This is a genomic window from Salirhabdus salicampi, assembly GCF_024259515.1.
In the GTDB taxonomy this organism is placed as follows: domain Bacteria; phylum Bacillota; class Bacilli; order Bacillales; family Alkalibacillaceae; genus Salirhabdus_A; species Salirhabdus_A salicampi.
In genome coordinates, this window is record NZ_JANBWE010000002.1 from 1 (window position 1) to 763,525 (window position 763,525).

General features: G+C 38.0%; 792 protein-coding genes, 9 tRNA genes, 2 rRNA genes, 2 other RNA genes, 2 pseudogenes, 2 riboswitches and 8 other annotated features. Of the genes and pseudogenes, 110 read left to right on the forward strand and 697 right to left on the reverse strand.

Translation table 11 applies throughout. The features are described from left to right. A pseudogene (locus tag NLW78_RS15710) lies at positions 1-91 on the forward strand (ATP-binding protein); the annotation flags it as partial. 1,249 nt (positions 92-1,340) lie between these two features. After that, positions 1,341-3,287, forward strand: coding sequence for an AMP-binding protein (locus NLW78_RS05995; protein ID WP_254496110.1), 1,947 nt, complete (start codon positions 1,341-1,343; stop codon positions 3,285-3,287). A 26-nt stretch (positions 3,288-3,313) separates the two neighbouring features. On the opposite strand, the gene NLW78_RS06000 is transcribed toward NLW78_RS05995, so the two are convergent. The 8 genes from NLW78_RS06000 to NLW78_RS06035 form a co-directional block, all read right to left on the reverse strand. Beyond that, a complete protein-coding gene (locus NLW78_RS06000) occupies positions 3,314-4,078 on the reverse strand; it encodes a class I SAM-dependent methyltransferase (protein ID WP_254496111.1) in 765 nt (254 codons plus the stop codon). A 19-nt stretch (positions 4,079-4,097) separates the two neighbouring features. Continuing rightward, positions 4,098-5,588 (reverse strand): acyl-CoA carboxylase subunit beta, encoded by a 1,491-nt coding sequence (locus NLW78_RS06005; protein WP_254496940.1) that lies wholly within the window; start codon positions 5,586-5,588, stop codon positions 4,098-4,100. Positions 5,589-5,640: 52 nt separating this feature from the next. Then, positions 5,641-6,417 (reverse strand): enoyl-CoA hydratase, encoded by a 777-nt coding sequence (locus NLW78_RS06010; RefSeq protein WP_254496112.1) that lies wholly within the window; start codon positions 6,415-6,417, stop codon positions 5,641-5,643. Then, the gene (locus NLW78_RS06015) at positions 6,401-7,324 is read right to left on the reverse strand and encodes a hydroxymethylglutaryl-CoA lyase (protein ID WP_254496113.1); all 924 of its coding nucleotides are present in this window, start codon (positions 7,322-7,324) and stop codon (positions 6,401-6,403) included. Before NLW78_RS06015 ends, NLW78_RS06010 begins: the two co-directional genes overlap by 17 nt. Positions 7,325-7,344: 20 nt before the next feature. Continuing rightward, positions 7,345-7,563 (reverse strand): acetyl-CoA carboxylase biotin carboxyl carrier protein subunit, encoded by a 219-nt coding sequence (locus tag NLW78_RS06020; RefSeq protein ID WP_254496114.1) that lies wholly within the window; start codon positions 7,561-7,563, stop codon positions 7,345-7,347. Then, complete coding sequence (locus tag NLW78_RS06025; RefSeq protein ID WP_254496115.1) at positions 7,564-8,916, reverse strand: acetyl-CoA carboxylase biotin carboxylase subunit; 1,353 nt, start codon at positions 8,914-8,916, stop codon at positions 7,564-7,566. Positions 8,917-8,937: 21 nt separating this feature from the next. Then, a complete protein-coding gene (locus tag NLW78_RS06030; protein ID WP_254496116.1) occupies positions 8,938-10,080 on the reverse strand; it encodes an acyl-CoA dehydrogenase in 1,143 nt (380 codons plus the stop codon). A 75-nt stretch (positions 10,081-10,155) separates the two neighbouring features. Beyond that, entirely contained in the window at positions 10,156-10,773 is a 618-nt protein-coding gene (locus NLW78_RS06035) for a TetR/AcrR family transcriptional regulator (protein WP_254496117.1), read from the reverse strand. Between the two features lie 173 nt (positions 10,774-10,946). Here NLW78_RS06035 and NLW78_RS06040 point away from each other — a divergent pair, with 173 nt between their 5' ends. Next, positions 10,947-11,633, forward strand: a complete 687-nt coding sequence (locus tag NLW78_RS06040) for a hypothetical protein (protein ID WP_254496118.1) — start codon at positions 10,947-10,949, stop codon at positions 11,631-11,633. Positions 11,634-11,870: 237 nt separating this feature from the next. On the opposite strand, the gene NLW78_RS06045 is transcribed toward NLW78_RS06040, so the two are convergent. From NLW78_RS06045 to NLW78_RS06060, 4 genes are all read right to left on the reverse strand, one after another. Beyond that, entirely contained in the window at positions 11,871-12,389 is a 519-nt protein-coding gene (locus NLW78_RS06045; protein WP_254496119.1) for a hypothetical protein, read from the reverse strand. A 182-nt stretch (positions 12,390-12,571) separates the two neighbouring features. Continuing rightward, on the reverse strand, positions 12,572-13,087 hold the full coding sequence (locus NLW78_RS06050) for an RNA polymerase sigma factor (RefSeq protein ID WP_254496120.1): 516 nt from the start codon (positions 13,085-13,087) through the stop codon (positions 12,572-12,574). A 21-nt stretch (positions 13,088-13,108) separates the two neighbouring features. Then, on the reverse strand, positions 13,109-15,340 hold the full coding sequence (locus NLW78_RS06055) for a HAMP domain-containing sensor histidine kinase (RefSeq protein ID WP_254496121.1): 2,232 nt from the start codon (positions 15,338-15,340) through the stop codon (positions 13,109-13,111). Continuing rightward, entirely contained in the window at positions 15,318-16,010 is a 693-nt protein-coding gene (locus NLW78_RS06060; protein ID WP_254496122.1) for a response regulator transcription factor, read from the reverse strand. Before NLW78_RS06060 ends, NLW78_RS06055 begins: the two co-directional genes overlap by 23 nt. Before the next feature lie 403 nt (positions 16,011-16,413). On the opposite strand from NLW78_RS06060, the gene NLW78_RS06065 reads away from it, so the two are divergent. Further along, the gene (locus tag NLW78_RS06065; RefSeq protein WP_254496123.1) at positions 16,414-16,608 is read left to right on the forward strand and encodes a hypothetical protein; all 195 of its coding nucleotides are present in this window, start codon (positions 16,414-16,416) and stop codon (positions 16,606-16,608) included. 41 nt (positions 16,609-16,649) lie between these two features. On the opposite strand, the gene parC is transcribed toward NLW78_RS06065, so the two are convergent. From parC to NLW78_RS06085, 4 genes are all read right to left on the reverse strand, one after another. After that, positions 16,650-19,097 carry a DNA topoisomerase IV subunit A gene (gene parC / locus NLW78_RS06070; protein WP_254496124.1) on the reverse strand — a complete coding sequence of 816 codons (2,448 nt, stop codon included), beginning with the start codon at positions 19,095-19,097 and terminating at the stop codon, positions 16,650-16,652. A 14-nt stretch (positions 19,098-19,111) separates the two neighbouring features. Beyond that, positions 19,112-21,067, reverse strand: a complete 1,956-nt coding sequence (gene parE / locus NLW78_RS06075; protein WP_254496125.1) for a DNA topoisomerase IV subunit B — start codon at positions 21,065-21,067, stop codon at positions 19,112-19,114. A gap of 163 nt (positions 21,068-21,230) precedes the next feature. Then, positions 21,231-21,644, reverse strand: a complete 414-nt coding sequence (locus NLW78_RS06080) for a CoA-binding protein (protein WP_254496126.1) — start codon at positions 21,642-21,644, stop codon at positions 21,231-21,233. Positions 21,645-21,732: 88 nt separating this feature from the next. After that, entirely contained in the window at positions 21,733-23,469 is a 1,737-nt protein-coding gene (locus NLW78_RS06085; RefSeq protein WP_254496127.1) for a glycosyl hydrolase family 18 protein, read from the reverse strand. Between the two features lie 143 nt (positions 23,470-23,612). Between NLW78_RS06085 and plsY the strand changes: the two genes are divergently transcribed. The 5 genes from plsY to NLW78_RS06110 all read left to right on the forward strand — a co-directional run bounded on the left by plsY (position 23,613) and on the right by NLW78_RS06110 (position 27,137). Next, positions 23,613-24,194 carry a glycerol-3-phosphate 1-O-acyltransferase PlsY gene (gene plsY, locus NLW78_RS06090; RefSeq protein ID WP_254496128.1) on the forward strand — a complete coding sequence of 194 codons (582 nt, stop codon included), beginning with the start codon at positions 23,613-23,615 and terminating at the stop codon, positions 24,192-24,194. 202 nt (positions 24,195-24,396) lie between these two features. Continuing rightward, on the forward strand, positions 24,397-25,575 hold the full coding sequence (locus tag NLW78_RS06095) for a CapA family protein (RefSeq protein WP_254496129.1): 1,179 nt from the start codon (positions 24,397-24,399) through the stop codon (positions 25,573-25,575). 81 nt (positions 25,576-25,656) lie between these two features. After that, positions 25,657-26,583, forward strand: coding sequence for a GTP cyclohydrolase FolE2 (gene folE2, locus NLW78_RS06100; RefSeq protein ID WP_254496130.1), 927 nt, complete (start codon positions 25,657-25,659; stop codon positions 26,581-26,583). A gap of 14 nt (positions 26,584-26,597) precedes the next feature. Beyond that, positions 26,598-26,819, forward strand: coding sequence for a membrane protein insertion efficiency factor YidD (gene yidD / locus NLW78_RS06105; RefSeq protein WP_254496131.1), 222 nt, complete (start codon positions 26,598-26,600; stop codon positions 26,817-26,819). A gap of 30 nt (positions 26,820-26,849) precedes the next feature. Then, positions 26,850-27,137, forward strand: coding sequence for a HesB/YadR/YfhF family protein (locus tag NLW78_RS06110; protein ID WP_254496132.1), 288 nt, complete (start codon positions 26,850-26,852; stop codon positions 27,135-27,137). 34 nt (positions 27,138-27,171) lie between these two features. On the opposite strand, the gene NLW78_RS06115 is transcribed toward NLW78_RS06110, so the two are convergent. The 8 genes from NLW78_RS06115 to acnA form a co-directional block, all read right to left on the reverse strand. Next, positions 27,172-27,474: a hypothetical protein gene (locus NLW78_RS06115; protein ID WP_254496133.1), complete on the reverse strand. Its 303-nt coding sequence runs from the start codon at positions 27,472-27,474 to the stop codon at positions 27,172-27,174. A 1-nt stretch (position 27,475) separates the two neighbouring features. Then, on the reverse strand, positions 27,476-27,898 hold the full coding sequence (locus NLW78_RS06120; RefSeq protein ID WP_254496134.1) for an acyl-CoA thioesterase: 423 nt from the start codon (positions 27,896-27,898) through the stop codon (positions 27,476-27,478). Positions 27,899-27,981: 83 nt separating this feature from the next. Next, positions 27,982-28,209 (reverse strand): small acid-soluble spore protein Tlp, encoded by a 228-nt coding sequence (gene tlp / locus NLW78_RS06125; RefSeq protein WP_254496135.1) that lies wholly within the window; start codon positions 28,207-28,209, stop codon positions 27,982-27,984. Between the two features lie 12 nt (positions 28,210-28,221). After that, on the reverse strand, positions 28,222-28,371 hold the full coding sequence (gene sspN / locus NLW78_RS06130; protein WP_254496136.1) for a small acid-soluble spore protein N: 150 nt from the start codon (positions 28,369-28,371) through the stop codon (positions 28,222-28,224). Positions 28,372-28,465: 94 nt separating this feature from the next. Then, on the reverse strand, positions 28,466-28,612 hold the full coding sequence (locus tag NLW78_RS06135) for an FbpB family small basic protein (protein ID WP_254496137.1): 147 nt from the start codon (positions 28,610-28,612) through the stop codon (positions 28,466-28,468). Positions 28,613-28,671: 59 nt separating this feature from the next. Continuing rightward, positions 28,672-29,265, reverse strand: coding sequence for a TlpA family protein disulfide reductase (locus tag NLW78_RS06140; protein ID WP_302328468.1), 594 nt, complete (start codon positions 29,263-29,265; stop codon positions 28,672-28,674). After that, positions 29,262-29,924 carry a hypothetical protein gene (locus NLW78_RS06145; protein WP_254496138.1) on the reverse strand — a complete coding sequence of 221 codons (663 nt, stop codon included), beginning with the start codon at positions 29,922-29,924 and terminating at the stop codon, positions 29,262-29,264. The genes NLW78_RS06140 and NLW78_RS06145 overlap by 4 nt, the downstream gene beginning before the upstream one ends. Positions 29,925-30,009: 85 nt before the next feature. Continuing rightward, complete coding sequence (gene acnA, locus NLW78_RS06150) at positions 30,010-32,715, reverse strand: aconitate hydratase AcnA (RefSeq protein ID WP_254496139.1); 2,706 nt, start codon at positions 32,713-32,715, stop codon at positions 30,010-30,012. 210 nt (positions 32,716-32,925) lie between these two features. Between acnA and NLW78_RS06155 the strand changes: the two genes are divergently transcribed. Beyond that, positions 32,926-33,081, forward strand: a complete 156-nt coding sequence (locus tag NLW78_RS06155) for a small acid-soluble spore protein P (protein WP_254496140.1) — start codon at positions 32,926-32,928, stop codon at positions 33,079-33,081. On the opposite strand, the gene selA is transcribed toward NLW78_RS06155, so the two are convergent. The 4 genes and pseudogenes from selA to NLW78_RS06170 all read right to left on the reverse strand — a co-directional run bounded on the left by selA (position 33,076) and on the right by NLW78_RS06170 (position 37,934). Further along, entirely contained in the window at positions 33,076-34,485 is a 1,410-nt protein-coding gene (selA, locus tag NLW78_RS06160; RefSeq protein WP_254496141.1) for an L-seryl-tRNA(Sec) selenium transferase, read from the reverse strand. The genes NLW78_RS06155 and selA overlap by 6 nt on opposite strands. Positions 34,486-34,583: 98 nt before the next feature. Beyond that, positions 34,584-34,763, reverse strand: a pseudogene (locus tag NLW78_RS15655) (Rdx family protein); the annotation flags it as partial. A gap of 147 nt (positions 34,764-34,910) precedes the next feature. Then, entirely contained in the window at positions 34,911-36,800 is a 1,890-nt protein-coding gene (gene selB, locus NLW78_RS06165; protein WP_254496142.1) for a selenocysteine-specific translation elongation factor, read from the reverse strand. Positions 36,801-36,818: 18 nt separating this feature from the next. After that, entirely contained in the window at positions 36,819-37,934 is a 1,116-nt protein-coding gene (locus NLW78_RS06170) for an ATP-binding protein (RefSeq protein ID WP_254496143.1), read from the reverse strand. 321 nt (positions 37,935-38,255) lie between these two features. Between NLW78_RS06170 and NLW78_RS06175 the strand changes: the two genes are divergently transcribed. Beyond that, positions 38,256-38,687 (forward strand): DUF2621 family protein, encoded by a 432-nt coding sequence (locus tag NLW78_RS06175; protein ID WP_437181963.1) that lies wholly within the window; start codon positions 38,256-38,258, stop codon positions 38,685-38,687. 32 nt (positions 38,688-38,719) lie between these two features. Here NLW78_RS06175 and NLW78_RS06180 read toward each other — a convergent pair whose 3' ends face one another. The 9 genes from NLW78_RS06180 to NLW78_RS06220 all read right to left on the reverse strand — a co-directional run bounded on the left by NLW78_RS06180 (position 38,720) and on the right by NLW78_RS06220 (position 45,055). Then, positions 38,720-39,223: a CcdC family protein gene (locus NLW78_RS06180; RefSeq protein ID WP_254496145.1), complete on the reverse strand. Its 504-nt coding sequence runs from the start codon at positions 39,221-39,223 to the stop codon at positions 38,720-38,722. Between the two features lie 36 nt (positions 39,224-39,259). Next, on the reverse strand, positions 39,260-39,622 hold the full coding sequence (locus NLW78_RS06185) for a response regulator (RefSeq protein ID WP_302328469.1): 363 nt from the start codon (positions 39,620-39,622) through the stop codon (positions 39,260-39,262). A 20-nt stretch (positions 39,623-39,642) separates the two neighbouring features. Next, complete coding sequence (locus NLW78_RS06190) at positions 39,643-40,074, reverse strand: Na(+)/H(+) antiporter subunit B (protein WP_254496146.1); 432 nt, start codon at positions 40,072-40,074, stop codon at positions 39,643-39,645. Between the two features lie 76 nt (positions 40,075-40,150). Then, positions 40,151-40,855 carry a cytochrome c biogenesis CcdA family protein gene (locus NLW78_RS06195; RefSeq protein ID WP_254496147.1) on the reverse strand — a complete coding sequence of 235 codons (705 nt, stop codon included), beginning with the start codon at positions 40,853-40,855 and terminating at the stop codon, positions 40,151-40,153. Between the two features lie 149 nt (positions 40,856-41,004). After that, entirely contained in the window at positions 41,005-41,229 is a 225-nt protein-coding gene (locus tag NLW78_RS06200) for a YneF family protein (RefSeq protein WP_254496148.1), read from the reverse strand. 74 nt (positions 41,230-41,303) lie between these two features. Then, positions 41,304-41,732, reverse strand: coding sequence for a sporulation inhibitor of replication protein SirA (gene sirA, locus NLW78_RS06205; RefSeq protein WP_254496149.1), 429 nt, complete (start codon positions 41,730-41,732; stop codon positions 41,304-41,306). A gap of 141 nt (positions 41,733-41,873) precedes the next feature. Beyond that, positions 41,874-43,877 carry a transketolase gene (gene tkt / locus NLW78_RS06210; RefSeq protein WP_254496150.1) on the reverse strand — a complete coding sequence of 668 codons (2,004 nt, stop codon included), beginning with the start codon at positions 43,875-43,877 and terminating at the stop codon, positions 41,874-41,876. Positions 43,878-44,084: 207 nt separating this feature from the next. Beyond that, positions 44,085-44,318, reverse strand: coding sequence for a DUF896 domain-containing protein (locus tag NLW78_RS06215; protein ID WP_254496151.1), 234 nt, complete (start codon positions 44,316-44,318; stop codon positions 44,085-44,087). Between the two features lie 77 nt (positions 44,319-44,395). Then, on the reverse strand, positions 44,396-45,055 hold the full coding sequence (locus NLW78_RS06220; RefSeq protein WP_254496152.1) for a YneB family resolvase-like protein: 660 nt from the start codon (positions 45,053-45,055) through the stop codon (positions 44,396-44,398). A gap of 274 nt (positions 45,056-45,329) precedes the next feature. On the opposite strand from NLW78_RS06220, the gene lexA reads away from it, so the two are divergent. Then, positions 45,330-45,953 carry a transcriptional repressor LexA gene (lexA, locus tag NLW78_RS06225; RefSeq protein WP_254496153.1) on the forward strand — a complete coding sequence of 208 codons (624 nt, stop codon included), beginning with the start codon at positions 45,330-45,332 and terminating at the stop codon, positions 45,951-45,953. Between the two features lie 32 nt (positions 45,954-45,985). Here the strand turns inward: lexA and NLW78_RS06230 are convergent, their stop codons facing one another. From NLW78_RS06230 to smc, 123 genes are all read right to left on the reverse strand, one after another. Next, a complete protein-coding gene (locus NLW78_RS06230; protein ID WP_254496154.1) occupies positions 45,986-46,243 on the reverse strand; it encodes a hypothetical protein in 258 nt (85 codons plus the stop codon). Between the two features lie 161 nt (positions 46,244-46,404). Continuing rightward, the gene (locus NLW78_RS06235; protein WP_254496155.1) at positions 46,405-47,229 is read right to left on the reverse strand and encodes an alpha/beta fold hydrolase; all 825 of its coding nucleotides are present in this window, start codon (positions 47,227-47,229) and stop codon (positions 46,405-46,407) included. Between the two features lie 26 nt (positions 47,230-47,255). Continuing rightward, positions 47,256-48,311 (reverse strand): SDR family oxidoreductase, encoded by a 1,056-nt coding sequence (locus NLW78_RS06240; RefSeq protein WP_254496156.1) that lies wholly within the window; start codon positions 48,309-48,311, stop codon positions 47,256-47,258. A gap of 277 nt (positions 48,312-48,588) precedes the next feature. Next, complete coding sequence (gene glnA, locus NLW78_RS06245) at positions 48,589-49,926, reverse strand: type I glutamate--ammonia ligase (protein WP_254496157.1); 1,338 nt, start codon at positions 49,924-49,926, stop codon at positions 48,589-48,591. Positions 49,927-49,947: 21 nt separating this feature from the next. Further along, positions 49,948-50,355: a MerR family transcriptional regulator gene (locus NLW78_RS06250; RefSeq protein ID WP_254496158.1), complete on the reverse strand. Its 408-nt coding sequence runs from the start codon at positions 50,353-50,355 to the stop codon at positions 49,948-49,950. Between the two features lie 138 nt (positions 50,356-50,493). Continuing rightward, a complete protein-coding gene (locus NLW78_RS06255; protein WP_254496159.1) occupies positions 50,494-51,738 on the reverse strand; it encodes a methionine gamma-lyase family protein in 1,245 nt (414 codons plus the stop codon). Positions 51,739-51,745: 7 nt separating this feature from the next. Continuing rightward, positions 51,746-52,990: a GTPase HflX gene (gene hflX, locus NLW78_RS06260; RefSeq protein ID WP_254496160.1), complete on the reverse strand. Its 1,245-nt coding sequence runs from the start codon at positions 52,988-52,990 to the stop codon at positions 51,746-51,748. Between the two features lie 16 nt (positions 52,991-53,006). Further along, positions 53,007-53,933, reverse strand: coding sequence for an AAA family ATPase (locus NLW78_RS06265; protein WP_254496161.1), 927 nt, complete (start codon positions 53,931-53,933; stop codon positions 53,007-53,009). A gap of 121 nt (positions 53,934-54,054) precedes the next feature. Then, positions 54,055-54,279, reverse strand: a complete 225-nt coding sequence (gene hfq, locus NLW78_RS06270) for an RNA chaperone Hfq (protein WP_254496162.1) — start codon at positions 54,277-54,279, stop codon at positions 54,055-54,057. A 29-nt stretch (positions 54,280-54,308) separates the two neighbouring features. Beyond that, complete coding sequence (gene miaA / locus NLW78_RS06275) at positions 54,309-55,253, reverse strand: tRNA (adenosine(37)-N6)-dimethylallyltransferase MiaA (RefSeq protein ID WP_254496163.1); 945 nt, start codon at positions 55,251-55,253, stop codon at positions 54,309-54,311. A gap of 76 nt (positions 55,254-55,329) precedes the next feature. Then, complete coding sequence (locus tag NLW78_RS06280; protein WP_254496164.1) at positions 55,330-56,490, reverse strand: MFS transporter; 1,161 nt, start codon at positions 56,488-56,490, stop codon at positions 55,330-55,332. A 161-nt stretch (positions 56,491-56,651) separates the two neighbouring features. Then, the gene (gene mutL, locus NLW78_RS06285; protein WP_254496165.1) at positions 56,652-58,517 is read right to left on the reverse strand and encodes a DNA mismatch repair endonuclease MutL; all 1,866 of its coding nucleotides are present in this window, start codon (positions 58,515-58,517) and stop codon (positions 56,652-56,654) included. Between the two features lie 17 nt (positions 58,518-58,534). Then, on the reverse strand, positions 58,535-61,105 hold the full coding sequence (gene mutS, locus NLW78_RS06290; RefSeq protein WP_254496166.1) for a DNA mismatch repair protein MutS: 2,571 nt from the start codon (positions 61,103-61,105) through the stop codon (positions 58,535-58,537). A gap of 111 nt (positions 61,106-61,216) precedes the next feature. Further along, positions 61,217-61,774: an outer spore coat protein CotE gene (gene cotE, locus NLW78_RS06295; RefSeq protein ID WP_254496167.1), complete on the reverse strand. Its 558-nt coding sequence runs from the start codon at positions 61,772-61,774 to the stop codon at positions 61,217-61,219. A 218-nt stretch (positions 61,775-61,992) separates the two neighbouring features. Then, complete coding sequence (locus NLW78_RS06300) at positions 61,993-62,418, reverse strand: YlbF/YmcA family competence regulator (protein ID WP_254496168.1); 426 nt, start codon at positions 62,416-62,418, stop codon at positions 61,993-61,995. Between the two features lies 1 nt (position 62,419). Then, positions 62,420-63,991, reverse strand: coding sequence for a tRNA (N6-isopentenyl adenosine(37)-C2)-methylthiotransferase MiaB (gene miaB / locus NLW78_RS06305; RefSeq protein ID WP_254496169.1), 1,572 nt, complete (start codon positions 63,989-63,991; stop codon positions 62,420-62,422). A gap of 122 nt (positions 63,992-64,113) precedes the next feature. Then, on the reverse strand, positions 64,114-64,509 hold the full coding sequence (locus NLW78_RS06310; protein ID WP_254496170.1) for a thiol-disulfide oxidoreductase DCC family protein: 396 nt from the start codon (positions 64,507-64,509) through the stop codon (positions 64,114-64,116). 204 nt (positions 64,510-64,713) lie between these two features. Beyond that, entirely contained in the window at positions 64,714-65,580 is an 867-nt protein-coding gene (locus NLW78_RS06315; RefSeq protein WP_254496171.1) for a 2-oxoacid:ferredoxin oxidoreductase subunit beta, read from the reverse strand. Then, positions 65,567-67,330, reverse strand: a complete 1,764-nt coding sequence (locus NLW78_RS06320) for a 2-oxoacid:acceptor oxidoreductase subunit alpha (RefSeq protein WP_254496172.1) — start codon at positions 67,328-67,330, stop codon at positions 65,567-65,569. The genes NLW78_RS06315 and NLW78_RS06320 overlap by 14 nt, the downstream gene beginning before the upstream one ends. Before the next feature lie 86 nt (positions 67,331-67,416). After that, positions 67,417-68,334: a dipeptidase gene (locus NLW78_RS06325; protein WP_254496173.1), complete on the reverse strand. Its 918-nt coding sequence runs from the start codon at positions 68,332-68,334 to the stop codon at positions 67,417-67,419. A gap of 71 nt (positions 68,335-68,405) precedes the next feature. Further along, complete coding sequence (gene spoVS / locus NLW78_RS06330) at positions 68,406-68,666, reverse strand: stage V sporulation protein SpoVS (protein ID WP_044157499.1); 261 nt, start codon at positions 68,664-68,666, stop codon at positions 68,406-68,408. 107 nt (positions 68,667-68,773) lie between these two features. Further along, positions 68,774-69,571, reverse strand: coding sequence for a TIGR00282 family metallophosphoesterase (locus tag NLW78_RS06335; RefSeq protein ID WP_254496174.1), 798 nt, complete (start codon positions 69,569-69,571; stop codon positions 68,774-68,776). Positions 69,572-69,715: 144 nt separating this feature from the next. Continuing rightward, positions 69,716-71,281: a ribonuclease Y gene (gene rny, locus NLW78_RS06340; RefSeq protein ID WP_254496175.1), complete on the reverse strand. Its 1,566-nt coding sequence runs from the start codon at positions 71,279-71,281 to the stop codon at positions 69,716-69,718. 211 nt (positions 71,282-71,492) lie between these two features. After that, the gene (gene recA / locus NLW78_RS06345) at positions 71,493-72,521 is read right to left on the reverse strand and encodes a recombinase RecA (RefSeq protein ID WP_302328470.1); all 1,029 of its coding nucleotides are present in this window, start codon (positions 72,519-72,521) and stop codon (positions 71,493-71,495) included. Between the two features lie 161 nt (positions 72,522-72,682). After that, positions 72,683-73,930: a competence/damage-inducible protein A gene (locus tag NLW78_RS06350; RefSeq protein ID WP_254496177.1), complete on the reverse strand. Its 1,248-nt coding sequence runs from the start codon at positions 73,928-73,930 to the stop codon at positions 72,683-72,685. Further along, positions 73,930-74,508, reverse strand: a complete 579-nt coding sequence (gene pgsA / locus NLW78_RS06355) for a CDP-diacylglycerol--glycerol-3-phosphate 3-phosphatidyltransferase (protein ID WP_254496178.1) — start codon at positions 74,506-74,508, stop codon at positions 73,930-73,932. The genes NLW78_RS06350 and pgsA overlap by 1 nt, the downstream gene beginning before the upstream one ends. Positions 74,509-74,577: 69 nt before the next feature. Continuing rightward, positions 74,578-75,501: a helix-turn-helix domain-containing protein gene (locus NLW78_RS06360; protein ID WP_254496179.1), complete on the reverse strand. Its 924-nt coding sequence runs from the start codon at positions 75,499-75,501 to the stop codon at positions 74,578-74,580. A 17-nt stretch (positions 75,502-75,518) separates the two neighbouring features. Then, a complete protein-coding gene (locus NLW78_RS06365; protein ID WP_254496180.1) occupies positions 75,519-76,313 on the reverse strand; it encodes a DUF3388 domain-containing protein in 795 nt (264 codons plus the stop codon). Between the two features lie 138 nt (positions 76,314-76,451). After that, positions 76,452-76,712, reverse strand: a complete 261-nt coding sequence (locus NLW78_RS06370) for a DUF3243 domain-containing protein (protein WP_254496181.1) — start codon at positions 76,710-76,712, stop codon at positions 76,452-76,454. 75 nt (positions 76,713-76,787) lie between these two features. After that, positions 76,788-77,510 (reverse strand): elongation factor P 5-aminopentanone reductase, encoded by a 723-nt coding sequence (gene ymfI, locus NLW78_RS06375; RefSeq protein ID WP_254496182.1) that lies wholly within the window; start codon positions 77,508-77,510, stop codon positions 76,788-76,790. A 15-nt stretch (positions 77,511-77,525) separates the two neighbouring features. Then, on the reverse strand, positions 77,526-78,809 hold the full coding sequence (yfmH, locus tag NLW78_RS06380) for an EF-P 5-aminopentanol modification-associated protein YfmH (RefSeq protein WP_254496183.1): 1,284 nt from the start codon (positions 78,807-78,809) through the stop codon (positions 77,526-77,528). Then, on the reverse strand, positions 78,806-80,092 hold the full coding sequence (gene yfmF / locus NLW78_RS06385) for an EF-P 5-aminopentanol modification-associated protein YfmF (RefSeq protein WP_254496184.1): 1,287 nt from the start codon (positions 80,090-80,092) through the stop codon (positions 78,806-78,808). The genes yfmH and yfmF overlap by 4 nt, the downstream gene beginning before the upstream one ends. 113 nt (positions 80,093-80,205) lie before the next feature. Next, positions 80,206-81,168 (reverse strand): ABC transporter permease, encoded by a 963-nt coding sequence (locus NLW78_RS06390; RefSeq protein WP_254496185.1) that lies wholly within the window; start codon positions 81,166-81,168, stop codon positions 80,206-80,208. Further along, positions 81,169-82,215: an ABC transporter permease gene (locus tag NLW78_RS06395; RefSeq protein WP_254496186.1), complete on the reverse strand. Its 1,047-nt coding sequence runs from the start codon at positions 82,213-82,215 to the stop codon at positions 81,169-81,171. Continuing rightward, a complete protein-coding gene (locus NLW78_RS06400) occupies positions 82,205-83,740 on the reverse strand; it encodes an ABC transporter ATP-binding protein (RefSeq protein WP_254496187.1) in 1,536 nt (511 codons plus the stop codon). The genes NLW78_RS06395 and NLW78_RS06400 overlap by 11 nt, the downstream gene beginning before the upstream one ends. Before the next feature lie 129 nt (positions 83,741-83,869). Beyond that, positions 83,870-84,958: a BMP family lipoprotein gene (locus NLW78_RS06405; protein ID WP_302328494.1), complete on the reverse strand. Its 1,089-nt coding sequence runs from the start codon at positions 84,956-84,958 to the stop codon at positions 83,870-83,872. A 300-nt stretch (positions 84,959-85,258) separates the two neighbouring features. Continuing rightward, positions 85,259-87,574, reverse strand: coding sequence for a DNA translocase FtsK (locus NLW78_RS06410; RefSeq protein ID WP_254496189.1), 2,316 nt, complete (start codon positions 87,572-87,574; stop codon positions 85,259-85,261). A gap of 99 nt (positions 87,575-87,673) precedes the next feature. Next, positions 87,674-87,886 (reverse strand): YlzJ-like family protein, encoded by a 213-nt coding sequence (locus NLW78_RS06415; RefSeq protein WP_254496190.1) that lies wholly within the window; start codon positions 87,884-87,886, stop codon positions 87,674-87,676. Continuing rightward, on the reverse strand, positions 87,883-88,620 hold the full coding sequence (locus tag NLW78_RS06420; protein WP_254496191.1) for a ClpP family protease: 738 nt from the start codon (positions 88,618-88,620) through the stop codon (positions 87,883-87,885). The genes NLW78_RS06415 and NLW78_RS06420 overlap by 4 nt, the downstream gene beginning before the upstream one ends. A 129-nt stretch (positions 88,621-88,749) precedes the next feature. Beyond that, positions 88,750-89,613, reverse strand: a complete 864-nt coding sequence (dapA, locus tag NLW78_RS06425; protein WP_437181950.1) for a 4-hydroxy-tetrahydrodipicolinate synthase — start codon at positions 89,611-89,613, stop codon at positions 88,750-88,752. Between the two features lie 32 nt (positions 89,614-89,645). After that, positions 89,646-90,860: an aspartate kinase gene (dapG, locus tag NLW78_RS06430; protein WP_254496193.1), complete on the reverse strand. Its 1,215-nt coding sequence runs from the start codon at positions 90,858-90,860 to the stop codon at positions 89,646-89,648. A 15-nt stretch (positions 90,861-90,875) separates the two neighbouring features. Further along, a complete protein-coding gene (locus NLW78_RS06435) occupies positions 90,876-91,928 on the reverse strand; it encodes an aspartate-semialdehyde dehydrogenase (RefSeq protein ID WP_254496196.1) in 1,053 nt (350 codons plus the stop codon). A gap of 97 nt (positions 91,929-92,025) precedes the next feature. Continuing rightward, positions 92,026-92,622 carry a dipicolinate synthase subunit B gene (locus NLW78_RS06440; RefSeq protein WP_254496198.1) on the reverse strand — a complete coding sequence of 199 codons (597 nt, stop codon included), beginning with the start codon at positions 92,620-92,622 and terminating at the stop codon, positions 92,026-92,028. A gap of 15 nt (positions 92,623-92,637) precedes the next feature. Beyond that, positions 92,638-93,516 (reverse strand): dipicolinic acid synthetase subunit A, encoded by an 879-nt coding sequence (gene dpaA, locus NLW78_RS06445; RefSeq protein WP_254496200.1) that lies wholly within the window; start codon positions 93,514-93,516, stop codon positions 92,638-92,640. A gap of 112 nt (positions 93,517-93,628) precedes the next feature. After that, on the reverse strand, positions 93,629-93,865 hold the full coding sequence (locus NLW78_RS06450) for a YlmC/YmxH family sporulation protein (protein ID WP_254496201.1): 237 nt from the start codon (positions 93,863-93,865) through the stop codon (positions 93,629-93,631). A 45-nt stretch (positions 93,866-93,910) separates the two neighbouring features. Then, positions 93,911-95,131, reverse strand: coding sequence for a M16 family metallopeptidase (locus NLW78_RS06455; protein WP_254496202.1), 1,221 nt, complete (start codon positions 95,129-95,131; stop codon positions 93,911-93,913). Between the two features lie 27 nt (positions 95,132-95,158). Next, entirely contained in the window at positions 95,159-96,109 is a 951-nt protein-coding gene (locus NLW78_RS06460; protein WP_254496204.1) for a polysaccharide deacetylase family protein, read from the reverse strand. Positions 96,110-96,213: 104 nt separating this feature from the next. After that, positions 96,214-98,331 (reverse strand): polyribonucleotide nucleotidyltransferase, encoded by a 2,118-nt coding sequence (gene pnp, locus NLW78_RS06465; protein ID WP_254496205.1) that lies wholly within the window; start codon positions 98,329-98,331, stop codon positions 96,214-96,216. Positions 98,332-98,459: 128 nt separating this feature from the next. Further along, on the reverse strand, positions 98,460-98,729 hold the full coding sequence (rpsO, locus tag NLW78_RS06470) for a 30S ribosomal protein S15 (RefSeq protein ID WP_254496206.1): 270 nt from the start codon (positions 98,727-98,729) through the stop codon (positions 98,460-98,462). Positions 98,730-98,857: 128 nt separating this feature from the next. Then, positions 98,858-99,808 carry a bifunctional riboflavin kinase/FAD synthetase gene (locus NLW78_RS06475; protein WP_254496208.1) on the reverse strand — a complete coding sequence of 317 codons (951 nt, stop codon included), beginning with the start codon at positions 99,806-99,808 and terminating at the stop codon, positions 98,858-98,860. Positions 99,809-99,816: 8 nt separating this feature from the next. Beyond that, entirely contained in the window at positions 99,817-100,752 is a 936-nt protein-coding gene (truB, locus tag NLW78_RS06480) for a tRNA pseudouridine(55) synthase TruB (protein WP_437181951.1), read from the reverse strand. A gap of 51 nt (positions 100,753-100,803) precedes the next feature. After that, the gene (gene rbfA / locus NLW78_RS06485) at positions 100,804-101,160 is read right to left on the reverse strand and encodes a 30S ribosome-binding factor RbfA (RefSeq protein WP_254496210.1); all 357 of its coding nucleotides are present in this window, start codon (positions 101,158-101,160) and stop codon (positions 100,804-100,806) included. A 31-nt stretch (positions 101,161-101,191) separates the two neighbouring features. Beyond that, on the reverse strand, positions 101,192-101,470 hold the full coding sequence (locus tag NLW78_RS06490; protein ID WP_254496212.1) for a DUF503 domain-containing protein: 279 nt from the start codon (positions 101,468-101,470) through the stop codon (positions 101,192-101,194). Then, entirely contained in the window at positions 101,467-103,626 is a 2,160-nt protein-coding gene (gene infB / locus NLW78_RS06495; RefSeq protein ID WP_254496214.1) for a translation initiation factor IF-2, read from the reverse strand. Before infB ends, NLW78_RS06490 begins: the two co-directional genes overlap by 4 nt. A gap of 19 nt (positions 103,627-103,645) precedes the next feature. Continuing rightward, complete coding sequence (locus NLW78_RS06500) at positions 103,646-103,945, reverse strand: L7Ae/L30e/S12e/Gadd45 family ribosomal protein (protein WP_254496215.1); 300 nt, start codon at positions 103,943-103,945, stop codon at positions 103,646-103,648. Continuing rightward, a complete protein-coding gene (gene rnpM, locus NLW78_RS06505) occupies positions 103,945-104,214 on the reverse strand; it encodes an RNase P modulator RnpM (RefSeq protein WP_254496216.1) in 270 nt (89 codons plus the stop codon). Before rnpM ends, NLW78_RS06500 begins: the two co-directional genes overlap by 1 nt. A gap of 12 nt (positions 104,215-104,226) precedes the next feature. Beyond that, positions 104,227-105,333: a transcription termination factor NusA gene (nusA, locus tag NLW78_RS06510; RefSeq protein ID WP_254496217.1), complete on the reverse strand. Its 1,107-nt coding sequence runs from the start codon at positions 105,331-105,333 to the stop codon at positions 104,227-104,229. A 14-nt stretch (positions 105,334-105,347) separates the two neighbouring features. Further along, complete coding sequence (rimP, locus tag NLW78_RS06515; RefSeq protein WP_254496219.1) at positions 105,348-105,821, reverse strand: ribosome maturation factor RimP; 474 nt, start codon at positions 105,819-105,821, stop codon at positions 105,348-105,350. A gap of 194 nt (positions 105,822-106,015) precedes the next feature. After that, complete coding sequence (locus NLW78_RS06520; protein ID WP_254496220.1) at positions 106,016-110,320, reverse strand: PolC-type DNA polymerase III; 4,305 nt, start codon at positions 110,318-110,320, stop codon at positions 106,016-106,018. 136 nt (positions 110,321-110,456) lie between these two features. Beyond that, positions 110,457-112,160 (reverse strand): proline--tRNA ligase, encoded by a 1,704-nt coding sequence (locus NLW78_RS06525; protein WP_254496222.1) that lies wholly within the window; start codon positions 112,158-112,160, stop codon positions 110,457-110,459. Between the two features lie 59 nt (positions 112,161-112,219). Next, positions 112,220-113,485, reverse strand: coding sequence for an RIP metalloprotease RseP (gene rseP / locus NLW78_RS06530; RefSeq protein WP_254496232.1), 1,266 nt, complete (start codon positions 113,483-113,485; stop codon positions 112,220-112,222). A 15-nt stretch (positions 113,486-113,500) separates the two neighbouring features. Next, positions 113,501-114,649, reverse strand: a complete 1,149-nt coding sequence (locus NLW78_RS06535) for a 1-deoxy-D-xylulose-5-phosphate reductoisomerase (protein WP_254496235.1) — start codon at positions 114,647-114,649, stop codon at positions 113,501-113,503. An 11-nt stretch (positions 114,650-114,660) separates the two neighbouring features. Next, entirely contained in the window at positions 114,661-115,449 is a 789-nt protein-coding gene (locus NLW78_RS06540) for a phosphatidate cytidylyltransferase (RefSeq protein ID WP_254496237.1), read from the reverse strand. 15 nt (positions 115,450-115,464) lie between these two features. After that, the gene (gene uppS / locus NLW78_RS06545) at positions 115,465-116,226 is read right to left on the reverse strand and encodes an undecaprenyl pyrophosphate synthase (RefSeq protein ID WP_254496239.1); all 762 of its coding nucleotides are present in this window, start codon (positions 116,224-116,226) and stop codon (positions 115,465-115,467) included. Between the two features lie 115 nt (positions 116,227-116,341). Next, the gene (frr, locus tag NLW78_RS06550) at positions 116,342-116,899 is read right to left on the reverse strand and encodes a ribosome recycling factor (protein ID WP_254496241.1); all 558 of its coding nucleotides are present in this window, start codon (positions 116,897-116,899) and stop codon (positions 116,342-116,344) included. Between the two features lie 2 nt (positions 116,900-116,901). Then, positions 116,902-117,624 (reverse strand): UMP kinase, encoded by a 723-nt coding sequence (gene pyrH / locus NLW78_RS06555; protein WP_254496243.1) that lies wholly within the window; start codon positions 117,622-117,624, stop codon positions 116,902-116,904. A gap of 84 nt (positions 117,625-117,708) precedes the next feature. Then, on the reverse strand, positions 117,709-118,593 hold the full coding sequence (gene tsf, locus NLW78_RS06560; protein ID WP_254496249.1) for a translation elongation factor Ts: 885 nt from the start codon (positions 118,591-118,593) through the stop codon (positions 117,709-117,711). Between the two features lie 89 nt (positions 118,594-118,682). Then, entirely contained in the window at positions 118,683-119,405 is a 723-nt protein-coding gene (gene rpsB / locus NLW78_RS06565; protein WP_254496250.1) for a 30S ribosomal protein S2, read from the reverse strand. Positions 119,406-119,555: 150 nt separating this feature from the next. Beyond that, complete coding sequence (locus NLW78_RS06570) at positions 119,556-120,101, reverse strand: helix-turn-helix domain-containing protein (protein ID WP_254496251.1); 546 nt, start codon at positions 120,099-120,101, stop codon at positions 119,556-119,558. 24 nt (positions 120,102-120,125) lie between these two features. Continuing rightward, a complete protein-coding gene (locus NLW78_RS06575) occupies positions 120,126-120,896 on the reverse strand; it encodes a FliA/WhiG family RNA polymerase sigma factor (RefSeq protein WP_254496252.1) in 771 nt (256 codons plus the stop codon). A gap of 25 nt (positions 120,897-120,921) precedes the next feature. Then, positions 120,922-121,422, reverse strand: a complete 501-nt coding sequence (locus NLW78_RS06580) for a chemotaxis protein CheD (protein WP_254496253.1) — start codon at positions 121,420-121,422, stop codon at positions 120,922-120,924. A 101-nt stretch (positions 121,423-121,523) separates the two neighbouring features. After that, positions 121,524-121,979 carry a chemotaxis protein CheW gene (locus tag NLW78_RS06585; protein WP_254496254.1) on the reverse strand — a complete coding sequence of 152 codons (456 nt, stop codon included), beginning with the start codon at positions 121,977-121,979 and terminating at the stop codon, positions 121,524-121,526. Between the two features lie 16 nt (positions 121,980-121,995). Further along, a complete protein-coding gene (locus NLW78_RS06590) occupies positions 121,996-123,987 on the reverse strand; it encodes a chemotaxis protein CheA (RefSeq protein WP_254496255.1) in 1,992 nt (663 codons plus the stop codon). Positions 123,988-123,999: 12 nt separating this feature from the next. Continuing rightward, a complete protein-coding gene (locus tag NLW78_RS06595) occupies positions 124,000-125,052 on the reverse strand; it encodes a protein-glutamate methylesterase/protein-glutamine glutaminase (RefSeq protein WP_254496257.1) in 1,053 nt (350 codons plus the stop codon). Positions 125,053-125,058: 6 nt separating this feature from the next. Beyond that, complete coding sequence (locus NLW78_RS06600) at positions 125,059-125,916, reverse strand: MinD/ParA family protein (protein ID WP_254496258.1); 858 nt, start codon at positions 125,914-125,916, stop codon at positions 125,059-125,061. Continuing rightward, on the reverse strand, positions 125,913-127,031 hold the full coding sequence (gene flhF, locus NLW78_RS06605; RefSeq protein ID WP_254496259.1) for a flagellar biosynthesis GTPase FlhF: 1,119 nt from the start codon (positions 127,029-127,031) through the stop codon (positions 125,913-125,915). Before flhF ends, NLW78_RS06600 begins: the two co-directional genes overlap by 4 nt. Beyond that, positions 127,028-129,061 (reverse strand): flagellar biosynthesis protein FlhA, encoded by a 2,034-nt coding sequence (flhA, locus tag NLW78_RS06610; RefSeq protein WP_254496261.1) that lies wholly within the window; start codon positions 129,059-129,061, stop codon positions 127,028-127,030. The genes flhF and flhA overlap by 4 nt, the downstream gene beginning before the upstream one ends. 21 nt (positions 129,062-129,082) lie before the next feature. Beyond that, positions 129,083-130,165, reverse strand: coding sequence for a flagellar biosynthesis protein FlhB (flhB, locus tag NLW78_RS06615; RefSeq protein ID WP_254496262.1), 1,083 nt, complete (start codon positions 130,163-130,165; stop codon positions 129,083-129,085). Between the two features lies 1 nt (position 130,166). Further along, positions 130,167-130,943, reverse strand: coding sequence for a flagellar biosynthetic protein FliR (fliR, locus tag NLW78_RS06620; protein WP_254496264.1), 777 nt, complete (start codon positions 130,941-130,943; stop codon positions 130,167-130,169). A 6-nt stretch (positions 130,944-130,949) separates the two neighbouring features. Beyond that, a complete protein-coding gene (fliQ, locus tag NLW78_RS06625; RefSeq protein ID WP_254496266.1) occupies positions 130,950-131,219 on the reverse strand; it encodes a flagellar biosynthesis protein FliQ in 270 nt (89 codons plus the stop codon). 18 nt (positions 131,220-131,237) lie between these two features. Next, on the reverse strand, positions 131,238-131,903 hold the full coding sequence (fliP, locus tag NLW78_RS06630) for a flagellar type III secretion system pore protein FliP (protein ID WP_254496267.1): 666 nt from the start codon (positions 131,901-131,903) through the stop codon (positions 131,238-131,240). Further along, positions 131,900-132,571 (reverse strand): flagellar biosynthetic protein FliO, encoded by a 672-nt coding sequence (fliO, locus tag NLW78_RS06635; RefSeq protein ID WP_254496268.1) that lies wholly within the window; start codon positions 132,569-132,571, stop codon positions 131,900-131,902. Before fliO ends, fliP begins: the two co-directional genes overlap by 4 nt. A 38-nt stretch (positions 132,572-132,609) precedes the next feature. Then, a complete protein-coding gene (locus tag NLW78_RS06640) occupies positions 132,610-132,972 on the reverse strand; it encodes a response regulator (protein ID WP_254496269.1) in 363 nt (120 codons plus the stop codon). A gap of 22 nt (positions 132,973-132,994) precedes the next feature. Continuing rightward, the gene (gene fliY / locus NLW78_RS06645; RefSeq protein ID WP_254496271.1) at positions 132,995-134,128 is read right to left on the reverse strand and encodes a flagellar motor switch phosphatase FliY; all 1,134 of its coding nucleotides are present in this window, start codon (positions 134,126-134,128) and stop codon (positions 132,995-132,997) included. Further along, the gene (gene fliM / locus NLW78_RS06650; RefSeq protein WP_254496272.1) at positions 134,121-135,122 is read right to left on the reverse strand and encodes a flagellar motor switch protein FliM; all 1,002 of its coding nucleotides are present in this window, start codon (positions 135,120-135,122) and stop codon (positions 134,121-134,123) included. Before fliM ends, fliY begins: the two co-directional genes overlap by 8 nt. Before the next feature lie 29 nt (positions 135,123-135,151). Continuing rightward, positions 135,152-135,568 carry a flagellar basal body-associated FliL family protein gene (locus NLW78_RS06655; protein WP_254496273.1) on the reverse strand — a complete coding sequence of 139 codons (417 nt, stop codon included), beginning with the start codon at positions 135,566-135,568 and terminating at the stop codon, positions 135,152-135,154. Further along, on the reverse strand, positions 135,565-135,804 hold the full coding sequence (locus tag NLW78_RS06660; protein WP_437181952.1) for a flagellar FlbD family protein: 240 nt from the start codon (positions 135,802-135,804) through the stop codon (positions 135,565-135,567). The genes NLW78_RS06655 and NLW78_RS06660 overlap by 4 nt, the downstream gene beginning before the upstream one ends. Positions 135,805-135,832: 28 nt before the next feature. Next, positions 135,833-136,777, reverse strand: a complete 945-nt coding sequence (gene flgG / locus NLW78_RS06665; protein ID WP_254496274.1) for a flagellar basal body rod protein FlgG — start codon at positions 136,775-136,777, stop codon at positions 135,833-135,835. A 101-nt stretch (positions 136,778-136,878) separates the two neighbouring features. Beyond that, positions 136,879-137,256, reverse strand: a complete 378-nt coding sequence (locus NLW78_RS06670) for a TIGR02530 family flagellar biosynthesis protein (RefSeq protein ID WP_254496275.1) — start codon at positions 137,254-137,256, stop codon at positions 136,879-136,881. Positions 137,257-137,282: 26 nt separating this feature from the next. After that, positions 137,283-137,717, reverse strand: a complete 435-nt coding sequence (flgD, locus tag NLW78_RS06675; protein ID WP_254496276.1) for a flagellar hook assembly protein FlgD — start codon at positions 137,715-137,717, stop codon at positions 137,283-137,285. Positions 137,718-137,726: 9 nt separating this feature from the next. Then, the gene (locus tag NLW78_RS06680; protein WP_254496277.1) at positions 137,727-138,887 is read right to left on the reverse strand and encodes a flagellar hook-length control protein FliK; all 1,161 of its coding nucleotides are present in this window, start codon (positions 138,885-138,887) and stop codon (positions 137,727-137,729) included. A gap of 35 nt (positions 138,888-138,922) precedes the next feature. Next, complete coding sequence (locus NLW78_RS06685) at positions 138,923-139,486, reverse strand: MotE family protein (RefSeq protein WP_254496278.1); 564 nt, start codon at positions 139,484-139,486, stop codon at positions 138,923-138,925. A gap of 14 nt (positions 139,487-139,500) precedes the next feature. Beyond that, positions 139,501-139,947 carry a flagellar export protein FliJ gene (gene fliJ, locus NLW78_RS06690; protein ID WP_254496279.1) on the reverse strand — a complete coding sequence of 149 codons (447 nt, stop codon included), beginning with the start codon at positions 139,945-139,947 and terminating at the stop codon, positions 139,501-139,503. Continuing rightward, positions 139,947-141,269: a flagellar protein export ATPase FliI gene (gene fliI, locus NLW78_RS06695; RefSeq protein ID WP_367617659.1), complete on the reverse strand. Its 1,323-nt coding sequence runs from the start codon at positions 141,267-141,269 to the stop codon at positions 139,947-139,949. The genes fliJ and fliI overlap by 1 nt, the downstream gene beginning before the upstream one ends. Further along, on the reverse strand, positions 141,266-142,027 hold the full coding sequence (gene fliH, locus NLW78_RS06700; protein WP_254496280.1) for a flagellar assembly protein FliH: 762 nt from the start codon (positions 142,025-142,027) through the stop codon (positions 141,266-141,268). Before fliH ends, fliI begins: the two co-directional genes overlap by 4 nt. Further along, positions 142,020-143,033, reverse strand: coding sequence for a flagellar motor switch protein FliG (gene fliG / locus NLW78_RS06705; protein WP_254496282.1), 1,014 nt, complete (start codon positions 143,031-143,033; stop codon positions 142,020-142,022). The genes fliH and fliG overlap by 8 nt, the downstream gene beginning before the upstream one ends. 12 nt (positions 143,034-143,045) lie before the next feature. Beyond that, entirely contained in the window at positions 143,046-144,647 is a 1,602-nt protein-coding gene (fliF, locus tag NLW78_RS06710) for a flagellar basal-body MS-ring/collar protein FliF (RefSeq protein ID WP_254496283.1), read from the reverse strand. Positions 144,648-144,707: 60 nt separating this feature from the next. Next, positions 144,708-145,010 carry a flagellar hook-basal body complex protein FliE gene (fliE, locus tag NLW78_RS06715; protein WP_254496284.1) on the reverse strand — a complete coding sequence of 101 codons (303 nt, stop codon included), beginning with the start codon at positions 145,008-145,010 and terminating at the stop codon, positions 144,708-144,710. Between the two features lie 12 nt (positions 145,011-145,022). Next, positions 145,023-145,487 carry a flagellar basal body rod protein FlgC gene (flgC, locus tag NLW78_RS06720; RefSeq protein WP_254496285.1) on the reverse strand — a complete coding sequence of 155 codons (465 nt, stop codon included), beginning with the start codon at positions 145,485-145,487 and terminating at the stop codon, positions 145,023-145,025. Between the two features lie 2 nt (positions 145,488-145,489). Further along, positions 145,490-145,888: a flagellar basal body rod protein FlgB gene (flgB, locus tag NLW78_RS06725; protein ID WP_254496286.1), complete on the reverse strand. Its 399-nt coding sequence runs from the start codon at positions 145,886-145,888 to the stop codon at positions 145,490-145,492. 233 nt (positions 145,889-146,121) lie between these two features. Next, positions 146,122-146,901, reverse strand: coding sequence for a GTP-sensing pleiotropic transcriptional regulator CodY (gene codY / locus NLW78_RS06730; RefSeq protein ID WP_254496287.1), 780 nt, complete (start codon positions 146,899-146,901; stop codon positions 146,122-146,124). A gap of 20 nt (positions 146,902-146,921) precedes the next feature. Continuing rightward, the gene (hslU, locus tag NLW78_RS06735; RefSeq protein ID WP_254496288.1) at positions 146,922-148,313 is read right to left on the reverse strand and encodes an ATP-dependent protease ATPase subunit HslU; all 1,392 of its coding nucleotides are present in this window, start codon (positions 148,311-148,313) and stop codon (positions 146,922-146,924) included. Positions 148,314-148,335: 22 nt separating this feature from the next. Then, positions 148,336-148,878 (reverse strand): ATP-dependent protease subunit HslV, encoded by a 543-nt coding sequence (gene hslV / locus NLW78_RS06740; protein WP_254496289.1) that lies wholly within the window; start codon positions 148,876-148,878, stop codon positions 148,336-148,338. Between the two features lie 26 nt (positions 148,879-148,904). Beyond that, on the reverse strand, positions 148,905-149,807 hold the full coding sequence (gene xerC / locus NLW78_RS06745; RefSeq protein ID WP_254496291.1) for a tyrosine recombinase XerC: 903 nt from the start codon (positions 149,805-149,807) through the stop codon (positions 148,905-148,907). Between the two features lie 244 nt (positions 149,808-150,051). Next, entirely contained in the window at positions 150,052-152,130 is a 2,079-nt protein-coding gene (gene topA / locus NLW78_RS06750) for a type I DNA topoisomerase (protein ID WP_254496292.1), read from the reverse strand. 112 nt (positions 152,131-152,242) lie between these two features. Further along, positions 152,243-153,181, reverse strand: a complete 939-nt coding sequence (gene dprA, locus NLW78_RS06755; RefSeq protein WP_254496293.1) for a DNA-processing protein DprA — start codon at positions 153,179-153,181, stop codon at positions 152,243-152,245. Between the two features lie 67 nt (positions 153,182-153,248). Then, positions 153,249-154,151 (reverse strand): succinate--CoA ligase subunit alpha, encoded by a 903-nt coding sequence (gene sucD, locus NLW78_RS06760; protein WP_254496294.1) that lies wholly within the window; start codon positions 154,149-154,151, stop codon positions 153,249-153,251. Positions 154,152-154,173: 22 nt separating this feature from the next. Continuing rightward, entirely contained in the window at positions 154,174-155,334 is a 1,161-nt protein-coding gene (gene sucC / locus NLW78_RS06765) for an ADP-forming succinate--CoA ligase subunit beta (RefSeq protein WP_254496295.1), read from the reverse strand. Positions 155,335-155,454: 120 nt separating this feature from the next. Next, a complete protein-coding gene (locus NLW78_RS06770; protein WP_254496297.1) occupies positions 155,455-155,733 on the reverse strand; it encodes an EscU/YscU/HrcU family type III secretion system export apparatus switch protein in 279 nt (92 codons plus the stop codon). After that, complete coding sequence (locus tag NLW78_RS06775) at positions 155,730-157,265, reverse strand: TP0910 N-terminal domain-containing protein (protein ID WP_254496298.1); 1,536 nt, start codon at positions 157,263-157,265, stop codon at positions 155,730-155,732. The genes NLW78_RS06770 and NLW78_RS06775 overlap by 4 nt, the downstream gene beginning before the upstream one ends. Positions 157,266-157,277: 12 nt before the next feature. After that, a complete protein-coding gene (gene rnhB / locus NLW78_RS06780; protein ID WP_254496300.1) occupies positions 157,278-158,057 on the reverse strand; it encodes a ribonuclease HII in 780 nt (259 codons plus the stop codon). A 78-nt stretch (positions 158,058-158,135) separates the two neighbouring features. Further along, positions 158,136-158,987 (reverse strand): ribosome biogenesis GTPase YlqF, encoded by an 852-nt coding sequence (gene ylqF / locus NLW78_RS06785; RefSeq protein ID WP_254496301.1) that lies wholly within the window; start codon positions 158,985-158,987, stop codon positions 158,136-158,138. A gap of 15 nt (positions 158,988-159,002) precedes the next feature. Then, positions 159,003-159,560 (reverse strand): signal peptidase I, encoded by a 558-nt coding sequence (lepB, locus tag NLW78_RS06790; RefSeq protein ID WP_254496303.1) that lies wholly within the window; start codon positions 159,558-159,560, stop codon positions 159,003-159,005. 106 nt (positions 159,561-159,666) lie between these two features. Next, a complete protein-coding gene (gene rplS, locus NLW78_RS06795) occupies positions 159,667-160,011 on the reverse strand; it encodes a 50S ribosomal protein L19 (protein WP_254496305.1) in 345 nt (114 codons plus the stop codon). 133 nt (positions 160,012-160,144) lie between these two features. Beyond that, complete coding sequence (gene trmD, locus NLW78_RS06800) at positions 160,145-160,873, reverse strand: tRNA (guanosine(37)-N1)-methyltransferase TrmD (protein ID WP_254496306.1); 729 nt, start codon at positions 160,871-160,873, stop codon at positions 160,145-160,147. Next, on the reverse strand, positions 160,873-161,391 hold the full coding sequence (gene rimM / locus NLW78_RS06805; protein WP_254496307.1) for a ribosome maturation factor RimM: 519 nt from the start codon (positions 161,389-161,391) through the stop codon (positions 160,873-160,875). Before rimM ends, trmD begins: the two co-directional genes overlap by 1 nt. Next, on the reverse strand, positions 161,388-161,792 hold the full coding sequence (locus tag NLW78_RS06810) for a YlqD family protein (protein ID WP_254496308.1): 405 nt from the start codon (positions 161,790-161,792) through the stop codon (positions 161,388-161,390). The genes rimM and NLW78_RS06810 overlap by 4 nt, the downstream gene beginning before the upstream one ends. A 77-nt stretch (positions 161,793-161,869) precedes the next feature. Beyond that, positions 161,870-162,097 carry a KH domain-containing protein gene (locus tag NLW78_RS06815; RefSeq protein WP_254496309.1) on the reverse strand — a complete coding sequence of 76 codons (228 nt, stop codon included), beginning with the start codon at positions 162,095-162,097 and terminating at the stop codon, positions 161,870-161,872. 16 nt (positions 162,098-162,113) lie between these two features. Then, on the reverse strand, positions 162,114-162,386 hold the full coding sequence (gene rpsP, locus NLW78_RS06820) for a 30S ribosomal protein S16 (protein ID WP_254496310.1): 273 nt from the start codon (positions 162,384-162,386) through the stop codon (positions 162,114-162,116). Between the two features lie 79 nt (positions 162,387-162,465). Continuing rightward, entirely contained in the window at positions 162,466-163,806 is a 1,341-nt protein-coding gene (gene ffh, locus NLW78_RS06825; RefSeq protein WP_254496311.1) for a signal recognition particle protein, read from the reverse strand. A gap of 14 nt (positions 163,807-163,820) precedes the next feature. Continuing rightward, positions 163,821-164,153 (reverse strand): putative DNA-binding protein, encoded by a 333-nt coding sequence (locus tag NLW78_RS06830; protein WP_254496312.1) that lies wholly within the window; start codon positions 164,151-164,153, stop codon positions 163,821-163,823. Positions 164,154-164,235: 82 nt separating this feature from the next. After that, positions 164,236-165,222: a signal recognition particle-docking protein FtsY gene (ftsY, locus tag NLW78_RS06835; RefSeq protein ID WP_254496313.1), complete on the reverse strand. Its 987-nt coding sequence runs from the start codon at positions 165,220-165,222 to the stop codon at positions 164,236-164,238. Positions 165,223-165,236: 14 nt separating this feature from the next. Then, positions 165,237-168,803, reverse strand: a complete 3,567-nt coding sequence (gene smc / locus NLW78_RS06840; RefSeq protein ID WP_254496314.1) for a chromosome segregation protein SMC — start codon at positions 168,801-168,803, stop codon at positions 165,237-165,239. Positions 168,804-168,916: 113 nt separating this feature from the next. On the opposite strand from smc, the gene NLW78_RS06845 reads away from it, so the two are divergent. Next, on the forward strand, positions 168,917-169,141 hold the full coding sequence (locus NLW78_RS06845) for a DUF1128 domain-containing protein (protein WP_254496315.1): 225 nt from the start codon (positions 168,917-168,919) through the stop codon (positions 169,139-169,141). Positions 169,142-169,149: 8 nt separating this feature from the next. On the opposite strand, the gene rnc is transcribed toward NLW78_RS06845, so the two are convergent. From rnc to NLW78_RS06900, 11 genes are all read right to left on the reverse strand, one after another. Further along, a complete protein-coding gene (rnc, locus tag NLW78_RS06850; protein ID WP_367617660.1) occupies positions 169,150-169,848 on the reverse strand; it encodes a ribonuclease III in 699 nt (232 codons plus the stop codon). A gap of 59 nt (positions 169,849-169,907) precedes the next feature. Next, positions 169,908-170,141, reverse strand: a complete 234-nt coding sequence (locus NLW78_RS06855) for an acyl carrier protein (RefSeq protein ID WP_254496316.1) — start codon at positions 170,139-170,141, stop codon at positions 169,908-169,910. Between the two features lie 58 nt (positions 170,142-170,199). Next, the gene (gene fabG, locus NLW78_RS06860) at positions 170,200-170,940 is read right to left on the reverse strand and encodes a 3-oxoacyl-[acyl-carrier-protein] reductase (RefSeq protein ID WP_254496317.1); all 741 of its coding nucleotides are present in this window, start codon (positions 170,938-170,940) and stop codon (positions 170,200-170,202) included. Beyond that, positions 170,940-171,884, reverse strand: coding sequence for an ACP S-malonyltransferase (fabD, locus tag NLW78_RS06865; protein WP_254496318.1), 945 nt, complete (start codon positions 171,882-171,884; stop codon positions 170,940-170,942). Before fabD ends, fabG begins: the two co-directional genes overlap by 1 nt. Then, positions 171,881-172,888 (reverse strand): phosphate acyltransferase PlsX, encoded by a 1,008-nt coding sequence (gene plsX, locus NLW78_RS06870; protein ID WP_254496319.1) that lies wholly within the window; start codon positions 172,886-172,888, stop codon positions 171,881-171,883. The genes fabD and plsX overlap by 4 nt, the downstream gene beginning before the upstream one ends. A 4-nt stretch (positions 172,889-172,892) precedes the next feature. After that, a complete protein-coding gene (fapR, locus tag NLW78_RS06875; protein WP_254496320.1) occupies positions 172,893-173,468 on the reverse strand; it encodes a transcription factor FapR in 576 nt (191 codons plus the stop codon). Between the two features lie 76 nt (positions 173,469-173,544). After that, positions 173,545-175,581: an ATP-dependent DNA helicase RecG gene (gene recG, locus NLW78_RS06880; protein WP_254496321.1), complete on the reverse strand. Its 2,037-nt coding sequence runs from the start codon at positions 175,579-175,581 to the stop codon at positions 173,545-173,547. A gap of 5 nt (positions 175,582-175,586) precedes the next feature. Beyond that, positions 175,587-176,471, reverse strand: coding sequence for an L-serine ammonia-lyase, iron-sulfur-dependent, subunit alpha (gene sdaAA, locus NLW78_RS06885; RefSeq protein WP_254496322.1), 885 nt, complete (start codon positions 176,469-176,471; stop codon positions 175,587-175,589). 42 nt (positions 176,472-176,513) lie between these two features. Then, a complete protein-coding gene (sdaAB, locus tag NLW78_RS06890; RefSeq protein WP_254496323.1) occupies positions 176,514-177,176 on the reverse strand; it encodes an L-serine ammonia-lyase, iron-sulfur-dependent subunit beta in 663 nt (220 codons plus the stop codon). A gap of 153 nt (positions 177,177-177,329) precedes the next feature. Next, positions 177,330-178,985, reverse strand: coding sequence for a DAK2 domain-containing protein (locus NLW78_RS06895; protein ID WP_254496324.1), 1,656 nt, complete (start codon positions 178,983-178,985; stop codon positions 177,330-177,332). Positions 178,986-179,015: 30 nt separating this feature from the next. Then, positions 179,016-179,381: an Asp23/Gls24 family envelope stress response protein gene (locus tag NLW78_RS06900; protein ID WP_254496325.1), complete on the reverse strand. Its 366-nt coding sequence runs from the start codon at positions 179,379-179,381 to the stop codon at positions 179,016-179,018. A 226-nt stretch (positions 179,382-179,607) separates the two neighbouring features. Here NLW78_RS06900 and rpmB point away from each other — a divergent pair, with 226 nt between their 5' ends. Further along, complete coding sequence (gene rpmB, locus NLW78_RS06905; RefSeq protein WP_254496326.1) at positions 179,608-179,796, forward strand: 50S ribosomal protein L28; 189 nt, start codon at positions 179,608-179,610, stop codon at positions 179,794-179,796. Positions 179,797-179,887: 91 nt separating this feature from the next. Here the strand turns inward: rpmB and spoVM are convergent, their stop codons facing one another. From spoVM to NLW78_RS06980, 15 genes are all read right to left on the reverse strand, one after another. Further along, positions 179,888-179,968 (reverse strand): stage V sporulation protein SpoVM, encoded by an 81-nt coding sequence (spoVM, locus tag NLW78_RS06910; RefSeq protein WP_254496949.1) that lies wholly within the window; start codon positions 179,966-179,968, stop codon positions 179,888-179,890. 78 nt (positions 179,969-180,046) lie between these two features. Continuing rightward, on the reverse strand, positions 180,047-180,691 hold the full coding sequence (locus NLW78_RS06915; protein WP_254496327.1) for a thiamine diphosphokinase: 645 nt from the start codon (positions 180,689-180,691) through the stop codon (positions 180,047-180,049). Between the two features lie 48 nt (positions 180,692-180,739). Then, a complete protein-coding gene (gene rpe, locus NLW78_RS06920; protein WP_254496328.1) occupies positions 180,740-181,393 on the reverse strand; it encodes a ribulose-phosphate 3-epimerase in 654 nt (217 codons plus the stop codon). A gap of 1 nt (position 181,394) precedes the next feature. Next, a complete protein-coding gene (gene rsgA / locus NLW78_RS06925) occupies positions 181,395-182,276 on the reverse strand; it encodes a ribosome small subunit-dependent GTPase A (RefSeq protein WP_254496329.1) in 882 nt (293 codons plus the stop codon). 10 nt (positions 182,277-182,286) lie between these two features. Then, entirely contained in the window at positions 182,287-184,284 is a 1,998-nt protein-coding gene (gene pknB / locus NLW78_RS06930) for a Stk1 family PASTA domain-containing Ser/Thr kinase (RefSeq protein WP_254496330.1), read from the reverse strand. Further along, a complete protein-coding gene (locus NLW78_RS06935) occupies positions 184,284-185,033 on the reverse strand; it encodes a Stp1/IreP family PP2C-type Ser/Thr phosphatase (RefSeq protein WP_254496950.1) in 750 nt (249 codons plus the stop codon). The genes pknB and NLW78_RS06935 overlap by 1 nt, the downstream gene beginning before the upstream one ends. 341 nt (positions 185,034-185,374) lie before the next feature. Next, positions 185,375-186,724, reverse strand: coding sequence for a 16S rRNA (cytosine(967)-C(5))-methyltransferase RsmB (gene rsmB, locus NLW78_RS06940; RefSeq protein WP_254496331.1), 1,350 nt, complete (start codon positions 186,722-186,724; stop codon positions 185,375-185,377). After that, the gene (gene fmt, locus NLW78_RS06945) at positions 186,717-187,661 is read right to left on the reverse strand and encodes a methionyl-tRNA formyltransferase (RefSeq protein WP_254496332.1); all 945 of its coding nucleotides are present in this window, start codon (positions 187,659-187,661) and stop codon (positions 186,717-186,719) included. The genes rsmB and fmt overlap by 8 nt, the downstream gene beginning before the upstream one ends. Before the next feature lie 14 nt (positions 187,662-187,675). Beyond that, complete coding sequence (gene priA, locus NLW78_RS06950) at positions 187,676-190,087, reverse strand: primosomal protein N' (protein WP_254496333.1); 2,412 nt, start codon at positions 190,085-190,087, stop codon at positions 187,676-187,678. Beyond that, entirely contained in the window at positions 190,087-191,289 is a 1,203-nt protein-coding gene (gene coaBC / locus NLW78_RS06955) for a bifunctional phosphopantothenoylcysteine decarboxylase/phosphopantothenate--cysteine ligase CoaBC (RefSeq protein WP_254496334.1), read from the reverse strand. The genes priA and coaBC overlap by 1 nt, the downstream gene beginning before the upstream one ends. A gap of 70 nt (positions 191,290-191,359) precedes the next feature. Beyond that, complete coding sequence (rpoZ, locus tag NLW78_RS06960; protein WP_254496335.1) at positions 191,360-191,563, reverse strand: DNA-directed RNA polymerase subunit omega; 204 nt, start codon at positions 191,561-191,563, stop codon at positions 191,360-191,362. Between the two features lie 4 nt (positions 191,564-191,567). Next, a complete protein-coding gene (gene gmk / locus NLW78_RS06965) occupies positions 191,568-192,179 on the reverse strand; it encodes a guanylate kinase (RefSeq protein WP_254496336.1) in 612 nt (203 codons plus the stop codon). A 12-nt stretch (positions 192,180-192,191) separates the two neighbouring features. After that, positions 192,192-192,455 carry an extracellular matrix/biofilm regulator RemA gene (gene remA, locus NLW78_RS06970; protein WP_254496337.1) on the reverse strand — a complete coding sequence of 88 codons (264 nt, stop codon included), beginning with the start codon at positions 192,453-192,455 and terminating at the stop codon, positions 192,192-192,194. Positions 192,456-192,539: 84 nt separating this feature from the next. After that, complete coding sequence (locus NLW78_RS06975; protein WP_254496338.1) at positions 192,540-193,421, reverse strand: YicC/YloC family endoribonuclease; 882 nt, start codon at positions 193,419-193,421, stop codon at positions 192,540-192,542. Positions 193,422-193,506: 85 nt separating this feature from the next. Further along, complete coding sequence (locus tag NLW78_RS06980; RefSeq protein ID WP_254496339.1) at positions 193,507-196,167, reverse strand: calcium-translocating P-type ATPase, SERCA-type; 2,661 nt, start codon at positions 196,165-196,167, stop codon at positions 193,507-193,509. Between the two features lie 91 nt (positions 196,168-196,258). On the opposite strand from NLW78_RS06980, the gene NLW78_RS06985 reads away from it, so the two are divergent. Continuing rightward, positions 196,259-197,965, forward strand: coding sequence for an Rqc2 family fibronectin-binding protein (locus NLW78_RS06985; RefSeq protein WP_254496340.1), 1,707 nt, complete (start codon positions 196,259-196,261; stop codon positions 197,963-197,965). A 528-nt stretch (positions 197,966-198,493) separates the two neighbouring features. Here the strand turns inward: NLW78_RS06985 and NLW78_RS06990 are convergent. The 35 genes from NLW78_RS06990 to NLW78_RS07160 form a co-directional block, all read right to left on the reverse strand. Further along, on the reverse strand, positions 198,494-199,867 hold the full coding sequence (locus tag NLW78_RS06990) for a solute carrier family 23 protein (protein ID WP_254496341.1): 1,374 nt from the start codon (positions 199,865-199,867) through the stop codon (positions 198,494-198,496). A 141-nt stretch (positions 199,868-200,008) separates the two neighbouring features. Further along, entirely contained in the window at positions 200,009-200,554 is a 546-nt protein-coding gene (pyrR, locus tag NLW78_RS06995; RefSeq protein WP_254496342.1) for a bifunctional pyr operon transcriptional regulator/uracil phosphoribosyltransferase PyrR, read from the reverse strand. A gap of 163 nt (positions 200,555-200,717) precedes the next feature. Then, positions 200,718-201,629, reverse strand: coding sequence for an RluA family pseudouridine synthase (locus NLW78_RS07000; protein ID WP_254496343.1), 912 nt, complete (start codon positions 201,627-201,629; stop codon positions 200,718-200,720). Position 201,630: 1 nt separating this feature from the next. Then, positions 201,631-202,095, reverse strand: coding sequence for a signal peptidase II (lspA, locus tag NLW78_RS07005; protein WP_254496344.1), 465 nt, complete (start codon positions 202,093-202,095; stop codon positions 201,631-201,633). 102 nt (positions 202,096-202,197) lie between these two features. Further along, positions 202,198-204,945 carry an isoleucine--tRNA ligase gene (ileS, locus tag NLW78_RS07010; protein ID WP_254496345.1) on the reverse strand — a complete coding sequence of 916 codons (2,748 nt, stop codon included), beginning with the start codon at positions 204,943-204,945 and terminating at the stop codon, positions 202,198-202,200. Positions 204,946-204,996: 51 nt separating this feature from the next. Next, positions 204,997-205,220 (reverse strand) — a binding site (T-box leader). A gap of 66 nt (positions 205,221-205,286) precedes the next feature. Further along, the gene (locus NLW78_RS07015) at positions 205,287-205,787 is read right to left on the reverse strand and encodes a DivIVA domain-containing protein (protein WP_254496346.1); all 501 of its coding nucleotides are present in this window, start codon (positions 205,785-205,787) and stop codon (positions 205,287-205,289) included. A gap of 81 nt (positions 205,788-205,868) precedes the next feature. After that, entirely contained in the window at positions 205,869-206,642 is a 774-nt protein-coding gene (locus NLW78_RS07020; RefSeq protein ID WP_254496347.1) for a YlmH family RNA-binding protein, read from the reverse strand. A 20-nt stretch (positions 206,643-206,662) separates the two neighbouring features. Beyond that, positions 206,663-206,926, reverse strand: a complete 264-nt coding sequence (locus NLW78_RS07025; protein WP_254496951.1) for a YggT family protein — start codon at positions 206,924-206,926, stop codon at positions 206,663-206,665. A gap of 8 nt (positions 206,927-206,934) precedes the next feature. Next, on the reverse strand, positions 206,935-207,360 hold the full coding sequence (locus NLW78_RS07030) for a cell division protein SepF (RefSeq protein ID WP_254496348.1): 426 nt from the start codon (positions 207,358-207,360) through the stop codon (positions 206,935-206,937). Next, positions 207,357-208,055 (reverse strand): YggS family pyridoxal phosphate-dependent enzyme, encoded by a 699-nt coding sequence (locus tag NLW78_RS07035; protein ID WP_254496349.1) that lies wholly within the window; start codon positions 208,053-208,055, stop codon positions 207,357-207,359. Before NLW78_RS07035 ends, NLW78_RS07030 begins: the two co-directional genes overlap by 4 nt. Before the next feature lie 15 nt (positions 208,056-208,070). Continuing rightward, positions 208,071-208,856, reverse strand: a complete 786-nt coding sequence (gene pgeF, locus NLW78_RS07040; RefSeq protein WP_254496350.1) for a peptidoglycan editing factor PgeF — start codon at positions 208,854-208,856, stop codon at positions 208,071-208,073. A 59-nt stretch (positions 208,857-208,915) separates the two neighbouring features. Beyond that, complete coding sequence (locus NLW78_RS07045) at positions 208,916-209,176, reverse strand: YlmC/YmxH family sporulation protein (protein ID WP_254496351.1); 261 nt, start codon at positions 209,174-209,176, stop codon at positions 208,916-208,918. A gap of 85 nt (positions 209,177-209,261) precedes the next feature. After that, positions 209,262-210,041, reverse strand: a complete 780-nt coding sequence (sigG, locus tag NLW78_RS07050) for an RNA polymerase sporulation sigma factor SigG (protein WP_254496352.1) — start codon at positions 210,039-210,041, stop codon at positions 209,262-209,264. Between the two features lie 107 nt (positions 210,042-210,148). Continuing rightward, on the reverse strand, positions 210,149-210,868 hold the full coding sequence (gene sigE / locus NLW78_RS07055) for an RNA polymerase sporulation sigma factor SigE (RefSeq protein WP_254496353.1): 720 nt from the start codon (positions 210,866-210,868) through the stop codon (positions 210,149-210,151). Between the two features lie 21 nt (positions 210,869-210,889). After that, positions 210,890-211,810, reverse strand: coding sequence for a sigma-E processing peptidase SpoIIGA (gene spoIIGA / locus NLW78_RS07060; protein ID WP_254496354.1), 921 nt, complete (start codon positions 211,808-211,810; stop codon positions 210,890-210,892). Between the two features lie 162 nt (positions 211,811-211,972). Further along, entirely contained in the window at positions 211,973-213,079 is a 1,107-nt protein-coding gene (ftsZ, locus tag NLW78_RS07065) for a cell division protein FtsZ (RefSeq protein WP_254496355.1), read from the reverse strand. Positions 213,080-213,147: 68 nt separating this feature from the next. Beyond that, complete coding sequence (gene ftsA, locus NLW78_RS07070; RefSeq protein ID WP_254496356.1) at positions 213,148-214,425, reverse strand: cell division protein FtsA; 1,278 nt, start codon at positions 214,423-214,425, stop codon at positions 213,148-213,150. A gap of 163 nt (positions 214,426-214,588) precedes the next feature. After that, a complete protein-coding gene (locus tag NLW78_RS07075) occupies positions 214,589-214,948 on the reverse strand; it encodes a small basic family protein (protein WP_254496357.1) in 360 nt (119 codons plus the stop codon). Then, complete coding sequence (locus tag NLW78_RS07080) at positions 214,948-215,658, reverse strand: DUF881 domain-containing protein (protein ID WP_254496358.1); 711 nt, start codon at positions 215,656-215,658, stop codon at positions 214,948-214,950. The genes NLW78_RS07075 and NLW78_RS07080 overlap by 1 nt, the downstream gene beginning before the upstream one ends. 5 nt (positions 215,659-215,663) lie before the next feature. Next, on the reverse strand, positions 215,664-216,368 hold the full coding sequence (locus tag NLW78_RS07085; RefSeq protein ID WP_254496359.1) for a DUF881 domain-containing protein: 705 nt from the start codon (positions 216,366-216,368) through the stop codon (positions 215,664-215,666). Next, positions 216,352-217,158, reverse strand: a complete 807-nt coding sequence (locus NLW78_RS07090; protein ID WP_254496360.1) for a cell division protein FtsQ/DivIB — start codon at positions 217,156-217,158, stop codon at positions 216,352-216,354. The genes NLW78_RS07085 and NLW78_RS07090 overlap by 17 nt, the downstream gene beginning before the upstream one ends. Positions 217,159-217,238: 80 nt before the next feature. Then, positions 217,239-218,156: a UDP-N-acetylmuramate dehydrogenase gene (gene murB, locus NLW78_RS07095; RefSeq protein ID WP_254496361.1), complete on the reverse strand. Its 918-nt coding sequence runs from the start codon at positions 218,154-218,156 to the stop codon at positions 217,239-217,241. A 125-nt stretch (positions 218,157-218,281) separates the two neighbouring features. Then, positions 218,282-219,391, reverse strand: coding sequence for a stage V sporulation protein E (gene spoVE / locus NLW78_RS07100; protein WP_254496362.1), 1,110 nt, complete (start codon positions 219,389-219,391; stop codon positions 218,282-218,284). A 48-nt stretch (positions 219,392-219,439) separates the two neighbouring features. Further along, on the reverse strand, positions 219,440-220,786 hold the full coding sequence (gene murD / locus NLW78_RS07105) for a UDP-N-acetylmuramoyl-L-alanine--D-glutamate ligase (protein WP_254496363.1): 1,347 nt from the start codon (positions 220,784-220,786) through the stop codon (positions 219,440-219,442). Further along, entirely contained in the window at positions 220,783-221,769 is a 987-nt protein-coding gene (gene mraY, locus NLW78_RS07110) for a phospho-N-acetylmuramoyl-pentapeptide-transferase (RefSeq protein WP_254496364.1), read from the reverse strand. Before mraY ends, murD begins: the two co-directional genes overlap by 4 nt. Positions 221,770-221,797: 28 nt before the next feature. Continuing rightward, the gene (locus NLW78_RS07115; RefSeq protein ID WP_367617661.1) at positions 221,798-223,159 is read right to left on the reverse strand and encodes a UDP-N-acetylmuramoyl-tripeptide--D-alanyl-D-alanine ligase; all 1,362 of its coding nucleotides are present in this window, start codon (positions 223,157-223,159) and stop codon (positions 221,798-221,800) included. Continuing rightward, complete coding sequence (locus tag NLW78_RS07120) at positions 223,156-224,634, reverse strand: UDP-N-acetylmuramoyl-L-alanyl-D-glutamate--2,6-diaminopimelate ligase (protein ID WP_254496365.1); 1,479 nt, start codon at positions 224,632-224,634, stop codon at positions 223,156-223,158. Before NLW78_RS07120 ends, NLW78_RS07115 begins: the two co-directional genes overlap by 4 nt. A gap of 67 nt (positions 224,635-224,701) precedes the next feature. Further along, on the reverse strand, positions 224,702-226,633 hold the full coding sequence (locus NLW78_RS07125; RefSeq protein ID WP_254496366.1) for a stage V sporulation protein D: 1,932 nt from the start codon (positions 226,631-226,633) through the stop codon (positions 224,702-224,704). Positions 226,634-226,715: 82 nt separating this feature from the next. Further along, positions 226,716-228,902, reverse strand: a complete 2,187-nt coding sequence (locus tag NLW78_RS07130) for a penicillin-binding protein (RefSeq protein ID WP_254496367.1) — start codon at positions 228,900-228,902, stop codon at positions 226,716-226,718. Between the two features lie 10 nt (positions 228,903-228,912). After that, on the reverse strand, positions 228,913-229,290 hold the full coding sequence (gene ftsL / locus NLW78_RS07135; RefSeq protein ID WP_254496368.1) for a cell division protein FtsL: 378 nt from the start codon (positions 229,288-229,290) through the stop codon (positions 228,913-228,915). 2 nt (positions 229,291-229,292) lie between these two features. Further along, on the reverse strand, positions 229,293-230,267 hold the full coding sequence (gene rsmH / locus NLW78_RS07140) for a 16S rRNA (cytosine(1402)-N(4))-methyltransferase RsmH (protein ID WP_254496369.1): 975 nt from the start codon (positions 230,265-230,267) through the stop codon (positions 229,293-229,295). Between the two features lie 21 nt (positions 230,268-230,288). Further along, positions 230,289-230,720 carry a division/cell wall cluster transcriptional repressor MraZ gene (gene mraZ / locus NLW78_RS07145; protein WP_254496370.1) on the reverse strand — a complete coding sequence of 144 codons (432 nt, stop codon included), beginning with the start codon at positions 230,718-230,720 and terminating at the stop codon, positions 230,289-230,291. Positions 230,721-230,903: 183 nt separating this feature from the next. Next, a complete protein-coding gene (gene bshC, locus NLW78_RS07150) occupies positions 230,904-232,526 on the reverse strand; it encodes a bacillithiol biosynthesis cysteine-adding enzyme BshC (RefSeq protein ID WP_254496371.1) in 1,623 nt (540 codons plus the stop codon). A gap of 85 nt (positions 232,527-232,611) precedes the next feature. Next, on the reverse strand, positions 232,612-232,992 hold the full coding sequence (locus NLW78_RS07155) for a DUF3397 domain-containing protein (RefSeq protein WP_254496372.1): 381 nt from the start codon (positions 232,990-232,992) through the stop codon (positions 232,612-232,614). Next, positions 232,989-233,870, reverse strand: a complete 882-nt coding sequence (locus tag NLW78_RS07160; protein WP_254496373.1) for a ketopantoate reductase family protein — start codon at positions 233,868-233,870, stop codon at positions 232,989-232,991. Before NLW78_RS07160 ends, NLW78_RS07155 begins: the two co-directional genes overlap by 4 nt. 160 nt (positions 233,871-234,030) lie before the next feature. Here NLW78_RS07160 and NLW78_RS07165 point away from each other — a divergent pair, with 160 nt between their 5' ends. Then, on the forward strand, positions 234,031-234,525 hold the full coding sequence (locus NLW78_RS07165) for an N-acetyltransferase (RefSeq protein ID WP_254496374.1): 495 nt from the start codon (positions 234,031-234,033) through the stop codon (positions 234,523-234,525). 5 nt (positions 234,526-234,530) lie between these two features. Here NLW78_RS07165 and NLW78_RS07170 read toward each other — a convergent pair whose 3' ends face one another. From NLW78_RS07170 to NLW78_RS07185, 4 genes are all read right to left on the reverse strand, one after another. Further along, entirely contained in the window at positions 234,531-235,022 is a 492-nt protein-coding gene (locus NLW78_RS07170) for an RsfA family transcriptional regulator (protein ID WP_254496375.1), read from the reverse strand. Between the two features lie 55 nt (positions 235,023-235,077). After that, the gene (locus NLW78_RS07175; protein ID WP_254496376.1) at positions 235,078-235,848 is read right to left on the reverse strand and encodes an enoyl-CoA hydratase/isomerase family protein; all 771 of its coding nucleotides are present in this window, start codon (positions 235,846-235,848) and stop codon (positions 235,078-235,080) included. Positions 235,849-235,921: 73 nt separating this feature from the next. Beyond that, positions 235,922-236,095: a 50S ribosomal protein L32 gene (rpmF, locus tag NLW78_RS07180; protein ID WP_254496377.1), complete on the reverse strand. Its 174-nt coding sequence runs from the start codon at positions 236,093-236,095 to the stop codon at positions 235,922-235,924. Positions 236,096-236,143: 48 nt separating this feature from the next. Beyond that, complete coding sequence (locus tag NLW78_RS07185) at positions 236,144-236,653, reverse strand: YceD family protein (RefSeq protein WP_254496378.1); 510 nt, start codon at positions 236,651-236,653, stop codon at positions 236,144-236,146. Between the two features lie 199 nt (positions 236,654-236,852). On the opposite strand from NLW78_RS07185, the gene NLW78_RS07190 reads away from it, so the two are divergent. Continuing rightward, positions 236,853-238,085, forward strand: a complete 1,233-nt coding sequence (locus NLW78_RS07190; protein WP_254496379.1) for a nucleotidyltransferase — start codon at positions 236,853-236,855, stop codon at positions 238,083-238,085. Between the two features lie 22 nt (positions 238,086-238,107). Here NLW78_RS07190 and NLW78_RS07195 read toward each other — a convergent pair whose 3' ends face one another. Together NLW78_RS07195 and NLW78_RS07200 are read right to left on the reverse strand one after the other, a co-directional pair. Further along, positions 238,108-239,124, reverse strand: coding sequence for a SepM family pheromone-processing serine protease (locus tag NLW78_RS07195; protein ID WP_254496380.1), 1,017 nt, complete (start codon positions 239,122-239,124; stop codon positions 238,108-238,110). Position 239,125: 1 nt separating this feature from the next. Beyond that, a complete protein-coding gene (locus tag NLW78_RS07200) occupies positions 239,126-239,908 on the reverse strand; it encodes a patatin-like phospholipase family protein (RefSeq protein WP_254496381.1) in 783 nt (260 codons plus the stop codon). Positions 239,909-240,072: 164 nt separating this feature from the next. Here NLW78_RS07200 and ylbJ point away from each other — a divergent pair, with 164 nt between their 5' ends. After that, positions 240,073-241,281 (forward strand): sporulation integral membrane protein YlbJ, encoded by a 1,209-nt coding sequence (gene ylbJ, locus NLW78_RS07205; protein WP_254496382.1) that lies wholly within the window; start codon positions 240,073-240,075, stop codon positions 241,279-241,281. Between the two features lie 51 nt (positions 241,282-241,332). Here the strand turns inward: ylbJ and NLW78_RS07210 are convergent, their stop codons facing one another. The 3 genes from NLW78_RS07210 to rsmD all read right to left on the reverse strand — a co-directional run bounded on the left by NLW78_RS07210 (position 241,333) and on the right by rsmD (position 242,793). After that, entirely contained in the window at positions 241,333-241,653 is a 321-nt protein-coding gene (locus NLW78_RS07210) for a DUF4870 domain-containing protein (protein WP_302328476.1), read from the reverse strand. A gap of 81 nt (positions 241,654-241,734) precedes the next feature. After that, positions 241,735-242,220: a pantetheine-phosphate adenylyltransferase gene (gene coaD, locus NLW78_RS07215; protein WP_254496383.1), complete on the reverse strand. Its 486-nt coding sequence runs from the start codon at positions 242,218-242,220 to the stop codon at positions 241,735-241,737. A 15-nt stretch (positions 242,221-242,235) separates the two neighbouring features. Further along, positions 242,236-242,793: a 16S rRNA (guanine(966)-N(2))-methyltransferase RsmD gene (gene rsmD / locus NLW78_RS07220; protein WP_254496384.1), complete on the reverse strand. Its 558-nt coding sequence runs from the start codon at positions 242,791-242,793 to the stop codon at positions 242,236-242,238. A 358-nt stretch (positions 242,794-243,151) separates the two neighbouring features. On the opposite strand from rsmD, the gene NLW78_RS07225 reads away from it, so the two are divergent. Next, on the forward strand, positions 243,152-243,541 hold the full coding sequence (locus tag NLW78_RS07225; protein WP_254496385.1) for a DUF7147 family protein: 390 nt from the start codon (positions 243,152-243,154) through the stop codon (positions 243,539-243,541). A gap of 35 nt (positions 243,542-243,576) precedes the next feature. On the opposite strand, the gene NLW78_RS07230 is transcribed toward NLW78_RS07225, so the two are convergent. After that, the gene (locus NLW78_RS07230) at positions 243,577-243,852 is read right to left on the reverse strand and encodes a YlbG family protein (protein WP_254496386.1); all 276 of its coding nucleotides are present in this window, start codon (positions 243,850-243,852) and stop codon (positions 243,577-243,579) included. 85 nt (positions 243,853-243,937) lie between these two features. Between NLW78_RS07230 and NLW78_RS07235 the strand changes: the two genes are divergently transcribed. After that, the gene (locus tag NLW78_RS07235) at positions 243,938-244,264 is read left to right on the forward strand and encodes a hypothetical protein (protein ID WP_254496387.1); all 327 of its coding nucleotides are present in this window, start codon (positions 243,938-243,940) and stop codon (positions 244,262-244,264) included. Here NLW78_RS07235 and NLW78_RS07240 read toward each other — a convergent pair. From NLW78_RS07240 to NLW78_RS07255, 4 genes are all read right to left on the reverse strand, one after another. Further along, on the reverse strand, positions 244,261-244,698 hold the full coding sequence (locus NLW78_RS07240) for a YlbF/YmcA family competence regulator (protein WP_254496388.1): 438 nt from the start codon (positions 244,696-244,698) through the stop codon (positions 244,261-244,263). The genes NLW78_RS07235 and NLW78_RS07240 overlap by 4 nt on opposite strands. Positions 244,699-244,755: 57 nt before the next feature. Then, positions 244,756-244,998, reverse strand: a complete 243-nt coding sequence (locus NLW78_RS07245; protein ID WP_254496389.1) for a YlbE-like family protein — start codon at positions 244,996-244,998, stop codon at positions 244,756-244,758. A gap of 17 nt (positions 244,999-245,015) precedes the next feature. After that, the gene (gene ylbD, locus NLW78_RS07250) at positions 245,016-245,417 is read right to left on the reverse strand and encodes a spore coat protein YlbD (RefSeq protein WP_254496390.1); all 402 of its coding nucleotides are present in this window, start codon (positions 245,415-245,417) and stop codon (positions 245,016-245,018) included. A 177-nt stretch (positions 245,418-245,594) separates the two neighbouring features. After that, positions 245,595-246,026 (reverse strand): CBS domain-containing protein, encoded by a 432-nt coding sequence (locus tag NLW78_RS07255; protein ID WP_254496391.1) that lies wholly within the window; start codon positions 246,024-246,026, stop codon positions 245,595-245,597. A 172-nt stretch (positions 246,027-246,198) separates the two neighbouring features. On the opposite strand from NLW78_RS07255, the gene NLW78_RS07260 reads away from it, so the two are divergent. Both NLW78_RS07260 and ytvI (NLW78_RS07265) read left to right on the forward strand, forming a co-directional pair. After that, on the forward strand, positions 246,199-246,570 hold the full coding sequence (locus NLW78_RS07260) for a YugN family protein (protein WP_254496392.1): 372 nt from the start codon (positions 246,199-246,201) through the stop codon (positions 246,568-246,570). Positions 246,571-246,694: 124 nt separating this feature from the next. Then, positions 246,695-247,750: a sporulation integral membrane protein YtvI gene (gene ytvI, locus NLW78_RS07265; protein ID WP_254496393.1), complete on the forward strand. Its 1,056-nt coding sequence runs from the start codon at positions 246,695-246,697 to the stop codon at positions 247,748-247,750. Between the two features lie 16 nt (positions 247,751-247,766). Here the strand turns inward: ytvI (NLW78_RS07265) and NLW78_RS07270 are convergent, their stop codons facing one another. The 8 genes from NLW78_RS07270 to cyoE all read right to left on the reverse strand — a co-directional run bounded on the left by NLW78_RS07270 (position 247,767) and on the right by cyoE (position 254,927). After that, positions 247,767-248,285, reverse strand: coding sequence for a GNAT family N-acetyltransferase (locus NLW78_RS07270; RefSeq protein ID WP_254496394.1), 519 nt, complete (start codon positions 248,283-248,285; stop codon positions 247,767-247,769). 13 nt (positions 248,286-248,298) lie between these two features. Then, positions 248,299-248,754 carry a DUF420 domain-containing protein gene (locus tag NLW78_RS07275; protein ID WP_254496395.1) on the reverse strand — a complete coding sequence of 152 codons (456 nt, stop codon included), beginning with the start codon at positions 248,752-248,754 and terminating at the stop codon, positions 248,299-248,301. A 25-nt stretch (positions 248,755-248,779) separates the two neighbouring features. Next, the gene (gene ctaG / locus NLW78_RS07280) at positions 248,780-249,667 is read right to left on the reverse strand and encodes a cytochrome c oxidase assembly factor CtaG (protein ID WP_254496396.1); all 888 of its coding nucleotides are present in this window, start codon (positions 249,665-249,667) and stop codon (positions 248,780-248,782) included. Positions 249,668-249,805: 138 nt separating this feature from the next. Continuing rightward, positions 249,806-250,126 carry a cytochrome c oxidase subunit IVB gene (ctaF, locus tag NLW78_RS07285; RefSeq protein ID WP_254496397.1) on the reverse strand — a complete coding sequence of 107 codons (321 nt, stop codon included), beginning with the start codon at positions 250,124-250,126 and terminating at the stop codon, positions 249,806-249,808. A 3-nt stretch (positions 250,127-250,129) separates the two neighbouring features. Next, complete coding sequence (locus NLW78_RS07290) at positions 250,130-250,762, reverse strand: cytochrome (ubi)quinol oxidase subunit III (protein WP_254496398.1); 633 nt, start codon at positions 250,760-250,762, stop codon at positions 250,130-250,132. Then, positions 250,762-252,627 (reverse strand): cytochrome c oxidase subunit I, encoded by a 1,866-nt coding sequence (gene ctaD, locus NLW78_RS07295; RefSeq protein WP_254496399.1) that lies wholly within the window; start codon positions 252,625-252,627, stop codon positions 250,762-250,764. Before ctaD ends, NLW78_RS07290 begins: the two co-directional genes overlap by 1 nt. A 53-nt stretch (positions 252,628-252,680) precedes the next feature. After that, positions 252,681-253,886: a cytochrome c oxidase subunit II gene (gene coxB / locus NLW78_RS07300; RefSeq protein WP_254496400.1), complete on the reverse strand. Its 1,206-nt coding sequence runs from the start codon at positions 253,884-253,886 to the stop codon at positions 252,681-252,683. Positions 253,887-253,991: 105 nt separating this feature from the next. Then, positions 253,992-254,927: a heme o synthase gene (cyoE, locus tag NLW78_RS07305; RefSeq protein ID WP_254496401.1), complete on the reverse strand. Its 936-nt coding sequence runs from the start codon at positions 254,925-254,927 to the stop codon at positions 253,992-253,994. A 474-nt stretch (positions 254,928-255,401) separates the two neighbouring features. On the opposite strand from cyoE, the gene NLW78_RS07310 reads away from it, so the two are divergent. Then, entirely contained in the window at positions 255,402-256,322 is a 921-nt protein-coding gene (locus NLW78_RS07310; protein ID WP_254496402.1) for a COX15/CtaA family protein, read from the forward strand. Positions 256,323-256,355: 33 nt separating this feature from the next. Here NLW78_RS07310 and pyc read toward each other — a convergent pair whose 3' ends face one another. The 4 genes from pyc to glsA all read right to left on the reverse strand — a co-directional run bounded on the left by pyc (position 256,356) and on the right by glsA (position 262,456). Continuing rightward, positions 256,356-259,799, reverse strand: a complete 3,444-nt coding sequence (gene pyc, locus NLW78_RS07315; protein WP_254496403.1) for a pyruvate carboxylase — start codon at positions 259,797-259,799, stop codon at positions 256,356-256,358. Continuing rightward, on the reverse strand, positions 259,787-260,992 hold the full coding sequence (gene ftsW, locus NLW78_RS07320) for a putative lipid II flippase FtsW (RefSeq protein WP_254496404.1): 1,206 nt from the start codon (positions 260,990-260,992) through the stop codon (positions 259,787-259,789). Before ftsW ends, pyc begins: the two co-directional genes overlap by 13 nt. 142 nt (positions 260,993-261,134) lie before the next feature. Further along, complete coding sequence (locus NLW78_RS07325; protein ID WP_254496405.1) at positions 261,135-261,428, reverse strand: Fpa/YlaN family protein; 294 nt, start codon at positions 261,426-261,428, stop codon at positions 261,135-261,137. 98 nt (positions 261,429-261,526) lie between these two features. Beyond that, the gene (glsA, locus tag NLW78_RS07330; RefSeq protein ID WP_254496406.1) at positions 261,527-262,456 is read right to left on the reverse strand and encodes a glutaminase A; all 930 of its coding nucleotides are present in this window, start codon (positions 262,454-262,456) and stop codon (positions 261,527-261,529) included. A gap of 83 nt (positions 262,457-262,539) precedes the next feature. Here glsA and NLW78_RS07335 point away from each other — a divergent pair, with 83 nt between their 5' ends. Continuing rightward, positions 262,540-263,025 carry a hypothetical protein gene (locus tag NLW78_RS07335; RefSeq protein WP_254496407.1) on the forward strand — a complete coding sequence of 162 codons (486 nt, stop codon included), beginning with the start codon at positions 262,540-262,542 and terminating at the stop codon, positions 263,023-263,025. Between the two features lie 35 nt (positions 263,026-263,060). Here NLW78_RS07335 and NLW78_RS07340 read toward each other — a convergent pair whose 3' ends face one another. Next, entirely contained in the window at positions 263,061-264,389 is a 1,329-nt protein-coding gene (locus tag NLW78_RS07340) for a PhoH family protein (protein WP_254496408.1), read from the reverse strand. A gap of 119 nt (positions 264,390-264,508) precedes the next feature. Between NLW78_RS07340 and NLW78_RS07345 the strand changes: the two genes are divergently transcribed. Next, complete coding sequence (locus NLW78_RS07345; protein WP_254496409.1) at positions 264,509-265,114, forward strand: YhcN/YlaJ family sporulation lipoprotein; 606 nt, start codon at positions 264,509-264,511, stop codon at positions 265,112-265,114. 92 nt (positions 265,115-265,206) lie between these two features. Here the strand turns inward: NLW78_RS07345 and NLW78_RS07350 are convergent, their stop codons facing one another. From NLW78_RS07350 to NLW78_RS07405, 12 genes are all read right to left on the reverse strand, one after another. Beyond that, positions 265,207-265,314 carry a YjcZ family sporulation protein gene (locus NLW78_RS07350; protein ID WP_254496410.1) on the reverse strand — a complete coding sequence of 36 codons (108 nt, stop codon included), beginning with the start codon at positions 265,312-265,314 and terminating at the stop codon, positions 265,207-265,209. A gap of 172 nt (positions 265,315-265,486) precedes the next feature. Next, a complete protein-coding gene (gene rlmN / locus NLW78_RS07355; RefSeq protein ID WP_254496411.1) occupies positions 265,487-266,545 on the reverse strand; it encodes a dual-specificity RNA methyltransferase RlmN in 1,059 nt (352 codons plus the stop codon). Positions 266,546-267,019: 474 nt separating this feature from the next. Continuing rightward, positions 267,020-267,664 carry a DsbA family oxidoreductase gene (locus tag NLW78_RS07360; RefSeq protein ID WP_254496412.1) on the reverse strand — a complete coding sequence of 215 codons (645 nt, stop codon included), beginning with the start codon at positions 267,662-267,664 and terminating at the stop codon, positions 267,020-267,022. 178 nt (positions 267,665-267,842) lie between these two features. Then, a complete protein-coding gene (locus tag NLW78_RS07365) occupies positions 267,843-268,982 on the reverse strand; it encodes a THUMP domain-containing class I SAM-dependent RNA methyltransferase (RefSeq protein WP_254496413.1) in 1,140 nt (379 codons plus the stop codon). A 100-nt stretch (positions 268,983-269,082) separates the two neighbouring features. Next, positions 269,083-269,465: RNase P RNA component class B (gene rnpB, locus NLW78_RS07370), an RNA gene on the reverse strand. A gap of 90 nt (positions 269,466-269,555) precedes the next feature. After that, positions 269,556-269,849 (reverse strand): cell division regulator GpsB, encoded by a 294-nt coding sequence (gene gpsB / locus NLW78_RS07375; protein ID WP_437181953.1) that lies wholly within the window; start codon positions 269,847-269,849, stop codon positions 269,556-269,558. A 62-nt stretch (positions 269,850-269,911) separates the two neighbouring features. Then, a complete protein-coding gene (locus NLW78_RS07380; RefSeq protein WP_254496414.1) occupies positions 269,912-270,469 on the reverse strand; it encodes an SLOG family protein in 558 nt (185 codons plus the stop codon). Between the two features lie 92 nt (positions 270,470-270,561). Then, entirely contained in the window at positions 270,562-270,969 is a 408-nt protein-coding gene (locus tag NLW78_RS07385; RefSeq protein WP_302328477.1) for a CotD family spore coat protein, read from the reverse strand. A gap of 117 nt (positions 270,970-271,086) precedes the next feature. Then, a complete protein-coding gene (cdd, locus tag NLW78_RS07390) occupies positions 271,087-271,506 on the reverse strand; it encodes a cytidine deaminase (protein WP_254496415.1) in 420 nt (139 codons plus the stop codon). 88 nt (positions 271,507-271,594) lie between these two features. Beyond that, positions 271,595-271,948, reverse strand: a complete 354-nt coding sequence (locus tag NLW78_RS07395; protein WP_254496416.1) for a DUF1798 family protein — start codon at positions 271,946-271,948, stop codon at positions 271,595-271,597. 5 nt (positions 271,949-271,953) lie between these two features. Next, on the reverse strand, positions 271,954-272,250 hold the full coding sequence (locus NLW78_RS07400) for a hypothetical protein (RefSeq protein ID WP_254496417.1): 297 nt from the start codon (positions 272,248-272,250) through the stop codon (positions 271,954-271,956). Positions 272,251-272,545: 295 nt separating this feature from the next. Beyond that, a complete protein-coding gene (locus NLW78_RS07405; RefSeq protein ID WP_254496418.1) occupies positions 272,546-273,496 on the reverse strand; it encodes a DUF2515 family protein in 951 nt (316 codons plus the stop codon). A gap of 112 nt (positions 273,497-273,608) precedes the next feature. Between NLW78_RS07405 and recU the strand changes: the two genes are divergently transcribed. Both recU and NLW78_RS07415 read left to right on the forward strand, forming a co-directional pair. Continuing rightward, positions 273,609-274,199 carry a Holliday junction resolvase RecU gene (gene recU, locus NLW78_RS07410; RefSeq protein ID WP_254496419.1) on the forward strand — a complete coding sequence of 197 codons (591 nt, stop codon included), beginning with the start codon at positions 273,609-273,611 and terminating at the stop codon, positions 274,197-274,199. A gap of 16 nt (positions 274,200-274,215) precedes the next feature. Continuing rightward, positions 274,216-276,747, forward strand: coding sequence for a transglycosylase domain-containing protein (locus tag NLW78_RS07415; RefSeq protein WP_254496420.1), 2,532 nt, complete (start codon positions 274,216-274,218; stop codon positions 276,745-276,747). A gap of 9 nt (positions 276,748-276,756) precedes the next feature. Here NLW78_RS07415 and NLW78_RS07420 read toward each other — a convergent pair whose 3' ends face one another. The 18 genes from NLW78_RS07420 to NLW78_RS07505 form a co-directional block, all read right to left on the reverse strand. Further along, a complete protein-coding gene (locus NLW78_RS07420) occupies positions 276,757-277,122 on the reverse strand; it encodes a YpoC family protein (protein ID WP_254496421.1) in 366 nt (121 codons plus the stop codon). Beyond that, positions 277,119-277,778, reverse strand: coding sequence for an endonuclease III (gene nth, locus NLW78_RS07425; RefSeq protein WP_254496422.1), 660 nt, complete (start codon positions 277,776-277,778; stop codon positions 277,119-277,121). The genes NLW78_RS07420 and nth overlap by 4 nt, the downstream gene beginning before the upstream one ends. Before the next feature lie 12 nt (positions 277,779-277,790). Next, positions 277,791-278,483 carry a DnaD domain-containing protein gene (locus NLW78_RS07430; RefSeq protein WP_254496423.1) on the reverse strand — a complete coding sequence of 231 codons (693 nt, stop codon included), beginning with the start codon at positions 278,481-278,483 and terminating at the stop codon, positions 277,791-277,793. A gap of 72 nt (positions 278,484-278,555) precedes the next feature. Further along, positions 278,556-279,851 (reverse strand): asparagine--tRNA ligase, encoded by a 1,296-nt coding sequence (asnS, locus tag NLW78_RS07435; RefSeq protein WP_254496424.1) that lies wholly within the window; start codon positions 279,849-279,851, stop codon positions 278,556-278,558. A gap of 21 nt (positions 279,852-279,872) precedes the next feature. Further along, complete coding sequence (locus NLW78_RS07440) at positions 279,873-281,054, reverse strand: pyridoxal phosphate-dependent aminotransferase (protein ID WP_254496425.1); 1,182 nt, start codon at positions 281,052-281,054, stop codon at positions 279,873-279,875. A gap of 12 nt (positions 281,055-281,066) precedes the next feature. After that, the gene (locus NLW78_RS07445) at positions 281,067-281,594 is read right to left on the reverse strand and encodes a cell wall elongation regulator TseB-like domain-containing protein (protein WP_254496426.1); all 528 of its coding nucleotides are present in this window, start codon (positions 281,592-281,594) and stop codon (positions 281,067-281,069) included. Next, the gene (locus NLW78_RS07450; RefSeq protein ID WP_254496427.1) at positions 281,554-281,727 is read right to left on the reverse strand and encodes a YpmA family protein; all 174 of its coding nucleotides are present in this window, start codon (positions 281,725-281,727) and stop codon (positions 281,554-281,556) included. Before NLW78_RS07450 ends, NLW78_RS07445 begins: the two co-directional genes overlap by 41 nt. A 198-nt stretch (positions 281,728-281,925) precedes the next feature. Further along, the gene (locus NLW78_RS07455) at positions 281,926-282,720 is read right to left on the reverse strand and encodes a ComEC/Rec2 family competence protein (protein ID WP_254496428.1); all 795 of its coding nucleotides are present in this window, start codon (positions 282,718-282,720) and stop codon (positions 281,926-281,928) included. 64 nt (positions 282,721-282,784) lie between these two features. Next, positions 282,785-285,553 (reverse strand): ATP-dependent DNA helicase DinG, encoded by a 2,769-nt coding sequence (dinG, locus tag NLW78_RS07460; RefSeq protein WP_254496429.1) that lies wholly within the window; start codon positions 285,551-285,553, stop codon positions 282,785-282,787. Between the two features lie 139 nt (positions 285,554-285,692). Then, a complete protein-coding gene (panD, locus tag NLW78_RS07465; protein ID WP_254496430.1) occupies positions 285,693-286,076 on the reverse strand; it encodes an aspartate 1-decarboxylase in 384 nt (127 codons plus the stop codon). A gap of 19 nt (positions 286,077-286,095) precedes the next feature. Next, a complete protein-coding gene (panC, locus tag NLW78_RS07470; RefSeq protein WP_254496431.1) occupies positions 286,096-286,962 on the reverse strand; it encodes a pantoate--beta-alanine ligase in 867 nt (288 codons plus the stop codon). Next, positions 286,949-287,797 carry a 3-methyl-2-oxobutanoate hydroxymethyltransferase gene (gene panB / locus NLW78_RS07475; protein WP_254496432.1) on the reverse strand — a complete coding sequence of 283 codons (849 nt, stop codon included), beginning with the start codon at positions 287,795-287,797 and terminating at the stop codon, positions 286,949-286,951. Before panB ends, panC begins: the two co-directional genes overlap by 14 nt. Beyond that, complete coding sequence (locus NLW78_RS07480) at positions 287,794-288,792, reverse strand: biotin--[acetyl-CoA-carboxylase] ligase (protein WP_254496433.1); 999 nt, start codon at positions 288,790-288,792, stop codon at positions 287,794-287,796. The genes panB and NLW78_RS07480 overlap by 4 nt, the downstream gene beginning before the upstream one ends. After that, positions 288,768-289,973 (reverse strand): CCA tRNA nucleotidyltransferase, encoded by a 1,206-nt coding sequence (locus NLW78_RS07485; protein ID WP_254496434.1) that lies wholly within the window; start codon positions 289,971-289,973, stop codon positions 288,768-288,770. The genes NLW78_RS07480 and NLW78_RS07485 overlap by 25 nt, the downstream gene beginning before the upstream one ends. A 6-nt stretch (positions 289,974-289,979) precedes the next feature. Beyond that, a complete protein-coding gene (gene bshA / locus NLW78_RS07490) occupies positions 289,980-291,107 on the reverse strand; it encodes an N-acetyl-alpha-D-glucosaminyl L-malate synthase BshA (protein WP_254496435.1) in 1,128 nt (375 codons plus the stop codon). 23 nt (positions 291,108-291,130) lie between these two features. Further along, a complete protein-coding gene (mgsA, locus tag NLW78_RS07495; RefSeq protein ID WP_254496436.1) occupies positions 291,131-291,529 on the reverse strand; it encodes a methylglyoxal synthase in 399 nt (132 codons plus the stop codon). 10 nt (positions 291,530-291,539) lie between these two features. Next, entirely contained in the window at positions 291,540-292,340 is an 801-nt protein-coding gene (gene dapB, locus NLW78_RS07500) for a 4-hydroxy-tetrahydrodipicolinate reductase (protein WP_254496437.1), read from the reverse strand. Continuing rightward, positions 292,327-292,653 carry a nucleotide pyrophosphohydrolase gene (locus tag NLW78_RS07505; RefSeq protein ID WP_254496955.1) on the reverse strand — a complete coding sequence of 109 codons (327 nt, stop codon included), beginning with the start codon at positions 292,651-292,653 and terminating at the stop codon, positions 292,327-292,329. The genes dapB and NLW78_RS07505 overlap by 14 nt, the downstream gene beginning before the upstream one ends. Positions 292,654-292,828: 175 nt before the next feature. On the opposite strand from NLW78_RS07505, the gene NLW78_RS07510 reads away from it, so the two are divergent. After that, the gene (locus tag NLW78_RS07510) at positions 292,829-293,704 is read left to right on the forward strand and encodes a YitT family protein (protein ID WP_254496438.1); all 876 of its coding nucleotides are present in this window, start codon (positions 292,829-292,831) and stop codon (positions 293,702-293,704) included. Positions 293,705-293,752: 48 nt separating this feature from the next. On the opposite strand, the gene NLW78_RS07515 is transcribed toward NLW78_RS07510, so the two are convergent. The 49 genes from NLW78_RS07515 to NLW78_RS15665 all read right to left on the reverse strand — a co-directional run bounded on the left by NLW78_RS07515 (position 293,753) and on the right by NLW78_RS15665 (position 336,671). Beyond that, the gene (locus tag NLW78_RS07515; protein ID WP_254496439.1) at positions 293,753-294,442 is read right to left on the reverse strand and encodes a zinc metallopeptidase; all 690 of its coding nucleotides are present in this window, start codon (positions 294,440-294,442) and stop codon (positions 293,753-293,755) included. Positions 294,443-294,504: 62 nt separating this feature from the next. After that, complete coding sequence (locus tag NLW78_RS07520) at positions 294,505-295,284, reverse strand: sporulation protein YpjB (protein ID WP_254496440.1); 780 nt, start codon at positions 295,282-295,284, stop codon at positions 294,505-294,507. Positions 295,285-295,347: 63 nt separating this feature from the next. Next, positions 295,348-295,920: a lipoprotein heptaprenylglyceryl N-acetyltransferase LhaT gene (lhaT, locus tag NLW78_RS07525; protein WP_254496441.1), complete on the reverse strand. Its 573-nt coding sequence runs from the start codon at positions 295,918-295,920 to the stop codon at positions 295,348-295,350. A gap of 61 nt (positions 295,921-295,981) precedes the next feature. Then, positions 295,982-296,770: a menaquinol-cytochrome c reductase cytochrome b/c subunit gene (locus tag NLW78_RS07530; RefSeq protein ID WP_254496442.1), complete on the reverse strand. Its 789-nt coding sequence runs from the start codon at positions 296,768-296,770 to the stop codon at positions 295,982-295,984. 33 nt (positions 296,771-296,803) lie between these two features. Further along, positions 296,804-297,478: a menaquinol-cytochrome c reductase cytochrome b subunit gene (gene qcrB / locus NLW78_RS07535; RefSeq protein WP_254496443.1), complete on the reverse strand. Its 675-nt coding sequence runs from the start codon at positions 297,476-297,478 to the stop codon at positions 296,804-296,806. Between the two features lie 3 nt (positions 297,479-297,481). After that, positions 297,482-297,997, reverse strand: a complete 516-nt coding sequence (locus NLW78_RS07540; RefSeq protein WP_254496444.1) for a Rieske (2Fe-2S) protein — start codon at positions 297,995-297,997, stop codon at positions 297,482-297,484. Positions 297,998-298,127: 130 nt separating this feature from the next. After that, entirely contained in the window at positions 298,128-298,595 is a 468-nt protein-coding gene (locus NLW78_RS07545) for a DUF2487 family protein (RefSeq protein ID WP_254496445.1), read from the reverse strand. 90 nt (positions 298,596-298,685) lie between these two features. Continuing rightward, entirely contained in the window at positions 298,686-299,243 is a 558-nt protein-coding gene (locus tag NLW78_RS07550; protein ID WP_302328478.1) for a ReoY family proteolytic degradation factor, read from the reverse strand. Positions 299,244-299,288: 45 nt separating this feature from the next. Beyond that, positions 299,289-300,539 carry a tetratricopeptide repeat protein gene (locus NLW78_RS07555; RefSeq protein WP_254496446.1) on the reverse strand — a complete coding sequence of 417 codons (1,251 nt, stop codon included), beginning with the start codon at positions 300,537-300,539 and terminating at the stop codon, positions 299,289-299,291. 21 nt (positions 300,540-300,560) lie between these two features. Beyond that, entirely contained in the window at positions 300,561-301,412 is an 852-nt protein-coding gene (locus NLW78_RS07560) for a hypothetical protein (RefSeq protein WP_254496447.1), read from the reverse strand. 63 nt (positions 301,413-301,475) lie between these two features. Further along, positions 301,476-302,762 carry a 3-phosphoshikimate 1-carboxyvinyltransferase gene (aroA, locus tag NLW78_RS07565; protein ID WP_254496448.1) on the reverse strand — a complete coding sequence of 429 codons (1,287 nt, stop codon included), beginning with the start codon at positions 302,760-302,762 and terminating at the stop codon, positions 301,476-301,478. A gap of 14 nt (positions 302,763-302,776) precedes the next feature. After that, the gene (locus tag NLW78_RS07570) at positions 302,777-303,883 is read right to left on the reverse strand and encodes a prephenate dehydrogenase (RefSeq protein WP_254496449.1); all 1,107 of its coding nucleotides are present in this window, start codon (positions 303,881-303,883) and stop codon (positions 302,777-302,779) included. Positions 303,884-303,909: 26 nt separating this feature from the next. After that, complete coding sequence (gene hisC / locus NLW78_RS07575) at positions 303,910-304,989, reverse strand: histidinol-phosphate transaminase (RefSeq protein WP_254496450.1); 1,080 nt, start codon at positions 304,987-304,989, stop codon at positions 303,910-303,912. 12 nt (positions 304,990-305,001) lie between these two features. Further along, the gene (aroH, locus tag NLW78_RS07580) at positions 305,002-305,364 is read right to left on the reverse strand and encodes a chorismate mutase (protein ID WP_254496451.1); all 363 of its coding nucleotides are present in this window, start codon (positions 305,362-305,364) and stop codon (positions 305,002-305,004) included. Further along, positions 305,358-306,434: a 3-dehydroquinate synthase gene (gene aroB, locus NLW78_RS07585; protein ID WP_254496957.1), complete on the reverse strand. Its 1,077-nt coding sequence runs from the start codon at positions 306,432-306,434 to the stop codon at positions 305,358-305,360. The genes aroH and aroB overlap by 7 nt, the downstream gene beginning before the upstream one ends. Next, positions 306,434-307,600 carry a chorismate synthase gene (gene aroC, locus NLW78_RS07590; RefSeq protein WP_254496452.1) on the reverse strand — a complete coding sequence of 389 codons (1,167 nt, stop codon included), beginning with the start codon at positions 307,598-307,600 and terminating at the stop codon, positions 306,434-306,436. The genes aroB and aroC overlap by 1 nt, the downstream gene beginning before the upstream one ends. Before the next feature lie 180 nt (positions 307,601-307,780). Continuing rightward, positions 307,781-308,554, reverse strand: a complete 774-nt coding sequence (locus NLW78_RS07595; protein ID WP_254496453.1) for a CheR family methyltransferase — start codon at positions 308,552-308,554, stop codon at positions 307,781-307,783. Between the two features lie 79 nt (positions 308,555-308,633). Further along, entirely contained in the window at positions 308,634-309,080 is a 447-nt protein-coding gene (gene ndk, locus NLW78_RS07600; RefSeq protein WP_254496454.1) for a nucleoside-diphosphate kinase, read from the reverse strand. 97 nt (positions 309,081-309,177) lie between these two features. Then, positions 309,178-310,149 (reverse strand): heptaprenyl diphosphate synthase component II, encoded by a 972-nt coding sequence (gene hepT / locus NLW78_RS07605; protein WP_254496455.1) that lies wholly within the window; start codon positions 310,147-310,149, stop codon positions 309,178-309,180. Positions 310,150-310,173: 24 nt separating this feature from the next. Further along, entirely contained in the window at positions 310,174-310,884 is a 711-nt protein-coding gene (locus tag NLW78_RS07610; RefSeq protein ID WP_254496456.1) for a demethylmenaquinone methyltransferase, read from the reverse strand. 3 nt (positions 310,885-310,887) lie between these two features. Next, on the reverse strand, positions 310,888-311,661 hold the full coding sequence (locus tag NLW78_RS07615) for a heptaprenyl diphosphate synthase component 1 (RefSeq protein ID WP_254496457.1): 774 nt from the start codon (positions 311,659-311,661) through the stop codon (positions 310,888-310,890). 92 nt (positions 311,662-311,753) lie between these two features. Then, positions 311,754-311,987, reverse strand: coding sequence for a trp RNA-binding attenuation protein MtrB (gene mtrB, locus NLW78_RS07620; RefSeq protein ID WP_254496458.1), 234 nt, complete (start codon positions 311,985-311,987; stop codon positions 311,754-311,756). 152 nt (positions 311,988-312,139) lie between these two features. Further along, positions 312,140-312,412 (reverse strand): HU family DNA-binding protein, encoded by a 273-nt coding sequence (locus tag NLW78_RS07625; RefSeq protein WP_254496459.1) that lies wholly within the window; start codon positions 312,410-312,412, stop codon positions 312,140-312,142. 354 nt (positions 312,413-312,766) lie between these two features. Beyond that, positions 312,767-314,245, reverse strand: coding sequence for a stage IV sporulation protein A (gene spoIVA / locus NLW78_RS07630; protein ID WP_254496460.1), 1,479 nt, complete (start codon positions 314,243-314,245; stop codon positions 312,767-312,769). 145 nt (positions 314,246-314,390) lie between these two features. Beyond that, positions 314,391-315,122 carry a YphF family lipoprotein gene (locus NLW78_RS07635; protein ID WP_254496461.1) on the reverse strand — a complete coding sequence of 244 codons (732 nt, stop codon included), beginning with the start codon at positions 315,120-315,122 and terminating at the stop codon, positions 314,391-314,393. 16 nt (positions 315,123-315,138) lie between these two features. Then, the gene (locus NLW78_RS07640; protein ID WP_254496462.1) at positions 315,139-315,336 is read right to left on the reverse strand and encodes a DUF2768 domain-containing protein; all 198 of its coding nucleotides are present in this window, start codon (positions 315,334-315,336) and stop codon (positions 315,139-315,141) included. Positions 315,337-315,543: 207 nt separating this feature from the next. Then, positions 315,544-315,807 carry a stage VI sporulation protein F gene (locus NLW78_RS07645; RefSeq protein WP_367617662.1) on the reverse strand — a complete coding sequence of 88 codons (264 nt, stop codon included), beginning with the start codon at positions 315,805-315,807 and terminating at the stop codon, positions 315,544-315,546. Between the two features lie 63 nt (positions 315,808-315,870). Further along, positions 315,871-316,908, reverse strand: coding sequence for an NAD(P)H-dependent glycerol-3-phosphate dehydrogenase (locus tag NLW78_RS07650; protein ID WP_254496463.1), 1,038 nt, complete (start codon positions 316,906-316,908; stop codon positions 315,871-315,873). A gap of 17 nt (positions 316,909-316,925) precedes the next feature. Next, positions 316,926-318,236, reverse strand: a complete 1,311-nt coding sequence (gene der / locus NLW78_RS07655) for a ribosome biogenesis GTPase Der (protein ID WP_254496464.1) — start codon at positions 318,234-318,236, stop codon at positions 316,926-316,928. Between the two features lie 106 nt (positions 318,237-318,342). Next, positions 318,343-318,939, reverse strand: a complete 597-nt coding sequence (locus NLW78_RS07660; protein ID WP_254496465.1) for a YphA family membrane protein — start codon at positions 318,937-318,939, stop codon at positions 318,343-318,345. Positions 318,940-319,021: 82 nt separating this feature from the next. Further along, positions 319,022-320,044, reverse strand: coding sequence for a type 2 isopentenyl-diphosphate Delta-isomerase (fni, locus tag NLW78_RS07665; RefSeq protein ID WP_254496466.1), 1,023 nt, complete (start codon positions 320,042-320,044; stop codon positions 319,022-319,024). Positions 320,045-320,059: 15 nt separating this feature from the next. Next, positions 320,060-321,196, reverse strand: a complete 1,137-nt coding sequence (gene rpsA, locus NLW78_RS07670; protein WP_254496467.1) for a 30S ribosomal protein S1 — start codon at positions 321,194-321,196, stop codon at positions 320,060-320,062. 86 nt (positions 321,197-321,282) lie between these two features. Beyond that, a complete protein-coding gene (locus NLW78_RS07675; protein ID WP_254496959.1) occupies positions 321,283-321,867 on the reverse strand; it encodes a lysophospholipid acyltransferase family protein in 585 nt (194 codons plus the stop codon). Continuing rightward, positions 321,867-322,556 carry a (d)CMP kinase gene (gene cmk, locus NLW78_RS07680; protein WP_254496468.1) on the reverse strand — a complete coding sequence of 230 codons (690 nt, stop codon included), beginning with the start codon at positions 322,554-322,556 and terminating at the stop codon, positions 321,867-321,869. Before cmk ends, NLW78_RS07675 begins: the two co-directional genes overlap by 1 nt. Positions 322,557-322,653: 97 nt before the next feature. Then, positions 322,654-322,809, reverse strand: coding sequence for a DUF5359 family protein (locus NLW78_RS15660; protein WP_367617663.1), 156 nt, complete (start codon positions 322,807-322,809; stop codon positions 322,654-322,656). Positions 322,810-322,842: 33 nt separating this feature from the next. After that, on the reverse strand, positions 322,843-323,526 hold the full coding sequence (locus NLW78_RS07685; RefSeq protein WP_254496469.1) for a flagellar brake protein: 684 nt from the start codon (positions 323,524-323,526) through the stop codon (positions 322,843-322,845). 107 nt (positions 323,527-323,633) lie between these two features. Continuing rightward, positions 323,634-324,980 carry a germination protein YpeB gene (ypeB, locus tag NLW78_RS07690; protein ID WP_254496470.1) on the reverse strand — a complete coding sequence of 449 codons (1,347 nt, stop codon included), beginning with the start codon at positions 324,978-324,980 and terminating at the stop codon, positions 323,634-323,636. Between the two features lie 18 nt (positions 324,981-324,998). Continuing rightward, entirely contained in the window at positions 324,999-326,102 is a 1,104-nt protein-coding gene (gene sleB / locus NLW78_RS07695) for a spore cortex-lytic enzyme (RefSeq protein ID WP_254496471.1), read from the reverse strand. Positions 326,103-326,251: 149 nt separating this feature from the next. Continuing rightward, the gene (locus NLW78_RS07700) at positions 326,252-327,208 is read right to left on the reverse strand and encodes an asparaginase (RefSeq protein WP_254496472.1); all 957 of its coding nucleotides are present in this window, start codon (positions 327,206-327,208) and stop codon (positions 326,252-326,254) included. 9 nt (positions 327,209-327,217) lie between these two features. After that, complete coding sequence (locus NLW78_RS07705) at positions 327,218-328,198, reverse strand: YpdA family putative bacillithiol disulfide reductase (protein ID WP_254496473.1); 981 nt, start codon at positions 328,196-328,198, stop codon at positions 327,218-327,220. A gap of 119 nt (positions 328,199-328,317) precedes the next feature. Further along, complete coding sequence (locus NLW78_RS07710) at positions 328,318-329,598, reverse strand: Glu/Leu/Phe/Val family dehydrogenase (protein WP_254496474.1); 1,281 nt, start codon at positions 329,596-329,598, stop codon at positions 328,318-328,320. Positions 329,599-329,753: 155 nt separating this feature from the next. Further along, positions 329,754-330,677, reverse strand: coding sequence for a D-alanine--D-alanine ligase family protein (locus NLW78_RS07715; protein WP_254496475.1), 924 nt, complete (start codon positions 330,675-330,677; stop codon positions 329,754-329,756). A gap of 85 nt (positions 330,678-330,762) precedes the next feature. Further along, positions 330,763-331,338, reverse strand: a complete 576-nt coding sequence (locus tag NLW78_RS07720) for a genetic competence negative regulator (RefSeq protein ID WP_254496476.1) — start codon at positions 331,336-331,338, stop codon at positions 330,763-330,765. 83 nt (positions 331,339-331,421) lie between these two features. Then, positions 331,422-332,192: a metallophosphoesterase gene (locus NLW78_RS07725; RefSeq protein ID WP_254496477.1), complete on the reverse strand. Its 771-nt coding sequence runs from the start codon at positions 332,190-332,192 to the stop codon at positions 331,422-331,424. A gap of 92 nt (positions 332,193-332,284) precedes the next feature. Beyond that, entirely contained in the window at positions 332,285-332,920 is a 636-nt protein-coding gene (locus NLW78_RS07730; RefSeq protein WP_254496478.1) for a CBS domain-containing protein, read from the reverse strand. A gap of 86 nt (positions 332,921-333,006) precedes the next feature. Then, positions 333,007-333,510 carry a LysM peptidoglycan-binding domain-containing protein gene (locus NLW78_RS07735; protein ID WP_254496479.1) on the reverse strand — a complete coding sequence of 168 codons (504 nt, stop codon included), beginning with the start codon at positions 333,508-333,510 and terminating at the stop codon, positions 333,007-333,009. Continuing rightward, positions 333,503-334,099, reverse strand: coding sequence for a CPBP family intramembrane glutamic endopeptidase (locus NLW78_RS07740; RefSeq protein WP_254496480.1), 597 nt, complete (start codon positions 334,097-334,099; stop codon positions 333,503-333,505). Before NLW78_RS07740 ends, NLW78_RS07735 begins: the two co-directional genes overlap by 8 nt. Beyond that, entirely contained in the window at positions 334,074-335,618 is a 1,545-nt protein-coding gene (locus NLW78_RS07745) for a RecQ family ATP-dependent DNA helicase (protein ID WP_254496481.1), read from the reverse strand. Before NLW78_RS07745 ends, NLW78_RS07740 begins: the two co-directional genes overlap by 26 nt. A 3-nt stretch (positions 335,619-335,621) precedes the next feature. Then, a complete protein-coding gene (locus NLW78_RS15665; protein WP_254496482.1) occupies positions 335,622-336,671 on the reverse strand; it encodes a YpbB family protein in 1,050 nt (349 codons plus the stop codon). A gap of 202 nt (positions 336,672-336,873) precedes the next feature. Between NLW78_RS15665 and NLW78_RS07755 the strand changes: the two genes are divergently transcribed. Beyond that, a complete protein-coding gene (locus NLW78_RS07755) occupies positions 336,874-337,122 on the forward strand; it encodes a ferredoxin (RefSeq protein WP_254496483.1) in 249 nt (82 codons plus the stop codon). A gap of 43 nt (positions 337,123-337,165) precedes the next feature. Here the strand turns inward: NLW78_RS07755 and NLW78_RS07760 are convergent, their stop codons facing one another. From NLW78_RS07760 to NLW78_RS07835, 16 genes are all read right to left on the reverse strand, one after another. Further along, positions 337,166-338,359: an RsiX family anti-sigma factor gene (locus NLW78_RS07760; RefSeq protein ID WP_254496484.1), complete on the reverse strand. Its 1,194-nt coding sequence runs from the start codon at positions 338,357-338,359 to the stop codon at positions 337,166-337,168. Continuing rightward, the gene (gene sigX / locus NLW78_RS07765) at positions 338,346-338,885 is read right to left on the reverse strand and encodes an RNA polymerase sigma factor SigX (protein WP_254496485.1); all 540 of its coding nucleotides are present in this window, start codon (positions 338,883-338,885) and stop codon (positions 338,346-338,348) included. The genes NLW78_RS07760 and sigX overlap by 14 nt, the downstream gene beginning before the upstream one ends. A 171-nt stretch (positions 338,886-339,056) precedes the next feature. Beyond that, the gene (locus NLW78_RS07770; protein WP_254496486.1) at positions 339,057-340,826 is read right to left on the reverse strand and encodes an ATP-binding protein; all 1,770 of its coding nucleotides are present in this window, start codon (positions 340,824-340,826) and stop codon (positions 339,057-339,059) included. Then, positions 340,826-341,542, reverse strand: coding sequence for a response regulator transcription factor (locus NLW78_RS07775; RefSeq protein WP_254496487.1), 717 nt, complete (start codon positions 341,540-341,542; stop codon positions 340,826-340,828). The genes NLW78_RS07770 and NLW78_RS07775 overlap by 1 nt, the downstream gene beginning before the upstream one ends. 16 nt (positions 341,543-341,558) lie before the next feature. Beyond that, complete coding sequence (gene ccsB / locus NLW78_RS07780; RefSeq protein ID WP_254496488.1) at positions 341,559-342,749, reverse strand: c-type cytochrome biogenesis protein CcsB; 1,191 nt, start codon at positions 342,747-342,749, stop codon at positions 341,559-341,561. A gap of 27 nt (positions 342,750-342,776) precedes the next feature. Next, positions 342,777-344,405 (reverse strand): cytochrome c biogenesis protein ResB, encoded by a 1,629-nt coding sequence (gene resB, locus NLW78_RS07785; protein ID WP_254496489.1) that lies wholly within the window; start codon positions 344,403-344,405, stop codon positions 342,777-342,779. 31 nt (positions 344,406-344,436) lie between these two features. Continuing rightward, positions 344,437-344,982 (reverse strand): thiol-disulfide oxidoreductase ResA, encoded by a 546-nt coding sequence (gene resA, locus NLW78_RS07790; RefSeq protein ID WP_367617664.1) that lies wholly within the window; start codon positions 344,980-344,982, stop codon positions 344,437-344,439. Between the two features lie 54 nt (positions 344,983-345,036). Next, positions 345,037-345,777 (reverse strand): pseudouridine synthase, encoded by a 741-nt coding sequence (locus NLW78_RS07795; RefSeq protein ID WP_254496491.1) that lies wholly within the window; start codon positions 345,775-345,777, stop codon positions 345,037-345,039. A 57-nt stretch (positions 345,778-345,834) separates the two neighbouring features. After that, positions 345,835-346,368: a spore maturation protein gene (locus tag NLW78_RS07800; RefSeq protein WP_254496492.1), complete on the reverse strand. Its 534-nt coding sequence runs from the start codon at positions 346,366-346,368 to the stop codon at positions 345,835-345,837. Continuing rightward, on the reverse strand, positions 346,365-346,955 hold the full coding sequence (locus NLW78_RS07805) for a nucleoside recognition domain-containing protein (RefSeq protein WP_254496493.1): 591 nt from the start codon (positions 346,953-346,955) through the stop codon (positions 346,365-346,367). The genes NLW78_RS07800 and NLW78_RS07805 overlap by 4 nt, the downstream gene beginning before the upstream one ends. Next, entirely contained in the window at positions 346,956-348,065 is a 1,110-nt protein-coding gene (locus NLW78_RS07810) for a D-alanyl-D-alanine carboxypeptidase family protein (protein WP_367617665.1), read from the reverse strand. It abuts the gene before it with no gap. Between the two features lie 142 nt (positions 348,066-348,207). Further along, positions 348,208-349,083 (reverse strand): superoxide dismutase, encoded by an 876-nt coding sequence (locus NLW78_RS07815; protein WP_254496494.1) that lies wholly within the window; start codon positions 349,081-349,083, stop codon positions 348,208-348,210. A 376-nt stretch (positions 349,084-349,459) separates the two neighbouring features. After that, positions 349,460-349,969, reverse strand: a complete 510-nt coding sequence (locus NLW78_RS07820) for a DUF3907 family protein (RefSeq protein ID WP_254496495.1) — start codon at positions 349,967-349,969, stop codon at positions 349,460-349,462. Between the two features lie 16 nt (positions 349,970-349,985). Further along, positions 349,986-350,390, reverse strand: a complete 405-nt coding sequence (locus tag NLW78_RS07825) for a hypothetical protein (protein ID WP_254496496.1) — start codon at positions 350,388-350,390, stop codon at positions 349,986-349,988. Between the two features lie 69 nt (positions 350,391-350,459). After that, positions 350,460-351,041: an SMC-Scp complex subunit ScpB gene (gene scpB, locus NLW78_RS07830; RefSeq protein WP_254496497.1), complete on the reverse strand. Its 582-nt coding sequence runs from the start codon at positions 351,039-351,041 to the stop codon at positions 350,460-350,462. Beyond that, positions 351,041-351,787: a segregation/condensation protein A gene (locus NLW78_RS07835; protein WP_254496498.1), complete on the reverse strand. Its 747-nt coding sequence runs from the start codon at positions 351,785-351,787 to the stop codon at positions 351,041-351,043. The genes scpB and NLW78_RS07835 overlap by 1 nt, the downstream gene beginning before the upstream one ends. A gap of 150 nt (positions 351,788-351,937) precedes the next feature. On the opposite strand from NLW78_RS07835, the gene NLW78_RS07840 reads away from it, so the two are divergent. Together NLW78_RS07840 and NLW78_RS07845 are read left to right on the forward strand one after the other, a co-directional pair. Continuing rightward, the gene (locus tag NLW78_RS07840) at positions 351,938-352,036 is read left to right on the forward strand and encodes a YjcZ family sporulation protein (protein WP_254496499.1); all 99 of its coding nucleotides are present in this window, start codon (positions 351,938-351,940) and stop codon (positions 352,034-352,036) included. A 97-nt stretch (positions 352,037-352,133) separates the two neighbouring features. Then, entirely contained in the window at positions 352,134-352,601 is a 468-nt protein-coding gene (locus tag NLW78_RS07845; protein WP_254496500.1) for a DUF309 domain-containing protein, read from the forward strand. 36 nt (positions 352,602-352,637) lie between these two features. Here the strand turns inward: NLW78_RS07845 and NLW78_RS07850 are convergent, their stop codons facing one another. From NLW78_RS07850 to NLW78_RS07975, 26 genes are all read right to left on the reverse strand, one after another. Further along, positions 352,638-352,988: a GNAT family N-acetyltransferase gene (locus NLW78_RS07850; RefSeq protein WP_254496501.1), complete on the reverse strand. Its 351-nt coding sequence runs from the start codon at positions 352,986-352,988 to the stop codon at positions 352,638-352,640. 493 nt (positions 352,989-353,481) lie between these two features. Beyond that, positions 353,482-353,919 carry a peptidylprolyl isomerase gene (locus NLW78_RS07855; RefSeq protein WP_254496502.1) on the reverse strand — a complete coding sequence of 146 codons (438 nt, stop codon included), beginning with the start codon at positions 353,917-353,919 and terminating at the stop codon, positions 353,482-353,484. Positions 353,920-353,992: 73 nt separating this feature from the next. Further along, positions 353,993-355,477, reverse strand: coding sequence for a glycoside hydrolase family 32 protein (locus tag NLW78_RS07860; RefSeq protein ID WP_254496503.1), 1,485 nt, complete (start codon positions 355,475-355,477; stop codon positions 353,993-353,995). 4 nt (positions 355,478-355,481) lie between these two features. Then, positions 355,482-356,438 (reverse strand): carbohydrate kinase family protein, encoded by a 957-nt coding sequence (locus tag NLW78_RS07865; protein ID WP_254496504.1) that lies wholly within the window; start codon positions 356,436-356,438, stop codon positions 355,482-355,484. Between the two features lie 79 nt (positions 356,439-356,517). Next, complete coding sequence (locus tag NLW78_RS07870; RefSeq protein WP_254496505.1) at positions 356,518-357,879, reverse strand: sucrose-specific PTS transporter subunit IIBC; 1,362 nt, start codon at positions 357,877-357,879, stop codon at positions 356,518-356,520. A 210-nt stretch (positions 357,880-358,089) separates the two neighbouring features. After that, positions 358,090-358,917 (reverse strand): PRD domain-containing protein, encoded by an 828-nt coding sequence (locus NLW78_RS07875; RefSeq protein ID WP_254496506.1) that lies wholly within the window; start codon positions 358,915-358,917, stop codon positions 358,090-358,092. A gap of 152 nt (positions 358,918-359,069) precedes the next feature. Beyond that, positions 359,070-360,371 carry a diaminopimelate decarboxylase gene (gene lysA / locus NLW78_RS07880; RefSeq protein ID WP_254496507.1) on the reverse strand — a complete coding sequence of 434 codons (1,302 nt, stop codon included), beginning with the start codon at positions 360,369-360,371 and terminating at the stop codon, positions 359,070-359,072. Positions 360,372-360,485: 114 nt separating this feature from the next. Then, complete coding sequence (locus tag NLW78_RS07885; protein ID WP_254496508.1) at positions 360,486-361,955, reverse strand: spore germination protein; 1,470 nt, start codon at positions 361,953-361,955, stop codon at positions 360,486-360,488. Positions 361,956-361,985: 30 nt separating this feature from the next. Further along, positions 361,986-362,336, reverse strand: a complete 351-nt coding sequence (gene spoVAE / locus NLW78_RS07890; RefSeq protein ID WP_254496509.1) for a stage V sporulation protein AE — start codon at positions 362,334-362,336, stop codon at positions 361,986-361,988. Next, positions 362,336-363,352: a stage V sporulation protein AD gene (spoVAD, locus tag NLW78_RS07895; RefSeq protein WP_254496510.1), complete on the reverse strand. Its 1,017-nt coding sequence runs from the start codon at positions 363,350-363,352 to the stop codon at positions 362,336-362,338. Before spoVAD ends, spoVAE begins: the two co-directional genes overlap by 1 nt. A gap of 12 nt (positions 363,353-363,364) precedes the next feature. Beyond that, on the reverse strand, positions 363,365-363,820 hold the full coding sequence (gene spoVAC, locus NLW78_RS07900; RefSeq protein ID WP_254496511.1) for a stage V sporulation protein AC: 456 nt from the start codon (positions 363,818-363,820) through the stop codon (positions 363,365-363,367). 14 nt (positions 363,821-363,834) lie between these two features. Further along, complete coding sequence (locus NLW78_RS07905; RefSeq protein ID WP_367617666.1) at positions 363,835-364,254, reverse strand: stage V sporulation protein AB; 420 nt, start codon at positions 364,252-364,254, stop codon at positions 363,835-363,837. Next, positions 364,241-364,861 carry a stage V sporulation protein AA gene (locus NLW78_RS07910; protein WP_254496512.1) on the reverse strand — a complete coding sequence of 207 codons (621 nt, stop codon included), beginning with the start codon at positions 364,859-364,861 and terminating at the stop codon, positions 364,241-364,243. Before NLW78_RS07910 ends, NLW78_RS07905 begins: the two co-directional genes overlap by 14 nt. A 126-nt stretch (positions 364,862-364,987) precedes the next feature. Beyond that, positions 364,988-365,740, reverse strand: coding sequence for an RNA polymerase sporulation sigma factor SigF (gene sigF / locus NLW78_RS07915; protein ID WP_254496513.1), 753 nt, complete (start codon positions 365,738-365,740; stop codon positions 364,988-364,990). Between the two features lie 12 nt (positions 365,741-365,752). Next, the gene (gene spoIIAB / locus NLW78_RS07920; protein WP_254496514.1) at positions 365,753-366,193 is read right to left on the reverse strand and encodes an anti-sigma F factor; all 441 of its coding nucleotides are present in this window, start codon (positions 366,191-366,193) and stop codon (positions 365,753-365,755) included. Further along, entirely contained in the window at positions 366,190-366,543 is a 354-nt protein-coding gene (gene spoIIAA / locus NLW78_RS07925; RefSeq protein ID WP_254496515.1) for an anti-sigma F factor antagonist, read from the reverse strand. Before spoIIAA ends, spoIIAB begins: the two co-directional genes overlap by 4 nt. Positions 366,544-366,654: 111 nt before the next feature. Beyond that, a complete protein-coding gene (locus NLW78_RS07930) occupies positions 366,655-367,818 on the reverse strand; it encodes a D-alanyl-D-alanine carboxypeptidase family protein (protein ID WP_254496516.1) in 1,164 nt (387 codons plus the stop codon). Between the two features lie 110 nt (positions 367,819-367,928). Beyond that, complete coding sequence (locus NLW78_RS07935; RefSeq protein WP_254496517.1) at positions 367,929-369,233, reverse strand: pyrimidine-nucleoside phosphorylase; 1,305 nt, start codon at positions 369,231-369,233, stop codon at positions 367,929-367,931. Between the two features lie 22 nt (positions 369,234-369,255). Further along, complete coding sequence (locus NLW78_RS07940; RefSeq protein ID WP_254496518.1) at positions 369,256-370,077, reverse strand: purine-nucleoside phosphorylase; 822 nt, start codon at positions 370,075-370,077, stop codon at positions 369,256-369,258. 12 nt (positions 370,078-370,089) lie between these two features. After that, positions 370,090-371,271 carry a phosphopentomutase gene (deoB, locus tag NLW78_RS07945; RefSeq protein WP_254496519.1) on the reverse strand — a complete coding sequence of 394 codons (1,182 nt, stop codon included), beginning with the start codon at positions 371,269-371,271 and terminating at the stop codon, positions 370,090-370,092. A 49-nt stretch (positions 371,272-371,320) separates the two neighbouring features. Then, positions 371,321-372,205, reverse strand: coding sequence for a site-specific tyrosine recombinase XerD (gene xerD / locus NLW78_RS07950; RefSeq protein WP_254496520.1), 885 nt, complete (start codon positions 372,203-372,205; stop codon positions 371,321-371,323). 3 nt (positions 372,206-372,208) lie between these two features. Further along, positions 372,209-372,427 (reverse strand): DUF4227 family protein, encoded by a 219-nt coding sequence (locus NLW78_RS07955; RefSeq protein WP_254496521.1) that lies wholly within the window; start codon positions 372,425-372,427, stop codon positions 372,209-372,211. A 183-nt stretch (positions 372,428-372,610) separates the two neighbouring features. Further along, positions 372,611-373,045: a ferric iron uptake transcriptional regulator gene (gene fur / locus NLW78_RS07960; RefSeq protein WP_254496522.1), complete on the reverse strand. Its 435-nt coding sequence runs from the start codon at positions 373,043-373,045 to the stop codon at positions 372,611-372,613. 111 nt (positions 373,046-373,156) lie between these two features. Then, on the reverse strand, positions 373,157-373,798 hold the full coding sequence (spoIIM, locus tag NLW78_RS07965; RefSeq protein ID WP_254496523.1) for a stage II sporulation protein M: 642 nt from the start codon (positions 373,796-373,798) through the stop codon (positions 373,157-373,159). Between the two features lie 98 nt (positions 373,799-373,896). Next, positions 373,897-375,069, reverse strand: coding sequence for an endonuclease Q family protein (locus NLW78_RS07970; protein ID WP_254496961.1), 1,173 nt, complete (start codon positions 375,067-375,069; stop codon positions 373,897-373,899). Positions 375,070-375,078: 9 nt separating this feature from the next. Continuing rightward, positions 375,079-375,621, reverse strand: a complete 543-nt coding sequence (locus tag NLW78_RS07975) for an NUDIX hydrolase (RefSeq protein WP_254496962.1) — start codon at positions 375,619-375,621, stop codon at positions 375,079-375,081. A 117-nt stretch (positions 375,622-375,738) separates the two neighbouring features. Between NLW78_RS07975 and NLW78_RS07980 the strand changes: the two genes are divergently transcribed. Beyond that, complete coding sequence (locus tag NLW78_RS07980) at positions 375,739-376,662, forward strand: aldo/keto reductase (protein WP_254496524.1); 924 nt, start codon at positions 375,739-375,741, stop codon at positions 376,660-376,662. A 438-nt stretch (positions 376,663-377,100) separates the two neighbouring features. Here the strand turns inward: NLW78_RS07980 and NLW78_RS07985 are convergent, their stop codons facing one another. Together NLW78_RS07985 and NLW78_RS07990 are read right to left on the reverse strand one after the other, a co-directional pair. Continuing rightward, a complete protein-coding gene (locus NLW78_RS07985) occupies positions 377,101-377,847 on the reverse strand; it encodes an MOSC domain-containing protein (protein ID WP_254496525.1) in 747 nt (248 codons plus the stop codon). A 157-nt stretch (positions 377,848-378,004) separates the two neighbouring features. Further along, on the reverse strand, positions 378,005-379,276 hold the full coding sequence (locus tag NLW78_RS07990; RefSeq protein WP_254496526.1) for a Y-family DNA polymerase: 1,272 nt from the start codon (positions 379,274-379,276) through the stop codon (positions 378,005-378,007). Positions 379,277-379,398: 122 nt separating this feature from the next. Between NLW78_RS07990 and NLW78_RS07995 the strand changes: the two genes are divergently transcribed. Beyond that, positions 379,399-379,836: a hypothetical protein gene (locus NLW78_RS07995; protein WP_254496527.1), complete on the forward strand. Its 438-nt coding sequence runs from the start codon at positions 379,399-379,401 to the stop codon at positions 379,834-379,836. A 22-nt stretch (positions 379,837-379,858) separates the two neighbouring features. Here NLW78_RS07995 and NLW78_RS08000 read toward each other — a convergent pair whose 3' ends face one another. Genes NLW78_RS08000 through NLW78_RS08010 form a run of 3 tightly spaced genes read right to left on the reverse strand, consistent with a single transcriptional unit; the run spans position 379,859 to position 383,308 of the window. Next, a complete protein-coding gene (locus NLW78_RS08000; RefSeq protein ID WP_254496528.1) occupies positions 379,859-380,647 on the reverse strand; it encodes an SDR family NAD(P)-dependent oxidoreductase in 789 nt (262 codons plus the stop codon). 12 nt (positions 380,648-380,659) lie between these two features. Continuing rightward, on the reverse strand, positions 380,660-381,619 hold the full coding sequence (locus NLW78_RS08005) for an MBL fold metallo-hydrolase (RefSeq protein WP_254496529.1): 960 nt from the start codon (positions 381,617-381,619) through the stop codon (positions 380,660-380,662). A 54-nt stretch (positions 381,620-381,673) separates the two neighbouring features. Continuing rightward, positions 381,674-383,308, reverse strand: coding sequence for a M20/M25/M40 family metallo-hydrolase (locus tag NLW78_RS08010; RefSeq protein ID WP_254496530.1), 1,635 nt, complete (start codon positions 383,306-383,308; stop codon positions 381,674-381,676). An 87-nt stretch (positions 383,309-383,395) separates the two neighbouring features. Here NLW78_RS08010 and NLW78_RS08015 point away from each other — a divergent pair, with 87 nt between their 5' ends. The 4 genes from NLW78_RS08015 (at position 383,396) to NLW78_RS08030 (ending at position 387,583) form a co-directional block, all read left to right on the forward strand. Then, the gene (locus NLW78_RS08015; protein WP_254496531.1) at positions 383,396-384,136 is read left to right on the forward strand and encodes a glycerophosphodiester phosphodiesterase; all 741 of its coding nucleotides are present in this window, start codon (positions 383,396-383,398) and stop codon (positions 384,134-384,136) included. 80 nt (positions 384,137-384,216) lie between these two features. Then, the gene (namA, locus tag NLW78_RS08020; RefSeq protein ID WP_302328481.1) at positions 384,217-385,242 is read left to right on the forward strand and encodes an NADPH dehydrogenase NamA; all 1,026 of its coding nucleotides are present in this window, start codon (positions 384,217-384,219) and stop codon (positions 385,240-385,242) included. A 35-nt stretch (positions 385,243-385,277) separates the two neighbouring features. Continuing rightward, positions 385,278-386,192 (forward strand): ribonuclease Z, encoded by a 915-nt coding sequence (gene rnz / locus NLW78_RS08025; protein ID WP_254496532.1) that lies wholly within the window; start codon positions 385,278-385,280, stop codon positions 386,190-386,192. 20 nt (positions 386,193-386,212) lie between these two features. After that, positions 386,213-387,583 (forward strand): aldehyde dehydrogenase, encoded by a 1,371-nt coding sequence (locus tag NLW78_RS08030; protein ID WP_254496533.1) that lies wholly within the window; start codon positions 386,213-386,215, stop codon positions 387,581-387,583. 33 nt (positions 387,584-387,616) lie between these two features. Here the strand turns inward: NLW78_RS08030 and NLW78_RS08035 are convergent, their stop codons facing one another. The 5 genes from NLW78_RS08035 to NLW78_RS08055 form a co-directional block, all read right to left on the reverse strand. Beyond that, entirely contained in the window at positions 387,617-388,867 is a 1,251-nt protein-coding gene (locus NLW78_RS08035; RefSeq protein WP_254496534.1) for a DNA polymerase IV, read from the reverse strand. A gap of 97 nt (positions 388,868-388,964) precedes the next feature. Next, positions 388,965-390,089, reverse strand: coding sequence for a M20/M25/M40 family metallo-hydrolase (locus NLW78_RS08040; protein ID WP_254496535.1), 1,125 nt, complete (start codon positions 390,087-390,089; stop codon positions 388,965-388,967). Positions 390,090-390,162: 73 nt separating this feature from the next. Next, a complete protein-coding gene (locus tag NLW78_RS08045; protein WP_254496536.1) occupies positions 390,163-391,710 on the reverse strand; it encodes an acyl-CoA carboxylase subunit beta in 1,548 nt (515 codons plus the stop codon). Then, positions 391,710-392,534: a methylmalonyl-CoA epimerase gene (gene mce / locus NLW78_RS08050; RefSeq protein WP_254496537.1), complete on the reverse strand. Its 825-nt coding sequence runs from the start codon at positions 392,532-392,534 to the stop codon at positions 391,710-391,712. Before mce ends, NLW78_RS08045 begins: the two co-directional genes overlap by 1 nt. Positions 392,535-392,559: 25 nt before the next feature. After that, complete coding sequence (locus NLW78_RS08055; RefSeq protein WP_254496538.1) at positions 392,560-394,212, reverse strand: acyl-CoA mutase large subunit family protein; 1,653 nt, start codon at positions 394,210-394,212, stop codon at positions 392,560-392,562. A 172-nt stretch (positions 394,213-394,384) separates the two neighbouring features. Here NLW78_RS08055 and prli42 point away from each other — a divergent pair, with 172 nt between their 5' ends. Continuing rightward, entirely contained in the window at positions 394,385-394,534 is a 150-nt protein-coding gene (gene prli42 / locus NLW78_RS08060; protein WP_254496539.1) for a stressosome-associated protein Prli42, read from the forward strand. A gap of 34 nt (positions 394,535-394,568) precedes the next feature. Here the strand turns inward: prli42 and NLW78_RS08065 are convergent, their stop codons facing one another. The 10 genes from NLW78_RS08065 to NLW78_RS08110 form a co-directional block, all read right to left on the reverse strand. Next, the gene (locus NLW78_RS08065) at positions 394,569-395,519 is read right to left on the reverse strand and encodes an aromatic acid exporter family protein (protein WP_254496540.1); all 951 of its coding nucleotides are present in this window, start codon (positions 395,517-395,519) and stop codon (positions 394,569-394,571) included. Positions 395,520-395,704: 185 nt separating this feature from the next. Beyond that, positions 395,705-396,136, reverse strand: coding sequence for a BrxA/BrxB family bacilliredoxin (locus NLW78_RS08070; protein WP_254496541.1), 432 nt, complete (start codon positions 396,134-396,136; stop codon positions 395,705-395,707). 127 nt (positions 396,137-396,263) lie between these two features. Beyond that, positions 396,264-397,517: a dihydrolipoamide acetyltransferase family protein gene (locus tag NLW78_RS08075; RefSeq protein WP_254496542.1), complete on the reverse strand. Its 1,254-nt coding sequence runs from the start codon at positions 397,515-397,517 to the stop codon at positions 396,264-396,266. A 21-nt stretch (positions 397,518-397,538) separates the two neighbouring features. After that, positions 397,539-398,522 (reverse strand): alpha-ketoacid dehydrogenase subunit beta, encoded by a 984-nt coding sequence (locus NLW78_RS08080; protein ID WP_254496543.1) that lies wholly within the window; start codon positions 398,520-398,522, stop codon positions 397,539-397,541. 15 nt (positions 398,523-398,537) lie between these two features. Further along, positions 398,538-399,530 (reverse strand): thiamine pyrophosphate-dependent dehydrogenase E1 component subunit alpha, encoded by a 993-nt coding sequence (locus NLW78_RS08085; RefSeq protein WP_254496544.1) that lies wholly within the window; start codon positions 399,528-399,530, stop codon positions 398,538-398,540. Between the two features lie 16 nt (positions 399,531-399,546). Beyond that, positions 399,547-400,968, reverse strand: a complete 1,422-nt coding sequence (gene lpdA / locus NLW78_RS08090; protein WP_254496545.1) for a dihydrolipoyl dehydrogenase — start codon at positions 400,966-400,968, stop codon at positions 399,547-399,549. A gap of 18 nt (positions 400,969-400,986) precedes the next feature. Further along, complete coding sequence (gene buk / locus NLW78_RS08095) at positions 400,987-402,078, reverse strand: butyrate kinase (RefSeq protein ID WP_254496546.1); 1,092 nt, start codon at positions 402,076-402,078, stop codon at positions 400,987-400,989. Between the two features lie 20 nt (positions 402,079-402,098). Continuing rightward, complete coding sequence (gene bcd / locus NLW78_RS08100) at positions 402,099-403,196, reverse strand: branched-chain amino acid dehydrogenase (protein WP_254496547.1); 1,098 nt, start codon at positions 403,194-403,196, stop codon at positions 402,099-402,101. Between the two features lie 15 nt (positions 403,197-403,211). Continuing rightward, positions 403,212-404,123 carry a bifunctional enoyl-CoA hydratase/phosphate acetyltransferase gene (locus NLW78_RS08105; protein ID WP_254496548.1) on the reverse strand — a complete coding sequence of 304 codons (912 nt, stop codon included), beginning with the start codon at positions 404,121-404,123 and terminating at the stop codon, positions 403,212-403,214. Positions 404,124-404,246: 123 nt separating this feature from the next. Continuing rightward, positions 404,247-406,322: a sigma 54-interacting transcriptional regulator gene (locus tag NLW78_RS08110; protein WP_254496549.1), complete on the reverse strand. Its 2,076-nt coding sequence runs from the start codon at positions 406,320-406,322 to the stop codon at positions 404,247-404,249. A 141-nt stretch (positions 406,323-406,463) separates the two neighbouring features. Here NLW78_RS08110 and NLW78_RS08115 point away from each other — a divergent pair, with 141 nt between their 5' ends. After that, complete coding sequence (locus tag NLW78_RS08115) at positions 406,464-406,703, forward strand: DUF2627 domain-containing protein (protein WP_254496550.1); 240 nt, start codon at positions 406,464-406,466, stop codon at positions 406,701-406,703. 37 nt (positions 406,704-406,740) lie between these two features. Here NLW78_RS08115 and NLW78_RS08120 read toward each other — a convergent pair whose 3' ends face one another. Further along, entirely contained in the window at positions 406,741-408,087 is a 1,347-nt protein-coding gene (locus NLW78_RS08120) for an aspartate kinase (RefSeq protein ID WP_254496551.1), read from the reverse strand. A gap of 274 nt (positions 408,088-408,361) precedes the next feature. Here NLW78_RS08120 and NLW78_RS08125 point away from each other — a divergent pair, with 274 nt between their 5' ends. Further along, a complete protein-coding gene (locus NLW78_RS08125; RefSeq protein ID WP_254496552.1) occupies positions 408,362-408,505 on the forward strand; it encodes a hypothetical protein in 144 nt (47 codons plus the stop codon). Positions 408,506-408,610: 105 nt separating this feature from the next. Here the strand turns inward: NLW78_RS08125 and spo0A are convergent, their stop codons facing one another. The 26 genes from spo0A to NLW78_RS08255 all read right to left on the reverse strand — a co-directional run bounded on the left by spo0A (position 408,611) and on the right by NLW78_RS08255 (position 430,884). After that, positions 408,611-409,396 carry a sporulation transcription factor Spo0A gene (spo0A, locus tag NLW78_RS08130; protein ID WP_254496553.1) on the reverse strand — a complete coding sequence of 262 codons (786 nt, stop codon included), beginning with the start codon at positions 409,394-409,396 and terminating at the stop codon, positions 408,611-408,613. A gap of 225 nt (positions 409,397-409,621) precedes the next feature. Continuing rightward, a complete protein-coding gene (gene spoIVB / locus NLW78_RS08135) occupies positions 409,622-410,905 on the reverse strand; it encodes a SpoIVB peptidase (RefSeq protein WP_254496554.1) in 1,284 nt (427 codons plus the stop codon). A 154-nt stretch (positions 410,906-411,059) separates the two neighbouring features. Further along, on the reverse strand, positions 411,060-412,784 hold the full coding sequence (gene recN, locus NLW78_RS08140) for a DNA repair protein RecN (protein ID WP_254496555.1): 1,725 nt from the start codon (positions 412,782-412,784) through the stop codon (positions 411,060-411,062). Positions 412,785-412,800: 16 nt separating this feature from the next. Further along, positions 412,801-413,250 (reverse strand): transcriptional regulator AhrC/ArgR, encoded by a 450-nt coding sequence (ahrC, locus tag NLW78_RS08145; RefSeq protein WP_254496556.1) that lies wholly within the window; start codon positions 413,248-413,250, stop codon positions 412,801-412,803. Between the two features lie 66 nt (positions 413,251-413,316). Further along, positions 413,317-414,147, reverse strand: a complete 831-nt coding sequence (locus NLW78_RS08150) for a TlyA family RNA methyltransferase (RefSeq protein WP_254496557.1) — start codon at positions 414,145-414,147, stop codon at positions 413,317-413,319. Between the two features lie 5 nt (positions 414,148-414,152). Beyond that, positions 414,153-416,048 carry a 1-deoxy-D-xylulose-5-phosphate synthase gene (dxs, locus tag NLW78_RS08155; protein ID WP_254496558.1) on the reverse strand — a complete coding sequence of 632 codons (1,896 nt, stop codon included), beginning with the start codon at positions 416,046-416,048 and terminating at the stop codon, positions 414,153-414,155. A gap of 10 nt (positions 416,049-416,058) precedes the next feature. Continuing rightward, a complete protein-coding gene (locus tag NLW78_RS08160) occupies positions 416,059-416,667 on the reverse strand; it encodes a hypothetical protein (protein WP_254496559.1) in 609 nt (202 codons plus the stop codon). Positions 416,668-417,377: 710 nt separating this feature from the next. Beyond that, a complete protein-coding gene (locus NLW78_RS08165; protein ID WP_254496560.1) occupies positions 417,378-418,259 on the reverse strand; it encodes a polyprenyl synthetase family protein in 882 nt (293 codons plus the stop codon). Next, complete coding sequence (locus NLW78_RS08170) at positions 418,256-418,501, reverse strand: exodeoxyribonuclease VII small subunit (protein ID WP_254496561.1); 246 nt, start codon at positions 418,499-418,501, stop codon at positions 418,256-418,258. The genes NLW78_RS08165 and NLW78_RS08170 overlap by 4 nt, the downstream gene beginning before the upstream one ends. Further along, a complete protein-coding gene (gene xseA / locus NLW78_RS08175) occupies positions 418,494-419,846 on the reverse strand; it encodes an exodeoxyribonuclease VII large subunit (RefSeq protein ID WP_254496562.1) in 1,353 nt (450 codons plus the stop codon). The genes NLW78_RS08170 and xseA overlap by 8 nt, the downstream gene beginning before the upstream one ends. 191 nt (positions 419,847-420,037) lie before the next feature. Next, positions 420,038-420,427, reverse strand: coding sequence for a transcription antitermination factor NusB (gene nusB, locus NLW78_RS08180; protein WP_254496563.1), 390 nt, complete (start codon positions 420,425-420,427; stop codon positions 420,038-420,040). A gap of 127 nt (positions 420,428-420,554) precedes the next feature. Further along, the gene (locus tag NLW78_RS08185) at positions 420,555-420,935 is read right to left on the reverse strand and encodes an Asp23/Gls24 family envelope stress response protein (RefSeq protein ID WP_254496964.1); all 381 of its coding nucleotides are present in this window, start codon (positions 420,933-420,935) and stop codon (positions 420,555-420,557) included. Positions 420,936-420,976: 41 nt separating this feature from the next. Continuing rightward, a complete protein-coding gene (gene accC, locus NLW78_RS08190) occupies positions 420,977-422,326 on the reverse strand; it encodes an acetyl-CoA carboxylase biotin carboxylase subunit (RefSeq protein WP_254496564.1) in 1,350 nt (449 codons plus the stop codon). Positions 422,327-422,339: 13 nt separating this feature from the next. Next, entirely contained in the window at positions 422,340-422,855 is a 516-nt protein-coding gene (accB, locus tag NLW78_RS08195; protein WP_254496565.1) for an acetyl-CoA carboxylase biotin carboxyl carrier protein, read from the reverse strand. 153 nt (positions 422,856-423,008) lie between these two features. Continuing rightward, positions 423,009-423,572, reverse strand: coding sequence for a SpoIIIAH-like family protein (locus NLW78_RS08200; RefSeq protein WP_367617667.1), 564 nt, complete (start codon positions 423,570-423,572; stop codon positions 423,009-423,011). A gap of 17 nt (positions 423,573-423,589) precedes the next feature. Then, a complete protein-coding gene (spoIIIAG, locus tag NLW78_RS08205) occupies positions 423,590-424,204 on the reverse strand; it encodes a stage III sporulation protein AG (RefSeq protein WP_254496566.1) in 615 nt (204 codons plus the stop codon). After that, complete coding sequence (gene spoIIIAF, locus NLW78_RS08210; protein ID WP_254496567.1) at positions 424,201-424,809, reverse strand: stage III sporulation protein AF; 609 nt, start codon at positions 424,807-424,809, stop codon at positions 424,201-424,203. The genes spoIIIAG and spoIIIAF overlap by 4 nt, the downstream gene beginning before the upstream one ends. Positions 424,810-424,820: 11 nt before the next feature. After that, a complete protein-coding gene (gene spoIIIAE / locus NLW78_RS08215; RefSeq protein ID WP_254496568.1) occupies positions 424,821-425,999 on the reverse strand; it encodes a stage III sporulation protein AE in 1,179 nt (392 codons plus the stop codon). A gap of 19 nt (positions 426,000-426,018) precedes the next feature. After that, positions 426,019-426,408 carry a stage III sporulation protein AD gene (spoIIIAD, locus tag NLW78_RS08220; protein WP_254496569.1) on the reverse strand — a complete coding sequence of 130 codons (390 nt, stop codon included), beginning with the start codon at positions 426,406-426,408 and terminating at the stop codon, positions 426,019-426,021. A 3-nt stretch (positions 426,409-426,411) separates the two neighbouring features. Beyond that, positions 426,412-426,633 carry a stage III sporulation protein AC gene (gene spoIIIAC, locus NLW78_RS08225; RefSeq protein ID WP_254496570.1) on the reverse strand — a complete coding sequence of 74 codons (222 nt, stop codon included), beginning with the start codon at positions 426,631-426,633 and terminating at the stop codon, positions 426,412-426,414. A gap of 22 nt (positions 426,634-426,655) precedes the next feature. Beyond that, the gene (gene spoIIIAB, locus NLW78_RS08230; protein ID WP_254496571.1) at positions 426,656-427,168 is read right to left on the reverse strand and encodes a stage III sporulation protein SpoIIIAB; all 513 of its coding nucleotides are present in this window, start codon (positions 427,166-427,168) and stop codon (positions 426,656-426,658) included. Next, positions 427,113-428,081, reverse strand: coding sequence for a stage III sporulation protein AA (gene spoIIIAA, locus NLW78_RS08235; protein WP_254496572.1), 969 nt, complete (start codon positions 428,079-428,081; stop codon positions 427,113-427,115). The genes spoIIIAB and spoIIIAA overlap by 56 nt, the downstream gene beginning before the upstream one ends. A gap of 140 nt (positions 428,082-428,221) precedes the next feature. Further along, positions 428,222-428,779 carry an elongation factor P gene (gene efp, locus NLW78_RS08240; protein WP_254496573.1) on the reverse strand — a complete coding sequence of 186 codons (558 nt, stop codon included), beginning with the start codon at positions 428,777-428,779 and terminating at the stop codon, positions 428,222-428,224. A 20-nt stretch (positions 428,780-428,799) separates the two neighbouring features. Next, entirely contained in the window at positions 428,800-429,861 is a 1,062-nt protein-coding gene (locus NLW78_RS08245; RefSeq protein ID WP_254496574.1) for a M24 family metallopeptidase, read from the reverse strand. Position 429,862: 1 nt separating this feature from the next. After that, entirely contained in the window at positions 429,863-430,309 is a 447-nt protein-coding gene (aroQ, locus tag NLW78_RS08250; RefSeq protein ID WP_254496575.1) for a type II 3-dehydroquinate dehydratase, read from the reverse strand. An 83-nt stretch (positions 430,310-430,392) separates the two neighbouring features. Beyond that, a complete protein-coding gene (locus NLW78_RS08255; protein WP_254496576.1) occupies positions 430,393-430,884 on the reverse strand; it encodes a YqhR family membrane protein in 492 nt (163 codons plus the stop codon). 143 nt (positions 430,885-431,027) lie between these two features. Between NLW78_RS08255 and NLW78_RS08260 the strand changes: the two genes are divergently transcribed. Together NLW78_RS08260 and NLW78_RS08265 are read left to right on the forward strand one after the other, a co-directional pair. Then, a complete protein-coding gene (locus tag NLW78_RS08260; RefSeq protein WP_254496577.1) occupies positions 431,028-431,975 on the forward strand; it encodes a DUF1385 domain-containing protein in 948 nt (315 codons plus the stop codon). A gap of 24 nt (positions 431,976-431,999) precedes the next feature. Further along, positions 432,000-432,371, forward strand: coding sequence for an SA1362 family protein (locus NLW78_RS08265; RefSeq protein WP_254496578.1), 372 nt, complete (start codon positions 432,000-432,002; stop codon positions 432,369-432,371). A 16-nt stretch (positions 432,372-432,387) separates the two neighbouring features. Here NLW78_RS08265 and NLW78_RS08270 read toward each other — a convergent pair whose 3' ends face one another. The 3 genes from NLW78_RS08270 to NLW78_RS08280 all read right to left on the reverse strand — a co-directional run bounded on the left by NLW78_RS08270 (position 432,388) and on the right by NLW78_RS08280 (position 436,762). Continuing rightward, positions 432,388-433,287 carry a patatin-like phospholipase family protein gene (locus NLW78_RS08270; protein ID WP_254496579.1) on the reverse strand — a complete coding sequence of 300 codons (900 nt, stop codon included), beginning with the start codon at positions 433,285-433,287 and terminating at the stop codon, positions 432,388-432,390. A gap of 75 nt (positions 433,288-433,362) precedes the next feature. Beyond that, positions 433,363-433,776: a transcriptional regulator MntR gene (gene mntR, locus NLW78_RS08275; protein WP_254496580.1), complete on the reverse strand. Its 414-nt coding sequence runs from the start codon at positions 433,774-433,776 to the stop codon at positions 433,363-433,365. A 427-nt stretch (positions 433,777-434,203) separates the two neighbouring features. After that, entirely contained in the window at positions 434,204-436,762 is a 2,559-nt protein-coding gene (locus tag NLW78_RS08280) for a vitamin B12-dependent ribonucleotide reductase (protein ID WP_254496581.1), read from the reverse strand. Between the two features lie 447 nt (positions 436,763-437,209). Here NLW78_RS08280 and NLW78_RS08285 point away from each other — a divergent pair, with 447 nt between their 5' ends. Continuing rightward, positions 437,210-437,581, forward strand: coding sequence for a rhodanese-like domain-containing protein (locus NLW78_RS08285; protein WP_254496582.1), 372 nt, complete (start codon positions 437,210-437,212; stop codon positions 437,579-437,581). A gap of 35 nt (positions 437,582-437,616) precedes the next feature. Here the strand turns inward: NLW78_RS08285 and NLW78_RS08290 are convergent, their stop codons facing one another. The 4 genes from NLW78_RS08290 to gcvT all read right to left on the reverse strand — a co-directional run bounded on the left by NLW78_RS08290 (position 437,617) and on the right by gcvT (position 442,195). Beyond that, positions 437,617-438,198, reverse strand: coding sequence for a hypothetical protein (locus NLW78_RS08290; protein WP_254496583.1), 582 nt, complete (start codon positions 438,196-438,198; stop codon positions 437,617-437,619). A gap of 65 nt (positions 438,199-438,263) precedes the next feature. Continuing rightward, the gene (gene gcvPB, locus NLW78_RS08295; RefSeq protein ID WP_254496584.1) at positions 438,264-439,730 is read right to left on the reverse strand and encodes an aminomethyl-transferring glycine dehydrogenase subunit GcvPB; all 1,467 of its coding nucleotides are present in this window, start codon (positions 439,728-439,730) and stop codon (positions 438,264-438,266) included. After that, positions 439,723-441,072 carry an aminomethyl-transferring glycine dehydrogenase subunit GcvPA gene (gcvPA, locus tag NLW78_RS08300; protein ID WP_254496585.1) on the reverse strand — a complete coding sequence of 450 codons (1,350 nt, stop codon included), beginning with the start codon at positions 441,070-441,072 and terminating at the stop codon, positions 439,723-439,725. Before gcvPA ends, gcvPB begins: the two co-directional genes overlap by 8 nt. A gap of 19 nt (positions 441,073-441,091) precedes the next feature. After that, positions 441,092-442,195, reverse strand: a complete 1,104-nt coding sequence (gene gcvT, locus NLW78_RS08305) for a glycine cleavage system aminomethyltransferase GcvT (protein WP_254496586.1) — start codon at positions 442,193-442,195, stop codon at positions 441,092-441,094. 69 nt (positions 442,196-442,264) lie between these two features. Further along, a riboswitch (glycine riboswitch) is annotated at positions 442,265-442,346 on the reverse strand. Between the two features lie 3 nt (positions 442,347-442,349). Continuing rightward, positions 442,350-442,443: riboswitch (glycine riboswitch) on the reverse strand. A 130-nt stretch (positions 442,444-442,573) separates the two neighbouring features. Here gcvT and NLW78_RS08310 point away from each other — a divergent pair. Beyond that, on the forward strand, positions 442,574-444,202 hold the full coding sequence (locus tag NLW78_RS08310) for a DEAD/DEAH box helicase (RefSeq protein ID WP_437181954.1): 1,629 nt from the start codon (positions 442,574-442,576) through the stop codon (positions 444,200-444,202). 14 nt (positions 444,203-444,216) lie between these two features. Then, the gene (locus tag NLW78_RS08315) at positions 444,217-445,044 is read left to right on the forward strand and encodes a YqhG family protein (protein WP_254496587.1); all 828 of its coding nucleotides are present in this window, start codon (positions 444,217-444,219) and stop codon (positions 445,042-445,044) included. Between the two features lie 11 nt (positions 445,045-445,055). Here the strand turns inward: NLW78_RS08315 and NLW78_RS08320 are convergent, their stop codons facing one another. Beyond that, positions 445,056-445,247: a YqzE family protein gene (locus NLW78_RS08320; RefSeq protein ID WP_254496588.1), complete on the reverse strand. Its 192-nt coding sequence runs from the start codon at positions 445,245-445,247 to the stop codon at positions 445,056-445,058. Between the two features lie 49 nt (positions 445,248-445,296). After that, complete coding sequence (locus NLW78_RS08325) at positions 445,297-445,788, reverse strand: shikimate kinase (protein ID WP_254496589.1); 492 nt, start codon at positions 445,786-445,788, stop codon at positions 445,297-445,299. 95 nt (positions 445,789-445,883) lie between these two features. Between NLW78_RS08325 and comGA the strand changes: the two genes are divergently transcribed. The 9 genes from comGA to NLW78_RS08370 all read left to right on the forward strand — a co-directional run bounded on the left by comGA (position 445,884) and on the right by NLW78_RS08370 (position 450,222). Beyond that, positions 445,884-446,876: a competence type IV pilus ATPase ComGA gene (gene comGA / locus NLW78_RS08330; protein WP_254496590.1), complete on the forward strand. Its 993-nt coding sequence runs from the start codon at positions 445,884-445,886 to the stop codon at positions 446,874-446,876. Further along, entirely contained in the window at positions 446,842-447,906 is a 1,065-nt protein-coding gene (locus NLW78_RS08335; protein ID WP_254496591.1) for a type II secretion system F family protein, read from the forward strand. Before comGA ends, NLW78_RS08335 begins: the two co-directional genes overlap by 35 nt. Positions 447,907-447,924: 18 nt before the next feature. Then, positions 447,925-448,230: a competence type IV pilus major pilin ComGC gene (gene comGC / locus NLW78_RS15560; RefSeq protein WP_302328486.1), complete on the forward strand. Its 306-nt coding sequence runs from the start codon at positions 447,925-447,927 to the stop codon at positions 448,228-448,230. Next, on the forward strand, positions 448,214-448,660 hold the full coding sequence (comGD, locus tag NLW78_RS08345) for a competence type IV pilus minor pilin ComGD (protein ID WP_254496592.1): 447 nt from the start codon (positions 448,214-448,216) through the stop codon (positions 448,658-448,660). Before comGC ends, comGD begins: the two co-directional genes overlap by 17 nt. After that, entirely contained in the window at positions 448,641-448,979 is a 339-nt protein-coding gene (locus NLW78_RS08350; protein WP_254496593.1) for a hypothetical protein, read from the forward strand. Before comGD ends, NLW78_RS08350 begins: the two co-directional genes overlap by 20 nt. Beyond that, the gene (locus NLW78_RS08355) at positions 448,963-449,382 is read left to right on the forward strand and encodes a ComGF family competence protein (protein ID WP_254496594.1); all 420 of its coding nucleotides are present in this window, start codon (positions 448,963-448,965) and stop codon (positions 449,380-449,382) included. Before NLW78_RS08350 ends, NLW78_RS08355 begins: the two co-directional genes overlap by 17 nt. Further along, entirely contained in the window at positions 449,357-449,737 is a 381-nt protein-coding gene (locus NLW78_RS08360) for a hypothetical protein (RefSeq protein ID WP_254496595.1), read from the forward strand. The genes NLW78_RS08355 and NLW78_RS08360 overlap by 26 nt, the downstream gene beginning before the upstream one ends. 49 nt (positions 449,738-449,786) lie before the next feature. Then, positions 449,787-449,858 (forward strand) — tRNA-Gln (locus NLW78_RS08365). Positions 449,859-449,979: 121 nt separating this feature from the next. Then, positions 449,980-450,222, forward strand: a complete 243-nt coding sequence (locus NLW78_RS08370) for a DUF2626 domain-containing protein (protein WP_254496596.1) — start codon at positions 449,980-449,982, stop codon at positions 450,220-450,222. A 40-nt stretch (positions 450,223-450,262) separates the two neighbouring features. Here the strand turns inward: NLW78_RS08370 and NLW78_RS08375 are convergent, their stop codons facing one another. Together NLW78_RS08375 and NLW78_RS08380 are read right to left on the reverse strand one after the other, a co-directional pair. Beyond that, a complete protein-coding gene (locus NLW78_RS08375) occupies positions 450,263-451,330 on the reverse strand; it encodes an SAM-dependent methyltransferase (protein ID WP_254496597.1) in 1,068 nt (355 codons plus the stop codon). A gap of 14 nt (positions 451,331-451,344) precedes the next feature. Beyond that, positions 451,345-451,962: an MBL fold metallo-hydrolase gene (locus tag NLW78_RS08380; RefSeq protein WP_254496598.1), complete on the reverse strand. Its 618-nt coding sequence runs from the start codon at positions 451,960-451,962 to the stop codon at positions 451,345-451,347. Between the two features lie 155 nt (positions 451,963-452,117). Here NLW78_RS08380 and NLW78_RS08385 point away from each other — a divergent pair, with 155 nt between their 5' ends. Continuing rightward, positions 452,118-452,279, forward strand: coding sequence for a DUF2759 domain-containing protein (locus NLW78_RS08385; protein ID WP_254496599.1), 162 nt, complete (start codon positions 452,118-452,120; stop codon positions 452,277-452,279). 54 nt (positions 452,280-452,333) lie between these two features. Here NLW78_RS08385 and NLW78_RS08390 read toward each other — a convergent pair whose 3' ends face one another. The 5 genes from NLW78_RS08390 to NLW78_RS08410 form a co-directional block, all read right to left on the reverse strand. Beyond that, positions 452,334-453,491 carry a YqgU-like beta propeller domain-containing protein gene (locus NLW78_RS08390; protein WP_254496600.1) on the reverse strand — a complete coding sequence of 386 codons (1,158 nt, stop codon included), beginning with the start codon at positions 453,489-453,491 and terminating at the stop codon, positions 452,334-452,336. 89 nt (positions 453,492-453,580) lie between these two features. Then, positions 453,581-455,458: an LTA synthase family protein gene (locus NLW78_RS08395; protein WP_254496601.1), complete on the reverse strand. Its 1,878-nt coding sequence runs from the start codon at positions 455,456-455,458 to the stop codon at positions 453,581-453,583. Positions 455,459-455,812: 354 nt separating this feature from the next. Continuing rightward, positions 455,813-456,775 (reverse strand): ROK family glucokinase, encoded by a 963-nt coding sequence (locus NLW78_RS08400; RefSeq protein WP_254496602.1) that lies wholly within the window; start codon positions 456,773-456,775, stop codon positions 455,813-455,815. 18 nt (positions 456,776-456,793) lie between these two features. Continuing rightward, on the reverse strand, positions 456,794-456,994 hold the full coding sequence (locus NLW78_RS08405; protein ID WP_254496603.1) for a YqgQ family protein: 201 nt from the start codon (positions 456,992-456,994) through the stop codon (positions 456,794-456,796). 66 nt (positions 456,995-457,060) lie between these two features. Next, complete coding sequence (locus tag NLW78_RS08410; protein ID WP_254496604.1) at positions 457,061-458,524, reverse strand: spore germination protein; 1,464 nt, start codon at positions 458,522-458,524, stop codon at positions 457,061-457,063. 127 nt (positions 458,525-458,651) lie between these two features. Here NLW78_RS08410 and NLW78_RS08415 point away from each other — a divergent pair, with 127 nt between their 5' ends. Next, entirely contained in the window at positions 458,652-459,518 is an 867-nt protein-coding gene (locus tag NLW78_RS08415) for a hypothetical protein (RefSeq protein WP_254496605.1), read from the forward strand. Here the strand turns inward: NLW78_RS08415 and NLW78_RS08420 are convergent. From NLW78_RS08420 to rpmG, 4 genes are all read right to left on the reverse strand, one after another. Next, a complete protein-coding gene (locus tag NLW78_RS08420; protein ID WP_254496606.1) occupies positions 459,492-461,057 on the reverse strand; it encodes a rhomboid family intramembrane serine protease in 1,566 nt (521 codons plus the stop codon). The two genes, NLW78_RS08415 and NLW78_RS08420, sit on opposite strands and share 27 nt — an antisense overlap. Before the next feature lie 65 nt (positions 461,058-461,122). Continuing rightward, entirely contained in the window at positions 461,123-461,317 is a 195-nt protein-coding gene (gene yqgO / locus NLW78_RS08425; RefSeq protein ID WP_254496607.1) for a protein YqgO, read from the reverse strand. A gap of 65 nt (positions 461,318-461,382) precedes the next feature. Then, positions 461,383-461,946 (reverse strand): 5-formyltetrahydrofolate cyclo-ligase, encoded by a 564-nt coding sequence (locus NLW78_RS08430; protein WP_254496608.1) that lies wholly within the window; start codon positions 461,944-461,946, stop codon positions 461,383-461,385. Between the two features lie 317 nt (positions 461,947-462,263). Then, positions 462,264-462,413 carry a 50S ribosomal protein L33 gene (rpmG, locus tag NLW78_RS08435; protein WP_254496609.1) on the reverse strand — a complete coding sequence of 50 codons (150 nt, stop codon included), beginning with the start codon at positions 462,411-462,413 and terminating at the stop codon, positions 462,264-462,266. A gap of 174 nt (positions 462,414-462,587) precedes the next feature. Here rpmG and NLW78_RS08440 point away from each other — a divergent pair, with 174 nt between their 5' ends. Both NLW78_RS08440 and NLW78_RS08445 read left to right on the forward strand, forming a co-directional pair. Beyond that, positions 462,588-462,938, forward strand: a complete 351-nt coding sequence (locus NLW78_RS08440; protein WP_254496610.1) for a helix-turn-helix domain-containing protein — start codon at positions 462,588-462,590, stop codon at positions 462,936-462,938. Between the two features lie 14 nt (positions 462,939-462,952). After that, positions 462,953-463,420 (forward strand): hypothetical protein, encoded by a 468-nt coding sequence (locus tag NLW78_RS08445; RefSeq protein WP_254496611.1) that lies wholly within the window; start codon positions 462,953-462,955, stop codon positions 463,418-463,420. 115 nt (positions 463,421-463,535) lie between these two features. Here the strand turns inward: NLW78_RS08445 and phoU are convergent, their stop codons facing one another. From phoU to NLW78_RS08520, 15 genes are all read right to left on the reverse strand, one after another. Next, a complete protein-coding gene (phoU, locus tag NLW78_RS08450; protein WP_254496612.1) occupies positions 463,536-464,195 on the reverse strand; it encodes a phosphate signaling complex protein PhoU in 660 nt (219 codons plus the stop codon). A 24-nt stretch (positions 464,196-464,219) separates the two neighbouring features. Beyond that, a complete protein-coding gene (gene pstB / locus NLW78_RS08455) occupies positions 464,220-465,032 on the reverse strand; it encodes a phosphate ABC transporter ATP-binding protein PstB (RefSeq protein WP_254496613.1) in 813 nt (270 codons plus the stop codon). Between the two features lie 29 nt (positions 465,033-465,061). Then, on the reverse strand, positions 465,062-465,940 hold the full coding sequence (gene pstA / locus NLW78_RS08460; RefSeq protein WP_254496614.1) for a phosphate ABC transporter permease PstA: 879 nt from the start codon (positions 465,938-465,940) through the stop codon (positions 465,062-465,064). Then, positions 465,940-466,884, reverse strand: a complete 945-nt coding sequence (pstC, locus tag NLW78_RS08465) for a phosphate ABC transporter permease subunit PstC (protein WP_254496615.1) — start codon at positions 466,882-466,884, stop codon at positions 465,940-465,942. Before pstC ends, pstA begins: the two co-directional genes overlap by 1 nt. Before the next feature lie 62 nt (positions 466,885-466,946). Then, positions 466,947-467,909, reverse strand: coding sequence for a PstS family phosphate ABC transporter substrate-binding protein (locus NLW78_RS08470; RefSeq protein ID WP_254496616.1), 963 nt, complete (start codon positions 467,907-467,909; stop codon positions 466,947-466,949). A 141-nt stretch (positions 467,910-468,050) separates the two neighbouring features. Beyond that, entirely contained in the window at positions 468,051-470,120 is a 2,070-nt protein-coding gene (locus tag NLW78_RS08475) for a peptidoglycan D,D-transpeptidase FtsI family protein (RefSeq protein ID WP_254496617.1), read from the reverse strand. An 80-nt stretch (positions 470,121-470,200) separates the two neighbouring features. Then, entirely contained in the window at positions 470,201-471,478 is a 1,278-nt protein-coding gene (locus NLW78_RS08480; protein WP_254496618.1) for an MFS transporter, read from the reverse strand. Between the two features lie 117 nt (positions 471,479-471,595). Further along, positions 471,596-472,207, reverse strand: coding sequence for a superoxide dismutase SodA (gene sodA, locus NLW78_RS08485; protein WP_254496619.1), 612 nt, complete (start codon positions 472,205-472,207; stop codon positions 471,596-471,598). A gap of 246 nt (positions 472,208-472,453) precedes the next feature. Continuing rightward, positions 472,454-472,529, reverse strand: a tRNA-Phe gene (locus NLW78_RS08490). Between the two features lie 64 nt (positions 472,530-472,593). After that, positions 472,594-472,686, reverse strand: a tRNA-Ser gene (locus NLW78_RS08495). Positions 472,687-472,689: 3 nt separating this feature from the next. Beyond that, positions 472,690-472,766 (reverse strand) — tRNA-Ile (locus NLW78_RS08500). Between the two features lie 28 nt (positions 472,767-472,794). Continuing rightward, positions 472,795-472,870, reverse strand: a tRNA-His gene (locus NLW78_RS08505). Positions 472,871-472,874: 4 nt separating this feature from the next. Beyond that, a tRNA-Met gene (locus tag NLW78_RS08510) sits at positions 472,875-472,951 on the reverse strand. A 2-nt stretch (positions 472,952-472,953) separates the two neighbouring features. Beyond that, a tRNA-Asn gene (locus NLW78_RS08515) sits at positions 472,954-473,028 on the reverse strand. 205 nt (positions 473,029-473,233) lie between these two features. After that, positions 473,234-474,871 (reverse strand): Na/Pi cotransporter family protein, encoded by a 1,638-nt coding sequence (locus NLW78_RS08520; protein WP_254496620.1) that lies wholly within the window; start codon positions 474,869-474,871, stop codon positions 473,234-473,236. A 211-nt stretch (positions 474,872-475,082) separates the two neighbouring features. Between NLW78_RS08520 and NLW78_RS08525 the strand changes: the two genes are divergently transcribed. Further along, positions 475,083-475,850 carry a DUF1189 domain-containing protein gene (locus tag NLW78_RS08525; RefSeq protein WP_254496621.1) on the forward strand — a complete coding sequence of 256 codons (768 nt, stop codon included), beginning with the start codon at positions 475,083-475,085 and terminating at the stop codon, positions 475,848-475,850. Positions 475,851-475,853: 3 nt separating this feature from the next. Here the strand turns inward: NLW78_RS08525 and NLW78_RS08530 are convergent, their stop codons facing one another. Further along, positions 475,854-476,504: an NfeD family protein gene (locus NLW78_RS08530; RefSeq protein WP_254496622.1), complete on the reverse strand. Its 651-nt coding sequence runs from the start codon at positions 476,502-476,504 to the stop codon at positions 475,854-475,856. A gap of 87 nt (positions 476,505-476,591) precedes the next feature. On the opposite strand from NLW78_RS08530, the gene yqfZ reads away from it, so the two are divergent. Next, positions 476,592-476,978, forward strand: coding sequence for a protein YqfZ (yqfZ, locus tag NLW78_RS08535; protein ID WP_254496623.1), 387 nt, complete (start codon positions 476,592-476,594; stop codon positions 476,976-476,978). Between the two features lie 109 nt (positions 476,979-477,087). Further along, the gene (gene ispG / locus NLW78_RS08540; protein WP_254496624.1) at positions 477,088-478,191 is read left to right on the forward strand and encodes a flavodoxin-dependent (E)-4-hydroxy-3-methylbut-2-enyl-diphosphate synthase; all 1,104 of its coding nucleotides are present in this window, start codon (positions 477,088-477,090) and stop codon (positions 478,189-478,191) included. 39 nt (positions 478,192-478,230) lie between these two features. Here the strand turns inward: ispG and NLW78_RS08545 are convergent, their stop codons facing one another. Beyond that, positions 478,231-478,650 carry a DUF4190 domain-containing protein gene (locus NLW78_RS08545; protein WP_254496625.1) on the reverse strand — a complete coding sequence of 140 codons (420 nt, stop codon included), beginning with the start codon at positions 478,648-478,650 and terminating at the stop codon, positions 478,231-478,233. An 82-nt stretch (positions 478,651-478,732) separates the two neighbouring features. Continuing rightward, on the reverse strand, positions 478,733-479,440 hold the full coding sequence (locus tag NLW78_RS08550) for a lytic transglycosylase domain-containing protein (RefSeq protein ID WP_254496626.1): 708 nt from the start codon (positions 479,438-479,440) through the stop codon (positions 478,733-478,735). A gap of 218 nt (positions 479,441-479,658) precedes the next feature. On the opposite strand from NLW78_RS08550, the gene NLW78_RS08555 reads away from it, so the two are divergent. Next, positions 479,659-479,940 carry a DUF2624 domain-containing protein gene (locus NLW78_RS08555; protein ID WP_254496627.1) on the forward strand — a complete coding sequence of 94 codons (282 nt, stop codon included), beginning with the start codon at positions 479,659-479,661 and terminating at the stop codon, positions 479,938-479,940. A gap of 42 nt (positions 479,941-479,982) precedes the next feature. Here NLW78_RS08555 and NLW78_RS08560 read toward each other — a convergent pair whose 3' ends face one another. Both NLW78_RS08560 and NLW78_RS08565 read right to left on the reverse strand, forming a co-directional pair. Further along, positions 479,983-480,882: a deoxyribonuclease IV gene (locus NLW78_RS08560; RefSeq protein WP_254496628.1), complete on the reverse strand. Its 900-nt coding sequence runs from the start codon at positions 480,880-480,882 to the stop codon at positions 479,983-479,985. Positions 480,883-480,899: 17 nt separating this feature from the next. Then, positions 480,900-482,231 (reverse strand): DEAD/DEAH box helicase, encoded by a 1,332-nt coding sequence (locus tag NLW78_RS08565; RefSeq protein ID WP_254496629.1) that lies wholly within the window; start codon positions 482,229-482,231, stop codon positions 480,900-480,902. Positions 482,232-482,410: 179 nt separating this feature from the next. On the opposite strand from NLW78_RS08565, the gene NLW78_RS08570 reads away from it, so the two are divergent. Then, complete coding sequence (locus NLW78_RS08570; RefSeq protein WP_254496630.1) at positions 482,411-483,358, forward strand: 4-hydroxy-3-methylbut-2-enyl diphosphate reductase; 948 nt, start codon at positions 482,411-482,413, stop codon at positions 483,356-483,358. A gap of 240 nt (positions 483,359-483,598) precedes the next feature. Here NLW78_RS08570 and NLW78_RS08575 read toward each other — a convergent pair whose 3' ends face one another. From NLW78_RS08575 to rpsU, 21 genes are all read right to left on the reverse strand, one after another. After that, positions 483,599-484,726 (reverse strand): Nif3-like dinuclear metal center hexameric protein, encoded by a 1,128-nt coding sequence (locus NLW78_RS08575; RefSeq protein WP_254496631.1) that lies wholly within the window; start codon positions 484,724-484,726, stop codon positions 483,599-483,601. Next, entirely contained in the window at positions 484,716-485,420 is a 705-nt protein-coding gene (locus NLW78_RS08580) for a tRNA (adenine(22)-N(1))-methyltransferase (protein WP_254496632.1), read from the reverse strand. The genes NLW78_RS08575 and NLW78_RS08580 overlap by 11 nt, the downstream gene beginning before the upstream one ends. Positions 485,421-485,482: 62 nt before the next feature. Next, positions 485,483-485,854, reverse strand: coding sequence for a cytochrome c550 (cccA, locus tag NLW78_RS08585; protein WP_254496633.1), 372 nt, complete (start codon positions 485,852-485,854; stop codon positions 485,483-485,485). Positions 485,855-486,208: 354 nt separating this feature from the next. Then, positions 486,209-487,330, reverse strand: a complete 1,122-nt coding sequence (rpoD, locus tag NLW78_RS08590; protein WP_254496634.1) for an RNA polymerase sigma factor RpoD — start codon at positions 487,328-487,330, stop codon at positions 486,209-486,211. Between the two features lie 26 nt (positions 487,331-487,356). After that, entirely contained in the window at positions 487,357-489,183 is a 1,827-nt protein-coding gene (gene dnaG / locus NLW78_RS08595; protein WP_254496635.1) for a DNA primase, read from the reverse strand. A gap of 486 nt (positions 489,184-489,669) precedes the next feature. After that, complete coding sequence (locus NLW78_RS08600) at positions 489,670-490,485, reverse strand: pyruvate, water dikinase regulatory protein (protein WP_254496636.1); 816 nt, start codon at positions 490,483-490,485, stop codon at positions 489,670-489,672. 23 nt (positions 490,486-490,508) lie between these two features. Further along, the gene (gene ccpN / locus NLW78_RS08605) at positions 490,509-491,135 is read right to left on the reverse strand and encodes a transcriptional regulator CcpN (protein WP_254496637.1); all 627 of its coding nucleotides are present in this window, start codon (positions 491,133-491,135) and stop codon (positions 490,509-490,511) included. Positions 491,136-491,244: 109 nt separating this feature from the next. Beyond that, on the reverse strand, positions 491,245-491,991 hold the full coding sequence (recO, locus tag NLW78_RS08610; RefSeq protein ID WP_254496638.1) for a DNA repair protein RecO: 747 nt from the start codon (positions 491,989-491,991) through the stop codon (positions 491,245-491,247). A 32-nt stretch (positions 491,992-492,023) separates the two neighbouring features. Continuing rightward, a complete protein-coding gene (locus tag NLW78_RS08615) occupies positions 492,024-492,167 on the reverse strand; it encodes a YqzL family protein (protein ID WP_254496639.1) in 144 nt (47 codons plus the stop codon). A 106-nt stretch (positions 492,168-492,273) separates the two neighbouring features. After that, positions 492,274-493,182 (reverse strand): GTPase Era, encoded by a 909-nt coding sequence (gene era / locus NLW78_RS08620; RefSeq protein ID WP_254496640.1) that lies wholly within the window; start codon positions 493,180-493,182, stop codon positions 492,274-492,276. Between the two features lie 153 nt (positions 493,183-493,335). Beyond that, a complete protein-coding gene (locus NLW78_RS08625; RefSeq protein ID WP_254496641.1) occupies positions 493,336-493,698 on the reverse strand; it encodes a diacylglycerol kinase family protein in 363 nt (120 codons plus the stop codon). Beyond that, positions 493,685-494,161, reverse strand: coding sequence for an rRNA maturation RNase YbeY (ybeY, locus tag NLW78_RS08630; protein ID WP_254496642.1), 477 nt, complete (start codon positions 494,159-494,161; stop codon positions 493,685-493,687). Before ybeY ends, NLW78_RS08625 begins: the two co-directional genes overlap by 14 nt. Next, on the reverse strand, positions 494,162-496,264 hold the full coding sequence (locus NLW78_RS08635) for an HD family phosphohydrolase (RefSeq protein WP_254496643.1): 2,103 nt from the start codon (positions 496,262-496,264) through the stop codon (positions 494,162-494,164). It lies immediately after the preceding gene. Between the two features lie 73 nt (positions 496,265-496,337). After that, positions 496,338-497,288, reverse strand: a complete 951-nt coding sequence (locus tag NLW78_RS08640; RefSeq protein WP_254496644.1) for a PhoH family protein — start codon at positions 497,286-497,288, stop codon at positions 496,338-496,340. Between the two features lie 12 nt (positions 497,289-497,300). Continuing rightward, entirely contained in the window at positions 497,301-498,533 is a 1,233-nt protein-coding gene (gene yqfD, locus NLW78_RS08645) for a sporulation protein YqfD (protein WP_254496645.1), read from the reverse strand. Between the two features lie 23 nt (positions 498,534-498,556). Then, positions 498,557-498,838, reverse strand: a complete 282-nt coding sequence (yqfC, locus tag NLW78_RS08650) for a sporulation protein YqfC (RefSeq protein ID WP_254496646.1) — start codon at positions 498,836-498,838, stop codon at positions 498,557-498,559. A gap of 77 nt (positions 498,839-498,915) precedes the next feature. Continuing rightward, entirely contained in the window at positions 498,916-499,386 is a 471-nt protein-coding gene (locus NLW78_RS08655; RefSeq protein WP_254496647.1) for a YqfB family membrane protein, read from the reverse strand. A gap of 30 nt (positions 499,387-499,416) precedes the next feature. Then, entirely contained in the window at positions 499,417-500,418 is a 1,002-nt protein-coding gene (gene floA, locus NLW78_RS08660; RefSeq protein ID WP_254496648.1) for a flotillin-like protein FloA, read from the reverse strand. 24 nt (positions 500,419-500,442) lie between these two features. Further along, the gene (locus NLW78_RS08665; RefSeq protein ID WP_254496649.1) at positions 500,443-501,756 is read right to left on the reverse strand and encodes an NfeD family protein; all 1,314 of its coding nucleotides are present in this window, start codon (positions 501,754-501,756) and stop codon (positions 500,443-500,445) included. Between the two features lie 142 nt (positions 501,757-501,898). Next, entirely contained in the window at positions 501,899-502,342 is a 444-nt protein-coding gene (locus NLW78_RS08670) for a GatB/YqeY domain-containing protein (protein WP_254496650.1), read from the reverse strand. 18 nt (positions 502,343-502,360) lie between these two features. Beyond that, complete coding sequence (rpsU, locus tag NLW78_RS08675) at positions 502,361-502,537, reverse strand: 30S ribosomal protein S21 (protein WP_254496651.1); 177 nt, start codon at positions 502,535-502,537, stop codon at positions 502,361-502,363. A gap of 177 nt (positions 502,538-502,714) precedes the next feature. Between rpsU and NLW78_RS08680 the strand changes: the two genes are divergently transcribed. Then, the gene (locus tag NLW78_RS08680; RefSeq protein ID WP_254496652.1) at positions 502,715-503,638 is read left to right on the forward strand and encodes a Na/Pi symporter; all 924 of its coding nucleotides are present in this window, start codon (positions 502,715-502,717) and stop codon (positions 503,636-503,638) included. A 36-nt stretch (positions 503,639-503,674) separates the two neighbouring features. On the opposite strand, the gene deoC is transcribed toward NLW78_RS08680, so the two are convergent. From deoC to gpr, 13 genes are all read right to left on the reverse strand, one after another. Further along, a complete protein-coding gene (gene deoC, locus NLW78_RS08685; RefSeq protein ID WP_254496653.1) occupies positions 503,675-504,346 on the reverse strand; it encodes a deoxyribose-phosphate aldolase in 672 nt (223 codons plus the stop codon). Between the two features lie 97 nt (positions 504,347-504,443). Then, positions 504,444-505,793, reverse strand: a complete 1,350-nt coding sequence (gene mtaB / locus NLW78_RS08690; protein ID WP_254496654.1) for a tRNA (N(6)-L-threonylcarbamoyladenosine(37)-C(2))-methylthiotransferase MtaB — start codon at positions 505,791-505,793, stop codon at positions 504,444-504,446. A 4-nt stretch (positions 505,794-505,797) separates the two neighbouring features. Further along, a complete protein-coding gene (locus tag NLW78_RS08695; RefSeq protein ID WP_254496655.1) occupies positions 505,798-506,547 on the reverse strand; it encodes a 16S rRNA (uracil(1498)-N(3))-methyltransferase in 750 nt (249 codons plus the stop codon). A gap of 17 nt (positions 506,548-506,564) precedes the next feature. Next, positions 506,565-507,509 (reverse strand): 50S ribosomal protein L11 methyltransferase, encoded by a 945-nt coding sequence (gene prmA / locus NLW78_RS08700; protein ID WP_254496656.1) that lies wholly within the window; start codon positions 507,507-507,509, stop codon positions 506,565-506,567. Between the two features lie 24 nt (positions 507,510-507,533). Next, positions 507,534-508,667 (reverse strand): molecular chaperone DnaJ, encoded by a 1,134-nt coding sequence (dnaJ, locus tag NLW78_RS08705; RefSeq protein ID WP_254496657.1) that lies wholly within the window; start codon positions 508,665-508,667, stop codon positions 507,534-507,536. A gap of 157 nt (positions 508,668-508,824) precedes the next feature. After that, a complete protein-coding gene (dnaK, locus tag NLW78_RS08710; RefSeq protein WP_254496658.1) occupies positions 508,825-510,657 on the reverse strand; it encodes a molecular chaperone DnaK in 1,833 nt (610 codons plus the stop codon). A 34-nt stretch (positions 510,658-510,691) separates the two neighbouring features. Continuing rightward, positions 510,692-511,249, reverse strand: coding sequence for a nucleotide exchange factor GrpE (grpE, locus tag NLW78_RS08715; RefSeq protein WP_254496659.1), 558 nt, complete (start codon positions 511,247-511,249; stop codon positions 510,692-510,694). A gap of 139 nt (positions 511,250-511,388) precedes the next feature. Continuing rightward, positions 511,389-512,420, reverse strand: coding sequence for a heat-inducible transcriptional repressor HrcA (gene hrcA / locus NLW78_RS08720; protein ID WP_254496660.1), 1,032 nt, complete (start codon positions 512,418-512,420; stop codon positions 511,389-511,391). Between the two features lie 89 nt (positions 512,421-512,509). After that, a complete protein-coding gene (hemW, locus tag NLW78_RS08725; RefSeq protein ID WP_254496661.1) occupies positions 512,510-513,667 on the reverse strand; it encodes a radical SAM family heme chaperone HemW in 1,158 nt (385 codons plus the stop codon). A gap of 60 nt (positions 513,668-513,727) precedes the next feature. After that, entirely contained in the window at positions 513,728-515,545 is a 1,818-nt protein-coding gene (gene lepA / locus NLW78_RS08730; RefSeq protein WP_254496662.1) for a translation elongation factor 4, read from the reverse strand. A gap of 123 nt (positions 515,546-515,668) precedes the next feature. Next, complete coding sequence (locus NLW78_RS08735; RefSeq protein WP_254496663.1) at positions 515,669-516,019, reverse strand: DUF3679 domain-containing protein; 351 nt, start codon at positions 516,017-516,019, stop codon at positions 515,669-515,671. Positions 516,020-516,033: 14 nt separating this feature from the next. After that, entirely contained in the window at positions 516,034-517,206 is a 1,173-nt protein-coding gene (gene spoIIP, locus NLW78_RS08740) for a stage II sporulation protein P (RefSeq protein WP_254496664.1), read from the reverse strand. Between the two features lie 76 nt (positions 517,207-517,282). Further along, the gene (gene gpr, locus NLW78_RS08745) at positions 517,283-518,389 is read right to left on the reverse strand and encodes a GPR endopeptidase (protein ID WP_254496665.1); all 1,107 of its coding nucleotides are present in this window, start codon (positions 518,387-518,389) and stop codon (positions 517,283-517,285) included. Between the two features lie 161 nt (positions 518,390-518,550). On the opposite strand from gpr, the gene rpsT reads away from it, so the two are divergent. Next, positions 518,551-518,817 carry a 30S ribosomal protein S20 gene (gene rpsT / locus NLW78_RS08750; RefSeq protein WP_254496666.1) on the forward strand — a complete coding sequence of 89 codons (267 nt, stop codon included), beginning with the start codon at positions 518,551-518,553 and terminating at the stop codon, positions 518,815-518,817. A 42-nt stretch (positions 518,818-518,859) separates the two neighbouring features. Here the strand turns inward: rpsT and holA are convergent, their stop codons facing one another. Continuing rightward, positions 518,860-519,894, reverse strand: coding sequence for a DNA polymerase III subunit delta (gene holA / locus NLW78_RS08755; protein ID WP_254496667.1), 1,035 nt, complete (start codon positions 519,892-519,894; stop codon positions 518,860-518,862). Positions 519,895-520,207: 313 nt separating this feature from the next. Between holA and NLW78_RS08760 the strand changes: the two genes are divergently transcribed. Continuing rightward, the gene (locus NLW78_RS08760) at positions 520,208-520,342 is read left to right on the forward strand and encodes a YqzM family protein (RefSeq protein ID WP_254496668.1); all 135 of its coding nucleotides are present in this window, start codon (positions 520,208-520,210) and stop codon (positions 520,340-520,342) included. A gap of 60 nt (positions 520,343-520,402) precedes the next feature. Here NLW78_RS08760 and NLW78_RS08765 read toward each other — a convergent pair whose 3' ends face one another. The 3 genes from NLW78_RS08765 to NLW78_RS08775 all read right to left on the reverse strand — a co-directional run bounded on the left by NLW78_RS08765 (position 520,403) and on the right by NLW78_RS08775 (position 523,883). Further along, entirely contained in the window at positions 520,403-522,634 is a 2,232-nt protein-coding gene (locus tag NLW78_RS08765; protein ID WP_254496669.1) for a DNA internalization-related competence protein ComEC/Rec2, read from the reverse strand. A 14-nt stretch (positions 522,635-522,648) separates the two neighbouring features. Continuing rightward, positions 522,649-523,221: a ComE operon protein 2 gene (locus tag NLW78_RS08770; RefSeq protein WP_254496670.1), complete on the reverse strand. Its 573-nt coding sequence runs from the start codon at positions 523,219-523,221 to the stop codon at positions 522,649-522,651. Positions 523,222-523,286: 65 nt separating this feature from the next. Beyond that, positions 523,287-523,883 (reverse strand): helix-hairpin-helix domain-containing protein, encoded by a 597-nt coding sequence (locus NLW78_RS08775; protein WP_254496671.1) that lies wholly within the window; start codon positions 523,881-523,883, stop codon positions 523,287-523,289. A gap of 79 nt (positions 523,884-523,962) precedes the next feature. Here NLW78_RS08775 and comER point away from each other — a divergent pair, with 79 nt between their 5' ends. Beyond that, positions 523,963-524,778, forward strand: a complete 816-nt coding sequence (comER, locus tag NLW78_RS08780) for a late competence protein ComER (RefSeq protein WP_254496672.1) — start codon at positions 523,963-523,965, stop codon at positions 524,776-524,778. 51 nt (positions 524,779-524,829) lie between these two features. On the opposite strand, the gene NLW78_RS08785 is transcribed toward comER, so the two are convergent. The 8 genes from NLW78_RS08785 to NLW78_RS08820 are packed head-to-tail and all read right to left on the reverse strand — an operon-like array spanning position 524,830 to position 529,887. Further along, positions 524,830-525,585, reverse strand: a complete 756-nt coding sequence (locus NLW78_RS08785) for a class I SAM-dependent DNA methyltransferase (RefSeq protein WP_254496673.1) — start codon at positions 525,583-525,585, stop codon at positions 524,830-524,832. Positions 525,586-525,588: 3 nt separating this feature from the next. Next, on the reverse strand, positions 525,589-525,957 hold the full coding sequence (gene rsfS, locus NLW78_RS08790) for a ribosome silencing factor (RefSeq protein WP_254496674.1): 369 nt from the start codon (positions 525,955-525,957) through the stop codon (positions 525,589-525,591). A 16-nt stretch (positions 525,958-525,973) separates the two neighbouring features. Beyond that, the gene (gene yqeK, locus NLW78_RS08795; protein WP_254496675.1) at positions 525,974-526,543 is read right to left on the reverse strand and encodes a bis(5'-nucleosyl)-tetraphosphatase (symmetrical) YqeK; all 570 of its coding nucleotides are present in this window, start codon (positions 526,541-526,543) and stop codon (positions 525,974-525,976) included. Further along, positions 526,530-527,099 (reverse strand): nicotinate-nucleotide adenylyltransferase, encoded by a 570-nt coding sequence (locus NLW78_RS08800; RefSeq protein WP_254496676.1) that lies wholly within the window; start codon positions 527,097-527,099, stop codon positions 526,530-526,532. Before NLW78_RS08800 ends, yqeK begins: the two co-directional genes overlap by 14 nt. A gap of 15 nt (positions 527,100-527,114) precedes the next feature. Next, positions 527,115-527,405, reverse strand: a complete 291-nt coding sequence (gene yhbY / locus NLW78_RS08805) for a ribosome assembly RNA-binding protein YhbY (RefSeq protein ID WP_254496677.1) — start codon at positions 527,403-527,405, stop codon at positions 527,115-527,117. After that, the gene (gene aroE, locus NLW78_RS08810; RefSeq protein ID WP_254496678.1) at positions 527,406-528,254 is read right to left on the reverse strand and encodes a shikimate dehydrogenase; all 849 of its coding nucleotides are present in this window, start codon (positions 528,252-528,254) and stop codon (positions 527,406-527,408) included. Positions 528,255-528,268: 14 nt separating this feature from the next. Then, positions 528,269-529,369: a ribosome biogenesis GTPase YqeH gene (gene yqeH, locus NLW78_RS08815; RefSeq protein WP_254496679.1), complete on the reverse strand. Its 1,101-nt coding sequence runs from the start codon at positions 529,367-529,369 to the stop codon at positions 528,269-528,271. Further along, positions 529,366-529,887, reverse strand: coding sequence for a YqeG family HAD IIIA-type phosphatase (locus tag NLW78_RS08820; protein ID WP_254496680.1), 522 nt, complete (start codon positions 529,885-529,887; stop codon positions 529,366-529,368). The genes yqeH and NLW78_RS08820 overlap by 4 nt, the downstream gene beginning before the upstream one ends. Before the next feature lie 380 nt (positions 529,888-530,267). Here NLW78_RS08820 and NLW78_RS08825 point away from each other — a divergent pair, with 380 nt between their 5' ends. The 9 genes from NLW78_RS08825 to NLW78_RS08865 all read left to right on the forward strand — a co-directional run bounded on the left by NLW78_RS08825 (position 530,268) and on the right by NLW78_RS08865 (position 536,935). Next, a complete protein-coding gene (locus tag NLW78_RS08825) occupies positions 530,268-530,408 on the forward strand; it encodes a sporulation histidine kinase inhibitor Sda (protein ID WP_254496681.1) in 141 nt (46 codons plus the stop codon). 153 nt (positions 530,409-530,561) lie between these two features. Beyond that, a complete protein-coding gene (locus NLW78_RS08830; protein ID WP_254496682.1) occupies positions 530,562-532,895 on the forward strand; it encodes a Na+/H+ antiporter subunit A in 2,334 nt (777 codons plus the stop codon). Then, the gene (locus tag NLW78_RS08835; protein WP_254496683.1) at positions 532,895-533,233 is read left to right on the forward strand and encodes a Na(+)/H(+) antiporter subunit C; all 339 of its coding nucleotides are present in this window, start codon (positions 532,895-532,897) and stop codon (positions 533,231-533,233) included. The genes NLW78_RS08830 and NLW78_RS08835 overlap by 1 nt, the downstream gene beginning before the upstream one ends. Continuing rightward, positions 533,226-534,707 carry a Na+/H+ antiporter subunit D gene (locus NLW78_RS08840; RefSeq protein ID WP_254496684.1) on the forward strand — a complete coding sequence of 494 codons (1,482 nt, stop codon included), beginning with the start codon at positions 533,226-533,228 and terminating at the stop codon, positions 534,705-534,707. The genes NLW78_RS08835 and NLW78_RS08840 overlap by 8 nt, the downstream gene beginning before the upstream one ends. A gap of 7 nt (positions 534,708-534,714) precedes the next feature. Beyond that, positions 534,715-535,191 (forward strand): Na+/H+ antiporter subunit E, encoded by a 477-nt coding sequence (locus NLW78_RS08845; protein WP_254496685.1) that lies wholly within the window; start codon positions 534,715-534,717, stop codon positions 535,189-535,191. Between the two features lies 1 nt (position 535,192). After that, the gene (locus NLW78_RS08850) at positions 535,193-535,492 is read left to right on the forward strand and encodes a Na(+)/H(+) antiporter subunit F1 (protein ID WP_254496686.1); all 300 of its coding nucleotides are present in this window, start codon (positions 535,193-535,195) and stop codon (positions 535,490-535,492) included. Beyond that, positions 535,473-535,838, forward strand: a complete 366-nt coding sequence (mnhG, locus tag NLW78_RS08855) for a monovalent cation/H(+) antiporter subunit G (protein WP_254496687.1) — start codon at positions 535,473-535,475, stop codon at positions 535,836-535,838. The genes NLW78_RS08850 and mnhG overlap by 20 nt, the downstream gene beginning before the upstream one ends. Before the next feature lie 158 nt (positions 535,839-535,996). Then, positions 535,997-536,686: an RNA polymerase sporulation sigma factor SigK gene (sigK, locus tag NLW78_RS08860; protein ID WP_254496967.1), complete on the forward strand. Its 690-nt coding sequence runs from the start codon at positions 535,997-535,999 to the stop codon at positions 536,684-536,686. A gap of 90 nt (positions 536,687-536,776) precedes the next feature. Then, positions 536,777-536,935, forward strand: a complete 159-nt coding sequence (locus tag NLW78_RS08865) for a hypothetical protein (protein WP_302328488.1) — start codon at positions 536,777-536,779, stop codon at positions 536,933-536,935. 44 nt (positions 536,936-536,979) lie between these two features. Here the strand turns inward: NLW78_RS08865 and NLW78_RS08870 are convergent, their stop codons facing one another. Next, on the reverse strand, positions 536,980-539,382 hold the full coding sequence (locus NLW78_RS08870) for a cell wall-binding repeat-containing protein (RefSeq protein WP_254496688.1): 2,403 nt from the start codon (positions 539,380-539,382) through the stop codon (positions 536,980-536,982). A gap of 527 nt (positions 539,383-539,909) precedes the next feature. On the opposite strand from NLW78_RS08870, the gene NLW78_RS08875 reads away from it, so the two are divergent. Beyond that, positions 539,910-540,596 carry a class I SAM-dependent methyltransferase gene (locus NLW78_RS08875; protein ID WP_254496689.1) on the forward strand — a complete coding sequence of 229 codons (687 nt, stop codon included), beginning with the start codon at positions 539,910-539,912 and terminating at the stop codon, positions 540,594-540,596. 217 nt (positions 540,597-540,813) lie between these two features. Here the strand turns inward: NLW78_RS08875 and mtnN are convergent, their stop codons facing one another. Then, positions 540,814-541,506, reverse strand: a complete 693-nt coding sequence (mtnN, locus tag NLW78_RS08880) for a 5'-methylthioadenosine/S-adenosylhomocysteine nucleosidase (protein ID WP_254496690.1) — start codon at positions 541,504-541,506, stop codon at positions 540,814-540,816. A gap of 25 nt (positions 541,507-541,531) precedes the next feature. Then, positions 541,532-542,182 carry a YrrS family protein gene (locus NLW78_RS08885; protein ID WP_254496691.1) on the reverse strand — a complete coding sequence of 217 codons (651 nt, stop codon included), beginning with the start codon at positions 542,180-542,182 and terminating at the stop codon, positions 541,532-541,534. Positions 542,183-542,364: 182 nt separating this feature from the next. On the opposite strand from NLW78_RS08885, the gene NLW78_RS08890 reads away from it, so the two are divergent. Beyond that, positions 542,365-542,610, forward strand: coding sequence for a hypothetical protein (locus NLW78_RS08890; protein WP_254496692.1), 246 nt, complete (start codon positions 542,365-542,367; stop codon positions 542,608-542,610). Here the strand turns inward: NLW78_RS08890 and NLW78_RS15670 are convergent. The 19 genes from NLW78_RS15670 to NLW78_RS08985 form a co-directional block, all read right to left on the reverse strand. Further along, positions 542,602-544,362 (reverse strand): peptidoglycan D,D-transpeptidase FtsI family protein, encoded by a 1,761-nt coding sequence (locus NLW78_RS15670; RefSeq protein ID WP_254496693.1) that lies wholly within the window; start codon positions 544,360-544,362, stop codon positions 542,602-542,604. The genes NLW78_RS08890 and NLW78_RS15670 overlap by 9 nt on opposite strands. Positions 544,363-544,447: 85 nt before the next feature. Then, entirely contained in the window at positions 544,448-544,924 is a 477-nt protein-coding gene (gene greA, locus NLW78_RS08900; RefSeq protein WP_254496694.1) for a transcription elongation factor GreA, read from the reverse strand. Positions 544,925-545,087: 163 nt separating this feature from the next. Further along, positions 545,088-545,723: a uridine kinase gene (udk, locus tag NLW78_RS08905; protein WP_254496695.1), complete on the reverse strand. Its 636-nt coding sequence runs from the start codon at positions 545,721-545,723 to the stop codon at positions 545,088-545,090. A gap of 2 nt (positions 545,724-545,725) precedes the next feature. Beyond that, the gene (locus tag NLW78_RS08910) at positions 545,726-546,997 is read right to left on the reverse strand and encodes a peptidase U32 family protein (protein ID WP_254496696.1); all 1,272 of its coding nucleotides are present in this window, start codon (positions 546,995-546,997) and stop codon (positions 545,726-545,728) included. Positions 546,998-547,015: 18 nt separating this feature from the next. After that, positions 547,016-547,945, reverse strand: a complete 930-nt coding sequence (locus tag NLW78_RS08915; protein ID WP_254496697.1) for a peptidase U32 family protein — start codon at positions 547,943-547,945, stop codon at positions 547,016-547,018. Between the two features lie 5 nt (positions 547,946-547,950). Further along, entirely contained in the window at positions 547,951-548,586 is a 636-nt protein-coding gene (locus NLW78_RS08920; protein ID WP_254496698.1) for an O-methyltransferase, read from the reverse strand. 111 nt (positions 548,587-548,697) lie between these two features. Continuing rightward, positions 548,698-549,816, reverse strand: coding sequence for an endolytic transglycosylase MltG (mltG, locus tag NLW78_RS08925; protein WP_254496699.1), 1,119 nt, complete (start codon positions 549,814-549,816; stop codon positions 548,698-548,700). Positions 549,817-549,992: 176 nt separating this feature from the next. Next, entirely contained in the window at positions 549,993-550,271 is a 279-nt protein-coding gene (locus NLW78_RS08930) for a DUF1292 domain-containing protein (RefSeq protein WP_254496700.1), read from the reverse strand. 11 nt (positions 550,272-550,282) lie between these two features. After that, positions 550,283-550,702, reverse strand: a complete 420-nt coding sequence (gene ruvX, locus NLW78_RS08935; protein WP_254496701.1) for a Holliday junction resolvase RuvX — start codon at positions 550,700-550,702, stop codon at positions 550,283-550,285. Beyond that, a complete protein-coding gene (locus NLW78_RS08940; RefSeq protein ID WP_254496702.1) occupies positions 550,699-550,971 on the reverse strand; it encodes an IreB family regulatory phosphoprotein in 273 nt (90 codons plus the stop codon). Before NLW78_RS08940 ends, ruvX begins: the two co-directional genes overlap by 4 nt. 62 nt (positions 550,972-551,033) lie before the next feature. Continuing rightward, entirely contained in the window at positions 551,034-553,676 is a 2,643-nt protein-coding gene (gene alaS / locus NLW78_RS08945; protein WP_254496703.1) for an alanine--tRNA ligase, read from the reverse strand. 339 nt (positions 553,677-554,015) lie between these two features. Further along, positions 554,016-555,101 carry an AI-2E family transporter gene (locus NLW78_RS08950; protein WP_254496704.1) on the reverse strand — a complete coding sequence of 362 codons (1,086 nt, stop codon included), beginning with the start codon at positions 555,099-555,101 and terminating at the stop codon, positions 554,016-554,018. 85 nt (positions 555,102-555,186) lie between these two features. After that, positions 555,187-555,375, reverse strand: coding sequence for a YrzR-like zinc ribbon domain (locus NLW78_RS08955; RefSeq protein ID WP_254496705.1), 189 nt, complete (start codon positions 555,373-555,375; stop codon positions 555,187-555,189). A gap of 81 nt (positions 555,376-555,456) precedes the next feature. Then, positions 555,457-557,760 carry an SF1B family DNA helicase RecD2 gene (recD2, locus tag NLW78_RS08960; RefSeq protein WP_254496706.1) on the reverse strand — a complete coding sequence of 768 codons (2,304 nt, stop codon included), beginning with the start codon at positions 557,758-557,760 and terminating at the stop codon, positions 555,457-555,459. Positions 557,761-557,775: 15 nt separating this feature from the next. Continuing rightward, on the reverse strand, positions 557,776-558,435 hold the full coding sequence (locus NLW78_RS08965; RefSeq protein ID WP_254496707.1) for a tetratricopeptide repeat protein: 660 nt from the start codon (positions 558,433-558,435) through the stop codon (positions 557,776-557,778). Positions 558,436-558,490: 55 nt separating this feature from the next. Continuing rightward, positions 558,491-559,603, reverse strand: a complete 1,113-nt coding sequence (mnmA, locus tag NLW78_RS08970; protein WP_254496708.1) for a tRNA 2-thiouridine(34) synthase MnmA — start codon at positions 559,601-559,603, stop codon at positions 558,491-558,493. 12 nt (positions 559,604-559,615) lie between these two features. Beyond that, positions 559,616-560,758, reverse strand: coding sequence for a cysteine desulfurase family protein (locus NLW78_RS08975; protein WP_254496709.1), 1,143 nt, complete (start codon positions 560,756-560,758; stop codon positions 559,616-559,618). A gap of 19 nt (positions 560,759-560,777) precedes the next feature. Next, entirely contained in the window at positions 560,778-561,200 is a 423-nt protein-coding gene (cymR, locus tag NLW78_RS08980; protein WP_254496710.1) for a cysteine metabolism transcriptional regulator CymR, read from the reverse strand. After that, positions 561,178-561,816 carry a YczE/YyaS/YitT family protein gene (locus NLW78_RS08985; protein ID WP_254496711.1) on the reverse strand — a complete coding sequence of 213 codons (639 nt, stop codon included), beginning with the start codon at positions 561,814-561,816 and terminating at the stop codon, positions 561,178-561,180. The genes cymR and NLW78_RS08985 overlap by 23 nt, the downstream gene beginning before the upstream one ends. A gap of 121 nt (positions 561,817-561,937) precedes the next feature. On the opposite strand from NLW78_RS08985, the gene NLW78_RS08990 reads away from it, so the two are divergent. Together NLW78_RS08990 and NLW78_RS08995 are read left to right on the forward strand one after the other, a co-directional pair. After that, positions 561,938-563,215 carry a replication-associated recombination protein A gene (locus NLW78_RS08990; protein ID WP_254496712.1) on the forward strand — a complete coding sequence of 426 codons (1,278 nt, stop codon included), beginning with the start codon at positions 561,938-561,940 and terminating at the stop codon, positions 563,213-563,215. An 87-nt stretch (positions 563,216-563,302) separates the two neighbouring features. Then, on the forward strand, positions 563,303-563,980 hold the full coding sequence (locus NLW78_RS08995; RefSeq protein ID WP_254496713.1) for an RsfA family transcriptional regulator: 678 nt from the start codon (positions 563,303-563,305) through the stop codon (positions 563,978-563,980). Positions 563,981-564,061: 81 nt separating this feature from the next. Here NLW78_RS08995 and ssrS read toward each other — a convergent pair. From ssrS to NLW78_RS09015, 4 genes are all read right to left on the reverse strand, one after another. Continuing rightward, positions 564,062-564,245: non-coding RNA, 6S RNA (gene ssrS / locus NLW78_RS09000), on the reverse strand. Between the two features lie 78 nt (positions 564,246-564,323). Further along, positions 564,324-566,093, reverse strand: a complete 1,770-nt coding sequence (gene aspS, locus NLW78_RS09005; RefSeq protein ID WP_254496714.1) for an aspartate--tRNA ligase — start codon at positions 566,091-566,093, stop codon at positions 564,324-564,326. Further along, positions 566,086-567,375, reverse strand: coding sequence for a histidine--tRNA ligase (gene hisS / locus NLW78_RS09010; protein WP_254496715.1), 1,290 nt, complete (start codon positions 567,373-567,375; stop codon positions 566,086-566,088). The genes aspS and hisS overlap by 8 nt, the downstream gene beginning before the upstream one ends. A 69-nt stretch (positions 567,376-567,444) precedes the next feature. Further along, positions 567,445-567,669 (reverse strand) — a binding site (T-box leader). Between the two features lie 49 nt (positions 567,670-567,718). After that, positions 567,719-567,895, reverse strand: coding sequence for a hypothetical protein (locus NLW78_RS09015; protein WP_254496973.1), 177 nt, complete (start codon positions 567,893-567,895; stop codon positions 567,719-567,721). A 92-nt stretch (positions 567,896-567,987) separates the two neighbouring features. Here NLW78_RS09015 and NLW78_RS09020 point away from each other — a divergent pair, with 92 nt between their 5' ends. Next, complete coding sequence (locus NLW78_RS09020) at positions 567,988-569,202, forward strand: N-acetylmuramoyl-L-alanine amidase family protein (protein ID WP_254496716.1); 1,215 nt, start codon at positions 567,988-567,990, stop codon at positions 569,200-569,202. A gap of 41 nt (positions 569,203-569,243) precedes the next feature. Here NLW78_RS09020 and dtd read toward each other — a convergent pair whose 3' ends face one another. The 7 genes from dtd to NLW78_RS09055 form a co-directional block, all read right to left on the reverse strand. After that, positions 569,244-569,690 (reverse strand): D-aminoacyl-tRNA deacylase, encoded by a 447-nt coding sequence (gene dtd / locus NLW78_RS09025; RefSeq protein ID WP_254496717.1) that lies wholly within the window; start codon positions 569,688-569,690, stop codon positions 569,244-569,246. A 13-nt stretch (positions 569,691-569,703) separates the two neighbouring features. Beyond that, positions 569,704-571,905: a RelA/SpoT family protein gene (locus NLW78_RS09030; RefSeq protein WP_254496718.1), complete on the reverse strand. Its 2,202-nt coding sequence runs from the start codon at positions 571,903-571,905 to the stop codon at positions 569,704-569,706. A 162-nt stretch (positions 571,906-572,067) separates the two neighbouring features. Then, positions 572,068-572,580 carry an adenine phosphoribosyltransferase gene (locus NLW78_RS09035; protein ID WP_254496719.1) on the reverse strand — a complete coding sequence of 171 codons (513 nt, stop codon included), beginning with the start codon at positions 572,578-572,580 and terminating at the stop codon, positions 572,068-572,070. Next, positions 572,570-574,900: a single-stranded-DNA-specific exonuclease RecJ gene (recJ, locus tag NLW78_RS09040; protein WP_254496720.1), complete on the reverse strand. Its 2,331-nt coding sequence runs from the start codon at positions 574,898-574,900 to the stop codon at positions 572,570-572,572. The genes NLW78_RS09035 and recJ overlap by 11 nt, the downstream gene beginning before the upstream one ends. Before the next feature lie 54 nt (positions 574,901-574,954). Then, entirely contained in the window at positions 574,955-575,335 is a 381-nt protein-coding gene (locus NLW78_RS09045) for a LapA family protein (RefSeq protein WP_254496721.1), read from the reverse strand. Between the two features lie 106 nt (positions 575,336-575,441). Further along, positions 575,442-577,697 (reverse strand): protein translocase subunit SecDF, encoded by a 2,256-nt coding sequence (gene secDF, locus NLW78_RS09050; protein WP_254496722.1) that lies wholly within the window; start codon positions 577,695-577,697, stop codon positions 575,442-575,444. 63 nt (positions 577,698-577,760) lie between these two features. Beyond that, a complete protein-coding gene (locus NLW78_RS09055; RefSeq protein ID WP_254496723.1) occupies positions 577,761-578,066 on the reverse strand; it encodes a post-transcriptional regulator in 306 nt (101 codons plus the stop codon). Positions 578,067-578,183: 117 nt separating this feature from the next. Between NLW78_RS09055 and spoVB the strand changes: the two genes are divergently transcribed. Further along, positions 578,184-579,728: a stage V sporulation protein B gene (gene spoVB / locus NLW78_RS09060; RefSeq protein ID WP_254496724.1), complete on the forward strand. Its 1,545-nt coding sequence runs from the start codon at positions 578,184-578,186 to the stop codon at positions 579,726-579,728. A gap of 205 nt (positions 579,729-579,933) precedes the next feature. Here spoVB and NLW78_RS09065 read toward each other — a convergent pair whose 3' ends face one another. Further along, positions 579,934-580,581, reverse strand: a complete 648-nt coding sequence (locus NLW78_RS09065; RefSeq protein WP_254496969.1) for a DUF421 domain-containing protein — start codon at positions 580,579-580,581, stop codon at positions 579,934-579,936. A 78-nt stretch (positions 580,582-580,659) separates the two neighbouring features. Then, positions 580,660-581,961 (reverse strand): ArsB/NhaD family transporter, encoded by a 1,302-nt coding sequence (locus NLW78_RS09070; protein ID WP_254496725.1) that lies wholly within the window; start codon positions 581,959-581,961, stop codon positions 580,660-580,662. 127 nt (positions 581,962-582,088) lie between these two features. On the opposite strand from NLW78_RS09070, the gene NLW78_RS09075 reads away from it, so the two are divergent. Further along, positions 582,089-582,466, forward strand: coding sequence for a TIGR04086 family membrane protein (locus NLW78_RS09075; protein WP_254496726.1), 378 nt, complete (start codon positions 582,089-582,091; stop codon positions 582,464-582,466). Positions 582,467-582,529: 63 nt separating this feature from the next. On the opposite strand, the gene yajC is transcribed toward NLW78_RS09075, so the two are convergent. The 33 genes from yajC to NLW78_RS09240 form a co-directional block, all read right to left on the reverse strand. After that, positions 582,530-582,790: a preprotein translocase subunit YajC gene (yajC, locus tag NLW78_RS09080; protein ID WP_254496727.1), complete on the reverse strand. Its 261-nt coding sequence runs from the start codon at positions 582,788-582,790 to the stop codon at positions 582,530-582,532. A gap of 23 nt (positions 582,791-582,813) precedes the next feature. Further along, positions 582,814-583,950, reverse strand: a complete 1,137-nt coding sequence (tgt, locus tag NLW78_RS09085) for a tRNA guanosine(34) transglycosylase Tgt (protein WP_254496728.1) — start codon at positions 583,948-583,950, stop codon at positions 582,814-582,816. An 18-nt stretch (positions 583,951-583,968) separates the two neighbouring features. Next, the gene (gene queA / locus NLW78_RS09090; RefSeq protein ID WP_254496729.1) at positions 583,969-584,994 is read right to left on the reverse strand and encodes a tRNA preQ1(34) S-adenosylmethionine ribosyltransferase-isomerase QueA; all 1,026 of its coding nucleotides are present in this window, start codon (positions 584,992-584,994) and stop codon (positions 583,969-583,971) included. A gap of 20 nt (positions 584,995-585,014) precedes the next feature. After that, complete coding sequence (locus tag NLW78_RS09095; protein WP_254496730.1) at positions 585,015-585,212, reverse strand: DUF2905 domain-containing protein; 198 nt, start codon at positions 585,210-585,212, stop codon at positions 585,015-585,017. Next, complete coding sequence (gene ruvB, locus NLW78_RS09100; protein WP_254496731.1) at positions 585,212-586,213, reverse strand: Holliday junction branch migration DNA helicase RuvB; 1,002 nt, start codon at positions 586,211-586,213, stop codon at positions 585,212-585,214. The genes NLW78_RS09095 and ruvB overlap by 1 nt, the downstream gene beginning before the upstream one ends. Positions 586,214-586,228: 15 nt before the next feature. Continuing rightward, positions 586,229-586,834 carry a Holliday junction branch migration protein RuvA gene (ruvA, locus tag NLW78_RS09105; RefSeq protein ID WP_254496732.1) on the reverse strand — a complete coding sequence of 202 codons (606 nt, stop codon included), beginning with the start codon at positions 586,832-586,834 and terminating at the stop codon, positions 586,229-586,231. A 97-nt stretch (positions 586,835-586,931) separates the two neighbouring features. Continuing rightward, entirely contained in the window at positions 586,932-587,489 is a 558-nt protein-coding gene (locus NLW78_RS09110; RefSeq protein ID WP_254496733.1) for an intercompartmental signaling factor BofC, read from the reverse strand. Positions 587,490-587,630: 141 nt separating this feature from the next. Next, the gene (locus NLW78_RS09115) at positions 587,631-588,377 is read right to left on the reverse strand and encodes a YebC/PmpR family DNA-binding transcriptional regulator (protein ID WP_254496734.1); all 747 of its coding nucleotides are present in this window, start codon (positions 588,375-588,377) and stop codon (positions 587,631-587,633) included. 97 nt (positions 588,378-588,474) lie between these two features. Next, positions 588,475-588,990, reverse strand: a complete 516-nt coding sequence (locus NLW78_RS09120) for a YhcN/YlaJ family sporulation lipoprotein (protein ID WP_254496735.1) — start codon at positions 588,988-588,990, stop codon at positions 588,475-588,477. A 70-nt stretch (positions 588,991-589,060) separates the two neighbouring features. Next, positions 589,061-589,804 (reverse strand): NAD(+) synthase, encoded by a 744-nt coding sequence (gene nadE / locus NLW78_RS09125; protein ID WP_254496736.1) that lies wholly within the window; start codon positions 589,802-589,804, stop codon positions 589,061-589,063. Between the two features lie 34 nt (positions 589,805-589,838). Then, positions 589,839-590,801 carry a phosphotransferase gene (locus tag NLW78_RS09130; RefSeq protein WP_254496737.1) on the reverse strand — a complete coding sequence of 321 codons (963 nt, stop codon included), beginning with the start codon at positions 590,799-590,801 and terminating at the stop codon, positions 589,839-589,841. After that, positions 590,798-591,820: a LysM peptidoglycan-binding domain-containing protein gene (locus tag NLW78_RS09135; protein WP_254496738.1), complete on the reverse strand. Its 1,023-nt coding sequence runs from the start codon at positions 591,818-591,820 to the stop codon at positions 590,798-590,800. Before NLW78_RS09135 ends, NLW78_RS09130 begins: the two co-directional genes overlap by 4 nt. Positions 591,821-591,946: 126 nt before the next feature. After that, the gene (gene pheA / locus NLW78_RS09140) at positions 591,947-592,834 is read right to left on the reverse strand and encodes a prephenate dehydratase (RefSeq protein ID WP_254496739.1); all 888 of its coding nucleotides are present in this window, start codon (positions 592,832-592,834) and stop codon (positions 591,947-591,949) included. Positions 592,835-592,853: 19 nt separating this feature from the next. Beyond that, positions 592,854-593,303 (reverse strand): ACT domain-containing protein, encoded by a 450-nt coding sequence (locus NLW78_RS09145; RefSeq protein ID WP_254496740.1) that lies wholly within the window; start codon positions 593,301-593,303, stop codon positions 592,854-592,856. Positions 593,304-593,323: 20 nt separating this feature from the next. Then, positions 593,324-594,604: a GTPase ObgE gene (gene obgE / locus NLW78_RS09150; RefSeq protein ID WP_254496741.1), complete on the reverse strand. Its 1,281-nt coding sequence runs from the start codon at positions 594,602-594,604 to the stop codon at positions 593,324-593,326. A 63-nt stretch (positions 594,605-594,667) separates the two neighbouring features. Next, positions 594,668-595,195, reverse strand: coding sequence for a Spo0B domain-containing protein (locus tag NLW78_RS09155; RefSeq protein WP_254496742.1), 528 nt, complete (start codon positions 595,193-595,195; stop codon positions 594,668-594,670). A gap of 150 nt (positions 595,196-595,345) precedes the next feature. Continuing rightward, positions 595,346-595,636, reverse strand: a complete 291-nt coding sequence (gene rpmA, locus NLW78_RS09160) for a 50S ribosomal protein L27 (protein ID WP_254496743.1) — start codon at positions 595,634-595,636, stop codon at positions 595,346-595,348. A gap of 27 nt (positions 595,637-595,663) precedes the next feature. Then, the gene (locus tag NLW78_RS09165; RefSeq protein WP_254496744.1) at positions 595,664-595,990 is read right to left on the reverse strand and encodes a ribosomal-processing cysteine protease Prp; all 327 of its coding nucleotides are present in this window, start codon (positions 595,988-595,990) and stop codon (positions 595,664-595,666) included. An 11-nt stretch (positions 595,991-596,001) separates the two neighbouring features. Beyond that, positions 596,002-596,310, reverse strand: coding sequence for a 50S ribosomal protein L21 (gene rplU, locus NLW78_RS09170; RefSeq protein ID WP_254496745.1), 309 nt, complete (start codon positions 596,308-596,310; stop codon positions 596,002-596,004). Positions 596,311-596,324: 14 nt separating this feature from the next. Further along, positions 596,325-596,398: a sequence feature (ribosomal protein L21 leader region), on the reverse strand. A 35-nt stretch (positions 596,399-596,433) separates the two neighbouring features. Beyond that, entirely contained in the window at positions 596,434-597,870 is a 1,437-nt protein-coding gene (locus NLW78_RS09175; protein WP_254496746.1) for a ribonuclease E/G, read from the reverse strand. 3 nt (positions 597,871-597,873) lie between these two features. Continuing rightward, positions 597,874-598,749 (reverse strand): M50 family metallopeptidase, encoded by an 876-nt coding sequence (locus tag NLW78_RS09180; RefSeq protein WP_254496747.1) that lies wholly within the window; start codon positions 598,747-598,749, stop codon positions 597,874-597,876. Then, positions 598,736-599,518, reverse strand: a complete 783-nt coding sequence (locus NLW78_RS09185; RefSeq protein WP_254496748.1) for a M23 family metallopeptidase — start codon at positions 599,516-599,518, stop codon at positions 598,736-598,738. The genes NLW78_RS09180 and NLW78_RS09185 overlap by 14 nt, the downstream gene beginning before the upstream one ends. A gap of 117 nt (positions 599,519-599,635) precedes the next feature. Further along, entirely contained in the window at positions 599,636-600,433 is a 798-nt protein-coding gene (gene minD, locus NLW78_RS09190; RefSeq protein ID WP_254496749.1) for a septum site-determining protein MinD, read from the reverse strand. After that, on the reverse strand, positions 600,426-601,106 hold the full coding sequence (gene minC / locus NLW78_RS09195; protein WP_254496750.1) for a septum site-determining protein MinC: 681 nt from the start codon (positions 601,104-601,106) through the stop codon (positions 600,426-600,428). The genes minD and minC overlap by 8 nt, the downstream gene beginning before the upstream one ends. Before the next feature lie 54 nt (positions 601,107-601,160). After that, on the reverse strand, positions 601,161-601,694 hold the full coding sequence (gene mreD / locus NLW78_RS09200; RefSeq protein WP_254496751.1) for a rod shape-determining protein MreD: 534 nt from the start codon (positions 601,692-601,694) through the stop codon (positions 601,161-601,163). Continuing rightward, on the reverse strand, positions 601,694-602,563 hold the full coding sequence (mreC, locus tag NLW78_RS09205; RefSeq protein WP_254496752.1) for a rod shape-determining protein MreC: 870 nt from the start codon (positions 602,561-602,563) through the stop codon (positions 601,694-601,696). The genes mreD and mreC overlap by 1 nt, the downstream gene beginning before the upstream one ends. Positions 602,564-602,582: 19 nt before the next feature. Further along, positions 602,583-603,617 (reverse strand): rod shape-determining protein, encoded by a 1,035-nt coding sequence (locus NLW78_RS09210; RefSeq protein WP_302328490.1) that lies wholly within the window; start codon positions 603,615-603,617, stop codon positions 602,583-602,585. A gap of 158 nt (positions 603,618-603,775) precedes the next feature. Beyond that, a complete protein-coding gene (gene radC / locus NLW78_RS09215) occupies positions 603,776-604,471 on the reverse strand; it encodes a RadC family protein (protein ID WP_437181956.1) in 696 nt (231 codons plus the stop codon). Positions 604,472-604,499: 28 nt separating this feature from the next. Continuing rightward, positions 604,500-605,072 carry a Maf family protein gene (locus NLW78_RS09220; protein WP_254496754.1) on the reverse strand — a complete coding sequence of 191 codons (573 nt, stop codon included), beginning with the start codon at positions 605,070-605,072 and terminating at the stop codon, positions 604,500-604,502. A 130-nt stretch (positions 605,073-605,202) separates the two neighbouring features. Then, positions 605,203-606,126 (reverse strand): hypothetical protein, encoded by a 924-nt coding sequence (locus NLW78_RS09225; RefSeq protein WP_254496755.1) that lies wholly within the window; start codon positions 606,124-606,126, stop codon positions 605,203-605,205. A gap of 145 nt (positions 606,127-606,271) precedes the next feature. Continuing rightward, on the reverse strand, positions 606,272-608,008 hold the full coding sequence (locus NLW78_RS09230; RefSeq protein ID WP_254496756.1) for a sensor domain-containing diguanylate cyclase: 1,737 nt from the start codon (positions 608,006-608,008) through the stop codon (positions 606,272-606,274). Positions 608,009-608,109: 101 nt separating this feature from the next. Further along, on the reverse strand, positions 608,110-609,408 hold the full coding sequence (locus NLW78_RS09235) for a bifunctional folylpolyglutamate synthase/dihydrofolate synthase (protein WP_254496757.1): 1,299 nt from the start codon (positions 609,406-609,408) through the stop codon (positions 608,110-608,112). A gap of 56 nt (positions 609,409-609,464) precedes the next feature. After that, a complete protein-coding gene (locus tag NLW78_RS09240; protein ID WP_254496758.1) occupies positions 609,465-612,107 on the reverse strand; it encodes a valine--tRNA ligase in 2,643 nt (880 codons plus the stop codon). A gap of 54 nt (positions 612,108-612,161) precedes the next feature. Beyond that, positions 612,162-612,398 (reverse strand) — a binding site (T-box leader). Between the two features lie 120 nt (positions 612,399-612,518). Here NLW78_RS09240 and NLW78_RS09245 point away from each other — a divergent pair. Beyond that, entirely contained in the window at positions 612,519-612,707 is a 189-nt protein-coding gene (locus tag NLW78_RS09245) for a YszA family small membrane protein (protein ID WP_254496759.1), read from the forward strand. On the opposite strand, the gene NLW78_RS15675 is transcribed toward NLW78_RS09245, so the two are convergent. The 8 genes from NLW78_RS15675 to hemA form a co-directional block, all read right to left on the reverse strand. Next, on the reverse strand, positions 612,704-613,714 hold the full coding sequence (locus NLW78_RS15675; protein ID WP_254496760.1) for a phosphotransferase: 1,011 nt from the start codon (positions 613,712-613,714) through the stop codon (positions 612,704-612,706). The genes NLW78_RS09245 and NLW78_RS15675 overlap by 4 nt on opposite strands. 25 nt (positions 613,715-613,739) lie before the next feature. Beyond that, complete coding sequence (spoVID, locus tag NLW78_RS09255; RefSeq protein WP_254496761.1) at positions 613,740-614,873, reverse strand: stage VI sporulation protein D; 1,134 nt, start codon at positions 614,871-614,873, stop codon at positions 613,740-613,742. A 133-nt stretch (positions 614,874-615,006) separates the two neighbouring features. Beyond that, a complete protein-coding gene (gene hemL, locus NLW78_RS09260) occupies positions 615,007-616,296 on the reverse strand; it encodes a glutamate-1-semialdehyde 2,1-aminomutase (RefSeq protein ID WP_254496762.1) in 1,290 nt (429 codons plus the stop codon). A 10-nt stretch (positions 616,297-616,306) separates the two neighbouring features. Then, positions 616,307-617,290: a porphobilinogen synthase gene (gene hemB, locus NLW78_RS09265; protein WP_254496763.1), complete on the reverse strand. Its 984-nt coding sequence runs from the start codon at positions 617,288-617,290 to the stop codon at positions 616,307-616,309. After that, entirely contained in the window at positions 617,271-618,068 is a 798-nt protein-coding gene (locus NLW78_RS09270) for a uroporphyrinogen-III synthase (RefSeq protein WP_254496764.1), read from the reverse strand. Before NLW78_RS09270 ends, hemB begins: the two co-directional genes overlap by 20 nt. Next, on the reverse strand, positions 618,065-618,997 hold the full coding sequence (gene hemC, locus NLW78_RS09275) for a hydroxymethylbilane synthase (protein ID WP_254496765.1): 933 nt from the start codon (positions 618,995-618,997) through the stop codon (positions 618,065-618,067). Before hemC ends, NLW78_RS09270 begins: the two co-directional genes overlap by 4 nt. Positions 618,998-619,011: 14 nt before the next feature. Next, on the reverse strand, positions 619,012-619,827 hold the full coding sequence (locus NLW78_RS09280; RefSeq protein ID WP_254496766.1) for a cytochrome C assembly family protein: 816 nt from the start codon (positions 619,825-619,827) through the stop codon (positions 619,012-619,014). An 18-nt stretch (positions 619,828-619,845) separates the two neighbouring features. Then, the gene (gene hemA, locus NLW78_RS09285) at positions 619,846-621,216 is read right to left on the reverse strand and encodes a glutamyl-tRNA reductase (protein ID WP_254496767.1); all 1,371 of its coding nucleotides are present in this window, start codon (positions 621,214-621,216) and stop codon (positions 619,846-619,848) included. 217 nt (positions 621,217-621,433) lie between these two features. Here hemA and NLW78_RS09290 point away from each other — a divergent pair, with 217 nt between their 5' ends. Next, positions 621,434-621,919, forward strand: coding sequence for a LiaI-LiaF-like domain-containing protein (locus NLW78_RS09290; RefSeq protein ID WP_254496768.1), 486 nt, complete (start codon positions 621,434-621,436; stop codon positions 621,917-621,919). Between the two features lie 263 nt (positions 621,920-622,182). On the opposite strand, the gene yihA is transcribed toward NLW78_RS09290, so the two are convergent. The 7 genes from yihA to NLW78_RS09325 form a co-directional block, all read right to left on the reverse strand. Then, positions 622,183-622,764, reverse strand: a complete 582-nt coding sequence (gene yihA, locus NLW78_RS09295) for a ribosome biogenesis GTP-binding protein YihA/YsxC (protein ID WP_254496769.1) — start codon at positions 622,762-622,764, stop codon at positions 622,183-622,185. Then, positions 622,745-625,087, reverse strand: a complete 2,343-nt coding sequence (gene lon / locus NLW78_RS09300) for an endopeptidase La (protein ID WP_254496770.1) — start codon at positions 625,085-625,087, stop codon at positions 622,745-622,747. The genes yihA and lon overlap by 20 nt, the downstream gene beginning before the upstream one ends. An 84-nt stretch (positions 625,088-625,171) precedes the next feature. Further along, positions 625,172-626,839: an ATP-dependent protease LonB gene (lonB, locus tag NLW78_RS09305; protein ID WP_254496771.1), complete on the reverse strand. Its 1,668-nt coding sequence runs from the start codon at positions 626,837-626,839 to the stop codon at positions 625,172-625,174. A gap of 128 nt (positions 626,840-626,967) precedes the next feature. Continuing rightward, positions 626,968-628,248 carry an ATP-dependent protease ATP-binding subunit ClpX gene (clpX, locus tag NLW78_RS09310; protein ID WP_254496772.1) on the reverse strand — a complete coding sequence of 427 codons (1,281 nt, stop codon included), beginning with the start codon at positions 628,246-628,248 and terminating at the stop codon, positions 626,968-626,970. A 310-nt stretch (positions 628,249-628,558) separates the two neighbouring features. Beyond that, a complete protein-coding gene (gene tig / locus NLW78_RS09315) occupies positions 628,559-629,845 on the reverse strand; it encodes a trigger factor (protein WP_254496773.1) in 1,287 nt (428 codons plus the stop codon). 142 nt (positions 629,846-629,987) lie between these two features. Beyond that, a complete protein-coding gene (locus tag NLW78_RS09320) occupies positions 629,988-630,974 on the reverse strand; it encodes a tetratricopeptide repeat protein (RefSeq protein ID WP_254496774.1) in 987 nt (328 codons plus the stop codon). Positions 630,975-631,254: 280 nt separating this feature from the next. Beyond that, positions 631,255-632,022, reverse strand: coding sequence for a WxL domain-containing protein (locus NLW78_RS09325; protein ID WP_254496775.1), 768 nt, complete (start codon positions 632,020-632,022; stop codon positions 631,255-631,257). A gap of 101 nt (positions 632,023-632,123) precedes the next feature. Between NLW78_RS09325 and NLW78_RS09330 the strand changes: the two genes are divergently transcribed. Beyond that, entirely contained in the window at positions 632,124-633,158 is a 1,035-nt protein-coding gene (locus tag NLW78_RS09330; protein ID WP_254496776.1) for a DUF916 domain-containing protein, read from the forward strand. Positions 633,159-633,203: 45 nt separating this feature from the next. On the opposite strand, the gene NLW78_RS09335 is transcribed toward NLW78_RS09330, so the two are convergent. The 15 genes from NLW78_RS09335 to NLW78_RS09405 all read right to left on the reverse strand — a co-directional run bounded on the left by NLW78_RS09335 (position 633,204) and on the right by NLW78_RS09405 (position 643,010). After that, a complete protein-coding gene (locus NLW78_RS09335) occupies positions 633,204-633,413 on the reverse strand; it encodes a heavy-metal-associated domain-containing protein (RefSeq protein ID WP_254496777.1) in 210 nt (69 codons plus the stop codon). 151 nt (positions 633,414-633,564) lie between these two features. Continuing rightward, positions 633,565-633,789, reverse strand: coding sequence for a hypothetical protein (locus tag NLW78_RS09340; RefSeq protein ID WP_254496778.1), 225 nt, complete (start codon positions 633,787-633,789; stop codon positions 633,565-633,567). A 155-nt stretch (positions 633,790-633,944) separates the two neighbouring features. Continuing rightward, positions 633,945-634,021 (reverse strand) — tRNA-Arg (locus NLW78_RS09345). Positions 634,022-634,024: 3 nt separating this feature from the next. Next, positions 634,025-634,098 (reverse strand) — tRNA-Gly (locus tag NLW78_RS09350). Positions 634,099-634,164: 66 nt separating this feature from the next. Further along, positions 634,165-634,677 (reverse strand): YfcE family phosphodiesterase, encoded by a 513-nt coding sequence (locus NLW78_RS09355; RefSeq protein WP_254496779.1) that lies wholly within the window; start codon positions 634,675-634,677, stop codon positions 634,165-634,167. Positions 634,678-634,682: 5 nt separating this feature from the next. Further along, positions 634,683-635,282: an XTP/dITP diphosphatase gene (locus NLW78_RS09360; protein ID WP_254496780.1), complete on the reverse strand. Its 600-nt coding sequence runs from the start codon at positions 635,280-635,282 to the stop codon at positions 634,683-634,685. 1 nt (position 635,283) lies between these two features. Further along, positions 635,284-636,054: a ribonuclease PH gene (gene rph / locus NLW78_RS09365; protein WP_254496781.1), complete on the reverse strand. Its 771-nt coding sequence runs from the start codon at positions 636,052-636,054 to the stop codon at positions 635,284-635,286. Positions 636,055-636,225: 171 nt separating this feature from the next. Beyond that, the gene (locus NLW78_RS09370; RefSeq protein WP_254496782.1) at positions 636,226-637,311 is read right to left on the reverse strand and encodes a GerMN domain-containing protein; all 1,086 of its coding nucleotides are present in this window, start codon (positions 637,309-637,311) and stop codon (positions 636,226-636,228) included. A gap of 95 nt (positions 637,312-637,406) precedes the next feature. Further along, positions 637,407-638,198 (reverse strand): glutamate racemase, encoded by a 792-nt coding sequence (gene racE, locus NLW78_RS09375; RefSeq protein ID WP_254496783.1) that lies wholly within the window; start codon positions 638,196-638,198, stop codon positions 637,407-637,409. A 2-nt stretch (positions 638,199-638,200) separates the two neighbouring features. Then, positions 638,201-638,683, reverse strand: coding sequence for a MarR family winged helix-turn-helix transcriptional regulator (locus tag NLW78_RS09380; protein ID WP_254496784.1), 483 nt, complete (start codon positions 638,681-638,683; stop codon positions 638,201-638,203). Between the two features lie 162 nt (positions 638,684-638,845). Further along, positions 638,846-639,070 (reverse strand): helix-turn-helix domain-containing protein, encoded by a 225-nt coding sequence (locus NLW78_RS09385; protein ID WP_254496785.1) that lies wholly within the window; start codon positions 639,068-639,070, stop codon positions 638,846-638,848. A gap of 242 nt (positions 639,071-639,312) precedes the next feature. Beyond that, positions 639,313-639,756 (reverse strand): acyl-CoA thioesterase, encoded by a 444-nt coding sequence (locus tag NLW78_RS09390; RefSeq protein ID WP_254496786.1) that lies wholly within the window; start codon positions 639,754-639,756, stop codon positions 639,313-639,315. A 61-nt stretch (positions 639,757-639,817) separates the two neighbouring features. Next, positions 639,818-640,582 (reverse strand): succinate dehydrogenase iron-sulfur subunit, encoded by a 765-nt coding sequence (gene sdhB / locus NLW78_RS09395; protein ID WP_254496787.1) that lies wholly within the window; start codon positions 640,580-640,582, stop codon positions 639,818-639,820. 2 nt (positions 640,583-640,584) lie between these two features. Beyond that, positions 640,585-642,345, reverse strand: a complete 1,761-nt coding sequence (gene sdhA, locus NLW78_RS09400) for a succinate dehydrogenase flavoprotein subunit (RefSeq protein WP_254496788.1) — start codon at positions 642,343-642,345, stop codon at positions 640,585-640,587. Positions 642,346-642,398: 53 nt separating this feature from the next. Next, positions 642,399-643,010 carry a succinate dehydrogenase cytochrome b558 subunit gene (locus NLW78_RS09405; protein ID WP_254496789.1) on the reverse strand — a complete coding sequence of 204 codons (612 nt, stop codon included), beginning with the start codon at positions 643,008-643,010 and terminating at the stop codon, positions 642,399-642,401. A 308-nt stretch (positions 643,011-643,318) separates the two neighbouring features. On the opposite strand from NLW78_RS09405, the gene NLW78_RS09410 reads away from it, so the two are divergent. Further along, on the forward strand, positions 643,319-643,756 hold the full coding sequence (locus NLW78_RS09410; RefSeq protein WP_254496790.1) for a YslB family protein: 438 nt from the start codon (positions 643,319-643,321) through the stop codon (positions 643,754-643,756). A gap of 22 nt (positions 643,757-643,778) precedes the next feature. Here NLW78_RS09410 and uvrC read toward each other — a convergent pair whose 3' ends face one another. From uvrC to zapA, 11 genes are all read right to left on the reverse strand, one after another. Then, positions 643,779-645,566, reverse strand: coding sequence for an excinuclease ABC subunit UvrC (uvrC, locus tag NLW78_RS09415; RefSeq protein WP_254496791.1), 1,788 nt, complete (start codon positions 645,564-645,566; stop codon positions 643,779-643,781). Between the two features lie 74 nt (positions 645,567-645,640). Then, positions 645,641-645,955 (reverse strand): thioredoxin, encoded by a 315-nt coding sequence (gene trxA / locus NLW78_RS09420; protein ID WP_254496792.1) that lies wholly within the window; start codon positions 645,953-645,955, stop codon positions 645,641-645,643. A 148-nt stretch (positions 645,956-646,103) separates the two neighbouring features. Beyond that, positions 646,104-647,084, reverse strand: a complete 981-nt coding sequence (locus NLW78_RS09425; protein WP_254496793.1) for an electron transfer flavoprotein subunit alpha/FixB family protein — start codon at positions 647,082-647,084, stop codon at positions 646,104-646,106. A gap of 30 nt (positions 647,085-647,114) precedes the next feature. Then, complete coding sequence (locus NLW78_RS09430) at positions 647,115-647,888, reverse strand: electron transfer flavoprotein subunit beta/FixA family protein (protein WP_254496794.1); 774 nt, start codon at positions 647,886-647,888, stop codon at positions 647,115-647,117. A 17-nt stretch (positions 647,889-647,905) separates the two neighbouring features. Then, complete coding sequence (locus NLW78_RS09435) at positions 647,906-648,676, reverse strand: enoyl-CoA hydratase (protein WP_254496795.1); 771 nt, start codon at positions 648,674-648,676, stop codon at positions 647,906-647,908. 16 nt (positions 648,677-648,692) lie between these two features. Further along, positions 648,693-649,283 (reverse strand): fatty acid metabolism transcriptional regulator FadR, encoded by a 591-nt coding sequence (gene fadR / locus NLW78_RS09440; RefSeq protein ID WP_254496796.1) that lies wholly within the window; start codon positions 649,281-649,283, stop codon positions 648,693-648,695. A 133-nt stretch (positions 649,284-649,416) separates the two neighbouring features. Next, complete coding sequence (locus tag NLW78_RS09445) at positions 649,417-651,114, reverse strand: long-chain-fatty-acid--CoA ligase (RefSeq protein ID WP_254496797.1); 1,698 nt, start codon at positions 651,112-651,114, stop codon at positions 649,417-649,419. Positions 651,115-651,336: 222 nt separating this feature from the next. Further along, positions 651,337-653,685 (reverse strand): endonuclease MutS2, encoded by a 2,349-nt coding sequence (locus NLW78_RS09450; RefSeq protein ID WP_254496798.1) that lies wholly within the window; start codon positions 653,683-653,685, stop codon positions 651,337-651,339. Positions 653,686-653,707: 22 nt separating this feature from the next. Next, the gene (polX, locus tag NLW78_RS09455) at positions 653,708-655,420 is read right to left on the reverse strand and encodes a DNA polymerase/3'-5' exonuclease PolX (RefSeq protein WP_254496799.1); all 1,713 of its coding nucleotides are present in this window, start codon (positions 655,418-655,420) and stop codon (positions 653,708-653,710) included. An 82-nt stretch (positions 655,421-655,502) separates the two neighbouring features. Then, a complete protein-coding gene (locus NLW78_RS09460) occupies positions 655,503-656,063 on the reverse strand; it encodes a CvpA family protein (RefSeq protein WP_254496800.1) in 561 nt (186 codons plus the stop codon). Continuing rightward, positions 656,056-656,328, reverse strand: a complete 273-nt coding sequence (zapA, locus tag NLW78_RS09465; RefSeq protein WP_254496801.1) for a cell division protein ZapA — start codon at positions 656,326-656,328, stop codon at positions 656,056-656,058. The genes NLW78_RS09460 and zapA overlap by 8 nt, the downstream gene beginning before the upstream one ends. A 126-nt stretch (positions 656,329-656,454) precedes the next feature. Between zapA and rnhC the strand changes: the two genes are divergently transcribed. Then, positions 656,455-657,375: a ribonuclease HIII gene (rnhC, locus tag NLW78_RS09470; RefSeq protein ID WP_254496802.1), complete on the forward strand. Its 921-nt coding sequence runs from the start codon at positions 656,455-656,457 to the stop codon at positions 657,373-657,375. 38 nt (positions 657,376-657,413) lie between these two features. Here rnhC and pheT read toward each other — a convergent pair whose 3' ends face one another. From pheT to NLW78_RS09485, 3 genes are all read right to left on the reverse strand, one after another. Next, positions 657,414-659,843 carry a phenylalanine--tRNA ligase subunit beta gene (gene pheT / locus NLW78_RS09475; RefSeq protein ID WP_254496803.1) on the reverse strand — a complete coding sequence of 810 codons (2,430 nt, stop codon included), beginning with the start codon at positions 659,841-659,843 and terminating at the stop codon, positions 657,414-657,416. A 14-nt stretch (positions 659,844-659,857) separates the two neighbouring features. After that, positions 659,858-660,892 (reverse strand): phenylalanine--tRNA ligase subunit alpha, encoded by a 1,035-nt coding sequence (gene pheS / locus NLW78_RS09480; RefSeq protein ID WP_254496804.1) that lies wholly within the window; start codon positions 660,890-660,892, stop codon positions 659,858-659,860. Between the two features lie 85 nt (positions 660,893-660,977). After that, positions 660,978-661,224, reverse strand: a binding site (T-box leader). Between the two features lie 51 nt (positions 661,225-661,275). Beyond that, the gene (locus NLW78_RS09485) at positions 661,276-662,016 is read right to left on the reverse strand and encodes a TrmH family RNA methyltransferase (protein ID WP_254496971.1); all 741 of its coding nucleotides are present in this window, start codon (positions 662,014-662,016) and stop codon (positions 661,276-661,278) included. Positions 662,017-662,127: 111 nt separating this feature from the next. Here NLW78_RS09485 and sspI point away from each other — a divergent pair, with 111 nt between their 5' ends. Next, on the forward strand, positions 662,128-662,337 hold the full coding sequence (gene sspI / locus NLW78_RS09490; protein ID WP_254496805.1) for a small acid-soluble spore protein SspI: 210 nt from the start codon (positions 662,128-662,130) through the stop codon (positions 662,335-662,337). 24 nt (positions 662,338-662,361) lie between these two features. Here the strand turns inward: sspI and NLW78_RS09495 are convergent, their stop codons facing one another. Together NLW78_RS09495 and dut are read right to left on the reverse strand one after the other, a co-directional pair. Then, a complete protein-coding gene (locus tag NLW78_RS09495; RefSeq protein ID WP_254496806.1) occupies positions 662,362-663,447 on the reverse strand; it encodes a M42 family metallopeptidase in 1,086 nt (361 codons plus the stop codon). 88 nt (positions 663,448-663,535) lie between these two features. After that, entirely contained in the window at positions 663,536-663,973 is a 438-nt protein-coding gene (gene dut / locus NLW78_RS09500) for a dUTP diphosphatase (protein ID WP_254496807.1), read from the reverse strand. A 144-nt stretch (positions 663,974-664,117) separates the two neighbouring features. On the opposite strand from dut, the gene NLW78_RS09505 reads away from it, so the two are divergent. Then, positions 664,118-664,507, forward strand: coding sequence for a sigma-w pathway protein ysdB (locus NLW78_RS09505; protein ID WP_254496808.1), 390 nt, complete (start codon positions 664,118-664,120; stop codon positions 664,505-664,507). Between the two features lie 13 nt (positions 664,508-664,520). Here NLW78_RS09505 and NLW78_RS09510 read toward each other — a convergent pair whose 3' ends face one another. The 26 genes from NLW78_RS09510 to NLW78_RS09635 form a co-directional block, all read right to left on the reverse strand. After that, entirely contained in the window at positions 664,521-665,132 is a 612-nt protein-coding gene (locus NLW78_RS09510) for a TVP38/TMEM64 family protein (protein WP_254496809.1), read from the reverse strand. 70 nt (positions 665,133-665,202) lie between these two features. Next, the gene (locus NLW78_RS09515) at positions 665,203-665,460 is read right to left on the reverse strand and encodes a DUF1294 domain-containing protein (protein ID WP_254496810.1); all 258 of its coding nucleotides are present in this window, start codon (positions 665,458-665,460) and stop codon (positions 665,203-665,205) included. A 60-nt stretch (positions 665,461-665,520) separates the two neighbouring features. Further along, positions 665,521-665,877, reverse strand: coding sequence for a 50S ribosomal protein L20 (rplT, locus tag NLW78_RS09520; RefSeq protein WP_254496811.1), 357 nt, complete (start codon positions 665,875-665,877; stop codon positions 665,521-665,523). A gap of 43 nt (positions 665,878-665,920) precedes the next feature. Further along, positions 665,921-666,115 (reverse strand): 50S ribosomal protein L35, encoded by a 195-nt coding sequence (gene rpmI / locus NLW78_RS09525; protein WP_254496812.1) that lies wholly within the window; start codon positions 666,113-666,115, stop codon positions 665,921-665,923. 35 nt (positions 666,116-666,150) lie between these two features. Next, a complete protein-coding gene (gene infC / locus NLW78_RS09530) occupies positions 666,151-666,729 on the reverse strand; it encodes a translation initiation factor IF-3 (RefSeq protein ID WP_254496813.1) in 579 nt (192 codons plus the stop codon). A gap of 5 nt (positions 666,730-666,734) precedes the next feature. Then, positions 666,735-666,878, reverse strand: a sequence feature (ribosomal protein L20 leader region). A gap of 349 nt (positions 666,879-667,227) precedes the next feature. Continuing rightward, positions 667,228-667,458, reverse strand: coding sequence for a hypothetical protein (locus NLW78_RS09535; protein ID WP_254496814.1), 231 nt, complete (start codon positions 667,456-667,458; stop codon positions 667,228-667,230). Positions 667,459-667,600: 142 nt separating this feature from the next. After that, positions 667,601-669,550, reverse strand: a complete 1,950-nt coding sequence (thrS, locus tag NLW78_RS09540; RefSeq protein ID WP_254496815.1) for a threonine--tRNA ligase — start codon at positions 669,548-669,550, stop codon at positions 667,601-667,603. 56 nt (positions 669,551-669,606) lie between these two features. Next, positions 669,607-669,821 (reverse strand) — a binding site (T-box leader). Between the two features lie 53 nt (positions 669,822-669,874). Continuing rightward, positions 669,875-670,720, reverse strand: a complete 846-nt coding sequence (gene ytxC / locus NLW78_RS09545) for a sporulation protein YtxC (protein ID WP_254496816.1) — start codon at positions 670,718-670,720, stop codon at positions 669,875-669,877. Positions 670,721-670,826: 106 nt separating this feature from the next. Continuing rightward, on the reverse strand, positions 670,827-671,762 hold the full coding sequence (gene dnaI, locus NLW78_RS09550) for a primosomal protein DnaI (protein ID WP_254496817.1): 936 nt from the start codon (positions 671,760-671,762) through the stop codon (positions 670,827-670,829). A gap of 11 nt (positions 671,763-671,773) precedes the next feature. Then, positions 671,774-673,132 (reverse strand): replication initiation and membrane attachment family protein, encoded by a 1,359-nt coding sequence (locus NLW78_RS09555; protein ID WP_254496818.1) that lies wholly within the window; start codon positions 673,130-673,132, stop codon positions 671,774-671,776. An 18-nt stretch (positions 673,133-673,150) separates the two neighbouring features. Beyond that, entirely contained in the window at positions 673,151-673,606 is a 456-nt protein-coding gene (gene nrdR, locus NLW78_RS09560) for a transcriptional regulator NrdR (RefSeq protein WP_254496819.1), read from the reverse strand. A 174-nt stretch (positions 673,607-673,780) separates the two neighbouring features. Further along, positions 673,781-674,158: an adenosylmethionine decarboxylase gene (gene speD, locus NLW78_RS09565; RefSeq protein WP_254496820.1), complete on the reverse strand. Its 378-nt coding sequence runs from the start codon at positions 674,156-674,158 to the stop codon at positions 673,781-673,783. A gap of 222 nt (positions 674,159-674,380) precedes the next feature. After that, on the reverse strand, positions 674,381-675,415 hold the full coding sequence (locus tag NLW78_RS09570; protein WP_254496821.1) for a glyceraldehyde-3-phosphate dehydrogenase: 1,035 nt from the start codon (positions 675,413-675,415) through the stop codon (positions 674,381-674,383). Positions 675,416-675,527: 112 nt separating this feature from the next. Beyond that, a complete protein-coding gene (gene coaE, locus NLW78_RS09575) occupies positions 675,528-676,127 on the reverse strand; it encodes a dephospho-CoA kinase (protein ID WP_254496822.1) in 600 nt (199 codons plus the stop codon). A 16-nt stretch (positions 676,128-676,143) separates the two neighbouring features. After that, entirely contained in the window at positions 676,144-676,776 is a 633-nt protein-coding gene (gene ytaF / locus NLW78_RS09580; RefSeq protein ID WP_254496823.1) for a sporulation membrane protein YtaF, read from the reverse strand. 74 nt (positions 676,777-676,850) lie between these two features. Then, positions 676,851-677,681 (reverse strand): DNA-formamidopyrimidine glycosylase, encoded by an 831-nt coding sequence (gene mutM, locus NLW78_RS09585; RefSeq protein ID WP_254496824.1) that lies wholly within the window; start codon positions 677,679-677,681, stop codon positions 676,851-676,853. Between the two features lie 12 nt (positions 677,682-677,693). Beyond that, positions 677,694-680,327 carry a DNA polymerase I gene (gene polA, locus NLW78_RS09590; protein ID WP_254496825.1) on the reverse strand — a complete coding sequence of 878 codons (2,634 nt, stop codon included), beginning with the start codon at positions 680,325-680,327 and terminating at the stop codon, positions 677,694-677,696. Positions 680,328-680,421: 94 nt separating this feature from the next. Next, positions 680,422-681,348 carry a protease modulator HflC gene (gene hflC / locus NLW78_RS09595; RefSeq protein WP_254496826.1) on the reverse strand — a complete coding sequence of 309 codons (927 nt, stop codon included), beginning with the start codon at positions 681,346-681,348 and terminating at the stop codon, positions 680,422-680,424. A gap of 2 nt (positions 681,349-681,350) precedes the next feature. After that, positions 681,351-682,280, reverse strand: a complete 930-nt coding sequence (hflK, locus tag NLW78_RS09600; RefSeq protein ID WP_254496827.1) for an FtsH protease activity modulator HflK — start codon at positions 682,278-682,280, stop codon at positions 681,351-681,353. A gap of 188 nt (positions 682,281-682,468) precedes the next feature. Then, positions 682,469-684,226, reverse strand: a complete 1,758-nt coding sequence (gene pnpS / locus NLW78_RS09605) for a two-component system histidine kinase PnpS (protein ID WP_254496828.1) — start codon at positions 684,224-684,226, stop codon at positions 682,469-682,471. Next, entirely contained in the window at positions 684,226-684,930 is a 705-nt protein-coding gene (locus NLW78_RS09610) for a response regulator transcription factor (protein ID WP_254496829.1), read from the reverse strand. The genes pnpS and NLW78_RS09610 overlap by 1 nt, the downstream gene beginning before the upstream one ends. Before the next feature lie 148 nt (positions 684,931-685,078). Further along, on the reverse strand, positions 685,079-685,555 hold the full coding sequence (locus NLW78_RS09615) for a MaoC/PaaZ C-terminal domain-containing protein (RefSeq protein ID WP_254496830.1): 477 nt from the start codon (positions 685,553-685,555) through the stop codon (positions 685,079-685,081). Between the two features lie 79 nt (positions 685,556-685,634). Then, positions 685,635-686,573, reverse strand: coding sequence for a malate dehydrogenase (gene mdh, locus NLW78_RS09620; RefSeq protein WP_254496831.1), 939 nt, complete (start codon positions 686,571-686,573; stop codon positions 685,635-685,637). A 15-nt stretch (positions 686,574-686,588) separates the two neighbouring features. Next, complete coding sequence (gene icd / locus NLW78_RS09625) at positions 686,589-687,860, reverse strand: NADP-dependent isocitrate dehydrogenase (RefSeq protein ID WP_254496832.1); 1,272 nt, start codon at positions 687,858-687,860, stop codon at positions 686,589-686,591. 108 nt (positions 687,861-687,968) lie between these two features. Continuing rightward, entirely contained in the window at positions 687,969-689,084 is a 1,116-nt protein-coding gene (citZ, locus tag NLW78_RS09630) for a citrate synthase (RefSeq protein ID WP_254496833.1), read from the reverse strand. Between the two features lie 289 nt (positions 689,085-689,373). Beyond that, positions 689,374-689,844, reverse strand: a complete 471-nt coding sequence (locus NLW78_RS09635) for a DUF441 domain-containing protein (RefSeq protein WP_254496834.1) — start codon at positions 689,842-689,844, stop codon at positions 689,374-689,376. Between the two features lie 131 nt (positions 689,845-689,975). Here NLW78_RS09635 and ytvI (NLW78_RS09640) point away from each other — a divergent pair, with 131 nt between their 5' ends. After that, complete coding sequence (gene ytvI, locus NLW78_RS09640) at positions 689,976-691,094, forward strand: sporulation integral membrane protein YtvI (protein WP_254496835.1); 1,119 nt, start codon at positions 689,976-689,978, stop codon at positions 691,092-691,094. Between the two features lie 28 nt (positions 691,095-691,122). On the opposite strand, the gene NLW78_RS09645 is transcribed toward ytvI (NLW78_RS09640), so the two are convergent. The 8 genes from NLW78_RS09645 to dnaE all read right to left on the reverse strand — a co-directional run bounded on the left by NLW78_RS09645 (position 691,123) and on the right by dnaE (position 701,830). After that, the gene (locus NLW78_RS09645; RefSeq protein WP_254496836.1) at positions 691,123-691,521 is read right to left on the reverse strand and encodes an FxsA family protein; all 399 of its coding nucleotides are present in this window, start codon (positions 691,519-691,521) and stop codon (positions 691,123-691,125) included. A 70-nt stretch (positions 691,522-691,591) separates the two neighbouring features. Further along, entirely contained in the window at positions 691,592-693,352 is a 1,761-nt protein-coding gene (gene pyk, locus NLW78_RS09650) for a pyruvate kinase (protein WP_254496837.1), read from the reverse strand. A gap of 18 nt (positions 693,353-693,370) precedes the next feature. Continuing rightward, positions 693,371-694,330: a 6-phosphofructokinase gene (pfkA, locus tag NLW78_RS09655; protein ID WP_254496838.1), complete on the reverse strand. Its 960-nt coding sequence runs from the start codon at positions 694,328-694,330 to the stop codon at positions 693,371-693,373. Between the two features lie 184 nt (positions 694,331-694,514). Then, the gene (gene accA, locus NLW78_RS09660; protein WP_254496839.1) at positions 694,515-695,480 is read right to left on the reverse strand and encodes an acetyl-CoA carboxylase carboxyl transferase subunit alpha; all 966 of its coding nucleotides are present in this window, start codon (positions 695,478-695,480) and stop codon (positions 694,515-694,517) included. Further along, positions 695,480-696,337, reverse strand: a complete 858-nt coding sequence (gene accD / locus NLW78_RS09665; protein ID WP_254496840.1) for an acetyl-CoA carboxylase, carboxyltransferase subunit beta — start codon at positions 696,335-696,337, stop codon at positions 695,480-695,482. The genes accA and accD overlap by 1 nt, the downstream gene beginning before the upstream one ends. 99 nt (positions 696,338-696,436) lie before the next feature. Further along, a complete protein-coding gene (locus NLW78_RS09670; protein ID WP_254496841.1) occupies positions 696,437-697,057 on the reverse strand; it encodes a FadR/GntR family transcriptional regulator in 621 nt (206 codons plus the stop codon). A gap of 46 nt (positions 697,058-697,103) precedes the next feature. Continuing rightward, positions 697,104-698,342 (reverse strand): NADP-dependent malic enzyme, encoded by a 1,239-nt coding sequence (ystJ, locus tag NLW78_RS09675; RefSeq protein ID WP_254496842.1) that lies wholly within the window; start codon positions 698,340-698,342, stop codon positions 697,104-697,106. Between the two features lie 125 nt (positions 698,343-698,467). Then, positions 698,468-701,830: a DNA polymerase III subunit alpha gene (dnaE, locus tag NLW78_RS09680; RefSeq protein ID WP_254496843.1), complete on the reverse strand. Its 3,363-nt coding sequence runs from the start codon at positions 701,828-701,830 to the stop codon at positions 698,468-698,470. 124 nt (positions 701,831-701,954) lie between these two features. Here dnaE and ytrH point away from each other — a divergent pair, with 124 nt between their 5' ends. From ytrH to NLW78_RS09695, 3 genes are all read left to right on the forward strand, one after another. Continuing rightward, on the forward strand, positions 701,955-702,287 hold the full coding sequence (gene ytrH, locus NLW78_RS09685; RefSeq protein WP_254496844.1) for a sporulation membrane protein YtrH: 333 nt from the start codon (positions 701,955-701,957) through the stop codon (positions 702,285-702,287). Beyond that, positions 702,287-702,784: a sporulation membrane protein YtrI gene (gene ytrI, locus NLW78_RS09690; protein ID WP_254496845.1), complete on the forward strand. Its 498-nt coding sequence runs from the start codon at positions 702,287-702,289 to the stop codon at positions 702,782-702,784. The genes ytrH and ytrI overlap by 1 nt, the downstream gene beginning before the upstream one ends. A 65-nt stretch (positions 702,785-702,849) precedes the next feature. Continuing rightward, positions 702,850-703,032, forward strand: a complete 183-nt coding sequence (locus NLW78_RS09695; RefSeq protein WP_254496846.1) for a YtzJ family protein — start codon at positions 702,850-702,852, stop codon at positions 703,030-703,032. Between the two features lie 30 nt (positions 703,033-703,062). On the opposite strand, the gene NLW78_RS09700 is transcribed toward NLW78_RS09695, so the two are convergent. Beyond that, positions 703,063-704,022, reverse strand: a complete 960-nt coding sequence (locus NLW78_RS09700) for a DHH family phosphoesterase (protein WP_254496847.1) — start codon at positions 704,020-704,022, stop codon at positions 703,063-703,065. Between the two features lie 122 nt (positions 704,023-704,144). Here NLW78_RS09700 and NLW78_RS09705 point away from each other — a divergent pair, with 122 nt between their 5' ends. Continuing rightward, the gene (locus tag NLW78_RS09705; RefSeq protein WP_254496848.1) at positions 704,145-704,444 is read left to right on the forward strand and encodes a YtpI family protein; all 300 of its coding nucleotides are present in this window, start codon (positions 704,145-704,147) and stop codon (positions 704,442-704,444) included. 46 nt (positions 704,445-704,490) lie between these two features. Here the strand turns inward: NLW78_RS09705 and NLW78_RS09710 are convergent, their stop codons facing one another. From NLW78_RS09710 to NLW78_RS09720, 3 genes are all read right to left on the reverse strand, one after another. Beyond that, positions 704,491-705,801 carry a DRTGG domain-containing protein gene (locus NLW78_RS09710; protein WP_254496849.1) on the reverse strand — a complete coding sequence of 437 codons (1,311 nt, stop codon included), beginning with the start codon at positions 705,799-705,801 and terminating at the stop codon, positions 704,491-704,493. A 62-nt stretch (positions 705,802-705,863) separates the two neighbouring features. After that, the gene (locus NLW78_RS09715; RefSeq protein WP_254496850.1) at positions 705,864-706,091 is read right to left on the reverse strand and encodes a hypothetical protein; all 228 of its coding nucleotides are present in this window, start codon (positions 706,089-706,091) and stop codon (positions 705,864-705,866) included. A gap of 116 nt (positions 706,092-706,207) precedes the next feature. Further along, a complete protein-coding gene (locus tag NLW78_RS09720; RefSeq protein ID WP_254496851.1) occupies positions 706,208-706,888 on the reverse strand; it encodes a metal-dependent hydrolase in 681 nt (226 codons plus the stop codon). A gap of 153 nt (positions 706,889-707,041) precedes the next feature. Here NLW78_RS09720 and NLW78_RS09725 point away from each other — a divergent pair, with 153 nt between their 5' ends. Next, complete coding sequence (locus NLW78_RS09725; protein WP_254496852.1) at positions 707,042-708,136, forward strand: M24 family metallopeptidase; 1,095 nt, start codon at positions 707,042-707,044, stop codon at positions 708,134-708,136. A 49-nt stretch (positions 708,137-708,185) separates the two neighbouring features. Here NLW78_RS09725 and ald read toward each other — a convergent pair whose 3' ends face one another. Both ald and NLW78_RS09735 read right to left on the reverse strand, forming a co-directional pair. Further along, entirely contained in the window at positions 708,186-709,298 is a 1,113-nt protein-coding gene (gene ald, locus NLW78_RS09730) for an alanine dehydrogenase (protein WP_254496853.1), read from the reverse strand. Positions 709,299-709,469: 171 nt separating this feature from the next. After that, on the reverse strand, positions 709,470-710,228 hold the full coding sequence (locus NLW78_RS09735) for an SDR family oxidoreductase (protein ID WP_254496854.1): 759 nt from the start codon (positions 710,226-710,228) through the stop codon (positions 709,470-709,472). 335 nt (positions 710,229-710,563) lie between these two features. On the opposite strand from NLW78_RS09735, the gene NLW78_RS09740 reads away from it, so the two are divergent. Next, positions 710,564-711,004, forward strand: coding sequence for a universal stress protein (locus tag NLW78_RS09740; protein ID WP_254496856.1), 441 nt, complete (start codon positions 710,564-710,566; stop codon positions 711,002-711,004). Between the two features lie 16 nt (positions 711,005-711,020). Further along, on the forward strand, positions 711,021-711,335 hold the full coding sequence (locus NLW78_RS09745) for a hypothetical protein (protein ID WP_254496857.1): 315 nt from the start codon (positions 711,021-711,023) through the stop codon (positions 711,333-711,335). On the opposite strand, the gene NLW78_RS09750 is transcribed toward NLW78_RS09745, so the two are convergent. From NLW78_RS09750 to NLW78_RS09775, 6 genes are all read right to left on the reverse strand, one after another. After that, entirely contained in the window at positions 711,325-712,158 is an 834-nt protein-coding gene (locus NLW78_RS09750) for an EcsC family protein (RefSeq protein WP_254496859.1), read from the reverse strand. The two genes, NLW78_RS09745 and NLW78_RS09750, sit on opposite strands and share 11 nt — an antisense overlap. Before the next feature lie 108 nt (positions 712,159-712,266). Continuing rightward, positions 712,267-713,451 carry an acetate kinase gene (locus tag NLW78_RS09755; RefSeq protein ID WP_254496860.1) on the reverse strand — a complete coding sequence of 395 codons (1,185 nt, stop codon included), beginning with the start codon at positions 713,449-713,451 and terminating at the stop codon, positions 712,267-712,269. 111 nt (positions 713,452-713,562) lie between these two features. Then, positions 713,563-714,549 carry a class I SAM-dependent methyltransferase gene (locus NLW78_RS09760; protein ID WP_254496861.1) on the reverse strand — a complete coding sequence of 329 codons (987 nt, stop codon included), beginning with the start codon at positions 714,547-714,549 and terminating at the stop codon, positions 713,563-713,565. A gap of 117 nt (positions 714,550-714,666) precedes the next feature. Continuing rightward, on the reverse strand, positions 714,667-715,167 hold the full coding sequence (tpx, locus tag NLW78_RS09765) for a thiol peroxidase (RefSeq protein WP_254496863.1): 501 nt from the start codon (positions 715,165-715,167) through the stop codon (positions 714,667-714,669). Positions 715,168-715,235: 68 nt separating this feature from the next. Continuing rightward, entirely contained in the window at positions 715,236-715,703 is a 468-nt protein-coding gene (gene ytfJ / locus NLW78_RS09770; protein ID WP_254496865.1) for a GerW family sporulation protein, read from the reverse strand. 24 nt (positions 715,704-715,727) lie between these two features. Continuing rightward, positions 715,728-716,345, reverse strand: a complete 618-nt coding sequence (locus NLW78_RS09775; RefSeq protein ID WP_254496866.1) for a DUF2953 domain-containing protein — start codon at positions 716,343-716,345, stop codon at positions 715,728-715,730. 148 nt (positions 716,346-716,493) lie between these two features. Between NLW78_RS09775 and NLW78_RS09780 the strand changes: the two genes are divergently transcribed. Together NLW78_RS09780 and NLW78_RS09785 are read left to right on the forward strand one after the other, a co-directional pair. After that, a complete protein-coding gene (locus tag NLW78_RS09780) occupies positions 716,494-717,294 on the forward strand; it encodes an NAD kinase (RefSeq protein ID WP_254496868.1) in 801 nt (266 codons plus the stop codon). Positions 717,295-717,383: 89 nt separating this feature from the next. After that, positions 717,384-718,163, forward strand: coding sequence for a C39 family peptidase (locus NLW78_RS09785; protein ID WP_254496870.1), 780 nt, complete (start codon positions 717,384-717,386; stop codon positions 718,161-718,163). Positions 718,164-718,184: 21 nt separating this feature from the next. Here NLW78_RS09785 and NLW78_RS09790 read toward each other — a convergent pair whose 3' ends face one another. The 6 genes from NLW78_RS09790 to refZ form a co-directional block, all read right to left on the reverse strand. After that, positions 718,185-719,786: an amidohydrolase gene (locus NLW78_RS09790; RefSeq protein WP_254496872.1), complete on the reverse strand. Its 1,602-nt coding sequence runs from the start codon at positions 719,784-719,786 to the stop codon at positions 718,185-718,187. A 102-nt stretch (positions 719,787-719,888) separates the two neighbouring features. Further along, entirely contained in the window at positions 719,889-720,104 is a 216-nt protein-coding gene (locus NLW78_RS09795) for an alpha/beta-type small acid-soluble spore protein (RefSeq protein ID WP_254496874.1), read from the reverse strand. A gap of 83 nt (positions 720,105-720,187) precedes the next feature. Beyond that, complete coding sequence (thiI, locus tag NLW78_RS09800; protein WP_254496876.1) at positions 720,188-721,393, reverse strand: tRNA uracil 4-sulfurtransferase ThiI; 1,206 nt, start codon at positions 721,391-721,393, stop codon at positions 720,188-720,190. Between the two features lie 7 nt (positions 721,394-721,400). Further along, positions 721,401-722,540, reverse strand: a complete 1,140-nt coding sequence (locus NLW78_RS09805; protein WP_254496877.1) for a cysteine desulfurase family protein — start codon at positions 722,538-722,540, stop codon at positions 721,401-721,403. Between the two features lie 141 nt (positions 722,541-722,681). Next, positions 722,682-724,367 (reverse strand): septation ring formation regulator EzrA, encoded by a 1,686-nt coding sequence (gene ezrA / locus NLW78_RS09810; protein ID WP_254496879.1) that lies wholly within the window; start codon positions 724,365-724,367, stop codon positions 722,682-722,684. Positions 724,368-724,515: 148 nt separating this feature from the next. Further along, entirely contained in the window at positions 724,516-725,130 is a 615-nt protein-coding gene (gene refZ / locus NLW78_RS09815) for a forespore capture DNA-binding protein RefZ (RefSeq protein WP_254496880.1), read from the reverse strand. 118 nt (positions 725,131-725,248) lie between these two features. Here refZ and NLW78_RS09820 point away from each other — a divergent pair, with 118 nt between their 5' ends. Continuing rightward, positions 725,249-725,728, forward strand: coding sequence for a GAF domain-containing protein (locus NLW78_RS09820; RefSeq protein WP_254496882.1), 480 nt, complete (start codon positions 725,249-725,251; stop codon positions 725,726-725,728). A gap of 23 nt (positions 725,729-725,751) precedes the next feature. Here NLW78_RS09820 and NLW78_RS09825 read toward each other — a convergent pair whose 3' ends face one another. Next, positions 725,752-727,605, reverse strand: a complete 1,854-nt coding sequence (locus NLW78_RS09825; protein WP_254496883.1) for a sensor domain-containing diguanylate cyclase — start codon at positions 727,603-727,605, stop codon at positions 725,752-725,754. A gap of 359 nt (positions 727,606-727,964) precedes the next feature. Here NLW78_RS09825 and rpsD point away from each other — a divergent pair, with 359 nt between their 5' ends. Continuing rightward, positions 727,965-728,567 carry a 30S ribosomal protein S4 gene (gene rpsD / locus NLW78_RS09830; RefSeq protein WP_254496885.1) on the forward strand — a complete coding sequence of 201 codons (603 nt, stop codon included), beginning with the start codon at positions 727,965-727,967 and terminating at the stop codon, positions 728,565-728,567. A gap of 57 nt (positions 728,568-728,624) precedes the next feature. On the opposite strand, the gene NLW78_RS09835 is transcribed toward rpsD, so the two are convergent. Both NLW78_RS09835 and tyrS read right to left on the reverse strand, forming a co-directional pair. Further along, positions 728,625-729,617, reverse strand: coding sequence for an acrylyl-CoA reductase family protein (locus NLW78_RS09835; protein WP_254496886.1), 993 nt, complete (start codon positions 729,615-729,617; stop codon positions 728,625-728,627). A 157-nt stretch (positions 729,618-729,774) separates the two neighbouring features. Continuing rightward, positions 729,775-731,040, reverse strand: a complete 1,266-nt coding sequence (tyrS, locus tag NLW78_RS09840; RefSeq protein WP_254496888.1) for a tyrosine--tRNA ligase — start codon at positions 731,038-731,040, stop codon at positions 729,775-729,777. A gap of 59 nt (positions 731,041-731,099) precedes the next feature. Next, positions 731,100-731,306, reverse strand: a binding site (T-box leader). 130 nt (positions 731,307-731,436) lie between these two features. Between tyrS and NLW78_RS09845 the strand changes: the two genes are divergently transcribed. From NLW78_RS09845 to NLW78_RS09860, 4 genes are all read left to right on the forward strand, one after another. Continuing rightward, positions 731,437-734,469, forward strand: coding sequence for a transglycosylase domain-containing protein (locus NLW78_RS09845; protein WP_254496890.1), 3,033 nt, complete (start codon positions 731,437-731,439; stop codon positions 734,467-734,469). A gap of 128 nt (positions 734,470-734,597) precedes the next feature. Beyond that, a complete protein-coding gene (locus NLW78_RS09850) occupies positions 734,598-735,239 on the forward strand; it encodes a GNAT family N-acetyltransferase (RefSeq protein ID WP_254496891.1) in 642 nt (213 codons plus the stop codon). A 12-nt stretch (positions 735,240-735,251) separates the two neighbouring features. Continuing rightward, positions 735,252-735,896, forward strand: a complete 645-nt coding sequence (locus tag NLW78_RS09855; RefSeq protein WP_254496892.1) for an acetoin utilization AcuB family protein — start codon at positions 735,252-735,254, stop codon at positions 735,894-735,896. Then, entirely contained in the window at positions 735,893-737,074 is a 1,182-nt protein-coding gene (locus NLW78_RS09860; protein ID WP_254496893.1) for an acetoin utilization protein AcuC, read from the forward strand. The genes NLW78_RS09855 and NLW78_RS09860 overlap by 4 nt, the downstream gene beginning before the upstream one ends. Positions 737,075-737,107: 33 nt before the next feature. Here the strand turns inward: NLW78_RS09860 and motS are convergent, their stop codons facing one another. From motS to NLW78_RS09930, 14 genes are all read right to left on the reverse strand, one after another. Then, complete coding sequence (gene motS / locus NLW78_RS09865) at positions 737,108-737,884, reverse strand: flagellar motor protein MotS (protein WP_254496895.1); 777 nt, start codon at positions 737,882-737,884, stop codon at positions 737,108-737,110. Further along, complete coding sequence (motP, locus tag NLW78_RS09870; protein WP_254496896.1) at positions 737,874-738,701, reverse strand: flagellar motor protein MotP; 828 nt, start codon at positions 738,699-738,701, stop codon at positions 737,874-737,876. The genes motS and motP overlap by 11 nt, the downstream gene beginning before the upstream one ends. A gap of 52 nt (positions 738,702-738,753) precedes the next feature. Then, the gene (gene ccpA / locus NLW78_RS09875; RefSeq protein ID WP_254496897.1) at positions 738,754-739,749 is read right to left on the reverse strand and encodes a catabolite control protein A; all 996 of its coding nucleotides are present in this window, start codon (positions 739,747-739,749) and stop codon (positions 738,754-738,756) included. Between the two features lie 150 nt (positions 739,750-739,899). Continuing rightward, positions 739,900-740,970 carry a bifunctional 3-deoxy-7-phosphoheptulonate synthase/chorismate mutase gene (locus tag NLW78_RS09880; RefSeq protein ID WP_254496899.1) on the reverse strand — a complete coding sequence of 357 codons (1,071 nt, stop codon included), beginning with the start codon at positions 740,968-740,970 and terminating at the stop codon, positions 739,900-739,902. Between the two features lie 218 nt (positions 740,971-741,188). After that, complete coding sequence (ytxJ, locus tag NLW78_RS09885) at positions 741,189-741,536, reverse strand: bacillithiol system redox-active protein YtxJ (RefSeq protein ID WP_254496901.1); 348 nt, start codon at positions 741,534-741,536, stop codon at positions 741,189-741,191. A 94-nt stretch (positions 741,537-741,630) separates the two neighbouring features. After that, positions 741,631-742,050 carry a YtxH domain-containing protein gene (locus NLW78_RS09890; RefSeq protein WP_254496903.1) on the reverse strand — a complete coding sequence of 140 codons (420 nt, stop codon included), beginning with the start codon at positions 742,048-742,050 and terminating at the stop codon, positions 741,631-741,633. Further along, positions 742,047-742,481: a DUF948 domain-containing protein gene (locus NLW78_RS09895; RefSeq protein ID WP_254496905.1), complete on the reverse strand. Its 435-nt coding sequence runs from the start codon at positions 742,479-742,481 to the stop codon at positions 742,047-742,049. Before NLW78_RS09895 ends, NLW78_RS09890 begins: the two co-directional genes overlap by 4 nt. A 245-nt stretch (positions 742,482-742,726) precedes the next feature. Beyond that, positions 742,727-744,019, reverse strand: coding sequence for a UDP-N-acetylmuramate--L-alanine ligase (murC, locus tag NLW78_RS09900; protein WP_254496906.1), 1,293 nt, complete (start codon positions 744,017-744,019; stop codon positions 742,727-742,729). A gap of 141 nt (positions 744,020-744,160) precedes the next feature. After that, a complete protein-coding gene (locus tag NLW78_RS09905) occupies positions 744,161-745,276 on the reverse strand; it encodes a nicotinate phosphoribosyltransferase (protein WP_254496908.1) in 1,116 nt (371 codons plus the stop codon). A 139-nt stretch (positions 745,277-745,415) separates the two neighbouring features. Next, positions 745,416-747,518: a DNA translocase FtsK gene (locus tag NLW78_RS09910; RefSeq protein WP_254496910.1), complete on the reverse strand. Its 2,103-nt coding sequence runs from the start codon at positions 747,516-747,518 to the stop codon at positions 745,416-745,418. Positions 747,519-747,582: 64 nt separating this feature from the next. After that, entirely contained in the window at positions 747,583-748,185 is a 603-nt protein-coding gene (ytpR, locus tag NLW78_RS09915; RefSeq protein WP_254496911.1) for a YtpR family tRNA-binding protein, read from the reverse strand. Between the two features lie 17 nt (positions 748,186-748,202). After that, positions 748,203-749,015: a DUF1444 domain-containing protein gene (locus NLW78_RS09920; RefSeq protein WP_254496913.1), complete on the reverse strand. Its 813-nt coding sequence runs from the start codon at positions 749,013-749,015 to the stop codon at positions 748,203-748,205. Between the two features lie 99 nt (positions 749,016-749,114). Continuing rightward, positions 749,115-750,134, reverse strand: coding sequence for a PTS sugar transporter subunit IIC (locus tag NLW78_RS09925; RefSeq protein ID WP_254496914.1), 1,020 nt, complete (start codon positions 750,132-750,134; stop codon positions 749,115-749,117). Between the two features lie 105 nt (positions 750,135-750,239). Continuing rightward, a complete protein-coding gene (locus NLW78_RS09930; RefSeq protein ID WP_254496916.1) occupies positions 750,240-750,755 on the reverse strand; it encodes a hypothetical protein in 516 nt (171 codons plus the stop codon). A gap of 141 nt (positions 750,756-750,896) precedes the next feature. Here NLW78_RS09930 and NLW78_RS09935 point away from each other — a divergent pair, with 141 nt between their 5' ends. Further along, positions 750,897-751,337, forward strand: coding sequence for a YtoQ family protein (locus tag NLW78_RS09935; protein ID WP_254496918.1), 441 nt, complete (start codon positions 750,897-750,899; stop codon positions 751,335-751,337). Positions 751,338-751,375: 38 nt separating this feature from the next. Here the strand turns inward: NLW78_RS09935 and NLW78_RS09940 are convergent, their stop codons facing one another. Further along, on the reverse strand, positions 751,376-751,879 hold the full coding sequence (locus NLW78_RS09940; RefSeq protein WP_254496919.1) for a DUF84 family protein: 504 nt from the start codon (positions 751,877-751,879) through the stop codon (positions 751,376-751,378). Between the two features lie 43 nt (positions 751,880-751,922). Then, on the reverse strand, positions 751,923-752,990 hold the full coding sequence (locus NLW78_RS09945; protein WP_254496921.1) for a M42 family metallopeptidase: 1,068 nt from the start codon (positions 752,988-752,990) through the stop codon (positions 751,923-751,925). A 92-nt stretch (positions 752,991-753,082) separates the two neighbouring features. Here NLW78_RS09945 and NLW78_RS09950 point away from each other — a divergent pair, with 92 nt between their 5' ends. Beyond that, positions 753,083-753,397 carry a hypothetical protein gene (locus NLW78_RS09950; RefSeq protein ID WP_254496922.1) on the forward strand — a complete coding sequence of 105 codons (315 nt, stop codon included), beginning with the start codon at positions 753,083-753,085 and terminating at the stop codon, positions 753,395-753,397. Here the strand turns inward: NLW78_RS09950 and NLW78_RS09955 are convergent. From NLW78_RS09955 to NLW78_RS09980, 6 genes are all read right to left on the reverse strand, one after another. Then, positions 753,394-754,236, reverse strand: coding sequence for a YtnP family quorum-quenching lactonase (locus tag NLW78_RS09955; RefSeq protein WP_254496924.1), 843 nt, complete (start codon positions 754,234-754,236; stop codon positions 753,394-753,396). The genes NLW78_RS09950 and NLW78_RS09955 overlap by 4 nt on opposite strands. 66 nt (positions 754,237-754,302) lie before the next feature. Then, complete coding sequence (gene trmB, locus NLW78_RS09960; RefSeq protein WP_254496926.1) at positions 754,303-754,944, reverse strand: tRNA (guanosine(46)-N7)-methyltransferase TrmB; 642 nt, start codon at positions 754,942-754,944, stop codon at positions 754,303-754,305. A 91-nt stretch (positions 754,945-755,035) separates the two neighbouring features. Beyond that, on the reverse strand, positions 755,036-755,854 hold the full coding sequence (locus NLW78_RS09965) for a phosphotransferase family protein (RefSeq protein ID WP_254496927.1): 819 nt from the start codon (positions 755,852-755,854) through the stop codon (positions 755,036-755,038). Between the two features lie 171 nt (positions 755,855-756,025). Beyond that, entirely contained in the window at positions 756,026-756,961 is a 936-nt protein-coding gene (locus NLW78_RS09970; RefSeq protein ID WP_254496929.1) for an NERD domain-containing protein, read from the reverse strand. A 12-nt stretch (positions 756,962-756,973) separates the two neighbouring features. Continuing rightward, the gene (gene thpR, locus NLW78_RS09975) at positions 756,974-757,537 is read right to left on the reverse strand and encodes an RNA 2',3'-cyclic phosphodiesterase (protein WP_254496931.1); all 564 of its coding nucleotides are present in this window, start codon (positions 757,535-757,537) and stop codon (positions 756,974-756,976) included. A gap of 455 nt (positions 757,538-757,992) precedes the next feature. Continuing rightward, positions 757,993-759,006, reverse strand: coding sequence for a potassium channel family protein (locus NLW78_RS09980; RefSeq protein WP_254496933.1), 1,014 nt, complete (start codon positions 759,004-759,006; stop codon positions 757,993-757,995). Positions 759,007-759,165: 159 nt separating this feature from the next. Here NLW78_RS09980 and NLW78_RS09985 point away from each other — a divergent pair, with 159 nt between their 5' ends. After that, a complete protein-coding gene (locus NLW78_RS09985) occupies positions 759,166-759,384 on the forward strand; it encodes a DeoR family transcriptional regulator (protein ID WP_254496934.1) in 219 nt (72 codons plus the stop codon). A 42-nt stretch (positions 759,385-759,426) separates the two neighbouring features. Here the strand turns inward: NLW78_RS09985 and NLW78_RS09990 are convergent, their stop codons facing one another. Together NLW78_RS09990 and NLW78_RS09995 are read right to left on the reverse strand one after the other, a co-directional pair. Then, entirely contained in the window at positions 759,427-760,140 is a 714-nt protein-coding gene (locus NLW78_RS09990; RefSeq protein ID WP_254496936.1) for a pseudouridine synthase, read from the reverse strand. A gap of 12 nt (positions 760,141-760,152) precedes the next feature. Next, positions 760,153-761,775 carry a putative polysaccharide biosynthesis protein gene (locus NLW78_RS09995; RefSeq protein WP_254496938.1) on the reverse strand — a complete coding sequence of 541 codons (1,623 nt, stop codon included), beginning with the start codon at positions 761,773-761,775 and terminating at the stop codon, positions 760,153-760,155. Positions 761,776-761,873: 98 nt separating this feature from the next. Between NLW78_RS09995 and NLW78_RS10000 the strand changes: the two genes are divergently transcribed. After that, positions 761,874-763,136, forward strand: a complete 1,263-nt coding sequence (locus NLW78_RS10000; RefSeq protein ID WP_254496972.1) for a BaiN/RdsA family NAD(P)/FAD-dependent oxidoreductase — start codon at positions 761,874-761,876, stop codon at positions 763,134-763,136. A gap of 43 nt (positions 763,137-763,179) precedes the next feature. Here NLW78_RS10000 and rrf read toward each other — a convergent pair. Both rrf and NLW78_RS10010 read right to left on the reverse strand, forming a co-directional pair. After that, positions 763,180-763,295 (reverse strand): 5S ribosomal RNA (rrf, locus tag NLW78_RS10005). A 110-nt stretch (positions 763,296-763,405) separates the two neighbouring features. Beyond that, positions 763,406-763,525: ribosomal RNA gene (locus NLW78_RS10010) — 23S ribosomal RNA — on the reverse strand; the annotation flags it as partial.

The following is a 763,525-nucleotide window of genomic DNA, read 5'->3' on the forward strand; positions in this document are numbered from 1 at the left end:
ACACCGTGTTGAAATTATCCATTTAAACGGTGACAGTTATCGAATGAAGCATCGAAAGAACATCTTCGGGCAGGAAAGTGTAACAAATTAATCAGCAAAAACTGTAACATTTTACTTGACGGTCACAATTGTTATAATCTTATTGGACAGAGATTTTATAGGAGATTCTACATGGCAATAATCAGGTTATAAAAAGAAAGAGATTGAATTCGGACATCTTTGTAGATGGTTCACTATCGGTATCTACAAACACAGATAATATTTTGGCATAAGACCAATGTACCGTTATTTTCCTATCAGGAGCTTTAGTTCTATAAATTAAAACATTGAACTGTTATAAAATAATTTTTACTCAACATAATCAACGTTATAAGAATTCATTCAGCGGAAGTCATTAATGACTTCCGCTTTTCTTATTAAAGAGATATCATTTCCCAGGGAAGCGCAGGTTCTGACATATTAGCCAAAGCGCTTTATAGGAACATATATAAATATGTTAAATATTGGAGGGGTTTAGCAACGTTTGTCGAATCACTATATTAAGAAAAAATAATTGGTTCATATAACATGGATTATGTAACATTAACATAATAGGCCATGTCAGCAGGATAACGAAACGATAATAAATTATATGTCACAACAAAATGAACAATAACAAAAGGGGACGCAACCATAAGTAACGGTTGCGCCCTTATAACTTTAATTTTAGTTTACATAATATATATTATAGGAAGTAGTAGCAAAATCAATTTATCGCATCTCATAAGTTAAGTATACTTAGGATAGTGAGACAGAATAAAAAATAAGATCATACAAAATTAAGTGTTTAGCGATATTCTAACTAACCAATGGCTTTTTAATCATTGGATCCTCAGCTAGATTGAATTTATTGTTCTTTGGAGTTCTGATCATCTTTGAATATGTGTGTTTACATAAATTATTCCGTTACTATCTAACTTGTTAAGTTACAGCACTGTCCTCATTTATCCTTCATAAGAGAATATTCATCTCAATATATTTCGATTGCACTGTGTTTTGATCAATCGTGCTTCTTTTACTATAATAATTTATCTTTTGTATGAATTGATAGGTTCTTACTTTTACCTACTCAATCTAATTCCAGATTATTATCGCTACACTTGCTAATTCATTCCGTCTCCCCTACCCTATTTGGTAAATTTCACCTATCTGTAGTTTACATAATAATATTACTGATTTCCTGGTGAGTTTTAATATTAATATTTGTAGTAGTTTCATACCTATAAAAATAAACGGAATTATACTATAATGGTGTTAGATGAATATTCTGAATATTCCATATTGCACAAGGAGGTTTTTCTATGACGAAAGCCGTATGGCACCCATCCGAATCATTCAAACAATCAACACGACTATATTCATGGATGCAACAGCTTGGTTATGATGATTATGACTCTTTTTACGAAAAATCAGTTGAAGACATTGCCTGGTTCTGGGAGAAAGCTGTAGATGAACTAGATATTAAGTGGTTTCAAAAGTATAGTGAAGTTCTAGATTTATCAGAAGGGATCCCCTTCCCCAAATGGTTTGTCAATGGGAGAATGAATGTTACATATAACTGTGTAGACAAATGGGCAGACAATGCGACAACGGCTAGTAAACATGCTCTTGTCTGGGAGGGTGACAACGGTGAAGTCACTCAATATACATTTGCCGAATTAAATAAAGAAATTAATAAAGTAGCAAACGGATTGGTCAAGTTGGGAATCCAGCGAGGAGATGTTGTAACTATCTACATGCCTATGATCCCAGAAACGGTCATTGCCATGTTAGCCGTTTCCAAAATAGGTGCAATATTCTCACCTGCGTTTTCCGGTTATAAAGCCGATGCGGTTGCCAAACGATTAAATGCAGCACAAGCAAAGTGGTTAATTACAGCAGATGGATATTATCGTCGCGGAAAAGAAATTCCATTGAAATCGGAGGCGGATAAAGCTGTAAAACAAGCCCCATCTGTCAAAAATGTCATTGTCGTAAATAGGACAAAAAGCGATATTCCGTGGAACCACAATCGTGATATTGAATGGAAAACGATTCGACAAAATGAAAGCGATTTCAACAATGTCGTAACAAACGGCGACGATCCATTTATGATCATTTATACATCTGGAACCACCGGGAAGCCGAAAGGTGCCCTTCACACACATCATGGCTTTCCTATTAAAGCAGCCTTTGATGCAGGTATTTGTATGGATGTTCAACAAGAAGATACACTTTTCTGGTATACCGATATGGGATGGATGATGGGTCCGTTTCTCGTATTTGGTGGTCTCATAAATGGTGCAAGAATTATGCTTTTTGAAGGAACTCCAGATTACCCAAAACCTAATCGTATTTGGGAACTAGTTGAAAATCATCGCGTTACACATCTAGGCATCTCCCCTACTTTAATCCGATCAATTATGAATTTAGGCGACCAATACTTCAAAAAACATGATTTAAATACCTTAAAAATGATTGGTTCCACCGGTGAACCTTGGAATCCTGAACCATGGATGTGGTTATTCAATAATATTTGTAAAAGAAAGGTACCTATTTTCAACTATTCAGGTGGTACGGAAATATCCGGGGGAATATTTGGTAATGTATTTGTAAAGCCAATCTCTCCTGTTACCTTTAACGCTGCTTTACCTGGAATGGATGTGGATGTTTATGATGCAAATGGTCGTCCCGTTCAAAATGAGGTCGGTGAACTCGTGTTAAAACAACCATGGGTCGGCATGACAAACGGTTTTTACCAAGATAATGAACGATATAAAAATACGTACTGGAACCGTTGGGAAGATATTTGGGTTCATGGAGATTGGGTTATAAAAGATGAAGAAGGTTTTTACACGATTACAGGTCGCTCTGATGACACGTTAAATGTGGCTGGTAAACGCATAGGTCCTGCTGAAATTGAATCTATTCTTATTGAACATGATCATGTGTTGGAGGCTGGCGTGATTGGGGCTCCCCATGATTTAAAAGGTGAAGTTCCTATCGCCTTTGTCGTACCTACAAATCAAACGATTAATCCTGAACTATTGCAAGAGGAAGTACAACAATTAGCAGTAGCAAAACTAGGTAAAGCCATTGCTCCGAAGGTTTATCATATCGTTCAGGATCTACCGAAAACCCGTAATGCGAAAGTGATGCGAAGAGCAATTAAATCAGCTTACATGAACGAAGACGGTGGGGATTTATCAGCATTGGAAAATCCCGATTGTCTAGATGAGATTAAACAACTTAAAAGTTCCATTACATAACAAAGTCCCCCAAACGGGGGACTTTGTTATGTTTTTGTGCACAACATCATCGCTTCATCAATTGTTAACGATTTAATTTGATGATCATTATATCGAACTTGAAAATAATCTTGATATTTCTTTTCACTACTTCGTATAAAATCTATAACCGCCCTCCTTTCTTCTTCTGTCTCTGTAGTTCGATTCAACCATACAGGAAAATCAAACGTTTTTTTTCGGTTTTGGATTTTCTCAATACGGAAACCAACTTGAGACAACAATTGTTCCCACCCTGTCACTGATAAGCACTCGTTATGACTATGATCACGCAGTTTTTCAAAAGTGTTCATAAACGTTCCTAAATCTTCGTCTTCAGGAACTACATTATCAATTAATATAAATGTACCTTCCTTTTTCAGAACTCTAGCCACCTCTTTCACAAACTGTAAAGGGTTAGGAAAGTGGTGGGGAGCAATCCGACATGTAACAATATCAAACTGTTGTTGAACAAAAGGTAAATCTTCGGCGTCCGCCCTTACATAAAAGATATTTTCATAGTCTTGTAAATGTATAGCTGTGTTTTGTAACATTGCCTGTGTTAGATCCGTAGCGACCACTTGTTTCACATGGGGAGCTAACGCCTTCGCAACATGCCCTCCACCTGTTGCAATATCTAAAATGACTTGCTCTTTATTTAAACCTAACCATTTCACCATTAATGGCAAATCATCACCTTTGGCATGTGTTTCACTCGTAACATATTCATTTGCATTTTTCGAAAACTGGTTAATTACATCATCTTTATGATTCAAGTGTATCCCTTCTTTCACGCTATACTGGGTAAACCCCATGCTTTCGCTTCGTAAACGTTAGCTCCTTTGTCTCGTATGCTTCAAGACGTTGAATGAGTTCCGTTCGTAATTTGTCAGGTTGGACAATATCGTCAATGACCATCTCCGAAGCTAAACGGTAGATATCTATGTTTTCCTTATACTCCTTCTGTTTCTCTGTAATAAATTCTCTTCTTTCTTCTTCTGGTAGTTCTGCAATCTTATTTGCATAAACTGCATTTACTGCCGCTTCTGGCCCCATTACTGCAATCTGTGCTGATGGTAATGCAATACAACAATCCGGCTCAAATGCAGGCCCTGCCATTGCATATAATCCAGCACCATATGCTTTACGAACAATAACAGAAATCTTCGGCACGGTAGCTTCACTCATAGCGGAGATCATCTTAGCTCCATGACGGATAATACCGGCCCGTTCGACTTTTGTCCCAATCATAAACCCTGGTATGTCAGCCAGGAATAAAAGAGGGATATGATAAGCATCACATAATTGGATAAATTTTGCCGCTTTATCCGCGGAATCGTGGAATAAAACACCACCTTTTACACGAGGCTGGTTGGCAATAATCCCTACAACCTTTCCATCAATTCTTGCAAGACCAGTAATGAGTTCCTTTGCAAACTCCCGTTTTATTTCACAGAAGCTATTCTCGTCTATTACGCGATCTATTAAATCATACATATTAAAAGGTGCGTTTTGGTTCTCGGGAATCAAGTCGGAAATAGACGTTTCAAATTGTTTAGGTTCTTTGGGTTCGACTACCCTTGGCTTCAACGAATAGTTCGCCGGAAAATACGTCAAATATTTTCGTGCAAAGGAAATAGCTTCTTGTTCTGTTTGTACAAGAACATCACCACAGCCAGATATTGAGCAGTGCATTTTTGCTCCGCCCATTTCTTCTAAGGTAACTTTTTCACCAATCACCTTTTCAGCCATCCGTGGAGAGCCTAAATACATAGATGCGTTCCCTTCTACCATAATGACAATATCGCAAAAGGCGGGGATGTATGCACCACCTGCTGCAGAAGGACCGAAAAGCAAACAAACTTGCGGTACTCTGCCAGATAGTTTCACTTGGTTATAAAAGATTCTCCCTGCCCCTCTACGATTAGGGAACATATCTATTTGATCAGTAATCCTTGCCCCTGCGGAATCCACTAAATAAAGCATTGGAACTTCCAACTTTTCTGCTGTTTCTTGAATTCTTAAGATCTTTTCAACAGTACGAGCACCCCAGGACCCTGCTTTTACAGTAGAATCGTTTGCCATAATGCACACTGTCTGCCCATTAATTTTGCCAATTCCGGTTACGACTCCATCAGCTGGTAACGATTCATCCATACAATTCGCAAAAAATGCGTCCTCTATATTCAAATCATGATCAAGTAAGCGTTTCAGACGTTCACGAACAAACAATTTCCCTTTTTCTTCATTCTTTTGGTGGTATTTATGAGCACCACCTTTCTCCATTCGTTCTATTGTTCCCTTTAGTTTTTCGTCCAACGGCACAAAAATTCCTCCCTTACTCCCCTTTATATTGCGGTTTCCGTTTCTCCTTAAATGCCCGTAAACCTTCCATTCGGTCGGCGGTTGGAATGGTAGCCATATAACAGGATTCTTCAATTTTTAATCCTGTTGCTAAATCGGCTTGGATACCATCCTGGATGGCTTTTTTTGCTTGCTTTACTCCTATTGGCCCGTTGCTTGCGATATCTCGTGCAACTTGTAAGGTGAGGTCTTCTAATTTCTCTTGTGTTGTTACTTCTTCAACAATGCCTATATCCTTCGCTTCTCGACCGGTTAAGCGCTTCGCGGTAAAGATTAAATATTTTGCTTTACCAATTCCGATTAATCGGGCTAAGCGTTGGGTTCCTCCAGCACCTGGTATAATTCCTAAAGACGTTTCTGTAAGTCCCATTTGAATTTCTTCACTTGAAATTCGAATGTCACATGCTAATGCCAGCTCTAAGCCACCCCCGAAAGCAACTCCATTCATCGAAGCGATTGTCGGCATCGATAGTTGTTCAATTCGTGTAATCGTTTCTTTTATCTTACGGACCGTTGCAACCGCTTCTTCATCTGTCATTTTTTCTCTTTCCTTCAAATCTGCCCCTGCACAAAATACTTTTTGCCCACTGCCTCTAAATATAACAACTCTGCAGTCGGATTGTTCTACATCAAACAAGACTTGGTTTAAGTCGTCTAATAAACGCAAGGAGAATGCATTGGCTGGTTGATTATCTAATGTAATCATAACAATATGAGAATCATGGATATCCACTTTAACGGTTTTTCTCATAAACATCTCCCTTTGCATTGAATATTTGCATTTGATGGCTTAATAAAGGCTTCTGCAGTTTACTTTGGATAAAGAGTGCCGCCGACTGAAGTTTTTCAGAATCTATGTTAGTGTGAATTTCCATGCCATGTAGCATGTATAGCAAATCATCAGTTGCTAAGTTACCTGTTGCTCCATTAGCATATGGACACCCTCCGAGACCTCCAATGGAACTGTCGAACGTCGTATATCCATGTTGTAACGCTACCAGACAATTCGCTAATGCTGTACCTCGAGTGTTATGAAAATGTAAAGCAATCCTCTCTTTCGGTACGTGTCTTTGGATATACTTCAACACATCTTCTACTTGACTGGGGTGGGCCACACCGATTGTATCTCCCAACGATATTTCATCTACACCTGCTTCTAACAGTCGATCCATCACTAATATGACTTTATCCGTGGAAACAGCACCTTCAATTGGACAACCAAAAACGGTTGAAATATAGCCCCTAACCGGTTTATGTTCTTGTTTGGCTATTTGTATGACTTCTTCTAAGACAGGAAATGTTTCTTCAATTGACTTATTTATGTTTTTTTGGTTGTGAGATTCACTAGCAGACATAAAAATGGAAACTTCGTCGATACTAGCTTCCAAAGCTCGTTCTAAACCTTTTGCGTTAGGCACTAACGCGGCATAGGTGATACCTTCTTTACGGTTAATCCCTTTCACCACTTCCGCTGCATCACTTAATTGCGGAATCCATTTCGGATGGACGAAGGATGAAACTTCAATGTATGAAAGTCCTGTTTCTGATAATCTATTAATCCATTCAATCTTGTCTTCAGTAGATAGCATTTGTTTCTCATTTTGTAATCCGTCCCGAGGACCTACTTCTTTAATGGTTACTTTGTCCGGAAGTTTCATATGTTGCAATCACTCCCTTTCTACTTATATTCAAGAACAGCAATAACATCGCCCTCATCAACAAAATCTCCTTCCTGAACCTTTAACTCCTTTAGAACACCATTGGCTTCTGCTGATATTGGAATTTCCATTTTCATAGACTCTAAAATGACGAGATCTTGAGTAGCGGAAACTTGTTCTCCTTCGTTCACTAACACCTTCCATACACTTCCTGCCATATTTGCAACGATTTCTTTCATTTACGTTTCCTCCTTTAGGAATTGTTTTTCAATGAATGATGTTCTCGTAACCCCTTTTTGAAACAGAGGATGATCAATGACCTTTAACAAAAACGGAAGATTGGTTTTGATTCCTTCAATCTCATATTGGGCGAGAGCATTCTTTAATATTTGAATGGCATCTGTTCGTGTTTTTCCTTTAGTAATTAACTTGGCTATCATTGGATCATAGAATGGTGATACCATGTAAGAAGATTGAACCCCTATCTCATTACGAATGTTAGAACCTGTTGGAGGAGAGAAGGCTTGAATTCTACCTGGTGATGGAAAAAAAGTAGTTGGGTCTTCCGCGTATATACGTACTTCAATTGCATGGCCATTGATCTGTAGGTCTTCTTGGTTCCATTTAAGAGGTTTATGAGCTGCAATATGAATTTGTTGTTCAACAATATCAATCCCGGTAACTTCTTCTGTTACGGGATGTTCTACTTGTAATCTAGTATTCATTTCTAAGAAATAATAATTTTGTTTCTCATCTACTAAAAACTCAATGGTTCCAGCGTTTGTATAATCGATCGCCCTTGCGGCTTTGATAGCAGCGTCCCCCATCTTCTGTCTCGTGTCATCATTCAACAAAGGAGATGGCGCTTCTTCAATAATTTTTTGATGCCTTCTTTGAACCGAACATTCACGTTCAAATACATGTAACACATTCCCATAATGGTCCGCTAATAACTGGATTTCAACATGGTGTGCATCTTCAATAACTTTTTCAATAAACATCGTACCGTCCCCAAAGAAATTTTCAGCTTTTCTTGCATTGCTTTCGAAAGCTTTCACGAGTTCATCCTCTGTATGAACAATTTGCATCCCGATTCCACCACCGCCAGCGGAAGCTTTCAACATAACAGGATAGCCGATATTCCTTGCAAACGATACTGCCGTGTCTACATCTTCAATAGCATCCTCAGATCCGGGAATTACCGGAACACCTGCATCTCTCATGGTTTGTCTTGCTTTAATTTTACTCCCCATCATTTCTATACATCTTGAACTTGGGCCAATAAACGTAATTCCTGCTTCATTACAACGTTTTGCAAAAGTAGGGTTTTCACTTAATAATCCGTATCCCGGATGGATTGCATCAGCACCGGCTTTTTTCGCACAATCAATTATTTTCCCCATGTTTAAGTAACTTTCATGAACTCGTTTACCCCCGATTGGGTAGCTTTCGTTCGCCAATTTAACAAACGGGGCATCTTCGTCTGCTTCCGAATACACCGCTACAGTCGGAATGTTTAACTTTTGACATGTTTTCATAATGCGTACTGCAATTTCTCCACGATTAGCGATTAATATTTTTTGAAAAGGCATAGTAACCCTCCTTTACTGAAACTAGCAACCTAGCTGCCTCGCAATGACGAGCCTTTGTATCTCCGATGTACCTTCACCAATTTCTAATAGTTTTGCATCTCGTAAGTATCGTTCTACCTCATATTCTCGCATATACCCGTAGCCACCATGGATTTGAATCGCTTCATTTGAAGCACGAAAAGCTGTTTCCGTTGCAAATAATTTAGCGTATGCCGCTTCTTTCGTAAACGGTTTTTCCTGATCCTTTAGCCACGCAGCTTTATAAACCATGTTCCGGGCTAACTCTACTTCCATTGCCATATCCGCTAGTTTAAATTGTATTGCCTGGAATTTCGATATTGATTGGCCGAATTGTTTCCTCTCTTTCGCATAGGAAAGCGCTTTGTCTAAAGCACCTTGAGCTATTCCTAAACCTAGTGCAGCTATCGAAATCCGCCCACCATCTAACGTATAGAGAAATTGTTTAAATCCTTTATGGGGATCACCGAGTAAATTTTCTTTTGGCACTTTTACATTGTCTAAAACAATTTCCGCTGTATCTGAACCTCTTACGCCCATTTTGTCGTAATTACTTGAAATGGTCAGGCCATCTGTTTTTGTTGGTACAATGATAGCAGAAATGATGTTTTTACCACGTTCATCTTTTCCTGTTACTGCTGTGACAATCAAAGTATCTGCAAAACTCGCATTCGTAATGAAACATTTTTCCCCATTGATTACATATTCGTCACCTTCTAACATTGCAGTTGTTTTCGTACCACCAGCATCAGAGCCAGCATTTGGTTCTGTTAGCCCAAATGACCCAAGTGCTTGCCCGCTAGCTAACGGGGTCAAATATCGTTTTTTCTGCTCTTCCGTCCCAAAATAGTAAATAGGAGAGGCCCCCAATGAGACAGCTGCTGCATAGCTTAATCCTGTACTTCCACAAACACGACCAATCTCTTCGACTGCGAGAATGTACGTTAATGAATCGCCTCCTGACCCACCATACTGTTCTGGAAAAGGGATCCCCATCAAACCGAGTCTTCCCATTTCTACAAAAATATCACTAGGAAATTCCGCATTACGATCAATCTCAATTGCCCTAGGCTTTATGACACCTTCCGCAAAATTCCGCACCATCTCCCTCGTCATTTCTTGTTCTTTCGTGAGCTCAAAATTCATATATTTCCTCCTTAAAAATTGATGAATTCCAATACCGACTGGTTGGTCGGTTTTAGCCAAATGAAATGTAAACGCTTACGTTTTTGTACATTCATTAGAATGATGCGATGATGATGGTTTGAGTTCTGCTGTTTCCTTTGCTTCGTCAGTCAATATACCTTGCATAATAATATCAGTATAAACAGCCGAAATGTCTTCAATGGACTTTGGGCCATCTTGTCGGTACCATTTGTACGTCCAGTTCACCATTCCTAAAATAGACATACCTGTAATTTCGACCGGCAGTTCGTTACGAAAATGTTGTTGTCGCTGTCCTTCTTGAATGACATCAAAAATAATTTGCTTAAATTCGTCCCTTTTTTTCTTTATTTGTGATTCAAAATGAGGCTTTAAATAGTTACTTTCTTGATAAAAAACAGCAATGTGAGATTTGTAGAGATCAAATACTTTTACGAAGGAATGAATAATTGCTTTCAGTTGTTCGGTGGGGTTTTGGTAGGTTGTAATGGCATGATTTGCTTTCCTTAAAACATATGTGATAAAAGTGTCATGAATTACAAAAAGCAACTCATCTTTCGAATGAAAGTAATGGTAAAAACCACCTTTCGAAGCACCACAGTACTCCACAATGTCCTTTACCGTTACACCGTGAAATCCATGTTTTTCAAATAAATGTAATGATGAGTGTATCATTTTCTCTTTTAAATCAATTTTTCATCATCTCCTTTCTTTCGTACACATTTTACCATAATATTCTGAAAAGAAAAAATGAGTTATAAGGACTATCTTAATCAAGCAAGGTTGGTATAGAGTGTACGACCTTTCACATAATAAAAAAAAACAACCACATAAAGGATGATATACATATGGATCAAGAAGAGAAGGTAAAAACGGCTTCGACTGCTATGGCGAGTGACATAAAAGTTCAAATGTTTGGTAACGCTGAAAAAATAACAAAGACAACTGAAAATAGCGAAAAAATTCATAGCATTATTGAAAAATGGAATGCAATGTCTAAGAAAGCTGCGAAAGCGACTATAAAACAGTACGGCCCTCCTAATGAAGCGTCGGACAGTAGGCTTATTTGGTACTGTAATGGGGATTGGAAAAGAACTATAGTTTATCGGGATGAAATCCCTCATGATTTTCCCCAACCACATACAGATGTAATTGAAAATGTAATAAATTATACTGTCCCCATCGAAAAATATACGGATATCGCTAAATTCGACGGAAGCATTATTGTCGAAAGGACTAGAGGAGAAGTTTCATCCCGTTGTGACATGGAAGCGGCTAATATTCTTGCTTTGAATCTCATGCATGAAATCGTCACTGGAAGATTAGGACCGGAAAGGGCCCGAGAGAAATATTGTGAAATCACTTCAGCCTTTATGATGAATCGTTCTACACCTACTATGGAAAAGTTACAATTTAAAGTAGCCACTAAACCGGTATACGATACAGATACTGTTTTAATTGCTGACGAAATGCTACAGGAAGCGAGAAAAAAACTACACGAATTAGTAGACGAGAACGAGGATAAAATTCACTAACCAGAATACCATTGAGCAAGCAACCGGAAATGGGTCATGTTGCCTGCTCCCTTTCGATATCACCGTTAGCATAATTAAATTACGGTCTTAATATCTTTGGAAGTGGAATAAAAACCATACATTCATATAAACGAATCAACGTTGCCGAAAAAGTAGTGTAAAGTATAAATAGTTTAACAAGTTAACGGAATAATGACAGCTAGGCTAGAGGGCATAACAAAAAAGCATTTCATGCCTTTACTTATCTAAGAGATTTCCACTCTCATTATAAAACTTAATATCTTGAAAAGTATACTCGTTATCATTACTGTATGGTATTTCAATCCAAGTAACACTTGCTTTTTTTTGGGAAAACTCTTGTGCTAACAATTGATCATTGATTGTGACTTCCAATTTGGCTATATCATTTTTGTCATTGGTAACGATAAAAAATATAGGTGAGTTTGGCATAAAAAAGCTCAATGTTTCATAATTACGAACTTCAATATGATTCCATTTATAAGTCCCATTTGTATGTTTAACAAATTGAATGTAACCTGGTTTTTGATCCGCTAAAAAGGCCACAATTTTAATGTCTGGAAAATCCTTTATGTCTAAAACTTCTATTGACATATCTTCATAACTATCAATTGATTGGATAATTTTCACAATAGCATCTTTGTCATTTCCGTGTAGCCGATTATTATCGTAAAAAACAAATACCAAAAGAAAAACGAGAGCGAGAGAAATCGTTATGGTTAACCTGTTGTTGAACAACAATATTCCCCCCTTATAAACTCTACCATGATTATCATATGTATGTTTGATCAACAGAATTGAACCACTCGATTCATTTTACTATAGGTGACTATATTATTAAAATTATTTTTAATGAATGTATAAAAAATAGCCTATATCACGATGGAGATAGGCTAAATTATCAATAACAAGATGCAGCATCAAAATTTTATTTGATCGCTAAACATAGTCTTCAGTTGTTTTCTTGCCCGAAAAATTCTCGTTCTTACTGAAGATAAATTTACATCTAATCGTTTTGCGATTTCTTGTTCTTTTAAATTATGTTTTACTTTTAGTACCATGACATCCCGATAAATGTCAGCTAAATTTGTCATTCCTTCTTTCACTTGCTCTACTAAAATCGAAAAAGCAACCTCTGCTTCTACATTTTGAACTGAAGCTTTTCCTACTGTCACAAGCATTTCTTGTTCCATAGGTATTCCACTCTTTTTTTGTTCATTTCGAATAAAATCTATCGCTGTTCTTCTAGTAATAACAGATAGCCACGCATTTAGTTTATCGGTAGATTGAACTGTGTCAATTTTATGGATTGCTTTAATAAAAGTTTCTTGTACTACATCTTCTGCCAATTGTCGATCTTTCGTTATAGAATAACTTATTTTCAACAATCGTTTAAAGTGAACACTGTATAATTCGGAAATATCAAGTGAAGCCACTATTCTCCCTCTTCCTTATGTTCATATTTTTAACATGATGGTTACCTTAAACAAATCACCATCGGTTTCTATTTCAAATTTACCACTGTGTAGTTCAACAATAGTTTGTGCGATAGCTAAACCGAGCCCGCTTCCTTCAGTATGCCTTGATGTATCACCACGTTTAAACCGTTCAATTAATTCCTCACTATTTTCATTTAACTCATACTTTGACACATTTTTGAATGAAATGATTGCATAACCATTGCTAGTTGTTAAATTAAGATACACACGCGAGTAGTCTAAAGAATACTTTAAAATGTTTCGAATTAAGTTATCAAATACACGCCAAAGCTTTTGGCCATCCACAACAGCATATATAGGCGGATCATCATTTGTTACTCGGAACTGTAGATTCGATTGACTAATCATATCATCGTATTCTGCCAAGGCTTGGTGTAATAACTGAACAAGATCTACGCTCTCTTTTTTCAGTTCGATATTCCCGCTCGCCATCTTGGATACTTCAAATAAGTCATCGATTAATACTTTTAAACGCTTTGATTTTCGTTCAATAATTTCTATATATGCATCACTATCCTTACTCGTATCCTCCTGCTGTTTAAGTAATTCGGTGTAAGTGATAATCGATGTGAGCGGTGTTCGCAAATCATGACTTACATTTGTAATTAATTCGGCTTTCAGGCGCTCACTTTTTGCCTGTTCATTTTGTGAGGTTTTAACCCCTTGTTTTAAAACATTAATATTTTGAGCAAGCTTATCTAATGCCGTTTTACCAGTTATGTGTAAATCTTGACTCATATTACCACTCACTAGCGCATTGGTCTTTTCTACAATTCGATTAAAGTACCCGATCTTTTTTATGATAAGGACACTTAATGGTACACCAACACTAGCTAGTAAAATAAGATAAAAAAGAACAAAAATTGGATGTACAAATGAAACTACAGCGGCTAACCCTAAGCCAAATACGACTCCAAACACAATTATGATTTGTGCTCCGGTTGTTTGATCTAAAAATGCCTCTCTTAAGAGATGAACGAGTTTCAGAAATGGATTCTTTAATATGGAATATGTACGATACACTAGACTTTTCTTCCACTCTGAATGAAACGGTTTCCGCCCCTTAATAGATTCCGATAAAGAAATAGTTTGAAGTAAGGTAAGTGCTAAACTAAGAGTTAAAATAAGAACTGCTACAAAGAAAAAGATTCCCTCTTTTACATCTGATAAATTTACGCTCATGCGGGTGGCTTCAATTATCGTTCCAGTTAGTAAAGCTACAAGACTCGTTAATCCAAGAAGTGCAATCCGTACATCAATTGGTAGTTTGCGGAAACGAACGTTAAATTGGCTCATTTCAGCCGACGATCTTTTAGCCTTTTTGAAAAGGATCAAGGATAATATAAGTGAAACCATGCTTAAAAAGACTGTACCCCAATAATATTTTTGTTCCTTACTATAATTTTCATATTGTATCATTAATGGATCTGATGAAGATAATGAATGAGGTACGGAAATTTCACCTTCTAGTCTCCTATCAGACTGATGTAAAATATTTAGCAACTCTTCAGATCCACTGATTTCATGTCTAACCATGTAGTCAGGGTAGATTGTAAGACTCATTTCAAAGATTTTAGCAGAGCCTTTTGTATCAGCAATATTTGTATACATTTTCCCACTTGTAGTATCCTCAAAGTAATAATGGAAAGAGTCTTTATATTTACCAAAAATATATAAGCCAAAATTTTGAGGATGAACATTTGGTAATTGATGATAATATTCTTCTAACTTCTGTTCCTTCTCTTTTATAATCTTAGCTTCAACATGTTGATCACTTTCAAAGTTTTTCGTAATATCCTCAATTTTTTCATCTCTATCTGCCTTAAGTCCATCTACAACCTGTTGATTATCTTGTTCTATAGCTTGTTGAATTTTTTCTTCATATTGGCTTTCTATACTATGAATTTGTTCTGTTAAATTCCCGTAACGATAACGATGCTCTAGAATCTCCTCGTCTGTTACAGTGATTGCCTCTTTCGCTTCCCGTAAAGTTAAGTTGGTTTCAGCTATACCTATATATCTTCTAAATTCATCTACAATACCATATCGAAATTCGGATGTATGGAAATAATCTTTTTGAGCGTAATAGTATCCATGAGTAAACAAGATTAGCAACCCACTAAGTCCGAATGAGAACAACATTGCACATGCGAGCATAGTACGTAAACTATTTTTCCATTTTGTAGCCAATACCCCATACCACCTTTAAATATCTTGGATTCTTCGGATCAAATTCAATCTTTTCCCGAATTTTTCGAATGTGAACAGCGACCGTATTTTCGGCGTTATAATTTGGCTCTTTCCACACCCGTTCATATATTTCACTTATGGAAAAGACTCTTCCAGCGTTTGACATTAAAAGTTCAACAATTTTATATTCAATTGGTGTAAGCTTCACAACTTCACCGTGTACTGCAACTTCTTTAGAAGATTGATCTAACGTAATTCCGTTTAAATCAATGACTTTTTGTGTCCCTTCAAATGTTCCGAACGTAATATATCGTCTCAACTGAGACTTTACACGTGCCACAAGTTCCATTGGGTTGAATGGTTTTGTAATATAATCATCCGCTCCCACTTGAAGTCCTAAAATTTTATCGGTATCCTCACTTTTTGCACTTAAAATAATGATGGGAATGTTCTTTTCCTCCCGGATTTTATATGTAGTGGAAATTCCGTCTAACCTAGGCATCATAACATCCAACAGAATGAGATGTACTTCATGCTCATGCAGGATGTCTATAGCTTCTATTCCATCCTTTGCTTTTAAGACAGTTACACCTTCATTCTTCAAATAAATTTCAATAGCATCTCTAATCTCTTTCTCATCATCTACAACTAATACATTGTAATGGTCCAACGTTTCAGCTCCTTTCCTTTTTCGAATTTGTCTATATCATATCCATTAATTCTTAAAATTCGGTTGCAACATTTCTTAAGATTTCCTTAAGTTTATTTATCTATTTATAAAACTTTATTTTATAATAGATTTCTAGTTAAAGGAAATTGAATTGGCTACTTAAACGGGTTGCGTGTTGTAAAAAATGACCCTTCCCACACATTGAGAAGAGTCATTTTAATAAATTTTATCTCCTTATAAAATTGTCCTACTAAAAATAGGTTATCATATATGACTGTTCTAGATGTTTCACAGGATGTAACACTTCTACACCAAAACGAAATACAGCAGTATTTTGGTGTCTTGATTTTTCTTCACCCGAACCAACTTGCTCTGTTCTATCATGAAATAGCTGGAGGTTGAAATGAAAACAAACTCCGGGAAGTTGTTCACACCTAACGGTCTTGATGCCAATGAGCATAACATTGTCCACTTTCATTTATCATGTGCTGAAATTTCGTGTTGCTGGCATCGAAAAATGAGCATAACATTGTCCACTTTCATTTATCATGTGCTGAAATTTCGTGTTGCTGGCATCGAAAAAAACAAAGAAAAATAAGAGATACAAACCAAAATGATTTGTATCTCTTTGCAAAGTCATCACTCTTCATCCTCAAACACTTTTGTATAGACAGCTTTTTTCCAAACGGAAGTAACTGCCCCGGTAATATCTGTATCTGTAATAAAGGAACCATTACTAACACGATCATGCAACTTTAGTTGTAATGGGAAGATCTCGTGAATATCACCATTCTCCGTTTTATACTGAATAAGATCTTCTTCGCCAACAATTTTTACACCTACAAGGCGGTGTGGTTTCGCTTTTAATTCTCTTAACATCGTTAAACCCCGCTTTGCCCTTGAGGAAGGTTCAAACTGGGAAATATCCATCCGCTTACATGCCCCTCTTTGCGTGACAACGACAATAGACGGGTTAGATAAATCGTCAAACACTTCGCCACTTACCACATATTCATTATCCTTTAATTGCATTGCTTTTACACCAGCTGCTCTTTGGCCAACGATATTTATTTCAGACTCATGGTATCGTAATCCATACCCGCGATTTGTAGAAACAAACACCTCTTGATTTCCATCCGTAACATGTACACTGACCACTTTATCGTCATTTTTCAAATTAATCGCTACAAGTGGTTTTGAGTACCGCTGTGGCTGATATTCCTTCAATTCAGTTTTCTTCACCATACCGTCACGGGTAAAGAAAGTTAAATAGAGACCTTCTTTGAACTCACGAATTGGTATAGCCCTTACTATAGTTTCTTCTCTGTCGATTGGTATGATATTAGTAATATGCTGACCTAAATCTTTCCATTTAATATCTGGAATTTCATGTACAGGAATATATAAATAATTGCCTTTGTTTGTGAACAGGAGTAACTTATCTGTCGTATTAATTTCAATAAGGGTCTGAAGATAGTCTCCCTCTTTCATCGATATGTCATTATCATTGGAAGCAGCATATGAACGTAAACTTGTCCGTTTAATGTATCCATCATTTGTCACGGAAACTAAAACATCTTCACTTGCGACCATTACTTCCAAGTTAATCTTTAATTCTTCGATTTCTTCTTCAATTTCTGTTTTACGGTTATCAGCATATTTCTTTTTCATTTGACGTAAATCTTTTTTAATGACTAGCATTAATTTCTTTTCATCGGCTAGGATCGTTTCCAGCTCTTCAATTTGTTTTCTCAACTCACTCGCTTCTTGTTCGAGAGATGTAATGTCGGTATTGGTTAAACGGTATAGTTGCAATGTTACGATTGCTTCCGACTGAGATTCTGTAAAGTCATATTCTGAGATTAAACGATTTTTTGCATCCTGCTTATCCTTAGATGAGCGAATGGTTGCAATGACATCGTCTAAAATGGATATAGCTTTTATTAACCCTTCAACAATGTGTGCCCGGTCTTTCGCTTTCCGCAAGTCATATTGTGACTGTCGTGTCACAACTTCCCGCTGGTGAGAGATATAAGCATCAAGCATCGTTAATAAATTCATTTGTTGGGGCGTCTTGTTATGGATTGCAACCATATTAAAGTTATAGGAGATTTGCAAATCCGTATTTTTATATAAATAATTGAGAACACCTTCACTGTCTGCGTCCTTCTTCAATTCGATGACAATTCGTAATCCAGTACGGTCCGTTTCATCTCGAACTTCTGCAATCCCTTCTACTTTTCGGTCAATCCGATATTCATCAAACTTCTTTACTAAGTTTGCTTTATTCACGTCGTACGGTAGTTCTGTGATAATAATTTGCTCACGATTTCCTCTAACCTTTTCAATCGTTGCACGACCACGCAATACGACTTTCCCTTTTCCGGTTTTATAAGCTTTTTTAATTCCATCAATCCCTTGAATAATACCACCCGTAGGAAAATCCGGTCCTTTCAAAACAGTCATAACATCGTCCACATCTGCCTGTGGTTTATCAATTTTCATAATAACAGCATCTATGACCTCACCGAGATTGTGAGGGGGAATGTCGGTTGCATAACCTGCAGAGATTCCAGTCGAGCCGTTTACTAGTAGGTTTGGAAACTTTGCCGGCAATACAACAGGCTCATTCGCTGTATCATCAAAGTTTGGGATAAACTCTACTGTTTCTCTTTCTATGTCACGTAATAATTCTGAAGCAATACTGGATAAGCGTGCCTCCGTATAACGCATTGCAGCTGGAGGATCCCCATCAATGCTTCCATTATTTCCGTGCATTTCAACTAATAGATTTCGAACTTTCCAAGTTTGACTCATTCGCACGAGGGCTTCATATACAGATGAATCACCATGTGGATGATAATTCCCGATTACAGTACCGACCGTTTTCGCAGACTTCCGAAACGGTTTATCATGTGTATTCCGTTCTTGATGCATTGCATATAAAATTCTTCGTTGTACTGGCTTTAAGCCATCCCTAGCATCAGGAAGCGCACGATCTTGAATGATATATTTACTATATCGTCCAAAACGATCCCCGATAACTTCCTCTAAAGGAAGGTCTAAGTATTTTGCGTGTTCAGCCAATGTAATGTCCTCCTCTAAGTATGAAGCTTATCATTTTCTAGTATATTTTCATCATCTTCCATGCTGAAGGCTACATTTGATTCGATCCACTTTCTACGTGGTTCAACTTTATCTCCCATTAAAGTCGTTACGCGTCGCTCTGCACGTGCTAAATCTTCAATTGTTACACGGATTAGTGTTCTCGTTTCGGGATTCATCGTCGTATCCCAAAGCTGATCGGCATTCATTTCACCGAGACCTTTGTAGCGTTGAATTGTATACCCATTTTTAAAACGGTTTAAAATGCTTTTCATTTCTTTTTCGTCCCAAGCATACTCTATTTTCTCTTTCTTTCCTTTACCTTTTGACACTTTGTATAGTGGGGGTAATGCAATATAGACTTTACCAGATTCAATCAACGGTCTCATATAGCGATAAAAGAATGTGAGTAATAGCACTTGAATATGAGCACCATCTGTATCAGCATCAGTCATAATAATAATTTTATCGTAATTGACATCTTCTAAATCGAAGTCAGCCCCTACACCTGCACCAATTGTATGGATAATCGTGGAGATTTCTTCGTTTTTTAAAATATCGTTAATTTTCGCCTTTTCAGTGTTAATCACTTTTCCTCGTAAAGGTAATACAGCTTGAAATCGTCTATCACGACCTTGTTTAGCCGACCCTCCTGCTGAATCTCCCTCTACCAAATATAGTTCATTTTTCTTCGGGTTCTTAGACTGGGCCGGGGTTAATTTTCCACTTAAAATTGAATCTTTTCGCTTACGCTTTTTCCCATTCCTAGCATCTTCACGGGCCTTCCGAGCCGCTTCTCGAGCATCTCTTGCTTTAATAGCTTTCTTAATTAAGCTACTCGCTATATCGGGATTTTCTTCTAAAAAGTAAGTAAGCTTTTCAGACACAACACTATCTACAACAGAACGCGCTTCTGACGTTCCTAATTTACTTTTCGTTTGTCCTTCAAATTGCAAAAATTCTTCTGGAATTCGAACAGACACAATACCAGTAAATCCTTCACGTATATCATTACCATCGAGGTTCTTTTCTTTTTCTTTTAATAAATTCGTTTTTCGGGCTTGCTCGTTAAATACACGTGTCACTGCTGACTTTGCACCTGATTCATGAGTTCCGCCGTCTCTCGTACGCACATTATTTACAAAAGAAAGGATATTTTCTGCGTATCCGTCGTTAAATTGAAAGGCGAATTCTACTTCAAGCCCATCTTGTTGGCCTTCAAATGCTACGACAGGATGAAGGGTATCCTTTTCTTCGTTTAAATATTCGACAAAGGACTCAATCCCTTCCGGGTATTCATACACATCAGATACATCGTTACGTTCATCAATGATTTCAATACGTAGACCTTTAAGTAAAAAGGCTGACTCCCGTAATCGTTCTGCTAATGTTTCATACTGAAACGTTGTAACAGAAAACATTTTCGGATCTGGTTTAAATCGAATGGTTGTACCTGATTTTTTTGTAGACCCTTTTTTGTCTAATCCAGTCACTGGTATACCGCCATTTTCGAAGCGTTGTGAATAGATAGTACCATCACGGTGAATGGTTACTTCCAACCATTCAGATAAAGCGTTCACAACTGATGCCCCTACACCGTGTAAGCCTCCACTTGTTTTATAGCCACCTTGACCAAATTTTCCGCCTGCATGCAGGACGGTAAAAATCACTTCAGGTGTAGGTTTACCTGTTTTGTGCGTTCCGGTTGGCATCCCACGTCCCTTATCGGTAATGGACACACTACCGTCTTTATGTAATTTAACAATTATCTCATTACCGTAGCCAGCTAATGCCTCATCTACGGCATTATCAACAATTTCATATACAAGATGGTGAAGTCCTCGATGATCTGTGCTTCCAATGTACATTCCAGGTCGCTTACGTACAGCTTCTAACCCTTCTAGTACTTGAATGGAATCATCGTTATATAATGTTTCGTTCGTTTTAGCCAAGTTGATGTTCCCCTTTCGTTCGAGCAATTCTTTCTGCGTAGAACAAACGTTCCTAGTTTATGTTCGTAGTATACTTATTGTAGCGATTTTTTTCAAGTACCCAAATACTTTATTCAAGAAGAATGGAAAAATCCCTGCAAAAACAGGGATTTTCGTCTAATACTTATTTCCCTAATGTCATCGCGTGGGCTACTTTAATACATAGATCCATAATCACAACAAAGTCTCGTTCTTTTAAATACTCATATGCTTCTTCGTTCGTGACACCTTGTTGTGCCCAAAATACCTTTGCCTGTGTCTCTACCGCTTCTTTTGCAATGCCTGGTAAAAACAGAGATCGACGGAATACATTTATAATGTCAATGTTTTCTTCAACCTCAAGAAGAGAGGGAACTGCTTTTTCCCCCAGTACTTCATCGACATTTGGATTTACAGGGATAATTTTATAGCCGGCATTTTGCATCGCTTTTGAAACTTGAAAGGACGTTCTCATTGGATTGTCAGAGAGCCCAACTACTGCAATCGTTTGCGCCCCTTCTAATATTTCCTTCACGACTTTATTAGGTGGATTGTGCATCATATCCCTCCGGCAACTAAATATTTATACTATAAGCATAATGCTATTTGTTATCATTACGCAAATTGATTTTTCAACATTAAGATGATTACTGAGAAACAACACGTTTTATATTTAAGAAATTGTCAACTTCTTCCCATATACGTTCATTAGCAAAATAACGACTCCAACTGGCAATACCTGCTAATTTATATTTGTGAACGAGTTCAACTCGTTTCTGTAATGATCTATCATTTTCGAGCCAAAGCTTATAAACAGTTTGTTTATCTGAAACTTCATACTCAACGTAGTCTTGTCCAGTATTCTCATCATATACAGGTGTCACGTTATATTCATCAATCCACTCTTTTGCTTGAGTCATTGTTAAAGCCTGCGAACTGACTTCAATTGAACCGTCATCTTGTTTTTCTTCAGTCCACAACCTTGTGTAAAACGGTACACCTAACAGTAGTCGATCATGCGGAATGACCTTTAACAATGCTTCTAAGTGAGTTTCTACCCAAGGTAAACTTGCAACACTACCAGATGTGTTGGAGCTAGCGGGATGTTCGTCATAAGCCATCACCATAAAGTAGTCAATTGACTCTACCAATTTTTCACGCTCATAAAACTTCGACCAAGTTGGACTGTTGGATATAAACGTAATATCCATTGACACAATTAATCCAGCTTCATGGGCAAGAGGAGTAAATTCCCGTACAAATTGTGTAACTAACGGTCCATCCTCTTCATAAACGTTTTCAAAATCAATATTAATCCCATCTAAGCCATAAATATCTGCATAATGTAGTAACTGACGTATTATTCGCTGTCGAGTTTCAAAATCTTGTAGAACCGCACTCGTTTGTTCTAAATTAAAGTCATTAGAAAAAAGTGCCCATACGTGATAACCATTTCCCTTGGCAGAATCGACATAGGAATGAGAAGCATAACTCCGTATATTTCCATCTGTATCATCGATGTGGAACCAGGTTGGTGACAACACTTGTACACTGTTATACGACTCAACCTCATTCGGAGTAGCGTCCGGATGGTAGATCGCATCCCATGTGACGTGAATTGGCCATTTTAAGTTAGGTAATGTATGCTCCTCTACTGGTTTATGAGATTGATAGACTTCAGTACCTAGAATTTCTATCATTTCTTTCTTCATGAAACCGGCAATTCCATTTCCTTTCCGGACTTTCAAAAAATCTCCGGTATCATCTTCGATAGTGACGGTCTCCCCTTCTTCCACTCGATCAACATATGGTGCGGTTAAATCTGGGTTTATTCTTAAAGATCTCCTGTTTTCATTACCAGTTAAAACATTGCCCTTTAACACTACATCTCCATCTGCATGAACAATCATTGCGCTCGTCTCGTCATTGTAACTGATGTCAATCGAATAAACTTCTTGTAACCAATCTAACTCCAAGTAGACCTGTTGTTGTTCTGTAGTGATTACAGGAAACGAAAGATTATGCTCTTTATCATTAACGAATTTTGTTAAACGTTCCGTAGGCATTTGATACACTTTGTTTTTTGTCGTAACGATAACAGACGATGACTCTTCATCATAATGAATCATTGGGTCAATATATTCTGCAATAAAATCATAGGGTATATATACCTCTTCTTGTTCAGATAACCCGTTATACTTTGTTTTTTCTTCTTCAAAAACAATCGAATATGAATTCGTAAAATAATCCACTTTTTCCTTCGACGGAAATGGATAAGCATTCCAAAACATTGTAACAGATATAATAAATAAGCCTAATATAGAGAAAGCTATCCATTGTTCTTTATGTTTTTTTGATCTTTGGTGTGTGACAATACGTGACAAAATTCTCCCCTCCTATGTATATATCGTAATAAAAAACTCCATCTTTTAAAATAGAAAGATAAAAATGGTTGAAAAACATTCTGCTTTTCTATTGTTCGTGATAAAATAGTAATGAATTTGTACGAGATTAAAGGGGTTAAACTATGGATTATGTAATTTTTGGCATCATTTCTTACTTATTAGGTTCTATTCCGTCAGCACTTATTGTCGGCAAGTCTGGTTACGGTATTGACATTCGAGAGCATGGTAGTGGTAATTTAGGTGGAACAAACACTTTCCGTGTATTAGGAGTAACAGCAGGCCTCATTGTGACCATTTCAGATATTTTGAAGGGAACGTTAGCAGCTTTGCTTCCCATCTTGTTTCATGCAAGTGCAGAGCCGTTATTTATTGGACTTTTTGCTGTAATCGGACATACATACCCACTATTTGCGAAGTTTAAGGGTGGTAAAGCAGTAGCAACTAGTGGCGGTGTTATCTTAGCCGTTAGTCCAATATTGTTTGTCATTATGGTTGCAACATTTATGATCACACTTAAAATATCAAAGTTTGTGTCCCTATCCTCTATGATAACTGGAGTTGTAGGTGTAACAGCTTCCATCATTATGCAAGAGAAGTGGTTAATTCTCATTACAGCTTTGTTGACATTATTCGTTATCTATAGACATCGGGCAAACATAAAGCGGATTATCAATAAGACAGAACCAAAAATTAAATGGATGTAAAAAAGCACAACACCGAAACGTGTTGTGTTTTTTTATTTCTACACATGGTAAAATAGTACCAATTTAACACCATTAACCAAACAGATATGTAAAACGTAAAACTTAAAGAATGTCATAAGAGAAAAATGTTTTCAAAAGATGTTTTGAAAACATAACATTAGCGAAACTTAAAAGAAACAATTTTTTTGGGGGAAATCAAAAAATGAAAAAACAAATGGTAGCAATTATAGTTGTAATTTTTATATCTTTTATCACTACAGGCTTTTTCTATTTCAATCAACACGATAACGAGAAATCATTTGAAGCGAAGTTGTTAAATGACAGGACCACAATAAGCACCGTGAATCATCGCACATTTGAGTCAGAAATATCGCTCGGTGCTGTTGGCGATTTATTAATACATAGTTCTGTATATGAGGATGCAAAAACTTCGAGTGGTGGTTATGACTTTACGCCTATGCTTGAGGATGTAAAACCATATATGGAAAAGCAGGATATTATGTTTGCTAACCAAGAAACGATATTAGGTGGATCAGAGATCGGATTATCTAGTTATCCACGATTCAACTCTCCATATGAGGTGGGGGATGCATTGAAAGATACGGGTGTTGATATAGTTTCGATTGCTAATAACCATACTTTAGATCGAGGCGAGCAAGCAATCTTAAACGCTACTTCTTACCTAGATAAAATTGGGATTCAGTATGTTGGAGGATATCGTAGCTTTGAGGATCAAAAAAGGCAAAGAATTATAAATAAAAACGGAATTGCAGTTGGGTTTCTGGCTTATACATACGGTACCAACGGTTTAGTCCGTCCTAATGATAAGCCATATTTAGTACAATATTTAGACCAGGAAAAAATGGTAAAAGACATAAAAGCTTTGAAGCCTAACGTTGATTTTGTTGTCGTAAGCTTACATTTCGGCATGGAATATCAACGTTTTGCCAATGATGCTCAAGTACTTCTGGCAGATGAAATTAGCAAGGCTGGAGCAGATGTAATTATTGGACACCACCCTCACGTATTACAACCGGTAGACTGGTTAGAACAGGAAGATGGTCATAAAACGTTTATTATTTATTCATTAGGTAACTTTTTGTCAGGACAAGCGAAGTTATATCAACGAATAGGGGCCATTTTAGAACTGAAATTACAGAAAAAGATAGGACCTGATGGCACAGCAACTTATAATATGAAAGATGCAAAAGTACTCCCTACATGGAATCACCGTACTGAACGGTATCGTGATTATAAAATTGTACCGTTAATCAATGCTGATGAGTACGGCCTTTCGAATGCCAAGGAGTTGTATAACGAAATCACCTCCCATATGCAATCATATAGTGACAACGTTGAAGTCGTCCCTGAACTTGATTAAAAGTATTTCATTGATGTTCTATGAATAAATCATGTATACTTTTCATAGTGGCACTATATGGGGCTGAAAGGAGTCTTAAATATGTTGAAAACAACAAATCAGAAGCAACTTCCTAGTAAAGAAGAACGTCATAAATTATTTGGATCAGTTCCGCCTGGACCACGTCTTAAGCCGGTAGAAAAAGATAAAATGGCGGACTTACAAAATACAAAAAAAGATTTCTTATTTAAGTTAGATGAAGTCGGGATTGCAAACGTAAAACACCCAATCATTATAAATAGTAGTGTGAAGCCATATAACCAAACAACGGTTGGTACATTTCAATTTTCTTCAAGCATCGCACAAGAAAGTAAAGGGACGAATATGAGTCGCTTCACAGAACAATTAAATGAATACCATGAAAAAGGGTTCGTAGCCGATATCGCAACCCTTAAACAATTTACGAAAGAACTGGCTAATCGTTTAAAACAAAATGATGCCCGGATTAGCATTGCTTTTCCGTGGTTTTACGAAAGACAAGCACCATCGTCTGGCTTGTCCGGCTTAAATCATGCCAATGTTACGATTTCCGTTGAATATCATAAAGAAGCAGGATATGACATTAACGTTTCATTGAGTGCACTTATTACTACACTTTGTCCATGTTCAAAGGAAATCAGTGAATACAGCGCACACAACCAAAGGGGAAATGTCACATTAGAAGCAAGATTAACTGCCGATTTCAATGAAGCAGAAACAGATTGGAAGGAAGCTCTATTAGAAGCAGCTGAGTCAAACGCTAGTGCACGCATTCATCCGGTTCTAAAACGCCCAGACGAAAAAGTAGTTACAGAACAAGCTTATGAAAATCCACGATTTGTAGAAGATATGGTTAGACTGATTGCAGCAGACTTATATGAAATGTCGTTTGTGGAAAGATTTAAAGTAAGTTGCCGTAATGAAGAGTCCATTCATTTACACGATGCTATTGCTTCTGTTACATTCGATAAACAAAATGACGTTGAATAGGTCGTGAATATGACGTGAAATACGTATTTATTTTCCTAATTAAATTTTATCAAAAATGGATTTCTCCCATGAAATTGCCGGCATGTAGGTTTCAACCTACATGCTCCCAATACGGCCTGGAAGCCTTTCAACGTTTCGGTATGTTCAAGGGACTTTTTTTAACATTACAGAGAATTTTAAAATGCAATCCCTTTCATCCCGGAGGATTTGATCCAGTTCCACAAAAGAAAAAATAAAAATTAACACATATTATAGGAGATGACAATATGAACCTCCAAGTAGAACTAAAAGCAGCTGAGTGGTTTCAAGAGGAACTACAATTAGCAAATGACGATTATGTACGATTTTTTGTACGTTATGGTGGTGTTGGAGGCATTGTACCAGGCTTTTCCTTAGGGTTTCGAATTGAGCCTCCTTACCAAGCTGTGGTGGAACAAAAGGTGAATGGCTTAACCTTTTATATTGAGGAAAAAGACGGTTGGTATTTCGGCGAAAAAACACTAATTGTTTCATACGATGAAACATTGGATGAACCGAAATACGAATACCAATAAAATAAGAGAACTGGATGTTAAGCACCCAGTTCTCTTATTTTATTTGGAAGCGTTCAATTTGGTCAGTGATTTTTTCCTGTTCCAGGATATCCTTCTGAAATTCACCAAATAAATCAAAGTGGGGATATTGGTCATCTCGATGTATCCATTCCCGTTTCAATCCATATTTTCTTCCCCATCGTTCAAGCTTTGCAATATCACTACAGCCAACTTTCGTTACGGAATTTGAATTTGGAAACCGATCATCTAACCAATAATGCGTTAAAAAAGCGATTTCACCTTTTTTAACTTTTTGTTTCCACCTTTTTAATTCTTCCCGTTTAATTCCGAATGCCACTTTATTCTTCACCCTTTGCTGCTAAGTATGCTTTATGCCATGCCGGAAACGCTTTTCGAATAGATACAGGGCGAAATGATTCCTTTTTCACACACACATGTTGTGTTGACCCCGTTACAGCGACTGCACCATTCCCATCCAATATTTTATAGCCATAAGTAACTTTTAGGCCATCATATTCCTTTAACCATGTTATAACCTTTGCAATTTGCCCATAGCGCACCGGATGTTTAAACTGCATTTGAGCATCCACTACTGGTGACACAATACCTTCTGCTTCCATGTCATGATATTGAAAGCCTAATTCTTCAATGAAAGCTGTCCGCCCAATTTCAAACCAAACTAAATAATTTGCATGGTATACGACACCCATTTGGTCTGTTTCTTGGTATCGTACCTTAATGTCTGTTTCAACCAATTTCATAAATCTTATTTCTCCTCTTTTATCAATCTTACACACTATATTACCATAAATGAAAAAGCCTGCCCTATAGGCAGGCTTTAAAGTTATTGTTGGTCGTGGTACTCATCGCGAATTTCATCACGCATCGCTTGAATGGATTCTCTTCTTCGTTCATTTTTCGCTTCAATCTGCCTTCTCTCTTCGGGACGAGAATGTGCTGCTGTTTCTTCGGCAAGTTCCATATTTTCAATCGTATTTTGTACCATGTGTTGTAATTTCTCTACATTATCAGCACGGTTATCAGGTTTTGGTTTGTTCGTACGATGTGTCATGAAACCGCCTCCTTAGTGACCTTTTGGCTGTATCCAAATTGTATCTTGCCCATGGCGACCTTTTACTTGATATTTTCTACCTTTGTTCCCATCATAACCGACGTTAATCTTGCCATGCTTATCAGGCCGGAAGTGTTTTGTATCCTTTTTCGGATTGCCCATTGCAAAACTCCTTTTGTGTGTAGAAGTTTTTACAGGACTATTTTTTGTTGTTTTCTGAAAGGCATGCGTGGAAAAAAATGAAGGCAGCGTTGCATTACTCTTCTGCTGCCCTCATGACCCCTGAGGATAGTCTTTCCTCAAGTTTTCGTTCTATTTCATCCATAAGTTCCGGATTTTGCCGTATTTGTTCCCTTTCAGCATTCAATAATTCAGTAAAACTTTTTCTTCTTTTGTTTGCCATTGGATAACCCACCCTTTTTTTAATACCATTATTTCCAAAAGGGGGAAAAATATACAACGTTAATCAAGCTTCTTCATTTGCTCTACCATCATATCGTAATCCATTGGGCCTATATGTCGGTTAAATTGTAAAATACCTTCACGATTTATAAAATACGTTGTTGGGTAAGCAACTACATCATACTGATATACAACTTTTAATTCATGATCAAGTGGAATGGGAAAAGTTAATTCATTCTTTTCAATAAAATCTTTAGCGTTATTCAACGAAAACTCATCACCTGTCGCATTAACAGCCAGAACAACAACTTCATCCCCATACTGTTCATGAAACTCCTGCATCTCTGGCATTTCCACTTTACACGGACCACACCATGATGCCCAGAAGTTTAAGAACACTTTCTTTCCTCTTAAATCAGAGAGGCTTATCGTCTCTCCCGCTAAAGTTGTTAACGTAAAATCTGGTGCTGTTTTACCTATTGTGTAGCCCTTCTCCATATCAGCCAGTTCATCAGGGACGGCATAAACGGTTCCATTAAATTCCTCTTCATCCTTTGTAACCTCTGTATCAGAGTGTTTTTCTTGGACAAAATTATATATAGCAATACTTAATAATGCTAATATGACGAAAAGACCTGACCACTTCTTTATCATGTCGGTCCACCATCCTTTATATCTTTTATGGTAATGACAAGGGCAATACCAAATGCACCCCAAACAAAAAGGCTTTGATTCTTAATGTCGTGTAACCAAAGTTGAAAACAAATATAACCAACTAAATACCAAAATGATATTCGTAATTGGCTTCCCAAATTTGAACTCCACTGTTTATTGTACAACAAAGTAGCAAAGATGAGAAAATAAACTCCCTGAGTGAAGAGAATTCGCCATTGGCTCATATCATAAAAAAAGGCATATTGGAAAGAATATAATGCCGAATAAAAAAAGGCAGAACTTAGTAAAACTGATAGCACGAATTCCATTTGGATACCTTTTCGCTTCGTATAGATAAAAAAATATAATAATCCAACAATAAGACCAAGTATAAGGCCAATTGTCCCACCTGAAAAATATAAAATGGTAAGGGGATTCTCAATAGCTTTTACTGGGTGTATAAGTATATAACTAAATTTCCAAATAGCATACACGATTAGCCAAGCTTCAAACCACTTTCCAGGAAGTGTAGAACTATGTTCATCATTATATCTGTTACAAAACAGATAGGTCCAAAAATATGTAAGTATTGGCAGACAAAATGTCAATGCTGATGGGATAAAAATGGTTATAGGACCAAGCTGAATAAGGTCATTCATTACACAACTCCCTTTCAAAAATATCTTACCATGATAACTCTACATAAAAAAAGCATTCCCTTCCGCAGGGAATGCTTTCGTTATTTTATTGAAGTTTATTTCGTAATACCATTTGTAAAATACCACCGTGGCGGTAGTAGTCAATTTCAACTTCACTGTCGAATCTTGCAATAACTTCAAACTCGGTTTTCTTACCTTCATCGTCCGTTGCAGTTACTTTTACAAGATCATGCGGCTTAACAGTTTCATCAATCTCGATATTAAATGTTTCTTTTCCTGTTAAACCTAATGATTCAGCGCTATCACCTTTTTGGAACTGAAGTGGTAGTACACCCATCATAACAAGGTTTGAACGGTGAATACGTTCAAAACTTTCAGCAATAACTGTTTTAATACCTAATAAGTTGGTACCTTTTGCAGCCCAGTCACGGGAACTTCCCATACCGTAATCTTTACCTGCTACAATAAGAAGACCAGTATTATTTTCTTGATATTTCATTGCTGCATCATAAATTGGCATTACTTCCTCTGTTGGCCAGTAAGTTGTATAACCACCTTCTGTACCAGGCGCAATTTGGTTACGGATACGAATGTTTCCGAATGTTCCACGCATCATAACTTCATGATTTCCACGTCTAGATCCAAATGAGTTAAAGTTCCGTGGAGATACACCTTTTTCAATTAAATATTTTCCTGCAGGCATATCTTTCGGAATCGCACCCGCCGGTGAAATGTGGTCTGTTGTAACAGAATCACCGAATTTACCAATCACTTTTAAGCCGTTAAGTGGTTGCACCTGTTCGGCATCTTTTGAAAGACCTTCGAAGAATGGTGGGTTTTGAATATATGTGGAATCTTCGTTCCACTTGTATAACGGCTCATCAGTTGTATCAATTTCGTTCCATTTTTCATTTGAATCAAATACTTGCTCGTATTCTTTACGGAAAATTTCAGGAGTGACAACTCTCGCAATCTCCTCTTTAACTTCCTCACTTGAAGGCCAAATATCTTTAAAGTATACAGGCTCTCCATCTTTATCTGTTCCCAATGGGTCGTTTTTCAAGTCAATGTCTACTGTACCAGCTAACGCATAAGCAACAACTAGTGGTGGTGAAGCAAGGTAGTTAGCTTTCACCAATGGGTGAATACGACCTTCAAAGTTACGGTTCCCTGATAATACAGATGTAACTGTTAAATCGCTATTACCAATTGCTTCTTCAATTTCAGGCAACAACGGACCGGAGTTACCAATACACGTCGTACATCCATAACCTACTAAATTAAAGCCTAAATTTTCAAGGTAGTTTAATAATCCAGAATCTTCTAAATAACGAGTAACAACTTTTGATCCTGGTGCTAAAGATGTTTTCACATACTCTGGTACTTCGAGTCCTTTTTCTACTGCTTTCTTTGCCAATAAACCGGCACCTAACATAACATGTGGGTTCGAAGTATTTGTACAAGATGTAATGGCCGCAATGGCTACTGCACCAGTTTTCATTGTAACTTTTTTGCCATCTTTAAAGTTAACGGTAACTTCTTTATCTTTCTCATTTTCATCTAGACCAAAGCCAGCGTTTCCTGCTGGAGCTGTTAGCGCTTTATTAAAAGACTGCTGCATTTCTGACAATGGAATCAAATCTTGAGGACGCTTAGGACCAGAAAGGTTCGGTTCAAGGTCTGATAATTCAATTTCCACTAATTCAGTAAATTCCGGATCTTCTTGATCAGGTGTGTAGAACAGTCCGTTTTGTTTACAATACGTTTCTACTAATTTGATTTGCTCTTCGCTACGACCTGTTAAGCGTAGATATTCTAATGATTCTTTATCAACTGGGAAAAAGCCACAGGTTGCTCCATATTCAGGTGCCATATTTGAAATGGTCGCACGATCAGCAAGCGGCATTTCAGATAATCCAGGTCCAAAGAATTCCACGAATTTTCCAACTACGTTTTTCTCACGTAACACTTGTGTTACTTTTAACGCCAGGTCTGTAGCCGTTGTTCCATTAGGAAATGACCCCTTTAGTTTAACACCAATAACTTCCGGAGCAGGGAAGTATGAAGGTTGTCCCAGCATTCCTGCTTCCGCCTCAATTCCGCCAACTCCCCAACCTAGAATACCTAGACCGTTAATCATTGTCGTATGAGAGTCTGTTCCAACTAATGTATCCGGGAATGCAACATACTCTCCATTCTCTTCAACGGAATGAACAACGTTCGCTAAATACTCCAAGTTTACTTGGTGGACAATACCTGTTGCTGGTGGTACTGCACGGTAGTTATCAAAGGCTTTTTGTGCCCAATGTAAAAATTCATAACGCTCAGTATTTCGTTTGAATTCTAATTCCATGTTCGCATTTAACGAGTCTTTTGTACCGTATTGGTCCACCTGTACAGAGTGGTCAATAACAAGATCTACTGGTACTTCCGGATTAATACTATCTGGGCTTCCTCCCATATCAACCATTGCTTTTCTTAATGAAGCAAGGTCAACGACCGCAGGGACACCTGTAAAGTCCTGTAAAATGACACGGGACGGTTTAAATGGGACATCAACATTTTCTCCGTCTTTTGTACCCCATTTTACCAGCTTTTCGACATGCTCATCTTTGATTACGCGACCATCGTGTTGTCGTAAAACAGATTCAAGTAGTACACGTATGGAATAAGGTAAGCGAGAAATACTACCTATACCCGCTTCTTCCAATGCTTTTAACTCATAATAGTTATACGTTTTCCCATTAAGTTCGAATTGCTTACGCGCATTAAAAACATCATTGGCTGCCATATTCTTTTACCCCCTCAATAAAGTTATGTATGGAAACCATTTTGGCTTCTCCTGTCCCCTATGTCTTTCATTTTATGCAATGCAATCTTCATTCTTTATTTTAAATGAAAACGCTCTATAAGTAAAACAATTCAAATAATTTTTTTAATTTTTAAAGGCCTTTATAATTTTCGCCACTTTACAAAAGCTAATTTGAAGGAGGTGTCATTTATGAGTGACCATAGCAGCAATCATCCGTTTAAGGGAAAAAACTCGAAATTTAGTCATCAAGCAAAACAGCCCTATGGTGTCCCGATGAAAGGTTCAAAAAAAGTAAAAAACAAAAACCATTCGAGACAAAATAAGGCTGGTACTCCTGATTTATAATGTTTGATCAATAATTGTTAAAACCTCTATTAACAGTTCCCGCTCTTCATCGTTAATGGTTCGAAAATCGAGGTATAATGTCTCATCCAAGAAGCGACCGATTACCGGTGTTTCATTAGACCTGAGTTTTCGCTCCAATTGCTTGCTACTAATGGTTTCACTCGTTAGGAAAACACCGAATGTGTCTAATTGCTCATCTGGCATTGTCCCCCCACCAATATACGAAACACTTCGTTGTGGTGTAGCTTTAATGTTGTTCAGCTCACCACAACGTTCCATAAATTCATTAACTTCTTCTTGCAGTTGGGATGAAGATTTTAAAATATCATTCGCAGTAGGAACATTATGTTTCTCTGGATTTCTACTTTTGATATATTCTTTTAATGTGATTTCTAACGCTGCCAAAGTCATTTTATCGACACGAAGAACTCTTGCAAGTTGATGTTTTTTCAAATGGTCAATATACTTCTTCTTTCCTGCAATAATCCCCGCCTGTGGTCCTCCAAGCAACTTATCTCCACTGAATGAAACAATATCTGCCCCTTGCTTAATAATGTCACTAACGTGGGGTTCATCCCCAATACTATGCTGTTTAAAATCAAGCAACGCTCCGCTACCTAAGTCCTCATAAAAAATTAAATTATGTTGATTACATGCTTTAATTAAATCGTCTCTTTCGACAGAAGCTGTAAATCCGACAATCTTAAAATTACTCGTATGTACTTTCATGATCATGTTTGTTTCTTCCGTAATCGCTTGTTCGTAATCACGCAAATGGGTCTTATTTGTAGTCCCTACTTCTACTAAATTGGCATCACTTTCTTCCATAATGGATGAAACTCGAAAGCTCCCGCCAATCTCCACTAACTCTCCACGGGAGACAATCACTTCCTTATCTTTCGATAGGCTACGTAAAATAAGGTAGGCGGCAGCAGCATTGTTATTCACGACCATCGCCGCTTCTGCACCTGTAACTTCTTGAATAATATGCTCTATATGACTATGTCTTGAACCCCTCTTTCCTTCCGCTAGATCATATTCCAAATTAGAATAATGACCGGCAATTCGCTGTACATGCTCAATCGCTTCCTTGGAAAGTCTTGCACGGCCTAAGTTTGTATGTAAAACGGTTCCAGTTCCATTTATCACTCTTTTGAGCTGGGGTTCGAACAAACGTTTCGCTTGTCGTTTTACACGATTATATATGTATTGAGGAAACGCTGAAACGTCCGGTACATCCTTTTCAGCTAATATCTTCTGTCTCAATTGACTTGTGGCAGTTTGAAGCCATAAAGTCATTCTTTCCTTAGGAATACGGTATTTTTGTTCTATTTCAAGTAACTCTTCCATATTTTGCAGCTCATGTACAGGGGGAATGCTGCGTAACAGTTCCTGCTTCTCCATATTGCTTTCCTCCATCTTCTTAACTATATTGTTGGTCAATTAATAACAATGTGGACAATAATATAGAAAAGCATGCGTTCTGCATGCTTTTCTATGAATTATTCCATTCGATGTATAACTTCGTCCAACGTAGGATACTCACCTGTTTCAAGCTTCGAATACACCTTTTCATTATTTACTGTAACCTCAAAGGCTCCGTTCGCACTAGGGATAAGCTTCAGTTCTGTAATATTACTTCGAAAATGATTAAATAGTTGTTCTGCGAAACTCGCAGCTTTTGGAGCATAGTTTCACATCATACAAAATTCAATCGATACTTTATAAGACATTTATTGTTACCCCCTTTTAGCTATGTTTCTTAGTTTATAAAAAGTTGTCCAATTTTTCAAAGATGATGCTAAGAGAGTTCATGTGTAATGATTTTCTTATGTTATCCACTTTCTTTCTTGCTCAACTCGTTTTGTCCATTTTTGTTCATCTAATAATTCTAATAACGGAATTAAATATTTTCGTGTAACATGTAAAGATTCCTTCGCTTCTTTCAGGGTAAATGATTCACCGGTTTTTTCTTTTAGTTGTGTTACGACATCTTGTAAAGTCGAAGCATGGATAACTAATTTGTCAGTTAATGGCATAATAACCTTGCGATCAATTAACAGTTGTTTTAAATCATCTGCTAAGTCACTTGGAATCTTTTCACTTAATACGTAATGAGACCATTCTTCAACTTGCAAATGGTCATCTTCAATTTTGTTTATTACGTTTTCCATTCGTTTATCCCACTGTTTCGGGAAGTGTGGATTAAAATCCCCCAACGCAATAAAATGACCATCCCCCCGGAGTGTACCTTCATCAATCCATCGATCAAGCAGTGCTTGTACAACTTTTTTTGGATGTGGTGATCGTTGAATATATTCTGCTTTATTAATTCCTTGTTTCATAGGGTGCTCTTCATGCCAACTGCGAAGGTCCTCATGCAAGGACTCTTTTATATCATTTACTGTTTGCTGCAATCCGATAAACGAAGAAACGCCTACCACTATACCTTTTTCCTTCAGACGATCAATCTCTTCCTGTAACGTATTTGGTTGAAGAGATAAAAGTTTACTCATTTCTTGTTGGGGAACCCACTTTTGTTCTTTCAACAAACGAATAATATGTTCTTCAGGAGTACCTTCTTTGTTCGCTTTTAATTTTTTAATTGTATCCTCATGAAACTTATACTTTTCACCTATTGGATTAATTACCATCCCACCACCGATTGTTTCTACCGGGGTAGCCCTTCTGATAATAAAACGATCTCCCCGACTGATGACAATTGGCTCTGATAGGCGTACTTGACAATAAATTTCCTCTTTCGTATTTTCAACCTCGTTGCGGTCAAAAAAGACAATTTGTCCGAAGATTTCCGAAGCCCCACTATGAAATTTTATTGGCGTACGCTGTTTAATTGAATAGTTAATTTCCTTTGGTAATGTTAGCGCAATATCAACAACACTGCTCTTCACATACTCGTCCGACTTCACAAGGACATGTCCTCGTTTAAGCTCATTCTTGTGAATTCCCGCTAAATTGACAGCTGCTCTTTGCCCAGCCAACGCTTTATCCACGTCCTCGTGATGTACTTGAAGATGTCGTACCTTCCCTTTTTTATGAGTAGGTAAAACAAACACAGTATCCTCTTTTTTTACAATGCCATTGTAAATGGTCCCTCTAACAATAGTACCAATTCCTTTTAGTGAAAAAATATTATCAATGGGCATTCTGAACGGTGAATCGCCACTCTTCGTCGGTATTTGCTCTAAACGTTGTTGGATAGCATCCTTTAATGCATCAATCCCTTTTTTCGATAAACTGTCCACTTCATAAACGGGAGAATGTTTAAACGCAGTATCTTCTACATATTGCTGCAAATCTTCTCTTACTATCTCTACAAGATCTTCTTCCACAGCATCTACTTTTGTAATAACAAAAATCGCATTATGTATTTCCAGCAAGTTCAAAATATCCATATGTTCTTTTGTCTGGGGCATAATCCCCTCATCCGCCGCAATAATAATGAGGACTAAATCAATACCGGCTACTCCCGCAATCATTTGCCTAATAAACCGTTCATGCCCTGGCACATCAATTACAGAAACGCTGATATTTGATCCATCAAGTTTTAACGGTGCATAGCCAAGTTCAATTGATATATTCCGTTCTTTTTCTTCTTTTAATCGATCTGTATCCATGTTGGTTAAAGCTTTTGTTAAGGCTGTTTTTCCGTGATCAATATGGCCAGCCATACCAATGGTATAATGCAAATCGCTCATGTTAATTCACCATACTTTTTATTTTTTCGGTAATGTTACACGACATATTGTACCTTGTTTCGGCCTTCTATGAAAAGATAATTGACCGCGATGTTTTTCAATTATTTGGTTTGTAATCATAAGTCCAAGTCCTGTACCATTTTGCTTTGTTGTAAAGAAAGGGTCGTATATTTTGTCCATGATCTCTTCAGGGATACCTACACCTTCATCTTCTACATAAATGACAACATGATCCCGCTCGTTCTTAATGGAAACATAAACGTTTCCTTCCTGTTCAATCCCTTCAATCGCATTTTTTATTAGGTTAATAAACACCTGTTTCATTTGTGATTTATCACAACGAACAAATACCTCTTCTCCTTCTGTATAAGAAATCTGTACATTAGAAAGCCTCGCTTGTGATTGCATTAGTTTACAGACGTCCGATAATAATGACGTAATACTCGTACTTTCCATTTGGTTTGTCATAGGCTTCGAGATAAATAACAATTCAGATGTAATGTTTTCTATTTTCTCAATTTCTTCCTCCATTATTTTATAATATTCGCCCTTCAAATCAATACCTGTACGCATTAATTGAAGGAATCCTTTTAACGATGTGATAGGATTTCTAATTTCATGGACTATTCCTGCTGCTAACTGACCAGCAACTGACATTTTTTCTGATTGAATATAAAATTGTTCCGTCTCTTTCAATATGGTCACATCTCGTGTAATCATAACAAAATACCATTCATTTTTTGTTCTATCATAAACTTTGCAAACTATTGATTCTACCCAAACGTAAGCGGCATCTTTATGAAGTATGCGATAAGTAAACGTCTTTTTTGTACCTGTTCCGTAAATGCTTTGCTTAATATAATCTTGATCGTCAGGGTGAATAAAGTGAAATATATTCGTTCCAATTAACTCTTCCCAACTATAATTAGTTAATTTCTTTATATTTTTTGAAATATAGTCAAGGGTACCATCAAACGAATACACAGATAATACACTAAAACCCTCTTCCTCAATCCATTCTAGTATACTTGGAGGCAGTTCACTTACGTTTTTAAACATATTTCCCCTTCTTTCTCCCGAATCAAAGGAAGATACCAATGAACGTATTGAACTAGGATATCTTCTCTTTTCCAATCTAACTCCCCCTTAATCAATAAGTACTAGTGTAGATACATCATATTATTTGTAGGGAAAGTCCCTACTCTATTTATGTATAATAAATTTTACGAAATATGACAAAATTGTTCCCATTTCGGTATGTTATTTATATATAATGGTTCATTATATTTTCCAATCCATTCTAAAATCGATATATTCAGTATAGTATAAATCGCTCAAAAAAAATGTCGAAATTTCACATATTAATAATAAAATATTCAAAATTTTCTAACATATGATGAAACGAATCATTCATGCTATGATTTTACTTATACTGAAAGTGCTAAAGTAGGTGATATTATGTCAGATTTATTTATGTTTTTTATCATTATTTGGTCATTTATTATGTTAGGCTTACTAACCATTGGCGGCTATTTTATGTTTCGAAAATTTTTAAAAAGGTTACCAAAGGAAGATGGAAAATCCATCATTGACTGGGAAGAGTACTATGTTAACGAAACGATTCACTTATGGGGAGAACCTGAAAAACAGCTTTTAAACGAGCTTGTTGAACCTGTTCCTCAATTATTTCGTGATGTAGCGAAACAAAAAATTGCAAGTAAAATTGGTGAACTGGCTTTAAAGCGAAATGTGGACTATATTTCACAGGACATTATTATTGAAGGTTATATCAAAGCTACACCAAAACGTGACCATAAATTTTTAATTCAAACGTTACTTGAAAAAAATATCGATATCCAACCTTATGAGGCTCTCTTGGATAAATAAATAACCCTTATACCGCACGAACGGTATAAGGGTTATTTTTGTTGAGCAAATTCACTAATAGATTGTTGCTCATCAAGAAGTGCTTTTTTTAATTTAAGAAATTTAATAAGCATCGCTATGCGCCAACTAATAATCATGCCAAAAGCTAATAAAAAAAACATACTACTTGTTTCTGTAAGAGAAATACTTTGCCCGATGATTAACTTTAGTACTATACGTAAAATTAACAATCCAAATAGAATAAAAATAAAAGCCTTGGAAGGTTTTAAATATATATCTTTTCCCTTAATTTCAAACGTTGAAGTAATAATGAGTAATGTAGAAAAGAGGACACCAACTAACAGCGCTTCAATAACTTTTGACCAGCTTATTTGAAACATAGGAAAGAAAAACATACATGCACCAGTGCTCATAAATAACGGTGGTAACACAATTTTCTTTACTGTTGCTGGCCTTTTCGCAGCCCGAAGTCGAATCATAATCATTAATGTTGCCATCATAAATGCTGCAGCAGTACTGGCTATTGCCCAAAACATTTTGTTCACTCTTTTCTGTTATATATTTTAGCTGATTTATGTATGTAATACTTGATTAATCGTATCCATAACTCGATCTTCATCAAACGGTTTCACAATAAAATCCTTTGCACCTAGTTGGATAGCCTCAATAACCGTTTTCTGTTGTCCCACAGCAGAGCACATTAAAACTTTTGCGTTCGGGTCATGCTTTAAAATCGCTTTCGTTGCTTCAATACCGTTTAACTCTGGCATCGTAATATCCATCGTTACTAAATCCGGTTGTAAGTGGATATATTTTTCTATTGCATCGTTTCCATTTACAGCTTGTCCGACGACCTCATGCCCAGCTCCTTGGAGCATGTTGGATAAGGTAACCCTCATAAATTTTGCGTCATCAACGATTAATACTCTCCCCAACTGGCTGCCCCCTAACTCCACTAATCTGAACGGTCATTTGCAATCGTTAATATAATGGTAAGCGTTACTCCAACAACCGTAAAATAAACTCCTAAATCAAAAATCAATGCAGTTGCTAATTCTACCTTTCCAAAGAAAGGGAAATCAAAGTAGTCAAACCCTTGAGTTAAAAACGGTTTGTCAAAGAAAAATGCACCTACTCCAGATAACGTTGCAATTAATAGTCCAACCGGTACTAAAAGACGGAAGTTAAGCGGAATAATTTTTCGAATTGTGGCGTAGCCGTATGTCATGTACATTAAGACAATGGCAGCTGCTGTCATAAGACCACCTATGAACCCACCACCAGGAGCATTGTGTCCAGCTAGAAACAAGTATACTGAAAAACCTAATAAAATAAAGGCGATTAATGCTGTCGTTGTACGTAAGATTAAGTCATTCGGTTTCAACATGAGCCGATCTCCCTTTCCATATTTATATTAATCATAATATAACGTAACTACCTTAACAACTAACGGTAATTTATTTTTAAAACCCCGTAAATCCAAATAAGTTTGCTAAATAATTCGTAAGAATGCGCATCCAATCAAAAAATAACATAATTCCGAGGAAAATCATAATGTAACCACCGACTGTCACTAACTTAACACTGTTTCGTTTAATCCAGTCCATTTTCCCAATAAAGAACGATAAGAGAAGAAATGGTATAGAAAAACCAAGAGAATAAGCGATCATCAGCGTCAAACCTAACTCTGGATTCGTGTAAGCCATGGCGATAACTGCTCCAAGTATTGGACCTGTGCATGGCGTCCAACTCATAGAGAAGGCCATACCAATGAATGCAGATCCAAGATACCCGGAAGGGCGATGTTTAAAAGATACTCGTCTTTCTTTCAATAAGAATTGAAAGTTGAAGAAACCAATCATGACAAAACCAAAAAACACCATTAAAATGGCACCAAGTTGCCGTATATATGTTTTATACTCAATTAAGAACTCTCCTATAGTATACGTTGCAAAACCAATCATAACAAAAATGGAGGAAAATCCTAATAAAAAGAAAATTGTATGAAGCATGCTTCTCTTTTTCAACAATGCGTTTTCTGATTTTAATTCGTCAACACTCATTCCTGTAATATAAGATAGAAATACAGGGTAAAGTGGTAGCACACATGGGGATATAAATGATAGGAAGCCAGCCCCAAATGCTAAAAATATATTAACTTCTGTCATAAATGTTCTCTCCTTATAAGTCCGTATCGATATACCAACATTTTATCAAATGATGCTTAAGATTCACATTCATGACATTTGACATATTTGTGAACGAGAAGTTAACAAGCAATAATAAATCCTTCTCCAATTGAAGAAGGATTTAATCACTATTTATTATCCATTTGGTTGCTCATGGCACGCATCATTTGTTTGATTTTCTTTTGTGACGGCTTCTGTCCCATTTGCATCATCATCGTGCGAAGCATTTGTTCATTAATTGGAGGGTTTTTCTTCAAGTAGTTCATCATATATTTTCTAGCAATAAAAAACCCTAAGGCAATACCGGCCAATAAAGTAATAATAGCGATTAATACTACCCATAACGTACTCATAATTAAATATTTCCTCCTTCATGTTGTCTCTCATACAGTATAGATGAAGCAACAAGTTATGACAATAGTCGATTTTATAGGATAATCTCCTTTTTTATAGGGGCTAACCAACCATACTGATGGTTATGAACATCCATAACGAAAAAAGACGTATGAAAACCCCGCATATATTCAAAGAGCATTAATTCTGCCTCTTCCATAGAAGAACACAGAATTGTCCATTCTTTTCTATCACATTGAATGGCCATTTGCAAGTTTTGGTGCTCAATACTTATATGATTTATGCCTATATGGACCTTTGCACTTCCCTTCAATTTATCATGTAAATAGCGGGAGATCTTTGCAAATGGAATATCCTTTGTTATAAAGTCAAACTGCCGATTATATGTTTGATCAGCATGCTCCTTTTTATATTCACGTAAAAAAGCATAAAGCAAATCACTTTTATGGAAGTAATGTTTAGCGAACTCTTCCCTTATCCAAAACAACGATAATTGCAACATATGCTCGTCCCTCCTATAAGGGACATTTTAGCAAAGTTTTTTGAAAAGTTTGTCAAAATAGGTCGTTCTAACATTATAAATTTATGACAAAATATTGGCGCTCTACTGAATTACTCAGAAAGCGCCAATATTTCTTTTACTTTATTTTAATAAAGCTTCAACTTTTGACACAACATTTTCCACCGTAAAACCATACTCTGACATAATTTTTTCGCCAGGAGCTGAAGCACCAAAGGTATGAATACCTAAAATATCACCTTCGTCACCTACATACTTTTCCCAGCCTAAAGGAATTGCCATTTCGACAGCTAAACGTTTTTTCACATTTGGTGGTAATACGCTTGCTTTATATGATTCATCTTGTTGTTCAAATCGATCCCAAGACGGCATACTCACAACCGCAGCGTCAATTCCCTTTTCCTTTAGTTGCTCTTTTGCTTGCATAACGAGTTGTACTTCGGAGCCAGTAGCTAATAAAAGAACATCAGCTTCGTCCTTATCACTAGCTGACAGAACGTAAGCACCTTTCTTCACACCGTCCATAGCCTTTTCGCTTGAACCAGGAAGTGTTGGTAAGCCTTGTCTAGTTAATACAAGGGCTGTAGGTTGATCTTCAGATTCGACCGCCAATTTCCATGCCGCAGTTGTTTCATTTCCGTCGGCTGGACGAATAACAGATAGGTTAGGTACTACTCTTAATGACGGTAATTGTTCTACGGGTTCGTGAGTTGGACCGTCTTCTCCTACTGCTATAGAATCATGAGTTAATACGTAAGTAACAGGTACATTCATTAATGCAGAAAGCCTGATTGCCGGACGGAGGTAATCACTAAACACAAAGAACGTACCGCCAAATGTTTTAACGCCACCGTGTAATGCCATTCCATTCATAGCAGCCGCCATTGCAAATTCACGGACACCGTACCATATGTTACGACCAGCGTAATTTGCAGGAGTAAAGTCATCTTCGTCCTTAATCGTTGTCTTGTTTGAACCAGCTAAATCAGCACTTCCACCAATAAAGTTTGGTACATTTTTCGCAATCGCATTTAATGCCTCACCAGAAGATGCACGTGTAGCTAACTTATCTTTTCCTTCAACATATGTTGGTAAATCCTTATCCCAACCTTCTGGAAGTCCACCTTCAATTGCTGTTTCAAACTCTTTTGCTAATTCTGGATATGCTTCACGGTATTTTTCAAGAAGCTCGTTCCATTCACTTTCCTTTTGAACACCATTATTTTGTACCTTTTCTTTAAAATCTTCATACACTTCTTCCGGTACGTGGAATGGTTCATGCTCCCAGCCATAAGCTTCTTTTACGAGTTGTAACTCTTCTTCTCCTAATGGGGCACCATGAGCATCTGATTTCCCACCTTTATTTGGTGAACCATGGCCAATTACCGTTTTCACTTCAATCAATGTAGGCTGTTCAACATTTTCTTTTGCTGCAGCTATTGCGTTGCGTAGTTCATTCACATCTGTTCCATCATCAACGCGTAGTACTTGCCATCCATAAGAATTAAAGCGGCTCTCAACTTTCTCTGAAAAGGAGCGGTCTAAGTCTCCATCAAGAGAAATATCATTAGAGTCATAAAGTACTACTAGTTTTCCTAGTTTTAAGTGACCAGCTAGAGATGCAGCTTCATGGGAAATACCTTCCATTAAGTCTCCATCACCACAAATTGCATATGTAAAATGATCAACTACATTGTACGATTCCTTGTTATATTTAGCAGCTAAAAATTGCTCTGCCATTGCCATCCCTACGGACATAGCAACACCTTGTCCTAATGGACCAGTCGTTGCTTCTACCCCATCAGTATGTCCAAATTCAGGGTGCCCCGGAGTATTTGATCCCCACTGACGAAAGTTTTTCAAGTCTTCGATAGAAACTTGGTACCCAGACAAGTGTAATAGTGAGTATAAAAGCATGGAGCCGTGCCCAGCTGATAAAACGAAACGGTCACGGTTGAACCAGCCAGAATTTTTCGGATTGTGATTCATAAACTCAGTCCATAATGTATAAGCCATCGGTGCTGCACCCATAGGCATACCTGGATGTCCGGAATTTGCTTTTTCAACTGCATCAATGGATAAAGTACGAATCGCATTGATGGACTTTTCTTCAATTTGTTTAGCCATAAACGTAAAACTCCTTTCTTCTTCCATAACAATCATAACAATATAATCCTATACCGAAAATGTACACGAAACAAGTGATTTCACTTTATTTCAATGGCTTTTTTCGATGAAAGCGTTTTAAAAAAACTTATTGAAAGTCTTGTTTATTGTGATATAAATTACCGTTTTTTATTCGAAAAGAAAAACATGCACAATTTGATGTGCATGTTAATGTTTTTTACTATTTGCTTTTTCATTTTTTAATTTTTCCGGTGTAACGTCTGCACCTGTTTCATCTACGACTTTGATCGACTTCAGTTGGTTTTTAAATGATTTTCTCACATTTTGTAAATATTCTTGTCGCAACGTTTGTTGTTCTTCTTTTTCAGTTTGTGTTAAACCTTCGTTTTTTGCTTTATTTGCCAGTGCATTAATTCGCTCTAATTTGTCTTTGGAAAGCATGTATAATTCTCCTTTTATATAGCGTAAAAAAGCAAGTGTCTATTTGAAAGACCCTTGCATCTTAATATGAGTATATATTATCTTTCATTTTGATCGATTTCAAGTAATTGGTGTTCCTTATACCTACGGTGAACGGTCGCCTTTGAAATATTATACCCCATCCCCCTTAATGTTGTTGCAACTTCGGCAAAGGTTAATCCTTTTTGTTTCAACCGAATGACTTCATCAATTGGAAACTGTTTACGCTCCCGACCGTTTGCCCTATTTACGTTCTCTAAATTATGTTGTGGTTGATAACCATTGTTAACCGCTCTCTTCATTCCGCGTTTTATTTTAACATTATGTATTTTTCTTTGATATTCTTCTACAATCGAGACAATTTGTAAGACCATCGAATCGGAATCAGAGATTTGTAACTGTCCATTGTGTGTACCAGTAAAAATTTGAATACCCAATTTCTGCAGTTGGTGAAGCAAAGCAATTTTGGCGTTTCCTCTACCTAACCTTGTTTCATCTTGAATTAATAATGTATCTGCTTGTCCATCAGCAAACCGTTGCAACATTTGAAAAATGCCTTCTCGTTCAACCTGATAACCGCTCTCTCTTTCTTCTATTACATCTATAACCGTAAATCCATATTCCTCAGCTAAATACGTTAATTCTTCTTTTTGTCTCTTCAATGACGTAGTTTGCTCTTCCTTCTCCGTACTAACGCGACAATATATTAGTGCATTCATGGTGACACCTCTTTTTCATGCTTATGCTGTAATCATTGTAAAGTATAGCATGACGATACTTACACCAAATAGAATTAAAAAAGATAAGTCTGTTTTTGAAAGTTTATTAAACATTTTCCATTCCTCCCACAAATAGAACTTTTGTTCGCATCTACATACCATTATATACGAACACTCGTTCTTGTCAATAGAAATTTACGAACGGATGTTTGTATATTTTATACGTACATGCTATAATGCAAGTAATTTAATATATGCACGAGGTGAAAATAATATGACTAAGCTATCAACTAGGCAACAAGCAATTTTAGATTACATACGAGAGCAAGTACTCGAGAAAGGCTATCCACCTTCAGTACGTGAAATTGCCCAGGCAGTTGGACTAGCATCAAGTTCAACAGTTCATGGCCATCTATCTAGACTTGAACAAAAAGGCTATATCCGAAGAGATCCGACAAAACCCCGTGCTATTGAACTATTACTTGAAGATGTAGAACAAACTGCACCGAAGCAGGAAGCAGCTTTCATTCCTGTCATCGGGAAAGTGACAGCAGGTGCGCCAATTACAGCGATTGAAAACATTGAAGAATATATACCAGTACCAAATCATTTATCCCATGATGAAGATGATTTATTCGTTTTAAACATACAAGGTGATAGTATGATAGAGGCAGGAATCCTGGATGGTGATAGAGTTATCGTACGAAAGCAACAAACTGCCCTAAACGGCGAAATCGTGGTTGCAATGACAGAAGAAGATGAAGCAACGGTAAAACGTTTTTTCCGGGAAGAAAACTACATTCGTCTTCAGCCGGAAAACGCTTCTCTTGAACCGATCATCGTTCAAAACGTTGTTATTTTAGGAAAAGTTATCGGTCTATATCGGGAAATTTATTAAAAAACCAAGAAGTCATATGACTTCTTGGTTTTTTACATATCACCATGTCCCTTTTCTACGAATACAATCACATTGTTATTCAAATCAATGGACCTACTTAATATTTTATAACGATTAATTGGCTCGTTTGTTCGATTTAAAAAGTTAGGCTGAATGTTATACTCAATGATTTCATCACATTGCAATACTGAGTCGCGGTCAACATTATCTAACTTTTGAACAAATGTTTCAGTGACCATCAAAACAGAATTCGTATACTTCTTATGGATTTGCTGCCAATTTATACTCATGCTGACTCCTCCCCTCACCACATTATATGGTGCATCCGGGAATTGCTACATTGATACACCGCTACAAAAAACAAAAAATCCTTTCCGCCATTTGCGGGAAGGATTATAGAGAATCTTTGGATTAAAGGGGGAATGGGATTTTTCCAACATAAATATGCCGATTATAGTGCTGAAATATCTTTTGTAAATATAGTGTTTTCCTTCAAAAAATTTAGGCTGACCTCATTAAACTCTTCATACTTTTCAATATTACAAACATGGCCACATTGATTAATCGTATATAACTTCGAAAAATCCTCATTTGCTACATGACGTTTAATCCCTTTTAAGAACATGTAGTCTTCCGCTCCAGAAATATATAATTTAGGTATACGATTTTTTTGTTCATTAAGGCGGCTATATATATAAACAGAGTCCCTAGCAACTTTAGCCCATCGAATATATGAGGCAGCACCTAATTTTTGCGCTTCACGGATAAAAATATCTCTAGACTTCTTATGATTGTTTTTCGGCATGACAATATGAGCAAATAAAACATAGGGAACCATATAAGGTAGTAGTTTTCGAATAGGTGTGGACAATGACAGCCTTCCTACCATCTCTCCCCACTTCAGCCATTTTCCCACACTTCCTGCTAATACCATTGATTTAAACCTGTCGGGACATTGCATTGCCATATACTGCAGAATAATCGTCCCTAATGATACCCCTATAAAATGTGCTCTTTTAATATTTAATGTATTTAAAAGTTCCACAATTAACTGGCATGTTAAAGAGAGGGTATCATCGTCATGGTGAAAGTCAGCAGATACACCATGACCCGGTAAATCAAGGAGCACTAAGTTATAGTGCTCCTTCATTTCATCGATTTGTTTATAAAAGATTTTATGGTTGCCCCCAATACCATGAACGAAGACAATCCAATCTGAATGTACACTTTTCCTGTAAATGTGATAGTTTAATAGATTTTGTTTTTCTTTTTCCATTGTAACCCCATAATTCTTAGCTGTTTTTAGGCATAAGAAAACTGATTTCCCTTTGCAATAATACGCTTGAGCATCGGTTGATCCATATATAATTCACTCTGGTTACTGCTCTTCAATAATTCTTTTGTATTTGCATTGACGAATGTAATGTTTCTTTGCATATAATTATGAAAGATTTTGAGCGGTTCATTAAAAAGCATTTCTTCTTTGGTCATCTCTCTATTCAAATCGGTTGAAAGCTCTACGTTATTAAAACCTAAATATGCTTGAACTAGATCAGAAATTAACTGGTTAGTCGGTGGGTTCGGGTTCGTAATATGGTATATCTTGTCCCTTTTCGCATGGACTATTGCTGAACTTAATATATCGACTACATAATTGACCGGAACCAGGTTTTGAGTAGTGTCAGGGTCACATAAAAAATGAAACTTATTATGTTGCAATCTTTCTCTTTTTTCGATTCTACGTTTTAGTAACTCAAAACTTTTTATAATGCCATAAAGTCCAAAACTTGTATCCGCCTCACCCGTATTCGAATCACCAATGATAATAGCTGGTCTAAAGATACTGACAGAAAAAGCATTCCGATATTCAAAAGCAAGATGTTCAGCATGGCATTTACTTTCCTCATAATAGTTTACAAATGTTTTATGAAGCGGGTGTAATTCCTCTAATGCAAATTCATCTTCTCCTAATGTGTAAGCCGTACTTACATAAAAGAATTTTTTTATGTTAATTTTTTTACTAAATTCCAATAATCTTCGTGTACCATTGACATTAATATTAAAGGTTTTTTCTCTATCATTTTGATCAAATGATAAATACGCAGCACTATGGTAAACGGTATCAATTTTGTCTCTTAATAAGCTTGTAAGTTCTTCAGAAATACCTAGATTATCGTCTGATATATCACCTTGTAAAATGAATAAATTGTTACGTAATTTTGGCGATATAGATGAGATTAACTTTTCTCCTTTTTTCTCGTTCCGAATAACAGCAAAGACATGATGTCCATTTTCAAGTAATCTTTTCGTTAGTATTTTGCCAACAAATCCTGTAGCTCCAGTTAGTAAAATATTCATTGGTGATCTCCTTAGTAGAATTCATAGTTGAGATAGTCCATCCTCTTATAACATCAATACTATCAGTGTGCATACCGTTTGTCTAACTAAAATTAATGGAAACAAATAGTTTGGAATCATTGCTGCCGTATTCGAATATCTTCATGAGAGGCTCGAAGAAAGGTGACTTTTAAAACGTTCGTAATTTCGGGAGAGAGTTGACATAGTAAACTTCTAAATTGACACAACTTCCAATAAAAAAATCCTTGGCGCAATGTACGCCAAGGATTTTTTTTACTTAATACTGTTGAATATATTGTTCACGTTCCCAAGGGTGTACTTGTGTACGGAACATATCCCACTCAATTTCTTTTGCTTCTATAAAGTGTTCAAATAAGTGTTCACCAAGTGCATTAACAAGAACTGGATCTTGTTTTAGCAATTGAAGTGCATCATATAATGTCGCTGGTAAATCTTGAATTCCATTTCTTTCTCTCTCTGCTTTATCCATTACATAAATGTTACGATCAACAGGAGTTGGTGCATCAAGATTATTTTCAATTCCATCTAGTCCTGCTGCTAGCATAACGGATATTGCTAAATAAGGATTAGCTGCAGGGTCTACACTACGAACTTCAATTCGTGTACCTACTCCTCTAGATGAAGGAATACGAATTAATGGACTTCTGTTACGACCAGACCAAGCAACATAACATGGTGCTTCGTAACCTGGTACTAAACGTTTGTATGAGTTAACAGTTGGGTTTGTCACAGCTGTAAAGCTTGTTGCGTGTTTAATAATACCAGCAATAAACTTATATGCAGAGTTACTTAATTGCTCTTCTCCATTTGGATCAAAAAAGGCATTTTCACCATTTTTAAATAATGACATGTTAGCGTGCATTCCAGAACCGTTTACGCCAAATAGTGGCTTCGGCATAAATGTTGCATGAAGACCATGCTTACGAGCAATTGTTTTAACAACTAATTTGAACGTTTGAATGTCATCACAATGTTTAAGTGCATCAGCGTATTTAAAGTCAATTTCATGTTGACCAGGTGCAACTTCGTGGTGAGAAGCTTCAATTTCAAAACCCATTTCCTCTAATTCAAGCACGATGTCACGGCGGCAGTTTTCCCCAAGGTCAGTAGGAGCTAAGTCAAAGTATCCACCTTTATCGTTTAATTCCATCGTTGGTTCGCCACGCTCATCTAATGTGAAGAGGAAAAATTCAGGTTCTGTTCCAATGTTGAATTTGCTAAAGCCAAGCTCTTCCATTTTCTTCAAGTTTTTCTTTAAGTTATAACGTGGGCAACCTTCAAATGGAGTACCATCTGGATTATAAATGTCACAAATGAATCGTGCTACTTTCCCTTTCTCAGATGTCCAAGGAAAAATAACAAATGTATCAAGATCCGGATATAAGTACATATCTGATTCTTCAATACGTACAAATCCTTCGATAGAAGAACCATCAAACATCATTTGATTGTCTAGTGCTTTGTCTAACTGACTTAATGGAATTTCCACGTTTTTAATGGTTCCTAATAAATCAGTGAATTGTAGACGAATAAACTTTACATTCTCCTCCTGAATTCGGTTTTTTACTTCCTCTTTAGTAAATTTTGTCCCCATTTTATAATCCTCCTATGTGTTTTAATGGAAGAATCGTGATAACTCTCCCTGGATTAACGAAGTTTTATTATGTTTGCCAGCTTGCATTAAGTCTTTCCGCAACATTTCTCTTAACTCTTTGTCGGATAGATCTCTTCGTTCTTCTACAATCACTTCTTCTTTTTGTTGTGCCACACTGTTTTGCTTCTCTTTCATTTCAAACATCGCTTTAATACCAGCTAAGTTTACCCCTTTGTCGATTAAATCTTTGATCTCAAGTAATCGATCGACATCATTGAAAGAAAAAAGCCTGCGATTACCTTTCGTTCTTGCTGGTTTAATAAGCTCGTGTTCTTCATAATACCGTATCTGTCTTGCTGTGAGCTCAGTTAATGAAATCACGATGCTAATTGGAAAGAGAGGCATTGAGCGACGACCTTCATCACTCATTTGTAACACCCCCAAATCTTTACTATATTCACATTATATATAATGTCTCACTTTCTGTCAACACATGTTAGGAAAGTTAACATTAATTGATAAAAAAGAAAGAACAGTTTGATTTTACTGTTCCTTCTGAGTGAATTTTTAAACATGTTTGATTGGCCTAATGGATTTCAGCGCCGAAATAACTGCAATTTTTACATGTTCGTACGTTAATCCCCCTTGAACATATGCGGTATACGGTGGACGAATCGGACCATCGGCAGTAAGTTCTAGACTTGCACCTTGGATAAATGTACCTGCAGCCATAATAACTTCATGGTCATATCCCGGCATATCACTAGGATATGGACAAACGTGTGAGTTAACCGGCGAAGCTTTTTGAATAGCCTGACAAAATTGGATCATTGATTCAGGATCATGAAAGGTTACAGACTGAATTAAATCCGTTCTCTTATCGCTATAGGACGGGTTCGTATGATAACCTAATCGTTCTAGCATACATGCAGTAAAGATTGCACCTTTTAATGCTTCTCCTACTACATGGGGAGCTAAAAATAATCCTTGATACATATCCTGAAGTTGATTTAATGAAGCACCTACCTCTTTCCCTAAACCTGGGGACGTTAACCGGTTCGCACATAGTTCGATTAAGTCTTTACGACCAACAATGTAACCACCTATTTTCGCTATTCCTCCACCGGGGTTCTTGATTAAAGAACCTGCCATTAAATCTGCACCAACATCTGTTGGCTCTAATTTTTCGGTAAATTCTCCATAACAGTTATCAACAAAAATTATGCAATGGGGGGAGATTTCTTTTACAAAACGTATCATTTCTTTTATTTCGTCTACTGAATAAGATGGCCTGTTATCATATCCTTTCGAACGTTGAATGCCAATTACCTTCGTCCGATTGGATATCAGTTTTTGTACCGATTCAAAATCAACGGAGCCATTTTCTTTCAAGGTAGCTTCTTTATATGAGATATTATAATCATATAATGAACCAGTATCGGTACTATCATTACCTACAATTTTTTGTAAAGTATCATATGGCTTTCCCGTCATATACAACAACTCATCGCCAGGACGCAAAACTCCATAAAGTGATGTGGAAATGGCATGGGTTCCAGATACAATTTGCGGTCGTACGAGTGCATCTTCAGTCCGAAATATATCCGCGTATACTTTCTCCAAGACATCTCTACCCAAATCATCGTAACCATAACCAGTGGATTGTTGAAAATGGGTGTCGCTCACCTTATTTTGTTGAAATGCCTGCAACACTTTATGTTGGTTATATTCTACAATTCTTTTTACATATTGATGCTGTTCTGCAACCATTGTTTCGATTTGTTCTGCTAATTGTTCATAGGTATAGTCCATGCTTAATTTATTGCTCCTTTTCGTGAATGAATTGATAAACAGGGTGGTTTGGGTTCACATACCCTTCCAATACAAACGTGTTTTCATGTTCATCAAAAGTTTGACCAATAACAATTGTTTCGTTTTGTAGTTGGTTTAATAATCTTCCCTCATCCGGATTTACCTTTTTCTGATAATATTTCCATTGTGTTTGAATGACTTTTTCAATTTCTGTTTGTAATCGATCAATGTCATGCTCATTTAATGCACTAATTTTAATAAACGGATAAGAATTCGGGACAAAATCAATCATTTTATCCTCTTTATTGTACACCGTTAAAGTCGGAATTTGATCTGCGTTAAGTTCTCTTAATAATTGATTCACCGTCTTCTCATGTTGATGATAATTTGGATTCGAACCATCTACAACATGTAAAATAAAATCCGCCTCTGACACTTCCTCTAATGTCGAACGAAAGGCCGCTACGAGTGTAGTAGGAAGATCTTGGATGAAACCAACTGTATCAGAAATAATTGCTGAAAAACCACCCGGAAGTTGTATTTGTCTTGTTAATGGATCTAATGTAGCAAATAGCTGATCTTCCTCTAATGTCTCACTGCTCGTTAAACGATTAAAAATCGTAGATTTTCCTGAATTGGTATACCCTACAAGCGCAATTTGAAATACTTGATTATCTTTTCTTCGTTTACGATAGTGTCCTCGTTGATTCACTACATTCGCAAGGTGACGTTTGATTTCTGTAATACGCCTTTGAATATGTCGACGATCTGTTTCCAACTTCGTTTCACCAGGACCTCTTGTACCAATTCCCCCACCTAAACGGGAAAGTTCCGCTCCTTTCCCGTGTAAACGTGTTAATAAATATTGCATTTGCGCTAACTCAACTTGCAACTTCCCTTCTCTTGTATTCGCTCGTTGAGCAAAAATATCTAATATTAATTGCGTTCTATCAATAACGCGTACTTGTAAATGATCTGTTAAATTCTTTAATTGACCAGGTGAAAGTTCATCATTGAATACAACAACGTCAATATTTAAGGCATCAACATCCGCCTTAATCTCCTCAATTTTTCCTTCGCCAAAATAAATAGCTGGGTGAATTCTTGACCGTTTTTGAGTGACGGTTTTCACAACATGGCCTTTGGCTGTATTCGTAAGTTCATGCAATTCTTGAACTGATGTTTCAAATTGATCTTCGTTTTTACCTTTAATAAGGCAGGCTGCTAAAAGTACACGTTCCTTGTTCTCCATACTTCTACTCCTTCAATTACGTTTTCGTTTCTGAAAAGATTAAATCGTCTCTTGTAATATAAGTTAAATCAGATACTGAGTATTTCTTCATCGCTACTACACGTAATGCTTGACGTCGAATTGATTGCTCAATTACATTTCGGACGTACCTACCATTTGAGAAGTCAGAAACATAACTAGTTTTCATTTCCCATAAATGGTTACGCAATTTTGCTTTAGCTTCATTAGATAGCCGATATTGTTTTTGTTCAGTAATAATGTGTGCAATTTTCATTAACTCATCAACAGTATAATCACGGAAATCTACAATAATTGGGAAACGTGATTTTAATCCTGGATTCAAATATAAGAACCGTTCCATTTCCTCCGGATAACCAGCAAGGATCAGCACGAAATCTTGATGGTGATCTTCCATATGTTTGACAAGTGTATCAATGGCTTCTTTTCCGAAATCTTTATCTCCGCCTCGAGCTAAAGAGTATGCTTCGTCTATAAATAATACTCCACCTAAAGCCTTTTGGATTAAGTCACGTGTTTTTTGAGCGGTATGACCTATATATTCACCAACGAGATCGGCACGCTCCGCCTCAATGAAGTGTCCTTTAGATAACAAATTCATCTGGTGAAATAAGCTCGCAATTTTGCGAGCAATGGTCGTTTTACCTGTTCCAGGATTTCCTTTAAATAACATGTGAAGCATTTGATGTTCAGTCTTTAAACCAGCTTCCTTACGTTTTCGATTTATCATTACATTTGCGTAAATTTCTTTTATTGTATGTTTTAACGGGTCAAGGCCAATGAACGAAGCAAACGCTTCATCAATAAAAGCAAAGTCTTTTTCCCGATTCAGGTCAGTGGAAACAGATTTCTCTTCATGATGTTGCCGATCCTGTTCCTGCAATATGATGTTGATCTGCCCTTTTTTTCGCGTTTGTAAATCCATGTTTTTCACCCCTTATCTCTACCCATACTATACGTAGTAAATAGGGAGAACGTGACAAACGCCTATAGCAGACAGCTGATTCATTAAAAAACGGATGCTAAGGCATCCGCAGTTTAACTCATTATTCTTTATCAAGTGTAATGTTTTGGGATGGTGCAAACGTTGAAATTGCATGTTTAAAAATAAGCTGTTGCTTACCATCTGTCTCAAGCAATACAGTAAAATTATCGAATGATTTCACAAGACCGCGCAGTTGAAATCCATTCGTTAAGAAAACCGTTACTTGTACCTTATTCTTTCGTATTTGATTTAAAAATTGGTCTTGAATATTTACAGACTGTCCCATGTCATTTCCTCCTCTATTCTATCTATTATTCAGTATTTCGTGATTTTTCCTAGCAATCCTTCTAAATCTTGCAAAATTGTTGAAAAAGTTTTATGAGCCGTTTGTTCTGAAATAGGGTACCAATGGATGTTCATTTTATTACGAAAATATGTATATTGCCGCTTTGCATAGCGACGGGAATTTCTTTTTAACGTATCGACAGCTTCCTGTAATGGAATCTTTCCTTCGAAATAAGGGATAAACTCTTTATACCCGATACCTTGCATTGATTGTACATTATGTAACCCTTGATCATAAAGCCTCTCCACTTCTTGTAGAAGCCCCTCTTCCATCATACTATCTACCCGACGATTAATCCGATTATACAACTCTTCACGCTCCATTTGTAAACCAATTAAAATAGGGGTGTATGGAGAATTTTGTTTTTGATGCTCATGTAATTCTGACATTGTCATTCCGGTTTTTTCGTATATTTCAAGGGCCCGAATAACACGACGTACATTGTTAGGGTGGATTTTTCTTGCTTGTTCAGGATCCACTTTAGCTAAACGTCTATGTATATGGTCAATTCCCTTTTCTTCTAACTCTTCTTCCAGTTTTTCGGTGAAACTTTCATCTCTTTTCTCTTCTGAAAATTGAAAGTCGTATAATACTGATTGAATGTATAGTCCAGTTCCACCTGCAATTATCGGAAGCTTATCCCGCTCATTAATGTCCTTAATATAATTTTGGACCATGAGTTGAAAAGAAGCGACCGAAAATGACTCACTCGGTTCAAGGATATCAATCATGTAGTGTGGAATTCCTTCCATTTCTTCGGGCTTCACTTTCGCCGTTCCAATGTCAAGACCTTTGTAAATTTGCATGGAATCCCCACTAATGACCTCACCATGAAACCTTTTTGCTATTTCAATACTTAATTTCGTTTTACCAACAGCTGTAGGACCTACAACTGCTACAACTGGAATCTTCATTATGTTAATCTCCTACACACACTACATTATGTTTACTATGGTCAATTTGAATTTTTATTATACATGATTTTCTATATTATGCAAAATTTCTATGTTTCATTTCAAGTTTCGGTAAAAACAATACACAAATAACCCCAATTGTTGTTAATAATCCATAAAACAAATACGTTATATAAATGTTATAAACATCCATAATGATTCCACCTAAAATCGAACAAAACCAACAACCAAGTCCGTTTCCTGCTGCTGAGTAAAATGAAACAGCGGTAACTTGGACACTTTTCGGTGATATCATTTTTACATATTGAAGTGCCGCTGGAATAAATAAACCTATTGAAAATCCTTGCATTACTGCTGTCGCAAACACAACCCATTGTGGTGGTTCAATAAAGTATAAATACCACCTTAGCCCAGATACTATGGCAGCTAAAAGAATGATTTTAATAATACCAGCCTTGTGAATGAATGCATCCGCATATCGCATAAATGGCACTTCACTTCCCGCCATTAATAAAAATGCAATTCCAATACCAGCCATTGTTGCACCGAGAGATTCAAAAAATAAACTAAAATAGAAATTGTTAGCATAGATTGGTCCGAACACAAAAAACGTCACAAATAAAAATAAAATGTAATGAGGGACAGTAATTAATTTTTTCAATCCTGTACTTAACTTAGCCCCAATGTACGATTCTTTTTGCTGAGGTATTTGATAAGCGAAATACGTCGCTATCGTTAGTGCCAGCGCAAAAATCAAGAAAATATAAACGGAACCGAAAAGTTCGGAAATTTTCCCAACGACTAATACAGAGACAGAGAATCCTACTGCCCCCCACAATCGTAGAGTTCCATAACTTGTAGATTGATGTTGATGCACAAAACTCGTAACTAAACTATCGGATATAGGCACAATCGCACTCTGGAAAAAAGCCACTGAAATGGCCACAATGAATATCCAAATATAACTCGTATTAATCAGGTAGGCCAAACCACATATGCCAGTTAAAAAAACAGTAATCGTTAAAACGAGTTTGGGTTTCCGAGTATAGTCACAGATGATCCCCCAAAACGGTTGAGAAATAATCATAATAATCGGCCCAACAGACATAATTGTGCCAATTTGCCCTCCTGTTAGGAGTGCCTCATTTTTTAAATATAATGTTAATAAGGAAAATAGACCGCCGAAACTAAAAAATACAAAAAAATAAAAGATGCTAATTGCCCATGTTGTTTTCAAGATGTCTCCTCCATCCGTAAAAGAAAGAACCGATTTCACCTCATAATGAGTAATAAAATCGGCTCAAGCACTATTGAAATTAAAGTTTCGTTTTGCCTTAACTATGATTTTACGTTCTATATTATAGCATGTTTTAACCGTATATATATGAAATATTCCTACTACATGACACGTTTAAACATTTTTTCTAACTCATATTGAGAAAACGATACAATAATTGGGCGTCCATGGGGACATGTAAACGGATCGAAACACGTTCTTAAATCGTCCAACAATTGCACCATATCCTCATGTTTCAAATAATGGTTAGCTTTAATCGAACGTTTACACGCCATTAAAATGGCAGCCTCTTCCCGCAACTTTTTTAGATCGATCTTTTGGTATTCGAGAACTTGTTCAACCATGTCGCGGATAAGTCCTTCTTCTTCCCCCTTCGGTAACCATTGAGGGTGTGAACGAATGATAAATGTGTTATCTCCAAACGGTTCAAAGAACAATCCGACTTTCCGTAATTCATCCATATATTGCTCAACAAGTATTGCTTCTTGTTTAGAAAATTCAAACGTTAACGGAACGAGCAGCTCTTGCAGTTCCTCCTCAACATAGCCTACCTTTTCCCGAAAAAATTCATATTTTATACGTTCTTGTGCTGCGTGTTGGTCAATAATGTACAACCCATCTTCGTTTTGGGCTAAAATGTAGGTCCCGTGTAGTTGTCCAATCGGATAAAGGTCAGGAATACGGGGTTGTTTATTTTGAGTAAAACCGTTTTCTTCCTCCACGAATTGTTCGGACATAGGTTCATCAGTTAGTGCGGGCACATTCGGTTGTTCTTCTATGTTGCGGGAGTGGCCGTGATGTTGTTTTTCAACATCATCGAGAACAAAAGATTGTTTCTCTTTTACGTCTGGAACATCCCTCGTTTGCACCTCATAAAAGCTTCGGTCTGGTTGATGCCTTACTGTTGAATTCGAAAATGTCATCGATGACTGATATGCCTCTTCTTTTTGTTTCCTTGTTGCTGTACCTGCAGGGATGAGAATTTCCTTTTTCAAAGTTTGTTTCACACCCTGTTCAATAGCATCGAACAGTTCCTTTTCCTTACTAAAACGGACTTCTAATTTAGCAGGATGTACATTCACATCAACTAACACCGGGTCCATTTCAATATTCACAACAGTTACCGGGTACCGCCCAATTGGCAACAGCGTATGGAAGGCTTGTAATATTGCTTTATTAATAATGTGACTTTTAATAAATCTACCATTAATAATCGTAGACATATAGTTGCGATTTGATCTGGTCACTTCCGGTTTGGCAACAAATCCTTGAATTGTAAAGTCAAGAGTTTCATTATGAACAGGTAACATTTGACGCGCTGTATTTACCCCGTATATTTGGGCAATCACTTGTTGTAAGTTACCATTTCCATTTGTTTGAAACAGTTTTCTATCATTATGAATACACTCGAACCGAATATTCGGGTGGGAAAGTGCCATTCGATATAATACATCTGTAATGTGACCTAGTTCGGTGTGTATCGTTTTCATATACTTTAAGCGTGCTGGTGTATTATAAAACAAATCTTCTACGACTATTTCTGTCCCTTTTCTAGCGTCACTTTTATCCTTTTTCTGTACTTCTCCACCATGCAATGTAATCATTGTTCCAGCCGATTGACCTGTTGACGTTCTTAACTTTAGCCGACTTACGGATGCTATACTCGCTAGCGCCTCTCCTCGAAAACCTAGTGAACGAACACGGAATAAATCTTCTTCCGTTTTTATTTTACTTGTTGCATGCCTAAAGAAGGCACGCTCACAGTCATCCGCCGACATGCCATCACCATCGTCTGTAATTTTAATGACTGATAAGCCTGCTTCTTGTAATTCCACTTTGATCCACTTACTGTTCGCATCAATACTATTTTCTACTAATTCTTTCACGACGGAAGCAGGTCGCTCTACCACTTCACCTGCAGCAATTTTATTGGCTAAATGTTCATCCATTAATTGAATTTTTCCCATTGTGCTTCCTCCTTCCATCATGATTTAACAGACTTTTGCAATGTATATAAAAGATTCATAGCTTCCATTGGTGTCATTTCTAGTAAATTTAATTCCTTTAACGTCTTAATCACTTCATGATGCTCTGTAGCTGGCTCATTTCCTCTATCCCTGTCAAGGAACAAGTCGAGTTGAAATTGCTCACTTTGACTTGGTTGACCTTGTTCGGGCGTATCCTTTTGTTCAAACTGTTGTAATACCTCATACGCACGGTTAATTAATTCCGGAGGCATATTCGCCAATTTTGCAACATGTATGCCGTAACTTTCATCTGCTGCACCTTTTTCAATTTTGTGAAGGAACACGACTTTGCCTTCATACTCTTCAGCTTTTACATGGACATTTTGTAATTTTTCTAATGTATCTTCTAATGATGTTAACTCATGATAATGGGTAGAAAACAGCGTTTTTGCATGAACTCGATCATGTAAATATTCTACAATCGCTTGTGCTAGGGACATCCCATCATATGTGCTTGTACCTCTCCCAATTTCATCAAGTAAGATTAGACTTCGCTCTGTCGCTTTGGCAATTGCATTATTCGCTTCCAACATTTCCACCATAAACGTACTTTGGCCGGCTACAAGATCATCGGCTGCACCAATTCGCGTAAAAATTTGGTCAAAGATTGGAAGAGTAGCTCGTTGGCATGGTACAAAACAACCCACTTGCGCCATCACCACTGTTAAAGCTAATTGTCGCATGTACGTACTTTTCCCGGCCATATTAGGCCCCGTTATGAGCATAATATCTACGTGCTCATTCATCACAATATCGTTCGGAACAAAAGTGTCATCCTGCATCACTTGTTCAACAACTGGATGACGCCCTTCTACAATGTTTAAATTTCGTGAGTTAGTAAATTCCGGCTTCGTATACCGGTTTTGCTCACTTACTTCAGCAAAGCTTTGCAGCACATCTATTTCACTAATAATTTGCGCAAGTTGCTGTAATTGTGGAATAAACTCTTTCACTTGATCCCTAATTTCAACAAATAATTCGTACTCCAACTCCACACTTTTCTCTTCAGCCTCCATAATAAGAGCTTCTTTCTCTTTTAGTTCAGGTGTAATGAATCGTTCTGCATTACTTAATGTTTGCTTCCGTTCATATCGACCTTCAGGTAGTGAGTGGAGGTTTGCTTTTGTTACTTCAATGTAATAGCCAAACACTTTATTATAGCCAATTTTTAATGACTTGATACCTGTCGCATGTTTTTCTTGCTGTTCTAACTGTGCAATCCACTGTTTTCCATTTTTTGAAGCATAGCGGTAATCATCTAGGCGACCATTATAACCAGATTTTATAAGGCCTCCTTCTTTAATAGAAATTGGTGGATCCTCATGAATGCTATCTTCAAGAAGCTTCTTTAATTCAGGTAAAGAATCAATGTTTACACCGAGTTCCTGTAGTTCCTCCTGCTGGAACTTTTGCAGGGTCTCTTTAATGATAGGCACATTCGCTAACGACTTCTTCAATTGGATTAAATCTCGTGCATTTACGTTCCCGAAAGATACTCGACCTGATAGTCTTTCAAGATCATAGACTTGCTGTAGTGCCTCACGTAATGCTTCTCGTTCAAAGAAACCATTCATTAATCCTTCAACTTGGTTGAGACGTTTTTCAATTGCACTTTTAGAAAGCAATGGGCGATCTAACCATTTTTTTAACATACGAGAACCCATAGCTGTAACCGTTCTATCTAAAACCCAAAGTAACGATCCCTTTTTCCCTTGTTTCCGAATCGTTTCCATTAACTCTAAATTTCGCTTCGAATACATATCTAGTTTCATATATTGTTTCAATTCAATATACGAAACAGGTTGAAGATGGCTTAAGGAACGTTTCTGTGTACGCCAAATATATTGAAACAAACGACCAAACCCATTAATCAATTCCTGCTGTTGAATCGAATTAACTAAATGTAAGTACTGTGAAGGGATGTCCACTTCATCCTCATAAGAAATGGTAACATCAAGTCTCGTCTGTAATGTTTCTACCTCTTGATCATTCATATTAGCAGGTACGACAATCTCCTTTACGGGGCGATTGTATAACTCACTAATAACCGCATGAATACCATCGTCTATTTTGGCTACACTATTTTCTCCAGTTGATAAATCATTATAGGCAATAACAAAAAGACCTTCCGCGACTGGCGATAACGAGGCGATATAATTATTTTCCCGTTCATCGAGCATGCTCCCTTCCATTACCGTACCAGGAGTTATCAATTGTACAACTTCTCGCTTTACGACACCTTTCGCTTGTTTTGGGTCTTCCACTTGTTCACAAATAGCTACTTTATAACCTTTATTTACCAATGTCTTAATATAATTTTCGGCTGAGTGATAAGGTATACCGCACATCGGAATGCGTTCATCTCCACCATCTCGGCTTGTTAATGTTATTTCTAATTCTTGGGATGCTTTTAAAGCATCATCAAAAAACATTTCATAAAAGTCTCCTAAACGGAAAAATAAAAATGCTTCTTTATATTGAGATTTTATTTTTAAATATTGCTCCATCATAGGTGTGCGCTTTGCCATTATAAATTTCACCTAGCCCTTAACGGTTATTATTTCGTCTATTATTATATCACAGTCATCTTTCTGCTGAAAAAACAGAAAAAAACCTGGCAATTACGCCAGGCTTTGTCATTAGTGGTCACTACTACTTTCTTCGCTGGATGAAACATCAGGGTTTAAATCTGCTAATTCAGCTTCTAAACGATCGTAATCATAGTCATCATGATCTTTTCCGTGTGGGTCTAATTTAACATACATTTTTGTTTCTCCAATTACTTCTACAACGAATTCCCTTTCGATTTCACAAACAATTCGGTTTCCATTGCTGGAAATTTCACACTCAATACAGTTTGGTTGTTGAACCACTTTTGCTATAACATCTAATTCATCAGAAATACAATGCTCATCTTTCATCAAGAGAGGAATTTTATCTGTGTACGTAACTTTATCGGATACAACTTCTGTTTTGGTATTATCACTGTAAGAATACCATACATTAATATCGTAACTTCCTGATACTTCTACGAAGTCCCCTCTTTTTTTCGCGCTGTATTTATGATTGATAACCCAACACCCCAAAATTGATGTTGGACGATGTAAAGGAGTTACGGTATGAGAAGCTTCCGTAAACTTTTTGCCTTTCCCGCAAACGGCTTTTGTAATGATTTGACGAGAATTTTTATCAAACAATGTTGCTACCTCCTCCAAATGAATTCCATGATATATTATTCAAGGCATACGCCCGAAGTGCATCATGTAGTAAAGTTTAATAACTATTTAGTAGAGATATCCGTCTAATAAATATTATGCTTTGGCCTATAGATGTGTGTATCATCAAAGCTAGGAAAAAACAAAAAACCTACATCCATTTTTAAAAATGGCATGTAGGCTTTTAACATTTGTATGATTTAATGACAGGAAGGTGAATGCTGCTTAGCCGAACCCGTTTCTCCACCAAGAACGTCTCCACCAGTTGAGCGGATTACTTCATTTGTCACTTCTCTAGCAATCGTATTTGTAATCATTTGTAAAATGTCGTTAATGATTACCTGACTGTCTTTAAATTCCGCTACTACTGGTATATTATCTAACTCATCCTGAAGCCGGTTTAACTCTGCTTCCACCTTTTTTAACGCTTCATGCTTCCCATAATGCTGGAAGTTAACCGCCTGCTTTTGTAAAGCTTTAATACGTTTAATTAACCCTTGAACTTTTTCATTTTCATTAAGCTTTTCTTCCAATTGTTTAAAACGATCAATTTCTTCAATGTTGGCCAGCATTTTTGCAAGCTTTTCCGCTTCTTCGACCACTTGTTTTCTTGTATATTGTCCCATATTAATTCACCTCTACTGCTTCTTCGACCATTTCACCATCAAGTGTCCACGTTTTTGTGTTTGTCACTTTCACTTTTACAATTTTTCCGATGGCAGATTTTGGTCCTTTAAAGTTTACAAGCTTTTGTTTTTTTGTATAACCTGCTAACACGTCTGGATTATTCTTGCTTTCTCCTTCAACAAGAACTTCAACAATTTCCCCTTTAAACTTCTCCAAAGCTTCACGAGATTGCTTATTCACTAATTCATTTAAGCGATATAGACGTTGCTTCTTCACATCCATTGGTACGTTATCCTGCATTTTAGCAGCTGGTGTACCTTCACGTGGAGAATAAATAAATGTGTATGCTCCTTCAAATCCAACTTCCTCCACAAGTGTCATTGTGTCTTCGAACTGTTCGTCCGTTTCATTTGGAAATCCCACAATGATGTCAGTAGTTAAAGCAACTCCAGGGATAGCTTCTTTAATTTTGCGAACAAGCTCTAAGAAACGCTCACGTGTATATTTCCGTGCCATTAATTTTAGTACTTGTGAGTTACCAGATTGTACCGGCAGGTGAATATATGGCATTAAGTTTCCACCTTTAGCCAGGACCTCAATTAGGCGATCATCGAAGTCTCTCGGATGAGATGTTGTAAAACGGACACGTGGAATGTCAATTTTACGAATTTCATCCATTAAGTCTCCAAGCCCATATTCCATATCGTCAAAATCTTTTCCATACGCATTTACGTTTTGTCCAAGCAGGGTAACTTCTTGGTATCCTTGTGCAGCTAGGTGACGAACCTCCTGAATAATATCTTCCGGTCGTCTACTTCTTTCTTTACCACGTGTGTACGGAACAATACAGTACGTACAGAATTTGTCGCATCCATACATAATGTTGACCCATGCTTTTATCTTTCCTTCACGTTTTTTCGGAAGGTTTTCAATAATGTCACCTTCCTTAGACCATACTTCTACAACCATTTCTTTTCCGAACATCGCTTCTTTCACGAGTTGTGGTAAACGGTGTATATTGTGTGTACCGAAAATTAAGTCAACGTGTTGGTGCTTTTGTAAAATTCGATTTACTACCGATTCCTCTTGGGACATACATCCACATACACCAATAATTAAATTAGGATTCTCTAATTTTAACGGCTTCAAGTGACCAATTTCTCCAAACACTTTATTCTCCGCATTTTCACGAATTGCACAAGTGTTTAACAGAATAATATCAGCCTCTTTTGCCTCGGTTGTAGATTCATAACCTAGTTCCGTTAGCATTCCAGACATAACTTCTGTATCATGTTCATTCATTTGACAGCCGTAAGTACGAATCAAAAATTTCTTCCCTTTACCAATTCCTTTAACATCGTCAGGAATTTGGTAACCTTCATATTTTACTTCTTCTTTTCCACGCTTCTTTGCTTGCTTTAAATCCGGTGGTTGGTATGTCGTTTGAAAGTATTGCATAAAATCTTCAGATGATTTTTGTTTTAATCGGTCAAGGTTTTCCTTTTCGGATTTTACGTCCGCTGGATTTCCTTGTTTTATTTGCGTCATTTCTTTCCGTTGTTGTTCATTCATCGCGAAGGCTCCTTTCTTCTCGTATCATATCTAACTGTAATATTATAGCAAGGATAAACCAAAAAAGAAAATCGTTTCATAATATCGTCACTATTTTTCATATTACTCTTGAGAAGCAATAACTACTTCTCTTTATGGTGAACCGGACAACCCTTATCATCACATTTTCCAACAGGTACGACGTTTCGGTTTTTCGCAATCCATCTATAAACGATATGACCCACCCGTAATTTAATAAAAAGATGAAGAATGGGTGCCAGCATGCGGTAACGGGGAACTCTTCTAGCAATCTGTAAAATGGTCTCAATTCCTGCATAGACCTTACTAGTTTTCGGTTCCATGCTATAAATTTGTTCGACTACATCTTTCCCGCCTAGACCATATCGCTCTATAACCCCATCGTCTCGAAAACTTGTAAAATGAACAAGTTTATGCTGGTCCCACTTTTCGATATTTTGCCTTGCTTTTTGGCATAGAGGGCACCAGCTATCATAAAATACAATTAAATCTTCCTTCATGAACCGTTCTCCCACCTTTCCACCTTTACCGTTGTTACTATTATTAACCTTAGACAATGAGAGAAAACATATCAACTTAAGGGATTTCTATCCGTATTGCTTGTCGATTCTTACCGGAAAAAGGCAGATCAACATTCTTTTTGCGCTTTCCCCGGAAATAGGCCATAAAAAAGCTAGCTTGTTAAAAGCAAGCTAGCTTTTTCTTTACATAAATTCCGCAATCAGTTCGTCAAACTTTTGTTGATCTAATTGAAGGTCCGAGTCTTTTAATGGCTGTTCAGCGTATCCAGATACAAGTTCTTGATAAGACTTTTTCTCTTTATCCTCGTATATAATACCTGTCACGAGACTATTATGTTCCATCAACGTTTTCATCGCGGCAGCACGATCATGTCGATCATAATCGTCAACATCAGAAAGTTTCACTAAGTTTTCTTTAAACCAGTCGTATGTGTTGATTTTGTTATACGTTACACATGGACTAAAGACATTAATTAAAGAGAAACCTTTATGCTCAATCCCTTTTTCTATAATAGCTGTTAAGTCCTTTAAATCACTTGAAAAGCTTTGGGCAACGAATGAGGCTCCAGATGATAGTGCCATTTCCATAATGTTTACCGATGATTCAATCGAGCCTTCCGGTGTACTTTTCGTCTTAAATCCGAACTCACTTCGTGGCGATGTTTGCCCTTTTGTTAACCCGTATACTTGGTTATCCATAATGATATAGGTAATATCAATATTTCTACGAATAGCATGTATGGTATGCCCCATGCCAATCGCTAGACCGTCCCCATCACCGCCAGCGGCGATTACCGTCATATCCCGATTGGCCATTTTCACACCTTGTGCGATTGGTAAAACTCTACCGTGAATTCCATGAAAACCGTAAGTGTTAATATATCCTGATATACGGCCGGAACATCCAATCCCCGATATGACTGCTAAATCTTCAGGTTCTAGGCCAACGTTAGCAGCTGCTCGCTGCATCGCAGCCTGAACGGAAAAATCTCCACAACCTGGGCACCAGTTTGGTTTTACATTATTACGGAAATCTTTAAACGTTGCCATTTACAACAACTCCTTGCATTACTTCTTTGTATAGTTCACCCGGTAAAAATGGGGTACCGTCATACTTCAAAATGCTTTCGAATTTGTCATGGTAACCGACGTTCATTTTCATAATATTCGCCAGTTGACTCGTTGCATTATGTTCGACGACAACCACTTTTTTCGCCTTTTCTACTAACCCCTTCACCTCTTCTGTTGGGAACGGATGGATTAGTCGAATGTGTGCATGATTTACTTTTAATCCGTCTTTTTCTAAACGTTCCATAACCTCTTCAATAACACCCCGTGTGGATATATAGCCGACAAACAAAATATCTGGTTCATCATAATTTGTCTTTTTATAAACGGGTGTATGGAAACGATCTGGTAGATCACGTAATTTCCGTAAGCGTTTATCCATTTGATTTTTACGGTTATCTGGTTTTTCCGAAGGTTTCCCCGTCTCGTCATGTTCTACACCAGTAACATGGTAAATACCATTTTTCGTCCCTGGTAATATCCTTTGTGATACGCCATCCTCTGTCACTTCATAACGTTTGAAATATTCTCCCTTACCTAGTTCAGGTAAATCCGGAGAGATCTCTAATTTTCCTCTTCGAATTTCTACATTTTCGATATCCAAAGGATCAACTGTTTGTTTACCTAGTGACAATTGTAGGTCTGATAACAGGATGACTGGACATTGATATTCCTCAGCGTAATTCAATGCCTCCACCGCATCGAAAAATGCCTCTTCTACGGTACTTGGTGCCATAACAATTTTCGGAATCTCCCCGTGTGTTCCGTATATCATAGACATTAAGTCAGATTGTTCTTGTTTGGTTGGTAAACCAGTACTTGGACCACCACGTTGAGTATCCACAATGACGATTGGTGTCTCAGTCATACCGGCTAAGCCAATCGATTCCATCATTAGTGATAGTCCCGGTCCTGCAGAGGCGGTTATTGCTCTTACACCTGCATAGTTCGAGCCAATAGCCATTGTTGCTGCAGCCATCTCATCCTCTGTCTGTATTACTGTACCCCCGAATTGTGGTAATTTTTTAATCATATACTCCATAATTTCAGAGGCAGGAGTAATCGGATATGCTGCCATGAAGCGGCATCCACCCGTCAGGAAACCGAGAGAAATCGCATCATTCCCAATCATAAACATTCTTCGTTTGCCATCAGCGGCTGATAGTTTCATAGAAGGAGCGTCTCCGTCTACCGAATTACGAATGAATTGGGCACCTTCTGCAATTGCCTCCATGTTTTTCTCTACGATTTTTTCACCTTTACGACCAAAAATTTCTTCCACAACATCACGAAACACATTCGGTTGTAAGTCTAGTACTGCGCTAGATGCCCCAACCGCCACCATATTTTTCATTAATGATGTACCAAGGTCCCTCGCAATGTCTGTAAAAGGTACGGCAAATAGTTTAACCCCTGTACCCTCTGGAATGGTTGGTTTAAATTTAGCGTCTGCTAACACGACTCCTCTGTCATGGAGCTCGTGGAAGTTAACGTCAATTGTTTCTTGATCAAATGCTACAAGAATATCTAAATCATCTTGTATTGACCGAACATATGTGGTCGAAACTCGAATTTTGTTATTCGTATGGCCACCTTTTATACGTGAGGAAAAGTGACGGTAGCCGTATAAATAGTAGCCCAGTCGATTTAACGCTGTTGCAAAAATTTCACCAGTACTTTCAATTCCCTCACCTTGTTGCCCGCCTACTTTCCAGGACAATTGGTTAATCATGTTCAAGCCACCCCTTAACATTCTCATAAAATAAAAAACTATAATTTGCTAAAAAAACTAGTTTATACAGATACGCTATAACTTACTTACGGTAATGTATTCAAAAAGTTTTGAAATGTTAGTTTATGTACCGTTGTCTTCGAAAAGGTTTTTTCTAACTGTTTCACGAACGAATTGTATTCCTCATGATCTTTAATTCCTTTTACAACTCCACTTGTTCCATCAAAATCAGATCCTAATCCGATTACATCTTCACCACCTAATTCAAGGATCTTTTCCATGTGTTGGACAACATGTTTAACGTGAGCACGATTGTCTGTAGTTAAAAACTCAGGAACAAATGTCATACCGATAAAACCGTTCGCATCAATTAAAGCTTTTATTTGTTTATCATCTAAGTTTCGTTTATGGGGCATAAGGTCATACGCATTTGAATGAGTTGCAACTGGATATTCAGCCACATCTAAAACATCCCAAAATCCTTGGTATGATATATGCGAAACATCTGCCCAAACACCGTATGTGTTTAACGTTTCCACAACGTCATATCCGAAGGATGTCAAACCAGCTCCGCGTTCTTCCCCTATTCCATCACACGTAGCATTGCTGTTGTTCCACGTTAAGCCAACTGATCGCACACCGAGATGTAGTAACGTTTTTAACTTTACTACATCTTGTCCAATCGGATGGCAACCCTCTAGAGTCAACATTGCACCTTTTTCATGCTCTTGTAACTGTTGTATATCTGATTTTGTTTTTACTAGTTTTATGTTTTCATAAGGCGCTATAATATTCTCATAAAATAGATTCACCATATCAAGAGTAACACGGAATTGCAGGTCATCTGGTACATCATCGGGGACAAAAATTGCAAAGCATTGTACTTTCACGTCACTTTTCATCCACTTATGATAATTTACTCGTAATTCTGGACTATCCTTAAAGTGTAAACTAGGATTTTTCCATAGTTGATATAGTACATCACAGTGTGCATCAATAATCAAAGTAGATTATTCCCTCCTAAACTATAAAAATAAAACCTGTTTGCAGTCGAGCAAACAGGCCTAAGCTTCCATTATCTAGGTTCAACAATTAACTTAATAGCCGTACGCTCTTCGTTATCAATCATGATGTCAGTAAAGGCAGGAATACAAATTAAGTCAACACCACTAGGCGCTACGAAACCTCGTGCAATCGCTACAGCTTTCACCGCCTGATTCAAAGCACCAGCCCCTATAGCTTGAATTTCAGCCGACCCCCGTTCCCTTAATACATTTGCGAGGGCACCTGCTACAGAGTTGGGATTTGATTTTGCTGAAACTTTTAATATTTCCATTACTAGTTCCTCCTTAATTTTCTAATATTCTTCCACAATTACTATATTCATGAAATAATAACTTATTCCTCTTTATTATGGACTAATTTTTTGAAAAATTCAAATATTTAATCAAAAAATGGGTGATCATCGTTTATTGTGATTCTTTTTATACTTTTTGACCTGCCAGTTTTAGAATCTATGTCGACTATAACTCCGCTTAATTGGGCTCTACCTTTATCTGGTACTTCAAACCGGACAGGTAAACTCGTCAGGAATCGACGGATGACGTCAGATTTTTCCACTCCTAAAATGCCATCATATGGGCCAGTCATACCTACGTCGGTAATATACGCCGTTCCTTCATGTAAGATTCTCTCATCCGCTGTCTGCACATGTGTATGTGTTCCAACAACTGCGCTAGCTCTACCATCCACGTACCATCCGAGAGCCTGCTTTTCACTAGTTGCTTCAGCATGAAAGTCGATAAATATTATAGAGGTTTTTTTCTTGGCTTCTTTAATGAGTCGGTCTACTTCTCGGAATGGGTCCTCTAACGGTGGCATAAAGGTTCTACCTTGGATATTAATCACAGCTACTGTATTCGCCCCGACCTTATAGTAGACAATGCCTTTCCCTGGTGTATCTTCTGGGAAATTTGCTGGTCGAGCCATGCGTTCTGCATTATCAATAAAATCAAATATTTCCCTTTTATCCCATGCATGGTTTCCTAATGTGATAACATCAGCACCCCACTGCAAAAAGTTATTATAAATTTTTTCGGTAATCCCTTTTCCATGTGCAGCATTTTCTCCGTTCACAATGGTTACATCTGGGTGATATTTTTTCTTTAATTTCGGTAAATGATCTTGAAGCATCTGTCGTCCTATGGATCCGACAATATCTCCGATAAATAATATTTTCATGATTTCTTCCTATCTCCTATCATTCATGTATGTACGGTTTCAGTTTCACATAAGATGTAATAAAAGTCAAAAGCTCTCTCTATAGAATCGCCATATTTTCCCATCTTATGAAAACAAACAAAAAAAGCGACCAAAATCGGTCGCTTATTTTGCATATTCTACTGCTCTTGTTTCCCGAATTACTGTCACTTTAATGTGACCCGGATAATTCAGTTCATCTTCAATTCGCTTTCGGATGTCTCGAGCAAGTCGTAAAGATTCTGCATCATCAATTTCGTCTGGACGAACCATAATACGAATTTCACGACCTGCTTGGATTGCATATGATTTTTCTACCCCTTCATATGCATCGGAGATCTCTTCCAGCTTTTCCAATCGTTTAATATAGTTCTCAAGCGTCTCACTTCGTGCACCTGGACGTGCTGCAGATAAAGCATCAGCAGCAGCTACTAATATGGAAATAATAGAAGTTGGTTCTTCGTCACCATGGTGGGAAGCAATGGCGTTCTTTACAACTTCATGCTCCTTGTATTTACGCGCAAGTTCAACACCAATTTCTACGTGACTTCCTTCCACTTCGTGATCAATTGCTTTTCCGATATCATGTAGTAAGCCAGCACGGCGAGCTAGACGTTCGTCTTCCCCTAATTCCGCTGCCAACAAACCAGCTAAATACGCTACTTCCATTGAGTGTTTCAGTACATTTTGACCATAGCTCGTACGGAATTTTAATCGACCTAGAATCTTGATTAAATCTGGATGTAGTCCGTGAACACCAACTTCAAACGTTGCCTCTTCACCAACTTCGCGGATATATTCATCCACTTCGCGACGAGATTTATCAACCATTTCCTCAATACGTGCAGGGTGGATTCGTCCATCTTGGACTAACTTTTCAAGAGCTAAACGAGCCGTTTCCCTACGGATTGGATCAAATCCTGATAGAATAACTGCTTCTGGCGTATCATCAATAATGAGATCAATTCCTGTTAAAGTTTCTAAAGCTCGAATATTTCGACCTTCTCGTCCAATAATTCGACCTTTCATCTCGTCATTTGGTAAGTTTACGACTGACACAGTAGTTTCAGCTACGTGATCAGCAGCACAACGTTGCATAGCAAGAGATAACATTTCTTTTGCTTTTTTGTCAGCTGCTTCTTTTGCACGGTTTTCAGATTCTTTAATCATGACGGCCGTTTCGTGTGAAATCTCTTTTTCAACACGCTCTAAAATTACTTGTTTAGCTTGGTCAGTTGTGTAACCGGAAATGCGTTCAAGCTCAGCTTGCTGTTTCTTCATCAACTCGTCCACTTTGCTTTCCATCTCTTGCAGATGTTGTTGTTTTTCAGCAAGTGATTCTTCTTTCTTCTCTAACATGAGCTCGCGCTTATCCAGCGATTCACTTTTACGATCCAAGTTTTCTTCTTTTTGCATAAGACGATTTTCTTGTTTCTGAACTTCCGTTCTTCTATCACGAAGTTCATTGTCCGTCTCTTGACGCAACTGATGTATTTCATCCTTAGCCTCTAAAAGCGCCTCACGTTTTGCGGCTTCAGCATTTCTTCGCCCTTCTTCGACAATTTGTTTTGCCAAGTTTTCAGCACTCGAAATTTTTGCCTCAGCAATAGACTTGCGAATTAAATAACCAACAACAATACCGACAACAACGGCAAGCAAAATGGAGATGATGAGGGTGACTAAACTGTCCATCTATTCACCTCCTCTTGCTGTAATGCTAGTACAATTCTTTTCAGTCGGCATGTACAACATTCCATTTGATTCTTCACATTTCATTTTAAAACATAATTCAATGAAAAATAAAATTATACATACTAATTTTAAGCCTGAGAAATTTCATTGTCAAGGAATTGTCAAATTTAAAACCCTTTCCGCACATTTTGGCAGAAAGGGCTTGATTTTTTTATGCATCTAACTCTTGCTGTTCTTCTTGTTCACCTGATTCTTCATCTAATTTATAATGACCACGAATCGCTTGGTTAATCTCTGTAAGAACATCTTCATTTTCTCTTAAAAATTGTTTTGCATTTTCTCGGCCTTGTCCTAGCTTCTCATTGTTGTAGGAATACCATGATCCGCTCTTTTGAACAATATCAAGATTACTACCGATATCGATCAATTCTCCTTCTTTGGAAATCCCTTCACCATACATAATATCAACTTCCGCCTGTTTAAATGGAGGAGCTACTTTGTTTTTCACAACTTTAATTTTCGTTTTATTCCCTACCATATCGTTCCCTTGCTTTAATGTTTCTGCACGGCGTACCTCTAAGCGTACGGAAGAATAGAACTTTAAAGCACGGCCACCTGGCGTTGTTTCTGGGTTCCCAAACATAACGCCAACCTTTTCACGAATTTGGTTAATGAAAATAGCAGTAGTTTTGGACTTGTTAATAGCACCAGAAAGCTTACGTAATGCTTGTGACATTAAACGTGCTTGTAACCCTACATGAGAGTCTCCCATTTCGCCTTCAATTTCCGCTTTCGGAACAAGTGCTGCAACAGAGTCAACAACAATAATGTCAACTGCACCACTTCTTACAAGTGCTTCCGCAATCTCAAGCGCCTGCTCCCCTGTATCAGGTTGTGATAGAAGCAACTCTTCTATATTTACACCTAGATTCCTGGCGTATACAGGATCAAGTGCGTGCTCTGCATCTATAAAAGCTGCCTGACCACCGTTTCTTTGTGCTTCAGCAATAGCATGCAAGGCAACAGTTGTCTTACCAGAAGATTCAGGTCCGTAAATTTCTACAACACGTCCACGGGGATAGCCACCAACTCCTAAAGCAACGTCAAGTGCTAACGACCCACTTGATACAGTAGAAACTCTCTGTTCTGCCTGTTCCCCTAACTTCATAATAGAACCCTTACCAAATTGCTTTTCTATTTGTCTTAACGCCATATCTAAGGCTTGTTTACGTTCGCTCAACATTCTTCCTCCTTTAAACTTTCTATTACTACTATAACGTTTTTTTGATAGTTTGCCAACAAAAATGCGAATAAATGTTCTGTTTTTTTCATTACCGTATATTGATAAAACTGCCAAATCCCTATGGGAATGGCTGTTTCTAGTAAATAAGCAATGGAACATTATGATTTTAGCAATTTATACAATAGTTCATACCCTTTTTTAACTGCCCGGTTTCTAATATTATCACGACTCCCGTGAAACGTATAGGCGTAAATTTGAGGAGGGTTTGAACCCTGTTTAATTCCGATATAAACGGTTCCAACCGGTTTCCCTTCTATCGGGTCTGGTCCTGCATTACCAGTAAAACTCATACTGATATCTGTATGCATCATGTTTTGAACGTTTTCGACCATTTCAAAAGCACACTGCTCACTAATGGTTCCATACTGATCAATTGTTCCCGATGAAACTAGTAACAGTTTTTCTTTCACTTCCCTTTGATAACTCACTATCGATCCCCTCACAACTTTCGAAGCGCCTGGGACAGATACGAGTTTTTCAATGAAACGTCCACCTGTTAGACTCTCCGCGGAGGATAATGTCATATGTTTTTCCTCCATTATGTTCAACACGGTACTCTCAATTGTATCATGATCAATTCCATAACAATATTCCCCAACGACTTGAAAAATTCGCTGTTGCAGTTCGTCAATAAGGGCGTATCCCTTTTCCTTTGTAGTGGCTTTCGCAGATAACCTAAGCAACACGCCGTCATCTCCTGCAAGTGGAGCAATAGTTGGGTTTGATTGACTTTGAATAATATGTGAGATTTTATCTTCTAAGGTCGATTCTCCAATACCGATAAATTTTAATTCTCGTGAAACAAGCTGACCTGTTAATTCATACTTTTGTTTTAAAAATGGAATGACTTTTTCATTCATAATCGCCTTCATCTCGCGCGGAACACCAGGCAGAAAGATCCATCCTGTTCCTTCATGTTCAACGAACATTCCCGGTGCCATTCCTTCATCATTTTGAAATACAGTTGCATTTTCAAATACAACCGCTTGTTTTCGGTTATTTTCTGTCATTGGTATACCATTCTTCTCAAAATGAGCTTCAACACGCTTTAAGGATGTTTGATCAATGACTAATGACCTGTTCAACACGTTTATAGCAGATTCCCTCGTTAAATCGTCTTCAGTAGGGCCGAGCCCTCCTGTTACGATGACAAGCTGCGACCGTTGCTGTGCCATCTGTAATACACTTGTAACACGGTCGGCGTTATCTCCAACTGTTTGATGATAATATACATTTACACCGAGGTCGTTTAACTTTTGGGAGAGCCATTGACTATTGGTGTCAGTAATTTGCCCTAACAACAATTCAGTTCCAACGGATATAATCTCTGCCTGTATGTTCTTCATTATTTTGAACCCCTCATTACATGCCAATTTTTTATAAAGTAGTCAACCCCAGATACAACGGTAATAATTAAAGCTGCGTATAATGAAATCGTTGCAAATGGGAAACCAATATAAGAAAACGGAAAGTTATGTAAAAGCAAAGTTGCAATGGCTATGATTTGAATGGTCGTCTTCCATTTCCCCATTTGGCTCGCTGCTAGTACAATTCCTTCACCGGACGCCACTAAACGAAGACCAGTGATGGCAAATTCTCTACTTATAATAACAATGACTACCCAGGCCGGTGCTTGACCTAGTTCTACGAGTAGAATAAAAGCTGCCGACACAAGCAACTTATCAGCAAGGGGATCGAGAAATTTCCCTAAATTTGTTACTAAATTGTACTTCCGTGCATAATATCCATCCACCCAATCAGTAGCAGATGCAAAAATAAAAATTAGTGCTGCTACAAAATGGGAAACAGGAAGGTCACTTTCTCCAATGTTCATCGCTCCCCATTCAAACGGATATGCAAGAAGGAAAATAAACAACGGGATTAAAAAAATACGTGAAAGGGTAATTCGATTTGGGATATTCATCTTAACGCCTCCATCTTTTAAGTGATTCAACGTAAGAAAAGTCATCGTCAACACGATGACTTCACTAGTTTATTCACTTTCTTCTTTAAACAAAATTTTCACTTGTTGGTAATAGTTCTTTGATTCCGTAGGGTCAAACGGATACTCAAATGGTTCACCGTTAATTTTAATATTTAAATCTACGGAACGGCCGATAATCAGTACAACTTCTTTTTCACCTGTTACATCTACTTCCGTTGGTGATTTATCTTCGTTCATCATATCGTCGAAAAACTTTTTATTCTTTTCATTCCGAACCGTTAACCAACTCTCATTTTCTGTTTCAAATGTTAATACGAATTGTTCAGCGTTTGTTAATTCATATACAGAGGATGGTCCCCCATCATCTGTACTGATTAACGATAAGGTTTGCTTAGGCTGTTCTGGTTCTTCTTCTGGTATTTCCTCAGAAAGTTGTTCTTTATCATTTCCATCCTCTTGTGCAGCTGACTCTTCGTCGTTTTCATTTGGTTGATCCTGCTGTTGTTCTTCTTCGTTTCGTTGATATTCAATTGGCTGATTTGAATCATCTTCCTGATCTGAATCATTAGCCGGATCAATAGTACCTTGATAAAATACGTAAGCAAACACGATTGTGCCTATGATTAAAAGTGCTACGATAATACGTGGTAAAATGTGAAATAAGGCCGAACTTTTCCCAGTACTTGCCTGTCTTCGATGTTTCTGCAATCGTGACAATTGTTCAAGGTTTTCTTCCTCAGTGGAGGGAAGCTCTGCTTCATATTCATTTAATAATTCATTCGGGTCAAGTCCAACTGTATCGGCGTATTCCCGAATAAATGCTCTCGTATAAAAGCTGCCAGGCAATATCGAAAAGTCACCTTTTTCTATTGCTTCTAAATAGCGTTTCTGTATTTTTGTTCTTTGTTGTATGTCATCTAGTGACAATTCGTGTTCGATTCTAGCCTGTTTCAGTTTTTCGCCCAGTTCCATTGTTCCACCATCCATCTCTAAAAATCAAACATTGAAAAACCGTTGTCACGGGAAAAATCAGACTGATCTTCCATTTGATAAACAATTTCCTCATCATCACTATTTCTTAACTCAATTATGTAGTCAAAATCTTCCAAATTATACTCGGTTTGTTGAACGAAAATATCTGGATGCTCAACAACTTTAACCGATGGTATTCGCATGATTTCTCTGACAAGTTGCCAATGCTTCTCATTAGCTCTTTTCGTCGAGACAATCCCATCTATAATAAACAGGTTATCAGAATTGTATTCATCCTTAATCAGTTGACTTCGAATCGTTTGTTTCAATAAAGTACTAGACACAAATAACCACCTTTTATTGGCACAAACACTTGCAGCTACAATGGATTCTGTTTTTCCGACACGGGGCATTCCACGTATCCCGATTAACTTATGACCTTTTTTCATAAATAGTTCCGCCATAAAATCAACGAGTAGGCCTAATTCATCCCGAACAAAACGAAACGTTTTTTTATCGTCTACATCACTGTGAATGTATCTTCCATGCCGAACAGCAAGTCTGTCACGCAACTTCGGGCGACGTAATTTTGTAACCGTAATCGTATCCATTGTATCAAGGATTGATTTTAATCGGTTTACTTGTTCTCCATTGTCACATAAAAGTAGCATTCCCCGCCTTGAATCCTCAACCCCATTTATTGTTACAATGTTAATTGATAACATCCCTAACAACGAAGAAATATCTCCAAGTAATCCGGGGCGGTTATGTTGGATTTCATACTCTAAGTACCACTCTATCCGCTCTCCCATGACGATTCTCCTTTTAAAGTACACATACTTACCATTATAATAAAGGATTTTGACATCGTAGAAAAGGATATATGTTAAAAAATTCTACAAATTTTCACAATAAAATGCAAACAAGAGGGTGAAAACCCCTCTTGTTTTTTAATGATTTGTACCTTCATTTTGAACCATTTTCACCATCAAGTTTGCAATCGCGTGTTTTTCTTGATCGTTAGCGACACTCCACAAGTCTCTAAGAACTGCTTCTTGACTGTTCTTAGCATCAACATTCTTTGCCAGGTAATCACCAATTTCTGTTGCCAATTCAGCAATGGCACCGTGATTCAACCCTTGGCCTTCAGCTTCATGGAGTTTATCACCTAAGAAGTCCTTCCATGTTTCAAAGTTGTCTAAGATGGACATGCTTATATCCCTCCTTATGGTACATTTCACAGTTAGTTTTAACCGTAATCAAAAGAATATGTATGAAGGAATATGTTAATACCATCCACCGTTAATTCCTAACACTTGACCGTTGATATAGCTTGAGCGTCCACTTAATAAAAACGACACGAAATTGGCTACTTCCTCCACTGTTCCTGGCCGATTTGCGGGGATCGACTGTATCACACTTTCCACTTCATCATTGGAAAAGTGGTGATTCATATTCGTATCAATGTAACCCGGGCTAACTGCATTCACTTGTACTCCACTTGACCCTACTTCTTTCGCCAAAGCCTTTACGAAACTATTTTGAGCACCTTTCACTGTAGAGTATAGAACCTCATGACTTGCCCCAACTTCACCCCAAACCGAACTTATGAGTATGATTTGGCCATTTTGTTGCTTTGTCATATGGGGAAGAACATGCTTGGCTATTATCCATGGTGCTTTAATGTGTAAGTTAAGCATTTGATCCATTTCTTCACTTTTCGCATCTTGCAACATACCGAATAAGGAAGAGCCACCAGCGTTGACAAACGCATCAATGTTAAAATGCAAACGTTCCATTAACATGTGTGCACCATCATGTTGCGATAAATCTTGTTTCATAACATCCATAATGCATTTGTCTGGTAATTGATGTAAAAGCTCTTGTACGGCTTCTTTATTTGAATTATAATGCAAAACAAGGCGCCAGCCTTCAGCTGCAAGCTGTAAAGCAACAGCTTTACCTATACCCCCACTGGCACCTGTAATTAAACATGTCTTTTCTCCCATATTTTTCCTCTCCAATTACTCAGGTAACACGTAACAAACACTAATTCGGTCTTCTGTAATCCAGTCAGACAAGAACTTTTGGAAATCCTCCACAGTCATTTTATCCAACAGGTCAAAAACATCAAAATAATTTATATCAATTTGGTGGTATTGAATAAATTGGTTTGCGACGGATTCTAATGAGTTTAATGATCGAATTAAATCGCCTAATTTCTTTTTCTTCATCCGTTCAAAGTCTTCTTCTCGAATGGACGATTGCGATATCGTTAATAACATCTGTTTCAGTTCTTCATACAATTCTTTAGGTTTCCGTGAATCACCACCGATAGCACAGAAGCCGAAGGTACTCTCTACATATATTTCATAATCAAATTGATCCTCAATTAAACCTTTTTGGTCTAACTGTTCATAATACTCCCCGCTCTTTGAAAAGAAATAATCGAACACCATGTCTGTCACTAACTTTGTATATAAAATTTCGTTCTTTTCCAATTTAGCAGCTTTTTGTTTTACACCGACCAAACATTTGGAAGTAGATACAGGCATATTTATGATGACTTCTTTTTCAGCTACAGATTCTGGTTCATCTGGATATGACCGTTTTATGTCTTCCGGAGGATCAAAGGACTTTTTCGCTTGATTCCCTTCAATTAACGCCATCATTTCCTCAGGTTGTATCGGCCCCGTTACAAAGAGTACCATATTGGAAGGATGGTAAAATGTATTGTAACAAGTGTATAAGTTCTCTTTCGTAATGTTCGTTATGGATTCAACTGTTCCGGCAATATCAATACGAACAGGATGTTCAGCAAACATCGAACGAATGACCCCAAAAAATAAGCGCCAATCTGGCTGATCATCATACATTTTAATTTCTTGAGCAATAATCCCTTTTTCTTTTTCTACTGTTTCGTCCGAAAAATAAGGGTTTTGAACGAAATTAAGTAATGTATTTACATTTTCATTCACATATTTCGTAGAAGAAAACAAATAAGATGTTCTCGTAAACGAAGTATATGCATTCGCTGATGCTCCTTGTTTTGAGAAAATTTGAAATACATCTCCATCTTCTTTCTCGAATAATTTATGCTCTAAGAAGTGGGCAATCCCATCAGGTACAGTGACAATCTCATCTTCACCGATTGGTGAAAAGGATTGATCAATGGAACCATATTTCGTGGAAAAAATCCCATATGTTTTTTCCATTTCATTTCTTGGGAGCAAAAAAACTTCCAAACCATTGTCTAACGTCTTTCGATATAACGTTTCATCAAATTGATTTAATTTCACACGATTCATGCGAGATCACCCTCATTTGCACTTGTTAAGAAATACGTTGTATCTAATGAAACTTTTTGGCCAACTTTTACAACATCCTCTTTCGTTACCTGTTCAATTTGCTCGAACATCTCGGCAGGTGTAATCGTTTTATCTGATAACACTTGATGGTAATAAAGTTCGATAATCCCAAAGGGATGGTCGAAAGTTTCTTTTAAGGAATGGATGACAAGTTGCTTCGTTTCTTCCACAATTTCATCCGTAAAGTTGCCATTTTTCATATCTTCTACTTGTTCTAATATAATGCTTTTCGTTTTCTCAAAGTTTTCTGGAGCAATTCCACTAAAGACTAGCAATAGTCCTTTATGGCTCTCAAAACGTGAGGAAGCATAGTAAGCTAACGAATGCTTTTCCCGTACATTTGCAAACAGCTTAGAGTGTGGAAAGCCACCCAAGATTCCGTTGTACACTTGTAAAGAAAAATAGTCGTTATCTTTAAAAGTAATTCCAGTACGGAAACCTAAATGTAATTTCGCCTGTTGAAGTTGATCCTTTTCAACAATTTCTTTCGGTTCAGTATTAGATGGAAATTCTACTTTAGCAGGGTTATGCACTGGCTTCCGGGTAAATGAAAAGACATCTTTTACGATATCTTCTGTTTGTCCCTTATCGACATCCCCCAGTATATATACGTCCATTTGATCTTGCTCAATCATCTGTTTATATTCATCATAAAGATTCTGTTCATTGGTATGTTGCAAATCATCTAAATATCCATGAACATGGACGCTATATGGTTCGTTCTCACACATTTCATCAATGAGACGCATGTTAGCATAACTCATTTTTTGATCTTTAATGGATTCTATTTTCTGCTTCAATGTTTCCTTCTCTTTTGCCACAATATCAGTTTGAAAAGCATCATTTTCTGCGAGTGGATGGAACAGTACTTCTTTCACGAGTTGTAACGCGCTTTCCATTAGGTTCTCAGAGGTGTTGAGAAACTTTTCATTAACAAAGTTCATCCGTAACGTGATTAAATGGTTTTCCCCCTTTTTACTGCTATCAATAGATAGTTGGGACCCATATAACTCATCGAGTTTCGTTCGCAATTCTCTTTCAGTAGGATAGTGCTTTGTCCCCTTTTGCATAACAAAAGGGAGTAACGCCCTTTTCGTAGCAGCCTCCTTGCTTAACGGAGCTAAAAACCGAACGAGAATGATCGTCGTTTTAAATTTTTTAGTCGGTACTATATGCAATTTATATCCACTTTGTTCCAATTGATGGTCAATAAGCTCACTCATTGTTGATTTCCCTCCTCTATCCATAACCTATCATTAGCATATCATGAAATTAGAAGAAATATCCTTTAAAACAAACAAAAACTCCGATTATACAACCGAAGTTTTTGGTGAGTTTATCTTGTTCCTTTTACATAAGGTTTACCTAATGCTTTCGGTGCATCGGCACGACCGATAAACCCAGCTAACGCTAATATTGTTAACACATATGGTGCGATTAATAAATATACTTGAGGAACATTAGCAAGAAACGGAATGCTCGATCCTATTACACTTAAACATTGGGCAAAACCGAAAAATAGTGCTGCCCCTAATGCCCCCATTGGATGCCATTTTCCGAATATCATCGCCGCTAACGCCATAAATCCTTGTCCACTAATGGTAGAGTGGGAAAAATCTAAGGCAATTGTTTGGGCAAATACTGCACCACCAAGACCACCGAAAAATCCAGAAAGCATCACAGCAATATAACGTGTTCGAACAACTTTTATTCCCATTGTATCAGCGGCCATTGGATGTTCACCAACAGATCGGAGACGTAGCCCAAATGGTGTTTTAAACAAAACATACCAAACGATAATCGCTAATATAACAGCTAACCATGATGTTATATAGGTCTTTGTAAATAACAAAGGGCCAATAATCGGAATGTCACTTAAGAGCCAAATGTCGCGGGTATAAAAAGGTGCGCTTACCATATCTGTTTGACCTTTTCCATACCATTCTTTTATGGAGAACAAGCCAATTCCTAGTGCTAAAAAGTTAATAGCAACACCACTTACGACTTGATCAGCCCGGAAAGTAATACTGGCAACAGCATGCAGACCAGCAAATAATGCCGAAGCAAATGCCGCGACAACCAGGGATACCCAAGGTGTAAGTCCAGGGCCAAACACTTCTACAAACGTTAAATTAAATACAATTCCTACAAAGGCTCCCATGATCATCAAGCCTTCAAGTCCAATGTTGATAATTCCAGACCGTTCACTTATTACGCCACCTAGGGCTGTAAGGATTAGAGGGGCTGCGAAAAAGAATGCCGTTGGAACAATCGATTGCAACACTTCAAAAAAAGACATTTATTTCCCCTCCTTTTTCATTTGCGAAATTGCCCATCGAATAATGTAGCTTGATGCAACGAAGAAAATAATCAAGGCAATAATAATATCCACTAATTCTGTTGGAATACCTGCTCTTGGCATATTTAATCCACCGACTCCTAGTGCACCAAATAAAGAAGCGGCTAAGACTACACCAATTGCAGTATTTCCGCCTAATAATGCTACTGCAATTCCGTCAAATCCGATATTTGTAAAACCGGACATAACAAACATATTCTGAAATGTTCCCAATCCTTCCATTGCCCCAGCAATACCTGCAAAAGCGCCGGAAATAACCATCGATAAAATAATGTTCCGCCTTACGCTCATCCCTGCATAATTGGAGGCGTGTGGATTATATCCGACAGATCGCAGCTCATAGCCTTGAGCTGTACGATTTAAAATAAACCACATGATAAATGCCATCATAAGTGCAATAATAATACCTAAATGGATGGTAGAATAGCCTGTATATACTTCTAACCACTCATTTCGAAGGGAGGCGGACTCAGAAATTCGCTCTGTTCGATCACGCTTATCTGTTAATACGTTACGTATCATTGAATTCGCTATATATAAAGCTGTGTAGTTTAACATAATCGTTACGATTACCTCATGGACGTGCAAGCGGGCTTTTAAAAAACCAGGGATAAAGCCCCAACAAGCACCGGCTAATGCAGCCGCCACTATTGCCAACGGCAGGTGAAGAATCATTGGCAAATCAAAGGCAATACCTACCCAAACGGATGCTAGCCATCCGACAATAACTTGTCCTTCTACTCCAATATTGAAAAGTCCAGTTCGGAAAGCAAAAGCTACAGCTAATCCCGATAAAATAAGCGGTGTAATCCCACGAATGGTTTCCCCAATAAAATAAATATCTCCAAACGCACCACTTAATAAAGCCCCAAAACCAGATATTGGGTTGTACCCGTTAATAATCATAATAATACTTCCGAACAGTAACCCTAGAAAGACAGATACGAGTGCGACAATAATATTCATATACTTCGTATTATTCGGCATTTGTTTCACCTTCTCTCTGTCTTTTACTTCCTGCCATTAATAATCCTAACTCTTCTTCTGATGTTTCGTTCGGCTTCACTATTGCGACAATTTTCCCTTCATACATCACCGCAATACGATCACTTACATTCATGATCTCATCTAATTCAAAAGAAAGTAGTAATACTGCCCTTTCATTATCTCGTTCTTCAATAAGTTTTTTATGAATAAACTCAATTGCACCAACATCTAGCCCTCGTGTCGGTTGAGCAGCGATTAATAAATCTGGCTCACGGTCCACCTCACGACCGATAATGGCTTTTTGCTGGTTTCCTCCTGACAAGGAGCGAGCTAATGTGTATTCATTAGGTGTTCGAACATCATATTCTTTAATAAGTCTACGCGCCTTACGATAAATCTCTTTATAATTTAAGATGCCATTTTTTGAATACGGCTTTTGATAATATGTTTGTAGAACCATATTTTCACCAATTGGAAAGTCGAGTACAAGACCATACTTGTGACGGTCCTGAGGAATGTGTCCGATCCCCGATTCCGTAACACGTCTAGGTGATAAATTTGTAATATCTTTTCCGTTTAAGCTAATTTTTCCAGAACTAACTGGTCGTAATCCAGTAATCGCTTCAATCAGTTCGGTTTGTCCATTCCCATCGACTCCAGCAATACCTACAATCTCCCCGGCTTTAATATTTAAGTGTAAATCCTTCACCATGTCCACTTTTCGAACGTCTTTAACGTATAAGCTTTGTATAGAAAGAGTAGTATTTTTAGGTTTTGCCTCAGCTTTTTCCGTTTTAAATTCAACTTCCCGTCCAACCATTAATGACGCAAGCTCATTTGGGTTCGTATCCGCTACGTCTAACGTATCAATACCTTTACCGCGACGGATAACCGTACATCGGTCTGCAATTTCCATAATCTCTTTTAACTTATGGGTTATGAGAATAATGGATTTCCCTTCCCGAACTAACGCTCCCATAATATCTATCAACTCTCGGATTTCCTGTGGAGTTAGTACAGCTGTAGGCTCATCAAAGATTAAAATTTCAGCACCGCGGTATAACGTTTTTAATATTTCAACACGTTGTTGCATGCCTACCGAAATATCTTTAATCTTTGCCTTAGGATCAACTTTCAGTCCATATTGTTCGGAAATTTGGCGTACCTTTTCTTCCGCCTTCCGCATATCAAATGTAATACCTTTTTTCGGCTCGTTACCTAAAACGATATTTTCAGTAACAGTAAAAGTATCAACTAACATAAAATGTTGGTGTACCATACCAATTCCGAGATCGTTAGCCACGTTAGGATCGGTTATTTTCACATCTTCACCTTTAACACGAATTTTCCCTTTCTCAGGCTGGTAAAGACCGAACAAAACATTCATTAAAGTTGATTTTCCGGCGCCGTTTTCACCTAATAACGCATGAATTTCTCCTTTTTTCACTTGCAACGTTATATCGTCATTAGCAACAATCCCTGGAAATTCCTTGCGTATGTTTAACATTTCAATAACATATTCCACTCGTCCCACTCCTTTTTCTACATGAAAAAATCATCAAATGAAAAGGCCGAAAGACTATATCTTTTCATTTGGTGATTTTTAAAAGGATAAAAAGGCTAGAACATTGTCTAGCCTTTTCGTGTTCTCTGCTTATAGATCGTTTAGGAACTGATCCAATTCATCATGTGTACTTGGTACTTCCACGTCACCATGTATAATTTTTTCTTTCCAATCTTCTACAGCAGCAAGAATTTCCTCGCTCATTGCTTCTTTGTTTGTATTAGCTACACCTACACCGTTATCGTCGAGTCCGTAGGAAAGAATTTCACCAGCAGGAAAGTCGCCATTCATAGCTCTTTCTGAAAGGTCTTTTACCGCTACGTCTACACGCTTAAGCATGGATGTTAATGTTACGTTATATTCAGTTCCATTAACAGTAATAGAACCTTCTTCATGCTGGTCTTTATCTACCCCAATAACCCAAATATCCGCATCTGGATTATTATTTTTACGGTCTTTTGCTTCAGAGAATACACCGTTACCTGTACCACCAGCAGCGTGATAAATAATATCAACACCGTTATTGTACATGCTGGAAGCGATAACTTTTCCTTTTGAAGCATCATCAAATGCACCAGCATACTTTACTTCTACATCAATGTCTGGATTTACTGATTTTACACCTGCAACAAACCCAGCTTCAAATTTATTAATTAAGTCGAAATCAATTCCACCAATAAATCCAACTTTATTCGTCTTTGTTTTAAGTGCAGCGGCCACACCAGTTAGGAATGAACCTTGATGTTCGCTAAATGTAATGCTTGCCACGTTATCCTGCTCAACGACAGAATCAACGATAGCAAAGTTTGTATCAGGATTTTGACTTGCCACTTCATCAATGGAATCTGCTAACAGGAAGCCAATTCCATAAATGAGATTAAAATCTTGTCGAACAAGTCGATTTAAGTTTGTTTTATAATCTGCAGCACCTTCAGATTGAGCATAATCATAATGCGTTCCTTGTTCTAGTCCGTTCTCTTCACCAAAAGCAGTTAATCCTTCCCAAGCAGACTGGTTGAACGACTTATCATCAATACCACCTACATCGGTTACCATTGCAACGCTGAAGTCGCCATTGTTATCATTGCCGTTATTGTCGTTACCGTTGCCGCTTCCTTCACCGTCAGTAGTGCCGCCACATGCTGCTAAAATAAGTGCAACAGACAGCAACATGGCCATAAGTAAATGCAGTTGTCTCTTTTTCACCTTAATACCCCCATTTTTATGTTTATCCTTAAGCTTCTAAAAAAGCTTAATTTTTATACAAACTCCAGTTGTGTACATACATTTCCAGAGTTAGTAACAATCATTGAAACGAACTGGTAAAACGACTTTATGTAACTGATTCAGATAAAAAAGACAAGAATCTCTCGATATCGACATAAATAATACCACTTATTTCAAAAGAAATAAATAGAATTAAAGAAGTCTGAATATTTTTTTAAAAAAAGCAAACGCCCATTCATGTGGACGTCTGCACTAAGATGTTTTTTCTTCTTCTGCTTTTGACATTAGGACTTGTCTTGGTTTACTACCTTCGTATGGTCCGACAATACCCCGATCCTCCATAGCATCGATTAGACGTGCGGCTCGAGTATAACCGATACGAAACCGTCTTTGTAACATAGATACGCTTGCACTTTGCATGTCTAATACAAGCTGTACCGCTTCATCAAATAAATCATCATCTACCTCTTGAACCACTTCCGACTCTTCTTCAGGAATCATTTCTTCTTGATACTGAGCTTTCTGTTGCTCGATACAAAAATCAACAATACGCTCTACTTCTTCATCAGATAAAAATGCACCTTGGATACGCGTCGGTTTTGATGCTCCTACTGGCATAAAAAGCATGTCCCCTCTACCTAATAGTTTTTCAGCACCACCTGTATCCAAAATCGTACGCGAATCGGTTTGTGAAGAGACACTAAATGCAATTCTCGAAGGAATGTTGGCCTTAATGACCCCTGTAATTACATCGACTGATGGTCTTTGCGTAGCGATAATTAAGTGTATTCCAGCAGCTCGAGCCATTTGAGCTAGTCTCGTAATTGCATCCTCCACATCACCTGATGCGACCATCATTAAATCTGCTAGCTCGTCTATTAATACAACGACGTATGGCAGTAACGGTTGTGTGTCACCTGTTTGTTTGTTATGGCGTTTAATGTATTCATTATATCCTTCGATATTTCTTGTTCCTGTATCCGAAAACAAGTCATAGCGACGCTCCATCTCAGAAACGACTTTCTTTAATGCACGGGCTGCTTTTTTCGGATTTGTTACCACCGGGGCCAATAAGTGGGGAATTCCATTATAAACATTCAATTCTACTTTTTTCGGATCAATCATCATCATCTTCACTTCATGAGGCTTAGCTCTCATTAGAATGCTCGTGATAATCCCGTTTACACAAACACTTTTCCCGCTGCCTGTAGCACCGGCAATTAATAGGTGAGGCATCTTATTTAGTTCAGATGTAACGGCATCACCTGATATATTACGTCCAAGACCGAACAATAATTTTGAATCCTTTTTCACATAGCCTGATTCCAATACTTCACGTAAAGATACCGTGGCGATATCCTGGTTAGGGACTTCAATTCCGATTGCCGATTTTCCTGGGATTGGTGCTTCTATTCGTAAATCTTTTGCCGCTAAGGCTAATGCTAAATCGTCATGTAAATTCACAATTTTACTTACTTTTACACCTGCACTAGGATGCACTTCGTACTTTGTTACTGATGGCCCTACGTGGACTTTAGATACTTTCGCCTTAACTCCGAAACTTTCAAACGTCCGCTCTAACTTACGTACAGTTGCTTGAATTTGTGATTTTTCCTGTTGTTGGGAGTTGTATGCAGGTTCTGTTAACAGATCGAGAGATGGCAATTGATAGTCTTCATTCTCAATTTCTGTTAAAGGTAACCCACTGTTAATCTCCTTATCATCTGTAGTTTCTTCACCAATATCTTGCATCGTTGTCTCGTTTTTACTAGATTCATTCTTCTGTTCTGGCGTTTGGTAAGCTACGTCCGTGAAGTCTTGGATGATAGGTTCAGGTTCAATGACATCATCCTCCCCATTGTCCAGGGTCAGAGTCGTAACTTCCGGCTCCTCATCAACTTCTGACGCTTCATTCTCGGTTAGCAGCTTCTTCGTTTTTCGTTCCAAAATGTATTGTTGAACCTTTGCTTTTATCTCTTCATACTGACGTTCAAGCTTTTTAAATATACTTTTCAGAAGATCACCAAATGAAATATCTGTCAAAAATAATAGGCCAACAAGTACACCGAATACAGATAAAATTTTTGCACCAGCAGGTGAAAATAAATAATATGTAAAAGCGAAAAGAGAGGCTCCTGACAATCCCCCACCTAAAAAGCTATATGCAACATCACCGGCAAGATAGCCTTGAAAGTGATTGAAAGTTGCTTTTAAGATTGAAGGGTCCACAGCCTTATTCATAAGTGGGTCATACACTTCTACATGTGTAAATAAAAGGATAGAAGTGAAGATAATATAAAAGCCAATTAACTTATGTGTAAAAAATTTTGGCCATTGTCGTTTAATCATTAAATAAAACCCAAGTGCAAATAAACAAAGGGAAGGAATAATATACCAAAACCCAAACAATGCTCGAAGAATATTCGTCAAAACCATTGGGATAAATCCACTACCGATAATATGTAAACCACTAGAAAATAAAGCAAGGGAAAGAAAGAGCAGTCCTAATAGCTCGAATTTCACTCCTTTTTTTAAGGAGCGCTTACGTTTTGATCTCTTTTTTGCCATAATGAATTCACCTCGAAATGAGACAAGCAGCCAAAGTATGGCTGCCTTCGTATACAAATTCATTATATCATAGTGGAATTCCTTTTTAGAAGGTTTTCATCAGTATAAAGAAATCCGACTTCCTGGTGTCAGGTTTCCATTCATATAATCATTAGGGTTAGTCGAAAGCACTTGCAATATTTCAAACGAGCCATCTTCTACTTGCATCACTTTGACATACCGGTTGTCGACAGAAACCCATTGGTGCTTTTCATATTCTGTCTCCTCTGTTGGGAAAATATCTTCTTCACTTAACGGGGTGTATAAAATCATTGAATCACTTGCCCCCCACCATTATTTGCCTTATTTTCTTTAATGTATTGATCGAGTTTTTCCATCGCTTCTTTTACTCCACCTATTTCGTCAATCAGACCATATTTGACTGCATCCGTTCCGACTACGTTTGTTCCAATATCACGAGTCAAATTACCTTTTTCAAACATAAGCTCTTTAAATTTTTCTTCACTAATGTTGGAATGACGTTTCACAAAATTAATAACTCGTTCTTGCATTTTATCTAAGTATTCAAACGTTTGAGGAACACCAATGACCAAACCAGTAAGACGGATAGGATGTATCGTCATCGTCGCTGTTTCAGCAATGAAGCTATGGTTTGTTGACACGGCTATTGGCACCCCAATGGAATGCCCCCCACCTAATACGATTGAAACAGTTGGCTTTGACAAGGATGCAATCATTTCTGATATAGCTAATCCTGCTTCTACATCTCCGCCAACAGTGTTTAATAACACAATTAAACCTTCAATTTTTGGATTTTGTTCAATTGCAATAATTTGCGGAATTAAGTGTTCATACTTTGTTGTTTTATTTTTCGGCGGTAACTGGACATGTCCTTCAATTTGCCCAATAATCGGCAATATATGAATATTTGAATCGGGGTTTTGCGGGACTGAAGTTTGTCCTAATTGTTGAATTTTTTGAACTAATGAACTTGGGTTTCCATCCTTTTGGGGATTTTGTTGTTCTTGATCATTATCTTTGCTCATAAACCAGCGCTCCTTTCATACTATCCGTTATTATGTACGAACAACTACATTAGCATTCAGATGGAATCCAATCGATTTACAACCATAAAAAAAACCTTATCACTATTAGTGATAAGGTGTTTATTTCAATTAAGGTAACAATTTTGATAACTTATTTACTTCTTCGTCCGTAAGAGGTACGAGTGGTAAACGCACTCCACCTACGTCAATCCCCTTTTGATTTAGTACATGTTTTACTGGTGTAGGAGAAGGAGCCATAAATAACCCGTTCATAATAGGGAGCAATTCCCTGTGTAATGAAGCTGCTTTTTGATTATCGCCAGAGGTAAAGGCAGCCACCATTTGTTGCATCTCATTTCCAATTACATGGGAAGCAACCGAAACAATTCCTGTACCACCAATAGCCAAGACAGGTAATGTCAATCCATCATCGCCACTATATAAATGGAAATCATTTGACGTTCTTTCAATGATTTCTGCCATCGCATCTAAATTACCACTTGATTCCTTCACTGCTACAATATTGTCAATTGTTGATAACTCTACGATCGTATCAACTGACATGTTTACAACTGAGCGTCCTGGAATGTTGTAAAGCATAACTGGTAACGTTGTTTCATTAGCAATTGTTTTAAAATGTTCAAATAACCCTCTTTGATTCGGTTTATTGTAGTAAGGAGCAACAAGCATAATACCATCTACACCACTACGCTCTGCAACCTTTGATAATTCAATCGAAGCAGCCGTATTATTGCTGCCGGTTCCTGCAATAACCGGAACTCTACCTGCAACCACTTCAACTACTTTTTCAAATAAACGAACCTTTTCATCTTTCGATAAAGTAGGGGATTCTCCAGTCGTCCCTGCAATTACTAATCCTTCCGTACCATTTCGGATTAAATGGTTTACTAATTGTTCTGTTTTGTCTAAGTCGAGATTGTTGTTTTGATCGAACGGGGTTACCATCGCCGTTAACACTTTACCAAAATTCACAATACCGGCTCCTTTCATTCAATTGTTGTTATTCATTGATGTAATTCAAATATTTCGTGTAGCGCGTTTACAGCATCAACTAAGTCCTCTTCATTAATTAACACCCATATTGTTGTATAACTATCTGCCGATTGTAAAATTTGAATACCTTTCTTAGAAAGGGAGCTAACGATTTTTGCTGTAATTCCAGGAACGCCAGTCATCCCAGCCCCTACTGTAGAAACTTTAGCACAATTTTCTGTAACTTCCGGTTCGTATCCTAAGGACCTTAAGACGGAGACAGCTTTATCGGTAGCATCACTTGTTACTGTATAGGTTACACCATGAGGATGAATATTAATAAAATCCACAGATATATTCTCTTCTGCCATTGCAGTAAATACGTGCTGATGGAGTTCATGAACATCATGATCGGTTCGAACTTTAATCTGTGTTATTCCTGATTGATGAGCAATACCCGTAATAAGACGGTCAGGAATGTCGCTCCCTTTATCTTCACTTCGCGCATTCGTTACTAGGGTGCCTTCGTCATTCAAATACGTTGAGCGTACACGAATTGGCACTTCTGCCTGCATAGCGATTTCGACTGCCCTCGGGTGTATTACTTTTGCCCCTTGATACGCAAGGTTACAAATTTCATTATATGTGACGATGGAAAGTGGACGTGCCTTCTCCACAATCCGCGGGTCTGCAGTCATAATCCCATTCACGTCGGTAAATATATCAATCACTTCAGCTTGTAGAGCAGCTCCTAAGGCAGCTGCCGTTGTATCCGAACCACCTCTGCCTATGGTGGTAACTTCTCCATCTTTCGTTTGACCTTGAAATCCTGCTACTACAACCACATCGAACGATTCTAAATCTTTTACAATACGATCTGGATTTACATTTAAAATCTTTGCATCGGAGTATTCATGATTTGTTAAAAAACCTGCTTGTGCTCCCGTCAGTGCCTCTGCTTTATAACCTTTTGCCGCTAACTCATTTGCAAACACAACGGAAGAAATGACCTCACCACAAGACATCAGCAAGTCTTTTTCCCGAGTAGAAACTTTCATGTCTGGTTGTTCAATTAATTGTAGGAGGGAATCTGTAGCATAGGGGTCACCTAATCTTCCCATTGCTGAAACGACGACAACCACTTTGTTTCCATCGTTAACTGCCTGTTGCACATGTGCGATTGCTTGTTCTCTCGTTTCCTTTGATCGAACAGAAGTTCCACCAAACTTTTGTACAACAATCTTCATGAATTCACCTCAAAATTATTTGGATAAACAGTTTTTTTCTATTAATTTTTCTGCGATTTGGACTGAGTTCCAAGCAGCACCTTTTAACAAGTTGTCAGAAACAACCCATAAATGAAATCCGTTAGCGTTATCTAAATCTTTACGGATACGTCCTACAAATACATCACGCTTCCCTTCAGCACTTAATGGTGTTGGGTACGTTTGTGTATCTGGGTCATCTTCCAGCACAACCCCAGGAGCATCTTGTAATAGTGCTTTTAGTTGATCAACATTAACATTATCATCTTCCAGTTCGACATACACGCTTTCAGCATGTGAAGTGAAAAATGGTAGTCTTACACATGTTGCTGCAACAGCTAATGATGGCATATGCATAATTTTCTTCGTTTCATTGATCATTTTCATTTCTTCGAAAGTGTAGCCGTTATCTTGGAACACATCAATTTGTGGCAACGCATTAAATGCAATTGGATAATGGTTCTTATCTCCTTTAACCGGCAACACTTCCGGTGTATAATCCTCATCATTTAAAAATGCTTGTGATTGTTCTTTTAATTCATCAACGGCAACTGTACCTGCCCCAGAAACTGCTTGGTAAGTGGAAACGATAACACGGTTTAAACCGAATGCTTCACGTAATGGCTCCAGTGCCACAACCATTTGGATCGTTGAGCAATTTGGATTTGCTATGATACCATTATGGTTTAATAAGTCGCCTGCATTTACCTCTGGTACGACAAGAGGTACTTCCGGGTCCATACGGAATGCACTCGTATTATCAACTACAACCGCTCCACGCTTCACCGCTTCAGGTGCAAGCTGCTTGGAAATACTTCCCCCTGCAGAAAATAGTGCAATATCAACACCTTCAAATGCCTCAGGAGTTGCTTCTTCTATTTGAATATCTTCACCTTTAAAAGACACCGTCTTTCCCACAGAACGTTTAGAAGCTAAAAGTGATAGTTTTGCAATTGGTAAATTTCTGCCCTCTAACGTTTCTATCATCTTTTGTCCTACTGCACCTGTTGCTCCTACTACTGCTATATGATAGCCATTTGTATTAGTCATATTAACGTTCTCCCTTCCTTGCGTACATATTATATGCTTTTTCTATTGTTACATTTTAGCATATCTTTTTCTATAAAAATATGATTTAGATTGAAAATTACTCTTTTTTCATACGTTGTATAAGGACAGGTTGAATCTGTTTCCGTTCTATGGCATGTTTCACAGTATCTACTAGTTCACTCATTTCAGCAACTAAGGAGTTTGGTTTTTTGAAAGGATGATCCTGACCGAATGGAATGAAATAAATATTTTCACTTGCCATTAGTCTCATTAAGTTTACTCCGTTTAATCCTAAGGCATCGTTAGTAGATATGCCTACGACTACTGGATTTTGATTACGCATGGTGGCTTTTGCCGCCATCAACACAGGACTATCTGTCATTGCATTAGCAAATTTACTTAATGAATTGCCGGTTAACGGAGCAATAACCATACAGTCTAATGGCGCTGTAGGACCTAATGGTTCAGCCTCTGGCATTGTGGATATAATCTTTTTCCCTGTGATGTCCTCTATTCGTTTTACATGCTGCGCAGCGTCTCCAAATTTTGTATCTGTTGTTTGCACTGTATATGACGTGATTGGAACGACTTCGGCCCCCTCTTCCATTAATTTTTCCATTTCCGGGAATACAGCATCATACGTACAATGGGAACCAGTAACCCCAAAACCAATTCGTTTCCCTTTTAAGTCCATCTCAGAAGACCTCCCTTAATGTTCTTCAAGTAAAATTTGTGAGATAACATTAGCCAATATTTGCCCCGCCGTTTTCGGAGCCACAATTCCCGGTAAACCAGGGGCTAATATTGCTCTCATCCCCCTCTTTTTTGCATAACGAAAATCTGTTCCTCCCGGCTTGGAGGCAAGGTCGATGATAATCGCTTCCCGTTTCATATTTTGCAAGACTTTTACGGTAACAATCGGGGCTGGAACGGTATTAATTAAAATATTTAAATGTTCTACTTGATTACTAACATCATCAATATGAAATGGTTCAAAGCCCATTTCAAAAATACGAGCTAAATCACTTGGCTTTCGCGCCCCCACTTTTACGTTCGCACCTAATGCCTGGAAGGCACGTGCAGCTGTTACACCTACTCTCCCAAAACCTAATACGGCTACATTGGAATTATGAATGGTAAAATCGGTATATTGAATTGCCATCATAATGGTTCCTTCTATGGTTGGAATCGAATTGTAAATAGCTACGTCATTTCGATTAAATAATGGAATAAGAGTAAGGTTTGCTTGCTCAGTTAAGTTTGTTAAATAATCATTTGTAATACCTGTAAAAACAAGACACGAAGGATTTAATTGCTCAATCCATTCTTTCGTTAATTGTGGAGAGTAATCGGAGAAGTGAGTTTCGAAATATCCCTCTTTATCTGTACCAGGGACGGGAAGAATAATCGCATCCAGATCTTCTTTCGGAATGTTCTCCATCGTCGCTTTGCTTGAACCGGGTATAGATTCCTCTAACTCTTCAAAACCAACTAAATATAAAGTAGCATCCGCATCACATAAACGCCTTACAATCTCGAGTTGCCTAGCATCGCCACCAAGAACAGCGATTTGATAATCAGTTAGCATATGAACACCTCACATATGAAAAAAGCCCAGAAACTGATGTTTACGCTTTATACTATGTAGAGAAGAAAACATCGTGAATAAAAAAAAACCGGGAAATTTCCCGGTTTCAAACTCAACGAATCGGCTTAATAATAACCATATCATCACCGATCGTCTCTATTTCACTCCATCTAATTTTTGCTTCATGTTCCCCTTTTTTGACACCGAACCATTTATAGTTCGGAACGATGATGGATTCAATTTTTCCCGTTTTTTCATCAATTTCTAAATCAGTTTGGCCTAAGATACCTAGCCGATTCCCTTTTGTTATATCAATCATTTCTTTCCCGCTTAAATCCCGAAACCTCATGATAATCCCTCCTTGTACATTGTATGCACATAAAGGTGGTGATATTTACTCCTCACGTGTTGAGATTAATGCTCTCGAATAGGCAGCATTGAAAATTGTCGTTAGTACATCCTGAATCGAATCATGGTTTACAGCATCTATTTGTTTAACGATTTCGTCTAATGTTCGATGTCGTTTTAACAATAGTTCGTTTTTACCGTTTCGGCTCATCCGACTATTCGTACTCTCTAACCCGAGCATTAAATTTCCTTTTAACTGCTCTTTACTATTTTTTAATTCCTTATCGGTGATTCCGTCACGCTTTAATACCGATATTGTATGTTCAATCGTTTGTTCTAGTTCTTGTAATTGTTCATTACCAGTACCACCATAGATGGTTAACATACCATTGTCTAAAAACGAGCTGTGATAAGAAAATACAGAATAGGCTAGTCCCTTTTCTTCCCTTACATCTTGGAACAACCGAGAGCTCATTGAACCACCTAAAACATTGTTTAGTACAACTAAGCTATATACGTCTTTGTGGCCTACAGGAAAACCTGCATACCCCAAACATAAATGGGCTTGCTCTGTTTCCTTTTTACGTACTAAGTTTTGATCTAAAAATAGAGGTTGATCATTTTGTTGTGTTCGCTTGCCAGACTCATAAGAGCCAAACAAATTTTCAACCTCAGAAAAAAACGATTCGTCTATATTTCCGGCCACTGAAATGACGACATTGTCTGGTGAATAATTTTCATAAATGTATTGACGCAAATCATCAGGTGTGAACGTATGTAATGTTTCCTCTGTACCTAGTATTGGTAGACCAAGTGGATGGTCACCATAGCTCGCCTGTGCTAATAAATCATGGACGATATCGTCAGGTGTATCTTCATACATTTTGATTTCTTCAAGAACAACTTTCTTCTCACGCTCTAATTCCTTTGCATCAAATTTAGAGTTAAAAAACATATCCCCTAAAATGTCGAGTGCATAGGAGGCATGAGAATCTAAAACTTTTGCATAGTAGCACGTATACTCCTTCGAAGTGAAGGCGTTAACATGCCCTCCTACAGCATCAAATGCCTCGGCAATATCGCGGGCAGAGCGGGTCTCTGTTCCTTTAAAAAACATATGTTCAATAAAGTGTGAAATGCCATTATTTACTTTCATTTCATTTCGGGACCCAGCTAAAACCCAGACACCGATAGAAACTGATCGTACTGTTGGTATTTCTTCTAGTACAATACGTACTCCGTTTTGACAAGTATATCTTTTTACCAAGGTGAAACCTCCTATTACGATGGTGATCTATCTTTTTTCAGTCAACAGCTGACTAACTGTACTCATTTTATATTCTTTCTGTTTTATATTCAAAATAAGCTCCTGCAATGCCTTTTTTGTTACTTCGGTAGGGTGCATTAATATGATGGATCCAGCATCTACTTTTTTCATAACGCGATTTATCATCGCCCGTTTCGAAGGCTTTTTCCAATCAACGGTATCAACAGTCCAAAGAATCGTTTCCATTTCAAAATTGTCTACAACTTTTACTACTTCCTCATTGAAACTTCCCGCCGGTGGGGCAAATAACTTTGGCTTCTTACCTGTTATTCCTTCCAAAATATCATTGGTCCGTTTTACTTGCTCGTATATTTGCTGGGATGATAAGCGACTAAAGTCCGGGTGGTTATAGCCATGATTCCCAATTTCATGACCTTCCTCTTTAATCATTTTGACCAAATCTAAGTTTTGTTGAGCCCATTTGCCATCAATAAAAAACGTTGCTTTTACGTCACCATCATTTAATGTTTTCAACATATCGGGTACATGCTCTTCTCCCCATGCAACATTAACAGCAAACGAAACCATTTCCTTTTCCGGATGGCCTCGATACACAGGAGCCGCAGGTAAGTCAGAAAACTTTACCTCTGGTTCAATTTCTTTAAAAACCAACAGTTTCTCATCAAACCCACCATTTTGCTTCATTTTTTTATACGATTTTTTAATATCTACTTCCAAACCATTCAAGCCGGGCATTTTTTTCCACACTTTATCTATTTTAGCATTTTTAGGCTCTTTTTCATAATTTGCCGCGTTTTCAACAATTCGATTATATAGGGGATCATCGTTAGCTGTTTGTACTGGTACGTTTTTTATTGATGTAACATAATCCTTCGTATAAGGGTTTTCAAACGTGACAAATGAAATTGTAACTAATAACAGAAATAAGACCGTTTGGTACATATACCTACGCTTCATATCCATTCCCCCTCACCTAAAACTATGTATAGGTGGGACAGGTTAGAACCGAAGCCCCTAGAAATGCAAAAAGAAACTGGCATGCCAGCTTCTTCGGATGTAAGTTATGCTTTTTGTTGTTCTTTCTCTTCCTGATCTTTAATCGCCTGTTTTCTCGATAAGTTAACTCGACCTTGTTTATCAATTTCTTTGACTTTGACAAGGATTTCATCTCCGACCGATACGAAATCTGAAACGTTTTTCACATGTTTTTCATCTAATTCAGAGATGTGTACGAGACCTTCTTTACCAGGGAATAATTCAACAAAGGCACCGAACTTTTCAATTCGTTTTACTTTTCCTAAATAAATCTCTCCAACCTCGACTTCTCTCACAATATCTTCAATAATTTTCTTAGCCTTTTCATTCATAGAAGAATCGGTAGAAGATATAAATACTTTTCCGTCTTGTTCAATATCAATCTTAACTCCAGTATCTTCAATAATTTGATTAATTTGTTTTCCGCTCGGTCCAATAACGTCACGAATTTTGTCTGGGTTAATTTTCATCGTTAAGATTTTTGGTGCATATCGTGATAGCTCATTACGTGGGTCAGCAATTGTCTCTAACATATGATTCAATATTTCCATGCGACCTTTTTTTGCTTGTCCTAAAGCTTCATCTAAAATGTCACGAGAAAGACCTTCAATCTTAATGTCCATTTGTAATGCTGTGACACCGTTAGCTGTACCTGCTACTTTAAAGTCCATATCTCCCAGGAAGTCTTCCATTCCTTGAATATCTGTTAAAACGGAATAGTCATCACCGGATTTCACAAGTCCCATTGCAATACCTGCAACTGGAGCTTTAATTGGAACACCAGCGTCCATCATAGCCATTGTGCTTGCGCAAATACTAGCTTGAGATGTAGAACCATTCGATTCAAGCACTTCTGAAACAAGGCGAATTGTATATGGGAATTCTGTCTCTGATGGAATAACAGGCTCTAGTGCGCGTTCACCTAAGGCTCCATGTCCAATTTCCCGTCGGCCTGGTCCACGTATTGGCCCTGTTTCACCAACACTATATGATGGGAAATTATAATGGTGCATAAATCGTTTTGATTCTTCTAAGTCAAGCCCATCGAGAATTTGAACATCCCCAAGAGCACCTAATGTACATACGCTTAATGCTTGCGTTTGACCCCGTGTAAATAACGCAGAACCGTGTGCACGAGGTAAAATTCCTGTACGGGAAGTTAACTTGCGGATTTCATCAACACCACGACCATCTGGTCTGATTTTTTCCTTCGTAATAAGTCGGCGAACCTCTTCTTTCACAATCTTATCCAATACGGCTTTTACTTGGCTAAGCTTCTCTTCATCAGCTTCCTCTTCCGTATATTTTTCAATAATTTGTTGTTTCGCCTCTTCAATTGCTTGCTCTCTAGCTTTCTTTTCACGAACTTGTATCGCTTCGACTAAAGTGTGCTTCGCAACGTTTTCAACTTCCTCAACAATTTCATCTTCTAATTGGAATAGCTGAATTTCTGATTTTTCTTTTCCAACAGCTGCTATGATTTCTTCTTGAAATTCTACGATACGCTGAATTTCTTCATGGCCAAACATTATCGCTTCTAACATAACCTCTTCTGGAACTTCGTCTGCACCAGCTTCAACCATGTTTACAGCATCTTTCGTACCTGCAACAGTTAAATGAATGTCACTTTTCTCTAGTTGTTCAACTGTCGGATTGATAATTAGTTCACCATCAATGCGGCCTACAATAACACCAGCGATCGGTCCGTTAAATGGAATATCTGAGATACTTAACGCAATGGATGAACCAATCATTGCGGCAATTTCAGATGAACAGTCTTGATCCACACTCATAACCGTACTTATTACTTGTACTTCGTTACGGAAACCATCTGGGAATAATGGGCGAATTGGACGGTCGATTAATCTGGAAGCAAGGACTGCTTTCTCACTTGGGCGACCCTCCCGCTTTATAAACCCTCCTGGTATTTTTCCGACAGCATACAATCGCTCCTCATAATTGACCGTTAACGGAAAAAATGGTAAGTTTTTAGGTTCTTTTGATGCTGTAGCAGCTGAAAGAACGGCAGTGTCACCGTAACGGATCATACAAGCACCATTTGCTTGTTTCGCTAATTCTCCAATTTCAACGTTGAGCTTTCGTCCAGCTAATTCATAGGAGAATTGCTTCTTCTCTTCTGTCATATTGTTAAAACTCCTCTCAAATCTAAATTACCCCTATATGAGTATATATTGCTGTATTTAAACAAAATTATAAATGATTATGTATAAAAACTAAAGAAAAAGCGGGAATCCTCCCGCTTTTTTTAGTCTTAACGACGAAGTCCAAGTTTTTGAATTAACTCACGGTAACGAGCAACATCCTTCTTACGAAGGTAGTTTAACAAGTTACGACGTTTACCAACCATCTTCAATAGACCACGACGTGAGTGGTGATCTTTTTTGTGTGTACGTAAATGATCGTTTAAGTTCTGAATCTCCTCAGTAAGGATAGCAACCTGTACTTCTGGTGAACCAGTGTCGTTATCATGTGTTTTGAACTCGCTGATAAGTTCGTTTTTACGTTCTTGTGTAATAGCCATCCTATTCACCTCCTATTCATGTAATCCCCAATCCCCTAGCAAGCGTCGGTGATTCGTCTTGCCAAGCAATGGTTCTAGTTATTTCGTACGGGTATTAGATTACCGTTTTTTCAGGAAAATTGCAAGTGTTAATCCTTGGGCAAGTGTAAAATGTAACGACGTATATTCGATTCATCTGCATGCAACTGTTCTACAAGTTGGTCAACTCCGTTAAATTTCGTCTCTTCCCGAATAAAATGATATAAGTCCACATGTAACATCTCATTATACAGATTGGCCGAAAAATCAAAAATAAATACTTCAATTGATGGCTTATCTTCAAATTGTTGAAACGTCGGTTTATATCCAATGTTCGCCATCCCATAATAATAGTTGTTCTTCCATTTTATTCCGACAGCATATACCCCCATTTTGGGGATAATATAATCAGGAAGAACATCAATGTTGGCAGTGGGAAATCCAATTGTTCTTCCTCTTTGATCTCCAGTTACTACTTTTCCTTTAATACGATACGGACGACCTAGTAGTGAAGACGCCTGTTCCATTTCACCTTTTACAATTTTATTACGAATGAGTGAGGAACTGATTTTCTCGTCTCCTTCTGCAATTTTCTGAACTGTTGTATGTGTGAATTGGCCTTTCCCATGATCCTTAATCGTTTTCATATTGCCTTGTCCTTTAAAGCCATATGTAAAGTCAAATCCGGCAACTACATGTTGTACATTCAGTTGTATTAAGAAATGCTCTACAAATTGCTCAGGTAACAATTTAGCTAATGTTTCATTAAAATTGACAACATATACATAATCAATACCAAGCTGTTCAATCTGCTGCAATTTATCCTCTATTGGTGTAATGTAATGGACAGTTTGCTGCCCTTTGTTTAATACAACAGATGGATGTGGATGAAAAGTCATTACTCCACTACTATGACCTTTTTGTTCAGCTATATGTTTCGCTGTTTCAATCACTTCTTGATGACCACGATGTACCCCATCGAAATAACCGATAGCTAATGTCGTTGCCGGCATTTCATTTTGCTGCAAGTTATGAGGATATTGTAAGTTGTATACTCTCATTTTCTCACCTACTTCCCATTCGTATATGAGAACACTCGATACGGTTTCATAAACTGACGTTTTGCTGGGTGTCGTTCATATAGCGCAATTAATTGGTTTCGTTCATTTACAATTCGAAATAATGGAGTGTTCACCACCCCTTCAGGGAATGGTAAAACTTGTCCATTTCGATACTTGACCTCATCTTCGTCAGAAATGATTATTTCATCAAAGTCTTGTAAGGCAGCGTTCATTGATATAATGTAGTTTTGCAGCTCACCCTTTTCGGCAGCTTCTTCTGCATCTTCTAACGTTATAGCCTTATTTTGTGTAAAAGTACCAGACTGAGTTCGAGTCAAATTTGACATGTGGGCAGGAAAACCTAACGACTTCCCTATATCTACACATAGTGTGCGTATATAGGTTCCTTTTGAACAACGTACACGAACGGAAAACGTAACCTTCCCATCATCATTCTTTATGGAAGAAATCAATTCCATGTCATAAATTGATACGACCCGTTTTGGCCTTTCCACTTCAATTCCTTCACGTGCATATTCGTAAAGTCTTTTCCCATTTACCCTTATCGCAGAGTACTTCGGTGGTATTTGTTCAATATCTCCAACAAACGTTGCGAGTACTTCCTTAATTTTATCTTCTGAAAGAGACGGTACGTGTTTACGTTCTATGATATCTCCTTCCTGATCTTCCGTCTCTGTTGCAATGCCGAGACAAACTTCTGCCTCATACACTTTTTCGCCACCCATTAGTAACGGCGATAATTTCGTAGCTTGTCCAATACAAATTGGCAGCATACCTTCAACAGTTGGATCAAGGGTACCTGTATGACCGACTTTTTTCGTCTTTGCGATTTTCCGTACCTTAAATACACAATCATGGGATGTTAAGCCTTTTGGCTTCCACAACGGCAATACTCCATCCATATTGCTTTCACTCCGTTCCATCTTGCTGTTTTCAAAACAATAGGGATAGACACATTGGTCTATCCCTGTTTATTACTGATCTGTGTCTCCATCGTTTAAATCACGTAAAATGGTTTCAATCCGATTTCCATATTCAATTGCTTCATCAAATTCAAATGTGATTTCCGGAGTTTTTCGAAGACGAACCCGCTTTCCAATTTCGGAACGGATGAAACCTTTCGCCTTCGCTAATCCGACTAATGTGTCCTGCTTTTTATCATCGTCACCTAATACGGATATATATACTTTTGCTTGTTGGAGGTCACCTGTAACCTTTACAGCTGTTACTGTTACAAAACCAACTCTAGGGTCTTTAATTCTTCGGCTAATGATTTCTCCAAGCTCTTTTTTCATTTGTTCTGCAACTCGATTTGCACGTAAATCGCTCATTAGACGTCACCTCTTCTACTAAAAGGACGGATTAAAACCATTCTTGGTGATATTCGGTTACCTCCAAATCATGAAAAGAATCAATCGTGTTTAACACACTTTGTAAAACCCGTTCAATTTGTATTCTTTCCTTAGATACAAAGGCGATACCGAAAACTGTTCGTTGCCACAAGTCGTGGTACTTTAATTCACTTATGGAAACATTATAATCTTGTCGAACTTTGGAAATTACCTTTTTTAATATCGAGCGCTTCCCTTTTAACGAATGAACATCATATAAGAAACATTCGACTTCTAGGTAACCAATCATGTACGTTTAATTTCCTCCATGATATAAGCTTCAATAACATCGCCTTCTTTAATGTCATTAAAGTTTTTAATCGTCACACCACATTCATACCCTTGTGCAACTTCTTTCACATCATCTTTATATCGTTTTAGGGTGTCAATTTCACCTTCAAATTTCACTACACCATCTCGAATGACACGTACGCCAGAATTTCTTGTCACTTTACCCTCGGTTACGAAACAACCTGCAATTGTACCGATACGTGATACTTTAAATGTCTCACGTACTTCTATTTGACCAATTACTTTTTCTTCAAATTCTGGGTCAAGCATACCTTTCATAGCTGCTTCAATCTCTTCGATAGCTTTATAAATAATACGGTGTAGGCGAATGTCGACACTTTCTCTCTCTGCAGCCTTCTTCGCATTTACATCTGGTCTAACATTAAAGCCGATAACAATAGCGTTTGATGCAGAAGCCAAAATAATATCAGATTCATTAATAGCACCTACGCCTGTGTGGATAATTTTCACATTTACGCCTTCTACATCAATCTTCTGTAGAGAAGCAGCCAATGCCTCTACCGAACCTTGAACGTCGCCTTTTATAACGATGTTTAAATCTTTCATTTCACCTTGTTTAATTTGCTCAAATAAATCATCAAGATTTACTTTTACGCTATCATTACGTTGTTCCTCAATTTGCTTTTGTTGACGTGCTTCACCAATTTGGCGTGCTTTTTTCTCGTCATCAAATGCGATAAAGCGATCACCGGCTTGCGGCACGTCATTTAAGCCTGTAATTTCAACCGGTGTTGATGGTCCTGCCTCTTTAACGCGTCGACCTAAATCATTGACCATTGCACGAACACGTCCAAAGGTATGGCCAACAACAAGGGGGTCTCCGACCTTTAACGTTCCGTTTTGAACAAGCAATGTAGCTACTGAACCACGCCCCTTATCAAGCTGCGCTTCAATAACAGTACCTGTAGCAAGACGATTTGGGTTAGCTTTCAGCTCTTCCATTTCAGATACTAAGACAATCATTTCAAGTAGCTCGTCGATACCTTCACCTTGGATGGCAGAAAGTTTAACAAAAATTGTTTCGCCGCCCCAATCTTCTGGCACAAGTTCATGTTCTGTTAACTCTTGCATGACACGATCCGGGTTTGCCCCTTCTTTATCCATTTTATTAACCGCTACAATAACCGGCACTTCGGCTGCTTTTGCGTGGTTAATGGCCTCTACCGTTTGTGGCATTACACCATCATCAGCAGCAACGACTAAAATGGCAATGTCCGTTACTTGTGCACCTCTTGAACGCATGCTTGTGAAGGCAGCGTGACCAGGTGTATCTAAAAACGTTATTTTCTTCTCATCTACTTCAACTTGGTATGCACCAATATGTTGAGTAATCCCGCCAGCTTCTCCTGCAGTGACTTTTGTATGACGAATGGAATCCAATAATGTCGTTTTCCCATGGTCAACGTGACCCATAATCGTCACAACGGCTGGACGCTCAATTAAGTCTTCTGCGTCATCTTCGAAGTCAAAGTTTTCGATTGCAATATCGTCAATTTCTTCTTTTTCTTCCACTTCAACACCGTAATCTTCACAAATTAACTCAATGGACTCTTTATCCAATTCTTGGTTAATTGTTGCCATTACACCTAAGAACATCAACTTTTTAATTAACTCGGATGGTTCTTTGTTTAGCTTTTCAGCTAATTCTCCAACAGTAAGAGAGGAAACAAATGTAATTTTACTTGGGGTTTCCGCCTTGCCTTTTGCATCATTGTGGTGCCTTTGTGCATTGTTGTGATTTCGATTATCGTTACCGCTTTTTTTGTTTTTCTTATTTTGTTTCTTATTGTTTGGCTTTTGATTGTTCTGAGGTTTTTGATTCTTATTTTGTTGATTATTCTTTTTCTGGTTGTTTTGGGTGTTTGATTTATTTTGAGTATTCGTTTTCTTTTCTCCGTTCTTTTTCGGTTCTTTTTTCTCCTGTGCAGGTGTCTCTTTTGACCCGAATTGTTTATTTAATTTCGTAATGGTTTCGTCAGAAATCGTCGACATGTGGTTACTTACTTCAATATTTAATTCTTTTAATTTTTCAATGACATCTTTACTTTTTACATTCTTTTCTTTTGCGTATTCGTATATGCGTATTTTGCTCATACGTTCACCCCCGCTAATTTTAATTGAGCATCGTGGAGATCTTTTGTGCAAAACCTTTATCAGTAATTCCGATTGCTACCCTTCCACTTTTCCCAATAGCATTCGAAAGAGTATCTCGATCATCAGTAATAACATAAGGAATTTTATAATAAGTGCACTTATCCGTTAATTTCTTCTTCGTATTATTTGAAGCATCATTTGCGATAATAAGTAAAGAGATTTTCTGTTTCTTAATATCCCGAACAATAGCTTCTTCCCCTAATGTACATTTACCAGCACGAAAAGCGAGCCCAACTATATTTAAATATGATTGTTTCATTATTTAGCACCTTCAACTGCATTTAGCAAATCATCATAAATGGAATCATTCACTGACGCTTTCAAATGATGAGCTAAAACATTTTGCTTGCGTGCTTGTTCAATGGTTTCCCTATCTTTCGTAAGATAGGCTCCACGCCCATTTTGTTTTCCTGTTGTGTCAATGAAAACATCGCCCTCTTTATTGCGAACAACACGGATTAATTCTTTTTTCGGTTTCATTTCTTTTGTTACGATACATTTTCGTAACGGCACTTTCTTATTCTTCATTCCCATGACCTCCTATTCGAAAAGATTGTCATCCTCTTCAGAATAAGAATCATCTTCGGTATTACCCTCTTCAATAATACCTGCTGAAATGGCTTCGGATTCACTCTTTATATCAATCTTCCAACCCGTTAATTTTGCTGCTAATCGTGCGTTTTGACCTCTTTTTCCAATTGCTAAGGAAAGCTGATAATCCGGAACAACAACAGTTGTTGCTTTTTCTTCTTCATCAACAAGCACGGTTACAACTTTCGCTGGGCTTAGTGCGTTGGAAATGTAAACAACTGGGTCTTCAGACCATTGGACAATATCAATTTTTTCGCCTTTTAATTCATCAACGACCGCCTGAACACGTTGGCCGCGTTGTCCGACACAAGAACCAACTGGGTCAATGTCAGGGTTCTCAGCGTAAACAGATATTTTTGACCGGTCTCCTGCCTCACGGGCTACAGATTTAATTTCTACGATTCCGTCATAGATTTCAGGTACTTCCATCTCGAACAGTCGCTTCAACAACCCTGGATGGGTACGGGAAACAAATATTTGTGGTCCTTTGTTTGTACTTTCCACTCTCGTAATAAACACTTTAATACGGTCATGAATGTTGTACGTTTCATTAGGCATAATTTCGTTGAATGGAAGCCGTCCTTCTGCCTTCCCCAGGTTGACATAAATAAAACGATTATCTCGACGTTGGATAATCCCCGTCATAATATCTTCCACCCGGTCAGCGAATTCACCATAAATAACTCCACGTTCTGCTTCACGTACACGCTGTGTTACGACTTGCTTGGCAGCCTGTGCCGCAATTCTACCAAAATCTTTTGGTGTTACTTCAATTTCGATTACGTCCCCTACTTCGTAGTTTGGGTCGATTTTTGCTGCTTCCTCCAGGGAAATTTCGAGCTGATCATCTTCTACTTCTTCTACGATTTCCTTACGGGCAAATACTTTCATAGAACCGTCTTCTTCATTTAAATCTACACGTACATTTGTTTTTGATTTGAAATTTTTCTTATAGGCTGAAATTAGTGCCGCTTCCAGGGCATCAATTAGTACGTCTTTATCTATTCCTTTTTCTTGCTCCAAATATTGAATGGCTTCAAAGAGCTGATTGGTCACCATTATATCCTCCTTTAATTAAAAGATACTGCTAAGCGAGCTTTTGCAATTTTATCGTAAGGGATTTCAACGTTCTTTTTTCTCGTTTTCACTTTTGCTTCAATCGTGACTACGTCATCTTCAAAAGAAGTTAAAATACCTTCATACTCCTTTTCCCCATCTATTGGTTCATATAACTTCACATAAACATTATGGTTAAGGAACTTTTCAAAATCACGTTTTGTTTTTAAAGGTCTTTCAACCCCAGGTGAGGAAACTTCCAGAAAGTATGCTGTTTCAATCGGGTCTACGTCATCGAGCTTTTCACTTAACTGTTCACTTACTTTCCCGCATTCCTCTATATCAACCCCACCTTCTTTATCAACAAAGACACGCAGAAATCGATCTTTTCCTTCTTTAACAAATTCAACATCAACTAATTCCAGGTTCATATCGTCTAAGATTGGTTGAACTAATTCTTCGGTAATTTGCGTAACATTTTTACCCATTTCTTGTCCCTCCTTTTTTACGTAGAGAAAAGATTATGTACGTAAAATTCCCTGCTACGAAGCAGGGAATTACACGTGGTGAAAAGAGGCTTTCAAAACGAAAGAGTGGGTTTCCCCACTCTACTGTTACAGTACGTATCATTTGTTATACAAACAAAAATATACCATAGGAACTGGCAAAATGCAAATCTTACCTAAAACAACGATAACTGGTTTTTGTCAGGTAAACCTTCTAAGCAACCATGATTATCCATGTATTCAAGTACGGTTTTCGAGATGCGGCTTCTTTCCCGTAAATCTTCCTTGGATAAGAACTCCCCATCCTCTCGTGCTTTTTCAATGTTAAAGGCTGCGTTTGTTCCTAATCCATCAACAGCGTTAAAAGGCGGAATTAATGTGTTTCCGTCAACAATGAATTCGGCAGCATTGGATCGGTATAAGTCTACTCTTTGGAAAGCGAAGCCACGTTCACACATTTCTAAAGCTAACTCAAGAACCGTTAACAAACTCTTTTCTTTCGGTGATGCGTCGTTCCCTTTTGCTAAAATTTCTTCAACCCGCTTACGAATTGCATCCGAACCTTTAACCATTGTATCTAATTCGAAATCATCGGCACGAACTGTAAAATACGCTGCGTAAAATTGAATTGGGTAGTGGACTTTGAAATATGCAATACGTACAGCCATTAATACGTAAGCAGCGGCGTGGGCTTTCGGGAACATATATTTAATCTTTTTACATGATTCAATATACCAGTCGGGAACGCCATGTTTCTTCATTTCCTCTATCCAATCATCTTGTAATCCTTTCCCTTTACGGACAAATTCCATAATCTTAAAGGCTAAAGACGACTCCAACCCTTTGTGCATTAAATTAACCATAATATCGTCACGACAGCCAATTACATCTGCTAGTTCACACATTCCTTTATTAATTAACTCTTGAGCATTTCCTAACCAAACGTCAGTACCGTGAGATAACCCGGATATTTGAACTAATTCTGCAAATGTAGTCGGTTTTGTATCTTCTAACATTTGGCGAACAAACCGGGTTCCGAACTCGGGTACACCTAAAGTACCCGTCTTACAGTTGATTTGCTCAGGTGTAACCCCAAGAGATTCTGTTCCACTAAATATTTTCATTACTTCCGGATCATCTGTTGGCACTGTTTTAGGATCGATACCCGTTAAGTCTTGCAACATTCGGATAACCGTTGGATCATCGTGTCCAAGGATATCTAACTTGAGTAAATTGTCGTGGATTGAGTGGAAATCAAAGTGTGTTGTTTTCCATTCAGATTTACGGTCGTCGGCTGGGAACTGAATAGGTGTAAAATCATAAATTTCCTTGTCATCTGGGACAACAATTATACCACCAGGGTGTTGTCCCGTAGTCCGCTTCACACCTGTACACCCTTGAACTAAGCGGTCTACTTCGGCACCTCTAAATGTCAAATCATGGTCTGAAGCGTACCCTTTTACATACCCGTAGGCCGTCTTCTCCGCAATTGTTCCGATTGTTCCTGCACGATAAACGTTGTCTTCACCAAAGAGCACTTTCGTATAATTGTGGGCTTTCGGTTGATATTCACCTGAGAAGTTCAAGTCAATATCAGGTACTTTATCCCCTTTAAATCCAAGGAACGTTTCGAAAGGAATATCTTGTCCATCTTTTGTTAAAGGTTTGCTACAATTTGGACAATCCTTTTCAGGTAGGTCAAATCCTGATCCTACAGATCCGTCCGTAAAAAATTCATAGTAGTGACAGTCCATGCAAACATAATGAGGTGGCAACGGATTTACCTCTGTAATTTCAGTCATCGTAGCTACGAAGGATGACCCGACCGAACCACGGGAGCCAACTAAATAGCCATCATCTAACGATTTTTTTACGAGCTTTTGGGAAATCAAATAAATTACCGCAAATCCATGCCCGATAATACTGTCTAATTCCTTCTCTAATCGTTTTTCAACAATTTCTGGTAATGGATCACCATAAATACTTTTTGCTCTGTTATAACTCATTTCCCGTATTTCTTGGTCTGCACCGTCAATATTTGGTGTGTAAAGGTCTTCCTTTATTGGCTTAATTTCATCAATCATATCAGCAATTTTTTTTGTGTTTGTGACAACAACTTCTTTCGCCTTTTCTCCCCCTAAAAAGGAAAAGATGTCTAACATTTCATCCGTAGTCCGAAAGTGAACATCAGGAACACGTTGGCGATTTAACGGGTTCCCGCTCTGGGAAGCAATTAAAATTTGTCGATAAATTTTTTCATGGGGTTCTACGTAATGAGTGTTCCCTGTTGCGACAACAGGCTTCCCTACCTTCTCTCCCAGTTCAACAAGGTTTGTTAAAATGTCTCGAAGTTGATGTTCATCTTTCACGAGTTCCTTTTCAATTAAGTGCATATAGTTCTCTGGAGGCTGTATTTCAATATAATCATAGAAATGAGCAACGGTTTCAGCCTCTTCCTTGGACTTTTGCATCATTGTTTCAAATAACTCGCCTTTATCACAACCTGAACCTACTACGATACCTTCCCTATGCTTTTGTAATTTTGAACGGGGAATACGTGGGACACGATAAAAGTAGTCCACATGGGCTAAAGAGACAAGTTTGTATAAATTTTTCAAACCCGTTTCATTTTGAGCAAGCAAAATGCAATGGGATGGTCTGGAACGTTGATAGGCATTTCCTTCTCCCATATGGTCATTTAATTGCTTATGATTCGTAATATCCCGTTTAAAACATTCTTTCAATAAATTCCAAAGTAAGTAACCTGTTGCTTCGGCATCATATATCGCTCTATGGTGCTGAACGAGTTCAATATTTAAATGCTTACACAATGTATTTAAACGGTGATTCTTTAATTCTGGAAATAAGAATCTAGATAATTCCAGTGTATCGATGACTGGATTTGTCGCTTTCGGTTGACCGATCTTTTTTAGCCCTTCGTTTAAAAAGCCCATATCAAAACTGGCATTATGGGCAACGAGGACATCATCCCCCATCCAAGCGTGGAATTTTTCCAACACTTCTACAACTTCCGGAGCATCCTTCACCATATCATCGGTAATACCCGTTAACTCTGTTGTTGTTTCACTTAATTTGTGGTGCGGGTTCGCAAACGATTCGAACCGATCAATAATTTCCCCATTTTTAACTTTTACAGCTGCTAGCTCAATGATAGTATCATAGGCTGCCGATAAACCTGTCGTTTCTACGTCAAACACAATGTATGCAGCATCTTCTAAGTTTCGGTTTCTTTCGTTATATGCAATTGGTACACCATCATCTACTAGATTCGCTTCTACCCCGTATAATATTTTTATATTATGTTTTTGACCCGCTGCAAAAGCTTCAGGATAAGCCTGGGCTACGGCATGATCTGTAATAGCAATCGCTTCATGACCCCATCTTGCTGCCTGTCCAATAAGACGAGAAGGTGATACAGGGGCATCCATTTGACTCATCGTCGTGTGGGCATGAAGTTCAATACGTTTTTCCCCTTCTGGAGCCTTATCCTTGCGAACTGTTCCTTGAACTTCATTGATACTTTGAGCGTTCATCGTTAATTCATTGGTAAAGTTGTCCGTTTGCACATTTCCTTGTGCTTTTATCCACATTCCTTTTTTTAACTGCTTGAACATTTCCCCGTCTTTCTCGCCACGGGAAAACATTTTGATTTGTAAGGAATCTGTGTAATCCGTTAACTTGATAATGAGCAAATGGCGGCCTGACCGAAGAAGACGCATATCAACATCAAATACATAGCCTTGAATCGTTAACCGTTTCTCTTCATCCTGAACCATTCTTAATTCAACTGGCTCATCTTGAATTTGATGCCCGTACGTAAATGGACCTTCGTACGTTTGCTCACCCTCTGCTGCCTGTTTCCGCGCTTTTTCTTCTTTTTCTTTAATCGCCTTTTGGATGAACGACTGGTCTTCCTTCTTCTTTTGTTCTTGAAAACGAGTTAATTCTTCCTCGTTCGCCTGGGCGACTTCTGGTTTCACCATCAATGTAGGAATACCGGATTTTCGACAAAAGTATGGAATTACATCATCCAGCTTCTTCTTCATTGCGTGTGCTTCCGCTTCGTTACGAGCTTTTATGATCACTTGTTTTCCTTGTATCCTTGGCACTTGGCGTTCTAACACTGACTTGTACATTGGCGACAAGTCAGGAATACTTTTCATAAAATAATGCCAATACTCCTTTAGTTGTTCTTCTTCAATGTTATGGTTTTTAGCGTGTATGGAAAAATCTATTGTGGCAATATGGAGAAATGACTCTTTCAGTTTAGCCTCAAAAATCCGAAATACTTCCGTAGGTAATATTTGAGGAAATGAGAACGTGAAATGCCATTTTTTTTCTTTTGTATATACTGTAAGCTTTTCTAATGTTGATTCTTGAAAATATGCTTGTACCATGTCATCAGGTAAACCAAGTTGTTCAAGCAAAATTTTCATCTTTTCTCTATTCGTAACGTTCATCTTACATCCTCCAGTTCCCAAAAAAACGATTCGTAGAAATGTAGAACCCTTGCCACAAGGGATATGCGACAAGGGTATCAATTTGACTATCTATATTATATCATTTTTAGCGACGATTTTCGTCTATTTTCTATCATTATTCAGATGCAAGAAATTGGTTTACTACTTGTAAAATTTCTTCTTTTTCTACTTCTTGTTGGTTTCCATTACTACGTTCTTTTACTTCCACAACACCTTCGCCAGCACGTTTACCTACAGTAATACGTAACGGAATGCCGAACAAATCACTATCAGCAAATTTCACACCAGCGCGTTCTTTACGGTCATCATACAATACTTCGACACCGGCTTTTTGCAACTGAGTATATAATTCATCCGCTAGTTGTTTCTGTTCTTCATTTTTCATGTTGAGCGCCAATAAATGCACTTGGTATGGAGCGATCTGAACAGGCCATGTCATACCATTATCGTCATGATATTGTTCAACAATAGCCGCAACTGTTCTCGATACACCAATTCCGTAACATCCCATAATCATTGAATTGGAGCGTCCATTTTGGTCCAAATAAGATGCATCCATTTTATCTGAATAAAACTTTCCTAGTTTAAACACATGTCCTACTTCTATCCCCCGTGCAAACTGAATCTTTCCTTGTCCATCAGGAGACGGATCTCCTTCTTGGATAAACCGTAGGTCAGCATATGTTGCCTCAAAGTCACGCTCTGGATTTACATTTATATAATGATAGCCATCTTCATTAGCACCACAAGATACATTACGTAAATATTTTACCGCATTGTCCGCAACAACTTCCACGTCTTTTCCCGGGTTGATCGGGCCTAAAGAACCAAAACCTGCACCCATTAATGTTTTCGTGTCTTCTTCAGTTGCTAGTTCTACAACACTGGCATCAAAAAGGTGCTTCAGTTTTATGTCATTCACTTCATGATTTCCGCGAGTAACAACTAAAACAAACTTATCATCTACTTTAAACATTAACGCTTTTAAGCCTTGATCAACAGAGTGTCCTAAATATTGCGCAACTTCTTCCATTGTTTTTTGGTTTGGGGTTTCAATTTTTTCTAATTCTTTCATTGGTTCGGTTGATTGCGCATATTCTGTGACAACTGGAGCCATTTCTACGTTCGCGGCGTAGTTAGACTGATCAGAGTAAGCTATTGTATCTTCGCCAACTTCTGATAACGCCATAAACTCATGTGTATCTTTACCACCCATTGCACCAGAATCAGCAATGACTGCTCGAAAGTCTAATCCACAACGTCTAAAAATGTTGGCATAAGCCTCATACATTCGATCGTATGCCTCATCTAAACTATCAAATGAATCATGGAACGAGTATGCATCCTTCATTACAAACTCACGACCACGAAGCAGTCCAAAACGAGGGCGTTTCTCGTCACGGAACTTCGTTTGAATTTGATATAGTGTTAACGGTAGTTTCTTATAACTATTGACTGTATCACGAACTATCCCCGTAATCACTTCCTCATGTGTTGCCCCAAGTGCAAACTCACGTTCATGGCGATCGTGCATACGCATCAGTTCAGGTCCATACGTATACCAACGGCCAGACTCCTTCCATAGTTCAGAAGGTTGCAATGCCGGCATAAGCATTTCTGATGCACCCGCTTTATCCATTTCTTCTCTAACGATGTCTTCTACCTTTTTTAGTACCTTTTTCCCTAACGGTAAGAAGCTATAAACACCCGATGCCACTTGGCGAATAAAACCTGCTCTTAATAACAACTGGTGACTTTTTATATCTGCATCAGCAGGTACTTCTCGTAATGTTGGAATTAACATTTGCGACTGTTTCATATCCATGCACCTCAATCTTCTACTATATAATTATTTCCGTGTTCACTTCTTCGGTGCGACTAATTATTAATAAATAGTCTTTGAATATCATTCCATGTAACGACTATCATCAATAACATTAGAAGGGCAAATCCAATAAAATGAATGATTCCTTCTTTCTGAGGATCTAACGGTTTGCCTCTAATGGCCTCTGCACCAATAAATAAGAGTCTCCCGCCGTCCAGGGCCGGTAGTGGTAATAAGTTAATAATCCCTAAATTGATACTTAACATAGCTGTCCATGTTAAGAAGTTAAATATACCTGTTTGAACTACTCGATCGGTCGCATCGTAAATACCAACAGGACCTGCAAGATTGTCAATTGAAATCTGTCCGGTCACTAACTTCCCAACACTGTCAATAATCAAGATTGTAATATCATAAGTTTGCACAAACCCATACTTTAAGACTTGTGAAAACGATTTTTGGAAGGGCCTTGTCACCCCAATTTGACCGAATTGATTCCCTTCTTCATCCTCTATGGCGTCTGGTGTCACAGGAACCGTTAAAATCTGATCGTTGCGCTCTACAGTTAACTCTACTTCTTCGTTTGGATGACTACGAATTGCAATAACAAAATCCATCCAACTATCTACGGATTCGTGTTCTACTTTCAAGACTCGATCATTTTCTTGTAAGCCAGCCTTTTCTGCAGGTGCACCTTGCTGTAGATTACCTAGTCTTGCTTCATCTACAGGTACACCTTGTAAGAAACCTAACAACAAAAAGATAAAAATTGCCAGTAAAAAGTTCATCATTGGACCTGCAAAAATTTGTATTGCTCTTTGGGGTATCGACTTTGAAGCAAACTGACGGTCGTATGGGGCAATTTGGGTCTCTACCTCATCCATAACAAACATAGCTTTATCGTCAATTTCGAAGGATAGACGCTCCTCACTGTCGACGTCATATCCTTGTATAACGAGTTGATGGTCTAAGTCGGCCTTTTCCACCTCAATAATTCGTGCATCTGGGTGTTTCGATTTATTGTTTACAATAATTCTTTTCACTTTTCCCTGTTGGTTAAACTCCAGTCCAATATGGTGACCAGGTTTTAAATCGATAATCTCCGGGTCTTCTCCGGCAACACGAACGTATCCACCAATCGGGAGTAAACGAATTGTGTATAATGTTTCGTTTTTACGATAAGAAAAGATTTTTGGTCCAAAACCAATTGCAAATTCACGAGCTAACATACCCGCTCTCTTCGCAAAAATTAAGTGGCCTAACTCGTGTATAAATACAAGAAGACCAAACATGAGAATAAAAGCTATGACGGTATTCAAACGGAGCACCTTCCTTTAGTTAACATAGGTTCTTACTTGTCGCCTTATGTCTTGATCGATTTGAACAATCGTATGTAAGTCAGGATCTAAGATTGTTGTATGTTCATGTAAGGCTCGTTCTACAAATTGTTCTATTGATAAAAATGATATGTTTCCATTTAGAAACTGATGAACAGCTTCTTCATTTGCTGCATTAAAAACGGTTGGCATCGTTCCACCAGTTTTCCCTGCAAAATATGCTAGTTTTAAGCCCGGAAACCGGTTAAAGTCCATCTCTTGAAAATGTAATTTGCCTACTTCCATTAAGTTTAACCCTTTTCCTAATGGGAATTCAAGTCGCTCGGGATACCCGAGTGCATACTGAATCGGAATTCGCATATCCGGCGTTCCAAGCTGTGCCATCATACTTTTGTCTTGAAATTCAACGATAGAATGTATAACACTTTCTCGATGTAGTACGACATCAATATGGTCATATGGCATACCAAATAACCAGTGAGCTTCTATTACTTCTAATCCTTTATTCATCATTGTAGCAGAATCAACGGTAATTTTGGCGCCCATACTCCAGTTTGGATGTTTTAAAGCATCCTGAAGTGTAACTTCTTTCAACTCATCCCGGGATAAGTCACGGAAACTCCCACCCGAAGCGGTTAAAATGATTCTCTCTGCCTCCCGAATGTTTTCACCTCGAAGACATTGATGTATAGCGGCATGTTCACTATCTACAGGTAATAGTTCGACCCCATGTTTCTTTGCCTCTTTCATTACGATGTGACCCGCTGTAACAAGGGTTTCTTTATTAGCAAAAGCTATTTGTTTCTTTGCCTGTATAGCTCCTAACGTTGCATCTAATCCGACACTGCCTAACACAGCATTTACAACGATATCTACTTCGGGGTGTGTGGCCACCTCTTTCATGGCTTCCACGCTATCAAGAATTTTGGTATTTGGCAGTGAATAGTGTTCGAGTTTTGATTTTGCATCTTGATTAATGACCACGACAAACTTTGGTTGAAATTCCTTGATAATCGGTAACGCTTTTTCAATATTTTTATGGAAAGCGAACGCAAAAAGAGAGAAGCGTTCAGAATGTTCTCGGATGACATCCATCGTTTGTAATCCGATGGAGCCGGTTCCTCCTAACAACGTTACATTTTTCATATAAACCGCTCCTAAATAAATTGAATAAAGTGTAATAACGGTAGAACAAAAATGAGGCTGTCGAAACGGTCTAAAATTCCACCGTGCCCAGGCAAAATATTCCCTGAATCTTTCACATGATATGTTCGTTTAAAGGCTGATTCAACTAAATCACCAATCTGCCCTACTATTGAAGCAAGGATGGTAACACCAATGACAACACTCATGGAATCAGAAACTGGGTAGAGTAACTGAAAAATAATTGCTACGATACATGCTGAGGCAATTCCACCTATCGAACCTTCAATTGTTTTCTTAGGGCTAATTTCAGGCCATAACTTACGCCTCCCGAAAGCACGTCCAATAAAATAGGCTCCCGTATCTGTTGCCCATATAACAAATAAGGCATAAAAGAGGAAATGCAGACCTTCTACTCTTGTCTCCATTAAATAGAAAAAACCCATTCCTATATATAGTGAGGAAAGTAAAAGAAAGCCTACTTCATCAAAGGTAAAAGCATTTTTCACGAGAACCGTATATGCCAATAAAAGAAGAACAATCATTGTTACAATATCCACTTTACTAAAGGATGAAGCTGCAAAAAATGACAATAAAGCTTCATCAGATAGCAAAATCCACAATAATACATACGTAATCATTGCAGGTACGGAAAATATTGATATTTTTCGCATTTTCATCAATTCAGTAATGGCAATTGTAGCCAGCAAATAAACGAGTATTTGAAATGGCCACCCACCGTAAAAGACGATTGGTATAAAAAAGATTACGGCTAAAATTCCTGTTAGTACTCGTTGTTTCATAATACGATCAGCACCTTAAATCCCTCCATATCTCCTTTTTCGGTTTTGGTATTCAAGGAGGGCTAATTTAAATTGTTCTTCATCAAAGTCTGGCCAAAACACATCCGTGAAATAAAATTCCGAGTAGGCAATTTGCCAAAGGAGAAAGTTGCTAATCCTTACTTCCCCACTGGTTCGAATTAATAAGTCGGGATCACGAACGTGAGAAGTATATAATCTTGCAGATATATAGTCCTCTGTTATCTCATTAGGAGATAATTGACCATCAGCTACCTCTTTCACAATTTGGTTCACAGCACCTGTGATTTCAGCTCTACTTCCGTAGTTCAATGCAAAATTCAGGACCAAACCTGTATTTGTAGAGGTTTGTTCAATAGCTTTATGAATAGCTTCTTTTGTATGTTCCGGGAGGGGGGTTAAATCACCGATCGTCCTCACTTGAACATTGTTGTCGATCAGCTCAGGTAAATATGTATGAAGAAATTCACCAGGAAGCTTCATAATAAATTCAACTTCCGTTTTGGGTCGTTTCCAGTTTTCTGTAGAGAAAGCATACAGGGTTAATGCCTCTATATTGTATTCTACAGCCTGTCTGACAACCTTTTTAACAGTCTCCATTCCTTCTTTATGGCCTGCTGCTCGAGGCAGTCCTCTCCGTTTCGCCCAACGTCCGTTACCATCCATAATAATAGCAACGTGGCGCGGGATATTCGTTAAAGTTGACTGATCATTCTCTTTTTGTTTTCGTTTACGAAAAATTGGTAGTCGTATGGACATAAACGAAATCCCCCATAGGATTTATGTATTAAAGAAAAAAGTGGGCTTTCGTCGCCTAAATTAGAACGAAAGCCTTATGGTTAATCTATAAATCATTGCAATATGAAGTGAAACATTAAACTTCCAAAATTTCTTCTTCTTTATCTTTCGTTAATTGGTCAATTTTAGCAATGTTTTCATTGGTTACATTTTGGACTTCGTCTTGATAATGACGGTGTTCATCTTCCGTTAACTCACCGTCTTTTTCTAACTTTTTCAACTGATCGTTTGCATCACGACGAATGTTACGAACTTGTACCCGACCTTCTTCAGCATATTTGCGGACAACTTTCACTAATTCTTTCCTACGCTCTTCCGTTAATGCTGGAATTGTAATACGAATGATGTTTCCATCATTAGAAGGTGTTAAGCCTAAATCAGCCTTTTGAATTGCCTTTTCCATTTCTTCTAATGCGGACTTATCAAATGGTGTAATTAAAAGCTGGCGTGCTTCAGGCACCGAAATGTTAGCAAGTTGTTTTAATGGCGTAAGTGCACCGTAATATTCTACATGGACACTGTCTAAAATAGCTGGATTAGCTCTTCCTGCCCGAACTGTTGCTAGTTGACGTGAATATGCTTGAACAGCTTTCTCCATTTTTTCACGGGTTTCCTTTAATACTGCATCACTCATTGTTATTTCCCCCTCACAATTGTTCCAATATTGTTACCTTCAACTACTTTTTTAATATTTCCGTTTTCTGTTATAGAGAACACAATTAACGGTATATCGTTATCCATACATAAGGTAGATGCAGTAGAGTCCATTACACCTAGACCTTCATTTAAGACATCTAAATATGATAATTCATCATATTTCACTGCATCTTTGTTCACTTTTGGATCGTCATTATAAACACCGTCTACGTTATTTTTCGCCATTAAAATGACGTCAGCTTCAATTTCTGCCGCTCTTAAAGCTGCTGTCGTATCTGTTGAGAAGTACGGATTGCCTGTACCACCAGCAAATATTACAACACGTTTTTTCTCCAAATGACGAATTGCTTTTCTGCGAATATACGGTTCAGCCACTTGACGCATCTCAATTGATGTTTGAACACGTGTAGGTATTCCGTAGCTTTCTAAGCTGTCTTGGAGGGCCAATGAATTCATAACCGTTGCTAGCATTCCCATGTAATCCGCAGTAGCACGGTCCATGCCCATTTCAGCGCCACCTTTTCCGCGCCAAATGTTTCCGCCACCAACAACGACTGCGACTTCAACCCCTAATTCAGCAACTTCTTTTACTTGTTGTGCTACAGAATTAATAACTGAAGGCTCAATGCCGAATCCTTGGTTTCCGCTTAATGCTTCTCCACTCAGTTTTAGTATAATCCTCTTATATTGAGTTGTTGTCATAATAACCTCCATTACATTTTATGTACAAAGATGCCTTTTTGAAAATAGGGAACACACCGTGTCCCCTATTTGTCTTTACGTGTTTTATTTTTTCACTTGATTCATAACTTCTTCAGCAAAGTTTTCTTCACGCTTCTCCAGGCCTTCTCCTACTTCATAACGAACAAACTTCGCTACGCTTCCGCCTTTAGCTTCAACAAATTTTTTCACTTTTTGATCTGGGTCTTTAACAAAGTCCTGTTCCAGCAAGCAAATTTGTTCGAAAAATTTACCAAGACGACCTTCTACCATTTTCTCAACGATGTTCTCAGGCTTACCTTCGTTTAGCGCTTGTTGCTTAAGAACTGTACGCTCATGGTCAACTTCCTCTGCAGGAACTTCGTCACGAGATACATATTTTGGATTTACCGCTGCAACGTGCATTGCTACGTCTTTAGCTGTTGTTTCATCAGTTGTGCCTTCAAGAAGTGTTAATACACCAATACGACCACCCATATGTAGATATGCACCAAATGCATCGTTGTCACTCTTTTCAAAAATTGTGAAGCGACGCAGTGTAAGTTTCTCTCCAATTTTCGCAATAGCGGATGTAATGAAATCTTGTAGTGTGTCCCCTTCACCATGAAGCTTTTGCTGTAGTGCTTCATCTAGGTCTGCAGGTTTTTGTGTTACAAGATGACGACCAATATCTTTAAGTAAGTTTTGGAACTGTTCGTTTTTCGCAACGAAATCTGTCTCACTGTTCACTTCAAATAAAACTGCTGTATTGCCCTCTACTTCAATATGAGTAGACCCTTCTGCAGCAATACGGTCCGCTTTTTTCTGTGCTTTCGCGATTCCTTTTTCACGAAGGAAATCAACTGCTTTTTCCATATCACCATCAGTTTCTGTTAGTGCTTTTTTACAATCCATCATACCTGCACCTGTTTTTTCACGAAGTTCTTTAACCATTTTAGCTGTTACTGCCATTTTCCTTCCTCCTTCACGTCATTCGAAATATCGTATACTTTAAAAAAGGTGATAAAAGGCTTTCCCTCTTATCACCTCAAAAACCTTTCTTACTCTTCTACTGATGTTGCTTCAACATCTTCGTTAGCTTCACCTTGTTTTGCTTCCAAAACAGCGTCAGCTAGTTTAGATGTAATAAGCTTCACAGCACGTATAGCGTCATCGTTTGCTGGAATTACGTAGTCAACTTCATCTGGATCACAGTTCGTGTCCACCATAGCTACGATTGGAATGTTCAATTTATGAGCTTCCGCAATCGCGATACGCTCTTTACGTGGGTCAATAACGAATAGAGCATCAGGAAGTGTTTCCATATCTTTAATTCCGCCTAAGAATTTCTCTAGACGTTCTTTTTCTTTAAGGATTTGAACTACTTCTTTTTTCGGAAGTACTTCAAACGTTCCGTCTTCGCCCATACGCTCGATGTCTTTTAGGCGTTGGATACGTCTACGGATTGTATCGAAGTTTGTTAATGTACCACCCAACCAACGTTGGTTAATGTAGTACATGCCAGAACGGATAGCTTCTTCTTTCACAGTATCCTGTGCCTGCTTTTTCGTTCCTACGAAAAGGATTGTACCACCATCAGCAGCTACATCCTTAACAAAATTAAATGCTTCTTCAACCTTTTTCACGGTTTTTTGAAGGTCGATGATGTAAATACCGTTACGCTCTGTAAAGATGTATCTTTTCATCTTTGGATTCCAACGGCGTGTTTGATGTCCAAAATGAACACCAGCTTCTAGCAATTGTTTCATTGAAATGACTGACATTTTGTTTCCTCCTAATTGGTTAATTGCCTCCGTTTGACTCATCTTTTTAACAGGAACTTGGTCCCCAAGCACCCCCTGTAAAAATCGCCAAACGTGTGTTTTAACACCAAAAGTAAATATATCATAAGGTTAGCATTCAATCAAGAACATTTATTTATTATTTCGATGAAATTTGATAAAGAGTTCAATTTCTGTTTTTCCGATGTTCAGTTTCCTAGCAATCTCTTCAACAGAATACCCTTGCTCATATAGTTGAACTACACGCGTATGTAGCTTCGGGGGCTCTATTTCATCGTCTATTACCAAGCTCTCTGGAATATATGATTGTTCTTGTACGATGGTTTGATCTTCGGTTTGTCCATGATCTTCCTTCACAAATACATGTCTGCTCTCCTCTTTTCTTTCAACAGCTTCCTGATGGTCTGGCAATTCATTTGGTGAAGACGGACTAGGTACGGGTACCTTGCCGTTATCATTTTCATCATTTCCAACGTGTTGAATGTTATTCAAAAACTTTTCATTTTCATCTTTCAATTCTTGCAAATAAGATTGAAACAATCCCTCAATTTCTTGCACTGTTTCATAGGACTTTTCTTCCTGATGTATTGGTTGAATATATTTCCGATATACATATATAAACAGAAGAAAGGTAACAACATGTAATGCGAGACTAAACACTATATAAAACGTCAACATATTATCCCTACTTTGCGGATTAAATTATCGTATAGAATTTTCCAATTCATTCTTCAACTTAAAAATAGCCCTGCTATGAATTTGTGAAATTCTCGAGGTAGATAGATGCAAAATCTCACCGATTTCTGTCAATGTTAGGTCCTGCTCATAAAACAAGCTAACAACCAGTTGTTCCTTTTCGTTTAAATTTTTCACAGCCTCTGCAAGTTCCTTAACATTCTCTTGCTTAATTATAGCTTGATCGGGAGAAAGTTCTTTTTGATCGGGGACGGTATAACCGATTCCTTCTTTATTTTCATCCCCATAATGGCCTTTATCTTCTATCGACATGATGTTTGAAAATAAAGAGTCCTTCACAACCATTTCTACTTCTTCTGGGGTCATATTGACTTTCTTTGCTACTTCTTCAGAAGTTGGCGTGCGATTTAACTGTTGTTCCATTTCTTCTGTAACTGTTTCAATTTGCTTTGCTTTATCCCGTATCGACCTAGGCAACCAATCCTCTTTTCGTAAACCGTCCAAAATAGCCCCACGAACACGGAAGGAAGCATACGTATCAAACTTCAAATCACGATCAAAATCAAATTTTTCTAGTGCATCAACAAGCCCCATTAACCCTAAACTTTTAATGTCTTGTTTACTAACATTTTTCGGCAAATGTGCTGCAATTCTCTGTACATGATAATCAACTAATGATTGATATTGCCTAACCAAATCATTACCTGCTTCCGGGTCACGATTCTCTTGCCACTTCTTCCAAGTTGTTTCAATGGACGTGGAGGTTGCTTTCAACATGAATACCCCTTTCAATAAAATCTACTTATATGACTTTTATGCCTGATTGTACTGTCTTAACGGTAAGATTAGCGGTTTGTGGATCAAAGATAATTGACCTTCCATTTGAACCACCTACGTCTTCACTAATAATTGGAATTGAATAAGAAAGAAATTGTTGCTTAACAGCTTCTACATTATGCTTGCCGATTTTCGCTAATTCATTTGATGCAGCATTTGGGAACATATGGGCACCACCAGCAATCTTTGCTTTGAGTGATGTCTTACTTACTCCTAAATAAGTTAATCGCCTAATCAATTCAGGTATTGCTACACTTGCATATTTCCCTTTACTCGCCTTTGGATCCGTAATCTTCGAAGGCTTTGAAAGCATAATATGGGCCATTCCGGCCACCTTCACTGTGTCATCGTACAGAACAACACCGACACAGGACCCTAAGCCAGACGTTTGTATAACGACAGGGCTTTTGACTACATTTAACTCCCCTATCCCAATTTTTACCGTTTGCTTTTGATTATTTATCATTTTCCATACTCCAATGGCTATACATGAACGATAATTGTCATGTTCATATTGTTTATTTTGCGATTTGACCTAACCCAATATTAGGAGTGTATCTCTCTTCATTATGACAACTGTTGTAATTCATCAGTTGATAATACTTCATCTAAATGTAGTAACAAAAGTAATCGTTCCCCTACTTTTGCAACTCCTCTTATATAGTAATTTTCATTCGTATCCACGATTTCCGGAGCAGGTTCAATTGAACTTACCGGAACATCAACGACATCGTTAGCTCCATCGACAATCATTCCTAGTTGCTTTTCTCCTACTTGGACAACAATAATGCGAGTTTGGTCTGTATATGCAATTTGCTCTAACTGAAAACGTTCACGCAAATCGATTACAGGAGTAATTTCACTCCTCAAATTCATGACTCCTTTTACAAATGACGGTGTATGTGGCACCCTAGTTATGGGCTGTGTACGCTCAATCGAGCCAACATAGTCAATCGAGACACCATACTCCTCTTCTCCTAACTGAAACACAATGACCTTCTCACTTTTCGTACCTTCTCCCATCATTATTCCTCCCCCTTTACTTTACTAGCACATTACTATCAATTACTAAAGCAACTTGTCCGTCCCCTAAGATTGTCGCACCTGATATTGCATGAATGTTCGTTAAGTACTTTCCTAATGACTTTAGTACCACTTCCTGCTGACCAATCGCTGAATCAACTACAATTCCTGCCATTCGTTCCCCTTTCCGAACAATTATAATAGAAGAGGAATCATGTACTGTTTGATTTGACTTAGGAATTTGAAATAAATCTGCTAGGTGCATAAGTGGGATCGTTTTGTTTCGGTAAAAAATCATTTCTTGCTGTTGAATGTTGTGTATGTTCACTTTTTTATACATGATTGTTTCTACAATCGAAGTAATCGGAATACCATATGTTTCCTGTTCGGATTGTACTAACATTACCGATACAATTGATAAAGTTAAAGGTAATCGGATAGTAAAGCGTGTACCTTGTATTCTTTTAGAGTGGATAGAAATTGAACCACCGATGGATTCAATTGTATTTTTCACAACATCTAATCCTACACCACGTCCAGAAATGTTTGAAATTTCTTCAGCTGTGGAGAATCCGCTCGTCATTACTAATTCAAAAATTTGATCTTCAGATAAATGGCCCCGTTGTTCTTCATGAATAAGGCCTTTCGATAACGCTTGTTGCACAATTTTCTCCTTATTAATCCCATGCCCGTCATCTTCTACTTCGATGATTACTTGATTTCCACTTTGATACGCACGAAGAACGAGCTTCCCTTCTGGTGGTTTCCCTCGTTCTACACGATCGCCTGGGGATTCGATGCCATGATCTATTGAATTTCGGATTAGGTGAACTAACGGGTCCCCTATTTGTTCGATAATGTTTCGGTCTAGCTCCGTTTCTTCCCCTTCCATGTGGAATTGAATATTTTTGTTTAATTCCCTCGTCAGTTTCCTTACCATTTTGGGAAATCGTTTGAACACATGCTCAATCGGTACCATTCTCATATTTAAAATAATGTCTTGCATATTACTCGATACTCTTGAAATACGGTCTACAGTATCCTGTAATTCGCGCTCTTGTAAATCATTGGCGATTTTTTCTAAACGGCCTCGATCTATGACAAACTGTTCAAAGAGGTTCATCAATTGATCTAATTTGCCAACATTAACTCTAATGGACTTTTGGTTTGTAATGGCTCGTTTGACTGCTTCCTTCTCTAAAGTAGGCGAGGTATCTGGTGGCAATTCATTTTTTTCTTCCATTTGGTTTGAATGGATTGACACTAATTTGATTTGAACATCAGCAATTTCAGATATGTTTTCAATTCGTTGTTGGATCAACTGTTTTTTCACTTTTGATAAAAATAAGATGTCCAATGTATGACCAAATGTTTCAAATTCTAACTCGTCCATACTTGGATTCGCCTCAACCAATTCACCTATATCACGTAAGGCATGAAACACCATATACGCCCGTGCGGACTTGAGCCGGGTATCCCTCTGCAACATTACATGGAGGTAATAAATTATATTGTTTTCTTTTTCGGCTTTTCTTAAATTATCTGGATCTTGAACTTTACCAAAAATAGTTTCTAGTTCTGGTAGAGAAATGAACTCGTTCGTATCTTCGATCTCACTTTTTATGGTTGCATGTTTTTCAATACGCTCGAGTTCATAGATGACACGATCAACGCTTTTGCTTCCAGTTCCCCCGTTTGTTATATCTTCAATCACACTTTCCAACTGTTGCACCGCCTGAAACACAACATCAAGTAAACTTGAATTGATGTTAATTTGCTTCTGACGAATCAATTCAAATATATTTTCGAGTTTATGTGTGACGTCACTCATTTCTACAAAGCCCATTGTGGCAGCCATCCCTTTTATGGTGTGGGCTGAACGAAAGATATTCGTCACAATTTGCTCGTTTGACGGATCCTTTTCGAGCTTCAATAGATAATCATTCATGAGTTGTAAATGTTCATTACTTTCCTCAATGAATAGTGATATATATTGACTCGTATCCATATTTGGTTCCCCCTATTGGTTCAACAGTTGTATAATCCGATTTCCAATGTCTTGAATGTGTTGCACTTCATCTACACAGTTTGTTGAGAGAGCAGCTTTCGGCATCCCAAAAACAACTGATGTCTCTTCCGATTGGGCAATCACAACAGAAGGGTTATTGTTACCCTTAATGAGTTGTAATCCGTCAGCTCCATCTTGGCCCATTCCGGTTAACACGACTGCAACTGCATATGATTTAGGCAATTGTGCAATCGATTCAAAAAGTATATTCACCGACGGACTATAATGTAGATGGTCCTTTACCGGACTAATCATCGCCCTCCATTGTTGGCCTGTACCATCAATTTTTAAATGGTGACCACCTGGAGCGATGTACGCTGTTCCGTCCCTTAATATTTCATCATGTTCTGCTTCTTTCACACGGATAGCACTTAATCGATCTAAACGATTGGCCAAAGACTTTGTGAAGCGAGGTGGTAAATGTTGAGCAATTACTACCGGAGCAGGAAAGTCTTCTTGTAATGAGGTTAATACAGTTTGCAGAGTCTTTGGTCCCCCTGTCGAAGCCCCGATTGCTATAATGTTTCGATAGTTTTTGTAAGGCGTGTTCCCCCGTGTTATGTTTTGGGTACTGCTGAATAGTCGACTCCTCTTTTGTGAAAGGTTCGCTTGTGCAGCGTTATAAACTTTACCGATGAGTTCCTCTTTAATTTCGTGACCAGAAATGGATAACGGATTAGCAGGTTTCGCCAAAAAATCTACCGCCCCTATGCTCAGGGCTTTTACGGTGTTCTCAGCACCTTGCAATGTTGAATGGGAAAGCATAAGAGTAGGAGTTGGGCATTCTTTCATCACGTGTTCCAACATTTCGAGACCATTCATGATAGGCATTTCCACATCTAAAGTAATGACATCTGGTCGTAATGACAACGTTTTTTTTAAACCATCAGTACCATTTCTAGCCGTGCTAATCACGTCAATGTTATTTGAGGTGCCTAACATATCACGGATTACTTTTCTCATGAATGCTGAATCATCTACTACAAGAACACGAATGGGTTTCAATGCAATCTACCTTCCCCTAAACATCATTTTCAGTTTCGTCACAAACGAGTGATTCTCAATCGTCTGTGCACCATGTAAATAATCGCTTATCAATTTCCTCATTTTTCTACTAACAAGTGAACGTGGGTTAGATATCGTAAATGGCGACTGTTTCTTTACTGCTTCAACTACAGCATAATCATCAGGAATCATTCCTAATAAATGAATGTCTTTTTTTAAAAATTGACTCGCAACTTGCTGTAATCGATTTTGAGTAGAAATTCCTTCTTTGTCCTGGAACGTACGGTTCACAATTAAATAGAGTGGTAGATTTGGTTGCTTAGCTGTCACATTTTTCATGACAGAGTAGGCATCCGTTATCGCAGTCATCTCTGTTGTTGTTACAATAAAACATTCGTGGGCAGCGAGAGCAAAATTCATATGTTCATGCGTGATTCCTGCGCCCATATCAAAGATAATATAATCATAGTTGTAGGTAATCTCACTTAATTGAGACAAAAATCTATCAAAATATGCCTGTTCCATTTCAAAAACACCTGATAGTCCTGAACCGCCAGCAATATATGACAACCCTTCTGGTCCTTCCTCGATAATATTCGAGAGTGACAAACTAGGGTCACGAAACAAATCAATGATGGTCTTCTTAGGTGAAACCCCCATCAATATATCAATGTTTCCCATACCGAAATCTAAATCAAATAGCAACACTTTCTTTTGCTGTTGACTTAGACCGATGGCAAAGTTCAAGGCGATATTCGATTTCCCAACTCCACCTTTTCCACTTAAAATTGCAATCGTCTTTGCTTCCTTTACCGTTTTTCCACGGCTCACAAGCTCACGTAGTCTTGCTGCTTGATCATTCATTGTTTTCTGCCCTCCATTATCGTGGAGATCATATTTGCAGTCGAAGCAACTTCGATATCGTCTGGAACAACTTGTCCGGTTGTGAAATAAGCAACACCTTTTTTATATTTCATCATGACATTGTATATCGTACCAAAATTAGACGCTTCATCACATTTAGTAAAGATAAAGCGATGAATCGGAAGGTCGATTAGTTGATCACAAATTTCATATATATCTTTCTCCCTCGTATTCAGAGATAGCACAAGGTAAGCTTCCTCATTTTCCGTTTTATGAGGTGTTAAACTTTTTAGTTGCTCTGCGTATTGACGGTCTTTATAGTTTCTCCCTGCAGTGTCAATTAAAACAAGATCGTATGACTGGAATTTTTCGATAGCTTGTATATAGTCATCACTGTTATAAACAATTTCTATCGGTATATTTAAGATTTTCGCATACGTTTTTAACTGTTCGATTGCTGCAATTCGGTACGTGTCTGTTGTTATGAGTGAGACCTTCTTTCCTTCTTCAATAGATGCTTTAGCTGCCACTTTTGCAATCGTCGTCGTTTTCCCTACACCTGTAGGTCCGATAAAATGTAAGATCTTTTTCTCATCACCAGGTGCACCAAAGGTCAAATTACGAATGTTTGACTCGATAAATTCCTCAATCCACTTTTTTATATCTTTGTCAGTTGCTTGTTTTTTGTGTAGATAATATTGTTCAAATAGATAATCAACAATCTCCTTAGCATTATCCTCTGATATGCCTATCTCTAATAAATGATTGTACATACTTTGTACTTGCTCAGGATAAGGAATCGTATCCTTTTGCTTTAAAGACTGTTCAGATGTACTAGTCCCTTTCTCACGTTCAGAATTCCGTAGCCTTTCAGACAGTTCATTACGATCAATCAATGGTTTTACGCTGTCCTCTCTTTTTGACGCAACTTTATGTTGAACTGGTTGCGGGTCAGTAGCAGCTATGACTTCAATGTCTTTTTTGCGAAACAGGCCTAGCATTCCTTTTTTGTTAACTTCCTTTGAATTCAATATAACAGCGTCATTCCCTAATTCCTTACGCACAAGGTGCATAGCTTCAATCATTGTGGGTGCTTTAAATTTTTTTACCTTCATGCTACATTCACCACTCCTGTACTTTGCACTTCAACATTCGGTTCTAATTCATTATAAGATAGAACAACGACATTCGGTATATATCGCTCAATTAACTGTTTGAAATACATCCGAATTGCAGGTGAGCATAAAATAATCGGCGTTTCTTCTTGCATTGCCATTTGTTCTACTTCCTTGTGAACAGATTGAATAACCGACTGTTGAGATTCTGGATCTAACGCTAAATAGTTTCCATGTTCGGTTTGCTGTACGTTTTCCGCAATCATCTTCTCAATCTTTCCTGAAAGGGTAATGACCTTCAACATATTGTTATCTGAACAATATTGTTTTGTAATTTGGGCCGACAGAGATTGTCTCACATATTCTACTAATAAATCTGTATCATTTGTCATTTTGCCAAAGTCAGCTAGCGTTTCAAAAATTACAGGCAGGTTCCGAATGGAAACTTGCTCTTTTAGTAATTTCGCCAATACTTTTTGGACGTCCCCAATTGATAACGGTTCTGGGGTTACTTCTTCTACTAAAATTGGATAACTCTCTTTTAAGTGGTCGATAAGCTGTTTTGTTTCTTGACGACCAATGAGTTCGTGAGCGTTTGACTTCAACACTTCTGTAATGTGTGTGGAAACAACTGACGGCGGATCTACGACTGTATATCCCGATAATTCTGCTTCATCTTTCAGTTCTTCCGGAATCCATTTTGCAGGCATACCGAAAGCAGGCTCAACTGTGTCGATCCCCTCTAAATCTTCATCATCCATTCCAGGGCTCATTGCTAAATAGTGATCAGTATAAATTTCGCCTTTTGCAACTTCGTTCCCTTTGATTTTCAAACAATATTCATTCGGGTTCAGTTGAATATTATCCCTTATTCGTACGACAGGAACTACAACTCCTAATTCTAAGGCTAATTGTCTTCTAATCATAACAATTCGGTCTAATAAATCTCCACCTTGAGAAGAATCTGCCAACGGTATGAGAGCATAACCAAATTCAAACTCAATCGGGTCCATGTTCATTAATTGAACCACATTTTCCGGTGTAGTTGTATTGGTTTCAAGTTCCTCCTCTTCCTCTGTTTCTTCCACTGCCTGTTGAGCAACAACAGAACGTTGAATCCAATATCCGCCAGAGGCAAGGAGTAAGGCAATCATAAGAGTAAGGCCGAAGTTAATCGGAGTTAGACCTAGTAAAAAAATCGATCCAGCTGCAATGTATAGTAATTTTGGATATCTAAATAGTTGAGATGTTACTTCTTGACTTAAGTTCCCTTCAGAGGCTACCCGTGTCACAATAATACCTGTCGCTGTTGCAATTAATAACGCAGGGATTTGGGAAACAAGTCCATCACCTACAGTTAGGCGCATAAAAAGGTTTACAGATTCGTTAAAGGTTAGACCGAGCTGGGCCATACCAATAATAAGACCAAAAATAACATTAATAATAACAATGACAATCCCAGCAATTGCGTCACCTTTTACGAATTTACTCGCACCATCCATAGCCCCATAAAAATCCGATTCTTTTTCAATTTTTTCACGTCGGTCTTTCGCTTCGTGTTCTGATATCATTCCTGCATTTAAATCTGCATCTATACTCATCTGTTTACCAGGCATCGCATCCAATGTAAAACGGGCTGCAACCTCGGAAACACGCTCAGACCCCTTCGTTATCACAATAAATTGGATAATAACAAGAATTAAAAAGATAACAAAACCGACTAATGGATTGTTTCCAATCACAAATGAACCGAATGTATCGATTACTTGTCCTGCTTCTCCTTCAGAAAGAATCGATCGAGTAGTCGATACGTTTAACCCTAATCGAAACAATGTCATCAGTAACAGCAGGGATGGGAAAATGGAAAATTCCAACACTTCCCTTGTGTTCATGGCTACTAATATGACAATAAGGGCTAACGTAATATTAAACAGAATAAATAAACTTAACATCCATCCTGGCAAAGGTATAACGAGCATGATAATTATTAGTATAACTCCAAATAATACAGATAAATCTTTTATAGCCATGAAGCAATTCTCCCCTTATTGTTATGCCTTGTTCTCCGTTTGATAAACATAAGCTAAAACTTCCGCTACTGCTTGATAAAACTGTTCATCTATTTCCTGACCGATTTCCACCCCACTGTATAAAGAGCGGGCTAAAAAGCGATTTTCTACTGTCTCAACGTGATTTGCTTTGGCCACTTCACGTATTTTCAAGGCAACATAATCAACACCTTTGGCAATAACGTATGGTGCACTGGCCTTTTCTTCATCATATTTTATCGCAACAGCATAATGGGTTGGGTTTGTAATGACAACGTCAGCTTTCGGCACTTCACTCATCATCCGCTGCATACTCATTTGTCTTCTTTTTTCTTTTAGCTTCGATTTGATGAGCGGGTCACCTTCCATGTTTTTATACTCATCTTTCATATCTTGTTTCGACATTTTAATATTTTTCTCATGGTCATATCGTTGATACATATAGTCTAAGATCGAGAGACAAAGTAGGGCGATTGATGCGGCTACCCCCATCATAATTGTGATTTGGCCGAAAAACCCGATAGAGTTTTCTATATCCTTTAAAGAAAGGAGCATCATTTCATCTTTGTTAAGCCATAAGATGGCGAATGTAATCGTCCCGATAATGGTAATTTTGAGCAGAGATTTCAGCAACTCTACTAAGGCTCTTACAGAAAAGATTTTCTTTGCACCCTTAATGGGGTCAATTTTATTTAAATTAAACTTTAATGGTTCAGTCGTAAATAAAAAGCCAATCTGTAATAAGTTCGAAGTAAGACCCGCGATAACAGCTACTAATAAAATAGGAGCCATCACCTTCGTAACTTCAATGGTAGTGTCTAAAAACATAGTAGCGACATTTTCTTCACTAATGTTCCAATGAATATACTCCGTAAAACTCTTCGTATAAATGGCAGAGAAAGATTGTTGTAAATACTTCCCCCAGAAGATAAATAAGAGGAACATCATAAATAATAAAATAGCTGTGTTTACGTCTTGACTTTTAGCCACTTGTCCTTTTTTACGTGAATCTTGTCTTTTTTTGGGAGTAGCTTTCTCAGTTTTTTCTTGTGAGAAAAATTGGAGATCCAATGAAAGGACCTTCATATTAAGCCCCTCCTATCAAAATCATTAAATCTCTCATAGCTTTTATCATCGTTTCAAACAATTGACGTACAAGAATAATATAAATCCCAAAAGAAACGAGAAGAACGGCAAAACTGACGAATATTTTTAACGGTAAACCTACAACGAACACGTTTAATTGCGGAACTGTCCTTGCGACAATACCTAATGCGACGTCAACTAAAAAGAGGCATCCTACAATTGGAATCGACATTTGAAAAGCGATTAGAAACATTAAACTGAACATTTTGATTAGAAATAACGGAATGGATCCTTCTTCAAAGGGAATCATTTGTTCCATCGGGATAAAATCATAACTATAAAAGATACCATCAAGTAACATATGGTGTGCGTCCACAGTAATTAGGAAAAGCAACGTAATCGTATATAAAAATTGACCAATTAACGGGCTTTGAGCACCTGTTTGTGGATCAATCACGTTAGCAATAGCAAACCCCATCTGAAAATCGATAAAACCACCAGCAATTTGGATTGCTGCTAAAATTAAATATGCAATGAATCCAATCATAATCCCGACCATCAGCTCTTTTAATAAAAGCATAAAATACTGTCCGTCAATGGCCATTACAGGAATTTGAACACTATAAAACATAATCCATGTTAAAAAGAAGATAAGACCCATTTTATGTCGTGCAGGGATACCTCGATATGAAAAGAGCGGGATCATAAGAAAAAACCCTGTCACTCTAGCAAATATGAGTAAAAAACCGGGTAATCTCAACAAATCAAATAGTTCCATATTGAACTACCCTATCACTGTATGCAAATTTTTTAAGATACCCATTGTATAATCGATCATTTTGACGAGCATCCATGGGCCAAAAAAGACTATCCCAACAAAAACCGCAATAATTTTCGGTATAAAGGCTAACGTTTGCTCTTGAATTTGCGTCGTCGCCTGAAAGATACTCACGAGCAGCCCTACCACGAGCGCTAAAATGAGGATAGGACCTGTCACTAACAAAAGGGTATAGACCCCTCTTTCCGCAAGAGATATAACAAAATCACTGTTCACTGTCCGAACCCCTTTCTGCTAGAAACTTTGTAATAATGAATGGGTAATTAAATACCAACCATCCACTAACACAAATAATAAGATTTTAAATGGTAGAGAAATCATTACAGGCGGTAACATCATCATTCCCATTGACATTAAAATACTGGCTACAGCCATATCAATAATTAAGAAGGGAACAAAAATCATAAAACCCATTTGAAACGCAGTTTTTAACTCACTAATGGCGAATGCAGGTATCAGTGTCGATAACGGAATGTCTTCGAGTGTTGCTGGTGCCTCTGCCCCCGCATAATCTAAAAATAAAGACAAATCCTTTTGCCGAGTATGTTGTGCCATAAATTCTTTTACAGGTAAACTTGCTCGGTCATACGCTTCATCAATCGTAATTTCCTCGTTAAATAACGGTTGTAGTGCTTGCTCATTTACTTCGTTAAAAGTAGGAGCCATTATAAAAAATGTTAAAAATAACGCTAATCCAATTAAGATTTGGTTAGGTGGCATTTGTTGTGTTGCCAAAGAAGTTCGCACAAAGGACAACACGATAATAATCCTTGTAAAACTAGTCATTAATATAAGAATACTTGGAGCTAATGCTAAGACCGTTAAAAGAAGTAATAGTCTAATAGAAGTAGAAAGCGTACCAGGATCCGTTTCGGAGAATAAGTTTACAAATTCATTCATGGACGTTGATCCTCTTTTCCATTTTTCGTTGTCTGATGAACGTTCGTTCTGTTATTTTGCATCGTAAACAATTCTTTTTCGAAGAGTTGTTTGAATTGAGGAGATTGATTGTTACTTGCCCCTTCTTCTTTTTGACGGAACTGCTGTATGAAGGATTGTACTGTTTTCCCCGATGATTGTGCTTGAGTCTTTTCTTGTAGTTCTTTCACCGTTTTGTCATCATCGATTTCCGTTAAGAGATTCACATTATCTCCAACCCCAACTGCATAAAAACGATCACCTATACGAACTACTTGTACAGACTTATTCGCACCTAACGAGACGCCTCCTAATGTTTCAATCCCTTGGACTTGCTGAAACATTTTATTTTTCTTCTGCAGGACCTTTGCTAACAAATATATTAAACCTAAAATGAGAGCTAGGAAAAAGAACATTTTTACAAATACAAGAAATAACGATCCTTCTTCTTGTGGTACTTGTACACTACCCCCATCACGGTCGCCTTCATCCTGTTCATTAGAGCCGTTTGGGTTGTCACTGTCTTGCTGTGAATTTTGAGTTTTCTTTATAAGATCTGCCACAGTGTCTGGCTCTGCATATACAGTAGACGAATCAACTGTAATATGAGCGAACAACAAAAGTGTTATGATCCATTTCCAAGTTTTCATTTTTTATTCACCACTTCTATTCTGTATAATCATTTCTGCTAGGAAACTGCTTTTTTCATTGCCTCTAACACACGCTCAGGTTGAAATGGTTTGACGATAAAGTCTTTAGCTCCTGATTGAATAGCTTCAATCACAATTGATTGTTGTCCCATTGCGGAACACATCACGACAGTGGCAGAAGGATCGATACTGCGGATTTCTTTTAACGCGGTTAAACCATCCTTCTCTGGCATCGTGATGTCTAATGTGACGACATCTGGGTTCAACTCTGTAAACATGTCAATTGCTTCGTTACCATCTTTCGCTTCCCCAACAACTTCGTATCCGTTGGTTACTAAAATATCTTTTATCATCTTACGCATAAATGCTGCGTCATCTACAATTAATACTCGTTCGTCCATTTTACCAATAGCCCCCTTAACATCACTTCAATTTTTGGATTCGTTCAGAGCGGCTAATAATGTCTGTTACACGAACACCAAAGTTTTCTTCAATAACAACTACTTCGCCCTTTGCAATCAGTTTATTATTTACATGGATGTCAACTGGCTCACCAGCTAGTTTGTCTAATTCTACGATCGAACCTGAACTTAATTCTAATATATCTTTTACCGTTTTTTGTGACCGTCCTAATTCTACGGAAACGTTCAAAGGAATGTCCAATAACATATCTAAATTTCGTGTGTTTTGTTGCTTTGAAGATACATCTTGAAAGTCAGGAAAAGAAGCTGTTTGTACAGAAGAGGATTGAGAAACCTGTTCCCCTATATGTTGTTCGGAGTATTTTGTTTCTGACATATTTGTTCCCCTCTTTTCTTCTTCGTACATGGTTTGGTCTGATGATGATTTATGGTCTTGCTCATTGTTTGCTAGCAATGTTTGTATATACTCTTTAGCAAAATGGATTGGTAACAATTGAATAATAGTAGAATCAATTAGTGAACCAATTTTTAGTTTGAAAGACACCGCAGCAAAGGTTTCCTCTTCTTCTAATACATCTAAACCTTGTCCACGCTCTACATCAATTTTATCAATTGAAGGCGTTGAAATATTAATCTTTCGATTTACCATAGTGGATATACTTGTAGCAGCTGTCCCCATCATCTGGTTCATTGCCTCTTGAAGAGCACTCAAGTGAATTTCACCTAAGTCTTCTTCCGGTGCCTCACCACTGCCACCTAACATTAAATCCGCAATAATTGCGGCAACATCACTCTTAATCACAAATAAATTAATACCAGAAAAGCCTTCCGTATAATTCACCCGGATTGCGACTTGCTCACTTTTGAAATGGCGTTTCAACGCTTCTTGCCCCATCACAGACACTTTCGGTGTTGTAATTTCTACCATTTCGCTCAGTAAAGTTGATAAAGTTGTAGCAGCATTATTAAAGGCAATATTCCCAACCTCACCTAATGTGTCCTGTTCCAAAGGTGACAAACTGTTTGCTACAGGGGGCTTACTAGATGGTGATTGTGCTGTTATTTCTTCTTCCTCATTCGTCGATAACAGTGCGTTAATCTCTTCTTGTGATAACATTTCGTCACGATTACTCATTATGATCTTCCCCCCTAATTTCATCAATCACTTGTACAGCTAATTTTTTATTCTTTCTTCCTAATTGCACATGAAACTTTTCTTGGTCATGAACATTTAATGTCATTGGTTGATCTATCCGTTGGTTGAGTTGAATGACATCATTTTCTTCGAGATGCAATAAATCTTCTATGGAGATAGTAGATTCACCAAGAATTGCTCGTACCTCAACTTTTGTACCCATTAAATGTTTAGACATTTTTTCATAGTCTTCTGGATTAGAAGAATTTGATTGATTTTGCATCCAATAATGAACGGATAGTTTCGATATTAATGGCTCTAATACCATGTGGGGAATACAAATGTTCATAACCCCACTCGTTTCTCCTATCGTTGTATTTAACGAAATCACAACAACTGTTTCGTTTGGAGAAACAAGTTGTAAAAATTGCTTATTTACTTCAAACTCTTCCAATACTGGATCAATATCAACTAATGACTCCCACGCTTCCCGTAAGCTTTCGATGATTCTACTAAATACTTTGGTCATCAGTTTCGTTTCAATTTCGGTTAAATTGTCTACCTTATTCAAACTAGAACCGACTCCTCCTAGTAAACGATCGAAGGTGGCATATGCAATATTCGGGTTGACTTCAAGTAAAATTCGGCCTTCTAAAGGAGGAATTGAATACACATTTAATAGTGTTTGTTTTGGGATCGAACGAATAAACTCTTCATAAGGAACTTGCTCTACAGAAGCAACTGTATTGCTGACATACGTTCTTAATTGGGAAGATAGATATGTTGTTAAAATACGAGCAAAGTTTTCGTGAATTCGTGTAATCCCTCGAATTTGATCCTTAGAGAAGCGAAGGGCCCGCTTAAAGTCGTACACTCTTACTTTCTTGTTAGATTCATTTTGTTCTTTTTGCAGTTCTTCGGCACTCATTTCCCCAGTAGATAAAGCGGATAAGAGGGCATCAATTTCATTTTGTGATAGGACATCTTCGGACAAAGAATTCACCTCCATAACGGCCTTTCCATCTATTGAAGTACTTTTTTCACTGTATATATATCTGTCACTTGTCCATCCTGTAAAAGTTTGTTTAACCTCTCTTTTACAGAAGCCTCTAATTCTGACAACCCTGAACGAAAGTCGTCTTCTGTTTTCACAGATAACTCTTTAATAATTTCCGTTTGGATTCGGAAATCTTTCTGCAATTTTTTCTTCGTCTTTGCATCGTCAGTCACAATACGAAATGAGATTCGCACAAAATTTCCGTCTTTAATGTCTGTTGTGATCTCAGATGTTTCAAAAGAATGATCAATGATGTCATCGACTGAGCGTTCACCGTCAGCACTAGCTTTCCCTTGGAAGTACATTAAGGTAAACAAAGTAACTGCTGCAACTACGGTTATCGTAACGAGGATGACAACCATTTTTTTTACACTAGCACTCATTTATCATTCTCTCCTTTCACTACTAGATTTGTTAAACCGATCTTTTGATAGAAATGCATCGCTTTTTTGTATACTTCTTCTTCTGAATCCTTTACAAAATATTTTTTGCCGTTCATTAATGTAATTGTTGTATCTGGCAATGTTTGAACCTTTTCAATATACATTGCATTAATAATGAATTTCTCTCCATTAAGGCGTGTCACTTCAATCATAGAATTATTAGGGTCGGTAAGCATACCGACCCCAACCCTCCCTTAACCAACATTATCGTTTTAAGTTTACAAGTTCTTGTAGAATCTCATCAGATGTTGTAATCGTTCTAGTATTGGCTTGGAATCCTCTTTGTGACGTAATCATTTCCGTAAATTCTTCTGCTAAATCAACGTTAGACATCTCTAAAGCTCCGGCATAAATAGAAGCAGAACCGTTACGACCTGGATATACTAAATCACCGAATCCGTTAAAATCACCATCGTCATCCGTGAAAACACCGGAGTTATTTGTTAAACGGTAAAGGTTTGAACCTGCTTTCTCTAAGCCTTCCGCATTTGAAAATGTTGCTAACATCACTTGCCCGGCAATTTTTGATTGACCATTGCTGTCTACCATGTTTACAGTACCATCCGGAGAAATACTAAACCCTTGTGCATCAACAGGAATACGTAAACGTGTCACTTCTTCATCCAAATCATTTAATGTATCCCCTGGTTGTATTTGGTTGTTGTCATCTAAGTTTGAACGACCAAGTAAATATTTACCGTCAGAAGTAACAACGTATCCTTCCTCATCTAAATAAAAATTACCTGCTCTCGTAAAATTGATTGCATCTTCATCTAAACTCATTACATCTTCTTCCGCGGGAGTTGTTGTTTTTTCTCCTACGACGAACATTCCATTACCACCTAGTGCTAAATCAAGAGAGCGGTTCGTAGTTTGTCTGCTTCCCTCTGTATGAATCGTGTCCACACTACCTAGTGTTGTGCCTAATCCAATTTGCTTCGCATTCCGGCCACCGAGCATCGCATTTCCAGCTTCGTCCCGCTGGGGAGCCTGTGCACCTTGAACCGTTTGACTTAATTGGTCTTGAAATGTTACCCGTCCCTTTTTGAAACCAAATGTATTAACATTGGCTATATTGTTGGAAACTGTATCTAACTTTGTTTGGAATCCTCTCATTCCAGAAATACCTGCGTACATTGAACGTAACATTATATTCATCCTTTCAAATTTGGGTTTTTATTAAGCTGCTTCAGTCGGTCAGCAGCATTTTCTTAAGGCTTCCATAAATGGTCCAGCCTACGTTCATTTCATTAATCATTAATTAAAATAGCTCCATTAATATTGGTAAAAAGTTGCTCGTCTGCTTCATTTCGATCCATTGCAGTAATCACAGTTTGATTTTTCGTATTGACAATGAGTGTAGCGTCATTTAACACCACTAAAGAGTCTTGTACACCTTTCTCTTTTGCAAGTCCCACTTTTTCTGTAATGTGTTTCCATTGAGTATCACTTATATGAATGTTCCGCTCTTGCAATCGAGTTTTTGCATGTTTGCTGATTTTCAACTCTGCTGATGCCTGGTTTAAATGTGATTGGAATGACTTATTAGCTTCACTCTTTTTATTTTGGTGTTTCGGTTTCATTTGTTGCAATGGATGATGCTGTAACTGGTGGATACGGTGGTCCATATCATCCCTTCTTTCTATGAACGGCATTATTCTTGTCGTTTTATTTCAATCATGTCTTCTGTACTAATTTTCTCACCGTTTTCCAGTAAAAGTTGAACTTGTCCATCCTTTGATGAAATAGCATCGACAAGACTCGTTTTATCCTCAGTATATACACCTTCACTGTTATATGTTTTATACGTCACAGATTTACCAATGAGATGGCTGTATTGAACTATCGGTGCATTTGTCTGGCTTTCTAGAAAACGATTCATCGTGCTTGAGATGTTCGTTAACTGTTCCAAGGATGAGAATGTAGCCATTTGCGAGATAAATTCTTTATCCTCCAACGGATTTAATGGATCTTGATTTTGTAATTGAGTCATTAAAATCTTCAAAAATTCATTTTTCCCTAGATCCGTTGTACGTGATGGTTCACGTTTTTGATTTGATAAATATAACGATGGATCGATTTTCGTCACGATTATCACCTACACTTTTATTTGGAATAAGACATCTTTAAATGATGAGCCTTCCTCTTCCTCTGTTCGATCGTCGTTAGTTGTTTCATGATCCTCCCTTGCCTCTTGATCATCTTGTTCATCTTGGTGGTCCTGTGCTGCTAGGGAAGAAGATTGATGTAATAATGGGTCTTGTTGCTTTTCGACTACTACTTGATGTGGAGAAAACATGTTTTTTAATTGAGTTAAACTACCTTCCAACAATTCTTTTGCACTTGAAGATGCAACAAGTATTTTTACCACAGTTTCATTGTTAATTTGGGTAAATTTTAACGTAACATCTCCTAAATGGTTCGGTTTTAACTTAATCGTTAATTGATTTTGAGAACGATTGAACTGGCTTGACTCCAATGCTTTCTGGATTTGCTCAAGTATAAATGACTGCTGCTTCACAGTTTCTCCCTTTTGAGGTAATACATCAAGGTTAATCTTTGACCCTAGCATTCCTTCTTGTCCATGAAACGCTATTTCTTTTCCATTTACTTGATTCGTAGTACTAACTTTCGTTTGTACCCATGTTCGTAAAGTGTCATTTGAAAACGTTGTTCTCTGATCTGCAAGCTTTGCCTTTATGTTTTCCATAATCTCTATCAACTGTTTAGATTGCCCTTGATTACTCGTTGGTTCACTTAAAACCCCAGATTGGGTAAGGTTCTTTACAATAGATTGTAGAATATTATCCATCTTCTTGTGTAAAGGGGAACCTTTCTCTTGTTTAACAACATGTTCATATAACCCTAAAAACGGGGCCACCATTTTTTGTAACGATTGTACCTCACTAGAGGCAAAATGCTGTTGGAGTTTACTCAATTGGCTACTATTCGCTTGCAAAGCGGTTTGCAACATTTGGTTTTTACCTAAATCTTGCAAAAAACTAATCAAGTTATGAACTAAGTGATTGACCAGCTCTTCTGGCAGTTCCCCTTCTGCACTTAAATCTTGCAATTGGTTTAGCTGTTCAAGTATTTGGTCAGCGTCACTACTCTCCGGCGAAAGATTCACAGCGGTCTGTTCTTCACTCAGTTGCTGTAACATCATTTGAAACGGGTTACGATTCGTTTTAGTTGAATTATGTTCCACTTTTTGTAATGCCTGTGAGGCCATCAGCGGGGGTGCTACTACACGTGTCAATTTTTTCACCTCCTTTCAAGTTACAGTCACTCATTCTAGTTTTCCTCTCCTTGAAAAAACGTTTGGATAATCGTAGCTGCTTTTTCAGAGTCCATAGCAGCTAATATTTCGCCCCGTTGTTTTGCTGACAGGTCAGTCATAATCAATAAAATATCCTGTTCTTTCATCTTCTCTAGAATGTTTGCTGCTTCCTCTGGCTCCATATCTTTAAAGGAGGTAGTGACCGTTTTTATCTTTTCTTCACGTTTTTGTTCAGTATGTTCTGTCTCATCTAGTTTTTGTGATAACATTTCTACTTCTTGCTGTAATGACTCTAGATCTTTTTTTTGTTGCCCATTTTCAAATTCTAATTGTTGGATATATTGATCCTTGTCCTTAATCGTTTGTTCAAGTTCTCGATGTTTTGCTTCTAACTCTTCAGCGTCTTCATCGAGAATAAAAGCGGACAAAAAAGGAACGTTTTTACCGAATGCTTTAGCGTGGCTCGTAATATCCACACCAATAACAGAAAGTACGACTAACATAAGGGTAATCGCAAACACTGTAGGGATGAATATAACAAAAATAAACGACTGAAGCTTATTTGGTTTTTCTTTCATTAAGACCACTTTCCTCATTTAGTATTAAACCGAATGAATTGCTGTACTGATATTTCATCTATCTGCTGATTTTCAGCGGTTTGTTCAAGTTGTTTCTTTTTTGAGACTTTGTTTTCTATCATTAATTCGTATTTTTTCATTTCTACATATTTATCTGTTAAAGATTGTTGTTTTATTTGCATATCCTGCCGAGCGTACTGAACGTCCTTTTGTAGTTTCGCTATTTTTTCTTCGAGTTGTTTCACATAATGTTGATAGGTTAATAGTTCATTAATCGGTATAGCGTGCTGGATTTGGTTGTCGACCTTTTCCTCCCACTCCTCTTTTTCTTTCAAAAGAGAATAGAGGTTTGTTGCAACCATCTCGAATTGTTCCAATGCATCCTGATAGATTTTGTGCGCTGTATCTTTTTCTGTCTCATGAACACTATGGAGTTTCTCTAAAACTTCAATTTTATCCATTATGCTTCACCGCCCCGGGCTAACGAAATGATATGTTGAACCGTTTCATCGCTCGTTAAGAACTCATTTCGGTTTTGTTTTAAAAACTTAATAATTTTAGGATAATATTGGATTGCCTCATCCACTTCCCTTGATGTTCCTTTTTTGTATGCCCCTATCTGGATTAACTCACGATTTTCTTCGTACGTTGATAATAATGAGCGAATCCGTTCAGCCGCACTAATATGTTCTGGAGAACTAATGTTGTTCATAACACGGCTGACAGATTTCAACACATTTATGGCTGGGTACTGTCCTTGTTCTGCAAGATAGCGATCAAGAACGAAGTGGCCATCCAAGATTCCTCTAACTGTATCCGAAATCGGTTCATTCAAGTCGTCACCATCAACTAAGACTGTATAGAAGGCCGTAATTGAACCTTTATCATTTGTTCCTGTCCGTTCAAGTAATTTCGGTAACGTTGCAAATACACTAGGTGTATACCCTTTCGTTGTAGGAGGTTCACCTGATGCTAAACCTACCTCTCTTTGCGCCATGGCGACTCGTGTTACAGAGTCCATCATTAAGTTCACGTTGTAACCTAAGTCACGAAAATATTCACTTATTGCCGTTGCTGTATAGGCTCCCTTAATTCGCTGAAGTGCAGGCTGATCGGAAGTTGCCACTACAACGATTGATTTTTTCAATCCTTCTTCCCCTAACTCATGTTCGATAAATTCCCTAACTTCTCTCCCACGTTCTCCAATTAGCGCGATTACATTTAAGTCTGCATCACTATTTCGAGCAATCATTCCCATTAACGTACTTTTGCCGACCCCGCTACCTGCAAATATCCCGACACGCTGTCCTTTTCCTACGGCCAGAAGGGAATCGATAGCCTTAATCCCTAACGATACTTGTTCACGGATAGGTGGTCGTTTTAACGGATTTGGAGGGTGTTGTTCCGTTAGGACAGATGCTAATCCCCGTGGTAACATCATGGTGTCGTCAAGAGGATGACCTAGTCCATCTAATACCTTACCGATTAAGCTTTTTCCTACTTTCACCGTCAATGGTCGATGTTTCGTTTCCACTAGACACCCTGGACCGATACTTTTAACATCGGTGTATGGCATTAACAAGACATTGTTATGATGGAAGCCTACCACTTCGGCTAATATTGGTTGTTCATCCTGGTCATGATGATAAATGTAACAAACATCCCCGATACTTGCCTTTGGACCTGTTGATTCGATGAGTAATCCGATAATACGACTAATTTTGCCATACGTTTTTACCGTATCAATATTGTCCATTCGTGATTGTACATGTTGTAAAATCACAGCTTGGCCTCCTCTACCAATTCACCCAATTTCTTTTTTAGTTCTGTTAACTGTGTATCCACACTGGCATCTACTTTGCCTAAAGGTGTTTCAATTACACAACTGGATTCCTCTACTAAATCGACAATGGGGTAAATAGCAAATGATGCATTACTCTCTACGATGTTCTTCAACTCTGTTTCATGACTTAACACATGTTCATATTGGGTTGGGTGAACATATAAAGAAATATTCGGATGGTCTTTAACACACTTTATTGCAGCCTTCACAATGTGTAAAAAAGCCTCTTCATTACGTTCAATAGTCGAATGAACAATTTTTTCAGCTACTTGTATTCCAAGGTTTAAAATCGTCTCTTCACTTGATTCAACCGTGGTCATAGCTTCCTTTTTTGCCATGTTAACAATAGAGTTTGCCTCATCAATTTTGCTGCGATAATGAGCTAAAGCCTCTTCTTTTCCTGCCTTATATCCTTCCGTGTATCCTAACTCTTGCGCTTCTTGCTTAAGTTGCTCTTGTTCACGTTCCCAATGTCTCTTTTCTGCAGCTATCTGTTCATTTGCTTTAGCGATAAGTTGCTCTGCCTGCTCCTTGGCATTCTCAACAATAGATTGAGCTTCTGCTAATTTTTTATCTACATCTGCTTCGGTGTTTGTTGTTGTCTCTAATTTTTCTTCCTGATGGAAAGTTGTAATGGGCTTTACTTTCATGATTTTTTCATATTGATTTCCAACACCAGATTTAAATACGTTAGACAATAATATCGTCACCTCCACCACGAGCAATGACAATTTCTCCAACTTCCTCTAGACGACGAATTGCAGCAACAACACGCCCTTGGGCTTCCTCCACATCACGTAGTCGAACAGGACCTAAATATTCCATTTCATCCTTGAATGTATCAGCCATACGCTTCGACATATTTTGGAAAATAACATCTTTGACTTCTTCGCTTACCACTTTCAAGGAGAGTAGTAAATCTTCATTCTCCACTTCTCGAATAACTCGCTGAATTGCGCGGTTATCAAGTGTAACAATATCTTCAAACACAAACATTCTCTTTTTAATTTCTTCAGCCAATTCTGGGTCTTCCATTTCTAGCTGTTCCAATATTGTCTTCTCTGTTGCACGATCCACACCATTTAAAACTTGAACTACTGTTTCTACTCCACCAGTTTGAGAGTAGTCTTGTGTAACGGTTGCGGAAAGTTTCTTTTCCAGAAAGTTCTCTACTTCATTAATCACTTCTGGTGATGTAGAATCCATTACTGCAATCCGCTTAGCAATATCCGCCTGCTTTTCACCAGGTAATTGAGATAAAATTTCCGCAGATTGCTCTGAATCTAAATAAGACAATATAAGTGCAATAGTTTGAGGATGCTCGTTTTGAATAAAGTTCAAAATTTGTGCAGGCTCGGCCCGTTTGGCAAAGTCAAAAGGCCTTACTTGTAGATTAGATGTTAGACGATTGATTAAATGGTTTGCGTCGTTTTCACCTAATGCTTTTTCTAAAATGGACTTTGCGTAGCCTATACCACCTTGGGTAATATAGTCTTTCGCCTGGAGAATTTGATAAAATTGATCCAATACACTTTCCTTCTGTTTTGCATTTACTCTTCTAACTGATGAAATTTCTAACGTTAATTGCTCAATTTCTTCTTCTGTAAGATGTTTATATACTTGGGCGGAAACATCAGGTCCTAAAGAAATGAGGAGAATGGCAGCTTTCTGCTTACCAGTCAGTTCCTCGTATTGTTTCGACATCATGTACCCCCCCTACTCTTCCGTAATCCATGAACGTAATAATTTTGCAAATTCTTCAGGATCTTCTTTTGCCATATTTTCTAGTTTTCTACGTTTTATCGTTTCTTCATCTTCTTCTATCGGTTCATCAAATTCAACTACGTCTGAGCTAGCTTGTTGACGATCTCTAATATCTTCTACCGCTCGCTCGTCTTTACGTTTTCTAAACAAGAGGCCGAGAAGAACGATTAAGCCAAGAATAAGTGCTCCACCTGCAACATACACCCATGTCGGTATAACAGGAGTGGGTGATGTTGGGATAGTTGGTTTCTCTTGAAACTCTTGGAAAACGACAGAGAATTTTTCTTGCGGATTAACAGCACCGTAATCTTTCGCTATCGTCGTACTTACGACAGAGTTCAAAATGGAGGAAATACTTTCTTGTACCATTTGCTGCTCTTGCGCCGATAAATATTCAGGTTCACCGTTTTCCGTTTGACCTTTTGTATTATCAACGGCTACTTGAATACCTAAATCACGAATTTTATAAGGACTTTCAACTACATTACGATGAATTCGGTTAAATTCATTGTTTATCGTTTCTTTCATCATCTCGTATTCGGTATAGCCATTTCCTTCGGTATTGGCTTCGTAACCTGGGATATCGCCCTCTCCCGTACCTACAATTCCATCGGGTGGATTTTCTCCAGTGTATGTTTCTGTTATACGTTCAACACTGACTGGTAATCCTTCCATCGTTTCTAAGTTAACTGGCTCAACAATCTCTTCTAACCGGTCTTCTTGCGTAAAATCAATGTCTGTTGTAACTGAAACAACAACTTTCTCTCCACCAATCATAGTGCCGAGCAACCGTTGAACTCGTCTTTGAATATCCTTCTCAATATTTTGCTTAATTTCATGTTGTTGCGTGTAGGCATTGCCAACGTCATAATTATTTTCATTTTTTAAGTCAAAATACTCAAAGTATTGATTCATAATGACGATATTATCTGTAGAAAGGTTTGGAACTGATTTGGAAACTAAATGATATAAACCTTGTATTTGGCCAGTCTGCAACTGGTAACCTGGTTCTGTATGAATAACGATTGACGCCGACGTTTCACCAGAAGCCTGTCCAACGAAGACAGATTGCTCTGGTTTATTAATCATGACGCTCGCTTGTTGGATGCCGTTAATGCTAGAAATTAGTTTTGATAATTCCGTTTGTAATGCAGCAACTTCTAATATTTCCCGATCTTTATCTGTCATCCCCCATGAAGCATTTTCACTGAAAAATGAATAATCGATTTGTCCGTTATTTGGCAAGCCTTGGGCCGCCAAATCAACGAGCAAACCGTCTGCTTGTTCCTTAGGGACATTTATCGTTGTTCCACCATTTCCTACTTCATACGGAATTCCTCTATTATCCAGTTCGGCTTTAATCTGCCCTGTTTCTTGAAGTGATAGATTCGTATATAACGGCACCATATTTGACTTGCCGGCAAATATACTCAGACCTGCCACCGTAATAAATAGTAAGACAAAGGCAGAAATAAACAATGTTCGTTGAGCAAGCGTCCTACTTATCCAAAAATCTTTTATTCTGTTCATATAAGACTGCGCTTTTTCTACCATAATTGCCCCCGATATTTTCTCTCTCTCTATTTCTTTTCATTATTGTAGAGTTTTTTTCTATTACACTTGCATTCTCATCATTTCTTTATAAGCATCAATCGCTTTACTTTGGACTTCTACTGTTGTCCGTAGTAAGACACCCGCCTTTTGTGATGTAATCATGACATCATGGAGGTCCAGTGTCTCTCCTTTAGCTAAAGCTATTGTTTTTTGGTCTGATATATTTTGTGCTTCATTTACTTTTGACAGTGCGTCTTTTAATGTATTAGCAAACTTTTGTTGGGCTTGAAAAGGTGTCGCTTTTGTAGTTTGGTTATATTGGAGTTGCGGATTTTGCATTTTTATTTGATTAATATTTGTCATTTTTCCTCACCTCTATTTCCCAATTTCAAGAGCTTTCATCAACATTGACTTTGACGCGTTAACAGCTGTAACGTTCGCTTCATATGATCGTGTTGCACTCATCAAGTCAACCATCTCCTTTAACGGATCAACGTTAGGCATTTGTACATACCCTTGTTCGTTTGCGTCAGGATGGTTTGGGTTGTATACCATTTTAAATGGTGTGCGATCTTCTCGAATTGCCGAAACGCGAACACCGCTTCCCTCTGATGAAGTTTTATTCCCTTTTACCATTGCGTTGTTTAAATGTGATCGAAATGGTTGTTCACGCTGTTCAAAGGCTACCATCTTTCGACGGTATGGTTCCCATTCACCATTTTCATTAACTCGAGCTCTCGTTGTATCAGCATTGGCTAAGTTAGAGGAGACAACATCCATTCGTAACCGTTGTGCAGTTAAAGCACTTGCACTAGTATTCATTGCATGAAATATACTCATCTCTACTTACCTCCGTTAATAACTGTTTCAATGCTTCTAAACTTTCCATTCAATCGATCTACTAAAGCATCATAATAGATTTGATTCTTGGCTAATTCAGTCATTTCTTTATCAATATCAACATTATTACCATTATGATTATAATTCGAATTACGTTGTTCTTGCACGTGAATATTACCGGTATTTATGGAAGAGAATGGCAAATGCCGTTCATGCGTCCGCTTCGCAGTTATCGTAGATGACTGCGCTTGCGATAAAACATCCTTAAATACGACATTTTTCGCTTTGTAGTTCGGTGTATCCACATTGGCAATATTGTTCGCAATTGTTTTGTTTTTTAAGGAAGCATAGTTCAAAGAATGTTGCAGTACATCAAACGTATGGTTAAAAAGTGGTGCCATAAATTTATCCCCTTTCCTTATAGCATTCATTTATGTTTTGACGTCATTTTATGTTGGTTTATGTCGCTTTATAGATTATCGCATAAAATCACCATTTAATAAAATAGGTAGAGTCATAATCCCGTAAATTCGAATAAAAAGACACAGACAACCAATAGGAAAAAAGACCTATAAAAATACCTAAAAAACCCCTGCAGGAAATTCCACAGGGGCTAATGTCTTATATCATTATTTTATTGATTATTTAATTTGCGTAACTCCACAAGGAATTTATCATTTAACACCTTAATATACGTACCCTTCATCCCTAGTGAACGGGACTCAATTACGCCTGCACTTTCGAGCTTACGAAGTGCGTTTACAATAACAGATCGTGTAATGCCTACACGGTCAGCAATTTTACTAGCTACGAGTAAGCCTTCGTTCCCATCAAGCTCTTCGAATATATGTTCAATTGCTTCTAATTCACTATAAGAAAGGGAGCTAATCGCCATTTGAACAACCGCTTTACTACGGGCTTCTTCCTCAATCTCCTCTGCCTTTTGATGAAGAATTTCCATACCAACTACAGTTGCACCGTATTCGGCTAGTAACAAATCATCGTTGTTAAAGCTTTCTTTTAACCTGCTTAAAATTAGTGTTCCTAAACGCTCTCCACCGCCAATGATTGGTACAATCGTTGTAAGACCCTTTTCAAACAAGTCACGATTTTCGACTGGAAAGGCTGTATATTCACTATCTATATCAAGGTTTGCAGTCGTTTCTTTTACATTAAAAAGTTTTTGCGTATATTCTTCTGGGAATTGACGTTCCTCTAACATACGTTTCATTCTTTCGTTTTCAATCTCCTGTTTAATGGCGAAACCTAATAACTTACCTCTACGACTTAAAATGAATGTGTTGGCACTAATTACGTCCCGTAAAGTACCGGACATATCGTTAAAGTTTACTGATTTCCCTGTTGTTTTTTGTAACATTGAATTAATTGCTCTTGCTCTCTCTAATAACTCCATGTTCATCCTCCTAATCTTTCCTACAAAATGTACTGGGACAAATCCTTATCCTTAAGAATCGTAGATAGCTTTTCATCAACGTATTCTTTCGTAATTTGGATATTGCCCATATGAATGTCTGGTGCTTCGAAAGACAAATCTTCTAATAGTTTTTCTAAAATTGTGTGTAACCTTCTCGCACCGATATTATCTGTTTCTTGATTCACTTCAAAGGCGATTTCAGCTATCCTACGAATAGCATTGTCAGAAAATTCAACACTTATACCTTCAGTTTGCAGTAATGCCATATATTGTTTAATTAACGCATTAGAAGGTTCTGTTAAAATATTGATAAAATCATCTACCGTAAGCTTTTGAAGCTCTACTCTCGTAGGAAAACGGCCTTGAAGCTCCGGAATTAAGTCAGATGGTTTTGCCATATGAAATGCACCTGCAGCAATAAATAATATGTGATCCGTCTTTACAGGTCCGTACTTTGTCACGATTGTAGATCCCTCAATAATTGGTAGAATATCCCGCTGTACTCCCTCACGAGATACATTGGCTTGGTCATTGCTCTTTCCAGCGATCTTATCAATTTCATCAATAAAAATCATACCAGTTTGTTCCGCTTTCTCTATTGCTTCTTGTGTTACTTCATCCATATCAATTAATTTTTGGGCTTCATCATGGATTAACACTTTTCTCGCTTCACGGACAGGCATTCTTCGCTTCTTTTTCTTTTTAGGCATAAACTGGCCTAACGCATCTTGCATATTCATCCCCATTTGTTCCATACCAGAACCTTGAAGCATATCGAACATCGTACTTTGTTGTTCTTCAACTTCTATGGATACCATTCGATCTTCTAATTCACCTAATGCCAATTGGTGCTCAATTTGTCTCCGTTTTTGTGCAATGTCATCTTTCTGCTCTTCCTCTTGTGTTTGGTCATCCGTTTGTTGCCCGGAAAAAAACATTTCAAAAGGATTTTGCATACCTTTATCTTTTTTCTTTTCAGGGACTAGCAGTTTCACTAGTCGTTTATTTGCAAGCTCTTCAGCTTTTGATTTCACTTCACTCATTTTATCTTCTTTCACAATTCTAACCGACGTCTCCACTAAGTCACGTACCATTGACTCTACATCCCGGCCAACGTAACCAACCTCAGTGAATTTTGTTGCTTCCACTTTCACAAATGGTGCTCCGACGAGCTTTGCAAGTCTTCTTGCAATCTCCGTCTTTCCTACACCAGTTGGTCCGATCATTAATATATTTTTGGGTACGATTTCGTCACGTAATTTATCCTCTAATTTCATTCGACGGAATCGGTTACGCAGTGCAATCGCCACTGCTTTTTTTGCTTCATTTTGACCAATGATATATTGATCAAGCTTCTCAACAATTTGACGCGGGGTAAGGTGAGTCCCCATGATTGACCACCCTCCTTAATGATTAAAGCACTTCTAACACAATTTGATCATTCGTGTAGACACAAATTTCACCGGCCACTTCCAATGCTGCCTGTGCGATTTCTTTTGCAGATTTATCGGGAGCATACCGTTTTAATGCTCTACCAGCACTTAAGGCATAGTGACCACCGGAACCGATTGCTAAAATATCATCGTCCGGTTCAATTACCTCACCTGTTCCAGATACTAGAAACATATGCTCCTTATTCATAACAATTAACATCGCCTCTAGCTTACGTAACACTTTATCACTGCGCCATTCTTTCGCTAGTTCAACAGATGACCTCGGTAAGTTGCCATTATATTTTTCTAAATAACTTTCAAACTTTTCAAACAATGTGAAGGCATCTGCAACGGAACCTGCAAAACCAGCTAGTACTTTTCCGTTAAACAACTTACGTACCTTCTTCGCTTTATGTTTCATAACAACTGCATTGCCTAATGTAACTTGCCCGTCCCCACTCATTGCACATTCACCTTCATGTCGGACGGCAAAAATAGTAGTGGCGTGAAAACCGTTTGACATAGTCTTCCACCTCTTTCTTTTCTTTGTTATGCACGGGGATGTGACCGTTTATATATCTTACGCAAATGATCTTTTGTCACATGTGTATAAATTTGCGTCGAGGATAAATGTTCATGGCCTAATAATTCCTGCACAGATCGTAAATCTGCTCCTTCATTCAACATATGTGTTGCAAAAGTATGTCGAATTTTATGCGGATGAACATGAACTGTTAAGGATGCCTTTTTTACCATGTCATTTAAAACCGTACGGATTCCTCTCGGTGTAATTGGTCGCCCTCGTGCATTGAGAAACATTTTCGTTGAGCTTTGGTTACCTTTGGCCAATAATTTAGGGCGTCCATCTGTCATGTAACGTTCTAAAGCTTCATGTGCATACTTCCCAAACGGAACATATCTTTCCTTTTTTCCTTTACCCATTACAAGGACGGTTTCAATCGTAAAGTCAAAGCTATGTAGTTCCAGTGCTGTGCATTCACTCACACGAATGCCTGTTCCATATAATAGTTCTAGTATTGCCTGATTGCGTTGACCTAACGGTGTGGTAAGATCACTCACCGTAAATAACTTTTCCATTTCCTTTTCGTAAAGGAAATCTGGAAGAGGATGATCCGCTTTTGGTAGGGATACACTTAAAAACGGATTAGCCTCAACAATATGTTCTCTTTCTAAAAAACGAAAGAATGTTCGCAAACTGGAAATTTTTCGAGACACACTTCGTCTAGAATATCGTTGTTCATATAGGTCCGTTAAATAAACACGGATAACTGGATAAGATATATCCTGTATGCCTTGTAATCCTTCTTTTTCACAAAACAAAAAAAAGGTATCAATATCTTGTTGGTAATATTGAATCGTATATGGTGAGGCGTTTTTCTCAAATTGTAAATATTCAACAAATGCCTCACAGTGATTGCTATAACCGAACATTCTCTCACCTCACATAAAGCGTATAAATCTTAACATACTTCTAACGCTTTACGCAACGAATTTGACTAAATTGTAACAAAATTCTGAATAGTGTCCAGGAAAGCTTACGTCAACTGCTTTTATTGTGTGTCAAGTATATTACCTTTAACCATTTCGATATTATAGCTTGATTAAAAGGTAGTGTCAAATAAATCATACTTTTCAAAAAAAGAAAACGCCTTGCTTAAGACAAGACGTTTTCCTCCTATTGCTGTGCATCTTCTTTATAATCACAATTCACACATTGCACTTGAGTACCTTTTTTTCGTTTCTTTTCAACTAATAACCCTTTACACTTTGGACATGGGCGTTCAATAGGTTTATCCCATGAAACAAACTCACATTCCGGGAAGCGGTCACAACCGTAAAACGTTCTTCGTTTTTTCGATTTCCGTTCTACAATATTTCCTTCCTTGCAATTCGGGCATTTCACTCCGATTTCTTTTAATATTGGTTTTGTATTGCGACACTCGGGAAAGTTCGAGCAAGCAAGGAACTTTCCGTATCGGCCCATTTTATATACCATTTCATGGCCGCATTTCTCACAATCTTCACCAGCTGGTTCATCTTTAATTTCTATTTTTTCCATTTCTTTTTCTGCTTTTTCAAGTCGTGGTTCAAAACCTTGATAAAAGCTATCAATAATTTTAACCCATTTGTTCTTTCCTTCTTCTATACTATCTAAATCTGTTTCCATTTTAGCTGTAAAGTTAACATCGATAATTTCCGGAAAATATTCAGACATGATATCGGTCACAATTTCCCCAAGTTCTGTAGGTACGAAGCGCCGATTGTCTAACGCTACGTATCCTCTCCGTTGAATGGTATCCAAGGTAGGGGCGAATGTTGACGGGCGCCCAATCCCTAATTCTTCCAACGTCTTGACTAACCTTGCTTCCGTATAGCGAGGAGGCGGTTGAGTAAAGTGTTGATTAGGGTTTATTTTTTTCGCTTTTACCTTTGTGCCTTCCTCTAAAGGTGGGAGCAGTTTATCTTCTTCCTTCTTATTATCATCGTTTCCTTCGATATACACTTTCATAAAACCTTTAAACTTTACTTGAGAACCTGTTGCCCGAAACTCAACCTCATTGTTCACGAGGTGTGCTGTAACAGTATCTAAAATCGCTGGAGCCATTTGACTCGCAACGAAGCGCTCCCAAATGAGTTTGTAAAGTCTCAATTGATCTCTTGATAGTACTCCCTTTAATGACTTTGGGTCACGGAAGACGGAAGTTGGGCGAATAGCTTCGTGAGCATCTTGCGCCCCTTCTGTTTGCTTCTTTTTGCCTTTTCCAGCACTAAGAAACTCTTTGCCATAGGACTGCTCAATATAATTTGTTGCTTCCGTTTTCGCAGTATCAGAAACTCTCGTAGAATCGGTACGCATATACGTGATTAGACCAACTGTACCTTCCTTTTTCCCCAGGTCGATTCCTTCATATAACTGCTGTGCAACCATCATCGTTTTCTTAGCCCGGAAATTCAACTTTCGAGCTGCTTCCTGTTGTAAGGATGACGTCGTAAATGGAGCTGATGGGTTTCGCCTGCGCTCCCGCTTATTCACCTTTGCTACGTTAAACTCATCACCTTTTAATTGATTTAAAACGTTGTCGACATCTTTTTTCGATTGAAGCTTTTCCTTTTTACCTTTTAACCCGTAAAAAGCACCTTGAAAAGTGTCCTTACCCTTCAGAAAGTCTGCTTCAATTGTCCAATATTCCTCTGGTTTAAAGTTTTGGATTTCTTTTTCACGGTCTAAAACCAATCGAAGAGCTACTGATTGTACACGACCAGCACTAAGTCCTTTTTTTACTTTTTTCCATAAAATCGGACTAATGTTATAACCGACAAGGCGATCCAGAATTCGTCGAGCTTGCTGTGCATCAACTAAATTCATATTGATGTTACGCGGATGCTTAAAGGACTCCTTCACAGCATCTTTTGTAATTTCATTAAATACAACTCGACATTTTGATTTTTCATCAATATCAAGACTGTGGGCTAAGTGCCAAGCAATGGCTTCTCCCTCTCTATCAGGGTCGGCCGCTAAGTATACTTTCTTTGCTTTTTTTGCTTCCTTTTTTAATTCCTTAAGCACAGGGCCTTTACCGCGTATCGTAATATACTTCGGCTGAAAATTGTTATCAACATCAACCCCAGTTTGACTTCTAGGTAAGTCACGAACGTGACCCATTGATGCTTTCACTTTATACTTTTTTCCTAAATATCGTTCAATTGTTTTTGCTTTTGCAGGTGATTCTACAATTACTAAATAATCTGCCATATTCATCCTCCTAAGAGGGTATTCATTTTTTTAATGCGTTTTCGTACATAATTACTTATGATAAATCTTCCCTATTATTGAATACTTTTTATGAATTTGTCAAACAGTTTTCTTAAAAAGAATCGTAATCCTTAACAAATTGACAGCCATTTTCACCTATATCCCAACGATATTTTTCATTCTCCCAATATTCCAACAATTGTCTAGGATCATCAACTAAATTGGCTCCTTCTTGAATTAATTGATGACAGCCGCGGGAGTATTCAGAGAAAATAGAATCGGGGACAGCAAAAAGGTCCCGGCCCTGTTCTAATGCACATTCAGCCGTTATAAACGTTCCACTTTTTTCTTTTGCTTCAACAATTAACGTTCCAAACGAAAGTCCACTCACAATTCGATTGCGCTCTGGAAATTGCCATCGTTTTGGGGGTGTATCAGGAGGGTATTCAGAAAGCAATAAGTGGTTTTTCCCAATCTCTCGAAATAAACCCTCATGTTGTCTTGGGTATATGTAGTGAAAACCGTGACCTAACACGGCAATTGTCTTTCCATTATATTTCATTGTAACTTGGTGTGCATACGAATCCATACCTTGAGCCAATCCACTCACAATCGTCCAACCGTGTTGGGCTAGGGGTCTTACAAAATGTTCGACCTTTTTCAACCCTTGTTTAGAAGGGTGTCGAGTACCTACGATAGAAAAATGAGGGGTTCTCTTTAAAAGTTGAGCATCCCCTTTTAGATAAAGGAGAACTGGTGGATCGGGAATTTCTTTTAATAAGGTAGGATATATCGGATTTCTAAACGTAATAACACCATAATTATTTATATCTTTTTCCACCTGTTTTCGGATGTGATGGTTATGAATTCCGTTATGAATTACCGACGCGTTTACCTTTGGTAAATGAAATAGTTGTTGTAAATCCTCAACGGAGAATTGATAGATATTTGATAAATTAGGATCAAGTTTTAGCCATGTTCTTATCATCTTACGACCTACTCCTTGAATGCGGTGCAGATGACAGATCCGAATGTCTGTTTCCAACACCATCCTAAATTACACCTCCTAATATAGATAACAGCCCCCGAGTCATTACACGGGAGCTGTTACTCAATTCTTAGTGGGTTTTACATTTATCGTATAAACCATTTTCTTTTAAAACTTCAATCAATGTTTCTCCCATTACTGATGGTGTTTCAGCAACTTGAATACCACATTCGTTCATGACACGAATTTTTTCATCAGCTGTACCTTTTCCACCTGAAATAATGGCTCCAGCGTGTCCCATGCGTTTTCCAGGAGGGGCTGTACGACCTCCGATAAAGCCGACAACAGGTTTCGTCATATTCGCTTTCACCCATTCCGCAGCTTCTTCCTCAGCAGTACCACCAATTTCTCCAATCATAATAACAGCTTCCGTATCTGCATCTTCATTAAATGCTTTTAACACATCAATAAAGTCGGTTCCGTTTACTGGGTCTCCACCAATGCCCACTGCCGTAGATTGACCAATTCCTGCTTCAGATAATTGGTGAACCGCTTCATATGTCAAAGTTCCAGAACGGGAAACGACACCTACGTGGCCCTTTTTATGAATGTATCCTGGCATAATACCAATTTTACATTCTTCCGGTGTAATCACACCTGGACAGTTTGGTCCTACTAGACGTGTTTTCTTTCCTTCCATATAACGTTTCACTTTGACCATATCCATAACCGGAATATGTTCAGTAATACAAATTACTAAATCTAATTCTGCGTCAACGCCTTCTAAGATAGCATCAGCGGCAAATGGTGCTGGTACGTATACAACAGAAACGTTTGCTCCTGTCGCATTTACCGCTTCTTCAACCGTATTAAATACGGGAACCCCTTCAACTTCTGTACCACCCTTACCAGGTGTTACACCGCCTACAATTTTTGTTCCGTACTCTAACATTTGTTTTGTATGAAAAAGTGCTGTAGAACCAGTAATTCCTTGCACAATTACTTTTGTATCTTGGTTAATATATACGCTCATCCTTATCCCCGCCTTTCATTCATTACTTCACAAGTTCAACAATTTTTTGTGCACCGTCAGCCATAGAATCAGCAGACGTTATATTTAATCCAGATTCCTCAAGGATTTTCTTACCCGCGTCCACATTCGTACCTTCTAGACGTACAACTAACGGTAGCTCTAGTCCAACTTGCTTCGTAGCTTCTACGACACCTTCCGCAATTACATCACATTTCATAATGCCACCGAAAATGTTAACAAAAATACCTTTAACGTTATCATCTGATAAAATGATTTTAAAGGCTTCCGTTACTTTTTCGGTAGTTGCTCCACCGCCCACATCAAGGAAGTTGGCGGGTTCTCCACCGTAATGTTTAATCGTGTCCATTGTTGCCATAGCAAGGCCTGCACCGTTAACCATACAACCAATGTTTCCATCTAAGGCAATATAACTTAAATCATATTTAGATGCTTCAATTTCTTTTGGATCCTCTTCATCAAGGTCACGGAACTCTAAAATGTCTTTTTGACGGAATAAAGCGTTATCATCAAAGTTTAACTTCGCATCAAGAGCCATGACATTCCCGTCACCTGTTGTAACTAATGGGTTAATTTCCGCGATTGAACAATCTTTTTCCACGAACACTTTATATAAGCCCATCATAAATTTCACGGCTTTTGAAACTAGTTCCTTCGGTATATTAATATTAAATGCTAGTCTTCTTGCTTGATATGGCATTAGGCCTGTAACAGGGTCAATGACTTCTTTGAATATTTTTTCCGGTGTCTCTGCTGCTACTTCTTCAATCTCTGTCCCACCTTCTTCGGAGGCCATCATAACAACCCGGGAAGTAGCACGATCTAATACTAGACCAATATAATACTCCTTTTGTATGTCACAACCTTCTTCAATTAGTAAGCGTTTCACTTCCTTACCTTCAGGTCCTGTTTGGTGTGTGACTAACGTCTTACCTAATATTTCGTCGGCATATGTACGAACTTCGTCTACACTTTTCGCAACTTTTACACCGCCTGCTTTACCTCTACCACCAGCATGGATTTGTGCTTTTACAACGGATACTTTAGATCCTAAAGCCTTTGCAGCCTCAACAGCTTCATCAACAGTAAAAGCAACACGGCCATTGGGAACGGCTACTCCGTAGCTTCGTAATATTTCTTTCCCTTGATACTCGTGAATGTTCATCTTCCATCCTCCCATCAATTGTTACTGCATGTACATTTTAGTAGATTTGCTTTGAAATTGTCCACACTTTCACATTATACAGAATCTTTTCACGATTTAAAAGCAGGAATGAAAACATTTTCACGCTTTCTGCTTCTTATCTACCTTGTAAATAAAGGCAAACACTTCTGCAACCACCTCATATAATTCTTCTGGAATTTTTTCGTTAATCGACAATTCCCCTAATAATTCGGTAAGTGTTTCATCTTCATATACAGGGATATTATGATCATTCGCTTTCTCTATCATATTTTCAGCTACATATCCTTCTCCCTTTGCTATAACTCGGGGTGAATCATCTTTCTTTTCTTCGTAGCGTAATGCAAATGCTGACTTTTGTTCCCTTTTTTGATCCTTCATATTTTGAAATCTACTCCTTGTGCGGTCCATTTCGGTGGAGACTCCTGCACATTTTCCTCATTTTCATCTAAAGTTGTGACTCTTATATACGTCAGTGTGTATCCCACCTGCTTAATACGATCTTTCAACGTCTTTTCTAACATTTGGATAGACGCTTGAATACGATTGGGCTCTTCATTATGAATTACCATGAAAATATTGCGGTTTTGAATGTTTAAATCAATGATTGTTTCACGAAGTTCACCTAACATTAAATAAAATACGATGTGACAATAATCTGAAGAAATGCGCCGATTTTCATCCTTTTTTCCTTCGTATGTCATGTATGCATCCTTTCCCATCCCAAATAATGTATTAGGTAACGGGATTTGGAGGAAAAATTCTTCCCGGGTTTCAGTTGAAGCAAAATGAATTCCATTGAGGAGATCCATGGCCTTGCTGTATAAAGATTGTTGCTCCATAGGGACTTGTTGACTGACGAGTTGTAAAAGATTCAAAAGAAATGGGTAATCTTGACGCCATACGTTACTACGGTTCGGCCGTAATAAATCAATTAACCACCTTATTTTGAAAAAGAACTGTTCCGTTGTGGTAACACGCAGAAAATTACTTGACATTAATCCATGGACTATCCACCGGCGGAGAATAACCTGTTCACCATCGTGTTCAGTAAATTGCAAATGACTCATGAAAGTCTTCAATAACTCATCTACTTGTCCTAGTTGATATGGTAAATTTGATAGATTCTCGCTTTGTTTCAAATGATAATCTTTCCATTGTTGTTGCCACTCCCCAAAAGACACATCCGATTTAATCCAATTCACATTTTGTAGTAAACGAAATGTCGTGTCAGACTGCCGTTCTAATTCGGTGTAGATCTGTTTTGTCAGGGCACTGGAGACAGGCTCTACTTCATTTTGAAAGAAAAGAGAAAGGAGTGATCGAAGTTGGTGGCTATATCCTTCTCCTGTACCGTTACGTTGCAACGTTTTATATATGATCTCTAACTGATCATACATAGATATATCCGGAAATAAGTGGGTTGTGAGTCCGTTCAAAACTTGTTGTTTAACCGGTAACCCTCTTTTGAGTAATTCAATTAATACAACCTCAGCTTTCGAATCTGTTTGCTTTTCCAATAAATCAAAGGCTTGTAACAACATATCCAGACGTAATGGAATCTGTTCACGTAAAACAGCAGAAACGACACGCAACCGGGTATGAGTACTCTTTAAACCAAGCCTCTCCAACAGTACAGCAGCCGCTTCTTCCTTCTTCTTCACAACCTTATCACTGAAAACCTGTAACGTAATTTGGGGATGAGTTTGATTTACACGAAATAAGTATGAATTATTCACTTGCAAATGACGTTCAAGTTGAGCAATGACCTGCTTATTTCCCAGATGAATCATCGCCTTATTTTCCGGAAAAAACTTTATCACTTTCCCTCTCACGATTTGACCTTCTTTTAATGTTAAAGGTGCCTTTTGCTGAATGCGGCGTAAGTGATCAACGGTTTGGAGTTTGTCCATTCCGCTTCCCTCCTATTTTTTCATTAATGCTTGTTGTACTGGTGCAAAGGAGAAACGGTGGTAAGGTGATGGTCCATATTGTTGTAATGCTGTTATATGATCTTTTGTTCCGTATCCAACGTTCGAGTTAAAGTGATAGCTTGGGAATTCCTTATGTATCTCCTCCATAAACCGATCCCTCGTAACTTTGGCTAATATACTTGCTGCAGCAATGGAAACACTTTTTTGGTCTCCTTTTGTTAATGATTGTTGCGGAATTGCGACATCCCGTAACGGAACTGCATCAATTAATAAAGAATCAGGTTTTGGCGATAACTGTCCTATTGCCTCTTTCATTGCAAATATTGTAGCTTGATAAATGTTGATATCATCAATTTGTTGATTGTTTGCAATACCGATTCCATATGTAACAGCGTTTTCTTTAATATACGTATAATAGGTTTCTCGTTTCTCTTTTGATAACTTTTTTGAATCATCGAGTCCTTCTAAATAAAAATTTTGTGGTAGCACTACTGCTGCCGCTACTACAGGTCCGGCCAATGGCCCACGTCCTACTTCATCTATACCCGCAGTATATTGCATACCATTTGCCCACTCTTGTTTTTCATAGGCTAACATTCTTTCAAACTTCTCTTGCAAAGCCTTTTTTTCAGCTAGTTTTTTTTCAAATTTATGAATAAGGGCTTGTACCCCTTTTCGCTCATCATGCTTAAATTGCTGCCATTCTTCTTCTGTAAAATATCCTTGTTCTAATTGTTGTTTTATTTGTGTAATGGTTTTTGTCTCTTTCATTTCGCTCCCCCCTCATGTACTATATCGTCTTTATTCAAAAAAGATAAAGGCATACACCCTTTGGATGCATGCCTGCCGTTATGATTCATATGGTCGATCAAAGGTTACTTTTCCTAAATGTCCCGCACGTAAGTCACGAATAATAACATCTGCAGTTTTTTCATAATCAACGACACCACCAGGACCAATACAACCGCGTTTTTTACCGATGTAGTCAAACCAAGACGCTATATCCTCTGATTCAAATTGATTACCATATCGTTCTTCAAGACGGTATGAATAATGCTTTCTAAAATACTGTAATACGTATACAGCGATATCATCCATAGGAAGGATTTGATCTTTTATCGTTCCAATTGCCGCTAACTTTTTACCTATTTCTTGATCTTCGAATTTAGGCCAAAGAATTCCTGGTGTATCTAATAATTCAAAGTCCTTTTTCACTTTGATCCACTGTTGCTGTTTTGTTACTCCTGGCTTATCTCCTGTTTTTGCTATTCTCTTTTTAGCTAGGCGATTGATAACGGTCGATTTCCCTACATTCGGAATACCTAAAATCATTGCTCGAATCGGCCTAGGTTTAATCCCTTTTTTGATTAGCCGTTCTAACTTATGTTGCCCAAGGGCTTTTGCTTCTTTAACTAACTTTTGGATATCATTTGCTTCATGTGCATTTAAAGCTAATGCAGGAACATCACGCTCCTGAAAGTAAGTTAACCAGTCATTCGTTAAGGATGGGTCTGCTAAATCCTTTTTCATTAGCACAATCATCTTTTCCTTCTGCCCTAATACATCATGTAACATTGGGTTTTGCGAGGATACAGGGACACGTGCGTCCACTAATTCTATTACAAAGTCAACTAATTTTAATTTTTCTTCAACTTCTCGCTTCGCTTTAGCCATATGGCCCGGAAACCATTGAATCGTCACGATTATCACCTACCGTTAATTTACAGTACCGATACGTTTAAAAGGCCAATAAATAAAATGTGCTTCCCCAACTAGTTGATCTAACGGGATTAATCCTAAAATACGGCTATCGGTTGAATTTGGACGATTATCCCCTAATACTAGTACATAGTCTTCAGGAATTTCTCGATAGTTACCTGGGAGGTCTGGTAGAGAAAAGTCACGTGTAAAGTAAAAGTATTGTTGTTCACTTATTCGTGATTGTTCCACATATGGTTCCTTTACAATATTTCCATTCACATATAAATTACCGTCTTTATATTCAATATGTTCACCAGGTAATCCAATAATACGCTTAATATAATCCGTTTCCTTCGTTGCACGGAATACAACGATATCAAAGCGTTCTGGTTCACCAACTATGTAACTTAACCGATTCACAATTAGGTAGTCACCGTTTTTTAATGTAGGAAGCATGGATGGACCATCAACGACGATGGGTGCCAATAAAAAGAAACGAATGATGAACGCGAGCACGGCAGCGAACAAAATCGTTTTTATCCATTTTCTTAAACTAGATGCTTTTTGGGACATTCTATTTATTTCCCTCCACGTTATCGTTCCTGTTGTTTCTCGTCATCTTTATTATACTAAAAAAAGGGGCTTGAAGATACAAGCCCCTTTGTCTTTTAAACTGTTATTAACGAATTTCTTTAATACGAGCTGCTTTACCACGTAGATTACGTAGGTAGTAAAGTTTAGCACGACGTACTTTACCACGACGAGTACGTTCGATTTTCTCGATTCTTGGTGAATGTACAGGGAATGTACGTTCAACACCTACACCGTAAGAAATTTTACGCACTGTAAACGTTTCGCTAATTCCGCCACCACGGCGTTTAATGACAACACCTTCGAACACCTGAATACGCTCACGGTTACCCTCAACAACTTTTACGTGAACTTTTACAGTATCACCAGGACGAAAGTCTGGATGATCAGTACGAAGTTGGTCTTTTGTAAGATTCTCGATAAGTTTTTGCATTACTGCTCACTCCTTCCACACGAATGTTCTTGCCTTAAATCTCTAGCAGCGGAACATTGTTTATTCCTTAAGTACACACTTAAGCACAAAAATAAATATATCATAATGCTTAACATGTTGCAATATTATGTTGTTATTTCTTCCAACTTTCCAACCATTCTTTCTCTTTATCTGTCAATTGTACCTCTTGTAACAAGTCCGGTCTACGTTCAAATGTTCTTTTTAACGATTGATATCTGCGCCACTCTTCAATTTTTTGATGATTGCCTGACATTAAAACATCTGGTACTTGTAAGCCTCTATATTCTCTCGGTCTTGTATAGTGTGGATGTTCTAACAGGCCCGTTGAGAAAGAATCTTGTTGTGCTGATTCATCATTACCAAGAACACCAGGTAATAGACGGACAACACTATCTACTACTACCATTGCTCCAAGTTCTCCACCTGTTAATACAAAGTCCCCGATTGAAATTTCATCTGTCACTAAATGAGTTCGAATTCGCTCGTCATACCCTTCATAGTGTCCACACAAAAAGATTAAGTGTTCTTCCTGGGCAAGCTCTTCTGCCTTTTGTTGTGTATAACGCTCACCTTGGGGACACATCAAAATAATGCGCGGCTTTGATTCCCGCTTTTGCTTTAAATGATCAACTGCATCAAATAAAGGCTGCGGAGCTAATACCATACCGGCACCACCACCGTATGGATAGTCATCTACTTTATTATGCTTGTTGTTCGTAAATTCCCGGAAATTCATTGTTTCGTATCGAAAGGCATTCGTCTCTTGTGCCTTTTTCAATATTGAAGATTGAAAAACACCCGTAAACATCTCCGGAAAGAGGGTTAAAATATCGATGTGCATTAATCCAACAGTCCTTCCATTGGTTGGATCGTTACTTTTTTATTATGTATATCAACGGTGCGCACTACGTCATCAATGTATGGAATGAGTAAATCTTTCCCTTTTTTCCGTTCCACGACCCATACGTCATTCGCACCAGGAGCTAACACCTCTTTAATGACACCTAACTCTTCCCCTTCATCTGTTACGACAGTACTACCAATAATTTCGTAGTAATAATATTCGCCTTCCGCTAATGGTGTAAGCTGTTCTTCCGTAACTTTAAGGGTACCACCTTTAAACCTTTCTACGTCATTGATGGAATCATATCCTTTAAAACGTAACATGTGAAAGTTTTTATGGGTTCTATAGCTGGATACTTCTAGTTCTTCTGTAATGTCACCGTTTGGCGAAACCCAGTAAAGTATACTACCTGGTTTAAACCGTTCTTCAAAGTCTGTAATTTTTACAACTTTTACTTCGCCTTTAATCCCGTGAGTATTTACGACTTTGCCAACATTAAAATACTTCTCAGTCATAATTCATCCCCCGCAGTTTCAATCCTTATCACGATTCCGTCTTTCACAATAACAGATCGGCTTCCGGTCACGTCTTGCCATTTGTTTCCGATTTCTACTTCTACCATTTCTTCTACTTCGTCTTCTATAATTTCACTACCTATTGGTAAAATATCCAATTGTTCTAGTTGATATTCTATCCATTTCATTCGATTTTGGCGTCGGTCAATTTCTTTTTGAAATCGTTTATCGACATCTGTTGGGGAGATGCCCTTCTTCCGTCTTAATTTACGCATCTCGAACCGTAACTGGGAACACTCATTTTCAAGACGGGAATGTTGTTTTTCGAACTTTTCCCGGATATGTTCCTTACTTTTCTCGGTAATCACTTGTTTAACCGTCGTTGTACGTAAAAATTTCATCAGGGACTCATCCCCTTTCAACTAAAACGCCCGTATTTTAAAAAAAGGGAAAGGTTATCCCCCTCCCCAATTATACATCACATGATGTCTAAAAATATTTTCTTGTTCGAATCCGATCCAGCGGCGTACACAACTGTACGAATCGCTTTTGCTATTCTCCCGTTTTTGCCAATAACCTTACCAACATCATTTTCATGAACGATTAAGTGATAACGAATTTTGTAATCCGTTTCTTCTTCCTTCACTTCAATATGCTCGGGGTGATCGACAAGCGGGCGAACAATCGTTTCGATTAAGGCTTTCATGATTTATCACACTACTTTACTTTTGATTTTTCTGTTCGTGGAACTTCTTCATGATGCCTTGCTCAGAAAATAGGTTACGTACAGTGTCGCTAGGTTTTGCACCTTTGGACATCCAATCAAGAGCTTTCTCTTCGTCAAGTTTTACCTCAGCAGGCTCAACAACCGGATTGTATGTTCCAATTTGATCAATAAAACGTCCGTCACGAGGAGAACGTGAATCAGCAACTACTACACGATAGAAAGGGTTTCTCTTAGAACCCATACGTCTTAAGCGAATTTTTACTGCCATGTTTATTGCACCTCCAAAAATTGTTTTACACAAGATAAGATTTTAGCAGACATTTTTTCGTCTGTAAAGTATTTTTCCATTACATAAACGGAAAGTTCATTCCTTTTTTCTTACCTTTTTTCATATTTGTCATTTGTTTCATCATTTTTTTCATATCTTCGAACTGCTTTAATAAGCGATTCACCTCTGCTACAGATGTTCCTGAGCCTTTGGCAATTCTACGCTTCCGGCTTGCATTCATCAGTTTCGGATCTATTCTTTCTTCCTTCGTCATCGATTGAATGATTGCTTCAACATGTGTGAGCTTCTTCTCATCAAATTGGACATTCTTCATGCCTTTCATTTTGTTTGCACCTGGGATCATGCCAAGCAAATCTTCTAATGGTCCCATATCTTTCACTTGTTGCATCTGTTCCAGGAAGTCATCAAACGTAAACGACATGTCACGCATTTTTTCTTGCAGTTGTTTCGCTTTTTCTTCATCAACTGTTTCTTGTGCTTTTTCAATTAGGCTTAACACATCACCCATGCCTAGTATTCTTGAAGCCATTCGTTCAGGGTGGAATGGTTCTAGCTCGTCTAATTTTTCACCGACACCTGCAAATTTAATCGGCTTACCAGTAACAGAGCGGATAGACAACGCTGCACCACCACGAGTATCACCATCTAATTTTGTTAAAACAACACCGGTTACACCTAAACGTTCATCAAAACTCTCTGCTACATTTACTGCATCTTGACCTGTCATCGCATCTACCACAAGGAAGATTTCATCAGGTTGGACGGCTTCCTTAATGTTAGACAGCTCATCCATTAAGTTTTCATCAACATGAAGGCGGCCAGCAGTATCAATAATACAATAATCATTATGTTCATCTTTTGCTTGTTGAACCGCCTGCTTTGCAATATCAACAGGGTTCGCCTCTGTGCCTTTGGAGAAAACAGGCATGCTTAACTGTTTGCCAAGGGTTTCGAGTTGGTTAATCGCTGCTGGCCGATATACGTCTGCTGCTACTAGCATAGGATTCCGGTTGTGCTTTTTCCGTAGATGATTTGCTAATTTACCCGTAGTTGTCGTTTTACCTGCACCTTGTAGACCTACCATCATAATTACGGTTGGTGGTTTATTTGCGACTGCAATTTTACTTTGCTCTCCACCCATAAGCTCGGAAAGTTCATCTTTTACAACTTTTATCACTTGTTGTCCCGGGGTTAAACTTCCCATGACCTCCTGCCCAATGGCACGTTCTTTCACTCGTTTAATAAAGTCTTTTACAACTTTAAAGTTTACATCGGCCTCAAGTAACGCTAATCGGACTTCCCGGGTCATTTCCTTTACATCCGCTTCGGTTACCTTCCCTTTACCTTTAATCTTTTTGATCGTGTTTTGCAGACGGTCGGCTAAACCTTCAAACGCCATAATAAGCCGCCCTCCTATTCAAGTTTTTCAAGTTGCTCGACGATAGCCAGCAACTCGTCCTTATTTGTAACGTCTTCCTCCAACTTCGCACGTAATTGGCGGATATGGAATTTTCTTTGTTGAAATTTCTCATAAAGAAGCAACTTCTCTTCATACTCTTCCAACATTGTTTCTGTACGTCTAATGTTATCATATACGGCTTGACGACTAACATTGAAAGATTCGGCGATTTCACCAAGGGAGTAATCTTCCAAATAATACATCTCCATGTAATTACTCTGTTTAGCCGTCAACAACTGTTGGTAGAAATCAAATAAATAATTGATTCTCGTCGTTTTTTCTAACAAATGCGAGCACCCCTTGTTAAGTGAAATGCCTTTACAATATCGTATCTAATCCCTTTACTTCATGTCAAGGTATAGAAGGCATTTATTCTTCTTCTATCATTCCAGCAAACAATCCGTAAACAAAAGCATGGGCATCAAAAGTTTGTAAGTCCGTTATTTGTTCACCTAACCCTACGAATTTTACTGGTATATTTAATTCATGACGAATGGCAAGAACAATTCCACCTTTTGCTGTTCCATCTAATTTCGTTAAAACAATTCCAGATACGTCTGTTGAAGCAGAAAAAGTCTTCGCTTGGCTAAGAGCATTTTGCCCTGTTGTTGCATCCAAAACGAGCAATACTTCGTGAGGTGCATCTGGGACTTCACGTGTAATAACCCGCTTCACCTTTTCTAGTTCGTTCATTAAATTCACTTTATTTTGTAATCTACCTGCTGTATCACAGAGAAGAACATCCACCCCACGGGACTTAGCGGCTTGGACAGCATCATACATGACTGCTGCTGGATCACTACCTTCACTATGCTTAATAACATCTACTCCTACACGATCGCCCCAAACGTCCAACTGATCAATTGCACCTGCACGGAATGTATCTCCTGCAGCTAATAGGACAGACTTTCCTTCACTTCTCAACTTGTGAGCAAGTTTACCGATTGTCGTTGTTTTTCCAACACCGTTAACACCAACAAATAAAATAATCGATAGGCCGTTTTCATTTAAGTTTAGTTCCTCGACATCTTCACTATCTTTTCCGTAGTAGATGTCTACTAGTTTTTCAGAGATCACTTCTTTTACTTGTGAAGTATCTTTAATGTTTCGTCGCTTCACTTCCATTTCCAACTGTTCAATGAGGTCCATAACGGTTTGAACACCGACATCAGCACCGATTAAAATTTCTTCTAGTTCTTCAAAGAATTCTTCATCTACTGTACGGTACTTTGCAACTAAGTCATTCACTTTTGTTGTAAATGAATTCCGGGTTTTCGTTAGACCGTCTTTAAACTTACCCGTTACTTGATCCGTTTGTTGACTAAATTTATCTTTTAGTTTATTAAAGAAACTCATTTGGAACTTCCTTTCTAGGCTTGTATTACTTCTTCTGTTTCTTCTAATCGAACAGATACCATTTTCGAAACACCAGACTCTTGCATCGTTACACCATAGAGGACATCCGCTTCTTCCATTGTACCTTTACGATGTGTAATAACAATAAACTGAGTCTCCTCACTGAAGACTTTCAAATACTTAGCAAACCGGTTAACATTTGCTTCATCTAGTGCAGCCTCCACCTCATCTAAAACACAAAATGGCACCGGGCGAACCCGTAAAATCGCGAACAGTAGCGCAATTGCCGTTAAAGCACGCTCTCCACCTGATAACAATCCTAAATGCTGCAGCTTTTTCCCTGGTGGCTGTGCTACAATATCGACCCCAGTTTCCAGGAGGTTCGTTTTGTCTGTTAATGTTAAACTAGCACGTCCACCGCCGAACAACTCTTTAAATACAATACTAAATTCTTCTTGGATTTGGGAGAACGTATGGTCAAACCTTCTAACCATCTCCTCGTCCATTTCCCGGATTACTGTATATAACGTTTCTTTCGCTTCGATTAAATCATTCTGTTGGTCCGTCAGGAACTGATAACGCTCCTTTATACGTTCATATTCTTCAATTGCACCTAGATTCACAGTACCAAGACTCTCTATTTCCCGTTTTATTTGTTTTACGGTTTGCTTGGCTTGTTCAATATGCTCTGTTTTTCCGTAAGTTTGCCTTGCTTTTTCGTATGTTAATACATATTCTTCCTGAAGTTGATGGAGGCGATTTTCTAACTCAACATCGAGGCGGTTAGCCTTAACCTCTTTATCTTGTATTTCCTTTGTGAATTGTTGGTATAAGCGGCTCTTTTCTTTTATTTCCCGCTCCATATCTTCAGACAGTTTCATTCGTTGCTGACGCTCTTCTCGTTTTTGTTGGAGTTTTAATTCTGTGCTCGTTTTATCTTGACTCATTTCATCTGTTTTGGCCGCAATGTCTTCTGCGGAAGAACTATCTTCCTTAATGCGGTCTAATTCTCTCATTTGTTGATCAATGGTGACGATTTGTTCACGTAATTCTTCTTTCTGTTGTCGTAATTGGTTTACTTTTTCTCGCTGATTGTTGACTTCACCATCTTGCCCAGCAAGAATAACCTTCAATTCATTAAACTGTTCTTGCAGTTTTTCTTTATTGGATTGTTGATTCGACTTTTCTTCAGTCAGTTGATTGACTTGGTCTTGTATCCGTTTCGATTGTATTTCAATCTCTTGTAAACGTTCAGCGACTTCTTTTTTCGAGCTTACTAACTTTTCTTCATCTTCAACAAATTGGGATTGTTCTTGATCATATATTGTTAAATGTTCATTAACATTCGCCAATTTCATTTCGATTTCCCGTTTCTGACCATCTACACGATGTGCTTTTGCTTTTAGTTCGTCTAACTGTTGTTCTTTCCCAATCAACTGCTGCTCACTTCGTTTTATTTTCTCTCTTTGCGAAGCAATTTCCTCTTCAAATTCTTTCGTTTTTTGTTCATAATCTGTAAGCTTTTCGATAATTTGTGTTAATTCTTTCTCTCTTGTAAAAAGGGAATTGTTTGTTTTTTTACGAGCACCACCAGACATCGAACCACCTGGATTGACAACATCCCCATCAAGGGTAACGACACGGTAACGACGACCCGTGGAAGCAGCAATCTCATTTGCTTCGCTCAAGGACTTCGCAATGAGAATATTGCCTAACAAAGACTTTATGATCGGCTCGTATTGTGGATCATATTGGATTAAGTCAGCTCCCACTCCGACATAGCCTCGACTTTTCTGTACATGTTCACGGATACTTGATGGGAGTTCCTTTGATTGTATCGTACTTAACGGCAAGAAAGTTGCTCGTCCATTATTGGATGTTTTTAACCACTGGATTGCCTGTCTCGCTCTCGATTCATCTGCTACAACGATATGCTGCGCCTGCGCACCGAGTGCAGTCTCAATTGTTGTTAAATATTGATTCGGAATATCGATTAGTTCAGCAACGGCTCCGTGAATCCCTTTTAATTGATTTCGTTTGCTCGCTTTAAGAACGGCTTTCACCCCATGAAAGAAGCCAGAAAAGTCTTCCTTCATCTCTTCTAACATTTCTTTCTTGGAACGAAGCTTTTCTAGGAGTTGATATCCTTGATTCAGTTTTTGCTCATTATTTTGTAACTCTTGCTTTTCAGCTTCATATTGTTGCTTCATTTCGACAAAAACTCGCTCTTCTTCTGCCTGTATTTCCACAACTTCTTTATATTGAGTTTCCATTTCTTCTCGCTCTACCTCAATATTGTCCCTTTGTGACAATAAGCCTTGGAACCGTTCTGCAAGACGAGTTTGCTTTGCTTTCATTTGTTCCAGTTGGCGCTCAATGCTTTGAATTTCATTCCGTTTGGCTGCCTGCTCATTCAAGCTTTCAATATAATCACTTTTTAACTCTTCAATCTTATCTTCCACATTTTCCTGTAAAAGAGACATTTTCTCTTCCATGGACGCAATTTGTTTTTTCGTTTCGTTCCTCTTTTCGACAAAGGAAGCTAACGTTCTTTCTTCAGTTGCTAACTTCTCTTTTACTTCTGTTAATTTATGGTTTGTCTTCACTTGTTCTTGTGTAAGCTTGTCTTTATTTTCTTCATAATGTTTCAACCGTTCATGAAAAAGCCGTTTTTGGCCTTCTAAATGTTCCAGTTCCTTCGTTAACGTTAACAAACTGTTTTGCAACTGTTCAATTTGTTGATCTAAATGTTGTAAATCGTGTTTTTCCTTTGCATGTTTTGCCTCATCTTGTTGAATCTCCGTCTGTTTATGTATTGCATTTTCCTTCTTTTGCTCAATTTCTGCTAGTAGAGCATCCCACTGAGACTTTAACACTTCAATCTCTGTTACAAGTAAGGAGACTTCATGATGTTTTAATTGATCTTTTTTCTCTAAATATTCCTTTGCTACCTGTGCTTGTTTTTCTAAAGGTCCAATATGTCCTTCGATTTCATGAATAATATCTTCGACTCGATTTAAATTTTCTTGTGTTTCATCTAGTTTCAGCTCGGCTTTCTTTTTCCGTTGCTTATATTTTAACACACCTGCTGCTTCTTCAAAGATGGACCGTCTTTCTTCAGCCTTAGAACTTAATATTTCTTCTACTTTTCCTTGACTAATGATGGAAAATGCTTCCTTACCAAGACCAGAGTCCATAAATAATTCAACAATATCCTTCAAGCGACAAGCCTGTTGATTAATGTAAAATTCACTTTCTCCTGAACGGTACACCCGTCTTGTAATGCTTACTTCCTGATAGTCAATTGGAAGTGCATGGTCAGAATTATCCAACGTTAACGCCACTTCAGCAAAGTTCAATGGTTTTCGTGAATCACTACCTGCAAAAATAACGTCCTCCATTTTGGAACCACGTAACGATTTTGCTGACTGTTCACCTAACACCCAACGGATTGCATCAGTAATATTACTTTTCCCACTACCATTAGGTCCAACAACTGCTGTAACACCTTGGACAAAGTCAACTGATATTCGATCTGCAAACGATTTAAATCCGACTGTATCTAAACGTTTGAGGAACATATTTTTTCCTCCTACACACTAAAAATATTTCTTATACTGTTTCCTTTTTAACTAGTTTATTTTATCATAGATTGTAAATGTTAAGAAGTAACCATATTGAAGGAGATGTTATTGTGTCTTTACAAGAAGCAACTGCAGAAAATTTAAAATTTATCATTGACGATCTTGCAGAAAGGCTACAAGTGATAAACCGTTCCATTCTTGACCCTGACCATTATGATATGGATCACTACGATGAAATTAAATCTCTTTATGATATGGTCGTTAGTAGAGGACAAATTAGCGTTTCCGAAATACACGCTATTATTGAAGAATTAAAAAAATACCGCAAAAAATAGCACCCGGCTTAAGAGTCCGGGTGCTTTCTTTCTAGTTTACGCAAAGCTTTTTTTGCAGCCATTTGTTCTGCTTCTTTTTTTGTTTTACCACTACCTTCTCCGAACTTTTCTTCATCAATCCGTACTTCGGCAATGAAAATCCGGTTATGGGCAGGACCACTCTCGTTTACAATGTCATATTCAATCTCACTCTTTTTATCTTGTTGCACCTTTTCTTGCAATAAGCTTTTAAAATCCATCGCATGCGAAAAAGCACCTTCCTGAATCTTCGGAAAGACATGGGTTTCCAAGAAATGAAGAACATCAGTAAAATTTTGATCTAAGTATAGCGCACCTACAAATGCCTCAAACACATCTGCCAGTAATGCCGGGCGGTGGCGTCCACCTGTCATTTCTTCACCTTTTCCAAGTAGAACGTGATCACTAAAATCTAATTCTTCAGCGAAGTTGACGAGTGCTGGTTCACAAACTATGGATGCCCGTAATTTCGTCAGTTCCCCTTCACTCATGGCTGGATATTTACGGTATAAATATTGGGATACAGCTAGTTCTAGTACAGCGTCCCCTAAAAATTCCAGTCGTTCATTATCCTCATAGTCCTTCTTACGATGCTCATTCACATATGATGAATGGGTAAAAGCGGTCCGAATTAATTTTTCGTTATTAAATTTCACACCTGTTCGTTCTTCTAATTGCTTTTTATCCACAATAACTCCACCTTTAAAAACAGGTAGAAAGCCCTGTAATTACAGGACTTTCTTGTATATTATTGACGGCTGTTTATGTAATCTACAGCGTCCCCTACAGTTTGAATTTTTTCCGCATCTTCATCGGAAATTTCCAAATCAAATTCGTCTTCAAGTTCCATCACTAATTCCACTACGTCAAGAGAATCAGCTTCCAGATCATCTTTAAAAGAAGCTTCTTTTGTTACTTTTGCTTCATCAACGTCAAGACGCTCAACGATTACTTTCTTTACGCGATCCAATACGTCTGCCATGTTGCTTCACCTCCCTTCAAATATTATAGAAGAAATTGTCCAAAATGACTAGTTTTTATTACATCACCATTCCGCCGTCAACATGCAACGTTTGCCCTGTCATATAGCGTGAATCTTCAGAAGATAAGAAACGGACAACATTCGCGATATCTTTCGGTTCTCCAAGACGGCTTAACGGAATCATTTTTAACATCTCTTCCCGTACATCCTCTGGTAATTCATCTGTCATATCCGTTGTAATGAAACCAGGAGCTACAGCGTTAACGAGGATATTTCTAGCAGCTAGTTCTTTTGCGCTCGTTTTCGTTAAACCAATAACACCTGCTTTAGCAGCAACGTAGTTTGCTTGTCCAGCATTTCCGCTTACACCTACAATGGATGAAATGTTAATAATACGTCCGCCTTTTTGTTTCATCATTTGGCGAGTCACGCCTTTTATACAAAGGAAAACACCTTTTAAGTTTGTTTGAATAACTTCATCAAACTCTTCTTCTTTCATCCTCATCAGTAGATTGTCCCTTGTAATACCAGCATTATTCACTAATATATCAAGGCTGCCGAAAGTACTAACAACTTCCTTGATCATCCCTTTGACATCTTCTTCGTTTGAAACGTTCGCTTGAATCGCAAACGCCTCTCCACCGTTTTGTTTAATTTCATCAACAACAGCTTGGGCTTTTTGTTCACTGCCCGCGTAATTTACAGCTACCTTCGCCCCAGCATTCGCTAGTTCTAAAGCAATTGCACGGCCAATTCCTCTTGAAGCACCTGTTACGAGTGCACTTTTACCATCTAACATTACGAATCCTCCTTGTACCATGCTAAAAATTGTTCTAATGATTCAGGGTCTTGAACGGCGAATGTTTTCATTCGACGGTTCACTTTTCGAACTAAACCGGATAATACTTTTCCATTTCCAACTTCCACGATTGCATCGACATCTTCGTCAATCATCTTTTGAATGGTTTCGGAAAAGCGAACAGGTGAAAAAATTTGTTTCACTAATAAATCGGAAATTTCTCCTGGGTCCTTCGTTGGCTCTGCTGTAACGTTCGCATATACAGGAACGTTTGCAGGAGAAATCGTGATATCGTTAAGAACAGCTTGGAATTTTTCACTAGCAGGTTTCATGAGGCGTGAGTGGAAAGGTCCACTAACGTTTAACGGAATAACACGTTTTGCCCCTTTTTCTTTTAATTGTTCGATTGCTAGTTCAACACCTTGCTTCGTCCCGGAAATAACAATTTGTCCAGGGCAGTTGAAATTCGCTACATCTACTGCTTCACCTTGCTCTGAAATCGAAGCGGCAACTTCCTCAATATCTGCCTCATCTAAGCCAAGTACAGCTGCCATTGCCCCTTTCCCCGATGGATACGCTTCTTCCATCAGTCTTCCTCGGGATTGAACTAGTTTAACACCTTCAGTTAACGACAATGAGCCTGCACTATACAACGCACTATATTCACCTAAACTATGGCCAGCTACCATTACAGGTTCTATACCATTTTCTTTTAATAAATCAGCTACAACCGCACTGGTTAAAAATAGAGCAGGTTGAGCATTTTCTGTTCTTGTCAGTTCCTCTTGAGGACCTTCAAACATTAACTGTCGAATTGGAACTTGTAGTGCTTCTTCAGCTTCTTGTACTCGTTGTTGAATGGTTGCGTTTTGTTCATAAAATGCTTTCCCCATACCAACTTCCTGTGAACCTTGCCCCGGAAATACAAAGGCTACTTTTTTCATGATTTATCCTCCTCCTCACTCAATTCATTTACAGTAGATAGGATTTTTCCAATTACATCTTGTTCAATGAATGTGCTTGCTTGTTTAATAGCACTATATACAGCCCTATCGTTTGATGACCCATGGGCCTTTATGACAGGGGCTGCTAACCCGAATAATGCTGCTCCACCATATTCAGAGTAATCCAACTGGTTCTTTAACGTTTTTAAATCATTTTTTGCCAGACCAGCGGCTAATTTTGTTTTCCAATTACTCATAAACGTCTGTTTTAACATAGAGAATAAAGATAGTGCTGTACCTTCTACTGTTTTTAATGCTATATTTCCTGTAAAACCATCTGTGACGACAACGTCCGCAACACCCTCTAATAAATCTCGTGATTCTACATTACCAATAAAATTGACAGGTGCGTCTTGTAAAAGCTCGTACGTTTTCTTGGTTAACTCATTGCCCTTATGGTCCTCCGTACCTACGTTCAACAAACCTACACGGGGCTTCTCTATGCCTCTTACTTTTTCTGCATATATTGACCCCATGATACCGTACTGTAGCAAATGTTGGGGTTTTGCATCTACATTTGCTCCTACATCAAGTAATAGAAAACCTTGACGATCAGTTGTTGGTAATGTGGGGCTTAAAGCTGGTCGCTCTATCCCCTTTATTCGTCCCACAATAAAAAGACCTGCACTCATTAAGGCACCGGTGTTCCCTGCTGAAATACAAGCGTCGGCTCGACCTTCTTTTACATCGTTTGCCATTAAAACCATTGATGCATTCTTCTTCCGGCGTACTGCACGAACAGGTTCATCTTCATTCGTAATCATTTCATCCGTATGAACCACTTCAATTCTTGGATGTTCTTGGGTGAGAAAAGTACGAATTTGTTTTTCATCACCAATAAGGCGAATGTGCAAATTCTCTATCTCTTCAACAGCTACTATAGCACCTTTGACAATTGATTCAGGTGCATGGTCGCCACCCATTGCGTCGATAGATATTTTCATCGATTTATGCCTCTCCTTTTCGTTTGTTTGATCTAAACATTTCAAAAATACCTGAAAAGACAAGTTCTTGATCAACAAAGCTATTTACATCAACAATCGTACGGTCTTTCTTATCATTGTGTTGAACTGAAGCTTTCGCTACAACCCTTTCACCCTCTAAGACTTGACGGGTAAAACGTATCTCTGCTTTTGCTGTTAAAGCTAAATCATCGTCAATGACAGCTACAGCTAGTGAGTTTGCCTGCGCAAAGATGTGATGGCCTCTAGCAATTTTGTTACGTGAAAAAACATGTTCTTTCCGAATATCTAAAATCGATAATGCCCGTTTATCCAATTCTAAATCAATGATTTCACCAATCACTTCTTCAATATGTATAGCCTTTACCGTTTCATTCCATTGATTACGTGCCACCGACTTTATTCGTTCACGTAACTCAGGAATCGAGAGCTCCATCCGATCAAGACGGATCGTTTGAATACTAACCGAAAACTGTTTCGCCAGTTCGTCATCTGTAATAAAAGGCATCTCTTCAATCGTTTGTTTGAGTTGTTTTTGCCGTTCCTTTTTATTCAATTTCATGTGTATACGACACCGTCCATTTTTTATGACTAGGTACTAAAAGTAATATATAACACCTGAAAGTGATTTGCAACAATTAATCTAAAATTGCATCTTTAAGCATTGGGTCATTTTCAATAATCCTTCGCAACAATTGCAGTTCCGGTTGTTCAAACAGCTTATTCGTACGGATAAGGTCGACAGCATCTTTACGCGCTGTTTCCAGTGCACGGTAATCTTCCACAATATCGGCTACTTTAAATTCAGGCAAACCGCTTTGCTTTTTACCAAAAAAGTCACCAGGTCCCCGTAATTTCAAATCTTGTTCTGATAGTTCAAACCCATCAGTCGTTTCCTGCATAATTCTCATACGTTCTTTTCCTGTGTCCCCTTTAGGATCAGCTAATAATATACAGTAACTTTGAGCGTCACCTCGACCAACTCTTCCGCGTAATTGATGGAGTTGAGATAAGCCAAAACGGTCTGCATCATATATCACCATTACTGTTGCATTCGGCACATTCACCCCTACTTCAACTACTGTCGTGGAAACGAGGACGTCAATTTCCCCTTGGGCAAATTTCTTCATCACGTCATCCTTTTCATCTGAATGAAGACGACCGTGCATAAGTCCAAGCTTCACATTAGGTGGAAAGTGTTGTTGTAACAATTCATATAAATCTACTGCGTTTTGAATGTCGAGCTTGTCCGACTCTTCAATTAATGGACAAATCATATATGCTTGATGACCTTTGTCTACTTCCTTTTGAATGAATTGCATGACTCGATCGAACTTATTTGGTTTTGCCCAGTATGTTTCGACTGGTTTCCGTCCTTGGGGCATTTCGTCAATTACAGATACATCCAAATCACCAAAAGCAGATATAGCAAGGGTTCTCGGTATCGGTGTTGCGGTCATAAAGAGTACATCAGGCTTTAACCCTTTTTCTCGTAACACTCGCCGTTGTTCAACACCAAAACGATGCTGCTCATCAACAATGACGAAACCTAAATCCGCAAATTGTACATCGTCTTGTATAAGGGCATGGGTTCCAACAACAATATCTACTTTTCCTTGTTCTACTCGGTTTAACAACTCTACACGCTTTTTCCCCTTAACAGACCCAGTTAATAGTTCTACCTTTACAAAATCAGAGAATAGTTTCGATAATGATTCATAATGCTGCTCCGCTAATATTTCAGTCGGAACCATTAATGCACCTTGTTTACCAGCTGTCACCGCTGCATAAAGTCCAATTGCCGCGACAATTGTTTTCCCAGATCCTACATCTCCTTGCAGAAGGCGATTCATTCGATATGGAGACTGTAAGTCTTCCAGAATTTCCGTCAATGCCTTCTCCTGGGCACTTGTTAATGGAAATGGTAAATGATGTTTGAATTGCATTACTTTTTGGTCATTGAACTCTTTTTCACTGCCAACAACGGATTCTTTAATTCGTTTCCGTAAAAGCTGCATTTTCAATTGGAACAATAAGAGCTCCTCATATATAAACCTCCGCTTTGCATGTTTTAATAACGTACTGTTCGGAGGGAAGTGCATAAATCGTACACTTTCTGAACGTGCTGGCAACTTATATTCTACTAAGTATTTTTTCGGTAGTATTTCCTTTACGTCATCAGCATACTCTTCTACTGCAAATTCCATTGCTTTTCGCAATCGGTTCATTGTCATATTTCCTTTTACTGAATATATCCCTTGGATTGATCCATCATCTTCCTGTTTTCCTGCCTTAAATTGATTTACTGTAATTTGGAGTCGATGCTGGTCCCACTTTCCTGTAACCGTTATGTATTCACCACGGACAATATGCTTTTTCGCGAAAGCTTGGTTAAACAGAACAGCCTTGATCGCGATACCGTCCACCTCTAAAGTGACTGTTAATCGAGATTTCCGTCTACCAAAATAACTTAAGGAAGGCTCAGAAACAACCTTCCCTACAATCGTAGCTTTCTCATTATGCGTAAGTTCCATTAACGGTTTCACTTCATGAAAATCATATCGAAAAGGGAAATAAAATAATAAATCTTCTATCGTATAAATGCCGATATCTTGCAAATCGTTTTCCATTTTATTTCCAATACCTTTAATGTTTGATACTCTTTCAGTTAACAATGTTTTCACTCTTTCTTTAAGGAAACTCCGTAAATTTTCGCTTCTAATTCCCGGCCTGTCGGCGTCGCTGCCAAACCACCTTGGGCGGTCTCTTTTAAAGCTGTTGGCATTGATTGACCGATTTTGTACATCGCATCAATCACTTCATCACAAGGTATGCGACTCGTAACGCCAGCTAATGCCATGTCAGCAGCAACGATTGCGTTAGACGATCCCATTGCATTTCGTTTTACGCAAGGTACCTCAACGAGCCCCGCAACAGGGTCACAGACTAACCCTAACATATTCTTTAACGTAATTGCCATAGCTTCGGCTGATTGACTCGGAGTCCCACCAGCCATTTCTACAATCGCTGCTGCTGCCATACCAGCTGCTGAACCAACTTCAGCTTGACACCCCCCTGCTGCTCCGGAAATAGAGGCGTTATTTGCCACCACTTGACCAAAGGCACCAGCCGTAAATAAATAACGAACCATTTGTTCACGGGTTGGGTTTAATTGATTTTTCACCGCAAATAACGTACCAGGTACACAACCGGCGCTTCCAGCGGTTGGAGTTGCGCAAATAATTCCCATTGCTGCGTTTACTTCATTTGTCGCAACTGCTTTACTTACTGCATCCAGCAACAATTCACCTGATAGAGGTGTATGGTTTTTAATATAATTTTGAATTAATACGGCATCGCCACCAGTAAGGCCTGAGTGGGATTTCACTCCTTTTAATCCATCCTCAACAGCTTTCTCCATTACATCTAAATTTCGTTCCATTTGTCCCATTACATCTTCACGAGACCGTTCTGTGATTTCCATTTCCTGTCTAATCATAACTTCAGAGATTAAAATGTTTTCAGTTTCGGCCAGCTCGACTAATTCACTTACATTCCGGAACATCGAACCCCTCCTTTATATTTGTAAGCGTTTCCCTTATTTTGTTTACGTAGAGATTTTCACTACTTGTAATATGTTCTTCGCCGCTTCCAACTCATTTATCGTAGATATATCGATGTTTTGATCTGTTTCAATAATCATTAACGCTTCTTTCCCTTGTTCACGACGCGACACTTCCATATGACCAATGTTAATCTCTTTTTTCGCTAAAATATTCGTAACGGATGCAATAGCACCAAATCGATCATTGTGCATCACGAGGATGGCTGGATGTTCGCCTGATAACTGTAGTTCAAAACCGTTTAATTCGGTAATTTCAGCTTTTCCGCCACCAATCGAAATACCTTCTAATTCTAAATCTTCCTGATCGTCACCAATACGAATTTTTACTGTATTCGGGTGTTCCGTAATCGCATCTTCTTCTATAAAGCGTATTTTCATACCTTTTTTCTTAGCTATGTTTATCGATTCGGACATTCGTGTATCGAAAGTATCAAAATCTAACAGTCCGCCAATAATCGCAACATCAGTACCATGCCCTTTATATGTTTTCGCAAAAGACCCATACAAATGGATATTTGCCCACTTTGGTTCCCGACCAAACAACTTTCTAGCCATTCGACCAATCCGAGCAGCTCCAGCTGTATGGGAACTGGAAGGACCAATCATGACTGGGCCAATGATGTCAAATACGGAACGGAATTTCATTCTTCTCACCACCTATTACATTGTATTTCCATTGTATCGGGAAAATAAGTGTCATGCCAAGTGTTACGTAGAAACTTATAAAAGTTTTATAACGTTTCATGCAGGAATTCGCTAAAAAACGTGCACTGCCAAAAAAGACAAGTGCACGTTTTGTTATTCAATCGCAAATATATAGGAATAGATTGGCTGATTTCCATTATGAACTTCAATCTCCATATCCTCAAAATGTTCTTCCATATATTGTTCAATCTCTGACACTTCTTCATCCGTTGCATCTTCACCAGTAAGAATCGTAACGATTTCGTCTTCATCCTCTTCAATCATACCTTGCAGTAATTGAGTGATGGCCTCAAGTTTATTTTTACTAGTAGATGTAATCTTCCCGTCTGCAATTCCCATAAAGTTTCCTTTTGCGATTTCTAAGCCATCAATTTGCGTGTCCCTGACAGCGTAAGTGACTTGCCCAGTCTTAACTTCTTCAGATGCAGCCACCATTTCTTTATGATTATCCTCAAGTGAACGATCAGGGTGGAAAGCTAACATCGCACTCATACCTTGTGGTATCGACTTCGTTGGTACAACCGCAACTTCCCCTTCTACAAGGTCTGCAGCTTGTTCAGCTGCCATGACAATATTCTTGTTATTTGGTAACACAAGAATTCGTTTCGCATTCGCTTTTTGAATGGCGTTTGCAATATCTTGCGTGCTCGGATTCATCGTTTGGCCGCCCTCGATGACGACATTTGCCCCTAAGCTCTCAAACATTTCTTTTATACCCGATCCTAACGCAACGGTCACAATGGCATACTCTGCCATTACTACTTTCTCTTCTTTTTTGGCATCTCCTACAATCGATGTATGCTGTTCACGCATATTTTCGATTTTCACATTCACCAAGCTCCCATAATTTTGGGCGTACGTAAGAACTTCTCCTGGATACTCAGCATGAATGTGGACTTTTACGAGGTCGTCATCTGCTACTACGAGAAGAGAATCCCCCTGGTTTCCTAAACGGTTTCGGAAATCCTCTTCTTTAAAAGGATGCTCTTTGTCCCGTTCAAGCTTTATCATAAATTCTGTACAATAGCCAAACTCAATATCCTCAGTGTTCATAAAATCTTGGTGCATTTTATGGTGTTCCGCATTAATCATTTGCTCTACATTCACCTTGTTGGCATAGGTTGGAAGCGCTTCCCCTTTTAACACTGACAAAAATCCTTCATAAACAGTTACGAGTCCTTGGCCTCCACTATCTACAACACCGACTTCTTTTAGTACAGGCAATAATTCAGGTGTACGTTGTAAAGATGCTTTTGCTTCCGTTAACACATGTTCCATAAATTCAATATGATCATCAACTTCTTCAGCCTTTTCAACTGCAGCATTTGCTGCATCTTTAGCAACTGTTAAAATTGTCCCTTCAACCGGCTTCATAACTGCTTTATACGCCGTTTCTACCCCCGCTTGTAATGCTTCAGCAAAGTTTTTCGTAGTAAGGGTTTCTTTATCTCGAATTGCTTTTGAAAAGCCTCGGAATAGCTGTGATAAAATAACACCCGAATTCCCACGTGCCCCCATTAATAAACCTTTTGCCAGTACTTCACCGATTTGACCAACATGTTTGTGGTCTACTTGTTCAACCTCATTTGCACCGGAGGTAAGGGTTAAGTTCATATTCGTTCCTGTATCTCCGTCAGGCACCGGGAACACATTTAATGAATCAATCATCTCCCTATGATTCGATAAATGTTCCGCACTAACTAGAATCATTTGTCCAAATGTTGTGCCATCTATTTTTTGTATCGTCAATTTTATTTCCTCCTTCTTTAGCAAGAGCGTCTATGCTTTCTGTGTAACTTGAACCCCTTGTATAAAAATGTTGACCGATTCAACCGATAACCCTAACATTTTACTTAACGTATATTTCACTTGATTTTGTACGTTAAGGGCAACCTCTGATATTTTCGTGCCATAGCTCACGATGATATACATATCGATATGTAACTCATTTTCTTCCTGTCGAACAACGATACCTTTAGCAATGTTTTCTTTTCTTAACATTTCCGCAATACCATCTCTTAATTGTTTTTTAGATGCCATCCCAACGATGCCATAACATTCCACTGCAGTACCACCAGCAATTGTAGAGATTACATCATTAGAAATGGTAACTTCACCATACTCATTTTGAAGATTAATGGACATAGTAATCCTCCTTCAACAGACAATTAATTAAGGTCATTTTACTATATTAAAATTCAATATGAAAGCTTACCTCTAGCTATTCCTATTATACAATGTATGAAAAACGATTGAGTGTCAAGGTTTTTTTCTTGATATTTTACTTGATTAATTATTGCATTCAACTAATGTTTATGATAAATTATATTAGTATGTAAAGAGATAGATGATTTAGGTAGGAGGGATGACAATGGCTCGTAAATGTGTCGCTACCGGCCGTAAGACTAGCTCAGGAAACAAACGTTCCCACGCTATGAATGCAAACAAACGTAAATGGAAAGCTAACGTTCAAAAGGTACGAGTTATGGTAGATGGTAAGCCAAAACGTGTTTATGTTTCTACACGTGCTTTAAAATCAGGTAAAATTGAACGCGTATAATCGTATTCGATTATTTTAAATGTAAAAAAAGCTGTCGCTTCTGTCGACAGCTTTTTTTACATTTCTAGGACTTTGAAAAGTAAGGTCCTTTTTAATCCTTCTTGAACATACCGATAATTCCCCTTACAATTCCTCCAAGAAATTTTGGGAGTTTAATGGTATAAAATTTCATAAGTTCCCCCTCCTCTAACGGTCAAATCAGCCACCAAATATAGGTTAGACCACATCATTAACATAAGGAAGTCGTACATTAACCTAGCACATCACGGCTCTTTACAACTATTAATATGCCGTCGCGAAATGAAAAAGTACCCTTTTTTCCAATTAGCTTATTTGAAGTACATAAAGAAGAACCTAGAGGTACTGTTGCATCTTGTAGTGGATAGAAAAAATTGTCTAATGTTAAGCCACTTACTTCCATTGATAGTGGTAAAAATGAAATATAGTCATAATCACCTTGGGTTATTTCATATGTCCCTGGAAGTTTCACCTCAACCCAATTTGATTCATTTATGATTATTCCCCTTACCCCTTTCTGACGAAGCTTATATAGCAATTGAATATTTATCAGTTCATGATCTAAACGCCCCCCTGTTACGCCCCAAAAGTAAATCGTATGTGGTGAATGGTTCAACGCTTCATCAATGGCAAGTTCCAGGTCTGTTTTATCTTTATGTGCATCATACTGTAATATATGCTTTACCTTTTGTTTCAGTTGTTGAATTTTATCTCGTGAGATTGAATCAAAATCACCTATAGCGATTTGGGGAGTAATGTGATGTGCTAGTAATGTTAATGTACCTTCATCTACACCAATCCACTTCAACTTAGCTTGATAATAAGTTGGAATTTGAATTTCTGTTTCCGGAGCACCAGCTACAATACCTATTTCCATAAAAAAACTCCTCTCTTCAATAAGAAAAGCTGTCCAAACGGACAGCTTTTACTTTGTACTATTTCGTATCTTTTGAATGGCTTCAGCTCGATCTGATTGATTAAAGATCGCGCTTCCGGCAACTAAAACATTAGCCCCAGCATCAGTACACATTTTCGCTGTTTGTTCGTTCACACCGCCATCCACTTCAATTTCAAAATTGTAACCTTCATTTCTTCGCCACTCGTCTAATTGCTTAATTTTTGGCACAACACTTTCAATAAAGGACTGCCCTCCGAACCCCGGATTTACTGTCATTAATAACACGAGAGAAACATCGTTTAAAATAGGACGGATAACTTCCGCAGAGGTTGCTGGATTAATAACGACCCCAGGTTTTGCACCTTCAGCTTTAATCTGTTGAACCGTACGATGCAAATGTCGACATGTTTCATAGTGGACGGTAATAATATCCGCTCCAGCTTTTGTAAATGCTGATATATATTGGTCCGGGTTTTCAATCATTAAGTGTACATCAAGAGGTAATGATGTAATCGGTCTAATGGCCTGTACTACGAGAGGACCAATTGTAATGTTTGGGACGAAGTGACCATCCATGACATCAACATGGATATAATCGGCACCGCCCTTTTCAACATGCAATATTTCTTCACCTAATTTAGCGAAGTCCGCGGACAAAATGGATGGAGCTATTTTTGTCATATTAATACCTCGGCTTTCGATTTTGTATTTCTTCTAAAAACTGCAAGTAATGGTCATATCGGTATGGTGGGATTTCTCCATCATTAACAGCTTCCTTGACTGCACATTTCGGTTCCCGGTTGTGAAGGCAACCGCGAAATTTACATTCATTTTGGATTTTGACCATTTCCGGAAAACAATTGGGTAAATCTTCAACCTCTAATTCACTAAACTCTAACGAGCTAAACCCAGGTGTATCTGCAACATAGCCGGAGGAGACTTTCATAAGTTCTACGTGTCTTGTTGTATGTTTTCCCCTTCCGAGACTTTGTGAAATATCATTTGTCTCTAATCTTAAATTTGAGTTTAACTCATTTAAAATGGAGGATTTCCCCACACCTGACTGGCCTGCAATTACGGATGTTTTATTATCAATAAAAGGGATTATTTTATTAAGTTCTTCCTCATGTTTCGTTGAACAGAGGATAACGTGATAACCGATTTTCTCATAATCTTTTTGGTATTGTTTCATGGATTCGACTGTTTCTACACTTGCTAAGTCCATCTTCGTGATAATGATAACCGGATCTACTTGCTTCGACTCTACAAGTACAAGAAATCGATCCAATAACAAAGGGCTGAAATCAGGTCGAACTGCGGATGAAACGATGAAGGCTTGATCTACATTCGCAATTGGTGGTCTAATGAGTTCATTATTACGTTCCATAATCTTTGTTACGTATCCATCTCCATCATCTTGAACATCAATTTCGACATAATCTCCAACAAGAGGGGTTACCTTCTTTTTACGAAACAAACCTCTCCCCCTACATTGGTAGATCTCATCGTCAGTTTGTACGTAATAAAACCCACTTAATGCCTTTACAATTTTCCCTTTCGTCATCCTAAGTCGTTCACCCTTCCGAATATTGAACTGTTTCTTCACGATAATATTCATCGTTTACTGTTATTTTATACTTTGCTTCATCGTCTGGTTCAATGAGTAAGTCAAGATGATACTCTTTATCACCCTCGATGACATCTTCATATGCTACGTCCTGTAAATCACGGTTCATATCTTCTATATAAATTTTAATGTAAAAACGTTCCTTGTTACCATTTCCGTTTCCATTGCCATTTCCATTTTGTTCACCAAATCGACTCTTTAACTCGTCGTAATTCAATGACACAGTTACTGATTTCGTAACAGGCGGCTTCGGTTCGGGACCATCCGATATATATACCGTAATTTCATCTCCACGTTCTACTTCTGTATATGGTGCAGGTTCCTGTTCAATCACATGACCCTCTGGAACTTCATTTGAAAATTCCCTAACTGTATGAATTGACAAGTCATGACCAACTAAATATTGCCTCGCTTCTTCTTCTATTTTCCCCGCGAGTGGCTCCAGCAATATTTTTGGAGGACCTTTACTAATCTCAAAAATAAACACTGTTTCTTCTGGTATAACAAGTGAACCTGGTGAAGGTTGAATTTGCGTAATGATTGAACCGACTGGTTCGTCAGAGTGCTTTTCATAAGCGATTACGTCTTTAAATGCCAGTTCATCCTTTAACAAAATTTCGATTTGTTGAAATTGCTTTCCAATATAATCATTCACTTCTCTTTTTTCTTTTCCGAGACTCGTAATAACTGTTACTTTCGAACCTTCCTTCACGATTGAACCTTGTTTAGGTTCAGTTTTTATGACATAGCCTTCCTCAACCTCATCAGAATTCATTTTTTCTTGATCTACATCTAATTTTAAATTCCGTAGTTCGTCATACGCTTCCTCATAAGTCAAACCAGAAACATCAATAATTTCCACTTCCTCAGGCATTAATAGTCTCGGCAGAAGGAACAACGCTATAATACCAGCCGCGACTAAAGTTAAAACACCTGTAACAATCCATGGTGTCCACCTTCGATTCTTTTTTTGTTTCTCTTTATCATTCCCGGGAGAGCGAACAATTGTATCATCATGTTTACGATTCCTACTTCTATAATTCTCTGGCGTAATAACCGGGATAGCCTTCGTTTCTTCCCCTTCTTCAATAGGAGGCTCAAAACGAGATTCATTTTCACGCTCTGGTAACATGACCGATTCTAAATCTTTCCCCATTTGTTGCGTACTTTCATAACGGTGTAACGGATTTTTTGCTGTTGCTTTCAAAACTACATTTTCTACACTTTGTGGTATATCACTAACCCATCTTCTTAATGATGGAGGATCACTTTGTAAATGTTTTAACGCAATAGAAACCGCAGAATCACCTGAAAAAGGCAGGCGACCCGTTAATAATTCAAAAAAGACAATACCTAAAGAATATATATCTGACTTTTTCGTTGCTACGCCCCCACGAGCTTGTTCAGGTGATAAATAATGAACAGAGCCAAGCACAGAATTTGTTTGGGTCACGGTTGTGCTACTTAACGCCATGGCAATCCCGAAGTCTGTAACTTTTATTTTCCCTGTTTCATCAATCAAAATATTTTGGGGCTTAATGTCACGGTGCACAATCCCATTTTCATGTGCATGGGAAATAGCGGCCGTTACTTGCTTCATAATATCTACTGCTTTTTCCGCTTGTAACGGTCCATAGTACTGTATGTATTGTTTCAGCGTCATGCCCCGAACATATTCCATTACGATATAATAGATATCTCCGTCCTCTTCCCCTACATCAAAAATGTTTACAATGTTTGGGTGAGATAGACTGATTGTCGCCTGGGCTTCACGACGGAATCGCTCTATAAATTCATCATCATTTGCATAGTCCATGCGCAGGACTTTAATGGCAACATCCCGATTTAGAATAATGTCACGGGCTAAATATACATTCGCCATTCCACCCCCGCCAATTGGTTGCAAAATTTTATAGCGGTCATTTAGCATCTGTCCGTTAAACATTATTCATCCCCCTCATCACTAGAATGATGGATGATCGCAAGGGAGATGTTGTCTTCCCCACCACGTTCATTGGCAAGGGATACAAGTTGATGAGCAGAATGTTCTAATGAATCACCTTCAATTAAGTAGCGATGTAGCTCCTCATCACTTACTTTATTTGACAATCCATCAGAGCATAACAATAACAGATTATCTTGTTCCCAACCAATCGTTTTCGTGTCAATTGAAATGTTTTTTTCGGTACCTAATGCTTTTAATAACACATGTTTACGTGGATGGTGCTCTGCGTCCTCAGGTGTTAGCTGCCCTGAACGAATTAACTCGTTCACGAGGGAATGATCTTCAGTAATTTGCGTAAACCCAAAACTATTAGAGACGTATCCTCTACTATCTCCAATGTGACCTACTGTCACAAAGTCTTCAGCACAAATCGCAGCTACTACTGTTGTACCCATACCTTGATACTCTTCATTTTGAATAGCTTTTTCGAAGATTACATCATTAACTTTATGAATTTGTTCGTTCAACCACAATTCTGCCTTTTCAGGTGAATCAAATCCTTTTGTCTCTTTCCATTTTTTATGTAATGTAGATGCAGCAAGAAAACTTGCTACATCTCCCGCACGGTGACCTCCCATACCATCTGCTACAACAGCTAACGCTTGTCTATCCATATTGTAAAAGATGCCACCTGCATCTTCGTTATGGTTTCTTACGCGTCCCGTATCTGTTAGAAAATACCCTAACATTCGCTTCACCTCGTCTCTTCCTTACGCTCCTTCGCCCTTAATTGACCACAGTATCAATATCTTGTCCTTATTTACGGCGAGTTGTGACGTTGATTTTTTCATCCAACGCTTGTGCAAATTCAAAAAGTTTTATCCCGTGCTGTTCTAACTTAATCTCTGTTGGAACACGATTTTCCGGAATTCAGTTTATTTGTCACTTTAATAACGAATTCAATCCGCTAAATCTTCCGCGAATTTTACAAATCATTTTTCCCACTAAATAGCCGATACGCAAAAGTTACACGTCGACCTGTCTTGTAATATTACCTGAAGGGTAACTAATGGTATTGCCTTAAATGTATCTACTCTTTCTTTCTTAATCTAGTTAAAAAGAAGCCATCTGTATTTAAGTCTTGCGGGAATAGTTGTAAGCCCCATTCACTTAAACCAGGTAAGTTCCGGCAAATTTCCGGTAACTCCTGATGGAAATCAGGGTCCACTTCAAATTGCTCATGTTGTTCTAGGAATCGTTTCACGTTGTATTCGTTTTCTTCCTTATCTACAGTACATGTGCTATAAACAAGCTTTCCATCATCTTTTAACAGCGGTGCTACCGCTTCTAGCAACTCATATTGAATACGAGCTAAATTTATAATATCTGCCTCTGATTTTTCATATTTAATCTCAGGCTTTCCTGATAATACACCTAAACCAGAGCAGGGTGCATCAAGTAATATACGATCAAACGTCTTATTTTCGTGAAACTGACGTAAGTTTCGACTATCTCCCTGTTTAGCTTCAACAATTGTAAGTCCAAGTGCTTTAGCCTTCTGTTCGACGAGCTTAGCTTTTTTGGCATGTAAATCATAAGCATATATAGTGCCTTCATTTTCCATTATTTCAGCCATGTGGGTCGTTTTTCCACCTGGTGCACTACAAGCATCAAGCACTTCCATTCCTGGTGCCAAGCCCATCATCTCACCCACTAACATAGAGCTTTCGTCTTGAACTGTTAAATGATTTTGGAACAGTGAATGTTGAAGAATATTCCCTTGCTCCATAATGATTCCTTGAGGTGATAATGGTGACGGAGCGACATCAAAACCGTCATTTATGAGGGTTTCGATAACCTCTTCCCTTGACGTTTTTAATGCCTGTACCCGGACCGTTACATTTTTCCTTTCAAGGTTTCGTAGGCACATCGCTTTTGTCGTCTCCAGGCCATACCAGTTGACCATTCGTTTTACAAGCCATACAGGATGACTCGTTTCCGTAGCTAGACGTTCCACCGGATCCTCAATTTGATCCAAGGAAGGAACACCATTTCGTTGAACATTTCGTAACACGCCATTAATTAAAGAACTGATTCCTTTATGCCCTTTCTTCTTTCCGAGTTCAACGGACTCAAATATAACTGCATGATCCGGAACCTTTTTCAAGTATACCATTTGATAAACGGACAAATATAAAAGCCATTTCACCCATGGTTTCACCTTTTTTTTTACAAAAGGGGCGAGGAAATATGCTAACGTATCTCGACGTTGCAATGTTCCATATACTAATTCCGTCAACAATGCTGAATCGTTGGCTTTGAATCGCTCCTTTTTCAAGGTTTGGTTAAGCAATAAATTGCTGTAACCGCCCCCTTCACCAACACGTACTACGATATTTAATGCAGCTTCCCGTACTGATAGGTTACTCACGTTATGCATCTCCTAACATATCCCCGACGTTTAGACGGTTACCGGCGCCACGAATAAATGCTTCACCTGTCATTTTTTTCTTTCCAGCAGGTTGTAATTCTACAATCTTAATTCCCTTCTTATCACCACATGTGACGATGAAACCATCATCGGTAATTGCGCTAATCTGCCCAGGTTGTGCTTCATAAGTCTGCTCTACCTTTTCTCCCCACCAAATTTTCACATTTTTACCTTCCCACGTTGTTGAAGCAACCGGCCATGGACATAGTCCACGAATATGGTTATAGACGACTTCCGCCCGTTCATTCCAATCAATACGTTCCTGTTCCCGCTTAATATTCCTTGCATATGTTGCTTGATCATTATCCTGGGGAATGGGTTCTAATTGTTTTGAGAACAAAGAAGGTAATGTTTCGCTTAGCAGTTTAGCGCCTGCAACAGAAAGCTTATCATGCAATGTTCCGACATGATCGTTTTCCTCAATCGGTACCTTCACTTGTGTTAATATGTCACCTGCATCAAGTGCTTGAACCATATACATAATGGTAATACCTGTTTCCTTTTTGCCTTGCATGATTGCGTAATGAATTGGTGCCCCACCCCGTAGTTCGGGCAAGAGAGACGCATGGACGTTAATGCACCCAAAAGGAGGAGCCTCTAACAATTCATTCGGCAAAATCTGCCCAAACGCAGCCGTAACGATAAGGTCAGGTTCATATTGCAAAACTTCCTCATATTCGTTGCGAATTTTTTCTGGTTGAAGGACAGGTATTTGGTGTTTTTCTGCCTCCACCTTAACAGGTGGTGGAGTTAACGTCCGTTTCCTTCCCTTTGGCCGATCTGGTTGTGTCACTACAGCAACAACATTATAACCATCTACTATCATTGTATTTAAAACTGGAACGGCAAAATCCGGTGTCCCCATAAAAACAATGCGTTTTGACATGCTAATCCCTTCCTTTACATCATCTGGTATGGCTGAAAATCTATTGTAATTTGCAATTCGTTTTTCTGAATATCTTCTTCGTACATTTGAAGGATTTTTTTCATTATCACATGTATGTTTGGTTCATTTCTGTATTTTACCATGCATTGATAGCGATATCTATTTTTGATCCGGCTTAACGGCGACGGGGTTGGACCTAGTATTTTCGTTTCCCGTTGCAACTCCGTCGATAATACTTTCGTTATGCGCTGAATAACATCTACAACAAAAACGTGGTTTTCATGTGATACATGAACAAGTGTTAAGAAATAGTAAGGTGGATATTGGAATGTTTTCCGAATATGCATCTCTTTTTGATAAAACCCTTCAAAATCATATTGACTCGCCAGAATGACACTATAATGCTCAGGCGTATATGTTTGAACCATCACTTCACCTGGTAAATGGTGTCGGCCTGCTCGTCCACTTACTTGCGTAAGCAGTTGAAAGGTCTTTTCCGATGCTCGGAAATCAGGTAAGTGTAACATAGAATCAGCCGCTAATACGCCAACCAATGTAACATTTTCGAAATCTAAGCCCTTTGCAATCATTTGTGTCCCAAGCAAAATGTCGGCTTCTCCTTGTCCGAATTTCTTCAACAACCGTTCATGAGAGCCTTTACGACTGGTAGTGTCAACATCCATGCGAATGACTTTTGCCTCAGGAAACGTTTTGTTTAGTTCTTCCTCCACTTTTTGTGTACCAGTACCAAAATATCGTATGGAAGGACTTTCACATTTTGGACATGCATTCGGCATCGGCTGTTCGTAAGCACAATAATGACATTTCAACCTGTTTTGGCGCTTGTGATACGTTAAGGAAATATCACAGTGTGGACATTGAATCGTTTCACCACAATCACGACATATGACAAATGTAGAATACCCTCTCCTATTTAGAAACAGCACCATTTGCTCATTTCGATTCATCCGCTCCACTATTTTTTGCTGTAGGGCCTGTGAGAACATGGAACGATTCCCGTTATGCAACTCCTCCCGCATATCAATAATTTCTACAGCGGGCATCGACTGATCGTTCATTCGCTTTGATAACGTTAATAATTGATAAACACCTTTTCTTGCCCGAGCAAATGTTTCGAGAGTAGGTGTTGCACTCCCTAATACGACCGGACAACGATGTTTTTCTCCCCGAAAAATGGCGACATCTCGTGCATGATAGCGGGGATGATCTTCTTGTTTATAGCTAGTTTCATGTTCTTCATCGATAATAATAATCCCCAGGTTTTTGAAAGGAGCAAAGATAGCTGATCTAGCTCCCACAACAACGCTCACTTCATTCCTTTGTATTTTACGCCATTCATCATATTTCTCCCCGGCTGACAAGGCACTGTGCAGTACTGCTACTTTTGAACCGAAACGACTTTTAAACCGTTCCACCATTTGTGGTGTAAGAGCAATTTCCGGCACTAACACAATCGCCTCTTGTCCCTTTGCCAATACCTTTTGTATCGATTGTAAATACACTTCAGTCTTACCACTTCCAGTTACGCCATGTAATAAAAACACATCATGCTGTTCACTTATAAGTGCCTTTTCAATCGGTTCCATCGCTTGGCGTTGTTGTTCCGTTAACGGTAACGGATAGGACTGTTTAAAGGCACGGTGTTCGTAAGGATCCCGATACATCTCTTGTTCAAAAACGGATACGAGCTGTTTTTTTTGAAGTGTATCAATCGGGGACCGTGTTATACCGAGTTTATTACGTAACTGTGTTAGTGGTATAGGCGAATTATTTTCAAGGAAATATTCAATAATTTGTTTTTGTTTTGCTGCATTTTTTGAAAGCTCGTCAGCATATTCTTGTAATAAATGGGGGTCTTTCATAGGCTTTACCCATAAAACCTTTTTTTTCGTTTCTTTACTTTTTACAGCATAGCGTACCTCAATCAAACCTTTTTTTACTTCCTTTTGGATTTGGGTATACGGAATATTTCTATCTTCCACTTCTTGAAAGTTGATTACATCCCGACCGGCAAATAAAGTTTGAATCGTTTCCGATAAATGATGATCTTCTGTTAATTTCCATATTTCCTTTTTGTATTTCGCTTTCAATACTTGAGGAAGCATGACTTGTAAAGCAGACAAGTAAAAACTTAACGTCGTATCAGCCAGCCATTTTCCTAAAGATAAAAGTTCCTCTGTTAAAATAGGCGTAAAGTCCATTACATCTTCTATTTCTCTTAACCTATGAAATGAAGATTCTGCGGTAATGTCGACAACAAATCCCATCACCTTCCTAGGACCGAAAGGAACAATAACACGCATCCCTTTTTCGACTACCGATAAATACGAATCTGGTATACGATAGTCAAAAACTTGGTCCGTAGACATTGAAGGAACATCCACTACAACTCGTGCAATGTTCACTATTCTTCCTCCTTTATATCCTCCCGAATGCATATGAGTAACTTCTTTGCGATATCTTGCTTTGACATAACCGGCATTGAGACTTCCCTACCTGTACGACTCAAATATGTGACAGCATTCGTATCTGTCTGAAAGCCGGCTCCTTGCTTACTAACATCATTAACTACAATTGCATTTAAATGTTTTTTCTGCAACTTTTCTTTTCCATAACGAAGGGGATCATTTGTCTCCGCTGCAAATCCTACGAGAAATTGATGCTTTTTTTGTTCCCCTAATGTTTGTAGGATATCTTTCGTCCGTTCCATTTCGACTGTTAAAGAGCCTTCTTTTTTCTTCATTTTATGATCGAAGGTCTCCTTCGGGCGATAATCGGCTACTGCCGCAGCCTTTATGACGATATCGGATTGACCATAGTGTCGTAAAACCTCCCTATACATTTCGTCTGCTGATTCAATTTCAATTCGTGTAACGCCAGGAGGTGATGGTAACTGCGTTGGGCCAGAAATCAACGTAACTTTAGCACCGAATAGTGAAGCTTGTCCCGCGATGGCATAACCCATCTTCCCTGAGGAATGGTTCGTAAAAAATCGAACAGGATCAATGGCCTCCCTTGTCGGACCAGCGGTGACAAGTACATGTTTGCCTTGTAACAACCGCGGCTTATGTAAGTCTTCCTCAATAATTGATACAATTTTTTCAGGTTCCTCTAAACGGCCTTTACCAACATAGCCACATGCAAGGAAACCTTCACCCGGTTCAATAAATTTATAGCCGTATTCAAACAATCTTTGCATATTGTTTTGGACGGACGGATGTCCATACATATGGACATTCATGGCGGGGGCAACGTAAACTGGTGCCTCGGTTGCTAATAATGTAGTCGTTAGCATATCATCGGCGATGCCGTTTGCTACTTTCCCTAATACATTCGCCGTAGCAGGGGCTAATATTATGAAATCAGCTGTATCTGCCAAATCAATATGGGCAATTTTCGCTGCATCTTGCTCGTCAAATGTATCTGTAAACACTGGATTACGAGATAATGCCTGGAATGTCAAAGGTTGAACAAATTGCTGTGCATTTTCTGTCATTATAACTTTTACATTAGCACCTTTTTGCACTAGCTTACTCGTTAGTGCACATGCTTTGTATGCGGCTATGCCACCTGAAACACCTAAAACAATATTTTTTCCTTCTAACATACATTGTCCCCCTCGTTACATACACAAAAATAACAACCCGTGACAGGTTGTTATTTCTTCCATTTCATTTTTACTCATATTGGTGAGAATCAGCGTCAATCTTCTCTGCTTTAATTTCTTCCAGTGCAACCCCGACAAATTTTTTTGATTTAGGGTTATCGACATAAAACTTTTGCTTTTCTTGCATTTCACGTGCACGCTTAGCAGAAACGATAACTAGTGCGTATTTGGAATGTACTTTTTCTAACAAAGAATCGATGGAAGGTTCTAACATACTATCACTCCTCTAAAGCTTTCTTATATTGTTTTGCGATACGTTCCCGTTTACAATGTTCACTTTTTACAATAGATAATATACGATCTACAGCATTGTCAACTTCATCATTCACAACGACATAGTCATAGGCATCCATCATATCTATTTCCTTTTTTGCGGCAAGTAAACGATTTTTGACTAAATCTTCTGTTTCCGTGCCTCTGCTCACAATGCGATTTTTTAATTCTTCAAGACTAGGCGGGATTAAAAAGATGAACACACCTTGTGGAAAGTTTTTCTTCACTTGAAGTGCACCTTGGACTTCAATCTCCAAAAAAACATCCTTACCATTTTCTAATGTTTCCTCAACATACTCTCGTGGAGTACCATAATAATTTCCAACATATTGAGCCCACTCTAACAACTTTCCTTTTTCAATCATCTGCTCAACTTCTTCTTTTTGACGAAAGAAGTAGTCCACTCCGTCTTGTTCACCTTCACGTGGGTTACGGGTAGTTACTGAAATTGAATATTGTAAGTCTGTTGCATTATCGAATAAGGCCTTACGTACAGTTCCTTTTCCAACTCCTGATGGGCCTGATAGTACAAATAGTATTCCTTTTTCTTCAATCACAAATGATGCCTCCTACCCTTCGTATGATAAATCATCATTACTAATTACACGTTGTCCAACTGTTTCTGGTTGAACCGCAGATAAAACAACGTGGTCACTATCGGTTATAATGACTGCTCTCGTGCGTCGACCGTATGTAGCATCTACTAGTTTATTGTTATCTCTCGCCACTGTAATAATCCGTTTAATTGGTGCTGATTCAGGTGAAACAATAGAAATAACCCGATTAGCAGACACAACATTTCCAAATCCTATATTTATTAATTTCAAACTCATGTTGTTCCTCCTCCAAAATCGCTGATTGATCAGCCATCCCTGAATATATCTATTATATGAAAAAATGTACATAAAACTCAATTGTTATTCAACATTTTGAACCTGTTCTTTTACTTTTTCAATTTCACTCTTTAATGCGACGACTTTTTCACTTACCATTGCGTCATTTGATTTAGAACCAATTGTATTTGCTTCGCGGTGCATTTCCTGTACAATAAATTCCAATTTGCGGCCAATCGGTTCATCTTTTTCAAGTGTAGTAGCTAGCTGGTCAACATGGCTAAACAAACGGGTTACTTCTTCTGTAATATCCCCTTTTTCAGCTAGTATGGCTACTTCTTGAATAACTCTTGAATCATCTTCACGTAATTCTTCTTCTAAATAAGTCTCAATCCTTTGTCTAATCCGCTCACGATAGTGAACGATCACCTGTTCACGATCGTCTTCTAACTGTTTTATAATACTTTGAATCTGTTGGATTCGATGAATTAAGTCACGCTTTAGGGCAGCCCCTTCTTCTTTTCTCATTTGTAAAGCATGTTGAACAGCTTGCTCACAACAAGATAAGATGACATCTGCACATTTACGCCCTTCATCTTCCTCATTTGTTACCGTAAATACTTCCTCAAATTGTAGTAGCGCTTGTACTGGAATGGAACCTTCCATTTTATACCGTTCTTTCGCTTTGTTTAATTGTTCAATGTATTGGTCCATGAGGATCCAATCAACATCAACTTTCTTATTTTCAAGCGCTTCCCCGTCAACTGATAAAAATATGTCAACACGACCTCGTTTCAACAGTTGACGGGCCATTTTTTTCATCTTTTCCTCTAAATGAAGAAGTGTCTTTGGCATTTTTATCGACAGGTCCAAAAAGCGGTGATTCACAGTCCTGACTTCAACTGTGATTCGGGAATTATCAATTGTTTCAACGTGGCGTCCATAGCCTGTCATACTTTTTACCAACTTGATCACTTCCAATACTAATTCTTTTCTATACTATTTTATCATGAACTGGTTATTATTGGCTAAAGGTTTATCGCGGTTGTTTTCATTTTCTTTTTCCTGGACCCCATATAATCGTCGGTATTGCACTTAGTACAACGATAAACAACCATTCTCTGGCAGGCAAACCGACAGTATGGAATATCGGCTGGAGTGGCTCATAATATACAACGACTAATAAAAGGAATACGGATGAAATGACTGCACCGACTAAATATAAATTACCAAATGGGTTTCTAGCAAATACTGATCGATCCGAACGACAATCAAATACATGTATTAATTGTGCCATGACTAAGGTAGTAAATGCAATGGTCTGTGCGTATTGAAGGTTATTTGGATGTTGCGCATAAGCAAACATAAACGCGATTAACGTGACAAGTCCAATTAAAAATCCACGAGTAATAATTTTAAAAGCTAGCCCTCTAGCAAAAATACTTTCTTTCGGACTTCTAGGCTGACGGCTCATCACATCTTTTTCTGGTTTATCTAATCCTAAGGCCAATGCCGGCAATCCATCAGTTACGAGATTCACCCATAAGATTTGTACAGGCACTAATGGTAGTGGCATACCTAGTAACATCGCAAATAGCATCACTAATATTTCCCCAACGTTCGATGCTAGCAAATAGCGAATAAATTTTCGTATATTTTCATATATGTTTCGACCTTCTTCAATTGCTGATTTTATTGTAGCAAAGTGGTCATCCATTAAGATAAGTGATGCCGCTTCCTTCGTTACATCGGTACCGCTTCTCCCCATACTAACACCGATATCACTCGCTTTAATTGCAGGGGCATCATTGACTCCGTCACCTGTCATAGCTACAATATGCCCTTTCTCTTGAAATGCCTTTACTATCCGTAACTTATGTTCAGGGGATACACGTGCAAATACGTAAGTATCGTCAATTAATTCCACGAGTTCCTCATCAGACATCTCACTAATTTGATAACCATCTAATACACGTCCGTTATCAGGTAGCAATTGTAGCTGTTTTGCAATAGCCTTCGCTGTATGGACATGGTCCCCGGTAATCATTACCGTTTTTACCCCTGCATTACGACAAGTAGCAATGGCTTCTTTCACTTCTTCTCTTGGTGGATCAATCATCCCATACATACCGAGAAAACTAAGGTCTGTTTCAAGCTCTAAATCTGAATAATCGTCCTTTACTTCGACCTCTTTAAAACATAATGCGATGGTACGTAAAGCTTTATTCGCCATCGTTTCCATTACTTGATTTAATTCTTGCTCTCGTTCAGGTGAAAAGGTTCCAAAACGACCGTTTTCATAAATATATTTTGTTCGTTTTAACAATACGTCTGGTGCACCTTTCGTAATAACGAAGCGCCTCTTTTGTTCATCCTCAACAACGACAGACATACGCTTTCGATCTGAATCAAATGGAATTTCATAAACAACCTTATATTCGGTTAACTCATTTCTGCGTATTTCCGCTTTCTCTGCAGCAACAACAAGTGCTCCCTCTGTCGGATCACCATCGATAACATATTGACCTTTTTTCCTCTGTAAAATCGCATGGTTACACAGCACACCGTAAGAAAGTAACTGATGTAAAGACTTCACTTTGCTCGGGTTAATGTTTTTATCATCGAGAACAAATTTTCCGTCTGGTTCGTACCCTTTTCCTGTCACAAACAGATGACGTCCAGGTAAATAAATTTGTTTCACCGTCATTTCGTTTTGCGTCATTGTTCCTGTCTTATCTGAACAAATGACAGAGGCACACCCTAATGTTTCCACCGCAGATAATTTACGTACAACGGCTTTCTTCTTAATCATCCGTTGTACACCTAACGATAATGCTACCGTGACAATCGCTGGCAGTCCCTCAGGAATTGCGGCGACGGCTAAAGATACTCCTGCTAAGAACATCTCATATAAAGGGTGTCCTTGCCAAATCCCCAACACTGCTACTAATACGGTTAAAAGTAATGCCGTAACAATTAATATCTTTCCTAATTCCTCAAGTTTCCGCTCAAGAGGAGTCGGCTTCCGTTTCGTCGCTGATAATAATGCAGCAATTTTCCCCATCGCGGTTGACATACCTGTCTCCACGACAATGCCGATACCACTACCTCTTGTAACGAGCGTGCCTGCAAAAGCCATGTTCGTTTGATCCCCAAGCTCTGCATCACCTCTATCTACGATGGCAGCCTTTTTCGGAACTGGAACTGATTCCCCAGTTAGAACAGACTCTTCAATCTCAAGGCGATTGACATTGACTAAACGAATGTCTGCACTTATTCGATCCCCTGTTTGGAATTTCAGAATATCACCAGGTACAAGCTCTTTACTTGGGATCTTTATCCATGTACCATCCCTCAACACATTAGCCATAGGGGCTGACAATTCTTTTAGTTTTGCTAATGATTTTTCTGCCTTTTGCTCTTGGAAAAAACCTAACAAACCATTTAACAACACAATAGCCATAATTGCTATCGCATCTACATATTCCCCTAGCAATCCAGATACTAAAGTAGCTGCGAGGAGGACGAGTACCATAAAATCTTTAAATTGTTGTATAAATAATATAAGTAGCGATGGCTTATTATGGTCTTCCAATTCATTATAACCAACTTGACGTTGGCGCTTTTGAGCAAGGTTAGATGATAAACCTTCATTAAAGTTTGTCCCTAATTTTCTCGCTGTTTCGTCGTGACTAATCTGATACCATTTCACAATCCATTCCCCCATCAAGGTAGTCTTCTGTATATCTATTCAGACTCGTCCAAAAAAATGCTATACTTTGATTGTTAAGAGGTGATTAAACATGTCATTTGACGGTGTCGTTACACGGGCAGTTACAGACGAACTCAACACCAAACTATTAAACGGACGTGTCGGGAAAATATACCAACCAACAAAAACTGAGCTGGTATTTACCGTTCGATCAAAGGGAGAAAACCATCAACTCCTTTTATCTGCACATCCAAGTTATGCACGATTTCATATTACAGATAAGACGTTAACGAATCCGAAAGTACCTCCTATGTTTTGTATGTTGCTACGTAAATACTTAGCTGGAGGAATGGTTGAAAAGATTGAGCAAGTAGAAATGGAACGAGTTGTGCGTTTTCATATAAAAGGGAAAGATGAAATCGGAGATGAAACCAGCCATATTCTTGTTGTAGAGTTAATGGGAAAACATAGTAATATTATGCTAGTCAATGAAGAGAAAAACGTGATCTTAGATAGCATAAAACACATCCCACCGGCACAAAACCGTTTTCGAACAATTATGCCGGGTCAACCTTATGTAGCACCGCCGAGTCAGGATAAGCTGAATCCATTACAAATCGATGGGGAGCAGTTTATTAAAAAACTTGACTTCAATAGCGGAAAGTTAGACCAACAAATTGTTCGTATGTTAATGGGCTTTTCACCTGTGATTGCAAAAGACATTACCACTCGGGCCCATTTAGGTTCAAACGAACAATACTTGACCACATTTTTAAATGTACAAGCGAAACTAATCAATCATGAGTATGAACCAACGATTTACACTGATGGGAATACAGAAAAATTTTACGTGTTACCATTATCGTACCTGGAAGGGAAAAAGCGAGTATTTGAATCGGTAAGTGCGATGCTTGATACATTTTATAGTGGCAAAGCGGAACGAGATCGAGTTAAACAACAAGTTAGCGACTTAATTAAGCTAGTGAAAAATGAACGGGATAAAAATATTCGTAAGTTAAAAAAACATGAAAAAACTTTACAAAAAGCAGAAAAAGCGGACTCATATAAACATAAAGGTGAATTATTAACTGCACATATGCACCTTGTTAAAAAAGGGGATGAATCGGTAACAGTTGTTGATTACTATGATCCTGACGGGCAACAACTAACGATTGAACTAAATCCTAATAAAACTCCAAGTGAGAATGCACAACTGTATTTTCAGACATACCAAAAGTTAAAGAAATCAAAATCAATTGTTCAACAGGAAATGGAACGTGCGAATAATGAAATCATTTATTTGGAGCAAGTGTTACAACAATTAGATACGGCTCGTGAGTCTGATTTAGAGGAGATCCGTGAAGAACTTCAGGAAGAAGGATATGTAAAGAAGAAGCGAGATAAACCAAACCGTAAAAAACGAAACACACCAGAACCTGATGAATATGTATCATCAGATGGAACTTTGATTTTAGTAGGACGTAACAATAAACAAAATGACTATGTCACAAATCGAATGGCTCGTAAGTCAGATGTATGGCTTCATACGAAAGATATTCCAGGATCACACGTCGTCATAAGAGATAACAATCCATCTGAAGAAACATTAAAAGAAGCGGCTATGATTGCAGCTTTTTACAGTAAAGCTAAACTGTCTTCCTCCGTCCCTGTTGACTACACAGAGGTGAGACATGTACGTAAACCATCTGGATCAAAGCCTGGTTATGTCATCTACGATCATCAAACGACCATTTTCGTTACTCCCGATGAGGAGAAGGTACAACAACTAAAGAAATGATCATCTTATGATGAAGCTATTTAAAAAAGCTTGGATTTCAAAAAATCCAAGCTTTTTGTCATCATACAGTGGTTGATTTGTCAAATACGACTCCCTCGACTCATCTTAACAAGAAAGGTCACCCATTCATTTTGACAAGGAACTCTTAATTTATATGAACTTAAACAAAAAAATAAAGAGAAGCATCGTACCAACGTATGTGACAACAGCATGCTTCCAATACGTGGACTCCCTTTTTAACATATACATATTCCAAATAAGAAAGATAACAATACCGATCACAAAACTGCTCGAAGCTGTCCATGAAAACATCGAGTCAGAATGAAAGGAAAAGGCCACCCATAAATATATGTATAGGTACCAAGTAAACAAACCTAATGCGGTGTTCCCAAGAATTAGCCAAACCCATTTTGTTATTCGCATGTCACCACGCCTTTTCTCCATTTTCTTCTACGATTGTACTATTCTTCTAATTTTAACACAATAAAAAAAGACCTTGTTCGGAAACAAGGCCTTTGAGAGAAAAGATTATGCTGCTGGCTCTTCATTTTTTATTTCTTTATTCACCTCAAACATCTTACCATTTCCATAGCCATTTTCCTTACCTGGTAATACTAGATTTAACGTAACACCAATAATAGCTGAAAGAGCCATCCCGGCGATCTGTAAATTGTCTGAAAGTTGGACGAAGGCTCCACCAATTCCAATGACTAAAATGACCGAAGAGATAATGAGGTTACGTTTGTCACCTAAATCTACTTGGTTGTCAATTAACATACGTAAACCACTTGAAGCAATAACCCCAAATAATAAAATCGATACGCCACCCATAACAGCTCCTGGGATTGATTCTATGGCTGCCACAACAATTCCTGTAAACCCGAAGAATAATGCTAGTACTGCTGCACCCCCGATAACAAATACACTGAACACACGCGTAATAGCTAACACACCAATGTTCTCTCCATAAGTTGTATTCGGTGGTCCGCCGAGGAAAGATGCAATAATGGTTGCTACACCATCACCGGCAATGGATCGATGTAAACCAGGTTTTTGTAAAAAGTCTCTTCCTACTACTTTTGACAACACCATCTGATCACCAATATGTTCTGCAATTGTAACAACTGCAATCGGTACCATTAACAAAGCAATTTCCCAACTAAATACGGTGAATGGGTTATAATCCGCGAACGGTACAACGAAGTCTGGAACTTTAAAAAATGCTCCAAAAAATTCACCAATTGATTGGCTTGATGTTAATTTCGTCCATTCTGCAGCAACACCTGCCGTATTAACGACTCCTTGTGTAAAAGCAAAGATGTATCCACCAATAATACCGAAAAGAATAGGAATGAGTCCAAAGAATCCTTTAAAAAATATCGACGCAATAATCGTAATCGCCAATGTTACGAGCGCTACTGTAAAATGTGTTGTACTGTAATTTCCCTCAGGGTCATACATTGCCATATCAATGGCTACAGATGCTAACCCTAAACCAATTACGATAATGACAGGTCCCACAACGATTGGAGGTAAAATTTTCATTAACCATCTTAATCCAAGCAGTCGAATGAAAAGGGCTACAAATCCATACACAAGACCAGCAAGGAAGCTACCTACCATCGCCCCCGGAATACCTGATGAGCCTGTTACTGCAATAATAGGTGCAATAAAAGCGAAACTAGAACCAAGATATGCTGGCACACGTCCTCTAGTAATCAACAAGTATGCAATTGTACCAATTGCACTTGATACAAGTGCTACACCTTGCGACATTCCTGTTAAGAATGGCACAAGAATCGTTGCCCCAAACATTGCAAATAAGTGTTGTAAACTTAATGTTAGCCATTTCCCTAATTTTGGGACGTCTTGAACGTCCATCACCATTTGTTCTTTTCTCATATTATTTTCCTCCTTGGAATTTAAGCCATAAAAAAACCTCTTTGCAAGGTCGCAAAGAGGTACACGAATCTCCTGTTTTCCAGACATTCGTCTTCTTCGAACAACCTTGTTAGTCTCTCTGGACTAATTTAAAGGTCTATTTTATTTGTTTTCATAAATTTTCACTTCATCTAAACCGTCTATTTCCTCAAGTTCAACATTAATCACTTCATTAAGGGAGGTGGGAATGTTTTTCCCAACGTAATCAGCCCGAATTGGGAATTCCCGATGTCCTCTATCAATTAAGACGGCTAATTGAATTTGCCCAGGACGACCCTTGTCAATAATGGCATCCAATGCAGCTCGGACTGTACGCCCTGTGTACAATACATCATCAACTAGAATGATGTTCTTACCAGTTACGTCATGTGGAATTCGAGTGTCTTTTATCTCCGGTTCTCCACGGTTATTGGAAACTGTTAGATCATCACGATATAACGTAATGTCTAGCTCACCTACAGGAACTGACACACCTTCGATTTCCTCAATCTTGCTCGCTAAACGGCGGGCAATCGGTACGCCTCTCGTCTTAATTCCTACAAGAATTAACGAATCAGTACCTTTATTTTTTTCCAGTATTTCATGGGAAATTCGAGTTAACGCACGTCTCATTGCTGGAGCATCTAGTACTTGGGCTTTTGCTTCCATCTTACTCCCTCCCTTTGACCCTAAAAAACCCCTTATTGCGCGAGGCAATAAGGGGTTTCATGGCATACGTATACCATATCCGCCACCTTTTTAGCCTCTCTGGACTAGATTAAAGGGTCATGTTCTTCTCAAGAATTAATTATTACAAAACTGTGGTCAGGTGTCAACCTCTTTTTCGTAAAAACTGTAATACTGCTTCAAACTCATCTGGTGCTTCAGCCTCATACTCCATCCATTCCTTCGTTGATGGGTGTGAAAATCCAATTGTTTGAGCATGAAGAGCCTGACCGTCTAAATCCAATGTTTTACGGGGACCATATTTCGGATCACCAACAAGTGGGTGACTAATGTATTGGAAATGAACACGAATCTGATGTGTTCGACCTGTTTCCAACTCACATTCTACATACGTAAAATCTTGGAACCGTTCTATTACTTTAAAGTGTGTAACTGCATCTTTTCCGTTTCCGACCACACCCATTTTTTGACGATCCTTTGGATCTCGACCAATTGGTGCATCAATTGTCCCAACATCATGTTCTAATACACCATGGACAATCGCTACATACTTACGTTTTACTGTTTTTTCTGATAGTTGCTCGGCTAAGGACATATGTGCATGATCATTTTTTGCTACCATTAAAAGGCCGCTCGTGTCCTTATCAATACGGTGTACAATTCCAGGACGAATGACACCGTTAATACCACTTAAATCGTTACAATGGTAGAGCAGTGCATTGACTAATGTGCCTGAAGTATGTCCTGCTGATGGATGAACAACCATCCCCCTCGGCTTATTTACAACTACAACATCCTCATCTTCGTAAACAATATCTATCGGAATGTTTTCTGCAGCGACATTCAACTCTTCCGGTTCTGGAATCGACCATGTTACTTGATCCCCTTGTTGACATTTATAATTACTTTTCACTTGTTGGTCATTCACCTTGACACTTCCGTCCTTAATCCACAATTGAACTTGGGAGCGGGAGTAATCAGGATTAAGCTCCGTCAATACTTTATCTATTCTCATTAGATGTTGATCGGCTAATACTTCATAGGAATGTACTTCCATTTTAATGGCTCCTTTTTTTCTTTCTTTCATCAAGGAATGTGTAAATCATGAATAGAATAACACCTGTGACAAGTGCGGAATCAGCAATATTAAAAATGGGATAGTCATAATTCAAAATATAAACATCTAAAAAGTCAACAACTTCTTTACGGAACAATCTGTCAATAAAATTCCCTATTGCTCCACCCAATATGAGTGCTAATGAAACTCCGAGTAATGGTTGTTCTTTCCCGTACTTTTGCAAATAGTAGACGATGGCGATTACGACAATAGCAGTTACGATGTAAAAGAACCACATTTGCCCTTGTAAAATCCCCCATGCTGCGCCACGATTGCGATGGGATGTTATGTAAAACACATTTTCAATTACAGGAATTTGTTCATGAATCATCATTGTTTTATCTATTATCCATTTTGACCATTGGTCAATAACAATAATGATGATGGCTAACATATAATACCACACAGCTTTACCTCCATACATTGTTCTATCTATAGCATTTTACCATAACTTGAATAGAAAATCTTAAAAATAAACGTGCCGGGGTTATCCGGCACGTTATCTAAATTAGGCATAATGGGTTTCAACGATAGAAGCACAACGGTTACATAACTCTTCGTGTTGTTCCCCAACTGTGTCTGATACAACCCAACAGCGTTGACATTTTTCACCTGGATGCTTCTCAACAAAAACGTCAACATGCTCATATTCTTTCGCTTCAGCATGGTTTTCTGCGACTTCCACGGCTGAAACGATAAAGTATTGATGTAAATGAGTAAATTCGTTTAACAATTGTGCTGTTTTCTTATCTTTTGGTACAACGATTACACGAGATTCGAGTGACTTTCCAATCACTTTTTCGTTACGGGCTTCCTCAAGTGCCTTTAACACATCATCGCGGACTGCCATAAAGTGATTCCACTTCACTAGTAGTTCGTCAGCATCTTTAACCGTTTTTGGTTCCGGCATATCCGTTAATTGAACACTTTCTTCCTCTACGCCTGGAATATAGCTCCATACCTCATCAGTTGTATGGGACAAAATTGGTGATAATAATTTCGTCAAGGACGTTAACATTTCATAATAAACCGTTTGGATACTACGACGACGTTTATCATCCTTCGCTTCAATATATAAAATATCCTTCGCAAAGTCTAAATAGAATGAGCTTAAATCAATCGTACAGAAGTTGTGTACAGAATGATAAATTACAGAAAACTCATACGTGTCATATGCGTTACGAACTTTACTTGTCAGTTGTTGCAAACGTGCAAGCATATAACGATCCACTTCTTCAAGATTCTCTTCTGAAACGGAATCTGTATTTGGATCGAAATCATGTAAATTACCTAACAAGAAACGGAATGTATTTCTTACTTTACGATATACTTCCGCTACTTGTTTTAAAATATCATCAGAAATACGTACATCAGACTGATAATCGACACTTGCTACCCAAAGTCGTAAAATATCTCCACCGAACTGCTTCATAATTTTTGAAGGTACAATGACGTTTCCAATCGATTTACTCATCTTTCTACCTTCTCCATCGTTAACAAATCCATGACTTAGCACAGACTTATATGGAGCTTTCCCAGTCACTGCTACTGATGTAGATAAGGAGGAATTAAACCACCCGCGATATTGGTCAGAGCCTTCTAAATACATATCAGCAGGACGTTGCAATTCAGGGCGTTCAACTAACACACCTTGGTGTGAGGAACCAGAATCAAACCACACATCCATAATGTCAGTTTCTTTTGTAAACTTTCCATTCGGGCTAGATGGGTGAGTAAAGCCTTCAGGTAACAATTCTTTTGCTTCTTTTTCAAACCAAATGTTAGAGCCGTGTTCTCTAAACAATTTGGACACGTGCTCGACTGTCTCTTCAGTAATAATTGGTTCACCATTTTCCCCGTAAAACACTGGGATTGGTAGTCCCCATACGCGTTGACGAGAAATACACCAATCTTCGCGATCTTTCACCATATTGTAAAGCCGTGTTTCTCCCCATTCAGGAATCCAGTTTACGTTACGAATTTCTTCCAAGATTGTTTCTCTAAAGTCCTTAATAGAAGCGAACCATTGTGATGTAGCACGGAAGATTGTTGGCTTCTTTGTTCTCCAGTCGTGTGGGTAAGAGTGCGTAATAAATTCAAGTTTTAATAACGCCCCAACTGATTCCAGCTTTTCTGTAATTTCTTTATTTGCTTTATCATAAAATTGACCTTCAAAACCAGGTGCTTCAGCTGTAAATTTCCCTTTTTCATCTACAGGGCAAAGCACTCCTAAATCATACTCTTTCCCAACCCAGAAATCGTCCTCACCGTGACCTGGTGCAGTATGAACACAACCAGTACCTGCTTCGGTTGTTACGTGTTCTCCAAGGATAACGAGAGACTCCCGGTCATAAAATGGATGGGATGCCACTACCCTTTCTAATTCGGACCCTTTATATGTTTTCTCTACTGTCTTCTCATCCCATTCTAATACAGATGATACTTGCTCTACTAAATCAGCTGCTACGATAAACTTTTCGCCCTTCACGTTGACAACAGCATACTCAAGTGCCGGATGGACAGCAATGGCAAGGTTTGCAGGAATTGTCCATGGTGTTGTCGTCCAAATGATAAACTTCTCGTCTCCAGTTAATACACCCTTTCCATCCTTTACATCAAACGCGACATAGATAGATGGGGAACGTTTATCTTTATATTCAATTTCTGCTTCCGCTAGGGCTGATTCAGATGAAGGAGACCAATAAACAGGCTTTAAGCCTTTGTAAATATAGCCCCTATTCGCCATTTCTCCAAACACTTTAATTTGAGCAGCTTCATAATCTTTCGTAAGGGTAATGTAAGGATTATCCCAATCTCCTCTAACCCCTAATTGTTTAAATTGTTCTCTTTGGTTGTCAATTTGTTCCAGTGCATATTCTTTACAAAGTTCACGAAACTCAGCAACTGACAGGCTTTTACGATCAATTTTCTTTTTCTTCGTCAGGGCCACCTCGATTGGTAGTCCATGTGTATCCCATCCAGGAACATATGGTGCGTGATAGCCAGACATTGATTTGTAACGTACAATAAAATCTTTCAATACCTTATTCAAAGCATGACCCATGTGCAAATCACCATTGGCATATGGAGGGCCATCATGCAATACGAATAACGGGCGCCCTTCTGTACGTGTTTGGACTTTTTCATAAATATTTTCCTGTTCCCATTTTTGTTGCATTTCTGGTTCACGCTTTGGTAAATTACCTCGCATTGGAAATTCAGTTTTTGGCATTAGTAATGTTTCTTTATATCCCATTCTGTTTATCCTCCTTTAATTCCGTAAATCAAAAAAGCCTTCTCATCCCTGGAAAGGGACGAGAAGGCCTCGCGGTACCACCCTAATTGATTGGCTGTTTAAAGCCAATCCACTTAAGTAAGCTGTAACGTTAGCTAACGTTCATATCTACTAATGAATTCGATATGAAAACTCAAGGGTGATGTTCCAAAGAATCTCATATAGTCGGGCTTCCACCATCCCCGATTCGCTATATATGACGAATTTCTTTGTACTGTCCCTGTCATAGTCTTTATTTTATAAATACGATTCTATTATGCTTTAGCATTATATGTAAAAATAATGCCGACGTCAAGAAGGATTTAATAATTTTCTTCAGAACTTTCCGTTTCCCCAATTTCTACTTTAAATAATTCATCCCAATCTTCATTTTCAATTAGATCAAGTTGTGCTTCGACAATCATTTTCATTCGGGTGCGGAATACTTTAGCTTGTTTCTTTAACTCTTCGACTTCAACAGCGACCCGACGTGATTTTGACAATGCTTCATTTATAATTCGATCAGCGTTTTTCTCTGCTTCTTTTATAATTAGTTTCGCTTCTTTATTCGCATTGCCTTTCACTTCTTCAGCGGTTTCTTGGGCAACTAAAATTGATTTATTTAAAGTCTCTTCAATGTTGTTAAAGTGACCAATTCTTTCTTCTAATTCCGCCACTTTCTCTTCAAGTGATTTTTTATCACGAATCATTTTTTCGTAATCTTTTATCACTTGATCTAAAAATTCATTTACTTCGTCTTCATCATACCCTCTAAACGTTCGGGTGAATTCTTTATTATGAATGTCGAGTGGTGTCAAAGGCATGAAAATACCCCCTTAGCTGTACATTTTATTTTATAATATATTTCGACAGATGATTGCACGAGTCCTGCAAATTATATCATATTATTTTAAAGTTGCCGTCGTAATTCGCCATTTTTCTTTTTTCGTCTTACCTTCAATAGCTATTAACTTGCTTCTGCCTTTTTTTCGAAATGAGATCATATCTCCTTGTTCTACTTGAAAAGACGGGTCTTCTACTACGCGGAAATTCACTTTCACAGCCCCTTTAACAATGCCTTCAGATGCTTTTTGTCTGGAAATTTGATAAACCTCTTTTAAAACTGCATCCAATCTTAATGAAGATACAGTTCCACTTCGTTCATGCCATTGGTTTTCCGGGACGATGATGGAATTTACATGTTTATCTGTGAAAGAAAGATTCGCATGTTTAATACTTGTTAAATTCATTTTCAAATAAATAGCTAATTCCTCGTCAGCCACAATTTGAATGATGTCATCTACGATAATTAAATCACCGAACTTTTTCCGCTTTATACCTAAGGACATTAAAGCCCCTAAAACATCACGATGGTCTAATTGAATAAATTTCTTAGGGAATTTCGCCTCTAATAGAATTAGTTGGAAACGGGAATCCTGTACTTCTTCATAAAAAGGGGCTAAGAAGGCCCTTTGACGCTCTGCACCTTCATAGCCACCAAAAAATTTTAATATGAGGTCTGGATGGTTTCCAATAATTGTTCGCATAATGTGCTGTTCTCGCGGGTCAAGAAAATCCGTCAATTTCGGTATATAGGAACGCTCGACTTCCTCTTTCCAAGATAGAACCGTATCAATGAACGGCTGCTCGTCCTTGCGAAAATGTTGGTATAAATCCACAATATCTTCTCCATTCAAACTTAAATGAGCATTCTAAACAGTTCACCTAAACCAATCATCGCTAAGCGTAGTGTAATAATAGCCACAATTGGAGAGAAATCAATCATACCGAGAGGAGGGATAATTTTGCGGAACGGTTCTAAGTATGGTTCCACAATTTTAGCTAAAAACTGTCCTATCGCTGACTCCCTTGCTCCAGGGAACCATGACAATAAAATATAAGCGATTATGGCAAATGAATAAAAATAAAGTAATGTATGTACAATGTTAAACAACTGAATCATCATATTACCTACCACCTTTGCTCTTGCTCATCTCGTTCTTCAAATTCTGAGATGGCGCCAGAAACATCAACATTGTCGGGAACACATAAAAACGTTTGTTCCCCAAGTTTTTGTATATTTCCATTAATAGCATAAACTGTTCCACTTAAAAAATCTACTATACGCTTTGCTTGCTCATGATTTACTCTTTGTAAATTAATGACGATTCCTTTTCGGTTCTTTAAATGATCAGCAATTTCCTGAGCCTCGTTATAGGATTTCGGTTCACACAAAACTAACTTCGATGTAGATTGCATGGCTGTCAGGCTCACCACATTATGTTGGTCTTGTTTTTTTGGTTTTGGTGCCTCTTTTTCTTCTTCTACCTCCTCTTCAAAATATTCATATTCATCTTCAAAAGCAAAAAAAGATTTTATTTTATTTTTTATACTCATTCGTTTCCCCCCTTGTTTCGCTCATCACCTACAAGCTTTGAACCAATTCGAATGTGGGTCGCCCCTTCTTCTATCGCAATGTCAAAATCGTTGCTCATTCCCATGGACAAATACTCACATGGAGCATAATCCAACTTCAAACTTTGAATATGGTCCCGCAAATTACGTAACGATTGGAAACAATTTCGTAATATTGATTCATCATTGACAAGTGGTGCCATCGTCATCAATCCAACGACATTTATGTTGTTGTATTGGTGTAAATCTTTCACAAATTGTTCCACTTTTTCAGGATCGATGCCATGTTTTGATTCTTCGCCACTTACATTAACTTGAACAAAACATGGCATCGGCTTCTCTGTTCGTTTATGTATTTCTTTCGCTAATGATAACCTGTCCAATGAATGAATATAATCTACTTTATCAATCACATTTTTTACTTTTCGAGACTGGAGGGTGCCAATAAAATGCCACGTTGCTTGTGCGCCAATGTGTTCATACTTTTGTTCTATTCCTTCTTGACGATTTTCCCCAAGATTGAAAATACCAGCTTCTACTGCTTCTTTTGCACGAGCAACAGAAACATATTTCGTAACAGCAACAATCGTGATTTCTTCAGGATTGCGATTTGATCGGTTGCAGGCATCTTTTATTCTTTGCTTAATATAATCTGCGTTCTCTTTTACAGTGACCATTCGTTGAACTCCTTTCTACTGCAATCTTATATATGCCATCATTCTGCCAGTCTTTCCCTGATCGCGACGATGGGAGTAAAATAAGTGTTTATGTTCATAAGTACAAAAACTTGTCATTTGAATTTGGTTTTCACGTAATCCTTCTGTAATAAAGATGGATTTGTGAAGGCCTTTTAAGTCTAACAGCCAATGTGTATCATCCACCTTGCTTACAACGGGTTCTTGCCAATAGCGTTTCGGAATATGACTCATTACATGTTCATCTACTTCATAGTAACGTTTTCCAATCGAAGGTCCAATTACAATTTGGATATCCTCAATAGAAACCCCTTGTTGCTGTAGCAATTCAATGACTTTTCGACCTATTCCGTTCACAGTCCCACGCCAACCTGCATGGGCTAAGCCAATCCAACCAAAACTCGGAGCAGCAAAAAATAACGGAACACAATCAGCATATAAACACGTTAATAACTTCCCTTTCACATTTGTAATAAAACCATCGTATTGTGCAGTGGAAGGAAGTGATGTATCACTTGTCACGTTTAATACGTCAGTTCCATGAACTTGCGTTGCTCCAACCCAATCACTTGTTGGTGTTGCGAGGAGGTCAGCTACAATAAACCGATTATGTTCGACATGATTCCGATCATCGTTCACGTGAAACCCTAAATTTAATTCGTCGAATGGAGAAGGACTGACTCCACCATTCCTCGTTGTCATACCTCCTATAATGCCATACTGTTTCCAGGCATTAATCGATAATAAACTAGGTGCTTCACATTTTTGAAATGGCTCTTGCATATCAAAACCTCCATAAGGAATTCTAACTTATTTTATCATATTTTTTTATTCATTTCTGCCTATTCATCAACAGAATGTGTGAGTTGAGGTCGCTCTGTCTTCACTAAAATAACATCACGGCCAATAGTGACAATATTATGCCATGGTATGACAAGTTCATCTTCCTTTCCAAACAACCCAAAAACTTTCCCTTTTAAAGAGATAACAAGGGCTAAAACGTAACCTCTGTCTACATCAATTTCTAAATCAGTAATGTATCCTAATTTTTTACCGTCTTCAACAGCAATGATATCTTTTACTTGTAATTCCGAAATGGTCATATAGCTCACCTACCTTATTATAAATATATGCAAAGATTACACTTCTTGAAGTAAAAAATAAAAAGCTTTAGCCATTGGCTAAAGCTTATTGGTGAATATTTTTATTCATTTGTTGAATAGCTGCTTTTTCAAGGCGCGATACTTGAGCTTGGGAAATACCAATTTCCTCTGCTACTTCCATTTGCGTTTTCCCTTGGAAGAATCGTTTGTTTAAAATCATCTTTTCCCGTTCGTTTAACCTACGCATTCCTTCTTTTAGTGCGATTTCATCAATCCAGATGGTATCTTTATTTTTATCATCTTTCAGTTGATCCATGACAAAGATAGGATCGCCCCCATCATTGTAAATCGGTTCAAATAAAGAGACGGGATCTTGAATAGCATCCAGCGCGAATACTACATCTGAATGGGGTACGCCCATTTCCTCTGCAATTTCCATCGGAGTAGGATCTTTCGATGTTTTGCTCATCAATCTCTCTCTAACTTGTAATGCCTTATACGCAATATCACGCAATGACCTTGAAACCCGTATTGGATTATTATCACGTAAATAACGACGAATTTCCCCAATAATCATTGGGACTGCATACGTTGAAAACTTTACATTTTGACTTAAATCAAAATTGTCGATTGATTTCATAAGACCAATGCATCCTACTTGAAATAAATCATCCACATATTCGCCGCGATGATGAAACCTTTGAATGACACTTAAGACTAAACGTAAGTTTCCATTCACAAGTTCTTCCCGGGCTGATTGATCACCTTCTTGCATTCGTTTGAACAATTTTCGCATTTCTTCATTTTTCAATACTGGTAACTTTGATGTATCGACACCGCAAATTTCTACCTTATGTCGTGTCAATCTAAAACCCCTCCTAAAGTGGAGCTAGTGTCACAAAACAGTTTCTCCACTGGAGGGAATTTTATGCAGGAATTACCTTATTCAAATGTTAGAAAACTTTCTAAACATTACACCATTTTATTAAATTCTTTTTGTAATCGCTTTATAATCTTTTTTTCCAGACGGGAAATATATGATTGGGAAATGCCTAACATATCGGCTACATCTTTCTGGGTTTTTTCTTCATTACCAACTAACCCAAAACGTAATTCCATAATTTGTTTTTCTCGGTCATTTAGACTTGATAAAGCTTTTTTTAATAATGACTTATCAACATTCGCTTCTAAGTCCCTTGTAATAATATCCTCGTCGGTACCTAAGACATCAGATAACAAAAGTTCATTCCCGTCCCAATCGACATTTAATGGTTCATCAAAAGAAACTTCTGAACGAATTTTATTATTTCTTCTTAGATACATTAATATTTCATTTTCAATACACCGAGAGGCATATGTTGCAAGTTTAATCTTTTTCTCAGGATTAAATGTATTTACAGCTTTAATAAGGCCAATTGTACCAATACTTATTAAATCTTCTATGTTTACTCCTGTATTTTCAAATTTTCGAGCTATATATACTACGAGCCGTAAATTCCGTTCAATTAACACTGAACGGGCTGCTCTGTCTCCATTTGGCAATTTATCTAGTAAATCCTTTTCCTCTTCCTTTGATAACGGAGGCGGTAATGCTTCACTTCCACCGATATAATAAATTTCATCCGACTTAAGCCCAAGTTTGAACAAAATTTTGTACCAAATTAATTGAATTTTCAGTCTCCATTTTTTCATAATGGCCCAATCTCCCCTTCTTTAAGTAAGTTGTAGGTTTTGCGACTGCATCATTTTTGGGTGTAATAAGCAATGATAGCTCCCATCTGCTGATAATTCTCCAAATTGAATACCGATATAAACTTTTTCGATTGCATATTTTACACCTTTATATTCAATTGTGATTTGATCTGGCTTCAACACGAGGATGAAATTTCGCTTTCCGCTAACTCCTTGATACGGAATGATTCGAATTTTGCTTTGCCAATAATCAGATAAATGTTCAAACGTCCAATCATCTTGACATTGACGTAACATTTCCCTGTCCTCATCAGGGAGCCATTGCTGTAATGCCACTTCATCACAAATAATTACAGGACGCTTGGAAAAGGGGTCTACAAGGCTGTTTCCGCTATCAAAGAAACCTACTGTTTCTGTAAGCTTCCCATCCATCGCAATTTGTACTGGACACATTTCGGTGTAACGCATTTGATCAAAGCCAAGCTGATCAATACGGCGTCGTGTAAACCACCAAACGATCGGAAAGCAGGTTATGACAAATATCCAACTCACCATATCCCCAAACCCTGTTTCATACGTGACAAAGAACCCATCTACTGCTTGGAACTGCTCTCCTATTAAAAAGTAGACTCCGAATAAGCCACCACCAATCGTAAAGGAGACGAAATAAAAGGTAAAAAACTGTCTTAAGAAACGTTTAACGTTATGAAAACCGAATGCACTAAATAAAATGAGAACAGAATACATGATTTTCCCAGGAAAAGATGTAATAAAATGCCCGGGAAATAGTACGGTAATCGGTACGAGACAGGAAGCTACCACTGATCCAAAGATAAGCCGATAACGGCTTGTTTCGGCTCTGGATAGCCAATGTACAAGTTGTAAAATCATCCAATCAATAAAAAAATTTAATAACCATACAGCATCTAAGTAAATTGCCACAGCCTTCCGCCTTTCTTGGACAACTTCACTCTATATCGGTAAGTATAAAAAACTCCATCTGAAAAGTCTGTCATATTCTGTTCTCTAGCAACGGCTAATTTTCGTTCATTTTGTCAAATAAAAAAAGGAGTAAGCGTTAAGCTTACTCCTTCAATTAATCTACTATCTACGATTTCTGTTACGTAAGAAGGTTGGAATATCCAATGTTTCTTCTTCAAACGTATCGTTTTTTCTTCCTACAGATGAAACAGGCCGCTCTGTTTGCCCTCTCCCTTTGTTCATGTTGGAAGGACGTGTCGGTTTCGCTTCTGTTTTACTTTCATCAAAACCAGTTGCAATGACCGTCACGATAATCTCATCCTTTAAGTTTTCATTAATGACGGAACCAAATATAACATTCACTTCTTGGTCTGCAGCCGATGTGACTATTTCAGCAGCCTCTTGAACTTCAAAAAGACTTAAGTTCGCTCCTCCAGTAATGTTCATTAACACACCGTGGGCACCATCAATTGATGTTTCCAAAAGTGGGGAGGAAATCGCTTTTTTCGCCGCTTCTTGAGCTCGGTTTTCTCCAGTAGCAACTCCGATACCCATTAATGCTGATCCTTTGTCAGACATAATAGTCTTAACGTCGGCAAAGTCAACATTAATTAACCCTGGTACTGCAATTAAATCAGAAATACCTTGTACACCTTGACGCAATACATTATCCGCTTCACGGAATGCTTCTAGCATTGGTGTGTTTTTGTCTACTATCTCTAGCAAACGATCGTTTGGAATGACAATCAGTGTATCGACACTACTTTTCAAGCCATCAATTCCAGTGACAGCCTGGGATGTTCGCTTACGACCTTCAAACGTAAATGGGCGTGTAACAACCCCAACCGTAAGGGCCCCCATCTCTTTTGCGATTTGGGCAATGACCGGGGCTGCACCGGTTCCGGTTCCTCCACCCATTCCGGCGGTGACAAATACCATATCTGCACCTTGTAACGCCTCTTCTAGTTGCTCTTTACTCTCTTCAGCAGCTTTGCGCCCAACTTCAGGGTTGGCTCCAGCCCCTAAACCGCGAGTGAGCTTGTCACCAATTTGCATTTTTACTTCAGCTTTAGATAAATTAAGAGCTTGCGCATCTGTATTTACAGCAATAAACTCTACACCTTGTACGCCGTGTTCAATCATACGATTGACAGCGTTACTACCACCGCCACCGACACCGATGACTTTTATAGTAGCTAGTTGATCCATGTTTGTCTCAAAGTCTAACATATCCCGTTCCTCCCATTTTGCAGTTTACAAGACTCCATTTAAATTTTTGTTTATGAGGAAACGACAGATTAGTCGAAAAAGTAGTTAAACCACTTGGCAATACCCGTTTCTTTATTTTTTTTCGTTTCCGTTTTTGGTTGATTTCGTTGTTTACTTTTTGTCGGTTTACTGTCGATAGTTTCCATAGATACCGAAGAATCTAGTTCTTTTCCTTGTATTCTAGCATTGCTATAAGAGAATTGTAATATGCCTACTCCAGCTGTGTATTGCGGGTCTCTCACTCCTATGTAATCCGGAATCGCAATACGCACGTTAGATTGAAACACATCCCGTGCAAGCTCAAGTACACCAGGCATATTCATCATACCACCGGTTAGTACATACCCACCCGGCAGATCATGTAAACCCATTTTTCGTAATTCTCTTACAACGAAGGCATAGATTTCTTCAAGTCTTGCCTCAATCATATCAGAAATTTGTGCTTGGTTAAATGTTTGCTTTTGGTCACTTCCAATCATTGTGACTTCAAAGGTTTCTTCCTCACTTGCATCTTCATAATAAGCGCATCCGAAATCATGTTTCATATCTTCAGCTTCTTCTGTAGATGTTTTCATTCCGATAGACAAATCTTTCGTTATGTTATCCCCACCTAGCGGGATTACGGATGTGTCTTTTAAGTGTCCACCTTCAAATACAGATACCGTTGTACTACCTCCACCGATGTCAATAAGAGCAACACCTAAATTTTTCTCATCATTCGATAGAGCAACAGATCCAGAAGCTAACGGCTGTAAACAAACATCTTGAACTTCCAATCCAGCCAAATCAACACATTTTAATGTATTGTGTAATACGGTTTTTGAACATGTAATAAGGGTTCCTTCCATTTCAAGTCTTACCCCTATCATTCCTCTAGGGTCTGTGATTTCATCTTGTCCATCGACGATAAATTGCTTTGGAAAAACATCGATCACTTCTCTCTCAGGAGGTATAGACATCACTTGTGCGGCGTCAATCACACGGGTTACATCTTCGTTCCCAATTTCGCGGTTATCGCTCGATACGGCAACTACCCCATGACAAGCTTGTAATTGAACGTGGTTTCCATTTATCGCGACTGCGACTTTTTCAATTTTCATATCTACCATTCTTTCTGCTTGTTCAATTGCATTTTGAATGGAGTGTACGGTTTGGTCTATATCAACAATGGCCCCTTTTTTCATACCATTTGATTTTGCCGTTCCTACACCGATAATGTTTAATGAATCTTTTGTTACTTCCCCAATAATTACTTTAACTCTGGATGTTCCTACATCTAGACTGACGAGTATTTCATTGTTGTTCAAAATTCGCACCTCCTGCTAAGGCCATCCAAAATTCTGCTTCTTTGTCGATATTTGGATTTTAAATTGATTTATATAGAAAGTCAATCATTAAAAGGTCAGAAAGCACCTTATATAAGTATTATTAAATAATTCAACAGATAAATAAAGTTTTCCTCTTAAATTTTTATGTTTTTTTATTTTTTCTATTTTTGTCATATCTTTCCAATACATTCCGTCTAATAAGGGCGATATTTTGAAATAAACGGACACCAAATGCTACAACCGCAGCTAAATATAGATCAATCCCCAATTGCACGCCAACAAATGCTAACAGCGCCGCAAGCGTAATGTTGAAGAAAAAGCCCGTCACAAACACCTTATCATCGAATTTGTATTCCAGGTGGGCACGTATACCTCCTACTAGCGTGTCAAAAGCCGCCAATACAGCGATAGATAAATAGTCTTCATACCTTGTAGGGATTTGAATATTTGTTAGTAACCCTAGCGCTGATCCAATTATGAAAAATAGAACGGCTAACCACATTACGACTCCCCCACCCCTTCATCATCAACCGGTTGGAGCCAGTGAAGGTCCATAGGTACATGAAATTCCGGTAAGTTTACAATGGAAAATTCAAAGGATATATTAAGATTTTCTACGGCAAAGTAGTCTAATAGTGGGCTAATCTCCATATAATTTAATAGCCTTTCAGGGTCTTCCGCTAATACTTTGATTTGAATAGGTGGTGACGATATACGTCTTCCATTTACATAAGTATAGTCGTTAACTTGTCGGATTGGGCTAATTTGAATGACCCTTTCATTTTCGACTGCAATATCTGTCGCTCCATATGTATATAACTCATTTATAAATCGAGTTAATAAGCTAGGTTGTATATCTGTATATACGGGGCCCATTTCCGTTCCCTTAAATATTGGCTCAATCGTAATAACTAAACCTTCACCCTCGACTTCCGTCATTCCAGCCTTTTCCTTTAATAACTCAACTGACTCTTGTAACGTTTGTAACTTTGTCGCATTCGATTCACTTTGATAGCTTCGAATGATTTGCTCTGCCTCCGTAATTTCTCCATATAGTTCATTTTGAACCATTTGTTGTTTACGTAGTTCTGAACGTATTTCCCATAAATCTCTCGTATCACGTATTTCTGGATTTTGTTTCGTTTGAATGAGAATAGCCAGCATAAAGCCAGCAATTAAACCAATACTTGCAACAGTTATTTTTCGTGGCATATTCATTACCACCTTTCAACGGTGTCACGAGTATTCATTTCTATTGATTCTTTCGTTTGTACCGTTACCTCTACATTCTCGCTTACAAGCTCATATACTACTCCGTTCTGAGCTTGTACACTAGCAGAAAGCACCTCAGGGTCCCCAATTGCACTTATGACAAAAGGAGCAGGATGTTTGATTCCATCTACAGAAATAACAGGACCTACACAGGATAGAAAACTATCTTTATAGAGGCGTTGACCGTTAATAGCAATTGCTACTGCTCCCGATGAAGAAAGTTCATGAATGACCTTTAAAATATGGCGATCGTGTACAATGTAGTCATTAATGGAGTTATCTGATGGAACGTATTCCGCATCTTCCAGCGTAACTGATATTCCTGGGCCTTTTACAGGTACTTCACCAGTAAGCCGCTCTAACAAGCGTTTATCGTCAATATACTTCGTCAGTGCTTCTTGTTCCTCTCCTAACTGTTCCTCTAATTCAGTAATTTCCTTTTTTAACTGCGCCAACTTATCCCTTAACTCATTATTTTTCTCTTCTGTTTTGTTTAGCTCTTCACGATAAAAATAGTCCTTTGTTAATGCATCATCTGGCATATCCATAAGTTGATTTCGGTCTTTTGTCATTTGGAAGCTATATGCAGCTAAAAAACCAGAAACGAGCAAAATGAAAGAGTAGATAACGTGTTTACCTTTCACTCTCATTTACCTGTTCCTCCCCAGAAACGTCTTGCAGTTCTTCTGAGTCACGTTCATACGGAATGAAAAAAGCTCCGACATCTATATGAACAACTCCTCTTTGTTCAGGTTTTAGCTTGGCGATAATAGAAGGGTATACCCCCATCTTTTGTGCAAAATTACGTATAGAAGCAACAACCTCCTGACCGTTCATCATAAATAACCTTATTTTATATGGGTTTGTTTCATCGTTAAGCCAATGAATCTCTGAAATTTGACTCGCAATACTAGGTTCTAACCCTCTCAATTCATCCGTCATTTCAACGAGGTACGTATCGTTATTCCATCCGATTAAAACTGGTGCGTCCCCTTTCGGTATGTCATTTTGCTGGTTTAATAATCGTTCCCCGTTTTCCAAGATGGGATAAAAACGATCTCCTTCTTTTACGTAGCCGACACGAATATACTCTTCTAATTCAATTTGAACGGTTCTAGGAAATTTCCGTGTAACGGTAGCTTGTTTAATTTCAGGATGCTTCAAGATGTTACGCTCAATCGTTTGAAAATCTATTTGCCATATATTATATTCTGTCGTGAGTTGGCTTTCAGCTAATACCTCTCCATCGGTAATAAAGTAATTGCCTTCGACTTCAAAATGTTTGACATGACTCAGAGGCGATTGTAAGTACGTAATAATACTAATCAAAAGAAAAAATAGGGATAAATAAAAGATTAACCTTCGATTCGCTTTCTTTTTACGAGCTTGTTTTAGTTTAGGTATTCGTTCCTCAATGGAGACAACTTTTTTCTTTGCCATACATATTACCCCTAGCCACCATTTATTTACATTCGGACTTCAGTAAAGTATACCATGCATAGCTTACAATGTTTTTGAAACTATGCTTCGTCTTGTTTCACAATTTCAACTTCTGTATTCATTTTCACCTCAAATTTATCCCAAATGGTTTTTTGGATAAATTGAATGAGTTCCATTACATCTTGGAAGGTTGCATCCCCTTCATTAACAATAAAGTTTCCATGAAGGTCTGATATTTTCGCCCCACCAATTTTGTAGCCTTTTAACCCAGCCTTTTCAACTAGCTGTCCAGCGTATTGTGGTAATGGATTGCGAAAGATACTTCCCGCACAAGGGTTGTTCCAGGGCTGTGTTTCACGACGATAATCTTTATAATGCTTCATTTCTTTTATAATCGATTCTTTATCCCCTGTTTCAAGTTGAAACTCCGCTTCTACACAATAGCCTTTTCGTCTTTGTTGGAGGACAGAGGTACGGTATGAAAATTCCATGTCTTTATTCGTCAACCACTTTAACTCTCCATCCGGGAATAAAATATGGGCCTTTGTTAAAATGTTAGAAACGTCTGAACCGTGAGCGCCAGCATTCATATAAACCGCTCCCCCAACACTTCCTGGAATACCCCCTGCAAAAGCTAGACCTCGTTTACCTTGCCTACTCATAATAGTAGCCAGCTTTACTAACGGATATCCTGCGCCAACACGAATGACATCGTTGTCTTTTTCTTCTATGTGATCCATTCCTGTTCCCATTTTAATAACTGCACCACGAATGCCCTGGTCATCAATAAGCAGGTTTGAACCCCTACCGATAACACGTATTGGGATTTGCTTCTCTTTTAATATCTTTAACGCCGTTTTCAACTCATCAATGCCGTTAGGTTCAATAAATAAATCAGCAGGTCCACCAATTTTCATTGTTGTATGTTTTAAAAGTGGTTCATCTATTTTAACAGTACCTATATTCAGATCAATTAGCTTTTGTTTCACTTGTTCCATGTAAAATTCCTCCTTAACCATGTGTGTATCTTAAGGATAGCCTAATGATTATTTTATCATTGTTTCCAACCTTTTGTGACCAGTACTTTCGAACTTTCCATAAAAAAAACCCTGACAGTTCAGGGTTACATTTTTGCATACCGGCTAATATTTAGTAATATGCCCGCTGAAAGGAGCGTGAGCGTTAAAGAGGATCCTCCATAACTTAAAAAAGGCAGGGTAATCCCCGTAACTGGAATTAAACCAATTACAACACTAACATTAATAAACACTTGGACAATAATCATACCGACGATACCTAACGCTAATAAACTTGAAAATAAATCAGGTGCATGAATCGATACCCTTATGCCACGCCACATAAACACGAAAAAGAGTAAAATGACAAAAGAACCACCTATAAATCCTAGTTCTTCTGCTAAAATGGCAAAAATAAAATCAGTCTGGGGCTCAGGTAAGTAAAAGAACTTCTGCAAACTCTGCCCTAAGCCAAGGCCCATTAATCCACCAGGTCCAATCGCATACAATGATTGGATAATTTGAAACCCATCACCCAGCGGGTCTTCCCATGGATTTAAAAACGCCTTAATCCGATTTATACGGTATGGCGCTGAAGCAATCAGGCCGACAAAACCTGCTAAACCGATAAATGCTAATCCTGTAAAATGAGAAATACGTGCTCCAGCAACAAATAGCATAATAAAACACGTTCCCACTAATACAACGCCTGTCCCTAAATCTGGCTGAAGCATAATAAGGCCAAAGGGTACGAATATGAGCATTAACGCCGGTAAGAAACCTTGTTTTAATGAAGTAATATATTTTTGGCGTTCTGATAGTATTTTCGCTAAAAATATAATGAGACCTAGTTTCATGAACTCAGAAGGTTGGATGCTAAATGCACCAACGCCGATCCAACTTCTTGCTCCTCCCCTAACAACTCCAATACCCGGAATGAGAACCGCAATTAATAAAATAAAACAAACAATCAATATAACGTTCGAATGTTCTTTCCATTTTGCGTACGGTATATTCATCATAATATACATAGCAGTTAAACCAGCAAATGCAAAAAGAAGTTGACGCTTCGCATAAAAGAACGGATCATCAAATTTATATGCCGACCATACCGCCGATGAACTATAAACCATAATTACGCCAATGATGAGCAAAGCAAAAATTACTGCCAACAGTGTAAAGTCTGGCGTCGTTAATTTGTTCCCTTGCTTCCTCAATTGACCACCCCCCGATGAAAAACGATGGGCAAATAAAACAAGCCCTTACTACAATTTATGCACCTCATCCATAAACATGTCACCACGTTCTTCAAATGATGTATATTGATCCCAACTAGCACATGCCGGTGATAATAAAATAACATCATGTTCTGAGGAAATTGCATAAGCTTCATTTACAGCCTGCTTTACATTATTAACATATATAATTTCACGTATACCAGCTTTTTTAGCTGCTTCCGCTAATTTAGGGGCAGTTTGGCCAAATAGAACGACAGCTTTTACCTGTTGTAACGAAGGGATGATAGGGTCAAAATCATTCCCTCGGTCTAAACCACCTGCCAACAAGATGACTGGAGCATCAAAAGCTGATAATGCCTTTGTTGTTGCTAATATATTGGTTGCTTTCGAATCATTATAAAACTTCCTATTATTGATACTTCTCACAAATTGAAGTCGGTGAGAAACGCCATTAAACCGGCGTAATACGTTCCGGATGGCATCAAGGCGGGCACCACTTACTACTGAAGCAGCAATAGCTGCTAGCATATTTTCGTATTGGTGCTGACCGACCATTTTTACCTCATCGATATTTACTATTGGGGTTTCATCGTAATAAAGGGTATTCCCGTCAAAGAAAGCCCCACGATTCATACGTTCTTTACTTGAAAAAGGGACTTTCTCTGCAGTTGCATTGGTTACCATTGTTCGGACTTTTGAATCATCTTGATTATAAACAATATAGTCACCTTCCGTTTGATTCGCGAAGATTTTTGCTTTTGCATTTGCATAATGATCCATCGTTTTATGATAATCCAAATGAGCTTCATATAAGTTTAAAAAGACAGACACTTTTGGATGAAACTGTTCTGTTCCGAGTAATTGGAACGAAGATAGTTCCATCACAAGTACTTCATCCTTAGTTGTCGTTTGAGCGACCTCTGATGCAACCATTCCAATATTCCCTGCCAACCTTGCTTTTATACCACTTTCTTGTAACATTTCATGGATTAAGGTTGTCGTTGTCGTCTTTCCATTCGATCCAGTAATGCCGATAATCGGCCCTTCCGCTAAAAGACCGGCAAGCTCGATTTCTGTCACGATTGGTATATTTCGTTTTTGCGCCTCCGAAACGATTACATTGTCATATGGTATACCGGGATTTTTCACAACGACTTCCACATTGTCTAACACATGTAGAGGGTGTGAGCCCGTAATCACTTCAATTCCCATTTGTTTTAACTGTTTTGCTATCGGATTTTCATCTAATCGCTTTATGTCATTTACTATCACGTTTTTACCATGTTCAAAAAGAATACGGGCTGCTGCCTCTCCACTTTTCGCGAGACCGAGGACGAGCACCCGTTTATAAGGAAAGTTTTGTAATGTTTTCACGATAACCACACCTCAATATAAATACCTAGTGCTGCAAATAAAATACCTACTACCCAAAAGGTTGCTACAACACGCCACTCTGACCAACCTAGTAATTCATAATGGTGATGAAGAGGACTCATACGAAACACTCGTTTCCCCGTCGTTTTAAAAGCTATAACTTGAATAATAACAGATAACGTTTCAATCACAAATACACCACCAATAATGACAAGCAATATTTCTAATTTTGTCAGGATGGCGACAATGCCAATTGCTCCACCTAGTGCTAATGACCCTGTATCTCCCATAAACACTTTTGCTGGGTGGGCATTAAAGACGAGAAAGCCTAACAATGCACCAACAACTGCTATTGAGAAAATCGAAACGTTGTACTGTGGTATACCATGCCAAGCTAAAATGGCAAATGCACCAAATGCAACAGCTGCTGTGCCTGCTAGTAAACCATCTAAACCGTCAGTTAAATTAACGGCGTTAGATGCTCCGACTAGAATCAATAAGATGAAAACCGCGTAACCAACACCTAAATCAACATACCAATCAGTACCTGGTAAGTTTACGAGTGTTGAGAAGCCTTGTTCTTTTAAAACAAAGTAAACCGTGACGGCAATAATGAGTTGTCCTAGTAGTTTTTGTTTAGAAGTAAGTCCTAAGTTTCGCTTTTTTACGATTTTTATAAAATCATCTAAAAAGCCGAGGATACCGTATCCGATTACGACCCATAACACAATATACACTTCAAACCCTAACGGCTCTGTGCTATAACGGGATGTAATAAACAGCGTTGTTAACAACACTGAAATAAGAATCATAATTCCCCCCATCGTTGGGGTTCCTGCTTTCTTTTGATGCGATTGAGGACCTTCCTCCCGTATACTTTGACCGAACTTTAATCTTCGTAAAAAAGGTATCATAATAGGTGAAAGTAAAACCGTAATGAGGAAGGAAACGATCATCGTTAAGAATAAGATATGTTGAGACATTATTTGTTCCTCCTTTAAACTGCGGGTACTAGTCCTTTGTCAACCGTTGTATAATTGATTCTAATTTCATTCCCCGAGATGCTTTAAATAGTATGATTGTGTTGTCGATTAATTCTTTCCGCAGCGCTTTTTCAAGCTCATCCTTCTCAGTAAAACTATAAACAGGAATATTCACTTCGTTTTCTTCGAGCCATTTCCCTATCTCTTTACTGGCTTCACCTATCGTATACAGGGAGGTGATCGGATCTGTAATATAAGGTGCTACTGATTTATGTAATTCCTTCGTATGCTCACCTAATTCAAACATATCTCCTAGCACGACTATTTTACGCTGGGCATTCATTTCCTTTACAACGTCGATAGATGCTATCATCGATGTTGGCGAAGCATTGTACGCATCATTAATAAGTGTTGTGCCGCTGTTTAGCCTTATTTGTTCAAAACGCATTCCTGTCATTTCAACATGTTCTAATGCTTTTTTTATTTTTTCATAAATAATTCCATATTGTTGGGCAGCAGCTATAACAAAAGAGGAATTTTTCGCATGATGCTTACCGAGCAACGATATAGAAAATGTTAAGCCGTTAACTGTGAAGTCGGTTTGTTCACCTAATACATGAACATCGTGAATTCGGTAGTCATTACCTGCTTCAAAGCCGACTGTAATGGAATGATATTTTTGAATGATCGGCTTTAATAATGGTTCGTCGCCATCTACAATTAATAGTCCGTCACGGTGCAAACCTTTCGCAATTTCACTTTTGGCCTGCGCAATTCCCTCTCTTGAGCCTAAATGTTCAATGTGAGATTCACCAATATTCGTAATAACAGCTACGTTCGGTTTTGCAATCTTCGTTAACCTTTCAATTTCGCCAAAATGATTCATCCCCATTTCGAGAATTAAACATTCAGTATCTCTTTGCATCTGTAATATAGTAAGGGGGAGTCCAATATGATTATTGAAATTCCCTTTTGTGCTATATGTTTTGTATTTTTCACGAAACACTGTTGCAAACAAGTCTTTCGTTGTCGTTTTACCGTTTGAACCTGTAACTCCGATAACAATTGGGTTTACTTCATCACGATAATGGGTTGCTAAAGATTGCAATGCTGATGTTGTATCGTCTACAAAAAATAACGGAAAGTCATCAGGTAGAAAGGATGGTATATCTTCATCTTTTTGCCAAAGTGCGGCAACAGCTCCATTTTCAACCACTTCTTTTATAAAGTGATGCCCATTAAATTTTTCACCAATAATCGGGATGAATAAACCCGCCTGAACACGCTGTCTACTATCAATATATATTTCTTGAATCGCCATATCATCCCTAACGATCCCTTTATATTTTGGAAAAAATTTCACTAGCCAATTTGTTGTAAATTTCATCATTTAGGATTCTCCTTTAATTTGGCTTTTATTGCTTCTTGTGCCACAAGTCGATCGTTAAAGGGAAGCCGTTCTTTTCCAATTTCTTGATATGTTTCATGTCCTTTACCAGCAACGAGCACAACATCACCTTGATTGGCTGATTTGATCGCAAGCTCTATTGCTTTTTTGCGGTCTTGTTCAACGACGTAATTTTCATTCGTTATTCCTTCGACCATATCGTTTAAAATATTTTTCGGATCTTCGGTTCTTGGGTTATCGGACGTAAATATAGCAACGTCAGCAATATCAGTTGCAACTTTCGCCATTTGTGGACGTTTCGTTTTATCACGGTCACCACCGCACCCAACGACAACATAGACTTTCCCTTCCACAAAATGACCGATTGTTTTTAACACATTTTCCAATGAGTCTGGAGTGTGTGCATAATCTACAATTACACCAAATTCCTGTCCTTCATCGACAGTTTCAAAACGTCCCGGCACACCGTTTGTTGTTTCTAAACTTGCTTTTATAATATGTAATGGTATATCAGCACACAACGCAGTAGCGGTAGCCGCCAACATGTTATAGACGCTAAATTCACCAGGAAGAGGGCTATTTATTTGTACATTCCCCTTTGGCGTCTCCATCGTAAAGGAAGAACCTTTCGCCGTTAACGAAATATCTACACCCCTAACATCAGCAACCTCCTTAATTCCATATGTTAGAACCTCATACGGGGTGCTCTTGCTAAATGTGTCGTGATAAGGATCATCTACATTTACTACAGCAAACTTTGGCCTACCAGTATAATGGTTTCCTAACTGAGAAAACAGGAGGGTTTTTGCACGTAAATAGTCTTCCATACTGCGATGGTAGTCTAGATGGTCTTGAGACAAGTTTGTGTAAACAGCTATGTCATAGTCGCTTCCGTAAACTCTCCCCATATCTAAAGCGTGAGAGGACACTTCCATAATAGCTGTAGATACATTATTATCCACCATTTCCCGGAAGCTCTTTTGTAAAAATAAAGCATCAGGAGTTGTATTTTTCACGGGAATGATTTCGTCCCCTATTTTCATTTGGATTGTTCCAATGACCCCTGTTTTCTCCTCATAATGACGAAAGATTTCATCTAGCAAATACGTCATCGTTGTTTTTCCATTTGTTCCTGTTATTCCAATTAAACGAAGGTCACGCGATGGATGGTCATAATATTGATTTGCTAAATAAGCCAATGTTTTTGTTGTATTTGACACGTAAATTACTGGAACATTAGCATGAATAGGGCGCTCTGCAACAATTGCACATGCTCCATTCTCAACGGCTTGATTTACGAAATGATGACCGTCTACTGTATAACCTTTAATACAGATGAACAAATCCCCTTCCTTCACCTGTCGGGAATCCTTTTCAATTCCATGTACAACTATATCTTCAATTGGGTTTGTTGTTTTATAAAATTTATATTTAGAGAAAAGTTGATTTAATTTCATATATATAGCCCCTTATTGCTAACATTATTTTTATTATAACAAAACAAGGGTCTGGAGACGATAAGTGTTATTCATTATTTTTCCCTAGTAATATACGCACCTTCGATCCTTGCACAACTTTTGTACCAGGCTTCGGAGATTGCTCAATAATGTATTCTCCATCACCCACTGCCTCAATTTGCAAGTTGGTCAAATATTGTTGAATTTCTTTTGTTGATAAACCAACTAAATTCGGCACCTCAACAGTTGGCTGATCCGGCCACTGATATTCTTTATCAAGCCCATCTTTACGCTCTTCTACTCCTAAAGCTCGCAAACTATCTTCCATAATCGTTCCAACGATAGGTGCTGCTACAACACCACCAAACTGGACGGTATTTTTTGGATTATCAATAGCTAAATAAACCACTAGTTCTGGGTCATCGGCGGGAGCAAATCCGATAAAAGATACAATATGGTTATTATCCATATATTGCCCATCTTCTCCTACTTTTTGAGCCGTACCTGTTTTGCCGCCGACCCGATAACCTTCAACATATGCCCCACGACCGGTCCCTTTAGCTACTACACTTTCAAGAGCATACCGAATTTGTTTAGAAGTTTCCGAAGATATGACACGACTTTTTAATGTCGGTTCTGTTTCCTCCACAACTTCACCACTCACTGGATTGACTAGTTCCTTCGCAATATACGGTTGATATAAATAACCCCCGTTAACCGCAGCTGCAACTGCCGACACTTGTTGAATTGGTGTAACGGAGACCCCTTGACCGAAAGCAGTCGTTGCCAGTTCTACAGGACCAACATTTTCAAGGTCAAATAAAATCCCTTTTCCTTCCCCATGTAGATCAATTCCCGTTTTTTCTCCAAAACCAAACTTATCAATATATGAAAACAGTTTGTTCTTCCCTAATTTTTCCCCAAGGGTTACAAAACCAGGGTTACAGGAATTTTGGACAACCTCTAGATAGCTTTGTTGCCCATGCCCCCCTTTACGCCAGCAACGTAAATGGGCTCCACCAACTTCAATCGAACCTTTATCGTAAAACTCATCTTCTTCTAAATCAACAATTCCTTCTTCTAAAGACGCTGCTAATGTTATGATCTTAAACGTTGAACCTGGTTCATATGTACTCCAAACTGGCAGGTTACGGTTATATACTTCTGCACTTACTTCCCGATAATTTGACGGGTGGAAAGTTGGGCGACTGGACATTGCCAATATCTCCCCAGTATCAGGGTCCATTGCAATGGCTAACGCTCCATCTGGATTATACTTTGATTCTGCTAAATTAAGTTCTCTTTCAATAATCGTTTGCACTCGTTCATCAATGGTTAACCTTAAATTTAACCCGTCTGTTGGAGGGTTATAATATTCAGCCATGTCTGTTAGCTTCTTTCCTTTAGCGTCTGAAAAGAATGATAGCGAACCTTTTTGTCCTTTTAATTTCTCATCATAATACAATTCCATGCCAGCTAATCCTTGGTTATCAATTCCGGTAAAACCAAGTACGTGAGATAAGTAAGATCCGTGAGGATAGTGCCGTTTTGAATCCTCAGCGATATATACCCCTGGCATATTTAATTCCTGAATCTTCGTTACTTGTTCCTCGCTAAGCTTTCGTCCTTCAGGGTGTATTCGATGTACAGAAGCTTGTTTTGTAACATTCTCATAAGCCTTTTCTACTGACATATTGAGAACAGAGGCTAGTTTTTCTGCAGTCTCTTGAGGGTTTGGAATTTGTCGAGGTACGACGACTACAGAAGGGGCTGACACGTTTTCTGCGAGCACTTCCCCATTACGATCCAATATTTTCCCCCGTTCAGGTTCCAGCGGAATATCTCTGCTCCACAATTCCTCCGCTTTATCTGCTAACATGTTTCCAATTACAAATTGAACATACCCTAATCGAATACACATAATAATAAAGAATACGAGAGCAAAGAGGAAGACAGTGACTAATCGTTTACGCACCGTTACTTGTGATACACGTTTCATGCTTCATCACCTTCAGTCTTAATAGGCTTGTATCACTATATGATGCGATATAACGAAATAGAACACTGCCTAAACATACATCCTACTCTATATCAGTGTCGTGTCCCTCTTCATCCCGACGTTCTTCAGTTTCTGGAGGGGTTAATTCCACAACAATATATTGACCTTCTTCAATACGTGAACTAGCAGGTACGTTTTGCTTTGTTACAAAGCCAGAACCAATATAGTCGGTTTTTGCATTGACTAGTTCGCCTAGCATTAACACTTCCCTTAATGACCAATTCGTCATATCCGGCATTGTCGGATTACCATTTGTTAAAACCATAACATGACTTCCAGGAAGAACTTCGGTCTCTCCTTTTGGCACCATACTTTTCACTTTATTTCCGTCACCTATAACAGTCACCTTCACATTTTTACTTAACAAATCATCTCTCACTTTATCTACCGTTTTTCCTTCATAATCTGACAATATAATAGGCGACCAATCCAATGCTGCTGATTCTTTTTCCGGAACTATATTTAAGTAATGAAGACTATTTTCCATTACCGTCCGGAAGATGTATGAAACAGGTTGAGATCCATGTTCATTTTTCTCTAAGTTCGGTTGTTTAACAGCAATGTACATCATGAGTTCCGGTTCTTCCTTTGGAGCGACCCCTAAAAATGAGAACACGTAGTTTTCATCACCGATTAGGTAACCGCCTCCTTCTGGATCAGGAATTTGAGCCGTTCCGGTTTTTCCTGCTACTGAATAGCCCTCAAGTTGATATCTTTGTCCCGTTCCAACTTCCGAAGTCACGACAGTCTCTAGTAAGTCCATAACTTCCTTGGCGGTGGAAGATGATATCGGAGTTCCTACTACTTGAGGTTCAGATTGTTGTATGACTTCTCCTGTTTCTTGTTCAACAAGTTTCGAAATAACATAGGGTTGCATCATTTTTCCGTTATTTGCAATCGCTGTAGCTGCCTTCATTATTTGCATTGGTGTCAATGTAGAACCTTGTCCAAACGCTGTCGTCACCTTTTCAATAGGCCAGTCATATAAGATTTTCCCAGTCCGTTCACCAGCGATATCAATGTTCGTTGGTTGGTCCAATTGAAAGCGGGTCAAATATTGGCGAAACATATCAGTGCCCATCTTTTCCCAAACGAGTTTCGCAAAAGCTACGTTCGATGATCGTTGTACTCCTTCATTGTAAGTGATTTCTCCCCACCCTTGACGCTTATGGTCATGTATCGCCTTCGTATTGTCCAGAATCTTATAATTACCAGACTGATATTCTTCTTCACCATCGTAGTGATCGGAATCGATGGCTGCCGCTAACGTAAAAATCTTCATCGTAGATCCTGGTTCAAAAGGATATGCGATAACATCGTTATACCAGTTTTTTAACCCTTCACGGTCATTCGGGTTGAAGCTGGGGCGATTACTCATAGCAAGCACTTCTCCAGTTTTTGGGTTCATCACAACGGCCATCATTCGTTCCGGTTCATACTGTGCTTGCACATGATCCATTGCATCTTCCAAAAAAGTTTGGATTTTCTGATCAAGGGTTAAATAAACATCCGCACCATGTTCAGGATTTTGTACCACTTCATCTGGATTTAATAGCTTATAAGTGTAGTTATCCCGTTTAAACGTTACAAATCCGTCGGTACCTTTCAGCCACTCCTCTTGGGACTTTTCAATCCCCATAATCCCTTCATAACCGTCATCGTTTTTTTGTGTAAACCCGATGACATGAGAAGCAAATGTCCCGTTTGGATAATACCGTTTAGGTTCTTTCATAAAGTAGATTCCAGGTAAATCCAGGTTTTCAATTTGTTCACGAACATCATTTGATAAATCACGTCCGTTTGGACCAAATTCGACCTGGAACAATTCATCCTGGTTCAACTTTTGATAAATAGCCGACGACGACATATTTAAAAAAGGAGCCAGTTGCTTTGCTGTTGCCTCCAAATCGGTAACATGCAATGGCTCCATAGAATTCACAGAATATGATTCGTCAATAATAGCATACATGCGATAAGATGGTCGGTTATCTGCTAATACCATGCCAGTACGATCTAATATTTTTCCCCGTTCCGCCTCTAACGTATAGGAAGCTGATCTTTGTTTTTCAGCCCACTTTTGTAGATCGACCCCTTGTACATTCCCGGTTGCTTGAATGTAAACGAGCCGCCAAAACATAACGACAAACACGAGGATGAACAGTAACATTAGCGCAATAGCCATTACATTCGTCGTTTTTAATTTTTTCATCCTATTCACCTTAGCGTATTTTCGCTAATTCAACTTGTCCATTTTTAATGTTTAGCCCATGTTCTTTTGCAATGTTTATGATGCGGCTGGGCTCACTTAAAGCTTTAACCTCTGCTGTTAACATACCATTTCGCTCTTCTTGTTGTTGTACTTGTTTTTCTAAGTCTTGGATATCACGATTTACTGAATCTAATGTAGATGAATAAGAGACGATTAAGACAGACGCAACGACAAGAAATCCTACGAAAACTGTATACAACACTTTTTCCCCACGGGTAACCCAACGCTTCTTTTCTACTTTTACTTGAACTTGTTCCTTTTGTCTGCGCTCTTGCTGTCTACCCTCAATGTGCTCATGCTCTAACTTTCTTGCATACATTGACGCCATAATTAATTTCTCCTCTCATCTAACCGAAATTGTTCATCCCACGGTTTTATTTTCTCGACGATTCGCAGTTTTGCGGATCGTGATCTGCGATTTTCATCCAACTCTTGTTGCGAAGGTTGAATCGGTTTTCGTGACACTAATGTAAACGGTGGTGATATTTCATCCGGTAAAACCGGAATTTCTTTTGGCACCGGAGGCGGTGTTGTCCATTTCTTCATTGACTGCTTACAAATACGATCCTCTAATGAGTGAAATGTAATCACTGCAATTCGACCGCCAATAGAGGTCACTTCTGCAGCCTGATGAAGCGCGTCACGAAATACGTTTAGCTCGTCATTTACTGCAATTCGAATGGCTTGGAAGATTCGCTTTGCCGGGTGTCCACCCTTACGTCGTGCCGCAGCAGGTATCCCTTCCTTAATAATGTCAACAAGCTCATCGGTCGTTTCAATCGGTTTCTCTGCTCGGCGTTGTTCAATTTTTCTAGCCACTTGTTTCGAAAACTTTTCTTCACCATATGTAAAAAAGATTTTCACTAATTTTTCATACGGCCAATCGTTTACGAGGTCATATGCTGTAAATGATTCCGTCTGATTCATACGCATATCTAATGGTGCATTTTGCTGGTAACTAAAACCACGCTCTTTTTGATCTAGTTGTGGACTCGAAACACCTAAATCAAATAACACGCCGTCTACATCGGTAATGTTAAGCTCGGAAAGTTTTTCTTTTAATTGTCTAAAGTTCGCATGAACGAATATGCAACGATCTTCATATGCTTTTAGCCGTTCCTTCGCATGTTGTAAAGCTTGGAGGTCTTGATCAAAGGCAATTAATTTCCCGTGCTCGTTTAACCTTTTCGCAATCTCCTCCGAATGCCCTGCACCACCAAGAGTGCAATCAACATATGTACCATCCGCTTTTATCTGTAGACCTTCTATGACTTCTTCTTTTAATACACTATAGTGTTCAAACATTTTTTCACCTGCTTTTACCGTTTATATGTCAAAATCCATCATGTTCTCAGCGATTTCGGCAAAAGACTCCTCGGATTCCTCGAAATAACTTCCCCATTTCTCTTTTGACCAAAGTTCTATGCGATTGGATACACCAATCACTACACACTCTTTATCTAATTCCGCATAATGTCTAAGGGGCGATGGGATGTTTATTCTTCCCTGCTTGTCTACTTCGCATTCAACAGCACCTGAGAAGAAGAATCGGGTAAAAGCCCGGGCGTCCTTTTTTGTAAGGGGGAGTTTTTTCATTTTCTCTTCTAAAAGACGCCATTCACTCATGGGATATCCAAATATACATTTATCCAGGCCACGGGTAATGACAAACGTCTCACCTAAGTCCTCTCGAAACTTGGCAGGGACTATGATACGGCCTTTTGTATCAATATTATGTTGGAATTCCCCCATGAACATTTTTCATCGCCCCCACTTTCTGATTTCAGTTTACCACAATCCTCCACTTCCTACCACCAATTAATTCAAAATATTAGGCGAATAAAATAAACCACCTTCTTTAGAAGGTGGTTTAACTGTTGATCTTATCGGAATTATGAAGGATTTCAGCTTCAAGTAGTCTACGTGGTAATTGGTGGGGGATTATAAATAAGCTAGAAAGTGCTGCTTATGATAATCCACTTCTGCCTCACACAATTGATGAATCCATTGTTTTCCATGCTCATTCAAAAACGGAACAACATTCCATTGACGTTCTTGCAGTCCCCCTTCTGGATGTAGATAAACATCCAGCCAATCAAACTTCTCCATTGTTTGATGATGCTTCATTTCTAATGAATGCATAATTCGGTGTTCTAAATATTCTACTTCCCGAAGAAGATGGAATAAATTTTTTTCCGCCATCTGCCCTAGGTCAGACTGAATATCTTTCGCCATCTGTTTTAATGGTTGATGGGCCTTTTCAATTGCCAGTTTAACACGATCAGCTACTTCAGAAACAGGCCTGCCGGTTGTACGGGCTAAATAGGCTATGCGATCTGGTTCAATACCATTTTTCATAATTTCTTCAATTCTCAAGCCGAATTCGCTTATAATTTTCTCAGCTTTTGCATCAATTAATGTAAAGGAAAGTCGTTGTACAACAGGAGGAACTTTCATCTGCAATATTTCAAAGGCTGGTTTTAGCGCAGCCCAATAAAGAATCTCTCCTGGGCCTCCAACAAATGCGAGGACAGGTAATAATTTTTCCTGCATCAAAGGTCTCGTTACAACATTGTTACTCAAGAGTTCAGGTTTGTCTTTAGCAATTGCGACTAACTCTTCTGTTGAAAATGAACATTCTCGATTTTTGCCAGTCCATTTTCCATCTTCATCGATAAATAGTAGAACTCGTTCACCATTTAAGTGGTAAAATAAATGCCCACTATTTCGTTCAGCTTCAACGGGGATCGTATAGCCTAATTTACCATTGTCATGAATTTTTTGTTGGACACTAGAGGCAATTGCTTCTTGATGGCGAATCATCTCTATAAAATATTCACTCTCTAACTTGCGAACTCGTGGTGAATGAGAATCAAGAAGTACAATTCCCTCTCTGTCAAACAAGTGAAAAATAACATTTGCAAAGAAATCTACAAATGTTTCGCTATCTTTTAAGCAATGTAACAAATCTTCGTATAAACGATTTGTATAGGCCGTCTCCTTTAACTGTTTAAAAATGTTTCCAAGCCACCGCTCTCCTTCATCTTGGTTGATTTGCATCGATGAAACAGAAAGGTGTTGTTCCTGCTTTTGCAAAATTTTATATTTTTTCATTCGGGGCGGATGAGGTAGTGAAACATGATTAATCTCAGCAAAATCATGATCTTCGCCAGCTACCCAAAACAACGGGACAACCGGTTTGTTTAACTGCTTTTCTTTTTCTTTAGCTAAATGTAAAATTGAAACGATTTTATGAATCGTATAAAGGGGGCCTGTCAATAAACCTGCCTGTTGCCCTCCTACGATAACGACACTATCCTCGTCAAGTAAACGTTCTATATTTTCCATCGTAGAAGGCGGTGCACCCCAGCGTTCATTATCTTCTTTTAATACTTCAACAAGATTTTTTCTCTGAAAACTACGTTCTGTCAGGTCCTTATATCTTTCCATATATGTACTTTCATCATCAAGGATGTAATGAAAGTTTTGCAGCGCACTTTCTAATCCCTGTTCATAATCATGTATAAACTTGGACTTGGAAAGAGTAACAGGATTTAACCACATATAAAATTTCTCCTTTTTCGTTCCGCTATTCTATATCCTCAACCTCATTTTACAGAATCATCTCCTTTGTTTCATCTTATTTGTTTCAGGCTTTAATGCGAATGAAAATTCCATAAATGATGATGAAGAGATAGAGACCAAAAAATAAGAAAAAGGATAATCGCCAAACACCTTTCAGCGCCTTTTTCAATAAGACTTCCCCTTTTATTTTCCATTGTAACGTCGTAAATAATCCGAGTAAGGAGAGAAACACAATTAGGCTAATACTTAAGATTGATGTTTTGAACGTCATATAAAACGAAAAGTAAACAGATAAGAATATAAAGACAACTGTTACATCGATAGCCAATAAAAAAGCCTTTTCTTTTTGATTCGTACGTTTTCTTTTAACCATATAAACTACACAAAAAGCTAAAATCGGCATGGTTATAAATATTGCAATGAATCGAACGATGATGTCACTCATATAGAATTCCTTCTTTTTTCAATAGTTTTGACGGCATAATAGGCAAATGAAGTGTTTGGCATATAAGTTTGTGACTGGTTGATAATATACCCTAATATCGCATCAATTTCGGTTAAACGCCCTAACGTAATATCTTTTAGCATTGATGATTCGTTCTTTGCCGTTAGAACGGAAATTTCCTTGATTCGTTCCCACATACGGCCGTGAGGTAAGTGTAAAGCGGTACTACATTCCAGACAAATTCGCTCTGCTAATGTTTTAATATAATCATCGCTTACAACTTCCCCATTCCTCACCTGAAATAATGCAGTTAGTGGATTGATCACAGCATTGACAATTAACTTCTCTTTTAACGTACGCTCCCAATTTTGTTCATAAACAAATGGAAACGAAGAACGGTGAAGAATGTCTATCCATCTCATTAAAATCGGCTGGTGCTTTTCGTTATATACGCCGACCCTAATCTTTCCAGCTCCGGTATGTTCAACTGTATTATCACTGTGGCGTATAGCACCATGCTCGACGACTCCAACGAAGATTGGATTTTTAAATTTCCCGAATAAAGGAATATGACCCATCCCATTTTGTAAAAATAATATAGGAATATTCGAAGGAATCATTTTGAGATTATCTATAAAATTTGTTAAGTGGTATTGTTTTAGGCACACAATATATAAATCTTCACTTTGAAACGTTGTATGTGAAGATCCATACACTTTATATGTAATTCCATTTGGTAATAGCGTAACGCCATGCTGATTTAGTTCCATAGCCTGTTCTTCACGCTTTACATAACAAGTTATATCGTGTTGTTGCCGTCGTAAATAAGAAGCTAATAACAACCCAATTGCTCCGCCACCAATAACCCCAATTCGCATAACGCTGCACCACCTTTTTACCGTTATCTTTATTTTATCAAAAGATGTCGAACTACCTATAAAAAAATGATAAATTTTTTCTGATTTTAGTTAGTCATTTAATTCAGAATATTTTTATATTATAATGGAATTGAAATGTAAACGTTTAAGGGGGATGTATATGGACCAAATAAAGGTTGAACGTCTATTAATTAACTACAAAACGTTGGAAGAATTTAAATTGTTCAAGGAGTATGGAATTCAAGAATTGTCCATGTTGGAAGATTTACAGAGCAACATCATAGAAAATGACAGCGAATCCCCATTTTATGGTATTTATTATGGAAACGCTTTAGTAGCGCGCATGAGCCTATATACCATCGATAAAAAATATGATCAATATTTTGATCCTTCACAAGATTACTTGGAATTATGGAAGCTAGAGGTTTTATACAATTATCGCGGGAAAGGATTCGGGCGTAGGTTAGTGGAATTCGCAAAAAGCTTTGACCTGCCTATTAAAACAAACCCACGAATCAACTCACACGGTTTTTGGGAAAAAATGGGGTTCCAAAAGGTTCATTATGATGTAGAGCGGGACTTAGGGGAGAACCCTCTCATTTGGTTACCAGATGGGGTTAAGGAGCAAGTTACAAAATCAAAAAAACAAGGCTGATTCAATCAGCCTTGTTTTTTATTCTCAAGCATGACAATATCTTTCCAAATTCTTTCAATTTCTTCCCATGCTTTTTCGTAAATCTCTACTTTTTTCTTTAAAATCTCGTTTTCATACGTAATGTTTTTTAATTGTTCACTTACTACGTCATTGGATGTGTTCGTTACTTCATATGTTTTCTTTATGGATTGCAACAATTTAATGGCCTCATCAAAATTAAAAGGTTCCTGATTCGTATTTTGAATAGGCATTTCCTTTACACTTTCTTTCTCTTTATTTCTTCTTTCCTCTTTTGCAACTTTAATCGCTTTTTCATATTGTTTTCTTACCGTTGCATTCCAACGGAATCCGCAAGCGGCAGGAGTACGAGATAACTGTTTGGCGACATCTTCAAATGCTTCCAATTGTGTTTTTCCTTCACGTATAAAACGTAAGACTGTTTCCGCTAAAAGTATATCCTCATCTTTTGTCCATGCGTCTTGTCTATTTTGAACCATTCTATCCCTCCTACATCTTTTACTATGAATCTATGCAAGACGTAGGTGTGATAGACTATTTTTTTCCCTTTTGCTGAAAAAAGGACGCCACGGCATCAATGTGTTCAGGAGTGTCCCAAAGGGAAGAACAATTTTTCACTTCCTCTTCCATTTCCTTCCGCAATTTGAAAATATTTAAATAGTATAGTAATTGCTTCTTAAATATAATCATTTGTTTCCTAGTTTTCTTTATAAAGGAAGAAAAGATTAAGTCATAATTCCCCCACTCTCTCTCCCTAACGATATGTTGTACCCATCCCTGTTGTTGCAGAGTAACAGCCGGAAACATTTCGGATGAGGCAATCCAATAATGAGCAAAGCTAGAGTTGGTTCTACGGTATAATAATGCACCACCACCCCACCCTGGGCTGACACCTATATTCCCTTGAACATATCCGAACTCGGTCCCAGCTTTTGCAAACCGAAAGTCACATGCACTAGCAATTTCACAGCCGCCTCCTCGTGCTGAGCCATTTAGAAGAGCCACTGTAGGTACTGGAAATTCAACGATTCGCAATAATAGTGTCGAAAGTTTGTTCAATAGGTCATATGCTTCTTCATTTGTCATGTTCCCATGAAATTGACGTAAATCTCCTCCCGCAGAAAAGGATTGAACGCCAGACCCTGTTATAACAAGAAACTTCACGTTATCAGATCGGGCTAAATCCAATGCTAAGTTTAGTTCCTCACACATTTCGGTTGTAATTGCATTTCGTTTATGTGGTCGATTTAACGTAATTATACTAAACCCGCTTTCATTTCTTTCATATGTAATTGTATGAAACACCTTCCCCCACCCCCGTCTTCATTTTAAGAGAAAAAGAGGATGCCTCAATGAGACATCCTCTTTTTCTAGCTATTTATTTTTCAACAACTTGTTTTCCGTCATAATGACCACAACTTTTACATACGTGGTGGGCTTTTGTAGGCTCACCGCAGTTTGAGCATTCTACCATACCAGGTACAGAAAGTTTTTTGTGTGTACGACGTTGACGTTTAACTTTTTTAGAAGTTCTACGAAATGGTACTGCCATGTGTGACACCTCCTTCAAGTGATGACAACAAAAAGAGTTAAGCAAGACTTAAGAATCTTTTTTTTCATCAAAAAATTGTTCCAACTTTGCTAATCTTGGATCAACTTTTTGGCTCTTTTCCTTTTGATCCTCTACAAATTCCCAGCCCTTACCTTGTTCTTTTGGCATATCACCATTGAGAACATCATTAGCGTAAACTTGTAAAGGGATTTCCAATATAATATTTTCCTTAATATAAGGGGTTAAGTCAAGCACTTCTCCAACAACTTGATGAATTTCTTCATCTTCTTCATAAGGAGAAGTAGAGAAATGTTCTTCTGCTTTGATTTCGAAAGAATAATCCACATCCTTTAACGTACGTGCACATGGTAAAATCATGTTGCCATCAATAGTAAAGTTGGCAATGATATGATCACCTCGGGAATGAAACTCCCCTTCTACATGTACCGGAGGGATTCTTCGAATATCATTGTTCATGTCTTGTAATTCTTTTACTTCTACATCTCCTTCAAATGGAAATGGAGATTGACTTTTAATTTGTCTTATTGGAAACTTCATATCGCTTTTCACCTCAGGGCAACAAAAGTAATTTTAAAAGGAAATGAAAGTTTTGTCAATATTTTTTCTTAACACTATTATGTTGCTTAATACAATTATTATGTCCAATTCGAAAAATGAAAACGACATTGCCAATATACTTGACTTTTATTCCCAATTCCGTCTCAATAAAGGTAGACTTTATTAAGGGGGGAAAACAATGAACGGGTGCGGTGTTATTGTAGAATATAACCCTTTTCATAATGGACACCTTTACCATTTGCAATCTTCTTTAAAAGAATCGAAAAAAGATTGTCTCATCGCAGTTATGAGCGGAAATTTTCTCCAACGTGGTGAACCTGCCATTATTGACAAATGGAATCGGGCAGAAGCCGCTCTGAAATCTGGTGTAGACATTGTTGTTGAATTACCTTACGTGTTCGCTGTACAACATGCGGACTTATTTGCAAAAGGAGCCATCCTCACACTTGAGGCATTACAAACCGATGTCGTCTGTTTCGGTAGTGAACAAGGGGTGATTACACCATTTATAGCTGCCTACGAGCAATATGAGGCACAGAAACATCATTTTCAGGAACAAGTTCAAAAGGGGTTAACCTACGGTCTTTCCTTCCCCGAGTCTTCACGTCAAGCGTATGAAACAATTGGTCTAACAAATGAAGCTATTGACCTTACCCAACCGAATAATATTCTCGGTTTCAGCTATGTAAAAGCTATCTATGACTATAACACGAATATCAAGCCGAAAACAATTAAACGAACAAAAAGTGGATATCACGATGAAGTCATTGAACATGACATTGCAAGTGCTACAAGCATTCGAAAAGAGTTATTAAGCGAGCAACTAATTACGAACGTTGTACGTAAAACGATACCAACAGAAACTGAAGAAGCATTAAGCAAATATAAAGACATGACTCATTTATGGCATGATTGGGAAGCTTATTTTCCGTTTTTACAATACAAAGTCCATACCGCTTCCTTACAGGAGCTTGCTGACATACACGGCATGGACGAGGGCCTGCAGTATCGCTTGAAGAAAACAGTTGGTCAAGTTACTTCGTTCCATAATTGGATGAAGAAGCTAAAAACAAGACGATATACGTGGACGAGATTACAACGTATTTTCGTCCATCTGTTGACGAATACGAAAAAATCTGAAATACAATCAATCCAAATCGATAAACAAGCTCCGTACATAAGGGTTCTCGGAATGAATAAAAAGGGCAGGGAATATATAAATGAACGTAAAAAGTCCATCAATATTCCCATTTTCACACCCCTACAAGGAGCACATCATCCATACATAGACATTGAGGAAAGGGCCATTGACAGTTACTATTTACCAATTAAACCGAGCGTTCGTCAAACGTTAAAACAAAGGGATATTGGCCCACCTATTTTGAAAAACGAGACCCCTTCTTCTCAATAGAAAAAGGGGTTTTATATTGATGTTATTGAAGTTCATTTAAAAATTGTAGAGCATCCTCGAAGTGGTCAACAGGAATTACTTTCATATCTGTACCTATTTCTTGGGCTACTCTCCGTGCTACTTCATAATTAGAGTTTTCTTGACCTCCTTCATTCGGTGCGAAGAAAACATCGATCTCATCATAGTGTGCAGCTACAATTTTTTTATCAATACCTCCAATTCGACCTACAGTACCGTCATATCCAATTTCCCCAGTACCTGCGATTTTATATCCTCTTGTTATATCTTCCTCTGTTAGTTGATCGTAAATTTCCAAAGCAAACATCAGCCCAGCACTTGGCCCACCTATTTTTCCACTATCAAAATCAATTGGAGGTTCAACATTAACATTTCGGTCTGTAACGAGTGAGATGCCGATCCCTACCTTGTCAGGGGCGTGGGGAAACGGAGCTACAGCCACTTCTCCTACCTGTTCTTCATCATCTCGAATAAATGTAATTTGAACAGTTTCTCCATCACCTTTTCCAGAAACATAATCAATCATATCTGATGCTTGTTCAATTCTCCGATTATCGACCTCGATGATACGATCTCCCATTTTTAATATGTCATTTGCCGGCATTTCATCCATCACGCTTAATACGTATACACCATTATACTCAATGTCTACCGTTTTGCCGGCAGCTTCATAAGCTACAATTTTTGCAGCTTGTTGTGAGCTTTCCATGTAGTGGAGCTGTGTTTCCAAATATTCTTTTTGGCTCATCCCTTCAGGCCTTACTTCGTCAATCGGATATATATGATAATATCGTTTGAATTTAGCCCATAAATAATAAAGCGGGGTAGCTTGGCCGCCCCTAACTGTAACGAGGTGCATGTCTCCTTGGCTGCTATTTCCATTATCAACCTGTACTACATCATCTAGTGCTGCAGTATCACCAGGTTGGTATACATAAAACGGGAGCCGGTAATTTGTGACGATGAATACGAGAGCTAAAATAGTTAGTGTTAATGCTATGGACCTTATCCGATTTTTCATGTTATTTCTCCTTCCATTTTTCAATCACATCAATTACATGTTTGATATGAGCAGTTGCTACTTTTTCACCTTCCTCAATAATCGATTCTACGTACGAAAAATCATTCAAACTATGATGAGACACCTTCGGTTTTAGAACAATGTTTGCATTCACTTCTCTCATTTTTACAATTTGGTGTTGCATAATATCAATACTCTGCAATATAACATCATAAATCGAATTTATCTCTTCTTTCGGCGTAAATTGTGAACAATCGACTGCGATAACGATATCTGCTCCCATATCCCGTACAACTGATACAGGTACACGGTCAATCACACCTCCATCAACTAAAAGGTGCTTCTCCATTTTTTCAGGAACAAATATGCCTGGAATTCCAATGCTAGCTCTTACGGCACTAGCCGCATCTCCCTTTTGAAATACTACCTTTTTCCCAGTATTTAAATTAGCAGCTACGATTGCAACGGGGATGTGGAATTCTTCTAATTTCTTTCCATATGTAAACAATTGTATGTATTCTTTTAGTCGATCCCCTTGGATAAATCCCATTCTTGGGACCGTTACATCAAGAAAAAACTTCCGCTTGAAGGTTTTCGCAAGGGTATATAACTGATCGACTGTTTGCCCTGCTCCATAAAAAGCCCCAATAAGAGCCCCCATACTTGTACCTGCAATATAGTCGATAGATATATTATGTTCCGTTAAAACTTTTAATACACCAAGGTGTGAAAATCCCCTAGCCCCTCCAGATCCTAGTGCTAAGCCAACTTTAGGCCGATCCATACAATAACTCCTTTTTGTTTTTTTAACATGATATGCATATCAAAAACATTCATGAGCGTATATTGTATGGAGGTGCCTGTACAATCCGAAAAGTATATCCTCATTCTACTATGGAAAAAACGTGGCGTACAGAAGGAAGACGTCTACAGGGGGGAACATTATGAATGAAAAGTAAATTAAAATCACTAGTACTTGCAGCAGCAGCTTCATTTGTCGCTTTCTCAATCATTAAATTTCCAGATCAGTCATTAGAAGCGTCACTTAGGGGCTTAACATTATGGTGGGAGATTGTTTTCCCCTCACTTCTTCCATTTTTCATTACATCTGAGTTATTAATTGCTTTCGGTGTTGTGAAATTTTTTGGAATTTTATGCGAACCAATTATGCGACCACTTTTTAATGTTCCAGGTGCCGGAAGCTTTGTGTGGGCCATGGGTATGGCTAGTGGTTATCCATCAGGAGCGAAATTAACAGCACGATTACGACAGGAACGTCAATTGTCAAGAATAGAGGCTGAACGTCTTGTCGCGTTTACTAATGCATCAAACCCTTTATTTATTTTCGGTGCTATATCCGTGGGTTTCTTTCACGATCCACAACTTGGTGTATTATTAGCTACATGTCATTATGTTGGGAATTTTCTCGTTGGCATAACAATGCGATTTCATGGAAAAAATCATCCACTTTCTTATCGGCGAAAAGACCGTTTTTCCTTTAAAAGGGCATTTTATGCCTTACACGAAACGAGAATCCGAGATGGTCGCCCCTTTGGTAAAGTATTCGGGGATTCGGTCATAACATCTATACAAACATTACTGATGATTGGCGGATTTATCATCATATTCTCTGTCTTAAATAAACTACTTTTTTTAGTGGGGATAACCCCTTTTATTGCTACTTTTTTTCAATATATTCTGTCCATGTTAGGTTTTTCGGCCGATCTGTCTATTCCGTTTATTTCCGGTCTCTTTGAAATTACTCTTGGGGCACAGATGATTGCTCAAACCGAACAGTCTACACTATTACAACAAGTAATTATCGTTTGTTTCATTCTTGCATTCAACGGTTTTTCCGTACAAGCACAAGTCGCTAGTATTCTTTCAGAAACGGACATCCGTTTTGCACCGTACTTTTTTGCCCGTATACTACACGGAATTTACGCGAGCCTTTTAGCTTTAATATTATTCCAGCCGTTATACTCAACAATAAAAACCGAAAATGTTTACGACCTACCTGTAAGTGCAACACCAACAACTAATGTGCAATGGGAAAACATTTTACACTTCCTGCACCAATTCGGTCCCGTATTCACGATGTGTTCTTTGATGATTGGAATGTTCATATTATTAAATCGCACATTTTTGTCAAAATAAAAAAAGCCGTTATCGCAAGTTTAAACTTGCGAACGGCTTACATTTGTTCGATTATTTTAGAAACGTTATAATAAATGGTATCTTATATCTCTCTCCCCCATATGTCTTAATTGCCGCAATAATCATAAAGATAAAGGCAGCAATACCAAGTACCCACGCTAATACAAAACCAATAATAATTACCATAAGGACAGTACTAATGAGGAAATATATAAAATACGAAATGACAAAGTTAAAATATTGCTTTCCATGAAAATCGATAAATTCTGACTCATCTTTTTTCAATAACCAGACAATTAAAGGGCCAATAATAGTCGTAAAAAAACTTAATACGTAAATTAACATCGCAAATAACTTTTCATCTTTTTTCAACTAAACACCCCTTCCGAAATATACATTTATTGTAAATGCTACGCGTTTTTAGCAAAAACATTCATTTATTTCAGTAATTTTTTAAGAGGAATGAAATTTTTTTATAAGAGCTTCTTCTACGACTTCCGGCACTAAGTCTGATACATTTCCCTTATGTTTCGCTACCTCTTTCACAATACTGGAGCTTAAAAAGGAATATTGATTATTCGTCATAATGAAAAAGGTTTCGATATTCTCGTTAAGTTTTCGATTCATAGATGTAATTTGCATTTCATATTCAAAATCACTGACTGCTCGTAGTCCCCGAATAACAGCCTTCGCATTTTTCTGTTGGGCATAGTCCATAAGTAATCCATCACATGAATCTACCGAAACATTTCCCATTTCCTTTGTAACCTCTTCTAATAAGTGTACCCTTTCTTCTACATGAAAAAGAGGAGACTTTGCCTGGTTATTAAAAACAGCCACAATGACGTGATCAAACACCTTTGAGGCCCTGCGAATAATATCAATATGACCGTATGTAACCGGATCAAAACTTCCTGGGCAAATAGCCGTACCTGTCATGTTTTTAACTCCTTTCTAGTTTGAATGACGATATAAACTAACAGAAATAAGTGAGCCATAAGTTTCTTGCTTAAATCTTTCTAGTTTGCCAAACTTGCTTGGTAATGTTTCCTCAATCATATGTTCGCAAATGACTATACTTTCCTCATGAAGGAAGTGATATTCTTCAATCTTTGCAAGTAATTCATGGAAGGAGATCTTGCCATATGGAGGATCTAAAAATATCCAGTCAAATATAAGCCCTCTCTTTGAAGCCGCTTTCAGAGCGCGAAAGGCCTCTGCCCGATACACTTCTGTTTGTTCTTCTAAGTTCAAGGTTTTAATATTTTCATGGATCACTTGGATTGCCTTCGGATGTTTATCTACAAAAATCATTCGATCGGCACCACGACTTAATACTTCAATGCCAAGACCACCACTACCAGCAAATAAATCAAGCCCTATACCTCCATTAAAGTAAGGACCAATTATTTGAAATAACGCTTCTTTCACTTTATCTGTCGTAGGTCTTGTGTTTTTTCCTGGTAATGACTTTAGCCTTCTTCCTTTATACTTACCTGAGATAACTCTCATATCCTTTTACTCCCCACTCCATCTATTCGACCTTTATCCTACCATAAATCGATAAAAAAAGTAAAAATGATGAATAGCAAGATTTTCATTGGACATAATGTAAATGAGAACGGTTTAACACACTCGTTCTCACGGAGAAGGCTTACGTTTCCCCATAAGTTCTTCCTCCGGTTTCTCCTCTCCCTTTTTTGATTCTCTTTGTTTACATAGTAAGCAAAGGGGGCCTGCGGAATGATTCTGCAGGCATTTTTTTTTGACCTCTAAACCTTTTCCTGTTTTCGAGTTCACAAAATGTAAAATCCGTGCTACATTTAACATAATTCTGTAATTGTTAGAGGAAATACAAGAGGTGATACATATGATACAACGCTTTATTGAACTAGGAGAGGGATATTCAGATATTTATGAGTTGTTAACAATCGGACAAAAAATGTCGGAACGTGTTGAACATGTCATTGCGTTCCATTCTGAGGATAAATTCAAGAGAAAAGCTTCTGTAGCCCTTGTAATGACACAAACCGACCCAGGTAATTTTCAGCCTATTTATATTTGTACAGAAGGATTGCCACATCCAGATGAACATAATAGTCAACGTTATAAGTTGGTTGAAAGCCTGGCAAATACTTTACAAAAACCATTCATTACACTTTCTGTTCAACCATCTAATGCTTTTGGTGAAAAGGAACTGTACTTTCAACATTTAATTAGTATTTTACGAATGAATCATATAATTAAGCCGCTATCGTAATGAAAAAAGCACATGCTTCCATCGCATGTGCCTTTTTAAAACTCATATTTATAATCATATTCTTTCGCTTTATCTGGCTTAGAGTTTTCGTATTCTGTCTTTATAAACGGTTTATAAGACTTTTCCACTTTCGCAACGAAGGGAATTTGTTGAAGTGATTCACAAACATCGTCAATTTCGTCTTGATCTACATACAATACTACATACTTCAATTTTTTTGAGGCATAAATTACATGCCCATAGCGTCTAATTTTACGTAAATGTTTCATGTTTTTTAAACGGACTACAAGTCCTTGTCTCTTCGTCCACATATCCGATCCCCATTTATATTTTTTTTAAGTGTAGCAAACATTTTGAAACACATCAATTTTTTTAAAAAGAGAGGTGTGCCATTCTATGAATACGATGGAAGAAGTGTGGAATATTTTTTTGCAAACCTTAAGGAATAACAATGAAATCTGTTCGGTTGAGCGAAAGATGTATGTAGGTCAATACTTCGTTTATATCACTTGTAATTCCTCATTATCCATTCAACAACTTAATGAATCTATACAACAAGCAGCTGCTAAAGCTATGAAAGGAAAACGCCTCACACTTTCGATACGCTATGTTCGAAAGCATAAGGCGTTTCATATATATACAGTGCGCTTTTTCGTTCCCCTACGTAAAATGTTTTGTTGTGGAAACTTATGCCATGATTGTATTCGTTTTAACGAAAATTAAGAAGCACATCCACATGATCCGCCACTTCCACAACCACAACCTGAATCTGTAAATACAGCACCGTCTCGAGGTACTTTAATATATGGACTAACAGATTTTCCTATGATACTACTCACGTCGTCTAATAGTGCTTGTAGTTCTGTTTCAGCACGTTTGAATGTAGCAACTGAATCATCCATATCCATTTCCCGCTTCTTTAAACGTACTTCTTTCATAATGTTGCTATAATCAGGATGATAACGACCAAATCGTTGTACATCCTCATAATGGTCTTTTATTCGCTGAAAGGCAGCAATTTTCCTCTGCGCTTCTTTATCCTCATGAAGTCGTTGTTTTGCTTCCTGAAAATTTTTCATTTCTTCTGATTGTATAATCATTTGGCTAATATGTTCTGCATTGTCCAAAATATCAACAATTTCAAGTGTAGCTAACAATGGAAATCCACCTCCAATACCATCATAACAGATGGACCCAAAGAAAGAAAATGGATTTTATTTATTCCGTTCTTTCATCGCTTCTGTCATCGATAATAACATATGGAGCATTGACACTTGCTGATTTATTTTGCCTACCTTTTGAGAAATCGTTTTCCCATAAAACGGTTTAGCTGCCTTATCTAAGTGTTGTATTTGCTCAGGATCACGTGTTAAGATTCGATACCAGTAAGGGTTCATACGTACAAAATGTAATAAATCAGGACGGCTAATTAAAAATTGAAATACTTTTGGTTGCACACCATTCACCTCTTAAATTAATCTTTCCCGAAAAAAAATGGATTTTTCTTCTCCGGCCGTGGATGTTGTTGAAAAGGGTGATTGTTCTTATGACTTTGGAATTGCTCAATGATAGTCTGAACATTGGAAATGGTACCGTTTAATTGTGATAACTGTTTCTGTAACTCATCCATATCTAGATCTTGAATATATTTTGTAATCTTTTTTAACAGTTCTTGGTTACCTTTTTGCTCTTCCTCTTCTACTTGTTCTTCTTTATCCTCTTTAAACTGATCCCAATACTCATCCCCTTCACCATACAAAGTCCATTTTTCATAGTAGGTTTGCCAATCTTCTTTTCCGTTTCGGACATGATCAATCAATTTCGGGTGCTGTTGTACGAACTTTTTAAATGCTTCCACTTTCGGGTGAAGTTTCATATACTACACCTCACTTTTTTCTCACAATGTACTACGGTAGCATATGCCCTACAAAAGACTAACGTTCTTATTTATTGAAATATTTGTGTGTAAAATAATGTGTTATATAATGACCTGTCTCTCAGGAATCGTTTATTTACAAATAAAATAAACCGCCCATTGGTGGGCGGTTTATCCTTAGTGCATGCCAGGGCGTGTTTCAGAGATTTCTTCTAGCGCTTCTCCTGCTGCTTCGTCTGACTGTTCATCAAGTGATAAATCACCGAGGGAAACAATTCCGACTAATTTCCCGTTATCGACAACCGGTAGACGACGAATTTTCTTCTCGGCCATAATTTCAGTAGCTTCCTGAGTAGTCGTGTCAGGGGAAACAGAATATAATTGGTCACTCATAACCTCTTGTATACTAGTAGAGCCCGACTTTTTATCCGCATAACCACGTATCACTAAGTCACGGTCGGTTACCATACCAATTAAATGTGCCTCACGGTCACATATCGGCACTGCTCCAACATCGCGATTTTTCATGATAACAGCTGCTTCATAAATATTATCTTCAGTTGTACATACGTCTACATCTGTTGTCATAATATCACGTACAGATTTCATCTTCATCCCTCCTGTGTTGTTTGCGGAAACATTGTTTCCTCTTTTTTTATTGTGTCCATTTTGTTACACATTTTTCTTAAATAACGGGATTTATAATGAAGGAATTGATTATTGTTTCATTTCATACTATTATGGTGTTATATGACAAGAAATCTTTGTGGGGTGAAAATACATGAGAATTGAAGAAACAGGAATAGACGGAGTTACGATTGACCTCAAACCATTAGACTTTTTAATGGAAAAAGCTGGTTTCGTCCGCACAGCTGCATGGGATTATGAGCGTGTTACATACGATTACAAAATTGATACACCGAAAACAAATGAAACCATTTACATCCGTGTTCAAGGCTATGCTGTTGAAGGGGAAGTAGATAGCGGAAGCGCTGTTATTACGCTCCTTACACCACTATTAGGAAGACATTACTATCCACATGGCATTGAATATGGTGAAGAGGAAGGTTTTTCCACTCACGTGTTAGACAAGACGAAACGAGTACTGGAGCAAGTAGCTGAGTCTCTAAAAGAATTTCGAACAAATAAGTAATGTTAAAGGCTGTTGAGTAAAATTCGACAGCCTTTTTTATATTAAGCTTAAACCTGTTCAAACGTATCAAATCATGCTATATTTTTTATAGATGTTTGTGCAGGGAAAGGAGATACATAACGAATTGTTTAAACTAACGAAATCCCAATTGACAAAGATACTTTTATTCATATTAGCCATTTTAATAATATTATTTATTTTACCGATTTCGATCCCATTAATTTTAGCTTTATTTACAGCTTTAGTGTTAAACCCTGTTGTAAAATTGCTGGTTCATAAAGTGCCAATAAATCGGAAAATAAGTGTTATGGTTGTTTTTATCCTATTTTTAATCATTATGAGTACCATCGGATTTTACTTAACAACAAAGGCGGTTTCCCAACTTGTTAAGTTAACTGAAAATGCACCTCATTACATAAACCAAGTTAGTTTACTCGTTAATGATTGGCAAGAGGATATCAATAATTTTGCAGAAGACTTACCGACTGAAGTCGTGACCGAGTTTACGACAACGATTGACCAAAATTTAAGTGCAATGAAAACGAAGCTTTCCTCAAATGTAACGATAGAAAATTTGGCAAGTATCGTTGCAAAAATCCCGGAATACATCGTAAGTATTCTAGTCTATTTAATTGCATTATTTTTATTCATGTTAGAAATACCAAGACTAAAAGAAAAAATTTATTCGGTCATGACGGAACAAACAGCGCAAAAATTTAGCTTTATGACATCTCGATTATCCTATGTGATCTTTGGCTTTTTTAAAGCACAATTACTTGTAAGTATATTTATTTTTGCCGTCAGTCTAATTGGTCTCTTATATATTGCACCTGACGTAGCAATTATTATGTCGCTGATCATTTGGGTTATAGACTTTATTCCGATTATAGGGTCAATTGTTGTTTTAGGTCCTTGGGCACTATATATGTTTTTAGCTAGTGATCCGATAACCGGCTCTAAGCTTGCCATTTTGGCAGTCATCTTATTAGCAATTCGACGGACTGTTGAACCGAAAGTTATGGGAAGACATATCGGGTTATCTCCGCTAGCCACGCTCATTGCAATGTATTTAGGCTTACAATTACTTGGTGTGTTTGGGTTTTTCTTAGGACCTATTTTCGTTATCATCTTCAACTCTGCACGAGAAGCCGGTATTATTAAATTAAACGTTAAAATATAACATAAAACTGCACATCCTAAGTGGATGTGCAGTTTCTTATTTCAGCGCATTTTTGATAAAACACGATGTCATCTTCAATTTTCGTTTGTACATAATCGTTATGTTCTAACACTTTTTGAGATGCTTGATTACGAATATCACATTGGGCAAATATCACGCATACATCTGTTTGACCTAAAGCCCATTTCGTCAGACTTCCAACTGCCTCAGTAGCATACCCAAGCTTCCGATGCTCCGGGTTTATATAATACCCAATTTCAACTGCACCACGAACCGGTACACCTTTAAACCCAATATCACCAATAACGTCACGTTTTGGATTCCAGATCACCCATGGACCGAATCCCAATATTGTTTTATCATACTTAAAATGTTCTATATATAATGGGAGCAACGCCCTTAAACCATGGTGGGGCCATGAATTGTGGAAAGCTGCTTTTTGTTTCTGGAAAAATAACTCCTTGTTTCGAATCAACGTATTGGCGTCCTCTAGCGATAGAGCTTGTATTTCCATGCGATCGGTTGTAATCCTCATAAAAAATCCCCCATTAAAAGCCGAAGATCGCTTTTAACATGCTTGTTGTTTCTCCTCCATCATACAGTACGTATAAAAGCAAATAAACAACTACACCTGTAGAAGCGGTGAAAAACCATATAATACTTGTAACAGGACCAATTTTTTCATGTTTCGTAATGTTACGTTTAAATGCTAATGTTAACGTAACAATACCGAACACTGCCCCAACTGTTGCAAGTATAATATGAAAAATTAAGAAAATCGTATAATAAATTTTGATATCATCAGGACCACCAAATGACGTATTCCCTAAAAGTACTGTTCTGGACGCATATATAATAAAGAATAAAATCGCTAAAATGGCCGCGGTAATCATCGCTTTTTTATGTGCTTTTTTTCGTTTTTTTATAATGAAAGCCCAGCCTATTGCAACAAATATTGCACTAAGAACAATAAATAGTGTACTTAAAGTTGGTAGTAAATGCATAAGTTAATCTCCTCTCATTTCGTTGTTACGTGTTTGGAATTGGGTCTATACCTCGATTTTCACTGTGAAACCAAGAATAGAACACTTTCGCTAATATACCGCCATAAATAAATTCTTGAAGTACCTTCATAATAATGCCCCCAGCCTGTTGGTCATGTAGTGTAGTAATATCCGAAAATAGTTCAGGACCACTTAGAGTTATCCCTTGTAACACATCAACAGGTACACATAAACTTAAAGCATTAATCCATGCTTGAGCGTCAGAGTAGGTGGCGTAAAGTGGCATCGAAGAAAACATAATTAAACCGCATGCAGGTGTAATCAAAACACCATTACCAAAAATATACAATATTTTAAACAACGGTTTCATTGTTTGTTGTTCCTTAATTGGCGTAAATAGGGGCCACCACATACAAAAGGCAGCAAAGAGTAAAATGATCGAAAAGATAGCATGTACAATTTCATGACTCTTCGAGTAATCTAATATTGCTGGAATATGATATATAGAAAACAGTCCGTTAAACACGAGTACTGCAATTAATGGCTTAGTAAATAATCGTAAAATAGCTGATAACCCTTTTATTCGAAATACCTTTTGCCATACCCAAGTTGGAATACCACGAATAATTAAGATTGGAAATACTAAATAATAAAAGGCCATTTGAATCATGTGGGCCATTAATAATATATGAGACATTAAATCAATCGGAGATCCTTTCATCACATATAAGAGGAAAAGTCCAAAGTAGAACGACACTTGTTGCTTTACTGTTGGTTTTTCCACATTCCCTCCGAACTTTTGACGTAGAGGACCTGTGATTAAGTAATAAGCAATGGCTATAAATAGAACATATAATAAAAAGTACGGACTCCATAATGCCCGGAAACCGAAGATTTGTAATTTTGACCACATCATTGTCAACTCCAATTAAATGCTTTTTTCTCCCCTATTATAACTGATTTTATATGACAACTCTAAGTATTCCACCATCGTTCCCAAAATTGTCAAAAAACAAACAAAAAAACCGGAGCTTCCTGCTCCGGTTTATCATTATAACCATACAATTGTCGTTAAGGCTAAAATGGTTAACACTGCTGCAAATACTCCTGAGTATATCATTAAAGCTGGCAATTCATGACCTCTGTCCTTCATGTGCATGAAGTAATAAAGCTGGAACATCACCTGTACTGCAGCTAACACGATTATGATCGGTATTACGAACGTTTTACTATAATCCCCCATTACTAATCCGAAAGCAATGATAGTAAAAACGATCATTAATGCGAATGAGATGTTGTGATACTTTAACTCTTCCCGATGTTTGTTTTTATAAAATTCAGCCTGTTGTGTGGAATTGGTGTTCTTTTCCATTAATTACCCCACCTTCCCCATCAAATAAACAACCGTAAAGATGAATACCCAAACAACGTCAATAAAGTGCCAATATAAGCTTGCTACATAAAACTTCGGTGCGTTGTAGAGATTCAATCCGCGTTTATAGTTTCGAACAATTAATGTCATGATCCATAATAGACCAAACAATACGTGGGCACCGTGGAATCCTACTAATGAATAGAATGCAGATCCAAATGCGTGTGCCGTAAATGTATGATGATATTCATGAGCGTAATGATAGAACTCATAAACTTCTAGACCTAAGAAGGTTGCACCTAATGCAACTGTGATTAGGAGCCAGAATACCATCTTTTTAAAGTTATTGTTTTTCATGTGGTACATCGCATATACACTTGTTAAGGAACTTGACAAAAGGATTACTGTCATCAAGAAAACTAATCCTAAGCCAAACAATTCCTGGGTAGTATACCCATCTTGATTACCGAAAGAATTCTTCAGTGCTAAGTATGTTCCGAATAAGGTTGCAAAAAGTACAGTCTCGCCGCCTAAGAAAAACCAAAAACCTAAAAATTTATTTTTCCCTTCAAGGGTGGCTTTTTCGGGTTCTTGTGGTAATTCACCAGACTTTAGTACATCTTCATGTGCTCCCATTAGTCCCTCGCCCCCTCTTCTTCTAAATCTTCTTTATGAATGTGATAACCTACATCATCAACTAAAGAACGAGCTGCCATAGCACCGAGAGTAATAAGTAATCCTACAGCAATGGCAATATATCCACCTATTTCAGTGTCTACTCGATATATTACTCCAAATCCGGCGATAAATAAACCGAGTGAAATAATAAATGGTAGAATGGACCCGTTTGGCATATGGATATCGTCAACAGGCTCGGATGGAATAATTTTCCCGTTACCTTGCATCTTCTCAACCCATAACGGATCTTGACCACGAACTAGAGGTGTTTGTTTAAAGTTATACTCTGGCGTTGGTGAAGGAATCGCCCATTCTAGTGTACGACCATCCCATGGGTCACCATTCGTAATTTTTTCACCTTTTGTATGTGTTCTAATGATGTTATAGAAGAACAAGATAGAACCGATCGCCATAAAGATCGCACCAAATGTACTTATAATATTTCCAATTTCTAACCCTTGATCAGGTAGGAATTTCCAATATCTACGTGGCATTCCCATTAAACCAAGGAAGTGCTGAATAAAGAATGTTAGATGGAAACCAATAAAGAACAACCAGAATGTCCACTTGCCCAGTTTTTCATCTAAAATTCTACCAAACATACGTGGCCACCAATAATGTAGCCCAGCAAAGATTCCAAATACTACTCCACCCACAATGACATAGTGGAAGTGGGCAACTACGAAATAAGAATCGTGGTACTGATAGTCTGCTGCTGCTGACGCCAGCATAACACCTGTAATACCACCTAACGTAAATGTAGGAATGAATGCCACTGACCATAACATAGCAGTCGTCATCCTTATACTTCCACCCCACATCGTTAACAACCAGTTAAAGATTTTAATACCAGTAGGTACTGCAATGGCCATCGTAGCGATAGCGAAAATTGAGTTTGCGATTGGTCCCATACCTACAGTAAACATGTGGTGGGCCCATACCATAAACCCTAAAAACGCAATTAATACGGTAGCAAATACCATTGATGAATATCCGAATAAACGTTTCTTCGAGAACGTTGTTAAAATATCACTAAAGATACCAAAGGCCGGTAGAATTAGGATATACACCTCGGGGTGTCCAAATATCCAAAAGATGTGTTCCCAAATCACTTCGTTCCCACCAAAATCTGATAAGAAGAACTTACCGCCAAACAGTCGGTCAAATGTTAAGAAGAATAAACCGATTGTTAGTGCTGGGAAAGCAAAAAGAATAAGTACACTTGCCACGAATGTTGTCCATGTAAACAGTGGCATACGCATATATGTCATACCCGGTGCACGCATATTAATGATGGTAACCATAAAGTTAATACCTGCCATTAACGTACCAAAACCGGAAATCTGTAATCCTAGTGCATAAAAGTCAACACCATGTCCAGGTGATAATACGGATAATGGAGCATAAGCAGTCCAACCTGCGTCAGGTGCTCCTCCTAGGAACCATGCACAATTAAGTAAAATTCCTCCAAATACAAATAACCATAAACCTAATGCGTTTACAAATGGAAACGCTACGTCACGAGCACCAATTTGTAACGGTACTACTGCGTTCATTAGTGCAAACAACAACGGCATAGCCGCTAAGAAAATCATTGTTGTTCCGTGCATTGTTAAAATTTCATTGTAGAATTGTGCACTGACAAAATTATTGTCAGGTGCGATTAGCTGGATACGAATGAGCATAGCTTCTAATCCACCTAATAGGAAGAAAAACCCTCCACCTATTAGATATAAAATGGCAATTTTTTTATGGTCAACTGTTGTTAAGTAGTCCCATAAAACGGCGCCGAAGCCACGCTTTTGAGCTGTAGCTTTACTCACGCTAAGAACCTCCCTTAAACAATGATAACCTTTCGAACAAATTGTTCAGAAGATTATTCTTCTGTATTATTTTCGCTTTCTTCTTCATTTTCTGTATCATCTGTTTCTTCTTCGGTTTCTTCAGTATCTTCTGTTTCAGTTGTATCTTCTTCTTTATCTTTCGCTTTCAAGTACACCCCATCTTCTGCAGATTCTGGGCCGATATCACTTGGTTTTAGCGTCATTAAGTATTCAGCAATCTTTTCTGCCTCTTCATAACTTGGCATTGGATAATTGTTCGTCATACGGTTACCCGGTTTGAACTTTTCAGGATTTAAAATCCATTCAATTAAGTTCTCCTCGTTGTACTCAATTACACCCGCAATTGTAGTACGTTGACCAAAGTTGGTAACATTTGGACCAACCGCTGATGGAGATGAACCTATCGCATGACATGCAATACAGCTATTTTCTTCAAACAACTCTTTACCTTCAGCTGCTGTAGGACTAAGTGTATCTTCATCTGCTGCAACATTGACATTTTGCATATCTTCTACCCATTGATCAAATTCTCCAGGACTTACTGCAATTACTTTAAAGTCCATAATGGAGTGTGAAGGTCCACATAATTCTGCACATTTCCCCCAGTAAATACCTTCCTGGTATGCATGAAGGAACATTTCGTTATCACCGGCTCCTGGATTCGTATCCATCTTACCAGAAATAGATGGCACCCAGAACGAGTGAATTACGTCGTTTGATTTCATTGTTAGATATACACGTTGATCAGTAGGAATATATAAATCCTGACTAGTCTGAATATCTAAATTTTGATAATTGAAATGCCACCAATACTGGTTCCCTGTTACCTCAATCCATAGTGCATCTTCATCTACATTTCCTTCTTCGGTAGTAGGGGTTGTATCGGATAGCGCAAATGTGTACTGTACGGTTGGTACAGCAAGAATAAGTAATAAAATAATTGGAATAACAGTCCATAACGTTTCCAACAAGTGACTTCCCTCAGTTTGTTTCGGAATGAAGTCCTCTTGTCCTTTCTTTTGACGGAAACGGACTAAAACTATGGTATAAATAACCATTACAACAACGAAGACGAAGACCATAATTCCGATACTTAATAGCATTAAGTCGTAAATCATTTCTGATCCTTCACCTTTCGGTTGCAAGGCGCTTAAGTATGGCTTTCCACACCCTGAGAGCAGCAATGCTAAACCACTTACTAAAAATAGAGCGCGAAAACGTCCCATCCATCCTTTCATTGGGTTGATACCTCTCTTTCTCTTTTTAAGTGTTCAATGTATTTTGGTGAATAAATATATATAACCAGGAAAACGAATTTCGTTTTCCTGATGTATGAATGAATTTTAAAATCCTGGTATCGTCACAAGAATCATGGCAAAAAAGAAAATCATTAAATAGTTAAGTGAATAAATGAACATCCACTTTGCCCATTTCAAATCGTCTTTCATAAAAAAGCCATAAATAGATAGTACGAGCCACCCAACATTTAGCAATGAAGCGAGTATGAGGAAAAACATTCCTAATGACCCTAAATAAAATGGTAATGGCAGTAAACAAGCAATGTAAACAGCTATTTGTCTTTTCGTAATTGGAAAACCGTGTACGACAGGTAGCATTGGGATACCAGCGTCACGATATTCCTTTGTTTTCATCATTGCTAATGCTAAAAAGTGTGGCGTTTGCCATATAAACATAATTAAAAATAATACAAATACAGCCGGATGGAAATAGGGATCAACAGCAGTCCAGCCTATAACCGGAGGTGCTGCCCCTGAAAAACTACCTATTGCTGTATTAATTGTATAACGGCGTTTAGACCACATTGTATACAAAACGACATACGTAAACCAGCCTAGAAAACCGAACAGGGCTGCTACAGGTGTCGTTAAAAACAAACAAATAAGACCTAAAAAGGTAAAACCGATTCCTAACATTAAAATATGCTGTAATGACATTGTTCCCGTTACTGTAGGTCGGTTACTCGTCCTTTTCATTTTAAAATCAATATCACGATCATAATAATTATTTAATACGCATCCTCCAGCTATTACTAATGATGTACCTAGCATAACGAGGACGAACGTTTCCCATTGTGCAACAAACGATGTGCCAGAAAAATATAATGCCATCCAAAATCCAGCAAACGTTGTAATTAAATTAGAATTAATAATACCAACTTTAATTAATGATAGAAAGTCTGCCCAATATGTTCGTTCACCATCTTGTTGCGCTTGATCCATAATCGGAGATGCAGTATTGATTGTCCTAGGGTTATTCATCAATAGCCTTCCTCTCTGTTGCTCAATCCAAAAATCCGAACATAAGGATACATCATTGCACCTTACATGTACAAGTCCTAAAAAACGGATAGATATTGTCACTCAAAAACATCAACATTAATTGTACCACTTAATGCCTATCAGTTCTATTTAATCACAGATTTTCATCGAAAATGTGACAAAAAAATGAACATTCATTTATAAATAGGAAATGGATCTTTTTTATGTAGTATTATTGTGAAATGCACAGACAGTTATAACCTTAATGTAGCTTTCCCTCACATCTCTTATTTATTTCTAGCAAACAACGAAAGACAATGCAAGGTTTTTTTCAAATTTACACCAAATGGGCGGAAAATCTTACATAACACTAAATAACTGTTTTTCAACTCATTTATAATTATTTTGCAATGATTGAATCTTTTATATTACTATGAACATGGTTAGTTGCCTGAAATGTTGTGAGGTGGAGAAATGATTCGAATATTAAAATGGCTTTCCATATTATCAACGTTAGGAATGTTAGTTGTGTTGGTTGGTGGAGCCTTAGTTACAAAGACAAACTCAGGTATGGGATGCGGGCGAAGTTGGCCTTTATGTGACGGGAAACTTATACCAAGTAAAATTACAACAGAGCTAGTCATTGAATTAAGTCATAGAATGGTTTCCGGTACTGTCGGTATATTAGTGCTTGCTTTATCGATATTGGCTTGGAAATGTTATGGACACATTCGAGAAACAAAGTTTTTAGCTATTATGTCAATTTTTTTCCTCGTATTACAAGGTTTAATTGGCGCAGCTGCCGTTGTTTGGGGGCAATCGGATTTCGTACTGGCAATGCATTTCGGAATTTCTCTCATATCGTTTGCAGCTGTTTTCTTATTAACCCTTTTAATCTTTGAAATTGATCAAAAATTTGATGCAAAATCTCTGCTTATCAAAAAGAGACTACGTGTTCAGTTCTATGCCTTTTTCGTTTACACATTATGCGTCGTATATACCGGCGCACTTGTAAGGCATGCTAAGGCGAGTCTTGTTTGTAAGAGCTGGCCTTTATGTGACGGGATGACAATGAATGTTTCGACTTTGAGCTTCGAGCAATGGGTTCAAATGGGTCACCGATTAGCTGCGGCTACCCTCTTCATATGGGTTATTTACATATCAATCCAAGTTTGGAAAGAGTACCGCACGAACAAAGTTATGTATATAGGATGGGGAATTGGTCTAGGACTTATGACTCTCCAAGTTACATTAGGTGCCTTAGTAATCGTGACATATTTAAATCTATATATAGCATTGTTACATGCGCTTATCATTTCCTGTTTCTTCGGTTTACTCAGTTACTATATTTTACTCTCCAACCGAAGTGCCAAATACGAAAAAGAAATAAACTAAAAGAATCCCCACAGATATTCTGTGGGGATTCTTTTATTCAAATTCAATTAATAGATCTCCTGCTTTAATAGCAGAACCTTGTTCAACGTATATATTTTTTACTTTTCCATCAAACGGTGCTTGGACTGTCGTTTCCATTTTCATCGATTCGGTAATCATTAAGTGATCACCTTTGCTGACTCTTTCTCCCTTTTCCACGATAACTTGCACAACTGTTCCTGGCATGGTTGCACCGATATGCTTTTCATTTCCTTTATCAGCTTGCGGTCGCTCTTCAATTGCACTCGTAATACTCTCATCTCTTATAATAACTTCTCTTGGTTGACCGTTTAGCTCAAAATAAACAACTCTCGTTCCATCTTTCTGTGGTTCACCGATTGAAACCAATTTAACGATTAACGTTTTCCCTTTTTCAATCTCAACTTCAATTTCCTCTCCGAGGCGCATACCATAGAAGAATGTTGGTGTATCCAGTACTGACGTATCTCCATATTGGTCATAAAATTTATTGTAATCCATAAACACTTTTGGATAAAGAGCGTTTGAAATGAGATCAAAGCTTGTTACTTCTCGATTTAACGTACGGTATAAAGTTTCTTCCATTGCCTTAAAATCTACATTCTCTAACAATTCGCCTGGACGCACTTGTATAGGCTTTTTCCCTTTTAAAATAATTCTTTGTAGTTCTTGCGGAAAACCACCGTGGGGTTGTCCTAAATAACCTTGAAACATTTCAATGACCGAATCTGGGAAATCTAACGTTTCTCCTCTTTCATAAATGTCATCTTCATTCAAGTTATTTTGAACCATATATAATGCCATATCCCCTACTACTTTAGATGAAGGCGTTACTTTTACAATATCCCCAAACATATCATTTACGCGGCGGTACATACTCTTCACTTCATCCCAACGGTCTTCTAATCCAACTGCTTTCGCTTGCTGTTGTAAATTACTATACTGACCGCCTGGCATTTCATGGATGTACACTTCTGAGTGAGGAGCTTTCATGCCACTTTCAAATTCTTTGTACATAGAACGTACATCTTCCCAGTACAGCCCCAGCTGGTCATATGCTTTTATATCAATACCAGGCTTTCTTTCCATATGTGACAAAGCATAATATAGACTATTCGCACTTGGTTGTGAAGTCAAACCTGCCATTGGGCCACAGGCAACATCTACAACGTCAACCCCAGCCTCTATTGCCTTTGCATAGGTGAAAATGCCGTTTCCGCTCGTATCATGTGTATGAAGGTGGATCGGGATATCCACCGTCTCTTTCAATGTAGAAATAAGCTGATAGGCAGCTTCAGGCTTAATTAACCCAGCCATATCTTTAATCCCTAGCATGTGAGCGCCAGCACTTTCTAATTCCTTTGCTATCGTTTGATAATAACGTAAGTCGTATTTCGTCCGATTTGAATCTAATATGTCACCCGTATAACAAATGGCAGCTTCCGCTACTTTTTCCTGGTTGCGAACGGCATCAATTGCTAATGTCATACCCTCGACCCAATTCAAACTGTCAAAGATACGGAAAACGTCTATTCCGGCTTCTGCACTTTTTTGGACAAACTGTTGAATCACGTTATCTGGGTAATTTTTATATCCGACAGCGTTACTTGCACGCAATAACATTTGGAAAAGCACATTAGGCATGCGTTCTCGCAACGTCAACAAACGATCCCAGGGGTCCTCTTTTAAGAATCGATAAGATACATCAAATGTGGCACCACCCCACATCTCAACAGAGAATAAGTCAGGTAGTAACCTTGCAGTTGGTTCCGCTATCTGTGCCAGGTCTCTCGTTCTTATTCGGGTCGCCAGCAAAGATTGATGGGCATCACGGAATGTTGTATCGGTTAATAAAACTTCTTTTTGTTCCTTAATCCATTTCATTAGGCCGTCAGGACCGCGCTCGTCCAATATTTGCTTCGTTCCGTTCGGAATCGGCGCTGAATATTTCACTTTCGACATTCGAGGCTTAGGAAAGGATGGCTTTTTCTTTTGCTCTCCATTTCCAAACCCGTTAATCGTTGTATGGCCGATATAAGTTAACATCTTCGTTCCACGGTCTCTCCGTTTTGGAAAAACAAACAACTCAGGTGATTTATCTATGAAAGTAGTATCGTATTCACCAGATAAAAACTTTTCATGTTGGATCACATTTTCTAAGAAAGGGATATTTGTCTTAATTCCACGAATACGAAACTCTTTTAAATTACGGCCCATTTTTTTTGCTGCTTGTTCAAATGTAAGTGCCCACGTTGAAACTTTTACTAGCAACGAGTCATAGTAGGGTGAGATAACGGCTCCTTGAAAACCATTTCCGGCATCAAGTCGAACACCAAATCCACCACCTGAACGATAAGCCATAATTTTACCTGTATCCGGCATAAAATTATTTAATGGATCTTCAGTTGTTACCCTTGACTGAATGGCAAAACCGTTCGTTTTAATTTGTTCTTGTTTTGGTATTTCTAATGTGTCACCAAACAAGTTATGACCTTCCGCGATTAAAATTTGTGACTGGACAATATCGATACCTGTAATTAATTCTGTAATGGTATGTTCAACTTGAACTCGTGGATTTACTTCAATAAAGTAATATTCCTGGTCAGTTACTAGAAATTCTACTGTTCCAGCATTTTTATATTGAACATTTTCCATTAATTTAACAGCATCAGAGCAGATCTTTTCCCGTAATTCATTAGGTAAAGAAACACTGGGTGCTACTTCTACCACTTTTTGATGTCGTCTTTGCACAGAGCAATCACGTTCATATAGATGAACGATATTTCCGTCTTGATCCCCTAGAATTTGTACTTCGATATGCTTTGGATTTTCGACTAATTTTTCAACATAAACTTGATCACTGCCGAATGCGGCTTTCGCTTCAGACTTCGCACGATCGTATGCTTCTCTAACAGATGATTCACTACGAACGATACGCATTCCACGACCGCCGCCCCCAAGCGCTGCCTTAATAATGATCGGATAGCCATAAGTTTTCCCAAATTGTTCAACTTCTTCTACATTGCTAACAGGTCCGTCACTTCCCGGAATAACCGGTATTCCAGCATTAACAGCCTGTGTTCTAGCCTTAACCTTGTCGCCAAAAACATCTAAATGTTTGCTGTCAGGGCCGATGAACGTAATCCCTTCCTCTTTACATCTTCTAGCGAAATGTATATTTTCTGAAAGGAACCCATATCCTGGATGAATCGCATCTACCCCTACACTTTTAGCGATTTCAATAATGCCCTCTATATCCAAGTAAGCATCTATCGGCTTTTTTCCTTCCCCTACTAAGTAAGCTTCATCTGCTTTGTAACGGTGATATGCTCCAGAATCCTCTTTCGAGTAAATCGCTACTGTTCTTATGTTTAATTCTGTACATGCACGAAATACTCGGATAGCTATTTCTCCACGATTTGCAACTAATACTTTTTGAAATTGTTTTAGTTCACCCATGTTTTTCCACCTCTTTCATGTAAATTCACTACATCTTTTTGTTTTGACTTTGTCGGAGTCGGTTTGACTTCTTTTTTCATGGGGAGATCATAACTCATTACTTCCATTGCAATATTATTTAAAACCCCCATTGAAAACATTAATATAAGCAATGAACTTCCTCCGTAACTAATGAAAGGAAGGGGTACACCTGTAATTGGTAGCAATCCACTCATTGATCCAATATTAATAAATGTTTGAATCGCAATCATTGAAGCTATCCCAATAGCTAACAGTGACCCAAAAGGGTCTCGACATTTCTTTGCTATGTATAAGCCACGGACGACAACGAATGCCAGAAGTCCAATAACGATCGTTACACCTAACAAACCTAATTCTTCTGCTATAACTGCAAGTATAAAATCAGTATGAGGTTCCGGTAAGAAACCTAGTTTTTGTATTGAGTTCCCTAAACCTTGTCCAAATAAGCCACCGTTGCCTATGGCCAAATAGGATTGAATTAAGTGAAAACCGCTATTCGAAGGGTCTTCAAAAGGATTGAACGCTCCAGTAAAGCGAGAAATCCGCTCTTCCGTTACCATATTTGGGACGGTGAACAAAAGTAATCCTGTAGCGACCCCACTTAAGCCGAGCAAATGCTTCACTCGAATCCCAGAACTTGCAATAACCGTTGAGGCAATTAAAAAGATAATAGAGGCAGTCCCTATATCCGGCTGTTTCATAATTAACATGAGGACAAAACTTGTCAAGACAAGTGGTGGGATAACAGCTTTAATAAAATCATGAATATATGCAGTCTTTTTTGAATAGACAGAAGCTAAATAAAAAATCAATCCAATCTTAGCTAGTTCAGCCGGTTGAAAAGTAATGCCGGCAACCTCAAACCATGATCTAGCGTTATTAACTAACTTCCCCATAAAAAGAACGCCAATTAGGAGCACTACCATGACAAAAACCATAGCTTTAACTAACCTCTGATACTTGCGATAGGGAAAGTAAGCAGCTATCCCCATAATGACTGTTCCTAAACAAAACCATTGCAATTGTTTGATTAAAAAATATGTACTAGACACTTCTAATTGGACTACAGCGTATACCATACTGGAGCTATAGACCATTAAAATGCCAAAGGCACCTAAAAGTAGTGGTGTCATAAATAAAGGAAAATCAATTTTTTTTCGCTCATTTCTCATTTTTCAGACATCCCTTTAGCAGCTTTTCTATTAGTAGTAAATATACTATACGTTAAGACATAATTCCTGCAACATATCGTTTTTCTTACTTCCGTAGATAATAATGAAAAAACTCAAATCACAACAATTGTTGCAACTTGAGTTATTCGGATGATTTTTGTGCTTGAGCCGCTTCATGAAGTGCGCTCAACTGTTTTTCGAGATTTTCCATAATTTCCTTGCCAACTTCCTCGTCAATTAAATGTAAGCGAACAGCAAAATGAATTTCCCTCGACAAACCGAACATTTGTGTATCTAAAACCTCTTCATATAGAGGACATTGGGGCATCGTTAAATTATCCATTTGTACTTTGATTAATTGTAATATTTGGTCCGCATCTGCCTTCAAAAGGGCTAATGCTTGCTCACGATGATGTATCGCAACTTCGGATGACACGGATATTCCCCCTCACCATTAGAGCTATCTATTTAAATATATTATCGTTTCCATCCTAAAAATGCAAGATTGAGCTATTTTGTGAGGGGAATTTTCTACTAAAATATTGACCATTTGTAGTGCTTTGCCATTATTTCTAATAATTTTATGCCTATAACACTATTTCCTTTTTCATCTAAAGCTGGCCCAAAAACAGCTACCCCCCCTTGATTTTTCACAACACCAAGAATAGCTCCAGAAACGCCACTCTTTGCAGGTATGCCGACTCGAATTGCAAAAGATCCTGAAGCGTTATACATTCCACACGTCACCATAAATGTTTTACATATTTGGGCATAGTGCTCTGGAATAATTTGTTCGTTTGTTTCCATATCCTTTCCATCATTGGCAAAAACAGCTCCAATACGGGCCAGCTGTTGTACGTTCATCGTAATGGCGCACTGTTTTGTATAGGCATCTAACAGTTCTTCTACACTACCAGTAATAACGCCATTTTGCTTCATAAAATAAGCGAGGGAGCGATTTAAAAAAGCAGACTCATATTCAGATTTTGCCACTTCTTCATCATAATCAATTGAATCTTCACGTGTAAGCTCCTTAGCTAACTGAATGATTTCCCCAACCATCTCTTCTGAATTTTCACCACACATCATGTTTGTAATAGCTAATGCACCTGCATTTATCATTGGATTGATCGGCTTTGAAGGTTTCTCCAACTCTAATTTTGAGATCGAATAAAACGGATCACTTGTCGGCTCCTTTCCCACTCGGCTAAAGACAGCTCCTTCTCCGTGCTTCATCAATGCTACAGCTAATGCTAATATTTTGGATACCGATTGCAACGTGAATCGATATTCGGTTTGTCCCGCCCCTACACATGAACCATCAACATCATAGTACGCTGCTGCATTAATTTCCGGCTTTTGTCTCATTAAGGCTGGGATATAATCGGCTACCTTGCCGTTATTGGCATATATTCTCACATGTTCCATCCAACTTTTTAACTGTTCATCGGAAACTTTTTTCATGGAATTTTGGCCTCCTTAGTGCGAAAACGCTTTATGTCCGCTATACTGATAAGTGAGAACTATGTAGATGAGAGGTGACAGACTTGATCGTACAAATTAAAGGAAACGTAAACTATGCAATAACATTAGACCCTAGTGTTTGGATCTTTGATGACCGAAAAGTATTGTTCGACGACGCTTTCACATCGAAATCCTCTCAAAGTGAAGAAAATAGTGCAAAAGAAATGGATAAGTTATGGGATCGAGAAGTGTATCAGCAACAAATTAACCCTCCAGTCAATAAAAGCATTTCCAAATTTGAGCGAAAACAAGTATTGGAAAATACATATGTAATGCCGTTAGCACCCTTTCTGCAAAATGCAGAGTTGAATGACAACGCTCAGTCCATTGTTTTAAAAACAGAAGAGACTAAGCACGAACTTCCTATACAGTCTGTTTTAGATGGGTATTTTTTATTCGCGATAGATGGACGACCTATCAAAGAAAATGGACCTGTACACTTTTATTTTGGCGATGGATCCAATAAAGATACACCGATTCAAGGTGTAAGGGAGATTTTTGTACAATAAAAAAGCAGACCCGATTGGGCCTGCTTTTCTTACTCCTATAATAAATCAGCGGATAGTTGCGCTAAATCCGACCTCTCACCTTTCAACATTGTGACATGCCCACTTAGTTCGTGATGTTTAAACTTCTCGACGACATGCATTAGTCCATTGTTTAACTCATCCAAATAAGGATGATCAATTTGTTGTGGGTCACCTAACAATACAATTTTACTACCTTCACCAATCCGGGTTAAGATCGTCTTCACTTCATGTTTCGTTAAGTTCTGTGCTTCATCGATTAAAATTAATTGCCCTGGGATACTTCTTCCTCTTATGTATGTTAATGGTTCAACTTGTATGGACCGTATCCCGGATAGAATATTTTCTAAATCCTCTGACTTTTTCACATTAAATAGATATTCTAAATTATCGTAAATCGGTTGCATCCAAGGTTTTAGCTTCTCTTCTTTCTCCCCTGGCAGATAACCGATATCTTTTCCTAATGGAACAATCGGTCTGGCAACTAGCATTTTTTTATACAAACCTAAATCTTCCACCTGCATTAATCCTGCTGCTAAAGCTAACAACGTTTTTCCTGTACCTGCTTTTCCAACCATTGTGACGAGTGGTATATCTTTACGAAATAATAATTCTAATGCCATTACTTGTTGTGCATTTCTAGCTCTGACACCCCATGCGATTTCATTTGTAAAATTACATTTCTTTATTTGTTTTGTATTACTCTCTACAAAACCAATTGCCGATTGGGATGGGTTCATTTCATTTTTCATAACAACAAACTCATTCGGGCACAAATGCTTACATTCAATGATGTTCACAGGAAGCTTGCCTAACTGGAAAAATTGTTGTAAATGACCTTCATTTACAAATACTTCTTGGAAACCTTCATATAAATGCTCTTCTAACACGATACGTTCATTTAAAAAGTCCTCCGCTTTAATGCCTAGCACATCGGCCTTTACCCGCATTAATATATCCTTTGAGACGAGTACAACCTCTTTTCTCTCCTCTTTTTTCTCCTCCTCTAAGTGTAAATTTAATGCAACCGCTAAAATGCGGTTATCATTCGTTCTTTCATTAAAGACGCTTTCTAATTTCGAAAAAGATCGATGATTTAACTCGATACGTAATACTCCACCATTAGGCAATTGTACGCCACTTTGAAGCTGACCAGTCTGCCGGAAACGATCAATAATTCGAGAGCTTTCCCGCGCATTACGTCCAAGCTCATCCATGTTTCGCTTTTTTGAATCCACTTCTTCCAAAACGACTGCAGGTATAACAACTTCATGTTCATCAAATGAATAAATAGACTGCGGATCCTGTAGCAAAACATTTGTGTCTAATACGTATATCTTTTTCAAAAAAGCCCCTCCTATTTCCATCCACAAGATTTGGCAAGGCTTCCGTTATTTAAATATATGTTTAAAAACATAATTCTAGACGACTTAGAAAAAATATATATAAGAAGGAGTGATGTTTAATGGGTAAAAAAGTAGCTGGTTTCGTTGTTACAACCTTGGTTGCAGGACTATTAAACGCTTGTAATGACAAACCAGATCAAGGTACACAAGGGAATAACAATGAATATTTACAAGTTGAAAATTCAGAAATAGATGAAGAAGAAGATTTAACCAATACGGAGAAGGCTAAACGTCTGGCGAATGTTGCAGCTAATCAACCTGGCGTAAATGACTCTGCAGCGGTAGTGTTTGGGCCATATACTTTAGTTGGGATAGATGTAGATAAAGATTTGGATCGCTCGCGAGTCGGTACAATAAAATTTTCCGTAGCAGAGGCTTTGCGTAAGGACACACATGGTCAAAATGCAATGGTCATGGCAGATGCAGATATAGTTGAACGATTAAGAAGGGTTACTTATAAAATTCAACAAGGACACCCTGAAGATGCAATTTTAGACGAACTATCCGCTATTATAGGTCGATACATGCCAACCGTTCCTCCTAAGGAAAACCAACCTGTAGAACCTGACACAAATAAGAGATCAGTACCAGAGGATGAAAAACAAAAATTGAACAACATTCAAGAAGACCAATCGAAAAACAATATGGATCGTAATAGCCGCTAACGTAATCTAGCGGCTATTATATGGTTAAGAAAAAGACCTATGCTTAGTTATGCATAGGTCCAAAAATGAAAAGGAGGCATCTTTTTTATGCCTTAATAGCCGTATCCACTACGGTAGTTAGTGCCAACAATAATGAGCAAAATGAACAGTACAACAATCAAGGCAAAATTGCCTCCGTATCCTCCGCCAGCATAACCCATAACAGTTCACCTCCCCACTCTTTTATACTTATATATATGAATATACACGTACGCTTGGAAAGGCTCATATTTACTTCATAAGAAATGTGTAATCATCTAATAAAAAAAATGCACCCAATTGTGCAATTGGATGCAATGAGATTTGTTTACCTATTTCCTCATCGAACGCGTTTTAGTTGGTCTTTTTAATTTGTTTACTGCGTAGTTGTCCGCACGCCGCATCAATATCAGACCCTTGTTCGACGCGGACTCCACAATTAATCCCATGCTCTAATAATGTACCATAAAAATCGACAATAGCTTCCTTAGTACTTCTCTGGTATTCCTGCTCATCAACAGGATTATACGGAATCAAATTCACATAAGAAAGGTGACGTTTATCCTTAAGTAACTCTACTAGTTCCAAGGCTTCTTTCTTATGGTCATTCACATCCCGAAGCAAAATATACTCAAATGTAATCCGGCGATTTGTTTTTTCTAAATAATAGTCAATGGCCGGCATAAGTTTTTCGAGGGGAAAGGCTTTATTAATTTTCATCACTTGAGTACGTAACTCATTATTCGGTGCATGTAAGGATACGGCTAAGTTTACTTGCAAGTTTTCGTCAGCAAAATCATAAATACGATTTGCCAATCCACTAGTTGATACGGTTATGTGACGAGCTCCAATGGATAATCCTTCTTGATCATTCACAACCCGTAAAAAGTCCATTAAATTATCATAGTTATCAAAAGGTTCACCGATACCCATGACAACGATATGACTTACCCTTTCATCCTTACCCATGGCATCCAGATGGTGCTGAACATTCATAATTTGTTCTACGATTTCACCGCTCGAAAGGTCACGATTTTTCGTTAATAATCCACTGGCACAAAAAGAACAACCGATATTACAGCCAACCTGTGTTGTGACGCAAACAGAGAGTCCATAGTTAAAACGCATTAACACCGTTTCAATCAAATTCCCATCTGGTAACTTAAACAAAAATTTAATCGTACCATCTTTAGACTCTTGTTTAATTTCTTCCGTTAATGATTGAATGGAGAAATTCTTCTCCAACAATTCAATACATTCTTTATTTACATTTCTCATATCTGAGAATTGTTTCACACGTTTCTTATATAGCCAGTTCCAAACTTGTTTCGCACGAAATTTCTGTTGTCCGCGCTCTATTAACCATGACGATAATTGGTCAAATGTTAACCCGTAGATGGATTCTTTTGTCATTTTAACCCTCTTTTCAACTCGAATTATTCTCCGTTACTATACTACCCTCAATAGGTTAATGTATCACCAAATAATGATATGAGGAATGATCGTTATGATGATCTTAAAATTGTTTTTTGCAATTCATTATTACACTAGAAGGATGTTATTTACAGTTTTACATATATGTGATTCTTTTTTACGGAAAAAATAATAATAACAAACATTAATCAGGAAGTAAAGAAATGCAGGCATAATCCACCATTCACGGCGGATAGTAATGTTATCATCCAGAGGCATCCTTTTTAAAGGTTGATATCCATTTGGAAATATGAACGGTGAATAGGATTGATGTGAAAGACCTATTGAGGGATTGGTGAATATTATGAACTGATACAAGGAAATGAACTACCTGGCTACAACTAAATATCGTAGCCAGATATAGATGTTCTTCTTTCTTACTCACATTTTCATGCATAGGTCTTCTTCATTCAGTTAACAACCGTCGGGACCACAAACCATTCCATCAAAGTCAAACATTTGTTTTGGTTTGTTAAGTTGTTTATCTATAATGCTCTCTAACTCTTCTTTTGGCCTTACTCCCCGAACGATTGTATCTCCGATCATAAAGGTTGGAACAGCTTGTACTTGATCCGCATATGCACGTTGTAACTCTTGTTGATGTTTCTCTTTATACTTTCTTGTCTTCAGTGCTTCTTGATATTCAGCTTCATCTAATCCTATCTCACCGGCTATTTTCGTTAACACTTCGATGTCCCCAATGTCTAATTCATCTTGGAAAAACGCAGTAAACATTCGGTGATTATATTCATTCGCTTTGCCCTTTTCCTTCGCATATTGAAACCCTTCAAAAGCAAGGTGGGTGTGAGGTTGTGGTGAAACTTTTGGTAAAACGATATGAACACCTAACTGCTCAGCCATTGGATAAACATAATTTTTCCAAGTTGTTTGTAAATAATCTCCTTCTGGCTTTAACGTTTCCGTAGGATATGGACGTAACTCAAAAGGAAGCCACTCTAGTTCAACATCTTTTCCTTTTATTGCCTGTTCAAGCGGAACCTCCGCTATAAAACAAAACGGTCATACGTAATCTGAATATATTTTTACTCTCACTGTCATTTCGTAACCTCCTCATTCTTATTTTTTATCGAATTGTAAACTTCATTCGAGAAATAATGTCTTGAATCAAAAATTCTTTAACACAAGATAAATATAATGTATATCCATGATGTACGTCAAAGATTGAGGTTGTATAAAAAAAACGAAACCTCTTGTTAAAGAGGGTTTCGTTTTCTAATTAAGATTTTTCTTTTTTACCAAAATACTGATAATAATCTGTTCGAATAAAACCGTTAAACAGCTTTCTCTTCTTTGTTGCTTTTTTTCCATAGAGTTTCTCGAAACCTTGGTGAGAAGTTAAAATATAAACACTCCAACTAGGGTGTTCTGCCATGTTCACACCTAATTGCTTATACATTTCTTCTACTTCTTTTCGTTCACCAATCCGTTCGCCATATGGCGGATTTGATACGACATAACCATTTTTCCCTTTTGGATGAAAGTCTCTTACTTGCATTTGTTTCCAATGAATTAGGTCAGCTAATCCAGCTTCTTTTGCATTCTGATTCGCAACTTGAATCATCTTATGATCGATATCGTAACCTGAAATTTGAAGTGGCTGGTCATAATTAGCTAAGTCTTCAGCTTCAACAATTGCCTCATCCCAGACTTTCTGCGGAACTAACCCCCACTCTTCAGAAACAAACTCCCGATTAAAACCGGGTGCAATATTTTGCCCGATTAAAGCTGCTTCTATCGGTATTGTCCCTGAGCCCGTAAATGGATCAACAAACGGTTCATCAGCACGCCAATTTGTTAACATAACAAGGGCTGCTGCTAACGTTTCTTTTAATGGTGCTTCACCTTGACCTACACGATAACCTCTTTTATGAAGTCCTGGTCCTGTCGTATCGATTGTCAAGGTTGCTTTATCCTTCAATAAAGCAATTTCAACTTTATATTTAGCTCCCGTTTCAGGTATTTTCGTTGCTAGCCCGTACTTATTTAACATCCGATTTACAATAGCCTTCTTCACAATAGCTTGACAGTCTGGAACAGAATAAAGAGTTGATTTTACGGATTTCCCCACAACTGGTACTTCTCCATCCTCTGGAATGTAATGTTCCCAAGGTAATGCTTTCGTCTTCTCAAATAATTCATCAAACGTCGTTGCTTCAAACTCTCCAACAAGAAGTTTTACACGGTCCGCTGTGCGTAACCATAAGTTTGCCCGTGCTACTCCGGAACGATCGGCTTTAAATAAAACTCGACTATTCTCCACTTGTACATTGTCATATCCTAAATCCTGCACTTCTTTTGCTACAACAGATTCTAGCCCTGCAGCAGCAGTTGCCATTAACGTATATGTCTCAGCCATGCTGAACAATCCTTTCTTATGTAAAATAAAAACTCCCTAAACAAGCACGCTTGTTTTAGGGAGTTGTTTGTCTCATTTCATGCGAATGACCATTTGAACGCTCTGTAAGCCATGTTCTGTACCATCGTACTACAAACGGCGGTCAACCTTGTACTCCGGTGGTAACCATCTATCTACAGACTTTTGCTGTCTCTCCCTGCGGTTCATTTCCCTCAGGAGAGTGCCCCTACCATCGTTTGGGTTGCTCACTCGCGGGGTTTACCTCGTTCCACTTCATCTGTTTCCAGATGAACTACGTCACTGTGGCACTTTCAAGGTATTCGTCCATATCCATAAGGACTTAGGTACTTTCCCTGCCGTCAGCTGTCAAAGACAACTGCCCTGACTTATGATTTCATCAGGCACGAACACTACAAGCATCGCAGCTTGTGTGAGCATGGACTTTCCTCTGTATGATTGGTCATACAGCGATTACCCGAGCATTCAATTATTCGCATGATTCATTTATCATCACGGAATAACTATTATAACATGATGACAAAGAAAGACAAGGTGAAAAATTATCCAATTTGATTAATCAGCGTATTTTTTGCCAAAGACAGCCTTCTCCAGATTGGATAATCGTTTCAAAATATCGTAATTTATATTCCCTGTAGACTGCGTGGACCTTGTTCTCGGTTGATCAGTTCCCTTTTTCAATTGTTCGTTTTCTTTGCGTAATCGATCAATCTCCTGTTGGTATGCTTCGTAATCTTGGATAACAACGTCTAAAAATTCATCTACTTCATCTTGATTATACCCTCTAATAGACGTTTTAAATTCTTTCTCTAAAATTTCTTTCGCCGATAAATGCATTTTTTCCAACATTCCCATCACCTCATGACACTACTTGTTTCTTATTTTTTCAAATGATTGACAAAAAGTCAATTTCATTCGGGGATTCTCCCCTCTAATTCCATCTCTCTCACAACATCATCCAGATCAAAAGAAGTGATATAATAAAGTGGATAATCCCTTGTCCCTTTTACTTTACGTACTTCCGATAGAAAAAATTTCGGACTTCCTTCTTTTTCTTCTTCGTATAACATAATACAAGCATCACTTTTGTCAATTAGCCAACGATTTTTTAACCGAAATTGATGAGGGCCTTGATATTCCTTTTCCATTAATGGCTTTACAAAATCCGCTTCACTCATCACATACTGATACAATTGCTGTTGATCTTCCTTCCACCTTTGTTCCTGTTTTAAGAATGGTGGTATGACAGCTAATTTTACATTATAGTCTTCTCTTAACTGCAAAACTACTTCGCCTGCCCAACATTCAACTCCCGCTTGTCCTGAAATTAAAATCCATTGAACCCCATCTTCTAAAAATGGAATTAGACGCCGCTTAATGGCTTCTTTAACAAAGTGTATTCTTTTATCATTCATTTGAAATATACCAAGTTCATTTGGTTTATAACCTGTTATCGTTATTACATTCATATGATCGTAACCCTTTCTAAATGTTTGAAAAAAGAAGCTGGATTGACCCAGCTTCTTTTTTCGGAAAGATTGTTATAGACGTATACGAGGTACTATTTCCAGTCGAACTTATCGAACTTATCAAACTTATCTTTTGGGTTCATCCCTTTTGGTCCTGTTTGCCCCATTGGAGATGTCGGTCCCATTGGAGATGTCGGCCCCATTGGAGATGTCGGCCCCATTTGCGGAGATGGTCCCATCGGTCCAAATCCTGGACCCATGTTAATATTTTGACAGCTAGCTGTATTCACCACTGATTGAGTGTGTGGGAAGTGATGTTTATGGTTCGTATGATGGTGATTTACAACTGTTGTGTGAGTTGGATGAATGTGATCTACATCATGTGGAAAGTAATTGTGTTGCACACAATGTTCTGTTGGATGAACTACTTTTTGTGAAGGGTGCATACCCTTACCTGGAAACATTCCTTTCTGTGGAAACATTGATCCTTTAAAATGCATCTCATCAGCTCCTTTCCTTAACCCGTTCACTAATATTTATATTACAAAGAAAGGAGACATGTACTAAGCCAACTACCTATTTTTTATATAAAATGTCTAACGACACAAAAAGTCTCCTTATTCGGAGACTTTGCCATCTCGATCAGACAGGTCTTGCGAAGAAAATGAGAATGGTAATAACTGTTCAACGGACATCGTCTTCACTTCTCCCTGTAAATTCGAAATATGTACAGTCATCGTTTGCGCAAAAAACTCACTCATCACCTGTCGACAAGAACCACAAGGCGGAACTGGCCTTTCTGTATCGGCTACAACTGCCATCTCTACAAACTCTGTTTCACCTTCAGAAATTGCCTTAAAAATCGCGACCCGCTCTGCGCAACAAGTTACAGGATAAGCTGCATTTTCGATGTTACAACCTAAATAAATATTACCGTTTTTTGTTTGTAACGCAGCCCCTACATGGAATGTTGAATAAGGTACATACGCTCTTTTTCGTGCTTCTTTCGCCTTGGATAGTAATAATTCTTTACTCATCATCGTCTTCCCTTCACTTCACGAAGTCTTTCCTACACGAATAATGGAACTATATTATAAGGAATCCCTTAACGAATGTAAAGCGGTTTCACGTACCAGAAATGTCTTGCCGTATTTGTTTTAAAACGAAATCAACAGAATGATACAACTCCATAAATCGTTTTCGCTTCACATCAATGTAATAACTATGGAGTAGGAGCAGTTCCATATTATCTCGCGTATTTTGAATCTGGTTGGGAAATACAGAAAGCTTATGAACATGTGCGTTTGTTTCCTTCTCCCATTCCTCAATTAATGAAAAGTTTGGAGATGTTTCTTCTTTAATTTTCTTAAAGACATCCATATCCTTTTTATCAACCGGTTCATTCCGTTCATATCGTTCTAAACATTCAGACAAAACTTTATCATATAATTGTTCAACCATTTGTTGTAATGTTTGCACACTTGTCATCCTCTTTGTAAATAGGTCAGTTTAAACCATGTCAAAATACGCTTATAAAACGTATCCTTTCGTAATTTCTTTCTTTTTTCAGTTTGAAAGTCCTTTGTAATGGTTTGTAACTTCTTTTGTAATTGTAACACGTTTTGTTGTTGTTGATTAGTTATTTGTATCAATTGTTTATGACATGTCCGCTCCAACTTTAATTCAAAACGATGTGCCTCATTGTGTAACTGTTGCAACATTCGATCAAACTCTTCTTTCGAAACACCTTTCTCATTTTCCGATTGATAAGCTACACCCATGGAATCGCCTCCTCTTCAATTTATCCTTACCCGTTTTATTCTTCCCTCCCCTTTCATCTCCTTCACATGCGACAAAACTAGAAGGAATGTTACAACGGTTTCGTTTTGAGCATTAAAAAGTATACTTTTTCGACAATATTTCAAACTAAAGTGAAAGGAGGGATTCCAATGAGTGATAAAAATAAGCAGTTTCAAAAGAAACAAAGCAAACACGCAAAACCAACAAATAAAAATTGGAAAGGTGACGGTAATCCAAAACTAGAAGGGCCAAATCGTCCATCAGTTTAAAGCAAGCCTATTGGCTTGCTTTTTTTACTCTTTGTTTCATATTTGCCAACATGCGGAGAAATGCCCTCTTTTTATAAAAGATTTGTTTTATGTTCGTATTCCTCGGTGCAGAACTATCGTCCCACCAATTTGGTTGGAAATGCTTACCGTTCTTATACCAATCCTCATGATATTTGTTTGCATGTTCTATAACCGGGAAGGTGTCATGTATTTCAGGAGAATTGATGTCATATTTCACCATAAATTGTTCGTATTCATTTCTTGACCCTGTTGGTTCAATGGAATAAGCAAAGTCAGTAATCTGATTGTAGTATTTTGGATGAAACAAAATGAAGGCTAATGTTTTTCCAGTTTCAATACGTTTCGTTACGTTTGTAAAATCTTTAATAAAAATACCGTAAATTTCTTTCGTCATTGTCGGAAATAGAACTGCATTCAAGTGGACCTTTTCTTGTAAAATATAAGGAAGTTGCCAAAACACATGAAACTTAAAGAAAGGCTGTTTTATAATTGGTTCATGGATTAAATTTTGTTCATTTATGATAAGTGCTTTCATTAATCGATGTTTATTTTCATACTTCCAAAAGTGAAGCCATTCTTTATACATAAAATTCGATACATGAAGAGCAGGAAGTAAATCAAACAAAGGTTTATTTCGTTCTACTGAATACTGATAAATGAGTAACTGTGGATAAGCATCAGAAAAGATGAACCAATTTGCCCGCTCATAAGTCATAAATAAATGACGGCGCATTTTGTCTGATAACAATGTTTTATATGTGTCTGTTTCTAAGTCCGTCATGTTCCATCCTGCATTCCTGGAAACCATGCTTGCCAATAAAGACCACTTTATTTCTGGAAATTGTTTATAATAAGCTAAATAAGCTTTCGTTCTTGTCACATTTGTTCTATTATTTTCTTCTGTTTTTTGCTTAATTTCTTGTATGAGATCAGACATAGGATTTATCTCCTTTGTAACCGATTCGTGTTCACATAAATTGTACGCGTAATCTTATCTTTTTCCTGAAAAATTTGATATGATACTGTCAATGAAAAGGGGGGGAAGTTTTATGAATTATCCGAATGGGCATCATAAAAAAAGAAAAATTGCCAATTCCCTGCATAACGGAACATCACAATATGCAAATAGAGGAATGACCCTCGAAAACGACATTAATGAAACGAACAATTTATATTTAGAAACAAACAAAGCAATTATTCATAAAAAACCGACACCTGTACAAATTGTAAAAGTAGATTATCCAAAAAGAAGTGCAGCTGTTATTAAAGAAGCCTACTTTAAACAAGCTTCAACAACTGACTATAATGGTTTATATAAAGGAAAATACATTGATTTTGAAGCAAAGGAAACAAAAAGCCGTACCTCGATACCGTTAGCGAATATTCACGAACACCAAGTGCAACATATGCGTTCGATTTTAGAACATGGAGGTATTTGTTTCCTTATTATTAGATATGCACTTCAAAATGAAACGTTCCTTTTGCCTGCAACGTCGTTTTTAAAAGTATGGGAAGAACAATTTCAAGGCGGTCGAAAATCTATTTCTATTAATTTTATAAGAGATAACGGATATGTAATCCCATTCCGTTATCCTGCTAGAGTCGATTATTTATCCATTGTTGATAAGCTCTACTTCTAAATGAGGAGGAATGAACATGGCTGATAGAAGCCAATCTCGTGTACAAAGAAGAAAACGAAAAAAAGTAGAGAAAAATAAAAAACTACCAAACTTAAATTGGAAAAAAGTTTTACTCATATTTAGTATCATTAGCGCCCTTCTCTTCACTGGGGTAACGGGCTTATTTTTGTATTATGTACAAGGAGCCCCTTCTTTAAAAGGAGCAAATATATCTGATCCATTATCAGCTAAAATTTACGATCGAAACGGTGAAATCATTGCAGACTTAGGAGCAGAAAAGAGAACAAAAATTGAGTATAGTGATATTCCAAAAATTCTCGAGGATGCTGTTATTGCAACAGAGGATGCACGATTTTACGATCATATCGGAATTGATTTTCGCCGCATCGGTGGAGCTGTTTTAGCAAATATTACAGACGGATTTGGTGCCCAAGGTGCTAGTACGATTACGCAACAAGTTGTGAAAAATGCCTTTTTAAATCGAAAAAAAACGATTGAACGTAAAGTACAAGAACAATGGTTAGCTATTAAACTGGAACAAAAATATTCAAAGCATGAAATTTTAACTATGTATCTAAATAAAATTTATTACGGAAATTCCGCTTACGGTGTTGCCAAAGCAGCGGAAATATATTTTGGAAAACAGGATTTAGACGATCTTACCTTGGCAGAAGCAGCGCTACTTGCTGGCTTACCTCAGTTACCAAGTGCATATGACCCTTTTGACTATCCTGAGAGGGCCGAAAAACGAAAAGATATCGTCCTAGACTTAATGGTTCATCATGAGAAGATTACGCAAGAAGAGGCAGACGAAGCGAAAGAAATAAACGTAGAAGATTTGTTAGTTGAAGATTATAAAACAAGCGTCCCGTATGAAGACTTTATAGAACGTGTCATATACGAAGTACAAGAACGGCTTGGTGAAGAAGTAAATATTTACACAGATGGATTAGAAATTCATACGACTATCGATCCAAATGCTCAACAATATGTAGAAACGTTGCTTAGTGGTGAAGAAAGTCCAATTGAATACCCTGATGATAAACTTCAAACCGGGGTAACGGTGTTAAATACACAAACAGGGGAAATATTAGCAATTGGTGGGAATAGAGAAAATAATAAAGGAATTGGTGGAAACTTTAACTACGCCTTTAATCAATCCGGAAGACAGCCTGGGTCAACAATGAAGCCGATTTTAGACTACGGTCCAGCGATTGAACATCTGAAGTATTCAACCTATCAACAAATTAAAGATGAAAAGCATGAGTACACAAACGGAACACCAATCCGAAATTGGAATGACGAGTATCAAGGCTGGAATACTGCCCGATATCACTTAAAAGAATCATTAAATATACCGGCACTTAAAACATTCCAAGATGTCGGAGCAGAGTTAGCTGGTCAATTCATGGAAGGTTTAGGTATTCCTATACCAGATAAAGGGCTACATGAATCTGATTCCATTGGTGGTGGTAACGTTCATGTGACACCTTTAGAAATGGCAGGAGCTTATGCTGCCTTTGGGAACGAAGGGTTATATCACAAACCGTATGCCGTTACGAAAGTTGTCGTCGGTGGCGAAACGATTGATTTTAAACCCGAACCGACAGTTGCAATGTCCGACTATACCGCATATATGATGACAGATATGTTAAAATCCGTTGTAACGTCTGGTACTGGAACAGCTGCAAATGTTCCTGGTATACCTGTAGCCGGAAAAACAGGAACTACTAACTATGAAGATAAAACGCCTGATGCCTGGTTTACTGGGTATTCAACGAACTTCACGATCTCAGTTTGGACTGGTTATGATGAATATCCGAGTGATATTCCTTATAAAGGACAACAAATTCCAAAGGCGATGTTTAAGCATATTATGACCCACCTTTCTAATGGTGTAGAAACAACAGATTTTGTAAAGCCGGACTCTGTCGTAAGAGTTGGAGTAGAAAAAGGTAGTAATCCAGCTAAATTACCTAGCGATTATACGCCTGAAAACGAAATTGTTTATGAATTATTTGTCAAAGGACATGAACCAACAGAAGTATCTGAACAATATGATCGAGTTGATCCTGTCTATGACGTTGAGGTCGAATACGATGATAACAAAGAGGTTATTGATGTAAAGTGGAAGCATGATAGCCAAGATGACAATATATCCTTCGACATTCAGGCTGGTGAAAAAGGCCAAGATAGCTCAGTAAATGCAACGACTGATAAAAAACAAGCAACAATCCGAAACGTTGAACAAGGAAGAACGTATGTTATAAGCTTAATTGCCTTTGATAAACATAACGAAAATAGGCGAAGTGAAGCGTACACAGTAGAAGTTGAAATTCCGGAAAAAGATGAAAATCCGTTAGACGACTTCTTTGAGGATGATGAAGAGAGCGAAGAAGAAGATCAAAATGGAAATCATGATTCAGATGATGAGTCAACCGAAGAGGAGCCTACGAATGAAGATGAAACAGATGAAACCGACGACTCTTCAGATGAAAACGATGATTCGGCAGAAAACCCTATAGGGGATATTACCTCCCTTCGATAATGTAAAGGATCAATCCATTATGGATTGATCCTTTTTCATAACTTTTGCACGAGCATAAATTTTTTCAAATTCATCAAACAATGCACGTAACTGTATATAGGATTGATAATGTTTAGGATTTTCCTCAATAAAAGTTAATCGTTCTAACACATTAACTGGTACGTAATCCATTTCGTCGATAACCTTTTTCGTTATCACGCTGTCTGTAGGGCCTTCGCAATTATTGCAATAATACAATGCCCATTTAAATTGTTCGATTTGTTGTAACATGACGTCGTAAATGTCGTTCTTTTGTTTGTTTCGGAAATAGTCGGCAAGTTGATCACGAATGTCTTTCCATTCATCAATATAACGCTGAACATTTTGAAACATCATTGATTCTTTACCTTCTTTTTCATGCGTTTTTGCCCTTCCCGACATAATTCAAGTAAGGGACACGTTTCACATTGTGGGTTCTGTGCTTTGCAATGGTATCGTCCAAAGAAGATGAGACGATGATGAGTATCTCCCCATTCATCTTCAGGTACCTTTCTCATCAAAGTTTTTTCTACTTCTAAGACTGAATCTTTCCATCTGCAAATCCCTAGACGTTTTGATACACGCTCCACATGTGTATCAACAGCAATGGCTGGAATTCCGAAAGCAACTGACAATACAACATTTGCTGTTTTTCGCCCTACTCCAGGAAGGGCAACTAGCTGTTCATATTCTTTTGGTACACCGGCATCATACTTCTCGATGAGTTGGTGACATAGTTTTTGGATATTTTTTGCCTTATTACGATACAAGCCGATAGAGCGTATATCATTTTGTAATTCCTCTAGCGGTACTGCTACATAATCTTCAGGACGCTTATATTTTTGAAATAGATCTACGGTAACTTTGTTAACAAGAGCGTCTGTACATTGAGCTGATAAAACGACGGCTATTAGTAGTTCAAATGGATTTTCGTGACGGAGCTCACATTCTGCCTCTGGAAACATCTCCCCTATAATATCTAATACAGAACGTATTTGTTGTTTATTTAACACCTCTAGTTCCTCCTATTCTTCTCCTTCTAACCAATTGTAATAGATCGATGTATCTCGCTTTTTTTCTGTGTCTTTCACCTGTTGTTGTTTGGCACCTGAACGGAACGATTGACTTGCAGCTCGTGCTTGATCAACTGTCTTAATTCCTTTCTTCTTCCATTCACTTAAAATTCGGTCAATATAACGAAAACTCAGTTTCCCCATTAAGACCGCCTCTCGTAAAGCTGCCTTTATCATATCGTTTGAAAATTGATCTTGATCAATCCACTGATTTACTGTCTCAATTTCGATTGGCGAAAGGGCCCGTCCGAATTCTTGTTCGAATAATATAAAGATATTTTCATCTTTTTGGGACAAATCCGTGCTACTTTTATCACTCTCTTCATAGAGCTTTTTCCATAGTGGGTCAAGAGAATACCATTCATGGATCACGTTCTCCTCTTCATGTTGTTCGATGGAGATGAGTCCTTTTTTCATTAAACTCCGTAACGTTTGAGCAATTTCTTGCTCAGATTTGGTCATTAATTCCCCTAACGTTTGTACAGAAGGTAGTTTTATCCCTTCAACTTGTAAGCGGTAAATATGCAACAGTACCATAAAATCTATTTCATTTAACCTTAATTGTTTATATGATAAGATCAACTTTTTCGGAATCGTCATTTGGTCTAACAAAAGAGTTTGATAAAAAAATGCGTTATTATTCAATTCAAATTCACCTCAATGAACATTATAACATCTTACATAAAAAAACTCCCCGTTGGAGGGAGTTTTCTATATTTATGGATATAGTCGGTTTAATAATCTTGGGAAAGGAATCGTTTCCCGAACATGCTCTGTTCCAGAAATCCATGCAATTGTACGTTCTAAGCCTAACCCAAAGCCCGAATGTGGTACACTTCCATATTTTCGCAATTCTAAGTACCATTCATAAGCTGGTCCTGTTAAATCATGCTCCTCATAACGTTGTTCCATTAGCTCTAAATCATCAATACGCTGGGAACCACCAATGATTTCACCATATCCTTCTGGAGCGATTAAGTCTGCACACAAAACAACCTCGGGACGTTCAGGATCAGGTTTCATGTAAAATGCTTTTAGCTCTGTTGGGTAGTTCACGATAAAAACAGGTTTGTCAAAGCTCTCTGCTATTGCTGTTTCATGCGGAGCGCCAAAGTCATCTCCCCATTCAATATCATCGTACCCTTTGTCCTTCAATAATTGGACAGCATCATCATACGTAATTCTTGGGAATGGTGCTGTAATACTTTCTAATTTTGATGTATCACGTTCAAGTGTTTCTAATTCAATTTTACAATTGTTTAAAACCGATTGTACAACAAAGAATACGTATTGTTCCTGAAGTTGTAAGCTATCTTCGTGATCCATAAACGCCATCTCCGGTTCTATCATCCAAAATTCGATTAAGTGACGACGGGTTTTGGATTTTTCCGCTCGGAATGTGGGACCGAAAGAAAATACTTTTCCAAATGCCATAGCAGCTGCTTCCATATAAAGCTGTCCACTTTGTGATAGGTAAGCATCTTCGTCGAAGTACTTCGTATGGAACAATTCCGTTGTACCCTCCGCAGAGGCACCTGTTAAAATAGGTGGATCAATTTTAACAAAGCCTTCTTGATTGAAAAATTCATATGTTGCGCGAATAACTTCGTTACGAACCTTCATAATAGCATGTTGCTTCTTGGAACGTAACCATAAGTGGCGGTGATCCATTAAAAACTCTGTTCCGTGATTTTTCGGTGTAATTGGATAATCAACCGCTTCTTGAATAAGCTCAATATGATTCACTTGCATTTCATATCCTAGTGGTGAACGTGTGTCTTCTACAATTGTACCAGTGACATAAAGCGAAGATTCTTGCGTCAGTTTTTTCTTTGCTAAATCAAATACTTCTTCAGAGACGTCAGCCTTTGCAACGACTCCTTGGATAAATCCTGTTCCATCACGTAATTGCAAAAAGGCAATCTTTCCACTTGAGCGTTTATTCGCAAGCCATGCTCCAATTGTCACTTCTTCGTTTAAGTGCTTATGTACTTGGTTGATTGTTGTTTTCACTGTATTTCCCTCCTGAAAAACTTACATATGATTTTCAACAAAACGTTTTATGCGTTTTACTGCTTCTTCTAGTTGTTCTAATGATGTTGCATATGATAATCGAATATTTTGAGGAGATCCAAATCCTGAGCCAGGTACAACGGCCACTTTTTCTTCTTCCAGCAATGCTTTTACCCAGTCATCAACAGATTGAAATCCATTGTTATCTGCGGCTTCTTTCACGTTTGGAAACAAGTAGAAGGCACCTTGTGGTTTTACACAGGATACACCGGGTATCTCGGCTAAACGTTTATATAATTCGTTTAAGCGACTTTCAAATGCTTCTTTCATTCTCATCACTTCATCTTCAGGCGATGTATAAGCTGCAATCGCTGCATATTGCGCTACAGATGTTGGATTCGATGTAGAGTGTGACGCCAAGTTTGTCATCGCCTTAATAATCAAGTTGTTACCTGCTGCATACCCGATACGCCATCCTGTCATCGAGTGTGACTTGGACACACCGTTAATAATAACTGTCTGCTCTTTAAGCTCGTCAGAAAGTTGAGCAATGGAAACATGTTGCTTATTTTCGTATACTAACTTTTCATAAATTTCGTCTGAAACGATTAGGATATTATTATGTAGGCAGACTTCTCCTAATTGCTTTAACTCTTCTTTCGTATATAACATACCTGTTGGGTTACTAGGTGAATTGATAATTACTGCCTTCGTTTTCTTTGTTATAGCTTTTTGTAATTGTTCTGGTGTAATTTTAAAGGAATTGTCTTCTGTAGCCTGAACTATGACTGGCTTACCACCAGCAAGCTTAATTTGTTCTGGATAGCTTACCCAATATGGTGCAGGAACGATTACCTCATCATCTTCGTCTAACAATACTTGAAATAACGTATAAAGAGCATGTTTGGCACCAGTCGTAACAATAATGTTCTCATTTTGATACGTTAAGTTTTGATCACGATTAAATTTCTTTATAATTGCTTCTTTTAACTCTGGCAACCCACCAGATGGAGTGTACTTTGTTTTCCCTGCTTCCATTGAAGCTTTAGCAGCTTCAATAATATGTTGTGGTGTGTTGAAGTCAGGCTCTCCTGCGCCAAGACCAACTACATCATATCCTTGTTGTTTCAATTCTTTAGCTTTAGCTGTAATCGCCAACGTACTAGATGGTGTTAATGATTTTACGCGGTTTGCTAAATCCATCATGTAATCCCCCTATTTCGTTTTCAGCTTAAACTGTTCATATACATTTCCGTTTCGAAACGTATAATAGTCAAACGTATACCGTTGATTTTCATCATAATAAATGAGTTCCCACAATAAAACGTCCTCATCTATCCCTAATTGCAAATCGATCAAAGTACAACTCCGGCACTGGCTTGACCAAATAGCGATAATATCCTCATTGGATAATCCACTATCGGCTGGAACGTATCGGATATCTTCATCCTCGCTATCTATCGGGACGAAGGCATAACCGAGCTCTCCCTCATTCGTTTCTCCAACAACAATATCAAATGGTTGCGCACCATTAAAACGATCCGTATTCGTAACAGAAGCCAGAGGAGTCGAATCCAAAGCTCGCTGCTCAGAATGCGAAAATGTAGCCTGCTTCCCTTTTACAGCTGTCAAGTATATCAATGTAACGTACCCAACAGCAACGAGGCTTAAAAAGACAACAGCGATAAACCAAAGTCTTTTTCTACTCTGTTTTATAGATCGTGAATATTGCTGTCTCTTCATCTTCATCATCCAATGCTAACCCAAACATCACTCTGTGATCTTTTAAGGTTCGATTTAAACTATCCACAATTTTGTATAAGTCTTCAGACCTTTCAACACGGGTAGTAGATAATACTTCGATTTTCGGTTCCATTATGATCCTCCCTTTATGTCATTTTAAGAAAAATTTACACAGTATACAGTGTAACTCATATCACACAATAAGAATGTCTCATATATATCACGTAAATTATTATAACAATAAAAACGATACGCAAAGAAGGAAAAACTAAAAAAATCTAACCCATACCAAAATTGTCATTGAAAAAAGGTGCTCACAAGCTTGTGAGCACTATTTTTTTAGTTCATAATCCGTTAAATTCCATAATATCTTTATTGTACCGATTTTTTTCAAGTGATAAACATCAATCCAAGATTCTTGCAGGCGTTCCAATAGACCTTCATGTAAAATATGCTCTCTTAAATTAAAAATAATCGCAATATGGGGGTCTAACTTCTCCAAAAGTTGCTCGCTTGGAAAATTCTTTACTGCATATTCAGGAATTTTTAAAATTTCTGTTTTAATTGGCATACTTTGAATCATATCCTCAATTTCTTTATCTCCTTCTGCTAAGAACAGTAACGAGTTTTTCCCGAATAATATATAGAGGGACATTGAATCATGATCCTTCTGTTTTATAACGCGAAAAAACAAGCCAGGACTCAATTCATAGAACTTATTTTGCTCCCATGAACGGTGCTCTACAACATTTTGATGCTCCTCTGTGCAAGAAGAGCTCAATTTGCCTGCCGAAATTGTAACAGAAACTTGAAACTGATCTAATACATCATCTGTATTTCCACAAGTATCCCCTTGATTATTCGTTAGTATTAAATAATCAATTTTTTCAATTCCTAATTCCTCGATCTGCTCCACTAAATGCTTTTTGCTATGTTTTGATCCCGTGTTAATTAAAATTTGCTTATTTCGCCCTGTGGAAATTAACATGGACTCCCCATCTGGAAGCGAAAAAAAAGTGAATTGTACTTCATCTTTCGAGAGTTGTAATTCTTTGGCTTCTAAATTGGGGGTTAGTATTTGTATAGCAATGGTAATAATGGAAACACATAGTAATATTTTTTTCATGTTCTCACATCCTATTTTCAACCCCATCATCAATAGAATGTGTTATTTCCGACAAGATATCACCTTAAAACCACTTGTCAGCTTCTTCCAATATCGCCTCGGTATCATTGTAAACGATTGGAACTTTCGGAATTGACTCTGTAAAATATTTTCCGTACTTCGTTTTTAATATCCTTTGATCACAAACCATAACAATTCCTCGGTCTGTTTTTGTTCGAATGAGCCGTCCAAACCCTTGTTTAAAACGAATGACAGCATTTGGTAGAGCTAAGCTCATAAACGGGTTTTTCCCCTTCGTTTTCAAATGCTTTGCCTTCGCTGAGTAGACAGGATGATTAGGAGGCTCAAATGGCAACTTCACTATTACAACTGCGGATAGAGATTCACCTGGTATATCCACACCTTCCCAAAATGAACTCGTACCAAGTAATATCGCTTGATCAAAAGATTGGAAATTTTTCTTGAGCCTTGTTCGACTACCACTCGATATTCCCTGGGCAATGATGACAAAATCATCTTGGTCGGTAAATTGTCTTAGCATTTCATAAGACTGACGTAGCATCTTATAAGAAGTAAACAAAACAAGCATCCGTCCATTTGTTATCTTTGCTAATTCATAGATGGAGTAACTAACGGCCTGAACATAATCATCTTCATTACCGTATTGAATATCTGGTAAATCACTTGGTACTAACAAGCGGACTTGTTCTTCAAAATTAAACGGAGAAGGGATTTTTTTCGTATTAGTCTCAGACTCGTCCAACCCATTTCTTTCCATCAAAAAATCAAATGATCCTTTCATCGTAAGGGTTGCACTTGTCAAAACAACACTCTTCTTTTGATTATAAAACTGTTCTGCTAACAATTGTCCAACATTAAGAGGCTCACAATATAAAAAGACTGCATTTTTTGCACCTAACGATTCAATTTCGATCCATTTTACCGTCTGTTCACTGTTTTGTAAGAAAAATGCCTCAATACTTCGTATTAGTGTCTCAATTTGACCTAACTTTCTTGTTAACGTGTCCCGCTTCTCACCTGAAAATTGGTTTATGTGTTTAATCAGAAAACGTTCCATTTCCTTTAACGTGAAAACGAAGCGGCCCGTCATATCGGCTAACAGTTCAGCAGTTCTCGTTTGCAGCTTGCCATGCTCATAAACGAATTGAATACGGCCAACATCGTTCATTGATGTATTACCAGTTTGCTGTTTCGCTACAATTTCAAACAAAAAACGGAAGAAGTCGTCCGCCTGACTTTTTGCGTTCTCACATAATGTATGAAATTCATCACCTTCTACAATGGTTTCCCCCATTTGAAACTGCAAAAGGCCGTTTAGTAAAAACTGTGTGGATACATAGTCTAACTGTAACCCAAAGTGTTTTGAAGCAGTTTTGTCAAAATGGTGGGCCTCATCTAAAATGATATAGTCATACGACGGTAATAGCTGAAAATCATTGATCATATCCGTACAAAGAAGGGCATGATTGGTCACAATTATATTCGATTTTTGCGCCTTTCGTTTCACTCTTTGAAAAAACGTCCTTGAGAACCACGGCGATTTTGGATCCAAATAGTGTTCAGCTTCAGCATTGATTTTACGCCAAAATAACTTTCCGCTAGAAGGTAGATGAATCTCATCTACATCTCCAGTCTCCGTTTCCGTTAACCAAACGAGTATCATCGATTTCGTTAACACAACGTCATAGTTGTCATCTGTCGGTGGTTTGTGTATCTCCTGTTCAAACTTATTCAAGCTTAAATAATGACTTTTTCCTTTTAACACAACTGCTTTTACTGGTACAGAAAACAGCCGTTGCATCAGGGGAATTTCTTTCTCTAACAATTGAGATTGCAGTTGGGTAGTATAGGTACTTACTACAACCTTTGTTTGCTCTTTCAGTGCAAAGTAGACAGCAGGAAGAACGTACCCTAACGTTTTTCCCGTACCCGTTTCTGCCTCTATTAAGGCATGTTTTTGTTCATGAAATGCATGGAAAATAAATTCAGCCATGTCTTTTTGGCCTGCTCGTCTTTCATACTGATACATGAGCTTTTGTAATGCCCCTGTCTCACCGAATGTGTCATCTAAAAAATGACCGAAAGAATCGGTTATTTCTGTCGGTTCCTCCTCATCTGTATCGTTATCAATTTTTTTTATCGCAATGCCCCTATACACTTCCACTTGGTCATTACTTTCTAGCTGGAACTTTTTTTCCTCAATCCAATTCGACATAATGTTGTGCATATCACTCTTAAGCTTCGGCTCAAATTTTATAAGCTGCTCAAGAGTTTCGACAGGCAAGGATTTGCCCTTCTCTAACAAACGAATGAGCAACTCAGCCGTGACATAAGCATCCGATAAGGCGCGATGGGGTGCCTGATGTTCGATATGAAAATGGTCGGCAAGTTGAGACAACTTATACCCCGGAGCCCTTGGAGCGAAAATACGGGCGAGTTCTACTGTATCAATGACTTTACTACGAATTGGTGGTTCACCTTCTTGATACAATGCCTCATTTAAAAAGCCTAAATCAAACTGCACATGGTGAGCTACAAAATAGGCATCCTTACATAAAGATCGTATTTTAGCGATTATACTATTGAATTTAGGTGCATCTTGTACTTTTTCATCCGTTATGCCTGTTAAGCCTGTTATAAAAGCAGGTATTTCCAGATTTGGTTGTACGTAACTGGAATATTGCTCCGTAATGTGTCCATCTTCCACTATGACAATTCCGATTTCAATGATTTGATCTCCTTTTGCAGGAGCATGACCGGTTGTTTCTAAATCAACGATGGCAAATTTCGTCATTCTCTCACCAACTTTCACTTCAACCTCTTAATCATATGTATAATGTATAAAAACGATTTGTTCTACCTTTTATTATATCCTAACCTAAACTTTCCTTACTCAGATAGAGTGCACGGGCCAGGAACAATAGAAAAAAAACTCCCACTAAAAGCGGGAGTTATTTCACCGTTAGGGGTGGTTCAGCCGTTAACAGTTGTTCAATTTCATTCTGCTCATTCATAATGGCAACCTTCGGTTGATGATTGATCATTTCTTCTTCAGATAAAACAGCATATGAAATAATAATGACAATATCCCCTTGTTGTACGCACCGAGCCGCAGCGCCATTTAAACATATGACTCCACTATGACGTTCTCCGGGTATTACATATGTCTCTATCCTTGCTCCGTTGTTGTTATTAACAATTTGGACCTTTTCATGTGGGAGAATACCTACTTGTTCTAATATATACTCATCGATCGTAACACTACCTACATATTGTAAGTTTGCTTCTGTTACACGAGCACGATGTATTTTGCTGTTTAACATTGTGCGATACATAATGGTTTCCCCCTAAACGTTAGGTATACAATAGTTTTCCTGATTTGTTAAAGATGACGTTGTCAATTAAACGTGCTCCATTAAATTTCACCGCAACGGCTAATATCATGTCCCCTGTCACTTCTGAAATATGGTCAAGGTTAGGGTAACTTAACAAATCAACGTAATCTATTTTACCATGTGTATGTTCGATTATGAACTGGGAAACAGCAGATATTATGATTTTTGGATCCGTTTCACCTTGCTCCACGAATTCTTTGCCATGTAGTAAAGCACGATACAAATATTTTGCTTCCTCCCGTTCACGGGTATCTAAGTTCACATTTCTGCTACTCTTTGCCAGTCCATCCTCTTCCCGAACCGTTGCAACAGGTACAATATTTACCGGAACATTAAAGTCATCGACAAATGCCTTCACAACCGATACTTGCTGAGCATCTTTTAATCCGAAATAGGCATTATCAGGAATTGTCACATTAAACAATTTTGCTAAAACGGTGACGACTCCCTCAAAATGACCCTCCCTTGTTTTACCGCATAAAATATTTGTGCGTTTTGTAATGGATATGTTGTGTGACATTTCGGAAGGATAGATCTCCTCCACAGAAGGCATAAAAACAATATCTACATTTTCATTTTTGGCAACGTCGATATCCCGTTCCTCGTTTTTTGGATAGCGATCCAAATCTTCGGTCGGTCCAAACTGTAAAGGGTTTAAAAAAATACTTAATATTAAAATATCATTTTGTTGTCTACCCTCTCGCAACAATTTTTGATGTCCTTCATGTAAATAGCCCATCGTAGGGACAAGCCCTATACTCTTCCCTTCTTTTTGTAAAGATTTACTTAATTGTTGCATCTCGGACACCGTTCTAACGATCTTCATTTTTGTTGCCTCCATACAATGATGCTAATTCTTCTTCATCCATTTTGTACGTATGTTCAATCTTAGGAAACGTTCCGTTTTTCACATCTTGAACGTATTCGGTAATCCCATTGCGGATCGTGTCACCTATATTTGCGTATGACTTCACAAATTTTGGAAGACGGTCTACACCATATTGTAAGATGTCATGGTATACGAGAACTTGTCCATTACATTCCTTACCTGCCCCAATACCAATTGTCGGAATTGACAGCTGCTCTGTAATAAGCTTTGCTAGTGGTTCTGGAACACATTCCAAAACGAGCGCAATCGCTCCTGCTTCTTGAACTTGCTTTGCATTTTCTATAAGCTCAATAGCATCGTCCCTCGTTTTCCCTTGAATCCTATATCCCCCTAATACATTCACAGATTGAGGGGTTAGCCCTAAGTGAGCAACAACTGGAATTCCTGCAGTTGTCAGGCGTCTTATAACATCAACGACTTCGCCTGCACCCTCCACTTTTACTGCTTGGGCGTTCGTTTCCTGAATCAGTTTTCTGCCATTTTTCATCGTTTCTTCCATTGAGATATGATAAGACATAAACGGCATATCAACTGTAACAAACGTGTTAGGGGCACCTCTTTTTACAGCCTTCCCATGATGTATCATATCTTCTAAAGTTACCGGAATAGTAGAGTCATATCCGAGTACTACCATCCCTAACGAATCACCAACAAGGATCATATCAACTCCAGCTGCTTCTGCCTGCTTTGCACTGGGGAAATCATAGGCAGTAAGCATGACAATCTTTTCATTGCTTTTTTTCATTTTGTTAAAAGATAACCGAGTTTTCACTCCTCATCCCTCCTTTTATGCCATTCAATTTCAGCAGAGTACAAGATGTGTTGCTCCTTATTCTCCACCTCTTCGACCCGTAACGCCCCATCATCTTGAATTCCTAGCAAAATACCTTCCCATGCCTTATTTCTAGTATGTACTGTGATTTGCTCACCTATCTTATAAGCATTCGCTAACCACATTTCTTTAATCTTGGCAAAGCCATGTTGAATAAAATGTTCATAGAGACCCTCTAATTCAACGAGGAACCTTTGAATGATATGAGCACGTGGCCATTGTTTTCCCGTTTCAATATGTATAGATGAAGCTATATTTTGTAACGCTTCAGGCAGATCATCTGAACGGTGGTTTACATTTAACCCTAACCCGATAATGACGTATTGAATTTGGTCGGTTTCTGCTTGCATTTCCGTTAAAATCCCAGCTAATTTTCGGTCATGAATAAATATATCGTTCGGCCATTTTATTTTTGGTTCGATTTTACAAACTTTTTTCAGAGTTTCTACTATGGCTACAGCCGTTAGTAAAGTGAGTTGAGGGGCTTTATGTGGTTGAATTTCAGGACGCAGTATCATGCTCATCCAAATTCCTGAACCCTTTTCAGAATGCCATGGTCGATTTAACCGCCCTCTCCCCTCTAATTGCTCATCTGCAACGACAACCGAACCATGAATTGCCCCCTGTTGGGCTAATTGGTGTGCGATTGTTTGGGTTGATTCTGTTTGCTCTTCAAACGTTAAAGATTGACCTAACCAATTCGTTTCTAAACCCCATTGCAATGTATTCCCGCTAATTTTATCAGGATGTTTCACAATTCGGTACCCTTTCCGTGTTACGGCCTCAATGATATAGCCATCCTTCTCCAATTCCTTCATATGCTTCCATACGGCTGAACGGGAAATTTGTAATTCATTTGATAAAACTTGTCCAGAAATATATTGATTATCCTTTTGAGAAAGAAGGGTGATCAACTGTTTTCGTCTGTTATCCACTTTTTCACCCACTCCTTTAATACACTTGTTTCGTTTTTTAAACTACCTCTTACTACTTGCCGTTCCATATCTAGTAGAAGTTCCTGAACCCACGGACCTGGCTTACGACCTTTTGCTAGAGCGAGTATATCATGACCATTTAAACAAAGATCTTCTCTTTGTCGAATCGGTAAAGCTTCGTAAATCTTCTCAAGTCTATGTACTGATACCATTTCAGCTTTCTCCACAATGTTTACAAGATGAGCAAACTCCTGTAAAACATGCTTACCAACTACATATACTGTTTCATTACCAATCCCTTCATGTTGATAGGTTAAATACGCCTGGTGTAAATGTTTTGCAGAATTTAACACTTTATTTGATAATTTCCAACTTTTAATCCATTTTTGAATGGAATGGTCAGGATTTAATATATGAAAAAAGGTTATCGCTTCGGCTATCGATTGAAAAGGAGTTTGAACATATTCTTTTATTTTTTTTATTAAAGACTGGTCATCGCGAAAAATGGGAAGGTGTCTACCAATATTCGTTTCATTTATATGAGTTAGTGCTTTCATAATATATTCGCCCATGAAGAGTTTCTCGATTTCTACAGTAATCCTCTCAACTGCAATATGTTCTAAAAGATTTGCCATCTGTTTCATAGCATTCTTAATTTCATCATCCAGTTGGAATCCTAATTGGCTTACAAATCTTACCGCCCGCATCATTCGTAATGGATCTTCATAAAAACGCTCTTCCGCTTTCCCTACAGTTCGAATGTAGCCACTTTTCAAATCTGCCTGGCCATGAAAAGGGTCATGAATTTGACCTTTCTGATCCATCGCAATCGCATTCATGGTAAAATCCCTTCTCGCTAAGTCTTCCTTAAGGTCTGTAACAAAGGTGACTTCATCTGGATGCCGAAAGTCTTCATACTTACCATCAATCCGAAACGTTGTCACTTCATAAGATTCTTGGCCATGACGGACTAATATTGTTCCATGTTCAATCCCTACAGGTATTGTTTTTTTAAACAAATTTTGAACTACATGAGGGGGAGCACTTGTTGCAATGTCCACGTCATGGACAGTGCGATTTATCAGATAATCACGAACAGACCCGCCAACGAAATATGCTTCATAACCGCTGTTTTCTATCGTTTTTATAATGGGTAATGCTTTTAAAAAAGGCTGTTCCATTATGTGTCATCCTTTACTTAACTGATAATAGATGTCCTCATATTGTCCTACAATTTGTTTAGATAGAAAGTGTTGATTTACCCGATCAATTGATGCTTTTGAAAAGGATTCCCACTCTTTTTCATTATGTAACAATTGTAAAGCTTTTTCGCTAACCGTATCAATATCATTTACATTGCATACAAAACCTGTTTTTCCATCCGCGATAACTTCAGGTATTCCACCAATATTTGTACCAATGCAAGGTACGCCGCAAGCCATAGCTTCCAAAATAACTAAGCCAAAGCTTTCTTTTTCTGATAGTAACAATTTTAAATCAGAAATGGAAAACAGTTCTGATATATTATCCTGCTTCCCTAAAAACAACACCGATTCTTGAAGGTTTAATGATTTCACCAATTCCCTTACATGATTGTTCTCGGGTCCATCACCAACTAATAATAATTTCGTTGGGGCTTGTTTGACAATCTTTTGAAAGGCATAAATAACATCCGGTACACGCTTAACCTTTCGAAAGTTGGAAACATGGATCAACACTTTTTCTTCTTGTTTAATCCCAAACTGTTCTTTTAGTTCACTTGTTTTCTTTTGTTGATATTCCCGTTCATCTACAAAGTTATAAACAACTTTTATATCATCTCTAACATCTAACATGTCTTCTGTTTGCTTTTTTAAGCTATTCGACACGGCAGTTACAGCATCTGACCGTTCAATGCCGAAGCGAATCATATTTTTCAAGCTTGAATCAATTCCTAACACAGTAATATCAGTACCATGAAGTGTAGTGACAACCTTCACATCTCGTTTAGCCATTTGTTTCGCTAAAATTGCACAAATAGCATGAGGCATCGCATAATGCACGTGCAAAATATCTAATTGTGCTTCATCAATAACTTCTGCCATTTTATTTGCTAATGCTAAATCGTATGGTGGATACTGAAATACCGGATAGTTGCTCACTTCAACTTCATGGAAATACACATTTGAATAAATCTTCGTTAAACGAAAGGGCATGTTTGATGAGATGAAATGTATCTCATGACCTTTTTCGGCTAATAATTTCCCCAGTTCAGTAGCTATTACCCCTGAACCCCCAACTGTCGGATAACATGTTATCCCAATTTTAAGTCCCATATGTTTTGTCACCCTTATTTATTTCATTTCCTATTCAGTTCTCTCCATTGAAAATCTCCACGTTCTAAACCACGGATAAAAATTTCAGCTGCCCCAATATTTGTCGCCAGCGGTACCTGATATACGTCACATAACCGTAAAAGCGCACTTACGTCTGGTTCGTGTGGCTGAGCTGTTAATGGGTCCCGAAAGAATATAACCATGTCCATATCATTATTAGCAATCATTGCTCCAATTTGTTGGTCTCCTCCTAATGGTCCAGACTGAAAACGGTGAATGGGCAGGTTCGTTGCTTCTGCAATTCTTTTCCCCGTGGTCCCAGTTGCAAATAACTCATGTTGTTTAAAAATATGGACATAGGCTGTTACGAAGTCCACTAAATCGTCTTTTCGCTTGTCATGAGCAATTAACGAGATTTTCATTGTCGACCCCCTACTCTAATAAATTCTCTAAGCCGTAAACAAATGTGTTAACTTTTTGAACCGAATCTACAGCTAATTTTACTCCACTCATAAATGACTGACGGTGATACGTGTCATGTTTTATTGTTAACGTTTGGCCTGTAGCCCCAAACACAACTTCTTGATGGGCAATAAGGCCTGGTAAACGTACGCTATGAATGTGCATTCCATCAAAATCGGCACCTCTCGCGCCTTCAATCGTTTCCTGTTCTTTTTCATGACCTTGTTTCTTTGCTTCTCTTACTTCTTGAATTAATTCTGCAGTTTTGACAGCCGTTCCAGATGGAGCATCTAATTTTTGATCATGATGGCGTTCAATAATTTCAACATCCGGAAAGTATTTTGCAGCCCATTTGGCAAATTGCATCATAAGGACAGCCCCGACCGCAAAATTAGGTGCAATAACGACCCCAAGATCTTTCTCTTGTGATAGTCGCTCCAACTCAGCAAGCTGTTCTGCAGTAAATCCAGTTGTCCCGACAACAGGTCGTACATTATGCTCTAGCGCCAATTTCGCGTGTAGAAAACCTGTTTCCGGTGTCGTTAAATCGACAAGAACATCAGCATCTTCGCTTTGTAAAGCTTCTTCTGCATCTGTATAGATTTTCGCCTCCAGCTCTGGTAGTCCGTTTATATCTTTTATGTATTCACCATTATGTTTCCGGTCAATGCACGCTACTAATTGGAAATGCTCTGTTTCTTCCATTAATTTTAACGCTTCTGTTCCCATCTTTCCTCTTGGTCCTGCCACTATAATTTTAACTTGTTCCATTTTGGTCCTCCTCATCTTTTCTAGTCCATCGATCTTTGTCCCTCGTTTCAAACTTGGTCATTGCACGATCAAAGGCACTACTAACATCAATGTTTAACGAGTTTGCAAAACAAATAAGTACAAAGAGTAGATCTCCTAACTCTTCCTCCATAGACTTTTCCGTTTCACTACTCTTTTTCGGTTTTTCACCATAATAATGATTTACTTCTCTAGCTACTTCCCCGACCTCTTCCGTGAGGCGCGCTAACATACTAAGGGGGGAAAAGTAACCTTCTTTAAATTGAGAAATATATTGATCAACCCGTTTTTGCATGTCTTCAGTGGTATAACTTTTTTCGGCTGTCACATCTACTCCTCCTCTTTATTGTATATCTCCTATCATGTTAGCCAAAAGAGGGGATTTTGACAAATTATTTCACCTTATTGCTCTATATTTTACCATTGACTATAATGTATGCAGTTGAAAAAACTCTAAGGTGGTTGATCATATGTCCTTTTTTGGCTTAAAAATGAAAAATTTGTTCTTTATTTTAATCGGATCTGCAATCTTTGCGTTCGGTCTCGTTCATTTTAATATTCAAAACAATTTAGCAGAGGGAGGGTTCACTGGAATTACTTTGCTCCTTTATTTTTTATTCGAGTGGGACCCGGCTATCTCGAATATTTTGTTAAATATCCCCATCTTTATTATAGGGTGGAAATATTTAGGTAAAACGACATTGATCTATACCATTATAGGTACTGTCGCACTATCTGTATTCTTATGGGTGTTTCAAGTGTATACATTAGAAATGCCATTACGCAATGATATGACACTTGCAGCCTTGTTTGCAGGTACGTTCGTAGGTGTTGGACTCGGTATTATTTTCCGCTATGGTGGAACAACCGGCGGAGTAGATATAATTGCCCGCCTTGTACATAAATACATAGGCTGGAGCATGGGTAGGACTATGTTTTTATTTGATGCGTTCGTCATTATGATGTCCATTTTGTTATATTTGGAAGCTATTGAGGGGATGTATACACTTGTAGCAGTGTTTATTGGAGCCCGTGTAATCGACTTTATTCAAGAAGGGGCTTATGCAGCAAGAGGGGCAACCATTATATCAGAAAAGAGTACCGACATCGCTCAACAAATCCTTGAGGATATGGATCGAGGAGTTACGATCCTGGCAGGAAAAGGAAGCTTCACTGGAGCGAAGCGGGATGTCTTATATTGTGTAGTCGGTCGAAATGAAATCGTAAGGTTAAAAAATATCATTACGGAAATAGACCCGCATGCATTTGTGGCTGTGAGTTCGGTATATGATGTGTTAGGGGAAGGATTTACATTAGACGAAAATAAAAAACCGATTGAAACGTAACAAAAAAAGGTCAATTCATGATGAATTGACCTTTTTACGTATCTTATGTTAATCATTATTCATATGAAGGAACATTAGTATAAAACGTAATAATTCAAGTAAAGCAACCACTGCTCCTGCTACATATGTTAATGCTGCTGCACTTAACACCTTTTTCGTTTCTCTTTCCTCATAATTTCGAATGACACCCGAAGAGACTAGATGGTCCATAGCTCGTGTAGACGCGTTAAATTCAACTGGTAACGTCACGACTTGGAACAACACAGCTGCTGCCATGAATATGATCCCAAACAGAAACATTTCGGTTGCTCCCATAATAAGTCCCGCAAAGATTAAAATATAAGAAAGGTTGGAACCAAAGCTTGCCACTGGTACTAGTGCATGACGAAAACGCAAAAAGGCATATTCTTCTGCATCTTGAATAGCATGTCCCACTTCGTGTGCAGCAATTGCTGCAGCGGCCTGGGAGTGACGATGATAGTTATCAGAAGAGAGGCGAACCGTTTTTGTACGAGGGTCATAGTGGTCCGTCAGGTGGCCCCTTACCTCTTCTACAGTTACATTATATAACCCATTATCATCCAGTATCTTACGAGCAACTTGAGCACCAGTCATTTGGGAAGAGTTAGCAATCTTTGAATACTTATTATAGGTGCTGCGTACCCTCATGCTAGCCATTAATGGTAAAATTAAAAGTACTGCAAAATATAACAAATAAGCACCCACTGTCATAAGCATCTCCTCCAATATATTTTATAACCTGTTTCTAAGGTCAATTTTAGTCAAATGTGTCAATACCGTCAACTGTTTAGTTTTTCCTTGCTTCTTCTCTTTTCCCCTTTATATTTTCTCCATCCGACATAAATTAATGTGGCAATGATAGCTCCTCCAACGGAAAAAACTAACCATAAAAAGGAAAGGTCACTGTTTTTCTTCTTTTCGTCTTTTATTGGTTCATCTTTACCTTTTTCCACCTTCACAATATTTAACATAACATGTAATGCTTCTTCTTTCTCCTCCAAGTTATCGCTATATAAACCGTCAGATAACTGCAAAACCTGGTGATCAAGAATTAGCCATTCATCTAAATTACGGTACAACTTAATGGCTGGATACACTTCAATAAATTGTTGATAAACGTCATAATATTCCTTTTGAAGTTGTGCTGACTCACTTTCTAACGCTGTATACACATTTTTTGTAAGCTTTTCCAACTGGCGGGAGAGCATAGGGCTTTCCTCTTTTTGTAACGTTTCCAACACTAAATGAAGCTGATGTACACTTTTAATTTTCATATCATCAGTTAATTGTGTATTGCGCAACACTGAGATGGTATGTTCAAATACATCCTTAACATATTGACGTTTCTCCGTACGTTGATTGTTAAGGTCGTTTTCTATTTTCTTTTCTATGTTTTCAATTAAGCGAATTGCCTGTTCATAATGTCCTGCTTCTGATAACTGTACCGCATCGAAAAACTCGTCCATTATCGCTTTTTCATGATGAGATGCATAAACAGCAGTAGAAGCGAAAACAAAAATGGCTGTCATTACAAATATTTTACAGATCCATTTAATCATAACTTGTCCCCTCTCCTAACACTTCTATGAAGAGTGTATGCGGGGGAAAAGTGTACTAGAACTTTATTGTTTTATCCTTTTGACACCAAAAACATATACAAGTGCAATCGATAGTATGCTTAACCAAAATGTAAAGTAACCAATTTGTTTCATATAGTTTGCCAAATGATAATAAACAGGCATCATTTCAAACACATAATCAATAACGTCATTATGTAATGTCCAGATTGCCGCCACAAATAGGTGACGCATTTCGATTCGATAAAACGGGGAGTACATGAAACCTTGAACTGCCATGGCTCCATGGGACACAATTAGCATGAAACCTGCAAATCCAATGGATCCCGCCTCTATTAAGGTTAATACATTCATCACTACCGCCCATACCCCATACTTAAACAAGGTTAACATGGCCAACGCTTCTATATAGGGTACGTTTCTCCCAACAATAAAGGCGATTAGAACAAAAACAAAAAAGAGTGATGCTGTCGGACTGTCAGGGACAAACAATAGAAATTTCGTCGGTGTATCCGCTAATTGAAAGCGATACCAGTAATATCCATATACGGTTCCTGCAATATTTATGATCATTAAAAGGGTTAAAACTCGTTTATCCATTAGTAGCATTCGATACATTCTCTGTTCTCCTTCTTTATATATAAGAAAAGCTGACTTAAAAATAAGTCAGCTTTTCCTCTTAATGGGCATCATCATTACCTTCATTTAATGAGGCGATAAATTCAGCTAAAACTTCTAACTCTTCTTCAGATCCAGCAAATACTCCTGCTGGCATCCCTGGATCACCTTCAAGTCCATTTACAGCAATTTCCTTAATTTCATCTGCTGAACGGTCAATTCCTAGAAGTGGTGGACCAGCTGCCCCACCATCGAGGTTTTCTCCGTGACAACTCATACAGTTGTTTTCGTATATGGCATAGCCTTCGGAACTTTTATCAATTTCAATGTCTTCAACTAGTTTTTGGGATTGAGCCCGTTGCTCCCAATCTACGTGAACCACTGATTCATAGGTAAGCCAAATCGTAGCAGCAACACCAATTAACATTAACCCTGTAGCAATTGGGCGCTGAGTTGGTCGTCTACCTGGTCCTCTGTCCAGGAACGGCGCTAATAATAATGCACCGAAAGCAAGTCCAGGCATTACAACCGTACCGAGAACAATGTACTCAGCAGAGGCAAACTCATACTTTAAAAATTGGTATAAGAATAAGAAATACCAGTCAGGTAGTGGAATATATCCAGCAATGTTCGGGTCAGCCTCTCTCTCAAGCGGAGGAGCACCCGCAACCGTTAAACATAAAAATCCGATTAAGAACACGGCTCCTACAAGCCACTCCTTTAATAAGAAGTTCGGCCAGAAGGGCTCTGTTTTACCGGGATATTCTGAATAGTCTTTTGGTATAAAGCGTTTTTTCTCTGCAGGGACACGTGAGTCACCTACAAATTTCATCCCTTTTCCTCTATGCACTTGATTCCCTCCTTTTCATAACAAATGTAACCCTTACAACGGTCCTGAAATACCTTGTCTACGTATTAAGATAAAGTGAGTGGCCATTAGACCGAACAATGCACCTGGTAAGAAAAATACGTGAATCGCAAAGAATCTGGTTAATGTTTGTGCACCAACTATATCAGGATCCCCCGCTAATAACGTTTTCAATTCTGTACCAATCAAAGGAACACTTTCCGCAATTTCAAGACCTACTTGTGTTGCAAAGTAAGCTTTGTTATCCCAAGGAAGAAGATATCCTGTAAATCCTAAGCCAAGCATAACGAAAAAGATTAGAACTCCAACCACCCAGTTTAATTCACGTGGTTTTTTGTACGCACCTTGGAAAAAGACACGCAACGTATGTAAAAACAACATTACAATTACAACACTGGCGCCCCAGTGGTGCATCCCTCTAACAATTTGTCCATGAGCAACCTCTTGTTGTAAATAGAATACAGAATTCCAAGCATTTTCGATATCAGGTACGTAATACATGGTTAAAAACATGCCTGATAATACTTGAATGACCGTAACAAAGAAAGTTAGTCCACCAAAACAATACACAAATGCTGAGAAGTGGTGTGCCGGATTAACATGCTCCGGTACTTCGTGATCTGCAATATCACGCCATATCGGTGTAATATCTACCCGTTCATCAATCCAGTCATAAATTTTTTGAATCACGTATTACGCCTCCTTTCTCGGTTGAGCTTTTCCTAAGTAAAGCATACCGTCTTGAATTTTATGCTCGTATACGTGTAAAGGCTCAGTTGGCGGTGTGTTTGGAACATTCGTACCGTCCTTATAATATAAGCCATCATGACACGGGCAATAGAAACGATCTGGGTATTGATCTTCCTTTTCATTCCAGCCAACTCTACAGCCTAAGTGGGTACAGATTGGAGATAAAGCAAGAACACTACCATCCTCTTGTTTAAAAACCCATGCAACTTGTTCAACTTCGGATTCATACCAAGCATCAACTTGCTCAACTGTAAACGAGAATCGTTGTGGTTCAGTTGTAATCTTGTCCACTTCTACAACAGCAACAAAGTCACCTGTTGTATCCGCTTTAAGGACAGGGTCAATGGCAAATCTCACCATTGGCGCAAGCATTCCAGCAGCCATAAAACCACCTACACCTGTTAACGTATAGTTTAAAAACTGCCGACGGGAAACTTGATTTTTTTTGTCATTACTCATCTTTTAGTTTTCCCCCCTCTTCACATGTATTTCAACGATCAGGGCTTGATTATATACAGTTTACTAGGACATTACCATGATAGCGTAAACTTGAAACACGGTCAATTAAATTTGCTATTTTATCAAAGATTTATTCTGTCCAAAAACTACGAATTAAATCCGTCATTTGGGTAACTTGATCTTGAATAACGGTTTGGGTGCTATCGTCTTTTACATCCCCGTTACTAATCATAGGTAACCATAATAAATGACCGTCTATGTCACGCTCAACTTTTTTCCAACGAAAGTCTGGTGTAACATAGAACAAATGCTTAAATGGCTGCTCTTGAACGGCTTGCGCAAATTGGTTTAGTCGTAAACATTCATTCTGCAAATCCTCCGTTTCCAAATACATATAAGCCGGGAACAAAAACATCCGACCTTTATATGTATTTTCCATTTTATAAGTGATCAAATCTAACATTTCCTTTTGAAGAGACATCTTTTCCAACTCTTCATCTTTTTTGTTTAATGCAAAAGGTAGTAATGGAATGATAGCCGTATCGATATATTCCTTTGCTTTTACATACTGTTTAACATCTTTTTGAGACCAATTCATGATAGCCACCTCATATCTTTATTTTCTACTACATTTTACTAAAACTATACACAAAAAAAACCCCTCGGACGACTCTCGAGGGATGGAAACCTATTTTTGTTGGGTAAATTTTTCACTTGTTAATTGGTTAAGCTGTTCAATTAACATATGAAATTTTTCTTTATCCCCATCATCTAATGCTTGATCAATAGCAGCTTGAATCTTTTTTACTTGAAAATTATAAAGGACGTGATTCATCATTTTTTCAGCAGCCTGTTGATCTTTTTCGGTAATATAATAGTCTTCAGGTAAGTATGGATTTTCCTCCATAACGCCGGCATACCTTGGGCACTGGTTTGCCTTTTTATAATTTAATTGAATAAAAATAGACTCATGATCATTTAACCTTATATCATGAAATGACTTTTCTGGATCCGAAGTCATGATTTGTTCTTTGTAAAAACGGAAAGGTGGATCATCTACACATTTCGCTGATATGATAATCCCTTTCGGACATACTCTAGCTTCACGGACAAAATGGACATGCTTTAACACATGTTCATGATTCATGACATAATTTAAAATCCATACACATTCTCTTCTTTTTAACTGGTAGTTATTTAAAAACCATTGAATAAATCGTTTTTTCTGTAGGACTGAAATCGTCATAATTTTATAGAGCCCTCCTCCCGCTAAAAGGAAAAATGGCTTTTCTTACCGCTCTAAACGTTGCACATATTCTTCCATTTCCGTATCAGACGGTTCGATAGCCAAATAACGTTGAAATACTTCCTTAGCTTTCGCTAACCTCCCTTCTTCAACAAGAATATAGCCGTATTCCTTTAAAAATTCTATATCATTTGTAAAGCCATTATATGCTTCTTCATAGTTGTTTAATGCCTTATCATACTCTTCTAATTCATAATTTGCCCGTGCTAATTCCCAATAATACACAGGATCTGTTTCACCTAGATCTAACACGTTTGTTAACAAATCCGTAATTTTCTCATATTCCTCATGTTCTTTAAAAGATTCAACAAGGAACATAATGGCTTCTTTGTAACCGGGATCTAATGAAATTGCTTCTCGTACATATTCAATAGCTTCTTCTCTATTTCCTAATTTGTTTGCGATTTTTCCAGCTAAAAAATACATTTCTTTATTATATTCATCTTGATTTAAACCTTTCCTAACCGTGTCATAAGCTTTGTCAGGAAGCCCTTCCTCTTCATACGCCTTCGTTAACAACGGGTAAACGGAATAGTAGCTTGAATCTTTGTCCAACAACTTTTCCCATACATGAATGGCAATATCCATTCGATTCCCCTGAAACGCTGTAAATCCATAGCGAAACATATCATCAGGAGACTTTTTTTCAACCTTTTGAAAGTAATCCATCGCTTCTGTTAAATGGCCAATAGATGCCAAACATTCCGCTAGTCGTTGCTGAACTTCAATTTCACCATAGGTGTTTTGTTGTTTTAAGGCTTTTTCATAATATGGGATGGCTTTTTGGTATTCACCAGTAGAATAGGCTAATTCTCCTAATGCAAAGTCCAATACAGGCTCTGAAGGCGCTAATCGTTTAGCCTGTAACAACTTTTGCTCGGCAACTTCATACAACCCCTGGGCTTGATATAAATCGGCCGCTTGAACGAGGGCGTGAAGATAATTTTCATCTTCTTCATCAATTTCATTCAAGTACTCTAATGCTTTCTCATCATCATCTAAATCTGTATAAATCTCGGCGATATGTAATTTTAGTTCAGATTCATCTGGATATGTTTCCATAAGTTGTTGAAAGACATCGTTAGCCTCATGAAGAAGACCTAGCTGTTGATACATTTGGGCAATTTCATACTTTTCCTCATCACCGGCTTTTACTAGTTGACGTTGTAAAATCTCTAACCCCTTATCCGTGTTTCCGCTTTGAATTTCTTGCAATGCTATATGAATTTCACTCATATTAAACCTTCCTTTTTAAAACTATTTGTACTTAGGTATCGATATGACGTAATGTTTACCGAACATAGATTGATCCTGTAAGTTATATTGTAATTTTACCACGTTCCCTCTTATAACCGAAATATATGGGATTTGCTTGTACAAATTGGAAGCGGAATGTTTTTGACAATTGGATTTCATATATAAATTGAAATCGGCGTCCCCATATATACTTATTTCTCCTTTTTTAGGTGAAATCCCTGTAGCATTTAACGTATTCTTCATTAACGGAGTAGAACTAATCGGCTGATCTACTAGTCGGAAGGAATCGTTTTCCAGCATCACTCTTAAGGGATCGTGGGGAGGTGTTAATGTTGCAAAAGGTATTTGGACTAATGCCTGCATTTGACGCATCCAATCCCATTTAATCTTCTTTAAGTCTTGCATATGATTATATTCAAGACAAATAAAGGGTGACTTTTGTATTCCGAAGAAGCGAATCATATCAGGGGTAAGATTCCGGATGTGAACCTTAGGCGCAACCATATAATCTAGGGCTAAATTTCGGAGACTTTTTACATATTGGTTATAGGCAATCATGTAGTCTCTTTTCGTTTGGATGGGCAGTAATGAAATAATAAGAGAACAACCTTGATATAAATAACGTCGAACATGATGATTTCGCCTTCTATCATCAGAGAGGGGATATTCGACATCTACATAGACTTTTCCAGGGGTCATAATAAACCGTTCCTTCGTATCAATTTTTTTTATTGATTTGGAACGTATATGCTGTACCGGTACAAACCTGCCGTCCATGAAATAGACCGTCTTTTGTTGCCAACCATTCCAATCGTCGTACATATCCATGTTTTGAAAATAAAAAGCCTTCACACTTTGTCCCCCTCACGTTGGTACAAAGTATGAAAGCTTTACTACATTTATGATTAAACAGCTTTAGGAAATTACTTTTTTCACATCCTCAAAAAATGTAGGATACGATATATCTATGCAATCAGGATTTTGAATTTCAATTTTCTCACTTGATAAGAAGGATGCAATAACAGCCATCATGCCAATTCGATGATCACCGAAGGATGATACTGTTCCACCTTGAAGGGCTGTCCCACCTTCAATTTCAAGACCATCCTCACGTTCAGTGACGGTGGCTCCAAGCACATCCAACACTTGTTTAATTGCACGAACACGATCTGTCTCTTTAACACGTAACTCCTCAGCATCCTTAATAACCGTCTTCCCTTCAGCTTGGGTTGCAGCTAACGCAATTAACGGGATTTCATCTACGAGACGTGGAATCATTGCTCCTTCCACTGTCGTTGCAGTTAATTTACTCGCCTTAACGGAGACAGTTCCTACCGGTTCATCTCCAACATAGTGAGTAACATCCATATGAATGTTTGCACCCATTTGCTTTAATAAATCGATAATGCCAGTACGTGTTTCATTCAATCCTACATTTTCAATAACTAACTCAGATTGTTCCACTAAAGTAGCTGCTACAATAAAGAAGGCTGCAGATGAAATATCACCCGGGACTTTCACAGCTGCTCCTTTTAAGGCTTGTGGTCCTTCAATTGATACATTAACACCATTCTTCGTAATCGTTCCTCCAAAGGCTCCAATCATACGCTCGGTATGATCTCGTGTTGCAACCGGTTCAACTACAGTTGTCGTGCCCTCGGTTAATAAACCCGCAAGTAATATCGCCGACTTCACTTGTGCACTATTTACTGGCAGCTTATACTCGATAGGTTGTAGAACGCCCCCACGTATGCTCATAGGTAAGAACCTTCCTGTATCACGACCATCAATCGTAGAACCCATTTGTCGTAAAGGAACGGAAACCCGATCCATTGGTCGGTTAGACAGTGAATCATCACCTGTTAATACAAAGTGGTAAGGCAATCCTGATAAAACACCTAGTAATAGACGGGCGGTTGTACCGGAGTTTCCAAAGAATAAAGGCTCAGTAGGTTCCTGTAAACCTGATACTCCTCGTCCTTGAATGGTCACACTTTCACCGTGTTGTTCGATTTTTACCCCCATTTTACGAAAAGCTTCAATTGTGCGTAAGCAATCTTTACCTAATAAAAAGTTTTCGATTTGTGTCTCACCTTCTGCCAAAGAGCCAAATATAACCGCACGGTGTGACATTGATTTATCCCCAGGGACTTGCAGCGTTCCTTTAATAGAATCATTTTTATGGTGAACTGATATTGTCATTCTTTTCACAACCTTTACAATTGCTCATCTGTAAAAACTTCATATTTATTATGATGTAACAAATGAATTGCTTTTTCTTTTTCGTCTTCTGTTTGAACTGTAATTCGTAAAACACCTGTCATGTTTTCTCGAATTTCATGTATTTGTGTATTCGTCACATTAATTTCTTCATCCGCCATAAGCTTAAATACTTTATATAGCTCGCCAGGCTTATCATAAATATCAATATAAAGATCATAAAAGGCCGGTATTGCACCTTTATCACGTTTAGGTAAGCCGTCACGGTAGTCTTTTGCTGTTGTAAGATAAGAGACGACCTTATCTTTCTCCTCATTTTCAATCATTTGTTTAACGGCTACCATTTCATCAATCCAATCCGACAAGAGATGTGTAAGTTTTTCTTTGTTTTGAAAGAATATATCTTGCCACAAAAATGGATTACTTGATGCAATTCTTGTAATATCACGAAAACCACCTGCCGCCAGTTGCGAGATAAATGGAAAGTGATCTCCCCATTTTCTAGCCTGGTGTACAAGTGAAGATGCAATTAAATGCGGAAAATGAGATACAACACCAGTCATTTTGTCATGTTCTGTTGAATTTAGTTCTATAAAATAACTCTTCGTTTCACTTAAAACCCTTTTTAATGTGTCAATATGATGTTGTTCAGTAGAATTTGATGGTGTTAGCACATAGAATGCGTTCTCAAATAAATGACTACGAGCTGCTTCAATCCCTTGTTTGTGCGAACCAGCCATTGGGTGTCCACCTACAAAGGTAAAGTTATTTTGTCCTGTTAATTCATTAGCTTTTTCAATTACAGGTCCCTTTACAGAAGAAACATCAGTTACAATCTTTTCTTCCTGCAGGGGAATATTCAAAAATTCGTCCATGTATTGTAATGTAATATAGATCGGTGTAGCTAAAAAAATGATATTACACTTTTGAACCCCTTCTACAAAGCTATCGACCTCGTCATCGATAATATTATGCTGCAACGCATAGTCTATTGATTCATTGTTTACATCGTACCCATATACTATTACATCATCACGTTTATATTTAATGTTTTTGGCGATGGAACCGCCTATTAAACCTAATCCGACTATTAATACTTTCATGATTGTAACCCCTTTAATGTCGAAAATCAGAGTATCTTAGATAATGCTTCTAAAAACGGATCCACATCTCTATCTTTCGGTACTGTTACACGAATACTCTTATCAATTCCTAACAACTCACCAGCTCTTACAATAAAGCCATTTTGCAGAAGTTGTTCAGCTACCTCTAATCCTGAATTCGGTAAATGAATAAGTAAAAAGTTTGTTTCCGATGGAAAATATGACAACCCTTTCTGTACACAAAAAGCCTCTAAACGTCTGCGGTTTTGTTCGTTTTTTTCACATGTATCCCGAATAAACATTTGATCCTTTAATGCAACTGTTGCCGCTAATTGTCCGACTGTTGTAGTGTTAAAAGGGCCTCGCACCGTGTTCAAATACGATATAATTTGCTCATTCCCAATGCCATAACCGACTCTTAACCCGGCCAATCCATATGCTTTAGAGAAAGTACGTAGGATGATTATATTTTGATAGTTTTGTAGCAACGGTATTGTGTTAGGGTAGTCCTCTGCAGTTACGTATTCAAAGTAAGCCTCGTCAATCACAATAAGAACATGGCTCGGACAACGCTCTATGAAAGCAAACAAATCCTCCTGTTGAATATAACCACCTGTTGGATTGTTCGGTGTACATAGCCAGACCACTTTTGTTTGTTTATCAATAGCCGCTAACATCTCCTCCAAGTTATGACTCCCTTCCAACAAAGGAACTTCTCGAATTTCAGCTCCTTCAATATTGGCATGATGCCGATATTGGGGAAAGGTTGGGGTTGCCATGACCGTGTTATCATGTCGTGTCAAAAATGTTCGGCAGATCATTTGGACAATTTCATCAGACCCACTACCAAATATGAGTTGATGTTCTGCTACTTGAAGGTGCGAGGCTAGCCGTTCACGTAACTGTCTAGCATATCCATCTGGATATTGATGAACCGAAAGGAAGTCCTTCCTTAACGTTTCTTCGACTAACGTTGAAAATCCATAAGGGTTTTCATTCGACGCAAGTTTCACGATTTCCGTTAACCCGTACTCCTTTTTCACCTCTTCTATGCTTTTCCCCGGCTGATAAGGGGTTAAAGTTTTTATGATACGCTTCGGTTCCATTCGTCCTCACCTCTAATTTGTTAAATCGGGTCGTAGTTGTCTTGCTCTTTCATGGTAAATATGTTCCACTTCATCTTGTCGCTTCATTGTTTCCACATTCATCATGATTCGAATGCATTTTTCCATACTGCCAGGCACAGGAATTTCTTGTGTACACATGACCGGAACGTATTTCCACCCATCAATTGAACGTATGGCCTTCGCAGGAAAAGTAGCATTTAAATCATGAGTCATCGATACAATAACGGACGATATTTGCTCTGGGCTGACGTCATTTTGTTTAGCCATATCGGCTATAAGGGCTTCCGTAACACGCAGTATTTCTTCTGAGTTATTGCTCTCTACTGTTGTGGCCCCTCGTATTCCTCTTAACATATATGTTTCATCCCTTCTTGGAAACGGGTCAATTCAAATTGGATTTGGTCTTTTTTAAATGGGACAATCTTTGGCTTCCCTACACTCTCTAATAGCACCATATGAATTTCCCCTTGACGATTTTTCTTATCTCCGATCATTCGAGCAACGATTCCTTCAACCGGTAATTCCTCTATGATGCCTAATGGGTACTGTAATCGTCGTAACCACGCCTGATATTCTTTTGTCGGCAACGTAATGTTGTTATATTTCTCACTGAGATGTAAGGCAAATAACATCCCAACTGCTACCGCTTCTCCGTGTGTAATTCTCCCATACCCTAATTCTGATTCAATGGCGTGACCTAACGTATGACCAAAGTTTAAATATTTTCGAATTCCGCTCTCTTTTTCATCTTCAGACACGATGGCAGCTTTCACTTTTATCCCTTGTACGATGGCATCCGCTAATTGTTGAGTATGTAATGATTCGTTTTGAAGCAAGTCATGTAAAAATTTTTCATCACTTATCCAGGCGTGTTTCATAACCTCTGCCATACCTGAACGGACTTCTGCGGTAGGTAATGATTTTAGGGTTTCCATATCATAGATGACAGCTACAGGCTGGTGAAAGTTTCCGATTAAATTTTTCCCTAATGGGTGGTTAATCGCCACTTTCCCACCAACACTACTATCGTGAGCTAATATTGTAGTTGGTACTTGAATAAAATCAATCCCCCGCATATAAGTTGATGCAATAAACCCTGCTAAGTCACCAACCATGCCTCCCCCCAATGCAATGATAAGAGAGTTCCGGTCGAGTCCTGACTTAATGGCTGCGGTATGGATCCCTTCAAACTGCTCAAAACTTTTCGATTGCTCACCAGCTGGTACTACGAAAGTGGAAACGTGACTATCACTAGGTAATCCCACTTGAACGTCATGTAAGTATAGCTTGCTAACGATATCATCGGTAATTACAAACACACGGTTATAAGACTTCGGTAAAAAATTTGCTAATTGATGACGCAATCCTTCCCCGATATATACATTGTAATGATGTTGCTCTGTATGGATCGGAATGGTTTGCATTAAAAACACCTAACTTCCTCACGATATTCGTCTAATGCTCTTTTCAGTTGGGCGAACTGATCATGGGTAAATTGCTCACATAAAGCTTTCGCTACTTCCCAAGCGACAACGTGTTCCATAACAACAGCAGCGGCTGGAACAGCACAAGAATCAGAACGCTCAATGCTCGCCTTAAACGGCTCTTTCGTATCAATATCGACACTCATAAGTGGTTTATATAAAGTTGGAATTGGCTTCATAACACCACGTATAACTACAGGCATTCCTGTTGTCATACCACCTTCCAGACCACCTAAACGATTTGTTTTCCGATAGTAACCGCGCTCTTCGTTCCATGCAATTTCATCGTGTACTTCACTACCGTTACGTCGAGCTGCCTCAAATCCGATTCCGAATTCGACCCCTTTAAACGCGTTAATACTAACAACACTACCGGCAATTTTGCTATCTAATTTACGATCGTAATGAACGTATGAACCAATCCCAGCTGGCAGGCCTTCTACAACAACTTCGCATACGCCGCCAATAGAATCTCCGTCTTCTTTTGCTTTATCAATTGCATCCATCATTTCTTTACCCTTTGTTTCGTTTAACGCTCTTACAGGTGAGGCTTCTGAAATTTGCTTTCTTTCTTCTAATGGCAAGTGTTCGTAGTCGTCAGCCACTATACCTGCGATTTCTCTTACATAACCAACTACTTCAATGCCTAACTCAGAAAGCAATTTCTTTGCTACTGCACCTGCTGCTACTCGCGCTGCTGTTTCACGAGCTGAAGATCTTTCTAATACGTTACGCATATCACGATGGCCGTATTTTAACGCCCCATTTAAATCAGCATGACCAGGACGGGGACGTGAAATTTGTCGTTTTGTTTCAGCATCTTCCGGAAGTGGGTCTTCACCCATGATGTTACGCCAATGTGTGAAATCATCGTTATTTATGACAAGAGTAATAGGGGAACCTAATGTATAACCATGTCGAACCCCGCTCTTGATTTCCACAAGATCTTTTTCAATTTGCATACGGCGACCTCTACCGTGACCTTTTTGTCTTCTTAATAACGAATCATTTATATCATCGTTCAGTAATGGCAAATTAGAAGGAATTCCTTCAACAATTGTTGTTAATTGCTTTCCGTGTGATTCACCTGCTGTTAAATATCGCATATGTAATAACCTCCAATTAGTCTTCCGTTATTTTGTATTACTATATCATATATTAAATGCCTATAGTTTTAAAGGAGATATAAGAGAAAAATATGAATTTTCTAACTTACAAATTATTATACCACAGTAAAGCGTTTAAGTGTTAAAGAGTTATTAAAAAAATAAAAAACCGACTTTGGATTAACACTTTTCATAAAAAAATGTTTCCGTCGGTTTCAAGTTATATCTCTGGGGATTTACAATTTGTTCGGTACTTCCAACGAACAATACTCCACCTGATCGTAACGCTTTACTAAATTGTTTATAGATTATATGTTTTGCCTCATCGGTAAAGTAAATAAAAACATTCCGGCAAACAATTAAATCAAATCCTTGTTCATAGTCATCTTCAAGTAAATTATGCCTTTTAAAAGTGACCCGCTTTTTCAACTTAGGTAATACGTAATATCGATCTCCCAATTGTTCAAAGTACTTTTCCTTAAAGGGTAATGGTAACTCACGTAATGATTTATTCGTATAAACCCCTTCCCGGGCTCTCGCTAAAACCGCTTGATCTAAGTCTGTCGCTAATACACTTGTACGCTTTAAAATACCGGAGTGGTCGGCAATCATGGCTAATGAGTAAGGTTCTTCACCTGCTGCACATGCCGCACTCCATACTTTTATACGTTGACTATTTTTCGCGAGCCGGGGAAATACGTTTTGCTTTAATACTTCCCAGCGCCTTTGGTTTCGAAAAAAATCAGATACGTTAATCGTAATTCGATTTAAAAATTCTTCATATAATTCCTCATCTTGTAACATAGCCCGATAATAATCCCCGAAAGTATGATAGCCTCTTTTATCTCGCAACGTTGTTAAACGACGGAACATTTGTGTCTGTTTATACAAACGTAGATTAATGTTGGATTTTTCGTATATATTGTTGATAAAGCGATCATAATCCCCATTCATCTTATCGGCTCCTTAATATAATTCCTACTACAATTATAGCCTACTAAACCATATAAAAAAACCAGCTAATTAGCTGGTTTTAATAGATCCATGCGTTGTTGTCTTTTTTGTATGTAAGGACATCTTCTTCATTAAAAAATAAATTTATTTCACGTTCAGCACTTTCAGGTGAGTCAGATCCATGAATGACATTTTTTCCTACTGTTAAACCGTAGTCTCCTCGAATCGTTCCAGGAAGTGCTTCAGCAGGGTTCGTTTTTCCCATCATTTGTCTTGCTGTCGAAATCACTTGGTCACCTTCCCATACCATCGCAAAAACAGGTCCAGAAGTAATGAAATCGACTAATTCACCAAAAAATGGCTTTTCTTTATGCTCACCGTAATGCTCTTCAGCAAGCTCTTTTGATACTTGCATCAGTTTAGCACCAACAAGCTGAAACCCTTTTCTCTCAAATTTTGCAACAATATCCCCAACTAGATTTCGTTGAACTCCGTCTGGCTTGACCATTATGAACGTTTTCTCCATCTGTTACACCCCTTGTACATTGTTGATTATATTTTTGAAACCGTTTAAAATTTTATCAAAAATTAAGATAATTTACAATTCTTTCTTGAAAACGTTGTCACGAAGTTCTTTTTCCGATATATTTTGCAATTTGTTTTAACGCGTTTTTAGCCCTGTTATCGGGCAGTTGATCAAGCTGTTGAAATGCTTTTTGTAAATAACGATCACTAATTTCATAAGCGTAGTCAATTGCGTTATTCGTCTTTACTTCCTCAATGATATCTTTGACATCTTCTTTTCCTACATGTTGCCGTTTCGATAATTTTTTCTCCAGTTTATCTTTGAACGTTTGATCCCGCATTAAATATAAAACTGGAAGCGTAATATTTCCATTCATCAAATCACTGCCTGCAGGCTTTCCCAGCTCCTCATCAGTTGATGTAAAATCTAAGATATCATCGATAATTTGATAAGACATGCCAATATAATACCCGTATCGAAATAGAGCACGCTCACTTTTTTCATCAAGATCACTTGCCGCAGCTCCAAGACGACAGCTTATGGCAATAAGAAGAGCTGTTTTTCGTTTAATCCTACGTAAATACGTTCTAATGTTTTGATTTACATTGTATTGGTCTTTTAATTGTTCAATTTCACCAAGACAAACTTCTACGATTCCGCGGGACAAAATTTGATGAGCTTTTGCACTATTTGCTTCGGAAAGAACCTCTAAAGCACGTGCAATCATAAAATCGCCAGTATACATCGCAACCCGGTTATCCCATTTCGATTTCACTGTTTCTTTCCCCCGTCGCAATTGCGCATCATCGATAACATCATCATGTACGAGGGTTGCCATATGGATAAGTTCAAGGGCTATAGCAACCTTTTTCACTCTTTCGAAGTTGTATTCCCCAAACTGAGCCGCTAACAAAACAAAAACAGGACGAATTCGTTTTCCTCCTGCTTGAAGTAACTGGGTTGAAGCTGCACGCAATACTGAGTGCTCCGCCTGAATAATATGGAGTAGCTCTTTATCAATTTTGTTAATATCATCTTTTAGAAAGTAATAGCTTGTAGACAATTTCATGAAAGTCACCTTTTATACTTTGTTCTAATTTGGTTTTACGCCTAAGTGCATGGCAGCAACCCCGCCTGTATAACTTTTCACTTGAACATTACTGAGGCCTGCTTCTTCAAACATGGTCTTTAATGTAAAACGGTCTGGAAAGTCTTTAGCTGAATCATAGAGCCATTTATATTCCTCATAACTCCTTGCAAACACCTTCCCAAATAAAGGCATCACAAACTGAAAATAAACATAATATAATTGCTTGAAAACAGGTAGTGTAGGTTGTGATGTTTCTAAGCAAACGACCTTGCCCCCTGGTTTGACAACTCGAGCCATTTCCGATAATACCTTAGCATAATCTTGGACGTTACGTAAACCAAAACCAATCGTCACGTAATCAAACGTGTTGTCTGGAAAAGGAAGGTTCATTGCATCTCCATGAACAAAAGATACATAATCTAAGTTCATTTCTTTCACCTTTTCCCGACCTACTGATAACATATTTTCACTAAAATCTAAACCAACCACTTCTCCAGATGTTCCTACTGCTCTCGCTAATGATATAGCCCAGTCACCTGTTCCACAACATACATCGAGTGCTTTAGCACCTTTCTGAACGTCCATCCTTTTCATAACATCTTTTCGCCACGCCTTATGACGTTGAAAAGATATAATGGAATTCATTTTGTCATACTTTTTATAAATTTTTTCAAATACGTGATGAACCTTAGCTGATTTCGTTTGCCGCTCCATTTGCTACCCTTCTTCCAGTAATATTTCTTGAGATGGTAATCCATGAAACCATTCTAACAATTTCCCTTTAATATGATCATTGTGCAAGTTTTGAACTTGCTCGTATACTTTACTTGTCAGCTCTTTCGTTTTTTCATGAATGAGCGGACGAACTTTACCACCTAAACTTAGTCGTTCTTCTCCAAGGGTAAATGTTAAATGAGGGGAAAAATCTTTCTGATGATTATGTTCACTTTCCACTTGTAATCTCTTTATAAGTAACCAGTCACTCATAATTTCCACAATATCTGGCATTTGGAAATACTCTGCCACCTTTTTTATAAGCATGGATTCAATTTCCCGCACCTCACATAAAAGATCTTCAAGTTTATGGAATTGGTTATGGTACACGGTCATTTTCCGTTCATTCATTTCCCGTACAGCACCCGCTAATGCTTGAATTAACGATACATCCTCCAACTGTGCCAGTCCTTCATAAAAAAGACCACTATATAAGTCTCCTGCTAGTACGGTTAGTTGTTGTTTGTGGAATGCCTCTGAAGCTAATTGTTCCGGCACCTGGTCATGAGTGTCCATGGCAATTTGCATTAACATGGTTGCGACCAAGTACGTTTCTTTATAGTCAACACCTTTAATTGATTCCTCAATGAACAATTTCAAGAAAAAGATTTTATCTTCAGAAATACTTGGTTGATCGACCTTTTCGGACATGTATGGGTGGTTGATTCGCCCATGTATCTTTTGTTTTATTTCATATATTTCGTTATGTATGCTCAAAAGAACCACCTTTACCCTTCCCAACCTTCTTCAAGTATATTATGGGCACACAGCCATCATTTTACCATATGTATTAAAATAAAAGACAGAGTTTATGCCTCCTCTGTCTCGGTATGTATTTCACCATGACTTGATTGTATATACGCTTTCCCTCTTACTTTTACAGCTGATGTATGCTCAGTAAACTGGGCAATCATGACTTCTCCCTTATCAAGCTTCTCAGAATGATGGAACCGAGTATCCGACCCTCTCGTCAAACCTATGACGTTCACACCATCTTCTAAAGCTTTTATGACAAAAAAATCAGTTGGCGATTTGGAACTCATCTACGTAGTTCCTCCTTAACGTATTTTCATACTACCTATGATACTTTTCTATTTTATCATTAGTTAAGTAGATAATCTATGAATATTATCTTTAGACATAACAAAAAGGGGGGCGAACCCCCCTTTCTTGTAAACTAGCCCTATGTATTCGCTTATTTCACAGCATCCTTAAGGGCTTTACCCGGTTTAAACGCTGGTACCTTACTAGCTGGGATTTCAATCTCTTCACCAGTTTGTGGGTTACGTCCTTTACGTGCAGCGCGCTCACGTACTTCAAAGTTACCAAAGCCAATTAATTGAACTTTATCACCTTCTTGTAGTGTGTCCGCGATGGATTCAAAGACAGCATCAACAGCTTTAGAAGCATCTTTTTTAGACAAGTCACTTTTCTCAGCAACTGTGTTTACTAAATCAGTCTTGTTCATGTCTTTCACCTCCTCCCAAAAATGGGCTGTAACTTGGAATAATAGAAGTATAATCCCTATTACTCCATTACTTAACAATTCACATAAAAATTATTCATAGAAATCAACAGAAATACTGATGACAAGCCTTATCTTAAACGAATTTTCAACGAAATTCAATATAATTAGCTAAAATTATTCATCATTTTGTTTGTTTTTCCTATTATCCCCAATCACAACCAAATGGTAACACATATAGATAAAGTGTTGCAACAACAATACTTTAAGCGCTTTCACACCGTTTTTTGATTTGTTACAGCAGTACTATCAAAATTCCATCAAAAAAGACAAAAAAAATAAGCGGCATAGCCGCTTTTATAAGATAATCGCGATTAACCCACCGCTTCCTTCGTTTATAATTCTCTCTAATGTTTCCTTTAATTTATACCGTGCATTCTCTGGCATGAGGGAGAGCTTCGCTTGAATTCCCTCGCGAACGATAGAGCTCAATGAACGACCGAATATGTCTGAATTCCATATGGATAAAGGATCTTCCTCAAAGTCTTGCATTAAGTATCGAACAAGCTCCTCGCTTTGCTTTTCCGTACCAATAATTGGAGCAAATTCAGACTCCACATCCACTTTCACCATATGAATTGAAGGAGCAACAGCTTTTAATCTAACCCCAAATCTAGATCCTTGACGAATGATTTCAGGCTCATCTAACGCCATATCTTCTAATGTTGGAGCAGCAATTCCATACCCTGTCTGTTTAACCATCTTTAAGGCTTCTGCTACTTGGTCATATTCACGCTTCGCATGGGAAAGATCTTGCATTAATTCTAGCAAATGATCTCTTCCCCTAATTTCAACCCCAACGATTTCTTTTAGCACATGGTCATATAGTTCATCTGGGGCATGCAGGTCAATTTCAGCAATTCCTTCTCCCATTTCCATTCCCGCTAGTTGAGCACGATCTACGAAGTCATAATCATAAAAATGACCGACAACCCGATCGACATCGCGTAACCGTTTAATATCCTTCACGGTTTCCTGAATGGCGTCTTCATATTTCTCTCTTAGCCAGTGGCCATCTTTTAGCACCATTACCCAGCTTGGAAGGTTTACATTTACTTCTAAAACCGGGAACTCGTATAATGCTTCACGCAATACGTTATACACATCATGATCACGCATTTCTTCCACACTTAGAGCAACAACAGGAATATCGTATTTCTCTTTTAACTCTTCACGTAGCAGCTCTGTATCTTTATGGTGAGGCCGAACTGTGTTTAGTACCATAATGAATGGTTTTCCTACTTCTTTTAATTCAGATACTACCTTTTCTTCTGCTTCTACATAGTCTTCTCTTGCAATATCACCGATCGTTCCATCTGTTGTAACAACGACCCCTATCGTTGAGTGGTCTTGGATAACTTTTCGAGTACCGATTTCTGCTGCATCATGAAAAGGAATAGCCTCTTCATACCAAGGTGTTTGAATCATACGTGGGCCATCTTCATCTTCAAAACCCTTCGCACCGTTTACGGTATACCCGACACAGTCCACTAAACGAACATTCACTTCCAATCCTTCGTCTACATTTACGGTAACCGCTTGATTTGGAATGAACTTTGGCTCTGTTGTCATAATCGTTCTTCCAGCTGCACTTTGAGGAAGTTCATCCTGTGCTCTTGCTCGCTCATCCTCATCGTCTATGTTCGGTAAGACAACTAAATCCATAAACTTTTTAATAAAAGTAGATTTTCCTGTTCTTACCGCACCGACGACGCCGAGATAGATATCTCCATTTGTACGTTTTGATATGTCTTTAAAAATATCGACTCTTTCCAAAAGATCCCCTCCCGATCCGTATACTTCAATGAAACAATAAAGACAACCAGACATTACAATTCTGTGACACTAAAAGTCTATGACGTTGTCCTATCAAAATATGACTTAAATTTATAAAAATACAAAAAGACACCTTTAAAAGGTGTCATTGTACTTCTGTAAGGTTAGGAGCAAAAATTGGCTCCCCATCTTTTACAGTGTATGGTACAGAATATGCAGGGACAAACGGTTTATGATCAGTTAATAAATACCGAATATCATCACCGTTATTGTATTCATGTTCGTACGTTTGTAAAGCATCGTAAAGATCAATTCGATAATCAATAATTAAATTTCCTTCCGTTGTGATTAAAACAGGAAGGTTATTCCCTGTAAATGGACTGACGACAAAAGGCTTCTGATCCAAACCTAACTTTTCGTAATGAATTTCATATATGCCGGGTCCAACTGAATCTCCAAATGGGGGATACAAATGTTTATTACGATAAAATTCCAGTTTTGTCGCCAGCTGACGAAGGGAATTAGCAAGTCTTAAATCCACTAACTTTACAGTTGGCTGATCCTCTGGATGAATAATTACATATTGATAAGGGCCGCCTTCTTCAAAAGCGTTGCCTGGTGTTGAAGGAATAATATTTTGTTCCTTCAAGTCTTTAAAATGAATGGGATACTTTAAAAATATTTCTGTATCTTTGTCTCTCGTTTTAATAGGAAGCCAACCATTATTCCGTTCACGATATGTATCAATCGCCTCTTGTACCGAGTTTAATTGGATGTCATTTGGCACTTGATTTTTTTCAAGGCGATCTTGTGGGTATAAACATCCAGTAAGGGTAAACATTATAGTCAACATCATGATTATGTTTCTTTTTAACATACTTCATCCTCCATGCTCATGTTGATGGTCCACTAAAGACGACATAGAAAATAATAAGACCAGAAGCCATCAAACATAAATAGGCAATTAGGCCAACAACACCACTTAATATACCTTTTAGCTTGTATCTACTCAATAAAATCAATCCAACTGCCAAAAACATGAAAATCATTCCGGCAAAAGATATATACATTTTCAGCATTCCAACAGACATTAATATACGCTCCTTTACTTTGGCTGAAAATAACCGAACATATTATACCATATCCAGCGAAAGGTTAGCATATAAAAGCCGAGGTGAAGGGGCCATACACCTCGGCTTGACTAAATATTCCCATCCTTGCAACTCGTTATGATTAGTTGCTGCGATTTATTTTATGCTAACTGAAAACCGTTTGTATCATCATGTGCCCAAGCAGCATTAATTCTTAAACATATTTTGTAGTGTATTCATATCCATTGGCACATTTTGCTTTGTAACCATTTCTACAATTTGATCTTCCTTCTCCTTCGGCAATGGTTTATTTGCCATCTTCGCCAGTCGACGTACTAATTGGCGAACCGTTTTTTCATCAGAGAAGTCTGCATTTTTTACCGAATCAGCTATTTTAAATATGTCATTTGTATTCATATTTGCTTTATTTTCTATATGCTCAAATACGTTCTTTTCAAAATCTTTACCCACAAGATTTACCTCCTTGTCAATACTGTTCGTAATAGTATATGCAAGGGGGCATTCGGTGTGAGTTTATGACCTTGTTCCACCTAAAATATTTGATAGGTCTTCCATTTCATGTGTCCGGCCTCTTGTCATAAGTCGGTCCACTACATCCTTCGGATTTTCTTCGTTGAAGAGTACGTGATAAATACCAGAAGTAATAGGCATTTCTTCCCCTTGAGCCTTCGCTAGTTGATAGGCAGCTTTCGTTGTACGTACTCCTTCTACAACCATTCCCATTTCCTCTAAAACTTCTGTTAATTTAAAACCTTTTCCGAGCATATTTCCGGCCCGCCAATTTCGGCTATGGGAGCTCGTACACGTGACAATTAAATCCCCTACTCCTGTAAGACCAGAGAAAGTTAGTGGGTTCGCTCCTAACGAAGTACCTAGCCGAGCAATTTCCGCTAATCCACGTGTAATGAGGGCTGCTTTCGCATTATCCCCATAGTTTAATCCATCTGATATACCAGCACCTAGAGCGATAATATTTTTTAAAGCTCCTCCAAGTTCAACACCGATAATATCTGGATTTGTGTAAACCCGAAAATGTTCGTTAATAAAAAGGTCTTGAGCAACCTCCGCTTCCGTTAAATTATGTGAGGATACGGTTACGGTTGTTGGATGCCTTAAACCAACCTCTTCCGCATGACTTGGTCCTGATAGTACGACAACTCCGTTATGTAAATGGGACGGAATTTCCTCCTCAATAATTTCTGAAACACGCTTGAATGTTCCAGGTTCAATCCCTTTAGCAGCATGAATAATAGTTACTGATTGTTTTAACAGTTGGCTTATTTCTTGACATACTTCACGCATCGCTTTTGTTGGAACAACAAGAACAATGGCGTCCACGTCTACTAATGCTTGTTCCATATCAAAGTGTGCTGTAACATTGTCCGGTAAAGTCACACCATTTAAATATTTTTTATTTTGACGAGAACGATTAATTTCTTCCGCTTGTTCACGACGATGAGTCCATAGCCGCACGTCGTGTTTATTGTCACCTAACACTAAAGATAGGGCAGTTCCCCAGCTCCCTGCTCCTACTACGGCAATTTTTTTCATCTTCTTTCCCCCTCACCTTATTTCCTTTGTCTCGCGTAAATTTTAATTGGTGTACCTTCAAAACCGAATGCCTCTCGAATTCGATTCTCAAGGAAACGTTTATAGGAAAAGTGCATCAATTCAGGGTCATTCACAAATACGACAAATGTTGGCGGTTTTACAGCAACTTGGGTTACATACAATATTTTTAACTTTCTTCCTTTTATTGAAGGAGTTGGATTCATTGCCAGTGCATCGACTATCACTTCATTTAATATATTCGTTTGTACACGTTTTGTATGGTTTTCACTTGCAATAATAATCTTTGGCACTAACGTGTGTAAGCGTTTTTTTGTCTTTGCGGACAGGAAAACAATTGGTGCGTAATCGAGGAACTGAAACTGTTGTCGTACTTTATCCTCGAATTCCTTCATCGTCTTTTCTCCCCGTTCAATCGCATCCCATTTGTTTACGACAATAACAATAGCCTTTCCCGCATCATGTGCATACCCCGCGATATGCTTATCCTGTTCTATAATACCTGTATCAGCATCGAGTGTAACTAAGACAACATCGGATCGTTCAATGGCCTTTAATGCCCTTAATACACTATACTTTTCTGTTGTCTCATAAACTTTTCCTTTTTTCCGCATACCTGCAGTATCAATGATAACAAACTCTTGGCCATCTTTTTCATAGTGGGTATCAATTGCATCGCGTGTTGTTCCTGCAATGTCACTTACAATAACCCTTTCTTCCCCTAACAGAGCATTGACGAGCGATGACTTCCCGACATTTGGTCGCCCGATTAAGCTAAAACGGATTATTTCATCATCTATCTCTTCCTCTTCCCGTTCAGGGAAATGTTTCACAACTTCATCTAATAAGTCCCCTAATCCTAATCCATGTGTACCCGATATTGGGAACGGTTCACCAAAACCTAGTGAATAAAACTCATATACCGTTTCTCTCATTTGTGGGTTGTCCATCTTATTAACAGCAAGAACAATCGGTTTGTTAGATTTATAAAGCATTTTGGCTACTTCTTCATCTGCAGCTGTAATCCCTTGACGTCCATCAACCATATAAATAATGACATCCGCTTCGTCAATCGCCACTTCCGCTTGTTGGCGCATTTGTACTAACAGAGGTTCATCTCCAATTTCAATCCCCCCTGTATCAATTAGGTTAAATTTATTATTTAACCATTCTACCTCAGAATAAATTCTGTCCCTTGTCACACCTGGAACATCTTCCACAATCGATATTCTTTCCCCAACTAATCGGTTAAAAATTGTTGATTTTCCGACATTTGGCTTTCCTACAATAGCAACAGTCGATTTACGCATATCAGTCCATCCTTTATTTATGTTATACAACGTATATTAGTTGTTAAAAACTTATTTTAACTTTTATATTTTAGCAAACGTGGAATAAATAAACAAAGTTTTCTCGTCATACTCCCATTCTTCCACGCTTAGAATGTGTGAATAGTCGATTTATCCTTGAACGAAATGTTTGAACGACATGGATTACGATCATCAGCTTCACAAACAAAACGACGTCCAGTAAATATGTATAATTGCCTATATAGGTTGGAAAACCGTAAGCATACTGAATCATACCGTAAAGCATTTCTCCGAATGATATGCTAATAAACCATATTGCGGCTTTCTCAACTGGATTTTTCACAAATATAGCTAAACATATATAACCTAATAGAACAGATAAAACGGTACTTGATACAAAAAGCCATACAGCGTTTAAGTCATTCCATATTTTCATACCGCAATATCCGAAACTTATACTAATCGCCACAATCAGTGTACTCGTTTTCACTCTGTTGAAAGCAGCTAAAAACATGCCATAAAACAAAACAAAGCATAAAGGGATAAACAAATAAATATCCCCGACAGTTATGTACCAATTTGTACTTATTATTAACAATAAGACCCCAATAGAGTACCAAAATCGATGTTTCTGTTTCACAAACAGAAAGAAAAACACAATCCATAGCATCCATGCAATCCAATAAAAAATTCCGCTTGTCATTGTCAACACCTACCGTTAGTTAGTATAACTAACAAGACGGATCATTAAACCATTTTAAAAAGACACGATTAACGTGTCTTTTTTAACGGCGCTGGTCTAGCCATTCCTTTGTCCTTCCATAAAAAACATGGGGGACATTTTGTAAGTCTTTTACACGGCTTACTCCTAATGTCACCATAGCAATTTTCACTTCTTCATGGATGGTTTCAATTTCCTGCTTTAGTGAAGCGGCTCCTTCATGAAATAAAATTTTCAATAACCGTCCTGCCATACCAAACATATCTGCCCCGGCAACAATGGCCTTCACACCATCCAGACCGTGACGTACACCACCTGAGGCATACACGAATTTGTCCGAATAGACAGCTTTAACCTCTTTAACGGCTACTATTGTCGGAATTCCCCACTGATTGAACGCCTCAACAGGGGTTTGACGACGACGATTTTCAATCTCAGAAAAACGGGTTCCACCTTTTCCACTCACATCGATATAGTCTATGCCAATATCTCTTAATTGTCTTGCTGTTTCTTTCGAAATACCAAACCCCACTTCTTTTACGATTACAGGTACATCCACATGCTTGCGAATGTCTTCAATATTTTGTAACCGACCCGAAAATGTCCGGTCACCCTCAGGCATTATAAGCTCCTGTAGAACATTTAAATGAATTTGAAGGGCATTTGCTTCAACCATATCTATCGCCCTCTTCGCTTGGTCTACTGTCGCCTCACTTCCGATATTGGCAAATATAACACCATCTGGATTTACCTGTCGAACTACTTGAAATGATTTGGTCTGTTCACTGTCTTTTAAAGCCGCCATCTGTGACCCTACTGCCATTGTTATGCCTGTTTCTTTGGCTACTTCTGCAAGTGAACGATTTATATTTTCAGTTTTCTGTCCACCGCCACCGGTCATTGCATTGACAAAAAGTGGCGAACTTAATGAAAGCTCGCCACTTTTTACATTTAACGTTATATCTTTCCAATTTATGTTTGAAAGACTTTGATGGACAATATCCATTTCATCAAAACTACTGAACGTATCTGTTTGTTGAGCTATCGCTTGTTCAATATGTGATACCTTTCTTTGTATACGATCCATCATTTATAACCTCAATTATTTTTTTAATTTACCTAATTGGTCCCCTATTACATCTCCAAGAGAAAAGGTGCTTTGTTCTTGCTCCTTGGTGTACTGTTCAATCTCTTTCTTATTTTCATCATTTTCAACTTCTCTTATACTTAATGATAAACGTTTACTGTCTACATCAACATCTAGTACTTTCGCCTTAACTTTTTGGCCTTCTTTCAGTGCCTCTTGTGGAGTACCAATATGACGGTTAGCAATTTGGGAAATATGAACAAGGCCTTCTACACCAGGTAAGATTTCCACAAAAGCACCGAAATTAACAAGGCGTTGCACAGTACCTTCCACAATCTCTCCAGGTTTCACTTTACCTTCTACACCGCTCCATGGACCAGGTTGTGCTTCTTTTAATGATAGAGAAACTCGTTCATTATCACGATCTACGGATAAAACTTTCACCTTTACTTTATCCCCTTCAGCAACGACATCAGTTGTATTGTTAACATGTTCATGGGAAAGTTGTGATATATGAACAAGACCATCAATGCCACCAATGTCAACAAAAGCACCGAAGTTCGTCGTACGTTGAACAACGCCATCCAGTATTTGCCCTGCTTCAATGTTTTGTAACACTTTTTGTTTTTGTGTCGCTTGTTCGGATTCAACGACTGCTTTATGTGATAAAATCACCCGGTTGTTTTCACGGTTTAACTCAATCACTTTTAACGTTAATGTTTTGCCTTTATACTCTTCTAAGTTTTCCACAAAGAACGTTTCAACATGAGAGGCAGGAATAAATCCACGTAATCCTACATCAACGACTAATCCGCCTTTTACTACCTCTTTTACTTCAGCCTCAAACACTTCACCATCGTCAAGTTTACGTTCTAATTCTTCCCATGCTTTATCAGCTTCGACAGCACGTTTTGATAAAACAAGTTCGTCATTCTCATCATCTATTTTTTTCACCTTTAACGTAACCTCGTCACCTTCTTTAACAACATCCGACGGTTTTTCAACGTGTACGTTGGATAATTCGCTAATAGGTACAACGCCATCTGATTTATAGCCAACATCGACTAAAACTTGTTTATCCTCTACCTTAGTTACCTTTCCTGTTACAACATCCCCAACTGCTAATTGTGTTCCTTGGTTCATTTCTTCCATTCATTAGCCCTCCTTCAATCCGTCAAAAACAAAAATCCTTTTTTCTAACTTCTAATATTTATCGCTTTTTGTCAAGCGGTAAGCGATCATCTTTTATGTCCATCTACTAACTTTTTAATGTCACCCATGATAACATCAACGACTTCTTGTGCCGAAGCCTTTTGCTCCCGTAATTCCTCTATTTGAACAGGTTTGCCGTAAACCACTTTCAGCTTTTTAAATTTTTCATAAGGTCCAATGATTGCACATGGAATCACAACAGCATCAGAACGTAGGGCAAAAAAGCCAGCACCAGCTAATCCCTTTTTTACTTCGCCAGTTTTACTTCTTGTTCCTTCAGGAAAAAGTCCTAATGTTTCTTGTTCTTTTAATACATTTAGCGCTTTTCGCAATGCTTCACGATCCCGCATGCCCCGTTTTACAGGAAATGCTTTTACATTTCGCAATATCCACCCAATCCCTTTTTTATGAAACAATTCTTCCTTTGCCATAAAATGAACAGGTCTAGGACAAGTGATTCCTACTAACGGAGGATCCAAATTAGAAATATGATTAGAACAAACAATAACAGAACCTTTTTTTGGTATATTCTCTCTACCTACTACTTCTATTCGATATAAAAACCGGTAAATAATGGAACAAATAAATTTTCCTAATCCGTATAACAAAATTAATCACCTATCTTCGTTCGTTTTTCATCTGCGATTAGTAGGATGCGATCAGCTACTTCTTCGATCGAAAGTGACGTAGTATCAATTTCAATCGCATCATCTGCTTTAATTAATGGGGCAACCTCACGTTGTGAATCAAGTTTATCTCGTTGGCTAATTTCGTCTTTTAATTGTGCTAAGTCAGAAGGAAACCCTTTTTTTACATTTTCATGATGTCGTCGTAATGCTCTCTCTTCTACCGAGGCAATTAAGAAGATTTTCACTTCTGCATCAGGGATAACATGGGTTCCAATATCCCTTCCATCCATGACGACTCCCCGGTGCTCTGCTAACCGTTTTTGCCTATTGACCATTTCTTCTCGAATACTACGGTGTTTTGCCACAATAGATACTTGTGTTGTTACCGCTTGATTTCGAATATCTGTTGTCACATCTTCATTATCAAGTAGCACAATTTGCTCTTCTTCAGATTGACGGAAGGATATGTTCGTATTAAGGAGCAATTCTTTCAACCCTTCTTCGTCTTCAACATCTACACCTGTTTGCAACGCCTTCAGTGTAATAGCCCTGTACATTGCACCTGTGTCAATGTACACATACGTTAATCGTTTTGCTACAATCTTTGCCACTGTGCTTTTTCCCGCAGCAGCGGGGCCATCGATGGCAATCGCAATTTTCCCTTTGCTCATGTATGTACCTCCTTGTTTTCTCCTAAACAAAGAAAAAGCAGGTTTCCCCCTGCTATTATGTCTACAAAATCATATCATATTGATGGAAAAGATGCTATTATTCCCCTTCAAATACTCCTATATATTCATAAATTGGATTGAAATACATATTTATGTCTGTGTTTAATAAAACCCATTGGGTAATCAAGAGTAAAATAGCATGACAAATGAGAAACAAGTTCAGGATGCGTTCCAACTTTTTCACTATGACCATCCTTTTTTTGTCCTTATCTTTTCCTCATTTCTTTTAATTATTCCGGATATTGTACTTCCTGCCCCGTTTTTCCAATTGCTTTTCAAAACAATACCGAATAATTTCTTGTTGATCTTGTTCGATAATGTCGGTGAATTGTAAAGAGGCGTACTCCACCGTTTCATTCTCGTCTGTATCATAAAATATGCGAACAACCTTTGCCCTTGCATTAATGTAATGATATTCATTAGATTTGAATGGCAGTACGAGCCATACGTGTATTATAGATCCTTTTTGAATAAACGGTGTATGGCCAGTCTCAATTGCTAAACCTCCCCCACTTAAATCCACTGTTTTAGTCGTAAAAGGAGAGAATGTTTGATGAGAATCTCGAACAGAAACATCTAACTCTGCAGGAACCCGAAGAAATTTCCTTCTTTGGATTTTCATGAGCTGGTCATCACCTGGATACGACATATGAAGTACCGGTGCTTGTTCATTTCCCCTTCCTGTTACTTCCGTTCGGAAAGTATAAACCGCTTCATCCTTCCCAAGAAACTTTGCGATACATTCTGTTCCAGTAAAAAGAAACTCCGGCTTACCGGTCTCTGGATTGACTGGATACTCAATATGAAGCGTTTGGTCATGTATATCTACAATTTCAGTTGTAAATGGTTGTCGGTCCCGAAAATCATCTTGAGCTAATGCTAACGTTAATTTGGCGCCTACATAAATCAATGAAATCCCTCTTCCTAAAAAAACGGTTTATATGATTTTATTATGACAAAAAAGGAAGGAAAGAGAAAGATAAAAAACGGACTTGATTAACACAAGTCCGCTTCTGATTACGCTGCTCGTTCAAAGTTTATTTCTGTCTGTTTCATTTTTTCTACTTGCTCTTCAAATCCGTCTTGAGCGTTAATGTAAATTCTATATGTTTCATCACCTAATGTACCGAAGAATTCATAACAAAGTACTTCATCACCTAAATCATTCACAATAACTGCCATTCCGTCTTCTTGAATTTCTACATTCGGATTTACTTTCGCCATTGCTTCTTCTTTTGTTAGCTTCGGTTCATCCAAATCCCGGTCATGGTGATTTACGATATACTCTCTAGCTGATATACCAATAATATCCCCATTATCTAAGGCGACCTTAACTTGAACCGAATCCGGGTAAATTTTCACCCCATCTTGTGTATATACAAAAGAGTATACCCCTACATTGTTAAATTGCACACTATTAAATGCTTCCATATTGTCGTAGCCTTGTTTCTTTAAGAAAGAAGAGGCTTTATTCATTCCATCATGTAAACTTAAAGATTGTTCTTTTAAATCTCGATTTTGTATCATCGAAATAATATATCCACCTGTTTCTGTAATGTCTAAATATCCATGTTTTCCGTTTTCGTCAAAGGAGGCAGAAAACATTTTGATATCCGCCCCATCACCGGTGGACGTTATTTTTACGTTTGTATTCTGTTCTAAATCAAACACATCTTTTACGATGGATCTGACGTCGTCTTCATTCACTTTCTTACCTTTTATTTCAATTTTTCCTTCTTCTTTCTTATTTAATATTCCTGTCAGTTCGGTTTGCATGGATCCTTCGGAATATTCTTCTACACTCTTTTCAACTGTTTGAAAGCCATCAATGATCGTGTTATCCGCTTGTTTATCTTTAGTCGCTAATGCAATTTGGACATCCATCCAACGTAAGTTTTCTTTTAATACGATATGTTGTACTTGCCGTAACTCCCTGCGGATTTCTCCAGATTGCTGGTATAAGCTTTCCAACATTTTTACTTCTTCATCAGTAAGGGGATCATCATCCAGTCCCCTTACCGCAGTACGGTAAGAAAATTCTCCTATATTGGACAAAAACTCTTCTGTTTTATTAAAAGGTAAGAGAGCTAAGGGTAATTGCCCAACTTCTGAATGGGCTTCAGATGTTAAACGCCATATTTCAGCAAGTTGAGGAGATAGGCTGCTTGCCGAATTCATAGCTAAAACTGTACCAATTTCATCGTGTATTAAATCAATATGGTATGTTAGATCGTGGAACGCTCGCTGATAGTTGTTCTCAGCTTGGATTAATATTGCATTCTTTTCTTGGTGCTCTTGGTAACCCCAGACAGCCACACCGATTACAAGTACTGATAATACCGAGATGATTATCCAGCGAAACATGATGTCACTCCTTTCCAACTACTTACAAAAGATATGTTGACCGATTCGCTTAATTTGTGGTCGAGAAAAAATCCATGAGGATGTAGCAGTTCTTGGATTATAGTAATATAGAGCATCACCGGATGGGTCCCAACCATTAATTGCATCGATAACCGCTTGTCGTGCAGTATCGTCTGGCGTTAACCATATTTGTCCATCAGAAACAGCTGTAAAAGCTCTTGGTTCAAATATGACTCCCGATACTGTGTTAGGGAATGTAGCACTTTCGACACGGTTTAATATTACCGCCGCAACCGCTACCTTTCCTACATAAGGCTCTCCTCTTGCCTCACCGTGGACCGCATTTGCCATTAACCGAATATCATTTTGTGAGTAACCATTTGGAATGTTTTGTGAAGCAGGTTCAGGACTTTCTTCGTTCCCTTGCTCTTCGTTTTGCGGGGGAGTCTGATCGTCTGCCCCACCATTGTTCTGCTGTTGTTGAACATTTGGTTCACCAGCATCACCGGGTTGTTCTGTTCCTTGGTTTGGTTGTTGTTGTAGCTCTTGACCTTCGTTATTTGGCTGCTCCGTTCCTTGATTGTTTGGTTGTTGTTCTGCACCTTGATTATTGGGCTGGTCTGACCCTTGATTGTTTTTCTTTTGAATACCTTGGTCATTTTGCTGTGGTGTCGTTTCGTTTTGTTTCAGTGGGACATTCTTCTTTAAATCAATTTTTCGTTTTGTCTGCTTTTCAAGTGCCATACCACCGTAATGGGTGAATTCGTTACCTTCACGTAATTGCTTAAAAACCCAATCCTTATGGTATTCTGTTGCACGTTCTAACATTTCTTTCGTTTTCTCACCAACTAAACCGTCTACTTTCCGTAGACCAAATTCTTTCTGGAAGTTCCGTACAGCCCAATATGTTCCCCATTGAAATACGCCATCAATATCACCGTGATAAAAACCGATATATTGCAGTCTAGCCTGCAATTCAATAACGTCATCTCCAGAGGATCCTCTTTGTAGAATACGAGGGCTAAATGCTTCTGATGTATTATTCTTATCAAAATGAGATAGAGGAATAATTGACAAAAACAACAGGGTTAATAGGAAACAAATAAACATTTTCATTTTCATTGCGATTCCTCCTGTTAGTAAAAACAACTTGATTTCCTTTATATGTTTTGTTGAATCACTATTTTTATACAAAAAAAGCCCACCTCACAAGAGGCGGGACGGAATTCTATGAAATGTGTGATCAGAGAAATAAGAAAATCAAAAAATGTTTAAAAGACAACGGATTCATTCGAGGCTAACAATACTCCGAGCTTAATGCGGGCCTTTTTACTGTCATAATCACTTCCTAGTATGGCTCCTCTATTAACAAGATCGTACGCACTGCCTTCATAATCATATGTTGTATAAACGGCACCTTCTTCCGAACTAGTCGTAATGACGACTGTAACACCAGCGTTTATAGTTTTTTCCACTTCTTCCATCATAAATGGGGAGACTTGCCCCCGCCCTACCCCTTCTATAACAATTCCTTCTGCTCCATTTTCTCTTGCAGCTTTAATAAAAGTACCGTCGATGTTCATATACGTCTTCACAATATCCACCTTTGGTATTGCCCTCTTAAGTTTATATGCGTCCCTTTTGACAGGCAATTGAAACACTTGTACTTTATCATTATCAATAATTCCTAAATACCCGAAACCAAATGCATTAAAACCTTGTATATTAGAGGCATGTTCTTTCTTCACATATTTTGCTGCAAATATACGCTCATTAAATACGACAACTGTCCCCACGCGAACAAGTTGTTCAGAACATGCGGTATAAATTGCATGTCGTAAATTAATAAAAACGTCGCTCCCTAAGTCTAAGGGTGAACGCTGTGAGCCAGTGACTACAACTGGACGATCATCTTGAACGGTTAAATCAAGAAAGTAGGCTGTTTCTTCTAACGAGTCCGTTCCGTGGGTAACGACAACTCCTGAAACATCATTACTTTGAAAATGAAAATCAATCCGTTCTTGTAATTGTTTTAAGTCCACAAATGTAAGATGCATGCTCGGTTTTTGGAACAATGAATCAACTTGAATTTCAATTTCTTCCGGTAAGTTACAAATTTTTGCTAGTTCCTCCCCAGTCATTGCGCCTGAGGTTAATTTACCTGACGCTTCATTTGGTACACTAGCAATGGTTCCCCCTGTTGTAATGAGTACGACCTTTTTCATCATCTCTCTCCCTTACTTCGTCAATTCGCGTATACGTTTCGCAATTAAACCACCATGAAATCTGCCGTTTTCAATAAAAATCTCGTTATTATTATAGCCTGCGGCAATCACACCCGCGACAAAAATCTGTGGAATGTTCGTTTCCATTGTATCCGGATTAAATTGAGGCCTTCCACTCTCTTGATCGATTTCAATTCCCATTTTGGTTAAAAAGCTTTGATCTGGATGGTAGCCAGTCATCGCAAATACGAAATCATTATCAATAGCTTTCTCTTCTCCATCTACTTCATAATACACCTTATCTTCCGTTATCGATAATACTTCCGCATTAAATACCATTTTAATTTTCTCATGTCGAACTAACGAATCAAATAATGGGAGGATCCACGGTTTAACACTTTTTGAATACTCACTTCCTCGGTATAGGACAGTGACATTCGCTCCAGCTTTTTCTAATTCTAACGTAGCATCAACAGCGGAATTCTTTCCGCCGATCACAGCGACATTTTGGTTGAAATAAGGGTGTGCCTCATGAAAGTAATGTGATACTTTCGCTAATTCTTCTCCTGGAACACCTAGAATATTTGGTTGATCGTAATAACCTGTTGCTATGATCACAAACTTAGCACGATAGGCCTTCTCTTCACCAGTTTGTTTTATTGAATGAATAATAAATTCATTGTCCTGTTTATGAACATTCGTCACTTTTTCGTACGAATGAACACGAATGTTTTTTCGTTGAGCGACTGTCCGGTAATATGTTAACGCTTCGTTTCTGACCGGTTTTTGTTTTTCTGATATAAAAGGAACATTTCCAATTTCTAATTTATCACTTGAACTAAAAAACGTTTGATGAGTCGGATAGTGATAAATAGAGTTTACAACATTTCCTTTTTCTATAAGCAAGGGGTTAATCCCAATTTTTTGCAGTTCAAGTGCAGCAGAAATACCACATGGTCCTGCACCAACAATAATCACTTGCTCTTCTTGCATGGTTTTTCAACTCCCCTAATATGTTAAATGACATCTATATCATCATATGTAATAAACAAAAAACATCCCCTACCATCATCATGATAGGAGATGCTTTATAAATAATCAACAGATAACCATTAAATCCAACCGCGGAATCGGGCTGCTTCAGCCATTTTACGTACGCCCACCATATATGCAGCTAATCGCATATCAATTTTTCGATTTTGCGACGTATCGTACACATTATTAAATGCTTTCACGATGACTTTCTTTAATTTTTCTTCCACTTCTTCTTCCGTCCAGTAATAACCTTGGTTATTTTGCACCCATTCAAAGTATGAAACAGTAACTCCGCCAGCTGATGCTAATACATCCGGCACGAGTAAAATACCTCGTTCTGATAATATTTTCGTCGCTCCTAACGTAGTGGGACCATTTGCTGCTTCCACAATGATACTTGCTTTAATGTCATGAGCATTTTTTTCCGTAATTTGGTTAGCAATCGCCGCTGGAACGAGAATGTCACAGTCTAGTTCTAACATCTCGTCGTTCGATAACGTCTCATCAAATAAATTTGTCACAGTTCCAAAACTGTCACGTCGATCTAATAAATAGTCTATATCCAGGCCATTCGGGTCATGAATCGCACCTTGTGCATCGGATATCGCAATTACTTTTGCACCTGCATCGTGCATAAATTTGGCCAAAAAGCCTCCTGCATTACCGAATCCTTGAACGATCACTCGAGCACCTTGTATATCAATGCCTTTTTTCTTTGCTGCTTCTTCAATACAAATGGTTACACCTCTAGCCGTTGCAGTTTCACGTCCATGTGAACCTCCAAGTACCAGTGGTTTCCCTGTTATAAATCCTGGATTGTTAAATTCGTCAATCCGACTATATTCATCCATCATCCAAGCCATAATTTGAGAGTTTGTAAATACATCCGGGGCAGGTATATCTTTTGTTGGCCCAACGATTTGGCTAATCGCTCGGACATAACCACGACTTAATCGTTCCAGCTCACGGAAGGACATTTCCCGTGGGTCACAGACGATACCACCCTTACCTCCACCGTATGGTAAATCTACAATACCAGCTTTTAAACTCATCCAAATGGATAACGCTTTTACTTCTTTTTCGTTAACATCTGGGTGGAATCTAACTCCACCTTTTGTTGGCCCAACAGCATCATTATGTTGTGCACGGTATCCTGTAAAAACTGTCACCGTACCGTTATCCATTCGAACGGGTATCCGAACTGTCATTAATCTTACAGGTTCCCTCAATAATTCATACGCCTCATCCGGATAACCCAATTTATCTAAAGCACTCCGTATTACGGTTTGTGTTGATCTTAGAACATCCATATTCTCCTTGTTCTCTTTCGAAGAATCTGCTGGTTTGTCGGCTACCATTTACTTACCTCCTATGAAATATCAATAACTCCTAAATGATTCCTGCTTTCAAAAAATAGTATACACCTTCATAGTGAATATGCAACAAATACCATTCACTTTTTCCGTTTTTCTAAGAATAATCCCGAAAGCGATTTCATTATAATTCTATATCCTTATTGTTGCAACGATATGTGAATAAATTTTTCAATCATATCTTCATAGGAAATACCAACAGCTTTTGCTGCGTCAGGAAATAAACTTGTCGGAGTCATACCTGGTAAAGTATTAACCTCAAGGATAAAAGGGATGTTTTCTTCCGTGACGATAAAATCTACACGTGAATATGTTTCACATCCCATCAATTGATGGGCTAACACTGCATATTTTTGAATAGTAGCGGCTATATCATCATCCAGTTTAGCGGGTACAATATGTTCACTACCTCCGACCTTATATTTTGATTCGTAATCGTAATAGTCGTTCTTCGGAATAATTTCAATGATCGGTAAAGCTTCTTCTTTTCCTTTTTCGCCCCAAACTGCTACCGTAACTTCTCTTCCTTTTACATAATCTTCTACAATAATTTCATCATCATGTTGAAAGCCTTCTGCAATGGCTTTTCCAATATCGTCTTCATTTTGGACAATCGTTAAACCGAGTGTGGAACCCTCTTGATTAGGTTTAATAACGAAAGGTGGCGTAAAATGTTGTAACACTTGCTCCCGTAGCGTACCATCGTTTTCGTATTTTGCATAAGTTCTACTTTTGGCAGTTGGTATACCGTTATAATCAAATATTTGCTTTGCCTTTGATTTATCCATTGCCAGTGCGGATGCAAGAACACCGGATCCGACATACGGTATGTTAGCCATATCTAATACACTTTGGACTTTTCCATCTTCTCCATATTTCCCATGCAATCCAATAAACACTAGATCTACATCTAATTTTGTTATTTCCGTTATATGATTAGGATGAAAGTCAATACCTATTACCTCATGTCCTTTAGCTTTTAAGGCGTTCATCATTCCTGTACCTGTAGACAAGGAAACCTCTCGTTCTCCAGAAACACCTCCGTACAATACTGCTATCTTCATCCAGCACACTCCTATCTTATGAAACTCAGTTTCACTTCATATTACCATGTTTTGTACATGTGAAAAACATAACTAACGAACCGGGTTATGAAGCAAAATATTTCACGACTTCCTCAATCGCATTTCTTTTTACGATTTCTTTTCCGTATTCTTGTAATCGAATGGACGTCACTGTACTTGGTGACGAATATTCAGACATTATAGCAATAAGATCTTCACGATTTAAACGAGTTAACTGTTGTTCATCAAGATGCATATAATATTGCTGTTCCATATGGTAAATATCTCCTCCCGAAACCCCTATACGGTGGAGTCGATGACAAAGACCAATCACCGATTCGAAAGAAGCGAATGAAAAAATAAATTCTTTACTTTCATCTAAGGTCACTTTCATTTCAATAAACTCATCATCTACATAATCTAAATCTTGTGTAACAACAATAAGCATACCTTGCGCATTTAATAAATGCACTTGCACTAAAATAACCCCATCTAGATCTATACCAAGCTCTTCGCTAGCTTCAAAAAGCATCTCTTGAAATAAACGATGTGCTTGCGGAAAGTCATACCATAGTTCTTCCCGAGAAAAACCCCGTTCCTCTAAATCATCAAAGGTGAGGAAAATCTTAAATTTATTAACGCCTAGACGTTCTAACCGCATGGCAACACCCCCGCCTAATTGTATTAATATTAGTTTATGTTATGCTCATCGAAAAAGTTGCATGTTCTTCATGAACTGTTTTACTATTTTTCCTTTTGGAGATGGAAAACGTGACATTCGGCATTCGTTCCTAATCGTAGTGGTAAATTCGTTGTACCATATCCCTCGCTAACAAACATATAAGTGTTCCCTTTTTTTCTTAGACCACCTTTTGGATATAACCCCCATCCAAATAATCGAATTTGTCCTCCATGGGTATGTCCGCTAAACATCACATTCGTCTTACTTTTTTGTTGATCAGATAATATGTCAAAAGCTGATGGATCATGTGCTGCTAATATTACGTAGTCCCCAATACGACTGTATGGTTCATTCGGTTGTGCTGAACGATATTTCAAACAGTCTAATCCTACTAAGCTAATCCTTTTGTTCTCCATTTCGAATTGAACAAGGTCATTCGTTAAAGCATGTACACGATGTTTCATTAGTAGTGCGTCTAAATCTTGGTACTTTGCCTCGTAATCATTATTGCCCCATACAAAATAGATTGGTGCGCGTAACTCCTTTAAGGAAATAATGTTTTTCTCTACTTGTTCAAGGGGAACCCCCTGTTCCCACAGGTCTCCTCCAATAAGAACAAGGTCAATATGTTTTCTCTTCACTTGGATTAATGTATTTTGTTGAATTAACCGTCTATGTACATCTGATATAAAAAATATCGTCAACCCTTGTTCAACGGGAAAGTGAGGATCTTTTATGGTACGGATGTCTAGAACGTCATGGTGTGCTCTACGAAACATATAAAAGATTACGCTAACTCCAATGATAATAAACAACAAAAAGATCGTTAACATGAACAGATTCCTCTCAATCGAACCTATATTGATTTCATCTTAAGATAAATTGAACCCTCTGATTCATCAGAGGGTTACGTATATTCATTCTATTACATTTCTTTCACATCTAAAATCCGAAAACCGGATTTTTCTAGTTTGTCGATAAATTTTTTAATGTTATCCTTCTTTTCCACCTTTAAAACAATTCGTCTTGCCATTTTATCAGTTTCATCAAATGTTGCCAATGATATGACATTTTCTTGATAATGTTTAATGAGCTCCGCCAAACGGGGAATTCGTCCTTCCGCTTCAATAGATGTAAAAGCAATTCGAATTCCTTCTCTTTTCATCCCAAAGGCACTTTGAAATTGCTCTATCGTATCAAAACGGGTTACGATTCCGACGAATTGATGCTTTTCGTTCGTAACAGCGAGAACCGGGAACCCTTTAAAGTTTGTTAACGTCTCTTCAAAAACATCATCTTCGTTAATATAAAGCTTTTCATAATCGGCAATATCTTTCACAGTGCTCGTTTTTAAGAAACGGTCTTTTTCTACATCTCCAGCTTTAAAAAATGCTTCATAAATTAATTGCTTCGTTACCATGCCTTTAAATATATTGTCCTCAACAACAGGCATTGCTTCAATATCTTCTGTTTGTAATGTATGTAATACACTATACAACGTATCATGTATTCCTGCTATAAAACATTCATGTTTCGGCTTCATTACGCTTTTAACAAACATCATTATCACCCCATCACATTTCTTACATACATATATTCACAATTTTCCATTATATTCCTAATCCAGAAAGACGAGGTGATGTTTTATTATTTAGTCGGGAAAGGAATTCGTAATGTTTCACCTACAGTAATGTGATCGTGTTCAATATTATTCACTGCTTTCAAGCGTTCCACCCAAACATTAGCATTGTCGTTAGGATAGTATTGTTGAACAATGCTCGTAAGTGTATCTCCTTCCTTCACTTCATAATCAATATAGTCTTGGTTCTCATCTTCACCAATTTCATTATTGTGACTAATAATAAAGACTTCTTCAATATGCCGCTCATTTTCAGTATCTGTTGCGGTTGCATGATCGTGTTCATTACTTAAATAAAAAGGGATAAAGGCAATAAAAAGGATAAATAGAAGTACAAAAGTACGAATTAGTAAAAAACTTGTTCTCTTCTTTTTTCTCTTATGATTTCTGTTATGGACTTCACTTCTAGGTGGTAGCGGAAGACTGTCATCATTTTCGACGGTTCCCTCATGTTTCGCAGGCTCTGGTAAAGAAGACCTATGTTTTTGTTGATGATATGCCTTTCTAGACATCAACTTCATCACCTCTTTTAAACCGAATGTAAAGTGCTAATAAAAAATCAATAGTAAAATGGGTCGTCATCGTTACGGCTAGATTACCGGTAAGCTCGTATGTATATCCTAACAGAAAACTAACTACGAGTACGGAACCAATTAAAACCGGTTTCCGTAGATAACGGATATGTGCCAGTGCAAACGCTACACTTCCAACGACAAAACCAAATACCGTATGAATTACACCCCGAAAAAGTATTTCTTCAGAAAGCGACACGACTAACGCAATCAGGAATATTTCTTGAATGTTACGGTTACGGAAAATTCGTTCATTAATTCCCCCGTCATCAAAATATTCTGCAGGGAGTATTCGAATACTTAGGACATTCATGAAAACAATAAGAACTCCTGGTACTAAGCCATATAATACGATATCCTTCCCGTTCATGGAAAATAGCTCAAGCCACTTTTGTAAGGAGGGAAACAGAAAAAGACTACTGATAAATGCGATGAAGATAAAAATGAATTGGGAATAATACAATTGTCGTACTAGTTCCTCATCCGTCAGTGACGCTACGATTTCAGCTTGACTTTTTCTTTTTTTCATTACGTTCCCCCTGATGGAATAATTTTTTTAATTCTTCCTCCCAACTGACTTCCCCTTGCGATTTCTCAACTTGAATTAGTTCCGGCTTCCATTTCGAAAAGGTAAAGTCACAATTGTCACAACAATATTCTTTTGGGGTTTTGATCCCTTTTTGAAACGATTGATATAACATTTTTCTTCTACAATTGTCCGTATTCATCCAATTCAGCAGCGTCATCAAACCTTTTTGCTTTTCCACCATTCGCTTCTGTTGTAACGTGACGAGATGTGATTCCACCTCACACCAGTCAACTTCTGTTTGCTGAAGTACTTGATGTTTCTCCAATTGAAATTTTATAAAGTTCCATTGTGTTTCATTTACATTCGTCTCTGTTTGGATATAATCTATTGTACGTTGTAAAGGTTTGTCCACTTGCTTATTTTGTAATATTTGTAAAGATACTTTAATTTGTTGTTTTGTAGGCAATTCTTGCTCCATTAAAAACTGTGGAATTTCTTCATCACCTTGAGAATATAACAATAAACTTACACTACCACCGCCGTCTCTACCCGCCCGTCCAACTTCTTGGATAAATGATTCAACTTGGCTTGGCATATGAAAATGAATCACCATTCGTACATTAGGCTTGTCTATCCCCATGCCAAATGCACTCGTACAACAAATTACATCAAGTTGATTATTCATAAACTGGTTTTGGATAAGAAGGCGGTCCTCTGTTTCCATGCCACCATGGTAATAAGCAACCCGTAACTTGGGCAGACGCTGCTTTAATTGTTCACTTACCCGTTCACACCACATTTTAGACGAAAAATAAATCATCGCCGGTACTGGGAATTGTTTTAAAACTTCCACAACTCGCTCTGTTTTCTCGAACCAGTTGCTTACTTTTTCAACTGTAAATGTAATGTTATCCCGGTCCATAGGGAATATTTGCTTATCCATCTTCGGTCGACCAAGCTGTTCTATGATATCTTCTTGTACTTTAGGAGTAGCAGTTGCACTTAATGCTAGCACTTGAGGGTCGTTTAATTTCGTTAATACATCTTTCATTTTCAAGTAATCCGTTCGAAATTCATGACCCCATTGGGAAATGCAGTGAGCCTCATCCACAACAAATAATGAAATGGTCAATGTCTGTAATCGTTTCAAGAACAAATCATTTTGTAACATCTCCGGGGAACAAAAGATCATATCGTACTTGTCAATGCTTTCATATATGGCCATCTTTTCCGACTGTTCAAGGAAACTATTTACGGCTACCACTTTTTTAAACCCTTTTCCTTTTAATTGTTTCACTTGATCTAACATTAAGGAGATAAGGGGAGATACGATGATGACCTTACCCTTTAAAAAAAGAGAAGGTAATTGGTAGCATAACGATTTTCCTGTCCCTGTTGGTAAAATACCTAATACATCTTGACCGTCAAGCAATCGTTCAACAATTTCTTTTTGACCTTTACGAAACGTTTCAAATCCAAAATGCTTTTTAAGCGCTTCTGTAAGCACATTCGCATCCATCTTTTATTCCCCTCCCTTCTCTTGAAACTGAGCCCTTGCTAACACGACACGTATTGAAAAATAATCAACATTTCCTTCCAAAGCCTCTTTAATTTCTTTTAAACGTTTCGTTTTTGTGCGCTCAACAACTGCTATAATTTGTTTTTCTATATGTTCAGAAATAAATGGACGAATATCAAAAGTACGATCTACATGAGCAATCTCAACGATATGGTCTTGTATTGTACTTACTTTTAACCCTCTTATTCGGGCGAGATCATTTATACCATGTCCTTGTTTTAACATGTCATATGTCTTTTTCGTTGATAATGTTAACGGTAAAGAAGGTTGGTGTTCAGGTATAAATTGGTTTAACGCTGGAAAAGACGTCTGATTACGTGTAATCTCCTTCATGATGAAATGAATGCAACTTTGCAAAGTCATTTTTACGTCGTGTATCGATGCATTATGTTTCTTCGCAATTTGATCCGTACTGGCCCCATAACGGTGGGCACCGGACATCCGTGAGACGACCATAGAAGCATAATCGGTCGGTAAATCGGATAAGATTTGATGCAACTCTTCATAAAGTGTGAAAAAAACTGATTCTAACTCTGATTTATGTCTCGCATAAAAGCGTTTGGTCCACTGCACTATAGTACGGTCTTCAATAACTGGTAAAAACGTCTTCTCATTCCCGAGCATATTTGACCCTATTTGTATAAATAATAATAAACGTAACCAAAATGCTGGAGCTGACTGATGGTATGAATATCCATCCAGCCAATTAACACCAACTTCTTTATTTTCCAATGCTCTTAAGCCAACACTCGTAATAAAGATTCGTTTGTTCTCTATGTAAACGAGTTGTTCATTCATTAATTTGCGTAACACTTGTTCGAATTGATCTCGGCGTAGTTCCTTATAGATACCAAAGTATTGGTCAACACCAAACACCTTCGCATCTTGTATTGTTTGGGATGATCGTTTTCCAATTAACAGATGATAAACGGAAGCGGCGCTTCGTTCTTTATGGATGCTTTGAAAGCATGTTAATAATATTTGTTCGAACACGATACTCACTCCGTTTATGTTTGTGTGACCATTTGATAAAAACCTTCCGAAATAGCCTTTTTTCTACAAATTGTATAATAAAATGATAATACAGTTAATTTAAGTTGAAAAGTTTTATTATCAGTTTTACAATATGTGAAGGGCAAACTTGTCTATATCGAACATTTTTTATCGTTTTTATACAAGTAGGAGGGTTTTCAATATGGCAAAATATACGATTGTAGATAAAGAAACTTGTATTGCTTGCGGTGCTTGCGGAGCAGCGGCTCCTGACATTTACGACTACGATGATGAAGGTATTGCCTTTGTTATTTTAGACGATAATAAAGGTACAGCAGAGATTCCAGAAGAGTTACATGAGGACATGGAAGATGCTTTTGACGGATGTCCTACTGATTCTATTCGAGTGGCAGATGAGGCATTTGACGGGGATCCAGATAAGTTTGAATAAAAGAAATGAACCCTTTACAGCATGCTGTAAAGGGTTTTTTTTCTTATTTCAACTCGGTTATAAAGTTAATTCCGTGTGGTACCGTTATTTCTTTACTTAAGTCATAAGGTCCAAAAGATTGACCATTGATGTCACTGTCAAATAGTACTTTTTCAAAGCCAAATGATTTCGCAGTCATAAGAACAGCATCAATCATTGTTACCATCTTCTCTTCTTCATTAACATGATTTTTCAACTGAATTGTTAGTACATCCTCGTTTTCTTCTACACTGTCAAATTCAATCCCATTCGGTATTGCCTCATATACATATGGTAAATCTTCATCTTCTCTCATCATTTCCAACGCTTGATCAATGTCTCCATTATTAGGTCCTTCAAGAGGGATTAAATATTGGAACCCATCTTCTGTTTCAAATCGTTTATAAATAAAATTTTGCATAGAAATATTTTCCTTGGAGATGAATCCTGAGTGTGGGAACTCCACCCCTTCTTCACCTTTATGTTTATAGTGAAGCGTTTTATAACCTAATGTTCCAAATGTATAGTGTAATGCTTTCATAAATAAATATTCAGCACTAGATCCTTGAAATGTTCGTTCACCAATGTCCACGGTTACCTGGTCAAATTCCGGTTGAAGGTTGAATGAAACATCTGCAAATAATTGATTATCAATCATTGGTTCGATATTCGGTAACATTTCCTCAATTCGTCTTAGATTGTCTGTGAAATCCTTATGATTTTTATCAACTAAAAACGTTACAGGTACTAAATAGTTATAATATTGTACTTCAGGCAAATATATTGTTAACGCTTGTTGTTGTGCCGAAATTTCGCGAACTGCACTGGAACCGGATAAATTCGATTCACTATTGTCCATAAATGTATTATACTGATCTCCATTTTGGCTTTCGGCAACTTCAGGCTTGGATTCTTCTTCCGGTTCTACTTCGATACGATTTTCATCAACTGCTTCATCGGCGCTATCTTCCAATTGTGAAAATTGATCTGTACTGTTGTTACTTAGAAATATTGTACTAAAAATGATTAGAAAAAAAGCGACAGCTGTTGCTAGGGAGGGAAGTACCCATTTCCGTTTCATTGGGCTCACATCCCGTTTATCTTGTAGACGACGAGAAATATTCCAGTATAGTTCATCGACATCCTGCTTATCTTCGATATCGGGCATTTGCTGCAAAAGCGCTTTTATTTTTTCTTCATGTTGGTTATCTTGCTTCATAGTGCATGCCCCCCTCGTCACCTTTCATAATTTTCTTTAATGTTTTTATTGCCCGGTGCTGGGTTGTCTTTACCTTACTCTCTGTCCAACCTAATACATCGGCTGTTTCTTGAATCGACAGCATTTGGATATATCGCAAAATAACGACTGATTGCTGGTCAATTGTACATTGATGTAAACATTGATACATTTTTCCTATCTCTTCGTTTTTTTGTGCAATTTCCTCTGGTAATGGTTTTTCATCAGGGATAAAGTCACCTTTATCGTCCCAATTGAAAACATCCATCACCCTTCGCTTCTTCCTCTTCTGCTTGCGTAAATAATCAATCGCTACATGGCGAGCAATTGAATATAGCCACGTTTTTTCACTACTCTCGCCTTTAAAGGAATGAAAAGATTTTAACACTTTCACATACACATCTTGAACGAGATCCTCAGCTAATGATCGATCTTTTACCATGTAAAATAAAAAACGAAATAAATCGTGATGATATTTTTCATATAATTCATGAAAGACATCTTTCATTTAATATGCCTCCCGTTCACTAAACTTTGACATCTCTAGTAGACAAAAGTTACACGTATGATTGTGTAGATATGCATTATTCTATCACATCAGTGACCACAAAAAGAAAAACTTATTTGGCAGTACCAAATAAGTTTTTTCATATGAAACAAGAATAATCGTGGTAATAACCTAAGATTTGATGGTTTTTGGCAAATAAAACTCGAAAGATGTCCCTTCATTCACTTTACTATGGACTTGTATGCTTCCATTGTGTGCGTCAACGATATTTTTCGCAATAGCAAGACCTAAACCTGTCCCTGTATTATCATTACTTCTCGTCCTTGCCTTATCGCTTTTATAAAAGCGTTCGAATATAAAGGGTAAATCTTCCTCTGGTATACCACACCCTGTATCTTTAACTCGGAAATTCAGTCTATCTTCATCTTCAATTACAGATAGGGTAACCGTACCATCCTCTGAAGTATGACGAATCGCATTATCAATTAAGTTCGTTAACACTTGCTCAATTCGATCAGGATCAAAGGTAGCTTCTACATTTCTGATTTCAAATTGTCCTTGTAAATCCACTTGCTTATCCTCAGCAACCCCTCGAAACTTTCGAACGACTTTATCCAAATACGGCTTTAAGTTAACTGACTGCATATGCAACTGTATTTGGCCTGCTTCCATTCTTGCCAGGTCTAATAAATCGTTTACGAGGCGTCCAATTCGCAATGATTCATCATAGATGATTTTCGCTAATTCATTACGTTCCTCTTTTGATTGTGCAATCCCATCTACTATCGCTTCACTGTAGCCTTGAAGCATTGATATCGGTGTTCTTAGTTCATGGGAAACATTGGCAATAAAGTCTTTCCGAAGTTTGTCCAGCTTCCGCTCTTCTGTCATATCACGAATTACTGCAACAGCTCCACGAACAAAAGACTGATCATACAAAGGAGACATAATCATAACGTAGTTACGCCCTTGCACACTGATTTCTGTCATCACTTCACGTTCATCGTTTACCACTTCCTCCAACGTCTGACGTAACTCGTTAGGAAGTTGATCATAATTGTTGCCCCCGGTATTCTTTTCGAAGAAGTACGAGTTTAAGAACCGTTTAGCCGGTGGATTCGTAACGATCATATCTCCACTTCTATTTAACGTAATCACACCATCAGCCATGGACAAGAGAATACTGGACAACTGCTCTTTTTCTTGGCTTAATGCTTGGATATGATATTTTAACTGACTTCCCATTCGGTTAAATCCTTTTGCTAATTCACCAATTTCATCACGTGTTAAAATGGGAACCTTCGTATGAAACTCCCCTGTTTCTAACTCACGAACTGCTTTTCTCATTTGAATCAAAGGGGAGGTAATACGGGTAGATAAGAAAAACGCAAAAAACGTTGTTAAAATGATAGCAATACCCGCGGCATACCAAATAAACTTAGTCGTTTGTGATGTTGTTTCATGAATGATATCTAACGATTGGTAGACAAATACTGCCCCTTCATGATAATCAAGTGGCATACCAATCATTAAAATTTCGTTGTCTGTATTCGGTAATGTTGTTTTCTTCGTTAATGGACCTTCATGCTGCAGTACTTTTACCAAATCTTGATTAGAAAAAAACCATCCAACATCTACATTAGGTAACCCTTCATTATCAGGTCCTTCTGATAACCAATAATCATCTCGATTATAAATGACAGCTACTCTACTAGAGGAATCAACCATTTGTTTTAACGTCTTTTCTACAAGATCCCGATCATCATATTCTTCTACAACATTTCTTACTTGAATTGATATTTGTCTTAAATCTTGTTCCGCATCTTGCTCGTGAAAGTTTTCAAAATACTGTAGTAACAGAATGGTTAAAATAAAAAGAACAAAAGAGACGAGTAGAATAATTGTGAACCATAGTTTAACAACGACACTTCGCCAAAACATTACTGTTCAGAGACCTCGAATTTATATCCTACTCCCCACACTGTTACAATCATTTTCGCTGCGTCTTCAGAAACTTTGTTTAGTTTCTCCCGAAGACGTTTTACATGTGTATCAACCGTCCTTAAATCACCAAAGAATTCGTAGTTCCACACTTCTTTTAACAAAACTTCCCGCTCAAATACTTTATCGGGTGAACTAGCAAGGAAGTAGAGTAATTCATACTCTTTCGGCGTAAGCGTCACTTCCTGACCGTTAGCTTTCACTCGATGTGCATCTTTATCAATCGTTAAATGAGGGAAAACGATGATATCACTTGATTTCGCTTCTGTGTGTAAATATTTCGTCTTCGAGGACCGACGTAGCAGTGCTTTCACCCGCAGCACAACTTCCCTCGGACTAAAGGGCTTTACGATATAATCGTCTGTTCCAACTTCAAACCCTTGAACCCTGTTTGTTTCTTCCCCTTTAGCCGTTAACATTATAATCGGCGTTGCCTTTCTCTCACGCAGACGTTCACAAACTTCTATACCGTCCATTTCCGGCATCATTAAATCAAGCAAAATAACATCGTAATCCTTTTCTACTGCCATATTTAATGCATCTACTCCATTGTTAGCTTCTTCAATCACAAAATTTTCTCGTTCTAAATACATCTTTAATAGTCTCCGAATGCGGTCTTCATCATCCACTATTAAAATGTTCGCCCGATTTTCCACACGTAACAACTCCTCTTTAAGCGTAAGAGTGTAATCCAGATATAACCAAGTTAACAAATATTAGATTAAACATAATAATCGCAAAACCGATAACAGCTAGCCAAGCAGATTTCTCTCCATGCCAACCTCTTGATAAGCGCAAATGTAAAAATGCTGCATAAAAGAAGAAGGTAATTAAAGCCCACACTTCTTTCGGATCCCAACCCCAGAAGCGGTCCCAAGCTTGCTGTGCCCATATAGAAGCAAAAATCATTGCACCTAATGTGAAGACTGGAAATCCAATTGCAACAGAACGGTAGACGACTTCGTCAATGACATCTGGGTTTACTTTTTTCAATAACGGTTGAATCGCTGCTGCTATCCGCTTCCGTAAAACAAGTCTTGTGAATCCGTACAATAACAGGCCGCCCAGCACTGACCACATTAATGTGTTGAATTTACGGCCGGCATTAACACCTCTCATCCACGCAGGCGTTTCCATTAACGGTTGAAAGCGCTCTTCTGAGACCATCTCTGAATTATGTGGAGCAAAAAGGGCAGGCATATGATAAGCAGTTGTTACTGTTTCACCCTCTTGCTGCATTTCAAATTGCACTTCATAATTCATAGAGCTGAAAATGGATGATATTGCAATAAAAGCAATCGTTGCATACAAACTGTACAGAATAAATTCTAACCAAAATGTTTGTTTGCTCTTAACTGTTTGATCAATCTTTAATATTAAGTAAATTAAACCCGCTACAAAACTGACAGCTAGAATCGCCTCACCTAAGGCTGCTGTAGTAACGTGAATATATAACCAATGGGTTTGTAAAGAAGGAACTAAAGGTGAGATTTCCCTTGGAAACATACTAGCATAACCGATAATGAGTAATGCTACCGGTAGAGCAAATAAACCAAGAATATTTAGTCGATATATGAAATATATAATAATAAAGCCTAGTACAAGCATCATGCCAAAAAACGTTGTATATTCAAACAAGTTACTTACGGGAGCGTGGGCACTTGCAATCCATCTCGTAATAAAATATCCAACTTGTGCTAAAAATCCGATAATCGCAAGGGTTATCCCAATAACCCCTGCCTTTGATTGTTTATGCCTTTTCTCTTTATCACGTATTGTACCGGCAAAGAAAAATGTTGCCACCAAGTACAGTAAAAATGCTGCATATAGGAAATTCGAGCTAACCGTATATAAGTCTCCCATTGTAGACCTCCTTTGCTTCAAAGCAATTTAATTTAACTGTTGTTGATCTTGAGGTGGTTTGATTTTTGTATCCTGTATTGCATAATCAATATCTTTACGAAGTCCATGCCAATTTTTATTCGTATGGCCTGCTAGCAATATACCATTGCCTTTCGGGTGAATCCATAAACGACGATGGTGCCAGTACATCCCTTGAATAACCCCGATCATAAAAATAATCGAGCCGATAAGAAATAGGGATAATGTACGATCTTTTTTCACTGTCAAGCCTGTCACATCTCTCATATCTAAATCTGTCATACTAAGTTTATATTGGTTATCGTTGTTTGGCGATAGATTTAAACCGATACCTAGGAAGTTTACTTCATATTGTTCAATATCCGGGCCTTCTACAAAGAAAATAAAGGCTGGTTTACGCGGATATTTCGATTTTGATGCCGGTACACCTTTGTCGTTAATATACACTTCTGGATAATATTCATCTACTACAATTTTGTAGCCACCGTCCAACTGATACTCTGATTGTGGATTGTTCATGTCAAAAGTGAACTCTCCTAAGTTGGCATCTTTATCATCAGTTGGATGAAGTTTAAATGTAATTGACTGGAATTCGTCTAATTGATAGCTTGCTTGATACAAACTATATGGTCCAACTTTTAAAGGTTGATTAACGCGTAATTCCCCTTCTTTGACTTTTTTCAGTTCAGGGTCTTGTCCAGTAATTGTCTCTCCTTCAACCTCATAGATGGTTGCATTTGTTTGATAGTTACTCGGAATCATTTCACCTTGTCTTTGGATTGCTGCACCGTATCTTTCATCATTTGGGTCATAAACCTCTAAAATGAATTCTTTATTTTCGATATAGTACTGTTGGTTTGTTGAAGGGATTAATTTCGTTTCACCTTCCCTTACCCAAACGTAGTCAGATACGTACATAAATGGTAAAGAACGGAGCAACGCGGCTATTAAAATGATGATTAAACCGATATGGTTCACGTACGGTCCCCAACGTGAAAAGCGCCCTTTTTCAGCTAGTATGTGACCGTTTTCCTCTTTAATCTTATAACGTTTTTCTTTTAGTTTCTTAACAACCAACTGTACTTCGTCTTCAGTAACATACTCTGTCTCACTAAAAAAACGTTGCCTTTTAATAAAAGTTTCATGTCGTTTTGAGTTTTGTTTTTTTAATGCTCGATATAATGGAACAAATCTATCGATACTACAAATCACAAGCGAAACTCCGATTAAGGCAATTAATAACTTGTACCACCAAGAGCTATAGAGATTATGAAATCCTAATTGATAATAAATTTGACCGAGCAATCCATACTGGTCCCGATAATGTACAGCAGGGTCCACCGCCGGCGGAATATACATTTCTTGAGGAAATATTGTTCCGACTGCTGATGCTACTAAGGTAACAACAATGAGCCATACACCGACTTTTACAGAAGAAAAAAAGTTCCATATTTTATCCACTGCTGTCTTATTATAAGTCTTGGACCTTCTCGCACTTCCTTCATAGCGCATGTTCAATAACTTGTTTTGGTCATTACCATCTATATGTTGGTTATGCTCAACAGGTTTACCACATGCTTCACATAATACAGTGCCTTCTGGGTTTATATGACCACATTCGCACTTCACTTTGTTCATATAAAAAACCTCTCAATAATTATGATTTCTCCTACTCCGGTGTTATCTCATCTAAATAGTTTTCTAATTTACTTAATGTCAACTGATCTTTCACAATTCGTTCTATCGTTCCATCGGGATTAATAAAATATGTTGTCGGAATGGGGACGATGTTGTAAAGCTCCATTACTTGCCCCCGCTTGTCGTGTACAATTGGAAATGTTAAACCGTAGTTGTCGATAAATCGGTCAATCACAATTTGTGTAGAATCTAAACTAACAGCTAAAATTTCTACACCCTTCTCCTTATAGATAGGGTATAGATCTTCCATATATGGCATTTCATCTTTACACGGCTCACAATATGTAGCCCAAAAATTCAACATAACCCCTTTTCCAGCATAGTCCTCATGGAGTACAATTGCTCCTTCTCCATTAACTTGCTCCAACGAAAAATTAGGCGCAACATCACCTTCCTTCAATACACCACTATCCTCGTTGAGGAAGCTTGAAATGAGGACAAATGCAACTGCTGCAAATAGAATGAACAACACAATTACACGAAATATAAAGCGATTTCTTTTTTTTTGATTTGTCACGTACACCACTCCCCATATCATTATATCACTATGACACGATGTTAAATTTGAAAATTATTTAACATTTTGATTGGCGAGTGCTTTCAACTGTTTTACTTCATGAGGAGATAATTCCCGATATTCTCCAGGATTCATTCCGTGCAAATTTAAAAAGCCATATTTTTCTCTCTTTAGTTTATCTACTGGATAACCTAGCGCCTCAAACATTCGACGAATCTGTCGATTTTTCCCTTCATGTAATGTTAATTCAATAATTGCTTTTTTCTTTTGCCGGTCTACTGATAAAATGCGGTTACGAGCTGATTTCAGAAACTCTCCATCTGCTTCAATCCCTTTGTTCAATCGTCTTAACTCTTCAATCGTGGGTATACCTTTCACTTTCGCCACATATACCTTATCAATTTGATGCTTAGGATGCATAAGCATTTGGGCAAAATCGCCATCATTTGTTAGAAGCAATAATCCTGACGTGTCATAATCCAGGCGGCCAATTGGATAAATCCGTTCGTCAACTTCCGGCAATAAATCGGTTACTGTCTTTCTACCTTTATCATCCTTAACACTTGAGATCACGCCACGAGGCTTATATAAAAGAAAATAAACCGGTTCCTCTTTCTCAATCGGAAAACCATCTACTTCAATTTTGTCATCTTGTTTCACTTTTGTTCCAAGCTCTGTTACGGTTTTGCCATTTACTTTCACTTTTCCTTGTTCAATTAATGCTTCTGCCTTTCTTCTCGATGTAAAGCCACTCTTCGCAATAACTTTTTGTAATCTTTCACTTTTATGTTCCATATTCTCACCTGCTATTTATTATTATGATAAAAAGCGTTAACTTTAACGTTAACGCTTTTACAAACTAAATACATAAGTACAAACGATAATCGACGCTATTATACCAATTAAGTCTGCCAGGAGTCCAACTTTTAAAGCATCACCCATTCTTTTAATCCCTACTGCTCCGAAGTAAACCGTTAACACATATAACGTTGTATCTGTACTGCCTTGCATTGTAGAGGCTAAGCGACCGATAAATGAATCCGGACCAAATGTTTTAATTAAATCTGTCGTAATCGCAAGGGCCGCTGTTCCTGAAATCGGGCGAATGGCCGCTAAAGGGACAATTTCTCCTGGTACTCCCAGTTTTGACAACAAAGGGGAAATCAATTCAACTAATCCTTCCATTGCTCCTGAAGCGCGAAAGATTGCAATGGAGACCATCATTCCTAACAAAAAAGGAAGAAGAGATATGGCCATTTGAACCCCTTCTTTCCCACCTTCAACAAATGTTTCGTACGTGGGGACTTTTTTTATTGTACCAGCTAATAAAACGAGTAAAATGATAACTGGTATAATCCACGTACTGATTGTTGTAATCATACTCATCTTTGTTTCCTCCGTACACGACGATTATAAAATAGACGATCAATTGTTAAGGCACCGATAGTGGAAATCGTCGTAGCAATAATGGTTGTCCCAACAATCTCCGTAGGGGACACAGATCCTTGTTGCATGCGGATAGCGATTACCGTTGTCGGGATTAAGGTCACACTAGATGTGTTTAGCGCTAAAAATGTAATCATAGAGCGGGATGCCGTCGTTGATCCACTCAATTGTTTCATTTCCTTCATCGCTTTTATGCCTAACGGGGTTGCGGCATTGCCGAGACCAAATAAATTCGCCGAAAAGTTAGACAATATATACCCCATTGCGGGATGGTTTTCTGGTATTTCGGGAAAAATTCGAGTGAAAATGGGTTTAAACAATTTAGCTAGGCCACGTAACAATCCCGCCCGCTCCGCTATCCGCATCATTCCGAGCCAAAAAACGAGAACACTAACTAAACCAATGGCTAACATTACCGCTTCGTTGGCACTTTTAAATAACGCTTCATTTACGTCTTCCATTGTCCCGTTGAACATCGCATAAATAATACCTGTTGCAGCTAAAAACATCCAGATTACATTGACCATTTATAAAACTCCACTCAATTTATAGAACATTTTCTTCACATCATCAAAAAAACTATCTTCTCCTACTTCTGGTGGATCAATTACAATATTTCTCGCTGCCAATACTTCCCCACCAAGTTTAAAGATTTGCTTGCCTACGAGCGTATCTGTAAATGGGTCTATATCTTCTTTTACATAGGTAATGTTTTCAATTTCTTTCTGTTCTGCTTTTGATAACGGAAGAATGACAGGTGTTAATAAGTGAGCCGAAAGCGTCTTCCCTCCTGGCATCGGAATCATAATTTCACCTTTATCCCGAATTTGTTTTAAATCGTAGGATTGGAATGCCCATTCAAACATATTCCGATGATCACGCCAATCATTACCATCATTAAGAGTAACCATAATTAATTCCATATTATTTTTTTTTGCTGAGGTCACTAACGTCCTGCCAGCTGCCCGTGTAAAACCTGTTTTTCCCCCAGTACAATATTCGTACAGTTGGGTAAGGAGTCGATTTTTGTTTCGCCACGCATATTTGCGATATTCCGGGGTATAGGTAACCGTGCCGGATACATCTTTAAATATGTCATTTCCCATTGCATAACGCATTAAGAGTGCCATATCATAAGCTGTAGAATAATGCCCCTCCTGCTCTAGTCCGTGTGGATTGGCAAAGTGGGAGTTTTTCATACCAATCCAGTTCGCTTTTTCATTCATTAAATAGGCGAATCCTTCTACACTTCCTCCTACATGCTCAGCAATGGCAACAGCCGAGTCATTCCCTGAGCGAAGCATAAGACCATACAATAAATCTTTCAGTTTTACCTTTTGGCCGGGTTTTAAATAGATTGAAGACCCTTCGGTCATGGCTGCATTACGACTAACCGTTACTATGTCATCTAAACCTCCATTTTCGATAGCTACGATTGCCGTCATTATCTTCGTTATACTTGCAATGCTTCGTTTTTGATGTGGATTTTTCTCATATAAAACTCGACCTGACTCAAATTCCATCAAAACAGCATTATGAGCAGAAACACCAGGTGCAGCCATCGATGGAACTGGTACAGTATACACGGAAACCGATAAGATACAACTAATCATGAGTAGTTTGATGATCGTTTTCAATAATAAGTCCTCCATTTCATGGTGTTTGTACTAATTTATGCACAAAGGACGGGCATATGATTGTTTCATAGAAATTGAGGACAAGACAAAAAAGAGCAAACATTGGGCATTGCAATGTTTGCTCTTCTCTTAATTAAACATGTTATACACGACTGTATCGGCTCGCTACATCTTTCCAATTAACAACGTTCCACCAATTGTCAATATATTGCCCTTTATCCGTCTTATATTGTAGATAATAGGCATGTTCCCATACATCTAAAACTAATAAAGGAACGGTATTCCATAACGCGTACATATTGTGTTTTTCTGTCATCTGAATCACTAGCTTACGAGAGGGAATTTCCCAAAGAAGTAAAGCCCACCCTGGGCCTTCCACCGACTTCGCAGCACTTGTAAACAGCTTTTTGAATTTCGTATAACTACCAAAGTCTTTCTTTATTTGTTGTAACAGTTTCCCCTCCGGCTCTCCTCCTCCTTTAGGTGACATGTTTTCCCAAAATATCGTGTGCAAGAAATGGCCCGATCCATTGAAAGACTGTTCACGCATCCAATGTTTTAACATATGTTCATTCTGTGATTTACTCCATTTTTCAATCATTTTTTCCGCACGGTTTAATCCCTCAACATAACTTTTATGATGTTCATCGTGGTGAAGGCGCATGATTTCCTCTGCAATATACGGCTCAAGTGCATTATACGCATATGGCAGTGGAGGAAGTTTATGGTTCCCCGCCTCGGTGCGATTGTCATATTCTTCGTTTGTTGTGTTAGATTTGTTATGATATTGCAGCAAGCTTTCAATCATCTTTTCCCCTTTTTCTTTAATGGCTTTTACCTCTTCGTCAGGTATAAACTCTTTTGTTTCTATCATACCTATAATCTCTTTTTTCCACATATGAAACTGTTTCATCCAATTTTCATAATCCATTAACATTGACGTTTGATTTATTTTTTCTTCCACTTCGTCTGCCCAATTTAGTAACGCTTTTAAGTATTGGCTCGTTTGTGGTGTCATTTTCATCACCTCGGCATTATCATATGCCAAATGCCTAGTCTAAGTGAAAATAGAAAAAGAAGTTTCTAGGATGAGGCTTCCCAGAGTGTAGAGAAACTCCATGGTTTTTTCTTCAAGTCGTCTTTCGGAGATAATCTAGTCGTACTTTTTTAGGAATAAATGAAAAACCTATGTTTTGGTCCATCTTACGAAGCAAGTGATCTTCAGGCAAAAAAACCGACATTCCTGGTGGAAAAGCGATCCAGGCGAGACCCCACAGAACGAAACGCAGGCTCGAGGAATCTCGGGGATTGCCCGCGGAAAGGGAGGTTTTTTCATCACGTCGAAAAAACATATAAAAAGGCCGCCGATACTATCTCGACAGCCTGAGAAGCCTCTAGGATGAGGCTTCCCTTTTCTGGTCAGTCACTATTTTCGTTTGATAATCCGTTTCATAGTAATCCAAATTTTCCCTCATTTGCTGAAAATCAGGTTCAAGCTGTTTCATCAGGTTGATAATGGATTGTGGAGGATTTCGATGAAATCGAATAGAATTTCGACCTGTATAAGCGGCCCTGCTATCTTCATACCAAACGTCATCCTTTGGTGAGAAAAATTCTAAAACACACTTATGATAAATACCATATAACGTCTTTTCAGCTGCTTGTTTACGAAATGGATTTGACTTCAATAAAACGTGGACGGTCTCCATTGCCTCTTCACAAAACACCTCTAACCGTCGTAATGACTTTAACACTTGTTTATAATAATCTTGATCTAAATCGTCTAATTCACTCGCTAATTGCTGTAATGAATGTTCGTTTAAATATTCCGTTAAATGATCTACGGTTTTCCGTAAATACGGTTTTATTTCTTCCATTTGGGATTGAACAACCGTATTGCTCACATTATGTCCCCCTCAATTATCCGTTTAAGATTTTGTCTATATTGTATGTTTTTCCGTCTGACAGTTTCATCAAAACTTGGTTTAACTTCTCCCATTCAAGGCCTTCATACAATTGTTTAAAGTTCTCAAAATCATGAACATACCTTCGTTTTTCGTATTTTAAGTTAGAATCATTTAGTAAAGCAGCTAATGCGGCTATTTGTTTAAAGTGATATTCCTGATCCCCAACCGTCATAACTGGTTCATGTTCATACGGTGTGAATTCAGAAAATTGCCTATCAAAATACTCCAAGTAAAGCAAATAGAACGTTTTCTGTTTTTCATCGTCAAAGTACGTTACTTCAGAACGTACAAACGCATCTTCAGGTGAAGTTCTCATTTCCTTTTCTAATTGATAACCATTCACTCCAATAATCTCCAAGCCCATCCTCCCCACTCATCCTTTTTTACTATACTATCATAATTCACAAAAAAATCCGACAACTTTATTCTATGATTCTTTCTCTTTCATTTTCTCAAAGAATAAATCTGCTTCTTCTTCTATGCTATCTTCCATGATGTCTTCAGGTAGTGGTGGTAGGTCTTCGATAGATGTGAGACCAAAGTATGTTAAAAATTCTGTCGTTGTTGTATATAAAATTGGTCGTCCACTCGTATCTTTTCGCCCTGACTCTTGTATCAGCGCTCTACCGACCAGTGTTTGAACAGGACGATCACTTTTCACCCCTCTTATTTCATCAATTTCCAGTTTTGTAATCGGTTGGTTGTATGCAATAATCGCCAACGTTTCCAAAGCTGCCTGTGAAAGCCGGGATGAAGTTGGGGTTTGTACAAGTCGTTCGTAATAAGATGCGTGCTCCGGTTTTGTCGTTAAGTGAAACACATCTTCTGCCTGCATTATCGTTATACCCCTATGTTCATGTTCGTAATCATATTTTAATTCATTTATAATCATTTCTACCGTTGAAACATCAATCTCCAAGATATTGGCTAACAATTTTTTCGTTAGTCCTTCTTCTCCTGATGCAAACAGCAAACCTTCTGTAACAGATTTTAATTGCTTTAATTCCATCAATCATGCTCCTTCATTTGATACAATATAATATCTGCAAAGTTTTCATCCTGCTGGCACATGACTTTTCTTGATTTCATTAACTCTAAAATGGAAATGAATGTGACAACAATATGGGACTTCACTTTGTATGGAAACAATTGCTGAAAAGAAACTCCTCCTGATGATTCTTTCACTAAGTTCAAAATTTGCTCCATCCGTTGGTCAATTGGAATCTCTTGTTTATGTATCCGAGTTTCCAATGGTTGTTCCCATTTTTTACGTTGAAATAACTTTTGTAGTGCACTTAACAAATCGAACATACTCACTTCACCGAAGTTTTGTACAGTAGAAGGTTCAGACATATATTGTTCTAAATTTGCAGGCGGACGTGTATAGATTTGATTTTTATCCAATTCACGTTCCTTTAACTGTTCTGCAGCCCCTTTAAACTTACGATATTGAATTAGTCTTTGAATTAATTCCTCTCTCGGATCTTCTTCATAATCATCGTCTTCGACATCAACCTCTTGATTGGGTAATAGCATCTGACTCTTTAATGCGATGAGCGTAGCAGCCATTACTAAATATTCACTTGCAACATCTAATTCAAGCTGTTGCATTGTTTGAATATATGCCATGTACTGCTCTGTTATCTCAGCAACAGGGATATCATATATGTCAATTTCATAGCGGTTAATGAGATGAAGCAATAAATCTAACGGGCCTTCAAAAGCATCAATTTTTACTTCATACTTAGTCCCCATAAAAAAATCCTCTCTAAAATAAAAGAATAACGTAAACCTATAACAAACGCCTATACATTCAAATTATCCTTTACATACGTTATTACCGTAAGATAAATGTTATCAAAAAATCATGAAGAAGTTAATTACAAAAAGGAGGAATTGTTTAATATGTCAACAGGAACTTACGGTGGCGGTTTTGCGTTAATCGTTGTTTTATTCATTTTGCTTATCATTGTAGGTGCTACTTGGGGTTACGGCGGCTATTAATGAGTATTAACGCTAAGCTTTATGCTTAGCGTTTTTTTATATCATATATGATATGATACACTATAACGACGATAAGGAAAATAAGGGGAAGTAAACGATGTACGATAAAGCTTACATAGAATATCTCGTTCATTTTCACGGGACGAGGGATTATTTCGAATGTCATGAAATACTTGAAGACCGATGGAAAGAAGAGCTACCACTGGATCGTGAATCAATTTGGGTCGCGTTCATTCAGTTAGCCGTTAGTTTATACCATCATCGGCGTGGGAATATTAACGGCGCTTTACGTTTAATAAAAAAAGCAAAACAAAAATTTATAAAACATGAAAAGATCATTGAACAATATGGCTTAGATAAACAAAAACTTCTTCTCATACTGGATCAAACAGAAGAGGATATCATGAATGGAAATCCGTACAAAAGTGTTTTTTTACCTATTAAAGATGAGAAGCTCATGACCGCCGTGGAAGCAAAATGCAAGGAACTTGGATGTTCTTTCTCTACGAAAAGTGACTTAAACAATCCTCAACTAATCCATCGGCATAAACTGCGCCATAAATAAGAAAAGCGAGTTCATCCTAAAGGATGACTCGCTTTTTTATACGTTCGTACACTTGTGAACAAACGATTCGGTTTTTTCATTAGCACAAATAACATATTGATCTTTATACAAAGTATGAAGTTTATCAATCATCTTTCGACCAATTCCGTGATTGCGGTGAGATGGATTTACGGTAATATGTTGGATGACAACTTTATTTTCTTCCTCTAAGCGAATACCGACAGCACCTAGAATATCTTCTTCTTTCCACAAATAAAGCTGCCAATTTGGGTTTTCTTCATATTCCTTTATCGTTTGTTGAAGCTTTTTCACATCTTTTTCATCAGGCATAAAGGACAATAAACCCATAGCAATTTTTTCGAAACTCTTTTTATATCGAATTAACATATAAACCCCTCATTATTAAAAACTTTTCCATGAGAAACCGGAAAATCACAATTAGTTTAACATAGGAAAAAGCTTTCGTTATTATCCCAATCATAGCTATTTCGCCATGTTTTCATTTCACACATATTTATGACGCACATACTTTGTCAAACGGTTTCCTTTAGGCGATAAACATCCAATACACGAATCCCCAAAAAAAGCTTAAGACAAATAGTACGATGAATAATACAATGTTCTTCTTCCGCATGTCTATCCTCCATAGGGGAAAATATTCTTTTACCCTATTATATTCACTTTTGCCATTATTGCAAACCGTTAGACAAAAATTTAAGATATTTTCCTAATTTTTTAGAAGAGATTGTAGAAATTCATTACACCTTTTCTAAAATATCATTGTATATGATGTATTTTGTTCTTACAATACACAAAATGATGTTTTTTGTTCCTGACTATATAAAAAAAGGTGTATCCAATTTGGATACACCTTTAAAACTTACTCTTCCCACACCTTTACTTCCTTCATTTTGTCGCCTACTTTTATATCATATACGTGCTCTAATCCTTCCTCAACTTGACCAAAGACAGTGTGGACTCCGTCCAAATGAGGTTGTGGCTCATGGACGATAAAAAACTGACTGCTTCCTGTATCTTTACCTGCATGGGCCATTGATAATGCTCCTGCAACATGTTTATTCGGGTTGCCTTCTGTTTCACACTTAATTGTGTAACCAGCACCACCTGTTCCTGTTCCTGTTGGACATCCACCTTGGGCAACGAAGCCTGGGATTACACGATGGAAGTTTAACCCATTATAAAAGCCTTCATTCGCTAGTTTTTCGAAGTTTGCTACAGTATTTGGAGCGTCTTGATCAAAAAACTTCACTTTCAAAACTGCACCGTTTTCCATTTCAATTGTTCCGTATTTTGCCATATGGATCACACCTTTTCTTATTCATTTGACACATCGTTTATTATACTACTTTCACTGCCGGATACAAATTAAATTATTCGTTCGTAAAACGATCCAACTGTAAATCAAGCTTATGCAACGTCCATATTGAAATATCTGCTTGAATTTCTCCAGCTGTGTCGATGCGAATAGACTGCTCCCCCACTGTTGGAAAAGCTCGTGATGTAAAGACTTCCTCTCCATTATTAATAAATAGTTCAACAGAGGAGTTGTCTACAAAGATACGAATTTGCTCAACAGTTGCTACCTCACATTGTCTTACCTCGTTTTCATCACCGACGATTGACTTACGTGTAAAGGTAAACAATTGACTGTTATCATCATACGAAAGACTCCCATATGTTCCAAGTTGAATTGAGAATGATTCAACACGGTTTTCTAGTAAATTGATGATTATTTCTTCTCGACCAGTCTTTAGTGAATGAATAGCTTTTCCTTCATTTGCTACGTGTATGGTTTCATGAAACTGTTGCATTAACCGTAATTGTTTTAACTCTTCAATTGGTCGTTGGTATAACTTATCGTCTACAACTTGCAATTCCCTTGGAACTGTTAATGCATGTATCCAATGATGATCTATCGTCGGATGAGCATGTTCGTTTTGTTCTGGAACACCCATCCATCCTATCAGTATTCTTCTTCCGTTTTCATCTAATGTTGTCTGAGGAGCGTAAAATTCGAATCCTCTGTCTAACTCACGAAACCCTTCATGTTGGAATTGATGGCTTGTTCTATTCCATTCTCCAATAAAATAACCAACTTGAAATACATTTTTATATTGCCAACCTTTTTCCTCTAATCCTTGGGGAGAAACAATGAGAACATCTCTTCCACCGAGTTCAAATAAATCTGGGCATTCCCACATATAACCTAGATCCCCAGTAGTTCCTTCGTGGGAGCCAGTGATAGGTCCCAAATGTTCCCACGAATACAAGTCAAAGGATTGGAACATTACCGCTTTTCCGTGTAAAGATTCACTTTGAGCACCAATTATCATATACCACCTGTCACCTTCTCGCCATACTTTCGGATCACGAAAGTGTGCGGTATAGCCAGATGGAAGTTCAATTACAGGGCCTTTCTTTTCAAAATAAATACCATCTTTTGAAACAGCTAAACATTGATACGTTTCTCGGTTTCCCTCATCATCCTTAACGTTTCCTGTATAAAATAAATACATTTGATTATTATGAATGATTGCGCTCCCTGAGTAACAACCGTTTTTATCAAACCAATCGGAAGGTGTAAGGGCAATCGGCTCATGACGCCAATGTATTAAATCATCCGAAGTAAAGTGTCCCCAAAACTTTGCACCGTGGCCTGTTTTAAATGGCATCCATTGATAAAACATATGATACACACCATTCCACTGTACGAAGCCATTCGGATCGTTAATTAGCCCAACTGGTGGGACAATATGGTAGTCAAGACGATAACGATCTTCCTCAACTTTTTGACAATGCTGTTCATATGTTTCTATTGCCTCATTTCGCAGTTGTTTATCGGCTTGTCGATTCATGAAATCACCCCCGGTCGTTTTGCAGTAGCTGTTCTACTTCGGTTTTCGTTGGTAAAGCTGTCATCGCTCCTTTTGTAGATGCAGCAAGTCCTCCAGATACACTTGCAAATTGTGCCATTTGAACCGCCTCTTCAAGGGTTAACGTAGATAAGTCCCGTGAAAATTCATTCACTGAATATAAAATACCGGAAACAAAGGCATCTCCTGCACCTGTTGTATCAACGGCTTTCACTTTTCGGGCAGGAACATGTGCATAACCGTCTTTTGTGACGACGTAGCTTCCATCTTCTCCTAACGTTACGAGAATAAATGGGATATTGTATGCTTCTAGTTGAGCAATCCCTTTCTCAATATTTGTTTCCCCTGTAATAAATGTTAATTCTTCATCGGATATTTTTAACACATCTGCATGTTCTAGCATTGATATAATACGTTCTTTTGCTTCTTTTGCGTCTTTCCATAAGCCTAACCGTAAATTTGGATCGTAAGAAATGACTACCCCATTTTCTTTGGCAAGTTGTACAGCAGACATAGTTGCAGTTCGGGCTGGGTCATCAATTAATGAAATAGAACCAAAATGTAATACGTTATTTTCTTTGAACATTGTTGATTCAATTTCTTCTTTTTGTAAAAAACGGTCTGCACTTGGATCAATATAAAAATCAAAACTACGTTCTCCATTTGCGGCTAGTGTTACAAACACGATACCTGTACGGTGTTCTTTTGATAGCAACATATAGTTTGTATTTACATGAAAATCTTGCAACGTTTTTTGTAAAAATCTCCCCATTACATCATCTCCGACTTTACCTAAAAAAGTTGAAGGAGTACCAAGTTGGGCTACACCAACTGCCACATTTGCAGGAGCCCCACCTGGGCTTTTTTGCAAGGATATATTTTCTTGATCCAGCGGGATAAAGTCAATTAAAGCTTCACCTAAACAAATTACACCATTTTTCATAAAATTCGCTCTCCTTTATACTTTCTTGTCAATCGTTCAAAAAGCCAGGCAAAAGTAGCCTGACTTTTTGAACATTCTTTTATTCTTCTTTCCAACCTAATAATAAGGTTGTCACAAATGCACCACCAGCTGCAATTAAGAAGCCAATTGCATAATTTAGCGGGTCCTGTACAATTGCAAACATTGGAATACCGGTTAATCCTAGTCCGTTTGCTGTTACTTGCGTAAATGTCACGTAAAAGCCTCCTAGGGCTCCTCCGATTGCTGCACCAATAAACGGACGACGGTATCTTAAGTTTACACCAAATATGACAGGCTCTGTAATTCCTAAAAAGGCAGACAATGAAGCGGGAGCTGCTATACTTTTCGTTTTCTTACTTTTCGTTTTCGTAAAGACAGCTAGACCTGCTCCACCTTGTGCTACGTTAGCCATTGCCCAAATAGGCAACAAGTAGTTGACACCGATTTTCCCTAGAATCTCTGCTTCGATTGCGTGGAAACTATGGTGTACACCTGTAAGAACAATCATAGAATAAAGACCACCGAACACTAAACCTGCTCCACCGGCAATTGTACCGTAAATCACATCTAGGCCTGTTGTAATTGCATCTCCTAATGCTCTTCCTAACGGTCCCACTACAAGAAGCGCAACAAATCCTGTGAAAATAACCGTTAAAAATGGAGTAACTAGTAAATCAATCGCATTTGGAACTACTTTACGTAATCGTTTCTCAACAATACTCATAACATACACCGTAAGTAGAACGGGAATTACAGTTCCTTGATAACCTAACATTGCCACTTCTATACCGAAAAAGTCCATATATTCCGGCTCTGCATTCGATAATACCCAAGGATTTAACAGAGCTGGATGGGTCATAATTCCACCAATTACTGCACCTAAATACGTATTCCCACCAAATTCTTTTGCAGCACTAAAACCAATTAAGATTGGTAAAATGATAAATGCTGCCGCAGAGAACATGTCCAGCATGACATAGAGTGCACTTTCTGAATCTACCCAGTTGTATGTGTTCATCATTCCGAGAAGACCCATTAACATACCACTAGCTACGATAGCTGGAATAATTGGTACAAATATATTGGATAACGTACGGGCAAACCGTGCCAGTGGATTCATCTTACGCTTTGCCGCCTCTTTATGAGCTTCACTGGATTGCGTTTCTGCAGATAGTCCTAATTCCTTTGCAAATGGTTCATAAACTTTGTTTACGACACCTGTACCGAATATGATTTGGTACTGTCCTGAACTTGAAAAAGCACCTTGAACACCGTCTAACTCCTCAATTTCTTTTTGATTAATTTTTTCTTCATCTTCAATGACAAGACGAAGTCTAGTTGCACAGTGTGTTCCACTGACGATATTATCTTTTCCCCCAAGTAACGGGATGAGCTTATTCGCTACCTCTTGATGATTCATAGCTTCTCCTCTTTTCTGTCTGTTTTTCTATAAGGAACATTAAAGGAAGGTTATTAGACAATAAAAAAGACCTAAAGTGTGTAGAAAAGGATATAAGTATCCCTTTAAACACAATTTAGGTCTTGCCTGCCGAACAGTCACAATCCTTTAATATTCCGTTGTTTACGTTTTCATTTTATGTCGATTTTTGTGAACTGTCAACAACTTTTTTTAATCTCTTTCAACCATTCGTTGAATATGCAATGTAATATAACCGATTTCAGATATAGGTAGTTCAATATCGTATTCTTCTTTTGCAAACTGACCAAGTTTATCTGCACAATCATAAGCTGTTTTATATTTCTCTTGTAGTAAGGCCAACATATCAGGGTCCATTGAATGGAACGGTTTTTGTTGATTGATTCTATTAATGGCAAAGCGTAAATGGGTAACGAGTCGCTGGTGAGATATGCTATCCTCTTCTATTTGATAGCCCATTTTATTGCCAATAAATTGAACAAAATCATTAATGATCGTTGTTTGTTTTAACGTTTGTTCCATATTTATGGAATCTAATTTTGCCGTATGAATGTGCAGGGCAATATGGCCCGCTTCATCCTCGGGTATTGGGATACCAAACTTCTTTTCCATCTGTTGTTTCGCCCATAGTCCAATTTTATATTCTTCTTTATATAAGACCTTGATTTCCATTAACAATTTATTTTTTACAGTAAATCCTTCTTTTAGCCGTTCGATAGCGAAGGACAAATGATCTGTTAAAGAAATGTGAATATGATTACTTAGGGGAACTTGCAAAACACCTTCAGCATAGCTGATAATTTCTTCAGCCATATCTATAATGTCTACTGAAATGGTACGAAGCAATTGCTGAAACTTTTCATTGCCTTCTTCCATAATAAAGATTTTTTCAATTTTCCCTTCAGGAATAATGTCATTTTTCCGTTTTTGGAACGCAATACCTGGACCCATGACAATCTTTTCTTTACCATCTTCTTTTACGACGACTGCATTGTTATTTAATACTTTGAAAATTCTCACCGTATACTCCCCTTAGACATTGTTCACTTTGCATGCCTATCATCATAGCATATAAAAAATGGTCACGCCACTAACCAACAAAGGCATCGTCCAAAATAGACAAACAAAAAGGACATACTCTTTTCAGTATGCCCGGGTTCACCAATGCTATTTTATAGTGAGTCATATCGCAAATCATTTTTTACAAGATCAGCGAAATTCTCCCGTTGAATAACTAATTGATCTTTTCCATTTTCAACAAATACAACGGCTGCTTTTGGGAACCGATTGTAATGACTGGCCATCGAATAACTGTAAGCACCTGTTGAATAAACGGCTAAAAGATCACCTGATTGGATACTTTCTGGAACTTGCAAGTCCCAAATTAGCATATCCCCTGATTCGCAACACTTCCCAGCAATCGAAACAGTTTTGGATTTCGGTTCATTAAAACGGTTGGCTACAACGGCTTCATATTTCGCATTGTATAAAGCAGGACGTATATTATCGGTCATGCCTCCATCAACAGCTACATACGTACGTACCCCAGGGATTTCTTTAATTGAGCCGACTTTGTAGACCGTAATCGCTGTGTCACCTACAATAGCCCGGCCAGGTTCAATCCAAATTTCTGGCATATTCAGTTTACGTGCATTCGTTTGCTTTTTCACTTCCGCAACGAGGGCTTCTACATAAGCAGCCAATGGTTTCGGCTCATCATCATCTGTATATCTAATCCCAAACCCACCACCTAAATTGAGGACGGATGGTGAATAATTGTACTCTGTATTCCAATGATCAATAACGTCAAACAGTTTTTGGACAGCCATAATAAAACCGTCAGTTTCAAAGATTTGTGAACCAATATGACAGTGTAAGCCGACGACATGAATTTGGTCATGATTCAACAATTGTGCTAACGCTTTATCTGCTTGTCCGTTTGCTAAATCAAAACCGAATTTTGAATCTTCTTGTCCTGTTAGAATATAGTCATGTGTGTGGGCTTCAATACCAGGTGTAACCCGCAACAATACATTCATTTCTTTACCTTGCTTCTTCAGGACATACTCTAATAGTTCGATTTCATGAAAATTATCCAACACAATACAACCAACATCATGTTCGACAGCCATTTCAATCTCTTCAATATTTTTATTGTTTCCATGTAAATGAATGCGGTCAGTCGGGAAATCAGCCTGCAAAGCTGTATATAGCTCCCCTTGTGATACAACATCTAAGCTTAGCCCTTCTTGTTTTGCTACTTGAAGCATCGCAATGGAGGAAAAAGCTTTACTCGCATAGGCAACTTGATATTTGACATTTTCTTTTTGAAAGGCGTCAACAAATGCTCTAGCATTGCTGCGAATTTTTTCAACATCATATATAAATAAAGGTGTTCCGTACTTTTCTGCCAGTTTTGTAACATCCATGCTAGCAAAATATAAATGTTCTTTTTGAACCGTATTTTGAACCATTTTCTTCACCCCTGTCTATATGAAAAAAGAAAAGAGACAGCTCGGCACTGCCTCGTATAATAAATAATTTATAAAAGATACTGTATCATATTCTAACAGGGGTTTCAATACGTTCTAGTTAGACTGACGTCGAATGTTGCGCGGTTTCGTAATTTTTGGACGTACCTTTTCCAAGGGTACTGATACGCGAAACATAATTTGCAAAATCGATTTTCCATCAAACGGCATTAACGGCCATAAATAAGGTGTATTTAAGGAATTTAAGCGAGTGAGGAATAAGAGCAGTATCGTTATACCGATAACGAACCCGATCGGACCATACAAGGCTGTAGATAAAATTAACAATACCCTCGTAATTTTGTTCGCTACACTTAACTCATAGCTAGGGGTTGCAAACGCACCAATTGCACTTATAGCGACATAAAGAATAACCTCAGGCATAAATAATCCAACATTTATCGCTATCTCACCAATCAACACCGCAGCAATTAAACCCATCGCAGTAGAAAGAGGAGTCGGTGTATGAATGGCAGCCATCCGTAAAAACTCAATTCCAATATCAGCTAAAATTATTTGGACTAAAACGGGAATATTTCCTTCTTCACTCGGGCCGATAAATTCCAATCCGGCAGGAAGTAAATTTGGATGTAAAACAAATAGTAACCATAACGGTAATAAGAAAACAGAAGAGAAAATGCCTAAAAATCTTGTCCACCGGATAAAGGTACCTACTGCCGGTGATTGTCGATACTCTTCGGCATGTTGGACATGGTGAAAAAATGTTGTCGGTGTAATAATCATACTAGGTGATGTATCAACTGTAATGACAACATGCCCCTCTAATAAGTGAGCGGCTGCGACATCTGGCCGTTCAGTATAGCGGACGAGTGGATAAGGATTAAATCCCTGCTTCACTAAAAACTCCTCTATCGTCTTTTCCGCCATTGATAACCCATCAATACTAATGTTATTTAGCTCTTTTTTTATGACTTTCACAAGTTGGGGATCCGCAACGTCTTGTATATAGGCGATGCAAATATCCGTTTTGGACCTTTCCCCAATTTGTAAGATTTCATGACGTAACCGCTCATCTCGTATACGTCTTCTCGTTAATGCCGTGTTTTCGATAATATTTTCTGTATAGCCGTCTCTTGAACCACGAACAACCTTTTCGGTATCCGGCTCTTGAGGACCTCGACCCGGATATTGACGAACATCAACTATAAAGCCTTCAGATTCACCGTCAATAAAAATTACGATTAATCCTGATAGAAGCTTATCAACCACTTCGTCCATTTTTTTTACAGGTTCAACCTGTTGATGAACGAGGCGATTTTTAATGACCTCTTTTAATTTTGCTTTGTTAGATTCACTATCATTAATATCAATAATTTGACGCAATAACTGTACAATTACTGACGTATCACACAAACCGGTAACATAGTAAAGGTGTACATCCGTTTTCATAACTTGAACATCACGGAATCCTACGTCAAATGATACGCCAACACCTAAACGGTCTTTCATATATTGTTGATTTTCTTTTATTTTTGAAGATACGGCAACGCTTTGTGATGTACTCATGAAAAAGACCGACCCTTTCCTTTAACACTCTTATCCTTTCGGCTTAAAAAACACGGATACAAGGAACCCAAACAATATGGCAGATGCAATACCTGCCGATGTTAAGGAGAAAATTCCGATCGAAACACCTAAAAATCCGTGTTCTTCAGCTTGTTTCATTGCACCGTGTACGAGGGAATGGCCAAAACTTGTGATCGGCACTGTAGCACCTGCTCCAGCAAATTTTATTAACTTATCATATAGACCAAACCCATCTAATACTGCACCTGTAACGACGAATAACGTCATAACATGAGCAGGGGTCCATCTCGTTAAATCAAACAACAGTTGACCTATAACACATATTCCACCACCTACAAGAAAGGCCCATACGTAATCCATCACTCATTCAACCCCTCTCTCATGAACACGACGCCATGTGCAATGGTTGGAATGGTCTCCTTTTGTTGAACCATTGTCGGACTAAGTAATGCACCAGTCGCTACGACGAGTACCTTGTTTAACTTACCTTTTCGTAATTCCGATAATATATGTCCATAAGTGACTACAGCAGAACAAGCACAGCCACTTCCACCAGCAAACGCTTGCTGATCACTACTATAAATCATTAGACCACAATCATTATGTTTCATATCGACGTTAAAACCGTCTTCTTTTAACATATCTTTTAAAATTGGACTTCCAATTGAAGACAAATCACCTGTCAAAATCAAATCGTAATCGCTTGGCATTCTCCCTAAATCTTGGAGATGGGTTTTAATCGTATCGTATGCTGCAGGTGCCATCGCGGATCCCATATCAAAAGGGTTATTCATTTGGTAATCCATAACTTTTCCAATCGTGGCACTTTCTATACGAATATCAGATTTTTTCTTCGAAACTATTCCCGCTCCAGCTCCGGTTACAGTTGTTGTTGCTGTATCTGGCTTTTGACCTCCATACTCGGTAGGGTAGCGGTATTGACGTTCTGCTGTGGCATAATGACTGCTCGTGGCAGCTGCAGCATAGTTAGCAAACCCTGCATCGACTAATGCAGACCCTACGGCTAATGTCTCCATAGAGGTTGAACACGCACCAAACATCCCTAAAAAAGGAACAGCCATTGAACGCGCTACATAATTTGCCGAAATAATTTGGTTCAATAAATCTCCACCAAGTAAAATATCAATATCACTTTTTTGTAAATTTGCCTTTTGTAAACAAAGGTCAATGGCTGTTTGAAGCAACTTTCGCTCTGCTAACTCCCAGTTTTTTTCCCCACAATGTAAATCATTAAAAGATTGATCAAACGTTCCCCCTAATGGCCCTTGTGCTTCTCGAGGACCAGTTACAGAAGCCCCTTCTGTTAAATAAATATTATTTTCATATAGCCATGTTTGTTTTCCCATTTTTCTCATCCGTTTTTCCTCCTACATCCACTGTTGAATGATGTACCGAACGACCCCGACTAAGTATGCGGCAACTGTACCAAACACTATAACCGGACCGGCTAACTTAAACATGTTAGAGGCAACTCCTAACACAAAACCTTCACTTTTATATTCTAGTGCTGCACTCGTAATCGTATTGGAAAATCCGGTGACAGGTACTGCTGTGCCTGCACCAGCAAACTGACCTAACTTATCATACCAACCGAGCCCTGTGAAAATAGCTGCAAGCAAAATTAATGTCGTGACAGTCGGATTTACAGCTTGTTTTTCACTAAAGTCGAATACATTAATGTACATGTTCGTTAGCATTTGGCCAAACACACAAATAAGCCCACCAATAATATAGGCTTTAACACAGTTTAGAAAGATATTCGGTTTTGGTTGATATTGCTTTACCGTGTTTTTATAATTATGCTTCTGAAATTTTTGACTCATATGTCCACCTCATTTTATTGAACAAATATAATCCATTGAAAAAGGGAACCAAAAATTTTGCCAAAGACTAACGCACCAAGTAACCATAAAAGGTGGGTTTCCATACCAATCCTCTTCGTGATAATCGGGAACACGTTTAGTACTTCCGTTAACCCAGCCGCTAACATCCCAATAAATATTCCGTGAAAACAACCCCAAATAATCATGAAGATAATAGGGAGTTGTAAGGATACCCCATCAAAGGATAAAATAGTCCCCATCCACGCTCCCATTACCACACTCGCCTCGAAATATAATATATATTTTCTCCCTTTCGCTAGCTGAATCAACCGGGGAATGATTCCAAGTACAGTTAAAAATGCAACAAATCCTGCACCTACGGCTAATCCTGCGGCAAGGCCGATTATGATTTCGAGTACATTAATCATCTGCATCTTTTTGGCTCACTTTATTTTCGTGCATAATGACATAGTGGTCTAAATTTTGTTGATAATTAAACATTTCAACCTCTAAGGGGCTAGGCTCTTCGTTAATCCGTTTTTTAAATAAATGATTAAAAAACAAAATCATCCCGAGGCCAAGACCGATAGAATAAGGGATTTGTAACCAAAGGGGATACTTCTCCCACCTTCCCGTCATCATAAAATGGAGCTGTTGCTGAACCTCTTGCATACTCACATCATAGTGAAAGTTCATAATTGCCATTGCTGCCCCAATGAACAACAACAACCAAATAAAAGAAACAAGGATGAAATTCGGCTTTTTATTCGTATAATCTTTAATATTCACAATGGTTTGGTTTGGTCCTAATGGTTGTATTTCAAGGTGTGGAAACTGTTCCCGAATTTTTTCTACGACAGAAAAAATATCAAAGATGACGATATTTCGATCATGTTTTTTAATTTGGTATAAAAAAAACTGTTCTAATAATAATTTCCATTGCTCACTAGCCGAAATAACAGCAATATCCTTAAGTAACACTTTATGTTCCTTTGGAACGGAAATTTTATTGCGTAAGCGAAGATAGACAATCTCCCCCATCGTTATACCTCCTCATGATGAGAAGTCTGAAGTTATTATGTGTCATATTCTTCATTTTCATGCGGCCACTCATAGGATCATAAGCAGAAAAAAGCACAAAAAAAAATACCGGAAACATCCGGTATTTTACGTTTTCATTTGATCTTTTATTTGACTTAAAATCTTTTTCTCTAATCTTGATACTTGAACTTGAGAAATTTCTAGCCGTTCTGCGACTTCTGATTGGGTTTTATCTTTAAAATAACGCAAATAAATAATTAGTCGCTCTCGATCATTCAGGCTTCGAATGACTTCTTTCAACGCGATTTTATCAAACCACTTCGTATCCTCATCTGCTATTTGATCAAGCAGAGTGATTGGATCACCGTCGTTTTCATACACCGTTTCATGGATGGAATGAGGTGATTTTGACGCTTCTTGTGCAAAAACAATATCTTCAGGGGATATGTCTAGTTCGTCCGCAATTTCCTGCACAGTTGGTGAACGTCCTAACTTTTTCGTTAATTCATCCTTTTTCCTTCTAACCTTGTTGCCTGTTTCTTTTAAAGACCGACTTACTTTTACACTGCCATCGTCACGAATAAAACGTTGGATTTCACCGATTATCATCGGTACAGCGTAAGTTGAAAATTTTACATCATAAGAAAGATCAAACTTATCAATTGATTTTAATAATCCAATACAGCCGATTTGAAATAAATCATCTGCGTCGTATCCTCTGTTAAGAAATCGTTGTACTACGGACCAAACCAATCGGGTATTTCGCTCGACAAGCAGATCACGGGCTTCTTGGTTCCCGCTTTGACTACTTTCGATTAATTGTTTCACTTCTTCATCAGGCAACTGTTTTTCTTTATTTTGTTGCAAGTGCACATCCATAGGCATGGCCCCTTAATTACACAAGGTTTTACTTTGTTTAAAGTATTTTTTAAACCTAACAATCGTCCCCATTCCTGGTGTTGATGAAATTTCTACTTCATCCATGAAGTTTTCCATAATCGTAAATCCCATTCCAGAACGTTCCAATTCCGGTTTCGAAGTGTATAACGGCTGCTTAGCTTCATCTACATTTTCAATACCAATTCCTTCATCGCGAATTTCAATGGCTACATGGTCGTCACGCAACTGCCCATTAATCACAACTTTACCTTCACTATTATTTTCATAGCCGTGGATAATCGCATTTGTTACAGCTTCGGAAACGACTGTCTTAATTTCTGTTAGCTCATCCATTGTTGGATCAACTTGGGATACAAATGCAGCAACTGTGACACGGGCAAAGGATTCGTTTTCACTTCGAGCTGAAAAAGATAAAGTCATTTCATTATTCATGACGCCACCCCCAAGCTTTTCAGCGCGAAGTTTTCATCTTCTTCTAAACGAATAATTTTAAATAAACCTGACAAGTCAAACAGTCGCTTAACAGAAGGAGAAATTGAACATACTACCATTTCTCCACCTAATTGTTTCGTTTCCTTATATCGACCCAACATGACACCTAAACCGGAACTATCCATAAAACTTAACGTTTCCAAATTCACAATCACGTGCCGGATAGGTTCCTTTTGCATTTCTTTTTGCCACTTTTCTTTTAATTGTTCAGATGTATGGTGATCAAGTTCACCGGACAATCTTACGAGTAAAACATCTTCTTTACTTTCAAATTCAACGGAAAGACTCAACCTTTGTGCCTCCTTTTTTATGATGCTAATTGAGTCTTTCGCTTTTTCTTTTTTTATTTCCTGCTTGGCGACAAAAGAAGTGTTGATTCGATGAAATTGGTTATCATATCGTTACGATTTGACAAATTCCTTAAAGGATCGCTTTAAAAGGGTCCATATATTTGCAGTCTTCATATCATCCTTTAACACCAATGGTGTTTCGGACAACACTTTATCCCCATTTTTAATTTGCAACACTCCGACTCGATCCCCTTTTTTCATCGGCACTTTTAACCCTTTGTCATACTTAATCTCTTTTTTCACCTGTTCTGCATTTTCACCTTTTTTCAACAGTAGGGAAACATTATCACTCGTTACAACATCTACTTTCTCACTTTGGGCGTTGATCATAGATAGTTGATCAACTACGTCAAAACGTTTGTATAGGGGTTTCGTTTCAAACTGATGAAAGGCATAATCAAGCATTGTCGTTATGTCTCGATTTCGCTTTTTTGTCGTGTCAGCACCCATTGCAACAGCGATAACCCTCATGTCGCCACGCTTTGCCGTAGCAGTTAAACAGTATTTCGCTTCATTTGTATAGCCTGTTTTTAACCCATCTACTCCTTTATAAAACTTCACAAGCTTGTTCGTGTTTACAAGCCAAAATTCATCCTCTGTACCTTTACGTAAGTAATCATCGTAAATGCTTGTATATTCTGTTATCTTTTGATGCTTTAGCAGTTCTTTTGCCATAATAGCTAAATCTTTCGCTGTACTATAATGGTTTTTGGCAGGGAGTCCTGTAGTATTTTGAAATTGTGTGTCTTTCAACCCAAGCTGTTTCACCTTTTCATTCATCAATTTCACAAATGCTTTTTCACTGCCAGCGATACGCTCCGCTAATGCTACAGAGGCATCATTCCCTGAAGCAATTGCAACCCCTTTTAGCAGGTCATGCACAGTCATTTCTTCGCCAGCCTCTAAGAAAATTTGTGAACCACCCATGGAAGCTGCATGTTCACTGATGCGAACTTTTTCATCAAGCTTAATTGTACCTTTTTCAAGAGCTTCCATAATAAGAATAAGGGTCATGATTTTCGTCATACTTGCTGGTGGTAATCGCTTATCAGCATTTTTCGTATACAATACTTTTCCAGTGTCCTTTTCCATCAAGATTGCTGATTTAGAATGTTCCGCAAGGTCTAAGTCGTTAGATTCTTCCGCAAAGATTGATGTCATCGGAAATGAAACAAGCATGGAAAGTGTGATCATCAATGCTGTAATTTTTTTCATTCATTTTCCCTCCATTCCTGATGTTTCATATTTTTTCCATGTAACACAAAATTTATAACCATTTTTTAAAAGAAAAAGCCCTAACTTTTTGTTAGGGCTTGGGTCCTTGCTTACTTTGTAATAATATCCTGGATTAGTGTAGGTGGATCCACTCTTTCGGGCTGTATTGTAATGTTGGAATATAACTTTTCTTTCACTTGTTCAATGGATGTATCATTGGCATGAATCGTTAGGATTGGTTCATCTTTTTCAACGTAGTCCCCGACTTTTTTATGAAGAAAAATGCCTACAGCATGATCAATAATCGATTCTTTCGTTGCTCGGCCTGCACCTAGCATCATAGCCGCTGTGCCAATTTCATCAGCAACCATCTCTTGAATGTAACCAGATTCCTTTGCTAACAGGGAAACTCGATTTGCTGCTTGGGGCAATCTTGATTGATCATCAATCACAGCGTCATCTCCGCCTTGAGCACGTAAAAAATTGCGAAACTTTTCCAAAGCTAAATCATTTTCCATGCTCTGTTCAAGCATTTGTTTCGCTTGATCAAGTGTATCAGCCTTTTTTGCTAACACTACCATTTGACTACCGAGGGTTAAACAAAGTTCTGTTAAATCTTCTGGTCCTTCCCCTCTTAACGTATCAATTGCTTCTTTTACTTCAAGTGCATTTCCGATGGCTCTGCCTAATGGCTGACTCATATCACTAATAACAGCCATTGTATGACGGTTTACTTGGTTCCCGATATCAACCATCGCCTTTGCCAACTTTTGCGCTTCTTCAGTGCTCTTCATAAATGCACCCGCCCCGGTTTTTACATCCAAAACGATGGCATCAGCACCAGCGGCAATTTTCTTACTCATAATAGAGCTGGCAATAAGGGGAATGGAGTTTACCGTGGCCGTTACATCTCGTAAACCATACAACTGCTTATCGGCTGGGGTTAAATTTCCTGATTGACCCATCACTGCGACATGATTTTTGTTCACAAGATTAATAAATTGCTGTTTGTCTAATTCCACATTAAAGCCTGGGACAGATTCTAATTTATCAATCGTACCACCTGTATGCCCTAAGCCACGTCCGCTCATTTTCGCAACAGGTACACCAACGGAAGCGACTAGGGGGGCTAATACTAATGTCGTCGTATCACCGACACCCCCTGTTGAATGTTTATCAACTTTAATGCCCGATATAGCCGCTAAATCAATGGTTTCACCGGAATGGACAATCGCCATCGTAATATAGGCTCGTTCTTCATCGGTCATCCCATTAAAATAAATCGCCATACATAATGCACTTGCTTGATAGTCAGGAATTGTTCCTTCTGTATATCCGTTAATGAAAAATTGGATTTCTTCTTCCGTTAACTCATATCCGTCCCGCTTTTTTTCAATAATATCGACCATTCGCATTTAGATCACCTGCCTACACTCATTACGGTAAAGTACGTAAAATTTCTTTCACAAAATCTAAAAAGTGTTGTCTCACTTTATCTGTCGTTTCGATTACTTCGTCATGGGAAAGGGGTTGATCGAGGATGCCCGCCGCCATGTTGGAAATACATGAAATTCCTAAGACGGCTAATCCAGCATGTCTTGCCACAATAACTTCTGGAACAGTAGACATTCCAACAGCGTCTCCACCTAACGTACGTAACATGTTCACTTCAGCGCCCGTCTCATAAGTTGGTCCAGAAACACCAATATAAACTCCTTCTTGTACAGGTAAACCTAGTTTGTTCGCGCTTTGTCTTGCATGTTCAAGTAAATGACGGCTATACGCTTGCGACATATCTGGAAACCGAGGCCCAAAGTGATCATCATTCGGGCCAATTAATGGGTTTGTCCCTGTGAAGTTAATATGATCACGAATTAACATTAAGTCTCCGGGGTTGAAATCTTCATTAATACCACCTGCTGCATTCGTAACTAACAGCTGTTTTACACCGAGCTCTTTCATCACGCGAATCGGAAAGGTAACTTGGTCCATGCCATATCCTTCGTAGAAATGAAAACGACCTTGCATTGCAATGACTTGCTTTCCTTCAAGGGTTCCAACAACGAGCTGCCCCTTATGCCCTGCTACAGTTGATTGAGGGAAATGTGGAATTTCGTCATACGGGATAACGGTTGCATCCTCAATCTCATCAGCCAAGACACCTAAACCTGAACCTAAAATGAGTCCTATGACCGGTACTTTCCCATTAATTTGCTCTGTAATGTACGTCTTTGATTGTGTGATTTGTTCTTTCTTCATGTTTATGTCCTCCTACTTCCGATCTAAATCAGCTAAAAAGCTTGTTCCATGTTCTGGTCTTTTCACATTAAAAAGTTCAGCGATCGTAGCGCCAACATCAGCAAATGTTTTGCGTATTGGCAATTCAATCCCATTTTCAATCCCTTTATAGTGAACGAGTAACGGCACGTATTCGCGTGTATGGTCTGTCCCTTGATGTATAGGATCATTTCCGTGATCAGCTGTAATAATGAGCAAATCGTCTTCTGTTAATTTTTCGAATACTTCATCTAAACGTTTATCAAATGCCTCTAACGCTTCACCATACCCTTGTGGATCACGACGATGGCCATATTTTGCATCAAAATCAACAAGGTTCAAGAAATTCAAACCGTGGAATGGCTTATCCATAGAATCCACTAATTTATCCATGCCATCCATATTGTCGGTCGTCCGGATTGATTCTGTAATGCCTTCGCCATCGTATATATCAGAAATCTTCCCAAGGGCAATGACATCGTAACCTTCGTCTTTTAATTCATTCATAACGGTACGACCAAACGGCTTAAGTGCATAGTCGTGTCGGTTTGGTGTTCGTTGGAAATTACCTGGTTTTCCAACAAATGGACGAGCAATAACACGACCAACCATATATTTTTCATCTAACGTCAGTTCTCGAGCAATTTCACAAATACGGTATTGTTCTTCAATCGGAATCACATCTTCATGGGCGGCTATTTGTAAAACCGAGTCTGCTGATGTATAAACAATTAGCGCCCCAGTTTCCATATGTTCTTCCCCTAATTCATCTAAAATGGCTGTTCCTGATGCAGGCTTATTCCCAATTACTTTGCGGCCTGTTTTTGCTTCTAAATCGGATATTAGTTCATCAGGAAATCCGTCCGGGAAGGTTCGAAACGGTTGGTCAATGTATAATCCCATTAGCTCCCAATGACCAGTCATCGTATCTTTCCCGACCGATGCTTCTTCCATTTTCGTATAGTAAGCTAACGGCTTATCCACTTTTTCAATGCCTTTGATTTCCCGTATGTTACTTATGCCTAGCCTCCCTAAATTCGGCATATTTAAGCCATTCATATGTTCCGCAATATGACCTAACGTATCTGCACCTTTATCATGAAATTCCTCTGCATCTGGTGCTTCGCCTATGCCGACCGAATCCATTACAATTAAAAATACTCGTTTAAACTTCATCGTTAACCTCCTCTATTTCAACAACTGCTATAAACCCATTTTCTAGTTACTATGCCCTTGGATGGTGATTCCGATAAATATCTTTTAACCTGGCTTTCGATACATGAGTGTAGATTTGCGTTGTTGATATATCTGCATGCCCTAACATTTCTTGGACCGCACGTAAATCTGCACCATTTTCTAATAAATGGGTAGCAAAGGAGTGCCGGAGCGTGTGTGGTGTAATGTCTTTATGTATGTTCTTCCCTTTGGCAATCCCCTTCATCATTTTCCAAAAGCCTTGACGGCTCAAAGGACGTCCGTGGTGATTTAAAAACAAAGCATCCACTCGCTTCCCCTTTATTAACGTTGGTCGGGCGTTTGCCAAATAGTCCTCCAACGCCTTTTCCGCATGGGATCCGAGGGGGATAATGCGTTCTTTCGACCCCTTCCCATAACAACGGACAAACCCCATCGTTAAATGTAAATCATTCAACGTGAGGGAAATAAGTTCAGATACACGTAAACCAGTTGCATACATCACTTCCAACATTGCTTTATTCCGGATCGTCAAGGGGTCATTTCCCTGGAAATCGAGCAAACGTTCGACTTCCTCACTCGATAATACTTTAGGTAATGTACGTTCTTTTTTCGGTGTTTCTATATGTAAGCTTGCATCATGATCAAGATGATATTCCCGAACTAAAAATTGGTGAAATGTTCGTAATGTTGATAATATCCTCGCCACTGAGGATACGGATCGATCTTGTTCATATAAGGTTTGTATAAATTGCATAATATGCTTGCGTTGTATGTGTTGTACGTCTTTCATGCCAAGTTTTTCAATAAATTGTTGGTACTGTTTTAAATCTCGTCCATATGATTTCACCGTGTTTTCGGACAATCCTCGTTCAACTGTTAAGTAATGCAAAAAATCTTGAACAGCATGTTTCATATGTTACTCCCCTAATCGAAAAAAAATGGATAGCCGGTCCAGCCAGTTGCCATCCTCCACATCAGACACTTTCACCGCATTTCCCTTCGGTTTATCATAGCGATGAAACTGATCGTATTCCTCGTGCATAAACCGTAAACCAAAATAAAAGAAAAGTGTACATATAACAAAAATGAGTAAGACTTTAAAAAATTCGACTACTATGTTTAACCAGTTCTTCATGAACATATCTCCTTTTAATGCGATCGTCATTAGTACAAGATATGCCATTTTTATTGCGTATTATACTATATTTTCGTAATTCTAGTAATACCATTCCACGGTACTCGAATTCCTTTCGTTTGTAAATAAAAAACCTCTTCTTCCATGTCGGAAAAAAAGGTCGGTTCGCTTCCTCTTATTTCGTTATTGACAATTACGACAGACACCATGAAATGTGAGGCGATGATCCTTTACAGCAAAGCCCCAATCATTCTCTACGATTTTCTCAACGTCACCAAGTAGATCATCCTCAATTTCCTCAACAGAACCACATTCAATACAAACTAAATGGTGATGAAAATGTTCAGCACCTTCTTTACGTAAATCATAACGGGATACACCGTCGCCAAAATTAATTTTATCTACAATCTTTAATTCCGATAATAATTCTAATGTACGATATACGGTAGCAAGTCCAATTTCTGGAGACTTTTCTTTTACGAGGAGGTACACGTCTTCGGCACTGAGGTGATCTGCTTCGTTTTCTAGTAGTACTCTTACGGTCGCTTCCCTCTGTGGCGTAAGTTTATAGCTTTGAGAATGTAATTGTTTCTTTATTTTATCAAGACGATGTTCCATGTATGCCCCTCCCTCGTATTACCCACTAACATTATAAGCAGACATGAAATTAGTGTCAAATTAAAATCATTACAATATATTCACAATAATTATTATCAAGAAATAATCATTTTAGTATATCCATTCAATGACCATTTGCATGATATTTGGAGAAATAAATGATTCAACAATCGATGCGACAAATACGAGTGCAATAACAATGACAAAAATAGCCGAATATTGTGCAAAATGGGTACGAATTGGATCGTGGTATGTGCGATTTAGAAACAACTTCCGAATTAAATATAAGGAAAAAATCATCGCAAAACTACCAGCAATTAAATATGCCGGGATAATAAATAAGTTTTGGGGTGCCACAGAAACAGCGGCAACAAATAATCCTTTCCACGCCATTTGATTAACTAAGAACCCAACCGAAAACCCAACAACAATCCCTTTCAAAAAGATGAAAATCCAAATGAGTGGGATGCCAATAATGGAAAGCCCTAAAATGAAGATGAATAACACATATTTTACGTGGTAGAAGAATGTATGTTGAAACAGTTGTTGTTCATGGATAATCAGTCCATCTTGCAATTGATCGAAAAATTGATGGAGGTAAAAAAATAAATCTTGTTTTTGTATGAAGTTCATACTATTGACAATTATTGCTCCAAAAATAACGCCAATTAAAAATAGGACGGTAATAAAAGTATAGATACTACTATATTCAGAAAGTTGAATTTTCGAGCGAAATGATTTCTTGTGTAACATGCTATTCCTCCATTCAATCATTCTATTTCTAGCAACTTAACTACTGCTAATCTATGAGTGAATACTAGAAAATAGACCAAAAAAAAAGACCATTTCAATTACTTGAAATGATCTACTTTTCCATATTTGCCACCACCGCCGGCTTGAAAGGAGAGTGTCCCTTCCCTCATTTTTAAAATCAAATTGGCAATTTTTTCGTTACTTGCATTTATTAACTCTTCTTTCGATGCTTCATGCAAAATATACATTTCCGTTCCGAGATTTGATAATAGCCTTTCGTACGTTTTCGGACCGAGGGAAGGCAAATACTCCATCGGTGCATGGTGAATGTATGGAGGTCTCGTTCTTTTAGGACGCTCGGTTTGTATAGAAATTTCTTGTATTCGTTCCGATACTCCTTTTACGATCTGCGTAAAACCGCATTGTTCACACCGTTTTGCTCTACTATCCCGTTGTTCAAAACATTGGGCACAAACAGTGCGATAATATTTTCCGAGCTGTGGGTTCATCCCGTAGTTCGCTACCACTTTTCTTCCTTCTGTTTCTTGTAAGGCAAGCTGCAGCTCCCGGTATGTCGGTTCCTTCATTCGAATTTGTTGATACTCCCGGGCAATTTTCTTCAACGAATGGGCGTCCGAATTGGTCAAGAACGTATAAGGGGCGAGTTCTTCTATTTGTTCTGCCATTGATGTATCACTACTTAATCCTAGTTCTACCGCATCTACTAGTTTAGGCTCGAATACTTCTGTTAAACTTTTGCTGACCCCTTTACCATACAAGCTTTTAAACGGTGTGAAAATATGTGCTGGAATAAATAATCCGCCTAGTTCCTTTACTTTTTGTTGAAGCACTTGTGCATTCACATAGATTCGCTGGGAGCTTAAGGTTACGTTTTTCACCCGTTCAGCATACCATTCGGAAAACACCCGCATCGTCAGTAAATCCGGAAAGTAGCACAGAACATGAATCGGCCCTTTACAATGTTCATCATAAAGCTCAATTTCCGATCCTAATATAAGGGTTACCCGCTGATAAGCAATGCCTCCATTTGGTAATGGCTTTGCTTTCCCTAATTTGATAAGGTTTTCTAGTTCCAATTGCACTTCTGGTACATGGGCATCAATAATCCCAATCATATCCAACCCTTTTCGATTGGCTGCCTCCGCTAATATGTTCGTTAAGGTTAAGTTTTTTGATGCGGTAATTTTCACCGGTTTTCCTGTAGGTGTCCCTCCAATATGAATGTGTAAATCAACGAAGTAATCGGTCAACGTCATGTATCATCTTCCTTTACGCTGTAAGTAAAGCAGTGCATAGGCTGTTTTTGCATCCATAATGCGCTTTTCTTCCATTAACTTTTCCGCTTCTTCTAATGTGCATTCCATTAACTCGACAAACTCATCTTCATCTGCAGACTGAGGGTTGTCGATTTTCTCAAGATTTTCTGCTACATATAGATGGACGAGTTCGTCAGCAAATCCTGGGGAAGTATAAAACGCAGTTACATATGTAAGATGTTCAGCAGCATAACCGGTTTCTTCCTCTAGTTCCCGTTTGGCAGTTACTTCCGGTGCTTCTCCTTTTTCCAGTTTTCCCGCTGGTATTTCAACAAGGCTGCGTTCCAACGCTTTCCGATATTGTTCCACAAGGACAATTTTTTTATCTTTCGTTATCGGAATAACGGCAACCGCTCCCGGGTGCTTCACAATTTCCCGTTTGGACGTTTTTCCATTCGGTAACTGTACGTCATCGAGTTGAACGTTAATCACTTTACCAGAAAATATTGGTTTCGATTGAATCGTTTTTTCTTCGAATTTTTTCACTTCGTTCACCTTCTTCTTTTTTTCTACGACCATCATAACATAATAAATGTCATCATTTGTCATTAGGAACCTCTCTTCTATACAATGGAGATACCAGAATGGGAAAGGATGAGTACAATGAAAAAACGGCAAATTGGAACGTCCGATTTATATGTATCTGAACTTGCTCTCGGTTGTATGACCTTAGGGACCGATGAACAGAAAGCGAAATCCATTATCGACCAAGCTCTTGATGCTGGCATTAATTTTTTAGATACGGCAGATTTATACGATTTTGGGGTTAATGAAGAAATTGTCGGAAAGGCGATTAAAGGGAAACGAGATGACATCGTGTTAGCAACAAAGGTTGGCAATCGCTTTGAACAAGGAAAAGAAGGTTGGTATTGGGATCCTTCGAAGGCATATATAAAGGAAGAAGTAAAAGAAAGCTTACGACGTTTACAAGTCGACTACATTGACCTTTATCAATTACATGGTGGTACGACTGATGATCCAATTGATGAAACGATTGAAGCGTTTGAAGAGTTAATACAAGAAGGCCTTATTCGTTATTACGGCATTTCCTCAATCCGGCATAACGTCATTCGGGAATATGTGAAACGGTCCAACATCGTCAGTGTGATGATGCAATACAATTTGTTTGATCGTCGCCCTGAGGAAGAAATGTTAGATTACTTACATAGCAACAACATTAGTGTGTTGGCACGAGGGCCTCTTGCAAAAGGGATGTTAAGTGATCAAGCTTTAAAGCAACTGGAACGAAAAGGCGACAACGGTTACTTAGACTATTCGTATGAGGAGGTAAAACATGTTGTAAACAGTTTTATGATGTATACAGGTGTTGATCATTCAGCGAATGCCATTGCCTTGCAGTACGTATTACGTCATCCTGCTGTCGCTGCTGCCGTATTCGGGGCAAGCTCAACGAAGCAATTAGAGGAAAGTGTAACGTACACAAAAGCAAAGCCAATGAATGACACGGTGTATCAAACATTACAACAGCTAACAAAGCCAATCAAATATGACAAGCACCGCGAATAACAGAAGGAGGTGCGAAGTCATCCCTAACAGGTTCTGTTCTGAGGTACAAAACATTAAATCATTTAACATCACTGTAATCTCGAAGGATTCACAGTAAATTTACATACGAAATGACATTAAAAAAGGGACTTAGAATGTTTTTCAAGTCCCTTTTAACCCTTCTTGAATTACCTCCGTTAGTACATAGAAATAATCGACGTTATGAATCTCTTTCTACCCGATAGCTCAAGATTTATGTTTATCTAGCATTATACCTATCATAATTCCTAACAAAACATTCGTGATTATTAAAGGATTTTTATCTGTGGTGAAAAACATTGTCATAATACCTGCTATTACCCCAAACACCATGATCTTAAAATACATACTTAACCTCCCCCAAAAAATTGTTGTATTAAAAAAAAAATTTCTATACCCTTCTTCATCAATACTGTTCCTTTAATTCGAGTCCAGTTTGCGGTGAAGGTTCTTTTTCCAGTCATCTGCAAGCTCGTCAAGCTCAAGTAACCGTTCAATTACCGGCTGATTAGGTTGGTCATGATAAGTGATATCATTAATATCCAGAATCGGAATAGTCGTTTTTCGCTCTTGTAAAATAAACGAATCGTTTACGGACACACTCCCTTCTTGTAGTACACGTAAATAATAACCAGAGTAACCGGTCTCCCGGATATAAAGTGGGAATTTCTGAACCCCATGGCGCTTACCTATTTTGAAACAAGGTCCTCTTGGCTGACTTACTTGAACAACTGACTCCCCCCATTGAAAAATATCTCCGATATGTACATCTGTTTCCGTCCCTCCCTGTAACGTAACATTTTCACCAAAGGAGGGGATTGGAAGGGAGATCCCTAGTTTATCCTCCCAATAGGAATAATGCTCATAAGGGTAAACACAAACGGCTTTATCAACACCACCGTGATTGACGAGGTCCGCCTGCTCATCCCCTTCTAAATTCGTTTTTCGTAACTTTAACATTTTATCATGTACCGATTGTTTATCAATTCCCGATAGGACTTCCTTTTCCTCATTATTTGCAATACTTTTCGGACGCCCTATATTTAAAGAGATAATGGTTGCTTTCATATTTTCGTCCTCCATAAAGTTTTCGATTGTTAACGTTTCGATACTTTTTGGCTTAATCCTGCTAAGACCCGTCTTTTTCGGTGACAACAAAGGGCGCATATAACGCACATTCTCCTCGTAAATCTTATTCTCATACAATCATATATGCTTGTTCAAGATAGCCGAACAATCATTGGTACTATCAATGCAACATCTACTAGCAATCACGTCAATCACTAATCTTCCTGACGTGATCCATTGCAGGACCGATGGTTCGTTATTCCGCAAAATGACCACCAACAAGCTTGCTTCGATGTAAGGCGGTACCAGCTTTCGTATAAGAAACAGCTCGAAGGAGGGCATCACTGCCATACTTGTTGCGAATTTCGTCCATGACGTAGCCGAGATTGCGCTTCTTTTCCCGGTTATCATCAAACAAACTAAGCTGTACGGCTTCGTCCTCCTCAATATTGGAAAGAGAAATAGACACTTTTCGCACGACACGATGATCGTAAAACTGGTGAAACAGTTGCATACAAACATCAAAAATGTCTTGGGTAACGTTTGTCGCAATGTCCATCGTTTTCGAACGATAAAAGCCGCCGCCTCCTGTTGTATCACTGTAGCTTAAACCGAAGCTTACCGTTCGGCCTGCTTTCCCACTCATTCGTGCCCGTTTCGCCACTTCTTCACACATCTCCAACACGACGTAGCGTACTTCTTCTGGATCAGCATAATCCCGGAGCAAAATTTGGCTTTTCGCAAAACTAATTTGCCCTTGCAAAATGGGGGCGCCTAGTTCTGATAAGTCAACACCGTGGGCATGATAATACAATTGATTACCCATAACCCCAAACGCTTTTTCCAGCTTTTCCAATGGAAATTGGGCAAGCTGGCCTACCGTTGTAATGCCCATACGATGTAACCGGCGTTCTATCCGAGAGCCAATCCCCCACATCTCCTGTAATGGTGACACAGGCCATAGCTTGTTCGGCACATCATCATACGTCCACTCAGCAATTCCTTTCTTTTTCGCCTCTAAATCGAGACAAAGCTTCGCCATTAACATGTTCGGTCCGATGCCAATGGCACAAGGTAATTGAAACGTTTCCATCATCTCCGCTTGAATATGTTCGGCGATTTCCGTAGCACTTCCCCATAGCTTTTCGGTTCCGGTTACATCTAAAAAGCTTTCATCCACGCTGTACGTATGAATGTTTTCCTTCGGTACGTACTGTGAAAATAATCGGGTAATTTCCACCGACACATCTAAATACATGTTCATTTGAGCTGGGACGATGACGATACGGGGGTCATCAGGGATTTCAAACAACCGGTTACCCGTTTTAATACCGAAATCCTTTTTTAATGCTGGGGATGCCGCTAAAACGACACTGCCAGGTCGATCTAAATTGGCCACAACCGCTAAATGGCATGTCATAGGATCAAGGCCCCTCGCCAACGCAGCACAACTTGCGTAAAAGCTTTTCATATCAACACACAAAATCTGACGTTTCGGTAACGTATGATAATCCACTACCGGTTTCATAGGTCCGCTCCTTTTTTCTATTCGTTACTTTATATTATGCAAACATATGTTCGATAATTCAAGTAGTGATTTTTACCAATGAAAAAAATTGCTATACTAAACAGTAGAGGGGGAGGAACTCAATGAGAAAAGCAAGAGATATACTTCACTTTTTGTTCGGGTTTGAACAAAAATCGAACGACATTCCGTTATCAGCCATTGAACAAGGCATGAAGCGACGGGCATTTCCTTTGGAAGTTCAACAGGAAATTATGGAGTTATGTGACAATATGATGTATGAAAAGGGAGAACAAGGGTTTCAGCAGTGGGCGAAAAATCTCCACTACCGTTTGCCAACCCATTTCGCCAAAGAAACTGTTGCCTATAACTTATATCACAAATGTCCTACGTGGATTGAGAGGGAGATTAAAAAACTTGAAGAGGAAGTGCAATTAAACTGGGAGAAACAAGCAGAAGATTTACATAGTCAACAAAATGAAGTAAGAAAAACACAACTCGTCATTCGTGACCGCTTGTCACAACTCATTGATGACATAAGAGATGAACCGGAACAAAAATAGCCAACAGGCATAAAGCCGTTGGCTATTTTTGTTGAAATTGACGCTTAAACAAACGTTCCAACATGCTTGGCCATAATTGATAGAGGCGAGCTCCTACATCCATCCAACGGGGCATATTGATTTCGCGAATAGGATGATATAAAGCTCTCACGACCCGTTCTGCTACTTTATCTGGATGTAACATAAATTTCTCTACAGAGCGTTCGTAATTTCCCGATGGATCAGCGGAAGAGAAAAAGTTCGTTTGTACAGGGCCCAAATTCACAGCTGTCACAAAAACCCCGTCTTGTTCGGCCTCCAACCGTAACGCATTCGTAAATCCTAGTACAGCATGTTTAGATGCAGCATATCCTGCTGCCTTTGTCGTCGCAAGCTTTGCTGCTTGGGAGGCGATATTAACAATATGCCCTTCCCCTCTCTCTTGCATATGGGAAAGAAAAAAACGGGAGGATTGGATAAGGGCAAGGACGTTTACTTGAAACATACTGTCGTATTGCTCCATCGTCATATCCGTCACTCGTTCAAATAGACCGAAACCTGCATTGTTGATCACGACATGAATATGTTCATGAACATCGACAATGCGATGAAGGGTCGCCTCCCACTGTATGCGGTTCCCTATATCACACCGATAAACGAACGCTTCTAGCCCATGTTGCGACTGAATTTCCTTCGCCATCGTTTGGAGCTTCTCTTCTGACCGGGCAACTAAAATCGGCGTCCCGCCTTGAGCAGCAACGTGTAACGCGATTCGCTCCCCGATACCACTTGAAGCTCCAGTTATAACTACATTTTTCTTTTCCAAGTTCATCTGAAACCTTCCTTACGAAACAAAGTAGATGACAACTTCGTCCTCTGTCTTTGTATGTATTTTTCCTAATGATTGTAAATAATCTAACTGGCCAACCGTTTCCGACATTGTTAAACCAAATTGTGTCTCATACTGATCCGGGAAAAGCTTGCGACATACTTCAAACGCTGTTAAAGGCTTTACTTGTAGCAGTTGATACACGCTTTCTGCTCTACCTTCCTGTTTTTGAAGCCGTTCCTGAATCAGTAAGTTTGGAAGGTCAAACTCAGGTCCATGTCCGGGATAAACAGATTGAATATCATATTGAGTAATCTTTTCCAACGATGATCGATATTGTAACAACGGTTTGGGCCGATCTTCCCCTTCCATCGGCGGCTCTAACAGGGGATTTGAAGAAATATGGTGAAGTAAAAGATCACCAGCGAAAAAACGACCGTTTTGTTCGTTATAAAAAGAAAGGTGACTTTGGGCATGTCCGGGTGTCTCAAGTACAATGAAATCTTCGTGCCCAGGTACACGGTCCCCTTCTCGTAAAACCGATGTCAATTCCCCTCTTCCCATATAGTATAACGTTGTTTTTAATGTTGATGTCATCGTTTGGTATTGCGCCGGCACACCGAGCTCCTTATACAATCCTTCAAAAAAATTGAGGTATCGATCAAAAAAGGATTGATCTCGTGTGACCCAAGGTTGTAAATGTTCGTGACCGCAAATAGATTGTATCCGTTCCAGACGGGGAAAGAAACCGGCGTGATCCGGGTGGTGGTGAGTTAAAATGACTTGTTCAATGTCATTCGGTGTATAACCGATCTGTTTTAATTGACCGACGAACACCTCCCATGCTTCATCTGTATTAATTCCTGCATCCACAATACTTAATGTATCTCCTTTGAGTACATATACATGCACATCCCCTACTGGATACGGTGTTGGAACTGTAATCCGTTGAATCGATTCTTTATCATATTTCACAACATGTCATCCCCCAATAAAATGAATCGTCATTCATTTTATTGTACATTGTTTCTATTGATTTGTCAGTTTTTTGTTAAAAAAGACACGCACAGTATCTGTTAACATATTGGGCAATGTTTCAAACGTATATGGTAAATGAAGCCGCTCAGTCCATTGATGGGCGTTTTTCCCGTAAGGACCAATATTTAAAACGGGCATCGACACAGATTTCATCGCTTTTTCATCTAATTGGTAGCCTTTTCCATGCAACGGCATATTGTCCTTTAAATGGGACAATGACAAATTTGACCGTACTGGTCCGACAAAGCTTAAATCCGATAAGCCAGGGAAGTATTCGGCTGTTTTTAAGGTAACCCCATACTTCGAAGCGATTGCTTGTTGAATCGTCGTACATTGCTCCCGGTATCTTGTTAGACCAGTTGTCGACACTGCCGGATAAAAGGGCGGACTGTAAAATAAAATAATCATCGGCGCCAAGTCTTTGCATAAATACGCTAAATCTTGAACGAGTAACGTGGAGAAATCCCGATCCCCTTGCTCACGGTTTTCCATTAATAAACGTTGGCGTCTTAATACTTCCTCCTCGCCGTGTCGTTTTACGGCCTCTTCATATAGTTCGTTATAATTCCATATCGAAACGTTAACAGGAGAGGAATACGAAACTTGTGAGATTTGTTGGTAATATTCCCCTTTCTCACGATAATGGTGCTCGATTTTCTTCTTCGCCCGTTTTGCTCCTGCTAATAGTTTTTCGGTCAACTCTTCTATTGTTTGCTCCATGAACAAAATATTGTACATCGATATGGCAGAAATCGGCGTTTGTACGGAATATTCATCCTTTAAATCCCGATTCATCAAACTGACTGGTGGTGGTGTCGTCTCTTTTCCTACCCGTTCGATAAATGACTCATGGAGTTCAATCTCTTGATTTACGTAACTACTCATGACATTCGCATTCACACCGGCAAAAGGCTCACCAGCATGGGTTTCCTTACCATAACAATAGAACCCGGGTAACACTTTCCCGATGGAACCCGTATACATATAGAAGTCCGTATCACCAGGATAATGACGAAACATCGGCTCTGCATTTAAACAAACTTCATAGGAAAGATTCTCTTCTTCCTTTAATTGTTGTAAACGAGGAAGGGCACCAATCATTCCTAACGAATTCGCCTCTTCATCAGGTACGACGAGCAATAATAGATTTCCTTGAAATTCGCCATTCATCGCTTTTTCAAGTAAGGAAAGGTGTAATGTTAAGCCTGCTTTCATATCCATCGTCCCTCTACCAAACAACCATTCACCAGTGGCGAGATCTTCTTTTGCATCCTGAGGAAGGAGATGATCGTACTGCCTTAATGTATTTGTAAGTGCCTTCGGATGAAAAGCGAGGTTTTTAAATGACCCGTAATCTTCTACATCGACAACATCGATGTGACTAACGAGGACAACTGTGTCTTTAACATTTGCATCGCTTTTCACGAGTGCCGTTAAATACTGCCTCCCGTCTTGTAATGGATTTAGCGAGACGTGTTGAGGATAGCTTTGAAAGTAAGGCTTGTCGGACAGTAGATAATAAACATACTCCACAATAGCTATCTCTGCTTCGGAACCGGTAATACTCGGATACTCAACTAATGAACATAATAAATCAATCATTTCTTTTTTCGTTTGCCATGACATCGGAATATAGCCCCTTTCTTAAAAGATTGACTTTTTTCTGCAAATCTACCACAATCATGAAAGATATAAATAAAGAGGTGTATCAACGTGAACACAAACATTTTTGCCCATCGTGGTGCGAGTGGATATGCGCCTGAAAATACAATGCCAGCGTTTCAACTAGCCTACGAACAGGGTGCAAACGGCATCGAAACAGATGTACAACTCTCCAAAGACGGTGTACCTGTGTTAATCCATGATGAAACGTTAAAACGGACAACAAACGGTACTGGTTATGTAAAAGATTACACCGTGGAAGAATTGAAACAATTGGATGCTGGAAAATGGTTTTCGCCGAAATATGCTGGTATTACGATTGTAACATTAGAGCAATTCTTACAATGGGGAAAATCAAAAAATCTTTTATTTAATATTGAATTGAAAAATGACACGATTAATTATGAAAAATTAGAGCAAACGGTTTATGACGCTGTCTTGAAATACAACCTATTAGATCAAACGATTTTTTCCACGTTTAATGCCAAAAGTGTAGAACGAATGAACCAGATTGATCCACATGCTGAAGTTGCCTTTTTAACTTCGTCCAACAAACGCCATTTATTAAAAGATGTGATTAATATGGGGGGAAATGCACTACACATTCATTACCGATTATTAACGGAACGACTCGTAAAGAAGTGTAAAGACCTACACATTCCGCTCCGTGTATATACAATCAATCGCCCACAACAGATGAAGCGATGTTATAAGCTTCAATGTGACGGAATCTTTACCGATTACCCTGACATCGCCTTAACAGAACGGAAAGCCTTTCAATCGAATGAATAAAGGTTGTCAGTTTGTTCCGTTGCCATAATATGCTATGTTATGTATGGAAAAAATAATGCCGGAAAAGGAGATGAGTGAAATTGAGTCAATATACGAAGCTATTTTCACCATTTACAATCAAAAATGTTTCAATAAAAAACCGAATTGTCATGTCTCCAATGTGTATGTATTCAGCGGAAACAGAGGATGGCCATGCTCAGCCGTTCCATTTTACCCACTATGAAAGCCGAGCAGCTGGACAAGCTGGAATGGTCATGATTGAAGCAACGGCTGTACGCCCTGAAGGACGTATTTCACCACGAGATTTGGGCATATGGGATGATGCTCATATCGAAGGATTAAAAGAAATCAATACAGGCATACATCGGCACGGTGCTGTAAGTGCAATTCAGCTTGCTCATGCCGGACGAAAGGCAAACTTAACCGAACCAACTTATGCACCTAGTAGTTTACCATTTAATGAACAATTCCCTACTCCTAATGAAATGGATGAAGGGAAGATTTCAGAAACGGTTCAAGCGTTTCAATTCGGTGCAAAGCGCGCGAAGCAAGCTAACTTTGATGTTATCGAAATTCACGCTGCCCACGGTTACTTAATTAATCAATTTTTATCCCCGTTAACGAATAAGCGAACAGATCAATATGGAGGTACAAAAGAAAACCGTTATCGATTCCTTTCTGAAGTTATTGATGGTGTGAAACAAGTATGGGACGGGCCCCTCTTTGTTCGTATTTCTGCCAATGAATATCACCCAGATGGAAATAAGATCGACGACTTTTTTTATTTCGCACAACAAATGAAACAACAAGGCGTCGATCTGATTGATTGTAGTTCAGGTGGGGTCGTGCCAGCAGCTATCAAAACGTATCCCGGGTATCAAGTGACATTCGCAGAACGAATTAAACATAGTGCTAATATTCATACAGGTGCGGTTGGATTGATTACAAGTGGACTGCAAGCAGAGGAGATTTTACAAAATGATCGTGCAGACTTAATCTTTGTTGCCCGTGCTTTTTTACGTAACCCGTATTGGCCTAAGCAGGCGGCTGATGAGTTAGGTACTATCATAGAAGGGCCAAAACAATATAAACGTGGTTGGATGTAAAAAATACTATTAACCTCGTGATAGGAGGTGCTGTTATGAAATTACATTTTTTCGGAACGGGGGCAGGTGTCCCTTCCAAAAAGCGCAATGTTTCCTCATTCGCATTACAGTTATTGCAATACGACGGAAGCGTTTGGTTGTTTGATTGTGGAGAAGCAACCCAACATCAAATTTTACATACCCATATCAAGCCAAGAAAGATTGAAAAGATTTTTATTACCCATTTACACGGCGACCACATTTATGGCTTACCCGGGTTATTAAGTAGTCGCTCCTTTCAAGAGGGACGCACCCCTGTTCAATTGTATGGACCAAAAGGGATAAAGGAATACATTGACGTGTCATTGCAAGTGAGCCAAACACGATTAGCGTATCCTCTCGAAATAATCGAATTAAAAGAGGGAATCTTATTGGAAAACGACCATTTTACGGTTACGGCAAAACTGCTGGCTCATGGCGTCCCATCTTATGGTTTTCTCATTGAGGAGAAGCCGACGATTGGAGAACTCCTTCCCAAAAAGCTACAAGCGGCTGGAATTGCACCAGGTCCTATATATAAGAAGATAAAAGAAAATGAAAAAACAACGTTGCCAGATGGTCGTCTCGTAAAACGGGCGGACTTTATCGGACCATCGAAACGAGGAAAGCGGATCGCGATTTTCGGAGATACTCGTTACATACGAGAGCATGCTGAATTTGCGAAGAATGCTGACGTCATTGTCCACGAAGCAACCTTCGCACCTGGAGAAGGTGAAATGGCATATGAATATTTTCATTCAACCGCCAGCGACGCGGCCAATCTTGCCAAAGATGCAAAGGCAAAGCATTTAATCCTTACCCATATTTCTTCACGCTATCAGGATGAACAAACGAAAGACATATTAGAAAAGACAAAAAAAATATTCTCACAAACAACCATTGTTAATGACTTAGATGAGATTGATATTTGAGAAGACGGGGGTGGCCACCGATGAACATAGACCAAATCATCGAACAACAACGAACGATGTTTTCTGAAGGGAAGACATTAACGTATACCATTCGGAAGCATCAGCTGCAAAAACTAAAACAGATGATTGTTCGCAATGAAAAACAAATCATTCATGCTTTGAAAACAGATTTGAATAAGTCTGAATATGAAGCATTTATGACAGAAATCACCTTTTTATATGCAGAAATTAATGAAGCCCTAAAATTATTATGGGATTGGATGACACCTGAGAAGAGAAAAACCCCCCTATTACACCAAGGTGCAAAAAGTTTTATTTATAAGGAACCATATGGTGTTACGTTAATTATCGGACCGTGGAATTATCCTTTTCACTTAATGATAGCCCCGCTAATTGGCGCCATTGCAGCAGGCAATACAGCCGTATTGAAACCGTCAGAATATACACCTGCTGTGTCCAAGTTACTCGCGAACATGATTCATGACACGTTTGATCAAAACTACATTACCGTCATTGAAGGAGATGAAAAGGTGAGTCAAGCTCTACTAGAGCAAAAGTTTGATTACATCTTTTTCACAGGAAGCAAAGCCGTGGGGAAAGTTGTTATGGAAAAGGCGAGCCGCCATTTAACCCCTGTCACCCTCGAACTAGGCGGTAAAAGCCCTTGTATCGTTGATAAAGATGCACGTCTTGACATGGCAGCGAAGCGTGTCGCTTGGGGTAAATTTATAAACGCCGGCCAAACTTGCGTATCACCTGACTACTTGCTCGTCCACGAACAGGTGAAAGAACCATTTTTAGCCAAATTAGAACAAGCAACGAAGACGTTGTTTAGCTCGAAGCCATTACAAAATGATCAATATACGAAGATTGTCAACGAGCGTCATTTCAAACGATTATCGGCATTTTTGCAGGATGGACACATTCGCTTTGGTGGAAAAACAGATGAGCTCCATCACTCCATAGAACCGACCGTATTAGAAGACATTACATGGGATGATCCGGTCATGCAGGATGAAATTTTCGGACCCATTTTACCAGTGCGTACTTTTCGTCATCTCACAGATGTCAAAGGGGAAATTGATAAAGCACCAAAGCCACTTGCATTATATTACTTTTCTGAGAGTGGAAAAAAACAAGAATGGATTGCGAAAAACATCTCTTACGGCGGTGGGTGCATGAATGACGTTGTCATGCACTTAGCAAATCCGTATTTACCCTTTGGCGGTGTAGGCCCTAGTGGTATGGGAAGCTATCACGGAAAAACAAGCTTTGATACCTTTTCCCATCAAAAAAGCATCTTAAAACAGACGACAAAGATTGATTTAGCTTTCCGCTATCCAAATTCAAAGTTAAGTTTGAAAATGATCAAAAAAATGTTTAAAAAATAACAGTTTGGGGTTATCTCGAACCCCAAGCTGTTTTTATGTTTTAAAGTCATCCAAGAAATCTTTTTGAAAACTCGTCGATACAGAATGGGAATCACGAGCAGGTGCTACGTCCTTTTTAAACACGCCCTCCCCGTATTTTTCTGCTAAATAGTCCACGGCTTCATATAACTTCTCTTTTTTCGCTTCTTTTTCAAACGTGAACAAGTCTAATTGTTTCGCCACTTCATCCTTATCGACTAAATCTTGGGCCGTGACCCCTAACAGTCGTATCGGTTCCCCGTTCCAATTGTCTAATAAAAGCGTATATGCACGTTCAGAAATATCGTCAACGGTTTCAAGGAAATCGTGAACATGTTTACTCCTCGTGATCGTCTTGCGATTGTGATAGCGGATCATTACTTGTATCGTCTCGGCGAGGACTTTCTTTCGTTTCATCCGCTCCACTACTTTTTGTGACAGTTGTCGGATGACTTTACGGATTTCCATTTCATCTGTCGTATCATAGGGAAGTGTTTTGGAATTGCCGATACTTTTAAACTCGCTTACTGCATCAGGGTCCACTGGACGTGGATCATAGCCATTAGCTCGATTTTTTAAATGTTCCCCATTAATCCCAAGTAAACTTTTTAGATGGTAAGCGTCTGCTTTCGCTAAATCTCCGATTGTTTCAATCTCAATGTTTTTCAGCTTTTCGGCTGTTTTACTACCAACACCATACATCTCTTCAATCGGTAACGGCCATAGTTTTTCTTGTAGCTCTCGTTTCCGTAATACAGTAATACCCATAGGTTTTTTCATATCTGACGCCATTTTCGCCAAAAATTTATTTGGAGCTATGCCAATGCTGCATGGTAAATCGAGTTCATCGAATATCCGTTCTTGGATATTTTGGGCGATCTCTAACGGTGTTCCTAAATGGGCACATTCCGTAACATCCATGTAGCCTTCATCGATGGAAACCGGTTGAACAACTGGAGTCACATCCGATAAGATTTGGAAAATATGTCGAGATGCTTCACGATACCGATCGAAATTCGGACGCATCACAACGAGGTTTGGGCATAGCTTTTTCGCTTGCCATAACGGCATTGTCGTTTTCACACCTTTTGCCCTTGCTTCGTAGCTGCTCGTAACGATAATCCCTTTCCGCTCTTCTGGGTTTCCGGCAATCGCAACGGGTTTTCCCTTTAAGTTTGGATTGTACGCCATCTCTACGGAAGCATAAAAACTATTCATATCGACATGAAAAATGATATTTCCCTTCGTCGGAAAACGTTTCGTCATTGTACCACCCGTTTCAATCATCCAACATTATTCCCTTTATTTTACCATAAAGGACTTGTGAAAAAGAAAAAGTAGACCTTCAAGGTCTACTCCTTACTTACTGTGCTGCTTCTTCTGTAATCGCAACAATTAATTCTGCCATTTTCACAAGCTCTTCAATTGGCATTTTTTCGTTTGTTGTGTGAATTTCTTCATACCCTACCGCTAAGTTCACGGTTGGGATTCCAAAGCCAGCAATGATGTTCGCATCACTTCCACCACCACTTTTACGCAATTTACTTTCTCTACCGATTTTTGCAGCCGCTTTTTTCGCTATTTCTACAACTTCATCACCATCTGCGTGCTTAAAGCCTGGATACATCACTTCAACATCAAAGTCTACACTGCCTCCCATTTGTTCTGCCGTTTCTTCAAATGCTTTTCGCATTTTCTCCACTTGTGCTTCCATTTTTTTCGGCACTAATGAGCGAACCTCTGCTAATATATCAACACGATCTGTCACAATGTTTGTAGCTTTGCCACCTTCGAAACGACCAATATTTGCTGTTGTCTCTTCATCAATTCGACCTAATGGCATTTTAGCAATCGACTTAGCAGCTAATGTAATAGCAGATACTCCTTTTTCCGGAGCAACACCGGCATGGGCAGTTTTGCCGTTAACGGCTGCCTTAATTTTCACTTGTGTTGGAGCAGCAACGACAATTTCGCCAACTTTCCCATCACTGTCAATCGCATAGCCGTACTTTGCTTTAAGAAGGGAAGAATCTAACGCTTTCGCCCCAACTAGACCTGATTCTTCCCCAACCGTAATCACAAATTGAATATCACCATGTTGAATGTTGTTCTCTTTGATTTGGCGTATCGCTTCGATCATTGCGGCTATACCTGCTTTATCATCTGCCCCTAAAATCGTTGTCCCGTCTGTCACGACGTAACCATCTTTAATCGATGGCTTTACACCATTACCAGGAACGACCGTATCCATATGGGATGTAAAATAAATCGTATCAGCATTTTCGTTTGTACCTTTCAAGGTACATACTAAGTTATTCGCACCAAAGCCTGTTTTCGCTTTCGCATCATCTTCCTGGACCTCTAGTCCTAACTCAGTAAACTTCTTTTTTAATACTTCTGCAATTTGCCCTTCGTTCTTCGTTTCAGAATCTACTTGAACAAGTTCTAGTAGTTCGTTAACAACTCTTTCTTCATTAATGACTGGCATTTTGGTTCCTCCTTTTATGTAACGCTCTATTAGTAAAGTAGCGAAAGGAATCGGTCCTGTCAATTGTATGGAACTATAATGGAATATTTCCGTGCTTTTTCTTTGGTCGGGTTTCCGATTTATTTTTCAACATATCCAATCCCTTAATTAGGGCAATACGGGTTTCTCGCGGGTCAATGACGTCATCGACCATCCCAAGTCCGGCAGCTACATATGGATTTGCGAACTTTTCCCGATATTCTTGAATTTTTTCTTGTCGTAGTTTTTCAGGTTCGTCACTTTGTTGAATGTCTTTGGCAAAAATGATGTTAGCTGCTCCTTCCGGTCCCATGACTGCGATTTCCGCATTCGGCCACGCATAAACTAAATCGGCACCAATCGACTTACTATTTAAGGCTACATAAGCACCGCCGTATGCTTTTCTAGTAATAACTGTGAGTTTTGGTACCGTCGCTTCAGAATAAGCATATAAAATTTTAGCCCCATGACGGATGATCCCCCCATGTTCTTGTTTCACACCCGGAAAAAAACCAGTGACATCTTCAAATGTAATAAGGGGGATTTGAAAAGAATCACAAAAGCGAATAAACCGGGAAGCCTTATCGCTCGAATCAATATCTAAACCACCTGCCATATATTTCGGCTGGTTACATACAAGCCCTATTGATTTTCCGTTTAATCTGGCAAAACCAACGACAATATTTTTGGCGAATTCACGATGAACTTCAAAGAAGCTGTCCGCATCTACAATTTCTCGAATGATCGTTCGGACATCATATGGACGGATGGGATCAAAGGGAATGAGATCGGTTAAATCAGGTCGATAATCGTCTTGTTCTTCCACCTCTATAACAGGCGGCTTTTCATTAGCATTGGCTGGCAAATAGCTCAGAAGTGTTTTTACATAATCTAATGCTTCCTCTTCACTTTTGGCTTGTAAATGGGCATTCCCACTTTTCGCATTATGAACGCTCGCTCCCCCTAAGTCTTCTGGGGAAATCGTTTCTCCTGTTACTGTTTCTATTACTTTCGGACCTGTAATAAACATTTGTGATGTTTCCTCTACCATAACAACAAAATCGGTAATCGCCGGGGAATAAACAGCGCCACCTGCACATGGCCCCATAATAACTGAAATTTGCGGAATAACCCCCGAATAAATCGAGTTACGATAAAACACGTGTCCGTATCCATCGAGGGACGCCACCCCTTCTTGAATCCGTGCCCCACCAGAGTCATTTAAACCGATAAAAGGTGTTCCGTTTTTTGCCGCTAAATCCATAACAGCGGCAATTTTCCTTCCATGCATTTCCCCTAAAGCCCCTCCAAAGACCGTAAAGTCTTGGGCAAACAAATAGACATCGCGTCCATCTATCTTTCCAAAGCCCGTGACAACTCCTTCCCCTGGTGCGGCTTTTCCGTTCAAATTGAAATCACTAGAACGGTGCTCGATAAACGGATTGAGTTCAACAAACGTGTCTACATCCAATAAATACTCAATCCGTTCTCGGGCGGTCAATTTCCCTTTCTCTCGCTGCTTTGCGATTTTTTTATCACCACCACCTAACTCAACTTGTCGGCGTTTATCATATAATTCATTAATTTTATCATAAATATCCACTACTGCTCCTCCTCCCCATGTTCAATTAGTTCATAAAGCACCCCGTTTGCTGCTTTTGGGTGTAGAAAGGCAATGCCAGCTCCATTCGCACCTTTCTTTACTTCCTCGTTGATTAGCGGGATTTCCCGCTGTTTATATTTTCGTAGACGTTCCGTTAAATTAGAAACCTCTAACGCTATGTGGTGAATTCCTTCCCCTCGTTTTTCAATAAAACGATAAATAGGTGATTCTTCTGATAACGGTTCCAGCAATTCTATTGATGTTTCACCAATATGAAAAAAGGCTGCATTCACACCTTCTGATTCCACCTGTTCTGTTTTTTGTAAAGATAAACCTAATACATCCCGATAAAACGGCAGCACTGCTTCAATGGATGAAACAGCAATTCCAATATGAGAGATTTTCTTAGGTGGTTCTATTACTTGTTTTTCTTCCCCTACTAGTTCTTTAATATAGTCCCCTATTAATTGTGTTGGTGTCCCTGGGGTAAATACCTTTTGAATGCCTTGTTCCTCTAAAAACGGGATATCTTCGTAAGGGATTACTCCTCCGCCAATTACAGGGATATCCTCTGCATTTAATTTCCTTAAATGTTCGATAACTTTCGGAAATAAAGATTTATGGGCACCAGAAAGGGATGATAAGCCTATTACATCTACGTCCTCCTGGATGGCTGCTTGAGCAATTTGGGCTGCTGATTGTCGCAATCCTGTATAGATTACTTCCATTCCCTGATCTCGCAATGCTTGAGCGATGATAAGGGCACCCCGATCATGGCCATCTAACCCAGGCTTCGCAATTAATACACGTATTTTTTTCTCCATTGTTTCATTCCTCCCCCATTTCCCTCTACATACCAGTGTATTCTCCAAATTTGTCCCGGAGAACATTACAAATTTCTCCGATTGTTGCATAAGCTTTTACCGCATCTAATATATAGGGAATGAGATTTTCTTCTTCTATTTTGGCGGCCGCTTCTAATTGTCGTAACGTTTCTTTTACTTTTTTATCATCCCGTTTTTCCCGCACTTGTTGAGTGTTCTCCTTTTGCTCTTCTTCCAATGCTTCATCTACTCTCAACAAATCACTTTCAATTTCTTCATCAATTTGAAATTTGTTCATTCCTACAACAATCTCTTCGCCCTTTTCAATATCTTTCTGAGTTTCATACGCAGAACGGTGAATTTCTCGTTGCATATAGCCGTCCTCTACTGCCTGGACAGCTCCTCCCATTTCATCAATTTTTTCGATATACTTGAGTGCTTCCTCTTCAATTTGATCTGTTAACGCTTCAACATAATAAGAACCACCTAGTGGGTCAATCGTATCTGCAACCCCACTTTCATGGGCGATAATTTGTTGCGTACGTAACGCAATTCGGGCAGAATCCTCTGTCGGTAATGCAAGTGCTTCATCCCGGGAATTGGTGTGCAAACTTTGGGTCCCTCCTAAAACTGATGCAAGCGCTTGCAATGTGACACGAACGATATTGTTATCAGGTTGTTGTGCCGTTAACGTTGATCCCCCTGTCTGAGTGTGGAAGCGTAATTTCCAGCTTTTTTCATTCTTCGCACCGTAACGATTTTTCATAATATTAGCCCAAATTCTCCGGGCCGCTCTAAATTTAGCAACTTCCTCAAAAAAGTTATTATGTGCATTAAAAAAGAACGCTAATCGTGGTGCAAATTGATCTACTTCCAGTCCACTTTTCAAGGCAGCATCAACATAAGCGATTCCGTTTGCTAACGTAAATGCTACTTCTTGTACAGCAGTAGAGCCAGCTTCTCGAATGTGGTAACCTGAAATACTTATCGTATTAAATTTGGGAACATGTTGTTGGCAATAAGCAAAGATGTTTGTGATGAGTCGCATAGAAGGTTTAGGTGGGTAAATATATGTGCCACGGGCAATATATTCTTTTAAAATATCATTTTGAATTGTTCCGGTGAGAGACTCTTTCGGGACTCCTTGTTTTTCTCCTACAGCGATATACATACATAGGAGTACAGATGCTGGGGCGTTTATGGTCATGGATGTACTAACTTTATCTAACGGAATTTCAGCAAATAAATGTTCCATATCTTCTAATGTGTCGATTGCGACACCAACTTTTCCAACTTCTCCTTCGGCCATTGGGTCATCAGAGTCGTAGCCAATTTGCGTCGGTAAATCAAATGCTACTGAAAGCCCAGTCTGACCTTGTTCTAGTAAATAACGAAACCGTTTATTTGTTTCTTTTGCTGAACCAAATCCTGCGTATTGACGCATCGTCCATAAACGACTTCGATACATGGTAGGTTGAATACCCCTTGTGTAAGGAAATTGACCAGGGTAACCAATGTTCTCCTCATACCGTTCATCCACTGGATCAGGTGTATAAAGGCGTTCCACTTCAATATCAGAACTAGTTGTAAAGGTTGGTTTCCGCTCTGGAAATCGGTTGATCACTTTTTCAACGTCTTGTTCCCATTTCTTATGATTTTCATATCTTTGTTTTTTCATGACGTACCTCCTAACCTTATCTCTAATTGAGTAACATTCTAGAAAAATACAAAAAATCCTCTTACTAATGTATATGCATCTATTGATAAACATCCCTTTTTGGAAGGGACTTGTTCAAAAACTCATTTCCTAGTAAAATACAGATAGGTTTGAGAAAAAGGGGGATGTCACAATGGCTAATGCAAATAAGAATGCCCAACAAGATAAATCCGTGAAAAAACGTACATCAAAGCGCCAACGTAGATTGAAATTTATCATTTATTTGATGATTTTATCTATGCTATTAAGCTCACTAATGGCTGGAGCGGTGATGTTTCTATAAGAAAAAAGCGCTTGGCATATGCCAAACGCTTTTTTTATATGTCACTTTTTTTAAATGATCGTTTTAAAATTAAGTATTGCTCGATTTCATTTAACAACGTAAACAAGCTTGCCCGTGCTTCAAATTCCTCTCTCGTTACAGGCAATTCTTCGTTGCGAAAGTGCTCCTTCATCTCTTTCAGTTCATTTAAGTACAATACCGCTGTATTTCCAGGATGAACTGCCTCAGAAAGTTTATCGAAAAAGTCCGCCATCGCTACTGATTGTTTATTGATTTCTTTTACGCGGCTAATGAGAGGTAGCATACGTTCTAACACTTCGAATTGCTTCGTTCGCATATGAAAGTAATGATAATAAGGATGGTGCTCCCGTAAAATATGGTTCTCAACATCGCGGAAGGCTAAGCTTTTCGCCGTTTCCAATACAGTTGCCGTCTCAGTAAATTCTTTCCCTTCCCAACTCTCCTCGCCTGTCTTTAAATAGTGGGCAATTTCCTTTAAAATGTTGCGGAAATTTTGTTCCACTTGATTTTGCTTTTTTCGCAAATCCTTCTCCATACTAGGCATATATAAATTTAAAAGTAAAGCCGTACCAAGCCCAACAACAATTAACAATAGTTCATTCCATATGAGAGCAAGCGACGCTTGCTGCGCTCCATAAATATGTAAAATGATGACGGTGCTTGTCACAATCCCTTCGGTAATGTTTAACCGGACTGTTGTTGGTATAAAGAGTAACAGCAATAATCCGATGGCTAATGGATGATAGCCAATCAATTCGAAAATGAGAGACGAATATACGATGCCAATCATACAAGCAGCAAAACGATACCAAGCACTTAAAAAGGACCGCTTTCTCGTTACTTGAATGCATAAAATAGTTAAAATACCTGCTGAAATAAAATTACTTAGTTGTAGTAGTTGGGCGATAAAAATTGCGATTGGTGCTCCAGTTGCCGTTTTTATGGTTCGGTATCCAATTTTCACTACTGTTAACTCCTTTTATGTTTGCAACATATTCATGCATATGCTAATTATAACGAATGTTTGAAAGTTAGCAACTGTTTCAGTGCAAGGATAACATCCATCTATTGTTTAGTATGCAATGCTAATGTCTTCTCTATAACTATACAAAAGAAAAGAGATGGTCCATAGTGACCACCTCTAACCTCTTACACTTCTTCACAATGTTCTTCAAACAACTGTTGTAAACGATTCACAACCGCAACAGGTTCTGATCCTTCAATTTCAGAACGTTGTACCATCTCTACAATTTTACCATCTTTTAAGAGGGCAAAAGATGGAGAAGAAGGTGGGTATCCTTCAAAGTATTCACGGGCACGAGCTGTAGCTTCTTTATCTTGCCCCGCAAATACAGTTACGAGATAATTTGGTCGCTTATCATAATGAATGGCATTTGCCGCAGCTGGACGAGCAATGCCTCCGGCGCAACCACAAACCGAATTTACCATCACTAACGTTGTTCCTTTACGGGCAAACGCTTCATCTACAGCTTCTGGTGTTGTCAATTGTTCATAGCCGGAACTAGCAATTTCAGTACGTGCTTTATCAACGACATCGTGCATAAAAATATTAAAATCCATACAAATGGCTCCTTTATATGTAGAGTGTTATTTAATGTACATCTTAACAACTTTTGCCTTTCGTTTCAATCATGATAGCTTCAATTCTAACGCAATAAAAAAATCCGTCTAAAAGACGGATCTTCTATTAAAAAATAGGTGTATTCTCTTTTGACACATTTTGTAATATTTCTTTCAATCGAGCTAAAAATTGACCGCAAATGAGTCCATCTAAGACACGATGGTCTAAGGACAGACATAAGTTCACCATATCCCTCGCAGCAAACATGCCATCAATAATGACTGGCCGTTTCACAATGGATTCTACTTGTAAAATGGCCGCTTGTGGTGCATTGATGACGCCCATCGATTGTACGGAACCGAAAGAACCGGTATTATTAACCGTAAACGTACCACCTTGCATATCAGCCTGTGTTAATTTGCCGTTACGGGCTTTCGTGGCTAGATCCGTTATATCCCTGGCAATACCTTTAATGCTCTTTTCATCAGCATGTTTAATAACAGGAACGAACAATTCTTGATCTTTCGCGACCGCAATGGATAAGTTAATATCTTTACGTTGAATAATTTTATCTCCGGCCCACGTACTGTTTAATTGTGGGAATTCCTTCAACGCTTGTGCTACTGCTTTTACGAAGAAGGCAAAGAATGTTAGACTATAGCCTTCTTTCTGCTTGAATTCGTCCTTCATTTGATTCCTGTATTCCACCAAGTTTGTCACATCAACCTCGACCATCATCCAAGCATGTGGAATTTCTTGCTTTGATTTCACCATGTTTTGAGCAATGGCCTTCCTTACCCCTGTGACTGGAATTTCAATATCACCTGCTCCAGTTTGTACTGCTGGTTGTGCACTTGATGCAGGTACCTGATCAGCATGACGCGATGCTTTCTGCTGCTGTGGAGCATCTGCTTCTTTCGGGATATCTCCTGATGCAATCATCTTTTCCACATCTTTACGGGTAATTCTACCACCTTTCCCCGTGCCATCTACTTGGGTTAAATCAATGTCATGTTCTTGTGCTAAGCGAAGCACGGCTGGTGAGTACCGCTTTTTCATCGATTGGTCATCACCGTCATGAACCTGTTGTGCTGTTTTTTCTTCATTTGGTTTTGTATCGTTATTTTCTTCGGCTCCACCTTCAACTTCTATGTAGCACATTAAATCCCCAACCGATATTGTGTCTCCTTCTTTTGCGACAATTTCCTTTACTGTTCCGCCAAAGGAAGAAGGAACTTCTGCATTTACTTTATCTGTCATAACTTCAGCAATCGGATCGTACTTTTGTACTTGGTCTCCCTCTTTGACAAGCCACGTACTAATCGTTCCTTCAGTTACACTTTCACCAAGTTGCGGCATGTTGATTTTTTCCAATGCCATGATCATTTCCCTCCTTTACGTTTAAAACTCCGCAAGTTCACGCATTGCTTTTTCAACTTTATCAGGGTTCATCATAAAGAACTTTTCCATCGTTGGTGCATAAGGCATAGCAGGTACATCTGGGCCTGCAAGTCGTTTCACAGGAGAATCTAAATCGAATAAACAGTGTTCGGATATAATCGCTGAAACCTCACTAATAATGCTACCTTCTTTATTGTCTTCCGTAATTAGTAACACTTTCCCGGTCTTTTGAGCTGCTTCAATAATGGCTTCTTTATCCAGCGGATACACTGTTCGTAAATCGACAATGTGGGCTGAAATGCCTTCTTCGGCTAATTTTTCTGCTGCTTGTAAAGCAAAATGAACACATAATCCGTAGGTGATGACCGTAATATCTGAACCTTCTCGTTTAATATCTGCCTTACCAATTGGCAATACGTAATCGTCCTCAGGTACTTCACCTTTTAATAGACGATATGCCCGTTTATGCTCGAAAAATAAAACAGGATCATCATCACGGATAGCTGCCTTTAATAACCCTTTTGCATCATAAGGAGTAGATGGAATGACAATTTTTAAGCCTGGTTGATTGGCAAATATGGCTTCCACTGATTGAGAGTGATATAATGCACCGTGTACACCACCTCCGAACGGAGCACGAATCGTTATTGGACAGTTCCAATCATTGTTCGAACGGTAACGAATACGGGCAGCTTCAGATATAATTTGGTTTATTGCTGGCATAATGAAATCAGCGAACTGCATTTCTGCTACTGGACGCATCCCATACATCGCAGCTCCGATACCGACACCGGCAATAGCAGACTCCGCTAATGGTGTATCGAGTACCCGTTCTTCTCCGAACTGTTCGTACAGGCCATCAGTCGCGCGGAATACACCGCCTTTTTTCCCAACATCTTCACCTAATACAAACACCTTTTCGTCTCGTTCCATTTCCTCCTGTAACCCTTTTGTTACAGCTTGAATATATGACATTACTGGCATATTCGTTCTCCCTCCTTACTCTCCATATACATATTTCAAAGCGTCTTCAGGATCCGCATACGGTGCATTTTCCGCATAGTCTGTTGCTTCATTTACAATTTGTTTAATCTCTTCATGTATTGCTTTCTCTTTCTCTTCTGTCAGCACACCTGTTTCTTTTAAATACGTCTCAAACGTATAAACTGTATCTTTTTTCTTAGCCTCTTCAACCTCTTCTGCTTCACGATATGCTCGATCATCATCGTCACTAGAATGGGCGGTTAAACGATATGTTACAGCTTCAATTAACGTAGGACCTTCTCCATTTACAGCACGTTCACGTGCTTCTTTAACGACACGGTAAACTTCTAAGGGGTCGTTGCCATCAATTGTGTACCCAGGCATCCCGTAGCCAATGGCACGATCCGAAACATTCTTACTTGCGATTTGTCGCTCAACTGGTACAGAAATAGCGTACTTATTATTTTCAACCATGGTTATGACCGGGAGTTTATGCACACCTGCAAAGTTTAACCCTTCATGAAAATCACCTTGGTTTGATGAACCCTCACCTAACGTGACAAAGGAAACGAAGTCTTTTCGCTCCATTTTTGCAGCTAACGCAATCCCTACTGCATGTGGTAGCTGTGTAGTAACTGGTGAAGAGCCTGTTACGATTCGGTTTTTCTTTTGACCGAAATGTCCAGGCATTTGGCGTCCACCAGAGTTTACGTCTTCCGCCTTCGCAAAAGCTGAGAGCATTAAATCTTTCGCAGTCATACCAAAAGCGAGTACTACCCCCATATCACGATAATAAGGCGCTACATAATCTTCCGTACGATTCAAAGCAAATGACGCTCCTACTTGGGCTCCCTCCTGCCCTTGACAAGAAATAACGAATGGTATTTTACCAGCACGGTTTAATAACCACATTCTTTCATCAATTTTCCGAGCTAAAAGCATTGTTTTAAACATTTCAAGTACTTCTTCATTTGATAAACCGAGCTCCTCATGCCGGTTTTTACTCATTGTAACCCCTCCTTAATTAACCATGAATTTGTTTTCCTTCCACCGCCAAAGCAGCCTCGCCGATTGCTTCAGACAAAGTTGGATGTGGGTGAATTGTATGTCCCACTTCCCATGGTGTTGCGTCCAGCACTTTCGCTAAACCAGCTTCCGAAATCATATCGGTAACATGGGGACCAACCATATGAACGCCTAATAAGTCATTCGATCTTTGATCAGCTATCACTTTTACAAATCCGTCCGTTTCACCATGTACAAGGGCTTTCCCTACAGCTTGGAATGGAAATTTACCTACTTTAACTTGAAAACCTTTATCCCGGGCTTCTTCTTCGGTTAAACCTACACTAGCTACTTCCGGATTAGAGTAAATACATGTCGGTACTTGCGTGTAATCCATTGGATAAGGATTAGCGTCTGCGATATGCTCAACAGCTACAATACCTTCATGGGAAGCTACATGAGCAAGCTGCATCCCTCCAATGACATCGCCAATTGCATATATGTGACTTTCTTTTGTTTGATAAAATTGATTCGTTTGGATGACACCATTTTCCACTACAATATCCGTATTTTCGAGACCTATATTTTGGACGTTTGCTTTGCGTCCAACTGAAACCAGCATCTTATCTGCTTCAAACGTCACCGATTCACCGTTGTGCTCAGCCTCGATTGTCACACCATTGTTTATTTGCACCGTATCTGGTAAAACTTTTGTGCTCGTTTTCAGTTTAATTCCTTTCTTCTGTAACAACTTCACCATTTCCTGAGAAACGTCCCGATCTTCAGATGGTAAAATGTGATCCAAGTATTCAATAACGGTTACGTCGACACCAAAATCTGCTAACATGGATGCCCATTCAATCCCAATTACACCACCACCGACAATGACGATGGAGGATGGAAGCTCATCCATTTGTAACGCTTCATCTGATGTCATAACATATTGGCCATCAATTTCAAGACCTGGCAATGTATTCGGCTTTGACCCAGTGGCAATTAACACATTTTTCGGAACTAACATTTCATTTTCTTCACCGTTATTCATTTCAACCGAAACAGTCCCTGGCATAGGCGAAAAAATACTCGGCCCTAAAATTCGACCAAACCCTTCATACACATCAATTTTGCCTTTTTTCATTAACCCTTGGACGCCTTTATGTAATGTATCAATAATTTGTTGTTTACGCTGTTGAACATTTAAAAAATTCACTTTTGGTGCAGACGTATCAATACCGTATTTTTCTGCCTCTTTTGTTTGACGGAATACCTCAGCACTACGTAACAACGCTTTTGATGGAATACAACCTTTATGCAAACACGTTCCACCAAGTTTTTCTTTCTCAACAACTGCAACCTTTAAGCCTAATTGAGAGGCACGGATAGCAGCAACATAACCTCCTGTACCTCCGCCCATAATGACTAAATCATACTCTTGAGCCATCGATAACGCTCCCTTCTACTATACCAATTCATTCGGATAGATTTTTGCTTCTTCCTCTTCCTTCAGTACACGCAAAGTTCCAGATGCTAGTGCTTCTAGTTCGTTTTCTCCAGGATACACCATAATATCCGCGATCCAGTTAATCCGGTCACTAATTTTATGAATAAATTCTTTACCGTAAGCAAGGCCACCAGTTAGCACAATTCCATCTACCTTTCCGTTTAACACGATACTCATCGCACCAATTTCTTTGGCTACTTGGTATGCCATCGCGTCGTATACCATTTCCGCCTTTTTGTCACCTTCTTGAATCATCTGTTCCACCGTTAAGGCATCGTTAGTTTGTAAATATCCCATAAGGCCGCCGTGTCCTACTAATTTTTTCATTACTTCTTCACGGAAATATTCACCACTAAAGCACATTTGAACGAGGTCACCAACGGGAACAGTTCCGGCCCTTTCAGGTGAAAACGGACCATCACCGTGAAGACCATTATTAACATCAATAACTCGACCTTGACGGTGAGCCCCAACGGTTATTCCACCACCCATATGCGCAACAATCAAATTCAATTGATGATAAGGTTTCCCTAATTCCTCAGCCGCTTTTCTCGCGACAGCCTTTTGGTTTAAAGCGTGAAAAATACTTTTACGGGGTATTTCAGGAACACCAGATAATCGCGCAATTTCTTCTAATTCATCTACAACTACCGGGTCTACAATAAAAGCCGGAATGTTTAATCCTGTAGCAATTTCATGTGCTAAAATACCTCCAAGATTAGACGCATGTTCTCCGTTATACCCCATTCTTAAATCTTCTAACATTTTCTCATTCACTTTATAGGTGCCGCCTTCAATTGGGCGTAACAGCCCGCCACGGCCACAAACAGCATCTAACTTCGAAATATTGATTCCTTCAGAATGAAGTGCTTCCAGAATAATTTCTTTACGGAAACTGTATTGATCAATAATCCGGTTATAGGCCGAAATATCATCCGCTTGGTGACGAATTGTTTTTTCCATAATACAAACTTCATTATCGAATACACCAATCTTGGTTGAAGTTGAGCCTGGATTGATGACGAGTATGCGGTATACACTTTGCTGCAACTAAGACTCCCCCTATTGCTCTATCTTTTTCTCGTTAATATGTTGTGTCCGTTACGCAAAAATTGACTACGTGACTTCCGTAATGTTTCGATGCGTTCTTCTGCTAAACGATCTGCAGCTAAATGTGTCGGAACATTGTCACGCTTTGAAATAGAAAATACTTTCTCAATCGTGTCGTAGATGCCTTCAATGCGTTTCATAGCTCGATCATGACTGTATCCATATAATTCATCCGCAACATTTATAACGCCACCAGCATTTATGACATAATCCGGTGCATATGCAATTCCTTTTTCATGAATAATATCACCATGCCTTGACTCTTTAAGCTGATTATTTGCAGAACCAGCAATGACTTTCGCTTTCAGTCTTGGGATTGTTTCATCGTTGACTGTAGCACCGAGGGCACATGGTGCATAAATATCACATTCAACGTCGTATATATCATTTGGGTCAACCGCTTTAGCCCCAAATTCCTCTACTGCTCGGTTTACCGCTTCTTTATTAATATCTGTAACGATTAGCTGTGCACCTTCTTCATGTAAATGTCTACATAATGTGAAGGCAACACTACCTACACCTTGAACTGCAACTACTTTCCCCTCTAAGGAGTCAGAGCCAAAGGCTTCCTTCGCTGCAGCTTTCATACCGCGATACACACCGTATGCAGTAGCCGGAGAAGGATTACCAGATGAACCAAACGCCGGTGATATTCCTGTCACAAAGTCAGTCTCTTGGTAGATTAAGTCCATATCCGCTTCCGTCGTCCCTACATCTTCCGCTGTAATATAACGTCCATTCAGCCCTTGAATGTAACGACCGAACGCACGAAACATTTCTTCGTTTTTATCTTTACGTGGATCCCCAATAATTACGGTTTTACCTCCACCTAAATTCAATCCTGCTGCTGCGTTTTTATATGTCATCCCTTTCGCTAAACGTAGGGCGTCTATAACCGCTTCTTCCTCAGAGTCATATGTCCACATACGCGTTCCACCTAAAGCAGGACCAATTGTTGTATCATGAATAGCAATAATTGCTTTTAAGCCAGAATTTTTATCTTGGCAAAATAAAACTTGCTCGTAATCATATTGTTCTAAATAAGTAAATAATTCCATTATCGTTTCCTCCTTTTAATTGGCATTCGTAGATTGTAGAGCTAAAGCTAACGAATACAATTTACTTTCTGCAGAATCCGCACGGGATGTTAAAACAATTGGTGCTTTTCCACCAGTTACGAAAGCAGCGACTTTAGCTTGAGCATAGTAGACGAACGATTTATACAATGAATTCCCTGTTTCAATCGTAGGTACTAGAAGAATATCTGCATGACCAGCTACTTCTGAATGAACATTTTTTTGTTTAGCAGCCTTTTCTGAAATTGCATTGTCAAAAGCTAATGGACCATCAACGATACAATCGCTAATTTGCCCTCTTTTTTGCATTTGGGTCAAAATAGCAGCATCCAATGTTGCTGGCATTTTCGGATTTACCACTTCAACAGCAGCTAAAACAGCTATTTTCGGACAGTCAACCCCAATAGAGTTGACCACCTTTGCAGCGTTTTGAATAATTTGAACCTTCTCTTCTAATGAAGGTTGAATATTCATCCCAGCATCTGTAACAAATAAGAATTGCTCCCCTGCCGGAAAAGCGAAGGCTGCAATATGTGATAACAAACCTTTCCCTTTTATTCCATAGTCTTTATGAAGAACTTCTTTTAACAAAACATTGGAAGGAAGGTTTCCCTTCATAACGACATCTGCTTCACCATTGTTTACAGCTTGCACGGCTAACATAGCAGCTTGTTGTTCGTCTTCCGAAAAGATACATTTTATCCTTTCATCTGTGAGATTTAAAGCAATTTGATTGGCTATTTCTTTCATTTTATCGACATTGCCAAAAAGAAGAAATTTTGCTATTTCATGTTCCATCGCTGCTTTTATTGCAAATAGTACATCCTGTTCGTCTGCTTTTGCTACAGCAACTACTTGTTTTCCTCCTGTCTTTGATACATCATCCATTATCGTTTCGAATAAGTTCATCATGTCCCACCTTCTATGTTCGATCTTACCTATAAATGATGCAAAAATCGTGCCAACCTTAATTTTTATGAAAACGCTTTATTTACAACACCTTTCTCGTGCAATGTTTTTCATCCATGAAAATTATTGCATGATACTTTTGTCAATATTGTGCTTCTCTAGTTTGTAATATAAATTCCGCACTGAAATATTTAAATGTTTTGCTGTTTCCGTTTTGTTAAAATCATTGGCTTTTAAAGCATCCAATAAAACTTCCTTTTCATATTGTTCCATCGTTTGTTGTAAAGATTGGCCCGTCCAACTCTTTTCTTTCTCCTCTTTGTTCAACTGTTCTTTCGATGAAACACCTTGAACTAGTTCAGGAATATGGTGCTTCATAATCATTTCATCATGAATCTCCATATAAATCATTGCACGTCCAATAATGTTTTCCAATTCTCGAACATTTCCCGGGAAACGATATTGTTTTAAATATTGAATGGCATCCTCACTGATTGATTGAACATTTCGACCATAATCTTGGTTTAGCTTATCAATCAAATGATGAATAAGTGCAGGTAAGTCATTCATCCGCTCGCGCAAAGGAGGGATATAAATCGGCAGACGGTTGAGGCGATAATATAAGTCTTCGCGAAAAGTACCGTTCATGATCGCCTTTTCTAAATTAACGTTTGTGGCACCAATCACTCTGACATCAACTGAGATTGGTTTTGTACCCCCAACACGGACAATTTCACCTTCTTGCAACACACGTAATAGTTTTGCCTGCATGTTTAAGGATAAATCACCGATCTCATCAAGAAAGATACTCCCATAGGTTGCCTCTTCAAATAATCCTTTTTTGCCGCCCTTTTTGGCACCAGAAAAAGCACCCTCTTCATAACCGAACAATTCACTTTCTAAAATGGATTCGGCAATTGCAGCACAATTTACTCGAATAAATTTGTTATGACGTCGGTTACTCTCATTATGTATTGCATGGGCGAAAAGTTCTTTACCTGTTCCGGACTCACCCCTTAAAAGCACAGTGGCTGGTGTTTTCGCTCCAACTTTTGCTTGTTCTAAAGCAATGTTCATTTCTTCAGATGTGGCAATAATGTCATCGAATGTATATTTCGCTTCTAAATTTCGAATAATTTGCCTAGCCCGTCTTAATTCACTCGTTAAAGTATGAATTTCTGTTAAGTCATGTATGACACCTACACTACCTTTCAGCTTTCCATCAACAATAACAGGGGCAACGTTAACCATGACTTCTTTTTTTGCAGGACCTACTTTCATGCGTACACCTCTTACAGGGCGTCTCGTCTGTAACACCTTTAAGTGCATACTCTCCCCTTCAGAAATATCCGCAGTGGCCGGTTTCCCAATCACGTCTTTTTCTGTTAATCCAGTGATTTTCGTATAAGCAGGGTTAATCATAAGACCTGCCCCATTTTCATCCACGACAGAAATCGCTTCCTCTGAAGAGTGGATAATTGCCTCCAGCATTGTTTTAATATCCTTTAAATCTGTTAACTCTTCTGCTAAATCCACGACTTCCGTAATATCTTTAAAGACAGCAAAAGCCCCCATTAATTGTTCGTCAGGGCCAATCAATGGTATTCTCGTCGAAATGACTTTTTTCCCGTTTTCAAGGGTTACCTTTTGATTCACTTCTTTTCGTCTAATTTTCATAACATGCGGCAATCTAGTTGTAGGAATAACTTGTTCTACTGGTTGTTGAATCATGTTTTCCTTTTTATCGCCTAATATTTTCTCAGCACTTCGATTGACGAACGTAATTTGCGCTTTTTCATTAATTACAATCATGCCGTCATGTATATTATTTAAAATGAGCTCTCTACTCTTAGTCTGCCGTTTCAGTTCATTTAACAATGTTTCTTTTTCATCTAACAATTGGGATGTAATGAATGCAACAGAACCGGGAATGACGACAGTATTATAAGGCTTCGAAGTAATGATGTCTTGAAATACTTCATCACTCCCTGTTGCCTCAACTATAATATCAATGTTTTTATGTAACCATGAGCGATAGTTTTCCCCAACAGGAATCCCCCACTCTTTCGCTAAGCGGATACCAGGTGCTGAACGATTTTTATCAACTATACTAACAACTTCCAGCATATCAGTTTGGTTTAATAGTTTAAGCAAAGATGTTCCACCTTTGCCTGCTCCGACAATTAACACCTTTTTCATGGCTCCACCTTCAATCTGCAAAATATTGCATACAATACAATAATAAGAGAGATTCCCCTATTTCGCAAGTTTGTATATTTTCATTATGTAAAAGCTTTGATATACTTACCAAAGTAATGTTCGACGAAGGAGCTTATAAATATGATTAGATTCATCGCACTTATTATATTGGTCATACCAGGGATCATCGCAACACTCGGAATCAAGCTTATGCGAGATACATTATTCGCAATTCTCCATCCAATCTTTTTCCATTTAGTCATACAATTCATATTTGGACTACTATTTTTCTTAGGTGGCTTAGCCTTTATAGGTGGCTTTATTTTACATAGGGACCGGAAACGAAATTTAACTAAAGGACGCTTCCGTAACAACCCATAAAAAAAGCTGAAAGCAGAGTGCTTTCAGCTTTTTTCAATTAGCCAAAAAATTGTTTATAAAGCTCTTGTACTGACCGCTCTAATCCTTCAGCCTTAATCCCGAACATCATGGAAACTTCGGAAGAGCCTTGGTTAATCATTTCAATATTCACTTCAGCATTTTTAAAGGCATCGGTTGCTTTACTCGCCATTCCAAATGTACTATTCATGCCTTCCCCAACAATCATAATCATTGCTAAGTCTCGCTCTATAGTAACGGTATCAACATTTAGTTCTTCTTTAATACGGTGAACAACCGCATCTTCTTTTTCTTTTGGTAGTTCGCTTTCTCGAATAATGACAGACATGTCATCAATACCAGACGGAACATGTTCAAAGGAAATCCCTTCATCCACAAGAATTTGCAGTAAATGTTTCCCGAAGCCAACCTCTCTGTTTAATAAATATTTGCTAACATATATACTAATAAACCCTGTATCACTTGCAATTCCCGTCACAACCCCATCATTATCTTCTGGCTTAGTTGAAACAATCATTGTACCAGGCTTTTCTGGGTTATTCGTATTTTTAATGCACACTGGAATCTTAGCTTGGAAAGCTGGTATGAGTGCCTCATCATGAAACACAGAAAAACCAGCATATGATAGTTCTCGCATTTCCTTATACGTTAGTGATTTAATTTCCTTTGGGTTCTCTACAATATTTGGATTCACACAATAAACAGAGTCAACATCAGTAAAATTTTCATATAGGTCCGCTTTTACACCAGCAGCGACAATAGAACCTGTTATATCAGAGCCACCACGCGGGAACGTCAGCAAGTCTCCAGCTTTTGTATATCCGAAAAATCCAGGTATGACAATGATTCCTTGTTTTTCCCTTAACTCGTACAGTTTAGGATAACTCTCATCAAGAACTTGTGCACCACCAGGCTCATCACTTACGGTTATACCTGCTTCCTTTGGGTTTATGTAGGTTGCGTTTACGCCTAGGAGCTGTAAATATTCACTTAACACTCTAGCTAATGAGTCTTCTCCCATTGCTTTTAATGAATCGATCTTGTGCTTTACATTTTCACTTTGTAAAATGTAATCAATTTGGTCACTAATCTCATTTAGAACTGCGTTCGATAGTTGGAGTTCATTCGTAATATCAGCGAAACGATTTATAATTTGATCTTTCGTATAACCGATATCTTCCCCGGAAAAGGCTTTTTCTCCAAGCTCGATAAACAAGTCTGTTACTTTGATATCGTCACTGGACCGTTTCCCTGGTGCCGATACAACAACAAATTTCCGATCCTGATCACTTGTTACAATGTTTGCTACTTTCTTTAACATTTCTGCAGTTGCTACAGAACTTCCACCAAATTTTACGACCTTCATTTTCTCTCACCACTTTTTTCTTTTATTCCTTATCTAGTTAATATGTTTAGTATTTTAACATAGTTCTGAATTCTTCTCTATACATCGTCTCAAATTACCTAAGCCCTAAAGTCACCACCCAAATTATATTGCTCAGTCAGCATAGGCTAAAAATTTGATGAACTATTGTTAATGTACAAAGATAATGGCCACATTAAAAAATAAACAACGTAAATTGTGCCTTTTGGAGGATAAGCCCTATAAAATGGTAATATGTATGTAGGGGGGGATTTAGATGGGATTAAAATCGACGATTTATAAAATGTTGCGTATTTGGAACGACGTAGATGCGGTTCGAAAAGGAAAGATTGGCAAACGTATTGGCCGACGGGCTAGTGGAAAGGCAGCGGGGAAAGCAATCCGCAAAATATTCAAATAACACTAAAAAGCCTCCTATCTTTTCCGTAAAAGATAGGAGGCTTCGTTTGTGATAATAAATATGATTCCGTAAGTAACAAAGGACTATTATACAGATCGGCTTCCTTTAACTTACACGATGTTCTAAACATAAACGATCTGCAACCATTGCAATAAATTCACTATTTGTTGGCTTAGCTTTTGACATATTTACCGTATAACCAAACAGAGACGAGATTGAATCAACATTTCCTCTATTCCAAGCTACTTCAATAGCATGACGAATAGCACGTTCCACCCGGGATGCCGTTGTGTTAAACTTTTTCGCAATATCAGGATATAGTACTTTTGTAATAGAACCTAATAATTCAATATCATTGTACACCATGGAAATCGCTTCCCTTAAGTACATATACCCTTTAATATGTGCTGGTACACCGATCTCGTGAATAATATTTGTAATACTGGCATCCAAATCAATTTTTCTGCCTTTACTTTTTGCCGCTTTTACTCCTTCACTTTGTTTATGTACCATAGGAAGTCCGTGCACGTTCATAACTTGTTCTTTCAACCGCTCCATATCAAATGGCTTTAAAATGAAATAAGAAGCACCTAGATCTACTGCCTTCTTCGTCACCTCTTCTTGACCAAATGCTGTTAACATAATTACCTTAGGCAATGTGCTTACCTCAAGGTCTTTCATACTGCTTAGTACTGCTAATCCGTCCACATGAGGCATAATAATGTCTAAAATAAGAACGTCAGGTTTAACATCCTCTATTAGTGATAAACAGTCCCTTCCGTTATGCGCCGTCCCCACTACATCAATTTCGGGCTGGTCTTCAAAATAATCCACTAATAGCTGAACGAGTTCTCGGTTGTCATCAGCTAAACAAACTTTAATCTTTTCCACAATGTTTCCTCCTTATTCCATGTTACTCCCCTTTATTCCACATAATATATTCGACACAAGTACAATAATTCCTTTTTTAACGGAAAAAACTTTTATTTTTTTAAGAAAAATCGATAAATACTCGCATTATCTTACTTTTTCATGTTATTTCTACATTTTTTGATATTTTTTGTCGAAAAATCTTTATTTTACCATTAAAAATGGACAGACAAAAAAGCGAGAGAATTAACTCGCCTTTTGTCCGTCCTCATAAATATCAATACCCGCTTCATTTAACATCCATTCAATATGAACCCCATATCCAGAAGTTGGGTCGTTCACAAATACGTGTGTGACTGCTCCCACAAGCTTATCATCTTGAATAATTGGGCTACCACTCATTCCTTGAACGATCCCACCGGTCTTTTCTAATAATTTTTTATCGGTAATTTTGACAATGAGCCCTTTAGTTGCAGGGTGTTTTTGAGGTACAGAACTTACAATCTCTACATCAAATTCCTCTACTTTTTCCCCTTCCACAACTGTTAAAATTTTTGCAGGTCCCTCTTTCACTTGATGAGACAGTGCAATTGGCATCGGTTTATCAGATATATTGTTTTTAATATCATGATTTAGTTTCCCAAAAATGCCAAATGGACTGTTTTTTGTGATATCCCCAATGGAATCATCTTTAATGGAGAATTCGGCATTCTTCTCCCCAGGAGTACCATTTGATCCTTTGTCAATTGACGTAATGTTAGATCGAACGATTTTCCCGTTATAAATTTCAATAGGCTTTCTCGTATCCATATCGGCAATGACATGACCTAGCGCCCCATATTTTTTAGATTTCGGATCATAAAATGTCATCGTTCCGATACCAGCAGCTGAATCACGGATATATAGCCCAATTTGGTATTTTTTCTCTTCTACGTCGTAAATCGGTGTTAATGTTCTTGTAAATGTTTTATCGTTCCGTTTTACTTTTAATTTTAATGCCTTATTACTATCATCTAAATCTTTCATGAAGGAAGAGACTTGTTCCATTTCCTTTATTTCCTCACCATTAATTTCAAGAATAATGTCCCCAACTTTTATACCCGCTTCTTCTCCAGGAGATTTCTTCCCTTCCTCTGTTTGGACAAGATGGTGTCCGACTACTAATACGCCTAACGTGTGTAAGCGTACACCAATGGATTGTCCACCTGGAATCACTTTAAAATCTTTTAATACGTTTACATTTACTTTCTTAATCGGTAAACCTGCCATTTCGTAAAACAGTTGATCTTGTCCTGCTTCTCTCGGTTTAATTTGATTTGAAAAGGCTTCAATGGACTTTTCCCCATCACGTTTTACCTTAGGTTTACTGTTGGCGAAAGTAGGCACAGAGTAAGCGGACTCTTTCTCAAAAAGAGTTATTTCATTAGGAATGGATATATATTTTTGAACTGAAGTGAGAAATGGAATTGACAGGAATGAAACAAGGAGGATCAAGCCGACAGTGATTCGGATCAGATCTCTTGGTTTCAAAGGTTTCACTCTCCTCGCTTCTAACCCATACCAAAATATTTAATTGCTGTATTCATAATTTGGCCTTATGCAATCTCTTTTAAACGCAGTAAAGAACAGAAAAAAAACATACTTTTTCCATACACTAAAAAAACTGCCACTTTGGCAGTTTTCTTTATGATACTTTATGCTTTTGAGCTAAATTTATAAGTTCTTTTGCATGATCCTTTGTTGTTTCTGTTAACTCAGCACCAGTAATCATCCGGCTAATTTCTTCAACCTTTGCATCTTCCGTTAATTCAGATACTGTTGTTACAGTGCGATCGTGAGTAGTTGTTTTTTCAATCAACAAATGTGTATCCGCCATAGCCGCTACTTGTGGCAAATGAGAAATACAAAGTACTTGCGATCCTTCAGATACGACATAAATTTTTTCAGCAATGGCTTGAGCGACTCTCCCACTGACACCTGTATCCACTTCATCAAAAATCACGCTAGTAATACCTTGATGTCGTGCAAAAATATTTTTAATCGCTAACATGAAACGGGATAATTCTCCACCAGAGGCAATTTTCCCAATTCCCTTTAACGGTTCGCCTGGGTTTGGACTAATTAAAAATTCAATATAATCGAAGCCGTCCTCCGTTAATTTTACTCGTTCCCCATCTCTTTCAGGGTCCAGTGGCTGCCCTGGCTGTGTCATAAAAGAAACAGCAAAATCGGCTTTTTCTAAATACAAATCTTTCAACTCTGTTTTTATGGCGCTTCGTAAAGTTTCGGCTGCCAATTTTCGCACTTCATGCAGTTGTTCTGCCTTCTGCAAAATGTCTTTCGACATTTCTTTCAGCTGTTTTTCCAACTGTGCTAAATGTACGTCTTTATTTTCGAGCTGTTCAATTTCCTCTTCAACTTCTTCATAATATTGTAATATTTGTTCAACACTATGCCCATACTTCCGCTTCAAATGATTAATTTCGTTTAGCCGTGCTTCAATTTCATTTAATCGTTCTGGGTCAAACTCCATCTCATCCAACTGGTTTCGTAATTCAAAGGCCATTTCTTCAATTAAATAATAATGATTGGATAATTCCTCTGACCGACTTTCCAATCGTTGGTCGAACTCGGAAACATTTTGAAGAGAGGTTAACGCTTGAGAAAGCCATTCTAACCCTTTTTGTTCACCATAAAGGGATTCATATGCATCACTTACGCTTTGATAAATCTTTTCATAATTCATCAATTGATGGCGTTCCTCATCTAACTCTGTATCTTCATTTGGTTGTAGATTGGCCTGTTGTAATTCATTGTGCTGAAATTTTAATAAATCTAATCGGTGGGCAACTTCCTGCTCATTTTCACTTAATTCAATATAACGCTTTCGTAAGCGCTTGTATTCAGTGAACATTTCACGATACTCCCGCTTTAAATCTTTAAGTTGATGAGAGGCATAGTGGTCTAATAATGATAAGTGTAAATCCGTATCCATTAAGGATTGTGTTTCGTGCTGACTATGTATGTCAATAAGTAACTGTCCAATTTCCTTAAGGATGGCTAGTGTTACTAATTTTCCATTAATACGGCATATGCTTTTTCCTGCTGATGTAATTGTACGATGTAAGATAACTGTATCTTCTCCGTCTAAATCAATCCCAAATTCGATTGCCTTATCTACTACGACACGGTTTCTTTCCAAAAAGAACAATCCTTCAATTTCTGCTTTTTCAGACCCGTGACGTACAAAATCAACAGATCCCCTTCCACCAGTAAGCAGTTGAATAGCATCTATAATGATTGATTTCCCAGCACCAGTCTCTCCTGTAAGTACAGTAAGGCCGTCTTTAAATTCAATTTTTATGTTGTCAATGATTGCGAAATTCTTAATGGATAATTCAGCTAACACGTCGCCCCACCTCAATTTATAACATTTCTAAAAATTGATCTCGAATTGTTAATGTATCTTCCTCAGATCTACAAATAATTAAACACGTATCGTCACCACAAATTGTTCCCATAATTTCATTCCAGTCTAAATTATCAATTAGAACTCCTACAGCTTGGGCATTTCCAGGTAGTGTTTTTAAGATAATAAAGTGGCTGGCCGTATCAATTTTAATGAACGAATCAATGAGAAGGCGTTTCAACTTATTTAACGGATTAAATCGTTGATCTGCCGGTAGGCTATATTTATAACGTCCATTCGCCATTGGTACTTTCACTAAATGAAGTTCCTTTATATCACGTGACACAGTAGCTTGTGTAACGTTATAGCCTAAATTTTTCAGGCGGTCGACTAGCTCGTCCTGTGTTTCAATTTCATTTTCGGCAATGAGTTCCCGAATTTTTATATGTCTTTGCCCTTTATTCATTAGAAACCCTCTTTCTTTCCCCATTTTAAAAGAGACTACACATAGCCGCCGTAGTCTCTCTAGATGTTAACTTCGCTTCTTTTGCAATGTGGTATGCGCTTCGGCTACAGTATCATGAATATTCACGTCTGGTGATAATTCCCCTTTAGTTTTATTATTCCATTTTAAGTGTAATAAAAACTCGATATTGCCATCTCCACCAGTGATTGGGGAATAGGTTATATGCTCTATATCATATCCTTCTTCAATCGAAAAAGTCACAATATCCTCTAACACCTGTTCATGAATTTTGGCTTCTCGCACAATACCTTTTTTTCCTACTTGCTCCCGACCTGCTTCAAACTGAGGCTTCACAAGCGCAATCACATCGCTATTTGGAAGTAAGAGCTTACGTAGAACAGGGAAAATGCGTTTTAACGATATAAATGAAACATCTATCGTTGCAAAATTCGGTGTATCACCTTTTAAATCTTCCGGTGTTACGTAACGAAAGTTTGTTTTCTCCATTACGATAACCCGATCATCACTTCTTAATTTCCAATCCAACTGATTTGTCCCAACATCAATTGCGTAGCTTAATTTCGCACCGTTTTGCAAGGCGCAATCTGTAAAACCACCCGTTGATGAGCCAATATCTAACATAACTTTGCCTTCCACGGAAATTTGAAATGACTGTAATGCCTTTTCTAATTTCAATCCGCCTCGACTGACATAAGGCATTACTTTTCCTTTAATTTCAATTGAGATGTCAGGTTCCACTTTTTCTCCAGGCTTGTCTAACCGCACTTGGTCTGAATAAACCATGCCCGCCATAATTGTCCTTTTTGCTTTTTCCCTCGTTTCACAAAATCCCTTTTCAACGAGTAAAATGTCTAATCTCACTTTTTTTTTCTTCATATATGTCAAGCCCTTTGTTGTTTTCTCGGTATTAGTGCTTTTATTTTACGTACAACGTGTTCGGTCGTTAAATCAATTTCCGCCCAAAGTTCGTTAACACTTCCATGTTCAATAAAACGGTCTGGAATTCCGATACGGTCAACATTTTGTGTGAAACGGAAACCCTTTTTTTGAATATGTTCTAAGACAGCACTGCCAAATCCACCTTGTAACACATGCTCTTCTATCGTTAGTATAGGCAAATTGTCACTCAGGATTTGTGCCATCATCTTCTCATCAAGGGGTTTTATGAAGCGAGCATTGACTACACGAACAGAAATGTCTTGTTCGGCTAATATTTCACGCGCTTCTAACGCCAAGTCAATCGTAGTTCCAAAAGTTAATATGACGGCTTCATTACCTTCTTTTAAAACTTCCCAACTTCCAACGGGAATAGTTTGTAAATGTTCATCCATTTTCATACCACTTGCATTACCCCTTGGGTAACGTATTGCAATCGGGCCTTCATCATAATCTATTGCGGTTTGCACCATATGTTGACATTCATTTTCATCTTTAGGCATCATTAATACCATATTCGGAACATGTCGTAGAAACGCAATGTCAAACACACCTTGGTGGGTCTCACCGTCAGCCCCTACAAGCCCTGCCCGATCAATACCAAATATAACATTTAAATTTTGTCTACATACGTCGTGAACCACTTGGTCATAACCCCGTTGTAAAAACGTGGAGTAAATGGATAAAAATGGTTTCATCCCTTGCGTAGCTATTCCTGCTGCCATTGTTGTAGCATGTTGTTCGGCAATTCCAACATCAAATAGACGATCAGGGAATTCCTTTTTAAAATCTTCTAACTTTGACCCAACTGTCATAGCTGGAGTAATCGCGACAACTCGCTCATCTTCACGGGCAATTTTACTTAACGTACCACTAACAACTTTACTCCATGCCGGACCTTTCGCACTCTTCTTTACCGATTGACCCGATTCAATCTTGTATGGGCCAACACCGTGCCAATCCCCAATTTTATCTGTTTCGGCCGGGTGATAGCCTTTTCCCTTTTTCGTAATGACATGGACAATCACTGGGCCTTTTGTCTTTTTGGCATAGCGTAAATGGCCAATTAAACTTTCTATATTATGACCATCTACAGGACCAAAGTAGGTAAAGCCTAGTTCTTCAAAAAACATACCTGGCACTACAAAGTATTTCATGCCATCTTTAATCCGTTCGGCTGCATTAGCTAAACGTCCACCTACAGCTGGAATTTTTTTCAGCAACAGTTCCGTTTCATCTTTCACCCGATTATATTTATGGGCACTTCGTACACGACTTAACATGTTATGAAGGGCACCAACATTTGGGGCAATAGACATTTCATTGTCATTTAATATAACCGTTACATCTTTTTGTTCATGCCCAATATGATTTAACGCTTCAAGTGCCATTCCACCTGTAAGGGCTCCGTCACCAATTACCGGAACAACAGCATGGTCTTCTTTCTTCATATCCCGGGCAATAGCCATCCCCATTGCAGCCGATAAAGAAGTGGAACTATGTCCTGTTTCCCAATGATCGTGTTCACTTTCGTTCCGCTTTGGAAAACCACTTAATCCTTTGTATTGTTTTAACGTATCAAATTGGTTAGCTCTCCCGGTTAAAATCTTATGGACATAAGATTGATGACCAACATCCCATATGAATTTATCCTTAGGACTATCATAAACCTTATGGAGTGCCAATGTTAATTCAACTACGCCTAAGTTAGGCCCTAAATGCCCTCCTGTCTTTGCCAAATTCGTAATTAAAAATTCGCGAATGTCGTGGGCAAGCCGATTTAATTCTTCGATTTCCATCTTTTTTAAAAATTTAGGATCTTGAATGGATTTTAGATCCATAGTGGATCACTCACCTTCGTAAGGTTTTTTTACGTTTCTGTTTTTTTATTGGAGGCAATATGGTGATATGTAAATGCTTTTCCATAAATGCAATCATTCTTCCTGCATATAAGATGATTTTTGTAGAAAAACGCATAGCCAAAAATTTTCCAAGGGCTTTCCCACCTACTGTTAATGCAGCAATGATACTTGTAAAGATGACTGAAATGGTAAATTGACTTCCCGAGCCTTCATCAAACCCTATTCCTAACGATATTTGTAATACGACGATTGCCGCTGCTGTCCCACTGACTATTCCAGAGATATCTCCAATGACATCATTACAGAAACTTGCAAAGCGATCTGCATTACGCACGATAAGGATAGAGTGATTTGCACCTGATACTTTTTCTGCTGCCATCGCATGAAAAGGAATTTCATCGGCGGCTGTAGCTGCTATCCCTAACATATCAAAAAATACCCCAACTAATACGATGCATAAAACAATGATGATTCCGAAATACCACCCTACACCGTCAAGTAAAAAAGTAGATATAATTGAAAAAAGAGCCGCCAACACAAACGTGATAACGGCAATACCGAGACTGAACCGGATTGATTTTTTATAATGCTCTTTCATGTATTTTGTCCCTCGATAATATATAGAATAATTGCATTTGTTTACGTTTATGTAAGGGATGGTCACTTAATGGGTAAAAATTGCGGCTTAGGTCCAGTAGGTTTTCCCAGATGGATACCGAGTGTTGCCACTGCGGCGGTTCCCCTTTAAATCCACCTTAGCCCCGTCACCGGAAAGCTAGACTGGATTACCACTTAGTCCGCACCATAATCCCCACCAAATGTCTGATGAACAGTCTAGGAGATTTCCTCGACAGTCTTTGACCGTTCCCTAGCCTCTTTTGCAGTGTCAATTTCATATAGCGTATAAAGCAGAACTTCGGTGGCCTGCCGATTGTCCTACTCTTAACTATAATCCCCTTAACACCACTCAAGGCAGGCTACGCTGCCCATAGAGTTTCCCAAACTCCATAGTAGCAGGTTCATACCCCATTCCATAGCTTGTTGACAGTTTTCAACATGCTACAGTAATGGGCCTCCGCGGAAGTAGGGTCAACGCCCACATGCCTTTGTGGATCGCCCTACGACCTTAACTCCCAGCACCAACCCAAGGCTGGGCGCCTCAAGCCGGCACAAGGAACTTCATCGATGTGCCCTTTGGCGGATTTTTAGGCCCGCCTTCAGGAACGGAGGACCGACTAGAATACTGCACCATCCCTATATGTATTAATAATATAACATATGTCTTATATATCCTCAATCACATTCGTACTAGTGGTTACGGTTTCCAATATACTCAACAATATCCTTCAGGATTGTATTTTCAATGTTTGCAATCGATAATGCTTGTATTGCTTCCCTCATGTAAGCTTCTTTTTTCTGAATCGCTTCTTCCAGGCCGAGTAGCTTTGGATATGTACTTTTTTCCTTCTCTTCATCGCTACCGATTGGTTTGCCAGTTAAATTTTTATCCCCAATTACATCAAGAATGTCATCTTGTATTTGGAATAGTAATCCTAAACATTTACCATATCGATCCACCGCTTCGATTTGAGGTGGAGTAGCACCAGCTAGATAAGCACCAGTCTTAATTGCAAAACGAATGAGTTCACCGGTTTTTAATTTATGTATTGTTTCTAGCTCTTCTATTGTTAACTTTTGCTTTTCCGCTTGTAAATCAAGCATTTGGCCCGCAACCATTCCTTCTGGACCGGCTGCCTTGGATAGTTCACCCATTACATACACTTTTTCCTCTGCAATGAGATGACTTGAAGAGCTAATCACTTGAAAAGCAGCTGTCAGTAAGCCATCCCCTGCTAAGACCGCTGTCGCTTCATCAAACTGTTTATGATTTGTCAGTTTTCCCCGACGATAATCGTCGTCATCCATCGCAGGTAAATCATCATGAATTAACGAATATGTATGAATCATTTCTAGTGCAACCGCAGGATGAATTAGCTTTTGCGTGTCATCCTTTTGAAAAGCTTCGAACGTAGCGACCATCAAAATAGGCCGTACCCGTTTTCCACCCGCATCAATGGAGTAGGCCATCGATTGTTTTAATCGCTCAGGAATTTGCAATTGTTGAACTGCTTTCGTTAGTTCGTCATTAATCCACTTTTGCTTGTCACGGATATAACTAGATAGGATCATGCTTCTTCTTCCTTTTCAACTGAAAAAGGCTTTAACTCTCCATGATCATTCAAAACTTGCTCCATTTGTTTTTCCACTTTGGATAACTTATCATTACAATATTTTGATAACTTCATTCCTTCTTGATAATAATCAATCGCTTTTTCTAAAGGAACATCGCTTTCCTCTAATTTTTCAACGATTTGCTCTAACTTTTCAATCGCTTCTTCAAAAGAAATGTTTTCTTGCTTAACCTCACTCATTCTTATTTTCCTCCTTCAATCCCCATACTTGGCAATCTAAAACACCATCATGCAACTTAATATTTAATTGGTCACCAGGTTCAATTTTCTTCACCGTTTTTACTACTTGACCTGTTGAATCATAGGGAACCGCATACCCTCTTTTAATGATATTTAATGGATTGAGTAGCGAAAGACGGTCCAACCGATTTTGAAATTCCTGCCGTTTTTGTTGTAAATGGCTTTCCATCTCCCGTTTGTATCGTGTATTAAGCCAGTTTATTGAAGCTTTTAATTCTTCAATTTTCCGTTTAGGGTGTTGCTGTTGTATACGTGTTGTTAAAAATGACTGTTTTTCCTGTTTTCGAACGATAACTTGCTTCCACGATTTTTGTAATGTATCAAACAAACGGTCTAAATCTAGTTCCTTTTGCCGCATTAACTGCTCAGGATACCGGAACGCATATGATTGTTGAAGGGAACTTAATCTCCGTTTCTCATTTTCGTACTGTTGATAAACCGATCTTTCTATTCGTTTATGTGCGGTTGCTACCTTTTCTAATAATTCAACATATGAGGGTACAGCAAGCTCTGCTGCGCCGGTAGGTGTTGGTGCTCGCATATCTGCCGCAAGTTCACTTATCGTAAAATCGGTTTCGTGTCCTACTCCACATATAATCGGGATTTTGGAGTTTGCAATGGCACGAACCACCGCTTCTTCATTGAATCCCCATAACTCTTCAATCGAACCTCCACCGCGCCCGACAATGAGGACATCAAACATGTTTACTTCGTTTGCTTTTTCAATAGCTTGAACAATTGACGGAACCGCTTGGTCCCCTTGAACAGTTGCTGGGATGAGTGTTTTCTGAACTGTAGGAAACCGTCGGTTTAATGTAGTAAATATATCCCGAACGGCAGCGCCTGTCGGTGATGTTATCACACCAACATGCTCCGGATACTTTGGTATTGGCCTTTTCCGTTCTTCAGAAAATAAACCTTCTTTTTCTAGCTTTTCCTTCCGTTGCTCTAACGCTAAATATAGTGCACCAATGCCGTCTGGTTCCATGCTATGTATGTATAGTTGATAATGCCCATGAGGTTCGTATACGCCTATCTCACCTCGAATAAGTACTTTCATACCGTCTTCGGGGCGAAATTTTAAGTGACGATTAAAACTTGAGAACATAACTGCTTGTACACGTGACTGTCCGTCCTTTAATGTCAAATACATATGACCTCTAGAATGATGCTTAAAATTCGATATTTCTGCTCTAAGCCATACTGTTTTTAAGTGTGGATCGGTTTCAAACTTTCTTTTAATGTATCGTGTCAAAGCTGTAACCGTTAAATATTTATCCTTCACACTAAGATTCCCCTTTTATCTTTTCCTTAACATTGATCAGCCAGGTGCCGTCTCACAATAACACCATAACTCTTTCCATGTTAAAGGGTCAACTGATTGCCGAATGATACCGGGTTTCAACACGTCCGCGTACATATCGTCGGTCGGTTACCTCATATTAACCATTTCGGCAATCATTGCGAAACCCCTTCTTACACTTCCTCGTTTACCATTTTTGATAATACACCATTAACAAATCGACTTGATTTATCATCTCCATAGGTTTTCGCAATTTCAACGGCTTCATTAATAGATACCTTCGCCGGTATTTCTTCAATTTCTTGCATCTCGTACACTGCAATTCGAAGAAGTGTTCGCTCTACTGAAGCAATCCGTTCGAGTGACCATTTCTCCAGATGTTTTGTAATGTGTGCATCTAATTGTTGTTTATTTTCAATAACCCCAGTGATGAGTTGCTTTGCAAAAGGCTTTAACTCTTCTTCCTCTTCCGCAATTTGAATCACTTCTTGTGGTGTAATTTCATTCATATCAATTTGAAACAGCAATTGGAATGCTCGTTCTCTTGCCTTTCTCCGCTTCATTGTAATGCTCCTTTTTCCTTTAATATCCTTAAGAATAATAACATGTATAAAGTAGAAAAGCTATTTTTTCCGATTCAAGAAAAATGACCATAAGGAACCCCCCTATGGTCATTTATTATTAGTATAACTATTTTATATCTGTTTCATCCTCTTTTGATTCCATTTGAACACCAACAATGTGGACATTCACTTCTGTTACATGTAATGCTGTCATATTTTTTAAGGCTTGTTGAATATTATCTTGTATTTTTTGTGCAACGGTAGGTATGGATACACCGAACTCTAATACGGAGTAGACATCAATTTTAACCCCTTCATCTACGAGTTCTACTTTTACACCTTTACCGTGATTTTTCTTACCGAAGCGTTCCGTTACATTTGATGCAAAGTTTCCACGCATTTGCGCTACACCAGAAACTTCATTAGCAGCAATGCCTGCAATCACTTCAATGACTTCTGGAGCAATCTCGACTTTCCCTAACGACAGGTCTTCGCTGACATTTAACATTTTATAATCAGCCAAAGAAGTCACTCCTTTAATTTACTTACTTATTCCATTATATGATGTTTCTCTAAAAACTTTGTGTTAAAATCGCCATTTTTGAACACAGGATGTTCCATCATACGTTGGTGGAATGGAATTGTTGTCTTAACACCTTCTACAACAAATTCGTCAAGTGCCCGTTTCATACGTTGGATTGCTTCTTCTCTCGTCTTACCATGGGTAATGAGTTTCGCAATCATTGAATCGTAATACGGTGGAATCATCCAACCAGTGTAAGCTGCTGAATCGATCCGAACTCCGAGCCCTCCTGGAGGATAGTACATGTTCACCCTACCAGGTGATGGCATAAAGTTTTTAAATGGATCTTCTGCATTAATACGACATTCAATCGACCAGCCGTTAAATTCAATATCTTCCTGTTTATGTTGGAGCTTTTCACCACTTGCTACTAAAATTTGTTCTTTTATTAAGTCGATACCTGTAACCATCTCTGTCACAGGGTGTTCAACTTGTATACGTGTATTCATCTCCATGAAATAAAACTTTTGTTCACTTTGGTCAAAGATAAACTCTACTGTTCCTGCGCCACGATACTGTACAGCTTCGGCCGCTTTGACAGCTGCTTGCCCCATTTCCTCACGAATTTCCGGCGTAATCGCAGGTGATGGTGTTTCTTCAATAAGTTTTTGGAGACGCCTTTGGATTGTACAGTCTCTTTCACCCAAGTGAATCGTGTTTCCGTGTTGGTCAGCTAACACTTGTATTTCTACATGTCGGAAATCTTCAATGAATTTTTCTAAGTATACACCTGGATTACCAAAAGCTGTTTCGGCTTCATTTTGCGTTACACGGATTCCTTTGACTAAGTCTTCACGGTCTCGTGCAATTCGAATACCTTTTCCGCCACCACCAGCTGTTGCTTTAATGATGACAGGGTAGCCAATCTCCTCAGCAATTTTCAATCCTTCTTCTTCACTCTCTATAATTCCTTTTGATCCTGGAACAATTGGTACACCAGCAGCACGCATCGTTTCACGAGCGACATCCTTTGTACCCATTTTTTCAATAGAAAATGCACTTGGTCCAACAAAGATGATATTGCACTCTTCACACATTTCGGCAAATGCTGGGTTTTCGGATAAAAACCCGTATCCAGGGTGAATGGCATCACATTCTGTTAATGTCGCAACACTCATTATATTTGTTTTATTTAAATAACTATCTTTACTGGAAGTAGGCCCAATGCAATATGCTTCGTCAGCCAATTGAACGTGAAGTGATTCACGGTCAGCTTCCGAAAATACTGCAACGGTTGATATACCTAACTCTTTACACGCACGTATAATACGAACGGCAATTTCTCCACGGTTCGCAATTAGCAGTTTTTTGATCACAAAAGTCAACCCCTTACTTTGTCTTCACTCTAAATAGCGGCTGCCCGTATTCTACAAGCTGTCCATCCTCTGCCAGGATTTCAACTATTTCGCCACTCACTTCAGCCTCAATTTCGTTAAATAACTTCATTGCCTCAACGATACAAACAACACTGCTTGCTTGAACGTTAGATCCAACTTCAACATAAGTATCACTATCTGGAGATGGTGAACGATAGAACGTTCCTACCATTGGTGACGTAATTTCATGATCGAAATCAACACCACCAGTATCAGGTTTTTCAGAAGTTTTGTTTTCGTCTTTTCCTTCGCTCTGTTCAGCCGTTTCCGCTTTTGGAGCTTGTACTGGTTGTACAGTTTCTTGAATGACTGGTTGAGCTGGTTGAACCACTTGCTTTGTTTCAACTACTCCATTGTTCACTTCCTTTTTCATAGCTACTTTGGTCCCATTGGACTCGTAAGTAAATTCATCAATTGTTGATTCATCAATTAATTTAATGAGCTCACGGATTTCTTGAACTTTTAACATATCCCGGCACTCCTTTGATTTTTTTTCCTATAAATTAAGAACAGGTATTAATTAGTCCTTATAACATTTTACGATAATTACTTAGTAAACTTCAACTCCTATCTACATTACGTAAAAAAACGCAATAAAAAAACTGGATGCGTTTGCATCCAGTTACGTATTTTCAGGTTGATGTTTTACAATGACTCGAATGTCACCGAACTCGTCTCGGACAAGTTGCATAATCTGATTTGCGTCTGTTTGGGAAACTTCACCAGCTTTAACTGTCACATGTACGATTTCCTCTTCTGCTCTTACAAGTACGTCCGTATAGTTTTTCTCTGTTTGAATCACCTTTTCTAAGATGGATTCTTTCGTATTAACTTCTTCTAATCTGTGCATTTGTTCCATGGCTTCATTTTTCTCTTCTGGTGACGCATTGCTGGATGCAATAATATTTTCTAACTGTTCTCTTGTGCGATCCCTTTCAGATTGAATATCCATTCGAATTGCGGTGAAAAGCTCATCCGATGAAATGCCAGAAGTAACGGTTTCCCCTTCTTCACCCTCGGGCTTGTTTGCTTCTAAGCTTTCACTCTCCTCTGTTCCTTCCATTTCTTCCATTTGCTCAAACAGAGCTACCTGTTCCCCATTTGGAGATGTCATGTAATACACACTTAACACAATTAGTAAACTTAACATCGTTAAAAGCCATACAGTTTGTTTCTTTAACATCATATACTTTCTCCTCCTTTTTACTCCTTAGGCATTACAGATACTCTATGACTAGAGACGTCCAATACTCTGGAGACTGCTGTTACAATGATTTTTTGTCTTTCAACACTCTCCAAGCCCTTTGCCACGACAAGCACCCCTCGTACAGATGGCTTTTTGGTTTGGACTAATATTGGATTCTCATTGTTTTGGTTTCGAATCGTAACGGTTTGTTGTTCTTCAGAATAATCCTCAATTTCTCTTTTCCCACCGTTTTGATCTGTTTCACTTGTTGTTTGTTTACCAACTATCGTATTTTTCTCATAGACTTTTAAATTTGTTGCGTCTAAGTTGATCATGACCTCTGCTTCTGAAATGCCATTAATTTGATCTAAAATTTGCTTTAGCTGACCTTCTAATCTTTCTTCCATCTGTAATACTTCTTCACTTTTCTCTTCCTTATTTTGTTTAAAGAGAGCTTCATCTTCGAGTGATTCCCCTATAGGGGGTTCGGTTGTTTGTGATTGATCTTTAAACAAGTTATTCGTAAGCATAAGTAATAGTCCGAGCAAACCGATTAATATGACATAAGACATTTTTGTTGGTTTGCCATCTTCATCTCTCTTCAATTTCAAAAATGATAGGATATTTTTCAACTATCTTCCCCTCCCTCCCACGTAATCTTTATGTTTTCAGTTGGCACTTCCCAGAAGGAGGATAAATCCTGTTTAATTTCGGCAAAGTCAGGCTTCTTCTCTTGCGGCTCATGATTTGTATCAATTACAACCTCCTCTACCTTTGTCCCATCTTTGGTCGTGTTATTAGTTAAAAACACTTCAATCGTATCAATATGCTCCCAAGTTAAATCTTCTTCATTTGAAAAGGAAATCGCTATATCTTCAATACCTACTTCATATTTCCGAATCAACTCCTCTTCAGCTTGTTTTTTTAGTTGGACAGCTATCTGATTTAATATATATGCACGTTGGGAGGCTTGTATTTCTTTTTTCTGATTTTCTATCGTTTTTTCCATATCACTTTGTTCTGTTTGACTATATATATTAAGCTTATTTTGCATGACTGAACTCATACTCGTTTGAAATAGGTGAAATAACGGTTGTAACAAAATAAGCATTAAAATGAGGCCCACAGAAAATTTTACATACCGCTTCATCGATGACTGGGGTAACAATAAATCGATAATCATTGCAATGAGGATAAATAAAATAATTTGAATAACCCATTTTTGAATATATTCCATCTTAGATCACCCTATCGAACCATTAACGTTAAATTACTAGCAACGACTAAAATGACAATTGCGAAGAAAAACATCATCGTAACAACGAGTAGTGCTGCGAAAATATATAAAATATGTTTCCCAATCAAATCTAATGTTTTAATGACAGGACCTCCACCAACTGGTTGTAATATAGCAGCAGCTAATTTATAAATGATGGCAATCGCAAAAACTTTTATCGCTGGAAAAACTGCTATCCCAATGATTGTGACTACTCCTACTAATCCAATGGTATTTTTCAGTAACAGTGATGCTGATAAAACCGTATCGGCTGCGTCGGTAAACATCCTTCCAATAACAGGAACAAAGTTACCTGTAACAAACTTTGCTGTTTTAATTGCAATTCCGTCTTGAATGGCTGTTTGGGCCCCTTGCACCGAAATAACTCCAATAAAAACCGTTAAAAATAGACCGAGTATTGTTAATGCTGCATTTTTTAATAAATTGGCGAGTTGGGTAGCTTTGTAATTTTCGCTTAAACTGCTTACGATATACAGCAAGGCAGATAAAAAGATTAACGGCAATACGATTTTTGAAATGAGTACACCACTTAAATGGACGAGAAACATGATAATTGGATGAAAAAAAGCAATTGATGTAATGCTGCCGAAAGATGCCATCACACTTAAAATAAGTGGAATTAACGCAATCATAAAGTTTGACATCGATTCAATCGCATCACTGGCATAGGAAGCACCTAACCGGAAGCTACTTAAAGCAATTGTAATTAACACGAGATAAACAACAGCGTAAGCAACTGTATTTACAGCTTTTGATTCAAAAGCGTTTTGTAATGTCTGCAGTATGACGGCAAATAACGTCAGTAAGATCAATGAGCCTAATAGTTTCCCGTTTAAAATCAGTTCATGGAATAAATATTTTAGTAACCCTTGAAACCATCCTTTTATAGATAAAGAGGAATCAGCTTTGACAAAGTCCATTAAACTTTTATTTGATATATCCGGTATGTACTCTCCATAGTTATAAACAACCTCATTCCAATAGCCGCTAATATCGGAGAAGGTATCTTGTTGCATTTGGTCATCTACCCATTGATTATGATCTTGCTGTGCATGAACCGGGCTGGCAAAACAAAAGGTAATAAACACTAGTAGAAATGAGACAACATTCTTTTTCCCATGCTTGAACACACAATACTGCTCCCTTCTTTTACACAGGGATAAATTCTAGTACCGTTTCAATTACTGCTGTTAAGATTGGCACAGCTAATATAATAATAAACACCTTTCCGGCTAACTCAATCTTGGAAGCTATCGAACTAAGGCCTGCGTCTCTTGTAATTTGTGCTCCGAATTCAGCAACATATGCGATCCCAATGATTTTTAAAATGGATTCAACATACATAAGGTTAATGTTAGCTTTCGTTGTCATATAGGAAAGAACCCGGAATATTTCGGCAATCGGCTGAATAAGCACAAGGAAGATGATAACACCGGTAAATAGTACTATAAAAAAGGAAATGGTTTTGTTCTGTTCCTTAACGAGGATTGTTAGTATTCCTGCTATTAGAGCGAAGGAGACAATTTGAAAAATCCCCATTGCCTAAAATCCTCCTATTATCATTTGAAACAAGAACACCGACTTAATTTGTTGGAATAAATTGGCCAAATGGTCGACGACAATGACGAGCACGATGATAACACCAACTAATGTGATCCAGTTGGATATATCTTCTTTTCCCATTTGCTTCAAAACAGAATTCATCAATGCGATGATGATGCCAATTCCTGCGATTTGAAACAAAAGATAAGTTCCACTTATCATGTTGGTTCGTCTCCTTTCTCAGCTAAATCAAAAGCAAAACGAGAAACAGACCTGTTAATAATCCTAAGCTTTTAGCCATTTTGCCATATCTTCTCGATTCATCTTCTGCATTTTCAAGCTCACGGTCTAGGTGAGATAACGCTAAATAAATATGCTTTCGCTGTTGCGTAAAGTCGTGTTGACCTAATGTTTGTCCAAATTGATCCATAATTTCCTTTTCGGGATTCTTCATCGCGAAATGTGGCCAAAACTTGTCCAAACTCTTTCGCCAAACATCATATAAAGTAAATTGATGTTGATTTAATTGTTGATATAAGTGGGCAAACAGGCCATTTAATGGTTTGGGAAGCTGCGTTGACAACCTGCCAAATACTTGTTGAATGGGACTTTGACCGTAGACAATTTCTGCCTCCAGCACTTGAAGTGCATTTTTTAATTGGCGAATTTGTCTTGGTCGGTCAGACAATCTTTTGGAAATATCAAAACCGACGTATGTTGTGGCGCACAGTAAGAGAAGGACTCCTATCCACTTCATTTCGTCTACCCCTTACATTTTTAGACTGATTGTTTTCATCTACAATCGATTGGACCGTACCAGGTCTCGGTTCGGTTGAAAACGTTACATATCGCTGGAACGCGTTCGCATGAAACAACGGTGCTAAAGACGGACGCTTCCGAATTTCGGCAACATCCTTACCGTGAACACTGCATATAACGGTGATCCCTGCATGTAACGCTTCCATTAAAGCTTGTACATCCTCTTTGCTGCCAATCTCGTCTACGACCATAACATCGGGAGACATTGAACGTATCATCATCATCATGCCTTCTGCCTTAGGACAAGCATCCATAACATCTGTACGAACGCCAACATCATGTTGAGGAATGCCATTTTTACAAGCAGCGATTTCTGAACGTTCGTCAATAACGGCTACTTTTTTTGCTGGGAATGGTTCTTCACCATCACTAATAATGCGAATAAAGTCTCGTAAAAATGTTGTTTTTCCACATCTGGGAGGGCCAATTAATAAAGTATTTAAGTACTGACCACGAAATAATGAGGGAACGAAAGGTTTCGCCACCCCTTTTATCTGTTTAGCTATGCGAAAATTAAAAAATGCTAAATGGCGAATGGCTTTTACGGACCCTTGCTCCGTGTTCACTTTTCCGGAAATCCCTACCCTATGACCCCCTTCAATGGTTATATAACCTTGACGCAACTCATCTTCAAGTCGATAGATAGAGTGTTCACTTAGCTGATTTAAAATGAATATGCCATCATCGGTAGTAGGAATGACATGATGGAGCATAAAGGAAAATTGGGAATAAACAATTTCTACAGGACTCATGATCCGGATGCGTATCTCCTCCAACTCACCCCAGTCTCTTATTTCCTCTGATAGTCGTTTAGCTAAATAAGGTGGAAAAATACGTAAGATCTCTTCCAAGTAAACTTCCCCTTTTTCCTTAGTTTGTTGTTACTTCCAATCTATGCAGGCTTGGCCAAATTATGACCAGATTCAGTAGATGAAATAGAATACAAAAAAGCCTAGATGCAATATTGCACCTAGGCTTTCCTTTGTCATGACTATGCTCTTGAAATATATTTCCCTTCAGCTGTATTAATGACTAGTACATCCCCTTCATTAATAAAGAAAGGTACTTGAACAACTAAACCTGTTTCAACCGTAGCAGGTTTTGAACCACCACTTGCGGTATCACCCTTAATACCAGGTTCTGTTTCTACTACTTTTAATTCTACTGTATTTGGTAAATCTACACCAATCGTTTCACCATCATAATTTAACACACTTACTTCCATATTTTCTTTTAAATAGTTTAGTTGTTCTTTAATCTGCTCAGTAGGTAACTCGAGCTGTTCAAAGGATTCATTATCCATAAACGTATGCACATCTCCAGATGAATATAAGTACTGCATTGTACGTCTCTCCAGGTGGGCACGGTTCACTTTTTCACCAGCACGGAACGTTCTCTCTTGGATATTACCATTTCGCAAGTTACGTAATTTAGAACGTACAAAAGCAGCTCCTTTGCCCGGCTTCACATGTTGAAAGTCAATCACTTGCCATATATCTCCATCTAATTCTACGGTTTGACCTGTACGAAAATCATTTACAGAAATCATGATTATTTCCCCTTTCAATTTTACAATGTTATAAGTTCTTTTGGTGAATGTGTTAATCTTTCATTTCCATTTTTTGTAATTACCGTGTCGTCTTCAATACGACAACCGCCAACACTTGGAATATAAATACCTGGTTCTACTGTGACAACCATCCCAGGTTGAAGCTTTATATCAGAGCGGAATGAGAGTCCAGGACCTTCATGAACATCTAAACCGATTCCATGCCCTGTCGAGTGACCAAAATACTCTCCGTATCCCTTTTCTTTAATATAATCCCTCGTTAAGGCATCCGCCTCTTTACCTGTAATTCCCGCTTTAAGTCCTTCTATTCCACGCAGCTGTGCTTGCAGAACTGTGTCGTATATATCTTTTAACTGGTCGTTAATCTCTCCTACCGCTACGGTTCTCGTAATGTCAGAGCAATAGCCTTCATACAACGCACCGAAGTCCAGCGTTACAAGCTCACCAGATTGGATCTCTTTATTCGACGCAACACCATGTGGAAGGGCTGAACGATAGCCGGATGCTACAATAATATCAAAGGAAGAAGATACTGCACCCTGTTTTCTCATAAAGAATTCTAACTCATTCGATACATCTATTTCCTTAACACCTGGTTTCATATAATTTAAAATGTGATCAAATGCAGCATCAGCAATTTTACTCGCTTCTTTCATAATTGCTATTTCGTCATCTGTCTTTATGAGGCGTAGATTTTCTATAATCCCACTAGTAGGTATAAATTCACCCTTTAAGTGCTGCTCATACGTTTCATATGTACTAAATGTTACGTGGTCTTTTTCAAACCCCAATCGTTGAACCCCTAACCTTTCAGCTTGCTTAGCCACTTCCTTCGGTAAAGGTTCCTTATGTTCAATCACTTGAAAGTGTTTTGCTTGGTCATTTGCCTGCTCTGTGTATCGAAAGTCTGTAACAAGAAGAGCTTCCTCTGCAGTTATGATAACTGCACCTGCTGTTCCTGTGAACCCTGTTACATATCTCCGGTTCTGGTTACTTAAAATTAACAAAGCGTCTAAATTTTCTTCTTTTAATACATTTCGAATCTTGTCCAATTTCCCCATGTTACCCTCCCTCTCCATCATCAGTTTCTAAAAATGCTTGGGCCGCCAATTTATAACCGACCACACCTAGTCCCGAAATTTGGCCTTTACAAACAGGTGCAAGTAAGGATTTACTTCGAAAAGATTCCCTGGCATGAACATTCGATAAGTGAACTTCAATAACTGGTGTATCAATTGCACTAATCGCATCCCTTAGGGCTACACTTGTATGTGTGTAGGCAGCAGGATTAAAAATAATCCCTTCATACTTTCCATTACTTTGTTGAAGCTTATCAATCAAATGCCCTTCGTGATTTGATTGATAAGCATCTAATTCCCAGTTGTATGTTTGAACGTAAGTACGTATATCCTCTTCTATCGTTTGTAATGTGTCAAATCCATAAATATGAGGCTCCCGTTGTCCTAGCATATTTAAATTCGGGCCATTTAACATAAGCAATCGTTTCATCGTATCTCCCTCTACAACCTTCTCTTTTTAAATCATACATTGTCTAGTTTATCATAACGGAATAGGGTTTTGTAAATTATTCCTCATGTTGTTTTGTGCATCGCATTATAATAATCATAAGAGATTGTATATCCTACAAAAGTTCCATAGAGAACGTGTAAGCATAATGTTGTCACTAACGTATCAGCATTTAAATTGTTAAATGTTGGGACTGCTGTGAAAATAGGGTTTAGAAAGTATACAAATACGACCCAAATTCCAATGCCATATAATATTCCAGGTATCATACCTCTTCTCTTTTTAAGTACAACATAATAAACGATTGCGGCCAATATAGACAACATGGATACAATGACAATACTAATCAACTCTCCCATCCATCCGTGTACCCATGAAGCATTAAAAAACGAACGTAAAATGTATGAAGCATGGGAAATTGTTGTAAAGTTAAAGTAATACGCTAATGAGCCAAGAGATCCCCATAACAAACCACCAACGAATCCAGTTAGGAGTGCTCGTTGAAACATTGTCATCGGTTCTTCAGCTTGATTTTGTTCCAGTTTCTTTTCACCCATTATGACCACCTCCTTTTTTTACTCTAACCAAAAAAGGAAAAGACATGCTCACGACTAACAAATTATGTACGTAATCCAAGATTTCTAGTAAAATGTAAGTAATAATCAATTATTTAAACATACAACATTAGGTTGGTGAAAAAATGTCAGAAAAAGAAAATACAACTTATGGTGGTCAAGCCGTCATAGAAGGTGTCATGTTCGCAGGTAAAAAAAGTTTCGTAACAGCAATTAGAAGAAAAGATAATAGTATTGAATATTTCTCTACAAAACGGAAAGAATCTAAAGTAGCAAAACAATTAAAAAAAATACCATTTATTCGTGGAATTGTCGCGCTAGTTCAAGCAAGTGCCAACGGGACGAAACATTTAAATTTTGCTAGTGAAAAATATGATGTCGATCCGGAAGAAGATAACAAAGTAGAAGAAAAAGAAGAATCAAAGCTAGCAATGGTATTAGGCATTGGCGTAATTGGTGTTCTTTCATTTTTATTCGGGAAAACCATTTTCACGCTAACACCTGTGTTTATCGCAGAGTTATTTTCCCCGATTGTTTCTGGGAAAGTTGGTCAAGTGTTACTAGAAGGCCTTTTTAAATTAATATTGCTTTTATTATATATTTATTTTCTATCACTTACTCCGCTTATTCGTAGACTTTTTCAGTACCATGGAGCTGAGCATAAAGTGATAAACGCTTATGAAAATGGCGTACCGTTAACAGTTGAAGATGTTCAAAAACAATCACGACTCCATTATCGATGTGGATCAAGTTTCATTCTGTTTTCAGTTCTTGTTGGTATTTTCGTCTATATGGGTGTTGATATTAATCCATTATGGTGGCGTATCGTGAATCGTCTTTTACTTCTCCCAGTCGTTATTGGGGTTTCATTTGAAGTCTTACAATTAACAAACAAAGTGAGAGACATTCCGGTATTAAAAGTATTAGGTTACCCAGGCTTATGGTTACAACTACTAACGACAAAAGAACCTGATGACGAGCAAGTTGAAGTAGCGATCTGTTCCTTTGAAAAAGTACTAGAAACAGATCAAGCTAAAGGGGGCATTCAAGTAGAGCAAGTTGCTTCCTCTTAATAGGTGTGGAAAGGAGGTTAGATGATGTTTCCTAGATTAAATCCTTTTTTCTATATTTTATTTGGCCTCGCCTTGATTGGCCTGTTTTCGCAACTGTTCTTTAACACAGCTTCGTTCTTTAAATATATACTGATGTCTGCAGGTTTTATCGCTATAATTTTCGCTGTTTTTTATTTCGTTATGCGCTCCCGAAATTCAGCAACTTATGACCACCGGTATAAGAAAGCTGTTAAGCAATCACAAAGGAAGTACGGCAAATCCGGGAGAAACGCTTCTTCTTTTAACCTACCGAAAAAGCTGCAAAATTCAAAGAAGGCAAAGGCAAACCGGCAAGCTACACATTTGAAAGTAATCGATGGCAAAAAAGATAAAAAAAGAAATCGAGCTAGTTTTTAACTTAGCTCGATTTCTTTTATTTTAACATCCATTTTTGGGCAAAAAATTCTTCTGCCCGTTCTTTTCCAACTTGAATTAACTGTTGTTTCGCTTCTTTTTTAATATGGAAGTCCGTAGCATCTATACCTTTCACCGGAATAAACATCGTCTGATCAGACGCCACTTTTGATACGTACTTCATATCATGGGCTTTCATCATTGTGGTCATTAAGGCGCGAAACATATCAAAAGCACTATTAATATTCACGATCGGCAGTCCTTCCACTGATTCTGAAAGCTTTAAACCTAATACAGGTCGCTCATCACGGCCATCCCCTAATTTAAAGACCCAAACAGGAAAGTTACTCAATAATCCCCCGTCTACAAGAATACTTTTCTCGTTTTTAGAACGACGCAACTTAACTGGAATAAAAAAATAAGGAATGGATGCACTAATGCGAACCGCCTTTGCAACCGAAAACTGATTAGGATCTAACTGATAGAAGTGTTGTAAGTCGTCTGGAAATACGACCATTCGTCCAATTGATAAATCAGACGCAATCACTTTTAATTTATCTGGTGTAGGAAAATCACTAAATTTATGAATGCCTTTTGCAGCCAACTTTTCTTCTATCCATTTCTCCAATTGATCACCACGGTAAAGCCCCAATCGGAAATATACGAGTAGCCATTTTACGAAAGGTAATGTTTTATCAATTGTCGATTCATCTAAAAATTTCGTTAAATCAAATTCGTAAAACATTTCAATTACTTCGTCGACTTCATATCCTGCTGCAATAAATGCTGCAATAATGGCACCAGCAGAGGTACCTGCTAAACGCTCAAACTCAAACCCTTTATGTTCGACGACTTTAAGAGCACCTAAAAGAGCAAATGCTTTTACTCCACCACCTGAAAATACCCCATCTACTTTCAACTTGTACCTCCCGTTATACGTAGTAGTACATGTATACTCAGGAGGTACGAGACATAGAACGGCGCATGTTACAGGTTATTCTTTCGTTTGTCGCTCTTTTAGTTCTTCTACTACATTCGGGTTTTCCTCTAAATATTGAACTAAATCACCTATCCGGTCAATTGCATTCCAACTTAGATGATGCTCAATCCCTTCAACATCTTCATAAATATTTTCTTGATCAACACCAATCATTCCTAAAAACTGTTCGAGCAGCTCATGTCGGTAAACGAGTCTTTTCCCGATTTTCTTCCCCTTTTTCGTTAAAATAAGTCCACGATATTTTTCATAGTGTAAATATTCATCACGGTCTAGTTTTTGAACCATTTTTGTTACTGAAGAAGGGTGTACCTGTAACGATTCTGCTATATCTGATACACGTGCATATCCTTTTTGTTCTATTAATATGTAAATTTGTTCAATATAATCTTCCATGCTAGGAGTGGGCATACACATCCTCCAAACTAAGCAATCTATTTTATAAAAATCATACAACAGTTTCATAAGTGTGACAAGTTCAGTAAGGTGACGGGTAGCATTAGTTTACTATATGTACACTCTTTCATAAAGTTAGCACAAATAGATATGGTGTATTGTTCTAATACGTATTTAATTTCTATGCTCAGTGTTAACACTGAGCATATCAAGTGGATTTCTCTTTCTTTTTCCTCATCCAAATGATGGGGACAGCAAAAATAGACGTAAGGTACTAGATCCACAATCTTCATTAATCCATTTATCGATTTTAAATGCTCCAGTTCTTTTAGCCATAAAAAACACCCCTTTAGATGTTTTCTCTAAAGAGGCATTTCATCGCGACTTTTTTCTACACATCGCAACTTTATTTCAAATCTACAGTTGGCTGCTTTTTTGCAGATTATAGTCCACACTTTAATTGTGCGTTACAGTTCGTACAAGTATTACAGCCACCGATATCCTCTACCGTTCCTTGACGACAGACTGGACACGTATCCCCAACTTCCGATCCAATTGTCACATCAGTCTTTCCAAGTTCCTGAACTGTATCCATAAGAACGACTTTCGGTTTTTCCTCTTGTTTTACCGGCTGTTCATCATCAAATGTATTATCCTCAGCTTTCAGCGTAAGAACTTGTGTATCACGGCTTCCATCCACATAAACCGTGCCACCTTTTGCTCCCCCGTTGTATAACCTTTCATACACGTTTTGTACTTGTTCAACTGTGTAACCACGTGGAGCATTAACTGTTTTGGAAATGGAACTGTCTACCCAACGTTGAATGACACATTGTGTATCTGCGTGTGCTTCCGGAGCAAGGTTCATAGCCGTAACAAACCACTTTGGTAAATCGTCCCCATCTTGCTCTGGATGACGGTCTAAATACTCTTGAACAATGTCCGCTTTTACTTCGATAAACTTACCAAGACGTCCACTACGATAATAAACGAAGGAGAAGTATGGCTCTAATCCAGTAGAAACCCCAACCATCGTTCCAGTTGAACCTGTAGGCGCAACTGTAAGCAAGTGTGAATTACGAATGCCGTATTTTAGTACACCTTCACGAATATCTTCCGGCATTTTTTTCATATACCCAGTACTCACAAAGCGTTTACGAAGTTCTTGCGTTTCCTCATCTGTTTCCCCAATAAGAAATGGAAAGCTTCCTTTTTCTTTTGCTAATTCGATAGAAGCGCGGTACGCAGTAGTAGCAATGGTTTCGAATATTTGGTCGACGAGTTCGTTTCCTTCCTTCGATCCATATTCTGTTTCACAATAAATAAGTAAATCATGAAGACCCATAACACCAAGTCCTACCCGACGCTCCCCTAATGCTTGCTTACGATTTTCCTCAAGGAAATAAGGTGTCGCATCGATAACGTTATCTTGCATACGAACACCAATTTCTACTGTTTGTTTCAACTTATCAAAATCTACCTGTTTCGTTTGTTTGTTCGCCATTGCAGCTAAGTTTACTGCAGCTAAGTTACAAACACTGTATGGTGCTAATGGCTGTTCACCACATGGGTTTGTTGCGACAACTTTTTGACCGTATGCTTTAGCATTTGTCATGTCGTTGGCATTATCAATAAAGAAAATACCTGGTTCGGCAGAATAGGTTGCGCAAATATTTATTAAGTTCCACAAGTCTTTTGCACGAACTTTTCGATAAACACGAACACCGTATCCCATCTGTTCCCATTCACGGACGTCTCCTACATCGTGCCAACGTTCATTGTAAACTTCCATTTCTTCCTCTGTGTAATTTTCCACGTCAGGGAAACGAAGCTCGTAATCGCCACCCTGTTCAACAGCTGCCATAAATTCTTTTGTAATACATACAGAGATGTTAGCTCCTGTTAAAAATTCAGGTTGATGCACACTATATGTGCCACCATCGTTCAACTTTTGCTCTGCATCACGGATTACTTTTTCGGAAAACCCGCCATTACCAGGAATCGTCTTATAATTGATGATCCCTTGGTACATATCACGTTCAGATTCTGTAAGAGGGGTGAATTTTAATTTTTCCTGTGCCAGTTTTTGCACTTGTTCATCATCAATGTTTTCAATTAAATAACGTAAGATACGTGGGTTTTGCATTTTGGAAATGATAAATTCGACAATATCCGGATGCCAATCATTTAACATAATCATCTGAGCACCCCGGCGGGAACCACCCTGTTCAACTAGATGTGTCAGCTTTGCAATATCGTCTAACCACGATACCGATCCTGAAGATTTTCCGTTTACACCTTTGGCAAGGGTATTGCGTGGGCGTAATGTAGAACCATTCGTTCCTACACCACCACCGCGACTCATAATTTCCATTACCTTCTTACGGTGATCAGAGATACCCTCACGGGAATCTTGAATGAAAGGCATAACATAACAGTTAAAGTACGTAACATCTGTATCCGCACCTGCACCATATAGAACACGGCCTGCAGGGATAAAGTGTTGGTTGGCGAGTTCTCCATAAAACTTTTTAAACCATTCTTCTTTTAGCTCTTCTGTTTGCTCAACAGTTGATAAGCCACTAGCATTTCGCAACGCAATTTGCTCGTAGAAGATTTCAAGTGGTTTTTCAATTACGTCTAAAGAACGTACAATGATTCCGGACTTTGCTTCCTCCTCGTTGTCTAGTACGGAAACGAATTCCTCGTCTACTTTAACACTTGCCGTTTTTCGTTCCCAATCAATAGATTGGATGATGCCTAAACCTCTTGCCGGAAATTTAGGGTCTTCTTTTATAGTTAATACGACAAAATCGCCGTCAACTAAAGTGAGCTTTTGGGTATCTTTAAATGCATAACGGTCCAGCATTACAAGACGTGAGACCCCTTTATGGGTGATTTGCATTTCAGGGGTAATTGGGTGTACTTGTGGAAACATTTGAATATCCTTATTTAAGCGATCAATGTTTATCGATCCCACAATTTCCTTAACTAATGACATGTGTTTCTCTCCTCTTCCTCTAAAAAATTTATCATAAGAAGCCGAATCATGGTGGCTAACATTTATGTAATTATGTTTTAATAGATTTATAAATAACTTACCACAAACAATAATAGAAATTCAATATATAGTATTTCTTTTTTTCACACGCACTATATATTGAGTTTTTGAACGAGTCTATACAAAAATGTCAACTGAATAATTTTATGAAATGATAAGGATATGCAAGAATTTTGTAGCATAAGTGCGTATAACCTGTATAACATACTTTTTCGTTATTTGCTATTTTAGAAAAGCCATTCACCGGTTACGATGATAGTTGTACCCAGTTCCCTAAGTTTATAAAAATAACGAAAATAAATTTGAAAAGAAAAAAGCTTTGAAACTTAAGGGTAACACTCATATAATAGTTATGAGAGATTTGCTTGAGATGAAAGGGGATCAAAAATGATCGTATTAATCACATTACTTGTCGCAATTATTGCTTATGGTACTTTTAAATATTTCAGGCAGAAACGCTTCTTAACAACCTTAACGGAAGAAGAGTTTATTAAAGGTTATCGAAAAGCACAACTTATAGATGTTCGAGAGCCAAAAGAATATGAAGCTGGCCATATATTAGGTGCTCGTAACATCCCACTATCACAAATGAAACATCGTCTAATTGAGATTCGCAACGACAAGCCGGTATATTTATATTGTGCTAGTGGCGCAAGGTCGGCACGTGCTGCCCATTTATTAAAGCGTAAAGGGTACGAAGATTTAAACCATCTAAAAGGTGGATTTAAAAAGTGGACAGGGAAAATTAAACGGGGATAATCAAATGGCTTGGTTCTTAAGAACCAAGCCATTATTTATTCTTCAATTTCAACATAAAAATCATAAGGGTCTTGATATGCCACATCAGTTACCAGTTCATTAAACTGTTGAATCGATATATTCGGATTTTCCTGCTTTGTTTCCTCAGAGTACATCGATTGTTTCATAGAGGCAAGGTCTGACTTTAACAAGGTTAAGTAATACATTTCCTTCTCACTCAACCTAGTATCCTCTGCAAAGGCCGTAATAATAAAAGGTCCTTCATTATTGACCGTCATACGTATACCGGTTGTTACGAATGCCATTTCCGAAAAATAGCTTGTGTAACGTATATCCTGGTCTACAAATAAATGCCCTGCTTTATAAACTTGGTCAATACGATCTAACCTTTCCTTTAAACGGTACATTCTCTCCTTTAATTCATCACCACTTGGGTTCGCCTCCATCAGCTTCTCTATATGAAAAACAACAGATTCCAAATGATGGTAAAAATGATTCAAAAAACGTTCATATTGTACCTGATTTTCCTTATGTTCTTTATAAAGAAGGTAGCCTGCTATCACTATGGCAATAACTAAAAGGATTAACAATTTGTTTTTCCAACTTATAGTATTCATTTTCATCTCCTATCATTACATAGCGAAAAAGCGAAAAAGAAAAGTCCCATAAGGGGGACCTTTCTCTAACTTTCCTTCGTATATCTTAAAATAGGTTTTCTTGCTGCTGTTGTTTCATCAAGGCGGCTTACTACTGTTGTATGTGGTGCTTCTTGAACCGTCTCTGGCGTCTCTTCTGCTTCTTTCGCTATTTTCAACATAATATCAATAAATTCATCTAATGTTTCTTTTGACTCCGTTTCTGTCGGTTCTACCATTAACGCTTCCTCTACATTAAGTGGGAAATAAATCGTTGGCGGGTGATAGCCAAAGTCCAACAATCGTTTCGCAATATCTAATGTACGTACACCTAATTTCTTTTGACGTCTACCTGATAAGACAAATTCATGCTTACAATGTTGCGTAAATGGTAAATCGAATTCATTTTCCAATCGACGCATCATGTAGTTTGCATTTAATACTGCGTACTCACTGACTTGACGTAACCCTTCAGGACCCATCGTACGGATATACGTATACGCACGCACATTAATGCCAAAGTTCCCGTAATAAGGCTTTACACGTCCGATAGATTGAGGACGATCGTAATCAAAGACATATTTATCTTCTTGTTTCGTTAACACTGGCTTAGGTAAATATGGTACTAATTCTTTTGATACTCCTACCGGTCCTGATCCTGGTCCACCACCACCGTGTGGTCCTGTAAATGTTTTGTGTAAGTTTAGGTGGACAACATCAAAGCCCATATCTCCTGGTCGAGCGTATCCTAAAATGGCATTTAAGTTTGCACCATCGTAATATAACTTTCCACCTGCCTCATGAACGATGGAAGCCATCTCCAATATGTGTTCTTCGAATAGGCCGAGTGTATTCGGGTTTGTTAACATGAGAGCAGCTGTGTCCTCTCCAACTACATCACGGAGGTCATCTAAATCCACTAATCCACGCTCATCAGACTTCACCGTTATAGCATCAAATCCTGCTACTGTTGCAGATGCAGGGTTTGTTCCGTGTGCTGAATCTGGAACAATTACCTTCGTACGTTGATAGTCACCATTCGCTTCATGAAAAGCACGGATCATCATTAAACCGGTCCATTCCCCGTGGGCACCTGCTGCTGGTTGTAACGTCACTTGACCCATACCGGTAATTTCTTCTAATGACGTTTGGAGATCGTACATTAATTCTAGGGCGCCTTGCACTGTATGTTCATCCTGCAATGGATGAACGAAACTAAATCCTTCAAAACGAGCAACATCTTCGTTAATTTTTGGGTTATACTTCATCGTACAAGAACCGAGAGGATAAAATCCGGAATCCACACCGTGATTTCGCCTAGATAAAGCCGTATAGTGACGAATTAATTGCAATTCACTTACCTCTGGTAATTCAGGTTCATGCTGACGAATGTACTGTGACTTGAATTCATTATTTAAATCTGTCTCCGGAACATCTAAAGTTGGTAAGCTATAGCCTACCCGCCCTTCTTGACTGAGTTCAAACACCAACGGAAAGTCCTTTTCATTAGCCATTCATATCACCCAATTCTTTCACAAATTGATCAATCTCTGCTTTCGAACGTAGTTCCGTAACAGCGATTAACATACAATGTTCGAGACCCTCATCCACTTTTCCTAAATCATATCCACCAATGATACCTTTGTTAAGCAACTGCGCATTTACCGTTGACACACTTTGGTTACAATCAATCACAAATTCGTTAAAGAATGCCCCCCCAAATTTCACAGAAAATCCCGCTTCTTCTAGTGAAGTTTTCATGTATCGAGCCTTTTGCATGTTCATATAAGCCATTTCCTTAATGCCTTTTTTCCCTAATGCACTCATCGCTACAGATGAAGCTAAAGCATTTAAAGCCTGGTTGGAACAAATATTTGAAGTAGCTTTATCGCGACGGATATGTTGTTCCCGTGCTTGAAGGGTTAACACGAATCCCCTTCTGCCCTCTTCATCTTTCGTTTGACCTACTAAACGCCCAGGTACTTTACGCATTAGCTTTTTTGTAGTTGCAAAATAACCACAATGTGGACCACCGAACTGCCCTGGAATTCCAAACACTTGTGCATCTCCAACGACGATGTCAGCGCCAAACTCACCTGGTGGTGTTAAAAAACCTAAAGCTAATGGATTGCTTGATACGACAAACATTGTTTTCTTTTTATCTTCAAGCAACTGTTGCACTTCATCTAACGGCTCCACTTGACCAAAGAAGTTCGGGTATTGAATAACGACAGCTGCCGTATTATCATCTAATTCGTTTTTTAAGGCATCTAAATCTGTTACGCCATCCTTGTGATCAATTTCTACGATGTCTAAACCTGGTCCCTTTGCATAAGTTTTTATCACTTCTAGGGATTCTGGATGAACTGTTTTGGACACAATGATTTTCTGTTTTCTCGTTTGTCCTGCACTTAACGTAACCGCTTCGGCTAAAGCAGTTCCACCATCGTACATTGAGGAATTGGCTACTTCCATGCCTGTAACTTCACAAATCATTGTTTGGAATTCGAAAATCGCTTGCAATTCCCCTTGTGAGATTTCTGGTTGATAAGGAGTATATGCAGTGTAAAATTCAGATCGAGAAATGACATGATCCACAATGGACGGAATGTAATGGTCATATACACCTGCTCCTAAAAATGAAACGTGGGATTTCGTATGAACATTTCGGTCTGACATTTCTTTCAACTCTTGTTTTAATTGAGGTTCACTCGTTGCTTCTTTAATGTTTAGTTTCCCTTTAAATCGGACTTTCTCAGGAATGTCGGCAAACAATTCATCTGTTGATTGTATGCCAATGGTTTTCATCATTTCATTTTTATCTTGATCTGTCATCGGCAAATAACGATACGTCATTCTTTCCATCCCCTTCCCCTTATTTACGTTTATAAAATGGTGTCGGTACAACTTTAGCCTTGAGGCGACGTTTTCGGACTTGCACTTCCACCACTTCTTCTAAATCCGTGTATTTACTGTCGATATACGCAAGGCCTAAGTTTTTCCCTAACGTTGGTGACTGTGTACCAGATGTTATGACACCGATTTTTTCATCTCCCTTAAACACTTCGTAACCATGACGGGGAATCCCTTTATCGGTCATTTCAACACCGACAATTTTCCGGGCAGGTCCATCCTCTTTTTGCTTCGCCAACACTTCTTTCCCAAAGAAGTCCCCTTCCTTGTTCACTTTTACAGCAAATGACAGGCCTGCTTCAATTGGTGTTATATCCTTCGTTAGCTCTTGGCCATATAATGGCAGTGTAGCCTCAAAGCGCAGTGTGTCCCGGGCACCAAGCCCTACTGGCATAAGGCCGTCTGTTGTCCCCACTTCAAGGAGTTTCTCCCACAACCTTGGACCGTCACGGTGATCTACATAAATTTCAAACCCGTCTTCACCTGTATAACCTGTTCTTGAGACGAGGGCTCCTTCCTCAAGGCCTTGGATTTGAACACCATCTTCAAAGCGGAAAAACTTAATCGAAGATAGATCAGTATTCGTTAGCTTTTGCAAAATCCCTTCGGCATTCGGACCTTGTATCGCGATTTGAGCGACATCGCTAGAGATGTTGTCAACATGAACATCCCCTTCCACATGTTCCTTTAACCAAGAAAAATCCTTTTCAATATTTGCCGCGTTAACGACTAACAAAAAGTTTTCGTCCCCTTTTTTATAAACGAGCAAATCATCAACTGTACCACCGTCTTCGTAACACATAATCGTGTACTGGGCTCTGTTTACTGTTAATTTCGATACATCATTTGATAACATCTTTTGTAGAAACTTTTCACTGTCAGGTCCTGTTACGAGAATTTCCCCCATGTGTGAAACGTCAAATAATCCTGCAGCGTTTCGGGTTGCCGCGTGTTCCTTCTTAATTCCTTCAAATTGCACGGGCATTTCCCAACCACCGAAATCAACTATCTTTCCTCCATATTTTTCATACAGAGGAAATAACGACGTACGCTTTAAGCTAGACACATTGATCCCTCCAACTCCCATTTTTTTCCTACAACAAAAAGAGAGAGTTCTCCCTTTCGAAAGACCTCTCTCTGTCCGTGTACCAGAAAGTTTCACAGCCATACAAGCTGCTTGCTTCTTGGGTGGTTCATCATATGAACACTCTCCAGAGTCGCGTCCTGTAAGAGTCTTTTTGCCTGAGAGATTCACACTTTACTGTGTTTGCTCCTTCGGCGCTACTTAAAAGTAGTCTCTCCTCTTACAATCATTCGCACTTATGAAATATGTAATTTTGGGTAGACTAATGTAACCAAGTATGTATACACAAAATTCACTTATATTATACCATATGGAAAATTTTCTGTGGTAATGAAAATATGTGTGGTGGGGAGTTAAACGATGGAAATTCAATACAATAACGATGAACAATTTGCAATGAAATTAGAAAAAAACATTCAGCAAAATGATGGATTATGCTCCTTTCGTATGTTTAAGATGGCCTATGAAACTGCAAAACATTTAGCCGTACCTCAATTTACCGGGTTAACAGCACCAAAGCATTTGCCTCAAGTGGAATTTCTTTCACATCAATTAGATGCTGCAAAACAAGTGATTGAACAAATGAATGGCCGTGCTATTTTGGCAGATGAAGTGGGATTAGGAAAAACAATTGAGGCTGGCCTTATTTTAAAGGAGCTTATGATTCGTGGTTTAGCGAAGAAAGTTTTAATTCTTGTTCCGGCATCCCTCGTAAACCAATGGGTAAAGGAATTACATGAAAAATTTTATATCCCGGCTATTGGTCAGAAGAAGGCTTATATGTGGGAACAATATGATGTTGTCGTTTCTTCTATCGATACAGCGAAACGTCAACCACACTACGATATTGTGACAAATATTCATTATGATATGGTCATTATCGATGAAGCTCACAAACTCAAAAACCATAAAACAAAAAACTATCAATTTGTACAAAACTTAAAAAAAACATACTGTTTACTCTTAACTGCAACACCTGTGCAAAACCAGCTATCCGATATCTTTAATTTAGTTACCATTTTAAAACCTGGTTATTTAGGAAGTTATGAGGAGTTTAGTAAAACATATGGCAATAAACGAACAGCTTTAAAGCAGGATGATAAGTTAAAGCAATTAATCCAAAACGTAATGGTTCGCAATAGGCGTGAAGATACAGGTATTCATTGGACGGAACGAAAAATTAATACGGAATGGGTATCATTTAGTGAAGAGGAACGTGAGGTGTATGACGAACTCCACACCTTACCAATCGCGAAAGAACCATTTACTTCCCTTACACTGAGACGCGAGTTTTGTTCCAGCCGAGAAGCTTGTTATTTATCATTAAAAAAAATGGTCGAAGAAAAATATCCGAATAGTACAGAAGGTAAAGAATTAATAGCAAAAATTGAAACGTTACCACATCATTCGAAAGCCCAAAAAGTTGTGGACTTAATCGGAAAATCAAACGAAAAGTTTATTATTTTCACAGAATACCGGGCTACTCAATATTACTTACAATGGTATTTACAACAGCATGGCATCTCTTCTGTTCCATTTCGAGGTGGATTTAAGCGTAGTAAGAAGGAATGGATGACACAGTTATTCCGTAATCATGCTCAAGTGTTAGTAGCAACCGAAGCAGGTGGTGAAGGGATTAATCTGCAATTTTGTAATAATATGATTCATTACGATTTGCCGTGGAATCCGATGCGATTAGAGCAAAGAATCGGAAGAATCCATCGCTTTGGACAAAAAGAGGATGTTAACATTTACTATTTAGCCATGAAAGATTCAATTGATGAGCATTTAATTAATATGCTCTATGAAAAGATTGACCTGTTCGAACGGGTCATTGGAAATTTAGAGGGCATTTTACAGCAATTAAACATTAAGAATTTAGATAAAGAAATTGAATCCATATTTGCTGAGTCCCATTCTGCAGGGGAAGCAAAAATAAAATTAGAAAATTTAACAGCAGCGTTCGAGGATGAAGAACAGGCAAATTAAGGAGGTTGCGGTGTATGGAGCAACAAGCTATTCATCAATTTCTACACAATTACTTTCAGTTAAACCAATGTAACATTTTGGAAAACGGAAATGGAAAACTTAAAGTCGAATTAACTGAACAAATTGACCGCCTCCTTATGAACCGTCCTTTTTACTGGGAATATATTAAGAAAACCGGTCAGATCGGAACACCTGCAACGTTAACTTTCATATCGAATCCAGAGAGACGGGATGAGGAAGGGGAGTGGATTCATTTTGGCTCACCTCGCCTTCACCAAATTTTTCGTTCATTGCTTTCATTAGGACAGTTTACATTGCTATATGAAGACACATCAGGTGATTCAACCCAAAAGCCTCTTATTCCATGGTTAGTAACGAACGTTAAAATTGGATATAAAGGTTTACAAAAAAAAGATGAAACGATGTCTATAGGTCTGCACTTGTTAAATGGGATGATGGTATTTGATTTTATGGAAAGGGTTGAACATATGTCATTTCAGACCCTTATTCCTGATTATCGTTATACAATTACACCTCTCATTCGTATTTTTAGTGGTTATAAACGTATTGAAAATATGTTGCTACAGCATATCGAAAAACAAGATGACAGTTGGGCGAAACAATCTTATGAGCATTTTTTAGCAGAAAAGGAAATATTAGATCACTTTTATCACACGTATTTAGAGAAAGGAGACGAGACAGAGAGAGAACAAATACAAGAACGATACGAAAGTGAGTTAAACCAGTTACAAAAGAGACTTCTACCCGAAGTGACCATCGATGTAATTAACGGCGGACTGTTCTACGTAACAGAACAAACTGTCCAAAGTTTTATGCAATAAAAAAAGAAGGGTTAAGATCCCTTCTTTTTGCTTTGTACATACATTTTAATTGCGTCTGGGAGCAATCCAAAATATCGTGAGGATTTATTTTGGCGTTGTAACTTTTTCATTTGCTTTCTTTGCTTCTTTTCATCCCTTGGCAAGTGTGCATACTTCACTATTTCCTCTGTCATGTACTTTACAATATCATTTCCAGATGCCATAGGCTTCACCTCGAAATCTTTTGTACATAGTGTGTCCACCATCGCTCTTTTACATACTTGTTAAAATTGTTTCTACAATTTCATCTGTAGATTTCCCATCCGTATCCACTACGATATCTGCTACTTCCAGATATAACGGTTGCCGTTGTTCGTACAATCTACGTTTTGAATCGACATCCTTTGACCATAACGGGCGAGTTGTATCCGTCTCCAGGCGCTTTTCGATTTCATGAAACGACGTTCGTAAAAAGATAGTCGTAAAGTACTCCTTTAATTGTTCACGGTTTGCACTTCTTTCGATGATCCCTCCACCTGTGGAAATCACACAGTTATCCCTCGAGACCTTTTTTAATGTCTCCTCCTCATAATGACGAAATGTTTGTTCACCGTATGTAGAAAAAATTTGTGGAATTGACAGCTTATAAGTTTGTTCAATCAGTTCATCTGTATCAATAAAAGGTGCATTTAATCGTTCGGCTAATTCCGTGCCAATCGTTGTTTTCCCACTCCCCATAAAACCGGTTAAACAAATTGCTTTCATAAAAATTTACCCCCATTTTTTTCGTGGTTTTAGCAGGAATTTCTCATCAAGGATAGAATATTTTTATTGCATTTGAAGGAGGTGATAATAATACATTGGCAAATGTAGAACAAGTTGCCTACTCCCTCATAAAAGAGGCCATTTCCAAATCGACTTCAGATATCCACTTTATCCCCGAAAACGAATTCGTGCGTGTATACTTCCGAATCCATGGTAACAGAACTCCAAATGACTCACTTTCAATTAACTTATATAACCCTTTACTTACTTTCTTTAAGTTTACATCAGGAATGGATATTGGGGAAACGAAAATTCCTCAACACGGAACTTACTCTTTAACCGTTCATGCAAGGCGTTATCATTTACGCCTGTCTACACTCCCTGTATCATCCGGAGAAAGTTTAGCGATTCGTATCCATGAAGAAGATAAAATCCCTTCGATTGATAAGTTATTTTTATTTTCTAATCAGGCAAAAACCATTAAACAATGGGCTAATGAACGGTATGGGTTAGTGCTGATTACGGGACCAACTGGTGTGGGAAAATCTACAACAATGTACTCTTTTTTATCCTATGCCACAAAGCAGTGCAAGCAAATTGTTTCCATCGAAGACCCTGTGGAACAAAAGATTAACGGACTCATCCAAATAGACGTAAATGACAAGTTGGGCCTACAATTTGCAGATATTTTTAAATCTGTCTTACGTCATGATCCTGATATCATTATGATTGGTGAAATACGGGATGTCCAAACCGCGAAGTTAGCCGTCCGGGCGGCTTATAGTGGGCACCTTATCATTTCCACACTTCATGCTAAAGATGGCTTTGGTACAATACAACGACTTAAAGAGATGGGGATTAAAGAAGAGGACCTCATGCAAACATTGTTAGGAGTAGTGTCACAGCAATTGATTTTAACGAATAATCAACATATAAAGAGGGTAGCGATTGCTGAAATATTACAAAATGAAATACTTCAAAAGGCGATTCACGGAGTTCCTCTCACTAGCGATTCTCATTTTCAAAGTTTTGATTTCTTAAGGAGGAAGGCATGTGCTCTTGGATATATTCGGCAAAAAGACCTGTAAATGTTCACACCACGGTAAAATACCATTACATGTACAAGCAAGTTATTTAGATCGCCTAGGTATGTTACTGAAAAAGGGATATACAATTACGGATGCCTTAAACATTATTCGTTTAGATCCAACATATGCCAATATCGCGACTGCTACAAAAAGCTATTTAACAAAAGGGAGGATGCTAAGCGAAACATTTCAACAATTACACTTTTCCAATTTTGCCATTTCCTTTATAGCGATCTCAATCCATAGTAGGGATTTAGGCACCCATCTACAAAACTGTAGTAAATATTTACAACAACATATCGAATTTTATAGACAGTTTAAAAAGGTGATGACCTATCCCACTATATTATTGCTTTTCACCTCGATTATTCTTCTTTTTGTCAACATACATCTACTCCCTACCTTCCATACCGTATACGCTGATTTAAGTATAGCTCCAGTGGAAACATCCAACTATTTTTCTTTGATGACAACTATATTGATTTTTCTTTTATATCCCCTCCTCCTTGCCATTCCACTCGTTGTTTTCTTTTATAGATACATCGTTCCAAATATTCATAACACTTCCATACAATTCCGACTTTATGTTCTTCCGATATGTAAACCGTTAAAACAACTTGAAGCCACTTACTTTTTCAGCTATCACATTAGTTGTTTATTACGCAGCGGTTGTACCATTAAAGAATCATTAGAAATTATTGCCTCGCAACAGGAACTCCCAATTGTACAACAGTATGCGGAACAATTTGTCCAATCATTTCGGGAAGGCACAAGTCTAATAGAAGTTATGAATAGATGCTCTCTGCTAAAGCGTGAATTCCCCATCATCTTTCAACAAAGTTTAGAAAGCGGCACGATTAGCCGTGATCTAGAGGACTATGCCCATATCCTATTAGAATCTTTCCAAGATAAAATGAAAAAGTTCGTAACCATTCTGCAACCGACTGTTTATTTATTGTTCGCTTTCCTTATCATTTTCATTTACAGTTCGATCGTTTTTCCTCTTTTCCAACTTATAGAGCAAATTTAATTTAGAAAGGTGATGTTCATGACTAACGAAAAAGGGTACACGTTATTAGAAATGTTAATTGTTCTTCTCATTATTTCTGTTTTGCTTATGATTTCTGTTCCGAATTTAACAAATAGTAACTCGGTGATAAACGATAAGGGGTGTGAGGCATTTGTTGAACTTGTAGAAACACAGGCAAATTTGTATCGATTGGACTATGGATTTTATCCTGAAGATCTAAAAACGTTAATGGATAGCGGATATATTAAACAAACGACATGCCCTGACGGAACCGCTGTGGAACTCCAACCTGACGGAAGTGTATCAGTTGCTGAAGCTTCGTAACAAAGGATATACCGCACTAGAAGTCCTCCTCGTACTTTCTACTGTCTTGGTCCTCATTAGCATTACCATTCCATTGACCAACACAACAAAGGAGAAACAAGATATTGAGCATTTTTTTCGGGTGTTTGAAATGGATATTTTATATATGCAAGCAGTGGCGGTTTCCAAAGGGCCTCAGTTAGCATTATTTCTTTACCCCGATGAACATAAATACGAAATACGTAAAGGTCCATTTTTTGAACCATATGTAACAAGAGAGTATAGCCATGCCATTGACATATCCATAGGTACATTTCAAAACCCTTTCTCCTTTAAAAGAAGTGGAGTCCCAAACAAACCTGGTTCGTTTTATGTAAATATAGACAATAAACGCTATCGAGTTACGTTTCCTTTTGGGAAAGGAAGATTTTATGTTTCGCAAACAAAATAACGGTTTTATGTTAATGGACACGATTATTTCCGTTACTCTTTTATTTACATGTATTCTTTTTTTAGTGCCTGGCATTGTACAAATTCGAATTGAGCAGGAAAGATGGGTAATAAAAAACGAAATGTTAACTTATCTCAATCAACAACTTAAAGTTAAAGAACCGATGGAAGGAAAGGTTAAAGTTCGTAATAAAGCCGCACATATCTACATTCAAGAAAACGGGAATACATTACATGGTTGTATTACTTGGACGACGATAAAGGATGAAGAAGATTCAATATGCTTAATTGGAGCGGGTGATTATGGCACGGCACGATAATGGTTATACGTTCATCTCCATATTATGTTCCCTCGGAAGTTTCATCGTCATCATCCCTTTTTTCTTCCCACTAATTAAAGCTATAGTAGCAGCAACGTCCCTACACGACTTTGAAATGCTTAGCGTTGAACAATTTTATCATTTTTTCCAGGAAGAACTTTATGTGTCAGAAGAACACCAATTACGAGGGGAACATACGATTGACTTGTATCAACAAGGCAAGACGATAACAATTGATCTATATCAAGATATGATACGAAGAAGAGTAAATGATACCGGACACGAAATTATGCTTTTTCATGTTGATTCGTTTTCACTGATAAAAGAAAACGAATCAACCTTAATCTTTCATATCAAAACAAAAAGAGGAAACAAGTATGAAAAAAGGTTATCAGTTCCTTAAACAATTATCGGCTAATGAAAATGGGTATATGTTTCCGTTTATTTACATGCTTTGTTGCCTTTTCATTTACATGACAGTAACAGGAGCTGCATACAATGAGAAACTAGCGAAAGTTACCAACATTAATGTAGAACAATATAAAATTGAGCATATGTTTGAGAGAAGCTACATGCAATTCCGTCAACGAATTGCAAATAGTAACGCTGATGGAGGTGATGAAATAATCTATAGCTTTGAGGATGGTGAAGCATATATTCAATATGAAACGGTATCTGACCAAACGATAAAGGCCCGCTTTGATATTTTCACACACGATGGAAGCGTAAAAGTTTTTACTGTTTACATAGAAAAATAACACTCACAGTATAATTTTCTTGAAATTTGTTATAATATAAAATGTACTTTGGGCCATAGCCAAGCGGTAAGGCAACGGGTTTTGGTCTCGTGATGCGCTGGTTCGAATCCAGCTGGCCCAGTACTTCACATGATAAAACGGTAAAATAGCTCTTCCATATTTTTATAAAATGCTCATTTACAATATAAAAAAGGTAGTTTATAATAACGATGATGATTTAGCTGCAGAAGGAGGGGTTATACATGGATCGCATGTTTCGTGTCCTTTCGTTTTGGACTGGTATTTTCTCCGTAATGTTTTACGTTGGAGATATGGTAACAACATCTATTTTATTTTTGGCACAAACGGCATTCTTTTTAACATTGAGTTATTTAAATCTTTCAGAAAGATTGTATATGTACATATTTGGCGCGTATTTAACAGTCTTTTTCGTAGGCTTCACGTATTACACAACTTTCCTTTTAGAACCAGGATTCGGACATTAAAAAAAATCCAAGCCGATTTATCGGACTTGGATTTTTTATTTTACCCTATTTCCCCTTTTGCTTGTATACAAACGTCAAAAGCACTTCCCAAATCACCTAAAATAAAACTTCGTATAGCACGGTTCTTACTCGCTTTAGCGGAAAACACTTGACTTTGATGGCTTTCTAAACGCTCCATAATACCATAGTGAATCAAAAATTCACTCTGTTTCATCAACCGATGAAATTCGATATCATATTTCCGTCCTTCTTCAATCCAAACATCCCAATGGACGTGGTGGGTAATATCCATTTCCCCTACATTTTCTAAAACATTAGACTTTAATTGATGGTTGGAATATCCCCGTAAACTTCCTTGTTTTCTTGCAGGGTGCATCCATTCATCCCGATTGTATCCGTAATCAATAGTTAAAATAAATCCTCTGCGTAATGCTTTGGCTATATTTGCTGTAATCGACGATATGTACAACGGGACTTCACATCTGTATCCATTTTTTATAGTTATCTTGCGCTCCTCCATCCACTGCCTCAAAAACGTTGGACATAGTCTCTTTGTTTCTGTAAGTTGTCCATGTTGTTCCGTTACACAAATTTCATACAATGTATCTTCTAACATTTCCACAATTCGAACCGGTTGTGCGTCTAAAAATTCATTCGAAAAAATAAATCCACAAAAAGCAGGATAAGCACTGGAAAATTCCTCTAAAGATGCAAATGAATCCTTTATTATATTGTTTTCGATTCTGTTCCACTTTTCCCTTGTGGACGGATTTTCTTCAATAATGGAATAACGGAGAACATCACCATCAAGAACATTTGCTAATTGTTGACAAACTTGACTTGCAAACCGACCAGAACCGCCTCCTAATTCACAAATGTGTAATGGGATATTTGCTAATTTCGCTGTTTCGATGAAATATTGCCCCATCACTTCAGCAAACACATCATGTACGTAACTTGAAGTATAAAAGTCTCCATCTTTACCAAAAGCGTTTTTGTTTATGTAATACCCCGATTCGTCATTGTAAAGTGCTTCACGAATGAAGAGATCATATGGAATCATCTTATCTTCCGATTGTTGAATAAGCGTTTGAATTGTTTGATTCACTTCCTCCATCTCCATTACAAAAAGGGATTTGTCTCTTTTTCTTGTTCTATCGTTGTTTCAGGTCCATGACCAGGAAGTACCTTTGTTTTTGCTGGTAATGACAATAGCTGTGTCGTAATGCTGTCTATTAATTGCTCATAATCTCCACCAGGTAAGTCTGTTCTTCCAATACTCCCATGAAACAATGTATCTCCTGAAACGACAATTCCCTCTTCATCAAAGCAAAAGGATAAGCTTCCAGGTGAATGTCCCGGTGTAGACACAACACGGATTGCAAATGGTCCAATTGTGTGTGGTCCCTCTTCGATAAAATGATCCGCTTCTTTCACTACAACTGGAGGTAGTGAAAAAAATTGAGATCCGTTTAATTGAGGGTCACCAAGCCATTCTGACTCAACCTTACTCACATACATAGGGATATGAAACGTATCCCGAACGACATCGACTGCTCCAATATGATCAAAATGAGCATGTGTTAATAAAATAGCCAGCGGTTTAAGTTCCTCTTGTTTTATATATGAAACAATTTTTTCCTCATCTCCCCCAGGGTCAACAATCAGTGCTTCCTTACCCTTTTGTAACACATAGCAATTTGTTTCAACTAACCCTAATGGCATTCTTTTCCATTCCATATCATCACACTCCTTATTACATATTTTCATAAAAAAACTCGACAAACACAAGAAAGTTTTATAAAATGTATGAGGAACTATTCCTTTATACATATTAATGATAGTATTGATTTTTTCCGTTTCACTCTTCCAGAGGCTAAGGGGGTCATGTGACAATGGTATTAGCAATCATGTTGCTAGTCGCGACAATTTTGTGCGTATTTGCTGTACTGAGAGAAAGTAAAAACCGTAATATGTTTGCGGTTGGTTTCGCTGGTATATCCGCACTTATTTTCGGCTGGTTTTCCATTATGACAATAATCTCAGAACTGTTTTAACAAATGAAAAAAGACTTTGCTAATAGTTCAGGTAATGCTTTACCTGAACTATTTTTAATGCAAAGAAGAATGACCTTCCTCTCTATTACGGTCCCTCTTCAATAGGCCTATTACGTGTCCCGATTCAACAACAACGAGATTTTCTAGATCATCACCAATAAGGCAGCGTTGGCCATCTGATGAACAATCCAACCGTGAGGCATGCTCCACAGTCGTAATTAACTGTTCCTTACCCGTATCCTTATGAAAGGCAATAAACTGATAGCCATCCTTATACTTTAACAATGAACTATGTTGTTTCGGTTTATACGTAAATAATACTTGCCTTGTTTCATTCCATTCAAACGGAGGTGTCCACACATAACCTGCATGGGTTTCTAAGCTGGGCATTGTGAGAACCGATTCTTCTCTATGTTCTTGTTTGTTGTAAAATTTTAATTGGATTTGGTCACGCTGCTGTTTGCCCGTTATGGAAAGGAATTGCTCTTTCGTTGTCTTAAACATATAGACATGATCCATGAAGTACTCTTTTTCCCCACTACGAATATCATAAAGATGTGTAGATGCTGACAAGGTAGGTTCATCTGTCCAGTCAAAATAAACAACTTGTGTCGGACCATACCATAATACTAATGGGTCGACCGGCAGTTGAGTAAATTGGCCCTTCTCCTCATGAATATCTAAAAGATAAACAGAAGGTTTTTCCTTTTGGGAATAAAATGAAAGAAGAAGTTGCTCCTCTATATAGGGATTCCAATCCATTTCTACATAATCTGCTTCGTAATCGATTTGCTCCAACACAGCCCCAGTGTCACTTAAAATCGTATAATACCGATTAGACCCTTCTTGTAATTCGAGTGCAAAGTACCTCTTATGATGACTAGCTTTCAATTGCAAAACCTCATATGAGGTTTCAAAGAAAACAGACTGATTGCCATTGTAAATATTAAATTTCATAATTTGATATATATCATTATTATTACGCACATAAAAAATATGATCGTTATCAAACCACGTTAAGATCGAAACAAATCCATCTTCATCAATCGGTGCTAGGTTATCACGGTGTAAAAGTCCTAAAGACTTCTTACTAATCAGTGAAATATTATTTACGGCATGGTTCCCCTTTCCTTCATACTGATTGATACAAGCTGTTGTTATAAATAGAAAGGACACGATGGGTAGAAAGACGATTACAAAACGATTTATCACCATTATGAACACCTCAAGCAACAAGTTTTTAATAATAAAGTACCCGCATCACTAACTTCGTTAGGATACGGGAACTTATTGGTGTTTCACTATTCATCGTTGTTTGTTTCTTCATTGTCTGAAAAGTTATAGAATCGGAATAAGTCACCATAAATGATACGGTCCGAGTACTCTAATTCTAATAACACTTGATCCTTATACTCGTCACAACCTGATGTGTCTTCCAGTATTTCTCCAGTTAACCGGTCATAACAAGTATCATTTGTGAATACATAATTTTCAGTTACAAAATCCCCGTTTCGGAAAGCTACATATGGTTTACGGTCATTTGTAAACAAATCAGTACCAAATGTAATATCATCTTCAGGTTCAATCCCTAGTAAACTTAAGATGGTTGGTTTTAAGTCAACTTGACCAGCAATTTTATCAAATGTTTTTGTTTCTTCATGGTCAGGAATATGAATAATCATTGGTACACGTTGCAGCTGTACATTATCATAAGGTGTAATGTCCTTTTCCAGAAACATTCCCATTGCCCGATTATGATAATCACTAATACCATAATGGTCACCGGCTATAACAATGATTGACTCTTCATATAAACCAGCTTGCTTTAACTGCTCAAAAAATTGTTCAATTGCTTCATCCATGTACCGAACTGTTTGAACATATCCATTTAAAGTTCTAGAATTAGTTTCTAGTTTATCAATGGAAGCATATTTTTGGTCCATCGTAAATGGGTGATGGTTTGTTAACGTAATGAAGTTCGTATAGAACGGTTGCGGTAAATTCTCTAAATATTTAATGGACTGTTCAAAGAATGATTTATCTCCTAACCCCCAATCCCCTACTTTATTCTCTTCAGATACGTGGTAAAAACGTTCTGAGAAGAAATGGTCAAACCCTAAGGCATCATACATTACATCTCGGTTCCAAAAGCTTTTGTTATTTCCGTGGAATACAGCTGATGTGTATCCATGTTCTTTAATAATTTTTGGCATTGCATTGTATTCGTTTTGTGCATGTGTAAAGAATACAGATGCATTTGGCAACGGATATAGTGAATTAGCCGTAATGAATTCTGAGTCAGAAGTCTTTCCTAAATTTGTTTGGTGGTAGAAGTTTTCAAAGTAATAGCTTTCTTCTATTAACTTGTTAAGGAATGGTGTAATTGGTTCACCATTTACTTCTTTATCTAACACAAACGTCTGAAGCGATTCTGCCGTAATGAAGATGACATTTTTCCCTTCAGCAATTCCCGACAAGTCTGATTTTTCATTGCTTGAAGCATTTTCACTTATATAGTGTTCGATTTCTTCAATTTCACTACCATCTGCCATTACACGTTGAACCTTTGTTTTTGAATGAATGACAACATCGTATATGTGATAATTGAATAAGCCAATATTTTTCACTAAATATTCACGATCGAAACTACGTAAGAATAAGTTCGGTCTTTCAATTTCAGCTAGGACAAAGTTTGCCACGAGAATACTTAAAGATAATGCAGAAATAGCCATTTTGCCTTTTTGTTTAAAACTAACAATTGTATTTTCATTTTTCTTCGCTAAATAAAATACTAGAATTATATCTAAAAAGAGAAAAATGTCCCCTGGTTTCACTAAATATGCAGCACTTGCCCCTAAATCACCAAAGTTTTTGAACTGTAGTAATGTAGGCAAAGTAATAAAATCCGTGAAGTTGCGGTAATAGGCTAAATTCACATATAAAATAATGGTTCCAATTAAAGTCGTGTATTTAACGAATTTCTTCTGACGTTCTGGCTTCATCCATACTGCAAAGGTAAATATGATTAACGCTGTTGCAAATGGATTAATGAGCAATATTAATTCCTGAAGCGGGTTTTCAATTGATAAATTAAACACAAACCTGTATAAGATATATGTTTTAAAACCGAATAATAACGCAGCGATTAAAAACAGTGGTTTGTTAATTCGATGTAACATGCTTTTTCCCCCTTAACCTCTAGCAGACCAGTTCTAGTATATAGTCTATTGTTCTTTTATTTTTCTCATTTAATAAGACGTTGATTCCTGCAAAAATGTTTCACATTGTTTTACATTTCTTTTCACTATCTTTACTATTATTAACGTTCACAAAAAATAATACCGTTCAATTTAATGAAATTGTAAGAAATTTGAAATGGTCACTTATCTAACTTCTTTATTTTATACGTTTTTTTTGATTAGTCAAGAGACTTTTTCCGCGTCTTTGTCGTATCAATTCAAGCAATAACATATCTATTCTTACACAGAAAAAACGTGAAATTACGTTCATTTCACGTTTTTAGTCCTTGGTTCCTATTTTTCTGTTTGTTGCTTTACAAGGTACGCTCCACCGATAACTCCTGCATCATTTCCTAATTTTGCAATCGAGAATTCACAAGCTGCAGCAGTTCGTTTTAATGTATAACCTTCAAAGGCATTTTTTACAGAAAGTAATAAAAGTTCACCAGCTTGCGCCATGCCACCGCCAATTACAATTTTTTCCGGATTAGTAGTAATAGCTAAATTCGCTAACACTAACCCTAATTTATCAGCCAAGAGCGAAACGATGTTATTCGCTACAACATCACCACGTTTTGCTTGTTGGAACACATCCTTTGCCGTTACAGTCCCTTTTTTCTCATAAACACTTTTTAGTGAAGTTTGTTCCCTCTTTGCAGCTTCAACCCCTAGTCTGGAAACAGCAGTAGCGGAGGCATAGGTTTCCAAACATCCTTGTCTACCGCAATTGCATCGAGGACCTTCGTTTGGCGTTACAGTAATATGACCGATTTCTCCCCCGGTACCATTTACCCCGTTTATGACATGGCCATTTACGACAACACCACCACCAACTCCAGTTCCTAAGGTTACTGCAATTAAATGCGGAACGTTACCGCCAGCACCAACCCAATTTTCCCCTAAAGCCGCTAAATTTGCGTCATTTAGAACATAGGTAGGAAGTTGGAATAAATCGGCTAATTTTTCTTTTAGGGGAAAGTTTGTCCAACCAATATTGACTGCTTCTACTTCCCCTGATTGTTCATCAATAAACCCCGGTGCACCTACACCTAAGCCCATTAAATTGTTATGCCCCAACGATAACGACTGCATTTTATCTTGAACGGAATCAAAAATGTCCTTTGGAATGTTGATACCGTCATCTGATTTATCGGTTTTAATTTCCCATTTATAAAAGATTTCCCCTGTCTTCGTCACAAAGGCAATTTTTACAGTTGTCCCCCCAATATCGATCCCTAAATAATATGTATCTTCCATAATGCTGTTACCTCCTCATTATCTTGTCTTTTTCGTTATATTGATTTCCTGCCGTATAAGTAAGAGAGCCATCTGGAATTGCTCACTCGTGATAAACCGTTCTTTATACAGTTCCCTAACTTCTTCTTCCATAAGCTCTAAATCAGCTATCCGATCTCCTACATATATTATAGTTCCAAATTGTTTTAACATTTGTTGTATATCATATATTGACTTCATATCATCACCGTCCTTATTATACCAATCCTTTTGGATGATAAACAATAAAAAAAGACCGCTAAACCATTAGCGGTCAGGATCTCGGGGGTTTAAAAACGTAGGACGACGATTTTTTAATGGAATTGGTGAACGAATGAGAATGTCCCGGAACGAACGGAATGAAAATGGAATAAATGGCCATAAATATGGTGTGTGAAATGTTTTGATTTGTGCCAAGTATAAAATCCACAACGTAATGCCTAACACAAAACCGATTAGACCGAACATACTCGTAATGATGAGTAATATCATTCGAACAATGCGGTTAGCTAAACTTGTTTCATAACTTGGCGTTGCAAATGTTCCAATTGCTGCAATTGCAAGATACAAAACGACCTCATTCGAAAATAGACCAACTTCTACTGCAACTTGGCCAATTAAAATGGCCGCTACTAAACCTAAGGCGGTGGCTAGTGATGATGGTGTATGAATGGCGGCCATCCTTAACATGTCTATCCCTATTTCTGCAATCAAAAACTGGACTAACAATGGGATAGCTCCCATATCTTGAGGGCCGATAAATTCCAAACCGGTTGGCAATAGTTCCGGGTTTTGACTTAATAAGTAATACAGTGGTAATACAAACAGTGAAGCAAATACAGCGACAAAACGTACCAAACGTAAGTATGCACCTACAAATGGTTTTTGCCTGTATTCTTCAGCATGCTGCATATGATGCCAAAAAGTCGCTGGTGTAATCATGACACTTGGAGACCCATCAATAATAATAATGACATGCCCCTCGAATAAATGGGCAGCTGCCGTATCAGGGCGTTCCGTATAACGAACTGTTGAGTAAGGGTTCCAATGCCTTCCCCCTAAAAACTCTTCAATCGTTTTTTCGGCCATTGGTAAACCGTCCGTGTCAACTTTACTTAGAGATTTTCGTAAATGATTTACTTTATCCTCATCAACAATATCTTCAATGTAACATAAGCAAATATCTGTCTTGGATCGCCTTCCAATTTGCATATACTCCATTCGTAAAGATCGATCACGTATTCTTCTTCTCGTTAGTGCAGTATTAAATACTAATGTTTCAACATAGCCGTCTCTCGACCCTCGTACAACTTTTTCCGTATCCGGTTCTGCAGGTCCTCGGACCGGATATGTACGGGCATCAATCATAATTACTTGTTGAAGACCTTCCACCACTAATGCTGTTGGACCCGCAAGTACTTGGTCTGCTACTTGATTTAAGTCATCAAGGTACTCAACCTCAACGTACGGAATATAGCGTTTTAATAACTTCTCTAATGGATCAGGTTTCAAATGCTCCGGTTCCAGCTTTGCTAACAATTTCATGATGAAGTGCAATATATCATCTTTCGCAAAGCCATCAATTAAAAACATCGCCATTTTCTTTTCAGCGTATTCCAAATCAAGATGGATGACATCAAAACTTTTGTCTACGCCTAATCGGTCACGTAAATATTTTACGTTGTCATCAAACCGTTTCTTAATAGGTTGTTTGTCGCTAGTTGACGTCATACATATCACCTTACTATTGTTTGATGATATTAGTTTTCGTTATTAATTTCTAATCATACATTTCATAAGTTGAAAATCAAAACATACATATTTAATTAAAGACAAGCAATGGGAAGAAGGGGCTTACATGAAAAGAAAATCGCTGTATATTTCTATTTCCATCGTTATCATACTTTTTTTTACTCTTTTCCTTTTTAGCCAAGAGGAGCAAAATGTCATCAAATATTTTCCCTTAGATGAATCAAGAGATTTTATTGAGCAAAGTACAAACCTACAATTACTTACCGAAGTCGATGAAGATCGTTACAAAGTCATTTGGCGGGTACATTCCAAACTTGATGAACCTGCATATTTAAGACAAGACGTTTCTCTCTTATTTGTTGATGGGAAATTAAAAGGACTGTTAAACAAATGGAAGGAAGAAGAGAACGAATTAGAGCAAGAAGGTATATTTACAGGTGAAGGGAGTAGCCACATTGAAGCAGTTACGTTTCATCATGGCGAAATCCACTATCCAGATGATTTAATTAAGAGTGTTCAAGAAATGACGTATGATCAAATTTATGTAATTGATTCACCTTTATCACCCATTGATTCATTTAAAAGACCGGAAAGTACCTCACAAAAGGAATGGAAAAAAACGTTGGATCACGCTGTAAACCAGCAATTGACATATTACTGGAATCGCTGGATTACCCACTATAATGTAAGTAAGGAAGACTATATACAGATTCCATTAGTTCAATTGCCACAATATGAAGAAAAATCCCTCCCAACTCTTAGCCAAAATCAAACACATCAAGTCATTGGCCAGCTATGGGAAGGATTGTATAAGAACATCGTGACAAACTTTAAAATTGCTAAAGAAAATAATAAACCTTTTCAAACTTATATGCCACTTGTACTCGTGGATAAAAAGGGCTCACACCTTCTTGTTTTATATGAAGAAAATGGGCAAATACAAAAACTAATTCAACGAATCCCGAACTTTTAACAACCGTTCCTGTAGTGATCGAAACTGTTCATCATTATTTAGCTCAACAGCTGTATTTACATGGTGAATAGCTGATTCAATATCATCTAACTTGTGATATACTAACGCTAAATTATAATGAGCTTCCGCAAAAGAGGCATTATACTCAATCGCTTTGAGTAAATCCTCTTTTGCTTTTGTTAATTCCTCTTGTTGAATATATACGTAAGCACGCTTAAAATATAAAATTTGCAGTTGCTCATGGTCCCCTGTATGTTGAATCCCCTCACTATATAATTCTACTGCCTTCCCATAATTGTTCTCCTCAACTTGTCGGTCCCCCATTACAATTGAGACGTTTGGGTCAAAACCGGTAAATGTTTGGTGAATCCCTGAGTAGATGAGTCCGAATACGAGTCCACAATACAGGAAGAGAGCACCAAATTGCATAAGCAATGATTTTCGCTTTGGTAACTGTACAATTGCTGATGCGATAAAACCACCGACTAATCCCCCCATGTGGGCTCCGTTATCAATATTAGGAACCGAGAGGCCTAATATAACGTTTAAACCAATAATAAAAAGTAACTCTTTCCCCATTGTTTGAAAGAATACCTTTTTGTTTGTAACACCGAAAAAGAGGAGAGCACCAAATAATCCAAAAAGTGCCCCAGAAGCACCAGCGGCAACAGATGAGTTGAATGCAAAACTTGCTAATCCACCTACAGTACCTGCTAAAAAATAAATGATTAAAAATTTTGTTTTTCCATACATCCGTTCAACCGTAGTCCCTAGATAAAAAAGGGCAAGCATGTTCATCATTATATGAATAAAGCCAATATGTAAAAACATGGACGAAAAGATTCGCCACCATTCCCCCTCCATAATATATGGATTAAACTTTGCTCCCCATTGAATTAAATTCAACGTATCCGTACTTCCACCCTCAGTACTCGTTTCCACCAGGTAAAAAACAATGACATTAATCGCTAAAATGATGTATGTAAAAAAAGGGGTACTATATTGAAAAAGTGACGCTAATTCCTGCTTTTTTCGTTCTGATTCTTGATGAATCGCCCTTTTCATCACAGTAAGTTGATTGGCCATTTCATCTTCTGTATGATATTGAATCGAAAACGGAGGGACATTTATATTTTGAAGAAAACGTTGTAATTCCTGCTCACGGTTTTCGGACTCTAAGTAAAAAGTTTGGATTGTATACGTTTTTCGATCACGTAATCGATGTGGCCTTTTTAAGCGGCTCCAATCATCGACTGGGGGATATTGAGAAACATATACGTTGTAAATCATCACTTCCTTCCCGATAATTTGTTTGCGATTCCGTCGCACTTGTTCTATCGTTCCCTCAATATCTTTTTTGACATGATTGGCCCAGTCAAACCCTTGCAAACTTAATCGAACTAATTCGGTTTTATTTCCTTTTATTTTTTCAAGCCAAATTTCATTTGATTGGTCATCAAGTTGGAGTATTTCGAAATGCTGTTCAAAAATTAATTTAGATGCGAGATTCCATAAGTAATACTGATCATTTATGTACATCAAACACCCTCCTATATGTAAACATCTTACCATGAACGCTACATGATAGGAACAAAAGAAAACGCTCAGCTTGATGAAGCTGAACGTTGAAACATAAAACTCATCATTTTTCGACGTACACTAGGCAAATTTGCGATTGTAGCAGCCGTTAGTTTTCGGAGTATACCAACGGATATCATATATCGTAAAAGTTTATAACGAATTTTATAGAGAATCGTTGCCCCTGTTATAATTGTTAATATGCTAAATGCCAGCCGCAAAATGGTCACTCCTTCTGTAACTATTTTACGAATATGTTGCCTTCCTTTCCATAAAATATACGCGCTTAAAATAAAAGGCCTGTTTCTGTGATGACGTGATGAACAGGTATATCAAACTGGTCATGAGGTAGCGATCTTTGGATTTGTTTATTCGTCGCAAGGGCAATAGTTTCTCCGGTAAACTTTTGTAAATACCGATCATAATATCCCCCACCATAACCGATACGGTAACCATCATAATCAAATAATAAGCCAGGTACAATTATTAGGTCGATTGACTCTTTAGGTATCAACCTTTCAACTTTATCATTTGGCTCGAACAAATCTAAATATGTATTTTGGAGCTTTGATTGAGGCGTATAATGATAAAACAGCATTTTATGATCCTGGTCTGGATAACACTTAGGAATCGACACTTCTTTTTCGAGTTCCCAAGCCTTATGAATAATCGGTTTCGTTGGAAGCTCGGTTGTCCGTGCGACTGTGATTCCAATCCGATGAGCGTTTTGCCAATATGTAGTTTTGAATAGATGACCGGCGATTATGTTGGCATACATCTGTCGTTCTTTTTCCGAAAATGCTTTTAATAAATGTTTCCCCTCATTGCGAAGTTCCTTCTTGTCCTCCATAAGAGATTCCCCCTCTGTATAATAACGATGTGCATAGCGGAAAATTACGATGGAAAATTTGGTGGTTGTGCATTTCATTGATTTCATCAATTTCGGCTTCACCGTCCATATGTACACGATCAAGGGTTGTATAAGGTTTTTATTCTATGACGAATTGTACGTGTCAAAACATCATGTCATGTGCGCCTATATGATGTGTCATATGGAGAAAACCTCCTTATGATTCGTTAGCATGCTGTATAAGAGGTTTTTTATTCTTACATATAAAAAATGAGTGACAAGAATTGATATACATCAATTCTGTCACTCACTTCGCCTTATTTTGTCTCACGGTGTAGGGTATGTTTATTACAACGTGGGCAATATTTTACTAATTCCATTCTGTCTGGGTTAGTACGCTTATTTTTTGTAGTAATATAGTTACGGTCACCAGTTTCAGTGCATGCTAACGTTACTTGTACACGCATTATATTTCCCTCCATTCTTCCAGCTGTCAAAAAATTTCACAGTTTTGTACATATTAAGACTTATATATAATACCAAAAGTTATAGAACTATTCAAGATACCTATTCTTTATGTTCAAACTTTCCTTAAAAATATATTATATGTTATAAATATATCATGAAATGAGGTGGAACGAATGCTATTTCCGTTTGTCAGTTTAATCATTATTTCGATTGTCTTATATATTTTATCATTTTTTGTTCAAGATCGATTTGGGGAACTTGAAAAACAAATTGAACAACTGTCGATATCAAATTTTCAAGAGTCCTATAAGCTTAAAAAAAGAATTAAGGTTTTGGAAGAAGAACTATTAATGGAAGCAATGCCAGAAAAATTCACCCAAAAGGAAACGATGTCTCAACCTCCCCTATTAAAGGAGGTCCAACGACTCTCCGCCCAGGGATTAACGGTAAAAGAAATCGCCCAAAAAACTGCTCTGCAAGAGCATGATGTAAAAGCCATTATCTATCAAATAGGTGAAAAGTAGTAGGTGAGATAAAGATGAAAAGCACATTACGTTCATACTCCCTCGGTATGATGACAGCAACCCTGTTATTAGGAGGGTACTTTCTTTTCTTTTATGAAAGTACAACGGAGGAGGAAGTTGAAGAACATCATGAAAAACCAATTCGTACTGATGATGCCCTCTCATTATTACGAGAGGATGGGTACATAATCTTTACCCAAGAAGAGCTTGAACAGTTTGAACAAAATATAAAACATAAAGAAGAAAAAAGTGAAGAGTATGACCAACAAGAAAAGCAGTCAGTTACATTAAAGATTGAACGAGGAATGAACACGACTGAAGTAGGTGATGCCCTTGTCGAACTAAATATTATTGATGATAAGGATGCCTTTATTACCTTTATGGAAAAACACGAATATACAAAGTCCATTATTTACGGTGAATACGACATAAAGACAGATGCTACATATGAAGAAATTGCTTCTATTATTACAAATAAATAACTCCCCTTTTTGTATGGAGAGGTGAGAAGGGCTATCTAAAGGAGCAATCAAGACCCTGTTTTTATTTTCCTCATAAAAAAACCAACTTTCGTTGTACGAAAGTTGGTTCCTCTACTTATTTATTTAAATCGTATGTCTCCCCTTTAACTAGGTAAAAGACATTTTCCCCAATGTTCGTTATATGATCAGCGAAACGCTCAATATACCGAGAACTAAATGCCATTTGCATAATGTGCTGAATAACCTCCGGATTCGATTCCGTATGCTGTAACATATCGCGAATCACTTGACTGTGCATTGCATCGATTTCATCGTCCAAATCCGCTAATTTTTTCGCTAATGTAATATCTTCTTGTTCAAAGGCTTGGATAGCTAACGTTACCATATCAATTGCTTTTGCACACATTTTATCTATATTCGGATGAATCGTTAATGAATGGGCTTCACCGAGACGTAATGTTGATTTTGCTATATTAACCGCATGGTCTGCCATTCTTTCTAAATCAGAAGAGATTTTCAACGCAATAATTAACCTTCTTAAATCAGTAGCAAATGGTTGTTCTTTCGTAATGAGTAAGATAGCTTTCTCATTTATAATGAGTTCCTTTTGATCCAACTCTTTATCATCATCAATGATTTTTTGGGCACCCTCTACATCTTTATGGTACAACGTATATACAGCTTCATCTAATCGTTGACGAACATCTTTCGCTAAATCTTTAATCAATTCCTTCAATCCCTCTAAATCGTCCTGAAAGTGTTCACGTACACTCATACATTTTCCACCTCTCTTATTCTTTTAACCGAATCGACCTGTAATATAGTCTTCTGTTCGCTTATCCTCTGGGTTGGAAAATAATTGGTTCGTATTCGTATACTCAATTAATTCACCATTTAAGAAAAATGCTGTTTTATCAGATACACGTGCTGCCTGTTGCATGTTGTGGGTAACAATCACTATACTGTATTTCTCTTTTAACTGTTTAATGAGGTCTTCAACTTTTAATGTAGAGATTGGATCAAGGGCAGAAGTTGGCTCATCCATTAAGATGACGTCAGGTTCAATTGCTAAACAACGGGCTATGCATAATCGCTGTTGCTGACCACCAGATAAACCATACGCATTTTCATCCAAACGATCTTTCACTTCATCCCATATTGCAGCATCGCGCAAACTTTTCTCTACTATTGCATCTAGGTCTTTCTTCTTTTTAATGCCGTGAATCCTCGGTCCATAAGCCACGTTATCGTAAATCGACTTTGGAAAGGGATTAGGTTTTTGGAAAACCATACCGACACGTGTACGCAAATCTTCTACTTGATATTTTGGTGCAAATATATTTTGATCTTTATATTTAATGGTCCCAGATGTTTTCACAATAGGGACAAGTTCAACCATTCGATTTAATGTTTTTAAAAAAGTAGATTTCCCACAACCTGACGGGCCAATAATCGCTGTAATGTCGTTTTCAACAATTTCCAAATTAATATCTTTTAATGCTTGATCCTCCCCATACCACAGGTTTAAATCGGAGATGTCAAACACTCTCTTTTTCTTCACTTCCTCCGTAATTGGCTGTTCTTCCATAACAGGTTTCGTAAATACTGACATAAAAAATCCTCCTCACCCAAGTGAAATATTTATAAACGACGACTAAATTTGTTCCGTATGATGACCGCAACAGTATTCATACAAAGTAGGATAACTAATAAAACAATAATTCCTGCAGCAGATACGAACTGCCACTCTGCCTCAGGTCTACTTACCCAGTTGTAAATTTGAATCGGCATAACTGTATAAGGATCTGTTAACTTTCCTGGTAATGTAAATATGGCAGCTGCAGCACCTACAATTAATAAAGGGGCAGTTTCACCAATTGCCCTTGATAGAGCTAAAATAGTGCCTGTTAATATCCCCGGGAGCGCAGCAGGCATAATGACCCTGACAATAGTTTGCCACTTTGACGCCCCCATACCGAACGAAGCAGCTTTTAAGTCATTCGGCACTGATCGTATCGCTTCTTGTGATGCAACCACTACGATTGGGAGAACAAGTAAACTCATCGTTAATCCACCTGCAATTAATGTGTATCCGAGTCTCATGAAGTAGACGAAAAAGGTTAGACCGAGCAATCCATATACAATGGACGGAACCGCGGCTAAGTTTTGAATATTTGCCTGAATAAATCTAGCAATTTTATTTTTGACAGCATATTCCTCTAAATATAAGGCTGTTGAGATTCCTATGATCATCGAAACAGGTGCTACAATCCCCATTAGTAATAAAGAACCTACAATCCCCGCTAATATACCGGCTTCCTCGGGATATGGTGCTGGAAAGCCGTTTATGAAACCCCAGTCTACATACGCAATTCCTTGAGTCAAAATACGGTAAAGAAGAGAAATGAGTACAACTAACCCTACTAAAGTAGCACCAAAAATCATGACATGGAAAATACGACTAATGATTGTCCTTCTTATTAAATGTTTGTTCCATTGTTGTTGCGACATTTGTTTCATTAATATTCCTCCCTAAACCTACGGGCAATTCGTTGTGAAATAAGGTTCATAATGAGTGTAAAGACGAACAATGTTATTCCGACAGCATAAACACTGTAATAAATCGTTGATCCATACGTTGTATCACCGGACGTACCTTGAACGATAAATGCAGTTAACGTTTGAATCGATTCTGTCGGATCGAACGTAAAGTTTGGTGTTACACCAGCAGCAATCGTGACAATCATCGTTTCCCCAATTGCCCGGGAAATAGCTAAAACAACGGAAGCGACAACACCTGAAAAGGCAGCAGGTAATACAACTTTTATCGCTACTTCGAATTTTGTCGCGCCCATTGCTAGGGCCCCTTCCCGCAAACCATTCGGCACAGAGTTCATTGCATCTTCAGATAAAGAAGCAATCATCGGTATAATCATAATTCCGACAACTATCCCTGCACTTAACGCATTGAACACTTTAATATTGGGAATAAAGGTTTCTAACAGTGGTGTTACAAATGTCAAAGCAAAAAATCCGTAAACTACTGTAGGAATACCAGCTAATACTTCCAATACTGGTTTAATTGTTTTTCTCGTTTTTTCCCCCGCATACTCACTCAAAAAAATGGCAGAGGCAATTCCTAAGGGAACTGCTACAATCGTTGCAATGAGTGTAATGAGTAATGTTCCTGTAATCAGGGGTAATACACCATAGTCTCCTTGCCATGGACGCCAATCTTTATTTAGAAAAAAATCAGCTGGAGATACTTCACTAAAAAATACTAATGCCTCTTTTACTAATGTAACCACAATACCGATTGTTGTTAGGACAGAGAGACCTGCACAAAACAACAGGAAGATGGGTACTAGTCTTTCCCCTTTTCTCAACAACTTAATTCTATCTTTTTTTTCTTTAATTTTTTTTTGTACATCCAAACTGTGCTTATTGGCTTCAAAAGCATCCATTTTTCAATACTCCTTTCATCACAAGGGAAGGTGAGGACAGAATGTCCCCACCTATTAACTATTTATTCATAGATTGATTTAATCTCTTCAAGTTGTTCTTCATATTTAGCCTGTGGTAAAGCAACATACCCAACCCGTTCTGCTGATTCACCTGCATTTTGCAGTAAAAATTCAGTGAAATTTTGTACTTCTTCCTTTTCTTTAAGAGATGTTGTGTTCACGTATGTGAATAATGGGCGTGATAATGGTGAGTATGACCCATCCTGAATGGTATCTCCATTCGGTTGAATTGCACCATTTCCCTCATCAATGGCTAATACTTTCAACTTATCTTTGTTTGCCTCATAGTAAGCATAGCCGAAAAATCCGATAGCATATGGATTATCTTGGATTCCACGAACGAGAACGTTGTCGTTTTCAGATAATGTAACACCTTCACCTTCACGCATTGGTTTATCCTCTAAAATGACTTCATTGAAATAATCAAATGTTCCTGAATCGTGACCTGGGCTAAAAATTTCAATCTCTTCATCAGGCCAGGAGGAATCGATATCAGACCATTTTGTGTTACGCGCTTCATCTAAGAAAATATCACGAAGCTGTTCTACTGAAAGTTCTTCGACAAAGTCATTTTGTTGACTTACAACTACAGAAAGGCCATCGTAAGCTAACACAATTTCCTTTAATTCAATTCCGTTTTGTTCTGCAATTGCTTTTTCCTCATCTTTAATTGGACGAGATGCGTTACTAAAATCTATTTCACCTTTTGTTGATTTCTTAAAGCCACCGCCAGAACCAACACTTTCAAGTGGCGTATTTACCTTTGGTTGCTCTTTGTTGTATTCGTACAGTACACCTTCCATAATCGGAAAAACAGTTGAGGATCCTGCCAGTTTTACTGTCCCAGTTAGTTTATCTTCTCCTCCTTCATTACCATTACCGTCGCCATTCGCACTTTCTCCACATGCAGTTAGCACTCCAAGGATTAGAATAAAAACGAATAAAAAACTAAACTTTTTGTTCATCAGTTTTTCCCCCTACGAAATATTTAAATATCTTACAGTCTTTATAGTAAAGATTGTCTATTAATCTCGTATAAAGGAATTGTTAACGTTGTGTAAATAAAAAAACAGAACGGTTTCCCGTTCTGTTTACGCATCTCATATTTAATTACTTGTTGTTGTGCGTTTTTCTTTTAATTCGAAATACGTGTCTAATATTCGTTTTCCGATTTTATGGTTAATGCTATTTCCGGCTTCCTGACCTAAATTTGGAACAACAATAGCGAACGAAACTTCTGGATTTTCATATGGTGCATAGCCAACCAATGTCAAGTTTTCCGTTTCCGCCACCTTTTCCCAAACCAATTCGCCATCCTTCTCAACTTGGCGATATACTTCATTTTGGGCTGTACCTGTTTTCCCTGCCGCTGTATAAGGTTTATCACGGAAGTGTCCGTATGCTGTACCACGCTCAACATTAAACACTTGATAAAAGCCTTCCTGGACCCGTTCAATATACTCAGTCATTTCTATTTGATTTAACACTTCCGGATTCATCGCTCTATAAATAGGACCTAAACGGTCACCGTTATCGGAATAACGTATTTCTTTCACTAGTTGAGGGCGGAGCCGATATCCGCCATTAGCTATTGTTGATACGTACTGAGCTAGTTGTAAGGTTGTAAACGTATCATATTGTCCAATTGCGTAGTCCAATAATAAACCTGCAGTTGTCTGAGGACCCTTGTAACCTGTTGATTCAAAAGGTAAATCAACACCTGTTTTAACACCTAAACCAAACTGTTGAAAATAGTTCCGCATTTGTGTAAACGCTTCTGGGTTGAAGCTAATTCTTTTATCTCTCGCATAGTTGTATTCTCCACCCATTCGCATCGCGATGAAAAACATGTAGACGTTTGAGGAACGACGCAAGGCGTCTAAATCATTTACATTACCGAGATTTATCCAAGAGCTTTTCTGTGGTGTTCCGGCAATCTTAATAGGACGATCATAAAAAACTGTACCTTCCTTTATAACACCAGACTCTAATCCTGCTAAAACCGTGGCACCCTTCACCGCAGAACCTGGACGGTGGGCGTCATAAACAACTTTAAAGGATGCATCCTTATACTCATCTTCTTCACGGTCATAGTGTTGGCCCGACATCGCTAATACTTCACCAGTATTTGGATCCATCATAACGACAAGTGCATCTTCTAAATATTGATTCTTTTCAGGGTATTTTTCAATTGCATCCTGAAGCTCTTCCCGGACAATTTGATCGACTCTTTGTTGTAATTCCATATCTACAGTTAAAACTAAACTCTTTCCTTGTTCTCCTTCATGAATAAGCTCAGAGCGAACAACATTCCCACCATCATTTGTTACATGAAGGTATTCCTCTTTTTGACCTCTTAAAATCGTTTCATATTGCTTTTCAAGTCCACTTCGACCAACCCGATCATTCCGGCTATAATCCCTAGCTAAGTAGAAATCTAGATTATCAGAAAGCAGCCCTTCATCATGTGATGTGAGACGCCCAATAAAGTTACCAAAAGTTCCATCATACAAGTGGTAACGGTCCCAGTCTGTCGTCACATTAATGCCAGGTAATTGATCTAAATTTCCCGCTACAATTGCGTACTCTTTTTCCGTAACCTTATCATTTTTTACGATATGAGGCGTATGGGCTGGTGCCTGGTCCAACTCTCGTTTTATCGCGATAATTTCCATTTCTCGTTCCGTAATCGTCTGTAAATCTTCGTCGGTTATACTCTCCAAGACAGCATAATACTGTTCAGTATCATCAAGCTCATTTTGCTCTTCACTTGTTAACCGCCCATATGCTTCTTTTTTATTCACTAAAATCCAATAGTCCTTCATATCCCTCGTTGTTACTTTATCTGTCTCTTTCGTAATATATTGAGACAACTTTTCCGCAATCGCTAATTTTTCCTGAGGTTGTATATTCCGTTTTGGTGGTGTATACGTAATCGAATACAATGCTTTATTGTCCACTACTAAGTTACCGTTCCGGTCATACATTTTGCCCCGCGGCACAGGGATTTTTGTTGTTACATCCACGGTACGGTTTATCCGCTGTTGAGCGTCGTCTCCGTGCAAAATTTGAACGACTCCTAGTTGTAAAACTAATAAGGCGAACAACAAAAATATAATAAAAAAGACAACATTTAATCGAAATGGTAAATGGGATGTTTTCTTCTTTTTATTCATCGGGTTTCTCCTCCCCGTTATCAACTGATGTCTCATAACCCATTATAACATGGATTTATCAATTGTTTAGACGGGAAAGATTAACGATTTTCCTCTTCAACTACTTCTTTATTTACGAGTGCTTCCGTATCTTTCTCATCTTTTTTCCCTATATGAATATTACGGATAAAGAAATAAATAAAGAAGTGACCACTAGCTACGATTAATAAAATGTACGGGATAACCGAATTTCCCGGGAACATAGTTACTGCCGTAAGAAAGAACAAAATGGACACGATTCTTCCACTATTTAAAAAGAGCTCTCGTACGACAATATATTCGATTCTCATTTCCTTTGCCTTCCATGAGCTTCCAATAACATCAAAGGATAGAGAAAAATAAGGTACATAAATAATTGGATATGCAATTCCTATAATCGCTGCGTAAATTAACAAAACGGTATAGTTGTGAATAAACACAATTAAAAAAATGGAAGCAAAAAGAATCGTTCCCCCAAAAAATATCGCCTTTTTCCGTAGCGCTGGTTTCACAAGGCGTGTTGCTAAATAATAAAACAGAAAGGAACATGCTGAAAACACAAGGTTAAACGTCCCTAATGCTAATTCACTATTCGTAATTAAAAAGACCCAAATCGCTACAACAAAAAAGACCGTTCCTTCTCGAAAACCTTGGCTAAAATGGGCTTTTAAAATTTGGTTCCAATTATAATTTCGTTTCCTTTCCTTAATAATTAACAGTGGGCTATATATCCCTTCCGCACTTCTACGATTTAAGAAGAAGCTACAAACAACTGCAACAATGAATAAGCTGAGGGATATACTGAAAATCGTTGTATATCCAGTATAAGATTCCATTCGCGATATAATGTAACCTGCTGTAATTGGTCCAATCATTCCACCTAACGACTGCAATAACCCAAAAAATCCATTAAAAAAGTCACGTGTATCAGGCTCTGTAATTTCAAATGTTAGCACATTAAACGCTAACCAATAAAATCCATATCCAATTCCTAAAATAGCACCGAGTAAAATGTTATATGTTGCTGCCTTCTCCCCTGCAAACAACACTGTCATAAAAAAAAGGGATAAAAAAATCACCCCGAGGCGTAACACAATAACTCGATCTACTTTTTTTGCCCATCTTCCTGCGAGAATGAATGTAATCGGTTGTAATATATATATGGCCAAATTGTACAAAGCAATCGCTACATAATCTCCTGCTTGCTTCCATAAAAAAATGTTTACGAATGTATTTGATAAAAAGATTCCTAAAGAGTAAAGTCCCCCAATGGATAGTAACAACACTAAATCACGATTTATGTCAAAGTCACCAACAATTGCTCTTAGCCCTTTTTTCATGTTTTATACCCCTTTTCTTCTCTCTATTATTGTCCACAAATATGGGGGCACATATTCAAGGGGAAAAGGGATAAAAAGAAAAAAGCAGAGTCCATGACTCTGCTTTTATAAGTGTAATTATTTTGCTGCTTGATAACGTTTTTCAACTTCTTCCCAATTTACAACATTCCAGAATGCTGAAATGTAGTCTGGACGTCTATTTTGATAATTCAAGTAGTAAGCGTGCTCCCAAACATCAAGTCCAAGGATAGGAGTTTTCCCCTCCATTAGTGGAGTATCTTGGTTTGGTGTGCTTGTAACTTCAACGTTTCCGTTGTTTACAACTAACCATGCCCAACCAGAACCAAAACGGCCAGCTGCTGCAGCAGCGAATTCTTCTTTAAACTTGTCGAAGCTGCCGAATGCGGCGTTAATTTTTTCAGCTACTTCACCAGTAGGTTCTCCTCCGCCATTTGGTGAAAGGATTGTCCAAAACAAGCTATGGTTAGCGTGTCCTCCACCATTGTTACGTACAGCGGTACGGATGTTCTCAGGTAAAGCATCTAGGTTACCTAATAGGTCCTCTAAAGATTTCCCCTCTAGATCAGCTTGCCCTTCAAGAGCACCGTTTAATTTCGTTACATAAGTATTGTGGTGCTTCGTGTGGTGGATGTTCATTGTTTCTTTGTCAATATGTGGTTCAAGTGCATCGTATGCGTAAGGTAGTTCTGGCAATTCAAACTTAGCCATGAAGATTTCCTCCTTTTAATATGTAATATTTTTGCGAAAAGTACATATATATAGTACTTTTCGTAAATCCTTCCATTTCAGAGTACCAATCGAAGAATAACGTTGCAACTATTTTGCAATAAAAAAACGTACTTTTTTATTGTTACCGTGTTTTCGATAAAATAAACGGAAGATGGAAATATGAGGATATAATTTAACAAATAAAAAAGCACTTCAATTGAGTGCTTGATCGTTATCATATGTAAATGGTGGCTCGGGACGGAATCGAACCGCCGACACACGGATTTTCAGTCCGTTGCTCTACCGACTGAGCTACCGAGCCATTAAAGAAAAAATAATGAAACTGTAATTTAGTTAAAGCCTTTATGTTTGTCATTAAGAAATAATGGCGGAGGAGGAGGGATTCGAACCCCCGCGGGCCGTGAAGCCCCTGTCGGTTTTCAAGACCGATCCCTTCAGCCAGACTTGGGTACTCCTCCGAATGGTGGACCCTGCAGGACTCGAACCTGCGACCGATCGGTTATGAGCCGATAGCTCTAACCAGCTGAGCTAAGGGTCCAGCTCATATTGTATTCAAATTTTATTAATGGGGCGACCGGAGGGAATCGAACCCTCGAATGCCGGAGCCACAATCCGGTGCGTTAACCACTTCGCCACGGCCGCCATATGGTGGCGGCGGAGGGGATCGAACCCCCGACCTCACGGGTATGAACCGTACGCTCTCGCCAGCTGAGCTACACCGCCAATGGCTCCACCGGCAGGATTCGAACCTGCGACCAATCGGTTAACAGCCGATTGCTCTACCACTGAGCTACGGTGGAATGTGTTTGTTACGTTTTTTGCGACAAGATATAATTTATCATGTTTTTATGTATGTGTCAACACATTTTTTTCAACTAAATGCGGCAACAAATGTAATATAGCATGTTGAAGCTGTTCGTTCAAGACATTTTTTACTGAAAACAGAAAAAAACTCATAAAAAACCCCGTGCCCACATTGAACACGGGGAGATGTTTTCCTACTTCTTACTCTTCATCTTCTTTTTGTAATACTTCTTCCGCGATGTTTACTGCATGGTCTCCAACACGCTCTAAATTACTAATAATATCAACAAATACGATACCTGCAGAACCTGAGCACTGACCTTCATTTAGACGGAGGATGTGCTTCTTACGGAATGTTCTTTCCATTCGATCAATTTCTTCCTCTTTTTTAATGACCGCTAATGCTTCCTCACGGTCCATATTTTCAAATGAACTTAATGCCTGTTTTACTGTAGCTAATGTTAAGTTGTACATTTCGTTTAAGTCTTCTTTTGCTTGATCAGTAATGTGAACTTTGTTTGTAATTTTGTAGTCGACAAGTTCAACGATATTCTCAAAGTGATCCCCAATTCGTTCTAGGTCTCTCACAATATCAACTAAAGAGGAGTGAAGCTTTCCTTCGTCAGCTGTTAGTGATGTGCCTGACAGACGAACTAAATAATCTGTAATTTTACGGTCAATATTATTCACTGCATCTTCAAGAGATAATGCTAGTTCTGAATGTTTACGTTGCTGGTTATTCATATAAAGATTTGTTTCTTCTAAACCTTTTAATGCAAGTTGACCCATATGAAGAACTTCTTCTTTTGCTTGTCCTAATGCAACAGAAGGAGACTGCTCAATAAAGATTGGATCTAGATGTTTCGCTTTATATTCAACAGCGGAATCAGCTCCAGGAATAATCTTCGTCACAATGACAGCCAGTAGCGCAATGAATGGGAACTGGATAATCGTATTTGTCACGTTGAAAATTCCGTGGGCAAATGCAATCGTCATTTCTGGGTTTAATTCTAACGACCCTTCTAAATATGCAATTAATTTGTAAAAAGGTACGAGTATGATTAAGAAAATCGTAGTACCAATCAAGTTAAACATTACGTGTGTTAAAGCAGCTCGCTTGGCAGCCACAGTTGCACCGATAGCAGCAAGTACCGCTGTAATCGTTGTCCCAATGTTATCTCCAAACAATACAGGCAATGCAGCACTTAAGTCTACTAACCCTTGGCTGTATAAGCCTTGTAAAACACCAATGGTTGCACTAGAGCTCTGAACAATAACAGTAAAAATTGTTCCAATCGCAACACCGAGTAGCGGAATTTCACTCATACTTACAGTTAACTCATGAAATGCTTGGAATGAACGTAGTGGCTTCATTCCGGATGACATGAATGACAAACCAAGGAATAAAGCACCAAAACCAAAGAATACTTGTCCCAGATTTGTGGCTTTTTTATTTTTAAAGAAGAAAATTAAAAAGGTTCCAACTGCTATAATAGGCAAAGCATAATTACTAATTTTAATCCCGATAATGAAGGCAGTCATCGTTGTACCAATATTGGCACCCATAATAACACCTATAGCTTGTCTTAACGTCATAAATCCAGCGTTAACAAGACCTATGGTTAAGACTGTTGTACCGGTACTTGTTTGTAACAGAATCGTTACAACAATACCAGCTAGAACACCCATAAACGGATTTGTCGTAAATTTATCTAAAATATCACGAAGTCTGTCTCCGGCTGATTTTTGTAGGCCGTCACCTAAGTATTTGATCCCAAAAAGGAAAATCCCGAGTCCGCCTATAAACTCGAATATCATTTTTTGAATATCGATTTCCATTACTTCAACCCCTCATCCAATGTTATTATTTTTCTTTTTTTTAAAATAACCTTTACCATTATTAATGAACTTTCCACCCTTTGTAAAGAATTTTCGAGTAAAATTTACATTATCTTAACATTTCCCTTAACATTAATCTTAAAGCTTAGGTTGCCTAATAATTGGTCATTCTATTATGATAGTTAAGAAATGAAATAAGGACGTGAGCAAATTGAAATGGAATATTTTTCGACAATTTTTATGGAGTTTTTATGATTATAAAAAGGTACAAGCCTTCCGGCTGCAAACAACAGGGAAATCGATTGGATATGTCTTTTTCCTTACATTAGTTTTATTACTCATTTTCACTGCCTCTTTTTCTATCCATACCATTCGGGCTTTAAACACGATTGATGTGGACAACTTATACGACCTCCCCTCATTTATCATTGAAGATGGGGTACTCATTAGTCGTGAAGAGGTAACCGATCGGTATGAACATATTCAATTTATCCCAAACGCGGATACAATGAGGGAAGTACCAACACCTGTTGACCAAGGTGTTGTGTTTTTGAAGGATAAAGCGGTCATTGTTACGAAAGGACAGTCCTATACGTTTATGTACACTTTACTAGGTGAGGGAACAATAGAAAAAGACGAAGTTTTGTCCTTAATTGATACGGTCAATTCATATAAGTATTTTATTTTCATAATCTTATTTGCCATTTACTATTTATTTACAGCTTCTGTTAAGTTTGTTGAAGTATCCTTTTTAGCTTTGTTAGGTTTAATCTTTAAATCGAAGATAAATAATACACTACGATATAAGCAGTTATGGACGTTAGCCGCTTATGCCGTTACACTCCCAACAATCTTAATGGCTCTTATAGAAGCTTTCCATCTATCCATACCGTTTTCTGCCTTACTTTTTTGGCTAATATCAGCAATCATTTTATACCGAATCATTTCGTTAGTACCAAGACGGAAGCAAAAAGGATAACGGCTATACGCCGTTATCCTTTTTGGTTTGTTCATGATCCACTTGTTCTACAACAATCTTCGTCCCATCTACATATGTTACAGCGACGGAACTATTTTTCGTAATCCATTGCCCATTTGATACGGCACTATATTTCTTTCCACTAATTTCCACAACACCTGAAGGCCTTAAATCCGAAATAGCTATCCCTTCTTTTCGCACCAGCTCTTTATCGCTTTCTATGATGGAGTTATATCCGTTCTCAGAGGTCAACCGATCTAACAATGTTACTTTCCCCCAAAAATTTCGCTTCGGAAATCGCTTTAAAAAGAGGAAACTGCATAACGTACCTAGAATAACACCAATAATTCCATATATTCCTACTAACCAATGAGAAGCACCAAGTCCAATTGAAACGAGTATACCTATCCCACCAATTACCGATAATGTTCCATCATTGGCGAGTTTTCCATCGACGATAATTAGGAAAATCGCCAAAGTATATACAGCGGTGGCAAGCCAAAAATAGGTAGGAGATAAGTGCATTCCAAAATAGAAGGCAATGCAACTAAAGCCAATGATGCCTCCTACTCCCCGCAATTTAACTAAAACTTCTCCCATTAAAAAAGCCATTCCGACAAACGTTAACAGAAATGCCATTAAACTCGTTGTCAATTCGACCAACCCTTCTTATTTACACGTTATGGTTTAATATTTATACGAAAAGATTAGGAAATGTGTCATAGATTGAGGAGTGAATACATGATGAAGTGGATTATTCGATTATCCATCCTTATTTTAATCATTTTATTTGTAAAGAGTATTATGTATGATTTAACAGTTGGTACCCTCACCTCACCTTCAGCAGTCGAGGCTGAAAATGAAAATAATGAAGGTGATGTTCAACCGTTGGACGAAGAGATAATGAAAACTGAAAATGAAACTGAAAATGAAGTTGAACGTTACGATCACATTACTTATGAAGTTGAAGCAGGTGATACCGTCCTCTCTGTTATCGAAGACTTAAATGAGCATATGTCTGAATTGTCCATTACAACTATTATAGAGGATTTTGAAGCGTTAAATCCAGCAGTTGACCCTCATCAAATTAAAGTAGGAACGACGTATAAATTTCCAATATATAAATAAAATGATTCTCAATAAAGATACTTCTCATTTTTGTCAATAGCATTTATAATGAAAGTTAGTATGTATTTGATGAAACAAATCAAGCAACTCTAAAGGAGCGTTTTTTAAAATGTCAGCAATTATACACCGTAAAGATACACGACCTGTTCGTGTTGGTAACGTTATGATTGGTGGGAAAGATGAAGTTGTCATTCAGTCTATGACAACGACAAAAACTCATGACGTTGAAGCTACCGTTAAAGAAATAGAGCGTTTAGTGGAAGCAGGTTGCCAAGTAGTACGAGTGGCTTGTCCTGATGAAAGAGCAGCAAATGCAATTCCGGAAATCAAAAAAAGAATTTCAATTCCATTAGTTGTAGATATACATTTTGACTATAAATTAGCGCTTAAAGCCATCGAAGGTGGAGCCGATAAGATCCGAATTAACCCTGGAAATATCGGACGAAAAGAAAAAGTAGAAGCAGTTGTTAATGCTGCAAAAGCTAAAGGGGTTCCAATCCGTATCGGTGTAAATGCAGGGTCGTTAGAAAAACGAATCCTGGAAAAACACGGATATCCTACTGCAGATGGTATGGTTGAAAGTGCTTTGCATCACATTAAAATATTGGAAGACTTAGATTTCCATGATATTATCGTGTCCCTTAAAGCATCAGATGTAAAATTAGCAATTGAAGCATATGAAAAGGCGGCAGAAGTCATTCCCTATCCGCTACATTTAGGGATAACAGAATCGGGTACTTTGTTTGCAGGAACTGTAAAAAGCGCTGCCGGGCTTGGGGCTATCTTGAGTAAAGGGATTGGTAATACGTTGCGTGTATCATTAAGTGCTGATCCAGTTGAAGAAGTAAAAGTAGCTAGGGAGCTGTTGAAGTCCTTTGGACTAGCGGCCAATGCTGCAACTTTAATTTCATGCCCTACTTGTGGACGGATTGAAATTGATTTAATTGCAATTGCCAATGAAGTAGAAGAATACATTTCCAAAATTAAAGCACCGATAAAAGTCGCGGTACTCGGATGTGCAGTTAACGGTCCAGGAGAGGCTCGTGAAGCAGACATCGGAATAGCTGGAGCTCGTGGTGAAGGATTATTATTCAGACATGGCGAGATTATCCGTAAAGTGCCAGAGGAAACAATGGTTGAGGAACTGAAAAAAGAAGTGGATAAATTAGCTGAGGAATATTATAAAAAGCAAGAATCTGAACAATTACAATAAATAGTAAAAGTCCCTGCCGTACGGCAGGGACTTTTTTGTCTAATAAATAAATGGAGCGATTACTAATCGAATCACTAATGCAGCAATAGCTGCTGTAATGGCAATATTTCCAAGTGTATCTGCACCTCTTCTTTTTGCCATAACACCGACTACTATGCCTGCAATTCCCATGAGAAATGGCCACATAAAGAAGGACAGAAAGGCTAGTACAATTGCAGCCCATCCCCAGCCTACCTGTACATCTTCTTCCATATGCGTTTCTTTTTCATGACGCAATTCATTCGGGTTTACAGCCGTTTCTGCCGCAAACTCTTCATCCCTTTTTTGTTCTCCCAATTCATCACTAAACTCTGTGTCAACTAATCGCTCACCTTCAGGATGCAGAAAGTAATTATCATTCCCTGCATAATCACGCGTTCTCGGGAACACTTTCGGTCGATTGTCGTCTTGTGAAGTCATTGTAGCACTCCCTCACTTTCTTGAAGAGGTGTGCTATTAGTTTACGGAAGGTCATTAAATATTTACGTGGTAAAACATTCCGCTATTGAGCTAATGCTGTTCGTTGATAAGTTTTTGCGTTTTTTTGTATTTTTACAGCATACCAACTTTTCGCATGTCCATTTTCTTGTTGATACTGTTGTAAACCACCCATTCCTCTATGATAAGCGGTTAAAGCTTCATTCCAATTACCATAACGGTCGTATAAAAAGTCCAAATATACCAGGGTTAACTGAATCGAATAATAAGGATCAAATAATAACTCATCTTTATATGGCAAATTCCCCATATCAGCTACCCATGGTGCAGTATTTTTCATGAACTGGCCTAAACCATATGCTCGTCCATATTTTGTTTTAGGTCCTACCAGTTCTGGGTCAAATGTTTTCCCTGTCTCGACTTTCAATAATTCATATACAAGGAAAGGGTCAATATCATATTTTTGAGCCTCTGCTGTTAAATAAATGGCCCATTCTTTATGAAATTGATCATTGCTGTCATTCACCATTCGATCCGCTTCATTTAGTAAATGTGGCCAATCATGGTAACCATTAAGTTGTAATATTTCTTTCGAGCTTGATGACAAATAATTATTGATTGCTGTTAATTTTTCATTTTCTCTTTGTAATTGTTCATTATGGCGTTTCAGAGAACTGTTTTGATTACTATACAAATGGAATACAGTGACAAAACATATTGTCATATAAGAAATAACGATAAATAAATGCACATCACTACGTTTTAACTTCATTTATTTCTCCTCCTTCAAGAAGAATTTGGGGAATTATGGAACTTGATTTACCAACTTTCATTCAATCCAAGCTCAACGATATATGGTAACGATGATCATTCAAATTGTAAAGAAGTTAGACTTACATCACTTAATGTTTATATTTTCCCATTAGTCACACAATTGTCCCGGACACATCATATAAATATAAAGATACTATCGAAAAAGGGTGGATTTTAGTGAAAAAAATTATCAAGCAAATGGTTCAGCAGAAAATAAAAGAATTAACAGTTGAAGAGTTGATCTCATACAGCGAACAATACGATTTTTCCTTAACAGAGAAACAAGCTAAGGCAATCATACATTATATAAAAACTAAGGATCTTGACCCATTTAACGAGAAAGACCGCTATAAATTATTAAAAAAAGTTGCGTCAGTAACCGATGAAGAAACTGCGCAAAAAGCCTATAAATTATTCAAAGATTTAACGAAACAATATGGTGTAGACCATTACTTTTAATGAATGTAAAAAACGTCAACTCCAACAGGAGCTGACGTTTTGTTATGCTTGCATGATTTTTTCTTTTAATTCTTCTTCAAACGTTTTTGCCATTAACATTTCAATTTCAAGTTTGTAAGGTGGTTTTTTGTTTTTCTTATCTTCACCTACATTTACATAAGGTGTCTCTAAAATTTTTGGTAAATGGGTTAAATCTGGATGATGGACTATATAATTTAAAGCGTTAAACCCAATCTTTCCAAATCCAATATTTTCATGTCGGTCTTTTCGAGCGCCACGTTCATTTTTACTATCATTAATGTGTAATACTTTTAAGCGGTCAATGCCAATGATTCGATCAAACTCTTCCAATACGCCGTCAAAGTTATTTACGATATCATAACCTGCATCGTGAATGTGGCATGTATCCATACAGACCGATAGCCGTTCATTATTTGTAACCCCGTGAATAATTTCAGCTATCTCTTCAAACGAACGGCCACATTCCGATCCTTTCCCGGCCATCGTTTCAAGTGCAATTTGTACGTCATGGTTATCTGATAATACATCATCTAAGCCTTCAATGATTTTTTTAATACCTTCCTCAGTACCTGCTCCAACATGCGCACCCGGATGGAGCACAATTTGCTTTGCACCTATCGCTGCTGTACGTTCTACTTCCGAACGTAGGAAATCGACACCTAACTTAAATGTTTCTGGTTTTACTGTATTTGCAATGTTAATGATGTAGGGAGCATGTACGATAATATTGTCTATGCCATGTTCCTCCATATGTTTCAATCCATTTTCTATGTTTAACTCTTCAATTGGCTTCCTTCTCGTATTTTGTGGAGCTCCTGTATAAATCATAAATGTGTTTGCATTATATGATTGGGCTTCTTCACTAGCTCCAAGAAGCATCTTTTTTCCTTTCATAGACACATGTGATCCTATGCGTAACATCTCGCATTCCTCCCCCATTACTTTTTCTTACGATAGTAATTTTGTTTTTGTTCTCTTTTTAATTTTCTCTTTTTATCTTCAACTTCCCGGTTCATTTTTTTCTTATACCCAGGCTTTACTTTTTTCGGTTTTCGTACACTTTGACGAGCTTCTTGTTCAATATTCACATCCGTCTTTTGTCTTGTACGTCGCTGGTTTCGATCTTGGATGACTTCCCATTCACCTTTCCGGATATCATAATTTTCAAAAGCAATCCCTTTTTTCTCCAGCTTTTCAATTAGGGGAAGGTCATATTCATCATAAAAACTGATCGCAGTGCCCTCTAAGCCTGCCCTCGCTGTTCTACCAACCCGATGAATATAAAACTCTGGGTCTTTAGGCAACTCTGCATTAAACACGTGACTAACTCCTGGAATATCAATACCCCGAGCCGCAAGGTCTGTAGCTACTATGTATTGATATTTCAAATCTTTTACTGCTTTTAACGTTCTTTTACGCTCACGTGGTGTTAACCCACCGTGAATAAGTCCAACATCCAGTCCCTTACTAATTAATTCTGAGGCGAGTTCATCTGCATATGTCTTTTTATTTACAAAAATAAGGGCTAAATAAGGATTCATTAATTTAGAGGCATCTAAAATTAAGTCAGCCCGGCTACGATGTCGTAGTGGAATCAACCGGTGTTCCATCTTTTCTGGAGCTGGACCTTGATCATCAATTGTAATAAATGTTGGGCTATCCATATATTTCTTTAAGAAATGGCGTAATTTCTCTGGGAATGTAGCCGAAAAAACCATAAATTGAACATCCGACTTCATTCTTGTTAATATTTGATCTACTTCTTCAATTAGTCCTAAATCAATCAATAAATCGGCTTCGTCAATGACAATTGATGTCGAAGTGTAAACATTTAAGGCCTGTTCTTTCACTAAATCTAAAATTCGACCTGGCGTTCCGACCACAATTTGTGGTTGGTCCTTTAACTTTTCAGCCATTTTTTGTTTATCTGTTCCACCAATTAACAAGCGAGCACGCCATTCTTGTTCTTTATTTGCAAAATGAATCATCTTCCGTACTTCATCGTAAATCTGCATGGCTAACTCCCTAGTGGGAGCAGTAATTACCGTTTGGACATTTTGTTTACCTTCTTTTAACTCATTCATAAGAGGAATTAAGTATGAGTGAGTCTTTCCAGAACCAGTATGGGATTGGGCCACAATCGCCTCACCTTTCAAAATAGCCGGGATAACTTTTGCTTGAATAGGTGTCGGATGATGAAAATTCAGTTCCTGTAAAATATCATACATCATCGGTTTGAGTTGTAACGTTTGAAAATTTTTTGCGTTCATTTTAAAATCTCCTTTTTTACACATGCATTATCATTATAGTAAAGTATGGTCCATATTGCCAATTGAATGATACATTTTGTCAGATGTAGTAAGAACCTTTATAATAGTATTAACATGTTAAAACATAAGTAAAAATATCAATATAGATATAGATGCTTTTTTTATGAGGAGGAACGTTCATGGAAGTCATTAAAATTGCGCCCCGTGGTTATTGCTATGGCGTTGTAGATGCAATGGTCATTGCGAAAAACGCAGTAAGGGATCCGAATTTGCCACGTCCTATTTATATTTTAGGTATGATTGTTCATAATAACCACGTTACAGAAGCGTTTAAAGATGAAGGTGTTATTACTCTGGATGGGAAAAGTCGTGCCGACTTATTAGAAGGTATTCATGAAGGAACGGTTATCTTTACAGCACACGGTGTATCACCTGAGGTTAAAGAAAGAGCGAAAGCAAAAGGACTAACCGTTTTAGATGCAACATGCCCAGATGTAACGAAAACACATGATTTAATTCGTGAAAAAGTTGGTCAAGGATATGAAGTTGTCTACATCGGGAAAAAAGGACACCCTGAACCAGAAGGTGCTATTGGTGTCGCACCAGGTCACGTCCATTTAGTTCAAACGGAAGAAGACGTTGAAAATTTAACTTTAGATGCGAAAAAAATTATTGTGACAAATCAAACGACGATGAGTCAATGGGATGTTTACGATGTCATGCAAAAAGTTAAGGAAAAATTTCCACAAACTGAATTGGTTCAAGAAATTTGTATGGCTACCCAAGTTCGACAAGAAGCTGTTGCAGAACAAGCAAAAGAGGCTGACTTAACATTAGTTGTAGGAGATCCTCGCTCAAACAACTCAAACCGTCTTGCCCAAGTATCTGAGGAGATTGCTGGTACAACAGCCTACCGAATTGCTGATGTATCCGAAATTAAATTAGATTGGTTAGAAGGAGTAGAGAAAGTCGCCGTTACTGCTGGTGCTTCCACACCAACTCCCATTACAAAAGAAGTTATTAAGTTCATTGAAGCTTTTGACTTTAACGATGAATCAACATGGGGAAGAGAAACGAAAGTCAAACGTCATAAAATTCTACCAAAAGTAAAAGAAAAGAAGGCGTAGAAAAACCTCCAAATGGAGGTTTTTTTCTTTATGCAATTATACCGTTGACCACAACCCTTTTGGGGTTAGCACCTGCATATTTGGGAGATTTTCGTTTTATTTCTAACATTAACAAGTTCCTGTTACATGTACTCATTATTTTCTTCTCAAGATAGTCCCCTATGTTCAAACCCTAAAAAGTGACAATTTTTTTGCAAATAAGAACTAATAAAACGCCCAACAAAATGTTGGGCGTATCCTTTACAAAAACTGAAATGGTTCTGTAACCGCTTTGGATTCAATAATTTCTACTTGTAAACCGTGTTCCTTACATGTCGTTTCTAAAAATTGCCTTACCCCTTTTTTCATCACTTTTTCAATATGATGACCAGGATCAAGAACGTTAAGGCCAATTGCCATTGCATCATGGGCTGTATGATAATAAAGATCACCTGTAATCAGTACATCAGCCCCTTTACGTTTCGCCTTATGAATGAACTTATTTCCATCCCCACCAAGAACGGCCACTGTTTTCACTGGTTTAGTCGAATCTCCAACCATACGTAACGCAGGAACATTCAACGATTTTTTGACGTGTTGTGCGAACTGTTCTAAAGTCATTGGTTCTATTAACTTTCCAATTCTTCCTAGTCCACGTTTTGTTCCTTCATTTAATAATGGAATGACATCATATGCTACTTCTTCATATGGATGGGCGCTTTCCATTGCTACTAAAACTTTTGCTAACTTAGACTTAGGGACTATTGTCTCTATTCGAACCTCATCAACTTTTTCTACCTTGCCGGCTTCACCTATAAAAGGATTAGTACCTTCTAATGGTTTAAATGTCCCTTGACCACTCGTCTGAAACGTGCAATGACTATACAAACCGATATGACCAGCACCACTATTACCTAGCGCTTCTCTTAGCTGTTCTTGATGAGTGGTTGGTACAAATACAACAAGTTTATATAACGTTTCTGATTCCGTCTCTATTAGGATATCACGTTCCATTATCCCGAGTTCATCCATAAGCAGGTCGTTTACACCACCGTTAATAATATCTAAGTTTGTATGGGCAGCATACACCGCAATATCATGCTTTAGTAATTTATTAATGATTCGTCCTTTTTCATTATCTAAGCTAACACTATGTAACGGCTTAAAAATTAGAGGATGGTGTGCGATGATTAAATCAACCTTTTCTTTTACAGCCTCGTCAACAACATTTTCGAGAACATCTAGAGTAACCATCACTTTTTGAATTGGTTTATTTAAAGTACCTACGTGTAAGCCTACAGGGTCCCCTTCCATCGCTACAGACTTTGGCGACCATTCTTCAAACAACTTAATGACATCAGTTCCTGTTACAGTCTTTTTAGGAGTCATTTCCAATCTCCTCCTTTATCCATGTTAATTCTTGTACAAATGCCTGAATTTTTTCGGTGTCAGGTTGTTTAGCCTTTCTCATGTTTTGGATGACCCGTTCCTTCTTTGGTATAACCTCTTTCCATTTTGCCACAAATGCTGGATCTTTGTTTTCAATTAAAAAGGGACCTAAATAATATTCTTTCTCTGTCAGCGACTTAGACTCTCCCGCTTGCTGTTCTGCTACCAAAATTTCATAATAGTAGCCATCTTCTTCAATGATTTTCTCATCAACTAAACGATAATGATGACTGTACAACCATTTTCGTACTGAACGGGCATCAACATTTGGTTGGGCAATAATTCTTTTCACATTATGAATACGATGTCTCCCATCGTGTAATATATTCTTAATAAGCGTTCCACCCATACCTGCAATGACAACAGTATCTACTTCATTCGGTTGGATGACCGAAAGACCATCACCTTTTCGAACATCTATACGGTCTGTTAACTGTTGCTTCTTCACTTGTTGTAAAGCAGATTGATATGGGCCCTCATTTAGCTCACCTGCTATTGCCTTTGCCTTCTCGTCACGCAAGCAAACATAACATGGTAGATATGCGTGATCAGAGCCTATATCAGCAAATGTTGCACCAGATGGTATATAGTTTGCTACATAACGTAAACGGCTTGATAAATGAATTGTGTCCACTAAACCACCCCATGTAAAAAGAAAAGCTTTCTGGATTATAATCCGAAAGCCTTCTTCATTCATTATTGTTTTTCAGCCAACCACTCTGAAATAATTTCGGTTTCATCAGAACCTACCAGGCCACCTGGCATTGAAGTATCCGGGATACCGTTAATGATAATATCACGAATTTCGTCTTCACTTAGACGACTACCAACGTCATTTAATGCTGGACCTGCTCCTCCTGATAAATCTGCTCCATGGCACATCGCACAGTTATTTGCGTAAATCTCCTCAGGATCCGTTGTTACAGGGGCAGCAAGATTCCCGCCGTTCTCTCCTTCATCTTCTTTCGCTTCATTCACTTGATTCATTCCAATTGATGCTAATATAATCATTGCAACGATACCTAATGAAGCAATTAGCGCAAAGGGCATAATCGGATTTTTCTTCATTTTTTTTCCTCCTTATGTATTCCCTAGTAAGTACGATAAAAAGAAATGCTTAAACTATAAATATTTTACTTGAAAACGATTAAGTAGAAAAGGGGAAAGCACGAAAACTTTTTAACAAAAGGAAAATTTGTATGTAAAATGGAAATTCCTCACAAATTCCATTTCTTTTTTTGACAAAAAGTTGTATCATTAAAATAAGCAAAAAAAGGAAAATCTATTCACCATTTGCATTGGGTTCCTATATTGAGTAAAATATAAATCAAATAATGTAAACGTTCACAAGAATGCAACTCCACTTAACATAGAAAAAGGTACAGTCATTATACGCGGTACAACAACTGCCCTTTTTGGTGTTTACTCTAAAAAGTCTTTCAAACGTTTACTTCGACTTGGATGACGGAGTTTACGTAAGGCTTTCGCTTCAATCTGACGAATACGTTCGCGAGTTACGCCAAACACTTTACCAACTTCTTCTAATGTACGAGTACGTCCATCGTCTAATCCGAAACGCAAACGCAAGACATTTTCTTCACGGTCAGTTAAAGTGTCTAGAACATCTTCTAATTGTTCCTTTAGTAATTCATATGCTGCATGATCAGATGGAGACGTTGCTTCCTGGTCCTCAATAAAATCACCTAAATGGGAATCGTCTTCTTCTCCAATTGGTGTCTCTAGGGATACAGGTTCTTGAGCAATTTTTAAAATCTCTCTAACTTTATCTGGAGTTAAGTCCATTTCTTTGCCAATCTCTTCAGGAGTCGGTTCACGCCCTAAATCTTGAAGAAGTTGACGCTGAACTCTAATTAATTTATTAATGGTTTCTACCATATGAACCGGGATACGGATTGTACGAGCCTGGTCAGCGATGGCACGTGTAATTGCTTGACGGATCCACCAAGTCGCATACGTACTAAATTTGTATCCTTTACGATAATCAAACTTTTCAACAGCTTTAATTAGTCCCATATTTCCTTCTTGAATTAAATCAAGGAATAACATTCCGCGTCCTACGTACCTTTTTGCGATACTTACAACTAAACGCAGGTTTGCTTCAGCTAAACGACGTTTTGCTTCTTCATCACCTTGTTCAATTCGTTGTGCTAAATTAATTTCCTCTTCAGCTGATAATAAATCAACACGGCCAATTTCCTTTAAGTACATGCGAACAGGATCGTTAATTTTAACGCCAGGAGGTACACTTAAATCATTTAAGTCAAACTCCTCTTCCTTTGCAATTTGCTGCATGTTTGGATCTTCCTCATTATCACCTATAACTTCAATACCCTGTTCACCGAGATATTCATAAAACTCATCCATTGTATCCGATTCTAACTCAAAATGGGATAAACGATCGGCAACTTCTTCATAAGCTAACATTCCACGTTTTTTCCCTACTTCTACTAATTGTTCTTTTGCCTGATCAAGTGTTAACTCTTGATCTGCTGCTTCTTTTGAACGTGATGGCTTCTCTGCCATGGGTATCCCTCCTTCCAAACTTCCACTTACATATGCTTCGTCTGTTTCCATTCCTTTTTAATGTTCATAATCTTCATCGCAATTTGTGCAGCCCTTACTGGGTCATTAGTACGTTCTGCTTCCTTTTGTTCTTGTTCCAACAAATGGATGGTGTCCTTTTTCTCTTTTTCTTTTTGTATGGTGGCGAAATAATCATGCAATTCTTGATCTGATACCTGCTCCGAGACAACTGTCATAGCAATACGAGCTGTTAAGTTTTTTATTTCATTGTCTGGAAGATATTCCATGAAACGACTTACATTGGGTTCGTGACCTTCTTCGTAAAACGCATATAAGTATGTGACGAGTATTTGGTGTTCATTTATTAAAAATGCTCCCCCAAGTTCGTCTTGTACCTTATTTGCAATCACTCTATCCCGTAACATTAAAGCAATTAATTTTCTCTCTGCATTTTGAAAAGCAGGATAAAGTTTTTCCGTTGAAGGCTGTGCATTCCTATAGTTATTATGTCTTCTATAAGATTGATTATCCTTAGTCTTGCCGAACTTCTTTCTTCTATATGCGATTTCTTTACTCAATGCTTCCATTGATAGTTGAAAAGTTTCACCAAAGTCTTTTAAGTAATATTCTCTTTCCACAGGCTTATCAATTTTTGCAATCTCATCCAAAGCCTTTTCAATGTATTGAATGCGATCACTTTCCACCTGAAGATTGTATTGCTGTTTCATATACTCTAGTCGAAAGGCAAAATAGGTCATGCTACCGCCAATCACATGCTGTTTAAACTTATCGCTACCATATTCTTGTATGTAATCATCTGGATCCATATTTCTTGGTAAGCGAGCAATCTTTACGTAGCAACCAACCTTATGCAAAAGTTGTGCTGCCTTGTTCGTAGCTTCCATCCCAGCATTGTCGGCATCATAACAAATAATACATGTATCAACATATCTTCGAACTAACCGAGCTTGTGCTTCAGTTAAGGAAGTACCTAGCGATGCAACACCGTTTTTCACCCCTGCTTGATACGCAGCTAAAACATCCATGTAGCCCTCAAATAAGATGACCTCACCGGTTTTTCGTATTTCTTGTCGGGCTATATCAAAGTTAAACAATAGTTTGCTCTTTTGAAAGATTTCGGTTTCAGGGCTATTTAAATATTTCGGTTCATCCGAATCTCGAATAATCCTCCCACCGAAGGCTACAGTCTTTCCTTGGTGATTCCGTATCGGAAAGATCACCCTGCCTCGAAAACGGTCTTGATATCCTTTTGTATCATGTTGTGTTAACAAACCCGCTTTAACCATTGTTTGCAAATGAAAACCTTTTTTTTCTAAAAAAGAAGCTGTCACATTACCATCGGGAGCGAACCCAAGTTGGAACGTATTAATCGTATCGTCCGAGAAACCTCTCTCTCGAATATAGTCAATACCGTTTTTTCCTTCTTTTGTATGTTTTAAAATATGATGATATAATTTGTTTACCCATTGGTGTGCTTCTAAAATGGTTTGGGCATCTTGACTTAAAGATGTTTTTTCTGTCTTTTGTCTCAAGTTTTGTGGTAAAGACTTGTTGGAGCGTTCAGCTAATTGACTGATGGCATCAAAAAATGTAACCCCTTCTACTTCCATCACAAATGTAATGACATTGCCGCCTTTTCCACAGCCAAAACAGTGAAAAATTTGTTTTTCAGGTGAGACTGAAAATGACGGGGAATTTTCGCTATGAAAAGGACATAAGCCAAAATAGTTCCTTCCTTGTCGTTTTACCTTTACATATTCCCCAACAACCTCAACAATATCGTTTTCGTTTTGTATTTCATGTATGAAACTTTCAGGTATTTGTTCAGGCATTTCCATCACCATGTTTTAAAGTTATTCTAGAAATTCACCGAAATCCCTTCATCAATCGACAATTTTTTTCTCAAATTGAAAAAAAATTGCATTTTCCGTTTCAAACCTTTATTCATAAAGTATGAAACATTGGGACCAGGACTTTAGTTTAATGCCTTTATCGGTTCATCTAGTGCTTGAAACGGCATTTCTTTTTCTCATCATGTGGGATTAAATGGAAACGTAATAAGTTTCACGATTTATTATGCCTTTTTTACTAGATACAGGACATAATCATTTGTTAGATACCACTGATACCATAATGTATTTCGACAGTTCCAATATAATTCCTGCTAGTAAAACGAAACGTTTCTAATTGTATTATTATCGTATTTTTCAAGAAGTAAAACTAAATTGGTTACATTTTTCACAAATTGTAATTATAATACACATAAAATAAAAATGCCACTATCTACTATCAATAAAAAATAACTTGCGGTTTGCAAGTTATTTTTTCATTTCCCGTTTCCTAATCATATCTTGAATGACATTAGCCGTCTCCTCAACAGCCTTATTGGAGACATCAATAACACTACATCCAATCTTCTCAACGACTTTATCAAAGAATGACAGTTCATCATTAATACGAGTAATGTTAGCATAGTTTGCGTGTGCATCTAATCCTAAAGCTTTTAACCGTTCTCTCCTTATATGATTCAGTTTATCTGAACTGATCCTCAAAGCAATACATTTGTTAGGATCAACTTGAAACAATTCCTCCGGTGGCTTCACTTCCGGTACGATTGGAACATTTGCCACTTTAAACTTCTTATGGGCTAAAAACTGAGATAGCGGCGTTTTTGACGTACGAGAAACCCCGATTAAAACGATGTCCGCCCGGAGTATTCCTCGTGGGTCTCTTCCATCATCGTATTTCACCGCAAATTCTACAGCTTCAATTCGCTTAAAGTAATCTTCATCTAGTTTATGTACAAGACCAGGTTGTAATTTTGGTTTTTTTCGAAAATGTTCCTCCATACCTTCAATCATTGGTCCCATAATATCGATTGCGACGACATTATTTTTCTTTGCTTCATGACTTAAAAATTCACGCAAGTTTGGTTTAACTAACGTAAACACAATGATCGCACCGTTCGCTTTAGCTTGGTCGATCGTTTCTAAAATCGTTCCTTCGTCGTCAACATATGGTATTCGTTGGATCTTATAAATTGCACTATTAAATTGACTTAATGAGGCTTTCGCAACAAGTTCTGCTGTTTCACCAACTGAGTCAGATACTACATAAACCAGTGCTTCTCTCATACCCTCTCCTCCTTATTCTCCTGTCAGATTTGATCCCTTGTAAGCTCTACAAACGCTTTCGTTATATTTGTTTTCGTTAATCGCCCTACTACTTCAAACCCTATTTCAGTCTCAATTACAACGGGGAGGGCATCAATTTGCTTATCAATTAGTTTTTGTGCTGCCTCAATTAATAACTCATCTTTCATACATATAGTAATATTTGGCATTCTCGTCATAATAATATGTACTGGTATGTCCGTCAGATCCTGTTTCCCCATACTTGCCCGTAATAAATCCTTTCTAGATAATACACCGACTAATATGGAATTTTGATTTACGACAAATAGTGTTCCTACATCTTCTAAAAACATTGTACAAATTGCATCATAGACGGAGACATTTTCGTCTACAACGATGGGAATCGACTGATACTCTTTTACATTCATCTTTTTCAAAGCTTCCGTTAATAATTCCGTACCCGTTTTTCCTGTAAAAAAGTACCCAACTCTTGGCCGGGCATCTAAAAAACCAGCCATTGTCAAAATAGCTAGGTCTGGACGCAGAGTGGCTCTTGTTAAATCTAATTTTTCAGCAATACTTTCCCCTGTAATTGGACCGTTTTCCTTCACAATTTCAATAATCTTTTCTTGCCTTGACGTTAAATCCATCTATAAATCACCACCCTTGCCGATAAAAGTGACATACAATTTATACAATATTATAGCTTATATAGAAAATAATTCTCAACAAATAAAGAAAATCCTTAAGGATTTTCTTTTATAGTTCAAATTTATCCATTTGTTTTAGGAAATTTCGTGATTTCAAGTAGTATCCACCATAACGGTCATAATATGAATCCAATAAATCCCGTAATAATTTTCGACTTTCTTTTTTAATCGAAATTTTTCCGACTCGACTTACATTTATGTATCGAATAAGTTGTAGTATTTTTACAAGTTTTTCATTTAAAAACATTGCTTCCGAATCTTGATGACGACATGTTGCACATAAAAATCCACCTTCTTGAATGGAGAAGTGTGCAATATGTTCCGTCTTCCCGCATGATACACAACCTCTTAAGGTTGGAGCAAAACCACCTTTTTCGTATAATTTCATTTCGTAAATCATGCTAATGAATTCTGCTGTCTCATCTTCAGAAATTCTTTCTAATGATTGAAGAAATTGATCCCACAAATAAGGGTCCGGCTCACTGGAATCCAGCACTTTATCTGTTAATTCCGCTAAATAGGAAACATAGGCTGTTTTCATTAAATCCTCTTTAATTTCGCGCATAGAGTCGATGACTTCTCCTTGGAGAAGTGATCCTAAGTTTCGTCCAGATTGTATCATAAATAACCCATAAACAAAGGGCTGCGTTACCGCAGCCATACTACTTCTTGGCTTTTTTGCTCCACGTGCTACTAAGCCAATTTTTCCTTTTTCCTTTGTGAAAAGTGTTACAATTTTATGTGTTTCCCCATAGTCCTTTGTCTTAATGACAATACCACTTACTTTTTCAATCACATTTGTCACCTTGCTTTATTTTAACAGTTACGTTATATATTTGTATCTAATTCAACGATTTCTTCTTCTTCATTTCCATTAACGGTTTGATCATATGTGTCCTCTAACTCCTTCATAAGTAAATAGGTTTCAATATTTCCAGTTTGACTGAATACTTTCCAAGGAAGCTCAATCATGAGAAACCCACCTTTCTGTTTTCTCAATTTTTTTATTGAAAAAACAATGTTTACTTATAGGTTGACCATGTTGTATCGGTTCATGTGTTTAAATATTTTCCAACCCTTAGTAGTCGTCCTCTCGAAATCCATATTCCCGTAGTTGAGTCATTCGATTACGCCAGTCTTTTTGAACCTTCACCCATAGTTCTAGATAAATCTTGGAACCTAATAAACCCTCGATATCTTCTCTTGCTCGCTTTCCTACTTCTTTGAGCATTTTCCCTTGTTTACCGATAATAATACTCTTTTGTGTCGGACGTTCTGTAATGATTGTCGCTTGAACGTCAATCAAATCTTTGTCATCTCGTCTTGATATATTTTCGATGACAACTGCTATGGAATGGGGAATTTCTTCACGTGTTAATTGCAATACCTTTTCTCGGATTAGTTCACCCATAATAAAGCGTTCTGGATGGTCCGTTATTTGATCTTCCGGGTAATATTGAGGACCTTCTGGTAAATACGACTTCATCACTTGTAATAAATGTTCCACATTATTCCCTTGCAAAGCAGAGATAGGTACAATTTCAGCGAAATTCATTTTTTCTTTATATTGATCAATAATTGGTAACAGCTCGTCCGGATGTACCTCGTCAATTTTATTAATAATGAGTAGCACCGGTTTATTAATGGACTGTAGTTGATCAATTATAAATTGATCACCACGACCGTATCCCTCTTTCGCATTAATCATAAAAAGGATGATATCTACTTCATTCAACGAATTAACAGCTGATTTCACCATGAAATCCCCTAGTCGGTGTTTCGGCTTATGGATTCCCGGTGTATCAATAAACACATATTGTGCATCTTCTGTTGTATAAACACCTTGTATTTTATTTCTCGTCGTTTGTGGTTTATCGCTCATAATCGCAATCTTTTGGCCTATAACTTGATTCATAAAGGTTGATTTTCCTACATTAGGACGGCCTACAATGGCAATAAATCCGGAATGATATGTTTGCTTATCCATTTTTTTATGTCCTCCAACTTGTTTATGTTCTGTTCAATTGATGTTAACTCCTATTTTACAATAAAAAGAAGGCGATTTCACTCGTACGACAAAATCTCCCATAAAATCATCATTTCCGTCAAAGGAAAAAACCTTGATTCATCAAGATCAAGGTTACGAAAATATCGCCAGCAGCTTAGGGAAAAAGATCATAACCCCTACAATAAAAGCGAAAATGGAACTCAGTAATACAGCACCTGCCGACATGTCCTTTACTTTTCCAGCTACAGGATGGTATTCAGGAAATATATAATCTACTAGAGCTTCTAAAGCACTGTTTAGTACTTCTGCAACGAGTACGAGGAATATTACTGAACAGATAAATAACCATTCGATTAATGTTAATGGCAATAAGATACTCATTACGATTGCAACTAGTGCTATTGTAACGTGAATCTTAAAATTGCGCTCCTCTCGGAAGACGAACAACAAGCCCTTTAGGGCAAATGTAAATCCGATTCCTTTATTCTTTTCCATCTCGTTTCAACCCAAACTCCTGTAAGATAGCCTCTTGTTTTTGAAACATTTCCTGCTCTTCTTCCTCTGACATATGGTCATATCCTAAAAGGTGAAGAAACCCGTGAAGGGCTAAAAATCCCAATTCACGTTCCAGTGTATGTCCATAATCCGAAGCCTGTTCCTTTGCTCTTTCTATCGAGATAATAATATCACCTAAAAGAATTGGTTGCTTATCATCATATATAGGCATTTCACCATCACCTTCCTCTTGCATTGCAAAGGAGATGACGTCTGTAGGCTGGTCTTTATGCCGATATTCCCTGTTTATTTCTTGGATTTGTTGATCACTGACAAACGTAATCGACACTTCACCGTCTTCCTTTACACCTTCTTTACTTCCTGCAAAAACAAGTAATTTTTCAATAAGTTCTTTATGATCCTTTGTTACTTCATTTGTTTCATCTTGAAAGTCGATAATCATTTAATTTGCCTCCTTCATTCCATTGGTCGGCGGCTTCGGGTATTCGATCCGCGAATGGAATATTCCTTTTAACATCTCACAAATAGCTTTTTCGATTTTCGTTAAATTATTGATTGTTAGTGGGCAATCATTCAACTGGCCATCAACAAGTCGGTCATGGATAATTGATTTCACGATTTCCTCAATTTTTTCCATTGATGGTTCCTTTAAAGAACGAACAGCCGCTTCAACGGAGTCACATAAACATACAATGGCAGCTTCTTTTGTTTTCGGTTTCGGTCCTGGATAACGATAGTTTTGTTCAGAAATGTTTTCATTTTTTTCTTTAGCTTTATAATAAAAATATTTTAATAACGTAGTACCGTGGTGTTGTTCACAAATATCAATAATCTCTTTCGGCAATTTATATTCCTTTAATAATTTAGCTCCATGATAAGGGTGTTGAATAATAATATTGGCACTTTCGTCAGGTAGCATAAAATCATGAGGATTTTCTCTTCCCATTTGGTTTTCAATAAAATAACCAGGTTTAATCGTTTTTCCAATATCATGATAGTAAGCAGCTACACGAGCTAGCAGCCCGTTCGCCCCAATTGCTTCACAGGCCGCTTCACTTAAGTTTGCTACCATCAAACTATGGTGGTATGTACCTGGTGACTCAACTAAAATTTTGCGTAGCAACGGATGATTGGGATTTGATAACGCCAATAACTTAGATTCAGATATGATACCGAGACCAGCTTCCAAAAACGGTAGCAACCCTAACGTTAACACCATAGACAAAAACGCTGACGAAAACCCATATCCTGCTAAAAGCAAACTATCTATAACCGATATTTGCTCAAGAGGTAACAGCAAAAATAAAAGCAAGGTCATGACATTAATAAATAGGATGCCTAATCCAACTTGAATGATTTCAATTCTGTCTTTACCGCTTTTAAAAAAGTAAATTCCGGCAAGCTGTGAAAACAAAAAATAGATCGCTGCATCAATATTTAAGTAACCAGGCATTTCATAATTAAACAGCACGGAACCAATAACAGCATATATAACGGCTAAGACAATAGCAAAACGTTCATTCGTCACCCATTTAATTAACATTGCTCCTGCCGCTACGGGTACAGCTAAATAAAAGGAACGATCAAATGTATCAAAGGAACTAAAAATTTTCATCAACGAAACCATACCAATACTAATGATAAGAATGGTTGACGCCGATTTATAATCCCATTTATTCAGCCTTACCCATTCGATAAAGAAGATAGCGGCTAATAACATAGCTAATAGCGCTAATCCAACATAAGGCAGAAAAGTAAATTCATCCTTAATTAACCCGACTAATACAAGGTCTTCATAAATCTCATTTGTAATGACATCGTTTTTCTCCACAATGACATCACCAGCTCTTATCATAACGGGTTCTACGTTTCTTGCTGCTTTTTTTCTTTCATCACTTGTTTTCTCTGCATCGAAGAAAGTATTTTCCACTATAAAAAGGTGATGTATATTTGCTATTACATCTTTTGTCCGTTCTGATAAGTCAGTAAACCTTATATTATCTTTAAAAGCTTTCCGCTTTTGATGTAATTCCTCGGTCCTAATCCCTTGTTCTAGAAACACTGGCACTTCGTCTAATAAATAACCTTTCCCTCTTTCTCTCTCTTCTTCAGAAAGCTGTAAAATAGCCAGTAAATTTTCATCATTTATTTCGTTCATCAGCTCCATTGATAACATTTGCTTAAAGTGTTCCACAGCTGCATTTCCATCTTCTTCACTATAGCCATTCGCAATTGTTTGTTGTGCTGCGTCAAATAATTCATGAATGACTGCCAGCCGTTCTTCACTAATATCCGGAAAGATTGTATACTGTTCTTCAACGGATTGAATGGCTTCCCTAACCCTTGATTCCGTTTCTTTTTTATCTTCTACGGTTACAGGTGAATAAATGGTTTCACTTGCTGTAGAAAAGCGCTCTAGTTCGTATGTCCGAGGATGAACATTCGTGACTGCCATCATGTAAAAAAAGATAGCAAACAACATGACAGAAACTGTCACATAAAATAGTGAATGCCTTTTTGTAAAGTACGATGTAAACTTCCTCATAAAGACGTCCCCCCGTCAAAAGGAAAAAACATTTATTTATATAATAGAAAAGACCCGTGGCGGGTCTTTAACTTTACTCGTAGGCTTCGATAATTTTTTGAACTAATGGATGACGAACTACATCTGTTTGAGTTAAATAAGTAAAAGCTATGCCACTTACACCACTTAACTTCGTCTCAGCTACTTTCAACCCAGACGTTACCCCTTTAGGTAAATCAATCTGGGTAATGTCTCCTGTAATAACCATTTTGGAACCAAACCCAAGTCTTGTTAAGAACATTTTCATTTGTTCCGGAGTTGTATTTTGTGCCTCATCCAATATAACGAAAGCATCATCAAGGGTTCTCCCCCTCATGTAAGCTAATGGAGCAACTTCTATTGTCTCTCGCTCCATTAAACGGGCCGTTTGTTCTGTTCCAAGAACATCGTGTAATGCATCATATAAGGGGCGGAGATAAGGATCAACCTTCTCTTTTAAGTCACCAGGTAAAAATCCTAAACTCTCACCAGCTTCCACAGCTGGACGTGTTAAAATGATTCGTTTTGCGGTTCCGTTTTTTAAAGCTTGGACAGCTAACACCACAGCTAAGAACGTCTTCCCTGTACCAGCTGGGCCAATTCCGAAAACTAAGTCATGGGTTTTAATCGCTGATACGTATTCTCTTTGTCCTAATGTTTTAATACGAATGGATTTTCCTTTAGCACTTTTCGCTAATTCATCTTCAAATAATGTTTCAAATTGCTCGATTTTATCTGATTTTGCCAACTCAATAGCGTAAATTACATCACGCTCAGATATTGTAATTCCTTTTTGAGTAACATCTAACAATGCTTGTAATACTTCATCGACAATTTTAACATTTTCCTTCGAACCAGACACTTGAACTTTGTGACCCCGTGTTACAATTGTGACAGGTAAAAATTGTTCAATTTGCTTTAAATTGCGGTCTTCAGTACCAAACAATGATAAAGCTTCAGTTGAATCATCTAGCTCAATATCGATCGTTTGTAGGTCTTCTTGCATATTGTTATCTCCTTAATTTATAGGTTGAGGTTTGGCAATATTTTCATGTACTCGCATAAATACATGTAATTTTACTTTATCATTCTCTCGTGATTGGTGCAAAACTTTCTCATAAACGATTCTTGCATCTGTATCAAGCTGATTACTTAATTCTCGCTTTGCTTGTTCAATTCCTTTTTCAACAGCTTCTTTTTCTGATCTTTGCTCCTCGATTGTGCGCTTTTCAAACATTGTTTCCGAAACTACATTTATAGGTAATTTCCAACGAAAAAAGTGAAGAGTTGTTTCTTCTGTTATTGAATAAGTTTCAGTATAGTCTTCCTTAAATATTCCCCAAATAGGTACCGTTACTTTTCCTAACCTTAGTTTATAATGACGATCCTTGTTACCTGTTAATGTTTCATGATGGGCTGTCATTGGAACAGTAACCTCACTTTGATACCAGGTTTCTGCAATGATCTCCCCTTCGGCCCGGATTTTTTGATCTGCCTCTTTTTTCTGTTCTTCCTCTTTATCATCTTTTTCCTTATCCTCATTTTCATTCTTCTGTTCACCTATTATTCCGGATACGAGTATGTCTCCTTTTTTGACAATTTGGTGAACTTTCACGACTGGTTGTCCAGATTCAACCATCATTTGAATAATTTCACCGTCTTTTGCTGCAACTAAATGTTGGGGACTTTTTTCTTCGGTTTGATCAACTACCGTCTTTTCAACCCCTTGTACAATATAAGTTGTCCCTCTTTTTTCAATACCAACCCACATTAAATCTTTAATATCCCGTATGAGGCTTCGCTCAATATGTTCTAAGGGGTCTACTCTATATTTTAACGTTCCTTCCTTTAATCCGTATTTATTCAATTCCAACTCAATTTCATGGCGAATTTCTTCATTAACCCCCACGACTTTTACGTTCCAAACCATATTAGAGACGAACAAAATCAATAAACAGGCTAGAGTGATGCCGAGAGCTACAGGGCGATGTGTACGCATACGTGCAAAAAAGAAAGGGATCCCGAATTTCCCTTCGAACGAGATTTTAAAGTGGGTGTTTCTTCGTATCTGTTTTAGTTTTCGTACGTCCTTTATATATACTTTCCCTTTGCACATATTCCCATTAACATGCTGTACATCCCAAATAAAAATATTTTCTTTCATAAGCATGTTTAAAAATAGTTCCGGCCTTCTCCCTTTTATATATATCGTAACGTATCCCTTGAAAAACATTCCTTGCTTATTTTTCACGTATCCCCATCCCCCCAACAGCATTAATGATTCATATATTGGATGTCCATAATTTTCCCTTCAACGATAATTTCTTCCTTGAGCATCGTCTTTAAAACGAAATTTTCCCCGTGAATTTTTACATAACCGTTCGACATTTTCACGACAAGTTCCCGATCCGTAAACGTAACGAGGCCCTTATGGTTCTCGATGTAAGCATGAATTTGTCCTACAGTCGTAATACGAGGTAGCTCAAGTAATACGTCTTCTGGCAAGTGAAATTGCTTAGATGCCCATTGTTTAAATCGACCCCGCCATTTTTCCATAAAACAGCCCCCTTCTCGAATATATATGTATGAAAAAAGCACGAAATGTATCACTACATTCCGTGCTTTCAAAAAAATCATTTTTTTAATTTGTTACGAAACTCATATGGTTGATGAGCTCTAGGTGGGCCTAATACTTCTTTCATAATGAAACTTTCAGTAATTCTTTTGCTGGTTAGTTGTTTTTTCATTGACAAAGAATATTTGCCGCGGAACTCCGGACTTCTCCGGCGATTTGTCGGAAGCTGATTGTCCAACTGCTCAGTTTGAATGCCTTCATTGATCCCAATCTCACTTGTCTCACGAACCTTTTGTTCTCGTTGTTTCGGTTCACGAGTTCTTCTAACAGGACGATCTCGTTCTACGTTCGGTCTCGTATGTACCGGTCCCGTTTGAGGTTGTTGTGATTGAGTTGGTTCTGTTCGCCGTTGAGGGCGTTGACGCTGGTTTTCTTCAGACTTTTTCCCGCCAAATAAACCGGACAAACCTGCAAGTAAAAATAAAATGATAATAAAGTTTTCAAGTATAAACGCAATCAACTGTTCCATTGTGCGTAAACCTCCTTTACGAGGTCGTCATTACTTAGAATCATTGTCATCTTCATCATTTTCATGCTTACTCAATTTACTGATCATGTCACGCATGTCCGTGTCAGCCATTACGTTTTTCAAATTCATATAATCCATTACACCGATATTACCACTTCGTAATGCTTCCGCCATAGCAAGTGGAACTTCTGCTTCAGCTTCCACAACTTTCGCCTGCATTTCTTCTACGCGTGCACGCATTTCTTGTTCTTGTGCCACAGCCATAGCACGACGCTCTTCTGCTTTCGCTTGAGCAATGTTTTTATCCGCTTCCGCTTGGTCGATTTGTAATTCGGCACCAATGTTTTTCCCAATATCAATATCTGCAATATCAATTGATAAAATTTCAAAGGCAGTCCCAGCATCTAATCCTTTAGTCAATACAGTCTGTGAAATGAGATCCGGGTTTTCCAATACTTTATTATGATCGTGGGAACTACCGATTGTTGACACGATACCTTCCCCAACACGTGCAATAATCGTATCCTCGCCAGCACCACCAACTAAGCGCTCAATGTTCGCACGTACTGTAATTCGTGCTTTCGCTTTCACTTCAATACCATCCATCGCTACACCAGCAATAAACGGTGTTTCAATTACTTTTGGGTTAACACTCATTTGTACCGCTTCTAAAACGTCACGACCTGCTAGGTCGATTGCTGCACAACGTTCAAAGCTTAACTCAATGTTAGCACGCTGAGCGGCAATTAATGCATTTACAACACGGTCAATGTTACCACCAGCTAAATAATGGCTCTCTAACTGGTTTGTCGTTACTCCAAGTCCAGCTTTATGCGCTTTGATTAACGGGTTAATCACCATTCGTGGAACAACTCGCCGTAGTCGCATACCTACTAACGTGAAAATACTAATCCGTACTCCAGCAGCTAAAGCGCTAATCCAGAGCATGACTGGTATGAACGTAAATAATACAGCTACTGCAATAATGATAATACCAACTAAAAGAAGTGGAAATAATTCAGTAAGTGTCATCAAAATAACCTCCTTATACATTTATTATGATTCTTTAGCCCTTACTACAATTCTAGAACCCTCTACCTTTACTATTGTAACATGGGAGCCTTCCGAAATATATCCACCTTCTGTGACGACATCTAGCCGTTCATTTTCGAAAAGCGCTGTTCCCGATGGCCTTAAAGGTGTAATAGTCTTTCCTTGCTTACCAATCAATTCGTGACGATTAACTGTACTTACATAACCTTCTTCAGTAGTCGTTGCTTCTTTTAATATTAGATGTCGGAAAAACCCTTTTTCCATCCCAACCGTTTTAAATAAAATGATCGAGACAACAATTGAAACAATTAAGGCTATTCCAATACTTAATGCCATATGTCCAATATCATTACTGGCTAGAAGTAACGAACCAAATATGGCGCCACCTCCAATAAGTCCAAGAATACCTCCAGGAACGAACAGTTCTAATACAATTAAAATAATCCCAAGAAGAAGCAAAATAATTGACTCAAACCCTGCCATCCCAGCGATTAAATGGCCGTAGAAAAAGAGTAATAAAGATGCTAATCCCATCATCCCCGCAAAGCCGAAGCCTGGTGAATATAGCTCAATAATAAACCCTAAGCTTGCAATGGAAAGGAGAATAGGTACGACAACTGGATCAGTAATAAAACGAGCAATTTTTTCTGCAAATGTCGGTTCAATCGTTTCTACCGTTGCTCCTGTTAAGTTAAGGAGTGCGAGTAGTTCTGTACGATTCTCAGCGATGCCTTCTGCATAGCCAACTTCTACAGCTTCCTTCGGGTTTAACGTTAAAAATTTCCCTTCAGGTGCCCGATATTCAGGTAAATCAATCTCTGGATTCGCCATTGCCTCAGCATAGATTGGATCTCGGTTATTCGCTTCAGCAGCTGCAGTCATTGCTGCGATCCATGCTGATTGAGCTTTTTCTTCTGCTGCATTTCCATCAGATGTTATAACTCCTGAAGCTCCCATTGTAGATCCTGGCTTCATGTAAATTGAATCAGTATTAAGTGCGATATAAGACCCGGCAGATAACGCTTGATTTATTATGTAAGCACTGTTCGGAATATCTATGCTTTGCAAAAGTTCCCCGATATGACCAGCTGCATCTACCCGACCACCAGGGGTGTTTATTTCAAAAATAATATGGTCTGCCCCATTTTCCGTAGCACTGTTAATACTTCGATCTAGAAATGCTTCTAAGCCTCGTTCAACATTATTTTCAATAGGAATCACATAAACGAGCTTCCCATTCCCTTCGTTACCTAATATGGAAAGTGGTAAACATATTAAAAATAATAGGAAGAAACCGATTAACCGCACTTTTTTCATCTATTAACCCCCTTTCCTATGTCACCATATATGTATACTTTATCACGAATAAAGTCAAATGAAGATAGCTTTTTCAAATTCGCAAATATTTTTAACGTTTATTTATATAACAAAAAGACTGCCTTTCAGCAGTCTTTTGTTTCTATGACAAGTGCTTCATAACGAGTTGATTGACCTTTGAACCGTCAGCCTTACCTTTTACTTTAGGCATAACAGCACTCATTACTTTTCCCATGTCTTTTTTTGTTTCGGCACCGACTTCATTTATCGTTTGAACGATTACATCTTCTAATTCTTCATCAGATAACTGCTTAGGCATATATTTCTCTAATACCTTTAGTTCATTTTCTAGCTTTTCAGCCAGATCTTTTCTGCCGGCATTTTCAAACTCATGGAGGGAATCATTTCTTTGCTTTAACTCGCGCGATAAAACAGTTATTTCTTGTTCTTCTGTTAAATCTGAACCGAGCTTGATTGCTTCATTTTGTAAAGAGGCTTTAACCATTCGGATAACACTTAGTGTTTCTTTATCCTTTTGCTTTAAAGCTTCCTTCATATCATGATTAAGTTTGTCGAGCAAAGTCAACGTACCTACACCCTCTTCTTATTTTTTACGCTTTCTAGCAGCCTCTGATTTCTTCTTTCTGCGTACGCTTGGTTTTTCATAGTATTCGCGCTTTTTAAACTCGGATAAAGTGCCATTTTTAGAAACTGCACGTCTAAAGCGACGAAGAGCATCTTCTATATTTTCGTTTTTTCGCACACGAGTGGAATTTGACATGCTTTTCCCTCCCTCCAACTGCACAAACAGAATGTCAATGATATGCATTGTTCGATACACATCTTCTAATATTATATAAAAACTACAATGGTTGGTCAACTTTTACTATAAAATAACATCATGAAAAATTATACATGTTTGTCCACCTCGTCCATACAATATATTGAGGTGACAACAATGAACACTATTTTCACGGCGTTTATCGTATATATTGCCCTTTTTCTTTTTGGTCTCGTCATATTAAGAATAGGCATTAAATTATTATCCTATCAAAAAATGAAAATTTGGATTGGGAAGCATACCGCCAACCCATTTAAAGGGTTTTTAGTCGGGGTTATAGCAACCGGGATTATGCAAAGTAGTTCAACCACACTTATTATTCTCATTAGTTTAACCGCAACAGGACTTATTCCGTTTCGAAATACGATTCCGATCATTTTAGGAGCGAATGTTGGGACAACCTTTACCGTAGAACTGTTGGCCTTTTCGAATGACTCGCTTATGTTCTTCTTCTTGTTCTCGGGGTTAATATGTTTGTTTATTTATCGCCAACCGATCTTTGCTGCCGGTTGTATTTCATTTGGGATTGGCACAATATTTGCCGCGATGTATGGATTTGAAAGCTTGGCTGTTCCAATTAAAGAAATGCCGGCAATGACAGATGCCTTGGTACAAGTGGATACTAGTCTAAGTTTAAGCATGTTATTAGGAGTTATTGTAACGGCTATTATTCAATCCTCAAGTGCCTTCACCGGGATTATTATGAGCTTTATGAACGAACATTTATTAAGCATGGATAGTGCGATTGCAATGATACTAGGTTCCAATATTGGAACGTGTTTCACGGCCTTCTTGGCATCTATCGGCAGTATGAAAGAAGCGAAGTGGGTAGCATATGCCCATATTTGGATTAATATTTTAGGTGTCATTATGTTTTGGCCTTTCATACACTTACTGGTAAATATATCTGAACATTTATCTATTTATCCGGACCGGCAACTAGCACACGCCTCTTTTATCTTCAACTTTATTGTTAGTATAGTTTTATTACCATTTATTAAACAAATTAGTAGTCTAGCAAAATTACCTTACCGAACATAAGCATAACGAGAAAACCAACACCTCGTGTTGGTTTCTTTAATATGTTTCGTTGCTTTGTCCCCCAGTAACAATATCAACACCTGCACTAGCTCCAATACGTGTTGCGCCTGCTTCAATCATGGCCTCTGCATCTGCTTGATTTCGGACACCTCCAGATGCTTTCACTCCCATTTCCGGTCCAACCGTCTGCCGCATTAACGTAATATCCTCGACAGTTGCTCCACCACCGGAAAAGCCTGTAGATGTTTTCACAAAATCAGCTCCTGCCGCTTTTGCTAACTGACAAGCTGTCCGTTTTTCATCATCCGTAAGAAGAGAAGTCTCAATAATCACTTTGACAAGGGCTTTCCCATTTGCTGCATCTACAACGGCCTGTATATCCTGTTGTACAACGTCGTGATCACCACTTTTGAGCGCCCCGACATTAATGACCATATCTACCTCTTCTGCCCCTTGTTCAATTGTAAGCCGTGTCTCAAACGATTTCACTTCCGTAGTCGTAGCTCCAAGGGGAAAGCCAATCACCGTACAAACTTTCACATCTGTTTCCTTCAGACTCTCATAACAATATCTTACCCAATGAGGATTCACACAAACAGAAGCAAATCCATATTCCCGCGCTTCTTCACATAATTCAAATATTTGATTGGCGGTCGTATTTGGTTTCAGTAACGTGTGATCAATATATTTCGCTAGATTGTTGTCCATAAGGTTCTTCCTTTCCATCATAATGTATCGCATACATCATAGCATGTTATATATTAAAATGCGAAAAAACCCAGCTTTTTATAAGCTGGGTACATCATTATGAGATTTTTTCTGTTATCATTTCGTCTTCCATTACACGAACGAATTGCCCTTCGTTAAACGGATAGCCTGCTTTTGTTATTTTCACTTTCACTATTTTCCCAATCATATCTTCAGTTCCAGCGAATTTAACCTTCAAGTAGTTATCGGTGTAACCGACAAGCATACCTTCATCTAAATCACCTTTATAACGTTCCTCTGGAATGACTTCCAAAACTTCCTCTTCATAGAGAGATGCGTATTCTTTTGCAAGTTGATTTGAGAGTTCGATTAACTTGTGGACACGATCATTTTTCGTATCATCATCAATTTGGTTATCCATTCGTGCTGCAGGTGTTCCTGTTCGCTTCGAATACGGGAAGACGTGTAGCTCTGAATAGCCAATATCTTGTATAAAGTGATATGTTTCCATAAATTCTTCTTCAGTTTCACCAGGGAAGCCAACAATTACATCTGATGTAATTGCCAATCCTGGTAATGCTTTACGAATTTTTTCAACCTTTTCTTTATAAAATTGTGCAGAGTATTTTCGACGCATACGTTTTAACACTGTGTCTGATCCAGATTGAAGGGGAACATGCAAGTGGCGAACAATCTTCTCTGATTTGTCCAGCACTTCAATTACCTCATCTGTAATTTGACTCGCCTCAATGGAGGATATACGAATACGTTTTAATCCTTTTACATTTTCCTCAAGGGCTCTCAATAGTTTGGCAAAGTTATAATCTTTCATGTCTTCACCATATCCAGCAGTATGGATACCAGTTAATACAATCTCTTTATAACCAGCGTCAACGAGTTGTTGAGCTTGTTTCAATACGTCCTCCGGCTTACGGGAACGAAGCAGACCACGAGCCCATGGAATAATACAGAACGTGCAGAAATTGTTACAGCCCTCTTGAATCTTTAATGATGCTCGAGTTCGGTCTGTAAATGCTGGCACTTCTAACTCTTCATATACACGCGTTTTCATAATGTTCGTGACACCATTTATCGGTTGGCGTTCTTGTTTGTATTGCTCAATATAATCAAGCATCTTTTTTCGATCTTGTGTACCTACTACTACATCTACACCTGGAATTTCTAAAATTTCACCTGGAGATGTTTGCGCGTAACATCCAGTGACACAGATTACAGCATCTGGATTTTTGCGGATCGCACGACGTATAACTTGTCGACTTTTTTTATCACCTGTATTTGTCACAGTACATGTATTAATAACGTAAACATCAGATTGTTTTTCAAAGTCCACCCGCTCATAGCCATTCGTTTTGAATACTTGCCAGATTCCCTCGGTTTCATAGTGGTTAACTTTACAACCTAATGTGTGAAAGGCTACAGTTGCCATTTGGTCACCCCAATTCTTCAAATTGATAAGATAAAATCGATAAAAAGTACAAAGAAGCTGTTTCTGTACGTAAAATACGAGGGCCTAAACGAACAAATGAAAAATTAGCTTCCTTTAAACTCACTAATTCATTTGACGAAAAGCCGCCCTCTGGCCCAATAACTAATAATATATGGTCACCTTTACGGATTTGTCCTATTGCATCACTAAGTAAAGAAGGGTTGCTCGTTTTCGCCTCTTCTTCACTAGCTACGAGCTTCACCTGATATTCTGACGAATGCATAATCGTTTCGAGTGATTGAACAGAATGAATGAAAGGTATTTTTGTTCGATGGGATTGTTCGCTAGCTTCTTTTGCAATTTTTTCTAAACGCTGCCCTTTTTTCTTTGCTTTTTGGTCATTCCACTTCACAATCGAGCGTTCTCCATGATATGGAATAAAGGCTGTTGCACCTAGTTCAGTTCCTTTTTGCACGATATAATCAAGCTTGTCTCCTTTCGGTAAAGCTTGGGCTATCGTAATTTGAACAGGTAATTCCTTATTTTCATTTAACCATTCTACTACAGAACAAAGCACTTGTTCACTGGTTATATTTTCAATTTTACATCGGGCAACACGTCCATCTGTATGACAACAAATAATTTCATCTTCTGGTTGCATACGCATGACGTTTACGATGTGATGTGCATCCTCTTTCGTAATCGTAACGACGTCTCCGTTCCATCCTTCGTTTGGAATAAAATATCGTTGCATAACTTGCACCTGCTTTCTTATCCCAAAGGCTTCTTAGCAATGATTGATATCCAGTCTTCCATTTGATTCACTTCAACAATTTGAAAGCCGGCTTTTTCCATTTCATCTCGCACCACTTGCTTTTTACCTTGAATAATTCCTGATGTAATAAAGGTCCCACCTGATTTCAACGTTTTAAAGGCATCGTCAACAAACTGAACAATGACTTCTGCCAAAATATTCGACACAATGATATCTGGTTGTATGTGTACACCCTTTAATAAATCATTTTGCTGAGCGTTGATTCTTCCATCTACTTTGTTTAATTTTGCATTAATTGTTGTGCTCTTTACTGCAATATCATCTAAGTCAAAGGCATAGACGCGGTCAGCCCCAAGTTTAATAGCAGCGATGCTTAAAACTCCAGAACCGGAACCTACGTCTATTACCGTATCATTACCTTTCACATACTGTTCTAATGCTTGTAAACTTAACACGGTAGTTGGGTGTGTTCCTGTTCCAAACGCCATACCAGGGTCGAGTTCGATTATAATCTCATCACTACTAACCTTTTCATACTCTTCCCAAGTAGGGGTAATGGTAATCTTTTCAGAGATTTTCACAGGTTTATAGTACTTTTTCCATGCCGTTGCCCACTCTTCTTCATTAACTTCGCTAATCGTAACGTTATTGCGGCCAATATCAATGTTGTATTTCATCAAATTGCTTATCGCTTCTTTAATTTCGTCAACAGTTTCCCCTAAGAAACTATTCACGGGTAAATAACCCTTAATATAAACACCTTCATCGGGGTAATCTTCGGGGTCTAGCTCAAAAACTTCTCCAAAAATAGAAGCGCGATCCTTCACCAAGTCAGTAGCATCCTCTATAACAACACCACTAGCTCCCGCCTCGTGAAGAATATTTGATATCGGTTCAACCGCTTCATTTGTTGTATGAATACAAACCTCAGACCATTTCAAAGGAATCAACTCACTTTTTATTTTTTACGCATCACCTTTAAACGCCCTCTTCATTCTTTGAAACAAACTATCGTGCTGCTCGTCTAAAGTTTCGTTACCACCTATATCGTTAAACTGACGAAGAAGTTCTTTCTGCTTATCAGACAGATGCTTTGGTGTAACTACTTTGACCATTATATGCTGGTCTCCATGCCCTCGGCCATGAACATTCGGTACACCTTTACCTTTCAAACGGAAATGTGTCCCTGTTTGTGTACCTGCTGGTATCTTCAACTTTACTCGGCCGTGAACCGTCGGTACTTCGACCTCATCACCTAGTGCTGCTTGCGCAAACGTCAGTGGTAGTTCACAAAAGATGTCGTCTCCTTCACGCTCGAAAAACTCATGGCGACGTACACGTACAACTACATATAAATCACCTGGAGGTCCACCGTTCACACCTGGATCTCCTTTACCAGAAATACGAATTTGCTGACCCTCGTCGATACCTGCTGGTATATTGATGTGGATTTTAGAACGTTTTTTCACTTTTCCGTCTCCACCACATGTTCGGCATTTATCTTTTATCAGTTTTCCTGAACCTTGACAGTGATGACACACTCTTCGATTTACGACACGACCAAATGGCGTGTTTTGTTCTTCATTTAACTGTCCTGCTCCATGACAGTGTGGGCATGTTTCCGGTTTTGTACCAGGTTTAGCACCTGAACCGTTACAAGTTTCACAAGACTCTTCTTTTGGAATCTCAATATCTGTTTCTTTTCCAAATACCGCTTCCTCAAATGTTAAGTCCATTGTATATTGTAAATCGGCACCTTTTCTAGGTGCATTTGGATCTCTTCTACGTCCTCCTCCACCGAAGAACATGTCAAATATATCACCGAAGTCGCCAAAGCCTTCGCCACCAAATCCACCGAAGCCTTGACCACCCGCACCCTGTGGACCTGCATGACCAAACTGATCATACTGGGCACGTTTTTGTTCGTTACTCAATACTTCATATGCCTCTTTTACTTCCTTAAATTTATCCTGTGCATTTTCCTCTTTGCTCACATCAGGATGATATTTTCGCGCTAACTTTCGATATGCTTTTTTGATCTCCTCTTTCGATGCATCTTGCGAAACACCGAGTACGTCATAATAGTCTCTCTTACTCAATTGAAAATCACGCTCCCGCAACTACTAACATAAAGTTTATCATAACATTCGTGAAGGAATGAGTGCAATCTCTCCCTACCATGAACCTTCGTGAAAAAAGTCAAAGCCAAGAAATTCCTGACTTTGACTTTTCTACTCTTTATCTTACCGTTATTACTTATTTTTTGTCGTTCTCGTTTACTTCTTCATAATCTGCATCTACTACGTTGTCTTCTGTTTGTCCTTCTCCTCCAGCATCACCTTGCTGAGCTTCGGCTTGCTGTTGAGCTTGTTCATAAAGCTTTACAGAAAGTTGTTGTACTTGTTCTTGTAGAGCTTCTTTCTTCGCTTTAATATCTTCCAGGTCTTCGCCTTCTAACGCTTTTTTCAATGCTTCTTTTGCTTCTTCAGCCTTTGCTTTCTCGTCTTCAGAAACATTATCGCCTAAATCTTTTATTGTTTTATCTGTAGTAAATACTAGCTGATCTGCTTCGTTACGCAGTTCAACTTCTTCTCTACGTTTTTTATCTGCTTCTGCGTTTTCTTCAGCTTCTTTTACCATTTGTTCAACTTCTTCCTCGGATAGACCAGAAGAAGATTTAATTGTAATAGACTGTTCTTTGTTTGTTCCTAAGTCTTTAGCACGAACATTCACAATACCATTTGCATCAATATCGAAGGAAACTTCGATTTGTGGAACACCACGTGGTGCTGGTGGAATATCCGTTAACTGGAAACGGCCTAATGTTTTGTTATCTGCAGCCATTTCTCTTTCCCCTTGTAGTACGTGAATGTCTACAGCTGTTTGATTATCTGCAGCTGTTGAGAACACTTGGGAATGACTTGTTGGGATTGTTGTATTACGTTCGATTAACTTCGTAAATACGCCTCCCATTGTTTCAATACCTAATGAAAGTGGTGTAACGTCTAATAGTACTACATCTTTAACGTCACCTTGAAGTACGCCACCTTGAATAGCTGCACCTAGTGCTACTACTTCATCAGGGTTAACGCCTTTAGATGGGTCTTTTCCTACCTCTTTCTTAATCGCATCTTGTACTGCTGGAATGCGGGTAGAACCACCTACAAGAATTACTTTATCAATGTCACTTGCTGATAAGTCAGCGTCACGCAATGCTTGACGTGTAGGTGCCATTGTACGCTCTACTAAATCAGCAGAAAGCTCCTCGAACTTCGCTCTCGTCAAGTTCATTTCAAGGTGAAGCGGACCTGCTTCCCCAGCTGTAATGAATGGGAGAGAAATTTGTGTTTGTGCAACACCAGACAAGTCTTTTTTCGCTTTTTCTGCAGCGTCTTTTAAGCGCTGTAACGCCATTTTATCTTTAGAAAGGTCAATGCCGTTTTCTTTTTTAAATTCTGCTACCATATGGTCGATGATCACTTGGTCAAAGTCATCTCCACCTAAACGGTTGTCCCCGGCTGTAGATACAACTTCAAATGTACCGTCTCCAATATCAAGAATGGATACGTCGAATGTACCTCCACCTAGGTCATAAACTAATACCGTTTGATCTTCATCTTTATCAATACCATATGCCAATGCTGCAGCAGTAGGCTCGTTAATAATTCTTTCTACTTCAAGTCCAGCAATTTTACCAGCATCTTTCGTCGCTTGACGTTCAGCATCGTTGAAGTAGGCAGGTACTGTAATTACTGCTTTTTCTACTGTTTCACCAAGATAATCTTCCGCATATGATTTTATATGTTGCAAAATAATAGCTGAAATTTCTTGTGGTGTATAATCTTTACCTTCAACGTCTACTTTATAGTCTGTACCCATATGACGTTTAATCGAAATAATCGTGTTAGGGTTCGTGATAGCCTGTCTTTTGGCTACTTCACCTACTTGACGCTCCCCATTCTTAAATGCAACGACAGATGGAGTTGTACGGTTACCCTCCGGGTTCGGAATTACCTTGGCTTCGCCACCTTCCATTACTGCCACACATGAGTTTGTTGTTCCTAAATCAATACCAATAATTTTACTCATTTTAGAAGTTCCTCCTTACACAATTTATGTAATATCAAGATTGATTAACTTTTACCATGGCTGGTCGTATTACTCGGTCTTTTAATTTGTAGCCCTTTTGCAACTCTTCCACAACTTCATTGTCATCCTTATCAGCTTCTGATGCTTGCATCACTGCTTGATGTAAATGCGGATCGAATTGTTCTCCAACAGTTGCAATTTCTTCTAACCCTTCTTTTTCCAGAGCCTGCTTCAGCTGGCGGTACACCATCTCTACTCCTTCAACAAAGCCTTGTGAATTGTCGCTTTGTTCTGTTTGAAGAGCACGCTCAAAATTATCTAAAACAGGAAGCAACTCTGTCATAACAGATTGTGATTTATATTTTAAATCCTGTTCTTTTTCCTTTTTCATTCTTTTACGGAAATTATCAAAATCCGCCTGTGTTCGAACGAGTTTATCTTGTAAAGTCGCATTGTCTTCCTGAAGTTGTTCCATTTCTTGTTTTAGAGCATCTAGTTCAGTAGTTTCAGCGTCAGCGGCAGATTCACTAGCTTCTACCTCTTCTGGCACTGTTTCTTCTACTACATTTTCTTGTACGTCTTTTTCCTCCATAGTAGGTCACCTCCTCTATTTCTTTCCTGTGGAAACATACCGTAAAAAAATATATCATGCATTGATTGAAAACAAAAACAATACACAAAGAAAGGGATGGGGAATTGTTACTCCCCATCTGTAACAACTATTTCCTTGATTATTTGTTTTGATACCATGCTTTAAATGATTTTGACATTTGGTCTGATAATACATTGAGTAATGAAATGACTTTTGAATATTCCATTCTCGTCGGTCCTAACAGGGCGATAGTACCCATTTGTTTTTCACCAATGGAATATGTAGCTGTAATTAAACTACATTCCTGCATCGCCTCATGCTCATTCTCAGTTCCAATTGTCACATTGATTCCGTCATTTTGTGCCCTTAATAACGGGGCAATTAAATTTTCTTCTTCAATGATGGAATATAATGTACGCACCTTTTCAAAATCTTTAAACTCCGGCTGCATCATAATGTTCGTTTTCCCACCTACATATAACATGGTAGGCTGCTCATCAAATAACGCTGCCTGGATAGCATGATAGTTATGTTTAAAGTTGTTCGAATGTTTTCGAACGATCTTTAACACTTCGTTTTCAATTTTTTCTTGTAGTTGAACAATCGGTACGCCACGTAACTTTTCATTTAAAATGTTAACAGTCTTTTCCAACTCCGCAGAATCTAAGTCTACAGGTACAGAAAAGGATCGATGTTCAACGTGCCCTGTATCTGTCACAAGGATAGCTACTGCTGAATTAGCGTTTAACGGCAAAATTTGCAGTTGCTTTAATCTAGTCTCAAACACTTCAGGCCCCAGTATAATCGACGTATAATTTGTCAAGTCGGATAATACTTGTGCTGACTTTTTGACAATTCGCTCAAGTTCCAACATCCGTTCGCCAAAGGCTTTTTGAATAAGGTGAGCCTCTTGCTTCGATATGTTAAAGGGTGACATTAAATGATCGACATAAAAACGATAACCTTTTTCAGATGGCACACGCCCGGAAGAGGAATGGGTCTTTTCTAAGAAGCCCATATCTTCTAAGTCAGCCATTTCATTTCGTATCGTAGCAGAACTATACGATACATCATCTTTTTTTGAAATGGCTCTCGAACCAATTGGTTGTGCAGTATGAATAAAGTCATTAACGATGACTTGTAAAATTTGCAACTGTCTATCTGTCAACAACATAATCACCTCTGTTAGCACTCTGTATTATTGAGTGCTAAATCTAATAATAAATTATCAAAAGCCATTCTACATGTCAACGTATGTGATTATTGAAAAGAGATATTTTCATCTAAAAGGAAGTGACTAAATGCTTCATTTCCAAATAACCTGCCATCATTGGTTAAACGAATCCAATCTCCCTCCTCTTCAATCCAACCTTTTTCCTTTAGTACTTGAATGTCTTCTCCAAACACATCATGAATAGACATTTTATATTTTTTGTGAAATCGTACTTTTGATACACCTTGTGCTTTACGTAATCCGAGGAACATTTCTTCTTCTATTTTTTCCTTCTTTGTTACAATTTCTTCATGTAAAGCCGGCTTTTTTCCTTGTTTCACTTCTTGAATGTAATGTTTTACCGGGCGAACATTCACAATTCGTCTTCCTGGCAGGTATCCATGTGCCCCTGCTCCAAATCCATAATAGTATGCATTATCCCAATATGTTAAATTATGCTTGCTTTCGTACCCTTGTTTTGCAAAATTACTAATTTCATATTGGTATAAGCCGTTGTTTTCCATTTTCCTTTTTAGCGTATGATACATTTGCGCTTCTTCTTCCTCTGGGGGCTTTTGTAGTTTACCTTTTTGGTAACGCAAATAAAAAACGGTTTTCGGTTCAATTTGTAGAGAATAAGCTGAATAATGTGGTAAATGAAAAGCGATTGCATCATCCAACGTTTTTTCAAATTGCGCCATCGTTTGGTCTGGTAATCCATAAATAAAATCCATACTAATGTTCGTCAAGTTAGCACGTTGCAGTTGCTCTACAGTATGGTGAACGTCTTTTACTCGATGGTTGCGGTTAAGCATTTGCAAGAATTGGTCATCCAACACTTGGACTCCTAGTGAAATACGATCAACTCCATATTCGTTCAACATTCCCATTTTTTCAACGGAAAACTCACCTGGATTTGCTTCTACCGTATATTCCTCACATTGCTCTACGTTAAAGTATGTTTGAACTGTCTTCAACAACTTACGAAATTGCTCGTCATTTAGGCTTGTAGGAGTACCTCCACCAATGTAAATAGTTCGCACTGTTTGCTTCGTGTCCCCAACATATAACCGTATCTCTTGCTCTAATGCTTCTAAATATTGTTCCGCCAAGGCTGAATTGTAATAGATTTTTGTAAAATCACAGTAGTAACATATTTCGTGACAGAACGGAATATGAATATATACGGATTCTACTTGTTTCATGAAATCCACTCACTTTCGAACGTGGAAAACCGCAAGAGATTCTCTCGCGGTTTTCTTTATTTAATCATCATCCATTTGTAGTACTGACATGAACGCTTCTTGAGGTACTTCAACTTTTCCAACCATCTTCATTCGTTTTTTACCTTCTTTTTGTTTCTCCAGCAACTTACGCTTACGGGAAATATCCCCACCATAGCATTTAGAGAGTACGTTTTTCCGCATCGCTTTAATATTTGAGCGGGCTACGATTTTATTCCCAACCGCTGCTTGTACGGGTACTTCAAAGTGTTGTCTCGGAATAAGCTCCTTTAACTTTTCTACAATTGCCTTACCACGTTCGAAAGCAAATTCTCTGTGGACAATGAAGGATAGGGCATCAATTTGCTCACCATTTAATAAAATATCCATTTTAACAAGATTAGATGGTAAGTAGCCTTTTAATTCATAATCAAATGAAGCATAACCTTTCGTTTGGGACTTTAATTGATCAAAGAAATTATAAACAATCTCAGCTAACGGGATGTTATATATAATATTCACTCGATTTTCATCCATATATTGCATATCTACATATTCGCCACGTTTTTTCTGACAAATTTCCATTACCGCGCCTACATAATCATTGGGCACCATAATCGTTGCTTGAACATATGGTTCACGAATTTCCTTAATTTCTTGTGGATCCGGTAGCAATGAAGGGTTTTCAACATTAATTTCTTTATCATCAGTTAATTGCACTTCATAAATTACACTTGGTGCTGTTGTAATGAGTTCAATGTTAAATTCCCGTTCAATCCGCTCCTGAATAATTTCCATATGGAGTAAACCTAAAAATCCACAACGGAACCCAAATCCAAGCGCTTGCGAAGTTTCTGCCTCATACTGTAATGACGAATCGTTAAGTTCTAACCGTTCCAGCGCCTCTCGAAGATCGTTATATTTATTGGCGTCTACAGGAAACATCCCACAATAAACCATAGGGTTTAATCGCTTATATCCAGGCAACGGTTTGCTAGCTGGATTGGATGCTTTTGTAATTGTATCACCAACTCGAGAATCGCCGACATTTTTAATGGAGGCCGTTAAATAGCCAACATCACCTACAGACAGTTCTTTTTTCGGTATCGGCTTCGGAGTAAATACACCAACTTCGTTCACTTCAAATTCCTTCCCTGTAGCCATCATCTTAATACGGTCGCCAACTTTTACCGATCCTTCTTTGACACATGTATAAGCAACAACACCGCGATATGGATCATATAGAGAATCAAAAATAAGCGCTTTTAATGGCTCTTCTTGCTTACCTGCAGGTGGTGGAATATCTTCTACGATACGCTCTAAAATTTCATCAATACCAATTCCTGATTTTGCCGAAGCCAGGATGGCATCATCTGCATCAATCCCGATCACATCTTCAATTTCTTGTTTCACTCGATCAGGATCAGCACTCGGTAAATCGATTTTATTGATTACAGGTATAATCTCAAGGTCATTATCAAGAGCCAAATATACGTTAGCTAACGTTTGGGCTTCAATCCCTTGGGCTGCATCTACGACTAAAATTGCTCCTTCACATGCGGCTAAACTTCTAGATACTTCATATGTGAAATCCACATGTCCAGGAGTATCAATTAAATGAAACGTATAATCTTCACCGTTTTTTGCACTATATTCAAGTTGTACCGCATTAAGTTTAATAGTGATTCCACGTTCCCGTTCCAAGTCCATTGCATCTAAAAACTGCTCTTTCATTTCTCTTTGGGATAACGCATTTGTCCGTTCTAATATTCGATCCGCAAGTGTTGATTTCCCATGATCAATGTGTGCAATGATCGAAAAGTTGCGGATATTTTTCTGTTTTTTATTCGACAAGTCCATCACTCCTGTTTTTTCACCAACAATTAGCTAGCATTGATTATAGCAATAGGGGTAGGATTATTCAATGGAAATCAATTAGAGTGTTTGTTGAAACAGAAAAACGGCAATCCCCATTGCCGCTTTCTACATCCTATATATCTTTTCTGTCAGTTGATAAACGCTTTCAATCATTTTATTGTAAACCCATTTGACACCCTTCTCCACAGTGGTTGCTACTTTTTCAGTAAAATGGCTCTCCTTCACTTTTTGGTAGTCCAGTCGTTTCTCACCTAAAGAAAGTTGTTCGATTGACTGTCCCAAAACTTCCACTTCTATATTATCATTGTCACTCTCAATCGTTTTCACCGCATCATAGGAGTCTACATTGTCACCGCGAATTTTGTTCATCCCTTTACCCGCCTGGTCAAATCCAACAATAACGCCACCTAAAAATAAGATTAACATAAGAAAGAATAAGATTGTGAATCTTACCATATTATACCCCCCATTTATCCGTCGACTCGTTCAGCTTGCCAATAATATTCACTAAACACTTCTGCAAATACGTCTGCTGTACGATAAACCTCACTCAAATGATTTTCAACTCCACCCATCTCAACTAAAATAGCGCGAGTTGATAAATCTTGATTATATTTACCGTCAACCCCAACACCTTTTTTCGTAATTACCCCTCTACTAATTCCGGGATATTTTTCATCTAATCTCTCATGGAGTTCAGTAGCCAGTTTTAAGTTCTCTTCATATTGCTCATGCTCCGCACCAATCACGAAAAAGATCCGTCCATAATTTTCACCGTTAATTTCCTTTGTTGTTTTGGCTCTCGGTTGTGCATCACGGTGGAAGTCAAAAATAAATTGTAGATGCTCATTCGACTTTAATGCGTTTTGAACAACTGGTCTTGAGGCACGATACGAGTCCCCGTACGTCCAACTGTTTTCTAACAAAATATCATAGATATCCGTATCGTCATGAATAGCTCCAATCCCGTAATTTTTTAGACTAGAAGCAAACCGCTCGTTCACTAGGGTAATATTAACTTCAGAGTGCATCGCAGCATTAGCTGCTGTTCCTTCTGGTAAATGTGGCAGGAATGATTCCCGGTTATGAGTTGAATAAACTAGGACTACGTTTCTCCCCTCAGTCGTTAAATCAGGTTGTTCATCATTGTTCGGTGCACTCGGTGGTGCTGGTTCTTCTTCCATTCCTACGTTAGCCTCCGGTTCTTCCTGTAATGCTTCTGGAGGTGGTGCTGATTCAATAGGTAAGTTTGTATAGTCTGTCCCTTCACCTGCTACAATAATTTCACTATCAAAAAATTCGAACCCTGGCAATTCCCTACCGAGCAATGATCTTGAATCATCGGGTTTCACGTTAATTGCAGTCTGGAATAGTATAGGAGACAATTTGATCTCTTCCACATCGTCTGGAAGCGCGTGCTCATATAAACGATTTTCAAAATGAAAGAAATATAAAAACGAAGAGCCGTTTACATCATTTGTCCAATTCGACACTTCCGCTGAAGATAGCCGGTATGAAGGATTCATAGAAGTTAACAGTCCTATGAACAGAAATAATATTGCTATACTTACAATGAGAAAGAGTAGACCTTGATAGATTTGTTTGACGCACTTAAATACTTCGTCCCGTTTACGTTTTGGCATGGTTCTATCCTCCGAATCATTTCTAGTATCTCTACTAAACGTTATGGTAGTGATTCGAAAAATAGAACCTTCTTTTTTATTTCGTATAGTCTTCCATATTTTCTTCCGTTACTGCAGTGTGAAGCGCACCATTAATTCCTGAAGCAATGAGCTCTGCCATATCCTCTATAAAACCATCTACTTCTTTTGGTGTAACCATCAAATTATGACCTAACGGTGTTAACACTTCTTGAATTAATCTTCGTTTCTCTTGATCAGATAATTGGCCTACAATCCCTAAAAATTGTTTCCGTTGATCATCTTCAGGTAAGTCTTCCTCGGTAAGCACTCGACGTTCACCAAATGTCATTCCTGCCGGGACTAATGATCTTGAAGGCTTTCCTTCATCTTTAATTTCTCTACCAAAATGTTTCAAAATAAAGTCAATCGTGTCACTTGTAATCGTCACAGCATCAACAACTGTTGGGACACCGATTGAGATTACCGGAATACCTAACGTTTCTTTGCTTAACTCCTTACGTTTGTTGCCTACACCTGAACCGGGATGTATACCTGTATCTGATACTTGAATCGTCGCATTGACTCGCTCGATTGAACGGGAAGCAAGTGCATCGATAGCTATAACAAAATCAGGCTTTACCTTTTTTACGATTCCCAATATAATATCACTCGTTTCAATACCTGTTAGCCCCATGACGCCAGGAGATATAGCCGAAACTGGACGATATCCTTCTGACACTTGCTCTGGCTGAAGAGCAAATAAATGGCTTGTCACAAGCATCCGTTCTACCGACATCGGTCCTAATGCATCAGGAGTGACTTGCCAGTTTCCTAATCCGACAATTAAGCAGGTCGCATCCTTTTTAATATTACTTTTATCCAAAAAGCGTTCAAGTTCTTTTGCCAGACGGCTGGCCGTCTCTTTTCTCATTTTTGTATCTTGTCTCCGAATACTTTGTGTTTCCAATGTTAAATAAGAACCTGCTTTCTTGCCTATCGCTTCCGACCCTTCTTCATCTATCTCAACATATGTAATTTTTAAATCTCCATCTTTTCTTTCGTCAATTTTGACACCTTTAATATCGGTTTCCTTTTGTTGGTCTCGCTCTTGTTGTTCAACAAACATTTCCCTTGCCTCAACTGCTAAGTCCGTACGTACTTGATATTTTTCTTCATTATTCATCCATTACCCCTCCATTCTTTCTTAAAGGTTTTCCATTCATAGGTTGTTTTATACGACAAGAAAACTTTCTTTACACTTTCTATTGAAAACTTATTTTTGCTTTGGTAAAATGTCTTTTGTTAAACGCTAGGAAAGTGCACTGCTTTCAGGAGGTGAAAAACATGCCAAACATTAAATCTGCAATTAAACGTGTGAAAAAGAATGACGACAATCGCGGACGTAACCAGTCTGTTAAAGCTGAAATGCGTTCAGCCGTTAAGCGCGTAGAAAGCCTTGTAGCTCAAAACAATGCTGAAACAGCAAAGTCTGAATTACAAGTAGCTGTAAAAAAGATTGATAAAGCTGTACAAAAAGGGCTTCTTCATAAAAATAACGGAGATCGTAAGAAATCCAACCTTTCAAAAAAAGTAAACAAACTTAACGCGTAATGAGAAAAAACGATCCTAAATGGATCGTTTTTTGTTTATTTATCATTTCCTTTTTCGCAATTCCGTAATACGGTATAAGAGAATTTCAAAGGCTAGTTGTTTCTCCATTTGCCCTTTTTTCATTTGTTCATCCGCTTCCGTTAACAGCTGCATAATTTCATATAATTGTTGTTGAGTAAAATATGACTCCCGTTGCATCGCCATTTTTACAGCAAACGGATGTACCTTCACTTGACTAGCAATTTGTTGACGGGTATAACCTTGTCTTTTAAGCAGTTTACATTGCAATATTAAACGAAGCTGTGAGGCAAAAAGAGCTAACAAGGCAATTGGTTCCTCATTTTGTTTCATCAAGTCTTTAAACAAGGTAATGGCCTTTTCTAACTTTTGGTTCAAAACAGCATCAACCATTTTAAAGGCTGACGTTTCCCCGTGTTGTGATACGATACTTTCGACCATATCTTTTGTAATCTGTTTCTCATCGCCTGCATACAAAGAAACCTTTTCTAACTCCTGTTTTATGGCAAATAAGTTGGTTCCTACTTCTTCCATTAAAACATTCATCGCATCATGATCCATATGTATATCCAGATTGTTACAAATCATGTTTACCCATTGGCTTAAATCCTTTTCTTTTGGTTGTTCACAGTGAACAACCTTGCCACTATTTTTTAATAATTTCACGATTTTTTTCCGTTCATCAATTTTTTCATACGGTGCAACAAATATAATAACCGTATGATCTACTGGGTTTTGCAAGTAGGCTTCCAAATGCTTTGTATCATGCTCTACCTTCGTTTTATCAGGTTTCGCTTTAAAGATTGCAGCATTTTTTATGACCAGTACCTTTCGTTCACTTATAAAAGGAATGGTTTCCGCATCAAGTAATGCCTCTTGAATCGGAGTATCATCTAAATCTTCTATTGATAAGTTCATATCATCTATTTCTTCTCCTAATGTATAGCGGATTACCCTTTTTTGAAAATCTTGTATTAAAAATGAATCATTACCAAATAATAAATATACGGGTGCAATTGAACTTTTTTTCAGTTCTTTAACTGCACTTACATATGACATATGTTCACCCCATTTCTTGATACCTTTATCGTAAATCGGATGAGAAAAAAGGACAAGTTTTTTTCTTATGTAAATCAAGAGGGGAATGGAAAACCATCCCCCCCAAATCTATATGAACGTTGGAAATGCAGCCCCGGGAATCTGTATTTCCAACGATGTTCGTTTCATTTTTATGGTGTCTAGAAATGGGGGATATTATATGTGTTAAGTCTTGACAAAGAAGGATATGGTAAGGATTTATGAAAAATTGGCAAACATATAGATTTTTTTTTCGGAATCACGTATACTAATGAAAGATATAGGAGGGGTAGTCGTGAACGAATTTGAAAAAGAAGTTCAATCAGAAAACCACGATGTAGTTGATTCCGTTAAAGGATTTTTCTCAGCGTTTATTTTCTTTATGCTTATCTTCTTTATTGGAACAATTTTTGAAATGTTCACCCTATAATAAGTACGTTACATAAAGAGAGACTGTATCTACAGTCTCTCTTTTTTCATCTAACGTATCTTATGGGTAAAAAGGATAAAATGTTCCTTCCTTCTCAGTAAATTTATACATAATTGCACCATTTTCATCCGTTCGAAACACTTCCACACCTGCATTCTTTAAACGGGCAAGCACCTCCTCTGAAGGGTGACCATACCGATTCCCCCTCCCTACAGAGATTAAGGCAACTTTTGGATTGACTTGTTTTATCCACTTTTCCGAGGTGGAATATTTACTCCCATGATGTGCAACCTTTAATACATCAACTGTTAGACTTGGATACCGTTCCATCAACTCTTCTTCCACAGTAAAGCCAATATCTCCAGTCAAAAGAAATGTTTGGCCGCCTAACAAAGCGCTAATGACAACGGAACGGTCATTTTCCTCATATGACTCGTCATCATTAGGATGTAGAATTTCAAATCGAATATCTTCAACAACTAAGTCCATATTCGCTTTCACTTTTTCATGATTCACATTCATTAGTACCTTTTCCCACTGTTCAGGGACAGTCGGGTGTGTGTACACATTTTCCACCTTAAATTGACGTAAAATAAATGGTAAACTCCCGACGTGATCTTCATCAAAATGTGTGATGATAACATGATCGACCTTTTGAATTCCCCGTGACCATAGGAACGGTTGAATGACTTGTTCACCTGTCCCATAGGGCTGTTCACTCGGAGTGGTATTGGCAGTATCTATAAGCATGACACTTTTTCGATAAGGAAGTTCAATGACGATCGTGTCCCCTTGACCGACATCAAGCATCGTTACATACCCGTGGCGGTCAAAATATGGTTGTAGTGCTTCAATAATTAGGATGAGTACAATCACGACACCGAAAAGAAACGTGCTTCTTCGTTTTTCACGTTCCCAATTCCGCATAAAAGTAACAAAGGTACAATAGTAAAAAATCATACTCACGGGGGAGATTTGCCCGATCACCCAAGTAAAATCAACCTGTTGTAAAACTGGAAGTGCAACTTCTGTGATCATGAAATGATGAATAGACAATAGCGCTTCTGATATGGGGTGAAGTGGAAAAAGGGCAAGAAGAACACTTAGTAAAGTTGCAGGAATAACAAAAAAAGAAAAATAAGGAACGATAAGCAAGTTGGCAAACAATGATAACGGTTGAAGAAAATAAAACACGTTAAGTTGGAGAGGGATAACCGCAAAATAGCATATAAAGCTAATGTTTAATACATTCCAAAACGGTGATTTAAGAAACAGGGTCTTTGATAGTAGTAAAGTAAACGTAACGAGGAAGGAAAATTGAAAGCTTAGGCTATAAGGAGCATATTTATCACTTAATATCATAACAATTGCAGCAAAGCTTACAATGTCTGAGGTCAGCCACTTTTTATTCATAAGATTTCCAAACAGAAACGTAACCGTCATAATCGTTGCACGTAATACAGGCGGGTCTGCTCCTGCTAGTATTGCATAGAAAGGCAAGAAAATGATGAGGATGATTGAGGTCGATTCTTTACTTACTAGACAAAAGCGCGTAAAGAACAAATAGGTCGTATATGTTATGAGACCAACATGAAGGCCGGAAATAGCTAACAGATGGGAAAGTCCCCATTGTCGGAAGGTGAGTATGATGTCATCACTTACATTTTCATCTTCACCGAATATTAACGCATTTACCCAAGCAAACGAATCAACGGTAAGTTTGGCCTCAAGTGATGCCATTATCCACTCCCGAACAGTAAGAATGGAAGCGACCCGAGATTGGCCCGTACAAACGATATCGTCATCGTTTTGCACCCGCATCACGTAAGAGATACCTTCTTTCTTTAAATATTGACGATAATCAAAGTTTCCTGGGTTTCTCGCTCTAGTTGGTTTTTCATATGTACCCTTTACGGTACATTGAGCACCATGTTGAAACATCCCTCTTCGCTGAGTTGGTTTTGGTACGTAAACGATGACATGTTCGTTACTTACCTTCTCTTTTATCGTAAAAAGGAAAGAATGATGAGACTCTTTTACCGTTGACACAACAATGCCTTTTATTACGTCCCCAGCTATAACAGGTTTATTTGTGGCTATAGCTGGAGCGTAATAACTAAAAAAAACAAAAGAAAGTGTACAAACGAATAAAAACAGGGAAGAGACCCGATTCGAATACAGGCCCGTTAAAAGAACAATTCCAAAAATACTAGTTCCTAGCCAAAATAGGGAGTTCACATTCCAGTAAGCAAAAAAGGCAACGATTACAATATAATGCCATTTTCCCTTCACATGAAACACCTAAACTAATCTAATGTCGTAAAAAGTGCATTCGCTTTCTCATGAAGTTGTTTTAATTCAATATCTTCTACATTCGCTTCTTCCAGCTTATGAAACAATTCCGAAATAAACTTCATTTTCTCCAGTGGGTTCGTATCAACAGTTAAATATGACAGCTCCACCTTTTCGACATGAACTCCCGCATCTTTAAATAATTCTAAAGCGTATGGATGGTTTCGATAATCGGTTGCATAATATACAGTTGTAATACCACTTTGAATGATGGATTTACAACACTGTAAACAAGGGAAATGTGTTACATATATTTCAGCACCTTCAGTTGCAACCCCAAATTTAGCACATTGGAGTAATGCATTCATTTCCGCATGTACAGTGCGAACGCAATGCCCGTCAATCACATAACAGCCTTCTTCAATACAGTGAACTCCTCCTGAAACACTACCATTGTAACCACCCGCAATTATACGCTTGTCCCGCACGATTGTAGCGCCTACTTTTAATCTTTCGCACGTACTACGCAATGCTAATAAATGACTTTGCGCCATAAAATATTGATCCCAAGAAATCCGTTCACCCATCTTATCACCTTCTTTTCTGTTGTATGAAAAGTTTACCGAAACAAGACAAATTTCGTCAATATCGATTACGGAATAATAACGAAGTCCCGTAAGCGTTCAACTGTTTTCTTACCTATTCCAGATACGTTTACGAGATCTTGTTCACTATGAAATGGCCCATGTTCCTCACGATATCGAAAAATGGCTTCAGCCTTAGCTGGGCCGATTCCAGGCAATGTTTCAATTTCTGAAATAGAAGCTCGATTTAGTCGTACTTTATCCTGTTCATTAGAGTGTATATGAATACGTCCTTCCAGTTCTAGTTCTTCTTTGCTCCTAACAATTATGACCATTTCATCATACACTTTTTCGGCTAAATTAACCGAAAGGGGTTCAGCCTCACTTGTAAATCCTCCTGCTTTTTCGATGGCATCTACCACTCTTGCTCCCGACTTTAATTTGTAAACCCCTGGTTTTTTAACAGCCCCTTTTATATCAATAACATGATGAACATCAGGGCTCTTATCATTAACGTCTTGTTTGTCGCTAATTTCTTCGGCGTTACTACGATCATTCGTTTCTTCCAATGAATACGATCTCCCTTGATTTTCGATAAGGGAAGAAATGATAAACAATGCCAACACAAAGAGAGCGGCCAATTTCAATACAATATCTTTCTTCATCATCACTTCCATCCTTTCATATTCATAAAAAATGCTACATACATATTAAGAAGAGCTAGGTGCAAAGGAGGGGAAAGAGATGCAGTGGGGTGTTATTGGAACAGGAAATATGGGAAGAGTTTTAATTGATGCTTGGCTTAACAGTAATGCGATATTTGCTTCTGATCTTTGGATCCATAACCGAACATTATCCAAAGCTTATAACATAAAAGAGGATTATCATGATATAAATGTTTGTTCCACAGCTGAAAAGGTTGTGCAAAAAAGCGATGTTATTTATATTTGTGTAAAACCGCTAGAAATCGTCCCTTTATTAAATCGGTTATCACCACATATGAGCGAAAAGCAATGTGTAGTATCCATTACAAGTCCGATCTCTGTTGAACAACTAGATCAGCTAGTTCCATGTCAAACAGCCAGAATCATTCCTAGTATCATTAATCGAAGTTTACATGGTGTATCGTTACTTACCTTTGGAAAAAAAATAGAGGAACCGATGAAGGGTTACTTAATACAGAGTTGTAAATTATTTTCTGTACCAGTGGAAATTGAAGAAGCTACTACACGTGTAACGTCAGATATTGTTTCTTGTGGACCGGCTTTTTTTAGTTATTTATTACAAGCATTTGTAAATGCTGCCTCAGATGTTACACAATTAAATAAAGAAGACGGGATTCTTTTAGCGGAAAAGATGATTGTTGGGTTCGGAAAATTAATAGAAAACGGTCACTATTCGTTGGAAAGTCTGCAACAAAAAGTTACAGTTAAAGGTGGAGTCACTGGGGAAGGTTTAAAAGTCTTAGAGGAAGAATTAGGTGAGATATTTCACCATTTGTTCGAAGCAACACATCGTAAGTTTGATGAAGATAAAGAAAAAATTGCTGATCAATTATAATATTATTACGATATATCGTTCGAAAATCCTGCTAAAAAGGAGGGAGCAATTTTATGCTTCCTCCTTTTTTGTACATACAAAGAAAAGTCGATCGGCTTCATCGTGGATTGGTTTAGACAATGAAAAATCAGCGTAAATCCTTTCAACTTGGAATCCACATTGTAATAGCCAATTTCGATATGTGTTTATCTCAAATGTTTTTTGTTCATGAAACTCGTCAAACCGTTTGTAATCCTCACCATCCGACTGAACAAAAAAGGTTAAGTCGTGTGTTACGTGATTTTTTTCAACTTGATCACAAAACCATATATAAGATACATGATTGCGCACTTCTGCAAACGTTTGGTTTGCTAAGATTTCATTAACATATTGTGGCGAGTGTACATCAAAGATAAAAACGCCTCTGTTATTTAAACTTTTATAAACATTGCGGAATGTGTCCTTAATGTCATTTTCATCAGTTATATAATTTAAAACATCACAATAACTAACTGCGAGATCATACTGTATAGGGGAAGAGAAAGAACGTAGATCCTGCTGAAACCATGTGATATTTGTCTTATGGTCACGTGCTTTCTGTTCTGCGATTGCTAACATTTCATCAGATAGGTCAACACCTGTTACTGCTTCGAACTGATTTGCTAGACGTATCGTTATTTCCCCTGTACCACAGCCTAGATCAATAACATGGTTTGGTTTTACTCCCAATTGGTCTATGACTTCACTGGTGAATCTAACCCACTCTTCATATGGTGCATGTTCCATCAGTATATCGTATACATTCGCGAAATCTTCGTAACTGGCCATGTTTTACCCTTCTTTACTGAAAGTTAACACTTGATCTAATGGAAGTACTGGAGCATCGCCCCATAATCTTTCCAGGTTGTAATATGAACGTTCCTCTTTGTGGAAAATATGACAAATTACGTCATCTAAGTCAATAAGAATCCAGCGGGATTGATCCAATCCTTCCATCCGTTTTACTTCAATTTCATTCTCTTCTGCCTTTTCCTTCACTTCTCTCGCAATGGCTTCAACTTGTCTCTCTGTATTTCCGTGACAAATAAGAAAATAATCGGCAATTAATGATACATTTTCCATATCCATTACAACGATATTGTCTGCTTTTTTGTTGTCACAAGCTTCAGCTGCTATTTTAATAAGTTCTTTACTATTCATTCGCAGCATACCTCCATTATTTGTTCGTAGTTTTTAATAAGTCATTATAAGCATGAAACGTATCTGGGTAAATCGGCTGTCCTTTACTGATTAAAAAAGTAATGGTGTTTTTCAGTGCATATAAGCACCCTCTATTTAAGTCCCGATCCGCTGTTTCTCTTGCTTCATCAATACCTGGAAATTTTCGTCCCGGCTCGATATAGTCGGCTAGAAACACTACCTTCTCTACATCGTTCATCTGTGCTCTGCCCGTCGTATGAAACCGTATAGCTGTGAGTACTTCTTCATCAGTAATTCCGATATCCCGTTTTACAAGTTGCGCTCCTACAGGACCATGCCAAAGTTCATGATGAAATGATAGTAAACGTTGGGGTAGGCATTCATCTAATTCAATGTACGATCGCAATTCTTCCTTCGGCATATTTTTCGCATAATCATGAAAGGCTGCAGCTAACATCACCTTGTGTTCATCAACCTTGTACTTGCCCGCCAATGAAAGGGCAGTCGTTACCACTCTCTTAGTATGTTCATATCTTTCTTCTTTCAATTTTGGTTTTACTAGCGATAATGCTTTATTTAAATCCATATAACCCGTTCTCCCTTATATACTGCTTCACTTCAAATGGAACGAAATAGGATATGGTTCGCCCTTCTTTTAAACGTTTTTTCACTTCCGTAGAAGAGATTTCGATTGTTGGCATTGTAACTTCAAGGACGGGATATTCACTTTTTAAACGGTGACCCTTACGGTTTACACCAACAAATCGAACCATTACCAAAAGGTCATCAATTTTATACCATTTTGATAAATATTCCACCATGTCAGCACCGATAATAAAATAAAATTCGACTTCTGGGTGTTTTTGTTTTAAAGTTTTTACCGTATCAACAGTATAAGAAACACCTTCACGGTTCACTTCAATCGGTTCCATCCGAAACTGTCGATTTCCTTTTATGGATAACTCTACCATTTTCAACCGATGTTTAGCCGGCGTATCTACGCCTCCCTTATGTGGTGGAACACCGGTAGGAATAAACCATATCTCATCTAACTGCAATTGTTCCCGTACTTCTTCCGCCATAATTAGGTGACCTAAATGTGGCGGGTCAAACGTTCCCCCATATAAGCCAACTTTTTTCATATTTATGATCGACTCCTAAGGTAATTGAATTTCTTTATGCTCTTCAGACTCCTTATACAGTACAATTGTATTTCCGATGACTTGTACTAGATGAGCGTTCGTTCCCTCAACAATGTCTGCAGCAATTGAATCCTTATCCTCTAAGCAGTTCTGTAACACACTAACTTTAATTAGCTCTCTTTTCTCCAGTGCTTCATTTACTTGTTGAATTAAGTTATCATTTACGCCACCTTTACCAACCTGAAAAATAGGTTTTAAGTGATGTGCTTTTGATCGTAAGAACCGTTTCTGTTTACCTGTTAACAATTATGATCCACCTTTCAGTTTCTGTTCTAATGGTTGTAATAGCGACTTTGGATCTACTTCAATGCCTGTCCATAACTGGTATGCATATGCCGCTTGATATAATAGCATACCATGTCCATGATGAATTTGTGCACCTAGGGACTTTGCATTTTGTAAAAATGTTGTTTCAATTGGATTGTATACAATGTCACTAAAAATGGTGTTTTTTCTTATGTTTTGCAACTTTATCGGTTGCATGCCCTCATTTGGTGTCATTCCAACTTTTGTCGTTTGAATAACGAGGTCATACTCATTTAGGCGCTTTTCAGCATCACGCAATGTAAGTGCATCACAATCTTTTTCAAGTTTGAATTGTTGCAGTAACGTTTGAGCCTTTTCAACTGTACGGTTTGTTAGATCAATACTTTGGAAACCTCTGTCTAGCAAAGCCCCTACAATTCCTTTAGCAGCCCCACCAGCTCCAATGAGAAGTATTTTACTGTTACTAATATTTCTGAACACATTTGGATGTTCCATTTGTAATGAATGAACATAGCCTTTACCGTCTGTGTTGTATCCAATCCATTTTCCATCCTTTTGTACAACGGTATTTACAGCTTGAACCGCCTTTGCACTTTTATCTAGTTCATCAACATACTTCATTATTTTCTCTTTGTACGGGACTGTAACGTTAAAGCCATCTATCCCCATTAAGCGCAAGGTGTCTACCGATTGATCCAGTTTGTCTTCTCCAATATCAAAGGGGCGATAAATTCCTTGTTCCCCTGTTTGTTGTAAAAAATGACCATGTATCCACGGTGATAAAGAATGTTTAATTGGATTCCCTATTACGCCCAAAAGCAACCCCATAATTCACTCCCCCTTTATATTAATGACGGTCGTAAGGTAACTCTCACTCCTTCAGGTATATGCGCTGTGACTGAAATATTACCTTCAACGACTGTTACCCATCCTAATCCGGAAAATACGATATCCGTTTTTCCCTCTTTTATATGAAAAGTATGAGGTTTCAATGGTGGCAAATGGTTTAACGTTTCCTCACTGGGAGGTGATAACAGTTCGCCAAGATGTTCTTTATATAATTGATCCGCTTTCTCCAACTTTGTTCTATGAATATGAATGTCATTAGCGAAATAACAAACAAATGGTGTTCGATCCCCTTTTTCAAAATCTAACCTGGCTAGCCCACCAAAATATAATGTTTGCTCTGCATTCAATTGATACGTCCTCGGTTTCACCTCTTTTTTCGGCGTGATCGTTTTTAAATCCTTGTCTGATACATAATGGGCCATTTGGTAATGGTTGATAATACCTGGTGTATCAAAAATCGAACTTCCATCTTCTAACGGGATATCTATAAACCCTAAAGTTGTCCCAGGGAAATACGATGTCGTAATCGCTTCGTCTTCACCAGTTGCCTGCTTAATTAAATAATTGATAAACGTAGATTTGCCAACGTTTGTTGTTCCGACAATATAGACATCTTCACCATTTCTTAAAGAATCCAGTTTTCCCATAACATCTTTCATTCCGATTCCCATCTTCGCTGAAACTAGATGAACGTCTTCTACCTTTATGCCTAATTCTTTCGCTGATGCCCTCATCCATTGTTTTACTTTGTTATGGTTTGTTGATTTCGGTAGCAGATCCACCTTGTTACCTATTAAGACAATTGGGTTATTTCCTGTAAACCTATGTAACCCAGGGATAAAGCTTCCGTTCACATCAAAAATATCGACTACATTTACGATTAAACCCTTCGTTTGTCCAATTTCTGTTAACATTTTTAAGAAATCATCATCCGTTAATGATACATCTTGCACTTCATTATAATGCTTTAGTCGAAAGCATCGTTTACAAATGATATCATCACGTTCTAAAGCTGATTTTGGTGCATAGCCTGTTTCATTAGGGTTTTCTGTTTGAACTTGAACCCCGCACCCTTGACATACGATATCCGTCATTTCTTTTCCTCCCATGAAATCATTCCTTTTTTCCGCATCCAGTTTAACAGTATTCGCTCCACTCTTCGATTAAACTTCGTAAAAAACCCATCAGTTTCCACTACAGGTACAACTAAAATGGTATGCAAATTGGCAATATTTCCGCCTAAAACATCTGTTAACAATTGATCCCCAACGACGACAACTTCTTCCGGTTCTAAATTCATTTCTTGTAAAGCAGACTTAAAAGCACCTCCAAGGGGCTTTCTCGCTTTTGATATGAAGGGTATGTTCAACGGCTTTGCAAAGTATTGTACCCGTTCTTCGTTATTATTCGATATGATGGTAACAGTAATGCCATGCTTTTGCATTAAAGTAAACCATTCAATAATTTCAGGTGTTGCATCGGCCTGGTCCCAAGCGACAAGTGTATTATCTAAATCCGTAATAATCCCTTTCATTCCTTTTTCCTTTAAATGCTCCGGTTTAATGTCGAAAACCGTTTGAACATGTTCATTCGGTAAGAATCTCTTCAACAACGTTGGTCACCTCATCTGTATTCATATATATACCTATAACATGATATATAATTTTTCAGTAGTTAGCAAAAAAACTATATTTATGTAATGAAAGATAATCTTAGCACAAAAACCTTTCGACAAATTCCCTTAAATTTTGACTTGTGGATAACTTTATTAACATTATCAACATAGATGTACCAATAGTTACCTCTCAAAAACACAAAATAACCCACAAGTTATACACATTATCATGTGAATAGTTGAGTCATTGTGTTCATTTTCTTTTCATGATAGAGTAAAAATACCTTAAGATTAGAACAGAAATTTGCTCACAACATGGCTAGTAATTAAGTAGGTAGTAAACAGGAGGTGAGCAGCCAATAAAACGGCGGGCACTTATGGAACATTTATCGGACGAGCTGTTATTAGAATCATATGAAAAAGCTCAAGAATTGAATTTAAGTAGAGAATTTATAAAACTAATTGAAGATGAAATTAACAGGAGATCGTTATCTCATAAAATAAAATGTAGCAGTTAAATTAGTAAAGCCTTATTACTTTTGTAATAAGGCTTTTTTATTACATTTTAATTGATTTTCAATTTATCTTTTTAATAAAATGAAAGAAATATTTATTTCGTGTTAAAATGTTAAGAGTGTTAAACGAAAATAGTAAAGGGAGGATTCGCTCAAATGATATTTACCGTATTTGTTCCTCTATTGGTCACACTAATGATTCCTTTTGTAAATAGATGGAAAGAACGCATACATACTGGATGGTTTTTACTGCCGATACCACTTGCGATTTTCATTTATTTTATACAATTTGTAGGAAAGGATTTTCAGCCCTTTTATCAATCTTATTCATGGGTACCTTCTCTACAAATGAATTTGGACTTTTATTTAGACGGATTTAGCTTACTTTTCGCATTATTAATAAGTGGAATAGGGACCCTCGTACTCCTTTACTCCATTTACTACTTACATAAATCCGAAAATTTAGGTCACTTTTACATTTATTTATTTTTATTTATGGCCGCGATGCTCGGGGTAGTCTTATCCGATAATGTGTTTGCGCTTTATGGGTTTTGGGAATTAACATCCTTCTCTTCCTTTTTATTAATCGGATATTGGCATCATCGTGAACGCTCTCGCTATGGTGCACAAAAATCGATGCTGATCACCGTATTTGGTGGATTAAGTTTGTTAGGTGGATTCGTTACATTGGCAACGATAACCGGAACAACTAGTATCCAGCAAATGATTGAACAGAAAGATTTGATTATCGGCCATGCGTACTTTCCGCTAATCTTAATATTTGTGTTTCTAGGTGCATTTACAAAATCAGCACAATTTCCTTTCCATATTTGGTTACCAGATGCAATGGAAGCACCAACACCTGTATCTGCTTACTTACATTCAGCAACAATGGTTAAGGCAGGTATCTTTTTAATCGGTAAGTTTGCTCCAATTCTATCAGGTGTTCCATCATTCTTTATTGTTGTTAGTTTAATTGGGATTATCACATTGTGTTGGGGTTCGTTTATGGCTGTTAGACAGGTTGATTTAAAAGGGATTTTAGCATATTCCACGATTAGTCAATTAGGTATGATTATGGCCATGTTCGGATTTGGGACAAAGGTAGCGATATTTGCTGCGGTGTTCCATATTTTAAACCATGCTACCTTTAAAGGAAGCTTGTTTATGATTGCAGGTATTGTAGACCACGAAACGGGAACACGTGATATCCGAAAACTAGGTGGACTTATGACTCTTATGCCGATTTCCACCACATTAGCTGTTTTTGGAGCGTTCTCCATGGCCGGTGTACCTTTACCATTCTTAAATGGCTTTTATAGTAAAGAAATGTTTTTTGAAGCAACCTTAGATTTTGAGGGTGCTACTGGTCAACTTATGCAATTGTTACAAACAGCCATTCCTTGGTTAGCGGTTTTCGGTAGTATCTTTACATTCGTTTATTCAATGTATTTCTTCTTTGGTACATTTAGAGGGAAATATAAAGAAGATGAACTTGAGCAAAAACCTCATGAAGCACCTTGGGGGATGCTCATTTCACCAATCATTTTAGTAGTTGGTGTCATTACAATTGGACTGTTTCCGAAACTTGTCAATATGCCATTACTTACTCATGCAGCAAGTACTGTAGCAAATACAACGATTGAAAAAAATATTTACTTCTGGCATGGATTTGAATTGCCATTATTCATGTCAATTGCCGTTATCGTATTCGGAACGGTCCTTTACTTAACGATGAAAAAATGGGTACCGGTATATGACGTTTTTCCAGGTAGATGGAACTTTAACCGGGTGTATGACTTTATTGTTGATAAGCTGGAAGAATGGTCAAAGGCTGTTACAGAGTTTTACATGACAGGATCGGTTAAGCATTATGTTCGAAATATCTTAATAGCCATTTTAGTTGTTGGTTTTTCCGTGTTTTGGTTCACAGAAGGTATGACAATCAAAACAGATAACTTAGCAGAAGTAACGTTACCAGAAATTCTTGTTGCCGTTACAATGGCCCTAGCTGCACTCGCAACCATTTTCACGAAAAGTCGTATTGCTGCCATATTAATCTTAGGGGTTGTCGGATACGGTCTTTCGTTATTATTTGTCATGTACCGTGCTCCGGATCTAGCTTTAACTCAACTTATTGTAGAAACAGTCACTGTTGCACTGTTTTTACTCTGTTTCTATCACTTACCAGAGCTAAAGAAGTTAGATCGGGACCCTGTTTCAAGAGGGTTAAATGGCATTGTCGCCATTGCCTTTGGTGCATTTATGGCTCTCATCGGTATTAGTGCGCATAGTAGTAGTTGGTTTGAGCCGATTTCTGGTTACTTCCTCGAAAACGCCCATGATCTTGGGGGCGGAGACAACGTCGTAAACGTCATTTTAGTTGATTTCAGAGGGATTGATACGTTAATGGAAATTGCCGTATTAGGAGTTGCTGCATTAGCCATTTACAGTATGATCCGGTTGCGACGAGATAAGGAGGCCAAATAATGGAGATTATCATGTCCATTCTTGCCGGTATTTTATTTGCCACCGGAGTTTATAACTTATTACAAAAACAAATATTACGTATTGTCATCGGTACGGGGCTCATTTCACACGGTGCACACTTATTTATTTTAACAATGGGAAAGTTGAAAACAGGAGCACCTCCTATACTTGAGTACGGAGTGAAATCATATACTGACCCGTTACCGCAAGCGCTAATTTTAACATCGATTGTCATAAGCTTTGGTGTTACGAGTTTGTTACTCGTTTTAGCTTATCGAACTGCAAAAGCTAACGGTACTGATAATATGGAAGAATTAAGGGGAACTGAAAATGAGTAATTTAGCAGTGTTACCAGTAGTGATTCCGTTTTTAGCTGGAATTTTAGCAACATTCTTTCACAAACGCATAACGATTGTACGCGTGTTTTCACAAATTGCAACCATTATTAGTCTAGGTGTATCCTTATGGATTACCTACTACGTTTCCCAATACGGGACGGTTGTATTGGAAATGGGGGCATGGCAAGCGCCTTATGGAATCGTATTTGTAGCTGACATGTTAGCCATTTCCTTAGTAGTTGCGATTAATGTCGTGGCAACAGCTTGTGTATTTTACGCCCCTGTTTCCTTAACAGAAGAGAAGGAACGTTTTTTCTTTTATACGTTTTACTTTCTCCTTCTAACTGGGGTTGCTGGTGCATTTTTAACAGGGGATTTGTTTAACTTATTCGTCTTTTTTGAGGTATTACTGATAGCATCCTATGGTCTAATCGTCTTAGGAAATGAGAGAGTACAGCTTCGTGAATCGTTAAAGTATGTATTGCTGAACTTATTCTCCTCCATGCTTTTTGTCACAGCAATTGCCTTTATTTATTCGGTTGTAGGAACCGTAAATATGGCACAGATTGCAGAACGTGTTCAAGTCGTTGAACAACACGGTATCTTAACAACGATTGCCGTATTACTCTTTTTTGTATTTGCAACGAAAGCAGCCATTTTTCCGCTTTATTACTGGCTTCCAAAGTCATATGCTGTTCCAAATCCGGTAGTATCTGCCTTATTCGGAGCATTGCTAACGAAAGTTGGGATTTACTCCATTTTACGTGCGTTTACTTTAATTTTCGTACATGATCCTGAAATAACACATCAATTGTTCCTTTGGTTAGCTGCATTAACGATGTTACTGGGAGCGATTGGTGCTTTATCTACCCATAACGTAAAGCTCATCGTGACGTATAACATTATTCCTGCTGTAGGATTTATGTTATTGGGTATCGGTCTACTGTCAGAGACAGGAGTCGCTGGCTCTGTTTATTATTTAATTCACGACATTATTATTAAAGCAGCCCTCTTTCTCATTATTGGTGCTATCGTTGCCTTAATGGGTACATCCAATTTAAAACAAATGGGAGGATTTATACACCACTACCCATTTTTAGGATGGAGTTTTTTTATTGCAACACTAGTACTTGCAGGTATCCCACCATTTAGTGGATTCATCGGTAAACTATTGTTAATACAAGGCGGTGTAGAACAAGGAGAGTTTGCGTTAGTCATCATTGCACTGTTTTCTAGTCTGTTAATTTTACTATCTTTAATGAGGATCTTCATTCGAGGAATATGGGGCGAAAAAGATGAGGAAATGGCAGTGAATAAACCGCTAGCTAGAAAGTTTGCTACACCTGTAGCTTTCCTTCTAATCTTTTCCATATTATTAGGAATTGGTGCAGAATGGTTCTATCCTCATGTAGAACTTATCGCTAATGAATTGTTGGATCCAAACGTTTACATCAATTCTATTTTAAAGGAGTAAATGTTTTATGCCATTGCAAATTGTTTACAATATGATCATTGCCATTATGTGGATGTTTCTGACCGAAACATATACATTTCAAGCTCTTGTGACCGGATACTTAATCGGAATCTTACTTCTATTCCTGTTACAACGTTTCATACCTGATACGTTTTATTTTCGGAGAGTCATAAAAGTCTTTCAATTAATTTTGTTGTTTATTAAAGAGTTAACGTTGTCCAATTTCAGTATTGTTAAGCTTGTGTATAAACCTAAGTTAAACATTGAACCCGGTATTTTCGCTTTACCGACCGAATTAAAAAGTAACTGGGAAATTACATTATTGGCAAATCTTATTACCTTGACACCAGGTACTTTATCTGTCGCTGTGTCGGATGATCAGTCAGTCATTTACATTCATGCTATCGATATTCCTGACGTAGAGAAGGAAATCTCATCTATTAAAGAAACATTTGAAAGAGCGATTATGGAGGTGACGAGATAAGATGAACTATGAAGGCGCATTGCTAGATCAGGTCGCAACAATATGTATCGTTGTACTCTCCATTTCCATTTTGCTGTTACTTTATCGCACATTAAAGGGACCTACAAATCCCGACCGGGCTGTTGCATTAGACACAATTGGTATTAACCTAATGGCTTTAGCTGCATTAGTTGCCATACAGTTGGAAACAACTTGGCTAAATGATGTTATCCTGCTCATTGGAATTTTATTGTTTATCGGTACAGTTGCGTTAGCGAAATTTTTAGAAAAGGGTGTTATCATTGATCGAGATCATAATTAGTTTTTTACTTATTGCCGGCACCTTCTTTATTTTATCTGGCTCGGTTGGTATTATTCGATTCCCTGATGTATACACAAGGCTACATGCAGCAACAAAATCATCAACGTTAGGTGTCTCAAACGTATTAGTCGGCGCATTTTTGTTTATGTATTTTTACGCTGAAACCTTTAGTGGAAAGCTCATATTAGGAATTATTTTCGTATTATTAACGGCACCTGTTTCTGGTCACGTTATTTCCCGTGCAGCCCACCGTAGTGGAGTTGATTTATGGTCAGGAAGCATTAAAGATGCTTACCAAGATGATTTGGATAATGTAAAGAAACTGAAACATACAAATCGAACATAATCGACAAAAATTTAGTAAACCAGACGATTAATCGTCTGGTTTTTTATTTTCCGATATGAAATTTTGATGGACAGACACAATCCATTACACCTCCTCATAAAGTACAAATATAGGCACTTGCCTAATAAGAACCGGAGGTGTTTGTCTTGTTCAGCTTAATGCAAACGATCGCCTACTTCATCAAAGAGATGCTCTTTTTTGCCTCCTATATTAAAAACAATGCTTTTCCGCAACCTTTATCACCTGAAGATGAAGCAAAATATTTAAAGCAAATGCAAGAAGGGGATCAACACGCCCGTAATATGCTCATCGAACATAACTTACGTCTAGTGGCACATATTGTCAAAAAATACGAAAACACAAATGAAGACCAAGAGGATTTAATTTCAATTGGAACCATAGGCTTAATCAAAGGAATCGAAAGTTACTCACCTGACAAAGGTACAAAGTTAGCTACGTATGCTGCCCGGTGTATTGAAAACGAAATATTAATGTTCTTACGATCGTTAAAAAAGACAAAGAAGGATGTTTCCTTACATGATCCAATTGGTCAAGATAAAGAAGGAAATGAAATTTGTTTAATGGATATTTTAAAAGCTGAACATCCGGATATTGTTGAACATATCCAAACGAATATGGAGATTGAAAAGATTAACGAATATATTACTATTTTAGACGATCGTGAAAAAGAAGTGATTATGAAACGTTATGGACTGGGGAGTTATAAGGAACTGACACAGCGGGAAATTGCAAAAAAACTCGGTATTTCTAGAAGTTACGTGTCAAGAATCGAAAAGCGTGCACTTATGAAGATTTTTCATGCTTTTTACCAAGATCAACGAAAATAAAGGAAAAACATGAAATGGGACATTATCCTATACACATTTTCACCGTTTGCATATGTTATTAGAAAGCAGATGAAGTGAGGTGAATGTCCTTTGTCTCATTTTGGATATGGACCAGTGGGTAGTTACCCAGTTCCACCTTATTATCCACCATATGGAGGTTATGGTGGCGGGTTTGGATATAGTCTCTTAATTGTATTACTCATTTTACTTCTTGTATTAGGTGGCTATTACTATTTTCATTATGCATAAAAACACCACCTTTCCAATATAGGAAAGGTGGTTATCTTTTTCCCTTACTTCATAAATAGCTCTTGAATATTGTGTCGTACATCGTTGTGAATCGCACCGTAACCACCTAAATAATAAAACTCCGGGATGGTTGATTGTTGTGTTAACCATTGTTGAACACTTGATGGTATTTGGTTGTTTTCTACTAAAATGATTGGTGCTGAAAGTTTTGCAGCAAGCGGAGCTCCGGTTAAAGAGTCAATGTATTGTACCTGTTTCTCTACTTCATTTGATTGACCACGGGCAAAAAACATTTTGTTACCTGTGAACGGAAAATAGTTTGCAATTGCAAGACTAGTTTCATAGCGATTTGTTCCAGCAATACGAATCATTTGGCTATCATTGTATCCCAATGACCTTAATTGGTCCTCAATACGCCCGGAAACCGCTCCTTTTTCTCCACCAATAATATAAACACGATGAATACCATCCAAGGATTTTATATAATTATATATTTCATCTGGCAATTGATCATATTTTGTTAGTAAGATCGGCATTTGTCTTAAACCAGCAAAGGGAGCAATAGATAGAGCATCAGGAGAGTATTCATTTCCTGTTGTAATAACAATTTCATTAACTGGCTGATTGTTCGTAATATTTTTTGCAATTTCAACCGATGTAGAATACCTCGTAGTCCCTGCTACCCGTTTAATTTGTCCAGAACTTAAATAAGGTTTTTCGGACAAGGCTTCTTCTACTTGTTTTGAAATTGCCCCGTTTTCTCCACCCAATAAATACACAGTTTGCGGTTGAAGGCGATCTAATTCTTCTTCAACTTCAGTAGGAAGTTGATCATATTTTGTTAATAGGATAGGCAGGTTAAATCTCTTCGCCAGAACACTTCCAGCCATTGCGTCTACTGGTAAATCTCCTCTAGCTAATATGACTCCGTCTCCTTGAGATGTCGACCAACCATATTTCGATATCGCAGCACCCGTACTATACCGCGTGTCACCATATAATTCTACTACTCCATTTAACGTAACGGATGATACGTAGTACTGTTGACTAGAACCTTCATATTGTACAGGATACCAGGCGAAATGATTATGTTTTGATGAATCATAAATAATCTCACCATTGATATATAAAGGGGTATTCGGTTGTAATACTTCTTCTACGTTTCCGTCCCTTACCCGAGGTTCACTGCGTAAATTAACTTGTTGAGAAGTAATGACTCTTTCTCCCCGTTGATAATTTTGCTTTGTAAACTGTAAAGGACCGTCAATCTTTATCTCATTATCTTTAAACAATATGCGAGATCCGTATTGATCTTCATAATACGTATTTAAACGATTTGTTGGAAAGGGTGCGATTTGTAAAAGACCGTACGTTTTCATATGTTGATAGATTTTTTCCTGATAAGGATTATGACTTGAGAAGGTAGGATCATTTGACTTTACTACTCCATTATAAGCAAGAATAGCAAAGTACCAGTGATCAACAATCTCCTCTGAACCGTTATTAACCTTTGGTAACGTATAAAACGTATTCGTTTTCGGGTACGTTAAATTCCATTTCTGTTTTAAAATTTTAATACCTTCTTCAATATTAAATTCCATATCATTTTTCAAGCGATCCACGTACTCTATATCATTGGAATCATAACTAGTAACCTGCATAATTCCAATTCCTCTACAATCAAAGCTAATAACAGGTTCACCTTTTCTCCAGTTTTGACAATCCTTAGCGTTCGGGTTGTCCGATTCCCACCATTGACGCCATCCGCTTTCTTGCCATGCGATTGCTTTTACCACTTCTGGGGGAACCCGATGTTCGATAGCCTTTTCTGTTAATAATTGGCTTACGACTGCGGGTGGATTTAACTGGTCCGCTGATTTAGATGAAACGAACGGTTTGTCTAATTCTTCTGATTTCGTTTGAACGAGTTGAACATCACCTTGTTGAAATTCATACGTATTCGTTACCACGGCAGAAGGTGATATATGTTGATCTTCCCCGTTATATTGAGGATACTTCACGTGCAGCTGGTCTTGCTCAAAGGTCATTTCCCCTTGTGTAAATTGTTCCGATTTAAATGATAGTTCTACTTGTCCTTTATTTGTCAGTTGTAGTACTTCAAACTGCATAGTCCCACTTGATCCGTAAAATCGATACAAAAGAATGAGATATTTTATTCCTTCGTGTTCATATTGAATAACAGTTGAAATTGATCCAAAGTATACTTGATTGGCATAAACTTCTTTATTTTGTGCATCTTCAATCATAATTTCCGATATTTGTTCACGGTTTTGAATGTGTATGTCCAAATCATACATAGTTAATGATGTCTTATCGGTGGATATAGAGTGTTCTTTATAATGGTTAGAGGCGTGTATGGTTGGTTGGACAATAAAGAGGGTGATGAATACGAAAGTGGTTAGTTTCATAACCATAAGTGATTTCATTGCTGTCTCTCCCTTTGAAGTGATAATCTAGTAAAACTATATGTTATAGTATAACGACGATTTTAAAAGGAATCTATATTTATATAAAAGTAATAAGTGGTAATTTGTGGAGTCATATTTTTGCAAAAAAAAAAAAAAAGCTAGCCTATGACTAACGGGTTCAGTTCTAGGAGAGAAAACAATAAATAACACACCGAATAGGGGTACAAATCGCACAGCGTTTCGTACTCCTATTTTTATTGATATAACAACATTTATTAACTTTTAACACCAGAATTCACATTACAAATAACAACCTTTTTAACAACCGTACATAGATTTATGTACCGCTGCAATTAATGTGCTAAATAGCGTGTTAAAAGCTATGTTATTTATATTGCTATTTGTGATGTTAATTATGACTAATTCTATTTTTCGGAAAGGTTCTCTGGGATTTTATGTTAAAATATAGAAAAAGGAACAGGATACCCTTGTTCAACTAACGGGCAGTAGAGTTTAAGAGCTGACGAGAAAAAAAGGGGGATATTATGGTTTACCGTTATTCCGATTTTTATGACGATAAGACTGTATTTGAACAATACATTAACCAAAGAAGAAGCGTGGATAATCTAAATGATGTAATAGAGAAACCTATTTTGGTTGATTTGATAGGTAATGTCAAAGGCAAAGATATATTGGACTTAGGTTGTGGAGATGGGGAAATTGGTTTTGACTTTTTAAATCATGGTTGTCTGAGCTATACAGGCGTAGATGGTTCTAAGAATATGATTGACTTTGCCAACAAAAATTTCGCTGGAGTAAAAAATGCTCAATTTGAAAAATCATTGTTACAAGAATGGAACTTTCCTACAAGGGCATACGATATGGTTGTTTCCCGTATGAGCTTACATTACCTATCTGATAGTGATTTACTAAATCTCTTTAATGAGGTATATCAATCATTAAAAGTGGGAGGAGAATTTGTATTTTCCGTAGAACACCCTTTCGCTACTTTTAATAATTATTCTCAGGACTATTATGAAGTTGGAGAACAGGTATGTTATTGGCTCGACAATGAAGTAATAAAAGTCCATAGAAAGATAGAAGATTATTTTAATTTATTGCAACAGGCTGGATTTAAAATTGCTGGTCTTCGTGAAAATCGTAGAATAGATGAACTCGAAGGTGAAGAAAAAAAGATGCCTCTGGTTCTTTTGCTAAAATCTGAGAAATAACCTTATTCAGCTAACGGGGGCTTTAGTTGAAGAAGAAATTTAAATGATACGATAAAAAACGCTCAGATAAAATTTTCTGAGCGTTTTTGTTTGCTGTTTATACTGTTAATTATAGTTCGGAATGTATGCTAATTATCATGTTATTTATATTGCGATTAGCATTTTTCCCTCCCGAAACTGAACCCGTTAGCCTATGACGGCTAGCTTAACTTTATGGTTACAATTTCTTAATCATGTTCATAATTAATGAGGCAGAATGTCTACCTGCTTGATCAATAAATTTTTCAAATGAAACTGATGATTCTTTTCCAGCAATATCAGAAAGCGCGCGAATGATAACGAAGGGAGTCCTGTAGTGGTAACATACTTGTGCAATCGCTGCTGCTTCCATTTCTGCTGCTTCCATAGTCGGAAACTTATGACGAACAAATTCAACACGGCCAGGGTCCGACATAAACGAATCTCCTGTTGCAATCAATCCCTTTTTCGCATTCATCCCCTTAACATGTTCCGTAGCCTCTATTGCCAGGGAAATAAGCTTTTTATCTGCTTCATAGTAAGGAGGCATAGCCGGAACTTGTCCATATTCATAATCGAACGCTGTCACGTCAACATCATGGTAGACAACACGATCGGAAATGACAAGATCACCAACTTCTAAATCTTTTGCAAATCCTCCGGCTGATCCTGTATTCACGACCACACTCGGTTTACATTGTTCATGTAAAATTGTTGTAGACATAGCAGCATTTACCTTACCTATTCCTGACTTCAACAATACAATTTCTTTTCCGGATAGTGTTCCTTTATACAATTGACAGCCTGCTATTTCCACTTCTTCTTTAACGTCCATTTCTTTCTTTAATAAACGGATTTCTTCATCCATTGCTCCAATAATGCCAATAGTCAATTTACTCCACCACTTTCATATCTAGTTAGTCTTCAAATCGCCATTTTTGGTCGTTTTCTTTTAGCAACTCTACTTTAGTAGGTTCCCAACCATTTTCCGTGACCCAATGTAAATAAACCCTATACGTTTCGGTTTGATCCCGGTTAGATACGGTGATTACCGGTTTTTGCGGATCTTCATTACTTCCTTTTACCCACCAAATGATACTATCTCCTTCTTCTAATTCCGTTGCATAATGAACGGCTAATATCATTTCTTCCCAATCTACTGTACTGTCATCGTATGTAGTAACGTGTGGTTCATCTTGTTCTGTACCGATTGGTTCCCAATCTTTCACAATTGTTTCTAAGACATTTTCATCTGCATTTTCGATTCCTTCTTCTAAGTCGTCATTACGTTCAGTTTCTCCATGTTGTTGTTCTTCATCAGCTTGTCCTTCACCGTTACCCTCTTCATTTTCCTCGTCTTCACCTGCTGGCCCAGAAGAGTTAATAGAGTTGGAATGGTTTGAGGCAGGGTTGTCTGCACTGTCATTAAAAAAGAAGAGATTTACGATTAGAAACAGGCCTGTGAAGACGGCTAATAGTAAAATTACATTTAGTTTCCTTGTTTTTCTTCTTCTTGCTTCATATCGAGACACTCTCGATTCATCATCAAAAAATGAGTTATGTGACATCTACACTTCCCCCCTTTTTTTCATTATACTATGCTCTCTATCGAGAACCAATTCATAAATATAACTCTCTAGTCGATATTTATATTTTTCTGTCTAAATGGTTCTAGTTTTGACATAGGAAAAGGAGTTTCAACATATATATCTAATAACAGTTGCAAGAGTATAAAAAGGGGGGACTTACGGTGAAACGAACGAAGTTCAGTCAACATTTATGGTGTCTACGTACTTTTAATGAAATTGCATATGACCATGAGACCAAACGGTTATACATATTTCTTTTCACAGGGGCCATGATCGAATTTCAACAAGTTCCTGAAGCAGATGTATTTCAGTTGGTCATATCAAATCAGAAAGAGGAAATGATAGAACAGTTTAAACTCTCGTTCCCAACGATTATCCATCGTGGAAAAAGAACGATATCAGTTTAACTGTTCTTTTTCGTATAGAAATTGTACCATATCCTTATAAACATGTAAGTGAGCTTCAGTCTTTTCTGTTTGATATAGGTCAACAACAACCATAGCATACTTTGGATTACTAACAGGAAAAAATCCACCGAACCAATAATGATGTCCCATTGCACCCTCTTCATCTGCACTCATTTTCAATTCAGCGGTACCGGTTTTACCGGCTACCTCAAGGCCAGATAATGAACGAGCAGTACCAGTTTCCGTTACTAAATGAAGTAGATATGAAAGTACCTCAGCCGTATTCGAATTAATACGGCTTCCTATGTTCATTTTTTGTTGTGGAAACTGTTTCATGACTGCTCCATTTTTATATTGAATGCGTGAAACACCTCTTACTTGCTTTACAACACCATTATCTGCTATCGTTGCCATCATATTCGCAACCGCTAAGGGGGTAACTTTTACTTCTTTTTGTCCTATTGATGTTTGGTAAATAGCCCGTTCAGAGTTGCGATCATAGTCATCTCCCCAAACTTTCCCTCTCTCCTCCTCTGGAAACTGCTTAAACTCACGTAAACGAAATACGTCACCACGCCATCCAACATATTTCGTAAGCCCTAACCGTTCTGCCATATCTGATAAGCTGTTTCGGTCATGCCCCATTAAGTCATGACCAAGTAGGGCAAAAGCTCGATTACAACTTAAGGCAAAGCTTTCCTCAAACGTTAACTCACCTAACTGACGTGGATCCTCATTCTCTCCATATAGGTCTAAGTTACAAGGGAACGTTTTACCTTCCCTAACTATACCTTCCTCAATTGCAGCTGCTGCAACTACTGTTTTAAATACCGAGCCTGGAAAATGGGCTGTTAACATTTGATTTTTCATGGCACCATTTTCATAGGGATTTTCCTTGTTAATTGAAGGTTTACTCACCATTGCTAGTACATCTCGACTCATTATATCTAAGAGCACAAGTCCCCCTTGTTCTATATCATTTTGGCTCAACAGTTGTTCTGCTTTTTGTTGTATGTCCTCATTAAGGGTTGTCTCCATCTTAACAGGATAAAACCCATCATCGTGTCCGGCATACAGTAAATGAAATCCATACAGTGGTTTTCCTCTACCGTCTACATGAAATAAAAGCCGTTCATCATTATTGGATAACAAAAATGAATCAAATGTTTTTTGTAACCCAGATATACCTACAGGTTTCGGGATATCATGCTCATGATGGTTCTCATAACGGTCAAAAAAGATCTGATGGTTGTTTCGAACGAGTCCAATAAAATGTTCAGCGATTTGAGGGTCTCCTTGTTTTATACGTTCAATTGGTATTAATCCTAGTACGTCGTTTTGTTGTAGTTCATTATATAATGCCTTTGTGATTTGGACCTCTTGAAATAAATCGGTTATAAAAGTCGGAGACGTTAACGATTGCCATGTATCTTGCAGTTGCTGCTGTTCTACTTGAAGTTTCCTTGCAATTTCTCCATAGTTGATATCTACATCATCAGGAACTGGAAAGACTACGACATCATAAATCATTTCATTTGTTAAATGTTTACCGTTTCGATCTACTATTGTCCCTCTACCATCTGCTAAAACTAATTGATGTGAACGTTGTTTCACACTTTGTTCTAATAAGTTTACATCGTTTTGCCCATACTGCTCAGGCGAAAATAATTGTAACTGGCTCAACTGATATAACATTACAGCAAAGAGTATAATATTAGTAACAACTATAAACACAATTCTCTTTTTTTTCACATTTTCTCACCCGATAACAGTTTCGCCAAAAAAACAATCCGTTAAAAGATAAAAAGGTGAAATCTGTTAAGATTTCACCTTTTCTTTATTCAACCTTTAATATTTTTACATTCATTTCTCCACCTGGTGTTACAACGGTTACTTCTTCACCAACTTCATGGCCGAGCAAACTTTTGGCCATAGGCGAATCGTTAGAGATTTTCCCTTCAAATGGGTCTGCTTCTGCACTACCTACAATGGTATATGTTTCTTCATCACCTTCAGGCAGTTCTTGAAATGTAACGGATTTTCCAAGTTGTACAATATTTTGATTGTTTGTGTCATTTTCAATAATAACAGCATTACGAATCATATTTTCTACTTGCGCTATTCTTGATTCCAAAAATGCTTGTTCATCTTTAGCAGCATCATATTCGGAGTTCTCTGATAAGTCACCGAATCCTCTTGCTACTTTAATTCGTTCGACTACTTCTTGACGTCTTTCTGTTTTTAGATGGTGCAGTTCTTTTTCTAATTTTTCTTTACCTTCTTGTGTCATGTAATAGTTTTTTTCTTGAGCCATACCTATCAACACTCCTTCAATGCGGTATTCACCATACAAAAATGAGCAGCACGGATGCGTGCGCTCAACCTTATAATTATTTATAGCTATTTTACATGGTTTATAGAACTTACTTCATTACTATGGCAGATTTTTTTGAAATTTTCAATAGTTTTACCCATTTTTATGATATTGACCGTTCTGCCAACACACTTCTAATTTTTGTTGTCATTAAATCAATGGCTACGTGATTTTGTCCACCTTCCGGGATAATAATATCTGCGTATCGCTTCGTTGGTTCGATAAACTGTAGATGCATCGGTCTAACAATATTCACATACTGGTCAATTACCGAGTCAATTGTTCTACCTCTCTCATTAATATCCCGCATTAGTCTCCGAATAATACGGATATCCGCATCTGTATCTACGAAAACTTTAATGTCCATTAAATCACGCAGACGCTCATCTTCTAAAACAAGAATCCCCTCTAAAATAATAACATCTTTCGGCTCCACATCAATAACCCGTTCAGATCTCGTGTGTAATTTATAGTCATACACCGGCTTTTCGATTTTTTCCCTTTTTAATAGTTGTTGAATGTGTTCAATTAAAAGATCATTATCAAAAGCTAATGGATGGTCATAGTTTGTATTTAATCGCTCTTCCAATGGAAGGTGACTTTGGTCTTTGTAGTAATAGTCTTGCTCTAACATTAGAATCGTTTTATCCGTGAAGTGCTGATAGATCGCTTTCGTTACAGATGTCTTTCCTGATCCTGATCCACCGGCAACTCCTATTACAACGGGTTTGTCAGACATGTTTAGCGGAGCTCCTTTCGCATCATGTTGTACGGGTATACGGGCTGATCTACTTTTATTTTTACAGCTTGTAATGGATGACGCGCAGCATCAATTTCGTTTCCATCTTCATCCCATATTGTACCAACGGTTTGACGGAATCCACTAATTTCCGGTCCGAAAAATTCAATTTGATCACCTGGTTTAAAGTGGTTACGCTGTTGAATCGTTGCAATGTTTTCATTTACATCGAAATCGAGCACTTGTCCTGCAAAGACATAGTTTGTCTTTTTACCGTGGTTTCCATACATTTGCTCTTTATAGCTTGGTACCCCTTCATAAAAAGCAGAGGCCGTATCACGGTTTGCACATTTATCTAACTCTTCCAGCCACTCTTTTTGGACTGTAAAGTTATCTGGGTCTTCACAATACGCATCAATTACTTTACGGTATACACTTACTACCGTTGCCACATAGTGAATAGATTTCATACGCCCCTCGATTTTCAAGCTATCGATTCCAATTTCAATCATTTTCGGAATAGATAGAATCAAATTTAAGTCTTTTGGACTCATTGCAAATGGTGCATCCTCTTCAGAAAATAACGGTTTATCAGTTGCTTTGTCATCTTGCTTCATTAAGTCATAGTCCCATCGACAGGATTGACAACAGCCACCCCGATTGGAGTCACGGGCTGTCATATGATTACTCAACACACATCGCCCCGAATATGCTATACACATTGCTCCGTGAATGAAGGACTCAATTTCAATGTCAACTTTTTCTTTTATTTCTTTTATTTCTTGGTGACTCGTCTCACGAGCAAGTACAACCCGCTCTAGTCCTTCATCCTTCCAAAATTGTACGGCTTTCCAGTTTGAAAGGGACTGCTGTGTACTTAAATGTACCTCTAGCTTCGGAGCTACTCGTTTACACGTTTCAATGATTAATGGATCAGCTACGATAATTCCTGTAACACCAGCACGTTCAATCCCTTGTAAATATTCTTCTAACCCATCCATGTTTTCATTATGCGCATAAATGTTCGTCGTAACATAAATTTTTGCACCGAAACGGTTGGCAAACTCAACCCCTTCCTGCATTTCTTCCAGGGAAAAGTTATCAGCATTTGAGCGTAAACCGAATTCTCGACCACCTATAAAAACAGCATCGGCACCGTATCGTACCGCTACTTTCAGCTTTTCTAAGTTACCAGCTGGAGCTAATAATTCAGGTTTTTTTACTATTACACGCTTTCCATTTTCAACCTTAGAAATTTCCTGTTTAACAGCCATCGTTATCCTTCCTCCTTCTTAATAAACCGTCTCTTTAAAGAAAAATCCTGTATCTAAATCCCGATTTTTCGGTTGCACTTTTTGAACTTCACGATATAACTCATCTTTCATTTCAAAATACTTGTCCTCATCTTCTACATAGGTGTCAATTGCTTTCCTGTATAGTGCTACAATCGTTTCTAAATAGTAGGATGATTTTAAGACACCGTCAATTTTTAAAGAATCAACTTCAGCATCGATTAGCTCATCCAATTCATCAATCATACAAACATCATTTGGACTCATAATATGGGTTCCATTTTCATCTTCGAAAATTGGATAACGGTTATCTCGTTCAGGGTCATATAAATACAGTGATTCATCCATCCCGTATTGCTCAATCTTTAAGTTTTTCCCTTGATAGCGGAAATAGTTACCAATTAACATCCGCTTCGATTGGAACATACATGTCATACCATGTATTTGTACTTCAATTTCAACTTCAGTCTTTTCCTTCGTATCAATCACTGAGTCTAAACTTAGCTCACGTGCTAAAATGGCGCGGGAAGCACCTTTACGCCCCCAATAGTTACATGTAAACCAGTTGGTCGCAGTTGTTTCTGTGCTCCATTGAAGCTTTAAGTTTGGCGCCACTTCTTTTGCTGCCATTAAAACAGCTGGGTCACCAAATACGACAGCGTCTGGCTTTACTTCATGTAAAAACGCTAGGTAATCCGTAAGTTCATCAACCTTATCATTATGAAAAATAGCATTCATAGCTACGTAAACTTTCTTTTTTAAACGGTGAGCAATTTCAATAGCTTCCTTTACCTCATTACGGTTAAATTCCCCTGCTAAACGAAGACCAAATTTCTGCTCTCCAATCACAAATGCGTCTGCACCTGCTTTGGCAAGTCTTTCAATATCTTCAACGGAAGTTGGTGTTACTAACAATTCCGGTTTGTTCATGTTTATCACCTCTTTACGGATATAGCAACCCCGTCCCCTACTGGAACGATTGTTGTATCAAACTCTTTTTGTTCGATAAGCCAGTCGTTAAATTGGCGAACTTTACTTCCTATCTTTTGAAAGCGATCATTATCATCATCTTTCTCAACGACATAGCCTTTAAAAATTACGTTATCTGTAATTACAGTACCACCTGTAGATACAGCCTTTGAAAATATATCGAAAAATTGCTGGTATTGCCCTTTTGCAGCATCTATAAAAACCAAATCATATGGCCCCTTCGCTAATAATTGGTCAGCTTGCTCCAATGCATCTCCTTCAACTACGTGAATATGATCTTCATAGTTTGCTTCATTTATAAACGAATGGGCGACTGATATACGTGTCATGTCCCGTTCAGCTGTAACGATGGTAGCTTGCGGAAAAGCGTCCAACATACGGATAGCAGAGTAGCCGATTGCCGTCCCAATTTCTAAAATTCGTTTTGGACGTTGGATACGTATGATTTGTTGCAACAGCTCTATTCCAAACGAATCCATAATCGGAACATTATGCTCCTCTGCATACTGTTCCATCGTTTGAATGAGCTTGCTTTTTTCTTTCATTGTAGACAACAAATATGCTTTTAAACTATCTTCCATCCTGTTACGCCCTCCTCGGAACATTCATGGTTTCACTTTTAACCAAACTATAACATTTTAACACAAAAAAAGCAGGGAATGCGAATGATATTATCGCATCCCCCCTCTTGCTTATCTTCGGTGTTCTTCAATTAATTGTAAATGTTTTTCATACGTTTCCGCGTAATAAATTTCTCCATCAAGTGATGCCAAAAAGTAGTAATAATTAGACGGTTCTGGATTAATCGCAGCTTCAATTGAGTTCTCAGCAAAATTGGAAATCGGTCCAACAGGTAATCCAGCATACTTATACGTATTATAAGGTGAATCCACTTCTAAGTCTTCATATAAAACGCGATCCTTTTTTACACCTAGTGCATATAAAACAGTCGGATCAGTTTGGAGGGGCATGCTTGCCTCTAGCCGGTTATAGAACACCCCTGATATTCGTTTCCGATGCTCTGCATCTCTAGCTTCATTTTCTATTAAAGAAGCCATCGTAACAAGTTCATGTACTGACCAATTCATATCTCCGATTTGCTCAACATATGGCAAGATAATATCTTCGGTCTTCGTTAGCATCTTTTCAACAATGTCTTCTACAGTTATATTTTCCTCATAAAAATCATATGTTGCAGCAAATAAGTAACCTTCCAACGGTGTCCGAATATCCGGGTGTAGAATTTCTTCACTTAGTATAGTTGGATATAACTCAATGAGTTCTTCAATATAATCCGTGTTATTAACTTTGTCCAAAAACTCGTCTTCGCTAACCGGTGTATGGGTCGCGAAAAGTGTTGCCATCTCTTCTATTGTTTTTCCTTCGGGAATGGTTACGACATAAACAGGGTCTAGCAATACCTTACCTGTTTTAAGTGCAGCAATAATCTCATCTAAGGTCATAGACGGAGAAAATTCATATGTTCCTGCTTGGAAATCTGATTCATTTTTAAATTTTACGTAATAACGAAATACTTTACCGTTACTAATGATTCCATTTTCCTCTAATATGTTACCTATCATTCCAACTGTGGAGCCTAATGGAATGTCTATTTCGGTTATTTCGTCACTGTTTGGATCTACCGGTTGAACAGCTGTTTTCAAGTAAGAATAGCCATATATCCCAACTGTTATCATAGCCGTAAGAATAACGAATAAAGTAATAAAGACAATTCTTCTGGCAAGCTTTCTTTCTTCATATTGCGTTTTTAATTTTTGGCGATATTGGTCGCCCTTTTTTGAAGCAGACATGAGCCTCCTCCTTTCATTCCGGTATATTATACAATAAATTTGCTCCCTTTTTCTATTAAATTATACAAAAAGTCTTGTCAATTTCTTTATTTAGACAATAAAAAGTACGATCCTTTTCAATATAAATAAGAAGACTACTCCGTATCTTCCGGAGTAGCCCTTTTGGCATCAATGTTTTATTCTAATTCGCCTGCTTCAAATGTATTGAGCATCTCTTCAATCATTTCCCACTCTTGGTCAGATTCTACTTGATACAATGTTAAATCATCGTCTTCTTTTTCTTCAAAACGGAAAGCAAATACTTCCTGTTCATCCGCTTCCAGTTGCTCCACCGGTACTACTACCATGTAGGAATCGTCCGTATCATCAACATCAAATGTAAATAGGACCTCAAATAAATGTTCTTCTCCAGACTCATCTGGAATAATAATGCGTTCTCTGTCTTCTATAGCCATTGTTTTCCTCCTTATTTTTGGTTTGCATCAAGAAAACTTTGTAAGATAAATACCGCCGCCATTTTATCAATGACTTTCTTTCGTTTTGCTCGACTAACATCAGCATCTATCAAAACTCGTTCTGCAGCCATTGTAGTTAGACGTTCATCCCAAAGTTCAACCGGTATATCAAAGTTTTCCTTCATTTTATCAGCAAAATGAATACATGCTTCCCCTCGTTCGCCAATTGTACCATTCATATTTTTCGGAAGTCCGACTACTACTTTTCCTACGTCGTTTTCACGAATAATGTTCGCTAATTCTTCCTTTATGTTGTCAAATTGGCCTTCAGTCCATTGTATCGTTTTCACCCCTTGGGCTGTCCAACCTAAGGCGTCACTTAATGCTACACCGATAGTTTTTGTACCGACGTCTAGTCCTAATATTTTCATTTTTTCGCCTCATTATGCTTATCTAAATAAAATTTCACAAGTTCTTCGATTAATTCATCACGCTCAATTTTACGTATTAAGTTTCTAGCGTCTCTATGCCGAGGAATGTAAGCAGGATCACCGGAAAGAAGGTAACCAACAATTTGATTAATTGGATTATACCCTTTTTCTTTTAAAGCGTAGTGAACAGATAATAGTATATCTTCTACATTACGCTCAATTGGTTCGTCCGAAAAATTAAATTTCATCGTTTGATCATTAAAGTTCATTGGCGACACTCCTTCTTTAACTGGGAACATATTCCTCTATCACCATTATATATGTTTAACAGCTATGATAAAACTGTTTGGACATATTCTTTTGCATATTGGACAGCTTCGTCTAACTGTTCTGGGTTTTTCCCACCTGCTTGGGCCATGTCCGGACGGCCGCCGCCACCGCCACCACAACGGGAAGCAGCTTCTTTAATAAGTTTTCCTGCATGGAAACCTTGATCGATTAAATCTTTTGAAACTCCAGCCGCTAATTGTACTTTTCCATTGCTGCTTGTACCTAATAGAACGATTCCGCTACCTAACTGTTGTTTTATATCATCCACCATATTGCGTAAACCATTCATATCTGCTACATCAACACGGGCTGCTAATAAAGTCACACCGTTAATCGTTTCAACTTTATCCAAAATCCCTTTTGCTTCCATGTTCGATAGTTTTGCTGTTAAGGATTCATTTTCCCGTTCCAATGTTTTTAATTCACTAAAGAGACCTTCAATTCGGTTTGGCACCTGTTCTTTACGGACTTTCAATAACTGTGCAGCAGAATGTAACAACTGCTCACGACTCAATGTCCATTCATAAGCACTTTTACCTGTTACTGCCTCAATGCGGCGTGTACCCGCTCCAATCCCTGATTCGGCAACAATTTTAAACATTCCAATTTCGGCAGTGTTTTGCACGTGACAACCACCACATAGCTCAATACTGTAATCCCCTACAGAAACAACCCGTACAACATCACCATATTTTTCACCAAATAGAGCCATAGCCCCCATCTCTTTTGCTTCTTTGAAGGAATGAAGCCCGGTGTTTACAACAATAGATTCCCAAATTTTTTCGTTCACTTTTTGTTCAATTTGCTCTAATTCTTCTTCACTAATCGAACCAAAGTGTGAAAAATCGAAGCGTAAGCGATCAGCTGCTACTAATGAACCTGCTTGGTTTACATGCTCACCTAATACATCTTTTAGTACTTGATGGAGCAAATGTGTTGCCGTATGGTTTTTTACGATGTTAAGTCGTGTATCTTGATCAACAGTAGCTTTAACTGTTTCTTCTTTACGTAGAACGCCTTCTGTTACTTTAGCGAAGTGTAAGTTTTGCCCATTTGGAGCTTTTTGAACATGTTCGATTGTTACAACACCATGGTCAGTTTTTAATGTACCGGTGTCTGCAATTTGTCCACCACTTTCAGCATAAAACGGTGTTTGATCTAAGACAATATACACTTCATCCCCTGCACTTGCCTCTGATGCAAACTGCTTGTCTTTAATTAACTCCAGCACTTTTGCCGAAGTTTGTAATTGATCATAACCGATGAATTCACTTTCTACGTCAATCTCTCCAAGTACACCATCTTGAACTTGCATGGAATCAACTTTTTGGCGAGCTTGACGGGCACGTTCCCGTTGATTTGCCATTTCACGTTCAAAGCCATCTTCGTCAATGGTAAACCCTGCTTCTTCTACATACTCTTCTGTTAGTTCCTTAGGAAAACCATACGTATCGTATAAACGGAATACTTCTTCTCCTGGAAATACATTACTACCTTTATCCGTTTCCTTTTGGATAACAGATTTTAAAATAGACAATCCTTCATTTAATGTTTCATGAAAACGTTCCTCTTCCGTTTTGATGACGTTCTCAATAAAAGATTGTTTCTTTTGAACCTCTGGGTAGAAATCATACATAATTGTGGCAACATCTTCTACGAGCTGGTACATAAATGGCTTTTCAATGCCAAGTTGTTTCGCATAACGAACCGCACGACGCAGCAAACGTCTTAATACATATCCACGTCCTTCGTTAGACGGAAGTGCACCATCTCCTATTGCAAACGTTACTGTACGAACATGGTCCGCAATGACTTTAAACGCAACATCATGCTCTTCATTCTCACCATAGAAAACCCCTGCTATTTTTTCCGTATGTTTTATAATTGGAAGGAATAGGTCAGTTTCAAAATTTGTCTTCGTATCTTGAATAACTGACACCATTCGCTCAAGCCCCATACCTGTATCAATATTTTGCTTCGGAAGCGGGGTATAAGTATCATCAGGGTTATGGTTAAATTGAGAGAACACTAGGTTCCAAATTTCCAAATAACGCTCATTTTCTCCACCAGGATAAAGCTCAGGGTCATTTGGATCATTGCCATATGCTTCGCCACGGTCGTAAAAAATTTCCGAATTCGGTCCACTTGGCCCTTCACCTATATCCCAAAAATTCTCTTCAATACGTATAATACGTTCTTTCGGGATTCCTACTTTCGTTAACCATAAATCATAGGCCTCTTCATCTTCAGGGTGGACAGTAACAGAAAGCTTTTCTGGGTCAAAGCCAATCCACTTGTCACTCGTTAAAAATTCCCATGCCCACACGATAGCTTCTTCTTTGAAATACTCACCAATGGAAAAGTTCCCTAACATCTCAAAAAATGTATGGTGCCTTGCAGTTTTCCCAACGTTCTCAATATCATTTGTACGAATTGATTTTTGAGCATTTACAATTCGTGGGTTATCAGGAACGACACGTCCATCAAAGTACTTCTTCAACGTTGCCACTCCACTGTTAATCCAAAGCAATGTTGGGTCATCATTTGGAACTAATGATGCACTAGGTTCTACCCGATGTCCTTTTTCCTGAAAGAAATCTAAAAACATTTGACGAACTTGTGCTGAAGTTAATGTTTTATCCATTAACGTTTCCTCCTTCATAAACTAATATGATAAAAGCATAAAAAAACCGCCCTTGCTAAAAGCAGGGACGGGTTATTTCCGCGGTACCACCCTGGTTATAGATCACGTGATCCATCACCTCAAGTCGCTATAACGGTGCGAAGCCGGCGGGTATTAACCGCACTCCAGACTAGCTTTCCACGACCCTTCATCTAGAATTTCTTTCAGCCAAGGAAATTCCTCTCTAAGATACATATGTATCATAAGATGGTCTGACGTGTACTCAATCCTTCAACGTGTTCAATCCTTTACATGCCGCTATTATAGATAACTGGAACCAATATGTCAATGTTTTCCCCCTTACTTTTCCCCATTTTTCCATCCTTCTTTCATTCTAGTCATCATCAACGTATGATCCATAAATACTTTACCGATTGTTAATAAGGGAACGGCTAAGATCATGCCGATGATACCAAATGCTTCGCCTCCGATTAATAAGGCTAAAATAATGAAGATAGGATGTACATGTAAAGACCTTCCTACAATATAAGGTGAAAGTAAGTTGCTTTCGATTAACTGTACAACAAACACTACGATCACTACATATAACACCTTTTGAACTGAAATGGTAAAGGCGATAATCACAGCAGGAACTGCCCCTAATACAGGGCCAAAATAAGGGATAATATTCGTAACACCCATGAATGTTCCAAGCAATAGAGGATACTTCATCCGGATGGCCCATAGGAGTAAACTAGATATGACGCCGACGAATAAGCAAACAAGTAGTTGCCCCCTTAAATATCCTCCTAAACTTTTATTTAAATCATTCGCATACGTTTGCAGTCGTTCTTTATTTCTTTCAGGGATTACCATGACAATCGCCGATTTAAAACGATAGTAATCTTTTAGTACGTAAAATACTATAACAGGTATGACAGCTAAAATAATGAATACATCGGTAATACCCGTTAAGGAGGAAATGACATTCGTTAATAAAGAGGCGATAAAGTCTTCCATTTGTAAAAAGATTTCATCTAATCGGTCGTGAAATTCCTCAGGTAAATCTGAAGTAGATAGATATAAGTTGTAAATCCAACCTTGGAAAGTCTCCATTAATGCTGGAATGTTTTTTGTTAACTCCTTTAACTGTTGTACAAATACCGGATAGGCTTTGTACAAGCCGTACATCGCTCCTCCAAAAACCCCAAAGTAAATAAGTAATATAGCAGCCCATCTTGGCATCATATGCTTATGCAACCACTCTACTAACGGATGTAACAAATACGCAAAGAAGGCTGCAATAACAAATGGCGTTAAAATCTTAAATGTAAATACAATAATTTCTTTATAGAACGGATACGTCTTCACTACTAAAAACACTAGTACGGAAACAATTAAACTAACGATAAGCCAAAACAATAATCTTTTTTGCCGATCGTTCAAATTCGATTTCCCCCCTAATAGAAAAAGACAGCATACCGCTGTCTACCCCTTCATGATAAATTTGTTTTAAGCGAAATCATAAAGGTCACCATTGGGCTGTTAAATCTTCCTCATTAAATAAATCATCTAATGATGATAAAGAACCATCTTCTTCTACTTCGTGGACGTTTATCTTTCCGTTAACAACAGCTAGTTCTATTAAACAGTTCCAGCAATAAAATTGTTGATGACCGATTTTCCCTAAATTTTTTCCTTGGCAATTTGGACATTGCATAGCGCTAACTCCTTTATGAAATGCTAGCTATATTATTGCCCAATCATTGCCAATCTATACTTACATGAATGTTTTCTAGTATTACATAAAATCATAAGGGGAAACGGACTCATCTGTATCTTCTGTCGGTTCATCAAGAAGAAACACTGACTGCAAACGCTCTATGAGTGATGTATTTCGAATATTAATATCCTCAATCTCTGATCCATGTATAAAAGCTCTTTCATCCCCACAAATAATTAATGAACGTTTACTTCTCGTCACTGCCGTATATAGTAAGTTTTTCTTTAACATCCTTCTATAATCGGAGACGACAGGCATAATGACAATCGGAAATTCACTACCTTGTGATTTATGAATTGAAATACAATATGCGTGCATAATTTGATTCAAGTCTGATCTTGCATATGTTACTTCCTTCCCATCGAACTCAATCACAATTTGTTCCGTTTTTTCTGTCGTTTCTTTTGCTTTGAATATGGCGCAAATTTCTCCAATATCTCCATTAAACACACCTTTTTCAGGTTGATTAACTAATTGGATCACTTTATCACCCGTTCGATAGGCGACATCTTTAGTTTGAATTTCCCGTTTTTTTTCCGTCTTTGGGTTTAACAACTGTTGCAATGCATCATTTAAAGAATTAATTCCTACTTCTGTACGGTACATCGGGGCTAACACTTGAATATCCTTAACAGTATACCCTTTGTCAACCCCCTTTTTTACGATGTCGACAATGAGTGGGATTACATTTGAAGTGGAGCAAGGGATAAAAGAAAAGTCATCTCCTTTTTTCAACGACTCTTGGTCAATTTTCCCCCGTTTCATTTCATGGGCTAGTTCAATAATACGAGATCCTTCTTTTTGTCGATAAATTTCCTGTAGGCGACAAAATGGAATTTTTTCTGTTGATAATAAATCTGATAAAACTTGTCCGGGTCCTACGGATGGTAATTGATCTTCATCCCCAACTAATAAAACTTGCATATCATTTGGAATAGCCCGAAACAATTGGTTCGCTAACCAAACATCAACCATAGAAAACTCATCAATAATGATGAATCTTCCCTTCAACTGTTGGTGTTGATCAAATTCGAAGTCTTGTTGGCCTGTCCATCCTAAAAGGCGGTGAATCGTTTGGGCTGGTTGCCCAGTCGCCTCGCTCATTCGTTTTGCAGCTCTTCCAGTAGGTGCACATAATATCACTCTATCTTCATCTTTATGTTCATCAACAGGAATCTCATTTAATTGAAAAAAAGCATTGATAATCCCTTTAATTACGGTCGTTTTACCAGTACCTGGGCCACCTGTTAAAATCATCACTTTTGATTGAAGGGCTTGTTCAATAGCCTCGTACTGTTCTTGACCATAGCTTAGTTCTTCCACTTCTTCTATCTCACCAATGGTCTTCAAAATATCTGCTTCTGTATATTGGTAATCCACCGGTAAGTCGATTAATCGTTTTAATTGTTGACTTAACCCGACTTCAGCATAGTATAAGGATGGAATATACACACGGTCATTTTCGATGATTAATAACTTTTCTTCGGCTAGCATTGTCACCTTTTCTTGAATAACCTCATTGGTTAGCGGCTGATCGGACTCGTTCAATAATTGTTTTATTTGACCGAACATGGTTTCAAATTGTACGTATACATCTCCCTGTTGGGATTGCTTTGTTAAGATGTGTAAGCAACCCGCTTGAATACGATCAGGATGATCCGGGGGAATACCGATTGCTTTCGCTATTTCATCTGCTCTACGAAAACCGAAGCCTTCTATATCAAACACAAATCGATACGGGTTATCTTCCAACTGATTGATAACATTCCCTTGATAAACTTCAAACAACTTTTGGGCCATTTGCAGACCTATTCCGTACTCCGCCAATGCCATAACAATACGTTCAAACCCTTGATTTGCCCGTAATGCTTGCACAAAACCTTCCATCTTCCCTTTCGGAAAATTCGGGACATGCTCAAGTACAGATTGATCTTTTAAAATCAAATCAATGGCCTTTTCCCCTAAAGTGGCTACAATGTTTTCCGCGGTTCTTTTTCCGACTCCATAGAATAGGTCACTAGATAAATAACGAACGAGACTATCCTTTGTTTCAGGAATGTCTTTTGTATATGTAAAGACATTCAATTGTCTTCCAAACTTTGCATGTTGTTCCATATCCCCATAAAAAATATAATCTTGATTTTGTTCAAGGGGAGGGAAATATCCCTTCACAACAATTTCATCCGATTCTAATTCATCATTTGTCTCTAATACGAAAATCAGGGCAATGGAGAATTTTTCGTCTGCATTATGAAAGATGTTTCGTACGAGTTCACCTTTTACATACGTTCGATCTATCTTTTCCTTTTCGAAATCTTCCATTGCCGTTACTCCTTTTTATTGGTCTCTAAACTCTTCTACCTTTTGTTTTCCATGTGAAGCTAATAAATGATCAGGTTGAATATCTAAGGCCGTTTCAAAGCAATGTAGCGCCTTATCGTATTGATCTTTATATAAATAAGCCACACCTAAATTGTACCATGCATCACTATGTTCTCTCTCTAATTGCAGGACTTCCTCCATGACTTCCATCATAAGATCAATTTGGCCTGTGTTCGCTAATGCTAGACCATACTGGAACTTTGCATCGATATCCTTGTCGTTCAACTCTACTGCTCTTTGCAGATAAGGTAAGGCAAGTTTTGGTACTTCTTGATGGACGAAGGTCATACCAAGCATGAAATATACGTCCCCTTGTTCCAAGCCGGCTTGCATCGCATTTTGAAAGGACTGTTGAGCTTTTTCGTATTCTTCTAAATCATAATATATATTTCCTAACCCGTAATGTGCTGTACCAATCTTTTCATCAAGTTCAATCGCCTTTTTGTAAAACCGTTCCCCTCGCTCATAATCCTTTATATGCACGAGTAAGTTTCCGAAGTTCACATAGCCTAGCGGGTCATTCGGATTTTCCTCAATTGCTTCAGTGAACGCCTTCGCTGCCTCTTCAAACTTCTGTTCTTGCATATACTCTATCCCTTTTTGAATTTTGTCCATTTTTTATTGCCTCCTTACAGTAAGAAACCCTAACTCACATGAGTCAGGGAGCTTCCTATGCTAAATATTCTAATGGTTGATCCGCCTTTATCACCTTATCGATTGTTGCTCCGCCAAGACACATATCACCGTCATAAAAGACAACCGCTTGTCCAGGGGTAATCGCACGTTCTGCTTGGTGAAATTGCACATGAACATCACCATTTTCTAACGGATAGACCGTTACTTTACTATCTTTTTGACGATAACGGAATTTAGCCGTACATTCGAATGAGTCTACCGGTAAATCTTTCGTTAACCAATTCACCTTTGTTGCTTCTAAAGAGTCAGAATATAGGGATTCATTTTCATATCCTTGGGCTACATATAAAACATTTTCCGTTAAATTCTTTCCGACTACAAACCAAGGGTCTCCAGCTCCACCAATTCCCAGACCATGGCGTTGACCGATTGTATAATACATCAGACCATCATGGTTCCCTTTCTCTTCTCCGTCCAACGTTTTCATCTTACCTGGCTGTGCTGGTAGATACTCACTTAAAAATTCCTTAAAATTACGCTCGCCGATAAAACAAATACCGGTTGAATCTTTCTTTGTCGCTGTTGCTAGGTCGTGTTCTTTCGCAATTTCACGAATTTCCTTTTTATTATAGCTACCTAGCGGAAACATTACTTTTGATAAAATGTCAACTGGCAGTTGATTTAAGAAGTATGTTTGATCCTTATTTTCATCAACACCACGGAGCATAAAATAATCGTCACCTTGTTGCTCGACACGAGCATAATGGCCAGTAGCTAAGTAGTCTGCCCCCAGGGACATTGCATGATCTAAAAAGGCCTTAAATTTAATTTCTTTGTTACACATAACATCTGGGTTTGGCGTTCTTCCTGCTTTATATTCCTCAAGAAAATACGTAAATACTTTATCCCAATATTGTTTTTCGAAGTTTACGGAGTAGTAAGGGATGTCTAACTGGTTGCAGACACGCACAACATCTTCAAAGTCCTCTGTAGCAGTACAAACACCATTTTCGTCAGTATCGTCCCAGTTTTTCATAAAGATGCCGACAACATCATAACCTTGTTGTTTTAGTAATAATGCTGCTACTGAAGAGTCCACGCCGCCTGACATCCCGACAACCACTCTTGTATCTTTTCGTTCTTTCATGTTCATCACCTCTTATGATGTTAAACGTTTCACGATTTGTGAAACTTTCTTTGCACTTTCAATAATGTGTTCCTCTTCATTAGAACGACCAAAGCTAAACCGAATTGAATTTGTAGTTCGGTCATCGCTTGAACCGAACATTGCCGACAATACATGTGATGGTTCAACAGAACCAGCTGTACATGCCGATCCACTCGACGCAGCAATACCTGCTAAATCAAGGTTCGTTAACATTCCTTCAACATTCGTACCTGGGAAGCTAATATTTATAATTCCATTAACAGTTGTTTGTTCGTCACCATTAACCGTAAAAGACACCCCTTCTTCACGTAATGTGTCAATAAAAAGTTGCTTACGTCTTTTATTTTTCTCATTACGCTTCTCACGATGTTCAATTATTAACTCAACGGCTTTTTGAAAGCCTTTGGCAGCTGCTGTATTTTCTGTTCCAGCTCGTCGCTTTCGCTCCTGTTCACCACCATGCTGCAACGACTCAATCATTACACCTTCTCGCACATATAAAAATCCAATTCCTTTTGGACCATATATTTTATGTGCAGCCGTTGTCAGTAGATCTACTTTAAGCTTTTCAACGTCAATCGGAAGGGTTCCATAGGCTTGCACAGCATCTGTATGAAAATAGGCTTGATGCTCTTCTAAAATCTGCCCAATTTCTTGTATAGGTTGAATGGTACCCACTTCGTTATTCACGTACATAATCGAGACGAGAATCGTATCTTCACGTAGGTGTGATTGAACCTGCTCTACCGAAACACGTCCATTTTCATCAACTGGCAAATATGTGACATCAAAACCTTGCTTCTCTAAATACTCAGCCGTGTGTAATATAGCATGATGTTCGATTTCAGTTGTAATAATATGTTTCCCTTTATGTTGATATTTTAATGCGGTACCCATCAAAGCAATGTTATCAGCTTCTGTTCCACCGCTCGTAAAAGTAATTTCCTTTTCATTTGCTCCAATGCTTTTCGCCATTACTCTTCTAGCATCATCGAGTACTTTGCGTGCCTTTCGACCGAAGAAGTGCACACTAGATGGGTTCCCAAACGTTTCTTGTAAAACGGGAACCATTTCTTCTACAACGGCTGGGTGAACAGGTGTCGTCGCTGCGTGATCTAAGTATATTGGTTCCAATGTTGGGCATCCTCCTTTTTTAAATATAGAACATATAACCATCTTGTTCATATTCGTCATCATGATGTTGAGCTAAATCTTCAAGGGTTGTTGTATCAAGTACTTCCTTAACCGCATCTCGAATTCGAATCCACAATTCCCTTTTAGCAGGCTCCTCATCCTCAATCCCTTCAACTGGTTGAATGGGTCCTTCCAAAACCCGAATAACATCACCGGCAGTAATCTCCCCTGGTAACTTTGTTAATAAATAACCACCATGTGCTCCTCGTACACTTCTAACTAACCGAGCGTTTCGCAGGGGAGCGATTAATTGCTCCAAATAATGTTCGGATAAATCATACTCCCGTGCAATCGATTTTAATGATATTGGATCTTCCCCATGTTTCCTTGCTAATGCAATCATTATTGTTAATCCGTATCTACCCTTTGTAGAAATTTTCACCATTCATCCCCCTATTTATCAAAAAAGTCATGAAATTTTTCGTTAACGGTAATGAATATCCTATAAAATTCCCAAGCAATAGTGCTATTAAGAGTGTTCCAATACCTACGGGTCCACCTAGCATCCAACCTAAAATTAAAATGTTAACTTCAATGACATTTCGTACCCATTGAACTTTCCACCCTGTCTTTTTTGTTAAATATAGCATTAAACCGTCTCTCGGACCTGCCCCTAAACCAGATGCAACATATACGCCTATACCTAAAGCAGAAAACGCTACTCCTATAATAAACATTGGTGCCATAACCCAAAGCGACGATGGAGTTGGCAATAAAAGCAAAAATAAATCAATAAATAAGCCGATAAATACCATATTTAATATTGTACCAATTTGTGGACCTGATTTCGTCACAATACATGTAAAAGTTACGATAATCATTCCAACAATAATACTCCACGATCCGACCGTAAGGCCAAAATTCATATATAAACCGTAATGAAGAACATCCCACGGACTAATGCCTAATTCTCTTGCTTCTATCGTAAGTGCTATGCCAAATGCTAATATCATAAGTCCAACGACAAAAAAGCACCACTGTATACCTTTTGTTTCCATATGTCTATCCCTCTCTATTATCTAAACCTTAGCTATTATAGCATGAATAGACTGTCCCTTGCATTTTAAACACTTCAGAAGTACGCTAATGACAGACACGGTATAAAGGAGCGATCCCTTAATGAATACAAAACCTTTAGCTTATGCAATGAGACCACAAAATATAGACGAAATTATCGGGCAGAAACATTTAGTTGGACAAGGAAAAATGATTCGAAGGATGGTAGAAGCAAATCGGTTAGCTTCTATGATTTTATTCGGCCCTCCTGGAACTGGAAAAACGAGTATGGCCATGGCCATCGCGAAAAGTTTAAACCTTCCATATAAAATGTTAAATGCAGTAGTAGATAAAAAGAAAGATATGGAAATTGTTGTAGAAGAAGCAAAATTTTCAGGACAAATGGTTCTAATATTAGATGAGGTACACAGGCTGGATAAAGCAAAACAAGATTTTCTTCTTCCCCATTTGGAACGCAATTTAATCACTTTGATTGGTTGCACAACAAGCAATCCGTACCATTCTATTAATCCGGCCATTCGCAGCAGATGTCATCTATTTGAACTTCATAAGCTTGACGGAGAAGATATCAAACAAGGATTATTATACGCTTTACAAGATGATAAGAAAGGGTTAGGGGATGGTAACGTACAAATCACCGATGATGCACTCAATCATTTTGCGTTTGCATCAAATGGTGATATGCGTTCCGCTCTTAACGGTCTTGAATTAGCCGTCATTTCAACGAAGTCTGATCAAAATGGCATCATCCACATCGACTTAGCAACCGCTGAAGAATGCATGCAAAAGAAAAGCTTTTCTCATGATAAAGGGGGAGATGCTCATTACGATGTATTATCCGCTTTTCAAAAGTCGATTCGTGGTAGTGACGTAAACGCAGCATTACACTATTTAGGGCGACTTATTGAAGCAGGGGATTTGGATAGTATTGCACGACGGATGGTTGTTTGTGCATATGAGGATATCGGACTTGCGAACCCTCAGGCAGGTCCACGGGCGTTAGCGGCCGTGGAAGCGGCTGAACGGGTAGGTTTTCCTGAAGCGAGAATACCATTATCAGTTGCTGTCGTAGAGCTTTGTTTATCACCAAAATCTAATACCGCTTATAAAGCGTTAGATGAGGCTTTACAAGATATTCGCAGTGGCAAAAGTGGTGATATTCCGATGCATTTGAAAGATGCACATTATAAAGGGGCAAACGAGATTGGACGGGGGATTGATTATTTATATCCGCATAATTATGAACAAGGTTGGGTAAAACAACAATACTTACCGAATTCTATTAAACATAAAACGTACTATCAACCGAAGGATACAGGCAAATTTGAGGCTGCACTAAAAAAAGTTTACGAAAACATTATAAAACAACAGAAAAACTAGTATAAACTCCTCTTTTTTTGAACAAGATATTAACAAACAATGGAAAACTATTAGTTTTTATATAAAAGAAAAGAGGAGTGAAAGATATTGGCAAAAGTTAGACAAGACGCGTGGTCACATGAAGATGATCTATTGTTAGCCGAAACGGTATTACGTCATATTCGCGAAGGAAGTACCCAGTTAAGAGCTTTTGAAGAAGTCGGCGATAAACTAAATAGAACAGCAGCAGCTTGTGGTTTTCGCTGGAATGCCGAGGTACGGAAACGGTACGAGAAAGCAATTGATATTGCGAAACGCCAACGAAAAGAGAAGAAACGTGCGCTTGCACAGCAACAGAAAGTAGATAAAGGAGCCATTCGCGCACAACGAATGCCTGCTAGCACTACTGCTAGCACTACTGCTACAACGGCACCATCTACTTCCAGTGTTCCAATGGAGGCGGCAAATAGTTCTATTTCTTCTTTAGATGATGTGATTATGTTTTTACAAAACGTTAAGCAGGATTACCAGTCTACTTCATTGACAAAAAATCAAGTAGATACATTGGAAGAAGAGAACAGAAGACTACAAGAGGAAAAAGAAGAGCTGGAACAAAAGCTAGCTAAATTAGAAAAACAATACGAAACTGTACAAGAAGACTATCAAGTATTGATGGAAATAATGGACCGTGCAAGAAAAATGGTCGTATTCGATGACCAAGACCAAATGGGTGGAAAATCCTTTCGCTTAGAAAAGAACGGAAACTTACAACAAGTGGCACGATAAGTTGAATTGTGAAAGCCTATTTTTAAAGAGTAAAATAAAAAAGCCTTGGATATTACTATCCAAGGCTTTTTTACATATGTATGCAATCCCAATCGTGCCGTCATCCTTACGTTTTGAACCCGCTCTCGGCAGGTGGGTGCCCTGTTCTATGATTCATACTTCCACGCTATACTTGGAGGCTTGTATTCCACATAGAAACGTTGAGCTCCCTTTAACGTACTTGTTCGGTCAAAACTATGTGGACTGACGAACACATCAGGATTGGCTTCAATATCTTTTGTGTAATTGAATAATAGCATATATCAAGCTATTGTTTCAAGGCAATCTTTCATGGAATTTTTTTCTAATCTTCGTTCATTTTTACATCTAAATGTAGTTCTTGTAACTGTTCACTGCTTACTGTAGATGGAGCATTTGTTAATAAGTCAGAAGCTGAAGCTGTTTTTGGGAACAAGATGGTGTCTCGTAAATTACTTCTACCGGCAAGTAACATGATTAATCGGTCAAAGCCCAATGCAATTCCACCATGTGGCGGCGCTCCGTATTCTAAAGCTTCCATTAAGAAGCCAAACTCCGCAACTGCATCCTCTTTTGAAAATCCTAACGCTTCAAACATTTTCTCCTGCATTTCTTTTTGGTAAATACGTAAGGAACCCCCACCTAACTCATACCCGTTTAAAACGAGGTCATAAGCTTCAGCCTTTGCTTCACCAGGGTTTTGTTCTAACGCTTCCAGGTCTCCGTTAGCCGGCATAGTAAACGGGTGGTGGGCTGCAAAATATCTTCCTAGCTCTTCATCATACTCAAATAATGGCCAGTCTGTAACCCATAAAAAGTTAAATTTGCTCTCATCGATAAGTTGTAGCTCTTTACCCAATTTTAAGCGTAATGCCCCTAAACTCTCATATACAACCGTTGTTTTGTCGGCAACAAACAGAAGTAAATCACCATTCTCTACGTTCATCGCTTCTTTAATCCCGTTTACTTCTTCTTCCGTTAAGAACTTTGCAATAGGACCTGTTAAGGACGTTTCGTCTGCTTTTAACCATGCCAAGCCTTTTGCTCCATATACTTTTACAAAATCTGTTAGCTGATCAATATCCTTACGTGAAAAAGCATCCGCTTTCCCTTTTACATTAATCCCGCTCACTTTGCCACCAGATTGAACCGCACCACTAAATACTTTAAAGTCTGAATTGCGAACAAGATTGGACAGCGTCGTCAGTTCCATATCAAAACGAGTATCAGGCTTATCTGAGCCATATCGTTCCATTGCCTCTTCATATTCCATTCGTGGAAATGGAGTTTCTACATCGAGACCCTTTACTTCCTTCATGACACGTTTCATCATACGTTCTACCATCTCAATAATATCTTCCTTGGACATAAAGGATGTTTCAATATCAATTTGTGTAAACTCAGGCTGGCGATCAGCACGTAAGTCTTCATCTCGGAAGCAGCGAGCAATTTGATAATACTTTTCAAACCCGGACACCATCAATAACTGTTTGAACAGCTGAGGTGATTGGGGAAGAGCATAAAATTCTCCGGGATGCACCCGGCTCGGTACTAAGTAATCACGGGCACCTTCTGGAGTACTTTTCGTTAACATCGGTGTCTCTAATTCTAAAAAGTCTTCCTCGTTTAAAAATTGGCGAATTGCCTGTGTCGTATCATGACGTAATTTAAATGTTTTTTGCATTGATTCTCTGCGCAAATCAAGGTAGCGGTACTTCAAACGAACTTCCTCTGATATATCTGTGTTATCTTGAATCATAAAAGGAGGGGTTTCACTTTTATTAATGATGACTATGTCTTGTGCCTCCACTTCAATCGTTCCTGTGGCCATCTTTTCGTTCACAGTCGATTCGTCCCGTTTTACAACTTTCCCGGTAATTTGTACAACATATTCATTTCGTACATTTTCCGCTGTCTTTAGAGCCTCTTCACTAAAGGACGGGTTAAACACAACTTGGACAGTGCCAAAGCGGTCACGCAAGTCAATGAAAATGAGCCCCCCTAAATCGCGACGTTTTTGTACCCAACCTTTAATCGTTACTTCTTTTCCGACATATTCTTCTGTTAGTACTCCACAATACACACGTTTACTCATTATGACTACGCTCCCTATACAATTTCGTTTTTAAATGTGATTCTATTTCTGTTAGTGGAACATCGACTTGTTCCCCTAATGCCATGTCCTTTATATTCATGCTACCTGCCGCTAATTCATTTTCGCCTAAAATGGCGACGAATTTTGCTTTCGACCGATCGGCTGCTTTAAATTGTGCTTTCATCTTTTTTCCCATATAGTCAATATCACAACTAATACCAGCATGACGCAAGCTGTAAATAATACGTGTCGCTTCTTTTTTCGCTTCCTCTCCCATAGCAACGACGTAACAATCAAGCTCATCTTCTACCGGTAAAGTAATCCCTTCTGCTTCTAACGCTAGTAAAAGTCGTTCGATACTACATGCAAACCCGATACCAGGTGTTTCTGGGCCGCCTAACTCTTCAACGAGGCCATTATATCGCCCACCACCAGATAATGTAGTAATAGCTCCAAATCCTTCCGCATCACTCATAATTTCAAAGGCCGTGTGATTATAGTAGTCTAATCCACGCACTAATTTCGGATCAATTTCATAATCAATCCCCATTTGATCTAAGTATGCTTTCACTTTCTCAAAATAAGATTTAGACTCGTCATTCAGATGATCCAAAATAGAAGGCGCTGTAGCCATCGCCGGATGGTCTTTATCCTTTTTACAATCTAATACACGTAATGGATTTTTTTCTAGTCTCGTTTGACAGTCCCCACATAACTCTTCACGGTGTGGAGCAAAGTGCAGGATTAATGCTTGACGGTGGTTTTCACGGCTCTCCTTATCACCTAAACTGTTTAAAACGAGACGTAATGATTTAAGACCTAACACTTTATAGCAATCAAGCGCAAATGCCATCACTTCTGCGTCAATAGCTGGGTCATTACTGCCGATTGCCTCAATTCCGAATTGGACAAATTGTCTTGTTCGGCCTTTTTGTGGCCGTTCATAACGAAACATTGGGCCATAATAGAAAAGTTTTACAGGCTGTCCTGGTAAGCCAAACATCTTGTGCTGAACGTAAGAACGTACGACAGAAGCTGTCCCTTCTGGCCTTAATGTTAAACTGCGACCACCTCGGTCAGTAAATGAGTACATCTCCTTTTGTACAATATCAGTTGTATCCCCAACACCACGTTGGAACAATTCTGTTTGTTCGAAAATAGGCGTTCGTATTTCATCATAGTGATATACATTTGCCAACTGTTTTAGCTGTTTCTCTACGAACTGCCACTTTTTCGTTTGTTCTGGTAAAATATCTTCAGTACCTCGTGGGACTTTAATCATCTTTGCTCCTCCTTCTATATTGAAACGGTTAGTTCGATATAAATAAAAAAACCCGTCCCTTGTTAAAAAACAAGGGACGGGTTTTACCCGCGTTGCCACCCTAATTGAAGCAATCTCTTGCTTCCTCTTACACAGATAACGTCTGTAACGTCCGAACCTACTATGGGTCCACCATTTCGATCCGGAACCTCAGGAACGTCTTTCGCTAAGTCATCATGTAGAAATACTTTCAGCCTATGGCATTTCCTCTCTTTACATGTGGAGCTTAACTACTTTTTCCATCATAGGTTGTATGTATGAATTTTTGAATTGATTATTATCATAATGTTGTCGTAACAAAATGTCAAGAACGATTCAATCTTTCCTTTAACTTTTTTACATCACGAAGCGAAATCCCATATTCTTCAGCCAATTCCATTGCCGTTCTATCGTGGGCAGAGCTCATAAAATGGTGAAAGTTTACTTGAAAAATATCTTTGTTACGTTCATGATTCATTTGTTGTTTATCATTCATTCTCATAGTTTCACTCCTGTCCATTGTGCCAATGTTACGTTACGTACGGTTTTTTGATAAAATGATAGCAATCAATAATAATTGTCGGAGGTTACGTTTTGAAGCATATATTCATCTTTATCACCGTTATATTATTAACTTTAATTCCTCAAATTAATCACATTTATGCAAACAATGGAGTCATTCAAGTAGATGGATTAAACATCCGTAGTGGACCTGGAACTGATTATTCCGTTATAGGTCAAGCGAACAGTGAACAAGTCTTTACTGTTCTTGAACAAACAGATGGATGGGTGAACATATCAGGTAATGGACTGTCCGGATGGGTTGCTGCACAATACATTTCCGTTTTAGAAGAAAGTGATTATAGAGTAGCAGTTTCCTCTACCGAAGTAATGGTTCGTGAACAGAATACATCTACAAGTGACATTGTCAAACAAGTAACAAAAGGAACAGCATTAGAAGTCCTCAAGAAAAGTGGTAGTTGGTATGAAGTAAAGCTCCCTACCGGGGAAACCGGATGGATTGCTAGCTGGCATGTAACAAATGGTGATAACATCGAAGAAACCATTCAGGTGACATTTCATTCAGTACCGATTCGAAAGAGTGCCTCAAACGACGATGAAATAATTGGGTTCGGAGAAAAAGGAGACTCCTATCTAGTACGAAACAAAACAGGACAATGGTATGAAATAGAATATAATGATGAGATAGGGTATATACATAAACATTCTGTACAAAATCCTTTAGAAAAAAAAGAGAACATTTTACCCTTGCAACACAAAACAATAGTAATTGATCCGGGTCATGGAGGAGATGATCCGGGCACATTCGGTGTCTCTGGAACAGCTGAAAAAGATGTCGTCTTGAAGACTGCTACTTTATTACAAAAGAAATTACATCAATTAGGTGCAACAACGATATTGACGAGGACTGACGACCGTTTTATTTCTTTAAACCCACGTATAGGTACAGCAAAGTTAGTTAATGCAGATCTATTTATTAGTCTCCATTACAATAGTGCACCTGAGTTCCCTAGTGCTCGCGGTATTCACACCTATTATTACTATAGTCAATATAAAGAACTCGCACAGTACGTACAGGAAGAATTGATTAAAGAGACGTCACTTCGTGATCGAGGAGCATTACAGGAAAGTTACTTTGTCATTAGGGAAAATAAGCAACCATCACTCTTACTTGAATTAGGATTTTTATCCAACGCAACCGAAGAAGAACTCGTTCAATCAAGTACTTATCAACATCAAATTACAGATGGAATTACAAATGGCCTGGTCAAATATTTTCGCCATTAAAAAAAGCATGTCTTTCTTAATAAAGAAAGACATGCTTTTATCTATATATCTTTAGTATCAAGAAGCAATGTAACTGGACCATCATTTACCAATGAAACATCCATCATTGCTCCGAAAACTCCTGTTTTTACTTGAATACCGTGATCCTCTATAAAACGATTAAACGTCTCATAGAGGATGTTAGCTGGTTCCGGCTTAGCCGCCTCCATAAAATTTGGACGTCGGCCCTTGCGACAATCACCATATAACGTGAATTGAGAAACAGATAACGCTTGTCCTCCAACATCCTTAAGTGAATGGTTCATTTTCCCGGATTCGTCCTCAAAAATTCTTAAATGAACGATTTTATCAGCTAGCCATTTTGCATCCTTTTCTTCGTCTTCATGTGTAACACCTAAAAGAATCACTATACCTTGATTAATTTCACCTGTTACCTCACCGTCAACCGTAACATGTGCTTTAGATGCTCGCTGTATAACGGCACGCATGTATAAAACTCCTTTATTGAATCTTTCTTCTCACTGTATAAACATCTGGAATTTGCTTGATCCGTTCAACTATATTACGTAAATGACTAATATTTAAAATGAGTATTGTAATATGAATGGTTGCCATATGATTATGATCTGATTTCCCTGTCACAGCGGTGATGCTCGTTTTCGTCTCATTAATCGCCTGGAGCACTTCATTGAGCAAGCCGTGACGGTCATAACCTGATATTTCAATATCAACACTAAATTGTTTACCATCCTTGCCGTTACTTTCCCACTCAACTGGTAATATCCGTGCTTCCTCATTCTCACTCACTACATTTGGACAATCCTTACGGTGAACAGATACACCACGACCTTTTGTAATGTAGCCTACAATTTCGTCTCCTGGTACGGGGTTACAACATTTCGAAATTCGGATCAGTAAATTATCAATCCCTTTAACTTGTACGCCAGAATCTGTTTTTCGTACCTTCTTCGTTTCCACTTCTTGTTGCATTTCTTCAAGTGTTTGTTCGAACCCTAATTCTTTCTGCTTTCGCGCTCGGTACTTCTCTGTTAAACGAGTAGCAATTTGTGCAGCGGTAATCCCTTGATAGCCGACGGCTGCATACATATCTTCATCACTTGAAAAATTAAATTTACCTGCAACTCTTTCTAAATTTTCTGACGTTAAAATATCTTTCGGATTTATACCGAAATTACGAATTTCTTTTTCAACGAGTTCTTTTCCTTTTGCAATATTTTCATCACGTCGCTGCTTTTTAAAGAACTGTTTGATTTTATTTTTGGCCTGTGAAGTTTTCGTCATTTTTATCCAGTCTTGAGAAGGCCCATAAGAGTGCTTAGACGTCATCACTTCAACAATATCACCAGTTCTTAATTGATAATCTAACGGTTCAATTTTGCCATTAATTTTCGCACCAATTGTCTTGTTTCCGATTTCGGTATGAATCCGGTAAGCAAAATCAATCGGGACAGATCCAGATGGAAGTTCAATCACGTCTCCCTTTGGCGTGAAGACGTATACCATATCTGAAAACAAATCCATTTTTAACGATTCCATAAACTCTTCCGCATCGTGTGTCTCGTTTTGCCACTCTAGTATTTCGCGGAACCATGTTAACTTATCTTCGAAAGATTTACGATTTTGATTTGTTCGTTTTCCTTCTTTATATGCCCAGTGGGCCGCAATTCCGTACTCAGCGATTTCGTGCATATCCTTCGTACGGATTTGTACTTCTAATGGGTCTCCCATCGGTCCAATTACCGTTGTATGCAATGACTGATATAAATTAGGCTTAGGCATTGCAATATAATCTTTAAAGCGTCCCGGCATTGGTTTCCAGCATGTATGAATAATACCTAATACTGCATAACAATCTTTAATGCTATTAACAATAACTCGGACAGCTAAAAGGTCATAAATCTCATTAAACTGTTTATTTTGCATAACCATTTTTCGGTAAATACTATAAAGATGTTTTGGTCGGCCTGAAATATCAGCATCGATATTGACTTTACCTAGTTCATTGTTGATCTCCTCAATGACATCATCTAAATAATTTTCCCGTTCGTTTCGCTTTTGCTTCATCAAGTTTACGATACGATAATACTGCTGTGGGTTTAAATATCTTAGCGCAGTATCTTCCAGTTCCCATTTAATGGTCGAAATTCCTAACCGATGAGCAAGCGGTGAAAAGATTTCCAATGTTTCATTCGCTATACGCCGCTGTTTTTCAGCAGGTAAATGCTTTAATGTACGCATATTGTGTAATCTGTCCGCCAACTTAATTAAAATGACCCGAATATCCTTCGCCATCGCAACAAACATTTTACGGTGGTTCTCCGCCTGTTGCGCTTCTTTTGATTTATATTTAATTTTTCCTAGCTTTGTTACACCGTCTACAAGCATGGCGATTTCATCGCTGAACGCTTCCCGCAAATCATCAATTGTATAGTCTGTATCTTCCACTACGTCGTGTAGGAAGCCACAGGCTACTGTTGCAGGGTCCATTCGTAACTCAATTAAAATGCCTGCCACTTGAATCGGATGAATAATATAGGGCTCTCCAGATTTACGGTACTGGGTTCGATGAGCATGCTCCGCATATTCATATGCCCGACGCACTAACTCTATGTCTTTGCCTGAGAGGTATTGTTTCGCTTCTTCAATAACCTCTTCAGCAGATAAAATTTTTTCTTTAGCCATGGAATCACCTTATATCTATCCATTGTGTCTGACAAAACAATAGGTATTTTTAATCATTATTTATTTATTGTAAACGAAAAATAACGAAACTTCGAAAAAAAAGTCTAATAATCTGATAATAAACAAAGAGTACTCTTTTGACAAGAGTACTCACTTATTCCCTTAATATTCCATAAGTGTTAATACGTCATAACCTTCTAACTTTTCTCTTCCATTAAGGTATGTTAATTCAATTAAAAAGGCGCATCCGACGACAATTCCACCAAGATCTTCAACTAATTTAATTGTCGCTTCAATCGTTCCACCAGTAGCAAGCAAATCATCTGTAATTAAAACTCTTTGGCCTGGCTTAATGGCATCTTTATGGATGGTCAATACATCTTTTCCGTATTCTAATCCGTAATCCACTTTAATGACTTCCCGTGGTAACTTTCCCTCTTTACGGACTGGAGCAAAGCCAATTTCTAACGCATACGATACAGGGCATCCTACAATAAAGCCTCTTGCTTCAGGTCCTACTACGATTTCTGCATCTTTTTCACGTGCATATTGAACAATATCATCAACCGCTGACTTGTACGCCTTTCCATTGTCCATCAATGTTGTAATGTCTTTAAATTTAATCCCTTTTTTAGGCCAATCAGGTACTACCGTAATATACTGCTTATAATCCATGTAAAACTTCCTCCTTATTTTCGGTAAAGGATCTATATTGTTCAAACCATTCATTGAGTTGTCGATATGATGAAAAGTAAAGTTCCTTTTCCGCTGTCAATTCCTTCATTTTTCTTTGATACACGTTGGATTCTGTTAAATCCCGCTTTTCCGGATTTGGATGTATATGAAGAACGCCATCATTCATTTTAACAAATTGAAGTTCTAAAAACACCTCTATAATAAAATCTAATAATTCCGAAGACCAGCCTTTTGCTTTCATCAACCTTTGACGATGAACATTTAAGTTCAATTGTTTTTGTTTTAACATAAAGCCATAGAACCACTTAAAATGTTCACGGTTCGGAGATTGACCGAAAGAATCGGTAGTCGGTTTGAAACATACGTATATTTCATCGGGGAAGTAGTGATGTAATACTTGTTCCAAGTCCTCAATTTGTTCAGGTAAGTCTAATATTAGTATACCCTTACACTTTGATAATGTTGCTATATCTGTCGCGACCCATTCTTGGTTACTCAATAATTGTACATCACCTATCGACACATTTTGACTACGAAAATACAATCCTATGTAGTCATCAGCGGAGAGGTGGTGTAATTGTTTATGCAAGTGATTGGAACCACGGTAATCAAACAGTTGCCAATGGTCGATCTTTACATCTTTTAGCATCATCTGTAAACGTTTTTTGCCGTTCCATTCGTTAATGCTTAACTCACCAACTGCTGTAACATTCGATTGTGGTGCTATACGTGGAGCTAGATCCCCCATCCCAAACCCGACAATATCAACAGTCGTTGAATCCTTTTGAAAGAAAAACTTAAGATGATCCGATTTAGCCCCAATTTGACGAATATCATCAGGGCTTTCACTCACTTCAAAAATCGGTTTTGGATTCCCCATACCAAACGGGCCGAGTTTTCCAACTTCTTGAATCGCTTGTTCGGTAATATCTGTTAAATCAATTTTCATATCAACTGAGATAATCGGTAAGAAATCGTTGGCTGTAAGTTTCTGCTCAGCTAGCGTATTTAATTCCTCTCTCAACTGTTCTATTTGATCAAGTCGGAGCGTCATACCTGCTGCTTGGGCGTGACCCCCAAAATGAAGGAAAAGGTGACGTAATTCCATGCAATTTTCGAACATATCAAAACGTTCAATACTTCTAGCTGAACCTTTTGCTTCACCTTTCTCTTTATCTATTCCTAGTACAATGGTTGGGCGCTGAAATTCGTTTACAATTTTCGAAGCTACGATTCCTAAAACACCAGGATTCCAATCTTCTTTGGCAAGTACAATGACAGAATCTTGGTCATAACAATTTGTTTTTATCATTTCCCTAGCTTCTTCGGTTATGTCACTCACAATTTTTTGGCGCTTTTGATTTAATGACTGAACTTCTGCAGCAATGTGCTTAGCAGAATCAAGGTCTTGCTCTAATAACAATTCAACAGCGAGAGTTGCATCTTGCAGCCTACCGACAGCATTTAAGCGGGGGCCAATTCCGAAGCCAATGTGCTCCTCTGTTACGTCTCCAGAAATTTTACATATTTCTTTTAATGCTGTTAATCCAGGTCGCTTCGTATTTGTTAATGCTTTTAAACCATGGGCAACGAGAATACGGTTCTCTGATTTTAAAGGTACAAGATCAGCAACCGTACCGATTGCAGCTAAATCAAGGAGATGGTACGGAAATTCTCCTAATAAGGCATGGGCCAACTTAAAGGCGACACCGACACCGGCTAATTCATCAAAAGGATAATCATTTGCTAACTTTGGATGTATCGTACCAAATGTTTCTGGCAATTCTTCCTGTGCTTCATGGTGATCTGTAATAATTAAATCGATACCTAATTGTTTTGCTACTTTTGCTTCATGCACAGCAGCGATTCCTGTATCTACCGTAATAATAAGCGAAACACCTGCCTGTTTCGCTTGTTTAAATGCTTCCTCATTTGGTCCATACCCTTCGGTAAACCGGTTTGGGATATAATAGTCTACAAGAGCATCTAACTTTCTTAATGTATCAACAAGTACAGTTGTTGACGTCACCCCATCAGCGTCATAGTCACCGAATATTAAGATGTTTTCACCTTGTACAATCGCTTGATGAACACGTTCAACAACTTTTTTCATATCTGGGAATAAATACGGATCATACATATCCTTAAGATTTGGAGCTAAAAAGGTTCTAGCGTCCTCTGTATTATCAATCCCTCTTTGTAGTAAAAGCTTTTTTGTCAAATTTGAGAGTGGTAATTGTATATCAATGTGATCGTCTTTTAATTGTTTATGTTGCCAATTTGCTTTACTTCGTAACATAAATTCACCCCTGACGAACTCATTATACTAGAGGTCATCAGGGGTGGCAAACAATCATTTACCTTTCATTTCGTCGGCTGTTTTTATTTCATTTTCTTGTTTTCCTTTTTCAGTCGTTCCCGTTTTCTCTATCTCTTCTTCCGTATTTTCTTCAGGCTGTATCGTTTGTTCTTCTGCTTTTGTTTGTTCACGTAGTTGTTCGTTCTCTGCACGCAAAAGACGAATATCCTTCTGTAATCGGTATAATTTCATCGCACCAAATCCAGCCGTTACAATACTCCCCATGAGCACAGAAAACAAAATCACCAAAATTAAAGGAGATTGACTCGTATAAAACAAAAAGTTTACTGGAACTGCATCAACATTAATAATGGCAAATATTGCAATGATGATGGCGAAGACGATAGCTAATATAAATGATGTTTGTCCTTTCAAAATCACCACTCCTAAAAAGTTCATCCATTATATTGATTTCCCTAAAATCACGTCGATTAACCGAGAAATATGAACCTGCCTCAAAACTATGGGCAGGTTTCATGATTTATACTTGTGGTCCATCGTTTGATTGCTTTTTCACATATTGCAAAGGCTTATCGTTTAATGATTTACCGCGGAACACAAGCCACAATTGCGAAGCAATAAATAGAGACGAATACATACCAGCAATCAAGCCGATGATTAAGGCGAACGAGAACCCGGTAATGGATGTTGCACCAAAGATGAGAAGCATAAGTGCTGCAAGTACAACGGTAACAACTGTATTAATACTTCTGGCTAACGTTTGCATTAAGCTCTTGTTTACAATTTTGGCTAACTGTGTCATTGACTTAATCCGCTTTTCTAAATATAAGTTTTCCCTTATTCGATCAAAGGTAACAATCGTATCGTTTACCGAATAACCGACAATGGTTAGGATGGCTGCAATAATGGTGATATCAAACTCCAACTGTGTCAAACTAAACAGTGCAATAATAAAGAATGCATCATGAAGTAATGCAATAATCGCTGTTAGTGCGAAATAAAACTCAAAGCGGATCGTTACATAAATAATGATACCAATAGAGGCATAGAGAACAGCCATAATTGCATTTTTCGCTAAGTCCCGCCCTACTTTTGGTGTTACTGTACTGACATTTGGCTCGGAACCGTACTTATCTACAAAGTGATCCTTTAAGGTTGCAATATCTCCTTGGGACAGTACCTTGTCATAGCGTGCAATTCCAATTTCACTATCATCACCTGCAAGTACTACCTCCACCGGTGCTAAGTCAACTGCCTGCAATTCACGCTCCACTTCCTCAGTAGAAAGGGTTTCATTCGCTAAAATTTGAACCCTTGAACCACTTGTGAAATCAATGCCTAAGTTTAGTCTAAACAGTAATAGTGCGAAAAGTCCTGCTAAGAGAAGGACTCCGGAAATGGCAAAGAACTTTTTACGGTGTTTTACAAAGTCAAACGTTCGACCGAAAACGAACGGTTCTACTTCCTCACCTTTTGTAATGTCTTTAATCTCCTCTTGTTTTACCCCAAACCATTTTGGACGCTTATTTAAATAACGACTTTTCACCCATAATCCTAATAACAAACGAGTTCCGTAAACAGCGGTTATAAAACTTACTAATATACTCACGATTAACATCGTTGCAAAACCTTTTACCGAACTTGTTCCAAATATAAAGAGAACCGTTGCGGCTAAAATCGTTGTAATGTTTGCATCTAATATTGTAGATAATGAGCGACTGTTTCCTGCCCGAAAAGCGGAGGCAATCGTCTTACCCGATTTTAATTCTTCTTTTAGCCGTTCGTATGTAATAATATTGGCATCAACGGCCATACCTACCCCTAATATAAGGGCTGCAATTCCTGGTAGTGTTAACACACCATTCATTAAGTTAAACACGACTAATATTAAATAAATATAAATACTTAACGTGATAGCTGCAATAACCCCTGGGAATCGGTAATAAAAAATCATGAACGCGAATATTAGCGCAACCCCCAAAAAGCCAGCAAATACAGTTTTGTTTAACGCTTGTTCACCAAATTGGGCTCCAACCGATATGGAGTACAATTCGGTTAACTTGGCCGGTAGAGAACCAGCATTAAGAATATCAGCTAAACGTTTCGCAGATTCTACTGTGAAATCACCTGTAATCATGACATCAGTTGTCATAAGCGTTTCGCCAACTCGAGGTGCTGAAATATATTTAGGGTCTTCCTTACTTGCTTCTTCTAAGTAGGAATCTCCTTCCTCAAAATCAAGCCAGATGACTAACCGATTCATCGGTTCAGGTAATTGGGAAATTTCTCTTGTTACTTCACCAAACTTTTGCGCGCTTTTCATTTGTAATGTAACAATCGGATTCCCAAAATCCGGGTCAAAATCTTGCCTTGCGCTACCTTCTTTTACATCCGTACCATTTAAATATTCATGATCCTCTGTATCACGAAACGAAAGACTTGCTGTAGTAGACAGAAGTTCCCTCGCTTCGGATTGATTTTGCACACCTGCCAACTGAACACGAATCCGGTCTTGCCCTTCTGTTTCAATTGTTGTCTCACTAATTCCAAGGACGTCTACACGCTCCCGTAGGCTTTGGACGGTAGCATCCATCATATCTTCTGTTACTTCTTGATCATCTTGAATTGGTTCCACTTCATATAAAATTTCAAAGCCGCCTTGTAAATCTAAACCTAACGTTATGTCATCTGCAATTTTAGTTGATGTTGTTCCAATAAGTGTACCGATAACAATAATTAGGGCAAAGAAGGCAACTAATCTGCCTCGTTTCACCATGTTGAAATGTTCCTCCTTTATCGTTAAGCACTATCGCTTTTCATCTGTCGTTATTTATTGATGTCATTCTGATTCGGGGCTTTCCTCATAACCTTTCAGCGCCTCAATATGAGCCATCAAATCGTCATTTTTGTAAACTTGTGACGTAATATAATTCATATAAATACCCGCATCTAAATGTAATATGTCTTGTACCACTTGGTGGAGTTTTTTTTCTACATCTTGCCTCCACACTTTTTTCATTAAACATTTCCAAACATCTTCTTCATTTGCCTTTCGATACCCCAACATATGTAGTTCTTCCACTTTACTCCTTAATGCCGGCAACACAATTGGTTTCCAGCTAGATACGAGCCGTCCTTCTTTCATCAAGTCGCCCCCTTTTTTATGGCAAAGCCTATATGGCTTGTCATGCTTGACCAACTATTCAGCATATACATTCATTGTATATGATTTTTAATCTTTTGAGAAGGCAGGGGCAAGGGTATGACGAAACAAACCTTTATTCAAGGAACTGTCATATTAATCATCGCTGGCATGATTACTAGGTTTCTCGGATTTATTAACCGTATCGTAGTTGCTAGAATTATGGGAGAAGAAGGTGTTGGTCTTTATATGATGGCACTACCAACCCTCTTTCTCGTTATTACACTTACGCACCTTGGACTACCAGTAGCAATCTCAAAACGGGTTGCTGAAGCAGATGCTGTAGGTGATCGCAAAAAAATTAAACGCATTCTGATCATTTCCTTCAGTATTATATCTGTCTTAAGTATTATCTTTACTATCGCCTTTATATTCGCTTCACCGCTCGTGGCCAAATATTTGTTAACAGATGAACGTACCCTTTATCCGTTAATCGCCATTAGTCCTATTGTACCGATCGTTGCTATATCAGCGGTTTTACGAGGTTATTTCCAAGGGTTACAAAATATGAAGCCTCAAGCTTTCGCCCAAGTCATTGAACAGATTGTTCGGATTAGTTGTGTTGCTTTTTTAACAAAGATGTTACTCCCGTATGGTGTAGAGTACGCAGCAAGTGGAGCCATGATTTCGGTTGTCATCGGAGAATTTTGCTCATTAATGTACATTATTCATCAATTTAAACGCCGAAAGCGAATTACGTTAACGACAAAAATGAAACAATCATTTAAAAAAGGAAAAGAAACCTTACAAGAATTGATGTCCATTGCTTTACCAACGACCGGCAGTCGACTAGTTGGATCGATTACATTCTTTTTAGAGCCAATACTAGTTTCTCAAAGTTTGGCCATTGCCGGATATACGATCTCACAAAGCACAAGCTTATATGGAGAGTTAACTGGTTATGTCTTACCATTGTTATTTCTTCCAACCTTTATCACTCAATCACTGTCAACTGCACTCGTACCTTCGATTAGTGAAGCAGGGGCAAAGCACCAGCGGAAATTAATACATTATCGAATTCATCAATCCATTCGATTATCTTTCGCCTCCGGAGCTTTAGCGACAGTCGTATTGTTCTTGTTTGCGAAACCAATATTACTGTTCATGTATAATGACACTGATGCAGCATTTTTCGTAACATTTATGGCACCATTTTTCCTATTACTCTATTTTCAATCGCCATTACAGGCAGCTTTACAGGCGTTAGATTTGGCGAAACAAGCAATGTATAACAGCATTATCGGTGCCATCGTAAAGTTCTTTGTCCTGTTAGCACTTGCTACACAACCCGCTTTTGGTATTAAGGGTGTTGTCATTTCTATCGTTGTTGGGGTAGTACTCGTAACATTACTTCACGGTGCCGCATTATCGAAGCATATTGGTTTTAAGATGCGTAAGCTTGATATACTAAAAATGATTGCCCTGCTCCTTCTTACGTATTTTGCAGGCAAGTTCTTAATGGACATGTTTACAGACCTGTACAAAGTTCCAGTCTTAGCGTTCCTTTTAATCATCTTATCGGTTGTTTATTTACTCCTATTATATATGTTCCGGTTTATAACGAAAGAGGAACTGAAACAATTGCCATTCTTTAAATGGAAATAAAATTCATGTTGAATAATGAAATGCTCAGATAATATCTGAGCATTTTCATATTTACTCCGATTTTACTATTGATTGACCATCAATTCATCGTATAAAGGAGAACTATATATCCTTCAACGAAGCATTATTCCGAAATAAAAAGCAGCCCTTCTCCTGCTACTGGACTGCAAAAAATAAGTATTATTTTATATTTGGACTTACATGATTATTCATCTTCGTCGATAATGTCTACATGAAGTGTGTCATTTTGATTCAAAGCACAATAAGAAATGTTTCTTATATCTGTGTAACCTTGCCTTTTTAATTGATTTCTTAACCATTCCTCTTTTTTCTTTGCCTCTTCTAATGCTTCATGTTGGATTTTCCCATCAACAATCAGTGGTTTATAGATCAGCATTGGGTTATTTTTCTTTTCAAAGACCGATAATTTTCCGTTCGCCTCTAAAATGGCAAGTTCCACTTCTTGAACATGTTGAATTCCTTTATCTCGAAGTTGTGTTAATAAATCATCCATATTGTATCGTTGCTTTCTCATTTCTCGTTCAACTAGCTTACCCCCATGAATAATGACAGACGGTTTACCATCCAAAATTTCCCGTGCCTTTTGATTTTTCAACGATAAATAAGCGGTAAAGTGTTGAATACCTAGTAATAAAACCATTGGAAAAACGGCCATAAAAAAATTACGTTTCAAATCGTCAATCGAAATAACCGCCATTTCCGCAACCATAATGAAAATGACTAGATCCAAAATACTTAATTCTCCAATTTCCCTCTTGCCCATTAACCGTAAAGTACCAAAAACAAACAAATATGCAAGTAACGTTCGCCAAATAATCTTCCAAATTTCAATAAAATCCACGTTTCCACTTCCTTTAACACAATGAAAGTAGGGAATACCATCAGTAAGTATTCCCTAACAAAGTGTTTTTTAAAGTGGATTCTGTATAAAAGGAAGTAAATAACGGAAAAACACGTATACCATTGAAATGACTAACGAGAAAATAACAATTGGAAAACCATATTTCATGTATTTCATAAAGGAAATTGGTTCGCCTTTACTAGCAGCGATACCAGCCACTACAACATTCCCAGATGCACCTAACAATGTTCCATTCCCACCTAAGCAAGCACCTAATGCCAATGACCACCATAGCGGGTCCAGATTTAGCATTCCATATTCTTGAAATTCATATATAACAGGAATGGTTGCGGCAACAAACGGGATATTATCAACAATGCCAGAAAAAATACCCGAAATCCATAAAATCATAATCGCGGTCTTCGGCAAATCCCCTTCCGTAATCCAAATGATCCCTTTCGCAATTTCATCAATCACTCCTGACTTTTGCAATCCACCTACTAAGATGAACAATCCGATAAAGAAAAATAATGTTAACCATTCCACTTCACGAAATACAACTTCTGCATCTGTATCTTGATCTGTTACCAACAACAATAATAAGGCACCACAGACCGCAATGGTCGTAAGATCAACATGTAATAAAGGTTGTAGTAAAAAACCAATAATGGTTAGTAATAGGATGGATAATGATTTATAAAGCAAAGGTGACTTTTTTAAATAGTCATTTGGATTTAACTGCTTAATTTTTTCATGATTTAATGGATCTGCTTTTAATGAAGAACGGAAAAAGAATAGCAGGAACATTATCATGAATAAAAAGATAATAAAAACGACTGGACCTAAATGGACGAGAAAAGAAACAAACGTAAAATGTTCTACAGCTTGACCAATCATAATATTTGGCGGGTCACCAATTAAAGTTGCTGTTCCCCCGATATTGGAACTAAAAATTATGGCAACTAAATATGGAAAGTTCGGTAACGATAAAATTCTTGTCAAGTGCATAATAACCGGCACAAATAATAGAACAGTTGTCACATTCGCTAGCAAGGCAGATCCGATTGCTGTTAAACAAGAAACCAATATGAGTAACTTTACCGGTTCTCCTTTAATTCGTTGTGCTAATAAAAGGGCTATATATTCAAAAAAACCCGTCTTTTGTGTTATGGAAACGAGCACCATCATTGAAAATAACAGTGCAATCGTATGCCAATCGATAAACGTATAAAAGGCATCATTCCAACTAAATATGCCTGTACAAAGCATAAGAATACCGCCTGCTAACGCAATTAACGCCCGGTCAACTTTTTCTAAAATTATTAACATATAACTCACTATGAAAATCGTGATTGAAAGTACTGCCTCCATGTTATTTCTCCTTTTTGTCCCATTTTTATTAAATATATTCACATACATGTCCAAAATATTTTTCTTCTATTTTTTTTCTTTGTGAATACAATGGTTTTAAACATGGACAAACAAGGGGGAAGGAATGATGATGACACAACGTTTTACTGCATTACTTTTTGGGTGGGTTACCGTCTTTGCACTTATGCTAGTAAGCAGTTTTATTCTTGCCCTTATCATACGATTCGCTGAACTACAAGCGACAACACTACATTGGGTAACGTTTGGGTTAGGGATTCTTTACTTATTTTTAGGAGGATTGTTCGCAGGTGTAAAAGGAAAAGAAAAAGGATGGATTTTAGGCGGGCTTACCGGATTGGGCTATTCACTATTTATCTTACTATACCAATTTCTCGCCCATAACCACATCTTTCATGGGCAACAGTGGATTTACCATGGGCTATTTATTTTAGTAGCAGCATTTGGTGGTATTTTCGGTGTTAACTTGATGAAAAGTGATAAATAAATATCGGATAAGCTAGTCAAAAAAAAGCGTTTCTCTCATTTTGAGAAAAACGCCCTTTTTTTCTTAGTCAGTTACAACTTCACGTACAGCTGTACGATCATATGTAAGCTTTGTACCGTTGTCTACAGTAACGACGATTGTACCTTCATCCAAAGCATGTATTTCACCATGCAGCCCACCGATTGTTACGACCTTGTCACCTTTTTTTAATTCATTCTGCATTTGTTGCACACGTTTTTGGCGCTTCTGTTGCGGACGAATTAAAATGAAATAGAAAATGACGAAGAATAAAAGAATCGGTAGTAAGCTTCCTAATGCATCCATTTGTTTCACTCCTTTCTGAACAATTAAAAATTTTTAGCATCTGGTTTATTCAAACCATATTGTTCAAAGAATTCTTCGCGGAAATCGCCCAAACGATCTTCTCGTATCGCTGTGCGCACTCGCTCCATCAATTTTACCAAAAAATATAGATTATGATAAGTCGTAAGACGAATTCCAAACGTTTCATTTGTTTTTATTAAGTGACGAATGTAAGCTCTTGAATAATTTCGGCATGTGTAACAATCACAATTTTCATCTAGTGGTGAGAAATCCCGTGCATATTTGGCGTTTCGAACAACTAACCGACCATTGGAAGTCATACAAGTTCCATTTCGAGCTATTCTTGTTGGAAGTACACAATCAAACATATCAATTCCACGTATAGCCCCTTCGATTAACGCATCAGGCGATCCTACACCCATTAAATAACGGGGTTTCTCTTTAGGTAAATGTGGTGTCGTATAATCTAACACCTTATACATGACATCTTTCGGTTCACCTACAGACAAGCCTCCAACCGCATATCCCGGGAAATCTAATGAAATTAAATCTTTTGCACTTTGTCTTCTTAAGTCCTCATATTCCCCACCTTGAATAATACCAAATAAACCTTGATCATTCGGCCTTTTATGGGCTTCTAAACAACGTTCTGCCCAACGACTCGTCCGTTCAACTGATTTTTTCATATAATCGTAATCAGCAGGGTATGGAGGACATTCATCAAATGCCATCATAATATCTGATCCGAGTGCATTTTGGATATGCATCGCTTTTTCTGGTGACAGGAACAGCTTTTCTCCACTAATGTGATTTCGAAAATGTACGCCTTCCTCTGTAATGTTCCGTAAATCGCTTAAACTAAATACTTGAAATCCTCCAGAATCCGTTAAAATTGATCCATCCCAATTCATAAAGTTGTGCAATCCACCAGCTTCCTCAATAATATCTTCGCCTGGACGTAACCATAAATGGTATGTATTGGACAGGATTATATTTGCCCCGATTTCCTTTAATTCTTCTGGACTCATCGTTTTTACCGTTGCTAACGTTCCGACAGGCATGAATACAGGTGTTTCAAATGAACCATGCGGGGTATGGACACGACCGAGTCTAGCTCCTGTTTGCTTACATTCTTTTATAAATTCGTATGTTATTGCCATGATGACACGCTCCTGTACTTATAATATCAACATTGCGTCTCCAAAACTAAAGAAACGGTATTTTTTTTCAACGGCTTCTTCATATGCTTTTAAAATAAAATGCCGATTGGCAAAAGCACTAACTAACATAATAAGTGTTGACTTCGGCAAGTGGAAGTTTGTAATTAAACCGTCAATCGCTTTACATTCATATGGAGGATAGATGAAAATATCTGTCCAACCTCTTGCTTCAACAAATTTTCCGTGGTCCCTCATAATCGTTTCCAATGTTCTCGTAGATGTCGTTCCTACTGAAATAATTCGTCCACCATGCTCTCTCACGTTTGTTAGAAGGTCCGCAGTTTCTTTATCCATATGGTAAAATTCTGCGTGCATTTCATGATTTTCAATGGTATCTACACTTACAGGGCGAAACGTACCTAAGCCAACATGCAATGTAATGTAAGCAATGTGGACACCAAGTTTTTCAATTTCAGCTAGTAATTCATCTGTAAAATGTAATCCTGCTGTTGGAGCTGCAGCTGATCCTTCCTCTTTCGCATATACCGTTTGATAGCGATCTCGATCATCAAGCTGCTCTTTTATATATGGAGGCAAGGGCATTTCCCCGAGTTTTTCTAACAGTTCCAAAAATATTCCTTCGTACTTAAATTGTAATACTCTACCACCATGTTCCTTTTCGTCAATACATGTGGCTTTTAACAGCCCTTCTCCGAATTGTAACGTCGTACCTTTTTTTACTTTTTTCGCTGGCTTCACTAACACTTCCCAGTTGTCTTGCTCCATTTGGTGAAGTAGTAACACTTCAACTTTAGCGCCTGTCTCCTCTTTCGTACCGAATAGACGTGCTGGTAACACCTTCGTATTATTTAATACGAGACAGTCACCTTCTTGCAAATATTGTGTAATATCGAAAAAGTGTCGATGCTCAATCGTTTCCTCACTTCGGTTGAGTACCATTAACTTTGATGAGCTTCGGTCTTTTAACGGTGTTTGTGCAATTAGTTGTTCTGGTAAATGAAAATCAAAATCTTCTACTTTCATCGTGATCTCCTTACTTCGTGTCATTTCATTTTTCCGATAAAATAAAATACGAGAGATAATATAATGCTTACGACGATGGACGTCATAATAGGGAAAAAGAAAGTGAAATTTCCTTTCTTAACTGTAATATCCCCTGGTAACTTCCCAATTACACTCCAAATGAGCCCAATAACAACAAAAATAATACCGATAAATATGAACAGTCTGCCAAATTCCATTATTCCACCGGTACCTCCCGATTAAAATGTTCATATGCTTTTGGGGTTAATACCCTTCCTCGAGGCGTTCGTTGAATAAAACCAATCTGTAAAAGGAATGGTTCATAAACATCCTCGATTGTTTGGGATTCTTCGCCAATTGTAGCAGAAATCGTATCAAGTCCTACTGGACCGCCACGAAATGAATCCATAATATTCATTAAGTATTTATGGTCAATGTGGTCAAGACCTAGAGCATCAACTTGCAACATCTTCAAAGCTCTTTGAGTTGTTTCAAAGGAAATCGTACTTTCCCCATTTACTTGGGCAATATCCCTTACCCTTTTAAATAATCGATTAGCGATTCTTGGCGTACCCCTTGATCGTCTGGCGATTTCATTTGCTGCACTCTCTTCAATACCCATTTGGAAAATGTCTGCCGTTCTCTTAATAATATTACACAAATCTATTGTTTCATAGTATTCTAAACGGCTCAGTACACCGAAACGATCTCGTAATGGGGCTGACAAAAGACCTGCTCTAGTTGTTGCACCTACTAAGGTGAACGGCGGTAAATCTAATCGTACCGAACGTGCACTCGGACCTGATCCAATAACAATATCTAAACAAAAATCTTCCATTGCCGGGTAGAGCACTTCTTCTACAGAGCGAGGAAGCCGATGGATTTCATCAATAAATAATACGTCCCCTGCCTCCAAAGAAGATAAAATAGCAGCTAAATCTCCTGCTCGTTCAATAGCTGGACCTGAGGTCGTCCGGAATTGTACGCCCATTTCATTTGCGATAATCGAGGCTAACGTCGTTTTCCCTAATCCCGGCGGGCCATAAAGGAGGACGTGATCAAGAGGTTCATTGCGCATCTGGGCCGCTTCTATAAAGATTTTTAAGTTTTCTTTCGTTTTCGTCTGACCGATGTATTGGTTAAGTGTTTCGGGACGTAAACTAAATTCAATTGTTACATCTTCCTCTTGAATTTCACCGGAAATCATTCGTTCATCCACTTTAATCCCTCCTTTTTACGAACTTTTTATGAGTAAGGCTAACGCCTTTTTAATACACTCATCAACAGATGTAATTTCTTCTTTCCGCAACATTGGAACGATAGATTGAATTTCACGTTCAGAGTAGCCCAAGGCCTTCAATGCTTCAATCCCTTCATCAAGAACGGTAGGATCAGCGGGAATTTCGTCACTAAATAATGAGTTTGACGGAATATCTACCCACTCTGTTACCTTCCCTTTAAGATCGAGTATCATTTGACGTGCAGTCTTCTTTCCTACACCAGGAAAACGGGTTAAGTATTTTTCGTCCTCCCGTTCAATTGCAGCAGCAATTTCTGTTGTCCCTGATGTCCCAATAATATTTAATGCACCCTTCGGACCAATACCAGACACATTTAATAACTTTGCAAAGAGCCACTTTTCTTCTTTCGCTTTAAATCCATATAAGACTTGAGCATCTTCCCGTACGTAATGATATGTATATATACGAATTTGTTCATTCATATTCCGTTGAAAATCATAGGGATTCGCACAAACAATTTCGTAACCGACACCGTTTGTAACGACAACTACCTTTTCATCTTCAATTGTATCTAATGTACCTTCTATAAATGCTATCATCAGCTTTTCCCTTTCTCTTTACAAATAATCCTCTACCATTTTAACATATCTTTACCTTACCCTCTTACTATAAAAAACGAAAAAAAGAAACATCCCATTATGATGGAGATGTTTCATTTACTGGTTCGCTTCGGGAATACTGTTGAAAGGTTTCCATTACGTTTTTAAATGTTGTTGTGGAGTCTATTTTAATCCCATTTTTTAAACGATTAAAATGAAAACTTTCTAACTTATCCATGTCGAGTTGATAAAAGGCTTTTATCACTTGGTTATCTTCAGGCCTTCCATTAAAGATAGTCAAGGAATGATCCTCATTAACACCAAAATAACCGTTTGCCTTCACTTCAGGCGATAAATCTTCTACTTGTCTTTCAAATACAACTCGTCCTTCTTCTTGCTCCACAAGTTGCCACCCTTCATAGGCTGACCAGAAATCTTGCAATGACCATACGGTTTGTTCTTCTGTTTCAATATCCATTTTCCCATCTAAATAAAGAGTGCGTAAAACAACTTCTAAAGTGAGTGGGTCTCGTTCCCACACTTGTTCGTCATTCGTTGCCATGTTTGTTGTTTCTCTTTCTCCAACCGCATGAAAGGAAGCCACAATAGCAAAGATTAAGAGAGCTCCAGGGAATATGGAAAATACCCTTTTCAATTCCATCACCCTTTTCTTAAGTAGTTTAACAGAGATGATGATGCTTACTAACATCATTCCCACATATAGTATTTTTCATTCAAGCAGAAACCATTCATAAACAAAAAGAAAAACCCTAACCTATAGGGTTTTTCATAACTATTATTTCTCTAATAAGGACTCGTTTATGTCTAAATTATGATACACGTCTTGAACATCCTCACTATCTTCTAACATATCAACTAAACGGTTCATCTTTTCGTGATCTTCATCTGATACGGTTGTATACGTTTCAGGCAACATAGTAATTTCCGCGGTTTCAAACGTATATCCATTCGCCATGAGTTTATCTTTCACAATTGAAAAGTCTTCAGGTGCTGTATAAATCTCAAACGCTTCTTCTGAAGTCTCTAACTCTTCTGCACCCGCTTCAATAACTTCAAGTAACAATTCCTCTTCATCCATGTTGTATTTCTCCCGGTCAATAACAAGATAACCTGTTCGGTTAAACAAAAACGACACACAACCATTTTCACCTAAGTTACCATCATTTTTTGAAAAAGCATGACGAACCTCAGCAGCAGTACGGTTACGATTATCCGTTAATACTTGAACCATTACTGCGACTCCGCCAGGTCCATAGCCTTCATATGTCATTTCTTCATAATTAACGTTATCTAAATTTCCAGTCGCTTTTTTAATGGCTCTATCAATATTATCATTCGGCATATTATTTGCTTTTGCTTTATCAACTGCTAATCGTAAGGAAGCATTCGTTTCTACATCTCCGCCACCTTGTTTCGCTGCCACATAAATCTCTTTGGCTAGTTTCATAAAAACTTTCCCACGTTTTGCATCTTGTGCATTTTTTCGTCTTTTAATATTATGCCATTTAGAGTGACCAGCCATATTCATTCCCCTCTCTACCATTTCTTTGTTTACTATATCATATGTGTTCGAAACGGTAAAAGAGGTTCCCGGCGTAACATGAAGCGTTCATTCGTTGTTATCCTCCAAAAAATTTATCTAACGGCTCTTGTCTCGTTTTCAAATTTTTCATGCGATCAAAATAAATACGGTCTGTATAAACCACTATATCCTTTCGGTTCGTCATTTCTTCAACTATTAGACGTACATCTGCTACAACAGCGGGATTCGCACCGCGAACTTGTTGAATCGCAACATAAATTCGATCATCCGTAATAACGGTTTGAGCTGCTTGAACTCCATCATGTTGGGCAATCGTTCTCTCAATTTCTTCGGCATGCCTTCTTAAATTTTCGTCCTCATAGGAATTTCTATCACCGTCTGGATTTCCATCTCCGATATTTTGCATACCAACTTGATCTCCATTTCGTTGATCCGTCCCCGTTTGTTGATTATTTGCACCGTCATTAGCACGATATTGAATTGGCTGAGCCAAATCATCGTTACGTTGACCTTCTTGTTGTCCATTGGTATCCATACAACCTGTTAGTAACACTCCTGCAATACCTATCATGAACCATCTTGTTTTGGGCATAAGAAAACCTCCTTTTTCTCTTAGTGTGAAAAAAGGAGGTTCATATTAACCAAAAAATACAATGAATTTATTAGGAAAATTTTGGTGGGCCACTTGGCATTCTACGTTTATGTGCTGTTCTCTCGTGCATCTTTTCAATGATTTGTTTATCATTCACTGGAATTTCTTCGTCCTTTAAGTATTTATCAATTTGATCATATGTGACACCCATTTCATTTTCATCCGTTTGGCCTTCCCAAAGTCCAGCACTTGGGGCTTTTTCAATAATTTCCTTTGGTACACCTAAAGCCTTAGCTAATTCCCTTACCTCGCCCTTCGTATAATTCATGATTGGTACTAAGTCTACCCCACCGTCACCATATTTTGTAAAGTATCCTGTATACCACTCCGCTGCATTGTCCGTTCCAACTACCAAGTACTGGTAATTTGTTGCAACTGTATATAACGTACTCATTCGGAGACGTGCTCGCAAATTAGCGTCTGCCAGTTTAGCTTGCTTATCGTTCCAATCTCCTGTTTGTTGTATAACCTGTGTAATAGTACTAAACATCGTTTCATGGGTATCAGTTAAATCAATGGTCGCATGATCAATGCCAGACCCTTCCACAACTAAGTTTGCGTGTTGTGCATCTTTCGGGTTGCTTTTACAAGGCATAATTAAACCTAATGAATGGTCAGGCATTGCCCGTTTAATCAAATAAGCCACAACAGCGGAGTCTATCCCTCCACTTATTCCTACGATTAACCCTTTAACACCTGCTTCTTCTACTTGTGTTCGAAGCCAATTCGTTAAATAATCAATGTGCTTTTCCATAATCCCTTCCCCTTCTATCCTTTATGATAATTAATCATATCATAGAGTTCACTTCAGCAACAAATTCCATTCGACTTTGCCATTTTTCATCAAATTTTTGTATTGTTGGCCCAATTCTTCGTTTCTTGTTTTTTATCGCATACATCCATTCTCGTATTAGATCGTTAGGGAATAAAATGCCGTAGTAGAAATAACGATTCCTCTCCAAAAGCCGTTGAAATATTTGATATCGTAAGAGAGTATAAACAGAAGCAGTTGGCTCATCCATGAAACGTTGCGCTAATTGGATCCATTCATATTCGTAAGGGGAGGGTGACAATAAATCAAAGTCAATCATAAACACGTTGTGATTTTGAACAATGAAATTATGGGAAGCACAATCACCATGAATCCAATACCGCTTTTTCCTGGCTATCGATTCAAGTCTATGCCAGTTTAATTGCTCCATTTGCTCCAGGATGACATGACTATGCTTCACTATTTGCTCGTATAAGTCCAAGTATCCATAGTCATGGAACAAAGCCTTTGTTTTTATAAATTGCCTTAACCGTTTTTCCATTTTTTTTGAGAATGTTATCGGTTTACGGTATGTTGGAACGACAATTCCTTGCACATCACGATGAAAAGTGGTTAACGTTCGAACCGCAAAGTCCCGGTTCTTCTCCTCCTTAAATGATAACGATTTCCCCTCAACCCAAGGTGTTAAACACCATAACTTTCCATCGTTTTCATCCATTAGCCAACGTTCTCCATTTAGAAACGGATGAAACGAGGTGATATATGACAAATTTTGAACATGTTGAAAGAATGACCACAATTGCTTTACTATGTTTTCGTTCTTATATCCTTTTAAAACCCATTGTTTGTTACCATCATCTAGTCGAATAACGTTATTCTTAATTCGTTTCAGTTTATAAACGTGAAAATCACCGTTTTCGGCTAAAAAATAACGGAGACGATTCTGAAACGAATCGTCCCTATTATTTATCCCCCTCACTCTTCATCTCTCACTGGATTTTGTTGAAAGTTTTGGTCCGGTTGCTGTGGCATTGGCTGTTGAAATTGCTGCCCTGGATACTGTGGCATTTGTTGCTGAAATTGCTGCCCTGGATACTGTGGCATTTGTTGCTGAAATTGCTGCCCTGGATGCTGTGGCATTTGTTGCTGGAATTGCTGTGGATAAAAACCGTCCCCATGGTACCCTGGTTGTGTTTGATAATAACTTTGTGGCGGGCTCATCGGAAATTGTTGCTGATATTGTTGAGAAGGGATGTTCTGTTGAAATGGAGATCCCATTTGTTGTTGACCTTGACCTTGCTGAACATTTGATTTTTGTTGAGGGTATTCAACTTTATCAGGCATCTTAGGTAACTCAAACTTTTTAGAAGTATCATCAACAAATGGTAAAAAACCCTTATCCTCTTCCTGTGCATATGGCTGTTGGAATTGCTGCGGGTTCATATGTTGCTGAAACTGCTGTGGCATTTGTTGCTGGAACTGTGGCGGCATTTGTTGCATTTGTTGTGGCATCTTATGACCAAGGCCTTGCATATGTCCTTGTGATGGATTACCAAAAAAATACGGTTGCATAAATGGAACAGTAGGAAATGATTTATCTGTCATATGATCATCCTTTGGAAATGGCGGCATTTGCGGGAAGTTTACTTTATCGTCCTTGTTTTCTTTATCATCATTCTTCATACTACCATTCTTACCGCTATATGGTTTCATTTCTTTATCAAACATATCACCACGATTATCATCTTCTTTAATAACAGGCATTGGTTTTGGTGAATCGTCCTTATACGGGTGTTCCGCATGATTACACGTTTCCTGTTCATCTACTTCCTTGCGGACAGGTTTTGTTACAGTAGGGATTTTCAACTTCATACCAGCCATAATCTGTTCCGGGTCTGATAGTTGCGCATTCATTTCTTTCAATGTATCAACATCTACACCATACTTTTGAGCAATTTTAAACAGCGTATCTCCTCGTTGTACAACATGAATCTTCACGGGTATTGCTCCTTTCTATTTCAATTTCACATTTTTTCGATTCCATATCAATATCAACATATGCACAGTTTTCAAAATGTTGAGCCATATGACTATTTTTTGTCTACGAAAAAAGGTTTCAGTGTCCTAAGACACTGAAACCTTTTTTAACATTTGTTCACTTAACGTATACGTTGAGTAGCTACCTAATATGCGTGTTTTACATCCAAGAGCCTCTAACTCCGATTGTACTCCCGGGAAGAGGACTTGATCATAGGGCTGATTCACATCAATAATAAAGAAATAATTGCCTAACCCGGTTTTCATTGGACGTGATTCAATTTTGGACAAATTCATTTTTCGCCATGAAAACGCCGACAATACTTGATGTAGTGCCCCTGCATAGTCGCGTGGTAGCGTAACAAGCACTGTTGTCTTTTCCCCTTGAGGAGTGATATTCACATTCGGTAACGAACGTTTTTCCTTTTTTAATACCGCAAACCGTGTATGGTTATTTGGATAATCGTGAACCGATTCTTGTAATATGTTTAGGCCATATTCTGAAACAGCCAATTTATTCCCAATTGCTGCTACCGGTTCTCCATTCGACTCCATAATAAATTGGGCCGCTTCAGCCGTTGAAGACATATCTTTAATGGTGGCATTCGGTAAGTTTCTATGAATAAACTGATGACATTGGGCAATAGCTTGTGTATGTGAATATACCATTTTAATATCTGATAAGTTACCTTTAAACGATGGATGTACAAGTAATTGTTGCTGAATGGGTAACACAATTTCCGCTACGATAGGTACTTCTACATGATGGATTAAATAGTCTAGGGTGATGTGAACCGAGCCTTCAATTGCATTTTCCAACGGTACAACCGCTACATCCACTTCGTCATCGTTTAAAGCATCGATACACGCCGGTATCGTCTTATATTCAATTTTTTCCCCTTCATGAAAGAGACCGTCCACTGCCATCTTCGTAAACGTCCCTTTAGGTCCTAAGTAACCGATTTTCTCATTCACAACAAATATCCTCCCTGTATTATGCGCCTGAACTTAACACCTCTACGCGGATGACAAATTCCAGTTTTTTTAAATTTTGGAGTAGCTGCTCAATATTCACCCTCATCATAGATGTGTTCATCGATAATGTTACATTCGCTTTTCCTTGTAGCGGTATCGTTTGGTGAATCGTTAAAACGTTACATCCTGCGTCCGCTACCGTTGATAAAAGCTTTGCTAACGTACCGGTTCTATCTTCCAGGTGAAAAAAAAGCGTAATCATTTTCTCTTTGACCATAGCTTGGAATGGGAATACGGTATCTTTATATTTATAGAAAGCACTACGACTTAAATCTACCTTTTGTACCGCTTCAAATACGGAATTCACTTTTCCTTGTTCGAGCAACGCTTTTACTTCCAATGTCTTTTTCATTGACTCCGGTAGAACGTCGCTCCGAACTAAGTAAAACTTTTCATCCAACTCTTTCATAACCTTATTCCCCTTTGTTCTTATTCCACAAATTCAAATTCAAAATCTAATAATCGAACGGTATCTCCCTCTTTTGCCCCACGTTTTCTTAATGCGTTGTCAACTCCTAAACTACGCATTTGCTTAGAAAAACGGCGAACAGCCTCATCACGATTAAAGTCCGTCATTTTGAACATTTTTTCAATTTTCTCTCCTGATAAGACAAAAGCACCATCAGGATCACGTGTAATTTGAAACGGCTCTTCTTCTGCACGGTATTTATAGACTACTCGCTCAGTTGTTTCTTCTTCGATAAATTGATCCTTCGGAATTTGATCTAACTGGTCAGCAATAGCAAATAGAAGTGGACGTAATCCCTCACGGGTAATAGCCGAAATTGCATAAATATCAACATGATCTCCAACTTGTTCTTTAAATTTCATTAAATTTTCTTCAGATTGTGGGATGTCCATTTTATTCGCTACTACAATCTGTGGACGTTTTGAAATACGTTCGTCGTATTGCTTTAATTCTTCGTTTATGCTAACAAAATCATCATAAGGATCCCGACCTTCAAGCCCTGACATATCCACTACATGCACAATAACTCTCGTCCGCTCAACATGGCGCAAAAACTGATGTCCAAGTCCTATTCCTTCATGGGCTCCTTCAATTAATCCTGGTAAATCCGCCATTACGAAACTGCGGTTATCCTCAGTTTCAACAACACCAAGGTTGGGAGCTAATGTGGTAAAGTGGTAATCAGCAATTTTCGGCCTTGCTGCACTGACAATCGATAATAAAGTTGATTTTCCGACACTTGGGAACCCAACTAATCCAACATCGGCTAAAAGTTTTAATTCTAATTGTATGTTGCGCTCTTCACCAGGTTCACCGTTTTCAGCAATTTCCGGTGCCCGATTACGAGCTGAAGCGAACTTCAAATTCCCACGGCCACCTCTTCCACCTTTCACAATGATGGCTTGCTGCTTATGTTCAACTAAGTCGGCTAATAGTTCACCTGTATCTGCATCTTTCACTGTTGTCCCTGGCGGAACCGGCACAATTAAAGCGTCAGCATTCTTACCATGCTGGCCTTTTCCACTTCCGTTTTCTCCCCGTTTCGCTTTGAAATGTCTTTGATAACGAAAATCCATTAATGTATTTAATCCTTCGTCAACTTCAAAAATGATGTTACCACCATTTCCTCCATCTCCACCTGCTGGTCCACCCATTGGTTCATATTTTTCACGACGGAAAGCAACAACACCATTCCCACCGTCTCCTGCTTTTACATATACTTTGACCTGATCTACAAACATTCTTTACACCTCTACTTTTAAAGGAAACTTCATGATGATATTCTTCCACACTATTGTGCAAAATTACTTATTGACGAGTTCTTTTTGAAACGAGAATGTGACATTACACTTCTCTTCGGTTACATGTACATCTTGAACAAAATTTATTTTATCCAAATGTTGGTGACATTCTGTTATATTTACAAAAGAACCGGTAAATGTAACGTTTATGTTTCCTTTTTCCTCTATAATGATCATTCCTTCATATAACTGATCCGCTTTCACATGTGCTTCCAATGTACTAATTAGCTGTTCAAAGGCATCACAGATACCTATGTCCTTTTCGGTTAACGGATCTACTTGTTCACTAACTTGATATTGAATCTGAAATTGATTATAAGTCCAATTAAATTGCAACAACCATAGAAAGAAATGTGGGCATTGTAACCTCGTTAATTTTCTTTCTTCATGTGCTTTATGAATAATCGTTGTAACGATGTCATTCACCTTATCGAGTTTCCCCATAGAAGCGTATCCTTTAACGAGCTGTATATCATTTAACACGTCGTGACGATAATGGTTAATAACATCTATTACTTCCTTTCTCTCCATACTACCCGCCCCTTATTTGATAGTAATGAAAATTATAGCAAACTTTTCGAAATAACTGAAATAGAACTTAACAAAAATCATTATGTATCACCGTTTCATACCATAAAAAAAGTTCTAACCCATCGGGTTAGAACTTTTCTTTTTACAAGCTTATGCTTCCTGTGCTACAGGATAAACACTTACTTTTTTACGGTCACGACCGTAACGTTCAAATTTTACGACACCATCAACTTTCGCGAAAAGAGTGTCATCACCACCGCGGCCTACGTTAGCACCTGGGTAGATTTTTGTTCCACGTTGACGATATAGAATAGAACCACCAGAAACAAACTGGCCGTCAGCACGTTTAGCACCAAGACGTTTTGACTCAGAGTCACGTCCGTTCTTTGTACTACCTACACCTTTTTTCTGAGCGAAAAACTGCAAGTTAAGACGTAGCATTTGACTGCACCTCCTTCATGTTTACAGTTATTGAATCTTTATATATTGACCATAGTCACGTTCAATCGTTTCTAAGGCAACAACCATACCCTCCAGCAAATGTTGCGCTTTTGTATACACTTCCTGACTCATGTTCAGCGGAAGCTGTACTTTTAAATATCCTCCTTCGCCACCTTGTTCAATGGCTGGCTCGATATGACAAAGCTTTATAATTGCATTTACTGCTCCGAAGGATACGGCGGATACACCGGCACAAACGAGGTCATGTCCATATGGACCGCTCTCTGCATGGCCAGTAATTTCAAAGGATTGAATATCTTGCATTTCATTTCGATAGACTCGAACTTGAATCATATAATTAATCCTTATGCGTTAATTTTGTCGATCGTCACTTTTGTGTAAGGTTGACGATGACCTTGTTTACGCTTGTAGTTCTTTTTCGGCTTATATTTGAACACCGTAATTTTTTTAGCGCGGCCTTGTTTTTCAACTTTTGCCGTTACCGTTGCACCTTCTACGTAAGGTGAACCAACTTTCACGTCTTCGCCACCAACTAAAACAACTTTATCGAATGTTACAGTTTCACCGTCACCAGCGTCTACTTTTTCGATGTAAACAGCTTGACCTTCTTCAACTTTTACTTGTTTACCACCAGTTTCAATAATTGCGTACATGACTTGCACCTCCTCTATATACTCAGACTCGCCATACAGGTACTTCCTTTGAAGTTTCATAACCTGTTCTGCGCGGTTGTAGCAGCGGGTGCTACAAACATAACATTAAAATACTATCATGAGTTAGAAAAGTTTGTCAATGTCTTCATTGATTTGATTATTTTCTAACCCTATAAACTTTACCACATATGGGCGATTTTCTAAAGAGGTTTGGCGCACAAATACGGATTTTTTTAGTAGTTGCTTAAGTTTCGGTAAATTCACCCTAGACATAAACAGCTCGAGTACTTCCGGGCGCATATCTACAAGGAATGCCTCATAGTCACTGTTGCGATATGAAAGTAATTCTCTTTCTAATTTATAGGCATGTGACAATATGTTCCATTGCCTATCATTCACGGGTTGTTCATAAATTGACATGAGGTCTAAGCCTTGGCGTTTCCGAGTCATCTCTAAAATTCCTAAGCGGGTAAATCCTAAAATTTCACAATGTAAAGGATCCCTTGCTGCTTCGGACTTCAGACAGGATATGATATCTTCCTTATCCCGATCTGACTTCATATCAATAAAATCAATTAAAATAATACCTGAAATATTCCGTAATCTTACTTGATTCATAATCTCTTCTGCTGCTAACAAGTTTGCTTTTTTAGCAGTGTCATATTTGTTCCCTCTCCCGCTAAAAGACGAACTGTTCACATCGTAAACAGTAAGAGCTTCCGTACGGTCAATCACAATCTCAACTCCGGAAGATAATTTAACATGACGTTTCGTCAGTTGTTCAATTATAGAATCAAACGTATACGGAATATCCTGTGTAAAACGGTGTGACCACCTTATTTTATGAGCTAAATTCGGAAACATTTCCTTCATGTTTGCCGCCGTTGATGTTTCATCAAATATAAGTTCGTCTGCATGAAACCCAAATTTGCGGATAAATCGTAAAGGAATATCGTCATCCTCAAAGAGTTTCACAGGCGCTTTTTTATCCTTGGCCTCATGTAGAAGTAATTCCCATTTCCGCCGTAACAAGTCTAATTCAGCCGCTTGTTCCTCTTCATTTAGTTGCAATGCAGATGTCCGAACAATCACCCCTTCTTCATGTTGCAACCATTTTTCAATTGACACTGTAAAATGATTTTGATCTGCACCTTTTATTTTTTTCGATACAGCAATGTAGTTCCCTTGCGGCAAATAAACAAACCCAAGTCCCGGTAACGTCACATTATTCGTTACTTGTGCCCCTTTATTACCAATTGGGTCCTTTATCACTTGCACAAACATATCCATGCCTTCATGGATTAATTTTTCAATTGGAAGGTGACGATTCTTTCTCGCCTGGGGAATCTCCTTTTTCGGTAAAAAGGCAAGTCGCTTTTCCCCTAAATCAACAAAGGCTGCTTGTAAACTGTGTTCCACCTTACGTACGCGCCCTTTGTATATATTTCCAACTAGCGATTGTTGTTCTGGCCGGCTTACGTGAATTTGCTCTAATTGTTCGTTATTCATGAGTAATGCGAATTTCTCTGTTGTAGTTGTTTGTATATAGATCGTTTTCATCGTTTATCTCTCCGTTTTATCTTGCCATTTCGCTATTGATCCCATCGGAATATTAGGTTGTTGTTGATTAAAATACGCATCCAAACAAGACTGTTCATCAACGGTTACGAGCCGTTCCCCAACAGGAATGACAAATTGGTGATAACAACCTTTTCTTAAACCCGATAACGTTCGGTACACTGTAATATGTGGAGGGAGTTTATTTTTTAACATTTTATATCCCTCATAATTCGTACGGTTTTGTCTAGCCATTAAATGGCGTATAAAGACAAACTTTCGCCTATTCCATTCTATCCGATTTTCCAACAGAAGAAAAATCGCCAACAAAACAGTATGCAATGTCCCCCATCCTTCCATGATGGCCAGAGACAAACCGATGATAACAGTCATGACGGAAAATATGATTGTCCAATCCATTGCTTTTTGAAACGGCAGAAATTGGGAAAATAGTAAGAAACATAGTTTCCCACCGTCTAACGGGTAGATTGGAATTAAGTTAAACAATAACAGTACAATATTATAATGAACAGCAAATTGAATAAGATCTGGCGAAAGCAGTCCAAAGCCGTTTGAATAGATTAGAAAAAAATGAATCCAAATATGTTGAACTGGTCCAGCTAAAACAACGTACAGCTCCTCTCGATTAGGGCGACTGAAATAATCATCCGTCTCCATGACCCCTCCAAAGGGCCAAAACATCACCTTCCGAATACGCCAGCGAAAAAAAAGAGCCATACTAAGATGGCCGAACTCATGAATCACCACAATTGTAAAAATGATGATCATTTCCATAAATGAACCTGTAATAAATGCGAGGAAAAACAAACCAAATAATAGAGGGTGAATATGAAAAACGGAATTTCGTTTACGGTTGGTCATCAACTTGCATCACCTTTACTGGATCGATATATTGTCTATCCTTTTGAATCGAAAAATATAGTCTAGCGACACTTTCATCTTCTTGCACAATTTCACCAATAACCTGATTTGATGTAACAAATTGGTAATGGTATACCTTAATATTTGTTAAATTTCCATATGTAGATTCACTTCCATCGTCATGCTGAATAATAACCGTCTTCCCCGTATCATTTTTATTCCCGGCAAAAATTACCGTACCGTTATCCATTGCCGATACATTCGTTTTGCCGTCAGTTTCAATAAAAATCCCTTTACCGTTTTGTTGAAATGTCTCAGAAATATTCCCCATAACTGGTAAAATGAAATCATAGTTGGTCCCTTCTGCTACTTCGTTACTAGGTGGGGTATCGATAATAGCAAGAGGAGCACCAAAATAATCCCGGTACCAAGCTTGTACCTTAGCAAAAGGGAATTCCTCTGTTAAGGCATTTAAAGCAATTGCTTGTGTTTTTTGAAAAACTGGACCATCTAAACGAAACAATATAGCTGTTCCAAAAAATAAAATACATGCAAGTAACAGTTTCAAAATAAAGGAATGTACCCGGGCTTTCGACCGTTTCATAGATGATGTAGAATCCCCTTGTAAAAAGGGTAAGAATCCATGCTTTTCCTCGTCCTGTACAAAGGATATAGATCGGGGAGTATCAGAACCAGTTACATTCTCTCTCTTATACTTTTTCCGTTTTGCTATATTTTTTCGTATCTCTTGAACATCTCTATTATTCAATGTCACTCATTCCTTTAACTTCAGTGTTTGTACAAGTCTATTCGGAACATAGATTTTTATGAATAAAAAAACAGCCATATTTGATATATGACTGTTTATCATCTCTTTCTTTATACGTTAAGCTTTCATGCCAAAAAACTTTTTCACTTTCGTGAATACACCCTTATCATCTTCAAGAGACATTAAAGGAACTGATTCCCCTAAAATACGACGGGCAATATTCCGATAAGAAATGGATGCCTTTGTATTCGGTTGAAATGCAATTGGTTCTCCATGATGGGAAGCTTTTATTACTTCTTCATCGTCGGCAACGATTCCTAATAAATCAACGGCTAATGTGCTGACAATATCGTTAATATCTAGCATATCCCCACTTTTTACCATGTGTGTTCGTATACGGTTTATCACTAAATAAGGTGGTTCAATATCTTCTTTCTCTAGCAATCCGATGATTCGATCTGCATCTCGAACACTAGATTTTTCAGGAGTTGTTACTACGATTGCTTTATCTGCACCAGCTATTGCATTTTGATACCCTAATTCAATTCCGGCTGGACAATCGATAAATATGTAATCATAATCAGGTTTTAACTCATCAATAACCTTTTTGATGCCTTCAGGTGTTACAGCAGTTTTATCACTCGTTTGTGCTGCCGGTAACAAGTGTAAACAATCAAACCTTTTATCTTTCACTAACGCCTGTTTCACATTACAACGTTCTGTTACAACGTCAACGATGTCATAAATGATTCGATTCTCCACACCTAAGATCACATCTAAGTTGCGCAATCCGATGTCTGTATCTACTAGACATACTTTCTTCCCTAGTAATGCTAAAGAAGTTCCAATATTGGCGGTTGTTGTTGTCTTTCCTACCCCACCTTTTCCTGAAGTAATAACAATTGCCTCACCCATTGCTCATTCTCCTTTCAACGGAACTAAAATAAGGACTTGTTTTTGCTAATACTTGAAGTTCATCTATGACAATTTTCTCTGTTTTAACATAAGCACATTCCATATAAACGCCTTCTGTCTCATAGTCTGGGGAACGACTAATGTAATTAGCAATACGTAGTTGATTCGGTTTCATGTATGAGGCTGCTATGACTGCCTCTTCATTCCCGTTCACTCCCGCGTGGGCAATGCCTTTTAATTCCCCTAAAACATATATATTTCCAGTGGCTGTAACTTTTCCACCAGGGTTTACATCTCCAATTAAGAGTAAATCCCCCCGAACTTCAATGACTTGTCCAGATCGTACCATTCGATATATTGAATTTATTTGAGAATCTTTCTGCCATTCTTTCGCCTCATCTCTTGTAATGACATTTGACTCAATACTACTCACAATAAATTTTTGTTTCGAACGTATTACGGTCTTTATTTGTTCTTGCTGTTCAGACGTTAAATAACGGTTCCCTACACTAACATTGACCGTTATCATCGGTTTTTCTTTATCTACTACAGTTGATGATAGCTTTTGATCCAGTTCATGTAGAACTTGGTCAAAAGAACTATTCTCATCAATAAAAAAGGTTAATCCTTCTTTCGTACCTTTAATTGTTACTACATGTTTTTTGTTATTCACAGAGGTTCACCTCAATAATACATTTTCGCTAACGACTATAGGAAATCCTTTTCCCTATTTTCTCTCAGCTATGAGTTCTTCTGACCACTTAAATAATATTTTACTAAAAATCGGATACAGTATCATCAAAAACAACAGATTTAATGCTAATGTCGGGACAAGTCTATCGGAAAAATACATCAATATGATGATGTCTGTTACCCCTATTACGTAATATAACGTATATAATAGGCTATCTATCAATAGAACACCGAATGCCGTTAAACAAAACGTTACGATAAATGTTCCGTGTAGAAGTTTTTTTAATCCGTGTATGATATAGGCACCAATTGCATACGTGAACATATATACCCCTAGAATGTCCGTATATAACAAGTCTTTTAAAAAACCAAATAAAATGCCGTAAAAGACGCAATAATACGTATGATCGTGATCATAATAAATGGCTATAAGAAAAAGGAAAACAGCCATGGAATGTGGGATAATATCATACTGAGTAGCGGCCCAGTCTGGAGAAAATATGTCAGCTAATGTACCCTCTAACACTAACAGGATTAATAGAATAAGAGGAAGTAGTAACTTTTTCATTACTCTTCATCCCCTTCCGCTCCATCTATGCTAGGAGAATACATATCCCGGTCTACAACCATAACGTGGTTAATTTCATAAAATTGTGCGGAAGGCTTAACATACGCAATTTTATTTAATCCAAACCGGTCCATTTCGACGTTTTCTATAGAACCAATTTCTAATCCTTCCGGAAAAACACCACCTAATCCCGAGCTAACGACTGTTTGTCCTTCTTCTAAATCTGTTTGTGCGGTAATCTTTAGAAGTAACGCTTCCGACTCACTATCATATCCTTCTATCAATCCATATATCTTTTCATCACTTTGGACAATGACCGAAATACGATTATTTATATCAAAACCGCTTAATAGTTGTACAGTTGCAGTAAATTGGTTTGACGTCTTTACTTTTCCTATCATTCCTTCAGCAGTAATAACAGCCATATTAGGCATCACACCATGCTGCTTCCCTTTATTGATTGTTATTTGTTGAAACCAACGTTCTGGGCTTCGAACAATAACAGACGCATGAATTGGTTTATAATCACGTATAGACTTTTCTTTATCTAAAATATCACTTAACTCTTTGTTTTCCTTTTCCAATGCTTGTACTTGATACAATAAGTCTTTATACTCTGATAAATTTTCTTTCAAGACTTTATTTTGTTCATAAGTCTTTTTTATATCTTCAATATTAGTATAGATATTAGATACATATTGAAACGGGGCATGGACCAAAGATTGGACCACCCCAATTGTATCGGATAAAAATTGTTCTAAAAATGAAGGATTATCACGATCCCGAATCGAGTAACCGATTAAAACAACGAGAACAATGATACTTACAAGAATTGTTACTAATCGTTTTTTGCGAAAAAAGGAACCCATTTCGTACACCTACTTACGATTAATGTTTGGAACGAGAAAATACATGATTCGTGCGGAAATGATGAATATACTCTAGTGCCTTTCCAGTCCCGATTGCAACACTATCTAACGGTTCCTCGGCAACAAAGACAGGCATTTTCGTCTCTTCACTAATGACCCGATCTAAACCTTTTAATAATGCTCCTCCACCTGTTAGGACGATTCCTCTTTCCATAATATCAGCAGCGAGTTCAGGCGGGGTTTTTTCCAGTGTATTTTTCACAGTTTCCAAAATAGCGTCTACTGTATCTTTTAATGAACTGCTTACCTCTTCAGCTGTGACGGTAATCGTTTTTGGTAATCCGCTTACTAAGTCCCTACCGCGGATATCTAATTGGCCGTCGCTTTTAGAAGGATTTGCAGAGCCGATTTCCATTTTTACAATCTCTGCAGAATGTTCTCCAATTAACAAATTATATTTTTTTCGAATGTATTGGATAATGGCCTGGTCCATCCCATCGCCAGCAATGCGAATGGATTGACTTGTCACAATGCCTCCTAAAGATATAACTGCGACTTCGGTTGTACCTCCACCAATATCTACTACCATACTACCAGTAGGTTCCCAAACTGGCAATCCTGCTCCAATTGCAGCAGCAAATGGTTCGGCAATTGGATATGCTTCCTTTGCCCCAGCTTGCTTCGTCGCATCAACAACTGCACGCTCTTCCACCATTGTAATTCCTGAAGGAACACAAACCATCACGTTTGGTTTACGTGCAAATAAGGAGCGATTTCGTTGCACCTTTTCAATATAGTACTTCATCATTGATGCGGTTGTTTCATAATCAGCAATGACCCCGTCTTTCATTGGGCGGATAACCGTTATATTACCAGGAGTTCGCCCAATCATCGTTTTCGCTTCATTTCCAACTGCTTTAATATCACCTGTCTCAACATTTTTTGCTACAACAGACGGTTCCCGGAGGACAACACCTTTTCCTTTAACGAATACCAATGTATTTGCAGTGCCTAAATCTATACCTAAATCTTGCGCAAAGCCGAATCCAGCCAAGATGATCTTCCTTTCCATCACTCATTTTCAACTAACCGTTATGTATTAGTGTTGATCAATTTATCCAGATAATAAGCGCCATTTCAAGATCCTCTTGAATGGCGCTGTTTTATTTTTGTATATTATATTATACGAAAAATGGTTATAAATAGATAGGGTTACAAGTATCCTTTTTCTTTTAGGGAAACATACCTTCCATTTCCGATCACGATATGATCGAGTACTTCTATCCCAATCATTTTCCCACATTCAGAAATTCGTTTCGTAATTTGAATATCTTCCTGTGATGGCGTCGGATCACCTGAAGGGTGATTATGAGCACAAATAATGGAAGCCGCAGATCTCTTTACAGCTTCTTTGAAAATTTCACGGGGATGTACAATAGAAGCGTTTAAACTCCCAATAAAAAGCGTTTGCTGATGTATAATCTGATTTTTCGTATCTAAGTATAAAGCAATGAAATGCTCCTGTTTCAAGTGTCGCAACTCATCCATAATATATCCTGCAACATCAACTGGTTGGCGAACTACATATTTTTCCTCCAATTTAATCGTATGGATACGTTTACCAAACTCAATAGCCGCCACTAAGGTTGCCGCCTTCGCCTTGCCAATGCCTTTTATTGCTGACAGTTCTTCATAGGTTGTATCCTTCAATGACTCAATCCCACCAAATGTCACAAGTACCCGTTGTGCCAATGTCATGACAGATTCATGTTTCGTCCCACTTCCTAGTAAAACCGATAACAGCTCTTGGTTTGTTAAATGTTTGGAACCAGTCTCCAGCAACTTTTCCCTTGGTCTTTCCTGTTTCGGTATATCCCGGATGAAGAAGGTGTTCTTTCCTACCAACAAACATGCTCCTTCCACTTGGAATTCATGCCTATGTTGAAACAGGTAATATAGCAAAGGGTCTTAGTTCTCGAATTAAACGTGAAATCGGTAGCCCGACAACATTGTAATAATCTCCGTGTATTTTTTTCACAAATGCAAAACCTTCAGATTGAATACCATATGCTCCTGCTTTATCGAAACAGTCCCCTGTTTGAATGTACTCATGAATTTCTTCATCTGTTAGTTCCCAAAATTCTACAATTGTTTTTTCGATAAACAACTGTTCTTCCTTTGTTGACTTTAGAAGAACTGCTGTCATCACGGTATGTGTTTTCCCGCTTAACGATGTTAATATTTGATAAGCATGTTCGACGCTTTCGGGTTTTCCGAGCACTTGATTTTCATACGTTACAACGGTATCGGCTGTTAGAATGATTTCCTGATCAGACAGAATCGGAACATGGTTACCCTTTTCAATTGCAATATTTTTCACAAGTTGTTCCGGTGTATTCCCTGTCACTTGTTTTTCGTCAGTATGCTGTGTTCGTTGTTCAAAAGGGATTTTTGCTTTCTTTAACAACTCTTTTCTTCTCGGCGATGAAGAGGCTAAGATTAGTTGCATAGTATCACCTGTTTCCTTTGGCATGTTTTATTCATGATAAAATATGAAGCTGAAGAAGCAAAATACGCAAAAAGATATTTTTATATCGTTTGGTTGTTTATTTTCCTGTTTACCAATACGAAAATGCTATTTACTGATTCATATCATTTTCAAAACTTTTCATAACAGATAACATCCCTCGTTCAGAATCCCATCTGTTTTCATTCAAACGTTGTAAAAGCTGTTGAAAGGCAACCGCTACTCGGGATCCCTCAGCGGATAAATCATTAGGTTTTTCTTCTAACCATGTTGTTAAAGCGTCTTTCGCACCTTCTACTTCTTCATTATTTTGATTCATATGTTTTAATAATAATTGCCAGTTTTCCATTCCGCTTAGAATCCAATCTCCCTCTTCCTCGTTAACCCTACGTTCAATACTTGGAACTGTCCACTCCCGTGTGTATGTTTCTAATCCCGTTGATTCATTTATCATAACATCGAGCTCTTTTGCATCTGATTGATTTTGACCAATCGCACCAAATACATAATATTGGCCATCCCTTGACCAAATAATCGGGTTAATCCCTTCCGTTTGCATATAATCCCGCTCTTCTATAGCTGCTTCCTCTGAACTATAAACACCTAGTTGAACGACCCATGCGGATAGAGGTGGGAACGTATAAGAGACAAGATTCTCTCCTTGTTTTTCATAATGATTTTGTTCTCCATATTCATCCGAATCCGAAGGAGTCGCAACTACAACAGGGTCTGCTGATTGTTCTGGTTCGACATTGGATAGGATTTTTAACATACTAAATCCTAGTCCAATGCCAACGACAGAGGCAGCAACGACCGCAACGAGCAACTGTTTTATATTTGGGATTTTGGCGAGAAGTCTTCTTCTTTGTTTTTTGCCTTTTTTTCGATAAAATACATCAATGTCTTTATAATCACCACGAAAATATGGATCATCGTTCTTAGGCTGCTCCAAAGATGCCGCTACTTCTTCCTCTACTTCTCGTGTATCTGTTTGTTCGCCATTAATTTTAACGGAAAATTGCTGTTTCTTGTCCACAATGAAAACCTCACTTTTTTCAAGCTTTATTTGACTTTATCATGTTTCACTTGAAAAGTTAGGCGACTATTGTCGGCCGAGGCGCTTTTTTTTCGCAGAAATATTCCAAAAACACCACTAACTCGACAACAAAAAAAGCAACTGATTACTCAGCTGCTTCACTTACATGTTCATAGGTAGCGACCCGGTTTCTTCCTTTTCTTTTCGCTCCAAAATACATAGCACGGTCTGCATGACGGACCAACTGTTGAAGATCTTCACAATCCTCTGGAAAGGATGCGACCCCTACACTTGCTGTAATATTTATTTTAATTGGTTGACTTTGATATTCTATATGGTTTCGCAATGTAATCGGAGAACGGCTTATTAATTTATGTATTTGTTTCGCTTCGTAGAATGCTTCTACTTTATTTTTGTCTTTATAGACAATGACAAACTCCTCACCACCATAACGGGCTAATACACCATCATCCCCAACATAATCCTTTAATCGTTGTGCGAGTTCGATTAGTACTTCATTTCCACTTTCATGCCCATACATATCGTTTACTTTTTTAAAATGGTCTACATCTAATAGTATGAGTGATACGTTATGTTCAATTCCTTTTGCCCTCATATCTTCGAAAATGGTCTGTAAGTAGTTTGTAAAATAGCGATAATTGTACAATTTTGTTAAATGACATTGTTCACTTTTTGTTTTCGTTTGTTCATAATGTCGTGCATTTTCCATCGCAACAGCCAGGTAGTTTGATAAAATTCCCAACAGCATAAAGTGTGACTTTTCATAGGCTCTTTTATTTGTTGAAACAATCGTTAAAATCCCTACCGTTTCATCATTTCGACGGACTGGTACAGATAATATACTTTCTCCATCCTCAGGAATCGAGAGATCTTGGATATGCTCCCAATTTTTCTTCGATTGAAAGGAAACACCGTAACCTTGATCATAAACTTTTCCACTAACTCCTTCGCCTTTGTTTAACGTAATATCGGAAAGATGTAAGTAGCGGCTCGTATCAACAAAGCGAATGAGCGATAGTGTTTTTTGGTGATTGGAAACATCGTAGATGTATGTATATTTCACGTCTAATAAACTGCTTACCTCTTGTGTGAAAATATCGAGTACTTCTTTTACATTTAATTGACCAGCCAGTTTTTGGCCAATTTCACTCGTTTTCTTTAGGTGACTGTTGACCTTATCACTAGAATAATAGTTTTTTATGATAATGGAGATCATAATAAATGGAACTCCGACGAAATAAATTGCCTTTGCCCCTAGTTCCATATAAAGGAGATAAAGGATGAACCCTACGGGAAGTACTACAAAGGAAGTTACAAATTCCCACAGTAATCCTTTTGAGAAGAAACGTTCTTTTTTATTATTCATATATATTCTAAGCAAATAGAGTAATATTTGATTAGAGGTAATGATTCCTAGAGCATAACTAATAATTGGCAGAAATTGATAAGGATGTGAAAATGGGTCTACTCCGTGCTGTCCACCTAATAAGTAATACATCGATGCTCCCATAATAGATATGAGGAGAAACATTGTTAAATTAGCTGGTATCCGGTGTAATTCATCCTTGCTCGTGCGAATTTTCATAATGAGGGCAATAAGGGCAATTTGTGTTAAAACGATCTCTATGAAAAGACCGAAATAGAGAAAAACAGCGAAGCTGATACCTTGAATAAAGAAGATAGGTGTCTCACCGACAACAATAGGGAAAAAAGCGACGATACACATAAGAATTGCAAACGAAATGACATCAAAATATTTCCCATCTATAGTAGGCTGAAAAATAGAGTAAAAGTAATATAATAGTGTTGGCCAAGCAAGTATCCAAACAACCCAAATCGTAATTTTTTTACCAGTTGTCATGATTAGCATCCCCTATGTGTAACGTTTTTCCATTTATGTTTACTGTCAGACAAAAACTACAAGATTTAAAAGTTAACTTACAATTTATTCAAGATATTTTATCATATTGTAGTAATTTTTTCAAAATTTCGGCGAATTTCTGAAACAAAATATAAAGACCCCGAAACTACGGTGATGTCATGTTCTGTCGCCAAATGTATTTTTCTTTGTATGGCTCTTTCCCAATTCGGTATTTTATCCACGTGTTCATGATGACTATAGCAAGCTAAATCCCCCGGATCAGCTGCCCTTGGAAAAGGAAATGTCGTAAAAGTAATCGACGAAAAGTGCTTATCAAGTTTTGCTATCATGTTGTGTAACGGCTTATCTTTCATAGCTGAAAAGATAATGTGCCAATTTTTATTGTGATAATATCGCTCTAAAGAACGGATCAATGAATCAAGGCCTTCCTCATTATGAGCACCATCTAAAATAACAGTTGGTTGATGATGAATGAGTTCAAAACGTCCGGGCCATTTTGTTTTCTCCATTCCACTTAAAACTTTGTTCCAATCCAATTGAATATTTTCTCTCTCACTTAAACGAAAAAAAGTTTGTAACGCAACCGCCGCATTTTTCACTTGGTGTTCCCCTTTCATTTGAATGGTTATCCTAGGCGACTTTACGTTCCCGTTTTGAAATCGGAATGTTTCATTCCCATCTTTTACACTGTTGTCAAAGATAGAAAAGGAAAGACCAAGTTCCTCAATAGGTGCATCCAATTTCCAAGCACGTCTGCGAATCACTTCCCTTGCATTCTCCTGCTGAACAGCTGTAATAAGGGGGATATGCCTCTTCAGGATTCCAGCTTTTTCGGCGGCAATTTGTTCATAACTATCTCCTAGAATCGCAGTGTGATCCAATCCGATATTCGTTATTACTGTTAGGAGAGGCAGAACGACATTCGTTGAATCTAACCTTCCACCTAGTCCAGTCTCAAAAATGACATAATCAAGAGATTGGGTTGCGAAATAATCAAATGCCATCGCTGTAATTACTTCAAATTCAGTTGGTTCTCCAAGTTCAGTTTGCGCTAGTTCATTGCATAACGGTATCATCTTCTCTACTAGTTTTATTAAATGATCATCTTTTATCGGTTGACCATTAATACTAATGCGTTCATTAAATTCAGTAATATATGGCGACGTAAATGTCCCAACCTCATAATGATGGGCTTGTAACAAATTTCGAATATACGAAAGAGTAGAACCTTTTCCATTTGTCCCTGCGATATGTATGGCTTTTAATCGTTTTTCTGGATGCCCCAGCTTTTCCATGAACCATTCCATCCGTTTTAAACCTGGCTTAATGCCAAAGGTGAGCCTACTATGTAACCAATCTATAGCTTCCGCTTTGTTCATTGTAACCCCTCTTTCAAATGGAAAACGAACCCGTAATACGGGTCCGTTCCAAACATTTATCCCTTTAATTCCTTCATTCTTGCTTCAACTTTAGCACGCTTTTCTAAATAATCTTGTTCCTTTTCTCGCTCTTGCTGAACAATGTGCTCAGGTGCTTTATTGACAAATTTATCGTTACCTAACTTTTTCTGTACTAACTCAACCTCTTTATTCCATTTCTCCCATTCTTTTTGTAAACGGGCAAGCTCTTCTTCGATGTCAATAAGGCCTTCTAATGGTAAGTAAATTTCTGCACCTGTTACAATAGCACTCATTGCTTTTTCCGGTGCTTGAACATCTACACCAATTGTAAGATCGCTTGGATTACAGAAACGTTCTAAGTAGTGTCGGTTTTTCTGCAATTGCTCTGTAACTGATTGATCACCTGTTTTAATGATCATATCAATATGCTTTGACATAGGCGTATCAACTTCAGCACGTATATTACGAACGGAACGAATAATATCTACGAGACGCTTCATTTGTCCAGCTGCTTCCTTATTCGTAAAATCTGGATTTGGTTCAGGCCAAGCAGAAATAGTAATAGAAGTGCCTTCTCTTGTAATCTGTTGCCAAATCTCTTCTGTGATAAACGGCATGAATGGATGCAACATTTTCAGCATACGGTCTAGTACATATACTAAGACAGAGCGTGTTGTCTTCTTCGCTCCATCGTCTTCTCCGTATAGAGGTAATTTTGCCATTTCAATGTACCAGTCACAGAATTCATCCCAAATAAAATTGTAAAGGTGGCGTCCTGCTTCACCAAACTCATATTTATCAACATTTTTTGTCACATTCTCAATCGTTTCATTCAGTCGAGTTAAGATCCAATGGTCAGCAACTGATTTTTCCCCAGATAGATCGATATCCTCCAGTTTCATTCCATCTAAATTCATAAGAACGAATCGAGATGCGTTCCAAATTTTATTCGCAAAGTTCCAGGTAGATTCTACTTTCTCCCATTGGAAACGTAAATCTTGACCTGGTGATGACCCTGTAGATAAGAAATAACGTAAGGAGTCGGCACCATATTTCTCAATAACATCCATAGGGTCTACTCCGTTACCTAATGACTTACTCATTTTTCGTCCATCAGCATCACGAACAAGTCCATGAATAAGTACATCTTTAAAAGGTCTCTCACCTGTAAACTCAATGGATTGAAAAATCATACGAGATACCCAAAAGAATATAATATCGTAACCTGTAACCAGTACGTCAGTTGGGAAATGCCGTTGAAAGTCTTTACTCTTTTCATCCGGCCAGCCCATAGTCGAAAATGGCCATAATGCAGAAGAGAACCATGTATCAAGCACGTCTATATCTTGTTCCCAATTTTCAATGTCTTCGGGCTCTTCCCTACCTACATATAATTCACCTGTCTCTTTGTGATACCAAGCAGGAATACGATGTCCCCACCATAATTGCCTTGAAATACACCAATCCCGAATGTTTTCCATCCAATGCAGATAAGTTTTTTCAAACCGGTCTGGTACGAAGTTTACTTTGTCTTCTTTTTTCTGCAGGTTGATCGCTTCGTCAGCTAACGGTTGCATCTTCACAAACCACTGTGTAGATAAATACGGTTCAACAACTGCTCCACTTCGCTCAGAATGGCCAACGGAATGGGTGTGTTCTTCAATGTTGAATAATACCCCATCCTCTTGCAAATCTTTTACGATTTGCTTACGACATTCAAAACGGTCCATACCTTCGTACTTACCAGCGTTCTCATTCATTGTTCCGTCTTCCTTCATGACAAGAATTCGCTCTAAATTGTGACGGTTGCCGATTTCGAAGTCATTCGGGTCATGTGCTGGAGTAATCTTTACAGCCCCGGATCCAAATTCCATATCAACGTAATCGTCAGCTACAATTTCAATCTCACGATTTACAATTGGCAAGATAACTTTTTTACCAATTAAATGCTGATATCGCTCGTCTTTTGGGTGGACAGCAACCGCTGTATCACCTAGCATTGTTTCAGGACGAGTGGTTGCAACCTCAATATGTCCTGTACCATCTTTTAATGGGTACTTCATATGATAAAAGGCACCTTTAACTTCTTGGTAGATAACCTCGATATCGGAAAGTGCAGTTTTCGTAGCTGGGTCCCAATTAATAATATACTCACCACGGTAAATGAGGCCCTTCTCGTATAAAGATACGAACACTTCTCGTACAGCCTTTGATAATCCTTCATCGAGGGTAAATCGCTCACGTGAATAGTCGAGCCCAAGCCCTAACTTTTCCCACTGTTTTCGAATAAAGGAGGCATATTCACCTTTCCATTCCCAAGCTTTTTCTAAAAACTTCTCTCGTCCTAAGTCATGACGGTTTATTCCTTGTTCACGGAGTTTTCCTTCGACTTTTGCTTGCGTTGCAATCCCAGCGTGATCCATGCCTGGTAGCCATAAAACGTCATACCCTTGCATACGCTTAATACGAGTAATAATATCCTGGAGCGTAGTATCCCACGCATGGCCCAAATGGAGCTTACCTGTTACGTTAGGTGGGGGAATGACAATAGTAAACGGATCTTTCGATTGGTCTTCTTTTGCCTCGAAAAACTTCCCTTCCACCCAAAAGTCATAACGTCCTTTTTCAATTTCATTCGGATTATACTTTGGTGGTAAAGACACCTCATTTTGTCCCATTACAATACCTCCTCATAATTTCACCTTCCAAAAATAAAAAAAACCTTTTCGTCCAAAAAGGACGAAAAGGATATTTTCGCGGTACCACCTTTATTCATAGGTAACAATATATACTTCACCTATACACTCATGTTCAGTAACGGTGTTTCACCGGCTTCTTCTACTCCTATTTCAAAGAAGCTACCACTCAAGGGCGACCTTCCGAGTTGCTGCGACCTAAGGAACCTCTCAGCCTATGGGCTCCTCTCTCTAAAGGGCTACACCCGTACTCCTCCCTGTCTCGGTATTTCCTATATTTCGTTTGTAATAGTATTTTAGCCATTTTTATAAAGAAAAGTCAACGTCTTTATACACTTTTGCCAAATTTCATTCATATTATAACAAACGAACGAGTGAAAAGGAGGTAATATAATGGGTAAATTCTATCGGTATAAACTACCATCTTGGTTACGTAATTTTATCTTTGTAATGGAAAGATGTACATTACCGATTATGATTTATCAGTTAGGGCGTACGTTATTGTTTCCTTCTTCATTAGACGTGTTTCTTACTGCATTATGGGTCGGTCTATTTCTCGCTTTCTATTTTGAATGGTTTTAATGTTCATCTTCATCTAGATCAAATATAATATCCTGCTTTATCTCCTCTTGTAGCTTCAGGGCTAAATCAAAATAAAACTGATACCTTTGAAATATTTGCACCCACTTCGCTTCTGATAAAGAATGTGAATGTTTTGTATAAGTCGTTAAACGTTTTATAAATTGTTCGGATTTTAATAGATGTAAACATATAAGGGCCATATCACTTTTCGAAAATTGGAATTTATGGCGATAACTCATGACTCCAGCCTTAATATCTTCATAAGGAGCATCATGAAAAATAAAGACAGATCTTAAAAATTGCGTAATATCACGGGCTGGATGACCGATGAAAAGTGTTTCCCAATTGATAAAAGCACAACGATTATCCTTATATAAGACGTGTGCTGGTTGAAGAGCACCGTGACATAATGATGACTTTAATTCACCTGTTTCCTTAATATGCTCATACCAATAATCATACCATTCTTCCAGTTGTACAGTGACTTTCTTAAAGAGTCCAAACATATGGCATATGAGTAATTCCGTTGGGGCCATAAATCGACTTGATTCAAATGAAGAAACAATTTGCTCGAATAAAAAAAACATATTCCGTACATTTTCTTTTTGCCTATGCGTCCAATTCAGAAAGGAATTCGGATCGATTTTTTGTGTTATTGACGTTTTTTTATGAATTGTCCCGATTTCATTGAAAAGTAAATGAAGCGGTCTGGCTTGAATGGTAACGGTCGGGGTATCATACCATGGCATAACATAATATGAACCCCCACCTTCCGTTACAAGTAATTTATGATGATTTGTTAAGTATAAAGGAGTAACAGCAGATAACTGTTTTGCTTCTACCAATTGATATAAGTATTGAAATTTTGCTTCTAAGTTAGAAGTTGTCGACTGTTTAACCGCTACATAACGGTCTCCAACGTTTACTTTTAACACTTTTGTGGAGATAGATTCTGTTTGATATGGAACCATACCATAATGGCTTAATATCCGCTCTACATTTGTCACACTCACTCATCCTAAACAAATCATATTATGATTTTTTTTCCTTTTTGCTAACAGGAATATATAAAATTTCCCCTTCGCGGATATCATTCTCTTCAATATTGTTTACTCTAATGATTTGGGTTTTGGGTAATTCATATCGTTCTGCAATCGTATCTAGCGTATCAGACTGTTGTACGATACACATGCGGATTTTCGTAAATGCATCTTCTCCATTTCCGAACATATCGATTAAGTAAGATGTTTCATCCCGAGCATATTCATCGGATGATTCGAGTTTTCCTTTTGTTTCATCATCATCACTTGAAGGGGATACACTTCCCCATTGGGAAGACTCTTCAACATCTTCATCCTTAGGTTCATCTTTCCCTTTTGCAAAAAACTCCTCAAAGGTTTGTGATTTCTTCTTATGAAACCAACGATCTTTCTCTTTTTCTTCTGACTTTTCTTCCTCTGCTTCAGCTTCCATCTCTATAGTTGTCTCTTCATCATCTTCTACTATAACTTGGTCGACTTCTACAGGCTGTTCATCCCGCGGTGGTTCATAAGTACTTGCTTCTTCCGTTTCATCCTTTACTCCATCACCATCCTTCGTAAAAGCCTCGTCATCCTTAAATGTTACATCAAAGGAGAATTGTTGGTCCTTCGACTCCCACTGGAACGTGGATGACTCTTCTTCACCCCGTTCTACTACTTGCTCAGTTTCAATTGTTTCTTGTTTAATACCGTGAATGATTACTCTAGCTTGTAACTTTAATCGAGACGTATCTGGAATCTCATAATCGAAGTGATCTACCTCAACCATTACATCATCTAAAGATGGTATCCGATATTTCGGAATGGTAATTTCAACTGGAATATTATAATGAAATTCGTTTAATCCATCCTCAAAGCTACGAACATCTAAAATATATCGCTTCGTGGAATGGTCCTGAAATGAAATAATTTGATTTTCATCTTCAGTGAAACGATCAGATACTGCTGGCATATACTCACCTGAGAGTTCAATCACACCTCGAATGAATATTTGATCCTCAGCCTCATGTATTGAAATATCTGGCTCAAGGGCGATACCAATTAATTCTTGAACTTCCTGTCCTTTTTTAAACCATAAAAGCTCATTCAATTCAAACGTAAATACGTTTTGCTCCTCTTGACTCAAAATATTTCCTCCTCCCCGTATAAATCCCATTAAGTGTTTCAATCATTACACTTATATGAAAATAGAAAGAGAATTATCACAAGCAGCAATAAAAAAAGACTGTTGTACCTACAGTACCAACAGTCTATAAAATCTAATTTTTCAATTTTTCCATTACTTTGTTTGCTGCCTCGATTGTTTTTTCTATATCCTCATCGGTATGTGCAGCTGATAGGAAAAGCCCCTCAAATTGTGAAGGTGGCAAAAAGATCCCTTCTTCTATCATACCTTGATAAAAGTTAGCAAAAAGATCTAAATCTGCTGTCTTTGCAGAGGCAAAATCTATGACGTCCTTTTCCGTAAAAAAGAGACCAACCATAGAACCTGCACGATTTATCGTATATGGTATATGATTTTTTTCGGCTGCTTGTGACAACCCGTCAACGAGACGATCCACCTTACGGTTCACCTTAGTGTAGGCTTCTTTTGTCATTGCTTTTAATGTTTCATACCCTGCTGTCATCGCTAACGGATTTCCGGACAAGGTTCCTGCTTGATAAATGTCTCCTGCAGGAGCTATTTTCTCCATAATTTCTCTTTTTCCACCGTATGCACCGACGGGCAGTCCTCCACCAATAACTTTTCCTAAACAAGTTAAGTCCGGTGTAACATCATAAAAACCTTGGGCACTATGATAATCAACACGAAAACCTGTCATCACCTCATCAAAAATCAGTAATGAATCATGTTCAGTCGTAATTCTGCGAAGTTTTTGTAAAAAGTCGTTTTGCGGTGGTACAACTCCCATATTTCCTGAAACTGGTTCGACAATAACAGCCGCAATGTCATTACCAAATTCTTCAAAAGCATACTCCACACTTTCCATATCGTTATAAGGAACCGTAATGGTATTTTGAGCGATTGAAGCTGGAACCCCTGGACTATCCGGCAGGCCTAATGTTGCTACCCCTGATCCCGCTTTAATAAGTAATGAATCTCCATGGCCATGGTAGTTTCCTACAAATTTTAAAATTTTATCTTTTCCCGTGTAACCTCTTGCTAAGCGAAGAGCACTCATCGTAGCCTCAGTACCAGAGTTCACCATACGAACCATTTCAATCGATGGTACTCTCTCAATGACAAGTTCAGCCAACTTATTTTCAATCTCTGTAGGAGCACCGAAGCTAGTCCCATCTTCCACCACTTGTTTTAACGCCTTTACAACACGTTCATCGGCATGGCCTAAAATAAGTGGTCCCCAACTTAGCACATAATCAATATATTCATTACCATCTATATCATAAATTTTTGACCCTTTTCCTTTTTCCATAAAAATGGGATCCATTTTTACCGATTTAAAGGCTCGAACAGGTGAGTTCACACCACCAGGCAATAGGTTTACAGCCGTGTCGTAAGCATGTTTTGATTTTTCAAAGTTAGCCATCATACCCCTCCTATTTTTGCTCATCCAGCCACTTTGCAACATCTTTTGCAAAGTATGTAATCATTAGATCTGCTCCAGCTCGTTTCATTGCTGTTAATTTTTCCATTACAATTTCTCGTTCATCAATCCACCCATTTTGGGCGGCTGCTTTTACCATCGAGTATTCTCCACTCACGTTGTACGCGACAACGGGGTACGGGTAACGATCCTTAATTTCACGCATGATGTCCAAATATGCCAGGGCAGGCTTAACAATCAGGTAATCAGCGCCCTCTGCTATATCTGACTCAGCCTCACGTAGAGCTTCTAAGCGATTGGCAGGATCCATTTGATATGTTCTGCGATCCCCAAATTGAGGAGAACTGTGGGCAGCATCACGAAATGGACCATAAAAAGAAGAGGAATACTTCACTGCATATGACATAATTGGAGTATTTACAAAACCCTCTTCATCTAATCCCTGTCGAATTGCAGCAACAAAACCGTCCATCATATTAGATGGGGCAATGACATCTGCTCCTGCCTTCGCTTGACTTACCGCTGTTTTCACAAGTAACTCCAGTGAAGGGTCGTTTAAAATAACGCCCTCTTCTACAACACCACAATGGCCGTGGTCGGTATATTGACATAAGCATGTGTCGGCAACAACCGTTAAACTCGGAACTTCCTGTTTAATTTGACGAATTGCTTGTTGGACAATTCCCGTTTCACAATATGCCTGGCTTCCGTGTGGATCCTTCACTGCTGGTACACCAAACACAATAACAGAGGGAATACCTAGACGCTCCACTTCTTTCATTTCATCTGTTAAATAGTCTAATGACAACTGATAGACTCCTGGCATAGATTCTACTTTATTTCGAATGTTATTACCTTCAACAACGAAAATTGGATATATTAAATCCTCTTTATGTAAATGTGTTTCCCGTACCATTGCCCGCATATTTTCCGTTGTTCGTAATCGACGATGTCGATTAAAGTCCATATAAATCATCCTTTTTATCAAAGTGTTTCAATATTTTTTTGACCATACCTTCTATTGTATACTCTTTTGGTGTTAACACAGTTGAAAAGCCTTGCTGATACGCCTTCTTTTCTGTTGTTGGACCAATTACAAGACAAACTTTTTGCTTCCATTTATTTGTTACATATCGTTCCCCCAAAGTTTGGAAGGCTCCAATAGCCGAAGGGCTCGTAAACGTGATCACGTCAATGCTGTCTTCTCTTTGTAAAACTTGTTGTAATTGAGACTTTGCTTTCCTATTTATAACCGTTCGGTAAACTGTAATTGCTGTATAAGGGATTTCATGTTGTTGAAGAACGTTTGGCAAAGTATTTAAAGATAAGTTCCCCCTAATGAGTAGGACAGAACCATGCCGTCGTTCCTTCAGAAATTGCTTTCCTAGTTGTTCTGCACTGTATACGTCCGGATATAAATTAGTGTGAAAACCATATTGCTTAAGTGCACTATTCGTTTTCCTGCCAATTACAGCAAACCGTTTATTTCGTATAATTTCCCTGTCAATGGAGTAGTAGCGTAACGTTTTAAAAAAGAACTGCACTCCTTTTGCACTCGTAAAAAAAATCCATCGGCAACGATGTAAAGCAGAGACGAACTCCCGTTTATTGTGCTCGTCTTCTGCAAGTTCAAAAGCTAATAACGGCACTTCGACAGGTTTTCCCCCATAAGAAATAATTAAATCGGAAAACGGTTTACTTTGTTCTGCACTTCTCGTAATAAGTACTGTCTTCCCATTTAATGGGGAGGTCATGACTGGTCTAACTCCTCTTTCACTTCATCAATAAGATCTTTCGCACCACGTTTCGTTAGACGATCTGCTGCTTCTTTTCCTACTTCAAATGGGTTAGTCCCTCTAATCGTTTCATGGTATACGTCTTTCCCGTCTGGTGAAGCCACTAGTGCATTCAGGACGACTTCGTCACCCTCTAAATGAGCGTAACCAGCAATCGGCACTTGGCAGCCACCCTCCATAATGCGTAAATACGTTCGCTCTGCCTCAATTTGTCTGGCAGTATACTCGTCGTGAATTTGTTGTAACAATTCCCGAAGCTCCACGTCACTTTCACGGCATTCAAGTGCTAATGCTCCTTGCCCTACAGCCGGTACGTTTTGTTCTGGGTTTAAATATTCTGTGACAACATCATCGGACCATCCCATCCGTTTTAGCCCTGCAGCGGCTAAGATAATCGCATCATAATCTTCCTCTTTTAACTTGCGTAAGCGGGAGTCAATATTCCCACGAATTGATTTGATACGTAAATCAGGGCGTTGAGCTAATACAAGGGCACCTCGTCGTAAACTAGCTGTTCCAACTACTGCACCTTCTGGTAAATCCTTTAGTTTTACATTCTCATTGGAAATGAAGGCATCTCGATGATCTTCCCGTTCTGGTATAGAGGCAATCATTAAGCCTTCAGGGATGACAGACGGCATATCCTTCATACTGTGTACAGCTAAGTCGATCTCTTTGTCAAACATTGCTTGTTCAATTTCTTTAACGAAAAGTCCTTTTCCGCCTACTTTCGATAATGTCACGTCTAAAATCTTGTCACCTTTCGTAACAATTTCCTTTACTTCAAACGTGTATGGTCCATCTAATTGCTTTAACTTCTCAATTACCCAGTTTGTCTGAGTTAATGCTAATTGACTTCTTCTTGATCCGATGACGATTTTTCGCATCTTTTCTACCCCCTCTAAAAGTGGAAATTGGATAATGAACTAAATAAAAAGTAATTAACGAGCATAAAGAGAAACGCATATACATTGAAGTAGGCTATGGTTCTCCCTTGTAAACCTTTCCCAACCCGTAAAAAGAGAAAAATAATATAAACTATGAGTACAACAAAGGAACCGATTGTTTTTACATCGTCCCAATAAAATAAGGCATTTGTTGTATAACCCCATAACAGACCGAGGATAATGGAGACCATTAACATTGGAACACCGATGAGGACTGATATATAAGAGAGCATATCAAGTTGCTCTAAATTCCCTAACCGTTTTAATTGAAAAGTCCAACGCTTTCGTTTTAATAAACGATATTGTAATAAATACATGAGAGAGCATATAAACGAGATGGCAAAAAAACCGTAAGATATAAGGGCCAACGTGATATGTATGACTAATACTTCTCCTACAAACTGCACGCTAGTGCTCGTCATACTTTCTTGTGCTTTCGTAAAAAGATGAAGCATCATAATAATGAAACCTAATATATTCGTAAAGAACGCAAAGAAGTCCATTCGGAAGATACGATTAATAATTAGGGAGAAAGTAATTAAAATCCAAGCATAAATGTATAACCCGTCATAAATCGTTAAAAATGGAAAACTCTCGTCGCTTAATAGTTTACTTAATAAAAAAAAGGTTTGCAAAAGCCAAACCATAGAAAGAGACCAGAAGGCAATTTGGTTTGCCCTCCGGTTTTGTTGTATAAAATCTATAAAATATCCTACTATTGCTAATCCATATATAAAGATGACAACTTCATGTAACGACTTAAAGTCCATAGTCCCATATAGCCTTCCTTATCTCGAAGATTTACTTATAGCTGGAAACGAGAATTTCCCTTTTGCTTCAACTGGAAAGGCATGTTCATTCTTTTCATGTTGTTTTTGTACTTCAGTTTCTACCTCTTCCTCGATCCCGAATATTTTCACAAACAATTCTAAAGCCTCATCGCGGTTACGCTCACCTGCGAACTCTTTCGCTTGCAAGATCGGTTCTTTCAGTAGTTGGTTAATAATACTTTTCGTATGCTTACTCAGGACTTTTCTTTCCCGATCGGTTAAATCAGGCATCTTCCGTTCAATTGATTTCATTGTTTCCGCTTGAATGGAAAGCGCTTTTTGACGTAGAGCAGAGATAATAGGAGTAACCCCTAACGTTTGTAGCCAGTCGGCAAACTCTCCTATTTCGTTTTGAATCATGGTTTCGATTTGTTGTGCTGCTTCTTGTCTCGACTCCATATTTGCATCGACTATACCACGTAAATCATCAATATCGTAAAGGAATGTACCTTCTAATTCATTAATTGCCGGATCTAAATCCCGTGGTACTGCTATATCAATCATAACTAACGGGCGGCCTTTTCTCGGCTTTAAAATTTGCTTCATGTCATCTTTCATCAACATATATTGATTGGCCCCAGTCGAACTAATTAAGATATCGGCAGTTCCTAATATGCTCGGCAGTTTATCAATGGTTGCCGCTTGTCCCTTAAATTGCATGGCCAGTTCTTCTGCTTTTTGTAAAGTACGATTTAAAACTGTAATATGCCCTACACCAGATCCACTTAAATTTTTAAGTGCTAGCTCACCCATTTTACCTGCTCCTAAAATCGCTACCTTTTTGCCTGTTAAATCACCAAAAATTTTCTTAGCTAATTCAACGGCAGCATAGCTGACAGATACGGCATTTTCACCGATTTCCGTTTCGTTGTGAGCACGCTTCGCTAATGTGACGGCTTGCTTGAACAGCTGATTAAAAATCGTTCCCGTCGTACGATTTTGCTGCGCCAAAAGAAACGAATGCTTTACTTGTCCTAATATTTGTGTTTCACCAATAACCATAGAATCAAGTCCGCACGATAGACGGAATAAATGATCAATCCCTTTTTCCTCTTCATAAAAAGCAACATACGAAGAAACCTCGTCTAACGTTAGCGAGAAGGTATCGGCAATAAATTTTTTCACGTAGTAACGTCCAGTATGAAGTTGATCCACAACTGCATAAATTTCCGTTCGGTTACACGTTGAAATAATGATATTTTCAAGTATGCTTTTTTGCTGATTTAAAGAAATCATCGCTTCATCAAGCATTTCCTCAGAAAATGCTAGCTTTTCCCGGATTTCAACAGGGGCTGTCCGATAATTTACACTAACTACGAGTATATGCACAACCACTCACCCCTTCCATGTCCATGTTGTCCTTTATCTATCGTACAGTATAACACGTCTATAATGCGTTATTTACTGAAACAATGAACAATTTTTGAATATTGTGATACGATGTAATTGTCATGTTTTGTCTAATTGTTATCCTATAAAACCTTATCATATCCAACGCAACCAAGCAAGAAATCGATATACTTTTAGAGCATTAGGAGGAATACAAATGAAACAGTCAAACGGTTTTACCGGACTCTTTTTAATTGGACTAGGAATATACTTTATATTAAGGCATAATTTTGTTCCCATTCTTGAAAACTTTTATAGTTGGCCTACTATTATAATGCTAGTTGGAATTGCATTTTTACTAAATGGATACATATATAAGAAATTTGATGACTTATTACCTGGTATTGTGATATTCGGATTAGGTGTTCATTTCCATATGCTCATTTACTCCTCTACTTGGAAAGATTTATGGGCTATGTATCTTCTTATTGTTGGCTTAGGTTTCCTCGTTCGTTACCAAAAAAGCCGTAAAGGTTTTTGGCCAGGTATATCAATGCTTGTGCTTGCCATATTAGGACTTATATCTGCATACCGTCCTGATTGGGTACATCTCCCCCAATTGATTGCAGTCGATAACCATTTTGTCATACCCATTATTGTGATCATTGTCGGAATATATATATTATTTATGAATAAAAAATAACCGGGATGCTTTTGTACTTAATTTATACCATTCCTTTTCTATTACTAAACTATACACCATTTGGCATTAATCTTAGTTATGATAAGGGTGCTTTTACTATTTCTGCTTTTGCCTTCGTTCGTTTTATCGGAGTTAAACATATGAAAAAGACTACAAACCCGAAATATTATGCAGTTTCATACGTTATGGGATATAAAAATGACAAAGGCATACAATTTGCCGAAACAAAAAAAGAAAGCTAATCCATTTGGATTAGCTTTCTTTTATAAGTATGATTTTATAATACCCCAGGCCTCATCTCGCCCTTCAGACGTTTCCGCCGAAAAGGTTACAAGATGATCACCTTCTTCAATATCCAAGACTTCCCGAACTTGTTTAAGATGCTTCGCCCGTTTTGAACGGGGTACTTTATCAAGTTTTGTTGCTACGACCATAACACGTAAATCATAATGTTTAAAAAAGTCATACATTAGCAAATCGTCTTCAGTTGGCTTATGTCGCAGGTCTACGATTAAGACAGCCAAAACTAATGGTTCTCGTTTCGAAAAATACGTCTCCATCATTTTTCCCCAGGCTGCTCTCTCTTTTTTTGATACTTTAGCATATCCGTATCCAGGTACATCTACAAAATAAAACTTCTCATTAATACGGTAAAAGTTTAATGTTTGTGTTTTTCCTGGTTTTGCTGACGTACGTGCCAGTCCTTTGCGTTGAATCATTTTATTAATAAAGGATGACTTTCCGACATTTGATCTACCTGCAAGACAAATTTCAGGTAGGCGATCGTTTGGATATTGTTCTTCCTTCACTGCACTAATAACTATTTCAGCTTGATTGACCTTCATGTTCCGGTTCCTCCAACAATGCTTCTTTTAACACTTCATCTAAGTGACGAACTTGGATAAAGGTTAAGTCTTTTCGCACGCTTTCTGGTATATCTTCTAAGTCTTTTTCATTTTCCGCTGGCATAATAATTTTCTTTAATCCAGCACGATGGGCACTTAACGATTTTTCTTTTAAGCCCCCAATAGGTAATACACGCCCTCTTAAAGTTATTTCACCTGTCATTCCAACTTCTCTACTAACAGGTCTTCCTGTTAATGCTGATACTAACGCTGTCGCAATCGTTATTCCAGCAGAAGGACCATCTTTAGGCGTTGCTCCTTCAGGTACGTGGATATGGATATCATTTTTGGTGTGGAAGTCAGGGTCAATATTCAGCTCTTCAGCCCGGGAACGAATGTAACTAAAAGCTGCTTGAGCCGATTCTTTCATAACGTCTCCTAATTTCCCGGTTAACGTTAAGTTTCCTTTACCAGGATAGAAAGAGACTTCAATGGCAAGGGTGTCCCCACCAGCAGATGTATATGCCAGACCGGTCGCAGTACCTACTTGGTTTTCCTCTTCAGCTTGTCCATAACGGAATTTCGGTTTCCCTAACATTTCTTCTAATTGTTTTTCCGTCACAACAACCTTTTTCTTCTCGCCAGATACAATTAGTTTTGCTGCCTTCCGATTAATGGAGGATATTTGTCTTTCGAGGTTACGGACCCCTGCTTCTCTCGTATACATCCTAATTAGTTTCAATAAAGCTTCATCTCGGATTTGTAAGTCACCTTTAGATAACCCGTTCTCTTTTAATTGCTTTGGCAACAAATGCTCCTTCGCAATATGCATTTTTTCAACTTCTGTATATCCGGCAATGGAGATAACTTCCATTCGGTCTAAAAGTGGCCCAGGAATTGTCGCTAAGTTGTTAGCAGTTGCGATAAACATTGTTTTAGATAAATCATAGTGTTCTTCAATAAAATGATCACTGAACGTACTATTTTGTTCAGGATCTAGCACTTCTAACATAGCAGAGGATGGATCCCCCCGAAAATCGCTTGCCATTTTATCAATTTCATCTAATAGAAAGACCGGGTTAATTGTTCCTGCCTTTTTCATCCCTTGAATAATACGACCGGGCATTGCCCCTACATATGTTCTTCTATGACCTCTAATTTCGGCTTCATCACGTACACCGCCTAATGAGGCTCTTATATATTTACGGTTAATAGCCTTTGCAATCGATTTTACAAGTGAGGTTTTCCCGACTCCTGGAGGGCCGACTAAACACAGAATTGGTCCTTTTAATGACTTTGTTAATTTTTGTACAGCTAAATATTCTAATATTCGCTCTTTTACTTTATCAAGACCGTAATGTTCTTCATTTAACGTTTCTTCTGCATGTGGAATGTCTATATTATCTTCGGTTTCTTCTGTCCAGGGAAGGGCCGCAAGCCATTCAATGTAATTTCGAATGACAGAGCTTTCCGCAGAGTTATTTGGCACTCGTTCGTAACGCTCTAACTCCCGTTGTGCTACTTTTTCAATACGTTCAGGCATATTTGCCTTTTCGATTTTTTCTTTTAATTGGGCGACTTCACCTGTTTTTCCGTCTTTGTCTCCCAACTCTTTTTGGATGGCTTTCATTTGTTCACGCAAATAATATTCCTTTTGCGTTCTTTCCATTGACTTTTTGACACGTTGTCCAATTTTCTTTTCTAAATTCAGAACTTCTTTTTCGTTATTAATAATCCGAATGAGATGGTTCAAACGATCTTTCACATTGATAAGTTCTAATACCTTTTGCTTATCTTTCATTTTCAAAGAAAGATGGCTGGCTACAATATCGGCTAACCTTCCCGGCTCATCAATATCTGTAACCGTTGCTAACGTCTCTTCACTAACCTTTTTCGAGACCTTTATGTACTGTTCAAATTGCTCTAGCAACGTACGCATTAGAGCCTCTTCTTCTAGTTCATCACCACGAATATTTTCTAACTGCTCCGTTTCAACGAAGAAGTAGTCTTCATTTTCAATATGGCGAACGAGTTCAGCACGATATAACCCTTCTACAAGTACTCTCATCGTACCATTTGGCAACTTTAACATTTGTTTAATATTCGCAACTGTTCCTATTTTATAAATTTCCTCTTCTGTCGGCTCATCAATTCCTACTTCTTTTTGGCATGCTAAAAATATTAAGTTATCTTCCACCATCGATTGTTCCAATGCTTTTACTGATTTATCCCTTCCTACGTCTAAATGTAAAACCATAGAAGGGTATACAATTAATCCACGCAAAGGCAGGAGGGGAAGTTGCTTCGTTGTTTCTTCAGCCATTATCTCGACACCTCCGTCACTAACTACCAATTTGTATTACCATCATAATGTAAAACCGATTCGTTTGTAAACGAAAGTACCTTATCACATCGTTTTTCGCTGAGGAACCGGGTAACTACTTGTTTGTTTTTGATTAACACTTTCATTCATGAGCAACGCTTCATGTAATACTTCATCAACATGTTCAACAGTTTGAATCTCAATTCCTTTTATATCTTCTAAAATGGCTTGCTTATTCTCATGTGGAATAAATACCTTTTTAGCCCCAGCTCTCTTTGCCGCCTTTACTTTTGGCACAATACCGCCTACCGGTTTCACTTTTCCATGTATACTAATTTCTCCAGTCATCGCTACATTATGCTTAACCGGAATCTTATTTACAGCGGAAAATATTCCGACTGCCATCGCAACACCTGCGGATGGCCCGTCTACTGGAATGCCTCCAGGAAAATTGACATGCAAGTGATATTGATGAACAGGAACACCCATAGCCTTCAACATCGTAATAACATTTTGTACGGAATGTGTAGCCATGCTCTTTCGACGTATTGTTTTCCCTTTTTGATTAAACTCTTCTTCATCTACTATACCAGTGATCGTAAACTGACCTTCCTCAGTAGATGGGAGTGCTGTTACTTCAATCTCCAGTAACGAACCAGCATTGGGTCCGAACACTGCTAATCCGTTCACAACACCTACTTGATCCTCTTGCTCAATTTTCTTTTCAAGCTTTGGCACTAATTGACTGGATTGTGCTACCCATTCCACGTCTGCAACCTCTATCGTTTTTTTATTTTGTTTTTTCACTATACCGACACATATTTGAATCATGTTGACAACTTCACGGCCATTTCTTGCATATGTAGCTATTAAAGATAGTGCATTATCTTCAATACTTACTTTTACTTTCTCGGCAGCTCTTTTGGCAACGTTCTTAATGTGACTGTTGTCAAGCTCCTTAAAAAACACTTCCAGACAGCGGGATCTAATTGCTGGAGGGATTTCATCAGGGCTCCGTGTTGTTGCACCTATTAAACGAAAATCGGCTGGTAAACCGTACTTAAAAATCTCATGAATGTGAGAAGGTATTTTCTCATTTTCTTCACTGTAATAGGCACTTTCAAAAAACACTTTACGGTCTTCCAACACTTTTAACAGTTTGTTCATCTGTAACGGATGAAGCTCTCCAATTTCATCTAAAAATAACACGCCACCGTGAGCATTGGAAACAGCACCTTTTTTAGGCTGTGGGATACCAGCCTGCCCCATGGCACCTGCACCTTGGTATATCGGGTCATGGACAGATCCAATTAACGGGTCAGCAATACTTCTTTCGTCAAAGCGAGCTGTTGTTGCATCCACCTCGATAAATTTCGCGTCACGTTTGAACGGTGTTTCTGCTTGCTTTTTCGCTTCTTCCAATACAAGACGGGCAGCAGCCGTTTTTCCAACACCTGGTGGCCCATATATAATGACGTGCTGTGGGTTTGAGCTACATAACGCAGCACGCAACGATTCAATACCATCTTCTTGTCCAATAACATCTGTCATATTTTTTGGTCTGACCATCTCAGAGAGGGGTTCTGTCAATGAAATAGAACGCATTTTTCTCAATTCTTCAAGCTCTTTTTGCGACTCTTTTTCAATGGTAACTTTATTCGATCTATTATTACGTAACATATTCCAAAAATATAGTCCAACAACGATTCCTACAATCAATTGGATAAAAATTGCAATGCCCATAAAATTCATGTTTACATTTCCTCCCGTTATTTTGCGTTATCCTTTATTATCACCGAATTTAAATCGGATTAAACGCAATTTTACGGAGAGGATAGAGAAACCCCCGTAACAATTTTCATCGTTACGGGGGTTATAAATTAAGCACTTTCCTTAGGCGATTGTTGGTCTTCTTCTATCACTGTACCATCGTTCATAACTAACTTCGGACGTGTGTTTTCTTTTACAACGGTTTCCTTCGTAATTACACATTTTTCAATGTCATCACGGGAAGGAATGTCGAACATTACGTCTAACATGATGCCTTCAATAATGGAACGTAGGCCACGGGCACCCGTTTTCCGTTCAATCGCTTTTTTCGCAATTTCCATTAGTGCTTCTTCTTCAAACTCTAATTCAACATCATCGATTTCAAATAATTTTTCATATTGCTTCACGAGAGCATTTTTTGGTTTCGTTAGTATATCCACTAGAGCATCTTCATCTAACGGCTCTAAACTTCCGATTACCGGAAGACGACCGATAAATTCTGGAATTAAGCCGAAACGGAGTAAATCCTCAGGAAGAACTTTCGAAAGCAATTCTGCTTTATCCATCTCTTCTGCTGCGCTATCAGCACCAAAACCAATTACTCGCTTACCTAAACGGCGCTTAATAATCTGTTCAATACCATCGAACGCGCCACCACAGATAAAGAGGATATTCGTTGTATCAATTTGAATAAATTCTTGATGAGGATGTTTACGTCCACCTTGTGGAGGTACACTTGCAACAGTTCCTTCAAGAATTTTCAAAAGTGCCTGCTGAACACCTTCTCCTGACACATCTCTTGTGATAGATGGATTTTCAGACTTACGAGCAACTTTATCAATTTCATCAATGTAGATAATCCCTTTTTCCGCTTTTTCTACATCGTAATCCGCTGCTTGAATAAGCTTAAGTAAAATGTTTTCAACATCCTCACCAACGTATCCTGCTTCAGTTAAGGATGTAGCATCTGCGATGGCAAACGGAACATTTAAGATACGGGCTAATGTTTGTGCTAGTAAGGTTTTACCACTACCTGTCGGCCCCATAAGTACAATATTACTTTTAGAAAGTTCGACTTCATCGTTATTTTTCGAGCTAGTGTTAATACGTTTATAATGATTGTAAACGGCTACTGATAAAGAACGTTTTGCCTTTTCTTGGCCAATTACATAGTCATTTAAAATATCATATATTTCTTTCGGTTTTGGTACTTCTTTGAATTCAACTTCTTCTTCAGTACCCAGCTCCTCGTCAACGATTTCAGTACAAAGCTCAATACATTCATCGCAAATATATACTCCAGGACCCGCTACAAGCTTACGTACTTGCTCTTGAGTCTTCCCACAAAAAGAACATTTCAATTGTCCTTTTTCATCGTTAAATTTAAACATTCAATCACCTCATAAAAAATATCGTCTCTATATATTGTTGCGAACTAAAAACTTTATTCTTTAGCTCATCATATCAAATATAAGTTATCCATGAAAGTAAATCCCTTTATCAATTGTTCATTCTACATAATAATATGGTTACATTATGTACGTCCTTTCATAATAAGTCAATGAGAATACCTTCAGGAATATGTATGCGTTCTCAATGAGGTCTAATTTTTATTGTCTGAAAAAAATTACGTAGTATACAAGTGATATTATGATAAAACAAGGCACGATATACTCGCGCCTTGTTTTTTTATCATTTTATTTATGCCGATTTACTTTCATTTACAAGTACGTCAATTGCTTTACGTACCTTTAGATCCTCTTTAAGTGCATCTGTGTTTCCACCAAGCATTTGCTTAATTTGCGCAACTTCTGCTTGATACATTTCAGCCATTTTTTCTAATTCTGCTTCAACATCTTCATCTGTTACTTCAATGTTTTCTGCATTCGCAATCGCTTCTAACGTTAAGTTTGTACGTACGCGCTTTTCAGCATCTTCTTTCATTTGACCTTTTAATGCTTCCTCATCTTGACCAGAGAACTGGAAGTAAGTTTGGAGGTCCATACCTTGCATCTGCAAGCGTTGTTCAAATTCTTGCATCATACGATCTAGCTCAGTATTTACCATTGCCTCAGGAATATCTACTTCAGCATTTTCAGTAGCTTGGCTAATTAGTGCTTCACGCTTTTGTGTATCTGCTTCATTTTTCTTTTGCTCTTCAAGACGTTCTCTTGTCTTTGCTTTCAGTTCGTCTAACGTTTCCACATTTTCATCGATATCTTTTGCAAGTTCATCATCTAATTCTGGTACTTCTTTTGTTTTAATTTCATGAATTTTGACGTTAAATGTCGCTTCTTTGCCTGCGAACTGTTCTGCCTGGTAATCTTCAGGGAATGTAACTTTAATTTCTGCTTCTTCCCCTGCTTCCTTACCTACTAGCTGTTCTTCAAATCCAGGAATAAATTGACCTGATCCGATTTCCAGGGAATGGTTTTCACCTTTTCCACCTTCAAAAGCTTCTCCGTCCATAAATCCTTCGAAATCAATAACAACTGTGTCGCCTTCTTCAACTTTACCTTCTTCTTTTACAACGAGTTCAGCGTGTCGTTCTTGCTGTTGCTTTAACTCATTCTCAACGTCTTCGTCTGTTACTTCAGTATTCACGTCTTCAACTTCAAGGCCTTTATATTCACCTAATTTTACTTCAGGCTTAACCGTAACTTTAGCCGTGAAGATTAAGTTTTTCCCTTTTTCCACTTGCTCGACGTCCACTTCTGGACGATCAACAGGCTCAATACCTGCTTCATCTACTGCTTTTGTGTACGCCTCTGGCAGGATAATATCCAATGCGTCTTGATAAAGTGATTCAACACCGAAACGCTTCTCAAATAACCCACGTGGCATTTTCCCCTTACGGAAGCCAGGTACTTGCACCTGTTTTACAACCTTTTTAAATGCTTTATCAAGAGCACTATTAAATTCTTCTGCGTCTACTTCTACTGTAAGTACGCCTTCGTTACCTTCTAATTTTTCCCATTTTGTTGACATTCTATTTTTCCCTCCAACATCTATTATTCAATATTGCTATTCGCTATTCTTCGCTTATGATATGAATGCGGGCACGCATAATCAAACTACTATATTATAACATAATGAAAAAACCTTTCAATAATCATCTACTATGTATAGATCACTCAATTTGCGAAAAATATTTTCTTTCTAGTTCTTTCATTTCTTCCTTCCACTGTTCCCTACTTTGATTATGTGATTGTAGCATGTCATATTGGGTATCCATTTGCAAATAATCTAAAGCTAGACTTAAAACTGCTTCCGCAATATTAGGAATTTCCGATTCATCCGGTGTGAATGGATATTGCACATATAAAAAACGGAACAATATTTGTTTGGCAAATTCATATAAAGTAGGATCATTTTGCTCTACATCTCTCAAATAATATATCGTTTGTTGTGCAAACGTGTCATCCATTACATCCTTCATATGAATTGGATTGACAATCTTTAACTCACCGAATTTCTCCACCTCAATGTTTCGATCAACCTTTTGCTCCCAGAACCATTGTAATAATCCCGTTTTAATAACCGGGTTTAAGTTGAGGTCACTGAAAAAAGGAATGAGGTCATTCACATAGGGAGTTACAGTACGCTTTCTTAATAGGGATAATAAACGCCATTGTTCCTGAAAATTTCCTGTTTCCAGCGAACTGAGAAATTGACCGATTTCATCCTGTGTGTTCGTTTCTGCTTGTTCTTGATAGAATTTTTTACTTAGGTCATAAAGTTGCCAAAACTGTTGTCGATATGTATGTGGCATCTCTTCATTCTCGAAAATTTCGTCGAGCAAGTCTACAATCTCGTTATATTGGCTCGTTTGAAATAAAATAGTTAAGTATATATGCAAATATTTGTAATAATTGTCATCGTCCTCTTTCATTAATTTACGGCATAAACGTATAGCGTCATCGTATTGGCTTAATTCGATATAACAAATGATCTTCCCAGTTAGGATTTCATTACTCGCTGCATCATATTGCTCCAATTGATTAATATGTAAAATTGCATCTTCATACCTTTTTTCTTTTAAGGCTTCCAGTCCATCGGATTCAAGCTTCTTTTTCCAACCTGGAAACATCACTATGTCTTGTCGACCTTTTTTCATAAAACACCTTCCTGTTCATTACCAACTTACAAATACATACATTTCTATACTTACCCTATGCGCCCGAGTAAAAAACCTAATCCATTATGTACTCATTCCTAATGTATAACCTATTTTGCCCCATGTTCCTATTTTTTTAAAAGTATAATTAAAAATTAATTATAAATGATTGACCTTAGAAATTAAACATCGTATTAAATGACTGAATAATAAGCAGGTAAATATTTAACGTTCACGAGAAAAGGTTAGCATATATGCTAACCTTTCTCATTTGCCCATTTTATGGGCCACTATTAATGGATACGGTAATGGTCGAAGTGTACGTTCCTGTTTTTGCTGTTGCCGGTTTTAAGTTTAAAGAAAGTGCCTCTGCAGCATTGGTAAAGGATATGGAATATGATCCCATACCACCGTTTTCTGCAGCACTTAACAAAGTTAACCCTGTACCGTCTATCGTTCCTGTTCTCGTTGTAATCGTGTCAATTGAGGATGAATTTTCATCAATTTTCGCAATACTTGGTACTGTATCAATCGTTAGCGACCCTTCAGGCAATGTACGATTGGTCATCGAATCAGTTAAGGGCGTAGCTTTCATGACAATATTCCAACCAGCTCCTGAACCGGATGCATCAACTACACTAAATGGATCAATATTGGTATGAACCGTTTGCGTTACACCTTCCAATGTAACAGCAGTAAAGTTACCGACGGTAATTGCATCAACAGAGAGTTCCCCTTGTTCAACTGTAGCTGTACTTTCGGCAGCATGGGCAATGTTAGAACCTGGTGTAGCTAATACCGTTCCTAACATTGATGCAACAAGTAAACCAGCCATCATCACTTTAATTCTTTTCGTTTTTACGTTAGGTATTCGTTCCCGAACGTATTTATAAGCAGCCGCCGCTACTTGTTGGCGGTCACTTGCAGGTCGTTCCCCTAATTCTAAGGCAAATTCCTCTAATCCTCTTCGGGATGTATCGAGATGGAGTATCACTTCCACATTTCCAAATTCATCTTTCCGTAATTCATGTCCTTGAAACTGAATCACTTTTCATCCTCCTTTCATCACCGGATTACTTATAGTGTGCCTATAAATCATAGTTCTAATTCATTTGGAAAGACTATGAGTAATAAAGGAGGTTTCAATACATGAAGCAATATCTATCCTTATTGTTTCTATCCTTAATGATCTTTTTTCCTATAAAGGTAGAAGCTCAAGCGAATAACCCATTGACTGTTCTTCCGATTTATCCTGAAAACCAGGTGGAAGGTATTAAAGGATATTACCGGTTAATAGTGCAACCTGGAGATAAGGAGACCGTAAATGTATTAGTTCGGAATAATACGGACATAGAGATGGACGTTATCGTTAGACCTGTTGATGCTTACACAAATCCAGTAGGTGGAATGCTTTATGACTTGGATATTCAATCTGAAAATTCTATTCTCTTACCAAATGTGATTCGTTTGTCCGATCACGTTACGACGGATGAAAAGATTACACTCAGACCAAATGAATCAAGAGAAGTTGCAATCGAAATTGATGTCCCGGACATTAATAAGGGAACTGTTCTAGGGGCTATTAGTTTTATTACAAAAGAGAAAACACACGAAGAAAGCCATAAAACAGAAGAAGGCGAAGCGAATTTTATTATCAATACGGAAACTGCTTTTAATATGGCCATTCAGCTTGATTTTCCAGATACGGTTGAACCAAGCTTTTCTTTAGGTGAAGCAGGGTTTAATCCACTTGGTCCAAACGTATATCTCGAAATGCGCAATGCTGCCCAACGAATTGAAGAAAACATTTCTGGTGAATATCGAGTAGAAACGATTGATGGAGAATCTCTGTTTACAGGTACGATTCCACCATTTAAAATGGCACCGACTTCTCACATACGTTACCCTATTCACTGGGATTACGAGACACTATCTGAAGGTAGATATCGTATCCATATTACAATGAATGTAAATAATAATGAGATTAGCACAGAACAAGATTTTCGCATCGGCCAAGAAGAGGTCAACGAATATGCCGAAAGAATTCAACCGACCGTTACCCAAGTTGAACGAAATGACAATGTGCCAATTTGGGCATGGATTGTAGCCGGCTCAGTAGTTGTTGGTGGGCTTATGTTTTGGCTCGGAAGTCGTCGGAAAGCTTCTCCAGAACAAAAGGAATAATTTACTTATACAAAAAACATCCGACATTGTCGGATGTTTTGCATTTTATTGTTCTATATGGAACCCTCGACTTTCGATATGGGCGACTATATCTGTTAAAGGGATTTGCTTTTCATCATATTCTAACTTCAATTCTCCATCATTGGTATCGACTAATGCTCGTTCAATCCCGTTTAAATTCATTAATGTTTGTTCCAACGTCTCAATGTTGTATTGTTCTTTTGCTTCTTTAATAAAAAAAGTGCTGTGACCCATATAAACCTCTCCTTTTTTGTCTGTACACCTATTTTCCCCCTTCGGAAGAAAAATGAAACCGAAAAATGGGATATGCAAAAAAATGGTTAGTACATAAGGATTAGCTTTATATAGAATAAAAAAACGTTGAGATATACCCTAGTGGATTTACTTAAACAAATATAGATCCTGCTAACAGGAACAAGATAGCTAATGAAGAAACGAAATTAATGGTATACTGTGCAGTCACATCTTCCCCTTTAAGTATACCTTTCAAACAAATGACCTGAAACATAGTTATAAGTAAAGAAACGATTACGAGTGGTGTGCTTTCTCCCCAATAACGATAAGTCGTAATAGCCCCAGCCGCCCCAAGTATCATAAGTAGTATCTTCATATTATTAACTCCTCTCAGGCTTTATGGACTCGTTATTATTAGTATAATATAGGAAAAGAGAAAAATTAGATGGTAATTATTACTTATTTTTTTCTTTTTTCATAAAAAAAAGCATTAGGTACGTGCCTAATGCTTAGGATTATGTAATCAATAAATGGCGTCCCAGGAGAGATTCGAACTCCCGACCGACGGCTTAGAAGGCCGTTGCTCTATCCTGCTGAGCTACTGGGACATATGGAGCGGGTGATGGGAATCGAACCCACGACATCAGCTTGGAAGGCTGAGGTTTTACCACTAAACTACACCCGCATTTCCCTAACAGACAAAATTTATTATATAAAGTATCATTCATTTTGTCAATAGGGATTGAAAATTTTATAAAAGAAATTCTCTCGTCATTGTTGGTATAGCATGAGCATCTAAGTTAAGAAATTCCACTTTCACGGAATTCTCATCATTCCAACTTACTTTTGCGTATGTCTTTTCAGTCCCACCACGGGGTATTCGAATACTTCCAGGGTTTAAATATAACCGGTCTCCTACTTGTTCAACTCCTGGTATGTGGGAGTGGCCAAAGCAAATAACATTGGCTCCTAACTCTTCAGCCCGGTATGAAAGGGGCATTAGTGTAGTTTTTACTTGATATAAATGACCGTGTGTAACGAAAATATTGAAATGATCTACACTTATATTTATGTCTTCAGGATATGCTGTATCAAAATCACAGTTTCCCCGTACTTTATGAAATTGGTCCATTTCCTTAGCATGATATTCTAGTTCAGAGTCACCACAATGAATAAAGGCTTTAGCATCTGGATGATGTTCCTTAATTTGTTGTAACTCAGTTGTTAAGCCATGATTATCACTTACTACTATAACATAAGGCATCCCAATCACTCCAACTCCGTCTTTAACTTCGTTAACATTTTTTCAATTGCATCTCCACGGTGGCTAATGCTATGTTTTTCACTCGGTGCAAATTGGGCTAATGTTCGATTATAACCATTCGGGATGAAAATCGGGTCATATCCGAATCCACCCGTTCCTTGGGGATAGGATGCAATATACCCTTCACAAGTTCCACGGGCAAAAATCGTCTCTTCCTCGGGTCGAGCGAAAGCTAAAACACAGACAAAGCGAGCTGTTCTGTTTTTGTGCTCCACTCCTTCTAATTCTTGTAGCACCTTTTCTAAGTTTTTTTGATCATTTTTCTCAAGGCCGGCATACCGAGCTGAATAAACACCTGGCCTTTTTTGTAGAGCATCAACTTCTAAGCCCGAGTCGTCAGCCATTACAGGCATTTGCAGGCGGTTTGCAAATGTTTCCGCCTTTAAGGCTGCATTCGCCTCAAATGTTTCCCCTGTTTCCTCTACGTCAGGTACGTCGCCCTCTAAATCAAGTAAAGTTATAACCTGATACCCAATACTACCGAATATTTCTTTAAATTCTTTTGCTTTCCCCTCGTTCTTCGTAGCTAAAAGAATCTTCTTCATCTTATTCGTTCTCCCCATCTTCATTCTCATTGTGACGGTCAATGCTTTGATTCCAACGACCAATTGCCTGTTTCTGAATTTCAAATAAATCAGTTATCCCTTTTTCAGCTAGCTGTAACATTTCCGTTAACTGTTTTGTAGAGAAAGTAGCTTCTTCACCTGTTCCCTGAAGTTCTACAAATTCACCAGAACCGGTCATCACCACATTCATATCTACTTGAGCACTTGAGTCTTCGATATAATTTAAATCTAATATTGTCTGACCATCGGACAATACCCCTACAGAAGTAGCTGCTAAATAATTTCGGATTGGAAATACATCAATCTTTTCATCCTCCATTAACTTTCCAAACGCTAAAACGACCGCTACGAAAGCACCCGTAATGGAGGCTGTTCTCGTACCGCCGTCGGCTTGAATGACGTCACAGTCTACCCATACCGTTCTTTCCCCTATCTTTTCTAAATCTACAACAGCACGCAAAGCCCGTCCAACTAACCTTTGGATTTCCATTGTTCGTCCGGAGACTTTCCCCTTAGATGATTCTCGAATGTTTCGCTGTTCTGTTGCTCTTGGCAACATAGCATATTCTGCTGTAATCCACCCTTTTCCCTCACCACGCATAAAAGGAGGAACTCTGTCTTCAATACTTGCATTACAAATGACTTTTGTATCGCCCACTTGGATTAACACAGAACCTTCCGGATGTTTCGTAAAATTTGTTTCAATATGTACTGGTCTTAATTCATTTCCTTTTCTTCCATCTGCTCGCACGTTTATATCCTCCTATCATATGTCCACATATATATATCATAGTTTACCTTGTTCACGATAATATTTATCTTCTCTCCACTATAAAGTATAATCAAAAAAAAGAAACATAACAAAAAAGAGGCTGAAATGTTTCAACCTCTAGTCCTTTTATTATTATAAACATCTTTCTTATTAAATACTATCCGTTTTTGTAACTTCTTCTCTTGTGACAGGTTCGGAAACTGGCTCTCCACTTTCTGTATAAACTTCCTCATAATTATTTACCCGAATATTTACAGATTCAACCCCCGGCTGTTCTGTTAATGTTAATACAAGAGAACTCATAACCTCGTCAGAAATCGTTTGTTCTTCAATATCATGTAAAATTTCTTCGTTAAATGTCACTGTGAGAACACCATCTTCATATAGCGGCTGATCAAATAACGCAACTTCTTCAGGGAATACATGTAATAAACCAGCCAATTCATAACTTGGCCCTTCTAGTAAAGCTTCAAGTGCAACTTCAATTGTATCTTTACCTTTTGTTTGTAAAGGCATTGTCACTGGCACATAATAAAATTGCTCTTCATTTTCAGATGGGTAATATACTGTGACTGCCTCGCTGCTTGTAAAGTCATAACTGTCACCGACATGGATGTTAATACCATTTGCCCTCGTATATCCTTGTGAAATCGGTGTTCCGTTAACAGGCATCACGTCCAAGTCTTGACCTTCGATTCTCAGCTTTACTCTTTCTATACTGTCAAACTGAGTTAACGTGAATGTCATGGCCTCGATAATTTTTCGTTCCTCTTCTGGTTGATAGTTTGTAAATTCTTCAGATACATCAACAATCAACGTTCCATCTTCTTCTAAATTTAACCCGTTTATTTCTGTCCCAGCAGGTAAAACTGCTTGGAATCCGTTAGGCAAAATATTTGTTACAGGTCCATCCTTTACTAAATGGTTTAACACTTGCTTCGCTACTTCATTTGTTTCTGATTTCGGTATAGGTAAAGATTGAGGAACAACCATACCATTTTCATCTAACAAATAAAGTTGACGCATTTCAGATTCAACCTCTTGAGAATCTGATACAACATTCTCTCCATTTAACTCACCCAAATTCTCTTCCAATTCATTCAAATCACTAACGGCTTCAATATCTTGCGGTGTATCCATTTCTTCTAGTGATTGATCCCCTTTTGAAAAACAGCCGGTCAATAGTAGTAAACTTGATAGTAAAGCTATAGGCACCCATAAGTTCTGCTTTCTCATGCCATTCCCTCCTATGATGGTTTGTACTACTATTTATACGAGCTATCCGAAAAAATAGACCAAAAAAATAAAGAGCTCTATAATTTTCTGAGCTCTTATAACGTAATATTTTCTACTGTGCGTATTGGGTAGCCGAACCAAGCATTCGCAATTTGTTGAAATACTACCATATCTCCTGTAGTAAAAAAGCGATGCTCAGGTCGTCGTGTAACGTCAAACAGAAGACCATAATGATAAAGCATTGTACTAACTTCCCTTGCTGTTTCATCTCCGGAAGCTATGACCGTCACATTATCTCCTAGTACTTGCTGAATGACAGGTTTAATTAATGGATAGTGCGTGCAGCCAAGGATTAACGTATCAATGGTCTTACTCAACGGAATAAGAGATTCTCTGACGATGTTTTCCGCCACTTCCCCTTGTAATATCCCGCTTTCCACCATTGGAACGAAAGAAGGGCATGCAAGGCTGTCAACTTGGATAGAGCTGTTGATTTGGTGCAGCGCATCCACATAGGCGCCACTTTCAATCGTTCCTGTCGTTCCAATCACTCCAATATTTAAATTGTTCGTTGCTTTAATCGCGGCCCGTGCTCCTGGTTGAATAACCCCTAAAACAGGAACTTGCAACTCTTCCTTTAATTCATCTAACACAAAAGCAGTAGCTGTATTACAAGCAATGACGAGCATTTTTATATCGTGTTGGAGTAAATACTCAACCATTTCTTTCGTAAAACGAACGACTTCACTACGGGGTCTAGGTCCATAAGGGCAGCGAATAGTATCTCCTAAATACAATATTTCTTCATTCGGCAATTGTCGTATCAATTCTCGTACTACTGTTAAACCGCCGACACCTGAGTCAATGACACCTATTGGTTTATCCACAATTACTCGCCTTTCTTTTCTGTTTTCGTCATGCTGATTTGTTGATAGTGATCCATCTCGTCATATAGTTTATTAAGCATAGACTGCAACATTGTAATTTCGTCTTTTGAAAACTGATAAAGTACTTCCTCTAAATATTGTTGCCGCTTTACGATTACCTCATCAATGATTGTTTTTCCTTTATCTAGTAAATGAATACGTACAACTCGTCGATCTTCTGGGTCCCTAACCCTTTTTACAAGTTCATTTTTTTCCATACGATCAATTAGATCGGTTGTGGTACTAAAAGCTAAATATAATTTCTTCGAGAGGTCACCGATGGTTAAATCACCTTCTTCTAGTAACCATTGTAATGCAATAAATTGGGGAGGTGTGATAGGGTATTGGTTTAAAATTTCCCGCCCCTTTTGCTTTAAAATATGCGAAATATATCGTAACTGCTTTTCAAGGTCAGCAATGGTTGTTGTGTTCAGTGTTTTTTGCACCGGTGAATACCCTCCTAATAATATAGTTTCTTATATTCTCAACGTTTTCAGTCAAAAATTCAAGTAAAGTTTGTATAATTTATCAAATACTCATGAAAACTTGTCCACTATGTCATATAATAAGAGGCTGTACCCTGAAATGTAACGGGTCAGCCTCTTCCTTTAAAGCTTCAACTCCCCCATCCGCAGGAGTTCAACAACTGCTTGTGAACGCCCCTTTACCCCTAGTTTTTGCATAGCGTTGGAAATATGATTGCGCACTGTTTTCTCGGAAATGTACAATTCTTCTGCAATCTCTTTTGTTGTTCTGTCTTGAACAAGCAGTTCAAAAACTTCTTTTTCCCTTTTAGTGAGTAGCTGCTTCGGTTTGTAATCTTTATCTTCCAATAGGTAACCCCTCCTTGCTGTTTCCTGAGTTGCAAGGATTCAGGGGATTTATTTAGTCATTTTATTTTATGTTTCATTTCGATTGACCGTTCCCCAAAACCACTGAGTTAGGAGAAAATCTTGTATCTGTATAGTTTTCTCGATTGGAAAGTCCTGAATTTTCCTTGCATTTTGATGTTGCAAGATCATCGGGAAGCATTTAGTCATATTATTGTATGTGACCATTGTAAAATGGTTCCTTATCAACCTTGTAGTAATTTCCGCTGCTTCTCTGTAAAGGAGGTTGCTCTTCCTGTTTCTTTGTTAATTTGTACAATTCGACCTCTTCCAGTTAATGTCGGTTCGTTCTCACCATTCACACATAAATAATGCAAATCAATCGAAGAGTTACCTAAATGCTGTACCTTAACATACAATTTAAATGTTTCACCAAAGTGCATCTGCCTCAAATAGTCACACTGCAAATCGGCTACAACAGGTACAGTTGAAGGACTGTTCGTTAAATTTTGAAACAAGCCTACTTCCTGAAAAAATGCGATTCGCGCTTCCTCAAAATAAATGAAAGGGGATACATTATTTACATGACCGAACATATCTGTTTCAGAGAAACGTATGTTAATTGGAATATAAAAAGAAAAGCCTTGTTCCCATTTTTCAAAATTTTCTATATAGTTTATTTGACTCACAATAGACCCACTCCTTTATAAAAAGAGCCTCTTCACATCGAAGAGGCTCTTGTACTGATCCTTAGTTGTTATAATCACTACCAAAGAAGTTTTTAAACGATTGCAATGTTGCTTCACGGTTTAACGCTGCGATAGAAGTTGTCAATGGAATTCCTTTCGGACATGACTGTACGCAGTTTTGGGAGTTACCACAGTTTGCTAGTCCCCCATCTCCCATAATCGTTTCCATGCGCTCAGCTTTATGAAATTCTCCTGTTGGATGAGAATTAAACAAGCGTACTTGTGATAATGGTGCTGGTCCAATGAAGTTAGAGCTACTATTAACGTTTGGACAAGCTTCTAAACAAACACCACAAGTCATACATTTCGACAATTCGTATGCCCATTGACGTTTACTTTCCGCCATACGTGGACCTGGTCCAAGGTCATATGTTCCATCAATTGGAATCCATGCCTTTACCTTTTTCAAGGAGTCAAACATACGGCTACGATCTACCGTTAAATCACGTACAACTGGGAAGGTATTCATTGGCTCAAGTTTAATTGGCTGTTCCAACTGGTCAATGAGAGCCGTACAAGCCTGGCGTGGTTTTCCGTTAATGACCATTGAACATGCACCACATACTTCTTCTAAACAACCCATTTCCCAAAATACTGGTGTTGTTTCTTTTCCTTCTGTGTTTTGAGGATTACGGCGAATCTCCATCAATGCAGAAATTACGTTCATATTTTTCCGATAAGGAACGGTAAATTCTTCCTGATACGGTTGATCTTCGGGGCTATCTTGACGAGTAATGATAAACTTTACTGTTTTTTGTTCACTCATGATTATTTACCCCCTTTTTTCTTTGTATAGTCACGCTTACGAGGTTTAATTAGGGATACATCTACATCCTCGTAACTAAACTTTGGACTATTGCTTTCTTGGTCTAATTTCGCCATTGTTGTTTTTAACCACTCTTCATCGTTTCGGTCAGGGAATTCTGGCTTATAATGTGCTCCGCGGCTCTCATTACGGTTATAAGCACCAATCGTAATCACCCGTGCAAGGTGAAGCATGTTATAAAGCTGTCGTGTGAACATAGCACCTTGGTTACTCCAACGAGCAGTATCGTTTAAGTTAATATTTTCCCAACGCTCTATCAACTCTTGAATTTTCTCGTCAGTTTTTAGTAGTTTATTGTTTTCACGCACAACTGTTACATTATCAGTCATCCATTCCCCTAACTCTTTATGAAGTTGAAACGCGTTTTCATCGCCATCCATCTTCATAATTTTATCGAATGCTTCCTGCTCACGTTTTAGCTCTGATTTGAATAGTTCAGGTGAAACATCATCCACTGTCGTTTCAAGTCCTTCGATATACTTTACAGCGTTTGGACCTGCAACCATTCCTCCATAAATGGAAGAAAGCAAAGAGTTCGCACCAAGGCGGTTTGCACCGTGCTGAGAATAATCACATTCACCAGCAGCAAATACACCTGGAATATTTGTCATTTGATCATAATCAACCCATAGTCCACCCATTGAGTAGTGAACTGCAGGGAAAATTTTCATTGGTACTTTACGAGGATCATCCCCCATAAATTTCTCATAAATTTCAATAATTCCACCTAATTTAACGTCTAGTTCTTTCGGGTCTTTATGAGAAAGATCCAGGTATACCATGTTCTCGCCATTGATACCTAATTTTTGATTGACACATACATCAAAAATTTCACGAGTCGCAATATCACGGGGAACAAGGTTTCCATAGGCAGGATATTTTTCCTCTAGGAAGTACCACGGTTTCCCATCTTTATAAGTCCATACACGTCCACCTTCTCCACGAGCTGATTCACTCATAAGTCGAAGTTTATCATCTCCGGGGATAGCTGTTGGGTGAATTTGTATAAACTCACCGTTCGCATAATATGCACCTTGTTGATATAAAGCTGAAGCTGCTGAACCGGTATTAATAACCGAGTTCGTTGATTTACCGAATATAATTCCAGGACCACCTGTTGCTACAATGACAGCATCTGCTTTAAAGACTTTAATTTCATGTGTATGAAGGTTTTGGGCAGTTACACCACGACTAACACCCTCATCATCAAGAACGGCTGATAAGAATTCCCAACCTTCATATTTCGTAACAAGTCCATTTACTTCATGACGACGCACTTGTTCATCTAAAGCATAGAGAAGTTGCTGACCTGTTGTAGCTCCTGCATAGGCCGTGCGGTGGTGTTGGGTACCCCCGAATCGACGGAAATCAAGTAATCCTTCAGGTGTACGGTTAAACATTACGCCCATACGGTCTAACATATGGATAATTCCAGGGGCTGCTTCACACATCGCCTTCACTGGAGGTTGATTCGCTAAAAAGTCTCCACCATAGACCGTATCATCAAAGTGTTCCCAAGGTGAATCACCTTCACCTTTTGTATTAACGGCACCGTTAATTCCACCTTGAGCACATACAGAGTGGGAGCGTTTAACAGGTACAAGGGATAACAGGTCTACGTGCACACCTGCTTCTGCTGCTTTAATAGTTGCCATCAAACCGGCTAAACCACCGCCTACGACAACGATATTACGATTACTCATTAGGTTTCACTCCCTTTGAAATCTACTAAATTGATAATCATTAAGATTCAATCTTATAAAAATGCAACTAAAGTCGCTATACTTACATAGGATAGAGCTAAGAAAATAATCATCGTAATATATGTAACTACCACTTGTGAACGTGGAGTTACCGTCAATCCCCAACTTACACAAAATGACCATAGGCCGTTAGCGAAATGGAATACTGTAGAAATAACACCTACTACATAAAACCAAAACATAAACGGATTTTCTAGTATTCCTTGCATGAGACTGAAATTAACTTCTGTTCCATGAATCGCTGTAGCGAAGCGTGTTTCCCACACATGCCACACGATAAAAATTAATGTAATAATTCCTGTGATGCGTTGTAAATAAAACATCCAATTTCTGAAAAAGCCGTATCTCATGACATTGTTCTTAGCAGTAAATACGATATACACTCCATAGATTGCATGGAATAATATCGGAAGGAAAATGACGAATGTTTCTAATAAGTAGCGGAAAGGCAAGTTTTCCATGAAGTGTGCTGCCTTGTTAAAAGCTTCTGCACCGTCTCTAGCAAATTGGTTAACAAGTAAATGTTGAAGCAAAAAAATTCCTACAGGAATAACTCCTAATAATGAATGAAGCCTACGATAAAAAAACTCGCGATTTTCTGCCATTGTTTACCCCCCTCTGTTTGGTCAACGCGATAATTGGTCACACCCCTAGTAAAGCGCTTTAATTTCCGGATAACCGAAAAAAATTGTGACTTTCCCTTCTCGCAAACTGCTAATATAGTAACTGTGTATGACAAGTAATATTGTACTTCTAACCGGAAATACCGTCAAGAAAACTAACGTATAAAAATTCGCAATCTTCAAGTAGCTTCGTTTCAAATATTGGAAAAAGAACGATTAATTTTGAAATGCGTATTGCAATCTCTCTTTTTCAACAAGATAATAAAGGGAGGAAAGGAATGACATGATAAATGGGTGAAAAATATTCAATCTTAAACGTATCAGAAGCGACGCATTCGTCTATGCCGGTGTACGGTTTTGAACTATTACGATTCGTATCTTTACCTGATTTTTTAGGGGAAGATGCTCCTTTTATGCTATATTATATGGGAAAAAGCTTAGCTCGAAAGATGCCAGTAAATAACATCGAGCAATTGTGCTCCTTTTTCCAAAAAGCGGGATTTGGAGAATTAACGTTCGTAAAACAGAAAAAATATGAATTTATGTTTACATTAACCGGAGATCTTGTATTAGAACGCTTTTCTTATAAAGAAGAAGTACATTACCAATTTGAAGCGGGATTTATTGCGCAACAATTATCTCATATTCATAATGAAGAAGTGGAATGTACAGAAGAGAAAAATCGTCGTAAAAAAATGGTGACTTTTCATGCAGGAATCGTGAAATAACTTACATAAAAAGGAGAACGATTTAATCGTCCTCCTTTTTTTCATTTAAAGCTGTTAATACTTGTTCAGCAACAGGTTCCGGAATTCCAAGCTTTTTTAAATCGGCAACCGATGTCACTTTTATTTCTTCAATAGAGCGAAAATGCCTTAAAAGAGTCCGTTTTCGTTTTTCTCCTACCCCTTTAATATCATCTAAGCTGGAACGGAACGTACTCTTTCCTCTCAACTGACGGTGAAATGTAAGTGCGAAACGGTGAACTTCATCCTGAATGCGTTGGATTAAATAAAATTCAGGTGCCTTACGATCGAAATGGACAACTTGCGGGGGATCACCGTACAATAACTCACTCGTTCTATGTTTTTCATCCTTTGCTAATCCACAAAGAGGTATATCAAGATTTAGCTCGTTTTCCAATACATCCATAGCGGCGCTCATTTGCCCCTTGCCACCATCAACCATAATTAAATCAGGTAAAGGTAAATGTTCCTTTAAAACCCTGGTATATCGCCTTCTTATGACCTCCCTCATTGTTTCGTAATCATCGGGACCTTGTACACTTTTCACTTTATATTTACGATATCCTTTTTTATATGGTTTCCCATCAACAAATGTGACCATGGCAGAAACTGGGTCTGTTCCTTGAATGTTAGAGTTATCGAAGGCTTCGATGCGGTGAGGTGTTTCAATGTTTAACACTTCTCCCAGCTTTTCCATTGCCTTGATCGTACGTTCTTCATCTTGTTCTATAATCGAAAATTTTTCTTTTAGAGCTATATAAGCGTTTTGCATTGCGAGCTCGACAAGTTCCTTTTTTCGACCACGCATTGGGATTTTCACGTCAACCTCTAGTAATTCTTTTAATATATTTGTATCTGTTTTTAACGGTACGAATATTTCCTTCGGTTTAGGGTGATTTTGATGTAAATAAAACCTCCCAATGTAGGTCAGAAACGTTTCTTCCGGGTCATCGAAGATCGGAAAAATTGAGACGTCCCGTTCGATTAATTTTCCTTGACGTATAAAAAAGACTTGTACACACATCCACCCTTTATCATACGCATAACCAAAAATGTCCCGATCTGTCTTTTCATTCAATGTCATTTTTTGCTGTTCCATAACTGCTTCAATATGTTGGATGAGATCTCGGTATTCCTTCGCTCGTTCAAAGTCTAATTTTTCGGATGCATCTCCCATTTTTCGTTTTAAGTCATTTTTAATCTCCTTATGACCACCACTAAGGAACTTCGTTATATTCTGGACAATCTCCCGGTTCGTGTCATCTGTAACCGTATATTCACATGGCCCTAAACATTGATGAATATGATAATATAAACAAACTCGGTCTGGTAATGTACTACATTTTCGTAAAGGATAGAGTCTATCTAGTAACTTTTTCGTTTCACGTGCCGCGTACACATTTGGATAAGGTCCAAAATATTTTCCTTTATCCTTTTTCACTTCACGTACAACGAGCAGGCGAGGTTGGTTTTCATTCGTAATTTTAATATAAGGGTAACTTTTATCATCTTTTAAAAGGACGTTATATTTTGGGTCATACTTTTTAATTAAATTCATTTCCAATATAAGGGCTTCAATTTCAGATGAAGTAACAATATACTCAAAATGATTTATTTCCCGAACAAGCCGCTGGGTTTTCGCGTCATGTGCTCCTGTAAAGTATGAACGGACGCGGTTTTTTAACACTTTCGACTTCCCTACGTAAATGACCTCATCATGTTTGTTTTTCATTAAGTAGCAACCCGGTTTGTCGGGAAGAACAGCCAATTTATCTTGTATGTGTTTATTCATTGTTTATCAGCTCCCCCAACGCTTTTACCTTGCAAAAGAAAGAACAGCCTTTTATTAGGCTGCTCCAACTCCGATTATGCGTGTTTCTCAATAAGTTGTGCTAATGCTTCTTTCGGCTGAAAGCCAACAATTTGCTCCACTACTTCACCATTTTTAAACAACAGCAATGTTGGTATACTCATCACACCGTATTTTTGAGATGTTTCTTGATTCTCATCTACATCTAATTTCACAATTTTCACTTTATCATTCAATTCTTGATCTAATTCTTCAAGAACTGGCGCAATCATTTTACAAGGACCGCACCATGGTGCCCAGAAGTCAACTAAAACAAGACCATCAGATGTTTCTTGTGAGAAGTTTTGGTCAGTACCAGTTACAATCGCCATCCTCTCATCCTCCTAACCAAACAGTATTATTATGTATTTTAGTATATCATCTTACATTTTGAGTGGCTAATGGTTTGATTTTAGTATTCCTCGGTATATCCACAGTCATTCAGAAAAAGCATAGCAATCAAAGTTGCTATGCTTTTTTTTATGAATTAACCTTTAATTTTTTAATTTCTTCTGTTAATTTTGGCACGATTTCGAACAAGTCCCCAACAATCCCGTAATCAGCTACATTAAAAATATTGGCTTCAGGGTCTTTATTAATCGCTACAATGACTTTCGAGTTCGACATTCCGGCTAAATGTTGAATCGCTCCAGATATCCCACAGGCGATATACAAATCAGGGGTTACAACTTTTCCAGTTTGACCAATTTGCAAACTGTAATCACAATAGTCGGCATCACATGCCCCCCTTGATGCACCTACTGCGCCCCCTAGAGCTTGGGCTAATTCTTCAAGGGGTTGAAACCCATCTGCACTCTTCACACCCCGTCCGCCAGCAACAATGACTTTCGCTTCGGATAAATCAACACCATCTGTAGATTTCTTTATTACATCTTTAATGACTGTACGTAAATCTTTAATATCTACTTCTACACCTTCTATAGCCCCTTTTCTCGTTAAATCACGATCTAGTGCTTGAATATTGTTTGGACGTACTGTCGCAAACATTAATCCGCCAGTAACAATTTTCTTTTCAAATGCTTTCCCCGAATAAATAGGGCGGGTAAATACGACGTTTTCACCAACTACCTCAATGTTCGTTACATCTGAGATAAGTCCACTTTCAAGTTTGCTGGCAAGTTTCGGTGTCAGATCTTTACCTGCTGCAGTATGTCCCATTACAATTCCTTCTGGCTTTTCAGCTTCAATTAGAGTCATTGCTCCTTGGGCAAATGCTTCAGAATTATATGTGCCCAATGTATCGTCTTGCGCATAGACAACACGGTCTGCTCCGTAATAAATGAGTTCCTGTGCAAGAGTTTCTACCCCTTCATTACCAAGTAGCGCACCAACAATTTCCCCATCTTGTTCCATTTGTTTCGCAGCAGCTATTGCTTCAAAGGAGACGTTCCGAAGTTCACCGTCACGAATTTCACCAAACACGAGTAACTTTTTTCCCATAAATACTCCCCTCTCCCTTATCCAGTCGTATTAAATAACCTTTGCTTCGTTTCGGAGCAAAGAAACTAACTCCATTACTTGATCATCGATTTCACCTTCAAGCACCTGACCAGCCTCTTTTTCCGGTGGCAGAAAAACATCTATCGACTTCGTTTTAGCCTCGACATCCTCTTCATCTAAATCTAAATCATCTAATTCCAATTCCTCCAAAGGCTTTTTCTTCGCTTTCATAATTCCCGGTAATGATGGATATCGTGGGTCATTTAGCCCTTGTTGGCATGTGACTAATAAAGGCAGTGTCGATTCGACCTTCTCCACATCTCCTTCTACATCACGGTCGATAAGGATAATATCTTCATTTACTTCCAAACTTGTTATTGTTGTAACATATGGAATGTTCAATAACTCAGCTAAACGAGGACCTACTTGACCACTAGCCTCATCGATCGCAACATTTCCGGCTAAAATTACATCATAGTCCTTATCCTCAAAGAAGGCTTCTAAGATTTTAGCGGTTGTATATTGATCACCATCTTCTAAATCATCCTCCGTATTAATAAGAACCGCCTTATCTGCTCCCATTGCGAGTGCTGTACGCAGTTGCTTTTCACTCTCCTCATCCCCAACGGTTACAACGGTTACTTCCCCACCATGCTCTTCTTTTAACTGGATTGCTTCTTCAACTGCATATTCATCGTATGGATTAATAATATATTCAGCACCATCATCCTCAATCTTTCCATCACGAATGACGATTTTCTCCTCTGTATCGAACGTTTTTTTCAGCAAAACATATATATTCATCAAGATTTCCCCCTCTATTATTCTTTAAAATTCGGTTTTCGTTTTTCGATGAATGCTTGAATTCCTTCCCGGGCATCTTCCGTACCGAAAACGCTTCCAAATTTCTCCGCCTCTTGTTGTATTCCTTCTTGAAATTGAGAGACTTTTGCATAAGGGACTAGCTCCATCACAGCACGAATAGAAGGACCACTTTTATTGCTGATTTTCCTTGCGAGATTGATAGCTTTCTCAACAACTTCATCTTCCTCAACTGCATGATTAGCTAATCCTAATGATGCTGCTTCTTCACCTGTTATCGCTTCGCCACTTAATATCATCTCATATGCTTTCGGAAGTCCGACATATTGCGGTAGACGTTGTGTGCCGGCGAACCCCGGAATAATTCCTAATGTTAGTTCAGGTAATCCTAATTTTGCGTTTTTGGCTACAATTCTCATATGACATGCCATTGCTAGCTCGAGTCCACCCCCGAGTGCCGCTCCGTGAATAGCTGCAATTATAGGGATATGAAAATGCTCCATTTCATCAAATAGCGTTTGGCCTTTTCTAGCTAGTGCTTCGTGTTCACCTTTCTTTTGCAAGGACGTAAATTCTTTTATGTCGGCACCTGCAGAAAAAAATCTCCCTTCTCCATAGATAACTACCGCTTTAATGTCAGGTTGTTCAGTAACTTGGCGCAATATATCTTGTAGTTCTGTTAATAAACTTGAAGAAAGTGCATTTGCTGGCGGACTGTTTATGATAACTTTAGCTATGTTACCATCTCGTTGAAATGAAAGCTTTTCCATGCAAATATTCCCCTTTCTACTCCCTTTTGTTGAAAATTCCATTTATGATGAAATAATGAACATCCTCAGCTTGTGCTACAAGATCATATTTTTGATCCTTCATGACCCAATTCGTTACAACTTCATCGATCATACCGAAAATCATTTGGCGAACGAGCTTTGGGTTGATGCGAGAGTGAAACACACCTGTTCGAATTCCTTCGTGTAAAATATCATCCATAACAGCCAAATATCTTTTTAACACTTCGTTTATTTTTAATCGAAGTTCTTTATTGGATTGTCGTAGTTCAAGCTGTGTCACAATCGCTAACTTGTGGTCTTCTGATAGTTGTTGAAGGTGCATCCGAATCATACCGTAAAGCTTATCCTCTACTTTCTCCTTATGTTGGATATCTTCCTCAATTTTCTCAATAAATTGCCCCATCTTTTCTTGAAATAAGGATACTAAAATATCTTCTTTATTTTTAAAGTAGAGGTAAATGGTACCATCTGCTACACCAGCTCGTTTTGCAATCTTTGAAACTTGTGATGAATGATACCCATTTTCCGCTATCACCTCAACAGCTGCATCTATAATTTGCTTATATTTCGGTTTATCTTTTTTCATTTTGTCTGTCTCCTCGTATGTATGGAATGAATGAACAGTCATTCATCTATATTGTATATCAAGTTGCTTAATGCGTCAATGTAGCACTTCTATATAGCCTGTCCCCCTTTCGGGCAAAAAAAATATAGATTGACTAAACCGGTCGCTCTGTTTTTCTTTTCTCCTTTTCCTCTTCAATTAACTTTCGACGCAAAATTTTTCCGACCGCAGTTTTGGGCAGCTCGTCACGAAATTCATATACTTTTGGCACTTTGTAAGCAGCGAGATGTTTCCGACAAAATGCATCTAAATCTTCTTCTGTCAAATTGGTATTTTCCTTTAACACGACAAAAGCTTTTACCGTTTCACCACGATACGGATCCGGGATACCAGCAACAACCGCCTCTTGAATGGCTTCATGTTCATACAACACCTCTTCAACTTCTCGAGGATAAACATTGTAACCACCGGCAATGATCATATCTTTCTTGCGGTCTACTACGTAGAAATACCCGTTTTCATCCATATAGCCTAAGTCCCCCGTTAGTAACCAACCATTTTTTAAAGTCCGTTCTGTTTCCTCTGGACGATTCCAATAACCTTTCATCACTTGGGGCCCTTTCACAATAATTTCTCCGACTTCTCCAACTTCTGCTTCCTCGAGTTCTTCATTTTTAACAATTTTACAGTCTGTATCAGGCCACGGTATTCCTACACTGCCATTCACTCGTTTATCCCAAACTAAGTTTGCGTGCGTAACCGGAGATGTTTCGGTTAAACCATACCCCTCAACTAAACGCCCTTTCGTTTTATCTTCAAATTGTTCTTGTACTTCAACTGGTAACGGGGCAGAACCACTTAAGCAAGCTTCAATAGAAGAAATGTCGTATTCCTGTAAATCGGGATGGTTTAATAAAGCGACGTATATAGTAGGTGCCCCTGGAAATATAGTCGGCTTTTGCTTATCAATGGCTTTTAATAAGTCTTCAACTTCAAACTTCGGGATTAAGATCATTTTACTCGCCATCATGATGGCGAAATTCATCACTGTTGTCATGCCGTACACGTGAAAGAAGGGTAAAACACCTAAAATTCGTTCATTCCCATATTGACCTTTATAAAGCCAAACTTTACACATTTGAGTATTCGCAACTAAATTGTAATGGGTTAGCATAACTCCTTTCGGAAAGCCCGTAGTTCCTCCGGTGTATTGTAATAAAGCTAAATCTTGCTCGGCGTCAATTGTGACTTCCGAAACCTCTCCAGACCCTTCCTTTATCACATCTGGCCATAAATGGGTATTTCCATTATGCTCTGCTTTCTCTGTAATGTTATGTTGACGCTTTTGTATGACTGGATAGATGATATTCTTCGGAAATGGTAAATAATCTTTCACACTAGCAACGATGATGTTCTCCAGGTTAGTAGATGATTGCACATGTTTCGCTTTGGGATATAACAGGTCGAGGCATATTAAAGTGTTGGCACCTGAGTCGTTCAATTGATATTCCAGCTCACGTTCTGTATAAAGCGGATTCGTCTGGACGACGACTCCCCCTGCTAATAGAACACCATAGTAAGCAATAACGGCTTGAGGAATATTAGGAAGCATAATCGCTACCCGATCACCTTTTGATAAACCTAATGCTTGTAAATAGGAAGCCAATTTTTGAGATTGCTCAGCCACTTGACTATAAGTAAGTTCCTTACCCATAAAATAAAGCGCTTTCTTTTCGGGGTGTTTTTGTGCAGTTTCGAGTAGAAAATCGTGAAGGGGTTTCTTTTCATATGCAATAGTAGTGGGGATTGCCTCTGGATAATGATCGTGCCAAACTTTACGTTCAATTGCCATTCCATTACCTCCCTTGTCTTTATTATAATCATATATACACAATATTGAAAATATTATATATATTTATTGAATCAAAAAAATAAATGCCTTGTATATAAACAAGGCATTTTCCATCATATCGAAACGTATACAACTCCTATTATGAGAAACACAACTGCTACGACCATTAAAATTTTAGCTAACGTTTCCACCTTACGTCCCCCTTACAGACATCAAAACAAACTATTTCAATTCAAATACTGTTACACCTGAGCCACCTTCACCAATATCACCCATGCGCTGTGCTTTTATAGAGGGATGTCGTTCCCCAAATTTTTGTACTCCTTTTCGGAGAGCTCCTGTTCCCTTCCCGTGAATAATAGACACTTGATGGTAACCAGCTAATAAAGCATCGTCTATATACTTCTCTAATTGATGTAATGCTTCTTCGTATCGTTCCCCGCGTAAATCTAGTTCTGTTTTTACGTGATACGTATTTCCTTTTACAGTTGCTAATGGTTTTTCTTTTATAGGTTCAGGACGTTTCAAAAATTGAATGTTTTTTCGCTTTGCTTTTACTTTCATAATACCAAGTTGAACAAGGTACTCATCATTACCTGTCTTTTCGACAACATGACCTTGCTGGTTTAATGTGATGACTTTAATTTCATCACCTGGCTTAAGTTCTTTGTTGTCAGCATTTTTGTTTGAAGGCACACTCTTTCCCTTTTTATCAGCAACTTTCTCACTGGCACTCTTCAATTTTTGTTTTGCTTCTATTAAATGATGCTCTTTAACTTCTGCTTGGTTTTTCATCGAACGTAAATCGGCAATGATATGCTCTGCTTCTTCCTTTGCTTTATCAACAGCTTTTTTCGCTTGTTGTTCTGCTTTCTCATATAAACGTTCTTTTTCCTTCTCAAACTGGTTCCACTTTTGTTCGAGCTCTTGCTTGTAACGTTCTGCATCAGCTAACGTCTGTTTTGCTTCTTCATAATCCTCTTCTGCTTTCCGTTTCGATGACTCAAGAGATGCAATCATATTTTCCACATTACGTGAGTCATGCCCTGTTAGAGATTTTGCCCGATCAATTATGTTAGAACCCAGGCCTAAGCGTCTTGAAATTTCAAAGGCATTACTACGGCCAGGAACACCAATCAATAATCGATAAGTAGGACGTAACGTTTTGACATCAAATTCTACGGAGGCATTAACCACTTCGTCCCGATTGTAACCATATGCTTTAAGTTCTGGATAGTGGGTTGTAGCAATTACCCGTGCCTGCCTTCCAATCACTTCATCTAATATTGCCATTGCAAGAGCAGCTCCTTCTTGTGGATCTGTTCCCGCTCCTAACTCATCAAACAAAACGAGGGTCTTATCATTTACCTTTTGTAAAATGTCAACAATGTTGGTCATATGGGATGAGAAAGTACTTAAGCTTTGTTCAATCGATTGTTCATCACCTATATCAGCAAATACGTGTTCAAATACTGTTAATTCACACCCATCTTGAGCAGGTACTTGCAAACCTGCTTGGGCCATTAGCGTACATAAACCCACTAATTTGAGGGTGACGGTTTTCCCCCCAGTATTTGGGCCTGTAATTACGATCGTCGTATAATCTTCTCCGATTTCTACATCGTTCGCGACTACTTCCTCTTCCACAATAAGAGGGTGCCTTGCTTCACGCATTTTTATAATCCCTTTATCGTTCATATTCGGCTTCGATGCCTTCATTTGTTTACCTAATTTCGCCTTTGCCACGATAAAATCTACGTGAGCAAGGATTTGAACGTTTTCCAACAGATAATGTTCATCTTCTGCTATCATCGCAGACAGCTCATGCAATATCCTTTCAATTTCTTGTTGCTCCTCTACTCTTGCCGTTTGTAATTTATTGTTTAACTCCACGATAGATTGGGGTTCTACAAATAACGTTGCACCTGATGATGATTGGTCGTGTACAATCCCACCAAACACCCCTCGATACTCCTGTTTAACAGGTAGAACAAAACGGTCATTTCGAATTGTAATAATGGCATCAGACAACATTTTGCTTTTGTTTTTCGTATATTGCTCTAATCGATCCCTTATACTGCTCTCTAATGTACGTATCTTACTTCTAGCAGTACGAAGTTTTGTTGAAGCTCCATCCATAACATGACCGTAATCATCAATACAGCCTCTAATGTTACGTTCTAATTCATTTAATGTAGCAATACCTTCCATTAACTGATCTAAATTCGGTATCTCTACCTCTTCCAATTCTTCGATAAATTGTTTTATATTCTTACCTGCTCGAATTGTACTAGCAACATGCAAACACTCTTCCGGGTTTAATGCTCCACCAATACTCGCCCGTTTGACAGCAGGACGAATATCAAAGATTCCACTGAGGGGAACATGACCCTTTAAACGTAAAATTTGTGCTGCCTCATCTGTTTCGTTTTGCCATTGTACAACTTCATCAAAACTTATAGATGGTAACAACCTTCTTGCCCGCTCCTCTCCTAATGAGGAACTAGCTTGTTCTACTAATTGGTGGATGATTTTGTTATATTCCAATACATGTAATACTTTTTCATTCATCTTGCTGTTACCCCTTATCCAATCATTTTTTCAAATACGAAATTAGCTCACCTTGACCCCACGTATTTAATACGGTATCTCGTCTTAACCAACCTTTTTTCCCGAACTTTACACCGATTTCCATATCATCTAACATTTTATAGTTATGAGCATCTGTATTAATAGCTACTTTTACTCCTTGATCTTGAGCTTTCTTTAACCACTTCCACGTTAAATCTAAACGATTGGGATTCGCATTTAACTCCAGTGCGGTGTTTGTTTCCTTCGCCCATTGTATTAACAACTCATAGTCTACTTCATATCCATCTCTTTTTCCAATAAGCCTACCTGTCGGATGGGCTATAAGATCGACGTATGGGCACTCCATAGCCGTCCGAATTCGTTTCATTATAACATCCTTCGGTTGATGAAAAGATGAATGGATTGATGCAATAACAAAATCCATTTCCTTTAAAAATATTTCTGAAAAATCCAGTGTCCCATCCGGTAATATATCCATCTCAACTCCAGCAAAAATATGAAAATCGTCATACATATCATTAATACGAACAATTTCCTCTTTTTGCTTTAATAACCGCTCTTCATTTAAGCCGTTGGCCACTCGTAAATATTTGGAATGGTCAGTGATGGCAATGTATTGATACCCCTTTGCCCTAGATATTTCCGCCATCTCCTTAACCGACTGTGCACCATCACTCCATGTTGTATGCATATGAAGGTCACCTTGTATATCCTTATGATCAATGATATCAACGGTTGATTGAAAGGAATCTACTTCACCTAAATTCTCCCTTAATTCAGGTGGAATGAAATGAAGACCGAAATGCTGATAAAATTGTTCTTCGCTTTCGAAAGTTTTTACTTCCCCTGTTTCTACATTTTCCACACCATATTCGCTTATTTTCTCACCTTGGCTCTTAGCTAACTGACGCATCGCTACATTGTGATCCTTGGAACCTGTAAAGTGGTGAAGCGTAGTAGCGAATTCCTTTTCATCAACAATGCGGAAATCTACAGATATATCATACTGCTCCTGAAAGACGACCGTCACCTTTGTATCTCCTGCTGCTACAACCTCAACGATGCCTTCTAACGAGAGTAACTTTTCTTTTACAACTTCTTTTTCCTCAGCTGCGATAATGAAATCTAAGTCTTTAACTGTTTCTTGATAACGACGAATACTTCCAGCTCGGGAAAACTTTTGAATCTCAGCAATGTTTGCAAGCTGCGTTTCTACTTTCTCTACAACTGGAAGCATGAATAAAATAGGTAACCGTTCTGGTCGTTTGTTTGCATTTTCTAATGTTTTTAATATTTTCTCCACAGACTTTTTTCCAAAGCCTGCAAGTTTTTCAACTTCCCCATTTTCGCAAGCCTTACGTAGGGTTTCTCCATCTATTACATTCAGTTCTTGATATAATTTTGCTAACTTTTTTCCACCTAGTCCTTGTAATTCCAACAATGGAAGTAAACCGGAAGGAACTTCTTTTTGTAATTGTTGTAACGTCTCACATTGCCCTGTTTTAATAAATTCCTCGATGACTGATGCAGTGCCTTTTCCTATTCCCTTTAGCTCAGAAAAGCCTTCTATTTCCCCTAATGAACGGTCATCACTTTCCAAAGCTTGGGCAGCTTTTCGATAAGCCGAAATTTTAAATGGATTTTCTCCCTTTAGCTCTAAATATATGGCGATTTGTTCCAGTAATTTAATCACTTGCTTTTTATCTACGTTCATATCCTTCACCTTCTTTGCTATTGTTCAATTTCATTACGTTTTCGTATGGGTATACATCATTAGTATAAAGAAAAAACTTCTCTTATGAGAAGTTCGATAATGTATCAACAATATGTTCAAACCACAGTTTTTCTAAGTGACCAGATAGAAAAGGTGTATGCTCAATTATCATTTGGGCAATACCAGAGCTGCTAATTAAGTCTTGTACCGCACCGACTGGTACTAAAGCTAAGAAATATAAAAGAACAAACAATATTAAATAAGCTTCAAGGAACCCTAAGATAGCACCTAGTATTGTATTGATACTATGTAATATTGGTAACTCGGCAATAAAATCTAGCATATTAGCTACTAATTGCAATAAGACCTTAGAAGCAAAAAAGAGAATGACAAACGCTATCCCGTTATAATAAGCGGATTCTAACGGAAGTGAATTTAAAAAGATAGCCCACATCGTTTCGTTTGAAATCTCTGGATAGGGGATCCACATTTCTAACTTTGGGGCAAGATCATCATAATACATAATCGCAAACACAAAGGCGATAATAAAACCGGCTAAATGCATAACTTGCATAATAAATCCTCTTTTAATTCCGGTAAACAACCCGAATGCTAAAAGGAATAACAATATGAGATTAACCATTTTTGTCCTGTTCCTCTCTCTTCAGTTTTTCTATTAAATGATTATATTCTTCTTTTATTTTGATATAATCATTGGTTGCATTAACAGCGGTTAAAACCGCAAGCTGTGCAGTGTCTAATTTCGGGTTAGCCTCTTGAATTTCTTTCATCTTTTGATCAACCATACTGGCAACCATTTGAATGCGGTGTGGAGACTCTTCCCCCACAATCGTATATTTTCGGTTATGAATTTCTACCGTCGTTCTCGTTTTCTTTGCATCCGACACGAAAAGGCCCCCTAACTACTTAACGTCCTAAAAAATATATTAACATGATAATGAACATTATGGAAATATCATCTTTAAGGTTGGAAAACTTTGATATAATAAAAAACAGATAGAAAGGAGATGCAAATGTCACAAAGTGTATACCAATTCTCTACGGAACAAATAGAAAAGATGAAGCAACATTATAAGGCAAGTTTAAAGCCAAATCCTCCACAAAGCGCCTCATTTAGTGCAAAGGTAAACGGTTGTACCATTACAGCATATAAGTCAGGGAAAGTCTTATTTCAAGGTGGCCAATATGAACAGGAAGCTTCAAAGTGGACCGGTGGTAAAACAACTACCAAAAAAGGAAGTACCCAACGTAAACAAAAACCGCTTCCTTCATTTCTAAACGAAAACCATATCGGAACAGATGAGGCAGGTTCTGGTGATTACTTCGGACCAATGACAGCAGCTGCTGCTTACGTTACAAATGAAAACAGACCATTGCTAGAGCGAATCGGAGTGAGAGATTCCAAAAATTTGCGTGATGATGACGTCATTCGAATTGCTAAAGACTTAGTGAAGGCAAATATCCCTTATAGTCTCGTCGTACTAAGAAATGAAAAATATAACGAATGGCAAAAACGGGGCTGGTCTCAAGGAAAAATGAAGGCGATATTACATTATCAAGTCATTAAAAAAGTCCGTGAGAAAATGAATTCCGCTAAGGATGCTGGAATTGTCGTAGATCAGTTCGCCCAGCCTGCTGTTTTTGAACGGTATTTAAAAAGTGAGGGACTCCCAATCCCTAAACATATCCACTATTTAACAAAAGCAGAAAGTCACTCCATTGCTGTTGCTGCTGGTTCTATTCTAGCTAGGGCGAAATTTTTATCCGAAATGGACAAATTGTCTGCAGCTACAGGTATTACGTTACAAAAAGGAGCAAGTCACCTTGTGGATCAACAGGCAGCCTTTTTTCTAAAAGAGAAAGGCGAAGATTTTATGACCACTTGTGCAAAAGTTCACTTTGCTAATACGGAAAAAGCAAAGCGCTTAATGTAAATATGAACACCCGGTCTTGTTCAAGACCGGGTGTTCTTTTATCCTCTTAGTTCTGCTCCAAACTTCTCTTGTACATTTTTGACGATTTGTTCACGTGCTTTCTCTACTTGTTCATCCTTTAAAGTAGCACTTGGGTCCTGGAACAACAATCGATAGGCAATCGATTTTTTCCCCTTTTCCATATGTTCACCTTGGTAGACATCAAATACATCTACTTCGGTTAAGTAAGTACCACCGTGTTCCTGAATCACTTGCAATACATCATGTGCTGGAATATGTTCTTCTAAAACAAAGGCTAAATCTTGGCTAACTGATGGGAAACGTGGTATACGTACATAACGATCCTCTTGTGTAATCCCTTCAGCCAGCTTCTCAAAGTTAATATCAAATACGTAAGTTTCTGTCAGATCATAATCCTTTTGTAATGCGGGATGTAACTGTCCTAAAAAGCCGATTGTTTCGCCGTTATATTTTAGGAGCGCACTTCGTCCAGGGTGTACACCATCTACTTCACCAGCTTCAAATATAACATTGTCGAAGCGGACATAGTGAAACAATTGCTCTATAATTCCTTTCACAACATAAAAGTCTACTTGTTTTATATCTTTTTGCCACGGATGGTTCTGCCATAAACCTGTCATGACTCCAGATAAACGAAGCTCTTCTTTCGGCTGTGATGTTAACGTTTCTTCTTTCGTAATGTAAATGGAACCCAATTCATACAGCGCAACATTTTGTTGTTTACGTGCTAAGTTATATTGTAGGCTTGTTAACAACTCAGGAAGCATACTCAGGCGCAAATGACTATGTGCCTCACTCATTGGCATTGCTAATCCAATTGGATTCGGTGAAGTTTGTTGAACTTCAGGACTAACAAGGGTAGTTGCACGGCCCTCTGTCGTTAATGAATACGTCCATGCTTCAGCCAAGCCAGCACCTTGCATAAATTGATGAACCTTTCGCTTCAGCTGCTGTCTTGCTGTTAAGCCACCTGCGTGAGAAGAACCTTGTGGCATTGTAAATGGTATTTCGTCATAGCCATATAAGCGGGCAATCTCCTCCACCATATCTTCAACAATGGAAATATCCCCTCTTCTTGTAGGAGCTGTTACAACAAATTGCTGATCCTTACGTTCAAATGGAAAACGGAGATTTTGTAATATCATTTCCATTTGTTCAGTAGAAATGTCAGCACCAATTCGATCTCTCATTTTATCTGCTGAAAACGAAATAACTCTCTCTTCAACTGCTAAAGAATTATGCTCTACCTCACCAGACAACACTTTTCCTCCAGCATATTGTTGTAACAATTGACAAGCCCGTAATCCTGCTTCTTTCACGCGGTTTGGATCAATTCCCTTTTCAAAGCGTACACTTGCTTCACTTCGTAAATTATGATCTTTCGCTGCTTTACGAACCGATTTCGGGTCAAAATAAGCTGCTTCAAGCAAAATATTCTTCGTACCTTCATACACTTCGGAATTTGCCCCTCCCATAACACCTGCTATAGCTACCGGCTCTACCCCATTCGTAATGACAAGATGATTTGCATCCAAAGTACGATTAGCATCATCAAGTGTAACGATTTGCTCTTTTTCGCTAGCAGTTCGGACGACTACTTCTTTCGTTCCGAAACGATCGTAGTCAAACGCATGAAGAGGTTGACCATATTCAAGCAAGACATAATTTGTAATGTCTACAACATTGTTTATGGGACGAATTCCAGCTGCAATAAGGCGGTTTTGCATCCATTGAGGAGATGGACCAATGTTTACGTCTTGAATCACAAATGCTCCATAGTATGGACTTAATGCTGGCTCTTCCACTTTCACATCAACGTAATCTTTTGTTTGCGTATCTTCTCTTTCTACTACTACTTCAGGAAGGCGAATGTCCCGACCTAAAATGGCAGCCACTTCGTAAGCAGTTCCGATCATACTTAAACAGTCAGAACGGTTAGGTGTAAGTTCGAACTCTAAAATCACATCATCCAGATTTAACAGTTCTACAGCATTAGCTCCTACTTCAACATCCTCCGGGAACACAAAAATGCCTGATTCAAATTCCTTTTGAACAAATTTCGGATCAATACCAATTTCCTGTAATGAGCAGATCATTCCATTTGACTCTACTCCACGCAGCTTCGCTTTTTTTATTTTCATTCCACCGGGTAATGTTGCACCAGGCTTTGCCACAGCTACTTTTTGTCCTGTTGCAACATTTGGAGCACCACAAATAATTTGTAATTCTTCGTCACCCACATCAACAAGACAAAGGTTTAATTTGTCGGCATTTGGGTGTTGTTCACATGATTTCACATAACCGACTACTACGTTGTTCATGCTTTCAACAATCGGTTCAACACTTTCTACTTCAATTCCACTTTTCGTGATTTTCTCCGCTAGTTCATTCGGTGTAAAATCATCTATATCAACATACTGCTTTAACCAATTTAACGATATGAGCATTTCCCTTTTCCTCCTTATGCTTGATGAAACTGTTTTAAAAATCGCACGTCATTTGTGTAGAAATGGCGGATATCTTCTATACCATATTTCAACATCGCAATTCGCTCTGGACCCATTCCGAAAGCAAAACCGCTATATTTCTCAGGATCAAACCCGGACATCCTTAATACGTTCGGGTGCACCATCCCTGCACCTAATATTTCAATCCAACCTGTTCCTTTACATACGGAACAACCTTCTCCGTTACAAAGCTTACAGGATATATCCATTTCCACAGATGGTTCTGTAAATGGGAAAAAGCTTGGACGTAAGCGGATTTCACGATCATTACCAAACATTTGCTTAGCAAATTCGTTTAAAACCCCTTTCAAATCACTCATTCGAACGTTTTCATCTACGTATAAGCCTTCGATTTGTGTAAACTGGTGTGAGTGTGTCGCATCATCTGTATCACGACGATACACTTTTCCAGGACAAATGATTTTCACTGGGCCTCTCCCCTCATGCTTTTCCATTGTGCGCGCTTGAATTGGAGAGGTTTGCGTTCGTAATAATAATTCATTCGTTATGTAAAATGAATCCTGCATATCACGTGCTGGGTGATCCTTAGGTAAGTTTAACGCTTCAAAATTGTAGTAATCTTGCTCAACCTCTGGGCCCTCTGCCACAGAAAACCCCATCCCAATAAACAAATCTTCAATATCTTGAATTAATTTTGTTAACAAGTGTGGCCCACCTGTCGGAACAGGTCGACCAGGTAACGTAACATCGATTTTCTCTTCCTTTAACTGCTGTTCCAGCTTTTTTGCCTCTAATGTTGCTTGTTTCGTTTCAATCGCTTCCGAAATAGCTTCACGTACTTCGTTTGCCATTTGTCCAATGACAGGACGCTCATCCTTCGAAAGTTTCCCCATTCCTCTTAATACTTCTGTAATTGGACCTTTCTTTCCTAAGAAAGATACTTTTACTTGCTGTAGGTCTTCTGATGTATCCGCCTGTTCAACTTGTAACAAGGCTTCCTGCTTTAATTCCTCTAAGCGTTCTTTCACGATGTCATCCTCCTTTGCGAATTTAAAACTTGTTTCATTTAGATGTAAGATACAGTAAAACATAACAAAAAAGCCTCACCCCTATAAAAGGGACGAGACTTTATATATCCGCGTTACCACCCTTGTTGACACAACAAATAAAGTTGTCGTATCCACTTCATTAATCGATAACGGATTTCCACCCGGTACACCATTACTCCTAAGAGGTCCCGGTGCCAGCTCCAGAGCTGAAATTCAACGATTGCTCCGTTAGGAATGCTTCCAGTCTATGGCATTCCCTCCCTAAAAACGGTTTCATCAATCCCCTACTTATACTCTTTCAACGCTTTTCCTATCTTTAATTCTGCCATTTATTATAGAGAATCCACAATATATTTGCAAGTCTAATTCTGTAAATAGTGCATCAAAATCCCTGCCGCTATACTTACATTTAAGGATTCCGCTTTACCAGTAATGGGAATATAAACTCGTTCATCAGCCATGTCAAGTAATTGGTTATCAACACCACTGCCTTCATTCCCTAAGATCACAGCCATTTTATTAGGCTTATTTACATTCATTAGCGGCTTTGCATCCCGGAGAGAAGTAGCCCAAATTTGAAAATCATGACGTTTGGCCCAATGACACCAGGACAATAAATCATCGGACATAACAGGGATATGAAACAATGATCCTTGACTAGCCCGAACAGTTTTTTCGTTGTATACATCAACAGTACCCTTTCCTAGGATAACTGCATCAAAACCTAGTGCGTCAGCAGTTCGAACCATTGTTCCAACATTCCCGGGATCTTGGACCGCATCAAGTAACAGCACTTTGTTGTCATTTTCGTTTCTTTCAAAAGTTTTCATTTGAACAACTGCCATAATACCTTGTGGACTATTTGTACTGGCAATGGCTCGAAACACTTTTTCACTTACTGTTATAACCTTCACTTCTTTTGGCACTGAAAATGTATTTCCTTCTAATTGGATAATCTCCCTAATATTCCAATCACTTCTCATTGCTTCCTCAAGTAAATGTTCACCTTCAATAAGAAAGCATTTTTGCTTATCCCTGTCTTTTTTTCGATTTAACTTTTTCCATTCTTTAACTTTATCATTTTGTAACGATTCAATGTACATCTTTGTCACCTGTTTCTCGTCTTTTATCGCTCTTTCATATCATACATATTTTTTATTTTGCAGGTCAAACTAATTCCATCAATATGTTACTAATAAGTGGGGTGAAACTAAATGGATTTAGATTTACGGAAAGCCGTTTTACACAATATATCTGGTAATAGTGCTGATGAATTAGAAGCAACCATTTTAGATGCAATACAAAGCGGAGAAGAAAAATTATTACCAGGATTAGGTGTGTTATTCGAAGTATATTGGAATAACGCCGATGAATCTGAAAAAGAAGAAGTATTAGAAATTTTAGAAGAAAGCGTAAAAAAATAAGGAGCGCATGCGCTCCTTATTTTTTTAGTTAAACGTAACGTCTTTTACTTTATCGGTATCAAGCTTCTTAATCACTTCTACAATAAGTTTCACTGCATTTTCAAAGTCATCACGGTGAATCATCGCTGCATGAGTATGAATGTATCTAGTAGCGATTGTAATTGATAAAGCAGGTACACCATTTGCCGTTATATGAATGGTACCTGTATCCGTTCCTCCACCTGGCAGTGCATCATACTGATATGGGATTTCTTTTTCATCAGCAGTTTCAACAACTAAATCACGTAATCCTTTGTGGGATACTGCAGATGCATCATATAAAATAATTTGTGGTCCGTCTCCCATTTTTCCTCGTGCATCTTTATCTGTTACACCTGGAGTATCACCAGCAATACCAGTATCTACTGCGAATGCGATATCCGGTTGGATCTTATGTGCAGATGTTCTAGCACCACGTAACCCCACTTCTTCTTGTACAGTTCCTACTCCATAAACAACGTTTGGATGCTTTTCATCTTTCAACTGCTTCAATACTTCAACTGCAATTGCACATCCAATACGGTTATCCCATGCTTTTGCAAGGAGAAGTTTTTCATTTTGCATGACTGTGAAGTCGAAGTAAGGTACAACAGAATCACCTGGTTTTACCCCAAATTCTTCTGCTTCTTCCTTACTTGAGGCACCAATATCAATAAACATATCTTTGATTTCAACTGGTTTCTTCCGTGCTTCCGGAGGTAAGATATGTGGTGGTTTTGAACCAATTACACCTGTTACGTCACCTTTTTTCGTTACAACGGTAACACGTTGAGCCAGCATTACCTGACTCCACCAGCCACCTACTGTTTGAAAGTAGACGAACCCTTTGTCATCAATTCTTGTCACCATAAATCCAACTTCATCTAGATGGCCCGCTACCATAATTTTGGGACCATTTTCATCGCCACTTTTCTTTGCAATCAGGCTCCCTAAATTATCGGTTGTCACTTCGTCGGCAAAAGGGCTCACGTAGTTTTTCATCACTTCACGTGCTTCTCTTTCATCACCAGGTATAGACTTTGCGTCTGTTAAGTCTTTAAGCATCGTTAATGTTTCATCAAGCTTCACCATTATGTATGTCCTCCTTAAAAGTTCAATAGGTTTATTATACCTATTTTCACACATTTTCACAAAATTTACTAGCTACTTAGAATGATTCCTAATCGGTTCCTGAAGAACCAAAACCACCTTCACCACGTTCTGAATTTGTTAATTCATAGGCTTGTACTAAATTGACGTTTGCAACGGAAGCAACGACCATTTGAGCAATTCGCATATGTTTTTCCACTTTAAAATCCTGTTTTCCATGGTTAATTAAAATAACTTTAACTTCCCCACGGTATCCTTCGTCAATCGTTCCCGGACTATTTAAAACGGTAACGGAATGCTTTATGGCTAATCCACTTCGTGGCCGAACCTGCGCCTCTGTCCCATTCGGTAATTCTAACATAATTCCGGTAGATATGAGAGCGGTTTCTCCTGGTTTTATCGTTGTTTCTTCAATAGAAAATAAATCAAACCCTGCATCACCTTTATTGGCTTGGTATGGCAAACGGGCATCTGGATGAGTATACTTAACTTTTACATTGTATTCCATTCTAAATTTCACTCCTTTACCGTCAATTTAGGTTAACATATAACAACAATAAATACTTCATCATTATATCACGTCGTAATGTATGCTAAAATGTAATGAAGAATAACAATTGCCCCACGTTTAAATTGATTAGGAGACGGTTCTATGATTATTTTTTTACTTCGCATGCTCATTTTCTTTGCGATCATATTTTTTATTTATAAGGCTTATCGGTATATAGTCAACCCGAAACGCAAACTAGAACATGCCCTTGAAACGAAAAGCTATTACTTTTTAGACGATACGAAAAATGTCAAAAAAAAATTACTCATTACATACAAGGGAGCCATGTTTGAGGGAGAAAAGCAGTTAGGGACCACTGACAAAGCATTTGAAGTTACAACCGTAAACATACGTGTTCATCACGAAGAAACGTTAAAAGGTATTAATAAAGAAGATTTAACCTTCTTAAAGGAAGAAATATTAAAAAAGTACCCTTATGCAAATATTATTTGGCAGTACCCTATAAACAAACTACTACCGGATTATGAATAAAAACAGGCAACCTTTAAGGTAGCCTGTTTTTTAACGGCATTGGATTCGGTGGAGCGGTTTTCCTTTGAAAAAAGTCCTCCCACTTCAGTACAATTTCCTTTTTACGCAAGAAATATAAAAACGGTAAAAATGCGGATATGATCATAGCCATTAACATAGGGGACATCGTCGAAATCCATTGACCAAAGGAGGTATACACAACAGCTAACGGTACGTTGGATGCAAACGAAAGGCGAAAATACTCTTTAAACCCTTTGGACATTTCAATGATACATAAAGATAAAAGATGAAAATGAATAAAGGGCATTAATCTAAGGAGAATGATCTGTCCACGGGTAATTTGAGCATGTTCACCAAATAGCTTCTGCCTTAAACGGGCAAGACGATGAACCGTTCTCGGCATAATTTTTACTATTCGATAGAAGAGAATACTAGAAAGGGTGATGCCAATGACCGAATAAATAGCACCTGACACGAGACCAAATAAAATCCCTCCTGATACACATATAAATGCAACAGGTAAAAAAAACAGTGGCCTTAATAAATGAAAACCAATAAACATCATTGGCGCAAACAAGCCACTGGACTCTACAATGGCAAGGATCCATGATCCAACTTGGTCCATGAAAGAGCCCCCTTCTTTTTAAATTCATTGATTCATTTATATGACATGAGACGAGCCATTATGACATGCTTCAAATATTTAACGATAACATGAGGTGAACCACAAACAATAGTGGCATACCATATCGGAATACCCCTTTTCTGATTTTATGTCGAAACAGCTGCATACCGATAATACAACCAAGTGCTCCCCCAAGAAATGCACTTATGAATAAGTGACGTTCAGCAATTCGGTACTTTCCTCTTTTCGCTTTCCATTTATCAAACCCCATAAGAAGAAATCCATAAATATTTACCGCTATATAATAATAGAGAATTACAATATCCATCTTTATCACCTCGCATATAAAAAAACCATCCCTATCGTAAGGGATGGCTTTTCATCAAATTTATTTAAGTGCGTCTTTTGCTTTTTGAACTAAGTTAGCAAAGGCCTTCTCATCATTTACAGCTAAGTCAGCAAGCATTTTACGGTTCATTTGAACACCAGCTTGCTTCAATCCGTGCATGAAACGGCTATAAGAAATATCGTTTAAACGAGCTGCAGCGTTAATACGTGCGATCCATAATTTACGGAAATCACGCTTTCGCTGTTTACGGTCACGGTAAGCATATTGACCTGATTTCATTACTTGTTGTTTTGCTGTTTTAAACAATGAATGTTTTGCACCATAATAACCTTTAGCTAATTTCAAAACGCGTTTACGACGCTTACGTGTTACTGTTCCGCCTTTTACACGTGGCATAACATTTCCCTCCTAATATTCGTACATCTAGTTTCGTTCAAAATTATTTTGGAAGCATTGCTTTAATTCGTTTTAAATCGCCTTTAGAAACAAGTGTCGCTTTACGAAGCTTACGTTTTTGTTTCTGGCTCTTATTTGCAAACAAGTGGCTTGTGAATGCGTGAGCACGCTTCACTTTCCCTTTACCTGTTTTTCTAAAACGTTTCGCTGAACCTTTATGGGTTTTCATTTTAGGCATGTTTATTCCTCCTTCAATTGTAAACAGTCACCGATTTACTTGCTTTCTTGATTTGGTGCAAGCATCATGAACATATTGCGACCTTCCATTTTAGGTTTTGTTTCCACTACTGCAACATCGTTACATTGCTCGGCGAATCGATCAAGTACCTTTTGACCTAACTCTTTATGGGTGATCGCACGACCACGGAAGCGTACAGTAGCCTTAACTTTATCACCTTTAGCCAAAAATTTACGTGCATTACGTAGTTTCGTATTAAAGTCATGTTCTTCAATAGCAGGGCTTAAGCGCACTTCTTTGATATTAATGACTTTTTGCTTTTTACGATTTTCTTTGTCTTTCTTCTGTTGTTCATAACGAAACTTTCCGTAGTCCATGATTCGGCATACTGGCGGTTTCGCGTTTGGAGCCACCATTACAAGGTCTAGATTTGCTTTCTCAGCTAACTCTAGTGCTTCCTGACGTGATTTCACGCCTAATTGTTCACCATTTGCATCAATGAGACGTACTTCACGTGCACGAATGCGCTCATTAATAAATATGTCTTTGCTAATAGTGAGCCACCTCCACAAAATTTTGGAAAAGATAAGGTCGAATTCGACAAGCGTATTCATTTATTCAAATAAAAAAAGTGTCGGTACATATATTGCACCCACACGTCTCCTGTCTTCTCCATATAACATAGAAGAAATAAAGAATATCGTACCTGCCAACTACAAAAATGTGTCGATCAGGTGAGAAGCGGGTGCTTCTACTTGCCTTTGACCTTATAAAATTCACTTTATTCATTATATTTGATGAGTAAAGGTTTGTCAATAAATACTTTTGGCTTCTTCTGAAGCACCTGTCTTATTATACATAAGAAAGTTAAACATGTAAATAACAGATTCAACCAATTGTTTTTATCTAGAGACAATGATACCTTACCTTATATGAACTAAATGAAAGAGGGCAAGTACATGCAAATCATTCTTGAATTTATTGTTGAGGTACTATTTCACGGGGTTATCAAATTGTTTAGACGAATTAAAAATATAATAAAAAAGAAAAACAAAAAGATAGAAACAAAATAATAGCTGTAAGGCCAACATTGTTGGCCTTTTCACGTCCTGCTAATTTATCGCATTTAATCCACGTACAATGGCTTCACAATCTTCACAGTCAATAGTCGGCCCATGACTAGCAAAAACAATTTGGTAGTTCGGTCTCATGCGACATCCTATTTGGTTTGAAGTCTTAATTGGAGTACAAAGTTTAGTAAACCTGCCTGAGTTTATATTTCGATAGATACAACAGCGATAACTCTGTCCATTATTCGTTACGGGTGGGTTATGATTCGCCATCTGCTCACCTCCTATATACATAGCATATAATCTATGAAAGGAAGTGCTTGTTCTCATATAACGTAATTGGAAAAATCAGTTAACACAACTGGAGATAATCAAAAAAACGGAGCTTGGTTTTCCCATGCTCCGCTTTAGCAACTTACCCTTTACGCAATGACTTCGCTTCAATATCCTCTTTCATTTGTCTTACGAATTGGTCAAATTCAACTGTACTAGAATCCTTTTCCCCATACTTGCGGACGTTTACAGCATTTTGTTCTATTTCTTGGTCGCCAACTACAAGTGCATAAGGGATTTTTTCTGTTTGTGTTTCACGGATTTTATAGCCAATCTTTTCGTCACGCTCATCAAGCTCAACACGGATACCTTCAAAGCGTAACTTTTCTTCAACTTGCTTTGCATAATCTAAATGGGCATCTAACGATACCGGAATAATGCGAGCTTGAACAGGTGACAACCATGTAGGGAACGCACCTTTATACTCTTCAATTAGAAAAGCGACAAAGCGTTCCATTGTTGAAACGACTCCACGGTGAATGACAACAGGACGATGCTCTTTTCCATCTTCACCGATATAAGTTAAATCGAAGCGATTCGGTAAGTGGAAGTCCAACTGAACCGTTGATAATGTTTCATCTTTACCTAACGCCGTTTTCACTTGAACATCTAACTTAGGACCATAAAACGCAGCTTCTCCCTCAGCTTCAACGTACTCCAACTCCATATCTTCCATCGTCTCTTTTAACATTGCTTGAGCAGTTTCCCACATCTCATCGTTATCCACATATTTTTCTTTATCTTCTGGGTCACGATAAGAAAGACGGAAGAAGTAATCGTTAATACCAAAGTCTTTATAAACGGCTTGGACGAGCTGAACGACACGAATAAACTCTTCTTTTAATTGATCTGGTCGACAGAAGATGTGTGCGTCATTTAATGTCATAGCTCTAACACGTTGCAATCCAGCTAATGCTCCTGACATTTCATGACGATGCATTGTGCCTAGTTCGGCAATACGAACTGGTAAGTTACGATAACTATGCAGCTGGTTTTTATAAACCATCATATGGTGCGGGCAGTTCATTGGACGCAGTACGAGATCTTCGTTATCCATCTCCATAGGTGGAAACATGTCCTCCTGGTAATGATCCCAATGACCACTCGTTTTGTATAAATCAACACTACCTAGGACAGGTGTATACACATGGTTATAACCTAGACGTTCTTCGATATCCACAATATAGCGTTCAATTGTACGACGTATTGTGGCACCTTTCGGTAACCAAAGTGGAAGACCTTGACCTACTTTTTGATTGACAGTAAAGAGGTCTAACTCTTTTCCTAATTTACGATGATCCCTTTCTTTTGCCTCTTCCAATAAACGTAAATGTTCTTCTAACTGGGATTTCTTTTCGAAAGCAGTACCGTAAATTCGCTGTAACATTTTATTATCACTATCTCCACGCCAGTATGCGCCAGAGATATTCAACAATTTAAATACTTTCATTTTTCCTGTATGGGGAACATGCGGGCCTCTACATAAATCAAAGAATTCACCTTGCTTGTACAATGTAATTGAATCGCCCTCTGGAATATCATCAATCAATTCTAGCTTTAGGTCATCTCCAACGTCATGATAAATGCGCTTTGCTTCATCACGAGTAACTTCTTCACGCTCAATCGCATGTGCCTCATCGACAATCTTTTTCATTTCTTTTTCAATCTTCGGTAAGTCTTCAGGTGTAATTTTTTCTTCCATGTCAATATCATAATAAAACCCATTTTCGATGACAGGACCAACACCTAGCTTCACATCTTTGTATAGACGTTTAATGGCTTGAGCCATTAGATGTGCTGTTGAATGGCGTAATATTTCTAATCCTTCTTGATCACGATACGTTACAATTTCAATTGCACCGTCTTGTTCAAGAGGACGGCGAAGGTCAACTAATTCTCCATTCAGTTTAATGGCTAATGCCTGTTTTTTTAATCCAGAACTAATAGAACCTGCAATTTCTTCACCCGTTGTTCCGTTTGGAAATTGTTTCACATTTCCGTCTGGGAATGTAATGTTTAATTGTTCTGCCATAGCTTGACTCTCCTTCTTTTGTTTTTCCACCCAAAATAAAAAAGCCCATCCCTAAAAAAAGGGACGAGCTTATACCCGTGGTTCCACCCTAGTTCCGTTAGTAAACGGCACTCTAGACATCCTTAACGCGGATTCACGCTGACCACTACTCATTTCACAGTCAGGGTTCTGAGGTGGTAACCAATTTGTCGTACTTCGGAAGCTTCCAGCCGATGACTTCCTTCTCTGTTAAGCCGATGCAAATTGCTCATGTCCTCATCATTACCGATCTCATGTTCATATTAATGGATATGTCGGTTATTATAGCGATTGTTTTTTAGAAAATCAAGCCTTTTTCCCGGCAAATGGAAATTTTTTTAATGGATAGACGTTCACTCTCTCTTGAAACAGATTCATAACGGAAAGAATAATTGGATTTTCCGTATGTTCAGCATAGATTTCAATTTCTTCTGGAACTAATGAAATGAGAGATGGTAATGTTTTATCCGCTGGGTGAAATCCAAAAAAATAAACATTTTCGCTGTTTTGTAATGTTTTTAATTCTCCTGATAAATAACGAGTTCCATCCGGTTTAAAGAGTTGAATTTGATAATCCGCAACAACTAAAACTTTTTTACATTTCGGTCTTTTTCGTTTTATGTAATTCCGTAAGTTATGTACAAAATCTTGGTATTCTTCTTCTCGCTTCCATTCATCAATCGCGTATCCAACTATGTCCACGAAAAAAGAATAATGCTTACGAATTAAATGATTGACAAATTCATCATAAAACATAAACCGTTCTTTCATAATTTGTTGGGAAATAAATCGTTGTAAAATGGTGGAGAGCCGGCCACCTTCATGTAACATATAATTTTCGGAATGATTCCAAACAGAGTGAACAAACGGAACAATATGAGCAATTTCATGCTGATTTGTATAATGATATTCGTCTTTTAAAATGTTTCTCGTAATCGCGGGAAGACGAATGTCTGCAAAAATTTTAATAAACCCTGCTGAAATACTGCTTAGTTGACTACTCACTTTTTCACTATCCCACTCGACCTTATACCACTTTTCTTTTTGCCGATAATATATTTTTGTAGACAAAGAAGGCTCCAAATGATGAACTTGACGACAGAACAAATTCGCTTCCTCTTTAAACCGGAAAATGAAAACGAGACGCTTCAACCTCATCCCTCTTTCCCTTAACAAACTGTTACATTATATGGGAAAGAACGAAATAAAATGAACAAAAAAAGAAAATGTAGTTCAGAAACCTTCTGAACTACATTCATTATGGACGTCGATTTTGACCAAATAGTGCAACAGGATCACTGACTTGTTTAATTCGCTCTATGATTCTTCCGGCTTTCAGCCTTTCCATTTCTCCTTTGCCCGCAGCAGCTAAAATGGATTCTAACTCCTTCAAGTTATAATTTGATGTAAAAAAGACAGGAAGTCCTTCCATCATGCGATATTGTAAAATTGCCCCTAACACTTCATCACGAAACCATGCTGATTGAAATTCTGCACCTATATCATCAAAAATTAAAACGGGTATTTGTTTAAATTTATCAACCTTTTCATTTAAAGTTGAATTTCCAATAGAAGATTTCATCTCTCTGACAAACTCAGGCATGTAAATAAACATCGATTGTATTTCACGTTTAGCAAATTCGTTCGCTAATACACCTAGTAAAAAGGTTTTTCCCACGCCAAATGGGCCATACATATACAGACCTTTTGTAATCGTTTTTTTCTGATCAAGTTGATCGAGTAGTTCTTTAATTTTCATAATCGCATTGATTCTTTCGCTATCTTCAAAATCAATATCCTCAATAGATGCTTCCAATATTTCTTTCGGCATATATAAGCTTTGAACAAATGATTTTTTACGGTTTTGTTCATCTTGTTTGATCTTTTGCGGACACCGGTCATAAGCAATTCGTATTTGCCGATTTTGAACTGAAAGCTTTGGTGCATAACCTGGAATAATATTACAGCATTCAGATAATGAAGGACATTTTTCACATTGCTTTGATTGATTATCGTATTCATACAGTTTCATTAACTGTCTTTCAATATCAGTCGTCTGCAGCTCAGGATGTTCAGCAATAAATGCCTGAACATCCCTAGAGTTCATGATCTGCTCTTTCAATTCTTTATAGGCTTGTTGAAAGTTACGGTTTTCCTTCATCCACTTTTTTAACGTTGATTGAATAGATTCCAACATCATCATCCTTATTGATTATAAGATCGTGAGGCAAGGGAACGGAATGCCTCAGCCAGTTCCTGCTTTTCCTTTTCTAAATCTTGATTAGGAGGCTTAAGTTGTTCCTTTCGTTCTGTTTGCTCATTTTCCTTCTGTTTTTTAAACCAATCTGGAAGAACTTCTTTACTTTTTCTCATTTCCCGTTGATTTCCCCAAGATTGATACAGTTTATTTTCGGATTTCGCTAAATCCATCGCTTCCTTAACCGTGTTTACATTTTTTCTTCCCCAATGGGAAGCAATTTTCTCAACGTAATTTTTCGTTAGTTTCATATTCGTTTTTTGTAAGACATAATGGACGAGTACGTTCATGACACCTTGAGAAAGTCCATGCTGGAACATAATATTTGTCAGCATTTTCACTTCTTGGTCAGAAGCATGTCCCGTTTTAGAATAATCTTCAAGGATTTCACGATGTGTAATGGATTCGAAGTGTTGAATTAGTTTTTCCTCTTTCGTACGAGGTGTAGTCGTATTTTCGATTTCTTGTTTTTGTTTCGGATCTTTATGAATTAATTGAGGGATAGGTTTCGCAAAATGGTTTGCATAATAATCTTTACAAGCATCATGTAACTCATCCTTCAATAGCTCTAAATTTTCATTTACGGACCAAAGAATTGCTTTCTCTAAATGAAGGAGATCAACATGATATATTTTCACTAAGCTTGCAATAAATCGCTTATTATCAACCGTTAAAACCTTTTCCATCGGAATTCCATTTTTACGTAACGTATTTTCCAGCCAGTCGAAATCAACATCGTATGAATCCTTACTAACGTTCGATTGGCTATCCACCGCATGGGAATTACTGCTATGATGTTGAACATGTACAGTTGTGAAAATTTCTTCAAAAGATTTTGTTTTATTTAGCGCATGCTCCGGCATGCTTTTTTCCGGCATAAAGACTTGTTTAAGGCGGCGTACTTGTTGATTCCCTATATGATGTTCTAACAGGATAGATAACATCGGATCCTCAAAAAATTCAACTGTTGAAAATGGAGGTATTAATACATAATAGTATTGACGAATGTTTCCATCGCTCATAAAAGAATTCAAGAGGCCAATCGCTTCTAAATGAAGACGGGCCTCATACAATTGGTCAAGATCCATATTTAACATACTCATTAATGTGTGGTGTGTTATTGGATCCTGCTTTGCAATTTGTAAACGAACATCATTAAGCAACGTCATGTATAAGGATATCGCCTTCATCCCTACTAAAGGTTGATATAAATGAGTCAAAGCCTGTAAGTAGTCTTCTTTTAACGGCTTTTTTAACTGAACAGTATATCCGTCGTTCGGAAGCAAATGCTTAATCCGTTCGTTCATATGGCTCAGACTCCTTTTTTAATCTTTTTTTATTAAGTCTTCCAGTTCTTTTAAAAAGACGGAAATATCCTTGAATTGGCGGTAAACCGAGGCAAATCGGACATATGCAACCTCATCTATATGGGCAAGTCGATCCATCACCATTTCCCCAATCTCCTTACTAAGAATTTCCGAATTCCCTTGATTTCTTAACTCTTTCTCTATATCAATGGCTATATTTTCAATTTGCTCTAAAGCAACAGGGCGTTTTTCACATGCTCGAATGAGCCCACGAATGAGTTTTTCTCTACTAAATTCTTCCCGTGTTCCTTCTTTTTTTACAATAATTAACGGAACTTCTTCTATCCGTTCAAATGTCGTAAAGCGAAATTGACAAGATTCACATTCTCTACGTCGTCGAATCGCTTTCCCCTCTTCGATTGGTCGTGAATCTAGCACTTTAGTACTTTTATAATGGCAATGAGGGCACCTCATTAACTATCCCACCTAAAAAAACAATTTTATATAACGAATCATTCCATAATAAAGACGAAATCTGACAAAAAACGAACTTTTTCATATAGATATATTATATCAAATAACTTCATCATCGTTCCATACATTCAAATAAAAAAGGGATATACAAATTGGATGTATATCCCTTCTTCATTACATTGCATTAAATTGCTTGACTTCCACAGGCCCTTTTCCTCTTGGTACTTCCACTTTTTCAACCGTACCAGCTTCCAACGACTCCGCTATATATTGTGCGGCCACATTTGGATCAATACGATCTCCGCAAGTGTACACATCTATGCTTGCATAACCATGTTCAGGAAAACTGTGAATCGTTAAATGTGATTCTGAAATGATTACGACACCACTCACTCCGACAGGCGCAAACTTATGAAATGCAACTTCCCTTACTTCAGCTCCAGCTCGTAACGCTGCATCCACAAATATTTTTTCAATGAGGTTCATGTCGTTTAGTTTATCAGCATTGCAATCCCATAATTCAGCAATCACATGCCTTCCCATTGTATCCATTGCAATGTCCCCCTTCACAACAAAATATATACTTCTTACTGACCGATAATGCACTACTACGGGGGAAAGTTAGTCCAGAGAGGTCCTAACCCTTTAAGCAGCCATCTTTTTCTACAGTATCAGAAGTTCCAAAAGAAAGTATATATCCTTGCTTTTCTTTTTGCAACAATAAAAGTTCTTTTTGGGAAACATGTATGCTTATCATGTGCAAAATCATCTAGATTATGTGGAAAGCTGAGCTTCCTTTTTTCTTACCTTACTGCCAACAAACTTTGTTAGATCAATAACTCGACAGGAATATCCCCATTCATTATCGTACCATGCAAGTACTTTTAATTTTCGCTTATCCATTACCATTGTGGATAAACCGTCAATTATTGAGGAATACTCTGTAGTAGTATAATCAATTGACACAAGTGGTTCATCACTAAATTTCAGAATGCCCTTTAAATTATTTTTTGCTTCATAGCTAAACATTTCATTCACTTCTTCTGCTGTTATGTCCCGGTCTACATCTACAACTAAATCAACAAGAGAAACATTTGGTGTCGGTACACGTAATGCCATTCCATGTAATTTCCCTTTCATATGGGGCAATACTTCTCCTAGTGCCTTCGCTGCACCTGTTGACGTTGGAATGATTGATTGTGTACATCCTCTTGCACGGCGTAAATCTTTATGTGGATTATCTAAGTTTTTTTGGTCGTTCGTAAACGCATGAACAGTCGTCATCAATCCATTCTCAATACCGAAATGTTTATCAATCACTTTGACGACTGGAGCTAAACAATTTGTCGTACAGGACGCATTCGAAATGACATCATGCTCATTAGGGATATACGAATCCTCATTTACACCCATCACAACCGTTGCATCTACCTGCTTACCTGGTGCAGTAATAATAACTTTAGTAGCACCAGCTTTTAAATGGGCTGAAGCTTCTTCTTTAGAACGAAATTTTCCGGTAGCTTCAATCACAACATCTATGTTCAACTCATTCCAAGGTAATTGTTTCGGATCTCGATTGGATACTAATCGCACCAATTTCCCATTCACCTTAATTCCGCTTTCACATGGCTCAACGTCCCCATGGAAATGTCCATGAACACTGTCATATTTAATTAAATGAACCAACGTTTCAGGGGGATAACTTGCGTTAACGGCAATAACGTCTAGTGCTTCATCCGTGATTGCTTTGCGAAATACCATTCTCCCAATTCGTCCAAAGCCGTTAATGGCGATACGTGTTTTCTCCATTTTTCTTCCTCCCATCCAATATGTCACACTAATGTTATATCTTCTAATAATAGTATAACACATTAAAAAAGAATTGGTGAATAAAAAACGCATACTACGTATTTGTAGTATGCTATAATATGTTCCACCTTTTTAAAATATTGATGAATTGTTCATAACTTTGTTCGACTGTTCCATTATTATCAATGACCGCATCTGCCATGTCTTTCTTTTCTTTTACAGGTATTTGGGACTTTATTTTTTCTAATGCATGTTCCTTATTAATTTGATCCCTTTCCATGAGGCGCTTTAGCTGAGTCTCTTCATCTACGTAGACAACGAGGACTTTTTCCACGTAATGAGTTAACTTACTTTCAAACAACAACGGGATGTCTAACACAACGGCCTTTTCGTTCTCCTTTATATAATGATCCCTTAACTGAAGCATCTTTTTTCTTACTTCAGGATGAACAATAGCGTTTAATGTTTTTCGTTTTTCTTCAGATGAAAAAACCACTTTTCCTAATTTCGGCCGGTCAATTGTACCATCTTCAAGTAAAATTTGTTGACCAAAGGCTTGCACAATTTGTTCATATGCCTTTTCCCCAGGCTCCACTACTTCCCTAGAAATAATGTCTGCATCAATTACTGGAATATTTACTTGTTTAAACATATTCGAAACTGTACTCTTGCCACTCGCTATACTTCCGGTTAATCCAATTATTACCGTCAATGCTACGTCATCCTTTCTAGGTTAATTTCATAAATCCGATAAAAATCAAAATTATGCCTGGGAAAAAAGCAACTTTATCGACCCAGCTCCATTTTGAAAAAAACTTACCAAATAGCGTTCCAAACCAAAGAAATATACTTGCCATTGTAGCTGTCGTAAAAGCTGTTAACATCGGATGAAAACCGAAGATGGCCGCTCCTACTCCTGCCCCAAACGCATCCAGGGAAAGGGCTGCACCTAATAAAAACGCTTCTGCCCCTTTTATATCACCAGAACGATCCACGTCAGCAGAATTCGGGTCACGTAAAATTTGAATGATAATTCCTAGTGATTTAATTTCCCACTTCACGATAACAGGTTCCCTTTTTCTTCTGTCTTGTTCGCCTCGAACTACTTGGTATATGACCCACGCTCCTATTATGACAAACAATACGCCGCCAATTATATCGGCAATATGCGGGGTAAAGAATGTTGCTAACTTTTCCCCCATAACCATTGCAGTTAAAAATACAAGTGCTGTTACAACACCTATATATATTATCGATTTTAAGGGAATTCGAACTTTGCGGAGACCAAATGTAAAGCCTGCTGTAAAACTGTCTAAGCTAATGGCGAAACTTAGTAATAACAACATCAAATACTCGACCATTTAGTAGCCCCCTCCTAAACACATCTAGATTATTATATGGAGGGGGCTTTTTTCCTGTGCTTATACCTAGATGATTATTTTATAGGTTGACATTGTTCACAATAATGTGTTCCACGCCCGCCTACTTTCATCTTATGAATAACGGAATGACAAACTTTACAATATTCATCTTTTCTACCGTATACATATAACTGTAATTGGAATAATCCAATATCTCCATGGCTATTCACATAGGAACGTATCGTTGTTCCTCCTGCTTTAATTGCATCGGATAATGTGTTAATAATAGCCGTCCGTAACGTTTCACACTGTTCGTAACGCAGTTGATTTCCTGCTACTAAAGGATGGATTCCACTACGAAATAATGCTTCGTCAACATAAATGTTTCCTAATCCTGTAACAACCGACTGATCTAATAGGACATTTTTGATTACCCTTGTTGTGTTTTGACATTTTCCATATAAATAGTCCGATGTAAAACTTTCATCGAAAGGTTCCGGACCTAGCTTATGTAAGGGTGGATGAAGCAGTTCCTCCCCTTTTGGATAAAGGTGAAACGTCCCGAACTTTCGCACATCTTTATATCTCAGCTCTGATCCGTCCTGGAATCGAAACACGACATGGGTATGTTGATCAACAACACCCCCATGGTCATATAATCCGTATTTCCCTTCCATTCTTAAGTGTGAAATTAATACATCGTCATCCAAATAAAACAATAAAAACTTTCCTCTTCTTCCGATGTCCCGGATTGTTTGTCCTTTTAACCTTAAGGCAAACGTCTCCTGATCATCAGGATGCTTGACCATTTTCGGCCAATAGAAATCTGTTTCCTTTATGGTTTTACCAACCACAAGTTGCTGCAATGTACGTCTAACCGTTTCTACTTCTGGTAATTCCGGCATTGTTGTCGCTCCTTACTTCGCATCATACCAAGTATCACCGTATGAATAATCTACTTGTAATGGTACTTGTAAATCAACAGCATGTTCCATGACTTCGGACACTACTTTTTGTAATTGTTCAATCTCATGTTTCGGTGCTTCAATGATTAGTTCATCATGTACTTGTAATAACATTTTCGCCTCAAAATGCTCTTCTTTTAATCGTCTCGCTAAATCAATCATCGCTTTTTTAATAATATCAGCGGCACTGCCTTGGATAGGTGTATTCATCGCCGTTCGTTCAGCGAAGCTTCTTCGATTAAAGTTCCGACTCGTAATCTCAGGTAAGTATCTTCTTCGATTCATGATTGTCGTAACATAACCTGTTTGTTTCGCCTGTTGAACGACGTTATCCATATATTGTTTAACACCTGGAAAGCTTTCGAAATATTTATCGATAAACATTTGGGCTTCTTTACGTGATATACCTAAGCTTTGACTTAACCCGTAATCACTAATGCCATAAACAATCCCGAAGTTAACAGCCTTCGCTTGACGACGCATATCAGACGTTACATCTGACTCCTCAACATTAAACACATCCATAGCAGTTTTTGTATGTATGTCCATGTTGTTACGGAAAGCAGATATTAATTTTTCGTCACCAGCAATATGTGCTAACACTCGGAGCTCAATTTGTGAATAATCTCCGGCAAAGATGACCCAATCTTTATGGGTCGGTATGAAGGCTTGGCGAATCTTTCTTCCTTCCTCTAACCGAATTGGAATGTTTTGTAGGTTAGGGTCAGTTGAACTAAGGCGTCCTGTTTGTGTTAATGCTTGATTAAACATTGTGTGAATACGATTATCCTTTTGGTCGACAACCTTTAATAACCCTTCAATATACGTTGACTGGAGTTTGCCTAATTGTCGATATAGTAAGATATTAGCTACGATCTCATGTTTATCTTTTAATTGCTCTAACACATCAGCAGATGTAGAATATCCTGTCTTTGTCTTCTTAATAACCGGCAAATGTAATTTTTCAAATAAAATTTCACCTAGTTGTTTTGGGGAGTTAATATTAAACGACTGTCCAGCTAGCGCAAAAATGTCTGTTTCAATTTTAGCTAACCGTTCCTTTAATTCTTCACCCATTTTTGATAAACGATCCACATCTAATTGAACACCGTAATGTTCCATCTCCCCTAATATAACAGCAAGGGGTAATTCCAATTCTTCATATAACGATAATTGTTCATTTTGTTGTAGCTGTTCCATCATCGGCTCTCTTAACCGTTTTAATTTATCTGCTTTACGAAGTACGTGTTGAGATAAGACATCAAGTTCTGGTACTTTTTGCTTTACACCTTTCCCGTATACTTCCTCATCAAAGGCTATATCCTGTTCATTCATTCTGTGACTTATAGATGGAATATCATGATTATTTTCAGAAGGATTGATTAAGTACGAAGCTAATAAAAGGTCAAATGTAATACCTCTCAATTTAATTCCGTACCTTTGCAACGCAACGGTAGTTTTTTTTGCATCAAATACATACTTTTCTTTTGTCTCATCTTCCGCCCATGTTTTAAATTGATTTGAATTTACGGCATCCTTTGCTTTTATAAAGTAATTTCCTTTTTCATTAGCAATTCCAAACCCTAATACTTCCCCATAATGGTAATTTTCGGCTAACATTTCTAACACGAAACCATCTTTTCCAGTAAACATATCTTCCGTCACATCTTTGACTACCGTTACTTCAATATCTTCTATTTCTTCTGTGACAGTTTCCTCACTACCTGTAATTCGGGACATTAAAGATTGAAAACCTAAATCTTTAAACAACTCAAGGACTTTCCGTTGGTCATATCCGTTATATGTAATATCTTCTACCTTTACAGTAATTGGTGATTGTCGTTCAATCGTAACGAGCTGTTTACTCATAAATGCTTCATCTTTATGATTTTCTAATTTTTCCTTTAATTTCTTTCCACTTACTTCATCTAAATTGGTATAAAGATTTTCTAGCGTACCAAATTGTGTTAGCAACTTAACAGCCGTTTTTTCACCAACACCAGGTACACCTGGTATATTGTCAGAGTTATCCCCCATTAACGCTTTCATGTCAATAACTTGTTCTGGTTTAATACCATACTTTTCCTCTAAATGCTGGGGATTATATGTTTCTACCGTAGTAATACCTTTTTTCGTTAATGTTACGTCAACCTTATCATCAACGAGTTGAAGTAAATCTTTATCACCAGATATTACTTTTACATCCATCTGTTCCTTTTTTCCAAATCGACTCATCGTTCCAATAATATCATCTGCTTCATACTGTTCTAATTCGTAATGCGGAACTTGAAACGCAGATAATAATTCTTTTACAAGCGGGAATTGTTCCGATAGTTCTGGTGGCGTTTTTTGTCTGCCACCTTTATATTCCTTATATGTGTCGTGACGAAAGGTTGTCTTCCCTGCATCAAACGCAACTAACAAGTGTGATGGTTTTTCTTCCTCTAAAATTTTTAACAACATTGTTGTAAATCCATAAACCGCGTTTGTATAGACCCCTTTATCATTATTTAGTAACGGTAAAGCAAAAAATGCCCGATATAAAATACTGTTTCCATCTATTAATACCATTTTGCCGTTCGACATAAAATGCACCCCTTTATTTCCCAGGTAATAAAAATACAGACGTTCTCCTTCTATTTTAGCATTTTCGCCATAGAAGGAAAAACGTCTGTCGTTGTTATTCGAAATAACCTAACAATATTTTTGCATATGGAGAGTCGTGTGGAATGACAATAGTTGTTTTTCCATCAATTGTTTTCTCATATGATTGCAATGTTCGATATAAACGATAAAAATCCGCATCTTTTTCAAACGATTCATTATAAATCTGGGCAGCTTCCTGCTCACCCTCTGATCGTATTTCGGCTGCCTCCGCTTCTGCCGTTGAAATCATTTCAGTCACTTGTCGATCAGTTTGGGCAATGATTCTGTTTTTCTCAGCATCCCCTTTTGACAAGTATTCCTGCGCTTTTGAGTCCCGCTCGGAAATCATTCTTTGGTATACGGATTTCTCGTTGTCATCTGGTAAATCCGTCCGTTTAATTCGAACGTCACTCACTTGAGCACCATAATTATTTAATTCAAGCAACTCATTTACCGTATCGGTCACTCTTTCGTTTAAGCTAGTTCGGGAAGTTGCCTCATCATTGATAATTTGTTCATATTCCATGCTTCCTAATTCTGCACGAATAATAGAGAAGATAAATTCTCCCATACGAGCTTCAGCATTAGCGACCGTTTTCGCATTATTTATTAATTGGGTCGGATCTGTAATATACCAAACTGCATAATTATCTATAATAATACGCTTTTTATCTAATGTGTTAATTTCCTGCTGATCCATATCATAGACCATTTTTTTATTTGGCATCACCGTTACGCTTTGAATAAATGGAGCTTTCATATATAAACCTGGGTCCTTTTCAATACGTACAACTTCACCAAATTGTCTAACGACCTTATATTCGCCTTGTTTGACAATAAAGAGGCTGCCTAACAGAATGACTAACAGCAATATTAGAGCTAAAATGGTTATTCCTAACTTTACATACTTTTTAAATTCTACTGGATTTTTCGTCTTCATTTCAAAAATATTATCACTCATTGTTACTGGCCACCCCCTTGTTGTCTCGGTTGGTTCTGGTTAAGAGGAAAATATTTCACAGTATCTCCATCTTCACTCATCATATAAATTTGCGCATTAGGTAATACACGTTCTAACGTTTCAATGTAAAGGCGTTCTCTTGTAAGGGATGGTGATTTTTCATACTCTTCATATATTGCATTAAAATTCGCCACATCACCTTTCGCCTTTTGAATACGCGCTACCTTATCACCTTCGGCCCGGGAGATAATAGCATCTTTCTCTCCTAATGCCTCTTCTAATTTTTGGTTTTCATACTTTCTCGCTTCGTTAATTTTCGTGTTCATCATTTCACGGGCATCTGTCACATTTGTAAATGCTTTTCGGACTTCTTCATTAGGTAAATCTACTTCTTGCAATTTCACATCGACGACTGAAATCCCGATGTCATACGTTTGAATTAAATTTGTTAACGAGTTTCGTACGTCATTTTCAATGACTGCTTTCCCTGATGTTAAAGCGTCATCAATTTTCGATGAACCAATGATTCCACGAAGGGAGGCTGATGTAGCGTTCATCAAAACATGCTCTGGATCCGTAGAATTATATAAGTATTTTTCGGGCTCTGTAATTCTCCATTGGACGACTAAATCAGCCATAACAATGTTTTCGTCACCTGTAATCATTTTAATGACAGCATCATCTTCCCCATCAGGATTATAGCCAAAATCTAAACTAAATGTTTCTTCTGGTAAAATTTCTACCTCTTGAATAGGCCATGGTAATTTAAAATGCAATCCAGATTGGGTAATAGTATCTTTTGGGTCCCCAAATGTAATAACGACTGCTTGTTCAGATTCATCCACGGTATACCAGCTTGTAGCTGCCGTTACCCCTAATAAAAGTAGGATAACTGTTAAACCCGACCATATATAAATTTGTTTTAAGTTCATGCTCTCGTATTTCCCCCTCTTTTCTTTCTATTACAGTACCTTAACGATAACACAATCTAGTACATTACAAAATAAAAAAAATACGGAAGCGAATAGATCACTCCCGTACAATAGAATCCAAACCTTGGATGAAAGGTTTTACATGTAACATGTTACCAAACATAACCATTTATTTCGTTAACGCAATATTAAGCTTTTGTAAATTTTTTCTCAAAACGAATAATAAAAGTCGTGCCTTCATCCACTTTACTTTCTACTTCAATTTCCCCGTCATGTGCTTCAACGATATGCTTAACAATTGCTAAGCCTAGTCCAGTTCCACCTGAGTTTCTACTTCGTGCTTTATCGACCCGATAAAAACGCTCAAATATTCTAGGAATGTCTTCGCTCGGTATACCAATTCCCGTATCCTTCACACTAATTTCTATATTGTTATCCAGTTGTTGGACATTAATATACACTTTTCCATACTTAGGCGTGTATTGTATAGCATTTGAAATGATATTTAATAACAGCTGTTTTATTCTTGGGGCATCTCCCATAAAAGTTGCATCTTTATCAAGATTTGTCTCTAGTGATACTTGCTTTTCTTGATAAATATGTTCAACTAACTGCAAAATATCCTCTACTAGTCTTGCTGGTCGTACTTCTTCTTTTATTAAATGAAACTCATCTTTTTCTAATTTTGATAACTCTAGTAAATCGTGAATGAGCAATTGAAGCCTTCTGCTTTCTTTGTAAATAATTGACAGAAATTGTTCTAACGTATTCGGGTCTTTATGAGCACCTTCAAGTAATGTTTCAGCAAACCCTTTTATAGAAGTAATTGGTGTTTTCAGTTCATGAGATACATTGGCGACAAAATCTTTACGCATTTCCTCTAACCGTTTCATGTCGGTTACGTCATGAAAGGCTAGAACCACACCTTTCCATACCTTTGAATCATTTTGAATTGGAGAAGCAAACACTTTAAAATATTTTCGTTCAATTCCCATCGGAATGACAACGGTTTTTACAATTCGGTCTTCCGTCATGAAGACGTCTCGAACAATTTCATGGATTTGTTCGTTTGTGACAGCTTCATAGTACAAAAAACCGACATAGGAGTCTGCTTTCCCTTTAAAATGTTCTAAAAATGTTCGATTCACCAAATGGATATACCCCTTGCCGTCTACCAGCATAAGACCACTATCTGTATTATCAACAACAGCTTGGAGGCGATCATTTTGTACTTCATTTTGAATCGACATTTCCATTAAATTTCGGGCTAATGAATTAATGGTAACGGATAACTCTCCAACCTCACCGTAATTCATTTCATACATTCGTGCATTGTAATTACCGTTAGCTAATTTCATTAATACATGTGAAGCATTTCGTACCGGTTTCACGTAGTTTTTTACGATATTGTAAATGATTAAAAAGATAACAAGGATTGCAACTAGTAATGTTGCACCAACCAATATCCATATGTTTTTTGTAATACTTCCGATTGTACTTACAGGAATTAGAAAGATAAACCGGCCATCATTAAGTTCGGTTGTAAAAGGGTAATAGTAAACTCCGTTCTTTAACGTTCCCCTTGCATCTCCAGTATTTGTTGTCATTTCCGTTTTAACAAAATGTATGATGTCTTCTTTTTCATTACTCGTAACATGTAACACATTGTCAATTGTATGTAGTGGGACATTGTTATGCTCATCTACGTAAATAAGCCCCAGTTCAAACTGTTGGCTCACTGCCCCTAGATCATATAATGACTCAAGGGATAATTCTTCCTCCTCTAGTTCCGACAAGAGATAGGAACCTTCAGTCCTTATCCGTTCGTCAACTGCGTCAATCACGTATTTTTGTGTGATTTGTACAAAGATAATTCCGATCATAATACTAATAGCAACAATGAGAAAAGAATAAAGTATAAAAGTTCGGGTCGTTTGTTGTTTCATTACTCCTTTGGATCCTCCATTTTATATCCTAATCCGCGGATCGTCTTAATGTATACTGGTTTCTTCGTATTAGGTTCAATTTTTTCTCGAAGATGACTTACATGTACATCTACTATTCTTGTGTCACCTACAAAATCATAATTCCAAACGGCACTCAACAATTGATCTCTAGATAATACTTTTCCTTTATGACGTGCTAAATACAACAGTAGCTCAAACTCTTTTGGGGTGAACTCTAATAATTCATCCTCATAGTAAGCTTCGTATTTTTCAGGATAAATCGTTAAATGACCAATTCTCTTCAATTCCTCTGACTCCTCATTAGAAGCCATTTTTGTTTGTGAACGGCGTAATATTGCTTTTATTCGAGCTACTACTTCCCTTGGACTAAATGGTTTTGTTAAGTAATCATCAGCTCCTAATTCCAAGCCAAGAATTTTATCAAATTCGTCGTCCTTAGCCGTTAACATTAAAATTGGTGTACTATTTTTTTGTTGACGAAGCTTTTTACAAACTTCCATTCCGTCTAATTTAGGTAACATTAAATCAAGTATAATTAAATCAAATGATTGCTGCTCGGCTATTGAGAGGGCCTCTTCTCCGTCAAATGCTACTTCTGTTTCATAGCCGGCTTGTTCAACATTATATTTTAATAAAGTAACAATCGATTCTTCATCATCCACAATTAAAATGCGATTCAACAACGTAATTCCCCCTTTATATTTTCTTCATCATACAATGAACAAACGATTATAAAAAGAAGATTTTAGAAAAATTTACACGACCTTAACATATGACAAAAGCAAAAGAAAAAACCCTTTTCTGAGAAAAGGGTCCCCTATGAGTATTTTTTTAGTAGAAATTTTCTAAAGATTTTCCCAACATGGATTCTGGTTCATGAGGAGGACAAACGTCTAGTTCCCCATTGAATACTGTATGATCCTCATCATCAATACCTGTCACAGATACAGTAATACAATGATTATCCTTGTCAATATGTGTTACCTTAATATGAACAGTAATGGTGGCATAATGATAAACTGGTTTAGGATAATTAAATTGTTGGCGCACAATATGACTACCAGGTCCCGGCAATTCCATCGAAATGGCGGACGATACAAGTCCGTATAACATAACAGAAGGGACGACAGGTTTTTTAAAAGGAGTTTGTGAGGCGTAATCGTGTTGAATGTATAACGGGTTAGCATCATTAGTCAAGGCTAAATACAGTAACAAATCTTTATCTTCAATCTTTCTTTTTACTTCATACTCATCGCCAACTTGTATTTGTTGGATTTTTCGCCCAATCTTTCGCTTTTTTCCTATCATAAAAACACCTCTTTTTATGAAAGCGTTTTCTTTAGCGGTGTAAGAAAAGGATTCAGGGGATTCCCCGAACCCTTATATCTTATTTTAAAATAGATAATACACTTTTAACGGATTCGACTGACTTATTAAGAGCATTTCGCTCCTCATCTGTTAAATCTAACTCAATGACCTTTTCTAAACCGTTACCGCCAAGGATAGTTGGTACGCCTAAATATAAATCGTCGTAACCATATTCTCCTTCTAAATATGCAATTGCAGGTAATACACGGCGTTGGTCTTTTAATATGGCTTCTACCATCTCCGTTAATGAGGCAGCTGGTGCATAATAAGCACTGCCGTTACCTAGAAGGTTCACTATCTCACCGCCACCTTTACGTGTACGTTCGACAATCGCATCCAAACGGTCTTGTGGGATTAACTTCTCTAATGGAATCCCTCCGGCATATGAGTAGCGGATAAGTGGTACCATATCATCTCCATGACCACCTAAAACGAAACCTGTTACATCTTTAACGGACAGATTTAATTCTTGTGCAACGAAAGTACGGAAACGAGCTGTATCTAAAACACCAGACTGTCCAATAACTCGATTTTTCGGGAACCCTGATTCTTTGAATACTGTATAAGTCATTGCGTCAACTGGATTTGTTAATACAATGATGTAACTGTTAGGGGAATATTTGACGATTTCCTGTGTCACACTTTTCATAATTTTGGCGTTAGTATTTACAAGATCATCGCGACTCATTCCAGGTTTTCTTGCAATACCCGCAGTAATTACAACAATATCAGAATCCTTCGTATCCTCATAATTGGATGTGCCTGTAATATTAGCGTCAAAACCTTGTACTGGACTTGCCTCGAGCATATCTAATGCTTTCCCTTTTGTAGGGTTTTCCATGTCAGGAATATCAACAAGTACAACGTCAGCTAACTCTTTTTGTGCAACCATTAATGCGGTTGTAGCTCCAGTAAAACCAGCGCCAATTACCGACACTTTTCTTCTTTTAATGGTCATGTATATCCTCCTTGATTATTCCATGTTTTTAATTAACTCATCACCAAATTGGGAACACTTCACCTCTGTAGCGTTATCCATTAGTCGAGCGAAATCATATGTTACTACTTTGCTTGCAATCGTTTTTTCCATTGATTTAATGACAAGGTTTGCTGCTTCTCTCCATCCAAGATGTTCTAGCATCAGGACTCCGGAAAGAATAACTGAAGATGGATTCACCTTATCTAATCCTGCATATTTAGGTGCTGTTCCATGTGTTGCTTCGAAAATAGCATGGCCTGATTCAAAGTTAATGTTAGCACCTGGTGCAATACCGATTCCACCAACTTGTGCTGCCAATGCATCAGAAATATAATCACCATTCAAGTTCATTGTAGCCACAACATCGAATTCTTTTGGACGAGTTAAAATTTGTTGCAAGAAGATGTCAGCAATTGCATCCTTCACAATAATTTTACCTGCTTTTTCTGCCTCATCTTGGGCCTGATTTGCGGCGTCTTTTCCTTTTTCCTCAACGATACGGTCATACTCAGCCCATGTAAAGACTTTGTCACCATATTCTTCTTCAGCAACTTCATAACCCCAAGCTTTAAATGCACCTTCTGTGTATTTCATAATGTTCCCTTTATGAACTAGGGTAACGCTTTTGCGCCCTTCATTTAAAGCATAGTCTATTGCAGAACGAACTAAACGTTTTGTCCCTTCTTCAGATACAGGTTTAATTCCGATTCCCGATGTTTCTGGAAAACGAATTTTATGTACACCCATTTCGTTTTGTAAAAATTCAATAACCTTCTTCACTTCAGGTGTTCCTTTTTGCCATTCGATCCCAGCATAAATATCTTCTGTATTTTCACGGAAAATAACCATATCCGTATCTTCCGGACGTTTTAATGGTGATGGTACACCGTCAAAATAACGAACTGGACGTAAACATGTAAATAAGTCTAGTTCTTGTCTTAAAGCTACATTTAATGAACGAATCCCTCCACCAATTGGTGTTGTTAAAGGTCCTTTGATTGCAATCTTATATTCACGAATAACATCAAGTGTTTCCGATGGTAACCACTCACCTGTTTTGTTATATGCTTTTTCTCCAGCATATACTTCTTTCCACTCAATTTCTTTTTCGCCTTTATAAGCTTTTTCAACTGCAGCATCTAAAACACGAGAGGCAGCTGCCCAAATATCTGGACCAATTCCATCCCCTTCAATGTACGGAACAACTGGTTTGTTAGGTACATTCATTTTTCCATTTTCCACCGTGATTTTTTCAGCTTGTGTCATAAAAACCCCTCCTCATAATTTTTCAATAACTATTTCTATATCTTCATCATAAGATATGAAAAGCGAATAAGACAAAAAAACCGGAGAAGCCGGCAAACCCGGCTTCTATTATCGATGTTCAACTAAAACATATTTTTGTCCAGTTGGGCCATTATAGTCCGCTCTTGGACGAATCAAACGGTTATTTTCATATTGTTCTAGAATATGTGCTAACCAGCCTGAGACACGACTTACAGCAAAAATCGGTGTAAATAAATCGTGATCTATACCTAAACTATGATAGACCGAAGCAGAATAGAAATCTACGTTTGCAGGTAAGCCCTTTTCCGACTTCATATAATCCTCAATTTGAACAGACATCTCATACCACTTTGATTCACCATTTAAGTCGGTTAATTGTTTCGACATTTCCCTTAAATGCTTGGCGCGGGGATCACCTTGTCGATAAACACGGTGGCCCATGCCCATGATCTTTTCTTTATTTGCTAACTTGTCTTTTACGTAGTCAATTGCATAATTCGGATCATCAATTTCTTTTAGCATTTTCATCACTCGTTCATTTGCTCCACCATGAAGAGGACCCTTCAAGGCACCAATAGCTGCAGTTATACCTGAGTATACATCCGATAGCGTAGCTACACATACTCTTGATGTAAATGTAGAGGCATTTAATTCATGGTCCGCATGTAGAACAAGTGCTTTATTGAACGCTTCTACTTCAATATCTTTCGGTTCTTTACCATTTAACATGTAAAGGAAGTTTTGGGCAAAACCAAAATCAGCCTTAGGTGATACCGGTTCTTTCCCTTGGCGTATGCGAGCAAAAGCGGTTACAATTGTTGGTACTTTCGCTTGTAAACGAATTGCTTTACGTTTGTTTGCTTCTTCTTCCATAACATCAGCTTCATCATCAAATAATCCTAACATTGAAACTGCAGTTCGTAATGCAGCCATAGGATGAACAGACTTCACATCATATGAACGGAAATGGTCAATGATTTCCTTCGGAATATCCATATTATGCGCTAATGTTTCTTTAAATTCTACTAATTCAGCCCCTGTTGGCAGTCTCTTATTCCATAAAAGGAAAATGACTTCTTCAAAACTTGCATTCTCAGCTAAGTCATCAATGTCATATCCTACATATGTTAACTGATCATTAATGATTGAACTGATAGATGACTCTGTTGCAACTACCCCTTCAAGCCCTTTTGTTCCTGCCATGGTATCTCTCTCCTTCTTGTATAAATTTACCCCTTTTTAAATTTTCTACCGAACGGAAGAAAACGCTTTAAATTATAAAAATAAAAATGTAAAACCTTTTACATCTTTAATTATAAACAAAGATGTGCAAAAAGTGAAATCATTTCATTAATTTTTAATGTTATGAATTCTTAACTTCCTAATACAAGAGTAGTAGCGGTTCTGTTGAATCAAGGTTTATAAAAGACAACCGTTTACCAAAAAAGCACAAAAGTTAATTGCACTCTTTAATGAAGTCGATATTAGCTTATTAAAACCATTGAATGACATAGTCGGATAATTTCATTCCTATATAGGCGATACCTGCACCAATTAATGGGCCTACTGGAACTCCTTTAAAAAAGACTACAGCCAGTATGGTTCCGAGAACAAGCGCAGTGGTTAAATGTGGTGAGTTTTCTAATAAAAAGAGCCCATCCTTGGCGACATATGCAACAAACATCCCTGCAGCTAACGAAATCCAAGCATAATAGGAGGTGATACTTTCGTATAATTGCTGAAATCCTATATCCCCAGATGCAATTGGTGCCAATACTGCAATCGTAATGACAATAACTCCAATACCAATTCCCTTCGCTTCGATATATGGTAAAAATTTACCTTCTAATTGAAACAATTTAATTCCTAATAGAATATAGATGGCAATCATAATAGCATTGTTTTTAGCTATATATCCTAGCATAAATAAAATTAATAAGAATAATGTGGACTGAGAAAACATGTGATTATTACCCCCGATTCGGTTCACCTTTCATAAAAAATCGTATCATAACTCGTGATGAAGGAAAAACTTATACTCTCCCCTGTGAATATGCTAATATTTAAGTACTAGAAAATAGAGGAGGTCCGTTCGTGAAAACTATTAATCTTCACCGCTTCTTACGGCTGCTTCTTGTTATCGGTGTTATTGTAGGAGCCGGATTCTTATTTATCATAGTATCTAAATATACATATCCATTTATTATTGCTCTGATCATTGCCTTTTTCATGAATCCTATTGTGAATTGGTTAGAACATAAAGCGAAAATGCCTAGAACGTTAGCGGTGTTCTTAACGATAATATTGATATTAGCAATTATTGTAACTGTTGTGACCATATTAGTCGTAGAGATTATTGGTGGCACTACCTATTTAGCAAAAAAAGTACCAACTTACTTTGAAGAACTTGTTGAATATGTACAGGGAATCGTTGCCTCGCAGGTGATCCCTTTATATGAAAAGATTAGTTCAATGTTAGATAAATTAGACCCGGGTCAAAAAGAACAAATTATGGACCAAATTAGCAATATCGGATCAGACATTGCTACTACAGGGAAAGAAATGTTAACTGGCATTTTAACTTGGATACCGCAGCAAATTGCAGGTATACCTAACTTCGCAACAGTACTCATTTTCTCACTATTAGGTACATTCTTTATTAGCAAGGACTGGTATAAACTAGTACGTCTGTTCAAAAATTTCACTCCGGAAAAAGTTGTTACTTCTAGTGGGAGCGTTGTAAAAGGTTTACAAGGGGCATTGTTCGGCTTTGTAAAAGCTCAACTCACCCTGATTACCATTACCGGTGTCATTGTGTTAATTGGTCTACTCATATTAAGAGTAGAATACGCCATTACGATTGCATTACTCACTGCTGTGGTGGATTTATTACCTTATTTGGGTACCGGCCTTATCTTTGTTCCGTGGATACTTTATTTATTTTTTACCGGAAACTATTTTTTAACAATCGGTCTAGCTGTATTATACATTATCGTTATTGTACAGCGACAAATGATGGAGCCAAAAATATTATCTACAAATATCGGACTTGACCCACTTGCTACACTTATCGCTTTATTTGTTGGATTTAAGTTGTTCGGGTTTGTCGGGTTAATTATCGGACCTGTCGTGCTCGTCATTTTAAATACACTGTATAAAACCGGGATTTTTCACGAAATATGGGAATATATTAAAGGAGAACCAAAACGGTAAAAAGGTTTGCCATTAGGCAAACCTTTTTTTACTTCCAGCGCCGAAATACCGTTACCGTACCTCGGTTCATCATTTGTCTCAATGTTTGTTTCATCCAATTTTTTGCTAGTTTACGGCTGTATGGTATTAAAAGAAGAAAACCTATTCCATCCGTAATAAACCCTGGAGTAAATAATAAAACAGCGCCAATCAAAATGCATATGCCATCAAAAATCTGCTCACTAGGTGACCTGCCATAAGCCAGTTGATTTTGAGCCCGCCTTAACGTATCCAATCCTTGTTGTTTCGCAAGAAATGCCCCAATAATACCTGTTAAAATAATACCACTCAAAACAACCCATACATTCGTTATGTTTCCTAGTAAGATAAATAGCCATATCTCTAATGCTGAAATTACGACAATGAGTAAAAAAAGCCACCGAAACATCTTTGCCTCTCCTCCCATTTTTCCTTACCTCTTTACATTCGAAAAAAAGGAGGTAACCCCTCCTTTTTCTCTAGATGACACTTGCATGTCCTTTATATATATCACCTTTAGTTGCATCTACTGTAATTTCCTCACCATCTTTGATAGTTGAAGTTGCATCCTTAACACCAACTACAACAGGAATTCCTAGGCTTAACCCTACAACTGCTGCATGGGATGTAAGGCCACCTTCTTCTGTTATGATACCTGCAGCTTTTTCTATAGCTGGCATCATATCTTTGTCTGTTGTTGAAGTCACGATTACATCACCTTGTCTTACTTTGCTAATCGCTTCTTCGGCAGATGTTGTAACTACAGCACGACCGTAGGTTGAACGTTGTCCGATCCCTTGCCCTTTTGCAAGTACATCGCCCACAACATGAACTTTCATTAAGTTTGTTGTTCCGCTCTCACCAACTGGAACACCTGCAGTAATGATTACTTTGTCCCCGCGTTCAAACAGGTTTGATTCCAACCCTTTATTAATCGCTGCATCAAGCATTTCATCTGTTGTCGTAACCGTCTCACCAATAACAGATTCAACACCCCATACGAGGGATAGTTGACGCGAAACTGTATCATGTGCTGTTACGGCTACAATTGGTGCCTTAGGACGATACTTAGAAATCATTCTGGCAGTATGTCCACTTTCCGTTGGGGTTAAAATTGCATTTACTTGCAGGTTTTCTGCAGTATAGGATACAGAATGACCAATTGCTTCCGTAATGGAGAAGTCTACATCTTCTGCAATTTTATTAAAGATCATTTTATGATCGAGTGCATTTTCTGTACGAATTGCAATGTTATACATTGTTTTCACTGATTCAACTGGATAAGAACCTGCAGCCGTTTCTCCTGATAGCATAATCGCATCAGTTCCGTCGAATATAGCGTTTGCTACGTCACTTGCTTCTGCTCTTGTAGGTCTTGGATTACGTTGCATTGAGTCAAGCATTTGTGTAGCTGTAATAACTGGCTTTCCGGCACGGTTACACTTCCGGATCAACATTTTTTGCACTAACGGTACTTCTTCTGCTGGAATTTCAACACCTAAGTCACCACGTGCAACCATTAAACCGTCACTAACTTCCAAGATCTCATCAATGTTATCGACACCTTCTTGGTTTTCGATTTTCGGAATAATTTTTATATGTTGGGCATTATGTTCCTCTAATAGTTCGCGAATTTCTAGTACGTCGGATGGTCGACGAACAAAAGAGGCAGCGATGAAATCGACACCTTGTTCGATTCCGAAAACAATGTCGCTCGCATCTTTATCCGTAATACCTGGTAAGTTCACACTTACGTTTGGTACGTTAACGCCCTTTTTGTTTTTCAATACACCAGAATTTAAAATTTTCGTTGTTAATTCATTGTTATCCTTATCAATTGCTGTTACTTCTAGTTCAACTAATCCATCGTCTAATAAAATTTTAGAACCAACGTGAACATCTTCTATTAATCCGGGATAAGTAACAGAGAATCGTTCTTTGTCACCTTCAATAGGGTCCATGGATACTTTAATTTCATTACCTGCTTCTAATTGTACTTCGCCATCCTTCATCACACCTGTGCGAATTTCTGGGCCTTTTGTATCCAATAGAATGGCTACTGTTTTACCGGTTTGTTGTGATGCTTCACGAATGTTCTCAATTCTTGCTCGATGCTCATCGTGGTCACCATGTGAAAAATTTAATCGTGCAACATTCATTCCTGCATCAATTAGCGAAGTTAAGGTTTCTGTTGCTTCTGAAGCTGGTCCTATAGTACAAACAATTTTAGTACGTTTCATAACTTTCCCCTCTTTCCATTATATCGATAATTCTTGCGATAATTGATAAATTGACATTTCAGGTTCACTCTTCTGTTCCAATGCTTCAAGTATGTCATGATCTACTAATTTGTTGTTTTGAATCCCGACCATACGTCCACCAGTTCCTTCTAACAACAAATCTACAGCTTTTGCACCTAGACGGCTTGCTAACACACGGTCAGAAGCTGTTGGTGAACCGCCACGTTGTGTATGACCTAAAACGGTAACACGTGTTTCTAAATTCGATTTTTCTTCAATCTTTTGTGCTACTTCACTACCAGTAGCTACACCTTCGGCAACGATAATAATACTATGTCGTTTTCCGCGGTCATGGCCTCGTTTAATTCGGTCAACAATGTCGTCAAAGTCTTCCTTCTTTTCAGGAATTAAAATGCTTTCGGCACCGCCTGATAAGCCTGCCCAAAGGGCTAGGTCACCGGCGTCTCGTCCCATCACTTCAATAACGTATGTTCGCTCATGAGAAGTTGCCGTATCACGAATTTTATCTACAGATTGAATAATTGTGTTTAGAGCCGTATCAAATCCTATCGTAAAGTCGGTACCAGGGATATCATTGTCTATAGTGCCAGGAACCCCAATACAAGGAAATCCTTTTTCCGTGAGTTTTTTAGCTCCCCGAAATGAGCCGTCTCCTCCTATAACAACGAGTCCTTCGATGCCGAGTTTTTTCATCTGTTCAATTGCCTTGTTTTGGCCTTCATCAGTTTTAAACTCTTCACTTCTTGATGAGTATAAAACTGTCCCACCTCTATGTATAATGTCGCCTACAGATCCAAGTTCCATTTTTTCAATATTACCTTCCATTAGCCCTTGGTATCCGTAGTAAATACCGTAAACATCCATTTCATGGTAAATCCCTTTTCTAACTACCGCACGGACCGCTGCGTTCATACCTGGTGAATCTCCACCACTTGTCAAAACACCTATTTTTCTCATAGTTATCACCTCGATAAGACTTTTGCTATATCTATTTCTAAACAACACTCGCCTTACGTACTATACCACCAATATAAAAATCATTTCAACAATTTCCCTCATTTTTAGAATATACCAAACATTTTATTTCATCCATTACAGGCGTAAAAAAAGACCGTGCAACCTTAACGATTGCACGACTTCATTATTCAGGAAGTACTGAAAACGCTCCCATGTGGTTATATTTTTCCCAGCGTTGCTCTAATAATTCTTCCGTAGTGAACTTTGACAATGTTTCGATTGAGTTGTTTAGTACCTCATCTATATTATTAGCTTGTTGTTCAATATCACGATGTGCTCCACCTTTAACTTCAGGTATAATTTCATCGATAATATTAAGCTCTTTCAAATCATAAGATGTAATCTTCATTGTCTCTGCTGCCTTTTGTGCTAGATTGGAGTCCTTCCAAAGGAGGGCGGCTGCACCCTCTGGTGAAATTACAGAGTAGGTAGAGTTTTCTAGCATATGAATGTGGTCACCAACACCTAAAGCTAATGCTCCACCACTTCCACCTTCTCCAATAACGATACAAATAATTGGTACAGTTAAACCTGCCATCTCTTTTAAATTGCGAGCAATAGCCTCACTTTGACCTCGTTCTTCTGCTGCTTTTCCTGGATAAGCACCTTTTGTATCAATAAAGCATACAACTGGTCGATTAAATTTCTCCGCCTGTTTCATGAGTCGAAGTGCTTTTCGATATCCTTCCGGATGAGGCATTCCAAAGTTACGGCGTAAATTTTCTTTCGTATCTTTCCCACGTTGATGACCAATGACAGTAATAGGTTGTCCTTTATATTTCGCTATACCCGAAACGATTGCTTCATCGTCACCATATAAACGGTCGCCGTGAACTTCTATAAAATCTGTAAACAAGGCATGTATATAGTCTAACGTAGTAGGACGCTTAGAATGTCTCGCCATTTGCACACGATCCCATGGCTGCATGTTTCCATACACTTCTGCTTCTAACTTTTCTAAGCGTACTTCTAATTTTTCAATTTCTTCTGTTAAATCGATAGAACTATCGCTCGTAAACTTTCGTAATTCTGCAATTTTATTTTTCAGTTCAACCACTGGTTTTTCGAACTCTAACACTTGTTCTTTCATTATTCATCACCTCCAGGTTGATGAAGGTCCAATAAAGTTGTTAATGTTGATTTCATATCTTGTCGCTCGACTACTTTATCTAATTGTCCATGTTTCAGTAAAAACTCGGCCGTTTGAAAATCTTCAGGCAGTTTTTCACGGATTGTCTGTTCGATAATTCTTCGGCCAGCGAATCCAATTAAAGCACCTGGCTCAGCCAAATTATAATCACCGAGGGATGCAAAGCTGGCAGAAACTCCGCCTGTTGTTGGATGAGTCATAACAGAAATCATTAATCCACCGTCTTTGTGATGCCTTTCAATCGCCATAGAGGTTTTCGTCATTTGCATTAAGCTTAAAACCCCTTCTTGCATACGGGCACCACCTGAAGCGGTGAAGATAATAAATGGTAACTTTTCTTTTCTCGCTTGTTCAACAGCTAACGCAATTTTTTCGCCAACTACTGAGCCCATGCTTCCCATTCGAAACCTTGAGTCCATTACAGCAAACGCCGTTGCGAAGCCGTTAATCGTCCCTTTCCCGGTAACGACTGCTTCATTTAATCCAGTCTTCTCTTGGTCTTTCTTAATCTTATCCAAATATCCCGGAAATCCTAGTGGGTTTTCCGAAACAATATTTTCGTTCCATTCTGTAAAGGATTCTGCATCAAACAAACTGTCTATACGCTCTTGAGCAGTCATTGGGTGATGATACCCACAGTTTGGGCACACTTTTAAAGAGTTATATAACTCTTTGCGATAAAAAATCTTTTTACAAGATGGGCACTTTTGCATTAGTCCTTCGGGAATATCTTGTTTTGCTTCCTCACGAGGGATGGTAGCATATTTTTTCTTTTTGCTAAATATATCCTTAAGCAAGGCATTTTCCTCCTTTAGTAACAAAAAGCTGATGCATAGTAAAACAAACCATAAACCAATAAAATCAAAATGTAAAACAATAAATAAATGCTTACTTTATTAAGTTAACCTTTGTTTATATGCTTGTTTCATTGTTTCGTTAACTTGCTCCATTTGTCGACGCTCAATTCCGTCAAGCAAACGGTAGTATACTTCCTTTTGAAAAATAACTTTGGAAGACGTTCGGGAAAAGTCTTCAATTAGTTGCCATATTTTCAATAATAAATGATTATTAATCGTTTGAAAAATTTTAAAAAAGAAACGAAAATGTCTTAGTTCATCTTGACTCATTTCAATAATTCGTCGTAACTCGATGACATCTTCTTTTTGTAAATGGGCCATTGCTTCTTTTGTACCATTCAGCTCTAGCATTTCTTTTACTTGTAATAGTTCTTCTTTAGCGTTTGATTCACGTAAAATAAATGTAGAAAGTAACTCAACTGTTTGATAAGGCTTATATTCCCGCAAAAACGTCCCTTCTCCTTGCCTCGTTTCGATTAAACCTAATAACTCCATTGCTCGCAAGGCTTCTCGAACAGAAGAACGTCCTGCCATCAGCTGTTCTGAAAGCTCCCTTTCGGAAGGAAGTTTATCACCAGGAGAAAGGGAATACTTATCTATATATTGACGAATTTGTTCGAGTACATCTTGATATACTTTTCTTTTCTCATTTGCGAACACCGATGTTCATCCCCTCTCTACAAGGAAAGAAAGGTAATTCTCCTAGTTACTCCTCATCGATAAGAGCTAAACGTCTCGTTTTGTCTGCAACTTCCTCAGGAGAAACTTGATGTCTTGCCACTCCTGATTCAATGGCTGCTTTTGCAACACTTGCAGCTACTGCCGGTGCTACACGAGCATCAAATGGTGCAGGTATGACATAGTCCTCATTTAATTCATCCTCTTGTACGAGGGAGGCAATCGCTTCTGCTGCAGCAATTTTCATCTTTTCATTAATACGAGTAGCACGAACGTCTAAAGCACCACGGAAAATTCCTGGAAACGCTAGTACGTTATTCACTTGGTTAGGGAAGTCTGACCGGCCTGTCCCAATTACTTTCGCTCCTGCTTCCTTTGCGTCCTCTGGCATAATTTCAGGGTCTGGATTCGCCATAGCAAAAATAATCGGGTCACGGTTCATTTTTTCAATCATCTCTTTTGAAAGTAGGCCACCTACAGAAACACCTACGAATACGTCAGCTTCTTCCATGACTTCCTCTAGGGAACCTTCTAGTTTAGCTTTGTTCGTAATTTTTGCAATTTCGTCCTTCACATCATTCATACCAAATGTACGACCTTCATAAATCGCACCTTTTGAATCACACATAATCATATCACGTACGCCTAGGCTATATAAAAGTTTTATAATAGCAATCCCGGCAGCTCCTGCTCCATTCGCTACAACACGGATATCAGAAAATGACTTGTTCACGAGTTTCAACGCGTTAATAAGTCCTGCTACTGTCACGATAGCTGTACCATGTTGATCATCGTGAAATATTGGGATGTTTGTTTCTTTCTTTAAACGTTCTTCAATAATGAAGCAGTTCGGTGCAGCAATATCCTCTAAATTCACACCACCAAAAGTTGGCTCCATTAATTTTACTGTGTTTACGATTTCATCAATGTTACGTGTATTTAAACAAATAGGGAAAGCATCTACTCCGGCAAAGCTTTTAAACAAGGCTGCTTTTCCTTCCATGACCGGTAATGCAGCTTCTGGACCTATATTTCCTAATCCTAAAACAGCAGATCCATCACTTACAACCGCAACCATGTTTCCTTTCATCGTATATTCATAGACATCATCACGACGATCATAGATTTCCTTACAAGGTTCTGCCACTCCTGGAGAGTATGCTAAACTTAAATCGCGAGCATTTTTTACAGGAACCTTAGAATGTGTTTCAAGTTTACCTTTATTAACCCTATGTACATGCAAAGCTTCTTCCCTTAAATTAGACACGAATTATCGCTCCTTTATCTTTACTCTCTGGCAAGATTATCCCCATTAAAATATTGGTCTGACCACTAGCTTATTCCATTATAACAAAAGGTATATAGGTGTAAAGGAAAATTGGTAATGTATCATTATGCCCTATCACTTCGCTTTAAAGCAACGTTTCCTTCACCAAAAATATCTTTTAAAGCATGTAAACAATCTCGTACTGGTTTTATATAAAATTGTTCAGATAATTGATATGTTTCCTTGCGCCTCGATGAGTATACGATTACCGGTACTTCCCCCGGATACTTATCGGCAATCTTTTTAATTTTCGTTAATTGATGTTTTTCATCCCGATCATATAATCTGATAAACAATTTTTCCTTAGTCGTTACCTCTTGTTCATTTTCAAGATCAAAAGTTTCCATATGCTGCACAACCCATTGTGGTTCCCCATTACGTAAGTCTACTTTCCCTTTGACAAAAACAATGAGTTCTTCTTTGATCCAGCGATTTAACGTCCGATATAGATCCGGAAAGATTACACCATCAATTTCGTCTGATTCATCCACAAATGTAACAAAAGCCATTTGATCGCCTCGTTTTGTACGTATAACTCTCATATTTTGTAAGACAGCCACCCCACTTACATTATTGCCAATATGGTCGTCTAGCATCGAACGGATCGAAACAATCCCCCTTCTCCTAAGTTGCTTACGGTAAGTAGCTAGAGGGTGACTTGATAAATACATCCCTACCATGTCTTTTTCCAGGGCTAATTTATGAAAAGTAGAAAAGGGCTCTGTTTCAGTATACGTAGAATCTAATGTGAATTGGTCGCCAAATAACGTTTCCTGTGCAGAAAATCCGCCAAATAACTCCCCTTGTTCTAAAGCTTGATCTAATGACGCTAATAAGGAAGCTCTATTGTCATACGTCTCATCAAATGCACCCGCTAAAATAAGGGACTCCAATACAGAGCGGTTGACCGTTTTCAATGGAACTCGCTGACAGAAGTCAAAGAGGTTCCGAAACGGCTTGTTTCCACGTGCAGCAACAATGGCATCTACTGCTTGCTTCCCAACTCCTTTAATGACGAGAAGAGACATACGTAAGTTTTGCTTCCCCTCTACAGTAAACTTGCTATAACTATGGTTAATGGAGGGAGACAAAATTTTTAATCGGAAATCTTTCGCTTCTTTCACGTATTCACGTAGCTTTTCCTGATTATGCGAAACTGAGCTTAATAGTTCTGCGAAAAAGTAAGCTGGGTAATGTGCCTTCAAGTAGGCTAGTTGATAGGAAATCAAACTATAGGCGACAGCATGACTCCGATTAAATCCATAGTTGGCAAAGCGGACAATCCAATCGTAGATCTTTTCTGCCACTTGTTGGTCATATCCGTTTGCCATACATTTTTGAACAAATTTCTCTCTTTCTTTCGTTAATACATCTTTTTGTTTTTTACTTACGGCTCGTCTTAAAATATCCGCCTCCCCCAACGAATAATCTCCAATACGATTTGCGATTTGCATAATTTGTTCTTGATAGATTAAAACACCATACGTTCGCTTTAAGATCGGCTTTAAATCGGGGTGGGGATATGTGACCGTTTCTTCTCCGTGCTTTCGTTTAATAAATGTCGGTATATATTCCATAGGACCTGGTCGGTATAAAGCATTGACCGCCACTACATCTTCTATATGTTCGGGCTTCAGCTGTGTAAGTACTTTTTTCATACCTGAAGACTCGAGTTGAAAAATACCTGTTGTTTTTCCTTTTTGTAATAGACGATACGCAAGTGGATCGTGAAGTGATATATGTTTTAACGAAAACTGGTTATCTTCAAATTTTTGTACCCGCTTTACAATTTGTTCCATAAGGGATAAATTACGCAAACCTAAAAAATCCATTTTTAATAACCCGATTTGCTCAAGGTCGTTCATTGGGTACTGAGTTAACGCTACACCATGATGCCCGGACATTAAGGGAACGTATTGATATAACGGACGGTCACTAATCACAACACCAGCAGCATGTGTAGAATGATGTCGCGGTAAACCTTCCAATTTCACCCCAACTTTAAATAACGTTTTTAAGCTCTCTGAATTTGAGATGTATTGGCGTAACGTATCTGAACCTTTGACTGTTTCTCTAAGGGATGGTACTTGAGGTGAAATTTCTTTTAACAAATATTGTTCATCATGTTTATCTATCCCCATTGTCTTCATTAATTCTCTTAGTAAGGAGCGCGGTGCAAAGGTTCCAAAAGTAACAATTTGGGCAACCCGATTATCACCATATTTTTGCAGAACGTATTGAATCACTTCATCTCGACGATGATCTGAAAAATCAATATCAATATCAGGCATGCTCATCCGTTCTGGGTTTAAAAACCGCTCAAAAAGTAAGTCATATTCAATTGGATCCACTTCTGTGATATCTAATAAATATGCTACTAGTGAACCGGCTGCAGAACCTCGCCCAGGACCTGTCATAATATTTTCCTGCTTGGCATACTTCATAAAATCCCACACGATGAGGAAATAGTCACTAAATTCTTTTCCGTTAATTACACGTAACTCATGTCGTAGACGTTCTTTTGCAATCTCAATGTTATCTACATATTTCTCTTTTAATCGTTCTTCGCAAAGTTGTGTTAAATATTGCTCTGACGTGTAGTTCGGTGGTGTTGGAAATTTCGGTAACAAATGTTGCCCTAGTTTAAGTGATAAATTCGAACACATTGCGGCAATGTCCATCGTATTCTGAACTGCTCCAGGATATGCTTGAAATTTCCGTTCCATCTCCCCTTCGGATAGAAGTGATCTGTTCCTGGAATCAGGGCGCAACCGATCTTTTGACCAAAAACGTCCTTCTTTAATCGACCGCAAACAATCGTACGCTGCCTCATCCTCTTCTTGTAAGTACCTTACATCGTGAAGGGCAACTAGTTCCGCATGTTGTTGTTCAGTTACATAAGCATTTGCCTGTTCGTTTGCTATTATTTCATAATCATGTCCGTGTTCTTGAATACCCAGGTACAATGTTTCTGTAGGCATGTGTTGAGTTATGGAATTTATAACTTGATCAAATGCTTGTCCTGTACCTTCACCCTGAAAAAATTGGGAGGCGGGTAATATTGTGACAACGTCATCTATGTATAACTGTGCTTTTTCTACAGCTGTTGTTTTAGTATCTGACATTTGAATTAGCGTAGATAATTTCAAAAGTTGTTCGTAACCACGATTGGACTTTGCCAGGAAAATGAAATGAATGGGTTCCGTACGAAATGGAAAGGTGATAGATGTTTCCATTCCGATAATTGGTGTGATTCCTTCTGCTTTACACTGTTGATAAAATTGCACCGCTCCATGTAAAACATTTCGATCAGTTATCGCAATGGTATCGTATCCTTTCTCCTTTGCTCCTTTAACAAGCTTCTCAATTGTTAACGTACTTTCCATAAACGTAAATCCACTATGTACTTGTAAATGTATATACCCCATTTTCACCACGCCTTTTATTCCAATGTACCTCCATTATATCTTAATTTATTCCCCCCTTAAACGTAGAACCCTTATCATACATGTCCACCTCCCCCCATAAACTTAAACTAGGAGGATGAAGCCTATGGAAGAACGATTTATTACAACCTTTATCCAATGTTATTTTATCGCCTTCGGTGTGTTAGCTGGCGGTTCTTTAATTGGCAGTTTAGGAAATTTTATTGTTGGCGAACCGCCACTAACATCTATTATTCATATCGGTAGAAGGCTAAGGATTTGGGCAATTATTGCCGCTATTGGTGGTACTTTTGATGCAATATACAGTTTTGAAAAGGGCTTTTTTGAAGGCTCTACCATTGATTTAATTAAACAACTTTTACTCATTTTATCTGCCATGGCCGGGGCGAAAACAGCTCTCCTATGTTTAGAATGGTTTGTACAGGAGGAAATCACATAATGAATTTTCCCCCATATTATAAGGAAAGGTCATTTCAATTATTTTTTATAGGGGTACTGACAGGTGGGGTAATTGCTTACATTTTATTTCTATATATGTACGGAAGTTTAACTGAACGGTGGATTGAAGAAAACCTTGAGTTACGTGCGAAAGTAAACTCTTTAGAAGAAGTCTTAGAGAATGATCGCCAAGAGGATGAAAAGCATGACCGTGAAGTGTTACTCGTTCAAGAAGTAAATGTAGAGTTGGTAAACGAACAAGCACTTCGAATCGATCGCTTTGTTTCCCTCCAATTAAAAGAGTTAGTCGAAGAGGAACTCAGACCATTAATTGGAAGTAAAATCGAATCGTTATCAGAGAATCGCTCACTTATTTTCTCAAGCATAGAAAATAAAATGTTCCATGTAGAAAACACCTCATACAAAGCGAAGATTACCCACTTAACCATCGCCCCTAAAATGTTAGTTTCTGTAGAATTACACATAACAAAACGTTAATTCATCGACATAAAAAAAGATCTGTTCGGATATAATAGGTAAAATAGGTAAGAAAGGGTGATGATATGTTTGGATTGGATTGCAAACTATTAATTGATGAAAAGATGAATCAATTATTTAATGGACATTCAGCCTTTGCCGAATCGACGGAAGTAATTAGATTGTTAGAACGCAAAGTGACACAAAATGAATTAAACGTTTACGTTGACCAAACAGATTTCGGTTGTTGGTTTATTCCGGATAAATAGAAAAAAGTCTGGATAATCCAGACTTTTGTTTTATTTATTCTGTTCAAGTTGATACTGCTTACATACCGTTTCTAAATCCTCAATAATTGGCTCAACTTCTTCCCAATTCGATACGGATGCACCAGAAGCCAATGGGTGGCCTCCTCCATTATATTTCGCGGCAATATCATTAATAACCGGCCCCTTCGAGCGTAACCGAACCCGAATTAAGTCTTCTTCTTCAATAAAGAATGCCCAGGTAACAATGCCTTCAATATCACCTAGAACTCCTACTAATTGCGACGTTTCATCCGGTTGGATTCCATATTGGTCCATAATGGTTTTCGTAATTTTCACAGTACTTAACCCTGATTTTGAGACGGAAAAATTTTGTAGTATGTATCCTTTTAAGTGAGCAATATGATGTTCTGTGTTATATAAGTGGCGGTATAATTCCGGCCGGTCAAATTCATATGCAACTAATTCTGAGGCATATCGAAATGTTTTCTCCGTCGTACTTGGGAATAAAAAGCGACCTGTATCTCCGACAATCCCTGCATATATTAGCCTTGCAGCTTTTTCATTCAACTGAAATCCTTCCTCTTTTCCCGCTAGAAAAAGTTCATATATCATTTCACTTGTGGAAGATGCTTCTGTATCTACCCACATCACATCACCGTAGGGGTCTAAGTTTGGGTGATGGTCAATTTTCACTAATGCCTTTCCTTTTGTATAACGTTGATCACATACCCGAGCCTCATTTGCTGTGTCACATACAATGACGAGTGCATCATCGTATGTATCATCGTCAATGTGGTCTAATGTATTTAAAAAGGTCAAGGACGAATCCTCTTCACCTGCTAACAACACCTTCTTATCAGGGAAGGATTGTTTAATCATCTCACCTAAACCACCTTGTGAACCATAAGCATCGGGGTCAGGTCGTACGTGTCGATGAATGATAATTGTTGAATATTGCTGAATTAAGGAAAGTATCTCTTTTTTGCTCATTTGATTGACTACCTCTCTTTTATTATCACTTTACATAACCATACCATACCGGAAAACGGTAGCAAAATTTTAAGGAAACAGGTAAAATAGACTCGCAACTATCACAAACAGGAGTCGATTACATGTTTATTTTTGTACTCATTGTTGTATTATCAATTGTCATGTATATATTTTTCAAAGTGAAGATTTTAACATTGAAAGATCAACTGATGATGCACTACACGAACGCCAAAGCTAGAATCGCATTAGGAATGTTTATTTTCTTCTTTGCGATGAATCAATATTTGTTTTACCAAACAAAATTATCTTTATACATTGGTATTGTGTTCCTTTTTCTAGGTGCTATTCAAATTCACTACGGGTATAAGCTGTTTTCTTTTTACCGAAACGAAATTGTACAACAGATGAAACAAGAGGAATAAGGGCGCCCCTGATGTTACAAAAGCTGTAACATAGGGGCGTTTCGTCTTAGCGGTCAATAAACTGGGCCATTACTAATGCTTTTCCTACTAATAAATCATCAGAGAAGACTTCCACATCCACTTTCGCAAATTTACGGCCAATCTCTAACACTTTCGGTTTCATGAGGAGTGTGCTTCCTAATTGAACTGGTTTCATATAGTAGATCGATAAGTTTTCGACAACGAGGTCACCCTTTTTATATCCTTTTAGTAAGCGTCTAGCTGATTCTGTTACAAAGGATGTAAATACGCCATAAGAAAGAGCACCAAGATGGTTGGTCATCTGTGGTGTTACTTCCGACTGATAGATGAACTGATCCGTATCATCATAAACCTCCAACTGATTAGAAACGATGTCATCTATCGTCTCTCCAACTTGTGGTTGTCGTTGTAAATGTTGCATTCCTTTTATAACATCCTGTCTCGTAATAACGCCTTTAAAACGTTGTTGGTGGTCAACAACTGGTACAAGTTCAATACCTTCCCAAACCATCGTATGGGCTACATTAGCCAAAGACGTTTTGGTTTGGACGGTAACAGGGTTTTTCGTCATGACTTTATGGATAGGAAGTGATTGACCTTTGTCGATCACATCTTTTGATGTAACCATGCCAACCACCCTTTGTTGGTCATCAACAACCGGGTACCGGCTATGACTCGTCTTTTTATTTAGTTCGTGCCACTGTTTCACGGTTTCTTCAATATGTAAGTAAAAAGATTGGTCTAGCGGTGTAAATATATCATCAACAATTATGATTTCCTTTTTAATTAATTGATCGTAAATAGCACGGTTTATCATGGCAGCTACTGTAAACGTATCATAGCTAGATGAAATGATGGGTAGTTGTTTTTTATCTGCCAACTGACGTACATGCTCATCTGTATCAAAACCACCTGTAATTAACACAGCAGCTCCTGCCTCTAATGCTAATTGTTGGGCTTTAGTACGGTTTCCCACGATCAGCAGCGACCCTGCCTCTGTATACCTCATCATCGCCTCTAACTGCATAGCACCAATGACAAATTTATTTAATGTTTTATATAAACCTTCCCGGCCGCCTAATACATGACCGTCAACAATATTAACAATCTCAGCATAAGTAAGACGTTCGATGTTTTCACGCTTTTTCCTCTCAATCCGAATTGTGCCAACACGTTCAATGGTGCTTACTAATCCGATGTTTTCAGCCTCTTTGATAGCACGATAAGCTGTACCCTCACTAACTTGTAATGCTTTTGCAATTTGGCGAACAGATATTTTGCTACCAATACTTAATGATTCAATATGTTGTAAAATTTGTTCATGTTTTGTTGCCAAGGGAATTCACCAAACTTTCCATCCTAGTCATATGTGTATTATAACGATGAGAAGACGCAGGTTCAATTTTGTTTTGCAAAAATTCTTTTTCTTACCTTTTCTTGCTTCTTGCGCTCACCTTCGGTCATTAGTAGATCCCATAAGTTTCCACCGGCCACACATAGAAAAAAGAGTAACCAACAACCCCAAAACAAGGATGATACATTTCCGGTAGTGTTCTGCATCGCTGGTAATGCTAAATATAGCAAATATAAGGAAAATAATAACCTTAATAATGCATTTCGATTCATATCTATTCCTCCTTACGTATTTGCTATATTGTATGCGTGTCCATTTCTACAAATGAGAAAAAGCCGTATCAATTTCTCTTACTTGATACGGCTACTAGTATTATATGAGCAGGAGATTATAGTTCGATTTCATCCCCAGGGTGTAGTACCTTCCCTCGGCCACTCCTTACCTTCTGAACAAAATCATGTGGATCTTGTTCAATAACCGGGAACGTATTGTAATGAATTGGAATTACTGTTTTTGCCCGTAGCCATTCTGCTGCCAACACAGCATCATCGGGTCCCATTGTAAAATTATCACCTATTGGCAGAAAGGCTACATCAATATCATGCAGTTCCCCAATCATTTTCATATCTGAAAATAGTCCTGTGTCCCCAGCATGATAGACTGTTTTTCCTGCAGCCATCAGCAAAGCTCCAGCCGGCATACCTGTATATATCGTATTGTTATTTTCATCTGTATAACTGGAGCTATGGAAGGCCTTTGTTAACTTGACCCTTCCAAAATCAAATGAATAGCTCCCCCCAAGATTAAGAGGATGTGTATCCAATCCTTTCGAACCTAAGTATGTAGCTAACTCTACCGGTGCAACAACTAAAGCATTGTTTCGCTTTGCAATTTCCTCTGTATCACCAACATGGTCGTTATGACCGTGGGTTAATACGATGACATCAGCTTGAACATCTTGAACTTTTAAATCAGTAAGTCCATTCCCTGAAATAAAAGGGTCAAATAAGATGGTCTTTCCGTTTGTAATTATTTTAACAATGGAATGACCGTGATAAGAAATATTCATATTCTTCTCTCCTTTCTTTTTTCATCTACACATAATATTCACTACTTTATCCATTATCCCTTTTTCATTTGAAAATTTACGTTATATAGTGAATATCTTTCTTTTCGTTTTTTACATAATTGTGATAAAGTTTTTACAAAAGGAGGGGGATCTATGGAGAATCGCATTCAGCATTTAATGAACACAATGAACCAAGCCCAGCTAAGTAGTGCTTTCATCACATCAAAGGCAAATATATATTATTTAACAGGATATTATACTGAGCCTCACGAAAGATTAGTTGCTCTATACATAGATAAAGAGGGAAAGCCGCTTTTAATCCTACCCGAAATGGAAAAAAAGGATGCCATGGATAGCGGCTGGTCTGAAGCTATATTAGCTTATGATGACCAAACCGAACCCTTTAAAAAGTTTAAGCAGTATGTTGCAGGAAGCGTTCCTGACAACATCGGTGTGGAATCTGATCATTTAACATTAACTAGATATGAATCAATCCAAAGCGTATTCCCTCGCAGTAAGATACAAGATTGTCAACCATTGCTACATCAATTAAGAGTCATTAAGGACCAATCAGAATATCAACTGTTGAAAGATGCAGCTGCTCTTGCTGATTTTGGTGTTCAAAAAGGAATTGAAGCAATAGAAGAGGGGAAATCAGAGTTAGAGATTATCGCCCATATCGAATATGCCTTAAAACGGGAAGGCGTGCGGGATATGTCATTTTCCACCCTCGTATTAACAGGGAATAAAACTTCTTCCCCACACGGAACACCTAGCCAAACAAAAATTAAAGCTGGGGATTTCGTCTTGTTTGACCTCGGAGTTGTATTTGAAGGCTATTGTTCTGATATTACGAGGACTTTTGGTTATAAAAAGATGACAGAACAACAGAAAGAAATGTATAACGTTGCTTTAAAAGCACAACAAACGGCAATTGAAGCAATTGAAATTGGTAAACCAATTGGTCAACTCGATCAGACTGCTAGAGCAGTTATTACCGAGCATGGGTATGGGGATTACTTTACTCATCGTATAGGACATGGTCTCGGAATTGATGTTCATGAGTATCCATCCATGAACAGCGAAAACACGTTACCGTTGGAGGAAGGAATGTGTTTTACCATTGAACCAGGTATTTACGTTCCGAATGTTGGTGGTGTTCGAATTGAGGACGACATTTTCATGACGAAAAAGGGCCCAGAACTGCTGACACAATTTCCGAAACAACTACAAATTATTGGTTCATAAACAAAGCATGTGATTGAATTTCAATCACATGCTTTTTATTGAGACTCGATTATAAAATTTGATCTACATTTTTATACTCTAAACCATGTGCCTCTGCTACTGCCTCATATGTAACATAGCCGTTTAACGTGTTAATTCCTTTTTTCAACGACTTATTGTCAAGGCATGCCTGCTGATAACCTTTATTCGCTAACTGAATGGCATAAGGTACTGTAACGTTTGTTAATCCAATGGTGGATGTTCTTGGTACTGCCCCTGGCATGTTTGCCACCGCATAGTGCAACACACCGTACTTTTCATATGTTGGATTATCATGTGTTGTAATTCGATCAGATGTTGCAACAATACCACCTTGATCAATTGCTACGTCAACAATTACAGAGCCTTCAGGCATTGATTTTACCATCTCTTCAGTAATCAGCTTCGGAGCCTTTGCACCAGGTATTAATACGGCTCCTATCACTAAGTCAGACTCTTGAACAGCTTCCGCAATGTTTAACGGATTTGACATTAATGTGTTGATAGAAGAACCAAAAATGTCATCTAACTCACGAAGGCGGTCTGGGCTCAAGTCAACGATTGTGACATCTGCACCTAATCCCATTGCAATTTTGGCCGCGTTTGTACCGACTACTCCACCGCCAATAATGGTTACTTTTCCTCGTTTCACACCCGGGATTCCACTAAGAAGAACTCCCTTACCACCCTTTGATTTTTCAAGAAATTGTGCTCCAATTTGAGAAGCCATTCGACCTGCAACTTCACTCATCGGAGTTAGGAGTGGTAGGGAACCGTTATGTAATTGGACCGTTTCATATGCAATCCCTATGACCTTTTTCTCAATTAACGCTTTCGTTAACTCCGGCTCGGCCGCTAAATGTAAGTATGTAAATAAAATTAACCCTTCATAAAAGTAATCATATTCCTCTTTTAAAGGTTCTTTTACCTTCATAACCATTTGTTGATTCCAAGCCTCTTGAGCAGTAGGTACGATATGTGCCCCTGCCTCTAAATATTGCTCATCCGTAAATCCTGACCCGAGACCAGCACCTGTTTCAATGTACACATCGTGCCCAGTCTCTTTTAATGAAATAACGCCAGCAGGCGTCAAGGCGACACGATTTTCATGATTTTTTATTTCTTTAGGAACTCCAATATTCATTTCATATGACCTCCTTATTACTTCATTTATGTAAATAACGGATTCGAAACGAATCAAATATACCATGAGTTTATGATAAAAGGAAAGTACTTCACATTATTTCTTATAACTTCACGTGAAAGCCTTTTCATTCTACCAAATTTACCATTTCTTTGCATCTATTACTTATCTTTACCGATAACGGTTAATGACGTCAACTCCCCCAGTAACTTCAATTACAGCTCCTGTTATCATATCGGAGTTCTCATCACATAAAAAAGCGACCGTACGGGCTATATCTTCCCCTGTTCCCGAGCGACCTATAGGAGTGTGTTCGTCCTTTTGTCTTTTCCCTTCAATTATCGTTGCCTCTTTCATCTCACCGGCAATGATGCCAGGACATACCATATTCGCAGTTATCCCGTTTTCCGCTTCTTCAATTGATACCGTTTTTGTTAACGAAACGAGCCCTGTTTTTGCAGCAGCAAAAGCAGAACGAAACTTCCAACCTGGGGCATCATCCGCACCCTGGAATCCGTATGTAACAATGCGGCCATAACGTTGCTCTCTCATCATAGGCAATACTTCTTTTAGTAAATAGAACGTTGAAGATAAGTTGCCTGTTATCATTTCGCTCCATTCCGTATCCGTATAATCAATTAATTTTTTACGTTCAAAAATGTACGGTCCGGCGTTCAAAATGAGAGCATCAATGCGTTGATATTCACTCTTTGTTTCAACTACAAGGCGATATAAATCTTCCTTGTTTGTCATATCCGCTTGTACAATATGTAGATGTTCCTCATAATCGGATAATTCTTTAGCTAATTGCTCTGCTGCATGCCGATCACTTCGGTAAGTAGCTGTTACAGAATATCCATCTTCCAGTAACTGTTTCGTGACCATTCGTCCTAAACCCTTTGTCCCAGCGGTAATGAGTGCGTGTCTCATTTTCATTCCCCCAGTTATTACACATAATTGAGGCTCCTCTTCATCCCCTTGATTTTACCACGTACATAGAGGAAAACCAAAAAAAGAACCCTTTTCTTAGGGTTCTTATCTCCTTTTCTTATCATTTAATCGAACCTCGTAACCTTTTGATTCATAGCTATCTTGAATTTGCGCCGTTATTACATCTACTTTTTTTTCCTCTTTATTTTTTCTTTTATCCACAACATTCACCCCCTCTTCATTATAATGTCAAAATTTTCGAAAAAATTTAAAAGAACATTTTCCCAATTAGGCTAGCCCGTAATATAATGAATAGTAAAAGGAGGTATTAGGATATGGGGGTTGAGTATAAAACAGTTTTATTAGCTATTGATGGTTCAGAGGCTTCACGTCACGCCTTTCGAAAAGCAGTCGAGATTACAAAGCATAACAATGGAACATTAATTATCTCCCACGTTATAGATTATAGTGCTTTTTCTGCGATGGAGAGTTATAACCATAGTACTGTTTTACGCATTGAAGAATATGCGAATACTTTATTAACAAACTTTAAGCAACAAGCATTGGAAGCAGGCGTACAAAATGTTATCCTAAATTTAGATTACGGTTCACCAAATGTGAAAATTTCAAAAGTAGTTGCCCCACGTCATAAAGCTGATGTCATTGTATGTGGTGCAACTGGTTTAAATCCAATTAAAAGACTCTTTTTAGGTAGTGTATCCGAGCATATTGTACGTAATGCAAAAGTTGATGTATTAGTTGTTCGACCGAGTTGAAACCGGAGGTTTTTTTATGGATCAACATTTTACCTATCACCCACGACTTAAAATATATGTTCCGAAACTTGATAAGAAATGGAGCATGTATAGTCGAAACGAACAGGAAATCATTTTACAACAATGGGAAACGATACGTGGGCAAATACCAGATCGCATTCGTGAACTTGAATATATGATCAATCAAAAACAAGCAGCTTTACGGGAGGAAGAAAATTTCGAGGCCTCTTGTGCATTGAACGACGATATTTGCGACCTTGCCTCTATCATAAATGAATTATGGATATGGTTTCGTAAACAAGTAACGGTCTCTCAGTACGTTAATCATTAATATACCCTTTATCATAAAGATATCGATATTGATAACATTTCAACCCGAATTCTGTAATAAAACTGGTAAGTTGATAATTCATGAAAGCTCCTACACTAATCCGGACCGGGGACCACTTGCAGCTTCTGTTTTGACGATCTAAAAACATGAGTATAAGTTTTATAATGAATTGGAGTTGATTTCTCATCCAATAATCTTTCGGCATTGAGGAAAAATCCTCTTTTAAAAATATTCCACCCCTTTTAAAATCCCTTTTTATCATTTCCCATCCTTTCCTACGTACACTTGTAGGTAAAGATGCTACTTGGAATACTAGTAAGCAGTACATCATTTCATTCAACTTATTCATTTCATAACCAAACGAAAGACCAATTTGTTGTATAGCACGTAAATTATGCAAAAAAGAAACAGGAACATCTACTCCTATTGACATCAGATTTCCGATTCCCGTTAATCCTCCTTGTGTTATTGCGACCAATTTCGCTTTCTTCATTTGCTCGGAGGCAATATATGTTCGTTGGTCAATGGTTAAATACTTCATATCTTCGATGGAATCTAAGGAGGTATTAAAAATTCTGCCGTAATTCAAAATTTGTTGCTGATTTCGTTTTGACATTGTAAGATTTTCTAAAATTGTATACGTATAAACTAAGATATCATCAAATACATGGACTAAGCTTCCATTTGATTTCCGGTCTAATTTATGAAAATGAGACTCGATCCATTGATGAATTCGTTCTCCATTCCAATCATCATGTAGATCACATCCCTTTAATTTCTTTTCCCATTCGGTTAATTCAGATAAAATATGTTTCTCACTCACATGTCTCCCTCCCCTTTATTAAATGTATGGAGGTACATGAAAAAATATCTATTGTAAAACTTGGAGAAAAAAAGAAAACCCCTGTCAAACAGGAGTTTTCCCTTTTGCTTATATAAGACGCATTGTATCCCGAGCAATCATAACTTCCTCATTAGTCGGAATGACCATTACTTTAACAGGTGAATGTGGGTAGTTAATAAACGCTTCTTTTCCTCTAGTCTTGTTCAATGCTGGATCCCAATATACGCCCATAAATTCTAGACCTTTTAAAACACGCTCTCGAATTGATTGACTATTTTCACCAACTCCAGCTGTGAAAATAATAGCATCAACCCCGGACATTCGGGCTGCATATGAACCAATGTATTTGTGGATTCTGCCAGCAAATACTTGAAGTGCAAGTTGAGCTCTTTCTTTTCCTTGTTCTGCCTCTTGCTCAATATCACGTAAATCACTAGAGAAACCGGATAGTGCTAACATTCCACTTTCTTTATTTAATACGTCTAAAACTTCGTTAGCAGTTTTTCCTGTTTTTTCCATGATGTACGGTATTAAAGCAGGATCAATGTTACCAGAACGGGTTCCCATAGTAACACCGGCTAGTGGTGTAAATCCCATTGAAGTATCAATCGATTTTCCTCCATCAATTGCTGCAATACTGGCTCCATTTCCAAGGTGACACGAAATAAGCCGCAGTTTATCTAATGGAATTTCGAGCAACTCAGACGCTCGCTGTGACACATACTTATGGGAAGTTCCATGGAAACCGTATTTACGAATTCCATAATCCTTATAGTATTCATATGGTAAGCTGTATAAATAAGATTTCTCTGGCATCGTTTGGTGAAATGCTGTATCAAAGACAGCAACGGCCGGAGTATTTGGTAATATGTCTTGGAAGGCACGAATTCCAACCAAGTTAGCAGGGTTGTGCAATGGTGCAAGTTCAGAAACTTCTTCAATCTCTTGAATTACTTCAGGAGTAATGAGTACTGAGTCACTGAAGCGTTCCCCTCCGTGTACTACACGGTGACCAATTCCACCAATTTCATTATAAGATTGAATAACCCCAGTACTAAGTAAGCTATTTAAAAGAATTTGAACTGCTTCCCCATGGTCAGCAATATCTTTGGTTTCCTTTATCTTCTCATCATTCACTTCAATTGTGAAAATTGAATCAGGTAAACCGATACGTTCAAATATCCCTTTTGTTACAACTGTTTCCTCAGGCATTTCAATTAATTGAAATTTTAAAGAGGAACTACCAGCATTTATCGCTAATATTTTATCCATTTTTGTCCAACTCCTCGTCTTCCTATTCACCTTTACCTTTCCCATTTAAACACCGGGATTTTCACTTTTCAAGAAAGGAAAGTTCTTGAAGACGTTTTCATGCTAATTTCTTTATTTTCTGTCTCTTTCAAACCATAAATGAATATCTGTTAATACTTTGTCCATCGCCTTTATATCCTTGAAAGATGGCAATTTTGCTAGCAAAGCTTTTTTCGGAGGCTTCGTATTTGGCCCTTTCTTTTGTATAACAAATATACTCTTCCCATGTTTTTCTGATTTGAACATTGTTTCAGGCAATTGTAATACTCCGACAACATGTGCGTGTTCTTGAATAAATTGGTGCAGTTGATCAGACTGATCACTATCAAACATAAAATTAGGGACTAAGAATAACCCATGCGCACCTTTTTTCATGTAATTTAAGCTTTGCTCAATAAAGAGATGATGTGCATAAGAGTGTCCTTCTTTTGCTCTTAATTGATATGACTGGGCTTGCACATCATCTGGGTAGTACCCGACAGGTAAATCTGATACAACCACATCTACAGGTGCGAGTAAAAATGGTCTTAAACTGTCTTGATGGAAAAATTGTATATTCGTCTGCTGTAAGTTCGCATTCGTATAAGCTAATTGCAATAATGTTGTATCAACTTCACTTCCATATGCTAATACATTTTCATGCGGTAATTGATTTAATACACCTGTCAACAAGTTTCCACTTCCACATGCCGGGTCAAAAATATGTAATTCTTCATCTTTATCATATATTTTTTGGACAAGATACCCCATTAACATCGCAACAGAATCCGGTGTTATAAAATGATGTTGCTGGGTTGACCCTTTCATTCCTTTTAAAATAGCTAACTGTAACGCCTTACGAATTTCTTCTTTTTCGAATTTAGAAATGTCAACTTTATTAAGTTGGCTTTTTACCTTTACATCCACGTCATCATTAACATCCTCAGATAACTCCTCACGTAAAAGGAGTTCACCAAACTCAACAATACTCTCTAAATATGTTAACTGAAACTGTTCTTCAATCATCTTCGTACTATTGTCTATCCATTCATATAACTTTTCAACATTTTGGTGATCCATCAAAATGCCCCCCATTCTAGCATTTTCCTAACGATTATATATTGTAGCAAAAAGAATATAACGGACCAAATTATTCAACTGAAAAAAGAAAAACCCGGAAGGATCCGGGTTTTGCCGTTATTTTGCTTCTTTCGCTGCTTGTATGGCTGCTTCATAATTTGGGTGGTTTGTTGCCTCACTTACATATTCCACATATGACACTTTATTATGTCGGTCAACAACAAACACAGCCCGTGTTAACAAACGCAACTCTTGGATTAAAACACCATAGGCCTCACCGAATGAAGCATTACGATGATCAGAAAGAGTCTCCACATTTTCAATTCCGTTCGCCCCACACCAACGGCGTTGAGCAAAGGGTAAATCCATGCTTACCGTTAGTACATTAACTCCGTCTAATTCGCTAGCTTCTTCATTAAAACGTCTCGTTTGGGCATCACAGACACCAGTATCAATAGATGGAATGACACTAATTAATTTTACGCTATCTTCGTAGTTTTTCAACGTAACTTCTGATAAGTCATTTGCTAATACTGTAAAGTTCGGTGCTTGTTGTCCAACTCGTAACTCGTTTCCTACTAGAGTGACTTTTTCCCCTTTAAATGTTACATTTGCCAATTTCCTCCACCCCTTTAGTTATATGGTTATTTAATATTATGAAGGCAGAGGGTGGTTTTGTCTAATCATTAGGACGGATTAATCGCAGGTCCGTCGTTATTCTCTTTCTCATCCTTTTTACTGTCTTTCCCCTTTCCGTCTTTCTTATTATCCTTCAGTAAGTCTTGTATCTTCTCTACTGCTTGAGGAGCAATATCTAAAATACGCTCATAAAGGTGGGTATGTTCGTCCAAATGGACCATCTTCACATCCTTTTCATTAACAATTAAAAAGGCGACAGGAGAAATGGAGACTCCGCCACCACTTCCTCCTCCGAAAGGAAGCTGTCCACTACCCTCACTATCATCACTACTTTGCTGTGCTTGAAACTCACTACCTCCTGCAGCAAACCCAAATCCAACCTTTGATACTGGTAATATTACTGTTTTACCATCCTTCGTTTCAATTGGATCACCCACAATCGTATTTACGTCGATCATCTCTTTAATATTTTCCATCGCTGTTGTCATTAAGCCTTGCATTGGATGGTCTGACATGTCATCTTTCTCCTTTCAAATCTGTTAATGTTTATTTCGTTTGCTTTTTCTTCTTTTCATAAACCTTAAAAGCCGTATAAAGGTGTGAATAGTTTTTCCGACCTTAAACGATATCATGCACTCTAACGACGATTTAACACCATTGTTCTTATTGTATTGTGGGGTTACATTTATGTATGGAGTTGACAATAAATTCATCTGTTGACCCATTAAACCTATTACACTGCCTTTTACCCCCCAAACAGCCCCACAAATCAGGCCGGTCAACATAGCATCTTGGTTACCAATGGAAGTATCCCACTTTAGTTTGTGAATCGAAAATTGTTTTAACAATTGTCGTACATACGGTACGGCTGCAATTAGGTCTCTCAAACTATTTATTTTTTTTCGTACGAACTGAAAAAATGTATCTGTCATGTTTGGCTCTATGTCTTTTTCCTCATCGTTTACTGCTTGTATATTTAAGGGAATGGTTTTCTGAATGGATATAAATTTCCAAAAGGTAATTGTAATTTCCAAAACGTTCTCCTGATGATGATTGTCATAAAAGATTGTGACATATAGCCTTGTAATATAAATTATAACGATGATAAAAAGTAATATTGTCAATACTATCGTTGATACAGTCAATAAAGTACCCAACTGCGTCACCTCTTTTCTCCCATTATTTTCAATCATTAGAGGATTTAAACAATATTAGAATCAATTTCATAATCTTCTTAGGAAAATTAAATTGGAAATGGTATCATAATAGAACAAGCCTCATTAGACACAACTAGGAGGGATAAAAATGGACGAACGAAACAATCTGTATTTTTATTATCAAAAAGAAGATGAATTAGAAAACCAAATTCAAGCTCTTTTTCGTGTTGCTGAAGAAAATGGTTTTCAACTTGTTGAGGATCATCATAAAGCAAACATCATCGTTAGTGTGGGCGGAGATGGAACGTTTTTGCAAGCGGTTAGAAAGACCGGATTCCGCCAAGATTGTTTATACATGGGAATAAACCAAGCTGACGCACCTTCTTTATATGGAGATTTCCATTTAAACACATTCCAGGAAATGGTTGATGTCATTAAGAATCAAAACATAGAGGTTAGAAGATTTCCGGTTATCGATGTAAAAATTAATGATGATATTACATCCCATTGTTTAAACGAACTAAGTATTCGTTCTGCACTAATTAAATCAATTGTGATGGATGTATTTATTGATGACCAACATTTCGAAAAATTCAGGGGTGACGGCCTAATTGTCGCAACGCCTACAGGAAGTACCGGTTACAATAAATCAACTCACGGTGCAGTCGTTGACCCAAAGCTACCTTGTATACAAGTAACAGAGCTTGCATCATTAAATAATAATCAATTTCGCACACTCGGATCTTCCTTTATTTTGAGCGGAGACCGTAAATTAAAACTTGAAATCGTACAGGATGGTAATGACCATCCAATAATTGGGTTAGATAATGAAGCCTTTCCTATTCAAACGATTAAGCAAGTAGAAATAGCATTGAGTGATAAAATGATTAAAACTGTGAAATTAAAGGATAATTCATACTGGGACCGTGTAAAGCGAACATTTCTATAATCATTCCCCACTGCCATGGCAGTGGGGAATATTTTTCTCATCCTTTTGGCGTTTTTGTGGAAAACTGTTAGTAAAAAAGGGGATTTACAATGCGTTTTTACATGCCTTTTCTCGTCATTTGTCTAATCGTAGGATGTGTAGATCGTAACGATAATACGAATCCCAATCGCTTTGAAAAGCAATATGAAACAAATGATGCCCAATCAGGGTCTTCATCACAACCTTTACCTAAACTTATGACACAAGAGAATAAAAACAAGAGCAATTCCCCTAATGAAAAGAAGCTACATGTTCCATTAATTGCTCAAAATCCAGAATTAAAATATGGTTGTGAAGTAACTAGTTTAGCAATGATCCTCCAATACGCAGGAATCCAAGTAGATAAAATGGAATTAGCGAACACCATTGAAAAAGACCATGACCCCATAAAGAAGAACAAAAACGGCGATATTACCGATTGGGGTAATCCAAATGATGGTTTTGTCGGTGATATGACAGGAAAAAATGCTGGGTACGCAGTTTTTGATCGACCGATTGTACAGTTAATGGAAAAGTATTTACCAAGGCGAACAGTGAACTTGACTGGTGAACCATTCTCAAGATTAGAGGAACAAATCGCTAAGGAAAAACCTGTCCTTGTATGGACAACAGGGGATTATCAGCAACCAAATCGTTGGGAATTATGGAATCACGGTGACGAGCAAATTGAAACACCTTTAGATTTACATGCTGTCGTATTAGTTGGTTACGATGAAAATCATGTTTATTTAAATGATCCATTATCAGAAAAGAAAGATGTTCAAGTAAATAAAGAAACATTTATTAATTCATGGAAGGCAATGAAAATGCGGGCCGTATCCTATAATTAAGAAAACAACCAAGGATAATCATCATCCTTGGTTGTTTTCACGGTTAAATACAATTGTATTATCAATCACGGTCATTTCAACTGTAACATTCTTGATCATTTTATGATCAACTGTGAATAAATCCTCACTCAAAACCGTAAAATCTGCTACATATCCTGGGGCAATTTTTCCCTGTTCATGCTCCTTACTTATCGCAGCAGCTGATCCGGTTGTATATAGCGAGACAGCTTCAAAAGGAGTAAGTCTTTCCTCTCTTCCATACACTTTCCCATCATGTACCGATACTCTGTTCACTGCAGCATCAATGCCTTTAATCGGATTGATATCTTCTATTGGCGCATCAGAACCCCCTGCACAAATAATTCCGTGTTGTAATAGCGATTTCCACGGATATGCATGTTTCAGTCGATCCTCTCCTATTCTTTCTATGACCCACGGAAAATCTGACGAAACGAAGGTCGGTTGTATATCGATAATAACAGGTAACTGTGCGATCTTTTCATATATTTCCTCAGTTAACATTTGTCCGTGTATAAGACGATCCTTCTCCCCCTGTGGGACAGGATGTTCAGTTATATAATGTACGACTTGTTCTAATGCTGCATCTCCAATAGCATGAACAGCAACAGGCATATTATATCTTCGGGCTTTTTTTATTAATGTTTCCAGATCATCTCCTGAGTGAATCGCAACGCCATAAGTCGCTGGATCATCCTCATATGGTTGTTTTAACCATGCTGTCCTTCCACCTAATGCACCATCTGTAAATATTTTCATTGCCCCTAATCGTAACCATTGGGAACCCTGGCCAAATTCATAGCCTAATGAAACCATTTCTTCAACAACTTCATGGTGAACGAGCATATGCGCTCGAAACTTATGATTTTCGTTAATACTTTGTTGAAAAGCTTTAAACGTCCTTTCAAAGCTTCCATAATGGTTTAAATCTTCATTATGTCCCCCTACAAGGCCGTTCTGAATTAAGTCATCAACTGCAACATTAATCGCTCGTACGATATGACGATCCGAGACAGAAGGCATTGCGTCTTTAATCAACTGTTGTGCTTGATCATGAAAATACCCTGTTAACTCACCGTCATCGTCTCGTTCTATTAACCCACCATCCGGAGAAGATGTAGTGGGTGAGACACCTGCTAATTCCATTGCTTTACTGTTGGCTATTAGAGCGTGCCGACAGACCCTTGTGAGGACAACCGGACGGTCATTGATTACTTCATCAATTTCACGACAATGAAGAACAGTTGGATCTTGCCACATATTTTCATTAAACCCTTCACCAATTACCCATTCATCTTCTTCTAGGGTTTCGGAAATCTTTTTAATTTCTTTTAGTACTTCTTTCTTCGAAGTTGCTTTACTTAAATCTAATCTTAAAAGTTTTTCCCCATGTCCAATAATATGTAAATGGCTATCCGTGAAACCTGGGTACATGACTTTCCCATTTAAATTCACTTCTTCTCTTATTTGTTGAGCATATTTATGTTTTAGTTCCTTTTTGGTACCAACATCCAAAATTTTGCCATTATTAGTATATACTGCATCAACTTGATGTCCTTCCTTCACCATTGTATAAATGGTTCCCCCATACCAAAGTTTACCCATACTCTTCTCCTCCTTACCACTTTAACGTACTATAGTATTTATTTAAATCAAAAGGGCAGTATGAAAACTGCCCTTTTTTATAAAGCAATCAATATTTGATTTTTACTGAGATTGTCCACCATTAATTTGGGACTGTGCTAGTGAAACAAGACGTTTAGTAATTTCACCACCAACAGATCCGTTTGCACGAGAAGTAGTGTCAGCTCCTAAGTTAACACCAAACTCCTGTGCGATTTCAGTTTTCATTTGGTTGATCGCTTGATCAGCCCCAGGTACAAGAAGTTGGTTTGTGTTGCGGCTACCACCTTGGCTTGCCATAGTGTATCACCTCCTTGTCACTAACTAGCATGTGTAGATATGGAGGTTTCATACACGGTTTTCACCTGGTATTTCTTTCTTCCTTAGAATAATTCTTCAAAATCATCTTTTGTTTCCGCCACTGTCGGTTTGTAAGTCACCGTTTCAATTTGATTCAGGGCATCTTCCATATCCTTAGAGAAGTCAACGTGACTTTCAAATTGGTTCATCTTTTCTCTCCGCGGCCTTGTTTTCGGTTGTCTAGGTACAAAAACGGTACAGCAATCTTCATATGGTCGGATGGATATATCATAAGTACCGATGTTTTCTGCAATTTGGATAATCTCTAATTTATCCATTGCGACTAAAGGGCGGATAACAGGATAATTGGTTACTTCATTAATGGTATTCATGCTTTCCATCGTTTGACTGGCAACCTGTCCTAAACTTTCTCCAGTTGCTAAGGATAAAATCTCTTCTCTTCTGGCCAACTGTTCACTCATTTTCATCATCACTCTGCGCATAGCTGTCATCGCATAATTTTCTGGTATTTCTTTAAAGATTTTTTGTTGTAATTTTGTAAAAGGTACGTAATGAACTTTAATATCATTACCGAATTTCGTTAAAGTTTGGGCTAAATCTTCTACTTTTTGGCGAGCCCTTTCACTCGTGAAAGGTGGAGAATGAAAATGAATTGCTTCTAATTGAACCCCACGTTTCATCGCTAAATAACCCGCAACAGGGCTGTCAATTCCTCCAGACATGAGTAAAAGCGTTTTACCTGTAGTGCCGACAGGCAGTCCTCCTGCGCCAAGAACTGTACGTGACATGATATAAGTAGCATCTTGGCGAATTTCTACACGAATTTCCCGATCAGGATTATGAACGTCAACGGATATATTATCCGTATTTGAAAGTAGATGACCTCCAAGTACTTTATTCATTTCCTGAGACCCTACCGGAAAACCTTTATTCGTTCTTTTCGTTGTGATCTTAAAAGTTTTCACATCATGACCATCGGTTAAAGCATATAAAGAGCCTTCCTTTATTTTTTCTAGATCATTTTCGACACGAAGAGCTATACTTAATGATTGAATCCCGAACACTTGTTGACAAGCTTGGAGTACTTTTTCGTGATCCTCTCCGTTTAAACGCACATACATGCGGTCGCGAGATTGTTTGACATGCGTATTCGGAAACTCTTTTAATTTATTTTGTACATTTTTTTTTAATTGCTGTATAAATGTCTTTTGGTTTTTACCTTTTAACGACATTTCACCGTATCGAATTAATATGTGATCAAATTCCATTATTTATCTACCCCATTACATCACTTAATTGACTAACTGTTTCCTCAAATGCTTTACAAAAAGTTTCTACTTCTTCACGTGTATTATCATATGATAAGCTGACCCTTAAAGCAGACGTAGTATACCTTTCATCTAAACCACACGCTGCTAATACTGCGCTTTCATCTGTATGCTTTGATGAGCATGCAGATTTCGTTGATATAAAGATTCCTTTTTCACTTAAAGCGTGAATGACCACCTCTGGTTTAAACCCAGGAACGGAGTAATTTAAAATATGGGGTGCACCGTCTTCTGGTGAGTTCAAATGCACCCGTTTATTATTCGCTAGACAAGAACGAAGCTTTGTAGCCATCTCGTTAAGGTGATGCGATTCATTCGTTTGTTTATCCATGATCATACGCATCGCTTTCACCATCGCAACAATCCCAGCTAAGTTTTCGGTTCCTGGTCTTTTGGCACCCTCTTGTCCTCCTCCGTGTAATAATGGGAATAACGTTGTACCTTTCTTTATATACAAGAGGCCAGTTCCTTTTAGTCCATGGATTTTATGTGCTGACATACTACATAGATCAATACCAGGGTGGTTGAATGGTAGTTGTACTTTTCCTAACCCTTGTACATGATCAACATGGAAAAAAAGTTTTGGATATTGATTTGCAATATCAGCAATCTCTTTTATAGGCTGTATTGTACCTAGTTCGTTATTTACGTGCATGACGGAAATTAAAATGGTATCTGTTCGAATCGTGTCATGTAATTGCTGAACATTTATCTTCCCTTCTTTATTGACAGGAAGGTATGTTACGTCAAAATCAATTTTCTCCAACGCCTTGCAAGCTTCTAACACTGAAGGGTGTTCAATTTCAGTCGTTATAATATGCTTCCCACGATTTTGATGTTGAAGTGCAATCCCTTTAATCGCCAAATTGTTACTCTCTGTTCCACCAGATGTGAATATAACTTCATCGATTTCAACCCCAAGTAGGTTTGAAGCTTGTTCTTTAGCTTTCTTTAACAAGCGTTCGGATTCTCCTCCAAATCGGTGTATAGAAGATGGGTTTCCAAAATACTGATCTGCTACTTGGTGAAACGTTTTTAACACTTCTGGGTAGGGCTTTGTCGTAGCACTATTATCAAAGTAAATCATGGGCTTAACTCCTTTTTCGTAACTATTTGCATTGACATATAATATCACAATTGAAAGGTTCTGAAAACGAATAAGACTGTTCTAATGATGTAGAACAGTCTTATTCGTTTATTATTATTCCTAAATATATATGTTCTATTGCTAATTTGTGACAAGTCCCCTTAGTCGATCGGTTGCTCCAGGTTCAATTCCCTCGAGAGCTACACTAGCTTTCTCTAATGCTAATTTATAGTCATAATTACGAAACGCCTGTTCCGCCTCAACTAATTTAGCTCCCAGCACCGGATACTGACTCCGGTATCTATTTGCATATTGAATGACGACTTCAGCTAATTGGGCTTCTTCTAGTAACAGTTCTGTTTGTTCTCTTACCGTTAACGTATTTTTTTCTGCCTTATCAATTGTTGATTGGATAAATTCCATATTTAACGGATGAATGTCCAAATGTTTTTTTGCTTCTTGAATCATATTTGCGGCTTCCACTGTAATATCCATTATGTACTCAGGTACACCTGGTAAGTTACTCGTATGAAGTTTCCTTCTAATAAGGGAAATCTCTTTTTTAAGTTCCGTAATTTTTCGTTTTGCCTCTAATTCATGTTTCCGTAATGATTGGATTCGTTCCCGATATTCGGTTTGCATATCGTGTAAGCTTTCCCATTGCTTTAACCAATTCTCAAGTTCCGAACGTATTACTGAATAGTTTTTCTTTTCCTCATTCACTGCTTGATTAATTTTGTCCGCTTGAGTTTTTAATTGACTTAACCAATTTTCTAAACTGTACTGCATTTCCTGGTCTTGATCATTAATATGATAACTGTCTTGAATAACAGCTATTTCATTCTTTACTGCTTCAAATTGTTCACTCGTTGATTGTAATTTTTCATTCATAATACTTACTTTTTGATCAGTAAAGTTTTTTGCTAATACTTCACGCTCTAGTTGATCATATATCTCTTTAATACGTTCATCGGTTTCTTGAATACCTTGTTCAATTCCTTCAACTTCGCCCTTATTTAACAGTTCAAGCATAGCAAGCAATTTTTCATGATGTTTATGTATTTCTTGTTCAAAACCGAAATGTTGAATTTGAAATCCGCGGTCTTTCATTTCCGACAACCCGTTAGCCAACTCTTCAAGTTGTTCCGGAAGTTCATTCCTACAAGCTTTATATAGCATAGGAAAAACATTCATTTTATATCTTAGGTGATCTAAACGATTCTTTGCTTCTCGTACACGTTTTTCCGCCTCAAAATAATTGCCGTTTTCTGTTAGTTCGTCATAAGAAGAAATCTCTGCTTCTATTTCATCTAACTCCAATTCTAAGACGAACTCAGCCTTGCCAAAGTGATGGCGATTTTGTAACAATTCTTTCCGTGCCTCTTTGATGCCGGGGCGCAGTTGTTCCACTTGTTCTCTTGTATCCTGTTCTGAGTGAAGTAACCTTTCAACTTCTTCATACATATTCGTAATGGATTCTTCAATCCCGATTAATGTTTCTTCAACTTCACGAAGAACCTTATTTGCTGTACGGAACCGATAGCGGTCTGCCGCTTCTTCGGCGTCGAACAAATCTTCTTCTAGATCAGGAAGCCACCTTGCCACGATGTTATCCCACTCTGATCGCCATTTTTCAAAACGTGCCTCTGTTTCACCAGACAAATTCAAATGCTTTACTTTCGATAATTCCTCAGCAACTTCCTTATTCATTATATGTAATTTCCATTCTTCAAGCTTATCTACACGATCATAAATTCGTTTTCTAAAAATTAGACTAAAGATAATGAATGCGATAAATAAAAGAATGGCTCCGATGATGTACTCCATAAAAAGCCTCCTAACACTAATTACACACACCCATCGTATATACCATTTCGTTGGATATATATTGTTTTTTTTATCATATCATGTATAAGTGGTTTTTTGCTAAAATTTTTCAAAAATCTTTAAAATGTGACAGAGAACGGTAAAAAAATCATGAAATGGTCCATACCGTACTTAACCAGTTTTTGAGCATCTGAATATAAGTAGATAAGTACGCTTGTTCTGAGTAATTACCTTGAACATTTTGCTTCCATTCGTGGGGCATTAAGAAGGGGATATTTAGCAGGCCTTTGAACTGCATATATAAACATTCCTTTTCAATCACAGTATAAGCAAAATCTGGGAGTATAGAATAGAAGGCATTTTGTAATAAATATTGTTCTTTCGCTAAGTAGGTTACAAGAAGTTCACGTATAAACATATTATCGAAGGATAACTCCCGCTGGATAAAACAAGTGAATTGATGATGTTTTTGTTTGTATTGTATAATAGCATCAATTAAGTATAAAAAGTCACTTACATCTTCATGTAAGTTTCGTTCGAATATCTGTTGTTCCACTACATCTAAATACTCTTCGTAGTAACGAACAACTAAATATTCCAACAAACCTTGTTTATTCTTGAAGTAATAGCTTATCATGGAGACGTTCACACTGGCTTTCTTTGCAATATCTCGCACAGAAGTTCCATGGAACCCTTTCGTATAGAAAAGTTGAACGGCTGTATCAGCAACTTTTTCTTTCGTCGGTTTTATAACTTGTTCCATCGTACTTCACCCCTTTATATTACTTTCTTCCCAAATTCTTCAAATCCTTTATTTTACTTATATTTCAAGGGAAGGAAAAACTTAGTGTTAATATTATAAAAACGAGAGGGAGTTATTTATGTTTAATACTATGCAATACAATGGCACACGGGAAGAAAATTACAAACTATTACTACAACAACTAAAAGGTTTATTACACGGTGAAGAGGATGTTATTGCCAATCTTTCCAATGCTTCTTCTTTATTAAATCAATTTTTAGATGATGTAAATTGGGTAGGATTTTATCTTATGAAAAATGGTGAACTTGTTTTAGGTCCATTCCAAGGATTGCCTGCCTGTGTCCGCATTCAAGTTGGTAAAGGCGTGTGCGGAACAGCTGTTAAAGAAAACGAAACCCAGCGCGTGGCAGATGTGGAACAGTTCCCTGGACATATTGCTTGTGATGCAGCAAGTAAATCAGAAATCGTCGTCCCCATTCATGTAAATGGCGAAGTATTTGGCGTTTTAGACATTGATAGTCCAAACCTGAACCGCTTTGATGAACTTGACCAGCAATATTTAGAAGAGTTCGTGCAAGTTATAAGTGAACATTTATAAAAAAATGCCCTATAACGTATACGTTATAGGGCATTATCTGTTCGGACTAAATTTTTCCCGTCCTTTTTTGCCTTATATAAAGCCCGATCAGCACGGATAAATATATCCTTTAATTGATTATTGATTGTATGATTCCAGGAAGAAATACCACAGGATATCGTTACTTTCGGGGTCGTGGAATGAGATACTCGATTTACAAGATGATCAGCTATGATAGTGCTTTTCTCTAAAGATGAATTCGGTAAATATATAGCTAATTCTTCTCCGCCCCATCTCGCAGCAACATCATTGCTACCTATTGTATCCTGTATGATCTGAGCTACTTGAATGATGACCTTATCTCCAACGTCATGACCATAACAATCATTAATAGCCTTAAAATTATCAATATCTACAATGACAAAGGAACCTTTCATTCCTTGTCTCACATCTTCATACATCATTTCATCAAGGTGTTTCCGGGACGAAAGTTTCGTGAGGTAATCAGTTCGGACAAGGTACTCCAATTCCTCCTTTAACATAGAGTTCGTTACCGTTAAGGTGGAATGTCTAACTATTGATTGAAGGAGTTTATAAGTCTCCAATGAAAAGAAATATTTCTCCTGATGTAAGGCTATCACATACCCGATAACATTTCTTTCTTCCATCATCGGCACGATCATTACTGACTCATAAGGAACTGGAGTGCAATGTGGAATGGCTTCTTTAATCTCCCCTGTAAAAATAGACTCCCCGTTTTTAATGCGTTCATCATTAAGGAGTAACTTGCACTGTTCAATGTTCTCCTTGAAATATGTTGAGCTCTCTTCCATAAAATGAAGATTACCGTCGTCACTTTGCAGGAAGAAGCCTACTTCATCTGCATGTAAGTCCTTTTGAATTAAATGGTGTAAATACGCAAATGTTTCAGTTATATCCATTGTTGACGTTAACGTTTGGGAAGTATTATTAATAAATTGCAAATTGGATATCTTCCGCTGGGATTTTTCATATAAACTAGCTTTCTCCAGAGCACTTCCGGCAGTGTTTCCTAAAAAGGTGAAAAAATCAATAACTTGATTAGTAAAAAAGCGTGTCTCTTGTGAGATGACTTCCAGTACACCGTAAATCCCCTGTGTGCCGATTAAAGGTACAAACATATGTATCCTCTGGTTACGTATGTCATATTGAATTTCTCCAGTTAAAAAAGCTTTTGTTTCACTTTGGTCAGGAGATTGATCATATTTAATATCTTTGATTGGTAATTGATTCGCTTCCATTTGTCCTTGAGAAAGGAGTAAATATGCTTCCACGGCAGGAAATTTTTCCTTAATGGTCTTCATCATAGTTGTTAAAACATTTTTTCTATTTAATGAGGAATGAAATGTAGCCATAGTATTTGCGACGTTTGTAAACTTGTTTTGTTCTTCATCCGAGTTCAAGAAATGCTTTCTATGAACAATCATCTTTATTATTTCTGTTGCAACCATATGAAATGTTTGAATATAGCTTTGTAATTGATCTCTATCCTCAAAACCGATGAAGACGAGAGCCTCATATTTTTCTTTTTGAATTGGGATAACAACAGATTCACCGTCAAATGTACCACTTTTACAAAAGCAGTTTCCATCTAAGACATCACTTTTACCCATTTGTTCATTCTTATATGATTTCCAATCCATTTGATGAACGATATTCAATAGCGTCTCTGATGAATAAGCATTTTGTAATAGATATGAGTTCATCGGATCATGCAATAAATATATCCCTACTGTTTTTGCGTGCAATATATCTTGAACCTTTGCAACCACTCTTTCAATCATTTCTTGTACGGACAATCTATTCTCGAATTGGATATCATAGAAACTCAACTTTATTTGTTTTTTTATTTTTTCCATAGCAGACTCCTGCTTTAACATGACATATCACCTATATTATAATAGCAAGTAACATACTATTTGATTTACCTCATTCATTTTATCACAATAAGGTTTTCAATAGATAGATTCACTTCTACCATAATGTCCTCGCGTAATATTCCCTTGACTTATTCTGTCAAAAATCATATAATGACCTTTGTGTAAAATAAAAGGCAGCTTACGTGAACCAGCGTTCGCTTCATTTTGTTCCTCACAGAGGTGTACTGTGTAACTCTCTGCTGCTGGAGCGAAGGTACATGAAAACAAAATGGGCATCGTCAGAGGCTCACCCTGTTTTTATTTTATGCAAAATAATATATAAAAGGAGGAAATGCCCCATGTCTCGTTTTACGGGTTCAATATGGAAAAAATCACGTCGCTATGGCATTTCTTTGAGCGGTACAGGTAAAGAGTTAGAAAAACGCCCTTATGCACCAGGACAACATGGTCCTAACCAAAGAAGAAAGCAATCTGAATATGGTCTTCAGTTGCAGGAAAAGCAAAAACTACGCTTCATGTACGGAATTAACGAACGTCAATTCCGTCGTCTATTTGACGAAGCAGGTAAAATGAAAGGTGTTCACGGTGAGAACTTCATGATTCTTCTTGAAGCTCGTCTTGATAACCTTGTTTACCGTCTTGGATTAGCACGTACTCGTCGTCAAGCTCGTCAGCTTGTAAACCACGGTCACATCACTGTAGATGGAAGTCGTGTAGACATCCCATCTTACCGTGTACAACCTGGTCAAACAATCGGCCTACGTGAAAAGTCAAAAGACTTACAAATCGTAAAGGAAGCTATAGAAGTGAACAACTTTGTTCCTGAATACCTTTCTTTCGATGCAGAAAAGCAAGAGGGTACTTTCAACCGTTATCCTGAACGTTCAGAGTTGCCATCTGAAATTAACGAAGCACTTATCGTTGAGTTCTACTCTCGTTAATGTTCTGCTTATAAAAAACCTCAAAGTCCTAGAAATAGGTGCTTTGAGGTTTTTTCTTTATGAAACTTTAACGATGACTCTCCCTTTCGTTTTCCCTTCAAGAATCTCTGATAAGGCAGTCGGCAGTTCCTGTAAAGATACTTCTTTACTTACATCAGTCATTAAACTTTGAGGTTTAAATGCGGCCATTTTTCGCCATAGTTCTTCTCGAACCTCCATCGGGCAATAGACAGAATCGACTCCTAATAAGTTAACTCCTCGCAAAATAAATGGAAACACAGTAGTCGGAACGTTTACACCCCCTACTAAACCACTTACTGCCACAGAACCACCGTATTGAATAGAGCTTAAAATATAGGCTAATGATTTCCCCCCTACCGGGTCAACAGCTGCTATCCACCTTTGTTTGTCTAATGCCCTGATTTTATCTTTTTCTAATTCATTTCGACCAATCACTTCACTAACTCCTAAGCCTTTTAAGTAATCTGTATATTGATTACTGCCGGTGCTTGCAACTACTTGGTAGCCTTTATTAGCTAATAGTGCAGCTGCTATACTACCTACACCACCTGTGGCGCCTGTGACGAGTACTGGCCCTTGATCGTGAGATAACCCGGCCTTCTCTAGCTTGTATATTGATAATGCAGCTGTAAAACCAGCTGTACCGTAGGCCATAGCCTCCTTCATAGACAATTGTTCAGGTAACGGCACAACCCACTCTTCTTTTACCCGAGCATACTCACTATATCCCCCATAATGACTTACCCCTAATTCATATCCAGTAACTAGTACTTCATCACCCTCTTTAAATCGTTTACTTTCTGATGCAACTACAATGCCAGCTAGATCAATCCCTGGAACGAACGGATAAGATTGAACAATTTTCCCATTCGGAATTGATGCTAGTCCATCTTTATAATTGACACTTGAATATGCAACTTTAACGGTTACTTCCCCTTTCGGCAATTGGGACAATGTTAATTGCCGAACACCTACATTACAAGTATCTCCTCGTTTATCTACAACAAGGGCAGAAAACTTTTCTTTCATCATGATAACTCCTTTCCTAATGTGAAAATCTCATGTTTCACTCTGTAAAAATGACCCAAAACCTTTTTTCTAATATTCTATTTCTGTTATTCAACATCTATCACATAAAAGATATTACCTTCACATACGAAAAGACAGCCAAATAGGCTGCCTTTATTTACTGGTAACGAATTAAGAAGTATTTCTTCTTCCCACGACGAATGATAGTAAACTTACCATCGATACGATCTTTTTCGTTTACAACGTATTGCAAATCCTGCTGACGTTCACCATTAATATAGATTGCGCCATTTTGAATATCTTCACGGGCCTGTCGTTTCGATGAGGAAATCTTCGCTTCCACAAGGAGGTCAATTAATCCCTTATTTTCTTGAACAATATGAGATGGAACATCCTTAAATCCTTGCTCGATTTCTTTACCATTTAACGTTGTAACATCTCCACTAAATAAAGCTGCAGTAATTTTTTCCGCTTGTTCTAGTGCTTCACTACCATGAACGAGTTTCGTCATCTCTTCCGCCAGGCGTTTCTGAGCAATCCGTTTTTCCGGTTGAGTTGCTACTGTTTCCTCGAGTTGAGCAATTTCTTCTTTTGACAAAAATGTAAAGTAACGAATAAATTTAATGACATCACGATCATCTGTATTTACCCAAAACTGATAAAATTCGTATGGGGTTGTTTTTTCAGGGTCTAACCAAACAGCACCACCTGCTGTTTTACCAAATTTCGTACCATCCGCTTTTGTAATTAGAGGTACTGTTAACCCAAATGCTTTAGCTTGCTCTCCTTCTTCAGACGTTCTACGAATTAACTCCAAGCCTGCCGTAATATTACCCCATTGGTCACTTCCACCAATTTGCAGCGTACACCCTTGCTCTTTGTATAAATTCATAAAGTCTAATGACTGTAAAATCATGTAACTAAATTCGGTAAAGGATATACCATTTTCAATTCGTGATTCTACAGATTCTTTTGCGAGCATGTAGTTTACCCCAAAATGTTTTCCGATGTCACGTAGAAATTCAATTACATTCATTTGAGAAAGCCAGTCACGGTTATCTACAGCTACTACGCCCTCTTCGTCATTATTCGTATTTAATATGTTTGCAATTTGCTGCTTCAGCTTTGTGCTCCATTCTTCGACTACACTTTCCTCATTCAACTGACGTTCTGTATTTCTGCCACTAGGGTCACCAATTAATCCAGTTCCGCCACCAACTAATGCAATGGGCCTGTGGCCTGCTTTTTGAAATCGTTTTAACATTAAGATTGGTAACAAATGGCCAATATGTAAGCTGTCAGCTGTTGGGTCAAACCCACAGTAAAGTGAAACGGTGTCTTCCTGCAAATGTTTCGCTAAACCTTCTTCATCTGTAATCTGACTAACTAAGCCTCGTTCTTGTAAATCTTGTAAAATTTCCATTGTCGTGCCCTCCTATTGATTAGATTTCGGAAATTGCATACAAAAAAACCTCATCCCAAAAAAGGGACGAGGTATACCCGCGGTACCACCCTTGTTGCAGCTTGAATACTGCCACTTCATCGATAACGGCTTCTTTACCGTCCTAGCCTTTGGCTAGAAGACGCTCCAAAACGTAATTCGCCAACCTACTGTGTCCTGACTTGCACCAACCGTCAGGTCTCTGGAACAGGGAGTAGGTAACTACTTCATTTTTTCACTACGTAATTTTAATTTTTAGTTGTTAATTATAAATACCATATTCTTTGCAAAAAAGCAATATTTCATAATCCTACCAGTCTCTCCATTTCGTCAATTTATGTTATAATATATTTTGGTATTTTAGGAGGTTTAACCGTTATGAATAAACAAACTATAAATAAATCAAAGGAAAAATTGGCACGCATATGGCGAAATGGATCGATAGGGAAATGTTTCCGAATTTCATATGATGTGATATGGAATTTGTTATTGTTTTTCATTATTTCTGGCATTATTGTTTCATTCTTTTTAGGTGGAATTGGACTCGGATATTTTGCATCCCTTGTTAAAGACGAAGAAGTTCGAAGTTTTGCCGATATGGAACGAAGTATTTACAACTACGAAGAAACAACTTCTCTCTATTTTGCAGACCAAAAATACTTAGGGAAATTACCTTCTGATTTACACAGAGAAGAAGTAAAACTTGAAGAAGTTTCGGATCATTTAAAAAATGCTCTTATTGCGACAGAGGATGAGTATTTTTTAGAGCATAATGGAGTTGTTCCGAAGGCAATTTTAAGAGCTATTTTTCAAGAATTGACGAACTCTAACGTGAAAACTGGTGGTAGTACACTAACCCAGCAGCTCATTAAAAACCAAATCTTAACAAACGAAGTGTCCTTTGAGCGAAAAGCTAAAGAAATTTTGCTTGCGTTACGATTAGAACGTTTTTTTGATAAAGATGAAATACTGGAAGCATATTTAAACGTAGCTCCATTTGGAAGAGACTCTTCCGGAAGAAATATTGCAGGAATTCAAACAGCTGCAGAAGGTATCTTTGGAGTTAAAGCAAAAGATTTAAATATACCACAAGCCGCATTTATTGCAGGACTCCCACAAGCACCTTTTGCTTATACACCATTCCTTAACGGTGGACAGATTAAAAATGAAGAAGGTTTACAAGCCGGGTTGAATCGAATGAAATCTGTGTTAAATCGAATGCATAAAGCCGGATTCATTACAGAAAAACAATTAGAAGAAGCCCTTGAGTATGACATCGCGAGTGAACTCTCACAAGAAAAAGAATCTATCGTTCAAGAATATCCTTATTTAACGTTCGAAGTGTTAGATAGAGCAAAAGACATTATGGCGAAACATTTAGCCGGAGAAGATGGGTACACGATAGACGACTTTGAAAATAACAAAGAATTACGTAATCGTTATATGATCATTGCAGAACGTAGCTTAAGGCAAAAAGGCTATCGCATTCATACAACGATTGATAAAGACATCTACGAAAAATTTCAAGAGATCACAAAGAACTTTGAACACTTTGGACCTGATCACTCTATCGTGAAAATAAACCCTGAAACAGGTGAAAAAGAAAGTGCTATACAACCTTTAGAAGTAGGGTCCGTCTTAATCGAAAATAGTACCGGCAAAATTATCTCCTTTGTCGGTGGACGTGATTTCTTTGAGTTTAGTCAGAATAACCATGCGACAAACACAAAACGTCCAAATGGCAGTACGATGAAGCCATTGCTCGATTATGCACCTGGGATGGAATTAGGGGTTGTACAGCCCGGTTCACCTATTCCTGATGTATCATTCACTTACGAAGATAGTACGCCACACTGGTCACCGAAAAACTATACAGGTAGAGAAACAGGTTTAACTACAGCTAGAGTAGCGTTGGCAAGGTCGTACAACATTCCTGCAGCGCGGACGTATTTACAAATATTAAATCAACAACCTGCAAACTACTTATTAGATATGGGGATTACAACATTAGAAGAACAAGACATGTATAATGCTTCTTTATCCCTGGGAAGTCCACGTCAAGGATTAACAGTGGAAGAGACAGTTAATGCCTATGTTACGTTTGGGAATATGGGACAATTCATCGATGCTTACATGATTGATAAAATCGAGACAAACGATGGTGAAGTAATTTATGAGCACAACCCCGAACCTGTTGAAGTCTTTTCACCTCAAACGTCATATCTAATGATAGATATGATGAGAGATGTATTAAGATCTGGAACAGCTACGTATACTCAGTCTGCATTAAAGTATAAAAATGTTGATTGGGCCGGCAAAACAGGTACAACCCAGTTTTTCCAAGATACATGGTTTGTTGCGACGAACCCTAATGTAACGATTGGAAGTTGGATGGGGTATGACAATTATGATGCAAATGCTGATGGAAGATCAGATAAGCGGATTAACGTTCGGAATTGTTCGAACTGTACATTAGGTTATAGTAGCCGTAATCTACTATTCTGGTCTGAACTCGTCAACGCCGCGTCCGAAATTAAACCGGATTTAATGATACCATCCAGTGACTTTAAACGCCCTGGTGGATTAGAAAGAACAACGATTTGTGCCGTATCTGGGTTGCTTCCCAGTGAAGAATGTAAAGAGTTAGGTCTCACCACTACAGACTGGTTTAATGCAAAACATGTACCAAGAGAAGAGGATTACAGTATCGTAAAAGGAAACTATGTTACGATTGATGGAAAAGTATATGATGCCCTGGACGAAACCCCTGAAGAATTTACGGAAAATGGGTATTTCTTAAATATTGAATTTATTGAAGATAAGGGTTGGGATGATATCGACGACTTATCTGACCTGTTCCCAAAAGGTGATAACTGGAATAAAATTAAAATTCCATCTGAAGAAACGTTAAAAAATGATGAAAAAGCTCCATCAAAACCTAAAGAAGTAAAGATTTCAAATGATAATTTAACTTGGAAAGCATCTGGTGAAAAAGATGTGATTGGTTATCGAGTGTATGTAACCGACCAAGAAGGAGAACTGGGTACATTAATTGGAGTTACAACCGAAACAAGTTTCAAATTACAAACAAGAGACAAGGAATATTATGTCACTGCTGTAGACTTTTTCGGCCAAGAATCTTCACCATCTAAACGGATCATATACGGAACAATTGAAGACCCTGACCAACCTGATGATTTAGAAGAGGAAGAAGAAGAAGAAAAGCAGGAAGAAAATGAAGAAGAGCCAAATGAACAAAACGACGACAGCGACCAGAACAACAATGACGGTTCTGAAGAACAACAAAGTGATGATACTCCGGAAGATGATGGATCAGATGATAGTGAACAAACAAATAATGAAACTATCGATGATGATAATGAAATCATCGATCCTACTGATAATAGTTAATGTTTCTTTATCTTTAGTACGGGCCTAGAATATATTTTCTAGGCTCATTTTTTATGAATTCATCAACTTACATCTTTTCTTCATGTATAATATTTAGAAAGTGTTACTATCATTTAGGTGGTGTGGAAGTGAAACATAAAAAAAACTACCATTCTTCAACTATCCAATTGGATAATGACCAAATTGTTTTAGAAGGACCATTAAATGCCGAACAGCTATCGACATACAAATTTCATGAAGGATTAAGTGCATTTCGGCCGCCAAAAAAGCAATTTGAAGCATTGTTAAGCATTGCCAACTTTGAAGAAGGTCGTATTTTAATTGCTCGTCATCATAGTACAATTATTGGATATGTCACTTTTTTATATCCAGACCCCCTGGAGAGATGGTCCAAATTTCAAATGGAAGACTTAATCGAACTAGGAGCAATCGAAATTGCCCCACAATATAGGGGATTGAAAATTGGCTCAAATCTTCTAAAGGTTTCAATGGCAGATGATGCTATGGAAGATTATATTATTATTACAACCGAGTATTATTGGCATTGGGATTTAAAAGGAACCGGCTTATCTGTATGGGATTATAGACATGTGATGGAAAAGATGATGGGGGCAGGTGGTTTAACACCCGTTCCAACAGATGATCCTGAAATCGCATCCCATCCAGCCAACTGTTTATTAGCCAGAATAGGAAAACGTGTTTCGGAGAGGTCCATTAAAAAATTTGAGCAGTTACGCTTTCTAGGTCGATCAAACAATGAGTGGTTATAAGGAGGAGACAAGATGTTAGTTGAGGAAATTATGAATATGGAGGCGATTTCCTTACCTCCAAACGAAACAATTGAAACCGCTTTATATTTACTGAGGCAACATGATATCCACCATATACCGATTGTGAATGATAAAAAAGAAGTAATTGGCATAGTCTCAGACCGTGACATCCGCGATGCCAGACCATCAACATTACATCCATCTGAACAAAATACCCTTCAATATAAGTTACATACCATTATGACAAAACCAGTCGTTACCGTTCACCCGTTAGATTTTGTCGAAGAAGTGGCAAGTATTTTCTACGAAAAAGAAATATCATGTGTGCCTGTAACAAAACAAAATAAATTAGTAGGAATGGTTACGGAAAAAGATGTACTATATACATTAATTCAATTAACGGGCATACATGAAGTCAGTTCTCAAATCGAAGTTAAAGTGAAACATAAAATCGGTGTATTGCCTGAAATCTCCAAAATCATAAGTGAGCATAACGTTAATATCTCATCAGTGCTTGTTTATCCAGACCGAAAAGAGTCTACCAGCAAAGTCCTTGTTTTCAGAATAAACACCTTAAATCCTCTACCTGTTATACAAGACCTTAAACAGAAAGGGTATGAAGTATTATGGCCCAATTTACCAGGAGTGACAAAATGAATTGTAATGCTGGTTTCGTTTATTCTGAAAACTATACTACTTATCGCTTTCATTCCGAACACCCATTTAACCAAAAACGACTTATCTTAACGTATGATTTACTCCACCAAGCCAATGCGTTACAGCCTAACAATATAATTAAACCAAGGTTTGCTACGGATGAAGAACTTATGTTGTTTCATGATTCTAGCTATATTGAAAAAATTAAGAGAGCAAGTACTGGTAATTTAACAGAACAGGAAGGGTTAGAAATTGGTATTGGTACTGAAGATACACCGATTTTCCCTGGAATGCACGACGCATCTTCATTAATTGTAGGAGGATCGTTACAGGCGGTTGATGCGGTATTAACTGATGGTTATACACACGCTACGAATTTGGGCGGAGGTTTACACCATGGGTTTAAACGAAAAGCATCAGGATTTTGTATCTATAACGATGGAGCAGTAGCGATACAATATATACGAAAAAAATATAATTTAAAAGTATTATATGTCGATACGGATGCACATCACGGTGATGGTGTACAGTGGGCCTTTTACGATGATCCTAACGTATGTACATTATCAATACATGAAACAGGGCGCTACTTATTTCCGGGGACTGGCAACATTCATGAGCGGGGAATAAAAGAAGGATATGGTTATTCATTTAATATTCCTATTGATGCCTTTACAGAAGACGAATCCTTTTTACACGTCTACAAAGAAGCGATGACAAAGATTGTAGACTACTTTCAACCAGATATTATTGTTACACAAAATGGTGCTGATGCCCATGCCTTTGACCCTCTCACCCATTTATGCTTGACAATGAGTATATATGAGCAAATCCCAGCAATTGCCCATGAATTAGCACATCAATATTGTGACGGACGATGGATTGCATTAGGTGGCGGTGGTTATGATATATGGCGTGTTGTTCCAAGGGCTTGGGCCCAAATTTGGCAAATTATGAATGCAGGCACCCCATTTAAAGGGGAACTTCCAAAAGTGTGGTTAGATAAATGGTCAAAAGAATCTCCGGTTTCCTTACCAAGATATTGGCATGATGAACCGCAATTGTACAAGCCAATTCCAAGAAAAGATGAGATTACCGAGAAAAATCAATACATGTTAACAAAGGCGCTTCAACTTATTCGAAATAAAAATAATCATCATTTGAATGATATTAGTTAAAAAGAGGGAACCCATATGGATTCCCTCTTTTTCTCATTCAATATCTAAAATCACAATTTCAACTCGTCTGTTTTTTTGTCTATTTTCAATCGTATCGTTTTTCCTTACAGGCTTTGTATCAGCATATCCCGTTGCTTGAAACCGTTTATCTTCAAGACCATGATTTTCTATAAAATAACGGATAACACTACTAGCTCTGGCTGAAGATAACTCCCAGTTCGATGGGAATTGTGTCGTTGCAATGGGGCGGTTATCAGTATGACCTTCAACTTTAATGTTATTTGGTATTCCCCTTAATAAACGACTAACTTGATTTAGAAAAGGTTTTCCTTCTTCAGTAATATGTGCTCTACCTGATTCAAATAATACTTTTTCCTGTAATACTAGAACGACACCTTGGGTAGTACGATTGGCTTTAATGACATCGTTTAACCCTTCTTCAGTTAAAAACTGTCGAACTTTCGCCAAAAGAATGTCCAATTCGTCATCATTTTGTTCTTTTTCGACTTCATGAATTTCTTCTTCATCAGATTCAGACACTTCATCCTTCGTTTCATCGCTTTCTCTTTCACGGTAATCATCTAGTTTATGTGCCGGATAATCACCATCAATTATAGATGGATTATGATCGAAAATGACACGATCTTTATAAGATTGAGCAACAGCCTTAAATTTTTCCATATCAATTTGAGACATTGAGAAAAGTAAAATAAAGAACACTAAAATTAATGTAATTAAGTCCGCGTACGTAGTCATCCATCGTGAACTCTCTTTTGGCTTTTTCTTTGAACGATTTGGCTTATACTTCATGTGCCGTCGCCCCTGCCAATTCTTCTTCGGATTCTTCACTTAGGGATTGATTTTTTTGTTCATTTGATAGAAACGCGCTCAGTTTTTCTTCTAAAATTTTCGGATTTTGACCGGATTGAACTCCAATAACTCCTTCAATCATAATCATCTTTAAAAAGATTTCTTCATCTGTTTGATTTTCCAACTTACCGGCCATTGGTATGAAGACTAAGTTAGCTAATAAACTTCCATAAAAAGTAGTAAGTAGGGCTACGGCCATACTTGGACCGATTGTTTCGGGACTTGTTAAATTGTTTAACATTAACACGAGACCGATTAACGTTCCAATCATTCCCCAAGCCGGAGCATATTCTCCTGCTTTTTCTATAATAGCTCTACCTCGCTGGTGTCGTTCATCCATAGCCGAGATTTCTGCTTTCATGATGTCATTGATCACTTCAGGTTCAATACCATCAATCGCTAATAAAACACCTTTTTTAATGAACGGATCTTCAACCTCATCCAATTCCGATTCTAGCGCTAGTAAACCTTCTCTTCTCGCTTTTTCCGAAAGTCTGACGAATAATTGAATCAATTCTTTTACATCATGGTCATTCTTTCGGAACGCTTCTTTAAATACTTTAACGGTCATTTTCAGTTGGCGTAAATCAAAGTTTACTAATAAGGCACCGAGCAAGCCTCCTAATACAACTAAAATAGAAGAAATTTGGACAAAGGATACCATCCCTGATAGTCCGCCGTTAAAATATATCCCAAATAAAACCATTGTTAATCCAATAAATATACCGATAGGTGTTAATAAATCGCTCCGTCTCATATTCTCTCTCCCCGGTCTTAAGACATTTCTATTATATTTATCGGATCATTTTCTATTTTGTTGAACTTCTTTCAACAATTCGATGAGGTAAAATTACATTTTGATCTGTAACTTGCTCTTTATTCATAATTTTCGTTAACAAACGCATCGACACTGCTCCAATATCATACATTGGTTGTACTACCGTTGAAAGTGTTGGACGAACCATCGTAGCTAACCTTGTATTATCAAATCCAACAACTTCTATATCTTCAGGAACGCGCAATCCTCTATCTTGGATACCGTGAATGACTCCTAGTGCCATTTCATCCGTGGATACAAAAATTGCTCCAGGTTTTTCGCTTAAACTTAAAAAATATTCCACCGAATCTAATCCAGCTTGATACGTATAATCTCCTTTAAAGATAAGGTTGTCATCAATTGGCTGACCATTTTCAGTAAGGGCACGTTTATAGCCACTATTTTTTTGTGTATTCATTTCCGTATCAGCCATTCCTGCTACGAAACCAATTTTAGCATGTCCATGTTCTAACAGTAGTTGAACCGCTTCAAATGCACCTTGCTCATAGTTAATATTTACCGATGGTATTGTATTTGTATCATCAATCGTTGCTGCTAACACAACTGGAACAGGTGCACTTTCAAATTCTTTAATATGTTCATCCGTAATTTTGCCACCCATAAATACAATACCATCTACTTGTTTACCTAACATCGAGTTAATTAAATGAATTTCTTTGTCTTTGTTTTGATCAGAATTACTTAAAATAATGTTATATTTGTACATCGTCGCGATATCTTCAATTCCTCTGGCAAGTTCTGCAAAAAATATACTTGATATATCGGGAATAATAACCCCTACAGTTGTTGTTTTTTTACTAGCAAGTCCTCTTGCAACCGCGTTTGGGCGGTACCCTAACTTCTCAATGGCAGTGAGAACTTTTTTTCTTGTTGCTGGTTTTACATTTGGGTTTCCATTAACTACTCGGGAAACGGTCGCCATGGAAACATTGGCCTCTCTTGCTACATCATAAATTGTTACATTCATATTATGAAACCTCCTTGATTTATAGGCGCACATTTGATTAATGTTATAATACGACACTCTTCGCATATAAGCAATGTAAGTACATCTCTCATTTTACATATTTTACACGCTATAACGCAAAAATCGCCAACAAAAAGTTGGCGATTTTGTTTATCTTTTATTAAATTGATTTAAATCGTTCATAAATTGTTCAAACATGGGGATATCCATCTGTTGTGCAGAGTCGGATAATGCTACTGCTGGATCTGGGTGAACTTCAGCCATTACGCCATCTGCTCCTATTGCTATTGCTGCTTTAGCAGTAGGTAATAATAAGTCTCTTCGTCCTGTAGAGTGAGTTACATCAACAAGGACTGGTAAATGGGTTTCCTTTTTTAATATTGGTACAGCGGATATGTCTAACGTATTTCTTGTCGCTTTTTCATATGTGCGAATACCACGTTCACAAAGTATAATATTCTCATTTCCTCTGGACATAATATATTCTGCTGCATTGATATATTCAGAAATAGTAGCTGCTAACCCACGCTTCAATAAGACTGGTTTATTAACAGATCCTGCCGCCTTTAACAATTCGAAGTTTTGCATATTTCTTGCACCTAATTGAATTACATCGATATAATCAAGAGCTGTTTCAATATCTGCAGGATTTACAATTTCACTAATAACAGCTAAGTCATACTCATCGGCTACTTGCTTTAAAATTTGTAATCCCTCTAATCCAAGCCCTTGGAAATCATATGGTGATGTACGCGGTTTAAACGCTCCACCACGTAGTAGTTTCAATCCTTGCTTTTTAACGGCCTCCGCAACTTTGGAAACCTGGTCATAACTTTCAACAGCACACGGTCCCATAATATATTTGACTTCACCATTACCGATCTTTTCACCCTTAATCGAAACTACCGTATCTTCAGGCTTCTTTTTCCGTGATACAAGCATCGCCTTACTATGGTCGTCTTCTTGCAGCTCTAGAGCGGCTTTGAAAATTTCCTTAAATAGATGTTCAATTGTTGAATATTCAAAAGGTCCATCGTGGTGATCTAAAATGTGATCAAGCATTGCACGTTCTCTCACAGGATCAAAACGACTCATCCCTTGCTTCTCTTTAAGATCTCCTATTTCTTGTACTAATTTCCCTCGCTTGTTAATGAGTTTTAACAAGTCAACGTTAACTTCATCCAGTTCTCTTCTCAGCTCATCTAACCCTTTGTTCGTCAACTTAAACGCCTCCATCTTCTTTTTTTCATAAAGTCAAATTTATATGGTTCTTTAAAATAATTAGAGATAATTATATCGAAAATTTCTAGTTATGTCACCACTACTTTAAAAACTTTTCAAAGATTCATATATCTAATAAATATAATGATTGTTCACGTGATGAGTGGTCCATTTGTTTTCGTAAGATTCAATATGGTTGTACTAGCTTTACATGTCACCTACTGATTTTCTCGTTTTATTTGATCGTGAGCCGCAGCATGTAACGCCTCTTTTGTTATATTCCAATGAGATGTATGCCAAACAACTTCTTTTCCATGAAACAATAGCGCCTGTGGAGATTCATGTTTCACATCAAACGTTTCTGCTATATGGTTTGATAATGGTCTTGCCTCTTGTACATATAATACATACTGTGGTATTTCAGCTTCTTCCCAAAATCTTTCATATTGTTCTTTCGCCTCACTACTGATTGGGCAAGTTAAGCTATGCTTTAATAAGAAAAAAGTATGTTGTTGCTCTAATACTTCCTGAAACTGTTCTGTTTTTTCAATTACGTTAACTCCCATTTTCCATCCCTCCACAACTTTATGTAAAAAAAGATTGTTGATTATAAATGTAGCATAATCAACAATCCTTGTTCAAAATTTTCGTTATGAACTATTAGTTTTTATCAAGTTCATTTGCTGCTTCTTCAATTGTATCCGCAATATCCTTCGCAGTTTCGACAGATTCATTTTCAACATCAGAACGAATTTGGTTTACACGATCCTCTATAACACCCTTTGTATCCTTCAACTTTTCTCCAATATCCTTCGATCTTTCGGACAAGTTTTGCGTTAAGTGTGTAGACTTTTCCTTAGCCATTTCACTCCATTGTGTTCCTTTTTCATAAGCCACGTCTTTCCAGTCCTCAGCACGTTCACGTACATAACTTGCGCTCTGGTTTAAATCTTCTCGAAGTTCTTTCCCAGATTTAGGTGCTAACAGTAATGCTGCAGATGCGCCTACAATCCCACCAATTAAAGTACCCAATAAAAAGTCTTTACTATTGATGTTTTCATTATTTTCTCTCTCACTCATGATAAATCCTCCTTTTTTGTATCAACAGGTTTTTTATATCTTTTCCATAGGTCAATGGCAGCTTGTCCCCATGTAACCACTTGTGCTGCATTGCCTTTATGGGTTTCAGCTGATGTTACAATTTCATTTGAAACAGATTCTATAGAGCGGTTAAATTGGTGAACCGAATCCCCAATTCCATATATACCATCGACTAGATGATTTAATTTTTCGGACTTTTTTTGAATATCTTCTGTAAGTTGATTTGCTTTGTTAAGTAGTGCAGTACTTTCAACCGTTATGCCCTCCATTTGTTTCTGGAGGCTGTCCAAAGACTCTGCTACTTCAGTCAATGTATTTCTTGCAGCCTTTAGTGTGCCCGCTAAATAAATAACTAAAACGGCAAATGCAATAGCTGCAATTAAGGCTGAAATGTAAAGCAAGTTTACCATAACCTGATTCACTCCTTATTATGTATTTATATATAATCTATACCTCCAGTTGTCATTCGTCAAACTTCGTATTTCTTTGTGAAAAAGCTACATATGTTCTCTTCGGCAAAAACCTATATTTATAAGGTGACACACCACGACTTGCAATATACAGGATACGTTAAAAAGATTGTATCATCTAATGGAACATGTTTCCATCTCTTCTCTTTAAAGAAAAACCCTATGCTACGTGCATAGGGGATGAATTATACTTGTTCATATGCTTCCTGAAATTTTTGGATATCACCTGCGCCCATAAAAATTAAGACGCTATTTCCATACTCTTTCAACACCGTTGTCTCTTCAATTTGCAAAAGTTGTGAACCATCAATTTTACTTTGTAAATCTTCAATCTTTAACATATTGTTATTTTCTCTGGCAGAGCCAAATATATCACATAAGAAAACATAGTCTGCCTTTTGTAAACTGCTAGCAAAATCTTCTAAAAATGTTTTCGTTCTCGTGAACGTATGTGGCTGGAAAATGGCTACAATATCTTTATTCGGGTATTTTTTTCTAGCTGCTTCGATCGTTACTTCAATTTCTTTCGGATGATGAGCATAATCATCAATCAATACTTGATCGTGTTTCCACTGTTTCTCCGAGAATCGGCGTTTCACCCCTGCAAAGGTATAAATCGATTTAATTTGTTCAGCAGGAATTTGTTCATAGTGACATAAGGTAATGACAGCGAGTGCATTGAGTACGTTATGATCACCGTAACTTGAAATAAGGAATGTTTCATAAAATGTACCACGGATAAACACATCAAATTGTGTTCCTTCTTCCGAAACATTCACATTTTTCGCTTGAAAGTCATTTCCTTCTGCAAAACCGTAATACATAACAGGAACTTTTGCCTGAATGTGCTGTAATTGTTCATCATCGCCACATGCAATAATGCCCTTTTTCACTTGCATTGCCATCTCTTGAAAAGCATTAAATACATCTTCTAAATTCGTAAAATAATCAGGGTGATCAAAATCAATATTTGTCATAATCGCATAATCAGGTTTGTACGCTAAAAAATGTCGGCGGTACTCACAAGCTTCAAAAACGAAATATTTACTGTTTTCTCGTCCAGACCCTGTTCCGTCGCCTATTAAATATGACGTAGGCGCTACTTGTTTCAGTACGTGGGATAGTAATCCTGTCGTGGATGTCTTTCCATGTGTACCTGTAACACCAATGCTAATATACTGTTGAAGCCACTCACCTAAAAATTCATGGTACCAATAAAAAGGTATATTAAGTTCTTTTGCTTTTTTTACCTCTTCATGTTCCTCATTAAAAGCATTTCCTGCAATAATGGTTAGCCCTTCTGTTATGTTCTCTTCAGAAAAGGGTAATATTTTAATTTGTTTTTCTTCCAACGCTGCCTGTGTAAAAAAACGTTTTTCAACATCAGACCCTTGGACGTTTTCGCCAGCGTCAGCTAAAATTTGAGCAAGGGCGCTCATTCCTGTACCTTTTATACCAATAAAGTGGTAAGTTGTCATATAAATTGAACCTCCACACATTGATGATTCTGAATTATTATATGTATCTGCCTAATACATTGGGAATCATGCTTACCGATTTATTATATCAGATAACACCACAAGAGTGAATGTAAGAAAAAAGAAAGATTAACATTGATGTTAATCTTTCTCTGGAATATACTCTACCCGTTCTAATCGTGGGTTTGGTCTATATCTTCTTCCTTCTTTTGCTTCCGCTTCTCCATTTAACAATACGTTATCACCAGTGAAGCTTGTCGTGATCTTTAACAAGCTTGAGCCAACACCATAAATATCGATTGGTACATTCATTTCCTCAAACTCCCGGATACGCTCTTCGTTAAAGCCACCACTTGCTACAATCTTCACATGGTCAAAACCTTCATCATTTAATGCGCGACGTAATGCAAATATAAGCTCAGGGTTTACACCACGTGGATCAAAACTACCCATTAAATGCTGATTACGGAAAAAGTACTTGTCTACTAATGTTCTAGAGGTATCAACCCGAACAGCCTTCAGCTCATCACCAAATTCCCGTGCAACTTTCAAAGAGTCCGTAATTACGTCATTGTTGTAATCTACAAGTGCGATTAAATCATCATCAGGATATTTTTTGTTGTATGCCTTTGTCGCTGCAACAACATCCCCTTTAAACATTTGAATGAGAGCATGTGGCATCGTTCCCATTCCTTTTTTTCCCCACCATTCGTTCATCGCGTGAGTAGCCTGGGCAGTTGAACCACCTATGTATGCAGCATAACCGTCTCCTGCTTGCTGGGTAAAGTGATCGTCACGATCCCCCATAAATATAATCGGTTTTTGTTTGCCTGAGGTTCTGGCAGCTTTTACGACATTGTACACATTCGTCGCAACAGATGTTCTACGGGCTAAAATTCCGTCAATGATTCCTTCTAAATAACCATAATACTGATAAGGGCCTGTAACGGTTAGTACAGTTTCAAAAGGGGAAACTTTATCACCATCCTTTAATGAATGAATTTCCAACTCTTCAGGATGATCAGCAAATGTATGAAGTAAAGCGATTGCTTCATCGGTTCCACAAAGGACAGCGTGATTTTTTTGGAAAAATTGCATTGTCACGTAGTTATCAGGTATGCAATCTTCAACAATTTCCTTCGTTTTAAGGAAGTAAACTGCGGAAAACCAACCTTCTTGGACCCGTTCATCAAACTTAAACGTCTTATTTGTTAACCGTTTTATTTTTCCTTTCGCTTTCAGCTCGAATTCTTTCATTGTGTAATCCCTCTTCTATTTTCACAGTATGGTCGCTGTTTTTTATCATAGTATATTTTAACATAAATGGACAAGTTACGTACGTTAGCTTTTTTCTTGTCACATCAAACCTTATTTTTCCAAGGAAATGGAAATTTCATTACCAGTTTTCTAACATTGCTTCCGTCTGCTCACGGTTCATTAATAGTTCCCGTGGTTTACTACCGTTTTGAGGTGTGATAATTCCTAATTGTTCAAGTCGGTCTATTAATTTTGCTGCCCGATTATAGCCAACACTAAATTGACGTTGCACCATGGAAGTGCTTGCTTTTTCCATATCGAGTACAAAATCAATTACATCATATAACAATTCATCTTCATCGTCCACAAGAGTATTTTGCTCTTCTATCAATTGTTCTTCACGAAATATATATTGGGGTGAAGACTGTTGTCTTAAATATTCTGTAACTTGTTCAATTTCCTCATCCGATACAAACGCACCTTGTATTCGTGTAGGTTTACCACTTCCATTGGATAAAAAGAGCATATCACCTTTTCCTAACAATTTTTCTGCCCCGTTCGTATCTATAATCGTTCTAGAATCTACTTGAGAAGACACACTAAACACCATTCGTGTAGGTATGTTGGCCTTAATTAAACCTGTGACAACATCAACTGATGGACGTTGAGTAGCCAATAGCAGATGCATACCACATGCCCTTGCTTTTTGTGCAATCCGGCAAATAGCGTCCTCTACATCTCTCGGTGATACCATCATAAGATCTGCTAATTCATCAATGACAATGACAAGAAAGGGAAGTTTTTCCTCATTGCTTACTTTACGATTATATCGCTCAATATCACGCACCCCTAGTTGGGCAAACTTTTCATAACGACTTTCCATTTCCTTAACAGCCCATTTTAATGACGTCGTAGCTGCCTTTGCATCTGTAATAACTGGGGCCACTAAATGAGGTATATCGTTATAAGGTGCTAACTCCACCATCTTAGGATCAATTAATAGAAATTTGACTTCATCCTCACTTGCCTTAAAAAGAAGGCTTAATAAGATCGTATTAATACAGACGCTTTTTCCTGACCCCGTAGCACCAGCGATTAAGCCGTGAGGCATCTTTTGTAAATCCGTGACAACTGTTTCCCCCTCGATGTCTTTCCCTAAGGCAACAGTCAGAGGGGACGAATGATCCTTAAACTTCGGATCATCTAACAATTCACTTAATCCTACAGGTTCAGGCTCTTGGTTTGGTACTTCAATTCCAATTGCATGCTTACCAGGAATCGGGGCTTCCATCCTTATGTCCTTTGCCGCTAAATTAAGTTTTATATCGTCAACGAGTTTCGTAATTTTGTTAACTTTCACCCCTAGATCAGGCTGTACTTCAAATCTGGTCACAGTCGGTCCTTTCATCACATTCGTCACTTTCGCTTTTACATTGAAATGTTCCAGAGTTATTTCTAACCGCTCTTTTTGGTCATGAATCCATGTTTGATCTTCATCATCGTTTAAGGGTGCTTCTTTTAGTAAGTGGTATGGAGGCTGCGTTCGCTCCACACTTTCCTCATGCTTATTAAACATGCGATGTTCCACAACCTTGTCTTGAAAATGTACAATATCTTCATTTTCATTATTCGAATGTGATGTTTGTTCACTACTCTCGACAACAGTAGGTTGTTTTTTTACATGCTCTCTTATTGTAGTCGGTGGTTTAATAGGCTTTACCGTGTGATTGTTTTGGGAATGTGGTAGCTTTTCTTGATTCTCTAGATGGTAACTGCTTCGGTCAACTTGTAAAAATTCCTTCGGATTGATCGTAGTCTCTTCCCTATTATTTTCTTTTTGAACACGTGTTTCCTTACGAACAAAACTTGGAACTTCTTCTATTTCCTGAATTTCATCGACGAGGGAATGATCCTTTTTCTTTTGAAATCCATATATTGGTGATGGTACATCCGTCGGTCTAAATAACGGCCTATCATAGTCTGTGTGCTGTTTATGTTGTTGCACCTTTTCATCCGTCACCGGATAACGGTCTCGTTTCCTACTTTCTTTATTCGGTCTTTCATCATCCGGGATGATCGGAAAGCGAAATGACCCTTTCTTTGGATACTGATAAGACATTTTCGCTTGAACAATTTTCTTAGCGTTAGATGTATCGTCACGTTCATATCCTGTTAATGCGCTACTGTCTTCTTCGTCTTTTAACCAATTTTGTAACCAATGGATTATCCGGTTGACTTTCATCCCCATCACTCTTTCTTTTCAAAATCTTTATCATAAAGAAAAACCGCTTATAAGCGGCTTTTCGTTAAAATCCATATGGTGCACCTATTTCAGCATTTTCATCCAATACCAAAATCCCTTTTTCTTTTGGTGCGTCTGGTAAATTTAGCTCTTTAGCTGAACAAATCATACCATGTGAAGGGACACCCCTTAATTCCGTCGCCTTAATTTGCATTCCACTTGGCATAATGGCTCCTACTTTTGCCACCACTACCTTTTGTCCTTCGTCAACATTCGGGGCACCGCATACAATTTGTAACGTTTCGTCACCTACGTCAACTTTACATACACTTAATTTATCAGCATTTTCATGTTGCACTTTTTCTTTCACTAGGCCAACAACAAACCTCGGTGATAAATCAACATCAATCTTTTCGTCTAATCCGTTCTGTTTGAAAACGTCATGAATCTGCGTTAAAAATTTCTCGGTAATCTCTACCGGACTATTTTTTATAGTTAAATATTTTGATGCTTGAAAAATATTATAGCCTACTACTTCATTCTGTTCCGTATCAATTATTTTGACAACATCTCCATATGTCTCATAAGAACGGAACAATTGGTTCCCATCCTTTACTGGGATTACGAGTACATCTCCAATGCCACCTCTGTTATAAAAAGCTTGCATAGTACGTTCTCCTTTTCTTATTCGTTTTCCTCTTTTTTACGATTTTTTGCCATAATAAAGATTGGATTTAACTGTTTTTCTTCATAGAGAAATGCTAATGACGTAATAGGGACACGCCCTTCTGCAAAAAATTGCATAGTCATTTGAGCCAATATATCGTAACCTGTCGGGTTCTTCACATCAACAAAAATGCAGACGTCTTGATGTGGAACGGCTATTGCCAATTCTCCCTCCGTCTTTTCTTCCATCTCTTCCAGCAATGATTCATTTAAAATACGACTCGCGTCATACCCATCTTTAGTCGCGATGAAGTAAAAGGTATTTCCGGCAACCTCATCTTTTTTTATAGGTGTTGATAATGATCGAATATTAAATTTCGCCACTTCTTTAATACGTTCTTCAGTCCACTGTTCTTGTTCCAACATCTTTTTATCTATTAAACGGTATGATTTCCCTAAATCTAACGCATAGAAAATGCGTGTTTCAGCCGTATGTTCAGAGTAAATTAATTCTTTTTCATTTTTCGTTTCGATTGGAAATGAAGTAGAACGAATGACAGGAAGGATTTGCTTTTCCTTTCCAGATAAGTTTTGTTCATCGTGCATAACGTGAAGTGCTTCTGCGATGTAATCAACAATTTCATCGACTGCCTTCTCTTTTCGTTCTTCCCATTTGGCTATAATACCTGGTAACGATATATCAATTCCCATCTTCGTATCTTTCCATTCAATTCGTAACGTATCTTTATCCTTATTAAATACTGTTTTCCATTGCTCATTTTGCAAACGACTTTCTAGTAGCCGTTTCATTTTAATACTTGTCATTTTCATTTATGATTCCTCCTTCTTAAAGATGGAAGGAAAATGAACTACATGTTATTGTAGCACGAAAGAACTGCTTAAAAAAGTGAATGAGAATGCCTTCTACTATCACTCGTTTAATGTTAATTTCATATCCCCTTGTTTAATCCACCCTATTCTTCTTAACCATTCTGATAGTATCAAACTAATGACGGCAGGACCAACAATATGTAATAGTAAAATAATCCAAACGTTCTCCCAAGATAATCCCATTGTTTCAAGTGTCATTAATTGACCTACAAATCCACTAGTCCCCATTCCTGCACCATATGCGTTATTCTCCAATTGAAACCAAACTGTTGAGAACGGAGCTAATATAATTCCAGCAACCGTAGGCGGTATGAGAATAATCGGTTTTCGAATAACATTCGCTATTTGTAACATCGAGGTACCTATCCCCTGGGCAATTAGACCTCCAAATCCATTCTCTCGGTAACTGCTAATGGCAAAACCAACCATTTGGGCAGAACATCCTATTGTCGCTGCTCCAGCAGCTAATCCATTTAAATCTAACATAATTGCTATAGCTGCACTTGATATAGGGGCTGTTAACGCCAAGCCCATTAAAACCGCTACAAGAATTCCCATTATAAACGGACGTTGAGTTGTAGCCCACTCGATTGTACTTCCGAACCCAATCATAAAGCTATTAATATATGGGCCAACAAATGACCCAACCATATACCCCGTGAAAATGGTGACAAAGGGGGTTATAAGAATATCCACTTTTGTTTCTTGACTAACCACTTTCCCTACTTCAATGGAAACAAGGGCAGCTAAAAAACTTCCAGCAGGTCCACCTAATTCCGCTCCGAAAGCACCACTAAATAATGCTGAAAACAACACAAGCGGCGGAGCTTTTAAAGCGTAAGCAATCGCAACTCCAATTGCTCCTCCCCAAACCTTCTTGTCCATTGCAAATGAACCCATTTCAATAAATGTTTCATTAGAAAATTCATTACCAATCGTTTGAATAATAAGCCCAATAATTAAAGATGAGAACAGACCAAGGGCCATATAACTTAAAGCTTTTACAAAATAGTCTTTTAAAGAAAGTGTAACACCTTTTCTTTGTAAAAATGCTTTCATCCGTATCCCCCTTCTCCCTTCCGAATTATCATAACGAATTATTCTATGAAAAACAACGCCCTTCTACATCTTTATCCACTAGCCTATAAGAAAAAAGCAACACCATTAGGTATTGCTTTCATTTAAAACGACAGAACGTACAATTCTCATCATTTTTTCTGCTTCTTCTTCCAAGTCTGCTTTATTCGTTAACGTTTTTAACTTGACTCCGCCAATGCCAACTTGTAGGTCATACATATCTTCCGTTTTATAAGGTAAAACGGATATATACCCAAAACGGTCATTCTCTTGGAAGGATTTTAACAGTAGATGATTTTCTTCCTTCTCAACCTCTTGATAGAGTAATTGACTCATCTCATTTTCAAATTGGCTGTAAAATAGAAGATATGTACCACCTTTAGATTCTAATACGACATTGTTATCAGAACTTCCCTTAATTTCTAATTCCTCTGGAAGATACAACGTCACGTCATCGATGGTCTGATTTGTTTCAACAGGTTTATCCTTAAAAACTGCTTCTGCAGACTCTTCTGCATTTTTCAAGACCTGTTCTTCAGACAATAATGAACAACCAGCGAGAATGACAAACAAAATTAACAATAAATATTTATATCGGTACATATGTTATATTCCCTCCACACGATCACAAACTCTAGTATTCTATGATGTCTTTAATATAATCATACTACGGAATGAACATTTGACAAGGGGGGATTTTATATGGATGATTATGGTAGATAAAAGCTGAGGAGGTACGAACATATGGAACTAACTGTTTATTTAGCTGGCCAAATTCATGACAATTGGCGTGAAGAGGTAAAGACAAAAGCAAGGAAAAAAGGGTTACCTTTAACATTTGTTGGTCCCCAGGAAAATCATGATTTATCAGACAAAATTGGTGAAGATATTTTAGGAGAGCAACCAAATGCTCTCTATCGGGATGATACCGCATCGAGCATAAACAATTTACGTACACAGGTTTTATTACATAAGTCTGATGTCGTCATTGCTTTATTTGGTGAAAAGTACAAACAGTGGAATACAGCGATGGATGCGAGTATGGCCGTTTCTTTACAAAAACCATTAATATTAATTCGTCCAGAGGGATTAATACATCCTCTAAAAGAACTATCCAACCGGGCTAACGTAACTGTGGAAACCGTTGACCAAGCCCTACAAGCATTAGAATATATTTATCGTTAATATAATAAAAAAAGCGGGGACATTATGTCCCCGCTTTTTTATCGGTTAGCAAATTCAAATTGACCTTTTAACAATTTTACTACATGTTCAAACATTTCTGCCCGATTCACATATTCATTTGTAAATACGCCAATCGCTCCTTCTTTTTTCCTAACCTCTACTCGTTGCTCGTACTCGTCCATAATTTCCCCAAGTTCTTTCCCTTTTTCGAGTTTAGCTACGACTTCATCGGGAAGAGGAATTCGGGCACCACCTGCTGTATATACATTCTGCTCTCGATCAACAAGGGCTCCCCAGTTACATAGGTAGGATTGACCGCCCATTTCCATAATGCCACCCTCTAAACCGATCCCAATTGCATCTTTTGCTGATTGAGCACACTCTCTTGCTCGATTAATTGCCCCTTCCAACGTTTCTTCATCAGAAAAAGGTTGGGAGGATACTTTTGATTCAACTGGATTGCCCTTTACCTCATCATTTGAAAAGACCGCCTCGACCGCTTGAATTTTAGTCGGGTTTTGTGAACCGACGATCACTTTCATGTTCTCATCCTTTCTTGGACGGATGTGTCTTTCATCTCATTATTTATCCGTTTTTACGTATTTGTTCCACAGTATTTGCATCAGTTGTCCTGACAAGATTTACGAGTAACTCCTTTGCCGCTGCATAATCATCTACATGTACAATAGATGCATGTGTATGAATATAACGTGAACATACACCAATTACAGCTGAAGGAACTCCTTCGTTCGCGATGTGAACACGTCCTGCATCGGTCCCGCCTTGTGAGATAAAATATTGGTAAGGTATATTTTTTGATTCCGCTGTATCCAATACAAAGTCACGGATACCTCGGTGTGTCACCATCGAACGGTCTAGAATTCTAATAAGTGCACCTTTTCCCAAATGGCCAAATTCCTTCTCATCACCAGTCATATCATTGGCAGGAGAAGCATCTAAAGCATAAAATATATCTGGCTGTATCATATTAGCAGCCGTTTGGGCTCCACGTAAACCCACTTCCTCTTGCACTGTTGCACCAGAAATTAATTCGTTAGGCAACGTTTCGCCTTGCAGCTCTTTTAGCAATTCAATAGATAATCCACAACCGTAACGGTTATCCCAAGCTTTTGCCATAATCTTTTTCTCATTAGCCATCGGTGTAAACGGACAAATAGGTACGATTTGTTGCCCTGGTTTAATACCTATGCGCTCGGCATCTTCTTTATCGTCAGCCCCAATATCTATTAGCATATTTTTCATTTCCATCGGTTTCTTCCGTTGTTCTTCAGTTAAATTATGAGGAGGGATAGATCCAATTACCCCAGTTACAGGACCATTATCTGTAATGATTTGTACACGTTGGGCCAGCAATACTTGACTCCACCATCCACCTAACGTCTGAAAACGCAGCATACCATTTTTCGTAATTTGTGTAACCATGAACCCGACTTCATCCATATGGCCAGCAACCATTACTTTCGGACCGTTACCCTTTTTAACCCCGAACACTCCACCTAAGCGATCTTGGATAATGTCATCAGAGTACTTTTCAAGCTCACTTTTCATAAATTGACGAACAGCATGTTCATTACCAGGTGCCCCCGGTAATTCTGTTAATGTACGAAATAAATTTAATGTATCTTTGTTCATATATGTACCACTCCATTCATATTTAGCATTTCGATTTTATTACGTTCTTCGTTATACTAAGTATATCCTATTATGACACAAGGAGAGATTTTATGCGCTTAAAGCGGTTCATTGTTTTATTGTCTTTCGTGGTTGGAATTGTATTTTTCACATTCTGGAACAGACGAAATGTCATAACTCCAGAAGCAGCGTTACAACTCGCCAAAAGAGATATAAAACGACACTTTCGAGTTGTTCACGGTGCTTGGATCTACATGAATACACTACCTTATGACAATGATGGCGTAACAAAAGACGTATATTACGGGGGCGTTACGATTGAATCCGATGAAACATCATATCAAATCGGGTTTTACGTAGATCAACAAACAGGTGATATCGTTCATATGTTTGAAATAAGTGATTAACGGTTTCGTTTCACATCGGCGACAACATCACCATTTTCATTAAACTGAAGAGCGCGGTAATATGCGTCATGGTAAAACGTATACCATGCATTTGTATTGTAACCGATATTCATCCACTTTTGTTTCTGTTCAATTGATGTCATCGGATAATCATCATATGCCAATACCCATAGCACATTTTGATGAGCATGTGTTGGCATTAAATCTGCCATATGTATGAATTTGTCATCACCATCTTGAAAGAACAAAATTGAATGACCGTTACTATGACCCCCGGTGTGAATCATTGTTAATCCTGGAGCAATTTCCAGCTCATCTTCAAATGTTTGTACTTGATTTTGAATTGGCTTCCAATTTTGCTCCCAATATGTATGTTTCGAACGAATATTTGGATTTCTCATTTCTTCCCATTCCACAGAGGATGTATAGATTGTAGCATTAGGAAAAGCAGAAGTTAATTCTTCCCCCTCCCACTTCGTTAAACCATTGGCATGGTCATAGTGTAAATGGGTCATGAAAACACCGTCTATATCATCAGGAATTAATGACAAAGCCTTTAAATCACTCTCAATATTTGATTGCTCTTGAACACCAAAATTACGTATTTGTTTTTCGGTTAACTTATTCTGACCAATTCCCGTTTCAATGATGAAGTTTTTTCCATCTAATTGACATAAAATAGGGTCTGTCCTTAACTCAATTTGGTTTTTTTCATTATGTGGATATTTTTTACTCCAAAGTGGTTTCGGTACAACACCAAACATCGCGCCTCCGTCTAAGTGTGTTACACCACCATTCAACCAAGTCAATTTTGCTCGGCCAATTTGCAGGCTTTCCATTTCAAAATCCAACCTCCTTATGAGCAGACTACTTTCAAGTTTATCATAAGGAGACTGAATGTGACACTACTCAGTGAATCGGGCTCGACAACGATAAATTGGTTGTCCTTGTTTGGAAAACTTCTCTTCATACTCTGTCATAACATTTAGCGGATCATGTAACTCATGCAAATTTAAAGTAACCTCTTCAAGTACCATCCCAAACTGAGAAAAACTTACGACAGAATACTCAAATAGCCCCTTATTATCTGTTTTCATTACAATTTGGCTTCCACGTTTCATAATATGCTGATATTGCTCTAAAAATAAAGAATAGGTTAAACGGCGTTTTTCATGACGGTTTTTGGGCCAAGGATCAGAGAAATTCAGGTATATTAGATCAATTTCATGCTTTGAAAACATATCACGCAAATCGATGGCGTTGTCATTAATTAATCTTACATTGTCAACTTCCGCATCCTTGACTTTTTGCACAGCATTCACAATAACACTTTTTGCACGTTCCATTCCTATGAAATTTACATCTGGGTGTTGTTTTGCCATATTAGCAATAAACTGGCCTTTACCAGTACCAATTTCTAAGTGGATTGGTTTATCATTTTGGAAAGCATGTTTCCAGCTTCCTTTATATGAACTGGCTGATGATACGACAATATCGTCGTTTTCTTTTAAAAAATCATCAGCCCACGGTTTATTTCTTAATCTCATCATCCACACCTCTATTCGTTATATACAATACAATCAAAAATGAAAGAAAAGAGTAAAAAAGTTGGTAGTTTCCCACCAACTTTTAAGGTTATCATTTCATCATTTGGACTTCGGGATAATCATAACCGATTTTGTGTAAAAAGTGTTCTAATTTATCATTCCATTTTCGAATTCCTTGCAGTTCATTTCGTTCTGCATGCCAATTTATATAAAACAAGCTTTGCGTTATGATATACCAATAGATTCGGTTCATTAACTGGTGATTTAAAGTTAACCCATACTTACTTAACCAAAAATCCCATTCCTCTTCTGGTATATATTCATATAAAAGCATACCAATATCTATTGCTGGATCAGCAACAATTGCTTGATCCCAATCAATCAAATAAAGTTGATTATGATTTGTTAAAAGCCAGTTACGATGGGTCATGTCACCATGACAAACAACTTTTTCTTGATTCCGGACAAACGGAAGTTGTTCATGTAAATAATGAATTGCCAGACCAATGGTTCTGTTTTTTAACGCTTTTTTTTCATTATACATTTGTTTAATACTACTCAACATATCTTCCGGTTCTAATGCTCTCTTACCAATTCGCATAAACAAGTGAAGTAGCTCGGTGGAACGATGGATTTTGCTTAACATTAATGCAACTCTTTCCTCTTCCATTTCATCTGGTAATAACACTCGACCTTCCATCCAGTGTTGAGCTGTGATAACATCACCGTTTTCCATTCGTTTTGTCCATACAAGTTTTGGAACAATTCCTTCAGCAGAGAGAACCGCTAAAAAAGGAGATGAATTTCGTTTTAAGAAAAGGCGCTTTCCTTCTCTTTCAGCAAAATAGGCATCACCTGAAGAACCCCCAGCAGGAGTTATTGTCCATTCTTTTCCCAGTATATAATCCAATCTACTTCACCTTCAATTCTACTATCTAAAAAGGATATATTGATGTTTAAGAATTTTGTCGAGAATTTGGTACATTATACATGTTAATAGGTTATCACAAATTTGTCCATAGTCTAAAGTAGAATTACCAATTTTTTGACAACTTTTCCCCGGTTTTCGGCTACTTTTTCCTTATAAATGGAATTCTTGTGAATCAATATCCTCTTCTTCCCATTCAGGTCTTTTAACCGAAGTAGTTTGACAATGTTTTAACAGTGCTTCTCCTGCCCTTAATTGAGTATGCTTTAATGGTGATTGATAAGCCCGCATCTTTTCAAACCAATCATGATAAGCTGTCTTATCCACAATTTCGGTTTGATATGGCTCATTTTTACGCATAATTTCATTCGATCGTGATAGTACAACCTTATTAACTGGCATATCAATTTCATTTGCATGTAAAATACTTTTGACAATGTTCTCTGTCCTTTTTAGTGAAACTAACGGACTTAACATTTTCGTCTTTTCTTCGTTTCGGTGTAGTATCCATGTCCGTTCAGCTTGAGCCTCAATTTGATATTCAGGTGCTTTTTCAACAATTGAAATACATAGCACTTCCAAAGGAGTAATCATAATTGTTTCCGCTTCAATTTCAGCTTGTTTAATTAAGAAAATAGGTTGGAACATGATAAAAAATGTATCCGGAAAACGTTGTATAAAGTATTTTAATTGAGGATGATATTCCAACCCTGGTTCCATGAATGATGCCTCATGAATCGTACTTGTCGCCCACTTAATTTGAGTTGGTAATAAACGATCCAAATAATATTGTTTTAGTTCTTGCATACTTGAAGGTAAGGTTGTCTCCCTTTCTCTTTCTTCTTTTTTGAAAAAGTCTAGCGATTGTTCACGATCATGCCAATTCGAAACCATTTTTTGAAACCAATTTTTCTTAGGGGGAGGTTCTTGTTCGGCACTCGTTGTATTTACTTGCTCTCCTTCCCCTTTCCATAATTCCACAAGCTTATTCCACTTTTCTTGTTTTAATCGAATAAACTGACCTGGGTAACGGTAAAAGTCTATTTCATATCGAGATATATAATCTTTCAATTTAATTAACTGTGCCATTTTTTAAAGCCCTCATTTATTTAGTAATGGAAATATCTTAACCTCTTCATATTTCTGTTGACGATTCATATGAATTTGAAATAACGAAAAATGATTTACATAAAGCTGGTTCTCTGTTACCTCAATTTGATTTTTCACTTTATCTTGATCAATTTTTTTCTTCGGTTCGTTCCACTTTTTCGCTAATGTAATATGGGGACGATACGGACGGTTTTCCCTAGGCATTCCTAGTTGTACACATGTATTTTCCACTTCATGTTGCAATTGTGTAAGAGCCTTATGTTGTCCGACACCTGCCCACATTACCCTTGGCTGTTCCCTCTTTCCAAAAAATCCCAATCCTGCTACTGGCAATTGAAAGCTAGGTAGTTGAATTTGTTGTAACAAGTTAATTAATTGTTGCACGGTTTCCTTATCGGTTGCACCAAGGAACTTTAATGTAATATGAAAATCATCTTTAAACGTCCATACTCGGTAAGATACGTCTTGCTGAAGTTTTGACTGCCACTTCGAAAGTTGTTCCTTTAACCCGCTCTGAATTGGAATTCCTATAAAGTAATGTGCATTGTTGTTCAAGAGAGTCGACCTCCGTTCCAATTTCTTAACCTTTTTTTCGGTTTAAAGCCTGACTTTTTTAACAGTACATTAGCTAAAATGCTAAGCTATAGGTCCCCTTGTCTTCCAATACGCTTCTACCGTATATGATACAAGTTAAAAACATAAAGGACAAAATTTCCCTACGTCCCCGGACAACGCCTATAATGTCCGAATAACTCAAACTAATTCTCCTCCTGACCTCATTCAATATAACCGGCATAGTCATCTAAGTTTTTCGTATGAAACCCGTTTCCAAGTCTTAACTTGTAACAAAGTGCTTCGAGTACCCCTCTGCCAAATGTTGCTTAAATAATTTCGATTCCGGCTGATAGACACTTTCAATTGCTTCCTATACTTTCGTCCAAGCAATAGCAACGATTCCATCTGTTTAACATTGTCTTGAAAGGAACTGGTTTTCTTCCTTTCCCCTCACATTATGTGGATAAAATTCGTTTATAGGTTTCGTTATTACAAATGACAAATAACTTTGCATCATCACGTATTTTTTCCTTCAGTATACGGTTAATTCCTAAATTATCTCCATCTGCAATTAACGTCGCTCCAACCTCCAATAATTCCCGGAAGGCATCCTCATAAGTATACCAATGGTCTTTTTTTGGAATATAGTACAAATCATCACCATGTTTTCTTTGCATAAGTTGACCATAAAGTCCTGATATTCCTTTTGTAAAGACAGAGCGCACCGCTAAGGAGGAAATGGTTTCATGAGAAAAGATAAAATCATCAACTTGGATATGTTTGAAATTCTTAATATGATCTTCTTCCATAACTTCAACGACAGTGTGAACATTCGGATTCATCCCTTCAACTGTGGATGCTACAAGCAATGTTTTCCCGTCGACAAGTTGTGGATTTTCAATTGAATCATCCGCGAACATTAATACAGCCTTCGCCTCTTTTATATTCGCCTTATCAAGGGTTTCCACCTTTGTTGCATCTCCTTGAACATAATGAACTTGATCCGTTAATACAGGTGCATGATCTCGATCATCTATAATAACAATGTCGCTATCTTTTTTCGTGTTCATCATTTCCTTTAAAGCATATTTTGCCTTATGTGACCACCCAATAATTACGTAATGGTTTTTTCCTTTAAACATAATGTTCCCCTCCTCCCGTTTTTTCCGGAAACTAGATAATCCATCTATCACTTTTCCAATTACGACACCTATAAGTCCAATTCCAAATATATATAAAACGATAGCTAGCATTCTACCTTCAACGGTTACAGGTGCGTAATCACCATAACCGACTGTCGTAACGGTTGTCATAACCCACCAAAATCCATCAAACCAATGAGGAAATCCTTCAGGTTCTATTTTGGTTATCAAATATGTACTTATAAAAATTAGAAGAAAAGATAATATAAACAGAAAGCCGTTGTGCATTTTTACCATTTTAAAAAACACTTTACGGAAAATTAACATAACATTCACCCCTTTGTTAGAATAAAATACCAATAAACAACATAAAATATATGTAAATATTACGAAAGTTTAATTTCTTTTGGTATAATGATTGTATATTATACTTCTTCAAAGAATCATAACACCACTGAAAAAAGATAATTTTTAAGGAGTGGTTTTTTGAATCGATCAACCTCCAGGATGCTGATCAGGGTAAAGGCTGTTTATTTGTATATTAGAGAAAAAGGAACAGTGACCACAACCGAATTGGCAGAGGAGTTTGGGATTACGGATCGAACCGTTCAAAGAGACCTAAATGTTTTAGAGTATAATGGACTTGTAAAAAGTCCAAATAGGGGACAATGGACCACAACAAATAAAAAAGTCAAAATATCATAATAGATTTAACTGCTTAATCCGGCATATGCTGGATTTTTTCTTTTAGTTAACGTTCTGTATTGCTTCAAGTTCTTCATCGGTTAACTCACGATAGCTCCCTTTCGGAAGACTTTCATCTAGCGATAACGGTCCCATTTCCAAGCGTTTCAATTCGATAACTTCTTTATCCACTGCTTTAAACATTCGTTTTATTTGATGAAATTTCCCTTCAGTGATGACAACTTCAATTTCGGATGTATCCCCTCTTGTTATTATCGATAATTGAGCTGGCTTTGTCTTATAGCCATCATCTAACGTTACGCCAGCTTCAAAAGCCTTAACATCCTCTTCTGTTACATTTCCTTTTATTAAAGCCCAGTACCTTTTCCCAATGTTTTTCTTCGGTGACAGTAGCTTATGCGCTAACTGACCATCATTGGTTAACAACAAAAGGCCAACTGTATCCTTATCTAACCTACCTACAGGAAAAGGATCAAATATACGTTCTTGAGGTTGGAGCAGGTCGGTTACACATCTCTCTACTTGATCTTCGGTTGCGGATATGACGCCTTTCGGTTTATTCATCATTAAATAAATAAATTGTTTATATTGAATTTCCTCACCACGCACGAATACCTTTTGTTCAGTAGGATCTACTTGACTGCTCCCGTCTTTCACAACATCTCCATTGATTTGAACAATTCCTTGCTTCAATAATTTCTTAACATCTTTACGACTGCCGTATCCCATATTTGCCAGCAATTTATCAAGCCGCATATTAGCACCTCATTATGGAAAGATTTTTTCTAACTTACGCGCCTGTTCCCCGAGTACTTTTATTAATAACGTAGATTTATAACTGAACCATAGATAGATATAGAACCCAACACTACTTGAAAGAAGAAGTGTTAATATGAAACTGATGCGTGTTACTTGATCAAACATAAACATAGTAATTGTCCACTTAACGATTAGTACAGAGATAGTCATTATCACGACGAAAATCATCACGAGTAACGTCCTTTTTAATAATGGTTTTAGTGAAAATTTGGTTGTTCGGTAAATACAACCGATATTCAGTAGTGATGCAGTCATAACTGCTAAACCAGTTGCTATTATAGCTCCTTTCGCTTCAAATACATAAATCAGAGGAATATTTAAGACCACTTTTAGTATAACGCCAAATCCAAGACTAATTAATGCAAAGTTTTGCTTGTTGATTCCTTGTAGAATAGAAGCCGTAACAGTAAACAAAGCATAAAAAAGAGCGACAGGTGCATACCAACTTAAAAGCACGTCTGCCATTTGAATGTTTTCTCCGATTCCGTAAAACGCTCCATATGCTTCCTTTGATAAAAGAGCCATACCTACAACTGCTGGTAATACTACTAACATTATTATTTGTAATGCTTGATTAATTTGAGTATTATAAATGTCTCTTCTTTTTTCAGTAAAAGATTTTGTAATTGCAGGTAAAAGGGCTAAAGATAATCCTGTCGCGATGGTTACAGGGATAATCACCAGTTTATGTCCATATAGTACAATAATCGCTAACGCCGATTCTGAAATGTTGGCCAGTCCAATTTCGGACATCGCCCGATTAAACGTAAATTGATCAATCACTTGATAAATCGGAGTGGCAATTCCCACTAAAACAAATGGACCTGCGTATGTTAACAACTCTTTGTACATACTTGACTGTGACAGCTGATGTTCTTCCCGTTGGTTTGCAAGCTGTTTATCTAAATATGGTTTTCTCCAATTCCAATATAGCCATAAAACGTAACTGGAAGCAAGGGCACCTATAAATGCCGCAAAGGTAGCCATACCAACAGCTAACGATATATCTGCATTGAAGATTTTACGTAATACGAACACACTAACTAGCAAGAAAGCGATTCGGACTATTTGCTCAATCACTTGTGAAACCGCCGTGGGCCCCATGGATTGATATCCTTGAAAAAAGCCTCTTACGACACTCATGGCGGGGATAATAATTAAGGCAAAACTAACCATTTGGATAACAAACTTCACATCGGTTACAGTGTTGCTTAAGCCATTATCTGTAATAATAGCTTTTGCTAGTAGTTCAGCACTGAAAAAGAGAGCTAGAAATGCTAAAATACCGGTTATGAACATGAAAATTAAACCAGATCGAAACATTCGTCGACCCGTTTGAAAATCACCTAAAGAATTGTATTTCGCAACGAATTTAGACATCGCTAACGGAATTCCCATTGTGGAAATACTGATTAAAATCATATAAGGGTTATAGGCATAAGAAAATAATGCTCCACCTTTAGTTCCTACTAGTGCTTCGAACGGAATTACATAAATGATTCCCAGTAGTTTTGAAAGGAATGTGGCTCCTGTTAAAAGCATTGTGCCACGGATAATATTTGAAGTTGACATGTTTTCACCTGCGTTTAATGTAGAATTTAACAGTTTTATTTTATCATATTTATATCAACTATACTGACTAAGAAGATAAGCAGAAAGGATTGGAACTAATCATGTATGACGTCATCGTAATTGGTGGAGGGCCTGCTGGCTTAATGGCCTCCATTTCTGCAAGTGAAAATGGAGCAAAAACACTTCTAATTGATAAAGGCAATAAACTCGGAAGGAAATTAGCCATATCGGGGGGAGGAAGGTGTAATGTCACGAACCGATTACCTGTAGATGAAATTATAAAACATATACCAGGTAACGGCAGATTTTTGTATAGCGCCTTTTCGATATTTAATAATGAGGATATCATTCGATACTTTGAGGGACTCGGCGTTAAATTAAAGGAGGAGGATAAAGGAAGAATGTTCCCTGTAAGTGATTCTGCCAAAACTGTCGTAAACGTCCTCCTAAAACGTTTAAAGGAATTAAATGTCGACATTCAAACAAACACTCCTGTCGAAACAATTCACTACGGTGAAAAACACCATACCGTTGTTCTGAAATCAAAGGAAACCGTAGAAAGTAAATCGGTTATCATTGCAGTTGGCGGAAAATCTGTACCACAAACCGGTAGTACAGGAGACGGATATGCTTGGGCGAAAAAAGCTGGACATACGATAACAGATTTGTATCCCACTGAAGTTCCCATCACCTCAAACGAGCCGTTTATTAAAGAACGAACACTACAAGGACTATCTTTACGGGACGTAGCCCTTACCGTATTAAATCCTAAAGGGAAAGCGATAAAAACCCATCGCTGGGACATGATTTTTACGCACCAAGGAATTTCAGGACCGGCCGCATTACGCCTAAGTCAATATGTAGTAAAAGCTTTAAAAAAGTTCAAAGCAGATTCAATCCCAGTAACGATTGACTGTTTTCCTGATGAACAAGAAGAACAAGTTTTTCAAACATTACTAAAGAAAGCTAAAGAATCACCAAAGAAAACAGTAAAACATGTATGGAAAGGAATCGTACCCGAAAGATACTTATTCTTTTTACTAAAAGAAGCAAATATTAAAGAAGACGAAACGTATAATCATTTAACAACGAAATCAGTGCGAGCCTTGGCTCATTACTTAAAAGCATTCACAGTGCAAGTTAATGGTACATTATCTATCGAAAAAGCATTTATAACAGGTGGCGGGGTTTCTCTAAAAGAAATTGTTCCTAATGAAATGAGATCAAAAAAAATGAATGGTTTATATTTTTGTGGGGAAATATTAGATATTCATGGTTATACAGGAGGATTTAACATTACAGCTGCCTTTTCAACTGGTCATGTAGCTGGAAAAAATGCAGCCGAACATGCTTTAACATAACAAAAAGGGATTTTGTCTCAATGACAAAATCCCTTTTTATAGTGCCCGGCAGCGTCCTACTCTCGCAGGGGAAGAACCCCAACTACCATCGGCGCTGGAGAGCTTAACTTCTGTGTTCGGAATGGGAACAGGTGTGACCTCTCCGCCATCGCCACCGGACGGACTTACAGGATGTTTCATCCTTATTAAGGTTTGCTATTATAATGAAAAACACCTTCAAAACTAGATAAGAAGAAAATTCGCATTGATGAACTTGCGTTCATTTAGATAAAGTTAAGTCCTCGATCGATTAGTATCCGTCAGCTCCACATGTCACCATGCTTCCACCTCGGACCTATCTACCTCATCGTCTCTGAGGGATCTTACTCACTCGAAGTGATGGGAAATCT

Coding starts and splice junctions, on each gene's coding strand:
- sucC (WP_254496295.1), bottom strand. CDS start 155,334: ATGAACATTCACGAGTATCAAGGGAAAGAAATATTACGAAGCTACGGA.
- NLW78_RS09175 (WP_254496746.1), bottom strand. CDS start 597,870: ATGAAAACGATCTATATACAAACAACTACAACAGAGAAATTCGCATTA.
- NLW78_RS06440 (WP_254496198.1), bottom strand. CDS start 92,622: ATGGACTTAAAAGGGAAACGAATTGGTTTTGGGGTTACTGGTTCCCAT.
- hflC (WP_254496826.1), bottom strand. CDS start 681,348: ATGAGTGATAATATTTTTGAAATGAAGACGAAAAATCCAGTAGAATTT.
- NLW78_RS06915 (WP_254496327.1), bottom strand. CDS start 180,691: ATGGAAATAGGTATTGTAGCTGGTGCTCCGGAAACAGAAATTCAAATT.
- codY (WP_254496287.1), bottom strand. CDS start 146,901: ATGGAGTTATTAGAGAGAGCAAGAGCAATTAATTCAATGTTACAAAAA.
- NLW78_RS07290 (WP_254496398.1), bottom strand. CDS start 250,762: ATGGGAGCACATGAAGATGTACTAAAGTCTGGTGAATTACCACAAGAA.
- miaA (WP_254496163.1), bottom strand. CDS start 55,253: ATGAAGATTCCAGTTGTAGCAGTTGTAGGTCCTACAGCTGTTGGTAAA.
- NLW78_RS06810 (WP_254496308.1), bottom strand. CDS start 161,792: ATGAAATTTTTACGTACAACGACGGTTAAACAAGTGATTACCGAGAAA.
- NLW78_RS07745 (WP_254496481.1), bottom strand. CDS start 335,618: ATGGATGCGAATGTGCTTACAGAAGCGCTTAAAAAGCATTTTGGATTT.
- NLW78_RS07850 (WP_254496501.1), bottom strand. CDS start 352,988: ATGTTAATTCGATATAAAAAGAGTTTCGAAAAAATTGCTATGGGTTTA.
- NLW78_RS09790 (WP_254496872.1), bottom strand. CDS start 719,786: ATGGGTAAACTTTGGTATGGGGGAACCATTTATACAATGGTGAAGGAA.
- NLW78_RS07125 (WP_254496366.1), bottom strand. CDS start 226,633: ATGAAACGTGTATCACAAGTAACGGTGCGTAAACGATTAGTCACTGTC.
- rplU (WP_254496745.1), bottom strand. CDS start 596,310: ATGTACGCAATTATTGAAACTGGTGGTAAACAAGTAAAAGTTGAAGAA.
- NLW78_RS09220 (WP_254496754.1), bottom strand. CDS start 605,072: ATGCAACTAATCTTAGCCTCTTCATCGCCGAGAAGAAAAGAGTTGTTA.
- NLW78_RS06095 (WP_254496129.1), top strand. CDS start 24,397: ATGAAAAAACAAATGGTAGCAATTATAGTTGTAATTTTTATATCTTTT.
- fliO (WP_254496268.1), bottom strand. CDS start 132,571: ATGAAAACTTGGAAATGGATCATAACACTTTTGTTGTTCGCTCATATT.
- NLW78_RS07885 (WP_254496508.1), bottom strand. CDS start 361,955: ATGAGTACATCACAAAGCGTTGCCGTATCTTCAAAAATAAAAGAAAAT.
- rimM (WP_254496307.1), bottom strand. CDS start 161,391: ATGACTGAGAAGTATTTTAATGTTGGCAAAGTCGTAAATACTCACGGG.
- lhaT (WP_254496441.1), bottom strand. CDS start 295,920: ATGTATCGAATGCTACTAATGGATAAACGAGTTTTAACCCTTTTAATG.
- phoU (WP_254496612.1), bottom strand. CDS start 464,195: ATGAGTGTACGTGAACACTTTCAGGACGATTTAGAGGGATTGAAGGAA.
- NLW78_RS09180 (WP_254496747.1), bottom strand. CDS start 598,749: ATGACCAACCGTAAACGAAATTCCGTTTTTCATATTCACCCTCTATTA.
- pnp (WP_254496205.1), bottom strand. CDS start 98,331: ATGACAGAAGAGAAGAAGCAATTCTCCTATGAATTAGCTGGACGAAAG.
- NLW78_RS08255 (WP_254496576.1), bottom strand. CDS start 430,884: ATGGGTGAAAAGAAACTGGAACAAAATCAAGCTGAAGAACCGATGACA.
- NLW78_RS06215 (WP_254496151.1), bottom strand. CDS start 44,318: ATGCTTTCCAAAGACAAATTAGAGCGAATTAATGCACTGGCAAATAAA.
- NLW78_RS06770 (WP_254496297.1), bottom strand. CDS start 155,733: ATGAAGGATCAAAAAAGGGAACAAAAGTCAGCATTTGCATTACGCTAC.
- NLW78_RS08350 (WP_254496593.1), top strand. CDS start 448,641: ATGTTTCGCAAACAAAATAACGGTTTTATGTTAATGGACACGATTATT.
- rpsP (WP_254496310.1), bottom strand. CDS start 162,386: ATGGCAGTAAAAATTCGCTTAAGACGTATGGGTTCTAAGAGAAACCCT.
- sigK (WP_254496967.1), top strand. CDS start 535,997: ATGCAAACGATCGCCTACTTCATCAAAGAGATGCTCTTTTTTGCCTCC.
- lysA (WP_254496507.1), bottom strand. CDS start 360,371: ATGGTTCAAAATACGGTTCAAAAAGAACATTTATATTTTGCTAGCATG.
- NLW78_RS09615 (WP_254496830.1), bottom strand. CDS start 685,555: ATGATAGGAAAAAAGCGAAAGATTGGGCGAAAAATCCAACAAATACAA.
- NLW78_RS06655 (WP_254496273.1), bottom strand. CDS start 135,568: ATGAGTGCTAGTGTAAAAAAAATGGTTGTCATCCTCGTTACGATAACC.
- ctaF (WP_254496397.1), bottom strand. CDS start 250,126: ATGGAAAAGAACACCAATTCCACACAACAGGCTGAATTTTATAAAAAC.
- glsA (WP_254496406.1), bottom strand. CDS start 262,456: ATGAAAAAAGTTTCCGATGAACAGTTAAAAAGTTGGATGGAACATGTG.
- rplT (WP_254496811.1), bottom strand. CDS start 665,877: ATGCCACGTGTAAAAGGCGGAACAGTAACACGTAAGCGTCGTAAACGC.
- xerC (WP_254496291.1), bottom strand. CDS start 149,807: ATGTTCGGTTATAGCAATCACTGTGAGGCATTTGTTGAATATTTACAA.
- ruvX (WP_254496701.1), bottom strand. CDS start 550,702: ATGAAAATATTAGGACTAGACGTCGGTACAAAAACTATCGGTGTAGCA.
- lepB (WP_254496303.1), bottom strand. CDS start 159,560: ATGTCCCAAAAAGCATCTAGTTTAAGAAAATGGATAAAAACGATTTTG.
- rnhB (WP_254496300.1), bottom strand. CDS start 158,057: ATGAAAGAGACAAAAACCATTACACAAATAAAACAACAATTAGAACAA.
- thrS (WP_254496815.1), bottom strand. CDS start 669,550: ATGGCAGAACAATTAAACATTACATTCCCAGACGGAAATGTGAAACAA.
- NLW78_RS06315 (WP_254496171.1), bottom strand. CDS start 65,580: ATGGCAACGTTTAAAGATTTCCGTAATAATGTAAAACCAAACTGGTGC.
- NLW78_RS07445 (WP_254496426.1), bottom strand. CDS start 281,594: ATGAAGAGACAGCAATATTCACGATCTATAAAACAGAGTAGAAAAAGA.
- spoIIAB (WP_254496514.1), bottom strand. CDS start 366,193: ATGAATAATGAAATGACTTTATCTTTTTCAGCTCGAAGTGAAAACGAA.
- NLW78_RS06475 (WP_254496208.1), bottom strand. CDS start 99,808: ATGAGAGTATACAACTTACAATATCCTCATAACTTGCAGCAAAATGAA.
- NLW78_RS06580 (WP_254496253.1), bottom strand. CDS start 121,422: ATGATAAATAATCAAAAGCAAACGGTAAAAATTGGGATAGGGGAGTTA.
- aspS (WP_254496714.1), bottom strand. CDS start 566,093: ATGAGTAAACGTGTGTATTGTGGAGTACTAACAGAAGAATATGTCGGA.
- NLW78_RS07730 (WP_254496478.1), bottom strand. CDS start 332,920: ATGTTTGTTAAAAGCGTAATGAAGCCGAAACATGAATGTTTTATAGCA.
- NLW78_RS08030 (WP_254496533.1), top strand. CDS start 386,213: ATGAACATAGACCAAATCATCGAACAACAACGAACGATGTTTTCTGAA.
- murC (WP_254496906.1), bottom strand. CDS start 744,019: ATGACAACTTACCACTTTATTGGTATAAAAGGTACAGGAATGAGCGCC.
- NLW78_RS06990 (WP_254496341.1), bottom strand. CDS start 199,867: ATGAGAAAAGAACAAATGGTGATGGACGTTCAAGACGTCCCAAAATTA.
- NLW78_RS09955 (WP_254496924.1), bottom strand. CDS start 754,236: ATGGAAAGCCTGCAAATTGGCCGAGCAAAATTGACTTGGTTGAATGGT.
- NLW78_RS06585 (WP_254496254.1), bottom strand. CDS start 121,979: ATGGGAGAAGGTACGAAAAGTGAGAAGGTCATTGTGTTTCAGTTAGGA.
- NLW78_RS08325 (WP_254496589.1), bottom strand. CDS start 445,788: ATGAAAGCAATTTGTTTAACCGGTTTTATGGGGAGTGGGAAAACAACG.
- rsfS (WP_254496674.1), bottom strand. CDS start 525,957: ATGAATAGTAAAGAACTTATTAAAATAGCAGCTGAAGCTTGTGACAAC.
- ruvA (WP_254496732.1), bottom strand. CDS start 586,834: ATGATAGCATTTATAGAAGGTACATTAGATACAATTGAAGATGAAAAG.
- NLW78_RS05995 (WP_254496110.1), top strand. CDS start 1,341: ATGACGAAAGCCGTATGGCACCCATCCGAATCATTCAAACAATCAACA.
- tig (WP_254496773.1), bottom strand. CDS start 629,845: ATGTCAACAAAATGGGAAAAATTAGAAGGTAACGAAGGCGTACTTACA.
- NLW78_RS08355 (WP_254496594.1), top strand. CDS start 448,963: ATGGCACGGCACGATAATGGTTATACGTTCATCTCCATATTATGTTCC.
- NLW78_RS08825 (WP_254496681.1), top strand. CDS start 530,268: ATGGAACATTTATCGGACGAGCTGTTATTAGAATCATATGAAAAAGCT.
- rlmN (WP_254496411.1), bottom strand. CDS start 266,545: ATGACAAAAGAATCCATCTACGGGTTAACATTTGACCAATTATCGTCA.
- NLW78_RS06180 (WP_254496145.1), bottom strand. CDS start 39,223: ATGTTTTGGGCAATAGCCAGTACTGCTGCAGCATTTATGATGGCAACA.
- xerD (WP_254496520.1), bottom strand. CDS start 372,205: ATGAAACATGCTGTTCAAGATTTTTTGCATTACTTAACAGTTGAACGA.
- NLW78_RS09845 (WP_254496890.1), top strand. CDS start 731,437: ATGAATAAACAAACTATAAATAAATCAAAGGAAAAATTGGCACGCATA.
- NLW78_RS08480 (WP_254496618.1), bottom strand. CDS start 471,478: ATGAAAAAAGGGCTAAGAGCAATTGTTGGTGACTTTGACATAAATCGT.
- NLW78_RS08830 (WP_254496682.1), top strand. CDS start 530,562: ATGATATTTACCGTATTTGTTCCTCTATTGGTCACACTAATGATTCCT.
- yqeH (WP_254496679.1), bottom strand. CDS start 529,369: ATGACGGATATCGTATGTCAAGGGTGCGGGGTTCAAGTTCAAACAGAA.
- NLW78_RS06200 (WP_254496148.1), bottom strand. CDS start 41,229: ATGAGTACGTTATGGGTAGTATTAATCGCTATTATTACTTTATTGGCC.
- NLW78_RS06255 (WP_254496159.1), bottom strand. CDS start 51,738: ATGGACTATACCTATGAACAATTAGCAGAACAAATCGAAACAATGGTT.
- NLW78_RS07380 (WP_254496414.1), bottom strand. CDS start 270,469: ATGAATGTAATAACGATAACAGGTTATAAACCAAATGAACTTGGTATA.
- rpmA (WP_254496743.1), bottom strand. CDS start 595,636: ATGCTACGTCTTAACTTGCAGTTTTTCGCTCAGAAAAAAGGTGTAGGT.
- NLW78_RS08655 (WP_254496647.1), bottom strand. CDS start 499,386: ATGGAACAGTTGATTGCGTTTATACTTGAAAACTTTATTATCATTTTA.
- gpr (WP_254496665.1), bottom strand. CDS start 518,389: ATGAATAATGAAGAAAAATATCAAGTACGTACGGACTTAGCAGTTGAG.
- clpX (WP_254496772.1), bottom strand. CDS start 628,248: ATGTTTAAATTTAACGATGAAAAAGGACAATTGAAATGTTCTTTTTGT.
- NLW78_RS09355 (WP_254496779.1), bottom strand. CDS start 634,677: ATGCCTTATGTTATAGTAGTAAGTGATAATCATGGCTTAACAACTGAG.
- fliE (WP_254496284.1), bottom strand. CDS start 145,010: ATGACAAATATTAATCAAATAAAAATGCAAAATCCGCAACTCCAATAT.
- NLW78_RS09820 (WP_254496882.1), top strand. CDS start 725,249: ATGTTTAATACTATGCAATACAATGGCACACGGGAAGAAAATTACAAA.
- dxs (WP_254496558.1), bottom strand. CDS start 416,048: ATGGATCTAAAATCCATTCAAGATCCTAAATTTTTAAAAAAGATGGAA.
- NLW78_RS09280 (WP_254496766.1), bottom strand. CDS start 619,827: ATGGACTTTAAGTCGTTACATGAAGTTGTCATCTTTATATATGGATTA.
- NLW78_RS06135 (WP_254496137.1), bottom strand. CDS start 28,612: ATGGCAAACAAAAGAAGAAAAAGTTTTACTGAATTATTGAATGCTGAA.
- NLW78_RS08280 (WP_254496581.1), bottom strand. CDS start 436,762: ATGTCATTAGTTAAGGAAATTGTGGGATCGATAAACATTGATCGCTTA.
- NLW78_RS07955 (WP_254496521.1), bottom strand. CDS start 372,427: ATGAAGAACTGGTTAAACATAGTAGTCGAATTTTTTAAAGTCTTACTC.
- sigE (WP_254496353.1), bottom strand. CDS start 210,868: ATGAAAAAATGGAGACTGAAAATTCAATTAATTTGGTACAAAATTTTG.
- cyoE (WP_254496401.1), bottom strand. CDS start 254,927: ATGAATAACCCTAGGACAATCAATACTGCATCTCCGATTATGGATCAA.
- NLW78_RS08400 (WP_254496602.1), bottom strand. CDS start 456,775: ATGGAAGATACATATTATTTAGGGATCGATATTGGGGGGACAACTGTA.
- NLW78_RS07505 (WP_254496955.1), bottom strand. CDS start 292,653: ATGCAAAAACGGGTTGATCAATATATTTCTCAATTTAAAGAAGGTTAC.
- icd (WP_254496832.1), bottom strand. CDS start 687,860: ATGACACAAGCTGAAAAAATCACGGTGGAAAATGGAAAAATGAATGTA.
- coaBC (WP_254496334.1), bottom strand. CDS start 191,289: ATGTTAGAAGGAAAAAATATTGTTTTAGGTGTTTCAGGTGGCATAGCC.
- NLW78_RS07090 (WP_254496360.1), bottom strand. CDS start 217,158: ATGGCAAAGAAAAAAGTTGTCTCCATTGAGGAACGAATACCTAAACTA.
- fliF (WP_254496283.1), bottom strand. CDS start 144,647: ATGGTAGAAAAAGCGCAGTCTTATATGAACAGAATAAAAGATTTTTGG.
- NLW78_RS07115 (WP_367617661.1), bottom strand. CDS start 223,159: ATGATGAAATTTACAACAAATTGGCTAGTGAAATTTTTTCCAAAATAT.
- rpmF (WP_254496377.1), bottom strand. CDS start 236,095: ATGGCAGTACCATTTCGTAGAACTTCTAAAAAAGTTAAACGTCAACGT.
- coaD (WP_254496383.1), bottom strand. CDS start 242,220: ATGACAGGTACGGCTATTTGCCCAGGAAGTTTTGATCCGGTTACATAC.
- NLW78_RS06250 (WP_254496158.1), bottom strand. CDS start 50,355: ATGAGTGATGAAGGTCGTCGCTCAATGCCTCTCTTTCCAATTAGCATC.
- fliJ (WP_254496279.1), bottom strand. CDS start 139,947: ATGGATAAAATTGAAGTTTTAGAGAAACTCCATAGTGTTCATGAGACA.
- trxA (WP_254496792.1), bottom strand. CDS start 645,955: ATGGCGATTGTAACTGGTACTGACCAAAACTTCTCACAAGAAACATCT.
- NLW78_RS06600 (WP_254496258.1), bottom strand. CDS start 125,916: ATGAATGATCAAGCAGCAAGACTACGTGAGCTTGTGAGCCGTGGAAAA.
- NLW78_RS06525 (WP_254496222.1), bottom strand. CDS start 112,160: ATGAAACAGTCGCAAATGTTAATTCCAACATTACGAGAAGTACCTGCT.
- NLW78_RS06020 (WP_254496114.1), bottom strand. CDS start 7,563: ATGAAAGAAATCGTTGCAAATATGGCAGGAAGTGTATGGAAGGTGTTA.
- tkt (WP_254496150.1), bottom strand. CDS start 43,877: ATGGCTAAACAAATTGAAGAAAAGTCCATCAATGCGATTCGTACTTTA.
- ftsW (WP_254496404.1), bottom strand. CDS start 260,992: ATGAGAAATGAGCGAAAAAAAATTGATTTTCCTTTATTTATGACACCA.
- recD2 (WP_254496706.1), bottom strand. CDS start 557,760: ATGGAAGATTTCGAAAAGGAAAAGATAGATCGAACGTATGTAAAAGGT.
- deoB (WP_254496519.1), bottom strand. CDS start 371,271: ATGAAGTTTAAACGAGTATTTTTAATTGTAATGGATTCGGTCGGCATA.
- flhB (WP_254496262.1), bottom strand. CDS start 130,165: ATGAAGGTCCTTTCATTGGATCTCCAATTTTTCTCACAAGAAAAAACT.
- dapB (WP_254496437.1), bottom strand. CDS start 292,340: ATGGAACAAGTTAAAATTATAGTGGCAGGACCAAGAGGAAAGATGGGA.
- miaB (WP_254496169.1), bottom strand. CDS start 63,991: ATGAATGAACAACAACGGAAAGAAATGACGCAAATAAAACAAGGAAAT.
- era (WP_254496640.1), bottom strand. CDS start 493,182: ATGGATAAGCAAACATATCATTCCGGATTTATTGCCATTGTAGGCCGT.
- gcvPA (WP_254496585.1), bottom strand. CDS start 441,072: ATGACGTATCGTTATTTGCCGATGACAGATCAAGATAAAAATGAAATG.
- NLW78_RS08735 (WP_254496663.1), bottom strand. CDS start 516,019: ATGGTAAGATTCACAATCTTATTCTTTCTTATGTTAATCTTATTTTTA.
- NLW78_RS07385 (WP_302328477.1), bottom strand. CDS start 270,969: ATGCATTTTAAAGGATCAATGTTTCCACAGAAAGGAATGTTTCCAGGT.
- ispG (WP_254496624.1), top strand. CDS start 477,088: ATGTCAGCAATTATACACCGTAAAGATACACGACCTGTTCGTGTTGGT.
- NLW78_RS07795 (WP_254496491.1), bottom strand. CDS start 345,777: ATGGAACATAAAAGTGAAAGATTACAAAAAGTTATTGCGAAGAGTGGC.
- NLW78_RS09410 (WP_254496790.1), top strand. CDS start 643,319: ATGGGTGAAAAATATTCAATCTTAAACGTATCAGAAGCGACGCATTCG.
- NLW78_RS09920 (WP_254496913.1), bottom strand. CDS start 749,015: ATGAAAATGACAAGTATTAAAATGAAACGGCTACTAGAAAGTCGTTTG.
- NLW78_RS07235 (WP_254496387.1), top strand. CDS start 243,938: ATGAATACGATGGAAGAAGTGTGGAATATTTTTTTGCAAACCTTAAGG.
- NLW78_RS09115 (WP_254496734.1), bottom strand. CDS start 588,377: ATGGCTGGTCACTCTAAATGGCATAATATTAAAAGACGAAAAAATGCA.
- NLW78_RS08160 (WP_254496559.1), bottom strand. CDS start 416,667: ATGAAAGAGCATTATAAAAAATCAATCCGGTTCAGTCTCGGTATTGCC.
- sigX (WP_254496485.1), bottom strand. CDS start 338,885: ATGAAAGATGTCTTTCATGAATTATATGAAAAATATCATCACGATTTA.
- cccA (WP_254496633.1), bottom strand. CDS start 485,854: ATGAAGAAAAATCCGATTATGCCCTTTGCGCTAATTGCTTCATTAGGT.
- NLW78_RS06365 (WP_254496180.1), bottom strand. CDS start 76,313: ATGGGAGAGCGGATAGAGTGGTACTTAGAGTATGAAATCCAACATAAC.
- spoVAC (WP_254496511.1), bottom strand. CDS start 363,820: ATGAGTCAAAAATTTCAGAAGCATAATTATAAAAACACGGTAAAGCAA.
- NLW78_RS07485 (WP_254496434.1), bottom strand. CDS start 289,973: ATGGAACAGCCTTTTTTAAAAGCATTACCCATTATAAAAACGATAGAA.
- NLW78_RS07310 (WP_254496402.1), top strand. CDS start 255,402: ATGATTCGAATATTAAAATGGCTTTCCATATTATCAACGTTAGGAATG.
- alaS (WP_254496703.1), bottom strand. CDS start 553,676: ATGGATAAAACATTAACTTCAGCACAAGTTCGTCAAATGTTTTTAGAT.
- sigF (WP_254496513.1), bottom strand. CDS start 365,740: ATGGATGTGCACTTGCAACAAAATAAAGAAAAACAGTTGCCTGATGAA.
- NLW78_RS09510 (WP_254496809.1), bottom strand. CDS start 665,132: ATGGACCAAGTTGGATCATGGATCCTTGCCATTGTAGAGTCCAGTGGC.
- NLW78_RS07190 (WP_254496379.1), top strand. CDS start 236,853: ATGAACGGGTGCGGTGTTATTGTAGAATATAACCCTTTTCATAATGGA.
- NLW78_RS08665 (WP_254496649.1), bottom strand. CDS start 501,756: ATGAAAAAAGTGCGGTTAATCGGTTTCTTCCTATTATTTTTAATATGT.
- NLW78_RS07800 (WP_254496492.1), bottom strand. CDS start 346,368: ATGAGTATGATTACAACAATCAGTACGTGGATTATACCAGTTATCATT.
- infB (WP_254496214.1), bottom strand. CDS start 103,626: ATGAGCAAAATACGCATATACGAATACGCAAAAGAAAAGAATGTAAAA.
- NLW78_RS07120 (WP_254496365.1), bottom strand. CDS start 224,634: ATGAAATTAAATCAACTTTTCTCTAAATATAAATTTTATAAAACAACA.
- NLW78_RS06335 (WP_254496174.1), bottom strand. CDS start 69,571: ATGAAAATATTATTTATCGGAGATATTGTCGGATCCATAGGACGACAG.
- NLW78_RS09635 (WP_254496834.1), bottom strand. CDS start 689,844: ATGTTTTCTCAGTCCACATTATTCTTATTAATTTTATTTATGCTAGGA.
- NLW78_RS06520 (WP_254496220.1), bottom strand. CDS start 110,320: ATGAACGTTACGAATAGAGAAAAGATGAAAATTTTGCTTGAACAACTT.
- NLW78_RS09705 (WP_254496848.1), top strand. CDS start 704,145: ATGTTTATTTTTGTACTCATTGTTGTATTATCAATTGTCATGTATATA.
- NLW78_RS08640 (WP_254496644.1), bottom strand. CDS start 497,288: ATGCAAGAAGACCTACAAACGATCGATATTGAGCTAGATGATTCAACT.
- NLW78_RS07030 (WP_254496348.1), bottom strand. CDS start 207,360: ATGAGTATAAAAAATAAAATAAAATCTTTTTTTGCTTTTGAAGATGAA.
- smc (WP_254496314.1), bottom strand. CDS start 168,803: ATGTTCCTCAAACGTTTAGATACAGTCGGATTTAAATCGTTTGCAGAT.
- NLW78_RS09935 (WP_254496918.1), top strand. CDS start 750,897: ATGGAACTAACTGTTTATTTAGCTGGCCAAATTCATGACAATTGGCGT.
- NLW78_RS08125 (WP_254496552.1), top strand. CDS start 408,362: ATGGGATTAAAATCGACGATTTATAAAATGTTGCGTATTTGGAACGAC.
- NLW78_RS08615 (WP_254496639.1), bottom strand. CDS start 492,167: ATGATTGAGCTTCCTTGGAAAGTATTCAGTCAAACTGGAAATATTGAA.
- polX (WP_254496799.1), bottom strand. CDS start 655,420: ATGAACGTAGATAAAAAGCAAGTGATTAAATTACTGGAACAAATCGCC.
- NLW78_RS06110 (WP_254496132.1), top strand. CDS start 26,850: ATGAACCTCCAAGTAGAACTAAAAGCAGCTGAGTGGTTTCAAGAGGAA.
- NLW78_RS07660 (WP_254496465.1), bottom strand. CDS start 318,939: ATGACAAGCGGAATTTTTTATTGGATTGCATGGATGCTATGGATTGTG.
- spoVM (WP_254496949.1), bottom strand. CDS start 179,968: ATGAAATTTTATACCATTAAACTCCCAAAATTTCTTGGAGGAATTGTA.
- NLW78_RS09055 (WP_254496723.1), bottom strand. CDS start 578,066: ATGAAAGAAGGACGGCTCGTATCTAGCTGGAAACCAATTGTGTTGCCG.
- coxB (WP_254496400.1), bottom strand. CDS start 253,886: ATGAAAGGATGGATGGGACGTTTTCGCGCTCTATTTTTAGTAAGTGGT.
- NLW78_RS08405 (WP_254496603.1), bottom strand. CDS start 456,994: ATGAAGTCAATATATGATATACAACAAATGTTAAAACAATTTGGAACT.
- rpsD (WP_254496885.1), top strand. CDS start 727,965: ATGTCTCGTTTTACGGGTTCAATATGGAAAAAATCACGTCGCTATGGC.
- NLW78_RS09370 (WP_254496782.1), bottom strand. CDS start 637,311: ATGAGAAAGCAGAACTTATGGGTGCCTATAGCTTTACTATCAAGTTTA.
- NLW78_RS07270 (WP_254496394.1), bottom strand. CDS start 248,285: ATGAGGATTACAACCGATCGCATGGAAATACAAGCTCTATCGCTAGAG.
- NLW78_RS06570 (WP_254496251.1), bottom strand. CDS start 120,101: ATGTTGACGTTTTATATAGTGTTTAGTCTCGCATTACATGTTGTTACC.
- NLW78_RS07545 (WP_254496445.1), bottom strand. CDS start 298,595: ATGAATTGGTCTCAAAAAGATGTTAAACAGTATGTAAAAGCAAAGGAA.
- floA (WP_254496648.1), bottom strand. CDS start 500,418: ATGACACTTACTGAATTATTTCCACTTCTTTTAGTTGGTATTATCATT.
- rpoD (WP_254496634.1), bottom strand. CDS start 487,330: ATGGCAGAGAAGCCATCACGTTCAAAAGAAGCAGCAGATCAAGAGTTA.
- NLW78_RS08440 (WP_254496610.1), top strand. CDS start 462,588: ATGCTATTTCCGTTTGTCAGTTTAATCATTATTTCGATTGTCTTATAT.
- NLW78_RS09780 (WP_254496868.1), top strand. CDS start 716,494: ATGGACGAACGAAACAATCTGTATTTTTATTATCAAAAAGAAGATGAA.
- lpdA (WP_254496545.1), bottom strand. CDS start 400,968: ATGGCTCAAGAGTATGATTTAGTCATTATGGGCGGAGGTACAGGAGGT.
- mraZ (WP_254496370.1), bottom strand. CDS start 230,720: ATGTTCATGGGGGAATTCCAACATAATATTGATACAAAAGGCCGTATC.
- NLW78_RS07935 (WP_254496517.1), bottom strand. CDS start 369,233: ATGCGAATGGTCGATATTATTGAAAAAAAGCGGGACGGATATGAGTTA.
- NLW78_RS06420 (WP_254496191.1), bottom strand. CDS start 88,620: ATGAGCAAAGATAATGATCAAGAACAACAAAATCCCCAAAAGGATGGA.
- NLW78_RS07740 (WP_254496480.1), bottom strand. CDS start 334,099: ATGAAAAAAAGAAAAAGTCAAGCTGAAATCGTAGCGTCACTGACGGAT.
- citZ (WP_254496833.1), bottom strand. CDS start 689,084: ATGGCAGGAACAAAAGGGCTTGAAGGGGTAGTTGCAACAGAGTCATCT.
- ytfJ (WP_254496865.1), bottom strand. CDS start 715,703: ATGTCAGACCATCCAATGCAAGGCTTAATGACAACAGCGATGGAAAAT.
- murB (WP_254496361.1), bottom strand. CDS start 218,156: ATGGAACAAGTGAAACAAAAGCTAATTGATCTGAATATAGGTACTGTT.
- NLW78_RS06015 (WP_254496113.1), bottom strand. CDS start 7,324: ATGAAACTTCCGGACAAAGTAACCATTAAAGAAGTAGGTCCTCGGGAC.
- NLW78_RS09570 (WP_254496821.1), bottom strand. CDS start 675,415: ATGGAGAAAACACGTATCGCCATTAACGGCTTTGGACGAATTGGGAGA.
- NLW78_RS09240 (WP_254496758.1), bottom strand. CDS start 612,107: ATGGGACAAAATGAGGTGTCTTTACCACCAAAGTATAATCCGAATGAA.
- tsf (WP_254496249.1), bottom strand. CDS start 118,593: ATGGCAGTAACAGCTAAAATGGTTAAAGAACTTCGTGAAAAAACAGGT.
- NLW78_RS07520 (WP_254496440.1), bottom strand. CDS start 295,284: ATGATTAAATGGATCTGTAAAATATTTGTAATGACAGCCATTTTTGTT.
- rsmB (WP_254496331.1), bottom strand. CDS start 186,724: ATGCATAACGTGAGTAACCTATCAGTACGGGAAGCTGCATTAAATATC.
- rpmB (WP_254496326.1), top strand. CDS start 179,608: ATGGCTCGTAAATGTGTCGCTACCGGCCGTAAGACTAGCTCAGGAAAC.
- ytxJ (WP_254496901.1), bottom strand. CDS start 741,536: ATGGGAGTTAACGTAATTGAAAAAACAGAACAGTTTCAGGAAGTATTA.
- NLW78_RS09290 (WP_254496768.1), top strand. CDS start 621,434: ATGAAACAGTCAAACGGTTTTACCGGACTCTTTTTAATTGGACTAGGA.
- recJ (WP_254496720.1), bottom strand. CDS start 574,900: ATGTTACGAAGTAAAGCAAATTGGCAACATAAACAATTAAAAGACGAT.
- NLW78_RS08600 (WP_254496636.1), bottom strand. CDS start 490,485: ATGAGAGAAGCACTGGTTTATGTAGTATCTGACTCAGTTGGTGAAACA.
- NLW78_RS09535 (WP_254496814.1), bottom strand. CDS start 667,458: ATGGCGAATCATAACCCACCCGTAACGAATAATGGACAGAGTTATCGC.
- ftsZ (WP_254496355.1), bottom strand. CDS start 213,079: ATGTTAGACTTTGAGACAAACATGGATCAACTAGCTACTATAAAAGTC.
- mreD (WP_254496751.1), bottom strand. CDS start 601,694: ATGAAAAAGTTACTACTTCCTCTTATTCTATTAATCCTGTTAGTGTTA.
- NLW78_RS08550 (WP_254496626.1), bottom strand. CDS start 479,440: ATGAAGTTAAAACGTAGTGATGTGCATTTATTTATCGTTATTTCTTAT.
- NLW78_RS06450 (WP_254496201.1), bottom strand. CDS start 93,865: ATGAGGTTTCGGGATTTAAGCGGGAAAGAAATGATTGATATAACAAAA.
- pknB (WP_254496330.1), bottom strand. CDS start 184,284: ATGTTTAACGGACAGATGCTAAATGACCGCTATAAAATTTTGCAACCA.
- NLW78_RS07260 (WP_254496392.1), top strand. CDS start 246,199: ATGAGAATTGAAGAAACAGGAATAGACGGAGTTACGATTGACCTCAAA.
- NLW78_RS07350 (WP_254496410.1), bottom strand. CDS start 265,314: ATGGGTTATGCTGGCGGAGGATACGGAGGCAATTTTGCCTTGATTGTT.
- NLW78_RS07860 (WP_254496503.1), bottom strand. CDS start 355,477: ATGAATCGACAAGCCGATAAACAACTGCGAAATGAGGCAATAGAAACA.
- NLW78_RS06230 (WP_254496154.1), bottom strand. CDS start 46,243: ATGAGTATAAATTGGCAGCAAATCCATAAGAAGTATACGAATTCTGTT.
- NLW78_RS09890 (WP_254496903.1), bottom strand. CDS start 742,050: ATGAGTGAGAGAGAAAATAATGAAAACATCAATAGTAAAGACTTTTTA.
- NLW78_RS06660 (WP_437181952.1), bottom strand. CDS start 135,804: ATGCTTACCGACCCTAATAATTCTATGATTGAAGTGACACGCCTTAAT.
- der (WP_254496464.1), bottom strand. CDS start 318,236: ATGCGTAAATCGACTGTTGCTATTGTAGGAAAGCCAAATGTCGGAAAA.
- lexA (WP_254496153.1), top strand. CDS start 45,330: ATGACTAAGCTATCAACTAGGCAACAAGCAATTTTAGATTACATACGA.
- mreC (WP_254496752.1), bottom strand. CDS start 602,563: ATGGGTTCCTTTTTTCGCAAAAAACGATTAGTAACAATTCTTGTAAGT.
- NLW78_RS09430 (WP_254496794.1), bottom strand. CDS start 647,888: ATGAATATATATGTTTTGCTGAAAAAAACGTTCGATACAGAGGAGAAA.
- NLW78_RS09485 (WP_254496971.1), bottom strand. CDS start 662,016: ATGTACATTGAATCGTTACAAAATGATAAAGTTAAAGAATGGAAAAAG.
- NLW78_RS08070 (WP_254496541.1), bottom strand. CDS start 396,136: ATGGATTTTAATATTTTTATGCACGATGTCGTTGATAAAGCACGTACT.
- NLW78_RS08085 (WP_254496544.1), bottom strand. CDS start 399,530: ATGAGTAAAAACCGGCATGAGGAGCTCGGTTTATCAAATGAAGAAGTA.
- sodA (WP_254496619.1), bottom strand. CDS start 472,207: ATGGCTAAGTTTGAATTGCCAGAACTACCTTACGCATACGATGCACTT.
- NLW78_RS08200 (WP_367617667.1), bottom strand. CDS start 423,572: ATGATGTTAAAGAAACAAACTGTATGGCTTTTAACGATGTTAAGTTTA.
- comER (WP_254496672.1), top strand. CDS start 523,963: ATGCAGTGGGGTGTTATTGGAACAGGAAATATGGGAAGAGTTTTAATT.
- bcd (WP_254496547.1), bottom strand. CDS start 403,196: ATGGAATTATTTACTTATTTAGAACAATATGATTACGAGCAAGTTTTA.
- hflX (WP_254496160.1), bottom strand. CDS start 52,990: ATGGAGAACAAGGAACGTGTACTTTTAGCAGCCTGCCTTATTAAAGGT.
- recU (WP_254496419.1), top strand. CDS start 273,609: ATGAATTATCCGAATGGGCATCATAAAAAAAGAAAAATTGCCAATTCC.
- NLW78_RS09360 (WP_254496780.1), bottom strand. CDS start 635,282: ATGAAGAAGATTCTTTTAGCTACGAAGAACGAGGGGAAAGCAAAAGAA.
- rnhC (WP_254496802.1), top strand. CDS start 656,455: ATGTCACAAAGTGTATACCAATTCTCTACGGAACAAATAGAAAAGATG.
- hemC (WP_254496765.1), bottom strand. CDS start 618,997: ATGCGAAAAATCGTCATCGGATCAAGAAGAAGTCAATTAGCATTAACT.
- NLW78_RS07610 (WP_254496456.1), bottom strand. CDS start 310,884: ATGGAGCGGCAAACGAAATCAGCTAAGGTTCATCACGTATTTGAAAAA.
- NLW78_RS06670 (WP_254496275.1), bottom strand. CDS start 137,256: ATGGACCACCGTATCCACCAGTTACAGCATCATCCATTGCAACAAATG.
- NLW78_RS08380 (WP_254496598.1), bottom strand. CDS start 451,962: ATGGAATGGAAAAGAATGCCATTAGGGTTAGTTGAAACAAATTGCTAT.
- hisS (WP_254496715.1), bottom strand. CDS start 567,375: ATGATTAAAGTCCCACGAGGTACTGAAGATATTTTACCAGAACAAACG.
- dnaG (WP_254496635.1), bottom strand. CDS start 489,183: ATGCCTGAACAAATACCTGAAAGTTTCATACATGAAATACAAAACGAA.
- NLW78_RS08110 (WP_254496549.1), bottom strand. CDS start 406,322: ATGAAAAAGGTGTTAATTGTCGGAGCAGGCAAAGGTGGAACATCTTTG.
- NLW78_RS07345 (WP_254496409.1), top strand. CDS start 264,509: ATGGGTAAAAAAGTAGCTGGTTTCGTTGTTACAACCTTGGTTGCAGGA.
- mdh (WP_254496831.1), bottom strand. CDS start 686,573: ATGACCATTAAAAGAAGAAAAGTGTCGGTAATTGGCGCTGGTTTTACT.
- NLW78_RS08930 (WP_254496700.1), bottom strand. CDS start 550,271: ATGGCTATAGAAGACAGAGAACGCATTATTATTCCAGATGAGTCTGGA.
- scpB (WP_254496497.1), bottom strand. CDS start 351,041: ATGGAATTAAAGCAATTAAAATCTGTTACAGAAGGTTTGCTGTTTGCA.
- NLW78_RS06190 (WP_254496146.1), bottom strand. CDS start 40,074: ATGTTGAAACCGAATGACTTAATCTTACGTACAACGACAGCATTAATC.
- mraY (WP_254496364.1), bottom strand. CDS start 221,769: ATGTCTCAACATATCTTATTCTTAACGATGATCGTTTCCTTCCTCATT.
- NLW78_RS08545 (WP_254496625.1), bottom strand. CDS start 478,650: ATGACTTCACAAGACGACAATCGACCGAAAGTGTTCCCGAGAACGCGT.
- infC (WP_254496813.1), bottom strand. CDS start 666,729: ATGAATACGCTTGTCGAATTCGACCTTATCTTTTCCAAAATTTTGTGG.
- panC (WP_254496431.1), bottom strand. CDS start 286,962: ATGAAGATCGTTAGAACGGTGTCCGAGATGCAACAATTAAGTAAATCT.
- NLW78_RS08420 (WP_254496606.1), bottom strand. CDS start 461,057: ATGTACATAAATGATCAGTATTACTTATGGAATCTCGCATCTAAATTA.
- NLW78_RS07720 (WP_254496476.1), bottom strand. CDS start 331,338: ATGCGGTTAGAACGTCTAGGCGTTAATAAATTTAAGATTTTCCTCACC.
- NLW78_RS06395 (WP_254496186.1), bottom strand. CDS start 82,215: ATGCCGAATAATACGAAGTATATGAATATTATTGTCGCACTCGTATCT.
- NLW78_RS06310 (WP_254496170.1), bottom strand. CDS start 64,509: ATGAAGGAAGATTTAATTGTATTTTATGATAGCTGGTGCCCTCTATGC.
- ald (WP_254496853.1), bottom strand. CDS start 709,298: ATGAATATTGGAGTTCCTAAAGAAATAAAAAATCATGAAAATCGTGTC.
- flhF (WP_254496259.1), bottom strand. CDS start 127,031: ATGAAGGTAAAAAAATTTAAAGCACCCACAATGATTGAAGCTATGCAC.
- NLW78_RS06410 (WP_254496189.1), bottom strand. CDS start 87,574: ATGGCAAAAAAGAGATCAAAACGTAAGCGCTCCTTAAAAAAAGGAGTG.
- NLW78_RS08385 (WP_254496599.1), top strand. CDS start 452,118: ATGGTATTAGCAATCATGTTGCTAGTCGCGACAATTTTGTGCGTATTT.
- obgE (WP_254496741.1), bottom strand. CDS start 594,604: ATGTTTGTAGATCAGGTCAAAGTATATGTAAAAGCAGGAGACGGTGGG.
- NLW78_RS06900 (WP_254496325.1), bottom strand. CDS start 179,381: ATGTCCATTAATCTTCAAAATGAGTATGGTGAAGTTACCATTTCTAAT.
- aroQ (WP_254496575.1), bottom strand. CDS start 430,309: ATGAAACGATTGCTTATGTTAAATGGCCCGAATTTAAATATGCTAGGA.
- NLW78_RS06390 (WP_254496185.1), bottom strand. CDS start 81,168: ATGTCTTTTTTTGAAGTGTTGCAATCGATTGTTCCAACGGCATTCTTT.
- NLW78_RS06120 (WP_254496134.1), bottom strand. CDS start 27,898: ATGAAATTGGTTGAAACAGACATTAAGGTACGATACCAAGAAACAGAC.
- deoC (WP_254496653.1), bottom strand. CDS start 504,346: ATGGACAACAATCTAGCGAAATATATTGATCACACGTTACTGAAACCA.
- NLW78_RS07930 (WP_254496516.1), bottom strand. CDS start 367,818: ATGAAAAAAATTACAGCATTGATGATCACACTTTCCATGCTTGTTTCA.
- mltG (WP_254496699.1), bottom strand. CDS start 549,816: ATGTCTGCTTCAAAAAAGGGCGACCAATATCGCCAAAAATTAAAAACG.
- NLW78_RS07640 (WP_254496462.1), bottom strand. CDS start 315,336: ATGTCTGTTGGAATGCTGAAAATGTATATATCTTTTGCCGGAATGATT.
- spoVAD (WP_254496510.1), bottom strand. CDS start 363,352: ATGAGAAAAATGGGAAAACAAACATGGCTATATGAAAATAATATTTAT.
- accB (WP_254496565.1), bottom strand. CDS start 422,855: ATGTTAAAAGTTCAAGAAATCCGTGAGCTCATTAAATTAATTGATGAA.
- pyrH (WP_254496243.1), bottom strand. CDS start 117,624: ATGACAACAACTCAATATAAGAGGATTATACTAAAACTGAGTGGAGAA.
- NLW78_RS09990 (WP_254496936.1), bottom strand. CDS start 760,140: ATGCGGCTTGATAAATTGCTGGCAAATATGGGATACGGCAGTCGTAAA.
- NLW78_RS09795 (WP_254496874.1), bottom strand. CDS start 720,104: ATGGCAAGCCAAGGTGGTAGCCGCAACACAAACCAACTTCTTGTACCT.
- NLW78_RS06490 (WP_254496212.1), bottom strand. CDS start 101,470: ATGATTGGTTACCTAGAAGTCGAATGTTTCTTATATGATGTTCATTCG.
- NLW78_RS08570 (WP_254496630.1), top strand. CDS start 482,411: ATGGAAGTCATTAAAATTGCGCCCCGTGGTTATTGCTATGGCGTTGTA.
- flgC (WP_254496285.1), bottom strand. CDS start 145,487: ATGAGTATATTTCATGCAATGAATACTAGTGCAAGTGCTTTAACTGCA.
- NLW78_RS09095 (WP_254496730.1), bottom strand. CDS start 585,212: ATGGAATTTGGCAGACTGTTCATATTTATCGGTATTATTTTTGTTGTT.
- cdd (WP_254496415.1), bottom strand. CDS start 271,506: ATGAGTAAAGAATTATTACTATCCAAGGCGAAAGAAGCACGAAAAAGA.
- rsmD (WP_254496384.1), bottom strand. CDS start 242,793: ATGAGAGTTATCTCAGGTAAGTATAAAGGAAGAAGGCTAAAGTCATTA.
- dapG (WP_254496193.1), bottom strand. CDS start 90,860: ATGAAGATTGTTGTACAAAAGTTTGGTGGAACTTCTGTTCGATCAAAG.
- lonB (WP_254496771.1), bottom strand. CDS start 626,839: ATGAATTTTATGGGCATTGCAATTTTTATCCAATTGATTGTAGGAATC.
- NLW78_RS09860 (WP_254496893.1), top strand. CDS start 735,893: ATGAATTGTAATGCTGGTTTCGTTTATTCTGAAAACTATACTACTTAT.
- NLW78_RS09505 (WP_254496808.1), top strand. CDS start 664,118: ATGATTATTTTTTTACTTCGCATGCTCATTTTCTTTGCGATCATATTT.
- sirA (WP_254496149.1), bottom strand. CDS start 41,732: ATGTTGCAATTATCGTTGTTTTGGATAAGGGAAGAGTTCGCTAAACAT.
- NLW78_RS09120 (WP_254496735.1), bottom strand. CDS start 588,990: ATGCCCAAAACAAGATGGTTCATGATAGGTATTGCAGGAGTGTTACTA.
- ndk (WP_254496454.1), bottom strand. CDS start 309,080: ATGGAGAAAACGTTCATAATGGTCAAGCCAGACGGAGTTCAACGAAAT.
- hemB (WP_254496763.1), bottom strand. CDS start 617,290: ATGATTTATATGGACTTTAATCGACATCGTCGATTACGAACAACGGAA.
- fapR (WP_254496320.1), bottom strand. CDS start 173,468: ATGAAATTGAATAAAAAGGAACGGCAAAAACAACTCAAACAAACGATT.
- NLW78_RS07195 (WP_254496380.1), bottom strand. CDS start 239,124: ATGAAAAATCGGATAAGGTCCATAGCATTAACACTAACTATTTTAGCT.
- NLW78_RS09940 (WP_254496919.1), bottom strand. CDS start 751,879: ATGAAAGTGATCGTCGGTTCACAAAACCCGACTAAAATTCAAGCGGTC.
- NLW78_RS09980 (WP_254496933.1), bottom strand. CDS start 759,006: ATGTTAATTTTCCGTAAAGTGTTTTTTAAAATGGTAAAAATGCACAAC.
- pyc (WP_254496403.1), bottom strand. CDS start 259,799: ATGGGTGAACTAAAACAATTTCAAAAAGTATTAGTTGCAAATCGTGGA.
- pyk (WP_254496837.1), bottom strand. CDS start 693,352: ATGAAACGTACTAAAATTGTTTGTACTATAGGACCAGCTTCAGAAGCA.
- NLW78_RS08000 (WP_254496528.1), bottom strand. CDS start 380,647: ATGAACTTGGAAAAGAAAAATGTAGTTATAACTGGAGCTTCAAGTGGT.
- NLW78_RS06195 (WP_254496147.1), bottom strand. CDS start 40,855: ATGACAGAAGTTAATATATTTTTAGCATTTGGGGCTGGCTTCCTATCA.
- frr (WP_254496241.1), bottom strand. CDS start 116,899: ATGAGTGATGCAGTATTAAAGGAAACCCGTGAAAAAATGGAGAAAGCT.
- NLW78_RS09155 (WP_254496742.1), bottom strand. CDS start 595,195: ATGGAGAGAAAGGAAGTAATAGATGTTATTAACCATTATCGTCACGAC.
- NLW78_RS08170 (WP_254496561.1), bottom strand. CDS start 418,501: ATGAGTGAGGTTAAGCAAGAAAACATTTCTTTTGAAGAAGCGATTGAA.
- NLW78_RS07870 (WP_254496505.1), bottom strand. CDS start 357,879: ATGAATCATCAAGAGGTAGCGAATAAGCTCATCCCGTTACTTGGGGGA.
- accA (WP_254496839.1), bottom strand. CDS start 695,480: ATGAAAGAACAAGTGTTAGAGTTCGAAAAACCAGTGGTTGAACTGAAA.
- NLW78_RS07025 (WP_254496951.1), bottom strand. CDS start 206,926: ATGATTCAGTTGTTTAACATTGTACATACATTACTTTATTTTTATTCA.
- NLW78_RS08565 (WP_254496629.1), bottom strand. CDS start 482,231: ATGAACGCAAAAAATTTTCAAACGTTACAACTCAAACCGATGATGTAT.
- NLW78_RS07085 (WP_254496359.1), bottom strand. CDS start 216,368: ATGAGAGTGAAAGGTAAACACGTTATCTACTCTTTCATTTTGCTCGTT.
- NLW78_RS06985 (WP_254496340.1), top strand. CDS start 196,259: ATGTCATTTGACGGTGTCGTTACACGGGCAGTTACAGACGAACTCAAC.
- hfq (WP_254496162.1), bottom strand. CDS start 54,279: ATGGGACAGTCTGTAAATATTCAAGACCAATTTTTAAATCAAATACGA.
- rpsA (WP_254496467.1), bottom strand. CDS start 321,196: ATGGAAGAAATGAACCAAGGAACACAATTAGCAGTTGGGGATGTTGTA.
- sspI (WP_254496805.1), top strand. CDS start 662,128: ATGGATTTAGATTTACGGAAAGCCGTTTTACACAATATATCTGGTAAT.
- NLW78_RS08310 (WP_437181954.1), top strand. CDS start 442,574: ATGGAAATTCAATACAATAACGATGAACAATTTGCAATGAAATTAGAA.
- NLW78_RS09035 (WP_254496719.1), bottom strand. CDS start 572,580: ATGGATTATAAGCAGTATATTACGGTAGTACCTGATTGGCCTAAAAAA.
- NLW78_RS09930 (WP_254496916.1), bottom strand. CDS start 750,755: ATGTACCGATATAAATATTTATTGTTAATTTTGTTTGTCATTCTCGCT.
- NLW78_RS07595 (WP_254496453.1), bottom strand. CDS start 308,554: ATGAATGGGGATTATGATCGCTTTATCAACAATATATACGAAAAATCC.
- NLW78_RS06415 (WP_254496190.1), bottom strand. CDS start 87,886: ATGATTTTATACACCCCGTTAAGTGAAGAAGATATTTTCCCAACAGAG.
- NLW78_RS08575 (WP_254496631.1), bottom strand. CDS start 484,726: ATGACTCCTAAAAAGACTGTAACAGGAACTGATGTCATTAAGTTGTTT.
- NLW78_RS08040 (WP_254496535.1), bottom strand. CDS start 390,089: ATGCCAGTCATTAATGAAGAAAGAGTTGTTAACGAACTACTAGAACTT.
- NLW78_RS08990 (WP_254496712.1), top strand. CDS start 561,938: ATGAATACAAAACCTTTAGCTTATGCAATGAGACCACAAAATATAGAC.
- NLW78_RS08680 (WP_254496652.1), top strand. CDS start 502,715: ATGAACACTATTTTCACGGCGTTTATCGTATATATTGCCCTTTTTCTT.
- bshC (WP_254496371.1), bottom strand. CDS start 232,526: ATGTGGTTAAATCCTGTTACTCTTTCCAAGTCCAAGTTTATACATGAT.
- NLW78_RS07760 (WP_254496484.1), bottom strand. CDS start 338,359: ATGAAGCAAGATAACCAACATGAAGAAAAAATAAAAGCGCTTTTGCAG.
- NLW78_RS08910 (WP_254496696.1), bottom strand. CDS start 546,997: ATGGCTGTTAAACAGGAAATTTCTAAGGTTGAAAATGGAAAGCGTGTA.
- NLW78_RS09340 (WP_254496778.1), bottom strand. CDS start 633,789: ATGAAGATACTACTTATGATACTTGGGGCGGCTGGGGCTATTACGACT.
- NLW78_RS07715 (WP_254496475.1), bottom strand. CDS start 330,677: ATGAAGATAGCAGTATTGTACGGAGGTGTTTCTGGAGAACGAGAGGTT.
- NLW78_RS06080 (WP_254496126.1), bottom strand. CDS start 21,644: ATGCACAATCCACCTAATAAAGTCGTGAAGGAAATATTAGAAGGGGCG.
- NLW78_RS09555 (WP_254496818.1), bottom strand. CDS start 673,132: ATGAACGAACGGATTAAGCATTTGCTTCCGAACGACGGATATACTGTT.
- NLW78_RS07200 (WP_254496381.1), bottom strand. CDS start 239,908: ATGGATCGGCCTAAAGTTGGCTTAGCACTAGGATCTGGAGGGGCTAGG.
- NLW78_RS09895 (WP_254496905.1), bottom strand. CDS start 742,481: ATGGTAAACTTGCTTTACATTTCAGCCTTAATTGCAGCTATTGCATTT.
- NLW78_RS07275 (WP_254496395.1), bottom strand. CDS start 248,754: ATGCATTTACTACCAACTTTAAGTACACTATTTATTGTTCTTAGTGCA.
- NLW78_RS07420 (WP_254496421.1), bottom strand. CDS start 277,122: ATGATGTTTCAAAATGTTCAGCGTTATATTGATGAATGGAAAGACATT.
- NLW78_RS09435 (WP_254496795.1), bottom strand. CDS start 648,676: ATGGAAAAGCTTTCATTTCAACGAGATGGTAACATAGCTAAAGTTATC.
- NLW78_RS09405 (WP_254496789.1), bottom strand. CDS start 643,010: ATGGCAGAAAATCGCGAGTTTTTTTATCGTAGGCTTCATTCATTATTA.
- NLW78_RS06815 (WP_254496309.1), bottom strand. CDS start 162,097: ATGAAAGCCTTAATCGAAACGATTGTTCGCCCGCTTGTCGATCACCCC.
- pstB (WP_254496613.1), bottom strand. CDS start 465,032: ATGTCAGTATTTACGAAACCTGTTATGGAAGAACAGCCAATTACGGAG.
- NLW78_RS08985 (WP_254496711.1), bottom strand. CDS start 561,816: ATGGAAACAAAAGGTATACAGTGGTGCTTTTTTGTCGTTGGACTTATG.
- NLW78_RS09905 (WP_254496908.1), bottom strand. CDS start 745,276: ATGAAAGAATTCGAGCTGAAAGCGAAAGGAAAAATAAAACGGTTAACA.
- ytpR (WP_254496911.1), bottom strand. CDS start 748,185: ATGCAAGCTTTTTATAACAGAGGTGGCATTGGAGATGTACTCGTAATC.
- rnz (WP_254496532.1), top strand. CDS start 385,278: ATGAAATTACATTTTTTCGGAACGGGGGCAGGTGTCCCTTCCAAAAAG.
- fadR (WP_254496796.1), bottom strand. CDS start 649,283: ATGAAAAAAGATAAACCGAAATATAAGCAAATTATAGATGCAGCTGTT.
- NLW78_RS07700 (WP_254496472.1), bottom strand. CDS start 327,208: ATGATGAAAAAGGTCGTACTCATTACAACAGGGGGAACCATTGCTAGT.
- NLW78_RS08290 (WP_254496583.1), bottom strand. CDS start 438,198: ATGAATACTATAAGTTGGAAAAACAAATTGTTAATCCTTTTAGTTATT.
- rpe (WP_254496328.1), bottom strand. CDS start 181,393: ATGACAAAAATAGCTCCATCCATTTTGTCCGCGGACTTCGCTAAATTA.
- minD (WP_254496749.1), bottom strand. CDS start 600,433: ATGGGTGAGGCAATTGTTATTACTTCAGGAAAAGGTGGGGTAGGAAAG.
- flhA (WP_254496261.1), bottom strand. CDS start 129,061: ATGGCTATAAAAGATTTATCTGTATTATTTGGAGTTATACTAATAATT.
- NLW78_RS08370 (WP_254496596.1), top strand. CDS start 449,980: ATGGATCGCATGTTTCGTGTCCTTTCGTTTTGGACTGGTATTTTCTCC.
- NLW78_RS08955 (WP_254496705.1), bottom strand. CDS start 555,375: ATGCAATGTCCAAATTGCCAAGGAAAAAATTTAGGGAAAATCGGTCAT.
- NLW78_RS06005 (WP_254496940.1), bottom strand. CDS start 5,588: ATGGAGAAAGGTGGTGCTCATAAATACCACCAAAAGAATGAAGAAAAA.
- NLW78_RS08395 (WP_254496601.1), bottom strand. CDS start 455,458: ATGTTACATCGAATTAACAAACCACTGTTTTTAATCGCTGCGTTATTA.
- fliR (WP_254496264.1), bottom strand. CDS start 130,943: ATGGAACTATTTGATTTGTTGAGATTACCCGGTTTTTTACTCATATTT.
- resB (WP_254496489.1), bottom strand. CDS start 344,405: ATGAACAAAGTGAAGTGCGAATGTGGTCATATAAACCCAGAAGGCACT.
- NLW78_RS07365 (WP_254496413.1), bottom strand. CDS start 268,982: ATGGCTGAGACATATACGTTAATGGCAACTGCTGCTGCAGGGCTAGAA.
- lepA (WP_254496662.1), bottom strand. CDS start 515,545: ATGGACTTGTCGAATAAAAAACAGAAAAATATCCGCAACTTTTCGATC.
- mnmA (WP_254496708.1), bottom strand. CDS start 559,603: ATGAAAGAACGAAAAGATACAAGAGTGGTTGTCGGGATGTCAGGCGGC.
- ypeB (WP_254496470.1), bottom strand. CDS start 324,980: ATGTTTCGCTGGATAATCATCTCGGTATTATCAGTACTTGTAATCGGT.
- NLW78_RS08075 (WP_254496542.1), bottom strand. CDS start 397,517: ATGGCATTGGAAAAAATCAACATGCCGCAACTTGGTGAAAGTGTAACT.
- NLW78_RS08315 (WP_254496587.1), top strand. CDS start 444,217: ATGGAGCAACAAGCTATTCATCAATTTCTACACAATTACTTTCAGTTA.
- ybeY (WP_254496642.1), bottom strand. CDS start 494,161: ATGATTATCGACTTTCAAGATGAAACAAATGAAGTAACAAAGGATCAT.
- hslV (WP_254496289.1), bottom strand. CDS start 148,878: ATGTCAAACGGTTTTCACGCCACTACTATTTTTGCCGTCCGACATGAA.
- NLW78_RS07805 (WP_254496493.1), bottom strand. CDS start 346,955: ATGGTCAATGTAATCTGGATGTTTTTAGCTGCAACAGGTATTATTTAT.
- cmk (WP_254496468.1), bottom strand. CDS start 322,556: ATGAGCAAAGGGAAAATTGCGATTGCCATCGATGGCCCCGCTGCTGCG.
- NLW78_RS06370 (WP_254496181.1), bottom strand. CDS start 76,712: ATGTCCATCTTAGACAACTTTGAAACATGGAAGGACTTCTTAGGTGAT.
- rpsU (WP_254496651.1), bottom strand. CDS start 502,537: ATGTCAAATTCCACTCGTGTGCGAAAAAACGAAAATATAGAAGATGCT.
- hemL (WP_254496762.1), bottom strand. CDS start 616,296: ATGGCTAACTTTGAAAAATCAAAACATGCTTACGACACGGCTGTAAAC.
- NLW78_RS09755 (WP_254496860.1), bottom strand. CDS start 713,451: ATGGATAAAATATTAGCGATAAATGCTGGTAGTTCCTCTTTAAAATTT.
- mtaB (WP_254496654.1), bottom strand. CDS start 505,793: ATGGCAACTGTAGCCTTTCACACATTAGGTTGTAAAGTTAACCACTAT.
- speD (WP_254496820.1), bottom strand. CDS start 674,158: ATGGATACAATGGGAAGGCATGTGATTGCTGAATTATGGGATTGCAAT.
- NLW78_RS07865 (WP_254496504.1), bottom strand. CDS start 356,438: ATGAAAAATGGTGTAATTTGTTTAGGTGAAGCTTTAATTGACTTTATC.
- trmB (WP_254496926.1), bottom strand. CDS start 754,944: ATGAGATTAAGAAATAAACCGTGGGCTGATGATTTTTTAAAAGAAAAC.
- mce (WP_254496537.1), bottom strand. CDS start 392,534: ATGGAGAAAAAAATACGTGTATTAATTGCGAAGCCTGGGTTAGATGGC.
- fliP (WP_254496267.1), bottom strand. CDS start 131,903: ATGAATGAATTTGTAAACTTATTCTCCGAAACGGATCCTGGTACGCTT.
- pyrR (WP_254496342.1), bottom strand. CDS start 200,554: ATGGAAGCAAAAGCCCAAGTACTAGATGCTCCAGCAATGAGACGTGCG.
- NLW78_RS08055 (WP_254496538.1), bottom strand. CDS start 394,212: ATGAAAAAACAAAGATATGAAAATCATAAGAAATGGGAACAAGACGTT.
- NLW78_RS07770 (WP_254496486.1), bottom strand. CDS start 340,826: ATGTTTTGGCGAAGTGTCGTTGTTAAACTATGGTTCACAATTATTCTA.
- ahrC (WP_254496556.1), bottom strand. CDS start 413,250: ATGAATAAAGGGCAAAGACATATAAAAATTCGGGAACTCATTGCCGAA.
- spoVB (WP_254496724.1), top strand. CDS start 578,184: ATGACGAAACAAACCTTTATTCAAGGAACTGTCATATTAATCATCGCT.
- NLW78_RS08870 (WP_254496688.1), bottom strand. CDS start 539,382: ATGAAATCACTTATGGTTATGAAACTAACCACTTTCGTATTCATCACC.
- NLW78_RS06010 (WP_254496112.1), bottom strand. CDS start 6,417: ATGAGAAAAACCGTTAAAGTGGATATCCATGATTCTCATATTGTTATG.
- remA (WP_254496337.1), bottom strand. CDS start 192,455: ATGAGTTTGAAATTAATAAATATAGGATTTGGAAATGTTGTGTCTGCT.
- NLW78_RS06935 (WP_254496950.1), bottom strand. CDS start 185,033: ATGTTAGGGTATTTTCTAACAGATACGGGACGCGTAAGAAACCATAAC.
- gcvPB (WP_254496584.1), bottom strand. CDS start 439,730: ATGGCTAATGAAAAGGACTTTCCGTTGGTGTTTGAACTCAGTCAAGAA.
- NLW78_RS09460 (WP_254496800.1), bottom strand. CDS start 656,063: ATGGTTAATCTCATATTGTTATTCCTTTTAGCATTCGGGTTGTTTACC.
- NLW78_RS06360 (WP_254496179.1), bottom strand. CDS start 75,501: ATGGAACTGGGCGAAAAACTGAAACAGGCTAGAATCGAACACGAATTG.
- NLW78_RS09515 (WP_254496810.1), bottom strand. CDS start 665,460: ATGGATATTGTAATTCTCTATTATTATATAGCGGTAAATATTTATGGA.
- NLW78_RS08415 (WP_254496605.1), top strand. CDS start 458,652: ATGAAAAGAAAATCGCTGTATATTTCTATTTCCATCGTTATCATACTT.
- NLW78_RS09720 (WP_254496851.1), bottom strand. CDS start 706,888: ATGAATATTTCTTATCACGGTCATTCCATTGTTAAAATAATTACAAAC.
- NLW78_RS08445 (WP_254496611.1), top strand. CDS start 462,953: ATGAAAAGCACATTACGTTCATACTCCCTCGGTATGATGACAGCAACC.
- NLW78_RS08775 (WP_254496671.1), bottom strand. CDS start 523,883: ATGAAGAAAGATATTGTATTGAAATTGGCCGCTCTCTTTGTGTTGGCA.
- polA (WP_254496825.1), bottom strand. CDS start 680,327: ATGTCGAACGGCAAAATGGTATTAATAGATGGAAACAGTATTTTATAT.
- NLW78_RS07130 (WP_254496367.1), bottom strand. CDS start 228,902: ATGAAAAAATTAAAAACGACGAATGTAATGGCTATTGCGCTAATGTTA.
- yqfZ (WP_254496623.1), top strand. CDS start 476,592: ATGATGAAGTGGATTATTCGATTATCCATCCTTATTTTAATCATTTTA.
- thiI (WP_254496876.1), bottom strand. CDS start 721,393: ATGGAATTTGATCACATATTAATTCGATACGGTGAAATGTCGTTAAAA.
- NLW78_RS07905 (WP_367617666.1), bottom strand. CDS start 364,254: ATGCAGATGATTAATGTACTCGAAATCATAATCGGCCTTGCCGCAGGA.
- fni (WP_254496466.1), bottom strand. CDS start 320,044: ATGGATCGTATACAAAGAAAGGTATCACATATTGAACAAGCGATAGCT.
- aroE (WP_254496678.1), bottom strand. CDS start 528,254: ATGGGGTTGCTTTTGGGCGTAATAGGGAATCCAATTAAACATTCTTTA.
- spoIIM (WP_254496523.1), bottom strand. CDS start 373,798: ATGTTACACAAGAAATCATTTCGCTCGAAAATTCAACTTTCTGAATAT.
- NLW78_RS09950 (WP_254496922.1), top strand. CDS start 753,083: ATGCGCTTAAAGCGGTTCATTGTTTTATTGTCTTTCGTGGTTGGAATT.
- NLW78_RS07160 (WP_254496373.1), bottom strand. CDS start 233,870: ATGCGAATTGGGGTTATTGGTGGCGGAGCAATTGGGTTGTTATTAGCT.
- topA (WP_254496292.1), bottom strand. CDS start 152,130: ATGGCAGATTATTTAGTAATTGTAGAATCACCTGCAAAAGCAAAAACA.
- NLW78_RS09945 (WP_254496921.1), bottom strand. CDS start 752,990: ATGAACAAAGATACATTAAATTTATTTCGTACATTAACAGAATTACCG.
- NLW78_RS08165 (WP_254496560.1), bottom strand. CDS start 418,259: ATGATCCTATCTAGTTATATCCGTGACAAGCAAAAGTGGATTAATGAC.
- udk (WP_254496695.1), bottom strand. CDS start 545,723: ATGTCTGACAAACCCGTTGTAATAGGAGTTGCCGGTGGATCAGGATCA.
- ftsY (WP_254496313.1), bottom strand. CDS start 165,222: ATGAGTTTCTTTAATAAACTAAAAGATAAATTTAGTCAACAAACGGAT.
- NLW78_RS09320 (WP_254496774.1), bottom strand. CDS start 630,974: ATGAAAAAAGGTCGACAAGACATAGTGATGTTTCCAGGTTGGAAAAAG.
- NLW78_RS06235 (WP_254496155.1), bottom strand. CDS start 47,229: ATGGAAAAAGAAAAACAAAATCTATTAAACTATCACATTTACAGGAAA.
- NLW78_RS07980 (WP_254496524.1), top strand. CDS start 375,739: ATGAAAAAACGGCAAATTGGAACGTCCGATTTATATGTATCTGAACTT.
- NLW78_RS09695 (WP_254496846.1), top strand. CDS start 702,850: ATGTTTGGATTGGATTGCAAACTATTAATTGATGAAAAGATGAATCAA.
- NLW78_RS08285 (WP_254496582.1), top strand. CDS start 437,210: ATGATCGTATTAATCACATTACTTGTCGCAATTATTGCTTATGGTACT.
- ylbJ (WP_254496382.1), top strand. CDS start 240,073: ATGAAAAGTAAATTAAAATCACTAGTACTTGCAGCAGCAGCTTCATTT.
- aroC (WP_254496452.1), bottom strand. CDS start 307,600: ATGCGATATTTAACAGCAGGTGAATCACACGGAAAGCAATTAACAACA.
- NLW78_RS08785 (WP_254496673.1), bottom strand. CDS start 525,585: ATGGCCAGTTACGAAGATTTCGCGAATGTATACGATATACTGATGGAA.
- sleB (WP_254496471.1), bottom strand. CDS start 326,102: ATGAAAATGAAAATGTTTATTTGTTTCCTATTAACCCTGTTGTTTTTG.
- NLW78_RS08835 (WP_254496683.1), top strand. CDS start 532,895: ATGGAGATTATCATGTCCATTCTTGCCGGTATTTTATTTGCCACCGGA.
- rpmI (WP_254496812.1), bottom strand. CDS start 666,115: ATGCCTAAAATGAAAACCCATAAAGGTTCAGCGAAACGTTTTAGAAAA.
- NLW78_RS06535 (WP_254496235.1), bottom strand. CDS start 114,649: ATGAAAAATGTAACGTTGTTAGGAGGAACCGGCTCCATCGGATTACAA.
- dnaK (WP_254496658.1), bottom strand. CDS start 510,657: ATGAGTAAAATTATTGGTATTGATTTAGGAACAACAAACTCATGTGTG.
- greA (WP_254496694.1), bottom strand. CDS start 544,924: ATGGCTCAAGAAAAAAACTATTACATGACACAAGAAGGTAAAGAAAAA.
- ytrH (WP_254496844.1), top strand. CDS start 701,955: ATGGAAGAACGATTTATTACAACCTTTATCCAATGTTATTTTATCGCC.
- NLW78_RS08010 (WP_254496530.1), bottom strand. CDS start 383,308: ATGTCATGGCAAACGAAAAAAGAAATGATTGATTTATTATGTTCATTA.
- NLW78_RS07625 (WP_254496459.1), bottom strand. CDS start 312,412: ATGAACAAGACTGATTTAGTAAACACAGTTGCTGAGAAAAGTGACTTG.
- NLW78_RS07400 (WP_254496417.1), bottom strand. CDS start 272,250: ATGGGTGTAGCTTATCAATCGGAAAATGAGAAAGGTGTTTCGAAAGAA.
- NLW78_RS09445 (WP_254496797.1), bottom strand. CDS start 651,114: ATGGCAATTGAACGTAAAGTTTGGCACGATCATTATCCAGAGGCAATC.
- pgeF (WP_254496350.1), bottom strand. CDS start 208,856: ATGCAAGAGCCATTTCAAAAATGTGAAGCACCTAGTTTATTATCGATT.
- NLW78_RS09735 (WP_254496854.1), bottom strand. CDS start 710,228: ATGAGACACGCACTCATTACCGCTGGGACAAAGGGTTTAGGACGAATG.
- NLW78_RS06590 (WP_254496255.1), bottom strand. CDS start 123,987: ATGGATACGAGTCAATATATATCACTATTCATTGAGGAAAGTAATGAA.
- NLW78_RS07550 (WP_302328478.1), bottom strand. CDS start 299,243: ATGACGATTTCAGTCCTACAGAAAAAACGATTTATTCAATGGTTTTTA.
- NLW78_RS08150 (WP_254496557.1), bottom strand. CDS start 414,147: ATGAAGAAAAAAAAAGTGAGATTAGACATTTTACTCGTTGAAAAGGGA.
- NLW78_RS09145 (WP_254496740.1), bottom strand. CDS start 593,303: ATGAAAGAGTTGGATGAAAAGTTTTACTTAGTTCGGAGCGACGTTCTA.
- sdhB (WP_254496787.1), bottom strand. CDS start 640,582: ATGAGTGAACAAAAAACAGTAAAGTTTATCATTACTCGTCAAGATAGC.
- NLW78_RS06405 (WP_302328494.1), bottom strand. CDS start 84,958: ATGGCCATGTTGCTGTCTGTTGCACTTATTTTAGCAGCATGTGGCGGC.
- NLW78_RS07650 (WP_254496463.1), bottom strand. CDS start 316,908: ATGAAAAAAATTGCCGTAGTAGGAGCAGGGAGCTGGGGAACTGCCCTA.
- motP (WP_254496896.1), bottom strand. CDS start 738,701: ATGAGACGGAGCGATTTATTAACACCTATCGGTATATTTATTGGATTA.
- rpmG (WP_254496609.1), bottom strand. CDS start 462,413: ATGCGTGTACAAGTAACGTTAGCATGCACTGAAACTGGTGACCGTAAC.
- NLW78_RS08360 (WP_254496595.1), top strand. CDS start 449,357: ATGAAAAAAGGTTATCAGTTCCTTAAACAATTATCGGCTAATGAAAAT.
- NLW78_RS09740 (WP_254496856.1), top strand. CDS start 710,564: ATGGGGGTTGAGTATAAAACAGTTTTATTAGCTATTGATGGTTCAGAG.
- spoIIIAB (WP_254496571.1), bottom strand. CDS start 427,168: ATGAAGTGGATAGGAGTCCTTCTCTTACTGTGCGCCACAACATACGTC.
- hslU (WP_254496288.1), bottom strand. CDS start 148,313: ATGGGGACTCACCTTACCCCGCGTCAAATTGTTGAGAAGCTTGATCAA.
- selA (WP_254496141.1), bottom strand. CDS start 34,485: ATGGAGAAGCAGGAACTGTTACGCAGCATTCCCCCTGTACATGAGCTG.
- NLW78_RS06220 (WP_254496152.1), bottom strand. CDS start 45,055: ATGAATGCACTAATATATTGTCGCGTTAGTACGGAGAAGGAAGAGCAA.
- dprA (WP_254496293.1), bottom strand. CDS start 153,181: ATGGTGTTGGAAACAGACATTCGGATCTGTCATCTGCACCGCATTCAA.
- NLW78_RS08560 (WP_254496628.1), bottom strand. CDS start 480,882: ATGTTACGCATAGGATCACATGTGTCTATGAAAGGAAAAAAGATGCTT.
- pnpS (WP_254496828.1), bottom strand. CDS start 684,226: ATGAAACAACAAACGACCCGAACTTTTATACTTTATTCTTTTCTCATT.
- NLW78_RS09075 (WP_254496726.1), top strand. CDS start 582,089: ATGATGACACAACGTTTTACTGCATTACTTTTTGGGTGGGTTACCGTC.
- NLW78_RS06685 (WP_254496278.1), bottom strand. CDS start 139,486: ATGAAAGAAAAACCAAATAAGCTTCAGTCGTTTATTTTTGTTATATTC.
- NLW78_RS07075 (WP_254496357.1), bottom strand. CDS start 214,948: ATGTGGTTAGCCGTTCTATTTTTCATAATTGGATCAGCGCTAGGGTTA.
- ffh (WP_254496311.1), bottom strand. CDS start 163,806: ATGGCGTTTGAAGGTTTAGCCGACCGTCTGCAAAACACGATCAAAAAG.
- mutS (WP_254496166.1), bottom strand. CDS start 61,105: ATGGCAAAGCGCACACCTATGATGGAGCAATATTTAAAAATAAAATCT.
- rny (WP_254496175.1), bottom strand. CDS start 71,281: ATGGACAGTTTAGTCACCCTCATCATCTCCATTTTGCTTGCCGTTGTT.
- rpoZ (WP_254496335.1), bottom strand. CDS start 191,563: ATGTTAGAACCTTCCATCGATTCTTTGTTAGAAAAAGTACATTCCAAA.
- NLW78_RS09835 (WP_254496886.1), bottom strand. CDS start 729,617: ATGAAAGAAAAGTTTTCTGCCCTTGTTGTAGATAAACGAGGAGATACT.
- grpE (WP_254496659.1), bottom strand. CDS start 511,249: ATGGAGGAAAAAGACGTACAAGAAAATGTAGTAGAAGAAACAGTGCCA.
- NLW78_RS08920 (WP_254496698.1), bottom strand. CDS start 548,586: ATGGAAGATAGTTTAAAAGCATATTTGTTGTCTACAATGAAAGAAAAA.
- lon (WP_254496770.1), bottom strand. CDS start 625,087: ATGGCTGAAGAAACAACGAAGCAACTTCCCCTCCTGCCTTTGCGTGGA.
- NLW78_RS09165 (WP_254496744.1), bottom strand. CDS start 595,990: ATGATTCAAGTTCGAGTCTATCGAAATGAAATGCAAGATATTCAATCC.
- plsY (WP_254496128.1), top strand. CDS start 23,613: ATGGATTATGTAATTTTTGGCATCATTTCTTACTTATTAGGTTCTATT.
- mutM (WP_254496824.1), bottom strand. CDS start 677,681: ATGCCGGAATTACCAGAAGTAGAAACGGTTAGACGTACATTGCAGCAA.
- NLW78_RS08115 (WP_254496550.1), top strand. CDS start 406,464: ATGATTAGATTCATCGCACTTATTATATTGGTCATACCAGGGATCATC.
- spoIIP (WP_254496664.1), bottom strand. CDS start 517,206: ATGCCAAAACGTAAACGGGACGAAGTATTTAAGTGCGTCAAACAAATC.
- uvrC (WP_254496791.1), bottom strand. CDS start 645,566: ATGAATAAACACATACAAGATAAATTGGCTGTTCTTCCCGACAAACCG.
- NLW78_RS07415 (WP_254496420.1), top strand. CDS start 274,216: ATGGCTGATAGAAGCCAATCTCGTGTACAAAGAAGAAAACGAAAAAAA.
- NLW78_RS07080 (WP_254496358.1), bottom strand. CDS start 215,658: ATGCCACGAAAAATAACTGTTGCAAGTATTGGTTTAATTGCTGGCTTT.
- ftsL (WP_254496368.1), bottom strand. CDS start 229,290: ATGGCGTCAATGTATGCAAGAAAGTTAGAGCATGAGCACATTGAGGGT.
- queA (WP_254496729.1), bottom strand. CDS start 584,994: ATGAAAGTAGAAGATTTTGATTTTCATTTACCAGAACAACTAATTGCA.
- ccpA (WP_254496897.1), bottom strand. CDS start 739,749: ATGAATGTAACAATTTATGATGTAGCAAGAGAGGCCAATGTTTCCATG.
- NLW78_RS09425 (WP_254496793.1), bottom strand. CDS start 647,084: ATGGGAAAAAAGTTACTCGTGTTTGGTGAAATTCGTGACGGTGAACTT.
- NLW78_RS07000 (WP_254496343.1), bottom strand. CDS start 201,629: ATGGAAGTACATTCCTATGAAGTATTAGCCGATCAACATCTAATGAGA.
- NLW78_RS09330 (WP_254496776.1), top strand. CDS start 632,124: ATGAAGCAATATCTATCCTTATTGTTTCTATCCTTAATGATCTTTTTT.
- dnaE (WP_254496843.1), bottom strand. CDS start 701,830: ATGGGGTATATACATTTACAAGTACATAGTGGATTTACGTTTATGGAA.
- NLW78_RS08470 (WP_254496616.1), bottom strand. CDS start 467,909: ATGAACAAAAAGTTTAGTTTTTTATTCGTTTTTATTCTAATCCTTGGA.
- NLW78_RS06140 (WP_302328468.1), bottom strand. CDS start 29,265: ATGATAAAGAAGTGGTCAGGTCTTTTCGTCATATTAGCATTATTAAGT.
- NLW78_RS07555 (WP_254496446.1), bottom strand. CDS start 300,539: ATGAGTGAAATTCATATAGCATTGCAAGAAATTCAAAGCGGAAACACG.
- prli42 (WP_254496539.1), top strand. CDS start 394,385: ATGGCTAATGCAAATAAGAATGCCCAACAAGATAAATCCGTGAAAAAA.
- NLW78_RS08800 (WP_254496676.1), bottom strand. CDS start 527,099: ATGAAAAAAGTTGGCTTATATGGGGGAACGTTTGACCCGCCACATTTA.
- NLW78_RS08840 (WP_254496684.1), top strand. CDS start 533,226: ATGAGTAATTTAGCAGTGTTACCAGTAGTGATTCCGTTTTTAGCTGGA.
- NLW78_RS09970 (WP_254496929.1), bottom strand. CDS start 756,961: ATGGCACAGTTAATTAAATTGAAAGATTATATATCTCGATATGAAATA.
- fmt (WP_254496332.1), bottom strand. CDS start 187,661: ATGTCAAAACGCATTGTTTTTATGGGGACACCGGATTTTGCCGTTCCA.
- yfmH (WP_254496183.1), bottom strand. CDS start 78,809: ATGAATCGTGTGAAATTAAATCAATTTGATGAAACGTTATATCGAAAG.
- NLW78_RS07510 (WP_254496438.1), top strand. CDS start 292,829: ATGTCCTTTTTTGGCTTAAAAATGAAAAATTTGTTCTTTATTTTAATC.
- NLW78_RS09925 (WP_254496914.1), bottom strand. CDS start 750,134: ATGAAAGCATTTTTACAAAGAAAAGGTGTTACACTTTCTTTAAAAGAC.
- sucD (WP_254496294.1), bottom strand. CDS start 154,151: ATGAGCGTATATATTAACCAAGATACAAAAGTAATTGTGCAAGGAATT.
- fliG (WP_254496282.1), bottom strand. CDS start 143,033: ATGTCGAAACAATACGAGGAACTGACTGGTAAGCAGAAAGCTGCCATT.
- hepT (WP_254496455.1), bottom strand. CDS start 310,149: ATGAAATTGTCTACAAGCTATTACTTTCTAAAAGATGATATTAACAAA.
- rbfA (WP_254496210.1), bottom strand. CDS start 101,160: ATGAGCGATTTACGTGCAAATCGAGTTGCAGAACAAATGAAAAAAGAG.
- fliY (WP_254496271.1), bottom strand. CDS start 134,128: ATGAGTAATCGTGACGAAATGTTATCACAAGAAGAGATTAACGCACTG.
- rpsT (WP_254496666.1), top strand. CDS start 518,551: ATGCCAAACATTAAATCTGCAATTAAACGTGTGAAAAAGAATGACGAC.
- NLW78_RS08915 (WP_254496697.1), bottom strand. CDS start 547,945: ATGAACAAACCGGAATTGTTAGTAACACCAACTTCCGTTGAAGATATT.
- NLW78_RS09995 (WP_254496938.1), bottom strand. CDS start 761,775: ATGTCAACTTCAAATATTATCCGTGGCACAATGCTTTTAACAGGAGCC.
- NLW78_RS07910 (WP_254496512.1), bottom strand. CDS start 364,861: ATGGGGGAGATTGTCTATCTTCGCTTACGCAATAAAATTTCCGTTCCA.
- NLW78_RS07450 (WP_254496427.1), bottom strand. CDS start 281,727: ATGGAACCGAAAATCGAAGTATTATCTACTACCCGTGTTGAAAGGTCT.
- spoVS (WP_044157499.1), bottom strand. CDS start 68,666: ATGGAAATATTAAAAGTTTCAGCAAAATCAAATCCCAACTCTGTAGCA.
- pstC (WP_254496615.1), bottom strand. CDS start 466,884: ATGGATGCTTTTGAAGCCAATAAGCACAGTTTGGATGTACAAAAAAAA.
- ezrA (WP_254496879.1), bottom strand. CDS start 724,367: ATGGAGTACATCATCGGAGCCATTCTTTTATTTATCGCATTCATTATC.
- flgB (WP_254496286.1), bottom strand. CDS start 145,888: ATGGCACCACTTTTTAACCATACGTTTGATGTACTGCAACATTCTTTG.
- dut (WP_254496807.1), bottom strand. CDS start 663,973: ATGGAATACAATGTAAAAGTTAAGTATACTCATCCAGATGCCCGTTTG.
- NLW78_RS06065 (WP_254496123.1), top strand. CDS start 16,414: ATGAAAACAAACTCCGGGAAGTTGTTCACACCTAACGGTCTTGATGCC.
- dpaA (WP_254496200.1), bottom strand. CDS start 93,516: ATGCTAACTGATTATCAAATCGCTGTTCTTGGTGGCGATGCTAGGCAA.
- NLW78_RS06240 (WP_254496156.1), bottom strand. CDS start 48,311: ATGAATATTTTACTAACTGGAGCTACAGGATTTGTTGGCAAAATACTA.
- NLW78_RS08845 (WP_254496685.1), top strand. CDS start 534,715: ATGCCATTGCAAATTGTTTACAATATGATCATTGCCATTATGTGGATG.
- bshA (WP_254496435.1), bottom strand. CDS start 291,107: ATGGGACTTAAAATTGGGATAACATGTTATCCGACAGTTGGGGGTTCA.
- NLW78_RS07035 (WP_254496349.1), bottom strand. CDS start 208,055: ATGGTCACTGTAAAAGAGAACGCAGATTATATTAAGCAAAGAATAAAA.
- NLW78_RS08260 (WP_254496577.1), top strand. CDS start 431,028: ATGTCAGAAAAAGAAAATACAACTTATGGTGGTCAAGCCGTCATAGAA.
- yqeK (WP_254496675.1), bottom strand. CDS start 526,543: ATGGATTTAAATAAAGCATTATCGCTAGTAAAACCAAAATTGAAAGAA.
- NLW78_RS07725 (WP_254496477.1), bottom strand. CDS start 332,192: ATGTTAACGATCTTTTTGTTGTTTATTATCATTGGAGTTAGCGTAATC.
- NLW78_RS06300 (WP_254496168.1), bottom strand. CDS start 62,418: ATGGGACAATATACAAGAAAACAAGTGGTCGAAGAAGCGGAAAAGCTT.
- secDF (WP_254496722.1), bottom strand. CDS start 577,697: ATGGTGAAACGAGGCAGATTAGTTGCCTTCTTTGCCCTAATTATTGTT.
- NLW78_RS07990 (WP_254496526.1), bottom strand. CDS start 379,276: ATGAAACCGGTAGTGGATTATCATACGTTACCGAAACGTCAGATTTTG.
- NLW78_RS08885 (WP_254496691.1), bottom strand. CDS start 542,182: ATGTCACATAACTCATTTTTTGATGATGAATCGAGAGTGTCTCGATAT.
- NLW78_RS07515 (WP_254496439.1), bottom strand. CDS start 294,442: ATGCTTATGACAGTGGGTGCTTATTTGTTATATTTTGCAGTACTTTTA.
- trmD (WP_254496306.1), bottom strand. CDS start 160,873: ATGCACATCGATATTTTAACCCTCTTTCCGGAGATGTTTACGGGTGTT.
- NLW78_RS06540 (WP_254496237.1), bottom strand. CDS start 115,449: ATGAAACAACGAGTACTAACAGGAATTTTAGCCGTAATCTTTTTTATA.
- yajC (WP_254496727.1), bottom strand. CDS start 582,790: ATGGATGCATTAGGAAGCTTACTACCGATTCTTTTATTCTTCGTCATT.
- motS (WP_254496895.1), bottom strand. CDS start 737,884: ATGAAGTATAAGCCAAATCGTTCAAAGAAAAAGCCAAAAGAGAGTTCA.
- hisC (WP_254496450.1), bottom strand. CDS start 304,989: ATGGAACCGAAGCGTATCATAAAAACTTTAACCCCTTATCAGCCGGGG.
- NLW78_RS07635 (WP_254496461.1), bottom strand. CDS start 315,122: ATGTTAAAAAGAAACATAATCATGATGTTGACTATAATGTTTACCCTT.
- mgsA (WP_254496436.1), bottom strand. CDS start 291,529: ATGAAAATCTCGTTAATTGCTCATGACAAGCGAAAAGACGATTTAGTG.
- aroA (WP_254496448.1), bottom strand. CDS start 302,762: ATGACAATATCAGTTCACCATAAAAATGATTCTATTAAAGGAACGCTG.
- NLW78_RS07815 (WP_254496494.1), bottom strand. CDS start 349,083: ATGACACCACAAACGAGCCAATACTTAAAAGCGTTACTAAATTGGGCA.
- NLW78_RS09745 (WP_254496857.1), top strand. CDS start 711,021: ATGGATCAACATTTTACCTATCACCCACGACTTAAAATATATGTTCCG.
- NLW78_RS09070 (WP_254496725.1), bottom strand. CDS start 581,961: ATGGAGGCAGTACTTTCAATCACGATTTTCATAGTGAGTTATATGTTA.
- NLW78_RS09805 (WP_254496877.1), bottom strand. CDS start 722,540: ATGATTTACTTTGATAATAGTGCTACGACAAAGCCCTACCCAGAAGTG.
- NLW78_RS07165 (WP_254496374.1), top strand. CDS start 234,031: ATGGACCAAATAAAGGTTGAACGTCTATTAATTAACTACAAAACGTTG.
- NLW78_RS06500 (WP_254496215.1), bottom strand. CDS start 103,945: ATGAAACAATCATATTTAAATATAGTTGGGCTCGCTTTTCGTGCTGGT.
- truB (WP_437181951.1), bottom strand. CDS start 100,752: ATGGAACGGAGTGAAAGCAATATGGATGGAGTATTGCCGTTGTGGAAG.
- NLW78_RS07735 (WP_254496479.1), bottom strand. CDS start 333,510: ATGTCTAGAAAGGCATATCATCAACAAAAACATAGGTCTTCTTTACCA.
- NLW78_RS06775 (WP_254496298.1), bottom strand. CDS start 157,265: ATGGACAAACTCCAAACCGTTGATCACTTACGCCGCATTCAGCAAAAG.
- ytrI (WP_254496845.1), top strand. CDS start 702,287: ATGAATTTTCCCCCATATTATAAGGAAAGGTCATTTCAATTATTTTTT.
- NLW78_RS07185 (WP_254496378.1), bottom strand. CDS start 236,653: ATGAAGTTTCCAATAAGACAAATTAAAAGTCAATCTCCATTTCCATTT.
- NLW78_RS09245 (WP_254496759.1), top strand. CDS start 612,519: ATGGGTAAATTCTATCGGTATAAACTACCATCTTGGTTACGTAATTTT.
- NLW78_RS06350 (WP_254496177.1), bottom strand. CDS start 73,930: ATGAAGAACATACAGGCAGAGATTATATCCGTTGGAACTGAATTGTTG.
- ileS (WP_254496345.1), bottom strand. CDS start 204,945: ATGGGATATAAAGAAACATTACTAATGCCAAAAACTGAATTTCCAATG.
- sdaAB (WP_254496323.1), bottom strand. CDS start 177,176: ATGAAATTCCGTTCCGTATTTGACATCATTGGCCCAGTCATGATTGGT.
- NLW78_RS07045 (WP_254496351.1), bottom strand. CDS start 209,176: ATGACCATTTCGGAATTACAAGTAAAAGATATCATTGCTGTTGAAGAC.
- NLW78_RS09235 (WP_254496757.1), bottom strand. CDS start 609,408: ATGAACAAAGCGGAAGCTATAGATTGGTTACATAGTAGGCTCACCTTT.
- NLW78_RS09700 (WP_254496847.1), bottom strand. CDS start 704,022: ATGAGCAAAAAAGAGATACTTTCCTTAATTCAGCAATATTCAACAATT.
- NLW78_RS09030 (WP_254496718.1), bottom strand. CDS start 571,905: ATGGCTAAAGAAAAAATTTTATCTGCTGAAGAGGTTATTGAAGAAGCG.
- NLW78_RS06575 (WP_254496252.1), bottom strand. CDS start 120,896: ATGTTGAAAGCAACCTCCACGTCCATTGAAACAACTTGGAAGAAGTGG.
- rnpM (WP_254496216.1), bottom strand. CDS start 104,214: ATGAAGAATAAGAAAGTGCCGTTACGAAAATGTATCGTAACAAAAGAA.
- NLW78_RS08265 (WP_254496578.1), top strand. CDS start 432,000: ATGTTTCCTAGATTAAATCCTTTTTTCTATATTTTATTTGGCCTCGCC.
- ylbD (WP_254496390.1), bottom strand. CDS start 245,417: ATGAAACTTCACCCGAAAGTGGAAGCATTTAAAAAGTTCGTACAACAG.
- ccsB (WP_254496488.1), bottom strand. CDS start 342,749: ATGGGAGACTTATATACGGTTAGCTCGAATTTCCTATATGCAGCATTT.
- NLW78_RS06435 (WP_254496196.1), bottom strand. CDS start 91,928: ATGACTAATACAAATGGCTATCATATAGCAGTAGTAGGAGCAACAGGT.
- NLW78_RS08035 (WP_254496534.1), bottom strand. CDS start 388,867: ATGACGAAACGTTTTCCGACGAAGGGAAATATCATTTTTCATGTCGAT.
- NLW78_RS07455 (WP_254496428.1), bottom strand. CDS start 282,720: ATGAAAAAAATATTACTATGTGTTTCCATTATTACCATTGCTATACAA.
- pfkA (WP_254496838.1), bottom strand. CDS start 694,330: ATGAGAAAAATAGGTGTTTTGACAAGTGGTGGAGATTCACCAGGTATG.
- flgG (WP_254496274.1), bottom strand. CDS start 136,777: ATGTTACGTTCAATGTACGCAGGTATTTCTGGAATGAGAGGATTCCAA.
- NLW78_RS07570 (WP_254496449.1), bottom strand. CDS start 303,883: ATGAAAGTATTAATAGTCGGATTAGGTTTAATAGGCGGTTCCATCGCC.
- NLW78_RS07705 (WP_254496473.1), bottom strand. CDS start 328,198: ATGCAAGAAGAGCAAGTGATTATTGTTGGTGCAGGACCATGTGGTATT.
- NLW78_RS07225 (WP_254496385.1), top strand. CDS start 243,152: ATGATACAACGCTTTATTGAACTAGGAGAGGGATATTCAGATATTTAT.
- aroB (WP_254496957.1), bottom strand. CDS start 306,434: ATGCAAACCATTCCGATCCATACAGAGCAACATCATTACAATGTATAT.
- NLW78_RS15660 (WP_367617663.1), bottom strand. CDS start 322,809: ATGGTCATAGTGAAAAAGTTGGAACGCATCCTGAACTTGTTTCTCATT.
- nrdR (WP_254496819.1), bottom strand. CDS start 673,606: ATGAGGTGCCCTCATTGCCATTATAAAAGTACTAAAGTGCTAGATTCA.
- NLW78_RS07985 (WP_254496525.1), bottom strand. CDS start 377,847: ATGCGCCCTTTGTTGTCACCGAAAAAGACGGGTCTTAGCAGGATTAAG.
- NLW78_RS08185 (WP_254496964.1), bottom strand. CDS start 420,935: ATGTTAAATGTCAGCGAAGACCTGTCGTTAGGGAAAGTCGAGATTGCT.
- NLW78_RS09715 (WP_254496850.1), bottom strand. CDS start 706,091: ATGAATCGAAATGCATTATTAAGGTTATTATTTTCCTTATATTTGCTA.
- NLW78_RS06320 (WP_254496172.1), bottom strand. CDS start 67,330: ATGATTAACCAATTGTCCTGGAAAGTAGGCGGGCAACAAGGTGAGGGA.
- nadE (WP_254496736.1), bottom strand. CDS start 589,804: ATGGAAAAGCACATTGATTATTTAACGAATTGGCTTCGAACACAAGTA.
- NLW78_RS07170 (WP_254496375.1), bottom strand. CDS start 235,022: ATGGTTCAAAATAGACAAGACGCATGGACAAAAGATGAGGATATACTT.
- NLW78_RS06460 (WP_254496204.1), bottom strand. CDS start 96,109: ATGAAGCGTAGGTATATGTACCAAACGGTCTTATTTCTGTTATTAGTT.
- rsmH (WP_254496369.1), bottom strand. CDS start 230,267: ATGTTTGAACACTATAGTGTATTAAAAGAAGAAGTCATAGAAGGTCTA.
- NLW78_RS06155 (WP_254496140.1), top strand. CDS start 32,926: ATGAGTGACCATAGCAGCAATCATCCGTTTAAGGGAAAAAACTCGAAA.
- ctaG (WP_254496396.1), bottom strand. CDS start 249,667: ATGTGGTCAAAATTACAAATCTTCGGTTTCCGGGCATTATGGAGTCCG.
- glnA (WP_254496157.1), bottom strand. CDS start 49,926: ATGGGGACAAAATTTACTAAAGAGGAAGTAAAAAACCGAATTCAGGAG.
- NLW78_RS06025 (WP_254496115.1), bottom strand. CDS start 8,916: ATGCCTTTTCAAAAAATATTAATCGCTAATCGTGGAGAAATTGCAGTA.
- NLW78_RS08940 (WP_254496702.1), bottom strand. CDS start 550,971: ATGAACTTTAATGATCAAACGATGAAATTTAATTTTTCGGACGAACCA.
- refZ (WP_254496880.1), bottom strand. CDS start 725,130: ATGGAACAAGTTATAAAACCGACGAAAGAAAAAGTTGCTGATACAGCC.
- fabD (WP_254496318.1), bottom strand. CDS start 171,884: ATGAAAAAAGTAGCCTTTGTATTTCCGGGGCAAGGTTCACAGGAAGTT.
- selB (WP_254496142.1), bottom strand. CDS start 36,800: ATGAGCGATTTGCATTATACCATTGGTATGGCTGGCCATATTGATCAC.
- NLW78_RS07230 (WP_254496386.1), bottom strand. CDS start 243,852: ATGTGGACGAAGAGACAAGGACTTGTAGTCCGTTTAAAAAACATGAAA.
- NLW78_RS07405 (WP_254496418.1), bottom strand. CDS start 273,496: ATGTCTGATCTCATACAAGAAATTAAGCAAAAAACAGAAGAAAATAAT.
- NLW78_RS09015 (WP_254496973.1), bottom strand. CDS start 567,895: ATGAGAATGAATGATAAACAACAAATGAATCATGAACGTAACAAAGAT.
- spoIIIAD (WP_254496569.1), bottom strand. CDS start 426,408: ATGGGGATTTTTCAAATTGTCTCCTTCGCTCTAATAGCAGGAATACTA.
- holA (WP_254496667.1), bottom strand. CDS start 519,894: ATGTCATATGTAAGTGCAGTTAAAGAACTGAAAAAAAGTTCAATTGCA.
- NLW78_RS08770 (WP_254496670.1), bottom strand. CDS start 523,221: ATGGGTGAACGGATTTCTTGGGATCAATATTTTATGGCGCAAAGTCAT.
- NLW78_RS07255 (WP_254496391.1), bottom strand. CDS start 246,026: ATGAAATCTGTACGTGATATTATGACAACAGATGTAGACGTATGTACA.
- mtrB (WP_254496458.1), bottom strand. CDS start 311,987: ATGAGTTCCAAATCGCCAACTGATTTTTTTGTCATAAAAGCTTTAGAA.
- rimP (WP_254496219.1), bottom strand. CDS start 105,821: ATGGGTAAAAATGTTACGCAAATTACCGAAGAATTAGTTCAACCAATC.
- uppS (WP_254496239.1), bottom strand. CDS start 116,226: ATGTCCATACGACTACCAATTTTTCGTAAACGAAAACAAAAAGAGAAT.
- NLW78_RS08695 (WP_254496655.1), bottom strand. CDS start 506,547: ATGCAACGATATTTTATTCCAAACGAAGGATGGAACGGAGACGTCGTT.
- NLW78_RS08080 (WP_254496543.1), bottom strand. CDS start 398,522: ATGCCAGTAATGTCATATATTCAAGCTGTAACAAAAGGGTTACAGGAG.
- tgt (WP_254496728.1), bottom strand. CDS start 583,950: ATGGCAATAACATACGAATTTATAAAAGAATGTAAGCAAACAGGAGCT.
- plsX (WP_254496319.1), bottom strand. CDS start 172,888: ATGAAAATATCTATCGACGCAATGGGTGGCGACCATGCACCTGAATCA.
- NLW78_RS09825 (WP_254496883.1), bottom strand. CDS start 727,605: ATGGAAAAAATAAAAAAACAAATAAAGTTGAGTTTCTATGATATCCAA.
- NLW78_RS09645 (WP_254496836.1), bottom strand. CDS start 691,521: ATGTTTCGGTGGCTTTTTTTACTCATTGTCGTAATTTCAGCATTAGAG.
- NLW78_RS08245 (WP_254496574.1), bottom strand. CDS start 429,861: ATGGGGAAATTGGACAAGATTCGAAATGTATTAAAAGAAGAAAATTTA.
- NLW78_RS09495 (WP_254496806.1), bottom strand. CDS start 663,447: ATGGTGAAGCTTGATGAAACATTAACGATGCTTAAAGACTTAACAGAC.
- NLW78_RS08875 (WP_254496689.1), top strand. CDS start 539,910: ATGGTTTACCGTTATTCCGATTTTTATGACGATAAGACTGTATTTGAA.
- ccpN (WP_254496637.1), bottom strand. CDS start 491,135: ATGGATTTAACGTCAAGGCAAGAAAAGATTATTGAAATTGTGAAGGAA.
- NLW78_RS06145 (WP_254496138.1), bottom strand. CDS start 29,924: ATGAATGACCTTATTCAGCTTGGTCCTATAACCATTTTTATCCCATCA.
- NLW78_RS08105 (WP_254496548.1), bottom strand. CDS start 404,123: ATGAACTTATTCGAAACGATAATGGATGATGTATCAAAGACAGGAGGA.
- NLW78_RS08475 (WP_254496617.1), bottom strand. CDS start 470,120: ATGAATAAAAAGAAGAAAACATCCCATTTACCATTTCGATTAAATGTT.
- mutL (WP_254496165.1), bottom strand. CDS start 58,517: ATGGGAAAAATTCAATTAATGGATGAACATTTAGCCAATAAAATTGCT.
- ymfI (WP_254496182.1), bottom strand. CDS start 77,510: ATGGGAGAAAAGACATGTTTAATTACAGGTGCCAGTGGGGGTATAGGT.
- panD (WP_254496430.1), bottom strand. CDS start 286,076: ATGTATCGCACAATGTTAAACAGCAAAATACATCGTGCTCGTGTAACA.
- NLW78_RS08320 (WP_254496588.1), bottom strand. CDS start 445,247: ATGGCATCTGGAAATGATATTGTAAAGTACATGACAGAGGAAATAGTG.
- NLW78_RS08520 (WP_254496620.1), bottom strand. CDS start 474,871: ATGGAAATCGATATTCAAAAAATGATATTCGAGTTTATAGGCGGACTC.
- NLW78_RS07710 (WP_254496474.1), bottom strand. CDS start 329,598: ATGGTAGCCGACAAACCAGCAGATTCTTCGAAAGAGAACAAGGAGAAT.
- sdhA (WP_254496788.1), bottom strand. CDS start 642,345: ATGAGTAATCGTAATATCGTTGTCGTAGGCGGTGGTTTAGCCGGTTTG.
- rpsO (WP_254496206.1), bottom strand. CDS start 98,729: ATGGCTATTACACAAGAACGTAAAAACGAACTTATCAGCGAGTTCAAA.
- sspN (WP_254496136.1), bottom strand. CDS start 28,371: ATGGGCAATCCGAAAAAGGATACAAAACACTTCCGGCCTGATAAGCAT.
- rpsB (WP_254496250.1), bottom strand. CDS start 119,405: ATGTCAGTCATTTCAATGAAACAATTGCTAGAAGCTGGTGTTCATTTT.
- spoVAE (WP_254496509.1), bottom strand. CDS start 362,336: ATGGATTACGTATGGGCCTTTCTTGTAGGTGGTGGAATATGTGTTATA.
- yfmF (WP_254496184.1), bottom strand. CDS start 80,092: ATGAGTGAGCTTATTGACCATCAATTGGAACAAAGTGGATATAAATTG.
- NLW78_RS07835 (WP_254496498.1), bottom strand. CDS start 351,787: ATGGGGACTAAGTATGAAGTAAAAATTGATGCTTTTGAAGGCCCGTTA.
- tyrS (WP_254496888.1), bottom strand. CDS start 731,040: ATGGAAATTTTACAAGATTTACAAGAACGAGGCTTAGTTAGTCAGATT.
- dtd (WP_254496717.1), bottom strand. CDS start 569,690: ATGCGTGCCGTTATACAGCGAGCATCTAAAGCACATGTTACGGTTGAC.
- NLW78_RS09785 (WP_254496870.1), top strand. CDS start 717,384: ATGCGTTTTTACATGCCTTTTCTCGTCATTTGTCTAATCGTAGGATGT.
- NLW78_RS07840 (WP_254496499.1), top strand. CDS start 351,938: ATGTCAACAGGAACTTACGGTGGCGGTTTTGCGTTAATCGTTGTTTTA.
- pheT (WP_254496803.1), bottom strand. CDS start 659,843: ATGCTCATATCGTTAAATTGGTTAAAGCAGTATGTTGATATAGATGAT.
- sdaAA (WP_254496322.1), bottom strand. CDS start 176,471: ATGTTCCGGAATGTAAGTGAATTAGTCGAGCTGGCCGAAACTGAAAAC.
- fur (WP_254496522.1), bottom strand. CDS start 373,045: ATGGAACATCGTCTTGATAAAATAAAGAAACAATTACATTCTCAAAGC.
- NLW78_RS09910 (WP_254496910.1), bottom strand. CDS start 747,518: ATGAAAGTCAACCGGATAATCCATTGGTTACAAAATTGGTTAAAAGAC.
- NLW78_RS09335 (WP_254496777.1), bottom strand. CDS start 633,413: ATGGGTCACAGCACTTTTTTTATTAAAGAAGCAAAAGAACAATACAAC.
- NLW78_RS08410 (WP_254496604.1), bottom strand. CDS start 458,524: ATGACGTCAACTAGCGACAAACAACCTATTAAGAAACGGTTTGATGAC.
- spoIIIAF (WP_254496567.1), bottom strand. CDS start 424,809: ATGGAATATATTCAAAAATGGGTTATTCAAATTATTTTATTTATCCTC.
- NLW78_RS08850 (WP_254496686.1), top strand. CDS start 535,193: ATGAACTATGAAGGCGCATTGCTAGATCAGGTCGCAACAATATGTATC.
- NLW78_RS07440 (WP_254496425.1), bottom strand. CDS start 281,054: ATGGATTTAGCAAACCGCGTAAAATCATTAACACCATCTAGTACGTTG.
- NLW78_RS09855 (WP_254496892.1), top strand. CDS start 735,252: ATGTTAGTTGAGGAAATTATGAATATGGAGGCGATTTCCTTACCTCCA.
- acnA (WP_254496139.1), bottom strand. CDS start 32,715: ATGGCAGCCAATGATGTTTTTAATGCGCGTAAGCAATTCGAACTTAAT.
- NLW78_RS08965 (WP_254496707.1), bottom strand. CDS start 558,435: ATGGACAAAATTCAAAAAGGGATAGAGTATATGCAAGAACAGAAGTTT.
- NLW78_RS06030 (WP_254496116.1), bottom strand. CDS start 10,080: ATGAATTTTGAGCTCACGAAAGAACAAGAAATGACGAGGGAGATGGTG.
- NLW78_RS07940 (WP_254496518.1), bottom strand. CDS start 370,077: ATGAAGAAAGAACAAATCACACAATCAAAGACGTACATTACAGAGCAA.
- NLW78_RS06040 (WP_254496118.1), top strand. CDS start 10,947: ATGGATCAAGAAGAGAAGGTAAAAACGGCTTCGACTGCTATGGCGAGT.
- yihA (WP_254496769.1), bottom strand. CDS start 622,764: ATGAAGGTCAATCAAGCTGAAATAGTTATTAGTGCAGTGAAGGAAGAA.
- NLW78_RS09725 (WP_254496852.1), top strand. CDS start 707,042: ATGGAGAATCGCATTCAGCATTTAATGAACACAATGAACCAAGCCCAG.
- gpsB (WP_437181953.1), bottom strand. CDS start 269,849: ATGTTGGAAAAAATGCATTTATCGGCGAAAGAAATTTTAGAGAAAGAA.
- tlp (WP_254496135.1), bottom strand. CDS start 28,209: ATGACACATCGTACGAACAAACCAAAACCTGATAACCGTGCTGATAAT.
- NLW78_RS07015 (WP_254496346.1), bottom strand. CDS start 205,787: ATGCCTTTGACACCACTCGACATTCATAATAAAGAATTCACCCGAACG.
- NLW78_RS06855 (WP_254496316.1), bottom strand. CDS start 170,141: ATGGCAGACGTATTGGATCGCGTAAAGAAAGTAATCGTTGAGCGTCTT.
- NLW78_RS08120 (WP_254496551.1), bottom strand. CDS start 408,087: ATGAAGGTCGTAAAATTTGGTGGAAGTTCTGTAGCAACTGCAGAAATG.
- hflK (WP_254496827.1), bottom strand. CDS start 682,280: ATGAACTTAAAACAAATTTATATATGGTCGGGTTTAACAGTTATCCTA.
- NLW78_RS08635 (WP_254496643.1), bottom strand. CDS start 496,264: ATGAGGAAGTTTACATCGTACTTTACAAAAAGGCATTCACTATTTTAT.
- rsgA (WP_254496329.1), bottom strand. CDS start 182,276: ATGACGAAAGGGAAAATTGTAAAGGCATTAAGTGGGTTTTATTACGTA.
- NLW78_RS06265 (WP_254496161.1), bottom strand. CDS start 53,933: ATGGATTTACAAACGCGAAAAAAAGGGCAGATCAACATCATATTGCAG.
- NLW78_RS07155 (WP_254496372.1), bottom strand. CDS start 232,992: ATGAGTGACATCATCGTTCGATTCATTGCAATATTTATAACCATGCCG.
- pstA (WP_254496614.1), bottom strand. CDS start 465,940: ATGAAACAAATGTCGCAACAACAATGGAACAAACATTTAATAAGAAGG.
- NLW78_RS06640 (WP_254496269.1), bottom strand. CDS start 132,972: ATGGACGAACGAGTATTAATTGTAGATGACGCAGCATTTATGCGTAAG.
- pgsA (WP_254496178.1), bottom strand. CDS start 74,508: ATGAATATCCCAAATCGAATTACCCTTTCACGTATTTTTTTAATCCCG.
- NLW78_RS07540 (WP_254496444.1), bottom strand. CDS start 297,997: ATGAGTAATGACAAAAAAAATCAAGTTTCCCGTCGGCAGTTTTTAAAC.
- folE2 (WP_254496130.1), top strand. CDS start 25,657: ATGTTGAAAACAACAAATCAGAAGCAACTTCCTAGTAAAGAAGAACGT.
- fabG (WP_254496317.1), bottom strand. CDS start 170,940: ATGTTAGATGGTAAAAGTGCACTCGTAACAGGTGCTTCAAGAGGAATT.
- NLW78_RS07845 (WP_254496500.1), top strand. CDS start 352,134: ATGTACGATAAAGCTTACATAGAATATCTCGTTCATTTTCACGGGACG.
- NLW78_RS07995 (WP_254496527.1), top strand. CDS start 379,399: ATGAGAAAAGCAAGAGATATACTTCACTTTTTGTTCGGGTTTGAACAA.
- aroH (WP_254496451.1), bottom strand. CDS start 305,364: ATGTTAAGAGGAATACGAGGGGCCACAACAGTAGAGAGCAATAACTCA.
- hemW (WP_254496661.1), bottom strand. CDS start 513,667: ATGAAACAAGTAGAATCCGTATATATTCATATTCCGTTCTGTCACGAA.
- comGC (WP_302328486.1), top strand. CDS start 447,925: ATGACTAACGAAAAAGGGTACACGTTATTAGAAATGTTAATTGTTCTT.
- NLW78_RS09270 (WP_254496764.1), bottom strand. CDS start 618,068: ATGACCTCCCCATTAAATGGGAAGACAGTACTTATTACGAGAAGTGCA.
- NLW78_RS09230 (WP_254496756.1), bottom strand. CDS start 608,008: ATGACAACTGGTAAAAAAATTACGATTTGGGTTGTTTGGATACTTGCT.
- NLW78_RS08625 (WP_254496641.1), bottom strand. CDS start 493,698: ATGGAAAAGAATAAAGGAATCGGATTTACATTTGCCCTAAAGGGCTTG.
- NLW78_RS08430 (WP_254496608.1), bottom strand. CDS start 461,946: ATGGAGGACAAGAAGGAACTTCGCAATGAGGGGAAACATTTATTAAAA.
- NLW78_RS07755 (WP_254496483.1), top strand. CDS start 336,874: ATGGCAAAATATACGATTGTAGATAAAGAAACTTGTATTGCTTGCGGT.
- efp (WP_254496573.1), bottom strand. CDS start 428,779: ATGATTTCTGTAAATGATTTTCGTACAGGTCAAACCGTAGAATTAGAT.
- spoIIIAC (WP_254496570.1), bottom strand. CDS start 426,633: ATGATAAGTGGAACTTATCTTTTGTTTCAAATCGCAGGAATTGGCATC.
- ytaF (WP_254496823.1), bottom strand. CDS start 676,776: ATGGTCGAGTATTTGATGTTGTTATTACTAAGTTTCGCCATTAGCTTA.
- rplS (WP_254496305.1), bottom strand. CDS start 160,011: ATGCAAAAACTTATCGAGAATCTTACAAAAGACCAACTTCGTACTGAT.
- NLW78_RS07855 (WP_254496502.1), bottom strand. CDS start 353,919: ATGGCAAAATACGGAACAATTGAAATGGAAAACGGTGCAGTTTTGAAA.
- NLW78_RS09450 (WP_254496798.1), bottom strand. CDS start 653,685: ATGAATGAAAAAGTATTACATGTATTGGAATATAACAAAATCATCCAC.
- nusB (WP_254496563.1), bottom strand. CDS start 420,427: ATGAAGCGGAGAAAGGCAAGAGAACGAGCATTCCAATTGCTGTTTCAA.
- mntR (WP_254496580.1), bottom strand. CDS start 433,776: ATGCCCACTCCTAGCATGGAAGATTATATTGAACAAATTTACATATTA.
- yqfC (WP_254496646.1), bottom strand. CDS start 498,838: ATGGAAAAATGGCGGGGTCGATTTAAACAATGGGCATCTAAGCAATTT.
- NLW78_RS09760 (WP_254496861.1), bottom strand. CDS start 714,549: ATGGATCACCAAAATGTTGAAAAGTTATATGAATGGATAGACAATAGT.
- NLW78_RS06035 (WP_254496117.1), bottom strand. CDS start 10,773: ATGATACACTCATCATTACATTTATTTGAAAAACATGGATTTCACGGT.